The sequence below is a fragment of the Polynucleobacter sp. MWH-Spelu-300-X4 genome, assembly GCF_018687515.1.
Classification (GTDB): Bacteria; Pseudomonadota; Gammaproteobacteria; order Burkholderiales; family Burkholderiaceae; genus Polynucleobacter.
This window is the reverse complement of record NZ_CP061294.1, coordinates 346,030-1,268,775: the sequence shown is the minus strand read 5'-3', so window position 1 is coordinate 1,268,775 and position 922,746 is coordinate 346,030. Positions and strand designations below refer to the sequence as shown.

Annotated in this window: 945 protein-coding genes, 22 tRNA genes, 2 other RNA genes, 6 pseudogenes and 2 riboswitches (2 of these 977 cut by a window edge); of the genes and pseudogenes, 487 read left to right on the top strand and 488 right to left on the bottom strand. The window is 42.5% G+C overall.

All coding sequences use genetic code 11. The annotated features are described in order from the left end of the window. The 27 genes from ilvC to ICV01_RS06515 all read left to right on the top strand — a co-directional run. Window positions 1-616, top strand: the 3' portion of a protein-coding gene (gene ilvC / locus ICV01_RS06645; protein WP_215286806.1) for a ketol-acid reductoisomerase. Its footprint begins 401 nt before the window's first position; 616 of the gene's 1,017 nt are visible here — the last part of the coding sequence; its start codon lies off the left edge, out of view; the stop codon is at window positions 614-616. A gap of 35 nt (window positions 617-651) precedes the next feature. Then, window positions 652-1,305, top strand: a complete 654-nt coding sequence (locus tag ICV01_RS06640; RefSeq protein ID WP_215286804.1) for a phosphatidylserine decarboxylase — start codon at window positions 652-654, stop codon at window positions 1,303-1,305. A gap of 10 nt (window positions 1,306-1,315) precedes the next feature. Then, window positions 1,316-2,161: a CDP-diacylglycerol--serine O-phosphatidyltransferase gene (gene pssA / locus ICV01_RS06635; protein ID WP_215286801.1), complete on the top strand. Its 846-nt coding sequence runs from the start codon at window positions 1,316-1,318 to the stop codon at window positions 2,159-2,161. Window positions 2,162-2,341: 180 nt separating this feature from the next. Then, the gene (locus ICV01_RS06630) at window positions 2,342-3,886 is read left to right on the top strand and encodes a 2-isopropylmalate synthase (RefSeq protein WP_215286799.1); all 1,545 of its coding nucleotides are present in this window, start codon (window positions 2,342-2,344) and stop codon (window positions 3,884-3,886) included. 127 nt (window positions 3,887-4,013) lie between these two features. Continuing rightward, window positions 4,014-4,283 (top strand): 30S ribosomal protein S15, encoded by a 270-nt coding sequence (gene rpsO, locus ICV01_RS06625; RefSeq protein WP_215286797.1) that lies wholly within the window; start codon window positions 4,014-4,016, stop codon window positions 4,281-4,283. Window positions 4,284-4,505: 222 nt separating this feature from the next. Continuing rightward, on the top strand, window positions 4,506-6,680 hold the full coding sequence (gene pnp / locus ICV01_RS06620; protein WP_215286795.1) for a polyribonucleotide nucleotidyltransferase: 2,175 nt from the start codon (window positions 4,506-4,508) through the stop codon (window positions 6,678-6,680). Window positions 6,681-6,694: 14 nt separating this feature from the next. After that, entirely contained in the window at window positions 6,695-7,708 is a 1,014-nt protein-coding gene (locus ICV01_RS06615) for an NAD(P)H-quinone oxidoreductase (RefSeq protein ID WP_215286793.1), read from the top strand. Between the two features lie 11 nt (window positions 7,709-7,719). After that, window positions 7,720-8,484, top strand: a complete 765-nt coding sequence (tpiA, locus tag ICV01_RS06610) for a triose-phosphate isomerase (RefSeq protein WP_215286791.1) — start codon at window positions 7,720-7,722, stop codon at window positions 8,482-8,484. Window positions 8,485-8,522: 38 nt separating this feature from the next. Further along, window positions 8,523-8,903, top strand: coding sequence for a preprotein translocase subunit SecG (secG, locus tag ICV01_RS06605; RefSeq protein ID WP_215286790.1), 381 nt, complete (start codon window positions 8,523-8,525; stop codon window positions 8,901-8,903). A gap of 73 nt (window positions 8,904-8,976) precedes the next feature. Continuing rightward, a tRNA-Leu gene (locus ICV01_RS06600) sits at window positions 8,977-9,061 on the top strand. A gap of 97 nt (window positions 9,062-9,158) precedes the next feature. Beyond that, complete coding sequence (locus ICV01_RS06595; RefSeq protein WP_215286788.1) at window positions 9,159-9,518, top strand: NADH-quinone oxidoreductase subunit A; 360 nt, start codon at window positions 9,159-9,161, stop codon at window positions 9,516-9,518. Between the two features lie 9 nt (window positions 9,519-9,527). After that, window positions 9,528-10,010, top strand: a complete 483-nt coding sequence (locus tag ICV01_RS06590; RefSeq protein ID WP_215286786.1) for an NADH-quinone oxidoreductase subunit B family protein — start codon at window positions 9,528-9,530, stop codon at window positions 10,008-10,010. A gap of 1 nt (window position 10,011) precedes the next feature. Beyond that, entirely contained in the window at window positions 10,012-10,605 is a 594-nt protein-coding gene (locus tag ICV01_RS06585; RefSeq protein WP_215286784.1) for an NADH-quinone oxidoreductase subunit C, read from the top strand. 3 nt (window positions 10,606-10,608) lie between these two features. Then, entirely contained in the window at window positions 10,609-11,862 is a 1,254-nt protein-coding gene (locus ICV01_RS06580) for an NADH-quinone oxidoreductase subunit D (RefSeq protein WP_215286782.1), read from the top strand. A 17-nt stretch (window positions 11,863-11,879) separates the two neighbouring features. Continuing rightward, window positions 11,880-12,377 (top strand): NADH-quinone oxidoreductase subunit NuoE, encoded by a 498-nt coding sequence (nuoE, locus tag ICV01_RS06575; protein ID WP_215286781.1) that lies wholly within the window; start codon window positions 11,880-11,882, stop codon window positions 12,375-12,377. Beyond that, window positions 12,374-13,669 carry an NADH-quinone oxidoreductase subunit NuoF gene (nuoF, locus tag ICV01_RS06570; RefSeq protein WP_215286779.1) on the top strand — a complete coding sequence of 432 codons (1,296 nt, stop codon included), beginning with the start codon at window positions 12,374-12,376 and terminating at the stop codon, window positions 13,667-13,669. The genes nuoE and nuoF overlap by 4 nt, the downstream gene beginning before the upstream one ends. A gap of 30 nt (window positions 13,670-13,699) precedes the next feature. Further along, entirely contained in the window at window positions 13,700-16,006 is a 2,307-nt protein-coding gene (gene nuoG, locus ICV01_RS06565; RefSeq protein WP_215286777.1) for an NADH-quinone oxidoreductase subunit NuoG, read from the top strand. Further along, window positions 16,003-17,079, top strand: a complete 1,077-nt coding sequence (nuoH, locus tag ICV01_RS06560; protein WP_215286775.1) for an NADH-quinone oxidoreductase subunit NuoH — start codon at window positions 16,003-16,005, stop codon at window positions 17,077-17,079. Before nuoG ends, nuoH begins: the two co-directional genes overlap by 4 nt. Before the next feature lie 15 nt (window positions 17,080-17,094). Then, window positions 17,095-17,586, top strand: a complete 492-nt coding sequence (gene nuoI, locus ICV01_RS06555; protein ID WP_215286774.1) for an NADH-quinone oxidoreductase subunit NuoI — start codon at window positions 17,095-17,097, stop codon at window positions 17,584-17,586. Further along, window positions 17,583-18,206 carry an NADH-quinone oxidoreductase subunit J gene (locus ICV01_RS06550; RefSeq protein ID WP_215286767.1) on the top strand — a complete coding sequence of 208 codons (624 nt, stop codon included), beginning with the start codon at window positions 17,583-17,585 and terminating at the stop codon, window positions 18,204-18,206. Before nuoI ends, ICV01_RS06550 begins: the two co-directional genes overlap by 4 nt. Window positions 18,207-18,222: 16 nt before the next feature. After that, window positions 18,223-18,531: an NADH-quinone oxidoreductase subunit NuoK gene (gene nuoK, locus ICV01_RS06545; protein WP_215286765.1), complete on the top strand. Its 309-nt coding sequence runs from the start codon at window positions 18,223-18,225 to the stop codon at window positions 18,529-18,531. 19 nt (window positions 18,532-18,550) lie between these two features. After that, entirely contained in the window at window positions 18,551-20,602 is a 2,052-nt protein-coding gene (gene nuoL, locus ICV01_RS06540) for an NADH-quinone oxidoreductase subunit L (protein ID WP_215289168.1), read from the top strand. A gap of 23 nt (window positions 20,603-20,625) precedes the next feature. Then, on the top strand, window positions 20,626-22,092 hold the full coding sequence (locus tag ICV01_RS06535; RefSeq protein WP_215286763.1) for an NADH-quinone oxidoreductase subunit M: 1,467 nt from the start codon (window positions 20,626-20,628) through the stop codon (window positions 22,090-22,092). A gap of 24 nt (window positions 22,093-22,116) precedes the next feature. Further along, a complete protein-coding gene (nuoN, locus tag ICV01_RS06530) occupies window positions 22,117-23,598 on the top strand; it encodes an NADH-quinone oxidoreductase subunit NuoN (protein WP_215286761.1) in 1,482 nt (493 codons plus the stop codon). A gap of 2 nt (window positions 23,599-23,600) precedes the next feature. Beyond that, window positions 23,601-23,924 (top strand): DUF2818 family protein, encoded by a 324-nt coding sequence (locus tag ICV01_RS06525; RefSeq protein ID WP_215286755.1) that lies wholly within the window; start codon window positions 23,601-23,603, stop codon window positions 23,922-23,924. A gap of 2 nt (window positions 23,925-23,926) precedes the next feature. Next, entirely contained in the window at window positions 23,927-24,511 is a 585-nt protein-coding gene (locus tag ICV01_RS06520) for an NUDIX domain-containing protein (RefSeq protein ID WP_251369329.1), read from the top strand. Window positions 24,512-24,549: 38 nt separating this feature from the next. Next, the gene (locus ICV01_RS06515) at window positions 24,550-25,038 is read left to right on the top strand and encodes a DUF1178 family protein (RefSeq protein ID WP_215286754.1); all 489 of its coding nucleotides are present in this window, start codon (window positions 24,550-24,552) and stop codon (window positions 25,036-25,038) included. 1 nt (window position 25,039) lies between these two features. On the opposite strand, the gene ICV01_RS06510 is transcribed toward ICV01_RS06515, so the two are convergent. Then, a complete protein-coding gene (locus ICV01_RS06510) occupies window positions 25,040-25,327 on the bottom strand; it encodes a hypothetical protein (RefSeq protein ID WP_215286753.1) in 288 nt (95 codons plus the stop codon). Between the two features lie 58 nt (window positions 25,328-25,385). Here ICV01_RS06510 and ICV01_RS06505 point away from each other — a divergent pair, with 58 nt between their 5' ends. The 6 genes from ICV01_RS06505 to ICV01_RS06480 all read left to right on the top strand — a co-directional run bounded on the left by ICV01_RS06505 (window position 25,386) and on the right by ICV01_RS06480 (window position 31,988). Further along, window positions 25,386-26,879 carry a CoA-acylating methylmalonate-semialdehyde dehydrogenase gene (locus ICV01_RS06505; protein ID WP_215286752.1) on the top strand — a complete coding sequence of 498 codons (1,494 nt, stop codon included), beginning with the start codon at window positions 25,386-25,388 and terminating at the stop codon, window positions 26,877-26,879. A 68-nt stretch (window positions 26,880-26,947) separates the two neighbouring features. Next, window positions 26,948-28,366: an oxygen-independent coproporphyrinogen III oxidase gene (gene hemN, locus ICV01_RS06500; RefSeq protein WP_215286751.1), complete on the top strand. Its 1,419-nt coding sequence runs from the start codon at window positions 26,948-26,950 to the stop codon at window positions 28,364-28,366. Between the two features lie 62 nt (window positions 28,367-28,428). Then, entirely contained in the window at window positions 28,429-30,042 is a 1,614-nt protein-coding gene (locus ICV01_RS06495; protein WP_215286750.1) for a phosphoethanolamine transferase, read from the top strand. Between the two features lie 2 nt (window positions 30,043-30,044). Beyond that, window positions 30,045-30,734: a phosphatase PAP2 family protein gene (locus tag ICV01_RS06490; protein WP_215286749.1), complete on the top strand. Its 690-nt coding sequence runs from the start codon at window positions 30,045-30,047 to the stop codon at window positions 30,732-30,734. Between the two features lie 2 nt (window positions 30,735-30,736). Next, window positions 30,737-31,105 (top strand): diacylglycerol kinase, encoded by a 369-nt coding sequence (locus ICV01_RS06485; RefSeq protein WP_215286747.1) that lies wholly within the window; start codon window positions 30,737-30,739, stop codon window positions 31,103-31,105. A 136-nt stretch (window positions 31,106-31,241) separates the two neighbouring features. After that, window positions 31,242-31,988, top strand: coding sequence for an FTR1 family protein (locus tag ICV01_RS06480; RefSeq protein WP_215286745.1), 747 nt, complete (start codon window positions 31,242-31,244; stop codon window positions 31,986-31,988). A gap of 74 nt (window positions 31,989-32,062) precedes the next feature. Here the strand turns inward: ICV01_RS06480 and dnaQ are convergent, their stop codons facing one another. From dnaQ to ICV01_RS06455, 5 genes are all read right to left on the bottom strand, one after another. Beyond that, window positions 32,063-32,755, bottom strand: a complete 693-nt coding sequence (dnaQ, locus tag ICV01_RS06475) for a DNA polymerase III subunit epsilon (protein WP_215286743.1) — start codon at window positions 32,753-32,755, stop codon at window positions 32,063-32,065. 8 nt (window positions 32,756-32,763) lie between these two features. Continuing rightward, a complete protein-coding gene (locus ICV01_RS06470) occupies window positions 32,764-35,862 on the bottom strand; it encodes an efflux RND transporter permease subunit (protein WP_215286742.1) in 3,099 nt (1,032 codons plus the stop codon). Next, complete coding sequence (locus ICV01_RS06465; RefSeq protein ID WP_215286740.1) at window positions 35,859-37,121, bottom strand: efflux RND transporter periplasmic adaptor subunit; 1,263 nt, start codon at window positions 37,119-37,121, stop codon at window positions 35,859-35,861. Before ICV01_RS06465 ends, ICV01_RS06470 begins: the two co-directional genes overlap by 4 nt. Window positions 37,122-37,196: 75 nt before the next feature. Continuing rightward, window positions 37,197-37,643 (bottom strand): ribonuclease HI, encoded by a 447-nt coding sequence (gene rnhA, locus ICV01_RS06460; protein WP_215289166.1) that lies wholly within the window; start codon window positions 37,641-37,643, stop codon window positions 37,197-37,199. A gap of 13 nt (window positions 37,644-37,656) precedes the next feature. Then, window positions 37,657-38,484 carry a class I SAM-dependent methyltransferase gene (locus tag ICV01_RS06455; RefSeq protein ID WP_215286738.1) on the bottom strand — a complete coding sequence of 276 codons (828 nt, stop codon included), beginning with the start codon at window positions 38,482-38,484 and terminating at the stop codon, window positions 37,657-37,659. 14 nt (window positions 38,485-38,498) lie between these two features. On the opposite strand from ICV01_RS06455, the gene gloB reads away from it, so the two are divergent. The 7 genes from gloB (at window position 38,499) to ICV01_RS06420 (ending at window position 48,311) form a co-directional block, all read left to right on the top strand. Further along, the gene (gene gloB / locus ICV01_RS06450) at window positions 38,499-39,308 is read left to right on the top strand and encodes a hydroxyacylglutathione hydrolase (protein WP_215286736.1); all 810 of its coding nucleotides are present in this window, start codon (window positions 38,499-38,501) and stop codon (window positions 39,306-39,308) included. Continuing rightward, complete coding sequence (locus ICV01_RS06445) at window positions 39,305-40,645, top strand: transglycosylase SLT domain-containing protein (protein WP_215286734.1); 1,341 nt, start codon at window positions 39,305-39,307, stop codon at window positions 40,643-40,645. Before gloB ends, ICV01_RS06445 begins: the two co-directional genes overlap by 4 nt. 107 nt (window positions 40,646-40,752) lie before the next feature. Beyond that, window positions 40,753-42,627 carry a propionate--CoA ligase gene (locus ICV01_RS06440; protein WP_215286733.1) on the top strand — a complete coding sequence of 625 codons (1,875 nt, stop codon included), beginning with the start codon at window positions 40,753-40,755 and terminating at the stop codon, window positions 42,625-42,627. A 242-nt stretch (window positions 42,628-42,869) separates the two neighbouring features. Further along, on the top strand, window positions 42,870-44,033 hold the full coding sequence (carA, locus tag ICV01_RS06435) for a glutamine-hydrolyzing carbamoyl-phosphate synthase small subunit (RefSeq protein WP_251369419.1): 1,164 nt from the start codon (window positions 42,870-42,872) through the stop codon (window positions 44,031-44,033). 9 nt (window positions 44,034-44,042) lie between these two features. After that, complete coding sequence (gene carB / locus ICV01_RS06430; RefSeq protein ID WP_215286731.1) at window positions 44,043-47,288, top strand: carbamoyl-phosphate synthase large subunit; 3,246 nt, start codon at window positions 44,043-44,045, stop codon at window positions 47,286-47,288. Between the two features lie 51 nt (window positions 47,289-47,339). Continuing rightward, a complete protein-coding gene (gene greA / locus ICV01_RS06425; RefSeq protein WP_215286730.1) occupies window positions 47,340-47,816 on the top strand; it encodes a transcription elongation factor GreA in 477 nt (158 codons plus the stop codon). A gap of 3 nt (window positions 47,817-47,819) precedes the next feature. Further along, window positions 47,820-48,311: a DUF4149 domain-containing protein gene (locus ICV01_RS06420; RefSeq protein WP_251369328.1), complete on the top strand. Its 492-nt coding sequence runs from the start codon at window positions 47,820-47,822 to the stop codon at window positions 48,309-48,311. Window positions 48,312-48,340: 29 nt separating this feature from the next. Here the strand turns inward: ICV01_RS06420 and ICV01_RS06415 are convergent, their stop codons facing one another. Beyond that, the gene (locus tag ICV01_RS06415; protein WP_215286729.1) at window positions 48,341-48,820 is read right to left on the bottom strand and encodes a YhbY family RNA-binding protein; all 480 of its coding nucleotides are present in this window, start codon (window positions 48,818-48,820) and stop codon (window positions 48,341-48,343) included. A 148-nt stretch (window positions 48,821-48,968) separates the two neighbouring features. On the opposite strand from ICV01_RS06415, the gene ICV01_RS06410 reads away from it, so the two are divergent. The 7 genes from ICV01_RS06410 (at window position 48,969) to ICV01_RS06380 (ending at window position 55,196) form a co-directional block, all read left to right on the top strand. Then, a complete protein-coding gene (locus ICV01_RS06410; RefSeq protein ID WP_215286728.1) occupies window positions 48,969-49,640 on the top strand; it encodes an RlmE family RNA methyltransferase in 672 nt (223 codons plus the stop codon). Window positions 49,641-49,764: 124 nt separating this feature from the next. Continuing rightward, window positions 49,765-51,645, top strand: coding sequence for an ATP-dependent zinc metalloprotease FtsH (gene ftsH, locus ICV01_RS06405; RefSeq protein WP_215286727.1), 1,881 nt, complete (start codon window positions 49,765-49,767; stop codon window positions 51,643-51,645). Continuing rightward, complete coding sequence (gene folP / locus ICV01_RS06400) at window positions 51,645-52,505, top strand: dihydropteroate synthase (RefSeq protein ID WP_215286725.1); 861 nt, start codon at window positions 51,645-51,647, stop codon at window positions 52,503-52,505. The genes ftsH and folP overlap by 1 nt, the downstream gene beginning before the upstream one ends. Window positions 52,506-52,514: 9 nt before the next feature. Then, entirely contained in the window at window positions 52,515-53,855 is a 1,341-nt protein-coding gene (gene glmM, locus ICV01_RS06395) for a phosphoglucosamine mutase (RefSeq protein WP_215286723.1), read from the top strand. A gap of 22 nt (window positions 53,856-53,877) precedes the next feature. Beyond that, window positions 53,878-54,462 carry an SRPBCC family protein gene (locus ICV01_RS06390; RefSeq protein WP_215286721.1) on the top strand — a complete coding sequence of 195 codons (585 nt, stop codon included), beginning with the start codon at window positions 53,878-53,880 and terminating at the stop codon, window positions 54,460-54,462. Window positions 54,463-54,556: 94 nt separating this feature from the next. Beyond that, window positions 54,557-54,633, top strand: a tRNA-Pro gene (locus ICV01_RS06385). Window positions 54,634-54,770: 137 nt separating this feature from the next. After that, window positions 54,771-55,196 (top strand): universal stress protein, encoded by a 426-nt coding sequence (locus ICV01_RS06380; RefSeq protein ID WP_215286719.1) that lies wholly within the window; start codon window positions 54,771-54,773, stop codon window positions 55,194-55,196. Window positions 55,197-55,271: 75 nt separating this feature from the next. Here ICV01_RS06380 and arsC read toward each other — a convergent pair. Both arsC and ICV01_RS06370 read right to left on the bottom strand, forming a co-directional pair. Further along, a pseudogene (gene arsC, locus ICV01_RS06375) lies at window positions 55,272-55,622 on the bottom strand (arsenate reductase (glutaredoxin)); the annotation flags it as partial. Between the two features lie 18 nt (window positions 55,623-55,640). Beyond that, window positions 55,641-55,967: a hypothetical protein gene (locus tag ICV01_RS06370; RefSeq protein ID WP_215286715.1), complete on the bottom strand. Its 327-nt coding sequence runs from the start codon at window positions 55,965-55,967 to the stop codon at window positions 55,641-55,643. Window positions 55,968-56,087: 120 nt separating this feature from the next. Here ICV01_RS06370 and ICV01_RS06365 point away from each other — a divergent pair, with 120 nt between their 5' ends. The 3 genes from ICV01_RS06365 (at window position 56,088) to ICV01_RS06355 (ending at window position 57,005) form a co-directional block, all read left to right on the top strand. Beyond that, window positions 56,088-56,300 carry a hypothetical protein gene (locus tag ICV01_RS06365; protein WP_215286713.1) on the top strand — a complete coding sequence of 71 codons (213 nt, stop codon included), beginning with the start codon at window positions 56,088-56,090 and terminating at the stop codon, window positions 56,298-56,300. An 89-nt stretch (window positions 56,301-56,389) separates the two neighbouring features. Continuing rightward, window positions 56,390-56,863 (top strand): BLUF domain-containing protein, encoded by a 474-nt coding sequence (locus ICV01_RS06360; RefSeq protein WP_215286711.1) that lies wholly within the window; start codon window positions 56,390-56,392, stop codon window positions 56,861-56,863. Between the two features lie 65 nt (window positions 56,864-56,928). Continuing rightward, a tRNA-Arg gene (locus ICV01_RS06355) sits at window positions 56,929-57,005 on the top strand. 198 nt (window positions 57,006-57,203) lie between these two features. On the opposite strand, the gene ICV01_RS06350 is transcribed toward ICV01_RS06355, so the two are convergent. From ICV01_RS06350 to ICV01_RS06340, 3 genes are read right to left on the bottom strand one after another with little or no spacing between them, the layout of a single operon-like run. Continuing rightward, the gene (locus ICV01_RS06350; protein ID WP_215286709.1) at window positions 57,204-57,902 is read right to left on the bottom strand and encodes a toll/interleukin-1 receptor domain-containing protein; all 699 of its coding nucleotides are present in this window, start codon (window positions 57,900-57,902) and stop codon (window positions 57,204-57,206) included. After that, window positions 57,895-58,695: a nucleotidyltransferase gene (locus tag ICV01_RS06345; RefSeq protein WP_215286708.1), complete on the bottom strand. Its 801-nt coding sequence runs from the start codon at window positions 58,693-58,695 to the stop codon at window positions 57,895-57,897. Before ICV01_RS06345 ends, ICV01_RS06350 begins: the two co-directional genes overlap by 8 nt. Beyond that, window positions 58,667-59,194: a hypothetical protein gene (locus tag ICV01_RS06340; RefSeq protein WP_215286706.1), complete on the bottom strand. Its 528-nt coding sequence runs from the start codon at window positions 59,192-59,194 to the stop codon at window positions 58,667-58,669. The genes ICV01_RS06345 and ICV01_RS06340 overlap by 29 nt, the downstream gene beginning before the upstream one ends. 170 nt (window positions 59,195-59,364) lie before the next feature. Between ICV01_RS06340 and ICV01_RS06335 the strand changes: the two genes are divergently transcribed. Further along, complete coding sequence (locus tag ICV01_RS06335) at window positions 59,365-59,781, top strand: MarR family winged helix-turn-helix transcriptional regulator (protein ID WP_215286704.1); 417 nt, start codon at window positions 59,365-59,367, stop codon at window positions 59,779-59,781. A 45-nt stretch (window positions 59,782-59,826) separates the two neighbouring features. Beyond that, complete coding sequence (locus ICV01_RS06330; protein ID WP_215286702.1) at window positions 59,827-60,216, top strand: 4-oxalocrotonate tautomerase family protein; 390 nt, start codon at window positions 59,827-59,829, stop codon at window positions 60,214-60,216. Window positions 60,217-60,310: 94 nt separating this feature from the next. Here the strand turns inward: ICV01_RS06330 and ICV01_RS06325 are convergent, their stop codons facing one another. Genes ICV01_RS06325 through ICV01_RS06315 form a run of 3 tightly spaced genes read right to left on the bottom strand, consistent with a single transcriptional unit; the run spans window position 60,311 to window position 62,273 of the window. Next, the gene (locus ICV01_RS06325) at window positions 60,311-60,544 is read right to left on the bottom strand and encodes a hypothetical protein (protein ID WP_215286700.1); all 234 of its coding nucleotides are present in this window, start codon (window positions 60,542-60,544) and stop codon (window positions 60,311-60,313) included. 47 nt (window positions 60,545-60,591) lie between these two features. Continuing rightward, the gene (locus ICV01_RS06320) at window positions 60,592-61,353 is read right to left on the bottom strand and encodes a hypothetical protein (protein WP_215286699.1); all 762 of its coding nucleotides are present in this window, start codon (window positions 61,351-61,353) and stop codon (window positions 60,592-60,594) included. Next, on the bottom strand, window positions 61,350-62,273 hold the full coding sequence (locus tag ICV01_RS06315) for a hypothetical protein (protein WP_215286697.1): 924 nt from the start codon (window positions 62,271-62,273) through the stop codon (window positions 61,350-61,352). Before ICV01_RS06315 ends, ICV01_RS06320 begins: the two co-directional genes overlap by 4 nt. 448 nt (window positions 62,274-62,721) lie before the next feature. Between ICV01_RS06315 and ICV01_RS06310 the strand changes: the two genes are divergently transcribed. The 3 genes from ICV01_RS06310 to ICV01_RS06300 all read left to right on the top strand — a co-directional run bounded on the left by ICV01_RS06310 (window position 62,722) and on the right by ICV01_RS06300 (window position 64,660). Beyond that, window positions 62,722-62,901 (top strand): hypothetical protein, encoded by a 180-nt coding sequence (locus ICV01_RS06310; RefSeq protein ID WP_215286694.1) that lies wholly within the window; start codon window positions 62,722-62,724, stop codon window positions 62,899-62,901. A gap of 50 nt (window positions 62,902-62,951) precedes the next feature. Then, the gene (locus ICV01_RS06305) at window positions 62,952-63,377 is read left to right on the top strand and encodes a hypothetical protein (protein WP_215286692.1); all 426 of its coding nucleotides are present in this window, start codon (window positions 62,952-62,954) and stop codon (window positions 63,375-63,377) included. Window positions 63,378-63,508: 131 nt separating this feature from the next. Further along, window positions 63,509-64,660: a site-specific integrase gene (locus tag ICV01_RS06300; RefSeq protein WP_215286690.1), complete on the top strand. Its 1,152-nt coding sequence runs from the start codon at window positions 63,509-63,511 to the stop codon at window positions 64,658-64,660. Window positions 64,661-64,724: 64 nt separating this feature from the next. Here ICV01_RS06300 and ICV01_RS06295 read toward each other — a convergent pair whose 3' ends face one another. Together ICV01_RS06295 and ICV01_RS06290 are read right to left on the bottom strand one after the other, a co-directional pair. Beyond that, on the bottom strand, window positions 64,725-65,741 hold the full coding sequence (locus tag ICV01_RS06295; protein WP_215286689.1) for a hypothetical protein: 1,017 nt from the start codon (window positions 65,739-65,741) through the stop codon (window positions 64,725-64,727). Window positions 65,742-66,008: 267 nt separating this feature from the next. Continuing rightward, a complete protein-coding gene (locus ICV01_RS06290; protein WP_215286687.1) occupies window positions 66,009-66,575 on the bottom strand; it encodes a site-specific integrase in 567 nt (188 codons plus the stop codon). Between the two features lie 392 nt (window positions 66,576-66,967). Here ICV01_RS06290 and ICV01_RS06285 point away from each other — a divergent pair, with 392 nt between their 5' ends. After that, window positions 66,968-67,225, top strand: coding sequence for a type II toxin-antitoxin system Phd/YefM family antitoxin (locus ICV01_RS06285; protein ID WP_215286685.1), 258 nt, complete (start codon window positions 66,968-66,970; stop codon window positions 67,223-67,225). Next, window positions 67,212-67,523: a type II toxin-antitoxin system RelE/ParE family toxin gene (locus ICV01_RS06280; protein ID WP_215286683.1), complete on the top strand. Its 312-nt coding sequence runs from the start codon at window positions 67,212-67,214 to the stop codon at window positions 67,521-67,523. Before ICV01_RS06285 ends, ICV01_RS06280 begins: the two co-directional genes overlap by 14 nt. 1 nt (window position 67,524) lies before the next feature. On the opposite strand, the gene ICV01_RS06275 is transcribed toward ICV01_RS06280, so the two are convergent. Further along, entirely contained in the window at window positions 67,525-67,980 is a 456-nt protein-coding gene (locus ICV01_RS06275; protein WP_215286681.1) for a hypothetical protein, read from the bottom strand. Window positions 67,981-68,337: 357 nt separating this feature from the next. Between ICV01_RS06275 and ICV01_RS06270 the strand changes: the two genes are divergently transcribed. After that, entirely contained in the window at window positions 68,338-68,808 is a 471-nt protein-coding gene (locus ICV01_RS06270; RefSeq protein ID WP_371817459.1) for a DUF6641 family protein, read from the top strand. A gap of 14 nt (window positions 68,809-68,822) precedes the next feature. Here ICV01_RS06270 and ICV01_RS06265 read toward each other — a convergent pair whose 3' ends face one another. Then, window positions 68,823-69,407, bottom strand: a complete 585-nt coding sequence (locus ICV01_RS06265; RefSeq protein ID WP_215286677.1) for a hypothetical protein — start codon at window positions 69,405-69,407, stop codon at window positions 68,823-68,825. A 124-nt stretch (window positions 69,408-69,531) separates the two neighbouring features. Here ICV01_RS06265 and ICV01_RS06260 point away from each other — a divergent pair, with 124 nt between their 5' ends. Then, window positions 69,532-69,831: a hypothetical protein gene (locus tag ICV01_RS06260; RefSeq protein ID WP_215286675.1), complete on the top strand. Its 300-nt coding sequence runs from the start codon at window positions 69,532-69,534 to the stop codon at window positions 69,829-69,831. On the opposite strand, the gene ICV01_RS06255 is transcribed toward ICV01_RS06260, so the two are convergent. Continuing rightward, on the bottom strand, window positions 69,828-70,295 hold the full coding sequence (locus tag ICV01_RS06255; RefSeq protein ID WP_215286673.1) for a hypothetical protein: 468 nt from the start codon (window positions 70,293-70,295) through the stop codon (window positions 69,828-69,830). The two genes, ICV01_RS06260 and ICV01_RS06255, sit on opposite strands and share 4 nt — an antisense overlap. A gap of 78 nt (window positions 70,296-70,373) precedes the next feature. Here ICV01_RS06255 and ICV01_RS06250 point away from each other — a divergent pair, with 78 nt between their 5' ends. Then, complete coding sequence (locus ICV01_RS06250; protein ID WP_215286671.1) at window positions 70,374-70,649, top strand: hypothetical protein; 276 nt, start codon at window positions 70,374-70,376, stop codon at window positions 70,647-70,649. Window positions 70,650-70,793: 144 nt separating this feature from the next. Here ICV01_RS06250 and ICV01_RS06245 read toward each other — a convergent pair whose 3' ends face one another. Genes ICV01_RS06245 through ICV01_RS06225 form a run of 5 tightly spaced genes read right to left on the bottom strand, consistent with a single transcriptional unit; the run spans window position 70,794 to window position 73,952 of the window. Further along, complete coding sequence (locus ICV01_RS06245) at window positions 70,794-71,312, bottom strand: SRPBCC domain-containing protein (protein ID WP_215286669.1); 519 nt, start codon at window positions 71,310-71,312, stop codon at window positions 70,794-70,796. 22 nt (window positions 71,313-71,334) lie between these two features. Further along, window positions 71,335-71,613: a hypothetical protein gene (locus tag ICV01_RS06240; RefSeq protein WP_215286667.1), complete on the bottom strand. Its 279-nt coding sequence runs from the start codon at window positions 71,611-71,613 to the stop codon at window positions 71,335-71,337. Further along, window positions 71,610-72,143: an ATP-binding protein gene (locus ICV01_RS06235; protein ID WP_215286666.1), complete on the bottom strand. Its 534-nt coding sequence runs from the start codon at window positions 72,141-72,143 to the stop codon at window positions 71,610-71,612. The genes ICV01_RS06240 and ICV01_RS06235 overlap by 4 nt, the downstream gene beginning before the upstream one ends. Continuing rightward, entirely contained in the window at window positions 72,140-72,604 is a 465-nt protein-coding gene (locus ICV01_RS06230) for an ASCH domain-containing protein (RefSeq protein ID WP_215286664.1), read from the bottom strand. The genes ICV01_RS06235 and ICV01_RS06230 overlap by 4 nt, the downstream gene beginning before the upstream one ends. Next, the gene (locus ICV01_RS06225) at window positions 72,564-73,952 is read right to left on the bottom strand and encodes a GNAT family N-acetyltransferase (RefSeq protein ID WP_251369327.1); all 1,389 of its coding nucleotides are present in this window, start codon (window positions 73,950-73,952) and stop codon (window positions 72,564-72,566) included. The genes ICV01_RS06230 and ICV01_RS06225 overlap by 41 nt, the downstream gene beginning before the upstream one ends. 374 nt (window positions 73,953-74,326) lie before the next feature. Between ICV01_RS06225 and ICV01_RS06220 the strand changes: the two genes are divergently transcribed. Beyond that, window positions 74,327-75,175, top strand: a complete 849-nt coding sequence (locus ICV01_RS06220) for an AbiH family protein (RefSeq protein ID WP_215286660.1) — start codon at window positions 74,327-74,329, stop codon at window positions 75,173-75,175. A gap of 421 nt (window positions 75,176-75,596) precedes the next feature. Here ICV01_RS06220 and ICV01_RS06215 read toward each other — a convergent pair whose 3' ends face one another. Beyond that, window positions 75,597-76,451: a carboxylesterase gene (locus ICV01_RS06215; protein WP_215286658.1), complete on the bottom strand. Its 855-nt coding sequence runs from the start codon at window positions 76,449-76,451 to the stop codon at window positions 75,597-75,599. 90 nt (window positions 76,452-76,541) lie between these two features. Here ICV01_RS06215 and ICV01_RS06210 point away from each other — a divergent pair, with 90 nt between their 5' ends. The 4 genes from ICV01_RS06210 (at window position 76,542) to mgtA (ending at window position 82,343) form a co-directional block, all read left to right on the top strand. After that, window positions 76,542-77,009 (top strand): DUF4118 domain-containing protein, encoded by a 468-nt coding sequence (locus ICV01_RS06210; protein WP_215286656.1) that lies wholly within the window; start codon window positions 76,542-76,544, stop codon window positions 77,007-77,009. 192 nt (window positions 77,010-77,201) lie between these two features. Further along, window positions 77,202-77,330 (top strand): hypothetical protein, encoded by a 129-nt coding sequence (locus ICV01_RS09125; protein WP_256440692.1) that lies wholly within the window; start codon window positions 77,202-77,204, stop codon window positions 77,328-77,330. Between the two features lie 146 nt (window positions 77,331-77,476). Then, complete coding sequence (locus ICV01_RS06205) at window positions 77,477-79,318, top strand: potassium transporter Kup (RefSeq protein ID WP_251369418.1); 1,842 nt, start codon at window positions 77,477-77,479, stop codon at window positions 79,316-79,318. A 259-nt stretch (window positions 79,319-79,577) separates the two neighbouring features. After that, complete coding sequence (gene mgtA, locus ICV01_RS06200; RefSeq protein ID WP_215286652.1) at window positions 79,578-82,343, top strand: magnesium-translocating P-type ATPase; 2,766 nt, start codon at window positions 79,578-79,580, stop codon at window positions 82,341-82,343. Window positions 82,344-82,438: 95 nt separating this feature from the next. On the opposite strand, the gene ICV01_RS06195 is transcribed toward mgtA, so the two are convergent. Both ICV01_RS06195 and ICV01_RS06190 read right to left on the bottom strand, forming a co-directional pair. Beyond that, window positions 82,439-82,645, bottom strand: coding sequence for a CDGSH iron-sulfur domain-containing protein (locus ICV01_RS06195; RefSeq protein WP_215286650.1), 207 nt, complete (start codon window positions 82,643-82,645; stop codon window positions 82,439-82,441). An 82-nt stretch (window positions 82,646-82,727) separates the two neighbouring features. Beyond that, the gene (locus tag ICV01_RS06190; protein ID WP_215286648.1) at window positions 82,728-83,867 is read right to left on the bottom strand and encodes a hypothetical protein; all 1,140 of its coding nucleotides are present in this window, start codon (window positions 83,865-83,867) and stop codon (window positions 82,728-82,730) included. Between the two features lie 139 nt (window positions 83,868-84,006). Between ICV01_RS06190 and ICV01_RS06185 the strand changes: the two genes are divergently transcribed. From ICV01_RS06185 to arsB, 9 genes are all read left to right on the top strand, one after another. Next, window positions 84,007-84,399, top strand: a complete 393-nt coding sequence (locus ICV01_RS06185) for a DUF1924 domain-containing protein (protein ID WP_215286646.1) — start codon at window positions 84,007-84,009, stop codon at window positions 84,397-84,399. A 7-nt stretch (window positions 84,400-84,406) separates the two neighbouring features. Beyond that, complete coding sequence (locus ICV01_RS06180; RefSeq protein ID WP_215286644.1) at window positions 84,407-84,859, top strand: diheme cytochrome c; 453 nt, start codon at window positions 84,407-84,409, stop codon at window positions 84,857-84,859. Then, window positions 84,856-85,476: a cytochrome b/b6 domain-containing protein gene (locus tag ICV01_RS06175; RefSeq protein ID WP_215286642.1), complete on the top strand. Its 621-nt coding sequence runs from the start codon at window positions 84,856-84,858 to the stop codon at window positions 85,474-85,476. The genes ICV01_RS06180 and ICV01_RS06175 overlap by 4 nt, the downstream gene beginning before the upstream one ends. After that, entirely contained in the window at window positions 85,476-86,138 is a 663-nt protein-coding gene (locus ICV01_RS06170) for a response regulator transcription factor (protein ID WP_215286641.1), read from the top strand. Before ICV01_RS06175 ends, ICV01_RS06170 begins: the two co-directional genes overlap by 1 nt. Beyond that, on the top strand, window positions 86,135-87,217 hold the full coding sequence (locus tag ICV01_RS06165) for an ATP-binding protein (protein ID WP_215286639.1): 1,083 nt from the start codon (window positions 86,135-86,137) through the stop codon (window positions 87,215-87,217). The genes ICV01_RS06170 and ICV01_RS06165 overlap by 4 nt, the downstream gene beginning before the upstream one ends. Before the next feature lie 67 nt (window positions 87,218-87,284). After that, window positions 87,285-87,614, top strand: coding sequence for a helix-turn-helix transcriptional regulator (locus ICV01_RS06160; RefSeq protein ID WP_215286637.1), 330 nt, complete (start codon window positions 87,285-87,287; stop codon window positions 87,612-87,614). After that, window positions 87,611-88,090 carry an ArsI/CadI family heavy metal resistance metalloenzyme gene (locus ICV01_RS06155; protein WP_215286635.1) on the top strand — a complete coding sequence of 160 codons (480 nt, stop codon included), beginning with the start codon at window positions 87,611-87,613 and terminating at the stop codon, window positions 88,088-88,090. The genes ICV01_RS06160 and ICV01_RS06155 overlap by 4 nt, the downstream gene beginning before the upstream one ends. 9 nt (window positions 88,091-88,099) lie before the next feature. Further along, window positions 88,100-88,579, top strand: coding sequence for an arsenate reductase ArsC (locus tag ICV01_RS06150; RefSeq protein WP_215286634.1), 480 nt, complete (start codon window positions 88,100-88,102; stop codon window positions 88,577-88,579). After that, window positions 88,576-89,625: an ACR3 family arsenite efflux transporter gene (gene arsB / locus ICV01_RS06145; protein ID WP_215286632.1), complete on the top strand. Its 1,050-nt coding sequence runs from the start codon at window positions 88,576-88,578 to the stop codon at window positions 89,623-89,625. The genes ICV01_RS06150 and arsB overlap by 4 nt, the downstream gene beginning before the upstream one ends. An 82-nt stretch (window positions 89,626-89,707) precedes the next feature. Here the strand turns inward: arsB and ICV01_RS06140 are convergent, their stop codons facing one another. Continuing rightward, a complete protein-coding gene (locus tag ICV01_RS06140; RefSeq protein WP_215286630.1) occupies window positions 89,708-89,911 on the bottom strand; it encodes a hypothetical protein in 204 nt (67 codons plus the stop codon). A gap of 309 nt (window positions 89,912-90,220) precedes the next feature. Here ICV01_RS06140 and pstS point away from each other — a divergent pair, with 309 nt between their 5' ends. The 7 genes from pstS (at window position 90,221) to phoR (ending at window position 96,777) form a co-directional block, all read left to right on the top strand. Further along, window positions 90,221-91,243, top strand: a complete 1,023-nt coding sequence (pstS, locus tag ICV01_RS06135) for a phosphate ABC transporter substrate-binding protein PstS (protein WP_215286628.1) — start codon at window positions 90,221-90,223, stop codon at window positions 91,241-91,243. Between the two features lie 70 nt (window positions 91,244-91,313). Beyond that, window positions 91,314-92,300, top strand: a complete 987-nt coding sequence (gene pstC, locus ICV01_RS06130; RefSeq protein ID WP_215286626.1) for a phosphate ABC transporter permease subunit PstC — start codon at window positions 91,314-91,316, stop codon at window positions 92,298-92,300. Then, on the top strand, window positions 92,297-93,163 hold the full coding sequence (pstA, locus tag ICV01_RS06125) for a phosphate ABC transporter permease PstA (RefSeq protein ID WP_215286624.1): 867 nt from the start codon (window positions 92,297-92,299) through the stop codon (window positions 93,161-93,163). Before pstC ends, pstA begins: the two co-directional genes overlap by 4 nt. Before the next feature lie 41 nt (window positions 93,164-93,204). Continuing rightward, the gene (gene pstB / locus ICV01_RS06120) at window positions 93,205-93,990 is read left to right on the top strand and encodes a phosphate ABC transporter ATP-binding protein PstB (protein ID WP_215289164.1); all 786 of its coding nucleotides are present in this window, start codon (window positions 93,205-93,207) and stop codon (window positions 93,988-93,990) included. A gap of 33 nt (window positions 93,991-94,023) precedes the next feature. Further along, on the top strand, window positions 94,024-94,728 hold the full coding sequence (phoU, locus tag ICV01_RS06115) for a phosphate signaling complex protein PhoU (RefSeq protein ID WP_215286622.1): 705 nt from the start codon (window positions 94,024-94,026) through the stop codon (window positions 94,726-94,728). Then, window positions 94,728-95,438 (top strand): phosphate regulon transcriptional regulator PhoB, encoded by a 711-nt coding sequence (phoB, locus tag ICV01_RS06110; protein WP_215286620.1) that lies wholly within the window; start codon window positions 94,728-94,730, stop codon window positions 95,436-95,438. The genes phoU and phoB overlap by 1 nt, the downstream gene beginning before the upstream one ends. A 43-nt stretch (window positions 95,439-95,481) precedes the next feature. Beyond that, window positions 95,482-96,777: a phosphate regulon sensor histidine kinase PhoR gene (phoR, locus tag ICV01_RS06105; protein ID WP_215286618.1), complete on the top strand. Its 1,296-nt coding sequence runs from the start codon at window positions 95,482-95,484 to the stop codon at window positions 96,775-96,777. A 49-nt stretch (window positions 96,778-96,826) separates the two neighbouring features. On the opposite strand, the gene ppk1 is transcribed toward phoR, so the two are convergent. Next, a complete protein-coding gene (gene ppk1, locus ICV01_RS06100) occupies window positions 96,827-98,914 on the bottom strand; it encodes a polyphosphate kinase 1 (RefSeq protein ID WP_215286616.1) in 2,088 nt (695 codons plus the stop codon). A gap of 119 nt (window positions 98,915-99,033) precedes the next feature. On the opposite strand from ppk1, the gene ppx reads away from it, so the two are divergent. Then, window positions 99,034-100,593: an exopolyphosphatase gene (gene ppx / locus ICV01_RS06095; RefSeq protein ID WP_256440691.1), complete on the top strand. Its 1,560-nt coding sequence runs from the start codon at window positions 99,034-99,036 to the stop codon at window positions 100,591-100,593. A 59-nt stretch (window positions 100,594-100,652) separates the two neighbouring features. On the opposite strand, the gene ICV01_RS06090 is transcribed toward ppx, so the two are convergent. The 3 genes from ICV01_RS06090 to ICV01_RS06080 are packed head-to-tail and all read right to left on the bottom strand — an operon-like array spanning window position 100,653 to window position 103,479. Then, window positions 100,653-101,567 carry a GNAT family N-acetyltransferase gene (locus ICV01_RS06090; protein WP_251369326.1) on the bottom strand — a complete coding sequence of 305 codons (915 nt, stop codon included), beginning with the start codon at window positions 101,565-101,567 and terminating at the stop codon, window positions 100,653-100,655. A 54-nt stretch (window positions 101,568-101,621) separates the two neighbouring features. Further along, entirely contained in the window at window positions 101,622-102,653 is a 1,032-nt protein-coding gene (locus ICV01_RS06085; RefSeq protein WP_215286614.1) for a glycosyltransferase family 1 protein, read from the bottom strand. Window positions 102,654-102,672: 19 nt separating this feature from the next. Continuing rightward, the gene (locus ICV01_RS06080; RefSeq protein WP_215286612.1) at window positions 102,673-103,479 is read right to left on the bottom strand and encodes a UDP-2,3-diacylglucosamine diphosphatase; all 807 of its coding nucleotides are present in this window, start codon (window positions 103,477-103,479) and stop codon (window positions 102,673-102,675) included. Window positions 103,480-103,565: 86 nt separating this feature from the next. Between ICV01_RS06080 and ICV01_RS06075 the strand changes: the two genes are divergently transcribed. The 3 genes from ICV01_RS06075 (at window position 103,566) to ICV01_RS06065 (ending at window position 106,535) form a co-directional block, all read left to right on the top strand. Then, the gene (locus tag ICV01_RS06075) at window positions 103,566-104,276 is read left to right on the top strand and encodes a 1-acyl-sn-glycerol-3-phosphate acyltransferase (protein WP_215286610.1); all 711 of its coding nucleotides are present in this window, start codon (window positions 103,566-103,568) and stop codon (window positions 104,274-104,276) included. Window positions 104,277-104,342: 66 nt separating this feature from the next. Further along, complete coding sequence (locus tag ICV01_RS06070; RefSeq protein ID WP_215286607.1) at window positions 104,343-105,512, top strand: MFS transporter; 1,170 nt, start codon at window positions 104,343-104,345, stop codon at window positions 105,510-105,512. 108 nt (window positions 105,513-105,620) lie between these two features. Continuing rightward, a complete protein-coding gene (locus ICV01_RS06065; protein ID WP_215286605.1) occupies window positions 105,621-106,535 on the top strand; it encodes a complex I NDUFA9 subunit family protein in 915 nt (304 codons plus the stop codon). A gap of 26 nt (window positions 106,536-106,561) precedes the next feature. Here the strand turns inward: ICV01_RS06065 and ahpF are convergent, their stop codons facing one another. Further along, window positions 106,562-108,133, bottom strand: a complete 1,572-nt coding sequence (gene ahpF / locus ICV01_RS06060; RefSeq protein WP_215286603.1) for an alkyl hydroperoxide reductase subunit F — start codon at window positions 108,131-108,133, stop codon at window positions 106,562-106,564. A gap of 93 nt (window positions 108,134-108,226) precedes the next feature. Further along, window positions 108,227-108,790 carry an alkyl hydroperoxide reductase subunit C gene (ahpC, locus tag ICV01_RS06055; protein ID WP_215286601.1) on the bottom strand — a complete coding sequence of 188 codons (564 nt, stop codon included), beginning with the start codon at window positions 108,788-108,790 and terminating at the stop codon, window positions 108,227-108,229. Between the two features lie 116 nt (window positions 108,791-108,906). Between ahpC and ICV01_RS06050 the strand changes: the two genes are divergently transcribed. Then, on the top strand, window positions 108,907-109,836 hold the full coding sequence (locus ICV01_RS06050) for a hydrogen peroxide-inducible genes activator (protein WP_215286599.1): 930 nt from the start codon (window positions 108,907-108,909) through the stop codon (window positions 109,834-109,836). A gap of 17 nt (window positions 109,837-109,853) precedes the next feature. On the opposite strand, the gene ICV01_RS06045 is transcribed toward ICV01_RS06050, so the two are convergent. Next, entirely contained in the window at window positions 109,854-110,981 is a 1,128-nt protein-coding gene (locus ICV01_RS06045; protein ID WP_215286598.1) for an aminotransferase class V-fold PLP-dependent enzyme, read from the bottom strand. 16 nt (window positions 110,982-110,997) lie between these two features. After that, window positions 110,998-111,444, bottom strand: coding sequence for a phosphate-starvation-inducible protein PsiE (locus ICV01_RS06040; protein WP_215286597.1), 447 nt, complete (start codon window positions 111,442-111,444; stop codon window positions 110,998-111,000). A 176-nt stretch (window positions 111,445-111,620) separates the two neighbouring features. Between ICV01_RS06040 and ICV01_RS06035 the strand changes: the two genes are divergently transcribed. Together ICV01_RS06035 and ICV01_RS06030 are read left to right on the top strand one after the other, a co-directional pair. Further along, window positions 111,621-111,962 carry a hypothetical protein gene (locus tag ICV01_RS06035; RefSeq protein WP_215286596.1) on the top strand — a complete coding sequence of 114 codons (342 nt, stop codon included), beginning with the start codon at window positions 111,621-111,623 and terminating at the stop codon, window positions 111,960-111,962. A 65-nt stretch (window positions 111,963-112,027) separates the two neighbouring features. Beyond that, on the top strand, window positions 112,028-112,648 hold the full coding sequence (locus ICV01_RS06030) for a DUF6803 family protein (RefSeq protein ID WP_215286595.1): 621 nt from the start codon (window positions 112,028-112,030) through the stop codon (window positions 112,646-112,648). Window positions 112,649-112,676: 28 nt separating this feature from the next. On the opposite strand, the gene ICV01_RS06025 is transcribed toward ICV01_RS06030, so the two are convergent. After that, a complete protein-coding gene (locus ICV01_RS06025; protein ID WP_215286594.1) occupies window positions 112,677-113,027 on the bottom strand; it encodes a DUF3147 family protein in 351 nt (116 codons plus the stop codon). Between the two features lie 5 nt (window positions 113,028-113,032). Then, window positions 113,033-113,287 (bottom strand): hypothetical protein, encoded by a 255-nt coding sequence (locus ICV01_RS06020; RefSeq protein ID WP_215286593.1) that lies wholly within the window; start codon window positions 113,285-113,287, stop codon window positions 113,033-113,035. Window positions 113,288-113,413: 126 nt separating this feature from the next. Between ICV01_RS06020 and ICV01_RS06015 the strand changes: the two genes are divergently transcribed. Beyond that, window positions 113,414-114,094: a Crp/Fnr family transcriptional regulator gene (locus tag ICV01_RS06015; protein WP_215286592.1), complete on the top strand. Its 681-nt coding sequence runs from the start codon at window positions 113,414-113,416 to the stop codon at window positions 114,092-114,094. A gap of 18 nt (window positions 114,095-114,112) precedes the next feature. Here ICV01_RS06015 and ICV01_RS06010 read toward each other — a convergent pair whose 3' ends face one another. Then, entirely contained in the window at window positions 114,113-114,544 is a 432-nt protein-coding gene (locus tag ICV01_RS06010) for a PaaI family thioesterase (RefSeq protein ID WP_215286591.1), read from the bottom strand. Window positions 114,545-114,552: 8 nt separating this feature from the next. Next, window positions 114,553-115,899: an acetyl-CoA hydrolase/transferase family protein gene (locus tag ICV01_RS06005; RefSeq protein ID WP_215286590.1), complete on the bottom strand. Its 1,347-nt coding sequence runs from the start codon at window positions 115,897-115,899 to the stop codon at window positions 114,553-114,555. A gap of 182 nt (window positions 115,900-116,081) precedes the next feature. Here ICV01_RS06005 and ICV01_RS06000 point away from each other — a divergent pair, with 182 nt between their 5' ends. Together ICV01_RS06000 and ICV01_RS05995 are read left to right on the top strand one after the other, a co-directional pair. Then, window positions 116,082-116,492 carry a DoxX family protein gene (locus ICV01_RS06000; protein ID WP_215286589.1) on the top strand — a complete coding sequence of 137 codons (411 nt, stop codon included), beginning with the start codon at window positions 116,082-116,084 and terminating at the stop codon, window positions 116,490-116,492. Between the two features lie 37 nt (window positions 116,493-116,529). Beyond that, entirely contained in the window at window positions 116,530-117,402 is an 873-nt protein-coding gene (locus ICV01_RS05995) for a pirin family protein (protein ID WP_215286588.1), read from the top strand. A gap of 26 nt (window positions 117,403-117,428) precedes the next feature. Here the strand turns inward: ICV01_RS05995 and ICV01_RS05990 are convergent, their stop codons facing one another. Beyond that, entirely contained in the window at window positions 117,429-118,433 is a 1,005-nt protein-coding gene (locus ICV01_RS05990; RefSeq protein ID WP_215286587.1) for an AraC family transcriptional regulator, read from the bottom strand. Between the two features lie 83 nt (window positions 118,434-118,516). On the opposite strand from ICV01_RS05990, the gene ICV01_RS05985 reads away from it, so the two are divergent. The 22 genes from ICV01_RS05985 (at window position 118,517) to ICV01_RS05880 (ending at window position 135,959) form a co-directional block, all read left to right on the top strand. Beyond that, entirely contained in the window at window positions 118,517-118,654 is a 138-nt protein-coding gene (locus ICV01_RS05985) for a hypothetical protein (RefSeq protein WP_215286586.1), read from the top strand. Window positions 118,655-118,699: 45 nt separating this feature from the next. Then, entirely contained in the window at window positions 118,700-119,197 is a 498-nt protein-coding gene (gene styC / locus ICV01_RS05980; protein ID WP_251369325.1) for a styrene-oxide isomerase StyC, read from the top strand. Window positions 119,198-119,221: 24 nt separating this feature from the next. After that, window positions 119,222-120,724 carry a YHS domain-containing protein gene (locus ICV01_RS05975; RefSeq protein WP_215286585.1) on the top strand — a complete coding sequence of 501 codons (1,503 nt, stop codon included), beginning with the start codon at window positions 119,222-119,224 and terminating at the stop codon, window positions 120,722-120,724. 11 nt (window positions 120,725-120,735) lie between these two features. Beyond that, a complete protein-coding gene (locus tag ICV01_RS05970) occupies window positions 120,736-120,987 on the top strand; it encodes a toluene-4-monooxygenase system B family protein (protein ID WP_215286584.1) in 252 nt (83 codons plus the stop codon). A gap of 3 nt (window positions 120,988-120,990) precedes the next feature. After that, complete coding sequence (locus ICV01_RS05965) at window positions 120,991-121,326, top strand: Rieske 2Fe-2S domain-containing protein (protein WP_215286583.1); 336 nt, start codon at window positions 120,991-120,993, stop codon at window positions 121,324-121,326. A gap of 17 nt (window positions 121,327-121,343) precedes the next feature. Next, a complete protein-coding gene (locus ICV01_RS05960; RefSeq protein WP_215286582.1) occupies window positions 121,344-121,637 on the top strand; it encodes an MmoB/DmpM family protein in 294 nt (97 codons plus the stop codon). An 18-nt stretch (window positions 121,638-121,655) separates the two neighbouring features. Then, window positions 121,656-122,642: an aromatic/alkene monooxygenase hydroxylase subunit beta gene (locus ICV01_RS05955; protein WP_215286581.1), complete on the top strand. Its 987-nt coding sequence runs from the start codon at window positions 121,656-121,658 to the stop codon at window positions 122,640-122,642. Between the two features lie 14 nt (window positions 122,643-122,656). After that, window positions 122,657-123,676, top strand: coding sequence for a 2Fe-2S iron-sulfur cluster-binding protein (locus ICV01_RS05950; protein WP_215286580.1), 1,020 nt, complete (start codon window positions 122,657-122,659; stop codon window positions 123,674-123,676). Between the two features lie 30 nt (window positions 123,677-123,706). Then, window positions 123,707-125,005, top strand: a complete 1,299-nt coding sequence (locus ICV01_RS05945; RefSeq protein ID WP_215286579.1) for a DUF1329 domain-containing protein — start codon at window positions 123,707-123,709, stop codon at window positions 125,003-125,005. Between the two features lie 175 nt (window positions 125,006-125,180). Then, window positions 125,181-125,594 carry a GFA family protein gene (locus tag ICV01_RS05940; RefSeq protein WP_215286578.1) on the top strand — a complete coding sequence of 138 codons (414 nt, stop codon included), beginning with the start codon at window positions 125,181-125,183 and terminating at the stop codon, window positions 125,592-125,594. 61 nt (window positions 125,595-125,655) lie between these two features. Next, complete coding sequence (locus ICV01_RS05935; RefSeq protein WP_215286577.1) at window positions 125,656-127,029, top strand: TrpB-like pyridoxal phosphate-dependent enzyme; 1,374 nt, start codon at window positions 125,656-125,658, stop codon at window positions 127,027-127,029. A gap of 175 nt (window positions 127,030-127,204) precedes the next feature. Then, on the top strand, window positions 127,205-127,738 hold the full coding sequence (locus ICV01_RS05930) for a YeeE/YedE thiosulfate transporter family protein (RefSeq protein WP_215286576.1): 534 nt from the start codon (window positions 127,205-127,207) through the stop codon (window positions 127,736-127,738). Then, window positions 127,735-128,307 (top strand): YeeE/YedE thiosulfate transporter family protein, encoded by a 573-nt coding sequence (locus tag ICV01_RS05925; RefSeq protein ID WP_215286575.1) that lies wholly within the window; start codon window positions 127,735-127,737, stop codon window positions 128,305-128,307. Before ICV01_RS05930 ends, ICV01_RS05925 begins: the two co-directional genes overlap by 4 nt. 16 nt (window positions 128,308-128,323) lie before the next feature. After that, window positions 128,324-128,563 (top strand): hypothetical protein, encoded by a 240-nt coding sequence (locus ICV01_RS05920; protein ID WP_215286574.1) that lies wholly within the window; start codon window positions 128,324-128,326, stop codon window positions 128,561-128,563. Between the two features lie 12 nt (window positions 128,564-128,575). Then, window positions 128,576-129,205: a hypothetical protein gene (locus ICV01_RS05915; protein ID WP_215286573.1), complete on the top strand. Its 630-nt coding sequence runs from the start codon at window positions 128,576-128,578 to the stop codon at window positions 129,203-129,205. A gap of 14 nt (window positions 129,206-129,219) precedes the next feature. Further along, window positions 129,220-130,194: a sulfurtransferase gene (locus ICV01_RS05910; protein ID WP_215286572.1), complete on the top strand. Its 975-nt coding sequence runs from the start codon at window positions 129,220-129,222 to the stop codon at window positions 130,192-130,194. Between the two features lie 101 nt (window positions 130,195-130,295). Then, a complete protein-coding gene (locus tag ICV01_RS05905) occupies window positions 130,296-131,426 on the top strand; it encodes an MFS transporter (protein ID WP_215286571.1) in 1,131 nt (376 codons plus the stop codon). A gap of 90 nt (window positions 131,427-131,516) precedes the next feature. Further along, on the top strand, window positions 131,517-131,849 hold the full coding sequence (locus tag ICV01_RS05900) for a DUF2946 domain-containing protein (RefSeq protein ID WP_215286570.1): 333 nt from the start codon (window positions 131,517-131,519) through the stop codon (window positions 131,847-131,849). Between the two features lie 73 nt (window positions 131,850-131,922). Continuing rightward, window positions 131,923-133,953, top strand: coding sequence for a TonB-dependent copper receptor (locus tag ICV01_RS05895; RefSeq protein ID WP_215286569.1), 2,031 nt, complete (start codon window positions 131,923-131,925; stop codon window positions 133,951-133,953). Window positions 133,954-133,983: 30 nt separating this feature from the next. After that, entirely contained in the window at window positions 133,984-134,469 is a 486-nt protein-coding gene (locus ICV01_RS05890; protein WP_215286568.1) for a copper chaperone PCu(A)C, read from the top strand. Window positions 134,470-134,559: 90 nt separating this feature from the next. Then, window positions 134,560-135,468, top strand: a complete 909-nt coding sequence (locus ICV01_RS05885) for a DMT family transporter (RefSeq protein ID WP_215286567.1) — start codon at window positions 134,560-134,562, stop codon at window positions 135,466-135,468. Continuing rightward, the gene (locus ICV01_RS05880) at window positions 135,465-135,959 is read left to right on the top strand and encodes a methylated-DNA--[protein]-cysteine S-methyltransferase (RefSeq protein ID WP_215286566.1); all 495 of its coding nucleotides are present in this window, start codon (window positions 135,465-135,467) and stop codon (window positions 135,957-135,959) included. Before ICV01_RS05885 ends, ICV01_RS05880 begins: the two co-directional genes overlap by 4 nt. 18 nt (window positions 135,960-135,977) lie before the next feature. Here ICV01_RS05880 and ICV01_RS05875 read toward each other — a convergent pair whose 3' ends face one another. Further along, entirely contained in the window at window positions 135,978-137,174 is a 1,197-nt protein-coding gene (locus ICV01_RS05875) for a Bcr/CflA family multidrug efflux MFS transporter (protein WP_215286565.1), read from the bottom strand. A gap of 322 nt (window positions 137,175-137,496) precedes the next feature. Here ICV01_RS05875 and ICV01_RS05870 point away from each other — a divergent pair, with 322 nt between their 5' ends. Then, complete coding sequence (locus ICV01_RS05870; RefSeq protein ID WP_215286564.1) at window positions 137,497-137,829, top strand: hypothetical protein; 333 nt, start codon at window positions 137,497-137,499, stop codon at window positions 137,827-137,829. A 39-nt stretch (window positions 137,830-137,868) separates the two neighbouring features. After that, window positions 137,869-138,357 (top strand): peptidoglycan-associated lipoprotein Pal, encoded by a 489-nt coding sequence (gene pal / locus ICV01_RS05865; protein WP_215286563.1) that lies wholly within the window; start codon window positions 137,869-137,871, stop codon window positions 138,355-138,357. A gap of 86 nt (window positions 138,358-138,443) precedes the next feature. Here the strand turns inward: pal (ICV01_RS05865) and ICV01_RS05860 are convergent, their stop codons facing one another. Further along, a complete protein-coding gene (locus ICV01_RS05860) occupies window positions 138,444-140,681 on the bottom strand; it encodes an NADP-dependent isocitrate dehydrogenase (protein WP_215286562.1) in 2,238 nt (745 codons plus the stop codon). Window positions 140,682-141,054: 373 nt separating this feature from the next. On the opposite strand from ICV01_RS05860, the gene ICV01_RS05855 reads away from it, so the two are divergent. Continuing rightward, on the top strand, window positions 141,055-141,405 hold the full coding sequence (locus tag ICV01_RS05855) for a winged helix-turn-helix domain-containing protein (RefSeq protein ID WP_215286561.1): 351 nt from the start codon (window positions 141,055-141,057) through the stop codon (window positions 141,403-141,405). 84 nt (window positions 141,406-141,489) lie between these two features. Here ICV01_RS05855 and ICV01_RS05850 read toward each other — a convergent pair whose 3' ends face one another. The 3 genes from ICV01_RS05850 to wrbA are packed head-to-tail and all read right to left on the bottom strand — an operon-like array spanning window position 141,490 to window position 143,938. After that, entirely contained in the window at window positions 141,490-142,917 is a 1,428-nt protein-coding gene (locus tag ICV01_RS05850; RefSeq protein WP_215286560.1) for an FAD-binding oxidoreductase, read from the bottom strand. After that, the gene (locus ICV01_RS05845; RefSeq protein ID WP_215286559.1) at window positions 142,914-143,324 is read right to left on the bottom strand and encodes a DUF2069 domain-containing protein; all 411 of its coding nucleotides are present in this window, start codon (window positions 143,322-143,324) and stop codon (window positions 142,914-142,916) included. Before ICV01_RS05845 ends, ICV01_RS05850 begins: the two co-directional genes overlap by 4 nt. 8 nt (window positions 143,325-143,332) lie before the next feature. After that, window positions 143,333-143,938: an NAD(P)H:quinone oxidoreductase gene (wrbA, locus tag ICV01_RS05840; RefSeq protein ID WP_215286558.1), complete on the bottom strand. Its 606-nt coding sequence runs from the start codon at window positions 143,936-143,938 to the stop codon at window positions 143,333-143,335. 47 nt (window positions 143,939-143,985) lie between these two features. Here wrbA and ICV01_RS05835 point away from each other — a divergent pair, with 47 nt between their 5' ends. The 4 genes from ICV01_RS05835 to ICV01_RS05820 all read left to right on the top strand — a co-directional run bounded on the left by ICV01_RS05835 (window position 143,986) and on the right by ICV01_RS05820 (window position 147,723). Further along, window positions 143,986-144,840, top strand: coding sequence for a YihY family inner membrane protein (locus ICV01_RS05835; RefSeq protein ID WP_215286557.1), 855 nt, complete (start codon window positions 143,986-143,988; stop codon window positions 144,838-144,840). A gap of 96 nt (window positions 144,841-144,936) precedes the next feature. Then, window positions 144,937-145,395 (top strand): CBS domain-containing protein, encoded by a 459-nt coding sequence (locus ICV01_RS05830; RefSeq protein ID WP_215286556.1) that lies wholly within the window; start codon window positions 144,937-144,939, stop codon window positions 145,393-145,395. Between the two features lie 72 nt (window positions 145,396-145,467). Beyond that, window positions 145,468-146,568, top strand: coding sequence for a chorismate synthase (aroC, locus tag ICV01_RS05825; RefSeq protein WP_215289160.1), 1,101 nt, complete (start codon window positions 145,468-145,470; stop codon window positions 146,566-146,568). A gap of 15 nt (window positions 146,569-146,583) precedes the next feature. After that, the gene (locus ICV01_RS05820; protein WP_215286555.1) at window positions 146,584-147,723 is read left to right on the top strand and encodes an MFS transporter; all 1,140 of its coding nucleotides are present in this window, start codon (window positions 146,584-146,586) and stop codon (window positions 147,721-147,723) included. Window positions 147,724-147,744: 21 nt separating this feature from the next. On the opposite strand, the gene ICV01_RS05815 is transcribed toward ICV01_RS05820, so the two are convergent. The 3 genes from ICV01_RS05815 to ICV01_RS05805 form a co-directional block, all read right to left on the bottom strand. Then, window positions 147,745-148,653: a hypothetical protein gene (locus ICV01_RS05815; protein ID WP_215286554.1), complete on the bottom strand. Its 909-nt coding sequence runs from the start codon at window positions 148,651-148,653 to the stop codon at window positions 147,745-147,747. 37 nt (window positions 148,654-148,690) lie between these two features. Further along, window positions 148,691-149,236: a DUF4337 domain-containing protein gene (locus tag ICV01_RS05810; RefSeq protein ID WP_215286553.1), complete on the bottom strand. Its 546-nt coding sequence runs from the start codon at window positions 149,234-149,236 to the stop codon at window positions 148,691-148,693. An 81-nt stretch (window positions 149,237-149,317) separates the two neighbouring features. Further along, window positions 149,318-151,009 carry an electron transfer flavoprotein-ubiquinone oxidoreductase gene (locus ICV01_RS05805; RefSeq protein ID WP_215286552.1) on the bottom strand — a complete coding sequence of 564 codons (1,692 nt, stop codon included), beginning with the start codon at window positions 151,007-151,009 and terminating at the stop codon, window positions 149,318-149,320. A 321-nt stretch (window positions 151,010-151,330) separates the two neighbouring features. On the opposite strand from ICV01_RS05805, the gene ICV01_RS05800 reads away from it, so the two are divergent. From ICV01_RS05800 to ICV01_RS05720, 17 genes are all read left to right on the top strand, one after another. After that, a complete protein-coding gene (locus ICV01_RS05800) occupies window positions 151,331-152,029 on the top strand; it encodes a CoA transferase subunit A (RefSeq protein ID WP_215286551.1) in 699 nt (232 codons plus the stop codon). 12 nt (window positions 152,030-152,041) lie between these two features. After that, window positions 152,042-152,692, top strand: coding sequence for a CoA transferase subunit B (locus ICV01_RS05795; protein WP_215286550.1), 651 nt, complete (start codon window positions 152,042-152,044; stop codon window positions 152,690-152,692). Between the two features lie 11 nt (window positions 152,693-152,703). After that, window positions 152,704-153,609 carry a cation diffusion facilitator family transporter gene (locus tag ICV01_RS05790; RefSeq protein ID WP_215286549.1) on the top strand — a complete coding sequence of 302 codons (906 nt, stop codon included), beginning with the start codon at window positions 152,704-152,706 and terminating at the stop codon, window positions 153,607-153,609. A gap of 61 nt (window positions 153,610-153,670) precedes the next feature. Then, complete coding sequence (locus ICV01_RS05785; protein WP_215289159.1) at window positions 153,671-154,441, top strand: 3-hydroxybutyrate dehydrogenase; 771 nt, start codon at window positions 153,671-153,673, stop codon at window positions 154,439-154,441. Further along, window positions 154,441-155,439, top strand: coding sequence for an alpha/beta fold hydrolase (locus ICV01_RS05780; protein ID WP_215286548.1), 999 nt, complete (start codon window positions 154,441-154,443; stop codon window positions 155,437-155,439). The genes ICV01_RS05785 and ICV01_RS05780 overlap by 1 nt, the downstream gene beginning before the upstream one ends. Beyond that, entirely contained in the window at window positions 155,423-157,348 is a 1,926-nt protein-coding gene (locus tag ICV01_RS05775) for a bifunctional (p)ppGpp synthetase/guanosine-3',5'-bis(diphosphate) 3'-pyrophosphohydrolase (protein ID WP_215286547.1), read from the top strand. The genes ICV01_RS05780 and ICV01_RS05775 overlap by 17 nt, the downstream gene beginning before the upstream one ends. 29 nt (window positions 157,349-157,377) lie before the next feature. Beyond that, window positions 157,378-157,454: transfer RNA gene (locus tag ICV01_RS05770), tRNA-Val, on the top strand. 91 nt (window positions 157,455-157,545) lie between these two features. Next, on the top strand, window positions 157,546-159,468 hold the full coding sequence (gene thrS / locus ICV01_RS05765) for a threonine--tRNA ligase (protein ID WP_215286546.1): 1,923 nt from the start codon (window positions 157,546-157,548) through the stop codon (window positions 159,466-159,468). Window positions 159,469-159,510: 42 nt separating this feature from the next. Continuing rightward, the gene (gene infC, locus ICV01_RS05760) at window positions 159,511-160,032 is read left to right on the top strand and encodes a translation initiation factor IF-3 (RefSeq protein ID WP_215289158.1); all 522 of its coding nucleotides are present in this window, start codon (window positions 159,511-159,513) and stop codon (window positions 160,030-160,032) included. Between the two features lie 136 nt (window positions 160,033-160,168). Further along, window positions 160,169-160,366 carry a 50S ribosomal protein L35 gene (rpmI, locus tag ICV01_RS05755; protein WP_215286545.1) on the top strand — a complete coding sequence of 66 codons (198 nt, stop codon included), beginning with the start codon at window positions 160,169-160,171 and terminating at the stop codon, window positions 160,364-160,366. A 15-nt stretch (window positions 160,367-160,381) separates the two neighbouring features. After that, window positions 160,382-160,738, top strand: coding sequence for a 50S ribosomal protein L20 (gene rplT / locus ICV01_RS05750; protein WP_215286544.1), 357 nt, complete (start codon window positions 160,382-160,384; stop codon window positions 160,736-160,738). 13 nt (window positions 160,739-160,751) lie between these two features. After that, complete coding sequence (gene pheS, locus ICV01_RS05745) at window positions 160,752-161,798, top strand: phenylalanine--tRNA ligase subunit alpha (RefSeq protein WP_215286543.1); 1,047 nt, start codon at window positions 160,752-160,754, stop codon at window positions 161,796-161,798. A gap of 19 nt (window positions 161,799-161,817) precedes the next feature. Then, a complete protein-coding gene (pheT, locus tag ICV01_RS05740) occupies window positions 161,818-164,259 on the top strand; it encodes a phenylalanine--tRNA ligase subunit beta (RefSeq protein WP_215286542.1) in 2,442 nt (813 codons plus the stop codon). Between the two features lie 6 nt (window positions 164,260-164,265). After that, the gene (locus ICV01_RS05735) at window positions 164,266-164,604 is read left to right on the top strand and encodes an integration host factor subunit alpha (RefSeq protein WP_256440727.1); all 339 of its coding nucleotides are present in this window, start codon (window positions 164,266-164,268) and stop codon (window positions 164,602-164,604) included. A gap of 12 nt (window positions 164,605-164,616) precedes the next feature. Then, window positions 164,617-164,979, top strand: a complete 363-nt coding sequence (locus ICV01_RS05730) for a MerR family transcriptional regulator (RefSeq protein ID WP_251369323.1) — start codon at window positions 164,617-164,619, stop codon at window positions 164,977-164,979. 8 nt (window positions 164,980-164,987) lie between these two features. After that, window positions 164,988-165,064, top strand: a tRNA-Pro gene (locus ICV01_RS05725). Window positions 165,065-165,254: 190 nt separating this feature from the next. Next, window positions 165,255-165,539 carry an H-NS family nucleoid-associated regulatory protein gene (locus ICV01_RS05720; RefSeq protein WP_215286540.1) on the top strand — a complete coding sequence of 95 codons (285 nt, stop codon included), beginning with the start codon at window positions 165,255-165,257 and terminating at the stop codon, window positions 165,537-165,539. Between the two features lie 35 nt (window positions 165,540-165,574). Here the strand turns inward: ICV01_RS05720 and ICV01_RS05715 are convergent, their stop codons facing one another. Beyond that, entirely contained in the window at window positions 165,575-166,273 is a 699-nt protein-coding gene (locus ICV01_RS05715; RefSeq protein ID WP_215286539.1) for an excisionase family DNA-binding protein, read from the bottom strand. Window positions 166,274-166,620: 347 nt separating this feature from the next. Between ICV01_RS05715 and ICV01_RS05710 the strand changes: the two genes are divergently transcribed. From ICV01_RS05710 to bamC, 9 genes are all read left to right on the top strand, one after another. Further along, complete coding sequence (locus ICV01_RS05710; protein WP_215286538.1) at window positions 166,621-169,476, top strand: 2-oxoglutarate dehydrogenase E1 component; 2,856 nt, start codon at window positions 166,621-166,623, stop codon at window positions 169,474-169,476. Between the two features lie 47 nt (window positions 169,477-169,523). Continuing rightward, window positions 169,524-170,732: a 2-oxoglutarate dehydrogenase complex dihydrolipoyllysine-residue succinyltransferase gene (gene odhB, locus ICV01_RS05705; RefSeq protein ID WP_215286537.1), complete on the top strand. Its 1,209-nt coding sequence runs from the start codon at window positions 169,524-169,526 to the stop codon at window positions 170,730-170,732. 26 nt (window positions 170,733-170,758) lie between these two features. After that, entirely contained in the window at window positions 170,759-172,195 is a 1,437-nt protein-coding gene (gene lpdA / locus ICV01_RS05700) for a dihydrolipoyl dehydrogenase (protein WP_215286536.1), read from the top strand. Window positions 172,196-172,283: 88 nt separating this feature from the next. Next, complete coding sequence (gene zapE, locus ICV01_RS05695) at window positions 172,284-173,384, top strand: cell division protein ZapE (protein ID WP_215286535.1); 1,101 nt, start codon at window positions 172,284-172,286, stop codon at window positions 173,382-173,384. Between the two features lie 20 nt (window positions 173,385-173,404). Beyond that, window positions 173,405-174,244 (top strand): 3',5'-nucleoside bisphosphate phosphatase, encoded by an 840-nt coding sequence (locus tag ICV01_RS05690; RefSeq protein ID WP_215286534.1) that lies wholly within the window; start codon window positions 173,405-173,407, stop codon window positions 174,242-174,244. A 7-nt stretch (window positions 174,245-174,251) separates the two neighbouring features. Beyond that, the gene (locus ICV01_RS05685) at window positions 174,252-175,454 is read left to right on the top strand and encodes a tryptophan--tRNA ligase (RefSeq protein ID WP_215286533.1); all 1,203 of its coding nucleotides are present in this window, start codon (window positions 174,252-174,254) and stop codon (window positions 175,452-175,454) included. Continuing rightward, window positions 175,441-176,013: a bifunctional 2-polyprenyl-6-hydroxyphenol methylase/3-demethylubiquinol 3-O-methyltransferase UbiG gene (locus tag ICV01_RS05680; RefSeq protein WP_251369322.1), complete on the top strand. Its 573-nt coding sequence runs from the start codon at window positions 175,441-175,443 to the stop codon at window positions 176,011-176,013. The genes ICV01_RS05685 and ICV01_RS05680 overlap by 14 nt, the downstream gene beginning before the upstream one ends. Then, window positions 176,010-176,918: a 4-hydroxy-tetrahydrodipicolinate synthase gene (gene dapA, locus ICV01_RS05675; protein ID WP_215286531.1), complete on the top strand. Its 909-nt coding sequence runs from the start codon at window positions 176,010-176,012 to the stop codon at window positions 176,916-176,918. The genes ICV01_RS05680 and dapA overlap by 4 nt, the downstream gene beginning before the upstream one ends. A 33-nt stretch (window positions 176,919-176,951) precedes the next feature. Further along, window positions 176,952-178,082, top strand: coding sequence for an outer membrane protein assembly factor BamC (gene bamC / locus ICV01_RS05670; protein WP_215286530.1), 1,131 nt, complete (start codon window positions 176,952-176,954; stop codon window positions 178,080-178,082). An 84-nt stretch (window positions 178,083-178,166) separates the two neighbouring features. Here bamC and ICV01_RS05665 read toward each other — a convergent pair whose 3' ends face one another. Together ICV01_RS05665 and ICV01_RS05660 are read right to left on the bottom strand one after the other, a co-directional pair. Beyond that, a complete protein-coding gene (locus ICV01_RS05665) occupies window positions 178,167-178,328 on the bottom strand; it encodes a hypothetical protein (protein WP_215286529.1) in 162 nt (53 codons plus the stop codon). 133 nt (window positions 178,329-178,461) lie between these two features. Next, window positions 178,462-179,619 carry a cupin domain-containing protein gene (locus ICV01_RS05660; RefSeq protein WP_215286528.1) on the bottom strand — a complete coding sequence of 386 codons (1,158 nt, stop codon included), beginning with the start codon at window positions 179,617-179,619 and terminating at the stop codon, window positions 178,462-178,464. A 133-nt stretch (window positions 179,620-179,752) separates the two neighbouring features. On the opposite strand from ICV01_RS05660, the gene ICV01_RS05655 reads away from it, so the two are divergent. Then, window positions 179,753-180,328, top strand: coding sequence for a peptidylprolyl isomerase (locus ICV01_RS05655; protein WP_215286527.1), 576 nt, complete (start codon window positions 179,753-179,755; stop codon window positions 180,326-180,328). A 63-nt stretch (window positions 180,329-180,391) separates the two neighbouring features. Here the strand turns inward: ICV01_RS05655 and mutS are convergent, their stop codons facing one another. From mutS to ICV01_RS05640, 3 genes and pseudogenes are all read right to left on the bottom strand, one after another. Continuing rightward, window positions 180,392-183,040 (bottom strand): DNA mismatch repair protein MutS, encoded by a 2,649-nt coding sequence (gene mutS, locus ICV01_RS05650; protein ID WP_215286526.1) that lies wholly within the window; start codon window positions 183,038-183,040, stop codon window positions 180,392-180,394. An 18-nt stretch (window positions 183,041-183,058) separates the two neighbouring features. Next, window positions 183,059-183,607: pseudogene (gene cysE, locus ICV01_RS05645) on the bottom strand (serine O-acetyltransferase); the annotation flags it as partial. Further along, the gene (locus ICV01_RS05640) at window positions 183,607-184,425 is read right to left on the bottom strand and encodes an RNA methyltransferase (RefSeq protein WP_215286524.1); all 819 of its coding nucleotides are present in this window, start codon (window positions 184,423-184,425) and stop codon (window positions 183,607-183,609) included. The gene ICV01_RS05640 and the pseudogene cysE, both read right to left, overlap by 1 nt. Before the next feature lie 36 nt (window positions 184,426-184,461). Here ICV01_RS05640 and ICV01_RS05635 point away from each other — a divergent pair, with 36 nt between their 5' ends. Then, window positions 184,462-185,265: an inositol monophosphatase family protein gene (locus ICV01_RS05635; protein WP_215286523.1), complete on the top strand. Its 804-nt coding sequence runs from the start codon at window positions 184,462-184,464 to the stop codon at window positions 185,263-185,265. A 15-nt stretch (window positions 185,266-185,280) separates the two neighbouring features. Here the strand turns inward: ICV01_RS05635 and ICV01_RS05630 are convergent, their stop codons facing one another. The 3 genes from ICV01_RS05630 to ICV01_RS05620 form a co-directional block, all read right to left on the bottom strand. After that, window positions 185,281-186,063, bottom strand: coding sequence for a UDP-2,3-diacylglucosamine diphosphatase (locus ICV01_RS05630; protein ID WP_215286522.1), 783 nt, complete (start codon window positions 186,061-186,063; stop codon window positions 185,281-185,283). A 5-nt stretch (window positions 186,064-186,068) separates the two neighbouring features. Further along, window positions 186,069-186,572 carry a peptidylprolyl isomerase gene (locus ICV01_RS05625; RefSeq protein WP_215286521.1) on the bottom strand — a complete coding sequence of 168 codons (504 nt, stop codon included), beginning with the start codon at window positions 186,570-186,572 and terminating at the stop codon, window positions 186,069-186,071. 78 nt (window positions 186,573-186,650) lie between these two features. After that, window positions 186,651-187,409, bottom strand: coding sequence for a M48 family metallopeptidase (locus tag ICV01_RS05620; RefSeq protein ID WP_215286520.1), 759 nt, complete (start codon window positions 187,407-187,409; stop codon window positions 186,651-186,653). Between the two features lie 141 nt (window positions 187,410-187,550). On the opposite strand from ICV01_RS05620, the gene cysS reads away from it, so the two are divergent. Genes cysS through tilS form a run of 4 tightly spaced genes read left to right on the top strand, consistent with a single transcriptional unit; the run spans window position 187,551 to window position 191,932 of the window. Continuing rightward, window positions 187,551-188,957 (top strand): cysteine--tRNA ligase, encoded by a 1,407-nt coding sequence (gene cysS, locus ICV01_RS05615; protein ID WP_215286519.1) that lies wholly within the window; start codon window positions 187,551-187,553, stop codon window positions 188,955-188,957. Continuing rightward, a complete protein-coding gene (locus ICV01_RS05610) occupies window positions 188,957-189,625 on the top strand; it encodes a DNA-3-methyladenine glycosylase (RefSeq protein WP_215289156.1) in 669 nt (222 codons plus the stop codon). Before cysS ends, ICV01_RS05610 begins: the two co-directional genes overlap by 1 nt. A 53-nt stretch (window positions 189,626-189,678) precedes the next feature. Further along, window positions 189,679-190,650, top strand: a complete 972-nt coding sequence (locus tag ICV01_RS05605) for an acetyl-CoA carboxylase carboxyltransferase subunit alpha (RefSeq protein ID WP_215286518.1) — start codon at window positions 189,679-189,681, stop codon at window positions 190,648-190,650. Next, complete coding sequence (gene tilS, locus ICV01_RS05600; protein WP_215286517.1) at window positions 190,616-191,932, top strand: tRNA lysidine(34) synthetase TilS; 1,317 nt, start codon at window positions 190,616-190,618, stop codon at window positions 191,930-191,932. Before ICV01_RS05605 ends, tilS begins: the two co-directional genes overlap by 35 nt. On the opposite strand, the gene ICV01_RS05595 is transcribed toward tilS, so the two are convergent. Together ICV01_RS05595 and ICV01_RS05590 are read right to left on the bottom strand one after the other, a co-directional pair. Then, on the bottom strand, window positions 191,929-192,243 hold the full coding sequence (locus ICV01_RS05595) for a DNA-binding transcriptional regulator (RefSeq protein ID WP_215286516.1): 315 nt from the start codon (window positions 192,241-192,243) through the stop codon (window positions 191,929-191,931). The genes tilS and ICV01_RS05595 overlap by 4 nt on opposite strands. Next, window positions 192,230-192,583 (bottom strand): type II toxin-antitoxin system RelE/ParE family toxin, encoded by a 354-nt coding sequence (locus ICV01_RS05590; RefSeq protein WP_215286515.1) that lies wholly within the window; start codon window positions 192,581-192,583, stop codon window positions 192,230-192,232. Before ICV01_RS05590 ends, ICV01_RS05595 begins: the two co-directional genes overlap by 14 nt. Window positions 192,584-192,857: 274 nt before the next feature. Here ICV01_RS05590 and ICV01_RS05585 point away from each other — a divergent pair, with 274 nt between their 5' ends. The 7 genes from ICV01_RS05585 (at window position 192,858) to ICV01_RS05555 (ending at window position 201,043) form a co-directional block, all read left to right on the top strand. After that, a complete protein-coding gene (locus ICV01_RS05585; protein WP_215286514.1) occupies window positions 192,858-194,108 on the top strand; it encodes an aspartate kinase in 1,251 nt (416 codons plus the stop codon). A 48-nt stretch (window positions 194,109-194,156) separates the two neighbouring features. Beyond that, a tRNA-Ser gene (locus tag ICV01_RS05580) sits at window positions 194,157-194,249 on the top strand. A 161-nt stretch (window positions 194,250-194,410) separates the two neighbouring features. Then, window positions 194,411-196,267 (top strand): dihydroxy-acid dehydratase, encoded by a 1,857-nt coding sequence (gene ilvD / locus ICV01_RS05575; protein ID WP_215286513.1) that lies wholly within the window; start codon window positions 194,411-194,413, stop codon window positions 196,265-196,267. A gap of 111 nt (window positions 196,268-196,378) precedes the next feature. Next, complete coding sequence (locus ICV01_RS05570) at window positions 196,379-197,965, top strand: HD domain-containing phosphohydrolase (protein ID WP_215286512.1); 1,587 nt, start codon at window positions 196,379-196,381, stop codon at window positions 197,963-197,965. Further along, window positions 197,962-198,786 (top strand): GGDEF domain-containing protein, encoded by an 825-nt coding sequence (locus ICV01_RS05565; RefSeq protein WP_215286511.1) that lies wholly within the window; start codon window positions 197,962-197,964, stop codon window positions 198,784-198,786. The genes ICV01_RS05570 and ICV01_RS05565 overlap by 4 nt, the downstream gene beginning before the upstream one ends. Before the next feature lie 20 nt (window positions 198,787-198,806). Continuing rightward, window positions 198,807-200,108 carry a glycosyltransferase family 2 protein gene (locus tag ICV01_RS05560; protein WP_215286510.1) on the top strand — a complete coding sequence of 434 codons (1,302 nt, stop codon included), beginning with the start codon at window positions 198,807-198,809 and terminating at the stop codon, window positions 200,106-200,108. Further along, entirely contained in the window at window positions 200,105-201,043 is a 939-nt protein-coding gene (locus ICV01_RS05555; RefSeq protein ID WP_215286509.1) for a hypothetical protein, read from the top strand. The genes ICV01_RS05560 and ICV01_RS05555 overlap by 4 nt, the downstream gene beginning before the upstream one ends. Before the next feature lie 88 nt (window positions 201,044-201,131). Here the strand turns inward: ICV01_RS05555 and ICV01_RS05550 are convergent, their stop codons facing one another. The 4 genes from ICV01_RS05550 to ICV01_RS05535 form a co-directional block, all read right to left on the bottom strand. After that, a complete protein-coding gene (locus tag ICV01_RS05550) occupies window positions 201,132-201,302 on the bottom strand; it encodes a hypothetical protein (protein ID WP_215286508.1) in 171 nt (56 codons plus the stop codon). A gap of 141 nt (window positions 201,303-201,443) precedes the next feature. Continuing rightward, complete coding sequence (gpt, locus tag ICV01_RS05545; protein ID WP_215286507.1) at window positions 201,444-201,914, bottom strand: xanthine phosphoribosyltransferase; 471 nt, start codon at window positions 201,912-201,914, stop codon at window positions 201,444-201,446. Beyond that, window positions 201,911-202,270: a hypothetical protein gene (locus tag ICV01_RS05540; RefSeq protein ID WP_215286506.1), complete on the bottom strand. Its 360-nt coding sequence runs from the start codon at window positions 202,268-202,270 to the stop codon at window positions 201,911-201,913. Before ICV01_RS05540 ends, gpt begins: the two co-directional genes overlap by 4 nt. A 4-nt stretch (window positions 202,271-202,274) precedes the next feature. Beyond that, complete coding sequence (locus tag ICV01_RS05535) at window positions 202,275-202,670, bottom strand: YchJ family protein (protein WP_215286505.1); 396 nt, start codon at window positions 202,668-202,670, stop codon at window positions 202,275-202,277. A gap of 107 nt (window positions 202,671-202,777) precedes the next feature. Here ICV01_RS05535 and ICV01_RS05530 point away from each other — a divergent pair, with 107 nt between their 5' ends. Beyond that, on the top strand, window positions 202,778-203,485 hold the full coding sequence (locus ICV01_RS05530; protein ID WP_215286504.1) for a VOC family protein: 708 nt from the start codon (window positions 202,778-202,780) through the stop codon (window positions 203,483-203,485). 4 nt (window positions 203,486-203,489) lie between these two features. Next, entirely contained in the window at window positions 203,490-204,092 is a 603-nt protein-coding gene (locus tag ICV01_RS05525) for a 1-acyl-sn-glycerol-3-phosphate acyltransferase (protein ID WP_215286503.1), read from the top strand. On the opposite strand, the gene ICV01_RS05520 is transcribed toward ICV01_RS05525, so the two are convergent. After that, a complete protein-coding gene (locus ICV01_RS05520; RefSeq protein WP_215286502.1) occupies window positions 204,061-204,483 on the bottom strand; it encodes an HIT family protein in 423 nt (140 codons plus the stop codon). The genes ICV01_RS05525 and ICV01_RS05520 overlap by 32 nt on opposite strands. 77 nt (window positions 204,484-204,560) lie before the next feature. On the opposite strand from ICV01_RS05520, the gene ICV01_RS05515 reads away from it, so the two are divergent. The 3 genes from ICV01_RS05515 to ICV01_RS05505 are packed head-to-tail and all read left to right on the top strand — an operon-like array spanning window position 204,561 to window position 207,261. Then, the gene (locus ICV01_RS05515) at window positions 204,561-205,148 is read left to right on the top strand and encodes a YqiA/YcfP family alpha/beta fold hydrolase (RefSeq protein ID WP_215286501.1); all 588 of its coding nucleotides are present in this window, start codon (window positions 204,561-204,563) and stop codon (window positions 205,146-205,148) included. A 54-nt stretch (window positions 205,149-205,202) separates the two neighbouring features. Next, the gene (locus ICV01_RS05510; RefSeq protein WP_256440688.1) at window positions 205,203-206,333 is read left to right on the top strand and encodes an NADH:flavin oxidoreductase/NADH oxidase; all 1,131 of its coding nucleotides are present in this window, start codon (window positions 205,203-205,205) and stop codon (window positions 206,331-206,333) included. Beyond that, entirely contained in the window at window positions 206,299-207,261 is a 963-nt protein-coding gene (locus ICV01_RS05505; RefSeq protein WP_215286500.1) for a DUF3108 domain-containing protein, read from the top strand. Before ICV01_RS05510 ends, ICV01_RS05505 begins: the two co-directional genes overlap by 35 nt. Before the next feature lie 3 nt (window positions 207,262-207,264). On the opposite strand, the gene ICV01_RS05500 is transcribed toward ICV01_RS05505, so the two are convergent. The 4 genes from ICV01_RS05500 to ICV01_RS05485 are packed head-to-tail and all read right to left on the bottom strand — an operon-like array spanning window position 207,265 to window position 209,504. Next, complete coding sequence (locus tag ICV01_RS05500; RefSeq protein ID WP_215286499.1) at window positions 207,265-207,648, bottom strand: CoA-binding protein; 384 nt, start codon at window positions 207,646-207,648, stop codon at window positions 207,265-207,267. Window positions 207,649-207,651: 3 nt separating this feature from the next. Next, a complete protein-coding gene (locus ICV01_RS05495; RefSeq protein ID WP_215286498.1) occupies window positions 207,652-208,716 on the bottom strand; it encodes an acyltransferase in 1,065 nt (354 codons plus the stop codon). Continuing rightward, on the bottom strand, window positions 208,701-209,138 hold the full coding sequence (locus ICV01_RS05490; RefSeq protein WP_215286497.1) for a hypothetical protein: 438 nt from the start codon (window positions 209,136-209,138) through the stop codon (window positions 208,701-208,703). The genes ICV01_RS05495 and ICV01_RS05490 overlap by 16 nt, the downstream gene beginning before the upstream one ends. An 18-nt stretch (window positions 209,139-209,156) precedes the next feature. After that, window positions 209,157-209,504 (bottom strand): BrnA antitoxin family protein, encoded by a 348-nt coding sequence (locus ICV01_RS05485; RefSeq protein WP_215286496.1) that lies wholly within the window; start codon window positions 209,502-209,504, stop codon window positions 209,157-209,159. Between the two features lie 344 nt (window positions 209,505-209,848). On the opposite strand from ICV01_RS05485, the gene ICV01_RS09120 reads away from it, so the two are divergent. Continuing rightward, window positions 209,849-209,971, top strand: a complete 123-nt coding sequence (locus ICV01_RS09120) for a hypothetical protein (RefSeq protein ID WP_256440687.1) — start codon at window positions 209,849-209,851, stop codon at window positions 209,969-209,971. Between the two features lie 49 nt (window positions 209,972-210,020). After that, window positions 210,021-210,671, top strand: a complete 651-nt coding sequence (locus tag ICV01_RS05480; RefSeq protein WP_215286495.1) for a DsbA family oxidoreductase — start codon at window positions 210,021-210,023, stop codon at window positions 210,669-210,671. Here the strand turns inward: ICV01_RS05480 and ICV01_RS09145 are convergent. Genes ICV01_RS09145 through ICV01_RS05460 form a run of 4 tightly spaced genes read right to left on the bottom strand, consistent with a single transcriptional unit; the run spans window position 210,649 to window position 212,777 of the window. Further along, window positions 210,649-210,858 carry a cysteine-rich CWC family protein gene (locus ICV01_RS09145; protein ID WP_215286494.1) on the bottom strand — a complete coding sequence of 70 codons (210 nt, stop codon included), beginning with the start codon at window positions 210,856-210,858 and terminating at the stop codon, window positions 210,649-210,651. The two genes, ICV01_RS05480 and ICV01_RS09145, sit on opposite strands and share 23 nt — an antisense overlap. Further along, window positions 210,855-211,376: a DUF1003 domain-containing protein gene (locus tag ICV01_RS05470; RefSeq protein ID WP_215286493.1), complete on the bottom strand. Its 522-nt coding sequence runs from the start codon at window positions 211,374-211,376 to the stop codon at window positions 210,855-210,857. Before ICV01_RS05470 ends, ICV01_RS09145 begins: the two co-directional genes overlap by 4 nt. Then, window positions 211,376-211,843 (bottom strand): hypothetical protein, encoded by a 468-nt coding sequence (locus ICV01_RS05465; RefSeq protein ID WP_215286492.1) that lies wholly within the window; start codon window positions 211,841-211,843, stop codon window positions 211,376-211,378. Before ICV01_RS05465 ends, ICV01_RS05470 begins: the two co-directional genes overlap by 1 nt. Beyond that, window positions 211,812-212,777, bottom strand: coding sequence for a D-2-hydroxyacid dehydrogenase family protein (locus tag ICV01_RS05460; RefSeq protein ID WP_215286491.1), 966 nt, complete (start codon window positions 212,775-212,777; stop codon window positions 211,812-211,814). Before ICV01_RS05460 ends, ICV01_RS05465 begins: the two co-directional genes overlap by 32 nt. 97 nt (window positions 212,778-212,874) lie before the next feature. On the opposite strand from ICV01_RS05460, the gene ICV01_RS05455 reads away from it, so the two are divergent. The 6 genes from ICV01_RS05455 (at window position 212,875) to ICV01_RS05430 (ending at window position 217,294) form a co-directional block, all read left to right on the top strand. After that, window positions 212,875-213,849 carry a tripartite tricarboxylate transporter substrate binding protein gene (locus ICV01_RS05455; RefSeq protein WP_215286490.1) on the top strand — a complete coding sequence of 325 codons (975 nt, stop codon included), beginning with the start codon at window positions 212,875-212,877 and terminating at the stop codon, window positions 213,847-213,849. 14 nt (window positions 213,850-213,863) lie between these two features. Next, window positions 213,864-214,418, top strand: coding sequence for a carboxymuconolactone decarboxylase family protein (locus ICV01_RS05450; protein WP_215286489.1), 555 nt, complete (start codon window positions 213,864-213,866; stop codon window positions 214,416-214,418). Window positions 214,419-214,508: 90 nt separating this feature from the next. Next, window positions 214,509-215,117, top strand: a complete 609-nt coding sequence (locus ICV01_RS05445) for a response regulator transcription factor (protein ID WP_251369321.1) — start codon at window positions 214,509-214,511, stop codon at window positions 215,115-215,117. A 17-nt stretch (window positions 215,118-215,134) separates the two neighbouring features. Next, complete coding sequence (locus ICV01_RS05440; RefSeq protein WP_215286487.1) at window positions 215,135-216,115, top strand: hypothetical protein; 981 nt, start codon at window positions 215,135-215,137, stop codon at window positions 216,113-216,115. Between the two features lie 43 nt (window positions 216,116-216,158). Further along, entirely contained in the window at window positions 216,159-216,713 is a 555-nt protein-coding gene (locus tag ICV01_RS05435; RefSeq protein WP_215286486.1) for a chromate transporter, read from the top strand. Then, complete coding sequence (locus ICV01_RS05430) at window positions 216,710-217,294, top strand: chromate transporter (protein WP_215286485.1); 585 nt, start codon at window positions 216,710-216,712, stop codon at window positions 217,292-217,294. The genes ICV01_RS05435 and ICV01_RS05430 overlap by 4 nt, the downstream gene beginning before the upstream one ends. A 60-nt stretch (window positions 217,295-217,354) precedes the next feature. Here the strand turns inward: ICV01_RS05430 and ICV01_RS05425 are convergent, their stop codons facing one another. Continuing rightward, the gene (locus ICV01_RS05425) at window positions 217,355-217,558 is read right to left on the bottom strand and encodes a cold-shock protein (RefSeq protein WP_088813360.1); all 204 of its coding nucleotides are present in this window, start codon (window positions 217,556-217,558) and stop codon (window positions 217,355-217,357) included. 387 nt (window positions 217,559-217,945) lie between these two features. Here ICV01_RS05425 and ICV01_RS05420 point away from each other — a divergent pair, with 387 nt between their 5' ends. The 4 genes from ICV01_RS05420 to ICV01_RS05405 all read left to right on the top strand — a co-directional run bounded on the left by ICV01_RS05420 (window position 217,946) and on the right by ICV01_RS05405 (window position 220,904). Next, the gene (locus ICV01_RS05420; RefSeq protein ID WP_215286484.1) at window positions 217,946-218,641 is read left to right on the top strand and encodes a nitroreductase; all 696 of its coding nucleotides are present in this window, start codon (window positions 217,946-217,948) and stop codon (window positions 218,639-218,641) included. Window positions 218,642-218,695: 54 nt separating this feature from the next. Then, a complete protein-coding gene (locus ICV01_RS05415; RefSeq protein WP_215286483.1) occupies window positions 218,696-219,133 on the top strand; it encodes a TlpA disulfide reductase family protein in 438 nt (145 codons plus the stop codon). A 150-nt stretch (window positions 219,134-219,283) separates the two neighbouring features. Next, window positions 219,284-219,613: a c-type cytochrome gene (locus ICV01_RS05410; protein WP_215286482.1), complete on the top strand. Its 330-nt coding sequence runs from the start codon at window positions 219,284-219,286 to the stop codon at window positions 219,611-219,613. Window positions 219,614-219,626: 13 nt separating this feature from the next. After that, window positions 219,627-220,904 carry an FAD/NAD(P)-binding oxidoreductase gene (locus tag ICV01_RS05405; RefSeq protein WP_215289154.1) on the top strand — a complete coding sequence of 426 codons (1,278 nt, stop codon included), beginning with the start codon at window positions 219,627-219,629 and terminating at the stop codon, window positions 220,902-220,904. Between the two features lie 43 nt (window positions 220,905-220,947). Here the strand turns inward: ICV01_RS05405 and ICV01_RS05400 are convergent, their stop codons facing one another. Genes ICV01_RS05400 through ICV01_RS05390 form a run of 3 tightly spaced genes read right to left on the bottom strand, consistent with a single transcriptional unit; the run spans window position 220,948 to window position 223,597 of the window. Next, the gene (locus ICV01_RS05400) at window positions 220,948-222,261 is read right to left on the bottom strand and encodes a replication-associated recombination protein A (RefSeq protein ID WP_215286481.1); all 1,314 of its coding nucleotides are present in this window, start codon (window positions 222,259-222,261) and stop codon (window positions 220,948-220,950) included. A 13-nt stretch (window positions 222,262-222,274) separates the two neighbouring features. Further along, window positions 222,275-222,742 carry a DUF3429 domain-containing protein gene (locus tag ICV01_RS05395; RefSeq protein WP_215286480.1) on the bottom strand — a complete coding sequence of 156 codons (468 nt, stop codon included), beginning with the start codon at window positions 222,740-222,742 and terminating at the stop codon, window positions 222,275-222,277. A gap of 3 nt (window positions 222,743-222,745) precedes the next feature. Then, complete coding sequence (locus ICV01_RS05390; protein WP_215286479.1) at window positions 222,746-223,597, bottom strand: 3-hydroxybutyryl-CoA dehydrogenase; 852 nt, start codon at window positions 223,595-223,597, stop codon at window positions 222,746-222,748. 155 nt (window positions 223,598-223,752) lie between these two features. Here ICV01_RS05390 and purU point away from each other — a divergent pair, with 155 nt between their 5' ends. After that, window positions 223,753-224,619, top strand: coding sequence for a formyltetrahydrofolate deformylase (gene purU, locus ICV01_RS05385; RefSeq protein ID WP_215286478.1), 867 nt, complete (start codon window positions 223,753-223,755; stop codon window positions 224,617-224,619). Beyond that, a complete protein-coding gene (locus tag ICV01_RS05380) occupies window positions 224,619-225,284 on the top strand; it encodes a VTT domain-containing protein (protein WP_215286477.1) in 666 nt (221 codons plus the stop codon). Before purU ends, ICV01_RS05380 begins: the two co-directional genes overlap by 1 nt. Before the next feature lie 2 nt (window positions 225,285-225,286). Here ICV01_RS05380 and ICV01_RS05375 read toward each other — a convergent pair whose 3' ends face one another. Continuing rightward, on the bottom strand, window positions 225,287-225,937 hold the full coding sequence (locus ICV01_RS05375) for a glutathione binding-like protein (RefSeq protein WP_215286476.1): 651 nt from the start codon (window positions 225,935-225,937) through the stop codon (window positions 225,287-225,289). 14 nt (window positions 225,938-225,951) lie between these two features. Further along, entirely contained in the window at window positions 225,952-227,160 is a 1,209-nt protein-coding gene (locus ICV01_RS05370; protein ID WP_215286475.1) for a pyridoxal phosphate-dependent aminotransferase, read from the bottom strand. 18 nt (window positions 227,161-227,178) lie between these two features. Between ICV01_RS05370 and yaaA the strand changes: the two genes are divergently transcribed. Continuing rightward, on the top strand, window positions 227,179-227,952 hold the full coding sequence (gene yaaA / locus ICV01_RS05365; RefSeq protein ID WP_215286474.1) for a peroxide stress protein YaaA: 774 nt from the start codon (window positions 227,179-227,181) through the stop codon (window positions 227,950-227,952). A gap of 3 nt (window positions 227,953-227,955) precedes the next feature. Here the strand turns inward: yaaA and ICV01_RS05360 are convergent, their stop codons facing one another. The 4 genes from ICV01_RS05360 to ICV01_RS05345 form a co-directional block, all read right to left on the bottom strand. After that, a complete protein-coding gene (locus ICV01_RS05360) occupies window positions 227,956-229,167 on the bottom strand; it encodes a DUF2863 family protein (protein WP_215286473.1) in 1,212 nt (403 codons plus the stop codon). A gap of 73 nt (window positions 229,168-229,240) precedes the next feature. Then, a complete protein-coding gene (locus tag ICV01_RS05355) occupies window positions 229,241-229,423 on the bottom strand; it encodes a hypothetical protein (protein ID WP_215286472.1) in 183 nt (60 codons plus the stop codon). 85 nt (window positions 229,424-229,508) lie between these two features. Then, window positions 229,509-230,489 (bottom strand): CoA ester lyase, encoded by a 981-nt coding sequence (locus tag ICV01_RS05350; protein ID WP_215286471.1) that lies wholly within the window; start codon window positions 230,487-230,489, stop codon window positions 229,509-229,511. Window positions 230,490-230,492: 3 nt separating this feature from the next. Then, the gene (locus tag ICV01_RS05345) at window positions 230,493-231,479 is read right to left on the bottom strand and encodes a malate dehydrogenase (RefSeq protein ID WP_215286470.1); all 987 of its coding nucleotides are present in this window, start codon (window positions 231,477-231,479) and stop codon (window positions 230,493-230,495) included. 161 nt (window positions 231,480-231,640) lie between these two features. On the opposite strand from ICV01_RS05345, the gene ICV01_RS05340 reads away from it, so the two are divergent. The 23 genes from ICV01_RS05340 to ICV01_RS05230 all read left to right on the top strand — a co-directional run bounded on the left by ICV01_RS05340 (window position 231,641) and on the right by ICV01_RS05230 (window position 253,006). Next, on the top strand, window positions 231,641-232,369 hold the full coding sequence (locus ICV01_RS05340) for a GntR family transcriptional regulator (RefSeq protein ID WP_215286469.1): 729 nt from the start codon (window positions 231,641-231,643) through the stop codon (window positions 232,367-232,369). 128 nt (window positions 232,370-232,497) lie between these two features. Next, on the top strand, window positions 232,498-232,884 hold the full coding sequence (sdhC, locus tag ICV01_RS05335) for a succinate dehydrogenase, cytochrome b556 subunit (protein ID WP_215286468.1): 387 nt from the start codon (window positions 232,498-232,500) through the stop codon (window positions 232,882-232,884). A 9-nt stretch (window positions 232,885-232,893) separates the two neighbouring features. Next, window positions 232,894-233,256, top strand: a complete 363-nt coding sequence (sdhD, locus tag ICV01_RS05330; RefSeq protein WP_215286467.1) for a succinate dehydrogenase, hydrophobic membrane anchor protein — start codon at window positions 232,894-232,896, stop codon at window positions 233,254-233,256. A 3-nt stretch (window positions 233,257-233,259) separates the two neighbouring features. After that, entirely contained in the window at window positions 233,260-235,038 is a 1,779-nt protein-coding gene (gene sdhA / locus ICV01_RS05325; RefSeq protein WP_215286466.1) for a succinate dehydrogenase flavoprotein subunit, read from the top strand. A gap of 18 nt (window positions 235,039-235,056) precedes the next feature. Continuing rightward, window positions 235,057-235,764 (top strand): succinate dehydrogenase iron-sulfur subunit, encoded by a 708-nt coding sequence (locus ICV01_RS05320; RefSeq protein ID WP_215286465.1) that lies wholly within the window; start codon window positions 235,057-235,059, stop codon window positions 235,762-235,764. Next, window positions 235,764-236,027 (top strand): succinate dehydrogenase assembly factor 2, encoded by a 264-nt coding sequence (locus tag ICV01_RS05315; RefSeq protein WP_215286464.1) that lies wholly within the window; start codon window positions 235,764-235,766, stop codon window positions 236,025-236,027. Before ICV01_RS05320 ends, ICV01_RS05315 begins: the two co-directional genes overlap by 1 nt. 73 nt (window positions 236,028-236,100) lie before the next feature. Continuing rightward, window positions 236,101-237,411, top strand: a complete 1,311-nt coding sequence (gene gltA, locus ICV01_RS05310) for a citrate synthase (RefSeq protein WP_215286463.1) — start codon at window positions 236,101-236,103, stop codon at window positions 237,409-237,411. Window positions 237,412-237,425: 14 nt separating this feature from the next. Continuing rightward, window positions 237,426-238,838: a 3-isopropylmalate dehydratase large subunit gene (gene leuC / locus ICV01_RS05305; RefSeq protein WP_215286462.1), complete on the top strand. Its 1,413-nt coding sequence runs from the start codon at window positions 237,426-237,428 to the stop codon at window positions 238,836-238,838. 15 nt (window positions 238,839-238,853) lie between these two features. Continuing rightward, the gene (locus ICV01_RS05300) at window positions 238,854-239,045 is read left to right on the top strand and encodes an entericidin A/B family lipoprotein (protein WP_215286461.1); all 192 of its coding nucleotides are present in this window, start codon (window positions 238,854-238,856) and stop codon (window positions 239,043-239,045) included. Further along, window positions 239,045-239,692, top strand: a complete 648-nt coding sequence (gene leuD / locus ICV01_RS05295) for a 3-isopropylmalate dehydratase small subunit (protein ID WP_215286460.1) — start codon at window positions 239,045-239,047, stop codon at window positions 239,690-239,692. Before ICV01_RS05300 ends, leuD begins: the two co-directional genes overlap by 1 nt. 23 nt (window positions 239,693-239,715) lie before the next feature. Next, the gene (gene leuB, locus ICV01_RS05290) at window positions 239,716-240,783 is read left to right on the top strand and encodes a 3-isopropylmalate dehydrogenase (protein ID WP_215286459.1); all 1,068 of its coding nucleotides are present in this window, start codon (window positions 239,716-239,718) and stop codon (window positions 240,781-240,783) included. Window positions 240,784-240,834: 51 nt separating this feature from the next. After that, window positions 240,835-241,968, top strand: a complete 1,134-nt coding sequence (gene asd / locus ICV01_RS05285) for an aspartate-semialdehyde dehydrogenase (RefSeq protein ID WP_215286458.1) — start codon at window positions 240,835-240,837, stop codon at window positions 241,966-241,968. 1 nt (window position 241,969) lies between these two features. Further along, entirely contained in the window at window positions 241,970-243,271 is a 1,302-nt protein-coding gene (locus ICV01_RS05280) for a FimV/HubP family polar landmark protein (RefSeq protein WP_215286457.1), read from the top strand. A gap of 7 nt (window positions 243,272-243,278) precedes the next feature. Further along, a complete protein-coding gene (gene truA / locus ICV01_RS05275; protein WP_215286456.1) occupies window positions 243,279-244,100 on the top strand; it encodes a tRNA pseudouridine(38-40) synthase TruA in 822 nt (273 codons plus the stop codon). A 7-nt stretch (window positions 244,101-244,107) separates the two neighbouring features. After that, window positions 244,108-244,785 carry a phosphoribosylanthranilate isomerase gene (locus ICV01_RS05270; RefSeq protein WP_215289153.1) on the top strand — a complete coding sequence of 226 codons (678 nt, stop codon included), beginning with the start codon at window positions 244,108-244,110 and terminating at the stop codon, window positions 244,783-244,785. 10 nt (window positions 244,786-244,795) lie between these two features. Beyond that, window positions 244,796-245,989, top strand: coding sequence for a tryptophan synthase subunit beta (gene trpB / locus ICV01_RS05265; protein WP_215286455.1), 1,194 nt, complete (start codon window positions 244,796-244,798; stop codon window positions 245,987-245,989). Between the two features lie 9 nt (window positions 245,990-245,998). Further along, window positions 245,999-246,796 carry a tryptophan synthase subunit alpha gene (trpA, locus tag ICV01_RS05260; RefSeq protein WP_215286454.1) on the top strand — a complete coding sequence of 266 codons (798 nt, stop codon included), beginning with the start codon at window positions 245,999-246,001 and terminating at the stop codon, window positions 246,794-246,796. A gap of 2 nt (window positions 246,797-246,798) precedes the next feature. After that, complete coding sequence (gene accD, locus ICV01_RS05255) at window positions 246,799-247,671, top strand: acetyl-CoA carboxylase, carboxyltransferase subunit beta (RefSeq protein WP_215286453.1); 873 nt, start codon at window positions 246,799-246,801, stop codon at window positions 247,669-247,671. Window positions 247,672-247,680: 9 nt separating this feature from the next. Further along, entirely contained in the window at window positions 247,681-248,982 is a 1,302-nt protein-coding gene (gene folC / locus ICV01_RS05250) for a bifunctional tetrahydrofolate synthase/dihydrofolate synthase (protein ID WP_215286452.1), read from the top strand. 34 nt (window positions 248,983-249,016) lie between these two features. Next, window positions 249,017-249,691 (top strand): SPOR domain-containing protein, encoded by a 675-nt coding sequence (locus ICV01_RS05245; RefSeq protein ID WP_215286451.1) that lies wholly within the window; start codon window positions 249,017-249,019, stop codon window positions 249,689-249,691. A 23-nt stretch (window positions 249,692-249,714) separates the two neighbouring features. Beyond that, a complete protein-coding gene (locus ICV01_RS05240) occupies window positions 249,715-250,230 on the top strand; it encodes a CvpA family protein (protein WP_215286450.1) in 516 nt (171 codons plus the stop codon). 22 nt (window positions 250,231-250,252) lie between these two features. Beyond that, window positions 250,253-251,794 (top strand): amidophosphoribosyltransferase, encoded by a 1,542-nt coding sequence (purF, locus tag ICV01_RS05235; RefSeq protein ID WP_215286449.1) that lies wholly within the window; start codon window positions 250,253-250,255, stop codon window positions 251,792-251,794. Window positions 251,795-251,803: 9 nt separating this feature from the next. Continuing rightward, on the top strand, window positions 251,804-253,006 hold the full coding sequence (locus tag ICV01_RS05230; protein ID WP_215286448.1) for an O-succinylhomoserine sulfhydrylase: 1,203 nt from the start codon (window positions 251,804-251,806) through the stop codon (window positions 253,004-253,006). A 39-nt stretch (window positions 253,007-253,045) separates the two neighbouring features. On the opposite strand, the gene ICV01_RS05225 is transcribed toward ICV01_RS05230, so the two are convergent. Next, complete coding sequence (locus ICV01_RS05225; protein ID WP_251369320.1) at window positions 253,046-254,050, bottom strand: MBL fold metallo-hydrolase; 1,005 nt, start codon at window positions 254,048-254,050, stop codon at window positions 253,046-253,048. Window positions 254,051-254,370: 320 nt separating this feature from the next. On the opposite strand from ICV01_RS05225, the gene soxC reads away from it, so the two are divergent. The 13 genes and pseudogenes from soxC (at window position 254,371) to ICV01_RS05160 (ending at window position 267,677) form a co-directional block, all read left to right on the top strand. Then, on the top strand, window positions 254,371-255,711 hold the full coding sequence (soxC, locus tag ICV01_RS05220; RefSeq protein ID WP_215289151.1) for a sulfite dehydrogenase: 1,341 nt from the start codon (window positions 254,371-254,373) through the stop codon (window positions 255,709-255,711). Next, window positions 255,695-256,759 carry a c-type cytochrome gene (locus ICV01_RS05215; RefSeq protein ID WP_215286447.1) on the top strand — a complete coding sequence of 355 codons (1,065 nt, stop codon included), beginning with the start codon at window positions 255,695-255,697 and terminating at the stop codon, window positions 256,757-256,759. The genes soxC and ICV01_RS05215 overlap by 17 nt, the downstream gene beginning before the upstream one ends. A 52-nt stretch (window positions 256,760-256,811) precedes the next feature. After that, window positions 256,812-257,267: a thiosulfate oxidation carrier protein SoxY gene (gene soxY / locus ICV01_RS05210; RefSeq protein WP_215286446.1), complete on the top strand. Its 456-nt coding sequence runs from the start codon at window positions 256,812-256,814 to the stop codon at window positions 257,265-257,267. Window positions 257,268-257,315: 48 nt separating this feature from the next. After that, on the top strand, window positions 257,316-257,627 hold the full coding sequence (soxZ, locus tag ICV01_RS05205; RefSeq protein ID WP_215286445.1) for a thiosulfate oxidation carrier complex protein SoxZ: 312 nt from the start codon (window positions 257,316-257,318) through the stop codon (window positions 257,625-257,627). Between the two features lie 72 nt (window positions 257,628-257,699). Then, the gene (gene soxA, locus ICV01_RS05200; protein ID WP_215286444.1) at window positions 257,700-258,497 is read left to right on the top strand and encodes a sulfur oxidation c-type cytochrome SoxA; all 798 of its coding nucleotides are present in this window, start codon (window positions 257,700-257,702) and stop codon (window positions 258,495-258,497) included. Between the two features lie 18 nt (window positions 258,498-258,515). Continuing rightward, window positions 258,516-259,124, top strand: coding sequence for a sulfur oxidation c-type cytochrome SoxX (soxX, locus tag ICV01_RS05195; protein WP_215286443.1), 609 nt, complete (start codon window positions 258,516-258,518; stop codon window positions 259,122-259,124). Window positions 259,125-259,195: 71 nt separating this feature from the next. Continuing rightward, window positions 259,196-260,917: a thiosulfohydrolase SoxB gene (soxB, locus tag ICV01_RS05190; protein ID WP_215289150.1), complete on the top strand. Its 1,722-nt coding sequence runs from the start codon at window positions 259,196-259,198 to the stop codon at window positions 260,915-260,917. Window positions 260,918-260,944: 27 nt separating this feature from the next. After that, entirely contained in the window at window positions 260,945-261,625 is a 681-nt protein-coding gene (locus ICV01_RS05185) for a hypothetical protein (RefSeq protein ID WP_215286442.1), read from the top strand. A 28-nt stretch (window positions 261,626-261,653) separates the two neighbouring features. Beyond that, window positions 261,654-262,754, top strand: a pseudogene (locus ICV01_RS05180) (YeeE/YedE family protein); the annotation flags it as partial. Further along, window positions 262,731-263,162: a TIGR01244 family sulfur transferase gene (locus tag ICV01_RS05175; protein ID WP_371817476.1), complete on the top strand. Its 432-nt coding sequence runs from the start codon at window positions 262,731-262,733 to the stop codon at window positions 263,160-263,162. The pseudogene ICV01_RS05180 and the gene ICV01_RS05175, both read left to right, overlap by 24 nt. A gap of 130 nt (window positions 263,163-263,292) precedes the next feature. Beyond that, entirely contained in the window at window positions 263,293-264,144 is an 852-nt protein-coding gene (locus tag ICV01_RS05170; RefSeq protein ID WP_215286441.1) for an efflux RND transporter periplasmic adaptor subunit, read from the top strand. Continuing rightward, window positions 264,145-267,237 (top strand): efflux RND transporter permease subunit, encoded by a 3,093-nt coding sequence (locus ICV01_RS05165; RefSeq protein WP_215286440.1) that lies wholly within the window; start codon window positions 264,145-264,147, stop codon window positions 267,235-267,237. A 17-nt stretch (window positions 267,238-267,254) separates the two neighbouring features. Beyond that, entirely contained in the window at window positions 267,255-267,677 is a 423-nt protein-coding gene (locus ICV01_RS05160; RefSeq protein ID WP_215286439.1) for a thioesterase family protein, read from the top strand. 14 nt (window positions 267,678-267,691) lie between these two features. On the opposite strand, the gene ICV01_RS05155 is transcribed toward ICV01_RS05160, so the two are convergent. Next, window positions 267,692-267,847: a hypothetical protein gene (locus ICV01_RS05155; RefSeq protein WP_215286438.1), complete on the bottom strand. Its 156-nt coding sequence runs from the start codon at window positions 267,845-267,847 to the stop codon at window positions 267,692-267,694. A gap of 191 nt (window positions 267,848-268,038) precedes the next feature. Here ICV01_RS05155 and acnB point away from each other — a divergent pair, with 191 nt between their 5' ends. Next, window positions 268,039-270,624, top strand: a complete 2,586-nt coding sequence (gene acnB / locus ICV01_RS05150; protein WP_215286437.1) for a bifunctional aconitate hydratase 2/2-methylisocitrate dehydratase — start codon at window positions 268,039-268,041, stop codon at window positions 270,622-270,624. 58 nt (window positions 270,625-270,682) lie between these two features. Here the strand turns inward: acnB and ICV01_RS05145 are convergent, their stop codons facing one another. Then, a complete protein-coding gene (locus ICV01_RS05145) occupies window positions 270,683-271,072 on the bottom strand; it encodes a hypothetical protein (protein WP_215286436.1) in 390 nt (129 codons plus the stop codon). 71 nt (window positions 271,073-271,143) lie between these two features. On the opposite strand from ICV01_RS05145, the gene ICV01_RS05140 reads away from it, so the two are divergent. Then, window positions 271,144-271,743 (top strand): isochorismatase family protein, encoded by a 600-nt coding sequence (locus ICV01_RS05140; RefSeq protein ID WP_215289146.1) that lies wholly within the window; start codon window positions 271,144-271,146, stop codon window positions 271,741-271,743. 19 nt (window positions 271,744-271,762) lie between these two features. On the opposite strand, the gene ICV01_RS05135 is transcribed toward ICV01_RS05140, so the two are convergent. Further along, a complete protein-coding gene (locus tag ICV01_RS05135; RefSeq protein WP_215286435.1) occupies window positions 271,763-272,491 on the bottom strand; it encodes a pseudouridine synthase in 729 nt (242 codons plus the stop codon). 95 nt (window positions 272,492-272,586) lie between these two features. On the opposite strand from ICV01_RS05135, the gene ICV01_RS05130 reads away from it, so the two are divergent. Genes ICV01_RS05130 through ICV01_RS05110 form a run of 5 tightly spaced genes read left to right on the top strand, consistent with a single transcriptional unit; the run spans window position 272,587 to window position 275,823 of the window. Beyond that, window positions 272,587-273,732 (top strand): alpha-hydroxy acid oxidase, encoded by a 1,146-nt coding sequence (locus ICV01_RS05130; RefSeq protein ID WP_215286434.1) that lies wholly within the window; start codon window positions 272,587-272,589, stop codon window positions 273,730-273,732. Window positions 273,733-273,744: 12 nt separating this feature from the next. Continuing rightward, window positions 273,745-274,191 (top strand): DUF2721 domain-containing protein, encoded by a 447-nt coding sequence (locus ICV01_RS05125; protein WP_215286433.1) that lies wholly within the window; start codon window positions 273,745-273,747, stop codon window positions 274,189-274,191. Window positions 274,192-274,219: 28 nt separating this feature from the next. Further along, complete coding sequence (locus ICV01_RS05120; RefSeq protein ID WP_215286432.1) at window positions 274,220-274,744, top strand: gamma carbonic anhydrase family protein; 525 nt, start codon at window positions 274,220-274,222, stop codon at window positions 274,742-274,744. 13 nt (window positions 274,745-274,757) lie between these two features. After that, window positions 274,758-275,108 (top strand): CidA/LrgA family protein, encoded by a 351-nt coding sequence (locus tag ICV01_RS05115; protein WP_215286431.1) that lies wholly within the window; start codon window positions 274,758-274,760, stop codon window positions 275,106-275,108. Then, complete coding sequence (locus ICV01_RS05110) at window positions 275,098-275,823, top strand: LrgB family protein (RefSeq protein ID WP_215286430.1); 726 nt, start codon at window positions 275,098-275,100, stop codon at window positions 275,821-275,823. The genes ICV01_RS05115 and ICV01_RS05110 overlap by 11 nt, the downstream gene beginning before the upstream one ends. Here ICV01_RS05110 and ICV01_RS05105 read toward each other — a convergent pair. Further along, window positions 275,814-277,100, bottom strand: coding sequence for an amidase (locus ICV01_RS05105; RefSeq protein ID WP_215286429.1), 1,287 nt, complete (start codon window positions 277,098-277,100; stop codon window positions 275,814-275,816). The genes ICV01_RS05110 and ICV01_RS05105 overlap by 10 nt on opposite strands. Before the next feature lie 45 nt (window positions 277,101-277,145). Between ICV01_RS05105 and ICV01_RS05100 the strand changes: the two genes are divergently transcribed. The 3 genes from ICV01_RS05100 (at window position 277,146) to ICV01_RS05090 (ending at window position 277,927) form a co-directional block, all read left to right on the top strand. Then, a complete protein-coding gene (locus tag ICV01_RS05100; RefSeq protein WP_215286428.1) occupies window positions 277,146-277,463 on the top strand; it encodes a DUF167 domain-containing protein in 318 nt (105 codons plus the stop codon). A gap of 96 nt (window positions 277,464-277,559) precedes the next feature. After that, window positions 277,560-277,763, top strand: a complete 204-nt coding sequence (locus ICV01_RS05095; RefSeq protein ID WP_215286427.1) for a hypothetical protein — start codon at window positions 277,560-277,562, stop codon at window positions 277,761-277,763. Then, window positions 277,760-277,927, top strand: a complete 168-nt coding sequence (locus tag ICV01_RS05090) for a hypothetical protein (protein ID WP_215286426.1) — start codon at window positions 277,760-277,762, stop codon at window positions 277,925-277,927. Before ICV01_RS05095 ends, ICV01_RS05090 begins: the two co-directional genes overlap by 4 nt. A 59-nt stretch (window positions 277,928-277,986) precedes the next feature. On the opposite strand, the gene ICV01_RS05085 is transcribed toward ICV01_RS05090, so the two are convergent. Continuing rightward, window positions 277,987-280,284, bottom strand: coding sequence for a YgiQ family radical SAM protein (locus tag ICV01_RS05085; RefSeq protein WP_215286425.1), 2,298 nt, complete (start codon window positions 280,282-280,284; stop codon window positions 277,987-277,989). A 64-nt stretch (window positions 280,285-280,348) separates the two neighbouring features. Beyond that, entirely contained in the window at window positions 280,349-280,675 is a 327-nt protein-coding gene (gene yjgA / locus ICV01_RS05080; RefSeq protein WP_215286424.1) for a ribosome biogenesis factor YjgA, read from the bottom strand. A gap of 53 nt (window positions 280,676-280,728) precedes the next feature. Between yjgA and ICV01_RS05075 the strand changes: the two genes are divergently transcribed. Next, a complete protein-coding gene (locus ICV01_RS05075; protein ID WP_215286423.1) occupies window positions 280,729-281,289 on the top strand; it encodes a YaeQ family protein in 561 nt (186 codons plus the stop codon). 14 nt (window positions 281,290-281,303) lie between these two features. Here ICV01_RS05075 and ICV01_RS05070 read toward each other — a convergent pair whose 3' ends face one another. Next, window positions 281,304-281,513 (bottom strand): SlyX family protein, encoded by a 210-nt coding sequence (locus ICV01_RS05070; RefSeq protein ID WP_215286422.1) that lies wholly within the window; start codon window positions 281,511-281,513, stop codon window positions 281,304-281,306. Window positions 281,514-281,635: 122 nt separating this feature from the next. Between ICV01_RS05070 and ICV01_RS05065 the strand changes: the two genes are divergently transcribed. Further along, window positions 281,636-282,541, top strand: coding sequence for a DMT family transporter (locus ICV01_RS05065; RefSeq protein ID WP_215286421.1), 906 nt, complete (start codon window positions 281,636-281,638; stop codon window positions 282,539-282,541). Here the strand turns inward: ICV01_RS05065 and ICV01_RS05060 are convergent. Further along, window positions 282,538-282,747 carry a DUF1653 domain-containing protein gene (locus ICV01_RS05060; protein ID WP_215286420.1) on the bottom strand — a complete coding sequence of 70 codons (210 nt, stop codon included), beginning with the start codon at window positions 282,745-282,747 and terminating at the stop codon, window positions 282,538-282,540. The genes ICV01_RS05065 and ICV01_RS05060 overlap by 4 nt on opposite strands. Window positions 282,748-282,797: 50 nt before the next feature. On the opposite strand from ICV01_RS05060, the gene ICV01_RS05055 reads away from it, so the two are divergent. Next, window positions 282,798-283,139, top strand: coding sequence for a TfoX/Sxy family protein (locus ICV01_RS05055; RefSeq protein WP_215286419.1), 342 nt, complete (start codon window positions 282,798-282,800; stop codon window positions 283,137-283,139). A 65-nt stretch (window positions 283,140-283,204) separates the two neighbouring features. Then, entirely contained in the window at window positions 283,205-284,011 is an 807-nt protein-coding gene (locus tag ICV01_RS05050; RefSeq protein ID WP_215286418.1) for a ferritin-like domain-containing protein, read from the top strand. Between the two features lie 20 nt (window positions 284,012-284,031). Here ICV01_RS05050 and ICV01_RS05045 read toward each other — a convergent pair. Further along, window positions 284,032-284,115: transfer RNA gene (locus ICV01_RS05045), tRNA-Leu, on the bottom strand. Between the two features lie 45 nt (window positions 284,116-284,160). Then, window positions 284,161-284,236: transfer RNA gene (locus ICV01_RS05040), tRNA-Asn, on the bottom strand. 94 nt (window positions 284,237-284,330) lie between these two features. Here ICV01_RS05040 and ICV01_RS05035 point away from each other — a divergent pair. Both ICV01_RS05035 and ICV01_RS05030 read left to right on the top strand, forming a co-directional pair. After that, window positions 284,331-284,681: a DMT family protein gene (locus tag ICV01_RS05035; protein ID WP_215286417.1), complete on the top strand. Its 351-nt coding sequence runs from the start codon at window positions 284,331-284,333 to the stop codon at window positions 284,679-284,681. Continuing rightward, window positions 284,678-285,103, top strand: a complete 426-nt coding sequence (locus ICV01_RS05030; RefSeq protein WP_215286416.1) for a GNAT family N-acetyltransferase — start codon at window positions 284,678-284,680, stop codon at window positions 285,101-285,103. Before ICV01_RS05035 ends, ICV01_RS05030 begins: the two co-directional genes overlap by 4 nt. On the opposite strand, the gene ICV01_RS05025 is transcribed toward ICV01_RS05030, so the two are convergent. The 4 genes from ICV01_RS05025 to ICV01_RS05010 all read right to left on the bottom strand — a co-directional run bounded on the left by ICV01_RS05025 (window position 285,104) and on the right by ICV01_RS05010 (window position 289,403). Continuing rightward, on the bottom strand, window positions 285,104-287,269 hold the full coding sequence (locus ICV01_RS05025) for a TonB-dependent siderophore receptor (protein ID WP_215286415.1): 2,166 nt from the start codon (window positions 287,267-287,269) through the stop codon (window positions 285,104-285,106). A gap of 37 nt (window positions 287,270-287,306) precedes the next feature. Continuing rightward, window positions 287,307-287,412: riboswitch (TPP riboswitch) on the bottom strand. Between the two features lie 33 nt (window positions 287,413-287,445). After that, window positions 287,446-288,018, bottom strand: coding sequence for an AAA family ATPase (locus ICV01_RS05020; protein ID WP_215286414.1), 573 nt, complete (start codon window positions 288,016-288,018; stop codon window positions 287,446-287,448). Next, window positions 288,015-288,578, bottom strand: a complete 564-nt coding sequence (pnuC, locus tag ICV01_RS05015) for a nicotinamide riboside transporter PnuC (RefSeq protein WP_215286413.1) — start codon at window positions 288,576-288,578, stop codon at window positions 288,015-288,017. Before pnuC ends, ICV01_RS05020 begins: the two co-directional genes overlap by 4 nt. A 9-nt stretch (window positions 288,579-288,587) precedes the next feature. Beyond that, window positions 288,588-289,403, bottom strand: coding sequence for an NUDIX domain-containing protein (locus ICV01_RS05010; RefSeq protein WP_215286412.1), 816 nt, complete (start codon window positions 289,401-289,403; stop codon window positions 288,588-288,590). A gap of 100 nt (window positions 289,404-289,503) precedes the next feature. Between ICV01_RS05010 and ICV01_RS05005 the strand changes: the two genes are divergently transcribed. The 3 genes from ICV01_RS05005 (at window position 289,504) to ICV01_RS04995 (ending at window position 290,907) form a co-directional block, all read left to right on the top strand. After that, complete coding sequence (locus ICV01_RS05005; protein WP_215286411.1) at window positions 289,504-289,938, top strand: Rieske 2Fe-2S domain-containing protein; 435 nt, start codon at window positions 289,504-289,506, stop codon at window positions 289,936-289,938. A gap of 375 nt (window positions 289,939-290,313) precedes the next feature. Next, window positions 290,314-290,748 (top strand): hypothetical protein, encoded by a 435-nt coding sequence (locus ICV01_RS05000; protein WP_215286410.1) that lies wholly within the window; start codon window positions 290,314-290,316, stop codon window positions 290,746-290,748. Between the two features lie 15 nt (window positions 290,749-290,763). Next, a complete protein-coding gene (locus ICV01_RS04995) occupies window positions 290,764-290,907 on the top strand; it encodes a hypothetical protein (protein ID WP_215286409.1) in 144 nt (47 codons plus the stop codon). 1 nt (window position 290,908) lies between these two features. Here the strand turns inward: ICV01_RS04995 and ICV01_RS04990 are convergent, their stop codons facing one another. Continuing rightward, the gene (locus ICV01_RS04990) at window positions 290,909-291,484 is read right to left on the bottom strand and encodes a hypothetical protein (RefSeq protein WP_215286408.1); all 576 of its coding nucleotides are present in this window, start codon (window positions 291,482-291,484) and stop codon (window positions 290,909-290,911) included. Between the two features lie 176 nt (window positions 291,485-291,660). Between ICV01_RS04990 and ICV01_RS04985 the strand changes: the two genes are divergently transcribed. Beyond that, on the top strand, window positions 291,661-292,014 hold the full coding sequence (locus tag ICV01_RS04985) for a hypothetical protein (RefSeq protein WP_215286407.1): 354 nt from the start codon (window positions 291,661-291,663) through the stop codon (window positions 292,012-292,014). 12 nt (window positions 292,015-292,026) lie between these two features. Here the strand turns inward: ICV01_RS04985 and ICV01_RS04980 are convergent, their stop codons facing one another. From ICV01_RS04980 to ICV01_RS04965, 4 genes are all read right to left on the bottom strand, one after another. Continuing rightward, window positions 292,027-292,506 (bottom strand): hypothetical protein, encoded by a 480-nt coding sequence (locus ICV01_RS04980; RefSeq protein ID WP_215286406.1) that lies wholly within the window; start codon window positions 292,504-292,506, stop codon window positions 292,027-292,029. Window positions 292,507-292,528: 22 nt separating this feature from the next. After that, a tRNA-Arg gene (locus tag ICV01_RS04975) sits at window positions 292,529-292,603 on the bottom strand. Window positions 292,604-292,760: 157 nt separating this feature from the next. Then, entirely contained in the window at window positions 292,761-293,993 is a 1,233-nt protein-coding gene (locus ICV01_RS04970) for an MFS transporter (RefSeq protein WP_215286405.1), read from the bottom strand. A gap of 42 nt (window positions 293,994-294,035) precedes the next feature. After that, complete coding sequence (locus tag ICV01_RS04965; protein ID WP_215286404.1) at window positions 294,036-295,256, bottom strand: CaiB/BaiF CoA-transferase family protein; 1,221 nt, start codon at window positions 295,254-295,256, stop codon at window positions 294,036-294,038. A gap of 36 nt (window positions 295,257-295,292) precedes the next feature. Here ICV01_RS04965 and ICV01_RS04960 point away from each other — a divergent pair, with 36 nt between their 5' ends. From ICV01_RS04960 to ICV01_RS04935, 6 genes are all read left to right on the top strand, one after another. Next, window positions 295,293-297,284: a DNA topoisomerase IV subunit B gene (locus ICV01_RS04960; protein WP_215286403.1), complete on the top strand. Its 1,992-nt coding sequence runs from the start codon at window positions 295,293-295,295 to the stop codon at window positions 297,282-297,284. A 77-nt stretch (window positions 297,285-297,361) separates the two neighbouring features. After that, complete coding sequence (gene parC / locus ICV01_RS04955; RefSeq protein WP_215289144.1) at window positions 297,362-299,722, top strand: DNA topoisomerase IV subunit A; 2,361 nt, start codon at window positions 297,362-297,364, stop codon at window positions 299,720-299,722. Between the two features lie 118 nt (window positions 299,723-299,840). Continuing rightward, entirely contained in the window at window positions 299,841-300,731 is an 891-nt protein-coding gene (locus ICV01_RS04950; protein WP_215286402.1) for a DUF6662 family protein, read from the top strand. Further along, entirely contained in the window at window positions 300,728-301,264 is a 537-nt protein-coding gene (locus ICV01_RS04945) for an FMN-binding protein (protein ID WP_215286401.1), read from the top strand. Before ICV01_RS04950 ends, ICV01_RS04945 begins: the two co-directional genes overlap by 4 nt. Continuing rightward, window positions 301,264-302,091, top strand: a complete 828-nt coding sequence (locus ICV01_RS04940) for an FAD:protein FMN transferase (RefSeq protein ID WP_215286400.1) — start codon at window positions 301,264-301,266, stop codon at window positions 302,089-302,091. Before ICV01_RS04945 ends, ICV01_RS04940 begins: the two co-directional genes overlap by 1 nt. Next, entirely contained in the window at window positions 302,088-302,549 is a 462-nt protein-coding gene (locus tag ICV01_RS04935; protein ID WP_215286399.1) for a hypothetical protein, read from the top strand. The genes ICV01_RS04940 and ICV01_RS04935 overlap by 4 nt, the downstream gene beginning before the upstream one ends. An 11-nt stretch (window positions 302,550-302,560) precedes the next feature. On the opposite strand, the gene ICV01_RS04930 is transcribed toward ICV01_RS04935, so the two are convergent. Continuing rightward, a complete protein-coding gene (locus tag ICV01_RS04930) occupies window positions 302,561-303,313 on the bottom strand; it encodes an enoyl-CoA hydratase/isomerase family protein (protein ID WP_215286398.1) in 753 nt (250 codons plus the stop codon). Further along, window positions 303,314-303,772, bottom strand: a complete 459-nt coding sequence (locus tag ICV01_RS04925; RefSeq protein WP_215286397.1) for a RidA family protein — start codon at window positions 303,770-303,772, stop codon at window positions 303,314-303,316. Between the two features lie 229 nt (window positions 303,773-304,001). Between ICV01_RS04925 and ICV01_RS04920 the strand changes: the two genes are divergently transcribed. After that, window positions 304,002-304,355 (top strand): cytochrome c, encoded by a 354-nt coding sequence (locus ICV01_RS04920; protein ID WP_215286396.1) that lies wholly within the window; start codon window positions 304,002-304,004, stop codon window positions 304,353-304,355. A gap of 11 nt (window positions 304,356-304,366) precedes the next feature. Beyond that, window positions 304,367-304,708 carry a cytochrome c gene (locus tag ICV01_RS04915; protein WP_215286395.1) on the top strand — a complete coding sequence of 114 codons (342 nt, stop codon included), beginning with the start codon at window positions 304,367-304,369 and terminating at the stop codon, window positions 304,706-304,708. Between the two features lie 63 nt (window positions 304,709-304,771). Here the strand turns inward: ICV01_RS04915 and ICV01_RS04910 are convergent, their stop codons facing one another. Next, window positions 304,772-305,416 (bottom strand): GntR family transcriptional regulator, encoded by a 645-nt coding sequence (locus tag ICV01_RS04910; protein WP_215286394.1) that lies wholly within the window; start codon window positions 305,414-305,416, stop codon window positions 304,772-304,774. A gap of 91 nt (window positions 305,417-305,507) precedes the next feature. Here ICV01_RS04910 and scpA point away from each other — a divergent pair, with 91 nt between their 5' ends. From scpA to ICV01_RS04865, 9 genes are all read left to right on the top strand, one after another. Further along, window positions 305,508-307,676 carry a methylmalonyl-CoA mutase gene (gene scpA, locus ICV01_RS04905; protein WP_215286393.1) on the top strand — a complete coding sequence of 723 codons (2,169 nt, stop codon included), beginning with the start codon at window positions 305,508-305,510 and terminating at the stop codon, window positions 307,674-307,676. Between the two features lie 36 nt (window positions 307,677-307,712). Next, complete coding sequence (gene meaB / locus ICV01_RS04900) at window positions 307,713-308,711, top strand: methylmalonyl Co-A mutase-associated GTPase MeaB (RefSeq protein WP_251369413.1); 999 nt, start codon at window positions 307,713-307,715, stop codon at window positions 308,709-308,711. 51 nt (window positions 308,712-308,762) lie between these two features. Further along, window positions 308,763-310,295 carry an acyl-CoA carboxylase subunit beta gene (locus ICV01_RS04895; protein ID WP_215286391.1) on the top strand — a complete coding sequence of 511 codons (1,533 nt, stop codon included), beginning with the start codon at window positions 308,763-308,765 and terminating at the stop codon, window positions 310,293-310,295. Window positions 310,296-310,312: 17 nt separating this feature from the next. Next, window positions 310,313-312,310, top strand: a complete 1,998-nt coding sequence (gene accC, locus ICV01_RS04890; protein ID WP_215286390.1) for an acetyl-CoA carboxylase biotin carboxylase subunit — start codon at window positions 310,313-310,315, stop codon at window positions 312,308-312,310. A 9-nt stretch (window positions 312,311-312,319) separates the two neighbouring features. Further along, window positions 312,320-312,781: a VOC family protein gene (locus ICV01_RS04885; protein ID WP_215286389.1), complete on the top strand. Its 462-nt coding sequence runs from the start codon at window positions 312,320-312,322 to the stop codon at window positions 312,779-312,781. A 141-nt stretch (window positions 312,782-312,922) separates the two neighbouring features. Beyond that, complete coding sequence (gene aceB, locus ICV01_RS04880) at window positions 312,923-314,500, top strand: malate synthase A (protein WP_215286388.1); 1,578 nt, start codon at window positions 312,923-312,925, stop codon at window positions 314,498-314,500. After that, window positions 314,501-315,238, top strand: a complete 738-nt coding sequence (gene tsaB / locus ICV01_RS04875; RefSeq protein ID WP_215286387.1) for a tRNA (adenosine(37)-N6)-threonylcarbamoyltransferase complex dimerization subunit type 1 TsaB — start codon at window positions 314,501-314,503, stop codon at window positions 315,236-315,238. It abuts the gene before it with no gap. Between the two features lie 12 nt (window positions 315,239-315,250). After that, complete coding sequence (gene rimI / locus ICV01_RS04870) at window positions 315,251-315,721, top strand: ribosomal protein S18-alanine N-acetyltransferase (RefSeq protein ID WP_215286386.1); 471 nt, start codon at window positions 315,251-315,253, stop codon at window positions 315,719-315,721. A 6-nt stretch (window positions 315,722-315,727) separates the two neighbouring features. Next, window positions 315,728-316,213: a DNA polymerase III subunit psi gene (locus ICV01_RS04865; protein ID WP_215286385.1), complete on the top strand. Its 486-nt coding sequence runs from the start codon at window positions 315,728-315,730 to the stop codon at window positions 316,211-316,213. Here the strand turns inward: ICV01_RS04865 and ICV01_RS04860 are convergent. Next, window positions 316,202-316,948: a TerC family protein gene (locus ICV01_RS04860; RefSeq protein WP_215286384.1), complete on the bottom strand. Its 747-nt coding sequence runs from the start codon at window positions 316,946-316,948 to the stop codon at window positions 316,202-316,204. The two genes, ICV01_RS04865 and ICV01_RS04860, sit on opposite strands and share 12 nt — an antisense overlap. A 94-nt stretch (window positions 316,949-317,042) precedes the next feature. After that, complete coding sequence (gene lplT / locus ICV01_RS04855) at window positions 317,043-318,359, bottom strand: lysophospholipid transporter LplT (RefSeq protein ID WP_215286383.1); 1,317 nt, start codon at window positions 318,357-318,359, stop codon at window positions 317,043-317,045. Window positions 318,360-318,379: 20 nt separating this feature from the next. Here lplT and alr point away from each other — a divergent pair, with 20 nt between their 5' ends. Next, window positions 318,380-319,528 carry an alanine racemase gene (gene alr / locus ICV01_RS04850; RefSeq protein ID WP_371817458.1) on the top strand — a complete coding sequence of 383 codons (1,149 nt, stop codon included), beginning with the start codon at window positions 318,380-318,382 and terminating at the stop codon, window positions 319,526-319,528. Between the two features lie 82 nt (window positions 319,529-319,610). Here the strand turns inward: alr and ICV01_RS04845 are convergent, their stop codons facing one another. Continuing rightward, on the bottom strand, window positions 319,611-320,459 hold the full coding sequence (locus ICV01_RS04845; protein WP_215289141.1) for an outer membrane protein assembly factor BamD: 849 nt from the start codon (window positions 320,457-320,459) through the stop codon (window positions 319,611-319,613). 20 nt (window positions 320,460-320,479) lie between these two features. On the opposite strand from ICV01_RS04845, the gene ICV01_RS04840 reads away from it, so the two are divergent. From ICV01_RS04840 to ICV01_RS04810, 7 genes are all read left to right on the top strand, one after another. Then, window positions 320,480-321,505: an RluA family pseudouridine synthase gene (locus tag ICV01_RS04840; protein WP_251369317.1), complete on the top strand. Its 1,026-nt coding sequence runs from the start codon at window positions 320,480-320,482 to the stop codon at window positions 321,503-321,505. Then, entirely contained in the window at window positions 321,498-322,265 is a 768-nt protein-coding gene (pgeF, locus tag ICV01_RS04835; RefSeq protein WP_215286382.1) for a peptidoglycan editing factor PgeF, read from the top strand. Before ICV01_RS04840 ends, pgeF begins: the two co-directional genes overlap by 8 nt. Before the next feature lie 123 nt (window positions 322,266-322,388). Beyond that, on the top strand, window positions 322,389-324,017 hold the full coding sequence (gene phaC / locus ICV01_RS04830) for a class I poly(R)-hydroxyalkanoic acid synthase (RefSeq protein WP_215286381.1): 1,629 nt from the start codon (window positions 322,389-322,391) through the stop codon (window positions 324,015-324,017). Between the two features lie 54 nt (window positions 324,018-324,071). Continuing rightward, entirely contained in the window at window positions 324,072-324,812 is a 741-nt protein-coding gene (locus ICV01_RS04825) for a 3-ketoacyl-ACP reductase (RefSeq protein WP_215286380.1), read from the top strand. A 98-nt stretch (window positions 324,813-324,910) separates the two neighbouring features. Further along, on the top strand, window positions 324,911-325,471 hold the full coding sequence (gene phaR, locus ICV01_RS04820) for a polyhydroxyalkanoate synthesis repressor PhaR (protein ID WP_215286379.1): 561 nt from the start codon (window positions 324,911-324,913) through the stop codon (window positions 325,469-325,471). Beyond that, on the top strand, window positions 325,472-326,830 hold the full coding sequence (rimO, locus tag ICV01_RS04815; protein WP_215286378.1) for a 30S ribosomal protein S12 methylthiotransferase RimO: 1,359 nt from the start codon (window positions 325,472-325,474) through the stop codon (window positions 326,828-326,830). A 156-nt stretch (window positions 326,831-326,986) separates the two neighbouring features. After that, window positions 326,987-328,168 carry an acetyl-CoA C-acyltransferase family protein gene (locus ICV01_RS04810; RefSeq protein WP_215286377.1) on the top strand — a complete coding sequence of 394 codons (1,182 nt, stop codon included), beginning with the start codon at window positions 326,987-326,989 and terminating at the stop codon, window positions 328,166-328,168. An 84-nt stretch (window positions 328,169-328,252) separates the two neighbouring features. Here the strand turns inward: ICV01_RS04810 and serB are convergent, their stop codons facing one another. Together serB and mfd are read right to left on the bottom strand one after the other, a co-directional pair. Next, window positions 328,253-329,101, bottom strand: coding sequence for a phosphoserine phosphatase SerB (gene serB / locus ICV01_RS04805; protein WP_215286376.1), 849 nt, complete (start codon window positions 329,099-329,101; stop codon window positions 328,253-328,255). Window positions 329,102-329,109: 8 nt separating this feature from the next. Further along, window positions 329,110-332,646, bottom strand: a complete 3,537-nt coding sequence (gene mfd / locus ICV01_RS04800; RefSeq protein ID WP_215286375.1) for a transcription-repair coupling factor — start codon at window positions 332,644-332,646, stop codon at window positions 329,110-329,112. A gap of 25 nt (window positions 332,647-332,671) precedes the next feature. Between mfd and ispD the strand changes: the two genes are divergently transcribed. Then, window positions 332,672-333,406, top strand: a complete 735-nt coding sequence (gene ispD, locus ICV01_RS04795; RefSeq protein ID WP_215286374.1) for a 2-C-methyl-D-erythritol 4-phosphate cytidylyltransferase — start codon at window positions 332,672-332,674, stop codon at window positions 333,404-333,406. Then, on the top strand, window positions 333,403-333,903 hold the full coding sequence (gene ispF / locus ICV01_RS04790) for a 2-C-methyl-D-erythritol 2,4-cyclodiphosphate synthase (RefSeq protein WP_215286373.1): 501 nt from the start codon (window positions 333,403-333,405) through the stop codon (window positions 333,901-333,903). Before ispD ends, ispF begins: the two co-directional genes overlap by 4 nt. Window positions 333,904-333,959: 56 nt before the next feature. Here ispF and ICV01_RS04785 read toward each other — a convergent pair whose 3' ends face one another. Both ICV01_RS04785 and mscL read right to left on the bottom strand, forming a co-directional pair. Continuing rightward, window positions 333,960-334,307, bottom strand: coding sequence for an FKBP-type peptidyl-prolyl cis-trans isomerase (locus ICV01_RS04785; protein ID WP_215286372.1), 348 nt, complete (start codon window positions 334,305-334,307; stop codon window positions 333,960-333,962). Between the two features lie 9 nt (window positions 334,308-334,316). Next, complete coding sequence (gene mscL / locus ICV01_RS04780) at window positions 334,317-334,751, bottom strand: large conductance mechanosensitive channel protein MscL (RefSeq protein ID WP_215286371.1); 435 nt, start codon at window positions 334,749-334,751, stop codon at window positions 334,317-334,319. Between the two features lie 124 nt (window positions 334,752-334,875). Here mscL and ICV01_RS04775 point away from each other — a divergent pair, with 124 nt between their 5' ends. The 7 genes from ICV01_RS04775 (at window position 334,876) to ICV01_RS04745 (ending at window position 344,138) form a co-directional block, all read left to right on the top strand. Continuing rightward, window positions 334,876-336,333, top strand: a complete 1,458-nt coding sequence (locus ICV01_RS04775) for a sensor histidine kinase (RefSeq protein WP_215286370.1) — start codon at window positions 334,876-334,878, stop codon at window positions 336,331-336,333. 164 nt (window positions 336,334-336,497) lie between these two features. Further along, window positions 336,498-337,832, top strand: coding sequence for a trigger factor (tig, locus tag ICV01_RS04770; RefSeq protein ID WP_215286369.1), 1,335 nt, complete (start codon window positions 336,498-336,500; stop codon window positions 337,830-337,832). A gap of 30 nt (window positions 337,833-337,862) precedes the next feature. After that, window positions 337,863-338,486 (top strand): ATP-dependent Clp endopeptidase proteolytic subunit ClpP, encoded by a 624-nt coding sequence (gene clpP / locus ICV01_RS04765; protein WP_215286368.1) that lies wholly within the window; start codon window positions 337,863-337,865, stop codon window positions 338,484-338,486. 12 nt (window positions 338,487-338,498) lie between these two features. Next, window positions 338,499-339,788, top strand: coding sequence for an ATP-dependent Clp protease ATP-binding subunit ClpX (gene clpX / locus ICV01_RS04760; RefSeq protein WP_215286367.1), 1,290 nt, complete (start codon window positions 338,499-338,501; stop codon window positions 339,786-339,788). Between the two features lie 236 nt (window positions 339,789-340,024). Further along, window positions 340,025-342,451: an endopeptidase La gene (gene lon, locus ICV01_RS04755; protein ID WP_215286366.1), complete on the top strand. Its 2,427-nt coding sequence runs from the start codon at window positions 340,025-340,027 to the stop codon at window positions 342,449-342,451. A 114-nt stretch (window positions 342,452-342,565) separates the two neighbouring features. Further along, window positions 342,566-342,641: transfer RNA gene (locus tag ICV01_RS04750), tRNA-Val, on the top strand. A 45-nt stretch (window positions 342,642-342,686) separates the two neighbouring features. Continuing rightward, a complete protein-coding gene (locus ICV01_RS04745; RefSeq protein WP_215286365.1) occupies window positions 342,687-344,138 on the top strand; it encodes a SurA N-terminal domain-containing protein in 1,452 nt (483 codons plus the stop codon). A gap of 5 nt (window positions 344,139-344,143) precedes the next feature. On the opposite strand, the gene ICV01_RS04740 is transcribed toward ICV01_RS04745, so the two are convergent. After that, window positions 344,144-344,821, bottom strand: a complete 678-nt coding sequence (locus ICV01_RS04740; RefSeq protein WP_215286364.1) for an arylesterase — start codon at window positions 344,819-344,821, stop codon at window positions 344,144-344,146. A 3-nt stretch (window positions 344,822-344,824) separates the two neighbouring features. On the opposite strand from ICV01_RS04740, the gene ICV01_RS04735 reads away from it, so the two are divergent. Then, entirely contained in the window at window positions 344,825-345,517 is a 693-nt protein-coding gene (locus ICV01_RS04735) for an ABC transporter ATP-binding protein (RefSeq protein ID WP_215286363.1), read from the top strand. Here the strand turns inward: ICV01_RS04735 and ICV01_RS04730 are convergent. After that, window positions 345,478-345,720, bottom strand: a complete 243-nt coding sequence (locus ICV01_RS04730; RefSeq protein WP_215289204.1) for a hypothetical protein — start codon at window positions 345,718-345,720, stop codon at window positions 345,478-345,480. The two genes, ICV01_RS04735 and ICV01_RS04730, sit on opposite strands and share 40 nt — an antisense overlap. Here ICV01_RS04730 and purL point away from each other — a divergent pair. Together purL and ICV01_RS04720 are read left to right on the top strand one after the other, a co-directional pair. Next, window positions 345,612-349,646 (top strand): phosphoribosylformylglycinamidine synthase, encoded by a 4,035-nt coding sequence (gene purL / locus ICV01_RS04725; RefSeq protein WP_215286362.1) that lies wholly within the window; start codon window positions 345,612-345,614, stop codon window positions 349,644-349,646. The two genes, ICV01_RS04730 and purL, sit on opposite strands and share 109 nt — an antisense overlap. Next, complete coding sequence (locus ICV01_RS04720) at window positions 349,591-350,562, top strand: methyltransferase (protein WP_251369316.1); 972 nt, start codon at window positions 349,591-349,593, stop codon at window positions 350,560-350,562. The genes purL and ICV01_RS04720 overlap by 56 nt, the downstream gene beginning before the upstream one ends. A gap of 75 nt (window positions 350,563-350,637) precedes the next feature. Here the strand turns inward: ICV01_RS04720 and ICV01_RS04715 are convergent, their stop codons facing one another. From ICV01_RS04715 to msrB, 4 genes are read right to left on the bottom strand one after another with little or no spacing between them, the layout of a single operon-like run. Then, complete coding sequence (locus ICV01_RS04715) at window positions 350,638-351,426, bottom strand: peptidylprolyl isomerase (RefSeq protein WP_215286361.1); 789 nt, start codon at window positions 351,424-351,426, stop codon at window positions 350,638-350,640. A gap of 9 nt (window positions 351,427-351,435) precedes the next feature. Beyond that, window positions 351,436-351,702, bottom strand: coding sequence for a BolA family transcriptional regulator (locus tag ICV01_RS04710; protein WP_215286360.1), 267 nt, complete (start codon window positions 351,700-351,702; stop codon window positions 351,436-351,438). Window positions 351,703-351,705: 3 nt separating this feature from the next. Continuing rightward, window positions 351,706-352,257, bottom strand: coding sequence for a septation protein A (locus tag ICV01_RS04705; protein WP_215286359.1), 552 nt, complete (start codon window positions 352,255-352,257; stop codon window positions 351,706-351,708). A gap of 37 nt (window positions 352,258-352,294) precedes the next feature. Further along, a complete protein-coding gene (gene msrB / locus ICV01_RS04700) occupies window positions 352,295-352,681 on the bottom strand; it encodes a peptide-methionine (R)-S-oxide reductase MsrB (protein WP_215286358.1) in 387 nt (128 codons plus the stop codon). A gap of 95 nt (window positions 352,682-352,776) precedes the next feature. Between msrB and ICV01_RS04695 the strand changes: the two genes are divergently transcribed. After that, window positions 352,777-353,196: a PaaI family thioesterase gene (locus ICV01_RS04695; protein ID WP_215286357.1), complete on the top strand. Its 420-nt coding sequence runs from the start codon at window positions 352,777-352,779 to the stop codon at window positions 353,194-353,196. Between the two features lie 8 nt (window positions 353,197-353,204). Here the strand turns inward: ICV01_RS04695 and ICV01_RS04690 are convergent, their stop codons facing one another. Then, entirely contained in the window at window positions 353,205-354,050 is an 846-nt protein-coding gene (locus ICV01_RS04690) for an NRDE family protein (RefSeq protein ID WP_215286356.1), read from the bottom strand. 9 nt (window positions 354,051-354,059) lie between these two features. Next, window positions 354,060-355,058: a folate-binding protein YgfZ gene (locus tag ICV01_RS04685; RefSeq protein ID WP_215286355.1), complete on the bottom strand. Its 999-nt coding sequence runs from the start codon at window positions 355,056-355,058 to the stop codon at window positions 354,060-354,062. A 48-nt stretch (window positions 355,059-355,106) separates the two neighbouring features. On the opposite strand from ICV01_RS04685, the gene mltG reads away from it, so the two are divergent. The 7 genes from mltG to gloA all read left to right on the top strand — a co-directional run bounded on the left by mltG (window position 355,107) and on the right by gloA (window position 360,328). Further along, a complete protein-coding gene (mltG, locus tag ICV01_RS04680) occupies window positions 355,107-356,129 on the top strand; it encodes an endolytic transglycosylase MltG (protein ID WP_215286354.1) in 1,023 nt (340 codons plus the stop codon). A gap of 4 nt (window positions 356,130-356,133) precedes the next feature. Further along, on the top strand, window positions 356,134-356,808 hold the full coding sequence (gene tmk / locus ICV01_RS04675) for a dTMP kinase (protein WP_215286353.1): 675 nt from the start codon (window positions 356,134-356,136) through the stop codon (window positions 356,806-356,808). Window positions 356,809-356,842: 34 nt separating this feature from the next. After that, a complete protein-coding gene (gene holB / locus ICV01_RS04670) occupies window positions 356,843-357,943 on the top strand; it encodes a DNA polymerase III subunit delta' (protein WP_215286352.1) in 1,101 nt (366 codons plus the stop codon). A 26-nt stretch (window positions 357,944-357,969) separates the two neighbouring features. After that, on the top strand, window positions 357,970-358,749 hold the full coding sequence (locus ICV01_RS04665; protein ID WP_215286351.1) for a TatD family hydrolase: 780 nt from the start codon (window positions 357,970-357,972) through the stop codon (window positions 358,747-358,749). A gap of 162 nt (window positions 358,750-358,911) precedes the next feature. Further along, a complete protein-coding gene (locus ICV01_RS04660; RefSeq protein ID WP_215286350.1) occupies window positions 358,912-359,478 on the top strand; it encodes an ankyrin repeat domain-containing protein in 567 nt (188 codons plus the stop codon). Window positions 359,479-359,500: 22 nt separating this feature from the next. Next, window positions 359,501-359,923 carry a DUF3293 domain-containing protein gene (locus tag ICV01_RS04655; protein ID WP_215286349.1) on the top strand — a complete coding sequence of 141 codons (423 nt, stop codon included), beginning with the start codon at window positions 359,501-359,503 and terminating at the stop codon, window positions 359,921-359,923. Between the two features lie 18 nt (window positions 359,924-359,941). Then, window positions 359,942-360,328: a lactoylglutathione lyase gene (gene gloA, locus ICV01_RS04650; RefSeq protein ID WP_215286348.1), complete on the top strand. Its 387-nt coding sequence runs from the start codon at window positions 359,942-359,944 to the stop codon at window positions 360,326-360,328. Between the two features lie 25 nt (window positions 360,329-360,353). On the opposite strand, the gene ICV01_RS04645 is transcribed toward gloA, so the two are convergent. Further along, window positions 360,354-361,016 carry a SprT-like domain-containing protein gene (locus ICV01_RS04645; protein ID WP_215286347.1) on the bottom strand — a complete coding sequence of 221 codons (663 nt, stop codon included), beginning with the start codon at window positions 361,014-361,016 and terminating at the stop codon, window positions 360,354-360,356. Between the two features lie 46 nt (window positions 361,017-361,062). Here ICV01_RS04645 and ICV01_RS04640 point away from each other — a divergent pair, with 46 nt between their 5' ends. Both ICV01_RS04640 and ICV01_RS04635 read left to right on the top strand, forming a co-directional pair. After that, on the top strand, window positions 361,063-361,326 hold the full coding sequence (locus ICV01_RS04640; RefSeq protein ID WP_215286346.1) for a hypothetical protein: 264 nt from the start codon (window positions 361,063-361,065) through the stop codon (window positions 361,324-361,326). Beyond that, entirely contained in the window at window positions 361,323-361,565 is a 243-nt protein-coding gene (locus ICV01_RS04635; RefSeq protein WP_215286345.1) for a DUF1289 domain-containing protein, read from the top strand. The genes ICV01_RS04640 and ICV01_RS04635 overlap by 4 nt, the downstream gene beginning before the upstream one ends. Here ICV01_RS04635 and ICV01_RS04630 read toward each other — a convergent pair. From ICV01_RS04630 to ICV01_RS04590, 9 genes are all read right to left on the bottom strand, one after another. Next, window positions 361,547-363,154: an ABC-F family ATPase gene (locus ICV01_RS04630; protein WP_215286344.1), complete on the bottom strand. Its 1,608-nt coding sequence runs from the start codon at window positions 363,152-363,154 to the stop codon at window positions 361,547-361,549. The genes ICV01_RS04635 and ICV01_RS04630 overlap by 19 nt on opposite strands. An 83-nt stretch (window positions 363,155-363,237) precedes the next feature. Beyond that, window positions 363,238-364,158: an LD-carboxypeptidase gene (locus ICV01_RS04625; RefSeq protein ID WP_215286343.1), complete on the bottom strand. Its 921-nt coding sequence runs from the start codon at window positions 364,156-364,158 to the stop codon at window positions 363,238-363,240. Continuing rightward, window positions 364,155-364,628, bottom strand: coding sequence for a tRNA adenosine(34) deaminase TadA (gene tadA / locus ICV01_RS04620; protein WP_371817457.1), 474 nt, complete (start codon window positions 364,626-364,628; stop codon window positions 364,155-364,157). Before tadA ends, ICV01_RS04625 begins: the two co-directional genes overlap by 4 nt. Further along, window positions 364,615-365,067 carry a 6-carboxytetrahydropterin synthase QueD gene (gene queD / locus ICV01_RS04615; protein ID WP_215286342.1) on the bottom strand — a complete coding sequence of 151 codons (453 nt, stop codon included), beginning with the start codon at window positions 365,065-365,067 and terminating at the stop codon, window positions 364,615-364,617. Before queD ends, tadA begins: the two co-directional genes overlap by 14 nt. Window positions 365,068-365,077: 10 nt before the next feature. Continuing rightward, entirely contained in the window at window positions 365,078-365,731 is a 654-nt protein-coding gene (gene queE / locus ICV01_RS04610) for a 7-carboxy-7-deazaguanine synthase (RefSeq protein ID WP_215286341.1), read from the bottom strand. A gap of 18 nt (window positions 365,732-365,749) precedes the next feature. Further along, complete coding sequence (guaA, locus tag ICV01_RS04605) at window positions 365,750-367,357, bottom strand: glutamine-hydrolyzing GMP synthase (RefSeq protein ID WP_215286340.1); 1,608 nt, start codon at window positions 367,355-367,357, stop codon at window positions 365,750-365,752. A gap of 23 nt (window positions 367,358-367,380) precedes the next feature. Further along, window positions 367,381-368,844, bottom strand: coding sequence for an IMP dehydrogenase (guaB, locus tag ICV01_RS04600; RefSeq protein ID WP_215286339.1), 1,464 nt, complete (start codon window positions 368,842-368,844; stop codon window positions 367,381-367,383). Window positions 368,845-368,887: 43 nt separating this feature from the next. After that, the gene (locus ICV01_RS04595) at window positions 368,888-369,241 is read right to left on the bottom strand and encodes an RnfH family protein (RefSeq protein WP_215286338.1); all 354 of its coding nucleotides are present in this window, start codon (window positions 369,239-369,241) and stop codon (window positions 368,888-368,890) included. Continuing rightward, a complete protein-coding gene (locus ICV01_RS04590) occupies window positions 369,231-369,665 on the bottom strand; it encodes a type II toxin-antitoxin system RatA family toxin (RefSeq protein ID WP_215286337.1) in 435 nt (144 codons plus the stop codon). The genes ICV01_RS04595 and ICV01_RS04590 overlap by 11 nt, the downstream gene beginning before the upstream one ends. Before the next feature lie 27 nt (window positions 369,666-369,692). On the opposite strand from ICV01_RS04590, the gene smpB reads away from it, so the two are divergent. Continuing rightward, window positions 369,693-370,151, top strand: coding sequence for an SsrA-binding protein SmpB (gene smpB, locus ICV01_RS04585; protein ID WP_215286336.1), 459 nt, complete (start codon window positions 369,693-369,695; stop codon window positions 370,149-370,151). Between the two features lie 44 nt (window positions 370,152-370,195). Here the strand turns inward: smpB and ppsA are convergent, their stop codons facing one another. Further along, a complete protein-coding gene (gene ppsA, locus ICV01_RS04580) occupies window positions 370,196-372,577 on the bottom strand; it encodes a phosphoenolpyruvate synthase (protein ID WP_215286335.1) in 2,382 nt (793 codons plus the stop codon). 129 nt (window positions 372,578-372,706) lie between these two features. Between ppsA and ICV01_RS04575 the strand changes: the two genes are divergently transcribed. Beyond that, a complete protein-coding gene (locus ICV01_RS04575; protein WP_215286334.1) occupies window positions 372,707-373,534 on the top strand; it encodes a pyruvate, water dikinase regulatory protein in 828 nt (275 codons plus the stop codon). 5 nt (window positions 373,535-373,539) lie between these two features. Here the strand turns inward: ICV01_RS04575 and ICV01_RS04570 are convergent, their stop codons facing one another. The 16 genes from ICV01_RS04570 to rpsB all read right to left on the bottom strand — a co-directional run bounded on the left by ICV01_RS04570 (window position 373,540) and on the right by rpsB (window position 388,256). Beyond that, entirely contained in the window at window positions 373,540-374,352 is an 813-nt protein-coding gene (locus ICV01_RS04570) for an RNA methyltransferase (protein ID WP_215286333.1), read from the bottom strand. Further along, window positions 374,349-374,954 carry a ribonuclease HII gene (gene rnhB, locus ICV01_RS04565; RefSeq protein ID WP_215286332.1) on the bottom strand — a complete coding sequence of 202 codons (606 nt, stop codon included), beginning with the start codon at window positions 374,952-374,954 and terminating at the stop codon, window positions 374,349-374,351. Before rnhB ends, ICV01_RS04570 begins: the two co-directional genes overlap by 4 nt. Then, on the bottom strand, window positions 374,938-376,143 hold the full coding sequence (lpxB, locus tag ICV01_RS04560) for a lipid-A-disaccharide synthase (protein ID WP_215289045.1): 1,206 nt from the start codon (window positions 376,141-376,143) through the stop codon (window positions 374,938-374,940). Before lpxB ends, rnhB begins: the two co-directional genes overlap by 17 nt. Next, a complete protein-coding gene (lpxA, locus tag ICV01_RS04555) occupies window positions 376,103-376,900 on the bottom strand; it encodes an acyl-ACP--UDP-N-acetylglucosamine O-acyltransferase (RefSeq protein WP_215289043.1) in 798 nt (265 codons plus the stop codon). Before lpxA ends, lpxB begins: the two co-directional genes overlap by 41 nt. A 1-nt stretch (window position 376,901) precedes the next feature. Further along, window positions 376,902-377,351: a 3-hydroxyacyl-ACP dehydratase FabZ gene (gene fabZ, locus ICV01_RS04550; RefSeq protein WP_215289042.1), complete on the bottom strand. Its 450-nt coding sequence runs from the start codon at window positions 377,349-377,351 to the stop codon at window positions 376,902-376,904. Between the two features lie 10 nt (window positions 377,352-377,361). Continuing rightward, window positions 377,362-378,432 (bottom strand): UDP-3-O-(3-hydroxymyristoyl)glucosamine N-acyltransferase, encoded by a 1,071-nt coding sequence (gene lpxD, locus ICV01_RS04545; RefSeq protein WP_215289041.1) that lies wholly within the window; start codon window positions 378,430-378,432, stop codon window positions 377,362-377,364. Between the two features lie 21 nt (window positions 378,433-378,453). Further along, window positions 378,454-378,990: an OmpH family outer membrane protein gene (locus ICV01_RS04540; protein WP_215289040.1), complete on the bottom strand. Its 537-nt coding sequence runs from the start codon at window positions 378,988-378,990 to the stop codon at window positions 378,454-378,456. Between the two features lie 17 nt (window positions 378,991-379,007). Then, window positions 379,008-381,314 (bottom strand): outer membrane protein assembly factor BamA, encoded by a 2,307-nt coding sequence (bamA, locus tag ICV01_RS04535; protein WP_215289039.1) that lies wholly within the window; start codon window positions 381,312-381,314, stop codon window positions 379,008-379,010. Further along, window positions 381,311-382,381 (bottom strand): RIP metalloprotease, encoded by a 1,071-nt coding sequence (locus ICV01_RS04530; RefSeq protein WP_215289038.1) that lies wholly within the window; start codon window positions 382,379-382,381, stop codon window positions 381,311-381,313. The genes bamA and ICV01_RS04530 overlap by 4 nt, the downstream gene beginning before the upstream one ends. A gap of 2 nt (window positions 382,382-382,383) precedes the next feature. Continuing rightward, window positions 382,384-383,577 carry a 1-deoxy-D-xylulose-5-phosphate reductoisomerase gene (gene ispC, locus ICV01_RS04525; protein ID WP_215289036.1) on the bottom strand — a complete coding sequence of 398 codons (1,194 nt, stop codon included), beginning with the start codon at window positions 383,575-383,577 and terminating at the stop codon, window positions 382,384-382,386. A gap of 7 nt (window positions 383,578-383,584) precedes the next feature. Beyond that, entirely contained in the window at window positions 383,585-384,427 is an 843-nt protein-coding gene (locus ICV01_RS04520) for a phosphatidate cytidylyltransferase (protein ID WP_215289034.1), read from the bottom strand. Window positions 384,428-384,442: 15 nt separating this feature from the next. Further along, on the bottom strand, window positions 384,443-385,225 hold the full coding sequence (locus tag ICV01_RS04515) for an isoprenyl transferase (RefSeq protein ID WP_215289032.1): 783 nt from the start codon (window positions 385,223-385,225) through the stop codon (window positions 384,443-384,445). A gap of 22 nt (window positions 385,226-385,247) precedes the next feature. Next, a complete protein-coding gene (frr, locus tag ICV01_RS04510) occupies window positions 385,248-385,808 on the bottom strand; it encodes a ribosome recycling factor (protein WP_215289030.1) in 561 nt (186 codons plus the stop codon). 11 nt (window positions 385,809-385,819) lie between these two features. Next, window positions 385,820-386,530: a UMP kinase gene (gene pyrH, locus ICV01_RS04505; RefSeq protein ID WP_215289029.1), complete on the bottom strand. Its 711-nt coding sequence runs from the start codon at window positions 386,528-386,530 to the stop codon at window positions 385,820-385,822. A gap of 95 nt (window positions 386,531-386,625) precedes the next feature. Further along, the gene (gene tsf / locus ICV01_RS04500) at window positions 386,626-387,507 is read right to left on the bottom strand and encodes a translation elongation factor Ts (RefSeq protein WP_215289027.1); all 882 of its coding nucleotides are present in this window, start codon (window positions 387,505-387,507) and stop codon (window positions 386,626-386,628) included. Beyond that, entirely contained in the window at window positions 387,507-388,256 is a 750-nt protein-coding gene (gene rpsB, locus ICV01_RS04495) for a 30S ribosomal protein S2 (protein WP_215289025.1), read from the bottom strand. The genes tsf and rpsB overlap by 1 nt, the downstream gene beginning before the upstream one ends. Window positions 388,257-388,410: 154 nt before the next feature. Between rpsB and map the strand changes: the two genes are divergently transcribed. Both map and ICV01_RS04485 read left to right on the top strand, forming a co-directional pair. Further along, window positions 388,411-389,256, top strand: a complete 846-nt coding sequence (gene map, locus ICV01_RS04490) for a type I methionyl aminopeptidase (protein ID WP_251369393.1) — start codon at window positions 388,411-388,413, stop codon at window positions 389,254-389,256. Between the two features lie 11 nt (window positions 389,257-389,267). Further along, complete coding sequence (locus ICV01_RS04485; RefSeq protein WP_215289023.1) at window positions 389,268-391,832, top strand: [protein-PII] uridylyltransferase; 2,565 nt, start codon at window positions 389,268-389,270, stop codon at window positions 391,830-391,832. Here ICV01_RS04485 and ligA read toward each other — a convergent pair. The 3 genes from ligA to smc are packed head-to-tail and all read right to left on the bottom strand — an operon-like array spanning window position 391,821 to window position 398,409. Continuing rightward, window positions 391,821-393,821, bottom strand: coding sequence for an NAD-dependent DNA ligase LigA (gene ligA, locus ICV01_RS04480; RefSeq protein ID WP_215289022.1), 2,001 nt, complete (start codon window positions 393,819-393,821; stop codon window positions 391,821-391,823). The two genes, ICV01_RS04485 and ligA, sit on opposite strands and share 12 nt — an antisense overlap. Window positions 393,822-393,832: 11 nt before the next feature. Then, complete coding sequence (locus tag ICV01_RS04475; protein WP_215289020.1) at window positions 393,833-394,894, bottom strand: cell division protein ZipA C-terminal FtsZ-binding domain-containing protein; 1,062 nt, start codon at window positions 394,892-394,894, stop codon at window positions 393,833-393,835. Beyond that, the gene (gene smc / locus ICV01_RS04470; RefSeq protein WP_215289019.1) at window positions 394,894-398,409 is read right to left on the bottom strand and encodes a chromosome segregation protein SMC; all 3,516 of its coding nucleotides are present in this window, start codon (window positions 398,407-398,409) and stop codon (window positions 394,894-394,896) included. The genes ICV01_RS04475 and smc overlap by 1 nt, the downstream gene beginning before the upstream one ends. Window positions 398,410-398,531: 122 nt before the next feature. Here smc and dapD point away from each other — a divergent pair, with 122 nt between their 5' ends. From dapD to prmB, 3 genes are read left to right on the top strand one after another with little or no spacing between them, the layout of a single operon-like run. Continuing rightward, window positions 398,532-399,365: a 2,3,4,5-tetrahydropyridine-2,6-dicarboxylate N-succinyltransferase gene (gene dapD / locus ICV01_RS04465; RefSeq protein WP_215289016.1), complete on the top strand. Its 834-nt coding sequence runs from the start codon at window positions 398,532-398,534 to the stop codon at window positions 399,363-399,365. A 24-nt stretch (window positions 399,366-399,389) separates the two neighbouring features. Next, window positions 399,390-400,547 (top strand): succinyl-diaminopimelate desuccinylase, encoded by a 1,158-nt coding sequence (gene dapE / locus ICV01_RS04460; protein ID WP_215289014.1) that lies wholly within the window; start codon window positions 399,390-399,392, stop codon window positions 400,545-400,547. Window positions 400,548-400,551: 4 nt separating this feature from the next. Beyond that, entirely contained in the window at window positions 400,552-401,433 is an 882-nt protein-coding gene (gene prmB, locus ICV01_RS04455) for a 50S ribosomal protein L3 N(5)-glutamine methyltransferase (RefSeq protein WP_215289010.1), read from the top strand. Between the two features lie 11 nt (window positions 401,434-401,444). On the opposite strand, the gene radA is transcribed toward prmB, so the two are convergent. The 3 genes from radA to ICV01_RS04440 all read right to left on the bottom strand — a co-directional run bounded on the left by radA (window position 401,445) and on the right by ICV01_RS04440 (window position 404,354). Beyond that, on the bottom strand, window positions 401,445-402,806 hold the full coding sequence (gene radA / locus ICV01_RS04450) for a DNA repair protein RadA (RefSeq protein ID WP_215289008.1): 1,362 nt from the start codon (window positions 402,804-402,806) through the stop codon (window positions 401,445-401,447). Continuing rightward, on the bottom strand, window positions 402,806-403,291 hold the full coding sequence (locus ICV01_RS04445; protein WP_215289000.1) for a hypothetical protein: 486 nt from the start codon (window positions 403,289-403,291) through the stop codon (window positions 402,806-402,808). The genes radA and ICV01_RS04445 overlap by 1 nt, the downstream gene beginning before the upstream one ends. A 109-nt stretch (window positions 403,292-403,400) precedes the next feature. Further along, window positions 403,401-404,354, bottom strand: a complete 954-nt coding sequence (locus ICV01_RS04440; RefSeq protein ID WP_215288993.1) for an MBL fold metallo-hydrolase — start codon at window positions 404,352-404,354, stop codon at window positions 403,401-403,403. A 45-nt stretch (window positions 404,355-404,399) separates the two neighbouring features. On the opposite strand from ICV01_RS04440, the gene ICV01_RS04435 reads away from it, so the two are divergent. The 9 genes from ICV01_RS04435 (at window position 404,400) to ICV01_RS04395 (ending at window position 411,799) form a co-directional block, all read left to right on the top strand. Then, window positions 404,400-405,260 carry a mechanosensitive ion channel family protein gene (locus tag ICV01_RS04435; protein ID WP_215288992.1) on the top strand — a complete coding sequence of 287 codons (861 nt, stop codon included), beginning with the start codon at window positions 404,400-404,402 and terminating at the stop codon, window positions 405,258-405,260. A 70-nt stretch (window positions 405,261-405,330) separates the two neighbouring features. Continuing rightward, a tRNA-Met gene (locus tag ICV01_RS04430) sits at window positions 405,331-405,407 on the top strand. A 90-nt stretch (window positions 405,408-405,497) separates the two neighbouring features. After that, window positions 405,498-406,049 carry a peptidylprolyl isomerase gene (locus ICV01_RS04425; RefSeq protein ID WP_215288990.1) on the top strand — a complete coding sequence of 184 codons (552 nt, stop codon included), beginning with the start codon at window positions 405,498-405,500 and terminating at the stop codon, window positions 406,047-406,049. 3 nt (window positions 406,050-406,052) lie between these two features. Beyond that, window positions 406,053-407,867, top strand: coding sequence for a bifunctional chorismate-binding protein/class IV aminotransferase (locus tag ICV01_RS04420; protein WP_215288988.1), 1,815 nt, complete (start codon window positions 406,053-406,055; stop codon window positions 407,865-407,867). Continuing rightward, entirely contained in the window at window positions 407,867-408,451 is a 585-nt protein-coding gene (locus tag ICV01_RS04415; protein ID WP_215288987.1) for an NUDIX hydrolase, read from the top strand. Before ICV01_RS04420 ends, ICV01_RS04415 begins: the two co-directional genes overlap by 1 nt. Then, the gene (aat, locus tag ICV01_RS04410) at window positions 408,448-409,185 is read left to right on the top strand and encodes a leucyl/phenylalanyl-tRNA--protein transferase (protein ID WP_215288986.1); all 738 of its coding nucleotides are present in this window, start codon (window positions 408,448-408,450) and stop codon (window positions 409,183-409,185) included. The genes ICV01_RS04415 and aat overlap by 4 nt, the downstream gene beginning before the upstream one ends. Then, window positions 409,182-409,928: an arginyltransferase gene (locus ICV01_RS04405; protein WP_215288985.1), complete on the top strand. Its 747-nt coding sequence runs from the start codon at window positions 409,182-409,184 to the stop codon at window positions 409,926-409,928. Before aat ends, ICV01_RS04405 begins: the two co-directional genes overlap by 4 nt. 14 nt (window positions 409,929-409,942) lie before the next feature. Further along, window positions 409,943-410,971: a quinone-dependent dihydroorotate dehydrogenase gene (locus ICV01_RS04400; protein ID WP_215289136.1), complete on the top strand. Its 1,029-nt coding sequence runs from the start codon at window positions 409,943-409,945 to the stop codon at window positions 410,969-410,971. Window positions 410,972-411,031: 60 nt separating this feature from the next. Beyond that, complete coding sequence (locus ICV01_RS04395; RefSeq protein ID WP_215288984.1) at window positions 411,032-411,799, top strand: IclR family transcriptional regulator; 768 nt, start codon at window positions 411,032-411,034, stop codon at window positions 411,797-411,799. Between the two features lie 3 nt (window positions 411,800-411,802). Here the strand turns inward: ICV01_RS04395 and ICV01_RS04390 are convergent, their stop codons facing one another. The 3 genes from ICV01_RS04390 to ICV01_RS04380 all read right to left on the bottom strand — a co-directional run bounded on the left by ICV01_RS04390 (window position 411,803) and on the right by ICV01_RS04380 (window position 414,666). Then, window positions 411,803-412,807 (bottom strand): serine hydrolase, encoded by a 1,005-nt coding sequence (locus ICV01_RS04390; protein ID WP_215288983.1) that lies wholly within the window; start codon window positions 412,805-412,807, stop codon window positions 411,803-411,805. A gap of 69 nt (window positions 412,808-412,876) precedes the next feature. Continuing rightward, window positions 412,877-413,761 carry a DMT family transporter gene (locus ICV01_RS04385; protein WP_215288981.1) on the bottom strand — a complete coding sequence of 295 codons (885 nt, stop codon included), beginning with the start codon at window positions 413,759-413,761 and terminating at the stop codon, window positions 412,877-412,879. Beyond that, complete coding sequence (locus ICV01_RS04380) at window positions 413,758-414,666, bottom strand: histone deacetylase (RefSeq protein ID WP_215288979.1); 909 nt, start codon at window positions 414,664-414,666, stop codon at window positions 413,758-413,760. The genes ICV01_RS04385 and ICV01_RS04380 overlap by 4 nt, the downstream gene beginning before the upstream one ends. A gap of 116 nt (window positions 414,667-414,782) precedes the next feature. Here ICV01_RS04380 and ICV01_RS04375 point away from each other — a divergent pair, with 116 nt between their 5' ends. Further along, entirely contained in the window at window positions 414,783-415,319 is a 537-nt protein-coding gene (locus ICV01_RS04375) for a phasin family protein (RefSeq protein WP_215289135.1), read from the top strand. 168 nt (window positions 415,320-415,487) lie between these two features. On the opposite strand, the gene lpdA (ICV01_RS04370) is transcribed toward ICV01_RS04375, so the two are convergent. Genes lpdA (ICV01_RS04370) through aceE form a run of 3 tightly spaced genes read right to left on the bottom strand, consistent with a single transcriptional unit; the run spans window position 415,488 to window position 421,598 of the window. Then, window positions 415,488-417,269, bottom strand: coding sequence for a dihydrolipoyl dehydrogenase (gene lpdA / locus ICV01_RS04370; protein ID WP_215288977.1), 1,782 nt, complete (start codon window positions 417,267-417,269; stop codon window positions 415,488-415,490). Between the two features lie 11 nt (window positions 417,270-417,280). Then, complete coding sequence (aceF, locus tag ICV01_RS04365; RefSeq protein WP_215288975.1) at window positions 417,281-418,891, bottom strand: dihydrolipoyllysine-residue acetyltransferase; 1,611 nt, start codon at window positions 418,889-418,891, stop codon at window positions 417,281-417,283. A gap of 10 nt (window positions 418,892-418,901) precedes the next feature. Next, window positions 418,902-421,598 carry a pyruvate dehydrogenase (acetyl-transferring), homodimeric type gene (gene aceE / locus ICV01_RS04360; protein WP_215288973.1) on the bottom strand — a complete coding sequence of 899 codons (2,697 nt, stop codon included), beginning with the start codon at window positions 421,596-421,598 and terminating at the stop codon, window positions 418,902-418,904. Between the two features lie 243 nt (window positions 421,599-421,841). Between aceE and ICV01_RS04355 the strand changes: the two genes are divergently transcribed. From ICV01_RS04355 to ICV01_RS04340, 4 genes are all read left to right on the top strand, one after another. Continuing rightward, window positions 421,842-424,340, top strand: a complete 2,499-nt coding sequence (locus ICV01_RS04355) for a PAS domain-containing sensor histidine kinase (RefSeq protein WP_215288971.1) — start codon at window positions 421,842-421,844, stop codon at window positions 424,338-424,340. A 5-nt stretch (window positions 424,341-424,345) separates the two neighbouring features. Then, window positions 424,346-424,969 carry a response regulator transcription factor gene (locus ICV01_RS04350; RefSeq protein ID WP_215288969.1) on the top strand — a complete coding sequence of 208 codons (624 nt, stop codon included), beginning with the start codon at window positions 424,346-424,348 and terminating at the stop codon, window positions 424,967-424,969. A gap of 3 nt (window positions 424,970-424,972) precedes the next feature. Continuing rightward, window positions 424,973-425,818: a bifunctional methylenetetrahydrofolate dehydrogenase/methenyltetrahydrofolate cyclohydrolase FolD gene (gene folD, locus ICV01_RS04345; protein WP_215288967.1), complete on the top strand. Its 846-nt coding sequence runs from the start codon at window positions 424,973-424,975 to the stop codon at window positions 425,816-425,818. 97 nt (window positions 425,819-425,915) lie between these two features. After that, a complete protein-coding gene (locus ICV01_RS04340; RefSeq protein ID WP_215288965.1) occupies window positions 425,916-428,000 on the top strand; it encodes a M3 family metallopeptidase in 2,085 nt (694 codons plus the stop codon). Here the strand turns inward: ICV01_RS04340 and xth are convergent. The 12 genes from xth to hrpA all read right to left on the bottom strand — a co-directional run bounded on the left by xth (window position 427,992) and on the right by hrpA (window position 442,305). Next, entirely contained in the window at window positions 427,992-428,822 is an 831-nt protein-coding gene (gene xth, locus ICV01_RS04335) for an exodeoxyribonuclease III (RefSeq protein WP_215289134.1), read from the bottom strand. The two genes, ICV01_RS04340 and xth, sit on opposite strands and share 9 nt — an antisense overlap. A gap of 98 nt (window positions 428,823-428,920) precedes the next feature. Beyond that, entirely contained in the window at window positions 428,921-430,357 is a 1,437-nt protein-coding gene (gene ntrC / locus ICV01_RS04330; RefSeq protein ID WP_215288964.1) for a nitrogen regulation protein NR(I), read from the bottom strand. 20 nt (window positions 430,358-430,377) lie between these two features. Next, entirely contained in the window at window positions 430,378-431,502 is a 1,125-nt protein-coding gene (glnL, locus tag ICV01_RS04325; protein WP_215288962.1) for a nitrogen regulation protein NR(II), read from the bottom strand. Between the two features lie 26 nt (window positions 431,503-431,528). Continuing rightward, on the bottom strand, window positions 431,529-432,947 hold the full coding sequence (glnA, locus tag ICV01_RS04320; RefSeq protein ID WP_215288960.1) for a type I glutamate--ammonia ligase: 1,419 nt from the start codon (window positions 432,945-432,947) through the stop codon (window positions 431,529-431,531). 208 nt (window positions 432,948-433,155) lie between these two features. Continuing rightward, window positions 433,156-433,980 carry a molybdopterin-binding protein gene (locus ICV01_RS04315; RefSeq protein ID WP_251369391.1) on the bottom strand — a complete coding sequence of 275 codons (825 nt, stop codon included), beginning with the start codon at window positions 433,978-433,980 and terminating at the stop codon, window positions 433,156-433,158. Continuing rightward, window positions 433,970-434,782 carry an EI24 domain-containing protein gene (locus tag ICV01_RS04310; protein ID WP_215288958.1) on the bottom strand — a complete coding sequence of 271 codons (813 nt, stop codon included), beginning with the start codon at window positions 434,780-434,782 and terminating at the stop codon, window positions 433,970-433,972. The genes ICV01_RS04315 and ICV01_RS04310 overlap by 11 nt, the downstream gene beginning before the upstream one ends. A gap of 18 nt (window positions 434,783-434,800) precedes the next feature. Then, on the bottom strand, window positions 434,801-435,775 hold the full coding sequence (locus ICV01_RS04305) for a sterol desaturase family protein (protein WP_371817475.1): 975 nt from the start codon (window positions 435,773-435,775) through the stop codon (window positions 434,801-434,803). Further along, window positions 435,775-436,554: a polysaccharide deacetylase family protein gene (locus ICV01_RS04300; RefSeq protein ID WP_251369389.1), complete on the bottom strand. Its 780-nt coding sequence runs from the start codon at window positions 436,552-436,554 to the stop codon at window positions 435,775-435,777. The genes ICV01_RS04305 and ICV01_RS04300 overlap by 1 nt, the downstream gene beginning before the upstream one ends. Next, window positions 436,554-437,534 (bottom strand): YncE family protein, encoded by a 981-nt coding sequence (locus ICV01_RS04295; protein ID WP_215288948.1) that lies wholly within the window; start codon window positions 437,532-437,534, stop codon window positions 436,554-436,556. Before ICV01_RS04295 ends, ICV01_RS04300 begins: the two co-directional genes overlap by 1 nt. Before the next feature lie 115 nt (window positions 437,535-437,649). Beyond that, window positions 437,650-437,946, bottom strand: a complete 297-nt coding sequence (locus tag ICV01_RS04290) for a hypothetical protein (protein WP_215288946.1) — start codon at window positions 437,944-437,946, stop codon at window positions 437,650-437,652. A 57-nt stretch (window positions 437,947-438,003) separates the two neighbouring features. Continuing rightward, window positions 438,004-438,288, bottom strand: a complete 285-nt coding sequence (locus tag ICV01_RS04285) for a DUF1640 domain-containing protein (RefSeq protein ID WP_215288944.1) — start codon at window positions 438,286-438,288, stop codon at window positions 438,004-438,006. Between the two features lie 105 nt (window positions 438,289-438,393). Further along, window positions 438,394-442,305, bottom strand: coding sequence for an ATP-dependent RNA helicase HrpA (hrpA, locus tag ICV01_RS04280; protein ID WP_251369388.1), 3,912 nt, complete (start codon window positions 442,303-442,305; stop codon window positions 438,394-438,396). 16 nt (window positions 442,306-442,321) lie between these two features. Here hrpA and argA point away from each other — a divergent pair, with 16 nt between their 5' ends. The 4 genes from argA to ICV01_RS04260 are packed head-to-tail and all read left to right on the top strand — an operon-like array spanning window position 442,322 to window position 445,186. After that, window positions 442,322-443,659, top strand: coding sequence for an amino-acid N-acetyltransferase (argA, locus tag ICV01_RS04275; protein WP_215288942.1), 1,338 nt, complete (start codon window positions 442,322-442,324; stop codon window positions 443,657-443,659). A 25-nt stretch (window positions 443,660-443,684) separates the two neighbouring features. Then, entirely contained in the window at window positions 443,685-443,957 is a 273-nt protein-coding gene (locus ICV01_RS04270; protein ID WP_215288940.1) for an oxidative damage protection protein, read from the top strand. 5 nt (window positions 443,958-443,962) lie between these two features. Next, window positions 443,963-444,556: a hypothetical protein gene (locus ICV01_RS04265; protein ID WP_215288938.1), complete on the top strand. Its 594-nt coding sequence runs from the start codon at window positions 443,963-443,965 to the stop codon at window positions 444,554-444,556. Continuing rightward, the gene (locus ICV01_RS04260; protein WP_215288935.1) at window positions 444,557-445,186 is read left to right on the top strand and encodes a hypothetical protein; all 630 of its coding nucleotides are present in this window, start codon (window positions 444,557-444,559) and stop codon (window positions 445,184-445,186) included. It begins immediately after the preceding gene. A 5-nt stretch (window positions 445,187-445,191) separates the two neighbouring features. Here the strand turns inward: ICV01_RS04260 and ICV01_RS04255 are convergent, their stop codons facing one another. The 7 genes from ICV01_RS04255 to ICV01_RS04225 all read right to left on the bottom strand — a co-directional run bounded on the left by ICV01_RS04255 (window position 445,192) and on the right by ICV01_RS04225 (window position 450,127). Then, window positions 445,192-445,395, bottom strand: coding sequence for a hypothetical protein (locus ICV01_RS04255; protein ID WP_215288933.1), 204 nt, complete (start codon window positions 445,393-445,395; stop codon window positions 445,192-445,194). Between the two features lie 19 nt (window positions 445,396-445,414). Further along, entirely contained in the window at window positions 445,415-446,800 is a 1,386-nt protein-coding gene (locus ICV01_RS04250) for a hypothetical protein (RefSeq protein WP_215288931.1), read from the bottom strand. A 26-nt stretch (window positions 446,801-446,826) separates the two neighbouring features. Beyond that, window positions 446,827-447,588, bottom strand: coding sequence for a DUF4359 domain-containing protein (locus ICV01_RS04245; RefSeq protein WP_215288929.1), 762 nt, complete (start codon window positions 447,586-447,588; stop codon window positions 446,827-446,829). A gap of 163 nt (window positions 447,589-447,751) precedes the next feature. After that, window positions 447,752-448,093, bottom strand: coding sequence for a DUF805 domain-containing protein (locus tag ICV01_RS04240; protein ID WP_215288927.1), 342 nt, complete (start codon window positions 448,091-448,093; stop codon window positions 447,752-447,754). A gap of 45 nt (window positions 448,094-448,138) precedes the next feature. Beyond that, window positions 448,139-448,642 (bottom strand): zinc ribbon domain-containing protein, encoded by a 504-nt coding sequence (locus ICV01_RS04235; RefSeq protein WP_215288925.1) that lies wholly within the window; start codon window positions 448,640-448,642, stop codon window positions 448,139-448,141. A 23-nt stretch (window positions 448,643-448,665) separates the two neighbouring features. Then, a complete protein-coding gene (locus ICV01_RS04230) occupies window positions 448,666-449,547 on the bottom strand; it encodes a hypothetical protein (protein WP_215288923.1) in 882 nt (293 codons plus the stop codon). A gap of 142 nt (window positions 449,548-449,689) precedes the next feature. After that, window positions 449,690-450,127 carry a DUF2628 domain-containing protein gene (locus ICV01_RS04225; RefSeq protein ID WP_215288922.1) on the bottom strand — a complete coding sequence of 146 codons (438 nt, stop codon included), beginning with the start codon at window positions 450,125-450,127 and terminating at the stop codon, window positions 449,690-449,692. A gap of 124 nt (window positions 450,128-450,251) precedes the next feature. Between ICV01_RS04225 and ICV01_RS04220 the strand changes: the two genes are divergently transcribed. The 4 genes from ICV01_RS04220 to ICV01_RS04205 all read left to right on the top strand — a co-directional run bounded on the left by ICV01_RS04220 (window position 450,252) and on the right by ICV01_RS04205 (window position 453,734). Continuing rightward, complete coding sequence (locus tag ICV01_RS04220) at window positions 450,252-451,439, top strand: SPFH domain-containing protein (protein WP_215288920.1); 1,188 nt, start codon at window positions 450,252-450,254, stop codon at window positions 451,437-451,439. 33 nt (window positions 451,440-451,472) lie between these two features. Continuing rightward, window positions 451,473-452,201 carry a hypothetical protein gene (locus tag ICV01_RS04215; protein ID WP_215288918.1) on the top strand — a complete coding sequence of 243 codons (729 nt, stop codon included), beginning with the start codon at window positions 451,473-451,475 and terminating at the stop codon, window positions 452,199-452,201. 73 nt (window positions 452,202-452,274) lie between these two features. Further along, window positions 452,275-452,895 carry a hypothetical protein gene (locus ICV01_RS04210; protein ID WP_215288916.1) on the top strand — a complete coding sequence of 207 codons (621 nt, stop codon included), beginning with the start codon at window positions 452,275-452,277 and terminating at the stop codon, window positions 452,893-452,895. 11 nt (window positions 452,896-452,906) lie between these two features. Next, entirely contained in the window at window positions 452,907-453,734 is an 828-nt protein-coding gene (locus ICV01_RS04205; RefSeq protein ID WP_215288914.1) for a tetratricopeptide repeat protein, read from the top strand. 120 nt (window positions 453,735-453,854) lie between these two features. Here the strand turns inward: ICV01_RS04205 and ICV01_RS04200 are convergent, their stop codons facing one another. Beyond that, window positions 453,855-454,379: a hypothetical protein gene (locus tag ICV01_RS04200; protein ID WP_215288912.1), complete on the bottom strand. Its 525-nt coding sequence runs from the start codon at window positions 454,377-454,379 to the stop codon at window positions 453,855-453,857. 8 nt (window positions 454,380-454,387) lie between these two features. Beyond that, a complete protein-coding gene (gene rpiA, locus ICV01_RS04195) occupies window positions 454,388-455,083 on the bottom strand; it encodes a ribose-5-phosphate isomerase RpiA (RefSeq protein ID WP_215288910.1) in 696 nt (231 codons plus the stop codon). 103 nt (window positions 455,084-455,186) lie between these two features. Here rpiA and tal point away from each other — a divergent pair, with 103 nt between their 5' ends. Beyond that, complete coding sequence (gene tal, locus ICV01_RS04190) at window positions 455,187-456,134, top strand: transaldolase (RefSeq protein WP_215288908.1); 948 nt, start codon at window positions 455,187-455,189, stop codon at window positions 456,132-456,134. A 48-nt stretch (window positions 456,135-456,182) separates the two neighbouring features. Here tal and rlmB read toward each other — a convergent pair whose 3' ends face one another. From rlmB to ndk, 15 genes are all read right to left on the bottom strand, one after another. Then, window positions 456,183-456,920 (bottom strand): 23S rRNA (guanosine(2251)-2'-O)-methyltransferase RlmB, encoded by a 738-nt coding sequence (gene rlmB, locus ICV01_RS04185; protein ID WP_251369408.1) that lies wholly within the window; start codon window positions 456,918-456,920, stop codon window positions 456,183-456,185. An 89-nt stretch (window positions 456,921-457,009) separates the two neighbouring features. Further along, the gene (rnr, locus tag ICV01_RS04180) at window positions 457,010-459,412 is read right to left on the bottom strand and encodes a ribonuclease R (protein ID WP_215288904.1); all 2,403 of its coding nucleotides are present in this window, start codon (window positions 459,410-459,412) and stop codon (window positions 457,010-457,012) included. A 132-nt stretch (window positions 459,413-459,544) separates the two neighbouring features. Further along, window positions 459,545-460,891: an adenylosuccinate synthase gene (locus ICV01_RS04175; protein ID WP_215288902.1), complete on the bottom strand. Its 1,347-nt coding sequence runs from the start codon at window positions 460,889-460,891 to the stop codon at window positions 459,545-459,547. A 40-nt stretch (window positions 460,892-460,931) separates the two neighbouring features. Continuing rightward, the gene (locus ICV01_RS04170; RefSeq protein WP_215288901.1) at window positions 460,932-462,098 is read right to left on the bottom strand and encodes an ATP phosphoribosyltransferase regulatory subunit; all 1,167 of its coding nucleotides are present in this window, start codon (window positions 462,096-462,098) and stop codon (window positions 460,932-460,934) included. Then, the gene (hflC, locus tag ICV01_RS04165; RefSeq protein ID WP_215288899.1) at window positions 462,098-463,012 is read right to left on the bottom strand and encodes a protease modulator HflC; all 915 of its coding nucleotides are present in this window, start codon (window positions 463,010-463,012) and stop codon (window positions 462,098-462,100) included. Before hflC ends, ICV01_RS04170 begins: the two co-directional genes overlap by 1 nt. An 11-nt stretch (window positions 463,013-463,023) precedes the next feature. Next, window positions 463,024-464,388 (bottom strand): FtsH protease activity modulator HflK, encoded by a 1,365-nt coding sequence (gene hflK, locus ICV01_RS04160; protein ID WP_215288897.1) that lies wholly within the window; start codon window positions 464,386-464,388, stop codon window positions 463,024-463,026. Further along, a complete protein-coding gene (hflX, locus tag ICV01_RS04155; protein WP_215288895.1) occupies window positions 464,342-465,565 on the bottom strand; it encodes a GTPase HflX in 1,224 nt (407 codons plus the stop codon). The genes hflK and hflX overlap by 47 nt, the downstream gene beginning before the upstream one ends. 6 nt (window positions 465,566-465,571) lie before the next feature. Then, entirely contained in the window at window positions 465,572-465,817 is a 246-nt protein-coding gene (gene hfq, locus ICV01_RS04150) for an RNA chaperone Hfq (RefSeq protein WP_215288893.1), read from the bottom strand. Window positions 465,818-465,925: 108 nt separating this feature from the next. Next, window positions 465,926-467,284: a ribosome biogenesis GTPase Der gene (gene der / locus ICV01_RS04145; RefSeq protein ID WP_215288891.1), complete on the bottom strand. Its 1,359-nt coding sequence runs from the start codon at window positions 467,282-467,284 to the stop codon at window positions 465,926-465,928. 78 nt (window positions 467,285-467,362) lie between these two features. Next, window positions 467,363-468,505 carry an outer membrane protein assembly factor BamB gene (gene bamB, locus ICV01_RS04140; RefSeq protein ID WP_215288889.1) on the bottom strand — a complete coding sequence of 381 codons (1,143 nt, stop codon included), beginning with the start codon at window positions 468,503-468,505 and terminating at the stop codon, window positions 467,363-467,365. Beyond that, entirely contained in the window at window positions 468,505-469,149 is a 645-nt protein-coding gene (locus ICV01_RS04135; protein ID WP_215288887.1) for a tetratricopeptide repeat protein, read from the bottom strand. The genes bamB and ICV01_RS04135 overlap by 1 nt, the downstream gene beginning before the upstream one ends. Before the next feature lie 12 nt (window positions 469,150-469,161). Then, a complete protein-coding gene (gene hisS, locus ICV01_RS04130; protein ID WP_215288885.1) occupies window positions 469,162-470,469 on the bottom strand; it encodes a histidine--tRNA ligase in 1,308 nt (435 codons plus the stop codon). A gap of 5 nt (window positions 470,470-470,474) precedes the next feature. Continuing rightward, a complete protein-coding gene (gene ispG / locus ICV01_RS04125; RefSeq protein WP_215288883.1) occupies window positions 470,475-471,731 on the bottom strand; it encodes a flavodoxin-dependent (E)-4-hydroxy-3-methylbut-2-enyl-diphosphate synthase in 1,257 nt (418 codons plus the stop codon). Next, window positions 471,728-472,894: a 23S rRNA (adenine(2503)-C(2))-methyltransferase RlmN gene (gene rlmN / locus ICV01_RS04120; protein ID WP_215289129.1), complete on the bottom strand. Its 1,167-nt coding sequence runs from the start codon at window positions 472,892-472,894 to the stop codon at window positions 471,728-471,730. The genes ispG and rlmN overlap by 4 nt, the downstream gene beginning before the upstream one ends. 16 nt (window positions 472,895-472,910) lie before the next feature. Further along, window positions 472,911-473,336: a nucleoside-diphosphate kinase gene (gene ndk, locus ICV01_RS04115; protein ID WP_215288882.1), complete on the bottom strand. Its 426-nt coding sequence runs from the start codon at window positions 473,334-473,336 to the stop codon at window positions 472,911-472,913. Between the two features lie 274 nt (window positions 473,337-473,610). On the opposite strand from ndk, the gene ICV01_RS04110 reads away from it, so the two are divergent. Next, complete coding sequence (locus ICV01_RS04110; RefSeq protein WP_215288880.1) at window positions 473,611-474,312, top strand: Bax inhibitor-1/YccA family protein; 702 nt, start codon at window positions 473,611-473,613, stop codon at window positions 474,310-474,312. Between the two features lie 85 nt (window positions 474,313-474,397). Here ICV01_RS04110 and rlmD read toward each other — a convergent pair whose 3' ends face one another. The 10 genes and pseudogenes from rlmD to dnaX form a co-directional block, all read right to left on the bottom strand. After that, window positions 474,398-475,756: a 23S rRNA (uracil(1939)-C(5))-methyltransferase RlmD gene (rlmD, locus tag ICV01_RS04105; RefSeq protein WP_215288878.1), complete on the bottom strand. Its 1,359-nt coding sequence runs from the start codon at window positions 475,754-475,756 to the stop codon at window positions 474,398-474,400. Then, complete coding sequence (locus tag ICV01_RS04100) at window positions 475,753-476,586, bottom strand: 3'-5' exonuclease (protein ID WP_215289127.1); 834 nt, start codon at window positions 476,584-476,586, stop codon at window positions 475,753-475,755. Before ICV01_RS04100 ends, rlmD begins: the two co-directional genes overlap by 4 nt. A gap of 46 nt (window positions 476,587-476,632) precedes the next feature. After that, complete coding sequence (gene rpoS, locus ICV01_RS04095) at window positions 476,633-477,601, bottom strand: RNA polymerase sigma factor RpoS (protein WP_215288870.1); 969 nt, start codon at window positions 477,599-477,601, stop codon at window positions 476,633-476,635. Next, complete coding sequence (locus ICV01_RS04090; RefSeq protein WP_215288868.1) at window positions 477,601-478,419, bottom strand: peptidoglycan DD-metalloendopeptidase family protein; 819 nt, start codon at window positions 478,417-478,419, stop codon at window positions 477,601-477,603. Before ICV01_RS04090 ends, rpoS begins: the two co-directional genes overlap by 1 nt. A gap of 19 nt (window positions 478,420-478,438) precedes the next feature. Continuing rightward, window positions 478,439-479,071 (bottom strand): annotated as a pseudogene (locus ICV01_RS04085) (protein-L-isoaspartate(D-aspartate) O-methyltransferase); the annotation flags it as partial. Window positions 479,072-479,133: 62 nt separating this feature from the next. Next, complete coding sequence (gene surE / locus ICV01_RS04080; RefSeq protein WP_215288860.1) at window positions 479,134-479,916, bottom strand: 5'/3'-nucleotidase SurE; 783 nt, start codon at window positions 479,914-479,916, stop codon at window positions 479,134-479,136. Beyond that, window positions 479,916-480,059 (bottom strand): hypothetical protein, encoded by a 144-nt coding sequence (locus ICV01_RS04075; protein ID WP_215288858.1) that lies wholly within the window; start codon window positions 480,057-480,059, stop codon window positions 479,916-479,918. The genes surE and ICV01_RS04075 overlap by 1 nt, the downstream gene beginning before the upstream one ends. Before the next feature lie 33 nt (window positions 480,060-480,092). Then, a complete protein-coding gene (gene recR, locus ICV01_RS04070) occupies window positions 480,093-480,704 on the bottom strand; it encodes a recombination mediator RecR (protein ID WP_215288856.1) in 612 nt (203 codons plus the stop codon). A 22-nt stretch (window positions 480,705-480,726) separates the two neighbouring features. Then, entirely contained in the window at window positions 480,727-481,050 is a 324-nt protein-coding gene (locus tag ICV01_RS04065; protein ID WP_215288854.1) for a YbaB/EbfC family nucleoid-associated protein, read from the bottom strand. A 29-nt stretch (window positions 481,051-481,079) separates the two neighbouring features. Next, complete coding sequence (gene dnaX, locus ICV01_RS04060) at window positions 481,080-482,774, bottom strand: DNA polymerase III subunit gamma/tau (protein ID WP_215288853.1); 1,695 nt, start codon at window positions 482,772-482,774, stop codon at window positions 481,080-481,082. 39 nt (window positions 482,775-482,813) lie between these two features. Here dnaX and ffs point away from each other — a divergent pair. Continuing rightward, window positions 482,814-482,911: signal recognition particle sRNA small type (gene ffs / locus ICV01_RS04055), an RNA gene on the top strand. Between the two features lie 73 nt (window positions 482,912-482,984). Here the strand turns inward: ffs and ICV01_RS04050 are convergent. Beyond that, window positions 482,985-486,353, bottom strand: a complete 3,369-nt coding sequence (locus tag ICV01_RS04050) for an exodeoxyribonuclease V subunit beta (RefSeq protein ID WP_215288852.1) — start codon at window positions 486,351-486,353, stop codon at window positions 482,985-482,987. Then, window positions 486,350-489,190, bottom strand: coding sequence for a PD-(D/E)XK nuclease family protein (locus ICV01_RS04045; RefSeq protein WP_215288851.1), 2,841 nt, complete (start codon window positions 489,188-489,190; stop codon window positions 486,350-486,352). Before ICV01_RS04045 ends, ICV01_RS04050 begins: the two co-directional genes overlap by 4 nt. 112 nt (window positions 489,191-489,302) lie before the next feature. Here ICV01_RS04045 and trxA point away from each other — a divergent pair, with 112 nt between their 5' ends. From trxA to ICV01_RS04020, 5 genes are all read left to right on the top strand, one after another. Continuing rightward, window positions 489,303-489,629 (top strand): thioredoxin TrxA, encoded by a 327-nt coding sequence (gene trxA, locus ICV01_RS04040; RefSeq protein WP_215288850.1) that lies wholly within the window; start codon window positions 489,303-489,305, stop codon window positions 489,627-489,629. A gap of 168 nt (window positions 489,630-489,797) precedes the next feature. After that, entirely contained in the window at window positions 489,798-491,060 is a 1,263-nt protein-coding gene (gene rho, locus ICV01_RS04035) for a transcription termination factor Rho (RefSeq protein ID WP_215288849.1), read from the top strand. A 165-nt stretch (window positions 491,061-491,225) separates the two neighbouring features. Next, window positions 491,226-491,492, top strand: coding sequence for a type B 50S ribosomal protein L31 (locus ICV01_RS04030; protein ID WP_215288848.1), 267 nt, complete (start codon window positions 491,226-491,228; stop codon window positions 491,490-491,492). Between the two features lie 87 nt (window positions 491,493-491,579). Next, a complete protein-coding gene (locus ICV01_RS04025) occupies window positions 491,580-493,316 on the top strand; it encodes a glycosyltransferase family 39 protein (protein WP_215288846.1) in 1,737 nt (578 codons plus the stop codon). Next, window positions 493,306-494,685 carry an MATE family efflux transporter gene (locus tag ICV01_RS04020; protein ID WP_215288844.1) on the top strand — a complete coding sequence of 460 codons (1,380 nt, stop codon included), beginning with the start codon at window positions 493,306-493,308 and terminating at the stop codon, window positions 494,683-494,685. Before ICV01_RS04025 ends, ICV01_RS04020 begins: the two co-directional genes overlap by 11 nt. A gap of 123 nt (window positions 494,686-494,808) precedes the next feature. Here the strand turns inward: ICV01_RS04020 and ICV01_RS04015 are convergent, their stop codons facing one another. Continuing rightward, entirely contained in the window at window positions 494,809-495,294 is a 486-nt protein-coding gene (locus tag ICV01_RS04015; protein WP_215288842.1) for a YMGG-like glycine zipper-containing protein, read from the bottom strand. A gap of 203 nt (window positions 495,295-495,497) precedes the next feature. Here ICV01_RS04015 and ICV01_RS04010 point away from each other — a divergent pair, with 203 nt between their 5' ends. Further along, window positions 495,498-496,382 (top strand): transporter, encoded by an 885-nt coding sequence (locus tag ICV01_RS04010; protein WP_215288840.1) that lies wholly within the window; start codon window positions 495,498-495,500, stop codon window positions 496,380-496,382. 50 nt (window positions 496,383-496,432) lie between these two features. Here ICV01_RS04010 and ICV01_RS04005 read toward each other — a convergent pair whose 3' ends face one another. Continuing rightward, the gene (locus tag ICV01_RS04005; RefSeq protein ID WP_215288838.1) at window positions 496,433-498,451 is read right to left on the bottom strand and encodes an ABC-F family ATP-binding cassette domain-containing protein; all 2,019 of its coding nucleotides are present in this window, start codon (window positions 498,449-498,451) and stop codon (window positions 496,433-496,435) included. A gap of 273 nt (window positions 498,452-498,724) precedes the next feature. Between ICV01_RS04005 and ICV01_RS04000 the strand changes: the two genes are divergently transcribed. Together ICV01_RS04000 and ICV01_RS03995 are read left to right on the top strand one after the other, a co-directional pair. Beyond that, a complete protein-coding gene (locus ICV01_RS04000; RefSeq protein ID WP_215288836.1) occupies window positions 498,725-500,095 on the top strand; it encodes a DEAD/DEAH box helicase in 1,371 nt (456 codons plus the stop codon). Window positions 500,096-500,156: 61 nt separating this feature from the next. Beyond that, complete coding sequence (locus ICV01_RS03995; protein WP_215288834.1) at window positions 500,157-500,309, top strand: hypothetical protein; 153 nt, start codon at window positions 500,157-500,159, stop codon at window positions 500,307-500,309. Window positions 500,310-500,403: 94 nt separating this feature from the next. Here the strand turns inward: ICV01_RS03995 and ICV01_RS03990 are convergent, their stop codons facing one another. The 6 genes from ICV01_RS03990 to ICV01_RS03965 form a co-directional block, all read right to left on the bottom strand. Next, window positions 500,404-501,585 (bottom strand): hypothetical protein, encoded by a 1,182-nt coding sequence (locus ICV01_RS03990; protein ID WP_215288832.1) that lies wholly within the window; start codon window positions 501,583-501,585, stop codon window positions 500,404-500,406. A gap of 185 nt (window positions 501,586-501,770) precedes the next feature. Next, window positions 501,771-501,847 (bottom strand) — tRNA-Asp (locus tag ICV01_RS03985). Window positions 501,848-501,856: 9 nt separating this feature from the next. Then, a tRNA-Glu gene (locus ICV01_RS03980) sits at window positions 501,857-501,932 on the bottom strand. A gap of 42 nt (window positions 501,933-501,974) precedes the next feature. Further along, a tRNA-Ala gene (locus tag ICV01_RS03975) sits at window positions 501,975-502,050 on the bottom strand. A 50-nt stretch (window positions 502,051-502,100) separates the two neighbouring features. Further along, the gene (gene gltX / locus ICV01_RS03970) at window positions 502,101-503,513 is read right to left on the bottom strand and encodes a glutamate--tRNA ligase (protein WP_371817471.1); all 1,413 of its coding nucleotides are present in this window, start codon (window positions 503,511-503,513) and stop codon (window positions 502,101-502,103) included. Window positions 503,514-503,537: 24 nt separating this feature from the next. Further along, complete coding sequence (locus ICV01_RS03965; RefSeq protein ID WP_251369387.1) at window positions 503,538-504,749, bottom strand: YbfB/YjiJ family MFS transporter; 1,212 nt, start codon at window positions 504,747-504,749, stop codon at window positions 503,538-503,540. A gap of 36 nt (window positions 504,750-504,785) precedes the next feature. Here ICV01_RS03965 and ICV01_RS03960 point away from each other — a divergent pair, with 36 nt between their 5' ends. After that, window positions 504,786-505,766: an Hsp33 family molecular chaperone HslO gene (locus tag ICV01_RS03960; protein WP_215288826.1), complete on the top strand. Its 981-nt coding sequence runs from the start codon at window positions 504,786-504,788 to the stop codon at window positions 505,764-505,766. Window positions 505,767-505,801: 35 nt separating this feature from the next. Here the strand turns inward: ICV01_RS03960 and ftsB are convergent, their stop codons facing one another. From ftsB to ICV01_RS03925, 7 genes are all read right to left on the bottom strand, one after another. Beyond that, a complete protein-coding gene (ftsB, locus tag ICV01_RS03955; RefSeq protein WP_215288824.1) occupies window positions 505,802-506,149 on the bottom strand; it encodes a cell division protein FtsB in 348 nt (115 codons plus the stop codon). A 52-nt stretch (window positions 506,150-506,201) separates the two neighbouring features. Further along, a complete protein-coding gene (eno, locus tag ICV01_RS03950; RefSeq protein WP_215288822.1) occupies window positions 506,202-507,488 on the bottom strand; it encodes a phosphopyruvate hydratase in 1,287 nt (428 codons plus the stop codon). A gap of 17 nt (window positions 507,489-507,505) precedes the next feature. Next, a complete protein-coding gene (kdsA, locus tag ICV01_RS03945; RefSeq protein WP_215288820.1) occupies window positions 507,506-508,363 on the bottom strand; it encodes a 3-deoxy-8-phosphooctulonate synthase in 858 nt (285 codons plus the stop codon). A 22-nt stretch (window positions 508,364-508,385) separates the two neighbouring features. After that, the gene (locus tag ICV01_RS03940; protein WP_215288817.1) at window positions 508,386-510,029 is read right to left on the bottom strand and encodes a CTP synthase; all 1,644 of its coding nucleotides are present in this window, start codon (window positions 510,027-510,029) and stop codon (window positions 508,386-508,388) included. Window positions 510,030-510,195: 166 nt separating this feature from the next. Continuing rightward, window positions 510,196-511,017, bottom strand: coding sequence for a TatD family hydrolase (locus tag ICV01_RS03935; RefSeq protein WP_215289125.1), 822 nt, complete (start codon window positions 511,015-511,017; stop codon window positions 510,196-510,198). Between the two features lie 9 nt (window positions 511,018-511,026). Further along, entirely contained in the window at window positions 511,027-511,713 is a 687-nt protein-coding gene (lolD, locus tag ICV01_RS03930; protein ID WP_215288815.1) for a lipoprotein-releasing ABC transporter ATP-binding protein LolD, read from the bottom strand. Beyond that, window positions 511,706-512,977 carry a lipoprotein-releasing ABC transporter permease subunit gene (locus ICV01_RS03925; RefSeq protein WP_215288813.1) on the bottom strand — a complete coding sequence of 424 codons (1,272 nt, stop codon included), beginning with the start codon at window positions 512,975-512,977 and terminating at the stop codon, window positions 511,706-511,708. The genes lolD and ICV01_RS03925 overlap by 8 nt, the downstream gene beginning before the upstream one ends. A gap of 58 nt (window positions 512,978-513,035) precedes the next feature. Here ICV01_RS03925 and ICV01_RS03920 point away from each other — a divergent pair, with 58 nt between their 5' ends. The 4 genes from ICV01_RS03920 (at window position 513,036) to lysS (ending at window position 518,369) form a co-directional block, all read left to right on the top strand. Then, window positions 513,036-513,956 (top strand): hypothetical protein, encoded by a 921-nt coding sequence (locus tag ICV01_RS03920; protein WP_215288811.1) that lies wholly within the window; start codon window positions 513,036-513,038, stop codon window positions 513,954-513,956. Further along, the gene (recJ, locus tag ICV01_RS03915) at window positions 513,953-515,695 is read left to right on the top strand and encodes a single-stranded-DNA-specific exonuclease RecJ (RefSeq protein ID WP_215288810.1); all 1,743 of its coding nucleotides are present in this window, start codon (window positions 513,953-513,955) and stop codon (window positions 515,693-515,695) included. Before ICV01_RS03920 ends, recJ begins: the two co-directional genes overlap by 4 nt. A gap of 9 nt (window positions 515,696-515,704) precedes the next feature. Further along, a protein-coding gene (gene prfB, locus ICV01_RS03910) for a peptide chain release factor 2 (RefSeq protein WP_215288809.1) occupies window positions 515,705-516,809 on the top strand; the annotation gives its coding sequence in 2 pieces (ribosomal slippage) (window positions 515,705-515,785 and window positions 515,787-516,809; 1,104 coding nt in all). Window positions 516,810-516,839: 30 nt separating this feature from the next. After that, window positions 516,840-518,369 carry a lysine--tRNA ligase gene (gene lysS, locus ICV01_RS03905; protein ID WP_215288808.1) on the top strand — a complete coding sequence of 510 codons (1,530 nt, stop codon included), beginning with the start codon at window positions 516,840-516,842 and terminating at the stop codon, window positions 518,367-518,369. A 102-nt stretch (window positions 518,370-518,471) separates the two neighbouring features. Here the strand turns inward: lysS and fdx are convergent, their stop codons facing one another. The 9 genes from fdx to uvrB form a co-directional block, all read right to left on the bottom strand. After that, the gene (gene fdx / locus ICV01_RS03900; protein WP_215288807.1) at window positions 518,472-518,810 is read right to left on the bottom strand and encodes an ISC system 2Fe-2S type ferredoxin; all 339 of its coding nucleotides are present in this window, start codon (window positions 518,808-518,810) and stop codon (window positions 518,472-518,474) included. 11 nt (window positions 518,811-518,821) lie between these two features. Next, window positions 518,822-520,687, bottom strand: coding sequence for a Fe-S protein assembly chaperone HscA (gene hscA / locus ICV01_RS03895; protein WP_215288806.1), 1,866 nt, complete (start codon window positions 520,685-520,687; stop codon window positions 518,822-518,824). 12 nt (window positions 520,688-520,699) lie between these two features. After that, the gene (gene hscB / locus ICV01_RS03890; protein WP_215288805.1) at window positions 520,700-521,233 is read right to left on the bottom strand and encodes a Fe-S protein assembly co-chaperone HscB; all 534 of its coding nucleotides are present in this window, start codon (window positions 521,231-521,233) and stop codon (window positions 520,700-520,702) included. Continuing rightward, entirely contained in the window at window positions 521,199-521,522 is a 324-nt protein-coding gene (gene iscA, locus ICV01_RS03885) for an iron-sulfur cluster assembly protein IscA (protein ID WP_215288803.1), read from the bottom strand. Before iscA ends, hscB begins: the two co-directional genes overlap by 35 nt. A 2-nt stretch (window positions 521,523-521,524) precedes the next feature. Next, window positions 521,525-521,908 carry a Fe-S cluster assembly scaffold IscU gene (gene iscU, locus ICV01_RS03880; protein WP_215288801.1) on the bottom strand — a complete coding sequence of 128 codons (384 nt, stop codon included), beginning with the start codon at window positions 521,906-521,908 and terminating at the stop codon, window positions 521,525-521,527. Between the two features lie 28 nt (window positions 521,909-521,936). Next, complete coding sequence (locus tag ICV01_RS03875) at window positions 521,937-523,157, bottom strand: IscS subfamily cysteine desulfurase (protein WP_215289123.1); 1,221 nt, start codon at window positions 523,155-523,157, stop codon at window positions 521,937-521,939. A 68-nt stretch (window positions 523,158-523,225) separates the two neighbouring features. Beyond that, entirely contained in the window at window positions 523,226-523,795 is a 570-nt protein-coding gene (iscR, locus tag ICV01_RS03870; protein WP_215288799.1) for a Fe-S cluster assembly transcriptional regulator IscR, read from the bottom strand. 151 nt (window positions 523,796-523,946) lie between these two features. Then, window positions 523,947-526,010 carry a site-specific recombinase gene (locus ICV01_RS03865; RefSeq protein ID WP_215288797.1) on the bottom strand — a complete coding sequence of 688 codons (2,064 nt, stop codon included), beginning with the start codon at window positions 526,008-526,010 and terminating at the stop codon, window positions 523,947-523,949. Next, window positions 526,000-528,090, bottom strand: a complete 2,091-nt coding sequence (gene uvrB, locus ICV01_RS03860; protein WP_251369407.1) for an excinuclease ABC subunit UvrB — start codon at window positions 528,088-528,090, stop codon at window positions 526,000-526,002. Before uvrB ends, ICV01_RS03865 begins: the two co-directional genes overlap by 11 nt. 61 nt (window positions 528,091-528,151) lie before the next feature. Here uvrB and ICV01_RS03855 point away from each other — a divergent pair, with 61 nt between their 5' ends. The 3 genes from ICV01_RS03855 (at window position 528,152) to rsxB (ending at window position 531,593) form a co-directional block, all read left to right on the top strand. Further along, on the top strand, window positions 528,152-529,348 hold the full coding sequence (locus ICV01_RS03855) for an amino acid aminotransferase (protein WP_215288792.1): 1,197 nt from the start codon (window positions 528,152-528,154) through the stop codon (window positions 529,346-529,348). A 171-nt stretch (window positions 529,349-529,519) separates the two neighbouring features. Further along, window positions 529,520-530,893: a polyhydroxyalkanoate depolymerase gene (gene phaZ / locus ICV01_RS03850; protein WP_215288790.1), complete on the top strand. Its 1,374-nt coding sequence runs from the start codon at window positions 529,520-529,522 to the stop codon at window positions 530,891-530,893. Beyond that, on the top strand, window positions 530,886-531,593 hold the full coding sequence (gene rsxB / locus ICV01_RS03845; RefSeq protein ID WP_215288788.1) for an electron transport complex subunit RsxB: 708 nt from the start codon (window positions 530,886-530,888) through the stop codon (window positions 531,591-531,593). The genes phaZ and rsxB overlap by 8 nt, the downstream gene beginning before the upstream one ends. 9 nt (window positions 531,594-531,602) lie before the next feature. Here the strand turns inward: rsxB and ICV01_RS03840 are convergent, their stop codons facing one another. The 7 genes from ICV01_RS03840 to clpB form a co-directional block, all read right to left on the bottom strand. After that, window positions 531,603-532,034: a DUF1841 family protein gene (locus tag ICV01_RS03840; protein ID WP_215288786.1), complete on the bottom strand. Its 432-nt coding sequence runs from the start codon at window positions 532,032-532,034 to the stop codon at window positions 531,603-531,605. Next, complete coding sequence (nth, locus tag ICV01_RS03835) at window positions 532,031-532,669, bottom strand: endonuclease III (protein WP_215288784.1); 639 nt, start codon at window positions 532,667-532,669, stop codon at window positions 532,031-532,033. Before nth ends, ICV01_RS03840 begins: the two co-directional genes overlap by 4 nt. A gap of 7 nt (window positions 532,670-532,676) precedes the next feature. Beyond that, window positions 532,677-533,105, bottom strand: coding sequence for an HIT family protein (locus ICV01_RS03830; protein ID WP_215288782.1), 429 nt, complete (start codon window positions 533,103-533,105; stop codon window positions 532,677-532,679). An 85-nt stretch (window positions 533,106-533,190) separates the two neighbouring features. Further along, window positions 533,191-534,489: an isocitrate lyase gene (aceA, locus tag ICV01_RS03825; RefSeq protein ID WP_215288780.1), complete on the bottom strand. Its 1,299-nt coding sequence runs from the start codon at window positions 534,487-534,489 to the stop codon at window positions 533,191-533,193. 232 nt (window positions 534,490-534,721) lie between these two features. Then, window positions 534,722-535,216: a ribonuclease E activity regulator RraA gene (gene rraA / locus ICV01_RS03820; RefSeq protein WP_215288778.1), complete on the bottom strand. Its 495-nt coding sequence runs from the start codon at window positions 535,214-535,216 to the stop codon at window positions 534,722-534,724. A 42-nt stretch (window positions 535,217-535,258) separates the two neighbouring features. Next, the gene (locus tag ICV01_RS03815) at window positions 535,259-536,455 is read right to left on the bottom strand and encodes an MFS transporter (RefSeq protein ID WP_215288776.1); all 1,197 of its coding nucleotides are present in this window, start codon (window positions 536,453-536,455) and stop codon (window positions 535,259-535,261) included. Between the two features lie 50 nt (window positions 536,456-536,505). Continuing rightward, entirely contained in the window at window positions 536,506-539,100 is a 2,595-nt protein-coding gene (clpB, locus tag ICV01_RS03810; protein ID WP_215288774.1) for an ATP-dependent chaperone ClpB, read from the bottom strand. Window positions 539,101-539,196: 96 nt separating this feature from the next. On the opposite strand from clpB, the gene ICV01_RS03805 reads away from it, so the two are divergent. Together ICV01_RS03805 and dinG are read left to right on the top strand one after the other, a co-directional pair. After that, window positions 539,197-539,436 carry a GIY-YIG nuclease family protein gene (locus tag ICV01_RS03805; RefSeq protein ID WP_215288772.1) on the top strand — a complete coding sequence of 80 codons (240 nt, stop codon included), beginning with the start codon at window positions 539,197-539,199 and terminating at the stop codon, window positions 539,434-539,436. Then, entirely contained in the window at window positions 539,433-541,529 is a 2,097-nt protein-coding gene (gene dinG, locus ICV01_RS03800) for an ATP-dependent DNA helicase DinG (protein ID WP_215288770.1), read from the top strand. Before ICV01_RS03805 ends, dinG begins: the two co-directional genes overlap by 4 nt. Window positions 541,530-541,534: 5 nt before the next feature. Here dinG and moaE read toward each other — a convergent pair whose 3' ends face one another. From moaE to ICV01_RS03765, 7 genes are read right to left on the bottom strand one after another with little or no spacing between them, the layout of a single operon-like run. Further along, window positions 541,535-541,984 carry a molybdopterin synthase catalytic subunit MoaE gene (moaE, locus tag ICV01_RS03795; RefSeq protein WP_215288769.1) on the bottom strand — a complete coding sequence of 150 codons (450 nt, stop codon included), beginning with the start codon at window positions 541,982-541,984 and terminating at the stop codon, window positions 541,535-541,537. 6 nt (window positions 541,985-541,990) lie between these two features. Further along, window positions 541,991-542,248: a molybdopterin converting factor subunit 1 gene (gene moaD / locus ICV01_RS03790; protein WP_215288767.1), complete on the bottom strand. Its 258-nt coding sequence runs from the start codon at window positions 542,246-542,248 to the stop codon at window positions 541,991-541,993. Window positions 542,249-542,257: 9 nt separating this feature from the next. Further along, entirely contained in the window at window positions 542,258-543,472 is a 1,215-nt protein-coding gene (gene glp, locus ICV01_RS03785; protein ID WP_215289122.1) for a gephyrin-like molybdotransferase Glp, read from the bottom strand. Between the two features lie 53 nt (window positions 543,473-543,525). Then, window positions 543,526-544,089 carry a molybdopterin-guanine dinucleotide biosynthesis protein B gene (mobB, locus tag ICV01_RS03780; protein WP_215288765.1) on the bottom strand — a complete coding sequence of 188 codons (564 nt, stop codon included), beginning with the start codon at window positions 544,087-544,089 and terminating at the stop codon, window positions 543,526-543,528. A gap of 7 nt (window positions 544,090-544,096) precedes the next feature. Continuing rightward, the gene (thrC, locus tag ICV01_RS03775; protein ID WP_215288763.1) at window positions 544,097-545,542 is read right to left on the bottom strand and encodes a threonine synthase; all 1,446 of its coding nucleotides are present in this window, start codon (window positions 545,540-545,542) and stop codon (window positions 544,097-544,099) included. Window positions 545,543-545,549: 7 nt separating this feature from the next. Next, a complete protein-coding gene (locus ICV01_RS03770; protein WP_215288761.1) occupies window positions 545,550-546,860 on the bottom strand; it encodes a homoserine dehydrogenase in 1,311 nt (436 codons plus the stop codon). Window positions 546,861-546,913: 53 nt separating this feature from the next. Continuing rightward, window positions 546,914-548,143: a pyridoxal phosphate-dependent aminotransferase gene (locus ICV01_RS03765; protein ID WP_215288759.1), complete on the bottom strand. Its 1,230-nt coding sequence runs from the start codon at window positions 548,141-548,143 to the stop codon at window positions 546,914-546,916. A 90-nt stretch (window positions 548,144-548,233) separates the two neighbouring features. Here ICV01_RS03765 and ICV01_RS03760 point away from each other — a divergent pair, with 90 nt between their 5' ends. From ICV01_RS03760 to ICV01_RS03745, 4 genes are all read left to right on the top strand, one after another. Next, the gene (locus tag ICV01_RS03760) at window positions 548,234-548,608 is read left to right on the top strand and encodes an Mth938-like domain-containing protein (protein ID WP_215288757.1); all 375 of its coding nucleotides are present in this window, start codon (window positions 548,234-548,236) and stop codon (window positions 548,606-548,608) included. 75 nt (window positions 548,609-548,683) lie between these two features. Beyond that, on the top strand, window positions 548,684-549,148 hold the full coding sequence (locus tag ICV01_RS03755; RefSeq protein ID WP_215288755.1) for a peroxiredoxin: 465 nt from the start codon (window positions 548,684-548,686) through the stop codon (window positions 549,146-549,148). A gap of 116 nt (window positions 549,149-549,264) precedes the next feature. Beyond that, the gene (locus ICV01_RS03750) at window positions 549,265-550,953 is read left to right on the top strand and encodes a PhoH family protein (protein ID WP_215288753.1); all 1,689 of its coding nucleotides are present in this window, start codon (window positions 549,265-549,267) and stop codon (window positions 550,951-550,953) included. Continuing rightward, the gene (locus ICV01_RS03745; protein WP_215288751.1) at window positions 550,943-551,497 is read left to right on the top strand and encodes a C40 family peptidase; all 555 of its coding nucleotides are present in this window, start codon (window positions 550,943-550,945) and stop codon (window positions 551,495-551,497) included. Before ICV01_RS03750 ends, ICV01_RS03745 begins: the two co-directional genes overlap by 11 nt. Window positions 551,498-551,551: 54 nt before the next feature. Here ICV01_RS03745 and ICV01_RS03740 read toward each other — a convergent pair whose 3' ends face one another. The 8 genes from ICV01_RS03740 to ICV01_RS03705 all read right to left on the bottom strand — a co-directional run bounded on the left by ICV01_RS03740 (window position 551,552) and on the right by ICV01_RS03705 (window position 558,259). Continuing rightward, entirely contained in the window at window positions 551,552-552,562 is a 1,011-nt protein-coding gene (locus ICV01_RS03740; RefSeq protein WP_215288749.1) for an inorganic phosphate transporter, read from the bottom strand. Then, window positions 552,562-553,188 carry a DUF47 domain-containing protein gene (locus ICV01_RS03735; protein ID WP_215288748.1) on the bottom strand — a complete coding sequence of 209 codons (627 nt, stop codon included), beginning with the start codon at window positions 553,186-553,188 and terminating at the stop codon, window positions 552,562-552,564. The genes ICV01_RS03740 and ICV01_RS03735 overlap by 1 nt, the downstream gene beginning before the upstream one ends. A 75-nt stretch (window positions 553,189-553,263) precedes the next feature. Then, entirely contained in the window at window positions 553,264-555,711 is a 2,448-nt protein-coding gene (gene dnaB, locus ICV01_RS03730; RefSeq protein WP_215288746.1) for a replicative DNA helicase, read from the bottom strand. 28 nt (window positions 555,712-555,739) lie between these two features. Beyond that, the gene (gene rplI / locus ICV01_RS03725; protein WP_215288744.1) at window positions 555,740-556,192 is read right to left on the bottom strand and encodes a 50S ribosomal protein L9; all 453 of its coding nucleotides are present in this window, start codon (window positions 556,190-556,192) and stop codon (window positions 555,740-555,742) included. Window positions 556,193-556,204: 12 nt separating this feature from the next. Further along, on the bottom strand, window positions 556,205-556,483 hold the full coding sequence (gene rpsR, locus ICV01_RS03720; protein WP_088812045.1) for a 30S ribosomal protein S18: 279 nt from the start codon (window positions 556,481-556,483) through the stop codon (window positions 556,205-556,207). A gap of 12 nt (window positions 556,484-556,495) precedes the next feature. Continuing rightward, the gene (priB, locus tag ICV01_RS03715) at window positions 556,496-556,783 is read right to left on the bottom strand and encodes a primosomal replication protein N (protein ID WP_215288742.1); all 288 of its coding nucleotides are present in this window, start codon (window positions 556,781-556,783) and stop codon (window positions 556,496-556,498) included. 21 nt (window positions 556,784-556,804) lie between these two features. Further along, window positions 556,805-557,176, bottom strand: a complete 372-nt coding sequence (rpsF, locus tag ICV01_RS03710; RefSeq protein ID WP_215288740.1) for a 30S ribosomal protein S6 — start codon at window positions 557,174-557,176, stop codon at window positions 556,805-556,807. Between the two features lie 105 nt (window positions 557,177-557,281). Continuing rightward, window positions 557,282-558,259: an asparaginase gene (locus ICV01_RS03705; RefSeq protein ID WP_215288738.1), complete on the bottom strand. Its 978-nt coding sequence runs from the start codon at window positions 558,257-558,259 to the stop codon at window positions 557,282-557,284. A 55-nt stretch (window positions 558,260-558,314) separates the two neighbouring features. Between ICV01_RS03705 and lexA the strand changes: the two genes are divergently transcribed. Next, window positions 558,315-558,974 carry a transcriptional repressor LexA gene (gene lexA, locus ICV01_RS03700; RefSeq protein WP_215288736.1) on the top strand — a complete coding sequence of 220 codons (660 nt, stop codon included), beginning with the start codon at window positions 558,315-558,317 and terminating at the stop codon, window positions 558,972-558,974. 29 nt (window positions 558,975-559,003) lie between these two features. On the opposite strand, the gene ICV01_RS03695 is transcribed toward lexA, so the two are convergent. Beyond that, window positions 559,004-559,891 carry a lipid A biosynthesis acyltransferase gene (locus ICV01_RS03695; protein ID WP_215288734.1) on the bottom strand — a complete coding sequence of 296 codons (888 nt, stop codon included), beginning with the start codon at window positions 559,889-559,891 and terminating at the stop codon, window positions 559,004-559,006. Between the two features lie 130 nt (window positions 559,892-560,021). Between ICV01_RS03695 and ICV01_RS03690 the strand changes: the two genes are divergently transcribed. Continuing rightward, window positions 560,022-560,396, top strand: coding sequence for a hypothetical protein (locus tag ICV01_RS03690; RefSeq protein ID WP_215288732.1), 375 nt, complete (start codon window positions 560,022-560,024; stop codon window positions 560,394-560,396). A 92-nt stretch (window positions 560,397-560,488) separates the two neighbouring features. Here ICV01_RS03690 and ICV01_RS03685 read toward each other — a convergent pair. From ICV01_RS03685 to ICV01_RS03630, 12 genes are all read right to left on the bottom strand, one after another. Further along, window positions 560,489-560,564, bottom strand: a tRNA-His gene (locus ICV01_RS03685). 15 nt (window positions 560,565-560,579) lie between these two features. Continuing rightward, entirely contained in the window at window positions 560,580-561,662 is a 1,083-nt protein-coding gene (dusA, locus tag ICV01_RS03680; RefSeq protein WP_215288730.1) for a tRNA dihydrouridine(20/20a) synthase DusA, read from the bottom strand. Between the two features lie 9 nt (window positions 561,663-561,671). Then, a complete protein-coding gene (locus ICV01_RS03675) occupies window positions 561,672-562,568 on the bottom strand; it encodes a pseudouridine synthase (RefSeq protein WP_215288728.1) in 897 nt (298 codons plus the stop codon). Between the two features lie 64 nt (window positions 562,569-562,632). After that, the gene (gene typA, locus ICV01_RS03670; protein WP_215289121.1) at window positions 562,633-564,453 is read right to left on the bottom strand and encodes a translational GTPase TypA; all 1,821 of its coding nucleotides are present in this window, start codon (window positions 564,451-564,453) and stop codon (window positions 562,633-562,635) included. 28 nt (window positions 564,454-564,481) lie between these two features. After that, window positions 564,482-565,429, bottom strand: a complete 948-nt coding sequence (truB, locus tag ICV01_RS03665) for a tRNA pseudouridine(55) synthase TruB (RefSeq protein WP_215288726.1) — start codon at window positions 565,427-565,429, stop codon at window positions 564,482-564,484. A gap of 3 nt (window positions 565,430-565,432) precedes the next feature. Continuing rightward, window positions 565,433-565,789, bottom strand: a complete 357-nt coding sequence (gene rbfA / locus ICV01_RS03660) for a 30S ribosome-binding factor RbfA (RefSeq protein WP_215288724.1) — start codon at window positions 565,787-565,789, stop codon at window positions 565,433-565,435. A 14-nt stretch (window positions 565,790-565,803) separates the two neighbouring features. Beyond that, a complete protein-coding gene (infB, locus tag ICV01_RS03655) occupies window positions 565,804-568,599 on the bottom strand; it encodes a translation initiation factor IF-2 (protein ID WP_215288722.1) in 2,796 nt (931 codons plus the stop codon). Window positions 568,600-568,615: 16 nt separating this feature from the next. Next, window positions 568,616-570,091 carry a transcription termination factor NusA gene (gene nusA / locus ICV01_RS03650; protein ID WP_215288720.1) on the bottom strand — a complete coding sequence of 492 codons (1,476 nt, stop codon included), beginning with the start codon at window positions 570,089-570,091 and terminating at the stop codon, window positions 568,616-568,618. Beyond that, entirely contained in the window at window positions 570,088-570,582 is a 495-nt protein-coding gene (rimP, locus tag ICV01_RS03645; protein ID WP_215288718.1) for a ribosome maturation factor RimP, read from the bottom strand. The genes nusA and rimP overlap by 4 nt, the downstream gene beginning before the upstream one ends. A 178-nt stretch (window positions 570,583-570,760) precedes the next feature. Then, window positions 570,761-572,593 (bottom strand): 23S rRNA pseudouridine(2605) synthase RluB, encoded by a 1,833-nt coding sequence (gene rluB, locus ICV01_RS03640; RefSeq protein WP_215288716.1) that lies wholly within the window; start codon window positions 572,591-572,593, stop codon window positions 570,761-570,763. After that, window positions 572,593-573,252, bottom strand: a complete 660-nt coding sequence (gene scpB / locus ICV01_RS03635) for an SMC-Scp complex subunit ScpB (RefSeq protein WP_215288714.1) — start codon at window positions 573,250-573,252, stop codon at window positions 572,593-572,595. The genes rluB and scpB overlap by 1 nt, the downstream gene beginning before the upstream one ends. Window positions 573,253-573,354: 102 nt before the next feature. Next, the gene (locus ICV01_RS03630) at window positions 573,355-574,101 is read right to left on the bottom strand and encodes a sulfite exporter TauE/SafE family protein (RefSeq protein ID WP_215288712.1); all 747 of its coding nucleotides are present in this window, start codon (window positions 574,099-574,101) and stop codon (window positions 573,355-573,357) included. 93 nt (window positions 574,102-574,194) lie between these two features. On the opposite strand from ICV01_RS03630, the gene ICV01_RS03625 reads away from it, so the two are divergent. Beyond that, window positions 574,195-574,974, top strand: coding sequence for a helix-turn-helix domain-containing protein (locus ICV01_RS03625; RefSeq protein ID WP_215288710.1), 780 nt, complete (start codon window positions 574,195-574,197; stop codon window positions 574,972-574,974). 47 nt (window positions 574,975-575,021) lie between these two features. Here the strand turns inward: ICV01_RS03625 and ICV01_RS03620 are convergent, their stop codons facing one another. The 10 genes from ICV01_RS03620 to ICV01_RS03575 form a co-directional block, all read right to left on the bottom strand. Further along, complete coding sequence (locus ICV01_RS03620) at window positions 575,022-575,282, bottom strand: hypothetical protein (protein WP_215288708.1); 261 nt, start codon at window positions 575,280-575,282, stop codon at window positions 575,022-575,024. Beyond that, window positions 575,279-575,464 carry a hypothetical protein gene (locus tag ICV01_RS03615; protein ID WP_251369385.1) on the bottom strand — a complete coding sequence of 62 codons (186 nt, stop codon included), beginning with the start codon at window positions 575,462-575,464 and terminating at the stop codon, window positions 575,279-575,281. The genes ICV01_RS03620 and ICV01_RS03615 overlap by 4 nt, the downstream gene beginning before the upstream one ends. A 27-nt stretch (window positions 575,465-575,491) precedes the next feature. After that, window positions 575,492-576,952, bottom strand: a complete 1,461-nt coding sequence (gene ccoG / locus ICV01_RS03610; protein ID WP_215288704.1) for a cytochrome c oxidase accessory protein CcoG — start codon at window positions 576,950-576,952, stop codon at window positions 575,492-575,494. Beyond that, the gene (gene ccoP / locus ICV01_RS03605; RefSeq protein ID WP_215288702.1) at window positions 576,952-577,878 is read right to left on the bottom strand and encodes a cytochrome-c oxidase, cbb3-type subunit III; all 927 of its coding nucleotides are present in this window, start codon (window positions 577,876-577,878) and stop codon (window positions 576,952-576,954) included. The genes ccoG and ccoP overlap by 1 nt, the downstream gene beginning before the upstream one ends. Window positions 577,879-577,880: 2 nt before the next feature. Further along, window positions 577,881-578,042 (bottom strand): cbb3-type cytochrome oxidase subunit 3, encoded by a 162-nt coding sequence (locus tag ICV01_RS03600; RefSeq protein WP_371817470.1) that lies wholly within the window; start codon window positions 578,040-578,042, stop codon window positions 577,881-577,883. Between the two features lie 17 nt (window positions 578,043-578,059). Beyond that, the gene (gene ccoO, locus ICV01_RS03595) at window positions 578,060-578,719 is read right to left on the bottom strand and encodes a cytochrome-c oxidase, cbb3-type subunit II (RefSeq protein WP_215288700.1); all 660 of its coding nucleotides are present in this window, start codon (window positions 578,717-578,719) and stop codon (window positions 578,060-578,062) included. A 17-nt stretch (window positions 578,720-578,736) separates the two neighbouring features. Beyond that, the gene (gene ccoN, locus ICV01_RS03590; RefSeq protein WP_215288698.1) at window positions 578,737-580,176 is read right to left on the bottom strand and encodes a cytochrome-c oxidase, cbb3-type subunit I; all 1,440 of its coding nucleotides are present in this window, start codon (window positions 580,174-580,176) and stop codon (window positions 578,737-578,739) included. Between the two features lie 119 nt (window positions 580,177-580,295). Continuing rightward, the gene (gene ccoS / locus ICV01_RS03585; RefSeq protein WP_215288696.1) at window positions 580,296-580,478 is read right to left on the bottom strand and encodes a cbb3-type cytochrome oxidase assembly protein CcoS; all 183 of its coding nucleotides are present in this window, start codon (window positions 580,476-580,478) and stop codon (window positions 580,296-580,298) included. Window positions 580,479-580,560: 82 nt separating this feature from the next. Next, window positions 580,561-583,038 (bottom strand): heavy metal translocating P-type ATPase, encoded by a 2,478-nt coding sequence (locus tag ICV01_RS03580; RefSeq protein WP_215288694.1) that lies wholly within the window; start codon window positions 583,036-583,038, stop codon window positions 580,561-580,563. Window positions 583,039-583,065: 27 nt separating this feature from the next. Next, the gene (locus ICV01_RS03575) at window positions 583,066-584,073 is read right to left on the bottom strand and encodes an extracellular solute-binding protein (protein WP_251369405.1); all 1,008 of its coding nucleotides are present in this window, start codon (window positions 584,071-584,073) and stop codon (window positions 583,066-583,068) included. 133 nt (window positions 584,074-584,206) lie between these two features. On the opposite strand from ICV01_RS03575, the gene ICV01_RS03570 reads away from it, so the two are divergent. Continuing rightward, on the top strand, window positions 584,207-585,049 hold the full coding sequence (locus tag ICV01_RS03570) for a patatin-like phospholipase family protein (protein ID WP_251369404.1): 843 nt from the start codon (window positions 584,207-584,209) through the stop codon (window positions 585,047-585,049). Window positions 585,050-585,103: 54 nt separating this feature from the next. On the opposite strand, the gene ICV01_RS03565 is transcribed toward ICV01_RS03570, so the two are convergent. From ICV01_RS03565 to ICV01_RS03545, 5 genes are read right to left on the bottom strand one after another with little or no spacing between them, the layout of a single operon-like run. Then, window positions 585,104-585,733, bottom strand: coding sequence for a C40 family peptidase (locus tag ICV01_RS03565; RefSeq protein ID WP_215288680.1), 630 nt, complete (start codon window positions 585,731-585,733; stop codon window positions 585,104-585,106). A 44-nt stretch (window positions 585,734-585,777) separates the two neighbouring features. Beyond that, window positions 585,778-587,379, bottom strand: a complete 1,602-nt coding sequence (locus ICV01_RS03560; RefSeq protein WP_215288678.1) for an ABC transporter ATP-binding protein — start codon at window positions 587,377-587,379, stop codon at window positions 585,778-585,780. Continuing rightward, entirely contained in the window at window positions 587,379-588,449 is a 1,071-nt protein-coding gene (locus ICV01_RS03555) for an ABC transporter permease (RefSeq protein ID WP_215288676.1), read from the bottom strand. The genes ICV01_RS03560 and ICV01_RS03555 overlap by 1 nt, the downstream gene beginning before the upstream one ends. Further along, window positions 588,446-589,516, bottom strand: a complete 1,071-nt coding sequence (locus tag ICV01_RS03550) for a microcin C ABC transporter permease YejB (protein WP_215289118.1) — start codon at window positions 589,514-589,516, stop codon at window positions 588,446-588,448. Before ICV01_RS03550 ends, ICV01_RS03555 begins: the two co-directional genes overlap by 4 nt. Before the next feature lie 8 nt (window positions 589,517-589,524). After that, window positions 589,525-591,408 (bottom strand): extracellular solute-binding protein, encoded by a 1,884-nt coding sequence (locus ICV01_RS03545; RefSeq protein WP_215288674.1) that lies wholly within the window; start codon window positions 591,406-591,408, stop codon window positions 589,525-589,527. A 58-nt stretch (window positions 591,409-591,466) separates the two neighbouring features. Here ICV01_RS03545 and fabI point away from each other — a divergent pair, with 58 nt between their 5' ends. Together fabI and ICV01_RS03535 are read left to right on the top strand one after the other, a co-directional pair. Further along, a complete protein-coding gene (gene fabI, locus ICV01_RS03540; protein WP_215288672.1) occupies window positions 591,467-592,255 on the top strand; it encodes an enoyl-ACP reductase FabI in 789 nt (262 codons plus the stop codon). Between the two features lie 43 nt (window positions 592,256-592,298). Further along, window positions 592,299-592,389, top strand: a tRNA-Ser gene (locus ICV01_RS03535). An 80-nt stretch (window positions 592,390-592,469) separates the two neighbouring features. Here the strand turns inward: ICV01_RS03535 and ICV01_RS03530 are convergent. The 4 genes from ICV01_RS03530 to ovoA are packed head-to-tail and all read right to left on the bottom strand — an operon-like array spanning window position 592,470 to window position 597,904. Next, window positions 592,470-593,855 (bottom strand): outer membrane beta-barrel protein, encoded by a 1,386-nt coding sequence (locus ICV01_RS03530; RefSeq protein WP_215288670.1) that lies wholly within the window; start codon window positions 593,853-593,855, stop codon window positions 592,470-592,472. Between the two features lie 43 nt (window positions 593,856-593,898). Continuing rightward, on the bottom strand, window positions 593,899-594,996 hold the full coding sequence (locus ICV01_RS03525; RefSeq protein WP_251369384.1) for an ADP-ribosylglycohydrolase family protein: 1,098 nt from the start codon (window positions 594,994-594,996) through the stop codon (window positions 593,899-593,901). Window positions 594,997-595,010: 14 nt separating this feature from the next. Beyond that, entirely contained in the window at window positions 595,011-595,775 is a 765-nt protein-coding gene (locus tag ICV01_RS03520) for a sulfite exporter TauE/SafE family protein (RefSeq protein WP_215288668.1), read from the bottom strand. Between the two features lie 11 nt (window positions 595,776-595,786). Further along, on the bottom strand, window positions 595,787-597,904 hold the full coding sequence (ovoA, locus tag ICV01_RS03515; protein ID WP_215288666.1) for a 5-histidylcysteine sulfoxide synthase: 2,118 nt from the start codon (window positions 597,902-597,904) through the stop codon (window positions 595,787-595,789). A 93-nt stretch (window positions 597,905-597,997) separates the two neighbouring features. Here ovoA and ICV01_RS03510 point away from each other — a divergent pair, with 93 nt between their 5' ends. The 3 genes from ICV01_RS03510 to ICV01_RS03500 are packed head-to-tail and all read left to right on the top strand — an operon-like array spanning window position 597,998 to window position 599,689. After that, window positions 597,998-598,348, top strand: coding sequence for a helix-turn-helix domain-containing protein (locus tag ICV01_RS03510; RefSeq protein WP_215288665.1), 351 nt, complete (start codon window positions 597,998-598,000; stop codon window positions 598,346-598,348). Window positions 598,349-598,355: 7 nt separating this feature from the next. Beyond that, window positions 598,356-599,498 carry a MalY/PatB family protein gene (locus ICV01_RS03505; protein ID WP_215288663.1) on the top strand — a complete coding sequence of 381 codons (1,143 nt, stop codon included), beginning with the start codon at window positions 598,356-598,358 and terminating at the stop codon, window positions 599,496-599,498. Next, window positions 599,498-599,689, top strand: a complete 192-nt coding sequence (locus ICV01_RS03500; protein ID WP_215288661.1) for a hypothetical protein — start codon at window positions 599,498-599,500, stop codon at window positions 599,687-599,689. The genes ICV01_RS03505 and ICV01_RS03500 overlap by 1 nt, the downstream gene beginning before the upstream one ends. 309 nt (window positions 599,690-599,998) lie before the next feature. Here the strand turns inward: ICV01_RS03500 and ICV01_RS03495 are convergent, their stop codons facing one another. The 7 genes from ICV01_RS03495 to ICV01_RS03465 all read right to left on the bottom strand — a co-directional run bounded on the left by ICV01_RS03495 (window position 599,999) and on the right by ICV01_RS03465 (window position 607,401). Further along, window positions 599,999-600,931 (bottom strand): branched-chain amino acid ABC transporter permease, encoded by a 933-nt coding sequence (locus ICV01_RS03495; protein ID WP_215288659.1) that lies wholly within the window; start codon window positions 600,929-600,931, stop codon window positions 599,999-600,001. After that, window positions 600,928-601,848: a branched-chain amino acid ABC transporter permease gene (locus tag ICV01_RS03490; protein WP_215288657.1), complete on the bottom strand. Its 921-nt coding sequence runs from the start codon at window positions 601,846-601,848 to the stop codon at window positions 600,928-600,930. The genes ICV01_RS03495 and ICV01_RS03490 overlap by 4 nt, the downstream gene beginning before the upstream one ends. 29 nt (window positions 601,849-601,877) lie before the next feature. Then, window positions 601,878-603,095 (bottom strand): ABC transporter substrate-binding protein, encoded by a 1,218-nt coding sequence (locus ICV01_RS03485; protein WP_215288655.1) that lies wholly within the window; start codon window positions 603,093-603,095, stop codon window positions 601,878-601,880. 33 nt (window positions 603,096-603,128) lie between these two features. After that, entirely contained in the window at window positions 603,129-603,836 is a 708-nt protein-coding gene (locus ICV01_RS03480) for an ABC transporter ATP-binding protein (protein WP_215288653.1), read from the bottom strand. Continuing rightward, complete coding sequence (locus ICV01_RS03475) at window positions 603,836-604,606, bottom strand: ABC transporter ATP-binding protein (RefSeq protein ID WP_215288651.1); 771 nt, start codon at window positions 604,604-604,606, stop codon at window positions 603,836-603,838. Before ICV01_RS03475 ends, ICV01_RS03480 begins: the two co-directional genes overlap by 1 nt. Window positions 604,607-604,809: 203 nt before the next feature. Then, window positions 604,810-605,586, bottom strand: a complete 777-nt coding sequence (locus ICV01_RS03470; RefSeq protein WP_215288649.1) for a ferredoxin--NADP reductase — start codon at window positions 605,584-605,586, stop codon at window positions 604,810-604,812. 207 nt (window positions 605,587-605,793) lie between these two features. Further along, complete coding sequence (locus ICV01_RS03465; protein ID WP_215288647.1) at window positions 605,794-607,401, bottom strand: NAD(P)/FAD-dependent oxidoreductase; 1,608 nt, start codon at window positions 607,399-607,401, stop codon at window positions 605,794-605,796. A 30-nt stretch (window positions 607,402-607,431) separates the two neighbouring features. Here ICV01_RS03465 and ICV01_RS03460 point away from each other — a divergent pair, with 30 nt between their 5' ends. Next, window positions 607,432-607,977, top strand: a complete 546-nt coding sequence (locus ICV01_RS03460) for a DUF1415 domain-containing protein (protein ID WP_215288645.1) — start codon at window positions 607,432-607,434, stop codon at window positions 607,975-607,977. Between the two features lie 14 nt (window positions 607,978-607,991). Here the strand turns inward: ICV01_RS03460 and ICV01_RS03455 are convergent, their stop codons facing one another. Together ICV01_RS03455 and acs are read right to left on the bottom strand one after the other, a co-directional pair. Then, window positions 607,992-610,049, bottom strand: coding sequence for a sodium:solute symporter family protein (locus tag ICV01_RS03455; RefSeq protein ID WP_215288644.1), 2,058 nt, complete (start codon window positions 610,047-610,049; stop codon window positions 607,992-607,994). Between the two features lie 93 nt (window positions 610,050-610,142). After that, complete coding sequence (gene acs / locus ICV01_RS03450; protein WP_215288642.1) at window positions 610,143-612,125, bottom strand: acetate--CoA ligase; 1,983 nt, start codon at window positions 612,123-612,125, stop codon at window positions 610,143-610,145. A gap of 252 nt (window positions 612,126-612,377) precedes the next feature. On the opposite strand from acs, the gene ICV01_RS03445 reads away from it, so the two are divergent. Genes ICV01_RS03445 through ICV01_RS03420 form a run of 6 tightly spaced genes read left to right on the top strand, consistent with a single transcriptional unit; the run spans window position 612,378 to window position 617,291 of the window. After that, window positions 612,378-613,898 carry a fumarate hydratase gene (locus ICV01_RS03445; protein ID WP_215288640.1) on the top strand — a complete coding sequence of 507 codons (1,521 nt, stop codon included), beginning with the start codon at window positions 612,378-612,380 and terminating at the stop codon, window positions 613,896-613,898. Window positions 613,899-613,939: 41 nt separating this feature from the next. After that, window positions 613,940-614,743, top strand: a complete 804-nt coding sequence (gene murI / locus ICV01_RS03440) for a glutamate racemase (protein ID WP_215288638.1) — start codon at window positions 613,940-613,942, stop codon at window positions 614,741-614,743. 17 nt (window positions 614,744-614,760) lie between these two features. Continuing rightward, the gene (locus ICV01_RS03435; RefSeq protein ID WP_215288636.1) at window positions 614,761-615,381 is read left to right on the top strand and encodes an energy transducer TonB; all 621 of its coding nucleotides are present in this window, start codon (window positions 614,761-614,763) and stop codon (window positions 615,379-615,381) included. Window positions 615,382-615,387: 6 nt separating this feature from the next. Continuing rightward, on the top strand, window positions 615,388-616,107 hold the full coding sequence (locus ICV01_RS03430) for a MotA/TolQ/ExbB proton channel family protein (RefSeq protein ID WP_215288634.1): 720 nt from the start codon (window positions 615,388-615,390) through the stop codon (window positions 616,105-616,107). A 2-nt stretch (window positions 616,108-616,109) separates the two neighbouring features. Continuing rightward, window positions 616,110-616,526: a biopolymer transporter ExbD gene (locus ICV01_RS03425; protein ID WP_215288632.1), complete on the top strand. Its 417-nt coding sequence runs from the start codon at window positions 616,110-616,112 to the stop codon at window positions 616,524-616,526. Window positions 616,527-616,535: 9 nt separating this feature from the next. Further along, entirely contained in the window at window positions 616,536-617,291 is a 756-nt protein-coding gene (locus ICV01_RS03420; RefSeq protein ID WP_215288630.1) for a 2OG-Fe dioxygenase family protein, read from the top strand. Between the two features lie 10 nt (window positions 617,292-617,301). Here the strand turns inward: ICV01_RS03420 and ICV01_RS03415 are convergent, their stop codons facing one another. Continuing rightward, a complete protein-coding gene (locus tag ICV01_RS03415) occupies window positions 617,302-617,880 on the bottom strand; it encodes a phospholipase D family protein (RefSeq protein WP_215288628.1) in 579 nt (192 codons plus the stop codon). A gap of 116 nt (window positions 617,881-617,996) precedes the next feature. Between ICV01_RS03415 and ICV01_RS03410 the strand changes: the two genes are divergently transcribed. The 4 genes from ICV01_RS03410 (at window position 617,997) to ICV01_RS03395 (ending at window position 622,874) form a co-directional block, all read left to right on the top strand. After that, on the top strand, window positions 617,997-619,202 hold the full coding sequence (locus tag ICV01_RS03410) for an ABC transporter substrate-binding protein (protein ID WP_215288626.1): 1,206 nt from the start codon (window positions 617,997-617,999) through the stop codon (window positions 619,200-619,202). A 102-nt stretch (window positions 619,203-619,304) separates the two neighbouring features. After that, entirely contained in the window at window positions 619,305-620,183 is an 879-nt protein-coding gene (locus ICV01_RS03405; RefSeq protein WP_215288624.1) for a branched-chain amino acid ABC transporter permease, read from the top strand. A 2-nt stretch (window positions 620,184-620,185) separates the two neighbouring features. Continuing rightward, entirely contained in the window at window positions 620,186-622,123 is a 1,938-nt protein-coding gene (locus tag ICV01_RS03400; RefSeq protein WP_215288622.1) for an ATP-binding cassette domain-containing protein, read from the top strand. A 28-nt stretch (window positions 622,124-622,151) separates the two neighbouring features. After that, window positions 622,152-622,874 carry an ABC transporter ATP-binding protein gene (locus ICV01_RS03395; RefSeq protein WP_215288621.1) on the top strand — a complete coding sequence of 241 codons (723 nt, stop codon included), beginning with the start codon at window positions 622,152-622,154 and terminating at the stop codon, window positions 622,872-622,874. A gap of 74 nt (window positions 622,875-622,948) precedes the next feature. Here ICV01_RS03395 and ICV01_RS03390 read toward each other — a convergent pair. Then, window positions 622,949-623,036 (bottom strand) — tRNA-Leu (locus ICV01_RS03390). Window positions 623,037-623,197: 161 nt separating this feature from the next. Here ICV01_RS03390 and ICV01_RS03385 point away from each other — a divergent pair. Further along, on the top strand, window positions 623,198-625,735 hold the full coding sequence (locus ICV01_RS03385; RefSeq protein WP_215288620.1) for a penicillin acylase family protein: 2,538 nt from the start codon (window positions 623,198-623,200) through the stop codon (window positions 625,733-625,735). 243 nt (window positions 625,736-625,978) lie between these two features. Here the strand turns inward: ICV01_RS03385 and ICV01_RS03380 are convergent, their stop codons facing one another. Continuing rightward, window positions 625,979-626,746, bottom strand: coding sequence for a hydroxypyruvate isomerase family protein (locus ICV01_RS03380; protein ID WP_215288619.1), 768 nt, complete (start codon window positions 626,744-626,746; stop codon window positions 625,979-625,981). 61 nt (window positions 626,747-626,807) lie between these two features. Here ICV01_RS03380 and ICV01_RS03375 point away from each other — a divergent pair, with 61 nt between their 5' ends. Continuing rightward, window positions 626,808-627,416 (top strand): MOSC domain-containing protein, encoded by a 609-nt coding sequence (locus ICV01_RS03375; RefSeq protein WP_215288618.1) that lies wholly within the window; start codon window positions 626,808-626,810, stop codon window positions 627,414-627,416. Window positions 627,417-627,464: 48 nt separating this feature from the next. Beyond that, complete coding sequence (locus tag ICV01_RS03370) at window positions 627,465-628,634, top strand: MFS transporter (protein WP_215288617.1); 1,170 nt, start codon at window positions 627,465-627,467, stop codon at window positions 628,632-628,634. A gap of 60 nt (window positions 628,635-628,694) precedes the next feature. Here the strand turns inward: ICV01_RS03370 and ICV01_RS03365 are convergent, their stop codons facing one another. The 5 genes from ICV01_RS03365 to ICV01_RS03345 all read right to left on the bottom strand — a co-directional run bounded on the left by ICV01_RS03365 (window position 628,695) and on the right by ICV01_RS03345 (window position 630,363). Then, window positions 628,695-628,898, bottom strand: coding sequence for a hypothetical protein (locus ICV01_RS03365; protein WP_215288615.1), 204 nt, complete (start codon window positions 628,896-628,898; stop codon window positions 628,695-628,697). A gap of 8 nt (window positions 628,899-628,906) precedes the next feature. Beyond that, window positions 628,907-629,095, bottom strand: coding sequence for a hypothetical protein (locus tag ICV01_RS03360; protein WP_215288613.1), 189 nt, complete (start codon window positions 629,093-629,095; stop codon window positions 628,907-628,909). Between the two features lie 86 nt (window positions 629,096-629,181). After that, on the bottom strand, window positions 629,182-629,400 hold the full coding sequence (locus ICV01_RS03355; RefSeq protein ID WP_215288611.1) for a DUF3820 family protein: 219 nt from the start codon (window positions 629,398-629,400) through the stop codon (window positions 629,182-629,184). An 11-nt stretch (window positions 629,401-629,411) separates the two neighbouring features. Beyond that, entirely contained in the window at window positions 629,412-630,185 is a 774-nt protein-coding gene (locus ICV01_RS03350; protein ID WP_215288609.1) for a hypothetical protein, read from the bottom strand. Window positions 630,186-630,189: 4 nt separating this feature from the next. Next, window positions 630,190-630,363, bottom strand: a complete 174-nt coding sequence (locus ICV01_RS03345; protein ID WP_215288606.1) for a hypothetical protein — start codon at window positions 630,361-630,363, stop codon at window positions 630,190-630,192. A 77-nt stretch (window positions 630,364-630,440) separates the two neighbouring features. Between ICV01_RS03345 and ICV01_RS03340 the strand changes: the two genes are divergently transcribed. Continuing rightward, window positions 630,441-630,917 carry a sn-glycerol-3-phosphate transporter gene (locus ICV01_RS03340; protein ID WP_215288604.1) on the top strand — a complete coding sequence of 159 codons (477 nt, stop codon included), beginning with the start codon at window positions 630,441-630,443 and terminating at the stop codon, window positions 630,915-630,917. Here ICV01_RS03340 and ICV01_RS03335 read toward each other — a convergent pair whose 3' ends face one another. Beyond that, window positions 630,918-631,310, bottom strand: coding sequence for a 4-oxalocrotonate tautomerase family protein (locus ICV01_RS03335; protein ID WP_215288602.1), 393 nt, complete (start codon window positions 631,308-631,310; stop codon window positions 630,918-630,920). A gap of 144 nt (window positions 631,311-631,454) precedes the next feature. Here ICV01_RS03335 and ICV01_RS03330 point away from each other — a divergent pair, with 144 nt between their 5' ends. Continuing rightward, window positions 631,455-632,249, top strand: a complete 795-nt coding sequence (locus ICV01_RS03330) for an SDR family oxidoreductase (protein ID WP_215288601.1) — start codon at window positions 631,455-631,457, stop codon at window positions 632,247-632,249. A gap of 73 nt (window positions 632,250-632,322) precedes the next feature. Next, window positions 632,323-632,763: a type II 3-dehydroquinate dehydratase gene (locus ICV01_RS03325; protein WP_215288599.1), complete on the top strand. Its 441-nt coding sequence runs from the start codon at window positions 632,323-632,325 to the stop codon at window positions 632,761-632,763. 70 nt (window positions 632,764-632,833) lie between these two features. On the opposite strand, the gene ICV01_RS03320 is transcribed toward ICV01_RS03325, so the two are convergent. Further along, a complete protein-coding gene (locus ICV01_RS03320; RefSeq protein ID WP_215288596.1) occupies window positions 632,834-633,814 on the bottom strand; it encodes a tripartite tricarboxylate transporter substrate binding protein in 981 nt (326 codons plus the stop codon). An 82-nt stretch (window positions 633,815-633,896) separates the two neighbouring features. On the opposite strand from ICV01_RS03320, the gene ICV01_RS03315 reads away from it, so the two are divergent. Further along, a complete protein-coding gene (locus ICV01_RS03315; RefSeq protein ID WP_215288594.1) occupies window positions 633,897-634,274 on the top strand; it encodes a hypothetical protein in 378 nt (125 codons plus the stop codon). Between the two features lie 21 nt (window positions 634,275-634,295). Here ICV01_RS03315 and ICV01_RS03310 read toward each other — a convergent pair whose 3' ends face one another. Next, complete coding sequence (locus ICV01_RS03310) at window positions 634,296-634,616, bottom strand: hypothetical protein (protein WP_215288592.1); 321 nt, start codon at window positions 634,614-634,616, stop codon at window positions 634,296-634,298. A 155-nt stretch (window positions 634,617-634,771) separates the two neighbouring features. On the opposite strand from ICV01_RS03310, the gene ICV01_RS03305 reads away from it, so the two are divergent. Genes ICV01_RS03305 through ICV01_RS03295 form a run of 3 tightly spaced genes read left to right on the top strand, consistent with a single transcriptional unit; the run spans window position 634,772 to window position 638,391 of the window. Further along, entirely contained in the window at window positions 634,772-635,806 is a 1,035-nt protein-coding gene (locus ICV01_RS03305) for an XdhC family protein (protein WP_215288590.1), read from the top strand. A gap of 12 nt (window positions 635,807-635,818) precedes the next feature. Then, window positions 635,819-636,271: a (2Fe-2S)-binding protein gene (locus tag ICV01_RS03300; RefSeq protein WP_215288588.1), complete on the top strand. Its 453-nt coding sequence runs from the start codon at window positions 635,819-635,821 to the stop codon at window positions 636,269-636,271. 17 nt (window positions 636,272-636,288) lie between these two features. Next, a complete protein-coding gene (locus ICV01_RS03295; protein WP_215288586.1) occupies window positions 636,289-638,391 on the top strand; it encodes a xanthine dehydrogenase family protein molybdopterin-binding subunit in 2,103 nt (700 codons plus the stop codon). Window positions 638,392-638,412: 21 nt separating this feature from the next. Here ICV01_RS03295 and ICV01_RS03290 read toward each other — a convergent pair whose 3' ends face one another. After that, window positions 638,413-638,988 carry an NTP transferase domain-containing protein gene (locus ICV01_RS03290; protein ID WP_215288584.1) on the bottom strand — a complete coding sequence of 192 codons (576 nt, stop codon included), beginning with the start codon at window positions 638,986-638,988 and terminating at the stop codon, window positions 638,413-638,415. Window positions 638,989-639,114: 126 nt separating this feature from the next. Between ICV01_RS03290 and ICV01_RS03285 the strand changes: the two genes are divergently transcribed. Beyond that, on the top strand, window positions 639,115-639,480 hold the full coding sequence (locus tag ICV01_RS03285; protein WP_215288582.1) for a hypothetical protein: 366 nt from the start codon (window positions 639,115-639,117) through the stop codon (window positions 639,478-639,480). A 10-nt stretch (window positions 639,481-639,490) separates the two neighbouring features. Here ICV01_RS03285 and ICV01_RS03280 read toward each other — a convergent pair whose 3' ends face one another. Beyond that, on the bottom strand, window positions 639,491-640,174 hold the full coding sequence (locus ICV01_RS03280) for a substrate-binding domain-containing protein (RefSeq protein WP_215288580.1): 684 nt from the start codon (window positions 640,172-640,174) through the stop codon (window positions 639,491-639,493). A 140-nt stretch (window positions 640,175-640,314) separates the two neighbouring features. Here ICV01_RS03280 and ICV01_RS03275 point away from each other — a divergent pair, with 140 nt between their 5' ends. After that, entirely contained in the window at window positions 640,315-640,725 is a 411-nt protein-coding gene (locus tag ICV01_RS03275) for a group III truncated hemoglobin (RefSeq protein WP_215288578.1), read from the top strand. Between the two features lie 78 nt (window positions 640,726-640,803). Continuing rightward, window positions 640,804-641,988, top strand: a complete 1,185-nt coding sequence (locus ICV01_RS03270) for an MFS transporter (protein WP_215288576.1) — start codon at window positions 640,804-640,806, stop codon at window positions 641,986-641,988. On the opposite strand, the gene ICV01_RS03265 is transcribed toward ICV01_RS03270, so the two are convergent. The 7 genes from ICV01_RS03265 to ICV01_RS03235 all read right to left on the bottom strand — a co-directional run bounded on the left by ICV01_RS03265 (window position 641,981) and on the right by ICV01_RS03235 (window position 647,502). Further along, window positions 641,981-642,649 (bottom strand): ATP-binding cassette domain-containing protein, encoded by a 669-nt coding sequence (locus ICV01_RS03265; RefSeq protein WP_251369383.1) that lies wholly within the window; start codon window positions 642,647-642,649, stop codon window positions 641,981-641,983. The two genes, ICV01_RS03270 and ICV01_RS03265, sit on opposite strands and share 8 nt — an antisense overlap. Window positions 642,650-642,653: 4 nt before the next feature. Next, a complete protein-coding gene (gene modB, locus ICV01_RS03260; RefSeq protein WP_215288574.1) occupies window positions 642,654-643,328 on the bottom strand; it encodes a molybdate ABC transporter permease subunit in 675 nt (224 codons plus the stop codon). 1 nt (window position 643,329) lies between these two features. Continuing rightward, window positions 643,330-644,100, bottom strand: a complete 771-nt coding sequence (modA, locus tag ICV01_RS03255; RefSeq protein WP_215288564.1) for a molybdate ABC transporter substrate-binding protein — start codon at window positions 644,098-644,100, stop codon at window positions 643,330-643,332. 59 nt (window positions 644,101-644,159) lie between these two features. Then, window positions 644,160-644,507 (bottom strand): winged helix-turn-helix domain-containing protein, encoded by a 348-nt coding sequence (locus ICV01_RS03250; protein WP_215288562.1) that lies wholly within the window; start codon window positions 644,505-644,507, stop codon window positions 644,160-644,162. Between the two features lie 127 nt (window positions 644,508-644,634). Beyond that, window positions 644,635-645,456 carry an amidohydrolase gene (locus tag ICV01_RS03245; RefSeq protein ID WP_215288560.1) on the bottom strand — a complete coding sequence of 274 codons (822 nt, stop codon included), beginning with the start codon at window positions 645,454-645,456 and terminating at the stop codon, window positions 644,635-644,637. Between the two features lie 33 nt (window positions 645,457-645,489). Then, window positions 645,490-646,329: a shikimate dehydrogenase gene (locus ICV01_RS03240; protein WP_251369382.1), complete on the bottom strand. Its 840-nt coding sequence runs from the start codon at window positions 646,327-646,329 to the stop codon at window positions 645,490-645,492. Between the two features lie 36 nt (window positions 646,330-646,365). Beyond that, complete coding sequence (locus ICV01_RS03235) at window positions 646,366-647,502, bottom strand: ABC transporter substrate-binding protein (protein WP_215288558.1); 1,137 nt, start codon at window positions 647,500-647,502, stop codon at window positions 646,366-646,368. Window positions 647,503-647,623: 121 nt separating this feature from the next. On the opposite strand from ICV01_RS03235, the gene ICV01_RS03230 reads away from it, so the two are divergent. After that, window positions 647,624-648,514, top strand: coding sequence for a LysR family transcriptional regulator (locus tag ICV01_RS03230; RefSeq protein WP_215288556.1), 891 nt, complete (start codon window positions 647,624-647,626; stop codon window positions 648,512-648,514). A 1-nt stretch (window position 648,515) separates the two neighbouring features. Here ICV01_RS03230 and ICV01_RS03225 read toward each other — a convergent pair whose 3' ends face one another. Continuing rightward, window positions 648,516-649,460, bottom strand: a complete 945-nt coding sequence (locus tag ICV01_RS03225; protein ID WP_215288554.1) for a dioxygenase — start codon at window positions 649,458-649,460, stop codon at window positions 648,516-648,518. A 287-nt stretch (window positions 649,461-649,747) separates the two neighbouring features. On the opposite strand from ICV01_RS03225, the gene mmsB reads away from it, so the two are divergent. Next, a complete protein-coding gene (gene mmsB, locus ICV01_RS03220; protein WP_215288552.1) occupies window positions 649,748-650,635 on the top strand; it encodes a 3-hydroxyisobutyrate dehydrogenase in 888 nt (295 codons plus the stop codon). A 340-nt stretch (window positions 650,636-650,975) separates the two neighbouring features. Then, on the top strand, window positions 650,976-651,188 hold the full coding sequence (locus ICV01_RS03215) for a hypothetical protein (protein ID WP_215288550.1): 213 nt from the start codon (window positions 650,976-650,978) through the stop codon (window positions 651,186-651,188). A 40-nt stretch (window positions 651,189-651,228) separates the two neighbouring features. Here the strand turns inward: ICV01_RS03215 and ICV01_RS03210 are convergent, their stop codons facing one another. From ICV01_RS03210 to ICV01_RS03200, 3 genes are all read right to left on the bottom strand, one after another. After that, window positions 651,229-651,714 carry a disulfide bond formation protein B gene (locus ICV01_RS03210; RefSeq protein ID WP_251369381.1) on the bottom strand — a complete coding sequence of 162 codons (486 nt, stop codon included), beginning with the start codon at window positions 651,712-651,714 and terminating at the stop codon, window positions 651,229-651,231. 42 nt (window positions 651,715-651,756) lie between these two features. Further along, the gene (locus ICV01_RS03205) at window positions 651,757-652,653 is read right to left on the bottom strand and encodes a cation diffusion facilitator family transporter (protein ID WP_215288545.1); all 897 of its coding nucleotides are present in this window, start codon (window positions 652,651-652,653) and stop codon (window positions 651,757-651,759) included. Window positions 652,654-652,785: 132 nt separating this feature from the next. Continuing rightward, window positions 652,786-653,229 carry a hypothetical protein gene (locus ICV01_RS03200; protein ID WP_215288543.1) on the bottom strand — a complete coding sequence of 148 codons (444 nt, stop codon included), beginning with the start codon at window positions 653,227-653,229 and terminating at the stop codon, window positions 652,786-652,788. A 180-nt stretch (window positions 653,230-653,409) separates the two neighbouring features. Between ICV01_RS03200 and ICV01_RS03195 the strand changes: the two genes are divergently transcribed. Continuing rightward, entirely contained in the window at window positions 653,410-655,938 is a 2,529-nt protein-coding gene (locus ICV01_RS03195) for a cation-translocating P-type ATPase (RefSeq protein WP_215288541.1), read from the top strand. A 46-nt stretch (window positions 655,939-655,984) separates the two neighbouring features. On the opposite strand, the gene ICV01_RS03190 is transcribed toward ICV01_RS03195, so the two are convergent. The 4 genes from ICV01_RS03190 to ICV01_RS03175 form a co-directional block, all read right to left on the bottom strand. Then, window positions 655,985-656,113, bottom strand: a complete 129-nt coding sequence (locus ICV01_RS03190; RefSeq protein ID WP_215288539.1) for an entericidin — start codon at window positions 656,111-656,113, stop codon at window positions 655,985-655,987. A gap of 156 nt (window positions 656,114-656,269) precedes the next feature. After that, a complete protein-coding gene (locus tag ICV01_RS03185) occupies window positions 656,270-657,202 on the bottom strand; it encodes a catechol 2,3-dioxygenase (RefSeq protein ID WP_215289110.1) in 933 nt (310 codons plus the stop codon). Window positions 657,203-657,517: 315 nt separating this feature from the next. Next, window positions 657,518-658,132: a class I SAM-dependent methyltransferase gene (locus ICV01_RS03180; RefSeq protein WP_215288537.1), complete on the bottom strand. Its 615-nt coding sequence runs from the start codon at window positions 658,130-658,132 to the stop codon at window positions 657,518-657,520. An 11-nt stretch (window positions 658,133-658,143) separates the two neighbouring features. Further along, complete coding sequence (locus ICV01_RS03175) at window positions 658,144-659,013, bottom strand: MBL fold metallo-hydrolase (RefSeq protein ID WP_215288535.1); 870 nt, start codon at window positions 659,011-659,013, stop codon at window positions 658,144-658,146. A gap of 56 nt (window positions 659,014-659,069) precedes the next feature. Here ICV01_RS03175 and ICV01_RS03170 point away from each other — a divergent pair, with 56 nt between their 5' ends. Genes ICV01_RS03170 through ICV01_RS03160 form a run of 3 tightly spaced genes read left to right on the top strand, consistent with a single transcriptional unit; the run spans window position 659,070 to window position 660,779 of the window. Continuing rightward, window positions 659,070-659,897: a sulfite exporter TauE/SafE family protein gene (locus ICV01_RS03170; RefSeq protein ID WP_371817469.1), complete on the top strand. Its 828-nt coding sequence runs from the start codon at window positions 659,070-659,072 to the stop codon at window positions 659,895-659,897. A 12-nt stretch (window positions 659,898-659,909) separates the two neighbouring features. Further along, window positions 659,910-660,350 carry a YeeE/YedE family protein gene (locus ICV01_RS03165; RefSeq protein ID WP_215288533.1) on the top strand — a complete coding sequence of 147 codons (441 nt, stop codon included), beginning with the start codon at window positions 659,910-659,912 and terminating at the stop codon, window positions 660,348-660,350. A gap of 3 nt (window positions 660,351-660,353) precedes the next feature. Next, window positions 660,354-660,779, top strand: coding sequence for a YeeE/YedE family protein (locus ICV01_RS03160; protein WP_215289106.1), 426 nt, complete (start codon window positions 660,354-660,356; stop codon window positions 660,777-660,779). A 29-nt stretch (window positions 660,780-660,808) separates the two neighbouring features. Here the strand turns inward: ICV01_RS03160 and ICV01_RS03155 are convergent, their stop codons facing one another. Both ICV01_RS03155 and ICV01_RS03150 read right to left on the bottom strand, forming a co-directional pair. Further along, window positions 660,809-661,435: a 2-hydroxychromene-2-carboxylate isomerase gene (locus tag ICV01_RS03155; RefSeq protein ID WP_215288531.1), complete on the bottom strand. Its 627-nt coding sequence runs from the start codon at window positions 661,433-661,435 to the stop codon at window positions 660,809-660,811. A gap of 21 nt (window positions 661,436-661,456) precedes the next feature. Beyond that, the gene (locus ICV01_RS03150; protein WP_251369379.1) at window positions 661,457-662,134 is read right to left on the bottom strand and encodes a TetR/AcrR family transcriptional regulator; all 678 of its coding nucleotides are present in this window, start codon (window positions 662,132-662,134) and stop codon (window positions 661,457-661,459) included. 90 nt (window positions 662,135-662,224) lie between these two features. Between ICV01_RS03150 and ICV01_RS03145 the strand changes: the two genes are divergently transcribed. From ICV01_RS03145 to ICV01_RS03095, 11 genes are all read left to right on the top strand, one after another. Then, window positions 662,225-663,781: a 4-hydroxyphenylacetate 3-hydroxylase family protein gene (locus ICV01_RS03145; RefSeq protein WP_215289102.1), complete on the top strand. Its 1,557-nt coding sequence runs from the start codon at window positions 662,225-662,227 to the stop codon at window positions 663,779-663,781. Between the two features lie 267 nt (window positions 663,782-664,048). After that, the gene (locus tag ICV01_RS03140; RefSeq protein ID WP_215288529.1) at window positions 664,049-665,521 is read left to right on the top strand and encodes a circularly permuted type 2 ATP-grasp protein; all 1,473 of its coding nucleotides are present in this window, start codon (window positions 664,049-664,051) and stop codon (window positions 665,519-665,521) included. Further along, window positions 665,515-666,462: an alpha-E domain-containing protein gene (locus ICV01_RS03135; RefSeq protein ID WP_215288527.1), complete on the top strand. Its 948-nt coding sequence runs from the start codon at window positions 665,515-665,517 to the stop codon at window positions 666,460-666,462. Before ICV01_RS03140 ends, ICV01_RS03135 begins: the two co-directional genes overlap by 7 nt. Before the next feature lie 11 nt (window positions 666,463-666,473). Then, the gene (locus ICV01_RS03130) at window positions 666,474-667,292 is read left to right on the top strand and encodes a transglutaminase family protein (RefSeq protein ID WP_215288525.1); all 819 of its coding nucleotides are present in this window, start codon (window positions 666,474-666,476) and stop codon (window positions 667,290-667,292) included. A 13-nt stretch (window positions 667,293-667,305) separates the two neighbouring features. After that, complete coding sequence (locus ICV01_RS03125) at window positions 667,306-668,037, top strand: proteasome-type protease (RefSeq protein ID WP_215288523.1); 732 nt, start codon at window positions 667,306-667,308, stop codon at window positions 668,035-668,037. Window positions 668,038-668,511: 474 nt separating this feature from the next. Beyond that, window positions 668,512-669,894 carry an NAD(P)/FAD-dependent oxidoreductase gene (locus tag ICV01_RS03120; RefSeq protein ID WP_215288521.1) on the top strand — a complete coding sequence of 461 codons (1,383 nt, stop codon included), beginning with the start codon at window positions 668,512-668,514 and terminating at the stop codon, window positions 669,892-669,894. A 2-nt stretch (window positions 669,895-669,896) separates the two neighbouring features. Further along, window positions 669,897-670,688: a DUF1365 domain-containing protein gene (locus ICV01_RS03115; protein ID WP_251369378.1), complete on the top strand. Its 792-nt coding sequence runs from the start codon at window positions 669,897-669,899 to the stop codon at window positions 670,686-670,688. Between the two features lie 3 nt (window positions 670,689-670,691). Next, entirely contained in the window at window positions 670,692-671,879 is a 1,188-nt protein-coding gene (locus ICV01_RS03110; RefSeq protein ID WP_215288518.1) for a cyclopropane-fatty-acyl-phospholipid synthase family protein, read from the top strand. Next, on the top strand, window positions 671,866-672,663 hold the full coding sequence (locus tag ICV01_RS03105) for an SDR family oxidoreductase (RefSeq protein WP_215288516.1): 798 nt from the start codon (window positions 671,866-671,868) through the stop codon (window positions 672,661-672,663). Before ICV01_RS03110 ends, ICV01_RS03105 begins: the two co-directional genes overlap by 14 nt. A gap of 12 nt (window positions 672,664-672,675) precedes the next feature. Continuing rightward, on the top strand, window positions 672,676-673,107 hold the full coding sequence (locus tag ICV01_RS03100; protein ID WP_215288514.1) for a nuclear transport factor 2 family protein: 432 nt from the start codon (window positions 672,676-672,678) through the stop codon (window positions 673,105-673,107). Between the two features lie 32 nt (window positions 673,108-673,139). Next, on the top strand, window positions 673,140-673,835 hold the full coding sequence (locus ICV01_RS03095; RefSeq protein WP_215288512.1) for an SDR family NAD(P)-dependent oxidoreductase: 696 nt from the start codon (window positions 673,140-673,142) through the stop codon (window positions 673,833-673,835). Window positions 673,836-673,868: 33 nt separating this feature from the next. Here the strand turns inward: ICV01_RS03095 and ICV01_RS03090 are convergent, their stop codons facing one another. The 3 genes from ICV01_RS03090 to ICV01_RS03080 are packed head-to-tail and all read right to left on the bottom strand — an operon-like array spanning window position 673,869 to window position 675,835. Further along, entirely contained in the window at window positions 673,869-674,024 is a 156-nt protein-coding gene (locus ICV01_RS03090; RefSeq protein ID WP_215288510.1) for a DUF2256 domain-containing protein, read from the bottom strand. A 9-nt stretch (window positions 674,025-674,033) separates the two neighbouring features. After that, on the bottom strand, window positions 674,034-675,569 hold the full coding sequence (locus tag ICV01_RS03085) for a cryptochrome/photolyase family protein (RefSeq protein WP_215288509.1): 1,536 nt from the start codon (window positions 675,567-675,569) through the stop codon (window positions 674,034-674,036). After that, window positions 675,566-675,835: a TIGR03643 family protein gene (locus tag ICV01_RS03080; protein WP_215288508.1), complete on the bottom strand. Its 270-nt coding sequence runs from the start codon at window positions 675,833-675,835 to the stop codon at window positions 675,566-675,568. The genes ICV01_RS03085 and ICV01_RS03080 overlap by 4 nt, the downstream gene beginning before the upstream one ends. Before the next feature lie 76 nt (window positions 675,836-675,911). On the opposite strand from ICV01_RS03080, the gene ICV01_RS03075 reads away from it, so the two are divergent. Next, the gene (locus tag ICV01_RS03075) at window positions 675,912-676,259 is read left to right on the top strand and encodes an HNH endonuclease (protein WP_215288507.1); all 348 of its coding nucleotides are present in this window, start codon (window positions 675,912-675,914) and stop codon (window positions 676,257-676,259) included. On the opposite strand, the gene ICV01_RS03070 is transcribed toward ICV01_RS03075, so the two are convergent. From ICV01_RS03070 to ICV01_RS03060, 3 genes are read right to left on the bottom strand one after another with little or no spacing between them, the layout of a single operon-like run. Further along, window positions 676,256-676,714, bottom strand: a complete 459-nt coding sequence (locus tag ICV01_RS03070) for a DUF2878 domain-containing protein (RefSeq protein WP_215289098.1) — start codon at window positions 676,712-676,714, stop codon at window positions 676,256-676,258. The two genes, ICV01_RS03075 and ICV01_RS03070, sit on opposite strands and share 4 nt — an antisense overlap. Window positions 676,715-676,770: 56 nt before the next feature. Beyond that, complete coding sequence (locus ICV01_RS03065; RefSeq protein ID WP_215288506.1) at window positions 676,771-677,319, bottom strand: DUF3833 domain-containing protein; 549 nt, start codon at window positions 677,317-677,319, stop codon at window positions 676,771-676,773. A gap of 56 nt (window positions 677,320-677,375) precedes the next feature. Next, a complete protein-coding gene (locus ICV01_RS03060) occupies window positions 677,376-678,074 on the bottom strand; it encodes a queuosine precursor transporter (protein ID WP_215288504.1) in 699 nt (232 codons plus the stop codon). Window positions 678,075-678,398: 324 nt separating this feature from the next. Here ICV01_RS03060 and katG point away from each other — a divergent pair, with 324 nt between their 5' ends. Beyond that, window positions 678,399-680,552 (top strand): catalase/peroxidase HPI, encoded by a 2,154-nt coding sequence (katG, locus tag ICV01_RS03055; protein ID WP_215288502.1) that lies wholly within the window; start codon window positions 678,399-678,401, stop codon window positions 680,550-680,552. A gap of 82 nt (window positions 680,553-680,634) precedes the next feature. On the opposite strand, the gene ICV01_RS03050 is transcribed toward katG, so the two are convergent. Continuing rightward, entirely contained in the window at window positions 680,635-681,177 is a 543-nt protein-coding gene (locus ICV01_RS03050; RefSeq protein WP_215288500.1) for a TIGR00645 family protein, read from the bottom strand. A gap of 139 nt (window positions 681,178-681,316) precedes the next feature. Continuing rightward, window positions 681,317-681,988, bottom strand: a complete 672-nt coding sequence (locus ICV01_RS03045) for an alpha/beta hydrolase (RefSeq protein ID WP_215288498.1) — start codon at window positions 681,986-681,988, stop codon at window positions 681,317-681,319. A 252-nt stretch (window positions 681,989-682,240) separates the two neighbouring features. Between ICV01_RS03045 and ICV01_RS03040 the strand changes: the two genes are divergently transcribed. Beyond that, complete coding sequence (locus ICV01_RS03040; RefSeq protein WP_215288495.1) at window positions 682,241-682,459, top strand: hypothetical protein; 219 nt, start codon at window positions 682,241-682,243, stop codon at window positions 682,457-682,459. Here the strand turns inward: ICV01_RS03040 and ICV01_RS03035 are convergent. The 5 genes from ICV01_RS03035 to ICV01_RS03015 form a co-directional block, all read right to left on the bottom strand. After that, window positions 682,456-683,397 carry a CysB family HTH-type transcriptional regulator gene (locus ICV01_RS03035; RefSeq protein WP_215288493.1) on the bottom strand — a complete coding sequence of 314 codons (942 nt, stop codon included), beginning with the start codon at window positions 683,395-683,397 and terminating at the stop codon, window positions 682,456-682,458. The genes ICV01_RS03040 and ICV01_RS03035 overlap by 4 nt on opposite strands. Next, window positions 683,394-684,494 (bottom strand): sulfate/molybdate ABC transporter ATP-binding protein, encoded by a 1,101-nt coding sequence (locus ICV01_RS03030; protein WP_215288491.1) that lies wholly within the window; start codon window positions 684,492-684,494, stop codon window positions 683,394-683,396. The genes ICV01_RS03035 and ICV01_RS03030 overlap by 4 nt, the downstream gene beginning before the upstream one ends. Beyond that, entirely contained in the window at window positions 684,491-685,366 is an 876-nt protein-coding gene (cysW, locus tag ICV01_RS03025) for a sulfate ABC transporter permease subunit CysW (protein WP_215288489.1), read from the bottom strand. Before cysW ends, ICV01_RS03030 begins: the two co-directional genes overlap by 4 nt. After that, on the bottom strand, window positions 685,366-686,202 hold the full coding sequence (cysT, locus tag ICV01_RS03020; RefSeq protein ID WP_215288487.1) for a sulfate ABC transporter permease subunit CysT: 837 nt from the start codon (window positions 686,200-686,202) through the stop codon (window positions 685,366-685,368). Before cysT ends, cysW begins: the two co-directional genes overlap by 1 nt. Window positions 686,203-686,346: 144 nt before the next feature. Beyond that, complete coding sequence (locus tag ICV01_RS03015) at window positions 686,347-687,342, bottom strand: sulfate ABC transporter substrate-binding protein (protein WP_215288485.1); 996 nt, start codon at window positions 687,340-687,342, stop codon at window positions 686,347-686,349. 138 nt (window positions 687,343-687,480) lie between these two features. Here ICV01_RS03015 and ICV01_RS03010 point away from each other — a divergent pair, with 138 nt between their 5' ends. Next, window positions 687,481-687,633, top strand: a complete 153-nt coding sequence (locus ICV01_RS03010; protein ID WP_215288483.1) for a hypothetical protein — start codon at window positions 687,481-687,483, stop codon at window positions 687,631-687,633. Window positions 687,634-687,765: 132 nt separating this feature from the next. Here the strand turns inward: ICV01_RS03010 and ICV01_RS03005 are convergent. The 4 genes from ICV01_RS03005 to uvrC all read right to left on the bottom strand — a co-directional run bounded on the left by ICV01_RS03005 (window position 687,766) and on the right by uvrC (window position 690,588). Beyond that, window positions 687,766-687,839, bottom strand: a tRNA-Cys gene (locus ICV01_RS03005). 45 nt (window positions 687,840-687,884) lie between these two features. Beyond that, window positions 687,885-687,960: transfer RNA gene (locus ICV01_RS03000), tRNA-Gly, on the bottom strand. Window positions 687,961-688,101: 141 nt separating this feature from the next. Continuing rightward, the gene (gene pgsA, locus ICV01_RS02995; RefSeq protein WP_215288481.1) at window positions 688,102-688,680 is read right to left on the bottom strand and encodes a CDP-diacylglycerol--glycerol-3-phosphate 3-phosphatidyltransferase; all 579 of its coding nucleotides are present in this window, start codon (window positions 688,678-688,680) and stop codon (window positions 688,102-688,104) included. A 21-nt stretch (window positions 688,681-688,701) separates the two neighbouring features. Then, window positions 688,702-690,588 (bottom strand): excinuclease ABC subunit UvrC, encoded by a 1,887-nt coding sequence (uvrC, locus tag ICV01_RS02990; RefSeq protein WP_215288479.1) that lies wholly within the window; start codon window positions 690,586-690,588, stop codon window positions 688,702-688,704. On the opposite strand from uvrC, the gene ICV01_RS02985 reads away from it, so the two are divergent. The 4 genes from ICV01_RS02985 (at window position 690,587) to ICV01_RS02970 (ending at window position 693,065) form a co-directional block, all read left to right on the top strand. Further along, the gene (locus ICV01_RS02985) at window positions 690,587-691,684 is read left to right on the top strand and encodes an elongation factor P maturation arginine rhamnosyltransferase EarP (protein WP_215288478.1); all 1,098 of its coding nucleotides are present in this window, start codon (window positions 690,587-690,589) and stop codon (window positions 691,682-691,684) included. The two genes, uvrC and ICV01_RS02985, sit on opposite strands and share 2 nt — an antisense overlap. After that, entirely contained in the window at window positions 691,681-692,241 is a 561-nt protein-coding gene (efp, locus tag ICV01_RS02980; RefSeq protein ID WP_215288476.1) for an elongation factor P, read from the top strand. Before ICV01_RS02985 ends, efp begins: the two co-directional genes overlap by 4 nt. A gap of 221 nt (window positions 692,242-692,462) precedes the next feature. Further along, window positions 692,463-692,687: a hypothetical protein gene (locus ICV01_RS02975; RefSeq protein WP_215288474.1), complete on the top strand. Its 225-nt coding sequence runs from the start codon at window positions 692,463-692,465 to the stop codon at window positions 692,685-692,687. 192 nt (window positions 692,688-692,879) lie between these two features. Beyond that, a complete protein-coding gene (locus ICV01_RS02970; protein ID WP_215288472.1) occupies window positions 692,880-693,065 on the top strand; it encodes a hypothetical protein in 186 nt (61 codons plus the stop codon). Window positions 693,066-693,099: 34 nt separating this feature from the next. Here the strand turns inward: ICV01_RS02970 and ICV01_RS02965 are convergent, their stop codons facing one another. The 21 genes from ICV01_RS02965 to ICV01_RS02865 form a co-directional block, all read right to left on the bottom strand. Beyond that, on the bottom strand, window positions 693,100-694,092 hold the full coding sequence (locus ICV01_RS02965; RefSeq protein WP_215288470.1) for an LLM class flavin-dependent oxidoreductase: 993 nt from the start codon (window positions 694,090-694,092) through the stop codon (window positions 693,100-693,102). A gap of 147 nt (window positions 694,093-694,239) precedes the next feature. After that, window positions 694,240-694,830 carry a malonic semialdehyde reductase gene (locus tag ICV01_RS02960; RefSeq protein ID WP_215288468.1) on the bottom strand — a complete coding sequence of 197 codons (591 nt, stop codon included), beginning with the start codon at window positions 694,828-694,830 and terminating at the stop codon, window positions 694,240-694,242. Between the two features lie 36 nt (window positions 694,831-694,866). After that, window positions 694,867-695,298, bottom strand: a complete 432-nt coding sequence (locus ICV01_RS02955) for a MarR family winged helix-turn-helix transcriptional regulator (protein ID WP_215288466.1) — start codon at window positions 695,296-695,298, stop codon at window positions 694,867-694,869. Between the two features lie 104 nt (window positions 695,299-695,402). Beyond that, complete coding sequence (locus ICV01_RS02950) at window positions 695,403-696,158, bottom strand: transporter (protein ID WP_215288464.1); 756 nt, start codon at window positions 696,156-696,158, stop codon at window positions 695,403-695,405. A 21-nt stretch (window positions 696,159-696,179) separates the two neighbouring features. Then, entirely contained in the window at window positions 696,180-697,286 is a 1,107-nt protein-coding gene (gene nagZ, locus ICV01_RS02945; RefSeq protein WP_215288462.1) for a beta-N-acetylhexosaminidase, read from the bottom strand. Between the two features lie 2 nt (window positions 697,287-697,288). Next, window positions 697,289-697,726, bottom strand: a complete 438-nt coding sequence (gene acpS, locus ICV01_RS02940; RefSeq protein WP_215288460.1) for a holo-ACP synthase — start codon at window positions 697,724-697,726, stop codon at window positions 697,289-697,291. A gap of 16 nt (window positions 697,727-697,742) precedes the next feature. Beyond that, entirely contained in the window at window positions 697,743-698,510 is a 768-nt protein-coding gene (gene pdxJ, locus ICV01_RS02935) for a pyridoxine 5'-phosphate synthase (protein ID WP_215288458.1), read from the bottom strand. A gap of 39 nt (window positions 698,511-698,549) precedes the next feature. Continuing rightward, window positions 698,550-699,272: a DNA repair protein RecO gene (recO, locus tag ICV01_RS02930; RefSeq protein WP_371817468.1), complete on the bottom strand. Its 723-nt coding sequence runs from the start codon at window positions 699,270-699,272 to the stop codon at window positions 698,550-698,552. Window positions 699,273-699,283: 11 nt separating this feature from the next. Continuing rightward, window positions 699,284-700,189, bottom strand: coding sequence for a GTPase Era (era, locus tag ICV01_RS02925; RefSeq protein WP_215288456.1), 906 nt, complete (start codon window positions 700,187-700,189; stop codon window positions 699,284-699,286). A 14-nt stretch (window positions 700,190-700,203) separates the two neighbouring features. Continuing rightward, window positions 700,204-701,010 (bottom strand): ribonuclease III, encoded by an 807-nt coding sequence (gene rnc, locus ICV01_RS02920; protein ID WP_215289094.1) that lies wholly within the window; start codon window positions 701,008-701,010, stop codon window positions 700,204-700,206. 20 nt (window positions 701,011-701,030) lie between these two features. After that, window positions 701,031-701,837, bottom strand: coding sequence for a signal peptidase I (gene lepB / locus ICV01_RS02915; RefSeq protein ID WP_215288454.1), 807 nt, complete (start codon window positions 701,835-701,837; stop codon window positions 701,031-701,033). After that, window positions 701,837-703,645 carry a translation elongation factor 4 gene (gene lepA, locus ICV01_RS02910; RefSeq protein WP_215288453.1) on the bottom strand — a complete coding sequence of 603 codons (1,809 nt, stop codon included), beginning with the start codon at window positions 703,643-703,645 and terminating at the stop codon, window positions 701,837-701,839. Before lepA ends, lepB begins: the two co-directional genes overlap by 1 nt. 149 nt (window positions 703,646-703,794) lie before the next feature. Beyond that, complete coding sequence (locus tag ICV01_RS02905; protein WP_251369402.1) at window positions 703,795-705,171, bottom strand: DegQ family serine endoprotease; 1,377 nt, start codon at window positions 705,169-705,171, stop codon at window positions 703,795-703,797. 286 nt (window positions 705,172-705,457) lie between these two features. Beyond that, window positions 705,458-706,693 carry a beta-ketoacyl-ACP synthase II gene (fabF, locus tag ICV01_RS02900; protein WP_371817474.1) on the bottom strand — a complete coding sequence of 412 codons (1,236 nt, stop codon included), beginning with the start codon at window positions 706,691-706,693 and terminating at the stop codon, window positions 705,458-705,460. Between the two features lie 15 nt (window positions 706,694-706,708). Beyond that, a complete protein-coding gene (gene acpP, locus ICV01_RS02895; protein WP_089515466.1) occupies window positions 706,709-706,945 on the bottom strand; it encodes an acyl carrier protein in 237 nt (78 codons plus the stop codon). Between the two features lie 64 nt (window positions 706,946-707,009). Further along, window positions 707,010-707,750, bottom strand: coding sequence for a 3-oxoacyl-ACP reductase FabG (gene fabG / locus ICV01_RS02890; RefSeq protein ID WP_215288443.1), 741 nt, complete (start codon window positions 707,748-707,750; stop codon window positions 707,010-707,012). Between the two features lie 17 nt (window positions 707,751-707,767). Beyond that, the gene (fabD, locus tag ICV01_RS02885; RefSeq protein WP_215288441.1) at window positions 707,768-708,706 is read right to left on the bottom strand and encodes an ACP S-malonyltransferase; all 939 of its coding nucleotides are present in this window, start codon (window positions 708,704-708,706) and stop codon (window positions 707,768-707,770) included. 25 nt (window positions 708,707-708,731) lie between these two features. Continuing rightward, a complete protein-coding gene (locus tag ICV01_RS02880; RefSeq protein ID WP_215288439.1) occupies window positions 708,732-709,721 on the bottom strand; it encodes a beta-ketoacyl-ACP synthase III in 990 nt (329 codons plus the stop codon). Then, complete coding sequence (gene plsX, locus ICV01_RS02875) at window positions 709,718-710,758, bottom strand: phosphate acyltransferase PlsX (protein ID WP_215288437.1); 1,041 nt, start codon at window positions 710,756-710,758, stop codon at window positions 709,718-709,720. Before plsX ends, ICV01_RS02880 begins: the two co-directional genes overlap by 4 nt. Before the next feature lie 66 nt (window positions 710,759-710,824). Beyond that, the gene (gene rpmF, locus ICV01_RS02870; protein WP_215288431.1) at window positions 710,825-711,004 is read right to left on the bottom strand and encodes a 50S ribosomal protein L32; all 180 of its coding nucleotides are present in this window, start codon (window positions 711,002-711,004) and stop codon (window positions 710,825-710,827) included. 39 nt (window positions 711,005-711,043) lie between these two features. Beyond that, on the bottom strand, window positions 711,044-711,643 hold the full coding sequence (locus ICV01_RS02865; protein WP_215288426.1) for a YceD family protein: 600 nt from the start codon (window positions 711,641-711,643) through the stop codon (window positions 711,044-711,046). Window positions 711,644-711,656: 13 nt separating this feature from the next. Between ICV01_RS02865 and ICV01_RS02860 the strand changes: the two genes are divergently transcribed. Both ICV01_RS02860 and ICV01_RS02855 read left to right on the top strand, forming a co-directional pair. Further along, complete coding sequence (locus tag ICV01_RS02860; protein ID WP_215288424.1) at window positions 711,657-712,274, top strand: Maf family nucleotide pyrophosphatase; 618 nt, start codon at window positions 711,657-711,659, stop codon at window positions 712,272-712,274. A 2-nt stretch (window positions 712,275-712,276) separates the two neighbouring features. Continuing rightward, complete coding sequence (locus ICV01_RS02855; RefSeq protein WP_215288422.1) at window positions 712,277-713,047, top strand: SAM-dependent methyltransferase; 771 nt, start codon at window positions 712,277-712,279, stop codon at window positions 713,045-713,047. A gap of 167 nt (window positions 713,048-713,214) precedes the next feature. On the opposite strand, the gene ICV01_RS02850 is transcribed toward ICV01_RS02855, so the two are convergent. The 4 genes from ICV01_RS02850 to ICV01_RS02835 form a co-directional block, all read right to left on the bottom strand. Then, on the bottom strand, window positions 713,215-714,153 hold the full coding sequence (locus tag ICV01_RS02850) for a S49 family peptidase (RefSeq protein WP_215288419.1): 939 nt from the start codon (window positions 714,151-714,153) through the stop codon (window positions 713,215-713,217). Window positions 714,154-714,217: 64 nt separating this feature from the next. Continuing rightward, window positions 714,218-714,874 carry an HAD family hydrolase gene (locus tag ICV01_RS02845; RefSeq protein ID WP_215288418.1) on the bottom strand — a complete coding sequence of 219 codons (657 nt, stop codon included), beginning with the start codon at window positions 714,872-714,874 and terminating at the stop codon, window positions 714,218-714,220. A gap of 11 nt (window positions 714,875-714,885) precedes the next feature. Continuing rightward, window positions 714,886-715,761 carry a fumarylacetoacetate hydrolase family protein gene (locus tag ICV01_RS02840; protein ID WP_215288415.1) on the bottom strand — a complete coding sequence of 292 codons (876 nt, stop codon included), beginning with the start codon at window positions 715,759-715,761 and terminating at the stop codon, window positions 714,886-714,888. Between the two features lie 29 nt (window positions 715,762-715,790). Then, window positions 715,791-716,726 carry an RluA family pseudouridine synthase gene (locus ICV01_RS02835; RefSeq protein WP_215288414.1) on the bottom strand — a complete coding sequence of 312 codons (936 nt, stop codon included), beginning with the start codon at window positions 716,724-716,726 and terminating at the stop codon, window positions 715,791-715,793. Between the two features lie 320 nt (window positions 716,727-717,046). Here ICV01_RS02835 and ICV01_RS02830 point away from each other — a divergent pair, with 320 nt between their 5' ends. The 4 genes from ICV01_RS02830 to ICV01_RS02815 all read left to right on the top strand — a co-directional run bounded on the left by ICV01_RS02830 (window position 717,047) and on the right by ICV01_RS02815 (window position 722,519). Beyond that, entirely contained in the window at window positions 717,047-719,668 is a 2,622-nt protein-coding gene (locus ICV01_RS02830; protein WP_215288412.1) for an Rne/Rng family ribonuclease, read from the top strand. A gap of 25 nt (window positions 719,669-719,693) precedes the next feature. Further along, complete coding sequence (gene moaA / locus ICV01_RS02825) at window positions 719,694-720,809, top strand: GTP 3',8-cyclase MoaA (RefSeq protein WP_215288408.1); 1,116 nt, start codon at window positions 719,694-719,696, stop codon at window positions 720,807-720,809. Next, the gene (gene glp / locus ICV01_RS02820) at window positions 720,810-722,111 is read left to right on the top strand and encodes a gephyrin-like molybdotransferase Glp (protein ID WP_215288406.1); all 1,302 of its coding nucleotides are present in this window, start codon (window positions 720,810-720,812) and stop codon (window positions 722,109-722,111) included. Between the two features lie 93 nt (window positions 722,112-722,204). Beyond that, window positions 722,205-722,519 (top strand): hypothetical protein, encoded by a 315-nt coding sequence (locus ICV01_RS02815; RefSeq protein ID WP_215288404.1) that lies wholly within the window; start codon window positions 722,205-722,207, stop codon window positions 722,517-722,519. A 9-nt stretch (window positions 722,520-722,528) separates the two neighbouring features. Here ICV01_RS02815 and ICV01_RS02810 read toward each other — a convergent pair whose 3' ends face one another. Continuing rightward, window positions 722,529-723,509, bottom strand: coding sequence for a D-glycerate dehydrogenase (locus ICV01_RS02810; RefSeq protein WP_215288402.1), 981 nt, complete (start codon window positions 723,507-723,509; stop codon window positions 722,529-722,531). A gap of 210 nt (window positions 723,510-723,719) precedes the next feature. Here ICV01_RS02810 and fdxA point away from each other — a divergent pair, with 210 nt between their 5' ends. After that, window positions 723,720-724,043, top strand: a complete 324-nt coding sequence (gene fdxA / locus ICV01_RS02805; RefSeq protein WP_215288400.1) for a ferredoxin FdxA — start codon at window positions 723,720-723,722, stop codon at window positions 724,041-724,043. A 12-nt stretch (window positions 724,044-724,055) separates the two neighbouring features. Here fdxA and ICV01_RS02800 read toward each other — a convergent pair whose 3' ends face one another. Next, window positions 724,056-725,627 (bottom strand): iron ABC transporter permease, encoded by a 1,572-nt coding sequence (locus ICV01_RS02800; protein ID WP_251369377.1) that lies wholly within the window; start codon window positions 725,625-725,627, stop codon window positions 724,056-724,058. A gap of 18 nt (window positions 725,628-725,645) precedes the next feature. Between ICV01_RS02800 and ICV01_RS02795 the strand changes: the two genes are divergently transcribed. From ICV01_RS02795 to ICV01_RS02780, 4 genes are all read left to right on the top strand, one after another. Then, window positions 725,646-726,734 (top strand): ABC transporter ATP-binding protein, encoded by a 1,089-nt coding sequence (locus tag ICV01_RS02795; protein WP_215288397.1) that lies wholly within the window; start codon window positions 725,646-725,648, stop codon window positions 726,732-726,734. Between the two features lie 14 nt (window positions 726,735-726,748). Beyond that, window positions 726,749-727,543: a thymidylate synthase gene (locus ICV01_RS02790; RefSeq protein WP_215288394.1), complete on the top strand. Its 795-nt coding sequence runs from the start codon at window positions 726,749-726,751 to the stop codon at window positions 727,541-727,543. Window positions 727,544-727,557: 14 nt separating this feature from the next. Next, window positions 727,558-728,037 carry a dihydrofolate reductase gene (locus ICV01_RS02785; RefSeq protein ID WP_215288392.1) on the top strand — a complete coding sequence of 160 codons (480 nt, stop codon included), beginning with the start codon at window positions 727,558-727,560 and terminating at the stop codon, window positions 728,035-728,037. Window positions 728,038-728,158: 121 nt separating this feature from the next. Further along, complete coding sequence (locus ICV01_RS02780) at window positions 728,159-729,241, top strand: TRAP transporter substrate-binding protein (RefSeq protein ID WP_215288390.1); 1,083 nt, start codon at window positions 728,159-728,161, stop codon at window positions 729,239-729,241. A 71-nt stretch (window positions 729,242-729,312) separates the two neighbouring features. Here ICV01_RS02780 and ICV01_RS02775 read toward each other — a convergent pair whose 3' ends face one another. The 4 genes from ICV01_RS02775 to pmbA all read right to left on the bottom strand — a co-directional run bounded on the left by ICV01_RS02775 (window position 729,313) and on the right by pmbA (window position 733,226). Further along, window positions 729,313-729,759 carry a hypothetical protein gene (locus ICV01_RS02775; RefSeq protein ID WP_215288388.1) on the bottom strand — a complete coding sequence of 149 codons (447 nt, stop codon included), beginning with the start codon at window positions 729,757-729,759 and terminating at the stop codon, window positions 729,313-729,315. After that, a complete protein-coding gene (locus ICV01_RS02770; protein ID WP_215288386.1) occupies window positions 729,759-731,249 on the bottom strand; it encodes a TRAP transporter large permease subunit in 1,491 nt (496 codons plus the stop codon). The genes ICV01_RS02775 and ICV01_RS02770 overlap by 1 nt, the downstream gene beginning before the upstream one ends. Beyond that, window positions 731,246-731,785, bottom strand: a complete 540-nt coding sequence (locus ICV01_RS02765) for a TRAP transporter small permease subunit (protein ID WP_215288384.1) — start codon at window positions 731,783-731,785, stop codon at window positions 731,246-731,248. The genes ICV01_RS02770 and ICV01_RS02765 overlap by 4 nt, the downstream gene beginning before the upstream one ends. Window positions 731,786-731,873: 88 nt before the next feature. Next, complete coding sequence (gene pmbA / locus ICV01_RS02760; RefSeq protein ID WP_215288382.1) at window positions 731,874-733,226, bottom strand: metalloprotease PmbA; 1,353 nt, start codon at window positions 733,224-733,226, stop codon at window positions 731,874-731,876. A 26-nt stretch (window positions 733,227-733,252) separates the two neighbouring features. Between pmbA and mog the strand changes: the two genes are divergently transcribed. Further along, window positions 733,253-733,894: a molybdopterin adenylyltransferase gene (gene mog, locus ICV01_RS02755; protein ID WP_215288380.1), complete on the top strand. Its 642-nt coding sequence runs from the start codon at window positions 733,253-733,255 to the stop codon at window positions 733,892-733,894. Window positions 733,895-733,914: 20 nt separating this feature from the next. On the opposite strand, the gene ICV01_RS02750 is transcribed toward mog, so the two are convergent. Both ICV01_RS02750 and orn read right to left on the bottom strand, forming a co-directional pair. Continuing rightward, window positions 733,915-734,799, bottom strand: coding sequence for an AEC family transporter (locus ICV01_RS02750; protein ID WP_215288378.1), 885 nt, complete (start codon window positions 734,797-734,799; stop codon window positions 733,915-733,917). Beyond that, the gene (orn, locus tag ICV01_RS02745; protein WP_251369376.1) at window positions 734,800-735,384 is read right to left on the bottom strand and encodes an oligoribonuclease; all 585 of its coding nucleotides are present in this window, start codon (window positions 735,382-735,384) and stop codon (window positions 734,800-734,802) included. Window positions 735,385-735,399: 15 nt separating this feature from the next. Between orn and ICV01_RS02740 the strand changes: the two genes are divergently transcribed. Beyond that, complete coding sequence (locus ICV01_RS02740; RefSeq protein WP_215288373.1) at window positions 735,400-736,653, top strand: M48 family metallopeptidase; 1,254 nt, start codon at window positions 735,400-735,402, stop codon at window positions 736,651-736,653. 17 nt (window positions 736,654-736,670) lie between these two features. Continuing rightward, complete coding sequence (gene rsgA, locus ICV01_RS02735; protein ID WP_215288371.1) at window positions 736,671-737,624, top strand: ribosome small subunit-dependent GTPase A; 954 nt, start codon at window positions 736,671-736,673, stop codon at window positions 737,622-737,624. Here rsgA and ICV01_RS02730 read toward each other — a convergent pair. The 6 genes from ICV01_RS02730 to rpsP all read right to left on the bottom strand — a co-directional run bounded on the left by ICV01_RS02730 (window position 737,602) and on the right by rpsP (window position 741,506). Beyond that, window positions 737,602-738,546, bottom strand: coding sequence for a CobD/CbiB family protein (locus tag ICV01_RS02730; protein WP_215288369.1), 945 nt, complete (start codon window positions 738,544-738,546; stop codon window positions 737,602-737,604). The genes rsgA and ICV01_RS02730 overlap by 23 nt on opposite strands. After that, window positions 738,543-739,289: a CoA pyrophosphatase gene (locus ICV01_RS02725; RefSeq protein WP_215288367.1), complete on the bottom strand. Its 747-nt coding sequence runs from the start codon at window positions 739,287-739,289 to the stop codon at window positions 738,543-738,545. The genes ICV01_RS02730 and ICV01_RS02725 overlap by 4 nt, the downstream gene beginning before the upstream one ends. 105 nt (window positions 739,290-739,394) lie before the next feature. After that, on the bottom strand, window positions 739,395-739,781 hold the full coding sequence (rplS, locus tag ICV01_RS02720) for a 50S ribosomal protein L19 (protein ID WP_215288366.1): 387 nt from the start codon (window positions 739,779-739,781) through the stop codon (window positions 739,395-739,397). Between the two features lie 71 nt (window positions 739,782-739,852). After that, window positions 739,853-740,608 (bottom strand): tRNA (guanosine(37)-N1)-methyltransferase TrmD, encoded by a 756-nt coding sequence (trmD, locus tag ICV01_RS02715; protein ID WP_215288364.1) that lies wholly within the window; start codon window positions 740,606-740,608, stop codon window positions 739,853-739,855. A 27-nt stretch (window positions 740,609-740,635) separates the two neighbouring features. Continuing rightward, the gene (rimM, locus tag ICV01_RS02710) at window positions 740,636-741,199 is read right to left on the bottom strand and encodes a ribosome maturation factor RimM (protein WP_215288362.1); all 564 of its coding nucleotides are present in this window, start codon (window positions 741,197-741,199) and stop codon (window positions 740,636-740,638) included. Between the two features lie 61 nt (window positions 741,200-741,260). Further along, entirely contained in the window at window positions 741,261-741,506 is a 246-nt protein-coding gene (rpsP, locus tag ICV01_RS02705; RefSeq protein WP_215288360.1) for a 30S ribosomal protein S16, read from the bottom strand. Between the two features lie 78 nt (window positions 741,507-741,584). Between rpsP and ICV01_RS02700 the strand changes: the two genes are divergently transcribed. Both ICV01_RS02700 and ICV01_RS02695 read left to right on the top strand, forming a co-directional pair. Continuing rightward, entirely contained in the window at window positions 741,585-742,079 is a 495-nt protein-coding gene (locus ICV01_RS02700; RefSeq protein WP_215288358.1) for an META domain-containing protein, read from the top strand. A gap of 39 nt (window positions 742,080-742,118) precedes the next feature. Then, window positions 742,119-742,559 carry a hypothetical protein gene (locus ICV01_RS02695; protein ID WP_215288356.1) on the top strand — a complete coding sequence of 147 codons (441 nt, stop codon included), beginning with the start codon at window positions 742,119-742,121 and terminating at the stop codon, window positions 742,557-742,559. Window positions 742,560-742,658: 99 nt separating this feature from the next. Here the strand turns inward: ICV01_RS02695 and ICV01_RS02690 are convergent, their stop codons facing one another. The 5 genes from ICV01_RS02690 to ICV01_RS02670 all read right to left on the bottom strand — a co-directional run bounded on the left by ICV01_RS02690 (window position 742,659) and on the right by ICV01_RS02670 (window position 748,980). Next, the gene (locus ICV01_RS02690; protein ID WP_215288354.1) at window positions 742,659-744,440 is read right to left on the bottom strand and encodes an acyl-CoA dehydrogenase; all 1,782 of its coding nucleotides are present in this window, start codon (window positions 744,438-744,440) and stop codon (window positions 742,659-742,661) included. Between the two features lie 14 nt (window positions 744,441-744,454). After that, window positions 744,455-745,390 carry an electron transfer flavoprotein subunit alpha/FixB family protein gene (locus ICV01_RS02685; RefSeq protein WP_215288352.1) on the bottom strand — a complete coding sequence of 312 codons (936 nt, stop codon included), beginning with the start codon at window positions 745,388-745,390 and terminating at the stop codon, window positions 744,455-744,457. Next, window positions 745,391-746,140 carry an electron transfer flavoprotein subunit beta/FixA family protein gene (locus ICV01_RS02680; RefSeq protein ID WP_215288350.1) on the bottom strand — a complete coding sequence of 250 codons (750 nt, stop codon included), beginning with the start codon at window positions 746,138-746,140 and terminating at the stop codon, window positions 745,391-745,393. Window positions 746,141-746,282: 142 nt separating this feature from the next. After that, window positions 746,283-747,935, bottom strand: coding sequence for an acyl-CoA synthetase (locus ICV01_RS02675; protein WP_215288348.1), 1,653 nt, complete (start codon window positions 747,933-747,935; stop codon window positions 746,283-746,285). Window positions 747,936-748,056: 121 nt separating this feature from the next. Beyond that, a complete protein-coding gene (locus tag ICV01_RS02670; RefSeq protein WP_215288346.1) occupies window positions 748,057-748,980 on the bottom strand; it encodes a histone deacetylase family protein in 924 nt (307 codons plus the stop codon). A gap of 117 nt (window positions 748,981-749,097) precedes the next feature. Here ICV01_RS02670 and mltB point away from each other — a divergent pair, with 117 nt between their 5' ends. Continuing rightward, window positions 749,098-750,342, top strand: coding sequence for a lytic murein transglycosylase B (mltB, locus tag ICV01_RS02665; RefSeq protein WP_215288345.1), 1,245 nt, complete (start codon window positions 749,098-749,100; stop codon window positions 750,340-750,342). Between the two features lie 19 nt (window positions 750,343-750,361). Here the strand turns inward: mltB and cysM are convergent, their stop codons facing one another. From cysM to gyrA, 15 genes and pseudogenes are all read right to left on the bottom strand, one after another. After that, window positions 750,362-751,291 (bottom strand): cysteine synthase CysM, encoded by a 930-nt coding sequence (gene cysM, locus ICV01_RS02660; protein WP_215288341.1) that lies wholly within the window; start codon window positions 751,289-751,291, stop codon window positions 750,362-750,364. 162 nt (window positions 751,292-751,453) lie between these two features. Next, window positions 751,454-751,789 (bottom strand): annotated as a pseudogene (locus ICV01_RS02655) (ComEA family DNA-binding protein); the annotation flags it as partial. 90 nt (window positions 751,790-751,879) lie between these two features. Beyond that, window positions 751,880-752,899: an ADP-glyceromanno-heptose 6-epimerase gene (gene rfaD, locus ICV01_RS02650; RefSeq protein ID WP_215288337.1), complete on the bottom strand. Its 1,020-nt coding sequence runs from the start codon at window positions 752,897-752,899 to the stop codon at window positions 751,880-751,882. Beyond that, window positions 752,896-753,837: a D-glycero-beta-D-manno-heptose-7-phosphate kinase gene (gene rfaE1 / locus ICV01_RS02645; RefSeq protein ID WP_215288335.1), complete on the bottom strand. Its 942-nt coding sequence runs from the start codon at window positions 753,835-753,837 to the stop codon at window positions 752,896-752,898. Before rfaE1 ends, rfaD begins: the two co-directional genes overlap by 4 nt. Before the next feature lie 40 nt (window positions 753,838-753,877). Further along, window positions 753,878-755,092: a lipopolysaccharide assembly protein LapB gene (gene lapB / locus ICV01_RS02640; RefSeq protein WP_215288333.1), complete on the bottom strand. Its 1,215-nt coding sequence runs from the start codon at window positions 755,090-755,092 to the stop codon at window positions 753,878-753,880. Between the two features lie 6 nt (window positions 755,093-755,098). Further along, on the bottom strand, window positions 755,099-755,335 hold the full coding sequence (locus ICV01_RS02635; RefSeq protein WP_215288331.1) for a lipopolysaccharide assembly protein LapA domain-containing protein: 237 nt from the start codon (window positions 755,333-755,335) through the stop codon (window positions 755,099-755,101). A 26-nt stretch (window positions 755,336-755,361) separates the two neighbouring features. Further along, a pseudogene (locus ICV01_RS02630) lies at window positions 755,362-755,667 on the bottom strand (integration host factor subunit beta); the annotation flags it as partial. Window positions 755,668-755,748: 81 nt separating this feature from the next. Continuing rightward, complete coding sequence (gene rpsA, locus ICV01_RS02625) at window positions 755,749-757,425, bottom strand: 30S ribosomal protein S1 (RefSeq protein WP_215288327.1); 1,677 nt, start codon at window positions 757,423-757,425, stop codon at window positions 755,749-755,751. Window positions 757,426-757,532: 107 nt separating this feature from the next. Continuing rightward, window positions 757,533-758,204 carry a (d)CMP kinase gene (gene cmk / locus ICV01_RS02620; RefSeq protein ID WP_215288325.1) on the bottom strand — a complete coding sequence of 224 codons (672 nt, stop codon included), beginning with the start codon at window positions 758,202-758,204 and terminating at the stop codon, window positions 757,533-757,535. A 116-nt stretch (window positions 758,205-758,320) separates the two neighbouring features. Further along, window positions 758,321-759,643 carry a 3-phosphoshikimate 1-carboxyvinyltransferase gene (gene aroA, locus ICV01_RS02615; protein WP_215288323.1) on the bottom strand — a complete coding sequence of 441 codons (1,323 nt, stop codon included), beginning with the start codon at window positions 759,641-759,643 and terminating at the stop codon, window positions 758,321-758,323. Then, the gene (locus ICV01_RS02610) at window positions 759,640-760,518 is read right to left on the bottom strand and encodes a prephenate dehydrogenase/arogenate dehydrogenase family protein (RefSeq protein ID WP_215288321.1); all 879 of its coding nucleotides are present in this window, start codon (window positions 760,516-760,518) and stop codon (window positions 759,640-759,642) included. Before ICV01_RS02610 ends, aroA begins: the two co-directional genes overlap by 4 nt. Then, a complete protein-coding gene (gene hisC, locus ICV01_RS02605; protein WP_215288318.1) occupies window positions 760,518-761,639 on the bottom strand; it encodes a histidinol-phosphate transaminase in 1,122 nt (373 codons plus the stop codon). Before hisC ends, ICV01_RS02610 begins: the two co-directional genes overlap by 1 nt. An 18-nt stretch (window positions 761,640-761,657) precedes the next feature. Then, window positions 761,658-762,737 carry a prephenate dehydratase gene (pheA, locus tag ICV01_RS02600; RefSeq protein WP_215288316.1) on the bottom strand — a complete coding sequence of 360 codons (1,080 nt, stop codon included), beginning with the start codon at window positions 762,735-762,737 and terminating at the stop codon, window positions 761,658-761,660. Then, complete coding sequence (serC, locus tag ICV01_RS02595) at window positions 762,727-763,818, bottom strand: 3-phosphoserine/phosphohydroxythreonine transaminase (protein ID WP_215288314.1); 1,092 nt, start codon at window positions 763,816-763,818, stop codon at window positions 762,727-762,729. Before serC ends, pheA begins: the two co-directional genes overlap by 11 nt. Beyond that, the gene (gene gyrA, locus ICV01_RS02590) at window positions 763,811-766,516 is read right to left on the bottom strand and encodes a DNA gyrase subunit A (RefSeq protein WP_215288312.1); all 2,706 of its coding nucleotides are present in this window, start codon (window positions 766,514-766,516) and stop codon (window positions 763,811-763,813) included. The genes serC and gyrA overlap by 8 nt, the downstream gene beginning before the upstream one ends. Window positions 766,517-766,620: 104 nt before the next feature. Between gyrA and ompA the strand changes: the two genes are divergently transcribed. The 5 genes from ompA (at window position 766,621) to ICV01_RS02565 (ending at window position 770,982) form a co-directional block, all read left to right on the top strand. Then, complete coding sequence (gene ompA, locus ICV01_RS02585; RefSeq protein WP_215288310.1) at window positions 766,621-767,190, top strand: outer membrane protein OmpA; 570 nt, start codon at window positions 766,621-766,623, stop codon at window positions 767,188-767,190. A 108-nt stretch (window positions 767,191-767,298) separates the two neighbouring features. Beyond that, window positions 767,299-767,991: a bifunctional 2-polyprenyl-6-hydroxyphenol methylase/3-demethylubiquinol 3-O-methyltransferase UbiG gene (ubiG, locus tag ICV01_RS02580; RefSeq protein WP_215288309.1), complete on the top strand. Its 693-nt coding sequence runs from the start codon at window positions 767,299-767,301 to the stop codon at window positions 767,989-767,991. Between the two features lie 5 nt (window positions 767,992-767,996). Continuing rightward, a complete protein-coding gene (locus tag ICV01_RS02575; protein WP_215288306.1) occupies window positions 767,997-768,683 on the top strand; it encodes an HAD-IA family hydrolase in 687 nt (228 codons plus the stop codon). A 20-nt stretch (window positions 768,684-768,703) separates the two neighbouring features. Continuing rightward, complete coding sequence (gene mnmH / locus ICV01_RS02570) at window positions 768,704-769,762, top strand: tRNA 2-selenouridine(34) synthase MnmH (protein WP_215288305.1); 1,059 nt, start codon at window positions 768,704-768,706, stop codon at window positions 769,760-769,762. Then, the gene (locus ICV01_RS02565; protein ID WP_215288303.1) at window positions 769,759-770,982 is read left to right on the top strand and encodes a 50S ribosomal protein L11 methyltransferase; all 1,224 of its coding nucleotides are present in this window, start codon (window positions 769,759-769,761) and stop codon (window positions 770,980-770,982) included. The genes mnmH and ICV01_RS02565 overlap by 4 nt, the downstream gene beginning before the upstream one ends. 68 nt (window positions 770,983-771,050) lie before the next feature. Here ICV01_RS02565 and ssrA read toward each other — a convergent pair. From ssrA to ICV01_RS02550, 3 genes are all read right to left on the bottom strand, one after another. Continuing rightward, window positions 771,051-771,412: a transfer-messenger RNA gene (ssrA, locus tag ICV01_RS02560) on the bottom strand. A gap of 54 nt (window positions 771,413-771,466) precedes the next feature. Further along, window positions 771,467-772,567, bottom strand: coding sequence for a hemin-degrading factor (locus ICV01_RS02555; RefSeq protein WP_215288302.1), 1,101 nt, complete (start codon window positions 772,565-772,567; stop codon window positions 771,467-771,469). A 133-nt stretch (window positions 772,568-772,700) separates the two neighbouring features. Further along, window positions 772,701-773,669, bottom strand: coding sequence for an SLAC1 anion channel family protein (locus tag ICV01_RS02550; RefSeq protein WP_215288300.1), 969 nt, complete (start codon window positions 773,667-773,669; stop codon window positions 772,701-772,703). Between the two features lie 65 nt (window positions 773,670-773,734). Between ICV01_RS02550 and ICV01_RS02545 the strand changes: the two genes are divergently transcribed. Beyond that, window positions 773,735-775,189: a ferric reductase-like transmembrane domain-containing protein gene (locus ICV01_RS02545; RefSeq protein WP_215288298.1), complete on the top strand. Its 1,455-nt coding sequence runs from the start codon at window positions 773,735-773,737 to the stop codon at window positions 775,187-775,189. On the opposite strand, the gene ICV01_RS02540 is transcribed toward ICV01_RS02545, so the two are convergent. Further along, on the bottom strand, window positions 775,186-777,135 hold the full coding sequence (locus tag ICV01_RS02540; RefSeq protein WP_215288296.1) for an ATP-binding cassette domain-containing protein: 1,950 nt from the start codon (window positions 777,133-777,135) through the stop codon (window positions 775,186-775,188). The genes ICV01_RS02545 and ICV01_RS02540 overlap by 4 nt on opposite strands. Window positions 777,136-777,175: 40 nt before the next feature. Between ICV01_RS02540 and ICV01_RS02535 the strand changes: the two genes are divergently transcribed. The 3 genes from ICV01_RS02535 (at window position 777,176) to ICV01_RS02525 (ending at window position 781,123) form a co-directional block, all read left to right on the top strand. Next, window positions 777,176-778,951 (top strand): cation:proton antiporter, encoded by a 1,776-nt coding sequence (locus ICV01_RS02535; protein ID WP_215288294.1) that lies wholly within the window; start codon window positions 777,176-777,178, stop codon window positions 778,949-778,951. Window positions 778,952-778,987: 36 nt separating this feature from the next. Continuing rightward, window positions 778,988-779,722 carry a pseudouridine synthase gene (locus ICV01_RS02530; RefSeq protein WP_215288292.1) on the top strand — a complete coding sequence of 245 codons (735 nt, stop codon included), beginning with the start codon at window positions 778,988-778,990 and terminating at the stop codon, window positions 779,720-779,722. A gap of 99 nt (window positions 779,723-779,821) precedes the next feature. Further along, a complete protein-coding gene (locus tag ICV01_RS02525) occupies window positions 779,822-781,123 on the top strand; it encodes a U32 family peptidase (protein ID WP_215288290.1) in 1,302 nt (433 codons plus the stop codon). A gap of 136 nt (window positions 781,124-781,259) precedes the next feature. Here ICV01_RS02525 and ICV01_RS02520 read toward each other — a convergent pair whose 3' ends face one another. Continuing rightward, a complete protein-coding gene (locus ICV01_RS02520; RefSeq protein ID WP_215288288.1) occupies window positions 781,260-781,559 on the bottom strand; it encodes an antibiotic biosynthesis monooxygenase in 300 nt (99 codons plus the stop codon). A gap of 50 nt (window positions 781,560-781,609) precedes the next feature. After that, on the bottom strand, window positions 781,610-781,987 hold the full coding sequence (crcB, locus tag ICV01_RS02515; RefSeq protein ID WP_215288286.1) for a fluoride efflux transporter CrcB: 378 nt from the start codon (window positions 781,985-781,987) through the stop codon (window positions 781,610-781,612). Between the two features lie 89 nt (window positions 781,988-782,076). On the opposite strand from crcB, the gene ICV01_RS02510 reads away from it, so the two are divergent. Together ICV01_RS02510 and ICV01_RS02505 are read left to right on the top strand one after the other, a co-directional pair. Then, complete coding sequence (locus tag ICV01_RS02510; protein WP_215288284.1) at window positions 782,077-782,622, top strand: TIGR00730 family Rossman fold protein; 546 nt, start codon at window positions 782,077-782,079, stop codon at window positions 782,620-782,622. A 47-nt stretch (window positions 782,623-782,669) separates the two neighbouring features. Next, window positions 782,670-784,082 (top strand): MBL fold metallo-hydrolase RNA specificity domain-containing protein, encoded by a 1,413-nt coding sequence (locus tag ICV01_RS02505; protein WP_215288282.1) that lies wholly within the window; start codon window positions 782,670-782,672, stop codon window positions 784,080-784,082. A gap of 3 nt (window positions 784,083-784,085) precedes the next feature. Here the strand turns inward: ICV01_RS02505 and ICV01_RS02500 are convergent, their stop codons facing one another. Next, window positions 784,086-785,294 (bottom strand): NAD(P)/FAD-dependent oxidoreductase, encoded by a 1,209-nt coding sequence (locus ICV01_RS02500; RefSeq protein WP_215288281.1) that lies wholly within the window; start codon window positions 785,292-785,294, stop codon window positions 784,086-784,088. Window positions 785,295-785,318: 24 nt separating this feature from the next. After that, the gene (locus ICV01_RS02495; RefSeq protein ID WP_251369375.1) at window positions 785,319-785,771 is read right to left on the bottom strand and encodes a DUF4442 domain-containing protein; all 453 of its coding nucleotides are present in this window, start codon (window positions 785,769-785,771) and stop codon (window positions 785,319-785,321) included. Between the two features lie 197 nt (window positions 785,772-785,968). Between ICV01_RS02495 and ICV01_RS02490 the strand changes: the two genes are divergently transcribed. From ICV01_RS02490 to ICV01_RS02480, 3 genes are all read left to right on the top strand, one after another. Beyond that, window positions 785,969-786,283, top strand: coding sequence for a c-type cytochrome (locus tag ICV01_RS02490; protein ID WP_215288279.1), 315 nt, complete (start codon window positions 785,969-785,971; stop codon window positions 786,281-786,283). A 166-nt stretch (window positions 786,284-786,449) separates the two neighbouring features. Beyond that, window positions 786,450-787,208, top strand: a complete 759-nt coding sequence (locus tag ICV01_RS02485) for a metallophosphoesterase (RefSeq protein WP_215288278.1) — start codon at window positions 786,450-786,452, stop codon at window positions 787,206-787,208. A 6-nt stretch (window positions 787,209-787,214) separates the two neighbouring features. Then, complete coding sequence (locus ICV01_RS02480) at window positions 787,215-788,639, top strand: bifunctional serine/threonine-protein kinase/universal stress protein (RefSeq protein ID WP_215288277.1); 1,425 nt, start codon at window positions 787,215-787,217, stop codon at window positions 788,637-788,639. A gap of 19 nt (window positions 788,640-788,658) precedes the next feature. Here ICV01_RS02480 and ICV01_RS02475 read toward each other — a convergent pair whose 3' ends face one another. After that, the gene (locus ICV01_RS02475; RefSeq protein ID WP_215288273.1) at window positions 788,659-789,099 is read right to left on the bottom strand and encodes a rubrerythrin family protein; all 441 of its coding nucleotides are present in this window, start codon (window positions 789,097-789,099) and stop codon (window positions 788,659-788,661) included. A gap of 150 nt (window positions 789,100-789,249) precedes the next feature. Between ICV01_RS02475 and ICV01_RS02470 the strand changes: the two genes are divergently transcribed. Genes ICV01_RS02470 through ICV01_RS02460 form a run of 3 tightly spaced genes read left to right on the top strand, consistent with a single transcriptional unit; the run spans window position 789,250 to window position 793,460 of the window. Further along, window positions 789,250-789,822 (top strand): TMEM165/GDT1 family protein, encoded by a 573-nt coding sequence (locus tag ICV01_RS02470; protein ID WP_215288271.1) that lies wholly within the window; start codon window positions 789,250-789,252, stop codon window positions 789,820-789,822. 25 nt (window positions 789,823-789,847) lie between these two features. After that, window positions 789,848-792,463, top strand: coding sequence for an aminopeptidase N (pepN, locus tag ICV01_RS02465; protein WP_215288269.1), 2,616 nt, complete (start codon window positions 789,848-789,850; stop codon window positions 792,461-792,463). 10 nt (window positions 792,464-792,473) lie between these two features. Next, entirely contained in the window at window positions 792,474-793,460 is a 987-nt protein-coding gene (locus ICV01_RS02460) for a class 1 fructose-bisphosphatase (protein ID WP_215288267.1), read from the top strand. Between the two features lie 95 nt (window positions 793,461-793,555). On the opposite strand, the gene ald is transcribed toward ICV01_RS02460, so the two are convergent. From ald to ICV01_RS02435, 5 genes are all read right to left on the bottom strand, one after another. Further along, complete coding sequence (gene ald / locus ICV01_RS02455; protein WP_215288265.1) at window positions 793,556-794,671, bottom strand: alanine dehydrogenase; 1,116 nt, start codon at window positions 794,669-794,671, stop codon at window positions 793,556-793,558. Then, window positions 794,671-796,041, bottom strand: coding sequence for an amino acid permease (locus ICV01_RS02450; RefSeq protein WP_215288263.1), 1,371 nt, complete (start codon window positions 796,039-796,041; stop codon window positions 794,671-794,673). Before ICV01_RS02450 ends, ald begins: the two co-directional genes overlap by 1 nt. A 263-nt stretch (window positions 796,042-796,304) precedes the next feature. Next, window positions 796,305-797,456 (bottom strand): hypothetical protein, encoded by a 1,152-nt coding sequence (locus tag ICV01_RS02445; protein ID WP_215288261.1) that lies wholly within the window; start codon window positions 797,454-797,456, stop codon window positions 796,305-796,307. Window positions 797,457-797,463: 7 nt separating this feature from the next. Beyond that, window positions 797,464-797,940 carry a DUF1854 domain-containing protein gene (locus tag ICV01_RS02440; RefSeq protein ID WP_215288259.1) on the bottom strand — a complete coding sequence of 159 codons (477 nt, stop codon included), beginning with the start codon at window positions 797,938-797,940 and terminating at the stop codon, window positions 797,464-797,466. After that, window positions 797,933-800,206 carry an ABC transporter ATP-binding protein gene (locus ICV01_RS02435; RefSeq protein ID WP_215289090.1) on the bottom strand — a complete coding sequence of 758 codons (2,274 nt, stop codon included), beginning with the start codon at window positions 800,204-800,206 and terminating at the stop codon, window positions 797,933-797,935. Before ICV01_RS02435 ends, ICV01_RS02440 begins: the two co-directional genes overlap by 8 nt. A 177-nt stretch (window positions 800,207-800,383) precedes the next feature. Here ICV01_RS02435 and cphA (ICV01_RS02430) point away from each other — a divergent pair, with 177 nt between their 5' ends. Both cphA (ICV01_RS02430) and cphA (ICV01_RS02425) read left to right on the top strand, forming a co-directional pair. Beyond that, on the top strand, window positions 800,384-802,534 hold the full coding sequence (gene cphA / locus ICV01_RS02430) for a cyanophycin synthetase (protein WP_215288257.1): 2,151 nt from the start codon (window positions 800,384-800,386) through the stop codon (window positions 802,532-802,534). Window positions 802,535-802,542: 8 nt separating this feature from the next. Next, entirely contained in the window at window positions 802,543-805,113 is a 2,571-nt protein-coding gene (gene cphA, locus ICV01_RS02425) for a cyanophycin synthetase (protein ID WP_215288254.1), read from the top strand. A 17-nt stretch (window positions 805,114-805,130) separates the two neighbouring features. On the opposite strand, the gene ICV01_RS02420 is transcribed toward cphA (ICV01_RS02425), so the two are convergent. Further along, entirely contained in the window at window positions 805,131-805,916 is a 786-nt protein-coding gene (locus ICV01_RS02420) for a ThiF family adenylyltransferase (protein WP_215288252.1), read from the bottom strand. 21 nt (window positions 805,917-805,937) lie between these two features. On the opposite strand from ICV01_RS02420, the gene pdxH reads away from it, so the two are divergent. Then, window positions 805,938-806,576, top strand: coding sequence for a pyridoxamine 5'-phosphate oxidase (gene pdxH / locus ICV01_RS02415; protein ID WP_215288250.1), 639 nt, complete (start codon window positions 805,938-805,940; stop codon window positions 806,574-806,576). A 4-nt stretch (window positions 806,577-806,580) separates the two neighbouring features. Here pdxH and msrA read toward each other — a convergent pair whose 3' ends face one another. Beyond that, window positions 806,581-807,135 carry a peptide-methionine (S)-S-oxide reductase MsrA gene (gene msrA / locus ICV01_RS02410; RefSeq protein ID WP_215288248.1) on the bottom strand — a complete coding sequence of 185 codons (555 nt, stop codon included), beginning with the start codon at window positions 807,133-807,135 and terminating at the stop codon, window positions 806,581-806,583. Window positions 807,136-807,248: 113 nt separating this feature from the next. Between msrA and ICV01_RS02405 the strand changes: the two genes are divergently transcribed. Then, window positions 807,249-808,646, top strand: a complete 1,398-nt coding sequence (locus ICV01_RS02405; RefSeq protein ID WP_215288246.1) for a coniferyl aldehyde dehydrogenase — start codon at window positions 807,249-807,251, stop codon at window positions 808,644-808,646. Here ICV01_RS02405 and ICV01_RS02400 read toward each other — a convergent pair whose 3' ends face one another. The 4 genes from ICV01_RS02400 to hemC are packed head-to-tail and all read right to left on the bottom strand — an operon-like array spanning window position 808,647 to window position 812,328. Further along, window positions 808,647-809,840 (bottom strand): heme biosynthesis HemY N-terminal domain-containing protein, encoded by a 1,194-nt coding sequence (locus ICV01_RS02400; protein WP_215288244.1) that lies wholly within the window; start codon window positions 809,838-809,840, stop codon window positions 808,647-808,649. Window positions 809,841-809,842: 2 nt separating this feature from the next. Continuing rightward, window positions 809,843-810,541 carry a uroporphyrinogen-III C-methyltransferase gene (locus ICV01_RS02395; protein ID WP_215288242.1) on the bottom strand — a complete coding sequence of 233 codons (699 nt, stop codon included), beginning with the start codon at window positions 810,539-810,541 and terminating at the stop codon, window positions 809,843-809,845. Between the two features lie 24 nt (window positions 810,542-810,565). Beyond that, the gene (locus ICV01_RS02390; protein WP_215288240.1) at window positions 810,566-811,363 is read right to left on the bottom strand and encodes a uroporphyrinogen-III synthase; all 798 of its coding nucleotides are present in this window, start codon (window positions 811,361-811,363) and stop codon (window positions 810,566-810,568) included. A 14-nt stretch (window positions 811,364-811,377) separates the two neighbouring features. Next, a complete protein-coding gene (hemC, locus tag ICV01_RS02385) occupies window positions 811,378-812,328 on the bottom strand; it encodes a hydroxymethylbilane synthase (RefSeq protein WP_251369374.1) in 951 nt (316 codons plus the stop codon). Window positions 812,329-812,363: 35 nt separating this feature from the next. Between hemC and argH the strand changes: the two genes are divergently transcribed. Then, window positions 812,364-813,794: an argininosuccinate lyase gene (gene argH / locus ICV01_RS02380; protein ID WP_215288236.1), complete on the top strand. Its 1,431-nt coding sequence runs from the start codon at window positions 812,364-812,366 to the stop codon at window positions 813,792-813,794. Between the two features lie 132 nt (window positions 813,795-813,926). Here the strand turns inward: argH and ICV01_RS02375 are convergent, their stop codons facing one another. The 13 genes from ICV01_RS02375 to fdnG all read right to left on the bottom strand — a co-directional run bounded on the left by ICV01_RS02375 (window position 813,927) and on the right by fdnG (window position 828,684). Then, the gene (locus tag ICV01_RS02375) at window positions 813,927-816,176 is read right to left on the bottom strand and encodes an arginine/lysine/ornithine decarboxylase (protein ID WP_215288234.1); all 2,250 of its coding nucleotides are present in this window, start codon (window positions 816,174-816,176) and stop codon (window positions 813,927-813,929) included. Between the two features lie 213 nt (window positions 816,177-816,389). Beyond that, on the bottom strand, window positions 816,390-816,959 hold the full coding sequence (gene dcd, locus ICV01_RS02370; RefSeq protein ID WP_215288232.1) for a dCTP deaminase: 570 nt from the start codon (window positions 816,957-816,959) through the stop codon (window positions 816,390-816,392). Between the two features lie 51 nt (window positions 816,960-817,010). Next, a complete protein-coding gene (gene mobA / locus ICV01_RS02365) occupies window positions 817,011-817,637 on the bottom strand; it encodes a molybdenum cofactor guanylyltransferase MobA (RefSeq protein ID WP_215288230.1) in 627 nt (208 codons plus the stop codon). Next, the gene (gene selD, locus ICV01_RS02360; protein WP_215288228.1) at window positions 817,637-818,704 is read right to left on the bottom strand and encodes a selenide, water dikinase SelD; all 1,068 of its coding nucleotides are present in this window, start codon (window positions 818,702-818,704) and stop codon (window positions 817,637-817,639) included. The genes mobA and selD overlap by 1 nt, the downstream gene beginning before the upstream one ends. A gap of 8 nt (window positions 818,705-818,712) precedes the next feature. Next, window positions 818,713-819,087 carry a DsrE family protein gene (locus tag ICV01_RS02355; protein WP_215288226.1) on the bottom strand — a complete coding sequence of 125 codons (375 nt, stop codon included), beginning with the start codon at window positions 819,085-819,087 and terminating at the stop codon, window positions 818,713-818,715. Beyond that, window positions 819,087-819,548, bottom strand: coding sequence for a hypothetical protein (locus ICV01_RS02350; protein WP_215288223.1), 462 nt, complete (start codon window positions 819,546-819,548; stop codon window positions 819,087-819,089). The genes ICV01_RS02355 and ICV01_RS02350 overlap by 1 nt, the downstream gene beginning before the upstream one ends. Window positions 819,549-819,568: 20 nt before the next feature. Continuing rightward, a tRNA-Sec gene (locus ICV01_RS02345) sits at window positions 819,569-819,665 on the bottom strand. Next, entirely contained in the window at window positions 819,666-821,615 is a 1,950-nt protein-coding gene (gene selB / locus ICV01_RS02340; protein ID WP_215288221.1) for a selenocysteine-specific translation elongation factor, read from the bottom strand. Then, entirely contained in the window at window positions 821,612-823,078 is a 1,467-nt protein-coding gene (gene selA, locus ICV01_RS02335; protein WP_215288220.1) for an L-seryl-tRNA(Sec) selenium transferase, read from the bottom strand. Before selA ends, selB begins: the two co-directional genes overlap by 4 nt. A gap of 8 nt (window positions 823,079-823,086) precedes the next feature. Beyond that, entirely contained in the window at window positions 823,087-824,028 is a 942-nt protein-coding gene (gene fdhE / locus ICV01_RS02330; RefSeq protein ID WP_215288218.1) for a formate dehydrogenase accessory protein FdhE, read from the bottom strand. Window positions 824,029-824,114: 86 nt separating this feature from the next. Then, on the bottom strand, window positions 824,115-824,732 hold the full coding sequence (locus ICV01_RS02325; protein WP_215288216.1) for a formate dehydrogenase subunit gamma: 618 nt from the start codon (window positions 824,730-824,732) through the stop codon (window positions 824,115-824,117). Between the two features lie 11 nt (window positions 824,733-824,743). After that, window positions 824,744-825,619, bottom strand: a complete 876-nt coding sequence (gene fdxH, locus ICV01_RS02320; RefSeq protein ID WP_215288214.1) for a formate dehydrogenase subunit beta — start codon at window positions 825,617-825,619, stop codon at window positions 824,744-824,746. 11 nt (window positions 825,620-825,630) lie between these two features. Next, the gene (gene fdnG / locus ICV01_RS02315) at window positions 825,631-828,684 is read right to left on the bottom strand and encodes a formate dehydrogenase-N subunit alpha (protein ID WP_251369400.1); all 3,054 of its coding nucleotides are present in this window, start codon (window positions 828,682-828,684) and stop codon (window positions 825,631-825,633) included. Between the two features lie 367 nt (window positions 828,685-829,051). On the opposite strand from fdnG, the gene ICV01_RS02310 reads away from it, so the two are divergent. Continuing rightward, window positions 829,052-830,422, top strand: a complete 1,371-nt coding sequence (locus tag ICV01_RS02310) for an FAD-dependent oxidoreductase (RefSeq protein ID WP_371817473.1) — start codon at window positions 829,052-829,054, stop codon at window positions 830,420-830,422. Between the two features lie 147 nt (window positions 830,423-830,569). Here the strand turns inward: ICV01_RS02310 and apbC are convergent, their stop codons facing one another. After that, the gene (apbC, locus tag ICV01_RS02305) at window positions 830,570-831,658 is read right to left on the bottom strand and encodes an iron-sulfur cluster carrier protein ApbC (RefSeq protein ID WP_215288207.1); all 1,089 of its coding nucleotides are present in this window, start codon (window positions 831,656-831,658) and stop codon (window positions 830,570-830,572) included. A 62-nt stretch (window positions 831,659-831,720) separates the two neighbouring features. On the opposite strand from apbC, the gene metG reads away from it, so the two are divergent. Genes metG through ICV01_RS02275 form a run of 6 tightly spaced genes read left to right on the top strand, consistent with a single transcriptional unit; the run spans window position 831,721 to window position 837,962 of the window. Beyond that, on the top strand, window positions 831,721-833,388 hold the full coding sequence (gene metG, locus ICV01_RS02300) for a methionine--tRNA ligase (RefSeq protein WP_215288205.1): 1,668 nt from the start codon (window positions 831,721-831,723) through the stop codon (window positions 833,386-833,388). Further along, window positions 833,385-835,112, top strand: coding sequence for a SulP family inorganic anion transporter (locus ICV01_RS02295; RefSeq protein ID WP_215288198.1), 1,728 nt, complete (start codon window positions 833,385-833,387; stop codon window positions 835,110-835,112). Before metG ends, ICV01_RS02295 begins: the two co-directional genes overlap by 4 nt. Window positions 835,113-835,139: 27 nt before the next feature. Beyond that, on the top strand, window positions 835,140-835,322 hold the full coding sequence (locus tag ICV01_RS02290) for a DUF3460 family protein (protein ID WP_215288196.1): 183 nt from the start codon (window positions 835,140-835,142) through the stop codon (window positions 835,320-835,322). Further along, complete coding sequence (locus ICV01_RS02285; protein ID WP_215288194.1) at window positions 835,319-836,173, top strand: ScpA family protein; 855 nt, start codon at window positions 835,319-835,321, stop codon at window positions 836,171-836,173. The genes ICV01_RS02290 and ICV01_RS02285 overlap by 4 nt, the downstream gene beginning before the upstream one ends. Window positions 836,174-836,199: 26 nt before the next feature. Continuing rightward, window positions 836,200-837,048 carry a pantoate--beta-alanine ligase gene (panC, locus tag ICV01_RS02280; RefSeq protein WP_215288192.1) on the top strand — a complete coding sequence of 283 codons (849 nt, stop codon included), beginning with the start codon at window positions 836,200-836,202 and terminating at the stop codon, window positions 837,046-837,048. Beyond that, window positions 837,048-837,962 carry a cobalamin-binding protein gene (locus tag ICV01_RS02275; RefSeq protein ID WP_215288190.1) on the top strand — a complete coding sequence of 305 codons (915 nt, stop codon included), beginning with the start codon at window positions 837,048-837,050 and terminating at the stop codon, window positions 837,960-837,962. The genes panC and ICV01_RS02275 overlap by 1 nt, the downstream gene beginning before the upstream one ends. Window positions 837,963-837,966: 4 nt before the next feature. On the opposite strand, the gene ICV01_RS02270 is transcribed toward ICV01_RS02275, so the two are convergent. After that, window positions 837,967-838,758 carry an ABC transporter ATP-binding protein gene (locus ICV01_RS02270; protein ID WP_215288188.1) on the bottom strand — a complete coding sequence of 264 codons (792 nt, stop codon included), beginning with the start codon at window positions 838,756-838,758 and terminating at the stop codon, window positions 837,967-837,969. Then, window positions 838,755-839,711 (bottom strand): iron ABC transporter permease, encoded by a 957-nt coding sequence (locus ICV01_RS02265; RefSeq protein WP_215288185.1) that lies wholly within the window; start codon window positions 839,709-839,711, stop codon window positions 838,755-838,757. The genes ICV01_RS02270 and ICV01_RS02265 overlap by 4 nt, the downstream gene beginning before the upstream one ends. A gap of 60 nt (window positions 839,712-839,771) precedes the next feature. Then, a riboswitch (cobalamin riboswitch) is annotated at window positions 839,772-839,976 on the top strand. Window positions 839,977-840,103: 127 nt separating this feature from the next. On the opposite strand from ICV01_RS02265, the gene ICV01_RS02260 reads away from it, so the two are divergent. The 5 genes from ICV01_RS02260 to ICV01_RS02240 all read left to right on the top strand — a co-directional run bounded on the left by ICV01_RS02260 (window position 840,104) and on the right by ICV01_RS02240 (window position 844,149). Continuing rightward, window positions 840,104-842,122 carry a TonB-dependent receptor gene (locus tag ICV01_RS02260; protein ID WP_215288184.1) on the top strand — a complete coding sequence of 673 codons (2,019 nt, stop codon included), beginning with the start codon at window positions 840,104-840,106 and terminating at the stop codon, window positions 842,120-842,122. Window positions 842,123-842,206: 84 nt separating this feature from the next. Then, entirely contained in the window at window positions 842,207-842,443 is a 237-nt protein-coding gene (locus tag ICV01_RS02255; RefSeq protein ID WP_215288182.1) for a hypothetical protein, read from the top strand. Next, the gene (locus tag ICV01_RS02250) at window positions 842,440-842,769 is read left to right on the top strand and encodes a cell division protein ZapA (protein ID WP_215288180.1); all 330 of its coding nucleotides are present in this window, start codon (window positions 842,440-842,442) and stop codon (window positions 842,767-842,769) included. Before ICV01_RS02255 ends, ICV01_RS02250 begins: the two co-directional genes overlap by 4 nt. A gap of 235 nt (window positions 842,770-843,004) precedes the next feature. Beyond that, the gene (locus ICV01_RS02245) at window positions 843,005-843,325 is read left to right on the top strand and encodes a hypothetical protein (protein WP_251369373.1); all 321 of its coding nucleotides are present in this window, start codon (window positions 843,005-843,007) and stop codon (window positions 843,323-843,325) included. A 2-nt stretch (window positions 843,326-843,327) separates the two neighbouring features. After that, window positions 843,328-844,149 (top strand): sulfite exporter TauE/SafE family protein, encoded by an 822-nt coding sequence (locus ICV01_RS02240; protein WP_215288178.1) that lies wholly within the window; start codon window positions 843,328-843,330, stop codon window positions 844,147-844,149. A 10-nt stretch (window positions 844,150-844,159) separates the two neighbouring features. Here the strand turns inward: ICV01_RS02240 and ICV01_RS02235 are convergent, their stop codons facing one another. The 7 genes from ICV01_RS02235 to ICV01_RS02205 form a co-directional block, all read right to left on the bottom strand. Continuing rightward, window positions 844,160-845,683 carry a malonyl-CoA synthase gene (locus tag ICV01_RS02235; RefSeq protein ID WP_215288175.1) on the bottom strand — a complete coding sequence of 508 codons (1,524 nt, stop codon included), beginning with the start codon at window positions 845,681-845,683 and terminating at the stop codon, window positions 844,160-844,162. A gap of 52 nt (window positions 845,684-845,735) precedes the next feature. Beyond that, on the bottom strand, window positions 845,736-846,731 hold the full coding sequence (locus tag ICV01_RS02230; RefSeq protein ID WP_215288173.1) for a tripartite tricarboxylate transporter substrate binding protein: 996 nt from the start codon (window positions 846,729-846,731) through the stop codon (window positions 845,736-845,738). A gap of 29 nt (window positions 846,732-846,760) precedes the next feature. Next, window positions 846,761-848,047, bottom strand: coding sequence for a malonyl-CoA decarboxylase (locus ICV01_RS02225; protein ID WP_251369372.1), 1,287 nt, complete (start codon window positions 848,045-848,047; stop codon window positions 846,761-846,763). After that, on the bottom strand, window positions 848,044-848,715 hold the full coding sequence (locus ICV01_RS02220; RefSeq protein ID WP_371817467.1) for a GntR family transcriptional regulator: 672 nt from the start codon (window positions 848,713-848,715) through the stop codon (window positions 848,044-848,046). Before ICV01_RS02220 ends, ICV01_RS02225 begins: the two co-directional genes overlap by 4 nt. 66 nt (window positions 848,716-848,781) lie before the next feature. After that, window positions 848,782-849,567 (bottom strand): prolipoprotein diacylglyceryl transferase, encoded by a 786-nt coding sequence (lgt, locus tag ICV01_RS02215; RefSeq protein ID WP_215288171.1) that lies wholly within the window; start codon window positions 849,565-849,567, stop codon window positions 848,782-848,784. A 28-nt stretch (window positions 849,568-849,595) separates the two neighbouring features. Continuing rightward, window positions 849,596-850,060 (bottom strand): DNA polymerase III subunit chi, encoded by a 465-nt coding sequence (locus ICV01_RS02210; RefSeq protein WP_215288169.1) that lies wholly within the window; start codon window positions 850,058-850,060, stop codon window positions 849,596-849,598. A 22-nt stretch (window positions 850,061-850,082) separates the two neighbouring features. After that, window positions 850,083-851,639: a leucyl aminopeptidase gene (locus tag ICV01_RS02205; protein ID WP_215288168.1), complete on the bottom strand. Its 1,557-nt coding sequence runs from the start codon at window positions 851,637-851,639 to the stop codon at window positions 850,083-850,085. A gap of 63 nt (window positions 851,640-851,702) precedes the next feature. On the opposite strand from ICV01_RS02205, the gene lptF reads away from it, so the two are divergent. From lptF to ICV01_RS02190, 3 genes are read left to right on the top strand one after another with little or no spacing between them, the layout of a single operon-like run. Continuing rightward, window positions 851,703-852,833, top strand: coding sequence for an LPS export ABC transporter permease LptF (gene lptF, locus ICV01_RS02200; RefSeq protein WP_215288167.1), 1,131 nt, complete (start codon window positions 851,703-851,705; stop codon window positions 852,831-852,833). Further along, the gene (gene lptG / locus ICV01_RS02195; protein ID WP_215288166.1) at window positions 852,823-853,983 is read left to right on the top strand and encodes an LPS export ABC transporter permease LptG; all 1,161 of its coding nucleotides are present in this window, start codon (window positions 852,823-852,825) and stop codon (window positions 853,981-853,983) included. Before lptF ends, lptG begins: the two co-directional genes overlap by 11 nt. A gap of 21 nt (window positions 853,984-854,004) precedes the next feature. Then, the gene (locus ICV01_RS02190) at window positions 854,005-854,394 is read left to right on the top strand and encodes a sirohydrochlorin chelatase (RefSeq protein ID WP_215288165.1); all 390 of its coding nucleotides are present in this window, start codon (window positions 854,005-854,007) and stop codon (window positions 854,392-854,394) included. Here the strand turns inward: ICV01_RS02190 and cobA are convergent. From cobA to ICV01_RS02155, 7 genes are read right to left on the bottom strand one after another with little or no spacing between them, the layout of a single operon-like run. Then, window positions 854,323-855,135 (bottom strand): uroporphyrinogen-III C-methyltransferase, encoded by an 813-nt coding sequence (cobA, locus tag ICV01_RS02185; protein WP_215288163.1) that lies wholly within the window; start codon window positions 855,133-855,135, stop codon window positions 854,323-854,325. The two genes, ICV01_RS02190 and cobA, sit on opposite strands and share 72 nt — an antisense overlap. Then, entirely contained in the window at window positions 855,136-856,458 is a 1,323-nt protein-coding gene (locus ICV01_RS02180) for a sulfate adenylyltransferase subunit 1 (RefSeq protein ID WP_215288160.1), read from the bottom strand. Beyond that, window positions 856,458-857,381, bottom strand: coding sequence for a sulfate adenylyltransferase subunit CysD (cysD, locus tag ICV01_RS02175; protein ID WP_215288158.1), 924 nt, complete (start codon window positions 857,379-857,381; stop codon window positions 856,458-856,460). Before cysD ends, ICV01_RS02180 begins: the two co-directional genes overlap by 1 nt. Before the next feature lie 5 nt (window positions 857,382-857,386). Continuing rightward, on the bottom strand, window positions 857,387-858,139 hold the full coding sequence (locus ICV01_RS02170) for a phosphoadenylyl-sulfate reductase (RefSeq protein WP_215288156.1): 753 nt from the start codon (window positions 858,137-858,139) through the stop codon (window positions 857,387-857,389). Next, the gene (locus tag ICV01_RS02165; protein ID WP_215288154.1) at window positions 858,136-858,678 is read right to left on the bottom strand and encodes a DUF934 domain-containing protein; all 543 of its coding nucleotides are present in this window, start codon (window positions 858,676-858,678) and stop codon (window positions 858,136-858,138) included. Before ICV01_RS02165 ends, ICV01_RS02170 begins: the two co-directional genes overlap by 4 nt. Next, window positions 858,671-860,374, bottom strand: a complete 1,704-nt coding sequence (locus tag ICV01_RS02160) for a nitrite/sulfite reductase (RefSeq protein ID WP_215288152.1) — start codon at window positions 860,372-860,374, stop codon at window positions 858,671-858,673. The genes ICV01_RS02165 and ICV01_RS02160 overlap by 8 nt, the downstream gene beginning before the upstream one ends. A 12-nt stretch (window positions 860,375-860,386) precedes the next feature. Then, window positions 860,387-861,178 (bottom strand): sulfite exporter TauE/SafE family protein, encoded by a 792-nt coding sequence (locus ICV01_RS02155; RefSeq protein WP_215288150.1) that lies wholly within the window; start codon window positions 861,176-861,178, stop codon window positions 860,387-860,389. An 89-nt stretch (window positions 861,179-861,267) separates the two neighbouring features. On the opposite strand from ICV01_RS02155, the gene ICV01_RS02150 reads away from it, so the two are divergent. Then, window positions 861,268-862,209 (top strand): CysB family HTH-type transcriptional regulator, encoded by a 942-nt coding sequence (locus tag ICV01_RS02150; RefSeq protein WP_215288148.1) that lies wholly within the window; start codon window positions 861,268-861,270, stop codon window positions 862,207-862,209. Between the two features lie 26 nt (window positions 862,210-862,235). Here the strand turns inward: ICV01_RS02150 and ICV01_RS02145 are convergent, their stop codons facing one another. The 4 genes from ICV01_RS02145 to ICV01_RS02130 form a co-directional block, all read right to left on the bottom strand. Further along, complete coding sequence (locus tag ICV01_RS02145; protein WP_215288146.1) at window positions 862,236-863,069, bottom strand: 23S rRNA (adenine(2030)-N(6))-methyltransferase RlmJ; 834 nt, start codon at window positions 863,067-863,069, stop codon at window positions 862,236-862,238. Window positions 863,070-863,105: 36 nt separating this feature from the next. Continuing rightward, a tRNA-Leu gene (locus ICV01_RS02140) sits at window positions 863,106-863,191 on the bottom strand. 38 nt (window positions 863,192-863,229) lie between these two features. Continuing rightward, window positions 863,230-864,108, bottom strand: a complete 879-nt coding sequence (locus ICV01_RS02135; RefSeq protein WP_215288145.1) for an NAD(P)-dependent oxidoreductase — start codon at window positions 864,106-864,108, stop codon at window positions 863,230-863,232. Between the two features lie 24 nt (window positions 864,109-864,132). Further along, on the bottom strand, window positions 864,133-865,122 hold the full coding sequence (locus tag ICV01_RS02130; protein WP_251369371.1) for a quinone oxidoreductase: 990 nt from the start codon (window positions 865,120-865,122) through the stop codon (window positions 864,133-864,135). A gap of 142 nt (window positions 865,123-865,264) precedes the next feature. On the opposite strand from ICV01_RS02130, the gene ICV01_RS02125 reads away from it, so the two are divergent. The 8 genes from ICV01_RS02125 to rng are packed head-to-tail and all read left to right on the top strand — an operon-like array spanning window position 865,265 to window position 871,980. Beyond that, window positions 865,265-865,987: a YebC/PmpR family DNA-binding transcriptional regulator gene (locus ICV01_RS02125; protein ID WP_215288144.1), complete on the top strand. Its 723-nt coding sequence runs from the start codon at window positions 865,265-865,267 to the stop codon at window positions 865,985-865,987. A gap of 38 nt (window positions 865,988-866,025) precedes the next feature. Then, complete coding sequence (gene purD, locus ICV01_RS02120) at window positions 866,026-867,300, top strand: phosphoribosylamine--glycine ligase (RefSeq protein WP_215288143.1); 1,275 nt, start codon at window positions 866,026-866,028, stop codon at window positions 867,298-867,300. Between the two features lies 1 nt (window position 867,301). Then, window positions 867,302-868,225 carry an oxygen-dependent coproporphyrinogen oxidase gene (gene hemF, locus ICV01_RS02115; protein WP_215288142.1) on the top strand — a complete coding sequence of 308 codons (924 nt, stop codon included), beginning with the start codon at window positions 867,302-867,304 and terminating at the stop codon, window positions 868,223-868,225. Beyond that, complete coding sequence (nadD, locus tag ICV01_RS02110; protein WP_215288141.1) at window positions 868,222-868,947, top strand: nicotinate (nicotinamide) nucleotide adenylyltransferase; 726 nt, start codon at window positions 868,222-868,224, stop codon at window positions 868,945-868,947. Before hemF ends, nadD begins: the two co-directional genes overlap by 4 nt. After that, complete coding sequence (gene rsfS, locus ICV01_RS02105; protein WP_215288140.1) at window positions 868,947-869,348, top strand: ribosome silencing factor; 402 nt, start codon at window positions 868,947-868,949, stop codon at window positions 869,346-869,348. Before nadD ends, rsfS begins: the two co-directional genes overlap by 1 nt. A gap of 40 nt (window positions 869,349-869,388) precedes the next feature. After that, window positions 869,389-869,832 carry a 23S rRNA (pseudouridine(1915)-N(3))-methyltransferase RlmH gene (gene rlmH / locus ICV01_RS02100; RefSeq protein ID WP_215288138.1) on the top strand — a complete coding sequence of 148 codons (444 nt, stop codon included), beginning with the start codon at window positions 869,389-869,391 and terminating at the stop codon, window positions 869,830-869,832. An 18-nt stretch (window positions 869,833-869,850) separates the two neighbouring features. Then, window positions 869,851-870,486 carry a nucleoside triphosphate pyrophosphatase gene (locus ICV01_RS02095; protein WP_215288136.1) on the top strand — a complete coding sequence of 212 codons (636 nt, stop codon included), beginning with the start codon at window positions 869,851-869,853 and terminating at the stop codon, window positions 870,484-870,486. Between the two features lie 30 nt (window positions 870,487-870,516). After that, a complete protein-coding gene (rng, locus tag ICV01_RS02090) occupies window positions 870,517-871,980 on the top strand; it encodes a ribonuclease G (RefSeq protein ID WP_215288135.1) in 1,464 nt (487 codons plus the stop codon). Here the strand turns inward: rng and msbA are convergent. Beyond that, entirely contained in the window at window positions 871,977-873,776 is a 1,800-nt protein-coding gene (msbA, locus tag ICV01_RS02085; protein ID WP_215288133.1) for a lipid A export permease/ATP-binding protein MsbA, read from the bottom strand. The genes rng and msbA overlap by 4 nt on opposite strands. Before the next feature lie 39 nt (window positions 873,777-873,815). Here msbA and ICV01_RS02080 point away from each other — a divergent pair, with 39 nt between their 5' ends. Together ICV01_RS02080 and ICV01_RS02075 are read left to right on the top strand one after the other, a co-directional pair. Next, window positions 873,816-874,580, top strand: a complete 765-nt coding sequence (locus tag ICV01_RS02080; RefSeq protein ID WP_215288131.1) for a glycosyltransferase family 2 protein — start codon at window positions 873,816-873,818, stop codon at window positions 874,578-874,580. Window positions 874,581-874,604: 24 nt separating this feature from the next. Next, on the top strand, window positions 874,605-875,696 hold the full coding sequence (locus ICV01_RS02075; protein WP_215288129.1) for a glycosyltransferase family 9 protein: 1,092 nt from the start codon (window positions 874,605-874,607) through the stop codon (window positions 875,694-875,696). Window positions 875,697-875,729: 33 nt separating this feature from the next. On the opposite strand, the gene dnaE is transcribed toward ICV01_RS02075, so the two are convergent. Continuing rightward, a complete protein-coding gene (gene dnaE, locus ICV01_RS02070; RefSeq protein WP_215288127.1) occupies window positions 875,730-879,233 on the bottom strand; it encodes a DNA polymerase III subunit alpha in 3,504 nt (1,167 codons plus the stop codon). A gap of 15 nt (window positions 879,234-879,248) precedes the next feature. On the opposite strand from dnaE, the gene gluQRS reads away from it, so the two are divergent. Further along, window positions 879,249-880,115 (top strand): tRNA glutamyl-Q(34) synthetase GluQRS, encoded by an 867-nt coding sequence (gluQRS, locus tag ICV01_RS02065; RefSeq protein ID WP_215288126.1) that lies wholly within the window; start codon window positions 879,249-879,251, stop codon window positions 880,113-880,115. 15 nt (window positions 880,116-880,130) lie between these two features. Here the strand turns inward: gluQRS and ICV01_RS02060 are convergent, their stop codons facing one another. Together ICV01_RS02060 and ICV01_RS02055 are read right to left on the bottom strand one after the other, a co-directional pair. Further along, window positions 880,131-881,489 carry a DEAD/DEAH box helicase gene (locus tag ICV01_RS02060; RefSeq protein WP_215288124.1) on the bottom strand — a complete coding sequence of 453 codons (1,359 nt, stop codon included), beginning with the start codon at window positions 881,487-881,489 and terminating at the stop codon, window positions 880,131-880,133. A gap of 78 nt (window positions 881,490-881,567) precedes the next feature. Beyond that, entirely contained in the window at window positions 881,568-881,975 is a 408-nt protein-coding gene (locus ICV01_RS02055; RefSeq protein WP_215288122.1) for a heme-binding protein, read from the bottom strand. Window positions 881,976-882,134: 159 nt separating this feature from the next. Between ICV01_RS02055 and ICV01_RS02050 the strand changes: the two genes are divergently transcribed. Then, complete coding sequence (locus tag ICV01_RS02050) at window positions 882,135-882,473, top strand: helix-turn-helix transcriptional regulator (protein WP_215288120.1); 339 nt, start codon at window positions 882,135-882,137, stop codon at window positions 882,471-882,473. Between the two features lie 10 nt (window positions 882,474-882,483). Next, window positions 882,484-882,684, top strand: coding sequence for a DUF2892 domain-containing protein (locus ICV01_RS02045; RefSeq protein WP_215288118.1), 201 nt, complete (start codon window positions 882,484-882,486; stop codon window positions 882,682-882,684). Here the strand turns inward: ICV01_RS02045 and ICV01_RS02040 are convergent, their stop codons facing one another. Genes ICV01_RS02040 through queG form a run of 3 tightly spaced genes read right to left on the bottom strand, consistent with a single transcriptional unit; the run spans window position 882,685 to window position 884,891 of the window. Beyond that, entirely contained in the window at window positions 882,685-883,047 is a 363-nt protein-coding gene (locus ICV01_RS02040; RefSeq protein ID WP_251369370.1) for an AzlD domain-containing protein, read from the bottom strand. Next, the gene (locus tag ICV01_RS02035; protein ID WP_215288116.1) at window positions 883,040-883,747 is read right to left on the bottom strand and encodes an AzlC family ABC transporter permease; all 708 of its coding nucleotides are present in this window, start codon (window positions 883,745-883,747) and stop codon (window positions 883,040-883,042) included. Before ICV01_RS02035 ends, ICV01_RS02040 begins: the two co-directional genes overlap by 8 nt. Window positions 883,748-883,766: 19 nt before the next feature. Further along, a complete protein-coding gene (gene queG, locus ICV01_RS02030; RefSeq protein WP_215288114.1) occupies window positions 883,767-884,891 on the bottom strand; it encodes a tRNA epoxyqueuosine(34) reductase QueG in 1,125 nt (374 codons plus the stop codon). 45 nt (window positions 884,892-884,936) lie between these two features. Between queG and tsaE the strand changes: the two genes are divergently transcribed. From tsaE to ICV01_RS02015, 3 genes are all read left to right on the top strand, one after another. Then, window positions 884,937-885,464 (top strand): tRNA (adenosine(37)-N6)-threonylcarbamoyltransferase complex ATPase subunit type 1 TsaE, encoded by a 528-nt coding sequence (tsaE, locus tag ICV01_RS02025; protein WP_215288112.1) that lies wholly within the window; start codon window positions 884,937-884,939, stop codon window positions 885,462-885,464. 9 nt (window positions 885,465-885,473) lie between these two features. Beyond that, window positions 885,474-886,757, top strand: a complete 1,284-nt coding sequence (locus ICV01_RS02020) for an N-acetylmuramoyl-L-alanine amidase (protein WP_215288110.1) — start codon at window positions 885,474-885,476, stop codon at window positions 886,755-886,757. 44 nt (window positions 886,758-886,801) lie between these two features. Next, window positions 886,802-886,877, top strand: a tRNA-Lys gene (locus ICV01_RS02015). A gap of 50 nt (window positions 886,878-886,927) precedes the next feature. Here ICV01_RS02015 and ICV01_RS02010 read toward each other — a convergent pair. Together ICV01_RS02010 and ICV01_RS02005 are read right to left on the bottom strand one after the other, a co-directional pair. After that, the gene (locus ICV01_RS02010; RefSeq protein WP_215288107.1) at window positions 886,928-887,233 is read right to left on the bottom strand and encodes an addiction module antidote protein; all 306 of its coding nucleotides are present in this window, start codon (window positions 887,231-887,233) and stop codon (window positions 886,928-886,930) included. A gap of 81 nt (window positions 887,234-887,314) precedes the next feature. After that, complete coding sequence (locus ICV01_RS02005) at window positions 887,315-887,608, bottom strand: Dabb family protein (RefSeq protein WP_215288105.1); 294 nt, start codon at window positions 887,606-887,608, stop codon at window positions 887,315-887,317. Window positions 887,609-887,779: 171 nt separating this feature from the next. On the opposite strand from ICV01_RS02005, the gene ICV01_RS02000 reads away from it, so the two are divergent. Beyond that, on the top strand, window positions 887,780-888,208 hold the full coding sequence (locus ICV01_RS02000) for a universal stress protein (protein ID WP_215288103.1): 429 nt from the start codon (window positions 887,780-887,782) through the stop codon (window positions 888,206-888,208). Window positions 888,209-888,229: 21 nt separating this feature from the next. Here the strand turns inward: ICV01_RS02000 and plsY are convergent, their stop codons facing one another. Then, window positions 888,230-888,841 carry a glycerol-3-phosphate 1-O-acyltransferase PlsY gene (gene plsY / locus ICV01_RS01995; protein WP_215288100.1) on the bottom strand — a complete coding sequence of 204 codons (612 nt, stop codon included), beginning with the start codon at window positions 888,839-888,841 and terminating at the stop codon, window positions 888,230-888,232. Between the two features lie 2 nt (window positions 888,842-888,843). Beyond that, window positions 888,844-889,782 carry a site-specific tyrosine recombinase XerD gene (gene xerD / locus ICV01_RS01990; protein WP_215288099.1) on the bottom strand — a complete coding sequence of 313 codons (939 nt, stop codon included), beginning with the start codon at window positions 889,780-889,782 and terminating at the stop codon, window positions 888,844-888,846. 141 nt (window positions 889,783-889,923) lie between these two features. Between xerD and ICV01_RS01985 the strand changes: the two genes are divergently transcribed. Further along, window positions 889,924-890,730, top strand: coding sequence for an AEC family transporter (locus ICV01_RS01985; protein ID WP_371817466.1), 807 nt, complete (start codon window positions 889,924-889,926; stop codon window positions 890,728-890,730). 2 nt (window positions 890,731-890,732) lie between these two features. On the opposite strand, the gene murB is transcribed toward ICV01_RS01985, so the two are convergent. After that, complete coding sequence (gene murB, locus ICV01_RS01980) at window positions 890,733-891,758, bottom strand: UDP-N-acetylmuramate dehydrogenase (RefSeq protein ID WP_215288094.1); 1,026 nt, start codon at window positions 891,756-891,758, stop codon at window positions 890,733-890,735. A gap of 49 nt (window positions 891,759-891,807) precedes the next feature. On the opposite strand from murB, the gene ICV01_RS01975 reads away from it, so the two are divergent. Continuing rightward, a complete protein-coding gene (locus ICV01_RS01975; RefSeq protein WP_215288093.1) occupies window positions 891,808-892,293 on the top strand; it encodes a YajQ family cyclic di-GMP-binding protein in 486 nt (161 codons plus the stop codon). A gap of 148 nt (window positions 892,294-892,441) precedes the next feature. Here the strand turns inward: ICV01_RS01975 and ICV01_RS01970 are convergent, their stop codons facing one another. Together ICV01_RS01970 and xseA are read right to left on the bottom strand one after the other, a co-directional pair. Then, window positions 892,442-893,035, bottom strand: coding sequence for a urate hydroxylase PuuD (locus ICV01_RS01970; protein WP_215288091.1), 594 nt, complete (start codon window positions 893,033-893,035; stop codon window positions 892,442-892,444). Between the two features lie 120 nt (window positions 893,036-893,155). Further along, window positions 893,156-894,367, bottom strand: a complete 1,212-nt coding sequence (gene xseA, locus ICV01_RS01965) for an exodeoxyribonuclease VII large subunit (protein WP_215288089.1) — start codon at window positions 894,365-894,367, stop codon at window positions 893,156-893,158. 285 nt (window positions 894,368-894,652) lie between these two features. On the opposite strand from xseA, the gene ICV01_RS01960 reads away from it, so the two are divergent. From ICV01_RS01960 to adk, 6 genes are all read left to right on the top strand, one after another. Beyond that, complete coding sequence (locus tag ICV01_RS01960) at window positions 894,653-895,276, top strand: MotA/TolQ/ExbB proton channel family protein (protein WP_215288087.1); 624 nt, start codon at window positions 894,653-894,655, stop codon at window positions 895,274-895,276. A 12-nt stretch (window positions 895,277-895,288) separates the two neighbouring features. After that, a complete protein-coding gene (locus ICV01_RS01955; protein WP_215288085.1) occupies window positions 895,289-895,750 on the top strand; it encodes a biopolymer transporter ExbD in 462 nt (153 codons plus the stop codon). Between the two features lie 6 nt (window positions 895,751-895,756). Next, complete coding sequence (gene lpxK, locus ICV01_RS01950; protein WP_215288083.1) at window positions 895,757-896,854, top strand: tetraacyldisaccharide 4'-kinase; 1,098 nt, start codon at window positions 895,757-895,759, stop codon at window positions 896,852-896,854. Between the two features lie 55 nt (window positions 896,855-896,909). Further along, the gene (locus ICV01_RS01945; protein ID WP_215288082.1) at window positions 896,910-897,092 is read left to right on the top strand and encodes a Trm112 family protein; all 183 of its coding nucleotides are present in this window, start codon (window positions 896,910-896,912) and stop codon (window positions 897,090-897,092) included. Window positions 897,093-897,098: 6 nt separating this feature from the next. Continuing rightward, on the top strand, window positions 897,099-897,857 hold the full coding sequence (kdsB, locus tag ICV01_RS01940) for a 3-deoxy-manno-octulosonate cytidylyltransferase (protein ID WP_215288080.1): 759 nt from the start codon (window positions 897,099-897,101) through the stop codon (window positions 897,855-897,857). A gap of 182 nt (window positions 897,858-898,039) precedes the next feature. Beyond that, complete coding sequence (adk, locus tag ICV01_RS01935; protein ID WP_215288078.1) at window positions 898,040-898,705, top strand: adenylate kinase; 666 nt, start codon at window positions 898,040-898,042, stop codon at window positions 898,703-898,705. A gap of 123 nt (window positions 898,706-898,828) precedes the next feature. Here adk and queC read toward each other — a convergent pair whose 3' ends face one another. The 8 genes from queC to ICV01_RS01895 form a co-directional block, all read right to left on the bottom strand. After that, the gene (gene queC / locus ICV01_RS01930) at window positions 898,829-899,560 is read right to left on the bottom strand and encodes a 7-cyano-7-deazaguanine synthase QueC (protein ID WP_251369369.1); all 732 of its coding nucleotides are present in this window, start codon (window positions 899,558-899,560) and stop codon (window positions 898,829-898,831) included. 24 nt (window positions 899,561-899,584) lie between these two features. Beyond that, window positions 899,585-900,325, bottom strand: coding sequence for a tol-pal system protein YbgF (gene ybgF, locus ICV01_RS01925; RefSeq protein ID WP_215288076.1), 741 nt, complete (start codon window positions 900,323-900,325; stop codon window positions 899,585-899,587). Window positions 900,326-900,348: 23 nt separating this feature from the next. After that, a complete protein-coding gene (gene pal / locus ICV01_RS01920; RefSeq protein WP_215288074.1) occupies window positions 900,349-900,834 on the bottom strand; it encodes a peptidoglycan-associated lipoprotein Pal in 486 nt (161 codons plus the stop codon). Between the two features lie 123 nt (window positions 900,835-900,957). Next, window positions 900,958-902,256 (bottom strand): Tol-Pal system beta propeller repeat protein TolB, encoded by a 1,299-nt coding sequence (gene tolB / locus ICV01_RS01915; protein ID WP_251369368.1) that lies wholly within the window; start codon window positions 902,254-902,256, stop codon window positions 900,958-900,960. Between the two features lie 11 nt (window positions 902,257-902,267). Continuing rightward, a complete protein-coding gene (gene tolA / locus ICV01_RS01910; RefSeq protein WP_215288070.1) occupies window positions 902,268-903,107 on the bottom strand; it encodes a cell envelope integrity protein TolA in 840 nt (279 codons plus the stop codon). After that, window positions 903,104-903,526 (bottom strand): ExbD/TolR family protein, encoded by a 423-nt coding sequence (locus ICV01_RS01905; protein ID WP_215288068.1) that lies wholly within the window; start codon window positions 903,524-903,526, stop codon window positions 903,104-903,106. The genes tolA and ICV01_RS01905 overlap by 4 nt, the downstream gene beginning before the upstream one ends. A 23-nt stretch (window positions 903,527-903,549) precedes the next feature. After that, window positions 903,550-904,206 (bottom strand): protein TolQ, encoded by a 657-nt coding sequence (tolQ, locus tag ICV01_RS01900; protein ID WP_215288066.1) that lies wholly within the window; start codon window positions 904,204-904,206, stop codon window positions 903,550-903,552. 58 nt (window positions 904,207-904,264) lie between these two features. Continuing rightward, the gene (locus ICV01_RS01895) at window positions 904,265-905,038 is read right to left on the bottom strand and encodes an SDR family oxidoreductase (RefSeq protein WP_215288064.1); all 774 of its coding nucleotides are present in this window, start codon (window positions 905,036-905,038) and stop codon (window positions 904,265-904,267) included. Window positions 905,039-905,137: 99 nt separating this feature from the next. Here ICV01_RS01895 and glyA point away from each other — a divergent pair, with 99 nt between their 5' ends. The 11 genes from glyA to nusB all read left to right on the top strand — a co-directional run bounded on the left by glyA (window position 905,138) and on the right by nusB (window position 912,859). Beyond that, complete coding sequence (gene glyA, locus ICV01_RS01890) at window positions 905,138-906,385, top strand: serine hydroxymethyltransferase (RefSeq protein ID WP_215288063.1); 1,248 nt, start codon at window positions 905,138-905,140, stop codon at window positions 906,383-906,385. 13 nt (window positions 906,386-906,398) lie between these two features. After that, window positions 906,399-906,845: a transcriptional regulator NrdR gene (gene nrdR / locus ICV01_RS01885; RefSeq protein WP_215288062.1), complete on the top strand. Its 447-nt coding sequence runs from the start codon at window positions 906,399-906,401 to the stop codon at window positions 906,843-906,845. Between the two features lie 100 nt (window positions 906,846-906,945). After that, window positions 906,946-907,200 (top strand): prepilin-type N-terminal cleavage/methylation domain-containing protein, encoded by a 255-nt coding sequence (locus ICV01_RS01880; protein WP_215288061.1) that lies wholly within the window; start codon window positions 906,946-906,948, stop codon window positions 907,198-907,200. After that, complete coding sequence (locus ICV01_RS01875; RefSeq protein WP_215288060.1) at window positions 907,197-907,856, top strand: PilW family protein; 660 nt, start codon at window positions 907,197-907,199, stop codon at window positions 907,854-907,856. Before ICV01_RS01880 ends, ICV01_RS01875 begins: the two co-directional genes overlap by 4 nt. Window positions 907,857-907,875: 19 nt before the next feature. Next, window positions 907,876-908,295, top strand: coding sequence for a hypothetical protein (locus ICV01_RS01870; RefSeq protein WP_215288059.1), 420 nt, complete (start codon window positions 907,876-907,878; stop codon window positions 908,293-908,295). Then, window positions 908,228-908,827 carry a Tfp pilus assembly protein FimT/FimU gene (locus tag ICV01_RS01865; protein ID WP_215288057.1) on the top strand — a complete coding sequence of 200 codons (600 nt, stop codon included), beginning with the start codon at window positions 908,228-908,230 and terminating at the stop codon, window positions 908,825-908,827. The genes ICV01_RS01870 and ICV01_RS01865 overlap by 68 nt, the downstream gene beginning before the upstream one ends. A gap of 27 nt (window positions 908,828-908,854) precedes the next feature. Continuing rightward, window positions 908,855-910,006: a bifunctional diaminohydroxyphosphoribosylaminopyrimidine deaminase/5-amino-6-(5-phosphoribosylamino)uracil reductase RibD gene (gene ribD, locus ICV01_RS01860; protein WP_215288055.1), complete on the top strand. Its 1,152-nt coding sequence runs from the start codon at window positions 908,855-908,857 to the stop codon at window positions 910,004-910,006. 3 nt (window positions 910,007-910,009) lie between these two features. Further along, window positions 910,010-910,618, top strand: a complete 609-nt coding sequence (locus ICV01_RS01855) for a riboflavin synthase (protein ID WP_215288054.1) — start codon at window positions 910,010-910,012, stop codon at window positions 910,616-910,618. 99 nt (window positions 910,619-910,717) lie between these two features. Then, the gene (gene ribBA / locus ICV01_RS01850) at window positions 910,718-911,851 is read left to right on the top strand and encodes a bifunctional 3,4-dihydroxy-2-butanone-4-phosphate synthase/GTP cyclohydrolase II (RefSeq protein WP_215288052.1); all 1,134 of its coding nucleotides are present in this window, start codon (window positions 910,718-910,720) and stop codon (window positions 911,849-911,851) included. A 19-nt stretch (window positions 911,852-911,870) separates the two neighbouring features. After that, window positions 911,871-912,362: a 6,7-dimethyl-8-ribityllumazine synthase gene (gene ribH, locus ICV01_RS01845; RefSeq protein WP_215288050.1), complete on the top strand. Its 492-nt coding sequence runs from the start codon at window positions 911,871-911,873 to the stop codon at window positions 912,360-912,362. An 8-nt stretch (window positions 912,363-912,370) separates the two neighbouring features. After that, the gene (nusB, locus tag ICV01_RS01840; RefSeq protein ID WP_215288048.1) at window positions 912,371-912,859 is read left to right on the top strand and encodes a transcription antitermination factor NusB; all 489 of its coding nucleotides are present in this window, start codon (window positions 912,371-912,373) and stop codon (window positions 912,857-912,859) included. Window positions 912,860-912,947: 88 nt separating this feature from the next. Here the strand turns inward: nusB and ICV01_RS01835 are convergent, their stop codons facing one another. The 3 genes from ICV01_RS01835 to ICV01_RS01825 all read right to left on the bottom strand — a co-directional run bounded on the left by ICV01_RS01835 (window position 912,948) and on the right by ICV01_RS01825 (window position 914,574). Beyond that, the gene (locus tag ICV01_RS01835) at window positions 912,948-913,232 is read right to left on the bottom strand and encodes a type II toxin-antitoxin system RelE/ParE family toxin (RefSeq protein WP_215288045.1); all 285 of its coding nucleotides are present in this window, start codon (window positions 913,230-913,232) and stop codon (window positions 912,948-912,950) included. Beyond that, on the bottom strand, window positions 913,222-913,470 hold the full coding sequence (locus ICV01_RS01830) for a type II toxin-antitoxin system Phd/YefM family antitoxin (protein WP_215288044.1): 249 nt from the start codon (window positions 913,468-913,470) through the stop codon (window positions 913,222-913,224). The genes ICV01_RS01835 and ICV01_RS01830 overlap by 11 nt, the downstream gene beginning before the upstream one ends. A gap of 306 nt (window positions 913,471-913,776) precedes the next feature. Next, window positions 913,777-914,574, bottom strand: coding sequence for a transglycosylase SLT domain-containing protein (locus tag ICV01_RS01825; protein ID WP_215288042.1), 798 nt, complete (start codon window positions 914,572-914,574; stop codon window positions 913,777-913,779). 379 nt (window positions 914,575-914,953) lie between these two features. Here ICV01_RS01825 and ICV01_RS01820 point away from each other — a divergent pair, with 379 nt between their 5' ends. After that, window positions 914,954-916,366 carry an NAD-dependent succinate-semialdehyde dehydrogenase gene (locus tag ICV01_RS01820; protein WP_215288040.1) on the top strand — a complete coding sequence of 471 codons (1,413 nt, stop codon included), beginning with the start codon at window positions 914,954-914,956 and terminating at the stop codon, window positions 916,364-916,366. Between the two features lie 10 nt (window positions 916,367-916,376). On the opposite strand, the gene ICV01_RS01815 is transcribed toward ICV01_RS01820, so the two are convergent. From ICV01_RS01815 to ICV01_RS01785, 7 genes are all read right to left on the bottom strand, one after another. Then, on the bottom strand, window positions 916,377-917,108 hold the full coding sequence (locus ICV01_RS01815; RefSeq protein WP_215288038.1) for a hypothetical protein: 732 nt from the start codon (window positions 917,106-917,108) through the stop codon (window positions 916,377-916,379). Continuing rightward, a complete protein-coding gene (locus ICV01_RS01810) occupies window positions 917,102-918,112 on the bottom strand; it encodes a hypothetical protein (protein ID WP_215288036.1) in 1,011 nt (336 codons plus the stop codon). The genes ICV01_RS01815 and ICV01_RS01810 overlap by 7 nt, the downstream gene beginning before the upstream one ends. Window positions 918,113-918,175: 63 nt before the next feature. Continuing rightward, window positions 918,176-918,943, bottom strand: a complete 768-nt coding sequence (gene trmB, locus ICV01_RS01805; protein WP_215288034.1) for a tRNA (guanosine(46)-N7)-methyltransferase TrmB — start codon at window positions 918,941-918,943, stop codon at window positions 918,176-918,178. 34 nt (window positions 918,944-918,977) lie between these two features. After that, the gene (locus ICV01_RS01800; RefSeq protein ID WP_215288032.1) at window positions 918,978-919,829 is read right to left on the bottom strand and encodes an undecaprenyl-diphosphate phosphatase; all 852 of its coding nucleotides are present in this window, start codon (window positions 919,827-919,829) and stop codon (window positions 918,978-918,980) included. A gap of 62 nt (window positions 919,830-919,891) precedes the next feature. Further along, the gene (locus ICV01_RS01795; RefSeq protein WP_215288030.1) at window positions 919,892-921,112 is read right to left on the bottom strand and encodes an ABC transporter permease; all 1,221 of its coding nucleotides are present in this window, start codon (window positions 921,110-921,112) and stop codon (window positions 919,892-919,894) included. Continuing rightward, the gene (locus tag ICV01_RS01790) at window positions 921,109-921,870 is read right to left on the bottom strand and encodes an ABC transporter ATP-binding protein (RefSeq protein ID WP_215288028.1); all 762 of its coding nucleotides are present in this window, start codon (window positions 921,868-921,870) and stop codon (window positions 921,109-921,111) included. Before ICV01_RS01790 ends, ICV01_RS01795 begins: the two co-directional genes overlap by 4 nt. Window positions 921,871-921,881: 11 nt before the next feature. Continuing rightward, window positions 921,882-922,746, bottom strand: partial view of an efflux RND transporter periplasmic adaptor subunit gene (locus tag ICV01_RS01785; RefSeq protein WP_215288026.1) — the 3' portion only. It continues 434 nt past the right edge of the window; the window shows 865 of its 1,299 coding nt (coding positions 435-1,299); its start codon lies beyond the right edge, outside the window — the gene reads right to left on this strand; it ends in the stop codon at window positions 921,882-921,884.

The window sequence follows — 922,746 nt, the reverse complement described above, 5'->3', positions numbered from 1 at the left end:
CACAGTACGTGGTACATATATGCAGGGTGGCGGTGTTCCTCACTTGATCGCTGTTCATCAAGATAAATCTGGCTCAGCACGTGATGTTGCTTTGTCATACGCTACAGCTAACGGTGGTGGTCGTGCCGGTATTATCGAAACAAACTTCCGTGAAGAAACTGAAACAGACTTGTTCGGTGAGCAAGCAGTTTTATGTGGCGGTACAGTTGAACTAATTAAAGCTGGTTTTGAGACTTTGGTTGAGGCTGGTTACGCTCCTGAAATGGCTTACTTCGAGTGTTTGCATGAGTTGAAATTGATTGTTGATTTGATCTATGAAGGCGGTATCGCTAACATGAACTACTCAATTTCTAATAACGCTGAATACGGTGAGTATGTAACAGGTCCACGCGTTGTGACTGAAGATACTAAGAATGCAATGCGTCAATGCTTGAAAGATATTCAAACTGGCGAATACGCTAAGAGCTTTATTTTGGAAAACAAAGCAGGTGCTCCAACTTTAATTTCACGTCGTCGTTTGACTGCTGAGCATCAAATCGAAGAGGTGGGTGCTAAGTTGCGCGCTATGATGCCTTGGATCGCTAAAAATAAATTAGTTGATCAAAGCAAGAACTAATCCAAACGATTAAATAATCCAGGAAGAGAGGCAGCATGGCAGTTCATTACCCGCATCCTATTATTGCTAAAGAAGGCTGGCCACATGTGGCTATCGCAGGTTTTGTCTTGTTCATGGTGCACTCGACTGGTGGTTGGGTGTGGTCTTGGCCTTTCTGGATTATTTTTATTTTCGTTTTACAGTTTTTTAGAGATCCTGGCCGTTTGGTGCCATTGGTAAAAGATGCTGTTTTGTCTCCAGCTGATGGACGAGTCATTATTGTTGATAAAGCTTTTGACCCATATGCCAATCGTGAGGCTCTAAAAATTAGCGTATTTATGAATGTATTTAATGTGCATTCAAATCGTTCCTCAGTGAATGGCGTGGTTAAGAAGATTGAGTATTTCCCAGGTAAATATTTAAATGCTGACCTTGATAAAGCCTCTACTGAGAATGAACGTAATGCCGTAGTAATTGATGCTAATGGCCAAACAGTTACTTTGGTGCAAGTTGCAGGCTTGATTGCTAGGCGTATTCTTTGTTACGCACATTTAGGCGATAAGCTTAAAAAAGGCGAGCGCTATGGCTTTATTCGTTTTGGTTCGCGCGTGGACGTGTATTTACCTTTAAATGCCGAGCCTTTGGTTAGTGTTGGGGATAAAGTATCTGCAACAAGTACGGTACTAGCTAAATTGCCAGGATTGGACTAAAACATTGTCTATGAGCACATTTAGACGCAAGCGTTTAAGACCTGGTAAGACTTTACCTAATAATGTGATGCCTATTCGTAGAAGCGAATGGGCGGCTGAGGAAGTAAATCGTCCGCGTAACAAAGGTATTTATTTGTTGCCGAACGCGTTTACGACAGCTAATTTATTTTGTGGTTTCTTTGCGATTGTTCAGGCGATGAATAATCGTTTTGAAATGGCAGCGATTGCTATTTTCTTCGCTTTAGTGATGGATGGTATGGATGGGCGGGTTGCCCGTATGACCAATACTCAAAGCGCATTTGGCGAACAATATGATTCGCTAACAGATATGGTTTCTTTTGGGGTTGCGCCAGCTTTGGTAGCTTATGAGTGGGTTCTAAAAGACTTGGGCAAGTGGGGTTGGTTAGCTGCTTTTGCCTATTGCGCAGGTGCAGCCTTACGTTTGGCTAGATTTAATACGAATATTGGGGTTGTTGATAAAAGATTTTTCCAGGGATTGCCAAGTCCTGCGGCAGCTTCTTTGATTGCTGGTTTTGTTTGGTTGGCGATAGATAACAAGTTACCAGTTAAAGAACTATATATTCCTTGGGTCATGTTCGCGTTAACCATTTACGCTGGCATTACGATGGTCTCTAACGCCCTGTTCTATAGCGGTAAAGCTTTGGATGTGCGTTACAGAGCTCCTTTTGGAGTCATGATTTTGGTAATCCTCGGCTTTGTTTTAGTTTCAAGTGATCCTCCTGTAGCTTTATTTGGATTGTTTGTGGCTTACGCATTGTCAGGTTATATTTTTTGGGTATGGCAAAAAATTTCCTTGCCTAAGGGTAAAGCCTCAGATATCCTTTCTGACAGTTAAAACATTTTTGTGTATATTTGAGTCTATGAATTACAGCTCTTTGCTTCTATTATTACTAGGACTAGGTCAAAACCTGGGGTCGGTACACGCTTGAACAAATAGAGCAAAAGCAAGCAAAAACACCAACCCCAGCAAAGCTGGGGTTTTTTATTTTTATTTTTGGCAAATTGGGAGTTGGTTATGACGGATAAATTAATCATTTTTGATACCACGTTAAGAGATGGCGAACAGTCTCCTGGCGCATCGATGACTCGTGATGAGAAGGTGCGTATTGCCCGTCAACTAGAGCGCTTAAAAGTGGATGTGATTGAGGCGGGTTTCGCGGCTAGTTCGGATGGTGACTTCCATGCTATTTCAGCGATTGCTCAAGTGATTAAAGATTCGACAGTTTGTTCATTAGCGCGAGCGAATGAGCGAGATATTGGACGCGCAGCGGAAGCTTTGAAAGCAGCTAATTCAAAAAGAATCCATACTTTTATTGCGACAAGCCCATTGCATATGGAGAAGAAGTTGCGCATGACGCCTGATCAGGTATTTGAGCAGGCTAAGGCGGCAGTGCGTTTTGCACGTAATCACACAAATGATGTTGAATTTTCACCTGAAGATGGTTACAGGTCTGAAGTCGATTTCTTGTGCCGTGTGATTGAGGCTGTTATTGCAGAAGGCGCTACAACCATTAACGTACCGGATACAGTTGGTTATGGTGTCCCAGAACTTTACGGTAATTTTATTAAGACATTGCGTGAACGTGTTCCTAATTCCGATAAAGCCATTTGGTCTGTTCATTGCCATAATGACTTAGGCATGGGGGTTGCTAACTCATTGGCGGGCGTGAAGATTGGTGGTGCTCGTCAGGTGGAGTGTACGATCAACGGTTTAGGCGAGCGTGCGGGTAATACCTCTTTGGAAGAAGTGGTGATGGCGATTAAAACGCGTAAGGACTATTTCGACTTAACAGTAGGTATTGATACAACTCAGATTGTTCCAGCTTCTAAGATGGTCTCTCAAATTACGGGTTTTGTGGTGCAACCTAATAAAGCAGTGGTGGGTGCCAATGCATTTGCCCATGCCTCAGGTATTCACCAAGATGGCGTATTGAAAGCTCGTGATACTTACGAGATTATGCGAGCCGAAGATGTGGGTTGGGCTGCTAATAAGATTGTTTTAGGTAAATTGTCAGGCCGTAATGCATTTAAACAGCGCTTACAAGAATTAGGGGTTGTTTTGGATTCTGAGGCTGATTTGAATGATGCCTTCGCAAGATTTAAGACTTTGGCAGATCAAAAAGCTGAAATTTTTGATGAAGATATTCAGGCGATTGTGACTAATTCAGGGGTGGAAACTACCGATTACTTCCGTTTTGTGTCTTTATCCCAGAAATCAGAGACTGGTGAGCGACCTTTTGCAAAAGTGGTGTTTAAAGTCGGAGGGGAGGAGTTTTCATCCGAAGCAGAGGGGAATGGCCCGGTGGATGCAACGCTCAATGCCATTGAATCTAAAGTGAAAAGTGGTGCAGAGCAGCTTTTATATTCCGTTAATGCGATTACAACAGGTACGGAGTCTCAGGGCGAGGTGACTGTCCGCTTGTCTAAGGGTGGCCGCATCGTCAATGGCGTGGGAACGGACCCAGATATCGTGGCGGCTTCGGCAAAAGCTTATTTGGCAGCTTTAAATAAGCTTCATGACCCTAGTCAGCAGAAATTGAATGCCCAAATGGCTGTTTAGGCTATAATCTTGGCTCTTTCCGAGGAATTCCCTTGGAAAGAGTTTTTTTCAACAATTCGCACGACACGATGGGTGCCGGTCAGAAATGACCCTAAGCTCAAGTGTTCGCAAGTATGGAGTAATAAAAATGGCTATTGTTACAGCTAAAAAAGCGGAAATCGTTAAAGATAACGCACGCGCAGCAAACGACACAGGTAGTCCTGAAGTTCAGGTGGCTTTGTTAACGGCTCGCATTAATGACCTAACACCTCACTTCAAAGCAAATGCTAAAGATCATCACAGCCGTCGTGGCTTGTTGAAGATGGTTAGCCGTCGCCGTCGTTTACTCGACTATTTGAAAGGTAAAGATTTTGATCGTTACCGCGCTTTGATTGATAAGCTCGGTCTACGTAAGTAATACCGAAGATGCCTGCCCAAGGATGACCTAGGCAGGCATTGTCGTTTAGAGCGGTCGGTGGCTCTTTCGTTGCACAGGAACCGTGTCATTCCAAAGGTAGGTTAAAAATTCTCTTCTTAGCCTTTCTTTGGAATGGCATCCTTGCTTCGTAAGCCCCCAATGCTCCAGTGCTGCCATAGCGCTGCTATTTCTATGGCAAATGTTGATTGGAGATATACATAAATGACGATGTTTAAAAAAGCAGTAAAAAGTTTTCAATGGGGTTCACATACTGTTCGTATGGAAACAGGTGAAATTGCCCGTCAAGCGAGTGGTGCAGTATTAGTTGATGTTGATGACACGGTGGTATTGGCAACTGTTGTTGCCGCAAAAAATGCGAAACCAGGCCAAGATTTCTTCCCTTTAACAGTCGATTATTTGGAAAAAACTTATGCTGCCGGTAAGATTCCTGGCGGTTTTTTCCGTCGTGAAGGCCGCCCATCAGAAGGCGAGACTTTAATTTCTCGTTTGATCGATCGTCCGCTACGCCCATTGTTCCCAGAGGGTTTTTATAACGAAGTTCAGGTAGTAGTTCACGTTGTATCGATTAACCCAGATGTGCCTGCAGATATTCCTGCATTAATTGGCGCTTCTGCAGCTTTAGCTATCTCTGGTATCCCATTTAATGGCCCAGTTGGTGCAGCTCGTGTTGGTTATAAAGATGGTCAATACCTACTAAACCCAACACGTTTAGAGCAGACAACAAGCGAGCTTGATTTAATTGTTGCTGGTACTCAATCTGCTGTATTGATGGTTGAATCTGAAGCGCATCAATTATCAGAAGAAGTGATGCTGGGCGCGGTTGTTTATGGTCACGAACAAATGCAAACAGCGATCAATGCTATTAATGAATTGGTGGTTGAGGCTGGTAAGCCTGAGTGGGATTGGAAAGCTGCTCCTAAGAATGAGCCGTTAATTGCTAAGGTAACTGCATTGGCTGAGGTTGGTTTGCGCGAGGCTTATCAAATTCGTCAAAAACAAGCTCGCTCTACAAAATTAAAAGAAGTAACGGCTGATGTTTTAGCTAAATTGGCTGCCGAAGGTGACTTTGATGAAGTTGAAGTTGGCAACATCATGTTTGAAATTGAAGCCAAGATCGTTCGTAGCCAAGTATTGAATGGTGAGCCACGTATCGATGGTCGTGATACACGCACAGTTCGTCCAATCGAGATTCGTACTGGTGTGTTGCCACGTACACATGGTTCAGCTTTGTTTACTCGTGGTGAGACACAAGGTTTGGTTGTTGCTACATTGGGCACTGCTCGCGACGAGCAAATCATTGATGCCTTAGAAGGTGAACAACGTGATCGTTTCATGTTCCACTACAACATGCCTCCGTTTGCTACTGGTGAAACCGGCCGTGTAGGTAGCCCTAAGCGTCGTGAAATTGGTCACGGTCGTTTGGCGAAGCGCGCGTTGATTCCAGTTCTTCCATCTGCTGAAGAGTTTGCTTATAGCTTGCGCGTGGTGTCAGAGATTACTGAATCTAATGGTTCTTCATCAATGGCTTCGGTTTGCGGTGGTTGCTTGGCGATGATGGATGCAGGTGTTCCTGTTAAAGCGCATGTGGCTGGTGTAGCGATGGGCTTGATTTTGGATGGCAATCGTTTTGCTGTGTTGACAGATATCTTGGGTGATGAAGATCACTTAGGCGACATGGACTTTAAGGTTGCTGGTACATCAAACGGTATTACTGCTTTGCAGATGGATATCAAAGTTCAAGGTATCACTAAAGAAATTATGCAAGTAGCTTTAGCGCAAGCTAAAGAAGGTCGCTTACATATCTTGAGCAAAATGCAAGAAGCTATGGGTGGTGTTCGTACAGAGTTGTCTGCGCATGCTCCACGTATGGTGACTATTAAGATTCATCCAGACAAGATTCGTGAAGTGATTGGTAAAGGCGGTGCAACGATCCAGGCTCTAACAAAAGAAACTGGCACAAGCATTGATATTACTGATGACGGTACTGTAACAATTGCTTCTACAAGTGCTGAAGGCATGGAAGAAGCTAAGCGTCGTATTGAAGGTATTACTGCTGAGGCTGAAGTAGGTAAGATCTATGAAGGCCCTGTTGTTAAGCTACTTGAGTTCGGTGCTCTAGTTAATATCCTTCCTGGCAAAGATGGTTTGTTGCATATTTCAGAAATCGCTAATGAGCGTGTGAAAGATGTTAAAGACTACCTTCAAGAAGGTCAGACTGTGCGCGTTAAGTTGTTGGCTGCAGATGAGCGTGGACGTTTACGCTTGTCATTGAAAGCGGCTTGTGCTGATGAAGGTACAAGTATTGCTCCATTAAATGGTGCTGCGCCCGTTGAGGCGGCTCCTGCTGATGTGGCAACACCAGAGCAACAACAGTAAACCGGATAACGCACATGCGTGCTGTTGAGATCAGCCAATATGGCGGTCCTGAGGTGCTTAAGGCGGTTACTCGACCAGATTTGGTTGAGCCTGACTTAGGTTCTGGTCAGGTTCTAATACGTGTTAGAGCTGCTGGCATTAATCGCCCGGACATTTTGCAGCGCCAAGGCTTCTACCCAGTTCCTCCTGGTGCTTCAGATTTACCAGGATTGGAAATTGCTGGTGAAATTGTTGGCGGTGATTTAACTCATGCTGATAATTTTTTTAGTTTAGGCATTGGCCACCGTGTCTGCGCATTAGTTGCCGGGGGTGGATATGCCGAATATTGCATAGCGCCTTTGGCGCAATGTTTACCTGTGCCTAAAGGGCTTTCTGATGTTGAGGCTGCAAGCTTGCCTGAGACATTCTTCACTGTGTGGAGCAATGTTTTTGATAGGGCACGCTTAGGTTTAGATGGCCGAGGTAAGGAGACTTTATTGGTGCAGGGTGGTAGTAGCGGGATTGGTGTTACAGCCATTCAAATCGCTAAAGCCATGGGTCATGATGTCATTGTTACTGTTGGTAATGATGACAAATTAAAAGCATGTTTGGATCTAGGTGCTGATTTAGCTATCAATTACAAAACGCATGATTTTGTTGAAGAAGTTAAAAACTTTACAAAAGGCGTGGGCGCCAATGTCATTATTGATATGGTGGCTGGATCTTATTTAGGCAGAGAGATTAATTGCTTGGCGGATGATGGGCGTATTGTGGTGATCGCTCACCAAGGTGGCAAAACATCTGAGGTGGATGCAAACCAAATCATGCGTCGCCGTTTAACCATTACAGGTTCAACACTGAGGCCTAGGTCTGTTGAGTTTAAAGGGGCAATCGCGCGAGCTTTAAGAGCTTATGTTTGGCCGCTTATTGAAGAGCGTAAGATTAGACCTGTTATTTATGAGACATTTGTTTTAGAAGCTGCGGTAAAGGCTCATCAATTGATGGAGTCTAGTCAGCATATTGGCAAAATTGTTTTAACAGTTGATTAAGCGAGGAATCGATGAGACCTTTAACAATCATTGGTAATTGGAAAATGAATGGTAGTTTGTCTTCCAATCAAGCGTTGTTGGCGGAGATGCTGTCTCTTGGTGGTTCATTGTTTAAGCGCTCTGATGCGAAAACCCAGTTTGGGCTATGTGTGCCTTACCCGTACTTGTCCCAAGCTCAAGGTTTGCTGAAAGATTCTAGGATTGCCTTGGGTGCGCAAGATGTTTCAGATCATCCTTACGGGGCTTATACCGGTGATGTTAGTGCTCAAATGTTAGGTGAGTTTGGGTGTCGCTATGTCATCGTTGGCCACTCTGAGCGTCGCCAATACCATCATGAGGGTGATGGAGTGGTTGCGCGTAAGGCGCGTGCTGCTTTGCAGGCGGGGCTTGTGCCGATTATTTGCGTGGGTGAAACTGAAGAAGAACATGATGATGGCAAGACTTTGGCTGTGGTTCGTCGTCAACTTCAAGCTGTTTTAGATCTTTTGCAAGGGCAGATAGCAGGTTGTTTGATTGCTTATGAGCCAGTTTGGGCTATTGGTACGGGTAAAGTGCCAACGCCAACCGAGGCTCAAGATGTGCATCGAGAGTTACGTTTGCAGTTAGCTAAGTTTGATGATGAGGCAGCTTCTAAAGTAGCTATTTTGTACGGTGGTAGCTTAAAGCCTGATAATGCTCGTGAATTATTGGCAATGCCTGATATCGATGGTGGTTTAGTGGGTGGCGCATCTTTAAGTGCGGAAGAATTTGTGGCTTTATGCCAAGAGAATCAGTAATTATTGAATTAGATTGAATTAGTTTTTTGGAGAAATAGATGGAATGGCTTAAGACTTTATTGGTTGTTTTGCAAATTATTGCGGCAATTGGCGTTATTGGCTTGGTGTTGGTGCAGCAAGGTAAAGGTGCTGACATGGGCGCTGCCTTTGGGGGCGGGTCTTCAGGTGGTTTGTTTGGCGCAGCTGGTTCTGCCAATTTCCTTTCTCGTTTAACGGCTATTTTTGCAACAGTTTTCTTTATTTCTACTTTAGGAATTACTTTGTTGGGTTCGACAAAATCTCAGAATTCTGGGGTTTTATCAGGGACAAGTGCTCCAGCACCAGTTGTTGCGCCAGAGGTGCCTGCCGATACGGCTAAAAACAGCTCAGCAGCACCAACAGCACCTGTTACTGGATCTAGTCAGAATATTCCTAAATAAAACACGGCTAAAACCGTAAAAAACCTCAAAATATTAGGGTTAGTAAGCTAAAATCCTAGGGTTTTTACGAAGAGCCGTCGTGGTGGAATTGGTAGACACGCTATCTTGAGGGGGTAGTGGCGTAAGCTGTGCGAGTTCGAGTCTCGCCGACGGCACCAGAATAACCTTGGATCCTGCAGTCCGTCAGAAAACTGCAAGACCCGTTAGCGAAAATTGTTAATTGTTGTTTTCTAGTTACGACGAATTGGAACGCTCTTGAACTTAGAAGCTTATCTTCCCGTTTTACTATTCATCCTAGTGGGTGTTGGTGTTGGCCTTGTGCCAATGACATTGGGCAAAATTCTTGGCCCGAATAAACCTGATACTGAAAAAATTTCTCCATACGAGTGCGGTTTCGATGCGTTCGAAGATGCGCGTATGAAGTTTGATGTTCGCTATTACTTGGTGGCTATTCTATTTATTTTGTTCGACTTAGAAACTGCTTTCCTTTTCCCTTGGGGCGTAGCGTTAACTGATATTGGCTGGGCTGGCTACATTTCAATGTTTGTATTCATTTTGGAATTTGTAGTTGGTTTTGCATACATCTGGAAGAAAGGTGCCCTTAACTGGGAATAAGGACTGGACATGGCACTTGAAGGTATCTTAAAAGAAGGTTTTGTTACAACATCAGCAGATAAGTTGATTAACTGGACGCGCACAGGCTCATTGTGGCCTATGACCTTTGGTTTAGCTTGCTGCGCTGTAGAGATGATGCACGCTGGTGCTTCACGTTATGACTTAGACCGTTTTGGTGTAGTTTTTAGACCGTCACCACGTCAATCTGACTTGATGATTGTTGCTGGTACCTTGTGCAACAAAATGGCTCCAGCTTTGCGCAAGGTTTATGACCAGATGCCTGAGCCTCGTTGGGTTATTTCGATGGGCTCTTGTGCTAATGGTGGTGGTTACTATCATTACTCTTACTCCGTTGTACGTGGCTGTGATCGAATTGTTCCTGTTGATATTTATGTTCCAGGATGTCCGCCAACCGCTGAAGCATTGATGTACGGTATCTTGCAGTTGCAGGCCAAGATCAAGCGTACGAGCACTATTGCAAGGAAGGCTTGATATGTCAGAGCGTTTAACACTTCTTAAAGAGCGCCTAGAAAAAGTTTTAGGTAAAAAAGTTGCTCGTTTGCATGAGGCTTTGGGTGAATTGACTTTAGTTGTTCGTGCTGAGGATTATTTAGATGTTGCAACGCTATTGCGTGACGACGCTAGCTTGGGTTTTGAACAGCTAATTGATTTGTGCGGTGTGGATTACAGTGAATATAACAATGCCACATGGGAAGGTCCACGCTTTGCAGTGGTGAGTCATTTGCTTTCTGTGCAAAATAACTGGCGTTTACGTTTGCGTGTATTTGCTCCTGAAGATAGTTTCCCGTTAGTTGCTTCTGTGACGCCAATTTGGAATTCTGCCAATTGGTTTGAGAGAGAAGCTTTTGATCTTTACGGTATCTTGTTCGAAGGTCACGATGATCTCCGCCGCATTCTTACGGACTACGGTTTCATTGGGCATCCATTCCGTAAAGATTTCCCGATTTCTGGCAACGTTGAAATGCGTTATGACCCAGAACAAAAACGAGTTATTTATCAACCCGTCACTGTTGACCCTCGTGAAGTAACTCCAAGAGTTATTCGTGAAGAAAGCTACGGGGTTTAAGTCATGGCAGAAATTAAAAACTACACACTTAACTTTGGCCCGCAGCATCCGGCTGCTCACGGTGTTTTGCGTCTTGTGTTGGAATTGGATGGCGAGGTTATTCAGCGCTCAGACCCACATATTGGTTTATTGCATCGCGCGACAGAGAAATTAGCTGAGACACGTACTTGGGTTCAAAACGTTCCTTATATGGATCGTTTGGACTATGTATCGATGATGGCTAATGAGCATGCTTATGTGATGGCTATTGAGAAACTATTGCAAGTTGATGTGCCAGTTAGAGCTCAATATATCCGCGTGATGTTTGATGAGATCACTCGTTTGCTTAATCATTTACTGTGGATTGGTTGCCATGGTTTAGACGTTGGTGCGATGGCTGTGTTCTTGTATGCCTTCCGTGAACGTGAAGATTTGTTCGATATGTATGAGGCTGTTTCAGGTGCTCGTATGCACGCGGCTTACTATCGTCCGGGTGGCGTGTATCGTGATTTGCCAGATGTGATGCCTCAGTATTTAGCCAACAAGGTACGTGGCGAGAAGGCTGCTAAAAAATTAAATGAGAATCGTCAGGGTTCTTTACTTGATTTCATTGAGGACTTTACCAATCGATTCCCAGCATATGTTGATGAGTATGAAACGTTGTTGACCGATAACCGTATCTGGAAACAACGTTTGGTTGGTATTGGCGTGGTGTCACCGGAGCGTGCATTCCAGTTGGGATTCACTGGTGCGATGTTGCGTGGTTCAGGTATTGAGTGGGATTTGCGTAAGAAGCAGCCTTATGAGGTTTATGACCAGTTGGATTTTGATATTCCAGTAGGTGTTAATGGCGATTCTTACGATCGTTATTTGGTGCGTGTGGAAGAGATGCGTCAATCCAACAGAATCATTAAACAGTGTGTGAAGTGGTTACGTCAGAATCCTGGTGCAGTCATGAGTGATAACCATAAAGTGACAAGCCCAAAACGTGAAGATATGAAATCCAATATGGAAGAGTTGATTCACCACTTCAAACTATTTACCGAAGGTATTCATGTGCCTGAAGGCGAGGCTTACGCAGCTGTTGAGCATCCAAAAGGTGAGTTCGGTATTTATGCAATCTCAGATGGCGCTAATAAGCCATACCGTTTGAAGATTCGCGCCCCAGGTTTTGTGCATTTATCTGCACTAGATGAGATGGCAAAGGGCCACATGTTGGCTGATGCTGTAACTATTATTGGTACGCAGGACATTGTGTTCGGCGAGATTGACCGCTAAAAGGATAAGAGAACAACATGTTGTCTGCACAAGCCCGCGCCGAAATCGATCGCAATATTGCAAAGTATCCGGCTGAACAAAAACAATCTGCTGTGATGGCTGCTTTGGTTGTCGCGCAAGATCACTATGGTTGGGTAACGCCAGAGTCTATTGAAGAGCTTGCACAAATTCTTGAAATGCCTCCAATTGCTATTCAAGAAGTTGCAACTTTTTACAATATGTATGACACCAAACCTGTCGGTAAATTCAAGTTAGCAGTTTGTACAAATCTCCCATGTGAATTATCTGGCGGTACTCGCGCAGGTGAGTATTTGAAGAAAAAATTAGGTATTGGTTACAACGAAACAACGCCGTGTGGCACGTTTACTCTTAAAGAGGGTGAGTGCATGGGGGCTTGTGGTGATGCGCCAGTAGCTATCGTCAATAACAAAACTATGTGTAGCTTCATGAGTAATGAGAAGTTAGATGCCTTGATCGAGGAATTAAAAGCTAAAGCTCAAGGAGGTGCGGCATGACCTCTTTACATAATCGCCATATCCAGCCTTTGATTTTGGCTGACTTAACTGGTGATAACTGGCATCTCAAAGATTATGTGGCTCGCGGCGGTTATGCGCAGCTTCGTAAAATTTTGACGGAAGGCATGACGCCTGAGGCGGTAATTGCCGAGGTGAAAGCTTCTGGTCTGCGTGGCCGTGGTGGTGCGGGCTTTCCAACTGGTTTGAAGTGGAGTTTTATGCCACGCCAGTTCCCTGGTCAAAAGTATCTTGTTTGTAATACTGACGAAGGCGAGCCTGGTACTTTTAAAGATAGAGACATCATTCGCTATAACCCGCATGCGTTGATTGAGGGTATGACGATTGCTGCTTATGCGATGGGTATTTCAGTTGGATACAACTATATCCATGGGGAAATTTGGGAAGGTTATGTGCGTTTTGAAGAGGCTCTTGAAGAGGCTCGCGCTGCTGGTTTCTTGGGCGACAAAATTCTAGGCGCAGATTTCTCATTCCAGTTGCACGCGCATCATGGTTGGGGTGCATATATTTGCGGTGAAGAAACTGCCTTGCTTGAGTCTTTAGAAGGCAAGAAGGGGCAGCCTCGTTTTAAACCGCCATTCCCAGCTAGCTTTGGTTTGTATGGCAAACCAACGACGATTAATAACACTGAGACCTTTGCTGCTGTTCCATTTATTTTTAAAGTGGGCGGTGAGAGTTATGCGAAGTTGGGCAAGCCAAATAATGGCGGCACAAAAATCTTCTCTATTTCTGGTGATGTTGAACGTCCTGGTAATTATGAAATCCCATTAGGCACACCATTCTCTACATTGTTAGAGTTGGCTGGCGGCATGCGTGGCGGTAAAAAAATTAAAGCGGTTATTCCTGGCGGTTCATCTGCACCAGTTATTCCTGGCGCAATGATGATGGAAACGACCATGGACTATGACAGCATTGCTAAAGCTGGCTCTATGTTGGGTTCAGGTGCTGTGATTGTGATGGATGAAACGCGTTGCATGGTTAAATCTTTGCTACGTTTGTCTTATTTCTATCACGAAGAATCATGTGGTCAATGCACGCCGTGTCGAGAGGGCACTGGTTGGTTGTGGCGCATTGTTAATCGCATTGAGCATGGTGAAGGTCGCCCTGAAGATTTAGATCTTTTAAATGATGTGGCTGCCAATATTCAAGGTAGAACAATTTGTGCATTAGGTGATGCTGCGGCAATGCCTGTGCGAGGTATGTTGAAGCATTACATGGATGAGTTTGCGTATCACGTTGATCATAAGCGTTGTCTTGTGCCAGCTTACGTTTAAACATCTAAGAAGAGACCGACGGGAAAAAAGATGGTTGAAATCGAAATTGATGGCAAATCGGTAGAAGTCCAACAGGGCTCTATGGTGATGGAGGCGGCTAAGAAATTAGGTACGCACATCCCTCATTTTTGCTATCACAAGAAGTTATCGATTGCGGCAAACTGCCGCATGTGTTTGGTTGAAGTGGAGAAGGCGCCTAAGCCTTTGCCCGCATGCGCAACGCCAGTGACGCCAGGCATGAAGGTGCATACGCATTCTGAGAAGGCAGTGGCTGCTCAAAAGTCCGTGATGGAATTTTTGTTAATTAACCATCCGTTGGATTGTCCAATTTGCGACCAAGGTGGTGAGTGCCAATTGCAAGATTTAGCGGTTGGCTACGGTAATACAACTTCACGTTATTCCGAAGAGAAACGCGTTGTATTCCATAAGAATGTTGGCCCATTGATTTCTATGGAAGAGATGAGCCGTTGTATTCATTGCACACGTTGCGTACGTTTCGGTCAGGAAATTGCTGGTGTGATGGAGTTGGGTATGCTCAATCGTGGCGAGCATTCTGAAATCACTTCTTTTGTGGGTAAATCGGTTGACTCAGAATTGTCTGGCAACATGATTGACTTGTGCCCAGTGGGTGCCTTAACAAGTAAACCATTCCGTTACTCTGCTCGTACTTGGGAGTTGGGCCGCAAGCGTTCAGTAAGTCCTCATGATAGTTTGGGTTCAAATATTGTTCTTCAGACGAAAGCTAATCAAGTATTGCGCACTGTTCCATTGGAAAATGATGGAATTAATGAGTGTTGGATTAGCGATAAAGATCGCTTTGCTTACGAAGGCTTAAACAGTCCCGAGCGTCTTAAGGTGCCAATGGTTAAGCAAGACAACCGTTGGATTGAAACAAGCTGGGAAGCAGCGCTTGATTACATCAGTCGTTCATTGAATTCTATTAAAACTGATCATGGCTCAGATGCTATTGCTGCTTTGGCGCATCCGATGTCTAGCGTTGAAGAGTTATATCTATTACAGAAGGTGGTGCGCGGTTTAGGGTCATCTAATATTGAAACGCGCCTACGCCAGCAAGATGTCAGTGGTGCAGCAAGGGCTCCATGGTTGGGCATGTCAATTGCTGATTTTGGTCAATTACAGCGCGCATTCTTTATTGGTAGCTTCTTCCGTAAAGATCAACCGTTACTAGCAGCACGTGCTCGTGCTGCTACAAAGCGTGGATTAAAAGTTGCTCGTTTGGGTGCTAGCGCTGAAGATTGGTTAATGCCAGTTAATGCGAGTGCTGTTGTTGCTCCATCCAATTGGGTTGCTGAGTTAGCGAGTATTGCTGTAGCTGTTGCACAGGCAAAAGGTGTTGCTGCTCCAGCGGATGTAAAAGTAAGTGCTGTTGCAAAAGAAATTGCAGATAGCCTAAGCTCTGGTGAGCGTAAGGGTGTGTTCTTGGGTGCTGCTGCTATGGCTCATCCACAGTTTGCTCAGTTACATGCTTATGCTCAATTCATTGCGGAGCAGACTGGCGCGACCTTAGGTTTCTTGCCTGAAGGTGGTAATGCTGTTGGTGCGCATCTTGTTAAAGCAGTTTCAGAGTCTGGCGTTCAAGGTGCCTTAGCTAAGAATCTGAAGGCGGTTATTTTGATGGGTCTTGAGCCAAGTCTTGATTTGGCTGACCCGCAAGCAGCTAAATCAACTTTGGCTAAAGCCGGCACAGTCATTGCTATGACTGCTTACGATACTTCTGAGTTGCGTGAGGTGGCTGATGTGCTTTTGCCAATCACGCCATACACTGAGACATCCGGTAGTTTTGTTAACGCTGAAGGCACTTTGCAATCTGTTCAGGCGGCCGTTCGCCCATTAGGTGAAGCGAGACCTGGTTGGAAAGTATTGCGTGTTTTAGGTAATGTTTTAGGTTTGGATAATTACTACTTTGATAGTTCTGAAGAAGTTTTATCTGAGGCACTTCCTGCTAATTTTGCTGCGCAGTTGAACAACGCAACTTCAGTAAAACCTACTGGTATCAATGCGCAAACTTTGGCGACGGAGCGTTTGGCAGATGTACCTATTCATTCAAGTGATGCAATTGTGCGTCGAGCACCCGCTCTTCAATTAACGCAAGATGGTAAGCGTGCTCTTAAAGCAGGGTTACCAAGTAGTTTGTTTGCAAGCTTGGGAATTAAAGAGGGTGATGCAGTGAAGGTGACTCAATCAGGTGTTAGTGTTACGTTGCCTGCTACTGAAGAAAAAGGTTTAGCTGATGGTGTTGTTCGTGTGTCAGCTGCAACTGTGGCTAGCGCTCAATTAGGCGCTATGTTTGGTCTATTGACAGTGGAGCGCGCATGACCGAGCTAATTCAAACAATTAATACGCACGGCTTAGAGCTATTTGGCGCGCTTTTGTGGCCAATCGTTTGGACTTTATTGAAAATCGTTGTGGTAGTTTTGCCGATGTTTGGTTGTGTTGCCTATTTAACTTTGTGGGAGCGCAAGCTTATCGGTTGGATGCATATCCGTTTAGGACCAAACCGTGTTGGTCCTTTGGGTTTGTTGCAGCCGATTGCCGATGCTTTGAAGTTGCTTCTTAAAGAAGTCATTATTCCAAGTAAAGCAAACAAGGTTTTATATATCGTCGCTCCAATTATGGTGATTGCTCCAGCTTTTGCAGCTTGGGCGGTAGTGCCTTTCCAAGCTGAGTTGGTGTTAGCTGATGTGAATGCTGGTTTGCTTTATGTGATGGCTATTACATCGATTGGTGTGTATGGCGTTATTTTGGCGGGGTGGGCATCTAACTCTAAATATGCTTTCTTAGGCGCTATGCGAGCTTCAGCCCAAATGGTTTCTTATGAAATTGCCATGGGCTTTTCATTAGCGGCTGTTTTGACTATTTCTGGCACATTGAACTTAAGCGATATTGTTAAGTCGCAACAGGCGGGCATGTTTGCCGGTATGGGTTTGAACTTCTTATCTTGGAACTGGTTGCCATTGTTACCAATGTTTGTGATTTATTTCATTTCTGGTGTGGCTGAAACCAATCGTCATCCATTTGACGTGGTTGAGGGTGAGTCAGAGATTGTTGCTGGCCATATGATTGAGTACTCTGGTATGGCTTTTGCGATGTTCTTCTTGGCTGAATACGCCAATATGATTTTGATTGCAGCCTTAACATCCATTATGTTCTTGGGTGGTTGGGATCCGATTATTGATGCACCAGTGTTGCGTGATATTCCTGGTTTCTTCTGGTTAGTAGGTAAGACTTTCTTCCTCTTATCTTGTGTTATCTGGTTGCGTGCTTCATTCCCTCGTTATCGCTATGACCAAATCATGCGTTTAGGTTGGAAAGTCTTTATTCCCATCTCAATCTTTTGGGTGATGTTGGTGGGTGCGTGGGTGTTATCACCCTGGAATATTTGGAAATAAGGCGGAGATAAGATTATGTTTTTACGTATCCGCGAATTTTTGAACAGCCTTTTATTGAAAGAGTTGTTCCAAGGTTTGGCTCTTACTGGTAAGTATTTATTTAAGCCAAAGATTACGATTCAGTACCCGGAAGAGAAGACGCCAATGTCTCCTCGTTTCCGTGGCGTGCATGCATTACGTCGCTACCCTAATGGGGAAGAGCGTTGTATCGCTTGTAAATTGTGTGAAGCTGTTTGCCCAGCAATGGCTATTAGCATTGAGTCAGATCAGCGTGAAGATGGTTCTCGCCGCACAACTCGTTACGATATTGATTTAACAAAATGCATTTTCTGTGGTTTTTGCGAAGAAGCTTGCCCAGTTGATGCCATTGTTGAAACACACATTCACGAATACCACGGTGAAAAGCGTGGTGATTTGTATTTCACAAAAGAAATGTTGTTGGCAATTGGTGATCGTTATGAAGACGAGATTGCTGCTAACAAGTCAGCGGATGCTAAATACAGATGATCTTAGAACCTCAATCAATTCTCTTTTTCATATTTGCGGCAATCTTAGTAATTGCTGCGTTACGCGTTATTACGGCGCATAACCCTGTTCACTCAGCACTATTCTTGGTGTTGTCGTTTTTTACGGCAGCTGCGCTTTGGATGTTGTTGCAAGCTGAATTCTTGGCGATTGTCTTAGTGCTGGTTTATGTCGGGGCTGTGATGGTCTTATTCTTGTTCGTTGTGATGATGTTGGATTTAGATCTTGAGCATCTTCGTAAAGGATTTAAGCAATTCTTGCCGTTAGCCTCATTGGTGGGCGCAGTCATTGTTGCTGAAATGGCAATTGTGTTGGTGCGTGGATTCGTTGGTACTGCTGCGCCTGTTCAAGCATTGGCTCCAGATGTAGCAGCGAACAATACAAAAGCATTAGGTACTTTGTTGTACACCACTTACTTATTTAGTTTTGAGGTGGCGGGTCTTATTTTGTTGGTGGCCATTATTGCTGCTGTTGCATTGACTTTGCGTCACCGTAAAGATACGAAAACACAGGACATTGCTGAGCAGATTCGTACACGTAAAGAAGATCGTGTGCGCATGGTGACAGGTATGTCTGCGGACACTTCAGTTAAAAAAGATTAAGGACAGGGGAGACGTTATGACGATTACTTTGGCTCATTACCTTGTTCTAGGTGCCATTTTGTTTGCAATTGGTGTGGTTGGCGTATTTCTTAACCGTAAAAACCTAATTGTTTTATTAATGTCGCTTGAATTAATACTTTTGGCTGTGAATATGAATTTCATCGCTTTCTCTCATTATTTGGGAGATTTGGCTGGCCAAGTATTTGTGTTTTTCATTCTGACTGTGGCTGCTGCAGAGGCTGCGATCGGTTTGGCTATTTTGGTAACAATGTTCCGTAAGCTTGACACGATTCATGCTGAGGATCTTGGACAACTGAAGGGCTAACAGAATCTCTTTTATGACTATGACTCCTACGTTAAACCCTCTCGTATTACTGGCCATTCCTCTTGCCCCATTAGTGGGGTCAGCGATTGCTGGTTTATTTGGTACCAAGTTCTTTGGTAATTTAATTGGCCGAGCAACGGCTCATACTGTAACTATTCTTGGTGTGGCTATTGCTTGCGCGCTGTCATTCATGGTTTTGAATGATGTAATGGCCGGCGCAAGATTTAATGAAACTATTTATGTTTGGATGAAATTAGGTGAGCTTAGCTTAGAGGTTGGTTTCTTGGTGGATCCTTTAACAGCTATGATGATGGTGGTTGTGACATTTGTTTCACTGATGGTTCATATCTACACCATTGGCTATATGGCTGAAGATGAGGGGTACGCTCGTTTCTTCTCTTATATTTCATTGTTTACCTTCTCCATGTTGATGTTGGTGATGAGTAATAATTTCTTGCAGCTTTTCTTTGGTTGGGAAGCAGTGGGCTTAGTCTCTTATTTATTGATTGGTTTCTGGTACACAAGACCAACGGCTATTTTCGCTAACATGAAAGCCTTTTTAGTAAATCGTGTTGGCGACTTTGGGTTTATTTTAGGTATTGGTTTGTTATTGGCTTATAGCGGCAGCATGAGCTATGACGGTGTATTTGCTCAAAAGGATGTATTAGTCCAGCAAATGTTGCCAGGTACTGATTGGAATCTATTAACCGTAGCTTGTATTTGTTTGTTTATCGGTGCGATGGGTAAATCTGCTCAATTTCCATTGCATGTTTGGTTGCCAGATTCAATGGAAGGCCCAACACCTATTTCAGCATTGATTCACGCGGCGACCATGGTAACCGCTGGTATCTTCATGGTGAGTCGTATGTCACCGTTGTTTGAGTTAACAGATACAGCTTTATCGTTTGTTTTGATCATTGGTTCTATTACTGCCTTATTCATGGGTTTCTTGGGTATTGTTCAGAATGACATCAAACGTGTGGTGGCTTACTCAACTTTGTCTCAATTGGGTTATATGACCGTAGCGTTAGGTGTATCTGCTTATCCAGTGGCAGTATTCCATTTGATGACGCATGCATTCTTTAAAGCATTGTTGTTCCTTGGCGCGGGTAGTGTGATTATGGGTATGCATCATGATCAAGATATGCGCAATATGGGCGGCTTATGGAAGTACATGCCCATTACATGGCTTACTTCTTTAATTGGTTCATTAGCTTTAATCGGCACACCTTTCTTCTCGGGTTTCTATTCAAAAGATTCGATTATTGAAGCGGTTGCTGAAAGCCATATTTATGGCTCAGGCTTTGCTTATTTTGCGGTAATGGCAGGCGTGTTTATTACTGCTTTCTATTCATTCCGTATGTACTTCTTGGTATTCCATGGCAAAGAGCGTTTTGGCCAACCTCATGATGATCATGGCCATGGTCATGACGATCATGATGCACATGATGATCACCATGGATTAGCTCCTGGTCAAAAACCACATGAGTCTCCTTGGGTTGTGACATTGCCCTTGGTGATGTTGGCGATTCCTTCTGTGATTGTTGGTTATTTTGCTATCGAACCTATGTTGTTTGGTGAATTCTTTAATGGCGCCATTTTTGTTAATTTAGAACAGCACCATGCTATGAAAGAATTGGCCGAGGCATTCCATGGCCCAGTAGCTATGGCTTTGCACTCATTGCATAGTCCTGTGCTTTACTTGGCTCTAGGTGGTGTTGTGACTGCTGCGGTTTTCTATCTTTGGTTGCCTCAAATACCTGCGTTCTTTGCGCGTGTGCTTGCACCTGTGAAGAATGTTCTCGATAACAAGTATTACCTAGATGACTTTAATCAAGCTGTATTTGCTAAAGGTGCCAGAGTATTAGGCGCTGGTTTGTGGAAGGGCGCAGATCAAGGTTTGATTGATGGTTTAGTTGTTAACGGTAGTGCTAAGTTGGTTGGCTGGTTCTCTGGTAGTGTTCGCAAAGTTCAGTCTGGCTATCTTTATCACTATGCGTTCGCCATGATTTTGGGCCTGATTGGCTTGATTACATGGATTTTATATACCCATTTGGGCTCGATTAAATAAGCACAACAGAAGAGCGCCTTTATATGATTCTTTCTTACGCAATTTGGCTACCGGTTATTTTCGGTTTAATTATTCTGTTCACAGGTTCGGACAATAGCAAAGGCTATGTTCGCGTGATGGCCTTGATCGGTGCTTTGATTAGCTTTGCAGTGACCCTGCCGCTAGTAACTGGTTTTGATACAAGCACTGCATCTATGCAGTTTGTTGAGCAGGTTGCTTGGATTCCTCGTTATGACATTAACTACTTCTTGGGTGTTGATGGTATTTCAATGTGGTTTGTTTTCTTAACCGCATTCATTACAGTAATCGTTGTGATTGCTGCTTGGGAGGTTATTACGCATAACGTTGCTCAATACATGGCTGCGTTCTTGATTCTTTCAGGCTTAATGATCGGCGTATTTTCAGCATTAGACGGTTTATTGTTCTATGTTTTCTTTGAGGCCACATTGATTCCGATGTACATCATTATTGGTGTTTGGGGTGGGCCAAATCGTGTGTATGCCGCATTTAAATTCTTCTTATATACCTTGTTGGGATCGTTGTTAACGTTGATTGCAATTTTGTATCTTTACAACGTGACAGATACATTCAACATCTTGACTTGGCATAAAGCCAAGTTAGATATCGTTGAGCAAGTTTTCTTGTTTGCGGCGTTCTTTATGGCGTTTGCTGTTAAGGTGCCAATGTGGCCAGTACATACTTGGTTGCCAGATGCGCACGTAGAAGCGCCAACAGGTGGTTCTGTAGTTTTGGCTGCGATTATGTTGAAATTGGGAGCCTACGGTTTTCTAAGATTCTCATTGCCGATTGCACCTGATGCAAGCCAGTATTTGGCACCATTCATTATTACGCTGTCATTGGTAGCTGTTATTTATATTGGTTTGGTTGCTTTAGTCCAAGCGGATATGAAGAAGTTGGTGGCTTATTCATCAATTGCCCACATGGGTTTTGTGACTTTGGGTTTCTTTATTTTTAACCCAATGGGCGTTGAGGGTGCAATCGTTCAAATGGTTTCACACGGTTTTATTTCAGGGGCTATGTTCTTGAGTATTGGTGTGTTGTATGACCGTATGCATTCACGACAAATCGCTGATTACGGTGGCGTTGTGAATAAGATGCCTAAGTTCACTGCATTTGCTGTGTTGTTTGCTATGGCTAACTGCGGTTTGCCAGCGACATCAGGTTTTGTAGGTGAGTTCATGGTTATTTTGGCCGCAGTTGACTATGACTTCTTGATCGGCATTTTGGCTGCAACTGCTTTGATCCTTGGCGCTGCTTATTCTTTGTGGATGACCAAGCGCGTGTTCTTTGGCGATGTCGCTAATAAGCATGTGGCAGAGTTGACTGATATTAATGCGCGTGAGTTCTTGATGATGGGTATTTTGGCCATTTTCACGATTGGCATGGGTGTTTATCCAAAACCATTTACAGATGTCATGCACGTTTCTGTGATCGAGCTTTTAAAGCACGTCGCAGTTAGTAAGCTTTGATCCTGATTAAGGGAAAGAAAAAATATGCAAACGATTGATTTGATTGCCTTGTTGCCGGAGTTGGTTCTTTCTGCGGTAGCTTGCTTGCTGTTATTAACGGCTTTTATGAATGAGCCTTTGGCAAGTGATGACAATATTTTTTATGCGCCACGCGGGACTGAGCTTGCATACAAGGTTACTTTATTTACCTTGTTAGGTTTAAGTTTTGCTTTTGGTTTGCAAGCGGTTGATCAACCTGTGCATGCCTTTAACGGCTTGTTTATGGTGGATGCACTATCTAGCTTATTAAAGTCAGTAGCTTGTTTAGCTGTTTTGATCAGTTTGATTTATTCCAAAAAATATTTGATTGATCGCGGCTTGTTCCGTGTGGATTTTATTGTTTTGAGTTTATTGGCTTTGTTGGGCCAGTGCGTCATGATTTCAGGTTCCAATTTAATGACTTTGTATTTGGGCCTAGAGTTATTGGCATTACCTACTTACGCTTTGGTGGCGATGCGACGTGATTCAAGCATTAGTACTGAAGCTGCGATGAAATATTTTATTTTGGGTGCGTTAGCTTCAGGTTTCTTGTTGTATGGCATGTCGATGCTTTATGGTGCAACGGGTAGCCTTGATTTAGATGAAATTGTTAAGGCCGTAGGGGATGCTCGCATCAATCGATTAGTTTTGGCATTTGCTGTTGTATTTATCGTGTCTGGTTTGGCATTTAAGTTAGGTGTTGCTCCATTCCATATGTGGGTGCCAGACGTCTATCAAGGTGCTCCAACAGCCATGACTTTGATGATTGCTGGTGCGCCTAAGTTGGCTGCTTTTGGTTTGTTATTCCGTTTATTGGTTGGCGCTTTGTTGCCGCTAACTCAGGATTGGCAGCCCATGATCATGATCATGGCGGTGCTCTCGTTGGTGGTAGGTAATTTAACTGCGATTGCTCAAACTAATGTGAAGCGTATGTTGGCCTATTCGACGATTTCTCATATGGGCTTCATGATTTTAGGTATGTTGTCTATTTTTGATGGCAATGCTTACAGTGGAGCGTTGTTTTACGCTGTCACTTATGTATTGACTACTTTAGGCTCTTTTGGTTTGTTGATGATTTTGTCGCGCCAAGGTTATGAGTGTGAAACTTTGGATGATCTTAAGGGGTTAAATCGTCGCAATCCATGGTTAGCATTTATGGGCTTGGTGTTGATGTTCTCTTTAGCGGGTATTCCTCCAACAGTTGGTTTTGCCGCAAAATTATCCATTTTAGAAACGCTCATTGATTCAGGTCATTTGTATTTAGCCATTATTGCCGTTATGGCATCCTTAGTAGGTGCTTTCTACTATTTGCGTGTGGTGAAGTTCATGTATTTTGATGAGCCAGTTCAAACAGCTCCAATTGAGGGTGGTGGAATTGCTAAAACGGTGTTTACATTAAATGGTGTTTTTGTTCTCCTTTGTGGCATTTACCCTGCAACTCTAATGGCTTTATGTTTAACTGCCATGACCAAAACATTGATTAGTTAGAGATGACGCCTACTAGCTTGAGCTTAGAAACTTGGTTAGTTATATTGGTCGCCCTAGTGGCGGCCAATTTGGCTTTTATGTCCCCACGTTTTATGTTTATTAAAAAACTAGCTGATAAACATCCTGGTTGGTGTTTATTGGAGATGTTGATTTGGTATTGCTTGGTCGGTGCTTTAGCTTATTTTTTAGAAAATATGATTGGCAATGTCTTCCCTAAGCATTGGGAATTTTTTGCTATTACTATTTGCCTTTTCTTGGTGGGTGCATTCCCAGGGTTTACTTGGCGCTTTCTTCTTAAGCATCGAGATAATACGATCGAAGGTTAGGTGTGAGTTTTAAAGAAAAAAACTTATCCGACTTACCTTTATCTGATCTGCACTTAAGGGAAACATGCATCTCTTCAAAGGATGCTTATCAAGGTAATTTCCTGAAGATGAAAAAAGATATTGTTTCATTGCCTGATGGTAAAGAAACCTATCGTGAATATTTAATTCATCCGGGTGCTGTTGCGATTATTCCTATTTTGAATGATGGTCGAATTCTGCTAGAGAGACAGTTTCGTTACCCAGTAGATGCGGCCATGATTGAGATTCCCGCTGGTAAGCTTGAATTGGATGAGGATCCGTTGTTATGCGCTCAGCGCGAGCTTTTGGAAGAGACGGGCTATTCCGCAACTGAGTGGGAGTATTTGGGAAAGATTCATCCGGTCATCTCTTACTCAACTGAAATTATTGAAATATTTTTGGCTAAGGGGTTGGAGCAGGGGGAGCGGTGTTTGGATGAAGGCGAATTTTTAGATGTCTTTGCTGCCACCCTAGAAGAAATGCATCAGTGGATTGCCGAGGGAAAAATCACAGATGTTAAAACGATTATTGCTGTTTATCACTTGTCTAGACGTTTAAAAGATCGTTAACAGCTTGAAATTGAAAAATATGTCACTATTTGTCTTATATGAAAGTTTATAACCTAACCTGCCATCTTGATCACCGCTTTGAAGGGTGGTTTGCTTCTGAGGCTGATGCCCTAGAGCAGCAAGAAAATGGCTTATTAATTTGCCCTATTTGCGAAAGCAAGGAGATTACTCGCCTTCCTTCTGCGCCAAGAATTAGTAAAGGGGTAGTGGAAAAAGCCCCTGTATCTTCTGATCTTTCTGCGGCCGTGGTTGATGGTAACTCTATGGTTTTATCTGCTCCGGAGCAGGCTAAGTTACAGGCTCAAGTCCAGGCGACTGTCATGAAGGCCATGAGAGAGTTAATTAATAAAACGGAAGACGTTGGCGATAATTTTGCTGAAGAGGCAAGAAAAATTCATTATCGTGAAGCCCCAGAGCGCAGTATTCGTGGCCATGCCACGCAAGATGAAACTGCGGAATTAAGGGAAGAGGGGATTGAAGTTGTTGCCCTGCCGATTCTGCCAGCGTTAAAAGATACCCTACAGTAATTTATTGGGCTGGGACAACTCGTTGTTTGCGGCTGTAGTCTTGGACTGGAACTTCTTTGGGTTTTAGGCGGCGCTCGCAAATTGGCTGTCCGTCTAGTATTTTCCCAATTGAGCAATCTTGGTCCGCACTTTCTGAAATGGCGTGATCTGTCGGACTTTTGCCTGTGCCAGCAGTCGTTGCGACGCTGGCTGCTGTAACGGGGTAGGCGGCTACTAGGGCGCAACCTTGCAGTGCTGCAGTAATTGTTATAAAAACAATAATTAATCGAAGTAAATGAAGATCAGCCAATTTTTTGAAATTTCGATATAGTTGTAATTCTAAGAATATAAATGATGTGGGAGACAAAATGTCAGTAACTATTGGACACCATATTAATGGTGAAGTTGTTCTATTGGGTGGTTCAAAAGCCCCCGTATATGAGCCTGCTACCGGCCAGGTTAGGGCCGAAGTTGAGTTAGCCTCAGTCGATGGTGTTGCAAAAGCTGTGGCGGCTGCAAAAGCTGCTTTCCCTGCTTGGTCTAGTACTCCGGTAACTCGACGCGCTAAAGTCATGTTTAACTTTAAAGCGATTATCGAGGCTCGTGTAGATGAGTTAGCTGAAGTTATTACACGCGAGCATGGTAAGACCTTTGATGATGCTAAGGGCGAAATCGCACGTGGTTTAGAAGTGGTTGATTTTGCTTGTGGTATCCCTCAGTTACTTAAAGGCGAATATACCGAGCAAATTGCTAAAGGTATGGATGCTTGGACCATGCGTCAGGCTTTGGGGGTTTGCGCAGGTATTACGCCATTTAACTTCCCAGCAATGGTTCCTATGTGGATGTACCCAGTGGCGATTGCATGTGGCAACACATTTGTATTAAAACCTTCTGAAAGAGATCCTTCTGCTGCTTTGTTGGCGGCAAAATGGTTGGAAGAGGCTGGTTTGCCTAAGGGTGTTTTTAATGTGGTGCATGGTGATAAAACTGCCGTAGACGCATTGCTAACCCACCCAGATGTAAAGGCTATTAGTTTTGTGGGCTCAACACCTATTGCTTCTTATATTTACGAGACAGCAGCTAAAAATGGCAAGAGAGTTCAAGCTTTGGGTGGCGCCAAGAATCACATGGTGGTGATGCCTGATGCTGACTTAGACCAAGCGGTTGACGCTTTGATGGGGGCTGCATACGGCTCCGCAGGTGAGCGTTGTATGGCTATTTCCGTAGCCGTTGCTGTTGGTCAAGTGGGAGATGCCTTGATCGAAAAATTAACAGCACGTATCAAGACCCTTAAGGTGGATAACGGTATGAAGCCTGGCGCGGAAATGGGACCGTTGGTGACTAAGACTCACTTAGATAAAGTAACTGGTTATGTCAATGCCGGTGTTAAAGAAGGCGCGAAGTTGGTGGTAGATGGCCGAGGTTTAAAAGTGGCAGGCGCTGAAAATGGCTTCTTCTTGGGCGGCTGTTTATTTGATGATGTAAAACCAAATATGAGCATCTATAAAGAAGAGATCTTTGGTCCAGTTTTAGGTGTTATGCGTGTGCCTAATGTCGCAACAGCGATTGAGCTAATTAACGATCATGAGTTTGGTAATGGCACAGCTATCTTTACGCGTGATGGTAATACCGCTAGAGAGTTTGTTAACCGTATTCAGGTGGGGATGGTAGGGGTCAATGTGCCTATTCCTGTGCCAATGGCATTCCATTCATTTGGTGGCTGGAAACGCAGTTTATTTGGGGATCATCATGTGCATGGTCCTGAAGGTGTGCGTTTCTATACCCGCATGAAGGCGGTTACTCAGCGTTGGCCTGAAACCATTGCTCAGGGACCTAGTTTTTCTATGCCGGTCAACGGATAACGATCAATTCTCTAAAACTTGATATGGGTCATTTTGACCATTGAATAACAGGGGCTAAAATAGCCCCTGTGACTTTTTCAGCGAACCTACAAAGCCAGTGTCCTGGTGAACCATTGTTTCAGCCTGAGTTGCTGAAGCGTTTTGATATTAATGGACCTAGGTATACCTCATACCCTACTGCGGATAGGTTTCATGCCCAATTTGGTGAGTCTGATTATTTAGAGGCTCTTAAACGTTGTGCACAAGCGGATAAGCCTTTATCGCTTTATTTTCATTTACCGTTTTGCCCTAATATTTGCTATTACTGTGGCTGTAACAAAATCATTACCAAGGACCATGGCCGTAGCGCTAAATATATTAAATATTTAGCTAAAGAAATGTCGATGGTGGTTGATGCTATGGGTAAAAAAGGAAAGAAAATTCCTGTTACTCAGTTGCATTGGGGAGGTGGTACGCCAACGTTTTTATCTCATGTAGAGATGACAGAGCTGATGCAGTACATCCGCCAGTATTTTGATTTGCAAGAGGGTGGCGAGTACTCTATTGAAATTGATCCTAGGCGGGTCACTGAATCAGATATACAGCTTTTATCCCAGCTTGGATTTAATAGAATCAGCTTGGGTGTGCAAGACTTTAATTTAGAAGTTCAGCAGGCGGTTCATCGAGTCCAAACTTTTGAGGAAACCAAGGCTGTGCTTGATTGGGCTAAAAAATATGGTTTTAATTCGAGTAGCGTTGATTTAATTTATGGCCTGCCTAAGCAGACACCGCAAACTTTTTCAGAAACGGTTCAGTCAGTGATTGATATGAGCCCTGATCGTTTGTCTGTTTACAGTTATGCCCATTTACCAACTGTTTTTAAGCCACAAAGACGTATTGCTGAATCCGATTTACCAGTCGCTTCTGATAAGTTGGCAATTTTGGCAAATACGATTGATCAATTAGATTCTGCCGGTTTCGTTTTTATTGGGATGGACCATTTTTCGAAACCCCATAATGAATTAGCAATTGCTCAAAAAGAAGGGCGCCTGCATCGTAATTTTCAAGGTTATTCCACTCAGGCTGAATGTGATTTATTAGCTTTTGGAATTTCGTCTATTGGTAAAGTGGATGATACTTATGCGCAGAATGTTAGAACTTTAGATGAGTACTATGCTGCTTTAGATGCACATCATTTACCAACGCTTCGTGGTTTAAGGTTAAATCGCGACGATATTCTTCGGCGTGAGCTAATTGGTGAGTTAATGTGCCAGTTTTCTTTGGATACAGCAAAGTTTGCAGGTGACCATGGGATTGATTTTCATGACTACTTTGCAAGAGAAATGCCTGAATTAGCCGAGTTGGAGGTGGCTGGTTTGCTAACTTGGCAGGGTGAGAAGATCGTCGTTCCTACTAAAGGGCGTTTATTGGTGCGGCGCGTTGCAATGACCTTTGATAAGCATCTCAGGGATGCTCAGACAGAAGCCCGTTATTCCAAGGTGGTTTAACAATCTTTTCACAGAATAGAAACTATAATAGAGGCCTTATTAAACGAGGCCTTAAAAGCACTATGCGCTATCCACGTTTCAATGTCCGTCTTGAGTCTCTGATCTTAATTCTGGCTGTCTATTTCTCATTATTTCTGAACCAGTCTTTGTGGGCTGCATTATTGGCGACGCAATCTGGTGATGCATTTTCTACAGGCTTATTTGTCACTGCTGTGGCTGTAGGCGTGACGGCGCTACAGTTTGGTATTTTAAGTCTATTAATTTATCGACCAATTGCTGTTCTCACGGCAGTGGTAATTTTGTTGACTGGCGTTTCTGCAGATTTCTTCGCAAAAAAATATGGCGTGTTTTTTGATACATCCATGGTTCGTAATATTGTTAGTACGAACCATGCGGAGGCAAGAGAGTTATTTACCGTATCACTTTTCGTACATTTTTTAATTTATGCAGTGCCAGGGGTTTTATTATTAGCGTGTTTTAGGGTTAAACCCGGTAAATTGGTTAAAGGTTTGCTATTTAAGTTGGCCATGATTCTTTTGGCCTTGGTGATTGCTTTAGCAAGTTTCTTAACCGTATTTAAAAATTTCTCGGCAACAATGAGAAATCATAAGGAAATTCGTCATCTAGTTTTACCGATGAGTTATTTGATTTCTACGCCGCGTGTGCTATTTGAATCTGGTGTCGAGGCGCAAAAAGAATTAACGCCTATTGGTTTAGATGCGGTGAAGGATGTTAAGCCTGGAGTAAAGCCTACACTTTTAGTCTTGGTGGTCGGGGAGACAGTTCGAGCAGCTAACTGGGGTTTGTCTGGATACTCAAGACAAACAACGCCTCATTTAGCTAAACAAGACGTTCTTAATTTTCCTTATGTGGTGAGTTGTGGCACTAATACAGAAGTTTCAGTCCCATGCATGTTCTCTCCATGGGGGCGAAAAGATTACGACGAGAAAAAGATTCGTTCAAGTGAATCTTTGTTGCATGTTATTGCTAGAGCGGGCGTTCCTGTAACATGGATCGATAACCAGTCTGGCTGCAAGGGTGTTTGTAAAGGATTGGATGATATTGATGCTAAGACCTTAGGTACACCTGATGTTTGCCCGGCGACTGGTTGTTATGATGAAACTTTATTAAGAGGTTTGGGTGCGATCATTAAAAAAGTTAAGGGTGATCAGGTGGTGGTTTTACATCAGTTAGGGAACCACGGGCCAGCGTATTACGCGCGCTACCCGAAAGAATTTGAACAATTTAAACCTGTATGCGCCAGCTCGGATTTAGGTCGTTGCACTCAGCAAGAAATTTTTAATGCTTATGACAATGCAATTCTTTATACCGATCATATTTTGTCTCGCGCGATTGATCTTTTGAAAACCGAAAACAATAGAAATGTTGTTTTTATTTATTTATCCGATCATGGTGAATCTTTAGGTGAGGGTGGTTTTTATTTGCATGGTTTGCCTTATGCAATTGCACCCAAGGAGCAAACGAGACCACCGATGTTGATGTGGATCTCTGATCAATTTGTGAAGGAGAATAAATATTCGAAAGAGTGTTTGGCGCAGCGTGCTAAAGAGCCAGCACATCACGATCATTTATTCCATACTGTTTTAGGTTTTATGAATATTCGTACAAGTTTGTATGAGCCTGAGTGGGATTTGGCCGCTAAGTGTCATAAATAATTATGTCTTGGGTAAATAAACAGATTATTTTTTTGCTGATTACAGCATTTTTATTGTTAGGTGTTTTTGAGCTAACTTCTCTAGACATTTGGTTGGTTCAGTATTTTTTTGATCCAACGCTTGGTAAATTTCCGTATCAAAACCATCCGATCTTCACTAAGATCTTGCATCATGGTTTAAAGACCTTGATGTATGTCATGGGAGTTCTTTCAATCGTTGTGTCAATTTGGTTCCTCAAAAAAACAAAGAATGTCTTAACTATTAGGCACGTTTTGGTGGGGATTGTGGGTGTTGTTTTAATTCCTGCTTTGGTTGCTTCGCTTAAGCATTTAACGAATAAGCACTGCCCTTGGAGTCTAGACATGTTTGGTGGGGCCATCCCTTATACGGGCTTATTAGATGCATTGCCCGCTAACTATCCTAGAGGGCAGTGTTTTCCAGCGGGGCACGCGGCAGGTGGTTTTATGTGGTTCTCTTGGGCAATTGCTTTGTGGAGTATTCAACCTAAAGTTGCTCGGATATTTTTCTGGCTAGCTATTTTCTTTGGGTTCTTAATGGGTATTGCTCGTATGGCTCAGGGGGCTCACTTCTTTTCACATGTGCTGTGGACAGCTTGGTTTTCTTGGGCAATTGGTATGATGCTGGCTTATGTCTTTAAAGTATTGCCGTACTCCGAGCAAAAGGGTTCTTGATTATGTGGTTTAAAAATTTCTTAGGATTGCTGCAACGCCGTTTGATTGGGGCTTTTAAATATTCAGTAGAAGGGTTGCTGGCTGCCTGGAAATCTGAAGAGGCGATTAAAGTTGAGCTAACTTTATTACCTGTTCTAATTGTGTTGGCGTTGTATTTTGGCCCTGGAAAAATTGAAAAAATTCTTTTGATTGGTAGCGCTATTTTGGTATTAATTGTTGAATTATTAAATACTGGCTTAGAAAAAACGATTGATCGTATTTCTCAAGAGCGCCATGAGTTATCAAAAATTGTTAAAGATATCGGTAGTGCAGCTGTATTGGCGGCGTTACTTAATTTACTGATGGTTTGGGGAATTATTTTTCTTGGTTAAATCGCTTGTTAAGAAGACTTAAACTATCAAAAAAGCCGCTAAAAAGCGGTTTTTTTTACACCTATTGATTTATATCAAATGATAATCATTCCTATTTGTGATATAGTTTAGACATTCTATACAAGTAGAGGCGTTTATGTTGGCTATTGCTATGGTTACTTTCAGAGAAGGGTTAGAGGCTCTTCTAATTATTGCAATTTCAATTGTTTACTTTTCATCCCTTGGGGCAATGAATTTAGTAAAAGCTGTCGTTGCTGGTGCGGTTTTGGCTGTTATCGGTTGTGTGGGCTTGGGTGTTCTTTTTGCCCACATTGGTGGTTTGGCGCCGATATGGGAGGCTTGTTTGGCAACATTTGCTGCTGTGTTAGTTGTCAGTTGCACTTGGCATATGTTGAAACATGGCCCCAAAATGGGGGCTCTTATTAGAGAGCGTCTTGCACGTGTTTCTCAAGGTAAAGCTTTTGGTGCAGTTTTGGTAACTTCTTTTTTGATGCTGGGAAGAGAGGGCTTGGAGGCTGCCGCGATGTTGGCGTCTTTGGCTGCTCAAGATGAAACGCAATACTTGGTACCTGCCGCTGCTGCTGGTTTATTGTTGGCCGCAGTCGTTGCTAGCTTATGGCTGAAATTGGGTAAGTCAGTTAACTTGACTTCAGTCTTTAAAGCTAGCGCCATCTTTATGAGTATTTTTTCTGTGCAGTTAGTCATTTATGCGTTCCATGAATTTACAGAAGCGAATGCTATTCCGATGTTAGATAACAACTATTGGCATCTGTTGACTGAAGACTATGCACCAGAAGGTGTGTATGGCTCTTGGTTGAGTTATGTCATGGCAGCATCCCCATTTTTATATGCGGCTTATATCAAGCTTGCCAAAAGTAAATAAACATCAATAGGCGGTAGGAATTTATGGCCTGCCTACTTAGCAAGCTAAGTAGGCAGGAGCAGCTTTTGAGATGATTAATTGGTCCAGACAGCAGGTTTTTTAGCTGCTTTGGCTACATCTTCTAAATAGGCCTGATGGGCTTCTTGTTCTTCAATGTTTGCTAGTTGAATCACTAAGCTTGTTGGTAAAGGTTTTCTTTTAGATTTTTCAGCATCGCTCTCTGCGCCCATTAAGTCAATGCTGAGGTCATTTTGACCGCGGGTCATGGCTAAGTAAACTTCTGCTAATAGCTGGGCGTCTAGTAAGGCACCGTGTAATGTTCTGTGTTCATTGCTAATGGAAAAACGCTCGCATAATGCATCTAATGAATTTCTTTTACCGGGGAACATTTCGCGTGCATCTTTTAATGTGTCAATCACACCTGATACATGAGCGTTTAATTTCCCAAGTTTGAGAAGCCCCAGTTCCATATCTAAAAACCCAACGTCAAAGGGTGCGTTGTGGATGATGATTTCCGCATCTTTTAAGAAATCAATGATTTCATGAGCGACATTGGCAAATACAGGTTTATCCGATAAAAATTCAACAGTTAATCCGTGAACGGCAATCGCACCAGCATCAATCTCTCGCTCTGGATTAATGTAGTGGTGAAGTTTATTGCCAGTAAGGCGACGGTCAACCATCTCCAAGCACCCAATCTCAATAATGCGGTCACCAGTTGCAGGATTCAACCCCGTGGTTTCGGTATCTAGAATAATCTGACGCATATATAAGCTTAATCCGTTAACATTTCTGGGGCGATTTCTCGAGGACCTGTGCCGCTGTATTTATCTAGGAAGAGATAAATCACAGGGGTAATTAATAGCGTAATTACTTGAGAAACTAATAAACCTCCTACTACGGCGATACCTAACGGTTGTCGTAGTTCTGCGCCTGCCCCTAAGCCGATTGCGATTGGAAGGGCCCCCATGAGGGCTGCTAAAGTTGTCATCGTAATAGGCCTAAAACGTAATAAGCAGGCAGTTCGAATAGCTTCTTTAGGACTGAGCCCTTGTGTGCGTTGGGCCTCTAATGCAAAGTCAATCATCAGAATCGCATTCTTTTTCACGATACCAATGAGAAGCAAGATGCCGATTGTGGCAATGATGGTTAGTTCTAGATCAAAAATTCTCAAAAATATTAGTGCCCCAATTGCTGCCGATGGTAAGCCAGCCAAGATGGTGAGAGGATGAATATAGCTTTCGTATAAAACGCCAAGTAGCACGTAAATCACTAGAACGGCAGTTAGTAAAAGAATAATTTGGCTTGATTGACCGCTTTGGAAAACTGCGGCATCGCCACCATAGCTAGTAATGATTGATGGGGGTAGTTGAACTTCTTTAACGTATTGCTCTAGTTTTTTAGTAGCATCTCCAAGAGCTACGTCAGGCGCTAGGTTGAAAGAAATAGTCACTGCTGGAACTTGCCCCTGATGGTTAACAGCAGTTGGGCCAATACTTCTCTTGAATTTAGCAATGCTTGAAAGAGGAACGAGTCGGTCGCTTGTTCTTCCGCGTACATAAATGCTTCCTAGGTCTGTCTCATATTGCTTATATTCATCGCCAACCTGCAAAATTACTTGGTAGGTGTTGACGCTGGTGTAAATGGTTGAAACTTGGCGTTCACCATAAGCGGAGTAGAGGGAGTTACGAATTTCTGAAATAGTAACGCCTGCGCTAGCTGCTTTATCGCGATCAATTTCAATTTGGGCTTGTAAGCCTTTTAATTGAGAGTCGGTCGTGATGTCACGGAAAAGATTATTATCTGTCCGCATTCTTTCCACAACTTTGTTGGCCCAATCGTTAACGCCTTCAAAACCTACACTTTGAAGGATATATTGATAGCGACTTTTGGTTACTTTACCGCCTAGTTGTAAATTTTGGATGGGGCGTAGATAAATAGCCAAGCCGGGAATGTTTTTCAGATCGCTCCTTAGGCTCTCTAAAACTTTTTTCATGCTAACTCGATCGCTGCGAGGTTTTAGATTAACGAACATACGCCCTGAGTTAGTTCCCGAGTTGGCTCCGCCGCCTAAAAGAGAAACAAGTCCATCGACGTTAGGGTTTTTGCGAACAATCTCAGCGGCTTGATTTTGAAGATCAACCATGGCATTAAAGGAAATGTCATCGGCTGCTTCGGTTGTCACAAATAATTGACCAATATCTTCTTCAGGGAAGAAGCCTTTAGGGCTCCAGATAAAAAGTGCGACTGTTAGGGCAAAGGTCGCGAGCGCGCCTTGTAAAACACGTCTCTGATTATTTAATGCCCAATCAAGCGCTTTTTCATAAGTTTGGAGTAATGCATGGAAATATTTATCAAATTTGATGGTGATTTCTTTTTCAACAGCTTCTTCGCCATGTTTAGGAAGAAATTTACTGCATAGCATGGGGACAAGCGTTAGAGAAATCATTGCAGATACTAAGATGGATAGCGCTACAACTACTGCAAATTCTCTAAATAACAATCCAATTGGGCCGGGCATGAAAAAGATGGGGATAAATACCGCAACCAAAGAGATTGAAATTGAAACAATCGTGAAACTCACTTCACGACTACCTTTTAGAGAGGCTTTAAGTGGGTGCATGCCTCCTTCAATGTGACGCATGATGTTTTCAAGCACCACAATCGCGTCATCAACTACTAAACCTACAGCAATAGTTACTCCCAGTAAGGAGATGTTATCTAAGCTATATCCTAGCCAGTACATTAAGAAGAATGCACCGATTAATGAGACTGGCAAGCTTAGCGCCGGAATGATGGTCGCCGCAGCATGTTTTAAGAATAAGAAAATAACTAAGACTACTAATCCAATAGTTAGGAGTAGGGTTAAGTTCACATCATGAATAGCTTCGCGAATAGATATTGAGCGGTCAATTAATAGATTTAAATGTACAGATGCAGGCATCTGTGTTGCAAATTTGGGCACCATTGCTCTGACGGCATCAACCACATTGACCGAGTTGGCAGTAGGTTGGCGTAAAACAGCTAAAGCAATTGAGCGCTCCCCATTAAATGATGCTGCGGTCTTAACTGATTCATAGCTTTCATTGACTTCAGCAACATCTTTTAGACGAACTGGTAAGCCGTTGCGTTGAGCGATAACTAGATTGGCATACTCGCTCGCCTTAACCATTTGCTCATTGGCGTAAATGGTTAGCAATTGTCTTGGACCATCTAATACGCCAACAGGAGTGTTGGAGTTTGCGCTATTGATAGCAGTTGCTAAATCATTCAGCGTTAGGTTTTTAGATGCCAATTGGTTTGGGTTAACTAATACACGAACCGCATATCTTTTTTGGCCGTATACAACAACTTGGGCAACGCCATCGATGGTTGATAGTGTTGGAGAGATGAGATTTTCAGCGTAGTCGCTAATTTGTGACAAATCCATAGAAGGAGATGTCATCGTCATGATTAACACAGGGGCATCTGCTGGGTTGACCTTCCGATAAGACGGTGGGTTGGTCATTTCAATCGGTAAGCGCTTTTGCGCACGCAAAAGCGCTGCCTGAACGTCCACAGCAGCTTTATCAATATCACGATTGTTGTTGAATTCCAATGTGATATTGGTGGTGCCAAGTGTGTTGGTGGAGCTAATGACGTTGATGCCGTCAATGGTGGAGAATTCTTTTTCTAACGGCAGTGCCACAGAAGATGCCATGTTTTCTGGGCTTGCGCCCGGAAGATTAGCGCTAACCTGGATAACAGGTGTATTGAAGCTTGGTAGGGCGGCAACTGGGATGCTGAGATAGGCTATCGCACCAGCAGCAACCACTGCTAGCGATAACAATGTCGTCATCACTGGACGACGTATACATAGTTCTGAAAGATTCATTTGGTGGCAGCTTTCTCGGTTGGAGCCGGCACCTCTTTGATACTGCTATTAGGGCGTAGATTTTGCTTGCCTTCAACAACAATCTTGGCTGTTTCATCTATGCCGGTGATGACTGTTTCACCTTGATATTGATAAATCACTTTAACTGGTTTTAATGAAACTTTATTTTCTTTTTCAACCACATAAAGGTGGTCACCTTTGGTGTTGGTAACAATTGCTTGCGTTGGAACTACTAAAGCATCTTGAAGAGTTTTGGCTTTTAATCTGACGCGTACAAATTGGCCTGGAATCATCAAGCTCTGCTTGTTTTCTAATTGGGCTTTCACACGGACTGCACCAATGGCTGGATCAACTTGGTTATCCACTACGTAGACCTTACCTTCAATAGGTGTCTTTGATCCTGTTACATCCACACTGACTGTCAGTTGGTCATTGGCGTCACGTTCACCTAGAAGTAATGGAATTTCTTTTTCGGAAACTGTGAATTGCACATTAATCGGATCAAGTTGAGTAATGGTGACCATTGCACCTGTTGTGGTCGTGGCTGTTGCGCTTGTGCTAGTTGCAACGTTGGTGCCAGCTTGCACAAGGCTGCCTGGGAAGACGTTGATCACACCTGCGCGACCACGAATCGGTGAGCGGATGTGATCAAAACTTAAAGTAACCTCAGCGGCTTTGGCACTTGCTTCAGCTGATTTCATATTCGCAAGTGATGTATCAACAGCAGCTTGCGATAAGAATTTCTTTTCTAACAATTCGGATGCTCGTTTGTATTGGCGCGCAGCATCATCAGCTAATGCTCTAGCTTTATCTAAATTAGCTTTATCAGCACGGTCATCTAATGTGAAAAGTAAATCGCCAGCTTTAACCTCTTGACCTTCTTTGATATGAATCTTGCTTACAAGATTGGTAGTTTGTGGGCGTATATCAACAATATTAGCTGCAACGATGTTGCCAGTGGCTTCAATGATGATGGGGATACTTTTCTTTTCCACTAGCTTTGTGGTCACCACTTGAGGCGGCATTTTTTTGCTGGCTTCAGGGAAGAAGTAGTTGTAGGCGTAGTTGGCGCCGTAAATGAGAGCTATAACAATAACAACTTGTTTCTTATGGCTCAGTAACCATGAAACTATTTTTTTAAGATTAATTTTTTTGATGATTTGCAGTGCTTGTGTGAAAACTTTGCAGCCAAGTTGTAATGTTTTTTGTTTTAACTGATCGATAAATTTCATAGCTCTAGGACGGCATGTGCCAGCCACTATCTCCTTGTATGTTCTAGGAGAATTCTCGCACATTCGGGCAGCTTTTTCAGCTTATATAACCACCCCGAAGCGCTATTTTAGGTGGCTGAGGGCTTTTTCTACACCTTTGTTGGCCAGGGCATCGGCCAATTCATTGCCGGGGTGTCCGGCATGGCCTTTGACCCAGTGCCAATCTATTTGATGTTTGCCTAAAAGGCTGTCAATTTCTTGCCATAAATCAACATTTTTGACGGGATCTTTCCCTGCTGTTTTCCAACCGCGGGCTTTCCATCCTCCCATCCACTCGGTGACGCCTTGCATGACATATTTTGAGTCTGTGTATAAGCTCACGTGGCACGCCAATTTGAGTGCTTTGAGTGCCTCAATGACAGCTGTCATTTCCATTCTGTTATTGGTGGTTTGAGCCTCTCCACCAAATAAGTGTTTTTCTTTATCACCTGACTTAAGCACAACGCCCCAGCCGCCTGGACCAGGGTTGCCTTTGCAGGCGCCATCTGTGTAAATGGTAACTTTGCCCAAATTGTCCTTGTGGCTATGAGTCATGAATGTCTTTCTGAGCTATTTTTCGCTGAGGGCTAGTTAGATTGGTGGCTGGGCTGAGTTGGCTGCTGGTTGGGCTTGGTTTTGAGTCAATTTTGCCAACCAGGGTCATGCCGGATACTCGTTTGACAGCAGATACGATGAATACCGAGCCTAATACTGGCCACCAACGATCCCCAGCTTTTTCTAGAAATCCCATTTTTTTCATACCTGATTTGCTTCGAAGGGGTAGTCGATAGCAACCAAATCGACCTCGATCAACCGAGAAATTTAATAATTTCAGCCAATCTTTAATGCGTAACAGCGCTATAAATTGACCCTCTCTAGGTAAGTAGGGTGTTTGACCTAGGATATGGCTTAAATACTGTCTTAAACCCCATAAACTAGCTGGGTTGAAGCCGGAGATGACGACGCGACCTTCGGGCATCAAGACCCTCTCCACTTCTCTTAAGACAGCGTGGGGGTCGGAGGCAAACTCTAAAACATGGGGCAAAATGACTAAATCCAGACTTTGACTCGTAAATGGCAGTTCTTCTGGTATGCCATCCACAGCATGCCAAGTATGTTCCATACTATCGTCCTGGTTGGGTTTGTCGTGGGGGGCTCTTAGGATGATTTGCAGCGGCATCCTGTTTTCTTGAAGGGTTAAAAGTTGCGGCAAACCTATCTGTAAGGCGTGATAGCCAAAAATATCGCTCACAATGTGGTCAAATTGAGCCTGTTCCCACTCTAGGACGTATTTTCCTGGGGGTGAGCTTAGCCAAGCATCCCAAGATGTCCAAGGTGCTTTGCGTGCTGATGTGGGCTTTGCTCGATTCATGTATTAACTTTTAAATGCCTAAACAAATATTACAGGTACAACCGATTGCTGCTTATGACGATAACTATATTTGGTTATTGTCGGACGGTTATTTTGCCGTAGTTGTTGATCCAGGTGATGCGCAGCCTGTTATAGCCTACTTAAAAGAGCATCACTTGCAGTTGAAGGCAATTTTAATCACTCATCACCATGCGGATCATGTGGGTGGAGTCGCAGAGTTACATCGTTGGGTAATCGAGTCTAGCGGGGAGGCACCTGCTGTTTATGGCCCGATGACTGAAGATATTCCTTTGCGAAACGAGAGTTTGATGCAGGGGGATAGCTTACATTTGCATGCGCCTGCGTGCGAATTGTTTGTGATGGAAGTGCCAGGACATACCTTGGGGCATTTGGCTTTTTATGTCGAAACTGAGTCAAGTAAACATTTATTTTGTGGCGATACATTATTTGCTTCAGGATGCGGACGTATTTTTGAGGGGACGCCTCAGCAAATGTTTGATTCTTTAATGAAACTTAAGCAATTACCTGACGATACTTTGGTGCATTGCGCCCATGAATACACCTTAAGTAATATAAAATTCGCCTTAGCCGTTGAGCCTAATAATCATGATTTGTTGGATTGGCAGGCTCGAGCGCAGGCTCTGAGAAATGCTGGTAAACCGACTTTGCCAACAACTGTAGCGCATGAAAAGCGCGTTAATCCCTTTCTTAGATCAGATACTTCATCGGTGGTGGCTAAGATTCGTGAGCGACAACCATTGATTAGTAATGAGCCTGTACATGTGTTTGCCGCTTTACGCGCATGGAAAGATGGATTTAAATGATTGTTGAGAAGTTGATTCGCTATGTTTTGATTGCATCATGTGCGCTGATTGTCAGTGCCTGTGCATCGTTAAATGGCGATTGGACAAATGAGCCTAGTAGTGTTGCTAAAAATGGAAAGGCAACAAGGGCTCCTAGGGTTAATATTGACAAGCAGTCTGTCCGATCATTAGACGCACCTTATAACGATTTATGGGATCGTATTCGTGATGGTTTCGGATTTGACGAGATGGACGGCCCGTTAGTCATTAAGCACGTCCGCTGGTATTCCGATCGTCCTGATTATGTTGATCGGATGATGTCGCGCTCATCACGCTATCTTTTTTATATCGTTGAGGAAGTCGAGCGGCGTAAGATGCCTATGGAGTTGGCATTATTACCATTTATTGAAAGCGCCTTTAATCCAGAAGCATTTTCCAGGGCTAAGGCATCTGGTATGTGGCAGTTCATGCCTGCTACAGGCAAAGACTTTAAGTTAACGCAAAACGTTTTTAGGGATGAACGACGTGATGTGATTCAGTCAACCGATGCAGCGTTGGATTATTTACAACGCTTATACAAAATGTTTGGTGATTGGCCTTTAGCTTTGGCAGCTTATAACTGGGGCGAGGGTAATGTTGCTAAAGCCATTAAACGTAATCAGTCAAAAGGTTTGCCAACAGATTACATGAGTTTGTCGATGCCTGATGAGACGCGTAATTATGTGCCAAAACTATTAGCGGTCAAGCGAATTGTTGAAGATTCAAAAGCATATGGATTGAATCTTCCTAAATTAGAAAATCACCCATACTTTGTGATTGTCACTACATCTAAAGATGTGGATGTGGATTTAGCTGCAAACTTTGCAAGGATGAGTTTGGCCGAATTCAAATTAATGAATCCTTCATTTAATAAACCAGTTATTTTGGGAGTGACTGAGCCGCAAATTTTGCTGCCATTTGGGCGCGCAGAATCATTTCAAGATAATTTAAATTCTCATAAGGGACCGCTTTCTTCTTGGACGGCGATTCGTTTGGGTGCCAGGGAAACGGTCGATCAATTAGCTAAACGATTGAGTGTCGATGCCGCTCAAATCAGGGAAATTAATGGTATTCCTAAAGGGATGAGAATTAAACCTGGATCAACAGTGATCATTCCTAAGTCTAAAAAAGCGGCGGATGTATCAGAGAGTTTGGCATCAAATGCCACGCTAAATCTCGAGAAAGAAGAGCAGGCTAAGAAGAAGGTTAAGGGCAAGAAAGTCGCCGCCAATAAAGCTGGGCAAAAGTTAAAACCCAAATCTAAAAAAGCGCCAGCTAAAGAAACTAAATTAGCTGAAAATCGTAAAAAATCTAACTAATTAGTCTTAAATATCAGGTGAATCCCTGACCTGTCAGACCCTAGTCAGCCTTAGACCTCAAATTCTTATGGTTTGAGTAAATTGTCTTGGTTGATTTGGGAGTGTGTATGTCTGCATATAAAGCGTTTCATGAGCGTTCTGTCAAAGATCCTCAAGGTTTCTGGGCTGAACAAGCGCAGTTAATTGAATGGCAAAAGCCATTTGATCAGGTGTTGGATTACAGTAATCCACCGTTTGCAAAATGGTTCAAAGGTGGCAAAACAAATTTATGCCATAACGCCGTTGACCGTCACTTAAAAGATCGTCCTGATCAACAGGCTTTGATTGCGGTATCGACAGAAACTGATCAAGAGAAAATTTATACATTTAGAGAGTTGCATACAGAAGTCAATCGCATGGCTGCCATCCTTAAAGCTAATGGTGTGGTGAAGGGTGATCGTGTTTTGATTTATATGCCGATGATTGCGGAAGCTTGCTTTGCGATGTTGGCTTGTGTGCGTTTAGGTGCGATTCATTCGGTGGTGTTTGGTGGTTTTGCTTCTCATAGCTTGGCTTCGCGTATTGATGATGCAAAGCCGAAGATGGTGATTTTGGCTGAGGCAGGTGCGCGTGGCGGTAAACCTGTGCCATATAAGCCTTTATTGGATGAGGCTATTAAGCTTTCAGAGCATAAGCCAGCAAAAGTATTGGTGGTGGATCGTAAGTTGGTGGAGTACACCAAGGTAGAGGGACGTGATTTGGATTACGCCACCGAGCGCGCCAAAGTGATGGATGCCGATGTTCCTTGTGAGTGGTTGGACGCAACAGATCCGTCATACATTCTTTACACATCAGGCACAACTGGTAAGCCTAAAGGAGTGCAACGCGATACGGGTGGTTATGCGGTAGCGTTGGCTGCTTCTATGCGTCATATCTATGGCGGCAAGCCTGGCGAAGCGATGTTTACAACTTCTGATATTGGTTGGGTTGTTGGACATAGTTACATTATTTATGGCCCATTGATTAATGGTATGGCTACCATCATGTATGAAGGTACGCCATTGCGTCCGGATGCTGGTATTTGGTGGCAGTTGGTTGAGAAGTACAAAGTTTCAGTCATGTTCTCCGCACCAACGGCTGCGCGCGTATTGAAAAAACAAGATCCGGCATTTTTAACTAAATATGACTTATCAACATTGCGCTCTGTGTTTTTAGCGGGTGAGCCATTGGATGAGCCAACTGCTACTTGGTTGCACCAAGCTATTAATAAACCAATTGTTGATAACTATTGGCAGACTGAGACAGGTTGGCCAATGTTGGCTTTACAGCGCGGTATTGAAGTGATGCCGCATAAATTTGGTTCCCCAGGCGTGCCTGTCTATGGCTACAACATGAAATTGTTAGATGATGCGACGGGTGCCGAGTTGGGTGCTGATCAAAAAGGTGTGGTGGCAATTGAAGGCCCATTGCCTCCGGGTTGTATGCAAACAGTTTGGGGTGATGACGAGCGCTTTGTTAAGACTTATTGGCAGACGGTACCGGGCAAGCTTGTTTATTCGACTTTTGACTGGGGTATTAAAGATAAAGATGGTTACTTCTTTATTTTAGGTAGAACAGATGACGTGATTAACGTGGCTGGTCACCGTTTGGGAACTCGTGAGATTGAAGAGAGTATTTCAAGTCATCCAAATGTGGCTGAAGTAGCTGTTGTTGGTGTCGAAGATAAGCTAAAGGGGCAGGTAGCGGTTGGTTTTGCTATCCCTAAGGATGCCAACAATACAGCAACATTAGAGGCGGAAATTCTTAAAACGGTGGATTCTCAGCTAGGTGCTGTTGCTAGACCGGCGCGTGTTTATGTTGTGACAGCCTTGCCAAAGACCCGTTCTGGCAAGATTGTTCGTCGTGCGCTGCAGGCTGTGGCTGAGGGTCGTGATCCAGGTGATTTGAGTACCCTAGATGATCAAACAGTTTTGGAGCAAATTAAAACTTTGTTAGCCTCTTAGTTAAAAGGCTCTCAGAGCCTGTAACTATATGAATAAAGGGGAATTTATTCCCCTTTTTCATTGGTCAATTTAGGGTAATTCCTGAGTAAAAATGCTCGATAAGGTATAATTCTTCAGTTACGTTATTAGATACCGCCCTAGCGCTTAAAGACACATATACCTCCCGAAAATTCCCAGACCGGAGGTGTCTTTTCCGGATGAAGGGTGTGTCGGATGGCAGTAGGGCATTGGAGATACCTTTGCTGCCACCGTTAATTCTTTCTTTACCCCCAGCAGTCTTGGCCCTTGCCGATGGAACCCTTTTTACGGGTTATAGCATTGGTGCGCCTGGCCAATCTGCCGGTGAGGTTGTTTTTAATACTGCGATAACTGGATACCAAGAGATTCTCACGGATCCAAGCTATTCACGTCAGTTGGTTACCTTAACTTACCCCCATATCGGTAATGTTGGTGTTAATCAGCAGGATTGTGAGTCTACTAAGATTCACGCGGCTGGTTTGATCATCAAGGACCTGTCTTCAATTGCGTCCAATTTCCGTAGCGAAAAAACGCTGAGCGATTATTTGGCTGGTGAGGGTGTGGTTGGTATTTCTGGCATTGATACAAGAAAATTGACGCGCATTTTGCGTGATAAAGGTGCTCAACCGGGAGCGATTGTTGCTGGTAAGGTGGGTGACTCTATTGAAAGTATTCGTGAGAAAGCTTTAGCGGCAGCTAAGAGCTTTCCTGGTATGGCTGGGTTGGATCTTGCTCAGGTAGTAACCACTTCCGAAGTTTACGAGTGGACTGAGGGGGAATGGGGTTTAACTTCTGATGATGGTAAGCCAGGGTTTACAAAACTAGATAAGCCTTTAAAGCACGTTGTGGCTTATGACTTTGGTGTAAAGCGCAATATTTTGAGGATGTTGTCCGAGCGTGGTTGTCGTTTAACAGTTGTTCCAGCTAAAACATCCGCTGCAGAAGTTTTAGCAATGAATCCTGATGGTGTATTTTTATCGAATGGCCCTGGAGATCCGGAGCCTTGCGATTACGCAATTGCAGCAGCTAAAACATTCATTGATAAGGGTATTCCAACTTTTGGTATTTGTTTGGGCCATCAAATCATGGGCTTGGCTGCTGGCGCAAAAACATTAAAAATGAAATTTGGTCATCACGGTGCTAATCATCCTGTTAAGGATTTAGATAATGGCCGCGTGGTGATTACTTCTCAAAACCACGGCTTTGCTGTGGATGCAACAACATTGCCAGCTAATGTAAGACCTACCCATGTGTCTTTATTTGATGGTTCATTGCAGGGTTTGGCTTGGACAGATAAGCCAGCCTTCTGTTTCCAGGGTCACCCAGAGGCATCGCCAGGACCGCATGATATTGCCTACCTGTTTGATCGCTTTATTAAATTGATGTGAGATTGACGAATGCCTAAGCGTACCGACATAAAAAGTATTTTAATTATTGGCGCGGGTCCTATCGTCATTGGACAGGCCTGCGAATTCGATTACTCAGGCGCTCAAGCTTGTAAAGCTTTGCGATCAGAGGGTTATAAAGTTATTTTGGTTAATAGCAATCCTGCGACCATCATGACAGATCCTGAGATGGCTGATGTGACATACATTGAGCCGATCACATGGGAAGTGGTTGAGCGCATCATCGCTAAAGAAAAGCCTGATGCTATCTTGCCAACGATGGGTGGGCAAACTGCCTTGAATTGCGCATTAGATTTGCATCGCCATGGTGTTTTAAAGAAATATGGTTGTGAGTTAATTGGAGCGTCTCCTGAAGCTATTGATAAAGCTGAGGATCGTCAAAAGTTCAAAGAGGCTATGACGAAAATTGGTTTGGGTTCTGCTAAGTCAGGCATTGCTCACTCGATGGAAGATGCTCATGCTGTTCAACAACAAATTGCCGCTGAAACAGGTGGCGCTGGTTACCCAGTCATTATTCGCCCATCGTTTACGATGGGTGGTTCTGGCGGCGGTATCGCTTATAACCGTGAAGAATTTGAAGAGATTTGTAAGCGTGGCTTGGATTTATCCCCGACGCGTGAGTTATTGATTGAAGAATCGCTCTTGGGTTGGAAAGAGTATGAGATGGAAGTGGTGCGTGACCGCAAGGACAATTGCATCATCGTTTGTTCTATTGAAAACTTAGATCCAATGGGTGTTCATACAGGTGACTCTATTACGGTTGCGCCTGCTCAAACTCTAACTGATCGCGAATATCAAATTTTACGTAATGCTTCTCTAGCAGTGTTACGTGAAATTGGCGTTGATACAGGTGGTTCAAACGTTCAGTTCTCAATTAATCCAAAAGACGGTCGCATGATCGTGATCGAGATGAATCCTCGCGTATCTCGTTCTTCTGCCTTGGCATCTAAAGCAACAGGTTTCCCAATTGCAAAAATTGCTGCTAAGTTAGCGGTTGGGTTTACTTTGGATGAATTGCAAAATGACATTACTGGCGGTAAAACGCCAGCGTCATTTGAGCCATCAATTGATTATGTTGTAACAAAAATACCGCGTTTTGCATTTGAAAAGTTCCCCGCAGCTGATAAGCGTTTGACAACGCAAATGAAATCTGTGGGTGAGGTGATGGCGATTGGTCGCACATTCCAAGAGTCTTTCCAAAAAGCATTGCGTGGTTTGGAGGTTGGTGTTGATGGGCTAGATGAGAAATCAACAGACCTTGATGAGATTACTCAGGAGATTCGTGAGCCTGGCCCTGATCGCATTTGGTATTTGGGCGATGCTTTCCGTATGGGAATGACAAAGGAAGATGCCTTCCTTAATACGGCTATTGATCCTTGGTTCTTGACTCAAATTTCTGAATTAATAGAAATTGAGAAAAAACTACAAGTTCGTCAGTTAAAAGATTTAAGCGCGGAAGAATTGCGCTTTGTTAAGCAAAAAGGATTTTCAGATCGCCGCTTAGCTAAATTATTAAAGACGGATGCCAAGTCTGTTCGTGAAACCCGTCATGCGTTAAAAGTAAGACCTGTTTACAAGCGTGTTGATACTTGCGCTGCAGAGTTCTCCACAAATACTGCTTATATGTATTCATGCTATGAAGCTGAGCATGGTGAGTGTGAGGCAGCACCGACTAATAAAGAGAAAATCATGGTTTTGGGCGGTGGCCCGAATCGTATTGGTCAGGGTATCGAGTTTGATTACTGTTGCGTGCATGCTGCCTTAGCTATGCGTGAGGACGGATATGAAACTATCATGGTGAACTGTAATCCTGAAACGGTTTCTACTGACTATGACACTTCTGACCGTTTGTATTTCGAGCCATTAACGCTTGAAGACGTATTGGAGATCGTGGCTATTGAGAAACCGAAGGGTGTGATTGTTCAATACGGTGGGCAAACGCCTTTGAAATTGGCTTTGGATTTGGAGGCTAATGGTGTGCCAATTATTGGCACAAGCCCAGATATGATCGATGCTGCAGAAGATCGTGAGCGCTTCCAGAAGTTATTGCAAGATTTAGGTTTGCGTCAGCCACCTAATAGGACTGCTCGCACTGAGACTGAGGCATTGGCTTTAGCGGATGAGATTGGTTATCCATTGGTGGTTCGTCCATCTTATGTATTGGGCGGTCGAGCGATGGAGATTGTTCATGACGGCCGTGATCTTGAGCGTTATATGCGTGAAGCGGTCAAGGTTTCTCATGATTCACCAGTATTGCTAGATCGTTTCTTGAATGATGCGATTGAGTGTGATGTGGACTGTATTTCGGATGGTAAGAGAGTCTTTATTGGCGGCGTGATGGAACACATCGAGCAGGCTGGCGTTCACTCAGGTGATTCAGCATGTTCATTACCGCCATATTCATTATCCAAAGAAACAGTTGATGAGATGCGCCGTCAAACTGCTGCGATGGCCAAGGGTCTTAACGTGGTTGGTTTGATGAACGTACAGTTTGCGATTCAACAAGTTGATGGCAAAGACATCGTATATGTTTTGGAAGTGAATCCGCGCGCATCTAGAACGGTGCCGTATGTATCTAAAGCAACTGGTTTGCAATTAGCGAAAATTGCAGCACGTTGTATGGCTGGTGAAAGTTTGGACGAGCAGGGTATTGGAGAAGAGGTTATCCCTCCATATTTCTCTGTGAAAGAAGCCGTATTCCCATTCAACAAATTTCCAGGTGTAGACCCAATCTTAGGACCAGAGATGCGTTCGACTGGTGAGGTGATGGGGGTTGGCAAGACGTTTGGTGAGGCCTTATTCAAGTCGCAGTTAGCAGCTAGTACAACTTTACCTAAATCTGGCACGGTGCTTTTAACTGTCAAAGATAGCGATAAGGTAAAGGCTGTTGAAGTTGCTCAAATGTTGCATGGTATGGGTTATTCGATTGTTGCTACGCAGGGTACAGCGGCGGCTATTGAAGCTGCTGGGGTTCCTGTCAAGCGTGTTAACAAAGTTAAAGATGGTCGCCCGCATATTGTGGACATGATTAAGAATGGCGAAATTGAGTTGGTATTTACAACTGTTGATGAAACAAGAACAGCAATTGCTGACTCAAGATCTATTCGTACAACCGCACAGGCGAATCGTGTAACGTATTACACAACGATTAGTGGTGCAAAAGCAGCTGTTGCTGGTATTAAAGCAATTGACCAATTGGAAGTTTATGACTTGCAAGGTCTCCATACTTCTCTTTAAGAGATGTATGGATAGTTGGCTAATGATTAGTTAAGAAAGTTTGAAGTAGATATGAGTACGATTCCAATTACAAAACGTGGCGCAGAGCTTTTGAAAGAAGAGTTGCATAACTTAAAACATGTGGAGCGACCATCTGTAATTAATGCAATTGCGGAAGCTCGTGCGCAAGGCGACTTATCTGAAAATGCTGAATATGATGCCGCTAAAGAAAAGCAGGCGTTTATTGAGGGGCGTATTCAAGAGTTGGAAGGTAAATTATCTGCCGCTCAAATTATTGACCCTAGTGATTTAGATGTTGAAGGGCGTATCGTTTTTGGTGCGACAGTCGAACTTGAAGATTTAGAAAATGGTAAGAAAGCTATTTATCAAATCGTGGGTGATGACGAAGCTGATTTAGATAGCGGGAAAATTTCTATTAGTTCACCTATCGCAAGGGCTCTTATCGGTAAAGAGGAGGGTGATGTTGCTACGTTCAATGCCCCAGGTGGTAACCGAGAAGTTGAGATTCTTAACGTCAACTACATTTAATTGATGGCTATGCACACCACGGCTCAAAGAGTGTTTGTATATATTTTTGCGCTTTGGTTGGGTAGTCTCGTAACGATTGGTTATGTGGTGGCCCCGGTTCTTTTTGCAACATTACACGACACTCAGGTTGCTGGAATGATTGCTGGCCAGTTATTCCGTATTGAGGGAACTATTAGCTTGGTCTTAGGGGTTGCTTTGATTGTCTTTGCTAATTTGTTAGTTAAGCGAGGATTGGTACATTACAAGCAGGTTCGCTGGTATTTGTTGGCGATGTTGATTGGTGCTGCTATTGTTGCTTTTATTCTGCAGCCCATGATGAATGCTATGAGAGAAGAGGCGCTTGCTCAAGGTTTTCCTGTCATGCTTTCACCATTAGCCGCATCGTTTGGCAGGCTTCATGGTGTTTCGAGTGTTTTATATTTAATCCAAACTTTATTGGGTTTGGTATTGATGTGGCGCTTAACTAAATCTGTCGATCTAGTTAAGGCCGACTAAATAGGTAAAAATAAATAGAGCTGTGAGCTTTAATTGCCAAGTTGGCGTTTTTTAACACTTGTTTGACGTGGTTTTGAACGCTTCACTTGTCCACCGGCTGCAACACGTTGGTTGCCTAAAACAGTTGTAGCAACAGGTTTAGGTCTGCGTTGTGGATTGCGAGTGAATTTTTTAACCATCACAGTCTTTGGGGCGCCATGCTTGCTACGACGTTTGTCTGACTGTTCTTTTTCTACTTTAGGGCGATAAAGAACTAATAGTTTTCCAATGTGTTGAATCGGGGCTGCGTTAAGTTCATCGCACAATTGGTCGTAAATCGCTACGCGTGTTTCACGGTCATCGCCAAATACGCGCACTTTAATGAGACCATGTGAGTTAAGCGCATTATTAACTTCCTTGGTGACGGCTGGAGTTAGGCCATCGGCACCAATTAAGACGATTGGTTTTAACGCGTGTGCGTCGGAGCGGTGTGCCGAACGTTCGGCAGAGGATAATTCAAGTATTGGCATAGGAATTTCTTTGGAAGTTCTACATGATAAGCGATTCCGTGGGCAACTTTTCATGTGGACGAGATAAAAACAGCGGAAAATACGAGATTAGTGAAATTAATTACTAAAACTGCCAAAAAATGCAGTTCATAAGTGGAAATAAATAGTTGTGGCAAAGAATAAATTTAATAAAGACTGGTTGAACGATCACTTGAATGACCCTTACGTCAAAATGGCGCAAAGGGAGGGTTATCGTGCCCGTGCAGCGTATAAGCTCAAGGAAATTGATGAGCAGGATCACTTGATTGGTCCTGGCATGGTGATTGTCGATTTGGGTAGCACGCCGGGAAGTTGGTCTCAGTATGCACGTAATAAATTGGTGGAGTTTGGGAAGAAGAACCCTAATATCCCAGATGGTAAGCCTTATGGAACCATTGTTGCGATTGATATTCTGCCCATGGAAGATATTGCAGATGTGACGTTTTTACAGGGCGATTTTAGAGAAGAAGAGGTTTTACGACGTTTCGAGGCTTTGTTACCAGGGGATCCTGCAAATGGGCCTCGAGTGGATTTGGTGATGTCCGATATGGCGCCTAACCTTTCTGGAGTTGCTACGGCTGATGCAGCGCGTATGGGGCATTTGGCAGATTTGGCATTGGAGTTTGCCCAAGCGCATTTAAAGCCTAACGGAGCGCTGTTAATCAAGTGTTTCCATGGAAGTGGTTACAGTCAAATTGTTGAATCATTTAAAAAAGTCTTCAAAACAGTTTCCCCTAGGAAGCCCAAGGCATCTCGCGACAAGTCTGCTGAGACCTTTTTATTGGGTAAAAACCTTAAATAAGCATTAAAAACCCTATAAAACCTTAGGAAATATATGGGAATTCCTTCTTTTTTAGTCAAGCACTTGAAAAATGGAGGGAGTAGAATCATATGGTGTGTAGATATATCTGCCTTAAGGAGGCTTTGTGAACAATAACTGGATACAGAAGGTTGGTGTGTGGCTCGTTGTGGGACTCATACTATTTACTGTCTTCAAACAATTCGATAAGCCTCGCGCTCAAGAGGGCATCACTTACTCTCAATTTATGGATGATGCCAAAAACGGCAAAATCAAAAGAGTTGATGTTCAGGGGCGCAATATTCAAGTAACACCTGCTGATGGACAGAAGTATTCAGTTATTAGCCCTGGTGATATCTGGATGGTTGGTGATTTGATGAAGTATGGCGTACAGGTAACAGGTAAAGCTGAGGAAGAGCAATCTTTGTTGGTGTCTGCTTTGTATTATTTGGGCCCCACTTTATTAATTATTGGCTTCTGGTTCTTGATGATGAAGCAAATGCAGGGTGGTGGTAAGGGCGGAGCATTTTCATTTGGGAAATCACGCGCTCGCTTAATTGATGAAAATACAAATGCCATTACATTCGCTGATGTTGCTGGATGTGATGAGGCTAAAGAAGAAGTTTTTGAATTAGTCGATTTCTTAAAAGATCCGACGAAGTTCCAAAAATTAGGTGGGCATATCCCACGAGGTGTTCTTTTAGTGGGTCCCCCAGGTACAGGTAAAACTTTATTGGCTAAAGCGATTGCTGGTGAAGCTAAGGTGCCGTTCTTTTCTATTTCGGGATCTGACTTCGTTGAAATGTTTGTTGGTGTTGGTGCTGCTCGTGTTCGCGACATGTTTGAGAACGCTAAAAAGCAAGCGCCTTGCATCATCTTTATCGATGAGATTGATGCGGTTGGACGTCACCGTGGAGCTGGTATGGGTGGTGGCAATGATGAGCGCGAGCAAACCTTAAATCAAATGTTGGTTGAGATGGATGGTTTTGAACCAAATAGCGGTGTGATTGTGATTGCTGCTACAAACCGTTCTGATGTATTGGATAAGGCTTTATTAAGGCCGGGTCGTTTTGACCGTCAGGTGCATGTTGGCTTGCCTGATATTCGTGGCCGTGAACAAATTCTTAAAGTGCATATGCGCAAAGTTCCTATTAATAGCGATGTGGATGCGGCTGTTTTGGCGCGCGGTACACCAGGGTTTTCAGGTGCAGATTTAGCAAATTTGGTGAATGAATCAGCATTGTTCGCTGCCCGTCGTAATAAGCGTACTGTTGACATGCAAGACTTTGAAGATGCTAAAGATAAGATCTTTATGGGGCCTGAGCGTAAGTCTGCTGTGATGCGTGAAGAAGAGCGCCGTAATACGGCTTATCACGAGTCGGGACATGCTGTAGTGGCTAAGATTTTGCCAAAGGCTGATCCAGTTCATAAGGTAAGCATCATGCCGCGCGGCTGGGCTTTAGGTGTGACTTGGCAGTTGCCTGAGCATGATCGTGTGAATATGTACAAAGACAAAATGTTAGAAGAGATTTCTATTTTGTTTGGTGGTCGCTTGGCTGAAGAGATTTTCTTGAATTCAAGTAGTACTGGCGCATCGAACGATTTTGAACGTGCCACAAAAATGGCGCGTGACATGGTGACTCGTTATGGTATGAGTGAAGTGTTGGGTACGATGGTTTATGTTGATTCAGAGCAGCCAGGTATGTTTGGCGCAATGACAGCTAAGTCAGTATCTGAAGCTACACAACAGAAAGTAGATATTGAGATTCGCGCTATCTTGGATCGTCAATACGCGGTTGCTAAGAAAATCTTGGAAGAGAATCGCGATAAGGTTGAGGTGATGGTCAAGGCCTTGCTTGAGTGGGAAACTATTGATGCAGATCAGGTGAATGACATCATGGCAGGTAAATCACCACGTCCGCCTAAATATCCACCATCAGCTAATAGCGGTGGCCCATCAGGTGGCGCTCCCGCAGTTGCTGAAGGGGGCGCTCCGGCGGCAGCTTGATGAGTGAGAAACAAATAACGCCCGTGGCATGGAGCTGCGGGCGTTTTCTTTTTGACTGGAGCCAAAGAACCGCGCCTGTGGTGATGGGGATTCTGAACCTCACGCCCGATTCATTTTCTGATGGTGGAAGTTTTACTCGTCGCGATGAGGCCTTGCGACATGCTGAAAGAATGATGGCGCAGGGCGCCGAAATGATTGATGTGGGTGGTGAGTCGAGTCGTCCGGGTTCTGAGCCACTTTCATTGCAGGAAGAGTTAGATCGCGTGATGCCCATTCTTGAGGCGCTAAAAGATGCACCTGTGGCTATTTCTTTGGACACTTATAAAGCCAAAGTGATGAAAGCGGCTGTTGAATTAGGCATTGATTGTATTAATGATATTTGGGCATTTAGGCAGCCTCACGCTATTGAGGCGATTGCTAAAAGTTCATGCGGTGTGATGTTGATGCATATGCAAAAAGATCCTCAAACGATGCAGTTTGATCCACACTACAAAGATGTGGTGAGTGAGGTGAATGGGTTTTTAATGGAGCGTTGCGTCACTCTAGAAGATGAAGGTATTACTCGCGAGCGCTTAGCTATCGACCCTGGTTTTGGATTTGGCAAAACTGTTCAGCACAATATGGCTATGTTGGCGCATTTCAAAACATTTTGTCAGCATGGGTTGCCAGTAGTTGCTGGTATTTCTAGAAAATCTAGCTTGGGTGCGGTGACGGGGCGTGATGTAGAACACCGCATAACTGCAAGTGTCGCCGCTGCTTTAATGGCGATTGAGCGGGGCGCCAAAATCGTTCGGGTGCATGATGTGGCTGAGACGATGGATGCTGTAAAAATTTGGTCGGCGACACAAGATTCCTTATAGAATATATATATGACACGTCAATATTTTGGAACAGATGGTATTCGTGGGGAGGTTGGGAAGTTTCCGATTGTCCCCGATTTTGTGATGCGCTTAGGTTATGCGGCTGGACAGGTTTTAGCTAAGAGTGCTGATGCCCATGGTAAGCCAACCGTTCTTATCGGAAAAGATACTCGTGTTTCTGGCTATCTATTAGAAGCTGCTTTAGAGGCAGGTTTTTCCGCAGCTGGTGTAGATGTTATGTTGTGTGGACCTATGCCTACGCCAGCGATTGCTTATTTAACAAGAGCCTTGCGCTTATCTGCGGGTGTTGTTATTTCAGCTTCACATAATCCTTATCATGACAACGGTATCAAGTTTTTCTCAGCCAACGGTGACAAGCTGGATGATGCAGTTGAATTGCAAATTGAGGCCGCATTAGCTGAGCCTATGAGTTGTGTGGATTCAGCGCATTTGGGTAAGGCTAAACGCCTTGATGATGCTACTGGTAGATATATTGAATTTTGTAAAAGCACATTTCCTAACCATTTAAATCTGCATGGTTTAAAGGTGGTAGTCGATTGTGCACATGGTGCTGCGTATCACATTGCGCCCCATGTTTTTCATGAGTTGGGTGCAGAGGTCGTTGCGATTGGCGTACATCCAAATGGTAAAAACATTAATGACAAAGTTGGAGCAACTTCTCCTCAAGCTTTGATTGAGAAAGTTAAAGAAGAAGGTGCTGATCTTGGTATTGCTTTAGATGGTGATGCAGATCGACTTCAATTGGTTGATCGCTCTGGCCGCTTGTTTAATGGCGATGAGTTGTTATATCTCATTGCTATGGCTAGAAAGCGTGCTGGCGAGACTGTTCAGGGAGTTGTGGGTACTTTAATGACCAACTTGGCAGTTGAAAAAGCTTTATTTGCTGAAGGTATCGAGTTCCAACGAGCCAAAGTAGGAGATCGTTATGTTCTTGAGCAGCTCAAAGAAAAGGGTTGGGTTTTGGGTGGAGAAGGCTCTGGTCATTTGATTTGCCTAGATAAGCACACAACGGGAGACGGTATTGTTGCTGCATTGCAAGTCTTATCCGCCATGAAGCAAGCTAATAAAACTCTTGAGCAGTTGTTGGAAAAAGTTAAGTTATTCCCTCAAACATTGGTTAATGTTCGCTATCAAAAAGGGTATGAGTGGCAATCTGATGAGCGTATGAAGAACGCTGTTAAGTTGGCTGAGAAAGAGTTAAATGGTGCGGGGCGAGTTTTAATTAGAGCCTCAGGTACGGAGCCTTTATTAAGAGTGATGGTTGAAGCAGAGCATGCTGATATGGCTAAAGACCAGGCTCATAAAATTGCATCGGTTATACCTGTATAGACACAAATTTATGAGATAAATTATGAATAAATTCATCATAATTTTTCTTCTGCTATTACCCGCACTTTCTTGGGGTGATTCTGCTGATAACGCTTATAGAGTGCAAGCTTCCGTGGTGCGTGAAGGTGACACCTTTTTAATATCGGCCAGTTACCATGCTCCTTTAACTTTGTGCCAAGCTTATCAATATTTAACCGACTACGAGGCGGCCGTAAAAATACCGGGCGTTATCGAATCAAAAGCAGTCAGGCAACCAAGCGGTAAAGTATTGGTGGAACGTTCGGCAGAAGAGCAAATTCTATTTGTCAAAATAAAATTACATACCTTAATTGAATATACCGAGTATCCATTGCTTGGGACTGAGTTTACGCAGATTAAAGGTGACTCCAAGAGATTCTCAGGTAAGTGGTCGGTAAGTCCTGATTCTGATGTTGGTAACAGTGCCATTGGAACCACGATTAAATATCAGGGTGTTTTAGAGCCTGACTCCCATGTGCCCATGTTTATCTTGCAGTACTTTATACAAAATAGCTTAGAAGATCGTTTTAAGCTGATGGCTAGATTGGCTGCGGAACGTAAAAATCAGGTGGTAGTGGCTTGTAAATAGGGGGTTTTCAGGGTTTTTAGGCTATTTATTTGATCTAAATTAAACCGATAGATTTGCCATCGACTCCTTGCTGGGTTACAATATCGGTCTTAGTCGGAGTGTGGCGCAGTCTGGTAGCGCACCTGGTTTGGGACCAGGGGGTCCAAGGTTCGAATCCTTGTACTCCGACCACTTTCCCTCCTCAAAATTCTCAAAACTAAAAATATAGAAACGCCCAAAGGTGGCTATTTCTTTTTATTTTTAGCAAGACCTTCTTGTAAAACTGTTAAGCTATCAAATATAGCTACTTAAAATAAACAGGAGTCATTGTGAAAATTTTGTTGCCCGTTGATGGATCTAAATCATCAGTTAATGCTGCTAAGTATGTTGTGAAGCTAGTTAGTAGTTTGCGTTCTAAATGCGCAGTTACTTTAATCAGTGTTCATGATGATGTTAGTCTGCGTCACGTTAGAACTTTTGTCGCAAAAAATGTTGTGGAAGATTACTTGCGAGAGATTAGTGAGAAAGAATTAAAGGCCACTAGAAAAGTTTTTGATGATGCGGGTGTTAAGCATGATATGGTCATCAAGCAAGGTAATATCACCAAAGAAATATTAGCTATTGCCAACAAAGAAAAATTTGACCTCATCGTGATGGGGTCTAAGGGTAGAGGCGGTTTATTGGATTTGGCGCTAGGTTCTATTGCTCAAAAAATTACATCTTCTGCAAAACAGCCCGTACTGCTAGTTAAATAAAAACTAATTCGTTAATAAAAAAGCCACCAGAAAGTAAGCGGTGGCTTTTTTGCTAAGCAGGCCTGTATTTTTTTACGGGAGCAAATCAAGCGCTGCTTCAGCTGGGCGACACAAGCGCACACCTTTGTCGGTTACCACAATAGGACGATTAATCAAGATGGGGTACTTGATCATAAAATCAATCAAGGCTTCATCGGACCATTTTGGATTTCCAAGATCTAATTCTTGATAAGGGGTGCCTCTTTCTCTAAGGAAGTGTCTAACGCTTTCACCACTTGCTTGAATAATTCTAGATAACTCTTCTTTACTTGGCGGGTTCTCTAAATAGAGAATAACGTTTGGTTTAAAACCAGCTTCTTGAATGAGGGAGAGGGTGTTTCTAGATGTGCCACATTTGGCGTTGTGATAAATCGTTATATTGGTCATGCCCAATATTTTAATAGATTAACTTTTTGGGACTGCTTTCGATAAATTCTTAAAGCGTTCTAAACCAAGTGCAGTTAATTCAACATATTTAATTCTGGTATCTGAGACAGTTCTAAAGTTAATTAGCTCTTTAGCTAATAACTTTTTAATGCCGCTGTGAATCGTGGCAGGTGAGGCAATGTGTTTGAATGCCATGATGTCTGATACACACAGCTGAATACCTTTTTCTTCGGCGTAAATTAACTCATTCAGAATTTTTATCTGAAAAGAATCAAGGCTATATAAGGCATTAATTTCCGACTCATACTTAAGATACTTAATATAAGTCTGTAACTTACTGTCCATCTCGATATTTTGCTCCAATTTCGTTAATTAACTTTTTTATTATTTTTTCTAACTTTATTTGATTCCATTTTATAAATGGTATAAATTGGACTAACTGTATAAATTTAAAAAAAAAATAATATGAGCGGGAATTATTATCAAAAAGCAGAAACACTTTTGGACATTATTCATGAGTTAGCGTTGGCCAATGAAATTTCAGAAATTGATGGTTTTCCTTTTAAAGAAGGGGGTGGCTCAATACAACTTCACCCCACATTAAAAGAAAAACTCGAGCAACATGAAAATCCAGAATTGCATCAATGGGCAATAGAAAATATTAAAGAGTTGTTTTAAAGGAATTTATAAAAAAGTTGTCAGTTAACCATAAGGTTAATAATTTTTTATTTGTTACTATCAAAATAATTATTAATTTTTATAAAAATATGGCGACTCTATCTACCACAATTAATTTCAGCCAACTTCCAGAAGATCAATTAATTGAATTAAGTTATGTTAGTCAAGCTACTCATGATATGGGTATGCTGAGTTTAATGAACTTATTAGATGATGCTGTTCATAAAAATTCAGAAGCAGAGTTAACGGGCGTTCTCTTCTATGATTCCGGTATTTTTGGGCAAATCTTAGAAGGGTATCCTAAGGATCTGGCTGATGTATGGCGGTCGATTGTGACGGATCATCGGCATAAGGACATTCAGGTGTTAGAAGTTGCGCCATTAAAAACAAGGCGCTTTTCTAATTGGGCCATGAAATTCTATGGTTCTGATGATATGAGTAAGTATGTGCCTGAATTGAGCGTTCGATTTAGTGAAGGAATTGTGGGCTTACCTGATGAAATCGTGACGCTCATGAAATCGATTGGCAACCAATCAACAGATGGGGTTTTTGAGGCTAGTTGAATAGTCCCTTGAAATCAATAGGTCATGGCAAGCATCGGCTATAATTTCGCTGATTATTTCAAAGACTGCCCATAGCTCAGCTGGATAGAGCACCGCCCTTCTAAGGCGTAGGTCGCACGTTCGAATCGTGCTGGGCAGGCCACTACGCACCCAAGCGACGAATCTCAGATTACCTCACTGTAGCCAATTGTCACAATTGTGTTCAAGGGCTCGAGTCTATTGAGCGTATCGAACACCTTGTTCTACGGTGATACATCCCGTTGACTATGAGCGTCCTGTAACTGGATGGTTGAATATTGTTCTAAATGGAACAGGTTCGTGAAGTAGTTGTAAGTCAAAATTAGATGGCTACTAACTCTGCAAGTTTAGTTGCAATAGTTGCCATAGTATCTTCTGATGTGTTTAATCCACTTCGTGAGGCAAGTAATGGACTAACCTCGCGGAGTTCTTCAAATGTCGTGTTATGAACGATGGGGATAAGTTGATCGCGTGCTAAAAGTGCAGATAGTTCTTTGTCAGCAATGCCCTCTGCGGGAAGACGACGTAAAAATGCAGGAGTAACAAGAACGATTCCAACGCGGGAATTTGCTAGTCCTTTATCTATAGCTCGAAGCAGTGGTACGCCAAGGCCAACATCTTTCTCGCTAAACCAAACTTTTATACCTTGAGACTCGAGTGAATCATGCAGTTCTTTTGCAGCTCCTTGTCGATCATCCCAAGCATGGCATAGAAAGATATCTCGTAGATCAGATTTGGTCGCTAGGCGCTCTACAGCTTCACGTATGGGTGTAAGAGTTCGTATTTGAGCGGGTGTATATATAACCGATGAGCTCGCTCGTGACCAACGTGGCCTTCCTCCACTATTAGCCCCTCCGCTACTACTTTGTCTTACTCCATTACTTCCTAATGAAAAAGATTGCGAAGGGGAGTATGGGGTGGAGCGATAGCTACCGTAATGGCGCTTACTGCTACATGCGGGACATGCCGCGGCTCCACTTGCTGTCCGATGCCCATTTCTTGGTGCTGTACATTTAGCCATATATGTTCTCCCAATATTTCTCATTTGAGGCTTTTTCAGCTTTCAAAATAATCTCAATTTTCTCGTTTTCATTCAATAAATCTGAAAGTCTATTGTTTGAGTTTGCAGGATCATCCAGAGTTGAAAATAGTGGGTTTCCTTGATGTTTTCCTAATTCATGAAAAACATGACATAAGTTATCAGATAGATTTTCTATTTTTTTTGATTTATTGATTAATATTTTATTAACCAATAAGTACTCAAGATAGATTGACGGAAAATCAATCCTATTAATTTCGCGCCATATTTTTAATAGTTTGATTTCATTTGTTCGACCCGAAGATGAAATGTCGCTGATATGTTTTTTAATATTTGTTTTTTTAATTGAATTTTTTTTGGAAACATATAGAGAGTGATCATTTGTATTCCCAGAGAGCTTTCTGGCGGGTGTGACATCTATCTCTAAGGTGTTTAATTTAACTCGTACTGACACATTTTGCTTACGCACATTAGAGTATGATTTGCTGAGCCATTCATACAATGAGTTGTAGCAAGATTTTAAGCCGCCAGAATTTTCATTACAGTCATGTTTTAAGGAAACCAGAAGATCAATATCGGAAGAATTAGAAATCGCAGTCCCTTTTGCGTACGATCCTGAATTAATGACTTCAATGTAACAAGTGCCAGCCCATTTTTTTAAATCAGCTTTTAAAAAATTAATGTTAAAGGAGTTGGTCTGTATATCTCGACCTTTATAGTGTTCTAGTATTTGATAGAGGTAAAAATTAGGATTTATCATAACTTGTAGTGACAAGAGATGTTAATAAGTCGTTGATTAATCTTCCCCTGAAGTTGACAATGACTGTGTTTGATCTGTTTGCGATATCAGATAAATTTTCTTCAGGAATTTTTCCTGGAGAAGCAAAAATAATTACTGGCGTTTGATTATTTGGTCTGAAATCAAAAATTTGATTTATATGATCTTTTGATGAATTCCAGTCTACTAGAAAAATATCCAATTTTTTTGCCTTAGCTAAATCAATTAAATCAATTTTGATTATATTTTTCTCTTTGAAAATGCCTGAATCAATGAGCATTAATTTTAGGCTACTAAAGCTACTTTCATCACCAAAGATTGCAACCTTTCGTTTCCATAAAGATATGCCCAAGCGAAGCATAAGTGGGGTAACGCCCCAGAAAAAACAAACCACTTTGTACGTGATTGCTATGAATGTAATAGATACACTTATTCCACCAACTATATTAAAAAGTGGGTGATTAAATATTAGTGCCGCTTGTTCAAATATAGACATGATTTTTAGGGTTAGATTGCATTGCTACATTTCTACCAGAAAATATAACTATCTTCAAATAAAAATTATGACGGCGTTCGACAGGGTCACTTAGCTGAAGTTTTATTTCGAGATTTCTCAGCACCATGAATTTGATTGCATAGCTAACTAATATCTGTTACTATTAGTCTATGTTTGAACAATGCCTATATTTCAATACGACGTCACTAGCTCGCCAAGTCGAGCGAGAGTGGACTCAGGCATTTAAACCATTCGGATTAACACCATCTCAAGCCTTTATGTTGAGAGTGGTGCTTGATAAAGCTCCGTTATTGGCTAGAGAGATTGCTGAGGAATTAAATATCTCAAGGCCAACAGCTACTCGTGGTTTAGATCATCTTGAACGTATGGGTTATATAAGACGAGTTATTTCAAATAAGGATGCAAGAGAGCAGGAGATTCACCCAACTGCTAGCTCATTAGATATTAAATCTGATCTAAATATTGCTAGTAGTGAAGTAACAAAGCGTATGAAGAAGTTGTTAGGAGCAAATGAATTTGAATCTGTCGTAACTCAAATGAGGTCTATTACATCAGCTCTCAAATGAGTTTTATTTTATTAATAGTTGCATAGCTAATTAATTGGAGGAAGTATGCCTATCTTGAATGTGAAAGTAAGTGCTAAGAAGTCACCTGAGTTAACTAAAAAGATTGCTAATTTACTGCTGGAGCTAACTAGTAGGATTCTTAAAAAGAAACGAGAGGTAACTGCAATTGCTATTGAGTATGTAGATCATGATGCTTGGGTGGTAGCAGGGCAGTTATTAAGTCAACAAGGTAAAAATAGCTTTTACTTTGATATCAAGATAACTGATGAAACTAATACCAAAGATGAGAAAGCTCAATACATCAAAGAAGCCTTTGAGGGATTTGAGAAGTTATTGGGTAATTTGCACGAAGAAAGCTATATCTATGTGCAAGATGTCAGGGCGGCTACTTATGGATTTGGTGGTTTAACTCAGGAATATAGATATCAACATTGAGAGTGGATTGTCGGGAAAACCGACATTCACTAAATTTTGTAAATATTTTTTAGATTTTTTCTTGGTCAATAAATTGGTTGGGAGTAGGATATGCTTAGTTTTTATGACACTCAAAGTGACCGGAGCCAATTTTGCCAATCTTTTTAAGAGAATTTATGGCAGCAGCAGTGCATTCGTGTTCATTTTTAAACTCACCTAAATAGAGTCCATTTGACAGATTATTTTTGTCTGGATATGCATAGCCATGCCATTTTGACGAAGTAATTGAATAAACAACGATGAGAACTAATGAGCTAATAAAAATTAGTTTTTTATTTTTTTGAAGCATATCTTAAATATTCGATTTGTTTTGGTGTCGAAATATAATTTCTAATGTTAACGACGACTTCTGTAATGTCCTCTTACGTAGGTGCCATCCTTTCTATAGTACCCATCTACTGGTATTGTTTTTGGTAATCCTGTGATGTTACTTATGTCGCCATAACAAGACCCGTTCTCAGCGCAAGTACCTATGCCAACTTCTGGTAATGGCGTAGTTTGACTATTGGTAATACTTTGTTGACTATTTTTTGGGGCATTGATTTGATCGCTATCAAGTAAGGCTCTATTGCAGTAACCGATTCCAGTAAGGCAATTATTAAAATTTCTTTTAAGTTCATTTTGATGAACTGCATCAATTTGAGTTGATGATAGGATCTGTTTTTTACAGTAGCCAATACCTGTTATACAGTTGTTGTAATTTCGCGTTAGCTGATTTTTTTCAACTGTTTGGGCTTCTGATGTTGATAAGTTGCTTCTATCGCAATAACCTATACCGGTGTAACAGTTATTAAGATTTCGTTGAGCCTGGTTTGATTTAACAACACTAGCTTCTTTTTCTGTTAACAGTGAATTATTACAATATCCAATTCCAGTAGCGCAATTGTTATAGTTTCTTTGTAGCTTACCTTTATTTACTGATTCTAATTGTGATGAAGTTAATTCCCCTTCATTGCAAAAGCCTATACCAGTAATACAGCTGCTGTAATTTCGACGAAGTTCATTTTGTCGAACTTGTTCAAGTTGCGATTGCGCCTGTACTAAAAAAGTACTTAAAACTAATAAACTCGTTACAGCTAAATGAATTAATTGTTTCATTTTGAAAGGGTGTTTTTCATTCTATTAACAACAGATTGTTGGTAATTAGATCTAGCCGCAGCATATTTCTGCTCATCCTGAGCCTCTTTTTGAATAGCCTGAATAGCTTGAGCATAAGCCTCATTATCTTGAGGCTTCGGGAAAATTACACCATTGGCAGTTACTTGAACCAATCCGATATTTGACTCAGCAAGTTTCAATATTTTTCGAGCAATTGCAATACTGTTATGAGTTGCATTGGTTTGTAGCTTATACAACCTAGTTGTTTCATCGACACTCTTATTCAAGCCTTTCAAAAAACTTGCTTTGATTTCTGGGGATACGGAAGCTTTTTCAATTGCAATAATTTGAGCCTTATAGGCCTCGTTAATTAGTCGTGATTCTTCATTTACAAAATAAGTCCATTTATCAAGTTTTTGAAACCCATTTGTAATTGCAGAGCGACTATTAAACATTTGCGCAGATAGAATCTGATCAATCCCTACTTTTTCTAACTCAGCTTGGTTCTTTTCAATCTCGAGGCTATATGGTTTAAGTACGATTAGTACTTCATTTAACAAAATCTGCGTTCCGTCAGCATCATTTCCACTATATCCAGGAACTTTAATATTGCTTGGGAGTGATGGTTCTAGTTTTGAAACATCACCTTTTTCAATGGTGGCGACAAAATTATTCAGACTTCTGTGATCGGAAACCTCTTTGTATAAAACTAATGTAACCCACAGAATTGCAATCATTCCTAAAGCAACAAAGCCTTTATCTTTTGTTTCTTCAGATTTATTTCTGTTAATAAGTTTAATTATTAGGTAAATTAGAAGTGATACGCCTACGAGGTTACCTACAGCTCTAGCTGTATCAAAGTTGGTGGGTAGAAAGATATAGGTTCCGGTAATGAGGTAAACAAAAGCGAAAGCTAACAAAATTTGGCCGTGAATTTTGGTCATAATTACTCACATTTTTTATAATTATTTAGATCATCTCAGGTTTAGTGTTCTTACACAATTGCCTTATTAATTTAAGTTTGTGAAGTGCTTGGTATTAAGTAATGAAAATTATTGCAGAGGGTTCTTAAATGCTCATTCGTAGGGCATTTCTAACGTTCAATTAGGGATTTCGATAGGTATTTTTTGATAAAAGTGCTTATCAAAATTAATAGAAATACCCTATAATTAGTACTGTATATCCATACATAACACTAGATATAGTGTTTGTTTTTAAAAAGAAAAGTGGCCGAAACGGGAATTTCGACCACTTGGTTACCGATTCCCCGGTGAGGTTTCGATAGCTGTTTACGTTAAAACTGCTCTTTTAGTGTAACAGCGTCTTCTTACTAGTCAACCCGGGTAAACCTTTGAAAAAGGATTTTGTATGGCAAAGAAGCCTGGACAAAATACTGGTACTCAAGGTGGAGTGTTTCAGCAAGTTACGTCGACAGGGAAACCTGTATCAAACTACGTAACTGTTTCTGATCACAAACCATTACCTCCGACTAGCAAGCCGGGGCACTTGTGGAATCAGATCGTAATTACACCTAATAGCAAACGTTAATGGTGGGTGAGGGATGAGAGTCCCTCATTTGATTTAATTGAGAGGTGATTTTGAACTTAATTGTTGATGAAAAATTTTGGACGATTATTGCCGGCGTTGTAGCTCTGGTCACTTTTCTAGGATCATTAGTGAGTTTGGCATTCACGGCTTGGAGGTATACGCAAACAAGGAGGGTCGAGCAAGAGCAATTACGTTTTGAAAACTATCATCGTTTGATAGGAGAGTTAGTTGGTGGTGTTCGTGAAAACATGAACATGAAATTAGACTCTCAAATTGCAATTGTTTATGAGTTGAGAAACTTTTTTCAATACACCCCAGTTACTATTAGGATCCTGACATCTCTCTATGAAGAATGGCTTCCAGTTGAGAGGAATAAAAGATTATTAGAGGAAATGAATTTGACTTTGGAATTTTTGATTCAGAGCAGGAGAAGTTGGATAAAGAAATTATTTCTTACTAAAAAAGACATTTTTTAATGTTCAGGTCGTCCAAATCCTAATTCGAAGCTAAGCTAGCAAGCGTCCCTTAACTAGACGCTTGCTTGATGAATAATCTTCAATTCCTGTTCGCTCAAACCAAACCCCGAGAGGGAAAGTGTGTTCCGCTATTGAACGGACAACTAACCTTGTTTAAGAGAACTAATAGTGATGCTTGGCAAGCTAGGTTTAAGTTAGCTAATGGGCAATGGCATTCAGCTAGCACCTTTACGGATCAATTAGCCGAAGCATCAACTAGAGCGATATCTATCTTTGAAACAGTCAAACTAAAAATCGCTAATGATCTGTCTGTAGTTAAGAAGTCATTTAAGGCAATAGCTTTAGAAGAAATAGAGGCTATAGAAAAACTACATAACATCAGCAATCAAACAAGAAATGACTATATCTACATACTTAATAACTATCTAATACCTTTCTTTGGCAAATATCAGATAGATGAGATAACGGATGAGTTAATTAGTGACTTTGCTAGTTGGCGAGTTAGTCAAATGGGGAGGATTCCTGCTAAAGACACTCAGAGATACCACTCAACTACTTATAACCGAATAATTAAACGTGCCCGAGCCAGTGGGTTTCTTAATCCGTTTAAGGATGTTCCAAGTCTACCCAGAGATGGGGCGTCGACAAAGCAAAGATCTGCTTTTACAAGGCAGGAAATAGATAAGTTATTGGACTTCATGGCTTATTGGGATCAATATAAGCGGTATGGTCGTACAGAACGCAGTAGGCAGATGCAGATCCTATGCCGTTGCTATGTGGAGTTCTTGTTATATACAGGTATTAGGCAGGGAACAGAGTCTATGCCGGTGAGGTGGAAAGACTTGCAATGGCATGTAATAGGGAAGAAGCGGTATTTACGTATATGGGTTAATGGTAAGACGGGACCCAGATACTTAATAGCTAGAGATCAGTTATTGCCTAGCTTGGAGAGGTTAATAAAGTGGCAAAACTTACCTTATAAAAATCTTATCCAAGTCCTAGAGGCTAATTTAAATAAGTTAGTCTTTGTTATGCCTGAAGGTGATCAGCCGCATGGGATGGATGGGGTATTTCAAAGATTAATGAAAGATAGTGAACTTTGGATAGACCACGCAGGGCAGAAAAGAACCCTGTACTGCTTAAGACACACCTACGCCACATTTGCTCTAGCTGATGGCATTGATATCCATACGTTAGCTAGGCAAATGGGAACTAGTGTAGGCATGATTGAACGTCATTATTCAAAACTTACTCCGATGCTTAGTGCTGAAAAATTAGCTTAAATCCTGTTCTGAATGGAACAAACTACTTAAAACAACAGCTACCCCTGCAGTGGTAGCAGTCGCCTTAAACAGTAATTACCGTACCTTGAGATTCATTAGCTGTTCGATCTACCACTTTGTAAACAGCATTAGCTTCTGCACCCAAGTCCCAAAGATCAGGCTTCAAATCAACATTTTTGCCGCTTTGTTTGATTTTTTCATAGCGTTGTTGGCGACGAGCTTTAATAATCTCGCCAGCTTCCTTGCTAATAACAAACTTGATAGGTAAGCGAGCAGAGATTTCAGCTAATGCTTTTTCCATCGCACGCCAGTCTGTGTCATCAGGCTTTTTAGTGAACAATAACTTAGCAAATACATAACCAGAGTTCTTGTTATCAAAGCTCAAAGGTTTTTCAATCTTGTTGATGTCCTTAGTGCTTTTTACCAACTCGTCTAGTTTTGAGCCAGTTAGCTTGTTAAGCAAATAACCTTTTTTAATGCACTCTTCGAATGCGTCAGCAGGGATTTGCGTAATCAAGTAGATATTTGTCCAACTTGCAGGTAGCTGATCCACATATTGAATAAAGCGTGGATAGACGCGACCAATAGCTGAGAACTTACGAACAGTACTGCTGTAGTCTTTAAGCCCAACTTCTTCACAGAAGGTTTTGAACTGAAACTTGTCCAAAGACTGTTCTGCTTCGTAGACTACGCGACACATCTCTAAAGTGCTACGAGCTGTTTTTTCAACTCCTGCTTTAAAGGCGGCAACATACTCCTTACGTTCTTTAGCTACGATTGGGTATGCATCTGTTGTAGCTACTTCTACACTGACTTTACGCTCATACTTAACTAAGTCAGCATTAGATTTTTTAGCCTTAACCATTTCCAAGATTTGTTGAGCTCGTTCAGCTTTATCAACTTCAGGTTTAGATTCAGGCTCAGTCTTTTTCTGTGACTGTTCTTCACCTTCAATGATGAATACTTCATCGAATGTTGATGAATCTTCTGTGATGACATTCGCATTCATGCCACGAATATCTACAGAAGGGATGCTTGACTCTGTTGCTACAGGGTTAGTAACTTCAATTAAATTTTCCATTTTTACAACTCCTTAAAATCGACTTAGCGGTGAAGGCGAAAGTGCCAAAAAACGTGTGCTTTGCCGATAGAGTCACTTTACAATTTTTGTTATTTTTCATGCAAAAGAGGTGTTGTATTTTTGGTTTGACACAAAATTCCCAAAATTCGAGCCTTATATTTAAAGGCTTCCAAGTCAATTTTTGATGATAAAAAATAGGCATTTAATAAAAAATGCCTATTTATTGTTTGAATAATGAAAATATATTTCAAATTTTTTTAAATAAATTTATACAAGATTCATCGCATTTCTCATCATCTCTGGATTTGCATCAATATATTTTTGTGTGACAGCAATTGAGCGATGTCCTGCAATTTCTGCCAATACTCGAACACCGACTCCTTTGTTTGCGAGAGAAGTAATTAGTGTTCTTCTTCCGCTGTGACTTGAGGCTCCGCTAATTCCGGCACCACGATAAAGTCCAAAGAACCAAACGCATAAACTGTTTGGGGTAAATCCAAGTCGGTTATCAGTATGAAAGAAGGGAATATCAGGTAGTTTGATGTGTCTAGTAGTTAAATATCGCTCTAATTCAGGTTTAAGTTTCTCAGGTATGTAAACAGTTCTTGGGTGACCGCCTTTAGTTTGTGATGCATGGAGACGTATTTCATTCTTAATAGTCCCATCTTCGTTAACAATGTCGCCTCGTTTAAGTAGGGCTATTTCGGCAACGCGAAGCCCGAGGTAAAAACTGGTAAGAATCAAAGCTCTATTTCTTTCGGGGTATTGCTTAGTGCTTGCGTAACGTAGAACTTGATCTAGTTCGGATTGGGTAAGTGTTTTAGCTTGAGCCATTTTGTATCTCCTTGTTAATGAAAAATCACTATTAGTATGTTTTCTTATTCCAAAAAGAACGACCTAAATTTGCCTAAGTAAAGACCTTCCAAGAATCAATGACTTAGCTTTAAAACGAGGTTTTACTTAAGATTTCTCTACTTTTCTTAAGTAACGTTCTTCTAAGTATTTATGCTTTGATGTTGTCTAAAACCCACAGATTTGGGGTGATTTTTTAAACAGCCTTACATGCTGTTTGATTAAGCGTCTGTTTACTAGACGCTGTATTTGAAAAGATCAATGCTTATAGGGCTTATTTGAGGGGTTTATTTTGTGGGATATCAATATAAGTTGTGTAAAATAATTTGATGCACTAAAATACACAAAATAATGTACAAAATAATGGTGAAAATATGAATGTAATCACACCGATTCACGCAGGCACAACTATTAGTGTTAGTGATTTGAGAAAGTTAACCCCAAGCAAAATTATCGAGCAAGCGGGGGGTGATCCTGTTGCTATCCTTAGCCACAATAAGCCAGAAGCTTATTTGTTGTCAGCTAAGGCTTATGAAAAGATTCTTGATGCTTTAGATGACCTTGAGTTAATTAAAACTGTTGAGAAAAGACGTGGAGGCAAAACTATTAGGGTAAATCTTGAAGACTTATAACCTAGAGTTCCATGTATTAGCTAAAAAAGAGTGGGATAAGTTAGACGGTTCTTTAAAAGAACAGTTCAAGAAGCAATTAGAGAAACGCTTGGAATCCCCTCATGTCCCATCGGCTCTGTTAAGCAGGGAGCTAGAGGGGTGCTACAAAATCAAATTACGAACTAGTGGCTATCGTCTTGTCTATGAAGTGGTGGATAAGCGAGTAACCATTATTGTGATTGCCGTTGGTAAACGAGATAAAGACGAGGCTTACCAAAAAGCAGCACAACGGATCGTTCATAAAATAGCCAAGAAATAAATTACCAAGCCACTAAATCGACATTGGTAGCAATTAAGCTCGGTTTATTGGCTCCCGTAGCTTTACAGCTATGAACTGCCAATGTCCATTCTTCAACGGTGTTGAATTCAGGACTATTAATGCATATATGTAGCTCATTCGTATCCTGTGAGTACACCGCATAGCCATCTACTGGGGTTTTAACCTTAGTTAATGGATCGTAGTGAAGTAACCAAGAAAACACCAAGCCTTTAGCTGTTGGTAAGTCTGTGCCATCTAGCTTATTAATAACTGCCATTTTGTCATCACGTTTTGCCAGTGCTTCCCATTCAGGGTATTCAAACATATCGATTAAGAATTTGGTTTGTGGATTTCTTAACTCGATAGTGCCGTTATAGATGGCTCTGCGGAATAAGCCTTTGCCAATGGTTGTGTTGAATTTCTCGTTTATAAAAAGTCTTACTGCTATTTCTCTCATATCTTTCTCCTTTATCTAGTTGATTGAGTTCTCGTTGCTAGTTGCTTGAGTTGGTTACATGAGTAGAGACAAAAAGACGTTGCTTTGAGTTCAGTTGCAGATCTCAAAGAGAGAGTTACGAAGTTGTGTTGCTAGTCAGAGTTACTCATTTGTCACTCGAGTAACTCAACTAGTAACTACTCCAACTCACTCAGTAGCAACTGTTTTTCTTTATGCGACCTAACTTTGTAACCAAGCAACTCGCAAAAATATTTATCTCTTTCTAAGAAAAACCGTATTTTTTCTATCCAAAATTAGTCAAAACAGAACAAATGTCAGAAAGAGGTCGACCAAACCCAAAGACCGAAAACAAACTACGTGTGCCCATTAACTAAAAGGAGAAATGAAATGAGCACATTAAGTAATTTGAAGTTAGTAGCAGTAAAGAAACCAACACATATCCCTGTTATTCAGGTTCGTAGAAATAAGCTATCCAGTCGCTTATGGGAGCAGATCCAGTTAGCCAAGAGCCAAATAGATGGAAAGCCATTTGTGGTGAATAAGTTCCGTAGCTTTACTGATAAAGAAACAGGGGAACGTAAACAGCTACAAGTGCCTAAAAGGATTAAACCTTGGTGGTTCGTCTCGGAATCAGGGAAAGTATGCTTCTCTGTTAAGTACGGTAGTTCCATACTGGAACTGGCTAAAGGTAAGCCAAGCGTTGAAGTAGCTAGTGCAGGGGAGCTTGTTGGGGCATTAATGTCGGTAAAGGAAGCCGTTGATGCAGGGGAATTGGATAATCAGATCCAAACCGCCAGTTCTTTATTGAAGAACGGTTTTAAGCGTTAATAAATAAGGAGGTGTTAATCCTCCTTATTTGCATTACTTTCTTCTTTGCTTTCAATAATTAATTCCCTGACCATATCTAAATTTTGGACGCTTTGCCAAATTTCATATCCTAAATAGAGGTCAAGGATGGCGACTAATGAACCGGCTATTACCAATGAGGAAGATTCCCATAAGTTTATGTGGGTATTCAAAATACAGAACCCAATGAATGAAATTGTGATTGAGGGGAGTATTGCTAGTTCAAATTTCAATCTAACTAATAAGGTGCGTAAATATCTTTGTCCAATTACCTCATCTTTTAATTCTAGCTTGAGGTAGTTAAACCAACGATTCTCTGCCTCAGGGTCTCTTTTGTATAAACAACCATCGCATAAAAGTTCAATTCTTGAACCCAAGTCCTCTAACAGCATACCTATTACAAGAGATAGGCTAAGAAAGATTGTGATAACTATTCCATTATTTGTTTTTACTAAATCTAATATTGATTGATTATTGAGTGCTATCAGTATTGCCCAAGGGGCAAATGCAATTCCACCAGGAATAATTAAGGTCGAGAGCGGCCGAAAAAATTCATTTTTAATGAAGCTTAAAAAATCCATTTTAAATTTTCTTCTGTTATTTTGTGCTTCAGTATATTTCTTAAAAATATAAACGTCTAGGTGTTGATTAGTGGTGATTATTTCTTTTTTCTGTGTCTAGGTTAAGAAAAAGATAAATATTTGTATGAACAAATATCTCGTATCTATTCGTATTAAAGGCCAAGTTGTTAGAACCACCATTGAGGCTGATAGTTCTATTCATGCAAGGTTAATAGCTGAATGGCACTTTGGAATTGGTTCGGTGGCTAGTCCACCCACCAAACTAAAGGAGACCTCTATCTCGACGCCCCAAACACTTGAGAAAGCAAGAGTTAAATCATTGCAAGCTCAAGCTGATCGAGCTAAGCAAGCGGTTAAGGCTGAAAAGGCTAGGCAAACTATTGCAAAAGCACAGGAACAAATGCGTACCCCAGCTAATTCTTAAGTTTTTACAAATACATTAGATAAGTGTGTATATAAGATATACATGTAGAATCCCCAATTCAAAAAAAGTGGGGAAATAATTGCCCAAAAAAAGTCTAATTCTTTGACTTCTTCTTTGAAGGTGTCAGACTTTTTCTTTTCGTAGCCAATTTTTTTAAACTCCAAAGATATTGACTCAATTTCTTCGAGGAGGGTAGCTAAGTGATCTTTATTAACTTGGTGACTAATCTTTAGGCGATTAAAAATAAATATTTGGTATACGAAAAATACCCCAGTCATTACTAGCGCCCAAGTTTTATATAGGACATCTGAAATTCCTATAGATCCTACAACACCTAAAAATAGCCAAATATTAATTTGAGCAAATTCATATATGTATGCATTGAACGATTTCTTAACCTCAAAAAACTCTTTTTTGATACCAATAATTCTTTGACTTAGTAGTTCGTGTGTGGAATTATCCAAAATAATTGCCTTCCATCATTTTTCTTGATATTAAGAAATGCTATGCAAATCCTCAAATAGTTTTAAGGAACTTTATAAATGTCTCTACCTCCCATTATTGATGATTTAATTATTTTTTGTAAGGTTCATAATATTCCGGCCGATAAAATTGCAGAGTATGTAGATTTGTGGAATAAGAGGAATGACCTTAAGTCATTACGGGCTATTTCAATTCCTTGCCCATTATGTTTTTTGGAAGGTAATAAAGATTCGGAAGGTTTATATCAGTTGGGGTTTGGCGATGATAAACAGGAGTTTATGAAGTGTCATACTTGTAAAAGTAAAATTCCAATTACCGATAAAGATAATTGCTAGAGTCGCCTAATTAGACGCTTGATTCGACTTGTTCCATTTGGAACAAACTGTCAGTATCACAGTGATTTCTTTGAGAGCCATTAAGTTCAAGGCAGGCCGCGCTTAAATTAATCGGAGATCGTGTAAGGCGTGATCGGCAAATGGTTAAGACTGGACATGCGGATTTGAACCAGATTGATTCGCGCCGAGCAAACTAATTTTTTCAGCTAGCTGCGCCATGAGTTGTATGTTATTAACCCAACCTTGATACCAGCCGGCTTTTGCGAACCATCGCAATATGCGTGTATCCCTGAACAAGATTTCTGATGAAAATTGTGTTTTATTTCCCATGTCCAATAAATCAATCACTATAGTTCCATAGGACTGAGTGGTAGGTCGCAAGTCCTTAGTTAATGCATTGGTCATGACAATTCGTCTATCTTTAATCAATTGAACGTATATCAGTTCATCGTGATGACGTCTTCTATTATTAGTGTATTCAAAAATGAATGCACCACCAGGTATTAAATTTATATTGATTATTGAAAGATTAAATTCTGGCGGAGCCCACCAACTAAGTAAGAATTGTTTTTCAGTCAGTACTCTCCATACATCGTTGGTTCTTGCATTTACTACTTGGGAATAAATGGCATTTTTTGGAGTTTGGTTATACATTTCAATCATTTTTATTTCTTACCGTATAGTTTTACTTTAGAGTTCTGAACTCATACCCAGGATGCTTGTCTTTAAGTATGGCAATGGCTTTCTGAATTGCTCCTTCTATTCCATTACCATCTACCACAGTATCGGGATTTAAAGGTGTTGCATTGATCGATATGCAATAAACTTTTGCAATTCCTGATCCAATCTTTGCTTCAGTTGAAGTTGCATTGCGACCAGCTATTAAGTAACTCTGAAAATTTTTTGGCATTCCGAAATCATCCAGTTCACCATTAGAAAATTGCACATGTGACATTTGAATCATATATTTTCCTTAAGTATTGATTTAATTTCGTTGTTAAATTGTTCTTTATCCGGGTTGTGCAAAACTTTGAGAGGAATATTCAGTTTTTCTGAGACCAAAATAGCTTGATGTCTTTCTTTTAGCAAAAACTCATTTAAAAAAGTATCGGTATAGGAGACATCGTCTCTGTTTTTCAGGCGCTCTTTAATTATTCCTGAATCAGATTCAAGCAATAAAATCGCATCTAAACCAAGTTTCTTAAATACGTCAATTTCAATAATTTTTATTGCCCCATCGCTTCCCATTAAGCAGAAATGTCCATCCAATAGCAAGTTTGCTTGATTTTTTTTTAATCTAGATATGGCAGAAATTAATGCTTCTTGGTTGGCTTCTATTTCACCGGTAATTTTCTTTTCGCTCCAAGATTGCTTACCCATTTCCCCTTTAATTAGCTGGCTTGCGGATTTGTAAAGAAGATAATTTTCCTCTGCGACGTATGCTCCAAGGAAAGATTTCCCAACTCCGTGAATTCCGCCTAAAAAAATAATCATGATTTGTCATCGCTTATTAATTTTTTAAGTTGGTTTACTTGGCTTAAATTTAGATATTGAAATGATTGAGGTGGGTAGAAATTTTCGATAAATTTATTTGGGTCTATGGCTTGTTTAAATTTAACTGCATCTTTTAATAGAACGGCATTGCACAATGATTTTCCATTGAAATAATTCAACAATTCTCTTTTGGTTAGGCCTCCGCTATGTTCCGAACATATTTTCCATAATTTTGATGGCCTTACCTTTAAGGTCTCTTCTACCTTAACTAATCCAACTATTCTCTGAATCGGAGAACTTGCATAGATTGCAATTGTATTGACATCTTCGGCAGCCCATGTTCTGCGAAACTCAACTGTTTTTATTTTCGCGAGAATAAGATCGGCATATTGGGGTTTAATAGAAAGAACGATGACTTTATCATCTCTCTGATTGAAGAATTTTTTTAAATTGGTCGTCATTAATTTTTCTAATGGATTGAAATGGGCCTTGAATATGGCATTGAGATTGAAGATTTGAATATGGAATAGGGTGTTTTAAGTGCCTTATAAGTCTAAATAATATTACTCTGGTTTCTTTTTCTGCCATAGCTTCGATTTCTGATTGGCTATAGACAGTACGCCGGCTAACCATGCTCGCAATTTTTGAAGCATCTGCAAGAACTTGGAATTTATCTACAACAGCAATACTTGTTAATACCTTTTCATCCTCAGTTCTATAGAAGAGCAAAATATCGCCTTCTTGTATAGATTTAGTTTGGGCATGACAAAGATAAGCTAATTTAATAGCATTGCCAATATTGCTTGAGTTGTTAAAAAGCTGACCTTGTTGTGCCTTAAAGTCTGGTAAAAGAATTGCGTGAAATGCGGGTTTAATTGGAACAATAAATTTTTGTATTTCTGAGTCAGATCTAAAGTGCGGAAAATATAATTTTGCGTATTCGAGTGGCTCCAAATCCTGATTTTTTGGCGGGTTAATTGGATGTTTTTTCACAAGAACTTGATCGCCTTTATATGATCCTTGAGCTTCAAAGCCAAAGTCTTCAAGCAAGCGAATAAGGAAATTGTGCTTTATGGAATTTGCGTGAATAAAGATAAACTCACATCGATTTTCGGTGGCATATTTAAACGAAGCCTTGAGAAATAGCTCCCCGATTTTCTTTCCTCTCGCTTCTTCAGCAACTTTGAATGTGCATAGCTTTAATGAGTTTCCTTGAAGGATTTCACCGTCTTCATTTATTTTTTCATTGGTTTGAATTGTATAGATGCAAAGTGCAGTTAAATTTTTGCTTTCATCGCAATACGTCCAGGCTCGACGATTTTCCCTGGCTTTTTCTCTAAACCAGTCATTAAATCCACCATATCCTTCTCTGAGGCTGTCAAAAAATGGTTGGTCAAGAGTTGGGATGATGCGGTGTAAGGGGAGATCTTCAATGTTTGGTAAATGGATGGCTGTTGGCTCGTGAAGTCTCTTGAGCCAATCTTCAGCTGTTTGTATGCTGTAAACACGACTTTGCAATCCTCTAGTTAGAGCATTCGCATGTATCCCTTTATCTTCGGTAACTAGAGCATGTGCTGCATCGCATGCTAGGGCATACAAAATTTCATTATCGCAAGCATCATTTGCGGAAGTAACTGAAGTGTTCCAAGGGCATGGCGCTGGATTGTCTAATTTAGTATATTGGGTGACTCGCTGTAAATTTCTATTGCGCCTTTCAATATCAGAGTCTCTTTGGAAATCTTCAATAGTTGCAGGATGATATAAGAGTTGATGTCCACCTGTATTTGCCAGGCGAACAAAGTTAGCCAAACTTTGTTCGAGGAAATGGTTTGAGTCCTGAAGGGGTATCAGGATATTTGTATCAAGAATAAATCTAAGTCTTAAAGTCAATTAAGGATCTTCATGTGCTTGATGTTTAGGGGAAGTATTTTTGTCATCAGAGGGCAAGTCTTACAGATCGCATTATTTATTGAATTTCATGTGTGCACTCCTGATATGGCTTACGTTCCATTGTGATTTAAGTGCTTCGAAACGTGGCACTTGGATTTTATTTGATTGGCGAGTAATGGCACGAAAAATACTTACAATATACAGAAAATATCTAAAAATTACATATATGCTATCACTTAAAATCTGCAAAACCACTAAAGATTTAGTTCTAAAGATGAATCTTGGAGCTGTCTATGCGTACTAAAGTGGTCATTATTGGAAATGGCTTTGACTTAGACCAAGGGTTAAGGACTGCGTATAGCCACTTTTTAGAGGATGGTGTTCAGCCTGGAGTGGATACTCAAAATGCAATCATTCAGGCCGCAAAAAATCAAGGCGAGAATTGGTGTGATGTGGAAATGGCCTTGGCTCAAGTTATCGCTCGTGAAGCTAAATTAGCTGAAAATAAAGGTAGGCAGAGAGATATAAAAAGAAACTATATGCAAGTTTCGAGGCTCTTAAAAAAATATATTGAGGGTATTCAGATTCATAGGAAATCGAAGTTTGATGATTCGGTTAGGTCTTTTCAAATGATCAAAGATTTATTGTCTTCTGATTACCGCAGCATAAAAATATTTGATTTCAACTATACAAATACTGTGAGCAATATATTGAAATATTTACCTCAAAAAAACGGGGTAGAGCATATTAAAGTGCATGGCTCTATTGATGATGGCCAAATTATTTATGGGGTTGAGAATTATGCTGATATTTTGATTCCATCAAAATTTACATATGCAAAGAAATCACATGGTGATCTCTTTTATTCGACAACAAGAATTAGTGATGAACTTATAGGGGCGGATGAAATTCACTTGTTTGGTCATTCCTTAGGTGAGAGTGATGAAATTCATTTTTCTAGATATTTTGATGAAGTTATGACTACCGAAATTAATCCAATTAATGCTAAGCAAGAAGTTTTTTTGTACCTTGATTCGGTAAATATTGATGCATGTAAAGAACGAATTAATGAGCGAATTGATAGTTTGACTAATAGTAGATTGGCAGAGTTTAAGCAGGCGGTTAGTGTAATTTACAAGTAAATGAAAGTTACATAAATTTATTAACGTCAGAAACATCAGGAATTCTGACGTTAACTTACTGTTCCATTTGGAACAACATCTAACTAATTAATTCAATAACTGTCGATGCCACACGTGATTTATTTGAGAGCCATATAGCTCCGCAAGCCTTGCCGCATATATAACATCAGATTTGCGGTACTGTACGCTATTGTCTAAGTTGTTGAATTGCAATGTTTTTATGTCTTCTAAGGCGTAGGTCGCACGTTCGAATCGTGCTGGGCAGGCCAAGCCTGTCTGGCTCGGTGAGCTAAACCCTCAAATAAAACTCTCAAGGTAATAAATATTTTCAGCTGCGCATGATTATCGAAATCATGAGATCACGGTGCGAAATCCTACTGACTATCAGCAACTCTTAATGAGGTGTCGGGAATTACGATATTTACCTTCTATCTTTTAACATCGATCGTTTAGAGACTTTTCGATAGTTAATTTCATTTTCATGAGATTTGATAGATTTTTGAATAAATCGTAATACCTCGTTGGTGACAATCTCACGTTCATTATCGACAGTGATAATGTGATAACAGTCGCCTAGCCAGACAACTTTTTTTGTTTCGCTAGAAATTTTCGCCATAATTTCTTCGGTGTTTCTTGGTGCAGCAGTTTCATCGTCAATTGCATGAATACACAAAACATCTGTAGCAACATCTTCTAGCGAATTTCTGACCTGCTTCATCATTTTCTGCGCTGTATAAAGATGACGTGCTGATATTTCTGCTGCGCCGACTTGAGATACGCCATCCTTTTCCAAGCTCTTAATGACGCGTCGACGTAGTTCAATATTTTTTATGCCAAAAGGCTCGGATTCTTTATAGGACCAATGACGTATGCCTAGCAAATAAGGAATCAACATTAAATTTTCGTACCATTTAATTGCCCAACCGTCATATCGCAGCACGGGGGATAGTAAAGCAATCGAATTAATATCATCTCTTTTTGATGCTACAGCTAGGGCCAGTGTTGCTCCCATACTTAAGCCGCATAATGAGACTGTTTCATAGGATTCTAATAGTTGAGAGATAGCCTCATCAACGTATTCATGCCATAAGTTCCAATCAATTGATTGGGTCTTGTCTAGAGATGTTGCCGTATAGTTAGTGATATTGCATGTGTGAACATGGTAGCCTGCATCATTGAGCGCTTTAGGGATAGATCCTAATTCCATGGGCGTGCCACACAAGCCGTGTATTAATACAACAGCATGCTTGGCATTAGCTTGTTTAAATAATGTCACTTATATGGTTCTTATAACTATGTGGTTGCAACAACTGAATTGATTGAGTTTATTATCAACTAAGAAATAAAAAAATCTTGGAAACAAATTATGGAAATTAAAAATAGTAAGCGTTGGGATCCGCCTGATTACAAAGCCTATTTAGTGGGTGTGGTTGGATTTTGCCTTGCCTTTGGGTTTAGGTTTTATTTACATCCTCTACTAGGTGAGCATTTCCCAAGTTTATTGTTTTCTATCAACTGTATTGTGTTGGCCTATTTTTATGGATTCTGGCCATCATTTGTTTTTTTATTAATCAGTATCCCTGTATCCCTTTATTATTTTATTGAGCCATTTGAGGGCATTGATAAAGCGATTGATACAGATGTTACTGATCAAATCGTCTTTTTTATCATTTCTTTTTTAACGGCTATCTTTTTTGAAAAGCTCAGAAGAGAGCAGTACCAATCAGTTCTATTGCAACGAGTCTCGGAGAGTCGCTTCAAATTATTGGTTGAAAATGATGAAGAGTTGAGGGCGATTATTTATGCTGCTAAAACTGAACAAAAAGAGAATTAGTTTACTTTAATGAGTAATGTTAATTAGCCATCCATCTCAGCAAATCTGTTGTTTTACTGCTAGTCAAAAATATAACCCGCTTCGGCGGGCTTTTTTTGGTGTTTCATTTATGTTTTAGGCATGGATTTGTCGGGAGTCCTGGCATTCCAGGAATGTTCCGAATGGAACATTCAGTATTAGTCATAGTGACCTATGGCTATTATTTGCCATCAAGTGGCCAAGGCAGGGATTGCAAGCTACTTATTTAAATCCTTCAAATATTTCTTAGCTGAAGCTTATATCAATAAATACAGCACTATTTTGGTGCTGTATTTTTGCTAATTGTAGTCATTTGGCTTTAAGATACTTCATCTAAACAAAATGACTACTTTATGGCTCTTAGTAATCCCGAATATTCCCAGTCAAAAATTCTTCGCCCGATTGAGATTAAAGGTAATCATCAATCAAAGGGTAGCTTGCCAGCTTTGATGCTAGCGGCTATTGGGGTTGTTTTTGGTGATATCGGTACAAGCCCTTTATATGCTTTAAAGGAATGCTTTAGTCCTGACCATGGTATTCCTTTTTCACCAGATGCCGTTTTTGGTGTCATCTCTATGGTGTTTTGGGCATTCTTAATTGTTGTGTCCTTGAAATATGTCTTGTTTGTGATGCGTGCAAACAATCATGGTGAAGGTGGTATTTTGGCTTTGATGGCGCTTGCATTAAGAACTGTGCCAGCAAACTCCCAAAGAGCGTTGGTCATTATGATGCTCGGTGTTTTTGGTGCTTGTATGTTTTATGGTGATGCTGTTATCACGCCGGCTATTTCTGTTTTATCGGCAGTTGAAGGTCTAGAAATCGTCTCATCTAAATTTACCAAATATGTTATTCCTATTACCTTAGTCATTTTGGTGGTTTTATTTCTGATCCAGAAAAAGGGCACTGCTTTGGTGGGCGTTTTATTTGGCCCCATTATGGTCATCTGGTTTTTAGTATTAGCTACGATGGGTATTTACAACATCGTTGATAACCCTGTTATTTTGTATGCGGCTAATCCAATCTATGCCGTTAATTTTTTAATGGAACATTCACTCCAAGCTTTTATTGTTTTAGGTGCTGTGTTCTTGGTTCTGACTGGTGCTGAAGCCTTGTATGCGGATATGGGGCACTTTGGCATTAAACCTATTCAATATGCATGGTTCTTTTTAACGATGCCATGTTTGTTGCTGAATTACTTTGGACAGGGTGCTATGTTGTTATCTCACCCTGAGGCAATTGCTAATCCTTTTTTCTTGATGGTACCTGAGTCGTATGTATTGATTTTGGTGGTGCTTGCCACGATGGCTACAGTGATTGCTTCTCAGGCTGTGATTTCTGGTGCCTACTCTATGACGAGCCAAGCGATTCTGTTGGGGTTTGTGCCCCGCATGAAAATTGCCTATACATCGGATAAAGAAGTAGGGCAGGTATATATGCCAACAATTAATTGGATGTTGCTAGTATTAGTTATTGCAGTGGTTTTAGCGTTTAAAGAATCAAATAATCTTGCTGCGGCCTATGGCATTGCTGTTACGACAACCATGGTCATCACTACATTATTGGCGGCTGTTGTGATGCGCGTGGTGTGGAAGTGGAATTCCTTTTTAGTTGCAATTGTTATTGCTCTATTCTTATTTGTTGATATTGCGTTCTTTTCTGCCAACGTCTTGAAAATTGCCGAAGGCGGTTGGTTCCCTCTCTTGTTGGGAACTTTATGCTTCTTATTGTTGATTACTTGGTATCAAGGTAGAAAGCTCCTCCGCCAAAAGGCCGTTGAAGGTGGTATTCCTTTAGAGGCATTTATTAAATCTTTATTGGTGAGTGAGCCTATACGAGTGAATGGAACAGCCGTGTTTTTAACTGCTCATGTGGATTATGTGCCTGTAGCAATGCTACATAATTTGAAACATAACCAAGTACTCCACCAACGCGTTATTTTCTTGAAGATCAGTGTCTGGGATGTTCCGTATGTTGAAGATCAAGATCGTCTGAACTTGAAAGAAATGGGTGGCGGTATTTATTTGGTTAGAGCCATGTATGGATTTAAAGAAACACCAGATATCAACCAAATCATGAATTTATTGGCAACGCAATATCAGGTGAACTGCGAGCCAATGGAAACCTCATTTTTCTTGGCCAGAGATACAGTTGTACCATCGGCTATCCCAGGCATGGCTTTATGGAGAGAGAAGCTATTTGCTTGGATGTATCAAAATGCCGCTAAGCCATCCGATTTCTTTTCTATTCCAACGAATAGGGTGGTGGAGTTGGGTGCTAAGGTTGAGATATAAGTAATTCATTATCACGTTGCGCTACTTAGATGCGCTCAGAGCCACCTAAAGGTTATCTCAAGGTGGCTCTTTTATTTCTGATTGAAGTAGGTATCTAATTTTCTTAATTAGTTATAGTTAATTAATCTTCGGCATGATCGAAAGTGAAATTTAGTTTCGTTCTGAAAAATTATCTGAAAGAAAGGATAATTTAGGGGATTCATTTGAAATACTCATTTCAGCACATTGAAATAATTGATGCATAAATAAGGTGGCAAATATGCGCTTTCCATTCTTTTTTGAATTCTTTAATCGTTTCGTTAGAAATCATGGGATGGGAAGACATTTCCGCCGCTTAATGATGTTTGAACACCTTAGTAGAGAAGGCGTTAGTCGAGACATCCCCCCATTGGTTGCCGATTCGTTAAAGAAAGCAGCTCATGCTACTGCTGATGAGTTAATCGTTAAATTAGGTTCTCATGAACATGGTCTGACAAATGCTCAGGCTGATGAGTTAAGAGTTCAGTTTGGCTTAAATGAAATTCATGAAGAAAAGCCCATTACTTGGTGGCAGCATCTTTGGAATTGTTATAAAACTCCTTTTGACATTTTGTTAACTGTTTTAGCAGTTATTTCATATGTCACTGAGGATGTTAAAGCAACGATTGTTATCGGTAGTATGGTATTTCTGTCAGTCTTTATTAGATTTTGGCAGGAAAGCAAGTCTAATAAGGCTGCTGATGCGTTGAAAGCCATGGTTAGTAATACGGCAACCGTACTACGCCGTGAATTAGCCGAATCTATTTTGCAAGAGACCCGACAGCATTTTGGGATTCAATTGCATGTGAAGGGCGCTAATAAAGTTGAGTTGCCGATCAAGCTATTAGTCCCCGGGGATATTATTTTTCTTTCTGCGGGGGATATGATTCCGGCTGACTGTCGAATTTTGTCAGAGAAAGATTTATTTGTTAGTCAGGCTGCAATGACCGGTGAGTCGCTGCCTATTGAAAAGTTCTCAAATCCCAAACAGGGCGCTATTAGAAACCCGCTTGATTGTGAAAATTTAGCGTTTATGGGTACTAACGTGGTTTCAGGGACTGCTACTGCGATCATTATTAATACTGGCGATAACACCTATTTTGGCGCCTTGGCAAAAGGGTTAACAACCATCAGCCATGAGCAAACACAATTCCAAAAAGGCGTTAACAAGGTCACTTGGCTGTTGATTAGATTCATGATGTTTATGACGCCAACGGTATTTTTAATCAATGGTGTTACTAAAGGCGATTGGAGTGAAGCATTCTTATTCGCCATGTCTATTGCTGTAGGCTTGACGCCTGAGATGTTGCCGATGATTGTCACGTCGACCTTGGCAAAAGGGGCGGTGGCACTATCGAAGAAAAAAGTCATTGTTAAAAGACTTGATGCCATTCAAAACTTCGGCGCGATGGATGTTTTGTGTACTGATAAAACTGGCACTTTGACCCAAGATAAAATTTTCTTGGCTAATCACACAGATGCCTGGGGGCAAGATTCTGAAGAAGTACTTGAATACGCATATCTAAATAGTTTTTATCAAACAGGCTTGAAAAATCTTTTGGATGTGGCAGTTTTAGAACATACGGAATTGCAAACTGAATTAAATCCTATTGAAAATTTTCATAAGGTCGATGAGATTCCTTTTGATTTCCAGCGCAGAAGAATGTCAGTCATCGTGTCTGAACATGGCAAGGAAAATATATTAATTTGTAAAGGTGCGGTTGAAGAGATATTAAGTATCTGTACCTCTGTTAGACGTGGTAGTGAGCAGATTCATTTAACCCCTGAGATTCTGGCTCAAGTTCAATCCGTTACTGCGGGGTTGAATGCTAATGGGTTGCGCGTCGTTGCTGTGGCTGTTAAAGAATTTGATCGCAATAGGACCTCTTATGGTGTCGCTGATGAATCAGAGTTAACGCTAATAGGATACGTTGCCTTTTTAGATCCACCAAAGGAATCAACAGAGCCTGCTTTAAAGGCGTTGTTAGACCACGGCGTTACCGTCAAAGTTTTGACTGGCGACAATGAATTGGTGACGGCGAAAATTTGTAAAGAGGTGGGACTCAATGTGGATGAAATCCTATTGGGGGGTGATATTGAGCTGATGAGTGATGAGCGGTTGGCTGTAGTTGTGGAAGATCATCATATTTTTGCGAAGCTGACGCCTGCTCAAAAAGATAGAATTGTGCGCACCTTAAAACTTAATGGTCATGTGGTTGGTTTTATGGGGGATGGCATCAATGATGCACCAGCCTTACGCTCTGCGGATGTGGGTATTTCAGTTGATAGTGCGGTGGATATAGCCAAGGAAGCTGCAGATATTATCTTGTTGGAAAAGAGCTTGATGGTTCTTGAGGAAGGCGTTATTGAAGGGCGTAAGACCTTTGCCAATATGCTTAAGTACATCAAGATGACGGCTAGCTCGAATTTTGGGAATGTACTTTCTGTTTTGGTGGCAAGTGCATTCATCCCATTTTTGCCTATGTTGCCCATGCAGTTGCTCGTGCAAAACCTGCTATACGATATTTCTCAGATTGCTATTCCTTTTGATAATGTCGACCCTGAATTAGTGCGTCTTCCTCAGAAATGGGATCCTGCAGATATTGGTCGATTTATGGTTTTCTTTGGCCCTGTTAGTTCTATTTTTGATATCACAACTTATTGTGTGATGTGGTTTGTATTCTCGGCTAATACAGTCGAGCATCAAACGCTATTCCAGTCTGGTTGGTTTATAGAAGGTCTGATGACGCAAACACTGGTTGTGCATATGATTCGAACGAAAAAAATACCATTCATTGAAAGCCGACCTGGCTTGGCATTGTTTATTATGACCATCATTATTATGGCCTTGGGTATATTCTTGCCGATGGGGCCGTTAGCAAGTTACTTCAAGATGGGAGCTTTGCCGATGAGTTATTTCTTGGCCTTATTTGCCATATTGTTTGGTTATGTTGTTTTAACTCAGGGTATGAAGTATTTTTATACCAAGAGGTACGGCTGGCAATAGCCGCTTAACGATAAAAAGCCACCTTTAGGTGGCTTTTTATTAACTTGATTAACTAACTAATTAATCAATTGAGTTAACTACTTACTATTCGATGCTTACCCGTTATGTGAGCCATCACAGAATGGGCTGTCACCAGTTTTGGTGCAACCGCAAACATAGATAGTTTCATCTTTTTCTGCGATAAATTGGCTAGGTGTCTTATCGGTTACTTTATGTGAGCCATCACAAAGACCTGTGCCGCTTTTACCGCATGTGCATAACCAATATTCCTGGCCCGCTTTTACTTCGATAGCGTATGGCATGTCATTCTCCTGTTAAAAAAGATATTATAGTTCTAATTAGAACTAGTTGAAAGGTATTTTCAAATGCTTGCTATTGAATAAATTACTCAAATCCAAAATATTTGGGTACTGAGCGGCTATCCAAAACAAAGCCTCCTGCTTGCGGGGGGAGTCCTAAGATATTTAATAGATCTGATGATAAGGGTTGGATTTTTTCATAATCACGTGATCGGCTAAAAACACCATGGCGCCAGTTATAAATTTCTCTTAATTTATCGTTATAGAAGAAATAGTGACCGTTATCGTCGTAAAAATCATCAAATTTTCCTCTGCCCATATAAATCGAGTTAGACCCTTCATAGCCTGAAATATTAGAGCTTTCGGCGTCCGTATTGATGAAATAAACCCAGTCCCCGGGGATAAAGTTAAGTGGGGCTACGCCAGTCTTAACAGTAAGTAATTTGCCGTTATTAATAGATGTTGCGGGGTAGTCTTTTTTGAAGAATTTCCACATGGAGTCTGGTTCAATATTGACTAGAACCTCACCATCACTTCTGAGGATTTTTTTAATTTGATTAGCCTTATCAATATCTTGTTTTATTCTTTGATAGTAATCTAGGGTTCCTTGGATAATCACAATCTTAGTGGCTGTATAACAGCCCACAGAGCATGATTTTTCATTAATGAAAAAATCAGTCATAGCCTCTAGAAGAGGTTTTCCAGGTTTGAGGGTGCCATCTTTCCAATAAGTTTCATTCCATTTAGCATCGCTGCCTTCTGGAAAAGTCCAATGTAGGTTTTCTGCCCAGGCTACGATCATTTGACGGACATGAATATGGTCTTCAAATGCTTCAAAGTTGCAGGATTTCCCAGAAAAAGCTGTACGTCTTCCTGATTGCATTAGTGCTAAAACAATTTCTTTTTTGGAAACCGTGGTGACTTCTTTATACCCTTGGGCAGCTGGTAGTGAAATGATTTCATCTTCTATCTGATAGTCAGGGTTCCAGCGAATATAGAGCGTACTTTTGTCAGGGGCTTTATTTTTTAATGTTAGCTGAAGGGCCGTTTGATTGAATTCTTTATAAAATAAATCGGGCTGAATCCCTAGTGTTGAAAAATATTGATCTAATTGAGATTCGATAGCCTTCAGGCGGGGGGTGGCGCATTCAAATACCAGGCCCTCAGAAAAAACTACCTGAGATGCAAGTAAGCAAAAAAGGGCGAATACGATTCGAGTTAGCATGATTTTGATGAAAATTTAGCACGAATAACTAAATAAAACTCTTATTTAGTTAACGGTAAGATTTTATGACTCATATGCTTATATAAATCTTAAGCATTCCTTAATCTGGCTTTTATAGACTGTTGTTATGGAGGAATCTATGACAAATATGAAAAAACTATATTTAGCTCTAATTAGCATATGCTTGGCTACTAATGTATGGGCAATGGACCCTATTTCATTAGAAAAACAATACGTAGAGGCATCTAAGCAACCTTCTTTAGCCGCTCGTGGTGAAAAATTCTTTACTAGTAAACATGGTAAAGAGTGGAGTTGCGCCACTTGTCATGGTATGCCCCCTACAAAAGATGGTAAACATGCCTCAACTGATAAGGTTATTTCACCATTAGCTCCTGCTTATAACAATAAGCGTTTTACAGATGAGGCTAAAGTTAATAAATGGTTCAAGCGCAATTGCAATGATGTATTGAATCGAGAGTGTTCTGCACTCGAAAAAGCTGACGTGATGGCTTATTTAAATTCTTTGAAATAGAGGCGTTATGAAAAAGATCATGCCAATCGTTTTATGGTTGCTTTCTCAAGCGGCTATCGCTGATGGAAATGTTTCACCTATCAAGATTCCGGATAAAGTTAAAGCAGAATGTGCTGCATGCCATATGGCCTATCAGCCAGGGTTTTTACCAAAAGCGTCCTGGGAAAAAATAATGGGGAGCTTAGATAAGCATTATGGCGTTGATGCATCTTTAGATCCACAATCAGTAAAAGAAATCAGCCAGTGGTTGACGCAATATGCTGGGACTTATAAAAGAGTGTCTGAGGTGCCTCCCAATAATCGCATAACTGAGTCGTCGTGGTTTATTAGAAAGCATCGCAAAATTAGTGATCAGACTTGGAAGAATCCAAAGGTGAAAAGTAAGTCTAATTGCATGGCATGCCACGCAGGGGCTGATAAAGGTAATTACGACGATGATTTTGTTAGGGTACCTCAATGATTAAAGAAATTAGTCGAAAAATGATGTCTTGGGATTCGCCGGTGTTTGTGTCTCATTGGCTTTTAGCTATTTGCTTTGTGGGTGCTGTTTTAACTCAAGAGAGTGAGCGTTTTAGATTGGTTCATGTCACCATGGGCTACACCATGATGGGGATTATTGCGTTTAGAGTAGGTTGGGGTTTGATTGGTTCCAGGTATGCGAGGTTTTCTACGATCGCCCCTCGTTTTTTAAAGGTTCGTGAGCATATACAGTCTGCTCTAAATGGTGAGAAAGAAGCCTTAATGGGGTTGAGTGCTTTAGGTTTTGTGGCAGCATATTTGTTAATGTTTTTAGTTATTTTTGTGACAGCTACAGGTTATTTAACTTTTAATGAAATTGGCCCAGAATTAATCAGTGAATTACATGAGCTAGTGGCTAATCTATTGATTAGCGTGGTGGTGGTTCATGTGGGAGCTATTCTTTTAAATGCTTTATATCAATATTTCCGGAGAAATAATCAAGAAGTAGGTGGCAGAATGGCATCGATTGCGGTTAGAGTGAGACCATATAAATGGGTGGCCGTCATTTTGATGGGCTTAGTGCTGTATTTTTGGGGTGTGCAATTTAAAGTTTGGTGATGAGAGTTCTACTAGCTGAAGATGATCGAAACTTAGGTGAGGCCCTTAAATTAGGGCTGGTTCATCATGGGTTTGAAGTTGACTGGGTTAGAGATGGTCAGGCAGTTATTTATGAACTTAATAACACCAGTTATACCGCTTTGGTTTTAGATATTGGGCTGCCTCTGAAGAGTGGTTTTCAAGTTTTAAAAGACTTAAGGTCAGATGGCATCACTATTCCTGTATTGATTTTGACTGCCCAGGACGGGGTAGAGAGTATTACGCAAGGTCTTGACTTAGGTGGTGATGACTATGTGGTGAAGCCTGTTGCACTAGAAGTGCTTGCAGCCAGATTGAGGGCTTTGATTAGGCGCTCGGAAGGCGCTGCTAAAAATGAAATACACATCGGCGATCTAGTTTTAAATCCTATGAGTTACCAAGTGCATTTGCAGAAAGAGGAAATTTCTTTATCTAAAAAAGAGTTTGCACTCTTACATGCTCTGATGCTTTCGTCGGATCGTGTATTAACTAAGAGCCAGCTAGAGGATCAGTTATATAGTTGGGGTCATGAGGTGGAGAGTAACGCTTTGGAAGTTCATATCCATAATCTGCGTAAAAAAATTGGATCCGAATGGATTCAAACCATACGTGGGGTTGGTTATTTATTAAAGGCGGTCGCATGAACCAGGGTTCGTTTTCTTTAAAAAACAGGTTATTGATTTGGGTGCTCGCGAGTATTGCGCTTATTTGGGTGACTAGTACGGTTTTTGTGTGGTTGGATGCTAAACATGAGCTTGAGGAAATATTCCACAAGTTGGTAGATCATCAAATAAGTCTTACTCAATTTAACCAAGAGAAAAATGAATTGCTAGGCTCTCTTTTATGGGGGCTCATTTGGCCTTTAATGTTGGGTTTGCCAGTTCTTTTTGTGGTGGTGTATGGAGTCATTTCTTGGGCAAATAGATCTTTATCTCAAGTCAAACAGGCTATTTTTGAAAGAAGGGCGGATTCGTTAGACCCTATTAAGATTCAAGGATTGCCGAATGAAATTTCACCGATTGTGGATGAATTAAATGATTTATTGGGTCGAGTTAAGAAATCGATTGAGCATGAAAGAAGATTTACCTCTGATGCGGCTCATGAGTTAAGAACTCCTTTGGCGGCCATTAGGGCCCAAGCTGAAATATTAAAAATAGAAAAACAATTTAACTTTGAATCGATTAATAATTTAATCGAGAGTTCTGATAGGGCTAGCAGGTTAATCGAACAGCTTTTGGCACTATCTAGGGTCGAGTCCGCGCATGTCATCTTTGATAAAGATTCATTAAATTTATCAGAATTCGTTAAAAAACAAATTGCTAATGCTTACCCAGATATTGAAAAAAAGCAGCAAAAAATACAGTTCCTTGAAGATGCCGTGTGTACAGTTCGCGTGAATGAAGGCTTATTAAGTATTTTGTTGAGAAATTTATTGGATAACGCCATTCGTTATTCTCCAATGAAGGGCTCGATAGATGTTTCAGTAAAACAAAAAGATGGTAAGGTCTATTTGGCCGTCGAGGATAGTGGATCGGGCCTTACCAAGCAAGAAATCAATGACCTGGGTATTAGGTTTAAGAGAATGAATCAGTCCGATTCGTTCGGCAGTGGATTGGGGTGGTCGATTATTAAGAAAATTGCGGAAGTGCAAGGTTTAAGTCTCCAGGTAGAGCGGTCTCCAGAGTTGTCTGGATTGATGGTTACTGTCCGATTCAGTCTGTAGTTAAGATCCCCAATTAAGAATTCCCCCTTGTCACACGGGTGTCATATATTTCTATATAATTGGAAATATGAAAAATATAGATGCTATTAATGCTTTCCTAGCCTTAGGGCAGGAGTCCCGTTTGAATATATTTCGCTTGATTGTCCAGCGAGGGGATGTGGGTTTGACCCCTAGCGCAATTATTGAAAAGCTAGGCATTCCAAATGCGACGCTAAGTTTTCATTTAAAAGAGTTGGTGGCGGCCAATTTGCTATTGGTGGAGCGCCAAAGTAGAAATCTTATTTATCGTCCTAACGCGTCATTGGTTGAACAGTTGAGTGATTTTCTGTTGGATAACTGTTGTGGTGGGAAAAGCTGTATGCCTACCAAAGGAAAAAAGAAGGAGCAATGTTCATGAAAAGATTACACGTTCACGTTGCTGTTAAGAGTATTGAGAGCAGCATTCCTTTTTATTCCAAAATGTTTGGTTGTGAGCCAACCATCGTGAAAAGTGATTATGCAAAATGGCAATTGGAGGACCCTAAGGTCAATTTTGCTATATCAGCTCGTGGAGCTCCAGTTGGGCTGAATCATTTGGGTATTCAAGTTGAGAATGATGCCGAGCTTGGTGAAATGAAAAGCCGTTTAGATGCCATCGAAGGTGACATTGTTGAACAAGTTGGAACTGCTTGTTGCTATGCTAAATCAGACAAATATTGGGTAAATGATCCTGCCAATATTCCTTGGGAAACTTTTCATACTTTAGACACAATTCCTGTATTCAATGACACCGCATCAGCAGGTTGCTGTGTGCCAGAGCTAGTTGCTGTTAAAGAACCTCAAAGTAGTTGTTGTACCCCAAGTACAGCATCATCAAAAAAATCTTGTTGCTAAGGAGTAAATGTGAAGCAATACAATATCCTTTTCTTATGTACCCATAACTCTGCTCGTTCAGTTATTGGTGAGGCATTGGCCTCCACGCACGCTAGCGGTAGATTTGTTGGCTATTCAGCTGGTTCAACGCCTGGGACTTCCGTGAATCCCTTCGCAAGGGAAATCGCATTAGAACTTGGCTACGATGAAAGTAAGTTGCGCTCCAAATCATGGGATGAGTATGGTTTAGCTGATGCGCCTCAAATGGATTTCATCATTACCGTTTGTGATAACGCTGCGGGTGAGGTATGCCCTTTTTGGCCAGGAAAGCCTGCGACTGCTCATTGGGGGTTTCCTGACCCATCACAAGTGGAGGGTGGGGATGACCAGAAGAGACAAGCGTTTAAAGACGTAATGATTGGCTTAAAAAAGCGCATTGATCTTTTGGCTAATATGCCACTTGAAAAGTTGGATTCATTAAGCCTTAAAGAAGTGCACGAAAAAGTATGAGCAATATCACACAAAAATTATCGTTTTTAGATAGATATCTAACTGTCTGGATCTTTGCTGCCATGGCGGTTGGTATTGGTTTAGGGTATTTCTATCCAAGTGTTGAAGGGTTGATTAATCAATTCCAATCAGGTACGACCAATATTCCTATTGCGATTGGCTTGATATTGATGATGTATCCACCATTTGCCAAGGTGAAGTATGAAGAATTGCCGGATGTCTTTAAAGACAAAAAAGTATTTGGTTTGGCGATTTTATTAAATTGGATTATTGCGCCAACTTTGATGTTCTTTTTGGCCATTACATTGATGCCTCATCAACCAGAATATATGGCAGGGTTGATATTGATTGGTATAGCACCTTGTATTGCGATGGTGATTGTTTGGAACGATATTGCTAAAGGTTCCACGGAATATGCCGCAGGATTAGTGGCATTTAATGCTGTTTTCCAAGTATTGTTCTTTAGCTTATATGCTTATTTCTTCCTAACTGTATTGCCACCTTATTTTGGTTTTGCTGGTTCTGTTGTCAATATTACTATTGGTGAAATTGCTACAACAGTTGCCATCTACTTGGGTATACCTTGTGTGGCAGGGTTCTTGACGAGATTTGTCATGCTCAAGTTTGTTTCCAAAGATTGGTATCAAGATAGTTTTGTGCCCAAAATAGGCAAAATTACATTAATTGCTTTGCTATTTACGATTGTCGTCATGTTTAGTCTAAAAGGACAATTGATTCTTCAATTACCTATGGATGTTGTGGCGATTGCTATTCCGTTATTGATTTATTTTGTGGTGATGTTCGCATTGACATTCATCATTACTGGAAAAATGAAGGTAGATTACAAGCGATGCTGCACTTTATCGTTTACAGCAGCTAGTAATAATTTTGAGCTTGCTATTGCGGTGGCCATTGCAGTATTCGGAATTAATTCAGGAGCAGCTTTTGCCGCTGTCATCGGACCTCTCGTAGAGGTGCCTATTATGGTTGGATTGGTTTCTGTTGCTTTATGGGTGAAAGAGCGTTTTTTCTCTAAAAACATATAACTCAGTGAATACTGAGTTAACTAGGCAGAAATCAAAAGGCTGTAGACAATAAAAAATAGCCACTGATACAGTGGCTAAGTGGTTATTTCTTTTTCTTATCCTTCTTTTTATCTTTTTTCTTGGATTTTTTCTCTAATTTTTCTTTATTGCCGTTGGCGTAAACACACCATTTTTTGATTTCTTCAAGAAGCTCTTCTAAATCATCGTAAGGCAATGCTTTGAAATCCATCAAGCTAATCGAGCCAGATTCTTGTAATTGCTTAACCGCTTCTTCGTATGTGTACATGCTAACTCCTTTGATTGGGAAGGAGTTTCGAATAATCAATTCTCAAATACAAGAGAAATAAGGCAAGTCACAAAAAATTCATTAATTGGGGGAGGGATATAACGATCTTCATTCCCTAGTCATGCTAATTAGCCTAAAAATTATTCAGAATTTAATGAAATATATAATGATTTAACTAATTGATTAATAATGATATTTTTATAATTTATCAAACCATTGGTAGTTAATTGTGATTGTCACAAAACTTTCATAATTACTCGGTATCTTTCTCATTGTCGCGGTGTTGCGACGCTTAATGAGGAACGATATATGAAATCATTTTTTACCAAGACATTAGTTGCTAGCGCGATGGCGCTTTCAACTGTAGCAATGGCTGCTGATATGACTGGCGCTGGCGCTACATTCCCATACCCTGTATACGCTAAATGGGCTGAGGCTTATAAAGCTAAAACAGGTAATGGCTTAAATTACCAATCTATTGGCTCTTCTGGCGGTATCAAGCAGATTAAAGCTAAGACAGTTGATTTTGGCGCGTCTGATAATCCAGTTAAGTTTGAAGATCTGCAAGCTGACGGCATGGTTCAATTCCCAGCGATCATCGGTGGTGTTGTGCCTGTTATTAACGTTGATGGCGTTAAACCTGGTCAAATCAAATTGACTGGTGATGTGTTGGCACAAGTTTTCATGGGTGCTATTACGAAGTGGAACGATAAGAAAGTTGCTGATTTAAACCCTGGCGTTAAATTACCTGATGCACCTATTACTGTTGTGCACCGTGCTGATGGTTCAGGTACAACAGCGATTTTTACTGACTATTTAGCTAAAGTAAGTCCTAAGTGGAAAGAAACAGTTGGCGCAGGTGCTGCAGTTAAGTGGCCAGCAGAATCTTCAGTAGGTGGTAAAGGTAATGAAGGTGTGGCAGCAAACGTAACACGCGTTAAAAATGCGATTGGTTATGTTGAGTATGCTTACGCTAAGAAAAACAACATGACCTTTGTTAACTTGAAGAATGCAGCAGGTCATTTTGTGGCTCCTGATGATGACACATTCGCGGCTGCAGCAGCAGGTACAGATTGGTCAAAAGTTCCAGGTATGGGTACATTCATTACCAATGCTCCTGGTGCTAAATCATGGCCAATCACTGGCGCATCATTCATCTTGATCTATAAGAACCCAGAGAATAAAGCGAATGCTGCTGAAGTATTGAAGTTCTTTGATTATGCTTTCAAAGAAGGTAAGAAGATGGCTGCGGACTTAGATTACGTGCCAATGCCTGACGCTACAACTGATTTCATTCGTAAGAACGTTTGGACTCAAGTTAAAACGAAGTAATTAAAAAATAAAAACTGTTGAATAGGTTACAGCCCACTTGTGGGCTGTAATCATGAAAACTAGGATAGATATGAATACCAGTCAGTCTTCTGATATGTTGACGCCTCGAGCTGAAAAGATTTTAAAAATTCAGCGCATGCAGGATTTTTTATTTCATAAGACAACGCTATTTTTTGCTTTATCTGTATTAATAACTTTATTGGGAATTATTGTTTCTTTAGTTATTAATGCTTGGCCAGCTTTGAAAGCTTTTGGCCTAGGATTTTTCTTTACGGTTGAGTGGGACATTATTAACGGCCAGTTTGGCGGCATGATCGCTATTTTTGGTACGGTTGTTACTGCTTTAATCGCGCTTTTAATTGCAGTGCCTCTTAGTTTTGGCGTTGCAGTGTTCTTGACTGAGACTTGCCCAATTCCTTTGAGGCGGCCACTTGGCACCGCTGTGGAATTGTTGGCTGCTGTGCCATCTATTATTTACGGTATGTTTGGCCTCTTTATTTTTGCGCCGCTGTATGCTGAGTATATTCAGCCAGTGTTAGCTGCTACTTTAGGCCAGATCCCAGGTTTGCATTATTTATTTGCTGGTGCCTTTAATGGTATTGGCATTTTGTGTGCAGGTTTAATTTTGGCCATGATGATTTTGCCCTTTATTGCCTCCGTAATGCGCGATGTCTTTGAGATTGTGCCGCCTGTATTAAAAGAGTCTGCATATGGCATTGGTTGCACTACTTGGGAAGTGGTGAATAAGATTGTGTTGCCATATACCAAGACAGGCGTTATCGGCGGCATTATGTTGGGTCTTGGTCGTGCTTTGGGTGAGACGATGGCTGTAACGTTTGTGATTGGTAATGCGCATAAGTTATCAGCATCTTTGTTTGCGCCAGGCAATTCGATTGCGTCTACTTTAGCTAATGAATTCGGTGAGGCGGAACCTGGCTTACATTTCTCATCTTTATTTGCTTTAGGCCTAGCACTATTCGTTATCACTTTTATCGTTTTGGCTTTAGCTAAGTTAATGTTGGCTCGTATGGAAGCCGGTCAGGGTAAAAAGACATGAGTATTCATTCAAACATGAACCCATCTATTTATGGGGCGCGCAAACGTGCCAACTTTATTGGCATGGCTTTGTCTATGTTCGCTATGAGTTTAGGCATGATTTTCTTATTGTGGATTTTGGGTGTGCTTTTATTTAAAGGGTTCTCATCCGTTAATTTGCAGATGTTTATCGCTAGTACGCCAGCGCCAGGTTCTGAAGGTGGTGGTCTTGCCAATGCGATTATGGGTAGCTTGTTGATCGTGATTAGCTGTACTTTAATTAGTACACCGATCGGCGTTATGGCTGGCATTTATTTATCTGAGTATGGCGCGCGTAGTAAGTTTGCATCCGTTACACGATTTGTAACGGACATTATGTTGTCAGCACCGTCGATTGTGATTGGTTTGTTCGTTTATGCCATTTTGGTAGCGCAAGTACGCCATTTCTCTGGATGGGCGGGAACGATTTCATTGGCTTTAATTGCTATTCCAGTGGTGGTTAGAACTACTGAAAATATGTTGCAGTTGGTGCCTGGTAGCTTAAGAGAAGCTGCTTATGCTTTGGGTGCGCCTAAGTGGAAAGTGGCATTTAGCGTGACTTTAAAGGCCGCCCAAAGTGGTGTTGTCACAGGTATTTTGTTGGCGCTAGCTCGTGTGAGTGGTGAAACTGCACCTTTATTGTTTACAGCACTTAATAATCAATTCTTCTCTATGAATATGAATGCGCCAATGGCTAACTTGCCAGTGGTGATTTTCCAGTTTGCTATGAGCCCTTATGAAAATTGGGTGAATTTGGCTTGGGGTGGTGCATTGTTAATTACATTCGTTGTATTGGGATTAAACATCATTACTCGTGTGATGTTTAGAAGCAAAGTGCAAGGGTAATCATGCGACTTACTTTTGCTGAGGAAAAAAATCAAGGATCTATGATGACTGAAACTAGCCAAGATACATTATTAAAAAATGCATTAGAAATTAAAAATCTTAATTTCTATTATGGGTCTTTTCAAGGCTTGAAGAATATCAATTTAGATATTGCTGAAAAGCATGTCACAGCTTTTATTGGACCATCTGGTTGCGGTAAATCAACTTTATTGCGTACGCTCAATCGTATGTATGATTTATATCCAGGTCAACGCGCTGAGGGCGAAATCAATTTTTATGGCCAAAACATTTTGGATCCTAAGCAAGACTTGAACCTTTTGCGTTCTAGAGTGGGTATGATTTTCCAAAAGCCAACGCCATTCCCGATGTCTATTTATGACAATATTGCCTTTGGAGTGAAGCTGTATGAGTCACTATCGAGAGCAGAGATGGATGAGCGCGTGGAGTGGTCTTTGACAAAAGCTGCTTTATGGGGCGAAGTAAAAGACAAGCTCAACCAGAGCGGTTTATCTTTGTCTGGTGGTCAGCAACAACGTTTATGTATTGCTCGCGGTGTCGCGGTTAAGCCATCTATTTTGCTATTAGATGAGCCAACATCTGCGCTTGATCCTATTTCTACAGCTAAAGTAGAAGAACTTGTGCATGAGTTGAAGAAAGACTATACGATTGCTATTGTGACGCATAACATGCAGCAAGCTGCTCGCGTTTCAGATTTCACAGCTTATATGTATTTGGGTGAGATGGTTGAATTCGGTAAAACTGATGAGTTATTCATTAAACCAAAACGTAAAGAAACAGAAGACTACATTACGGGCCGTTTTGGTTAATCAGCGTACCCATTGAATATAGGAGAGTAAAAAATGCCAGATAAACATCTTTCTTCCCAGTTTGACGCAGACCTTAATGGTATTTGCGGCAAATTACTTGAAATGGGTGGCTTAGTTGAGTCGCAAGTATCCATTGCCATGCGTGCTTTTGCGCAGTTAGATCCTGAGTTGGCCGATCAGGTGATGGCTCGTGAGCGTGAAGTGAATGATTTTGAGATTTCTATTGATTCAGCTTGTACGGAATTAATCGCGCGTCGCCAGCCAACCGCTAGAGATTTACGTTTGGTGATGGCAGTATCTAAGGCGATTACTAATTTAGAGCGCGCAGGGGATGAAGCAGACCGCATTGCTAGAAGAACTAAGCACATTATGGAAGATAGCGCTTCTCATGGCATTAATACTGCAGAGATTCGTTTGTCCGGCCAGATGGCTGTTTCGTTATTGCGTCGCAGTTTGGATTCTTTTGCACGTCTTGATACAAAAGCTGCTGCTGAAGTGGTGCATGAAGACAAGCAGATTGATGAAGAGTTCCGTGCGTTTGTGCGTAAATTGGTTAGTTATATGTCTGAAGACCCAAGAACTATTTCTGTGGCTTTAGATATGTTATTTATTGCTAAAGCGGTAGAGCGCATCGGTGATCATGCGAAGAATATCGCTGAGTTTGTTATTTATATCGTGAAGGGTACGGATGTACGTCATTTGCCACACGATCAACTTTCTCAAGAGGCCAATAGTTAATGGCTAGTAGCATCCTAATCGTTGAAGATGAACCATCGATTGCTGAATTGATTTCAGTCAATCTTAGTCATGCTGGTTTTTTGCCTGTAAGAGCCTTTCAGACTGATCAGGCTTTGCAGTTGATGAAAGAGGTATTGCCTGATTTGGTTATTTTGGATTGGATGCTACCTGGTAAATCCGGCATTCAATTTGCAAAAGAGTTGCGAGCTAATGAGAGAACGAAAGATATTCCTATTATCTTATTGACTGCTCGCAGTGAAGAGATGGATAAGATTGCCGGTCTTGAGGCGGGTGCTGACGATTATGTTACCAAGCCATTTTCGCCTAAAGAATTAGTGGCGCGTGTTCGAGCTGTTTTACGTCGTCGTTCGCCTCAATTAGCGGATGAGGTGGTGCAGATTAACCATCTACGCTTAGATCCAGTGTCCCATCGGGTCACTTCCGTGAGCGGTTCTAACGAAATTAGCCTTGATTTAGGTCCAACCGAGTTTAGACTACTTCATTTCTTAATGACACATCCGGAGAGAGTTCACTCTAGAGGTCAATTGCTTGATAAGGTGTGGGGTGATCATGTGTTTGTTGAGGAACGCACGGTGGATGTTCATATTAAGCGCCTAAGGGCTGCTTTAGCCCCAGCTGATTGCCAAAACTTTATTGAAACTGTTAGGGGTAGCGGTTACAGGTTAACTAAAACACCTAGCTCATCTTAAGTATTCAGAGCATTCGCTTTAAAGACTTGTTAAGATTCGTATTATGTTGTCTTTAAAAGCACGTATTCTCACGATTATTTTTTTAGTCGCCTGTATTTCATGGCTGTCTGGCGAGATATGGGGCGCCATTTATGCTTGGGTCGCCGCAACAGTTTGCTTGGCTCTGATGCTAGTTCACCAACTTTGGCACTCTAATCGTTTTAGCAATTTACTTTTGTCACCTAGTTATGGGGAAGTGCCCGTTGCTGTGGGCATTTGGGGTGAGATTTATTACCGTTTGCATAAATTAGTTAGATCCTGGCGTGATCAAGTTTTAGAGGTTGAGCAACAGCACAATCGATTTATTCAGGCAATTCAAGCGTCTCCTAACGGCGTCATCATGCTTAATGAGGACGATCAAGTAGAGTGGTGTAACGCAATTGCCGAATCCCATTTTGGCCTTAATGCGCGTAGGGATGCTATGCAGCGTATTACGCACATCATCAGAAGACCTTCTTTTGTGCAATATATTCTTCGACAGAATTATCGAAACCCAATTCGTTTGGCGAATATGGGGCAGTTTGAGCAATATTCTTTAGATGTGCAGATTTTTCCATATGGCGATAAACAAAAACTCGTGCTATCCCAAGACGTTTCTCAAATTGAAAAAACAGATGCTATGCGACGAGATTTCGTGGCGAACGTTTCTCATGAGCTTAAAACGCCATTAACTGTTCTGTCTGGTTTTTTGGAAACTGTTCATGAATTTGAACTTGAAAAAAATGATCGAGATCGTTATATCCAGATGATGCAGGTGCAGACTGGGCGCATGAAAACTTTGGTCGATGATTTGTTAACTCTAGCCAAGTTGGAAGGTAATCCTGAGCCACCTTCAACCCAACCAATTGGTATGGCGCAGGTGATTTCGCGTTTGCAGTTAGATGCGGAAGGGCTATCTCAAGGACAGCATCAGATATTTGTTGAAAAACATTCTGATAGTGATTTATTGGGGGATGAAGCTGAGTTGTACTCAGCCTTCAGTAATTTAGTTTCCAACGCGGTTAGATACACGCCTAGTGGCGGTCAAATCCACATAATTTGGTCTGGTGCGGAAGATGGTGGTGTTGAGTTGTCTGTTAAAGATACTGGGGCGGGTATTTCAGAGGAGCACTTACCTCGATTAACGGAGCGTTTTTATCGAGTGGATCGCAGTCGCTCAAGAGATACGGGTGGAACAGGCTTAGGTTTGGCGATTGTTAAGCATGTTGCCAATCGTCACCAAGGTGATTTAAAAATCACTTCTCAACTAGGGGTTGGCAGTACATTTTGCTTACACTTTCCTAAGCAGCGGGTGGCTTAAGAGATAGCTGCTACTCAACGACTCATTTGTTGAGTAGCCTATTGAGCATTTAACGAGTTAGCAAGTTCACTAATTCTTTTTGACCAATATAGCCAGTTGAGCCGGTTCTAGTTTTTGTTTGCTTATAGGTGCCATCGGAGGCCATTAGCCAGGCAGTAGCGTTATCTTTTAGAAGCATTTGCAAACCTTCTTTGATAACCCTTGATTTTAGTTTTTTATCTAAAACCGGGAAGGCCACTTCAACGCGCCTAAATAGATTTCTGTCCATCCAGTCGGCTGACGATAAATACAATGTTTCAACACCTGAAGAATGGAAGTAATAAATGCGATGGTGTTCTAGGAAGCGACCAATAATAGATCTAACTTTAATGTTCTCAGATAAGCCAGGAACGCCCGGCTTTAATGCGCAAACACCTCGAATAATTAAATCAATTTTTACGCCAGCTTGGGAGGCTTTATAAAGCTCTTGAATAATGGTTGGCTCAAGCAGGGCATTCATTTTTGCCATGATGCGTGATTTACGACCAGCTCTGGCTTCACGAGCCTCTGCGCGAATATGCGCAATCAAGTTCTCATGCATCGTAAATGGCGATTGCCATAGTTGTTTTAAGTCAACACGACGACCAGTTCCCGTTAATTGCATAAATACATGATGCATGTCTTCGCAAATTTGAGGGTGAGAGGTCATTAAGCCAAAGTCGCTATATAGCTTGGCTGTTTTAGGGTGGTAGTTGCCAGTGCCTAAATGGGCGTAGCGTTTTAGAACAGTTTTAGCTTTACGTCTACCCTCTGCAGGGGTCGTCTCGCGTCGCACAATCAGAAGCATTTTAGCGTGGCATTTGTGGCCTACGACGCCATACACCACATGCGCACCAACTTCTTCAAGTTTGGCTGCCCATGAAATATTCGTTTGTTCATCAAATCGCGCCAAGAGCTCAACAACAACAGTGACCTCTTTACCGTTTTTGGCAGCTTCCATCAAAGCATCCATCACCAAAGATTGGTCACCAGTTCGATATACGGTTTGTTTAATCGCTAAAACATTAGGATCCCGGGCTGCTGCTTTTAGTAAATCAAGTACTGGATCAAAGCTTTGGTAAGGGTGATGCAGGAGCACATCTTCTTTGCTTAAATGATCAAAGATATTATTGTTAGCAGATAAAACTAAGGATTTCTTGGGGGTATGGTTCCCAAATTTCAAGTCTGGATGATCAACCAAGTCCGGAATTTGAACTAATCTGACTAAATTAACAGGACCATCTACGCGATAACAATCTTGAGACCCCAAACTTTCAACATCCAAGAGATACTCTCTTAAATGATCAGGCATATCAGCAGTGATTTCTAGGCGAACAGCATCTCCTAAGTGGCGCGTAGGTAATTCACCTTGAAGGGCGGCTCTTAAGTCTGTGATGTCATCTTCTGATACAAATAAATCTGAGTTGCGAGTGACTCTAAACTGGTGGCATCCCGTTACAGTCATGCCTTGGAATAGTTCAGGTACGAACGCCTGCATAAATGACGATAGCAACACAAATCCATTGGGAGCATTGCTTAAATGCGGTGGCATTGGCACAACGCGTGGTAAAGATCTAGGTGCTTGCACGACTGCTAAGCTAGCTGTTCGACCAAAAGCATCTTCACCATCTAAAGTAACAAAAAAGTTTAAGCTTTTGTTAATTACTTTAGGAAAAGGGTGGGCTGGGTCTAAGGCAATGGGCGTTAGTAGTGGTACGAGTTCTTTATCAAAGAACTCTTTCGCCCAAGTTCGTTGCGCGGGAGTCCAGTCTTCTGCTAAATAAAACACAATTCCTTCTTTGTTTAATTTAGGAAGAATGTCTTCTTTAAGTAGTTTATATTTTCTGGCAACCAAGGCATGCGCTTGTTCAGTAACTATCTGATACGCATTAGCGATGGTGAGGCCATCGGGTGTTTTATTTTTTGGATTATCTTTTAATTGTTCTTTAAGACCCGAAATGCGCACCTCAAAAAACTCATCCATGTTACTTGACACAATGCAGACAAATCTTAAGCGCTCTAATAGAGGTGTTTTAGGATCTTCTGCTTGCGCTAGTACTCTTGAATTAAACTCAAGAACACCAATTTCACGATTGAGTAGAGGGGTTTTTGTTTGCATGCCACCAGTGTTGCAAAAAAATGTGACAACTATGTGACATATTTGTGAACTTGAATTGTCATCATCTAGTCACATTTAAGTCATAATCTCTTGGTCTCAATATAAATCTAACTATTTCCTTGAAATCCCTCAATCAACTAACCAATAAAACCACTAAAACAGATGATTTGGTGGCTGCAGTTGATTTGGGGTCGAATAGTTTTAGGATGGTGATTGCTAAGGTTATCAATTCCCCATCTGGCACGCAATTGCAAGCGATTGATACCTTGCGAGAGTCAGTTCGTTTAGCGGCAGGCCTTACTGAAGATAAAAAGCTGGATCAAAAGTCGATTTCTAGAGGTTTAGCTGCGTTACATCGTTTTGGTGATCGTTTAAGAAATTTCGACCCTAAAAAAGTAAGGGTTGTCGCTACTAATACATTGCGAGTAGCTCGTAACGCCGATGCTTTTATTGTGGAAGCGGAAAAATTATTGGGTTTCCCGATTGAAGTGATTGCTGGCAGGGAAGAGGCTCGACTGATTTATATCGGCGCTTCCCATGATGCGCCAGCATGTGAAGGTAAAAGATTTGTTTTGGATATTGGTGGTGGATCTACGGAATTCATCATTGGCGATGGTTATGAGCCTAAATTGTTGGAATCACTTTATATTGGGTGCGTTTCATTTAGCCAGCAGTATTTTCCCGGCGGACTCGTTGATGCTTACAGTTTTAAGCAGGCGCAGTTGGCTGCTAGACGTGAGATACAGGTTATTTCATCGCAGTTTAGAAAAATGGGCTGGAAGCAAGCCATTGGTTCTTCTGGAACCGCTAGAGCTATTGCTGAATTAATCGCTTTAAATGGGTTTGATGGTTCTCCTCATGATTTACCCGTTAGTGGAGCCGGCGGAATCATCACCTTGGACGCATTGCATCAATTAAGAAAGGCCTTGATTGATGCTGAATATATTGATACGTGTCACTTAGAAGGACTTAAAAACGACCGTAGGCCTGTATTGCCAGGTGGTTTAGCTATCATGATTGCTGCATTTGATGAGTTAGGCATTGAACGTATGGAGGTGACTGAGGCCGCTTTACGTTTAGGTGTTTTATACGATTTAATAGGGCGTTCGCAGCACCACGATATGCGCTTTGTAACGGTTGAACAGTTTAAGCAACGGTATGGTGTTGATGTATCTCAGGCTAATCGTGTCAGTGAGTTCGCGGTACATTTTTTGAATCAATTTCCTAAGCCAAAAAATGAAGATAGAAAAGACAACATTCATATTTTGTCTTGGGCCGCAAAACTACATGAGATTGGTTTGAGTATTTCCCATAATGGTTACCATCGGCATTCCGCTTATATTGCATCTCATGCCGATATGCCTGGTTTTTCAAGGTTAGATCAGGCGAGATTGGCCGCTTTACTTTTAGGACATACTGGTAAGCTTGGTAAGATTTCTGTCGGATCAACTTACATTGATTGGCGGATGTTGTTTTGCTTGCGTTTAGCGCACGTGTTGTGTCGTCGCAGAGATAACGAGCCTATTCCAGATATCGCTGTCAAAGAAATTGATAATGGATATCTTCTTAAAGTACCTAAAGCTTGGGCCAATAAAAATCCATTAACCCAGTTTGGCCTAGAAAAAGAATCTGCTGATTGGGAAAAGATTGGCCGTACTTATCGGATTGAACTTATTTAATAAACTTTACCCATCAATAAAAAAGGGAGCCGAAGCTCCCTTTTTTATTAGGCAAAATATTAAGCTAAGAAGTGTTTAGCGTAACGAGGATGAATGTCACCTAAGCGGAGCATAGTTAGGAAATCTGCTGTATTAAAGTCAGGATCCCATGCTGGGTCGCCGCACACCTTAGCACCTAATCTTAGATAGCCTTTGATAAGGGCAGGTGGATCAACATCTAAATTGCTATTAAGTTCTTCAATAGGTAATGCAAGTCGTGGGAATACACGATATTCAATATCAGTTAAGTGGTTGGCATTAAGCATCTTAGATAAGCTAGCAGCATAGTGGCCACCATCACCCATCTGAACGCTTGCGCAACCTAACATGATTTCATAATCATTTTTCTTCATGTACTGACCAAGACCACTCCATAAAGCCATGATCACGCCACCAGAACGGTAGTCTCTATGAACGCAAGAGCGACCTACCTCAACCATTTTTGATCTTAAATGACGCAAACGTACTAGATCAAATTCTGAGTCGGAGTAAAAACATCCCATTTGCTTGGCTTGGTGAGGCGGGAGTACGCGGTATGTGCCAATTACTTTTAGAGTTTCGTTGTCGCGAACAATTAAATGTTCACAAAAATCATCAAAAATATCAACATCTAAGCCATCTTTATTAGGCTTTAAACGTGCACCCATTTCTTCAGCAAATACTTTATAGCGTAAGCGCTGTGCTTCACGTACTTCATCTTGATGACGTGCCCAGCTTAATGAAATAGGGTTTTGCTTATTGGTGTGAACAGCTGGCGCTTCTTGTTTACTAGCTGAGTTGTTCGCTGAATCATCTGCTTTTGGCTTTAGGCGAATCATTTTCTCTTGCAAAATTTTATGCAAAGGCGCAATTCGTTCAGATAGGGTTTTCTTGTCAGATTTATTTTTAGTTAGGGCATCAGTTAATGATGACCAAGGATTAGGTAACTCTCTCATATATTTATCTCTATGTTTATTCTGTTAATGCAGATAATGTAGATTTCCAATATGTCAGGCTAATGACGCCAATTTGACAGTTGTATGACCATTGGCTGGTTTTAAGTGGCTTAAAAATTGATGGCTAGCCACTTCCCATGAAAATTTTTCGGCATGACCCCTAGCAACTTCTCTAGGAATATTGAGGGCTGATAGGCACGCTAAACGTAAGTCATCGTGCATGGCGCCAGCGCCGGAAGTTCCGATCACATCGATAGGGCCTGTGACAGGGTAGGCTGCGACTGGTAAGCCACATGCCATCGCTTCTAGCAATACCAAACCAAATGTGTCGGTTTTGCTAGGGAATACGAATACATCTGCTGCTGCATAAACAGCAGCCAACTTTTCTTGTTGCAAGACGCCTAGATAATTAACATCTGGGTATTTTTCTTTGAGGCCATTAAGCGCTGGGCCATCACCAACCACCCACTTCGATCCAGGTAGTTTTAACTCTAAAAAAGCCTCGATATTTTTTTCAATCGCTACGCGACCTACATATAAAAAGATGGGGTGCGCTGTATTAAGTTCTTTAGATTCTTGCATCTTGAAAATATCTAAATCTACGCCTCTGGTCCAAAGAACCACATTTGTAAATCCGTAAGACTGAAGGTCTTTAACAACCACATCGGTTGGGGCCATGATGGCTAGAGATGGGTCGTGGAACCAGCGCAGAAATTTGTAGGTAACGGCCAAGGGGATGCCTGTACGCGCTTTAACATATTCAGGAAATCTGGTGTGATAAGCCGTTGAGAACGGCAGCTTGTTTTTAAGAGCATAAGCTCTTGCGGCAATACCAAGAGGGCCTTCTGTAGCAATGTGAATCGCATCCGGAGAAAAGTGATTCATTTTTGCGACAACTTTTTTCTTTGGGAACAAAGAAAGAGAGATGTCAGGGTAGGTAGGGCAGGGAATCGTTTTAAATTCTAAAGGGGTGATCATTTCAATTTCATGACCCATTTTTCTCAATTCATGCATGGTTTGTTTTAAGGTTCTAACCACGCCATTAACTTGAGGTTCCCAAGCGTCCGTCACAATCATGATTTTCATAAGATCATCCCTTAGTTTTTTAAGAAGTAGGTGCTAGGTAGTCTTTAGAGCTAGCCAAAATATGGGCAACAGGCTTTTCTAATTCATCTTTCAGGATGACTGGCCAATGCACAATTTTTAATTCGCCATTAGGTTCTTCAACCATGGCTGATAGGCTTTCAACCCAGTCGCCATCATTGCAATACAGGATGTCTTCGATCATCCTAATTTCCGCTTTATGAATATGGCCGCACACAACGCCATCGCAATTTCTGACACGAGCTTCTCTTGCCATAATTTTTTCAAAATCAGCGATAAAGCTAACTGCATTTTTGACAGAGTGCTTGAGGTATTGCGATAAAGACCAGTAGTTCAAGCCTAGGCGAGCTCTGATTTTGTTGAACCAGCCGTTAATCCAAAGAATGAAGGTGTAAAGCGTATCGCCAACATAGGCTAACCATTTGGCATACTGCATAACGCTATCGAATAAATCGCCGTGCGTGATCCAAAGTCTTTTCCCGTCGGCTGTCACATGTATGACTTCATCTTCTATTCTGATATCGCCAAAAGTCATGCCAAAATACTGACGAACCATTTCATCATGATTGCCAGGGACGTAAATAACTTCACATCCTTTTCTAGCTTTTCTAAGAAGCTTTTGTACGACATCATTATGTGATTGTGGCCAAAACCAACGTTTTTTTAGTTGCCAACCATCGATGATGTCGCCTACTAAATAGATCTTTTCGGCATCGTTGTGTTTGAGGAAGTCTAGGAGATATTTAGCCTGGCATCCTGATGTGCCGAGGTGGACGTCTGAGATCCAAATTGCTCGATAATGATTCATGAGACCCTATTGGGCACGACGAATTTGAATCTAAGATGTCAATTTGATGTCATATTGATGACACATTCTTATGGCATCCTAGTTTTATGAAAAAAATATGGCTGAGTTTGCATATAACAAGTGCTTTAGTGCAGAGCCTCTTTTTCCCATTGCTTCACCAAAAGATTAGAAAATATTTAATCAAAAAATGGTCTATTCGTCTTCTAAAAATATTAAAAGTGAAAGTGGTGTTGCAGGGTAATAGTGATGTGTTGCAACAACAAAGCGCATTTTTATTGGTGGCGAACCATATTTCTTGGTTAGATATTCATGTTTTGAACTCGATTAGACCAGTTACATTTGTGGCTAAGTCGGATGTTTCTAGTTGGCCTATCTTTGGCTATATAGCAAAATCGTTAGGGACTATTTTTTTGAAACGAGAAAAACTCTCGGACATCAAAAGAGTCATTTATTTAATGAATCAAAAAATATCGTCTTCTGAAGTGGTGGCGATATTTCCTGAGGGAACTTCTTCTGATGGGAGAAGTGTGTTGCCTTTCAAAAGTAATTTATTTCAGGCAGCTATTGATGCAGAAGGACATGTCTTGCCAATAAGGCTTAGTTATAAAGAACACGGGGCCTATACAGATCGTCCTGCTTTTATTGGGGATATGAGTTTGGTGCAGTCGATTCAACATATCTTGGCTAGTAATCATCTTGAAATAGAGCTTCAAGTATGTGCACCGTTGAGTGGCTATTCTTCAAGACAAGAATTGGCGAAGCATTCTTATAACGCTATAGCAGCCAGTTTTAGCTAATAAAAAGTATCGATAGTATGGTGTGGTGTGTGGGAGGTAGGTTGGCTCGTGCTACATTAGTCCTATATGTTTAAAACAATATTTTCATTGCCTCGAACAGTTTGGTTAATTGGGCTAATTAGCTTACTTAATGATGCTGCTAGCGAGATGTTATATCCCTTGATGCCTTTGTATTTGACGACTGTGCTGATGTCGGGCCCTAAGGCGCTTGGGATTATTGAGGGAATCGCTGAAGCAGCTTCTAGTATCTTTAAGTTGGTCTCAGGTGTTATTGTTGATAAGACTAATAAGGCTAAATCTTGGATCATTGTGGGGTATACCTTGGCGGGGCTTGGCCGACCTTTGATTGCCTTTGCTAATTCTTGGTTGTGGGTCTTGGCTATTCGGTTTACGGATCGAATGGGAAAAGGGCTAAGAAGTTCCCCTCGTGACGCTTTGCTTGCTGAAAGCGTGGGTGCTCATCAACGGGGTATTACGTTTGGCTTGCATCGCTCCATGGACAACGCAGGGGCCGTCATAGGCCCATTGTTAGCATCTCTATTTCTTTTTTTAAATGTTCCATTGCAAGAGATTTTCTTGTGGGCAATTGTTCCAGGAGTTATCACAGTTATCTTGGCTTGTTGGATAAAAGATTTACCTAGAGAGCCGGTTTCTATCAACGCTAAATTTAGTTGGTCTTTAGAAGGGATGCCTAGCGAATTTAAACGTTATCTCTTGGCAGCAGGTATTTTTGCTTTAGGTAACTCATCTGATATGTTTTTGTTATTGAGAGCTAAAGAGGTAGGTGTTCCTCAAGAGCAAATTCCATTGTTGTGGGCAGCTGTTTCATTAGTAACAACTATTTGTGGCACACCTTTATCTGCTTTATCGGATTCTTTCGGTCGTAAAAGATTTATTTTGATTGCATGGGTGGCTTTCGCATTCTTTTATATAGCTATGGGGTTGCCAGGTATTTCTGTTTATCAAATATTTGGGCTTTTTGTTGTTTATGGATTATTTAAAGCAGCTACTGAAGGTGTAGAAAAAGCCCTGGTCGCTGATTTGGCGCCTAAGGGATTAGCAGGAACAGCTTTTGGCTGGTTTAATTTGGTGACGGGGTTAATGCTTTTGCCAGCTTCTTTTATTTTTGGTTGGATTTATGAGTCGATTCAACCTTTTTATGCTTTTATGTTTTCAGGTTTATGTGCCGTAACCGCTTTTGTGCTTATGGCAGTTTGGGTATTTAAAAAGAGATAATAGAAAAATAGAAGCAGAAAAAATATAAATAAAAAAATGAAAAAAGAGAGTGTTGTTAAAGGGATCTAAAAATAACAACTTACTTTATTAATTTCGATTGAGGTAATGATGTCTAATAAGAAATCAGTTATTTTGATTGGTGGCACTGGGTTTGTAGGGCGAAAAATTGCAGCGTTATTGGTTGCGAAGGGGTATAGCGTAGTTTTGCCTACAAGGTCGTTAACTTCAGTTAAGCCCCTTTTAGTTTTGCCATCGCTTAAACCAGTCCAGATGGATGTTCATGATGAATCCCAGCTTAAAAAACTAATCACGCAGGAGTCAAGTTGTGTGGCGGTTATCAATTTAGTTGGGGTTTTGCATGACTCACCGAGCACTCCATATGGAAAGAACTTTTCTAAAAACCATGTGGAGTTACCGAGAAAAGTAATTGCCGCCATGAGGCAATCCCCCATTAGAAGACTTCTGCATATGAGCGCCTTGGGGGCAGACTCTCATGGTCCATCGATGTATCAACGTAGTAAAGGAGATGGCGAGCAGTTGGTGAAGTCTAGTGATTTGGATTGGACGATTTTCAGGCCTTCCGTTATTTTTGGTAAAGACGATAACTTTATTAATTTGTTTACCAAATTGCTTAAATTAACACCAGTCATGCCTTTAGCAGGTTATAACGCCAAGTTCCAGCCAGTTTCAGTGCGTGACGTTGCTCAGGTGTTTGTGGATGCTCTTGAAAATTCTAAAACAATTCATCAATCTTATGATTTGTGTGGACCTAAAGTTTATCGTCTCTGTGAGTTGGTTCGATTTGCTGGAGAAATGATTGGTAAGCAACGGCTTTTAATACCATTACCTAATCTGTTGGGGTACTTGCAAGCATTCTTTATCGAAAAAATGCCCGGACCCACATTGATGTCTAGAGATAATGTTTCTTCGATGTTAGTGGATAACATATTGCCCACAAATAGCTCTAATGCGATTCGTGAGGTATTTGGAATCGAGCCTGAACCATTGGAGAGCTTGCTTTGAAATGATTCAAAGCAAGCTAATTTCTTTTAATGGGCTAATGCTGGCTCTTTAACCGATGATCGGATGAGGTAATCAAAGGCGCCTAAAGAGGCTTTTGCGCCTTCACCCATAGCAATAATGATTTGCTTGTAGGGCACAGTTGTGCAGTCTCCGGCAGCGAATACCCCTGGCATCGATGTTTCACCTTTGGCATCCACGATGATTTCACCTCTAGGGCTTAAATCAATCGTACCTTTTAACCAGTCAGTATTTGGCAATAAACCAATTTGCACAAAAATACCTTCTAACTCTAGGGTGTGCGATTGATTATTGTTGCGATCTTCGTAACGTAAGGCGGTTACTTTTTGACCATCGCCAATGACTTCCTTAGTTAAAGCGCTCTTAATAATGGTGACATTATTTAAGCTCGTTAATTTCGCTTGCAATACCGCGTCAGCGCGTAACTGAGAGTCAAATTCAATCAAGGTGACATGTTGCACGATACCGGCTAAATCAATAGCTGCTTCAACGCCTGAGTTGCCTCCACCAATTACCGCCACGCGTTTACCTTTGAAGAGCGGGCCATCGCAGTGAGGGCAATACGCCACACCTTTGTTGCGGTACTCGGTTTCGCCGGGGACATTCATTTCTCTCCAGCGAGCACCTGTACTGATGATCACAGATTTGCTCTTTAATTTGGCGCCATTCTCCAATTCAACTTCTAAGCCTTGTTCATTAGAGCGTAAAGCCTTAGCGCGTTGCAAATTCATAATGTCTACGTCATAAGTCTTGACGTGTTGCTCAAGCGCCATTGCTAATTTAGGGCCTTCAGTTTCTTTAACAGAGATGAAGTTTTCAATACCCATCGTGTCCATTACTTGACCACCAAAGCGTTCGGCAACAATACCTGTGGCAATTCCTTTGCGTGCAGCGTAAATAGCTGCCGCGGCACCTGCGGGACCACCACCAATCACTAAAACGTCAAAAGCATCTTTTGCATTTAACTTAGCAGCATCTTTTTCGGATGCCTTGGTATCTAACTTCGCAACGATTTCTTCAACGCTCATGCGGCCTTGTCCAAATACAGCGCCATTCATGATCACAGTTGGTACCGCCATAATTTGATGTTGCTCTACCAAATCTTGGAAAAGTGCACCATCGACCATTTCATGTTCGATGTTGGGGTTGAGTACGGCCATTAAATTAAGAGCTTGAACAACATCAGGACAGTTGTGGCATGACAAGGATATAAATGTCTGAAAGCTTAACTTGCCAGGCAAATCTTTGATGCTATCAATAATTGCTTGCTCTACTTTTGGTGGGTACCCGCCACTTTGCAAGATGGCTAATACGAAAGAGGTCATTTCGTGCCCCATTGGAAGGCCTGCAAAATGGATTCTAGCGTTGTCTCCTACGGCACCCACGCTAAAGCTCGGACGTTTTGTTGCTTGACCGTCTGTAGATAGGGTGATTTTGTTAGATTGCTCAGCAACTTCTTGCAATAAGGTGAGCATTTCAGATGATTTTTCACTTTCATCCAAAGAAGCGACCAATGCAACTGGTTTTTCTATTTTTTCAAAGTATGCTTTGAGCTGATTTTTAAGATTTGTATCTAACATGATTGTGTCCTCGTATATTTTTTTAAAAGCCTATTGGAGAATCTAAGATTTCTCCAATAGGCTCTCGATTGAGAGCCTATTAATTAGTGCAATTTAGATCTTGCCTACTAAATCCAAGCTAGGTGTTAATGTTGCTGCGCCTTCTTTCCATTTGGCTGGGCAAACTTGACCAGGATTTGCTGCTGTGTACTGAGCAGCTTTTAGCTTGCGAAGAGTCTCTGATACATCGCGAGCGATTTCGTTTGAGTGGATTTCAGCAGTCTTAATCACGCCTTCTGGGTTGATCACGAATGTGCCGCGCAATGCCAAACCTTCTTCTTCAATGTGTACGCCAAAGCTTCTTGTCAACGTGTGTGTTGGGTCGCCTACTAATGGGAATTTGGCTTTACCAACTGCTGGTGAAGTCTCATGCCAAACTTTGTGAGAGAAGTGAGTATCAGTTGTCACGATATACACTTCAGCGCCCATTTTTTGGAATTCAGCATAGTTGTCAGCCGCATCTTCAATTTCTGTTGGGCAGTTAAATGTGAACGCTGCTGGCATGAAAATAAGAACAGACCATTTGCCTTTTAGAGTTTCATCGCTAACAGTGATGAATTTGCCGTTATGGAAGGCTTGAGTTGCGAATGGTTGAACTTGTGTATTAATGATCGACATGGTGTTTCCTTTCTGGTTAAAAATGATTGATGGGTGAATTTTGGGGGATATTGATATATTTGTATAGATAATAAATATGATAATATTTATCGAATATTCCGATAATAGGAGCCGGTATGATCGCTTTGCCTTCTATGCGCCAGTTGCGCTATCTGATAGCGGTTGGGCACTACCTTAACTTTACTAAGGCGGCTGAGCATTGTTTCGTGAGTCAATCGACTTTAAGTGCTGGCCTTAAGGAATTGGAGGACAGTTTGGGCATCCAGCTTATTGAGCGTGACCGCCAAAATGTATCGGTAACACCTATTGGCCTGGAGATGATTGCTCGGGCCAAGCAATTATTAGCTTCTGCCGAGGATATGGTTGAGTACGCTAAAGCGGCCTCTCAAGCTATGACTGGGACGATTCGATTGGGGGCGATTCCAACTATTGCACCTTTTGTTCTTCCACAGATATTGCCGGTGATCCGCGAGCGTTATCCCCATTTAAAAATTGGACTTCGTGAGGATCTATCTGCCAATTTAGTTCAGAAGATTCATGAACATCAATTGGACTTCGCTATTATTGCGCTACCTTATGAGACCGAAGGCCTTTTGGTTAAAGAGCTTTATGGGGATGAATTCTGGTTGACTGCTAAACCCGATGATCAGGCTTTAGCTGGGAAAACTGTGACCGTACCTGCCAAAATGGCTGAGCGATTATTGCTCTTAGAAGAGGGGCATTGTTTGCGTGAGCATAGCTTGAGAGCTTGTCGCCGTTCTGAGACGGCTAATGTGGATGGTTTAGAGGCAACTAGTTTGCTAACACTAGTGCAAATGGCCGACTCTGGCTTAGGTATAGCGTTATTACCGGAGATGGCTATTAGAAATGATATTCTTAAAAATACTGATTTAATTGCTAGGCCATTAGCTGCTCCAGCGCCCAAGCGCGGAATTGCATTGATTGCTAGGCAAACTACTTCACGAATTGAAGAGTTTTTGGCAATCGCTAAAGTCATGCTCGATGTCCATCAGGCTAGCCAAGTTAAGCCATTGGCCAAGCAATAGCAGTAGGCGGAAAATACTTAGCCTATGGTGTTTAGAGCGTGTTCTAGATGTTTGACCGTTCTATCGATATTTTGTAACTTTTCTAAACCAAATAAGCCAAGGCGGAAAGTTTTGAATTCTGGACCTTCGTCGCACTGTAAAGGTACGCCAGCGGCTGTTTGAAGGCCAACATTCATGAATTTCTTACCAGACTGAATTTCTGGGTCGCTCGTATAACTTACAACCACGCAAGGTGATTGAAAGCCTGGTGCTGCTACGCTAGAGAATCCTCTATTTACTAAAAGACTTCTTACTTTATTACCCAAGTCTTGCTGAGCTTTTTGTAATTTTTCAAAGCCAATACTTTGAGTTTCTTTCATGACATTTCTAAGGACCTTAAGAGCATCGGTGGGCATGGTCGTGTGGTACACGTGATTGCCACCTTCGTAAGTTTCCATGATTTGCAGCCATTTCTTTAGGTCACAAGAAAAGCTCGTACTCGTTGTGCCATCAATCTTTTGTCTTGCGCGTTCACTCAGTCCAATGAGGGCGCAACAAGGGGAGCTACTCCATCCTTTCTGTGGTGCAGTAATGAGTACATCCACGTGACATGCTTGCATATCGACCCACATAGCGCCAGAGGCAATACAATCAAGAACAAATAGGCCATCTACTGATTTAACGGCTTCGCCAATCTTCTTGAGATAGTCATCAGGCAAAATCATCCCGGCTGATGTTTCAACGTGTGGGGCAAACACAATGGCAGGTTTCTCGGTTTTGATGAAGTGAACAACCTCATCGATAGGTGCTGGAGCAAAAGGTGCATTTGGAGCACTATCAACTCTTCGAGCCTTGAGTACATGAATGTCATTGCTAATGTGGCCGGTTTCAAAAATTTGAGTCCAGCGATAACTAAACCAACCATTTCTGATAATTAGACACTTCTTGTTGGTGGCAAATTGACGGGCAACTGCTTCCATCCCATAAGTGCCGCTGCCTGGAATAACGACGGTTGAATGCGCCTTGTAAACATCTTTCAGAATAGATGAGATATCAACCATCACACGTTTAAATTCATTAGACATATGATTCAGAGATCTGTCGGTATAAACGACGGAGAACTCTAATAATCCATCTGGGTCTACATTAGGTAATAAGCCAGGCATAGGGAGTCCTTGTAGATTAGTCGGCGTTTGAATGGGATGGATATTTGTGCGAAGCGTAGCGAACTACACCATTAGCAATGGCTAAAAGAAGAATTGTTCCGCCAAGAATCAATATTTGCCAGCTGACTTCATGGTTGATATTCACCAAGTCAATAATTAAGCGTGTAACTGCCGTTATAGCAACATAAATCAAAAAACGAACAGGCATATGGTTGGTTTTAAAGTAAATGCCGACCATGGCCCCAATTTCAAGGTAAATAAATAGTAGCAATAAATCTTGTATCCCAGCGTGTGACTGATGTGTCATTTCATAAAAAGAAATAACAGCAGACCAGACGGTTGCCGCGCCAATAGCAAACAAGGCTAGTTGATGAAAGATGGTGACTAAGAGGTTGCCTAGAGGATTGAATAAATTCTCAAATTTTTTCTCAAGAGAATCTATTTTTGAATCATGGTCAGACATAGCTTTACCTCATCATGTTTGTACTCAGGGTCAAAATAATTGGGCTTTATATGCTTAGCGATTTAATCATCTCATATTTATGTATATTTTTATGATTTTCTTGGATTGGCGACAAATTCATTAAATAGGCATAAAATGAAAAAGTGAGAAAAATTTGTATAACTCTGTGCTTAAGCTTGTTCGCAAGTCTAATCCATGCCGCAGTGATGCCGATGGGCGGTGCTAGTGTTATCTCTCACTCTCAAACAATAGCATTCCAAGAACTAGAAGCGCATGAGAGCCATGATTGCGATGGGGCATTTATGTCAACCAACGTAGAACATGTTCATTCAAGTACTCATGTAAAACAGTTATGTCATGGCGATAACTATCAGTGTTGCCTAGGTTTGGTGGTGTCCCCATCTTTAAATGCTGGTTTATTTACGCTGCTAACAGAGCAGTTGGTATCGATTCATTCTTCATGGGTAACGGATCCAGTTATCCACTTCATTTATAAACCTCCAAAATTAATTATTTAAATTTTTAATATTAATAATTAAATTTGTGACTAATTATTAAGTCGCATTACATTTGGAGAAACACGATGAATATGACTCATTACATGGAGTTATTGGCTGCTAACCAGCCTTGGAACCTTATTATTTTTATGGCTATTCCAGTTATTTTGGCTGAGACTTTAGCTATTACTGAACTTTACTTGCTATTTACCAGAAAATTTAACGGAGCTGTTTATTACCTTAATAAATTTTCTGGCATTGCTGTAGGCATTTACTTTGTGGGGATTATTTACTACATCATGACTCGCGCTGTGATGCCTATTACGCAAGCGGGTGAATGGCGAACAGTGATTGATATGATTGCAGTAGGCACTTATGTGATTGCTGGTCTGCCATTAATCTGGATTGCTTTACAAGAATTTGGTTTGGTTAACAAAGCGCTAGATCAAATGGGTAAATTAAAAGTGCATGCAATTTGTATCGCACTATTTTTAGTTTTTGGTCATATTGCTATGATCGCTGGAATGTTAGACCCGTCTATTCTTGGTTATCAGGGTGGGGTATCTCATGGTCATCAAATGGAACAGGGTGGCCCATCTGTTTCTGCTAATGATATGAGCAATAAAATGGGCGATCATCAGAAGATGATGAGAGATCATATGTCTAATCAGAGCATCAAGCCTGATAGTAATATCCACAAGCACTAATAGAAAACCACCCCAAAGGGTGGTTTTTTTATATCAGCTGAATGCCAAAATTTTTCAGGATGAGTGCGAATAGACCAAAGCAGATAATAGTCAGGGTCATGCTGGCACCTAAGGTTAGCCAAAAGCCTATTTTGGGTAAAAGATAGGGAAATAATAAAAACATAGGTAGGGTAGGAATGACATACCAAAAGGTGTAGTAGGCATGATTGGCTATTTTTTCATCACTTTGATTTTCAATAAAAAGCCAAGTGAGCGTTAAGAGAGTCATTAGCGGAAGGGCTGCAATAAACCCACCTAACTTATCGCTACGCTTGGCAACTTCAGAGATGAAAACAACCATGCCTGCTGTTAATAGGTATTTAGTAATAATCCAAGTCATAGAGCTTATTTAGTGAAATATCGTTTAATGAAATAAAACACGGCACCATAAAAACAGCCAATGGCAAAAGTAATGCCAATCAAGCCAAATGCAAGCAAGATGTCAAATGGCTGAACTTGGAATGGTGAGTTGAGCATATGTAGCTTAAAAACAATATCCATCAGGGGTTGAGCCCAGCCTATAGCCACCAACAAAGCCCAAAACATATGAAAGCTAGCTAAACATAGCCCGCCGACGATAGATGTGCGAAATAAATTCATAAAATACTCCTTGTGGGATGTCTTTATATTAAGCCTATGAAGGGTTTATAGCAATTGACCAAAAAATGATTGCTGTTACAGTTTCGATAGCTATCCATATCAACCACCACCTATAGATCATTATTAATGAGCGATAAAGTAGTTTCCTTTCTTGAAAGATGTACGTGGTATTCATCCTTAGATGCTCATCATGCTCATTTAATTGTTTCTAATGCCACATCTAAACTTATTAAGAAACAAGAGATTTTCTTTAAAAGAGGAGATCAGCCCTTGTCTTGGTGTGGTGTGATGAGTGGTTTAGTGAGGGTTAGCTCATCAAATTTGGATGGTAAGGTTTTTAGCTATGGTGGGTTGATCGAGGGAGGGTGGTTTAATGAAACCCCCATTTTAAAAAATTCACAACTGCAATATGAAGCCACGGCTTTGCGTGATACCGAGATTGTTTTAATTCCTAGCCATGTATTTAATACATTGGTTAAAGAGAGTTTGCCTTTCAATCATTACTTGGTGAATTTCTTAAATCAACGAGTGATTGCTTATTCATCATCTTTAAGAAATCAAAGAACCGCAACGGTGGAACTCAGCATAGCTAAAAATTTGGCAGCCATATTTAACCCAGTCTTTTACATGGGGGATAGAAAGGCTGTAGATTTGTCTCAGGAAGAAATTGGCTATTTATGTGGTATTTCAAGGCAACGCGTCAACGTCGCCATGAAAAAGTTAATTGAGTTGGGATTGGTTAAGAGTGGTTATAGAACGGTTGAAATCATTGACTATGATGGTTTGAGATTTTTCTCTAACGATTAATCTACCGATTCTTAAAAATTATTTTTCTGGTTTCCCGTGCATAAACATGATGGTTTGTTGCATCAAAGCGCATAGCGTTGATTGACCATTTTTAATTGCAAATACCTCTCCTTTGGTGATGCAAAGGGTGCGGCCAGATTTAACAACTTCACCTCGAGCAATTAGTTTTTCACCATCAGCTGGCCTTAGCATATTGATTTTGTATTCTACGGAAAGAATGGATGCATCTGCTGGGGCTACCGTCATGGCTGCATAACCAGCAGCGCTATCCACAATCATCCCAACAACGCCAGCATGCACATAACCATGCTGTTGTTCGATGCCTTCCCAGTGAGGTATGTGAATCTCAATCAGGTTTTCTTCAATAACTGGAAGCGTCGCTTTAATGAGATGCATAGCATTTTGTTTAGCAAAGCTATCTTGGATACGTTGGATTAGATCAGTATTCATATATGTAATTAAGCAATTTTGTTAGATTGACGCCAAATACCTAGGTTATTAGCTTCTTGAATGAGTTGCTCTCTAAAGTCTGGGTGAGCAATGTTAATTAAAGCTTCAGCTCGTTCCCAAGTGGATTTGGATTTAAGTTGTGCGATACCAAATTCAGTAACAACATAATGAACGATGGATCTTGGGCAGGTAACGATAGTTCCAGGAGATAGTGTGGGCACAATACGTGAACCAACTGTGCCATCTTTCTTGGTGAACGTGGAGTTAATGCAAATAAGACCTTTACCGCCTTCAGATCGGTAGGCTCCCATGATGAAATCCAGTTGCCCACCAGTTCCAGATATTTGGCGAGCGCCAGAGGCTTCGCTAGCTACTTGTGAGAATAGATCGACCTCAATGGCATTATTAATAGCGACTACTTTAGGGTTCTGCCCAATGACATAGGGGTCATTGGTATAGGAGACGGGGAAGATTGATGCGACTGGGTTGTTATCCAAAAAGTCGTAGAGTTTTTTAGACCCAAGAGCAAATGTGTAAACCATTTTTTCTTTATCAATGGATTTGTTCTTGCCTGTAATTCGTCCTGCCTCATACATATCAACATAAGAATCAGCCAACATCTCAGTATGGACACCTAAATCTTTAAGGTCACTGTTGGCAATCATCGATCCCACAATATTAGGCAGGCCGCCAATACCTAGTTGAATCGTAGAACCATCCTCAATCAAACTCATCACCTGTTTCGCAATGCTGTAATCCGCTTCACTGGCTGGAATTTCTGGTAATTGCACGAGTGGTGTGTTCGGGCCCTCGATGACATGGTTAACTTTTGAGATGTGGATTGCTTCATCTAAGCCACCTAGACATTTAGGTGCATGGACATTAACTTCTACAATCACTTTTTTGCCCTTACGGCAGTAAGCTGGCGTCATCGAGCAACTGGTTGAGAAATTAAAGAATCCATTTTTATCCATGGGCGCTACCTGTATCACAACGATATCTGGATCCTCGTACAAGCCAATATTTTGAGGGGCTTGGTGATAGCAGAGAGGGATATAACTCGCTAAACCTTTCTCCCCAAATTTTCGACCTAAGCCAGAAAAATGCCAGTCATTCCAAATAAAAGATTCTCTTTTGGGATCAGCTTCTACGCACTTCATGGGTTTTACGCGTGTAGTTGTTACAAGAATCACATCTTTAAGTTCATTTTTTCTTAAAGCTAAAGCAGCTTCAAATGCCTCTACACCTTGCGTGAATTCACCTAAAAATATCTTGTGGCCAGATTTAACTAAAGTCGCGGCTTGCTCAGCGGAGATGAGTTTTTGTTGGTAGGCTTGTTCTAGAGGCATGGCCATGCTTATTTCCTTAATAGATATTTAATTCGTATTGGCAAGGTTAAAAATTACTTCCAACATATATAAACACACATTAAATCATGTGTATATGCGATATAACCCCATATTATTCAGGGGATTGCAATTAGTTCTAACTCGTACTAAAATAGTACTAACTAAAACTAAATGAAAAGGAAAATCAAATGAAACAAACTCAAAATGCATTAAATCTAGTTGGTCGTTTATTGGTAGTCGCTTTATTTTTGCCGGCCGGCTTGTCAAAAATTACAGGTTTTGCCGCAACCGTCGGTTATTTCGGTTTCTTGGGTATTCCTGCGCCGACATTGGCTGCAATTGTTACGATTGCAGTGGAAGTATTGGGAAGTATTGCTTTGTTGGTAGGTTACCAAACAAGAGTAACTGCGATTGTATTAGCTATCTTCACCTTGGCAGCCTCTATTGCAGGTCATGCTTTTTGGGCAGCGCCAGCAGATCAAGCGTTTGTAGCACAATTATTATTCTTTAAGAATGTGGCTGTGATTGGTGGCTTGTTGGTGTTAGCTTCAGCTGGTGCAGGTCAGTGGAGCGTTGATGGTAAGAGCGCTGCTAAATAAGTTATAAGAATTTAATCGTAAGAATGTTGGAGTGGAAATGAAAAAAGTAATTGGTGTGCAAGGTAATAATCAAGGCCATTGGGTTGGTGATGGTTTCCCAGTGCGCACATTATTTTTTTATCAAAACTTGGGTCGACAAATGAGCCCATTTTTGATGCTTGACTATGCAGGTCCAGAGACATTTCCTTCCACAACTGCTAGACGAGGTGTTGGTTCTCATCCTCACCGTGGTTTTGAAACAGTGACCATTATTTATGAGGGGGAGGTGACTCATAAAGACTCTACTGGCGAGGGCGGTACGATTGGTCCTGGTGATGTGCAATGGATGACTGCAGGTTCAGGCGTGTTGCATGAGGAGTTTCATTCAGATCGCTTTGCTAAAGAAGGTGGCGTTCTAGATATGGTTCAGTTGTGGGTCAATTTGCCTGCAAAAGACAAAATGACTCAACCAGCTTATCAAGCTATTTTGGATAAAGAGATTCCAGTGATTGATTTAGGGGATTCATTAGGTAAGGCGCGTGTGATTGCTGGTTCTTATCAAGGACATCAGGGACCCGCTAATACCTTTACACCCATGCATGTGGTGGATATCAAGTTGAAAAAAGGGGCTGTATTAGATATACCAGCTCCTGAAGGATGGAATACGTCTTTAGTAGTTTTAAAGGGGGCGGTTCAATCGGGAGAGGTTAGTCAAGAAGTGGTTGCAACGGATGCGCGTTTCTTGATGTTTAGTCAGGATGGCGAAGGTATTCAAGTGAAGGCTTTAGAGGATTCAGTAGTACTTTTGTTAAGTGGCGAACCCATTGATGAGCCGATTGTTGGTTATGGCCCATTTGTTATGAATACGAAGCAAGAAATCACTCAAGCCATTGACGATTTTAATCAAGGCGCCTTTGGCAGCATGCCATAACGACTAAAGTTATAAGCGAGAGGTGCTTATCCTTTTAAGGTTGTTGAGGGGTATTCGCCAAATTTGGCGTAATAAGATTCGCTGAAATGACTTAAATGTAGGAAACCCCAACGTAATGCCACGTCTGTGACTGTGGCATTTGTTTTTTCTAATCTTGCAACCGTCAAGTCTTTTTTAACTAAATCGAGCCTCAAATTTTTTAAAAAGTTTTTTGGGCTATCGCTTCTATATTTTTGAAAACCTGTATGTAGTGTTTTTAGGCTAATGCCGGCATGATTGGCGACATCTTGAAGCGTAATGGCTTCTGAAGCTTTATCTAGCATGTATTCCTCAGCTTTCTTGATGTACTGAGGCGTAATGATTTTTTCAGGTGTTAGTAGTTCTTGGGTATATTGGTTCTTTTGATTCAGCAGTAAAGAACTAACAAGTAGTTGCTCTAATTGCTTGGTAATGATGGGGTAAAGTTTAGCGGACTCGGAAATAAATGGATTAGTCGCTAAAAGGTGAATGATGCTCTGATACATATCATTACCTTTAGCCATCTCCAGTGCTGATGCAAATTTCACATCATTTTTGATTGGATGGCCTAGCAAGGTTTCACAAGTTCTTTCAATAAGAGCTTTATTAATTCTGATAATTAATTGATTGCAGTTTTCACCCCATTTCATGGAAAGAGGGTCGCTTGTATTAATGAGCGCTGCTACATTTTTATGAGCCTCAACCACACCATCTTCAACAGAGGCATGCATGACTCCAGTCATGGGCAACATAATCAATAAAAATTTTTCAAATGGGTCGCAAGTGATATTGACGCCAGCTCCATATCCCAAGGTATTAACCGAGGTGTTATCTAGCTGAAGGTGATTCATATCTGCACTTAAGTGCTGCTGTTGCCCAAGCACTTTTAGATTGTGGGGGACGAAAACTCCGCCAACTTTATGGCGCACCTCATCGACTTCGTCACCGCTGTGAAAAAGTGGATATTTATCTAACCATTGGGTTAGGTGGTTGAGTTCATTCGTTTTCAGCATTTTTTAATGATTTTTGCGCTGACCGATAGTTTCGGGACTTTTAAATAATATCGATATTAGGGTAAGTATTGATTAGGGTAACTATGAATAAAGCACTTAAAAATCAGCAGTTTTATTGGGGTATTCCTCTAGGATTTTTATCTATTTTTTTAAAAGTTCACTTCAAGGATATCGCCTACACGCTAGGGATAGGATTGGTATTTGATTCCATGAATGATTGACCCAAATCAAAGCTTATTTAGATGTAATTGATATAGGAGTCAATCTTGCAATTTAGCCCAACGGTTAAACCAATTCAACGAATCATGATCGGCCACGGCCTATTGATGATGTTCGTGGCATTAGCAATGGGACTTGTGTTGTGGGTGTCTTTGTTGGGTGGTTTTGAAATCTACCCAGGTTATATCTTGAATTTCAATTTACCTGGCACGCCTGAAGCATGGGCAAGAGCTCATCGCGGCATTCCTATGAATTCTTTAATGGTGATTGCGTTCGCGTTTGCCATTGGTGGATTAGGTTTTTCTGCCAAGGTTGAGAACTTGCTTGCCAAACTCTTCATTTTCACAGGTTGGGCGAACACAATTTTTTATGTGGCATCTAACTTTTCTCAAAACCGTGGTTTGAGTTTTGGAGATAACCGTTTTGGAGCTGGCGATTTGTTTTCCGTGATCGCTTTAGCGCCTGCTTATGTTTTTGGAGTGCTCAGCATGGGCGCGATTTTGTATGTCGCTATTAAGTGCTTAGCTGGTAATCAGAAAAATTAATTGAAAGTAACTGAGGGAGTAAATATGTCAAAACTTGATCGATCATTATGGTATGACGTGGCTAGAGATACCTGCTGGACACCTACATATGTGAAACAGGAAGAATTATTTCCGGATCAAATGTGCGGTGCCATGGGAATTTCTCCTGAGGCTTGGACTGCTTACGATGAGCCTTATAAGCAAACATACCCTGAGTATGTAAAAGTTCAGCGTGAAAAGGATGCCGGTGCTTATTCAGTTAAGGCTGCATTAGAGCGAAGCAGTATTTATGAGAATGCTGCGCCATCATGGCAGTCTGTTCTTAAATTGCACTATGGTGCGGTACCTCGTGCTGAATTCTCAGCAGGTAGCGCGGAAGCTCGTATGGCTCGCTTTGGTCCGGCGCCTGGTATGCGCAACATGGCCACGATGGGTGCCATGGATGAGACTAGACATGGTCAGATTCAGTTGTATTTCCCACATGAGCATGTGAATAAATCACGTCAGTTTGACTGGGCTCATAAGAGTATGGATACCAACCAGTGGGCTGCTATTGCTGCGCGTCATTACTTTGATGACATTATGGTGACGCGTGATGCTGTCAGCGTGGCAATTATGTTGACGTTTGGTTTTGAAACTGGCTTTACTAATATGCAGTTCCTAGGTTTGGCTGCTGATGCTGCGGAGAATGGTGACTTCACTTTCTCAAGTTTGATTTCTAGTATTCAGACAGATGAATCTCGTCACGCTCAAATCGGCGGTGCTGCATTAAAGGTTCTTTTAGCTAACGGCAAAAAAGAAGAAGCACAGAAGAAGTTAGATATTGCTTTCTGGCGCTCATGGCGTTTATTCAGTGTCTTGACTGGCCCAGCGATGGACTATTACACACCGCTAGAACACAGAAAGTCTTCATTCAAAGAATTTATGAATGAATTCATTATTAATCAATTTATTAGAAATATTGAAGACCTCGGTTTAGAGAAGCCATGGTATTGGGATATCTTCCTCGAAGAGATTGAAACAACACATCACTCTATGCAGATGGGCTTGTACTTCTGGAGACCAACTTTATGGTGGAACGCAGCTGCCGGTATGAGTCCAGAGGAGCGTGACTGGTTGGAAGAGAAATATCCTGGATGGAATGATAAGTGGGGTCAATGCTGGGATCAGATTGTTGAAAATATGGTCGATGGCAAGATGGAGATGACTTATCCAGAAACATTGCCATATGTCTGCAATATGAGCCAATTACCAATCGTTGGTGTTCCTGGCAAGGGTTGGAATGTTAAAGATTTCCCATTGGAATATAAGGGTCGTCTCTATCACTTTGGGTCTGAACCAGATCGTTGGTGTTTTGAGCAAGATCCTGAGCGTTATGCAGGTCATCAAACATTGGTTGACCGATTCTTGGATGGCAAGGTTCAACCACCAAATCTAGCAGGGGCATTGGCTTACATGAGTCTAGCTCCAGGTGAGATTGGTGATGATGCCGATAACTATAGCTGGGTTGAAGGATATAAATCCGCCCAATTCAAAAAAGCTGTTTAAGAGGAGGGTGTATGGCTTTATTTCCTTTATGTTGCAACTTTGAAGGTGACTTTGTGTTGCAGTTAGTGCCAGTTGACACAGATAACACAATGGATCAAGTAGCAGCTGCGGCTGCTCACCATTCTGTTGGGCGTCGCGTGAAAAATCAACCTAATAAAACTTTGCGTATTAGACGTCCAGGGGGCAGCTTTTTTGCTCGAGATATGAAGGTTGCCGACAGTGGTTTGAAACCAACTGAATGTATTGAAATTATTTGGGAATAAAAGATGGCGTTTAAAAAAGTTTGTTCCGTTGAGGATATCTGGGAAGGTGAGATGGACTCTTTTGATGTTGACGGTAAAGAAGTTTTACTGGTCTGCAAAGATGGTGGTGAGTTCACTGCATTTCAGGGAGTTTGTCCCCACCAAGATATACCCTTAGTTGAAGGAAAGTTCGATGGCAAGATTATTACTTGTAGAGCACATCTTTGGACATTTGATGTTTGCTCGGGTAAGGGCATTAATCCTTCAGATTGCGCATTGGCTGAGTATCCCGTGAAGATTGAAGGCGAGGATGTTTATGTTGATGTTGAAGGTATTGAACCTTTATTTGCTCACACTTAAAAGATTAGGTTACTTATATGTCAGAAATGAATAACAGTGTTGGACCAGTTATGCGCTCAGGGGATTTAGCTTTTGCAGTGGCTGAGGCGGCTGAAGAGGATAACCCTGGTAAAGAAATCAGAGTTGATGACAAGCGCGCTTATTTGCGCATTGAAACAGACGGCGAAATGATTCTTAGAAGAGAAACCATTGAGCGTGCATTGGGTCGCCCATTTGCGATGAATGATTTAGAAGTTGACTTGAGTTCTTTTGCTGGGCAAATCGAGACTTTGCCTGATGCGATTCGCTTCTATTTCAATAAAAAAGTTTGATTTGATAAGGATAAATATATGTCAAACGTAGAAATGTTAAAGCCACTAAAGACCTGGAGCCATTTGAGCACCAGAAGAAGAAAGCCTAGCGAGTATGAGGTTGTAACAACTCGTTTGCATTACCACGACCGTGATCCAAATGCACCGTATGAGCAAGATCCGCATACATTCATGAATGAGTGGTACAAGAAAAATACCTACGGTAGCGCATTAAAACATGATGACTGGAATGCATTCCGTGATCCTGATGAAGTTGTGTATAGAACATACAACATGATGCAAGATGGTCAAGAAACTTATGTTTATGGTTTATTTGAACAGTTTGCTAAGCGTGAACACGATAAATCTTTCGAGCCTGGCTGGGTAGGGACATTAGGTCTACGTTATGCGCCAGCCCGTTATCTATTCCATACATTGCAAATGGCATCTGCTTATTTGGGGCAAATGGCGCCGGCCAGCACGATTACCGTATGCGGCTTCTTCCAGATGGCAGACTCATTCCGTTGGTTAACTCACACAGCTTATCGAACTAAAGAACTTGAATTGGCCAATCCTGATAAAGGGTTCACAAAAAATGAGCGTGCCTATTGGGAGAAAGAACCAATATGGCAAGGTTATCGTGAATTAATGGAAAAAGTGCTTGTGACATGGGATTGGGCTGAAGCTTTTGTTGCTCTCAATCTTGTGGCTAAACCAGCTATTGAAGAAGGTATTTTGAGAAATCTAAGCGATTCTGCAAGACACAATGGCGATGAGTTATTGGCTTTGTTATGTGATGCGCAAATGATTGATGCAAATCGTCATCGTCGTTGGTCAGAAGCCTTGGTCAAGATGGCCTTGGAGAATGAATCTAATCGTGCTGTTATTCAGGGTTGGATTAACAAATGGGAACCTTTGGCAGATAAGGCTATTGATGCTTATTGCAGTGGCTTACCAGATGTACCTGATGCTGCTGAAGATGCTAAAGAAGCGGTTCGCTCTTATAGAAAATCATTAGGATTTTGATTAAAGAGTTATCAATGACTTCTCAGCAAATCAATATCAACGGCGAAAAAGAGGTGGCATGCCAACACAGTGATGACACTGTGTTGTTGGCTTCTCTTAGGGTTGGCGTTGGTTTTCCTTATGAGTGCAACGCGGGTGCTTGCGGTAGTTGTAAATATGAGTTGTTGGATGGTGAGATTGCCTCGCTATGTGATAACCCTCCTGCTTTGACTGCTAGAGATATCCGAAAGAATATTCATTTAGCTTGTCAAACTCGACCGCTAACAGATATTTCCATTAAGACTCGGTTGTCTAATGAGTATGTTCCTTCAATTAGTACTACTCGAATAAAAGCCAAATTTTTTGATTCATTTGATGTGACTCACGATATTAAAGAGTTTGTTTTTTTATCCGATCAACCTGCTGATTTTCAACCAGGGCAGTACGCGTTGTTATCTTTCCCAAGTCTAGGAATTAAGCGCGCTTATTCCATGTCTAACTTGCCTAATAGCAAGGGGGAGTGGAGATTTCAAATTAGAAAAGTGCCTAATGGGAAGAGCACTGATTTCTTATTCAATCACATTTCTCAAGCGGATGTGATTGAGATTGATGCGCCATACGGCATGGCTTATGTGCGTGATAACGCTAGAAATATTGTCTGCGTAGCAGGCGGCTCCGGCTTGGCGCCAATGGTTTCAATTGCTAAAGGTGCTTCTCAGCAAGGCTTGTTAAAAGATAAAACATTGCACTTCTTTTATGGCGGTAGAAGCTATAGAGATGTGGGTGTTGAATCGCAAATTTCTGATTTGCCTGAATTTGGCACGCAAATCTTCTTCCACCCAGTGGTCTCTGATATGTCGGAGGATAACTTAAAGCACTGGTCTGGTGAATTTGGTTTTGTTCATGAATCAGTTGAGAAGAAGTTAGGCGAAGGAATTAAAGGATATGAGTTTTATTTTGCAGGGCCACCACCGATGACTAAGAGCTTGCAAGAAACCTTGATGCTGAAACATCAAGTGCCTTTTGAGCAAATTCATTTTGATCGTTTTTTCTGATATTTATTAACAACAAGTAGGGGGGGATGTATGAAGCCACTAATTAAAGGGACCTTGCTATTAGCATTAGTTTCTAATTTGGCATTTGCTGTAACCAATGAAGATATTGAAGCTTCATTTAATCCTTATAAAAAAGGATTGCCAACTATTCCTGGATTTACTCCTGGAATGGTTATTAACAAATCTAACGTTAATAACTTTAAAGACTATCTTGACGCTGCAACATTTGCATTAGTGTCAGATGGTTCATTAGAGTTATCAACTGAGCAGCCTCATTCCGTGGCTTTGCACCCTAACTATGTGGCTGCAACGCAAAAGAATGCTAATAACGTGAAGTTAGGTTCTGCTCAAGGAACGATTGAAGGTTATGTGGCTGGTCGACCATTCCCTATGAATCCTCAGAAGAATGACCCAAGAGCTGGTGAAAAATTAGCGTTTAACTATAAGTACTCACAAGTAGTGGGTGATAGTGGACGTATTTTCCCGTTCTACTGGACTTATATCGATTACAAGACTGGTAAGAAAGAGAAACGTGTTGAGTTTGACTTTAACTTCATCAGTTTGAAGCACAGAACAACGCAAGCCCCAACTGAAGATTTAACGCCTAACCCATCAAATATTTATAGAAATATTTATTTGAAAGTATTGGCGCCACAAGATTTGAAAAATACTCAGTTATTGATTCAACGCTTTGATGATGATACTAAGCAAGATGACTCATTCTTGTACCTTGGTTTCCAACGTCGTGTTCGTCGCTTGCCAACAGGTCAGACAACTGACTCATTCTTGGGCTCTGATTTGATGATTGAAGACTTCGAGGGCTATAACGGTCGCGTGTTGGATGCTGAATGGAAATATGTTGAGTCTAAAGTGATGTTGACGCATTTCTATCGCCATAGCGAGTTGAAAGATACAGAAGCTAAAGACTCTGATGGTTATGGCATGGCAACATTTGGCGGTAAAAATGGTTGTTTTGCTAATGCACCATGGAGCCCGCGTTTGGTACACGTTTTAGAGTCAGTTCCAACTAATAAATCTAGCCCAATTGGCAAACGTGTGATGTATATGGATGCTCAAACATCGATTTTCCCGATGATTCTGATTTACGACAAAAAAGGCTCATTGTGGAAACGTTGGGACGTAGGTTTCAGTGACTCTGCTTACCACGCGCCACAAAATAAAAATGCAGGTATCGCCATTTATACGACAGCTTCTATGTTGGATACACAGAATCAACATTGCACAGCTTTACAGTTAAAGATGGTGAGTGATCCTAAGTTGAATCCTCCAAGCATGTTCAATGTTCAATACATGAGGGGTGGAGATTAATTAAGAAATTGTTTTGTAAGAGCGTTTATTTCGTTTTCACTCTTACATTCAATCACCTCGAGTGCTCTTAACGAGGTAGTGGTCTCATTAATACGGGAAATGAGATCAGTTGTAACCCCCTCTCTTCGCGGAAAAGGAGAGGGGGATTTTTTTTGAATACTTAAAGGTAATAAATATGGCGCGCTATAAATTATCTGGTGGATGTGCTTGCGGCAATATCCATTATGACTTTGATGGAGAGTTGGCCATGGCAGTTCATTGCCATTGTAGAGATTGCCAAAGATCCAGTGGTTCTGGTTCGGCTGCAATTTTCGCGGCTAATCGAAATGACATTCAACTAACAGGTAAAACTTCTTCCTATCAATATACGGGAGATAGTGGTGAGGCAGTAGTGAGGCATTTTTGCCCCAATTGCGGCTCTCCATTGTTTAGTGATGTGAAAACTCTGCCTGATTTGATGTTTATGAGAATTGCTAGTCTTGATGATCCTTCCCAAATTAGACCTAGCATGCATATTTATTGTGATAGTTCTCAGGTTTGGGATAGGCCGAATGATCCTTTGCCAAAGTTCGGGAAAATGCCTAGTTAATGGGGTGAGTAAATTGCTTTAATATGATGCCCTTAACTAATTGATGCCTAAGGAAGTTGTTATGTCTGAAAAAACGAAATACTTGTTAGATGAGTCTCAAATGCCAAAATCTTGGTACAACATTCAGGCAGACTTACCCAAGGCACTTCCAGCAGTTTTGCATCCGGGGACCATGAAGCCAGTCGGCCCAGATGATTTGGCTCCTTTGTTCCCTATGGAACTCATCATGCAAGAGGTTACTACTGAGCGTGAGATTGAAATTCCACAGCCTGTGCAAGATGTTTATAAATTATGGAGACCAGCACCTTTATTTAGGGCGCATCGTTTAGAAAAAGCATTAGGAACTCCTGCCAAAATTTTCTACAAATATGAAGGTGTTAGTCCGGCAGGTAGTCATAAACCTAATACAGCGATTCCACAGGCTTTCTATAACGCGCAAGCAGGTGTGAAGCGCTTGACGACGGAAACTGGTGCAGGCCAGTGGGGTACGTCCATCTCATTCGCAGGTAATTTGTTTGGTTTGGATGTCACTGTTTTTCAGGTGAGAGTTTCTTATGACCAGAAACCTTATCGAAGAGCAGTGATGGAAACTTATGGTGCTAGATGTGTGGCATCACCTTCTCAAGAAACTGAGTATGGTAGACGTGTTCTTGCAGAAAGACCTGATCATCCTGGTAGCTTAGGTATTGCGATTTCTGAATCGGTTGAGTTGGCTGTGCAAAGAGATGATACGAAATATGCATTGGGCTCAGTTTTAAATCATGTGCTATTGCATCAAACTGTAACGGGCTTGGAGTCTATTGAACAATTACATATGGCTGATGTAGAGCCGGATGTGGTGATTGGGTGTACTGGAGGAGGCTCCAACTTCGCTGGTATAGCGTTCCCATTTATTGGCCAAGGGTTACGTGGTGGTCATATGCCAAGGATTGTTGCTGTGGAGCCTGCAGCTTGTCCATCTTTGACAAGAGGTAAATATGCGTATGATTTTGGCGATACAGCTCATATGACGCCGTTAACGAAGATGCATACATTGGGCTCAACATTCACGCCACCTGGTTTTCATGCTGGTGGATTGAGATACCACGGCATGGCGCCATTGGTTTCTCATGTAAAAGAGCTTAATTTGATCGAAGCTGTTTCTTATACTCAAGTTGAATGCTTCGCGGCTGGTGTTTTATTCGCACGAGCTGAAGGGATTGTTCCTGCGCCTGAGGCGAATCATGCAGTAAAAGGTGCAATTGAGGAGGCTTTGAGATGTAAGCGCGAAGGTAAGTCCGAAGTTATTCTCTTTAATTTATCCGGTCATGGCCACTTTGATATGGCCTCATATCAGAAATATTTTGCTGGTGAGTTAACCGATGAGTCTTATGATGAAAAAGAGTTGGCTATGGCTTTATCGGGTCTTCCATCGGTGCCTAAAGAGTACGCTTAAACTACAGCTACTTTTATAGAAAACCACCTTCGGGTGGTTTTTTTACGCCTGAAAAAAGGGTTAAATATCAATTAAATCATGTACTTATAAATAGCAATTTGGATAATATATAAATTTATTACATAATATTAATTTATATACTATACTTTAATTAAGTAATTTAAAAGGATCTTGTATGAGTCAAGAAATTTCCACAAAAGAACCGCAAGCCTATTGGCATCCATTGCTTGCAGGATTAGCGCTAGGTGCTGTTTTGTTAACTACCTTTGTACTGACAGGGCATGGTTTGGGTGCTACTGGATTTACAACGCGCTTAGTCGCATGGGTTGGCATGACTGTTGCGCCATCTATAACTGAAGCCAATGATTATTTAGGCGGTCTAGTTGAAGATGGCAAGCCTTTGAGTTCTTGGATTACTTGGCAAGTGATAGGTGTGGCAATTGGCGCAATTATTTCTGCGTGGTTGGCTCATCGTATAAAGATTCAGATTGATGGTAAAAAATTCTTAGGTGGTTCAAAGCGTCCATTAACAGCATTAGTTGGTGGCATTGCTGCTGGGTTTGGTGCACGTGTTGCTGCTGGGTGTACCAGTGGTTTAGGTTTATCTGGAGCAGCAACACTCAGCTTGGCTGGTTTTACATTTTTGATTACTTTTTTTGTGACTGGTTTATTAATTAGTCGCTTGATGAAACAGGAGCCAACAGTATGAGCACAATTATTTCAGGATTGTTATTAGGTGCTGGGTTTGGTTTTGTTTTGGAGCGCGCTGGGTTCGGTAATCCTAATAAGTTAACAGGGCAATTCAGATTAACGGATTGGTCTGTTTTTAAGGTGATGTTTACTGCGATTGTTTTTACCGCGGTTGGGTTGATGATTTTAGAAAAGATGAATTGGATTGACGCTGAAAACTTGTTCGTGCCACCCGCATTTTTAGGAGCGGCAGCTTTAGGTGGTGCTTTAGTTGGGGCTGGTTTTGCTATCGGTGGGTATTGCCCAGGTACATCGGTCGTTGGTTTTGTGTCTGGTAGGTTGGATGCGGGTATTTTCTTGATAGGATTGTTGTTAGGTACTTGGTTATTTGCTGATGTATTTAGTGCGATAGACAGTGTTGTCAGTTTGGGTGAATATGCATCTGCGAACACGTTGCCTGAGTTTTTCCATGTGTCGGATTGGTTAGTGAATGCCATCATGATTGGCATGGCGATTGTGGTTTTTGTGTTGGGTTCTTGGGTGGAAAAGAAGTCAAAGAATTCCACAGAGACGTCAAAAGTTAATTAAATAAAGGAGTCAAAATATGTCTAAGAAAACTGCCGTAGTGGCATTAGCAGTGGCTTTAGCTGGTTTATCAGTAACACCTATGGCTTATTCAGCAGATGCGGCGAAGGGTGATGAGCCTAAGGCTGAACAGAGAAATCCTTGTGGCCCGAGCAAGAAGGGTTCATCTAATCCTTGTGCGCCTGCTAAGAAAAAATCAGCAAATCCTTGTGGCCCTGCAAACCCTTGTGCTCCAAAGAAACGTAAGTCTGCTGATTGATTAAAGCGTGCTATGACAAATCCATCGATTCAGCAAGCTGCAGAAGAGGTATTAGCTATTCAGGCGCACTATGCAGAAAGAGGTTTGTCGATGGCTCAAGTTGCATTGGCTGGATCTGGTGATTTTGTGCAGTTTCGTCATTACCCTAAAAATGATTTGGTTGATCCGGATAGTGGTTATGAGATGTATTACCACGCACATCCATTAGATGAAAGTGGGGAGTCTAAAAATCTAGAGCATGGGCACTTTCATTTGTTCCAAAGAGATTTAGATCAGCCTAATAAATTTACACACTTGATAGCTATTTCTTTAGATCAACAAGGTTTGCCAATTAAGTTGTTCACAACGAATCAATGGGTGACTGGGGAGACAATAAAAGAAGTGAAAAAAATAAAATCATTGTTAGGTGGTTTTCAAATAAACACAAAAGGGCGTATGGCTCCTTTGGCTAGATGGGCTAGTGGTTTGGTACATATTTTTCATGATGAAGCAATTGATTTGCTGAAAGTGAGAGATCAAAAGATACAAAAGTTGTCTGGATCAGGTAAGAATAAGAAAATATTTTTAGAAGATCGAAAGCATCATGTTTTATCTGAGGTTCGGGTGAACTTAATCAATAAACTTGAATCATTGGTGGGTTAATTTTAGGAGGTTGTATGCGATTAATTAAATGGTGGTTGTTAACATTAAGTGCGGTTACAGGTTTGGCTCAGGCAATCGATTTACCTGGCCCTGTTGTGAGTGCGGATTGGTTATCTAAAAATTTAGCGAATGTTCAGGTGGTCGAGGTGCGCAGTGATGTGGCAACTTACGCGCGTCAGCCTGAGTTTGAGGTTGATAAGAAAACTGGTAAGAAAGTGTTAGTGGAGTTTGGCGGCCATTTGCCTGATTCTGTTCTATTAGATTTTAAAAAAGTTCGTGCTGAGCGTTTGATCGATGGTAAGAAGATTAAATATTTGATTCCTGAAAAAGCCGATTTTCAGAATTTAATTCAGTCATTGGGTATTAATGCTGATAAGCCAATTATTTTGGTGCCAGTAGGTCAAGATATTTCTGATGTGGATGAAGCTTTGCGTGTGTACTGGCAATTGAAAGTTTATGGTGAAACCCATATGGCCATTTTAGATGGTGGGTTTGCTGGCTGGTTAGCAGAAGGGCGCGAGTTCACTGTGGCGACTACTAAAAAAGCAACTGGTAATTGGCTGGCTACAGCTAACCATCAAGAATTAATTGCTAGTTCTGATGATGTTGCTAAAGCCTCTAAATCTGGCAAAGTTCAGTTGATTGATGGTCGTCAGCCAGCGCAGTATTTAGGTACTAATAAGCGTGACTATGTGATGACTTATGGCCATATTGCTGGCGCTAAAGACTTAGCTCCTGAGTTGTTAACTAAATCAGGTAATGGGGCACTTTATTTCTTGAATAAAAATACTTACACCGCATTAATGAATGCCAACGGCATTAAACCAGCGGCCCCATCGATTAGTTACTGTAATAGCGGACATTTAGCCGCCGGCCCTTGGTTTGTGATGTCAGAGTTGGTGGGTAATAAATCGACGAAGTTATATGATGGTTCACTTTATTTGTGGACGTTAGAAGGTAGGCCAACTGTTGGTGTTCCTTTGAATTAGTCACTGATTAATTAGTCAATTTAAACTCATGAATAAGCCACCCTAAGGTGGCTTATTTTTTTGTCATTTAAACTGCTGTTTTATATTTTTAAGGTGCATCAATGTCTTTCTCTTTATTTGTATTGGCTTTGAGCGCCTTTGCTATTGGCACAACAGAGTTTGTCATCATGGGGCTTTTGCCTGAAGTAGCAACTGATCTGAGTGTTTCTATTCCGAGTGCTGGTTGGTTGATTACTGGTTATGCCTTAGGAGTAGCCATTGGCGCTCCTTTTATGGCGTTATTAACTGCACGCTTGCCACGTCGTCAGGCTTTAATTATCTTGATGGGCATCTTTATTTTGGGTAACTTATTGTGTGCCTTGGCTTGGGGATATTCATCTTTGATGTTGGCTCGCGTGGTGACATCTTTATGTCATGGCGCTTTCTTTGGTATTGGGGCGGTGACAGCAGCTAATTTGGTAGCGCCTGATAAACGTGCTTCTGCTGTGGCAATGATGTTTACTGGGTTAACGCTGGCTAATGTCTTAGGGGTTCCTTTAGGGACTGCCTTAGGGCAAGAGATGGGATGGCGCTCAACTTTTTTGGCTGTAGCGGTTATTGGAGTTATTGCCTTATTCGGTTTGGTTAAATTTTTACCGAAAGGGGCTGTTGAAGAGCCTGTCTCTATTCGTAGTGAGTTTGCAGCATTACGTCATATAAAGCTATGGATTGCTTTATTCACAACGGTGATGTTTTCTGCATCGATGTTTGCTTTATTTACGTATATAGCGCCTTTATTGCGTGATGTAACAGGGGTATCTCCTCGATGGGTTACTTTGACATTGTTTTTAATTGGTATTGGTCTAACGATTGGTAATGTGGTGGGTGGCAAGTTAGGTGATCAACATTTAAAGGCAACTTTATCGGGTGCATTTTTAACTTTAGGTTTAACTACCTTGCTGTTTTCTTGGACGAGTCATTCATTTATTCCTGCAGAGATTAATTTATTCTTGTGGGCCGTGGCGGCATTCTCTTTGGTACCGGCTTTACAGATTAATGTGGTTAATTACGGTAAGGATGCACCCAATTTGACCTCCACACTTAATATTGGGGCATTCAATGTTGGTAATGCCTTGGGTGCTTGGGTAGGTGGGATTGTTTTAACCTTGGGTTATGGGTTAACAATGGTTCCAATTGCAGCGGGGTTGTTAGCTTTAGTAGGGTTTGGGTTGACAATCATTGGTAGACGCTAAGGTCTAATTTCCTTAATAAGAGCCGTTTAACGTAAAATATTAGCTATGTTCAAAAAGCCAAAATCCTGTTTAGTTCACTGGATAACTATCGTGTCGATAGTCATGGCTTCTCTTGCGCCAGCAATTTCTCAAGCGGTATCGGTTGCACAACATGGCCAAGGTGTTTCTGTAGAAATTTGTACGACTACTGGCATGAAAGTAACAAAAGTTATTGTCGATGATGAGCAAGGGCAACAACAATTAAGTAATGAATCTTGCCCATATTGCCTAGTTCATCAAGTATATGCATTGCCATTAAATAATAATTTGCATTTTTCAGAGCCCGAGGCTTATCAGCTATACCTAAAATTATTCTATCAATCACCCAAGCCTATCTTTGCTTGGGTATCGCTACCATCTAGAGCTCCCCCTCAACTCGCTTAATTAAGAAAAGCTCTAAACCATCAGCGGTTTAGTAATGGCACACAGTGTGTGCGCTTATTTAATGCGAGTAAATATGAAAAAAATAAAAATTAAGCCTTTAGCGCTTGCAGCGTTATTAATGCTAGCGAACTATAGTTATGCCCAAGATGCTGGCGTCTTAAGTGACGTGGTGGTGACGGCTACAACCATGTCATCCCCATTAATTGTTGAAATGGATCCAAAGGTGCCGCGTCAGCCATTACCGGCTCATGATGGCGCTGATTTCCTAAAGTCAATTCCTGGGTTTAACATCATGCGGAAGGCGGGTGCAGATGGAGAGCCTAATTTCAGAGGAATGGGTGGTTCTCGAGTTAATATTTTGGCAGATGACCAAAATATCTATGGTGGCTGTGGTCAGCGTATGGATGCGCCCACAGCCTATATTTTCCCTGAAATCTATGACAAAGTAACTGTCATTAAGGGCCCTCAAACGGTTCTTTATCCTGGCTATGGGTCAGCAGCTACTGTGCGTTTTGAAAAAGAGCAGAAAATCTATGAACAATTGGGGTATGACGTTCATGCATCAGGGTTAGTAGGAAATTTTGGCCGGCATGATGAGGTTATTGATGCTAACGTGGGTGACAAAAGTTATTTTGCTAATTTTACGAGCTCTAATTCATCGGCAGATGACTACAAAGATGGTAGTGGCCAACAAGTCCATTCAAAATATCATCGATATAGTGCTGGTGCGACTTTGGGTTTAACCCCTGACCACAATCAACGCTTTGAGTTATCAGCAGGAAGAAGTGATGGTTATGCAGCTTATGCTGATAGAAGTATGGATGGGACTAAATTCTTGCGAGAGAATGTTTCTGGAAAGGCGCAAATTAAAAATATTTCTGACCTTGTCCAGAAGCTAGAATTGCAATTATCTAGAAATACTATATTTCACACCATGTCAGAGGCTATGCGTGGCAATCCATCTAGTTATATGGATGTGACGCATGATACGAATGCAGCAAGAATGGTTGTGGATTTAAGTTTTTCAAAAAATACTTCAGCGAAAGTAGGCCTAGATTATTCTGAAGCTATTCATGCTGGGAATATGCCTGGGATGGGGATGCCTAATCTAATAGACGACTCTAAATTCAAAAATACGGGATTATTTGCTGAAGTAACAAAGCAGCTAAGTGTTGATCAAAAATTAATTGGGGGTTATCGAGGTGATTTCTGGTCGGTGACGGATAAGAGATCAAGTATGAGTTCTGATACATCAGGCCAAACTAGAAATGACTTAACTCATAGTGCATTTGCTCGACTAGAAGAGTCCTTGCAGGTTATCTCTAATTCAATAGCTTACGTTGGATTGGGGCGGTCTGAGCGCATGCCAGATTATTGGGAGTTAATCTCTAATAGAAGAGATGGGTCTACTAATCAAATGAGTTCTATGTCAGCAAATACCCACAGCGCTTTAAATTCAACCAAAACAGAAAAGACTTATCAGCTAGATTCAGGTTTGATATATCAATCTTCGAAATTTAATTTATCTGGCTCCCTGTTTTATAACAAGATTAAAGATTTTATTTTGGTCGACTCTAGAATTTCACCAGATTATGTTTCGGGGGTGTACATGACGCCATCATCGAGAAATATTGATGCTCATACTTATGGAACAGAATTAAGTGCGGGCTATCTGTTAAGCACTACGCTTAAATTTAATTCTAGCTTGGCTTACGTGAAGGGTAGAAATGAGACAGATGGTTTGCCATTGGCTCAAATTTCACCGCTTGAGGGGCGGTTGGCGCTTAATTATGATGATAAGCAATACTCTTATGGTGCTTTATTGCGTTTGGTAGCTCCTAAAAATGATGTGGCGGTTAATCAGGGCAATATCTCCGGTAAGGATGTCGCTAAATCCAGTGGATTTAGTGTATTTTCTTTAAATGCTGGTTATAGGCCTAATAAGAAAATTTTGATTGCTGTGGGGGTGGATAATTTATTTGATAAGACCTATGCAGAGTTTATTAGTCGATCAGGTTCAGTTATTACTGGCTATACACAAACCACTCGCGTTAATGAGCCAGGGCGTACGACTTGGTTAAAAGCAACCGTAGCATTTGATTAATTTAAGATTTTTAATTTATTAAGGATTGATATGAAAAAAATATATGTAGTTTTCTTGAGTTTATTCATGGTTGCCACATCTGCTTATGCTGATCAAGAAATTAAGTTTGGTAAGTTAAAGATTGAAGATCCATACGCAAGGGCAACAGTGCCTGCGCAAAAAGCCGGCGGTGCATTTGTCAAAATTAAAAATACAGGTGCTGCTGATAAATTGATTGCTGTTAGTTCACCTGTTGCTAAAGAGATGCAACTTCATACCATGAGCATGGAGGGTAATGTGATGAAGATGCGTGAAGTAAAGGCGATTGATATTCCTGCTAATGGAACGGTTGAGTTGCAACCGGGTGGTTTTCATTTGATGTTGATTGATTTGAAGAGTCAGTTAAAGGCAGGAGATCAAATTCCTGTTAAGTTAAAGTTTGAAAAAGCAGGGGAGCTTGAGGTGAAATTTCAAGTGAAAGATATGAGACCTGCCCATGGACAGCCTGGACATGATCATTCGAAGGATCATCAGTAACTTACTAAGATTTAGTTAACTAAAATAACTAAATAAAGCCACCTAAATGCTATTAGGTGGCTTTTTTCATATGCGCCTAAAATAAGCCATATGTCAAAACTTGCATCAAGTTCTCATCTGCCTAAAACTTCTTATTCAGGGGTGTGGTTTTTATTGGGGGCTTTGGCGTGTTTTGCACTGATGGATGGCATCAGCAAGCACGTTTCTCTTGAAGTTTCCATTAGCATGATCATATGGGCTCGTTATTTAACACAAGCTCTTTTGGTGAGTGCTTTTACCTTGCCTAAACATGGGAAAGCAATCCTTCGAACCTCTAATTTAAAACTGCAGTTATTTCGGGGTTCTTTATTGGTCATCACGACCAGTCTTGCGCTGGCTAGTTTGACATTTATGCCTGTGGGAGAATTTACCGCTATTGTGATGACGACCCCTTTATTTGTTACTTTATTGGCATCAAGGTTTTTAAATGAAGAGGTGCCTTTAATTAAAGTGCTGCTAGCTTTGGGTGGCTTTATCGGCACGTTAATGATTGTTCGTCCAGGTTCTGAATTATTTACTTGGCACTTGGTTTTCCCGGTTTGCTTGGTTTTAGTGAATATTGTTTTTCATTTGGTGACAGGCAAGATATCTAAGTTAGAAGACTCTTTAACGACTTTGTTTTATACCGTTTGGACTGGCGCTTTCTTGACCAGCATTCCTTTAATTTGGTTTTGGTCAACGATTGAGTATGGGCATTTATGGTTAGAGCTGATTTCCATTGGTGTTTTAGGAGGCTGGGGGCACTTCTTATTTATTAGAGCATTTGAGGAAACTCCGGCTGCTAATTTGATGCCGTATATGTATGCGCAAATTGCTTTTGGGATATTTTGGGGTTGGGTTATTTTTAAACATGTCCCGGATCATGTCTCTTTATTTGGAATTGGTTTGATTGCTATTTTGGGTGCGGTGGGTAGTTTATTGCCTCGTATTCAGGCCTGGTTCGATGGTAGAAGAACATGAAACATACAGAGTGGGATGCTGTGATAGCAGCGCCGTTTGGTAAGTTAGGTATTCAAACAGAAGTGGTTGATGCTAGTTTGATGGTGAGTCAGATTGTTTACTTAGAACATGGCGAAAAAATAAAGCCTGCTAAAACCGATTTAGCTAAAGAAGTTGAGAGGCAATTTAAGCAATATTTTAAAAATCCCGACTTCATTTTTGATCTACCTCTTAAGCCATTTGGTACAGCTTTTCAGCAGCGAGTGTGGTCTGAGATAGAGAAAATATCTCGAGGAGAGGTGAAAACTTATGGTGATTTGGCTAAGGCGATTAAAAGCGCTCCAAGAGCTGTAGGGCAAGCTTGTGGCTCAAACCCTTTTCCTTTGGTGGTGCCCTGTCATCGGGTGATATCCGCTACAGGTATTGGTGGTTTTGCTCACCAAGCTGGCGAGGGGTTTCATCGAAATGTTAAAGCTTGGTTATTGCATCACGAAGGCGTTCAAATAAAATAAACGCCTTCTAGAAATATTTTAGCGATGTTTTTTTACTAAAAAGTGATGACTCATCCAGGCGGATGTGCCACATAAAGCCATCATGAATGCTAAAGGCACTCCCGTATTGTTATGTAATAGTCCAACTAGTGAGCCAACGAGGGTTGCAAATAAAAATTGTAGAGCTCCCATTAGTGCTGCTGCTGTGCCGGCTTGTTGACCATGTGTAGCTAGTCCTGACGCCATGGCATTGGGGATGATAAATCCTAAGCTTGCCACAAATAAGAAAAAGGATCCTACTGTCCAATAGAGATTGGCGTAGCCCATTAGGGTGATACTTAAGAAAACAACACTAACTATGGCGGGCACAAAAAGAGCCGTTCTTAAAATGCTAGTGGCGGCATATTTTTTGAGTAGGTGAGCATTGAGTTGGCTGGACGCAATTAGACCAAATGCATTCGAGCCAAAATACCAACCGTAATCTTGCGGCGCCACACCATATAAATTAATCAGAACAAAGGGTGAACCTGCAATATAAGAGAACATGCCTGCCATGGCCAATCCGCCACCTAAGGCAAATCCCAAGAATGGCTTATTGGTTAATAGGTAGCCGTAGTTTTTTAAAACAGACATTAGTCTAAGCGGCGGCTCATGTTCCGTATTGTGACTTTCCTTTAAGCCAAATTTCATGGCGATTAAGCAGCCAACTGAAAATAGGGTGAGTAGGTAGAAGATACCTTGCCATGAAAAATGTGTCAGAATCCAACCACCTGCTAACGGTGCCAAGATGGGGGCTACACCCATGACTAACATCAATATGGAAAAAGCGCGCGCACCTTCTTGAGCGGTCGTTCTATCTCTAACAATAGCACTTGGCAGGATGATGCCTGTGCATCCCCCTAGGCCCTGTAGGAAGCGCCAAAAAATAAGTGCTGGAATATTGGGTGATAGGGCTGCACCTAATGAAGCGACGGCGTAGATCGTAAAGCCAATGTATAGAGGAGGTTTTCTACCAAAGCGATCGCTTAGAGGGCCATAAAATAATTGACCAATGGTGAGTCCAATGAAAAAACTGCCTAAGGTTAATTCAACGCTGCCTGGCCACCCCATTAGATCTTTTTCAATCAAGGGGAAGCTAGGTAAATACATATCAATGGATAGGGGTGCTATGGCCGTTAAGATGCCTAAAAGAATGAGCCAGCTAGGTAGCCACTGTTTATTTGTTGAGTTATCCATTGTGTTTGAGCCTTTTAGTGGGGGTCTAGGATAAAGCTTTTTTAGAATTTTTTTTGAACCATAAAAAACACCCACCGAAGTGGGTGTGAAAAGTATGTTGTAAACATACGAGGAGACATGGTTGCATAGCAACCAAACCAAATCATAAGGATGAAACGGGGAGGCGACAGTCATCGCATTGACTATCTTCGTTATTATTAGGGAAACCCACTAACTAATTGTTTTTTGCCCATTTTCAGGATGCTTTAAACCTTGATATCGACTAATCCAATTAGGTTTGAGTAAACTATCACAAATGTCTAAATCATCAAAAACCTTATTAATGCTACTTTGCATATGCTTATTTGCATTTAAGGTGGTGTCATCTCAGAGATTTATTGAGAATGGGATGAAGCGCGCTCAAATTTATGCTACTTATCATGCCCCATTCTCAGGTGAGGAGAGCCAAGTAGAGATTAAAGCCTTTCAAGGAAAAGATTCTTCTTTATCTTTTCCTGTACCCATTTTTTTATCGGCAATTTTAATGGTTAGTTGTTTATGGATGGCTTGGGGTAGTTTGAGAGCCTATTTACGACCTATTGTTATTGAATTGTTGTTATTTTTCTTCTGTCAAAGAATCTTTAGGCCTCCTAGATTTGTTCATGTGGCTAACTAAATTTTTTTAATTATTTATAGAGAATATATAAGGATATATATGTTGAACTTATCAAAAATCGGTCTTATTGTTTGCTTAACAGCTATGTTAGGAGCTTGTAGTACAACTTCATTAGATTCAAATAAAGTGGCATCTGTGGATGTGAGTTCTCAAGCAGGCTATGACCCTATTAATGATCCAAAATCAAGCGTCTATGGAAAGAGAAGCATTTACTTTGATTTCGATAGCTATACGGTTAAGCCTGAGTATCAGTCTGTTATTTCAGCGCATGCACAGTATTTACGTGCTAACAAAGATAAAACAGCGGGTATCGCTATTCAAGGTAATACAGATGAACGTGGCACAACAGAGTACAACTTGGCTTTGGGTCAAAGACGTTCGGAGGCTGTGAAGAAAGCGCTTGTGTTGTTGGGTGTTGATCAATCACAGTTAGAGGCAGTTAGCTTTGGTAAAGAAAAGCCAAAAGCCAATGGCAGTAATGAAGAAGCTTGGAAAGAAAATCGCCGAGCAGATATCGTTTATAAGTAATAAGTGCTTAATAAAAAAGCCAGCATCCAAAAGATGCCGGCTTTTTTCTTGAGATGATTAAAGCGAGCGCTTTAATCATTCTTTAATTACTTAACTTGAAACTCTTTCAAAATAGCATTCAATGTTGCGCTTGGACGCATCACTGCTTTACATTTCTCAGCGTCAGCTAGGTAGTAGCCGCCAATGTCAGCTGCTTTACCTTGCACTGCATTCAACTCAGCAATAATTTTTGCTTCGCTATCCGTCAACTTCTTGGCTAGAGGTGCGAAGTGAGCTTGCAGTTCTTTGTCATCTGTTTGAGCAGCTAATGCTTGTGCCCAATACATGGCCAAGTAGAATTGGCTACCACGGTTGTCTAATTCGCCTGTACGTGAAGAAGGAGATTTTCTATTCTCAAGTAATTGACCAGTTGCATCATCTAATGTCTTAGCCAAAACTTTTGCTTTGGCATTATTTTTCTTAATGCCAACATCTTCAATTGAAACTGCCAATGCTAAGAATTCACCTAATGAATCCCAACGCAAGTGGTTTTCCTCAACAAGTTGCTTCACGTGTTTAGGAGCAGAACCGCCTGCACCTGTTTCAAACAAGCCGCCACCAGCCATCAATGGCACGATAGAAAGCATTTTCGCGCTGGTGCCTAATTCCATAATTGGGAAGAGGTCTGTTAAGTAATCGCGAAGAATGTTACCTGTCACAGAAATTGTGTCTTTACCGCGCATCACGCGTTCTAATGTATAACGCATCGCACGAGTTTGAGACATGATCTGGATATCAAGACCTGTTGTATCGTGGTCTTTCAAATAAGTTTTTACTTTCTTGATTAATTCGGCTTCATGTGGACGGTACTCATCAAGCCAGAATACCGCTGGTGTATTTGATAGACGCGCACGTGTGACTGCCAATTTGACCCAATCTCTGATTGGAGCATCTTTTACTTGGCACATACGCCAAATGTCACCTTCTTCAACATGCTGCTCAAGCAATACTGTACCGTCGGCTGTAACAATGCGAGCAACCCCGTCTTCAGGGATCTCAAACGTTTTGTCGTGTGAACCATATTCTTCTGCTTGTTGAGCCATGAGGCCAACGTTAGGAACCGTACCCATGGTGACAGGGTTGAAGTTGCCATTTGTTTTGCAGAAATTGATCATTTCTTGGTAGATACGAGCAAATGTACTTTCAGGCATGATCGCTTTAGTATCTTTTGGACGACCATCAGCACCCCACATCTTGCCGCCGATACGAATCATTGCTGGCATAGACGCATCCACGATCACGTCGTTAGGTGAGTGCAAGTTAGTGATGCCCTTAGCTGAATCCACCATCGCCAACTCTGGACGGTGTTCGTGGCAAGCGTGTAGATCTTTGATGATCTCTTCGCGCTTAGACTCAGGTAATGTGCTGATTTTTTCGTAAACGCTACTTAAACCATTGTTAGCATTTACGCCTAATTCAGCGAATAATTTTGCGTGTTTCTCAAATGCGTCTTTATAAAAAATCTTAACCATGTGACCGAATACGATCGGGTGTGACACTTTCATCATGGTTGCTTTAACGTGGAAAGACAGCATTACGCCAGTTTTGCGAGCATCTTCAATTTGATCTTCGTAGAACTTGCAAAGAGCTTTTTTGCTCATGTACATGCTGTCGATGATTTCACTCTCAAGCAAAGAAACTTTTTCTTTAAGAACAATGGTTTTACCGCTCTTGGTCACTAGGTCCATTTTTACATCGCAGGCCTTAGGTACAACCATTGATTTTTCGCTAGAGTAAAAGTCACCACCGTGCATGTGTGATACGTGTGTACGAGATGCTTGGCTCCATTCGCCCATTGAGTGAGGGTTGTTGCGCGCATAGCGTTTAACAGCTGCTGGAGCTCTGCGGTCTGAGTTGCCTTCACGTAAAACTGGATTTACTGCACTACCTAAACATTTTGAATAGCGCTTACGAATCTCTTTTTCCTCATCTGTTTTTGGATCATCTGGGAAGTTAGGGATCTTGTAGCCGCGAGTTTGTAATTCTTTAATAGCCGCTACTAATTGAGGCATAGCTGCGCTGATGTTAGGAAGTTTGATGATGTTGGTATCAGGCAATAAAGTTAATCTACCTAGCTCTGCCAAGTTATTAGGAACTTTTTGTTCTTCCGTTAGGTAATCAGGGAACTCGGCTAGGATGCGACCCGCAACAGAAATATCACTTGTTTCTACTTCAATATCCGCTGGCGCAGTAAATGTTCTGATGATTGGCAAGAAGGCGCAAGTTGCTAATGCTGGTGCTTCATCAGTCAGCGTATAAATAATCTTTGATTTTTCTGTTGCCATTGATATGTCCTCTGGTTTTAATAGATTTATTGATGCCAATTTATAAGTATTTTTACTGCTTCGCGCCTGATTTTAAGTCGCCAATCTTTGATTATCCTTACCTAAGGCGAATAAGTGAAGGATTTCTAAGGTTTACGCTCGATTAAGAGGCTAGTAATTTCCCTGAGGAATGGTTAAATCAGCCCTTGGAGATGTTTTAACTATTTAATAATAAAAAATATAATAATTAGTAAGAATTAGATGAAGTTAACGGAAGTTATTGAAAAATATAAATCTAATAGCCCTAAGGATAATATTGATATTTGTAATAAATATTTCATTTACAATTTAAATGTATACAATTAAGTAAGTATTTAAAAAAGAGGAGAGCCTTATGAAAAGTAAGGAGTTGCAGGACATCTATTTTAGATTTTTAAACTTGGTTCGCTCTATTGAGGAATTGCCTGATTTCCCTAAATTAGATGCTACTGAAAACGAATTACTGAATATGGTTGCCTCACAGTGGAAAAAAGGTGAGCGTCTTTTGGTAAGCGATGCGATTGCGATGCGCCAAATTGGTTCCCCAGCTACATTGCATGCGCGTTTGAAGCAATTGCGCGAAAAAGACATGATTAATTACGTTATCGAAACTGATGGCCGTAAGAAATATATTGAACCAACAGATATGGCTTTGAAATATTTTTCACAGATTTCGGATTGCATGGTTCAAGCTTCTAAGGCTTAATAGTCTGACAAAGTTATTAATAAAAAGCGCTATCTAGGTAGCGCTTTTTATTTATCTGAATCGATATTTTGCTATTAAGGCTGGTTAGCTAGCTAAAACTTTGCCTGGGTTCATCAGTGAATGAGGGTCTAGTGCTTGCTTGATTGATTTCATGACTTGCACAGCGATATCGCCTCGGTGACCAACTAGATAATCTACTTTTTGTTGGCCCACGCCATGCTCTGCAGAAATTGATCCATTGTATTTTTCTACTTCTTTGTAAACCAAAGCTTGGATTTCTTTAGAGTATTTGGTGAAAAATTCCCCCGTCTCTTTTGAGCTAGCGCCCGCAATGTTGTAATGCAAATTGCCATCCCCGAGGTGCCCATAGTTAATTACTCGAACGCCTGGATATTCGCGGCGTAATAGTGTGTTGCAGGTCTCAATAAAATTGGGAATGGCAGAAATAGGGAGTGAGACATCGTGTTTGATATTTTGACCATCATCTGCTTGAGCTAGAGGAATGTGCTCTCGCATATCCCAAAATTTTTGAGCTTGCGATAGGCTGCTAGCAATTGCCGCATCTGTGGCGCAGCCAGATTCAAGTGCTTTTTCCAGAATGGTCTCCATTAGCTGCATGGCATGCTCTTCGCTTTCATAGTCGGAGATTTCAACGAGCACTTCGTAGGCGTTAGGGCCATCTAGAGGGCTTGCCAATGGAGGGTAGTAGTGTTTTAAGAGCGCTAAACTTTCATCAGACATCATTTCAAAACCAGTGAGTTGGGCAGATGCACCGGATTGAAAGAGATTGAGTAACTCAACAGCACCTTGCGCATGAGGAACGGCAACCAGTGCTGTCCATTGGGCTACTGGTGTTGGAAATATTTTGATCACAGCAGCTGTGATGATGCCAAGGCTGCCTTCTGCACCAATAAATAAATCTCTTAAGTCGTAGCCTGTGTTGTCTTTGCGTAAACCTCTTAAGCTGTTTAAGATTTCTCCAGACGGGAGGACTACTTCTAGACCTAAGCAAAGTTCACGGGTATTACCGTAACGTAGTACCGCTGTGCCACCCGCATTTGTGGAAAGGTTGCCGCCAATTGTGCAACTTCCCTCAGACCCTAAGCTAAGAGGAAAGTAGCGATTGGCTGCGGCTGCAGCTTCTTGAACATTTTTTAGAATGCAACCAGCCTCAACTGTCATGGTTTGGTTAGCGATATCGACAGACCGAACCTGATTCATCCTTTGTAAAGAAATAACTACTTGGCGACCGGTTGGGTTCGGCGTTGCTCCACCGCACATGCCTGTGTTGCCACCTTGAGGAACAATTGCAATCTGATTGGCTGAGCATAGTTTGACTATCTCAGATACTTCTAGAGTATTGGCGGGGCGTAAGGCAGCTAATGCTTGCCCTTTGTAGCGCTTGCGCCAATCAATCAGGTACGGTTCTAAATCGCTTGGATGAGTGATGACTTGTTCTGCGCCAACAATTTTTTGTAGTGCGCTGATAAATGCTGAATCAGATAAGCTCATGATAGATTCGATTCCTCTAAAGCTTTTTTAAGTTTGGCTTGTTTTTTGAGGGGTTTTAAATAAGCTAATAAGGCAACATAAGCAATTAGGCTAAGCATAACCTCTGCGCCTGCTAGGTAAGCTGAAAAGCCGGGGTCATTTAGGCGCGTGACACCCTCAATGAAATACAGCATGATGAGCATAGAAGCCCATTGCATGGTGTAGCTGCGAGCTTGCCAAATGCCTTTTAACGCAAATAAAAGAGGCACCACTTTGATAACAGCCCATGAGCCACCGGGTTTGATGGGGGCTAAAACACTTTCCCACAAAATGCACAATATGATTAAAGCAAACCAGGAAAACCATGCGCAGATGCGCCAAGATTCTTTAGGTGCGGGAATATCGCTAAGTGAGCGTGGTGTGGTCATGAGAGCCTTTAAGCCAATTTAAGGGCAATTTCAGCCAGGCGTTTACCTTGCGCAATGGCCAGTTTCTTTTCCTCAGTGGAAATGGGTGCTGAGCCATCTGTTTTTGCATAGTGTGTGACGCCATATGGGGAACCACCAGTTTGTGTGTTCATTAATTCTGGATTGCTATAGGGTAGCCCCACGATCACCATGCCATGGTGCATTAAAGGAATTATCATGGAAAGTAAGGTACTTTCTTGTCCGCCATGCATGCTGCCTGTGCTGGTAAATACAGATGCTGGTTTGCCTGCAAGAGCGCCAGATAGCCACTGTGAGGTGGTGTTATCTAAAAAGTACTTCATGGCTGATGCCATGTTTCCAAAGCGCGTCGGTGAACCTAATGCTAAACCTACGCATTCTTCCAAATCTTTATGTTCAACATAAGGAGGGCCTGAAGCTGGAATCTCTGGCTCAGTAGCTTCGCTTGTGGCAGAAACGGATGGAACAGTTCTAATACGAGCACTAGCCCCCGGTACGCTTTCAATACCTTCAGCAATGAGTTCTGCTAACTGGCGCGTAGCACCATTTCTTGAGTAATAAATTACTAAAATTGTGCCATTGATATTTTTAGTCATATTTATAGAATTTCTACCTATTTTCAGTATTTGCTTATGATAGAGCCGTGCAAGTAATTCATCATAAAGATTCTATCCTCGATTTTCTCCGCTATATGCGTCGATGCGCTAAAGGTGGCCGTATTAATGAGCTCGCCGCTAGCTTATCGTTTACGACTATTTTGTCGTTGGTGCCTATGGTGACGGTTGCCTTCTCTTTGTTGGCAGTATTACCTCGTTTCCTTCGTTTGCGTAAAGCCTTTCAGGAATGGCTTTCGGATAATTTGATCCCAGGCAATATTGGAGACCCTATTCTTTTGTATCTGAACCAATTTGCTTTAAAGGCAAAGAGCCTCACTATTTTTGGCTCCCTTGGGTTAATTATTGGTGTTTTTTTTACACTTTTAACTGTTGAAAATGCTTTTAATCGTATTTGGGGAGTCCAGCATCCTCGGCCATTTGTGAAGCGTATTGGTATTCATTTAATTGCAACCATTATGGGACCACTTCTTTTGGGGGGCAGTATTTATTTGAGCTCAATGGTGCTGAGCGCATCTAATGGGCTAATTGGTCCATTAAGTGCGGGTTTTGATTTTGTTGCTTCAGTATTTCCTATTTTGCTGTCGATCTTATCTTTTGGCTTGGTTTATAAAATTTTGCCTTACGAAAAAATCCAATGGCAAGATGCCTTTTGGGGTGGAGCTTTCGCAGCTGTTGTGTTTGAGATCGCGAAATTCGGTTTTGCTTGGTTCGCCACTAGCTTTCCTTTATACCGCACCGTTTATGGGGCTTTCGCCATCCTTCCTTTGTTCTTGGTCTGGATTTACTTAACTTGGTGGGTTACTTTGGCCGGCGCAACATTAGTCGCTAATTTGCCGATTATGAGGGCTTGGGAAAAGGGGCTGGAGACACCCAAGCTGTAAGGGAGTGGGGTAAGCCCTGATGATGAGGCTCTAGCCACCCTAAGTTGCTGCTGATAGACTGATGTAATCGGATGCCAATAGTTTGAGGAGTGAGATATGAAGGTTAGTGATATTTTGCGTGTGAAGGGTAGTACGCTTTATACAGTTTCTCCAGAGACGTCTTTATCAGCTGCTGTGCATGTAATGGCAGAAAAGGATATTGGCTCTTTGGTGGTGATGGAATACTCTAAGTTAGCCGGCATTTTGACCTTCCGTGAGGTGATTGATACTTTGGCTAAAGAACATGGTACTTTGGGACAAACCAATGTGCGTGCCGTGATGGATCAATCTCCTTTAACAACCACACCTGATACCGATTTGGATGATGTCCGTCGCATGATGTTGGAAAAGCATGCGCGTTATTTGCCTGTGATGGAAGGCTCAGTTTTGATGGGAGTCATTTCTTTTTACGATGTGGCTAAAGCGGTGGTCGAAGCTCAAAGCTTTGAAAACACCATGCTTAAAGCTTATATTCGTGATTGGCCTGCTGAAGAGCCTCAGGCTGAATCTAAATAAGCGATTTGCTAAAAAATCAATAAGTGAAGGTCAAATTAGACCTTCATGCCTGACCAATGCCATAATGTAGGTATGGCAGGAAGCTCACTCGGACATTTATTTACTATCACCACCTTTGGTGAATCTCACGGACCAGCGATTGGTGCCGTGGTGGATGGTTGCCCTCCCGGTATGTCTTTATCGGCAGCGGATATTCAAGGCGATTTGGATCGACGCAAGCCTGGTACATCTCGACATGTAACTCAAAGGCAGGAAGCGGATCAAGTAGAGATTCTTTCTGGTGTTTTTGAGGGTAAGACAACAGGTACGCCAATCGCTTTATTAATTCGTAATACAGATCAGCGTAGCCAAGACTACGGTGATATTTTGGATACCTTTCGGCCTGGCCATGCTGATTACACTTATTGGCATAAGTATGGCATTCGTGATCCACGTGGTGGTGGCCGTTCGTCAGCTCGTTTAACCGCGCCTGTGGTTGCAGCAGCAGCCGTTGCTAAGAAATGGTTGGCTGAGAAATATGGCATGGAGTTTTATGGCTATATGACCCAGTTGGGTGAGGTAGAGATTCCATTCGAAAGTAAGCAAGAGATTGGAAATAATCCATTTTTTGCACCTAATGCCAATGTTATTCCTAAGCTTGAGAGTTACATGGATGATTTGCGTAAAGCAGGGGATTCCTGTGGAGCGCGTTTGACTGTGGTTGCTAAAGGGGTACCTGTTGGTTTGGGTGAACCTTTATTTGATAAGTTAGATGCTGATATTGCCCATGCCATGATGGGTATCAATGCTGTGAAAGGTGTTGAAATTGGTGCGGGCTTTAAGAGTGTGGCGCAAAAGGGTAGTGAGCACGGTGATGAAATTTTCCGTGATGGTTTTGCGACCAACCATGCTGGTGGTGTTTTAGGTGGTATTAGTAGTGGCCAGGATGTGGTAGTTTCGATTGCCATTAAGCCAACCTCATCGATTATGATGCCTAAGCAATCCATTAATCGCGCTGGACAACCTGCAGTAGTTCAAACTAAGGGTCGTCATGATCCTTGCGTAGGGATTCGTGCAACACCGATTGCTGAAGCAATGTTGGCGTTAGTCATCATGGATCATGTGTTGCGCTATCGTGCGCAATGTGGCGATGTGGTTGTTGACACGCCACGTGTTCCAGCGCAGCGTCCTTAATCTCGGAGTGCCCTTATGACCGGTCTAGTACGGCTGGCTTTTGCGGCATTTTTCTTTTTTTATTTCACATATATTGGATTAATGTCTCCTTATGCAAGTTTGTATTTTGCAAGCTTGCATTACAGCGCAATTGAAATTGCAGCATTGATGTCGATGTTCCAAATTACTAGAATTTTGGGACCATTTGCTTGGGGCTGGCTAGCAGATATTAGAAGAGATCGTTTGGGCATTATGCGCACAACTTCTCTTTTGGCCTGTTTTATTTTTTCCGCCATTTTTTATCTTGAAAGTTATTGGGCGCTGCTAGTTTGGATGTTTTTATTGAACACCGTGATTAGCAGTTTGATGCCTCTGGGGGAGGCTGCCACAATTCATGCCTTATATAAAGACAATACATTTGATCAGCGTTATGGACGTTTAAGGTTGTGGGGATCTATTGGATTTATTGTGATGGTGATGGGGGCTGGCGCTTGGTTTGAGGCTTATGGCATACAAAGCCTACCTTGGTTTGGAATGGGGGCGCTCATCATCTTGGCAATCTTAGCTAGAACTTTGAGGGAACCCCCGATGGAAGTCACGCATCATGTCACAACAAGTTTTTGGCATGTCTTAAGAAATAGTCATGTCAGATGGTTTTTGTCAGCCAATTTTTGGATGATTTTTGGCCATGCGGCTTTATATGTTTTCTACTCTCTTTATTTGGACCGTTTGGGATATTCAAAAGCAGAGATTGGTTTATTTTGGATGCTAGGTGTTCTAGCTGAGGTGGTATTTTTCTACTTTCAGAATAGTTTTTTCAAAAGATTTACTGCCCAGCATATTTTGATGGCGTCTTATCTCATCATGGCATTACGTTTTGTAATGATTGCTTATTGGCCTAATCCGGTTGTTTTAATCGTAGCGCAAATCATGCATGCGGCGACTTTTGGCGCACATCACAGCGCTAGCTTAAAGATGTTGCAAACTTGGTTTGGGGGACATTTGCAAGCTAGAGGGCAGGCGCTTTACACCACAGTTTCCTATGGTATTGGCGGGACTGTAGGTGGTTTAGTCGCCGGTTGGGTTTGGGAAGGTTTAGGCCCTGAGCATGTTTTTGGTTTGGCGGCATTAAGTGGCCTATTGGGCTATTTGTGTATTCGCAAAGTAAATACTTAAACTAACTTCTCCGCTTAAAAATTAAAACCCATACTTTTTGAATTTAAATGTATCTGTGATGACGGGTTGTTGGGTATCAACTTTAACTTGAACAGCTTCAACTAAATTCGCTCCAGGCACAATCATGCGCAAGATATTAGAAACGGTGCCGCCATTTGAATCTTTTATAGGCTGATCCACTTTAAATTGATGTGAATCACCTTGAATCAGTAGCACGGGTTTTTTATAAGTCTTAGCAAGTGTTGCGATGGTTGCAATAAATTCTTTGAATCCAGATTCTTTAGGGATGCGAGGGTCAGATATGTCAGATTGCATCGCCACCACAATCGCTTGGCTATTTTGAAAGCGTTTAAAACTATCTTTTAACCAAGCCATATTGGCAGCATTTCTTTGATGATATTCATCAATAGCGCCAGGCACGTCGGGGTCTAAATTATTGTTAGAGCCGACTTGATTGATTGTGATGAAGGTAATCCTTTGTATAGTCCAGCGCACATTCTCAATATAGGAGCGATGATTTAAAGAGAGGTCGCCTTGGCGTTCAAGTTGGATTTTATTTTGCCCTAAGCTTTGTGTTTTCTCAAAAAAGAGGGCGCGTAACTTTTGTAATCTTTCTAATTGATTGTAGGAGCCATTAGATGCTCTATGACAATCAGTCCACTCATTGTCGCCTGGCGTATAGATGAGGGGTCTAGTAAATTCATTAAAGAGTTGTTTGACAGATGAGAAACGTTCGTCAGAACAGGTGTTGGCGCCATTTTTAATATCGCCCACATGGATCGTGAACTGTGAAGATGCATCCTCATTTATTTTTTTGATGAGCGAGCTAAACGCATCATCGCTAAAGTAGGGTTGGTCGCCAATGGCGGTGAAGGTGAGTTCGGTCGCGTGAAGGGGGAGGCTGCAGCTTGCTGCAGCAATCCAAAACAATAAATATTTTTTTAACAAATTCTAAAAAAGTTATTAGTTAAAGGTGGATAAGTGTTGGGGCAAAAATTCCTAGGCCACTTAATACCAAAGAAATAACGCCTAGCCCGCCAGCCACTAAGCTTAGAGCGCTCACGCCTGTAATGATGGTTGCTGATGCTAGAACGATGGCTACTTGCAAAATACCCGAAGCAATTTCAACAAAATGATATTTATGCATATAAAGATCGCGAACCGCTTCCGCTTCTTTGGCTCTTGCCGCTAATTCTTTGCGACCTTCCCCTGTTTCTGGCTCTGAGTCGTAACGTTTGGCGGCAGCATCCCATTTTTCAAGTGCTGATGCTGTTTTTGGGTCGGAAGCTTTACCGGTTAACTGTGTTGTTTCAGCGGTTAACTTAGTGACTGTTGAGCGGATAGTCTTGGCTTGGAAGAAAGACCATAAATTAGAGGCCTCAATTTGTTTGGTGAGAACTTCTGTTTGATACGCTTTGCTCATTGTTTCGCTAATCGCTAATAACAACGCAAGGATGGAAATTAATAAAGCAATCTTTTTATTAGATGGATCTACGTGACCATGACCTGACATAAAAGCTCCTCACGATTAATAGTTAGGTATTTGTAAAAATGGCTTCAATTTCTTGAAGCCACTAAATTTAACTCAAATTAATTACATGCCCGAATAATTGGGGCCACCGGTTCCTTCTGGCGTAACCCAAACAATATTCTGGGTTGGATCTTTGATATCGCAAGTTTTACAGTGCACGCAATTTTGTGCATTGATCTGTAGTTTCTTACCATCATCGGATTCAATAAACTCATAAACGCTAGCAGGGCAATAACGTTGTTCTGGGCCAGCAAAGACTGCTAAATTTGTTACTACCGGCACAGCATCATTTTTTAGCGTTAAGTGGGCTGGCTGATTTTCTTCATGGTTTGTATTTGAGATAAAAACGGACGATAGGCGATCAAAGCTAATTTGCCCATCTGGTTTTGGATATTGAATAGGGGTGCATTGAGCAGCTGGCTTAAGACATTCATGATCGGCATGCGTGTTATGAATAGTCCAAGGCACGTTGCCACCTAATAGTTTTTGTTCAATTCCTACCATTAAGGTGCCAAGGTATAGGCCTTTGGCCATCCAGGGCTTAAAGTTGCGGGCCTTATTAAGCTCTGTATGTAGCCAGCTTTTCTTAAAGGCTGCTGGGTATGCGGTAAGCTCATCAGCTGCTCTACCAGAGTTAACCGCATCAAACGCCGCTTCAGCTGCCATCATGCCAGTCTTAATTGCTGCATGGCTACCTTTGATGCGTGAAGCATTTAAGAAGCCAGCTTCGCAACCAATTAACGCACCACCTGGGAATACTGTTTTCGGTAAGCTATTTAATCCGCCAGCAGTGATGGCGCGTGCCCCGTAACTGATACGTTTGCCACCTTCAAAAAATTGACGAATCGTTGGGTGTGTTTTGTAACGTTGGAATTCTTCGAATGGACTAAGGTATGGATTGCTATAAGAAAGACCCACCACAAAGCCTACTGCTACCTGATTATTTTCCAAGTGATATAAAAATGAGCCGCCATAAGTGTCAGATGTGAGAGGCCATCCTGCTGTATGTATGACGAGACCTTCTTGATGTTTAGCAGGGTCGATTTCCCAAAGTTCTTTGATGCCAATGCCATAGCTTTGTGGATCCTTGCCTGCATCTAGGCTGTATTTTTGAATGAGCTGTTTGCCAAGGTGGCCACGTGAACCTTCAGCGAATAAAGTGTATTTCGCACGTAGTTCCATGCCAAGTTGGAAATTCTCGGTGGGGGCTCCGTCTTTGCCAATACCTAGGTTGCCAGTTGCAACGCCTAGTACTTCGCCAGCTTCGCCAGCTTCGCCAGCTTCGCCATAGATAATTTCTGCTGCAGGAAAGCCTGGGAATATTTCCACACCCAGATTTTCAGCTTCTTGACCTAGCCAACGGGTGAAATTGGATAAGCTAACGATATAGTTGCCATGATTTTGGAAGCAGGCAGGTAGCATCCAATTAGGTGTTGTTAACGATTTCTTTTCAGTTAAGAACATGAAGCGGTCTTCTGTTACTTCTGTGTGAAGAGGTGCGCCTTTTTCTTTCCAGTCAGGTATGAGCTCATTGATGCCGATGGGGTCCATGACCGCGCCTGACAAAATATGGGCGCCCACTTCAGAGCCTTTTTCTAAGACGCAAACTGAGATTTCTTGACCTTTTTCAGTGGAGAGTTGTTTTAAGCGAATGGCTGCAGACAATCCTGCAGGACCACCACCTACGACAACCACGTCGTAGTCCATGGATTCTCTAGGACCAAATTGCTCAAGAATCTCTTTGCTTGTATTCATTCATACTCTCCAAAATTGTGCAGTATCAAACCGCTAATGCGCTGTTTTGACACATTAAATACATTTCCAAAACATACTATAACGACATGGTAATGGAGACAGTCGTGTTGTTTACTATTCTTCTCTATGGGCGAATTCTGGGTGAATCCTGCGGTGGGGGATTTCATGCAATTAGAATATAGATATATATGCAATATATGAGATTTTCTTGATCACCTTGTTTGCGTCAAGTTAATTGATTTATATGGGAATTTTGGTGAGTTGGCACGTAGCTTGCTTAATTAAAAAGCGGGCTATTTTTAAATCAATAGGGAGTTTTTAATGAATAAGGTTTTCGGTTCGGCAAAAGAGGCCTTGGCTGATATCGTCAAAGACGGCCAAACTTTTGCTGTGGGTGGATTTGGTTTGTGCGGTATTCCAGAAGCCTTAATCGCTGCTCTGCGTGATACAGGTGTTAAGAATCTAACCGCTATTTCAAATAATGCTGGTGTTGATGGATTCGGTTTGGGGCAACTGCTAGAAACGCGTCAAATTAAAAAAATGGTTTCATCATATGTTGGTGAGAATAAAGAGTTTGAGCGCCAGTATTTGGCTGGTGAGCTTGAGTTGGAATTCACACCTCAAGGAACTTTGGCTGAAAAACTCCGTGCTGGCGGGTGTGGTATCCCAGCCTTTTTTACTAAGACTGGTGTTGGCACCATTGTTGCTGAAGGTAAAGAGATTCGAGAGTTTGATGGCGAGAAGTATGTCATGGAGCGATCTTTAGTGGCTGATATTGCTTTAGTGAAAGCTTGGAAGGCTGATAAGGCAGGTAATTTAATTTATCGCCATACTGCTCGTAACTTCAATCCTATGTGTGCTATGGCGGGTAAGTTAACGGTTGTAGAAGTCGAAGAGATTGTTGAGAACGGCACATTTGAGCCAGCGGATGTTCACACGCCAAGTATTTATGTGCATCGCATTGTGTTGAATAAACATCCAGAGAAGCGCATTGAACAGCGCACAATCACTAAGGTTTAAGGAGTAAGAATCATGGCATGGACTCGTGATGAGATGGCTGCGCGTGCAGCGAAAGAATTAAAAGACGGTTACTACGTTAACTTGGGTATTGGTTTGCCAACTTTGGTGGCGAATCATGTGCCTAAAGATATTGAAGTATGGCTTCAGTCTGAGAACGGTTTATTAGGTATTGGTCCTTTCCCAACCGAAGATAAGGTCGATGCTGACTTAATTAACGCGGGCAAACAAACAATTACAACTTTACCGGGGTCAGCGATTTTCTCTTCTGCAGATTCTTTCGGCATGATTCGTGGCGGAAAAATCAATATTGCCATTCTGGGCGCGATGCAGGTTAGTGAAAAAGGTGATTTAGCTAACTGGATGATTCCGGGCAAGATGGTGAAAGGCATGGGCGGCGCCATGGATTTAGTGGCTGGTGTTAAGCATGTTGTGGTGTTGATGGAACATGTAGCCAAGAAAAAAGATGGCACAGAAGACATTAAAATTTTGAAAGAGTGCAACTTGCCGTTAACGGGTGTGGGTGTAGTGAATCGCATCATCACTGATATTGCTGTGATGGATGTGACGAAAGAAGGTTTGAAGTTGATTGAGTTGGCTCCTGGCATCACAAAAGAAGAGGTGATTGCTAAGACCGGTTGCCCATTAGATACCAGCGCTGTTTAAAAAGGTTATTGATGAGTGCTCACCACGCTAGCCACTTACATGCTCATAAAAAAGGGGATGCGCAACATTTGCATTACCGCGAAGAGCGCCAGTTAGGAATTCTCTTAACGGCGCTTTTGCTAACCTTCTTGTTTGCAGGTGTTGAGGTGTTCGCTGGTTTTTGGGCGGAATCTCTGGCGTTGATTTCAGATGCGGGTCATATGGTGACCGATGCGGCATCGCTCGGCTTAGCCTTGTTGGCGCAAATCATTGCAAAGCGCCCACCTTCTGAAAAACATTCTTTTGGGTTTGGCCGCGCGGAATCTCTAGCTGCTTTTATTAATGGTTTAGCGATGTTGTTATTGGTTGTGTGGATTGCTGTTGAAGCGTTAAGTCGTTTTAATGCGCCACATGATGTTCAAGGACAGACGGTGACCATTGTTGCTGCGTTGGGGTTGTGTATCAATATTGTGGTGGCATGGGTTTTATCTAAAGATAAAAAAAGTGTTAATACCCGTGCTGCTTTAGTTCATGTAATGGGAGATTTGTTGGGTTCGGTTGCTGCATTGATTGCAGGCTTGGTTATTCAGTACACCGGTTGGATGCAGATTGACCCAATTCTTTCTTTATTCGTTTGTGTCTTGGTATTACGTTCAACTATTGAGGTGTTGAAAGAGTCTTATCATTTTTTGATGCAAGGTGTGCCTCACCATATTAATTATGTTGCAGTAGGCGCTGATTTACGTGCAGTGTCGGGAGTTTTGGCAGTTCATGATTTGCATGTTTGGGAGATGACGCCTGGTGAGCCAGCTTTAATTGGTCATGTTGAAATTAGAGATTTGCAGGATTGGCCTGAGACTTTAAGAAGAATTCACCTAGTGCTAAGAGAGAAGCATCAGATTGACCATGTGACGCTTCAGCCAGAGATGCCTAGTTAATTTTTAATCAATTTATATAGCTTTATCCCATTAATTATTCTTGGAGTTATTTTTCATGAGCATGTTAAAAGGCAAAACAGCATTAGTGACGGGTTCTACTAGCGGTATTGGGTTGGGGATTGCAAAAGCCTTTGCTGAGCAGGGCGCCAATATTGTGATGAATGGTTTTGGTGATAGTGCTGCTGCAATCGCTGAAGTAAAAGCGCTGGGCGTTGAGGTTGAGTACCACGGTGCTGATATGAGTAAAGCTTCTGAAATTGAAGATATGATGGCTTTTGCTCAAAAGCGTTTTGGTGCAGTTGATATTTTGGTGAATAACGCAGGTATTCAGCATGTGGCCAATATTGAAGATTTTCCGGTTGATCGTTGGGATGCGATTATTGCGATTAACTTGAGTTCAGCATTTCATACGACTCGTTTAGCGCTTCCTAAAATGAAGGAGCGTAATTGGGGACGTATTATCAATTTGGCTTCTGTTCATGGGTTGGTGGCATCTGCTCAGAAGTCTGCTTATGTAGCGGCTAAACATGGCATCGTTGGTTTGACAAAGGTGACAGCTTTGGAAACTGCTCAAACGGGTGTGACTTGTAATGCGATTTGTCCAGGTTGGGTACTAACACCTTTGGTGCAAAAGCAGGTGGACGCGCGTGCCGAGCGGGATGGCTTAAGTAATGAAGAAGCTAAGAAAGCTCTGTTATCTGAGAAGCAACCTTCTGGTGAGTTTGTGACGCCAGAACAGTTAGCTGCTTTGGCTGTATTTTTCTGTAGTCCTGCTGCTACGCAGATTCGTGGTGTGGCTTGGAATATGGATGGTGGTTGGGTTGCTCAGTAATGCTTAAAAAACTGCTGAAACGTCTTTTTGGTATTAAAGAGAATATCTCTGAAGAGACTCTTCTAGCCGTTGGCGTTGTTGCAGAGCTTGTATCGGATCCGTTGCCAATTGCTATTGAAGAAAACGAGGATGCTCCAGATCCTCAATCTCGAACTGCTTACATTCAGTGTGCGAGCCCATCAGGGTTGCATAAGATGGCTTATCACGAATGGGGTGATTCTAATAATCCGAACGTATTGATTTGCGTCCATGGTCTAACTCGTCGAGGAAGCGACTTTACTGTTTTGGCGCGAGCAATGAGTGATTATTACCGTGTAATTTGCCCAGATATTGTTGGTCGTGGTGATTCTGATTGGCTACCAAATCCTATGTTGTATGGCATTCCCCAATATGCCTCTGACATGATGGCGCTAATTGCTCAGCTTGGATTGAGTAAGGTTGATTGGTTTGGGACATCTATGGGTGGTTTGATTGGTACATTTGTGGCCGCTCAAGAGCATTCACCGATCCGTCGCATGATTTTGAATGATGTGGGGCCAAGAATTGAACCAACAGCTTTGAGTCGTTTAGGCGATTACGTTGGAAAGCCTTTACGCTTTGCAAGTAAAAAAGAAGGTCTGATTTACTTAAATCGAATTTGTGCGCCATTTGGCACATTTCCACCTGAACAATGGAAGGCTTATAACGGACCTCATCTTGTGAAACGTGGAGATGCTTGGGTTTTGCATTATGACCCTAGCATTGCAAAACCTTTTGAGGCATTGAGTTCTGCCACTGCTGTGGTTGGCGAAATGATGACTTGGAAAGCCTATGAGGCAATTAAGGCTGATATGCTGATTGTGCGTGGTGGGGATTCAGATTTGTTGTCAGCTAAGACGGTCGCTGAAATGTGCCAGCGTAATCCACGTGCAAGAAGTATTGAAATTCCTGGTGTTGGTCATGCGCCTGCATTTATTACACCAGAACAGGTATCCTTAGTACGTGAGTTTTTTATCTAATTCTGATCTTTTGTTCGGTGAGGATGCTCATGCCCATGCTTTGGGCGTGGAAGCGATTCTGACTTCTTTAAGGCTAGACGATGCTAGCTGTATCGCTGCTCGGCATTTGGATTCTCAACTTGGTAAAGATGCATTGGAAAAGCAGTTGGGATCTGAAGTCGCTCAATTGATTTTGGGTTATCGAGGATTGCGTGCCGCGCAATTAAAAATTGCTAGGCAGCCGGCAAATAAATTAGGTCAAAGCGCGCAGATGCAAGTGGAAGTTTTGCGCAAAATGCTATTGGCTTTTGCGCATGATTTACGCGTGGTGTTATTGCACCTGGCTTCTGTGCTTCAGACGCTTCGTTGGGTTACGTCTCAAAGAATTGACGTTAGGACTGATTGGGCGCAAGACATCCTAGATGTTGATGCAACCTTAGCTAATCGTTTGGGTATTTGGCAGATTAAATGGGAAATGGAGGATTTAGCTTTCCGTTGTTTAGCTCCTGATACTTATAAACAGATTGCCAAGTTATTGGATTCAAAACGTATTGAGCGCGAAGGTTTCGTCGCGCAAGTGATGGAGCGCTTGCAGCAAGAATTAACCCAGGCGCAGATTGAAGGTGATGTTCAGGGTAGGCCGAAGCATATCTATAGCATTTGGAAAAAGATGCAAGGTAAGGCTTTAGATTTCGCGCAGCTATACGATGTAAGAGCATTTCGTATTCTTGTTGATGATATAAAAGATTGCTATGCCGTTTTAGGGATTGTTCACCATGTGTGGCAGCCGATTCCTAAAGAGTTTGATGATTACATTGCAAGACCCAAGCCCAATGGTTATCAATCTTTGCATACGGTTGTGATGGATGCGAATGGCGTTTCTTTTGAGGTGCAGGTTAGAACGCATGAGATGCATCAGCAAGCCGAGTATGGTGTTGCTGCACATTGGCGTTACAAAGAAGCGGGTAAACAAGGTTACTCTGGAACAGTCAGCGCAAAAACTGAATACGATCAGAGAATAGCTTGGGCTCGGCAATTAATTGCCTGGAAGGAAGACGCTTGGGATCAGCTTAAAGGTCAGGAGTTAGATGAGCAGATTTATGTCTTAACGCCTTTAGGCCAAGTAATTCCTCTGCAGCAAGGCGCTACCCCGATTGATTTTGCTTATTCAGTACATACCGATTTGGGGCATCGTTGTCGTGGTGCGCGTGTTGATGGCGCGATGGTGCCATTAGATACGGCCTTGAAAAATGGACAGACTGTTGAAATTATTTCAGTTAAACAGGGCGGTCCTTCCTTGGATTGGTTAAATGCCGAGCGCGGCTATTTGGCAACGCATCGGGCAAAAACCAAGGTAAGAGCTTGGTTCAACGCTCAGCAAACCGACCAGGAAGATTTAAAAGAGACTCCCATTGAAGAAACTCCTAAGGCAGATTTGCCAGAAATTATTCTTCGTAAAAGTAAAGCTAAAACAGGACGTGGGGATGTGTTGGTAGTGGGGGTTGATTCATTATTAACTCAATTATCTAGGTGCTGCCATCCGGTGCCTCCTGATCTTATTAGTGGTTTTGTGACGCGCGGGCGCGGGGTATCGATTCATCGGCAAGATTGCAGCACTTTTAAACAGTTATTAGCGCGGGCGCCAGAACGGGTGGTTTTGACGGAGTGGGGTGTGCGAGCTCCCCATCAATCAAAAGCATTATTCCCTGTGGATATCGCGTTGATTGCTCTTGATAGGCAAGGGTTGTTAAGAGATATCTCTGAGGTATTTTCAAGGTTGAAGATTAATGTGACTGGAGTAAAAACACAGTCTCGTAAGGGCTTGGCAAGTATGCAGTTCACTATAGAAATACCTTCTACAGATGGATTGCAAACGGCCATAGCAGCCTTGATGGAAGTGAAGGGCGTTACAGAAGCAAGAAGAAAGTGACCGATAAGTGATAAACTTGCGGTCTTAATAGGCTCGTAGCTCAGTTGGTTAGAGCGCTACCTTGACATGGTAGAGGTCGTTGGTTCGATTCCAATCGAGCCTACCAACGAATTTAGATGTAGATATAAATAGGCGCGGCAAGCCCTAGGTTCCAAAAAAGATCCCAGAGCACCGCGCTAATTTTTTGGAGTAAGTTCATGGTTGTTGTCACATTACCTGATGGATCAAAGCGTGAGTACGCTGCTCCGTTAACTGTGTCTGACGTGGCGCAAAGTATTGGTGCTGGTTTGGCTAAAGCTGCTTTAGCAGGTAAGGTTAATGGTCAATTGGTAGACACCAGTTATCTAATTAATAGTGATGTGAACTTGGCCATCGTGACGGATAAAGATCCTGAAGGTCTTGAAGTTATTCGCCACTCAACTGCCCACTTATTAGCTTATGCAGTTAAAGAGCTTTATCCGGATGCCCAAGTGACGATTGGACCGGTTATTGAATCTGGCTTTTATTACGATTTTGCTTATAGCCGACCATTTACGCCTGATGATTTGGCGGCGATTGAAAAGCGCATGGCTGAGTTGGCAAAAAAAGATGAGAAGGTCGAGCGTCGCGTTGTTCCTCGCGATGAGGCTGTTAAGTTCTTCAAAGGTTTAGGGGAAAGTTACAAGGCCGAGTTAATCGAAAGCATTCCCTCTAATGAGGATGTTTCTTTGTACTCTGAAGGCGAGTTTACGGATTTATGCCGTGGCCCTCATGTGCCTTCAACTGGAAAATTAAAAGTATTTAAGTTAATGAAAGTTGCTGGCGCTTATTGGCGCGGTGATAGCAATAATGAAATGTTGCAGCGTATTTACGGTACAGCTTGGACTAAGAAAGAAGACCAAGAAGCTTATCTTCATATGTTGGAGGAAGCTGAAAAGCGTGATCACCGTAAATTGGGTAAGCAATTAGATTTATTCCATTTCCAGGAGGAGGCTCCAGGCCTTATTTTCTGGCATCCAAAAGGATGGACGATTTGGCAGCAGGTAGAGCAATACATGCGTCGCGTATACCAAGATAATAATTATTTGGAAGTTAAAGCACCGCAAATCTTGGATCGGGCCTTGTGGGAAAAATCTGGCCACTGGGAAAACTATAAAGACAATATGTTTACGACTGAGTCTGAGAATCGCGCTTACGCCCTAAAGCCGATGAATTGCCCTGGCCATGTACAAATTTATAACGCCGGTTTGCATAGTTATCGCGAGTTACCTTTACGTTATGGTGAGTTTGGCCAGTGTCACCGTAATGAGTCTTCAGGTGCTTTGCATGGTTTGATGCGTGTGCGTGGATTTACGCAAGATGACGGCCATATTTTTTGTACAGAAGATCAGATTCAGTCAGAAGTGGCTGCTTTTGATAGGGCTGTTAGAGAGGTTTATAACGACTTTGGGTTTACCGAGGTCGCTGTCAAATTAGCACTTCGACCTGCAAAACGGGTAGGGGATGATGCTATTTGGGATAAGGCGGAAGAGGCCTTGAGAAATGCATTGAAAGCATCTAATCAAACTTGGGAAGAGTTACCGGGCGAAGGTGCCTTCTATGGGCCTAAGATTGAGTATCACTTAAAGGACTCGATTGGTCGTTCATGGCAATGCGGTACGATGCAAGTCGACTTTTCAATGCCTTTACGCTTAGGGGCAGAGTATGTTTCTGCCGACAATGACCGTAAAGTGCCGGTGATGTTGCATCGCGCGATTGTGGGTTCTTTAGAGCGATTTATTGGTATTTTGATCGAAAATCACGCAGGAGCAATGCCTACTTGGCTTGCACCAACTCAGTGCGTAATCATGAATATTTCCGGAAATTCAGCCGAATATGCGGAAAAAGTTCAGCAAATCCTAAAAAAACAAGGGTTTAGAGCTGAGTCTGATTTGCGAAATGAGAAAATAACGTTTAAAATCCGAGAACACGCTTTGCAGAAAATCCCTTATCTACTGGTTATAGGCGATAAAGAGAGTGATGCAAATGCGGTGGCCGTACGTGCCAGAGGTGGTATTGATTTAGGCGTTATGTCTATCGATGACTTCCTTGCCCGACTCCAACAGGATGTATCCCAGAAGGTCGGACCCCAGCTAGCCTGAGGTGAGTAAGGTCTTGTTAAAAATTTTTGAAGGAAACGCGAAATAGCTACTGAGAAAACGCATCGTATTAATCGGGAAATTACTGCCCCCGAAGTGCGATTGATTGGCAACGACAGTGAACCACTTGGTGTGGTGAAATTAGCCGATGCTTTAAGACAGGCGGAAGAGAGTGAATTAGATTTGGTGGAGATTGCCCCAACGGCAGAGCCTCCAGTTTGTCGTGTGATGGATTACGGCAAATTTAAGTACCAAGAAGCTAAGAAGGCTCATGAAGCAAAGTTAAAGCAAAAGGTTATTCAGGTTAAGGAAATAAAATTCCGCCCTGGTACTGATGACGGTGATTACAACGTTAAGTTGCGCAATCTGATGAAGTTCTTAGAAGAAGGTGATAAAACAAAAATCACTTTGCGTTTCAGAGGTCGTGAATTAGCCCATCAAGAAATTGGTGTGCGTATGTTGGAAAGATTGAAAGCTGATCTAGAGCCTTACGGGCAAGTAGAGCAGTTTCCAAAAATGGAAGGTCGCCAAATGGTTATGGTGTTGGCACCTATCAAAAAGAAGTAAGTGTGGTAACCCGCTGAATTAACTTTGTTAAGGAAGCGGAGATGGACGAAAGTCCTATAAAAAGTATGTCTGGGTAATAGAAGTGCAATCGTCGATTGCCACCTAAGTCGTACAAATTAGTGAAAAGGGAGCAGTTATGCCCAAGATGAAAACCAAAAGCGGTGCAGCTAAGCGTTTTAGAGTTCGCGGTAGCGGTTCTATCAAACGTGGTCAAGCGTTTAAGCGCCATATTCTGACCAAGAAGACGACTAAAAATAAACGTCACCTTCGCGGTGCAGTAACGTTGCACGATTCTGATGTGAAATCAGTGCGTTCAATGATGCCTTACGCTTAATCCCAGGAGAATCAAATGCCAAGAGTTAAACGCGGGGTTACAGCAAGAGCCCGTCATAAAAAAGTTATCGACGCTGCCAAGGGTTACCGTGGTCGTCGTAAGAATGTATTCCGTATTGCTAAGCAAGCGGTTATGCGTGCAGGTCAATATGCCTATCGCGACCGTCGCAACAAAAAGCGCGTATTCCGTGCTTTGTGGATTACACGTATCAATGCCGCAGTTCGTCAATACGATGTGACATACAGCGTATTCATGAATGGTATGAAGAGAGCTGGTATTGAGTTGGACCGTAAGGTTCTCTCTGATATGGCTATCAACGACAAGCCAGCGTTTGCTGCCTTAGTCGCTCGTATCAAAACTGTTGTAGCTTAAGTAGGACCCGCAGATGGTTTCACTCGACCAAGTTGTCGAGGATGCCAAGCGGGACTTCGCAGGTGCCGCCGATTCGGCGGCCCTCGAAGACGCCAAGGCACGTTACCTCGGAAAATCCGGATTACTCACAGAGCGTCTTAAAGCGCTAGGTGCGTTAGAGCCTGAGGCTCGTAAAGCTGCCGGTGCAGAAATCAATAAAGTTAAATCAGCTGTAGAGGCTGCGCTAAATGAGCGCCGCGAAGCTATGGCTAATGCTGTTTTAGAAGCTCGTTTAAGTGCGGAAGCCATCGATATTACTTTGCCTGGTAGAGGTCAAGATGTTGGTAGTTTGCATCCAGTAATGCGCACTTGGGAGCGCGTTGAGCAAATTTTCCGTTCGATTGGTTTTGATGTGGCTGATGGTCCTGAAATTGAAAATGATTGGTTCAATTTCACGGCATTAAATAGTCCTGAGAATCATCCGGCTCGCTCGATGCAAGACACTTTCTATGTGGAAGGTGTTGATGAGAAAAATAAACCACTGTTGTTGCGTACGCATACTAGCCCTATGCAAGTTCGTTACGCTAGTTCGCATGTAGAGCGCTATGCTAAAGAAGCAGTAATGCCGCCGATTAAGGTTATTGCGCCAGGGCGCACATACCGTGTGGATAGTGATGCAACGCACTCGCCAATGTTTAATCAGGTGGAAGGTTTGTGGATCGCGGAGAATGTTTCTTTTGCTGATCTAAAAGGGGTATATACAGACTTCCTTAAAACTTTCTTTGAGACAGACGCGATTGATGTTCGTTTCAGACCATCTTATTTCCCATTCACAGAGCCATCTGCAGAAATTGATATGGCTTTTGGTTCTGGCAAATTGGCTGGCCGTTGGTTAGAAATTTCTGGTGCAGGCCAAGTTCACCCAACGGTGTTACGTAACATGGGTTTAGATCCAGAGCGTTATATAGGTTTTGCGTTTGGTTCAGGTTTGGAGCGTTTAACGATGCTACGTTATGGCATCGATGATTTGCGCCTATTCTTTGAAAACGACATTCGTTTCTTGTCTCAATTTCCAGCTTAATTCATACTGAGCAACTACTATGCAATTTTCAGAATCTTGGCTCAGACAGTACGTTAATCCTGATTTAACAACGGAAGAGTTGTCTCATGCTTTGACCATGGCTGGTCTTGAGGTTGAAGAAACTCGTTCATTAGCGCCGCCATTTTCAAGTGTGGTGGTCGCGGAAATTTTAGAAGCTACTCAGCATCCGGACGCTGATCGTTTACGTGTTTGTAAAGTCCATGCGGGTGGTGAGGTGCTACAAATTGTTTGTGGTGCTCCCAATGCACGTGTGGGCATTAAGATACCTTGTGCTTTAGTGGGTGCTCAGTTGCCTCCATCTGAAGAAGGCGGCAAACCTTTTGCTATCAAGTTAGGTAAATTGCGTGGTGTTGAATCTCAAGGCATGCTGTGCTCAGGTAATGAGTTGGGTATTCCTCAGGAATCCGATGGCATCATGGAGTTGCCAGCTGATGCGCCGGTTGGTCAAAATATTCGAGAATACTTAAAACTTGATGACACAATTTTTGTTATCAAGCTAACGCCTAATAAAGCTGATTGCTTATCTGTTTTGGGTGTCGCGCGTGAGGTTGCTGCAATTACAGGCGCTAAATTATGTGCGCCAAAAATAGAAGCTCAACAAGTAAACATTCAAGAAACTGTACCCGTTAAAGTTGAGTCATCTGATTTATGTGGTCGTTTTGCTGGTCGAGTGATTAAAGGCGTTAATGCAAAAGCTAAGACGCCAGCATGGATGGTGCGTTGTTTAGAGGGCGCCGGTCAAAGAAGTATTTCAGCTTTGGTTGATATTTCTAACTACGCTATGTTGGCGATTGGTCAACCAACACATGTATTTGATCTCCAAAAATTAAAAGGCGGATTAACTGTTCGTTGGGGGCGAGAAGGCGAACAATTAGAACTTCTAAATGGGCAAACAGTTTCTGTTGCGCCATTGAGTGGTCAGTCTGTTGGCGTTATTGCCGACGAGCAAGGTCTAGAAAGTCTTGCTGGCATTATGGGTGGTAACCCAACTTCCGTGACATTAGACACACAAGATATTTATGTTGAATCTGCTTTCTGGTGGCCTGTGGCAATCCAAGGGCGTTCACGCCGTTTTAATTTTTCTACAGATGCTGCGCATCGTTTTGAACGCGGTGTCGATCCTGCTGGTACGGTTGATGCGCTTGAATTTATTTCTGGCCTTATCCGTGAAATTTGCGGTGGGCAAGTTGGCCCAGTAAATGATCAAGTATTAGATTTACCAAAACGTACACCTGTACGTTTAAGAGTGGCTAGAGCGCAGCGTGTGATTGGCGTGCCATTAACCGCAGATGTCATTGCGGAACTTTTTGACCGTATTGGTTTGAAATATCAACGTGAAGGTAATGAGGCTTTTGTTGTTAACCCGCCAAGTTATCGTTTTGATATTGAGATTGAAGAAGATTTGATCGAAGAAGTTGCAAGACTTTATGGTTTTGAAAATATTCCAGCTAATCCGCCTATTGCAGAACAACGCATGCAAGGAACGGATGAGGCGCGAAGAGATATTCATAGTCTCCGTCATGCGATCGCAGGAAGAGCTTATCAAGAAGTATTAAATTTTGGTTTTATTGATGCTGATACAGAAGAAAAGCTAGCTGGTAATCAAAATCCTATTAAAGTTCTAAATCCAATTGCTAGTCAGTTGTCAGTAATGCGTAGTAATTTGATTGGTGGTTTGGTGCAGAACTTGCGCCAAAATTTAAATCGTAAAGCGACGCGCGTGCGTTTGTTTGAAGTGGGTCGTGTATTCCAGCGCAATGCCAACGCACAAGCTGGTGAGTTAAGTATTGCTGGGTATGATCAGCCAATTCATGTAGCAGGTTTAGCCTACGGTAGTGCTCTACCTGAGCAGTGGGGGATTCCTACAAGAGCGGTTGACTTCTTTGATGTTAAAGGTGATCTTGAAGCCTTGTTGGCGCCACTGGAATTCACAACGAGAAAAGTTGATCATCCTGCACTTCACCCCGGCCGTAGCGCTGAAGTGGTAGTACGTTATCGCGGTAAGGATATCGTGTTGGGATTTATTGGTGAGTTGCATCCACGTTTGCAACAAGCTTATGATTTACCCGCTGCGCCAGTATTATTTGAAATTGATTGGGCGGCTATTGTTGAAATTGGTTTGCCTACAATTGCGACGATTAGTAAATTCCCAGTTGTAACGCGTGACCTAGCGGTGGTGGTTAAGCAATCGGTAACGGCTGCGCAATTGTTGGATGCGATGAAATCATCCAAACAAGTGCTTATTAAGAAGATTGAATTGTTTGATGAGTTTAAGCCGACAGCTGGTCGTATGGGTGGCATGGCTGAAAATGAGAAAAGTTTAGCTTTCCGCATTACTTTGTCAGATGATTCAGTTACATTACAAGATGCGCAAGTAGAACCAGTGATTTCTAGCCTCATAGAAGCGATGAGCGTAAAATGCGAAGCTAGAATTCGTTAATACTTAATAACAAAAGTAACAAAAAGCGAAAAACGGAGTCCTGAAATGAATGAAACAGGTACGATTACTAAAGCAGAATTATCAGATGCCTTGTTTGACCAAGTTGGGTTGAATAAGCGTGAAGCTAAAGATTTAATTGACGCCTTCTTTGAGACGGTGGGTACTTCTTTAGAGGCTGGTGTTGACGTCAAGATTTCAGGATTTGGGAATTTCCAGTTACGCGAGAAATCAGCAAGGCCTGGTCGCAACCCTAAGACAGGTGAGTTAGTTCCTATTTCAGCTAGACGCGTGGTGACATTCCACGCTAGTCAAAAGCTTAAAGATAAGGTTGATCCTAAGCTCTAACGAGTTTTACCTATGGAAAAGAATGGTAGCGGCATGATTGCCGGGGATTTGCTCCCTCCAATTCCAGCGAAACGCTACTTCACGATTGGTGAAGTGGGCGATCTTTGTGACGTCAAACCTCATGTTTTGCGTTATTGGGAGCAGGAATTTAATCAGTTAAAGCCCCAGAAGCGACGCGGTAATAGACGTTATTACCAACATCACGAGGTTGTTTTGATTCGTCGTATTCGTGAGCTTCTCTATGAAGAAGGCTTTACGATTAGTGGCGCAAGAATCAGGTTGGAAGAACAGGGTGGTGGTGCCACGGTGGATGCATCAGATGCTGGCTCCATTAGAGCTGATTTATTAGCTGTCCTTCATATTCTTTCTAGTTAATCAATTTTCGGGGCGTAGCGCAGCCTGGTAGCGTACTTGCATGGGGTGCAAGTGGTCGGAGGTTCAAATCCTCTCGCCCCGACCAAACAAAGCCTGAAGCTCATGTTTCAGGCTTTTTTATTACCCGAGTTTATATAATCTAATTAAATTAATATTATTTATATATTTAATAAATATATAAATTAATAAAAATTATGGATTAATTAATAATTTGTATATAATAATCTCGTAGATTTTTAATCTAATATGAATAATTCATTAAACACGGGGAAATAATGGCAACATATCAAGAATTGTTGGCTCAAAAAGCGGCTTTAGAAAAGCAAATTTTAGAAGCTCAGGCTGCTGAAAAGGCAGAGGGCATTACCAAAGCTAAGGCAATTATTGAGCAGTATGGTTTAAGTGCTTCAGATTTATTTGCGCGTAAAGGTGCGGCTGGTTCACGAGGTGGTAAAGTTGCAGCTAAATACCGCAACGCAGCTACAGGTGAAACCTGGACTGGTCGCGGTAAGGCTCCAAAATGGATTGAAGGTAAAGATCGAACTCAATTTGCTATCTAATTAATATATATAGTAAATCAATGGCGGCCTGTATATCAGGCCGCTTCGCATTTCTTAGCCATGCAATCAAGAATTAGTGCTTCTAATTTTTCACTAAACTTGATATTGGTAGCCCCATTTTCCAAAAGTAATAAATCTGATTTATATGATCTTATTAATGGGTTTTTATGCTTTTTACCAACCCTTATTGAGTTTGTACCTGAATCCATTAATACTTTATTTTCTGGTGATATATCTAATATTTGAGGGTGTAATTTTAAAAATCCATCTTCAACTAATATGGGAATATTGCGAGTATGGGTATTTTTGCTGAGATAACTCGTTAAGTGAACTTGTTCTACAGGTGATATTTGGGCATCTATATAAATCACATCTGGGGCCAGCGATACTGCTTGCATGAGAGCCTCTAGACTATCGGCTGACATATGTAGATTGACCTCAGATTTCCAATGTTCAGTTAAGGCTGAAAATCCCTCAAAAGAAGCTTCGCGTTTCATGATGGCTAACAGTAAAAATTGTGCCCCACACCGTTGCCGTATACCTAAGCGCCTTCTTTTCAATAGTTGCTCTAGTGAGGATGTTAGGATTCGGCGGTGACCACCTTGGGTTTTCCAAGCAAGTAATTCGCCGGTCTCAACCATCTTTTGGACGGTACCCAGTGATACTTGTAGATAACGCGCGCTTTGGCGAGTGCTCAAGTAATCCTTAGGATTTTCAAGATTTTTAACTTCCATTATTTATTTCCTGTTAAGTATTTAAAGGAAATTAAATGGTAAAAAGGTTTTTAATTTTTGAAAATCGGGCAATTCTGATTTTCTTGTAGGGGATTTCTTACAAGACTCTTGCTAATAATCCTTATTTTATTAGGGGAAAGACCTAACTGCAGACCTGAAAGCTAAGGTTTACAGTCATATTCAGTAAAAAAGTAAGGCAAATAGGTGCTTAGCCGTGTTAAGCTCTTATCTGCGGAACATCCTTCCGTTGCAGTTACAACTAGTTCGCAATCCGCTAACCGGTCAAGCCGTGTCGCGGAAGGTTTAACCCACTACAAATTCGGGATACCCGATGAAAGGTGAGCAATATGATGCAGTCCTACAGAGGTAGTTCTTATCTCTTCGGCGGTAACGCCCCTTACGTAGAAGAACTCTACGAAGCCTATCTTGAAAATCCAGCTTCTGTTTCTGATTATTGGCGAGAGTATTTCGACAATGTTCAGCACGTTCCTGCTGTAGATGGAACAACTAAGCGTGACGTGCCGCATGCGCCTGTCGTTAACGCTTTTGCTGAAAGAGCTAAGCAAGGTCCTATTAGAGTTATTAATGACTCAGCAGATTCTGAATTGGGTCGTAAGCGCGTGGCTGTTCAGCAATTGATTGCTGCTCACCGTAACGTCGGTACACGTTGGGCTGATTTAGACCCACTAAAGCGCACAGAGCGCCCGAATATTCCTGAGCTTGAGCCGTCTTTCTATGGCTTAGGCGATGCAGATATGGAGATTGTGTTCAATACAAGTAACACTTTCTTTGGCAAAGACAATATGACATTGCGTGAGTTGCTACAAAACTTGCGCCAGACTTATTGCGGCACAGTTGGTGCTGAGTTCATGTATATCACTGATCAAAAGATGAAACGTTGGTGGCAGGAGAAATTGGAGTCTGCCCGTTCAACACCGTCTTACAGTCCAGAAAAGAAACAACAGATTCTTGAGCGCTTAACAGCAGCTGAAGGTTTAGAGCGTTATTTGCATACTAAATATGTGGGGCAAAAACGTTTCTCATTGGAGGGCGGTGAAAGCTTTATCGCTTCTATGGATGAAACTGTTCGTGCTGCTGGTCTTGCTGGTGTACAAGAGATTGTTATTGGTATGGCTCACCGTGGCCGTTTAAATGTGTTGGTGAATACTTTAGGCAAGATGCCTAAAGATTTGTTCGCTGAGTTTGAACATACAGCGCCAGAAGATTTACCAGCGGGTGACGTGAAGTATCACCAAGGTTTCTCAAGTGACGTAACAACGCCAGGTGGTCCAGTTCACTTATCGTTAGCATTTAACCCATCTCATTTAGAGATTGTGAACCCGGTGGTGGAAGGTTCTGTGCGCGCACGTATGGATCGCCGCGGTGATTTGACTGGTGCACAAGTGATGCCGATTTTGGTGCACGGTGATGCTGCGATTGCCGGTCAAGGTGTGGTTCAAGAAACTTTGGCGATGGCTGAAGTTCGCGGTTATTACACAGGCGGCACATTGCACATCGTGATTAATAACCAGATCGGTTTTACAACTTCTGATCCGCGTGACTTACGTTCAACGCTTTACTGTACTGATATTTTAAAGACGATTGAAGCGCCTGTATTGCACGTTAATGGCGATGATCCTGAGGCGGTAGTGTGGGCGACCAACTTGGCAGTTGAGTATCGCAATACATTTAAGAAAGATATCGCGATTGATATCATCTGTTTCCGTAAATTGGGACACAACGAACAAGATACGCCTGCATTAACGCAGCCGTTGATGTACAAAAAGATTGCTCAACATCCTGGTACTCGCAAGTTGTACGCGGACAAGTTAGAAGCTTTAAATGTATTGCCTGCTGGTGGTGGTGATGAGATGGTGAAAGCCTATCGTGCTGCTATGGAAGCAGGTAAGCACACAGTTGATCCAGTGATTTCTAATTTCAAAGGTAAATATGCCGTTGATTGGAGTCCATTCCTTAATAAGAAGTGGACCGACTCTGCTGATACAGCGATTCCTCTAACAGAGTGGAAGCGTTTGGCTGAGCGTATTACAAAAGTACCAGAAGGCTTCAAGCCTCATAACCTAGTAGATAACGTTTTGAATAATCGTGCGGCTATGGGTCGTGGCGAAGTAAATGTTGACTGGGGTATGGGTGAGCATATGGCTTTTGCCTCTTTGGTGGCCAGTGGTTATCCAATTCGCTTATCAGGTGAAGATTCAGGTCGTGGCACCTTTACACACCGCCACGCTGTGATTCATGATCAAAACCGTGAGAAGTGGGATACAGGTACTTATATTCCATTGCAGCACGTTGCGGATGGTCAAGCGCCATTTACGGTGATTGACTCTATCTTGTCTGAAGAGGCTGTTCTTGGTTTTGAATATGGTTACGCTGCAGCTGAACCAAATACATTAACTATTTGGGAAGCTCAATTCGGTGACTTTGTGAACGGTGCTCAAGTGGTGATTGACCAGTTTATCGCCTCTGGTGAAGTGAAATGGGGTCGTGCCAATGGTCTTGTGATGATGTTGCCTCATGGTTATGAGGGTCAAGGTCCTGAGCACTCATCAGCTCGCCCTGAGCGTTTCATGCAGCTATGCGCTGATATGAATATGCAAGTGGTTCAACCAACGACTGCATCGCAAATTTTCCATTTGTTGCGTCGTCAAATGATTCGTCAGTTCCGTAAGCCTTTGATCATCATGACGCCTAAATCTTTATTAAGAAATAAAGATGCAACATCTCCAATTACGGAGTTCACAAAAGGTGAGTTCCGCACAGTGATTGGTGAGTTAGATGACAAGATTGATGCGAAAAAAGTAACGCGTCTTGTGGCTTGCTCAGGCAAAGTTTACTACGATTTAGTGAAAGCTCGTGAGGCGAAAAAGGCTGATGATGTGGCCTTGATTCGTGTGGAACAGTTATATCCATTCCCACACAAAGCTTTTGCTGCTGAATTGAAGAAATATCCAAAGTTAGCTGAAATTGTTTGGTGTCAAGATGAGCCACAAAATCAGGGTGCTTGGTTCTTTGTGCAACATAACATTCATGAAAATATGACTGATGGTCAGAAGTTGGGTTATGCAGGTCGTCCAGCGTCTGCATCCCCAGCATGTGGTTATGCGCATTTGCACCAAGATCAACAAAAAGCTCTCGTGGATGCCGCATTTGCAAAGCTTAAAGGCTTTGTATTAACTAAATAATTTAAGCAATTTAACTAATAAATACTTTATACAAAAGGGAAAAGAACATGGCTATCGTAGACGTCAAAGTTCCACAGTTATCTGAATCAGTTGCAGAAGCAACAATGTTGACCTGGAAGAAGAAGGCCGGCGAAGCAGTTGCTCAAGATGAAATCTTGATTGAAATCGAAACAGACAAAGTTGTTTTAGAAGTGCCAGCTCCATCAGCAGGTGTATTGGCTGAAATTATTGTTGGTGATGGCGGTACAGTTGTTTCTGATCAAGTGATTGCAAAAATTGATAGCGCTGCTAAAGCTGCGGCCGCGGCTCCTGCTGCTGCACCTGCTCCAGCGACAGCAGCCCCAGCGCCTGCTGCGGCTCCAGCAGCTCCAGCAACAAGTGCAAAGGCAATGCCATCAGCAGCTAAATTAATGGCTGAAAATAATTTATCAGCAGTAGCTGGTTCTGGTAAGGATGGTCGTATTACTAAGGGTGATGTATTGGCAACTTTGTCAGGCACAGCGCCGGTGGCTAAAGCTGCTCCTGCAGCAGCTCCAGTGGTGAGCAGTGCTAGTGGTCGTCCAGAAGAGCGCGTGCCAATGAGCCGTTTGCGCGCACGTATTGCAGAGCGTCTATTGCAATCTCAACAAACGAATGCCATTTTGACAACATTCAATGAAGTCAATATGGCGCCAGTGATGGCGATGCGTAATAAATATAAAGATCAGTTCGAGAAAGAGCATGGTACTAAGTTGGGCTTTATGTCTTTCTTTGTTAAAGCTGCTGTACATGCTTTGAAGAAATATCCGATTTTGAATGCATCTGTTGATGGCAATGACATCATTTATCACGGTTATTTTGATATTGGTATTGCGGTAGGTTCACCACGTGGTTTGGTTGTGCCTATTTTGCGCGATGCTGATCAAATGAGTTTGGCTGATATCGAGAAGAAAATTGCTGAGTTCGGCGTGAAGGCTCGTGATGGTAAGTTGACATTAGATGACCTTTCAGGCGGTACATTCTCAATTTCTAACGGGGGTATTTTCGGCTCAATGTTGTCTACACCGATTATTAATCCGCCACAATCTGCGATTTTAGGTATTCATGCAACGAAAGACCGTGCAGTGGTTGAAAACGGTCAAGTAGTTGTTCGCCCAATTAATTACCTAGCAATGTCTTATGACCACCGCATCATTGATGGTCGTGAAGCTGTATTAGGTTTAGTTGCTATGAAAGAAGCCTTGGAAGATCCAGCGCGTCTTTTATTGGATCTTTAATTAGCTAAAAAGTTAGAGAGATAAACATGAGTCAAAATTTTGATGTCGTTGTGATTGGTGGCGGCCCTGGCGGTTACATTGCTGCAATCCGCGCGGCTCAGTTAGGTTTTAAGGTGGCTTGCGCCGAAAGCAATGCTTACGATGATCCTAAGGGTGAGCCACGTTTGGGTGGTACATGTTTGAACGTGGGTTGTATTCCATCGAAGGCATTGTTAGCAACATCTGAAGAGTATGAAAATATCGCGCACCACGTATCTGATCACGGTATTACTGTGAAAGATGTGAGCGTTGATGTTAAGAAGGTCATTGCTCGTAAAGATGACATCGTGACAAAAATGACAGGTGGCATTCAGTTCTTATTCCGTAAGAACAAAATCACATTGTTAAAAGGTCATGCTTCATTTGCTGGTAAAGGCGCTGAAGGTTATCAAATTAAGATTGATGGCAAAGATGCTGGAACTGTAACTGCCAAAAATGTGATTATTGCAACAGGATCTAAAGCCCGTCATTTGCCAGGTATGCCAGTAGATAACGAGCTTATTTGCGATAACGAAGGTGCCTTGAAGTTTGGCGCAACTCCTAAGAAATTAGGCGTGATTGGTGCTGGTGTTATTGGCTTGGAATTGGGTTCTGTTTGGCGTCGCCTTGGTGCTGAGGTAACTATTCTTGAAGCATTGCCAGGTTTCTTGGCTGCTTGTGATGAAGGTGTAGCAAAGGAAGCGCAGAAGCTATTCACTAAGCAGGGTTTGAAGATTAATTTAGGCGTGAAGATTGGCGATGTAAAAACAACGAAGAAGGGCGTAACGGTTGCTTACACAGACAGTACTGGTGCTGCTCAAACTTTGGAGTGTGATCGTTTAATTGTTTCTGTAGGCCGCGTGCCAAATACAGATGGTCTTAATCTTGATGCGATTGGCCTTAAGGCTGATGAGCGTGGCTTTATCCCTATTGATAACCACACATGCGCAACATCAGCTCCTGGCGTTTACGCTATTGGTGATGTGGTTCGCGGACCTATGTTGGCTCATAAAGCTGAAGATGAGGGTGTGTTGGTTGCAGAAGTGATTGCTGGTCAAAAGCCACATATTGATTACAACTGTATTCCTTGGGTTATTTATACATCTCCTGAAATTGCTTGGGTTGGTAAAACTGAGCAACAGTTAAAAGCTGAAGGTCGTGCTTATAAACCAGGCCAATTCCCATTCGCTGCGAATGGTCGTGCTTTAGGTATGGGTGCTGCTGATGGTTTTGTCAAAGTATTGGCTGATGCTCAAACTGATGAAATCTTGGGTGTACATATCATTGGTAATGCCGCTTCTGATTTGATTGCTGAAGCTGCGGTAGCAATGGAGTTTAAGGCTGCAGCTGAAGATATCGGTCGTGTATGCCATCCACACCCAAGTCTTTCTGAAGTTGTGAGAGAGGCAGCATTGGCTACAGATAAACGTGCGTTAAATATGTAATGCTCTTTTATTCATAGCAATCCTTGGGGGCTACTGAGTTTTTTTTAAGAAAACTCTTTGGTCCCCAAAATTTTTGTATTGACAGGTCATGAAAGTAACTGAGTTTTATCAACAAGAATTAGCTAAGCGGGGCTACGGTAGCGATGCTGCGCAGCAGGCTGCTATTGATCGCTTGCAACGTTGCCAAAATGAATGGTTATCGTATAAAGAAGTACGTAGTGGCAAATTAGCAAAAATGATGCGTTTCCCGGATCTGCCTCGCGGTGTTTATATGTGGGGTGGAGTTGGGCGTGGCAAATCATTCTTGATGGACTGTTTTTATGAATCTTCACCAGTTGAAAAGAAAACTCGTTTGCACTTTCATGAATTCATGAGAGAAGTTCACCGAGAGTTGCAAGATCTACGTGGTAAAGCAGATCCCCTAGATATATTGGGGAAAAATATTGCTAAGCGTTATCGCTTAATTTGCTTTGATGAGTTTCACGTGAGTGATGTGGCTGATGCCATGATTTTGTATAAATTGTTAGATTCATTATTTAAGAATCGCGTGCAATTTGTCATGACTTCTAACTATCGTCCGGATTTGCTTTATCCAGATGGGTTGCACAGGGATCGTATCTTGCCAGCCATCGCCTTATTGCAAGAGAAGCTTGACATCATGAATGTCGATGCCGGAGTGGACTACCGTCAAAAAGTGATGGAGCAAGTAAAAGCGTATTACTGTCCATTGGGTCCTGAAACAACTGCGACTATGAATAAGGTCTTTGAAAGCGTGGCAGAGGCCCACGATGAACAAGACCCAACACTTCATATTGAGGCTCGAGAAATTCGTGCAGTTAGACGTGCCGGTGGCGTTGCTTGGTTTGATTTTAAGACTTTGTGCGGTGGGCCGCGTTCGCAGAATGATTATTTGGAAATCGCTAATTTATTTCATACGGTTTTGCTTTCAGATGTCCCATACATGCCTCCAAAGATGGCCAGTGAGGCAAGGCGCTTTACTTGGCTCATTGATGTGTTTTATGACCACAAAGTGAAATTAATTATTTCTGCAGAGGTGGCAGCAGAGCTGCTTTATACGGAAGGACAGATGGCTAACGAGTTCCATCGGACAGTTTCAAGAATTATTGAGATGCAGTCCAAGGAATACCTTGAGGCCCCTAGGCGTATTGTGGATACGCGTTTAACTTAATTGACTAGTAAAATCTAGCTATGCACACAATCAATGCCGATTTGCATTGCCATTCCGTGGTTTCTGATGGGACATTAACTCCAGAAGCATTGGCAGCCCGTGCAAAAAATAATGGCGTGCAGTTGTGGGCCTTAACAGATCATGATGAGTTGGGTGGCCAGAAGCGAGCTAAACAAGCAGCTACTGAATTGGGTATGCAATATGTTTCGGGTGTGGAGATATCTGTTACTTGGTCTGGGCAAACAGTACACATTGTCGGCCTTGGTGTTGATGACGAAAACAAGCTGTTGATAGATGGCTTATATAGAACTCGTAATGGTCGGTCTGAACGCGCGAAAGAAATGTCAGCGCAGTTAGAGAAAGTGGGTATCCCTAATGCTTATGAAGGGGCGCTTCATTTTGTGGGCAACCCAGAATTAGTTTCTCGAACGCATTTTGCTAGATATTTAGTGGAAGCCGGTGTTTGCAAAGATACAGATGAAGTTTTTGCCAATTATTTAATTGAAGGTAAACCTGGTTTTGTGGCCCATTCATGGGCAACCCTTGATAATGCTGTTCAATGGATTACAGGGGCTGGCGGGGTGGCAGTTATTGCGCACCCAGGGAGATATCGCTATACCTCTTTGCAATTAACGCAGCTATATGAGCAATTTAAAGATTTGGGTGGCAAGGGGATTGAAGTGGTTACGGGCAGCCATAGTGCCACTGAGTTCAAAACATTTGCTAAAGTAGCGCAGCAGTATGATTTTTTGGCTTCTAGAGGGTCTGATTTTCATGACCCCCAAGAGAGCCATACGGATTTGGGACAATTACCTAATCTACCTACGCAATTACGACCTGTTTGGTCGGTGTTTCAATAAGAGATATATGTTTTCTGAACGAGTTTTATCCGGTATGCGTCCAACGGGCGCTTTGCACTTAGGCCACTACCATGGTGTTCTTAAGAATTGGGTTAAGTTACAGGCCGAGTACCCTTGCTATTTCTTTGTGGCAGATTGGCATGCTTTGACCACTCACTATGAAACGCCAGACATCATTGAGTCTTCCGTTTGGGATATGGTGATTGATTGGTTGGCGGCGGGTATTGATCCAACTCAGGCTACCTTGTTTATTCAAAGCAAAATTCCTGAGCACGCAGAACTATTTTTATTATTAGCGATGGGGACGCCATTGGGTTGGTTGGAGCGTGTTCCTACCTATAAAGATCAAATTGAAAAGCTTAAAGAAAAAGATTTGCAGACTTATGGATTCTTAGGTTATCCATTAATGATGGCTTCGGATATTTTGATCTATAGAGCGCAGCATGTGCCTGTTGGTGAAGATCAGATTCCACACGTAGAGATGACTCGTGAGGTGGCTCGTCGCTTTAACTACCTCTACGGTCGCGAGCCTGGCTTTGAAGAAAAGGCGCTAGAGGCCGCTAAAAAATTAGGTAGCAAGCGTACAAAGTTGTATTTGGAGTTACGTACTGAGTATCAGGAAAAAGGGCATGAAGAGGCGCTTGAACAGGCAAGAGCTGTATTGGCTGATGCGCAGAGCCTTTCTATGGGTGATCGTGAGCGTTTATTCGGTTATCTAGAGGGTGCTAGAAAGATTATTCTTCCAGAGCCTCAGGCTTTGTTGACAAAAGAATCTCGTATGCCTGGTTTAGATGGGCAGAAGATGTCAAAGTCTTATGGCAATACGATAGCTTTGCGTGAGGATGCAGCTTCAATCGAGAAGAAGGTCAGAACCATGCCTACAGACCCTGCGCGTATTCGTAAAACGGATGCGGGGGATCCTGCTCGTTGCCCAGTTTGGCAGTTACATCAGGTTTATTCCGATGATGAGACTAGAGCGTGGGCTGAAAAAGGTTGCAAGAGCGCTGGAATTGGTTGTATTGAGTGTAAACAACCAGTTATTCAAGGTATTTTAAAAGAGCAGCAGCCAATGATGGAGCGCGCTCAAATTTATTTAGATGACCCAAGTCTATTGAGAGCCATTATTGCTGATGGCTGCGATAAGGCTCGTAAAGTGGCTCAAGAGACGATGCGTGATGTACGCGAGGCGATGGGGCTTGATTACAGTTAAATCGGCCTTGGAGGCTGATTTACAAGCCTCTGACTGGGTTACTCAGCATGCATCTAATATTCGCCCAGGGGGGCGAATATTAGACTATGCCTGTGGTACTGGGCGCCATGCTATTTACCTAGCTACTCAAGGTTATGAGGTGCTAGCGATTGATTGTAATCCTCAAGTTTTGCAGGAAATTACTGATAAAGCACGCCAACTGCAGTTAAATATAAAAACACAACTCATTGATTTAGAACAAAATAATTGGCCATTTTCTGGTTCTGAGTTTGCCAAGTCTTTTGATGGGGTGGTGGTGACTAATTACCTATATCGCCCCTTTTTGATGTGCCTACCTGAGTTACTTAACGATGGTGGGGTTCTGATTTATGAAACTTTTGCACTTGGCAATGAGGCTTTTGGCAAGCCAAGTAACCCCAATTTTTTATTACGACCTAATGAATTGCTTGGATTTTCTGAAAAGATGAAGATTTTGGCCTATGAAGACGTTCAAATTCAGTTGCCTAAACCTGCTTGTATTCAGAGAATCTGCGCTGTTCCGCTACAATCAAAAACATGACTAAATTAGCTAAAAACATCTCTGGAAGTTTGGTGGCTATCGTCACGCCTATGCATGCCGATGGCAGTCTTGATTTACCTGCTTTACGCCAGTTAATTGATTGGCATATAGCTGAGGGTACGGACGGTATTGTGATCGTTGGAACTACCGGCGAATCACCGACTGTTTCTGTGGAAGAGCATTGTGAGCTCATCAAGGTAACTGTAGAACATACAGCAAAACGTATTCCTATTATTGCTGGCACAGGCGGTAATTCAACAAGCGAAGCGATTGAATTAACCGAGTACGCCAAAAAAGTTGGCGCTGATGCTAGCTTGCAAGTAGTGCCTTATTACAACAAGCCGACTCAAGAAGGCATGTATCAGCATTTCAAGACGATTGCTGAAAAAGTTGATTTGCCTGTTATTTTGTATAACGTGCCAGGCCGTACAGTTGCTGATATGGCTAATGAAACCGTGATCCGTTTAGCTAAGGTGCCAGGTATTACAGGTATTAAAGATGCTACCGGAAACTTGGAGCGCGGCACTCAATTAATCGCTGGGCTAAAGGCGGCTGGGGCTCATGATTTCGCAGTGTACTCAGGCGATGACTTAACTGCGTTATTCCTTATGTTGATGGGGGGGCAGGGTAATATTTCTGTAACGGCTAACGTTGCCCCTAAATTAATGCATGAATTATGCGTAGCTGCCATGGCTGGGGATATGGCTAGAACGAGAGAAATTCAATATAAGCTTTTAGCAGTCCATAAATCAATGTTCATTGAAGCTAATCCAATTCCTGTGAAATGGGCATTGCATGCTATGGGTAGGATGGATTCTGGCATTCGATTACCTCTAACAACTTTGAGTGATGCCTCACAAGAACAAGTTAGACAAGCTTTAAAAGCTGCTGGCTTATTGGTGTAATCAACAGTTAACAGATATTACTTAGGAAACTTTATGCGTCACTTATCTTCAAAATCTAGCTTGGCAACTATTCTGCTGGCTATGACAACCAGCTTGTTGATGTCAGCTTGCTCAACGACATTTTCTGGCGACACAATTGACTACAAGTCAGCTGGTGAAAAAAAAGGACCTAATTTAGCGTTTCCGCCAGATATGACTGTGGTTAATGGTGATAAGCGTTATGTGGTGCCTGATGGTGGTGCAACTTTATCTGGTTTTACTGCTGTAGCTGCTACTGCTAAGCCTGAAGGTAAAGAAACAGTTTTGCCAGTTGTTCAAGGTATGCGCATTGAAAGAGAAGGTGATCGCCGTTGGTTGGTGGTTTCAAAGCCAGCGAAGGGTGTGTATCCAAGTGTGCGTGAATTTTGGCAAGAGTCTGGATTTCTATTGTTAACGGATTCGCCTGAAACTGGCATCATGGAAACTGACTGGGCTGAGAACCGCGCCAAGATTCCACAAGACTTTATTAGAAGAACTTTAGGAAAAGTTTTAGATTCTCTATATTCAACAGGCGAGCGTGACAAATTCCGCACGCGTTTAGAAACTAATGCTAAAGGTGAGACAGAAATTTATATTACTCATCGTGGTGCAGTTGAGCAATTGACTGGTAATGATAAGAGTCAAACTATTTGGACTGCACGTGCTAATGATCCTGAGCTAGAAGCTGAATTCTTGGCTCGTTTGATGCAACGTCTTGGTTATACAGAAACTGCGGCTAGAGCATCGATTGGTAGCAAAGCACCAAGTGCACCAAAAGTATCTTATTTGAAGAAAGAGTTAACGCCTCGTTTAGAGTTCCCTGCTAACTTTGATCGTGCGTGGCGTGAGATTGGTGTTGGTTTAGATCGTTCTAACTTTATGGTTGATGATCGTGATCGCACGCAAGGTATTTATTTTGTACGTTTCTTGAATCCAAAAGATTTATCAGGTGATCGCGGCTTCTGGGAAAAAATGTTCAGTAGCAAGTCTGATGAAGATATGAAGCGAGCTAAGCGCTATCGTGTGATCGTTAAAGAATCATCAGGCACGATTGTTGTGACAGTGCAGGATGACAAAGGTACCCCTGAGGTTGGTGAGGTAGCGATTCAGTTGCTGACCTTGTTGGATCAGCAGTTAGGTAAGTAATAGAAAAAGGCCAGATTAATCTGGCCTTTTTTGTGCCCATAAAAAAAGCCACCCGAAGGTGGCTTTTTTACATCTTAAGAAGGATTACTTCTTAGCTGGTTCTGCAGCAGGAGCAGCTGGAGCAGCAGCTGGAGCAGCTGGAGCAGCAGCGTCAGCAGCTGGAGCAGCTGGAGCTGGAGTTTCTTTTTTACCACAAGCTGCCAAAGCAACTGCTAACAAAGAAGCGATCAATAGTGATTTTTTCATTTTATTTCCTTAAAAGATTAGCTAATCATCTAACGGTGATTTAGACCGGATGCTTAAATGACTTAGCGAGCTAAGACCTAAAAGTATCAGCCAACGATTATAAATAGTTTTTTAAAAAATACTAGCGTTAACCCTAGAGAGAATTCAGAGTTAGCCAACCGGAGCAATAGGCCTCAAACCATGGGTTTTGGGAATCCTCAATAAGTTTACTCAGTTGAATACACTCCGCCTTTGTAAGGGATTGATTTATAGATATTTTTTTCCAGAAGACCCAGTCATCTTCAGTGTCGTCGCTGACACTTTCACCGTTGAGGTAGTAAAACTCTTGATCATGTAGGATTTTTGAGAGCGGTGATAGGCTAATGCCTTGTTTTGTTATGGCTTTTTTAAAGGCCTGTAAATCTAGCAACGATTGGGGCGCGATGAAGTACGTTTGCGGCTTAGGTTCACTCAAGATGCTAGCTAGCGTGCAGGAAATATCGCTTTTACTCCAATGAATTTTATTGAGTTTTTCATAAACAGAATCAATGAGCTCTTGAGGAACAAGCGCTGGATCTTGAATAGCTCTTTGTTGTGGGTCTTTGTAGAGTTGATTAAGCTTTGGATCGTTCTCTAGAGCTTCTGTGGTGCGCCATAGTATCTCCGAGATAAGATCTTTATAGTTTGGAACCTTGAACCCCACAGACCAAGTTTGGCAGCCAGCGTCTACTGCAATACCATCATGCGCCACATTGGGAGGTAGGTACAACATGTCTCCAGGTTCTAATACCCAGTCATTGGTTGGCTTAAAGTTTTTTAAAATTTTTAAGGGGAGGCCTTCTTTTAAGCTGAGGTCTGTTTGAGTCGAAATTCTCCAATTTCTGTGACCAGCCATTTGAATTAAGAACACATCATAAGAGTCCAAGTGGGGGCCAACACCACCGCCCGGGCCAGCAATGCTAATCATTAAGTCATCCAGGCGAGCTTCAGGGATAAATCTAAACCAAGACATAACTGTTTTAGCTGCGGGATGGTGGCCATTAACACCTTGTACTAATAACGTCCAATCAGGGTCGCTCAGTTTTGGCAGTGTTTTAGGTTTAAAGGGGCCGTGATTAAGCGACCAAGGTTTGCTTTGAACCAAGCGTGATTCAACTGTTTTGCGGGATGATAGTTCGGCTAATTCGGCCATGGATATGGGGCTATTTAAGCCTCCCCCAGAAATTTTGGCTAAGGCAAAGGCAGGAATAGCCCCTCGAACTAAAAGCGGTTTTTTCTGCCAATATTCCTTCATAAATCGTTCTGGACTCATTCCCCCCAGTAAGGCCCAAGTTTCCTGTATTGGAAGTGGTTGAGGGGGCTTAGGAGGTTGATATACGGAGGTCTTATTTGATTTCATGATTGGTTTGCGGCTTTATTGAGCGTAGTCACGTAAAATACGTTTTATGAAAGTACAAAAGAATACTATTGTTTCACTTAAATACCGTTTAACAGATGCTCAAGGAAATTTGATTGAGGAGTCATCAGGTCCCATGGTTTATTTGCATGGTGGATATGATGGCACTTTTCCAAAAATAGAAGAAGCGGTAGATGGGCATGATATTGGCTATGAGACCACGATTCAATTAGAGCCAGCTGATGCTTTTGGTGATTATGACCCTGAATTATTAAAAATCGAAGCCCGTACGCGCTTTCCAGAGCCGCTTGAAGTTGGTATGCAGTTTGAGGGTTTGTTAGATGATGCTGACGCTGATTCTGATATTGACGAGGATGATGCGCTTATTTATACCGTCACTGATTTGGCTGAAGATAAAGTGGTATTGGATGGCAATCATCCTTTAGCTGGGTTGGCTCTTAAATTTTGGTTGCAGATTTCCGATGTGCGTGAAGCTACAGAAGAGGAAGTGGAAGAGGGGCATCCTAAGGGAGCTTTTGGATTGGATGTTGAGGGTGATGGTTTGGATGAGGAGGATGATTATCCAACGCCACCTTTACAGGGGCAGCGCCCAACCTTGCATTGATATTGGATGCACCTGCGTGCATAGAAATTAGTTACAAAAATAAGCCTTAATTAAATATTTTAATTAAGGCTTATTTTTTAATTGATAAAGAATATCGAGAGCTTCCTTGGGGCTTAAGCTGTCAGGGTTAATCATTTCAAAGTCTTTGAGAAGTGCTAAGGCTTTTTCCTGGTCTGGGTGAGTGGAGCTAACTTCTGGTTCATGCACATGACTAAATAAATCTACTTGCTTGCTATCTTGATTTGCAGTTTCTTCTAGGCGGTACAAATGTTTTTTCGCCTCTTTAATGACTTCTTGGGGTACGCCTGCTAATTGAGCTACTTGCAAGCCGTAACTTTGGTTAGCATGCCCCGGTTGCACGGTATGTAGAAAAACAATACCTTGGCCTTTTTCGACGGCGCTAAGATGTACATTGGCACATTGGGGATACTTGCTCGGAAGACTTGCTAATTCTAAGTAGTGTGTGGCAAATAAAGTCCACGATTGGTTTTTAGATAAGAGTTGTTGAGCAATTGCCCAAGCGAGTGCTAAGCCGTCAAAAGTAGATGTGCCTCGACCGATTTCATCCATTAAGACTAAGGATTGAGGGGTGGACCGATGGAGGATAGCCGCAGCTTCCGTCATTTCAACCATGAATGTTGAGCGACCACTCGCCAAATCATCTGCAGCACCAATGCGTGTGAAAATGCGATCAATAGGCCCTATGGTTGCTTGTGTCGCTGGTACATAAGAGCCTACATAGGCTAATAAAACAACTAATGCGATTTGCCGCATATAAGTTGATTTACCACCCATATTAGGCCCCGTAATTAAAAGCATGCGACGACCATTATCAAAGTGAGCGTCGTTGGGTGAAAAAGATTCAGAGCGTTTCGCTAATTGATCCTCTACAACTGGATGTCGGCCACCTTCAATATGAAGACCAGTTTGTTCAGTTAAGTTGGCTCGATGCCAGTCTAATGTTTGGGCGCGCTCGGCAAAAGTTGCCAATACATCAGTCTGGGCGAGTGCCCCAGCAGTTTCCTGACAGGCACTGACGTGCTGTTGTAGTTCAATAAGTAAAGCTTCATATAGCTGTTTTTCTAAAGCAAAGCTACGCTCTTTAGCGGAAAGAGCTTTATCTTCAAAAGCTTTTAGTTCTGGCGTGATGTAGCGCTCAGCATTTTTGAGTGTTTGTCTACGGCGATAATCTTCTGGAACTTTATCTGCTTGACCATTGGTGACTTCAATAAAAAAGCCGTGAACTTTATTGAATTCAACACGTAGATTGGCGATTCCAGTTCTTTCGCGTTCACGTGTTTCGAGTTCGAGTAAGAATTGACCGCAGTCATCACCTAGGCGACGTAACTCATCTAATTCAGTGTTGTAGCCATCGGCAATAACACCGCCTTCACGGATAACTACTGATGGTTCTGGGGCGATAGCCTGTTGCAATAAACCTAGAACTGGTGGTGCTTTAGCTAGTGCATCAGCTAACTCATTTAAGAGTGTTGAGCTTTGACCCAATGGTTTTAGCTTTTCAGCAAGATCTGGTAATGAAGCTAATGTGTCGCGTAGGCTGCTAAGGTCTCGAGGCCTTGCACTTCCCAAAGCTAAACGTGCACTAATGCGTTCCACATCGGCAATTTGTCTTAAAGCACTACGAATGTGTTCCAAAGCAAAAGCATTGTTGATGAATGATTCAATTGCTTGATGTCTATTTTGAATCGTCGTTGCATTTCTAAGTGGGTGATGTAACCAGTGTCTTAAAAGGCGACTACCCATGGCGCTTGAACAAGTGTCTAGCAATGAAAAAAGTGTCGGCTCAGTTTCTCCACGGAGCGTTTCTGTTATTTCTAAATTTCTTCTTGTGGCGGCATCGATACCGATATAACTGGCATCTTCTTCAACTTGGCATTTTTGAATATGAGGCAATTTTCCATGCCAACCCAAACCTTGCGTATTAGCGCCGTAGGCAAGTACGGCTGCTACAGCTGCAAGCGCTACGGCAAACTTGTCTTCTTGATCAATGCCGATGCCTTGCAGGCTGCTCATTTGAAAGATGTCTTGTAGGCGGCGTGAGCCTTCATCAGGTGTCCAAACCCAATCTGGAATGCTGTTACCGGATAAGTGGATCTCAGCCCAATGAGAGTCGCTTAAAGCGTCTTTGATTTGTTTTTCAGTGCCTAATGGACAGAGTATTTCAACTGCTTGAATGCGGGCCAAATATTGAGCTAGTTCTTCTGGGTCGCATTGTGTGATGCGTAAATTGCCACTGGCCACTGTTAACCAAGCTAAGCCCCATGCCCCTTTTTTATTGTTAGGGCATATGGCTAGCAATGGGGCGTCGTGACGCTCATTCATCAGAGCTGAATCAGTCAGCGTCCCTGGTGTAATCACACGCATAACTTTGCGTTCTACTGGCCCCTTACTTTCCGCAGGGTCGCCTACTTGTTCTGCAATGGCAACGGATTCACCAGATTTAACTAACTTGGCTAAATATTGTTCTGCGGCATGGTAGGGGATGCCGGCCATTTTGATCGGGTTGCCGGCTGACTGCCCACGCTGTGTGAGAGTGATGTCTAGAATACGCGCTGCTTTTTCTGCATCTTCAAAGAAGAGTTCATAAAAATCTCCCATACGAAAGAACACCAAAGAGTGCGGATGTTCTGCTTTGATTCGCAAGAACTGCTGCATCGCAGGCGTATGCTTAGCCAACTCCAGTGGATTCATCGTTTAGCTAAGATCTTCAGGGGTAATACCGTAAGCGGTAAATGAGTGTTGAGAGTCTTGGGTTTGCACAATGCGAGCAGGGATGCCAACAGCAGTAGCGCCTGCAGGTACTTCTTTTAGTACCACGGCATTAGATCCAATGCGTGCATCTTTGCCTACGGTAAAGCCACCTAATACCTTAGCGCCTGCACTAACAACTACTCCAGACTCTAAGGTTGGGTGGCGTTTCGTGCCTTTGTATAAAGAAGTTCCGCCCAAGGTGACACCTTGATAGATCGTGCAGTCGTCACCGATGACAGTTGTTTCACCAATGACAACGCCTAATCCATGATCAATAAAGACGCGTTTGCCAACGATAACGGCGGGATGGATTTCAATACCTGTTATGAAGCGTGCGGTGTGCGAAACGATTCTTGCTAGCAGTTTGAGTCCTAAATGCCATAGAAAATGCGCGATACGATGGAGCCAGATGGCATGTAAGCCTGGATAGCAAAGGATGACCTCTAGGCGGCTACGAGCCGCTGGGTCGCGGGCAATAATGGAGTCAATGTGTTCGAATAAAGGCATTATTTGATTTTACCGTGTAGAAGCATTTGTTTCGCAATCCCGCGTAAAAGATCAATTTCTTCTTTATGGAGACCTGATCTGGCAAATAAGGCTTGGAGTCTTGGCATGAGTTTTTTAGGGTTGGCAGGATCTAAATAGCCAATAGCTTCTAAACCTTGTTGCCAATGTTCTAGCATGGCGCTAATGGCCATTTGATCAGCTAAATCTGAGGTGGCACTCATTAAATTTTCAGATTTAATAGATAGTGCATCCATGAGGCCTTGTCTCATGGAATACGTGACAATCATCATGGCTTGAGCAAGGTTCAATGAGGGGTAGTCTGGGTTGGCATCAATCCAAACCCTGTGGGTGCAATGCTTTAGATCTTCATTGTCTAACCCCGTCCTTTCAGTACCAAAGACAAAAGAGACGCTTGTTTGCTTGATGGCTGCGTTAGCAGCCATTTGAATCGCTTGGCTAAGAGGGATTGCCGGTGGGCCAAATTCACGGTCTCGTGTAGTTAAGCCAAATACCAGCTGGCTATCGCCAACAGCGTGAATAAGGGATTCATGATTTTGCGATCCTTCTAGTACATCAAAAGCGCCGCTGGATAAAGAAATGGCTTCCGCTTTTTTAGCCATGTGTTGATAAACCGGATTGACTAGATGTAGTTCATGAAACCCCATTGTTTTGAGTGCGCGAGCCGCAGAGCCAACATTTCCAGGGTGGCTGGTGCGCATCATGACCCAGCGAATAGGCCACGCTTGCTTCAAAACTCCCAAAACTTCTTCGTTTCGAGCTAAAATCGGTTTTCGTCGTGCAGCTTTATCGCTGGACATTGCTCTTCTCCAATTCGTTGTGTTACTTAAAATACTATGCACCCCATGCTTAATGTGGCCATTAAGGCCGCTCGTCGCGCAGGAAATATTATCAACCGAGCTTCGCTAAACAGCGAGCGTATTCAGGTTACCCGTAAACAACACAACGATTTTGTTACTGAAGTCGATCAGGCAGCTGAAGCTGCCATTATCGAGACTTTAAGAGAAGCTTACCCGGATCACGGATTTTTAGCGGAAGAAACAGGTGAGACTGCCGGTTCACAAGCCGCTGATCAACCAAGCCATGTGTGGATCATCGATCCATTAGATGGCACCACAAATTTCATTCACGGATTCCCTCAATACGCTGTTTCAATTGCTTTAGCCGTTGATGGTGTAACTCAGCAAGCCGTTGTTTATGACCCTAATCGTGATGAGCTATTTACAGCAACTCGTGGAGCTGGTGCTTATTTAAATAACCGTAGATTACGTGTGGCAGGTCGTTTAAAAATGACTGAAGCTTTAATTGCAACGGGCTTTCCTTATCGGGAAGATCAAGATGTTGAAGCTTATGTAAAAGCCTTTGTTGAGATGACTCGTCAGTGCGCTGGTTTGCGTCGTCCTGGAGCCGCTTCTTTAGATTTAGCTTATGTTGCTGCAGGCCGCGTAGATGGATTTTTTGAGCAGGGCTTGAAGCCTTGGGATATTGCCGCTGGCGCTTTATTAATTACTGAGTCGGGTGGTTTGGTAGGTAATTATGCTGGGGAAGAGTCTTACCTTCATACGGGTGAGGTTATGGCTGCTAATCCACGTATTTTTGGCCAAATGGTCAACACATTGCGCCACCATTCAAAAGTTTAAGTTAATCGATAAATACTAAGATCTAACAAGATCTAATACTTTGATGCCCTCAGAGGTGATGCTTAATGCGTTGCCTTTGGGTAGCACAGTTTCAGGGTGATCAAAATCCCAATCCGATAAGACCCAGCGTTCCCATGATTGGCCGCCGAGGCTTTCTTGGTGGTAGCCAGGGCGATGAGTGTGTCCGTGAATTAAATGGTTGCAGTTGGTCATTGCCACTAATTCAGCAGTGGCATTGATGGTGACGTCACCTTTTACTTTGACAACATCTGGGGTGAATCGTTGTGCTCGATGGTATGTGGCTGTACTTTTGCTGCGTAAATTACTTGCTATGGCAACTCTCAGAGCTGTTGGTAATTTAAGAAATAACTTTTGCACCCAAGGTTTGCGTACGCATGAACGATAGCGTTGGTAGTTAACATCGGCTGTACAAAGCAAATCACCATGAGTTAGCAACCAAGTTTTTCCAGCAATGGTCATTACTTGGGGGTCTCTTAAGATTTCTAAGTTAGCTTTTTGCGAGTAATGAGTACTTAATAAAAAGTCACGATTGCCATGCATGAAGTAAACCTTAGTACCCGCTTGACTAAGGGCTCTAAGCTTTTGTGCCACTTCAAGATGGAATGGAGATTTTGCTTTGGCATCATCGCCAACCCAAAATTCAAATAAATCACCCAAAATAATTAAAGCTTCATGAGCGCGCGCTTCATTTTCAAGAAATTCAAAAAAACGTTGGGCCGTCCTAGGCATGGACGGTGTGAGGTGAATATCAGAAATGAGAACGGCGCTCGCGTGCATCTTAATTACTCTTCCAAAATAGTTGCTTCGATGATTGTTACATCTTCTTTTGGAACATCTTGATGAAAGCCTGAGCTGCCAGTTGGTACTTTGCGAATGGCATCAACCACATCTAAGCCATCAGTCACTTCGCCAAAAACAGCGTAACCCCAACCTTGAGCTGTAGGTGCTGAGAAGTTAAGAAATGCGTTATCAACTGTATTAATAAAAAATTGAGCTGTCGCAGAGTGAGGATCGCTAGTGCGAGCCATTGCAACAGACCCACGTTTGTTTGGTAAGCCGTTGTCTGCTTCGTTATCAATGGGTGCGCGTGTTGATTTTTGTTTCATGCCAGATGTCATGCCACCACCTTGAATCATGAAGTTACCAATCACACGATGGAAAATGGTGTCGTTGTAATGGCCTGAGCGAACGTACTCTAAAAAGTTGGCGGTTGATTTAGGGGCTAATTCATCATTCAAATCTAGAGTGATGTTACCCATGCTAGTTTTTAGTAGTACTTTTGCCATGTTAGGTCCTTTTTTAAGCTAAATAAAATTGAAAATATAAATACAGCGATTGTTTGAGATTGTAAAAATAATTAGAAATTAATTCAGAATCTGAGTGGCTAATTTCATCTTTCTTTCACTACTTATGAGTCGTTTATTGAGTGAGTAAGCTTTGCCGTAGGCTCTAGCAGCCAAACGTGTGTAAACGTCGCCTAGGTTTTCTAAGGCGGCTGGAAAAGCAGGTTGAACCTTGAGGGCAAGCTCAAGGTACTCTTTAGCTTGATCTAGGTTGCCTGATTGCGCATGAAGAACCGCTAGATTGTTATAGGGTTCAGGAAGCTCAGGGAACTGTTGGGTGAGTTCTAGCAATGTTTTTTTAGCAGCCTCTATTTCACCCATTTCGATTTGAATTCGGGAGCGGATGAATCTAAGTTGAACATTCCTAGGGTTGCTAGCTAGTTCTTTATCAATGGCGGTAATCGCTTCAGGGTATTTTTTATCCCCAATTAACTTATAAATATCTTGCGGAATAGCATTTTTGTTCTTAGGTTCAGGTACTTTTTGTAAAACAATGAAAGGTGATGCTAAAGATGGTTGCATTTGCGCTGATTGAACCGCATTGCCATTATTTTCAAAAGGAGAAGGGTCAGATTGGGCGGCAAGTCCTGATTTGGTCGGCCTAGATATGTTCGAGCCAGTCGATGTGGTAGTTGAGCCTGGGAGCTGAAGTGCCTGTGCTTCAGCATTTTTTGCTGGTAATGTGGCAGTTAGAACCAATGCTCCAATAAGGCTAGATGCCCATAGGGAGAGCATTAAGCGTTTTTTTAAGGGGTTGGGGCGATAAGTTGGCTGTAGCATGATTTTGAAAGAATTTGTTATTTGAATTAGCTATACTCAACAGTCAGTCTAACAAAAAGAGTTGAGTTCTCATAATAAGACTTAAGACAGCACTAAAAGCAGTAGCAAAATACACTATTAATAAAAATTTAAATTTCCCCTATGTTGCAGATTTTTAATACGTTAACGCGCAGTAAAGAAACCTTTGTTCCGATTGAGCCTGGCAAGGTGAAAATGTATGTTTGCGGGATGACGGTCTATGATTACTGCCATATTGGGCATGCGCGTGTGATGGTGGTGTTTGATATGGTGCAACGTTGGTTGCGTGCTTCTGGTCTAGAGGTTACCTATGTCCGCAATATTACTGATATAGATGACAAGATCATTAAGCGCGCGGTTGAAAATAAAGAAACAATTAAGGCTTTAACCCAACGTTTTATAGATGCCATGCACGAAGACGCTGATGCTTTGGGGATTGAGCGTCCTGATCACGAGCCAAGAGCTACTGAATATGTGACGCAGATGCAAGACATCATTACTCGTTTAATTAAAAATAATTATGCCTATCAGGCTGATGATGGCGATGTGAACTATGCGGTGCGCAATTTCAAAAATTATGGGCGCTTATCCGGCAAATCTTTAGATGATTTACGTGCAGGTGAAAGAGTGGCTGTTGCTACAAGTAAGCAGGACCCTTTGGATTTTGTGTTGTGGAAATCTGCTAAAGAAGATGAGCCCTCTGATACCAAGTGGGAGTCTCCATGGGGAGTGGGTCGTCCAGGTTGGCATATTGAATGTTCTGCAATGAGTTGCGATTTATTAGGTAAAACCTTCGATATTCATGGCGGTGGGGCTGATTTGCAGTTTCCGCATCATGAAAACGAGATTGCTCAAAGTGAAGGTGCTTTTGCGGCAGAGACAGGTAAACCTTTTGTGAACACTTGGATGCACAATGGTTTTGTGCGTGTGAACGAAGAGAAGATGTCTAAGTCATTAGGCAATTTCTTTACGATTCGTGATGTGTTGAAAGAGTTTGATCCTGAAGTAGTGCGTTTCTTTATTCTGAAGGCGCACTATCGTAGTCCTTTGAACTATAGTGATGCTCACTTGGAAGAAGCTAAACAGGGTCTAACGCGTTTGTATAACGCCTTGGCATCTGTGGAAGATATTCCCAATTATGGTAAGGCAAGTACTTGGCGAAGTCGGTTCGTTACGGTAATGAATGATGACTTTAATACGCCAGAAGCGATTGCCATTTTGTTTGAATTGGCAGCCGAGGTAAATAAAGCTAGTGGTGATGAAAAAAGAGATTTAGCTAGAGAGTTAAAGCAGTTAGCTAGATTTCTGGGTTTATTGCAAAGAGATCCCCAGGCGTTTTTACAGGCTGGTGGTGGCAGTGACGTGGCAGAGAATGATACGGTTGCTATTGAAGCCGCTATACAGGCTAGAGCTGACGCTAAGCAGGCCAAAGACTTCGCTAAGGCAGATCAGATTCGCCAAGAACTTTTGGCGAGCGGCATTGTTTTAGAGGATAAGCCTGGTGGTGTGACTTTGTGGAGACGTGCTTGATGGTGACAAAGGTGGCTAAAAAGACTGCTAAGTCAGCAGGCGAGCTATTGGCACCTGATTACTGGGAGGACGCTTGCGCAGCATTGATGAAGCAGGATCGCATCATGCGCAAGATTATTCCCAAATACCCTAAGGCTGAGTTCTTGAAAACTAGAGGAGATGCTTTCCAGACCTTGGCAAGGGCTATTGTGGGGCAGCAGATTTCCGTTAAGGCTGCTCAGTCGGTATGGGATAGGGTATTAAAAACAACCAAGCACTTCACGCCATCGGCTGTTCTAAAGCTCGAAATGATGCAACTGCGAGAAGCAGGCCTTTCAGTTCGAAAAGTGGAGTATATGAAGGATTTGGCTCAGCATTTTGAGAATGGCGGTCTTCATGCCGCTAATTGGGATGCTTTGGATGATGAGACGATTATTGCTGAGTTAACGGCTATCAGAGGAATTGGCCGCTGGACAGCAGAAATGTTCCTCATTTTTTACCTGATGAGACCAGATGTGCTTCCTTTAGACGATATTGGGCTCATTAAGGGCATTTCTGTGGCTTATTTCAGTAAAGAGCCTGTATCTAGGAGTGAGGCCAAAGAAGTGGCTGCCAATTGGGCGCCCTGGCGTACCGTTGCGACTTGGTATATGTGGCGTAGTATGGATCCTATTCCTGTCGAATATTGATCTTTTTGACCGAATGTTAGGCACCTACCCTAAGAGATATTAGAATAGAGCCCATGAAAATTACTTTCCTAGAATTTGAACAGCCGATCGCGGAACTCGAACAAAAAATTGAAGAGTTGCGTTTTGTGCAAGATGAGTCGGCTGTTGATATCTCAGAAGAGATCAATAAGCTATCCGAGAAAAGCCAGCTTTTAACTAAAGACTTGTACGCGCGTTTAACGCCTTGGCAAGTAGCCCAAATTGCACGTCATCCGCAACGTCCTTACACGATGGATTATGTGAATAACATTTTCACGGATTTCCATGAGTTACATGGGGATAGAAACTTTTCGGATGACCAGTCGATTATTGGCGGTTTAGCTAGATTTAACGGTATGCCTTGCTTGGTCATTGGCCACCAAAAAGGCCGCGATACCAAAGAGCGCGCTATGCGTAATTTTGGCATGAGCCGTCCCGAAGGCTATCGTAAGGCGAAGCGTTTGATGCGTTTGGCTGAAAAATTCAACATCCCTGTATTCACATTTGTTGATACGCCAGGCGCTTTCCCAGGTATTGATGCTGAAGAGCGAAATCAATCCGAGGCTATTGGTCATAATTTATTTGTTCAAGCTGAATTAAGGGTGCCTATTATTTCCACCATTATTGGTGAGGGTGGTTCAGGTGGTGCGCTAGCGATTGCGATGGGAGATGTGGTGCAGATGTTGCAATACGCGACATACTCAGTTATTTCCCCGGAGGGGTGCGCTTCTATTTTGTGGAAGACTGCCGAAAAAGCGCCTGAAGCTGCCGAGCAATTGGCATTGACAGCACATCGTTTAAAAGCGTTAGGTTTGATTGACAAGATTGTTAGTGAGCCATTGGGTGGTGCGCATCGAGATCATGCTGGTATGGCTACGATGTTAAAACGGGCCTTGGCAGACTCATTGCGTCAGTTCCAAACAATGGGCGTGGATGAGCTACTTGAGCGTCGTCATGAGCGCTTGATGAGCTATGGCAAGTTCAAAGACACTAATCAAGAAAAGTAAGTCACTAGCGTCTGCTAAATTGGCAGTCGCTTTTAGTGGTGGTCTGGATTCCGCTGTTTTATTACATGCGACCGTCATGGCTCATGGCGCTCAAAATGTGTATGCCTTTCATGTACATCATGGTATTCAGAAGCAGGCAACGAAGTGGCAAAGACATTGTCGGCAGGTGGCTGCAAAGTTGGGTTGTCATTTTGATACAAGAAATATCCAACTATCTCATTCTTCCAATATAGAGGCGCAGGCTAGGGAGCATCGTTATCAAGCCTTGCGCGAGATGTGCCAAGTGCATCAAATTGAAAATCTCTTAGTGGCGCATCATCAAGATGATCAAGCTGAGACCATTTTGATTCAGCTCATGCGTGGATCTGGCTTAGCTGGTTTGTCGGGTATGCCGCCATTGAAACAAGCTAAATCTAGTCAAATTTATATTTGGCGGCCATTTTTGGAGTTGCGTAAGGAAGAGCTTGAAGCCTACGCCAAGGAAAATCAATTAACTTGGATTGAAGATCCAAGTAATCAAGACGAGGCTTATCGTCGTAATGCGATTAGAAAAACATTGTTGCCTCAATTAGAGGAAGTTCAGCCAGGCGCTATTCGTAATCTAGCTCGAAGCGCTAGGCATATGGCTGAAGCGCAAGAGTTATTAAATCATTTGGCTGATATTGATTTGGGTTTAATTGAAAGTGCAAAAGGTTTATCAAAAACTAATTTATTGAGACTCTATAAAACTAATCAGCCTAGAGCCAAAAATGCTTTAAGGCGTTGGCTGAGTAGGCAGGACTTGGCGTATCCCAGTGAGGAACGGTTAACTGCTTGGTTTGTTGATTTGCAACAGGTGAGAAAAGATGCTCAATTGCAGTGGGAGCATGATGGGGTACTCATTCGTTTGTGGCGTGAACATCTTTTTGTGGAGAAAGTTCGAGAACCCAAGCAAAGCAAACGAACTGAGTCAAACCACCCAACTGGCGAATGGGCTTTTAAAAAGTTGCCGGCCAAAAGTAAAAAAGTTGGAATAGCGGCAGATCGTTTTAACGAGGCGAAGAAAAAAGGTTTAATCAACACCATGGAAAGGCAGGGTGGTGAGAAATTTAAAGTTCAAATTAATCGCCCTAGAAAATCGCTTAAGAATCTCTATCAGGAAGCGAGTATTCCGCCTTGGCAAAGAGATGTGCCTCTGCTCTACATTGGAGATGAATTAGTGGCTGTAGCTGGTATTGGTATCAGCGCTGATTGGCAGAGCGTGGAAGGGCCAAGAATTGGTCTTGAGTGGTTATCTAGTTAAATACTGGCAATCATCTCTAGGGTTTGGGGATACTTGGATACCAACTTAATGATGAGTGCAGCTTGAGCATTTGGTTTTGCTCGACCTTGCTCCCAATTTTCAATTGTTCTTGGATTTGTTCGGATAAAGTTGGCAAACACTGGTAGAGATAGTCCTAATTTCTCTCGCAGGGATGTTAATTCGCTGACGGTGATTTTAGGGGCTGGCTTTACTGGTACTTTATATTTTCTAAAGGTAAGTTTTCCTGAGCGTTCTTTTTCTAAAGCGTTTAGGCCTTCTGATAATTCTGAGAATAGATTACGTTTTTTCATAATTGGACCTTAATTTAATTTCTCTATCTAGGAGCTCTTTTAGTTTTTTCTTTTCTGCTTGGGTTAGATCTGACATTTCATTTTTGTTGTAAAGGGTAAATAAATAAAATTGAAATTTGTTAACCCGCCAGTAGTAAATAATTCTTATGCCACCTCTTTTACCTTTGTTTCTTAGGTGGTCTACAAATCTTAACTTTCTCAATCCACCTGTACCTTGAATCACATCTCCGGCAATCGGGTTCTGGATGAGTAGTGTTTGTAGCTCTCTGTATCCATCGTCATCAAGATAGTTTTCTCTTAGCTTGCTAAAAATTGGTAACTCTATAAAGATTGCATCCATTTTTAAATAATACGCAATCTGCGTATATATTACACCTATTTTGAAAGTAGGGAAATTAATTTGGTAAATGTGCAAGGAATAGCAAAATGATTCGCATCAAAAAAGAGAATTGCTCTCAGGTTAGATTGATTAATGGGTTCATTTATTTTTTTATTAGAGTGGGTTTTTTAGGATGTAACTGAAATTCTTAATAGATCTAGCGGTTAACGTGTAAAATCACAGTTTTGCTATTTTGCGCACCCTTGTGGTGCGATTTTTACGATATTTTCAACACATGGCTCTAATTGTTCATAAATACGGCGGTACATCGATGGGCTCGGTTGAGCGCATTCAGAATGTGGCCAAACGAGTTGCTAAGTGGATGAAAGCTGGCCATCAAGTGGTGGTTGTGCCTTCAGCTATGTCAGGTGAAACTAACCGATTGTTAGGTCTTGCTAAAGAAATTAATGCGAACCCTGACCCACGTGAGCTAGATCAAATTGCTTCTACAGGTGAGCAGGTCAGTTCAGGTTTATTAGCGCTTGCCTTGCAAGCTCAAGGTGTTCCTGCTGTCAGTTATGCGGGTTGGCAAGTAGTTATTAAGACAGACTCTTCTTATACTAAAGCTCGTATTCAAGGTATTGACGGCGATAAAGTTAAGGCGGATTTAAATGCTGGTAAAGCCGTAGTGATTACAGGCTTCCAGGGTGTGGACGAGAAGGGGAATATCACAACCCTAGGTCGTGGTGGTTCTGATACGTCTGCTGTGGCTGTGGCTGCTGCGTTAAACGCTGATGAGTGTTTAATTTATACGGATGTGGATGGTGTTTATACAACCGACCCACGTGTGTGTGAAGATGCACGCCGTTTAGACAAAATTACTTTTGAAGAAATGTTGGAAATGGCCAGCTTGGGTTCAAAAGTATTGCAAATTCGTTCGGTTGAATTTGCTGGTAAATATCGCGTTAAAACACGCGTACTATCATCTTTAACTGATCCAATGATGCCACTCGAACAAGAAATGAATTCGGGTACTTTGATTACTTTCGAGGAAGAAGAAACTATGGAAGCTGCTGTCATTTCGGGTATTGCTTTCGCCCGCGACGAAGCAAAAATTACTGTATTGGGCGTGCCTGATAAGCCAGGTATTGCATATCAAATTTTGGGTCCGATTGCGGATGCCAACATTGATGTGGATATGATTATTCAGAATCAATCTGTTGACGGTAAGACTGATTTCACATTCACAGTGCCACGTGGCGACTATCAAAAGGCTTTGGATCTTTTGAAGGGTAGCGTACAAGGTCACATTCAAGCTAAAGAAATTTTAGGTGATCCAAAGGTATCTAAAGTTTCTGTTGTGGGTGTGGGTATGCGTTCTCACGTAGGTATTGCTAGTCAAATGTTCCGTACGTTGTCAGAAGAAGGTATCAATATCCAGATGATTTCTACAAGTGAAATCAAGATTTCAGTCTTGATTGATGAGAAATATATGGAGCTAGCAGTACGTGCGCTTCATAAAGCCTTTGGATTAGAGCAAAAGTAATTTAAAATCTATGTCGTTTCATGGTTAATTAACTATGAAGCAACATAAGGAGACGTGGCCGAGTGGTCGAAGGCACTCCCCTGCTAAGGGAGCATCTGGGCAAAACCTGGATCGGAAGTTCGAATCTTCTCGTCTCCGCCAAAACAATAGGTAAATAAAAGGGTTGGATATATTCCAACCCTTTTTCCTAGGTGGTTTAGGGTTTGATGGGGTGAGATAAATATTCCCATCCTGCTGTAATATCCTTGTTACTACCTTGAGCAATTCAAGAACACATTGAGAAATATTAGGGAGCTTTTAATATGCCTGCTTATCGTTCCAAAACATCTACTGCTGGCCGTAATATGGCGGGTGCTCGTTCTTTATGGCGAGCTACAGGTATGAAGGATGCTGACTTTAGTAAGCCAATCATCGCAATAGCCAATTCATTTACTCAGTTTGTTCCTGGTCATGTGCATTTGAAAGACTTGGGTCAATTGGTTGCTCGTGAGATTGAGGCTGCTGGTGGTGTTGCTAAAGAATTTAATACCATCGCTGTAGATGATGGTATTGCTATGGGACATGATGGCATGTTGTACTCATTGCCTAGTCGAGACATTATTGCTGATTCTGTTGAATACATGGTTAATGCGCACTGCGCAGATGCTTTGGTATGTATTTCTAATTGCGACAAAATTACGCCGGGTATGTTGATGGCTGCTATGCGCCTAAATATCCCAGTTATTTTTGTTTCCGGTGGTCCTATGGAAGCAGGTAAGGTTCGCCTAGCTAATCCTGATACAAAAACAATCGAAGTTAAAAAACTTGATTTGATTGACGCTATGGTGATGGCGGCTGATAGCAAAGTATCAGATGCTGATTTGGCTGAAGTTGAACGTTCCGCCTGTCCAACTTGTGGTTCATGTTCAGGCATGTTTACAGCTAACTCAATGAACTGTTTGACTGAAGCTTTGGGCTTGTCTTTGCCGGGTAATGGCACTGTAGTTGCTACGCACGCTGATCGTGAGCAATTATTTAAGCAAGCCGGTCGTCAAGTTGTTGAGCTATGCAAACAATACTATGAACAAGATGACGAATCTATTTTGCCTCGTGCTGTTGGTTTTAAGGCTTTTGAAAATGCGATTGCTTTAGATATCGCTATGGGTGGATCTACTAATACGATTTTGCATTTGTTGGCGATCGCTCAAGAAGCAAATATTAATTTTACGATGGCTGATATTGATCGTATGTCAAAGGTGGTGCCTCAGTTATGCAAGGTAGCACCTAATACAAATAAATATCATATTGAAGATGTGCATCGTGCCGGTGGCATCATGGCTATTTTGGGCGAGTTAGATCGTGCGGGCAAATTACATACTGATGTGCCAACTGTGCATGCTAAAACTATGAAGGATGCTTTAGATCAGTGGGATATCGCTCGTAACCCTAGTAATGCAGTAAAAACATTTTATATGGCGGGTCCTGCGGGAATACCTTCTCAGGTAGCCTTTAGCCAAAATACTCGTTGGCCAAGTTTGGATGTGGATCGTGCTGAAGGTTGTATTCGATCCTTAGATCATGCTTTTAGCAAAGAGGGTGGTTTAGCAGTTTTGCATGGCAATATTGCTTTAGATGGATGTGTTGTTAAGACTGCTGGCGTTGATGATAGCTTGTTGGTTTTTGAGGGGCCTGCTCATGTGGTCGAAAGCCAAGATGAAGCAGTGGAGAACATTTTGAATGATCAAGTTAAGGCTGGTGATGTAGTGATCGTTCGCTATGAAGGACCTAAGGGTGGTCCTGGTATGCAGGAAATGTTATATCCAACAAGTTATATTAAATCTAAAGGTTTAGGTAAAGCTTGTGCTTTATTAACAGATGGACGATTCTCTGGCGGTACATCTGGTTTATCGATTGGACACTGTTCACCAGAAGCTGCTGCTGGCGGTACGATTGGCTTGGTGCGTAATGGTGATCGTATTCGAATTGATATTCCTAACCGCACAATTGATGTTTTGGTGAGTGATGAGGAATTGGCTAAGCGCCGCACCGAACAAGATAAGCTGGGTTGGAAACCAGCTAAACCTCGTCCGCGCAAAGTATCTGCGGCATTAAAGGCTTACGCAATGTTGGCAACTAGTGCGGACAAGGGCGCCGTTAGAAATCTAGATTTACTAGATTAATCGGTACGTTTGACCTATGAAAATAAAAAAGAGTCTGAGGACTCTTTTTTATTTGCTAATGAAATTCATCAATATATTTGAGAATTAATTATTAGGGCGTAAACTGGAAAGATGACAGCCAGTAACTTTAATGAGCCTGAGTTTAATCTTCGTTACCGCCGACTTTTTGAGACGGCGCAAGATGGCATATTGATTGTTGATTTTGAGACTGGAAAAATCGACGAGGCTAACCCTTTTTTGTTGGACATGTTGGGCTATGAAGCTAGTGAAATTGTAGGGCGTCAATTGTGGCAAATTGGCGCTATAGTCGATAAAGATTTAGCCGTTCATGCATTTAATGTATTGCGCGAAAAAGGCTACATTCGTTATGAAAATCTCCCTTTAAGGCATAAAACTGGCAATGTGATTGATGTTGAGTTTGTTAGCAATGTTTACGATGTGGGTGAGGCTAAAGTTATTCAGTGCAATATTCGAGATATCACCTCTAGAAAGAAAAGCGAACGTCAGCTAGCTATTAGCACCTTAACTCAAGAGAAGCAAAATTGGGCTATTTTGGCCTATGCTCAGGCGGCAATGGCTCTATCTCATGGGAGATCGCCAGCAGAGTTGATTAATGATGTTTGTAATGCCATTGTTAGTCAAGCGCCTTATGTGGTGGCGTGGGTCGGTATGGCTGATGCTGACATTGATAAAACAGTGCGTGTTGCAGGCGTAGCTGGGCCTTCAAAATCTTATACGGATGGCTTGGTGGTCAGTTGGTCTGAAGATACTTTGTCGGGCAAGGGGCCTGTTGGTAGCTCGATTCGATTAGGACAACCAGTCATTATTTTAGACGGTGATATAGATCCTAGGTTTGAGCCGTGGAGGGCACGTGCAAAATCATATGGCATACGTTGTATTGTTTCTGTCCCTATTAAAAGCGCCGAGGCCGTTATTGGTGCTTTGGCTGTATATTCAAAAATCCCTAATGCATTTAGTGATAGTGAAGTTCATTTGTTTGAGAATTTAGCTAATGAGATTGGTTATGGTCTAAAGGCAATCAAAGACCAAGAAAATTTATCTGTAGAGATTGAAGGTAAGGAAAAAGCGCAAAATCAACTCTTATTAGCCTTGAATGCAACTATTGAAGCCATGTCTAAAACCATGGAGTGGCGTGATCCTTATACGGCGGGCCATCAAAAACGGGTTGCTAAGATTTCTACCATTATCGGTAAAAAAATGGGTTTAAGTGAAGATCGATTGCAAGGTCTTTATATGGCAGGGCTTGTACATGATATCGGCAAGGTGGCTGTTCCATCAGAAATTCTAACTAAGCCAACGACCTTGAGTGATCTGGAAAGAAAAATGGTTCAGGAGCATGTTAATTCTGGATATCAAATTCTGAAAGATATTCCGTTTTCGTGGCCTATTGCTGATGTGGTGCATCAACATCATGAACGTATGGATGGGACGGGTTACCCTTTGGGGCTTAAGGGTGATGAAATTCTTTTAGAGGCAAGGATACTGGCAGTTGCTGATACGATTGAAGCGATGGGTTCTCATAGGCCTTATCGACCAGCTCAGGATTTAGATGTTACTTTTCGAGAGTTACAAAAGATGGCCGGGAAAGGCTTAGATCCTCAAGTTGTTCAGGTGGCCCTTGAGTTATTCAAGGATCCTCATGTTGTTGATGAATTGCTAAGTAGGCGAGCCATATGAAGTATTGGGGCATGTTTCTTTATGTGGTTTCCTTGGTTGTTCAGCTAGCTTCTATATTGCTAGTGCTTCATTTATTCAGAAAAGTGCGTTTTTATAAGGTTGCTTATTTGTGCCTAGTTTTAGCATTATCTTTGATGATGTTTGAACGGGTTGAGCCTTTAATTGAATGTTGTGTTTTCGGATCTTTTAATACCTTTCATGTATTAATTTCTGGTTTTGTCTCCATGTTTTTATTGATGGGAGTTTTGGGGGTAAGAGAAATTATTTTGCTTGCGGAAAAGCAAAAAGATAAATTAGAAAAGATTAGTAGAACTGACTATTTAACCGGTGTTGCTTCTAGGTTTGAAATAGAAGAGCGGATTGAATCTGAGTTTCAAAGAAGTTTCCGTGCCGGACACTCCACTTCGTTATGCATGATTGATATTGATCATTTTAAAAATGTTAATGATGTTTATGGACACCCGGTGGGGGATCGTGTTTTAAGAGGGTTGACGGATATTTGCCGTATAACTTTGCGAGAGATTGATGTAATTGGCCGAGTTGGTGGAGAAGAATTCTTGGTAATGCTCCCTGAGACAGATGCTGATGAGGCGTTTAAGGTGGCTGAGCGTCTTAGACTTGAGGTCGCTAATCATGTTTGTGCTCAGGCAGAGGCCGGCGAGGTGAGGATTCAAATTAGTATTGGCGTGAGTACATTTAGTCCTGAATGCCGGTCTGATTTAAGTGCGCATCAATTAATGAGGGAGTATGTAAGAAGGGCTGATGAGGCCATGTATAAAGCAAAGCAGGCGGGGCGTAATCAAACGCAGTGTTGGAATTGATTTATTTTTAGGCGACTACTATGTATCTTAAAGTTAGAAGTAAATTTTTATTTTCTTTAGCCATTGCCATTATTTGGACTGGTTTTTCTATATGGGCTGGTCAGTATTGGTTTGAGGATTTATCTAAAGTGGTCGGAGAGGGTTTGGCTGCTTTCCTAATCGCTTTTATTGCAATTGTCCCAGGCTTTATGAATGCTTTTATGTTTTCTAGTCTTGCATTGGATAAAAGGCCTGCGCGTAAACATTTAGATGTTTACCCTGATTTATCTATCTTGATTCCTTGCTTTAACGAGGAGTCTTATGTAGCTCAAACAATTGAGAGCGTATGCAAGCAGGATTACTTGGGAAAAGTTGAAATCATTGTTATTGATGATGGCTCAACTGATCAAACCGCTTCTATCGTGGCCAACTTAGAAAAAACAATTCCAAATTTAAGATTAATTCCACTGCCCACTAATCAAGGTAAGGCAGCAGCTCTTAATTTGGGATTAAAAAGATCGATGTACGATAAGGTGATCACTCTCGATGCAGACTCGTATTTATATAAAGATGCATTAGCCAGAATTGCTGAACGTTATGCTTGCGATCCAGCCGGTACTTGCGCTATCGCAGGCACAACGCTTGTTCGTAATTCTAGAGATAATTGGTTAACCCAATCACAAGAATGGGATTACTTTCACGGGATTGCAACTGTTAAGCGAGTTCAATCTCTTAACCAAGGAACGTTAGTTGCTCAAGGTTGTTTTTCTCTTTACGACAAATCAAAGTTGTTGGAAGTGGGTGGTTGGCCAGATACCGTTGGTGAAGATATTGTGTTGACTTGGGCTTTGTTGGAAAAGGGATACCGCATTGGATATTGTGAAGATGCTGTTGTCTTCACTGTAGTACCTAGCACGTTGGGAGGCTTGGTTCGTCAACGTCAACGTTGGGCTAGAGGCATGATTGAGGCCTTCAAATTTCACCCAGGCATATTATTGAAGCCTCGTTTATCCACTTTCTTTATTTGGTGGGATTTACTTTTCCCATTGATGGATGTGACATTTACATTCGCATTTTTGCCGGGAGTTATTTTAGGTTTATTTGGATATTATTGGATCGTTGGTCCAATGACCTTGAGTCTTTTCCCGATAGCCTTTTTCCTTAATTGGATTATGTTTCATACTGAAACAAGAATGTTTGAAGCGCAAGGATTACATGTAAGGAAAAATATTTTAGGGTTTTTAATCTATCTTTTGCCGTATGGCATGATTTTGCAGCCTGCAGCTGTTATTGGTTATGTTTATGAAATATTGGGTTTAAGAAAAGAATGGGGAACAAAATGAATTTATTAAAAAAATCCTCATGGCTGGCAACATTACTATGTGTTGGGTTGTCATCTGCGCATGCTGAAGAAGCTAAAAAAGATTGGGGCTTGATAGCTCCTACTGTATTCGCATCTCACGATAGTGATAATTTTGATGTGGTGAAAGTTGGGGCGGGCCTTTTGCCGGTATATCAGAATGGGCAGGACTATTGGGGTGTGAGTGCCGCTAGAAATTTTTATTCTGCCCCTGATTGGTCGGCTGTTGGTTCTCAGCTTAGTTTGGTTAAGCGGGATATCAATCCTCAAAATGGCCTTGGACATAATTTGAGTCTTGGGGTGAATCGTATTTATGACCGCGATTTATTAACGGCTGATTTAAATTATTCGGCGATGCTAAATGCGACTACAAACTATGAGGCATTTTTTACAAGAGATCGCGTTGAAACTAAAAACTCCTTAATGGGTGGTATCGCTTATAACTTTTATGGCGCTAGCATTGAAAATCGATTTGCGCCACGGTGGACTGCAGTAGGATTTTTGGGGCAACAGCAATTCACGGATGACAATATTAGAAACCATGTGCGCGCAAAATTAATTTATGACCTGTTCCCTGTAGAAGGAGTTAATGTTCAGTTGCGCCATCGTCAATATCACGATAGTCATGATTTAACTGGTAATTATTTCAACCCTAAAAATTATCAAGAGCAGATGTTAGCTTTGGGTATGAGAAGAAGGCTTAATGATTGGCAGCTATCTGGTTTGATTGGTCTAGGTCGTCAAAAAATCTCTGATGACCCACGCACAACCACTCGTTTAGTAGAGTTTGAAGGAGTTAGTCCAATAGCTAATAAAGTATTTCTACGAGCTAAGGCTGGGTATTCCGAGAGCGCTGGTTTTAATGGACCTAATTATAGGTATGAGTACTTCCAGGCTGATTTAATTTTCCCTTTTTAACTTCAGAATTCCCAATAAAAATGGGCCTGATTATTAAAAATGAGGTCCATTTTGCTAAATTTGCCCTATCTGGGGTGATATTGAAGGGTTATGCGTAGGCGGCCATGTAGCTTAAGCCTTGGCGCCATTCAGCAAATGCTGCTAGCTTTGGCGGTAGCTCTTTGATTGCGCCAATCAATAGTAACCCTTTGTTTTTATTCAATTCTTTGCACAAAACAACGAATTCGTCGTCTGATAAGTGATTAAAACCGTATCGCATTAAGGCTTCCTTATAAAGTGTCCTTATGCCCATAACGGCTTATCTTTGGGTTTGGTTGACGTCTTTTTAAAAATATCTCAAATTTTGAGCATTTTTGGGGTTTTTGGGCTTTGGGAAGATCAGGTTGTCTTAAAGAGTAAGTTACCTTGGATTTGATTCCCAGGGAAATATGAGCCACTGGTGTTGCTGAAATTCTTGCACATACGTGTTGGCATAGGCTTTGCCAGCGGGTTTGGCGTATAGGGTTGCGAAGTGAGCTTTAGGCAATAAGGCTTTGGCAAAAGCAGCTGTTTCCCCGCTATCAACCAAGTCATCAATTAATAAGAAATCAGCGCCATCTCCATCGATACTTTTGATAACTTCAAGATCTGACTGCTTGGCATAAGCCCCAGCTTTTTTATTCTCATAACTGCTGATGCAGATAGTATCGATAAATCGAATATTTAACTCTTGTGCAATAAGTGCCGCTGGAATAAGGCCCCCACGAGTAATCGCCACAATCCCTTTCCAGTCCGCGAGATCTTCTAGTTGTTTTGCTAATAATTTTGCATGAAGATGTAAGTCACCCCATGAGATATAAATTTCTTCATGGTTTGAGGGGGAGGTGCTCATTTCTCACTCATGGCTTTATAGATGCTAGGGAAGCAAGTTAAGAAAATATAGCTAGCATATTGTTCTGGTTGCATTTGATCTAATGCGTTATAAATTTCTTCTCTAATTAGCCCAATGGTGTGAGAGTCTGTTTTGGAAAGGGCATCGACTAAACGTTGAGCGATAGAGTCTGTTTCTAAATCAACCCCATGATTGACCTTAATTTCTCCTAAAAAAGCCCCGTAGGTGCTGGCAAATTGCATATCTGCAACAAACCCTTTATGAAGACTCGGGTGTTGTTGAGTCAATAGAACCGCTTGTTTTTGGCAGTCTAAAAATACTGCACGCATTTTCTGGAGGATTTCTTGTTCGTTCATGGTTTTATTTTATATCGGGGAAGCTACCGTCAACGTAGACCCATTGTCCATCCTCTATGATGAAACGGCTAATTTCATGAAGGCGGTAAGCTTTACCATTAACTTTGTAGACGGCAATAAATTCAACTGTGGCGGATTTTTTGTCGGAAGATTCATTAAAATTTTTAACGATGAGCTCTAGCCATTGTGTTTTATCGGATGGTTCAAATAATGGGGCTGCGGGGCGTTGATCTTTTTGCCAAGTTTTTAGAAGATAAGATTCATTTTTTAGAACATAGGCACTATAGCGAGAGCGCATTAGTTTTTCAGCATCAGGCGCTAGCGCCTGTCCCGAATGATAGATGCCACAACATGCCTGATAGGTATTTAGGCCGCAAGGGCATGTTTGAGAGAGTTTCATGAATAAGTTCAATAGTTGTGCTAATAGGGTTATTGTATGTTGCTTAATAATGGTGGTTAAATCATGAGCGTATAGATAACAATATTCATTTTTAAGAGGTTAAATTTTTGATACTCGCTGAGTTGGATCACATTATTGTTTATGCCGCTTCTTTGGATGAAGGTAAAGCCTGGGCGAAAGATGTGCTTGGTGTTGAATTCTCAATAGGGGGATCCCATTTTTTAATGGGAACGCACAATCTTATTATGCGTATCGATAGTGATGATTTCCCAAAAGCTTATTTGGAAATTATTGCGATTGACCTAGAGGCACCGGATCCAGCTGTTGGTGGTGTGAGATGGTTTGATATGGATTGCCCAACTTTGAGTCGTCAAATAACTAAGTCTCCTAGATTAATTCATTGGGTGGTAAGAACCCAGCAAATACAAGAAGCAGTTGATGAATTGCGACGTGTTGGTATCGATCGTGGAGATATTCTTTCTGGTTCTAGGATGTCTAACTATGGATTGTTAGAGTGGCAAGTTACAGTTAGATCTGATGGCTGGCGTTTGATGAATGGGGCATTGCCTACTTTGATTCAGTGGGGCGTTACTCATCCAACTGAAAGTATGCCTGCAAGCTCTCTAAAATTAAAGAATGTTATCTTGCATGTTACAACGGAAGAAGAAAAAATATTAATTGAGGAGATTCTGGGGAAACTTCATTTGGTTCATGCTGACACGTCACTCATTAAAGTGGAGGTATTGCATACCCATGGGTTGTCGGTCGATATTGAGTCTCCTCAAGGTTTAGTGCGTTTGAGAGGTTATGATTAAACCTATGTCTGAAAAGTTACCTATTCAATTTAGAGGAAATCAGCTGGCCGCCAGAATTTTAAAATGGCTAGGTTGGTCTTTTCAATTCAATGGTTTACCTACGCCAAGAGGCGTCATTGTGGTCTATCCGCATACGTCAAATTGGGATTTTTGCATTGGCGTCTTAGCTAAGTGGGCGATGGGGATACAGGTTACATTTTTAGCAAAACATACTTTATTTAATATCCCCGTGCTAGGAGCATGGTTGAGGTATTTGGGCGGCATGCCTGTTATTCGTTCTAGCCCTCAGGGTTATGTAGATGATTTAGCGCAAATGATGCATGCTAAAAAATATGCATGGATTGTGATTACTCCTGAGGGAACAAGAAAGTACACGCCTGGTTGGCGGAGTGGTTTTTATCGTTTGGCCTTAAAGGCGCAAGTGCCTATTGGGGTTGCCTATATAGACTATAAGCATAAGCAAATTGGGGTAACTAAATTTTTCATGCCCGCAGGGGATGAGGTCGCCGATCTAAATATGATTCGTGAGGTATATGAGGGGCGAGAAGGTTTTCATCCCGCATCTGCCGCCCCAATTATTTTTTGGAAACCCCCATCTGCACCGTAATTTTTTCAGCTAATTGCTGAAGATGTTCCATGCCGGGTTCTTTTCTAGGCCAAATCAAATCTACCCCATCATTGTTGAAGCGAGGTACAACATGCATGTGTACATGAGGTACGGTTTGCCAGCCTGCAGGCTTGTTGGTTTGTAAAAGGGTGATGCCATCAGGTTTAAAAATATCTTGCACAGCTTGAGCAAGCTTTTTTGCTGTCAAAATTAGAGCTTTAGCGCTTTCATCATCTACTTCTAAAATTGTTTCGTAGGGCTGTTTGGTGGCGACTAATACATGGCCATTATTGACTGGTCCAGCATCCATGAAAGCAAATACCCATTCGTCTTCATATACTTTGGCACAAGGAAGTTCCCCGGAAATAAGTCTCTCAAAAATAGTGGGCATGATTTCCTTTCATATTTAAATCTTTTAACAAGTGAATATATTAGTGCTAAAAGTTAATTATGGTTTAAGCTTTTAAGATGCATCTATTTGTTTATTTACATGGTTTTAGGTCGTCCCCATCCTCCGCTAAAGCGCTATTGACTAGAGAATCAATCGATAGATTAATGGCTGAAGGTGTTGATTTGGCCTGGTATGGACCGCAATTGCCACCGTCGCCTAGTTTGGCAATCAAAATGGTGACTACTTTTATTGAACAGCAGAAGTATCAAAAGTTATCCATCATTGGATCTTCTTTAGGTGGTTATTACGCGACTTATCTTGCCGAACGTTATGGGAGAAATTGCTTAACGACTCTTTTAAATCCGGCGGTTGAACCCGCTCGAGACTTGGAGAAATATATTGGGGAGCAAACATCTTGGCATGATGAGGAGGTTTTTTATTTTAGAAAAGAATATATACAAGAATTAAAAGATTTATATATTTCTAAAATTACTTATCCTAAACGGTATCAACTATTGGCAGCTAAAGATGATGAAGTCTTGAATTATGAAGAAATGGTACGTAAATATCCTGGCGTTTATCAGCATATTTTAGAGAGTGGCGGGCATGCTATTTCCAATTATTCTGACTACTTAAGCAAAGTTTTGGAATTTCATTTAGATTAGACGCCTATAAGAATTTTCTTCGTAGTAATAGCTGTAAAAATAAAGGAGTCATTTGTGTCACAAAAAAGCCAACTATTTTCAAAATTACATTTAAGTTCACCGCGTGGTGGAATTGATTTAGATAATCGGGTAATTGTTGCGCCTATGTGTCAGTATGCATCTGAAAATGGCTTAGCTAGTGATTGGCATTTAATGCACTGGGGTAATTTGCTAAATAGTGGTGCTGGCATGTTCATCATTGAGGCAACTGCTGTGGTGCCGGAGGGGCGTATTACACCGCATTGTTTGGGCTTATGGGATGACCAAACTGAGGCTGCTTTAGCTGATAAATTGCATAGAGCTAAAGCGTTAGCGCCCAAAGTGCCTGTATGTATTCAGTTGGCGCATGCTGGTCGCAAAGCATCTAGTGCTGCTCCCTGGAATGGCGGTCAATTGCTACCCCCTCAAGCGGGTGGTTGGGTAACAGTGGCTCCATCAGCTTTACCTCAATTAGAAGCAGAAACATCTCCGCATGCATTAACGGTTGATGAAATGAATGCTATTAAGTTGGCTTTCGCAAATGCAGCTAAGAGAGCGGATCGTATTGGAATTGATGCCATTGAATTGCATGGAGCACATGGTTATTTAATGCATCAATTTTTATCCCCCGTAGCGAATAAGCGTGATGATCAATACGGCGGTTCATTAGAGAACAGAATGCGCTTTCCTTTGGAAGTATTTAAAGCTGTTAGAGAGGTATATGCAGGAGTTTTAGGTATTCGTGTTTCAGCCAGTGATTGGATGGATGAAGGTTTAAAGCCTGAAGAGGTGGTTCAATTTGGGAAGCAGTTAAAAGCTTTGGGTTGTGATTTCATCCATGTTTCTTCAGGAGGCATTTCTCCTAAACAAAAAATTGCGCTTGGGCCTAATTACCAGGTGCCATTTGCCCAATTAATCAAGGCTGAGACTGGTTTAACTACATTTGCCGTCGGCATGATTACAGGCCCTCAGCAAGCGGAAGATATTTTGTCATCAGGACAAGCTGACGCGGTGGCTTTAGCAAGAGCTTTCTTATATAAGCCTCGCTGGGCTTGGGAAGCTGCTGGAGTTCTGGGGGGTAAAGTAGCAGCAAATCCTAGATATTGGAGATGTTTGCCAAAAGAGGCCCAGGATGTTTTCTTGGATATACATATGGGGCAACGTTAATGAGGTTTTATTTAGTTTGAAAAGATATTTACCTCATCCATTCATTCTCGCGATTCTTTTATCGATTATTTTGCATGGTTTGGTAAGTGTCTCTTTCAGATTGCCCGATTTTTCTGCGGCGGATGCTATTCCTGATGTAGTCATTAAAACAAAAATTCAATCAGCCCCCATCGCTAAACCTAAAGAAAAAGTTAAATCGTTACAGGATTTATTAAATGAAGTTGTTTCTGCTGATGAGCAGGAGCGGTCTGATCAACTGGCTGATGAGTTAAAGGGACAAGCTTTTCAATTGCCGCCGTCCGCCAAAGTGGCTTACTTTGGTTTTGTGAATAGTGGTGAAGTAGGTGTGGGACAAATTGATTGGCAATTGAAAGGCCAGGCTTATCAATTGTCAATTAGTGTGCCAGTACCATTTTTGGGCCAATTTACATTCACCAGTACTGGAAAGATTGATTCATTTGGTGTGGCGCCTGATTTTTATGAGGAAATTAGGGGGAGTAGAGGTACGCGTTCTGTGAACTTTATGCGCGACCAACGATTGGTATCTTTTTCAACTAATCAAGAAACTAGTTTTATGCCGCATGGCACTCAGGATCGTTTTAGTGTCATGCTTCAATTAGCAGCTTTGGTCGCGGGCAATCCATCCATTGATCAGAAAGGAGTAGCTCGAGAAATTCCAATGGCTACTATTGATAAAGTTGAAATCTGGACTTTTGTCAGTATGGGGGACGAACAACTGGATGATGTTGATGAAAAATACAAGAGTACTAGGCACTTCCTACGTTTACCAAGAGATAAGGAAGATAAACGTCGATTTGAGGTTTGGTTAGCAAAAGACGCGCTTTACTTACCTGCCAAAATTAAACAAACGGAGGTGAGCGGTACAACATTTGAGCTGCGCATTAAGAGTTTGGATTTTCAACAATAAAAATTATTGCGTATTTCTATGTTCAACTTTAATGCAATGATCCATGACTACTTTTAAGCCATGGGACTCTGCGTAATTGGCAGCTTCTTGATTAATGATGCCTAGTTGCAACCATAAAGACTTGGCGCCAATTTTGACAGCATCTTTTGCAACATCTAAACAATCTTCCGGTTTTCTAAATACGTTCACCATGTCTACTTTTTCTGGAATGCTGAGAAGGTCTGGATAGCAGATTTCACCTAGAATCTGAGAGCATTGAGGATTGACAGGAATGATTTTATAGCCTGCTTGCTGCATGTAACGCGCTACATCATATGATGGGCGTGTTGGTTTATCTGATAAACCAACAACAGCAATGACGTGTGTATCTTTTAATAATTGTTTCATATGTTATTTTGGGTGTGTGGTATTGCGTTGCTCAATGAAACGGTAAAAAACAGCTGCAAATATTAGACTGCTAATCGCAGAAAGCCCCATGCCAAGAAGATTCATTTCTGGATTGTGGGGGTAAAGATTTGAAAAAAGAGCGCTGAACAATAGAGATATGGGGAAGTGCACTAGAAATATCGAATATGACATTTTCCCTAGGGAGGCAATTGGATTTGCCCAAATGCGTGCATTGATCCATTGTTGCTGGTAAGTGATGCAGAGTGCGATAGCCGTAATTAGTGAAATTAATATCCGCATCCGGAAGTTGAGATACAGGCTTAATGCAACCATGTCTGACAAGAGAAATAATAAAAAATAAGATGATTTTTCTTTGGCGATATAAGCAACCAAAACACCTAAACCATAAGAACTGAAGAAGTATAAGAAGGTTGTGTCTAGAGTTTCATTCAGATTAAAAATAAACAACGAAGCAATTGTGAGGGCTGTGATACCTCCCATGCTGATCGCATGAGTTCTGGCGTATGACCAGCTGGTAGGACTTAATTTTTCAATGAGGAAAACTAATAAAAGGCTAACTAAAAATAATTGGAAGTCTATTTCCACATACCAGAGCCCAGCTGATAAAGACTCATAGCCCAATAGGTTTTGTAGTAAAAATAAATGACTGGTTAATTGAGCGGGGTCTGGGGATGCTGATAAAGAGCTGTGTTGCATCCATCTGCTGGCGATGAATGAGCAAATAATTGCTAGTGTAATTGCGGCTAGATAAGGAATGACTAATCTTAGATATTTAGACCAAATAAATTCGGTAACACTTTTTTTGACGAAAACATTAGGCTTGCAGATAATTTGCCCAGTTAAAAACCCACCTATAACTAAAAATACAGAGACGGCCATGCGTCCGTATTCAAATAAAAAATCAATCACTCCTGGTATTAATGAATAGGCAGCATCAGACATCGGACCATAAAAAGCTAGATGGTGCGTTAGTATGAGTAGGCAGCAGATACCTTTCAAGGTATCAATGAAGCCATACCGAGAATGGTTTTTTATTGAATTGGCCATGCAATAGGAAGTTTTTGAGGTTTGCCTTCTTCAATTTTTATTTTTCGTTTTAATGGGCGTTTTTCAAAAACAAATTCCATGTTGTAGGTGCCTGGTTCTAGGTTAATAAGAAGAATTGGACCTTCACTCATAACGTTAAAAATAACTTTTTGTTTTTCATTTGTAATTTTTACTGCTACATCAGCAACCCAAAGTGATCGTTGTGGGTGGTCTTGTGAAAACTCTAGTGTTAGAGGCCATTTTTTGCCGAGTTCAATAATCGCATCAGATTCTTCACTACCGATTCCACCGGTGATGTATTGAATGCCCTGGTAATTTTGGCTTTCAGGAATATCCGCTTGCGCGAGACAGGTATTTATTCCAATTACAAATAAAGCACTAAAAAATAGAGCTTTGACAGATGTGGCTTGTTTAAGTTTCATTTTGGCTAGTTGGGTTGTTTATGCAGCTATTTTAGATCTGCTGCAAATAAGATTTCCCTGACTCATTCTCTTTTCAATTGATTTGATGGAATCAGACTCTTTTTTTATTTCCCCAAGGATGAGATTAATTAAGGTTTGCCAGCCGCTACCTTTTGACTTGTAGAAGGCAAGTGTTTCCCGGTCAATTCTTAGTGTGACTTGTTCCTTGGTGCCGCTACCTAGTGGGCGACCTCGACCACGAGATAACATGGGTTTTACTTTGTGCCACTCTTTATCTGTTAGTGGGTGAGAATCTGGGTCAGATTTTGCAGACTTCGTGATAGCCAAATCTTCTTTGCTTGTTAAGCTAATTAATTTCTTCTTCATATCTATCTATTTCACGGTTATTTGCTTTTCTTAAACTAATCATTCGTCTAGAAATTTTGCCTCGGATAAGGATATGCCGTGTTTATTAAGGTTGCTTTCATCTTTTTCTGAGTCAAACGTAAATTTCATTCTATTTATTGTAGTTACATTTAATTGATGAATCAATGAATAAATATAGCTACAAAAAATAGGGTTATTAAGTCTAATGCTGAAAGGGTTGGTTGAGTGAGAAGATCTCTAAAAAAGCTTTTTTATAAAATTCTTGACACTTTTTAAAAATACTGTATATTTATACAGTATTGAGGCTAAGCCTCGTGTTTAAAAGAGTTTAAAGGAGATCAATCATGAAAACTTTAATTGCAAACCCAATTTGGTCTGTTCTTAGCGGTTTGGTTATTTGGATGGTTTTTGCTGAAAAACCAGGTGAATGGCAACGTAAAGAGTGGATTTGTAGCCGCTCTGAGTAAACAATCCAATCTCTCAGCATTCATGGGCATAACCATAGATAATTAGCTCATGGAAAAAACTGTAGAAATTGACTTTGTTTCAGATGTGGTTTGCCCGTGGTGCGCCGTTGGTTTTGGAGCCTTGGAGCAGGCTATTAAGAATTTAGATGGCCAAGTAAAGGCTCAAGTGCGATTTCAGCCTTTTGAGCTAAATACGCAGATGCCCAAGGGTGGGCAAGATATCGTTGAGCATCTCACCCAAAAATACGGCATTAGTGCTGAGCAGGTGCAAGTCAATCAAAAAAATATTCGTGAGAGAGCCGCTGCAGTTGGATTTGAGTTTCATCCAGAAGGTCGTCAACGCACCTATAACACATTTAATGCACATCGCTTGTTGCATTGGGCCTTGCATGAGATCGGTCCGGATGAGCAGTACCACCTCAAAAAAGAGTTGCTGAAGACTTATTTCACATTGGCTCTTAGTGTTGATGATCCGATTAATCTTTTGGATGCTGTTGCTAGAGCTAATTTAGATGTAGGGCGTGCTAAAGAAATTTTGGATTCGGATTTATTCGGACAGGAAGTGAGAGAGGCGGAAGGTCATTACACCGGTTTAGGTATTACGTCCGTACCTTCCATTATTTTTAATAAAAAACACCTTTTACAAGGTGGGCAACCAGTTGAAACTTTTGAGCAGGCTATTTTGCAATTGGCGCAATAGTTTTATCGAGACTTAATTTTTTTAAGCAGCTTGGACATAAACAACCTATATCAGGGTTGAGCTGATTGGTGTTAATAGCTGGAAGACTAAAACACCAGCAATCAGTTTTTCCAGCAAGGTTATCGCAGCAAAATTGAGTCTTGCATATGGCGCATGTTTGATTATTAATGTTGCTTTTGCTATTCATGATTTGGTTTGCATATGCTCAATCTTGTTACTTAAATCGCGAATCGCTTCTGTTAAAAACAATAATTCTTTCTCTTTGAGTAAATCAATTTTTTGATGAAGTAGTTCTATTTCAAGCTCTGCTTTAACATTGACTTCAAAATCATTGCTGGCCTGTTGTCGATCTATTTCCGCTTGTCGATTTTGACTCATCATGATGGCGGGAGCGGTATAGGCCGCTTGAAATGAAAGTAAGAGATTGAGCAATATAAATGGGTAGGGATCCCATGCACCTTGGCCGATCACAATGTTGCCGGTAATCCAAGCGGCAATAGCCATGCTTTGAATGATGATGAACCGCCATGACCCAACGGTTTTTGCTACTGCATCAGAAACTCTTTGACCTAGGGTGGCTTGATTAGCTATTTGATCTTGATGTGGAGAGGTCTGTTTGGGATAACTTTGCCTATGGGCTTTGCGGTGAGCACGCAAAGCTTCAAGAATTTTTATTTCTTCTGGGGATGGGCTGTGTGTGTTCATTAAGACCTCTTCAAAATAATCAGCGTAATGCCTGGGTTACCAAAAATATCTTTTCTAAGTATGTTCTTAATTTGTGGTTGATACCGTAATAATTCTTGATAGATTTCTTTCCCAGGTAATAAATCTTCGCCAGCATAATAGCTGTCAATAATATGATTGCGTCGTTGGTAAAGAAGTTCTTGCCGAATAGCTTCTTTAATTCGGCCACCTTTGCCACTAGAGCCATAGCCATGTATGACTTTGACAATGGCAATAGCGGTTCCGTTTAAATTATCTAGAGATTGATCAAATTGATGAATCGCTTGTTCAACCGTGGGTAATGTTATTTCTAAGTTAATGGTGTAAATACCAGCTTCCTTTTTGGATAGTGCTGGTTTATTAGGGGATCCGCAAAAAGGGCAGACTTTGTCTAAAGCCCTTAATGGATTGCCACATTCAAGACACGGGGCGGACAGTCGGTTTGCCATGTAACCATGCTTCTAAGGATTCAATCACGCCATTTGCAAAACTTTGAAATACGGGTTTTGCCACAAATCCTAAGTGTGGAGTGAGTAGAGTGTTGGGGCTGTGGCGTAAAGGGTGATGTGGGTCAAGTGGCTCGTGATCAAATACATCAATAGCCGCGCCACCAATTGAATGATTATTAAGCGCATGAACAAGAGCTTCAGTATCAACTAAAGTGGATCTAGATGTATTAATTAATAAAGCATCTTTTTGCATGAGTGATATTTTTTCTTTACTTAATAAGCCTTTAGTTGTTGGGCTAGCTACTAAATGTAAAGAAATAATCTGAGACCGTTTTAAAAGTTCTTCTAGGCTAACGGATGTTACCCCGATAGCGGCAGCTCTTTCTGGAGTCATATTGGGGCTCCAGGTTAAAACATTCATACCAAATGCTTGGGCTACTTTGGCTACGCGACTACCAATCTCACCTAAGCCAATTAATCCTAAGGTTTGCCCATTCAGAACAGGTAATAAAGAGTGGGTATTGCGCCATTCTTGTTTGAGCAAAAGGGTATTTTGCTCAACGATCCGCTTATGAATGCCTAAAATAAGAGCCCAAGTTAATTCAGCGGTACTTTCTTTGGAAGGCCCCCATTCTGTATGGCTAATAGTGATATTTCTAGCTTTGAGTGCTGCAACATCAAGTGCTAGGTTGCGGGTACCTGTAAAGACGACATGTTCTAGCAGTGGAAGTTGTTCAATGAGGCTTGCTTGGAGAGGGGTTCTATCTCTCATCAGAACCAGTCCATGAACCCCTTTAAGAGCTTTTAAGAGAGCTTCGCCTGTTAAAGGTTGGTGGAATATCTCAACTTGGGCTTTAGATTCGATTTTTTCCCAGTTGGATAGCCTTTTATAGGCGTTTTCATAGTCATCTAGAACAACAATTTTTTTGTTCACGGCAGCCTCGTTTTTTTATTTGCTTAGATTATAGGAGTGTGGGATATTTACGCTGTCATAGAGCTAAATCCATCGGATCTTAAATAGAGGAAATAATATGAAATTTAAGCTTTTAAGTAGTTTGCTTGCTTCATTGTGTCTTATTGGGGTTGTTCAGGCTCAAAGTCAAGATTGGCCTAATCATAAGCCGATTCGTTTAATTTCCGTATTCCCTCCTGGAGGTTCTGTTGATCAGGTGGCGAGGATTTTGGCGCCGTCATTGCAAAATCAATTGAAGCAATCGGTGATTGTTGAAAATATTGGTGGTGCATCTGGGGTGATTGGTACGAATGCTTTGGCCAAGGCAGCTCCTGATGGGTACACTTTCGCTGTTGTTTTTGATACCCATGGTGTTAATCCTAGTCTTAAGGAAAAAATGCCTTATGACACCAAAAAAGATATTGCGACTGTCACCATGATTGGTACGGCGCCAATGGTTTTGACAGCTAGTAAAGCTTCGGGCATTACTAGCTTTAAACAGTTGATTGACCAATCAAAAGCTAAAAAGCCAGCAAATTACGGTTCAATCGGTACTGGAAGTTTAGGTCACTTGGCTATGGCATTGTTAGCTAAGGAAGGTAAGTTTGATTGGACGCATGTGCCTTATCGTGGCGGTGGCCCTTTGATGCAAGACGCGCTAGCTGGTCATGTGCCGTTGGCAGTTGGCTCTTTATTTTTGGTAAAACCTCATATTGATACAAATGGCATTATTCCTTTGGTAGTCACAACTAAAAAACGTACAGTTGAACTGCCTAATGTACCAACGGTGGCTGAGAGCGGTTACCCTAATTTTGATGCGCCAGCATGGTGGGCCATTATTGCGCCTGCTAAAACCCCAGAAGCCATTATTAATAAAATGCATGCGGAAATTGCTAAAGCATTGAAGAGTCCTGAAGTCTCCAATCGCTTGAAATCTCAAGGTGTTGAAATAGCAGGATTAGGCCCTAAGCCTGCCCAAGAGTTTGTTAATAAGCAAATTGATATCTGGGGCAAGTTTGTCAAAGAAAACAGTATTAAAGAAGATGCTAATTAAGTTGGGTTATCTCAGTGAGTTCTGAAGATAAACGCTTAGTGCCATATCAACCGCTGGACTTGAAAGAGCCAGCGGAATTGGTGGCGGCTATTCGCCATCGCCGAGGTGGTGATTTAATTAATCTGGATCGTATGCTGTTGCATAGCGCGCCTTTTGCTAAAGGGTGGAATGCTTTCTTAGGTGAAGTGAGAAACAATTTATCCTTGGATCCTAAGTTGCGTGAACTGGCAATGTGTGGAGTGGCAGTTATTAATCGAGCTGAATATGAGTTCATTCACCATGCGCCAGTATTTGTATCTGCGGGAGGCAGTGAAGAGCAGGTGTTGGCCATGAGAGGTATTGGTCAACGCACCATGCCACAGGGACTCTTCAATGCCTTAGAGCAGGATGCGATTGAATTAACTATTCAAATGACCAAGGCTGTTGAGGTTGACCCTAATTTAATGGGGCGATTACAAGAAGCTTTAGGTTCTCAGCGCTTAGTTGAGCTGGTAGGAGTTATCGCCACCTACAACATGGTGTCAAGATTTTTAGTCGCACTTGATGTGACCCCTGAAAAGCATCATTAACCATGCATAAGTAATATTAGCTATAAGGCTAATAGCCAAATATTGCAAAGATTACTAGTATTACCTTAAGTAAACAGATGGATGGATGTTGTGAATTCTTTAGGTCATATATATGTTGTAGAAGATGATGAATCTATGCGTAGCTCTTTGGCGCGCATGTTAAAGACCTATGGCTATACCGCTGATATATACGCTTCTCCAGAAGAATTTTTAGAAAAATCCGTACCAGTTTCTCCAGCTGCGATTCTGTTAGATATGCGCATGCCATCCATGTCTGGAGTAGATTTGCAGAAGCGTTTGGTTGATATGGGGCGTATAACGCCGATTATTTTCATTTCTGGTGAATCTATGTCTCATGAGATTGTTACAGGAATGAAGCAGGGCGCAGTCGATTTTTTATTTAAGCCATTTAACTTAGATGAAATGTTATTGGCGTTAACTAATGCAGTAGCTAAAGATCGAGAAAATTTTAAGAAAATTGGTCAATCTTTATCATTGCGACAACGTTATGAGTCACTAACTCCCCGTGAGACAGAGGTATGCGCGTTGTTGGTCGATGGCTTGATGAATAAAGATATTGCGGTGGAGTTGGGGACTACCAATGCCACTATTAAAGTGCACAAAGCACGTGTGATGGAAAAAATGCAGGCAGATTCATTGCAAGATTTAGTTCGTTATATGATAGCTTTAAATGAATAGTGGTCGAGGAGACTTTTATGGCGGGTGGCTCAAAAAATAAAGCAGCAGCGATCCCTGAAATTCAGGGAAAAGTGCTGCAGTCCGCACGACAGAGACTGAAAATGAAGCCGGAAGAGCTTGGGGTCAAAGCTTGCTTGTCTAAAAAACATATTATTCAATTAGAAGATGGCGGTGTTTCAAGTTTCTATTCGGAAGCCCACAAAGTAACTGTAGCTAAGAAAGTTGGTAAGTTACTTAATTTAGAGGAATCTCAGTATTTAGTTTATCCAGATGGTGATCAGAGTTTCCAGAGCTCATTATCTTTTGATGTGGAAGCATTGGAAGATGAGGTTCCTGAAGAGTCAGCAGTTACCAAAGCAATCTCTAATAATCCAAGTTCTAAAGAAGAAAAATATTCAAGTAAAAAAAATGAGCCTGTCGAGCAAAAAATAAGCTTGGAAAATCTTCAATCTGGCAAAGAGAGCTTTATAAAGAAAATACCGCTTCAGCTTCCGGTGAATTTGGCGAAAGGAGCGTTACTCCTGTTGGTGATGGCCGGTCTTTACATCACCAGAGCAGATATTGTGGAGCTGTTTATGGATAAGCCAGCTCCAGTGGCGATTTCTGCTGAGCCATCTGAGCCAACTCAAGAGGCAATTGAAACTTCTGCCACTACAGTAGCAGCGGTTGGTGTGCCACCGCTACCTTCAGAGGCTGGTTGTCCAAAATCTGATGCAACAGTTCTTGAGTATCGTGTCACAGAAGCAACTAAAGCAGCGGATTTTGTGTTTATTCAATCTAAATCTAAGCAGACTATTTGTGTGATTGATGCCACAGGTAAATCTAATATGCAGTCAATGGATGTTGGATCTAATTACACTTTTACGGGTAAGGCACCGTTTACCATTTTGACCAATGGTGTATCTCAGGCAAGCATTTATTTTCAAGGAAGACCTGTTCGAGTTTCGGGTGATTCAGTTCGATCTATCAAATTACAAGAAGTTAAATTTGCTCAGTAGAGCTATTTAAATCTAATTTTTCATTAGCCATTAAAATTGGCCAATGAAGGAATTTCCTAAATCTAAATCAGAGCTTTTTTGGTCTTTTACATGGTTGGCGCTCCAAGGGTTTGGCGGCGTTTTACCTGTGGCCCAAAGAGAGTTAGTTGATAAAAAGCGCTGGTATACACAAGAAGAATTTATTGAGGATTGGGCTGTTGCTCAAGTTCTTCCAGGTCCCAATGTTGTTAATTTAGCCATTATTTTTGGGTCGCGTTATTTTGGTTGGGCTGGGGCTATTGCTGGTATTGCCGGAATGTTGGTATTCCCAATGTTGGTTCTAATTGTGTTGGCATTTTTTTACCATGAGTTAAGCGGTTATCCCGTCGTTGCGGGAGCTCTAAGGGGAATGGGGGCTGTGGCTGCTGGTTTGATTGCCGGAGCATCGCTCAAGATGGCAAGCGCACTAAAAAATCATCCTTTAGGTTATGGGCAGGCTTCTTTAATTGGGGTGGTTTGTTTTTTGGCAGTGGCTATTGTTCGTGTGCCATTAATTTATGTCTTATTGAGTTTGGGCGTTCTTTCTATTTATCTAACTTATAGAAAGATTAAGCCATGATGACGTTTACATTTTCAGATTGGTCTTTGGTCTTTTTGCACTTTTTAGGCGTGTCTTTAATGGCTGTTGGTGGTGCTGTTACGGTGATTCCTGAAATGCATCGTTACATGGTTAATCAAACCAAGTGGATGACTGAGGATCAGTTTCTAACTTCTATCGCCATTGCGCAATCTGCTCCTGGCCCCAATATTCTAGTGATTGCCATGTTTGGCTGGCATATTGGCGTTAACTCAGTAGCAATTGGTTATCAGCAATATCTATGGGGTATTTTGGGTATGTGTGTGGCAATGATGGGGGTGATGTTGCCTAGCTCACTGTTAACTTATGCCACATCTCGCTGGGTTCAAGCTAATCAAGAGAAGAGTTATGTGGTGGCATTTAAGCAAGGCTTGGCGCCAATCGTGGTGGGGGCTATTTTGGCAACCAGCTGGATTATTACGGCCACAAATAATCAATTCGAAAGAGATTGGCCGCTTTGGTTATGTACGGCAATAACTGTTTTGTTGATATGGAAGACAAGAGCCCACATTCTTGTATTGCTATTGGTTGGGGCTATCCTAGGGGGCTTCGGTTTAATCTAGGTATAAAAATAGTTACAAAAAAACCCGACCTAAGTCGGGTTTTTTTCAATCAACCAACGTTTATAGTGGGTTGATGTTAGAAGCTTGCTTGCCCTTAGGGCCAGTTGTTACTTCAAAGCTAACCTTTTGGTTTTCTTTCAAGCTTTTGAAACCGTTACCTTGAATCGCTGAGAAGTGAGCGAAAAGATCTTCACCACCACCATCAGGAGTAATAAAACCAAAACCTTTTGCGTCGTTAAACCATTTAACAATACCTGTTGCCATTACTGTAATTCCTTAAAAAAATTAAACACGGTGATTACTCACCATTTCTTGCAGGGCTGGAAGATTCAACTAACCGAATCACCCATTTTGATAAATGGTAACGACGGAAGCTACTTGAAGACCTACATGCCAAGTATCGCACAGTTTTATAAAAGATCGATGAATATTTTATAAGGGCTTTTACTAGGTTTTAAAGCTTGTACAGCCTGAAATAGCCCTAAGACCCTGAGAATATCGTTTTATGAACTATAACTATATGTTTTATATGTGTTTTTAAATGATTTTTCGGTGGAATAGCGGCGACTTTAGTAGCTCTATGATCCGATTTATTCAATATGATTTAAGATAATCGGATGCTTTTAAACCTTTTAAACAGAGAATAACCCTATGAATCAAACTGAAATTTCCAAGATCGTTGATGACAATATTAAAGCGCGCCGGTCTATTCGCGCTTTTTTGCCAACAGAGATTCCTGAGAGCACTATTCTCGATTTATTAGATGTTGCGGCTAGGGCTCCGTCTGGAACCAATACTCAGCCTTGGCAGGTTTATGTTGTTACTGGAGAAAAAAAGAAAATGATTTCCGCTGACATCATGAAAGCCTTTATGGATCCTGTTGCTATTAAAGATCATGAGGAAGAATATAGTTATTACCCTGCTAAATGGGTTGATCCTTATATTTCTCGCCGTCGTAAAGTAGGTTTTGATTTATACGGTTTGCTGGGGCTTGGTAAAGACGATAAGGAGAAGATGCAAGCCCAGCATGCGCGTAACTATCAGTTCTTTGACGCGCCTGTAGGTATCTTCTTTACGATTGATCGCGTGATGCAGCAAGGTAGCTGGTTGGATTACGGTATGTTTATCCAAAGCGTCATGTTGGCTGCTAAAGCACGTGGTTTGGATACGTGCCCTCAGGCTGCTTTTACGCAATTTCATAAAATTATTGCGAAACATTTGGATTTGAAGCCCGAGCAACAAGTAGTTTGCGGCATGTCTTTAGGCTTTGCTGACAATAGCAAAATTGAAAATACTTTAATCACAGAACGTGAGCCGGCAAAAAACTTCACTCATTTTGTTAAGTAACCATTGTTAAGAATTTATTTATCAATTTTATTTTTTTGCAGCGTGGTTGGCTATGTGCCAACCATTTTTGCTATTGAGGTTGGTGATCAATTATTGCTTGGGACTGTTACGACTGTTGATGGTCGAGTAATGGATCAAGCATATTGGAATCAGAGAAATACTTTGGTTCAGGTTTGGGCAACTTGGTGCCCATTTTGTAAAAAGCAAAATGTTCATCTAGACCAGTTAGTTAAAAAAATACCCCCGCATTCTTTAAATGTATTGACCCTATCTATTGATAAGCAAGAATCTTTGGTGGTTAATTACATGAATAAAAATAATTATGATTTCCCCGTTGCTATGATGACTCCTCAGTTAAGTCAGGCGATTGGTAAGCGTAGGGGGGTGCCGGAACTTTATATCTTGGATAAACGGGGTATAGTTATTCAAAAAGATTACGGTTTGATGATTGACTTAGATTTCTTTGAGCTTAGTAAATATGCTCAAAAATAAATGACCTTATCTTTTGCTTATTTGCTTTCTTGAGCAAGATTAGAAACAATCTCCATAGTTAGAGATTAAAACTAACTTTAGGGTGAAACCCCAAGGGTTGTTATAAATCTTAGGAGTTAATATCTTAATAACATGAGGGGGAATTGATTGATGAAAAAACTATTCATAAGTGGGTTATTAATAAGCGCACTAAGTGCTGTATCTATTGGAGCGTATGCGCAGTCATTGCAGGTGAAGCAATGGGCATCTTCTTGTTTCGCCTGCCATGGTACAGATGGATATTCAGAGGGTGGCATGGCTAGTTTGGCGGGACAAAAAAAATCAGATTTGATTGAAAAGATGAAAGACTATCAATCAGGTAAGCGTGTGGCTTCGGTGATGCATCAGTTAAGCAAGGGCTATTCTGATGAGCAAATTGAGGCGATTGCAGGTTACTTTGCGGCTTTACCTCATGAAAAGCCAGCGGCTAAAACTAAATAATTAGGAGCGCATGATGCAAAGACGTGAATTTATACAAATTATTGGAGCGGGCGCTGCTGTTACAGCATTGAGTGGTTGTGCAACAACTGAAATTAATGCCAAGGGTGCAAAAGTTGTGGTTATTGGCGGTGGGTATGGTGGCACTACTGCTGCTAAATATGTCCGTAAATTTTCTAATTACACTGCCGATGTCACTTTAATTGAACCTGATCAGAATTTTATTTCCTGCCCTTTATCTAATTTGGTGATTGGCGGTAGTAAGAAGATGGAGGACATCACAGTTTCTTATGAGGGTTTAAGAAAAAACCATGGTGTTAATTTGGTTAAAGATTCAGTGGTTTCTATTGACGTCGCTAAACGTCAAGTGAGGTTGGCTGGTGGCGCCTCCTTGTTTTACGATCGTTTAATTGTTTCTCCTGGTATTGATCTAAATTATGAGAAGTTGCCAGGTATGCTTAAGCCAAATGCTCAAGAAGAAGTGTTGCATGCATGGAAAGCTGGCCCTCAGACTTTGGCTTTAAGAAAACAAGTAGAGGGGATGAGGGATGGAGGAGTTTTTGCCATTTCCATTCCTTTGGCCCCGTATCGTTGCCCTCCAGGGCCTTATGAGCGTGCTTGTCAGGTAGCTGATTACTTTAAGAAGGCCAAGCCTAAGAGCAAAGTATTAATTTTGGATGCTAATGATGACGTAACATCTAAGCCAGGATTATTTAAAGCGGCTTGGGCTACACGTTATGCTGGCATGGTTGAATATCGCCCTAAACATTTATTAACGGATGTGGATGCTAAGAGCAAAACACTTAAGTTTGAATTTAATGACGATATTAAAGCTGATGTGCTAAATGTATTGCCTCAAATGCGTGCGGGAAAAATTGCTTTAACAACAGGTTTGGCGAACATGAACGCACGTTGGTGTGAAGTGGACTTCTTAACATTTGAGTCAAAAGTTGCGCCGAATGTGCATGTTTTGGGTGATTCTATTCAGGTGGCGCCACTGATGCCTAAGTCGGGTCATATGGCCAATCAGCATGGTAAGACTTGTGCAGCTGCGGTAGTGGCTATTTTGAGTGGTGCAGAAGTTAATCAGTTGCCTGTGTATAACAACACTTGTTATAGCTTTGTTTCTGCAACTGATGTTGTGCATGTGTCAAGTGTTCATCGTTACGATGCAGAGAAGCGCACGATGTTGACTGTGCCAGGCTCTGGCGGTCTGTCTGCTGCAGCTAATCCATTAGAGGGAGAGTACGCGCAGGCATGGGCACGTAACATTTGGGCGGATATGTTGACCTAATTAAGCTCATTAATAACAATAAATAAACCCGCTTGAAGCGGGTTTATTTATTGGAGCTATTTTTTTTGGCAGCGTCATCTAACGATTTTAGGAAGGCCATTTTTTCTTTAATTTTTGCTTCCAAGCCACGGTCTGTTGGTTGGTACCAATGCGGCTCCATAACACCTTCAGGTAGATAAGTTTCTCCTGCCGCATAAGCATGAGCCTCATCGTGGGCGTAGCGATATGCTTTGCCATGACCCAGTTCTTTCATAAGTTTGGTCGGAGCATTTCTTAAATGAATGGGAACTTCGCGTGTTTTATCTTTTGCGATAAAGGCTCGAGCCTCGTTGTAGGCGTTGTAACCAGCATTGCTTTTTGGGGCTGCTGCAAGGTAGATAAGTGCCTGGGCAAGTGCTAGCTCCCCCTCGGGGCTACCTAATCTTTCATAAGTCGTGGCTGCGTCATTGGCTAACTGAATGGCTCTAGGATCAGCTAATCCGATATCTTCCCAGGCCATGCGCACAATTCTGCGTGCTAAATATTTCGCGTCGGCACCACCATCAATCATGCGGCAAAACCAATATAGGGCCGCATCCGGATTAGAGCCTCTGACAGATTTATGTAGCGCAGAAATTTGATCATAGAAATAATCACCGCCTTTATCAAATCTACGATTGCTGCTGCCTACGGCATTACTTAAAAACTCTAGCGATACATGCGTGACGCGATTGGTTTGAGCCGCATTATTAATTTGCTCAAGTAAATTTAAAAAACGTCTTGCATCTCCATCAGCAAGATCTATCAAAGACTGCTTGGCATCCTCGTCAAATTCAAGTTGAACTAAGTTTTGTTTTTTGGCTTTCTCCAAGAGGGCTTGCATATCTTCAGCCGCCAGTGATTTGAGTACATACACTTGTGCTCGAGATAGCAGAGCTGAATTAACTTCGAAGGAGGGATTTTCTGTGGTGGCGCCGATGAAAGTGACTAAGCCTGATTCAACAAAAGGAAGTAAGGCATCTTGTTGGGCTTTATTGAAGCGGTGAATTTCATCAACAAACAAAATAGTATGTTTGCCAAATTGAGATAAGTTCAATTCAGCTTGATCAACTGCTTGGCGAATTTCTTTAACTCCAGCAAGAACAGCTGATAGCGGAATAAAGTCACAGTCAAATGCGCCAGCTGTTAAGCGGGCAATCGTTGTTTTTCCGACACCAGGAGGCCCCCATAAAATCATCGAGTGAGGTTTGCCGGAGATAAATGTCGTATGTAGAGGTTTACCTTCACCCATCAGATGACTTTGACCTACTAAATCCTCTAGGCGCTTAGGCCTTAAGGCTTCCGCTAACGGAATGAATGAGTCTTGGGTTGTGGGCATGAAGTGGCGAGGACTAATAATCCTGAATGGCGATGCCTGCCAAGATAAGACTCAGCGTGGCAACTAAAGTGAGGATGGTGCGCATCTTTAAAAAATCCGCTAAATAAAGCTCATCTTCAATGAGATGATGAAATTGCCTACGGTCAATGATTAAGGCTGTTAGTAAGGTCAGGGCAATTAAGAAATATCCCGAAGAGAAAGGTAGGTGTAGCGCAACCCAAGCCAATAAGGATGGGATAACACCCCAAACCCAGGCACCAGTACTTCTCCAGAAATGCTGGTGGGTGTGAGGAGGTTGGGGGCTGAGTAGAGGTCCCCAATGTAGAGCGCCTACAAATGAGGCAATGCTAGCGCCATATATGAGTAAAGAGTTCGCCGCCCAAAAATCAAGCGGTGGTTCAGCAAACTGAACCAGGGCCGATAGGGCTATAAAAGGAATTAATCCTGCATATCCTAGAAATCTTGTGATGGGTGCCAACATATTTTAATTGTAGTTATAAACACCTTTGTTTGTTTTGCGACCTAGATAGCCAGCTGCGACCATTTCTCTTAATAGTGGGCATGGGCGATATTTGGAATCATTGAAGTTATTGAAGTAAACCTCCATAACTGCCAAGCATGTATCTAACCCAATCATGTCAGCTAGCGCTAAAGGTCCAATAGGGTGGTTACAGCCCAACTTCATGCCAGCATCGATATCCTCAGGGGTAGCTATACCTTCTGCTAAAACAAAGAACGCTTCATTGATCATAGGAATCAAGATGCGGTTAACTACAAAGCCTGGCGCATTTTTGACTGTAATAGGTTCTTTACCTAGCGCTTTTGCCATACCTTGGACTAAACCATGCGTTACATCATTAGTTTGTAAGCCACGAATGATTTCAACCAAGGCCATCATTGGTACTGGGTTGAAGAAGTGCATGCCAATAAAACGCTCAGGCACTGAAATTTGGGCAGCTAATTGTGTAATGGAGATAGAAGATGTGTTGGTAGCGATGATGACATCTTTAGATACGATGCTATCTAACTGCTTCAGTATCTTTACTTTTAAATCATAGTTTTCGGTTGCGGCCTCAATGACCATGCCGCAAGATTTAAAGCTGTTGTAATCAGTGCTAGTTTGAATGCGTGACATTGCTGCAGTTTTTTCTGCTTCTGTCATTTTTTCTTTTTTAATCAGACGATCAAGGCTTCCAGAGATGGTGCTTAATCCCTTTTGGACGGCTGCATCGCTAATATCAACCATCACAACATTTAAACCAGAAACTGCACATGCTTGAGCAATACCATTGCCCATCGTGCCAGCGCCAATGATGCCAACAGACTGGATACTCATATCTAACCTTTGATTAATTTGTCAAAACCCTAAGTTTAAGCTGATGCTAAGCCAAATAATGTAGTTTGGATGTCAATTTTGAGGCTTTTCCTTAAAATCATCCCATTAAAATGCTTTAATACCTCAGCAAATGTTTGACCATGGATAATAGGAATATGTCGACACAAGGTTTCATTCTCAAAATAGCGTGCCCAGATCGCCCCGGAATTGTTCATGCGGTCAGCCATTTCTTATTTGGCGAAACAGCCAACATTTTGGATTCCGCTCAATTTAGCGATACCTTTACAGGGCGCTTCTTTATGAGAATTCATTTTGATAAAACAATAAAAAACCTAGATCTTCTAGAGTTGAAAAAACGTTTTTTAGATATTGGGCAGAAATTTGATATGGAATGGGAATTATTTGATGCCTCAAGTAAGCCCAAAGTCTTAATCATGGTTTCCAAGCTAGGGCATTGTCTTAATGATTTGTTATTTAGAACGCATAGTGGTTATTTGCCAATTGAAATTGCCGCAATTGTTTCTAATCATAAGGATTTTGAAGGTTTAGCAAAAACATATGGGATTGCCTTCCACCATTTGCCTTTATCAAGTGCTACTGATGCGCGTAAAGATGAGCAAGAACAACAATTACTTGATTTGATTGATCAAGAGAAAATTGATTTAGTTGTTTTAGCTAGATATATGCAAATTCTGTCGCCCGCTGTTTGCGAGAAACTGGCTGGTAAGGCGATTAATATTCACCATTCTTTTTTGCCAAGTTTTAAAGGCGCTAAACCTTATTGGCAGGCACATCAACGTGGCGTTAAGTTAATAGGTGCTACAGCCCATTATGTCACCACTGATTTGGATGAGGGTCCAATTATTGAGCAGGGCGTGGAGCGTGTGGATCATGCAATGAACCCTGATCAATTGGCAGCTGTAGGGCGTGATGTGGAGTGTATGGCTTTATCGAGAGCGGTGAGATGGCATGCTGAGCATCGCATTTTATTAAACGGTAAAAGTACAGTGGTATTCCAGTAATGATGACGATTGATTTTTCTCAGCTATTAGATCTTTTTCTGCATTTAGATAAACACTTAACGGTAGTTGTGGCTTCTTGGGGGCCGTGGGTTTATGCATTGTTATTTGCAATTATTTTTGTGGAAACTGGCTTGGTTGTGATGCCGTTTTTGCCAGGTGACTCTTTGTTGTTTATTTCTGGTGCCATAGCGGCTGTGGGCGGAATGAGTTTGCCTGTGTTGCTATTAATTTTAGTTATTGCAGCTATTTCGGGTGATGCGCTTAATTACTCAGTAGGACGTTTGATTGGCGCAAAAGTATTTTCTTGGGAAAACTCTCGTTGGTTTAACCGAGATGCTTTTAATAAGACACATGATTTTTATGAGAAACATGGACCCATGACGATTGTGGTGGGAAGGTTTTTACCTTTCATTCGAACATTTGCGCCCTTTGTTGCGGGTGTTGCGCAGATGTCATATTCAAAATTTTCTGCTTACAACATTACTGGCGGTATTTTATGGGTGGGAAGTTTGACAAGTCTTGGTTTTATGCTTGGTGAGCATCCATGGGTGAAGGCGCATTTCTCATGGGTAGCTATCGCCATGATTGTTATCCCAGGCTTACCTGCTGCCTGGGTATTTGCTAAAGCGATGTGTCAGAAGTTTTTAGTTAACCCGTCTAAATAATCTTAAGTAGGTTTTCTTAAGTTAGCTAAAACTTCTACACCACGTTGAACGGCCGGGCGTGCTGCAATTGCTTCATGCCAACGTTTAACATTCGGGAATTCATCTAAGGTAATGCCTTGATTTTTCCAAGAGCGGGTCCAAGGGAAGATGGCGATATCAGCAATGCTGTATTCCTTGCCAGCTATATAAGGCTTCTTAGCAAGCTCTTTATCCATAACTCCATATAGACGGCGAGTTTCATTGGTGTAGCGATCAATCGCGTAATCAATTTTTTGCGGCGCATATAGACGGAAGTGATGCGTTTGACCTAGCATCGGACCAACACCGCCCATTTGAAACATGAGCCATTGCAAGACTTCAAATTTTCCACGAGTAGTCTTTGGTAGGAATCGTCCAGTTTTGGATGCTAGGTATAACAAGATGGCGCCAGATTCAAACAATGAAATAGGCTTTCCATCCGGACCATTCGGATCAACGATGGCAGGTATTTTGTTGTTAGGACTGATGGCTAAAAATTCTTTTTTAAATTGATCGCCATTACTAATATTAATGGGGTGTGCCTGCCAGTCTTTACCTAAACGGTAGCCACATTCTTCTAGCATGATGTGTACTTTGTGACCGTTTGGTGTTGGCCAGCTGTAGACGTCAATCATTGATTTATTTTTACTCATAATTTGGATAGTCTTTCTAGTGCTTGTTGGAGGGTGGTTTGTTGTTTGGCAAAACAAAATCGTATGACACCAGATTCTACGGTTTTATCGTAAAACGCAGATACGGGGATAGCAGCCACACCAATCTCTTTGGTTAGCCATTGGCAGAAATCAGCTTCGTTGAGCTGTGTTTCTGGGATATTCAAATGTTTGTAGTCAACGCATTGAAAATAGGTACCTGGTGTAGGTAGTAATTTAAAACGTGTTGCTTCTAAGCCTTTACGTAGAAAGTCTCTTTTTTGTTGGTAGAAGTTGGATAGTTGAGTGTACGGTACGGGGTCTTCTAGATATTTAGCTAGACCATATTGCATCGGTGTATTGACTGTAAATACATTGAACTGGTGAACTTTTCTGAACTCATTCATGAGATGCTTTGGTGCTGCCACATAACCAACTTTCCAACCAGTTACATGATATGTTTTTCCAAAGCTTGAAATTAAGAAAGATCGATTTGCTAGCTCAGGGTGGCGAGCGACACTTTGATGTTGTTGGCCATCGTAGACCATGTGTTCATAAACTTCATCGCTACAGATTAGGATGTCGGTGTTTCTAACCAGTTCAGCTAATTTATCCAAGTCTGATTTTTCCCACACCATACCGGTTGGATTGTGTGGTGAATTAATCATAATCATTCTGGTGTGAGAGGTAATGGCTTTTTGTAATGCATCCCAGGGAATGGTGTATCCGGTAATTTTTCCTTCGCCATTTCTTTCAACAACGAGCTGCACAGGAATCGCTGTACCGCCAACTGTCTCAATGGCGGGGATGTAGGAGTCGTAGACTGGTTCAATGACAATCACCTCATCACCAGGTCTAACCGCGCAAGCGATGACTGTAAAAATACCCTGAGTGCCTCCTGCAGTCACAGTGATCTCTGTGAGAGGGTCATATATATGCTTATATAAATGGGCTATTTTTTTACTGATACCCTCGCGAAGTGGCGCAATGCCTGCCATTGGGGGATATTGATTGTGGTCTGCGCGCATGGCGTCATTAACAGCATCTAACAATCGGCTGTCACAAGAAAAATCTGGGAATCCCTGTCCTAGGTTGATGGCTTGATACTCATTGGCAAGCGCTGACATGACGGTAAAAATGGTTGTTCCCACCTTAGGCAGTCTGGTAGGCAGATTAATTTGTCTCAAAGTATTATTATTTGGATTCATTATTTTTATTATTCTGCCATGTTGATCGTACTTTCGCCTGCCAAGAGTTTGGATTATGAGACTCCTCCCACGACGGATAAGCATACGTTGCCTATTTTTATTGGGGAATCCGCTAAATTAATTAGTGAGCTCAAAAAGCTATCGCTTCAGGAAGTCGCTGAATTAATGGACTTATCTGACAAGTTGGCAGCATTAAATGTGGCCAGATTTGGTGAGTGGTCGAAGACCTTTAATTTTAAAAATAGTAAACAGGCTATTTTGGCTTTTAATGGTGATGTTTATGAGGGGTTAGATGCTAAAACCCTGAATAAAAAATCTTTGGATTATGCTCAAGATCATGTGAGAGTTTTATCAGGTCTTTATGGTGTTTTAAAGCCTTTAGATTTAATGCAGGCCTATCGATTAGAGATGGGTACTTCTTTTAAAAATGCGGTTGGTAAAGATCTGTATGCATTTTGGGGAGAGAAGATTACCCAAGCACTCAAGAAAGAGTTGGATCAACATAAAAATCAAACATTGATCAATTTGGCTTCCGATGAGTATTTCAAATCGGTCGCGCCAGCTAAGTTAACTTATCCGATTGTTGCACCGGTTTTCCAAGACGAAAAAGCAGGCAAATACAAAATTATTTCCTTCTACGCTAAGCGCGCTAGAGGCTTGATGACGCGATATATCATTGATAACAAAGTTGATAAACCAGAGGGTTTAAAAGATTTTGATTTAGAAGGTTATCAGTACGCTCCGAAAGAAAGCTCTCCGGAAAAGCCAGTTTTTAGAAGAAAAGAACAGTAACTGTTAATGAAATAAAGGTTGTTGGTCTGGAGTGTCTTCTGGCATTTCTGCATGAACAATTTCGCCAGCACGGTCAACAAACATAGGGGCGCCACAGTCTTCGCATACCTCTGGATTAAATAGTTCAGCGTGCCTAAATTGATCATCAATTCCTGATACTTTGATGGTGTCATAGATTTCACGTATCGGGCTGTCATCAATAGAGATGTCATTTAAGGCATCGTTAGCGACAAGCTCTCGGTCATAGAGTGGCCATACAACACCGTAGACAATTTCTTTGGAACCTTTTAGCGCAAAAGAAATGCGGTATTCGTCACATTGTTCTTCACCAAACCCGCCTATGACACAAGATAATCCCGCTGAACTGACATTGAGCATGGATTCAAGATAATTAACGGCGGCCAAGATGCTTAAAGGACGAATTTTTCTATCTGCTTCTCGGCAATTGGTGAAGTACGCTTCTGGAAGTGTGAGCTCGAATTCGCAACCAGGAATAACTGCGGCAATTGTGTCCCGCATGCCGATTTGCCAATGTTGTAAACAAACACTTCTCTCTTGGCGGCGCGGACTTTCTTCTTGCCACCTAAAGAGAGGTGTCCCGCTAGGTGCAGCCACGGCACCAACAATATAGCGGGGGTCTGCTAGAACCGGAATTGTTTCGGGCATGTCTCTTAACTCAAGCTTGATTTCACTTGAATTAACAGCTGCAGAAGCTAGCTTTTCAAGTAATAACCTAGTTTGGCAATGAGAGTGGGGCATTTGATCAATGCTATATAGCCAGGGTACTAAAGCAATGCGGGCGTGTTGTGAAACGATCTGTCCGTGCAATTGATTGCCGGTAGCAGTAATTGTTTCCGTGCTTAATTTTCCCGATGGAATACTGTAACGAGTTCTAGCAATGATGGGAATGGCAATTAATACGACATCCCATGTTTCACCTTGATGCTCTAGTGTCAGTGATTCCGCTAATGTTTCAGCATTCTCCGCAAGCGCATCAAATGCGATAGGATTAATCTTTAAGGTTTGGTCTAGTGCGCTTTCAATAGCGTTTTGATTTTGTGCGTGCAGTAGCCTTAAAAGACGTTCTAGCAGTTTACTTTCCCAAAAAATATCTTCAACTCGACTGCCAGAGGCTGCCAAAGAAAGAGCGTCAGATACAAGGCGTTCTGCTTCTGGTGAAATGCGGGAAGAGTTTTTAGGTCTATAACTGGACATGTAGACATTCTAAGCAAAACGCCCCGACATGCGGGGCGTTTTTTATCTATCAGCGATAGATATATAAATTCATTTACTTCTTAGCTGGTTCTGCAGCAGGAGCAGCAGGAGCTTCTTTCTTGGCATCTTCCATGTGAGCTGCTTCTGCGCCGTGTTTTTCACCGCCCATATCAACTTCTGCATCGCTCTTAACTAAAAGATAACCAGCAGCTGCAATCATGGCTACTACGAGGATCAATATGGCTTTATTGCTCATGTGAATTTCCTTTTTCTGATGAATCGTTAGTGTTAAAAGTATCTCGAACCGTCAATATAACTCTTTATTAGACTGAATTCTTTCGTTAAGCTGACTTGAAAAGCCTTTCAAGTTTGGCTGGCAGGTTTTGACCACCTGCAAAGCCTTTTTGCAAAACGGTCCAAAAGTAGCGGTAGCTTGCTCGGTCGTGGAGTTTGCCCTCAAATTGAATGGGTCCCCAGTTAGCTTCTTGAGCCGCCAATAGGATGGATCCAGCGATTTCAAGTTCATGGGCGCTAGGAGAGAGCGTTTTGACAATTACTGGAATTTGATTGGGGTGAATACTCCATTTACGCATGTATCCAAATTCATTTTTAGCTCTTAAGGTATCGGATTCGATAACGGCGACATCATTGATATTGGTGCAAACATTATGAGATGGAACTTTGCCATGCGCATGGCAGGCCGCTGAAATTTCTAACATAGCACGTGCTACTAACGGATGATCAAATTGCCCTCTATCCATTGCTTCGGCAGGAATTGCGCCATGATGAGCAGAAACAAAATCCATGAGACCAAAACTGAGAGACTCAATTTGAGGAAGGGCGGCTAGTGCATACACATCATGTAGGGCCCCATGTGTTTCTATGAGGACTTGAATAGGTATTGCGCGATGAATGTTTGCTGTTTTAGCAACGCGGTTAATTTCATCAATAACCATTTGTGTTTGTTGGGCTGATTCCACTTTTGGAATCATGACAAAAGCTATTCGAGTTCCAGCTTTACCAACTAGTGTGGCAACATCTTTTTTCCATGAGGGGTGGCTTGGATCATGAATGCGCACACCTACACGGTTAAATTTATTTTCAGAACTTAAAACAAGCTGGGCAACTAATTCAGCATGCTCGGACTCTTGACCTACGGGGGCACCATCTTCACAGTCAAAGGTGATGTCAAAGATAGGACCTAATTCAGATTGCAAAGCTAAAGCTTTACGCATGCGCACTTCCGTGCCTGCGTAGTGATCACAAACAGGTAAGGCCCTCGGAAGGGCCTCACCTTGAAACAACACTTGATTAGCTTGCATGGATTACAACAGGTGTTTTACGCCGTCTTGTTCTTCAGTCAATTCTTTTAAAGTGAATTCCATGCGTTCACGAGAGAATGCGTCGATTTCTAGACCTTGAACAATCTTATATTCGCCGTTTTCACAAGTAACAGGGAATCCATACATAACTTCTTTAGGAATATCATATGAGCCATCTGAAGGGATACCCATTGTTACCCACTTGCCATTTGTGCCGCAGTGCCAGTCATGGATATGGTCGATAGCAGCATTTGCAGCAGAGGCAGCAGAAGATAAACCGCGCGCATCAATGATTGCCGCGCCACGCTTGCCGACTGTTGGCAAGAATGTATTTTTATTCCATTCTTCATCGTTAATCATTTGCTTAACTGATGTGCCACCAATCGTAGCAAAACGGTAGTCAGGGTACATTGTTGGGCTGTGGTTACCCCAAACAATTAGCTTTTCAATATCAGCTACTGCTTTACCAGTTTTAGTTGCCAACTGTGACAAAGCACGGTTGTGGTCTAGGCGTAACATCGCTGTGAAGTTTTTCGCTGGTAGATCTGGAGCAGACTTCATCGCAATGTAAGCATTGGTATTCGCTGGGTTGCCAACAACTAATGTTTTAACTGTACGTTTTGCTACAGCGTTCAATGCTTTACCTTGCGCTGTGAAGATTTGAGCATTTGCAGACAACAAGTCCTTACGTTCCATGCCTGGGCCACGTGGACGTGCGCCAACTAATACAGCGTAATCAATATCTTTGAATGCTGTCATTGGGTCGCTATGAGCAGTCATGCCTGCCAACAATGGGAATGCGCAGTCGTCGATTTCCATCATTACGCCTGTAAGAGCTTTTTGAGCTCTTTCGTCAGGAATTTCTAACAATTGCAAGATAACAGGTTGATCTTTACCCAACATATCGCCGTTAGCGATACGGAATAGTAATGAATAACCGATTTGACCGGCTGCGCCAGTAACGGCGACACGCAATGGGGCTTTTGCCATGAATTTGCTCCGAGCTTAAAGTAAATGAAAAGGGTATCTTGCGCCTTTGTCCTGACGCAAATCCTACAAAGTTTAGGATTTATCAATATTTCTGTCAATTAGTCTTATATAAGACATAAGTGTGTAGACGAAAACCCCCTCAATGTGATGAAATATCAATCATGACAGAAACGACCGCTACCTTTAGCCCGCTATACCAGCAAATTAAGGCTTTGATTTTGGCCAGCCTTCAGTCTGGCGAATGGAAGCCAGGGGAGGCAATTCCTAGCGAGAATGACTTGGCTGCTCGTTTTAAGGTTAGTCAGGGTACAGTTCGCAAGGCAATTGATGAATTGGCTAGTGAGAATTTGCTCATTAGGAGGCAGGGTAAAGGTACCTTTGTAGCTACACATCATGAGGATAGGGTTCATTTTCGGTTTTTGAAACTGGTTCCTGATGAGGGGGAGCCCCATTACCCGCAAAGCAAAATTTTGGACTGTAAACGTTTAAGGGCGCCAGCAGAAATTGCCCGTCTACTGGATGTAAAACCCGGTGACCCAGTCATTCAGATTGAAAGAATCCTATTTCTTTCTAATCAACCCACGGTTTATGAAGAAATTTGGTTGCCTGGGACGACTTTTAAGGGATTAAGCACGGAGCGCTTGGTTGGGTGGCGTGGACCGATGTATGCGCTATTTGAAACAGAGTTTGGCACTCATATGGTGCGGGCGACCGAGAGATTGCGTGCGGTAGGCGCCAATGAGCAATCTGCCAAGGCTTTAGGTGTGGCTGTAGCCACGCCTTTGTTGGCGGTCGAGCGAGTTTCTTATACTTATGGTGAGAAGCCTGTTGAGGTTCGTAAAGCTGTGTATTTGACTGCTAGCCATCACTATCTGAATGAATTGAACTAATAATGCTCAAGTTTTAAGCATTTATATGTATTTGAAGAATATTTTTTTCAAAAGTCAGTCTAGAGAAAGTTAATTAAGCGATAAAATCAAAAAGTTTTGCAACACAGCAAATATAAGTGAGGACAGAAATGCCAGATTTTAGAAATATTCATGTTTTTGATTTGATGAAATATCGCTTGCCTTGGGCAGGTAAGGTTTCCATCTTGCACCGTGTTAGCGGTTTATTGATGTTCCTTTTGATTCCTTTTGTTTTGTATTTATTTGATAAAAGCATCACATCTGAAATTAGTTTTTCTACATTTAAGGCTGTTTTAGCTAATCCATTCGCTAAGTTGGTTATCTTGGCATTGATTTGGTCTTACTTGCATCATTTCTGCGCAGGCATCCGTTTCTTGATGCTTGATTTACACAAAGGTATCGATAAGAAATCTTCTGCTCAATCAGCGGTAACGGTTTTAGTCGTTAGCTTAAGCTTGACAGCCGTATGCGCTGCTAAGTTATTTGGTTTGTTTTAAGGAGTGAGCATGGCGAATAACAATATTGGACCGAAGCGCTTAGTTGTTGGTGCTCATTACGGTTTGAAAGATTGGTTATTGCAACGTATTACTGCAGTGATCATGGTGATTTTCACTTTAATTTTGTTGGTGTCATTCTTGTTGGGTGATGCTACTTATGATGGTTGGGCTGGCTTGTTCTCTAACCAAATTATGAAGCTCATTACCTTTTTGGCAATTTTGAGCTTGCTTTATCACGCTTGGGTAGGTGTTCGCGATATCTGGATGGATTACATCAAACCAGTTGGTATTCGTTTGACATTACAAGTATTAACCGCGTTATGGCTGATTGCTTCAGTTGGCTATGCCGCACAGATTCTCTGGAGGGTGTAACGCATGGCTGCCATTAAGACAGCAGTACCACGTCGTCGTTTTGACGTTGTTATCGTGGGTGCCGGTGGTGCCGGTATGCGCGCTTCATTACAACTAGCTGAAGCTGGTTTGAATGTAGCGGTTTTATCTAAAGTTTTCCCAACTCGTTCTCATACAGTTGCTGCGCAGGGTGGTATTGGTGCGTCTTTAGGCAATATGAGTGATGACAATTGGCATTACCACTTTTATGACACGATCAAAGGCTCTGATTGGTTGGGTGACCAAGATGCGATTGAGTTTATGTGTCGTGAAGCGCCAAAAGTTGTTTATGAGTTAGAGCACTTTGGTATGCCTTTTGACCGTAACCCAGATGGCACGATTTATCAGCGCCCATTCGGTGGTCATACAGCTAACTATGGTGAGAAAGCTGTACAACGTGCTTGTGCTGCTGCTGACCGTACAGGCCATGCTTTATTGCATACCTTGTATCAACGCAACGTACGCGCTAAGACGCATTTCTTTGTTGAGTGGATGGCTTTAGACATCATTCGCGATCACGAAGGTGATGTGGTTGGTGTGGTTGCTCTAGAAATGGAAACAGGCGATGTGCATATTCTTGAGGCGAAATGCGTGATGTTCGCAACAGGTGGTGCAGGCCGTATTTGGCAAGCGTCAACGAATGCTTTCATTAATACCGGTGACGGTATGGGTATGGCTGCTCGTGCGGGTGTTCCGTTGGAAGATATGGAGTTCTGGCAATTCCACCCAACGGGCGTTGCTGGTGCGGGTGTTCTCTTGACAGAAGGTTGCCGCGGTGAAGGCGGTATCTTGCGTAACAAGAATGGCGAGCGTTTCATGGAGCGTTATGCTCCAACGTTGAAAGACTTAGCACCACGTGACTTCGTTTCTCGTTCAATGGACCAAGAGATCAAGGAGGGCCGTGGTTGTGGTCCTAACGGTGACTATGTAGTGCTTGATTTGACACATATTGGCGCTGAAACTATTCATAAGCGTTTGCCATCTGTGTATGAGATTGGCGTTAACTTTGCTAACGTGGATGTGACAAAAGAGCCAATTCCTGTAGTGCCAACTATTCACTATCAGATGGGTGGTATTCCAACGAATATTTATGGTCAGGTTGTGGCTCCTAAGAACGGTAATCCAAATGAAGTTATTAATGGCTTCTACGCGATGGGTGAGTGTTCTTGCGTTTCTGTTCACGGCGCTAACCGTTTGGGTACAAACTCATTGCTTGACTTGTTGGTATTTGGTCGCGCAGCTGGTAACCATGTTATTTCAACAGCGCTTAAGCAAAAAGAGCACAAGCCATTGCCAGCTGATGCAGCTGACTTCTCGTTGTCTCGTTTGGCTAAGTTAGACAGCTCGACATCTGGTGAGTACACGCAAGACGTTGCTAACGATATCCGCAGTACGATGCAGAAACATTGCGGTGTATTCCGCACGCAAGAGTTGTTAGATGGCGGCGTGAAAGCGATTGCTGAAGTAACTGCACGTGCTAAGAGCATTCATCTAAAAGACAAATCAAAAGTCTTTAATACCGCACGTATTGAAGCTTTAGAGCTTGAGAACTTGATCGAAGCGGCCAATGCAACGATTGTTTCTGCTGCTGCTCGTAAAGAAAGTCGCGGTGCGCATGCTCATGATGATCATCCTGAGCGTGATGATGTGAACTGGATGAAACATACTCTCTGGTATAGCGAAGGCAATAAGCTCGACTACAAGCCAGTCAAGATGACTCCGCTAACAGTTGAATCTGTTCCACCTAAGGTTCGTACCTTCTAAGCGTATTAAGGAAGAAAAATGAGCGATACACGTATTTTTGAAGTCTACCGTTACGATCCAGAAGTCGATGCTGCTCCGCGCATGCAGACTTATGAAGTGGAATTGGACGGTTCTGAGCGCATGTTGTTAGATGCTTTGATGAAGTTGAAGAAGATGGATGAGAGTTTGTCTTTCCGCCGTTCTTGTCGTGAGGGTGTTTGTGGTTCTGATGCCATGAACATTAACGGTAAAAATGGTTTGGCTTGTTTAACTAACATGTTGACGTTGCCAAAGAAAATTTCTTTGCGCCCATTGCCAGGTTTGCCGGTTGTTCGCGACTTGATCGTTGATATGACGCAATTCTTCAAGCAATACCATTCAATTCGTCCTTATTTGGTTAATGAGACGCCTCCCCCTGAGAAAGAGCGTTTACAAAGCCCTGAAGAGCGTGAAGAGTTAGATGGTTTGTATGAGTGTATTTTGTGCGCTTCATGCTCAACATCTTGCCCATCATTCTGGTGGAATCCTGATAAATTTGTTGGGCCTGCTGGTTTGCTACAGGCTTATCGTTTTATTGCTGATAGTCGTGACCAGGTAACTGGAGAGCGTTTGGATAATTTGGAAGATCCATATCGCTTATTCCGTTGCCATACGATCATGAACTGTGTAGATGTTTGTCCAAAAGGATTAAACCCTACTAAAGCGATCGGTAAGATTAAAGAGTTAATGGTTCGCCGAGCTGTTTAATGGCGTTACCATCTGAAACCTTGTCGCTCTTGCGTTGGCGTGCGCGACGAGGTTTGTTGGAGAATGACCTGATCATTGAACGTTTTTTTGAGCGTTTTCATGAGCAGTTAGAAGATAAAGATATTGAGCCGTTGACGCGTTTATTTGATTTAAGTGACAACGATTTAATGGATTTATTATTACGTCGTAAAGAGCCCGAAGGGGCGCTAGCTGACGAAGGGGTGCATCGGATCCTGGCGATGTTGCGTCCCCCTAGAGATTAATCTCTAAAAATAAATAGCCTGGAATAGAAATTGCTTGTTTGATAAGACCTGAACTGCGTATAAGGAAAGAAAAATGAACGCCTCTAATGAAAAAGCCACGTTATCGTTCTCTGATGGCACACCAGCCATTGAGTTGCCAATCTACAAAGGTGTAGTTGGCCCTGATGTGATTGATATTCGCAAGTTATATGGTCAGACGGGTAAATTTACTTATGACCCAGGCTTCATGTCTACAGCTTCTTGTAACTCAAAAATCACCTATATTGATGGCGATAAGGGTGAGTTGTTATATCGTGGTTATCAAATTCAAGATTTGGCGACGAACTGTGATTTCTTGGAATCTTGCTACCTATTATTAAAAGGTGAGTTGCCTAACGCTCAGCAGAAGAAAGAGTTTGATGGTTTGGTGATGCATCACACCATGGTGCATGAGCAAATGCAATTCTTCTTGCGTGGTTTCCGTCGCGATGCGCATCCAATGGCTGTTTTGACAGGCTTGGTTGGCGCGATGGCTGCTTTCTATCATGATGGCGTTGACTACAGCACAGCACATGAGCGTGAAGTGGCTCAAATTCGTTTAATTGCGAAGATGCCTACATTGGTTGCAATGGCTTATAAATATTCTGTTGGTCAACCATTTATTTACCCAAAGAATAATCTTTCATATACAGCTAATTTCATGCAGATGATGTTTGCTACTCCATGTGAAGATTACAAAGTTAATGATGTGTTGGTTCGCGCCTTGGATCGTATTTTTATTTTGCATGCTGATCATGAGCAAAACGCATCAACTTCAACTGTTCGTTTGGCTGGTTCTTCAGGGACAAACCCATTTGCTGCGATCGCAGCTGGTGTAGCTTGCTTGTGGGGGCCTGCTCACGGCGGAGCTAACGAAGCTTGTTTGCAGATGTTAGAAGAGATTCAAGCTAATGGTGGCGTTGAGAAAATTGATGACTTTATCGCTAAAGTTAAAGATAAAAACTCAGGCGTTCGCTTGATGGGCTTTGGACACCGTGTTTATAAGAACTTTGATCCGCGCGCTAAATTGATGCGTGAAACTTGCTATGAAGTTCTTAAAGAATTAGGTTTGGAAGATGACCCATTATTCAAGCTAGCAATGACTCTTGAGAAGATTGCGTTGGAAGATGAATATTTTGTAAGCCGTAAACTTTACCCGAACGTAGACTTCTATTCAGGCATCGTTCAACGTGCTTTAGGTATTCCAACTGAGATGTTCACATGTATTTTCGCTTTGGCGCGTACAGTGGGTTGGATCTCTCAATGGGAAGAAATGATTACCGATGCTGAGTATAAGATTGGTCGTCCGCGTCAGTTGTTCGTTGGTAGTGCAACTCGCGAAGTTAAACCTATCGCTAAGCGTTAATTCTAAGGAAGCACATGGCACGTACCTTGTATGACAAATTGTGGGACGACCATGTGGTCCATACAGAAGAAGACGGAACAACTGTCTTATATATTGATAGACAGTTGTTGCATGAAGTTACAAGCCCTCAAGCCTTTGAGGGTTTGTCTTTAGCGCAGAGACCAGTTTGGAGAAATTCTGCGAACTTAGCTGTATCAGATCACAATGTTCCAACAACGGATCGCTCCGAAGGGATTAAAGATCCCGTTTCGCGTTTACAGATCGATACGCTCGATCAGAACTGCGATGCTTTTGGTATTACTCAATACAAGATGCACGACAAGCGTCAGGGCATTGTTCATGTGATTGGGCCTGAACAGGGTGCAACCTTGCCAGGTATGACTGTTGTTTGTGGAGACTCTCATACCAGCACTCACGGTGCGTTTGGTGCCTTGGCTTTTGGTATTGGTACGTCAGAAGTTGAACACGTTTTAGCAACACAAACTTTGCTGATGAAAAAAAGCAAAAATATGTTGGTGCGCGTAGATGGGTTGTTGCCATTAGGTTGTTCTGCTAAAGATATTGTTTTGGCAGTTATTGGAAAAATTGGCACAGCGGGTGGTACAGGTTACACCATTGAATTTGCGGGCGAAGCGATTCGCGGCTTATCCATGGAAGGTCGTATGACCGTATGTAATATGGCTATTGAAGCTGGTGCGAGAGCTGGTATTGTCGGGGTGGATGAGACAACCATTAACTATGTTAAAGGTCGCCCATATGCGCCTACTGATGGCGAATCTTGGCGTCAAGCACTTCAGTATTGGCGTACTTTACATACAGATGAGGGCGCAAGCTTTGATCGTGTTATCGAGTTGCGTGCTGAAGAGATTAAGCCGCAAGTAACTTGGGGTACTTCGCCTGAGATGGTGCTTTCAATTGATGACAGAGTGCCAGATCCTGAGAAAGAAAAAGATCCAGTGAAGCGTGAAGCGATGGAGCGTGCTTTGGCATATATGAATCTTGAGCCGAATACTCAGATCGATTCCATCACAATTGACAAGGTCTTTATTGGTTCTTGTACGAATAGTCGTATTGAAGATATTCGTGCGGCTGCTAGAGTCGTTGAGCGCATTGCTAAAAAAGTGGCGCCAAATGTGCGTTTAGCTATGGTGGTTCCGGGTTCTGGCTTGGTAAAAGAGCAGGCTGAGCGTGAAGGCTTGGATCGTGTATTTAAAGCGGCAGGCTTTGAGTGGCGTGAGCCAGGTTGCTCTATGTGCTTGGCAATGAACGCGGATCGATTAGAGCCTGGTGAACGTTGCGCTTCTACTTCGAATCGCAACTTTGAAGGACGCCAAGGCAATGGCGGTAGAACACATTTGGTTAGTCCTGCTATGGCCGCTGCGGCTGCTTTAGAAGGCCATTTTGTTGATGTCCGTAAAATAGCTTAAATATTGGAGGGATCTATGAAGAACTTTTTAAAAATCGCTTCAATTGTTTTATCAGTAGCTGTGCTGTCAGCCTGCAATACGATTCATGGTCTTGGCCAAGATTTGCAAAATTTGGGTAGCGCTATTGATAAAAGTGGCGATAAAAAACCTGACTCAAATACTTCATCACCTGGAAATTCAGGTGTTGTTGTTACACCGGTGAAATAATGGATAAGTTTGTAGTGCATCAGGGCTTGGTAGCCCCATTGGATCGCGAGAACGTTGATACGGATGCGATTATTCCTAAGCAGTTTTTAAAATCAATCAAAAGAACAGGCTTTGGACAAAATCTGTTTGATGAATGGCGTTATTTAGATCAAGGTGAGCCAGGGCAAGATTGTTCTACTCGTCCAGTTAATCCTGACTTTGTTCTTAATCAACCGCGTTATAAAGATGCTAGCATTTTGTTGGCTCGTCAAAACTTTGGTTGTGGTAGTTCCCGTGAGCACGCTCCTTGGGCTTTAGTTCAGTATGGATTTAGAGCTGTGATTGCACCAAGCTTTGCTGACATCTTTTTTAACAATTGTTACAAAAATGGTTTATTGCCGATTGTTTTAACTGCGCAGCAAGTCGACCATTTGTTTAATGAAACTTTTGCTTTCAATGGTTATCAATTAACGATTGATCTTGAAAAGCAACAGGTTATCGCTCCTGATGGCCGTTCTTATGATTTTGATATTGCGCCATTTAGAAAATATTGCATGGTGAATGGCTTGGATGATATTGGTTTGACTTTGCGTCATGCCGATAAAATTAAGGCTTATGAAGCTGAGCGTATTTTGCGCATGCCTTGGTTGGATACCAAGCTTCCTTAATTCTTCCTTTTTAAAGGTTTTTCATGAAGATTGCAGTTTTGCCAGGTGATGGCATTGGTTCAGAAATTATTGCTGAAGCGGTTAAGGTATTAAATGCTTTGGGTGAGTCTTTTGAGATGGAAACAGCTCCGGTTGGTGGTGCTGGTTATGAGGCAAAAGGCCATCCTTTACCAGAAGAAACACTTAAGATTGCAAAAGAGGCTGATGCCATTTTGTTTGGTGCTGTGGGTGATTTTAAATACGATACATTAGCTAGAGAGCTTCGACCTGAGCAAGCAATTTTAGGTTTGCGTAAGCACTTAAGTTTGTTTGCTAATTTGCGCCCAGCAATTTGTTATCCAGAATTAACGGCTGCATCCTCATTGAAGCCGGAGTTGGTAGCAGGCCTAAATATTTTGATTGTTCGTGAATTAAATGGCGATATTTATTTTGGTTCACCAAAAGGTATTCGTACAGCAACGGATGGTTTATTCCCTGGAGCGCGTGAAGGTTTTGACACGATGCGCTATAGCGAGCCGGAAGTTGAGCGTATTGCTCATGTGGCTTTCCAGGCTGCGCAAAAGCGCCAAAAGAGATTGTGTAGTGTTGATAAGTCAAATGTGTTGGAAACTTTCCAGTTGTGGAAAGAGGTCATGATTCGTGTGGGTAAGGATTACCCAGATGTTGAGTTATCACATATGTACGTGGATAACGCGGCGATGCAATTGGTGAAAGCTCCCAAAGCATTCGATGTGGTTGTGACAGGCAATATGTTTGGTGATATTTTGTCTGATGAGGCAGCTATGTTGACGGGTTCTATTGGTATGTTGCCATCAGCTTCTTTGGATAAAAACAACAAAGGTTTATATGAACCTAGCCATGGTTCAGCGCCTGATATAGCTGGAAAAGGCATTGCAAATCCATTAGCAACCATTCTTTCAGCAGCTATGATGCTGCGTTATTCATTGGGTAAAGCTGAGCAAGCTGATCGTATTGAGTCTGCTGTTCAGAAAGTATTGGCGCAAGGGTATAGAACAGTAGATATTAAGACTGAGGGTTGCCAACTTGTGGGAACAAGTGAAATGGGCCAAGCAGTTCTAAAAGCTCTGTAATATAGATACCCCAGATTGATTTTTAATTATTTTTATTAAATAGGTGTCGTTATGGCAACTCCATTAGTCGGTTTAGTTGGTTGGCGCGGTATGGTTGGTAGCGTTCTCATGCAACGTATGCAAGATGAGGGCGATTTTGGATTGATCGAGCCAGTATTTTTTAGTACGAGTAACGCTGGTGGTGGTGCACCTGCGATGGCTAAGAATGAGAAGAAACTATTCTCTGCTGACGATGTTGATGCATTGAAACGTTGCGACATCATCATTACCTGTCAGGGTGGTGATTACACCAAAGAAATTTATCCCAAAATTCGTGCTGCCGGTTGGAAAGGTCATTGGATCGATGCGGCTAGTTCACTAAGAATGGTGGATGAATCCGTGATTGTTTTAGATCCTGTGAATCGTCCTGTTATTGATTCTGCCATTTCTAAAGGTGGTAATTTATGGGTGGGCGGTAACTGCACCGTTAGCTTGATGCTGATGGCTATGGGTGGTTTATTCCGTGAGGGCTTGGTTGAGTGGGTGAGTGCCATGACTTACCAAGCGGCCTCTGGTGCTGGCGCGCAAAATATGCGTGAGTTGTTATCCCAAATGGGTGCTTTGCACGATGCTGTTAAAGCAGAGTTGGCAGACCCAGCCTCAGCTATTTTGGATATTGACCGCAAAGTTGCGGAAACAATGCGTTCAGCGAGCTTTCCTAAAAAGAATTTCCGTAACACGGCCTTGGCTGGTAGCTTAATTCCTTGGATTGATGTGCCTGTTGAGCATGGTCAGACTAAAGAAGAGTGGAAGGGTGGCTCTGAGTGCAACAAGATCTTGGGTAACCCGCCATTCCGTTCAGCAGGAAGTATTCCAATCGATGGGTTATGTGTGCGTATCGGCGCGATGCGTTGTCATTCCCAAGGTTTAACTATCAAGATGAAAAAAGATGTACCGTTAAGTGACATCGAAGGCATCTTGGCGGGCGCTAATGATTGGGTTAAGGTTGTGCCAAATGATCGTGAAATTACTGAGCGCGATTTAACTCCAGCTGCTGTAACTGGCACATTAACAGTACCTGTTGGTCGTTTGCACAAGATGGCCATGGGCCCTGATTATTTAGGTGCTTTTACTGTGGGTGATCAATTGTTGTGGGGGGCTGCAGAGCCATTACGCCGCATGTTGCGTATTTTGTTGGAGCGTTAATTTGTTTTTAGTCCGTGCACTTGCCCTTGGTTTTGTTGCTTTATTGGTGACGGGGCAAGCATGTGCTTTAAGTTTGGGTAATTTAACTATCCAATCGAAACCAAATGAACCATTGCAGGCTCAGATTGCGATTGCAGCTGAAACTAGTGAGATCGATTCTTTAAAGGAGTTAACGGTGGCTTTGGCAACTCCTGAGACGTATAAACGTTTAGGGATTGTTTCTTCTGCCACTCAGGCTCAATTAAGAGTTGTACTAGTTAGGGGTGGGAAGCAGGAGCCTATTGCTGTTCGTTTGACATCTGATGAAGTTTTGAGCTTATCTCAAGGTGAAGTGTTTTTAGATGCTTTGATTGAGTTACGTTGGCCCGCAGGTTTGTTGCGTCGTGCTTATACCTTAATGGTTGGTGAGCAATCTAAAGTGCAGGTTAAAGCGGGTGATACGTTAACGGAGCTTGCTGGTAAAGCCTTATCTAATTTTGAAGATGCTTCTTTAGATCAAGCATTAATAGCGCTTTATAGAGCTAATCCACAGGCGTTTGCAGGTGGAAGTATCCATCGTTTGATGGTGGGTGCGGAGCTAAATATGCCAAGTAAAGCGATGGTTCAGAGTGTTCCTAAGTCTGAGGCCAAAGAAATTATGGTTGTTGCTGATAAAGCTTACCGTTCTGGAAAATCAATTGAGTCTTTGACCCAATCTGTTCAATCAGCACTGATGGGTGATCGTTTAAGGGTTGGTCCAGCGGAAGGTTTAACTGGTGAAGCCAAGCGCCAAATGGAGGATTTGTTGGTGCAGGAGCGCGCGCTTGCCGAAGCGAAGCAACGTGTTATCGAAGTTGAGAAAAATATTGCCGATTTAAAGCGTTTGATTGAGGCCAAAGAGAAAGGCCCTAATCATACTTCTTCGGATGATTGGAAAGCGTACGCTGGGCCGATTGTTATTACCGTATTTATTTTTATAGCGTTGCTGGTTCTATTGAAGTTGTCTAGAGCTGAATCAAAGAAGCCCATTCAAGAAGTTGCTATTCCAGAGCATGCTGCAAAATTATTTGCATCCCTTAATTTAGATTTGCCTTTAACGCCTGTTAAAAAAGCGGCTGATTTGTCTGTGGACACTCTTGATTTACCTTCAAGTGAAACTTTAAAAGTTAAACTGAATTTGGCAAAGGCTTATGTCACCATTGAAGATTTTGGTGCTGCTCGTAGGGCTTTGGATGAGGTGCTATCAGTTAGCAGTCTTGTTGATCCTGATTTAACTATTCAAGCTAAATCTCTTCTTGCTGAGATTGATCAGCGTTCCTCCTAGGTCTTATATGCGTATCGCGCTTGGTTTGCAATATAACGGAGCTGCTTTTTCTGGTTGGCAAACCCAGCCGGGGGGCAATACGGTGCAGGATTATCTTGAAAAAGCCTTATTAGATTTTGTGGGTGATTCTTTAGCCAACCCTATTAAAACAATAACAGCTGGCCGTACAGATGCTGGTGTGCATGCATTAGGCCAAGTTATTCATTTTGATACGGATATTAATCGCCCGATGCAGTCATGGGTTAAAGGTGTTAATGCTTTCTTACCTAAGTCGATGGCAGTTGTTTGGGCTAGAGAGGTTACTGATGATTTTGACGCTAGATTTTCGGCTTTTGAGAGAACTTATTGTTATGCGTTGTTAACTAGCAGTTACCCAGCGCCATTAGTTCATGAGAGGGCTGGATGTCTATTATTGCCAGAAGGAAAGTTACTGGATGTGGAAGCCATGCAAGCCGCTAAAGGCTGTTTGATTGGTGAGCATGATTTCAGTTCTTTTAGATCTTCTGAGTGTCAAAGTAAGACGCCGGTTAAAACAATTTATGAGTTAGAAATTGTTGAAGAGGGCCCTTGGATTTATTTTGTTATCAAAGGCAATGCTTTTTTGCATCATATGGTTAGAAACTTGGTTGGTAGTTTATTGACTGTGGGGTTGGGTAAAGAGTCTCCAGATTGGTTGAAAATGGTTTTAGATGCAAAGAACCGTCAATTGGCTGCGCCGACGTTTATGGCTGATGGGTTGTACTTGGCTAGAGTAGGCTATCCTAGCCACTTTGGGATACCTGAACCTAATTTGGCGAACAGTTTTTTGCCAAGAACATTATTTAAGTGAGTTGATGATGGGCTTGTTAAAACATACCCTTGGGAAAACTAGAATTAAGCTTTGTGGCTTCACTAGATCTACTGATGTTGATGACGCAGTAGGGTTGGGGGTGGATGCATTAGGGTTTGTTTTTTATCCACAAAGTCCAAGGTATGTGAGTCCAGAGGTTGCTGCTACGCTAATCGGCAGGATGCCAGGTGGTATGGATGCGGTGGCCCTTGTCGTTAATCCTAGTGATGAGGAAGTGCAAAGGATTAAAGATCGCGCGCCTCTGACACTTTGGCAGTTTCATGGGGATGAGAGTCCAGAGCGTTGCGAGGCTGTCGCCGACGGTATGCCCTGGGTCAAGGCGGCCCGAATGAAACAAGGCTTCAACTTAATTGATTTTTCTCTACAATACGAGAAAGCAGCCGGTTTTTTGCTAGATGCCTTCGTTGAGGGATATGGTGGGGCTGGACATACATTTGATTGGTCTTTAATACCGGATTTATGGGCAAAAGAAAACGCGCATCGGGTCGTTTTGAGTGGTGGATTGAACACGCGCAACGTGGGCGAGGGAATCTCACGCCTTAAACCTTGTGGCGTTGATGTTTCGAGTAGTATTGAAATAGCCAAAGGTCAGAAAAGCCCAGAATTAATGCGGGCATTTATTGATGCTGTTCGCAATGCTGATGCCAGTATTGCATCCCTGTAGAGGTAAGACTATGTACGATTTTCCAGATGCAAAAGGCCATTTTGGACCTTATGGTGGAGTATTTGTTTCTGAGACTTTGATGTATGCCCTTAACGAGCTCAAAGAAACTTATGCTAAGTATCAACATGATCCCGAATTTTTGGCAGAGTTTCATTACGAACTTAAGCACTTTGTTGGGCGACCATCACCGGTTTATCACGCTAAGCGTTGGAGTGATACCTTGGGCGGCGCGCAAATTTATTTGAAGCGCGAGGATTTGAATCATACGGGTGCACATAAGATTAATAATGTGATTGGCCAAGCTATGTTGGCTAAGCGCATGGGTAAGAAGCGGATTATTGCTGAAACAGGTGCTGGCCAGCATGGTGTAGCTACTGCAACGATTTGTGCGCGTTTAGGTCTAGAGTGTGTGGTTTATCAAGGTGCTGTAGATGTGGCGCGCCAAGCTCAGAATGTGTATCGCATGAAGTTGTTGGGAGCTACAGTTGTGCCTGTTGAATCTGGCACAAAAACTCTTAAAGATGCATTAAATGAAGCGATGCGCGATTGGGTGACCAATGTAGAAAGTACTTTCTACATCATTGGTACTGTAGCTGGACCTCATCCTTACCCTATGATGGTACGAGATTTCCAGAGCGTGATTGGGGAGGAGTGCAAAGTTCAAATGCCTGAGATGATTGGGCGTCAACCTGATTATGTAACAGCTTGTGTAGGTGGCGGTTCCAATGCAATGGGCATTTTCTATCCCTATCTTGATATGCCTGATGTTCATTTAATTGGGGTAGAGGCTGCTGGACATGGCCTAAATACTAAAGAGCACTCTGCCGCACTCGTGGCGGGTAGTCCAGGTGTTTTGCACGGCAACCGTACTTATTTATTGCAAGATGAGAATGGCCAGATTTCAGAGACGCATTCTGTATCTGCCGGTATGGACTATCCAGGCGTTGGTCCTGAGCATGCTTGGTTAAAAGATTCTAAGCGTGCCGAATATGTGGCTGTGACTGATGATGAAGCGTTGAAAGCATTCCATGATTGTTGTCGTATTGAGGGAATTATTCCTGCGCTTGAAAGTAGTCATGCGATTGCTTACGCCTGTAAGTTGGCAGCTAGCTTGCCAAAAGATAAGGTGATATTGGTGAACTTATCTGGGCGTGGTGATAAGGATATGCATACTGTGGCACAAGAATCTGGATTGAAGTTTTAGGAATAAGTTATGTCAAAAATTGCAAAAGTATTTGCTGATCTAAAGGCTCAAGGACGTAAAGGCTTGGTTCCGTTTATTACTGCTGGTGATCCTGAGCCTGCCGCTACCTTAGATTTATTGCATGCTCTTGTGAAGGGCGGTGCAGATGTGATTGAGTTGGGCGTGCCTTTTTCAGATCCAATGGCTGATGGCCCAGTTATTCAACGTGCCTCTGAGAGAGCTTTGGCTCATGGTATGAGTTTGAGGGGATGTATTGAGATAGTTAAAGAGTTTCGAAAGACCAATGAGCACACGCCAGTGGTTTTGATGGGGTATGCCAACCCTATTGAGCATATGGGCTCTGAAATCTTTGTAAAAACAGCTAAAGATGCTGGTGTGGATGGGGTTTTGGTGGTTGATTATCCCCCTGAGGAATGTGAAGATTTTGCCCAAAAATGTAAATTAGCTGGAATTGACCCAATTTTCCTATTGGCGCCAACTTCTGCTCAGGCACGTATTGATCAGGTCGCTAAAGTGGCTGCTGGGTACATCTATTATGTATCTCTTAAAGGCGTAACAGGGTCTGCTAATCTTGATACCAAGGCAGTGGCAAGCATTATTCCCCAGATTAGGGCGGTTTCTGAGGTGCCAATTGCGGTAGGGTTTGGCATTAGGGATGCCGCTTCCGCTGTGGCTGTGGGGAAAACTGCTGATGCTGTCGTTATTGGCAGTCGAATTGTGCAACTTTTAGAGGAAGCAGCCCCTGCTGACAGGTTACAATCTCTGGAAAGATTCCTAAGGGATATACGCGAGGCGTTGGATAAATAAATATGAGCTGGATCGACAAACTACTCCCACCAAGTATTCAACATACGGACCCTTCTCAACGTAAAAGTGTTCCGGAAGGTCTATGGGTTAAATGCCCATCTTGCGAGGCAGTCCTGTATCGCAATGACATTGAATCTAATTTACGTGTTTGCCCTAAATGTGATCACCATATGCGCATCAATGCGCGTGAGCGTTTAGATAAGTTATTAGATTTAGAGGGGCGCCATGAAATTGGTCAGGAAGTTTTGCCAGTTGATGCCCTCAAGTTCAAAGACACTAAGAAATACCCAGACCGTCTAAAAGATGCCGTTGATACGACGGGTGAAACTGATGCCATGGTTGTTATGTCTGGATCGATTCATACGATACCTGTTGTGGTGGCTTGTTTTGAGTTTGAGTTTATGGGTGGCTCAATGGGCTCTGTGGTTGGCGAACGTTTTGTTCGTGGCGCACAAACTGCCTTAGAGCAAAAGGTGCCATTTATCTGCGTTAGCGCAACGGGTGGTGCTCGTATGCAAGAGAGTTTGTTATCTCTTATGCAGATGGCTAAAACAAATGCTATGTTGGTTCAATTGGCTCATGCACGTTTGCCTTACATCAGCGTTTTAACTGACCCAACGATGGGTGGTATTTCAGCTAGCTTCGCTTTTATGGGTGATGTTGTTATGGCTGAGCCCAAAGCATTGATTGGTTTTGCTGGACCTCGCGTGATTGAACAAACTGTGAGGGAAAAGCTTCCAGAAGGATTCCAAAGATCTGAGTTTTTGTTGCAAAAAGGCGGGATTGACATGATTGTTGATCGTCGGAATATGCGCAAAGAAATTGCAGATCTTTTGGCTTTGTTGTTAAAGCTGCCTTCTGATTCTGTTGCTTAAGTTTTAAAGTTGCCGGCTACGTTTCAAAATCTAGATGATTGGTTGCAACATTTAGAGCAAGCGCACCCTGTTGGTATTGATATGGGGTTGGAGCGTATTACGCGAGTGAAGGATGCGCTCGGATTACATTTTGATGCGCTTATTTTTACGGTGGCAGGCACAAATGGCAAGGGATCTACCTGCGCTTTACTCGAAAGTATTCTTTTGGCAGCCTCTTATAAAGTAGGTTGTCATACATCACCACATTTCCTTAAATTTAATGAGCGTGCTCGTATTAATGGCGAGATGGTCGGGGATGCTCTGTTATTAGAGCATTTCGAGATTGTTGAAAAGGCGCGCTCATCTTTGTCTAACCCGCCAAGTTTGACTTATTTTGAGTTCACAACATTAGCCATCATGCATTTATTCTCAAAGGCTGGTTTAGATGCAGTGATTTTAGAAGTCGGTTTAGGTGGGCGACTAGATGCTGTCAATATCATTGATCCCGACTGTGCCATTGTGACAAGCGTAGATATTGATCATGTTGGTTTCCTTGGTGATACGCGAGAAAAAATAGGGTTTGAGAAAGCGGGTATTTTTAGAACTGAAAAACCCGCTGTTTGTAGCGACCCTGTGCCGCCACAATCATTAATTGATCATGCTCAAGAAATCGGCGCCGATTTATGGTTGTTGGGCAAAGATTACAACTTTCAGGGTGATAAGCAGCAGTGGGGGTGGGCTGGCCGGGGGCGTCGTTTCTCAGGGTTGGGTTATCCAGCTTTGCGAGGAGCAAATCAGCTATTGAATGCTTCTGCCGTGATTGCTGCCTTGACAGCTGTCAGAGATCGTTTGCCGGTAGGCGCTCAGGAAATTCGAAATGGGATGGCTTGGGTTGAGTTGCCTGGCCGTTTTCAGGTCCTCCCTGGCCAACCTACCATTATTTTAGATGTGGCTCATAATCCTCACGCAAGTGCTGCTTTAGCTCAGAATTTAGAGAATATGGCATATCACCCCTATACCTTGGCTGTATTTGGGGCTATGGCTGATAAGGATATTGATGGTGTTCTAAAGCCTATGATGGGTAAGGTGGATTTTTGGTATTTTTGCGACTTGCCGACTGACAGAGCCGCTCGAGGGGTGGAGTTAGCAGAGCGTTTAAAGGCGCTTGGCTTTCAGGAGAGCAAGGATGCCGGGGTAGAAGTCTTTAAAAATCCTGAACTTGCTTATCAAGCAGCGCTAAAAAAAGCGGGCGAGGGTGATAGAATTACGGTATTCGGATCCTTCTATACCGTTGCTGGTGTGTTGGCTTATCGAAATGCAAAAGCTCATTAAATATGACACAACTTTAAACCTAGATTATTAGTTAATGCGCCTACCATTTTTCAATCGCTCCCAAGCTAAAGATAGTTATCCTACTGAGGATACTTTGACAGAAGATCCTGAGCGTCAGCGCGCCAGACATCGCTTAATTGGCGCTGTATTTTTAGTATTTGTTGCCGTCGTTGGTTTACCTTTGATTTTTGATTCAAAGCCAAAGCAATATAACAATGATGTCGTTATTCAAATTATTCAGCCTGGCTCAAAAAATGAAAAGGCTTCGGATGAGAAATCTGAAAAGAAAGCTGAAGAGCCTAAAAAAGATAGCAAAGATGTAGTTGAGACAAAGAAAGAAGAATCTAAGTCTGAGAAAGCTGCAGATAAATCTGTTGATAAAGCCCCTGCAGTAGCAAAAACCTTGGATAAAGGCGAAGAGGTTTTAACGATCTTGGAGGATCGCAAGTCAGACTCAAAGGCTAGTACAGGTAAATTTATTATTCAGATTGGCGCGTTTTCCTCAGAGGCTAGAGTTAAAAACTGGCAGACCAAATTAAAAGAGCAAAAAGTTTCCACTTATCTAGATACTAAAAACAATAAAGAGGGTGTGAAATTGTATTTGTTGCGCTCAGGGCCTTACGCAGATAAGGCAGCCGCTGATGCCGTAGAAAAGAAAATCCGCTATGTTGGGTTAAGCCCGAAAATCGTTGAGCAAAAGTCAGAGTAACTGATTAAGGATATCGACCCAATATGAATCTTCATTTCACATTAGTCGATATTGTTGCCGGATCCATCTTGGCTATTTCGGCATTGCTTGGTATTTGGCGCGGATTTGTTCGGGAAATATTAGCGTTGGTAGGCTGGGTAGCTGCTGCTTGGGTTGGTTACCACTATGCGACCTGGTTGGCGAATGAGTGGTTAACTGGTGTTCCTGGTGGTGAGATGACCCGCTTGGCACTTGGCTTTGTTATCTTATTTATTTGCACGATGATTATTTGTGCGTTGACCGGTCGTTTTTTGGCAAAAGTTTTGCAGCAAGCTGGCTTGAGCCCTATGGATCGTTTGTTAGGTTTGGGTTTTGGTTGTTTAAGAGGCATTTTGGTGATTGTTATTTTAAGTAGCCTTGCTGCTTTAACGAATATCACTAATACCAATGAATGGCGCAATGCATGGTCATTACCTGCTATTGAATTGTTGACAGGGATGGCTAAAGCTTGGTTACCAGATGAATGGGCTGATCAGGTGTCTGGTCAGTTGAAGAAGTAAGTTTTAAAAGGTAGAGGTTTTTATGTGCGGTATTGTCGGTGCAGTAGGCAATAGTCCTGTTAATCAGTTACTTTATGACGCATTGTTGCTGTTGCAACATCGCGGTCAGGATGCTGCTGGTATAGCTACTATGAACGGTAGTTCATTTAGTATGCATAAAGCAAACGGCATGGTGCGTGATGTTTTTCGCACGCGTAATATGCGTAGCCTTCCTGGTAATGCAGGTATTGGTCAGGTTCGTTACCCAACTGCTGGATCGGCGAGTAGTGAAGAAGAGGCGCAACCTTTTTATGTGAATGCGCCTTTCGGCATTATCTTGGCTCATAACGGTAATTTAACGAATGCATCAGTATTACGTGATGAGATGTTTTACCGTGACCGCCGCCACATTAATACTAACTCTGATACAGAAGTTCTTTTAAATGTTTTAGCTGATGAGTTGCAGCGCGCCACAGACAGTATTGCTTTAGATGCTGCTTCAGCTTTTGGTGCGGTAGCAAAGGTTCATCAACGTCTAAAAGGCTCTTACGCAGTCGTATCGTTGATTGCTGGTTATGGTTTGCTAGCTTTTCGTGATCCATTTGGTATTCGTCCTTTATGTATTGGTCGTTTAGATACGCCTAAAGGTCCTGAATGGATGATTGCCTCTGAGTCAGTGACCTTGGAAGGTTTAGGATTCACATTTGTAAGGGATGTAGCCCCAGGAGAGGCGATTTTTATTGGTTTAGACGGACAGCTTCAAAGTAAGCAATGTTCTGATACGGCAACTCTTGCACCTTGTATTTTTGAATATGTTTATTTGGCGCGTCCAGATTCATGTATTGATGGTGTAACCGTTTATGACGTGCGTTTGTTGATGGGTAATTATTTAGCTAAAAAAATTGCTAGAGAAACAGATGTTTCTCAAATTGATGTTGTGATGCCTATCCCCGATTCAAGTCGTCCTGCAGCAATGCAGGTTGCTAAGTTGTTGGGGGTTCCTTACCGTGAAGGCTTTTTTAAGAATCGTTATGTTGGCCGAACTTTTATTATGCCGGGTCAAGCGATGCGCAAGAAGTCTGTTCGTCAAAAACTTAATGCGATGCGTTTAGAGTTCCAAGATAAAAACGTGTTGATTGTGGATGACTCAATTGTGCGCGGCACAACTTCTTATGAGATTGTGCAGATGGCTAGAGATGCGGGAGCTAAGAAAGTAATCTTCGCTTCAGCGGCACCTCCTGTTCGCTATCCAAATGTGTATGGTATTGATATGCCTACACGTAGTGAGTTAGTGGCTTATGGCCGAACCAATGAAGAAATCACCAAAATGATTGGTGCTGATGAGTTAATTTATCAAGATGTTGAAGATTTAAAGCGTGCTATTCAGGACATCAACCCAGCAATTAAGAATTTTGATGCTTCTTGTTTTGATGGTAAGTACATCACAGGTGATATTACCGAGTCTTATTTAGATGCTTTGGAGGCTTCTCGCAATACGCCTAAGGCTTTGGCTGATCGGCAACCTGAAGATAGTTCCGATTTGGCACGTTCACAATTGCATTTGCATTTAGCTTCACAAGAGTAATATCTAGGCATGAGCAATAAAAAAATAAATCCCTCTGATCTTAAAAATCTCCATGTCGATACCTTGGGTGTTCGGGCAGGGGTGCGTCGCACAGAGTTTAACGAGCATTCTGAAGCAATGTTTTTGACATCTAGTTTCTGTTTTGACACAGCAGAAGATGCGGCTGAAGGATTTGCCAACGCTGAAAAAGGTTTTATTTATTCGCGTTTTACTAATCCTACTGTGGCGATGTTTCAGGATCGTTTGGCAGCGCTCGAGGGTGGCGAGGCTTGTATTGCCACTTCATCTGGTATGTCTGCAATCATGACTGTGGCTATGGCACATTTACAGGCTGGTGATCATGTGATTTGTTCACGGTCTGTTTTTGGGGCAACCATTCAACTGTTCAGTGTTATTTTAGGTAAGTTCGGTATTGAAACTACCTATGTTGATATGTCTGATTTGGGCGCTTGGAAAGCGGCGGTTAAGCCTAATACAAAATTATTCTTTTTAGAAACTCCCTCTAATCCACTTACAGAGGTGGCGGATATTGCTGCGATTGCAAAAATTGCTAAAGCAGCTGGAGCAATCTATGCCGTTGATAACTGTTTTTGCACACCTGCTTTACAAAAACCATTGGAATTAGGTGCGGATGTGGTGATACATTCTGCGACTAAGTATTTAGATGGTCAGGGTCGCGTCTTAGGTGGTGCGATTGTTGGTAGTAATGAATTTGTGATGGGGAAGGTATTTCCTTATGTTCGAACAGCTGGGCCAACTTTGTCAGCATTTAATGCTTGGGTCATTCTTAAAGGATTGGAGACTTTAAGTCTTCGTCTTGAAAAGCAAAGTGAATCGGCTCTTCATTTGGCGCAATGGTTGGAGCAGCAGCCTGCGGTTGAACGTGTTTATCACCCTGGCTTGAAATCACATCCACAGTATGAGATTGCGCAGCGTCAGCAAAAAATGGGCGGTGCGATTTTGTCTTTTACATTAAAGGGCGGAAAGAAAGCTGCTTGGAAATTAATTAACGGTACTAAGTTGTTATCGATTACAGCTAATTTAGGTGACACTAGAACCACCATTACTCATCCTGCAACAACAACTCATGTTAGGGTTTCGGAAGAGGCTAGATTGGCCGCTGGTATTACGGATGGTTTAGTGAGAATTGCTGTAGGGCTTGAGAATATCGAAGATATTAAAAATGACCTTTTGCCTGGGTTAACGGACTGATTTAGTTATTAACAATAGGGCATATCTAAAAAAGGAAGCTTAAAAAGCTTCCTTTTCTGCTTCTAGGTAGGCAAGACTTGTGTATTTACCAATATTGGTTTCAAAGCCCTTTGTGTTTTTAGCATATTTAATAACGCGCGGATCTTTTAAAACCATGGCTTTAGCTTGGCTAGGATCTTTGCCATCCTTAACTGCTTGAACACAAGATTCGTAAATGCCTGCCAAAAATTCTCCATACTCATTCAGTAATGTTTTCTTTGGATTCCCATGTCCTGGAATCCAAAGTTGATCGCCTGCTGCTTGAGTAATTTCTTTATATGTTTTAAATGTGCCTAAGTAAGAGCCGTCATCAATGTTGGCAATACGACCATCCATGGCGATATCTCCTACCTGTGTTACTTTGTCCTCTATGACTTCCATGCATATATCACCAGGGGTGTGAGCAATGCCATAGTGATGTACTTTGATGTGAACGTCACCATAATCAAAAACATCACCGTTCTTCACTGCATGTGTTGGTGGAAATACGATTGTTCCTGCTGTTGCTTGATTAGTCCAGCGTTCCATTAAGTTACGCCAAGTATTGCCTTCGATACCTTTAATTTGTTCAAGCGTGTAGGAGTGGGCGTAGATAGGAATATTTTTTCCATAAGCCTCTACAAAAGCTTGGTTGCCTAGAAAGTGGTCGCCGTGATAGTGTGAATTGAAAATGGCAATAACAGGCTGATTGCTAACTTTCTTGATCATTCTTATGGCCATTTCGCCAATTTGTACGGAGGCGCCTGAGTCTAATATCACGATACCTTTTTTAGTTGTTGCAAAAGTGATATTAGCCATCATGCCTTGATTCTCTGCCGTGGGAAATCCATCTGGTGAATAGATCATCCAAACATGTTTGCTTAATTGTTTGGCGGGATGATCTTTGACTGGTGGACCTTTAATAAAATCTTCAGCAGCTTTTGCAAATTCGATTACTTGCGGCAGTAACACAACGCTAGCGCCACCTGCGAATAACTTGAAGAAATTTCTGCGCTTCATTTGCATATATTTACCTTATGAGAAAGCTTGGTACATCTGGTGACTCATTGTGTCGTTGAATCATATCTGAGGTCAATGAATCTTTATTTAAATCATATTTAGTGGCTTTGTCTAAGTGAGTATTTTTTGTTTTGTATAGTTAGATAAAGCTAATAACTGTGAACTGAAAATCACTAGGACTTTCCCTAAAAATGAAATTAATAAGCTGTTTTCAACATTAATTTATTTCAAAATTATCTATAAAGATGAATAATCATTGAAAAGCTAAATAGCATATTTAGTGAGCGCATCTTATTGGGGGTTTTGTGACAGTTAGAAAAAAAACGATGCAGTTCGGTCGGGTGAAAAAAGCGCCAGAAAATTATGTCAGCAAAGATTTATTTGCCGATGTTGCTGAAAATGGTATGGATGAGACGCGACGGGGTTTTTTGCGTAAGAGTTTTCTAACTGCCCTAGGTGCAGCGGCAACCGGTGGAGTTATGGGTTCTGTCGAGGCTGCAGAGGGTGAAAAAGTTATTTTAGAAAAGCAGTCATGGCAGACTACTTTAGGTCAGCCTGTGGCTGCTCGTCCTTATGGTATGCCATCACAGTGGGAGGCTGCACTTCAGCGTCGTGAATCTCCTGGTTTGACCCGAGTGTCTGCCGCGTCTGTGGCATTTGCGCCATTGCAAGGTTTCTTTGGCATTATTACCCCAAGCGGTTTGCATTTTGAGCGCCATCATCAAGGTTGGTATGACATCGACCCTGCGCAGCATCGTTTGATGATTAACGGTCTGGTGAAAGAAGAAAAAGTGTTCACCATGGATGATTTGATGCGTTTGCCTGCTGTTTCTAGAATTCACTTTATTGAGTGTGGTGCGAATACTGGTTTGGAGTGGGGTAACGTTGCTGTGCCGAGCGTTCAATATACGCACGGCATGTTGTCTTGTTGTGAATTTACTGGCGTGCCGTTATCAACCCTGTTGGATATGTGTGGGGCTGATCTGAAAAAAGGTAAATATATATTGGCTGAGGGTGGGGATGGTTCTGGCATGACAAGAACTATTCCTATGGATGCTGCCCTGAAGGATGTTCTTGTTTGCTGGGCTATGAATGGTGAAATGCTTAGGCCTGAAAATGGGTATCCATTACGGTTAGTGGTTCCTGGTATTCAAGGGGTGAGTTGGGTGAAATGGTTGCGCCGCTTAGAGGTAGGGGATATGCCTTATGCCTCGAAAGATGAAGCTGTTCACTATATTGATTTGTTGCCAAATGGTTTACATCGTCAGTACACGACTATTCAAGAATGTAAATCTGTGATTACAACACCGTCAGGTGGCCAGCAGTTACTGGATAAAGGTTTCTATAACATCACAGGTCTTGCTTGGTCTGGCCGAGGAAAAATTAAACATGTAGACATTTCCGTTGATGGTGGCAACAACTGGAAACGAGCAAGACTTGAGACTCCAATTTTATCTAAGGCTGTGACGCGCTTCAATATGGATTGGACATGGGATGGTTCACCTGCGATATTGATGTCTCGAGCAACTGATGAGACTGGTTATGTACAGCCGATGATCAAACAATTGCGTGAGGTGCGTGGTACGCGTTCGATTTATCACAATAATTCAATCCAAGCATGGAAGCTTGATGTTAATGGGGAGCTAAGCAATGTACAAGTTGGCTAATCCATTGATGCGCAAATTATTGTTGGTGGGGGTGTTCTTATCTTTTTCAACTTTATCTTTGGCGCAATCTAAATATGAAGGTATTGGACGTCAGGCAACCAAGGATGAAATTGCTGCATGGGATATTGATGTGCGCCCAGATTTTAAGGGTTTACCAAAAGGCTCAGGTACAACTGCTAGAGGCCAAGAAGTCTGGGAGAGTCGTTGCGCATCTTGTCATGGCACTTTTGGTGAATCTAATGAAGTGTTTACACCGATTGTTGGCGGAACTACCAAAGAGGATATGCAGACTGGTCGCGTAGCTTCGTTAACAAATCCGAAACAACCACAGCGAACAACTTTAATGAAGGTGGCAACTGTTTCAACCTTATGGGATTATATTCATCGTGCTATGCCTTGGAACGCTCCAAGAACATTAACTGTGGATGACACCTATGCAGTGCTTGGTTATGTTTTGAGCATGGCTGAAATTGTTCCAGATGACTTTACTTTAAGTGATCAGAATATTGCCGAAGTTCAAAAGCTAATGCCTAACCGTAATGGTATGACTCAATCGCACGGCTTATGGAATGAAGGTGGTAAACCTGATGTCAAAGCTACAGCTTGTATGAGCGATTGTTCCAAGCATGTAACGATTGGTTCAACATTACCTGATTACGCTAGAAATGCCCACGATAATTTGGCTTTGCAAAATAGGGCATTTGGAGCTTTTAGAGGGGCTGATACGAGTAAGCCGCCAGCAAATAAGCTTCCTGAAAAAGGCGGATTTGTTTTGACATTAGCCAGTGCTGAATCTGTTACTCCTGCAGGTTTGTTTAAGAAACATAATTGTGCAACTTGCCATGCTCCAGCGAGTAGAGCGATTGGGCCAGCTATTTCAGAAATAGCGGCAAAGTACAAGGGGCAGGCCGATGCCATGAAAAAATTGAATCAAAAGGTTAAGTTGGGTGGTGCGGGTGTATGGGGAGCGATTCCGATGCCACCTCATGCCCATGTACCTGATGGAGATATTGATACTTTAGTAAGATGGGTGCTAACTGGTCAATAAAGTATTAGTATTAAGAATGTTGTGAAATTAGTTATTTTTATGAGGAGTTCAAATGAACCTTAAGCGTCGTGAAGCGCTGCGATTAACAGCAATTATTGGTTTGATGGCCGCAACAGGGCTAATTTCAGAGGCGCAAGCTGCTGATTGGAATAAAGCTGCTTTTGATGGTAAATCATTGGATGATGTTTTGAAGGCATTGGGAGGTTCGTCTGCTGATAAATCATCAGCTGTAACGATTAATGCTCCTGATATCGCTGAAAATGGTGCTGTTGTGCCTGTGGGAGTAACAACAACTTTGCCTAAGACACAGCAAATTGCTATTTTGGTTGAGAAGAATCCAAGTGCTTTAGCGGCACAATTTTTGATGACGGCTGATACAGAGCCTTTTGTAGCTTCACGCGTGAAGATGGCTCAAACATCTAATGTGCATGCCTTAGTCAAGGCTGATGGTAAGTGGTATGTAACTACAAAAGAAGTTAAAGTGACTTTGGGTGGTTGCGGCGGTTAATGCGCGCATGACTTGGTCAATCATTAATAAGTATTGAAAGGAAATAACATGGCAGATCCAATGCGCGTAAGAGCCCAAGAGAATGGCGGCGTGGTAGATGTAAAAGTTTTAATGAAGCACGATATGGAAACAGGTCAGCGTAAAGATCCTGCTGGCAAAGTGATTCCAGCCCATCACATTACGACTGTGACAGCAACTTGCAAAGGTAAAGTTGTATTTGAAGGCCAGTTTGGTACAGCTGTATCTAAAGATCCATTTTTAAATTTTAAATTTAAAGGTGGCGCTAAGGGTGACACTGTTAGCATTACTTGGGTAGACAACAGAAACGATAAGCGTACAGACGAAGCTAAGATTAGCTAATTTTTGTATGTAGATGAGAGCCCCGCTTAGCTCTTATGGAGTTGCGGGGTTTTTTCTCAAGAGGGGTGGGACATGACTAGATTGAAAAGTATTTTCTTGGCATCTTTGAGTTTGATTGCTGGTTTAGCAATGGCGCAAAGTGCTACCGATGAAATTGCTAAATACCGCGAAATGATTGCTGATGGCAATCCTGCGGAGCTCTATGAAGCTGCAGGCGAGGAGATTTGGAAGCGGCCCATGGGTCCTAAAAATGCCACCTTAGAGAAGTGCGACTTAGGTAAAGGCCCAGGGATTGTTAAAGGGGCTGCTGCAGAGTTGCCAAGATATTTTAAAGATACCAATAAAGTTCAAGATTTAGAGTCTCGCATCATTACTTGTATGGAGAAATTGCAAGGTTACGATGCAAAGGAAATTATTAACGCAGGCTTTGAAAAAGGTAAGCGTAAAGATGTTGAGGCGATTGTGGCTTACGTGGTGACGCACTCTAAAGGCATGAAGATTAATGTGCCAAATAAGCACCCTAAAGAAAAAGAAATGTATGAGATGGGTAAGAAAGCTTTTTATTTTCAGGGTGGGCCAATGGACTTTTCTTGTGCCTCTTGCCATGGTGAAAACAACAAACGTATTCGTCTGCAAGATTTGCCTAATCTAACAGAGCAAAAAGGTGCTGCTTTAGGTTTTGGGTACTGGCCAGCTTACAGAGTATCTAGTGGTAATTTCTGGACAATGCAGCGTCGTCTAAATGATTGTTATCGCCAACAAAGATTCCCAGAGCCGATTTACATTTCTGATGTGACGATTGCTTTGTCCGTTTATATGGGCGTTAACGCTAAAGGTGGTGAGATGAATACCCCTGGGCTGAAGCGTTAATTGCAGAGGAGACATAAAATGAAAAAACTAACCTTAGTTATCCCTGCTATCTTGATAGCTTTATCTACATCATTTGCATCAGCTCAAAGCAAGTTTGAAAAAATGCATAGTGAGAGCTTTAAGGCAAACGGTATTGCAACCATGGATCGATTAGATCAGGATGAAACGCAAAAATTTTGTTCTGATCCAGTAAATCTTGCTGCTAAAGGCGATCCTAAGAAACGTGAAGCAATTGAGAAGGCTAACTTAGCGACGATTAAATTACCTGCTAATGGCCAGTACTTCGGTGACTGGAAAGAGGGTGAGGCAATTGCTCAAAGTGGCCGAGGTGCAACATGGACAGATAAAGCTGATACGGTTGTTGGTGGGGGTTGTTATAACTGCCATCAAATTGATAAAAAAGAAATTTCTCATGGCTCCATCGGGCCATCCTTGTGGAATTATGGCAAGTTGCGCGGCAACTCTGAAGCAGTTGTTCAGTACACTTGGGGAAAGATTTATAACTCTAAAGCCTATAACGCATGTAGCAATATGCCGCGCATTGGACACTATAAGTTATTAAATGAGCAGCAAATGCGTCATGTGATGTCATTGTTGTTAGATCCTAAGTCTCCTGTTAATCAGTAATGGGTTAAAACTGGGCCGCTATATTAAAAGTATGGCGGCTTTTTTATTTTTTAAAGGACATCTTTATGTCAATGAATCGCCGAGAATTTTTGCAGGTATTAGCCGTAGCTTCTGCTGGAGGTATGGTTTTAAATACTGACTATGCAAGTGCGCAAGTTGCAGCTAATAAATTTTATGATTTGCCTCGTTTTGGTAATGTTCATTTCTTGCATTTCACAGATTGTCATGCGCAGTTAAAACCTATTTATTTTCGCGAACCTGATGTCAATTTAGGTTTTGGTTCTCAGTTTGGGCAGACGCCCCATTTGGTGGGGGAGCATTTATTAAAGGCTCACAATATTAAGCCTGGAACGCCAGAGGCTCATGCGTTTACTTATTTGGATTTTGAAAAAGCGGCAGCTACATACGGTAAGGTTGGTGGCTTTGCCCATTTGGCAACCTTAGTTAAAAAAATGAAGGCTAGTCGACCTGGCGCTTTATTGCTTGATGGTGGTGATACTTGGCAAGGCTCAGGCACCGCTTTATGGACTAATGGCCAGGATATGGTAGATGCTTGTTTGGCTTTGGGCGTTGACATCATGACGCCTCATTGGGAGATGACGCTTGGTGAGGAGCGCGTCAAAGAGATTGTTGAAAAAGACTTTAAGGGTAAGGTTTCTTTCTTAGCGCAAAACATTAAGACTAATGATTTTGGTGATCAAGTATTTGATCCTTATGTTATCCGTGAAATGAATGGTGTGAAAGTGGCCATCATTGGTCAGGCTTTCCCCTATACACCAATTGCTAATCCTCGTTATATGGTCGCTAATTGGACATTTGGTATTCAAGAAGAGCATATGCAGCAAATGGTGCAAGAGGTTCGTGCCAAAGGGGCTAAGGTTGTTGTAGTGTTATCGCACAATGGTATGGATGTGGATCTTAAGATGGCTAGCCGCGTAACGGGTATTGATGCGATCATGGGTGGTCATACGCATGATGGTGTGCCAACGCCAGTTAAAGTGAAGAATGCTAGTGGTGTGACTTTGGTCACCAATGCTGGATCAAATGGTAAATATTTGGGTGTTTTAGACTTCAAAGTGAACGCCGGAAAGGTTAGTGATTTCCGCTATAAATTATTGCCTGTGTTTTCTGAAATGATTCCGGCTGATTCTGCTATGAATCAGTTGATTAGCAAAATGAGAGCTCCTTTTGAGTCAAAACTTTCTGAGAAGTTAGCGGTAACGGAAGGGTTGTTGTATAGACGAGGCAATTTCAATGGCAGTTTTGATCAGTTAATTCTAGATGGGTTAATGGCGGTGAAGAATGCCGAGATAGCTTTTTCACCGGGTTTCCGTTGGGGTACATCGCTATTACCAGGTCAAGCTATTACGATGGAGCATTTGTTAGATCAAACAGCTATTACTTATCCTTGGACAACCGTTAGCACCATGAGTGGTGAGATGATTAAAACGATTTTAGAGGACGTGGCTGATAACTTATTTAACCCAGATCCTTATTATCAGCAAGGCGGTGATATGGTACGTGTGGGTGGGCTTCAATATGATATTAATCCCACGGCGCAGGCTGGTAAGCGAATTAATAACATGATGCTACGTGGTCAACTAATTGATCCAAATAAGTCTTATAAGGTGGCAGGCTGGGCTCCGGTGGCAGAGGAAGCTAAGGCTGTAGGTGGTGAGCCCATTTGGGATGTGATGTCTAAATATTTACGAGACATCAAAACTGTGAAAGCTAAGTCTCTAAATATGCCAAAAATTGAAGGTATCAAAGGTAATCCGGGGTTTGGTGTTTAACTGGTAAAACATTAGAGGGGGGGCTATGTGACCGGGGTTTATTTAGTTCTTTCTGGTCTAGTCTTGGGGTGGGCTTTGTCGGGGGCTCACTGGAGGATTTTATTTAAACCGACAGTTCTCCCTTCTGTTGTAGGTGGGATATTGGCTTTAGGGCTTGCATGGAACATTAAAGCCAATATGTCAGGGATGGCAGCAGAAACCTTGGTAGGACTTTCATTCCAATTTTTTGGGGCTTCTTTGTTGGTGGCCATGTACGGGGTTAGACCAGCGATTGTGATGCTAGCCTTTGTGACGGCTCTGGTTGCATTGGTGAGTTCTTGGGGTATTGATCAGGCTTTAAAGCAGTTTTTTATTTTAGGCGTCTTGCCAGCAATCACAGCATGTGGCGCCATGCAGATTATTTCTAAGCTTTTTCCTAAACATTTATTTATTTTTATTCTAGGCCATGGCTATGTGGCTGGCGTATTAAGTGTGATTGTGCCGGGAGTTATTTTGATGGTGGCGCAACAGACGATGTTGCCTACCGTAGCAGGTTTATCTATGGATATGACAGATTGGTTGGTGACATTGATCATTTTGTCTTTTACAGAAGGGTCTCTCTCGGGGATGCTTTTGGCGGTTTTTGTTATTTATAGGCCCAATTGGGTTCCTAGATTCGATGATCAAGCTTATTTAAAGATTCCATCTGAACCTACAAAAATGCCATAAAATACTAGGCTTATAAGGTTTAGAGATCATGCCAGAAATTAATTTAGCTCTTATTCAATCACAAGTGCTTTGGAGCACATTTGCTGTAACAGTTATTTTGGGAATTGTTATGCAGAAAACTCGTTTTTGCACGATGGGTGCAATTACTGATGTGATTGTTATGGGGGAGTGGACTCGGATGCGCCAGTGGTTGATGGCAATGGGAGTTGCCATTATTGGAGTTGGTTTTTTAACTTCCACAGGTTTGATTGATTCAGGAAAATCCATTTATACCGGGTCCAAAATTACTTGGCTATCAACAATTGTTGGTGGTCTATTGTTTGGTTTTGGTATGGTGCTTGCCTCTGGTTGCGGTAGCAAAACATTGGTCCGAATTGGTGGTGGTAGTTTGAAGTCTCTAATTGTGTTTTTGACGCTAGCCCTTTCTTCTTATATGACTCTAAAAGGGATTTTTGGTGTGTTGCGGGTTAATACTGTGGATACAGTTTTTTTCACATTAACAACAACACAAGATTTGCCTAGTGTTTTATCACCGATTTTGGGTGTATCTAAAGCGGTCCTTCAATTATTAATTGCTTCGGTATTAGGCGGGGCCTTCATTTTATTTGCTTTATCAAAGAAACATTTTTGGACATTAAATAACTTTTTGGCCGGACTGGGTGTTGGCGGTGCTATCTTGGCTATATGGTGGATTTCAGGTCAGCTAGGTTACGTTGCGGAAGATCCTAATACATTAGAAGAGGTGTTTGTTTCGACAAACTCTGGTCGGATGGAAAGCTTAACTTTTGTGGCACCTTATGCATACCTGATTGAGTGGTTAACGTTCTTTAGCGATGTAAGCAAAAAACTAACTTTGGGAATTGTTTCTGTTATTGGTTTGGTGGTTGGTTCCGCTGTTTATTCATTGATTACTAGAACATTTCACTGGGAAACATTCAGAAATGCTGAAGACACCGCTAATCATTTGTTGGGCGGAGTTTTGATGGGGGTTGGGGGTGTTACCGCATTAGGTTGCACAATTGGTCAAGGTTTAGCTGGAATTTCAACTCTGGCAATAAGCTCATTTATTGCTTTTATTGGATTTGTGGTTGGTGCCGCACTTGCGATGAAATATTTAAACTGGAGAATGTTGCCGCCACCTTGTGAGCCAGTTATTGCTAGTGGTAGTTCAAATTATTCAAATGGAGGATGTGGCATGCCACTTCAAATCGCTTGTCATACCGAGCAGTTCGGAACTTTGGGGCAAATCATGCCGGAGGATGTGGCGGAAATTGCTCGCCAGGGTTATAAGTCAATTATCAATAATCGTCCAGATGGTGAGGGTGGAGCAACTCAGCCCTTAAATGCTGAAGTTGAGGCTGCTGCAAAAGCGCTTGGTTTGAACTATGCTTATCTGCCCGTAGTAAGCGGTCAGATTACCTTGGAGCAGGCTCAAGAAATGGCTCGTTTACTGGCAACGATGCCGACCCCTGTATTGGCGTTTTGTCGCTCTGGTGCTAGGTCAACGAATCTCTATATGCTGGCTCAGCAGATTTAATTCTGAGCCAATTTAGAGGTGTTTTTGCTATCCTGAGCACTTAAAAGTCAAGCGATTTTGTTTCCTTTTGAGTGCTTTAAGTTGCCTTGAACCCTAGATAATTTCGAGATTCTTGGACTAAAATCTGAGAATGAATTCAAGAATATTTAAAACTACTTTATCTACATTAATCATTTCTCTGCTAGTTGCTTGCGGAGCTAAATCTGATGATGCGCCATTGCCGCGCCTTGTTAAAGTTGTCGTTGTTGGCCAGGTTAGTGTGCCCGCCACTACTTCTTCATATTCCAAAAATCCAGATGCTTTAACTTTTGATGCCTCTGGCAAAGTTTTAGAGATTTTGGTTTCTAAAGGACATAAGGTAATTGCTGGTCAAGCTTTGGCTCGCGTGATGCCAACAAGTATGTCTATGGCAGAGTCTTCTGCCTTAACGAGCTATCGAGCTGCAAAAGCTGAGCTCCAGTCAGCAGAGGGCGATTTCCGCCGCTATTCTGATTTAAGAGATAAAAATTTTATTTCTGCCTCTGAGTTTGAGCGTCGTGTTGCGGTTATCGAGGGAGCTAGAGCCAAGTATGAGCAATCATTAGATCAGTTGGGGTTTGTGACTTTAAGAGCACCAGATCAAGGGGTTGTGGGCGATATTAAATTGCAATTAGGTCAATCTGTTAGCTCAACGGATGTGGTAGCAAAAGTAGTGGTTACGGAAAAGAAAATAGCACAAAAGAAAACTAATAAAGATCAGATATATTTGCCTACAACAGCTATACATAGTGATGGCGTGTCCGTATTTAAATTGAAGTTAGATGCTGGTTCTGATTCCATTGGTGTATTGGAATTAGTGCAACTCAAGCTAGGTCAGGCTGATGAAAGTAGTGTGCCTGTATTGTCCGGTTTAGCTAATGGTGATGTGGTAATCGCTACGGGTTGGCATGCTTTAAATGTTGGCCAAAAAGTTCGCATTGCATTAAAAGACAAGGCGAATTAAATGAGTTTCGGAAAATTCAACTTATCGCGTTGGGCGATTGTTAATGCTTCTTTGACTCGTTACTTGATGGTTGCTCTAATGGTGTTGGGGATTGGGGCTTACTTTCAGTTGGGGCAAGATGAGGATCCGCCATTTACTTTTAGGGTGATGGTTATTCATACGATGTGGCCAGGGGCCACTGCGACCCAAATGTCTGATCAGGTGGCTGATAAGATTGAAAAAATTCTTCAAGAAGTGCCTTATGCTGACAAGATTAGAAGCTTTTCTCATCCTGGTGAGTCCACTATTATTTTTCAAGTAAAAGATAGCAGCCCTCCTAAAGATGTGGCTAATATTTTTTACACCGTTAGAAAAAAGATAAATGACTCTAGAAGTGTTTTGCCTGTTGGAGTGCAGGGACCATTTTTCAATGATGATTTTGGAGATACCTATGGCGTTATTTATGCCATGTCAGCCAAGGGTTACACGCCTGCTGAGGTAAGAGACTTTACGGTATATGTCAGACAAAGGTTGCTTCAGGTTAAAGACGTTGGAAAAGTTGATATTTATGGTTTGCAGGATGAGCAGGTTTATGTTGAGCTATCTAGAAAGAGGATGGCTCAATATGGTTTAAGTCCAGCTACGGTTGCTCAGCAATTGAATCAGCAGAATGCGATTGAAGGTGGCGGTAACCTCGAGTCTAAAAACTTTTCTCTGCCAATTAGAGTTGGTGGTCCATTTGAGAATGTTTCAGATTTAAAAGCGATGCCATTGCGTTCGCCAACGGGCGCATCATTGCGCTTGGGTGATATTGCAGAGGTACGTCGATCGCCGGTGGATCCTGCTGAAAGCAAGGTGCGTTACCAAGGCGAAGAGCTAGTGGCTTTGGGGGTCTCCATGGCGCGTGGTGGGGATATTGTTCAATTGGGTAAGGTGTTGGCTTCGGCAACACAGGCAATTGAAAAAGACCTACCTTCTGGTGTTAGCTTGTCCTTGATTCAAAATCAGCCTCAAGTTGTAGCTGGGTCAGTGAAAGAGTTTTTGGGAACTCTATTAGAGGCGCTCATTATTGTTCTTCTCGTGAGCTTGTTGGCTTTAGGTTTGCATAGAAATCCATGGCGCATTGATCCTTGGCCAGGTTTGGTGGTGGCAATTAGTATTCCGTTAGTGATGGCCGTTACATTTTTGGTGATGTATTTATCTGGAGTGGGCCTTCATAAAATTTCCTTAGGCTCGTTGATTATTGCTTTGGGTTTATTGGTAGATGATGCCATTATTGTTGTAGAAATGATGGTTAGAAAACTCGAAGAAGGGGCTGATCGTTTAAAAGCAGTAACTGCTGCTTATGAGTTGACGGCTATGCCGATGTTAACGGGCACTTTAATTACAGCGGTTGGATTTTTGCCTATTGGTATTGCTAAGTCAGCGGTTGGTGAATATACCTTTGCAATTTTTGCCGTGACAGCTGCTGCCTTAGTTATTTCTTGGTTTGTTTCGGTTTTATTTGTGCCTTATCTAGGATATTTGTTGCTGAAGAAGCCTGCTCATGCAACGCCAGCCGGTGAGTCACATGAACATTTTGATACACCGTTTTATCAACGTTTTAAATCTGTTGTTAGTTGGTGTATTGATAACCGTAAAAAAACAATCATCGCCACGATTGCTAGTTTTTTCATCGGTATTATTGGTATGGGGCAAGTTCAGCAACAATTCTTCCCGGATTCATCTCGCCCCGAAATTTTGATTGATCTTTATATGGCTGAAGGCACAAGTTTTGAGGCTACTGAGGATGCCGCTAAACGTGTTGAATCAACTATTCTTGCGCAGAAGGGTGTGCAATCTGTCACGATGTGGATTGGTAATGGTGCGCCTAGGTTCTTCTTGCCTTTGGATATTATTTTTCCAAGAACGAGTGTGGCGCAGGCCATCATTATTGCTGAGCCAGCGGAGCGTGATCGCTTGGTTAAGGAATTGCCTACTCACTTAGGTGAGGCTGTGCCTGATGCTCGTATTCGTACTAAGCTGTTGCCTAACGGACCTCCTGTTGCTTATCCAGTTCAGTTTAGGATTGTTGGTAGCGATCCTATTAAGTTGAAAGAAATTTCTCTTCAATTCAAAGAGATGATGCGTCAATCACCTTTGTTAAATGGCGTGAACGATAACTGGAATGAAAATCAGCCAGTTGCGAAAATTGAAGTTGATACTGCTAAAGCCCGTGAGTTAGGAGTTCCTCCTCAGGTGATCGCGCAGACTCTATCGAGTCATTTTGGCGGCGTAACCATTGGTCAGTACCGAGAGTCTGACCGTCTTTTGCCAATCGTATTGCGCTTACCGCGACATGAGCGCGATCAAATTGCTGATATTAACGATACGATGCTCGCAACGGTCACGGGGACTCCTGTGCCGTTAGCGCGTATTGCTCAAGTTAAAGTAGTTTGGGAGCCAGCAACTGTATGGCGTGAGAATAGAGAATACGCTTTAACGGTTCAGGCTGACGTTAATCCTGGCGTGCAGGGACCAACGGCGACGACAGTATTGATGGGGCAGTTTAAGCCGTTAATTGATCAATTACCGCCAGGTTACAGAATTGATATTGGTGGTTCTGTGGAAGAAAGTAGTAAGGGGCAGATGTCAATTATGGCCGGTATGCCTATTATGCTTTTTATTACATTTACATTGTTGGTGATTCAGTTAAAGAGTACATCTAGAGCATTCTTAGTGTTGCTAACGGGTCCATTGGGTATTTGTGGTGTTGCAATGTCATTATTACTACTTAACCGACCTTTTGGTTTTGTGGCCTTATTAGGCTTTATCGCCTTACTAGGGATGATTATGCGTAACTCGGTCATTTTGATTGATCAAATAGAGCAGGGGCGTGCAGCTGGCGTTGCTGCGCGTCAGGCAATTATTGATGCGTGTGTCAGTCGTTATCGTCCGATTATTTTGACGGCAGCTGCTGCAGTATTAGCGATGATTCCGTTATCTAGAAGTGTTTTCTGGGGGCCTATGGCTGTTGCCATTATGGGGGGGTTAATTGTCGCAACTGCTTTGACTTTGTTATCTTTGCCTGCAATGTATGCTGCTTGGTTCAAGATTGATAAGCAGACGCCTTAAAAAATCTTTATCTAATTATGCGTATTGAGATTCCGCAGGAAAAAAAGTTTGTCCATGAATCTATCATCCCAATTCGTTGGGGTGATATGGATGCCTTGGGACATGTTAATAACGCAGTCTATTTTAGATATATTGAGCAGGCTCGAATTAACTGGTTGGATAGCTATCAATTAAATATTCAAAGAGACGGACAAGGTGTTGTCGTTGTAAACGCTTTTTGTAACTTTATGAAACAGGTTACCTACCCAGCTGATTTAATTGTTAAAACATATATCGCCAACCCAACTCGAGTGGGGGTTGATACATTTAATTTAATGTCATTAACCACTGACCCAGATACGGTTTATGCAGCAGGTGGCGCCACAATGGTTTGGGTTGATTTCAAAGCGCAGAAGGCTGTTTCTTGGCCGGCTGATATGAAAGAAAAATTTAGAATTTAAGCGTTACAGTGCTTTTAATCAGGTTTTTTCAATAAAGAAGCAAGTAGTGGGTTTAGTTTGGCTGACGACTTTTTATCTTTTTTGGATTTAACATCCTGTTTTGGAACAGAATTTTTCATTTGGTTGGCAACCGCTAAGCCAGCGTTCTTATAGAGATCAGTTTTCTTCATAGGCTGACACTTTACCTGATTGATTTAAAAGATGTTTTTAAGACCCATATTTGTCAGGTCAACGCAATCATACTAGGATATTTTTCTGGTGATAATCTATGTTTAAAACTTGCCAGTAAGGTAAGTCTTATATAAGATATAAGTCTTAGAATATTGGTTTATTTAATTGTCTAAATAGAGAGGGAAAGACTATGTTGAAAGCCTATCGTGACCATGTCGCTGAACGCGCGGCACTAGGTATTCCACCGCTACCATTATCTGCTCAGCAGACTAGTGAGTTGATTGAGTTGTTGAAAAACCCACCTAAAGGTGAAGAGTCAACATTAGTTGAATTGATTACGTATCGTGTGCCGGCTGGCGTGGACGATGCGGCTAAAGTTAAAGCCTCTTATTTAGCAGCGGTTGCGTTTGGTAAAGAAAAAACACCATTAATTACTCGTGAAACAGCAACGCAGCTACTAGGTACGATGCTAGGCGGTTACAACATTTCTCCTCTCATTGATTTGTTAGATGATGCTGCAGTAGGCAAGATTGCTGCTGATGGTTTGAAAAAGACTTTGTTGATGTTTGATCAATTCCACGACGTTAAGGAAAAGGCAGACAAGGGTAATGCTAATGCGAAGGCTGTATTGCAAAGCTGGGCTGACGCTGAGTGGTTTACTAGCCGACCAGAAGTGCCGCAAAGCATGACGTTGACTGTATTTAAAGTAACTGGTGAAACAAATACCGATGATTTGTCTCCTGCGCCAGATGCTTGGAGCCGTCCAGATATTCCTTTGCATGCTTTAGCAATGTTGAAGAACCCGCGTGATGGTATTGAGCCACAAGAGCCAGGTAAGGTTGGCCCAATTAAGCAGTTAGAAGCTTTGCAAGCTAAAGGTAACTTGGTTGCTTATGTTGGTGACGTGGTTGGTACAGGTTCTTCACGTAAGTCAGCAACTAACTCAGTGTTGTGGTTCACGGGCGAAGATATTCCTTATGTACCAAACAAGCGTTTTGGTGGTGTTTGCTTAGGTAGCAAAATTGCTCCTATTTTCTATAACACGATGGAAGACGCAGGCGCGTTACCAATTGAATTAGATGTTAATAGTATGAATATGGGTGATGTAATTGAATTGCGCCCATATGAAGGTAAAGCGCTAAAAGACGGCAAAGTGGTTGCTGAATTTAAAGTTAAATCAGACGTGTTGTTCGATGAGGTGCGTGCTGGTGGCCGTATTCCATTGATTATTGGCCGTGGCTTAACAACTAAGGCACGTGAAGCATTAGGATTACCTGTTTCCACATTGTTCCGCTTGCCAACAAATCCAGCTGATTCTGGTAAAGGTTTCTCATTGGCGCAGAAGATGGTGGGTCGTGCATGTGGCTTACCTGAAGGTAAAGGCGTTCGCCCAGGTACCTATTGTGAGCCTAAGATGACAACCGTTGGTTCACAAGATACAACGGGCCCAATGACTCGTGATGAGCTAAAAGACTTAGCTTGTTTAGGTTTCTCTTCAGATATGGTGATGCAGTCTTTCTGCCATACAGCTGCTTATCCAAAGCCAGTTGATGTGAAGATGCACCATGAGCTACCTGACTTTATCAGTACGCGTGGTGGTGTTGCTTTGCGTCCAGGTGATGGTGTGATTCACTCATGGTTAAACCGTTTGTTATTGCCAGACACAGTAGGTACGGGTGGTGACTCACATACTCGTTTCCCAATTGGTATTTCTTTCCCGGCTGGTTCTGGTTTGGTAGCATTTGCTGCAGCCACAGGCGTTATGCCTTTGGATATGCCTGAGTCTGTATTGGTGCGTTTTAAAGGCAAGATGCAGCCTGGCGTAACTTTGCGTGATTTAGTGAATGCAATTCCTTTGTATGCAATCAAGCAAGGCCTATTAACCGTCGAGAAGAAGGGTAAGAAGAACATTTTCTCTGGCCGTATTCTTGAAATTGAAGGTTTGCCAGATCTTAAAGTTGAGCAGGCCTTTGAGTTGTCTGATGCGTCTGCAGAGCGTTCAGCTGCTGGTTGTACCGTGCATTTAAATAAAGATCCAATTATTGAGTACATGAACAGCAACATTACATTGATGAAGTGGATGATTGCTAATGGTTACTCAGATGCTCGTACTTTAGCTCGTCGTATTAAAGCGATGGAGGCATGGTTGGCTAAACCTGAATTATTAAAAGGTGACGCTGATGCTGAGTACGCTGCGGTTATTGAGATTGATTTGGCAGATGTGCACGAGCCTATCGTGGCGTGCCCTAATGACCCAGATGATGTGAAGACATTGTCAGAGGTTTCTGGTGCAAAAATCGATGAAGTATTCATCGGCTCTTGCATGACTAACATTGGTCATTTCCGTGCTGCATCTAAATTGCTAGAAGGTAAGCGTGATATTCCTGTTAAGTTATGGGTTGCTCCTCCGACGAAGATGGATGCGCAACAGTTAACAGAAGAGGGTCATTATGGTGTATTGGGTAGTGCTGGCGCACGTATGGAAATGCCGGGTTGCTCCCTCTGTATGGGTAACCAAGCTCAAGTTCGTGAAGGTGCAACGGTTATGTCTACATCAACACGTAATTTCCCGAATCGCTTAGGTAAAAATACCTTTGTTTATTTAGGTTCTGCTGAATTGGCTTCGATTTGTTCTAAGTTGGGTCGTATTCCAACGAAGGAAGAATATATGGCTGACATTGGTGTGATTAATGCAAGCAGTGCTGACATCTACAAGTACATGAACTTTGATCAGATTAAAGATTTTAGTGATGTAGCTGATAAGGTATCTGCTTAATCAATTGATAAGCTAGACCAAAAAGGCTCCTTAGGGAGCCTTTTTTAATGCTTAATCATCATTGAATAACCGCTTGCCTAGCTTTTTGTAATTTATTCCAGTGTAGTACCGAGAAAACAAATAAAGGTATAAATGCTAGAAACATAAGTCTTGGAATAATGCTCGCAACCCAACAAACGCCGGCAGCAAGTCCCATGTTGTAGCCGGTGTCGACTTCTTTTTTCAAACGACCAGCATTTTGCATGCGGCCAAACCCCTCTTGAATAGCTTTAATTAAAAAGAAAAACCAAATTACATTGAAAACTGGGATTAATAGTAGCCAGGCCATCCCTGGTGATTGGGTGCGCATTTCAGGGTCAATGGCGCGCAATGTTTTGCTAATAGCATTAATGTAAAGAACGAAAAAAATAAACGGGATAACTATTAGAAGAGCCAGCATATGAATCATTCTCCCTTTCTTAACTGTTTTATACGAAAATAGCTTACCTCCATCATAGATAAAAAAAGTTCCATATGTCCATACTCCTAAACGCTGATGAATCTCAATTGGTACTAGTCGATTACCAGGCTAAGTTGATGCCTGCCATTTATGATGCTGATCAGGTTTTGGTCAATGCACTTAAGTTAGCTAAAATAGCTAAGCTTCTTAAATTGCCAATCTTTGCCACAGAGCAATATCCAGAAAAGCTAGGGGAGAATCCGCCTGAGTTAAAAGCCTTGTGCCAGAAAACACTCACCAAGATGCATTTTGGAGCTTGTGAAGATGGTCTTGGCGAATGGTTAAGGGCTCCAGCTAAACCACAAGGAAACGCCCGTAGTTTGCCTAAGCATTTACAACGTAAGCAAGAACCTCAAGATGAGAGGAATACGATTGTTCTTGCTGGCTGTGAGGCTCATGTCTGCTTATTGCAGACAGCATTAGGTTTAATTGATGAGGAGTTTGATGTTTGGGTTGTGACCGATGCTTGTAGCTCTAGAACTGAGGCTAATCGCGATGCAGCTTTTGATCGATTGGCTAGTAATGGTGCTGAATTGGTAACTACAGAGATGGTGATTTTTGAGTGGTTGCAATCCTGCGAGCATCCCGCTTTTAAAGCGGCTTTAGATTTGATTAAATAAATACCCTTATAGATCCTTTTTAGGCTATATCGATGTTCTTCCCTAGCTCTTGTAGGTCTTGAGGGTATAGCCAACGCCATTGGCCTTCCGCCAAATCTGTTGGCATTGTGTATGCGCCAATTGTTGATCGATGGAGCCCAGCGACATGATTGCCTGCTGCTGCTAGCATCCGTTTTACTTGATGGTAGCGCCCCTCAACTATCGTCATAGCTAATAATTTATCCTCTTTTTGCACGCAAGCTTTCGCGAAACATGGTTTAGGGTCATCGTCCAAAATGACGCCATTTAACAGATGATCGATTTGTTTCTGAGTGATAGGCTCCGCCGTGGTGATATCGTAAATTTTTCCAATGTTTTTTTTGGGGCTGGTCATTTTGTGAATAAATTGACCGTCATCGGAAAGTAGTAGTAGCCCTGTGGTGTCCCAGTCGAGGCGGCCAACACATTGAATCCCTCTTTCAATAAGCGGTTGAGGCAGTAAGCCGTAAACGCTAGGGTGGTGACTGGTTTTGTGGGAGCATTCATAGCCAACGGGCTTATGGAAGGCAACATAGGCCTTTTCATGGAACTCCCAAGCTTGGCCATCTACCTCTAATTGAAGGTTTTCTGGGGGTATTTTTTCTTCGGGGTCTTCTGCTAAGACCCCATTAACCTTGACTAGATCAGCATATACGAGGTCGCTGCAATAGCGGCGGGTGCCAAAACCTTGGCTAAATAGTATTTTTTCTAAAGTTAAAGGTTTTGCCATGCTTATTCAGGTATTCATATAATGTTCAAAATGACTGATTCTGAGGATACTACAGAGTACAGTTGAACTAATATAAAGAATAAGGAGATAGGGGTATGCCAATCATTACCAATATTGAAGATTTAAGAATTCTTCATAAAAAACGTACACCGAAGATGTTTTATGACTACTGTGATTCGGGGTCTTGGACTGAGTCAACCTATCGGTCTAACGAGGCAGATTATCAAAAAATAAAACTTCGCCAAAAAGTGGCAGTGAATATGGAGAACCGTACCACTAAAACTACGATGGTTGGTCAGGATGTGATGATGCCTGTTGGTTTGGCCCCGACAGGGTTAACAGGTATGCAACATGCTGATGGTGAAATTCTTGCTGCTAAGGCTGCTGAGAAATTTGGAGTGCCATTTTGCTTGTCAACGATGAGTATTTGTTCGATTGAAGATGTCGCTGAGCGAACTACGAAGCCTTTTTGGTTTCAGTTATATGTCATGAAAGATCGATTTTTTATTGAGCGCCTAATCGAGCGCGCTAAAGCGGCAAAATGCTCTGCATTAGTACTGACTTTAGATTTGCAGATCTTAGGGCAACGTCATAAAGATATTAAAAATGGTTTAACTGCCCCTCCTAAATTAACTATTCCTAATATCATCAATATGATGACTAAACCACGTTGGTGTCTCAATATGGCGATGACACCTCGCCGCACATTTAGGAATATTGTGGGGCATGCAACAGGGGTTGGTGATATGTCATCACTTTCTTCTTGGACTGCTGAGCAGTTTGATCCAGCTTTAAGTTGGGCAGATGTGGAGTGGATTAAGAAATTGTGGGGTGGGAAGTTAATCATCAAAGGTATCTTGGATGAAGGAGATGCGCGTTTAGCAGCTAACTCTGGCGCTGATGCTTTGGTAGTTTCTAATCATGGGGGGCGTCAGCTAGATGGTGCTGTTTCAAGTATCCATGCTTTGCCAGGTATTGTTGATGCAGTTGGTAAAGATATCGAGGTTTGGGTGGATGGTGGTATACGTTCTGGACAAGATGTTCTAAAAGCATGGGCTTTAGGCGCGCGAGGCACTTTAATTGGCAGACCTTTTTTAAACGGTTTGGGAGCAATGGGTGAGGCGGGTGTAACTAAATGCCTTGAGATTATTCATCGAGAGTTAGATTTAACGATGGCATTTACAGGTCATCGCGATATTCAAAACGTTACAAAAGATATTTTGTATCCGGGTACATTTTAATAAGGGTAGGTCATGATGAGTCCGATGGCGCTAGGTGAAAGTATTCAATTGGCAGTGGCACCTGTTTTTTTATTAACAGCTGTTGCTGGCATGATTGGTGCTATGACGCAACGTTTAGGTAGAGTGATTGATAGAGCTAGAGTTTTGCATAAGGAAATTTCTGTTGAGGGTCTTAAAGACAGTATTCGAAATGACTATGACCAAGAGTTAAAAAATATCGCAAAAAGAGGGCGCTTGATCAACGTGGCGATGATTATGTTGGTATTTTGCGCCATCATGATTGGTTTAACCGTGTTGGAACTTTTTTTCGCCGATACATCTGGTGGGAAATTGCTAATTTCTAACTTTGTGTTGTATACATTTGTTGGTGGTATTGGTTCTTTTGTCTTGGCATTAATTACTTTGTTATTTGAAGTGTTAATTGCCTCTTATTCCATTCGTTGGAAACCTCATCAGTAATTTTTAAGTATCTATTCTGGAGATTGCCGTGGCTATTTATCAACTAAAAGATAAGAAACCTTCCATTCATGCTAGTTCTTATGTCGCTAAAGAGGCGACACTGATTGGTGATGTGGTTCTACATGAGGACTCGAGTGTATGGGCTGGTGTGGTTGCGCGAGGAGATAACGAGCCAATCACGATTGGTAAAGGTAGTAACGTTCAAGAGGGTACCATCATGCATACGGATATCGGTTGCCCATTGACCTTGGCCGATGGTGTCACAGTGGGACATCAGGCGATGCTTCATGGTTGTACGATTGGGGAAGGATCCTTAATTGGTATTCAAGCTGTAGTGCTTAATCGTGCGGTGATCGGTAAAAATTGTTTAGTAGGCGCTGGCTCTGTTGTTACTGAGGGAAAGGTTTTTCCTGATAACTCTTTAATCCTCGGTTCTCCTGCTAAAGTTGTTAAAGAGTTATCGCCAGAGGCTATCGCGGGATTGAAAGCTAGTGCACAACACTACATCATGAAGAAAAATCTTTTCAAAGAACACTTGGTGGAAATTTTATAAAAAAGATCGAGCCATGATTTCAGGGTTGGTTCAGATACTTCTTTGGCAAGGTTTAGGAGAGTTAGTCTCCCATTTTTTATTGCCTATTATTCCCGGCCCAGTTTTAGGGTTGATATTTCTGTTGATATTTTTATTGGTGCGGAGGCACGTTAATGCCTCCCTATCTTTAGTATCTGATGCGTTTAGTCAGCATTTAGGAGTGTTGTTTATTCCAGCAGCTGTCGGAGTTGTTTTATTTTTGCCTCAGCTTCGTGCTCATGCTTGGTCTGTTATAGCGGCGTTATTAGTAAGTGTTGTGTCAACGATTGCTGTGACGGCTCTGGTTTTGCGTTTTACTGCAAAAAGGGATGCTCATGACTCCTGATGGCCTAAAAATTGCAGAGATATGGGTATACCTATCGGGTAGTCCTTTATTTGCTTTGATTTTGACTTTGACTGCCTACCAAGTTGGACATTTGTGTTACCAGAAGACTGATAAGTATCCATTGGCTAATCCGGTAGCTATTGCGGTGTTATTGGTAGCTATTTGTTTATATGTCGTTGATATGCCTTATCAAACATATTTTGAGGGCGCTCAGTTTGTTCATTTTCTATTGGGAACGGCAACGGTATCTTTAGCTGTTCCTATTTATCGTGGTATTAGCTCTTTGAGATCTAGATTGATTCCATTGCTAGTTGCCTTGCTGTGTGGTGGAGTGGTCTCAATTGTTAGTGCTGTTGGTGTTGCGACATTGTTGGGGGCGGATGCTGCAATTATTGGAGCTTTTTATCCTAAGTCTGTGACAGCGCCAATCGCAATGGGTATCGCAGAGAGATTAGGTGTTTCGCCCACGCTAACAGCTGTTTTTGCCATCGTAACTGGTATCTTAGGGGCAATGTTAGGTAGTACGATCCTAAATCTACTGGGGATGAAACAATGGTGGCAACGAGGCTTTGCCATGGGAACTGCAGCGCATGGCATTGGGACATCAAGGGCGTTTGCCGTTCATCCAGAGGCAGGCACTTATGCTAGTTTGGCGATGGGCTTGCATGGCATTCTAGGAGCTTTACTGATTCCTCTTTTGAAGAATTATCTTTGAAGATTCATCATCGTATGAGCTACTGATAAAAGTAGTGAATCACGTCCTTTCCCCGCTACTAATTGAATGCCAATGGGTAAACCGTTGGGGCCCAGATGCAGTGGAAGCGTGATGCAAGGTAGGCCCATGAGCGTCCACGTTCGGCAAAAAATTGGATCGCCGGTTTGGGCCAGCCCTTTGGGGGCTTCACCAATAGCGCTTGGTGTAATGAGTATGTCTACATCGTGGTTGAATAATCGATTTAGTTCCATTTGCGCTGTCTGCGCGATTTCTAAATCTTTGGAGTAGCTTTCATAGCTAATAGCATTGCCTAGTTTAATTAAGCCTTTTAATTGTTGGCTTAATTGCTCTGAATAATTGTTTTGTTCAAAAGTAAAACTTTTTGTTGCTTCAAATGACATGATGCGACTGTGTCGTTCTGACATGTCAGAAAATAGGGCGGGCAGTTTATAGTCTGCAATCGGAGTATTGAAGAGCTTACCTATGTCGATGCTGGATTGATAGATGGCATCAATTGTTTCTTTGGATGCAAGCGAGCCATCAGCTGTTAAGCATGTGGCAATTTTGATGTGCGCATTAATATTTTTAATATTTGCTAACTCCCGGTCGCCTGTCATGGCAGCAACGCATAAAGCTGCATCTTCTACTGTTCTGCTAAAACTACCTAAAGTGTCTAATGACGGCGATAAGGATTTAGATCCACCTAAACTAATTTTTCCAAAAGTGGGTTTGTAGCCAATGACACCACAAAAGGAAGCTGGTCTAATAATGGATCCAGCAGTTTGACTGCCTGTGGCTAATGGAACCATGAAATCAGCCACAGCAGCAGCCGAACCACTAGAAGAGCCTCCTGGGGTATGTTTAGGGTTGGCTGGGTTGGTCGTTGGTCCGCCCTTGAAAGTTGCAAATTCAGTTGTAACGGTTTTCCCTAATAAAACACCTCCAGCTTGTCGCATCATAGCAATATGTACGGCATCTGCACTAGGTCGATTGTTGGCGTAAATGGGTGACCCATAAGATGTTGCAAAGTCATGGGTATCAAATAAGTCTTTGGCGCCAAATGGAATGCCATGCAACATACCTTGATTAGCAGATCGATCTAAATACCTTGCTCGTTCAATGGCAGCAGGAAAATTGTTTGAAACCCAAGCATGCGTTATGGGTTCTTTTTCTTCTATGTGCTCGATGCATGCTCGAACTAGCTGCTCAGCTGTCAGTTCATTTGACTGGATTTTTTTAATGGCATCTGTTGCTGATAGAAGATAGGGGGCTGTCATGGGATTATCTTACCCTTGATGAAAACTTTGTGCTCAAATAGACGTATGAGTTCACATTTACCGGTTTGGTTAAAAGAAGATTCTGGTCAATCAAACGCCTATGTTTTGGCTCTCTATTGCCAGCCAGGAGCTAAGAAAACTGAAGTTCAGGGTGAGCATGACGGACGTTTAAAAATTAGGCTTGCAGCACCGCCAGTTGAAGGTAAGGCTAATGAAGCTCTGGTATTTTGGATATCAAAGCAACTTCATATTAGTCGCACATCTGTTGAGTTATTGGCTGGAGATTTAAGTCGATTAAAAAGAGTGAGAGTGTCTGGTGTGAGTTCTGAAGTTATTCAGGAGACATTTCACTTGGCCAATTAACCATAAAGGCTTAGATGTAATTACTTATAATAATCATAAGCAACATGATTCTCTTTCAACGATTGGAGGGGATAAAAATTCAAATGCGTATTTAAGTTGTTTCGTAATGCAAATAAAGAGCAAATTGATGCTTATTCGAAATATTTGCACTCATTGTCATTGACTGCATTGATTGCAGCCATCGGTATGTCATTTTCTGATATTGAAATTGTGATGTATGAGTTAAAAACTTTAGCTCTTTTGCTGGCTTCAACATGTTTATTTCTGATGGGAAGCTATATCTTGAAGGAAAAAGAATGAATAGAGAAGTTTTTGGATTTTTAATACTTGGTGTTGCTATGCTATTTGCATTTTGTATTTTTTGTTATGCTGAAGCAAGCCGCTCTAAATCTAATGATGAGTCAAAAGATAAAAGTCCTAAAGAAGAGAATCAAGATATGCTTAAGTCAGATTTTAAGACCTAGTATGAGGGATACCTAAGACCATGTAAGTATATTTAAAAACCCGCTAGATGATGAGCGGGTTATTTTTTTTGTGGAGATTTTGTTCTGGCTTTATTTTTATTGGTCGTGCCTGCGCGTGGTGGTAGGCCAGTATGTTGAGTGAGCATTTTTCCGCGAGCAGGCTTTTGTGGCACTGAAAAGTCCCGTGGGTTATGTGCTACAGGAGCGACTGCTTTTCCTAGCGATGAGTTTTTTCGACGAGGACTTTGATAGCTGCCATCCGTTGTTGGTTGATAGTTCGGAATTAAATGGTGCTTACCATTGCCAATAAGATCAGCGCGCCCCATTTTCTTTAATGCTTCACGTAAAAGAGGCCAGTTATTAGCATCGTGATAACGCAAGAAAGCTTTATGTAAACGACGACGTTTTTCGCCACGAACAATATCCACTGTTTCACTATCTCTTGTGACTTTGCGTAGAGGATTTTTGTTGGTGTGATACATCGCTGTGGCGGTGGCCATAGGAGAGGGGTAAAAAGTTTGAACTTGATCCGCTCTAAAGCCATTTTTCTTTAGCCAAACAGCTAGGCGCATCATGTCTTCATCACTGGTACCAGGATGAGCTGCAATAAAGTAAGGAATTAAATATTGTTCTTTGCCAGCTTCTTTTGAGTATTTATCAAATAACTCTTTGAATTTATCGTAAGCACCCATTCCAGGCTTCATCATTTTCGATAAAGGGCCTTGTTCTGTGTGCTCTGGCGCGATCTTCAGGTAGCCCCCGACATGATGGCTAACTAGTTCTTTGATATAAGCAGGAGCTTTGACTGCTAGGTCATAGCGAAGGCCTGAGCCAATTAATATTTTTTTAATTCCTGGGAGTGCTCTAGCGCGACGATAGAGTTGGATTAGTGGCGTATGGTCTGTATTTAAATTAGGGCAAATATCTGGGTAGACACAGGATGGTTTGCGGCAGTGGGCTTCAATTTCTTTTGATTTGCACGCGATGCGATACATGTTCGCCGTTGGTCCACCTAAGTCAGAAATGATGCCGGTAAAGCCAGGAACTTTATCTCTAATATCTTCAATTTCTTTGATGATGGAGTTAGATGATCTATTTTGAATAATGCGACCTTCGTGTTCAGTAATAGAGCAGAAAGTACAGCCGCCAAAGCAACCACGCATGATATTGACTGAAAAACGAATCATGTCCCATGCTGGAATTTTGGCATCTCCATATGATGGATGCGGAGCTCGTGCATAAGGTAAATCAAAAACCAGATCCATTTCTTGGGTTGTAAGAGGGACAGCAGGAGGGTTTAGCCAAACATCACGAATAGATGCACCTTCACCATGTTGCTGCACCAAAGCTCTTGCATTGCCCGGGTTTGTTTCAAGATGCAGCACGCGATTTGCGTGAGCATATAAAACAGGATCTCTTTTTACCGCCTCATAGCTCGGTAGGCGAATAACTGTGGTGTCTCTTTCTAAGCGTTTTTTAGGGCTTGGAATAATTTGCACCGCTTGAGTTGTAGCGTTATCTAGTGAACCATCTGTTTTTTTGCAGCTAGTACCTTGATTTTGAGCTTGCTCATCAGGAGTTAAGTAAGGGTTGATAGGGGCATCAATCGTGCCAGGGATATCAACGGTACTTGAATCAATTTCTGTAAATCCAGGAGCTGGATGTCGTCTTACAAAAGCTGTTCCTCTGATATTGTTGATTTGGCCAATTTCTTCGCCTTTGGCTAGGCGATGGGCGATTTCAACAACAGCTCTTTCGGCATTACCGTATAAAAGAATGTCTGCTTTAGCGTCAATCAGAATTGAGCGACGTACTTTGTCTTGCCAATAATCATAGTGCGCAATACGGCGTAATGATGCTTCAATGCCACCCATCACAATAGGAACTTCGGGGTAGGCTTCTCGGCATCGTTGTGCGTAAACAAGGGAGCAACGATCTGGGCGTTTGCCGCCAATGCCACCAGGAGTGTAAGCATCGTCACTACGAACTTTGCGATCAGCCGTATAGCGATTGATCATGGAGTCCATGTTGCCAGCGGCTACACCAAAGAAGAGGTTGGGTTTGCCCAATCCTTTAAATGGGTCTGCAGATTGCCAGTCAGGTTGAGCAATGATGCCAACTCTAAAACCCTGTGACTCTAATAATCGACCAATAATGGCCATGCCAAAACTAGGGTGATCCACATAGGCATCGCCAGTAACAATGATGATGTCGCAACTATCCCAACCAAGCTGATCCATTTCTTTCTTGCTCATAGGTAAGAAAGTAGATGTGCCAAAGCACTCAGCCCAGTATTTAGGGAAAGAATCGAGTGTTGGAGCGCTTGGAATTAGCGATAGAGGTACGGGGGCATTCACAGGCGTAATTTTAGGCTTTTTAAGCTTTTCTTGCTTGTTATGGCTTATGGAGCAACGGTGGGTCTTAAATTTTCATTCTGGTGGCTTTTTTGACGCCAACAATAGTAATAAACGCTTGTTTGATGGCTTGAACTTCGGATTCTTCAAGTCCTCCCATCAATTTTCCTAAATAAGCGATATGACGGCGTATGCCACCATGACTGCGAACATGAGCAGTTTGATGAAGAGCCTCTAGAAAGTCCTCTGGCAAAGGCATTTGTTTCCATTTATCTGGGGTTAATTGGCTAATTTCCTCAGCTAAGTTATGGCGAGCTTCTAGACGGCGTTTAATTTCCGATTTGCTCGGTTTTTCAAACGCTGGATCTTCTTCCTGGTAATTTGATTGCTTCATAATGCTATTTTCGCAGACTCCTGCAAATACTGATAGAAAAGTAAAAATACCTTATGGCCACTAAAGCAACTATATTTAAAGTCAATCTGTCTGTGGCTGATATTGATCATGGTTACTACGCTGATCACAGTTTGACCTTGGCTAGACATCCTAGTGAAACAGATGAGCGCATGATGATGCGTTTATTGGCATTATCTTTTAACGCTCATTTTTTAAATGATCTTTGTAATGGGGATGGTCAGTTGGTGTTTGGTGCCGGATTATCGGATCCTGATGAGCCGGATGTTTGGTTAAAAGACTTTACTGGGCAAACTAAGCTATGGGTAGAGGTGGGGCAACCAGAAGAAAAGCCTTTGAGCAGAGCCTGTTCTAAATCTGAAAAAGTAGTTGTCTATGCTTATCACCATGCTGCAGAGGTTTGGTGGAAGGGAATAGAGAACAAGTTAACTAGAATGGATAAGTTGTCTGTGTATCGGGTGAGTGCTGATATTTCTCAACAGTTAGCGATGTGGGCAGAGCGAACTATGCAAATACAAGCAACCATACAAGATGGCCATTTGATGTTGAGCTGCGAGAAGGGGACGCTTGAAGTAACTTGTGAGCGTTGGAAGTAAGCTAAGTTAGCGGGCTAATAGTGTGGCGGTATTTCGTCGCGCAGGCTACTGCCTCCTTCAACTGGCATGCTATTAGCCATTTGTATTTTTAGTGCTTTAATTTCTTTGTAAAGCAACTCGATTTGCTGCTGTTGTTTGTAAACAGTTTGATTGAGCTCTTCAATTAAGTCTTCAGTGAAGCTAAGTTTGATTTCAAGATTGGTGATGCGCTCATCAACTGACATATATTCCCTTTAATGCTTTATAAAAGCTTGATACGTGTAAGCATAGCTGATTAGGGGCTCATCGAGCAAATGTAGATTTGAAGCATTATGATAGGCACTTCAGTTGAAGAAGCTAATTAAAAATGACCCATTTGTCTCCTCGCATTATTTTTTTGATGAGTTTGTCTCCTTTGTTGTGGGCAAGCAATGCGGTTTTGGGGCGTATGTCAGTTGGTATTGTTTCTCCTATGACGTTAAATCTGTTTCGTTGGATTTTTGCCGCTTTAGTTTTGCTTCCCTTAGGCTGGCGAATTCTTAAGAAGCAAAGCCCTTTATGGAAACATAAGACACGTTTTTTTCTTTTGGGCTTGTTTGCTGTGGGTGGGTACAACACGCTCCAATATTTATCTTTGCAAACATCAACACCTATTAATGTGACTTTGATTGCAGCATCAATGCCTATCTGGATGTTGTTGATTGGTGCAGTTTTTTATGATGTTCGCCCTGAATGGCGTCAGCTTGTTGGCGCCTTTATTTCCATTTTAGGGGTGATGGTGGTTCTGTCTCGCGGTGAAATATCGGCATTGTTAAATATCCATCTGGTCGTTGGAGATTTATTTATCTTGTTTGGAACCATTATCTGGGGTTTTTATAGCTGGATGTTAACGAAGCCTGGTTCAAGCAACGAGCGTCAGTGGCATTGGGCTGAATTCTTGTTGGCACAAGTTATTTTTGGTTTAATTTCATCGATTGCTTTTTCAGGTGTGGAAGCAATGACAGGTACTTTTCATTTTCAGTTCAACGCTTGGGTATTGGCTTTGTTGATTTACATCGCGATTGGGCCATCCATTATTGCCTTTAGATGTTGGGGTTTGGGGGTTCAGGAGGCCGGCCCTGCTGTCGCATCATTTTTTTCTAATTTAACGCCTGTATTCGCAGCAGTTATGTCTGCTGTTTTACTTGGCGAGATGCCTCAGTTATTTCATGCTTTGGCTTTTTGTTTAATTTTGTTAGGTATATTGGTTTCATCAAAAATTAAACTACGTTAAATACAGAGTTCAAATCGGCCATCTTCCATTTCTGCTTGCGGCCTAATCCAGTAGTCTTTAGTTTGTAATGATTCATAGACATAAGCTATTTCTAAGGTGGCTTCAATTTTTGCTAGGCCAATCACACGATAGTGCCCACCAGTTTTTAAATGTTTAAGTTGGCTGCCTGGGGGGAACTTGCCTTGAGAGCTTTGAAGAAGGTTCATGGGTGCTGAATCAAATTGTTGGTGAGGTAATCATCATATAAGATATTCACATGGATCAGCAGTTAGAACTAATTCTTGAGTTATGGGAACCATTACAACCTTTAAATATTCGAAAAATGTTTGGGGGTTATGGGGTCTTTAAAGATGGTGTGATGTTCGCTATTTTTATTGGTGGTGTTCTTTATCTTAAGGTGGATCATTTAACAAGCTCAGACTTTTCTAAGCGCTCATTGAGGCCATTCTCTTATGAACGGATAGATAAAGTAGGTAAAAAGAAAACAATAGAGCTATCTTTCTTTGAGGTGCCATTGGATATATATGATGAGCCGCCGATGGCAATTGAGTGGGCTAGAAAAGCATTGGGAGCGGCCCTAAGGGTTAAGAATGCCTGAGAGTTATTAGCTGAGTTGCATCCTTTATCTATGAAGGTTGTTTCGGAAAGTGGATAATTGGGCTCATGCATCAAGAGCTTAGGTTAACGGCACTCCATCTGTTAAGTATCTCAGACCCAACCTTAAAGGGGCAGGGTGTTGCCCGTTTGCGCGAAGACTATTTAAATGGTCATGTTGCTTTAGATGTGAGTAGAAGTATCACCGATGATGGGGTTGTGATTCCTGGTCGGCCGGAGAACCCTATATTGGTGAACCCAGGGTTGGTGAAGCGTCGATCGATGCATACACAAGAGGGTAGAGCTGTCTTAATCCACGCATTGGCGCATATAGAGTTCAATGCGATTAATTTGGCTTTAGATGCTATTTGGCGTTTTCCTCATATGCCTCAGCAATATTACGAAGATTGGTTGAGGGTTGCTCAAGAAGAGGCTTATCACTTTGATTTATTAAATCAGCATCTCAAGGTTCAAGGCTTTCAGTATGGGGATTTCCCAGCACATAACAGCTTATGGGAGATGGTGAGTAAGACCACCGATTCTTTATTAGCTAGGATGGCTTTAGTGCCGCGCACGATGGAATCAAGAGGGTTAGATGCTTTACCGCCTATTCAAGAGAAATTGGCTCAAGCAAATGACCCTGAAACAGTCAAAATCTTACAAATTATTCTGAATGATGAAGTGGGGCATGTGCAAATTGGCAATTATTGGTTTAACTATTTATGCCAACGAGAGTCTGTTGATCCCATTAAGGCTTATGCTGATTTGATGGAAAAATATGAGGCACCTAAATTAAGAGGGCCTTTTAATTATTTGGCTAGAAAAGCTGCAGGGTTTACGGAGGCTGAGTTATTGGCCTTAGATATACATCCGTAACTGAGATTATTTGTATTTGATGGTGCCCCAGGAGAGACTCGAACTCTCACGCCTCTCGGCACCGGCTTCTAAGACCGGCGTGTCTACCATTCCACCACCAGGGCTAATAAAAAAGCCTCTAAATACACCTTAGAAGCTTCTTAGTTATTTGGCTCCTCGACCTGGGCTCGAACCAGGGACCTACGGATTAACAGTCCGGCGCTCTACCGACTGAGCTATCGAGGAATAGACCGAGATTATAGCCTTATTTTTAAAAGATGCCAAATTTTCCATGTCTTTGTTTTAATATCCCCTATAACTCATTCATCTGACTGGAAAAATGCAATCAACTATCTTGGCCCCTATCAGTTTTGTAGGCTTACTCGTTATGTCAAATGTCTTTATGACTTTTGCTTGGTATGCCCATCTCAAAAACTTATCCGATAAACCTTGGTGGATAGCTGCAATTTTAAGTTGGGGGATTGCATTTTTTGAATATGCATTACAGGTGCCAGCCAATCGAATTGGTTTTGAGCATTTCAATTTAGCTCAGTTAAAGATTACGCAAGAAATTATTACCTTAGCTGTTTTTGTGCCATTTTCAGTTTTATATATGGGGCAGCCATTTAAGATTGATTTTATTTGGGCTGGATTATGTCTTTTGGGTGCTGTGTACTTTATATTCAGATGATGAATTTAGAAGTAACTACCTGGAACTTGGCAAAAGATTTCGTTAAGCCTATTCGGTATGAAGCTTTTGTTAAGGCTCAATCTATCCCCGAAGAAGAGGAGTGGGATCATCTTGATACGGTAGCTTGGCATGCTGTATTAACAGTTGATGGTGTTGCTGTAGGCACGGGACGCTTAATTATTAATGGCGCAAAAGCAAGAATAGGGCGTATGGCTATAGATGCCTCTCATCGAGGGAGGGGGTTTGGTAAGGCAATTCTTTTGAAGTTAATAGAGGTTGGAAAAGAAAAAGGCGTACAAGAATTTATCTTGCACGCCCAAGTTCACGCAATTTCTTTTTATGCTCAATCAGGCTTTGAACCTCATGGCCCGATCTTCGATGAAGTGGGTATTGATCATGTTGAAATGCGCTTAGAGATTTGATTAAAAATCAAAAGTGGCTGTAGCTCTGATGATTCTTGGGGCTCCGGGGTAAAGCATATTAGCGCCAAAGCTTTGACTTACATCTCGCCAATAGAACTTATTAAAAATGTTTTCTACAAATATGCGATAAGTAGCTTGGGCTTTACCAACTCTATCAAGATACTTTAGGCCTGCATCAAACTTGTTGTAACTTGGCGCTTGCATTGTGTTTTGCATGTCGATTGGCTTCCCTGAGCTATAAGTCCAGCTACCTTGAATACTTAAGCGTTCGTAGTTAGGTATCAAATAATCAGCGTTAACAATGCTTCTCCAGTGTGGGATGCCAATAGCTTGTTTGCCATTTTGAGTCGGGTCAGTGACTGCGCCTGATTGATCAGCTCTCAAATACATGGCGCTAGCGAGTAAATTTAGACGATTAGTAACTTTTTGAGCCAGTGAAATTTCTGCTCCACGATTAGTTACCGTGCCTTCTTGATAGAGTTTGTAGAGTATGCCGCTATCGTATAAAGAAAACTCATTAGGTCGTCTCATTTGAAAAAGAGCAAAGCTCAACAGCGAATCAGCGTTAATCAATAATTTGCTACCTATTTCATATTGCTCTGTTTGTTTAGGAGGCATGACTATTCGATTTACAAAGCTGTCAGATAAGGCAATAGTTCCAGGTTCAACTCCTTTACTGTAACTTACATAGTTAGTTATTTGAGGAGTTAGTGCATAACTTAAACCAATTTGAGGCAAGAGCCACCATTTGTTTAGTTCAGCATATGCATCTCCAGTGGTTACTTCGTATGCTTTTTGGCGCATTTGCATAGCTCTTAGACCAGCAAATAACTTTGCTTGGCTGTTTAAGTCTATTTGATCATTCAGGAATATGCTTGATTGGGAGTGATCAAGAATTTTATAAACAGTACCTGCAGGTGCTGGCGTTGGCATAATGTTAGAAGGCTGGCTTAAATTATCTGTTCCAACCCAGTAATAGATCGAATTTCCCTTGTATACAGACCGAATTAACTCATCAATTCCAATTGTCCAAGAGTGTTTCATGCCTAACCACTGATGGTTCCCTGTTAGACCGGTTTGAATTTGATCGTTTCTTCTTATTTCCCCTAAGCTTCTAAAGTCATAAGCATCATAGTTACCATTGGAGCAGAAATTTATATGCCATACAGAGGAGGAGTCTGTGCACCCATAGGCATAAAGAGACTGATCATTTATTTTTACTTCACTATGACCTAAGTTAAAAAATCCTTTCAGTGAGTTGTCAATTTCATGAGTAATTTTTAGGCTTGCATTGGTTGAAATAATGTCCGTTGGCGGTACCCATGAATAGCGTCCAAGCATGATATCCGCTGGCACATTGGGAAAGCTCATATTAGGGGCATCTCCCAACATCATCAAAGAAGGAACTGATCTTTCACTTTTGTTTTGATACTCAAAATCAAGCTCAACTTTAGTTTGATTACTTATTTTTGCATCGATAGCTATGCTTGCAAAATCTCGTTTACCTTCAGCGCCAGCAACAAATGGCCTGATATTCTCATGTGCTGCATTAATGCGAATACCTAGGGTTTTAGCCTCATCAAAAAAAGTTCCGTAATCAACTGCGGTATAGGCGGTGCCTCTTTCACCAGTGCCGACAGTAAATGATGTTACTTCTTTAGGGCGCTTAGTTACAAAATTAACGATTCCTCCAGGTGACGCTGCGCCTACCTCGAGAGCGCTAACACCCTTAAGAATTTCCATACGTTCTTTATTTTCAAATGCGAAATTTTGTTCGCCGGTAACCGTTAAACCGTTTACTCTAAAACTTGTTGCTGGGTCCAATTGAAAACCACGGACATATAAATTTTCATAATAGCCAACAGGTGAATAGTAGTCGCCAATTGAGGCATCTAAGCGAACAGCTTCAGACATAACCTTTACTTGTTTATCGTCTAAAAGATCACGTGTAATAACTGTTACTGATGCAGGTAAGTCTTTTAAGTTAACTTCTTGAGTACCGCCAGGGCCTGCAATCATGGCACTTTTTGCCACATAACCAGTGCCTTTTTCACCAGTCACCACCACGGGGGATAACTGGGCTTCTTCGGCAGAAACTTGAGAGTTGATGATAAATAGCAGGGCGCAAGCGCCTGCAATACGGTTTAGTTTTGGCATATAAGCCATCGTTAATACTCCTTATTTAAACGATGGCGAGTTTGGGATGCGATTTTGGACGCTTCCCTGCGCTCGCATTATCGAGATCAGGTTCAACGGGTATTTCTCACCCACATCCGATAAGGCTAGATGCAGGACCCCGAGCTAATATCTAAAACTTCTAGATAGTCATATTATAAATACTTTTAGTATTCGAGTGATGTCAGCAGTTCTTGGATGTATTTTTCTGTTATTTGAAGGCGTTTTTGAACACCACCGCTCACTATGCGATAGGGAATCTTGAGGCTATCTAATTTAGCCTGGATTCTGTAATGAACCTTGGCTTGAGCGAGTGGGCCATCGCGTTGGATACCATCGCTTTTCCATGGAAAATCAATTTGCGTGAAAAGTGTTAAATCGTAGTCATGATTTTGGGCAATTTTCTTAACACCCTGGTCGGTAGCCCCAAACACAACTTCGCTATAAATACCTGTTAGCAAAGGTGTTGTGTCGCAAAATAAAAATACAAGCTCAGGGTTCTCATGCTCAAGAATTAATTTCGAAGCCAGTTCTTTTTCAAGATTCTTTTGTTCAAGGGCGATGAATGCTTGTTCTTCTGCTTTAGGCGTTCTTTTTTCATTCTCCACAAATAAACGTAGTGCCTCAGGCACAAACGCTGCAGGATATTTTGTTTGATACAGAGCAGTTAAATTTTGAGCTAAGGTTGTCTTGCCAGTACATTCGGCACCAATAATGGCAACTTTGATAATGTGGCTCATGCTTTGTTACCTTCTGAGCCCATCAGCTTTGACCATTGGTGCCAGCCTAAAACACATAAAGCAATAAATAGCCCATACAGCACAGCTGTTAAATACAAGCCCTTAAATATATAAAGCCCAATATAAATAACATCAACGAAAGCCCAAACTAGCCAATTCTCAATCCACTTATGAGCGCTCATATAAGTTGCCACCAAACTAGCTGCTGTTAAGAATGCATCGATGGTTGGTACGTCTGAGCTGGTGTATTGAATTAAAGCAAATTTAATCAATACGAATAAAGCCAAGCAAGCTATGGCCATATAAGTGATTGATTTGGCTTTGATGTGGCTAAACGCTATAGATGAAGTTGTTTTTTTAAACCATTTAACCCAGCCATAGATGGCTAAAACGACAAAAACTAATTGAAGGGCGGCATCACCAAATAGCTTGGCATCTTGAAACACCCAGCTATAGGCTAAGGAGCTGATAATTGCTAAGGGCCACGTTAGAACATGGCCTTTAGCATTTAATGCCACGCAAAACAATGACAGTACAAAAGCAATGATTTCTAAATTCATTAGAACTGATTAGGCTTTTCTTAGCAAGAAATCAGCAGTCACAGCTGCAGCATCGGGGGTGAGCGCACCTTCTAAGATTAATTCTGCAGCGCTTGCGAAAGGTAGGCGTATAAACCCTTCAACTTCACCATCATTATTTTGAGGATTAAAGTCATCAGGAAGTTCTAGGTCGAAAATAAACAGGCTCTCATCGTGTAGGCCTTTGGGCTCTACAACACGTTTGACATGGATAACGCCAATCGGGTCAATCAATCTAGCTAAATTTTCTGGAATGCCGGATTCTTCCCAAAGCTCTCGAAGAGCACATTGTTGTGGCGTTTCATCAGCACTAATGCCGCCTGCGGCAATGTTATCCAACATGTTGGGGTCTGTGGCTTTGGTCATGCTACGTTTTCCCAGCCAGATTTCTTTATTTTGGGTATAGCCATTGATATGACAGGCTCTGCTATGAAAGCCTAAAGATCTAAAAATAGCTCGTTCAACTCTAAAACGCTCATGGCCTAGTTCATCAACCCAAGCAAATTCTTCACCTCGCCAACCAGGAACTAAGCCTTCTTTTTTGAGAAACTCTGCTAAATCTCTTAATTCTTGGCTTAATAGGCTAGGTGGTAATTTTTCTAATTGAAGATGCTCGCCAAAACGAACAAGTGCATTACTTTCCGTTTCTTCAATATAACGCTCAATAATGGGCACATAATCTGGCTGAATATGGCCAATAATATGAACGCCATAGCGAACGCTCAACCAATGATGGGGAACTGGTCTTATAGAAGTTTCAAGTAACTCCTCGAGTGCAGCTCTAGTTGTGGCGGAAATTAATGACATATCTACAATATTCTTAAATATCGCTTGATTATCGTCTAAAGCTAACCATTAGCTTCATAATCAATCTAACATTCACATTATTAACGAAAAATATAGAGATATGAGTCAAGAAGCCATTTCCGAGTCTGAAGATTTTGAACCTTTAGTGCAGTCCGGCCACTCCATTTGCCCATCAGATTTATTGGTTGATGGAGAGGATGGTTTTAGATTTCAGGTGAGAGCTTCCGATATTGCACAAAGAGTAGGTGGTGTAGACCATAGAGTTGATGAAACATTGCCTGCTTTTTTGATTCGTCACGATGGTATAGCTCATGCTTACCTTAATCGTTGTGCTCATGTGGCGATGGAATTGGATTGGCAGCCAGGTAAATTTTTTACACAAGATAAAACAGCGCTTATTTGTGCATCTCATGATGCTCAATATTTACCAGATACGGGAGAATGCATTTCTGGGCCTTGCCCACGAGGCGCTACTCTTATTAAGCTGGATGTAGAGGAAAAAGAAGGCAAGATTTTTCTGTGTCAAGTTGTTTAAGAAAAATATTTTTGAGAATTACATTTGTTAAATTATTTTTCACTTAATTTAAAAATGATCTGCCTATTTTTTGGGCAAGCAACTTCAAGCCATGTTGTATAAGACTTTTTCTATTTTTTAGAGGTAGTAGTCCACAGAAGCTGTGGATAAGTTTTGAAAAATTTTGAGAAAAATAATTTTTTACCCCTATTGACATTAATCTGAAAGATAATTTTTATAAATGTTTTTATGGAATCTATGCTCGGCTACTTAGCCGCAACATTAACAATGGTTACCTTGGGTTGATTTATGGTTGCATAATTGAGGTGCAGCTCATTGTTGCAGCAAATGCGATTACATTACTGTTATCGCTTTGTATTTTGTGGATAAAAATCAATGAATAAATTATTAATAGCACTATTTTTAAGTATCGGGCTTGTTGCTTGTGCTTCAGCTCCCTTAACTAATGCTGATGGTGAAAGCCTGTCGGATGTTCAAAATAAATTGCTGGGTGATATGCCTTTGCCTGGTGGGTCACGCATTGATAATGAAAAGTCTTTGATTTTGGGTAGTGGTGATGGTTGGGCAGGTCGCGTGGCAATTAATTCTGCTCAAAATGGTACGGAAACTTTTAATTTCTTTAGAGATCAGTATCAAAAATCTGGGTGGACCTTAGTTTCTTCAACAAAAACTAAAAATAGTATTTTGGTGTTTATTAAAAAAGATAGAACAGCAACCATTGAAATTGAAGAAGGGTCATTTGGTGGTAAAGCTTCAGTTACGCTTACCGTTGCTCCAAGAAGTACAGTTATTCCTCCAGTTGGAAAATAGCAGGGGGTAGTTCTTATGAAGATTAAACCTGGATCTTTGTTGTATGCCTTGGGTGTTTGGCATCATTTTTGGAAATTGGCTGGTTATCCTTTAAATCGTTATGCACTATTGGTGCTACGCGCTAATGTCCAAGTGTGGAAGCTTAGAAGGTCAAAGTAATTTAGAAGTTAGTTTTCTCTGCTTTAAATAATTTAATGCCTACAGTTGCAACGCCAATAATTAGCATGGTTCCTAAAAAATCTCCAAGTGCCATGGCAAGGCTATCTCTGATATAAAAACTGTAATGTTTTTGTAAAAAATAACTCAGTGTGAATTGGGTAACAAAAGCATGAATGAGGTTGCTGATCACGGATAAAACGGGAATCTGCCAATATTTGAGATTGCTTAAATCTAGATGAATACTCAATTGTTTCATCGTAAATCTAATGGCAATTAAGCTAGCTAGGCTACTACTTGTCGCAAAAGTTAGCCAGATGCTGATATTTTGATCCGGTAAGATATTGATGGCTGAGATGAATAAAGCGATGCAGTCCCCGATAGCTCCCCAAATACCAAATAGCATGATGCTAAGAAGCCGGCTGCCAGCAGGTAAAAAAATAAGATAAATCCAATCATCATGAACAAGGACTTCTGGGGATAGCTTAGTTATTTCTAGGGAAATGAAGTAAAGCGATAAAGACACCAGAACCATGAGCAGTCTTTGAAGAGTTGGGTTCTTGGCAAAATTGACCGACATAGCTTACTTTTATATCCTTCTTAATTAATAACAAATTAAATTAAAAGGACCTGATTAGCTATAGGGGCTTACCTCTATCAGAGTAGGGCAATATTAATATTCTGTAAAAATATTGGTTTTTTCAATAAAATCTAGTTGTAATTTTTAGCACTTTAAAGGTTACAATAATCCTCAACATGACTAAAAATCAGAGCCCTGATATTTATTTTAGATTCCTTAATTTGGTTAAGGTTCTAGCTGAAAATGGTTCAAAGGATTTGGATAGTACAGCTAAACAAATCTTGGAAACTATTTGTTTACATACTTACGCCACAAAAGAGTATTTAACCGTCTCAGAAATTATTTCAATGAGTGATATTGGGTCGCCAGCGACATTGCATGCCCGTATTAAAAAGATGGTGGCCATGGGGTATGTGAGCTTAGATGTTCAAAAAGATGCTCGTATTAAAAAAGTTATTCCAACAGCTAAGGCTTATAAGTATTTCGAACAGTTAAGCAATAATTTGGTGGCTGCTGTTACCGGTATTTAAAGTTTTGATGCCTTAGGGCGCAGGGTCATCTAATCTAAATAAATATTTGTGCAAAGAATCCATCAGTAATACGTTGGCTTGTTCATCTGATAGTTTTTTCTCACGTACAAAGTTATCTACGCCCTTAAGTAATTTCTTAAAAAGCTCAAATTGTTCAGGTGTATCAATTTGAACCTCTTTGCCAGTTGCTTCAGCGATGAGCATGGGGCATAAAAATCCTAATTCAGTTGTGATAGATGCTTTGTAAGCTTGAATTACTGAAATGGATTTAGTTAACTCGGTTTGGAGTGGGTCATGTGCTTCTGCAATCAAATTAATATTTGACCAATAAGCAAATAAAAGAGAGACTCTTTCAACAATCGCTTGTGTGTCATTGCTAGATAGATGTTCTAGATGGGCTTCAAAAGCATCTGTATTGTCCGCGTTGAAGATAACCCCAATTTTTTCTTTTAGAAGCGATATGAGGTGATCAATCGATAAATTTTCTGACATGTGATCTTTCAAGAGTGTGGCTTGGTCCCGCCAACAGGAATCGAACCTGTGTCTACCGCTTAGGAGGCAGTTGTACTATCCACTGTACTATGGCGAGCATCAAAATAGGGCGCTAGCTTACCATCCGCAGAGAGTAAGCACAGTATTTGCTATATCTACAATTAAAGTCGGGTTGAAATACGCCATAAAAACCAAGCCCAAAATTAATACGATTGCTAATTTTATTAGAATTAACTTTGTTAAGAAAGACATAACTAATTCGTGCTTGGAACGATATGGGGTCTAACGATAGCCGATTCTTTGATGGGTATATTAACTGCCCCGGCAAAAATGCCTAAAGCAATTGCAATGAGCCAAACGATGTTATAGCTCCCCATTCTGTCATATAAATAGCCGCCTAAATACACGCCTAAGAAACTGCCAATTTGGTGTGATAGAAAGGCGAACCCAGAAAGCATAGCCATGTGTTTGATGCCAAATATTTGTGTAATAAGTGCGTTTGTAACGGGGACTGTTGAGAGCCATAGAACTCCCATGACTGCAGAGAAAATGTACACAGAGCTTGAGCTAATCGGAAGCAATAAGAAAATGCTAATCGCAATTGAGCGAGAAACATAGATGGCTGCAAGAATTAAGCGTTTAGGGAATTTTTGACCGAGTACCCCCGCATAGTAAGTGCCAAGTACATTAAATAAACCAATCAATGCTAAAGCAATGGTGGCCAATTCAGGGTTGCTGATACCTGGGTAAATTTTTGACATGTCACGTAGGTATGCTGGAAAGTGAACGCCAATAAAAACAACTTGAAAGCCGCAAACAAAGTAACCTAAATTAATTAATAGGAAATTTTTCTCCTGAAAAGCCTCTTTAATCGCTTCGATGGCTGTTTGCTCTTGTTGTTTGAGAGTGGGTTTAGTCTTGCCTTCGCGAAGTAGGTAAGAGAGTGGCAAGATCAACATGGCAAGAACAGAAAGCGCTAAGAGCGCATCTTGCGGGCCAAAATAAGAAATTAAGGTTTGATCAACTGGAATCATTAAAAACTGGCCAAATGAACCCATGGCTGCAGCAACACCCATAGCCCATACTCTTTTTTCTTCTGGACAGTTTCTGCCAATAACACCATAAACAACAATATAAGTGGTGCATGATTGGGCTATTCCGATCATGATGCCGCCAAATAAAATAAACATTAAAGATGAACTAGCGGTTGCCATACCAGCTAATCCGGCAGTATAGAGTAGGCCGCCAATTAAAAGAACCTTGAAAGAGCCCAAACGATCGGAAAGACCTCCAAATAATGGTTGTGTGATGCCCCAGGTAAGGTTTTGCAAAGCCATAGCTAAGGCAAATGTTTCACGTCCCCAACCGTTGAGCTGGGTAATTGATAAATTAAATAAACCAAAGCCGTGTCGAATACCCATGGATAGGGTGACGAGTAACCCGCCGGCAATTAATATTTTTGTGAGGCTGAGTGAACGGTTATTCAAAATTTTCCTGGAATTTAATCGGTTATGAGTAATGATTAAAAATCAAATAACACCTTTATTTTTTAACGCTTGAATGTCAGCATCGCTTAATCCTAATCGCTCTTTAAGAATTTCGCTTGTATGTTGCCCGAGCAGGGGCGGCGGCCTATTTTCAACAACAGGTGTTGCGCTTAATCTCATGGGGCTTCGGACTAAAGGAACTGTTCCTCCCGTTGGATGAGTCATTTCCATTTTGATATTTCTTGCGATAACTTGCTCATTGGCAAAGACTTCTTCAAAGTCATTAATGGGGCCACAAGGAACATTGGCATGGTCTAATGCTTCAATCCATTCGGATTTAGTTTTTTTAAGTGTCATCGCCTGTAGAAGAGGGATAAGGCTATCTCGATGTCTAATTCTTTCTGGGTTGGTGGCATAAAGCGGGTTATCGGCTAGATGGGCTTCGCCACCTGTCTGAACAAAATGCCTAAATTGACTGTCATTGCCAGCAGCAACAATGATCCAGCCATCAGCAGCTTTAAATGTTTGGTAGGGCACAATATTGGGACTAGCGTTACCCCACCGCTTAGGTGATACGCCGCTTATTAGGTAGTTGCTAGCAACATTGGCCATAGTAGCTATTTGCACATCTAAAAGAGCTAAATCAATGCATTGCCCTTCGCCTGTACGATCTCTGTGTACTACGGCTGCTAGTACTGCGGAGGTGGCATACATGCCTGTAAATAGGTCTGCAATTGCTACGCCTGCTTTTTGAGGACCACCGCCAGGTAACTCGTCTTTTTCACCTGTAACGCTCATGAAGCCCCCCATACCTTGAACGACAACATCGTAGCCAGGTCGATGTGCAAAAGGGCCTGTTTGACCAAAACCTGTTATAGAACAATAGATTAGATCATTTTTAATCTTTTTTAGGCTGTCATAATCTAGGCCGTATTTCTTCAATTGGCCTACTTTGTAGTTTTCAAGGACTATATCGCTGTCTAAAACCAATTTTTTGATGATTTCTTGACCTTCTTTGGTCGAAATATCCAAAGTAATCGATCTTTTATTGCGATTAATGGCTAAATAAAAAGCAGATTCTGTGGTCTCTTGGCCCTCAGAATTTCTCAAAAAAGGAGGGCCCCATTGGCGTGTGTCATCGCCCGCGATTGGCCGCTCAACCTTGATTACATCGGCTCCTAGGTCAGCTAGGTTCTGCCCACACCAAGGGCCAGCTAGTACTCGACTAAGGTCTAAAACTCGAAGGTGATTAAGTGCTCCCATGGAGTTCATTTTCGCATGTGGATACAATTCTTCGCCATGGCAACAAAAAAATCAGACCAATATAGCGAATCGTCGATCAAAGTCCTGAAGGGCCTTGAACCTGTCAAACAACGTCCCGGTATGTACACGCGGACCGATAACCCCTTGCATATGATCCAAGAGGTTATCGATAACGCATCCGATGAGGCCTTAGGTGGCCACGGTAAGCACATCATGGTGACTTTGCACACGGATGGCAGTGTTAGCGTGGAAGATGATGGCCGAGGTATTCCTGTGGGGATGCATCCAGAGGAAAAAAGACCTGTTGTAGAGCTTGTATTTACGCAGCTGCATGCTGGTGGCAAATTTGAAAAGGGCTCTGGTGGTGCTTATGCTTTCTCTGGCGGTCTACATGGTGTAGGTGTTTCTGTTACTAATGCCTTATCGAAGAGAATGGAAGTTACAGTTTGGCGTGATAAACAAGTTTCTACTTTGGCATTTGAAGCAGGTTTTGTCGTTGAGCCACTGAAGACCAAAATTGCTCCGATGGGAGATCGTCCCAATGGTACAAAGGTGCGCGCATGGCCTGATGGCAAGTATTTTGATAGCGCCAGCATTCCATTAGCCGAACTACAGCGTTTATTGCGCTCGAAAGCGGTGTTATTGCCTGGCGTTAAAGTGACCTTGATTCAAGAAAAGGGCGGCGAGCCTCAAACTTGGCTTTATGCCCAAGGGTTGAAGGGTTATTTAGATGAGGCAATGGCTCAAGGTGGCCATAGCCCTGTTGTAATCCCAGCTTTTGATGGTGAGCATTTTGCTGATCCTAATCGTGCGGGTGAAGATTCATTTGCAGAAGGCGAAGGGGCTAGTTGGGTTGTGGCATGGACAGAGGAAGGTGCACCTGTTCGTGAAAGTTATGTGAATTTGATACCGACACCTGCAGGTGGTACTCATGAGAGTGGTTTACGTGAGGGCCTTTTTAATGCAGTGAAAAGTTTTATTGATATTCATGCGTTGCAACCTAAGGGCGTGAAGTTGATGCCTGAAGACGTTTTTGCGCGTGCTTCATTTGTGCTTTCAGCGAAGGTATTGGATCCTCAGTTCCAAGGTCAAATTAAAGAGCGTTTAAATTCTCGCGATGCAGTTCGTTTAGTTTCAGGTTTTGTGAAGTCAGCACTAGATCTTTGGTTGAATCAACATGTTGATTACGGCAAAAAGTTAGCGGAACTTGTGATTAAGCAGGCGCAAGCTAGAACGCGTGCTGGTCAAAAAGTAGAAAAGAAAAAATCATCAGGTGTGGCAGTGTTACCTGGGAAACTCACTGATTGTGAGAGTGAAGATATCGCTAATAATGAAATTTTTCTTGTTGAGGGTGATTCAGCTGGTGGTTCTGCCAAGATGGGGCGCAATAAAGAGTATCAAGCAATTCTTCCCTTGCGCGGTAAGGTTCTGAATACTTGGGAAGCGGAAAGAGACCGTTTATTTGCAAATAATGAGGTCCATGATATTGCTGTAGCTATTGGCGTGGATCCTCATGGTAATAAGGATGAGCCTGATTTAAGTAACTTGCGTTACGGAAAGATTTGTATTCTTTCTGATGCGGACGTTGACGGTGCTCATATTCAAGTATTGCTGTTAACGTTGTTCTATAAGCATTTCCCTAAGTTAATGGAGAGAGGGCATGTGTATATTGCAAGGCCTCCTTTATTTAGGGTTGATGCTCCTGCAAGAGGTAAGAAGCCAGCTCAAAAACTCTATGCTTTGGATGAAGGTGAGTTGAAGTCGATTGAAGATAAATTGCGTAAAGATGGTTTGCGTGAAGGTAGTTGGCAAATTAGCCGCTTCAAGGGTTTGGGTGAGATGAATGCAGAACAACTTTGGGATACAACATTAAATCCAGATACACGTCGTTTATTACCTGTAACTGAAGGCGAATTTGGTGAGGTTGAGACTGTTAAGACAATGGATATGTTGATGGGTAAATCAGAGTCTGGCGCACGGAAAACATGGTTGGAAGAGCGCGGTAACGAAGTTGAAGCTGATATTTAAGTCCGAAGCCTAAGAAAAAATTAAACATGACTAAAAAGAAAAATACGTCTAACCAAGAACCTGATTTATTCAGTGATATGAGTGAAGGTGGTTCGTCTGGGGATCTATCTACTCAGGTTAGTGAACCAAGAATTGTGCCGAGTAGTTCTGATGTTGATTCGTTAACATTGGCGACCTATGCCGAGCGCGCTTATCTTGATTACGCTATTAGCGTGGTGAAGGGGCGTGCGCTTCCTGAAGTGGCAGATGGTCAAAAGCCAGTTCAACGACGAATTCTTTTTGCGATGAACGAGATGAATCTTCGTTCTGATGCAAAACCAGTAAAAAGTGCTCGTGTAGTTGGTGATGTGTTGGGTAAATTCCATCCGCATGGCGACCAATCTGCTTACGATGCATTAGTTCGTCTGGCGCAAGACTTCTCGTTGCGTTATCCGTTAATTGATGGTCAAGGTAATTTTGGTTCTCGTGATGGTGATGGTGCAGCAGCCATGCGTTATACCGAGGCAAGATTAACCAAAATTGCAAGTTTGTTATTGGATGAAATTGATGAGGGAACCGTTGATTTCATTCCAAACTATGATGGATCGATGCAGGAGCCTAAGCTTTTGCCAGCTCGTTTACCATTTGTTTTGTTAAATGGAGCATCTGGTATCGCTGTGGGTATGGCGACTGAAGTGCCATCTCATAATTTGAATGAGATCGCGGGCGCTACGATTGCATTAATGAAAAATCCTAAATTGAGTCATGAAGAATTGATGACTCATGTGCCAGGACCAGATTTCCCGGGTGGCGGACAGATTATTTCTTCTGCTACTGAGATTTCTCAAATCTATGAAACGGGCCGTGGAAGCTTAAAAGTTCGAGCACGTTGGATGATTGAGGAAATGGCGAGAGGGCAATGGCAATTGGTGATTACCGAAATGCCACCAGCAACATCCACTCAAAAAGTGTTGCAGGAAATTGAAGAGCTGACTAATCCAAAAGTTAAAGTTGGTAAGAAGACTTTGACGGCTGATCAAAATAATTTAAAGCAAACAATTTTGTCTGTGTTGGATTCTGTTCGCGATGAGTCAAGTAAAGATGCAGCAGTTCGTTTGGTTTTTGAGCCTAAAACAAAAAACATTGATGTGAATGAGTTTGTGACAACTCTATTGGCGCATACATCACTTGAGTCGAATGCGCCTATTAATTTGGTGATGATTGGTAATGATGGCCGTCCTCGTCAAAAAGGTTTAAGCGAGATTTTGAGAGAGTGGATTGAGTTCCGTGTAGCGACTGTTACTCGTAGAACAGAACATCGTTTATCGAAAGTTAATGATCGCATGCATATTTTGGAGGGCCGTCAGATGGTCCTTCTCAATATTGATAAAGTTATTAAGATCATTCGTGGTAGTGATGAGCCTAAAGCTGACTTAATCAAGGAATTTAAGTTATCAGAGCGTCAGGCTGAAGATATTCTTGATATTCGCTTGCGTCAATTGGCTCGTTTAGAGGCGATCAAAATTGAACAAGAACTTAAAGAGCTGAAATCTGAAAAAGATGATTTAGAGACGCTTTTAGGAAGTGATGCTGCGATGCGTAAACGTATCGTAAAAGAAATTGAATCTGATATGAAGACGTTTGGTGACGAACGCCGCACGGTCATTCAGGAAGAGAAAAAAGCGATTGCAGAAGCTAAGGTCATTGATGAACCTGTGACAGTTATTATTTCTCAGCGTGGTTGGGTGCGTGCGCGTCAAGGTCATGGACATGATCCTCAGCAATTTGGGTTTAAAGCTGGTGATGGTATGTATGGGGCTTTTGAGTGTCGTACAACGGATGTTGTTTTGGCCTTCGGTAGCAATGGTCGCGTTTATACAATTCCAGCTAGTGATCTTCCTGGCGCTAGGGGTGATGGATCACCGTTGACTGGTTATGTTAATTTGGCTGCCGGTACTCAGATGGTTGCTTACTACGCTGGTCATGCTGATGATTTATTGCTCTTATCGATGAGATCCGGTAATGGATTCTTGGCGAATGTTGCTGATATGACTACGCGTAATAAAGCTGGCAAGGCCTTTGTGGGGGTTGATACAAAATTTGCTCCTGGAGATGCTCCGTTACCTCCAGCTAAAGTCCATGAAGGTATGAAATCTGTTGCGTGCTTATCAGAGTTGGGTCGTTTATTAGTATTTCCATTAGATGATTTAAAGCGTTTACCAACAGGTGGTAAGGGCGTTATTTTGATGGATCTAGAAAAGGGTGAAAAACTCCAATCTGCTATAGCAGTTGGTGATGCTGGTGCTGTGCTATCGGGTCTTGGTAGAGCAGGTAAACCAACTGAAGCAGCTTTAGATGGCAAAACTTTAAAATCTTTTGCTGCTCATCGGGCAAGGAAAGGCCATGCTCTTGAACCTAAACTAAAGGATGCAAAATTAACAGCTGTCGTTACTAGTTAATTGTTGTTAGTTTCCTAGAATGCCCCCATTAATTGGGGGTATTTTTTTGCCCACCCTTGACTTGTTAATGATAATCATTATCATTTAATGATCAATCAACAATTAGAAAAAGGATGGTATGCGAGGAAATAAAAAGTTAGTAAGCGTTGCTTGTTTAATGGCTTTAACTGCGCCAGTGATGGCTGGCGAAGGGAGTTTTGGATGGTTGTATACCTTAGATCTACAACCTAAAGGAACTTTAGAGTTTGAGCAAAAAGTTGATTTAACGAAGGGCCAAGCTGCTGGTACCTATGACTTGTGGAAAACAAAAACAGGTCTTGAGTATGGTGTGACAAATGATTTTCAGTTAACAGGGTATCTCAATGGTTACTCGGTTAATGCAAATCATAACTATACAAATTGTGGAGCTGATCCATCTCCATGTACAGGAGGTTTTGGCGTTCCTGAATCTGCTAGTGGACATGCATTTAATAAAACTCAATTTGAGGGAGCGTCTGTAGAGGGAGTTTGGCGTGTATTAAATCCAGTTCTTAGCCCTGTTGGTGTTGGCCTCTATGCCGAGATGAGTAAAGGTAAGTTTGCGGATGCATTAGAGACGCGTCTTTTAATGCAGTCTAATTTCTTAGATGATCGCTTAGTTCTTGCAGTCAATGTGATTGCTGAAATGGAGAAATATAAGTTTGCTGGAACCACACCATCAAAAGAATCAATGATTGATGTTTTGTATGGTGCAACCTATCGTTTTGCTCCAAAGTGGTTCGCGGGAATCGAAGGACGTTTTCACAATGATTTCACGGGTTATAACTTTGATACGCATACTCAAAGAGCAAATTTCATAGGACCCAATCTTCATTATGCTGAAAAAGACTGGTGGGTAACTGCTGCTTGGCGTTATCAAATAGGCGGTAAATGTTTTGGGGATGGTGTTGGTGAGTGTTCAGATGGAAAGGTCTGGGATAGTCACGGGAAAAATCAATTCATCGTTAAAGTTGGAGTGCCTTTTAAATGAAATGGATACCTAATCCTTTGATTTCAGGCTTGGCATTGGGTATGGCTACTATACCGATGGTAGCCCATGCCAAGGTGTATTTATCTATTGATCAAGCTAAAAAAATAATGTTTGGTACAACGGATATGCAGCATCGCCCAATTATTTTGACAAAGCCTATACAAGAAAAGATGCAGCAGGCATCTTCAGTGACTCATCCCTTTGATTCCAGTCGCATATGGAAGACTCCTAACGGCGGATGGTTCATTGTTGATGAGGTTGTAGGCAAACATGAAATGATTACCTATGCAGTAGGGATTAATCCTGATGGCAGCATTAAGCAATTGGAGATTCTTGAGTATAGGGAGTCTTACGGTTTTGAAGTTTCTGAAGCATCGTGGCGCCAACAGTTTGTTGGTAAGAAAGTAGCCTCTCCGCTGAAGTTAAATCAAGATATTCAGAATATTTCAGGGGCCACTTTATCTTCCAAACATTTGACTGATGGCGTTAAACGTTTGATGGTGATGCATGACTTGGCTTTAAAGAATATCTAATGGTGAAGCGTTGCCAAGCTTTGTTAGGAACTTTTGTGGAAATTACTATTCCTAATAAGTATTTAGATAAACATGTGAGCGATGTTTTTAATCATGCATTTAAAGAGATTAAATTAGTTGAAAAATTGATGTCTTTTCATGTGCCTAGTAGTGATTTGAGTTGTATCAATCATCATGCTTATGAAAAAGATGTCATAGTTCATCCTTATACCTATGAAGTATTGGTGATGGCTAAACAGTTATTCGAAGATACCGAAGGTGCCTTTGATTGTTCAGTTGCCCCTGAGTTGCAAAAATGGGGATTGCTTCCAGAAACCTATCAGATAGATGAGGTTGAGCGAGGTACTTTGAGGGATTTGGATTTTAAAACTAACTATGCTGTTAGTTTTAGGAAGCCACTTTGTTTGGATTTGGGAGGTATTGCAAAAGGTTATGCAGTTGATAAGGCAGTTCAGGTTTTAATCAATTATGGCATCACTCATGCCGTGGTGAATGCGGGTGGTGATATGAGGATCTTGGGTAATCAGGCTGAAGATATTTATATTAAACATCCGTTAAGGCCACATCAATTAATTCATATTGGTCAGCTATCAGATGGCTCAATTGCGACGTCGGGCATTTATTACTCTAAAGATAAAAGTCTTTATAAAAAGCAATCGGCATTAGTTATACCTAAAAGAAAACAATCTATGTTGAAAAACCAAAGCTATTCAGTAATGGCTAAAAGGTGTGTGGTTGCTGATGGTTTAACAAAGGCCTTGGCCATTCATCAAGATGTAAATGCCATGTATTTAAAAAAATATGAAGCGGTTGGGGTGATTTTGTGAGTTCTTCAACTAATCACGGTCGCCTGCGTTTGGGGCGTATGGCTAAGTGGCAAAGATGGACTAGTTATGTGCTTTTTTCGCTGTGCGTTAGTTCTGGGTTTGTCTGGTTTGTTTTAGCTGATTTATTAGAATGGATGCCCCCACAATTAAAGGTTTGGTGGGTTTTGCATGGCGTGACTGCGATGCTAAGTTTGCTATTGATAGGGGCTGCATTGCCGCAACATATTTCAGTAGCGTGGAAGGCTAAAAGAAATCGTGGCGGTGGAGGCCTTTCGACTTTTTTATTGGGATTACTTTTAGGTAGTGTGATGGTACTTTATTACGGTGCTGCTTCATTTCATGATGAAGCCCGTTGGGTTCATATTGTCTTGGGTATTTTTTTATTAATACTATTCCCTTGGCATATCTTACGTGGAAGAAGGGCTGCGGCAGTAATGGCTAGGTATAAAAATACCTAGAAATCATTCTATTAACGACCAGTAAATTGGGGTGGACGCTTTTCACTCCAGGCGGCCCGACCTTCCTGAAGGTCTTGAGAGTTTTGGGCTTGAGCAATGTCTTTAGCTAGTTCATTAATATCTAAACAGCCACGCGCAATTAGATTTAGATGTTTTTTCATGCCTAGCAATGAAAGTGGTGCCATTTTTAATAGGTTGGTTATTAAATCGTCCGCTGTTTGCGTCAGGTGCTCTGGGGAAGTTAAGCTTGTTAAGAACCCTAATGTTTTCATTTCTTCAGATTGAATTTTTTCAGCACATAGTAAAAGACGTTTAGCTGTATCAATGCCTAAGCGAGATACATAACGTTCAAGACCTCTTTGATAAAAGTGGATACCTAATTTTGCAGCTGGCATGAACATTTCTGTCGCAGTGCTGCCAATACGAAAGTCACATGCCAAAGCCATATCGGTGGCACCGCCATAAACACCGCCTTGGATTACTGCAACTGTGATGGGGCGACAGTCTTCAAAGGCATTCACGATGACCTCAAATAAAAGTGATTTTTCTTCAGCGCCTTTATCTAGACTGCTGATATCAAAGCCCGAACAAAAATAGTCACCAGTTGATTGGAGCTTTAGAGCCAAAATATCAGGGTTTTTATTAACTGCGTTAATGTGTGATTGAATAGCTTCAAGGTCTGTAACGCTTAATCTATTAGCTAGCTCAGGGTTTTGCAGCGTAATGGTTGCAACAGAACCTTGAATGTGAAGGCTAGGATGCATTTATTCAACTTCAGCAATTAATTCAATTTCAACGCATGCTCCTAGTGGGATTTGCGCCACGCCAAAGGCGCTACGAGCATGCTTGCCTGCCTCACCAAAGACCTCAAATAATAGTTCTGAGCAACCGTTTGTTACTAAATGATGCTCGGTGTATTCTTGGGTAGAGTTCACAAGGCTCATGACTTTAACGATGCGTTTGACACGATCTAGGTTACCCAAATGAGCCTGCATCGTTGCCATAAGATCAATTGCAATGCTACGAGCAGCGGCCTTGCCTTCTTCTGTATTCATGTTGAGGCCTAATTTGCCCGCAAGAGGTTTCCCATCTTTTTTTGCAATATGACCAGATAAAAACAAGGTGTTACCTGTTTGGGCAGACATCACATAGGCTGCGGCAGGAGCCCCAGCTGTAGGTAGGCTAATTTGAAGCTCTGCTAAACGTTGTGCAATTTTCGACATGCTTTTCTCCGTTAATTTTTTATGATTGTATTGCTTAGCTTATTTGACGGACCGTTATAGCAGAGTAAGGTAGGCTGTTTAGAGGGCGATTTAGGTAAAGTTTTCCATAAAAAGTTAGGGAAAATGCTCAAAAATTACTGAAAAATGAGATTTGTAAGTCAAATTTGGTCAAGTCTCCGCTATACTCGCATCGAACAATTTTTTTGATCTAACTCAATATTTGGTCACTATGAAAAAACTATTAACTGTTGCTGTTGCCGCTATGACTTTAGTTGGCACGGCTGTAAATGCTGAAACAATTACCGGTGACGCTAAAGCTGCTGAAGCTAAGGTGGCGATGTGCATTGGTTGCCATGCTATTCCAGGTTACCGTGCTAGCTTTCCAGAAATTTATTCCGTTCCTTTATTGGGCGGTCAAAGTGCTGGCTATATCGTGGCTGCATTACAAGCCTATAAAAAAGGTGATCGTAAGCACCCAACGATGAGAAGTATTGCTGCTAGTTTGTCTGATAAAGATATGGCTGACATTAGCGAATATTATGCAGCGCAAACGTCTGCAACAACTATTAATAAATTGAAGTAAGAGGAGTCGATATGAAACGTCTTTTGATTGCTGCGACTTTAGCTTCTTTTGCTTTCGCTGCCCAGGCTGCTGATGTTAATAAAGGCCAAGAGCTTGTTGCTAAAGGCAACTGCGCTGCTTGCCATGGTGAGGGGTTGAATAAGCCTGTTGCTCCTGAGTATCCTAAGTTGGCTGGTCAGCATGCCGATTATTTATTTCATGCCTTAAAAGCTTATAAAACAGTTAATCATCCAAATGTTGGCCGTAACAACGCCATCATGGCTGGACAAGTTGCTGCACTTAGCAATAAGGATTTACAAGATATAGCTGCTTACATTTCTAGTCTACCTGGCACTTTGGTGATGAAGAAGTAAGTTTTTTAGCTTTATGAAAGCCACTCTATGAGTTTTAGAGTGGCTTTTTTATTTTCTAGAGTACTATTTTGCGGCTTGCTGCCCTTTAAGTAGATGCTCTTTCATCAGTTTTTCTGAGAGATCTGGGTCTCTAGCAAGTAGGGCGCTAAGTAATTTCCTGTGTTCTTGGAGCGAACTTTCTAGTCGTCCACGCTTACTTAATGAGTCTCTACGTTGGAGTTTAAGAACTTTTCTTAAATCATTAATAACTCCCGTCATCCATGAGTTATTGCAAATTTCTTGAATTTTGTCGTGAAAAGCCTGGTTGACTGCAAAAAATAGATCTAAATCACGATCTGCTGCGGCTCTTTCTAGCTTCATGTGTATGGAATCTAGGTCTTGTAGCTGTTTTTCAGTAGCTTTAGTAGCAGTTTCTCGACAAGCTTGCCCTTCTAGAAGAGCTAGCACTGTGAATATTTCACTGGTATCCGATTTACTAACTTCCGTCACATAAGCGCCACGCCTCATTTTCATAGTAATGAGGCCTTCAGCAGCTAATACTTTAATTGCCTCGCGCATGGGTGTGCGACTAATGCCGTATTGGGCAGCAATAGCTTGCTCATCAATCCAGCTTCCTGGGGTTAATTCATGAGAAAAAATGCTTGATCGCAATCTTTCTGCGACTTCCTCGTATAATGGGCGCGGGGCTAATGATATTTTTGAATTCATAATTATGAATTCATTAAAGCAAATTTGTCAGGTATCTGTCAACCCCATTGAGTCCAATATAACTATCGAATAATGTGTCTGCGGAGAAATAATGAGCAAAGCAAACAATAACAAGTGGCCAGAGTTTTCTACACCTAATATGGAGGCTTGGAATAAGTCAGCAGGAAAGTCCGCGCCTAATGGTGATATCGATGCTTTAGGTTGGAAGACGCCAGACGATATTCAATTAAAAGCTTTGTATACCGCAGCAGATGCGGAAGGATTACCGTTTGCTAATACTTTGCCTGGTTTTGAGCCGTTTGTTCGTGGTCCTCAGGCAACTATGTACTCAGTGCGCCCGTGGACTATACGTCAATACGCAGGTTTTTCAACTGCAGAGGAATCTAATGCTTTTTACCGTAAAGCTTTGGCTGCTGGGGGGCAAGGTGTTTCTGTTGCGTTCGATTTGGCAACACACAGAGGTTACGACTCAGATCATCCGCGTGTAACTGGTGATGTGGGAAAAGCAGGGGTTGCAATTGATTCTGTTGAAGATATGAAGATTTTGTTCAACGAGATTCCGTTGGATAAGGTTTCTGTTTCTATGACAATGAATGGTGCGGTATTACCTATCTTGGCCGGCTATGTTGTTGCCGCAGAAGAGCAAGGTGTTAAGCAGGATCAGTTATCAGGAACTATTCAGAATGATATTTTGAAAGAGTTCATGGTGCGTAATACCTATATTTATCCACCAGAGCCATCAATGAGAATTATTGGCGACATTATTGAGTACACCTCTCAGTACATGCCTAAGTTCAACTCAATTTCTATTTCTGGTTACCACATGCAGGAAGCCGGAGCTAACCAAGCTTTAGAGTTGGCTTTCACGATTGCTGATGGTAAAGAATATGTGAAAACTGCTCTTAGCAAAGGTTTAGATGTTGATGACTTCGCTGGTCGTTTATCTTTCTTCTTTGCTATTGGCATGAATTTCTATCTTGAGGTTGCCAAGTTGCGCGCTGCTCGTCTTTTGTGGTGGAAAGTGATGAAGGAGTTCAGTCCAAAGAATCCTAAATCATTGATGTTGCGCACACATTGCCAAACATCTGGCTGGTCTTTAACAGAACAAGATCCTTATAACAACGTGGTGCGTACTACTGTTGAGGCTATGGCTGCGGTATTCGGTGGTACACAGTCATTGCATACTAATTCATTCGATGAGGCAATTGCTTTACCAACTGAATTCTCAGCACGTATTGCACGTAATACACAGTTAATCATTCAAGAGGAAACTCATATTACGAATGTGATTGATCCTTGGGCTGGTTCTTATATGATGGAAAAGTTAACTCAGGATATGGCTGATAAGGCTTTAGAAATCATCCAAGAAGTTGAAGCCATGGGTGGTATGACAAAAGCAGTGGAAAGTGGTTGGGCTAAATTAAAGATTGAAGCCGCAGCTGCTGAAAAGCAGGCTCGTATTGACTCTGGTAAAGATGTCATTGTTGGTGTTAATAAGTACAAGTTAGCCAAAGAAGACAGTATTGATATTTTGGCAATTGATAACAATAAGGTGCGTGATTCTCAAATCGCTCGCTTGAAAGACGTTAAGGCTAAGCGTGATAACGCTAAAGTACAGGCGGCATTAGATGCGTTGACGAAAGCAGCTGAGACTAATACAGGTAATTTATTAGGTTTGGCAATTGATGCGATTCGTTTAAGAGCAACGGTTGGAGAAGTGTCTGATGCATTAGAGAAAGTTTTTGGGCGCCATCGCGCTGATACTCAAAAGGTGACCGGAGTGTATGCAGCTGCTTATGACTCAGCAGAAGGCTGGGATAAATTAAAAACAGAAATTGCCGACTTCGCTAAGCAAGAAGGCCGTCACCCACGTGTGATGATTGCGAAATTGGGGCAGGATGGACATGATCGAGGTGCGAAAGTGGTTGCCACTGCATTTGCTGATTTAGGCTTTGACGTAGATATGGGGCCTTTATTCCAGACCCCTGAAGAGTGTGCTCGCCAAGCTATTGAAAATGATGTGCATGCGGTAGGTATTTCTACGCTAGCTGCTGGTCATAAAACTTTGGTTCCAGCAATTATTGCTGAATTGAAAAAGCAAGGCGCTGATGACATTATTGTTTTCGTTGGTGGAGTGATTCCCCGTCAAGATTATGAAGAGCTTTATGAGGCTGGTGTAAAAGGAATTTATGGTCCAGGTACGCCTATTCCTGCATCTGCTAAAGATGTTTTAGAGCAAATTCGTAAAGCTAAAAAATAAGCCATCTAGACGCCTGTGGAATTACAAGATCAATCCTTGGTAGATGCGATATGTGGCCCAGAGGCTATACCTGGGCCATCTCAGCGTCGTTCAGTTGCTAAGGCGATTACTTTGCTTGAGTCAACTCGAGCAGATCATCGTTTGCGTGCAGATGAACTGCTAAATGCAATTCTCCCTAAAAGTGGCAATTCTTTTAGATTAGGTATTTCTGGTGTTCCCGGTGTTGGTAAGTCAACATTTATTGAGGCTTTAGGGCTTTATCTAATTGGTAAAGGTCATCGGGTTGCTGTTTTAGCTATTGACCCTTCTTCGAGTGTCTCGGGCGGCTCTATTTTGGGTGATAAGACTCGGATGGAGTTTTTATCAGTAAATGAAAAAGCTTTTATCCGCCCAAGCCCTTCTTCCGGAACATTGGGCGGCGTTGCTGAAAAGACTCGTGAGGCAATGTTGGTGGCTGAGGCCGCTGGCCATGATGTAGTGATTGTTGAAACAGTAGGAGTAGGGCAAAGTGAAACAGCTGTCGCTAATATGACAGATATGTTTGTGTTATTGCAGCTTCCTAATGCAGGTGATGATCTTCAGGCCATTAAAAAAGGTGTGATGGAATTGGCTGACTTGGTGGTTATTAATAAAGTAGATCTTGACCCAGACGCAGCCATGAGGGCTCAACTTCAAATTGTGAGTTCCCTACGTTTGTTAGGAATGCATGGTAACCCTGAGCATGCGCATCATGACGATTCTTTATGGCACCCCCATGTGATGCCTATGAGCGCTTTAAAGTCAGAGGGTATTGCTGAGTTTTGGGGTGCCGTTACTAATTTTGAAAATATTCAAAAAAAGAATGGTCAATTTCAACTACGCAGAAAGCAACAAGCTCAGTCTTGGATGTGGGAGCGTATCGAAGCAGGATTGAAACAAAATTTTAGATCTAATCAAGCCGTTCAGGCGTTATTGCCTAAGTTAAGTCAGGCAGTCAATGATGGTCAAGTTGCAGCATCAGTAGCGGCTAGACGGCTTTTAGATTTGATGAAATAAGAAGCAGTATTGATTTAATTTTGATGATTTAGAAACAAGGGAGAGCATTTTATGCATGACATCATTAAGCAACTGGAAGCCAAGCGCGAGCAGGCACGCTTAGGGGGTGGTCAAAAACGTATCAATGCCCAACATGGCAAAGGTAAATTGACTGCGCGCGAGCGTATTGAGCTTTTATTAGATGAAGGCTCTTTCGAAGAGTGGGATATGTTTGTTGAACATCGTTGTAATGACTTTGGTATGGCTAATGAGTCTGTGCCTGGTGATGGTGTTGTAACAGGTTATGGCATGATCAATGGCCGTTTGGTATTCGTATTCTCGCAAGACTTCACTGTTTTCGGTGGTTCTTTATCGGAAGCGCACGCTGAGAAAATTTGTAAGGTGATGGATCAGGCAATGAAGGTTGGCGCACCAGTGATTGGTCTTAATGACTCTGGTGGTGCACGTATTCAAGAGGGTGTAGCATCGCTAGGTGGTTACGCTGAAATTTTCCAGCGCAACGTTTCTGCATCTGGTGTGATTCCTCAGATTTCATTGATTATGGGGCCTAGTGCTGGCGGTGCTGTGTATTCACCAGCATTAACTGATTTCATCTTTATGGTGAAAGATAGCTCTTATATGTTTGTAACCGGTCCTGAAGTTGTAAAGACTGTGACACATGAAGAGGTGACAGCTGAGGAGTTAGGTGGAGCGATAACTCACTCTACTAAATCGGGTGTGTGTGACCGTTCATTTGAGAACGATGTTGAAGCCATCATGATGTTGCGTCGCTTCTTCAATTATTTACCTCTTTCGAATAAAGAAAAACCACCTGTCCGTAAGGGTGCCGATAGTGGTGAGCGTTTGGATTATTCATTAGATACATTGGTGCCAGACAACGCTAATAAACCATACGATATGCATGAGTTAATTAGTAAGACTGTTGATGATGGAGATTTCTTCGAATTACAGCCTGATTACGCTAAAAATATCATTATTGGGTTTGCTCGTGTTGAGGGCCAGACAGTTGGTATTGTCGCTAATCAACCATTAGTGCTTGCTGGTTGTTTGGATATTAAGTCATCAATTAAAGCGGCACGTTTCGTCCGTTTCTGTGATGCTTTTAATATTCCAGTCGTTACTTTTGTTGATGTGCCAGGTTTCATGCCGGGTACAGCTCAAGAGTATGGTGGCATTATTAAGCATGGCGCAAAGCTACTTTACGCTTATGCTGAATGTACGGTTCCAAAAATTACAGTAATTACACGCAAAGCTTATGGTGGTGCATATGATGTGATGGCATCTAAGCATTTGCGCGGTGATGTGAATTTTGCATGGCCATCAGCTGAGATTGCCGTGATGGGTCCTAAGGGGGCGGTTGAGATTATCTTCCGTGAAGAGAAAGGAGATCCTGCTAAGTTAGCTGAACGCGAGGCTGAATATAAGTCTAAATTCGCTAACCCATTTGTGGCGGGTCGTCGTGGTTACATCGATGATGTGATCATGCCTCATGAAACACGTAAACGTGTAGCGCGTTCTTTGGCAATGCTTAAAGATAAGGATTTGGAAAATCCATGGCGCAAACACGGCAATATCCCCCTCTAATCGATTAGGAAAAGAACATGTTTAAAAAGATTCTAATTGCTAACCGTGGTGAGATTGCTTGCCGCGTTATCAAAACAGCCCGAAAAATGGGCATCAAAACAGTTGCCGTTTACTCTGAAGCGGATAAGGATGCACGTCATGTTGAATTAGCTGATGAAGCTGTCTGTATTGGCCCAGCACCTTCTCGCGAATCTTATTTAGTGATGGATAACATCATTAAAGCTTGTAAAGATACAGGGGCTGAAGCGGTTCATCCTGGCTATGGGTTTTTGTCGGAGAACGAGGCTTTTGCAAAACGTTTAGAAGAAGAAGGTATCACTTTCATTGGCCCTAAGCATTACTCAATCGCTGCAATGGGTGACAAAATTGCTTCTAAAAAATTGGCGAATGAGGCAAAAGTAAACACAATTCCTGGTTATAACGATGCGATTGATACACCTGAATCAGCTGTTGAGATTGCTAAAGGTATTGGTTACCCAGTCATGATTAAGGCATCTGCTGGTGGCGGTGGTAAAGGTTTACGCGTTGCTTTCAATGATAAGGAAGCGTTTGAAGGTTTCTCAGCCTGTAAAAATGAAGCGCGTAATAGCTTTGGTGATGATCGTGTCTTTATTGAGAAGTTTGTTGAAGAACCTCGTCATATTGAGATTCAGGTCTTGGGTGACTCTCACGGTAATGCGGTTTACTTGTGGGAGCGCGAGTGCTCAATTCAGCGTCGTCACCAAAAAGTGATTGAGGAAGCTCCATCACCATTTATTAGCGAGGAAACTCGTAAAGCAATGGGTGAACAGGCTGTTGCTTTAGCTAAGGCCGTGAAGTACCAATCTGCTGGTACGGTTGAGTTCGTGGTAGGTAAAGATCAGTCTTTCTATTTCCTTGAAATGAATACTCGTTTACAGGTGGAGCATCCTGTTACTGAATCCATTACTGGTTTAGATTTGGTTGAGCAAATGATTCGCGTTGCTTCTGGTGAAAAGCTCTCATTTGGTCAAGCGGATATTAAACGTAATGGTTGGTCGATGGAGTGCCGTATTAATGCAGATGACCCTTACCGTAACTTCCTGCCATCAACAGGTCGTTTGGTGAGATATCAACCACCAGAGGAAGTTGATGGTGTGCGTGTTGATACGGGAGTCTATGAGGGTGGTGAGATTCCGATGTATTACGACTCAATGATTGCTAAGCTAATTGTTCATGGTAAAGATCGTATGGATGCCATTACAAAAATGCGTGCAGCGTTGAATAAGTTTGTGATTCGCGGCATCCATTCAAACATCCCTTTCCAATCTGCCTTGATGCAGCATCCTCGCTTTATTTCTGGTGATTTCAATACAGGATTTATTGCTGAAGAATTTCCACATGGGTTCCGCGCAAGTGATGTTAAAGCGAGTGATCCTGGTTTGATGGATGCTTTAGCAACTGCGATTCATCGCCGTTATTTGGATCGTGCTGCCGGTATTTATGGGCAATTAGAAGGTCATGAGGTAAAGATTCCTCATGAGTTTGTCGTGGGTTCTGGTGAGCCTGGCAAGATGGATTATGTGTCAACTTCTGTGGAAGAGGCAGCTAGAGGCTATGAGGTAACAGTAGGTGGTCAGGTGTACGCCATTGATACAGATTGGACTCCTGGAAATATCGTTTACAACGCTGTTGTGAATGGAAAAGAAATTTCCGCCCAGCTAGATCGCAATGGTTTGTTCTACCGTATTCAATTTGATGGTGTGCGCGTAGATAGCTTGGTGTTGACTATGAGAGGCGCTGAGATGCAAAAACTGATGCCTTTCAAAGAACCGCCTGATATGTCTAAATTCTTACTTTCTCCAATGCCAGGTTTATTGGTGGATGTTGCTGTGACAGTTGGTCAGAAAGTTGAGGCAGGCCAACGTTTAGCTGCTATTGAAGCTATGAAGATGGAAAACGTTTTAGTCGCGGCTCAAGATGGTGTAGTGGCTGAAGTGATGGCTGCCAAAGGTGAGAGCCTAGCTGTCGATCAACCTATCTTGCGTTTTGAGTAAGGTGTTCTTATGACAAAACCATTCAAAATATTAGGTATCCAGCAGGTTGCTATTGGTGGTCCAGATAAATCGAAACTTCAGAAGTTGTGGGTTGAGATGTTTGGCCTCGCAGTTACTGGCACCTTTCAGTCAGAACGTGAAAACGTGGATGAGGATATCTGTGCTATGGGTAAGGGCCCTTATAAGGTTGAAGTTGATTTGATGCAGCCTATCGATCCTGAAAAAAAACCGGCTGTTCATGCAACTCCTTTGAATCATATTGGTTTATGGGTGGATAACTTACCCTTAGCTGTTGAGTGGTTAACTGCTCAGGGAGTTCGTTTTGCTCCTGGCGGTATTCGTAAAGGTGCGGCAGGATATGACATTACCTTTTTGCATCCAAAAGGAAATGATGAATTTCCAATTGGTGGGGAGGGTGTTTTGATTGAATTGGTGCAAGCTCCGCCAGAGGTAATTGCAGCTTTAGGTTAATTTTAGGCGTCATAACTGATGTCCCAAATGAGCTCTTAGGAGTTGTTTGGGACATTTTTTATGGAAAAGGCATAATAGAGGTTTAACAAATTTGTAATTTGTTTGCTAAATCTCTAACTATTTGTTTTTTCAGGAGCTTTAATGTCTAATTTGCCCCAAGGTATGGCAATTAATGCCGAAATTACCCCAGAATTTGCCACAATTTTGACCCCAGAAGCTTTAGCCTTAGTCGCTAAGTTGCACCGTGCTTTTGAGCCACGTCGCCAAGAATTGCTAAAAGCCCGTGTTGAACGTACTAAGCGTTTAGATGCAGGCGAGAGACCTGACTTTTTAGCTGAAACAAAACATATTCGCGAGGGTGATTGGAAAGTTGCGCCAATCCCTGCAGCGTTGCAATGTCGTCGAGTTGAAATTACTGGCCCTGTTGAAGCGAAAATGGTGATCAACGCTTTCAATTCAGGTGCAGACTCTTATATGACTGATTTTGAAGATTCAAATAGCCCAAGCTGGACGAATCAAATTCAAGGTCAAATTAATATGAAAAAGGCCGTTCGTCGCGAGTTGTCTTTAGAACAAAATGGCAAAATTTATAAATTAAATGACAAGATTGCTACATTGCAAGTGCGTCCACGCGGTTGGCATTTGGATGAAAAACATGTAACTATTGATGGTCAGCGTATTTCAGGTGGTATTTTTGATTTTGCTTTGTTCTTATTTCATAACGCTAAAGAGCAAATTGCTCGTGGCGCTGGCCCGTTTTTCTATTTGCCAAAAATGGAAAGTCATTTAGAAGCGCGTTTGTGGAATGATATTTTCTGCATGGCTCAAGATGAGATTGGTCTGCCACGTGGGACGATCAAAGCGACTGTGTTGATTGAAACCATTTTGGCTGCCTTTGAAATGGATGAGATCCTTTACGAGTTGCGTGAGCATAGTGCTGGCTTAAATGCTGGCCGTTGGGACTATATTTTCTCTTGTATCAAGAAATTTAAAGTGGATAAAAATTTCTGTTTGGCAGATCGCGCCAAAGTGACAATGACATCCCCATTTATGCGTGCTTATGCATTATTGTTGTTGAAGACATGTCATAAGCGTGGCGCACCAGCTATGGGTGGTATGAGCGCTTTAATTCCTATTAAGAATGACCCGGAAAAAAATGCGATTGCTATGCAAGGCATTATTAATGATAAGAAGCGTGATGCAACAGATGGCTATGACGGTGGTTGGGTTGCTCATCCAGGTCTAGTTGAGCCTGCTATGGCTGAATTTAAGGCGGTGTTGGGTGATAGACCGAATCAATTTGATAAGCAAAAGCCAGAAGTTAATGTGACTGCTGAGCAGTTATTGGATTTCCAGCCAGAAACACCAATTACTGAGGCGGGTTTGCGTATGAATATCAATGTCGGTATTCATTATTTGGGCGCATGGTTAGCTGGTAATGGATGTGTACCTATTCATAACTTGATGGAAGATGCAGCTACTGCTGAGATTAGTCGTTCACAAGTATGGCAATGGATCCGTTCTCCAAAAGGTAAATTGGAAGATGGTACAAAGGTAACTGCAGAGTTGGTCCGTCAGTTAATTGCTGAAGAACTTCCTAAAGTAAAAGCTTCAGGTGCAACTGGTCATTGGGATCGTGCAGCTGAGATTTTTGACACGATGAGTACTAGCGAGAAATTTGAAGAGTTCTTGACGTTACCTTTGTACGAGGAGATTTAATTGACCATTTTGGCCATCGACACCTCAACACAATGGTGTTCTGTGGCTTTGGTTCAATTTGGAGGAGTTTCTGCTCATGGGCAAGAAGCTCCTTTTTCTTTAGTACGTCATGAGAACCTTGGCCCAGAATCTAGCCAGCATGCCCTAGATTGGGTGGAGGCCTTATTAGATGAGGCCCAGCTAAGTTTTAGAGATTTAGAAGGTATTGCCGTTGGTATAGGTCCTGGGGCCTTTACAGGCATTCGTATTGGTGTGGGTATTGGTCAAGGTATGGCTTTGGGCGGCGATTTGCCTTGTCTACCGGTTATTTGTTTGGATGCAGTTGCATTAGAGGGTATTCGTTCCCTTAATATTCCTTCAGGAGCGCACTTACTTGTTGCAACTGATGCCAGAATGAATGAGGTTTACTGGGCTAGTTATGAAGTATCTGCAGATGGCTTACCAGTTTGCTTGGGTGATATCTATTTATCCGCCCCTGAGACAGTAGAGCCGCCTTCATCGGGTTTTTATTTATTAGGTAATGCAGTCACTGCTTATCCAGAAGCTATGTCAAATTTGATGTCGCAAGCTATAGCTGTTGATGCATTAGTGGTTCCTCATGCTAGATCAATTGCTACATTGGGCTTGGATGCTTTACGAAAAGGTCTTCAAGTTAGTGCTATGGATCTGCAGCCCATTTATGTTCGAGATAAGGTGGCTCAAACGATTGCTGAGCGTGCTCAAAATAGCCAAGGATGATAGGTGCTGCAGATGCGTTTATTGCCAATGGCAGTCCGTGATTTAGATGATGTGATAGCTCTTGAAGACTTGACTCATGTGGCTCCTTGGACTAAAGGTAATTTTACAGATTCTTTAACAGCAGGTTATTGGGCTTATTGTTTGCGAGAGCTAGCTGAGGGAGATGATGAAAAAGATCCCTTGCTAGCGTACTGCGTTTTAATGCCTGGCGTTGATGAGCTAAATTTATTAAATATTACTGTTAACCCTTTATACCGTCGACGAGGTCTTGCCGAGAGAATTCTGCAGACTGTCGAAGATTTAGCCATTAGTAGAGAGCTTTTTAAAATATTTTTAGAGGTGCGGTTCAGTAATAAGCAAGCTATTGGCTTGTATGAGAAATTAGGATATTGTCAGGTTGGCATACGCAAGGAGTATTACCCAGCTCATGATGGGGTAAGAGAAGATGCTAAGGTCATGATGAAAGACTTAAAGAAAGAGTGATTTGTAGTGAGTCAAATTGATTATTTAAATGCGATGGGTATTAGTACGTGGGTAGTAGCTTCTGACGATATTGAATCTCAAGCGGTCCCCTCAAAAATTAGCTCTCAAGATGAAAGTGTTGCTACTGGGGACCATGTGGTTTGGACTTTTATTGTTGATCAATTAAGTGGTGATGCAAATATTTTGTTCGATAAGATGTTGGCATCTTTAATGTTAAAACGGGCAGATATTCAATTGATAACTAGTGCTGAAGCTCTTTCTGGTCAAGTGTTTGGACAAGTGCTTGTTGCGATGGGTGTTGAGCAGGGGAAGAAGTTATTGCAATTGCAAGAACCATTCGATGAGTTAAGAGGTGCTGTTCATTCACTCGAGATAAATGGGGAAGAGTTACCCCTTGTGTTGAGTTATCACCCAGACCATCTTTTAAAAAAACCTGCGGATAAGGCCCGCGCTTGGCAAGACCTTATTTTGGCGCGCTCTTTAGTCGGATAATTTATTTTTCTTCGTGCGGGCTCGAATATTTAAGAATTCAACTGTTAGAGAGAATGCCATTGCAAAGTAAACATATCCTTTGGGGATATGAACATCCATGCTCTCGGCAATCAACACTAAGCCAACAATCGTTAAAAATGATAAGGCTAGAACTTTAATGGATGGGTGATGGTGAACGAAGTCCCCAATCGGTTTTGCCGCAAACAACATAACTGCAACAGAAGCGAGAACAGCTGCAATCATGATGGAGATATCATCAACGAGTCCTACGGCCGTAATGACGCTGTCCAAAGAAAAAACAATATCTAAAATTCCAATTTGGATGACGGCAGACCAAAATACTTTGGCCGAATTGTCTTTTTCGGTAGTGCTAGATATTTCGTCTGATGTTTCTTCTTCAGCCTCTACTTCAAGATAGATTTCTTTTGAGGCTTTCCATAATAAAAATAATCCGCCCAATAAAAGAATAAGGTCTCTGCCGCTAATATCCTGATTGAATAGGGTAAAGAGTGTCGCTGTTAATCCCATTACCCAACTGAGACTCAAAAGAAGGAGGACTCTTGTTACTAATGCGAAAAGTAAGCCTAGGCGCCTCACGCGATCACGCATGTTGTGGGGTAGACGATTGGCTAATACGCTTATAAAAATGATGTTATCAATACCTAAAACGATTTCTAGAGCTGCCAAAGTGAAAAAAGCAATGATCGTGTTAGGGTCTAGTAGAAAGTCAATCATGTAAATATTTTTTAATGGATGTTGGATTTACGATAGCATTTTTAACTATTCGTAATGCCCTTATTATTGGAAGGGTTGTGTGCAGTTGTGCGGATTAGTGTTTCTGTTCACCTATCAGATGCAGTGAGTCATATTCACTTTGGTTTCTTTCGTGCCAACTCATGATTTTTAGCATCAGAAGACAAACACAGCTACCAAAAATTAATATGACAATGGTGACCGGAACATTCAGCCATATGAGTAAAGAGTAGATGCAAAGCATCGCTAGTACAGAAAGATTTTCATTGAAGTTTTGTACAGCAATAGAGTGTCCCGCAGATAAAAGAACATGGCCTCGATGCTGTAGGAGGGCATTCATGGGAACAACGAAAAAACCAGACATCCAGCCAATGGCGATAAGGAAGATATAAGTTACAAGCAAATAGAGTGGTATCTGAAAAATGCCAAAATTTATATCAATATGAGGCAGGAGATCTTTCTTGAAAATGGCCATGAGCATGACAAGAGCTCCCATCATGACGCCATATTTGAGTACATCAAGTGATTTTTTAAGTGGTACTTTCCATGCTGCCCATACTGCGCCACCCGCCACGCCAAACGCGACAACCGCTTGCAAGATGGCGCCCTCAGAAAGAGTCATGCCAAGTGCTGATTCAGCCCATTTAAGAACGATAAATTGAAGCGTGGCACCAGCCCCCCAGAAGAGTGTGGTTACTGCCAGAGAAATTTGTCCTAGACGATCTTTCCAAAGAGTGGTGAAGCAGTATTCAAAATCTTTGATAAGTTGAATGGGATTTTTTCCCTGTTTTGGGTATTTAACACCTGTATCGGGTATTTTTAAATTAAATGCAGCTGCAATTAGGTAGATAAATGCAATGATACATATGGCTGCTTCAGGGGCTGTATCAATGCTGGTATCGATAAATGGGAAATCAAAAGATAGTAAAAATGTTGAAATTTGGTTGGAAATAAGCATTCCACCAAAGACAGTCCCTAAAATAATTGATCCTACAGTTAGACCCTCAATCCAACCGTTGGCAGCCACTAATTTTTCTGGAGGTAGTAATTCAGTCAAAATGCCATATTTAGCAGGAGAGTAGGCTGCCGCGCCAAGTCCTACTATGGCATATGCCATAAGGGGGTGAGCGCTAAAGAGCATCGCTAAACAACCAATAATTTTTATACTGTTGGTTAGAAACATTACATTGCCTTTAGGCCTTGAGTCAGCAAATGCGCCTACAAAAGCTGCAAGTACAACATAAGATAAGACGAAGAAGAGTTTTAAAAGGGGAGTCATCCAGGCTGGAGCCTGAAGTTGGTAAAGTAATGCTATTGCTGCAATCAGCAATGCATTATCGGCAAGCGACGAAAAAAATTGCGCCGCCATAATTGTGTAAAAACCTGGTTTCATTCGTACAATTCAGTTATGAAGTGTCATTAAAACACGAAAGTGAGAAAACTCTGTCTAGACCGATACATGCCCTCTTAAATTCTGATGCCTTGCGTCATAACTTGCAACGTGTCCGGGAAATCATGCCAACCTCGAAAATATGGGCGGTGGTGAAGGCTAATGCTTATGGACATGGCTTGGTGATGGTGAATTCTGCTCTTATTCAGGCTGATGGTTTAGCTTTGTTGGATCTTGCGGAAGCATCTATTCTTCGGGAGCAGGGGTGGGTGAAGCCAATTTTGTTATTAGAGGGGTTATTTAGCCAAGAGGATGTTTTTACTGCGATTGATTTGGGTTGTGATTGTGTTGTACATCATTTAGATCAGGTCGATTGGTTAGAGAATCTCGCAGAGGCTAAGCAGTCATCTAAGCCAATGGCTATGCGGGTATTCATGAAAATGAATACGGGTATGAATCGCTTGGGTTTTGAGCCTGAGGTGTATCGTGAAGTTTTTCATCGCTTGCATTCGGCCGGCTATCAAGTGGCTCATATGACGCATTTTGCTAATGCCGATTATGTGGATAAGCAACCGAGTGTGGATATGCAGTTGGAGGTGTTTAGTCAAGCAATTGAAGGGTTGCCGGGAGAAACATCTTTATCTAACTCCGCAGCTATTTTATGGCATCACCATATAGTTCAGTCTGATTGGATTCGTCCTGGGATTATGTTGTATGGGGCATCTCCTTCAGGTAAGTATGAAGATATTGAACATGCAAAATTAAAGCCAGTCATGAGCCTTCGTACGCAAATTATCGCTATTCAACATTTGGAAGCGGGGGATGCGGTGGGTTATGGGGCTCGTTATCAAACAGATGTACCTATACGTATTGCTGTAATTGCTTGTGGTTATGCGGATGGTTATCCAAGGCATGCGCCAGATGGGACGCCTGTTTGGGTGTCGGGTAAACAGGGGTTGGAAAGTGGTCAAATTTGCCCAATAGCCGGTCAGGTATCCATGGATATGATAACGATTGATGTGACCGATATGCCACATGCTGATATTGGAACTGTCGTTGAGATGTGGGGTGATTATTTACCGGTTGATCGTGTCGCTCAAGCTGCTGGCACGATTGGGTATGAGCTTTTATGCGCAGTAGCACCGCGAGTGAAGCGTTCTATTGTTGATTAATTCTGGTTAAAGTGAAAGCATCATAAAAAAGAGGGAAAGCCCTCTTTTTTATTACATAATTTTTATGATGCAAGAACTGGTTTTATTTGCGCCAAATTTGCCACCATGGCGGAGTGGTATCTTCTGTATTGGTGCGCTTCCCAGTTTCAGTAATTTTGCTTTGAGGATAGTTTAGCTTTAAGACACGTAGCGCATCATTACTCAAGTCTTTCATGCCTAAAGCATCATAAGATTTATAAAGAATGTATAGAGCTTCCTCGATAGCTGGTGCACGATCATAGTCTGTCATGGCACGTTGCGCGCGATTAACAGCAGCTAAGTAGGCGCCACGTCGGAAATAATAACGAGCTGTATTCACATCGCTATCCGCTAAGGCATTTACGATATAACGCATGCGATCTAAAGCATCGGGTGTATACGTGCTATCGGGATAGCGAGTAGTTAATATTTTGAAGGCTTCAAAAGCATCTCGCGCAGCTTTAGGGTCACGTTCACTTAAGTCTTGGCCCGTTAATTTTCCAAGGAAGCCCATATTGTCATTAAAAGTAATTAAGCCTTTTAGATAATAGGCGTAATCAATATTGGGGTGTCCTGGGTGAAGCTGGATGAAGCGATCAACAGCAGGAATTGCTTGAGCTAACTCACCATCTTTCCAGTGGCAATATGCGACGTTAATTTGTGATTGTTGTGCATATGGGCCAAAAGGATAGCGAGCTTCTAATTTTTCAAAGTATTTAACGCATTTTGGGTAGTCCCCTCCATCCATAGCGTCTTTTGCTTCGGTATAGAGTTTATTTTGAGACCAGCCTGCTGTTTCATCTGTAGGATCCCCTGCGCAACCTGATAAGAGGGCGGTTGATGTCACAATACAGGCTAAAGCTAAAGGTGATGCTAGGCGAATAGAAATGCGACTTAAACTAGCGATGTTCATACAAGGAAGGGCCCAAAATTTTGGCATTACCAGATTCTCCAGAAATCAATGCATCAGATTATATCGATGAGGAAGAACTTATTACAGTTGTTGTACCAGATATATTGTCTGGTGAACGTTTGGATAAGGTTCTAGCCCAATTAATTCCTCAACATTCACGTAATCGATTGCAATCTTGGATTGAGGCTGGTTTTGTTACTTCAGCTGGTCAAAAGCTAAAAATTCGTCATTCTGCGAAGGCTGGTGAGTTAATTGAGGTTTTGCCTCAGCCCACCGCAGAGGAACAGGCTTATGTGGCCGAAAATATCCCTTTGGATATTGTTTACGAGGATTCTGAGCTATTAGTGATTCATAAGCCTGCAGGCATGGTGGTTCACCCCGCGGCAGGTAATTGGTCAGGAACCTTGCTGAATGCCTTGTTATTTCACTATCCAGAGATTTCAGAGGTGCCTAGAGCTGGCATCGTTCATCGATTAGACAAGGATACATCTGGCCTATTAATGGTCGCTAAGACTTTAGAAGCTCAAACTGATTTAGTGAGGCAGTTGCAGTCTAGGCAAGTTATGAGGCGTTATTTGGCTTTTGCATGGGGTTTGGTTAAGGCTCAAACAGTTCATGCCTCAATTGGCAGGGATCCAAGGGATAGGTTAAAAATGGCATTGATGACAGGGTCGGCCAGTAAACCTGCTGTGACCCATGTACATCCGTTGGGTATGGTGGAGTTTGGTGGAGCCAAAATATCTTTAATCGCTTGTCGCTTAGAGACGGGGCGAACCCATCAAATTCGTGTGCATTTAGAGTCTTTGGGCAATCCTTTATTGGGCGATCCTGTTTATAAGAAGAGGCTTCCTGTTGATGCTCATCAGCTTGAATTTACAAGACCTGGTCAAGCGTTGCATGCGGCTGTCTTGGGAATTAAACATCCTAAAACAGGAGAGTCAATGATTTGGACGGCTCATTTACCAAAAGATATGGAAGATTTAGGTTTGGCATTAGGTTTTGCAAAAGATCAGCTTTGGCCTGATTGGGATGCATTGGATGTCTAATTCATATTTATATCCCCCTTGGCCGCTTGGGGGGCAGGCACAGGAGCGAGTAAAGACTTGTATCACTACTCGTTTTGGCGGCCGCAGTTTGCCACCTTATGATGAATTTAATTTAGCTTTGCATGTGGGGGATGACCTCGTTGATGTACTAGCTAACCGATCTATGTTGCAGGCAGTATTGCCTTCTCAGCCTGTCTGGTTAACCCAAGTTCATGGGGTTGAGGTGTTCGATGCGGATCAGTGGGATTCGGATCATGTGCCTGTTGCAGATGCTGCTGTTACAACGGTGCCTAGGCGCGTTTTGGGCGTCATGACAGCAGACTGTTTGCCTGTATTGTTATGCGATTGGAATGCTAGAGTGGTTGGCGTTGCTCACGCTGGGTGGAGGGGTTTGTGTGCAGGCGTTGTAGAGCAGACTGTTAGTGCTATGTTGAAAAAGGTTGGGGATTCTGACGCATCTAATTTTAGGGCGTATTTAGGACCAGCGATAGGTCCTACAGCGTTTGAGGTAGGGTCTGAGGTTAGGGCGGCTTTTATTCAGCTATTCCCTGAAGATGATTTAGCTTTTGAGCCACTAGGCAAGGAAGGTAAATACTTAGCAGATTTATATAAGTTAGCGAAGCAGCGGCTTGCTAGATTGGGTATTACTGAGGTTGCCAGTGGTGCTGAATGTACTTATTTGGACCAGAGGTTTTACTCTTACAGAAGAAATCAACAGACTGGTCGTATGGCTAGTTTTATTTGGCTCAACCCTTCTTAATCATCATAAGTTCGTAAGTTTGGAGGAAGTTTAAGATAGGGTTAATTCTTATAACTAATTCCTGCATAACACCTCAGAATGTAGCTGTAGGGATAAGTTTTTAATAATTATTTAGGAAATTCTATGGTGAACATGCAAGGCTTCGGCCCAGGTCCCAGCCTCGCTCCGCAGCATATGGCTTTAATTCCGCCAGAGAAGTTGGTTGAAATTGAGCAACAGTATGCGAAAGATTTGGCAGCTCTTTGGTTAAATCCGGCTGGTATAGAAATTAAGGATCGCCGTTTTTCTAGTGATGCATGGAAGAGTCCATGGAACCAAGCTACTGTTAATTTTTATTTATTAAACTCTCGACACTTGCTTAATTTAGCTGATGCTGTTGAGGCGGAAGCTAAAGTTCGTCAGCGTATTCGCTTTACAACTGAGCAAATGATTGATGCGATGTCCCCTTCAAATTTTTTGGCGACTAATCCTGATGCTATTCAGCGTTTATTGGATACCAAGGGTGAGTCACTTCGCACTGGTATTTTGAATGCCCTTCAAGATTTAGGTAAGGGCAAGGTATCTCAGACAGATGAGACTGCTTTTGAGGTTGGTAAAAATATGGCGACCACTGAAGGCGCTGTTGTTTTTCAATGCGAGCTCTTCCAGCTGATTCAGTACAAGCCTTTAACTGCAAAGGTGTATGAACGCCCTTACTTGATGATTCCGCCTTGTATCAATAAATATTACATTCTTGATCTGCAGCCAGATAACTCGGTGGTTCGTTATTTAGTGGAGCAAGGACATACGGTTTATTTGGTTTCTTGGAAGAATCCAGATCCAAGCATGGCCGATACGACTTGGGATGATTACATCGGTGATGGCGCTATTAAAGCTATCGAAACTGTTCAAGATATCAGCGGCCAGAAACAAATTAATATTTTAGGTTTCTGTGTAGGTGGAACAATCACAACAACAGCATTAGCTGTCTTAGCTGCAAGAGATATTCATCCAGCTGCTAGCTTAACTCTTTTGACGACATTACTAGATTTCTCAGACACAGGCATCTTGGATGTTTTTGTTGATGAAACTTTAGTTCAGTTACGTGAAAACACCATTGGTGGCAAAAATGGCAAGTGCGGTATGTTGCGTGGCGTAGAGCTGGCTAATACGTTCTCATTCTTGCGACCCAATGATTTGGTTTGGAATTACGTAGTAGATAGTTATTTAAAAGGTAATTCACCCCCACCATTTGATTTGTTGTATTGGAATGGTGATTCCACGAATTTGCCAGGTGCCATGTATGTTTGGTATCTCCGTCATATGTATTTGCAAAATGAATTGAAGATTCCAGGTCGCTTAACAGTTTGCGGTGAAAAGATTGATTTAGGAAAAATTAAATGTCCCGTTTATCTATATGCGTCAAGAGAAGATCATATTGTTCCTTGGTGGTCTGCTTATGAGTCCGTCAAACTCCTAAAAGGTGCAAAAGTACACTTTGTCTTGGGTGCATCTGGGCATATTGCAGGTGTTATTAATCCACCAGCTAAGAAAAAACGTAATTATTGGGCAAATGCCAAATTGCCTGCTACAGCTGATGCTTGGTTTGATGGCTCTAAAGAAATTGCGGGTAGTTGGTGGCCTGATTGGGCAGGTTGGTTGGCGCCATTGGGTGGTAAGCAAAAAGCAGCGCCTAAATCATATGGTGGTGGCAAATACAAAGCGATTGAGCCAGCACCAGGTAGTTATGTAAAAGAGAAAGCTAAAGATTAATTTTTTAAAAGTTGTAAATATTTATTAGTTGTATTCGATAACAGGAGAAGCAGCATGAGTCAGAAAGTAGCGTATGTAACAGGTGGTATGGGTGGTATCGGTACCGCTATTTGTCAGCGTTTGGCTAAAGATGGTTTTAAGGTCATCGCTGGTTGTGGTCCTAATTCACCGCGTAAAGATAAATGGTTGGCTCAGCAAAAAGCTTTAGGTTTTGATTTTGTTGCATCAGAAGGTAACGTTGGCGATTGGGCAAGTACTGTTGCTGCTTTTGAAAAAGTTAAAGCAGAGCACGGTAAAGTTGATGTACTTGTGAACAATGCTGGTATTACTCGCGATACAGTATTTCGTAAGATGACCCCAGAAGATTGGAGAGCGGTTATCGATACCAACTTGAACTCTTTATTCAACGTAACAAAACAGGTCATTGATGGCATGGTTGATGCTGGCTGGGGTCGTGTTATTAATATTTCATCTGTTAATGGTCAGAAGGGTCAATTTGGCCAATCTAACTATGCGACAGCTAAAGCTGGTATCCATGGTTTCACTATGTCTTTAGCCCAAGAAACTGCGTCTAAGGGTGTAACTGTTAATACAGTGTCTCCTGGTTATATTGGTACTGATATGGTGACAGCAATTCGTGAAGATGTTTTGGAGAAAATTATCTCTACAATTCCTGTTAAGCGTTTGGGTACCCCAGATGAGATTGCCTCTATCGTATCTTGGTTAGCTTCTGATCAAGGTGGTTTCTCAACGGGTGCAGACTTCTCATTAAACGGTGGTTTGCATATGGGCTAAGCATCAATTTGCCTCAAAATGGGGTGTATTGTTGCGAAGCAGCATGAGGGCTTGAATTTACACATACAATGTGGGTATTCAAGCCCTAATTAATTACTATGGTTACTAAAAAACAATCTGCTAAATCTGGTGGCGTTCGTACGATTAAGAAATATCCTAATCGTCGCTTATATGACACACAAACTAGTGCTTATGTCACATTGTCCGACGTTAAAGATCTTGTTTTGGCTCAAGAGGAGTTTAAAGTTGTTGATGCTAAGACAGAAGAAGATTTAACCCGAGCTATTTTGTTACAAATTATTTTGGAAGAAGAGGCTGGTGGTGTGCCTTTATTCACAACGCCGATGCTCTCTCAAATGATTCGTTTTTATGGTCATTCAATGCAAGGTTTGGTGGGTGGATATTTGGAAAAAAATATTCAGTCGTTTATTGATATGCAAACCCAATTTGCTGAACAATCTAAACAAGGTGGTGTCAATATTACCCCTGAGAGTTGGGCTCAATTTATGAACATGCAAAACCCAATGATGCAAAATGTGATGGGTAATTACGTGGAGCAGAGCAAAAATTTATTTGCTCAAATGCAAGAAAAGATGAAGGATCAAGCTAACGTGTTTAGCGGGTTTCCTTTTGCACCACCTACAAAGAGCGATAAATAATTGAGCGGAAAAATTGGTTTTGTTTCCTTGGGGTGCCCCAAGGCTTTGGTTGATGCCGAGCGCATCGTTACTCAATTGCGTGCTGAGGGCTATGAAATAGCTAAAGATTACAGTGGGTCTGATTTAGTCGTGGTTAATACTTGCGGCTTTATTGATTCTGCAGTTCAAGAAAGTCTTGATGCAATTGGAGAAGCTTTAGCTGAGAACGGTAAGGTAATTGTTACTGGTTGCTTGGGAGCTAAAAAAAATATTGATGGTTCTGATGTGGTTACTTCAGTTCATCCTAAAGTGCTGGCGGTGACAGGGCCTCACGCTACTGATGAGGTGTTGGCTGTGGTACATGAGCATTTACCGAAGCCACATGATCCATTTACAGATTTAGTGCCTGCTGCTGGAGTTAAGTTAACGCCCAAGCATTATGCGTACCTAAAGATTTCTGAAGGCTGTAATCATCGTTGTACCTTTTGCATCATTCCAAGCTTGCGCGGTGATTTGGTTTCTAGGCCAATTGGCGAGGTCTTGTTAGAGGCGCAGCATCTATTTGAGGCTGGTGTTAAAGAGTTGTTAGTGGTTTCCCAAGACACTAGTGCCTATGGTGTTGATGTTCAGTATCGAACTGGCTTTTGGGATGGTCGTCCCGTTAAGGCTAAATTATTTGATATGGTCGAAGCACTGGGTAAGCTTGCCCGTCAACATGATGCATGGGTACGTTTACATTATGTTTACCCATATCCACACGTCGATGATATTTTGCCCTTAATGGCTCAATTTTCCGATGAAGGAAGTGGTGTGTTGCCTTATTTGGATATACCTATGCAGCATGCACACCCAGATGTTTTAAAGAGAATGAAACGTCCAGCCAGTGGTGAGAAAAATTTAGATCGCATCATGGCCTGGAGATCTGCTTGCCCAGATCTAACAATTCGCAGTACTTTTATTGCGGGTTTCCCTGGTGAAACAGAAGCTGAATTTGCCTATTTGTTGGAGTTCATGCGTGAAGCAAAGATTGATCGTGCGGGTTGTTTTGCTTATTCACCAGTCGAAGGTGCTAAAGCTAATGAGTTAGAGGGTGCCTTGCCTGATGAGGTGCGTGAAGAGCGACAGGCGAGATTTATGGCGGTGGCTGAAGAGATTTCGGCAAAGCTATTGGAAGCCAAAGTAGGCAAGCGTATTCGCGTTTTAGTCGATTCAGTCAATGGCTCAAGGGGTGTTGGGCGTAGTCAGTCGGACGCGCCTGAAATAGACGGGCTTGTTCATTTATTACCAACCGATAAAATTTCTAAGCGTTATCGGGTGGGGGAATTTGTGAAGGCTACAGTGGTTGGTACCCAAGGGCATGATTTGATTGCCCAGTTATAAATAGGGTTTGTGAGGTTCGTTGTATTGGTATTTTTAAGGTTTTTATGGGTAAATACCCCTAGTAAGCCCTAATAGACGCTTTCAGACAGTTACTCGTAAGATTAGCCCTACAGACTAGTTTTTTCTATTAATTAAAAGTGATTAAGGGAGTTCCAGATGGCACGTGATGTTGTTGTATTAAGTGCAGTTCGTTCTGCTATTGGTGGTTTTGGTGGTTCTTTAAGCGGTATGGAGCCTTCAGAGTTGGCTGGCACAGTGATGAAAGAAGCTGTGAACCGTTCTGGCGTTGACCCTAAACAGATTAATTATGTAACTGTTGGTAACTGTATTCCAACAGAAAGCCGTTTTCCGTATGTTGCTCGTGTAGCAGCAATTCAGGCTGGTTTGCCAATGGATTCAGTGGCTATGGCGGTGAACCGTTTATGTAGTTCTGGTTTACAAGGTATTGTTACAACGTCACAAGCCATTATGTTAGGCGATTGTGAGTATGGTATCGGTGGTGGTGTGGAGGTAATGTCTCGAGGCCTTTACGCAGCTCCTGCGATGCGTACGGGTGCTCGTATGGGCGACACGAAAATGATTGATATGATGGTTGCCACGTTAACTGACCCATTTGGTGCTGGCCATATGGGTATTACAGCTGAGAACCTGGCAACTAAATGGAATATCAGTCGTGAAGAGCAAGATGCATTAGCCGTTGAGTCTCATCGTCGAGCTGCTGCTGCGATTGCTGAAGGTCGTTTTAAATCTCAAATCGTGCCAATTACTATGCAAACACGTAAGGGTGATGTTGTGTTTGATACTGATGAGCATGTAAAAGCTAATACAACGATGGAAAGCTTAGGTAAGATGAAGCCAGCTTTCAAGAAAGATGGTTCTGTTACTGCTGGTAATGCTTCAGGCATTAATGATGGTGCGGCATTCTTTGTGTTGGCTTCTGCTGAGGCAGCAGCTAAGTCAGGTCAGAAACCAATGGCTCGTTTAGTGTCATATGCTTTAGCGGGGGTTCCTAACGATATTATGGGTGAGGGTCCAATTCCGGCTTCTAAGATTGCATTGCAACGTGCTGGTTTGACTATCGACAAGATGGATGTTGTTGAGTCAAATGAGGCTTTTGCTGCTCAGGCGATTGCTGTGTCTAAAGGTTTAGGTTTGGATATGGCTAAGACTAATCCAAACGGTGGAGCGATTGCCTTGGGTCACCCAGTTGGTTGTTCAGGCGCGTTCATTGCAACAAAAGCTATTTATGAGTTGCATCGTACGGGTGGTAAATACGCTTTGGTAACTATGTGTATTGGTGGTGGTCAAGGTATCGCTGTTATATTTGAGCGCCTTTGATTAACTGATGCCATATAAAAAGGCCGCATTTGCGGTCTTTTTTATTTCACCTTCGAGTGTTAGCCGTAGGTGGCTATTACCTGTTTATAGTAAATCTAACCAGGCATCTAAATCAACATGGTCAAAAGCAATATCTGCCTGATCTTTCACGACAGGTTTTGCTTTATAGCCAATCGACAGACCGGCACCATGCATCATCTGTAGATCATTAGAACCATCACCCATGGTTACAGCTGCATGTTTATTAGTGCCTAACTTAATGCAACAAGCCTCAACATAAGCAGCTTTTGCTACCCCATCAACAATATTGCCAACAACTTTACCTGTTAATTTTCCATCAACGATTTCCAATTGATTTGCGTGAGTTTCTGAAAGATTTAGCTCTTTTTGAAGTTTTTCCGTGAAGAAAGTAAATCCACCTGATACAAGGAGGGTATAAATACCTTTTTGATGGGCTTTTGCAATTAACTCTTTAGCACCTTCATTTAATCGGAGGCGCTCATTGAAAACTTTTTCAAGTGCTGATGCAGGGGCCCCTTTCAGTAGAGCTACTCGTCGGCGTAAGCTTTCGCTAAAATCTTTAATTTCACCGCGCATAGCAGCTTCTGTAATTTCAGAAACTTCTTTTTTTCTACCAACGGCGTCAGCAATTTCATCAATACATTCAATATTGATAATGGTTGAATCCATATCCATTGCGAGAACTTTGATCAGTGATGAATGAAAATGTTTGGGTATAAATCCCAAATCAGTTTCATGCAGAACACCCAAATGACGTAAATGAGCTCTTTGAGTCATATTGAGAGTTTCATTTAACTCAATTAAGGTTGTTTTAGGCGTTTTTTGGTTAATAGCTTTAACAGCGTGAGATTTTTCAATTTCACGAATCAAAGATTCCTGGATATTTGTCTTGTGAAAAAGGGCTATTTGCATATCAACTCTTATGTTGGGTCTTTAGCGATAGTATCGCCTAAGTGCTTAAATAGGTAACGAATTGCTTCTAGTCGTTGGGCTAGACTAATAAATGCTTCTTTATCAGATGGCAATATTTTGAGCTTATCTTGACCATTCAATTGCACTCGTTTATTGGTTTGTACTAATTGGATAATTTTAATTGGGTCAATAGGTGGGTTAGGAATGAATTGAATAGTAATCTGAACTGGATTTGCGTCAATTTTCTTGATGCCTAAACGAGCCATGTTTAAACGTAGGCGGTGAGTTTCGAATAGAGATTGCGCTTGCTCTGGTAATTCACCAAAGCGATCAACCAATTCTTCTCTAATTTCAATTAATTTTTCATGGCTTTCAACGCTCGCTAAGCGTTTGTATAGTGATAGCCGCTCGTGAACATCTGGGCAGTAATCATTGGTGAGTAGCGCCGGAACTCCTAGGGTGATATCCGTAATGATTTCCATTGGCGCCATTAAGTCAGGCTCTTTCCCGCTCTTAAGAGACTTAACAGCCTTGTTGAGCATTTCTGTATAGAGTTGAAAGCCAATTTCAGAGATGTCTCCAGACTGTTTGTCTCCCAAAACTTCCCCAGCTCCACGAATTTCTAGATCGTGCATAGCTAAATAGAAACCAGAGCCAAGTTCTTCCATTGCTTGAATAGCTTCGAGACGTAATTTGGCCTGTTTAGTTAATGCATCAGGGTCGGGTACGGTTAAGTAGGCGTAGGCCTGATGATGTGAGCGTCCAACGCGCCCACGTAGTTGATGAAGTTGGGCTAAACCAAACTTGTCGGCGCGGTGCATGATGATGGTATTAGCGGTTGGCACATCAATGCCTGTTTCAATAATGGTTGTACACAGTAATATGTTTGCGCGTTGTGTTACGAAGTCACGCATCACTCGCTCTAAGTCTCTTTCATGCATTTGACCATGGGCGACAACAATGCGAGCTTCAGGTAATAGCTTTTCTAGAGATTGTTTCCTGTTTTCAATGGTATCAACTTCGTTATGCAGGAAGTAGACTTGTCCGCCACGTTTAATCTCACGAAGTACTGCCTCTCTGATGATGCCGTCACTTTCGCGTCGTACGAATGTTTTAATGGCGAGGCGTTTTTGTGGAGCTGTAGCTATGACTGAAAAATCACGCAGACCTTCAAGCGCCATGCCCAATGTTCTAGGGATTGGGGTTGCGGTTAAGGTTAATATATCCACTTCAGCCCGCAATGTTTTGAGAGCCTCTTTTTGGCGCACACCAAAACGATGCTCTTCGTCAATGATCACGAGCCCTAGTCGTGGGAATTTAACGTCTGCTGAAAAAAGTTTGTGGGTGCCAATAACAATATCTGCTTCACCTCTAGCCATGGCATCTAAAGCAGCATTGATTTCTTTGGTTGTCTTAAATCGAGAAAGCTCAACGATTTTTACTGGCCAATCAGCAAAACGGCTTTTCCAAGTTTCAGCATGCTGTTCTGCAAGTAATGTTGTAGGGGCTAAGATGGCCACTTGTTTGCCGCCCATAACGGCTAAGAAGCTTGCACGTAAAGCCACTTCAGTTTTGCCAAAGCCAACATCACCGCAAACCAATCGATCCATTGGTTTGCCACTTGTCATATCTTGAATCACAGCTGCAATAGCTGCTTGTTGGTCTGCAGTTTCTTCAAAGCCAAAACTTTCGGAAAATGCTTCATAGTCATGAGCAGAGAATTCAAATGCATGGCCTTGACGTAATGCTCTAGCTGCATAGAGGTTAAGCAATTCTGCTGCTGTGTCTCTAATTTGTTGAGCCGCTTTACGTTTGGCTTTCTCCCATTGACCTGATCCTAATTGATGGAGTGGGGCGCTATCAGGGTCAGCTCCTGCATAACGAGAAATAAGCTGTAGTTGCTGGACAGGTACATATAAAGTTGCAGCATGGGCATAAAGGAGATGTAGAAATTCCTCTTCGCCATTACCAACGTCTAGCAGAATGAGACCCTGGTATCGACCAATACCATGTTCTGCGTGAACCACTGGGTCTCCAACTTTTAGCTCAGAAAGGTCTCGAACAAGCGTATCTACATTGCTAGCTTCTTTGTCCTTACCTTTGCGGCGTGTTCTAGCACTTGCTGCAAATAATTCTGACTCAGTAATGATGGCAATTTGTGCAGCTTTAGATACAAAGCCATCATGTATAGCACTATGGGTGATTCCTAAAGATGTTTGACTGTTTAAAAAGTCACTTAGGCTATCTGATACCTGTATTTTTAGACCATTTTCTTCTAGCAGCTGACGGATGGTTTCGCGTCTGCCTGGACTATCAGCGCTAATGAGTAATTGATAAGGGCTTGTTTGGGTAAGTTGCCTAAGTTTTGATATGGGATCTTGTTCTTTGCGATTGATGGAGATGTTTGGCAAAGGTAAAAATCGAGTATCTAACTCATTATCAGAACCATCAATATTCTGAGTGTGTTTTTCAAGGGCCAGTCGTGCGTATGGTTTTAATAAAGTAAATAATTCATCAAGCTGTAGGTAGAGCTGTTTGGGCTCTAAAACAGGTCTAGAAGAGTCATGGCTAAGGAAGTTATAACGTTGTTGTGTATCTTGCCAAAAGCCTCTAATTTGAATTTCTAGGTCGCCATGAATACCCATCCAAACGGCCCCTTTTTCTTTGGGTAAATAATCAAAAACGGTAGAGGTATTATCAAAAAATAAGGGTAAATAGGATTCAATGCCAGCACTCGGGATACCTGTTCCTATATCTTTGTAGATGCTACATCGACTGGGGTCTCCCTCAAAGACCTCACGCCAACGACTGCGAAAAGCTGTGCGAGCCGCCTCATCCATTGGAAACTCGTGACCTGGTAACAGGCGAACTTCTTGGACTGGATAAAGACTTCTTTGGCTATCTGGGTCAAATGATCTAATTTGATCGATTTCGTCCCCAAATAAATCAATGCGATAAGGTAGGGCGGAGCCCATTGGAAATAAATCGATTAGGCCACCACGTAGACTATATTCTCCTGGTCTTACAACAGCGCTAACTGGGTCATAGCCCGCTTGTTGTAATTGAAGACGTAAAGCTTTCTCATCTAATTTATCGCCTTTCTTAAAAAAGAAAGTGTGAGCCGCTAGAAAGCTGGGAGGACCTAATTTTTGAAGGGCTGTTGTAACTGGAATAAGGACAATATCGCAAGCGCCAATTAGTAACTCATGCAGGGTGGCCAGGCGTTCGGAAACAAGGTCCTGGTGGGGTGAGAAGGCATCATAAGGAAGAATTTCCCAGTCGGGCAATAATCGTACTGATAAATTAGGGGCAAATGCGGGAATTTCTTCTTGTAGGCGAGAGGCATCTAATGCATTTGCGCAAATAATAACCATGACCGAAAATGCTTTTCGATGGTGTAAGGCTTGCTGCGCAATGACCGCAGCATCAGCAGAGCCAATCAGGTTTGAAATAGTTAAACGTTGCCCCTCCCGCGGTCCAGGTAGGGGGGGTGACCAAGTCACCGAACTTAATGGGGCTTGTAAATCAGCCGATAACTTCTGCATAAGCTAGACATTATAGAATTGCGATATGAATTCAGTACAAATACCTAATTCTCTCCATGTATTAATTCCATGTGCTGGCAGTGGCTCACGCATGGGCTTGAATGTGCCCAAGCAGTTCGAAGAGTTGGCCGGTCAGCCCATGGCCTTACATTCAATACGTACTTTTTTACAGATGCCTGAAATCAAAACGGTTTGGGTGGGAGTTTCTGCTGAAGCTAAAGGCTTTTCGAAAGATATGTGGCCGGATGAAGAACGGCTTCGTATTAAAGAAACAGGCGGGGCTACACGCCACCAGACAGTTTTAAATACTTTGAGTGCGATGCTTGAAACAGGTATTTCTGGTAATGATTGGGTCTTGGTTCATGATGCAGCTAGACCTGGTTTAACGGTCGAGGCAGCGAGACGTTTAATTGCAGTAGTTACAAAAGACGTGAATGTTTCCGGGGGCATATTAGCGATGCCTTTAGCCGATACTTTAAAGATGGTTTCAGATAAAACAACTAATTGCATAGCTAAAACTTTGCCAAGAGATGGCTTATGGTTGGCGCAAACACCTCAAATGTTCCGTATCCAAGCCCTGAAGAGGGCTTTAGATGATGCTATTGTGAGGCATTCAAATGTAACTGATGAAGCGAGTGCTATGGAGCAAGCTGGGTTTGAGCCTTTATTAGTTCCTGGGGAGTGGCGTAATTTAAAGGTGACATATCCACAAGACTGGGCTTTAATGAATGACTTGCTTAATTTAAAAAAAATATCATGACAACAGCGCATTCATCGATACCATTTCGCGTAGGTCAGGGTTATGACTTGCATGCATTGGTGCCATCTGGAAATTTAATTTTGGGCGGTGTGCATATTCCCCATACCCATGGATTATTAGGACACTCTGATGCAGATGCTTTATTGCATGCATTAACTGATGCTTTATTAGGAGCTGCAGCTTTAGGAGATATTGGACGCCATTTTCCTGATACTGATGAGCGTTATAAAGGTGCAGATAGCCGTGTTTTGTTGAGGGGGACAGTGGCCTTAATTCAAGCCGCTGGGTATCAGGTGGGTAATGTGGATGCGACGATTATTTGTCAGTCACCGAAGATGGCACCCTATATTCCAGAGATGATTAAAAATATTGCTAGCGATCTTGGTATTTCAGCGAGTCATGTGAATATTAAAGCTAAAACAAATGAAGGTTTAGGTCATTTAGGTCGTGGTGAAGGCATTGCTGTGCATGCCATTGCCTTAATACACAAAGATTAGAATAAAAAACGCTTGTGATTAATAATCTGCAAGCGTTTTTTTATTTCTTAAGTAACTTAAACTCCTAAGAGCTCCACTTCGAATAGTAGAGTTGCATTGGGTGGAATAACGCCGCCGGCACCATAGGCACCATACCCTAATTCAGCAGGAATAATTAAGCGACGTGTGCCACCAATTTTCATGCCTTGGACGCCTTCATCCCAGCCTTTGATAACCATGCCGCCTCCTAATGGAAACTCAAACGGATCATTGCGGTCTTTGCTTGAGTCAAATTTTTGACCAACCTGACCATTCTCATATAACCAACCTGTGTAGTGAACGGAGACATAGTTACCTTTTTTGGCTTCTTCTCCTGAGCCAGTGATGGTGTCTTCATACTGTAAACCTGATGGTGTTGTAATCATCTTAATTCCTTATTTTTTTAAGCTATCTCTGATTTCTCTAAGTAATTGAATATCTTCTGGTGTTGGTGAAGGTTCCGCAATTGTTTTAGCTTCGTCTTGAAGTTTAATTCGATTAATAATTTTCACCATTTGGAAAATTATGAATGCCAAGATTATAAAGTTAAGGGTAATAGTTAAGAAATTGCCGTATGCGAATAAAGGCACTCCTGCTTTTCTTAAGGCATCTAAATTTCTAGGAATATGTTCAGGAGCATCCCCTAGAATAATGAATAAGTTGGAGAAATCTAATTTTCCGCCAATAAGCCATGCAACAATGGGCATGACAACATCGCCAACGAGGGAGTCGACTATTTTGCCAAAAGCACCACCAACAATTACACCAACTGCTAGGTCAACCACATTGCCTCTAACTGCAAAGGCGCGAAATTCTTGCCATATATTCATAGATGCCTTCTGTTAATCAGTATTAATTAAAGAATGATACGTTGTATGTGTTAATTAATCTTGTGGCTCACTATTTTATTTTTTAGTATGTATCAATTCCAAGTCGTTTAAAAATATATTTCATATGAAGCTTGATATACAAACCAGTATTTTGATTATTTGTGTAGTTTATTTTGTTCTACATGGCGCTATTTGGATGGTGTTGAGAGGGCAAAAAAATCTACAAGTTGATATTTGGGCAGGCTCTGGGGTTTTAAGTGGTTTTTCAGTTGTTTTGTCTGCAAATCATGGTTTAGTGTCTGAGTTTTTGTTTTATTACATAGCTCCATTTTTAATGGTTGTAGGTAATTTGGGTAGGTTATTTGCGTTGCGAATGTACCTTGATGCCCCTCAGAAAAAGTATCACTATTTCAATTTAGTCTGTGCCACTGTATATATGGCTTGGAGCGCTTATCTTCATGAGGCTGGGTATCCACTAACAGTTGTCATGCTTTTGTATTTTTCATATTGGGTTATCGGTTGTCTTGATTATGGTGTTGTGGGGTATCAAATTTATAAAAAACATCGATACACCGGCGGTTTATTAATTGCAATTGCTGGCTTTGTTTTTTGTAGTACTTTGGGGCAGCGAGCTTTTGCAATTTATGCGGGATGGGGTAGTCCTGATGTTTATGGAGCCACATGGGACCAAGGGGTAATGATTGTTGGCCAAATTCTAGCGATTACTCTTTCAAATATGGGTTTTTTACAAGTATTTTTAGCCATTAAAGAGGAGAGTAATTTGAAAGTTCAATCTGATTTGAGCAAATCAGAGGCACGATCTAATTATTTAGCTGAATATGGCCAAAAGCTTCAAGTATTAATTGATGAGCGAGAAGAGATGATTCGCCAGCTGATTCTTAGCAATAAGTCTGCCGGTATGGGCGCTCTAGCAGCTAGTTTTGCCCATGAATTAAATCAACCTTTGGGTGCTATTAGGTTAAATGCTCAGTTGATGGAGCATCAATTTGAGCAGATGCAAATGGATCCGTTAAGGGCTAAAGAAATTATTGATTCTGTGATTAAAGACAATAAACGCGCATCTGAAATCATTAGAAAGTTGCGCAATATGTTCGCCAATCCAGAAGGGGTAGATTTTGCACCTTTTGATTTAAGTCAGCTTGTTATTGATACCTTAGATTTGGTAAGGGTTAAGACTAAGCAAGTAAACATTAATATCGAATTAGATATTGATGAAAAGATTCAGGTTCGTGGTGATGCAACTCAGCTTCAGCAGGTTGTTCTAAACTTATTGAATAATGCCTTAGATGCTCTTGTTGACTCCGGTAAATCTATGAAAAATATGAAAATTTCATTGAAGTCAGGGGGTAATTTCGCACAATTAAAGGTTGAAGATAACGCCGAGGGGATGTCAGGCGATATTAAAGATTCTATTTTCCAGTTGTTTAAAACCAGTAAAGCTGCTGGAATGGGGGTGGGGCTTTGGTTGAGTCAAACTGTTGTTCGAGGGCATGGTGGTCTAATTTCCTTTGAAAGCACAAAGGGGATTGGAACAACATTCTTAGTTGAGTTGCCTCAGTAAGTCTATGATTTGTCTAGGCTAGAAGGTTCTAAAAAGACTTTTTCTTTTGTTACTCATGTAGAATAATGAGCTTTTGTAATTAAGGCTAAAGAGAGCTACCTAGCTTTGCTTTTTTGTCTTTAAACAGAACCAAAATTTTTATTAGCTTAAACGGGATACCCAGCATGTCTGTAACAATTGAAAACCTTGGCAATTTAGATCGAAAAATTACTCTTAGCTTTCCAAAGGCTGATACTGAAAAAGCTCGCGCAGCACGTTTACAAAAACTATCTAAGACTGTGAAGATGGCTGGTTTCCGCCCAGGTAAAGTGCCAATGAAGATGGTTGAGGCTCAGTATGGAATGCAAGTTGATTTTGAAACTCAATTTGATCACGCCTCTAATTTGTTTTATGAATTGAGCCAAAAAGAAGGTTTAAAAATTGCAGGTCAGCCACGTTTGGAGCCAAAGAGTGAGATTGCTGCTGACCCTGTTGTTTATGACGCCACATTTGAAGTTTTCCCAGAGGTCAAAGTTGGAGATTTAACAAAGGCGGAAATCACGCGCTATACAACAGATGTCAATGATGTTGAGATTGATAAGACATTGGAAATTTTGCGTAAGCAACGTGTTCATTTTCATGTGCGTGGAGATGCTGGCGCTCATGGTAATGGCGGTGATAACACCGCTGCACAAACTGGCGATCAAGTAACTGTTGACTTTGTGGGCAAAATTGATGGCATTGAGTTTGCTGGCGGTAAAGCCGAGAATTTCGCATTTATTTTGGGTGAAGGTCGTATGTTGCCTGAGTTTGAGGCGGCAGCAACAGGTCTTAAAGCTGGTGAATCTAAAACTTTCCCATTGGCATTTCCTGCTGACTATCACGGCAAGGATGTGGCGGGTAAAACAGCTGACTTCACAATTACTATGAAGAAAGTTGAGTGGCCACATTTACCAACTGTCGATGATGATTTTGCTAAATCTTTGGGTGTCGCTGAAGGTGTGGCCAAAATGCGCGAAGAAATTCGTACTAATCTGACTCGTGAAGTAAAGCGCCGTACACAGGCATTATTAAAAAGCCAAGTAATGGAAGCATTAACAAAGGTTTGTGAACTAGATGTGCCAAAAGGTTTGGCTGCACAAGAGCAAGAGCGTTTAATTGCTAATGCGCGTCAAGATTTAGCGGCTCGTGGTATTCCTAATGCTAAGGATGCGCCTATTCCTGCTGAGTTGTTTACTGCTCAAGCTGAGCAGCGTGTGAAGTTAGGTTTGATTTTGAATGAGCTTGTTAAACAACAGTCCTTGGAAGCAAAGCCAGAGCAAATTAAGGCGGAAATTGAAGAACAATCTTCTAGCTATGAAGATCCTAAGGAAGTGATGCGTTGGTATTACAGTGACCCTAAGCGTTTGGCAGATGTTGAAGCGCTTGTTTTAGAAAATAATGTGGTGGCATATGTGAATGGTTTAGCAAAAGTTGCAGATAAAGCTGTGACGTTTGAAGAGTTGAGCCAATTAAATTAAGTGCTGAAATTAGCGCTTGGAGAAAAAATAATGAACAGCAACACATTTGATCATGCTCTTGATACTCAAGCTTTAGGCATGGTGCCTATGGTGATTGAAACTTCTGGGCGAGGTGAGCGTGCTTATGATATTTATTCACGTTTATTGAAAGAACGTGTTGTTTTTTTGGTTGGGGAAGTAAATGACCAAACTGCTAATTTGGTGATTGCGCAGTTACTTTTCTTGGAGAGTGAAAATCCCGAGAAGGATATCTCTTTATATATCAATTCTCCTGGCGGTTCAGTATCTGCTGGTTTAGCTATTTACGACACCATGCAATTTATCAAACCTGATGTAAGTACTTTATGTATGGGTATGGCTGCTAGTATGGGAGCTTTCTTGTTGGCTGCAGGTGCAAAAGGTAAACGTTTTTCGTTGCCTAATTCCCGAGTAATGATTCATCAGCCTTTAGGTGGTGCCCGTGGTCAGGCTTCTGATATTGAAATTCAGGCGCGTGAGATTCTTTATTTGCGTGAGCGTTTAAATAAAGTGTTGTCAGATCGTACAGGGCAAACCATTGAGACTATTGCGAAAGATACTGATCGTGATAATTTTATGTCTGCCGATCAGGCTAAAGAATATGGCTTGATTGATCAGGTTATTGAAAAGCGATAAGACTAATTAGTTATGAGTGATACGACTACTTCAAGTGAGAAGCCTCTTTATTGCTCCTTCTGTGGCAAAAGCCAGCATGAGGTAAAGAAGCTAATTGCTGGTCCATCAGTCTTTATTTGCGATGAGTGCATCGACTTATGTACTGACATCATAGTTGAAGAGGCAAAAAATGCTCCCAAGGAAGATGCTCGAGACGGGTTGCCGACTCCCCATGAGATTCGAGCGAGTCTAGATCAGTACGTGATTGGTCAAGATCATGCTAAAAAGCAGTTAGCTGTTGCAGTTTATAACCACTACAAGCGTCTGAAGCATATTGAAAAAGAAGGCGCCTCAAGTAATAAGAAAACTATTCACAATGGTGTTGAGTTGGCCAAGAGTAATATTTTGCTCATCGGACCAACGGGCTCAGGAAAAACATTGCTAGCTCAAACACTTGCTCGCTTGTTAGATGTGCCATTTGTTATTGCTGATGCCACTACTTTAACCGAGGCGGGTTATGTGGGTGAGGACGTTGAGAATATTATTCAGAAGTTATTGCAGGCTTGTGATTACAACGTTGAAAAAGCTCAAAAGGGTATTGTTTATATTGACGAGATTGATAAGATTTCTCGCAAATCAGACAATCCATCAATTACGCGCGATGTTTCTGGTGAAGGTGTTCAGCAGGCTTTATTAAAGTTGGTTGAGGGTACTATGGCGTCTGTGCCACCTCAAGGTGGTCGCAAACACCCTAATCAAGATTTTTTACAAGTTGATACAACGAATATTTTATTTATTTGTGGTGGCGCTTTCGATGGCTTAGAGAAAGTCATTCAGCAACGTACAGTTACGGCTGGTATTGGTTTTGGTGCGCAGGTAAGAGGTAAAGATGATCGCTCTATCTCTGAGCTTCTAAAAGAAGTTCAAACTGAAGACTTAATCAAGTTTGGACTGATTCCTGAATTGATTGGTCGTCTACCTGTTGTTGCAACATTGGCTCAGTTAGATGAGGCTGCTTTGGTGCAAATTTTGACGGAGCCTAATAATGCTTTGGTTAAGCAGTATCAAGCATTGCTAGATATGGAGGGCGTTGAGTTGGAGATTCGGCCTGGTGCCTTGAGTGCAATTGCTAAAAAAGCTATTGCTCGTAAAACCGGTGCTAGGGGTTTGCGTTCAATTATTGAGCATGCCTTAATGGATGTAATGTACGATTTGCCAAGTCTGAAAAATGTTCAGAGAGTGGTGATTGATGAAAGCACTATTAACGGAGATGGTCAGCCTTTGATGTTGTACCAAGAAGCTTCTGAGAAAGCTGCTTCTTAAGGTCTGAATTTACTAGACTTAGTGTTTAATTCGCTGTAATGCTCCAAAATCCCCTAAATAGGGGATTTTTCTTTTTTACTTGATTGAAACTATGAATAAAACATAAAAATAAGTAAAAAATTGATATTTTTTAGCATTTTTATTCATTTTTACCCTTGTTTTTGTGTAAAAACACCCCAAATTCAATGTATTCTTACTTTGTAGGAAATTACAAACACTTTTTTGGAGAATGAACCATGCCTGGTGACTTGTTACTTCCTTCTGAACCCATCCAACTGCCATTGTTGCCGTTAAGAGATGTGGTGGTATTCCCACACATGGTTATTCCATTGTTTGTAGGGAGACCAAAATCTATTAAGGCCTTAGAGGCCGCCATGGAAACTGGCAAGAGTGTTTTGTTGGTTGCTCAAAAAGCAGCGGCAAAAGACGAGCCAACCGTGGAAGACTTATATACAGTCGGTTGCATTGCAAAGATTTTGCAAATGCTCAAATTGCCTGATGGTACCGTTAAGGTGTTGGTTGAGGGAACCCAACGTGCAGATGTGAGCAATGTGGAAGATAGTTTGGAGTATTTCACTTGTGAAGCAACCCCTCAAGCTTTAGCCTCAACAGAAGTTCCTGAGATTGAAGCTTTGCGAAGAGCTGTAGTGTCTCAATTTGATCAATACGTCAAACTAAATAAAAAAATACCTCAAGAAGTTTTAGCAACTTTGCAGGGGATTGATGATGCAGGTCGTTTAGCCGATACGATCTGCTCTCATTTGCCCATTAAGCTCGAGCAGAAACAGAAGTTGTTGGAGTTAGCAACTGTTGTTGAGCGCTTGGAAGCTATTTTGGCTCATTTGGAAAGTGAAATTGACATTCTTCAGGTTGAAAAACGTATCCGTGGTCGCGTTAAGCGTCAGATGGAAAAGAGTCAGCGTGAATATTATTTGAATGAGCAAGTTAAAGCGATTCAAAAAGAGTTAGGCGAAGGTGAAGAGGGGGCAGATATTGAGGAGCTTGAAAAGCGTATCAAAGCTGCCAAGATGCCTAAGGAAGCTTTAAAGAAAGCTGAATCTGAAATGAAGAAGTTAAAGCTAATGTCGCCGATGTCTGCTGAAGCTTCTGTGATTCGCAACTATATTGAGACCTTAGTCAACTTACCTTGGAAAAAGAAGAGCAAGGTTAATAATGATTTGTCTAATGCCGAGCGTGTTCTCAATGAGGATCACTATGGCCTTGATAAAGTTAAAGAGCGTATTTTGGAATATCTCGCTGTGCAACAGCGGGTGGAGAAGGTGAAGGCGCCTATTTTGTGTTTGGTAGGCCCTCCTGGTGTTGGTAAGACGTCCTTGGGCCAATCAATTGCTCGTGCAACTAATCGTAAGTTTGTTCGTATGGCGTTAGGTGGTGTGCGAGATGAGTCAGAGATTCGCGGCCATCGTCGTACATATATTGGTTCCATGCCAGGAAAAATTTTGTCTAGCTTAACGAAGGTGGGGGTGCGTAATCCTTTGTTCTTGTTAGATGAGATTGATAAGATGGGTATGGACTTCAGAGGGGATCCAGCGAGCGCTATGCTTGAAGTATTGGATCCTGAGCAAAATCATACTTTCCAAGATCATTATGTCGAAGTTGACTATGACTTATCAGATGTGATGTTTGTTGCCACCTCAAACTCTCTAAATATTCCAGGTCCTTTATTGGATCGTATGGAAGTTATTCGTTTGGCTGGTTATACAGAGGATGAGAAAACACATATTGCAATGAGTTATTTGTTGCCTAAACAAATTAAGGGTAATGGATTAAAGACTAGTGAAATCGAAGTCGATGAAAGTGCTGTTCGCGACATTATTCGTTACTACACACGTGAAGCGGGTGTTCGTGCGCTTGAACGTGAAATTAGCAAAATTTGCCGAAAAGTTGTGAAGTTGCTGTTGTTAAAGAAAGAGGCAGCTCCTGTCAAGGTGGATGGTTCGAATTTAGATAAGTTCTTATCTGTTCGTCGCTATGACTTTGGTTTAGCAGCAAAACAAAATCAAGTTGGTCAAGTAACCGGGTTGGCTTGGACAGAGGTCGGTGGAGACTTGTTGACTATTGAGGCAGCTGTCATGCCAGGTAAAGGTAATACGATTCGCACAGGTTCTTTGGGTGATGTGATGAAAGAATCTGTTGAGGCAGCTCGATCTGTTGTGAGATCCAGAGGACGTAAGTTGGGTATTACGGAGGACGCTTTTGAGAAGAAGGATATTCATATTCACTTCCCAGAGGGGGCTACTCCTAAGGATGGACCATCAGCTGGTATTGCAATTACAACAGCCTTAGTTTCTGTATTAACGGGTATTCCTGTTAGGGCTGATGTGGCTATGACGGGAGAAATTACTCTGCGTGGTGAAGTATTGCCAATTGGTGGGCTTAAAGAGAAGTTGTTGGCTGCCCATCGGGGTGGTATTAAGTTAGCTTTAATTCCTGAAGAGAATGTTAAAGATTTAATTGATATTCCTGATAATGTGAAGAATGCAATTGAAGTTGTTCCGGTTCGTTGGATTGATAAGGTATTGGAGCTTGCATTGGAGAAAATGCCAGTTGCTCTACCTGAGTTAACACCAGAAGAAATTGCTAAAGCCGCTGAAGCAAGTAAAGGTACATCAGCTAGTTCAGGTGAAGTTATTAAGCATTAAAAATAGGGCCGCTGTGAAGCATTTTGAGAAAAATGAGTCATGGCGGAAGAATTAATATAAGTAAGAAAAATTTGCAGTGATGATGAAGGTGCTGTATACTTTCGTCTTCTCTGTGGGTGCTTAGCTCAGTTGGTAGAGCGTCGCCCTTACAAGGCGAATGTCGGGAGTTCGACCCTCTCAGCACCCACCACAGATTTCTTCTGACTTTTCAACGTCAAATCTAATAAAAATACCCATGCTCGAATCGATCCGCAAGCACCAAAAATTGCTTCAGTGGCTTTTGCTACTTCTTATATTCCCATCTTTCGCATTCTTTGGCATTGAAAGCTATATGCGCAATGTTGGCAGTGATGCTGATTTAGTAAAAGTTGCTGGTAATAGTATTACGCGCCAAGAGTTGGATAGCGCTGTTAAGGCAAAAGCTGATTTATTGCAAAAGCAGCAAGGTAAAGTTGATAGCAATTTAGTTAACAGCGTACCTTTTAAACAGTCAGTTTTAAGTGAGATTGTGCAAAGACGTTTGCTAGCCTACGAGTTAAAGTCATTAAAGTTGGCCGTCGGGAATGAAGCTCTTTCTAAAGAGTTGATGCAGATTCCGGAAATTAGAGCATTGTATAAAGATGGCCAATTTGATTCACAGCGTTATAAACAATTATTAGCCAATAATGGCATGACAGTTGATCAGTTTGAAGGTGGTCGTCGTTATGATTTATTAAGCCGCCAGGCTTTAACCACCGTATTGGCAACTGGTATTGGCTCTAGAAAAGTAGCTGAAAAAATCTCTCAGGCATTTGAAGCTGAAAGAGAAATTCAGGCTATACGTTTTGCGCCAGCAGATTTTTTATCTAAGGTTTCCCCTACTCAAAAGGATTTGGAAGCTTTTTATCAGGCTAATATCAATGCTTATCAATCTATTGAGACTGTGGATGTTGAGTTTGTGTTGTTGTCTGCATCAGTTAAAGAAGATGGGAAATTATTCTCTGAGAAGGCTGATTTGTTAGCAAATATGGCTTATGAGCAGCCGGATAGTCTTAAGCCTGTAGCTGATCGTCTAAAGTTAACGATTCAATCAGTGAAGGGCATTACAAGAGCTGGTGCTAAGGGGTTGGCTAGTGATCATCCATTGAATAATCCTAAGTTGTTAACGGCTGTATTTTCAGATGACGCAATTAAAAATCGAAAAAATATTGAGGCTCAAGAGATTGGCATTGGAAAAATAGTGGTGGCTCGAGTAGCAAATCATCAGCCTAAAGTAGCATTGTCATTTGAAGTTGTTGCATCTGATGTTAAAAAGCAAGTGGGGCTGCGTATGGCTGAAGAAATGGCTGTTCAGGCAGGTAGGACTAGATTTGAGACCTTACAAAAGTCTCCTGCTGAAGCGGCTGGGTTTGGTCCTGCTAAATGGGTTTCACGTAATAAGCCTGCTGATTTAACAAGTATTGCGATGGATGCGGTGATGTCAGTTGATGTGAACAAACTCCCAGCGGTGGTTGCAGCCAATGCAAATGGAGGTGGTGTGACGATTTATCGTATTTCAAAAATCCAGCAGCCGGCTAATTCAGATGCGAAGGTGCGAGCAGCTCAGGCTCAGCAGATCATGCAGTTAAGTATGCAGGCAGAGGCAGCCGGTTATTTTGAAAGCGTTCGTGATCGTGCAGGGGTTAAATTAATTAACCAAGTGAAATAATTTTCTTAGGGCAATAGTTTTTTAAGTTCTCCCCAAATATTTTCAAGCAAGATGGGTTGAGCTTTTTCATTAGGGTGGATGCGGTCAGTTTGAAATAGCTCCACCTTATCGGCTACTTTAGTCAAGAAAAATGGTATTAAAGCTACGTTTTCTGCTTGAGCTAATTTGCCATACATATTGAAAAATTTTTGCGTGTAGTCTTGCCCATAGTTTGGTGGAATACGCATACCAAGGAGTAGCACTTTTGCTCCTGATTTTTGAGATTGTTGAATGATCTGCTTTAAGTTGCTTTCAGCTGTTTGAATAGGTAGGCCTCTTAAGCCATCATTGGCACCAAGTTCAATAATGACTATGTGAGGCTGGTGAAGCTTTAATAGATTATTTAATCGATTTAGTCCACCGGCTGTAGTTTCGCCGCTAATACTGGCATTTATAACAGCAACATTCTTTTTCTCTTGTTTGAGCTGTTTATTTAAAAGAGCTACCCAGCCAGTGCCCCTTGTTATGCCATATTCAGCAGAAAGGCTATCGCCTAAGATTAATATAGATGGCGTATGGGCCGGGTGTTTGTCTTCAGCTAAGCTGAATTTAGGTATACAAACTGTGATGCAAGTTAATGCAAACACCAGTACTATGTGATGAATATTTAATTGATTAATTGATTTAATTTTTTTGCCAAACATATTGTGCCAACCCGTTTACTGAATCCTGCTATCGAAATCAATCATTTAAGCAAAGTGGTTGATACCGTAGACGGCCCACTCACCATCTTGCATGATATTAGTTTTTCAGTAGCAAATGGGGAGAGCTTGGCGATTGTTGGGGCTAGTGGGTCTGGAAAAAGTACCTTATTGGGCTTAATGGCTGGATTAGATGCACCTAGTTCTGGGGCTGTTTTTTTGATGGGGCAGGATATTTCATCGGCTAGCGAGGATTTACGAGCAAAAATTAGATCTCAGTATGTTGGTTTTGTGTTTCAGTCTTTTCAGCTAGTGGATCATCTGAGTGCATTAGAAAATGTTCAGTTACCTCTAGAAATTAAAGGTATTTCTCGTCAGGAGGCTACTAGTCATGCTCGATTTTGGCTTGAGAAAGTAGGTTTGGTGGGGCGCTTGAATCATCGTCCCAAGACACTTTCAGGAGGGGAGCAACAGCGGGTTGCTTTAGCTAGAGCCTTTGTGACTAAGCCAGCCATTCTTTTTGCTGATGAGCCAACGGGTAGTCTAGATGATGCAAATGGGCAAAAAGTAATTGATTTATTATTTGAATTGAATAGGGATATAGGGTCAACATTAGTGTTAGTGACCCATGATTTAGCTTTGGCGCAGCGGTGTCAGCGTCAAATTCTCATCCATGCGGGAAAACTGACATCTGCGTAGATAAATGCCCCGCCCCAGCCTTTTAAAAACAGGAAACACAGGATTTTTTCTTTAAAAATAAGAGCATAAATCGCATTCGATTTATAATCTTGGAATGCCTGTAAACCACTGTTTTTTAAGCCTTCCTGGGGCTGAAGCCCTTTCTCAATTTCGTCAACAGCGTTTGCTGAGCTCTTTGCAAGCTCAGGGTGTAGAGTTGACACAAATTCAAGCTCAATATGTCCACTTTGTGTGGTCTGCTACTGCGGTATCGGATAGCCATTTGGATGTTTTAAAGGGTTTATTGAATTATGGAGACCCTTTTGTCTTGAATGAAGCGAAAGGATTATTTGCTGGTAAGTTTAAATCTGCGATAGTTGCCCCTCGGTTAGGAACTATTTCTCCTTGGGCGAGTAAGGCGACGGACATTGCTCATCATTGTGGCTTGGATGTTTTACGTATCGAGCGTGGGGTTCAGTTTTTTTGGGTAAGTAAAAAAACTTTAAGCTTCGATCAAGAGCAAATTATTTTGGCTGCTATTCACGATCGCATGACTGAAATTACCCTACCTGAAGTAGGGACCGCGGCAGATTTGTATCAAACATTGGCGGATAAACATTTTGAGCGTATCGATATTCTTCATGGTGGAAAGCAAGCTCTTGAAGTGGCCAATGTGACCATGGGTTTGGCGTTATCCGATGATGAAGTTGATTATCTGGTTGATAACTTTAAAAAATTAAACCGTAATCCAAGTGATGTTGAATTGATGATGTTTGCGCAGGCAAATAGTGAACATTGCAGACATAAGATTTTCAATGCAACTTGGACAATCGATGGTTTGAATCAAGATAAATCTTTGTTTGCGATGATTCGTAATACTCATCAATTACAACCTAATGGCACCATCGTTGCTTACTCAGATAATTCAGCAATTATGTCTGGGTGTGAAGCTGAAGTTTGGGCTCCTAACGAACAGCAGGAGTATGTTAAGAAGACAAGGTTGACTCATACCTTAATGAAGGTGGAGACACATAATCACCCCACTGCCATTGCTCCATACCCAGGTGCTTCAACGGGTTCTGGTGGCGAGATTCGTGATGAGGGTGCTACAGGTATTGGTGGTAAACCTAAGGCTGGCTTGTGCGGTTTTTCCGTCTCAAATCTGAATTTGCCAGGTAGTCAATTACCTTGGGATCAGGATGTATATGGCAAGCCAGAGCGCATTGCTTCGCCATTGCAAATTATGATTGAAGGCCCTTTGGGTGGTGCCGCATTTAATAATGAATTTGGCCGTCCTAATTTGGGTGGATATTTCCGAGTATTTGAACAGACAATCGATGGTCAGAGACGTGGATATCACAAACCAATTATGATTGCTGGCGGTATTGGCGCCATTGATGATGGACATACACATAAAAAACAAATTAAAGCTGGTAATTTGTTGGTGCAATTGGGTGGCCCTGGTATGCGTATTGGTATGGGTGGCGGTGCGGCTAGCTCTATGGCCACGGGTGCTAATACAGCTGACTTAGATTTTGATTCTGTTCAACGTGGTAATCCTGAGATTGAGCGTCGTGCTCAAGAGGTTATTAACGCTTGCCGTGCTTTAGGTGATAAAAATCCAATTATTTCTATTCATGATGTTGGTGCAGGGGGATTATCTAATGCATTTCCTGAATTAGCTGATGGTGCAGGTTTAGGTGCTATTTTCGATATGCGTAAAGTGCCCTTGGAAGAAAGTGGCATGAGTCCTGCGGAGATTTGGTGTAATGAGTCTCAAGAGCGCTATGTATTAGCAATTGCTAAAGAGAGTTTGCCGCTGTTAACTGCTATGTGTGAGCGTGAGCGTTGCCCAATCGCTGTGGTGGGGGAAACAACCCAAGAGCGCCAACTGCTATTGGTTGACACAAAAGAGACAGCGGATCATCCTGCGCGTTTACCAATTGATATGCCGATGGAGGTGCTTTTAGGAAAGCCTCCGCGTATGCACCGAGATGTCACGCGTTTAGAGAAGCAGTTGCCCGAAGTTGATTTGACAGATGTTGAATTAGATGTTGCTGCAAGTCTAGTTTTACAGCACCCAACAGTTGCAAGTAAATCATTCTTGATTACGATTGGTGATAGAACGGTTGGTGGCTTGAATGCACGCGATCAATTCGTGGGGCCTTGGCAGGTGCCAGTAGCAGATGCTGCTGTTACTTTGATGGACTACAAAGGATATCGTGGCGAAGTGATGTCGATGGGGGAGCGTACGCCATTAGCTGTTATGAATGCACCAGCTGCAGCGCGGATGGCTGTTAGCGAATCTATCACTAATTTACTTTCTTCTGATATTGATAAGATAGAAGATATTAAGTTGTCAGCTAACTGGATGGCTGCTTGTGGCAATCCGGGCGAAGATGTTAAGCTGTTTGATTCCGTTAAGGCTGTTGGTATGGAATTATGCCCAGCTCTAGGTATATCCATTCCGGTGGGTAAAGATTCTTTATCTATGCGTACACAGTGGTCTGATGATAAGACTCAAGAAGAAAAATCTGTGACATCTCCTGTCTCATTAATTATTTCCGCATTTGCTCCGGTAGTAGATGTGCGTAAAACAACCACCCCATTGTTGCAGCTTAAAGATGAGCAGGGTGCTGCTTTAGATACTGAGATTTTATTGATTGATTTAGGTCGCAGTAAGAGTCGTATGGCTGGCAGTATTTTGTCTCAAGTGATTAATCAAGCTGGTCAATCGACCCCAGATTTGGATAACCCAAAAGACTTGAAAAATTTTGCTGCGGCAATTATTGAGCTACGTCGCAAGGGTATGTTGTTGGCTTATCACGATCGCTCTGATGGTGGTTTATTTACTGCTGCTGCTGAGATGGCTTTTGCTTCCCATGTTGGCATATCGTTGAACGTTGATATGTTAGTTCTTGATAAAGATCATGAGTCAGATTTTGGCGATGCTAAAAATTGGGCCCAACAAGTTTCAGGTCGTAGAAATGATTTAACGCTAAGAGCTCTTTTTAATGAGGAGTTGGGAGCTTTGGTTCAAGTTAGGCGTTCCGATCGGGATGCTGTTTTGGCAACCCTAAAGGCGCATGATCTATATGCTTGTAGTCATGTGGTAGGTAAACCTAATATGACTGGTCAGGTTGAGGTTTGGCGAGATGCTAAGAAGATTTTTGATGTGCCTCGTCATGTACTTCAAAAACTTTGGCAGAGTACAAGTTGGCAGATTGCACGTTTACGTGACAACCCAGCTTGTGCCGATAGTGAAAACAATTTAATTGATCAGTTATCCGATGTAGGGATGCAGCCTCAGTTAACTTTTGATCCTAGTGAAGATGTGGCAGCGCCATATATTGCTAAAGGCATTAAACCTAAAGTTGCTATTTTGCGTGAGCAGGGGGTTAATTCTCATCTAGAAATGGCTTACGCAATGGACTGGGCTGGTTTCTCAAGCTATGACATTCATATGAGCGATTTGATTGCAGGTCGCATTAATCTAAAAGATTTCCAAGGTTTAGTGGCTTGTGGTGGTTTTAGTTATGGTGATGTTTTAGGTGCGGGAGAGGGTTGGGCTAAGTCAATTTTATTTAACTCTGCCATTAAAGATCAGTTTCAGACTTACTTCAATAGAAGTGATACTTTTGGTTTAGGTATTTGTAATGGATGTCAAATGATGTCTAATTTGGCAAGCATTATTCCTGGTGCTGAGACTTGGTCAAAATTTACCCGTAATCAATCTGAACAGTATGAAGCTCGTTTAGTGATGGTCGAGGTGCCTAAGTCACCGTCGATCTTCTTGCAAGGTATGGCGGGAAGTCAGTTGCCTATCGCCGTAGCTCATGGTGAAGGTTTCGCGAACTTTAGTCAGCAAGGCAATCTTGCGCAACTGAAGGATAAAGGGCTGGTGGCCTTAAGATTTGTTGATAATCTAGGTCAAGCTACAGAAACTTATCCCTTAAATCCAAACGGCTCGCCAGAAGGTGTTACAGGGTTAACGACACCAGATGGTCGATTTACGGTGTTAATGCCACATCCTGAACGTGTATTTAGAACAGTTCAGATGAGTTGGGCTCCTCAGTCATGGAATGATATTCCTGATGGAGCGAGTCCGTGGATGCGCATGTTCCGCAATGCAAGAGTTTGGGCTAAGTAATATTGTTTCATTAGTTAATAAATTGACTAAAAATCATCAGGCTCAACAAGTGTTGGGCCTGATTCTTTTATCTGAGGCGCTTATGTCTTCCAATAAAAATATTAAATCATCTAAAAAAGATAACAAACCACAGTTTGCATCTGTCACATTTTCAGAAGAGCATGGTGTTAGATTTTTGCATTTTGGTACTTGGTGGGTTCAGGGTGCCATGCGAATTGACCAACCAGATCACATTGAACTGGAGTACGCGCAGCAGATGATGGCTGGGCTTTTATTTTTAGATCCCAATGACAAGCGCTTGCATTTAAATAGAGAGAAACCATTTCATATGGTTCAGTTGGGTCTTGGAACAGGTGCTTTGACAAAGTTTGCTTATAAAAATTTTCCAAAGTCTAAAGTGACGGCTGTAGATTTAAATCCAGCTGTAATTGTTGCTGCAAGGGTGATGTTTCATTTGCCTGCCCCTAATAAACGTTTGGAGATATTAGAGGGTGATGCGCTTAAGTATGTTGTTCATAAGAAGAATAAAGAAACAGTTGATTTGCTGCAGGTGGATTTATATGATGCAACTGCTAGAGGTCCAGTATTAAGTTCTGTTGATTTTTATCAAGGCTGCTATGACAGTTTGAAGGCACCTGGGGTTATGACGGTCAATCTCTTCGGAAATCATAAAAGTTTTAAAAAAAATATCAAGAATATTTGTGATGTATTTAATAATCGTGTGTTGGTGTTCCAGCAAGTACATGATTGCAATGTGGTAGTTCTTGCATTTAAAGGACCTTATTTGGAGGTTGATTGGAATACGGTCAAGTCTAGAGCAATTCACCTTCAAAAGCAGTATGGTTTACCGACGCAGTCATGGGTTTCTGGTTTGAGATCTGAGAATGCTAGGCAAGAGATTCGTTTATCTATTTAAGTATTGAACTTGTGACGAAGTTTTTAGATAAGAAAAAACCACCCGTAGGTGGTTTCAGAAGTAAGCATTGATTAGTTACTGAATTTTTGCCTTTGCTTTTAATTTGGCAATCATTTCATTAAATTTACTGCGTTGCCAATTTTGATCTTGGTTCATCATTTCAATTAATTGAGGTTTTAACTCTGCGATAGTAGGAGTTTTAGCTTCGCGAATATCATCTAGGCGAATGATGTGGTAGCCAAATTGTGATTTAACAGGCTTTTCTGTTGTCTGGCCTTTTTGTAGAGCAATCATAGCCTTTGAAAATTCAGGTACTAGAGCTTGTGCGTTCATCCAATCTAGATCGCCACCATTGATTGCTGAGCCCGTATCTTTTGAGTTAGCTTTGGCTAATTCTTCAAACTTTTCCCCAGCTTTTAACTTAGAAATGATTGATTTGGCATCTGATTCTTTTTCAACAAGAATATGACGAACTTTGTATTCTTTACCTTCAAATTGACCTTTAACCTGATCATAGGCGGCTTTTAATTCTGCATCTGTTACGCCATCACGTTTTACATAGTCATCAAATACCGCGCCAACTAGAATGTTCAAGCGAGCCTCTTCAAGTTGCGCTTGAATAGATGGATTGGCGATAATGCCTCTGTTAACGGCTTCTTGGTTAACTAATTCTCGTGTGATTAACATATCTCTAGCACGTTCACGTAGCTCAGGATTGTTAGCTTGACCAGAGCCTTCCATTAATTTATCTAGTTTGGCTTTTGGGATTGATTTGCCATTTACAACCGCTGCATTTTGAGCAATTGCTGGACTAATAAGAGCTGCTGATAAAGCTAAAGATAAAGCAATTTGAGATAGTTTCATAATAATCAATTAGTTAGTAATAATCGCTAAAGCATGGATTTCTTTTGGTATCCAAGCGGATAGGGCATCATACACTAGACGGTGCTTTTGAACCCTGTTTAAACCTTTAAACGCTGAAGATTCTATATGGATTCGATAATGCCCAGCACCACCTTGCGCGCCTTGATGGCCGGTGTGCAAATCGCTTTCATCTTCAATGCGTAGTTTATCGATTGGAAGAGCTTTTTGTAAGGCTTCTTCAAATTGGATAATTCTTTTACTTTCATTATTTGTCATGAGTTATTTCTTATCATAAATAACAAATTGATTTAACCAAATTCCTTGAGCAATGATGAAAATGAATAGTATGCCCATGCCGCCAAATAATTTGAAATTAACCCAAGTGGATTCGTCGTATTGGTATGCGACATATAAATTAAGTATTCCCATTAGGGCAAAAAATAGTGCCCAAGTATTATTTAATTTCATCCAAACTTTATGTCCCACGACGCCAGGTTTAAGAGTTACCTGATGGGCCATTGTTGCTTGAATGAGATTTTTTTTAAAAATAAGGGCGCTGCCTACTAATCCACAAGAAAATAGCCAATAAAGAATGGTGGGTTTCCACTGAATGAAAGTTTTGTCTTGTAACCCAATTGTGAGTCCACCAAAGACCATGATTAGAATTAAGCTGACCCATTGCATGGGCTCTACTTTTTTATATTTAATAGCTACCCAAACAATCTGAATTAGTGTTGCAGCCATAGCAACAGCGGTTGCTGCATAAATGTCTCCAAACTTGAAGGCAATAAAGAAAACAATGACTGGAAATAGATCAAAAAATATTTTCATTGGGTGTATAGAATTGAATGGTTGGAGGATAAAAATTTTAATTTTCTTGTTTAAATTTCAATGAAGCTGAGTTGATGCAGTAACGAAGACCTGTTGGTGCTGGGCCATCTTCAAATACATGACCTAGGTGAGCTTCGCAATTAGCGCATCTAACTTCCGTTCGGATCATTCCATGCGTTATGTCTTTTAGTTCTTGAATATCACTTTGATTTATAGGTTGAAAATAGCTGGGCCAGCCACAGCCGGCATCAAATTTGGTATCTGACTGAAACAGGGGGGTCGCACAGCAAATGCATAAGTATTGTCCGGGCTCCCAATGATCCCAGTATTGGCCGCTAAATGGGCGTTCTGTAGCAGACTCTCTTGTTACCCTATATTGAGTGTCGCTTAAGGTTTGTTTGTATTCGGTGTTGGTTTTTTTCATGTGCTTTTTGAGATTAATACGCTTATTTTATGGGGCTTGGTAAGTATTTGCAGATAAATATATCTTATGGGCATAACCCCGATTAATATATAGATATGAATCAAGATCAATTAAAAAATATGGGTGTGGAGCTAGATGTTCCTTTTCTTAAATTATTGGGGGTGCGTTGTCTTCGAGCTGATTTAGGTGAGGGTGAGGTGGTTCTTTCATTAAAGCCTGAACATAATAATAGTTGGGATGTGGCTCATGGAGGTGTTTTATTGACCCTCATGGATGTTGGTATGGCTATTGCTGCAAGAGCTGCAGATGCAACGGGTCGAGGTGTTGTAACGATTGAGCTTAAAAATAATTTTATGCAGGCTGCTAAGGGAGTTGTGCGGGTGGCGGCAAAGACTGTACATGTTACGCCAACGCTTGCCTTTGTTGAGGCTAAGTTATATGACGAAAATAGTCGTATTTGCTGTATGGGAAGCGCCACATTTAAGTATTTTAAAGAGTTACCCGCCCGGAAATAAAAGTTATCTTAAGCGATTAAAGGTGGCTGTTGTAGCTGCCCTTCGAATACTTGTAGTCCTATTTCTTTTTGCGCATCAAAGCATTTTTCCATGACCTCAAAATGACCATCATGGCGGACTCGGATGAGTGATATGGATCTTGTACCGTAAAGTTCTGTTTTGATGAATGCTGATGAAAGCATTTTTTCCCACTCATAAGAAACACCTGTTTGAGGGAGCTTTTCGTCAGGCGCTTGAGTAGGATCTTCCATGATGTGCAGATACTGGTCTGCTTTTTTAAATTCACCTGTATCCATGGCTAGTAATTGCGCAAAAGCGCTTATGCGGTGTTGAACTTTAGGCCACGGGCTATCAAGGGTCCCATTAGATAAGCCATACAAGCCTGGATTTAGTTGTTGGGGTTTTACTATTTTTCTGGCGCGGAAATGGTCTCCCATCCATATCCTATTGCTAAGCCAAATTAATTGAGGTGTTTTTTGGGAGAGATCCGTTGCTAAGAAATTAAATCCGTTATATCGACTGAAAGATTTTTCATGCGTAGTAATAAATTCTTCAGGTGCATGTCGGTTAATTAAATATTTAGCAGTTATTTCACCGCGCGTGCGAGCTGCAGGATTTTTCTCGTTGGGAGATCTGATATTTGTGAGAGCTGCAAACTTACCATTTTTATTGATACCCATCCATGTTCCAGACTCTCCTAAAACATCAGCTTTATCTTTTCCAGCCAATATGTGTGGATGGTCTTTCCACCAGTTCATAGGTTCTGTTGGACGTTCATAAAACTCATCCCGGTTAGCAAGCACAACCAGCGGATATTGAGGATGAGTTTGCCAAGCTGTCAGGACTAGACACATATGGATTAGTTAAATTTCAATGAGGGCGTAAGGTAGTTGATCAAAAGTTAAGGTAGGGCCTTGTGGTGAGCCAAGATGAATTTGACCTTGTAGAAGAGCTTCTAATTTACATTCAACTTGTAAGTGAATTATCTGGGGATTGATTGGATCTCTAGCTGATAGAACAACCATGCCACAAGGTTGGTCTATATCTTCGCTATGAAAAATATCAGCCCCAGCCGTTGGAGCATTTACATGTTCTATAGATGCAATTTGTAAACGACGTTTAATGGTTCCGCGATACTGGCTTCTTGCCACGACTTCTTGCCCAGGGTAACAACCTTTTTTAAAGTCAATTCCATTAAGAGATTCCATGTTAATCATTTGAGGGACAAATTTTTCTAAGGTTCCCTCGGTAACCCTAGGGATACCGCTGATGACCTCTAGCCAATCCCAGATTTCAGATGAAGCAGTGATGACTTGATTGGGTAGATGTTTCTCAAAGTTTTCTGGTGTGGCTCCTAGAGCATAAATAATATGGCGGTGAAAAAATGCCTGATTAGCTTTGACAGCAGGCAATTCGAGGATTTGAATATTTTCTAAAACACTAATATTCATTAGTGCCTCTTTATCACCTGTATGTGTTAGACCATAAATTTTGATGGCCGCAGATTGATCAGTAATTTTGACTTTTGATCTTAAAACGAACATGGATAGTCGTTTTGTAATAAAGGATGCTAAATCTTTTGATACAAGTAATCTATATTCTGGAATGATCTCACCAGTTTCTGATCGGATATCTATTCGACTTACCCAAAATGAAGCTTGCAAGCGACCTTTAGCAGAGCAGTAACCAGCAAATAGATGTTGTTGATTAACTTGAGCTATGCCACCGGTTGGAGTAGCGGTAATCGATTGAACGCTATTGGTTAGTTGATTTTGAAGAAAATCAGTAGCATCTGGCCCAGTTACTGTGATGAGTGACCAGTAATCTAATTTAGTTAGAGTAGTTGTTTCTAATGGAGTCATATTCCCATTTTTCTAAGCATTTTTTAAATAAGCTTTTATCATTGACGCATGAAGCGTATTTTTACCTCAAAATTTTTAAAGATTATTGCCTCAATAGCTATCTTATTGGGTTTTTCATTTACTTACCTAGCTTTTGTTGCCGTAGTTATTCCAAAAAATATTGAACCTTCGACGAAAGAAGGGCAAGTGAGGGTAAGGATTACTCCTGGCTCGAATGTTTCTAGTGTGGCGAGGCAATTAATGTCACAAGGGGTTCAAACATCCAATTGGCACGTACAAATTGTGGCTCGTGGGTTTTTCCTAGGTAAACAATTGAAATCAGGTTTTTATGACTTTCCTCCTGGTGCTAATTTGGCGACCGTTTTATTCAAAATGGGACGGGGTGATAGCGTCAAATTAAACGTTACATTGGTGGAAGGTTGGACTTTTAAGCAGTTTAAGGCAGCAATTGATTCCCAAGTTGATCTTAAAAAGGAAGCCAAGTCTTGGAGTGCTGGACAAATTTTGGCAAAAATTGAGGCTAAAGAACTTCATCCGGAAGGTGTCTTTTTTCCAGATACTTATGTTTATGAACCAGGTGATTCAGACCTCATTATTTATCAGCGTGCTTATCTAGCCATGATGAAAAATTTAAATAACGCTTGGGAAGTGAGATCGTCTGATAGCTCAATTAAAAATGCTTATGAATTATTAAAGCTAGCATCAATCATCGAAAAGGAGACGGGTCATCCTGATGATCGTGGTTTGGTGGCAGCAGTATTTAATAACCGATTGAAATTGGGGATGAAACTACAAACAGATCCAACTATTATTTATGGATTGGGTGATGCTTTTGATGGCAATATTAGGAAAAAAGACTTGCTGAAGGATGGGCCTTACAATACCTATACACGTTATGGGTTACCACCAACCCCTATTGCAATGCCTGGTAAGGATGCTCTCTTAGCTGCCGCAAAACCAGCGAAATCAAAGGCGCTTTATTTTGTGGCTAAAGGGAATGGTAGAAGTGTATTCTCTGAGACACTGGTGGCGCATAATCAAGCTGTTCAGCAATATCAACTTAGAAAATAATTACATGTCTTTATTGACTCAGTCAGCAAATAAACCCGGTTTCTTTATCACCTTTGAAGGTATTGATGGTGCGGGTAAAAGCACCCACATACAAGCTTTTGCTGATGAACTGTCACAGCGTTTCCCTGGTCGGCAAATTGTTTTAACACGTGAGCCGGGTGGTACTGCCTTGGGTGAGAAGTTGCGTGAGATCTTATTGCATCATCCGATGCATCTAGAAACGGAAGCTTTATTGATGTTTGCTGCCCGTCGTGAGCATTTAGCTACCGTGATTGAACCAGCCTTGAAAGACGGAAAAATTGTTATTTCAGATCGATTTACAGATGCTAGCTTTGCTTATCAGGGCGGTGGCCGGGGTTTGGATTTGGCTAAACTCTATGAGCTAGAAGTGTGGGTGCAAATGCGGATGAAAAATGAGGGTGGGGTCGAGCAACGCTATGTTTTACAACCTGATTTAACGTTCTTATTTGATTTGCCAAGTGCAGTTGCGGAATCAAGGAGAAGTGCTGCTCGTGAGCCTGATAAGTTTGAACAACTGAATACCAAGTTTTTTGAGAAAGTACGTCAAGAGTATTTAAGGCGGGCTGAAGATGACCCTGCTAGATTTAGGATTATTGATTCGAACCAATCTAAAGAAGTTATATGGAATTCGCTTAAAGAGGCATCTTTATCCATATGATTTATATAACTATTTTTAAATATGAATCAAAGCGATGAGCGTCAGTAAAAAACTATATCCATGGTTTCAACAAACTTGGTCAGAGTTAACGCTAAATCAGGTGCCGCATGCTATGTTGCTACATGGTCAGGCCGGTATTGGTAAATTTGATTTTGCCCTTCATTTAGCTAAAGCTTTGTTGTGCGAATCCCCAATAAAGGACAAGCCTTGTTGTGAGTGTGAGGCCTGTCATTGGTTTGATGCTGGTAATCATCCTGATTTTTTAGGTTTGGTGCCTGAAGACCAGTTTCATTTATTGCCTCATGAAATGATGGCGGGAGATGATGAGAAACCTAAAAAGTCTAAAAAGAAAACAGAGGATGACACAGAAAAACCTGATAAGAAGGCTAGTTCTTTTATAAAGGTGGAGCAAATTAGAGATGCCTTGGATGGTATCAATACCGCGCCTCATAGGGGGAAATGGCGAGTTGTGCTTATTAGCCCCATTGAAAGTTTACAGGCTGTTTCTGCTAATACGCTATTGAAAACTTTAGAAGAGCCACCTCAAAGCACCTTATTTATTTTGGTAAGCGATCGATTGGATAGAATTCTTCCAACGATTCGTTCTCGTTGCCGTTTATTGACTTTAAATAGACCAAGTAAACAAATGGCTTTGGATTGGTTAGCTCTTGAGTTGGTGCATGAAGGAGTTCGGTCTGATAGTAGTCATCTTGAGGAGGTGTTGGGTGAATCGGGTGGCGCTGTTTTGGATGCGCGAGCTCGTTTGCTCAAATTAGATGATGCCGTTGAACTTCATCAACAGATAACATTTGACCTATTAAAAGGGTTAGAGCAGGGGAGCCGGATCGATTGGTTAGCTACATCTGAATTAGTATATAAAGCACCAATGTCAGTATTGTTAATTGGGCTTGAGCGTTGGATTGCCGATATCTTAGGTCAACAACAAGCGGGGTATATCCGTTATTACCCAACGAGAAGTAGCTCCATTATTAAGTGTGCAGAACAGGTAAATTCAAATAAATTGTCGGAGTTCTGGCGCTTGCTTTTAGATGCTAGAAGGCATGAGCTACATGCTTTAGCTAATAGAGTCCAAATCGAGGCGCTATTAATTAGATATCAAGATTTGTTTAAATAAATCTTAAATATGGAAGTTCAACTGTTATGTTTGTTGATTCGCATTGTCATTTAGATTTCCCCGAGTATGAGGGGCAGGTTCCCGCTTTACTTCAGCGTATGCGGGATGCTCAGGTTCAGAATGCATTGTGCATTTCTGTAGATATGCCTGATTTTCCAAAAGTACTAGCATTAGCTGAGACCTATCATAATCTATTTGCTTCAGTAGGTACGCACCCTGATTATGAGAACACACCTGAGCCAAGTGTGAAGCAATTAGTTGAGCTTTCTCAGCATCCTAAGGTTTTAGCAATTGGTGAGACGGGCCTTGATTACTACAGAATGGGGGATAGGGCTTATGAGGACATGGAGTGGCAGCGCGAGCGGTTTAGAACGCATATTAAAGCTGCTATAGCAGTGGGTAAGCCTTTAATCGTACATACGCGTTGTGCTTCAGATGACACTATCAAGATTCTGCGTGAAGAGGGGGCTAGTCGCGTTGGTGGCGTAATGCATTGTTTTACTGAAAACTGGGATGTTGCCCAAAAAGCAATGGATTTGGGGTTTTATATTTCTTTCTCAGGCATCGTTACTTTTAAAAGTGCTAAAGATTTGCAGGAAACTTGTAAAAAGGTCCCGCTGGATCGAATGTTAATAGAAACAGACTCTCCATTTTTGGCTCCGATACCTCATAGGGGTAAAACTAATGAGCCTGCTTGGGTTGCTCATGTTGGTGAGTTTGTGGCCAATTTAAAGGGGGTTTCTGTGGATGAGTTAGCTACTCAGACAACTAAAAACTTCAAGCAGTTATTTAAGGTCCCTATTTAATTGATGTTAAAAATTCCTCACAAAAAACTTTCAAATATAAATATAAGTAATTGTTTCATATTTTTATTTTTATGTTTTAGTTTAAGTTCAAATTTATATGCTCAAACTAATCAACTTGAGCAAGATCAGTATCGAGCGGATGAATTTTTCCGCGATATTAGAATGGATCATGTTGATGCCGTTAAAAAAAGTTTACGTGATGGTTTAAGCCCAAATGTTGTTGATTCAAAAGGAAATTCTGCATTATTGGTTGCTATTACTGAAAAATCACTTAAAACAGCGACATTATTGATGAGTGTGCCGTCAATAGATCTGAATAAACCCAATATTGCCAATGAAACACCAGTTATGTTGGCAGCCTTAAATGGCCATGAAGAGTTAGTTGTTGATTTGGTAGATAAATATGATGTTGAGATAAATAAGCCCGGTTGGACGGTTTTGCATTATGCGGTTCTTAATGGACGCTTGAGCATGACTGAGTACTTATTAAATCACCATGCTTATATTGACGCCTTGAGTCCTAATGGAACAACGCCTTTAATGTTGGCAGCGAGAGCTGGTCATATCCACATAGTTAAGCTGTTATTGGATCGTGGCTCTGATATGACGATTAAGAATGCTGTTGGTATGACAGTTATTGAGTTTGCAGAATCAGGGAATCAGTCTGAAATAGCTTTAGGCTTGAGGTCTAGGTGGGTCAAGTTATTTGGCACCCCTTATACCAATTAAAATTATTCGCATAATCATTATTATGTTAAGTAAGATATATTCAGAGTTTTCAGATATCTATAAGTGTGCTGAATATGTGATCCTAAGTTCTCCCCCCATTAGTTTTAAGGTTGATCAGAGGTCGCCAGATTTAGATCAATTAATGCTGCGTTATGGAGTTAGTACAGCAGGATTTATAACTGCCTGTAATCCTCATGGCATTCAGCAGTCTGACGAATTAAATAAGTTAGCTATGAATCAGCTCAAGCTTGCTATAGAAGAGTTAGGGCTACCCTACTTCAGTGGGTTTGGAAAAGGGTCTGTGGGTGAATGGCATGAGGATAGTTATTTAGTTATGGGGATGGATTCTGACTTCGCCAGTAAATTAGGCCGTTTCTATCAACAAAATGCGCTGGTCATGTTGATTAACGGACAAGCCCCAGAGTTAGTTTGGTTGAGTGAATAAGTTAGGAGGTTTTAAGAAATGCAACTGCTACATACTATGTTAAGGGTCGGCAATTTAGAGCGATCCATTAAGTTTTATACCGAAGTAATGGGGATGAATTTACTTCGGACAACAAATCGCCCTGATCAGAAATATTCTTTAGCTTTTGTTGCGTTTGAGCAAGGTAATGTTTCTGGGCAAGCAGAGATTGAATTAACCTATAACTATGGCATTGAAGGCTACGATATCGGATCTGCTTACGGTCATATTGCTATTGGAGTTAGAGATATTTATAAGGTATGCGAGGATATTCGTGCCGCTGGGGGCACGATTACGCGTGAAGCAGGCCCTGTGAAAGGTGGTAATACTTTAATTGCGTTTGTCCAAGATCCTGATGGATATAAGATTGAATTAATTCAGCATTAAAGATAATGAAGATCTGGTGGATGAGTTAGGAAACGGCCCTCTTAATTTCTTTTTCCTTATCTTTTCTTTCTTTCTCTTCTTCTGGTGTCTCTTGAAGAAGATCTGTTACAACTTCTTCCATTCGCACATTGTCTTTAGGACAAATGGGTGCGCCCATTGTGGCCCATTTTTTTAGCAGATTGACTTCATAGCCACATTGCCCGCATTTAGCTTTAGCTCGTTGAGTATTGTTCGCTCTAGGAGGTGGGAAAACAATTGCCTTATGCGGGTACTGCCCTAATCTCTCGGCAATCATCATCAGTCTTACTTTAAGTTCTTCTGTAGCATGGGCACTTCTCGCCGGACCTTCAAGGCCAACACATTGAGCAATTTCTTTGAAGTCTTCGCCATGGCCACTATGACAATCGTCAATTGCATGGCACAGCTCATGAACAAGAGTATCTAGAACTTCTACAGGATCTTCTAATTTAGGGGAGACAAAGATTTCATTAACAAGGTCTCCAGAACGTTCTCGAGGCCAACATTGACCTAATGTAGTTCTAGGGGCGCTAGATGCTGGCCAGCCACACGAAATCTTAACTGGAGGAATCGCAAAGCCAGCTTTTGAGAAAGTTGGTTCTAGTGAATGAACAGCAGCTTGTAACCAAGATTCGCGAGTTGTGTGAGATTGAGCTATATTTGAAGACATGTTCTTAAAAAAATTACCTATACTCTTGTTATTATCAATGAGTTTAATGGCTTGTGATCGAAATGATTACGTTACTTGGCATTGCAAAGTTAATCCTTCTGACCTAAATGAAAAACCAATGCGCATGATTTTGGCAGGATCCTCCATGAGAATTGCTAACCAGGTTTATAACTACTGTGGCAGCTTGGGTTCTCAAAGTTATTTCGACGCTAATTGTTCTGGCGCTGTTGAACAGTCAGTCATTAGCTTTGTACCTAAAACAGGCCTTTGGAAAAGAGCCGGCGAAATATTAACCTGTACGCCTTTATGACTGAAAACAATCACTCCAATTCATCTTTATCTATCAATGATGAGAATTCTGATTCTCCTTGTATTGGCATTTGCTCTACCCTATTTGATGATGTGTGCCAAGGCTGCGGTAGAACTGCGGCAGAGGTATATAACTGGGTTTTTATGACTGCTGAGGAGAAACAGGCTGTTTGGGCTCGTATCACCTCAGAAGGGACAGCAATGCGTTTTGTCAGGAAGAGTCAGCCAGCTAAAGACTGACTTGCTAGATATTCTTCGTAAGTTCCTTCAAAGTCAGTCACAGTTCCATCGTGTTTTATTTCTAAAATGCGCGTCGCCAATCCAGTGATAAATTCACGGTCATGAGAAACAAAAATAACCGTGCCATCATATTTTTCTAAGGATGTTTGCAAACTTTCAATGGATTCCATATCCATATGGTTTGTTGGCTCATCCATCGCGAGGACGTTATGTTTTTGTAGCATGAGCTTACCCCAAATCATGCGCCCTTTTTCACCACCAGAAATCACTCGAACTGATTTTCCAATTTCATTGCCTGAGAAAAGTAAGCGCCCTAGTGTTCCCCGAATAACTTGATCATCATCGCCTGGCTTACCCCATTGACCCATCCATTCAAGAAGGGTTGTATCAACCGGAAAGCATTCGCTAGTGTCTTGAGGCATATAACCTACATCAGCATTCTCTGACCATTTGACCGTTCCAGAATCTGTGGAAATTCCCCCAAAACGCTCACTTAAGATAGATTTAAGGAGTGTTGTTTTGCCGGCACCATTTTCACCGATAATGGCCACTTTTTCGCCTGGGCGAATGATCATTTTAAAATTTTTGAAAATTGTACGTTCATAAGCTTTAGATAAGGCGTCGCACTCAACAACGATATTGTGTAGTTTTTTATCGTATTCAAAACGAATGAATGGATTTTGACGTGAGGATGGTTTAATTTCTACAACTTCAATTTTTTCTAGTTGGCGTTGTCTTGATGTTGCTTGCCGCGCTTTAGATGCATTAGCCGAAAATCGTCTAACGAATGCTTGTAATTCTTCAATTTTCTCTTTGGCTTTAGCATTGTTAGCAAGTTGCTGTGAGCGAGCTTGCATAGATGCCAACATGTAAGAGTCATAATTGCCTGGGTAGACAGTTAAGGTTCCAAAGTCCATGTCAGCCATATGTGTGCATACAGCATTTAAGAAGTGACGATCATGGGAGATGATGATCATTGTGCTATTACGTTCGTTAAGAATATCTTCAAGCCAATGAATAGAATGAATATCTAAGTTATTTGTTGGTTCATCAAGTAGCAGAACATCTGGGTCGGAAAATAAAGCCTGGGCTAACAGTACACGTAATTTCCAGCCCGGAGCCACTTCACTCATTGGGCCATTGTGTTGCTCAATAGGAATACCGATGCCTAGTAATAATTCACCAGCTCTAGCTTCAGCTGTATAGCCACCAAATTCAGCAAATTTAGTTTCTAATTCAGCGGCACGCATATAGTCTTCATCGGTTGCATCTGGATTGGCATATAAGGCATCGCGTTCAGCAGCTGCATTCCACATGTCTTCATGCCCCATCATGACGACATCAAGCACCCTCTTATCTTCATAGGCAAATTGATCTTGGCGTAATTTACCAAGGCGAATATTCGGTTCAAGTGACACATTACCCGCTGACGGCTCCAAGTCTCCGCCAAGAATTTTCATGAACGTTGATTTGCCACAACCATTTGCACCGATTAAACCGTAGCGGTTCCCGCCACCAAATTTAACGGATATATTTTCGAATAGGGGTTTAGCCCCAAATTGCATAGTGATATTTGCTGCTGAAAGCACGTTATTTACCTGTAAAAGAGTAATGCGAACTAAAGACCGTTATTTTAACCAATCGGCCTATTTGAGATGAATATTGCAGAAATCTACCAGCTAGCTTTAAGGATATAGCCAGATTGGCTGGCTGATAAGCTAACGTATTTTCCTAATGGCAGTGTTAATTTATCAGCGCAATGGCCAAATGGTAAGTTAGTTAAAACCGGAATTTTTTGTCCTAATCTGTTTCTAATGGATGCAAGTGCATCTGGTAAGCTGTATCCTCGATCAGCCTCTCCCAGTTTATAAGAGGAAATATCCCCGATCAAAATAGCTTTTTGAGAGGAAAGGTAGCCTGCATCAAAGAGTTGATGCAACATTCTTTCTACTCTATAAGGGTGCTCATTCACATCCTCTATAAATAAAATACCATTAGACACCTGTTGCAGGCTTGGCAAGTATGCTGTGCCCAATAAGCTCGTCAGCATTGTTAGGTTGCCACCCCATAAAACTGATTGATCCTTCATTTCAACGCCAAGTGGTGTTTCAATTTCTTGTGGTGATAAGACTTGTATATCGAGCTTATTATCTTGAATGGCCTGCTGATAGTGTTTCCAGGTAAATGCTGAAATATCTCCACAAAAATCATAAGCAAACATGGGTCCCGCAAAGCTAGAAGCACCAGTTTTCGCATAAAGCGCTAGGCCAAAGGATGTGAAGTCACTGTGCCCAATAATTTTTAGCCCTTTATTAACTTGTGAGGCAATTGCATCCCATTGAATATCTTTGAGTAAGCGACTCAGACCATACCCTCCCCTCAAAGACATGACAACTGAGTCAGATGGCAATTTGGAAATAAGATTAATTTCGTCTAGGCGTTCTGAGTCAGTTCCAGCAAATCTTTGAAATTGACGGTGTCCACATGAGAGGTTACAAACTTCAATACCTTGTTCTTGAAACCATGTGTATCCCTTATCTAAGATAGATACATCTGGCAATGCACCTGAAGGAGCAATCAAGTTTAATTTCATGAATTTCGTAATCTACGTTCTTTAAAAAAATCTTTCAATATTTGAGAGCACTCAGTTTCAAGTACTCCTCTTTCTATCATTGTATGGTGATTTAGCTGTTTATTGTCAAAGAGGTTTAATACGCTGTGAGCACATCCCGTTTTAGGATCTTGGGCACCATAAACTACCCTTGATAATCTAGCATGCATGATGGCTCCTGAACACATCATGCAAGGCTCAAGCGTCACGTAAAGAGTTGCATCTGGTAGTCGGTAATTTCCTACAGCTTGACCACCCAATCGAAGAGCAACTATCTCAGCATGAGCGCTAGGGTCATTTTGGTTGATGGGTTGGTTATGCCCTAATGCAATCACTCTATCATTTAAAACTAAAACAGCCCCTACAGGCACTTCATTGATCCGTTGAGCTACCTTTGCTTGCTCTAAAGCTAACTGCATGAATTCAATATCACGCATGTTAGGCATAGACATCGGCCCAGCAATTTGGTGTTTCGTATAAACGTAGTCGATTTAAGTTAAGGCGACCAGAGAAATTATTTTTGAATACTGGCTCAAGTATTGAAAAAGCTGTTTGAGCTAGATTTTCAACCGTCGGTATAGTATCTAAGACCACTGTTTTGTGATCAGGAATGCTAGCTAAAAAATTGACCAATGATTCATCTTCTTTTGCCACTAAAAAAGCGTGATCCCATTTATTAATGACGAGCTCATTGGCTAGTTTTTTTATGTCACCAAAGTCCAATACCATGCCATCATCAGAATAGCCTTGATGATTGAGTACATCACCTAATAGAGTCACCTCCATCACATAACGATGCCCATGAATATGGCGACAATGTCCTTCATGATTGGGAATGCGGTGGCCGGCATCAAACTCTAATCTGCGTGTGATTGCTATTTTTTTATTCATAAAGACTAATCTAGCGGATTCCCAAAAATTTATGAGTTTGAATACTTAAACGCCATAAAGGGCGCGACTGGCATATTTTAATGGCTAAATTACGATTAGCCATTAGATTGGGTCCATCCATGGCTTGCAGGAAGTGATGAGTAAAAGACATCTTTTCAAATCTAGATAGAATTTTATTTAGATTATCAGAGTGACCTATTTGTGGGATAACTAATTTAATTTCATCACCCTGAAGTTGTACTAGTTCAGAGCCAAACTTTGGGCTAACGCAAATCCAGTCAATGCCATTAGGTACTCGTATAGTGCCATTTGTTTCAATGCCAATTTTGAAACCTTTTAGCTTGAGAGAATTAATTAGCGCAATATCTAATTGCAATAAAGGTTCACCACCTGTGAACACGACATACTTATGGGTTGGATCACCTAACCCCCATTCGCGATCAATTGCTTCAGCTAAGAGTTCTGGAGTTTCAAATTTTCCACCACCGCCGCCGTCAATTCCAACAAAATCTGTATCGCAAAACTGGCAGATGGCATGAGCTCGATCTGCTTCTCTTCCTGACCACAAATTGCATCCGGAGAAACGGCAAAAGACTGCAACTTTACCTGTTTGGGCTCCCTCACCTTGTAGGGTTAGAAATAATTCTTTAACACTGTAGGTCATCGTTTAGAAGTGACCTTATTATTCCCACTCAATGGTTGCAGGAGGTTTTCCGCTAATATCGTAGACAACGCGATTAATACCTCGTACTTCATTGATGATTCGATTAGATACACGGCCAAGTAATTCATGAGGCAAGTGGGCCCAATGGGCTGTCATGAAATCTTGGGTTTGTACAGCCCTTAAGGCAACAACATATTCATATGTTCGACCATCACCCATAACGCCAACGGATTTAACCGGTAAAAATACCGCAAAAGCTTGACTGGTTAAGTCATACCAAGATTTTCCGCTGTTTTCATCAATGGTTGATCTTAGTTCCTCGATGAAAATGGCATCGGCCCTACGAAGTAAGTCAGCGAATTCTTTTTTAACCTCCCCAAGAATACGCACACCTAACCCAGGGCCTGGGAATGGGTGGCGATAGACCATCTCATGGGGTAAACCTAAGGCGACACCTAACTCACGCACCTCATCTTTAAATAGTTCACGTAAAGGCTCCAAAAGCTTTAGCTTCATATCTTCTGGCAGGCCACCTACATTGTGATGACTCTTAATGGTATGAGCCCCCTTCTTTCCTTTGCCTGCTGACTCAATTACATCAGGATAAATAGTGCCTTGTGCTAGCCATTTAGCATTTTTAATTTTTCCAGACTCAACTTGGAATACTTCAACAAACTCTTTACCAATAATCTTTCTCTTGGCTTCAGGATCTGAAACATTAGCTAACTCATTCATGAACTGAGTGGTGGCATCAACATGGATAACTTTTACACCAAGATTTTTGGCAAACATCTCCATGACCATCTTGCCTTCATTTAGGCGAAGTAACCCATGGTCAACAAAGACGCAAGTGAGTTGAGAACCAATTGCACGGTGAATTAGAGCAGCAGCTACGCTTGAATCAACACCACCAGACAAACCTAAAATCACTTCATCGTCACCAACTTGTTGACGAATGGATGCAACCGCTTCAGCAATGTAATCGCCCATGACCCAATCGGTACCGCAGGCACAAATTTGATGGACAAATCGCTCTAACAGTTGCTTACCTAAAATGGTGTGAGTTACTTCGGGATGAAATTGAACCGCATAAAACCCACGAGTTTCATCTGCCATGCCTGCAATAGGACATGAGTCAGTTGATGCCATTAACTTGAATCCATCAGGCAGTTCAGTCACTGAATCACCATGGCTCATCCAAACTTTTAGGATGCCATGTCCTTCAGGAGTAGTGAAATCCTGAATATTTTCAAGTAGCTTTGTATGGCCTCGAGCGCGAACTTCAGCGTAGCCAAATTCACGAGACTTACCTAATGATTCTGCTGTAGCCACTTTACCGCCAAGTTGCGCAGCCATGGTTTGCATGCCATAACAAATACCAAGTACGGGAACGCCTAACTGGAATACAACTTCAGGAGCCCTTGGTGTATCGCCTTCAGTGACTGAACTCGGGCCACCCGACAAGATAATGCCTTTACAGCCATGCTCTTTAACAAATTTCTCAATAAATTCTGAAGAAACATCATATGGATGAATCTCTGAATAAACGCGAGCTTCACGTACTCGTCTAGCAATTAGCTGGGTAACTTGTGACCCAAAATCTAAAATTAAAATCTTGTCGTGCACGGCAATCCTAAAATAAACAACGATTAATCAATATGGTAATTGGGAGCTTCTTTGGTGATTTGAACATCATGCACATGAGATTCACGCATGCCAGCAGAAGTAATTTCTACAAAGCCTGCTTTATCGTGTAAATCAGTAATTGTTTTGCAGCCGCAATAACCCATTGATGAACGAATCCCACCTGTTAGTTGATGAACAATCGCTAAAACGCTACCTTTATAAGGAACACGTCCCTCAATACCTTCCGGTACTAATTTATCCACATTAGCGCTGTTATCTTCTTGGAAATAACGATCTGCAGCTCCGTCTTTCATGGCCCCTACTGAACCCATACCTCTGTAGCTCTTATATGATCGGCCTTGGTAAAGAAATACCTCGCCAGGTGCTTCTTCAGTACCGGCAAACATACCGCCCATCATGACGCAATGAGCGCCGGCTGCCAAGGCTTTAGAAATATCGCCAGAATAACGAATACCACCGTCTGCAATTAAAGGCACCCCAGTACCTTTTAATGCTTCAGAAACATTTACGACGGCTGTAATTTGTGGCACACCAACCCCCGCCACAATACGGGTTGTACAGATTGAGCCTGGGCCAATACCCACCTTCACACCATCTGCACCGTGAGCCACCAAAGCTTTAGCTGCATCACCAGTTGCGATATTTCCACCAATAACTTGTATCTGAGGGTAGTTCTTTTTGACCCATTTAACTCGGTCTAACACCCCTTGGCTATGACCGTGTGCGGTATCCACAACAATTACATCCACACCTGCTTTTGCTAATAACTCAATGCGCTCATCATTGTCTGGGCCAACACCAACAGCCGCCCCAGCAATAAGTTGCCCTCTTGCATCTTTGCTAGCTAAAGGATGTTCTTTAGCTTTTAGAATATCTTTAACTGTGACTAAGCCACGTAGTTCAAAAGCATCGTTAACAACAAGAACTCGCTCCAAGCGATGTTTATTCATTAAGCGTTTGGCCTCGTCGGGGCTAGCGCCTTCCTTTATTGTGACTAGACGTTCTTTAGGCGTCATCTTGTCTTTTACTTTGGCATCTAGGTCTTCTTCAAAACGTAAATCTCTATTGGTAATGATGCCAACGACCGTTTTTCCTTGAAGAACCGGGAAGCCTGAGAAGCCATGCTCTTTTGAGAGTTCAATGACATGTCTAACCGTCATATCTGGAGAGATCGTAATAGGATCTCTTAACACACCTGATTCATAACGCTTCACTTTTGCCACTTCCCGAGCTTGCTCAGCAGGCGTTAGATTTTTATGGATAATGCCTACGCCGCCTTCTTGAGCCATGACAATGGCTAATCGGCCTTCAGTGACGGTATCCATGGCGGCAGACACCAAAGGAATATTTATTGAAATATCACGTGTCAGTTGAGTGCTCAACTGCGTATCACGTGGCAAAACCGCTGAATAAGCGGGAACGAGAAGCACATCGTCAAATGTCAGTGCTTTTTGTATGAGCCTCATGCAAAACCCCTATGCGCAAAAGCAAATTATAGAGGTTTTATGATTATTTGCTTAAAAAACGCCCTTTTCTACCTGCTGCCTTGGCCTGAAGCCTTGCATCTAGGTTTTTATTGGCTTTTTTCCTTCGAGCCTCCATGGGATCTATAAGCAGTTCACCATAGAGCTCTAGACGATCTCCGTCATAAACAGGGCTATCCCAGTCTTTACGCTTCCCAAAAACTCCAAAACAGCCCTTTCGGGAAATTTTAGGGTCGGTTTGACCTGTTACAACCCCCAGTGCTATGAGCGCTTGCCCAACAGTAACAGCTTGATTGGGTGCAGGCTCCCAAATGCAATTTTTAAGCAAAATAGGCTCTGATCTAGCGTCACACAACAGAATATTCAATTTAAGTCCCATAGAGCTGATCTGCCCTTTTTACAAAGCCGTCCACGAAGGTTCCTGCAATCATTCCAAAAACAGGCCCAATAACCTTTTCAAGTAGGACACTTTCAAATTCATAATGAAGTTGAAACTCAACTTTACAGGCATCCTCGCGAAGGGAGGTAAATATCCATTTACCCTCAAAACTTTTAAATGGGCCATCCACAAACTTCATATCAATAGAGGATGCCCGTGTATTGGTATTTCTTGTATGAAAATACTGATTTAATCCCTTAAATTTAATATGGATTTTGGCATCTAGAATACTTTCACTCTCTTCAAAAACCTCTACTCCACCGCACCATGGAAGGAACTCGGGATACTTAGTCACATCCGTCACCAAGTGGTACATCCGTTCTGCGGAATGAGGAATAAGTACGGTCTTAAATACGTCTGCCATAATTCGCTATTCTAACGATATAAATTTATGAGCATTATTGATAACAAAAAAGCTTTCTTTGATTATTTTATTGAGGAAAAGTTTGAGGCCGGTATGGTTCTTCAAGGATGGGAGGTTAAAGCCATTAGGGAGGGACGCGTCCAGATTAAAGAAGCCTATGTTGTTATTAGAAATGCTGAAATTTATCTAATTGGATGCCATATTAGCCCACTAATATCTGCCTCAACTCATGTATTGGCAGACCCAGGTCGGACTAGAAAGCTATTACTAAATGCTATCGAAATTAAGAAAATGATTGGTAAAGTTGAGCAACGTGGCTACACCCTAATTCCTCTTAATTTGCATTTCAGTAAAGGTCGAGTGAAATGCGAAATTGGGCTTGGCCGAGGTAAAAAGCAACATGATAAGCGTGAGGCAAGCAAGGATCGCGACTGGCAAATAGAAAAAGCCCGAATTATGCGTTCGGGCTCTAAGCTGAGAGATTAAGGTTTTAAAGTGGCTCTTAAGCTACCGCTTCAAAATCACTGCTGCTATTTTTTTGCTAGCATTGTCCAAGTATCTACTACGCTATCAGGATTTAAGGAAATAGATTTAATACCTTTATCCATTAGCCACTTAGCAAAGTCTGGATGGTCTGAAGGGCCTTGACCGCAAATACCAATGTACTTACCTTTGGCTAGGCAAGTCTCAATGGCTCTAGCAATTAAGAATTCAACAGCAGGATCCCGCTCATCGAAGTCAATAGCTAATAGTTCCATGCCTGAGTCTCGATCTAATCCAAGAGATAATTGAGTTAGGTCATTCGAGCCAATTGAGAATCCATCAAAGTGCTCAAGGAACTGCTCAGCCAGGATGGCGTTAGAAGGTACCTCACACATCATAATAACGCGCAATCCATTTTCACCACGCTTTAATCCTTGCTTGCTCAATAAACCAATTACTTTTTCTGCTTGAGTGACGGTTCTGACGAATGGGATCATGATTTCAACGTTTGTTAATCCCATATCGTTACGAACACGCTTCATTGCTTCGCATTCCATAGCAAAAGCTTCTGCAAAATCTTCTGAGATATAACGTGAGGCGCCACGGAAGCCAAGCATTGGATTTTCTTCATCTGGTTCATAGCGTGAGCCACCAATGAGCTTCTTATATTCATTTGACTTGAAGTCAGACATGCGAACAATGACTGGTTTAGGGTAGAACGCAGCCGCAATGGTTGCAATCCCCTCTGCCAATTTATCAACATAAAATGCTTTAGGGCTAGCGTGTCCTCTAGCGACACTTTCCACTGCTTTTTTCAGGTCAAGATCAATATTTGGGTACTCTAAAATTGCTTTTGGATGTACGCCAATATTATTGTTAATAATGAACTCTAGACGCGCTAGACCAACACCGCCATTTGGAATCTGACAGAAGTCAAAAGCAAGCTGAGGGTTGCCAACGTTCATCATAATTTTTACTGGAATTTCAGGCAAGGTACCACGGCTTATTTCGGTAACTTCAGTTTCAATAGGACCATCATAAATACGTCCTTCATCACCTTCAGCACAAGATACCGTTACAACAGCACCATCTTTTAGAACATCGGTAGCATTAGTGCAACCTACAACAGCAGGCACCCCTAGTTCACGAGCAATAATTGCAGCATGACACGTACGTCCACCTCGATTGGTTACGATTGCAGCGGCTCTTTTCATCACTGGCTCCCAATTAGGGTCAGTCATATCAGCAACTAATACATCACCTGGTTGTACGCGATCCATTTCACTCGCATCTTTTACAACTCGGACAGTACCAGTGCCAATTTTTTGACCAATCGCTCTACCCGTTGTTAGAACAGTTGAATGGCCCTTTAATTTATAGCGCATCTCAACCTTACCCTGCGCTTGGCTCTTTACTGTCTCTGGACGAGCTTGAAGAATATATATTTTTCCATCAATGCCATCTTTACCCCATTCAATGTCCATCGGGCGTTGATAGTGTTTCTCGATGATGACTGCATATCTGGCTAATTCTGCAACATCTTCATCAGTAATTGAATAGCGGTTACGTTGTTCTAGTGGAACCTCTACTGTTTTTACTCTACCCTGTTCTCCAGGAGCAGTAAATTGCATTTGAATTAATTTTGAACCTAGGCTTCTTCTGATAATTGGATATTTACCTGCTGCTAGAGTAGGTTTAAACACATAAAATTCATCAGGATTGACCGCTCCTTGAACAACTGTCTCACCAAGGCCATAACTTGATGTAATAAAGACAGCATCCTCAAAGCCAGATTCTGTATCTAAAGTAAACATGACGCCAGAAGCTGCTTTGTCTGAGCGAACCATTCTTTGAATACCTGCGGATAAAGCTACTTCTGCGTGAGCAAAACCTTTATGTACCCGGTAAGAAATAGCACGATCGTTATACAGAGAAGCAAATACTTCACGAATGCGGTGCAAAATATCTTCGATACCTACGACGTTCAAGAATGATTCTTGTTGACCAGCAAATGATGCATCAGGCAAATCCTCCGCGGTGGCTGAAGATCTAACAGCAAAAGAGCCTTTGCCATCAGCATCTAACTTGGCGAAAGCCTCTCGAATTTCTTTTTCAAGACGTTCTTGAAAGGGAGCGTCTTCAACCCATCGACGAATTTCAGCACCCGCTTCTGCAAGAGCCTTAACATCATCAACGTTGAGTTCATCTAAACGCACATTAATGCGTTCAGTTAATTTATTGTGAATTAAGAAATCACGGAAGGCTAAGGCAGTGGTGGCAAAACCTGTCGGTACACGAACTCCTGATGCATTTAATTGTGAAATCATTTCACCAAGTGAAGCATTTTTGCCGCCAACTGACTCAACATCAGTCATTCTTAGCTCTTCAAAAGGTAAAACGTATGCGTTAGCATGGTTTGGATTGGACATAACAACTCTCAAAGTAATAGAAAATCTGTACTGCAGCCCAAATTAGGGTCTAATTCACCTATCGGGCATACTTAATGTGTCTATTGTATCCTTAAATAAACTTACAGAAATGCATCTGAACAATCACTTATGAGCGCTAAACCCCGTACAGTATTCATCGTTTCGGATGGCACCGGAATTACTGCAGAAACCTTTAGTCAGTCTATATTGGCCCAATTCGAGCTCCCTTTTAGACAAATTCGCTTACCTTTTGTGGATACAGTTGATAAAGCTCATCAAGCGGTTAGGGAAATTAATGACCATGCTAAAACTTCAGGTCAGCAACCGATTGTATTTACGACCTTAGTAGACCCTGAAGTGAATCAGATTGTGACAGCTTCAAGCGGGCTAATGATGGACATGTTTCAAACATTCATTGTTCCTCTTGAGCAAGCATTAGGAGTTAAGTCAACGCATGCTATCGGACGTTTTCACAATAATGCGTCAACAGACTCCTATAAAAATCGTATTGAAGCCATTAATTTCTCTTTGGCACATGATGATGGTCAGTCCAATCAGAACTTAGCGGATGCAGATGTCATCTTGGTGGGAGTTTCTAGAAGTGGGAAAACCCCAACAAGTCTTTACTTGGCTATGCAATACGGTCTGAAATCTGCTAACTACCCTTTGATTCCAGATGATTTTGAACGTAATCAAATGCCGGTTGATATACAGCCTTATAAAAAGAAATTATTTGGGTTAACTATTGACCCTATGCGCCTATCAGAAATTCGAAATGAACGTCGACCTGGAAGTAATTACGCCAAGATAGCCAATTGTCGTTATGAAGTCAGTGAGGCCGAGGCAATGATGCGCAAGCACAGCATTCCTTGGTTATCGACGACCAATAAATCTATTGAGGAAATTGCTACAACTATCCTTCAAGAAATTAAACCCGAACAACGCACTAATTATTAAATCAGTTAATAGCGACGTACCCGCAGCATTTCAAACAGGCATACGGCTGTAGCTGCGGCAACATTAAGTGATTCAATGCAAAAATCCTGAGGAATCAAAACTCCTTTTGCAATTGCCAATATTTCTGGGCTAACCCCTGCACCTTCATTACCAAAAACCCATGCTTTAGGAGTTTTTAACTCTTGGCCTAGATCATACAAGTTGGTTTCTGAGTTTAGGCTAGTTGCCAGTAAAGGAATCTTGATCTTTTCCCTAATATTATTAAGAGTCCAACCTTCATAAATTTTTAAATGTCTATGAGCGCCCATTCCAGATCTTAAAACCTTAGGAGACCAAGCTTGAGCAGTCCCCTTCATGCAAACAATATTCTTAACTCCGGCTGCTAAAGAACTTCTCATCATGGAGCCAACATTACCAGCATCTTGAACAGCATCTAGTATCAACACATCATCTTTGAAGCTCATAGGAAATTCATGCTTTGAAATCCGAATAGAAGCCATGATTGGGGGGGCATTTCCAAGATCAGTAATTTTTTTCCACAATGCAGCATCTAGAATATATAAATCTGTTTGTGGGAAAACTGCTAACTGGGTATCAATCACAGCCGCGATTTCAGATTGAGACATTCCTTCTTCTGTAGTAAAAATTTCCAGCAAATCTTCGCTCCCTAGCCAAGCTTGAGCTAGGTGAACTCCTTCAATAACAGTTAAATTTGTCTCACCTCTAATCTTGCTAGCTTTGCTTCCTGAGTCTAATAAAAATTTGATGCGTTTAATTAATGGATTATCCAAAGAGCTGATTAGCTTAGCTTGTTTCATAATAATTTCACCTCTAAAGCAGCCTTTACTGGAGCAAAACTTCTTCTGTGTTCAGGGCAAGGACCAAATTGGTTCAAAGCTAAAAAATGGGCTTGTGTCGGATAGCCCATATGTTGATCAAATCCATACATGGGGTATCTTAAATGTAATTGATGCATATCTCTATCGCGTTTAACCTTGGCCAATATAGATGCTGCTGAAATGGATTGAACTTTACTATCACCCTTAATAATTGCTTCCATTTCAATATTAAGTTGTGGACAACGATTACCATCAATTAAGGCTTTATCTGGCATTGTTCCTAGCATCTTTTCCAAACCCTCAACAGCCCTTTTCATGGCTAACATAGTAGCTTGCAAGATATTAATGGAATCAATTTCTACAGCGCTGGCTTCAGCAATCGACCAGGCAAGAGCATCCCTGATAATTAGCTCATACAGATCTTCACGAGCTTTAGCGGTTAATTTTTTAGAATCTTTTAAACCGGAAATTGGCTTAGCTGGATTCAATACAACTGCCGCAGCAACAACAGAGCCAGCTAATGGCCCTCTACCTGCCTCATCAACACCACAAACAACTTCATCGTTAAGCATGAATAACATCCGCAATAACCTCTGCCACCAATTTACCAGTTGGGAGATTGAGCGTATGGTGCATTTCTGTAAAACGGTTCTTTAGTGACCTAACTTTTTCAGATTCATCTAACCAATTTAATGTGGCATGAGCCAAAGCTTCTGGAGTTGCATCATCCTGCAAGAGTTCAGGAACAACAAATTCTCTTGCCAGGATATTGGGCAATCCTACATAAGGTAAATAGCCTTGTTTTTTCATAATCCATGCCGTTAACCTAGGGACTACATAAGAAATAACCATTGGCTTTTTCCATAATGCAGCTTCTAAAGTAGCAGTGCCACTGGCAATTAATACAACATCACAAGCTTCTAAAGCTAGACTTGCCTGTCCATTGATTAGGTGGATCTGAATTGAGCTTAGACGCTGGCGTACTTGATCAGCCATTAACTCAATTTTAGATTTAAGTGCAGGAGTAGCAATTGGGATAATAAATTCAACATCTGAGCCATATGATTTATACATTAGTTCAATGGCATCAAAAAATCGTGGACCAATTAAATCAATTTCTGATTGACGGCTACCTGGTAGAACTGCAACAAGAGCTTTCTCACTCCCTATGCTTAATTTATTTCTTGCGGTTGCTATATCAGGTACTAATGGAATAGTTGATGCTAATGGATGACCAACATAGGTAGCCTCCATCCCCACTTCCTGATAGATGGCAGCTTCAAAGGGGAAAATACACAGCATCCTATCAACAGATTGTTTAATTTTGTGTATGCGTTCACCGCGCCACGCCCAAATAGATGGGCTGATAAAGTGAATTGTTGGGATTCCCTCTGACTTCAGCTTTCTTTCCACACCTAAGTTAAAGTCAGGAGCATCGATTCCTAGATAAGCTGAAGGTCGATTTTGAAGCAATTCATGGAGAAGTGCTTTGCGTAATTTTAGAATAGCCGGGAGCTGTTTAATGGCCTCAACATAACCTCTAACCGCTAATGTTTCCATTGGCCATAAGGCATCAAAACCTTCAGCAATCATTTTTGGACCACCTACTCCCCTAGTGGTCACTCTTGATGTGCTGGAGATTTGTTTCATGCCAGCTAAAACTGATGCTGCCAGCATATCCCCAGAGGGTTCACCTGCAACACAAGCTAAATATGAATGATCGATCTGATTAGCGGGCGATGCCGCGCTGTGAAGCGGCGATAAAGTCATGGAATAGTTTTATTTTCTCGGCAGAGTCAGATTCGGATTGTTTTTCAGTGGCTAAATCTAGTAAAGATTTTTTAGCATCTTCAAAACTCAAACCTTGTTTATATAAAATTTTATAAGCTTGTCTTAGAGCGGCAATCGATTCCGACGTAAAACCTCGACGTTTTAGACCTTCAGCATTTAACCCATGAGGTTCTGCGATGGCTCCAGAGGCAATTACATAAGGGGGTAGATCTTGAACTAATTTTGAAGCTCCACCAATCATTGAATGCTCGCCAATACGAACAAATTGATGAACACCGCTCATACCGCCAAGAATTGCCCAATCTCCCACGTGTACATGGCCAGCAATTTGTGCATTATTAGAAAAAATAGTGTTATTTCCCACAACACAATCATGGGCAATATGTACATAGGCCATAATCCAATTGTCATTACCAATTTTTGTAAAACCAGCATCCTGAATAGTGCCGGTATGCAAAGTTGTAAATTCACGAATCACATTACGATCGCCAATGATTAATTGAGTTGGCTCATCTCGATATTTCATATCTTGAGGAGCTCCACCAACCGAAGCAAAATGACCAATCTTATTATCGATACCAATAGTTGTATGACCCTCTAGCACCGAATGGGCCCCAACCTTTGTTCCAGCCCCAATCTTCACATGGGGGCCAATGACAGCGTAAGGGCCAACCTCAACACCTTCCGCTATTTCCGCGTTAGGGTCAATAACAGCAGTCTTGTGAATCAAAGCCATCTTAGGCTTCCTTTTTACGAATCGTGCACATTAAATCTGCTTCTGTTACTACTGCATCATTAACGGTTGCAAATGTTTTAAATTTCCAAATACCACCTTTGAACCTCTCAACTGAAGCATTCAAAATTAATTGATCGCCTGGGGTAACTGGCTTTTTAAATCTGGCATTATCAATGCCCACAAAGAAATAAACAGAATCGTCTACTGCATCTTTACCAAAGGTTAATAAAGCAGCTGTTTGAGCTAATGCTTCAAGAATTAAAACTCCAGGCATCACTGGGAATTCCGGAAAATGCCCCATAAATTGAGGTTCATTCATGGTGATATTTTTTAAAGCCTTAACCCTTTGCCCTGCCTCTAACTCAAGAACACGGTCAACTAAAAGAAATGGATAACGATGCGGTAGCATCTTTAAGATTTGGTTGATATCAAAGTTGACTAATTCACTCATTTTTTGATCCTTATTTTTTTTGTTCTATTAATGCTTTTATTTGGTTTTCTAAATCTCTAATTCGATGTCTCATTTTATCTAGACCACGCAAAATAGCAGCATTCTTTTCCCAATCAGCATGAGGTAGCATAGGATAGACGCTTGTAAATTGCTGACCTGGCTTGTCAATTGACTTGATAACATTAGTGCCACCCGAAATAGTTGTTCTGTCTGCAATCGTTAGATGCCCTGCAAAATTAGCCGATCCGCCGATAATGCACATTTTTCCAATAGTAGTGCTTCCAGCAATAGCTGCACAACCTGCAATGACAGTAAGCGCTCCAACATGGACATTATGAGCAATCTGCACCAAATTATCGATTTTGCAGCCATTTTCTATGATCGTATTAGCCATTGCTCCCCTATCAATAGAAGTATTTGAGCCAATTTCTACATCACACCCAATTTCAACAGAGCCTACCTGGGGCACTTTTACCCACTCCCCGACGGCTAAGTCAGGCGCAAAACCAAACCCATCAGATCCAATAACTGCACCGCTATGAATAATGGAGCGATGACCAATACTGCAATCGTTATAAATGCTCACATTGGGATAAAGATGAACATCATCACCAATTGATACGTTATTGCCTATGGAAATATTCGCATCTAATATCGCTCTATCTCCTACTGTTGATCCGGTTGCAATGTGACAAAAAGGACCAATATGGGCAGAAGAAGAAATTCTTACACCCTCCTCAATAACTGCCAAAGGATGTATGCCAGGTTGAAGTGCTGGCTTTGATTGCCTAGCAAACTCTTGAGCAATCCGTGCAAAAACAGCGTATGGGTTTTTGTGGATTAAGTAAGATCGGCTGACTTTAGAGTCTGAATGAGTTACAAGATACTCATAATCAGCTTCTGAAACAATGATGCCTGCTGCTGAGCTAGATATAGCATCAACTCTATAAAGGGGATTGGCCAAAAAAGCCAATTGACTTTGATTGGCTTCGGCTAATGTGGCCAGGCCAGAAATATGTAGCTGACCGTCACCAGCCAAGCGAGCCGAATAACGTTCGGCTAACTCAGCAATAGTTGGCATAGGAATCTCTAATACTGACGATTAACGTAAGTTATTTAAAGCTTTGATGACATCGTCAGTTACATCAATCTTAGGATTAACATAAGCCGCCTCTTGAACAATCAAATCCAATTTACGTTGTTCCGCCACAAGTTTTAGAGCTTGATTAGCTTTTTGAGCAATTTTTGAACGCTCTTCGAAACTACGTTGATTAACATCATCTGTAAACTCTCGTTGTTTACGTTGCAACTCACGATCAGAATCAGCTAAATCACGTTGCTTACGAACGCGGTCAGTATCTGACATAACAGCAGCATCTTTATCTAGCTTTTCCGCTGCTGTTTTAATTTTTTGAGCCTCATCACGTAATTCTTTTTCACGCTTAGCAAATTCACTTTGTAATTTTGCTTGACTAGCTTTAGCTAAAGCAGACTCTTTGAAAATACGCTCAGTGCTAACAACGCCAATACGACTACCTGAGTCTTTTGGTGCATCATCTGCAGCAACTGCTACTGAAATTAAAGATGTAGCCATTGCACTAACAGCTAGTAATCGGATAGTTGTATTCAAACGAATCATGTTATTTCCTTAAATAATTAAAACGCGGTACCAATTTGGAACTGGAATCTTTGCAAACGATCTTCAGGCTTTTTACTTAAAGGGATACCGTAACTAAATTTTAACGGACCCAATGGAGATATCCAAGAAAGACCAAAACCATAAGAAGTTCTTAAATCTGAGAATGTTGGTGTTTTTTCATACACATTACCAGCATCAAAGAATCCAAATAATCTCAATGTTTTATCTACACCTGAGCCTGGAATGGGGAAAGTGTATTCCACGTTACCAATCAATTTTGAGGCGCCACCTAATGGCGTTGTTACACCGTAATAATTAGGTACAGATCTTGGCCCTAGCGTGCCTGGCTCATAACCACGAACAGAGCCAATACCACCTACATAGTAGTTTTTAGTAACAGGGAACTCTTTGCCGTTATAGGTTGCCCCATAGCCAATTTCACCATTAAATGACAAAACATTACCTTTAAATAAGGGTAAAAAGTATTGATGTTGATAATAGGCGCGGTAGTACTCTAGATCACCAATAGCGGTACCAACTTCTAGATTTGCTTGCTGGTAAGTACCGCGTGATGGTACTAAAGCACTGTCGCGAGCATCTCTAGCCCAACCAACTGTTAACGGAATATTTAATGTGCTTGTGCCGTATTGTCCAATATAACTTTGATAAGCAATAGGGGTATTAATGCTTGTCGTCATACTTAATGTTTCGATGCCAATACCAAAAAATACTCGATCAACTTCTGAATATGGAACACCTAACTTAAAGCTACCACCTGTTGATTTAATTTGATATTCAGTATCGCCAGCGTAATACAAGGGTTTGCTAGATCTTGTATAAACCTCCGTAAAGCGACTAATTCCATCCTCGGTAAAGTATGGATCGTAATTAGATAAAGCTAATGTACGATTAGTTTTACCTGTATTAACGTTTAAACCAAGACTAGTACCTGAGCCAAAAATATTATCTTGCGTAATACCCGCAGATAGAATCAACTTATCTGTAGAAGAGAATCCTGCGCCTAAACTTAATGAGCCTGTAGGCTTTTCAGTCACCTTTAAATTAACATCAACTTGATCCGTTGTATTGGGAACATCTTCATTACCGATATCAACATCAGTGAAGTACCCAGTTCTATTGACTCTATCTTTAGAAAGCTTTAATTTTTCACTGTCATACCAGGAACTTTCCAATTGGCGAATTTCGCGTCTAATTACATCATCGCGAGTTTTTGTATTGCCTAAAACGTTAATCTTACGAACATATGTACGTTTACCTGGCTCAATAGTTAAAGTAAGGTCAACCAATTGAGTATCTTTTTTCAAATCAGTGCTAGGTGTCGTTGACGCAAATGCGTAACCATAAGCGCCCAACTTGTCAGCTATCGCAGCTGTTGATGCGGCTAACTTGGTTGAAGAATAAATCTCTCCAGGTTTTACTTGAATAAGTTTGTTTAGCTCTTCTTCTTTACCCAATAACTCACCAGCCAGTTTGACGCTAGAAACCTTATATTGCTTACCTTCTTTAATATTGATATTGAGGTACATGCCGGTCTTATCTGGAGATATTGATACTTGCGTTGATTCAATGGTGAACTCTAGATAACCTTGACTGAGGTAAAAGGATCTAATTGACTCTAAGTCAGCAACCAGTTTTTGTTTAGAGTAAAGGTTGTTTTTTGTGTACCAAGATAACCAATTACCTTGTGATAATTGCATCTCATCAAGCAGCGTTGATTCTTTGAATGTTTCAGCGCCATTGATATTAATTAATTTAATTTTTGAAACATCGCCCTCTTCCACATTGAAAAGAATAGCCACTCTATTTCTATCAACTGGGGTAATGGTAGTCTTAATTTCTGCCCCATAAAAACCACGAGAAACATACTGGCGTTTTAGCTCTTGCTCAGCTTTATCAATGATGGATTTATCGTAATAACGACCATCAGCAACGCCCGCTGCTTTGAGTGATTTCTTAAGACCGTCTTTATCGAACTCTTTAAGTCCAGTAAATTCAATTTGAGAAATAGCTGGGCGCTCTTCAACGTTAATAATCAGAACATTATTTTCTGACTCAACTTTCACATGCTTAAAAAAGCCAGTGTTATATAGCGCTCGAATGGCATCAGAGCCCTTGTCGTCTGTAAAAGTTTCGCCAACACGAACTGGTAAGTAAGTAAATACAGTACCTGGCTCCACTCTTTGAAGACCTTCGACGCGAATATCTTTCACTACAAATGGTTCAGCTGCACAAATTGGAGCTGATAACAAACTAATAGCAATAGCAGCTAATGGCGTACGTATAAATTTTTTACTTGATTTCAACGTAAAAACAATCTCGAAATATCATTAAACAACGCTAGCATGGTCAATAACATCAAACCAGCAACACCTACTTTTTGAAACAACTCCTGCCAACTGGGGGATATTTTTTTACCAGTTATTAACTCCCATGCATCATACAGTAGCTGACCGCCATCTAACATAGGCAAAGGTACTAGATTTAAGATCCCTAAACTGATGCTAATGAGGGCTAAAAACCCTAAATAAGACTGCCAGCCGACTTGGGCAGTCTTTCCAGCCATATCAGCAATGCTTAAAGGCCCCCCAATCTGCTTAATAGAAGACTCCCCAGTAAACATACCCAACAGCATCCTAACGGATACTTTACTAATATCCCAAACCCTTTCAATAGCTAGGGGAATAGCCTCTAAGGGGTTAATTTCGAGGTTAAACCAAGCAATGGGCTCATTGATATCAGGTTTGATGCCTAAATGGCTAATCGGATCTTGATTTGGAACTGGATTAGGTATATTTTTTTCTTTAAATACAATAACTTGAGTGTCACCATTGGCAGTTCTAACTTCCAAGCTAAAGCCTTTTTTAGCCGTCAGAGAGTCCATAAGTTTCCATCTCAACTGATTCCAGCTCACAATGGGCCTAAATAGATCTGCCGAATCACTTTTCCAGCCAGTTACGGTATCACCAGCATAAATACCTGCTGCAAACGCCACAGAATCTACTGGTGGTTCCGATAATTTAGATGGCAACTGTTTTACACCGGAAAGAAACAATATCGCCAAGAGAATAATGGCCAATAAGAAATTAGCTAAAGGGCCAGCTGCCACAATGAAAGATCGTTGCCATAATTTTTTAGACTTGAATGTGGTCTCATCCATTTTGACGTAACCACCAAGAGGAATTCTAGAGATAGTCCATTCAGTAGAGTCAGGCGATGATTGATATGACCACAATGGTTTACCAAATCCGACAGAGAATTTTAGGACTCTTACTCCACAAATTTTGGCGGCTAAATAGTGACCAAACTCATGGAAACTTACCAATGAAGCAATGGCAAAGAAAAACCCCAATAAACTCCATAATGCATTCATGCCTAAAACCCTTCAATGACCTGTTGAGCCAAATTTCTTGCCTGGGTATCTGCGAATAGAACAGTTTCAAGGCTATCAGCTTTTATCACCTCAACTTGATTTAATACGCGCTCTACAATTTCAGAAATTTTTGTAAATTGATGGGTTCCGTTTAAAAATCCTTGAACAGCCACCTCATTAGCTGCATTTAATGTGCAAGGCATAATACCCCCAGCATCTAGAGCTTGGTAAGCTAACTTTACGCAAGGGAACTGTTCGAAACTCGCTGCCTCAAAACTTAAATCCTTCATGGCTAAGAAATCTAACTCTTGAACACCTGCTTCAATTCTATTAGGCCAAGCCAAGCCATAAGCAATAGGTGTTCTCATATCAGGCTGCCCTAGTTGGGCAATAACAGAACCATCAATGTAACGCACCATGGAATGAATGACGCTTTGAGGATGAATTACGACTTTGATGTTTGCAGGGCTAACACCGAACAAATAGTGAGCTTCAATAACTTCCAACCCCTTATTCATCATAGTCGCTGAATCCACAGAAATTTTTCTACCCATGACCCAATTAGGATGAGCACATGCTTGATCAGGGGTCACCATGGCTAGCTCTGCAAGTGATTTATTTCTAAATGGGCCGCCTGAAGCCGTCAACAGAATTTCCTTGACGCCATGTTGCTCATAAATACCCCTTGCGCCACCATTTGAAATATTTGCATCAGGCAATGATTGGTAAATAGCATTGTGTTCGCTATCAATAGGTAATAATTCTGCTTGCCCTTGTTTAATGGCTTGCATAAACAAGTCGCCAGACATCACTAAAGCTTCTTTGTTTGCTAATAAAATTCTTTTCCCAGCTCTAGCGGCTTCAATGGTGGGCATTAATCCTGCGGCTCCTACAATCGCAGCCATAACGGTATCAACATCTTCTGAGGTTGATGCCGCTATAAGTGCCTGAGGCCCGAACAATACTGCCACTTTTAAGTTAGCTAAAGCCAACTCTTCTTCTAGCTGCCTTGCAGCTAGTTCAGAACCAACTACCGCCAATTTAGGCTTAAATTCAGCGCATTGTTTTGCTAATAACTGAACATTTGAATTAGCAGTTAATGCTTTGATAGAGAAAAGGTTTGGATGCCTACGAACAACATCTAAGGTATTGACACCTATTGAACCCGTGGAGCCTAAAACGCAAATATTTCTCATAGAAGATTTAAGCAAACAGGGTAGCAATTAAAGCTGTAACTGGGAGAACTGGTAATAAAGCATCAATTCGATCTAAGATACCGCCGTGGCCTGGTAATAGCGCACTACTATCTTTTACCCCAGCGATTCGTTTCATTTGTGATTCAAATAAGTCACCTTCAATACTCATTACGACGCACAAACTAGTAATCCCAAACAATCCTAACCAACCATAGTTGGTTAGTAATAAAGAAAAGAAATTAGAGCTTGTTAGAGACATCTCATCTAAAACTGTCACTGAGACAAAAGCAATGCTCATGACTAATACCCAACCACCTACAGCCCCTTCAATAGATTTTCCTGGGCTTAATTGAATAGCTAGCTTATGTTTGCCGAATGCTTTGCCTGCGAAATAAGCCCCAATATCTGCCGCCCATACTAACACCAATACAGATAGGAGCAAACTTAATCCCCCACCTCTTAGATGCATCAAAGCAAACCAGCAGGCTGGGAAAATAAACAGGCCTGAAATAGCCAATGGCCAACGCCATTGAGTCATATCTAAATTTAAAGATTGCCTCATTAGATAAGGCACCAAAAAAATCCAGAAAATCGCTGTTAGCAATAGCAACAGTCTAATTAAATCGATACTCGCATACATAAACCAAATAGATAAGCTTAATAAACATAAACCAGCATATGAAAACGCCCTTTTATGATTGGCTGGAAAAAGCATTCGCCACCACTCCCATGCTGCAAGTGTTACAACAACTGCAATTAATATCCCTAGCCAGATCAATGGCGCAAACCATAAGGCAGGGAGCAAAACCGCAAGTAATGCAAGCGCTGTGATAACTCGAGTTTTTAGCATGTGAACCTTTGGTTTTTATGACTTAGCATCTTGGTTAACTAATTGAGCACTTGTTCTTCCAAAGCGCCTCTCACGGTCGCGATACCAAGAAAAAGAAGCTTGTAATTCTTTTTTGTTGAAGTCAGGCCATAGTACATTTGTAAAATACAACTCTGTATAAGCAAGTTGCCAAAGCAAAAAGTTGCTGATACGTTGCTCACCGCCCGTTCTAATAAATAAATCAGGCTCAGGGGCATAAGACATTGAGAAAAATGGTTGCAGCAATTCTTCTGTCATCAACTCAGGTGTCAAGTTAGGGTAATGGCTCATGCACTCTTTAACCGCCTGCAAGACATCCCAACGCCCACCATAGTTAGCTGCAATCGTTAGATTTAATCCAGTATTGTTCTCTGTTTTCTTTTCTGCAATAGCTACACGCTCTTGAATAAGAGGATCAAATCTACTTAAATCACCAATTAAGCGCAACCTCACATTATTTCGGTGAAGTCTATTAATTTCTTTTTCTAAGGCAGTTAGAAATAATTTCATTAAGAAACCAACTTCTTCAGCTGGTCTCCGCCAATTTTCGGAGCTGAAGGCAAATAAAGTTAAGTATTCGACCCCAGTGTCACCACACTCTTTAACAATTTCCCTAACGGTACTTAACCCTTGAGAATGTCCTGCTACTCGAGGTAATAAGCGCTTGGTAGCCCAACGGCCATTGCCATCCATAATAATGGCAACATGCTTGGGTATGCCAGCTACTGCAGGAACTTCCTGAGTGGAGCTGGCATGGGTATTTTTAGGATGTTTGACCATAGGTCAGCGTTTAAGCAATTGCTTAAACAGTCATAATTTCTTTTTCTTTTTCTGAGATGATTTTATCGATCTCAGCTACAAAGCGGTCAGTCATTTTCTGAATTTCATCTTGTGAGCGACGTTCATCATCTTCAGAAATTTCCTTGTCTTTTGCTAATTTTTTAAGACTTTCATTGGCATCACGACGTAAATTACGCACCGCAATCTTTGAGTCTTCACCCTCACCCTTAACAACTTTTGTAAGTTCTTTGCGGCGCTCCTCTGTTAAAGCTGGCATAGGTACGCGAATGATATTTCCCTGTGTTGCAGGGTTTAATCCAAGATCGGATTCACGAATAGCCTTTTCAACGGCGGCCATCATATTTTTTTCCCAAGGTTGAACTGTTAGAGTGCGAGCATCAGCAAGACCTAAATTAGCAACTTGGGCTAATGGCGTTGGATTACCGTAATAATCAACGTTAATTTGTTCAAGAATACCTGGGTGGGCGCGACCCGTTCTAATTTTTTGCAAATTAGATTTTAATGACTCAATTGATTTAGTCATTTTTTGTTCTGTAGTTTTTTTAATATCCGAAGCAGACATAATATTTCCTCTTATACGTGTACCAATGTGCCTTCGTTTTCACCCATCACCACTCGCTTTAATGCACCTGGTTTTAAGATTGAAAAAACTTTAATAGGCAACTTTCTATCGCGACATAAAGCAAAAGCTGTCGCATCCATCACTTGCAAATTTTTGATGATTGCCTCATCAAAACTAATCGTGTCATATCTAGTGGCAGTTGGGTCTTTCTTCGGGTCGCTTGTATAAATGCCATCCACTTTAGTTGCTTTTAAAACAACCTCAACCCCCATTTCTGCGCCGCGCAATGCGGCAGCAGTATCCGTCGTAAAGAATGGGTTACCTGTGCCAGCAGCAAATACAACAACCTTACCTTCTTCCATATGACGAATCGCTCTAGGGCGAATATATGGCTCAACAACTTGATCCATACGCAAAGCAGACTGAACTCGAGCTTCAACACCTTTTTGTCTTAATGCGTCCTGTAGTGCTAAAGAATTCATCATCGTTGCCAACATACCCATGTAATCTGCTGTAGCACGATCCATACCAGCAGCGCCGCCAGCTACACCCCTGAAAATATTACCGCCGCCAATCACAATAGCTAACTGCACACCACTTTGAACAACTTCAGCAATATCTGTCACCATAGCATCAATGGTTGTTGGATTAATTCCATAAGAATCATCCCCCATTAAGGCTTCACCTGATAGTTTTAATAGAACTCTTTTATACGCTGGCATGGTTAGTCTCTCTATAGTGGGCAATTATCAAGTTCAAAAAGTATAAAAGGCACGAAGGTATTCACCCCGTGCCCTTGTGGAACTACATGTACTACTTAGGCCGTGGCTTTTGCAGCAGCTACTTGCGCAGCAACTTCAGCAGCGAAGTCGTCTTGACGCTTTTCAATACCTTCACCAACAACATACATCGTAAAGCTCTTAATTGTTGTATTTGCAGCTTTCAACATTTGCTCTACTGTTTGCTTGTCGTTCTTAACAAAAGTTTGATTTAACAAAGAAACTTCTTTTAAATACTTTTGAACAGAACCTTCAACCATCTTAGCAACGATGTCAGCAGGTTTACCTGATTCAGCAGCTTTTAATTCAGCAACACTTTTCTCTGTAGCAATTTTGTCAGCAGGAACATCAGCAGCAGACAAAGCAATTGGTTTCATAGCGGCAATATGCATAGCTACATCCTTAGCAGCTGTGTCATCACCGGTATATTCAACCATTACACCAATCCGAGTACCGTGCAAATATGACACTAATTTATTGTCGCCAGCAAAACGTGTAAAGCGACGCAAAGACATATTTTCACCGATACGGCCAATTAACTCAGCACGCACTTCTTCAACTGTTTTGCCAGCATATGGCAAAGCAGATAAAGCAGCTACGTCTGCTGGATTTTTATCAGCAACTAATTGAGCGCAAGCATTGCTTAAAGCTAAGAAATCATCATTTTTGGAAACGAAGTCTGTTTCACAGTTAACTTCAACTAAAGCGCCAGTTGTACCATTGATAAATGCAGTAATCACACCTTCTGCAGTAACTCGAGAAGCGGCTTTACCAGCCTTGCTACCAAGCTTTACACGCAGAATTTCTTCTGCTTTTGCCATATCACCATCAGCTTCAGTCAAGGCTTTTTTGCACTCCATCATCGGAGCATCTGTTTTGGCGCGTAGTTCGCCAACCATTGCAGCAGTAATTGCAGCCATTACTCACCCTTTCCTTCTTCAACGAACTCATCAGCATCGCCTTTAACAGCTTCTAAAACTTGCTGAACAGCATTAGCCTTACCTTCCAAAATGGCATCAGCCATTGCGCGAACGTATAAAGCAACTGCTTTGCTTGAGTCATCGTTACCCGGAATGATGTAATCAACACCTTCAGGTGAATGGTTTGTATCAACAACAGCAATCACAGGAATACCTAATTTCTTAGCTTCTGTAATAGCAATCTTATGGTAGCCAACGTCCACAACAAAAATTGCATCTGGTGTGCCAGCCATATCTTGGATACCACCCAAAGATTTCTCTAATTTTTCGATATCACGGCTAGTTGTTAGAGCCTCTTTCTTAGATAAACGCTCCCAGTCGCCATTTTCGCGAGCTGCAGTCATATCTTTAAGACGTTTGATAGAGCCTTTAACAGTCTTGAAATTTGTTAATGTACCGCCCAACCAACGAGCATCCACATAAGGCATACCAGCACGAGTTGCCTCCTCAGCAATAATCTCTTTTGATTGACGTTTTGTACCTACGAACAAGATTGTTCCACGGTTAGCTGCGATTTGACGCACAACTTTTTGCGCTTCCAAGAACATTGGAAGAGTTTTTTCTAAGTTGATAATATGAATTTTGTTGCGATGACCGAAAATGTATGGGGCCATCTTTGGTGACCAGAAGCGAGTTTGGTGCCCAAAATGGCAACCGGCTTCTAGCATTTGACGCATAGTCACTGACATGTATTTCTCCTAAGGGTTATGTCTAGAACCAAGTCCTGACTGCACTAAAAAGTGCCACCCTGGACGGCTTGGTTCGTTATTCTGCCCAGACCATCTGAACAGTGCGGTTATTCTAACCTAAATTTAGTTATAACGCCATGAAAAATATAGATTTATGCTGGATAATCACGGTATGTCTACAAAAATACCCCCTACAAAAGAAGAGTTTATCGCTGGTATGCGCGAAGCTGGAAAGCTTGCTAGCGAAGTTTTAGATCACGTAACCCCTTACATCAAGTCTGGTGTAACCACGGGGGAATTGGACCGAATTTGCTATGAATATATGGTCAATGAGCAAAAAACAGTACCCGCCCCACTGAATTATCAGCCACCAGGATACCCACCATTTCCAAAGTCTATTTGCACCTCAGTGAATGATGTCATTTGCCACGGAATTCCAGGGGATCGCATTCTAAAAGATGGTGATGTTGTTAACCTGGATATTACGGTGATTACGCAATCTGGCTATTACGGGGATACAAGCAGGATGTTTATGATTGGTGAACCATCAATTATGGCAAAACGGTTATCCCAAATCACCTACGAATGCATGTGGCTAGGCATTGCCCAAGTAAAACCTGGCTGCACTTTGGGAGATATAGGTCATGCAATCCAAACTCATGCCGAAGGTGCAGGTTATTCAGTAGTTAGAGAGTACTGCGGCCATGGTATTGGTCAGGTATTTCATGATGATCCACAAATTGTTCATTACGGCAAACCTGGTATGGGTGAGAAGCTTCACGAAGGCATGACTTTTACTATTGAGCCCATGATTAACGCTGGTAAAAGAGATATTCGTACGATGCCTGATCAATGGACGGTTAAAACGAAAGATCGCAGCTTGTCAGCCCAATGGGAGCATACCTGTTTAGTAACGGCTACAGGTGTAGAAGTTTTAACTTATTCAGCTGGCAACCCTCCACCGCCTGCATGTGTTGAAGGCCTTAAATTTAGACCTTAAAGACCAATAAGATGGATTCTTTTGCTAGCTTAAAAAATCTTCGACAAGAGAAATTCGACCAATTTAAGTTGGATTTAAATGTTAAAAAACTAACAAAAGATATTTGCAAGCTAACCGATCAGCAATTATTGATTGCATGGAATGAGAATAATCTCAATCAATATGCTTCCCTGATTGCTGTTGGAGGCTTTGGGCGTGCCGAATTATTCCCTTATTCCGATGTAGATATTCTTGTTTTAATATCTGATAACTTAACGGATACACAGTTATCAGAAATTAACCCTCAAATTGAGTCATTTATTACCCGCTGTTGGGATTTAGGTTTAGAAATTGGTTCTTCTGTTAGGACTACTCAAGAGTGTTTACAAGAAGCTGCTGCAGATATTACGGTTAGAACTTCTTTACTAGAATCTCGCTGGATTGGCGGCAATAAAAAAAATTACAAAAAATTTCTGTCTGAATATGACTTAGCTATGGATGCCAAAGCTTTTTATCAGGCTAAATTATTAGAACTTCGGCAGCGGCATCATAGGTACAACGACACTCCCTACTCCTTAGAACCTAACTGCAAAGAGAGTCCAGGTGGCTTAAGAGATTTACAGGTTATTTTATGGATGACGAAAGCTGCAAAGCTAGGGAACAGTTTTGCTGACTTACATAAAAAAGGCTTACTGACAAAACACGAAGCCCTCACGATTAATCGAAACTTAACTTTTCTTAAAACCCTAAGGACGCAATTGCATCTTGTTGCAAAAAGACGGCAAGATGTTTTGGTCTTCGATTTGCAAACACAGCTAGCTGAAGCATTTGGACTTGAATCTGAGCCAGGCACACGTGCTAGTGAAAAAATTATGAAGCGCTACTATTGGGCGGCCAAAGCAGTAACTCAGCTCAATGAGATCTTGTTACAAAATATTGAAGCCATTCTGTTCCCTAAAGAGTCTAGAAGAACTCGCCCAGTATCTGAGTATTTTGTTGAAAAACAAGGGCTGTTGGACATCATTGACCCGCTTCTCTTTGAAAAACAACCCGAACAAATTTTACGAGCCTTCTTACTTTTAACAAAGACTAGTGGCGTTAAAGGTTTTTCAACTCAAATTTTGAGAGGGTTATATAACGCTCGTAGTTTGATGAATGCAAGTTGGAGAAAGAATCCGGAAAATCGCCAATGCTTTCTTGAGATTATCAAACAGCCAGATGGTGTTACTCAGGCATTTAGGTTAATGAATCAAACAAGTGTTCTAGGGCGTTATTTACCCGCCTTCAGGAAAATTGTTGGCCAAATGCAGCATGATTTATTTCATGTTTATACAGTTGACCAGCATATATTGATGGTTCTAAGAAATGTTAGAAGATTTTCCGTTGTTGAACACACACATGAATTTCCTTTTTGCAGTCAATTAGCAGCTAACTATGACAAGCCTTGGATATTAGTACTTGCCGCTCTATTTCATGACATCGCAAAAGGCCGTGGTGGTGACCATTCGATTCTTGGAAAAACAGATGCAAAATCATTTGCCAAAGATCATGGCTTAAACAAAGAAGATACTGACTTATTGGTATGGCTGGTTGCTGAGCATCTGACGATGAGCCAAATTGCTCAAAAGCAGGATATCAGCGATCCTGATGTTATTCAAGCATTTGCTAAGCGTATCAAAAATGAACGCTACTTAACGGGGCTGTATCTCTTAACTGTTGCGGATGTAAGAGGTACTAGTCCCAAAGTCTGGAATGCTTGGAAAGGCAAACTCCTCGAAGATTTATATAGACTTACTTTGCGAGTTTTAGGTGGTGGTAAACATGACCTTAATTCCGAATTAGAACTAAATCAATCGGAAGCCAAGAAAATATTACGTCTATACGGCCTACAAAGTGATGCTCATGAAAACTTATGGAAACAACTAGACATCCCATTTTTCTTGCGCCATGAACCAAGTGATATTGCATGGTTAACAAGGCACTTATATGGAAGAGTAAATCATGATGAGCCTATTGTAAGAGCCAGGCTATCTCCTGTTGGCGAAGGTTTACAGGTTGCCGTATACGTTAAAGATCAACCAGATTTGTTTGCCAGGATTTGCTCCTACTTTGACCAACAAGGTTTCTCAATTCTAGATGCCAGAATCCATACAACGCAACATGGATATGCATTAGATACTTTCCAAATTTCTGGCACCAATTTGTTAAGAGAAGGCGGGCATTACAGAGATATCATTCAATTAGTCGAACATGGCTTATCGGAAACTCTGAAAATTGCAGCCCCACTTATTACCGCTAGCAAGGGTCGATTGTCACGTCAATCCAGAAGCTTTCCAATTCAACCTAGAGTTAGTTTACGCGCCGATGAACGTGGACAATATTTTGTTTTATCTATTTCGGCCAACGATAGAACTGGCTTGTTATATGCCATAGCAAAAATTTTGGCTGAACATAGTATCTCACTACATACGGCGCGCATTAATACATTAGGTGAACGTGTTGAGGACGTATTCCTGCTTGATGGCAAAAACTTATCTAAAGATACAAAAATTCAGGTTGAATTAGAAACAGAAATTCTAGAAGCTTTAGCTGTTTAATAAAGCCAACATTTGTCCCTCATCAATAACAGCAACACCAAGCTCATTCGCTTTTTCAAGTTTGCTACCCGCGTCTTCTCCGGCAACAACATAGGAAGTCTTTGCTGAAACAGAGCCCGCAACTTTGCCACCGGATTTCTCTATCATTGCTTTTGCTTGATCTCTTGATAAAGTTGGTAAGGTGCCGGTTAATACAAATGTTTTACCTTGTATAGCAGGATTTATTTCTGAAACCTCAACCTCCAAAGTAAATCCAACGGCTAGAAGTTGCTCAATAACCTCTCTGTTATGGGCTTCATTTAAAAAATGAATAATGGATTGAGCTACTACGGGGCCTACATCATTAACTTTTAAAAGCGCTTCTTCAGAAGCATCCATTAGCTTATGGATATCGCCGAAATATTTAGCCAAATCTTTTGCTGTGCTCTCTCCCACATGGCGAATACCTAATGCGAAAATAAACCTAGCTAAGGTATTGGATTTAGATTTTTCAATTGCTGCGATTAAATTATCAGCAGATTTATCACCCATGCGATCTAAATTAGCTAGCGCCATCAAACCCAACTTATATAAATCAGCTGGAGTTCTCACAATATTTAAATCCACCAATTGATCAACTAACTTATCACCCAAACCTTCGATATCCATGGCACGTCTTTGAGCGAAATGTAATAAAGCCTGTTTGCGCTGTGCTGCACAGAATAGCCCTCCACTACATCTCGCCACTGCCTCATCTATCGGTTTTTCAATATGCGAACCACAAACAGGGCATTGAGTGGGCATTACAAAAGCAACAGCATTCTCAGGCCTTTTTTCTCTTAAAGCAGAAACAATCTCTGGAATAACATCACCAGCACGCCTAACTACAACTGTATCTCCAATATGTACATCTTTACGGCGAACTTCATCCTCATTGTGCAAAGTTGCATTGGTAACAGTCACTCCTCCCACTGTGACAGGGGTCAACCTAGCTACAGGCGTAATAGCACCCGTTCGACCAACTTGAACATCAATACCAAGAACCGTTGTTAAGGCTTCTTGCGCAGGGAATTTATGAGCAATTGCAAATCTTGGCGCGCGCGATACAAACCCTAACTCTTCTTGTTGGGCCCTAGAATTTATTTTATAAACAACGCCATCGATGTCGTATGGTAACTGGTCACGCAATTGACCAATTTCAGCATAAAACCCCATAAGACCTTCAATTGATTTAACTACAGCACGATGCGTGCAAACAGGTAAACCCCATGACTCATATAAGTCCAATAAGCTAGCATGGGTATTAGGAATTATTGATTGAGGCTCGCATTGGCCTACTCCATATGAATAAAACGATAAAGTTCTTTTAGCGGTTATTTTCGGATCAAGCTGACGCAAACTTCCTGCTGCTGCATTACGAGGATTCGCGAAAGTTTTTTCATTATCTTTAATAGCTCTTTGGTTCAATATCTCAAAATCTTTATGAGACATAAAAACCTCACCTCTCACTTCAATGACATCTGGGTGATTACTACCTTTCAACCTTAAAGGAATAGCGCGAATAGTTCTAATATTAGCTGTAACATCCTCTCCACTATATCCATCACCTCTAGTAGCGGCTTGAACTAAAAGCCCTCTTTCATATCGCAAAGAAATAGCCAAGCCATCAAATTTGAGCTCAACTGAATATTCAACATCATTGACTTCTAACCCATCTCTACATCGTCTATCAAAAGCCTCCGCTTCTGAATCTTCTAATGCGTTATTTAAAGATAGCATTGGAACGACATGCTTAACTTCTTGAAATAAATTACTAGCTTGACCACTGACCCTCTGCGATGGTGAGTCTGATGTTACCCACTCAGGATGAGATGACTCTATAGATAACAATTCTCTATATAGTTTGTCATATTCAACATCAGGCAATCTAGGGTTATCTAGAACATAATAAGCATGATCTAGGCTAGCTAACTCCTCCTTCAGCCAAGCATAACGGGCCGAATTTACCATCCTATTTACCTTTAAGAAAAAAGTCGATGGGCTGCAGAGGAGCCAGCAGAAACACCGTGCTGGATCATCGACTGATAAATAGCATTAACCTGAGCCTCAATGGCATTAACTGCTTCAACGATTAATGGTCTACCCGAATCATCTACCAAACTGCCATTTATTGAATCTGCCAATAAATGGGCATCATTCAACATCGTTCTAAATGGATTTATCAATTGAGGAACTTTAGGCAAATCTAAAAGCAAAGTGACAGACTGAATACTTGCCTTATTTAAATCATCACGCAAAAAATTAGATTCATCAGCAATTAAGCTATAAATAACTAAATTATTAATAACTCGATGAAACTGACGGCCATTACGAGATAACTGAAATCCAGCTTTACTTGCTGCATTTTTAATTTCTGCCAAATTCCACATGTTACTTTTTGGAATAATCGTAACGCCTAACTGAATATCACACTGTGCTGCAAATTGATCCAATTGCTGGGCTTCTTTGAGAATATCGTTAACTGGTGGCAAATCAATCTCAGCATCCAAAGCATTAGCAAGAGCTTGGGAGCGAGATGTAAAGTCAGATAAATCAACCACGCCAATAGCGCCTTGTCTATTAGCTAATTGTATGGCTGTCTGTAACTCAAGGTAACTACCATCTACTTTAACGGGTTCCCATAAGGCTTGTGTGCCCGAGGGCTGAGAAATCAAACCCTCACACATCCATGGATACATGGAACTTTTAGGCCATTGGTTTAAATGGCTAATAATTTCTTGACCTGATATAGCTTCTGGCAATCTTAGGGCAATAACGCAATCAATTAAAGAGTCAATTCTATTAACAACAGGAAGTTCTGTTTTAGTTTCAGGTAAATCTAAAACAGGTTCCGTTTTTTCAATTAAACCTAACTCATCTTCATAATTAACATTCAATGATTCGGTGCTAGATAATTCTGTTTTGCGCAAACGTAAAGCGTTGTAAATCATTACAACAACTAATAAGCCAAAGCCAATTAACCCCAGAGATAACTGAAGTTCTGATAAGCCTATAGAAGCCGCAAACTCAGAAAACCCCATCATTAAGCAGCCTCCACCATCGTGGCAGCAGATTCCAAATCAACAGCAACAATTCTAGATACACCCTGCTCTTGCATAGTTACACCGATAAGCTGATGAGCAATTTCCATTGTGATCTTATTATGTGAAATGAACACAAATTGAGTGTTAGCAGACATGCGAGCGACCATATCTGCATATCGTCCAGTATTTGCATCATCCAACGGCGCATCCACCTCATCTAACAAACAGAATGGCGCAGGGTTCAGTTGGAACAATGAGAACACCAAGGCAATCGCAGTGAGCGCTTTCTCTCCGCCCGATAAGAGATGGATAGATGAGTTTTTCTTACCTGGTGGCTGAGCCATTACTTGAACGCCAGAATCAAGAATTTCCTCACCAGTCATGACTAATTTAGCGTTACCACCACCGAATAAATCAGGGAATAGTTTTGCAAAATGTTCATTGACCTGGTCAAAAGTACCTTGGAGCAACTCACGAGTTTCTGAATCAATCTTCTGAATCGCGTCAGTCAATGTATTAATCGCCTCATTCAAGTCAGCAGACTGAGCATCCAAGAATGTTTTACGTTCTTGCGCGCTGGCCAACTCTTCTAACGCCGCCATATTCACTGGGCCTAGAGATTGAATTTCTTGGTTAAGTTTGTTTACTTCAGACTGCAAGCTGCTGACTTTCATTTCTGGAGTTAAGCGCGCCTTAAGTTCTTCAATATTAGCTTCAGCATCCAGCAACATGGTTGCAAATTGCTCCACATTTAAACGAGCAGCTTGTTCTTTAAGTTGCAACTCCATGGCTTTATCGCGAAGAGGTTGCAAGCTGCGCTCAATGACCAAGCGTGACTCATCCCCTTCACGCAAGCGATGAGATATAGCATCCATTTCAGTTCTAGCATTAGCTAAAGCAGCTTCTTTTGCACTTCGTTGAACTAATAAAGACTGTAGTGAGTTTTGAGCAACCTCATCTGACAAGGTATGTAATTCTTCTTGGGAGCTACCTAAGCTAACTTGAATATCCGCAACTTGTTGTTGAGCAGACTGCTGATCTCTAGTGAAATCAGCTATGCGTTGCACAAGCGTACGAGTATTGAATGAAGCTTCGCCAGCCTCACGCTCAGCCAAACGTAAAGCATCTCTAGCTTGTTCTAATGCATGATTAGCAGCCTGATAGTTATCTTGTGCATGAGACAAGCTATCGCCATGAGTGCCTTTTTCTTCTTGTGCTCGATCAAGCTCAGATTGACCACTATCTCTAACTGCCTTCAATTCTTCAGCTTGAGCAGAAAGTTCATGTAGTTCATTGTTAATTTGTTCAGCGCGTGTACGATATTTTTCATCTGCCTGAGCTAGCTGTAAACGTTCTACTTCCAAATTATGGGCTTCGCGTAAAGCTTGCTCTGCAATTTGCCGCGCTTGCTGAGCTTGCTCCTGGGCTTGCTGGTAAGCGTATTGAGTTCTAGATGCTTCGCTTTGAGCCTCATCCAAAATTAATTGTTGAGCTTTAAGTTGTAAATCTAGATTTTCAATTTCTTGGCTACGAGCTAATAATCCAGCTTGCTCAGAATCTTCCGCATATAACTGCAAACCTACACGGCTGACAATATGACCTTCTTTAACCAATAAAACCCCACCTTGAGGTAATTGATCTCTACGACGCATGGCGTCTTCTAGGCTATCAGCAATAAATACATTACCCAACCATTCCTGCATGACCGCACGAATAGCGTTATCTTTAATTTGAACACGGCTAATTAGGCTAGTTAAACCAGCAGGAGTTGTATCTGAAGTTGCAATAGAGTTGGCAGAATAGAATGCCAGTCTTGAAGGCGGTGCATCTTGGGCCAGACGAATAGCTTCATTTAGATCAGCTGCCTGTAAAGCAGTTACACGTTCCCGCAAAACTGCTTCAAAGGCAGTTTCCCAACCTTTTTCAACATGTAAGTCTTGCCAAAGACGTTGCTTATTACTTAACCCTTTTTGCTCCAACCAAGGGCCAACCTTAGCTTGTGCTTGAACTTTCTCTTGAAGCGCTTGCAAAGCACCAAGTCTTGCTTGTGTTTGACTTAAGGCTGCGGAAGATTCCTGAAGTGTTTGCTGAGCAGTATTTCGTGCTGCATCAGACTCTGGAACTTTTACTTGAGCATCTTCAGAAACTTGCTGAGCTTCATCTGCTTTCCGCTGCGCCATCATTTGACGGTCTGTCACGAGATTTAAAGCTTCTGCATCCGGCTTCACCAAACCAGACAAATCTAATTGCAAACGCTCTTGTCGTTGGTGCACTTGGTCTAACTGCTTACCAGAGGCTAAAACTCTTTCAGCAAGACTCGCTAAACGCTGATCGGTTGACGATACAGCTTCACGTGCAGCATCAAGTGCTTTTTGAGCCTCCAAATAAGCAACCTCATTAGCAGGCATTCTCTCTTGAATTGCTTGAAGCGCTTCTAAAAAGCTCTCTTCATTTTCTCTAGCCGCTTCCAAATCAATATTTGCTTGACGAAGTGAATCTGCAGCAGCAAGTTCTTGAGAGCTCCATCGTGATAGTTGTGCTTGTAAATCTGAAATTTGCTGCTGCAATCGCCCGCGAGACTCTTGAACATATCTAATCTCATTTTCAAGCTTGCCAACTTCAGCATTAACTTCATACAACTCACCTTGCGCAGCAGATACCGTATCTTGTGATGCGTAGTGAGCTGCCCTTAATTCCTCTAGCTCTGCTTCAGCATGTCTCAATTTAGCTGTTTGCTCCTCGAGTTGAACTTGCGCATCTCGAATAGCGTTAGCAAATTTTTCCTGCTCTTTACCGGCTTCAGTTTGGCGAACCAACCACAATAATTGTTGTTGCTCCGTCATTTGGACATGAAGCTGCTTATATTTCTCAGCAACCTCTGCTTGCCCCTCTAGTTTTGTTAAGTTTTGCGTTAATTCACGCAAAATATCCTCAACCCTAGTTAAATTCTCTCTTGTATCCTCTAGTCGTGCCTCAGTTTCTTTACGACGCTCTTTGTATTTAGAAACACCCGCAGCTTCTTCCAAGAAAATACGTAGCTCTTCTGGTTTAGCCTCGATGATTCTAGAAATCATGCCCTGACCGATAATCGCATACGCTCTCGGCCCTAAACCTGTCCCTAAAAACATATCATGAATATCTTTGCGGCGAACAGACTGGTTATTAATGTAATAGCTAGAAGCCCCATCTCTAGTTAAAACACGTTTAACCGATAACTCTGCGAAAGTACTCCATTGGCCTGCTGCACGGCCATCCGTGTTGTCAAAAATCAACTCAACACTTGAGCGACCTGCTGGTTTCCTTTGTCCAGAGCCGTTAAAAATAACGTCTTGCATGGATTCGCCACGAAGCTCACTAGCCCTTGATTCCCCCAAAACCCAGCGTACAGCATCGATAATATTAGATTTACCGCATCCATTAGGGCCTACAACGCCAATTAATTGGCCTGGAAGCTCGAAATGAGTAGGGTCTACGAAGGATTTAAATCCTGAAAGTTTGATAGATTTGAGTCGCACGGCTTACTTCTTTTATGTCAATCTTGAGATGATACCAAGGGGCGAGGACTTAGGAGCACTTCCTTACCCCGACCGATATAATCATGCACTAATAGATAGTATTTTTAAAGGAAAAAGAACTTATGACAACGTTACAGAACATTATCGATCAAGCTTGGGAAGATCGCGCTAATTTATCCCCTTCTGCAGCCCCTGCAGCAGTCCGCGATGCAGTTTCTCAAGTATTAGCTGGCTTAAATGACGGCTCTATTCGTGTTGCTGAACGTGAATCTGTTGGTAAATGGCATGTCAACCAATGGGTTAAAAAGGCAGTATTAATCTCATTCAGACTAGAAGACAATCAAGTGATGTCGGCTGATGGAAAAGGTGGTTTTCCTCAGTTTTATGACAAAGTGCCAACTAAATTTGCCAATTACACTTCTGAAGACTTTGCTAAAGGCGGTTTTCGTGTGGTTCCGCCAGCAACCGCTCGTCGCGGCTCATTCATTGGTAAAAATGTTGTTTTAATGCCCTCTTACGTCAATATTGGCGCTTATGTAGATGAAGGCTCAATGGTCGATACATGGGCTACCGTTGGTTCTTGCGCACAAATTGGCAAGAATGTTCATCTATCAGGTGGCGTCGGTATTGGTGGGGTGCTGGAGCCTGTTCAAGCAGGCCCAGTCATTATTGAAGACAACTGCTTTATTGGCGCACGTTCTGAAGTTGTTGAAGGTGTGGTTATTGAAGAAAACGCCGTTCTTTCAATGGGTGTTTATATTGGTCAAAGCACCAAGATTTATGACCGTGAAACTGGTGAAGTTCACTATGGTCGTGTACCAGCTGGTTCGGTAGTCGTTCCTGGCTCTCTACCATCTGCTTGTGGAAAATACAGCCTATATGCAGCTGTCATTGTTAAGAAAGTTGATGCTCAAACTCGTGCTAAAACAGCTATCAATGACCTATTACGCGACTAAGCAACTACTTAATAAAGACATTCTGTGAGTAAACATCCTACCCTTGCTTTAACTGAAGCATTAATAGCGCAACATTCAGTTACCCCTGCTGATGGCGGCTGCCAAGAATTAATAGCCAGCCGCTTAAAGCCTCTCGGGTTCGAATGTGAAACTATTATTAGCGGCCCAGATCATTTTCGGGTAACTAATCTTTGGGCGGTTAAACGCGGAACCAAGGGTAAAGATGGTAAGTTACTAAGTTTTGCAGGCCATACAGATGTTGTGCCCACAGGACCATTAGATAAATGGTCATCAGATCCCTTTACACCCACCCATAAAAATGGCTTGTTATATGGTCGTGGTGCTGCAGACATGAAAACATCTCTAGCTGCATTTGTTGTTGCTAGCGAAGAATTTATTGCCAGCAACCCTAACCATCAGGGCTCTATCGCATTTCTTTTAACAAGCGATGAAGAAGGCCCTGCTCATGACGGGACCGTTATTGTTTGCAATGAACTAAAAAAACGTGGTGAACGATTAGATTACTGTGTTGTTGGCGAGCCAACATCGGTAGATCAGCTTGGCGACACTATTAAAAATGGCCGCCGAGGATCTCTTTCTGGAAAGCTAAAAATTATGGGGGTTCAAGGCCATATTGCTTACCCTCATCTAGCAAAAAATCCCATCCATTTGATGGCTCCCGCTCTAGCGGAAATAGCTTCAATAACTTGGGATCAAGGTAATGAACATTTCCCACCCACAACATGGCAGGTATCAAATATTCATGCTGGTACGGGCGCAACCAATGTTATTCCCGGCGAAATTATTATTGATTTCAACTTTAGATTTTCTACAGCTAGTACTGCTGAAGGGCTAAAAACCATTCTAGAAGATGTACTAAAAAAACATCAACTTCACTACACCATCGACTGGAATTTGGGTGGTGAGCCATTCTTGACAGAACCAGGAGACTTATCTGTAGCCCTGCAAAAGTCAATTAAAGATTCAACAGGTATAGAAGCGGTACTATCCACCACAGGCGGCACTAGCGATGGCAGATTTATAGCGAAAATATGTCCACAAGTTATTGAGTTTGGCCCCCGCAATGAGAGCATCCATAAGATTGATGAACATATTGCTTTATCTGATATTGAGCCATTAAAGAATGTCTATAAAGGTGTTCTAGAAAAGCTTATTGCTTAAAACTATGGGCCCCTCTTACTCGCTAGAAACTCTCTGGAAAGAAGTAACTCAGAAATTAGATGCCGCAGGACTTAGCTTTGGTCATGGGGCTATCAATGCTGAATCTGAGGCTTTATGGATCATCTCCACCGCCCTTGGCTATCCACCCGAAGACACATTAGATGCTTTAGATACAAATATCTCCCAAGATCTTAAAAATCAAATTGATGCTTGGGTGAATGAACGCGTAAAAACTCGTCAGCCACTCGCATATATTTTGGGAGAAGCCTGGTTAATGGGCGTTCCGTTTTATTGTGACGATCGAAGTATTGTGCCTAGATCTTTTATTGCTGAATTAATTGTTGATGGGCATCTTGAACATTGGATTCCGCCAAACGGAAAAGTATTGGACTTATGTACTGGCAATGGTTCTTTGGCTATTTTAATGGCTCTTTCTTGCCCTGATGTGCAAGTATCAGCTACAGACTTAAGTCTACAAGCGCTTTCTTTGGCGGCTAAAAATTTAGACCGCCATAACTTAACAGAGCAAATTGAAGTTTTTCAAGGTGATCTTTTTGAAAGCATCCCTACGCTATCTGAAGATCAGAAATTTGATTTAATCATTTGCAACCCACCTTATGTTAACGATGAAACAATGGCCAATCTGCCTAAGGAATATCATGCAGAACCCGAGATATCTCTAGCTGGCGGACTCGATGGTATGGATATTATTCGGCGCATCATTGCTAATGCCAAAGAGTATCTTGCAGATGATGGAGCTTTAGTATTAGAAATTGGTAATGAGGCCTCTAATTTTATGAAAGCCTTTCCTGAGATTCCTGTTACTTGGCTTGAAGTATCAGCAGGAGATGATCAGGTTCTATTGATTCAAAGCGAAGACTTGTAGCAAATCAAGTGTTACAGATTCCGAGCGGCATCCATTGCCTCATCTATACGATCGACTGCAATAACTTTAATACCTGGGATACTTACTTTTGGCGCATTAGCTTTAGGAATAATAGCTAAAGTAAAGCCCAGCTTAGCTGCCTCCTTTAATCGCTCCTGACCTCTTGGGCATGGGCGTATCTCCCCAGCCAAGCCAACTTCACCAAAGACAATAAGTGTTTTGGGAAGTGCTTTATTCTTTAAAGATGAGCCTATGGCCAATAGAATGGCCAAGTCTGCTGCTGGCTCGCTAATTTTTACACCGCCAACAGCATTCAAAAAAACATCTTGGTCAAAGCATGCAATACCAGCATGACGATGTAATACAGCAAGCAACATAGCCAAGCGATGCTGCTCAAGCCCTAATGCTAGGCGCCTTGGATTGGGCACATGAGCTGTGTCAACAAGTGCTTGAACCTCAACCAATAATGGACGACTCCCCTCTTGCGTTACTAACACACAAGAACCGGGAACTATCTGCTCATGTTGAGATAAAAATAAGGCTGATGGGTTAGCAACACCCTTAAGTCCTTTATCAGTCATGGCAAAAACACCAAGCTCATTAACTGCACCAAAACGATTTTTGAAAGCTCTTACCAATCTAAACGAGGAATGTGTATCGCCTTCAAAATATAAGACGGTATCAACAATATGCTCAAGCACTCTTGGCCCAGCAAGGTTGCCCTCTTTAGTCACATGACCAACCATAATCATGCAAACCCCTGTAGCTTTGGCAAGCCTAGTTAATTGAGCAGCACACTCTTTAACTTGAGCGACTGAACCTGGCGCAGAAGTTAATGCTTCAGAATAAATCGTTTGAATTGAGTCAATTACCACCACTGTTGGCCTACTTGATTCAATTGTCACCAATAACTTCTCCAACTGTATCTCAGCTAGAACATCTAGATCCGGCGCTTGAATACCTAGACGCTTAGCTCTTAATGCAATTTGTGAGCCTGATTCCTCGCCACTTATATATAAAACCGAATCGCCCCTGGCACTCATCACAGCAAGTGCTTGAAGCAATAAGGTTGACTTTCCTATTCCAGGGTCACCGCCAATTAAAGCAACTCCTCCAGTAACTAGACCACCACCTAGAACACGATCAAACTCATCAATACCAGTACTTAAGCGTGGTAGATCTTCAGCTTCAATAACAGATAATTTTTGTTTAGGAGCAGCCTTGGCTAGACTTTGAAATCTACTTGTCGAACCCTTTTCTTCAACCGCCTCTTCTAATGTATTCCAAGCATCGCAATTAGGGCACTGCCCCTGCCATTTGGCTGACATCCCACCACAAGATTGACATACATAAACTGATTTAACTTTAGCCATTAGAAAGGTGCCGCCTTTTTGTTTTCCTTCGAACGTTTGTCCGCATCTTCTTTCTTTTTAGCTATGTCAGCCTCTCTTTTTGCCTCTTCAGCCTGTTTAGTTTCGTAGGCTTTTAAATTCTCTTGACGCTTGGCTGCTTTCTCAGCGCTTTCTCTTTGGGCAATACGCTCTTTATCATTCTCATCTTTAATGATTGATTTCAAAAGTCGCTGCCTATCATGCATGGGAATCTCCTGTTCCCGTATCTCTTTAATTTCCTTGCGGTAGTCAAGACGAGCATTTTCCAAACATGAGCTAGTGAAAAATTTGTCGTAGCATTCGTGCTGCGTTTTCTCGAGTCGATATCTAGCCCAATCTTTTTTTAAATTTAATTGATCTTGACGTGCATCAATATCTGCTAACTCTTCCAATTCAGCAGGGCCAGCGGCGGCTAGTAAAGGAGCTACTAACAAAGCCCCTAGCAGCCAAATTTTTATATCATTCATATTGAAACTGTTTATTTTAGACATCAATTTTTGATTCCCAATAGCCCACGATTACTACTACAAAACATCTTTTTTGATTATATGCTTGAGCATGGTATCTAGCCCTCTTTTACCCAAGCTTATCAAGCCAAACTTCAATGCCTTGAGCATTAAGTTCAAGATCAATCTCTAGAAAATCAGCAATTTGGTCCTTGGTAAATCTACAGCCATGTTCATTGAGATGCTTGACATAAATATCTAACAACCCTTTTTTGAGATTCTCACGTCTTTGAACATCTTCTTTTAAACCAATAGCCAAAGATACCATCTCCTCTAACTGTTCAAGAAATAACGACTTAAGCTTTGGAATGTCATCCACACGGCTAAAGTGTGTCGGAAATATACAATCAGGCTTGAGAGCTGCGATTCTTTCAACTGAATCCTTGAGTGCCACAGGGTCAAATTGAATAGGAGTTGTTGTAGGCATCACATACCCACCTTTTTCTGTATCGAACTCTCTATAAGATAAGCCAAATGTATCGCCAGTAAATACGCCTTTAGATTTGGCATCCCAAATAGCAATATGATGTTTCGCATGACCTGGCGTATCTAAACACCGCAATACTCGACTTCCCAAAGGAATTTCAAATCCTTCGCCCGCCTCTGTAATACGCAAGGCATCGATAGGCAACAATGTGCCATAGGCAGCATGAACAGCATCTTCACCATAAACAGCTACCGCTCCTAACCGGAGCGCTGAAGGTTCAATCATATGACGCACACCACGTGAATGAACAATCAATTGAGCATTTGGGCACAAACGCATCATTTCCCCTGCGCCCCCTGCATGGTCTAAATGAATATGAGTCAAGATCACATATCTAACCTCCGCAGGAGTTAAACCCAACTCGACCAATGTTTGAATTAATCGCGGTGCCGAATAATTAGTACCCACATCAATAAAAGCAGCCTCACCCTCATCTAGAATTAGGTAACTCGCATCGAAGCAATCTCGTTTAAAACCAGTATCGACTGTATAAACGCCGTCAGCAACCAATTTCGCAAAGGACAAGGAAGTATTCATAGGGAAATTCTCACATAATTTTCTAGTAGCCCATATACTTTAATCATGAAAAAAGTTTTGGACCACTTATTAAGACAATGGGGCTTAGATTACCTTCAAAACTGGATTGATTTAATCATTCCAGCACTGCAAGTAACTCTTATCATTTTATTTGCTGTAGCCTTGAAGGCATTGGCAAACAAACTAACTAGAGCGCTAGAAGCCCACTTGCGCCAACGTTCTCCCAGTATTGAAGAAAAAAAACGTATTCAAACACTAGCCCGCGTATCGCGCTATATTGTTTCTCTAATTATTTGGGTTGTAGCTATCATGCTCACCCTATCTTCGTTGGGCTTCTCAATTGCACCAATTTTGGCAACAGCTGGTGTTGCTGGTATTGCGGTAGGTTTTGGAGCACAAAGCTTAGTAAAAGACTATTTCACTGGGTTTGTTATGCTGATAGAAAATCAGATACGGCAAGGTGATATTGTTGAGATTGGCAACAAGTCAGGCATGGTAGAGGAAGTCACGCTACGTTATGTACGCCTACGTGATTACGAGGGGGCTGTGCACTACATCCCTAATAGCTATATCAACCTCGTAACTAATAAAAGTAGAACCTTTGCCTATGCTGTCGTTGATATAGGCGTAGCTTACAAAGAGAATCTTGAAAAAGTTTACGCAACCATGAGGGATGTTGCCCAAACGCTTCGAAAAAATCCGACATATAGCCAAATGATCATAGAGGATATTGAAATAGCTGGAGTTGATCAGTTAGGAGACTTTGCAGTAATTATTAAATCCCGCATTAAAGTGGTCGCTCAAGAACAAAATACGGTTCGCAGAGCTTTGTTAGGGGAAATTAAGACAGCTTTCGACCTTGCAGGCATTGAAATCCCATCCCCTGACTATAAAAATCAACGCTAAAGCGATCTCCTTAAGCAAACAATAAGCCTTGCTATTTAGGGTTTTACCTGATATAGTCTCATTTCTCAGACGCGGGATGGAGCAGTCTGGCAGCTCGTCGGGCTCATAACCCGAAGGTCGTAGGTTCAAATCCTACTCCCGCAACCAAATATTAAGCCCTTCATGAATTTGAAGGGCTTTTTTTATTAATAAAATTATTTGGCATACTTAGAGCTTAATTAAATAACTAGGTTCCACATGAAAAAAATACTCTTACTTCTCGCTTTAATTATTTCCCATACAGCTATTGCTGGCACAAAAGTTGAATTCAAAACAACTATTGGTGATTTTGTAGTTGAACTTAACGATGAAAAGGCACCAATCTCTACAGAAAATTTCTTAAATTACGTTAACAGCAATTTTTATAGTGGCACCATTTTTCATAGAGTCATCAATGGCTTCATGGTTCAAGGCGGTGGCTTTACAAAAGAAATGCAACAAAAATCGGGGAACGCTCCAATCCAACTTGAATCAAAAAATGGCTTAAATAACGTCATGTATTCAATTGCTATGGCTAGAACTGGTAACCCAAATTCTGCAACATCTCAATTTTTCATTAATGTGGTCGACAACCCAAATCTAGATTATCCAAAACCAGATGGTAATGGTTATGCAGTCTTTGGTATGGTGATTAAGGGTACAGAGACAATTGATAAGATTAAAAAAGTGGTCACAACAAGAGTTGGTCCATTTTCAGATGTACCAGTTAACCCAATCGTGATTCAAAGCGCAAAAGTTATCTCCAAGTAACACATGAATCTTGGGCATTCATCCTGCACCATTCTATTAGATGATGCCCAAAGTACGCCAACCAATCCAACAAGTCGCCTGTATAGCAACCCTATTCTGTACATAAAGGCAAATACGCCTGATGAAGTCGACCTAGCTTTTGAAAATATAGAGCATTACTTAAACAATCATAAATTTGTTGTAGCCAATTTCAGCTACGAGTTAGGTGAACATCTTCAAGGCTTGACACCTAAAAACGATTCAGCTCCTTGGGCCGAGATTTGGGTTTTTGATACCGTAACAAAATTATCAAAATCAGAGGTTGATACATGGATAGAAAACAAAACCTCTTTTAATCAGACGCCTTCAGGTTTTATAGCCTCCAAAGAGACTATTACACCTCCCGAATTTGAAAAATGTATTGAAGAAATTCATGAACTGATTCGTCGCGGTGAAACCTATCAGGTTAATTACACCTATAGAATCAAAGGATCTATTTATGGTGCTCCTTTGGCACTTTATCAATCCTTACGTGAAAAACAACCTGGACCATTTGGTGCATACATAGAAAAAAATGATGGCTGGATTTTGTCGTGCTCACCGGAATGGTTTCTAAGAAAAGAAGGTTCTCGTTTAATTGCTAAGCCCATGAAAGGCACGGGGAAAGCTAGTGAGATGTCCCCATCTTTCTTGAAAAATGATCCTAAAAATCGTGCTGAAAATCTCATGATTGTTGATTTATTAAGAAATGACTTGGGGAAAATATCCATACCAGGCACTATCAAAGTCCCAGATTTATTCAATGTTCAACAGCATGGCGATGTTCTTCAAATGACATCAACCATTGAATCCACTGTATCTGAGAATCTTTCTCTTTCCGAGCTTCTTAAAGCAATCTTTCCCTGTGGCTCAGTCACTGGAACTCCTAAAAAAAGAACCATGGAAATTATTCAAACTCTTGAGACAGAACCAAGAGGTTTATATTGCGGTTCTATTGCTTGGTTTGATCCTAGTGCAAAGGATAAAAAATTAGGTGATCTAGGAATGAGTGTTGTTATTCGAACATTAACAATAGATCAAGGTAGAAATTGCTGCATGGGGATTGGTGCGGGGATCACGATTGATTCAGATGCAAAAGAAGAATGGCAAGAGTGTCAAACAAAATCTAATTTTCTATACCAAATCAAGAATGAAATTGGCTTATTTGAAACAATTCGCATCAGCGAACAATCTCCGCAAAATATCCAGTTACACCTTAATAGAATTCAGAATTCAGCTCACCAGCTAGGCATACCATTTAATTTAGCTATGGCCAACCAAGCTATAAAAAAAGTCTGCACCCAACTAAATCCAAATGAGCTATATCGGATGAAATTAGAGCTAGCTCCTGATGGGCAGATTAAAGTGAGCACCGCGAAGACCTTGGAAATAAACCAGCCAATGCCCCTCATCTGGGCAAGTGATTTATTTGGGGGCGAGGCTATTATGAATTCCTTTAGTACACTCTTAAATCACAAAACAACTCAACGTAAAATATATGATCTAGCCTGGCAAGAGGCTGAGAAATTAGGTGGATTTGACGCTATCTTCACCAATGAATTGGGCTATGTTACTGAAGGCGGTCGATCAAATATTTTCATCAAGAAAAATTCTCAATGGATGACTCCTCCAGTAAATTCAGGTTGCCTACCAGGAATTATGAGACAGATTTTATTAAAAGATCCTCAATGGTCTGTAGTGGAAAAAAATATCACCGTAGATGACGTGTTATCAAGCGAAGAAGTCATCTTGACGAATGCTTTACGCGGCATCATTCGTATAACAATGGGTAAAAATTAATGAAATTCTGCTCACGATGCGGACATCAAGTTTTTTCGAAAATTCCCGAGGGGGATACTCGTGAGCGTTTTGTATGTGATTCATGCAAAACCATTCATTACGAAAACCCAAGAAATGTTGTTGGAACTATTCCAGTCTGGGAAGATAAAGTTTTATTATGCAAAAGAGCCATTCAACCGAGATTAGGTTTCTGGACTTTGCCTGCTGGATTTCTAGAGGTTGGAGAAAGTACTACAGCAGGAGCTATTAGAGAAACATTCGAGGAAGCTGGCGCTCAAATAGAGATTGGCGCACTATTCTCTTTGCTGAATGTTATTCATGCTGAACAAGTCCACCTTTTCTATCTAGCTCAACTAAAAGAGCCCATATTCAGCCCAGGAATAGAAAGCTTAGAAGTAGCTCTGTTTTCTGAATCAGAAATCCCCTGGGATGATTTAGCTTTCCCAACAATTAGAAAAACATTGGAATGGTATTTTTCTGACAGGAAATTAGGCGTTATTCATTTTGGAGAGCCCACTTTTTCCACTCATCTAGATGATATTGGCTATGACGAACGAATCGATAGGAAATATCGTTCCTCATGAGCCTTCCTTGGTTAAATATTACAGATCCATTCCCAAGCGTTAATAATTTAGTGGATCCCGATCCAGAAGTACCTGGTTTAATTGCAATCAGTACTGAAATTAGTGCCGAACAATTAAAACGTGCTTATAGCCAAGGAATTTTTCCATGGTATTCAGATAGCCAACCTATTCTATGGTGGTCACCAAATCCAAGAATGGTTCTTAAACCTAAAAATTTAAAACTAAGCAAATCTCTAAAAAAAGAAATAAAACATATCTTAGTAGATAACGATTGGGAAATTCGTGTTGATGATGACTTTCACGCGACCATTCTTGCTTGTGCTAAACAACCCCGCAAAGGGCAAAATGGAACATGGATTACTCATGCCATCATGCATGCATATGGCGAACTGCATGAACAAGGCTTTGCACACAGCGTGGAAGTATTTTTTCAAAGGAAAAGGGTTGGTGGTCTCTATTGCGTTAATCTCGGCTCAATTATCTTTGGTGAGTCTATGTTCTCTCATCAGAAAAATGCATCCAAACTAGCTTTGGCGGCTCTTAGCGCTTGGGCCATTCAAAACGATATAGAAATAATTGATTGCCAACAAGAAACAGAACATTTAACCTCTATGGGCGGCAGTCCCATAGAGAGAGTTAATTTCATACATCACCTAGAAAAACATTGCGGCAAAAAAAGTCCTAATTGGTTATTTAATAAATATGCATTAAGCCACTGGCTAAATCATCAATGAGCAACTTTAAAGACCTTCCATTCACAACGTTGCAATTTTATGCGACAGCCCCCTACCCGTGTAGCTACATGAGTGATAGAACAGCACGCTCACAAGTTGCTACCCCTGCCCACTTAATTCACGCAGATATCTATAGCGAATTAGTTTCAAACGGGTTCCGCCGAAGCGGCATGTACACCTATCGGCCTTATTGCGATGGTTGCACATCTTGCATAGCATGCCGAGTTAAAGCCCAAGAATTTCAACCTAAACGCTATCAAAAAAGAGCCTGGAAAAAACATTATGATTTAGATATCACCATCAAACCACTTGTTTATTCAGAGGAGCACTACAAGCTATATCACGAATATCAAAAATCTCGTCACATGGGTGGTGGCATGGATAGCGATGACCAAGAACAATATCAACAGTTTTTACTTCAAAGCAAAGTCAATTCTCGACTAGTTGAATTTCGAGATGGTGTGAGTGCCTTAGAGCCAGGAAAATTAAGAATGGTTAGCATTATTGATGTCTTGCAAGATGGCCTGTCTTCTGTCTACACCTTCTTCGATACCTCAGTCCAGCAAGCAAGTTATGGAACCTTTTGTATCTTATGGCAGCTTGAACAGGTTAGAAAATTAAATTTAGCTTATCTATATTTGGGCTACTACATTAAAGAAAGTTCTAAAATGTCCTACAAAGCTGAGTTTGAACCTTTAGAGATATTGGTGCGCAATCAGTGGCAACTACACCAACCTTCTTAAGAAATACTTTCGCAATGAACCTTTACCCTTTTGTTAAACCATGGTTATTCACCATGGACGCTGAAAAAGCGCACAATTTCACTCTAAATTCTTTAGATAAGGCTCATGCGTTAGGTTTAGATTTCTTAAGTCGCACAACTATTCCCAAAGATGAGCGTTTATTTTGTGGTTTAAAGCTCCCCAACCCTATAGGTTTGGCTGCTGGGCTAGATAAAGATGGTAAACATATTGACGCTTTAGCTAGTCTAGGATTTGGTTTTTTAGAAATCGGTACAGTTACCCCTAAAGCGCAAGATGGCAATCCCAAACCTAGAATGTTTAGGCTTCCAGAAGCAAATGCCCTAATTAACCGGATGGGATTTAATAATGATGGTGTAGATGCTTGTCTACAGCGAGTTCAAAAATCCACATTTTGGCAATCTGGCGGCATACTTGGTATTAATATTGGAAAAAATGCCTCAACACCTATTGAGTCTGCTGCAGATGATTATCTTCATTGCATGGAAAAAGTTTACCGATTTGCCTCATATGTTACGGTCAACATCTCATCTCCTAACACGAAAAATTTAAGGCAATTACAAACTGGCGATGAGCTTGACTCTTTGTTATCAGCGATTGCGGATAAAAAACAAAGACTTTCTGATCAATATAAAAAAGAAGTGCCTTTACTTCTAAAAATAGCACCAGACTTAGATTCAGAACAAATTGATAGTATTGCTGAATTATTAATTAAATACCGCATCAGTGCTGTTATTGCTACTAATACAACAATTACACGAGATGCTGTTTCACATCTAGCTCATGGTAATGAGGCAGGTGGGCTTTCAGGGCAACCTGTTAAACATCTATCAGACCTTGTTATCCAAAAGCTAGCTAAAGCCCTAAATGGCGCCTTACCTATTATTGGTGTTGGCGGGATCATGTCTGGTCAGGATGCCAAAGATAAAATCTCAGCCGGTGCACAACTTGTACAAATTTATAGCGGCTTAATTTACAAAGGGCCACAGCTAATAGCGGAGTGCGCTAAGGCACTAAAAAACTAGTCTTCTATAAGACTCATTCCACATTATGCAATCTTACCAATTTATGGATAAAATGCGCATATGACTAGCAGAACAGCCATCCAAGTTCTAGACAGAATGATGTGTCTTTTGGATGCGCTTGCTCAAAGCGATGAGGCTGTAAGCCTCAAAAAATTAGCGGAATTAACTGAGCTGCACCCCTCTACCGCCCACAGAATCCTCAACGACATGGTTGCTTGCCGCTTGGTCGAGCGAGGAGATAGCGGCACTTACCGTTTAGGCCTCAAGCTCTTAGAGCTTGGTAATTTAGTTAAAGCAAGATTATCCGTGCGAGACGCTGCTCAACTACCCATGAGAGCACTCCACAAAATGACTGGTCAAACAGTCAATCTTTCAGTTAGACAAGGTGATGAGATTGTTTATATTGATCGTGCTTATAGCGAACGATCAGGTATGCAGGTAGTACGAGCTATTGGTGGGCGCGCCCCCCTTCACTTAACATCGGTTGGAAAATTATTCTTAGCTGATGACGATATTAGTAAACTTAAAGCTTATGTTGCAAAGACTGGCCTGGAAGGTCACACCGCCAATAGCATCAATGATTTGAGTGGGCTTGAGAAAGAATTAGAGCTAGTTCGTTCAATGGGGCACGCTAGGGATGATGAAGAACTTGAAGTTGGCGTTAGTTGCATGGCCGCATCCATTCTAGATGACAGCGGTAAGCTAGTAGCTGGTTTATCTTTATCTGCGCCTACTGAGCGCATCCAGGAAGAGTGGCTGAAGTCATTAAAAGAAACAGCCATGCAAATATCAAAAAGCCTAGGTTATAAACCGACTAACGGCTCATAAATTTTATAGCTTACGTATAGGGGTTGGATTGGGGTTGCTTTGCAACCACTCTTTGACGCGCACGGCATCCGCAAAACGCGACAATTTACCAACAGAATCCAAGAACACCATCACAACATCACGCCCTTGAACTCTCGCTTGCATCACCAAGCAACGTCCCGCAGCGGAGATATAACCGGTTTTTTGCAAACCAATATCCATATCACCAGCTCGAACTAATCGATTCGTATTAATAAATTTCTGCTCTCTTTTCCCAATCATCAAACTGTAATCAGGTTTTGTAGAAAAATCACGAATGACTTTATGTTGATAAGCGGCTTCTACCAATTTAGTTAAATCTTCGGGACTTGAAACATTTTCACTAGAAAGACCAGTTGGATCAGAAAATTTAGAATTATTCATACCCAACATTTTTGCCTTAGCATTCATAGCCTCAACAAAAGCAGGAATACCACCCGGATAATTTCTACCTAAAGCATGAGCGGCACGATTTTCAGAAGACATCAGAGCCAATAACAAAGCTTGCTCGCGGGTCATTGCAGCATGCTCGGTTACTCGAGATCTAGCTCTCCCTGGGTAAACATTCACATCATCTTGGTGAATCACAATTCCCTCATCAAGAGGCAAATGAGCATCCATCACAACCAAAGAAGTCATTAATTTAGTAATTGATGCAATTGGAAGTGATGCATGAGAATTTTTTTCAAACAAAACTTCATGTGTTTGACGATCCACAATTAATGCAACGCTAGATTTAAGATTCAATGCGTCATGATTCCCACGCAATCCCATTGCTGATGCAAATGAAGGTCTTTTCTCTTCTGCAGCATCAGTTGACTTGGATCTTGTAGTTGTTGTCCTAACCGTTTTTTGCTTCTTAGGAGCTTTTTGTTTTTTAACTTTAGTCTGACTTGTATTTTGCGCCCATATATCTGCTACTGGAGCCAATAATGTAATGCTTAAAAAACCTGTAAAAACAGCTCGAATCAATTTACTTTTAACAGTCATCTGAATTATTAAAACTACTTTTTAAAATGCATTTATCAATATCCGTGATGATAAGCCATTAATCGCCAATTACTTAACTTGTTGTGAACGATTAACCAAAACTACAGCCACCATCGTAATGCCGATCCCTAAAACAATCATCCAAGTAATCGGCTCACCAAAAAGCACCCAAGCCATTAAGGCTGTTGTGGGAGGAGTCAGATACATAAGACTGGTGACCCTAGTCGCCTCACCATTTCTAATCATGACAAATAAAAGTGAAATTGCCCCAATCGATAATGCCAAAATAGACCACAATAAAGCTGCGATTAACTCGGGAACCCATTCAATTTGCCGTGTCTCAAACAAAAACATCAATGGCATGCACGCCAACGTTGAGGCAGCAAACTGAATAACTGAACCAGTTCTTAAATCGAACTGAGAACAATATTTCTTTTGGTAGATAGTTCCTGCAGTGATACTTAATAAGGCAAATACGATATAAATTAAACTGGCCACACTAAGCCCAATGAGCGATAGCTTCGCCCAAACAACCAAGCCCACACCAACCAATCCTAAAAATAGTCCAAGCCACTGTTTAGGACTGACACGTTCAGCTAGCCACGCGGCAAGCCATGCTGTTAATACAGGTTGCAAGCCAACAATTAAAGCAGATAGGCCTGCAGACATTCCTTCTTTAACTGCTGCCCATACGCCCCCCAAATAACCAGCTTGGAGCAGCAGGCCTGCAATTGCAATATGAATGATTTGTGATCTATTTGGCCAAGGTGCTTTCCATATCAATACGATAGGAACCATGAATACTAAAACGCCAGCAAAGCGCATAGTCAAAAAGGTCATAGGCTCTGAATGAGGCATGCCATATCTAGCCACAATAAATCCAGTACTCCAAATAATCACAAATATAGGGGCTATCCATGGCGCAAACCGATGTATCCAGGAGTACTTACTCATGTCAATGTCTCTTTTCTATTTTTATAATAGTTGAATGCTAATTGTATGGTTTGTGCATGGACTTCAACCGTCGTTTCTATCTCACGCCCATATCCTCCTGCCATTGCTACAGCAATTGGACAACCCATTTCCTTAGCAAAATTAAAAACCAGTTGATCCCTTTGAGCCAACCCATCCATAGTTAATCTTAAACGCCCTAAACGATCACCTTCATGAGGGTCTGCTCCCGCTAGGTAAATAATCATTTCCGGACTAAATCGTGCCTCTAAAGTTCTTAAAGCATCGGATAACACAGTTAAATAATGGACATCCTCACAACCATCAGCCAACCCAATATCTAAATTACTAGTTTCTTTTCTAAAGGGGAAATTCTTTTCCCCATGAATCGATAAAGTAAATATGCTTGAATCGCCTTGGCATATGGCTGCTGTACCGTTCCCCTGATGAACATCTAGGTCAATAATTGCAATTTGCATCTTCTGTTGACTTTGCAACCGCCTTGCAGCAACAACAGCATCATTAAATACGCAAAAACCACTTCCTTTATCCCTATAGGCATGATGGGTGCCACCAGCTAAATTCACCGCTACACCATCCTTTAAAGCCGTTATACAAGCTTGCATGGTTGCTCCGGCTGAGCGTTTCGAGCGCTCAACCATTAATGTTGTCCAAGGGAAACCTATTTCTCTGAGCTCTGAATCGGTTAAGGTGCCGTCACTGACTCTTTCTATATAGGATGGGCTGTGGGCTCTAGCCAAATCTATATCACTAGCTAAGGGAGCTTCAATTAGCTCAACTCCTTTGATTTTCGCCACGTGAGCTCTTAATAAGCTGTATTTTTCCATCGGAAAACGATGCCCAGTAGGCAATGGAAGGACGAAATGATCCGAATAGTAAGCTTTCATAAGGATATTGTCTCTTTTTTTCATAATGTGGTCTTGACTTAGCCCATTTACCCCCTATACTTATATTTGTGCAGTGCAACAAATTGCAACTTGACTTAACCAATTAGGAGAACATGATGACATTAACACCAGAACAAATCGCAGCAGCAAACAAAGCAAACTTAGAGACCCTTTTAAATCTTACTAACAAAGCATTTGAAGGCGTTGAAAAGCTTGTTGAATTAAACATGGCTGTAGCAAAAACAGCTTTAAACGAAAATGTACAAAGCGCAAAACAAGCATTATCAGTACGCGATGCACAACAGTTGATGGCTATGCAAGCAGGTATGGTTCAGCCTTTAGCTGAAAAAATCATGTCTTACAGCCGTCACCTTTATGACATCGCTAACGAAACACAATCAACATTCACAACTGTTGCTGAATCACAAATGAAAAAAGGTAGTGGCAATTTAAATGGCTTAGTAGAAGAGCTATCTAAAAATGCTCCTGCTGGTTCAGAAGCCGCTGTTCAAGCTATTAAACAAGCTATGACTGCAGCAAACAACGCTTATGAAACAACTCAAAAATCTATCAAACAAGCGATTGATCTTGCACAAAACAATTTCAATGCTGCTGCAAATACAGCTGTTAAAGCTGCTCGCGGTAAGAAGTAAGAAACAAGAAAGCCACCTAATTCATCATGGTGGCTATCAAGAATTGAAGTAGTAAAAGTTGTCTCCTCGGTACCCAGTCAGAGATTTCTCTGTAAGTACCTTTTCAACCCCCGCTCTATGCGGGGGTTTTTTTATGCCCTCAATCACTCAGGGCAAGAAAAGACTGTATTACTTTTTCTTTTGTGGAGGTAAATCAGTGCAGCTACCATGAGCAACCTCAGCAGCCATACCAACGGACTCACCCAATGTTGGATGTGGATGAATAGTTTTACCAATATCAACAGCATCAGCACCCATCTCAATTGCTAAACACACTTCACCAATCAAATCTCCTGCATGGGTACCAACAATACCACCACCAATAATTCGATGAGTCGCCTTATCAAATAGCAGTTTAGTAAACCCTTCATCACGACCATTAGCAATGGCGCGACCGCTAGCAGCCCATGGGAACATACCTTTTTCATAAGCAATGCCTTTGGCTTTGCACTGCTCTTCGGTCAAACCAGCCCAAGCTACTTCTGGATCTGTATAGGCCACTGATGGAATTTGCTTAGCATCAAAGTAAGATTTTTGACCTGCTGCTACCTCTGCTGCTACGTGAGCTTCATGAACCGCTTTGTGAGCCAACATCGGTTGACCAACAATATCTCCAATCGCATAGATATTAGGAACATTCGTTCTTAATTGCGCATCTACAGGAATAAAGCCACGCTCATCAACAACTACGCCAGCTTTATCAGCGTCAATCTTCTTGCCATTCGGTGTTCTACCAACTGCCACTAACACTAAATCATAAGCCTGTGGGTCTGCAGGTGCTTTATCACCTTCGAATGTTACATAAATACCATCGGGCTTAGCTTCAGCTTTAGTTGCGCGAGTCTTAAGCATAATTTTGTCAAAGCGAGGAGCATTCATCTTCTCCCATACTTTCTCAAGATCACGATCAGCACCGGCCATCAAACCGTCCATCATTTCAGCAATATCAATTTTGCTACCTAGGGTGCTGTACACCGTAGCCATTTCCAAACCAATAATGCCACCACCAATAACTAACATTCTCTTTGGCACAGAAGTTAATTTAAGCGCACCAGTACTATCAACAATACGAGGGTCTTGAGGTAAGAAAGGAAGCATGACAGCTTGACTACCGGCAGCAATAATTGCTTTCTGGAAACGGATGACCGCTTTTTTGCCGGTTGTTTGTTTTGAGCTACCCTCAGTTAAATCAACCTCAACATGGGTGGCATCTAAAAAGCGACCGATACCTCTAACGGTTACAACTTTACGTGCTTTAGCCATACCGGCCAAGCCACCCGTTAATTTACCGATAACACTTTCTTTATAAGTTCTTAATTTGTCGATTTCAACTTTAGGTTCACCATAACTGATGCCATGAGCTGCCATCGCTTTAACTTCATCAACAATCGCAGCAGTATGTAATAGTGCCTTAGATGGAATGCAACCTACGTTTAAACAAACACCACCCAAGGTTGGGTATCTTTCCACAATGATGGTGCTCATACCTAAGTCAGCACTACGGAATGCAGCGCTATAACCACCAGGACCCGCACCGAACACTAACATCTCGCATTCATGATCCACAGTCCCTGCATATGAGCCAGCAATTGGGGCAACAGCAGGCGCAGATTTAGGTGCCTCAACGGGAGCCGTTGCTGCTGGAGCAGGTTTTGCAGCAGGTGCAGCACCTTCAGCGGCAGTGATGGTTGCAATCACCATGCCTTGGTTAATTTTGTCACCCACTGAAACTGCCAAACTAACAATTGTTCCAGCAGTATCACTCGGTACTTCCATGGTGGCCTTATCAGATTCAAGCACCAATAAAGGCTGCTCTTTCTCAACTTGATCACCAACTTTTACCAATACTTCGATAACAGGAACATCATGAAAGTCACCGATATCCGGTACTTTAATTTCAATATTTGCCATGACTATTCCCTTTACAGAACAACGCGACGGAAGTCGGCTAATAATTCAGCCAAATACACGTTGAATTTGGTAGCTAAAGCACCATCAATCACACGGTGATCAGCAGTTAATGACAATGGACAAATTAATTTAGGTACAAATTCTTTACCATTCCAAACAGGTTTCATCGTAGCTTTATTGACACCCAAAATAGCAACCTCTGGAGCATTCACAATTGGTGCAAAGTAAGTGCCGCCAATACCGCCCAATGATGAAATGGTGAAAGAAGCCCCCTGCATTTGATCAGGCTTCAATTTACCTTCACGTGCTAATTTGGCTAATTCGCCCGTTTCCTTAGCGATTTCAAAAATACCTTTTTTATCAGCATTTTTCACAACAGGAACGACTAAACCATTAGGTGTATCTGCTGCAAAAGCGATATGGAAATATTTCTTCAGTACTAAGTTATCGCCATCGAGAGAGCTATTAAACTCAGGATACTTCTTAAGGGCATTAACAACGGCTTTAATTAAGAAAGCCAACATCGTCACTTTGATGCCCTGCTTCTCATTATCTTTATTGGTCATCACTCTAAATGCTTCCAAACCTGTGATATCAGCATCTTCGTGATAAGTCACAGCTGGAATCATCACCCAATTGCGAGATAAATTAGCAGCAGATAGTTTTTGAATTCTAGATAAAGGTTTTGTTTCAATTTCACCAAATTTAGTGAAATCAACCTTAGGCCATGGCAACAAGTTCAAACCACCACTTGCAGCTACTGGTGCGCCAGCTGGTGATGGTGCATGTCCAGTCATGATGTTCTTCACATAGGCCTGAACGTCTTCCTGAGTAATACGACCTTTAGGACCACTACCAGTCACCTTAGAAACATCCACGCCTAATTCACGCGCATATTTACGTACAGATGGGCTTGCATGGCTGATGCCACCTGTTGGCACTGCTTCACTTCTTGGTACTGACTGAGCTGGTGCGGCAGTTGATGCAACTGGTGCTGCCGGCGCTGGAACACTTGCTGGTTTAGGAGCAGCTGGAGCAGACGCAGTTGGTGCTACAACTGGGGCAGAAGATGCTCCACCAGCAGTTTCCAAAATAACCACTACACGGCCTTCAGAAATATTATCGCCAACCTGGACTTTGACTTCTTTCACTGTACCGGCATGTGATGAAGGCACATCCATTGTGGCCTTATCAGATTCAAGCGTTACCAAAGATTGTTCTTTTTCAACCTTATCACCCGGTTTTACATGCACCTCAATCACAGGCACATCTTTGTAATCACCAATATCAGGCACTGTTACTTCAACAGTAGCACTAGCTGCCGTACTTGCTGGAGCAACAGCCGGAGCAGCAGCTGTAGCAGTTGTAGCGGCAGATGCACCGCCTTCTTCTAAAAGAATCACAACCGTACCTTCGGAAATATTGTCACCAACATGAACCTTAACTTCTTTAACCGTACCAGCATGTGATGAAGGCACATCCATCGTCGCCTTATCAGACTCCAGCGTCACCAAAGTTTGTTCTTTTTCAACCTTATCGCCTGGCTTCACATGCACCTCAATCACAGGCACATCCTTGTAATCACCAATGTCAGGCACTTTAATTTCTAAAACTTGACTCATCTTTTAATCCTCACACTGTCATTGGGTTTGGTTTTTTAGGATCAAGGCCATACTTCTTAAGGGCCTCAGCAACTTTCTTGTGCTCAATTTGACCTTCATCAGCCAAAGTTTTAAGAGCAGCAACAGTTACCCAACGACGATCTACTTCAAAGAAATGTCTTAATTGCTCACGTGTATCTGAACGACCAAAACCATCGGTACCTAATACGGTATATCGCTTACCAACATTTTGGATCGCTGGTCTAATTTGCTCTGCAAATAAACGCACATAATCAGTCGCGGCAATAACAGGGCCAGTTGTACCAGCTAACATCGCTTCAACATGAGATACCGCTGGTTTAGCGGTTGGATTCAACATATTTGCACGTGATACTGCATTCCAATCACGACCTAATTCTGTAAAGCTTGGGCAACTCCATAAATCAGAAGCAACACCCCAATCATCACGAAGCATATTGGCAGCTTCAATCACTTCGCGGAAGATCGTACCGCTACCTAATAACTGAACTCTCAACTTCGCCTTGGCATCACCAACGCTTGATAACTTATACATACCTTTTAAGATATCTTTCTCAGCTCCCTTAGGCATTGCTGGATGAGCGTAATTCTCATTCATCAATGTTAAGTAGTAGTAAACATCTTCTTGCTCAGTCATCATGCGGCGCATACCGTCTTGAATAACGACAGCTAATTCGAAGGCGAATGTTGGGTCATAACTAATACAGTTAGGAATTGCGCCACTCCACAAATGGCTATGACCATCTTCGTGTTGCAAACCTTCGCCGTTTAAAGTTGTTCTACCAGCTGTACCACCCAATAAGAAGCCGCGACTTCTCATATCGCCAGCCGCCCAGGCTAAATCGCCAATACGTTGGAAGCCGAACATAGAGTAGAAAATATAGAACGGCAACATAGGTACGCCGTGTGTGGAATATGAAGTTGCCGCAGCAATCCAATCACACATCGCACCGGCTTCATTAATACCTTCTTGAAGGATTTGACCGTGCTTATCTTCTTTATAGAACATCAATTGATCATGGTCTTGTGGGGTATACAACTGTCCCAACTGATTCCAAATACCTAATTGACGGAACATACCTTCCATGCCGAATGTTCTAGATTCATCTGGAACAATAGGCACAACACGTTTACCAATTAACTTGTCTTTAATGATGATATTCAACATACGAACAAAAGCCATCGTTGTTGAAATCTCACGTCCTTCAGCAGTTGCTTCTAGCAATGGAGAGAAAACATCTAACTTAGGAACATCTAAACTTTCTGCTTTAGTTCTACGTTGTGGCAAGTAACCACCCAACTCCATACGGCGATCACGCATGTAAGTTAATTCAGGGCTACCTTCCTCAAATTTCACCAATGGCAACTCTTCAATCTTGTCGTCAGCAACAGGAATCTTGAAGCGATCGCGGAAAGCCTTCACGTCTTCAATATTCATTTTCTTGGCTTGGTGAGCAATATTCATGGCTTGACCTGAGCCACCCATGCCATCGCCCTTAATTGTTTTAGCCAAAATAACTGTTGGTTGATTTTTATGAGTATTTGCTGCGTGGAACGCCGCATACACTTTATGAGGATCGTGACCACCACGATTTAAATTCCAAATATCGTCATCACTCCAGTCAGCAACTAAAGCTTGAAGTTCTGGCGTATTAAATACAACCTGGCGAACATAGGCACCATTTTTGGCCTTCATTGTTTGATATTCACCATCAACAATCTCACCAAGGCGCTTCATCAAGATACCTTTTTTATCTCTAGCGAACAAAGCATCCCAATGAGTACCCCAAACTAACTTAATAACATTCCAACCCGCTCCACGGAATTCACTTTCCAACTCTTGAATAATTTTTCCGTTACCACGTACAGGGCCATCAAGACGCTGCAAGTTACAGTTGATAACAAAACATAAGTTATCTAACTTCTCACGTCCAGCCATACCAATAGCGCCTAGTGATTCAGGCTCATCTGTCTCGCCATCACCCAAGAATGCCCACACTTTGCGACCTTCTGTTTGAGCAAATCCGCGATCTTGCAAATACTTCATGAAACGGGCTTGGTAAATCGCCATAATTGGACCAAGACCCATTGATACTGTTGGGAACTGCCAAAAATCTGGCATTAACCAAGGGTGTGGATAGCTTGAAATTCCCTTTCCATCAACCTCTTGGCGGAAATTATTTAAATGCTCATCAGTAAGACGGCCCAACATATAAGCACGCGCATACACACCTGTTGCAACGTGACCTTGAACAAATACCAAATCGCCGCCATGCTTATCAGAAGGTGCATGCCAAAAATGATTGAAACCTACGTCATATAGTGTTGCAGCGGATTGGAAAGAAGAAATATGGCCACCAACGTTTGTATCTTTATTGGCTCTCAAAACCATTGCCATCGCGTTCCAACGAGTATAGGCGCGGATACGCTCCTCAACTTGTTGATCACCAGGCAATTTAGCTTGCTGCTCAACCGGTATCGTATTGATATAAGGTGTTTCTGCATGAAAGGGTTGAACCACACCACTAACACGTGCGTGTGAAATCTGTTCATCAATCAAAAAGGCTGCTCGCTCAACGCCCTCTTTTTGAATAACACCATTTAAGGCATCAATCCACTCTTTGGTCTCGATAGGATCAACATCCTGTTTTTTATTTGATCCGGCAACTTGCTCTGGTGTGACAGCCATTCTTGTTTCCTCGTTCAATTAGTTATCCATAAGGCGTAAGCCCATCTATATGGGTCTAAATTTTAGAAATGTCATAATTTCTCAGCAAGTTATATTCCACATTGCAAAGTTATTTTTCATAATATGGAATTATATTGCTGAGCAACATGCTCAAAAATGCAAAAAAACCTCAAGTTCTACTGTCTAGTGGAATTAAACTGTTGTCTTCTGTGGTTTTCCCTAAGTTTTGTATAAATAGATAGTTTGTTAACAAATCTCGTTAAAAAATTTCATTCTGGTATAGAAAAAATATTGCCTAAGCCACTTAGGCAGGGATCGCGCACATACACATTTTTATTTATACCTTTATTAGCTATTGTTTTATTTGCATCGGCTATGGGACTTATCCTGTGGACCCTGAATTACCAGGATAAAAATCAGCAAGAATACGTCGTGCATAGAGACACGGCTTACACCAAACAGCGCATACACAGCAGATTTATTAATAATGAAGAAGCTTTATTAGATTTAAGCCGAGAAATTAGTAATTCACCTAGTCAAGCACGCTACTCAGAAGCATTTATTAAAGGCGCCACAACACTTATTCAAAATAGCCCTGAAATATTGCATTTAAGATGGGTTGATAAGGATAAAAATAAGTTATGGAGTATTCCAGCCATTATTAATAACGTTGAGTGGCATGAAAGATCTGGCATTAAAAATGTTTTAGATAAAGAACTCAACAGACTATATGCAGAAAGCTCAGAAACCAATAAAGCTATTTATGGGCATGTCCTCAATCTAGAGTTTGGCGTAAAAGATAAATTAACGCCTGACCGAGAATATGTATTCTGGCATTTAACCCCCATCATTCAATCAGGCAATGTCGTTGGAAGTATTGCTGTTTTGTATTCTGCTAGAGGCATTATTAAACACATGATCCCGAGCGATCTATTGGGTCTCTATCAATATACATTGTTAGACGACGAAGGCAATGACTTAGGGTCATCGAACGCTAAAAAACCCACTGGGAAAGTTGTTACTGATTATGTAACTTTAGATAAGCCTAATAATCAACTTAACATTCACATCAGTAGCTACCCTCCACCAACCAACCTTACCTACAGAACTTTATTGTGGTTAGTTATTGGTTTGAGTGGTTTTGTTCTTTGGAGTTTATGGTCTGTATGGCGACAGATTCGAGAACGTTATGCCGTTCAAAGAGATCTCCAAAATGAAACCAACTTCAGACGAGCCATGGAAGAGTCCATGACGATTGGCATGCGTGCGCACGACCTAACTGGAACCATCACTTATGTTAACCCTGCATTTTGCAAAATGACTGGCTGGTCCAAAAAAGAGCTTATTGGCATGCGAGCACCATTTCCATTCTGGCCAACAGAAATGATTCCAGAGCTCATGAAAAAAATGACCACAGCATTGCAAGGTGATGCGCCGAGTTCAGGTATCGAAGCGACGCTGCAAAAAAAAGATGGCTCAAGAATTACAACAAGAACTTTTGTATCAGCTCTAATTAATGAAAAAAATAAACAATCAGGTTGGATTAGCTCGATCGTAGATATTTCCGAACCAATTAAAGCCAGACAAGAGTTGGCACTGGCACAAGAACGATTTACAACTGTTTTACAGAGTTTGGATGCTGCAGTTTCAGTTATATCGCTTCAAAGTGGGCAACTATTGTTCGCCAATAGATACTATAGAGATAATTTCGGCAATACCACCCAAGCACATTTAGATTTAGCTGGTCATGAAATTGATCCTGGTGATATCGATGCTCTTGACATAGATAATGTGGATGGATTTGCTGGATTACCAGCATCAGAGTTAACACCTGGTCAGTCTGATTCTAGAGAAATCCTATTATCTGAATTTAAAAAATGGTTTGAAGTAAGACGACGCTACATTTCTTGGGTAGATGGTCATTTAGCTCAATTAATTGTCGCAACAGATATTACTGAAAGAAAATATGCTGAAGAATTAGCCCGTCAGCAAGAAGAAAAAATGCAATTCTCAAGCCGCCTTACGACTATGGGCGAAATGGCATCCTCCCTAGCACATGAACTTAATCAACCACTTGCAGCCATTAGTAATTACTGCACGGGGGTAGCTAATAGGCTTAAATCAGATAAAAGTATCGATATTGAGAAGGACATTCTTCCCGCTATTGAAAAAGCAACTTCTCAAGCGCATAGAGCGGGAACCATCATTCAGCGGATTAGAGGCTTTGTTAAACGCAGCCAGCCTCAACGAAAAATTGTCCCTATTCATCAAATTATTGATGATTCGGTGGGTTTAGCTGAAATTGAGGCTCAACGATATGGCGTTGAAATTAAAACCTACTACCAAGATAGATTACCAACCGTCTTTATTGACCCAGTTTTAATACAACAAGTTGTTGTTAACCTCTTGAAAAATGCTATAGATGCCGTAAAAAAAGTCCCCAACAGCATCAAAAATGGTAAGGCAATTGATCTAAAAATCGATATTGATCAATCACTTACACCTAATATGTTGAGGATTCAGGTTATTGATCGAGGCCCAGGCATCTCAGATGATGCGATTGATCGTCTTTATGAACCATTCTTCAGCACAAAAGAAGATGGCATGGGCATGGGTCTGAATATTTGCAGATCTATCATTGAATCCCATCATGGAAGGCTCTGGGCAACTAACCATGCTAACCAAAAAGATCCGAGTGAGACCGGCTGCACCTTTACAATACTACTTCCATTAGATAAGTGAAGATTATGAGCAATAAAACAGAAATCGTTTACGTCGTTGATGATGATGAGGCTGTTAGAGATTCTCTAACTTGGCTTTTAGAAAGTAACGGCTACACAGTTAAGTGCCAGCCAAGTGCTGAGAGGTTCTTACAATCACTCAATAGTGAAGACAAAGAAACTGTTGCCTGTTTAATACTAGATGTGCGTATGCCTGGCATGTCAGGTTTAGAGCTTCAAGAACGTCTTTTAGCCGAGGGCATCCCTATGCCTATTTCATTCATCACAGGTCATGGTGATGTATCTATGGCTGTGTCCACCATGAAAAAAGGCGCAGTCGACTTTATTGAAAAACCTTTTAAAGAATCAGAGCTAAAAACGCTTGTTGAAAAAATGCTCACACGCGCCAGAGTTGATTACGCTAAGGCAGACACACAGAAAAACACTCAAAACTTACTCAGCAAATTAACAGGCCGAGAAAAACAAGTTTTAGAACGCATTGTGGCTGGTCGCTTAAATAAACAAATTGCTGATGATTTAAATATTTCCATTAAAACTGTTGAGGCACATCGCGCCAACATTATGGAGAAATTGAGCGTCAATACAGTAGCCGATTTACTCCGTTTAGCTTTATCTGAAAATAATACTTAATCTATGTCAGCAAAAATTATTGACGGCAACGCGCTGGCCAAACAAGTTAGATCTGAGATTGCCACAAGAACTAGCGCGCTTGTTGCCAAAGGTATTAAGCCCGGCTTAGCCGTTCTATTAGTAGGCGAAGATCCTGCTAGCCAAGTTTATGTCCGCAACAAAGTAAAAGCTTGTGAAGATGTTGGCATGTTCTCTATTCTTGAAAGACACTCTGCCGACTTAACAGAGGCCAATTTACTCAAGCGCATCGATGAATTAAATAAAGATCCGCAAATTCATGGCATCTTAGTTCAACTACCCTTACCTAAACATATTGATAGTCATCGGGTTATTGAAGCAATTGCACCAGAGAAAGATGTGGATGGATTCCATGTGGCCAATGCTGGCGCACTCATGATTGGTGCACCTTTATTTAGACCATGCACCCCTTATGGTTGCATGAAAATGTTAGAAAGCATTGATTACCCGATTCGTGGGGCAAGGGCTGTAGTGATTGGCGCCTCTAACATTGTCGGTAAGCCTATGGCTATGCTATTGCTACAAGCAGGTGCTACCGTAACTATCTGCAATAGCAAAACAAAAGATTTGACTGCACACACCAAAGAAGCTGACATTCTTTTGGTGGCGACTGGTAAACCAAAAATGGTGACCGCAGACATGGTAAAGCCAGGAGCAGTTGTCATCGACGTGGGCATTAATCGTCTACCTGATGGCAAGCTATGTGGCGATGTTGACTTTGATAGCGTTAAAGAAATCGCAGGAGCTATCACGCCAGTTCCAGGTGGCGTGGGACCCATGACCATCACCATGCTTTTACTAAATACGCTAGAAGCTGCTGAAAGAATCTAAACCAATTTCATATCCTTCAATTTTTCACTTTAAACGGATTGAAACTAATCAGGCGCTCATGGCGCCTGATTTTTTATATTGATACATAATAAAGTCTATGACAAATCCACTACTTTCATTTGGCCACGGCCTGCCTGTTTATGATCAAATTAAACCGGCACATATCAAACCAGCTATACAAGAACTACTTAGTTCTGCACAAAAGGCTGTTGATATTTCAGTATCTATTGAAACTCCTGAAACTTGGGATGCTTTAGTTGAACCTTTAGAAAATGCAACAGAGGCTTTGGGACGATCTTGGGGGGTTATTAGCCACCTGAATAGTGTCGCCGATACACCAGAACTAAGAGAGGCTTACGGCTCAATGCTCCCTCAAGTCACCGCATTTTGGAGTAGCCTAGGGCAAAACTTAGATCTATATAAAAAATATAAATCACTAAGCGAATCGAATCAATTTAATCAATTAAGTTCTGCTCAGAAAAAAGTTATTCAAAACTCCTTAAGAGATTTTCGGTTAGGTGGCGCTGAATTAACTGATGCTCAAAAGGCTCGTTTTTCTGAAATCCAAGAAGAGCAAGCTAAATTATCAAAAGAATTTTCGGATCATGTATTAGACGCTACAGATTCATTTGTTCATGCCATCACAAACGCTAAAGACTTAGTTGGGCTACCTGATGACGTCATAGCAGCGGCTAAAGAAACTGCCACATCTAAGAATCTAGAAGGCTGGGCATTTACCCTTCACTTCCCATCTTATTTTCCAGTGATGCAATTTTCTGAAAATCGAGAACTCAGAAAAACACTCTATCAAGCCTACGTCACTCGAGCATCTGAATTATCTGAGCAATATAGTTCAGGTAAAAAAGAATGGGACAACACCAACAATATGTTGGCTCAACTTCGCTTAAAAAATGAAGAAGCAAAAATGTTAGGTTTTGCCAACTATGCGGCACTCAGCATTGCCCCCAAAATGGCAAAAACAGTTGCTGAAGTAGATGAGTTTTTAGAAACTTTTGCCAAACGTGCTAAATCGCACGGTCAAAAAGACTGGAATGATCTACAAGCATTTGCCAAAGAATCCCTAGGCCTATCTCATATTGAGCCTTGGGATACAGCCTACGTATCAGAAAAACTCAAACAAGCGCGTTATGCTTTTTCTGAAAATGAAGTTAAACAATACTTTCCTTTACCAAAAGTACTGGAAGGTTTATTTCATGTAACCGAAGCTATCTTTGGTGTTGTTATCAGTCATGATGATTTACCTACTTGGCACAAAGATGTTCAATCATTCAAAGTACTCAATAAAAAAGGTGATTTGCTGGCCAATTTTTATCTAGATCCTTATGCAAGACCAGGCAAACGTGGTGGCGCTTGGATGGATGATGCAAGAGGTCGAAGAGTTCTATCAGATGGCTCTATTCAAACTCCTGTGGCATATTTAGTTTGCAACTTCCCATCCCCTGTAACAGTCGATGGCATCACCAAGCAACCCACCATCACCCATGATGATGTCATCACGCTATTCCACGAGTGTGGTCATGGCCTGCATCATATGCTGACTCAGGTTGGCGTATTAGGTGTTTCAGGCATTAATGGCGTTGAATGGGATGCGGTTGAGTTACCAAGTCAATTTATGGAAAACTTCTGTTGGGAATGGGAAGTATTAGAAAAGATGACCGCTCATGTCGATACGGGAGCACCTTTACCCAAAGATTTATTTCAAAAAATGCTGGCTGCTAAGAACTTCCAAAATGGCTTGGGGACACTCAGACAAATTGTTTTCTCTTTAACAGACTGGCGCCTTCACTCCAGCTTTAATGCCGATACAGCTAAGAGCCAAGATATTTTGGCATTAGCAAAGGCTATTAATGACAATATCCATGTGATGCCGCAATCAGACATCTCTAGATGGCCTAATACCTTTAATCATATTTTTGCTGGCGGTTATTCTGCTGGCTATTACAGCTATAAATGGGCAGAAGTATTATCAGCAGATGCTTATGCTGCTTTTGAAGAGGCTGCCATCACCACAGGTAGCGTATTAGATGCTGCAACGGGAGAACATTATCGAAAAGAAATTCTTGAAGTGGGGGGAAGCCGCCCTGCTGCAGAATCATTTAAGGCCTTTAGAGGTAGAGAACCTCAAATAGATGCCTTACTTCGCCATGGTGGGCTAGCCTAACGTTGTAATTACAGGGGCATGGTCCGAAGGTTGCTCCCAGCCCCTGGGTACTTTATCAATACGACTAGCGGTGCACTCTTCTTTTAATGCATTGGTTAAAAGTACATGGTCAATACGAACGCCAGCATTTCTTCTAAAGCCCATCATGCGGTAATCCCACCAGCTAAAGCTTTTGGGTAATTGCTCAAATAAACGATAGCTATCGTAAAAACCCAAATCAATTAATCCTTGAAAAGCATCACGCTCTTCTGGGCTCACTAAATTTTGTCCTTCCCAAGCTTTAGGATCATGAACATCTTCATCGGCTGGCGCAATGTTGTAATCACCCAAAAGTGCTAAGCGAGGATGAATCTCAATTTCTTCAGCTAGCCAATCATATAGACCTGCTAACCAATCCATCTTATAAGAAAACTTTTCTGTTCCAGGCGCTTGACCATTAGGAAAGTAGGCGGAAATCAAACGCATCGGCTGCCTACCTTTAAACGCAACAGTTGCTGAGACTAGTCGTTGTTGTTCATCTTGAAATTTTGGATTATTTTTTGTGGGTGACAAAAAAGCCGTTTCAGGGTCTTGAGCAGTTGCGGCTAAGGAATCTTTTCTCAACAGTAAAGCCACGCCGTTATAAGTTTTTTGTCCAGCTACTAAGGCGTAATAACCAGCTGCTTCAAGTTCAGCAAAAGGAAATTTATCTTCTGTGAGCTTCAACTCTTGTAAACAAACCGCATCAATAGGGGCTTGTTCTTTTTCTTGCATGCTCAACCATTGCAAAAGATGAGGAAGTCGAACTTTAATGGAATTAACATTCCAGGTGGCCAAGCGAATTGAAGACATATCAAGAAATAAACATCAAAAACTAAACAAGTTTCCTATTATGAACCTTGTTTTGCTTCCAACCAAAGTGAACCCAATAGCTCTATAAATTAGTTATCAAGTCCTAGCTCTTGAAGTTTTCTGGTGATGGTATTTCTACCAATCCCCAAACGTTCCGCCGCCTCGACTCTACGCCCTCTAGTTACCTCTAGAGCAGCGCTTAGAATAGCCTTTTCAAATTTAGTCTCTAATGACGAAAACACTTCTCTATGACCATCTTGGAGCAACTGTTTAGCAGCCATAGCTAAGCCAGATTCCCAATCAGCCGCAGAAGTAGATTTATAACTTATTGGCGCCTCGACACCTTCAGGTAACTCAGCTCCCATAACAATCACATCAGGGGGTAAGTCCTGAGGTCCAATTACCTGAGCAGGAGCCATAACTGTTAACCAATGACAGAGATTTTCCAGTTGACGAACATTTCCAGGAAAAGGTAGTGCTGAAATAGCAGTCAAAGCATCATCTGATAAACGCTTAACCTCCATTCCCAAACTTTTAGCCGAAGTTTGCATAAAGTGCCTAGCTAATAATGGAATATCTTCACGTCTTTCACGTAACGAAGGCAATCTCAAGCGAATAACATTTAAACGATGAAATAAATCTTCTCGGAATAACCCTTCTGCAACGCGTGTCTCCAGATTTTGATGGGTAGCTGCAATCACACGCACATTTGATTTCAAAGAATCATGCCCCCCCACCCTATAAAAATGTCCATCAGAAAGAACACGCAATAGCCTTGTTTGCAAATCAAATGGCATATCGCCAATTTCATCTAAAAATAAGGTGCCGCCTTCTGCTTGTTCAAAACGCCCGCGGCGCATCGTTTGAGCACCTGTAAATGCTCCTCTCTCATGACCAAATAGCTCTGACTCTAAGAGATCTTTAGGAATTGCTGCTGTATTCAAAGCAATAAAAGGTCCTCCTGCACGAGGACTGTGTTTATGTAGTGCCCTAGCTACTAATTCTTTTCCTGTGCCAGACTCACCTGTAATCAAAACGGTTACATTTGATTGCGAAAGACGTCCAATCGCCCTAAAAACATCCTGCATGGCTGGAGCCTGGCCAAGCATTTCCGTACTTTCTTGCATGCGCTCAGTAACATCACGAGTCGTTTCTTGTAGCCTCAGACTCTCCTCTACTGCGCGACGTATTAATTCAATAGATTTAGCGATATCAAAAGGTTTTGTTATGTACTCAAATGCCCCACCCTGAAATGAAGATACGGCCGAATCTAGATCAGAGTAAGCTGTCATGATAATCACAGGTACATGCGGATGCTCAGCCTTAACCTGTTGCAATAAATCAATGCCATTGCCGCGCGGCATACGAATATCAGAAATTAAAACTTGAGGTTCTTCTTTATCAAAAGCATCTAATACATCCTGAGGATTAGTGAAACTTCGGTAAGGCATATTCTCGCGTTGCAAGGCCTTTTCTAATACCCAGCGTATTGATTGATCATCATCCACAATCCAAACCGGTTTCATATTAAATTCCTAATATCCTATTAAGCATCCCCGCTTTTAATGCGGAAAGGCAATTGCATTTGAAAATCGGTATAACCCGGCTTACTTGTGCATGCAATAAACCCAAAGTGCTGTTGCACATAAGTTTGAGCTAAAGTTAAACCAAGACCACTACCGCCTTCTTTACCTGATACAAGAGGGAAAAAGATTTTGTCTCTAATCTCCTCTGGAATACCAGGCCCGTTATCTGTTACATGCAAATCTAATGCCAGTTTGTAGCGTTGCTTGGAAATAGTCACATTCCTGGCAACTCTCGTACTTAATTCAATAACTGCATCACCCTGTTCAATACGATCTCGTAAAGCTTGAGCAGCGTTATGAACAACATTCAATACCGCTTGGATTAAGGCTTCCTTGTCACCTAATAAATCAGGCAAGCTAATGTCGTAATTACGTTTAATGCTTAAACCAGTTGGGAACTCAGCAAGAACCACACTTCTCACCCGCTCTAATACTTCATGAATATTTAAATATTCATCAATGTGTTGCTTTCGATGAGGCGCTAACAATCTATCTACTAGGGTTTGCAATCGATCAGACTCTTTAATGATGACTTGCGTGTACTCATGTAGACCTTTGTTATCAAGCTCGTACTCTAATAACTGAGCCGCTCCTCTAATGCCACCCAATGGATTTTTAATCTCATGAGCAAGATTACGCATTAGTGCTTTATTAGCCTCTACTTGCTGAACTAAACGTGCATCTCTTTCACTACGAATTTGTTGATCTAATGGTAACCATTCAATTAATACCGAATTAGGCTGATCTAAAGCACCCACAACCACATGAGCATTAATGGGCTCATGATCTGCCCTTGATGGACCTGGCCCTAGTAATAAATCTTGGCGCTGGGCATTAACATGCTCCCCCACAACAGCATCAAGCATATTAATAAGCTCTGGATTATCCCCAAAGACATCATGAATTTTTAAACCCTCAAGCAGCTTACTAGATATATCCAAACTAACTTCTGCTGCAGAGTTTGCATAGATAACTATTTGACGAGGGTAATCAACCACTAGAACAGCATTGGGTAACTGATTCCAAGCGGCGTAGGGAGAAAAAAGGGCAGCCTCGGCTGCCCCTTCTACCGGTTTGCGCACCATTACTGCGCTTCCCTTAACTCGACCAATTAGAGTGAGTAGTACATATCGAATTCGACTGGGTGAGCAGCCATACGGAAGCGTGTAACTTCTTCCATCTTCAACTCGATGTACGCATCTAACATTGAGTGCGTGAATACACCACCACGAGTTAAGAACTCACGGTCAGCATTCAATGCCTCAAGAGCTTGATCCAAGCTGTTACATACTGTTGGAATCTTTGCATCTTCTTCTGGTGGCAAGTCATACAAGTTCTTATCAGCTGCTTCTCCTGGATGAATCTTGTTTTGAATACCGTCTAAACCAGCCATCATTAATGCAGCAAAACACAAGTATGGGTTAGCCAATGGGTCTGGGAAACGAGTTTCAATACGACGACCCTTAGGATTTGCAACGTGTGGAATACGAATTGAAGCTGAACGGTTACGTGCTGAGTAAGCTAACTTAACTGGTGCTTCAAAACCTGGAACTAAACGCTTGTATGAGTTAGTACCTGGGTTTGTAATCGCATTCAATGCACGAGCGTGTTTAATAATACCGCCGATGTAGTACAAAGCAGTATCAGACAAACCTGCGTAACCATTACCTGCGAACAAGTTCTGGCCATCTTTCCAAATAGATTGGTGAACGTGCATACCAGAACCGTTGTCACCAACGATTGGTTTTGGCATAAATGTCGCTGTCTTGCCGTAAGCATGAGCAACGTTTTGAATCACGTACTTTTGTAGAATTGTCCAGTCAGCACGCTCTACCAATGTGCTGAATTTTGTACCCAATTCGTTCTGACCTTGGCCAGCAACTTCATGGTGATGTACTTCAACTGGAATACCTAAAGATTCCAAAATCAAGCACATTTCTGAACGCATATCTTGGAACGTATCCACTGGCGCTACTGGGAAGTAACCACCTTTTTTACCTGGACGGTGCCCTGAGTTACCGTGTTCAAAAGCTGTTGCTGATGACCATGGAGCCTCTTCAGATTCAATCTTGAAGAAACAACCTTGCATGTCGTTACCCCAAGTTACGCCGTCAAATACGAAAAATTCTGGCTCTGGACCAAAGTATGCTGTATCACCAATACCCGTACTCTTTAAATAAGCTTCAGCACGTTTAGCAATAGAACGTGGGTCACGGTCGTAACCTTTGCCATCAGATGGTTCAATAACATCACATGAAAGAACCAATGTTGGCTCTTCATAGAATGGGTCGATATAAGCTGTTGCAGGATCAGGCATCAACAACATATCTGATGCTTCAATACCTTTCCAGCCGGCGATTGAAGAGCCGTCAAATGCATGACCACTCTCAAATTTATCTTCATCAAAGTGAGATACAGGCACGCTCACGTGCTGTTCTTTACCTTTAGTATCAGTAAAACGGAAATCAACAAAAGTAACTTCCTTTTCTTTCGCAAGCTTCATTACATCTGCGACGGTCTTCGTGGTCATGCAACTCTCCTGTTGGAACAATCTCAAATTAATCACTAAATATTATTTAGCAACCAGCTAATACAAATCTATGCACAAAGCATGCCAAAGACATGCTCTACATCTTTGTTGGCATTTTAAGCCAACAATTTAGCAGGACTCTGATAATTTGCACCATATTGGTGCAAATATGCACAATAAAGGCGCTTAGGCAACATAAATCCCTAAATTAGGGCAAATCATGTATTTCATGGCCCAAATCAGAAACACCCTTTCGAAGTACAGGTAACGCCTTATCAACCAAAGCGGCTCCCCCCTTCACCCCTAACTCAATATGGCGTTTAGAAAACACCCCACCTCTGCTAGGATCCCCCACCGAAGGCAAGCTAAATACCTTAATGCCAGGGTAGCTATTTTCAATGCTTTCCATCAATGGTGTCAAACTAGATTCCATTGCCAAAGGAACAATGAAACCTTTTTCCACAAAATCAACTTGATGGAATAAATCTTTGTAATAAGTATCTAGCACCCAAGCCATCATGGGAGCTGCCATCACTGGAAATCCAGGCAAAAAATAGTGCTCTTTAATTGAAAACCCAGGAATCTGATTATATGAGTTAGGAATAATTTGACTTCCAACTGGAAACTCCCCCATCTTCATGCGTTGCTGATTGTCTGCTGTCGTTAAATCCCCTTTGACAGGGTCGCCTTCAGCCATCGACAAAATTCGACCAGCAATCAATTGTTGTGCCTCAGAATGAAGACTCAAAGACAACCCTAAAGCATTTGCTGCACATTGTCTCGTATGGTCATCCGGTGTTGCACCGATACCACCTGTACTAAAAACCACATCACCTGTACTAAAACTGCGGCTCAAAGTAGCTGTAATTAGTTCAGGCTCATCACCGATATATTCAGCACCACTCATCATCAAACCACGCTCTGAGAGTAATTCAATTAATTTGGATAAATGTTTATCTTGTCTCTTACCTGACAAAATTTCATCACCCACAACTATTAATCTAAATCTTCTATTCATTAGTTCAGTTGACATGTATAGAAACCCCATTCGTTGCTCGATAAACTTTTAAGGCATCTAATAAATAATGTCCAAACCACAATGCCGAAAAAATAAATACTAGTGAATAAATCCAAAGCGCCATAAAAGACACCACTGGAAAGAATACAAAAGCTATCGCAGATGTTGCCCAGAAGAAAGTAGGAACTGCTCCGAACAGACCTGAAATAATTCCCATTGCTAATAGTTGCCAGCGATGGGCCTCCATTAAGGCAACACGCTCATCTTCGCTAGCATGTCTCGCTAATACGTCATAAGTCATCAAACGCATCGTTAACCAACCCCAAATTAATGGGGGTATAACAGAGACCATTGGAGGAATCCACCAAATAGGGAAAGTCAAAAAAACAATCCCCAAACAAATAAATATCGATAAAAAGGCATAGCCCACACTGCCCAACAAACTACCGCCATGTGCTTCATAGAGTTGCGCATAATTGGGTTGTTTTATTAAATAGCGAACGACAGCGGGCACAGATGTAAATGCCACAAACGCCAATAAAGAAATCGTAATAAATGGGATAAGAAAAATAACCAATAACAAAGGTGCCATTACAGCGCGAATCTCATCCCAACCCGTTGCTGACATCACATCTGATAGCCAAGCAGTCAGAAAAGAAGTTGTTATAAAAATACGAATGCTCTCTAGTGCTGGTTCCCACATAAAAAAGAACAGCATGCCCCATAGGACGCTAATTACTAAAAATGGACGGATAGTTAGCCATAGCATCTTGGGATGGAAGATGCCTACGATTGATAGGCCAAAAGCTCTTAACAAATCAACCTCCTATCTGTTTTATTTAAAGAATGTTTTCATGGAGTGTTTTATACCCTGCCACTGTTGTACCAAAGGATTGTTACTCACAGTCATTCCGCGAACACCTGTTGGATAAGCAGCCTGATCGAAGATGGCTGTTTTAAATAAGATATCCCACCAGGGAAACAAAATACCAAAGTTACAGCCACCTAAAACACCAGGCTTGCCGGGTACTTCATACCCCATACCAATCGCATGATGCAGGCGATGATAGCGTGGAGAAATTAATACATATTTAAAAATACCATGCGTTATGTTGAGATTGCCGTGCTGCCAACTCTGTATTAACTGACTAATAGCAATTAGCCAAATATATTGTGAGGGCTCAACGCCAATCATTAAAGCCAAAATAGCGAAAGCAAAAGAATGCCCCACATCATCAATCAGATGGTTCCTGTTATCAGTCCACACACTCATGTAAGGTTGGCTATGGTGCAAGGCATGTAATTGCCACCACCAATTCCACTGATGAGATGCCCGATGGTAGAGATACTCGCCAAAGTCTAATATCACCAAATAGATTAAAAAGCTCACCCAAGGAATCGAAGTCACGCCAGGCCACCAAGATTCCACATTAAATCGATGAAACCCAAGATCATGCAATTGTCCGTCTAGAGCGAAAAAAACATCTGAGAATAATAAAAATAAAATGAGCTTTACCACCCCTAACCTATGAATCAAGGTGTAGAAGACATCCACGTATCTAGATTTAGAGATAGTAGATTTAGCAACTTTTTCTGAATCATAAGTTTCAACGGGTATAAAGCGTTCGAGTGGCGCCAATACCAACACGATGATGATGATTTGAATGGCTCCAAATAAGAACCAATCCAGAGCATTGACAGAATCTTCCGCATAACTCATCCCATCAATGGCATATAACAAGGGAATAACAACCGCCTGCATCATCCAGTCTTGAACTTGAGAATATAGATTGGCGAAAAATTCCATGATCATTTAGCTATTATTCTAGAAATCTTGGGATGTTGCCCAAGCTCCGTGATACGACCAAAACAATAGCCTTGGGCCTTGAGGCCAAGAATCAGAGGTTCTAAATCGGCGGGAGCCCAAGGGTCTTTTCTAGACCAAATACCTAAATGAGCCATGGTGATATCGCCTGGCTTGATAGTCTTTAAAGCTTTGTTGAGTAAATAGTCATTAGGAAATTTTTCTGAAGGTAGTTCGTCACCCAAGAAACCTGATTCAGACCAAGCCACATGGGCATAACCACATGTCTTGCCAAATTCAATGGATTGAGCTGAAACCTTTCCACCAGGCGCACGCCAAATAGGATCCAAATGACGGCCTGTGAGTTGATAAAACCGTTCATCAGCACCTTTTATTTCTCGACAGAATGACTCTCCATTAACCAAGCGTGTTTTACCTGCATGAGGGCCAAATTGAGATTTAACATAAATTCCATGAGAACCGTCTTTCACAAAATAGGTGTGATGCAGCGTATGGCTACCAAATGCATGACCATCTTTAATAAGTTGCTTCCAGAATTCAGCCCATGCAGAATCTAACGCATAGCTATCTTGATTGGTTTTTTCATTAGCCAAAAAAAAGGTGGCTTTGACTTGATGCTGACGTAAAACATCAGCAACCTGTTTAGCAACAGACATGTTGCCTGTGTCAAAAGTTAAATAAACTTTTTTATCACAATCTGCTGCATGGGCAAAGCCAGCGGCTACCCAGAGGAACAAAGAAATAACTGAGAGATGCTTCGGCATTACTGCCATGGTGCACTCGGGTAGAAGAATATGCCGTGAGGACTTTTACCCACAGGTATGGTGGTAATTAATTTTCTGCTCGCAATATCAATCACCCCCACTTTTTTAGCAAATCTAAATGTCACCCATAGCTCTTTCCCATCAGGTGTGACATCCATATCATCAGGACCTGATGGCAAACCAGTAATATCCCCCACCTTTTCCAAAGTATCCATATTGAGGATGCTAATACTTGGCTCCACGCGGTTACTCAAGAACACATGTTTCTTGTCACCCAAGGGTCTAAAATTATGAGCCCCCTTGCCTGTTTTTATTTCTTTAATAACTTGGCGTTTTTTCCAATCGATGACTTGAACAGCATCAGATCCAGTTAGACCAATCAATAAATGTTTATCGCCAGGCGTCATCCAAATACCAGCAGGCAAATGACCCACCGACATTTTCCAAATAATCTCTTGAGTATCTAAATCAATAGCAATTAATTCATCAGAGTCTTGCAATGTCACAAAAGCAGTTTTGCTATTACTTGTAAAAGTAATGTGACTAGGTGTTTTAGGTGCCTTAATAACTTTTAACAAAGTTAGCTCTTGGGCTTTGGCAGCGTAGATATCGATGCGATCTAAACGATTACCTGCGGCAATGAAAAACTTTTTGTCAGGTGAATACCCAATATGGTACGGGTCAATGATGTTAGATAGACGACCTATTTTTTCGCCAGTCTTAGGATCTAAAAACACAACCTCATTACCCGTCGCATTCGCCACCAATACCGCCTTTTGGTCTGGTGTAATCATGAGGTGATGTGGTTCTTTGCCAATATGGAAGTTTTTATAAACCTGGCGCTTATCCATGTCGATCAGACTAACGCTCGCGTCACCGGAATTTAAGACAATCGCTGTTTTTCTCTCAGACTCAGCCGCATGTGAAAAAAGACTCACTAGAAGGCCTAGTGATAAAAATAATTTAATTAATTTATTCATAGAGGGATTTTAAAACCCAAACCCCCAAAACGATCAATATCCTTGAATTTTATTGATATATAGCAAATTGATCTCACCCCATCCATCTATCCAATAGCGATCAGATAGCCTAAAACTAATGGCTAAATATATATTCAAAAACAAGCGCCATTCCTATGCCAATCATTAGACCCATTGCCCATTTAATCATCTTCATATGGGAGTTAATGGATTGAACTTCAACATTCACTGCATGTATAGCAGTTGAACACTCCGCTCTAAAACTGACAATCTCTGAGCGAATTTCCGTCAGATCGTGTTGAGTGGCTAAATGATGCCCACTGTCCATCACAATTGTTTGCATAGCTTTTGAAAGGGTCTTGGCTTGGGCAAGCTCCATACCTGACTCTTCGAGTGTGTCAGCAAATTTCATGGAGTCAAATATAAACACTTAAATCCTTTCAATTAACGAGCTGTATTCATGAATAAATTAGTGAATAAAATTGTGCTGAATAAGTGAAGCCACAACTGCCGCCACCAAAATTCCAATCATCCATCTCAGCATTTGTATTTCACCTTTTAACTCGGTTTTGACAAGCGCTATTTCTGAGCGGCACTCTGATGCAACTTTCTCCACATCTTGTTTGGTGGCTAAATCAGAATACTGGCCATCAAATATGCCTTTTAATTTTTTCGACAAGGTGCTTGCCTGATGAACTTCCATGCCTGACTTGGTTAAATCACTGACAAATTCGTATGTGTCAAAATGAATCATTGCGCTCCTCAGTTGTTTATTACTTATTATTTTTATAAGTATATATACGTGAGCCCTCAACTTGGAATAACCTAAAAAACTAAGGGAAATGAAACAAAGCTCCTACTATTTCTTGATGCTTTCAAGAATCTTCTGTAGTCGCTTTGTAGACATGGGCGTTGGCGTTTTAAGCTCCTGGGCATAAAGTGCCACCCGCAATTCTTCTAACTGCCACCTAAAATCTTCTAGGCGAGGATCTAAAGAACCGCCGTAGGCTTTTTGAGACTGAATGAGTTTTTGCCAAGGATTTAGCAAAGATTGCCATTCTGTATGGCATTGTTGATCACGAGCCGGATTACTTCTGAGTTTATCAATTCGCATCACAATAGCTTTTAGATATCTAGGCAAATGAACCAAATATTCATAAGGTGTTTGCGCAACAAATTTAGCATGAATAAGCTTTTGTAACTGCCCAACTACATCAGTATGAGCTGAAGCAGATAAAGCTTTTAACTGAGCCATACGCTTCTGTACATCCACATAAGCCTGCAGACTTGCTAGAGCATGCCTTGCCACTTCTTGAGCGATGAGCGCCAATTTAGGCTTGCCAGCATCCAAGCGCTCTTTAAATGTAGCTTCACTCACTGGCAAGGGATCCATCAAGCAGGCACGCTCTAATGCCAAATCAAGTACTTGGGTGATGAGGTCCTCAGATTGCCCTAAGTTCATAAATAACAAACCCATATCTCGCGCACCAGGCAATTGTTTATGCAATGCTCTAATGGTGTCTTTCATTTGAAGTGCAAATAAGCGCCTCAACCCTTGGGTATGTGCCTTTCTCGCCAGTTCAGGATCATCGAATACTTCAATATTGCAATGGGTGTCTTTATCTACTAACGCAGGATAACCATAGAGGGTCTGCTTACCTTGCTTAATCTCTAACATCTCAGGCAAAACACCAAATGTCCAAGACTTGATATTTTCAGTTTCTGAAGAATGAGCAGTTTCTTTTTCTAGATGCGCATGACTCACCAAACCATTTGACTGATTGTCTAATTTCGGAACAGCAGGAACCGCTGCAACTGCCGCCACCTCCTTAAACATATCTCTAGCTGCCTGAGCATATTCAGCGCGCAATTTCCCAAGGTTTCTATCTAGGTCAATTTGGCGGCCATATTCATCAACCAAACGGAAATTCATAAAACAATGCAACGGCAAATTTTCTGGACGGAAATCAGTCCTCTGCGTTTGTACTTGAGTTTGAGAACGAATATCAGCAATGATCGCTTCTAAAAAATCTCCCTCACCAAAAGCGTCTTTTTCATTGGCGCGCTCTACAAAGCCTTTAGCAAATTCTGGCAAAGGTACACAGTGCCTTCTTAATTTTTGCGGCAATGATTTCAGATACAACTGAACTTTTTCAATACAAAGCCCTGGCACTAACCATTCGCAACGCCTTTGATCAATTTGATTGAGAGACGCAAGCGGCACCACCATCGTGACTCCGTCTTTAGGGCTACCCGGTTCAAAGTGATAAGTGAGCTGAAGCTCTGTACCCGCCATCTTGATCGTTTTAGGATAACGATCAATCGTGACCCCAGCAGCTTCATAACGCATCAAATCTGATTTATCTAGCTTTAGTGTGGCGCCATGCTTAGGCTCTTCTTTTAACCAAGCTTCTAAACTCGCCCTACTTAATACCACTGGCGGTAGTTTCTGTTCATAAAAAGCAAAGAGCAACTCATCATTAACCAAAATATCTTGCCGTCTAGAGCGATGCTCTAGAGCTTCGATTTGTTTAACTAGCTGTTGGTTGTGCCAAAAGAAACTCAACAAAGAACCGGTTTGCTTTTGTGATTGCGCTGATTCAACTTGACCCAGCAATTCGCTTTCAACCAGGGCTCTTTGAATAAATATCCGGCGAGCCTCTAATGGGTCTTTAGGTGCAAAGCGTATTTTTCTACCATGATAGATAGGCAGCCCATATAAGGTGCCACGCTCATGCGCCATCACTTCACCTTGACGACCATCCCAAAATGGATCACTCCAAGATTTAACGATGCGGTGAGAAGCTACTTTTTCAACCCACTGGGGTTCAATCTTAGCAATTGTTCTAGCGAATAAACGACTGGTCTCTACCAACTCAGCAGCCAAGAGCCAAGCCCCTGCTTTTTTACCAATGGTGGAACCTGGCCAAATATTTAATTTGATACCACGGGCACCTTCATAGATATTGGGCCCATTTTTATCATTTTCGGATTTCTTGGCGATGTTGCCCAATAAGCCCGTTAATAACGATAAGTGCACTTGTTCAAAGGTCGCTGGTGTGGGGTTTTCTTTCCACCCCTGCTCCATCAAAAGATGATGCAGCTGCCCATGGACATCTCGCCATTCCCTCATTCTCCTAGGAGAGATAAAGTGACTTTTACATAAGTTTTCTAATTGGCGGTTACTCTGCTTGTGAACCAAGGCATGTTGGTACCAATCCCATAACTTCACATAAGATAAGAACTCTGATCGTTCATCGGCAAATGTTTTATGGGCAGCATCTGCTGCTTGCGCCTGATCCATAGGACGATCCCTTGGATCTTGACTGGCCAAAGCCGTAGCAATAATTAAGACTTCTCTTAAAGCCTGATTGTCACGTGCAGCTAAGAGCATACGGCCGACTCTTGGATCTAGAGGTAAAGAAGCTAACTGCTTGCCAATTGGCGTTAAAGCCCCTTGCCTTGGTCCTTCAGATTCCATTGCCCCCAACTCTTCTAAGAGCTGAACCCCATCGCTGATTGCGCGTCCCAATGGCGCATCAATAAATGGAAATTCTTGAATACGTGGCAGTTTCAGAGCACGCATCCGCAAGATGACGGCTGCCAAAGAGCTTCTTAAGATTTCTGGATCGGTAAATTTAGGTCGGGCATTAAAGTCTGCTTCGTCATATAAACGAATACAAATACCATCCGATACACGACCGCATCGACCAGCACGTTGATTGGCAGCCGCCTGAGAAATAGCTTCAACTTGTAATTGCTCTACTTTATTCCTGTAGGAATAACGTTTAACGCGAGCTAAACCCGCATCAATCACATACCGAATCCCAGGAACTGTTAATGATGTTTCTGCCACATTAGTAGCTAGAACAACCCGGCGGCCCTGCCCTTGCTGAAATACCCGCTCCTGCTCAGCCACCGACTGTCGTGCAAATAAGCTTAAAACCTCGGGGTGATAGCGTTGATTAAGAACATGGTCTTTGCGCAAAGCTTCGGCACAATCTCTAATTTCGCGCTCTCCTGGCAAAAAGACCAAAACATCACCAGCGCCATGAGTCCCTTCACGCCATAACTCAGCCACGGCTTCGACCACCGCATCAGCTATTTCTTTTGGCTCTTTTTTCCCAGGTTCTAATAAAGGCTGATACCTAACTTCGACCGGATAGAGTCGACCACTGACCTCAATCACGGGGGCTGGCATCTCAACGGCACCAAAGTGCTTAGCGAAACGATCGGCATCAATAGTGGCAGAAGTGACAATGATTTTTAAATCAGGGCGTTTAGGTAGCAGTTGCCTTAAGTAGCCTAAGAGGAAATCAATGTTTAAGCTGCGCTCATGAGCCTCATCAATAATAATCGTGTCATAAGCATTTAAAAGTGGGTCTCTTTGTGTTTCGGCGAGCAAAATACCATCCGTCATTAATTTAACGGAAGCAGTGGCACTAGTTTTATCAGCAAAACGAACCTGATAGCCAACATCCTCGCCCAGCGGACTACCTAGTTCTTGGGCAATACGTTTGGCCGTCGACGTTGCGGCAATACGTCTAGGTTGGGTGTGTCCAATGAGCTTACCCGTGCCGTTGGCACGTCCTCGCCCCATGGCTAGGCAAATTTTAGGTAATTGAGTGGTCTTACCAGACCCGGTTTCGCCGCAGACAATGACCACCTGATGCTTTTCTAAAGCTTGGGTGATTTTATCCCGCTGCCCCGATACGGGCAGAGCCTCAGGGAACTCAATTTTTAAAAGTTTGGTATTTTTTGGTAATTGCACCCTATAATTTTCCACTATGCCTACAAATTCATCCGAAAATAATTTTCCCTTCGTTGCTTGGCTGCGCGATGTAGCCCCCTACATCCATAGTTTCCGAGGAAAAACCTTTGTTATTGGATTTGCTGGAGAGCTTGTACAAAAAGGTGGTTTAGAAGCGCTGATCCAAGATGTGGCCATGTTACATGCCATGGGTATGCGCATTGTTTTAGTCCATGGTTCACGCCCTCAAGTTCAAGAACAATTGGATTTAAGAAAAGTAACTAGTCGTTATGGCACAGGTGCCATGAGTGGTTACCGTATTACCGACCCCGCAGCTCTTGAATGCGCCAAAGAAGCTTCTGGTGAATTACGCCTAGACATGGAAGCTGCTTTTAGCCAAGGTTTGCCGAATACACCGATGGCTGGATCACGTATATCCGTTATCTCTGGCAACTTCATCACAGCAAGACCTGTAGGCATTGTGGATGGCGTTGATTTTATGCACACAGGTTTAGTGCGTAAGGTAGATTCGGAGTCTATCCAACATTCACTAGCCAATAACAAGATTGTTTTGATGTCGCCACTTGGCTTCTCACCAACAGGGCAAGCGTTTAACATCGCTTATGAAGATGTAGCAACAGCTACAGCCATGGCAATCAAAGCAGATAAGCTCATTTTCTTAACTGAATACAACGGCTTAACAGATAAATCCGGTGAGTTAATTAAAGAATTTTCTTTGCGCCAATTAGAAGAACACATTAATGGTTTAACGCTCGCTGATGCGGACCTAAAAGTCTTACTACAGAATGCTATTAGAGCGATTAAGTCTGGTGTGAGCCGTGTTCACCTACTACCCCATGACCGAGATGGCGCTTTACTAGAAGAGCTCTTCACCCATGATGGCATCAGTACGATGATTGCCGCATCCGATATTGAGCATCTACGCGAAGCCAATCTTGACGATGTCGGTGGCATTTTGCAATTGATCGAGCCTTTGGAAGATGAAGGTATTTTGGTGGCTCGTGGTCGTGATGTTATTGAACGTGATATTACGCACTTCTCTGTGATTGAACATGACCGCGTTCTTTTCGGTTGTGCGGCACTCTTTACCTATCCGAATGGTTTAGGTGAGTTGTCCTGCCTAGCCGTAGATCCTGAAGCACAAGAGTCTGGCGATGGCGAGCGTTTATTAAAACGTATTGAAGCTAGAGCCAGGGCCCAAGGCTTGAAAAAATTATTTGTACTCACCACCAGAACTGAACATTGGTTCTTAAAACGTGGATTCGTACGAGCAACTGTGGATGATTTACCTCCAGAAAGAAAAGAACTTTATAACTGGGAACGTAAATCAATGGTTCTTATTAAGACTATTTAACTATTATTGATATTAAGAGGTAAAAATGGCTCGCATAATTCATTGCATTAAATTGAATAAAGAAGCGGAAGGTTTAGATTTTGCTCCGATGCCTGGTGAATTAGGTAAAAAGCTCTGGCAAGAAGTATCTAAAGAAGCTTGGGCTGGCTGGCTCAAACAACAAACGATGTTGATTAATGAGAATCGCTTGAATATGGCAGACGCACGTGCACGACAGTATTTACTTAAGCAAGTTGAAAAATATTTCTACGGTGAAGGCGCTGATACGGCGCAAGGCTTCACGCCAGAGTCGAAGTAATCATTATGTTGTTATTACGAGCAGATGCTAGTTCTAGCTTCTGCTCGTTTTCTTTTGTGCACATCCCTGTCCTGCGTACCTTAGCACTCGTATTGTTAACAGCTGCTCTGGCAACTGTTGCACCCATAGTGACTGTTGCAATCGCTGACAGTGATGTCAACCTGCATATCGCCAACGATGAAACGCTTCGCTACACCATCACCCAAACTTGCCCTGCAACAGCTAACCCTTCTTGCGTAACTCAAGTAAAAGCGATTGGCTTATTTAGCAAATACGCTGGAAAAGAATTTCAAGAGTTTGTGAAGACCCTGCCTCATGATGACCGCCCTGTCGCCATCCACTTTAGTAGCTTGGGCGGGAATTTAGCGGGCGGCCTTCAAGTAGGTCAGCTTTTACGTGAATATGAGTTCATCACTCAAACAGGTTTTGATGAGTCGGTGTGTTATTCCGCTTGTGCCTATGCGTTCATGGGAGGCACGATTCGACAATTAGGACCTCAAGAAAAACTAGGACTCCATCAGTTTTATTCGCAGACCAATGAAATTAATGCCAGCAAGGCTCAGAGCATTTCGGCGTTGATTAGTAATTATTTAAGTTAAATGGGTATTGATCAACAGGTGTTGAAACTAGCCTTAGGTACACAACCGAATAAATTAGTGATTGTTAATAAAGAGCAAGCCAAGCTACTCAAAATTGATAACAGTGACAATCCCTATAACCCTTGGAAATTAGAAGCGACCCCTCAAGGCGTTTTAGCGGCAATGGCTACTGAGCGGCAACCTAACCGGCCTTGGTTAGTAACAGCTTTAGTCAGCCGCTTAGATGGTCAAGTGCGCTTAATGATGCAATTGAAAAATACACAAGCGAATGCTTCTACAGCATGGCTCAGTAGCCTGAATGCCCAGTACCAGATACGTGTGGCCAACAAGAATGTCCCTTTGAAACTAGTGAGAAATTGGCAGATGGTGCAACCATCGATTACCCAAGCTTGGTTTGAAATGCCACCAGAGGTTTTAAATGCGTGGAATCAAAGCAGTGCTACCGCCAGTAACACTGCTAATAGCAGTACCAACAGTAATCCCAATATCAGCCCCCAACAACTGACTTGGCAGTTTCTGATTAATAGTACGGATACGCGTCTAGGCACACATCAACTAAAACCCAAAACCTCATTGGGCTTGATGAATTTTTTTGCCAGCTGGCAAGCGGTGAACCGTAGTCGTCAGTAAGAAATTTAGTGAACCACGGGCCCACTACTACCTGAGCCACCAGCACCGGCATCAGGTGTATCGCTTAGGGTGACAGAAGGTCCATCAGGCGCTGTAGGTTCTGGCAAACCAACTCCCCAAGCAGCTAATTCTTGGAGCTTGTCTAATAACAAGACATTGAAATTAGCATATTTATTCAAACAAGTTTTTATTGCGTCTGAGAAAGTCATATAGATATCTTTTTAATGATTAAAGTCCATAACGTTTACGAATCAATTCAACGTGCTCTTTAGCAATAAATATTTCCTGAACATAATGTAAATGCATGACCGGAAACTTCATCTCCTGTAATCCCATCTGAATCTCATCAATTTTATCTTTCATCATTTGGCGTGTTGCCAGATCTGCTTTTAAGTAGTTTCGCTCAATAAACTCCAAATCTTTATACCAATGCGTAATTTTGTGTTTAACGTAAAAGTGATAAATACTTGGTAAAAAATGGGCTAGCGGCCAAAGAATAGTCAGCATAGGCACCAATATCAATAATATTTTTAGAATAAATGCTGATAATGCTGGCGATAAATGTTGGCTTAAGAAAGGCCTACCGTGAGCATAAAAATCCTCTGCCGTTTTATTTGGTTTAAATGCGCCCATTTGAGAAAAATTAGGAAATTCATCTTTATCACTCAATACAGACTGCTCAGAAGCAAATTTCTTTTGATATTCAGCCAAAATCATGACAATACTTGGATCTAAATCATTGCTAACAATGACATAACTGGTAGTTGCCAAATAGTTAATATCTTTATTAGGTATAGCCTTACTAGGTATATGCGCAGATGCTGGTAAACGACTGAACTGCAAATGACTCAAACGACGACTAACTCCCTCCAAATCATCTAGAGACAATAACTCAACTTGGCCAGCACTAATTTGATTCCATAAATCATGAGACTGAGCATCTTTACCAGGCAAGCCACCCAAGGTAATCCAAACATCCCAATCCTGAGTCATATTTACTTTTTGGGGCCAAACATTGATTAAGTTAGTGTTTTCAGGTGTGATACCTACCTGTTTAAATATGGACTCCAAGGTATAGTCAGAGGAATAGATTGAAGCCTTAGCCTCTTTACTAGAGAACGCAGGCTTTTCATTTCCCTCTGGCGTTGACCAAAAGATAATTTTTTTACCTTTTAAGTCTTTTAAATTCTTAATATTATTTTTACCAGCTTTCACATAAAAAAGAATAGCGCCCTTTGAGACTGCTCCCAATGAGGAATAGCGCTCTACAACATCATCGGGTAACTTAGCACCGGTATTAGATGAGTAGACAAAGTCGACCTCTGGATCATTAATCAAAAACTCTAAATTGGGCTTTTCTGTAGCCGCATCTGCTTGAGTCTTAAATCTGAGCTCAATACCATTTTCACCCAAATATTTTTTAAGTTTTTCCAGGGTGCTCTTGGGCTTAGGCTGGCCGTTGACTAATTGTGTTGTTTGCACACCCACTGTGACAACTGACTTAGGGTAATAAAAATAAAAAACTAATGCTAGCGCTGTAATCAACGCCAGGACACCCGCAACCCAAGCTTTGATGGATGACAATTTAATTAATAACTGAACCAAACGACTCATACAATTACCTATTCTTTTTAATAAAATCAATTAGCACAAGCCGTGCCATATTGAGGAATCGCACACGAGTCTCCAGGCGCAGACTCTCTTGAACAATGGGCATAGGCATTTTGTTTGGCAGTGTCTAAATTATTATCAATATAAGCAAAAATATTATTAGAATTGCTATAAATAGCTAAACAACGATAGGCGCCGCCAATCAATTTTTTACACTCACCCTGATTTTGCTTAAGACAAGAATTGTAGGCCGCCGCATCAGCTGCCTCTTGAGTGACGTAACCCTTAGCCCAACCAAATTCTTTCGTATTGCGAGTGACGTAATAGATGGAGTTATAAGTAACTTGACTAGCTTGTTGAGGCGCTATTGGAAGAGGCGCAGGAGCTGGGATACTTCTACCATCTGCACTTGCTCCACTATCAAGACTCATCCCACTTAATGGAATAAATTGCCCGCCAACACCCAAAAACTGTAAATCTTTATATTCACCACCAAACATACGAACAACACTCAAATCAACTTTATAGGTGCTAAAAATTAAATAATCTTTGCGTTCAGATGCATCGTTGACCATGGCACCAGCAACTCCAGCGACCAAATTAGTAATGAAATTCTGTTCGCCAGATTTTTCAGCTAATTTTTGACGCACTTGCTTAGCAATGAATTCATTAAATTCTTGCTTAGTTGGATTGGTGGCATACAAGGCCACTGCTATTACTGCGATCACCCCAATCAAGAAATGATTATTTTCTTTTTTTGCTACTGCCTGATACGGCTGTTGATCACTCATCGTGAACCTTTCTTAGATAAACCTCATCAACAAATGAAGTAGGATAGCTTGCATCTTCCAAAATCTAAGTCCTATTGGACCCCCGTTTAAATGAGCAACCACAATTAAATAGGCGCATTCCGGATAACCAAGAATGCGCCTATTTTTTAGCTTAACTATCTAATTAAGCGGTAACTACTGATTCTGGACCAAATCGGTTATCACCAATCGTGCCACGCTGGCAAAACCATACCAACATAAGGATCGCACCAATCAAGGGTACACAATAAATCAAAAGAAACCAACCGCTTTTATCTTTATCATGCAAGCGACGTACGCTAACCGCTAGCAAAGGCAAGAATAGTGCTAGATAAACAATCCCGCCCAACACTGGGTTAATCATGGTACCAATCAAAGCAATTAGCACATAAAATAACTGGAACCACCAAAATTCTGAGCGAGAAGCACGCCCTTTAAATTCGGCATATTTATTAAAACAAACTTTAACTGCATCTGTGAAATTCATAACTTTCCTTTCTTCCTTACATTAAAAATAACCAAAAACCATTATTTACAAATAAGATACGGCGCCACCAATTAATAAAAGGATTAACTCAAATAAAACAGCCGAACCTATATTAAAGGGCTGGGTTTTACTTGATATAGCCGCCACCTTCAAACCGAACATAATATGGAGGACAAAGATAAAAATTCCCGCAATCAAGTGCACTGCAAATAAGAGGCGCCATGAGAGTGCTCCGAGAATGGCAGCAATAACACTTGGCGCCAAAATCATCAAGCCCGAACGAATCGCCGCATTGGAGTCGCCATATCCAGCCATAAATCCAACTGGAAATAAGAAGGCCCAAAAATTAAAGTTCTGATTAGGTAACTGAAATAATTGTTGGTAGCTATTAGGCAGATCTTTAACCATCGCTACCACATCTGGCGAACTACTATTAGTCGCAGATGAAGAACCTACAGGTGCTTTAGGGGCTGCACCTAAAGGTGCACCACAATATTCACAAGGCCCAACAGATGCTTTATTTTCTGCACCACAACTAGAACATTTCATATTCATTTCCTTTTAGTTAAATCTCATAACAGTGAATCACTCCGCACTGGCGGTGTTTTCTTCCGTTCTTCTTCGACAGGTTTAGAGGGCATGGGTGCCACTGGAATTGGTTTGGAAGGCGATGGTAATGACTGATTGTAGGGGCGCGGCTCATAAAACTTAGCGCAATAACGACGGAATTTCTCAGTATTTTCATACCTTGCAAACGCTATAAAATTTTCCGGGTTTTGTACGCCAGACCAACCAATTGCTCGCTGATCCAAGTCCTGGTAATACATACTTAGCAATAAAGGTGAACGGTCTTCCGTACGGCAGTTAAAGGCACCAACAGCAACCCTCACTTTATAGGGGCGATCACCAAAATACTGAGTTTGAACATAAGTTAAGCTTTGCGTGAAAAATAATAAGTCCCCCTTTCTTTGCATCGATTGCGGCGAAATAACATAGCGCGATAGTGCTGTTTTAGGGTCATTACCTGGGTTAAATGCAACATCATCCGTCCAATCCATAAATAAACTTAGATCGACGGGACGAACCCCGGACTTACTGAGAAAACATAAAGCATTAACGAGAACTGTGTGGATGCCATTAGGGTTTTGAGACAAAATAATCGGTTGTGAATTAGGCGTTCCGGTTGCAACCAGCCATCCCTTTTCCTCCATATAATTTCTAGAGGTTTCTTGAGATGTGCCAACCGAACAATCTGCTACATATTGGCTGGATATGTACGCGTAGTTCAAACCATTAGGTGTCTTTTTAGACCCACTACCAGGATCGTGGCGATACATATATCGCACCATCGATGTGCTGTAGTCCAAGGAATCTATATCGACAGCAAATCGACTGTTGTCATTCGATTGACCATTGAATACCCAATTCAATGCCCAGGCAGAAGGTACTCCCAACGCAAAAGTGAAATAGGATAATAAACTCAGGATGAAAATTCGCACACAACTCACCATAAAAATAAGCTAGCCCTTACTGAATACTTTATAAAGATCGCAGCTAGAGTTGATAGGAAAAGTCCAGTGCCAAGCATAAAGATTATTACCAAAATTGTTTACCGTGTTTACGCAAGAGATACAAGTCATACGTACCAAACGAAAAGCTGTAAATCCAAGGTAGCCAAACTAAAAAGCCTGCCGTGCCAAAAATAACGGCTAAATATAAGATGCCTTTTAGCCATAAGCCGCGGAAAAAGTACCAGAATGGGCCAAACCAAAACGCACCCCAGTTAAATTTAAACTGTGGTCCACCTTGTGGATTTTTATCAAATTCAGCAAAAGCAGCCTTGTAATACTGTGGTAAATCAATCGCATAGTCTTGATTTTGGGAGCTAGCTGCCGGGGCTGCAGGAGCAGACACAACCGAAGCGCTAGGCGCGGCGGGAGCACTATTCGCAGTTGGTCGAGAAAGACTCGCACCACAATAAGCACATTCCATCAAATTATCCGGATTTTGAGCGCCACAACTTTTACACTGCATACATCAATTCCAATTCAGATTTAAATATAATTAACAAGGACTTATAGCTTATTTCTATCTATAATGTATATATAGTAAATATAACAGAATTAACAGCAATACTGAAGCTGAAAGGTAGTCTCTTATGGCCATCATCGATGTCGTAAAGTGGGATGAAGAAACCCACCGTAACCAAGCTATTAACAAAGCACAAGGCAAACCGATTCTTCCTATGGATCAGGTCTATGCTTGGAAGTTTGATAGCACTGAATTATCCACATGGACCCAGTTAATTGTTCATGAGTCCCAAGAGGCGGTGGTGTTCCGTGGCGGCGCCATGGATGGCCCCTTTGGTCCAGGTCGCCATGTGCTTAAAACAGAAAACTTGCCGGTCATTGGCAAACTTCTGAACCTTCCCTTTGGCCGCTCTCCTTTTACAGCTGAAGTTTGGTACACGAATCGTGCGATTCCTTTGGATGTCCAGTGGGGAACGCGTGAGCCGATCCGTATTCAAGATTCAAAATATGGCATCGTGATTCCAGTAAGTGCCCACGGTCAATACGCGGTGCAAATTGAGAACTCTCGTAAATTCTTGGTAAAGCTCGTTGGCACCATGAGCGAGTTCAATAAAGAAAAGCTCAAAGATTATTTCCGCGGATTAATTTTGACCATTGCCAAAACTACCATCGCCAAGAAGATGGGGGGCAATACCGGCTTATCTGTTTTAGAGATTGCCACACAGTTAACGGACATTTCTGACGCCATCAAAGCGGAGCTGAATGATCAGCTAGAAGACTTTGGTTTGAAGCTGGTGAATTTCTTCGTGAGCCATATTGATGTCAACGAAGATGATCCATCCATTAAGAAGCTTCGCGAAGCCCTTGCCAAGAAAGCCGAGATGGATATTGTTGGTTTTAACTATCAACAAGAACGTAGTTTTAATGCCATGGAAGGTGCGGCTGGTTACACCGGTGCTCAAGGGAATACGATGAATCAATTCCAAAATAGGCCAGCTGATGGCAACATCGGTGCCAGCATGATTGGTTTAGGCGTGGGCATGGGGGTTGGTGTGCCGATGGGGCAAACCATGGGACAACAATTTACCGGCGCCATGAATACGGCCTACCCTAATGCCGTTCCTCCGTATTACGCCCCACCGCCTGTAGCGCCTTACGGCACACCGGGCATGCCACCTGCAGCAGCTCCTGCCGCGCCAGCGATTGATCCGAATGAACGGATCCGCATGCTTAAGGAGTTAGCCCAGTTGCGTGACCAAGGTGTGTTAACCCCTGAAGAATTCGAAGCAGAAAAACGCAAGATTTTGGGTCAGTAAGTCCTCCTCTTAGTTTTACGATCAAGGATTGTTATGAGTTCACGTCTGTATTTATTTGTTGGTTTATTAGTCGCGGCCTTAATCATGGCACTCGGCCTCATTTGGGCCCCAAACTTAAACACGGGATTAGCGGCCGATAGTGCCAACTATTATTTATCCTTGGCCGTTTGTGCAGTCACGCCCATCTTCTTCTTTTTATCCTTGGGTCGCGATGACACGGCTGATCTGAATCGCAACAGCTTTTGGCGTGCTAACTTGAGCTACTTCTTAGGCCTTCAAGTGCTGCTCGTAGGATCTGAGTTTTATTACTGGATTATCAAAACGCCCGTGAGCTATAGCAGCTATTACAGCTGGGTGATGATTCAGTATGTCTTATTAGCCATCATCTGGCTAGCTGCTGGTCAAGTGCACCATATTCACCAAGAGTTTGAAAATAAAGCGGCCGTTGGTGGTGCGCGTAAAAACAATCTGCAAGAGCATATTGAGCAAACAGCTCAAACCCTGTATCAACTGACCAAGCATCATGCACAAGTGAAAAAGTCGATTGATTTGTTATTAGATGAGCTTCGCTTTTTACCTAAGTTCACCTCGCAAGATGAGTTCTCACGTTTATCGCAATTAGTACACCATTGGTCAAGTGCACAAATTAACGCCTTTCAAGGTTTTGATGCAAAGAGCACGACCGCAGCAGATGTTTTAGAGGCTTTTCAGCGAGAGACTAAACAACTATCCCAAAAGCTCGCACAAAGTAAGAGCGCCTAAAGTAGCCCTTCTTGCTGCGCCCCTATTGTTGTAACCATGTATTTAACCTGTTGTACTACTTGAATTAATAACTATGACTACTACCAACGAAACCATCACAAACACCCCTGCCGGTGAAGAGCAGTTCTTAAAAGGTATGGCTTACTTAAAGGGCATCGGCCAAACCAAGGATGAAGGCTTGGCGGCTGCTAATTTATTGGACGCGAGTGATTTAAATCACCCTACTAGCTTAGCCGCCTGCGCCCTTCTTTATTTCTGCGGGATTGGTGTAACACGCAATACCCAAACAGCTGCTGAGTTTGCACAGAAGTATTTATTAATTGAACCAACGGGTCGTTGCGCACGTATCGCTCATGAAGTGGTTGATGGCTCACTAGGCTCACAAAATGCCTTAAAGGCCTTGCACGCCTTGGATAACAGTGCTACCAACCTATCCAATTTAGGTCGCGATACGGTGAATAACGCCGATCAAGCTCGACAAGCTAAAAATAAACAAACCTACTTAATTGCTGGCGGTGCAGTCATTGCGCTATTACTGGTGGTATTTGTACTCATTCCTAAAATTGGTGGAGGCAGTGCTAGCAGCGAAGATCCCGAGAAATTATTTACATCAGACGAATTGAGCGTCGCAAAACAAAAAGCTCTGGAGCGCGCTGGGTTATATCGCACTGAAGCTAAAAATCAATCTGAATAAAGAAAATTATCATGTCTAAACTACTATCCAAATTATTCATAGCGACGTTACCGCTCTTACTGGCTGGCGTTGCTCAAGCCCAATCCATTGATGCAGCCATTGATTTATTTGACAAAGCCAAATACAACGAAGCAGCGAATGCTTTGCGTCAAATTTCTCCGGCTACATCCAAATCAAAAGCCTTTTTGTGCCAACTCTATGCTGATAGCTATATCAGCTCCAATGTTCAAGAAAGCACTAAAGTTTGCGAAGAAGCGGTTGCTGACAAAGATCCAATCGCTGTCTATTTGTACGCTTTGGCTTACCTTAATGGCAATAACAATCTCAATATCAATCAAAATGAAAAGAAAGGCGTTGGCTTTATGGCTAGCGCCGTGATTGAGTCAGACTTTGCTCCAGCCTATGATTATTTTTGTAGCCGCTTACTTGCAGAGCAAAATCTCGATGAAGCCATCAACTTTTGTAAAGTAGCTGCCTCAAAAGGTATGCGACGAGCCCTTTACACCATGGGTGTATTGATCAGTGAAGGTACCGGCGTGATTCAGGATTTCCAACGTGCTAAGAAAATGATGCTTGCCAGTGCCGCCTTAAATTACCCTGCTGCTTATGTTTATTTAGGCAGCTTAGCTAAAGAAGGTAAAAATGGAGAACCTAAGGATCTGAAGCAAGCCTATGCGTGGTTCTCTTTAGCCACCGCTGCCGATTCTAATAATCATCGCGCAATGGCTGAACGTGATTCGATCAATCTTTCTAGCCAAGATATGATAGCTGCACAGAAGATTGCAACTGAATGGAAATATCACACCCCCAAATTAGTGGATTACCACAAGGGTCGTTAATCATTCAGCATCAATCTTCCACTATCGATAGCGATATTGTGAAACTCGAACTTAGATCCCTTAAGAGGGTTCAAAAAAGCCTCTGAACCAGAAGCTTTTTTAATACCAACTTTTTTCTATCTAGTGAAAAAAGGAAGGCTTTGTTGCACCAGATACTGGTTCAGCAGAGGTTTTAGATCTAGGTTCAGTAACTGCTGCTAAATGTCCCCATTGAGCCGCTTGCTTTAACTGATTCAGCAATAAAGCCATAGATTGAACTGCTGGTGTAGGTAATTTGATGTTAAGGTTTTGGCCGCCAACTAATTGAAAATCGATTGAAAACATATTTTCAGCTTCGCTTAAATTAATTCCAGTCACTAAAATAGGTTCTTGCCCTAAAGGAAGATTACTTGCCTCTTGATATAGCTCATTAAGATCAGTGCTTTCTTTCGCTTCCTCTTGGAACTCTTGTACAGCCTGAGCAACCTCACTGCGATGCTGACGCTCAAGTGATAACTGAGTCAACTGATGAATGGCTTGCAATAAATTTAAAGTAATAAAGCGCGTAAACCACAGACGGAACTCCATGTCATCATCCGTGCTAAACCGAAACATCAAGCGATCTTCAGCGATGATGTAGCTACCGTTAAACTGTTTAATAGCCATCTAATAAATCAATTAAAAATCTGACGGCGCACTCCTTGAGCCTCGCCAATAAGTAGTATGTTTGCTTTTCTTCTAGCAAATAACCCATTACAGATAACTCCTGGAATCTGATTCAAATCAGACTCTAATTGAACAGGGTCAGTAATACTCAAACCTGCCACATCTAAAATCCAAGCTTGGTTATCCGTAACAAATGTCTGATTAGTATCTTTTACTTGACGAAGTGTCACGCGGCCACCCAACTTCTCTAACTCCCGTGTTACTTGAGCTTGAGCCATTGGAATTACTTCCACAGGTAATGGAAATTTCCCCATAACATCAACCTGCTTACTAGCATCACAGATACAAATAAAAGACTGGGCTAGTTGAGCAACAATTTTTTCCCTAGTTAAGGCTCCACCGCCACCTTTAAGCATATGACCTTGAGGGTCAATTTCATCGGCACCATCGACATACATAGGCACAGCATTTACAGCATTGCTGTCCAACACATTAAATCCATGCTTCCTTAATCGTTCAGTACTTGCTTGGGAACTGGAAATTACACCAGAAAAATAATCTTTATGGGGAGCTAACGCATCAATAAAAAGATTGGCTGTTGAACCAGTACCCACTCCCAAAATTCCACCAGGCGCCATTGCTTTAAGAACTTCATCTTTTGCAGCTTCCGCCACCATGGCCTTCAATTGATCTTGGGTATACATAGGGTCCTAATGGATAAAAAGAAACAAAATAGCTAAAAACAATAGAAAAACATATTCTTCTGATACATTCTTCACTTTAATACCTGCATTTTAAAATAGTCTGATGAGCACTTTACTAGAACAATTAAAAAAATATACAACTGTTGTGGCTGATACTGGCGATTTTGAGCGCATGAGAGCCTTTTTACCTCAAGATGCCACAACCAATCCATCCCTGATTTTAAAAGCCGCTCAGCTCACCTCCTATCAGGATCTAATCCAAAAAGTAAAAGCTGAAAACACGGGGAAACCAGTCACTCAATTAATTGATGCTCTATTAGTCGCTTTTGGTATTGAAATACTTAAAATTGTTCCTGGTCGAGTTTCAACTGAAGTTGATGCACGCCTATCTTTCGACACTCAGGCAACCATTCAAAAAGCTCGTGAAATCATTGCAGCTTATGAAACTGCCGGAATCTCAAGAAAGCGCGTCCTCATTAAAATTGCCAGCACCTGGGAAGGCATTCAAGCAGCGAAGGCTTTACAAGCGGAAAATATTGCCTGCAATATGACTCTACTCTTCAGCCTGACCCAAGCTGTTGCCTGCGCGAATGCAGGTGCGCAACTAATTTCCCCATTTGTGGGACGCATTACAGATTGGCATAAAAAAGCACTAGGATCTGGATGGACTGATGAAACTCATGGCGGGGCCAATGACCCTGGCGTAGTTTCTGTTAAAAATATCTATAACTACTACAAAAACTTTAATATCAAAACAGAAGTTATGGGAGCCAGTTTTAGAAATATTGGCCAAATTATTCATTTAGCTGGCTGCGACTTGCTAACCATTAGCCCAGAATTATTAGCTGAATTACAAACTAATCAACATCCACTTACGGTAGCTTTAAGTGCAGAAAATGCGAAAACTTTATCAATACAAAAAATAGACGCTAGTGAAAAATCTTTTCGCTATCAACTCAACCAAGATGCCATGGCTACAGAAAAACTATCGGAGGGGATTCGCCTCTTCTGCGCCGATATTGAAAAACTAGAAACTATCTTGTCAGCATAAATAAAAAGTGCTCATGGAGCACTTTTTTTACATCACTTTTAATTAATCTTACTTAACAACTTTAGCAACACGCTGCCGCCTTGCTTCATATAGAGTGACGCCACTGGCCACTGACACGTTAAGACTCTCAACACCACCCATCATGGGAATTTTCACCAATTCATCACAAGTCTCTTTTGTTAAGCGACGCATGCCTTCCCCCTCAGCCCCCATCACGATTGCAACTGGACCAGTGAAATCAACATCATACAAAGTCTTATCTGTTTGATCGTCAGTACCAATCACCCAAACACCAGCTTCTTGTAGCTCGCGCAAAGTTCTTGCCAAATTGGTTACCGCAATTAAAGGCATGGTCTCTGCCGCACCACTAGCGACCTTACTCACCGTAGCATTTAAATGAGCAGAACGGTCTTTAGGAACAATCACCGCATCTACACCAGCGCCATCAGCTACACGCAAGCAAGCGCCCAAATTATGGGGATCAGTGACTCCATCTAAAACCAACAAAAGTGCTGGCCCCTGTAGTGCATCCAATAATTCATCCAAAGTCTGTACTTTTGAGACAGTATCAGCGAAAGCTACAACACCTTGATGGCGGTCATTACCGGCCAAGGTTCTCAAACGTTCCGTATCAGCCTGATGCAAACGTCTACCTAAAATAGGCTCTGCAGACTTAATAAAATCTTGCATCCGACGATCACGTCTAGCTGGGTCAACATACACGGTTTTCAATGATTCAGGATCTTGACGCAATCTAGCAATTACTGCGTGAAACCCCAACAACATCTGCTTACCATCACCTATATGTTTATTTTCACTTCTAAAGTCCTGCTTAGACTCTTTTTTAAACTCTTTCGGAAACTCTTTATCTGACATTAACGACGACCTTTACGAATACTTAACTCATGACCCTTGGATTTTGCATTACTAGCTTTCTTAGGCTTCTTTCCACCTTTTGCAGCAGCTGTTTTTTTACTGGCTCGCCCTGCATCAGTCGCTCGTCCTTGCGATACACCATAGGACTCTTTAACTGGCTTTTTAATATCAGGTCGCGTCTTTTTAGCAGCTGCTCGCTTATTAGGTTTACCAGATTCTGAAGAAGCAAAACGACCTGCGCCACCTGTTAAGGCATTTCTATCTTGACCAGATTTAACAAGGCTGAATTCAATACGACGCGCATCTAAATCCACACGACTGACTAAAACATGCACACGATCTGTTAAGCGATAACGAATACCCGTACGTTCACCACGCAATTCTTGTCTAGCCTCATCATAGTGATAGTAATCACCACCTAATTCACTGATATGAATCATGCCTTCCACAAATAAGCTCTCAAGCTGAACAAATAATCCAAATGTAGCAACACCCGTAATTGTGCCGGCATACTCTTGACCTAAATGATCTCGCATGTAGTAGCACTTCAACCAAGCTTCCACATCCCTAGATGCCTCATCAGCCCTGCGCTCATTGGATGAACAATGCACCCCCAATTGAGCCCACGCGGCCATTGCTTCAGAGTTAACTTTTGCCTTACCCCCACGCGCTACCTTTACTCCTTTAGATGCATTAGCCTTGGCATCCTCATGAGATTTTTTAGCGTTCGCAGCATTCACACGCCCCGGACCACTTTTCGGCATCGCTAAGTTCAAAACCACATCAGATGGAATCGATGGTGAGTATGTTTTCTGTGCCAGAGTTGCTTTGATTGCACGATGGACCAGCAAATCAGGATAGCGACGAATTGGGCTTGTGAAATGCGCATAAGCGTTATAGGCCAACCCAAAATGACCATAATTATCTGGTTGATAAACAGCTTGTTGCATAGACCTCAAAACAACTGACTGCAACATGGCTGCATCAGGCCTTGGCTTAATATCTTCAATTAATTTTGAGAAATCTTTTGGTTTAGGCTTTTCACCACCACCCAAGTTCAAACCTGCAGTTCTTAAAACCTGCCTGAGAGTTAGTAGCTTTTCAACTGAAGGCTCAGCATGCACTCGGAATAACGCAGCATGTCCATGCTTGTCTAAAAAGTCGGCAGCGCAAACGTTAGCCGCCAACATACACTCTTCAATAACTCGATGAGCTTCATTACGAATTCGCGGCTCAATTCTTTCAATTTTCCCCAAATCATTGCTAATAATTTGAGTTTCCGTTGTTTCAAAGTCGATGGCGCCACGTTTATCTCTAGCTAAGCGAAGCACTTTATATAAGCTATATAAACGGTCTAAATTTTTCTTTAAATGCTTAAAGCGAGCAGCTTCAGGTCCATTAGAGTTACTAAGTATTTCCCAAACGGTGTTGTAAGTAAATCTTTGCGCAGAATGCATCACAGCCGGATAGAACTGATAAGCCTTCACTTCACCATTCATATCAATTACCGCATCGCAAACCATACATAAGCGATCAACTTCAGGCTTTAAAGAACATAAGCCATTAGAAATCTTCTCTGGCAACATCGGAATAACACGGCGAGGGAAATACACAGAGGTTGCTCGTGAAATTGCATCAGTATCCAAAGGATGTCCTGGCTTCACATAATGAGATACATCAGCAATTGCCACGATTAAACGCCACGCTTTTGCCTTACCCCATGTCACAGGCTCACAATAAACTGCATCATCAAAATCCCGCGCATCCTCACCATCGATCGTGACTAAAGGCACATCTCTTAAATCAACCCGCCCTTCTAAATCTTCTTCACGAATCTCATCAGGTAAAGCCTCAGCTTCCTTCATGGCTGCAGGAGAAAATTCATTGGGAACGCCATATTTACGGACAGCGATCTCGATTTCCATACCAGGATCATCAATCTCGCCAAGCACCTCAACAACGCGACCGACTGCCTGACGATAACTATCTGGATAGTCAATGATCTCAACAGACACTACTTGGCCTAATTTGGCATTTGCCTGACCTCTAGGAGGAATCAAAATATCGTGTCCGATACGCTTATCTTCAGGGGCACAAATTAAAACGCCGTTTTCATTTAACAATCTACCAATCACAAATTTATTGGCATGGATTAAAACTTCAGAAATTTGCCCTTCCGGTCTGCCTCGACGATCTAAACCAGATACCTTAACGATCACTTTATCGTTATGCATCACGCGAGACATTTCCTTTTCTGTTAAGAAAATATCTTCCCCACCATCATCAGGAATCACAAAACCGAAACCATCTCGGTGACCTTGAACAGTTCCTTGTTTTTCCGGCAATTTACGAGCTTTTGCCTCTGAAAGAACAAGCGTCTCTTTTGTATTTTTTCTAGTCATGCCCCATTGTCTTATAAGTTTGTGACAAGTATCAATATATTCTCAAGACTATAAACAATAAGGTCTCAATCTTTTCTTCGAGCAACAAAAAACGGCGCTTTTAGCGCCGTTTTTCCCAAAATTTGGCTTTATTTAAGCCTCAAAAGGATGTTGCAACAAAATTGTTTCATTGCGGTCTGGCCCCGTTGAAACCATCGCAATCGGAATTCCAGCAACTTCTTCAACTCGTCTCAAATAAGACTGAGCCGCCTTAGGCAACTGATCCCATTTCTGAACGCCTAAAGTGCTCTCGCTCCAACCAGAGAAAGTCTCGTAAATCGGCTCACAACGCGCTACAGCCTCAGATCCACGCGGCAATACATCCAATTGCTTACCATCCAAATGATAGCCAACACATAAGCGAATCTGCTCTAAACCATCCAATACGTCTAGCTTGGTCATACACAAGCCAGTCACGCCACTAATCTGAATAGAACGCTTCAAAGCTGCCGCATCCAACCAACCGGTACGACGTGGTCGACCTGTTACAGAACCAAACTCTTTACCCACCTCAGCCAAACGCAAGCCGATTGGATCTTGCGCCTTTGGATTGTCGTGGTCATATAACTCGCTAGGGAAAGGACCTGATCCCACACGCGTGCAATAAGCTTTTGTAATACCTAAAACATAGTGCAAGCTACCTGGGCCCACACCTGAACCAGCCGCCGCATTACCCGCTACGCAGTTGGATGAAGTTACAAAAGGATAAGTACCATGGTCAATATCCAACAAAGCACCTTGCGCACCTTCAAATAACAGGTTTTTGCCTGCTTTTTGAATCGCATCTAACTCGCTAGATACATCAGCCACTAAAGGACGAAGCTGCTCCGCGTAACCCAACATGCTGTCGCGTACTTGAGCAAAATCTAAAGCTGGTGCCTTGAAATAGTTAGTCAAAACGAAATTGTGATATTCCAAATTCTCTTCTAACTTCTTAGCGAAAGACTCTGGGAAGAATAAGTCTTGAACACGTAAAGCGCGGCGAGCCACTTTATCTTCATAAGCTGGCCCAATACCACGGCCCGTTGTACCAATCTTAGCTTGACCGCGCTTTGCTTCACGCGCATGGTCAATTGCCACATGGTAAGGAAGAATCAGGGTTGTAGCCTCTGAAATCTTCAAGCGTGAACGCACATCTACGCCAGCAGCTTCTAACTCACCAATTTCCTTAAATAAAGCCTCAGGAGACAACACCACACCGTTACCAATGTAGCAAACAGTCCCTGCGCGCATGATGCCAGATGGAATCAAGCGCAAAATTGTCTTTTGTCCATTAATAATGAGCGTATGGCCGGCATTGTGACCACCTTGGAAACGAACCACACCTTCCGCATGATCTGTTAACCAGTCAACAATCTTACCTTTACCTTCATCACCCCATTGGGTACCAATTACTACAACATTGCGGCCAGTCTTACTGGCAGTTTTCTGAACGGACATAAAAGAAGAATTTAATTAAGAAATGACTAAAAAGAGCATTTTACGCTCTTGGCTTGACGATCCACTCGCCTTTTTGCTCGACCAACTCGCGATCGCAGGAAAACTCCTCCCCATCCTGCTTGTGGCCTGGCAATAACTGAATAACTACCTCACCTTGAGATCTCAAGTCGGCAATTTTTTTACCTAATTGTTGATCAACAGACCATGGAGCCAAAATGGCCAACCTCTTAGATTTAACATTAGATAACCTTGATAATGTCATGATATCTAGAGAAAAACCTGTTGCAGGTCTTGAGCGGCCAAAGGCTTCGCCCACCATATCGTAACGCCCACCCCTAGCGATAGCAGTTGGCAAACCTTCAACATAGGCAGCAAACATGACTCCACTGTGATACTGGTAACCACGGAGATCAGATAAATCTAAATTGAGATTAGGGGCAATGTTGATAGCTCCTAAAGCACCACATAAACGCTCTAAATCAGCCAAAGCCACTTCAACAGTCTTAACTTGAGGCAACTTTTGACGCGCAGCAGCAATAACAGCATTCGGGGCACCATTTAAGTCGACTAGCGCCAAAATTGCCGATCGAACCTGCTCAGGCCAAGAACTCATAACCTGCCCCAAAGAAGATATGTCCTTGGCTTGCAAGCTAGCGTAAAGGCTATCTAAAGCTTCAGCAGCCGGCTTAAAGTCACCCAAAATACCAGCTAACAAACCGGCGTGACTCATATCCAAAGTAACTTCACCTACCTGCCCTAGATTTAGAACCTCAATTAATAAAACTTGAGCCTCCAAATCCGCTTCCCAACCGGCGTGACCATATATTTCAGCGCCTAGCTGAAGTTGCTCACGAGAGTAAGTACCTGGAGCAGCTTTAGTATGTAAAACAGATCCCGCATAGCAAAGACGTGTCACACCAGAACGATTCAGTAGATGCGCATCAATACGTGCCACTTGAGGTGTGATGTCAGCTCTTAGACCTAAGGTACGCCCTGATAACTGATCAACTAACTTAAATGTTTTTAAATTTAAATCTTGACCAGTACCAGTCAATAAAGAATCTAAGAACTCCACCATAGGTGGCATCACAAACTCATAGCCATAGGATTGAAAACGATCCAAAAAGAGGCGTCGCAACTCCTCAATTTTTCTAGCCTCAGACGGTAATACGTCTGCGATATTTTCAGGTAATAACCAACGGTTCATTATTTAGCTGCCGGAAGTTGAGGCATTGATCCAAAACCATTTCTTGGACTGCTGCCTTTCATAAATTTTAAAAAATCAGTATTAGGTTCTAAAACCATTAAATCTTGCTTAGTCTTAAAGCTTGATCGATAAGCCTCAAGACTTCTGTAAAACTGGGCAAACTGCGGATCACGGCCAAATGCCTCACCATAGAGAGCCGTCGCTTTAGCGTCACCTTGCCCCTTAATCTTTTGTGCATCTCTATAAGCGCGTGACAAAATCACATCACGCTGACGTTCCGCATCGGCACGAATTTTTTCTGATTCAGCAGCACCTGTTGATCGCAACTCATTAGCCACACGCTTACGCTCCGCCTCCATGCGGCGGAAAACAGATTCACTAATCTCAGCTAACAAGTCGATGCGCTTTAAACGAACATCCACAATCTCGATACCAATATCTGCAGCCTCTTCGGTCACTTTCTTACGGATATTTTGCATGACTTGCTCACGCTGCTCAGAAATCAATTCTCTAACTGTGCGCTTTGTAAATTCCTCATTTAGAGCAGACTTAACCAATTGATTAAGTCGGTCTTGCGCCATACGCTCATCACCGCGGAAACTAATAAAGAAGCGGCGAGGTTCAACAATCCGCCATTTCACATAAGAGTCCACCAATAAATTTTTCTTTTCAGCGGTAATAAAACGCTCCGCATCCGGCGTATCAATTGTCAAAATACGACGCTCAAAAAATTGAGTGCTTTCAAATGGTGCTGGCAATTTAAATTGCAATCCAGGCTCTTGAATAACCCGCTTTAACTCACCAAATGAAAACACGACAGCGTACTGACGCTGATCTACGACAAACACAGTCGAAGAAATTAGCCCCAACAAAACAAAGAAGGCAACAACGATAGGAAGAATACGATTAGACATAATAATTTCTCCTAGCGCTCACGATCGCGATCACGGGTACGCAGCACGTTACTGTCACGACGTTGATCTGTATTAGTTGCCGCAGGAGTAACGGGTGTTGTTGATACTGCAGGTGTATTAGCGACGGTATTAGAACTTGGCACAGTAGCTGGTGTAGATGGCGTTACTTGCTGAATTAACTTATCCAAAGGCAAATATAGCAAACTGCTGTTATTGGCTTTTTGGTCTACCAACACCTTGGTGACATTCGTATAAACCTCTTGCATCGTATCAATATACATACGATCACGTGTCACCTTTTGAGCCTTGGCATACTCAGGTTGAATTAACTTAAAGCGCGCAGCATCACCCTCTGCTACTGCCACAACTTTGGCTTTATAACCCTCAGCCTCTTGCATTAAACGATCAGCAGCACCTTTAGCTTTAGGAACGATGTCATTGGCATATGCTTGACCTTCATTTTTCAAACGCTCACGATCTTGACCAGCTTTTACTGCATCATCAAACGCTGCCTGAACAGGCTCAGGTGGCTGAACATTTTGAACGGTCACGCTAGTGACAAAAATACCTGCCTTATAACTATCCAAAATCTTTTGAATAGACATATTCAAATCAACTGCCAACTTTTCACGATTCTCGTATAGGACATTGTCCATCTTGCTGCGGCCAACGATTTCGCGAACAGCCGTCTCTGCAGCCTGAACAACAGCAGCATCAGGGTCTTTATTATTAAATAAATATTCCGTCGCATCTTTAAGACGGTATTGCACAGCGAAGCGCACATCAATAATGTTTTCATCTTCAGTCAACATCGATGAGTCTTTTAAATTCGAGGCCTTAATAACCGTTGACCTACCCACCTCAACGGATCGAATAGCCGATAAATTGACTACTTCATGTGTTTGCAATGGCCAAGGCATACGCCAGTTAATACCAGGTCTCGTTGTATAGCTATATTTACCAAACTGGAGCACAACACCTGTTTGCCCCTCTTGAATCATAAAAAAGCCACTAAACAACCAAACTACTAAAACAATTGTTAAAACAACACCTAAACCAAAACTAGGCTTCATACCTTCGCCACTTGGCTTTTTGCTACTTGGAGGTTGCTTGCTACCACCCTTCTTACCCTTGAACAGATCGTTCAAACGACCATTAAAATCTTTCCATAGCTCATCCAAGTCAGGTGGACCATCTTGTTTTTGAGGTTGACGAGGATTCTCCTCAGGACGAGGTGCGCCAGCATTTTTATCATCACGACCACGATTAGGGTCTGATTGATGGTTATTACCCCAACCGGGGTCATTCACCGAAAATATTTCTAATAATTTACGCATCGTTGGGAGAATAAAGTCCTGTACGAGTATGAAAAACATCTAACGATTCCCAGCGTTTAGCTGGGGCCTGAGATTCCATTTCTGCTACTGAAGGAACTTCCTCTACAGGAGCCTTCATTCTATCAGTGTTCTTAGCAAAATCAGCCAATGTTTGCCTAAGCAAATCTAGGCCGATACCTTCCTTAGCAGATATATAAATAGCTGTTGGCTTACCCTCACGGTCATAGCGAAGCACTGGGCCTCTCTCCATTAGCGCAGGAACTTGATCGATCTTATTAACCACAATCAATTGAGGGCTTTGATCAGCCCCAATTTCAGCTAAAACCTTATCCACCTCAATCATCTGCTGCTCACGATCAAAACTAGAGGCATCAACCACATGAAGCAATAAATCTGCTCGTACTGTCTCATCCAAGGTAGCCCTAAAAGCTTCTACCAATTGATGAGGCAAATCTCTAATAAAACCAACCGTATCTGAAATGACTGCATTTCCGATCTCAGGCAAATAAACACGACGAGAAGTGGTATCTAAAGTAGCAAATAACTGATTGGCCGCATAAGTTCCCGCCTTGGTTAAAGCATTAAATAATGTTGATTTTCCCGTATTGGTATACCCCACCAATGAAATAGAGAAAACATCCCTTCTTTCTCTAGATCGTCTTTGCGTTGCCTGTTGCCGCTGTAGTTTTTCAAGCTCAGCCTGCAAGCGCTTTGCTTTATTTTCAAGCATGCGGCGATCCAACTCCATTTGAGTTTCACCAGGACCGCCACGCATACCAATACCACCTTTTTGACGCTCTAAATGGCTCCAAGCCTTAACTAACCTTGAGACTTGATATCTAACATTGGCCAACTCAACCTGAGTTTTACCCACATGACTTTTAGCTCTTTGAGCAAATATATCCAATATCAGACCGGTTCTATCGACCACATGGCAGTTGAGATGACGCTCTAAATTTCTTTGCTGAACCGGTGATAGCGCGTGATTAAAAATAACCACATCCACATCATTTGCTTCCATTTGCTCACGCAACTCAGTCGCCTTACCAGACCCCATATATAAAGCTGGATCAGGCTTTGCTCTCTTCGCAATCATAGTCATAACGGGTTGTGATCCAGCACTCGAGGCAAGCAAACTGAGCTCAGCCATACTATCGGCAAAGTCAGGCTTGCCACCAGGATCAATTCCAACCAGGGCGGCTTTAGCAGGCTGCATAGCTAATTAAGACGCAGGCGTTTCCTCATCAACACGGAAGCCCACTGCTCGAGCAGGGACTACTGTTGAAATCGCATGCTTGTAAACCATTTGAGTCACGGTATTACGTAACAAAATAACGTACTGATCAAAAGACTCAACATTACCCTGCAACTTAATACCATTCACCAAGTAAATAGATACAGGGATATGTTCTTTACGCAAAGCATTCAAAAATGGGTCTTGTAAAAGCTGATTTTTATTGTTGTTCATATTCGCTCCTTCTTTCTTTTTAATGGTTTGGAGTCTTGCTTTTTTACTAAATTAAAACTGATAAATCTTTATACAACATCACAAGTGTAACGAAGCTGTAAAAAAATGCTACTTACCCTTCTTTTTAATGTTCTTATCCTGATTCACGAAAGGGTTTTGGCCCGTTCTAAACTCCAAACGCAAAGGAGTTCCTCTCAGTTTAAAGGCCTCTCTAAAACGCCCCTCCAAGTAACGTCTATAACTATCAGTCACGCCACTTAAGGCATTACCGTGGATAACAACAATCGGCGGATTCGATCCACCTTGGTGGGCATAACGCATTTTTGGCCTAGACATCCCCACACGTTTAGGCTGCTGAAACTCAACCGCTTCCTCAAGAATGCGAGTTAATTTAGGCGTTGGTAACTTCATCATTGCAGCCGCATAAGCAGCATCAACATCCTTAAATAATTCTTTAATGCCAAATCCCTTAATAGCTGAAATAGGATGCACATTAGCAAAATCTAAGAAACGTAACTTTCTTGCGATGTCATTTCTGGCACGCTCTTTTTGATAATCATCCATGCCGTCCCATTTATTAACAGCTAATACGAGCGCGCGGCCTGCATCCACAATAAACCCTGCGATATGCGCATCTTGCTCAGAAATATCCTGCTGGGCATCTAGCATCAAAATAACAACGTTTGCATCGGCAATTGCTTGCAAGGTTTTAACGACTGAAAACTTTTCAATCGCCTCAAATACCTTGCCACGTTTACGCAAACCAGCCGTATCAATCATGATGTAAGGCTTACCACCACGCACAAATGGCACTTCAATCGCATCACGAGTAGTACCAGGCATATCAAAAGCGATGACGCGCTCTTCACCAATTAAGCTATTGATAAAAGTAGACTTTCCAACATTCGGACGACCCACGACCGCAATTCGCATCGGTTGGTTAGTTTTATCAACTTCTTCTGGCTCATCCGGAATACCCAAAGCATCCAAGGCTTCATCGATCATGGCACGCACACCATCACCATGTGCAGAAGAAATCGCCTGAGGCTCACCTAAACCTAATTCATAGAATTCAGCAGAAACTGTGGCATGAGACATACCCTCTGCTTTATTCACTGCCAAAATAACTGGTCGACCTGTCTTACGAAGAAAATCAGCGATCACTCGATCCTGGGGAGCCATACCTAAACGGGCATCCACCAAAAAGATCACAATATCAGCCTCAACTACAGCCTGTTTTGTCTGCTTGGCCATTTCAGCCAAAATGCCTGTCTTGGCTACAGGCTCAAAACCACCCGTATCAATACAAATAAACTCACGATCACCCATGCGACCGTTACCGTAATGGCGATCACGTGTTAAACCAGCGAAGTCAGCCACCAACGCATCGCGTGAACGTGTCAAACGATTAAAGAGCGTTGATTTTCCAACGTTAGGACGGCCAACAATGGCAATAACTGGTTTCATAAACTTCTTTGCTTTTCCAAACTCAAATAAAGAGAGTTACCCCTCTTTATTCAATCTTTATTTTTTTGTTGTTTTTATTTAATTAGGACGATAAGCAGAAAGTGATCCGCCACGCGTTTGAACAATCAATAAACCATTAGCCACAATCGGAGCTGCATCAACCGGACTGCTATCCACACGCACACGAGCAATCACCTTACCACTTGTTTGCTCTAAAAAGTGTAAATACCCCTGTTTATCGCCCATCACAACTACTCGGCCAACTGCTAAAGGCTCCCCAAGATCGCGCCAAGTCATGGTGTCATTACGCCAAACCTCAACACCATCATCAGCTCTATAAGCAACTACATGAGATTTTTCATCAGCTGCGAATACAAAATCCTGAGACTGCGCCGTACCTGTAAAGCTTGAAAAATCCTTACCCCAAGTAAATGTACCGCTATTCAAATCACCACAGCCAATACGACCTTGGAAAGCAACAGCGCATAAACGACGACCCAATAGAGTTGGTCGAGCTGAAACATCAGTCATACGCTCAATCTCTGAAAAGCCTTTTGGAAAAGCTAACGAAGTCTCCCAAAGCACATTTCCTGTAGTAGCGCCAATCACACCAATTTTGCCGCCAGAAAATCCAGTAACAAACGCATCAGCTGCCACTGGCACCATCGCGAAACTAGTTCTAAGCGCTAAAGCAGTTTGCGGTCTAGCGTAAGACCAACGACGCTTACCAGTTTTAGCATCTAAACCAACAAAGCGATTATCAATTGTTCGGATAATGGCAAAGCCATCCATCACCAAAGGTTCAGTTAAAACCTCACTACCAATCTTTTCTTCCCAAATTTTTTGCCCATCTGCGTCATAAGCGTAAACAGTACCTTTAGCGGTTCCCACCACCACTACCGTACCATCGCTACCAGGCCCTGAAGACAAATCACTAGGAGCTCTAACCTCCCAAACAACTTTCCCAGTCAAGATGTCAATCTTGCTTACACGGCCATTGCCGGCAGAGGTATAAATATAGTCACCCGCCACTACTGGACGCATCACAAATGTATCGGATTTGCCAACACTTGTAGACCAAACAGAATCTACAGTAATTTTTTGCTCACCAATACTTACTAGCGAAGCTGCTTCACGTTTATTAGTACTAGAGCAAGCTCCTAATACCAAGGCTGATGTAATCGATGCTAAGCAAATAACTTTAATCAATATATGGCGCATTAAAGACCTCCTACAGCATCTAATTTAACTTTTAATAAACGCTTAGCTTCATCGGGAACTTCTTTGTTCTTAGATAACAGCTCCCAAGCTTCTTGATAGGCTTTGCGCGCTTCAGCATTTTTTTGTTGAGCCAATTGAATATCTCCACGGCGCTCTAACAACAATGGCATAAAAGGTTTTGATACAGAACCAGATGCTACTTTATCTGCACCAGCAAAATCACCTTTATCAATCAACAAAGAAATTAAACGCACTTTCGCTAAATCAGCATGCGCCTCGGACTTAGCTTTATCAGCAGTCCAACGCAATTGCTTTTCTGTATTAACCATATCACCAGCGGCATTAGCAACCTGAGCTGCAACAAGCCCCGCCATACCAGCATAGCTAGTCGATGAAAATTGATCTTGAATATCTGCAGCAGCTCTTAAAACTCCAGCAGCATCTTGTTTTTGAGCTGAGACCAATAATGTGTCATAAAGCTTACTAGCATTTTCAGACTGGCGATTAGTCCACCAACCCCATCCAGCATAAAGTGCATAAATCAATAAAGCTGATGCAACACCAGCAATTAGCCACTTACCATATTGTTTCCACCAAGCCTTAAACTCAGCCAACTGTTCTTGTTCTTCTAAATTAAAGTGCATAGCCCTAACCGTTTATTCTGAAATCGAAACCAATTGATTGATAACCTCATCAACCAAACCATCAATCGCTACTGTCATTTGCTGACCGTCTCGACGTAAATCTTTTAACTGCGCCTGCCCAGCTGCCAACTCATCTGGCCCGATGATAACGGCATATGCCGCACCGCTACTATCTGCTTTTTTCATTTGAGACTTAAAGCTAGCAGCCGCTCCATCCGGTGAACAATGTAAAACAACCTCTATCCCAGCACCGCGCAACCTTTCTGCCACCACCATAGCAGCTTCCAATGTATCACCTGCTTGATGCAAAACATATACATCACAAATATTAGCAACATCAGAAGTCAAACCCTGTTCTTTCATGAGCTCAATCACACGCTCCATGCCCATCGCCCAACCGCAGGCGGGTGCAGGCTTACCACCCATCTGAGCAATCAATGGATCATAACGACCCCCACCAGCAACAGTGCCTTGAGAGCCCAATTGATCAGTCACCCACTCAAAAACAGTTAAATTGTAATAATCCAAGCCTCTCACAAGACGCGGATTAATCTTAAATGGCAAATTATTAGCTTTTAGTAAACGTTGAACACCCTCAAAATGTTTTAAGGATTCTTCGCCTAAATAGCTCAATAATTGCGGGGCCGACTCAACGATCGGTTTCATAGCTGGATTTTTACTATCCAAAATTCTCAAAGGATTCGTCAATAAACGGCGCTTAGCATCCTCGTCCAAATCAGACTCGTGCTTTTTAAAGTGCTCAATTAAAGCCTCTCGATGTGCAGCGCGTTCATTTGCTTGTCCTAAAGAGTTCAACTCAAGACGAATACCCGTTAAACCCAAATCGTCCCATAATCGCTGACACATCAAAATAATTTCAGCATCAATATCGGGACCAGCAAACCCTAGAGCTTCAATACCTAACTGATGAAATTGACGATAACGGCCACGCTGTGGACGCTCATGTCTAAACATAGGACCGGTATACCAAAGGCGCTTAGGACCTTCATATAAAAGATTATGCTCAATCACCGCGCGAACAGCAGCAGCTGTACCTTCAGGCCTGAGCGTCAACTCCTCACCATTCAAACTATCTTCAAAGGAATACATTTCCTTCTCAACAATATCAGTAACCTCACCAATACCGCGCTTAAACAATGCCGTCTGCTCAACAATTGGCGTACGAATTTGTTGGTATCCATAAGCACGCACTAAACTTTGAATAGATTGCTCCAAATGAGTCCATAACGGAGCCTCTTGCGGAAGCAAGTCATTCATACCTCGAACGCCAGTAATTTTCGTTTGTTTATCTTGGCTCATATCTATTATTTTCTCTGGTAAGTATTTTTTACATACTCATCAACAATCACTTGAAATTCTTTTGCAATGTTATCGCCCCTCAAAGTCTTTACTTTGACACCATCAACAAAAACTGGGGCTGCAGGTGACTCGCCCGTACCTGGTAATGAAATACCAATATTGGCATGTTTACTCTCACCAGGACCATTCACAATGCAGCCCATCACAGCCACATTCATTTCCTCAACACCTGGGTAATCTTTTTTCCATAGCGGCATTTGATGACGCAAATAGCTCTGAATGGTCGAAGCTAACTCCTGAAAATATGTGCTCGTTGTACGACCGCAACCAGGACACGCAATCACCATGGGCGTGAAATGACGTAACCCCATCGTTTGCAAAATTTCCTGGGCGACAATCACTTCGTTTTCCCGTGGCGCACCTGGTTCTGGCGTTAAAGATACGCGAATCGTATCTCCAATACCTTCTTGCAACAAAATAGATAGCGCTGCAGTTGATGCAACAATGCCTTTACTACCCATACCCGCCTCAGTTAAACCCAAGTGCAATGGGTAGTCGCAGCGAGTAGCCAAATCACGATATACAGCGATCAAATCTTGTACGGCACTTACTTTACAAGACAAAATAATTTGATGCCCAGGCAAACCAAGTTCCTCGGCTTTAACCGCAGACTGTAATGCCGACTGAATCAATGCTTCAGCCATCACCTCACGCAATTCTTTTGGTTGCGAGGATGATGCATTTTTATCTAACAAGGTAGCTAATAAATCTTGGTCCAAGCTACCCCAATTCACACCAATACGTACTGGTTTCTTATGCTCGCAAGCCAACTCAATCATTTGAGCAAACTGAGTATCTCGCTTAGCACCCTGGCCTACATTACCAGGGTTGATTCTGTACTTGGAAAGTGCTTGGGCACACTCCGGATAATCTTTTAAAAGTGTGTGTCCGTTGTAATGAAAGTCTCCGACCAACGGAACATGCACTCCCATCTTATCCAACTGCTCCCGTATAGCAGGCACTGCCGCTGCGGCAGCAGGCGTATCGACAGTCAAACGAACAATCTCTGAACCTGCTCTTGCCAATTCTTTAACTTGAATAGCTGTGGCGATAGCGTCAGCAGTATCGGTATTCGTCATCGACTGAACACGCACAGGGGCATCACCACCAACTGTCACGATCGTATCAGCCCACTGGATGATGGCTTGCCTAGATAAACGCCTTGCAAGCACACCATTATTATTTTTGATAACAGAACTCATGAGCTCAAAGTTCCTTTATCCAAGTTCTCAAATTTAACAACTTGCATGCGTTCTTTTACATTGGTGCGGTCTTTTACATCCCCAGCTAACTGACCACAAGCAGCGGCAATATCATCACCCCGTGTTTTACGAACAGTAGTGATAATGCCTGCATCCATCAGACGCTTAGCAAAGTCCTGCACACGTGCTTGAGATGAACGCTTCAAACCAGACTCTGGAAATGGATTAAACGGAATTAAATTCAACTTACAAGGAATGCGCTTTAGCAACTCCACCAACTCTTTAGCATGCTGATCCGTATCATTAACACCATCCAACATGCAATATTCAAAAGTTAAAAAATCTCTAGGCGCATAAGGTAAATAACGCATACACGCATCCATCAACTCTTTTAACGGATATTTTTTATTAATAGGCACCAACTCATCGCGCAAAGCATCATTAGGTGCATGCAAAGAAACAGCCAAGGCCACTGGTAAATCTTGAGCCAAACGATCCATCATCGGCACAACACCAGAAGTCGACAAAGTGACGCGGCGGCGAGACAAACCATATGCGTGATCATCCAACATCAAACGCATAGCCCCTACGACTGGCTCGTAATTAAGCAAAGGCTCCCCCATACCCATCATCACCACATTCGAGATCACACGTCCCTCATGCTCATGAATGGGCGTGCCATCATAACTGTCGATACGGCGAATAGCGCCAGGCTCATGACGCAAAGTATGCTCAGCCATCCATAACTGACCAATGATTTCACCTAAAGTCAGATTGCGTGAAAATCCTTGCTTGCCAGTTGAACAAAAACGGCAATTAACAGCACATCCCGCTTGAGAAGAAATACACAAAGTACCCCGATCATCCTCAGGGATATAAACCATTTCAACTGCATTACCTTGACCAACATCTAATAACCACTTACGCGTGCCATCGGTCGCATGTTGATCACTCACAATCGGTAAAGTCGATACACAAGCTTTGTCAGCTAGTGTGGCGCGAAAGGTTTTGGCTAAATCACTCATCTGAGTGATGTCAGCCTCACCGCGCTGATGTATCCAACGCATTAACTGTTTTGCGCGAAACGGCTTCTCCTGGAGGCTAGCGATATATTCGCCAAGGCCTTCTGGATCAAAATTTAACAGGTTAACGCGTGGATCAATCAATGTAGAACGTTAATTAACGTGAATAAACTTGCATGCCTGGGAAGAAAAACGCAACTTCCACAGCAGCTGTTTCAGGAGCATCTGAACCGTGAACAGCGTTTGCATCAATGCTATCAGCGAAGTCAGCACGAATCGTACCTTTATCAGCCTTCTTAGGATCTGTAGCACCCATCAATTCGCGATTCTTAGCAATTGCGTTCTCACCTTGTAAAGCTTGAATCATCACAGGACCTGAAATCATGAAATCAACCAAATCTTTAAAGAAAGGACGCTCTTTGTGCACTGCATAAAATTGTTCAGCTTCACCACGTGAAAGGTGAGCCATTTTTGCAGCAACCACTTTCAAGCCAGCTGCTTCGAAACGTGCGTAAATTTGACCAACAACATTCTTTGCTACTGCGTCTGGTTTGATGATAGAAAGGGTGCGCTCGATTGCCATTACTAAACTCCATTGATAGATAGATTAAAACCCCAAATTATACAACTTTCAGCCTGCTTTCTTAAGGGTGCCAAAGGGTAAAAGCATTGATTTTTAAGGGAAAGATCAGCTTTTCTCTCTAAAAAGACTGGTTTTATAGGGTGTTTTTAACCAAAAACACCCCTACTTCCCTATCAACTATCAAAATTACTCTTGAAATTCATATGAAATGTCTATACTTAGCAGTACGAGCCCAGTGGTGGGCTAGTCATGTTAGACACATAAAGGAGATTGAATGAGTGATTTAAACACTTATGGTTTTGGAAACAGTGGCGCAACAACCAGTGTTCAAGTCCGTAACCGGGTGTTACGTAACACGTACGCCCTCTTGGCGCTTTCTATGATTCCTACAGTTTTAGGCGCATGGATTGGTGTTACGACTGGTTTTTCACTATTTGCCGGCAGCCCATTAATGGGTATGGTTGTCTTTATGGCGATTGCATTTGGCTTTTTCTGGGCCATTGAACGCAATAAAGATACCGGCTTAGGCGTTGTTCTTTTATTGGGCTTCACCTTCTTCATGGGGTTAATGCTCTCACGCCTTATTGGCTCTATCTTAGGATTTAGCAACGGCGCTAGCCTGATCATGACTGCATTTGGTGGCACAGCTATTATTTTCGCTGGCATGGCAACATTAGCTAGCAGCGTAAAGAAAGACCTATCCATTGGCTTAGGCAAATGGTTATTTGCTGGCGTCATCTTGTTGTTAGTTGCATCCTTGGCCAATATTTGGTTGCAGTTACCCGCCCTCATGCTCACAATTAGTGTTGCGGCAATTGCCATCTTTTCAGCATTTATTTTGGTAGATGTGCAACGCGTTATTAACGGCGGTGAAACTAACTACGTCATTGCAACACTAAGCATTTATCTTAATGTTTACAACGTCTTTAGCAATTTATTAGCCTTACTTGGTATTTTTGGTGGCGATAGAGACTAAAAAACCTGAGCTAATTTAAGTTAGCTCAAAAAAATAAGCCGACCCCTGTGGTCGGCTTTTTCTTTCCCTCTTGCCTATTCTCAAATCAGCGCTCAAATACCGCAATCGATTCAATATGAGATGTATGCGGAAACATATTTACCACACCAGCAGACTTCAATTGATAGCCCGTATCTTTAACTAAAATACCGACATCCCTAGCTAAGGTTGCTGGATTACATGAAACATAGACAATACGTTTTGGCAAATAAGCATGGTCTTCTGAATTCCCTGATTTAGCCAACTCAGCCAAACTTGTCATAAGCGCCATCGCTCCACCTCTTGGAGGATCAATTAACCACTTCGAAGCCTTACCCCAAGACTTAATAACTTGAGTATCAACTTCAAATAGATTGGAACAAGCAAAATTTACTTTATCGCCAAGTTGATTATGAATAGCATTTTCTTTTGCGCGATCTGTAAGACTAGAGCTACCCTCAATACCAAAAACTTGAGATGCCCATCTAGCAAGCGGTAAAGTGAAGTTGCCAATCCCGCAAAATAAATCTAATACACGATCCTCTTGTTCAGGATCTAATAAACGCACAGCCCGCCCCACTAAAACCTGATTAATTTGATGATTGACCTGGGTAAAATCTGTTGGCTTAAACGGCATTTCAATATCGAACTCTGGCAATCGATAACAAAAGTAGCTATCTTCAGGATAAAAAGGTTTCGCCGTATCCAAATCCCCGGGCTGCAGCCAAAGATCTATGTGATGTTTTTTCGCAAACTCTCGAAGTAGCTGCTGATCACCTTGCCCCAAAGGAACCATGTGCCTTAAAACAAATACAGTGCTTAAGGTACCAAATTTCTTACCTTCACCAATCGCAAATTCTAATTGCGCAATCTGATCAGGAACAGATAATTGGTTAATAAGTTCTCGCCAATGAGGCAAAAGATCAGATACATGCTTGGGCAAAATGTCACACGACAACATATCAGTAATCCGATTGGCTTTCTTTTGATGAAAACCCACCAATACACGCCCTTTAGGAATCTTAAAAACGGATAAACGGCCTCTATACCGATATTCCCATGTTGGTCCCGCGATGGGACGTAATAGAACCTCCGGCCTTGTTCTTGCAAGATACTTTAAGTTATCTTCTAGAACGCGCTGCTTCATAGCTAGCTGAGCGCGAGGATCTAGGTGCTGCATGGAACAACCGCCACATACGCCAAAAGATGGGCAACGTGGGCTGATGCGACTGGGTGATGCTTTATGAAGATGGATTAGTTTGGCTAACTCAAATTTACTCTTAACTTTGTAACTCTCAAAAGTAACATCTTCACCAGGTAGCGCACCATCAATAAAAATAACTTTCCCAGGAACACCCTGTTCATCACGAACACGAGCGACCCCCTGCGCCTCTAAATTAAGCGATTCAACAATGACTCGCTTCACATTTGATCCTTGGGATCAGAGCTGAACTTATTGAGGTATTCCTGCCAAAAAGCACCAGATGCTGTTTTAGATTCCTTCAATAACTCACTCTTCACAAAAGCAATCTCTTCTTCATACTCTTCAGGAGTTACGCCGCCACGCATCATTTGAAAACGACAGTACAACAGGTATGTATTCACCACATCTGTCTCACAATAATCGCGAATCTCTTTGATCTTGCCATCAAAAAATCCTTGCGCAACCTGACTGCCGTCCATACCCATCTTGCCAGGGAAACCGCACATTTTTGCTAACGCATCCAAAGGCGCATTGGCCCTAGCTGAAAACTTTGCCAATAGATCCATCAGATCGATATGTCTCATGTGATAACGACTAATGTAGTTGTTCCATTTAAAGTCACGGCTATCACTATCACCGCTCTCACCCATTTCCCAATAACGAGAAGAAGTGACGCCATTTAATAGCGCGCGATAGTGCAATACAGGCAAATCAAAACCACTACCATTCCATGAAACCAATTGAGGCGTGTATTTTTCAATCAAATCAAAAAAAGCCTGAACAATCTCTTTCTCAGAACTAGTCTCATCACACAAACTGCCTACTTTAAATTGAGGCAAACCTTCTCGAGTTGTACGCCGAATAACACAAGAAATAGCCACAATTTTTTGCAAATGCAGCGGCATAAATTCAGTCCCAGTTTTCTCTTTACGTTCAGCCAATGCTTTAGCGATGACATCCACATCACTAACCGACTCAGGAATACCCTCCAAACGACGAATCCCCGCCGCATCTGGAATTGTCTCAATATCAAAAACTAATACACCCGCCATGGCATTACCTTTAGTGTGCTTCATTCGTCACAGACCTATAACTACCTTAGTTATCTAAGATGGCGCCTTTATCCAAGCCATGACTATGTAAATATTTCTTAAGTTTAACTAACGCATCCTGCTGAATTTGCCTAACTCGCTCTTTAGATAAATTAAGCTCCTTAGCCACCTCTTCCAATGTGGCAGACTCTTGATTATCTAAACCATACCGTCGCAAAATCACAATACGCTGATCATCTTTTAAACCTTTTAACCAGGTATAAAGCATGTCCTCCAATTGAGATTTCTCAACTTTTTCATGAGGCCCAGCAGATCGTTTATCAGAAATAATATCTAACAAACTTGAACCTGGGGCCATATCTCGCGGGGCATCCAATGAGGTACTGTGCTCAGCCATAGCCAACGCATCCACCACATCCTCCATCGACTTACCCGTCAAACTAGCGATGTCTTCCATATCAGGCAAACGACCATCGGCAGCCAAAGCTTGCTCTAAAAATCTTCTCGCTCTCAAAACCTGATTAATTTCACGAATCACATGAACAGGCAGGCGCACCGTCCTCACCTGACTCATGAGCGCTTTTTCAACACTTTGCCTAATCCACCAAGTGGCATAAGTTGAAAACCTAAAGCCACGTTGAGGTTCAAATTTATCTAGTGCATGCATTAAGCCTAGATTGCCTTCTTCAATCAAATCAGGCAAAGGCAAGCCTCTATTCATGTAAGTTTTGGCAATACTCACAACCAAACGTAAATTATGCTCAATCATTGCCTGGCGAGCCTCAAAATTTCCAGCTTTGGCTTGATGAGCCATCTCGCGTTCTTCATCTGGAGAAAAAAGAGGTTTAGCAGCGATTTGCTGAAGATAACGCTGCACCAAATCTGCTGATAATTCAGCAGCCAATAATGCTTTTAAATCTTCGGGGGCTAATGCTTGATCAAGCTGATCATCTAACAGATTCAGATCAGAGAAATCATGTAACCCCTTATCTGAATCTGTGATTTCTTTCATCATTAAGGCAAGTAAGTAGTCGGATCGACAGGTTTACCATTTTTACGCAGCTCAAAATGAAGCTTTACTCGATCAGCATCGGTATTACCCATCTCTGCAATTTTTTGAGCTTTCTTAACAGTATCACCCTCTTTAACTAAGAGTGTTTTGTTATGTGCATAAGCCGTTAGATAGGTATTGTCATGCTTAACGATTACCAAATTACCGTAACCTCTCAAGCTATTACCCGCATAAACCACCTTACCATCGGCCGCAGATTGAACAGGATCACCGGCTTTACCTGAGATATCAATACCTTTATTTTTGGTGTCATCAAAACGATCAATCACATCGCCTTTTGATGGCCAAGATAAACGAATACCAGGCTCAGTCACATCTTTCGCCTTATCCACATTGTCATTGCTTGATTTATTGTCCGCTAACTTAGGAGACTTATCTTGTTTATCTAATTTACCCTTCAAGTCTTTTGACTTAGGGTCATTTGCTGCCTTTTCCTGTCTAACCTCAACTTTAGATACTGAGGCAGACTTAGGTGGCGCCACACGAATCACTTGATCCACTTCAATCACATTCACATCCGCAATGCCATTCCATTCAGCAATATCTCGATGAGACTGGCCATGATCCAAAGCAATTCTCAACAGCGTATCGCCACGTTTCACACGATAGTAACCAGGAGCAACTGGCTCCAAGGATCTACCTGATGAGCGATCCACTACTGGTGCAGGCGTAGAACGTGTTGCGCAACCAACCTGCAACAATACTGCTGCCATCGGCAAAAGAACGATCAATAAACGGCGGAATAAACGGTTCAATTTCATAAACTCAAACTAAGAATAACTACACAGTACCTGATTGTAAGGGCACAAAAAAGACCTCTTCCAAAACAGTCCTTTGGTAGCGCTGGGAACTAACTCGCTCAACCACCACCAATTGCTGCACTTCCTCACTTTTAGCCACTGGAGCCACCAAACGCCCTCCAATCGCCAACTGGTCCAACAGCGGGTCTGGAATACCCAAGCCAGCCGCTGCCAAAATAATGCCATCAAAAGGCGCTGCCTGAGGTAGCCCACGAATCCCATCCCCATAAATCAAACGTAAATTAGGAATCCTAAAAGGCCTTAATTTAGCCCTCGCTTGATCATGTAATGGACGAATACGCTCAATCGAGTAAACCTCTTTAGCCACCAAACTCAAGATGGCTGCTTGGTAACCACATCCCGTACCAATCTCAAGCACCTTACCTAACTCTTTTTTAGGCTTAAATAATAGCTCTACCATCCTAGCTACCACCGATGGCTTTGAAATAGTTTGCTGGTGACCAATCGGTAAAGCAGAATCCTCATAAGCTCTTGCATCCAGACCATTCTCAATAAATGCATGCCTAGGAACCGTTGCGATAGCTTCTAAAACTTGACGGTGGCGCACACCACTAGCAGCCACTTTTTCAGCCAACTGGATACGCGCCTTATCGTGTAGAGGATCTTTCTTAACCAAAATAACCTTATTAATTCTTATTTTTTAAATCGTAACTATCAATTTTTATTCCAGTTGGACTCAAGCATATGCTGACGAGTCACAACATGTGAAAGGTCCAACTGCAAAGGTGTAATCGACACTTGGCCATGTTGAATCGCATGAAAATCCGTACCTTCAGTGGCATCGCGTGCAATACCTGGCGGCCCAATCCAATAAATTGGCTCACCACGCGGACTATGCTGCATGATTACATCTTGAGAATGATGACGGTTACCCAAGCGGGTCACACGCCAAGACTGCAAATCAGCATAAGCGCGGTTAGGAATATTGACATTAAGTAGCGTTGGTTTTTCATCAGGCAACAAATGACCATCTACAGGATTTTCAATTTGCGCAATTACGATATCCCTGGCAATTTGAGCAGCATCTTCTAAACCACCCCAACCTTTATCCACTTGAGAAAAAGCAATCGCAGGAATACCAAACATCACTCCCTCAATCGCAGCAGCTACGGTGCCTGAGTAAAGCACATCTTCACCCATGTTCTCACCTTGATTAATGCCAGAAACAACAATATCTGGTTTAGTCTCAAGCAAACCCGTCAAAGCAATGTGAACACAATCAGTCGGCGTGCCATTCACATACAGAAAATTATCTCGCTCACCACCTGCAACACGCGTCACAGTCAGCGGTCTTGAAAGTGTTAACGAATTAGATGCTCCGCTATGATTTTGCTCAGGTGCAATCACCGTCACTTGCCCTAAAGGGCGCAAAGCATTAACCAACGCCAGCAAACCTGGCGCCAAATAGCCGTCGTCATTGGCAATTAAAATATGCATTAAGCAATAAATACTTTAGAAAGAACTGAAGAAACCTTAGGCTGGCTTTCTGTTTGAGTTATTTGACCACCCCCAAACATAAAGTATCCCGCCAAAAACAATGCTAAACCAATTAATAATTGCTTCCACCAAGGGCTTTGCATAAGAACTCCTCTATTGAATTTATCAATTACAAATTAACTAACAGATTTACGATCCATCATCGCTCTAGCCAAAGTACTAGCATCAACATATTCCAACTCACCGCCAACTGGAACACCCCTAGCAATTCTAGATACTTTAATGCCGCGAGATTTCATAATTTCCCCAATGTAATGGGCAGTTGCCTCACCCTCACTGGTGAAATTAGTAGCCAAAACCACCTCACTGACAGGCTCTTTACTTTTCTCAACACGCTCAATCAAACGATCCAAATGAATTTCGTTAGGCCCCAAACCATCTAGAGGGGATAAACGTCCCATTAAGACAAAATACAAACCCTTATAGGTTAAGGTTTGCTCAACCATCAATTGGTCGGCTGGCGTTTCAACCACACACAAGATACTTGGGTCACGACGCTCGTCTGAGCAAGTTGTACAAATATCTAACTCTGAAAATGTATTACATAAAGAGCAATGATGAATATGATTAACGGCATCTAACAAACTCTGCCCCAATAAAGCTGCCCCATTGCGGTCATGCTGCAATAAATGAAACGCCATTCTTTGAGCAGACTTTGGTCCAACACCCGGCAAGACTCTCAAGCCTTGAACCAAACGTTGTAGAGCATCCTGTTCTTGTTCAGCCATTCTGTTTTATTTCTCTTTTATTTTAGAAAGGCAATTTAAAGCCTGGAGGCATCGGCATACCAGCAGTAGCTCCAGCCATTTTTTTGCTAGCAGCATCTTCAGCTTGGCGGAATGCATCTGCATAAGCAGTTACCAATAAGTCTTCTAACATTTCACGATCATCCATCGCAGCTTCAGCGATTTCAACACGCTTCACTTCATGCTTGCCAGTCATCGTAACTTTGACAGAACCAGAAGCTGCTTGACCAACCACCTCTAATGCAGCAAGCTCGGCTTGAGCGCGCTTCATGTTTTCCTGCATTTGCTGAGCTTGCTTCATCAAGCCAGCGATATTTCCCTTCATCATGTCTAACTTCCTCAGTAATTTTTAAATATTTATTGAATTGGGCGAATGCTACCTGGCACAACCGTGGCACCTAATTCCGCCTGAATAGTTTTAACAAAATCATCATTGGCAATGGATGTCTCAGCATCTTCCTGCTTCTCTTGTTTAACTTTAGCTTCTACGGCCGCAATAGATTGCGTCGCCTTACCAGCTTCCATGACGATTTTTACTTGCTTTCCAATATGCGCAGATAAAGCTTCTTGCAAACGATTCACACCATCCGTCGTAGCCAACTGAGGCATACCAACGATAACCGTTGCTTTAGCACTTGCTCCTGCATCATCCCAAGCCTGTAACTCTGTCTGAAACGCTAACTGCTGCACCATCCCCCGAATCGGCAATGCTTTCATCCAGGCTTGCCAATCAGGTTGATCCGTACCGATTGAAGTTGGGCTAGCCGGTTTAGCCATCACTGGTGAAGTGGGGTTCATGCTCGCCTGAACCTTTGTAGGCGCTGGTGTTACCACCTGCGACTTTGCCACTGTTGATGCCCCAGCACCACCCAAACCTGCCGCCGCTTTAGCTGCTGCAATTCCAGAAGGCGCTGATTTAGCAGGCCCCGCTGACTTTGGAGATCCAGAACCATCACCGGGCTTAAAAGCTAACATGCGCAATAAAGCCATCGTGAAACCAGTTTGTTCATCCGGTGCTAAAGATAAATCTGGACGACTCGTAATAGCTATTTGGTAATACAACTGCACCTCTTCTTTACCAAAAAGGCTGGCTAAACGTCGCACCTCATTCGCCTCTGGCCAATCATCTAAAACTGCAGCAGGCACCGTTTGCGCCAAAGCTATTTTTTGCAAAAGAGAAGCTAAATCTTGCAAAGCTAATGAAAAAGAAAGGCTACGCACAGCCATTTCATCAGCAACTGAGACTAGCTCCGTACCGTTTTTGGCCTGAAGCGCATCTAAAACACGAATCAGATAAGTTTCATCCAATGTGCCTAACATGGCTCTAACAGTAGCTTCTGTGACAGGCCCCGCTGAATAAGCAATCGCTTGATCCGTTAAAGAAAGCGCATCACGCATGGATCCCTGAGCTGCTTTCGCCAAAATACGTAAAGCACCTAACTCAAAGGTGATTTGCTCAGACTCTAAAACTTTTTGCAAATGCTCCACAATCGAAGGAATTGGCATTTGCTTTAAATTAAATTGCAAGCAACGAGACAAAACAGTCACAGGAATTTTTTGAGGATCCGTCGTCGCCAAGATGAACTTCACATGAGGCGGCGGCTCTTCTAATGTTTTTAACATCGCATTGAAAGCATGACCGGTCAACATATGAACCTCGTCAATCATGTATACCTTGAAACGCGCACTACTTGGCGCATACATGGCTTTCTCTAAGAGTTGAGCCATATCATCAACACCACGATTGCTCGCAGCATCCATTTCAATATAGTCAACAAAACGTCCAGCATCAATTTCAGTGCAAGCTGGGCACTTACCACAGGGCTCAGAGGTCATTTGCCCCTGACCATCAGCCCCAGTGCAATTAAGCGCTTTAGCCAAAATACGAGAAATCGTCGTCTTACCAACCCCTCTGGTACCCGTAAACAGCCAAGCATGGTGCAAACGCTGCTGATCTAAGGCGTGTGTTAAGGCTTTGACCACGTGTTCCTGGCCAACCAAGGTTGAAAAATCTCTAGGGCGCCATTTTCTGGCAAGTGCTAATGCAGTCATATTGTCATTCTACAAGTAGAAAGCAGTAGAATATAGATAGACGGGCCTCCTCGCATGGTGGCTTGGCAACCTGGTCAGGTCGGGAACGAAGCAGCCAAACCCAATAACTACTAGTGCCGAGGGTCGGGCTCGTCTACCTCTCATCTCTATTTCTAGCTGTTTTCCACCTTCCTCACTAGTTAAATATTCTTAAAATTCTTCTTTTTTAGACTAAGTTAGCTCTAAAACATCGCCATTTGAGCTTAATAAGTAACTCTGAATAGGCTTATCACCCCTTAAACGACGTACCGCATCTCGGTAAACTGACATTTGTAATCGGTATTTCTCATACAACGGATCATCTTGAGTCGGAATAGATAACTTGTAATCCAAAACAACCAAACGATCCGAAAACTCTACCAGGCGATCCATCCTTAATAATCGTCCCTCTTCAGTACCAATATCTAATTCTTCCCAGGAAGACTGAATATCAGAGTTAAAGAAATAAATACTCGCTTTTTCAGACTGAAGAACGCTGAGCGCACAAGCTCTAGCTTTAGTAGCCAAACTCATATCCATCTGAAGCCAAGCACTCAACTCACTCTCAGATGGCAACTCATCAATACTAGTAATTTTCAAGCGAACCACATGCTCCATCACCGCATGAAACGCGACACCTAAATCAATCACAAACTGTTTTTCCGGGGAAATAACTTCTTCATCAAAATAAGCACTAACCTGAGACTCCCCCTGCCAACTCACCACAAAGTCAGTTATTTCATGGGCAGGCGCTAATGGAGACTGCATCTCTGCTTGCTGTTGCTCATCCATATCACCCAAATCAAGCTCAGAAACACCCGCCTTCGTTAAGCGACCATACCAACTATTTTCACTGATCTGATTTTTACCTTTATTAGCACAACCACTTATATAAACAGCTTCCTTTGCTCGGGTTAAAGCCACATATAAAAGGTTCCAGTTTTCAATCGCAGCAATTTGATCTTCTTGATCTCTAAGAGCCTGCCTTGCAGGATCTTTTTTAGGCTTACCAGAGAAAAATGGCGAAATATGATTAGGGCCTGCTTGATCGGGTTGCCAGTTCATCAACACACCCACATGATCTTTGTTTTGCCTTGAGGTATTAGCGTTCATCAAAATTACAAAACGTGCCTCTAAACCCTTTGCCGCATGAATAGTCAAAATCCTAACTTTTTGTGCAGATACATTTGCATCATCAGAGTCATCTTCGCTATTAGATTCACCTTCGTCTGGGCTCTCTTCCACAAACCCACGCTTTATCTGCTTTAACTCCGCCACAAATCGTGTCAAGCTGGGGTAACGGCCGCCATCCAAATCGAGCGCCAACCCTAAGAAAGCATCCAAATTTGAAATAACCTGATCCCTTTGCAGTTCAGGGGCATGCGCTGCATACCGTAATCGCAAATTAGATTGAGCGTAAATGTGATCTAACAAATCATGCACCGGCAGACGCTTTGCCAACTCAGCCCAAGCACTTATCTCCACATGGATATTGTGGAAGCGATGAGTCTGATTCCCCAGCAAGTGCCACAAAGAACTCACTTGTTGCGATTGCTTTTCATGGGTTAAATCCATCAAATCGCCATCACCGAGTGCATACATTGGGGATCGTAGTACTTGAGCCAATGCCAAAGAATCTGTCGGAGTTACCAACACCGACAAAAGTGCAATTAAATCTTCCGCCTCAAGAGTCTTTAGTAAGCCCCCTTGCCTTGGGCTGTCGCACGGAATACCGCAATCCCTAAAAGCGCGCTCAATTTGTGCCAAGGGTGTTCTTGATCTCAACAAGATAAGGAAATCACTCCAATGAGCATTCTTTTCCAACTTTGTTTTTAAAATAAACTGAGCTACTTGATAAGCCTCTTGATAACTTTGCTGCTGCTTTGACTCTTTACTTGCATCAAGATAAGGTAACTCCAACGCATTCCTTTGGCTGATTTTTTCAACATCCACCGCTGGAATCAATGGCAATAATTTAGCCTCACCTTCACCATACTCACTATCCGCCTGAGGGTTTCTTTTTTGTTCAGAGAACGGATAACTAGGAGGTAAATCTGTCAATTGAAAAACCTGATTAACTGCTTTCAAAACAGCTGGGCTATTTCTACGCGTCTCATTAAAAGGATGTAACTTCGCGCCAAAATGCTCCTTCAGATATATTTTCGCCTGTTCAAACAAACGAACATCAGCACGTCTAAATCGGTAAATAGATTGTTTAGGATCACCCACCAAAAAGACAGATGGCTTAGAGGCATCTTCTTTACCGTAAGCATTTAACCAAGACAGTAGTATTTGCCACTGCAAAGGATTGGTATCTTGAAACTCATCAACCAGTAAATGTTTATATTTAGCGTCTAACCTAGCCTGCAAATAAGCCGCCATTTCTGATGAAAGCATTAACTGAGCGGTATAGGCCTCTAAGTCAGAAAAATCTTGCACCCTTAAGATTTCTTTTTTAGCTTGATAGTGCGCCAACATGTCTGCGCCCACCAAGATCCATGCCTGATGAATGCGGTGGGCACGATGATCAGCCAACCAGCTATAGTGAGCCAACATAGCATCAGCCCAAGCCTGCCTATAAGTATTAATCTTAGCTTCTCGACCTGATGGGTCTGACAAAGTTTTCAAATAATCTTTTAGGTCGCCTGAAGCAGACATTTTTTTCAAAATCTCACATTCACCTGTCAAAAATGCTGAATACATCGTATTAGCCATCACATCCAAGCCAACGTGATGCTGATATTGATTTAAAGCTTCCTGAATCAAATCAGCATGTTTTTTATCAGTCTTGCCACCTTCTTTTAAATGGTCACATAAAAACTGAAGGTGATCGATGCCATCATGATGGTCGATCAATTCTTGCAAAGGGTCCGATTGCGACATCCATGTCGATAAATCACCAATCGCATCAGTAGATACAATCTGATTCTGCTTTGCATGATCTAAATGCCTCACCCATTCAGCTTTAGCACTTAAAAAACCTTTAGCCCCAGTTAAAAGCTGATGGGCGCTATGCACACCCAACTCTTCAATTAATACTTCATAAGCTTGTCTAATAGGTGTTTTCTCAACACTCGGTAAAGCAGTCCACCAATCTTCTAAACATTCATCTTGCAAACGTTTAAAGTCATCTCGCAACTTAAGCCCTTGGGGAACACCGCTACCCAGCGGAGCCCCACCCAATAAACGAGCAAACCAACCATGAAAGGTATCCACTGCTAATCCTCTTGGATTAGAAAGTACGCGCTCAAACAAAACGCGAGCTTGAGGTATAGCAGCCATCGCTTCTTCATCATCTAAGCCACGCATCTTTAGCTCTTTGAGCAACTCACTCTCATTGCAAGTTGCGAACTTCAACAGCACCTCATCAAGCCTGCCACGCATTTCTTCAGCAGCTTTACGCGTAAAAGTAATCGCTAAGATTTCATGAGGATGCGCACCAGCAAGTAACAAGCGCACCATTCTTGACACCAATAGCCAAGTTTTACCGCTACCAGCACAGGCCTCGACCACGACCGACTGCTGCGGATCACATGAGTCATAAGTAATTTGCGAACTCATGACCACATCCCCTTGCGACAAATACCTCTTACCTCGCAGTACTGACAAACACTATCAGGGCCGCTCGCTGGCAAAGGTGCGCCACCCCAAACCTTTTCAATATCACCGATCATCTGAGCAGGCAAATGCTCCATTTCAATAGACAGATCATCCACACCCAACTCAAAACCAACATCTTTATCTTTTACTGATACCCAGGCCGCTTGAGAACTTGCGCCCCTATCGGCAATAGGATCGCCATTAATTGCTTTGGCATAAATCACCAACTGTGGATCATCTTCAATATTTTTCTGCTTTTTCTTAATAGAAGATTCGCTAGAGTATTTGTAATCAATCACTGCAGCCGTCTTTTCTTTTGCATTGATATCAATGCGATCCACTTGACCTGACACATGAATTAAACCAAATCGAGTTTGCAAGTCGAACCCTACTTGTTTTTCAGCATCATGGAACTGCCAACCTGCTTGTTCGCGTTTTAATTGCCACCTCACCAAATTCGGAATATGCGATTCCCACTCAACCCAAGCACCTAACCACCTACCATCAGCCTCCAATAAAGGCTTGAAATGTTTTTGGGATACTTCTCTTAATTGTGCAATCAATAAGTTTGTTTTTTCTTGCACATCTTGAATAGTTAATTTTTGAGTTTTTTGCTTCTGATAAAACTCTCTAAGCGCAGCATGCAAAGTTTGTCCTACCAAACTCACATCCACCTCAGCATCTAAAGTAGATTTTTCACGTAAACCTAAAACTCTTGTAGCGTAATAACGATAAGGACATTCTCTAAGCGTGCGATAGGCGCTTGGGCTCACCTTGATAGGTTTCGCCACAACATCTCCCAAAGCAGGCCTCGGCTGCAATACCGCCGTTGGCTGATAAGCAACAGATTGAGGAACTTGAGTCTCACTCAAGCAATTGCTGCGCTCCATATACAAACGCTGCAACCAAGGGGATGGCTGACGAGGTTCTCCAGAAGACCCCATTGATTGCCACAACATACGCCAGTGTTGATGTGACTGCATTAATTGAGAGAGATCCATCGCTTGCTGAGCAAATTCCATGTCGACAGTTTTGCAACCCATTTTTTCTCGAAGGCTGGCAGATAAGAACATTGGGCTATCGGAGATAGATGGCAATTGACTATCATCACACCCCACCATCACCCAAGCATCAAAGCGCCTCATGCGCGTAGCACTCAAAGGCAAGACTGTGACACTAGCTTGCGCTCTTGGACTAAGCTCTAAATAACTAGACTCTTCCACCATCAAGCTTAAAAGTGATAGCCATTCATTAAAACGCAAAGAAGCTTGTACACCCTTCATTGGCTCTAGAGCTTCAAATAATTGCTGACCAGCCAAATCTTCTTGAAATGACTCCCCCATCGCTAAAGCTTGCAAATCTGCTTGTAAATGCTTCAACCAAACCGAACAAGATAAAGCTTGAGATTGCCATTTTTGAGAAATTTCTCGTATATGTTTAATGAGATGAATTGCCGCATCAAAACTTTGACCATCATGAGTCATCTCTAATGCCAATAGCATCCCAGCCCAAGATCCTTTAACTTCAGCTTGAATGAAACGGCGCTCTAGATGATCCAAAAACTCGGAGATATCTTCTCCCTCATACCCCAATTGAGTCCAATTGATATAAGGGTTCTTTAAAAAATCCATCAATTGCACAGCTGATGGACCAACAGTCCCCTGACGAATCACATCGACCCAAGACATCACCGACGCAGCAGCACGTGTCGTGGAAAGTTTCCAACCTGTTTCATCATGGACAGAAATACCTTGACCTAAACGTGCCAATAAAGCTCGAATACGTCTAGCAACTAATCGATCTTGAGCTACTAGAGCAATATGCTGATGCCCGGCCAATAAAAATTCTTGTATGGCATTAGCGCCGACCCAAGCAATATCCTCAAACCCACTCGCCCTAATAATTTTTCGACCATCCATATTAGAAAAATATTTTTGGCGATTAATTTGAATTTGTTCTGCCTCTTCCTTCGTTGACTGCTTATTTGCTTGCTTAGTTGATTGATCAACTGGCTCACTCGAATCCAAACACTCAGGCCAAAGCGCTAGCTGCGCATAATCCATCTGCACATGATGGACGCGTGCTTGCTCCGCATAAGCCACTAACAATTGATGGCAAGCTTTTCCAAAACCAGGACTAGGCTTAGCTGTCTCAATAAAGATAAGCGGGGAAATCGATGAAGGCTTCACCGCTTCCAAGGCTTTGATTCGCAAACCCATAGCTAGACGCTGACGCGCCACGGGATCGTGAAAAGTACTTAGATTCTTCCAGAAAGTAAAAATAATCTTAGCCTCAACATCAACGACTGATCTAGCTACACCTTCATAAACGCTATCAATCGCTTGATTTAAAGCCTCATCCGAAACTTCCTCAAACACTCCCAAATTGGCATCAGCTAATACATCACAAACATCAACAATATTTTTTGCCAACCCCCACTTTGATGCGTCACTAGCATCCAGTAGTAATGATCTTAAATAAGGCCTTTCAGATAGCGCTTGATAAACCTCCAACCAACGATCCAAATCGGTTTTTAATGCCCCTCTATCTTTAAGGCCTGGCGTTTCTTTAAGCCATTGAGATAAACCTAAGACTCTTGGCAAAAAAGTCAGTTGGGGTAATAAACCAACTGGGCGATTTTTCTCTAATGCTTGCCTAAGGCCATAAGCGGGCCCTGATGTACTTAAAACAACCAAAGGACTCACTTGATCTTTTTCAGTAATAGCCCAAATAAGCTTGGCCATGGCATCAAGCGCGCTGGCATCTGGTGTTAAAAAGTAAGGTTGGTAATAGGTCATTTATCAGGAAGTATGCACAAATAAGCGCTTATTGATAATATATAGCTTGTAGAAGTAAAAACGTAAAACAAACAATAATTAACTGCAGCATATAAGAATTTTAAGGACCCCTATGAGCGACGCGATTAAATACGTAAGCGATGCATCTTTTGAACAAGATGTTTTGAAATCTAATAAACCAGTTCTCCTAGACTTCTGGGCTGAATGGTGCGGTCCTTGCAAGATGATTGCCCCGATCTTGGAAGAAGTCGCTAAAGAATATGGTGACCGAGTACAAATCGCAAAAATGAATGTGGATGAGAACCAAGCAGTTCCTGCGCAATTCGGCATTCGTGGCATCCCTACCTTGATTTTGTTTAAAAATGGCGCTGTAGCTGCTCAAAAAGTAGGCGCTTTAGCAAAATCTCAATTAACTGCATTCTTAGATAGCAATATCTAAAGTCTAAAAATGAAGGGGCTCACTAAATGAGCCTCTTTTTTACAGTTTTTCCTATTTTTTGAATTTCGGGTGTAGAATCCCATTAACAAATCACGGAACGTCCTGTTCCGGTTGAAAATTTCCAAAACCATTCGTTCTTTCTAAAGGCTTAAGCCTAACTCCAAACACATGCATCTCACCGAACTAAAAGCACTACACGTATCAGCCCTACTTGAAATGGCCGCTGGCCTAGAAATTGAAAACACGCAGCGTATGCGCAAGCAAGAGCTGATGTTTGCCATTCTTAAAAAACGCGCTAAAGGTGGCGAAACCATCTTCGGTGATGGCGTTTTGGAAGTACTTCCTGATGGCTTTGGATTTTTAAGATCTCCAGAAGCTTCGTACATGGCGTCACCAGACGACATTTATATCTCCCCTGCACAAATCCGTCGCTTTAACTTGCACACAGGTGATGCAATTGAGGGTGAAGTAAGAACACCTAAAGAAGGCGAACGTTATTTCGCTTTAGTGAAAGTCGACAAGATCAACGGTTTAGCGCCAGAGGCGCTCAAGAACCGCATCATGTTCGAGAACTTAACGCCACTTCACCCAGATCGTCCAATGTTGTTGGAACGCGAGATTAAGGCGGAAGAGAATTTAACTGGTCGAATCATCGATATGATTTCTCCGATTGGTTTTGGTCAACGTGCACTACTAGTGGCCTCTCCAAAATCCGGTAAAACAGTCATGATGCAGCACATCGCTCATGCGATTTCCGCTAATCATCCTGATGCCGTATTAATCGTATTACTTGTGGATGAGCGTCCAGAAGAAGTTACAGAAATGCAGCGTTCCGTTCGCGGTGAAGTGGTTGCCTCAACATTTGATGAGCCAGCCGTGCGCCACGTACAGGTAGCAGAAATGGTAATTGAGAAAGCCAAGCGCTTAGTAGAAATGAAGCGTGATGTGATCATCCTTCTAGACTCTATTACGCGTCTTGCTCGCGCTTACAACACCGTGGTTCCTTCATCAGGCAAAGTATTGTCAGGTGGTGTGGACGCTAACGCATTACAAAGGCCAAAACGTTTCTTTGGTGCTGCACGTAATATCGAAGAAGGCGGTTCTTTAACCATTATCGCAACTGCCTTGATTGAAACTGGCAGCCGTATGGACGATTTAATTTACGAAGAGTTTAAAGGTACAGGCAATATGGAAGTTCATCTAGAGCGCCGCCTAGCTGAACGTCGTGTCTACCCTGCTATTAACTTGAATAAGTCAGGTACTCGCCGTGAAGAGTTGTTAATCAAACCAGAAATTCTTCAGAAGATTTGGGTATTGCGTAAGCTTATCTCTGACATGGATGATATTGAAGCGATGAACTTCATTGTCGACAAGTTGAAATCAACCAAAAATAACGCAGAATTCTTTGAATTAATGCGCCGTGGCGGTTAAAAAGCATCTGTTTTAGACCTAAAAATGAGGATAACTGCTTGATTTTCTAGCTTTATCCTCCTAAAACAGGCCCTTATTTAGTATTTTTTGCTATAATTTTCGTTTTAATTCAGGCAAGTACCAATTCAGAGGAATTGGCGGCTACCAGGCTAAAGGACTTTTAACATGAAACCAGGCATTCACCCAGATTACAAAGAAGTTGTTTTCTTAGACGTATCAAACAACTTCAGCTTCAAAACACGCTCTACTATCAACACTAAAGAAACAGTTAAGTGGGAAGATGGTAAAGAGTACCCATTGGCTAAGATTGAAACATCTTCTGAATCACACCCGTTCTACACAGGTACTCAAAAAATTATGGACACAGCCGGTCGTGTTGAGAAATTCCGTCAGAAATTCGGTACAAAAGCTACTGGTAAAACAGCTGCTTAATATCTACCTAGTTTTAGACATAAAAAGGCGGCTTAGGCTGCCTTTTTTCTTGCATCAAACCAGCACTCGAATCAAAATTCAATCTACATGAGATCTGTCAAATTAACCGCTGCGGCCACATCCACACTTCCACGCTATGTGTTGGTATTAATTACGGCCATTTACGGGTTAATGGGCATCTTTGGTCGTGACCCATGGAAGAATGATGATGCAGCTGGCTTTGGCGCCATGTGGACACTTGCCAATGGTTCTTGGCATGATTGGTTACTACCGCATATTCAAGGTCGAGATGATTTGTTAGCTGGACCACTTCCTTATTGGATCGGTGGATTACTGATTAAATTATTCGGCCCTCTTGTAGGAGCGCCTAATGCTGCCGGCATCTATTCAGCACTTTGTTTCTTTTTCAGCTGCGCAGCTATTTGGCATGCCACCTACCTATTGGGAAGACGACCTGAAGTTCAACCCATGAGCTTTGCATTAGGTGGCCAACCCAACCCGAAAGCTTATGGACGCACCTTAGCTGATAGCGCTTTAATGATCTTCTTGGCATGCTTTGGTCTTGCCATGCGTGCTCATGAAACTACGCCCGCTCTTGCCCACCTAACAGCGATCTCTTTAGTTTTATATGGCACAGTTCGTGGCTTAGACAAACCGATTCAAGGTGGATTTTGGACAGGTGCTGGCCTTGCGATCTTGGCACTCTCAGGATCGCTATGGCTATTTGTCATTATTTTTCTAGGCTTATTACTATCACTATTTATTTGCGAAGTTAAACCTGCTGTTCGCTGGCTTGGTATGACTTGGTTAGTTGCCAAACTAGGTTTAATTCTATGGCCACTTCTTTGGGTTCTTTCCGGACTACCTTCTGAAACGATCATAAGCGCTTGGCATACTTGGTGGAATAACGAACTGATGCAAGCGACGCCATCGCGCCAATCACTTGGTTTCTTAGCTAGAAATATGCCGCTTTACTCCTGGCCAATTTGGCCTCTGGCGTTATGGAGTGTTTGGTTCTGGCGTAAAGGTGCCAACTATCCATTAGGTGGGGTCCGCAACCCCAATATGGCTCTGCCGCTTGGCTTAGTCATTGCAACCCTCACTTACTTAGCTCTACAAGTTGATCTTACAGAGCAATCACTCATCATCACAATTCCGCCATTAGTTATTTGGGCTTGCTTTAGCTTACCCATTATTAAGCGTAGCGTGATTAGTTTTATTGATTGGTTAGCTTTACTTACTTTCACCATCTTAGGTGGCTTCATTTGGTTAATGTGGTTTGCTATGACCACACAATTTCATGCTGGTTTAGCCAAAAATGTGGCAAGGCAAGTACCAGGCTTTATTCCTGAAGTTAACTGGCTAGCGGTATTGGTTGCCGTCATTGTGACGGCTTTGTGGATTAGCGTTGTACGCTGGAGAACCTCACGCGCACCGAAAGCCATTTGGCGCGCTGTAGTGATCTCCGCTTCCGGCACTACTTTAACGTGGGTGCTGTTAATGACCTTATGGTTACCAACAATTAACTATGCCAAAACATATCGAGCTGTTTCAGAACGTTTGATGAAAGCGATGCCCACTGAATACACTTGCGTAAATGGCACTTATTTAGGTGATGGCCAATTAGCTTCTTTTGTTTATTTCACCAATATCAAATTTAAAGATGATGCTTCTTGCGATTTATGGTTAACTCACTCGGCTAAAGAAGCAAAAGAAAGCGCCAAGATCAATAGCCAAATACTTGAATTACTGTGGGAAGATCGTCGCGCTAGCGATCGCTCGGAACGTTTACGCTTATACAAAGTCAGTTCTTATGCTCGCTAAGCTACGACGAGATATACCCAAGCTCATTAGCTTGGCGGGTCCGCTATTAATTGGTCAACTAGCTGTCATTACCTTTGGTGTGATGGATACCGCTATGGTGGCACGCTACTCTGCTAATGATTTAGCCGCACTTGCAGTAGCAGGTTCTGTCTTTATTAGTATTTATGTTGGTTTAACTGGCGTAGTTTCCGCCCTCGCCCCAATTGCAGGTCAATTATTTGGCGCAAAAAGGTTTTCAGAAATCGGCGAAGAAGTGCGTCAAGCTTGGTGGCTATCTTTAGCACTCAGCATGGTTGGCATGCTGATTCTTAGTAACCCAGAGGTATTTTTATCGATTGCTAAAGCTTCACCAGAAGTAGAAGCCAAAGCGGTGTTGTATTTAAAAATTATTGCTTGGGGCTTGCCAGCCAGTATGGCTATGCGCGTGATGGTGGCATTACATAATGCCGTCTCTAGACCAGCTGTTATTACATGGTTACAAATTAGCGGTTTGTTTTTAAAAATTCCTCTTAATGCTTGGTTGATTTATGGCGGCTTAGGCATAGAAGCTCTTGGAGCTCCAGGCTGCGCCATTGCAACGGTCATCATTAACTGGGCATGGATGATAGCTGCTGGCACAATTATTTATCGCGGTAAGTTCTATCAAATTTTTAGTGTTTATGAAAAATTCAGCATGCCTGATTTACATAAACTTTGGACGCTATTTAAGCTCGGCGCTCCGATTGGATTAAGTTATTTAATTGAAGTAACTTCTTTTGCTTTTATGGCATTGTTTATAGCTAGGCTTGGTACATTGCCGTTAGCGGGCCATCAAATTGTGGCCAATCTAGGTACGGTGCTTTATATGCTGCCACTATCACTTTCAATTGCGACATCGACTCTCGTGTCTCAATCGATTGGTGCGGATCAACCAACTCTAGCTAAAGAAGTGGCCAAGTCTTCATTAATTTTTACAACCTGTTTATGCGTCACAGTTGGTTTAATTGTGTGGATATTTAAATATCCACTGCTTGATTTATACGCACCACCAGAAGCAGTAAAAGAATCCGCAGTTTCATTATTTTTATTTATTGCGTTTTACCAAGTGTTTGATGCACTTCAAGTTTGCTCTGCTTTTATTTTACGAGGCTATCGCGTGGCATTTATCCCCATGTGGATTTACGCCATCTCGTTATGGGGTGGCGGATTAGGTGGCGGCTATCTATTAGGTTTTAATGTAACAGGCAATGTCCCTGAAGTGATCCAAGGTGCCAGAGGTTTCTGGTTAGCCAATAGCGCCAGCTTAGCTTTGGCAGCAGCATTATTGATGGTGCTCTTTGTGAAAACTGCCCATAAGTTTGAAAAAGAACATCCACCTGTGACTACCTAAATACTCCTAATCAACTTAATAAGTCACGATGATTTTGATTTAAATCGTGTAAAGAATAAAAAAGCCTCTCATTTGAGAGGCTTTTTAGTTTGCTTATAAGCTAACTCTAACTATGAGAGACGCTTATTTCTTTTGAACTGGTGCAGGTGGCACTGGTGATGGTGGTTTTTGAATGCTGTAACCAGGAACCTGATTGCCTTTTGAATACATACACTGTTGATAAGCAATGTCGTAACGACGTTGAATTTCTTTCGCTGTGTCATTACCCTGTGAAGCACCCACTGCAGCACCGCCGACCATACCTACCGCAGCACCCGTACCAGCTGATTTATGGCTACCGCCACCAGCAACAGCACCTGCCAAAGCACCTAAAGCCGCACCCACAACCGCTGTTTTAGCTGTGCTCAAAGTAGCAGCTTCATCAGCTGTTTTATCAAGAGAACCCTGTGCGTAAGCACGGCATTCTTTGTCATCCTGTTGGAAAACATCAAAAGGTTTACCTGGTGCAGGCATCACAGTTAGGCTTGGACCGACCGGTGTCGATGCGCAACCGACCATGGCTATAACCAAACAACTAGCCACACTGATTCTTTTGAAATTTCTGTTCATATATTGCCTCTTCTTTTCTAAATATTTCTACTGCGTTTGGGTAAATCTTGCTATCTATCACCAACTATTTAGATGATAAAGCATCCTACCTATTGATTTAACGCATAGATGATAAGAAAGATGACATAGCCCTAGGGCAAATCTGTGTATGATTAAGTTATCCCGTGGTAACTATATATAAAAATTATAAGAATCATTAAGTTATGGCCCGTATGTTCAAGAAAAATTGGCTGTTAATGGCAAGCCTGACGCTTAGTCAGACTGCTTGGTCTATTGATCTTCAACCAGGCGATGTCACCGCTCCAAAACCGAATGTTCAGCTGATGCAGTATTCATATCTGAACTATGAAAAAGGCGCGTATTACGCCAACAATCAAAAGGTTTATTCAACAACAAAAATTGATAGCGAGCAGGCTATCGTTAGATATGGTCGCTCTTTTGAAGTCGATCAGATGCCTGCTTTTGTTTATATCCAAGCTCCAATGGGCTCTCAAACCCCCAAAGGGATGCTAGCCAGCTTACCGGGTGACTCAGGCATTGGCGATACAAGTATTGCCATTGGATTATGGCCTTATGCCAACAGAGAAACGGAAACTTATTTTGCGGTAGGCGCCTATTTAACAGGTCCAACAGGTAGTTACTCAAAGGACCGCGTGATTAATATGGGGCAGAACCGTTACTCAACTGCCCTTCAAGCAGGCTACCAAATGAGTCTAGCGAAGCAATTAAGCTGGATGCATGCTGTAGATGTGGTTTGGTTTAGCGAGAACACTGAATCAAAGAGCGCCACAACCGGCGTCATAGGTTCCTTAAAGCAAAAGAATTTTTACACCTATCAAACTGGCTTGTTGTATGAAATTAATAAGACCTATAGCGTAGGCGGTAATTATTTTTATTCTGCTGGTGGGCGCACTGAATTTAACGGCATCATGAACAACGATATGATTCAAGTGCAACGCTATCAATTAAGCGCTATGGCCATGTCCCCTATCGGTAAATTCACCCTGCAATGGGGAAAAGACCTTGCTACCAAGAATGGTTACTTTGAAAATAACCGTCTCTTCCTTAGATATACCAATTACTTTTAATTAGCCTAAGTTAACCTTAAATTAGCCTTTATTTAGCCATCGGCTAGCCATTAATTCGCAAGGCTAGCCGCTTCAATCGCCTCAACTTCAGCGGCCCACTCTAACCATTGCATTTCAAGCTCATCAAGCTCTTCAGTTATTTTCTTTAATTGCTGGCCTAGCGTAGCAATCTCTGCTGGCGAAATAGGCATGCATAAAGTAGCTTCAATAGTCGTTTTTTCAGTGTGAAGCGCTGCTATTTTTTTATCAGCTTGCTCAATCAATTTTTTAATTGGCTTAGTTTTAGCGTTGATTTCTTGTCGACGTTGCGCATCTAGCTTGCGTTGAGCCGAGCTCACAGGCGCCACTGAAACCTGTTCTTTAACAGACTGAGCAACTTCTGCTGCAGGAGATTGTTCAGGTAATGGCTCTGGCTGATGCTCAGATGAAATATTTTCTAATTTAGCTTCTTCACGCAAACGACGGGATTCATCTAAGAGGTAGCGTTGGTAATCATCTAAGTCACCATCAAATGGTTTGATTTCACCACGACCAACTAACCAGAATTCATCACAAACAGCTCTTAATAAGGCTCGGTCATGGCTGACTAACATAACCGTGCCTTCAAACTCATTCAAGGCCATAGATAGTGCTTCACGCGTCGCCAAGTCTAGATGGTTAGTTGGCTCATCAAGTAATAGCAAGTTAGGCCGCTGCCACACAATCATCGCTAAAACTAAACGAGCTTTTTCACCACCACTCATGGTGCCAACAGCTTGTTTAACCATGTCGCCTGAAAAATTAAATGTACCCAAGAAGTTGCGTAGGTCTTGTTCTTTACCTGATTGACCCGCGTCAGGACCTAAGTCTTTTGCCAAACGAATCATGTGTTCGAGTGGGTTGTCGTCTGGTCTTAGAACATCAAGCTCTTGCTGAGCAAAGTAGCCAATATTAAGCCCCTTACCTTGTGTGACGGTTCCAGCCAATTGAGGCATGGTTCTGGCAATGGTTTTAACCAAGGTGGATTTACCCTGTCCATTGGCACCTAAGATGCCAATACGTTGTCCCGCCAAAACAGATTTATTAACTTTATCAATGATTCTTTTTTCTTGACCATCAACCATGTAACCAAAAGCGCCATCAGTAATGGCCAACATAGGATTAGGTAAGTTTTGCGGTTCTTTAAATTCGAAAGTAAATTCAGCGTCAGCGAGGACAGGCGCAATTTTTTCCATGCGCTCCAACGCTTTAACCCTACTTTGCGCTTGCTTAGCTTTACTCGCTTTAGCTTTGAAGCGGTCAATGAATTTCTGTAGATGCGCGATTTTCTCTTGCTGTTTAGAGAATGAAGCTTGTTGCAACTCTAACTGCTGTGCACGCATGATTTCAAATGAGGTGTAGTTACCACCGTAACGATTGAGTTTGGCATGTTCAATGTGCAAAGTGACATTTGTCACAGCGTCTAAGAATTCTCTATCGTGACTGATCACAATCATGGTGCCGGTGTAGCGCTTGAGCCATGCTTCTAACCAAACTAAGGCATCTAAGTCTAAGTGGTTAGTTGGTTCATCAAGTAACAATAAGTCTGATGGGCACATCAAGGCACGAGCCAATTGCAAGCGCATGCGCCAACCACCTGAGAAGCTGTTAACGGGTTGATCTAATTCACTAGTTTTAAAACCCAAGCCCAATATCAAAGATTGAGCTCTTGGTACAGCGTCATGCTCACCTGCATCTGCCAAATCGGTATAAGCATGCGCCATAGCCATACCGTCATCCGCAGCCTCAGCAACCGCTAAAGCAGCTTTGAGTTCGACTAAACGCGTATCCCCACCTAAGACGAATTCTGTAGCGGATTCTTCTGTTTCTGGCATGTTTTGGGCCACTTGGGCCATACGCCAAACTTTAGGAATAGAACAATCACCACCATCTTCATGCAATGTGCCATTGAGCATGGCAAATAGCGTTGATTTGCCAGCCCCATTACGACCAACTAAACCCACCTTTTCACCAGGATTTAAGGTGACAGAGGCTTTATCAAGGATGAGTTTTGCACCACGGCGCAAAGAGACATTGTTAAGGATGATCATGTGGTTTCAGCAGTCTTACCAGCAACTGCTGGATGGTTTATCTACTTTTTCAGCTTATTTAAGCCAATGGAGCAGATGGAATCTCAAGAAGACGCCATTTTAACTGATTGATAAACTCTAAAACTAATAGAAACCAACGCACTATTGATTAATGAACTAAAATGGAGGCTCGAAACATTTCTAACTGCGCTCTATATTTTTTCTTAAGCAGTTCATCCATTGGCCTTCCAAAATTCTTTTTGCTGAGCACAGGCCAATTATTTATTGGTATTTATGCAATTCAAAGATTTAGGTTTATCAGAAGAGATTCTTCAGGCTATTAACGAACACGGGTATACAACCCCCACCCCTATTCAAGCTCAATCAATCCCCGCCATTCTTAAAGGTGGCGATTTATTAGCTGCAGCACAAACAGGCACAGGCAAGACAGCTGGTTTCACATTGCCAGTGTTACAACGTTTATTAACTTCCCCTATTAACCAAAATAGTCGTCGCAAGCAAGTGCGCGGTTTGATTTTGACACCTACCCGTGAGTTGGCAGCTCAGGTTCATGCCTCAGTTCAAACATACGGCAAATATACGAGGTTAAAGTCCGCCGTTATTTTTGGTGGCGTTGGAGCCAATCCTCAAATTAAAGCAATTCAAAGTGGTTTAGATATTTTGGTTGCAACCCCAGGTCGTTTATTAGATTTGATGGGGCAAGGTGCTATTTCTTTGCAACACATAGAGATTTTGGTGCTCGATGAAGCTGACCGTATGTTGGATATGGGCTTTTTGCGAGATATTAAAAAGATCTTAGCGGCTCTACCTAAGCAACGTCAGAATTTATTATTTTCAGCGACTTTCTCAACTGAGATTAAAGCACTCGCGAATGATTTATTAAATGGCCCTTCTTTAATTGAGGTGGCACGTAGCAATAGTACTAATGAAGCCATCACCCAAGTGATTCACCCCGTGGATCGCGGCAATAAGCATCCATTGTTAGCTCATTTAATTAAGAGCAATAACTGGAAACAAGTGCTGGTGTTTACGCGCACCAAGCACGGCGCCAATAAGTTGGTGCTTCAGTTAGAGAAGGATGGCATTACCGCGATGGCCATCCATGGCAATAAGAGTCAGACCGCCAGAACCAAAGCACTGGCAGACTTTAAAGCCGGAAAGATCATCGTGCTAGTTGCCACAGATATCGCTGCCCGAGGAATCGATATTGATCAATTGCCTCATGTGATTAATTATGATTTGCCAAATGTGCCAGAGGATTATGTACATCGGATTGGGCGAACTGGTCGCGCCGGCTCAAACGGTGTAGCAGCTTCATTAGTCTGCGTTGATGAACACATCATGTTGAGAGATATCGAGCGTTTAATTAAGCAAACACTACCAAGAGAAGTTATTGCAGGTTTCGAACCAGACCCTAACGCAGTTGCTCAGCCTATCCAATTACGCAGCCAACAAGCTCCTCAACGTCATGGCCAGGCTAGACATAATGCATCAGCTCCTAAAGGGACCAACCAAAGTAAGCGTAGCGGACAACAAAAGCCAGCATCAGGGACTATGGCAGCCCCTAAGAAGCCTCACAGAAAGACGAATACCCAAAAACCTGGGCATTTTTCTAAAGGCCCTAGAGCGGCAAGTAAGTCTTAATAGATGTTTATGATAAAAAGTCCTTTCAAACATTACTACAAACATAAAATAAAGGACTAAGATGAAAGACAACACAGAAAATATGAAACTGATTAAAGGCACCGTTGAAGCTTGGGAATCTAGAGAACTTGGTTGCGATGAAAAATACGCAGAAGTGGATCAGGAAGCTACAGAGGAAGTTAATGGTGGCTTAAATCAATTAAATATGAATTAGTATTTTCAGGGTTAGACACCTACACCCCCACAAATAAGTTGCACACCGCACTCATAATTGAGTGATTCTCAAGCATATCGTATTAATAAACAAATTAGATTTTGTACTTACTAAGATCGACTTCAGTACCAACCTTACCAACCCTTAACGAATAGCCGCTAGCTGCTTTATAAATGAATATATGTTTATATTCTTTGCCATTCTTTTTAGTGGTTGAATAAAGCTCATTCCAGTGCTGCTCTAGTAAAGAATATGGAATAGCAAACCCATAATCCGTGTCGGTCATACCAAAGACCATAAATCCTTCTTTAGCTTCACCTAAGAATTTTCTTTGCGGGTCATTGTGATATGCATACCAATAGAATGTCTCAGATCGTTGGTATTGCTTAGATATAGCTATAACGGCATGGGTTGTATCTGCCTGATCAGCGTATAAAGAATGCTTCCTCTTAACCAACTGACAATTCTTTAAATCACTAAGCTTTCTAATTAAGTTATCTTTTCTTTCTTGAAGGATTTCATTAGGAGTTCTATCTTGGGGTTGAGATTCACTCTTTTCAACAAGTTCACCCTCTTCTAACTCATCTACTTCATTCTGTTTATCTTCCGCAGCAGTAAAGATGACATCAACGATCTTATCTATCCTTGTGTACTCAATTGGCTGAAGAATCGTATGAATCTTCTCCGTCACCTCTTCACTAGAAGTAGTTAAATTTACTTCCATTAGCTTAATAAGAGCATCAACACCAATGATTCTCATAGACCAAGCATGCATTGAGCCTCTAACTTGAGCTTCTAAAGATTGGGTGTCATTTCTACCGATAACTAGCAATATTGGAGAGTCTTTTCTAACTCGACCAGCTTCGACCAATTTATTTCTATATGCTGCAATTACATCAAGCTTGATTGTGTAAGCATCAGTAGTCTTAACCTCGATAACCAAATCAAAGCCATCAGCATTCCATATGCCATCAAAGCCAATATCATTTCTAACACCTTGGTAGCGGCCATTTTCAGCTTTAAAGCCTAATCTTCTGCCTATCTCATTAATTACGTCTTGCAGTATCTGACCACTATTAGTGAAAGCATTCTCAATACAATAAGTGGCATATTCGGCTAATTTCTCTCCTTCGACTTCAGATAGAAACTGTCTAAATTCAATGGATGTCTCACTGCCATCCTTCAAATGACCATCACCAGCCATTTTGACAATGGTTTCAAGGTTCATTTTTAGAACCTCATCCCGCTCTGACTTCCAGAATTTCAGTAGTGGCATATCTACACCTAATTGTTATATTTGTAGATATTACTAGTTTTTGTAACCACTAAAGAACTAACCTAACGGTAAATTTTGGGGTACACAGCTTTGCAGGCCGCGCAAAATACTCTTCAGAAAAGCAAAAAGCCCCGTTAGGGGCTTTTTGGGTAGCGACTCCTGCTTTTCAGCAACAGCCGCCTTGTTGGCGGAGCGGACGGGACTCGAACCCGCGACCCCCGGCGTGACAGGCCGGTATTCTAACCAACTGAACTACCGCTCCAGTTGAACTTGGCGTCCCCACGGGGATTCGAACCCCGGTACCCACCGTGAAAGGGTGGTGTCCTAGGCCTCTAGACGATGGGGACCCTGGACTTACCTACTACATTTACTACAACTGCTTTAGCTTCTGGTGGAGCTAAGCGGGATCGAACCGCTGACCTCTTGCATGCCATGCAAGCGCTCTCCCAGCTGAGCTATAGCCCCTTAATTAAATGATCTTCTTTTAAGTAGCTCAAGCAATCAAGACCGTAATTCTAGCCTATTTTTATACCACTTTGCAAGCGAAGTTTTACTTCTTCTTTACCAATCAATGCGATAACCGCATCAATAGCCGGCGTTTGAGTAGTCGCAAACAAGGCATAACGGACTGGCATGGCCAAAGCAGGCATTTTTAGACCATGTTTGGCCAATACCGCCTTAAAAGCAGCAGAAACCGCTGCTTTTGAGCCATCACTAGCATCTAGCTCTTGAATGAAGTCACTCATGGCTGGATGAATCGATTCTGGGATATTGGCAGCCAATCCAGCAGCCTGATGTTGAGGCCTTTCCATGTAGAACAATCTTGCACCCTCAGCAATCTCAATGAGAGTATTCGCACGGTCTTTAAGAAGATTAACTACCCCAACAAAGTCTGGACCCTGCTCCGTCTTAATACCCAAATTAGTTGCAAATGGTTGAACACGCTTCGCTAGATCAGCAGCATCCGCCTGCTGGATGTAGTGATGATTTAACCAAAGAAGTTTTTCTGGGTTGTGTTGCGCTGGCGATTTACCCAAATGATCTAAATCGAACCATTCAACAAATTGTTCTTTAGTGAATACTTCCGCATCACCATGTGACCAGCCTAAACGCGCTAAGTAATTCAATACCGCCTCAGGCATATAACCTTCACGCTCATAGTCGCGCACACTCATCGCACCATTACGCTTACTCATCTTCTCACCCTGATCATTTAAGACCGTTGGCAAGTGAGCATAAATAGGCGATGTGCCACCTAATGCCTTAAGAATGTTGATTTGGCGAGGCGTGTTGTTAACATGATCATCACCACGAATGACATGAGTGATGTTCATATCCAAGTCATCCACCACCACACAGAAGTTGTAAGTGGGTGTGCCATCAGGACGCGCAATGACTAAGTCATCTAACTCATCATTACTGATTTCAATACGACCTTTAACGGCATCTTCCCAAACAACGCTACCGCCGATCGGGTTTTTAAAACGAATCACTGGCTTCACACCTTCTGGAATCGCTGGCAATGTTTTGCCTGATTCAGGTCTCCAGAATCCGTTGTAGCGCGGCTTTTCTTTATTGGCCATTTGCGCATCGCGAAGTGTGTTTAACTCTTCTTCACTCATGTAGCAGTAATACGCCAAACCATCTTTGAGCATTTGCGCAATGACTTCGCGATAGCGATCCATGCGCTGCATTTGATAGATCGGTCCTTCATCAATATCAAGACCTAACCAACGCATACCTTCAATAATGACATCCACAGCCTCTTGGCTTGAACGCTCTTGATCGGTATCTTCAATACGCAGAATGAAGTCACCTTGCATCTTGCGCGCAAACGCCCATGGATACAAAGCACTTCTTAGGTTACCTAAATGAATAAAGCCCGTTGGGCTTGGTGCAAATCGTGTTCTAACTGTCATAAGCGACATTATCGCATTGACGGAAATGTCGACTTATTTTTGCTTGAGCGGCTTCTGTCGTGTAGCGATGAATCCACCAATAAAAAGCGCTACGCCCGATAAAACTAAGCCCTGGGCTAGACCACCCTGCCCATCTGAAATCCACCCCACAATCGTAGGCCCCACAATCTGACCTGCGGCAAAAATACTGGTAAAAACAGTAATGCCACCCACCCAATCGGCTTGAGGCATATTGTGTTTAACAAAGGCTGTGGTTGATGCCACTGCGGATAAAAAGACGCCGCCAAATAAGAGGCCTGAGAAGAAGATCGCCACGATGGCTGCGCCATCCATCTGCGCCCCATAAATGGCTAAAAAGGCCGGTATGAAAGAAGCAATGCCTAATAAGGTGTTAAGAATAGCCAAAGATTGGCCACCTTTAAAGTGATCTAGCAACTTAGCCCATAAGCGAGAAGATGCCATGACCGCAACTCCTAGGAGTGCGTAGAAGAGATTTAAAGTGGCGCTCGCTAGCCCTAATTGTTTGAGCAAGGCCACCACAAAGGTCATGTAACCAATGTAGCCCACACCAAACATGAAGTAACCCGCCAAAATGGGTATGTACGATTGAATCGGCGTACCTGAGTGCCCTGCTTTTTTAGGCGGCACTGCCGGAATAGATTGCACCGGTTTAATCAGCAAGAGTGTGAGGATGATGCACATCATCGCAATGGCATACCAAGAGAGTTGCCATGAGTGCTGCCAATGAATATCCATGGCCCACTGCCCAACCAAAGGCAAAGTTAAGCTTGAGAGCGTGATGCCCAAACCAGGACCACCGTAGTAAATACCTAAAAGCAACCCTGACTTGTTAGCGTGAATACTGCCCAACTGCGCAGCCAGCACACCACCCGCCACAAAGACCCAGGCACTCGCAATACCGGCAATCACTCGGTAGATGAATAAAGCCACCGTCTGATCCGTGCAACCCGATAAAAATAGGAAGATAGCAGTAATAACGCAAGAAATAATAAAAAAGCGATTAACGGATATTTTCCTCATCATGACTGGGGAAGATAAGGCGCCAATGAGGTAACCAATCGCATTAGCCGTGTTCATGGTGCCAGCTACGAGATAAGACCAATCAAGGTCCTCCCGCATAACTGGGAGCAATAATCCATAAGAAAAACGGCCCAAGCCCAAGGCAATCGCAGAGCCTAGCGCCAAAGAAATAGCCGTTAAAAATGGATGTTTATTTGAGAACACAGTCACTCATTTCATAAAGTTTCTACAATATAAGGCATGAAAGAAAATAAAGCTTTAGATCTACTCCAAGTTTTTGTATTTGATGGAGCCCCAGTTAGGGGAGAAATCGTTCACATAAAAGACTCTTGGCAGGCCATTTTGGCCCGCAAAGACTATCCGCCAGCCGTTAAAAAGCTCTTAGGCGACCTCGTGGCTGCCGGCGTTTTATTAAGCGGCACCTTGAAGTTCAATGGCAGTCTGATTATTCAGGCGCAAGGAAATGGTGCGGTGCGCTTGTTGGTATTGGAGTGCAACGAGAACCTCGTTATCCGAGCCACAGCTAAGCTCAATGAGGACATTGATTTAGCAGATTTACCTGAAAATGCAGGTTTATCAGATTTAATTAATCCAGACGGCAACGGCAAATTAGTCATCACATTAGACCCAGCCGACCGTAAACCAGGCCAAAACCCTTACCAAGGCATCGTCGCTCTACATGACGGCACCAAGCCTGTCCAAACGATTGCTGAGGCCATATCGCTTTATATGAGGGATTCTGAGCAGTTGGAAACACGTTTATGGCTAGCAAGTGATGAAAATGCTTGTGGCGGCCTATTACTACAACGCCTACCTAATATGGGTGGCCAATTAAAGATGAGCGATGAGCTGGCTGCTGAAGGCTGGAGCCGCTTACAGATGTTGTCTGAAACCGTGACCAATGATGAATTGCTCACCTTAGAACCGCAAGTACTCATGAAGCGCTTGTACCTAGATGAATCGACACATCACGGTGTTCGTAGCTTTGATCAGCGCCCGATTCAGTTTGGTTGCCGTTGCTCACGCATCAAAGTAGCTGATATGCTAAAAATGCTCGGCGAAGAAGAAGTTAATAGCATCTTGGCTGAAAAAGCCACGGTTGAAACTAACTGCGATTTTTGTGGTCAGATTTATAACTTTGATGCAGTGGATTGCAAACAAATTTTTGCGAGCCCGACCTTAACGGGAGCTGTACAACAACCACCAAGATCAAAGCACTGATTGCTTAGCTTTGTTTGTTTAGCTTGATTGCTTAATTAGTGTTTGGCGACTTTGTTGTCGGATTTTGGATCTGTTTTAGCGTCTTTTTTCTCAGCAATGTCAGCAGCTGATTTTTTAGGGATAACCTGTACAAAGATTTCCCCTTCTTTACTCATGCCATGTTCAGCACGCGCACGCTCTTCAATCGCTTTCGTGCCATCTTTAAGGTCTTGAACTTCACCAGCTAATTTGGCATTACGCGCAGCAAGCGCTTCATTTTTTTCAGTCTGCTTAGTGACCTGGCGGTCCAACTCATAGACACGCAACCAACCACCCTTACCTAACCACAATGGAAACTGAATCACGATGAGAAGAGCCAACATGCTGTAAACAATAATGCGCATCTTGGCTCTTTTTCTCTTGGTTTTTCTTGATTGCTTTAGGCTCTTCTACAACTTACTTACGCAAGTTATAGAAAGTTGACTTACCTGGGTAAGTAGCAATATCACCTAAGTCTTCTTCAATACGAATTAACTGGTTGTACTTGGCGATACGGTCTGAACGAGACAATGAACCTGTCTTAATCTGACCCGCATTCGTACCAACAGCGATATCAGCAATCGTGCTGTCCTCTGTCTCACCAGAACGATGAGAAATCACAGCCGTGTAGTTAGCACGCTTAGCCATTTCGATTGCAGCGAAAGTTTCAGTCAATGTACCAATTTGGTTAATCTTGATAAGGATGGAGTTAGCAATACCTTTATCAATACCTTCTTTAAGGATCTTGGTGTTTGTAACAAATAGATCATCACCTACCAATTGGATTTTCTTGCCCAATTTCTGAGTCAATGTTGCCCAACCTTCCCAGTCGCCTTCATGCATACCGTCTTCAATTGAAACGATTGGGAATTTATCCGCTAAATTACCTAAGTAGTCAGCAAACTCTGATGAGCTTAATTGCAAGCCTTCACCAGATAAATGGTATTTACCATCTTTATAGAATTCACTTGCAGCGCAGTCCAAAGCTAATAAAACATCTTCGCCTGGTCTGTAACCTGCTTTTTCAATGGCCTGAAGCACTGTGTTCAAACATTCTTCATTGCTCTTGAAGTTAGGTGCAAAACCACCTTCATCACCAACAGAAGTTGGCATATTTTGGTCATGAATGATTTTCTTTAACGCGTGGAATACTTCTGCACCACAACGTAAAGCTTCACGGAAACTACCCATGCTCACAGGCATGATCATGAATTCTTGAATATCTAAGCTATTGTTAGCGTGCGCGCCACCGTTGACGATGTTCATCATAGGCACTGGCAATTGCATGGCGCCTGAACCACCAAAGTAACGGTATAGCGGCAAACCAGCTTCTTCAGCAGCTGCGCGAGCTACTGCCATAGAAACAGCTAATGTCGCATTGGCACCCAAACGTGCTTTGTTTTCAGTACCATCTAAATCAATCAAAGTGCGATCTAAGAAAGCCTGTTCACTAGCATCCAAACCCATGACAGATTCAGCGATTTCAGTATTGATATTTTCAACAGCCTTTAATACGCCTTTACCTAGATAACGCGCAGAGTCGCCATCACGCAACTCAATCGCCTCACGTGAACCTGTTGATGCGCCAGAAGGTACAGCAGCGCGACCCATTACGCCAGATTCAAGCAATACATCACACTCAACTGTTGGGTTGCCCCTAGAGTCCAATACTTCACGACCAATGATGTCAACGATAGCGCTCATGACTTCTCCCTAAACAATTATTGAAAATCTTTTTCTAAAAATACGTTGCCAGTTTTAACAACGTTATCAAGTGCCACTAATGTAGATAGCAAATCTTTCATTTTTCCTAATGGCACAGCATTCGGACCATCAGATAGCGCCTTAGCAGGATTAGGATGTGTTTCCATGAATAAACCACTAATGCCCACAGCCACAGCAGCACGTGCCAACACAGGCACCATCTCGCGCTGACCGCCACTACTCGTACCCTGACCGCCAGGCAACTGAACAGAGTGGGTCGCATCAAATACTACTGGCGCACCGGTTTCACGCATGATCGCTAGACTGCGCATATCAGAAACTAGATTGTTGTAACCAAAAGAAGCGCCTCGCTCACAAGCCATGAATAAATCTTCAGACAAACCCACTTCTTTTGCAGCCGCTCTTGCCTTATCGATGACATTCTTCATGTCACCGGGAGCCAAGAACTGGCCTTTTTTAATGTTGACTGGCTTACCACTTTGCGCACAAGCGCGGATGAAGTCAGTTTGGCGACATAGGAAAGCTGGCGTTTGAAGCACATCCACCACAGCAGCTACTGACTTCACTTCACTGATGTCATGAATATCGGTAAGAATATGCACACCGATTTCTTTTTTAACTTTAGCCAAAATTTCCAAGCCCTTTTCCATACCCAAACCACGGAATGAAGTGCCTGAAGAGCGATTCGCTTTATCAAACGATGATTTGTAGATAAACGGAATACCCAAGCTTGATGTAATTTCTTTTAACTGACCCGCTGTGTCCATCGCCATTTGCTCAGACTCAATCACGCAAGTACCAGCAATGAGAAAGAATCGTTTATCTAAGCCAATTTCAAAATCACATAGTTTCATGTTCTGTCCTTTTTAACTTTTCTTATACGCCTTTATGAAGCAACGCTGCCTTCACATAAGCTGAGAAAAGTGGGTGTCCATCACGAGGGGTTGATGTGAACTCTGGGTGGAACTGAACGCCGAAGAACCATGGATGCATTGTTGATGGCAATTCCATAATTTCTGGCAATTCTTCATTCGGTGTTCTTGCAGAAATAATTAAGCCAGCAGACTCTAGTTTCGGCACGTACACATTATTCACTTCATAGCGGTGACGGTGACGCTCGTTAACTTCTGGGCCATAAATCTTCGCTGCTAAAGTATCAGGCTTCACTGGGCAACGCTGAGAACCTAAACGCATCGTGCCACCTAAATTAGATGCTTCATCACGTTTTTCAAGGCGCCCTTCGCGATCCATCCACTCAGTAATCAGAGCAACCACTGGATTTGGACCTTCTGGCTCAAACTCCGTACTATTAGCACCAGTCAAACCTGCCATATGGCGAGCAAACTCAATCACTGCTAACTGCATACCCAAACAAATACCTAAATAAGGAATTTTGTTTTCACGTGCGTATTTAATGGCGGCAATCTTGCCTTCCGTACCACGCTTACCAAAACCACCTGGCACCAAAATGGCATCCAAGTTTTGCAAGCTAGATACATCGCCATGCTCTAAGTTCTCTGAGTCGATGTAACGAATCGAGACTTTGGTTTGATTATGAATACCTGCATGACGCAAAGCTTCAATCAAAGATTTATAAGACTCAGTCAAATCAACATATTTACCAACCATACCAATGGTGATGTCATGCTTAGGATTTTCCAAGCTATCAACTAAACCATTCCAAACAGATAAATCAGCTGGCTTTGGATTTAAACGTAACTCTTGGCAAATTAATTCATCAAGACCCTGCTCATGCAACATCTGAGGAATCTTGTAAATCGTGTCGACATCCCATACTGAAATCACAGCCTGTTCGCGCATATTGGCAAACAAAGAAATCTTGGCGCGCTCATCTTCAGGAATCGGACGATCTGCACGGCAGAGCAATGCCGTTGGCATCACACCGATTTCGCGTAATTTTTGTACAGAGTGCTGAGTTGGCTTAGTCTTTAATTCACCAGCGCTAGCGATATAAGGCACTAACGTTAAGTGCACAAAAGCTGTATCGCCTTGCGGCAAACGCAAGCTCATTTGACGAGCTGCCTCTAGAAACGGTAAAGACTCGATATCACCAACCGTGCCACCGATTTCGCAAATAGCGATATCAGCTTGGCCGTCATGACTGGCTTTTGCACCTTTTTCAATGAAATTCTGAATTTCATTAGTAATGTGCGGGATCACCTGAACAGTCTTGCCAAGGTACTCACCACGACGCTCCTTACGGATCACAGATTCATAAATCTGACCTGTGGTGAAGTTATTACTTTTACGCATCTTGGCAGATACAAAACGCTCATAATGACCCAAATCCAAATCGGTCTCAGCGCCATCCTCGGTCACAAAGACTTCTCCATGCTGGAAAGGACTCATCGTACCGGGGTCAACGTTGATGTAAGGGTCTAATTTTAAGAGGGTGACTTTTAGGCCGCGCGATTCAAGAATGGCGGCTAATGAGGCGGCTGCGATACCTTTCCCTAGGGAAGAAACCACACCACCAGTAACAAAGATGAATTTAGTCATCGAATATGCTTAGTGGGTAATACGCAATTATACCGACAGCCACAAAAAATGCTCAAAAAAACTAATTTATTCATTTCAATATAGCTAAGAGCCTTTTATTACTTAGCTAACAACCCTTAATAATTAGACCCAACAGTCAAGTTTTAGAGAAATTCGACACAATTTACTAACTATTAATTGAATTCACTAAATCGCGCCAACGTGGCATAACGCGTAAAGTGTTTTGAGTACAGATATGTTGTGTTTGACTAACTAATGCATCACGAAGCTGTGCCAACTCAGAAGAAATCTGAGGCAACTCGCCAGGCTCATTCCGAGAAACAACCTCACCTGACAACCATACCGGCGGAATATCTGGCGCATCTGTTTCTAAAACAATGCTGTCGGCTGGCAACTCTTTTGCTAAGCGTCTAATTTGAAGTGCTCTTGGGTGAGTCATCGCGCCACCAAAACCCATCACAAAATTAAGTTTCATGAAATTCTCAGCTTGCTGAAAACTTCCATTAAAAGCATGAGCAATACCACCTGATATTTTTTTAGATCTCAAGGCTTTGACAATGGCATCTTGAGAACGACGAACATGCAAAATAACCGGTAAATTAAATTGCTCTGCCAAAGCTAATTGCTCTTCAAAAAAATATGCTTGAACTTCGCCATCTAACTCCGGCACGAAATAATCTAAGCCAATTTCACCAATACCAACAAACCGAGGATCGTCCAAAGACATCTCAATAGCTTGCTTAAGCGTTGCAATATCTTGTTTCTGAGCTTGAGGCGTATACAGCGGATGAATACCCAAGGTGTAACAAGTTGCCGGCAGTTTGTGAGCGGCATGATGAGCCAGCTGCTTAACAGTGTTGAAATCTTTTGCCTGAACCGCCGGAATCAACACACCAGCAACTCCAGTTGCTACGGCACGCTCGATGACCGCCTCGCGATCAAGATCAAATTCGCTGGCATCCAAATGACAATGCGTATCTAAACACATTGCCATTAATTAAGATCCTTTTAAAACGCCGTGATGCAAATGCAAAATGCGATCACATCTCGCAGCTCTTAATGGGTCATGCGTCACAATCACAAAAGCCGTGCCTTGATTCTTAGCAAGGTCCAGCATTAAATCAAATACCGTATCAGCAGTTTCAGCATCCAGATTACCAGTTGGCTCATCAGCTAGCACGCAACTTGGTTTAGCTACCAAAGCTCTTGCAACAGCGACACGCTGTCTCTCACCACCAGACAGCGCGGCTGGACGATGGTCCACTCGATGCGACAAACCTACCTTGGACAACATTTCTTTAGCAGACTCACGAGCAATTTTTGAAGCAACGCCGCGAATCCGCAATGGCATGGCCACGTTATCTACCGCGCTGAACTCAGCCAAAAGATGATGGAATTGGTAAATAAAACCTAAATGTTGATTACGCAAATGGTTTAACTGCGCCTCAGATAAGTGGCTCAATGAATTACCCGCTAAAACCACTTCACCACTGGTCGCATGATCTAAACCACCCAGCAAATGCAATAAAGTACTTTTGCCTGAACCAGAAGCCCCAACAATAGCGACCTTCTCACCGGCATTGACTTCCAAGTTAATACCCTGCAACACATCCACCTTAGATGCGCCATGCCCATAGGTCTTCGAAATATTTTTCGCAACAATCGCTAATGTCATATCACTCATACCTCAACGCATTAGCCGGTTGGACTTTAGCTGCACGCCAACTTGGATATAAAGTTGCCAACAATGACAAACAGAAAGCCATTAAACCTACCGTGATCACATCACCACTTCTCACATCAGAAGGCAAGCTAGAAATAAAGTAAATATCTCTTGGAATAAATTGAACCCGAAAAATAGCCTCAATAACGGGAACAATCACATCAACATTCAAAGCCACAAGCAAACCTAAAAAGATACCGCCCAAAGTTCCTAAAGCTCCGATCATGAAACCTTGCGCAAAAAAGATACGCTGAATCATCCCAGCGCTAGCGCCCATGGTTCTCAAGATAGCGATATCGCCTTGCTTATCCGTCACCGTCATCACCAACGTAGATACCAAGTTAAAAGCAGCGACGGCAATAATGAGCGTTAAAATAATGAACATCATGCGCTTTTCAGTTTGCACAGCGGCAAACCAGTTTTTATTTTGGCGCGACCAATCCTTTACCCACAGACCCGGCAATTTGACCGCCAATTCATCGGCCACCTTGGCCGCAATTTGCATGTCATCCAACTTCAGTCTGAGACCTGACGGCCCATCTAAACGTAGTAACGCAGCCGCGTCTTTCCAATGAACCACAGCCAAAGTGCTATCAAATTCATAATGACCACTATCAATGACGCCAATTAATTTAAAGGCTCTCATGCGAGGCGTCATACCAGCAGGATTGATATCTCCCTCTGGCACCATGATGGTAATTCTGTCACCCAATTGCACACCTAAAGTCATGGCCAACTCAGAACCAAGAGCTAAGCCGAATTCCCCAGGGCGCAATTCATCAATAGAGCCTTGAATGAAGTGCTTAGGGATATCAGAAACATTTGATTCCATCACTGGATCAATACCCCTAATAGCAACTCCCCTCATCACATCCCCGCGGCTAATCAATGCCTGAGACATCACCATGGGAGCAGCACCTGTGACATGCGGGTGTGTTTTTACTTGTGCCATTAAAGGCTGCCAATCCCCTAAACCCGCTGGGGCATGAACCTCAATATGAGATAAAACGGAGAGCATGCGATCTCGCACCTCTTTTTGGAAACCGTTCATAACTGAAAGCACGACAATCAGTGCTGCAACCCCAAGGGCAATACCCACCATGGACACAGATGATATAAATGACAAAAAGCCATCTTTCGAGCCGGTTTCCTTGTTTTTACCGGCTTTCCTCCTAGCGCTGGTGTAGCGCCATGCGATTTCTAGTTCAATTGGCCAATGACTCATACCTACAGTTTAGTCGTGTCTTAGACATTAGGTCTAAATGCCCCCTAAAATTAGGGTTATGAAATACACACTCGTGATAATTGGCAAAGAAGATCAAGAACTCCTTGAGCGAGGTCTTCCTTACGAAAAGTTTCTTTTAGGTCCTAAAAACAGTAGTGCGCCACTAGAACTTTCTCAATATGAACCGAAGCTTAATCCGCTTAGCCACATTGCACGACTTGAGTTGGTTCACATTCATGCTGCCAGAGATCACTTGGTTTTAACCAACCCAAGCATCTTAGAGATTACTCTCGAAGAATCTGAAGCGCTGTATGAATCAGTCAAAGATATCTTGGCTGAAATATCGCCTACCCTATACCGCCCCCATCACTTGCCAGGTAAATGGTTTATTGGAGCGGAAAAACTAGCCTCACTCTCTACCGTCCATAGCGCACAAGCCGAAGGAAGAAATATCGATGTATGGATGCCCATCGATAATGAAACCGTTGGCTTAGCTAGACAGTGGCGCAAATGGCAAAACGACATACAAATGATTTGGTTTGATCACCCAGTTAATCAAGCGCGTCAAGCCAGCGGTTTATTGAGCATCAACTCCGTCTGGATTAGTGGCATTGGTTGCCTATCTGATATCCAGCCACATGTTGCCATCAAAGATGCGCAGCAGTTGCACAGCCAAGACAGTTATTTAAGTTTTCTTGCCAACCACCTCCAGAAAACACACCTAGCTCATTTAGAAACTCCAAGCTTTAAAAACACCTTATCTTTATTAGCCGAAGAAGATGCTCGGTCACATCAGATTTGGGATGCGGCCATTCAGGCTCTAAGATCCCAGGAAATTAACCGTCTAGAACTCATTGATTTCCCTGAAGGTGTCGAGCGTATTCGCACCATCACCTTAGAAAATTTACCTAAGAAAGGTTGGGCTTTTTGGAAAAAGGCTCACACACCTCGCCTTGAGGATATATTAGGTCAATCATGATGAAATTTATCGAACGCCCCTACTCAGAGCGAGAAGCCACTTGGCTTGAACAAAGTGGCGTCCATCCAGTTTTATCTAGGCTATTTTCCGCACGAGGTATTCACCAACCCGAAGAGCTAAGCCTTGAATTAAAACAACTCATTCCACCACAACAATTAAAAAACTGTGAAGCTGCTGCAGCTTATCTTGCTGATGCCATCAAAGACAAAAAGAAACTTTTGATTGTTGCGGACTACGACTGCGATGGCGCCACCGCATGCGCAGTAGGCATGCGTGGATTAAAAGCACTTGGTGCACCATTTGACATACAAGTCGACTACTTTGTACCCAATCGTTTCACCTTAGGTTACGGTCTAACGCCTGAAGTTGTTGAACTCGCAGCGCAACGCAATCAGAAACCAGACATTCTTATTACCGTCGATAACGGTATTGCTAGCATCGCCGGTATCGCTCAAGCAAATCAATTGGGTATGGAGGTACTGGTCACCGACCACCACCTACCAGCTGACCAACTCCCCGATGCCAAATGGATCGTGAATCCTAATCAACCGCATTGCCCTTTTCCAAGCAAAGCATTAGCTGGTGTCGGAGTAATGTTCTATTTATTAATCGCGCTAAGAGCTGAGTTACGTAAAAGAAATATCTTTACCGCCGAAAACCAACCACGTTTAGAAAATCTGCTTGATTTAGTGGCGCTTGGTACTGTGGCTGATGTGGCCTCTTTAGATAGAAACAACCGTATTTTGGTTTCGAACGGCATCAAACGCATCAAAAACGGCTTAATGCAGCCCGGCATTCGTTCTTTATATATTGTCGCTAGCCGTGATCCTTCTCGAGCCAGCTCTTTTGATTTGGGTTTTACTTTAGGCCCTCGTTTAAATGCTGCCGGTCGACTCTCAGATATGTCATTAGGCATTCAATGTCTTCTAACAGATTCCAATGAAGAAGCGATGCAATTAGCTCAAGAGCTTGATCGCATGAATCGAGAACGTCGAGGCATTGAAGCAGGTATGCAAGAAACTGCTTTAAATAATTTAATAGATATTGAAGTAGGCAACCAAGCCAGTCTTTGTTTGATGGATGAAACCTGGCACCAAGGTGTTATAGGCATCGTCGCTTCTCGCCTCAAAGAGCGTTTCCACCGCCCCACTTTAATCTTCGCACCCGGCGAAGAAGCCGGCATGAAAGTACTAAAAGGGTCTGGCCGATCCATTACTGGTTTTCATTTAAGAGATGCTTTAGATCTTGTTTCTAAAAAGCATCCTGAACTGATACTCAAATTTGGCGGCCATGCCATGGCAGCGGGACTCACCATTCATACTCAAGACTTCAAACGTTTCCAAGACGCCTTTGAATTGGTCGCTAATGAATTAATGACGGAAGAAACCTTAGAGCGCCAGTTAGTTCATGATGGCAACCTCCCGGCTGAGCTGATCGAACCACAATTAGGCACGCTATTGGCTGAAGAAGTTTGGGGGCAAGGCTTTCCTGCTCCAGTTTTTATGGGGCAGTTTGAAGTTTTAAGCCAAGCTCTTATTCAAGAAAAACACCTCAAACTCCAGTTAAAAGCCATTAAACCCAATGGAGAGCCCCATGGTAAAACCATCAATGCTATTTGGTTCTCCAGGGCTCAAACCCTGCCAAACCCTGCCAAATTAGCCTATAGACTCGTCACGGATCACTATCAAGGGGTTGCTAGAGCGCAATTACACATCGAGGCACTCGATGAAGCCTTATAATTACGCCCCATGGAAGCTGAACAACTAAATCTCATCACAAATACCCTCGAAGACCTTCGTACACGTACGCTTGAACTACGGAGGTATCTTTGACGTCGACAACAAAGCAGAACGCTTAGTCGAGGTTAATCAAACCCTAGAAGATCCCAAAATTTGGGATGACCCCAAGCAAGCACAAGCTTTGGGTAAAGAGAAAAAATCACTGGATAGCGTCGTTGGAACAATTAATTTCCTAACCGACAACATTACCGCTAGCCAAGAGCTCATGGATATGGCCAAAGAAGAAAGTGACTTTGACACCATTCGCTCCATCGAAGCTGATACAGAAAGCATGCGCAAACAAGTGGAAGATCTTGAATTCCGCCGCATGTTTAGTAATCCAATGGATCCAAGCTCTTGCTTTATTGATATTCAATCAGGTGCAGGCGGCACAGAAGCGTGTGATTGGGCCAGTATGCTACTGCGCCAATACATTCGTTACTGCGAACGTAAAGGCTTTAAAGCTGAAGTACTTGAGGTATCCGATGGCGATGTGGCAGGTATTAAGAGCGCCACCATCAAAGTGGATGGTGAATACGCTTATGGCCACCTAAGAACTGAAACAGGTGTGCATCGCTTAGTACGCAAATCACCATTTGACTCAGCGAATGGTCGCCATACATCATTTACCAGCGTCTTCGTTTACCCAGAGGTAGATGACTCGATCGAAATCGACATCAACCCTGCTGATATTCGAACAGATACTTACCGTGCTTCTGGTGCAGGTGGTCAGCACATTAATAAAACAGACTCTGCTGTACGTTTAACCCACATTCCAACAGGCATCGTGGTGCAATGTCAAAACGACCGCAGCCAACATAAAAACCGAGCTGAAGCGATGTCGATGTTGAAATCTCGCTTATATGAACATGAACTACGTAAGCGCCAAGCGGAACAAGACAAACTTGAAGCCACCAAGAGTGATGTGGGTTGGGGTCATCAAATTCGTTCATACGTATTAGACCAAAGCCGTATTAAAGACCTACGCACCAACGTTGAAATATCAAATACTCAAAAAGTACTTGATGGCGATCTAGATGCGTTTATTGAAGCCAGCTTAAAGCAAGGCGTTTAACCTTATTCAGAATTATCTACCGGACCTACCATGAGCCAAGAACATCAAAACCCTATCGTTGACGAAAATCACATCATTGCTGAAAGAAGAGAAAAGCTAGCCAATCTACGCAAAAACGGCGTAGCCTTTCCTAATGATTTTGTGCCAACACATTTGGCTGCTGACTTGCACGCTCACTATGGCGACATCAGCAAGGAACACTTAGCTGAAAGAAACATCACCGTTAAAGTTGCAGGCCGCATGATGTTAAAGCGCGTGATGGGTAAAGCTAGCTTCGCGACCATTCAAGATCGCAGCGGCCAAATTCAGTTCTACATTAACGATGCCGATGCTGGTGAAGCATCCCACAATGCTTTTAAGCACTGGGACATGGGTGACTTTATTGCTGCTGAAGGCGTGGTCTTCAAAACGAATAAAGGTGAACTATCGGTTCAAGTTAAAGACCTACGTTTGCTATCCAAGTCATTACGTCCACTACCTGACAAGTTCCATGGTTTATCAGACCAAGAATTGAAATATCGCCAACGTTACGTTGACTTAATTGTTTCCCCTGAAACGCGCCAAACATTCTTAGCTCGCAGCAAAGCAATGGCTTCGATCCGCCATCACATGCAAGATGCTGGCTTTATGGAAGTAGAAACACCGATGCTTCACCCTATTCCAGGGGGAGCTGCGGCAAAACCATTTATCACTCACCATAATGCTCTAGATATGCAGATGTTCTTGCGTATTGCCCCAGAGCTTTATTTGAAACGTTTAGTGGTCGGTGGTTTTGAACGCGTATTTGAAGTTAACCGTAACTTCCGCAACGAAGGCGTTAGCCCACGTCACAACCCAGAATTCACCATGATGGAATTCTATGCTGCTTATACAGATTACAAATGGTTAATGACATTTACTGAAGAGTTGATTCGAGCAGCGGCTATTGATGCCCAAGGCACAGCCGTCTTAACTTATCAAGGCAAGGCATTGGATCTATCTAAGCCATTCCAAAGATTAACCATTGCCGAAGCAATCCTGAAATACGCGCCGCTATCGAAGAAAGAATACACAGCAGCTCAACTTGAAGATAAAGAATTTATTCGTGGCGAGCTGAAGAAAGCTGGCGAAGATATCAACGGCCCTACATTAAAAAATGCCGGTCTTGGCGCTCTTCAATTAGCATTATTTGAGGCAACTGCTGAAGAACACCTTTGGGAACCAACTTACATCATTGATTACCCTATTGAAGTAAGTCCATTAGCTCGTGAATCCGATACGCGCCCAGGTATCACTGAGCGTTTTGAATTATTTATTACTGGTCGCGAAATTGCTAACGGCTTCTCTGAATTAAATGATGCTGAAGACCAAGCAGAACGCTTCCGCAAGCAAGTAGAGCAAAAAGAAGCTGGTGACGAAGAAGCTATGTACTTCGATGCTGATTTCATCCGTGCCCTTGAATACGGCATGCCCCCAACCGGCGGCTGCGGTATCGGCATTGATCGCCTAATGATGTTGATTACAGACTCACCAAACATTCGCGATGTTATTCTTTTCCCTCACATGAGAAGAGAAGATTGATTAATAAGTTAGTTAGTTTATTAACCAATTAACTCTTCCACTAATAAAAAAGGCTAGTTCAACTAGCCTTTTTTATTGTTTAAATTCTTTAACGCTTTGCTTTTAGTGACTCTCTTTAGCATGATTAATTGAATACTTCGGTATCTCAATCACCAAATCTTCTTTGGCCACGATTGCTTGGCAAGATAATCTTGATTGAGGTGTTAAGCCCCAAGCACGATCTAACAAATCATCCTCTTCCTCGGTTGATTCATTCAAACTAGCAGCACCCTCACGCACAATCACATGGCAAGTGGTACATGCACAAGATAACTCACAGGCATGCTCAATCTCAATATCATGTTCCAATAAAGCCTCGCAAAGATTGGCTCCAGTTTCAACTTCAAGAACAGCCCCTTCCGGGCAATATTCAGCGTGTGGCAATACAACTATTTGTGGCATTCCTATTCCTTTTAAATCTCTGCAATTTTTTTGCCAGATAAAGCTTTTTTAATACTCTCGTTCATACGGCGAGCCGCAAAATCATCGGTTGCTTTAGATAAAGATTCAACAGAACGCCTCAAAACCTGTGCATCTTTAGTTGTTTTAACCAATTCTTTTAACGCCAATACTTTTCGCTCAATAACATCTAACTCATCTTCATCAAGCAGATGTTTATCTTCTAAAAGCGCTGCCTCAACAGCCTCAATTAAACGATTAGCATCAACAATCTCTTCTCTCAACGCTCTAGCCTGAACATCTTCTGCAGCATGGCTAAAGCCATCTTGAAGCATCGTAGTGATATCAGAGTCTGATAAGCCATAGGATGGCTTGACTGTAATGCTAGCCTCAACACTAGACTGTTGCTCTTTTGCGGTTACAGACAACAAACCATCCGCATCCACTTGATAGGTGACACGAATACGAGCTGCGCCAGCAGCCATTGGCGGGATACCCCGTAATTCAAATTTAGCTAATGATCGGCAAGCATCGACCACTTCTCGCTCACCTTGCAGCACATGCAAGGCTAAAGCCGTTTGACCATCCCTGAAGGTTGTGAAATCTTGAGCTCGAGCTACTGGAATCGGCGTATTACGAGGAATAATTTTCTCAACCAATCCACCCATGGTTTCAACACCCAAAGATAAAGGAATTACATCTAACAACAACCATTCTTCACCCTTTTGCTTATTACCAGCCAATAGATCAGCCTGCATTGCAGCGCCCATGGCCACTACTTTATCCGGGTCTAAATTATTTAACGGCGCTTGACCAAATAACTCGCCAACCGCTCTTTGCACATGCGGCATGCGAGTAGCACCCCCCACCATCACCACACCTTTAATTTCTTCAGCAGTCAAACCAGCATCTCTTAAGGCTTTTTTAGCAGCAACCAATGTTTTAGAAACTAAATGCTGGGTTAGCTCAAAGAACTGGGCTTGACTAATGCCTACATTAACAACCGTACCGGTCCCCAATGTCACATGCACTCTTGCAAGCGGGTTCTTGCTTAACTGTTCCTTGGCTTCCTTTGCAGCGCTCACCAATAAACGCGTATCTTTGTCTGATAAAAGCTGCAACTTAGCTTGCTCTAATACCCAGCAATACAAACGATGGTCAAAGTCATCACCGCCTAAAGCCGAGTCACCGCCAGTTGAGAGTACTTCAAAGACACCCTTACTCAACCTCAGAATAGAAATATCAAAAGTACCTCCACCCAAATCGTAAACGGCGTAAAGGCCTTCTGAAGCATTATCCAATCCATAAGCAACTGCAGCAGCTGTTGGCTCATTTAACAGCCTTAAAACTTCTATACCTGCTAATTTTGCAGCATCTTTAGTAGCTTGTCTTTGAGCATCATCAAAATAAGCTGGCACGGTAATAACCGCACCCACGATTTCATCATCAAAAGAATCTTCCGCTCTTTGTCTTAATCTTGCCAAAATCTCCGCAGATACTTCAACAGGACTCTTATCACCAGCAATTGTTTTTATTTTGAGCATGCCAGGAGCATCCACAAACTCATAAGGCAAAGATTCAAAATGCGCCACGTCACTCAACCCACGCCCCATAAAACGCTTAGCTGAAATAATCGTGTTTTTAGGATCCCCATTCGCATTCTGTAAGGCTTGATAACCAGCCTGCGTCGTACCACCAGGTAAATAACGCACGACCGATGGCAGCAATGCTCGCCCCTGCTCATCAACCAAAACTTCAGGAAGAGCATTTTTCATAGTAGCCACCAAAGAATTGGTGGTTCCTAAATCTATACCAACAGCGATACGTCTTTGATGAGGAGCTAATGACTGACCAGGCTCGGCGATTTGTAATAGGGCCATATATATGTGTAGTTATGCTGACATTGCGTCTTCTAATTCAACGCTAAATTTATCAATGAATAATAAAGCCCTGAGCTTCTCAGCAGCTAATTGAAAATTGTGAGCTTGATCAATTGCTACTTCAACTTCCAGCAAAAGTTCTTTGCGAGTGGCTTCCACTTGCTGGTATAGCTGATCTAACTGATTGGGCTGATCTCTAACCTCATCTAAAGATTCACGCCACTCCATCTGCTGCATTAAAAACTGAGCGGGCATAGCAGTATTTGTTTCCAACTGAGGATCCACGCCATTTTTAGCGCACAGATACAAACCTCGTTGAATAGGATTGGTAAGCGTTCGATAGGCAGCGTTCGCTAAGGTAGCCATCTGCATTGAGATGCGCTTTTCAGCATCACTACCTTGGACATGCAAATCAGGGTGTACTTGTTTTTGGACAGTTAAATAAGCAGACTCCAAAGCCTGCCTATCTATTTTGAATTGCGGCTTTAACTGAAACAGGGCAAAGTAATCGTCAAACTCTAAAAGACTCGCCACAACCGCACTCATCTTTCACATTCGGATTTTGGAACTTAAACCCTTCGTTTAATCCCTCACGCACATAATCTAACTCTGTGCCATCAAGATATGCCAAGCTCTTAGGGTCCACATAAACCTTTACACCTAGCGACTCAAATAAAGTATCTTCAGGAGCAGCCTCGTCAACATACTCCAACTGATAGGCTAAACCAGAACAACCTGTGGTTCTAACACCAAGGCGCAAGCCAATACCCTTACCACGACGTTCAATATAACGCGTGATATGTTTGGCAGCTTTTTCAGTAAGCGTAATAGCCATGATTATTTAGCGTGTTTTTCTTTGTAATCTTTAACAGCTGCTTTAATAGCATCTTCAGCCAAAATAGAACAGTGAATCTTTACTGGAGGCAAAGCCAACTCTTCTGCAATTTGAGAGTTCTTAATCTCAAGGGCCTGATCCAAAGTCTTGCCTTTCACCCACTCCGTTACCAAAGAAGATGAAGCAATCGCTGAGCCGCAACCATAAGTTTTAAATTTAGCGTCTTCAATCACACCTTGATCGTTAACACGAATTTGTAATTTCATAACGTCGCCACAAGCGGGTGCACCTACCATACCTGTACCCACATGATCATCCCCTTTTTCAAAGGAACCTACATTGCGTGGATTTTCATAATGCTCAATTACTTTATCGCTATAAGCCATCTTTAACTCCTTAATTCTTTCCAGTTAATTAGTGGGCTGCCCACTGAATCGTACTTAAATCAACGCCATCTTTATACATTTCCCACAATGGAGATAATTCTCTTAACTTAGCAATCTTGCTCTTGACTAAATCAATTGTGAAATCAACATCTTCTTCAGTTGTAAAGCGACCAATTGTGAAACGAATCGAGCTATGCGCCAATTCATCATTACGCCCCAATGATCGCAACACATAAGAAGGCTCTAATGAAGCAGATGTACATGCTGAACCACTTGATACAGCGATATCTTTTAACGCCATGATCATCGACTCACCTTCCACATAATTAAAACTAATGTTCAAGTTATGTGGAACCCTACTATCCATATCACCGTTGAGATAAACCTCTTCAATTTGATTGAGGCCATTCCATAAACGATCGCGCAACATACGGATACGCTCATTCTCAACTTGCATTTCTTCTCTAGCAATTCTGAAACACTCACCCATACCAGCGATTTGGTGTGGCGCCAATGTTCCAGAGCGCATGCCGCGCTCATGACCACCGCCATGCATCTGAGCCTCAATACGCACACGTGGTTTACGTCTTACATACAAGGCACCAACACCTTTAGGGCCATATGTTTTGTGCGCAGAGAAACTCATTAGATCAACCTTCATTGTTTGAAGGTCAATAACCACCTTACCCGTTGCTTGAGCAGCATCCACATGGAAAATAATGCCCTTCTCACGACAAAACTCACCAATGCGAGGAATGTCTTGAATAACACCAATTTCATTATTAACAAACATCACAGAAATTAAAATAGTGTCTGGGCGAACTGCTGCCTTTAATACCTCAAAGTCAATTAACCCATTTGGCAAAACATCCAAATAAGTTACTTCGTAACCCTCACGCTCAAGCTCACGGCAAGTATCCAAAACAGCCTTGTGCTCAGTTTTCACGGTAATAAGATGCTTGCCTTTTTCTTTGTAAAAATGCGCTGCGCCCTTCAATGCCAAGTTATTGCTCTCGGTTGCACCAGAAGTCCAAACAATTTCTCTAGGATCTGCATTAACCAACTTAGCTACTTCAGAACGTGCATTTTCAACTGCCTCCTCAGCACTCCATCCATACGCATGACTACGTGACGCAGGGTTACCAAATTGCTCACGTAAATAAGGAATCATCACATCCACAACTCGCGGGTCCACAGGCGTAGTCGCAGAGTAATCCATATAAATAGGGAAATGCTCTGGGCTAAACATTGGCACTGGTTTAGGTGACGACATATTCTTAAATCCTTTTTAAATTCTTCAGTTTTTTATTATTAGGTTCAATTAATTTGCTGAGCAAAAGTAAACACTGAGTTAGCCAAAGGCTTCTTCGTTTCAGGCTCTTTCTTGGCCGCTTCAACGACTGCTTTATGTGGCTTTTGAGGCGCATCCATTTTTGCTTTAGAAGTCCTCAAATCTTGCATGACCACACGCCCCTCTTGCTGCTTCATCAAATCAGCCAAACTCACAGAACTTAGATACTCGACCATCTTCTGATTCAAGTTAGTCCATAGGTCATGCGTCATACAACGACCTTTGCTTTGATCTTCGCCGTGACAATTACCTTTGCCACCACATTGAGTTGCATCCAAAGGTTCATCCACAGCAATAATGATGTCGGCTACAGTCACTTCTTGTGGTCTTCTCGCTAGGGTATAGCCGCCACCAGGACCACGTGTGCTTTCAACAATATCGAAGCGACGCAACTTACCAAATAGTTGTTCTAAATAAGAAAGAGAAATATTCTGCCTTTGGCTAATACCAGCCAAAGTCACGGGCCCCTGCGACTCACGCAAAGCCAAATCAATCATTGCAGTTACAGCAAAACGTCCTTTAGTTGTCAGTCTCATCTGATTCCTCCTCTACTAAGAGCATCACGAAATCGCAATACCCTACTTATGGACTCAAGTTTATCAGATACCCAACTAAATTGCTCGGGCAATGAATGAAAATGGCGCCTCAAAGGACGCCATTCACAATCATTTATTTATAAAAATATAATTATTTCAATGAGTTACCTGGAAGAATAACCCCTCTGACATTGCCCTTAATCCTATCTCTAAGAGCAAGATATAACCTCAAACGATCCAACTCAGGCAAATCCCTTGATCTCAAAGCCATATGAAAGGCTAAAGAAAAACTAACTAGGACATTAATAACCCCAATTAACAAAACCCCGACAATACCCAACCAAAAGCCTGCCGTTAAAAATACCTTCCAACCAAGAGCCGTGGCTGCAGCAGCGAATGAACCCGCAGATAAGGTGACATGGCGCACATCCAAACCAAAACCTAAAGAAATCATTAACGATGGGCCCAACACCAACAACACACCCAAAGAAACATTAGCTGCCACGATGGCAATATTCTCGCGCCACCAAATTGACCAACGAGAAGCCCTCACCTCACCGAAAACGATATTTAAACGACGGTTATAACGAATCACATCTTGCATGTGATGCAAAACAAACCAGTTATCCACCAATCCCGCAATCAAACTAGATAGCCAAAGCAATACACCAGTAAACGCTGCAAAAATCAAAGCACCACTGAATGGCGAGACTGTCTGCAAAACAGCTTGAGCCTTCACAGAACTCATGCTTGGGGTACCAATAATGAACATAATGGCCACTTGAATTAAAACAGCAGCAGGCACAACCATCGCCAAATTACCAAATACAGAAGCGGCTTGCGATCTAATTAAGTAAATAGAACGGTCCACAAAGGCATCTAAACCTTCTTTACTTTTAACATGATCTAACAATTGCGCTAAAGCAGGCGCAGTCATTGCAGGTTGCTTAGTTGCCAAAGTGAAATTAGCAAACTGAATCAGCAAAAAACTTCCCGCATAGTTAACCGTTAAAAACACATTTTCAAAAAACCTAGCTAAGTTGAGGTTGGTAATTAAAAATTTCAAATACACCGTTCCTGCAACAACGGCACCACCGCCTAATGATTTTTTTAGAATTGAAAAATACTCTTCGCGCGTACTTGCAATGTAGTGCTCACCAGTCTCCGCACTACGCTCCACCACCTTACGAGACAACAAAGCAAATGATTGCTCAGCTAAACGCTTCACACTTCGATGACCCTGAACAGTCATAATCAAATCAGCGGTTAAATATGCATAATTTTTAATATTCTCGCGCTCTAACCAAGACTTCAGCAATAACTCGACACGCGCTAAACGCAGGCGCATTGTCTCAACTTGGAAAACCGTATCAACGGAAACTCCGTTTTCATCAAGATGGTTATAAACATCATCACAAGCAACATAACAGCTATCAATCACCACCTTGAAATCTTTCAAGCAAGTCTGATAAGCAGCATCTTGTAACCGCGGCTCATCCCTTAATATTTCTTCAGCTAATTTTGCTAATTTATAGAAAGGTGAATGCTGACCACTCACATCACGTAACCTAGATCTCACAGAATAACTAAGACCAGCTGCGCCAATGTAACTAATCAAAATATGAATGGCTTCGGATAAATCATCAAACAAATGATTTCCCTCACCCTCAAGCTCTTGATAGTGGACTAAGCCATGAATAGCCTTTAACAAATCTTGATCCAAATCATGGACCCATGAAGCATCATGTTCTCCAACAAAACCCAAAGCGAATAGAACTGCTAGCTCAGGCTTGTTAGGCGGCGGCGCAATAAATTTATTTCTAATGCGCTCACTCATTTCGCCCCAAAAATTGGGTCTCGTAGCCACACCGGTATCGCACAACAAAGACAAAGCATCGTTGTCTTTCAAAATACTTCTTAACACCCTAGCAATTTGAAGCTTGGCATCAGGACGGCCATCCAAAAACTTCAGCAAAGCCCTTAAACGCACATGCTCAGGATGCGAAGCCTCAACAACGCCTTCAACATCATCCTTATTAGGCTGCCTTAACCAATAAGCAACCTCCACCAACCAACGATTGCGATCGGCAAGGTCTGCATGAACCTCAGGGATAACCAATAGACTATCCAATGCCAACGAGGCATTTCTTGAATCTTTCCAACGGCGCCATAAGCGACTGATATCTTTAAAACCTAGCATCCACTTAATTTCCATTTAATTGAACGTTGTCGTGCAACTCAGCACCAAAAACCATTGCCTTTAATTTCAATAATTGATCTCTTGCCTGAGCCGCTTTTTCAAACTCAAGATTTTTAGCATGATCAACCATCATCTTTTCAAGCTGTTTAATTTCTTTAGCCAGCTGCTTCTCGCTCATATCTTCATAGCGAGCCTTCTCTTGCTCAACTCGTAACTCTTGGCGCTTCTCATCTACATCGTACACGCCATCAATAATATCTTTAATCCGCTTTTTAACACCCTTAGGTTCAATACCGTGCAATTTATTAAATTCAACTTGCTTTTGGCGACGACGCTCCGTTTCACCAATCGCCCGCTTCATTGAATCCGTCATTTTGTCAGCATACAAAATCGCCGTACCATTCACGTTACGAGCAGCGCGGCCAATCGTTTGAATCAAGCTGCGCTCCGAACGCAAAAACCCCTCTTTGTCAGCATCCAAAATAGCGACCAGAGATACCTCTGGAATATCCAAACCTTCTCTTAACAAGTTGATACCAATCAACACATCAAAAACGCCCAAACGCAAATCACGCAAAATTTCAACGCGCTCGACCGTATCGATATCTGAATGTAAATAACGAACCTTAATCCCATTATCAGACATGAACTCTGTTAACTGTTCTGACATACGCTTCGTCAATGTCGTGACCAAAACTCTTTCACCCACCTTGATGCGCTCATGTATTTCAGAAATCACGTCATCCACTTGTGTTGCAGCAGGTCTAACATGTATCACAGGATCCACCAAGCCCGTAGGTCTTACCACCTGCTCAACCACCTTGTCTGCATGGGCATTTTCATAATCAGCTGGGGTTGCTGACACAAATACCACTTGCCTCATTTTTTTCTCAAACTCTTCAAATTTGAGCGGTCGATTATCCATTGCTGACGGCAATCTAAAACCAAACTCTACCAAGGTTGATTTACGCGCTCGGTCACCGTTATACATGCCATTTAGTTGACCAATCAACACATGGCTTTCATCCAAGAACATCAAAGCATCCGGTGGCAAATAATCAACCAAGGTTGGCGGAGCCTCTCCTGCCTTAGCCCCAGATAAATGTCTCGAATAGTTTTCAATCCCTTTACAGAAACCTAATTCAGACAACATCTCCAAATCAAATCTTGTGCGTTGCTCTAAACGCTGCGCTTCAACTAACTTTCCCTCTTTAACAAAGAAGTCCAATCTTTCACGCAATTCAGTTTTAATTGTTTCAATTGCACGCAACACTGTTTCTCGTGGCGTCACATAATGCGAACTTGGGTAAATCGTGAAACGAGGTATTTTTTGACGAATACGCCCTGTTAAAGGGTCAAAAAATTGCAGGCTATCAACTGTGTCATCGAATAAATCAATACGCACAGCCAGCTCATTATGTTCAGCAGGGAAAACATCAATCGTATCGCCTCGAACCCTAAAACTACCACGCGAAAAATCTACATCATTACGATCGTATTGCATCGCTATTAAACGAGCCACCACATCGCGTTGGCTGATTTTGTCACCTTGGCGAATCGTTAAAACCATTTGATGGTAATCACCAGGGTTACCAATACCGTAAATGGCCGATACAGTTGCTACGATGATGGTGTCGCGACGCTCTAAAAGACTTTTAGTGGCCGACAAACGCATCTGCTCAATATGCTCATTAATTGAAGAGTCTTTCTCAATAAAGAGATCCCTCGTAGGCACATAAGCCTCAGGTTGATAGTAATCGTAGTAACTCACGAAGTACTCCACCGCATTTTGAGGGAAAAATTCTCTAAATTCGCTATATAACTGTGCGGCTAAAGTTTTATTCGGGGCAAAAATAATGGCGGGCCGCCCCATTCGAGCAATCGTATTAGCCATCGTATAGGTCTTGCCGGAGCCTGTTACCCCTAATAACGTCTGGAATATCAACCCGTCTTCAACCCCCTCCACCAAGCCTGCAATAGCCTCTGGCTGGTCTCCAGCAGGCGGGAAAGGTTGATGTAGCAAAAACGGGGATCCAGGAAAACGAATTACATTTTCAGCGGGTTCCGAACTGGAATTTTCTAATTTTTTAGGCATCTTTTTTGTCATCTCGGCTATCATTCTAGGCTTGCTTAGACTTTCTAACATTTTTCATACTATGAGCCTCTTTTCAAACGTTGAACTTGCACCCCGCGATCCTATCCTTGGCCTTAACGAAGCCTATAACGCTGATAGCCGTACAACCAAAGTAAACCTTGGTGTTGGCGTCTATTTCACTGATGACGGAAAGATTCCGTTGCTACGTGCCGTACAGGCCGCAGAGAAGTCCATGATGGAAAAACCATCGCCACGTGGCTACCTAGCCATCGAAGGTATCGCCGCGTATAACCAAGGCGTACAAAATTTACTATTTGGCAAAGATTCTGCCCTTTTAGCAGCCGGTCGAGTAGTTACTGCTCAAGCTGTGGGTGGCACTGGGGCTTTAAAAATTGGCGCTGACTTTATTAAGCGCTTAGTCCCACAGGGCACCGTAGCTATTAGTGACCCAAGTTGGGAAAACCATCGCGCCCTTTTCGAAGCCGCAGGTTTCCCTGTTGTGAACTACACCTACTACGACCCGAATACACGTGGCGTGAATTTCGACGGCATGGTGAAGTCTTTAGAAGCCCTACCAGCCAAAACAACGGTTGTATTACATGCTTGTTGCCACAATCCAACTGGCGCCGACCTTTCCATTGATCAATGGAAAAAAGTGGTTGAAATTTGCAAAGCTAAAGATTTGATCCCGTTCTTGGATATGGCATATCAAGGTTTTGCTGAAGGCATTGAGCAAGATGGTGCAGCGGTTCGTCTTTTCTCAGAATCAGGTTTATCGTTCTTTGTTTCCAGCTCATTCTCTAAATCATTCTCACTCTACGGTGAGCGCGTAGGAGCCTTATCGATTGTTACTGAAAACAAAGATGAAGCAACTCGCGTGATGTCTCAGTTAAAACGTGTTATTCGCACGAACTACTCGAACCCAGCTACTCATGGTGGCGCTGTTGTAGCCACCGTTCTTAATAGCCCTGAATTACGTGCCATGTGGGAACAAGAACTTGGTGAGATGAGAGACCGCATCAAATTAATGCGTAACACGCTTGTCACAAAACTAGCTGAAGCAGGTGCTAAACGTGATTTTGGCTTCGTTAACGCTCAGAGAGGCATGTTCTCCTACTCTGGCCTTAGCGCAGACCAAGTAGAACGCTTAAAAACCGAGTTTGGCATTTATGCAGTATCTACAGGCCGTATCTGCGTGGCAGCACTCAATAGCAAGAATATTGACGTCGTTGCCAAAGCCATTTCATCAGTAATTTAATCAATAAATTCAATTAGTTAATCAACATTATGGGGCTTCGCGCACCATAATGTTGCATTGCACAAATCTTAATTTTTGAGGATAATCTCAACATAGTGTAAAAAGTACCTCTGGGTACACGTGTTCTTAAGTTTGTTTTAAGAGCCTTTTTAGATTTCGGGAGATTATTCAATGCTGTATCAATATCAAGAGTTTCAAAAAGCCCTTTTACAACCCTTAACGGCTTGGGCTCAAGCTACAGCTAAAACCTTTGTTAACCCAACTAACCCATTATCTTTATTGCCAGCCGCCACACGTATTGCCGCTGGATATGAATTGCTCTATCGCCTAGGCAAAGAGTATGAAAAGCCAGAGTTTGGCATCAAGAATGTCGTTGCTCATGGCAAAACAGTCGCTATCAATGAATTTACAATCGTCAATAAGCCATTTTGCAAGCTTGTACGCTTCAAACGCTTTTCCGATGATGCGGCTACGATTAAAAAATTAAAGCAAGACCCTGTTGTTTTGATTGTGGCGCCTTTATCAGGTCATCATTCAACGCTATTACGCGATACAGTTCGCACCCTATTGCAAGACCATAAGGTCTATATCACTGATTGGGTAGATGCACGCTTAGTCCCTCTTGAGGATGGCACATTCCATTTAGATGACTATGTACATTATGTGCAAGACTTCATTCGCGCTATTGGCGCAAAAGATTTGAACTTGGTGTCTGTTTGCCAACCAACAGTTCCAGTATTGGCAGCTGTATCGTTAATGGCATCCAATGGCGAAGTAACACCAAGAACCATGACGATGATGGGTGGCCCTATTGATGCGCGCAAGAGCCCAACGATGGTCAACTCAACTGCCACAAATAAATCATTTGAGTGGTTTGAAAATAATGTGATTTACACAGTACCGCCTCCTCATGCTGGTGCTGGTCGCCGCGTTTATCCAGGCTTCTTACAACATGCTGGTTTCGTTGCCATGAACCCAGATCGCCATTTGCAATCACACTGGGATTATTTCCAAGATTTGGTGCGTGGTGACAAAGGTGATTCACAAGCTCACATTGAGTTCTATGATGAATACAACGCTGTTCTAGATATGGATGCAGCGTATTACCTAGAAACAATCAAGACTGTATTCCAAGACTTCTCCTTACCAACAGGTAAATGGAATGTTGGAGGCAAGTTAGTCAAGCCACAAGACATCACAGGCACTGCCCTTCTAACTGTAGAAGGCGAACTTGATGATATTTCCGGCAGCGGTCAAACTCGCGCAGCTCACGGCCTTTGCAAAAATATTCCTGAAAACAAAAAGCATCACTACGAAGCAAAAGGTGCTGGTCACTACGGCATTTTCTCTGGCCGTCGTTGGCGCGAAATGGTTTACCCAGAAATTAGCGCATTTATTCGTAAACATGCTGCAAAAGGCTCGTCTGGTTCAGCGACTGCAAGAGCTCAAGCTATTACCAAGAAAGCTAGCGTAAAAAAAGTGGCCACTAAAGTAGCAAGTAAAAAACCTGCTGCTAAAAGAGCTACGGCTAAAAAGCATGCCTAAATCGATAGACGGTCCTAATGACCTGTTTGACCGTCTATACGATGCATTACCTCAAACGCAATGCACCAAGTGTGGCTATCCTGATTGCCAAGCCTACGCTAAAGCTATGGCTCATGGTGAGGCTAGCCACAATCAATGCCCACCAGGTGGCGCAGAAGGTGTTGCCCGCTTAAGCAAAATTTTAAATAAACCCATTATTCCGATTAATCCGGACAATGGGGAAGAACGCACCCGTGCAGTTGCCTTTATTGATCCCAAAGCCTGCATTGGCTGTACTTTATGTATTCAAGCTTGCCCTGTTGATGCCATTGTTGGCGCGTCTAAGCAAATGCACGTGGTTTTAAATGACTGGTGTACCGGTTGCGACCTTTGCATCCCCCCCTGCCCTGTAGATTGCATCACGATGATTCCAGTGACGAAAGAAACTGGTTGGGCTGCATGGAGTCAAGAAGCCGCTGATTTATCTCGTCAACGTTACAACAGTAGAAACGTCCGTTTGCTTCGTGAAGAAGCAGATAACGATAAACGCTTAGCAGCTAAAGCTGAGAAGAAATTAAAAGCCTTGGACATTGATAACGCTCAAAGCGATGCCGAGAAATTAGAAATAGAACGAAAGAAAGCCATCATTGCAGCAGCAATGGCTAGAGCAAGAGAAAAACAACAAACTCAAAAGTTGGAATCAGAAGAACCCAACGATTAAGACTATCAATTAAAGCAAGTGCTTAATTAACTCAACATAAGCTTGCATGTCAGGTGGCGTACCTTGACGTTGCGCGGTCCAAAGCACCTCACCTAAACACTCCATGATGCGATGCTGAGCCTCATGTTCTGAATCTAGCTTCGTCATAAGCTGACGGCTAACATCACGAATACCTGGAGGCTGATCAATCTGCACCTGTTCACTAATAGACATGTGCATGGATAAATGCAAGAAAGGATTTGTCTCACCTTTCTCTGGTGTGTAATCTTGAGATTGAGCGTCTTCGAGATGATTCAGTATTGAATGGTACTCAGGATGCTCCACCATCCAGCGAGCCGCGATTGATTCCATAGGTGTTAATACACCAGCATTCTGATGCTTAGCCCATGCTTCACAAAAAAACTGACGCACTTCCTCTCGGCTTGGATTAAATAAACTCATTCTGAAAAATTCTTTTCTTTAAACGCACATAAAGGTTCAACAATACACTTGGCGCAATCAGGTTTCCTAGCTTTGCAAGTGTAACGACCATGCAAAATTAACCAATGGTGCGCATCGATCAAATATTCTTTTGGCACACGTTTTAACAATGCCATCTCAACAGCCAATACATCTTTACCAGGAGCCAAGCCCGTGCGATTAGACACTCTAAAAATATGGGTATCAACTGCCATTGTTGGATGACCAAATGCTGTATTTAAAATAACATTGGCTGTTTTCCTACCCACACCAGGTAGCGCCTCCAAGGCATCTCTATCTTCAGGAACTTGACTACCATGTCGCTCAATTAACAAACGACAAGTTTCAATTAAATGTTTGGCTTTGGTTTTATATAAACCAATATGCTGGATATAAGGAATTAATCCCTCTTCACCCAAAGCATAAATTTTTTCAGGCGTATTAGCGATGGGATATAAACGTCTCGTTCCCTTATTAACTGAAACATCTGTTGCTTGAGCAGATAACAAAACTGCAGCTAGCAACTCAAATGGTGTTGAGTATTCCAACTCGGTTGTAGGATGAGGGTTATTACTCTTGAGCGCCTCAAAAAATGCGCGCCGTTTTTCAGGATTCATCGCCAATTTAATTCGCGCCCAACATATCTTGTATTTTCTTTTTAAGCGCAGGCACTTTTGCCAATTGTTGCGCTACATGCTGCTCATCACGATCTCTTTGAGGCGCAGACCAAACGGAGCCCGGAAAAGCGAGATCTTCTTCATATCTAGGAATTACATGCCAATGCAGGTGTGGCACCATATTACCCAAGGCAGCTAAATTCACCTTATCTGGCTGCATAACTTCGATAATCGCCTGCTCTACCTTCATCACTGTCTGCATCAATCTTGAACGATCGGCAATCGCAAGCCCCGTCATTTCAGACACATGATTATTCCAAATAACTCGGCAAAAGCCGGGATACTCGGGTTCAGCCGCCAAGATAACGCGCATCGCTTCATTTTTCCAAATGAGCTCTCCACCATCAGTGCTACATAAAGGGCAATTTGTATTCATAGCGTTATTTTCCCTCAAAAACAAAAAGCCCGGCTTTTGGCCGGGCTCATTAACTTAGGCGTGATGCACCCAAGCTATAACTTGCTTAGTGGAACTGCTCTTCTTCTGTAGAACCAGTCAATGCTGTTACAGATGATGCGCCACCTTGAATCACAGTTGTTACATCATCAAAGTAACCTGTTCCAACCTCTTGTTGGTGAGACACGAATGTGTAACCACGGTCACGAGCTGCGAACTCAGGCTCTTGAACTTTCTCAACATAAGCTGACATACCACGTGCAACATAGTCTTGAGCCAAGTCAAACATGTTGTACCACATAGAGTGAATACCAGCCAAAGTGATGAACTGATATTTGTAACCCATAGCGCCAAGCTCACGCTGGAATTTAGCAATCGTTGCATCATCCAAGTTTTTCTTCCAGTTAAATGATGGTGAGCAGTTGTATGCCAACATCTTGCCTGGGTGCTTAGCGTGAACGGCTTCAGCAAATTTACGAGCAAATTCAAGATCAGGCGTACCAGTCTCACACCATACCAAATCAGCGTAATCAGCATAGGCAATCGCACGTGAAATCGCTTGATCAAGACCCTTCTTAGTCTTATAGAAACCTTCTGCAGTACGCTCACCAGTCAAGAATGGCTTGTCATTTTCATCATAATCAGATGTTAATAAGTCAGCTGCTTCTGCATCTGTACGAGCAATCACTAATGTTGGAACGCCACAAACGTCAGCTGCCATACGGGCTGCGATTAGCTTTTGACAAGCTTCTTGCGTTGGAACTAGTACTTTACCGCCCATGTGACCGCACTTCTTAACAGAAGCTAATTGGTCTTCCCAGTGAACGCCAGCAGCACCAGCCTTGATCATAGACTTCATTAGTTCAAACGCATTTAATACGCCACCGAAACCTGCTTCAGCATCAGCCACGATTGGTGCGAAACAATCGATATAACCTTTATCACCTTTTTCAATACCTTTTGAGTATTGAATTTCATCAGCACGACGGAATGTATTGTTGATACGCTCAACCACTTTAGGTACTGAATCTACTGGATACAAAGATTGATCAGGATACATAGAAGAATATGTATTGTTATCAGCTGCAACTTGCCAACCTGATAAATAAATAGCTTTCACGCCTGCTTTAACTTGCTGCATAGCTTGACCACCTGTTAACGCGCCTAAGCAGTTAACGTACGGTTCATTATTAACCAAGCCCCATAGCTTCTCTGCGCCACGACGTGCCAAAGTATGTTCAATTGGGAAAGAACCGCGTAGTCTAACTACGTCAGCAGCTGTATAGCCGCGCTTAATACCTTTCCAACGTGGGTTGGTATCCCAGTCTTTTTGCAATGCATCGATTTCTTGTTGACGTGTTGACATATCACTCTCCATATAAAAAACTAAAAATTCATTAACAAGTACTGTTTCAATTTGAAAACTCAGGTCTTGTGTCTTATATAAGAGTGTATGTATTTACGAAACAGAATGCAAGCAAATATTTTGGCCAATAAATTTAATAATAACCAATAAAATCAATTGGTTAATTATAATATTTCACATTATGGTGAACTAATTCATAAGCCGCAATGCAATGCAGCATGACAGAAAATACTTAAATTAATGGCTTATCTGATACCAAAATGCCGTCTTGATCGGCATAAATCATATCGCCCGGTTTGACCGCAATACCCGCCATGCTAATAACGAGATCTCGCTCACCGACGTTACGTTTCACGCTTTTCTGAGGATGAATGGCGATTGCAGCGATACCCACCTTAGACTGAACGAGTTCGGCTGTATCGCGTACGCAACCGTTTACCCAAATACCAGCCCAACCGTTTTTCTCAGCCAATACGCCCAAGTTACCTCCAACCAAAGCGCAACGCAGTGAACCCCCACCATCAATGACCAATACACGGCCCTGCCCTGGTTCATCTAATAAAGTTCTCACCCAAGTGTTATCTTCAAACACTTTTAAAGTAACAGCCGAGCCATGAAATTGGGTCAAAGCACCATAAGACTTAAAAATAGGTGTCGCTACGCGCAATTCACCTTTAACAATCAAATCTTCATGCGCATCACAAATATCGGTCGTAGCAAACTTCATGGTGATTCCTTTAGTGCTTAAGTGTTTTTAGAGCTTATGAATTTAAGTTGCTGGCTTACTAGCTACCACATAGTTTGTCGTGAACAAAGCAGCTAACAAGAATGATGCAATCACCACAAATACCAATGACTCATAGTGCCAATCCATCAACATACCAAACATAATCGGACCAAGTGCCAAACCTAAATCAAGCCCGGAATAAACAATTCCAAATACTCGACCAGATGCCTCTTTAGGAGTTGCCTGACGAATCATAAGATCTCTTGATGGTCCAGCGATACCCACGCAGAAACCCATCAAAGTAAATAAAGTCATGATGGTGCCGCCAGATAACCAAGCCAAAGAAATCAAGATGGAAATGCTCGCAGCAAAAATGAATGCAGCAATAATCACGCGCTCAGGAAACTTAGCTTTAGCAGCAATAAAACCACCCACAAACATGCCGCCAGCACTAGCCAACATATAAGTTGAATAAGCAGTCGTGGACAAAGCAAGAGGTAAGTCATACAAAACCTTTAGCGCAGATGAAGCGAAACTTTGAACCCCCGCTAAAGATACAGATGTCAAAAAGAAAAATCCCCAACATAACCAAACTGCCGGAAGTTTTAAGAATGCAACTGAAAATGGTGACTGATCTTTTTTATTTAACTTCTCTTGAGCGCGATCTTCAGCAGAGCCTAAAAGCACATCTCTTCTGATTAGAAGTAATACGAATATAAGAGCAATCAAAATAGCTGCGCCCAATAAAGCAGAACGCCAACCATATAAAGAAGTCATCGCCACAAGAAACGCAGGCGCGGCTGACCACCCTAAAGCTCCTGAAATGCCATGCATAGAATAAGCATGTGGCACACGCGCAGGACTTACACGTCTATTAATCAACGTATAGTCAGCAGGATGGAATACCCCATTTCCAAGCCCTGCCAAAGCAGAGCCCAAAATTAAAATCAAGTAGCCATTTGAAACAGACAAAATAATAGCTGAGGCACACAAAGAAATAATGCCAAAAAATAGCACCTTCAATGGCCCTGAATGATCAACCCAAAACCCCGCCGCCGCCTGAGTTAAGGTAGAGATAACGAAAAATATCGTCATCAAAAAACCAAGTTCTGCGTAACTTAAACCAAACTCAACTTTTAACCATGGAAATAAAGGGGCTAGGATTAGCTGATAAAAATGTGATGAGCTATGGGCCAAGCTGATGAGGCCGATAACTTCTGCGTCTTTGCGTATAGTCATCGGCCAATCTTACTACTACTTCAGCGATTACGCTGAAGGCTCACTCAAGCTTAGTGAACAACCCTGTCAAAAATAAAGTTCCCTTTTTTATCGACATCCACAGGCACAATATCTTTCGGCGCAAACTTGCCTTCTAGGATCAATCTAGCCACAGGGTTTTCAATATATTGTTGGATAGCTCTCTTAAGTGGTCTAGCACCAAATACCGGATCGTAGCCAGCTTCTGCTACCTTTGTTAAGGCTGCATCACTCACCTCAAGAACCATATCCATCTTCGCCAAACGATCGGTCAAACGTTGCAACTGAATCTTAGCAATCGATGCAATATTCTTTTGATCCAAGCCATGAAAGACCACCATCTCATCAATACGATTCAAAAACTCTGGGCGGAAATGGCCTTTTACTTCTTCCATCACAGCCTCTTTCAGCTTATCTTGAGACTTACCACTCATCGACTGAATTTTATGTGAACCTAAATTGCTGGTCATCACAATCACTGTATTTTTAAAATCAACTGTGCGACCTTGGCCATCGGTCATGCGACCATCATCAAGCACTTGCAATAGCACATTGAATACATCGGGATGAGCCTTTTCCACTTCATCCAACAAAATCACGCTATATGGTTTACGGCGCACTAATTCCGTTAAATAACCACCCTCTTCATAGCCAACATAACCTGGAGGCGCGCCAATTAAACGAGCCACACTGTGTTTTTCCATGAACTCGCTCATATCCACACGAATCAAATGTTCATCACTATCAAATAGGAATTCAGCAAGCGCTTTGCATAGCTCAGTCTTACCAACACCTGTTGGCCCCAAGAACAGGAATGAACCATAAGGTTTACCTTCATCAGACAAACCGGCCCGTGAACGGCGAATCGCATCTGAAACAGCGCTAATCGCCTCTTCTTGACCGACTACGCGTTGATGCAAATAATTTTCCATTTGCAATAACTTATCGCGCTCACCTTGCATCATCTTCGATACAGGAATACCCGTGGCACGAGAAACCACCTCTGCGATTTCTTCTGCACCCACTTGCGTGCGCAATAACTTATTTTTCTGCGCCGCGCCTTTTTCCTCGGCGACAGCAGCAGATTTCAATTTACCTTCCAACTCGGGCAATTTGCCATACTGCAACTCAGCTACTTTCTCCAATTTACCTTCACGTTGAAGCTTGGCGATTTCAGACTTAACTTTATCGATCTCTTCTTTAATAGATGCAGTACCTTGAGCAGCACCTTTCTCAGATTTCCAAACTTCTTCTAAATCTGCATACTCCTTACCCAAGCGCTTAATTTCTTCTTCAATTAAGCCAAGACGCTTCTGAGAGGCCTCATCCTTTTCTTTTTTAACTGCCTCACGTTCAATCTTTAGCTGGATCAAACGACGATCTAACTTATCCATCACTTCAGGCTTCGAATCAATTTCCATTCTGATACGTGACGCGGCTTCATCAATCAAATCAATAGCTTTATCTGGTAAGAAGCGATCTGTGATGTAACGATGCGACAACTCAGCGGCAGCAACAATCGCTGGATCCGTAATCTCAACACCATGGTGCAGCTCATACTTCTCTTGAAGACCTCGCAGAATAGCAATCGTGTCTTCAACACTAGGCTCACCCACCATCACTTTTTGGAAACGACGTTCTAGCGCCGCATCTTTTTCAATATATTTGCGATATTCATCTAATGTAGTAGCACCAATACAATGCAGCTCACCACGAGCCAAAGCAGGCTTCAACATATTGCCAGCATCCATCGCGCCATCTGCTTTACCTGCACCAACCATCGTATGAATCTCATCGATGAACACAATGGTTTGCCCTTCATCCTTGGCCACATCCGTTAAAACAGCTTTCAAACGCTCTTCAAATTCGCCACGATACTTAGCACCCGCCAATAGCAAGGCCATATCCAATACCAATACGCGTTTATTTTTAAGTGTTTCAGGAACTTCGCCATCCACAATGCGTTGAGCCAAACCCTCAACAATTGCAGTCTTACCAACACCAGGCTCACCAATTAAAACTGGGTTATTTTTAGTACGGCGTTGCAAAATCTGAATGGCGCGACGAATCTCATCATCACGACCAATCACCGGATCTAATTTACCCAAACGAGCACGCTCGGTTAAATCAAGCGTATATTTTTTAAGCGCCTCGCGCTGATTTTCTGCATCCGCACTATTCACAGACTGACCTCCACGCACTGCCTCAATCGCAGCTTCTAAAGTTTTACGAGTAACCCCCACTGACTTAAGAGCTTTACCTAACTCACCCTTATCATCAGTCAATACCAATAAAAACAACTCGCCGGCAATAAAATCATCACCGCGCTTAGTTGCTTCTTTTTCCGTTAAGTTAAGGTGCGCAGACAAAGATCGGCCAATCTGCACATCTCCCCCTGTACCTTGTACTTGGGGTAATTTAGATACCAAACCTTGAACAGCTTTCTCCAAAGCTGCGGCATTGCCACCCGTTCTATTAATTAAAGACTTAGCCGTGCTATCGGACTGCTGGAGCATGGCCAACAATAAATGTTCAGACTCAATATACCGATTATCTGCGTTCAAAGCCAAGCTTTGGGCATCGCCCAAAGCTTCCTGGAATTTGCTGGTTAATTTATCTAATCTCAAGACAATTCTCCTCTATTCAATGAACAGCATATGGCTATGAATAGGTAAATTTCAAGTGATTTAGATCAAATATATTGCTGGCTTTATCATTAGCACATGTCTTGGTGTTTATATCTCTTGGAATGTTCTGATGGAAGCTACTACGCTGGCATCACCAACGACCTGGAGAACCGTATCAAAGCCCATAACGAAGGCCTAGGCGCCAAATACACCCGAGGACGAACTCCGGTGACCCTACTTGCCCAAAAGGCATTTTTGGACCGTTCTGCGGCCAGCAAAGCGGAAATAGCAGTCAAAAAACTTCCTAAAGCTCTAAAATTAGGGTTCTTTCAGTGAGCCAAGTAGAACTTAAGGACATTCAACGCCAAGTTGAAGATATTTATAGCGTTGTTAAAAGCCAATGGCCAGGATTTAAGACCCGAATTGGCCAAGAAGAAATGTTCGACCAAATTTGCCAGACGCTAAGCCTAGCAAAAGAGCTCAAAGATGAAAGAAATGGCGACAATATTCTAGTCATCGAAGGAAAAACAGGCGTAGGCAAGACGCTAGGCTACTTAATTCCAGCGATTGTATTTAGCAAGCTCCTAGGACGACGCGTCATCATCAGCACAGGAACCGTTGCACTCCAAGAACAACTGATTCAAAAAGACTTACCTAACCTAGCTGGAATCTCTCCGATAGAATTTAATTACGGGTTAGCCAAAGGCCGTGGCCGATATGTATGCAATATTAGGTTAGAACAAATTAGCGGCAAAGCTAAGCAATCAGCTCTATTTGAAGATGCCAATTGGGATGGCCCACCGAAAGAACAAGATAAAGATAAATTCTCAGACGCTCTAGCTAATCTCAATGATGGCTCTTGGAATGGTGAGAAAGATTCCGCCCCTCCAGAAATCACAGATGGCATGTGGTCACGCATTGCGGCTGAACGTAGCTCTTGCCTTGGCAGACACTGTCAACGCTTTAATGTTTGCCCTTATTTCAACGCAAGACGTGACTTGGTCAAGGCTGACATTATTGTTGCCAATCATGATTTAGTCATATCTACCATCGCCTCAGGCTCAAAAATACTGCCAGACCCAAGTGAAACGCTTTACATCTTTGACGAAGCTCACAATTTACCCTCCGTGGGCATCAAACACTTCGCTTCTTCTGTCGGACTGATTGCCAGCACCCGTTGGTTAGAGAAAATCATGGCAGCCGTGTTACGCGCGGATGCATTACTACCAGACTCCAATGGCAAAACCGTAGAAGAAATTCATGAGCATGTCGAAGATTTAATCATGCACACCAAACAAATGATTAATTCACTGAGGTTGAGCAACTTTGTAACCCATGATGCACCCATCCAACGTTTCTCACACGGCCGTCTCTCAGAGGAGTTCACAAGCTACGCGGAAACCTTAAGTCCACTTGCCATTGGTCTTAATAATCGTGTTGGAAAAATACTGCAACAACTCAACGATCAAAGAAACAACAGTATCGACAAAGATTCTTTTAGCCCAGCCATTTTAGAAATTGGTAGCTATCAATCTAAAACAGAAAATTTATCGAACACTTGGCATTTAATGCAAACTGAGACAGATCCGCCTATTGCCAAATGGGTTGAATGGCAAGACTTGGGAACAAGTTTCGATTTCAGACTTCACGCATCTCCCATCAGTGCAGCCCACAATTTAGCTCAAGCACTTTGGTCAACCAGCTCAGCCGCCGTTTTGACATCTGCCACCTTAAGAACCATGGGTGACTTCCAGTATTTTCTGCGTCAAACAGGCCTTAACTGGTTTCCCAAGACAAGTACATTTGAAGCGCAATCACCGTTTGATTACGAAAAACAGGGTACATTTTCAGTACCTGACATGGAGCAATGCCCTAGCGCGAATGCATCAGGACACACATCAGAACTTGCCGAAGCCATTCCTAGAGAACTAACGGATTTAAAACATGGTGCCTTGGTATTGTTTACCTCTAAAAAACAAATGAAGGAAGTTCACGACAACCTTCCGAACGAATTCCTTCAAGATGTCTTCATGCAAGGGGATCTTCCGCGCAGCAAACTTCTAGCATCCCATGAGCAGCGCATTAGCAATGGCCATAGGAGCATTTTATTTGGTATGCAAAGTTTTGGTGAAGGCTTAGATTTACCAGGAAAATTATGCGAAGTGGTGGTCATTACCAAACTGCCATTCGCACCACCCGACTCTCCAGTTGAAGAAGCTAAATCAGAATGGTTAGAAAAAAATCAGGGCAACCCTTTTTATGAAATCAGTGTGCCAGCAGTCGCTCTTAAACTACAACAATGGGTAGGTCGAGGTATTAGAACCGAAACAGATACAGCCAAGATTATTGTTTTAGATAAACGCTTAAAAACAAAACCCTATGGCAAAAAACTTATCGCGGGCTTGCCGCCTTTCAAGAAATTAATGTAAGAGTATTAATTCCACTTTTTAAGCGCTTCATCATCGCTTAATCTTGCATCCACCCATCTAGAACCATCTGCTGTATCTTCTTTTTTCCAGAATGGCGCTAAGGTTTTCAAATAATCCATCACATACTCGCAAGCGGCAAAAGCTTCTTCACGATGCGCACTAGTTACTGCCACTAAAACAATTTGATCTTCAATATGCAAAGGGCCCACTCGGTGAATAATCAAAACATCAAAAATATCCCAACGAGCTTTGGCTTTTTGAATAATCTCTTCCAGAGACTTTTCTGTCATTCCTGGATAGTGCTCTAGCGTCATAGCCGACACTTTCGCACCATCATTTTGTTCACGAACAGTTCCAACAAAAGCTGCTACTGCCCCTACGCGAGCATCCCCAGATCTTAATTTTTTGATCTCAGTAGAAAGATCAAAATCTTCCGTTTGAATATGCACAGGCATATTGATTTACCCCCCTGTCACTGGAGGGAAAAAAGCTACTTCAGCGCCATCAACTAACAAAGCATCCAATTCAACCATATGATGATTGATAGCTGATCTCACCGCCCTACCTTCTGCCAGTGCTTCTGCCCACGGAACACCACGATTAGTCAGGTACTGGCGTAATTGCCCAACTGTCTTGATATCGTGAGGTAAATCAATAAGCTCTTCCGAGGTTTTTAAAACCTCGCGCAATGAAGCAAAAAATTTAACCTTAACTCTCATAACGCTAGCTTAAAGCATTCCGGAAAATGGCAGATATTTCACCACATCCCCACTCTTAATAGTTTGGTTGGGTGGGTTATCCACCAAACCATCAGCCCAAGAAGCGCTGGTCAAGACTCCGGAGCCTTGATTAGGGAATAAATCTAAACCACCCTGATCATTTAAGCGCACACGCAAAAATTCATTACGACGATCTGCTTTAGGCCAATCAAAATCAGCGCGCACTTGCATCTCTGGTGTTTTTACCAAGCCTCGCCCTTGCAAAGCCGCAATAAACGGTCTAGCAAATAACAAAAAAGTCACATAGCTCGCCACAGGATTACCTGGCAACCCCATAAAGAAAGTTTGCTGATTACTTTTACCTGTGGCCTGATTAATCGTACCGAAAGCCAAAGGCTTACCAGGCTTAATAGCAATTTGCCACATATCCAAATGTCCTTCTGCTGTAACGGCAGGCTTCATATGATCTTCTTCACCAACCGATACGCCACCAGAAGTAATCACTAAATCATGATCAACTGCTGCCTGCCTTAATGCAGCCCGCGTTGCCTCCAATGTATCGGGAACAATGCCCAAGTCTGTCGCCTCGCAACCCATCGCACGAATACAACCCAATAAAGTATCTCTATTAGAGTTGTAAATGCTGCCAGGCTTTAGTGGCTGACCAGGCATGGTTAATTCATCACCAGTAAAAAAAGTAGCTACTTTAATTTTTCTAAAAACTGGAAGTTGCGCATACCCAGCAGACGCTGCCACGCCTAATTCTTGCGGGCGCAATAAAGTACCTTGCTTTAATGCTGGCAAACCCGCCGTCAAATCTTCGCCTTGAATACGAATCCATTGGCCTTTTTGTGGCATCTCAAGAATAGTTACTTGATCACCCTGCAATTCAGAAAGCTCTTGCATCACAACCGCATCAGCCCCAGGCGGAATGTTTGCGCCTGTGAATATTCTTGCTGCAGTACCAGACTCCAATAAAGTCCCTACATGTCCAGCCGGAATACGCTGGGCCACTTTTAAGATTGTTCCAACAGCTTTTACATCAGCGGTCCGTACAGCATAACCATCCATTTGCGTGTTATCTGCAGGCGGAACATCTACCTGACTTAATAAATCTTCAGCCAATACTCGACCTAAAGCATGTTGCGTATCGACCATCTCGACAACAGGAGTCGAGCTTACTTGACTCAAAATCAGAGACAAAGCCTCTGCTGCCGTTTTCATGGCGGGTCGTTGCTGTGAAGATAATTGAGTGGCGGTCATAAAAAATATGCGATCTACTTTATTTGAATGCCGCTTGTCAGAAGAATAAAGTTTGCCATCTCTTCTAAATTATCAAGATTCAAAACTGGTAGATCTTTATCTAATACTGGCTTATTAACTGCTTTCACACCACCTGGATAAGCTACCGCCTGAATATAAGGGTCCGTGTGCGCTTTCAAGGAGTTCTTGGCGCATTCTTCATGATCAGCGCGCCACAGCTCAATTTTAGGTACTGGCGAGGCTTTAAAGCCCTCTAGAAACACCAAATCGCATGGCGCCAATTTGCTTAACTGCTCTTCGATGCTCATTTCTTGAATAGTTTCTTGCTCATGCATTAACACCCAGCGCTGATCAGAAACTAACAAGACCTCACCCGCCCCCGCCTCTCGATGACGATACGAATCCTTACCAGGACGATCTACATCAAAACGATGGTGAGTATGTTTAATAACGGAGATTTTGTATTTTTTCTCCGCTAAATAAGTAATCAATTTTTCAATGAGTGTTGTCTTACCAGTTCCCGAATACGCAACAAAGCCAATAATGGCTGGCTTTGTTGGTATATCAACTGAACTCATTGCCTAATTAAAGACCGGTGTGTTGAGCTAAAAAATCTTTTACTTGATTCACATCAGCAGCCATGACTGTGACACGCTGAGGCTTATCCTCAATACCTACAAATGATGCTGGGCGATCTGGGGCGCGACCAATCGCCTCTTCAATTGTTTCAGCAAATTTAATAGGCAATGCAGTCTCCAATACCAACATAGGAATATCCGCCTCAAGATTCTCACGAGCCACCTTAACGCCATCTGCTGTATGCGTATCAATCAATACGCTGTATTTGGCATGCACATCTCTAATTGTTTCTAAGCGATTAGCGTGCGTGCTCTTGCCAGAGACAAACCCATACTTTTGAATGTCCTGATACACAGGATCTTTTGATAAATCAAAACCACCTTTAGCATCAACATCTTTAAACATACCTGCTGTACGAGCAGCGTCACGGCCAACCAAATCATAGACAAAGCGCTCAAAGTTACTTGCCTTAGAAATGTCCATCGATGGGCTGGTTGTGTGGAATGTTTCCGCTGATTTGCGCGCTCTATAAACGCCTGTCTTAAAGAACTCATCCAATACATCATTTTCATTAGTGGCCACCACTAATTTTTCGATAGGCAAGCCCATCATGCGTGCAATATGCCCTGCACATACATTGCCAAAATTCCCAGAAGGCACACAGAAAGAAACTTTTTCTTCGCTATTTTTCGTTGCTAACAAATAACCCTGGAAGTAATAAACCACCTGAGCCACCACACGCGCCCAGTTAATCGAGTTCACAGTACCGATCTTATGCTTTTCTTTATAAGCATGATCATTACTAACCGCTTTCACAATATCTTGAGCATCATCAAAAACACCTTCAATAGCAATATTGAAAATATTTTCATCTTGCAATGAATACATCTGAGCAACCTGGAATGGACTCATCTTGCCCTTAGGGGACAACATAAATACGCGCACACCCTTTTTGCCACGCATCGCGTACTCTGCAGCACTACCTGTATCACCAGATGTTGCCCCCAAAATATTTAGCTCTTGACCTTTTTTACTCAAAGCATATTCAAAAAGATTGCCAATCAACTGCATGGCCATATCTTTAAATGCCAAAGTTGGTCCATTAGATAAACTTAATAAACCTAAACGAGCACCCTTTTCATCACCTAGCCAATGAATCGGCGTAATGTCTTCCGCACGATCACCAGATCGACCATTGCAATACACCTGCGCTGTATAAGTCTTTTTAATAAGAGCTCTTAAATCATCAGCAGGAATATCATCACAATACAAACTAAGTATTTCAAATGCCAAATCTGCATATGAAAGACCGCGCCAAGCATCCAACTGCTTCTTGGTAATTTGCGGATACTCCGCTGGCAAAAATAAGCCACCATCAGCAGCCAAGCCACCCAAAAGGATTTCTGAAAAACTTTGATTCGCGTTATGTCCGCGAGTTGATATGTAACGCATTATTTAATTAGCTTAAGTTTTCTAAACGAATTTTTGTCACAGAACCTTCAACCGTCTTAAGGCCTTCAATCTTAGCAATAGCTGCCAAAATATTTTTTTCCTTAGTTTCATGAGTCAACATGATTAAATCAGTTTGATTCTCACCATCACTAGCTTCACGCTGCAACATAGCATCAATAGAAATGCCATTATCAGCTAGCACACGAGTGATATCTGCCAACACACCAGCCACATCAGCTACACGCAAACGCAAGTAATAGCTAGTTGTCACCTCACCCATTGGCATAATAGTCGTATTGACTACCGAACCTGGTTGGAATGCCAAATGAGGCACACGATGCTCTGGATCAGCGGACATCAAACGGCTCACATCCACCAAATCAGCAATAACAGCGGAAGCAGTTGGTTCAGCACCAGCACCCTTACCGTAATACAAAGTTGTGCCAACCGCATCACCTTGAACTTGAACCGCATTCATGGCACCTTCCACATTCGCAATCAAGCGCTTTGCCGGAATCAATGTTGGGTGAACGCGCAACTCAACGCCATCAGCTGTTTTCTTAGTGATGCCCAACAACTTAATACGGTAGCCCAATTGCTCAGCATAACGAATATCCACTGCTGATAGCTTTGTAATACCCTCCACATAAGCCTTATCAAATTGCATTGGAATACCAAATGCAATTGCGCTCATGATCGTTGCCTTATGGGCAGCATCAATACCTTCAATATCAAATGTTGGATCTGCTTCAGCATAGCCTAAGCGCTGAGCTTCTTTTAGCACCACATCAAAATCTAAACCTTTGTCACGCATCTCAGACAAAATAAAATTGGTTGTGCCATTGATGATGCCGGCAATCCACTCAATACGATTAGCCGTTAAGCCTTCACGCAACGCTTTAATAATAGGAATACCACCAGCCACGGCAGCCTCAAAAGCAACTGTTACACCTTTAGCTTGAGCAGCGGCAAAAATTTCATTGCCATGAACAGCTAATAACGCTTTATTAGCTGTCACTACATGCTTACCAGCATTAATCGCAGCCAGCACTAATTCTTTAGCAATTCCGTAACCACCAATGAGTTCAATAACTACATCAATCTCTGGGTCATTCACAACCAACTTAGCATCATTCACCACCTTGGCGCGACCCTTTACCAATTCTTCAGCACGCTTAGTATCCAAATCAGCGACGGTATGAATGCGAATACCACGCCCAGCACGGCGCGTAATCTCTTCTTGATTACGATCTAAAACAGTAAATACACCACCACCAACAGTACCGATGCCTAAAAGACCAACTTGAATAGGTTTCATGAAAATGCTCTTACTTATAAATGTGAATTAAATGGAAATAGTTATTTTGTTAATTATTTTTTGCCATGCTTGGCGCGATAACGCTCCAAGAATTTAGCTAAGCGGCCAATGGCCTCGCGCAAAGTATCCTCATGCGGCAAGAAAACAATCCTAAAGTGATCTGGCTTAGGCCAATTAAAGCCACTACCCTGCACCAAAAGAACCTTCTCTTCACGCAATAAATCAGCAATGAACTCTTGATCATTTTTAATTGGATACATTTCAGGATCCAACTTAGGGAATAAATACAACGCAGCCTTAGGCTTAACGCAAGTCACTCCCGGGATCTTCGTAACCAACTCCCAAGCAAGGTCACGCTGACGACGCAAACGACCACCATCAGCCACCAAATCATCAATACTTTGATATCCGCCCAAGGCTGTTTGAACAGCATATTGCCCAGGCACATTCGCGCATAGACGCATTGAGGACAACATATTCAAACCTTCGATGTAATCTTTTGCTTGACTCTTATCCCCTGAAACCACCATCCAGCCAGAACGATAGCCACAAGAACGGTAGTTCTTAGATAAACCATTAAAAGTTACCGTCAAAACATCCGTTGATAAAGAAGCTATCGAGGTGTGCTTCACGCCATCAAATAATGTCTTGTCATAAATCTCGTCAGCAAAAATAACCAAGCGATGCTCACGCGCAATCTCGATGATTTCCTTAAGAACTTCATCGCTATATAAAGCACCTGTTGGGTTATTAGGATTAATCACCACAATCGCTTTTGTATTAGGCGTAATCTTCGCTCTAATATCAGCCATATCTGGTGACCAGCCTTTTGATTCATCACATAAATAATGTTTAGGTGTACCTGTCGATAAACTAATCGCTGCGGTCCACAATGGGTAGTCTGGGGCAGGAACCAACACCTCATCACCTGGGTTTAACAATGCATTCATTGTTAAAACAATTAACTCTGATACCCCGTTACCCATATAGATGTCATCAAGACCAACACCTTGGATACCTTTTTCTTGGCAATAGTGCATCACGGCTTTGCGTGCAGCGAAAATACCTTTTGAATCTGAATAAGCTGCAGCGTTCGCCAAATTACGAATCATGTCCAACTGAATTTCTTCAGGAGGATCAAAACCAAACACGCCCACATTACCAATATTGAGCTTAATTATTTTTTGGCCTTCTTCCTCCATTTTCTGCGCGAGCTCAAGCACAGGCCCACGAATGTCGTAGCAAACATTATTTAATTTGGAGGATTTTTTAATTTCTTTCACAGCTATCCACTTAAAGTCTTATAAGAACACTATAAAGTCTTAATTTATCTATAATTTTGTAATTATGACAGAGCCTGAGGCCAATCCTACGTGAAACTACAAGCGGATAACCAACCAACCTTAAATACCGTATCAGCTTATGGGGTTAATTTCATCGAAATTAATGCTGTTAGATATGAGTCTTCCCTCCTGCTAATGCCTGAAGGGCCTGTTTTAGATTGGGGTTGCGCCTCGTTTGAAGAACTAAAACCGGCTAATTTCCAAGAAATTGCCGATAAAAAACCAGCTTTGGTTATCTTAGGCAGCGGAAAAAAGATTAAATTCCCCAAACCAGAACTAATTGCACCCTTGATTCAAGCAAAAATAGGCATTGAAACCATGGATTTACAAGCCGCCTGCCGAACCTACAACGTTCTAATGGCAGAGGGTAGAAACGTCCTGGCTGCCCTAATTATCGAGAAATAAGCGCTAAAAAAGCATTCTTTCTTATAAGTCTGATATAAATAGAACTGATAACAAAAATTTACTTTCGGAGATTCCATGAGTGTTGTTTTAGGCAAACCAATTCCCTATTTCGAAATCCCAGCCACAAGTGGCCTTGTATTTAACCCAACCGCTTGTAAGGGTCGAAAATTGGTTATGTATTTCTACCCTAAAGATTCAACACCTGGATGCACCGTCGAATCCATGGAGTTTAGAGATACCATCGATGCGTTTACTCAAGCCAATACCCTCGTTGTTGGAATCTCTCGAGACACACTCAAATCACACGATAATTTCAAAGGCAAATTAGAGCTTCCTTTTGAACTAGCAGCGGATACAGAAGAAGTCCTTTGCCAGATGTTCAATGTGATGAAAATGAAAAATATGTATGGCAAGCAAGTTCGCGGGATTGAACGCAGTACCTTCCTCATTGATGAAGAAGGCGTCCTTCGCCATGAATGGAGAGGATTGAAGATTCCAGGGCATGTTCAAGAAGTTTTAAAGGCTGCCCAATCTTTATGATTGCATTGTCATAAAAATTAGGATAACTTATCACCTAGATGCTAAATATTACATTTACCTCAATAACCGCCGCCCCACCAGGTAGGCGGTTTTTTCTTTGTTAGGAGACCTCCGGAATGCCTTTGCCCCCTATCCCAACTCAAGCAGCAGACAAAGTAAACATTAGTCGCCAACCAAAACCTAGTTTAAAAAAACGACCTAAAAGAGTTGAAGTTGAGGAAACGGAAGAAGTTCTTGAAGTAGCAGAAACCTTAGAAACAGATTTAAATAGCCCAGGAGGTGCACTCTCCTTGGCAGAAATTACTCTTGAGAAAATGCGCACCCCAGCTAAAGGGAAAAAGACTGCCCTTGCTCAGGCCATTCAAACACCAAAAACATCCGCTAGAGTCAGAAAAATCCCTGATGACGGCATCATTCGTTTATTTGTTTTAGATACCAACGTTCTCATGCATGATCCATCAGCACTCTTCCGCTTCGAAGAGCATGATGTCTATCTGCCAATGATGACGCTTGAAGAACTAGACAACCATAAAAAAGGTATGAGTGAAGTTGCACGTAATGCTCGTACAGTTAGTCGCTCACTAGATCAATTAGTAGCTGATACCAGTGGCGTTTTAGAAGAAGGTATCCCCCTAAATAAATTAGGTAACAAAGATGCCACAGGCAACCTTTACTTCCAAGTAGAACTCAACAATATCACCCTGCCCGATGGCTTACCAACAGGCAAAGCCGACAATATGATTTTAGGTGTGGTTAGAGAACTTCAACAAAGCCGCAAAGATCGCCAAGTTGTATTGGTATCAAAAGATATCAATATGCGCATCAAAGCACGCGCTTTAGGTTTACCTGCTGAAGACTACTTCAACGACCAAGTTCTAGAAGATCGTGATTTGATGTACGCCGGCATCTTACAGCTACCTCATGATTTTTGGCCTAAGCATGGCAAAGATATGGAAAGCTGGAGTGATGCTAAATCTGGGACGATGTTCTATCGCGTGACAGGCCCTAGCGTCTCACAAATGATGGTGAATCAATTCGTCTATCAAGAAAATTCTGATGGCGGCACCCCCTTCTACGCGCAAGTTCGCGAAGTACAAGGCAGAACCGCGTTATTGCAAACACTAAAAGACTACTCTCATCAAAAAAATAATGTCTGGAGTATCACCGCTCGCAACCGCGAGCAAAACTTTGCCATGAATTTGTTGATGAATCCAGATATCGACTTTGTTACCCTACTAGGACAAGCTGGTACAGGTAAAACACTTTTAGCCCTAGCTGCCGCATTAGAACAAGTTTTAGATAGCAAACGCTATAACGAAATCATCATCACACGAGCAACAGTGCCTGTTGGAGAAGATATTGGTTTCTTACCAGGAACAGAAGAAGAAAAAATGCAACCTTGGATGGGTGCGTTTGACGACAACCTAGAAGTGCTTCATCGCAGTGAAGATGGCGCCGGAGAATGGGGTCGCGCTGCAACTCAAGAACTAATCCGCTCACGCATCAAAGTAAAAAGCATGAATTTTATGCGCGGTCGCACATTTGTAAGCAAGTTCGTCATCATCGATGAGGCTCAAAACTTAACGCCAAAACAAATGAAAACACTGGTTACTCGAGCAGGCCCAGGAACCAAAATTATTTGTTTAGGCAACATTGCTCAAATCGACACACCTTACTTAACAGAAGGCTCTTCAGGCCTAACGTATGTGGTGGATAGATTCAAAGGTTGGCGCCATAGTGGTCACGTCACATTAGCACGTGGAGAACGCTCACGCCTTGCAGATCATGCAGCGGATGCTTTGTAACAACTTTGACAATAGGGTTGAATCTAATCAACCCTATTTTTTAAATGTCTTTAAAAAAATAAGGGGGCAGATTGGGCTGCTGTTCGTCTGTGGACTACTGTCCGCCTGTGCTGCTCTCCCAAGATTCTCTTCATTACCTGACTTTGAAAAAGATGTCAGTGCCGGTTTAGAGGATTACTCCATCGCTGCTATTGGTTTAGTTGGCGTACCCTATCGTTATGGTGGCAATACCCCCAAGGGAGGCTTTGACTGTAGCGGCCTCATTGGTTATGTCTATAAAAAAACTGGTGACATTCTCTTGCCAAGAACAACACAAGAAATCGGGAGAATCGGCACTTCTTTAGGAAACCAAACACCAGCTCCTGGAGATTTAGTTTTTTTTAATACGCAAGGAGACCCCCACTCTCATGTAGGTATTTATGTTGGGAAGGGTCGCTTTGTACATGCCCCATCACAAGGTGGCACGGTGAGACTCGAGAAAATTACTTCCTCATACTGGGCCAGCCGGTATACGGAGTCCCGCAGAATTGTTGCCAGTAGATAACAAAAAAGCCTGAAATAATTCAGGCTTTTTTATTGGTTACTAAAGTGCCATTTATTAAAGGATTTTTGTTCCAATCCACCAAGCACCTGCAGCCATCAAGCCTGAAGCTGGGATAGTTAAAACCCAAGCCCAAACAATGCTACCGGCCAAGCCCCAACGCACAGACGACATGCGACGAGCAGATCCCACACCAACAATAGCACCTGTAATTGTGTGAGTCGTGGATACTGGAATACCTAAAGCTCCTGCCAAAAACAAGGTCATCGCACCCCCTGTTTCAGCACAAAATCCACCAAATGGTTTTAGCTTGGTAATTTTTTGCCCCATGGTTTTTACAATTCTCCAACCACCAAAAAGAGTGCCCAATCCAATAGCTACATAACAAGAAACAATTACCCACATAGGAGGAGAAGCATCACCAGCAGTTACATAGCCACCGGTCAGTAATAACAACCAAATAATACCGATGGTTTTTTGCGCATCATTACCACCATGGCCCAAGCTATACATGGAAGCCGATATTAATTGAAAACGGCGAAACCAACGATCAACGTGCGCAGGAGACATGCGGAAGCATAACCAAGAAAATAACAACGTAAGCAATGCACCTAAGATAAAACCCAAAAACGGTGAAACAAAAATAAATACCACCGTCTTAATAACGCCTGAGGACACCAAAGCGCTTGGACCAGCCTTAGCCATACCAGCGCCCACTAGACCACCAATTAATGCATGTGAAGAACTTGAAGGGATACCGCCCCACCAAGTGACGATATTCCAAACTACAGCACCAACCAAAGCACCAAAAATAACAAAATGATCAACAACTGTAGGATCAATGGTGCCCTTACCTACCGTAGCAGCAACCTTTAACTGGAAAATCATGATGGCCACAAAATTGAAGAATGCTGCCATAGCCACAGCATGTTGTGGCTTTAAAACACCAGTTGAAACTACCGTAGCAATTGAATTCGCTGCGTCATGAAAGCCATTCATAAAATCGAATAGCAAGGCAAGGCCTACTAATAGGCCCACCACCCAAATACTCATCTCTACTGGTGTCATTACGCGTTTTCCAGAACGATACCTTCAAGGATGTTTGCCACATCCTCACACTTATCAGTAATTGTTTCTAGCAATTCATAAACTGCTTTTAACTTCATCAACAGTTTGAAGTCATTCTCATCACGGAACAATTGAGAAATTGCAGCGCGCATCACGCGGTCCGCATCAGATTCCAACATATCAATTTCTGTGGCAATACGAAGAATATCTTTTGCATTCTTCATATCGTGCAATTTACCAACAGCCGCACTAACACGCTCACAACAAGCGACACAAATACGCGCTAACTCTACCGCCTCCGCTGTTACTTGGGTTACATCGTAAAGATTAATAACTTCAGCAACATCTTCCATCAAATCAAGGATGTCATCCATCGTTGTGATGAGCTTATGAATTTCATCACGATCCAAGGGCGTAATAAAAGTCTTATGCAATAAATCAATCGTTTCGTGAGTAATCTTATCTGCTTTTTTCTCAGAAGACTGAATCGCTCGTGAATGCTCTGCCCCATTCGGCAAATCACTCATCAACTGATACAAATCTTGAGATCCTTGAACGCAAAGTGCTGCGTGTTGATTAAACAATTCGAAGAAATTTTCTTCTTTTGGCATGAAGCGACCGAGCATAAACTTCCCTTAATGACATGACATAAAAGTGTCATCATTTTAGTCTATTTAACTATTTTTATTGGGGGAAATTACTTAAAAAGGCTCGTATCCGCCAGAAGACTGGCCTGCCCCTAGGGCTAAGTTATCAAATTTCGTGAATTGACCTTGCCAACTCAATTTAACGGTACCAATAGGGCCATTACGCTGCTTTGCGCAGATAATTTCGGCAATACCTTTATCGGTAGTGGTATCAGGGTGATATACCTCATCACGGTAAATAAACAAAATAACGTCGGCATCCTGTTCAATAGCACCTGATTCACGTAAATCCGACATCACTGGACGCTTATTCGGCCTTTGCTCAAGACCACGATTTAATTGAGATAAAGCTATGACTGGACACTGCAACTCTTTAGCAAGTGACTTTAAAGACCTTGAAATCTCAGAAATTTCAGTGGCACGGTTTTCACCATTGCCGCCACTATTACCACTCATCAACTGCAAGTAGTCAACGACAATCAACCCTAACGTGCCACACTTGCGCGCAATACGTCTAGCGCGCGCTCTTAGTTCAAGACTGCTTAAGGCACCAGTTTCATCAATCAGAATGGTGGTTTCATTTAAACGAGAAATGGCTTCTGTAATTTTCGGCCATTCATCGTCTTGTAACTTGCCAGTTCTCATGCGTGACTGATCAATACGGCCCACAGAGCCTAAGATACGAGAAGCCAACTGAGAAGCCCCCATCTCCATGGAAAAAACTAAAACAGGCAGGCCCTCTTTCAACGCGACATTTTCGGCGATATTGACAGAAAATGCAGTGTTGTGTGTCACTACATAGTTATCCGTCACGTATGTCTTAGTTGGATGGCTAACGGAAATACACTGGGCTTGAGCAACTCTTGATGACTCAATACTCTTAAAAGTTAAACGTCTTTGCCTACTCCAACTACTCCTTAATCTAGCCTTCTTCTCAGGCAAGGTAAAAACTTCTAACCCTGCTTCAAAAGCCATGTTCAAAACATAAGCTAATTGCCCCTGTTTACGTTCGCCATTTGACACATAGAATGTTGATTTCGTTGCAATCGAACAAAATGCTCCTAAAGATCTAGCTAAAGTTGCAACATCGTTAGCCAACCGCTGGCTAACTGTACAAAAACGGATAGAACCCCACTTTTCAATCCAGCCATCCGTATCTAAAAGACCTCTCAATAGAGCTAACCTAGATTCTTTATTGGCCTCTAAATATTCGGTCGGAATGTACTTGTCATGACTTCGAGTACCCAACAACCCTAAATCATTTAATGCCCCTCTAAAAGCATTGGGCACCACTGTTCGACGGCCATTGACTGTGATTCGCTCCTTTGACACAACCCTCCAGTCATAGGCTTTTGCGTGAACCAATTCCATCTCATAGCCCATTAAGGCATTCATCAGCTCAACCATCTCGGGCGACTTCGTGGAGAACATCACACTACTATGAGATAGCGCTAACGTACCATCCCCCAATAAGGCGCCCAACACCCATGGATGAATAGGCAGTTCACGATCATGCCCAAAATCACCAGAAATATTATCTACCCACAATCTATTTTTATAACGAGCGCAAGACAACATCTCGATAAGGCGTTCCGTATTAATAACCCGAGGTTCAGACCAATCACGGTACATGACTCTCCACAAATGCTCAGCGCAACACTCTGTCTGACGACCATCCGAGAGTGTCACCTTAAATATTTGCTTAAACCCCTGAGGATAAATGCCGGTCACAAAGGACTGCTCACCATCAAATGACGCCAATCTATCGCCAACCTGTAAATCCCCCATGAATTTCCAACCATCATAGGTTTTAATTTGAGCGTCAAGCGGCTGCGCCTTACCCATAGAAGGTCTTCCCGCAACGATGATCAAATCACCTTTTTGCAGGCCGCTAGTCTGTCTATCTAAATCAACAAAGCCTGTTGAAACACCTGTCACATCACTAGAACCTTGACGGTGATACAACTCATCAATACGACTCACCACATCGGTGAGCAATGGTGCAATTTCAAAATAATCCGTTTTACCGCGACTACCCTCTTCACCAATCGCAAGAATACGAGACTCAGCCTCATCCAAAATCGTTTGAACTGAACGGCCTTCAGGCGTAAAAGCAGTGCCTGCAATCGTGTCGGAAGTTTGTATCAATCGACGCAATACACTACGGTCACGCACAATCTCAGCATAACCACGAATATTCGATGCGCTTGGAGTAGATTGCGCCAAAGCATTAAGGTAATCAATACCTATCGCCTCGCCACCACCTTGCGTCTTCATTGCCTCAGACACTGTAATAACGTCCGCAGGCATACCCTCACCAACCAACTTACCAATAACTCGGTAAATCAAACCATGATCAGGGCGATAAAAATCTTTTTCAGTAATAACATCGCCGACTTTATCCCAAGCGTTGTTATCCAAAAGCAAACCGCCGAGCACCGATTGCTCGGCCTCGACGGAATGCGGGGGTACTTTTAAAGCTTGGACAGCGGAATCAGTCATAGCGATGATTCAATATGTCAGCTATGAATTAAACCTGCTCACCAATAACTTGAACAGTAATATCAACTACAACGTCTGTATGAAGAGCCACTGACAATGTATGGTCACCAACAATCTTCAATGGACCTGTTGGCATACGCACAGAAGCTTTCTCAACAGCAAAACCTTTAGCCTTCAATGCATCAGCAACATCATGGTTCGTTACTGAACCAAACAAACGGCCATCAACACCAGCTTTTTGTTTGATTTCAACAGTTAAACCATTCAACTTAGCACCAACTGCCTGTGCAGCTGCTAGCTTTTCAGCCGCCAACTTCTCCAACTCAGCACGCTTAGCTTCAAACTCAGCAATCGCTGTAGCAGTAGCACGACGAGCCATACGTTGTGGAATCAAAAAGTTACGAGCAAAACCGTCTTTAACGCGAACTACATCGCCTAAGTTACCTAGGTTAGCTACTTTTTCTAAAAGAATAATTTGCATAATGACCCCTGATTATTTCTTATGTTGGTCAGTGAAAGGCATCAACGCTAAAAAACGTGCGCGTTTGATGGCTGTTTCCAATTGGCGTTGGTACAAAGCTTTAGTACCAGTTAAGCGAGCAGGAGTGATCTTGCCGTTTTCGCCGATGAAGTCACGTAATGTGTCTACATCTTTGTAATCGATTTGGTCTACGTTAGCTGCTGTGAAGCGGCAAAAACGTTTACGTTTGAACAATGGGTTTTGTGCTGGACGCTTGTTCTTGCGGTCATCACCTTTTTTTACAAATGCCATGATGTTTCCTTTTTACAATTCAATATGCGTAATATGAAAGACGAGTCGCTGACTGCGCAGGCTCTTATGAGTTAGAAATCCACTAAACCTAGCCACCTTCCCTAAATGCATTTGATTCAATTTTTCATAAACTGAACCGATTGCAATCGCTGAGATACTCATTTTGACTTGCCTTGCATTGCCTGCTTCTTGAACTTCGCCACTATGCTCTAGTTGGCATTCAATCACAGGTAAACCTGCAGGGGTATATCGAAGAGCTTCCTTAGCAACTAGGGCGGCTGTTAGGATGAATTGATTCAACCCAAACCCGCTCAGTGCCTATTAGGCAGCAGGCGCCTCCGTTGCAGCTTGAGCTTTACGAGCTTCTTCGCGTTCAACTTGCTTCATCATGATTGAAGGCTCTGTTTCAGCTTTCTTAACCTTGATAACCAAATGACGCAAAACAGCGTCGTTAAACTTGAAGCCATGCTCAAGTTCATCAAGCGTAGCTTGGCCACACTCAATATTCATGCAAACGTAATGGGCTTTAGCAAGCTTGTCGATCATGTAAGCCATTTGACGACGGCCCCAATCTTCAACGCGGTGAACTTTGCCACCTTGAGTTGTAATAGTACTCTTGTACTTTTCAACCATGGCAGGTACTTGCTCGCTTTGGTCCGGATGGACGATAAAAACGATTTCGTAATGACGCATTAATTACTCCTTATGGATAAAAGCCACCTGGGCGTCTCAATGAACCATCGCAGTTGCCTGCTAAAAGCCAATTGACCAGTGTGACAAGGTAAAAAAACTACAGCCCTAGATTGTAGCAAAAATACTCTGCCAATCGTCAGTTTTCCTTGAATTAGCCTCCAAAATAGCTAATTGGAGGGCGATCCTAGCCTTAGGTGGGGATAAATCCCTCGCGGATAACCAATTTCTTGCACTATCCGGCTCAGAAATCTCTGAAAAAACCGCCCCAGCCCCCGTTCTTGAGGACCTAACTACAGGAATGCCTAATTCCGCAGCTTTAATTAAGGCATCCGCTAATCGCCCATGAATGCTGCCCTGCCCCGTTCCGGCTACCACGATGCCGTCAACATGTTCGCTAACCAACCAATCCACCAATTTACCGGAAGCTCCGCCGTGACTTGTCACGACTTCCACCCAAGGCCACTGAGCCTGCCCCGGCAAACTCAAATCAGCCTGACGCTTATGGATAGGCCCATCGATTTCATGAGCATTTACAACCAAGGCATCCAAAGCGTGTGTATGCTGCTTAGATAACTCTCTAGCCAGACAAAGCTTTCCAGCCATCACCGCCAAAATACCAAACTGTTCCGTTTGCTTGGCTTCTTTAGCCAAATATAGGGCAGCTCTCAAATTAGAAGGCCCATCGGCATGATCAGCATTAGCTGGCAACATGGCTCCAGTCAAAATAACAGCCTTCTTGTAATGACTGGCCAACTTACCCAAAGTAGCGTGCAAGAAAATACCAGTTTCCTCCATTGTGTCAGTGCCATGGGTGACCACAATGCCAACAATATCAGGGCGCTCAAGACCATCTTTAACAGCCCAACCCAACTGAATTAAAAGCTCTTCAGTCATATGGCGGCTATCCACGTTCGCTACCTGAACAGCCTCAATCTCACCAAAATCCTCATCCAACTCTAAATCTTGCACAAGCCCAGACACAGGTATGGCACCAGCCTGATAGGCCATAGGTTTTGCCCGGTCCATTGCCACCCCAGCAATAGTTCCGCCCATACCCAAAAGCAATATATGTCCTGAATTCATCAGCGCATTATCAATGGGTATTGCTTCTTGGAAAATTACTGTATAGAATCACAGCATGGATACAAATACAGCGAAACCCAAGCTAACAGCTAGGCAAGAAGAAATTCTTGGCCTGATATCTGATGCCATATCTCGAAGTGGCCTACCCCCCACTCGAGCTGAAATTGCTACACGCTTAGGATTTGCCTCAGCGAATGCCGCAGAAGAACATTTACGTGCTCTAGCTCGTAAAGGTTATGTTGAGTTAACACCAGGCACCTCACGCGGTATTAAGTTAGCAAAACAATTAACTCTGCCTTTGCAATCTTTACAGCAATTAACATTACCTCTCATTGGTCGAGTCGCCGCAGGCTCACCTATTCTTGCTGTTGAGCATATTGAAAAACAAGTGCCTTGCGATCCATCTTTATTTGATAAAGGCGCAGACTATTTATTAAAAGTTCGCGGCATGAGTATGAAAGATGCCGGAATCTTAGAAGGCGACTATTTAGCCGTTAAGAAAACATCAGATGTACGCAATGGTGAAATCGTTGTGGCTCGCCTAGAAGATGAAGTAACTGTGAAGCGTTGGTCACAAACCAAAGGACCTCACGGTATCAAAATTGAATTAATTGCCGAGAACCCAGATTTTAAAAATATCATCGTTGATCCACGTCGCGATGAGATAACCATTGAAGGTTTGGCTGTAGGTCTGATTCGCCCAGGCGGTCTATAACTTATCTTTTCTATCTATTAATAAATACATTAATAGATAGAACTCTGGCCTTCTGGCCGATTTTTAAAGCGCTTATGTATCCAGTAATACTCTGGAATTCTTGGGCGAATAACCGCTTCAAAATATTCATTCATGCGTGCGGTATCAGCTACTGGATCATCTGTCGGGAAGTTAGGCCAAGGTTCTCCAATATGACAATCGTAACCAGATCCATCATGACGCAACGTTGTAAAAATTGGACATACTTCTGCCCCCGCAAGCTTAGCCATTTTAGAAACAGCTAATACCGTATTGGTTGGTACGCCAAAAAATGGCACGAACTCTGAATCTTTTCTACCTAAATCCATATCAGGCGATAAGCAAACAAAAGTTCCTCGACGAATCTCTCTCAACAACTCCCTGCCGTGCTTCTCTCTCAAAAACATCCTTGCACCGAAACGCTCACGCCACTTTTTAATGCGTGGCTCAAAATAAGTATTCTTCATAAACACATACAAGGTAATTCCTGGATTAGTGTGCAGGCGCTTCAAATAGAGAGAAGTTGCAATCAAACCAGCTTCAATACCAACCATATGCATACCCACATATAAACGTGGCCGACCATCAGTTACATCCACACTTGAAGTAACCGTCACAAAATCAGTAATTGATTTTTCTGAACCCAACCATAATCGTCCACGCTCAGCAAAACTTCTACCTAATAAACGCCAATGCTTTTGCGCAAGCTGCTCTCGTTCTTCATAAGATAAATTTGGAAAACAAGCTCTTAAATTAGCATTAATAACTTTAACGCGAGACTTTGAAAAAGTTGGCGCAATCGAAGCTAAACCATAGCCCACTACTACCGCCCATCTGTAGGGGATAAAAGCTAGAAGCCACAAAAATCCGTGAGCCAGAATATTCAATAAAGTTTTCACAAAAAAGATTTTCTCACGAACATAGCTTCCCCTATCTGAATAGCCCCACAACCATCTAGATATTAATTTTGTTGATTTGCCAAATGCTTATAAAAAATATAAATTATTAATCCAAACCCAAGGAGAATGAATGATCAACACACTTAAATTAAAAGAGTCATTAGAGGCCAACGGCTTTAGCAGCACTCAAGCTAGCGTACTAAGTCACGCTATCAATGATACTTCCGTAGAACAATCAAGCTTGGCCACAAAAGAAGAATTACATGAGGTGCGCAATGAATTAAAAGGAGACATTAAAGAAGTTCGTGAACAAGTTAAAGACGTTCGGGATCAAGTTAAGGATATGCGTAACGAGCTTAGTGATTTTAAGAAACATATTGAAAAAAGAATCGATAACTTTCAAGACTCCATTCTTGATAAGCTAACTAATCGCACCTTAATCAGCCAAATTACAATAGCTGCGATCTTAGTGAGTCTTATGATTTATTTTCATCAAAATCCATAATGCTTCATAAATTACCCTCTTGTTCCTTGAATCAATGAATCAATTGAACAAAAAGAAAAAGCCCCTTAATTAACTAAGGGGCTTTTATGTTTTGGGGTGGCTGATGGGGCTCGAACCCACGACAACAGGAATCACAATCCTGGACTCTACCAACTGAGCTACAGCCACCGTAGAGAAAAAAGATTATACCTCGTCTGCCTCATCTTGTTCAATATACATCCGCAACTCTTTATTGGCATCCTCAAAAAAAGCCCGGACGTCTTGCTCCGTCTTTACTGCACCCAATAGACGATAGTCCGAAAGCTTTCTGCGCCAATGCTTAGAACCACCCTTGCCGTGAGCTAAACCCAAAATATGGCGGGTAATAGCCGCCATATGAAAGTGATCTCCAGTAGCTTGGCAATGCTTTAACCAACGCACACACTGACCGATTAACTCTTCAGTAATACGATTCCACTGCTCCACCCCAAAAAAACTACCGAAAGCTTGACCATCCGTTGCCAACATCTCATCCCAATCAAGCATGATGCCGGGGGTGTGATAGGCAGCACGGCCAATCATGAAGCCATCAAAATCATGCCAATGCCTAGCGATATCGCCATTTGTTTCTAAGCCCCCATTTAGCAAAACCTTTAAATGCGGGAAATGTTTTTGCGCATCGATTCTCAATTGTTTTGCGATGTCATACTGAAGTGGTGGAACAGTTCTATTTTCCTTAGGCGATAAACCTTTAAGGATCGCATTTCTAGCATGAATGGTTACTTGGCTGGCACCAGCATCTGCCACTTTGCAAATAAAGTCCAAAGTGAATTGGTAATCTTTTGGATTTGAGCGGACATCCATCTCATTAAGCCCCATACGATGCTTAACAGTTACAGGTATATCAACTGCATCCACCATCGCTTTAACGCAATCAGCAACTAACCGCGGTTCAGCCATCAAACAAGCGCCAAATGAACCTCTCTGAACTCGTTCAGAAGGACATCCACAGTTCAAATCAATTTCGTCGTAGCCCCATTTTTTAGCTAATTTGGCTGAAGTTGCTAAATCGTCCGGCTCACTACCGCCTAACTGTAAAACTACTGGATGTTGAATCTCATCAAAATCCAAATGACGCGGAACATCCCCATGTATCAATGCTCCAGTTGTCACCATCTCACTATAAAGAACTGTTTTTTTAGTTAAGCTTCTATGGAAAGTACGGCACTGACGATCCGTCCAATCCATCATAGGCGCAACAGCTAAACGTTTTTTATTTTCTGACATAAATAGATTTTATAGATGAAGCGCTTGCTGGCTAAAAAAATGATGCTTCTTCTGAGTAATAGGATCGGTGAAACTCAACTCTTTAGCTAACAACTGAAGGGGGTGGGTAAAGTCTTTATTAATCACGACATGAGGCTTCAAAACAGGATAAATTTGGTCATTTTTAATAGGCAAACCCAAAGCACTCATATGTACTCTCAACTGATGTTTCTTACCCGTCCCTAATTGCAATCGGTATTTTGCCCACTCACCTTTTACCGCTAACAACTCAACCAAACTATCTGAATTAGGCTCTCCAACCACCTCACGCATTTGCATAAATACATCAGACTCTTCAATCCTACTACGGTGATGAATCGGGAATTGTTGTCTCAGATCGCCTCGATAGACTGCAATAGCCTCATAAACTTTAGTAACTGCTTTATCTCGAAATAAAGATTGGTATGCATTTCTATCTTCAGATCTCTTAGAAAAAGCCACCAAGCCAGCAGTCTCTCTATCAATACGATGAATCGGGCTCAAAGACTCCAACCCTGTGGCCTTCTTTAAGCGCACCAATAGGGTTTGCTCTAAATAATGTCCGCCAGGGGTTACAGGTAAAAAATGGGGCTTATCAGCTATTAACAAATGTGCATCTTCATAAAGAATTTTTTCCTGAAAAGGAATAAGCTCTTCCGAAACAACTCTTTTAAAGTAATAAATAACTGTACCACCCTCATAGCCTACAGAGGCATCTAGCGGCACACCATCGACATTAGAAATCAAGCCATCTTCAAATCGAGAAAGCCATTCTTTTTCAGGAATAGCAGGAAATTGGTGAATTAAAAAATCCAATAACAATGCGAACCTCTGTTCCTGCTGAGGCAAAAAAACTTTACTAGGAGAAATACCTGATGAAGTTTGCATGAGTGGATTCTAGTTACAACAAAGCCGCAATAAATGCGGCTTTGCTTTGGCTTAATGAGTGAAATTAAGCAGCTGTCTCACGGCTAGCTTTTTTACGCTCATGCTCTTTCAAATAACGCTTACGAATACGAATGCTCTTCGGAGTCACTTCAACCAACTCATCTTCAGCAATAAATTCAACTGCGTACTCTAAAGACATTTGAATCGCTGGCACTAGACGAACCGCTTCATCCGTACCAGAAGCACGCACGTTAGTTAACTGCTTACCTTTAATCGGATTCACAATTAAATCATTATCACGGCTATGAATACCAATCACCATACCTTCGTATAGCGCATCGCCGGGAACAACGAACATACGTCCACGGTCTTGCAACTTCCACAAAGCATACGCAACAGCCTCGCCATCATCTTGTGAAATCAATACACCGTTATGACGCTCACCAACCATACCCTCTTTCATTGGACCATAAGCATCAAACGTATGACTCATCAAACCAGTACCGCGAGTCATCGTCAAGAAATCCCCCTGGAAACCAATCAAGCCACGCGCAGGGATTCTGTACTCAAGACGTGTACGGCCTTTACCGTCGGAAACCATATCTTGCAATTCGCCCTTACGCTTACCCAACTCTTCCATCACTGAACCCTGAGTTGTATCTTCAACGTCCACAGTTAAGTTCTCAAATGGCTCCATCTTCACGCCATTTTCTTCATGGAAAACCACGCGAGGACGTGACACCGCTAACTCATAACCTTCACGACGCATGTTTTCAATCAAAATCGTTAAGTGCAACTCACCACGACCAGATACCTCAAAAACCGTATCATCATCTGTATCACTCACACGCAAAGCCATATTTGACTTTAATTCGCGATGCAAGCGATCACGAATCTGACGACTTGTAATGAACTTACCTTCACGACCAGCCAATGGGCTTGTATTCACCATAAAGTTCATCGTCAAAGTTGGCTCATCCACTTTCAACATAGGCAATGGCTCTACTTTATCTGGCGAACATACTGTTGTACCAATCGCCAAATCCTCAATACCATTAATCAATACGATATCGCCAGAGGCTGCCTGATCAACCTGAACACGCTCCAATCCTTGGAACTTCAAGACTTGATTAATACGGCCATTAAACGGCGTACCTTCAGGACCATTTTGGCAAATAACAGATTGGCCAGCTTTCACAGTACCGCGGCTAATACGACCCACACCAATCTTACCTACATAGCTGTTGTAATCAATTGATGAAATTTGGAATTGCAAAGGACCATCGGGATCTTCATCACGGATAGGCACATACTTCAATACCGTCTCAAACAATGGCGCCATCGTACCTTCGCGAACATCAGGTGTCAGACCTGCATAACCACTTAAACCAGAGGCATAAACAACTGGGAAATCCAACTGCTCTTCTGTTGCGCCTAACTTGTCAAAAAGTTCAAATGTTGCATTTACAACATAATCAATACGAGCACCCGGGCGGTCTACTTTATTAACCACCACAATTGGCTTCAATCCAAGAGCTAAAGCTTTTTTAGTCACAAAACGCGTTTGAGGCATTGGGCCTTCTACTGCATCCACTAGCAATAAAACACCATCCACCATCGACAAAACGCGCTCAACTTCACCACCAAAGTCCGCGTGTCCTGGGGTGTCAACGATGTTGATATGAGTACCTTCATATTCCACAGCACAGTTCTTAGACAAGATCGTGATGCCACGTTCTTTTTCAATATCATTTGAGTCCATTACACGCTCAGCAACCTGTTGGTTATCACGGAACGTGCCTGATTGACGCAATAATTGATCAACCAAAGTAGTTTTACCGTGGTCAACGTGGGCAATGATGGCGATATTTCTTAAAGCGCGGATATTACTCATGGTTCTGCTTTCACTTATATTAATTTGTTAAATTCGTTACTACTACAGCTTGGGCAATCAAACGGCGCGGATGTAAAACACCCTTACGCCAATCTGCAGTCCCCATAAAATTACATGACTCCACAGAGCCACGATAAATTCTCATCAACTCTTCTTCACTACCTAGCTTACTCACCGGTACACGTTGCCCCAACCGCAAACGATCTGCCTCTTCATTAGAAAGCTCCAATGAATTAAGCTCCTGAACTAAAGCATCTACCGGCAACAAATAGAGCCCTTTTTCACTTGCATCGTTAGCCGTCCCTTTAACCTTGTCCAAGGTAACACCTTTAACCAAGGTTAAATGTCCTACTTGCTGGCGCCTCAACCCAATTAGATGCGCACCAACACCCAAATATTCCCCAATGTCCTCTGCCAAAGTTCTGACATAAGTACCTTTACTACAAGAAACTTCTAGCACTGCCACTGGCCAATCAACAGATACCCATTTCAACGAGTAAATCGTGACCTGACGAGCAGTTCGCTCTAAAGTTTCACCAGCACGAGCATATTCATACAATGGTTTCCCATCACGCTTTAATGCTGAATACATTGGTGGAATTTGCTCAATCTCACCCGTAAACTTCTTTAACACCTCACCCAGTTTATTTTGCAAAGTAACTATGTCAGTTACATTAAAACTTGGCTGACGTGTTTCAATAACATCACCTTCAGCATCACCTGTTGTTGTTTTTTCACCAAACTTGATCGTTGCCAAATAAGTTTTGTCAGCATCCAACAAGTCTTGCGAATATTTTGTCGCCTCACCTAAGCAAACCGGCAATAATCCAGTTGCCATTGGATCTAAAGTTCCAGTATGCCCCGCCTTGTCAGCTCCAAAACATCGCTTAACAATTGTTACCGCTGTTTGGGAACTAATACCTTCTGGCTTATCCAAAAGTACTACCCCATGTATACCTTGGGGCATCACTTAAGCCTTATCACTATCTTTTAATGCTTGGTCAATCAAACGAGACATCTCAACACCACGCGCCACAGATTCATCATGATGAAAATGCAAAGTAGGCACCGTGTGAATATGCAAACGCTTAAATAACAACGAGTGTAAATAACCTGCTTTTTCACGCAAAACTGCTAACGCATACTCAGGATCAGCACCCAATACCGTAAAAAAAACTTTAGCATGCGCCATATCAGTCGTTAGCTCAACAGCCTGCAAAGTAATCAACCCAGCTTTAGGGTCTCTCACCTCACGCGGTATGAGCTCGGCCAAATCCCTTTGGATTTGGTCAGCCACACGCTGGTTACGGTGATTTTTTACAGGCATAGACTCTTCTCTAATTAAAGCGTTCTTGCCACTTCAGTCACTTCAAAGATCTCTAGCTGATCACCAACTTCGATATCGTTGTAATTTTTGAGAGATAAACCGCACTCAAAACCACCCTTAACTTCTTTTACGTCATCTTTATAACGTTTCAATGAGTCAAGTTCGCCTGTCCACACCACCACGTTATTACGTAGTAAACGTGCGCGTGAAGTGCGTTTAACAATACCTTCAAGCACCATACAACCTGCGATTGAACCAACCTTAGAAACCTGAATAACTTGACGAATCTCAACTAAGCCAGTGACTTCTTCTTTCTTCTCTGGCGTCAACATGCCACTCATCGCTGCTTTAACTTCATCGACAGCGTCATAAATAATGTTGTAGTAACGAATATCGACACCATTGGCTTCAGCCAATTTGCGCGCTAAAGCATCTGCACGAGAGTTAAAGCCAATCACAACCGCCTTCGAAGCAACAGCCAAGTTAATGTCTGTTTCGCTAATACCACCTACGGCAGCATGAACAATTTGCACTTTCACTTCAGGTGTTGATAGCTTTTGCAATGATTGAGACAGCGCTTCTTGAGAACCCTGAACGTCTGCTTTAATAATGATCGGCAAGTATCTAGCTTCAACACTGCCCTCGCCCATGTTTTCAAACATAGTCTCAAGTTTCACAGCTTGCTGTTTAGCTAACTTCACATCACGGAACTTACCTTGACGGAACAAGGCAATCTCACGAGCCTTACGCTCATCAGCCACAGCAATAACTTCTTCACCAGCAGCAGGAACTTCTGACAACCCTTGAATTTCAACTGGAATAGATGGTCCAGCCTCATTACATGACTTACCATTTTCATCTAACATTGCGCGGACACGACCAAAAGACGATCCCGCCAAAATCATGTCGCCACGTTTCAACGTTCCTGACTGAACAAGAATGGTTGCCACAGGACCCTTACCTTTATCCAAGCGAGCTTCAATCACCAAACCTTTAGCTGCCGCATCTTTTGGAGCTTTTAACTCAAGCACTTCAGCCTGCAACAATACGTTCTCTAGTAAATCATCAATACCCGTGCCAGCTTTAGCGGAAACAGGAATGAATGGTGAATCACCACCATACTCCTCAGGCACTACACCCTCAGCAACCAACTCTTGTTTCACTCGCTCAGGATTAGCCTCAGGCTTATCAATCTTGTTAATCGCCACAACCAAAGGTACACCTGCAGCCTTAGCATGAGCAATCGCCTCTTTTGTTTGCGGCATCACGCCATCGTCAGCAGCAACTACCAAAATAACAATATCTGTTGCTTGAGCACCACGAGCACGCATAGCGGTAAACGCTTCGTGACCCGGAGTATCCAAGAAAGTAATCATGCCGCGCGGTGTTTCAACGTGATAAGCACCGATATGCTGAGTAATACCGCCCGCCTCACCAGAGGCTACTTTTGCACGACGAATAGAGTCTAGCAACGACGTTTTACCGTGGTCAACGTGACCCATCACTGTTACTACTGGTGGTCTTGTCAACAACTCCGCATCATGAGCGTCTGTTGTTAGATCAGAGTCAGGATCGTCCAATTTAGCAGCGAATGCCTTGTGGCCCATCTCTTCAACAATGATCATTGCTGTATCTTGATCGAGCACTTGATTAATGGTGACCATCTGGCCCATGCCCATCAATAACTTGATAACCTCAGCCGCCTTCACAGACATCTTGTGAGCTAATTCTGAAACAGTAATTGTTTCAGGAACATGCACATCACGAACTACTGGTTCGGTTGGCGCAACAAAGTTTGTTGGCACTTCACTAACTTGCTGTTGTTGGTTTTTCTTGCGACCACCACCAGCGCGCCAATTACCTGTACCACCCGTTGTATCACCACGAGTTTTTAGGCCGCCTGGACGTTTCTTGCCATCCTCTTGCCACGTTGAAGAAGACTCAGAAGATTTGATAGTTTTAGCACCAGGCTTAGCAACTACTGCTTTATCTTTCTTCTTATCATCAGCACCCTCAGCCTTAACAGGCTTATGTAAAGTGCCTTTCTTTTCCTCTTCTGCTGGCTTAGGCGCTTTTAGAACACGAGCTGGCGCATTCATCATTTCACGAATCGCTAAAGCTTCAGCTTCCGCTTTAGCACGGCGAGCTCGAATGACTTCTAATTCATCATCGCGAACTTTGGCTGCTGCAGCTACAGCCACTTTTTCTTTTTCAGCAATATCTGCTTTAGCTTGAGCTTCTTCCACAGTATCTACAACTGGAGACTCGATCACTTTCTCAGCTTTAACTTTTGCCGCCGCTTTTTCAGCCTTCTCAGCTTCTTCACGAGCGCGACGCTCCATCTCAGCTTTCATATCAGCTTCTTGACGAGCTAACAATTCCGCTTGACGTTTAGCCTCTGCTTCACGTTTTGCCAACTCAGCATCATCCAGCACTGGCTTAGCCGGCGCAGTAGACTCAACGACAGGTTCTTGAACTACTGGGGCTGTAGCTTCTTCTGCTGACTCATCACGCTTAACAAGCACACGCTTTTTACGTACCTCAACTTGAACTGTACGAGTTTTACCAGCAGAGTCCGCTTGGCGGATCTCAGTCGTCTCGCGCTTAGTTAAGGTAATTTTCTTGCGCGCACCCACTTCTGCAGTGCCATGCGCAGCCTGCAAATGCTCTAGCAACTTTGTTTTATCTTTCTCAGTCAGCTTATCTTCCGCTGACTCTTTTTTAATGCCGGCAGCCTGAAGCTGTCCCAACAATTCTGCTGTGGAACGCTTCAGTTCTTTTGCCAAATCTTCTACGGTCGTGGTCGCCATGCGAACCCCTTATGAATCAGTTAAACCAGTGTGCGCGAGCTTTCATGATGAGAGCCTTTGCGTCTTCTTCGTTGATGCCAGTCATTTCGATTAACTCATCAACAGCCAATTCCGCCAAATCATCACGAGTATGAACATTACCTTCCGCCAACTTAGCGATAAGCGTTGTTGTAACACCATCTAAGCTACGTAAATCTTGAGAAACCTCTTCCACAAGCTCTTCTTTTGCTAACTCCATCGTCAACAAAGAATCTCGTGCACGAGTACGTAACTCATTAACCGTATCTTCATCGAATGCATCAATCTCAAGCATCTCTGATAACGGCACATACGCCACTTCTTCTAAGCTATTAAAACCTTCTTCAATCAAGATATCAGCAACTTCTTGGTCGACATCAAGCTTGTCCATAAACAATGCGCGAACCTTTTCTGACTCTTCCTCAGTTTTTTGCGCTGACTCTTCTGGAGTCATGATGTTGATATGCCAGCCAGTCAATTCGCTAGCTAAACGAACGTTTTGGCCACTGCGGCCAATCGCGATCGCCAAATTCTCTTCGTCGACCACAACATCCATGGCGTGCTTTTCTTCATCAACCACAATCGATTGAACTTGCGCTGGTGCCAAGGCACCAATCACGAATTGAGCAGGATCTTCAGACCACAACACAATATCCACCGCCTCGCCAGCGACTTCATTACGAACAGCTGTCACACGCGTACCACGTACACCCACGCAAGTACCGATTGGATCAATACGTTTATCGTGAGCAACTACAGCAATCTTTGCGCGAATACCAGGGTCGCGAGCTGCGCCTTTAATTTCTAACAAACCTTGCTCAATCTCTGGCACTTCATTCTCAAACAATTTAATTAAAAATTGTGGAGCTGTACGAGATAACTCAATTTGAGGACCACGCGCTTCGCGGTCAACTTTAACGATAAAACCGCGCACGCGATCGCCACTACGTAGATTCTCTTTAGGAATCATTTGATCACGGCGCAACAATGCCTCAACACGACCCGATTCAACAATCAAACCATTTTTATCAGCACGCTTAACCGTACCCGTCATGACATTCTCGCCACGCTCAAGGTAATCATTCAAAATCTGTTCGCGTTCAGCATCACGAATACGCTGCAAAATAACTTGCTTGGCTGTTTGTGCGCCAATACGACCAAAAGCAATTGATTCAACTTGCTCTTCGATATAGTCACCTACCTCGATATCAGGAATTTGTTCTTTAGCTTCAAAAGAAAGAATTTCCTTGTCCGGCTCTTGCAGGCCCGCTTCATCAGGAACCACCAACCAACGACGATAGGTTTCATATTCACCACTATCACGGTCAATTGCAACACGCATATCGACATCTTCTTCATAGCGCTTTTTGCTAGCAGAGGCTAAAGCCATCTCCAAAGCTTCAAAAACGATATCTCTATCTACATTCTTTTCGCGTGCTAATGCGTCAGCTAGCATGAGGACTTCACGACTCATGATTTTCTTCCTTTGAAATCAACGACAGGGACTAACCTAGTTTTTTCAACTTCGGCTAGAGTAAATTCCAGCATGGCTTCATTGCCATCAGGTGCTTCAAACAACAAACCTAGTTTGGCATCTACAGAGTCAGCGTCACCACTAACCAAACCTTGTAAGACACCCACATAATTCTTTCTACCGGATAGAGCAACACGCAACTTAACATTTGCCTCCAAACCCGCGAAGCGGATATGGTCTCCCACTGTTTTCACAGGTCGATCTAATCCTGGTGAAGAAACTTCCAATCGCTCATAGTTAACCCCATCTACAGGCAAGCTGTAATTCAAATGGCGACTTACTTTTTCGCAATCCGTAATATCAATTGGGCGTGAATAATCAATGTTTTCAATTGTGACGCGCAGCAAACCACGACCTTCACGCTCGATATCCACGAGTGTGTAACCTAGGCCCTTTAAAGCATCAGCAATTAAAACTTGTTCGTTTGCCATAAAGCTATTACGTTTAATTTCACCAAAAAAAAATGGGCATAGAGCCCATATTCCTAAACAAAAAGAACATGCCCGACTTACGTTGAACGCAACTTTAGCCGGAACTACTAAAGACTTGAATTATATAGGAAGTTCAAATAGCTGCCAAGGGATTCCCCTTAGGGAACCCTTGTTTTAATCAGCTTTTTGTGAATTTTTTACCAAATTTGGCGCCCGGCTTAGCACTCTGACCCCGATTTTTACCAGCCCCAGAACGATGAGCCCCCTGACCAGGGCCTTTTTTACCAAATTTTTGTCCAGAACGCGGTTTATCAGCTGCCGAACCAAAACCACTGCCATGGTGAACACCCGCTTGACTATCCTCATCAAAACGACGACCCTGACCCTGACCTTGGCCACCGCCAGAACGACCTTGATGCGGACGACCACCAGCATTAGAGCGATGCCCTTTACCTTTATGCTTCGAACCACCACGCTCGTCACCATGCCCTTGAGCAAAACTTCGACTAGAAGCCTGCCTTAAAGCATCTTTCGACCCCCAATAAGACACTGATGTTTGCATTGGGTCAGGCTGACCACCACCCGATTCAGATCGATGTCCTCGGCCATCTCTAGGATCCCGCCTTGGTTTATCCCCCATACCTTGAGGAACTTTTAGGCCAGCCATCTTCATCAATTGCACAATTTGATCGGAAGGAACCTCTTCCCAACGGCCTCTTCTCAAGCGAGGAGGCAACACAAATAAACCATAACGCGTACGAATCAAGCGTGAAACAACATGACCTACCGCCTCAAACATACGGCGAACCTCGCGGTTACGGCCTTCAGTTAGAGCCACGTGATACCAACGGTTTGCACCCTCGCCACCACCAGCAATTAATCTTAAAAATTTGGCAACGCCATCATCTAATTGAACACCTGTCTTTAACTGCTTCTCTTGCTCAGGATCTAACTCACCTAAGATACGAGCAGCATACTCACGTTCAACCCCATAACGTGGGTGCATCAAACGATTAGCCAACTCACCAGAAGTTGTAAATAACAAAAGCCCTTCTGTATTGAAATCCAGACGGCCTACAGCAATCCATCTACCCTGCTTCGCTTTAGGCAAACGATCAAATACCGTCGGTCGACCTTCAGGGTCTGATTGACTCACAATCTCCCCCGCAGGCTTGTGATACATGATGACACGAGGGGGCTTTGTTGCAATCTTACGATGCACCATCTTGCCATTAATACGCACTTGATCAGTCGGCCCCACTCTCTGACCAATATGAGCAGGCATACCATTCACAGACACACGGCCTTGAATAATCAAGTCCTCCATGTCACGGCGCGACCCCATACCCGCATCAGCTAGAACTTTATGCAACTTGACAGTATCTTCGTCGAAACCTTCTTCATCAACGTCATCAAGATCAGACCAAACTTCATCACGTAAGCTTAAGGGCAACTCATCAACGCTTGAGAATTGCAGCGTCGGCATAACCTCTTCTTCAGTAGCCAACTCTTTCTCAGCGCCATCCTCAGCGTGCTCACGATCTTCCTCAGCAATCTCTGCCAAAGTTTGAGCAACCATTTCATGCGTCACTTCCGGCTCGGCTTCAGGAGCATCAAGCGCTGCATCAAACTCACCGGAAACAACCGAAGCAAACAGCGCTTGACTCTCTTCTGCCAAAGGATTTGCTTTAGGTGCTTGCTGATGACGTTGCGTACGCTCAGACCTCTCATGACGCTGATGTCTAGGTCCACGTCTTTCAGGACGCTGACCCTCTGCACCAACAACGCTTTCCCCCTCAACCACGGGAGCAGACTCAGCACCTTCTACTGCATCACCTTCTGCCGTAGGTTTTGCACGAGGCTTACCGCGCCCCTTGTTATAAGGTCCACGGCCAAAACGTTTAGGTCGACGCTCACCACCTTCTTGCCCACCAGCTGTATTAGCTGATTCTTTCCCCTCACTCACAACAGATGATGAAGGTTTATCCGATTCAAATTCAGGTGTTGTCATTAGGCTTTATCTTGATCATTACTATCTGAAGCTTCTGGGGATTCCTCTGAACCACCCTCCACCGACTCTTTAGCTTCGACATCTATCACCTGAGCCGCATCACCCTCAAACTCCATCACACGCTGAGCAACTGACTCTGCCTGAGCTTCAGCGCTTTCTAGGATTGGCAAATCTTGCAAAGATGTTAACGAGAGATCATCTAAAAAATCACGAGTTGTTGCATACAGACCTGGACGACCCACAGTTTCTTTATGCCCAACCACCTCAATCCAACCGCGGTCTTCTAACTGCTTAACCACATTTGAACTAACCGTTACACCACGAATCTCTTCAATCTCACCACGAGTTACAGGCTGTCTATAAGCAATAATTGCCAAAGTCTCCATAACTGCTCTTGAATACCTAGGTGGCTTCTCAGGCGTTAAGCGATCTAAGAACTCTCGCATACTCAAACGACTCTGGAAACGCCAGCCTGTTGCTAACTCGAGAAGCTCCATTCCCTTTTCTGACCAATCAGCCTGAATTTCCGTTAAAACATTTTTAATGTCTTCAGCAGGCACTTCTTCTACAAATAAACGACGCAAGTCATTAATCGTCATAGGCTCAGATGCACATAAGAGTGCAGTTTCAAGCACCAGCTTGAGCTGTTCAGGATTCATAAATTTAAAAAGGGAAAATATTTATATTAGGGTTAAGGATTGCCGGCACATAGACACCGGACATATTTTTATTAACCGACTAGGGAATTATTGTAACAAAGTTCAGGCAATGCAAAAACCGCCTTTCAAAAGCGCATCTGAAAGGGTCAAAGCTCTATACAAACCAAACAATCCAGTTGAAAACATCAAAAGTGCCACAAAGTACCTTACCGAACTCAGGTGCCCCCAACCCGCTAACCTAGCGGACAATCCTGAAATTAGTAGTAAGTTAGGCAAAGTACCCAAGCCAAATGCCAACATCAACAAAGCGCCTGATCCAGGATCCCCCGACAAAAATGCCAAAGGCAATACGCTATAAATAAGGCCACAAGGCACCAACCCCCAAACAACCCCACTCCACCAACGCGCTTGATGATGGTGCCCTGCAATTACTTTTTTGGCTAATTTGGACCATATGTGGGCTGTTTTTTCATTAAACCAAACCTCCCAAGTACTCACTTGGCCTTTCGTTTGCCGGAGAATTCGGTACCCCTGTAAAAGAAAAATGCCAGAAGCTAAAGCAAAAAGGACTCTTTGAACAGGCACCCAATCCTGTTGCCAAATAGGAAAACCCAACGACCCCGCTAAAGCGCCCAATAAAACATAACTGCTCACACGCCCAGCATGCATCAGCATTTGTTCATAAATAAAGGATTGTTTGGTGCTAGCCCTCAACGGGACAACCGTAGATTTTTTTGGGGAAACATTTTTTTCAATGGCAGCGGATATCCCACCACACATCAGAGCGCAGTGCCAGCCGCTGACTAAAGCGCCCAGAAAGATAGTTAAGAACAAGGTACTTGTGACCATGATTAGGTATATTTTGTAAGTATTAATGTCACAAAATGGCTATAGAATACTAACTATTATTAGCCCTGTAGTTGATTTAAACCAAATAGACGCATGAATCATATACCCTCTGTAGACAAACTTAATAAATGCTCAACATGCGTGCTTGGGCAATTTTGTCTGCCAGTTGGCTTAAGTCAAGATGACGTCAACAAAATTGACACCCTTGTCACTGAAAGGGTACGTCTCAAAAAAGGCGAATCGCTCTATCGACAAGGCGAACCCCTCACCGCTGTTTATGGCATTAAGTTCGGCACACTAAAAACAGAATATGCCTTACAAGATGGGCGTGAACAAATTACCGGTTTCCACTTACCTGGAGAGATGCTAGGTCTTGATGGCATTGGTGAAAACCATTACCAATCAAATGCTATTGCTCTTGAGGATAGTGAAGCTTGCGTGGTACGTTTCTCCGACTTTGAGAGTCTAGCGAGACAAATTCCTTCGCTACAACATCAATTCCATCGAATTCTCAGCCGTGAATTAACGCAAGACCAACGACACATGCTATCGCTAGGCTCTCTGAGAGCTGAAGAACGCCTAGCTAGTTTTCTATTAAATCTATCTGACCGTTTAGCCGCTCGCGGCTACTCTCCCATTGAATATCACTTACGCATGAGCCGTGAAGAGATTGGCAGTTACCTAGGTATTCAATTGGAAACCGTTAGCCGCCTGTTCTCTCGCTTTACCGAATCAGGCCTTATTCAAATTAAACAACGCCACATTAAGCTAATTGATATGGACGGCTTATTGGAGCTTGCAGGGAAATCCCGAGCTATTCACTGCGCCGACCCTAATCACGTACACATATTAAATAATCAAACCGCCAAATAAAAAAGCAGCCTAGGCTGCTTTTTTATTTGAGATTATTTACTTTTCATTTAAAACATGAAACGATCTGTTTTTTCCTCTAAATCAGATAACGTTCCAGGAAGAACAAAAATACTTAAAGCACTCGAAAGTGCACACAAACCCCAGAGGATAAAAAATCCTACTGAATAAACTGCCTCATGAGTGGCTTCTAAATGATGTCCAAAGAACACCAAGTCATCTGGATCAATCATGGTAAAAAGTAAACCTTCAGCCATACCTGCCACCAAAAACGAAGGCCACAGAATCCACATCAATAAGCGCGTTTTCATTTGGTCACTTGCTCCACTTTAAAGCCTTGCTTGACTACACCCTCGCGCACCACCTGATCAACATCTTTGGTTAATGCCAAGTAAATCGTAATGGCAGAACCGATAGCGCCAATTGCGGGACCACTAATGATTAGCCAAGGCCACAACTGTTTCCACCAAGGTTTTACTTTTGTATCTGACATCATCAGCTCCTATCTCTATTCCTCTAATTAACGAGGAACAATGAAACTAGATTTTTCATCGCGAACTCTAATAGCTTCTGAAGCATTAGAACCCTCTTCTTTGGCTTGAACATCAAAATGAATTTGATAATTGCCTGTTTTTACATCATCAATCAAAACGCGAACTTTGACGGGTATTAAAAGATTGCTAGACGAATTAACCACCAACTCACCAACTTCTTTACCTTGAGAATCCAAAACCTGCATACCAGGCAAACCGGTTGCAGCGACAGTAACTCTCATAGGATTTTCAGATGAATTCATAATCTGAAGTCTATAAACATTCTCAATCTTTGTACCTTCAATTTCCCTTGCTAATGCGCCACGATCTCGCATTACATCAACCCTTAATGGATTACGCATAAAAAGAGAAACTGCAAAGGCAGTCATTAAGACAGCCATAATGCCGATATAAATCATCACACGCGGTCTAAAAATATAGTGGCGTGCTTTTTTATTATCAATGTTTTCCAACATGGCACGCTCAGATGTATAACGCACTAAACCTTGTGGGTAACCTACTTTATCCATCACCTGATTACACGCATCAATACAGGCGCCACAACCAATACACATGTATTGAAGGCCATCACGAATATCAATACCTGTTGGGCAAACTTGTACACAAATACTGCAATCAACGCAATCGCCCAAACCCAACTCTTTGTGATCAGCAGACTTTGAGCGACTACCTCTTGGTTCACCACGAGTTTTGTCATAAGTAACAACAAAGGTGTCTTTATCCACCATCACACTTTGGAAGCGCGCATAGGGGCACATGTATTTACATACCTGCTCACGCATAAAGCCAGCGTTACCCCAAGTGGCAAAGCTATAGAAAAACAACCAAAATGCTTGCCAAGGCCCCAAAGTAGCTGACATAACCGCAGCACTTAACTCTTGCATTGGGGTGAAATAACCAACAAATGTGAAACCAGTCCACAAGGCCACCAAAATCCATAGCGCATGTTTGGTTAGCTTAATACGCCATTTACGGAAGCTCCATGGCCAATCTTCACCATCCAAACGAATCCGCGCAAAACGATCTCCCTCTACCTTGCGTTCGATCCACATGAAAATTTCGGTGTAAACCGTCTGCGGGCAAGCATAACCACAGAACAAACGCCCGGCCACAGCTGTAAATAAGAAAAGTGCTAACGCCGAGAGGATTAATAAGAGCGTTAAATAAATAATATCCTGCGGCCAAAGAACTAAGCCAAAGATATAAAACTTACGTGACAACAAATCAAATAGAACAGCCTGTCGACCGTTCCAAGTAATCCAAGGCAATCCGTAAAAAAGTAACTGAGTAGCAGCTACCAAAATCAAACGCCACTTGGCAAAAACCCCACTCACTGAGCGGGGGTAGATTTTTCGCCTAACTTCATAAAGGGATAACTCAACCGTATTAGATGAGTTACCCTCTTCTTCTGGAACACTATTTGACATTACTTAACAGCTTTATCTTTAACGTTAGACAACCCCCAAACATAGGCAGTCAATAAATGAACTTTCTCAGGCGTCAAAATAGTTTCATGCGCAGGCATCTTACCGTTACGACCCTTTGTAACTGTTTCAATAATTGTTGCTTCAGACCCACCATATAACCAAACTTTATCAGTTAGGTTAGGCGCACCCATCGCAACATTACCTTTGCCGTCACCACCGTGACAAGCTGCGCAGTTAGCTTTAAATACATCGGCACCACGAGCTGCCTTCAACTGATCAGCAGCTAAACCAGACAAGCTACGTACATAGTTAGCCACATCGCTTACCTGACCACCTTCTAAAGCAGCGCCAAACGGAGGCATAACACCAGCACGACCACCCATAATAGTTGTCTTAATGGTTTCAGGTTCACCACCATACAACCAATCACTATCGGATAAATTTGGGAAACCTTTTGAACCACCAGCATCAGATCCGTGACACTGAGCGCAATGATTCAAGAATAAACGCTGGCCCATCTCACGAGCTTTTGGATCAGCAGCAACCTGCTTCACGTCCAACTCCATGTATTTAGCGTAAATCGGCTTAAGTTCTTGGTTGGCCTGGACTACTGACGCATCATGAGCGCCTGTTGTTGTATACCCCAAAACACCTTGGTAGGTACCCATGCCTGGATACAACACAAGATAAACGATGCCAAAAATACAAGACAACAAGAACATCCACATCCACCAACGTGGCAAAGGATTATTTAACTCACGTAAATCTTCATCCCAAACATGACCCGTGTCATCCACAGATCCATCAGGCTTGTAGGTTACGTTTGTTTTACGTTGTGAAAACAACAGATATAGGCACCACACGATACCTACAGCTGTTACTAAGGCAATATATACGCCCCAACCATTATTAAAAAAGTCACTCATGATTAGTCCTTCTTATATTCGTCAGGAAGATCAAATGGCAAATTAGCTGATTCATCATTAGCAGATTGACGTTTAGAGGACCATGCCCACCAAACAATCCCCACAAAAAACACCAACCCTAAAATGGTCGATGTTGCTGATAAATACGGCACAATATTTTCCATATAACCTCTGCTATTAATTAATTGCTAGCCGCAGCTTTAGCCGGTTGAACTGCACGACGGTTAGTACCTAAACCTTGCAAATAAGCAATCAACGCGTCCTCTTCGGTTTTACCTTCTAACTCTTTAGGGCCATTAGCAATTTGTTCTTCCGTATATGGCACACCCAAACGTTGCAAAGCTCTCATGTGAGCAGAAATATCCCCAACATTAGTCGCTGGATTTTTTTGCAACCAAGAATAAGCAGGCATATTTGATTCAGGGACCACGTCACGTGGATTACGCAAATGAATGCGGTGCCAATCATCAGAATAACGCTCACCTACACGAGCCAAATCAGGACCTGTACGTTTTGAACCCCAGAAAAATGGGTGGTCGTAAACAGATTCGCCAGCCAATGAATAAGGGCCATAACGCTCAGTTTCAGAACGCAAAGTACGAATTTGTTGTGAATGACAACCCAAACAACCTTCACGTTGATAGATGTCACGACCAGCTAAACGTAAAGCTGAATATGGCGTCACTCCAGGAGAAGGCTCGGTGGTTGAGTGTTGGAAAAACAATGGCACGATTTGCACCAATCCAGCAATTGCCACCACGAAAATAGTGGTAATAATCAACCAACCAGCATTACGCTCAAGCGTAGCGTGGGAGAAGAATTTATGATTTTGATCAGACATGTTTTTCTCTCCTTCGCTTAGTGGTTTGCCTGAACTGCAGGGATTGGAGCTTCAATAAATGTCTTACCCCAAACAGTTTTATAAACGTTATATGCCATCACAAACATACCTGTGAAGTAACAGAAACCACCCAACAAACGAATCACATAGAACGGATAGGTTGCTTTTACTGACTCAACAAAGCTGTATGTCAATGTGCCATCAGGCTGGAATGCTCTCCACATCAAACCTTGCATCACACCGGCAATCCACATAGCGGCGATGTAAAGCACCACGCCAATCGTAGAAATCCAGAAATGCAATTCAATGAGTTTTGTGCTGTACATCTCTTTTTCACCCACAAGGCGTGGAATCAAGTAGTACATAGAACCAATCGTGATCATGGCTACCCAACCTAAAGCACCTGAGTGAACGTGACCAATGGTCCAGTCTGTGTAGTGAGATAAGCTGTTAACAGTCTTAATAGACATCATCGAACCTTCAAACGTAGACATACCGTAGAAAGACAATGCTGTAATCAAGAACTTCAAAATAGGATCGCGGCGTAGCTTATGCCATGCGCCAGATAAAGTCATGATGCCGTTAATCATACCGCCCCAAGATGGCGCCAATAGGATCAATGAGAACACCATACCTAAAGACTGAGTCCAGTCAGGTAATGCAGTATGTTGCAAGTGGTGAGGACCAGCCCACATGTATGTAAAGTTCAACGCCCAGAAGTGAACAATCGATAAACGATATGAGTAAATTGGACGCTCAGCTTGTTTAGGAATGAAGTAGTACATCATGCCCAAGAAGCTTGTTGTTAGGAAGAAACCTACCGCATTGTGTCCATACCACCACTGGATCATCGCATCTTGAGCGCCAGCATAGGCTGAATATGATTTCCACAAACTAGCTGGCATTTCGATATTGTTAACAATATGCAACATCGCAATTGTCAAAATATAAGCCCCAAAGAACCAGTTAGATACGTAGATATGTTTTGTCTTACGCTTAATCAATGTGCCAAAAAACACAATTGCATAAGCCACCCATACCACTGTAATTAAAATATCAATCGGCCACTCTAACTCGGCATACTCTTTAGAAGCTGTAATACCTAATGGCAAGGTAACAGCTGCAGCAACAATGACTGCCTGCCAGCCCCAAAAGGTGAAAGCTGCTAGCTTATCGCAGAACAACCTCACCTGACACGTGCGCTGCACAATGTAGTAGGAAGTCGCAAATAGAGCACTACCACCAAACGCGAAAATAACCGCATTCGTGTGTAACGGACGCAAACGTCCATAGCTCAAAAACGGAATATTAAATGTGATATCAGGCCAAATTAACTGCGCAGCCAAAATCACACCTACCAACATGCCCACAATGCCCCAAAGCACGGTTACTAAAGCAAATTGGCGAACCACCTTGTAATTAAAGGTGTTTTCATTGTTACCCACGGTAAGTCCCATGGTTTCTCCCTTACTAGCCTTTTGGCCGATTTATCCCACCACGATTATCAAACTGCCATCATGAAATGGGTTTGACATAGGTCAAGTTTTTTCGGGAGAGTTTGTTTTTATTGGATTTATTACTGTTTTTTGACTGAATCTGAGGTGGATTTAGACTCTGGCGCATCATCATCCATCAAAATGGCATGACCGGGCCCCTCTAAATCCTCAAATTGACCGCTTTTAACGGACCAATAAAGAATTAAAACGATAAATGCCACCACAACAAGTGACATTGGTATTAAAAGATAAAGACTTTCCATACCAACAGTCTAGCCTAGGATTGCCTCATATTAATTAGTAAAAAACATTAATTTCAGCCAGCGCTCATCTTTTACTGATTAATCAACTAACTTTCCGAAGGCGCCAAGCATTCAAAGTAACAGCCAGAGAAGATAAAGACATGCCGATACCGGCAATCCATGGGTTTACCAACCCCATCATGGCAACAGGAATAGCCACCACGTTATAAATAAACGCCCAAATTAAATTTTGCCGCATGATAACTTGAGCTTTAGTGGAAATAACGAGTGCTTGAGACAAAGTTTTTAAAGATTCAGAAGTTAATACAGCATCAGCTCCTGCTTGAGCTAAAGGCGCCCCACCACCTACGGCAATTGAAATATCTGCCTTAGCCAAAAATGGCGCATCATTCACGCCATCACCTACTGCCCAAACAGTTTTACCTGCTACCTGTAGTTTTTGAATAAAGGCATATTTATCCTCTGGCAAAGCCCCGCCAACAAAATCTTTAATGCCAAAATAATGAGCCCACCATGCTACCGTTGCCTCATCATCGCCAGAAAGCAAATGAACGCGAATGCCTTTTTTCTTAGCTGCGCTAATAAATTCTTTGGCGCCATCGCGAGGCTGATCCGATAACGCAAACACTGCCAATAATCCATTAGCATCACTCAAATAAACTAAGCTCGCTTGCTCGTAAGTTTTTGGAACAGCTACATCACTAACACCCGCCCAACGATAACTACCCAAGCGATATTCACCAGACTCTAAACCCTTACCCAATTCGCTGATAGGTGCTTGCGGCAAATTAAAAGGCTTGATAGATAAGCGCTCAGTCGCATCCAGAATAGCCAACGCTAGGGGATGTTTTTGCCCGACCTCCATCGCAGAAGCAATACCTAAAACATCTTCCTTAGTAAAACCATCCCTGATGTGCAACACTTCCTTTAACTCTGGCCTTCCAATAGTTAAGGTGCCGGTCTTATCTAAGACCAAATCTGTTGATTGAGCCAACACCTCCATGGCATGACCTCTGACCACCAACAACCCTAACCTTGTTACAGCACCTTGCGCGGCCGCCATTGCTGCCGGAGTGGCCAAAGACAAAGCGCATGGACAACTGGCGACCAACACGGCTACCGCCACCTCCCATGCTCTACTAGCATCCAAAAAAAACCAAGCAATTCCTGTTAATAAAGCAGCGCTCATTAAAAACACTACAAAATAACCCGCCCATTTTTCAGCCAATCCTACTAATTGAGGTTTAGCGTGAAGTGCTTTATCTAATAAAGCGGCAATGCCTGCAATTCTTGTCGCCTGACCAATCGCTGTCACGCGCATCAGAATTGGACTCACAATATTGTGACTACCGGCATACAAGACATCAGAAACTTTTTTAGCAACGGGTCTGCTTTCACCAGTCAATAAAGACTCATCAAGACTTGCTTGCCCTGATAACAACTCACCATCAACTGGAATAATTTCTCCAGGAGAAATGCGTAAAACATCCCCCACTGCACAACGTATCACCGGAATAGACTTAGATAAGCTGCCTGGGTAATCTTCAATACGCTCACAAGTTGCGGGCAGTTGTTTAGCTAGCGCCTCAGCGCCACCTTGTGCATCTTGTCTAGCCAATAACTCTAAATAACGAGCGCCTAACAAAAATGCCACAAACATCGTAATCGAATCAAAGTAACTTTGACTCAGGCCTGTTACCAAACTAATTGTGCCAGCTAAAAAAGCAAGCGCCACAGCCAGCGTGACAGGCACATCCATGCCTAACATACCAGTTTGCCTAAACGATCGAATACTATGCCACGCTGCCACAAACATCGGACCAGCAGAATAAACAACCACAGGTACTGTTAACGCCCAACTTGTCCAGCCTAACAATAAGGAGTGCTCTACCAACAAGTCTTCTGCGCCAGTATAAGTTGGCCATGCATACATCATGACTTGCATCATGCCTAGCATTGCAACGCCCAAACGCATCAACAACTGATGTCGTTCCTTCTTTGCAATATCAGCGGCCATGGATGGCTCAAAAGGCCAAGCTTCATAACCAATCTGCTCTACTGCATGCAAAATTTTAGAAAGCGTAACAACTTCAGGGTCAAACTGAACCGTGGCACGCTGCGTCACATAATTAATTTGAACATCTGTCACACCGGGGATTCTTTTTAGATGCTGCTCGTTTAACCAAACACAAGCCGCACACCGAATCTTTTCCAACCGCAAAGTTGTTTCAAGGCATCTCGCTTGATGATCCCGATTAGCTACAGGTCTAGTAAACCGATCCAACAAAAGCGGGTCATCGTAGGCTAAAAGCTGATCAGGAATCTCGCTGCTAAGCCCTTTAAGATTATCAGGCTTCCCGCCAAGAGGAACTCGCCGCGCATAAAAGGCATCTAACCCTTGACCATGAATAGTCTGCGCAATCGCCAAACAACCAGCACAACAAAAATAGCGAAGCTGACCCTTTAGATCAGCGCTATAAGGCGTATGAATAGGTAACTCGCCACCACAGTGGTAACAGTTATCTTTAATAGCAGGAGAAATCTCAGGCGATACGTTCATTTAAGCCTGAGATTCTAGGCTTTCTTTCTAGCGATAGGAAACTCTATCGAGAATTTTTTGCGCATAAATTTGATTTTTACCAATAGCAGCTATAGAAATATTCTCTTTCTTAAAGCTACCCCACTGCTTCAAAGCCTCATTATTAGTCTTAACAGAAGGTACAGCTGGCCATTCATTATTGCCATCCGCAAAATATTGTTGCGCTTGATCACTTGCTAAATACTCTAAAAACTTAATGGCGGCTGCCTTATTGGGGGCATTTTTCGCCACCGCACCACCAGCCACATTCATATGAGTCCCAGATCCTGCCTGATTAGGCCAAACAAAACCTATCTTAGAAATAATTTGGCGATCTTCTGGTTTATCAGAACGCATGATGCGCGCTAAATAATAAGAATTCGTCAAAGCGACACCGCACTCACCAGAAGCAACACCTTTAATCTGATCCGTATCACCACCCTTAGGCGCTCTAGCCATGTTGGCCACCATACCCTTAGCCCAAGCCTCTGCTTTAGCCTCACCACTTCGCTCAACCATAGCCCCAATCAAAGACAACATATAGGGATGAGAGCCTGAACGGGTACAAACTCTTCCTTTATTGACTGGATCCGCTAATTTTTCATAGGTATCAACATCAGTAGGTTTAACAGCAGCTTTGTTATAAACAATCATCCGAGCTCTTGTGGAGAAACCAAACCATTGGCTACCTTGCCCCACATCACCTGAGCGCAAATTCTTAGGAATACGTGTCTCTAGAACCTTAGATTGAATAGGCTGAAACAAGCCTTCAATTTCTGCGCGCCACAATCTTGCGGCATCTACCATCAAAATAACATCCGCTGGACTACTCTTACCTTCGCTACGCAATCTCTCAAAAAGAGCATTGTCATCAGCCTCAATACGGTTGATCTTGATACCTGTTTGCTTAGTAAAGTTTGCATATAAAGCTTCATCAGTTTGGTAATGCCTTGCAGAGTACAAATTCAAAACTTGAGAAGACTGAGATAATGCTGACATAGACAAACAACAGCTCATAATTGAAAAAGCTGCCACAACCATTACTTTTGATTTTTTAATAGACTGCATGCTAAAGAAACACCTTCACAACAATATTAATGAGAACGATTCTCAAATAGATTACCACACTTCCCGCAGAAGTTTTTTAACCATGGCGGGAACCGGTGTATTAAGCCTATCACTTTTAGGCGGTTGCTCAAGCTTTGGCAGCAAAAAACCAAAAATTGGTTTAGCCCTTGGTGGCGGGGCTGCCAGAGGATTTGCACACATTGGCGTTATTAAGGCTCTTGAAGCTCAAGGCATTAAACCTGACCTAGTGGTTGGCACGAGCGCGGGCAGCGTCATAGCAGCCTTATACGCATCAGGTAATCCTGGTACCGAATTAAATCGCATGGCACTCACCTTGGATGAAGCCTCGATTACTGACTGGGCTCTACCTTTTTCCGGGAAATTTGGTGGAATGATCAAAGGTGATGCATTGCAATCAACTGTTAATCGCCTTGTTAAAAATCAACGTATTGAAAATATGCCCATACCCCTTGGCATTGTTGCAACCGATTTACAAACAGGTGCCGGTATCCTCTTCCAACGAGGTGATACGGGTCAGGCTGTACGCGCCTCTTGCAGCGTCCCAGGCGTTTTCCAACCAAGCGTCATCAATGGCCGTGAATATGTCGATGGTGGCTTGGTATCGCCCGTACCAGTCCGTTATGCCAAACAAATGGGGGCTGATTTTGTTATTGCTGTAAATATCTCAACAGAACCCAGCACACAAGATACCAGTGGCACATTGGGTGTTTTATTACAAACCACCTCTATCATGGGTCAAAGCATTAACCACTTTGAACTAGAAAATGCTCAAGTAGTAGTCCGCCCGCAATTAGGCACCATGAAAGGTACCGATTTCAAATCGCGGAATGCCGCCATTCTTGCTGGTGAAGAAGCTGCGATGGCTCAAATGAGTCAAATTAAGTACAGACTCGGCATGAAATAAAAAAGCCAGGCATCACCTGGCTTTTTGTGTTCTTAAGTCTTTGCTTTAAATCTTTTAAAGGCGACCGCTCTTCTCAATACGCTCTTGGTAATCCAAAAGTAATTGTTGACGCTGTTCTTCAGTCATAGCATCTGAGCCATCCAAACGACGAGCGCCATCATAGCGTTTTACCCAGTAAGCCTTAGTCATATCATCAACACGAATCGACTTACCTCTAGATGGGGCATGGATAAACTTGTTATCGCCCACGTAAATACCTACGTGAGAAAAAGCATGGCGCATCGTATTAAAAAATACCAAATCACCAGGCTTTAATTGTTCCTTGTTAACCTCTAAACCTACTTGACTCATTTGTGCAGACTTACGTGGCAACAAGAAGCCAAAAGTATCGTTAAATACATAACGCACAAATCCACTGCAATCCAAGCCACTCTTAGGTGTATTACCACCCCAACGATAACGCACGCCAATTAACTGCATCGCATTATCAATGAGACCCTCTGTCCCGCCCACTACAGAGCTAGTTACAGTATTAGCTAATTGACTAGCTGCGCTAGTAAATTTGCTACCAACTGTTTCAGTAGCTATTTCAGGCTCGGCAATAGACTGCGCCATGGCGTAGGAGCCATAAAGCGCTGAGTAAGCAACTAGCAAAGCGAGAAGCTGGTGACGAATCTTAGTCATCCGTCCATTATACCCTGAACCCATTTATCAGCCTAATTCTTAGGCTAGAGCTCTTGATGCTTGATTTGTTTACCTTTTTTTAAGGTTATGATGCGGTGCGCCATGGCATGAATAACCTCTAAGTCATGGCTAATTAACAAATAAGCCATGTTGTATTTGTTCTGCAAATCAGACAATAAGGCCAAGATTTGCTTCTGAATCGTGACATCCAATGCTGAAGTTGGCTCATCCAACACCAAAACTTGAGGTTTTAAAACCAAAGCTCGAGCAATCGCTATTCGCTGACGCTGCCCACCAGAAAACTCATGGGGATAACGACTATATGCGGTTCGATCCAACCCAACCTCTTTCAAGGCATCAATAACCAACTGCTTTCTAGCATCTAAAGATAAGTGTGGCTGATGTAAAGATAAACCTTCCCCAACAATCTGGCCAACGGTCATCCTAGGAGATAAGGATCCGAATGGATCCTGAAAAATGACCTGAAAAGACGAACGCAAAGAACGCTGCTGAGACTTACTCATCTCAAACCAAGGATGCTCCAATACCTCGACACTACCGGACACTTTTGCACCTGTTTGGCCTAAGAGATCCAATAAAGCCATCGCTAAAGTTGATTTACCAGAACCTGACTCGCCAATCACACCCAAAGTTTCACCTTGGCGCAATTCCAAGCTAACATTTTTAACAATGGGGTCATACTCACGTTTCCATAAATCAGAAACATGTAAGCCCCTTAAAAATTTTTTAATTCCCGAAACCCAAGAACCCCCTGCTTTAGGAAATGCCACGGAAATATCCTGAGCCTTTAATAAGACAGGTGCAATAGGTACGACCGGCACAACACTTCGAGCAGGACTACTGTTCACTAAACTCTCGGTATAGGCATGCTCTGGATGCGTAAAAATTTCCTCAGTTGACTGACACTCAAGTAACTTACCTTGGTGCATGACACCTACCCGAGAAGCAAAATGCCGCACCATATTTAAGTCATGTGTAATCAGTAACACAGCCATACCACCATGACTCTTAGCATCTTCTTGCAAACTTTTTAGCAACTCCAAAATCTGCAGGCGTAAATCTGGATCTAGCGCTGTTGTTGGCTCATCAGCAATTAACAACCTAGGCTTACATGCCAACGCCATCGCGATCATGGCTCTTTGACGCTGACCACCCGACAATTGATGCGGGTAATACGAGAAACGCTCTTCAGGAGAAGGGATGCCTGTTTTAGTGAGCAAGCTAATTGCACGCTCTTGACATTGCTGCGTTGAAAGTAATGGCTCATGACACATCACCGCTTCAACAATCTGATTACCTATCGTATAAAGAGGGTTGAGCGCTGTCATAGGCTCTTGAAAAATCATGGCGATATCTTTGCCACGAATAGACCGCAACTCTGTTGGCGATAACTTAAGAAGATTGCGAACACCCTGACGACCATCCATCTCAATAGCGCCGCTCACTGCCGCGGACTCAGGCAATAAACCTATGAGAGATAAACCGGTTAATGTCTTTCCAGATCCAGATTCACCTACGATCGCTAGGCGTTCTCCTTCAGCGATATCCAAGCTGAAATCATTAACAACTGTTTTCCGTCCAAAACGAATCGTCAGATTTTTAATAGTAATTAAAGATCTACTCATCAGGCTTCCTTGCCTAAATTTTGATGAGCCCTTCTTGTGTCAAATGCATCTCTCAAGGCATCTCCCATAAAAGTGAGCAGCATCAAAGTTCCCGCCAGCACCAAAAAAGTGGCCAATGAAATCCACCATGCATCCAAGTTAGCCTTCCCCTGAGACAGCAACTCTCCCAGACTTGCTTTATCGGGTGGAACACCTAACCCCAAAAAATCCAAACTGGTTAAAGCCAAAATGGCGGCGCTCATCCTAAATGGTAAAAAAGTAATCACAGGCGTCAAACTATTAGGAAGAATGTGACGCCACATGATTTGTGAACTAGATAAACCTAAGGCATGGGCTGCTCTCACATACTCCAATGATCTATTTTTTAAAAACTCTGCTCGCACATAATCCGACAACCCCATCCAGCCAAACAGAGACAGCAACACAATCAATAAACCTACGCTAGGTGAAAAAATAGATGCAAAAATAATTAACAAATATAACTCAGGCATCGAACTCCAAATTTCAATAATCCGCTGAGATACCAAATCAACTCGACCACCCCAGTAACCCATTAATGCGCCACTTAATACACCCAAAAACACTCCAAGAATAGTCAGAGATAATCCAAATAAAACAGAGAGGCGAAATCCATAAATTAAACGTGCCAACACATCACGTCCGCGATCATCAGTTCCCAGCCAATTATCCCGAGAAGGTGACGCCGGATTTGGTTCTTTAGCAAAATAATTTAAGGTGTCATAACGATAGGTAATAGGCGGGTAAATAGCCCAATTACCTGGCTTAGAAAACGTCTTCTTAATATCAGGATCTAGATAATCCGTTGGCGTTGGAAAATCTCCCCCGAATGTTTTCTCTGAATAGTCTTTAACGATCGGAACGTAAAAACTACCTTCATAACGCACCAACAATGGTCGATCATTCGCAATTACTTCAGCAAAAAGACTAACAATGAATAAAACAGCAAAGATCCAAAGACTCCAATACCCCAAACGATTGGCTCTAAATCTCTTCCATTGATCACTATGGGAGATAGCATTCATCCATCTCAGTCTAGGCATCAAGATCATGCGCCCCCTCCTGACTGACTATCAAATTGAATACGTGGATCCACCATCACATAAGCAATATCAGAAATCAACCTAGTCACTAAACCAATCAATGTAAAGAAGTACAAAGTACCCAATACCACAGGGTAATCTCGCCTCATGACGGCCTCATAAGAAAGCAAACCTAAGCCATCTAATGAAAATAAAGTTTCAATTAATAAAGAGCCTGTGAAGAAAGCTCCAATGAAAGCCGCAGGGAATCCAGTGACCAAAGGAATCATGGCATTACGGAATACATGTTTCCATAAGACTTTATCTTCGCTAAGACCTTTAGCTCTCGCAGTTAATACATATTGCTTGCGAATTTCTTCTAAAAAAGAATTTTTAGTTAGCATCGTAATTACTGCAAAATGCCCTAACACTGAAGCAGTAATCGGTAGCACTAGATGCCAAAAATAATCGAGCACCTTACCCGCCCAACTCATTTGCGCCCAATCATCCGAGGTTAAACCTCTTAAAGGAAATATCTGAAGAAAGCTACCACCCCCAAATAAAACCAAGAGTAAAACACCCAAAACAAACCCTGGAATGGCATAACCCACCAATATCAAAACACTACTAACCGTATCAAACCTTGTACCTATTTGAACGGCTTTTTTAATGCCTAACGGTATTGATATCAAATATGTAATTAAAAAAGTCCACAACCCCAAACTGATAGAAACAGGCAACTTAGATATCACTAACTCCCAGACGCTTTTATGCTGATAGTAGCTTTGTCCTAAATCAAAAGTCGCAAACTGTTTAAGCATTTGCACATACCGCTCATGAACAGGCTTATCAAAACCATACAAAGTCTTAATCTCTTTAAGTCGTTCTTCATCAATGCCTTGTCGACCACGATAAGTGGCACCCCCACCGGAGGATTCGCTATGACCAACACTAGCCTCACCTCGCCCCTTGAGCTCCAACATCATTTGCTCAACAGGCCCTCCCGGAACAAACTGAATCACAGCAAACGTTAAAGTGATAACGCCCAATAAAGTTGGAATCATTAAGAAGATTCGTTTAACGATATATCTAAACAAAGCACTGTTCACTGAGAAACCCCCGCTTTGTAAGTTGAAGTAGGTTGACGCCACCAAGTAGAAAGTATCCAAGACTCCGCTGCAAAATAAGTCGGCGGTGGCGGAAACGCCAAATCTGTTTTATATGCGACTCGATGATTTGGACTATACCAATGAGGCACGACGTAATAACTATGGGTTAAAACTCGATCTAAAGCCCTTGTCGCGGTGATGAGATCTTTCCTAGTCTGAGCCTTAACAATCTCACCAATCAAAGCATCCACAACTGGCGACTCCACCCCAATAATATTGTCTGAACCTTTTGTGGTTGCAGAAGCACTACCGTAACGATCCCACAACTCATTTCCCGGGCTCTGAGAATCAGGAAACTTCATGCTCGTCATGAAGAAATCAAACTCCTCCAATCGCTTCTGATACAAAGCATAATCAGTTGTCCTAATATCTAACTTAATGCCTAGCTTTTCCAAATTGCGCGCATAAGCAGATACCAAGCGAGACATGGCCCCACCATCATCCATAAATTCAAACTCAAATGCCTGCCCCTTGGCATTTCTGAGTGCACCATCCTTATATACCCAGCCTGCTTGAGCTAGCAACTCTCTAGCTTGACGCAAATTTTTACGCAAACTTGATGGTGGCTCCGTAGTCACAGGTAAAGTCATTGGACCAAGAGCCTTCAACGGAAAGTGCTTTGGATATTTTTGTTGCAATGACTCTAATATCTTTCTTTCTTGGACACTAGGCGTACTTGCTGGCTGATATGAAGCACCTAAATCACTATTAGAGAAATAGCTGTCAATGCGGTGGTATTGGCCATAAAACAATTGGCGATTCATCCACTCAAAATCAAGCGCCAAAGTCAAAGCCTCTCGCACACGCTGATCTTGAAAAATAGGCTTGCGCATATTCATCACAAAACCTTGCATGCCCGCACCATTACGATGAGAAAAATGCTGTTTCTTAAATGTGCCATCTCTAAATTTAGGGCCCACATAACTTTTAGCCCAATTCTTGGCGCGATACTCGACTAAAGCATCAAACTCTCCCGCTTTAAGAGCTTCCAATCTGGCAGTGTCATCTTTATATAAACGGTAAGAGACTCGATCGAAATTAAATGAACCAACCCGAACATTTAAATCACGCCCCCAATAATGAGGGTTCTTCTTAAAAACGATACTTTTACCAATATCGTAGGTTTCAATCAAATAAGGGCCACTACCAATCGGTGGCTCAAAAGTAAGCTGATTAAATGGCTTACCCATGCCACCTTTATCTTTACCCCATTGATCCGAAAAAACTGGCATCGATCCAACCAGCAAGGGTAATTCAGTATTTTTGCGATGAAAGTCAAAACGTACCACTCGCTCCGACACAACCACCGCTTGCTTCACATCCGCATAAACAGTCTTAAATTGTGGGCTAGCCAATTTGCTCATCAATGTATCGAATGAGTATTTCACATCTTTAGCAAGCACTGGAGTGCCATCATTAAATTTCGGATTGGCCCGCAACTTGAAAGTCACGCTCATTTGGTCTTTCGACAAAGTGACATCCTCAGCCAATAAACCATAAGCAGATGCTATTTCATCTGCACTACCAATTAAAAGACTCTCAAACATTAATTGGCTAACACCGGGAGCAGCAACACCTTTTAAAGTAAAAGGATTAAATTTATCGAAACTGGTTCTACGATCAGGATTTGGCAAATACAAAGTTCCACCCTGCGGGGCCTCTGGATTGACATAAGCGAAATGACTGAATCCCGCTGAATACTTTAAATCTCCGTATTGAGCAAAGCCATGGGCAGCAAAGACTGTTCCAGAAAACAACCCTCCAGCCAACAAAGATAGGCTTAAAATGGTGGTCGAAAATAAGAATTGACTGATTCGCATGTGTAACAATTGTAATTAGACATTTACAAATACATCAAAAATAAATAAGGAAGTAAAAATGGGTTTCTTAGCCGGCAAAAAAATCGTCCTAACAGGTCTACTTTCTAACCGCTCTATTGCTTATGGTATCGCCAAGGCCTGCCATCGCGAAGGCGCTGAATTAGCCTTCACCTACGTAGGCGACCGCTTTAAGGATCGTATTACCGAGTTTGCTGAAGAATTCAACAGCAAGCTGATTTTTGACTGCGATGTGGGTAGCGATGAGCAAATTGACAAGCTTTTTGCTGATTTATCTGCCACATGGCCAAAATTTGACGGTTTAATCCACTCAATTGGCTTTGCACCTCGCGAAGCAATTGCTGGCGATTTTCTAGATGGTTTATCAAGAGAATCATTCAAAATTGCGCACGATATTTCAGCCTATAGCTTTCCAGCAATGGCTAAAGCAGCCCTACCAATGCTAAATGACAAGTCTGCTCTTCTAACTTTGACTTACCTTGGCTCGCAAATGGTAGTTCCTAACTACAACACCATGGGTTTGGCTAAGGCCTCTTTAGAAGCCAGTGTTCGTTATCTTGCCAACTCTGTAGGCCCTAAGGGCGTACGTTGTAACGGCATCTCAGCTGGTCCTATTAAGACATTAGCCGCTTCTGGTATTAAAGGTTTTGGCAAAATTTTAGATTTTGTTGAAGCGAACGCTCCACTACGCCGCAACGTAACAATTGAAGATGTAGGCAATGCTGCCGCATTTTTAATGTCTGATTTAGCTGGCGGCATTACTGGTGAAATTACTTACGTTGACGGTGGCTTTAGCCACGTCGTTGGCGGCATGGCTGAGACCGAATAACCCATCCACCTAATTGAGCGCGTATATAATGGCGCTCTTGCACGGAGAGGTGGATGAGTGGTTTAAGTCACACGCCTGGAAAGCGTGCGTAGGTTAATCGCCTACCGCGGGTTCGAATCCCGCCTTCTCCGCCATGTCAATAGGTAAATAAAGGGGTTAGAAGAAATTCTGACCCCCATTACCAAAATCGTTACCAAAACAGACTATTTGTATATTAAAAATAGAACAACAGATCTGCCGAGATAGTTGTCTGCTTATTATCTGTTGCAGTTGATGGACCGGCATGCGGCACATTACCAAAGAACTTGTCTGAGCTATTGGTTGTTTTTGCCCAATCATGTCTAATTTCAGGTCTGAAAACTAGATTCTTGTTCAAATCAATATTTGCGCCAAAAGTAATCGCTTGAACTATAGCGCCTGGCGTACCTAATGGTGTTAAAGCAAAACCTTGTGGATCTTTAAAGATTTCATAACGTAGGCCATATCTTAAAGATTCAGTTGCTTTATATGTAGCATGAACATTTAGGCCTTTATAAGTAGCGCCAGTGAAATTTTCGTTGCTCAGAACCCATTTTGCGTCACCAGAACCCTCTTGCTTTCCATATAAAAGCTCACCGGCCAACTTCAATCTATTGGTGGGCATAAAGCCAGCCACTAAAGAGTGATGTTGTCTATTTTGACCAGATGACGCTTTGATAGGATGATTAGGATACCAAGTCATTGGATTAGCATTGCTTATATCCGTCTGCTCATCACCTGTTATCAGGCTATAGCTAACAAACTTAGACATATCATTACTTCTCCAACGAATAACTCCATAAACATTATTGTTGTTATTGTTATCACGTCCAACTTGATAACCCTTACCAAAACCAAATTCACCCAAAATCATGCCGTACTGATTTCTCATCAGATTTACCGACATTTGTGCTCCGATGATTTGGTCAATTTGTGAAACAAGCGCATATGTTCTTGAATAAAAGAAATTAGGTGCCTGCCTCCATGATGGGGGAATCTCATAGCCTAAATTAACGCCATATCGACCTATCGTTACAGCCGTACCTAATCCAATAGGTGCATAGGCCTGGGCATAAATCATTGGCAATGAAAAATAATTCATATTATTAGCGTTCGGCGGGATACCTGCAGCACCTTGGTTCATATGCCATGTATTTTCAATACCATTAGCAGCAGACATCAGAGCATCTCGACCATAGTGTAAATCTGCTCGGAAGCCCCAAGAATATTGCTCTGACATAGGGCCTGGTAACGGCGTAATTCTAGGAATAAAGTTAGCTTCGGGCAATTTCTCAATAGCCAAAATCATGCCATTGAACTGGACCCCTTCATCTGATGGCCCCGCAATCGTATTAGATCTTGATTTGTTTTTATCTGATGAACTTGTAACGTCATTTCTTGAATAACCAACTTGAGCCAAACCAAAAATAGTTGCCCCTGTAGCTTCTTTAATAGCCTTACCAACAGTTGTTTCGCCCAATAAGAAATATGAATCTTGGTCTTTGGATTGCGCCGCAACTATAGAAGATACCAACAGTAGAGAAAGAGCTAGTGGCTTAAGTGTTAATTTCATACGAGTCATAAATTACCTTTTAAAAGAAATTGTTAGTTAATTATTGGTTTAGCTACATCTGGTCTACTAATTGATTAGCAAGAATTAACAAATCTGTGGATTTATCTAATCCATCAATAAAACGTTTAGGGATGCCAGAAAGTCCGACCATGGCCCCACTTAGTGCACCTGTTAGCATGGCTCGTGCCAAATTTTGACCCCCACCATTAACTGCATGCAAGACAGCCGACTCAAAGTCATTAGGAAAGCGTGCTGCTAGGTAATACGACGCAGGTAGAAGGCTAAAAACCGCACAAGGCAATCCATATAACAAAGCTACTTTAGAAGCAGGTTCAATTTGAATCGACGCATCCTGTACAGCTCGTGCAATACCCGATGGCGTAATTAATGCATCGGGAGATGGGAATACACCCTCAACTTTAATTTCCTTTTGGCCACGGTCAGGGGCTTCTAACTTACCTTTTGTAATAGTATGAAAAGGTAAAACTCCATCTTTAACCCTAGCCATTAACTTGTCAGATATTTGTGTATCTAAAGCATGCCCTTCAACCAACATCCCTAATACACAGGCATAAGCAACTGTCATTGCCAAGACGGTCCCATCATTCTGTGTAAGTGATGTGTTAGCTATAGCGGAATGAGCCAAATTAGATGGGTTCAGTGCGAAACGTACCGCAATTGCAATAATGCGTTCAACTGCTTCCGTATTGTCTGCATTACCTGCAACATCTCCCCAAGCCAAACCTTCTTGAGTTCTTTTGCGCCATGCATCACGAATAGACTGGCTTGTATATCCACCGGGGCCATTCATTGGTGTTCCGTCTAGCAGAGGAAACAATTCATTATCAAGACGGTCACAAAAATCAGCTTGATCGTAAGTACCACGCTCCACTATTGAACGAAGTACCATTTCAAGAAGTATGCCTGACTGAGAAGATTGGCCTGGCTCTAAATTTTCGTGATAGCGACCTGGGCGAGGTTTTGTATAGCCATCTATCCAAGGGCCATAATCTTCGACTAACTTATCAAGGTCATAATACCAATGTGGGCCAACGCCTAAGGCATCCCCAATAAAAGCGCCCATCAACGCACCAAGAGCACGGTCCCTCAATAATTCTTTATCTATTTTTATTTCTTGTTGGTTATTCATCGCACCCTCAAAAATTATGCTCGGACAAAAAGCCAGACGGTTAATGTCACACCCACAACCACAATAAATCCTCGAAGGACTTTCTCAGGAAGACGATGCATTAACCAATTACCCAAGAACCCGCCACAAACCGCTCCCACCATTAATGCAATCCCAGCAGCCCAATCAACTTGTTCTGAAAATGCAAATATTGCAACCGCAGAAGCATTCATTGCCATAACAAGCATATTCTTAGTTGCTGCCGCCATCCGAACCTGTTGACCGGAAATTGTTAGTACAGCTAACAATAAAAAACCAATTCCCCCGCCGAAGTAGCCACCATACATACCAAGAACAAAGTAAATGCCTTTAGTTAAGTAAGTAGGCAAATATTGTGGGACTTGATTTGATTTTTTTATGAAACTCCCCCAAGCAAATACAGCCGTCGCAAAAAACACCAACCATGGAATCAGTTTGGTAAAAACACTTATCGGGGTATTCAGCAAAAGAACTGCGCCAGCAATACCCCCACTAATACTGATAAAGAAAAGGTTTCTTAAAGAAACTGTATGCACTCCTCCTGCAAGCTTTCTTCCGGCAACAGAAGATGTCACTTGATTTGGGAACAACCCTACTGTAGAGGTGACATTTGCTGACAATGGGTTTAACCCCACCAACATTAATGTTGGCAAAGTAATAAATGAGCCACCTCCCGCCAATACATTCTGTGTACCTGCATAAAGTCCTGCCATTGCGATAAGCAATAACATCAGAGGATCATGAGAATTAAAACCTATCATTTACAAAAATCTCATTTCTTCTTTTTCCACACCGTCACCTCACTAAGCGTGTGTTGGTGTTTACGACGAGTTTCTCGGATCGTAAATGGAACAGCTCTCGGCCCTTCGACAAGATTGAAACTACTACCTAGAATATCTTTTAGACCATCAAGAGTTGTATAGGACTCGCCATCTTTCTTAAATCCACCAATCCACTCTGACTTCTTGGTGTATTCCTCCAACCAAGTATAGGGGGATGCTAAAACTAACAATCCACCCGCATTTAATCGGCTAGCGACAATATCTAAGAAACGTCTTGGTGAATACAGACGGTCAATTAAATTAGCAGCAAGAATAAGATCGAAGTTAGTGAAAATATCCTTGAGATTACAAGCATCGCCTTGCCAAAACTCCACTTTTTTAGCAGTACCGCTCAAACCTAAAGTATCCAAGCGACGTTCGTGATAACTAACTAAATCACCCTCTTCAGGAATCGTATACCTTATTGAACCAGTCTCTGCCATACGAAGCCCTACCTGTATGAATCTAGCAGAGAAATCAATACCAATTACCTTATCAAATACTTGAGCGAGCTCAAATGTGGCACGACCAGTGGCGCACCCTAAATCTAATGCTCTAGCTTGAGAACCATTTCCATGTTGGCGGTGAGCATCAATTGATAATTCGGATAATGCCTTCATAAAGTTGGGCACACCAAATGCTTCATCTCCGTAATGAAATTCATCATACATAGAAACCATTGCATCAGTCTCATAAGAAGAAATTGGATTAGTTACCGGGGTATCTGTCATAACGTACCTAAAGCCTGCGTGTTGAAAAAAGTGACGACGAAATGCGTATCTAGAAACATGGCGAGATTCATTACCCGCAGAGATCCAACTTCCACCTTTGATGATGTTATGTCGATCATCAAATGTTGGGCTAGTGAAATCATCATATATTGGGTGAACATCAAAACCGTCAAATGGGTAGGTTGGCGTCTCGCACCACTGCCATACATTACCCACCACATCATTTAACTCACCATGCTTAAAACGATTAACCGAACAGCTAGAAGCCCAGTAATCAAGATGAAGGTTAGCGCTAGCAGGTGCGTCATGTGGCACATCAGCTAGCTGAGCATGATCATAAATCCGATTCCACTCATCTTCTGTTGGTAAACGTACAGGTTCACCTGTTTTCTCCGATTTCCAACGGCAAAAAGCTCTAGCCTCAAGACAATTAGTTTCTACAGGCCAATCCCAAGGCATTAGTACTTCTTCGGCTAATAAACGTAACCTCCAACCATCAGCCCCCTTCACCCAAAACGTTGGATGTAGAGCTTGTGAGAATTTTTTCCACCCCGCACCTTCTTCATCCCAGTATTTTTGGCTTTCATAGCCACCATCTTCCACAAATTCCAAATATTCCCCGTTTGTAACTAGATAACGAGAAGTTTTGAATGCAGGAACTTCAGCATGGTGATGGCCATATTCATTATCCCAACCATAGATAGGGTCAGCTAAAGAACGTCCAAGATCAACTTTTCCACTTGGTATGCTGACTAACGTATTAACTGGTGCTTGATCGTGCTCACGACATGGCTCCCAATCCTTGTGGGGATTTACGTACTTCAAATCATGCTGCCGCATTAATACTGAAGAAGTTTCCAAATGAATACGTTCATGTTCAATTCCCATTAGCACAGCCCAAAATGGGTCATTCCACCCTATTGGCAATGAGAAAGGCGTATGTCGAATCACTCCATCAATAACATCTCTTGCCTTTTTTCTATAAGAACGCACCTCTTCCACCGTTGGCCAATCATACCGAGCATCGTCTAAATCATCCCAACTCATTTCATCGACACCGACAGCAAACATTGATTCCAATCGTGGATCAATACGCTTATCAATCAAACCGGCTAGGATGAACTTATTAATAAAGAATGTTGCGGTATGTCCAAAATAAAAGATTAAAGGATGACGCAAAGAAATTGGCTTCTTGTAATAAGCCTCATCACAACTTAATACCTCAAACAACGATTCGTAACGATCAAATGTGGCGTGGAAATAATCTAATAACTCAGCACGCTTCGCTTCTACATCATTGCCAGCCAAAAATGGTGTTCGTGTAAATCTGGTTTGCATTTTTTAACTTCAATTTAGTTCTCAATATGGTTATAGTATTGCTATACTTTACTTAGGTAAAGTACGCACCTTTTGGTTCCTATAAGGTTTTATATGACAGTAAATCGCAAAACAAATCCATGTTTTAAAGAGTGCCCATCAAGACGCTTCATTGAGCTAATTGGTGATAAGTGGGCTTTATTGGTATTGCATGCTTTAGCCAATGGCTCACGTAGAAACGGCGAGTTAATGAATGAGATTCAAGGCATTTCACAAAAGATGCTGACGCAAACCATTCGTCGTCTAGAAATAAATGGCCTTGTAGCAAGACATGACTTCAAGACCATTCCACCTAAAGTTGAGTACTCATTAACTGAATTTGGAAGTTCATTCAAAGATGTTTTAAATACACTAGATGATTGGTTAGATCTCCATATTCCTGAACTTGTAGCCTTACCTGCTTAAATATCTAATGACTTACTCATTCGACAAAATTATTGGTCGCCGTGGCACTAACTCAAGCCGCTGGGATCAATATCCGTCATCGGATGTTTTACCTCTGTCAGTTGCAGATATGGACTTTGCCATTGCGCCGGAAATACAAGAAGCTCTTATTAAACGTATTGAACATGGCATCCTTGGATACTCCACTCAAGGAAACTTAGTAGAGAAAATTCAAGATTACCTAAAGAAAGAATATCAATGGTCTGTTAAGGCTGAAGATATTCTTATATGCTCTGGTGTTGTTCCCAGTTTATATATGATCCCAAGATCTTTGATGGATCAAAACGACCACGCCATATTGCCTGCTCCCATCTATCACCACTTCTTTTTAGCAATGAAGCAGGCGAATCGCTCATATAGCTCGTCACACTTGAAACTAGAAAATAATCGATGGATATTTGACCTAAATAATTTAAATGATATTGGTCAAAAAAATACCAAACTTTTAATGCTGTGCAATCCTCAAAACCCGGGGGGCACAGCTTTCACTAAAGAAGAACTTTTAGCTATTGGCAAACTTTGTGAAGAGAAAGATTATCTAATTTGTAGTGATGAAATTCATGCACAGCTAATCTTAGATAAAGGCGTAAAACATCTTCCGATAGCTAGCTTAAGCCCAGAGCTATCCGACAGAACTATCACATTAATGTCCTTAAACAAGGCATTCAATTTCCCTGGAATTGGTCTATCGTGGTGCATTTGTACAAATCCCGATATACGTAAAAAACTACAGCATGATTTAGCATCACAAGCATCACACCCTAATGCACTCGCTTATGTAGCAACTAATACAGCACTAGAACAAGGATGGGCTTGGCATGCAGAACTAATTGAATATTTAAGAGGCAATCGTCAATTAATTAAGGATTGGCTCGCTATTCATAATCAAGTTGTATGGCATGAATCCGCAGCAACTTATTTGGCGTGGTTAGATTTCAGCAAGTTAGGCTGGAACAATGTTCATCACCACCTACTCAACCATAAACTAGCATTATCAGCAGGCAATCAATTTGGTCAAGAATACAGTCAATTTGCTCGGTTAAATTTTGGCATTCCAAGAGAGTTACTTATGGAAGCTCTTAACAAGATTACAAAAGGAATTAATGCCTAATGGATCTTCAATTTATCACCATATTCTTCAATAACAACATTGCCATTTTCCTCACTGCTATTACTGGCTCAATCATCGGTGGTTTTTTAGGGGCAAAAATGGCCTTGCGCTCCAGAACTAGAAAAAATAGACCCTCAAGATTTTCTAAGATCAAAAAATGGCTCACATACAGAGTTGATGTTGTTAATTAACGCTAGGCACCAAATCTGTAAAGAGGTGGCCCGGCTTGGGCACTGATTCACTCAGCATCTTATATTGCGGAGATAACGTCCGCCATACATAGCCTTTTATCAAAGGTTTCGACGTCGAAATCATGGAGTTACCAAAGTTTGTTACCAAAATGTTACCCATTGAGACTCAACATGCCTAATTTAATTAGGCGTGGTGTTACCTTAAAAATGTGAGGGGGTCGGCTTCTCCGCCAGTTGTTATAAAGAAAAAGCCCTTATCACTAAGGGCTTTTTTATTGCCTAAAAAATGTTTACTGATTAGCCAGCTTATTACTCAGCTTTTTTACGCATGAACTCAATAACCTCTCCAACCAGACCTCTGCGGAAAGCCAATACGCAAACCACGAAAATAGCCCCCAACACAATCGTACTGAAAGATCCAATACCAGCTAAGTAGTTTTGCAACCCGACCACAACTGCAGCTCCCACCACTGGGCCTAAGATCGTACCGATACCACCCAAAATAGTCATTAGAACCACTTCACCAGACATATGCCAGTGAACATCGGTTAAAGAAGCCAACTGGAAAACCAACGATTTGGTTGAACCAGCCATACCAGCTAAGGTGGCGGAAATAACAAAAGCCAATAACTTGAACTTGGTAACGTCGTACCCCAATGAAATGGCCCTAGGCTCGTTCTCACGAATCGATTTCAACACCTGACCAAATGGTGAATGAATCGTACGCAAAATCGTAGCAAACCCAATCGCAAAAATAGCCAATACAAAGTAATACAAAGCCAAGTCAGAAGATAAATCGATAATTCCTAAGAATGCGCCGCGTGGCACACCCTGAACACCATCTTCACCATGTGTAAATGGCAACTGAAGCGCCAAGAAGAAGATTAACTGAGACAAAGCCAAAGTGATCATTGCGAAATAAATGCCCTGGCGTTTAATCGCAAGATACCCAAACAGATAACCAGTCACCATGGCATAAAACATACCCGCCAAAATACCCAACTCAGGCGTCCACCCCCACTCTTTACACACATGCGCTGTAATGTAAGAAGCTCCGCCAAAGAAAGCGGCGTGGCCAAAAGACAAAAGCCCTGTGTAACCCAACAACAAGTTAAATGCGCACGCAAATAAAGCGAAGCACAACACCTTCATCATGAAAACGATGTAAATAAAATCCTGAAAAGGTACTAGCACCAGTAGTGCCAACAAAATCCAGTACAACGTTTGAGAATTAATTTTCATTTTTCTTTCCCAAATAAACCAGCTGGACGCAACAACAAAACGATCGCCATAATCACAAAAATAACAACCCCTGAACCCTCTGGATAAAACACTTTAGTCAAACCCTCTAATAAACCTAAAGTAATACCCGTCACGATGGAACCCATAATCGACCCCATGCCGCCGATTACCACCACAGCAAACACGACAATAATCAAGTTAGAACCCATCACTGGGTTCACCTGAAATACAGGTGCCGCCAATACGCCAGCAAATGCGGCCAAGGCCACGCCAAAACCATAAGTCAAAGTAATCATCAATGGCACATTAATGCCTAATGCTTGAAGCAATTTAGGATTTTCCGTACCAGCCCTTAAATAGTTGCCGAGCTTGGTTTTTTCAATCACATACCAAGAAGCGAAGCAAACCACCAAAGAAGCCACAATCACCCATAAGCGGTAAATTGGTAAAAATAAACCTAAGCTTTCTATCTGCATACCACCCTGTAAAGCCTCAGGAACAGGATAGCTTTCACCTGAAATACCATACCAATGACGGAAGATCCCCTCCATCACCAAAGCCAAACCGAAGGTCAGCAATAAACCATATAAATGATCTAAGTGATACAAACGTTTCAACATGAATCGTTCAATCAACATACCTACCACCCCCACAATAATGGGTGATAGGAAAAGGGCTACCCAATAATTAACAGCTAGGTCTGGCATACCTAACCAGTTACCTAATTGAGTTAACCCAATCCAAGAAACAAAAGCTCCCAGCATGTATTGCGCACCATGCGTGAAATTAATCACATTTAACAAACCAAATATGATTGCAAGACCCAAGCTCAGGATTGCATAGAAAGACCCATTAATGAGCCCAACCAACAACTGAGCAACGAGACCTTGAGGCGTAATGCCTAACCATTCAAACATGATGCGACGCTCCGAGATTCTTTAAAAAATTATTTCTTAACCAATTTGCATGTGGATTTTGACAAAGGCAAAGTAGCATCTTTTGCTGGGATAACAGCACGCACATGGTAGTAATCCCATGGTGTTGTTGACTCAGATGGCTTCTTCACTTCTAGCAAATACATATCATGCTCAAACTTACCATCAGCACGGATTGTGCCTTTGAATAAACCGTCATTAATTGGTGTTGATTTCAACTTAGCCATCACAGTAGCTGTGTCATCTGTCTTAGTAGCTTCAACTGCTTTCAAGTAATTCATAACAGATGAATAAACACCGGCATGAACCATTGTTGGCATACGCTTGTGCTGAGCGAAGAAACGCTTAGACCAAGCACGTGTTTGCTCATTAAGATCCCAGTAGAAACCTTCTGTCACAGTCAAACCTTGCGCTGTCTTTAGACCCAATGAATGAACATCAGAAATAAACATCAACAAAGGAACAATTGTTTGTTTTTGGTTAATACCAAACTCAGCCGCCTGCTTAATCGCATTGATTGTGTCAGCGCCCGCATTAGCTAAACCGATCACTTGCGCACCAGAAGCCTGGGCCTTCAACAAGAAGCTAGAGAAATCGCTACCTGGGAATGGGTGGCGAGCTGAGCCCAACACCTTACCGCCATTAGCAGTCACCACTGCAGAAGTATCTTGCTCAAGACTGTGCCCAAACGCGTAATCCGCTGTCACGAAATACCAAGTTTTCTTACCAGTTTTAACCATGGCACCTGCAGTACCAGCTGATAAAGCGTACGTGTCATAAGTCCAGTGAACGTTCGTTGCTGTACATTTAGCATTTGTAATCGCACTAGAAGCAGCACCAGAGTTCAATGTAATCTTGTTCTTTTGCTCAGCAACTTCCATTGCGGCCAAAGCTGCACTCGTTGTAACCAAGTCAACAATCACGTCTACTTTTTCTTTGTCAAACCACTCGCGTGATTTGTTAGCTGCAATATCAGCCTTATTTTGGTGGTCAGCAGAAACCAACTCAATTTTCTTGCCCAATACTGTTTTGGTTTTTGAGAAATCCTCAATCGCCATACGCGCAGCAACCACAGAACCCTGTCCTGCCACATCAGAATAAGCTCCTGACAAATCTGTCAAAACACCAATCTTGACAACATCATCACTAACTTTTTGCGCTTGCACACCCGCTGCAATAGCTGAAAAGCTCAAAGCAGCAATAGCTTGTGCGATTAATTTACGTTTCATCTTCTAACCTCCTCGTTGATAACCTTAAAAGGACTACACACCCAATAATTCATTTAAAACCCCCATGCTGGCAGCCAATTCGTCCTGACGCACGACCTTAGCAACCTTGCCATGTTCAATCACATAGTGACGATCAGCCAAGGGCGCAGCAAATCTAAAATTCTGCTCCACTAGCACAATTGTGAAACCACGCTCTCTTAACGCCGTCACAATTTGCCCTAATCGCTCAACGATCACAGGCGCCAAACCTTCTGTAATCTCATCCAAAAGTAATAGTTTGGCACCCGTCCTTAAAATACGAGCCATCGCCAACATTTGCTGTTCACCGCCAGATAGTCGACCACCTGGACTATTGCGACGCTCCTTTAAGTTGGGGAACATGGTGTAAATTTCTTCAATGCTCATACCACCTTCAGCCAAGGTTGGTGGCAACATTAAATTCTGTTCACAGGTTAAAGAGCTAAAAATACCGCGCTCTTCAGGACAATAACCAACACCTAAACGAGCAATTAAATGCGGCTCTAAGCTAGTTGTTTCCTGCCCCTGTATCTCAATACTTCCAGTACGTTTCCCAATCAAGCCACAAATGGCACGCAATGTGGATGTTCTACCAGCACCATTACGACCCAATAAAGTCACAACTTCGCCATTCGCAACTTCCAAGTCAATGCCATGTAATACATGAGACTCTCCATACCATCCATGAAGATCTTTAATCTTTAAAACTGTATGCGCCGACATTAATGAGCTCCCAACTCTGCATTAGCAGCACTACCCATATAAGCTTCAATTACCTGAGGGTTTGCAGATACTTCTGCATAGTTGCCATTAGCAATAATTTTTCCACGTTGCAAAACTGTGATTGTGTCCACAATCGAAGAAACCACCTTCATATTGTGCTCAACCATTAATACAGTTCGACCTGCAGATACTTTTTTAATTAATTGAGTCACTTTTTCCACATCTTCATGACCCATACCTTGCGTCGGTTCATCCAACAACATCACTTCAGGATTCATACTTAAAGTAGTGGCAATTTCCAAAGCGCGCTTACGTCCATAAGGCAGGCTCACCGCTGTCATGTCAGCATACTTTTCCAAACCAACCTGCTCCAAATAACTCATTGCCTCATCATTTAAATGATTGAGAGAACGTTCACTTTTCCAAAAATGCATCGACGTGCCCAATTTTCTTTGCAGACCAATGCGCACATTCTCTAAATTAGTTAAATGTGGAAACACCGCTGAAATCTGGAAGGACCGAACCATACCAATACGCGCAATTTCAGCAGAGCCCTTTTGAGTAATATCTTCACCCTTATAGATGATCTGACCAGATGTTGGCGTGATGAACTTGGTTAACAAATTGAAACACGTTGTCTTACCCGCACCATTAGGGCCGATTAAGGCGTGAATTGTGCCAGCACGCACCTTTAAATCAACGTCACTAACAGCCACAAACCCCGAGAACTCTTTTGTGAGCTTTTTCGTTTCAAGAATTACATCTGACATGATGTCCGCTTTTCGTTTCTTTTTAATTAAATTAAGACAGCCTAAGTCCATGAAAATAAACTTAAGTTATTAATTGAACAATAAGGGATTGTCATTACATTGACGATAGGGAATTAAAGCTATTGACCTTCTAAACTTCTTATGGTTTTAATAAAAAAGCCACCCTTAGGTGGCTCTTTTCGTACATTCAAATTATCTCGAGATTATTTCTCTACGAATGCTCTCTCATAGACATAATCACCCAAAACACCAAGGCTTGGTGAAACCTTAAAGCCCCTAGCATCTAACATTTCACAGATTTCTTTTAGCATGGACGGGCTTCCACAAATCATGCCTCGATCAGTAGCAGGATCTAGTGGTGGTAAACCGATATCCTTAAACAACTGACCATTTTCAATTGCAGTTGTTAAACGGCCTGTGTGTTTGAAAGCTTCACGTGTCACAGTTGGGTAATAAATCAACTTCTCACGCACCATCTCACCCAAGAACTCGTCATTAGGTAAAACATTGCGGATGTAATCCTCATAAGCCAACTCGCTAACCAAGCGCACACCATGAATCAAGACCACTTTCTCAAACTTCTCATAAGTTTCAGGGTCTCTAATAATGCTCATAAATGGTGCCAAACCAGTACCTGTACTGAATAAATAAAGGTTTTTACCTGGATTTAAGTCATCAATAACTAAAGTACCCACCGATTTTTCACTCACCAAAATAGGGTCGCCTACTTTGATGTTTTGCAGTCTTGAGGTCAACGGTCCATTCTCAACCTTAATACTCAAAAACTCCAAATGCTCTTCATAGTTAGGGCTTGCCACACTATAGGCGCGCACCAAAGGTTTTCCTTCAACCTCTAGTCCAATCATTAAAAAATGGCCATTACGGAAGCGCAAGCCTTTGTTTCTAGTAGTTGTGAAGCTAAAAAGCGTGTCATTCCAGTGTTTAACTGTTAGTACTGTTTCTGTTTGATAACTTGCCATGATTCCTGAGTCTTGTTCTAAATAACCACCCGAAAGATACCTAATAACTAAATCTTTGGGAAATATGTATTACTTATATCAATAGATGAATAAGTCATAGTTAAAGTTACTTATCTATCTAAATTCGTGAAACTCAGATTTTAAACACTTCCCTAAGAGAAACAACGATTTAAGTCAAAAAGACCTATTTCAGTGTGCTTTTCTACCCTAGCCCACTATATCCAAGGCAAGGGCTTCAGCAACCTTAATGCCATCCACCCCAGCAGATAAGATGCCTCCAGCATACCCAGCTCCCTCTCCAGCCGGGTACAGCCCTTTTACATTGAGGCTTTGATAGTTGGCACCCCTAGTAATTCTTAAGGGTGAAGAGGTTCTAGTCTCAACCCCTGTTAGAACCGCATCTTTCATAGAAAAACCTTTGATCTTCTTATCAAAGGCTGGCAAAGCCTCTCTCATCGCTTCAATAGCGTAATCAGGTAAAGCGCTGGCCAAATCAGTCAAATGCACACCTGGTTTGTAAGAAGGTATGACACTGCCCAACTCCGTTGAAGGACGACCCGCCAAAAAGTCCCCAACCAACTGCCCAGGAGCTTCATAGGTTTTACCACCCAACTCAAAAGCCTTTGACTCTAAAGCTCGCTGAAAATCAATTCCAGCCAAAGGATTTTCAGGGGTAGCCCCATAATCTTTAGGATCAACGTTCACCACAATGCCCGCATTCGCATTACGCTCGTTGCGTGAATACTGACTCATGCCATTAGTGACAACTCGGTTCTCCTCAGAGGTGGCAGCAACTACCGTTCCTCCAGGACACATGCAAAAGCTATAAACAGCACGACCATTCTTAGCGTGATGCACCAACTTGTAATCAGCGGCGCCAATCAAAGGATGCCCTGCATGCGGCCCCAATCTTGCTTTATCAATCAAAGATTGTGGGTGCTCAATTCGAAAGCCGACTGAAAACGGCTTTGCCTCCATATAAACGCCACTTTCATGCAAAGTCTTAAAGGTGTCGCGTGCGCTATGCCCCAAGGCTAAAACAACATGGTTTGCCTCAATGCGCTCACCACCCTCTAACTTCACAGCTTTGATACCTCCATCAGCAATCTCAAAGCCCGTCACTTTTTGCTGAAAACGAACCTCGCCACCCAGGTCAATAATCTCTTGACGAATTTTTTCAACCATACCAACTAAGCGGAAAGTCCCAATATGAGGTTTAGCTACATACAAGATCTCTTCAGGAGCGCCAGCTTTAACAAATTCCTCAATGACTTTGCGACCATAAAATTTAGGGTCCTTAATTTGGCTATACAACTTGCCATCTGAGAAAGTCCCCGCACCGCCCTCGCCGAACTGAACATTGGACTCCGGATTCAAAATCTTTTTGCGCCACAAGCCCCAAGTATCCTGGGTACGTTCACGCACCTGCTTGCCGCGCTCAAGCACAATCGGCTTAAAGCCCATTTGAGCCAAAAGCAAAGCGGCAAAAATTCCACAGGGACCAAAACCAATCACCACAGGCCGTTGCGCTAGAACAGCCGGCGCCTTTGCCACAAAGTGATAAGTGGTATCGGGCGATACACGCACATGCTCATCATGGGCATAACGCTTTAACACCCCTTCCTCATCTTTCACAGAAAGGTCAATTGTGTAAATAAATGACAACGCTGTATTTTTTCTGGCGTCGTAACTTCGCTTAAATACAATAAAGCTCACTAAATCCTTAGCAGAAATAGCTAAACGCTTTAAGATGGCATCTTCTAGCTCAGAAGGAGCATGGTCTACAGCTAGACGAAGTTCAGTGATACGAATCATAGGGCTACACAATACACAAGGCGATACGAAATGTCAGACAAAGATTTTAATCCCATCGAAGAAACTCAAGACTGGCTCATCAAAGCGGTCATTGGACTAAATCTTTGCCCGTTTGCCAAAGCCGTTCACGTCAAAGAACAAATTCGCTATGTTGTGAGCGAAGCTCGCGATGAAGAAGCTCTTTTAGAAGACCTAGCTCGAGAACTCGAACACCTTGCGGAAGTATCACCCCATAAAACAGATACCACGCTACTCATTCATCCTTACGTATTAAAAGATTTTTTGGAATACAACAATTTTTTAGAATTGGCAGATCAACTATTAGAAGACATGCAATTAGACGGAGAATTGCAAATCGCTAGCTTTCATCCAAACTATCAATTCGCAGATACCGAATTCGACGACATCACCAACTTTACCAACCGTTCACCATACCCAACTTTGCACCTCATCAGGGAAGATAGTATTGATAAGGCTGTTGAAGCTTTTCCAGAAGCAGAAACAATCTATGAAACCAATATGGAAACCATGAAAAAACTAGGGGCTACTGGTTGGAAAAAGTTATTCCCTAAATAATGGTGTTGCTAGCATTAAATGTGAGAACGGCTTTCTCTTAAGTAATCAATCAAACGGCCAATGACTGGCGGATTAGGAGTAGTTAAATAAGAAACTATAAAAGCTGCTAAAAAACTGGCCGGTATACCAAATGCACCGGAGGCAATCGGATCAACGCCTAACCAACGGTTACCGAATATTCCAGTCACCCTAGAAGCGAATGGGTAATTAAGCGCAATATAGGTTCCGCTCACAGTCAATCCGGTCACCATACCGGCAATAGCTCCCCACTTATTAATGCGCTTAGAAAAAACCGCCAACACTAAAACGGCAAAAAAACTTGAGGCCGCTAAAGAAAATGCTGCTCCCACTAAAAACAAAATATCTCCAGGGCGCAAAGACGTAATATAAGAAGCTAACAAAGCCACCGCTAACAAAACAATTTTTGCCCCAGTCACACGCTTTTGATGAGAAGCATTTTTATCAATCAGATGATGGTAGACATCATGAGAAATTGAGTTAGAAATTGTCAACAACAAACCATCAGCAGTCGATAAGGCTGCAGCCAAAGCGCCAGCAGCAACTAGACCAGAAATAACATATGGCAACCCTGTAATTTCTGGGGCAGCCAAAATAATCATATCCGGAGAAATCGACAACTCAGCCCACTGCACATAGCCATCACCATTAATATCCGTCAAAGAAATCACAGCCGGTTCAATTTTGCGCCACTGTGTGACCCAACTGGGCAAATCAGCGTAAGAAATGCCCACTAAATTTTTAAACAATTCCAACTTAACAATCGCTGCAAGCGCCGGCACACTTAAATAAAAAATAGCGATAAATAACAAGGTCCAAAAAACTGAATATCGTGTTGCTGAAACACTAGTTGTTGTGTAGTAGCGTGTCAAAATATGGGGCAAACTAGCCGTCCCAAACATCAAGCAAAAAATCAACAAGATAAAATTTAATTGATCAAGACTTGATACCCCAAAACCTCTACCACTAACTGGCTGCATCGACGGCACAGCCGCTTGGCTACGTACATACGCCTCTTGTTTCTCTTTTAACCAAACATCATAAGCATTTGCTGGATCTGATGGATATTGCTGCAATTTCTTCTCAATCGCTTTTACCTCTTTCAAAGGCAGCTGATTAATTCTTGCATCAGTCAATTCTTTTTCAATAGCTTTTCTGCCATTGACATAAGAAAGTGGCAAATCATCAATTTTCTTTTGAAGCAAAACAGTCTGCTTTTGATAATAATTACGCACCTTCACTTCTTCAGCAGTAACCTCAAAGTCTTTTTCGTGATACTCAATCTCTTCTAAAACTTTACCGTAAGTGATCTGCGGCAAGAAGCTGTCATGTTTTTTATAAGACATCATGCCTAAGGGCAAAAGTAACGCAATCACCAAAATAATGTACTGAGCCACTTGCGTCCATGTAACCGCTCGCATGCCCCCTAAAAATGAGCACACCAAGATACCTGCCAAACCAAAGAAAACACCGATGCCAAATTCAACACCAATAAAGCGATTGACGATTAAACCCACCCCTTGAATTTGGGCCACCAAATAGACAAAAGAAACCACAATCGTTACACCCACTGCCACCAAACGCACAGTTCTACTGCCGCCTAATACGCCTTGGCTATAACGAATCGCCAGAAAATCTGGAATCGTAAAAGAACCAAACTTCCTAATATAAGGAGCAATCAACATAGCAACCAAACAAAAGCCGCCGGTCCACCCCACGATAAAAGCTAAACCTTTGTAACCGGAACTAAATAAAATCCCCACCAACCCAATAAAGGTAGCCGCGCTCATCCAGTCGGCGGCTGTTGCCATCCCATTAAATATCGCAGGTATGCGCCGCCCCGCTATGTAGTACTCATTAATATCGGAAGTTCTACAAATCAAACCAATACTGGCGTAAATCGCAATCGTGACAAATAAGAAAACGTAACCTAGCCAAATACCTGGGCCATTCGCTTTTTCCATCAGCGCCAAGAAATAAATGAATAGCAAAAATCCTGCTGTAAACAACAAATAGAAAAAACCTATCTTCTTTGACTCAGCTCGAATGCGCATATTTCAATTATGACCTACTCGAAAAAAAAGCCGGCATCTACTGACACCGGCCTTTAATTAGCTATCGATGAACGACGGCTTCTTTTAAGGATATTAAATCGCTTCTTTTAACTGCTCCAAGATAGCTGGATTCTCAAGCGTTGAAACGTCTTGAGTAACTTCCTCGCCCTTTGCCAATACGCGCAAGATGCGACGCATGATTTTTCCAGAACGAGTCTTAGGTAAGTTATCACCGAAACGAATTTCTTTTGGTTTAGCAATTGGACCAATCTCCTTACCAACCCAATTACGCAACTCAGTGGCAATCTTCTTAGCCTCATCGCCTGTTGGACGCTTACCTTTAAGAACCACAAAGGTCACAATCGCCTCACCCGTCATATCATCAGGACGGCCCACCACAGCAGCTTCAGCCACTAATGGATTAGCCACTAGGCAAGATTCGATTTCCATCGTACCCATACGATGACCGGAAACGTTTAATACGTCATCAATACGACCTGTAATAGTGAAGTAACCATTGTCTTTGTTACGAATTGCGCCATCGCCAGCAAGATACAAGGTACCACCTAGTTCTTCTGGGAAATAGCTCTTCTTAAAGCGTTCCGGGTCATTCCAAATCGTGCGAATCATAGATGGCCATGGGCGTTTTACAACCAAGATACCGCCTTGACCATTTGGCATATCGCCACCAGCCTCATCCACAATCGCCGCCATAATGCCTGGCAATGGTAATGTGCATGAGCCTGGCACTAATGGTGTGGCGCCTGGTAACGGCGTAATCATATGACCGCCTGTTTCTGTTTGCCAGAAAGTGTCCACAATCGGGCATTTCTCACCACCCACATTCTTGTGATACCACATCCAAGCCTCAGGATTGATTGGCTCACCCACTGAACCCAACAAACGCAAAGTCTTTAAGTTGTAGTTGTTTGGATGAACTTTAGGATCCGTATCAGAAGCTTTGATCAATGAACGAATCGCCGTTGGTGCTGTATAGAAAATGCTCACTTTGTGACGCTGAATCATTTCCCAGAAACGTCCTGCGTTTGGATAGGTTGGCACACCTTCAAACACGATTTCCGTACCGCCACAAGCCAAAGGACCGTATGCGATATAGCTATGACCTGTCACCCAACCAATGTCAGCCGTACACCAGAACACATCGCTATCGCGCAAGTCAAATGTCCACTTCATCGTCAACATCGCCCACAATAAATAACCACCTGTTGCGTGCTGCACACCTTTTGGCTTACCTGTTGAACCAGATGTATAAAGAACGAATAATGGATGCTCTGCGCTCACCCACTCAGGCTCGCATTTCTTAGCTTGACCGGCAGACACATCATGCATCCACTTGTCACGACCAGCTACCATTGGAATATTACCGCCAGTACGCTTATAAACAATTACATGCTTAAGTTTGTCGCAATCACCTAAAGCAAGCGCTTCATCAGCAATAGTCTTCAATGGCAAAGCTTTACCACCACGCATTTGCTCGTCTGCTGTAATCAACGCTACCGCACCTACGTCCACAATACGTTCTTGCAATGATTTTGCTGAGAATCCACCAAACACGACTGAATGCGTTGCACCGATACGGGCGCACGCCTGCATCGCCACCACACCTTCAATAGACATAGACATATAGATAACAACACGGTCACCTTTTTTAATGCCTAGCTTTTTCAAACCATTCGCAAAAGTTGCAACACGGTCATGCAATTCTTGATAAGTTACTTTTGTAACTTCACCGCCATCAGCTTCAAAAATAATAGCTGTTTTTTTACCTAAGCCATTTTCGATATTACGGTCGATACAGTTATAAGAGGCGTTGGTTAAACCATCTTCAAACCATTTATAAAACGGTGCCTTTGATTCATCTAAAACTTTAGTAAAAGGCTTTTTCCAATATAAGTTTTCTTTAGCTAAGCGCGCCCATGTACCGTTGAAGTCTTTTTCAAAAGACTGGCACATAGCGTTGTACTGCTCCATGCTAGAAACTGCAGCATTTTTTGAAAATGCTTTAGGTGGGTTAAACACACGATTTTCTACCAATAACTGTTCCATACCGGACATACGTTTTCTCCTACTTCTCTAAGCAGTGTTTAGACAAAACATGAGGTTAGGTCTAAGGACTGACATTTGGCTGACATTCTTTATAAAGTTAGGTTAAATGAGGGTTCTCCCTAGGGAAATGAAGATAAACCCCTAAAACACTGACTCCGTGGTTAGTTAGTCGATTTAATCAAGTGTTTGCTCTAATCGAAATACTAAAAGGACCCTCTATCTAGGTAGAATGGCGTTTTGACCAACTTTTACTAAAAGATCATGAGCACAATTCGCCAAGAAGACTTTATTCAAAGTGTCGCAGACGCTTTTCAATATATTTCCTACTATCACCCGCTTGACTACATCACAGCCCTAGGTAAAGCCTATGAGCGCGAAGAAAGCCCAGCGGCAAAGGATGCGATTGCCCAGATTTTGACAAACAGCCGTATGTGCGCTGAAGGTAAACGCCCTATCTGTCAGGACACAGGAATTGCCGTGGTGTTCCTGAAAGTGGGTATGAATATGAAATGGGACGCGAAAATGAGCGTTCAAGAAATGGTCAACGAAGGTGTTCGCCGTGCTTATGGCAATCCTGACAATAAACTGCGCGCCTCCGTTCTACTTGATCCAGCAGGTAAACGCATTAACTCTAAAGACAATACGCCTGCGGTTGTTCACTATGAAATCGTTGAGGGCGATGGCTTAGAAGTTATTTGTGCAGCCAAAGGTGGCGGCTCCGAAAATAAGAGCAAGATGTACATGCTGAACCCGTCTGACTCGATTGTCGACTGGGTATTAAAAACTGTACCAACAATGGGAGCTGGCTGGTGTCCTCCTGGCATCTTGGGCATTGGTATTGGTGGCACACCAGAGAAAGCCATGTTGCTAGCTAAAGAATCACTGATGGCACCCGTGGATATCCATGAATTAATTGCACGCGGCCCAAGCAACCGCATCGAGGAGTTACGCCTTGAAATCATGGAAAAAGTGAATGCCCTCGGTATTGGCGCCCAAGGATTGGGTGGCTTAACAACAGTATTAGATGTGAAAATTTTGGATTACCCAACCCACGCAGCTTCACTGCCTGTAGCGATGATTCCGAACTGCGCGGCGACCCGCCACGTTCACTTCCATCTACATGGTGATGGTCCTGCAGTATTAACGCCACCATCTTTATCTGATTGGCCGCAAGTTAGCTGGGCACCAGATACGGAAAAATCAACGCGCGTCAACCTAGACACATTAACTCCAGAAGAAGTAGCCAGCTGGAAGCCTGGTCAAACTTTATTACTCAACGGCAAAATGCTCACGGGTCGTGACGCTGCTCATAAGCGTATTCAAGACATGTTAGCCAAAGGTGAAAAACTACCGGTTGATTTCACAAACCGCGTCATCTACTACGTAGGCCCAGTAGACCCAGTGCGTGACGAAGTTGTAGGTCCAGCAGGCCCAACAACCGCTACTCGTATGGATAAATTCACGGAAATGATGTTGGCTCAAACAGGCCTCATCTCCATGGTCGGCAAAGCCGAACGTGGACCTACAGCCATTGAAGCCATCAAGAAACATAAATCGGCTTACTTAATGGCTGTTGGTGGTGCGGCTTACCTAGTATCTAAGGCTATTAAAGAAGCAAAGGTTGTTGGTTTTGCTGATTTAGGTATGGAAGCTATTTACGAATTCACGATTCAAGATATGCCAGTGACTGTGGCAGTGGATTCAAATGGCACATCCGTTCACAACACAGGTCCTAAAGAGTGGCAGGCTAAGATTGGAAAAATTCCAGTCACAACAGCTTGAGCTCATTAGTTAACTTTTATAACTGAAAGACTGAGGTACGCTTGGCGACGATTGGGGTGTTTGATTCTGGCATTGGTGGACTAACCGTTCTCAATGAAGCCCTACGCCAAGCCCCAGCCCACCACTATATTTACTTAGCAGACTCCGTTAACGCGCCTTATGGAGAAAAATCAAGTGAGTGGGTGGCGCAACGCAGCCTTGATCTCTGCCATTGGTTAGCCCGAGAAGGCTGCCAAGCTTTAGTGGTTGCTTGCAATACTGCCACCGCCGAAGCGATTGCCCATATTCGTAACGACATGCCAGCAATTCCTATTATTGGAGTTGAGCCAGGCATCAAACCTGCTGTACACCAAAGCAACAATCAAAAAATTGGCGTGCTTGCTACTCAAAACACTTTAAAAAGCGATAAGTTCAACGCTTTATTAAAAAGCCTTCAGGGTGATTGCGAATTTATCTCACAAGCCGGCTTGGGGTTAGTGCCTCTGATTGAGGAAGGTAAGATCGATGCGCCTGAAACAGAAGCGCTTCTACGAGAACATTTAAGCGTCATGCAAACAGCTGGGATTGATACCCTCGTCTTGGGATGTACACATTACCCATTTCTATTGCCATTAATTAGAAAAATTTTAGGTAATGACATACAAATTGTTGACACAAGTGCGGCTGTCATTAAACAACTCACTCGCAAACTCGAAGAGTTTGAACTACTCCAATCGCCGCCTCCACGTACGATTCGTCTTTACTCGACTTTAGATGCCGATCATCTGCATCAACTAGCCAAGCAACTTATTCCAACCGCTTTGGAACAACACGGCGTTGAAACATCCACTGTTTTTATTTCTTAAAGTTGGTGGTCAATTCTGTGAATACCTTGATTGAACTTTTTAAAAAAATATCTGCGCAACAAAAAATTGCCGCAATTGTTGTTTTTGCACATATTTTTTTATTAATTGGTTTCCAACTCGGTTCAAGCCAGCACCATAGCGCATCAACCATTGGGGATACCGTCACAGCTAACTTGCTAGACCCGAACCCACAAAAAGAAAAGTCGAAAAATATACCGACACCTACCCCACCGACGACCTTAGAAAAGCAAAAAGCACCTAGCCCTGCAACAACTAAACAAGAAAGTCCTCTAGCAGCCAATACGGCTAGCTCAACGCCTCCTCCAACCAGCACAGGGGGCAGCAGTTCAGGAGACCCTAAAACAGTTTCTATTAGTCAAGCACAATGCAGCGTCCCAGAACCCGTCTACCCCACCTTGTCACGTAGAATAGGCGAAGAAGGCAAAGCAATGGTTCGTTTATTTATTAATGAATCAGGTCAAGTTGAAAAAGTGAGCTTAGCTCAAAGCAGCGGCATCCAACGCTTAGACCAAGCCGCTTTAGATGCAGGGCAAAAAGCGCGTTGCAAACCTTTTATAGAATTTGGCAAACCTATTAAAGTTACTGCCATCCAACCTTATATTTTTCGATTGGAATAAGTTGTCATGAATCAACCCTTCGGCCTAGCAAATATGTGGTTACAAGGTGACGCCGTCACCCGCACCGTAGCGCTATTCCTCTTAGCCATGTCTATCATCTCTTGGATCATTATCCTGACCAAAGCATGGCATCTCTACAAAATTAGAAAAATCGCTCTAGAAGTCGAGTGCTTTTGGCATGCCCCTTCCTTTGATGTGGCATTAAGCCAAATGACAGTTGAGCTGAATCCTTATTTGGAATTAGCTAGCAGCGCTCAAGAGGCTATGAAACATCACTCACAACAAACAGGCAATCGCAGCGAGTTGCGTCAAACCTTAAATCCATCTGATTGGCTCACACGCTGTTTAAAAATCAGCATTGATAAATCAGTTGGTCAATTACAACATGGCCTGACCTTTTTAGCCTCTACTGGCGCAACCGCCCCATTCATTGGTTTATTTGGCACAGTTTGGGGTATCTACCACGCACTTGTTGGAATTGGCGCCACGGGTACAGCCACGATTGATCAAGTAGCAGGTCCAATCGGTGAAGCGCTCATCATGACAGCGCTTGGCTTGGCTGTTGCGATCCCTGCTGTCTTGGGCTACAACGCCATTAGTCGAAACAATAAAGTCCTTATTGCCGAGCTTAATCGTTTCGGCAATGACTTATACGCCTTCTTCATAACAGGTGCGCGCTTAGGCCAAAGCGAAGTCAGCACTTCTCGCCCATCATCACAGGATTAATCATGGCATTTGGTAACGAGCCTATTGGTGAAGACGAAACACCACCTATGGCAGAAATTAACATGACACCTTTAGTGGATGTCATGTTGGTGTTATTGATTGTTTTCATGATCACCTTACCTGTGATGCAACACGCCGTTAAAGTAGAGCTGCCCGTAGCAAGCAGTCAAAAAAATCAGGTTGAACCAGCATCCATCAACTTAACAGTTTCAGCTAAAGGTCAAATTTTTTGGAATAAATCACCGATTGATTTAGAAACCCTAGCCATCTACACACAGACTGCTTCTCAAAAAAACCCTCAACCAGAAATTCAATTACGCGCTGATAAAAATGTTCGTTATGAATCAGTCGCTCAAGTACTAGCAACAACCAAACGTTCAGGTATAACAAAGATATCTTTTGTTACTGAGCCTAATTAATCGGCTCATATGGCTTCATTTAAACCTCCCTTTTGCGATACCAAGGACCTCCAAACATCTTTAGCTCACAAGGGCTTTGCTTTATTAAATCCTAGCAATGTCGAGCAATTATCGGGTCACACCAACTCCGAATGGCGTGAGTTAACTCGATATTGGAGTGACCTTGCCCCAGACCAATATCTCAAAGATGGCGGTCGTTATCGAAAAAGAAAACATAGCAGCATAGTTGTTACTGGAGGGGCAACCAAGCTGATGCCGCACAGAGCACACTGGCAACCCATCTCCTACAACGCCTTGCACGGCGGCATTGATCGCTGGTTTGAACCTTGTGCAGAAAAATTCACCCAAAGTGCGGCGCTACAAGATTTACTCATCAAGCTCTGCGCTCATTTTTCGGCGATCAAACAGCTTGATCCTAAAACAACCCCTTGGTATGTAGAAGTACATCAATTTCGTATCGATACAACAGATGGCATTGGCAGACCAACACCCGAAGGCGCTCACAGAGACGGGGTTGATTTTGTGGGAGTCATGCTAATTAACCGCCAACACATCAAAGGCGGAGAAACCAGAGTTTTTCGCCATGAAAGCCCCGAAGGCCAGCGCTTTACATTAGAAGATCCTTTGAGTCTCTTACTACTTGATGATGAACAAGTGATTCATGAAACTACGCCCATCCAACCCATAGACAACACTCAAGAGCTCTCCTGCAGAGACACACTGGTTCTCACCTTCCGCCTAAAAGGCTTTCAAGATAAAAACTAAATACCTGTTTTTATCTTCTTTTCTTTTTAGGCACTTCTGTTAATGGTTTAGCGTGGGCCCAATGTATTGCCCAGTTTTCAGCATAACGCTTCGCTGCATAAACCGACTTCAAAATCATGAAATTTTCGGCATTGCGTTTATCCGCTGAATTTGTAAAGTTATAACTACCGGTTACCACCACATCATCATCAATCAACATCACCTTGTTATGTTGAATAGCGTGTTCTGCATCATTTCTAACAAAAATACCCACTTCAACTAAAGGGGCAATAGCCTCTCCGTTATTTTGAGAACTTTTTTCATCTTGAATAAGCTCCACCAATACCCCGCGCTGTTTAGCTCTAACAAGCGCTTGGCTAATCTCAACCGATGTAAACCCATAAGCCATCACACGGATGGACTTTTTTGCTCCATCTAAGTGCTTAGTTAAACCATGCACAGCACCTGTTGGGGGCGTGAAATAAACAGCTAAAACCTCGGCTGGCTGGGGCTCTGTATGAGCCAAGGGGGCAAGAGCCCCCATAACTATCAAACCAACAATTAAGTACTTGTTTTTAATAATGAATTTTAATAAATTTGATTTCTGCATTTTGTATACATATTAGGGAATTACCTAGGTGCTTCCAAAACTCTTCGCCCTATACTAAACGAGTAATTAAATTAGCAAAAATTACTTAATTAATAAATAAATTCCAAGGAGACAAAATGAATTTACGCCGTCGTCTATTTACTATTGCGGCAGCTGCAGCGCTATTAACCAATGGTGCGAGCTATGCGCAAGAAGCAATCAAAATTGGTGTTTCAGGCCCTTACACAGGTGGCTCATCTTCAATGGGCGTGAGTATGCGTGATGGCGTTCGCTTAGCCGTTAAAGAAATCAATGCTGCAGGCGGTGTCGCCGGCAAAAAAATTGAAATTATCGAGCGCGATGATGAAGCAAAAAATGAACGTGGCGTTCAAATTGCTCAAGAATTGATTAATAAAGAAAAAGTGGTTGCTACTGTTGGCTTTATTAATACAGGCGTTGCCCTTGCTTCACAACGTTTTTACCAAGAAGCAAAAATTCCAGTGATGAACAACGTTGCTACCGGCACCATCGTTACTAAACAGTTCACTGGTGATAACTACATTTTCCGTAACGCTGCGCGTGATGAAATTCAAGCGCCGATGATCGTTAAAGAAGCGATTGAAAAACGTGGCTTTAAAAAGGTGGCGATTCTTGCTGACTCAACTAACTACGGTCAATTAGGTCGTGAGGACTTAGAAAAAGCTCTTAAAGCTAAAGGTATCACACCAGTAGCCACAGAAAAATTCAACATTAAAGACGTTGATATGACGCCTCAACTGTTGAAAGCCAAAGAAGCTGGTGCAGAAGTTATTTTGACTTACGCTATCGGACCTGAATTAGCCCAAATCGCGAATAGCATGGCTAAATTAGGCTGGAAGAAGCCAATGATTGGTAGCTGGACATTATCAATGGCTAACTTTATTGATACAGCTGGTAAAAATGGTGAAGGCGCACGTATGCCACAGACCTTCATTCAAGAAGCCAATACTAAAAAGCGTAAAGCATTCATCGATTCTTACCTAAAAGAGTTCAAGCCAAAGAATGGTCGTATTGATTCACCAGTATCTGCCGCTCAAGGTTACGACTCTATCTATCTATTGGCTGCTGCCATCAAGCAAGCTGGCTCAACAGATGGCGTGAAGATTCGTGAAGCTCTAGAAAACTTGAATGAAAAAGTTGAGGGTGTTGTAACAACTTACGACAAACCATTTAGCAAAAATGACCACGAAGCTATTACTGACAATATTCCAGTGATGGGTGAAGTGAAAAAAGGTCGCGTGGTTTACGCTTACCAAGAAGACGCTGATCGTGGTTCGGACATCCGCGTTAAGAAGAAAAAATAATTGCTGCATTAGCTAGTTGTAATCAGTAGCGCCGCCCTCATCAAGGCGGCGCTTTGGCTTAAAAGTAAGTGTATTTTTCCCGTTATCTCCTAGGAAACATCAATGGAAATCTTAGTTCAATTAATTTTTAGCGGTATCGCCATCGGCATGATCTATGCGGTTATTGCTTTTGGTTATCAGCTTACATTTGCCACTTCTGGCACTCTAAACTTTGGTCAAGGTGAGGCTTTAATGCTAGGCGCCCTCGTAGGCTTAACATGTGTCGAGACATTTGGCATTAACTACTGGTTAATGATTCCGATTGTCTGCATATTTGGCCTTTTACAAGGCGGTCTTGTTGAAGTGGTTGGCGTTAGACCAGCCATCAAAATCAAATCAGAATTTGGTTGGATCATGTCCACCATTGCTCTAGGCATTATTTTCAAAAACGTCGCTGAAAATATTTGGGGACGTGATGACTTGAGATTCCCATCACCTTTAGATGATGACCCTATGCAATTTTTCGGCGCTAATATTTTGCCAATGGAAGTAGTCGTAGTTGGTGGCGCTTTAGGCATGATGTTGTTAGTGGAATTTTTTAACCGTAAAACAATTTACGGCAAAGCTGTGGTAGCCACATCCAACGACCGTGATGCCGCAAGCTTGATGGGCATCAATACACGCCTAGTAATAATGTTCTCTTACGCTCTATCGTCGCTAACAGCTGCTTTCGCTGGCGTACTCGTGGCACCATTAACACTAACTGGTGCAACCATGGGTGCTTCATTAGGACTTAAAGCTTTTGCTGTGGCAATTATTGGCGGCTTAACTAGTGGCCTAGGCATCATCGTGGGTGGTGTGATTCTTGGTATTACAGAAACCATGACAGGCTTTTACATTTCGACTGGCTATAAGGACGTTCCAGGCCTATTACTACTTTTATTGGTATTAGCACTGAAACCATCTGGCTTATTCGGCAAATCAGCGATTAAGAAAGTCTAAATATGAATTCAAAGAAAATTACCTTATTAATAGCGGCGATTGCCGCCCTATTCGCATTCCCTTTACTGGTCGACAACCCTTACTACATTCACTTAGTTGAAACGATCCTGATTTATGCCATCTTATTATTTGGCTTAGATATCGTAGTGGGTTACACCGGTCAGGTGTCATTAGGTCACGCTGGTTTATTTGGCGTCGGTTCTTATACCGCTGGCGTACTATTTTTTAAATTAGGTATGCCTTTCTGGGTGACTGTACCAGCATCTATCGCGGTAACAGCTGCTTTTGGTGGCTTACTAGCTTTACCAGCTCTAAAAGTAATCGGTCCATACCTTGCGATGGTGACACTTGCATTCGGCACCATTTTGCAAATTCTCATCAATGAAATGACATTCTTAACAGAAGGTCCTTTAGGTATCAAAATTCACAAACCTACTGTGATGGATGTGGAGCTTAATGAAGTTCAGTACTACTGGGTTGTCTGTATTTTATTGTTAGCCAGCTTGTTAGTTGTTCATCGCATCTTAAAATCACACTTAGGTAGAGCCTTCGAAGCCTTAAGGGATAGCCCAATTGCCTGTGACTGTATGGGTGTTTCAGTCTATCGCTACAAGGTCTATGCCTTTGTAATCAGCGCTGGTTTTGCTGGTTTAGCGGGCAGCCTCTACTCTTACTCAGAGCAATACATTTCGCCTAATACCTACAACAATGAGTTAACGATTCTATTCCTGTTAGCCATCATCATGGGTGGCAGAAAGTCACGTATTGGCGCCCTACTTGGCTCAACCATCATCGTGATGCTTCCAAAGCTATTGGACGATATTAATTTATTCAGAATCGTTGCTATCACATTAGCCGTAGCCATGTTGATTGGTTCAGCTGTGAGCATCAGTAAGAAATTATCTACCCCTCAGAAATTAGCAGTACCTGTTGCCGGCACAGTTGGCTTGGCTATTTTCTCTATGTGGTTAGAAAATATCACCGACTGGCGCTTAAGTATTTTTGGCTTCATGATTTTGTTGGTGGTCTATTACTTACAGAACGGTATTGTGGGCTTCATTAAGTCTTATGCAGCATCACTAAGTGGCAAATCCGGTCAATCAACTAGACAAGCTCTTAGTAGCACCATTACCGCTAGCTCTGAAAACATTATTAAAGCTGTTGGTAGCCAACAAAAAACAGGTGACCTTCTTAATGTTCAATCGATCTTGATGCAGTTTGGTGGCTTAAAAGCCTTGAACCAAGTCAACCTTGACATCAAACGCGGCACCATTCATGGCTTGATTGGCCCGAACGGTTCTGGCAAGAGCACGATGATGAACGTTTTAACGGGTATTTATAAACCAACCGCTGGTAATGTTTTATATGCTGGCAATAGTGTGGTTGGCAAAACATCCTCTGAGATTGCTCTTTCAGGTATCGCTAGAACATTCCAAAACGTTCAGCTTTTTGGAGAAATGACCGCTTTGGAAAATATCTTGGTTGGCTTACATCACACATTTAAATCTAATTTACTTGATGTGTCATTGCACCTACCTCGTTATACCAATGAAGAGAATGAAGCTCGCGCACGCGCCTTGGGATTGCTTAAATTTGTTGGCCTAGAAGATTTAGCCGATGAAGAAGCGCGCAACCTCCCCTACGGCAAGCAACGTTTGCTAGAAATTGCTCGCGCCTTGGCGCTTGACCCAGAACTTCTCTTATTGGATGAGCCTGCAGCAGGTCTAACTGCTCCGGACATCAAAGAACTATTAGCGATTATTCGCAAGATTCGTGATCACGGCGTGACATTCATTTTGATTGAGCATCACATGGATGTGGTGATGTCAGTTTGCGACACAGTTTCAGTGCTTGATTTTGGTCAAAAGATTGCCGAAGGCAAACCTGCTGAAATTCAATCAAACGAACAAGTGATCCACGCTTACCTAGGCACCGTCTAACGGCCCCTATTAAAGAAATGGAATAAATATGCTATCAATTAAAAATCTTGAAGCTGGTTACGGAAAAGTTAAAGTACTCCACGGCATCAACATTGAAGTTCCTAAAGGACAAGTGATTAGCTTGATTGGCTCAAACGGTGCTGGCAAAACCACTACCATGCGCGCCATTACAGGCATGATCAAACCAGAAGCTGGTGAAGTTATCTTGGGTGGAGTCAAAATCGATGGTTTTGATTCTCATAAAATCGCTCGCTTAGGCCTAGCCCACTCCCCCGAAGGACGTCGTGTTTTTTCAACCATGTCCGTGACTGATAATCTGTTGTTAGGGGCCTTCCCTCGCCTAACCTATAGCCGCCCTAAAGGCGACGTCAAAGGTGATCTAGAGCGTGCGATGGATCTTTTCCCAAGACTAAAAGAACGTCGCAATCAACTAGCGGGCACCCTATCGGGTGGCGAGCAACAAATGTTAGCGATGGCTCGTGCCGTGATGCTAAACCCGGATGTTTATCTCCTTGATGAACCATCTATGGGATTGGCTCCTATCTTGGTAGAGGAAGTTTTCAAGATTGTGGCCAACTTAAAAGCTCAAGGTGTAACGATGTTATTAGTTGAGCAATTTGCAGCGGCAGCGTTAAACGTATCGGACTACGGCTACGTTCTTGAGAATGGTCGTATTACGGCTCATGGCCCAGCCCAGCAACTTAAAAACGATCCTGCCGTTAAGGCGGCGTATTTGGGTGGTAGCCACTAATCAGGTAGCAGGTTTCTACTAGATTCCTGCCCCAGAAAAAGAAAAAGACCAAGTTACCTTGGTCTTTTTTTATTTGGTGCCCGAGGCCGGAATCGAACCGGCACGGCTGTTTAAGCCGAGGGATTTTAAATCCCTTACGTCTACCTATTTCGTCACTCGGGCAGGTTTTTGTGATGTTGAAAACTTCACAAGGGGCGTAGTTTATCAGTTTGTTTGGATAGACTCAAAAAAATTTACTAATTTACCCAGAAACCCTTTTAAAACCGAAAGTATGAAAAAATAGAGGTTCAATTTATAAGTAAATTTATGGAAGACTTTTCGAGATGGGCAGCATTTTTTTAACCAAACCAACTAAAAAACAAAAAATCTTGAAAAGGCTGGCTATCGTAGCGGTTTGTCTGCTTATATTTATCCTTAGTACGCTATTTGTTTACTTCATAGCCACCAAAACCAAATTAGACGGCGAATTCACAGCCCCAGGTTTAAGCGCGCCAGTCACGATTAAATTTGACGACAATGCTGTACCTCATATTCAGGCACAAACCAATGAAGATGCCCTATTTGCCCTAGGCTACCTTCATGCAAGTGAACGTCCGTGGCAAATGGAGTTCAACCGTCGACTAGCTTCAGGCAAACTTTCTGAAGTATTGGGCGATAGCGCCTTAGGCATTGATAAATTCATCAGAACCTTAGGCATTCGAAGAGCCGCTGAAAAACAATTTGAAAATTACCCGATCGAATCCAAAAGAATGATTCAAGCTTATTCAGATGGGGTTAATGCAGGTTATAAACGCCTTGGGTGGGCATTACCTCCTGAATTCATGATTCTAGGAACGGAACCTGGTATTTGGAGCCCGGCTGATACGATTGCCTGGTCCCTCATGATGGCACTAGATTTAGGTGGCAATTGGAATAAAGAGTTTTTGCGCTTAGAGCTATCAAAAACCATGGATACCCATCACATTTGGGAAGTTCTGCCACCTTATCCAGGAGAAGCACCCGCAACCCAAATGAACTTTGCTCAAATGTATCGAGACTTAGGTTTATTTAAAACAACCCAGGCTACGGAGAAAGCGGCTCTCAATCAGAGGCCTCTAACAAACTTGCCAGGAGATGTTGAGGGTGTTGGGTCTAATAACTGGGTTGTCAGTGGGCAAAAGAGCGCTACGGATAAACCATGGCTAGCCAATGACCCCCATTTAGGCCTCACATCACCAGCTATTTGGTATTTCGCGCATATCGAGGCACCAGATATCAAAGTCATTGGCGCCACGCTACCAGGCCTCCCCATTGTTGTATTAGGTCGCACATCCAAACTGGCTTGGGGATTTACAAACACCAATCCAGATGTGCAAGATTTATATATTGAGGCGATTGACCAACGCGATACTAGCCGCTACCAACTACCTGGTGGAAGTCATGAAAACTTCGTTTTCCGCGAAGAAATTATTCATATTAAAGGTCAACCAGATGATCGCTTCATCGTCAGAGAAAGTCGTCATGGTCCAGTTATCTCGGATGTCTATGACAGAGCTAAAGCATTAATTAATACTGACCGCTTTGCGTTGGCTTTGCGTTGGACGGCATTAGATACAGCCAACCAAACATTAGTCGCAGGCCTTAACATGAATCGGGCGAATAATTTAGAGGAATTCAAATCAGCGATCAAACATTACTACGCGCCCATGCAAAATATTGTGATGGCTGATGTTGATGGCAATATCGCCTATCGCGCTATTGGTGCCGTACCTAAGCGCAACAAGGGCCAAGGTCTTTTTGGTGTCGCCCCAGCGTTCGGTTGGGAGAAACAATACGACTGGAATGGCTACTTGCCCTTGGATGCGCTACCCAAAGATGACAATCCTCCTAAAGGATGGATTGCCACAGCCAATCAGCGCGTATCTGCAACAAACAACCCCACCCCATTAACTGCAGACTGGAACACCCCTTACCGCTTTGAGCGTATTGAATCGATGCTTCAGACAACAGATAAGCACACACTCAATAACATGAAAGAGATTCAAACGGATGCTATCTCATTGTCAGCACAAGAATTGCTACCGTATTTACAAGCGGCTCAATCAAATCACCCCCTCGCCGCTGAAGCAAAAAGACTATTAGCCAATTACGACGGTCGCATGAGCCAAGACAGTATTGCGGCAACGATTTTTAATGCTTGGGCAGAACAACTCACTCGCCGGTTATTTGAAAAGAAATTAGGCAAGAGTTTCGATCTTGAATACAGTAAGAGAAGCTTTAGACCGGGGGTTCATAAAATTGTGCAGATGTATGCCAATGGTCAAGCTGGCACTGAATACTGGTGCGACAAACCTGAAACAGCTGAAGTGGAAAACTGCAATCAGGCTTTTGATGAATCACTCACCAAGGCTTTAGAAACCCTATCAGATCAGTTAGGCAAAAAACCTAGTTCATGGCGCTGGGGGGATGTGCACGTAGCAGTTTCTGAACACCGACCATTTAGCAAAATAGCATTACTTAAAAATCGTTTTGAAGTAAAACGCCCAACAGCAGGCGACAACTTCACTGTGAACCTTGGGTTTATGGATCATAGCAATCCAATCAACCCATTTATCGTCACGGAAGCGCCAAGCATGCGAGCTATTTATGATTTTTCGGATATGGATAAATCACAATTTATCTATCAAACGGGTCAATCTGGCTGGGTTAACAGTCGCAACTACGATAATTTTGCCGACACATGGTCTAAGCAAGGTTACCTAACGCTAACCATGGCACCCAGCTCTATTACTCATACAGCAACCTTAAAACCTAGCTTAGAAGTAAAGCCTGCCGAAAATAAAAAGCCTGAAAATCGCGCGCCTGAGCGAAAGAAAAAATAATTAACAGTTGGTTAAGTAATTAATCTCTGATTAATGCGCTTGATCAACTATAAAGGTGGTAGGGAATCACAATCACGAGGCTAATGATAGTTCCGTAGATCCAAGTTCCCTTTAATAAGGCCATCAAGGTAATCACCTTGGCGCGCCTGAGCAAATAAGAATAAGTAATAAATAAAGCCGCGATATTACTGATTAAGAAAATAAAAAAATAATCCATCTTTAATCCAATTCTGTTTTTCTAATTTATTGGGCAAAAAAATTAGCACGGTGTAGCTTTTTGTATTCACACCCTACCCAACCATCGTAACCTAGCTCATCAAGCAACATAAAGAAATCAGAGAAATGGATTTCACCTGTACCCGGCTCATTTCTACCAGGATGATCCGCAACTTGAATGTGATCAATAAATGGCATGAAATCTTCCACATCCAAAATATCTTCACCCATACGGTGCATATGATAAGCGTCATATTGCAAATAAAGATTCGTAGACTTCACTGCCATAATAATGTCAACAGCCTGCTGTGAATGATTCAAATAAAACCCTGGAATATCAAATGTATTAATTGGTTCAATCATTAATTTGATATTTTCTTTTTTCAACACCTCTGCTGCCCAAGTTAAATTAGCAATAAATGTTGACTTAATGAGCTCTTCACTCAACCCTTCAGGAGGAATCCCTGCTAAGCAATTGACATGGGTGATATTCAACGCTTTGGCATACTCAATAGCTAAAGGCACCCCCGCTCTGAACTCCACCACTCGATCAGGGTCACAAGCAATCCCACGATCACCGCCCGCCCAATCACCAGCAGGCAGGTTAATCAGAGTCATCGGTAATGCCAACTCGGCTGTTTTGGCCTGAATCTCGGCCAAAGTACAACCAGCGCTCGCCTCATAAGGAAACTGGCACTCCACCGCCTCAAAACCATCCGCTTTAGCAGCTGATAGCCGCTCAATGAATGGAATCTCTGTATAGAGCAATGAAATATTTGCGGAAAAAATAGGCATGACGTTGATCGCTTTTTAGTTTGAATGAACATATCTATCAATAAAGTGATTTAATTATGTCATGCGAATCTTATCTATTTCAGCTGGCAAAATTTCCTCTCTCTTTGGCATTGACCACCCAGACCACAAAACGGTCGAATCTGCCATTAAAAAAGAGCCTATCAGCACATTGAGTGATGCTTGTAGCATTCAGGTCAAGCGCATTGGCATCGAAGGTGATGAACAAGCAGACTTCAGTGTTCATGGTGGGCTCGAGAAAGCGATTTACGCCTACCCAGCAGAACACTATGAATTTTGGAATGATCTACTGCAACGGGAAACCAAACGAGCTGACACCATCGGTCATGGCTTTGTTGGCGAAAATCTCACGGTTGAGGGGTTTAGGGAAAAAGAGGTATGGGTGGGCGATATTTGGCGCATAGGTGATGTTGAGTTACAAGTAACCAAATTGAGGGAACCATGCTTTAAATTTAATGCGCGCATGGCCTACAAAGGTGCAGCCAAAGCCATGATTCAATCAGGTAAATGCGGCTGGTACCTACAGGTTAACCAAGCTGGGATATTTAAAGCCGGCGATCTCATTGAAATAATACCCGGCAAAAGATCGATCAATATAGAGATGCAAAATGCTTTGCTGTTGCGCAAAGAGCAACAAAAAGATTTGTTTTGAATTGCCCTACTGCAAGACATTAATAAAATCATTAAACTCTAAGCATTCATGAAAAATGCTTTATCCATGGTGCCTATTCTGGCGCTAGCTGCCTTTTGTAGCTTAACTGCTATGCGTATCACCGACCCACTATTACCAGCCATCGCTCGCGAGTTCTCTATCACGGCCGGCAATGCATCGCACATTGTGAGCGCTTTTGCCATGGCTTATGGTATTTGTCAGTTTCTATTTGGACCTCTTGCTGACAAGTTTGGCAAACTGCACGTCATCACTTGGGCTTTATTTTTATCGATTCTTGCTAATTTAGGCGTTGCCTTATCTAGCAACCTAGAAACCATCATCATTTGGCGCGCCCTATCTGGCGGTGCCGCTGCAGGCATCGTACCTTTAGCGATGGCTTGGATTGGGGAGACCGTTGAATATGAAAATCGTCAACCTGTTTTAGCCAAACTATTATTTGGCACATTAGGCGGCACCATTGGTGGGCAAATTTTAGGCGGCATCTGCGCTGACTCATCAGACTGGCGTTGGGGCTTTTATTTACTAGCAAGTCTTTATTTAATTTGTTGCGTAACACTCTGGCAAACAGCCCGACAACTCAAAAAAACGCATCAACCCAAAAAATCGGATGATAAAAAAGCCCATCAACATGTACTTCATGTGCTTAGTCAAAAATGGCCACGTGTCATTCTATTGATGGTTGGATTAGAAGGTGTCGCCCTATACGGGGCCTTAGCTTTCATCCCTTTCTATCTACACACCAAACTAGATATCTCCCTAACCTTGTCAGGATCCATCATGGCGACCTTTGGCTTAGGCGGACTCCTCTATGCCAGCTCAGCCAAATACTTTATCAATCAATTGGGAGAAAAAGGTTTAGCTTTATTTGGCGGTCTATTGCTTGGCTTCGCCTTTCTGCTACTAATTTTTACCACCCATTGGATACTGGCGGTTATCGCCGTATTTTTAATTGGTCTAGGTTTGTATATGCTCCATAACACCCTACAAACCCATGCAACGCAAATGGCCCCTCAATCCAGAGGAACAGCCGTCTCTCTATTTGCTTGTTCGCTATTTTTGGGTCAATTTATTGGCGTGACATCAGCTGGTTATCTAGTTGACACTGTTGGCGTCATCACACTCTTCTCGATTGCCGGCATAGGATTGCCACTTGTTGGTTGGCGATTTTCTGTTGCGATAAAAAACCGTACTCATTAATTCAAGCAAGAAAATCTACGCACTCCATCAAGATAAGTTTTAAAAGTTTATTTAATTAAACTAAGCTCGCCCCCACAACCAGCGACGCAAAAAAGTTGCGCATGCGCCACCTAATACCATGCCAAAAACGATCGGGTTGTCCATCATCAATTGCCATATACCCTGACCAGAGACCAGAGCAGACTCAATGACCAGGGCCATATGGTTAACCTCATCAGCATTAACCAGTCGCTCAACAATAAAATGGCATAACTCCTGACTCATCCTAGCCCTCACAATCGACCGACAAAAATCAAAGTGGCTAACTTAGCCACGCCCCAAATTAATTTTTTACTTAACTTGATGGGTTGACGTATTAGCGATGCCTTGATTTTTTTACGAACAGGTCTCTTTGTGGCTTTACTAACTTTGGTTATCTTGCGAACAAGTGTGCTACTACTTGATAGAAATACGTTCACCATGACTCCTCTCAAAATGGAGAATCATGATGAACCCAATAGCCTGATTACCGACCTGAATTACCTGTAAGAATTAGATGATTTTTTCGTCAGCCGAACTTGGCTTTAATCGGCGTTAAGAGCTCTTTTAAATTGTTGTGATCAATCTCATGCATTAACTGCAACAACTCCCCTAACTCCCCTTTCGGGAAGCCCTCTCTTGCGAACCAAGATAAATAATTAGCGGGCAAATGACAAAGGAGTGTGCCCGCATGCTTGCCATAAGGCATTTTCATGGTGACTAATTTTTCCAAAGACTCGGGTGTCATGCTTCCGATTATTAACGAGAGAATAATTTCTTCACTGAAGAAGCTGCACCTGCGCCCGCATCTTTCACAGCTTTACCAGCATCTTTAAGCTCTTTAGAGCCTTGGTCAATCACCGATGATGTGCTTTGAGTTACAGCACTCTTGGAAGAACTAAACAAATTCTCCATCACCTGCCCGGCGATTTCTTCGGGACTTGACCCATCTGGACCTGTCTGTATTTTTGAAATATGAATATTGGGTAACGGCAAAGTCATGCTAGCCCCCATCAATCTAGAATCTTTTAATAAGATTTTTCCATCATTTAGATCAATGTTATTAATAAATACTTTTATGCCATTAGAGGGATTTTCTTTCTTACTCTCGGGACCAGCCAACTTTTCAGCGTACGCCATGGCATTTTTCTGCAATCGGGATAGATTATCTTCACCATTCGCATGCTCAAACGTTACCAAAGGCTCTTTCACTAGCACTTTTCTAATGGTAATTTTGGAGGTGTTTAATTTATCTTCGTCTAAATCAACTTCAATATACCCAGCCGTGAAAGCGGTCTTTTCAGTAAATCCCTCTGGATTAGCCACATGAAGACGGCGCAGAATAACCTTGGCATCCTTCAAATTAACATGAACCTCACCAACGGACACCTTACTCGAAACTGCTTCAGAACCGTATTTTTCAATAGCTGTTTTCACAAGGCTATCGACGTTATAAAGCCCATAAGTAATAAATCCAATAATCACTAAGGCTAATAAACCGATCCCAAGCAGTATTTTTTTAAACCAACTCATAGAGTTATCTTCCCCTACCCGCCGCCTTTTTCATAGGTCTTCCAGCGCCCACCGGAGGTGCTGTGCGCTTTTGAGCCTTACCCTCAGCTTTTGCATCTTTGGAATCAGGATGCTGCGCAGCATGTTTTTTAGCCAAAGCTTCTTTAATACTAGATGACAGTGATTTTTTATCAGACATACCAACTCAACTTTCTTATATGAAGAATGTAAGGATGATTATAGGTATTTCAATACAGAGAGCTTAAAATAATTCACATGAAAGAACGTATTTTTTTGACCAGCCTCATGTGTTTTTTGTTTTTAACAAACACTATTGCTAGCACCGAAAATGATTGGCAATGGCAAATACACACCAGTGCCTACACCAAACACTACCACTATAACCCCCAACACAATGATCGCCAAAGATTACTTAATTTAGAGTTTTACGATAGCAATGGCTGGCTAGCTGGTGGCGCGGTTTTTGAGAATTCTTTCTACCAACCTAGCCAATACGCTTACATTGGGAAAGCTTTCCACCCCATTGAAAATCTACCTGACTTTCATCTCAAAGTAACTGGTGGCTTGATTCATGGCTACAAAGATCCATACAAAAATAAAATACCCATGAACAACTGGGGTGCAGCTCCAGCCGTTTTACCCTCCATCGGCTACTCTTACAAACAAGCCACTAGTGAAGTGATATTTCTAGGTAGCGCGGGGCTGATACTAACAGTCGGCTATAAATTTTAATTACGGGTGTTGATACCGGTATTCCTGAGTTTTACCGCCGTAGCCATAGCTAGCAGCCCTAACATCTTGAACATAGATATAACTTTCCTCATGTAAATTACCTAAGATGCGCTCAAACCCAGCAAAAGCTTCTTGGATATATTGCGCTTTTTCATCTTTGGTATTTGTTTCATCCGTAATTTTGATATCAAAGTAAAAACTATTCTTACCTTGTTCACTTAATAATTGACCACCTACAACCCAGGCGTCATGATCAACATACTCAATAGCGATTGCCGTTACTTCTTTTTTCTTCTTAAGAATCCTAGAGGTAATATCCAACAATAAATCCGCAATTTTTTGCGTTAATTCAGGGGATTTTTTCGCGCTGACTTTGACATTCAGGATAGGCATATTTTCTCCGCTTAATCGACATCCCAAATTCTTGTTGGGCATATATCTAGATTTTTCATTGTAGGCTTAAACAAATATTCTTGCTGAGGGCTTTTATAGCAAAATGAATACCTGATTTTTGAATAAATTAAAACGGGATGCATCATGAGCACATCAAAAATAGCCGTCATTACAGGGGCCGCCGATGGTATTGGCTGGGCAAGCGCTCAATTACTCGCTCAAAATGGCTACCAACTAGCCTTACTAGATATGAAAAGTGATGTCATTTCACAAAGAGCCATTGAATTAGGCGCTAACCATCTAGGCATCACCTGCAATGTCACTCAAGCCGATGAAGTTAACCATGCATATGCTCTCATTAAGCAACGGTTCGGTAGAGTGGATGTTCTCATTAACAATGCTGGTATCGGCGAACAACCGGGAACTACCTTAGAACAAAATGCTGGTGCTTTTGAGAAAATACTTTCCGTTCATCTCACCGGCACTTTTTTAATGAGTCAAGGTGCGCTCAAGATCATGCAAGAACAACCCAGAGATGCGCAAGGTAATCGTGGCTCAATTATCAATCTTGGCTCGATTGCTAGCGTCTTGGGCATCCCCGGCCGAAACGCCTATAGCGCTGCCAAATCTGGCGTCTTAGGCATAACCCGTTCTATGGCTTGCGAATGGGGCCCCAAAGGAATTAGAGTTAACGCCATCATGCCAGGCTATGTAAAAACTTCCTTAGTGGAAGACCTCATTAATAAAGGCACCTTGAATGTTGATGCCATCAAAAAAAGAAGTCCTCTTGGCCGAATGGCTCAACCCTCAGAAATAGCTGAAGTCATTGCTTTTTTAGCCTCCCCCAAAGCCAGCTTCGTTTCAGGTGCAACGTGGCAAGTAGATGGCGCTTGGTCAGCCTTAGGCGCTCCTGAAGCAACACTCCATCATGACTCTTAAAATAAACTTCACTCAATAAAGCAGGAAATATCAATTTCAGCTATAAATCACTATTAGCTTAAAAAGGATCGACATGACAAAAAAGATTTTCATTATTAATGGCCCCAATCTAAATCGTTTAGGCACACGTGAACCACACATCTATGGCAGCGAAACGTTAGCCGATGTTAAGGCTCGCTGTGAAGCCAAGGCCAAAGAGCTAGGTTATGAAGTTGAATTTCGCCAAAGCAATTTTGAAGGCGTGATTGTTGAAACGATTCATGAAGCAGTCGATAACGGCGCAGGCATCATTATTAATCCAGCAGGTTTGACTTTTACATCTGTACCAATCATGGATGCCTTAAAAATGTTTGATGGCCCAAAAGTTGAACTTCACATCTCTAACGTACATCAACGCGAAGCGGTTTACCACAACTCCCTTATGTCAAAAGTAGTCACTGGTGTCATGGCTGGCTTTGGAACAGATGGCTATCCGTTAGCAGTTGAATGGATTGCTAAACGAGCAAAAAAATAATTTAGGTAACTTTGAATCAATGAGAAAGAGGCGTGCAAGCACGCCTCTTTTATTTTTACTGTTACTTGATTTATTCTGGCTTGATATGAGCGGCTTTAATCACAGCAGACCATTTAACTGACTCAGTTTTAATGAGATCCGCGAATTCCGCAGGGGTGCCACCACCAATTTCATTCCCTTGAGACAACATTAAACTTCTAAGTTGCGGGTCTTTTAAGGCTTCATTCGCAGCTGCATTTAACCTATCAATAATTGCTTTAGGTGTGCCTTTAGGTGCAACCAACCCCTGCCAGTTCAATACAACCACCTTGGGAAGCCCCGCTTCGACAAACGTTGGCACATCTGGAAATAATGGAGAACGTGTTTTACTTGTGATTGCAATCGCCTTCAATTTATTAGCTTTAACACTTGGCATCGCTGAATACATTTGATCAAACATTAGGTCCACAGTTCCTGCCATTAAATCTGTGAGGCCAGCAGAACCACTCTTATAAGGCACATGAATCATATCAATGCCCGCACTCTGCTTAAACAATTCAGCGGACAAATGATGGCTACCCCCAATACCTCCTGATGAAAAAGTTAGCTTGCCAGGATTTGCTTTTGCAGCGGCAATAACATCTTTGATATTTTTGTAAGGTGAATTTGGATTTGTCACCAACATCAAGGGGCCCTTCTCAATTAAAACAATTGGCATCAAATCTTTTTCTGGGTCATAACGCAAATTGCCAAAAAGAGTTTTATTAACTGACAGCGGGGCAAAGTTACCCATGCCAATGATGTAACCATCTGGTGCTGCTTTTGCGATAAATTCCGTACCAATATTGCCGCCAGCACCCGCTTTGTTATCGACAATAATCGGTTGCTTTAGTAGTGCGCTCATTCTTTGGGAAATCTGACGACTTCTCGCATCAGAACCCCCTCCTGCCGCATACGGCACAATGAATGTAATCGGCTTATTAGGATAAGGAGTTTGTGCCTGAGATTGAGCAGTCAACACTCCCCAAATAAGCACTGCCAGCGCTATTAAATTGGCTTTTGAAATGATCATGATCAAACCCTAAAAAATAATTGAAATGAGTCTAGCACTAACGAATCTTTTATCAAAACAAAATAAGCCTTAGAATCTCTTCATGCCCGATTTACTGAATTCTGCGCAACTGCTTGCCTTAGCTAAAACAAATAAAAATAAGCACGCCTGCCCCAGTTGCGCACCACTGGTCTGCCCAGGATGGGAATCATTACCAAGCGTATTTAATCCTGATTCATTAAATCTTGTAGGCACTTTAAGAATTGAAGGTGCCGACGACACTTGGGATGAATTCCACCCCAAGGGGACACAAATTTGGTCAGCCAACGCCCCTATTGCGGTAGGCTATCACCCCTACAACAAATGCCAGGTCTATCAATGTGCAGACTGCACACGCCTCTTTTTAAGATACACAGAATATGGCGGGTATTACGTGGATGAACGCATCAGAGAACTCAATCCTGATTTAATTGTCCTGTAACTTATTTTTAAGAGCGCTGAGCTATTTCCAATTGCATTGAATGGTCCGAGTGAACCATTTCGAAGAATTTTCAACCAAATAAGCAATTAACTGCTGAGTTTCTCCCTCATGAAGCGCTTCTAGTTGCTTCCCCCCTAAATAAGCCTTGATGGTCTCTGAAAAATCATGCGCTGTTTTAGACCACATTAAATCCAAAACTCCCATAGCTGCGAGGCTTTTTAAAACTTGCACCTCTTCTTCAGAAAAGGTCTGCCGTGAAATAGTTTGGGCATGCGCCCTCATAATCAGCGCCCAATGCTCCGTTAAGAACTTTGATAAGTCGATTTTTGGTAATTTGCTCATTTATTCATTCTAATTTATTGAAGTTTATTTCATTTATGAAGGCCTAAAATCAGGTCTAAACTTAGGGAATTAATGAGACATCGATCATCTAGTAAATACCCTAATTATCGAAGCAAGTTAAATAGCGGATTATCTAAAAGAGATAGGGAGTAATTTTGGATAGTTTAGATTTAGAAGTCCTAAAACGGGCAAATAATTGGGTGCAGCAAGGTAAAAAAGTTTACTTAGCCACAGTGGCCAGAACTTTTGGCTCAGCCCCTAGACCCGTAGGCTCACTGATGACTATCAATGTCGATGATGGTCTTATCTTAGGCTCAGTTTCTGGTGGATGTATCGAGGATGACATCAATAGACGCGTTCAAGCTGGTGAATGGGCAAATATTACTAAAGCTATATCACTATCTTACGGTGGTGATAAAGAAACCAACCAACGATTCCAATTACCTTGCGGCGGAAAACTCATCATCACCCTAGAACCGATTCACCCATACAACTGGGTAACTGAGGTTATAGAAAGAGTATCAAAAGGTGAAGTCCTCACTAGAACACTAAAACTTCAAGATGGTAGCCACTCTATTCAAGTGGCTCGAAATTCAGATACCCCTAGTTTTGATGGTTTTGAATTAAAAACTGTTTTTGGCCCTAGATACCGATTACTCATTATTGGCGCCGGTCAAATATCTCAAGCATTAGCCGAGTTCGCTTTACGCGCAGACTATGCCGTGACTGTTTGCGACCCTCGGGATGAATATGCTCATACATGGCAAGTCTCAGGTGCCCCTGTTACTCAAACCATGCCTGATGACACTGTCATCGACATGCAAGCAGACTGTCACACAGCCATCGTAGCATTAACCCATGACCCTAAATTAGATGATTTAGCCTTAATGGAAGCCTTGAAATCACCCGCTTTTTATGTCGGTGCCTTAGGCTCAAGAGTCTCTCAAATCAAGAGAAAAGAGCGTCTGCAATTATTCGATGTCACCTCCTCTGAAGTGGCACGTTTAAGAGGTCCCGTTGGCTTATCTATTGGTGCTGAAACACCTGCAGAAATCGCGATCTCGATTATGGCTGAAATGACTTTATTCAAACGTCAAGCAACACTCCATCACGACTTAACGTGGGATATCTCTGAGCATGCTTTAGCTAATAGCCAAGCATGCTCACTTAATAACTCTAGCAATTCTTAATAAGGGGAATTTATGAACTTAACTGTAAATGGTAAGTCTGTTACTTTTGATGGTGACGACAACACACCGATTCTTTGGTTTTTAAGAGACCACATTAATATCACCACACCCAAATTTGGTTGTGGTGCAGGCTTATGCGGCGCCTGTACCGTACATCTAGATGGCGAACCTATTCGCTCATGCTCCACACCTGTATCAGCAGCAGTTGGTAGAAAAATTACAACCTTAGAAGGTCTTCCAGAGAAAATTTCTCAGCCCATTAAAGCAGCTTGGGAAGCAGAAGAAGTTCCTCAATGCGGCTACTGCCAATGCGGTCAAATGATGTCGGCAGCAGCTCTTCTTTCTAAAAACAAAAATCCTAGCGACGCTGACATCACCAGCGCTATGGACGGAAATATTTGCCGTTGCGGTACTTACTCACGCATCCGCAAAGCGATTGTCCGCGCCGCTAAGTCTATTTCTTAAAGATTGGGGAGAATGCAATGGATCGTCGTTCATTTATCAAATCTAGCGCAGCACTAAGCTCTGGCTTATTTGTTAGCTTCTCTTATGCCGATAACAAAACCGTAGCTTCTGGTAACGCTATCGTTAATCCTTGGTTACAAATCAGCCCTGATAACTCAGCGACTGTATTTGTGGCCAGATCTGAAATGGGTCAAGACGTTTATACGTCGATGACCATGCTGATTGCCGAAGAACTAGACTACCCTATCGGGAAAATCAAAGTAATCATGGCTCCCAATAATCCTGCCTTATATGGCAACGCCATGTTAGGTGGTGCGCAGATTACCGGCGGATCATCAGCCATGCGCGAAGCTTGGGACAAACTACGTATGGTCGGTGCTACCGCACGTGAAATGTTAATTGCCGCCGCAGCAGAAAAATGGAAAGTACCGGCAGCATCTGTGACAGCCTCCAATGGCATGTTGACATCAGGCAGTCACCGCGCCACTTATGGTGAATTAGCTGCTGATGCGGCTAAACAGCAACACTCTGGCAAACCAACCCTTAAATCAGCCAAACAATATAAGTTCATTGGTAAAAAAGTACCTCGCTTAGATACCAAAGCAAAAGTGAATGGCACAGCGGTTTATGGCGTTGACGTACGCGAACCTAATATGTTGGCAGCCTCTTTAGCGATGTGTCCAGTAATCGGCGGCAAAGTAAAAAGCTTTGATGCTTCAGTCGCCAAAACTGTGAAAGGTATTGAATCTATCGTTGAAGTGCCTGATGGTGTGGCCGTATTAGCAAAAGACTATTACACCGCCAAGAAAGCACGCGACTTATTAAAGATTGAATGGGACTTCGGACCAAGCCGCGCAGTTAAAGACATTGCTCAAGTTGAAGAGGGTTTACGACAAGCCGCTCAAAAAACAGGTGCCATTGTTAACAAGGCTGGTAATGTTGATAACCCACTCGATGGCGCAGTTAAAAAGGTTAGCGCTGAATATATGCTGCCATTTTTAGCACATGCCACATTAGAGCCAGTGAACTGTTCTGCAAGCATTGCTAATGGTGAGTGCCATGTTTGGGGCCCGATCCAGTTCCAACAAGGGGCTTCGGCAGTTGCGGCAGCGGCCTCAGGATTGCCTGAGTCCAAAGTCTTTATTCATACAACTTTCATTGGTGGTGGCTATGGTCGCAAGCTAGAGCTAGACTTTATTAGCCAAGCGGTATCCATTGCGAAAGCATCTGGCAAGCCGGTACGCATGATCTGGGCTAGAGAAGATGATATGACGCATGACTTCTACCGCCCTATTAGCTACCATCAAGTATCCGGTGGCTTGGACGCTTCGGGCAAGCTAGTTGGTTTATCCACAAAAATGATATCGCCATCTGTAACAGCCCGCGCTTTCCCAGGTTTTGTGGTGAATGGCAACGACCCGTTCATGAGCGAAGGTTCAGGCAACATTACTTATGGCGTTCCTAACCTACGCATTGAGAACGTCATCCATGACACAGGTATCCGCGTTGGATACTGGCGAGCAGTTAGTAACAACCTTAACGCTTTTGCGATTGAAAGCTTTATGGATGAACTTGCTCAATCAGCTGGCAAAGATGCCGTTGAATTTAGAATGGGCTTATTAGGCAAGCATCCACGCGCACAAAAAGTTTTGAGTACTGCTGCGCAAAAAGCCGGCTGGGGTAAAAAGCGCACAGACGGCAGAAGCTTAGGTATCGCGCAAATGGAATGTTATGACGCCTATGTCGCTTTGGTTGCTGAAGTCTCAGTAAAAGACAATGTGCCAACTGTTCATAAATTAACTTGTGTGGTGGACTGTGGCATCGCTGTTCGTCCAGATCAAGTACGAGCTCAACTAGAAAGCGCCATTTTGTTAGGTTTCTCATCAGCAATGAAGAATAAGATTACCTTCAAAGATGGTGCGACCGAACAACGCAACTTTGACTCTTACCCAATGTTACGTATGTCAGAAGCACCTACAGTTGATATCACCATCATCGAAGGTGGCGACAAGCCATCAGGTATGGGTGAAGTAGGTGTGCCACTTGTGGCGCCGGCGATTGCAAATGCTATTACACGCGCCACAGGCAAGAGACCCCGCTCTATGCCATTTTTGGCATAAAACTGGCATTAAGATTTGCCATCAAGTTAAATCCGATGGCAAATCAATGTCTCGATAGATACCAGTATCCATAGTATCTACTTGAATCAAAGGGCCACCCATCATTAGATGACGTGGTCCTTCATCTTTCTGCAAGCTCAACAAATCTTGCTTAAAAGACTTAGGGATAAACACAGGATGCCCTCTTTGCCCTTGGTAAAAAGGCGCCACAATAGCATCAGGATGTTTTATTGCGGTTGCTGAAATTTGAGCAATCGTTTCTGCCTGCACATAAGGCATATCACCCAAACAAATTAACCAGCCATCGGCTTGCTCACTATGGCGAACACCTGCGGCAATGCTATACCCCATACCCATCTTGGCATTAGCGTCCTCGATTAACTCAATTCCTCGATTAGTCAAAAACTGCTTTACCTCAGCTTGTTCAGGCCGAACAATCGCAAGGGGGCGTGGGAAAGTTGGCAAAATAGAATCCAGTGCCAAACCTAATACGATTTTTTTAGAAGGCAGTTCAGCTAATAATTTAGAGGTACGGCCAGTCTGATCAAAACGGCTACCCTGACCAGCACACAATAAAAGAGCTTGAATATTCATCATATAGGTATTCATTCTATCTCTTTAGCGCTTTCCATCTTCAGTCAAATTTTTTATAAACTTCCCTAGGGAATTTGCTGATAGTAAATGTGCTGTTTTCCTATAGCATCTATAAGAAATAAGGCATTTATGGCACAGAACATACTCCACCATATGGCGCTTGAAGAACTTAAAGCCAAAAATATGGTGCTATATAACGAATACACCCTACTGTTTGATGGTTTAGTCAAACTGATGAGACAGGTATTTCAAAAAAATGAAGAACTTCGCAAGCTATCGAACTTAAGCCAACTCTACAACATGCAAGAGAATCAGGCTTTTATTGAAATGCTCATTCATCATGGTGACCAAACTTACCGAAAACATTTTTACCTTGGAAAAGATAAAAAACAATTTATCGTCGGTTTAAACGGCGAAGGAAATGAATTTCCAACAGCAGAAGCCTGCCTGAAAAAAATTACATTTGATTTAAAAACTGAGCATCTGATTAATTAGATGCTCCCGTTCATCGTAGGCCGTTTTGATGCTTAATTTCAGCAAGGTCTGCAGTTTCCAAATAGCGAAGAAACTTTGCGCTCGCTTCGGCTTGAGATGTTGTATTGCTCAAACCAGCGCAGAATGTCGTAATGATTTCACAACCTTTTGGCATCAAACCCAAGACCTTGATACCAGGCACTTTATATAACTCGCTATATTGCTGAAAACCAATTTGAACCGTACGGTCAGCCACCAAGGTACCTACTGAGCGCCCTGCGGGAGCTTGGATTAATTTCTTTTGCAAAACATCGGCCAAATCCCAACGTTGAAACAACTTCAATAATCCATCACCACTTGGCCCAGTTGAATAACCAATCGTATCCACCTTCAATAAGGTCTCACGCAATGCCACCTCAGTGCTAATGTCATAGCTCTCACCTTCTTCATGAATCGCAACTGCCACATCTGAATAAGCTAAAACCACTTTGTTTTTCACGAAACCTTCAGCAATAAGCTTATCTAAAGCGCCAGAAGCTAACATCACCAAATCGAAAGGCTCTTTAGCCTTAACTCGGTCCGCTGCAACGACACCACCAACAGACTCAATAGCGAGCTCTACTGGCTCAAGACTCTGATAAGCCTTCACTAGGTCGCCCAAAAGCGCTTTAGTCGCCATCGATGAAATCCCATGTAATTTGATGCCTGCGCTCACAAATACCTCATTTCTTGATCTGATTGGTTAATAGCCATTGGCTCATATCAAGAGTATATTAAAAATATTGATTAAAGATTAAAGTCCACATCCGGCTCATTATTTGGCACTATTTAGCACTATTTGGCATTCACTACCCTATGACACTCATCAAACCTCACGACAGAATTTCGCTTGCGCAACAAATTGGCCATACAAATGTTTTTGTAGTTGTTGATGAGTTTTATGACTTAATCCAACATCACCCCACCCTTGCACAACCATTTGGCTCTGTTGAAAATTGGGCTGACCATAAGAAGAGAATTGCTGAATTCTGGTGGACTGCTTTAGGTGGCACACCTACGGAATCTTACAAATACAACCCTATTGCAAAACACTTGGCTGCAGGGTTTAACCACGCTCTTTTGCAAGATTGGAAAGCTTTGTTTAAACAAGTATTAGACAAGCATATAACAGCCGACCTAGCACTTCAATGGTTTGATCGCGTAGAGCTCATTGGTAGTAATTTAGAACGCATGAACGATCAACTGTTAAAAGAAAATGCTAAGTGAGCATCGAAAGCCCACAATTAATCATTAAAAATATAAATTTCATCTTTTATTAATGGCATATCACCATAAAATATAGCGATGAACCAACAACCTAAATTATTTACCAAGAATCTTTTATTACTGATTCTTTGCCAAGGTCTTTTCCTAACTAATAACGTTACATTTATTGCTATTAATGGCTTAGTCGGTTTAAACATTAGCCCAGTTGCATGGATGGCAACGCTACCCGTGATGGGTTATGTGGTTGGCGGCGCTCTTTCCACATCTTTGGTAGCCAAAATACAACATCGTTATGGCCGAAAAAAATCTTTCCAAATCGGCTTATTAATTGCATCGCTATCATCACTCACTTGCGCTTACGCAGCGTGGACGAGTAATTTTTGGTTGCTGTCAGTAGGGACTTTAATAGCAGGCTATTACAGTGCCAATGGGCAGCTCTATCGATTCGCAGCAGCAGAGCTAACCCATATCAGTCTCAGAGAAAAAGCAATTTCATGGGTTTTAGCAGGCGGTTTACTAGGCGCAGTCGTAGGTCCCAACCTCGCCTCTTGGACTCGAAATATTTTTACAACACCGTTTCTTGGGGCCTATTTATCACTAGCTCTAGCAGGCCTATTAGGCATCCTCATCATGCAATTTATTCAGTTTCCTGATGACAACAAAAAGGAAGTTAGTCCATCAAGTGGTCGTGATTTATCAGAAATCATGGCTCAGCCTGTTTTCATGGTGGCTATCATTGGCGCGGCGCTAGGCTATGGTGTCATGAATTTATTGATGGCGGCCACACCTCTAGCGATGAAAGTCTGTGGCTACCCATTTTCAGATACGGCTCTCGTACTTGAATGGCATGTGATTGGCATGTTTGCACCAGGATTCTTTACAGGCAATCTGATTAAAAAGTTTGGGCCACTCAAAATTATGGGCGTAGGTGTATTGCTCAATCTCTTCTGTATTCTTATTGCACTTTCCGGCACCGATTTAGATCAATTTTTAATCGCTTTATTTTTGCTAGGAGTCGGTTGGAACTTTTTATTTACCGGCTCAACCACACTAGCGATTTCAGCTTACAAACCAGAAGAAAAAGATAAAGCTCAAGCAGCGATTAATTTTTTCGTGTTTAGCACCATGGCCGTTACAGCTTTTAGCTCAGGCGCTCTAGTAACCACACAAGGCTGGTGGATTTTAAATATCGGCTCCCTCATCCCTGTTGCATTAACTGGGTTAAGTCTTCTTTGGCTAGCAAAAAAGAAAAAGCTTAAATAGTTTTTCCATTTTTAATATAGATCACCTCTTCCCCAAAGAGGTCCACATCCTCTTGGTCATGGCTGATCAATATCATCGGAATCGACAATTGCTGCAACAAGGCATGTAATTCTTGACGAAGCGTGCGACGTAATTCTTGATCCAAAGCCGTAAACGGCTCGTCTAACAGCAATCCTTTGGGTTTAGAAACCAAAGCTCTCGCTAAAGCCACTCGTTGACTTTGACCACCAGATAACTGATGAGGATACTGATTCGCTAAATGTGTTAATTGAAACTTAACCATCCACTCATCAATATCTGCACTGGTAAATTGCTTACCTTTATTTAACCAAGTTTTATTTGCAGAAAAAGCGATATTTTGACGAACAGTTAAATGTGGAAATAAAGCGTAATCTTGAAAAACATAGGCTAACGATCGCTGTTGAGGCGGCCTATCAATGTTTAAATTAGAATCAAATAAAGTTTCATCGCCCATCTTAATAAAACCACTCTCAGGTTTTACTAGACCTGCAAGCATTTTTAAAACTTGCGTCTTACCCGCACCAGAGGGGCCAAATAGAACTAAATTTTTAGCAGCGCTTTGTATTTGAATATCTAAATCAAATGACTGCAATTCATTTTGATAATGTTTTTTTAGGCGGACCTGCCAAAGCATGCTCATACAATCACCCCTGCCTCGCCAAGCGTCCAGGCATAAGCCGGCCTGATACTAATAACACACTCATACAGACTACCGAAGTCAACAACACAAGGAAATTGGCAGTGTCATCTTGCCCTGCCTGAACCGCCTCATACACAGCAATAGATAAAGTTTGCGTTTTTCCTTGAATACTCCCGGCCACCATTAAGGTGGCGCCAAATTCTCCAGCAGCCCGAGCAAATGAAAGTAATGCGCCAGCCAAGATACCACGCCAGGCAAGCGGCAATGTGACTCTAAAAAAGATTGCCGTATTACTCACATTAAGAACTTTTGCCGCCTGCTCATACTGAGGCTCCAATGATTCAAAAGCGGCTCGTGCTCCTTTGAATATCAAAGGAAAAGAAACAATGGACGCCGCAATCACCGCACCTTGCCAAGTAAATATCAAATGAATACCAAAGTATTCCTTTAAAAATTGCCCAATAACTCCTTGCTGCCCAAGGACAACTAACAAGTAATAACCCAATACGGTTGGGGGCATGACCATGGGCAAAGTGAGTATTGCATCTAATACCTCTTTACCCCAAAAGTTTTTACGCGAAAAAAGATATGCGAGAGCTATTCCTAAAACCAAGTTAATGAGAGTAGCAAAACCCGCTATTTTCAAAGTTAAACGTAACGCAATCCAGGCTTCATGCATATCAAGGCTTTCCAAATCCGTGCTTAGCCAGAATGGCCTGCCCAGCTTGAGAATTAACAAAGGTTATGAATTTCTGTGCGGCCATAGACTGTTCATGATGATCACCATGAATCTCTGCTAAAACAGGCGCTATCGGATAAAGAATTTTTTTATCAGTTGGAACCGTTATTGCTATACGTACTTTATCGCTTACAGCCACATCCGTAGCATAAACAAAGCCCGCATCCACTTCTCCCCTAGCAACATAATCCAATGCTTGCCTCACATTCTGAGAGCCAATCATCTTTGACTCCAAAACCTGCCAAAGACCAATTTTTTCCAACGCCGATTGGGTATAGCGCCCTACAGGCACACTAGCGGGCAAGCCCATCGCAATCCGCTGATACTTACTTGTTGTTAAATCGTTCAATCTAGCAGGTACTTGTTTAGAGCCCTTAGGAACAATTAACACCAAGGTATTTGATGCAAAATGCTTTCTTTGTTTTTTTTCAATAAAGCCTAGTTGCTCAGCCCTATCCATGGTTTCTTGATCAGCACTGGCGAAGACATCGACCGGTGCACCTTTGATAATCTGCTGCAATAGATGTCCTGATGCGGCGAAATTAAATTGAATTTTTATATTGTTGTTTTGAGACTCAAAAGCAAGCCCCATTTCTTTAAAGGCATTAGTTAAGCTAGAAGCTGCCGAAACAGTTATGACAACAGGGTTAGCTGCAAAAGTCTGCGACAGGCTCAACAAAGACCCCAAGAAGAAAACCACGACTTTAATCATTAAATAGTGGACCCAATATTCGTTATATTTTCAAAAGTATAACGAAATAAATTTTTTTATCACTTTTTTAACATAGCTTTTAGGGATTTAACCCTACTTGAGCTGGCAGCTAACACCTCTTTTTCCAATAAACGATACTCACGAATCAGATCACGCCCCATATCTGTAACCATGGCGCCGCCACCTTTAGCGCCACCAGAAGCCCCAATCACTACAGGCTTTTTAAAATACGTATTCATCTCGTTAATAAGCAACCAAGCACGGTTATAAGACATCTCCAAGCTTAAGGCTGCTGCCCGAATACTTCCCGTATCAACAATAGCCTCTAATAAAGCCACCTTCCCAGGGCCAATCGCTGGCACATCATCCACATAGATTCTTAAACGGAAGGAAGAGCGAATGGCCATACTTTTTTATAAAGGAATGAAGGCTTTCATTGTGCTAGATAAGCTCTTTGTTAGCAATCCATAAAAAACCACCCGAAGGTGGTTAAAAACCGATGGAGTAGTTTTTATTTTTCAGACACATTAGTTACTAGAAGCCAAATAACTTTTTAGGCGTATCCCAAAACAAGACTTTTCTCTCCTCTAAGGTAAATCTCTGCTCGACCAATTTCAACATAGGGCCATAATCCAAGCGGTAAGGTGCTTTCAAATAAGGCCAGTCCGAAGCCCAAATACATTGCCCCAAACCACACACATCCAAAATAACATTCTGATACTCATCCGTATCTAAGAAAGGGTAGCCTTTTTGGGAAAACTTATAAAAACCAGATAACTTCACGTGAGCAAAACCCTCTTTCGCCAACTTCAGCATTGCCTGAAAACCTGCTTGAGAGATGCCTTCTGCAACGGTTGGGCGACCACAATGGTCCACCAACACCCGTACCCCCGCATTTAAAACCATCGGCACAAACTGATTTAACTGATCATGCTCGACCTGATATTGAATAAACATATCCAAATCAGCAAGATGCCCCAGTAATGCTCGAGTGTTCGCGTAATAGTCCACACCATTTAAAGCAACATTCATTGCAACGCCAACAACTCCTTGCGACTTGTACTTAGCCAACTCTTCCTTGGATATGTCATTTTTAACAACAATGATGCCCTTAAATTTTCCATGGCTCTGTTCAATCGCATCTAACAGACAACGGTTATCTAAGTTATAACCAGAATTGGGGCCCACCAATAGAGCATGATGAACTCCATAGGTATTCATCACGTGAGAAAAATAAGTTCCACCACCTATTTCTTGACCAGCTGGTTTATAAGAGACATCAGGGGCGTAAGGAAAATGGTCAGGGTCCAGCAAATGGCAATGCGTATCGATTTTAGGTTCATCAAAAATACTCATTGCCACTCCCGACCACTTTTACTTTTGACCAAGTTAGAAAGTTTTGGCAATTTCAGCGCGTAGCTCATCAGTGATTTCTGGAGTCACACCAAACCACGCCTTGAATGCTGGAATAGCTTGGTTCAATAACATGCCTAAGCCATTTACAGTCAAATTACCGCGCTCACGCGCCTGCTTTAAGAAGGGTGTTTCAAGAGGGATATAAATCGTATCCGAAACCAACGCATTTTTTGGCAACTGATCTAATCTCAAATCAAGTTCAGGTTGGTTATACATACCCTGATTAGTCGCATTAACTAGCAAAGCCACATCAGAGACTGCATCATGGCGCTCATCCCAGTTGTAAACCTTAATCGGACCACCAAATTCATCAGCCAATGCATCCGCTTTATCTCTACTTCTATTAAAGAGTCTAATTTCTTGGGCACCCTCTTCAATCAAGCTAACCAATAATGCTCTGGATACGCCACCTGAACCAATGATGGTGATAGGGCCTTCATCAGCACGCCAATTCGGCTTCACATCTCTTAAGCTTTGAATGTAACCAAAACCGTCATTGTTAAAGCCATGTAAAGAACCATCTGGCTGCACAACGATGCAATTAATGGCCCCCATTTTTTTAGCAATCGGGTCCAAATAATCCATTAACTGCATCGCCTCAACCTTGTGCGGTGCTGTCACGTTAGAGCCAGCAATACCTAACGCTGGCATCCCACGAATAGCATCTTTAACACTACCAGGCTTCACTGCAAACTTACCGTAAACACCATTTAATTGGTGTTTTTTAATCCAATAGTTGTGAATCACCGGTGATCTGGATTGCTCAACAGGCCAACCCATCACACCAGCTAAAACAAATTTCTTTTCCATCATTAAAACCTTAAAAATTACCTTTAATTACTAAATCAATTACTTCTTATTAACTGGAGGAAGAATATCTGTCACAACTTGTTTCTTACCTACTACTTTAGTCATATAACTTTCGCGATCTAAGTCACCATTGGCGTCAAATGAAACGTCCAACAAGATACCTGGATTCGTTTTGGCTGAAAGTGAAACATTCTTCATCGCAGCAGCGAAAGCCTTAGAGTCAAACTTGCCAATCTTTTCAGTCACAGCCTTGATGATATAAATACCTGTGTAACCTTTAAGGCCATTGTGGTCAGTACGAGTCTTATATTCTTTTTGATAAGCCGCATCAAATTTCTTTACAGTGGCCTGTGGCGCGTCAGCTGTTAAACCAACGTGAGCAATAGCGCCATCTGCAAATTCGCCAGCTAACTCGATAACTTTTTGGCTAGTCAACACAGTCTCACCAATCACAGGCTTGTTGTAACCTTGCTTTTTCAACTCACGTAAAACACGAGCAGCCTCTTCTTCGTTGGTATAAACAAAGACAGCATCAGCAGAAGACTGTTTTACTTTAATCACAGCACTACTAAAGTCGATCTGACCTGACTCAGTAGACACGTCAGCGCCAATCTTCACACCATTGTCTTGCAATGATTTGATGATCAAATCACGACCACCTTTACCAAAGTCGTTATTAACGAAAATAATGTCGACTGTCTTAGCCTTCACTTTTTCTTTAATATATCTAGCAATCTTTGGCATCGCTGATGCTTGCGTAAACGATGTTCTGAAGATATATGGGTTACCTTGTTGCGTAATACCAGCAGCTTCACCACCTGTGAAGTTAGGAATCTCAGCTTGTCTTGTCACGCTCATACTCACCATCACTGAACCAGAAAATACTGGGCCCATCACAACGTAAGCGCCACTATCAACCGCTTGCAACGCCAAACCTTTTGCAACACCTGGGTTCGATTGCGTATCGAGTGAAATGTAATCAATCTTTTTACCTAAAATACCACCAGCGGCATTAATTTCTTTAATGGCTAATTTAGCGCCATTATCAAAATTTGACCCAGAGGTCACGCCGGGGCCTGAAAGTTCAACCAAGCCAAAAATCTTAACGTTTTGACCATAGGAAGCAGTAGAAAAAGCTAGTGCTAATGGCATTAAATATTTGAATATTTTTTTCATGGGATGCTCCTCGCAAATGAAATGAATAACTTATGTTGCAAGAGCTCACTATATTCAATTTGCTGTCTTTTGAATAGATTATTTATTATCATAGGCGATAACTTTTAGTTATGACACAACCATGAAAATACAAGCACTCAAAGCACTCGTTAACGCCATTGAATTGGGCAGCCTAAGAGCTGCAGCCAAGGAAATGCAAGTCTCTCAGCCTGCTATCACTAAAATTATTCAAGAGTTAGAAGAGCATTTATCCACCACCTTACTGAATCGCACCAAAACAGGGGTTAGCCCCAGCGCGGAAGGGTTAACCCTATATAAGTACGCTCAGAATATTTTTCAGGAGCTCGAAAAAGCCGAAAAAGAGGTAGCTCAAATTAGCCGTAGGAGCAATGAGGAAATCACGATTGCCGTCGTGCCTTTGGCACTCTCACTACTCCTACCGGAAACTATCCGCACCTATAGCGCTGAATTTCCTGATGTGGCCATTTCATTAATGGAGGAACTCTATATCGCCCAATTAAAACAATTGAGATCTGGCGAGATTGATATGGCTATCGGCCCCATTCCGAAAGATTTAATTCCCGGGGAATTCCATGTGGAGAAAATTCTTCCTATTGAAATGGTCATCGCCAAGAAGAAAAACTTAAAAATTAAATCTCCCGCCAATTTAGAGGATTTAAAAGAGCTCAAATGGGTCTACACCAGCAAAAGACCCACCAGCGGATACGCCAAAGTCTTATTTGAAAATAACAATATCACTCCACCACTACCGGGTGCGGTTGTGAATTCAACGCTTGGGTTAATTTCATTAATAGCTAGTGGCAATTACGTTGGTTTAATGCCTAAAAAGCTCATGGAGTCACCGATTGCCAAAAAATACCTGTGCCAAATCAAAACGGTGGAACCCCCACTCAAATTAACGCTAGGCGTTATCGTAAGGCACGATAAATTTTTATCGCCAGCCATTAAAAACTTTATTAAACATCTACACCGGGCAGCAGCCCATATCTAAATTAGCGCCTTTTTAAAACAATAAGTTCCGGTCTAGCTGTATCACTTTTCGATTTAATTGGTGGCACGGGTAAAGCATTACTACCAGGCTCAATCACGAAATGGTGCTCCATCGAATACCAGGGGCCCTGAACGCTTGAATCAGGCGCCTTGTCGTTTTGATCATGCAATACATATTGAGCAATCAGAGCCTTGGTGACGCCAAATTGAACGTCCGTCTCTAAGTGCGGATCATCATTGGAATAAACCTGAGAAAACTGGGTTTTATAATCTTCTTTATTAATCATGAAATGAATATGCGCAGGCCTCATATTGTGACGCCCTTGCATCTTCAATAAATCTCCAACGGGTCCCGATACAGGTATGGGGTAACCGACAGGTTTAACACTTCTAAACCAAATATGTCCCTCAGCATCCGTCTTAAAGCTAGCGCGCAAGTTCATTTCCGCCTGGCTTGGATCTTGATTTTCATAATAACCTTCGGTTGAACAATGCCAGACATCCACGCGAGCATCAGCAACAGGCTTACCTTGCTGATCTTTAATATAAGCATCCACAAAAATTGGTAAGCCAGGCGTATCTGAGCGAACCAGGCTGCTGCCATTTTCAGCAATGGGCTGATCACTTCGCCAAAACGGCCCCATCAAGTTGGCAGTTGTTTGATGTTGCCCTTTATCACCATTATTTAACAAACACACCAAAGCTGAAACACCTAAGGATCCGCCAGATAAGACAACTTCGTTATGGGATGGTGTCGTTAATTGACCAAGTTTGGCAATAATGCCGCAAGCCTTATGGTATTCAGGTTCAGTTAATTTCGCTTCGCGCACAAAAGCATGCAAATGCTTAACCGCAATCGACATGATTTCCTTAAATCGCTCATCAGTAGAACCATCTAATTCGGCTAAAACTGCTTTGGTGACATCTTCTTGATTTTCAATAATCATATTGTCCTCATTATTAATGGGCCTTATTCATTGTTGAACTATATCTTTTTCCAAATGGATTTGCTTAATAAAAAACTCTTTCAGCTAATATAGGAACTTAATAAAGTAGGAATAGTTAAAAAATTTCCTGACACTAGATACCATCGGATTGCGAATCCAGCTTACAACTCAGTACTCGATCTGATAGATATTATTGGGGCGCGAGCTCACATCAAGATGTCATCACACAAAAAATAGCTAATTGATTTAATCTATAGCCCTCCAAACTATTTGCGAGTGAGCTATTTATGAAAATCGGTTTTATTGGTTTAGGTAATATGGGATCCCCCATGGCTTGCAATCTCTTAAAAGCAGGGCATGAATTAATCGTCTTTGATTTATCAGAAATAGCACTCACCCATCTTAAACAATCAGGTGCTAAAGTTGCGAGATCTATTACAGAAGTAGCTCAAACTTCCAATTTGGATACCATCATTACTATGTTGCCAGCCAGTCAACATGTTCGCAGTGTCTATTTAGGCAATGACGGCATACTAGCAACAGTTGCTAAAGATGTTTTATTAATTGACTGTTCAACGATTGACCCACATACGGCTCGAGATGTCGCTAAAGCCTCTGAACAACACGGCAATCCTATGTTAGATGCTCCTGTATCAGGGGGTACCGGTGGAGCTGAAGCTGGCACATTAACTTTCATGGTGGGCGGACAAGAGCAATGGTTCAATGTAGCTAAACCCCTTCTATCTGATATGGGTAAAAACATTGTTCACTGCGGAGACTCTGGCAATGGTCAAGTTGCTAAAGTTGCCAACAATATGCTACTAGGCATATCCATGATTGCCACTGCGGAAGCCATGTCCTTAGGTGTCTCTTTGGGTGTAGACCCCAAAGTACTAGCTGGCATTATTAATACGTCTAGCGGGAGATGTTGGAGCTCTGAAATTTACAACCCTTTCCCTGGTGTTGTGGAAACAGCTCCAGCAGGTAGAGCCTACTCCGGGGGCTTCGGTGTTGATTTAATGCTTAAAGATCTAGGTTTAGCTACCGAAGCGGCTAAACAAGCACAGCAACCAGTGGTACTTGGTGCAATGGCTCAACAGCTTTATCAATTATTTAGTAATCAGGGTTATGGCAAATTAGATTTTTCAGCGATCATCAATTTACATAAAAAATAATGGGCACTATAAGCCATAGGGTCGCGAGGGAATATAAAAAAGCCACCTAATACATTAGGTGGCTTTTTCTTAGAGAAAATATTCAAGCTCATCTCGTCTCCTTATAAATTTATTATTTATTGAGCCATCAAATAATTAGCTACGCCAACACTAGGCGCAAGATACACCATTCCCCCTGCCGAAGGGCAATCAACAGCGCTCTATCTCAACTACAGATCATTATTAAACAGAGCCATCGGGGGATTACCCCCATTCAATAAGCACCACTTTGGTGCGGCCTGTGATTTTCAATTAATTCCATATGCTAATCTGAGTTAAAACATTTAATCACTCAGAAGCTATGTTGAATTGGGGCCTACTTATTGCTCGCTTAATCAGTGCCATTGGATCATGGGTGGATGCTAGCAACCTGAGAAATCATGTTTATGAGCTCAAAGATGAAAATGAAATCCTCAAAACTGCTCTTGAGGATATTCAACGCATGGATCCAGAAGGTCGATTAGGATGGCATGCCAAACGAACCCTAGATAAATTAAATCAAATTAGTGACTAGTGAAATAGTAGCTATCACTACGCAATTTTCTTAACCTACTTTAACTGCCCGACTCTTTAATTTTTTTATTGAGAGAGCTCACCAAAGTTAATAACAAAATAGTTGTTAAAACGGTTAGCCACACCAAAGACCAAATTGGCACCGTCAAACCAAAGATGGGCGGCAAAGGCGCTGAACATAAACCATCCGCTTTTAATAACCAATCAAACCAACGAACAATTGCCCATTGATTGATCCAGACTTCTAAGAGGTCTAGGCCACAAGAAACAGTTGGATGAAAAATAACCCAAATATGACGGAATACAACGCCTAAACCAAATAACGAGAAAGTACTGGCAAGTACGTGAAAGAATCGTCTTAACGCATTTGAAAAATAAGCTCCCAAACAAGACATAGCGATGCCTAAATAAGCCACCCTTTGCAAAATGCACAATGGGCAAGGCGCATAAAGCTCACCATTCCACCCAATATATTGAACAAACAAGGCAAAGCCAAGTAACGTCAGACAAAGGAAAGAAATTGCCAAAAAAATATATTTAAAAAATTTCATCGAATCAAACCGCACCAATTACACAGGATCTATATGAGTCATGACGTTTAAAACAGGGAGCTCTTTCATGATTCTATTTCTAGCGGCAAGAGCAATGTCATGCCCCTCTTTCACCGTCGCCGCATGATCAACATCAATATGCACATCAACCAAAATCATATCGCCCATCTTGCGCGTTCTAAGAGCATGAAAACCCTTTACACCCTCAGTCCCACTAATGATTTTTTCAATTCTTGCATGCTCTTCTTCTGAAACAGACCGATCCATCAAATCATGAAGGGCTTCCCAACTAAATTCCCAACCAGTTTTGGCTACCATCAAGCCAACAACTAAAGCACCAACAGCATCTAAGATAGGATATCCAAGCAAAGCACCCATAATACCGATTGATACAACTAACGAAGAGGCCGCATCGGATCTAGCGTGCCAAGCATTCGCCACCAACATGGAAGAACGAACGCGTTCGGCTACAGATAACATGTATCTAAATAAGACTTCTTTAGCCACTAATGAGCCTAGCGCAACATAAAGCGCCAAAATTTGAATTTGGCCTGAGGCCATCGGGTGAATGATCTTATTACCAGCACTCCAGAGCATACCCATGCCCACTGCCAACAAAGAAACCCCCAAAAATAAAGAGGCTGCAGTCTCATACCGTTGATGCCCGTAATGATGATCATCGTCAGCCTCTTTGGCGCTGTGATGATTGGCAAATAAAACAACAAAATCAGCAATTAAATCGGTCAAGGAGTGAATGCCGTCGGCAATCAAACCTTGAGAGCCAGACACGATACCTGCAAATACCTGCGATAAAGTCAAACCAATATTAACAACAATACTAACTAAGGTACTTTTCTTAGCAGCCGCCTGCTTATCGGTTGATTCAACCTCATGGTCTTCAATATCTTCAATCATAGAAGGATTTTAACTTTAGATTAATGTCATTTATATGTCACAAATGGATTAATGGGGAAATTTTTCAAGACTTGAAGTGACAACTTGTTTCCTCCGACTTTTTCATCATCGGAGAAATTGAAGTAAGAGCCATTAGATAAAAGACTTTTGCAAAGTACATTCGCTTTGATAAATATCTTTATAGGTTTGCCCATTATTAGTCTGAAAAATCTCTTGAAATATTAAACTGCCACTTTGACTATCAAATGAAACTGTCTTTAGTCGATTATTTTGGTTTTGAGAAGCAAAAATATCCTTACCTACAATAGTCAAAGTTTGACGAGGATCATAGCTAGCGTACAGTTCGTCCTCTAGGCGCAACAAGTCATAACCCTGCCCCCACGGATATTTAACGGATTCTATTTTTAGGGTGATAGCACGTTTATCACCACTTAACACACCCTGACTTGTTTTATTAACAACGCAAGCATAGGAATAAGTAGTAGTAAAAACGAATTTACTCAATAAAACAGAAGTGGGGATTAATAAGACAACCAATACCAAGAAGGTTGCCAGGAATTTTGTTGTTTTTTTCATAAAAAATCATCGCTTTTAATTAATAACTGCTATCAATTTACAATGTTTAGATTAAGAAACCCTTAAAAAATCAAATAGAGCGTATTGGGATTTCATAATTTGTTAATTTCATACATAAATAAGCTTAATATAGGGTCAATCCTCACCAAATTTGGTTCGTGAATAGCTTAGTAATTCAAGATGGGTACTCATCATATGCCGCAAAACCCTACTGGCCTTTCATCTCTCGAAGCTAAGAAACGCCTTAGCCAATTTGGACTCAATGAAATCGCCAATGACTCCCAACATTCATTCTTAAAGTCAATTTATGAAGTTCTCACAGAACCAATGTTTGGCCTTCTCATTTTGGCAGGGCTCATTTATTTAGTCATCGGTGATGTCAATGATGCTCTTACCTTAATCGGTTTTATTACGATTTCAATTGGCATCACTTTATTTCAACAAGAAAAAAGTCGTCGAGCCATTGAAGCACTTAAAGAACTTTCAAGCCCCAGAGCTCTAGTTATTCGGGACGGCCTCACCGTTCGGATCCCTGGAAAAGAAGTGGTTGTTGGCGATTTATTGGTTATAGAAGAAGGTGATCGCGTATCTAGCGATGCCATACTGGTTCAATGCAATGATTTATTGATAGATGAATCACTATTAAGCGGTGAATCAGAACCCGTCAATAAGCTTCATGGGGATACGATTTACTCTGGGTCTTTAGCTACAAGAGGTAGCGGTCAAGCCATCGTCACTCAAACAGGGGTGCACACAGAATTAGGAAAAATTGGTAAAAGTCTCCAATCTATTGAGAAGACTAAAAGCCCACTTCAAAAAGATATCTCATTGCTTATCAAGCAATTTGCCCTATTTGGATTTTCTATAGCATTCTTAGTGTTCTTAGCTTATGGTTTGCTAAACAAGGACTGGCTACAAGGTGCGTTATCGGGCATCAGCCTAACCATGGCATTATTGCCTGAAGAATTCACCGTGATTCTGACTGTATTTATGGCGCTAGGCGCTTGGAGAATTTCTCAAGATCAAGTCCTCACCCGCCATGCCCCAGTTATTGAAACCTTAGGTAGCATCACAACTTTATGCGTGGACAAAACTGGTACGCTTACTGAAAACAATATGTCTTTACAGGCATTGGCAATTAAGAATCAAATTTTTGATATCAAACATCCTGATTTATTGGCCAACGATCAAGCTAAGCAATTATTAAAGACAGCAGTTCTAGCGAGTGAAATTAACCCATTTGACCCGATGGAAAAAGCATTTCACGATAGTTTAAAAAAACTTTACCCTCACGAAATAACAACCCACTCCAATAGCGCACTTGCCCATGAATACGGCCTAAGCCCTGAATTACCCGCGATGACCCATCTTTGGCAGGAGCCTCAAGATCCCAACAGCTATGTAGTAGCAATAAAAGGCTCTCCTGAAACGATTATGCATTTGTGCCATCTCAACCCAGATGAGAAAAAGGCTATTGAATCGCAAATTCAAACAATGGCATCAGAAGGCTTAAGACTATTAGCTGTAGCACAAGCTTATTACACAAAAGACCAAGCAGAATGGCCTAAAACGATTCACACCTTTCAGTTTCAATGGTTAGGATTAGTTGGTTTAAAAGATCCTATTAGATCTGAAGTGCCAGATGCAATCGAACAATGTCAAAAAGCAGGTATTCGAGTCATCATGATTACCGGCGACCATGCTATTACCGCTCGCGCCATTGCAAAACAAGCAGGTATTCAATCTTCAGGCATTTTATCTGGAGCTGATTTAGCGAATATGAGCGATCAAGAGCTTACAGCAGCTATTCAGACCATTTCAATTTTTGTCAGAATAAAACCTGACCAAAAATTAAGGCTTGTTCAAGCACTCCAGAAAAACCAGGCCATCGTGGCGATGACAGGCGACGGTATTAATGATGCTCCAGCCCTAAAAGCTGCTCATGTTGGAATCAGCATGGGACAAAGAGGCACAGACGTTGCGCGAGAAGCATCTTCACTTGTTTTACTTAACGACGACTTCAACTCAATCGTCAACGCTATCAAACAAGGTCGTCAGATTTACGACAATTTACATAAAGCAATTTCTTACGTGATTGCAATTCATATACCAGTTGCAGCAAGTGTTTTCATCCCTATCCTGCTAGGCGCTCCACCAATGCTCTCACCGATCCATATTCTTTTTTTAGAAATGATTATTGATCCCGCTTGCGCGATTGTTTTTGAAATGGAATCTCCCGAAGACGATTTAATGAGAAGACCCCCAAGAAATATAGATGAAAAGATTTTTAATTTACAAAATATCATCATCGCCGTTACTCAAGGCCTTGGGCTATCTATTGCGGTACTAGCGCTCTACCTAGGATTGCCAGAATTTAACCTATCAGTCATGACATCCACCACCGTAGGCTTTTCCACTTTAGTACTAGGCAATATTTTCTTAATTATTGCCAATCGATCTAAGACACATCATCTGATTGCCATTTTAAAGAAACCAAACCCTTCTCAAAAATGGCTCATTGGCCTGACCTTAGGATTATTTGCGCTTTTATTATTCGTCCCAACAATCAGACATCATTTCAATTTTTCTGATTTGCTACCAGAAGAAATATGTTTAACGGTTTTCGTTAGCTTATGTTGCTTAGCTTGGTACGAGTTAACCAAGTGGTATTTTAATAAAATGAATATGTCAGCAACATCGACCATCTAATAACATTCATGAACAATCACGTCAGTAAACATCTCTATCAATAGAATTACTTTGGTAATTTATCCCTCGTCCACTCAGATGCCTTTTTAAGATCATCTCCAAGACCAGACACTGTATTACAAGCAGTCAATGAAAATATGGCGATTAACACCAAAATAATTTTAGTTGTCTTCATATGAACCTCCTTAGTTTAGATAATAGACTTAATCTAAAGAGTTAGCATACCCCTACTGACATCTCAAATATTGAATTTTCAGAAAATAAAAAAGCCACTCCGAAGAGTGGCCAAAAAAATCGTATATATCAATATACGAAGGGGAAGTAATACAGATTAAGAAACTACGGTTAAGAAAGTTTCATGAAGTTTTTGCTGTGGGTAGTCAAGACCACCTTTTGCCAAACCTTCCCAGTTCCAAGCAACAGGATCCCAGTCAGGATAGTTTTGTGTACCGCCACAGAATGTCTCGAAACGGTTACCAGATGGATCCCAAGCATATATAGTCGTACCACGCGTAATACCATGACGCGTTGGACCAATATCCACAGGAATCTCATTCATACCAATGATGTCCCCTGCTCTTAAAACCTTTTCCCAGCTTTCCAACATGAAAGATAAGTGATGTAATTTGCCTGGTTCAGGGTGCTCCACAAACGCAATGTCATGCGCCTTAATAGAACAAGATAACCACAAAGCACCCTTCACATCTGAATCAGGCAAAGTAACAAATTCAGTCAGCATAAAACCCAAGACATTGACAAAGATATCCATCACCTTATTCACGTTGGGACCATACAACAAGCCATGATCAAAACGTAACGGGGCAATGCCTCGCTCTGCATCATCCGACCATGGCGCGGGATTTACTGCAGCCAAACCATTACCCACCATTTTTTTCTCAGCGAATAACTCAATTAAATGGCCGCTTGGAATTTGGAAGCGCACACGCTCACCAGTCTCCAATAATTCACCTGCAGGAATCCTTTCTGTAGGGATGCCATATGCATTCAAATCAGACTCAAACTGATCAAGCGTTTTTTTATCCAAGACCTTGAAAGAAAAGAAATCAATGCCAGCTTTATCAGCCTGTCTAATGATGATGCTATTGTGGTCGCGCTCATCCCAAGCTTTGTAGTAAACACGACCTTGCTTATCACGGCCAGTTTCAATTAAACCCAAAACTTTGCCATAAAAGTGGCAAGCCTCATCTAAATCAAGCACACGGATTTGTGCATGGCCAGGACGTAATACACCAGTCATTCCCATTTCTAATTCCCCCAACATGAGTTATTTAATTAACAAGTCATGTCAGAGTAAAACTTAAATAAAAAGATTGTTTTGACCAAAATCAAATAAATTTAATAACTAGGGTTTCCCATGAACTCTTTTTAGAAAAATTTTCAGAAATCGTTGAAATTTTTAATTTTTATCGATATGCCAAATGGTTCAGAATATTCAAAAATATTGGAAATTCAAGCAATAAAAAATCCACTCAAAAGTGGATTAATTTTTTTATTTTCATGCGAATAATCTACCACATGAAAATTGAACCCACATACCGCACCAAAAATACACGACTAATTACTCCATCCTACAAAAACAATATAGAAATTGCTGAGTAGTCCCCATAGGAGTTTTATGAGCTTCAGTAGAGCTATTAATCAATTTAAATTTTTTACCAAATTGGGCATGCAAGTGCTCTGAGTCATAGCGAACCACATCAAGACCACTGCATTTTTCTGGGCCTTCAGGCCCAAATGTCGACATAATCACATAACCACCATGTTTAACTGAACGCATCACCTGCTCAACATATCTCTCTCGTTGAGACTCTTCAGTTAAAAAATGAAATACAGCTCTGTCATGCCAAATATCAAAGTGATTTTGAGGCAAAGTGGCTTGCGTTATATCCGCACAATACCAATGAACTTTATCCGCCTGAATACCAATTCTCTCTCTGGCCACATCTATAGCCTTTTGAGATATATCAAGCACACTAATGTCCTTATAACCTTCAGCCCAAAGATCATCCACTAAAGTCGCCTCTCCGCCCCCAATATCAATAATGGCTACATCTTTATGATTAGTTGCCTGATGTATCAGGTTTAAAGACGTTTCAAGATGAGGGGCATACCAACTAACAGCATCAGGCGCTTTAGTGCCATATACCTTTTCCCAATGTTCTTTATTACTCATAGCTCGTACGCTTAAATTAAGTTAATTGGAATTTTTAAATAAGAGGTGCCATTACTTTCTTTTGGTGGCATTTCTCCTGCTCTAATATTGACTTGTATAGAAGGTAATAATAAAACTGGGACTTCTAATGTTTTATCCCTTGCAGTTCTCATCTGAACAAATTCATCTTCCATCACATTATCGTGAACATGAATATTGTTTGCTCTTTCTTCTTTAACTGTCGTTTGATGAATGACTGCGCGATCACTTCGCGGATAATCATGGCACATATATAACTTGGTATCTTCTGGATAACTAAGTATTTTCTTTATAGATTGATACAAAGTGCGCGCATCACCACCAGGAAAATCACAACGAGCAGTACCAACATCTGGAGGGAAAAGCGTATCACCTACAAAAATTGCATCATCAATTTTGTAAGCTAAACAAGCAGGGGTATGCCCAGGCACAGATAAACACTGGAAATTTAGTTTCCCAAACGAAATGCTCTCTTGATCCTTTAATAAATAATCAAATTGAGAGCCATCTGCTATAAATTCGTTCCCAAGATTAAATATCCCCTTAAATACACTCTGCACTTTCAATACATTTTCACCAATAGCGACCTTCCCGCCTAATTGTTCGCGTAGATAGTGTGCTGCTGTTAAGTGATCCGCATGGGCATGAGTTTCTAGTATCCACTCAAGCTTCAGTTGATTCTGTTTAATAAAAGAAATAACCTCATCAGCGGACTTGGTACGAGTTCTGCCTGACTTTGCGTCATAGTTAAGAACAGGGTCGATAACAATACATGCTCGAGTTGATGAATCAGAGACCACATAGGTAAATGTCCATGTTTCTTGATCAAAAAAACTTTGAATATCAGCCTTTATTTTGTCCATTGCGCTTTCTCACATGAATTATCAATATATTTAATTATATATTGTTTTTATGTATAATGTTTTCCATGGAAACCCCTCTTATCCTCACCCCAATCCTAGGTCTATTGATAGGCTTTCTGATGGGCTTAACTGGAGCCGGCGGCGGGATATTGTCCGTTCCCGTTTTAATATTTTTTTTACACCTAACTATGGCACAAGCAGGTCCCATAGCTCTGTTAGCCATTGCAAGCGCGGCGGGCATCGGAGCCTTGCTTGCTCATAAAAATAAGACTCTTAGGTATAAAGCAGCAGCCCTAATGGCGCTATCTGGTCTAACGACCGCCCCGATTGGATTATGGCTGGCGCATCAATTACCCAACCAACCCCTAGTGGTTTTATTTGGCTTCATTCTTATTATGTTGGCTATTCGTTTTTTTTGGATCGCCCAAAAAGAATTAATAGGCTCCTCCTCCATAAAGAATCAAAATCCCCCTTGTCTACTAAATAATGCGACTGGGAAGTTAATCTGGACAGCGCCTTGTTTTTGGACACTACTCCTTATTGGAGCGATCTCAGGATTTTTATCAGGGTTATTGGGAGTCGGCGGTGGATTCATTATTGTTCCAGCCCTCAAAAGATTTACCAATCTATCACCTCACTCTGTTATCCACTCATCTTTAGGGGTTATGTCAATCATTGCGATCGGTAGCGTAGGTGTATCAGCTGTTGCGGGCACTTTAATTTGGCCGATAGCTCTTCTTTTCTCCTTAGGCTCAATTGGTGGATTACTAATTAGTAGAAAATTAGCTCAAGGCCTAAACCCTCTTCGAATTCAACAATTTTTTGCGGTCTTCACTTTTTTGGTGGGTATCTATATGCTCACTAAATCTTTTCTTAATCTTTAAGGCATAAAAATTATGAGCATTAATTGGTCAGAATTTAATCCCATAACCTCGTTACTTGGCGGAGGGATCCTTGGAATTGGCGCCATCATTCTCATACTATTCCGAGGCAGAATTGCTGGCATTAGCGGAATTGTTGGAGCGCTCATGCAGTTTAAAAATACCCCTAAAGACCACCATCTATGGAGAATTCTTTTTCTAATAGGGTTAGTCAGCTCTAGCTTGATTTATTCCCTATTTTTTCCATTCCCTAGCGTTAACATTACTACAGATTTCACCTCACTTATTCTCGCTGGCCTATTAGTTGGATTTGGAACCAGAATGGGCTCTGGTTGCACAAGTGGTCACGGTGTATGCGGTCTCGGAAGACTCTCACCCCGCTCACTGGTTGCCACACTTAGCTTTATGGGCGCAGGATTTATTACTTGCTACATCTTCTTACATTTGATTAATTAAATGATGAAAAACATTCTCACCTTTATAGCCGGCCTTGCATTTGGTATTGGTCTTATCATCTCAGGCATGACAAACCCAGCCAAGGTAATAGGGTTTTTAGATATATTTGGAAACTGGGATCCAAGCCTGATGTTTGTCATGCTTGGGGCAATTCCAATTAGTTTTATCGGATTTAAATTTATTGAAAAGAAAGCATCTACTATTTTCAATGAGCCGTTACATTTACCTGGAAAAACTCATATCAACACAGAGTTAATCGTGGGTAGTCTTCTATTTGGATCTGGCTGGGCTTTAGCAGGCTTGTGCCCAGGCCCCGCTCTCGTCGCGCTAGGTTCTGGAAGTAGCAAAGCCATGATTTTTGTTGTCGCCATGTTAGCTGGCATGTATGTACATGACCATCTATACAAAAATATTTTCAAATCAAACTAAGGGGCACAACCTAGATCCTGTTAAGGCAATCATTTTTTTAACAAGGGGTTATCTACTAGTGATAATGACTTATATGGCTCTTCATTAAATAAGTTTGGGTTATCAACAAACTCTAAAATCCATTCAAGTGTGTCACACCCCCAAAACGATCTTCCATCAACCACCACTGAAGGAACACCGAAAACCCCTGCCTTAGAGGCTAACTCTGTATTAGCAGCCAACCCTAATTTAATGTTTTCATCAGTTGGCTTGAGGGTATCCGCATGCAATCCTAAAGCGGCACAGAATCCAGTCCAATCCGTTTCAGGATCTTTACCTTCTTGCCAAACAAAATTAAATGCCTTATCAACCATATCCCAATCAGCTTGGTGTGCATAAAGCAATCTCATAGCCGCTACCGATGAAAATGGATGGCGTTTGGGAAATTTTAAGGGGATGTTCTCTCGCGCAGCTTTCCATGTGCAAAAGTTGTATGTATGCATTCTTTTTTCGGGAACCTCGGCTGGGCCAACATTATTTTGCGCCCTTAATAGCCCAGGAAAAAATATCGGCACTGGTTTAAGAGAAAGCTTACCTTCCAATTGGCCACGCATTTTGACAAATAAATATGCATAAGGAGAAATGATGTCGTAATAAAAAATCGCTTCTTTTTTCATAGGATTTAATGTCTTTAAAACTTATACCGATTTTTCAAAACTATGTTTAACTCTCTCAATAGTACGAGCAACATACGTAGCACACAGTTTTCCTGAATTTTCTTGAAACATTTTTATGCGATGCGTATTTTCAAGTATCAACAAGCCAACACAATGCGCAAAAAATGCTGTCACTTCTTCTCTAGCAATTTTGGGTGATGCGCCTAACTCCTTCAATGAAGATTCAAAATTTTTCAAAGCATCGCGAAGTCTTTCATTTAGCTTTAAATTAAGTTCCGGCGTTAAGCCATGGGGCCTTGCACCACCAAAGAGATAAAAGCCCAAATCTAAATCTCTTGGATTAGATGCATAAAAGTCGTAAAAAGCCATTGCGGAATTTTTTGCTCGCTCTGACGGAGAGGCGGAATTCTGAAAACTTAAACTTACCGCTTCATTCAATCGCTCCAATGACGCTGATAATAAAGCGCCATAAATTTCTTCTTTTGCAGAAAAGTAAGAATAGATTGCGCCTGGGGTATATCCAGCTCTCTTAGCAATCTCCCGAACATTTGCCCCATCAAGCCCATGTTCTTCAAAAACTTCTTTAGCCGCAGCCAAAATATGTGCTCGCTTAGCGTCACTTACCAACGCCAGTCTGTCTCGCCGCTGTTTTTCGGATCCAGATAACTCTGTGGTCATTTTTTCTTTCATTTGCGCCATTCTCCCACAAAATTAAACCATTGACAATAAATTGAACAATGTTTAATCTTAATCAATTAGTTCAATAAGCAACAGGAGAATGCCGTGTTAATGACAGGACGAGAGTATGAGGAATCATTACGCAATTACACCCCTAAAGTCTTTGTGGACGGTCGTAAAGTTGATTCTGTTGTTGATGAACCAGCACTTCGTCCAGGCATAAACGCTGTAGGTCTAACCTATGACTATGCCCTGCGCCCTGAGTACACACCAATAATGACGGCGACCCAAAATAGCACTGGCGAAACAGTTAATCGTTTATTACATATCAACACCAGTAGTGGTGATTTATTAAATAAGCTTGAAGCAGTTCGGCTTGTTTGCCAAGAAACAGGCTGCGCTCAGAGATATCTCACACATGATGCGTTGAATGCTATCCACCAAGTGTCCGCTCGCATTGACGATGCCAAAGGAACAACTGAACATCGTGAAAAGTTTGCCGCTTACCTTCACGATGTTCAAAAACGAGATTTAACATTAGGCATTGCGATGACAGATGCTAAAGGGGATCGCAGTAAGCGGCCACATGAGCAAGGGAATATTGACACCTATGTACATGTCACTCATCGAGATGGCAGAGGTATCCGAATTTCAGGCACTAAAGCAATTGTGACTGGAGCCCCCTATATGCATGAGTTTTTAGTGATGCCTTGCCGCAATATGGGTAAAGAAGATGCCGACTTTGCTGTATGTTGCGCCGTTCCAGTAGATGCTGAAGGTGTGACCATTGTTGCTCGTCCAGCAGGCCGCCCTGGTGAAAAAGCCGCATTGTTCTCAAATAAATATGGGCAATCTACAGGTGTAGTAATTTTTGAAAATGTTTTTGTACCTTGGGATAAAGTTTTCTACGCAGGGGAATGGGAACATAGTGGTTATATGACTTATAACTACGCCACACATCATCGTCACAGTTGTATTGGCGCTCGCGCTGGATTTGGGGACTTATTGATTGGCGCAGGTGCGCTCATGTGTGAGGCTAATGGATTTAATCCAGGTGAGGAGCATCACCTAAGAGATCAAATGGTTGAATTAATCAAAATTACCGAAGGATTCTATGCTTGCGGAGTTGCCGCGTCAGTGTACGCAACTCAAGATACTGCTGCTCAAAGTTTTGTACCCGACCATGTTTTTTCGAACATTGGCAAGCTCTTACTAGCTACACAAATTTATGACATGCACAAAATAGCTCACTATGTTTCAGGCGGATTAATCGTGGCATTACCTGGGCCAGATGAAGACCACAACCCTGAAACAGCAGCAAAACTAAGTGATGTTCTTCGTGCCAACCCAGAAATTCCTTATGACAAGCGGATTGAAACAGCAAGATTTATTGAGGACTTAACAGCATCCTATCAAGGTGGCTGGTACTCAGTTATTAGTTTGCATGGCGGCGGCTCACCCGAGGCAATGAAACGTGAAATTTATCGAAACTACCCCATCGGCTCAAAAGTTAAGCTCGTAGAGCGTTTGCTTGATAGAGGTCTAACAAATGATCCTAACCGTGCCATTACACAAAATACGCAACCTGGTAAATGCTGCTCTCAAGGCTGCACTATTCCAGGAACTCCCGTCATGGTTGATTTACCTGAATTACCATCGCAAAAATAATTATTCAAGAGTATCCAGGTAGCGCTCATCAAATCAGCACTACCCCCCACGCCAAGTGTCGGGAATCCCCACAAACAATGATGCACTAAAACAGGGTGTCATGAACTTTTTTAGTGCGCTATATCAAGTATTCATTTTGGTGCATATCATTCTTACGACCATTTTTTTAAAAAATAATTCCTAGAACTAACCAGAATAAGCCTTTAATACAGATGGCACACAACTTGCTAATAATCATAATGAATTAATAGAAGTTGGGAGAGTGTCATGCATAACAAGAGTTATTTTGATGAAATGCACCTAAGCGATGCTTCGGTGCGCCATGTTTATGCAAATTACCAAAACTGGCTAAAAACTATTCCAACCGATCAGCTAGAAAGTAAGCGGCAAGAAGCTGAAATCTTATTTAGACGAGTTGGCATTACTTTTAACGTCTATGGCGAAGATGATGGCGTTGAACGACTTATTCCTTTTGATGTGATTCCAAGACTACTGTCTGCTAAAGAATGGTCAACCCTATCTAAGGGCGCAATACAACGTGTTCGCGCTCTAAATATGTTCTTGGATGACATTTATCATCAACAAGAAATTATTCGCGCGGGAATTATTTCAGAGGAAATACTAAAGCATTCGCAATATCGACCAGAAATGTTCAATGTAGATGTGCCTCAAGGTATTTACGCTCATATTGCAGGTATTGATATCGTGCGAACGGGCGAGGATCAGTTTTATGTGCTTGAAGATAATCTAAGGACGCCTTCTGGCGTGTCTTACATGATCGAAGATCGCAAGATGATGATGCGACTGTTTCCTGAATTATTCAGGAGATATTCCATCGCACCTGTCGAGCACTACCCACAAGTGTTAAAAAATAATTTACGTGCTGTTGCTCAACCTGGCATAAAAGATCCCACGGTAGTTCTATTGACACCTGGCGCTTATAACAGCGCCTATTTTGAGCATGCTTTCTTAGCTCAACAAATGGGAGTAGAACTTGTCGAAGGACAAGACCTATTTGTCCGCAATAACGCGGTTTATATGAGAACCACTGAAGGACCTAAACGAGTCGATGTAATTTATCGACGCATTGATGACGAATTTATTGATCCTCTAGCATTCAACCCCGACAGCATGCTAGGTGTGCCCGGCTTGTTCTCGGTATATCGGAATGGCGGGGTAACTCTTGCTAATGCAGTAGGTACGGGCGTGGCTGATGATAAGTCAACCTATATCCGCGTCCCTGACATGATTAAGTTCTACCTTAATGAGGAACCCATTCTTGCTAACGTTCCCACTTATGAATTGAGCAAGCCTGAGGATTTAAGCTATACATTAGATAACTTATCTGAATTGGTTGTAAAGGAAGTTCAAGGATCTGGTGGCTACGGCATGTTAGTTGGACCTACCGCTAGTCAAGCAGAGTTAGATTCTTTCAAACATAGAATTCTAGCTAATCCTAGCAACTATATTGCTCAACCTACCCTATCACTATCCACCTGCCCCACTCTTGTAGAGAAAGGTATTGCACCACGCCACGTTGATTTACGTCCATTTGTTTTATCTGGCGATAAGGTTAGTTTAGTGCCAGGTGGATTATGTCGGGTTGCCATGAAAGAAGGCTCTTTAGTAGTTAACTCTTCGCAAGGAGGTGGCACGAAAGATACCTGGGTTCTTCAAGATAAAGCTTGTGAACATGCCTCATCCCCCATCGATCACGAAGCGGGAGTTATGACATGTTAAGCCGTACAGCTAATCATTTGTATTGGATGGCTAGGTATATTGAACGAGCTGAGAATATGGCTCGTATCTTAGATGTCACCGAGAACATGGCACTTGTACCCAACGCTGCCATTAACGAGGCAGCATTATGGTGGCCAGCATTAGAAATTTCTGGAACTTCTGACACATTCAGAGAAAGTTCAAAGGAATATAACTCGGCTAACGTGATTCATTACCTAGCCATGGATCGCAACAACCCATCGAGCATTTACTCAACCCTTTATAGTGCACGTGAAAATGCTCGAGCCGTGAGAGTCGCCCTAACAACGGAAACTTGGGAGAACATCAACGCCCTATGGCTAGAGTTCAGTCAATTTGATGAAAATGCCTTAGACATGAATCAACTCCATGACTTCTGCGATTGGGTCAAATCACGATCACATTTATTCAGAGGCGTGAGTGCTGGCACGATGCTACAAGACGATGCTTATCAATTTTTAAGATTAGGTACATTTATTGAGCGTGCTGACAATACCGCAAGAATCCTTGATGTGAAATATCACCTGTTACTACCCAAAGAAGAGGAAGTGGGCGGTGGTGTTGATTATTACGAATGGAGCTCGATCCTAAGGTCTGTATCAGCCTTTCAAGCATACCAAAAGATATTTAATGACACCATTCAACCCTGGAATGTGGCCGAACTATTAGTTCTCCGAAAGGATATGCCCCGCTCACTCCACGCCTGTTTCTTTGAGATATCTAGGATCTTAGATAGCGTGACTCGTGGTCGGCATATGGAATGCAAGCGAATAGCTGGAGAAATTCATTCGAGCTTAATGTATGGGCGAATGGATCATATTTTCCAAAATGGCTTACATGAATTCTTAACTGAATTCATTGACCGTAATCATGAGCTAGGCGCAGAAATCCAAAATACCTACCTCAATGTCCATGCTGCGTAAATTAAATAACTATGCAATTAACTATTAAACACACCACTCAATACCAATACGCAGACCCTTTGCTTTATAGCATTCAACAACTGAAACTGACGCCTCAGAATGGGTTCGGTCAACGCGTAAAAAATTGGTCTATTCAGATGAATGGTCAACCCCAACAGCATATTGATGCATATGGCAATGTGGTTCATACACTGGTGGTTGATAAAAACTTATCAGAGATCAATGTTACTGCTAAAGGTGAAGTGGAAACTGGGCTGCCTCACTCGGAAACACAAGAGCGACTACCTTTAACTATTTACCTTAGAAATACACATCTAACGCAACCTGATGAAAATATTAAAGGCCTTGCAAACTCACTAGAAATTATTAATTCAATAGATAAACTTCAGCAGCTGAGTGAAAAAATTGTGTCACGAGTTCCCTACACCAAAGGCTCCACTAGTGTATTTACTACTGCCTCACAAGCGTTAGATACAGGTCACGGTGTATGCCAAGATCACGCTCATATTTTCATTGCCTGCTGTAGAAGCCTCAATATTCCCTCGAGATATGTGAGCGGCTATTTATTCACTGAACGAGGTGACTTATTAGAAAGCCATGCATGGGCTGAATCTTGGTTGAACGGTATTGGCTGGGTGAGCGTTGATGCATCTAATCAATGCTTAGTCAATGGTACGCATGTACGTTTAGCAATAGGCTTAGATTATCGAGATGCCTGCCCCGTTAGCGGTATTCGCGTGGGTGGAGGAGCAGAGTCGATGAGCGTTGGGGTTGATGTGTCTCAACAAGGGTTGACGGCAAAAAAACAAATTGAGCAAATTCAACAATAAAGAAAGATGATTCATGACCTATTGTGTTGGTGTTTTATTAGACCAAGGATTAGTTTTAGCTTCGGATACACGAACTAATGCCGGAGTTGATCAAGTAGCAATCTTTCCAAAAATGCATATTTTTGAGATTCCTGGCGAGAGAATCATTACTTTGATGACAGCTGGAAATTTGGCTATTACCCAATCTATCGTAAGACGCCTCAGAGAATCCATTGAAAAAAATGACGGCCCTCATCTACATAATGTTGATTCATTATTTGCAGCCACTAGCCTTGTTGGAGATGAAGTGAGGTTCGCATTTGAAAAAGATGCCGAGCACCTCAAGAACCATCATGCTGACTTTCAGGTCAGCATCATCGTAGCTGGGCAAATCAAAGGAGAGAAGCCACGGTTATTTAGCATTTATAACGCAGGTAATTTTATTGAAACGAGTGCTGAAACACCCTATTTCCAAATTGGTGAAACCAAATATGGCAAACCAATTATTGACCGCGTAGTACGACACGACACTAGCCTTATGGATGCCGTGAAATGCATCCTAATTTCATTTGATTCAACTATTAGAAGCAATATATCTGTAGCAGCTCCTATCGATGTCATGATGTACAAAACCAATTCATTTCAATCGAATCTTAAACAACGAGTCTTAGAAAGTGATCCTTATTACTCCTCTATTAGAAAAGGTTGGGCAGAGGGTTTGAAGACGGTATTTACAGAATTACCAAATCCAGATTGGGGTAAGTAATCAACAAATAATATAAAGAATTCAGTCCATTAAATGTCGGGTTACCCGACATCCTCCATTGAAATCCATAAAACTCCACGAGTACCCAATCACACCAATAATTGGCGTGACTAATTACTACCCCTAAGAAGAGTCAATTTATTTATTTAAAATCAATTAGTTATTGGAGGCGGAACCCAGAATCGAACTGGGGTACACGGCTTTGCAGGAACGCTGTTGATTTATAAGGGTTTTTTATTCAACAACAAGCCTTGTATCGTATTCGATGTCCTTTTTGCAGACTCGAACTTGGAGTCTAGTAAAGCCCTTTGGATCTCGAAATTTATCTACAGGCAGTTGAATGACGAATGTCGGGATTCCCGACAAATTTCATAGTAATTAGCACCAATAAATCTGATGGAAGCATCTGAAATATATAGAGAAATGCCTTAGACTGCGTTCAATCATATAAAAATTAGCCTTGGATTAGAAATAATGAGACAAAAAAAACAATTAGCCATTATTGGTGCCGGCATTTCAGGCCTAGGTTGTGCTTACTATCTTAGAGAAAATCCACACATTGAAATTACTATATTTGAAAAAGAATCTCGTTTAGGCGGACATAGCAACACGATTGATTTTTTAGACCAAGGTAGCAATAAAACATACGGAATTGACACAGGATTTTTGGTTTTTAACCGCCGCACATATCCACATTTATTACAGTTATTCAAAGAACTTGATGTGCCAATTGCTGACTCTGAAATGTCATTTTCGGTATCTATACCCACAAATGGAAATAGTTCCCCATTAGAGTGGGCAGGAACCGATCTCAATAGTATTTTTGCGCAAAGACATAATTTGTGGAATTTTGATTTTTTAGGGATGCTAAAAGACATTATTAGATTTAATAAATTAGCTAAAACTATTGCCCGAAATAATGAATTAACTGACTTTACAGATAAAGCTCAAGAATCAGTTGAAGAGTTTCTTGTCAAACATAAATTTGGCTCCCCCTTCAAAAATTGGTATTTATTACCAATGATCGGTGCCATCTGGTCTTGCCCTGTTAGCGAAATGATGCAATTTCCAATTAAGACTCTGATTCATTTTTGTGACAACCATGGCTTACTAAATATTATTGACCGACCTCAATGGCTGACTGTTGATGGCGGCTCACGTGAATATGTTTCGCGCTTAGTCAACAAATTAAAAAGCAGCGGCATCAAGATTGATCACAAGGCAATCAGCCAAGTTGATCGAACACTGAATGCAGAGAAAATAACTTTAACTTGTGATTCCGGGGAGCAGCTTGAGTTTGATGAGGTTGTTTTCGCTTGCCATAGCGATGAAACCATAAAAATACTGAAAGATGCCAGCAAAGAAGAACGAATGATTCTTTCATCAATTCCCTACCAGAAAAATACTGCTTATCTACATATAGATGAATCATTACTACCAAAGAATAAAAAGGCTTGGGCAGCATGGAATTATTCCTCTAAAGCCTTAGGCTCTAATGGCAATGATGTTGCCTCTCATGTATGCGTTCATTACCTGATCAACAAACTACAGCCCCTACCTGATTATCTTAAAAATCAATCTATTATTGTTAGCTTAAATCCCCACACATTACCCAAAGAGTCGTTAACTCAAAGAGTCATTCATTACTCGCACCCCCTATTTGATGGTGCAGCCATCCATAGCCAAAAACAATTACCCTTGATTCAAGGAAAAAACAATACTTGGTACTGTGGTGCATGGACCGGCTATGGCTTTCATGAGGACGGCCTGAAATCTGGTGAATTAGTGGCAATGGATATTCTTGAATCGATCAATTCTGAGATATCAAGTGAATCATTCCCATCAGAAAAAATTTAATTATGGCAAGCTTGAATTCAGCTTCGATCTGTTTTGGTGAGGTTTTACACAAAAGAACAAAACCAAAGAAAAATGCTTTCAGGTACCAAGTATTTTTCTTGAGAATTCCCATGCGATCACGAAATACTGATAGAACCCTTTTATCTAAATCAGGGGTTGGGGACAATTCTTTCTCATGGATTTCTTTTTATGATCGCGATCATGGTCAAGGCGACCCAGATGCACTTGCTTGGATTGAAAATAAATTAAAAAAATCAAATATCAATGATGTTGATGGCGAAATTTGGCTACATACCTTCCCTAGAGTTTTGGGATATGTCTTTAATCCAGTTAGCTTCTGGTTCTGCCAAAACTCTGAAGGCCAAATCAAAGCCATTGTGGCTGAAGTCAACAATACTTTTGGCGATAGACATTGCTACTTATTAAAGCCCCATCAAAAAAATCAAATCCAATATGGTGAACCTCTAACCGCGGATAAAGAATTTCATGTATCACCTTTTTTTGATGTGTTAGGTCATTATGTATTTCGGTTCATGAGAAAAGAAACATCTTCAAGTGATGCACAAAATGTCTCGGGAATTGAATACTGGCACGACACAGAGCTTTTACTTAGCACTAGCATTAGCGGGAGGGAACTGCCATTAACGAAAGTCAATATTGTTAAATCAATCGTTAAGTTTCCACTGCTAACATTTGGAGTTATTTTAAAAATTCATTGGCAGGCCATCAAACTTTGGTACAAAGGCGCTAAATTCTACAGCCGGCCAACATCAACGGGATCCGAAATAAAGTAACTTATGCTGCATAAACATACTAAAAAAATATTCCAGCATCTATCAAAAATACAAGGGGGGCAATTACACCTCACCCTACCTAATCAGCATCAAGAAATTTTTGGAAACCTCGATAATTACCCCAATGGAAAAGCTATTGAATTAACTATCAATGACTGGAAAGTCTTAAAGTTAATCATTTCACGCGGGGATATTGGCTTTGCAGAGTCTTATATACAAGGACTTTGGGAAACCAATAATTTAGAAGGTCTTATTAGACTTATATTAATAAATAGAAAAACTCTAGAGAATTTGATCTATGGATCTTTTTTAGGTTCTATTTTTTATCGAATAAAACATTTTTTCCATAAAAATACTCGCTCAGGAAGTAAAAAAAATATCCATGCGCATTACGACTTAGGTAATGAATTTTATAAATTGTGGCTCGATCCCAGCATGATGTACTCAAGCGCATTATTTGAAGGAAATTTTTCTCAAAGCCTCGAATCAGCTCAATCTGCAAAAATTCAGAAGATTTTGGGGGAACTCAAATGCTCTCCCAATGAAAAAGTATTAGAAATCGGTTGTGGCTGGGGAGGTTTTATGGATGCCAGCCTCAATCAAGGTCTAAAAATAACTGGCCTAACCCTCTCTCACGAACAAAAGAAATATATTGAAACCAAATTCTCCAGCACCACGAATGCGGAAGTGCTGTTTATGGACTACAGGGATAGCATGGAACAATACGATGGAATTGCCTCCATTGAAATGTTTGAGGCTGTTGGAGAGGCTTATTGGCCGGACTACTTTGATACCTTATATCGCTGCTTAAAACCCGGAAAGCGAGCTGTTATTCAAACCATCGTGATTGATGATCAGCTATTTGAAAAATATCGAAATGAGACTGATTTTATTCAACAGTATATTTTCCCTGGTGGCATGCTGCCATCTGCAAACGTATTCAAAGATCATGCAAAACGTGCCGGATTGCAATTAGTCAACCAATATGCATTCGGGGAAGACTATGCGGAAACCTTAAGAATATGGAGCAAGTCATTTAATGCTCAACTGCATAAAATTCACCAACTGGGTTTTAAAGATGAATTCATTCGATTGTGGAATTTTTATTTAATGTACTGCGCAGCAGGATTTGCAGAGAAAAATATTGACGTGATTCAATTTACGTTGGAAAAGCCTCATGAAGAAATTTGATCAGAGTCTTAAAGACTTTCAAAATAAAAATGTTTGGATTATCGGAGCCTCATCAGGAATTGGAGAAGCTTGCGCCAAAAAACTTAGTGCGCTCGGCGCCAACCTAATCATCTCTTCTAGATGTTCAGAATCTCTAGAAAAAGTTGTACTTACCTGCCAACAATTACATATTAATAAAGCTAAGCCACACATCATCCCAATAGATGTCACGGATGATCAATCGGTTCTTGCAGCATGCCATCTGGCCTTCAACCACAGCCCCAAGATTGACCTATTGCTGCTGTTATCTGGCATTTATGAGCCCATGCGAGCAGATCAATTTGAATTCTCAAAGGCATTTAAAACTGTCAATACTAATTTGCTTGGCGTCATGAGAGTCATTGCCCAAGCTATTCCTCATATAATCACCCAACAGAACGGGCATATTGCCATCACAGCTAGCGTTGCTGGTTACAGTGGCTTACCTAATGCTCTTAGCTATGGCCCCACTAAAGCAGCTCTAATTAACTTTACTGAATCGCTTTACTATGACCTAAAACCCAAAGGTATTAGCGTTCATTTAATTTCACCTGGTTTTGTAGAAACACCAGCTACAGCTATAAATGACTTCAAAATGCCAGCACTTATTACCTCAGAAGTTGCTGCCACAGAAATTATTAAAGGGCTTCAGCGAGGTGAATTTGATATTCACTTCCCTAAGAAATTTACCTATTTCATGAAATTTTTAAGAATTATTCCTTACTCCCTCTACTTTTGGATTCTAAAAAAATTCATCAAGATATAAGGCGCTGTCAATATGTCCGATTTACTTTTGCAAAAGCTCAAATCACTTCAATATGAATATGAACATATTGAAATAAATCGTATAGACCAACTAATGGCACACTATTCAATCGATGCTATTTTTAAAGATCCTTTCCAAACAGTTTCGGGCAAAGAAGCTATTGCTCATGTTTTCAGGAAAATGTTTGACCAACTGAATAGCCCATCATTTAAAGTCCTATCAACAATCCACAATAGCTCAGAAGCATCCATCTTTTGGGAGTTTAACTTTCAATTTAAACGGTGGAATACGGCCCCTCAAAGCTTAAAGGGAGTAAGCTGGTTAACGTTTAATGAACTAGGGCTCATTACATCCCATATTGACTACTGGGATCCTTCTGAAGGTATCTATGAAAAGTTACCTGTTTTAGGTCATTTGATGCGTTTTCTTAAAAAGCAAGCTTAAGAAAATTAATTTCAATAACGGTCAAATTACTTATGCCATTACTCCCTAACCCCTTCAAAGCATTAGTTATAGGCTCATCAGGGGCCATCGGACACTCATTTTTAGAGTTACTATCAAATCATGCATCTTGTCAGGAAGTTATTGGCATACACCGTCACTCAACAATCGCGATTAACTATCTTGAACCCAGTTCAATCGAGTTAGCCGCCAAAGCACTCATCTCTGAAGGCCCTTTTCAACTGATCATTAATACAATTGGCGCCTTACATACCAATCAATTCATGCCAGAAAAGAAACTGGATGATCTCGACCCTATCTATATGATGGAGTTAATGAACATTAACTCCATTGGTCCAGCACTAACGATTCGTCATTTTTCAAAATTACTTGATCCTAAAAACAGCCTGATGATCACTCTATCCGCTAAAGTTGGTAGCATTGAAGATAATCGATTAGGTGGCTGGTATAGCTACCGGGCATCAAAGGCAGCCTTAAACATGTTAATCAAAACTGCTGCTATTGAATTAGCAAGAACTCAACCCAATACAGCATTGATTGCACTTCATCCCGGAACTGTTAATTCCAAACTATCCAAACCTTTTAGAGGCGAGCAAATCGGGCGAACCCCGGATGCTGCGGTTAAAGATATGTTTCAGGTCATTAAAAATATTGAGAAGGAAGATACGGGTACCTTCCTCTCCTATCAAGGCGAAAAGTTGCCCTGGTAAAGCATTAACACTGATTGATCAGCTCAATTGAAATCAGCTTATTTTGCTTTTTCGCCTACAAGCCTCTGAACAATACTTAATAGATTCCCAATTTTTTTCCCAGGACTTTCTCCAAGTCATTTCTTTATGGCAAGCCACACATAACTTGGAGGGTAAATAACTTTTATTTCCTTTATGCTCTTGCTTCATAAGCCAACTTTAAATCTCATTTAAATTATCTAAAATTTTATGTGCATGAGATGCTATAGCACGCTGATCTTCGACACTAATTCTTGATAAATTCGCTGTCATTAATCTACTGCGGGGATTAGCTTCCAGTTGTGCGCGGTGTTTAATTAAAAAATTCCAATATAAAGTGGTTATAGGGCAAGCATTCTCGCCGTACCTGACATCTGGTTTATATGGGCAAGTATCACAATAATTACTCATCCGCTTTACATATGCACCACTTGCAATATAGGGCTTACTAGTGAATCGACCACCATTAGCAAACAAGGCCATTCCTGCTGTATTTGGTAGCTCAACCCACTCTATAGCATCGACATAAATTGCCAAATACCAATCGCATACTTCAGAAGGTAAGATTTCCGCCAACAAGGCAAAATTACCTGTAATCATCAAACGTTGAATGTGATGAGCATAACCATATTTCAAGGTTTGACCAATCGCATCACGCATGCAAGCCATCTGAGTATGCCCATCCCAATACCATTTCGGCAATGCTCTAGTGTGGCTGTAGTAGTTATCCTCTGCCATTTTTGGCATATCTAGGTAATACATACCTCGTACAAACTCTCTCCACCCCAAAATTTGCCGGATAAACCCTTCTACCGTTGATAAATCTAAACTATATTTTTTCCATGCCCCTAGAACAGCGTTAATAACTTCGCGAGGATTGAGTAGTTTCAAGTTTAATGAAGTAGACAATACGGAATGCCACCCAAAAGGGGTTTTAGTCCACATGGCATCCTGAAAAACACCAAAATTTCTTAATCGATAGTCTATAAAGTACTGCAAGCCCTCTAATGCTTGAGCTCTAGTTACTGGCCAGTTGAAATATTCTAATGACCCTGGATGATCCTTGTAATTGTTCTTTACATAAGCAAGAACATCTAATGTAATTTGATCTGGCTGAAATTGAATAGGCCCATCCACCATACCTGGACCTTTTTTAGGGTAGGGTTTTCGATTGTCTTGATCAAAATTCCACTGCCCACCCTCGGGCTCACCATCAGCATCTATCAAAATATGATGGGTTTTACGCATCTGGCGATAAAAATATTCTAGCCTTAGTTCTTTTTTATTACTGGCCCATTCGCGAAATTCTTGATGCGTACAAAAGAAATGATTATCTTCATACATTACTAAAGAAATTTTCAACTCTTCGACCAATTGCTCAATAGCTTTTTTAAGGCGCCACTCACCAGGCTCCACACAAACGAGACAATTAATTTTCTTCTCAATTAATTGATTTTTTAAAATATCAATAATTGAAAGGGGTGATTCTTTGATATAAGTAAGCGGGTACTGAAGAGATCTTAATTCCTCAGAAAAATGTCTCATCGCAGATAGAAATATTGCAATTTTTGCTTGATGAGACCAAACATAAGTTGCCTCTTCTGAAGACTCAATCATGATTAACTCATCAGATGATGGGTTAAATTCCTTTAAGGCCACCCCCTGAAGATCTAACTGATCTCCCAATATCAGAATCAGTCTTTTTGCGTCACTCATGGATGCTTATATTGTGTAGGGCAGTAGGCTCGACGCACAGACTCTCCTCGAAGAGCCAAGTGCTTTGTTGATCTGCCAGTTACTCTTTTTCGCCATAACTCAAATGAACGGCGCTTCAATGAATATCGCATCAATTCAATAACTTGGGGCTCAGAAATTCCAAAACAGTGCTCAATAGCATCAAATGGGGTCCTGTCCTCCCAAGCCATTTCAATGATGCGAGATAAATCAGCATCAGAGAGTTTATTCAAATTAATTTTTAACATTCTGCAAGTTTAAGACTTATTTACTAAACTAGCGTAGTCTAAAAATGTTAAAAATTACCTTTATTAAAATCATTTAATGCTTGGAAAAATTCGCAAAAAAATAATTGCCGAGCAGGCGCACCAAAATAGAGCAAATGACACCTTGATTTGCCCCCTTTGTGAGAGGGCTATTCCTAACTCTCAAAAAGATGCTCACCACCTGATACCCAAATCAAAAGGCGGAAAAGTGACTGAGTACCTTCATAGAATATGTCACAGGCAAATTCATGCACTATTTACTGAAACTGAATTAGCGGCTCAGTTCAATACTGCAGAAAATTTAAAAGTACATCCGGAAATAGTTAAATTTATTAAATGGGTTAAAACCAAACACATTGACTTTTATGAAAGAACATCTAAGAGCAGCAGAATTAAAAAGAACTAAATGGGGTAGGATCTCCCTTGACTCACCCTCATAATAATTGGGGTAGCAAAAAGCCAAACAATCGAAATCACTAGCAAAGATTTATTTGGGTAATCAAAGTGGCCCGCACCTAGCGAGACACCCGCCCAATAAGAAAGTGGTCCCATGACGCTGCCAAAAATTGCTGCCAAAACCAACCTATCTTTAAGCCAACTTAATGAGTGGTTAACTGTACTTAAGAAGCCAGCCCAAATAACCCAAATCCATACAGGAGATATAGCCTTCCAATAATTGGTAGTAAATGAAATGAGGTTCAACTGAATTAACAACGTATCAACAACTATACCGAGCAAGATGCCTTTAACTAGTAACTCAAAGTCTCTTCTTGGTTCGTGACCTTGATATATGTTTATCGCTACCCCAAATAACCCCAGAACAATAGCTAAGCATTCATGATTGGTTGCAGCCCCATAAATGCATGCAAACTAAATCAATTGAAAAATAATGAAATTAATTATTTTCTTCATTTGAATTAATGCCGCTTATAAAAGGCTAAAGTCACCTCCCCCAAGTAAAAGCCAAATTTACTCATCTTGGCTTTATTCAACATCACATGTTCATCCATCTGATACATCCAGTCATCAAACTGAACGTTATAAACAGTTCCATCTACAGGTAAAGCAAGGGTATATGTCCAGTTAAGCGCATTTCCACCCACTTCACCCAAAGCAGCTCCAACTACATCATCTGCAACGCCCGAATATTTACCCGGGGAAACCTCAGTTAAAGTCCATACTCTTTTTTGTTTTACTCCATCAGAATAAGTAAAGGACTCATCGAGAACTCCAACTTTTTTACCATCAACAACACGCCACTTAGCGTCCATGACAACCTTAAATCGCTTAACAAGCTTTCCTGATCGATCTGTAAAAATACCATGGGCATCAATAACACCATTGAAATATTCGGATAAATCTAATTTAGGTTGCTGCCCTGAATAATCCTGCACTTTAGGCGATGAACAACTAATTAAGGCTAACGAAGCAATGCTCATCAAAAATACATTTTTAAAGAATTTCATCATGCTCCAAATCATTTTATTTAATAGGGTTACTAATACAGTCTGAAAAACCATATCTATAACTTAATTGAAAAAGGCGTGAAATTCGTTTTCCAATCAAAATAATCTTCATGCTCAACCTTTTTTAACCAAGCAACTATTTTGTAGGTAACAGGAGTCATGACAACTTCCCAACCAGATTTAAGCAAGTATTGAGCCACAGCAACGGCAATAATCTGATCCACTGCCCAAATGCCGTAAAAAGCGATTACATAAAAAATGGATGAATCAACTAACTCTCCTACCAATGTTGATCCAATCGTTCTAGTCCACAAATAACGGCCATGCGTTGCCAATTTCATCTTTGCGAGTACGTATGAATTTGCAAAACTACCACAGGAAAAAGCAATCAAAGAAGCAAGAATGATTCGCCACGTATTACCAAAAACTGTTTCTAGACCATCTTGATAGTGACTCATATAAGATGAAGAATCTGGTTTTAGCGATAAAACAACTACAGACATGAATGCTGCAAAAGCCAGCGCAGAAAAACCTGCCCACACAGCTCTTCGATCATATTTATAACCGTAAACTTCTGTAAAGATATCTCCGAATAAATAAGTTATCGGAAAGAATAAGATGCCAGCGCCATAACTTACCGTACCTAAGTAAGGCAAATCAATCACAGCCACCTTTCCAGCCCCAATTAAATTGGAACAAAGCAGAGCTGCGATAAAAGCTGCTAACAGCAAATCATAGTATTTATGTTTAACCATTTAAGGAATGTAAGGCAATTTAAAGAACTCTGCATATAGATGATGCTGTATTAACAACTCAAACCCTTATATCGGGAGACGATTAAATTCAAAAATGTAATGTAGATATCGATTATTTAGATAATCAATATTAAATTAATCAATTTGATTAATAATTAAATACCAAGGAAGATAACCAAACCAAAACCAACTATTGAAGGAGTTTGGCATGAATGACACAGATTATTTATCAAAAAAATTAAATGTTCTAGGCTATCAGCTAGAACAAATCTTTAGTACTTACTACTGGACAGCAAAATAATTGAATAACCAAAGGAGATAAACATGACCTCAAAAGGAATGTGCCCAGTTACTCATGGCGCCAACACACATTTAGAAAATACACCGATGGCTTGGTGGCCCAAGTCTCTCAATCTGGATATTCTTCACCAGCATGACACTAAAACTAACCCCATGGGGCCATCATTTAATTATCGTAATGAGTTAAAAAAGCTTGATGTAACTAATCTCAAGAAAGATGTGCGAGACCTCATGACAAATAGTCAAGATTGGTGGCCAGCAGATTGGGGGCACTATGGCGGCCTCATGATTCGAATGGCCTGGCATTCTGCGGGTAGTTATCGTATAGCTGATGGTCGCGGTGGTGCTGGCACTGGAAACCTACGCTTTGCGCCACTAAATTCTTGGCCAGATAATGGTAATCTCGATAAAGCACGCAGACTCTTGTGGCCTATCAAAAAGAAGTATGGCAATAAAATCAGTTGGGCAGACCTCATGATTTTAGCAGGCACAATTGCCTATGAATCGATGGGCCTTAAGACTTACGGCTTCTCATTTGGCCGCGAAGATATCTGGCATCCAGAAAAAGATATTTATTGGGGTTCTGAAAAGGAGTGGCTACAAAAAAGTGGTGGCGAAGGCTCACGCTACTCGGGTGAGCGAGACTTAAAAAACCCCCTTGCCGCAGTCATGATGGGATTAATTTATGTCAATCCAGAGGGTGTTGATGGAAATCCCGATCCCCTTAAAACAGCTAAAGATATGAGGGTAACTTTTGCTCGGATGGCTATGAATGATGAAGAGACTGTTGCCCTTACAGCTGGCGGTCATACTGTAGGTAAAGCTCATGGAAACGGTCATGCTGCCAATTTAGGGCCCACCCCCGAGGCTGCGCCAATAGAAGAGCAAGGTCTTGGCTGGGCTAATCATAAGACTCGTGGCATCGGTAGAGATACAGTCACCAGTGGCATTGAAGGTGCATGGACAAGTAATCCAACTTACTGGGATAACGGTTACTTCCGCTTATTACTAGGCTATGACTGGAAACTCACCAAGAGTCCAGCGGGCGCTTGGCAATATGAGCCGATCAATATTAAGGAAGAAGATATGCCAGTTGATGTTGAAGATCCAAATATTCGTCGTATGCCAATGATGACTGATGCGGATATGGCCCTCAAGATGGATCCAGAGTATCGCAAAATCTCTGAAAAATTTGCTAATGATCAGACCTACTTCTCTGAGATATTTGCAAGAGCTTGGTTTAAATTAACCCATCGTGATATGGGGCCAAAATCAAGATACTTTGGACCAGATATTCCTAAAGAAGATCTGCTCTGGCAAGATCCGATCCCTGCTGGCTCAAAAGACTATGGCATTGAGGCAGTAAAGAACAAGATCAAGGCTAGTGGCTTATCCATAAGTGAGATGGTCACAACGGCATGGGATAGCGCTCGTACTTATCGTGGATCAGATATGCGCGGCGGCGCAAATGGCGCAAGGATTCGCTTGTCACCTCAAAAAGATTGGGCTGGCAATGAACCCGAGCGCCTTGCAAGAGTCTTGACTGTATATGAAAAGATTTCCAAAGAGTCTGGCGCAAGTATTGCAGATATTATTGTTCTTGCGGGTAATATTGGCATCGAGCAAGCATCCAAAAATGCAGGCTTCGAAGTCAAAGTACCATTTAAACCGGGTCGTGGCGATGCTCTTATAGAGATGACTGACATTGAATCTTTTTCCGTTCTAGAACCCTTGGCGGATGGCTTCAGAAACTGGTTGAAAGAGAACTATGTTGTAACACCAGAGGAGCTACTATTAGACCGCAGCCAATTAATGGGGCTCACAGCTCAAGAAATGACAGTGCTAATTGGTGGCATGCGTGTTCTTGGAACAAATTATGGTGACACGAAGTATGGCGTATTTACAGATAAGATCGGCACATTGACCAATGACTTCTTTGTGAATCTGACTGATATGAGGTATTCATGGAAACCAACTGGCCGCAATAGCTATGACATTATTGAGCGTAAAACTGGGAAAACAAAATGGACAGCTACTCGCATTGATTTAGTATTTGGCTCAAACTCTATTTTGCGAGCTTATGCTGAAGTCTATGCCCAAGATGACAACAAGGAGAAGTTTGTGAATGATTTTGTTGCCGCCTGGAGCAAAGTCATGAATGCTGATAGATTCGAATAACTCTTCACCCTAGTGATGATAAAAAAGAGGGGGCAATACCCCCTCTTTTATCTTATAAGAAAATAAATCTAGAATTGATTTGTCAGTGCTTAGCCAATAATTTTTCTGTATAAGCAATTGCCAATGCTGAAACAACAAAAGTTAAATGGATTAAAGTTTGCCATAACAAGGTCTTATCATCCATGCTTGGGGCATTAATAAATGTTTTAAGAAGATGAATTGATGAGATACCAATAATAGCTGTAGCCAGCTTCACCTTTAATACACCGGCATTGACGTGAGACAACCACTCAGGCTGATCAGGATGATTCTCCAACTCAAGCCTAGAGACAAAAGTTTCCCAACCACCAACAATGACCATTACCAATAAATTTGAGATCATTACAACATCAATCAACCCCAATACAATCAGCATGATTTCAGTTTCAGTAGTACCGCCCTTATTCACCATCATTTGAATGAGGTGAACTAGCTCATTCCAGAACTGAACAACATAAATACCCTGAGCGATGATCAAGCCAATATAAAGAGGTGCCTGGAGCCAACGGCTCATAAAGATCCAGCGCGGTAGCGGTCTTAAATTAGACTCAATGGATTCAATCGTTTTGTCACTTTTATTATTCATAAAACCCCATATACGAAAAAGTAGCTAATTTAATTAAAGCATGCCTCAAAGAATATTGTCAGATAGATTTGTAACCCTAACCGGCAAAAATCTTATTAGTTTATATCCCACCCATTAAATGTCGGGTTACCCGACAAACTTAGATACCTAATAATCGCCTAGTTTGATGTCTAGTTCGGGCAATTTGACTACCACGCCCCCTAGCATGACCAGAAAAATCCTTAACATATAAATCCCCTAAAGGTAAATGTTGATATGCTACCTGAAACTCTTTAAGCAATGAAAGTCCTAGAGGCCAAGGGCCATATCCAGAGGCAATATTGATGTGCCCAGCTGACTTTAGTATTAATAATCGACTACCCCAACACTCAGACCAAAGCTGAATCGTTGTTAACTTCATCCATGGATCATCATCACTAGCCACTACCAATGTTGGAAATGGTAATTTATGAACTGGAATTAAAGCTCTAATACTCTCAATAGGATTCCAATCAGACTTATCTCTAATACCAGTTAAAGTAAATCTCTCAGGATCTGCCGGAGCTACCAACATAAGCCCTGCAACACGATCAGGTCGATCTACGGCTGCTGAAATAGCTGCCAAACATCCAAAGCTGTGGGCAACAATCCAAAGCGCCCCCACTGAATTATCAATAGCATCCCTTACGTTATCAGCCCACCTAGCTAGAATGGGGCTATCCCAATCCTGCTCAACTCTTATCGACATTGTGTGATTCTCAATCCAAGTCTGCCAGTGAGCATCACCGCTACCTTTATATCCTGGGACTATAAGTACATTTGGTTTTGACATAACTCGACAATGTACGCTGAAATTCTTACCATTCAAAATAATTAAATCAGCTGAGCTTATGAGTGGATTGCTTATATATTTTTCTTAGTTCCAGACATATTGATAAGAATTTAGTATTTAATCAAACCTCATTAAGGAACCAAACCATGTTTGCATATGAAATCTTGTTAGGCGTATCGCTAGTCTTTAGCTTAGCGTTCTACATAGCAGCTAAAGGATCTGCCGATAGATTTTTAGATGGGGAGTGAATTTATGTCTACTGATAATAAATCCAACGTAAAAACTTTAATAATTGGACTTACTTTAACTACAACTTCGGGTTACTGGTTGTTGAGTAGATATTCACTAATCCCTGAAAAACCAGACTGGATAGATATTGCAACATTTATAGCATTTCTTATTGGCGCCGCACTTCTTATAGTTGCGACGCCTGGTGAAGAAATTAACTATGATGAAAGATCGCCCTTCTAATCTAGATCCTGATCATTTGAAGGCAATAGCGCTGATTTAATATGAGCCTCAGTTAAATCAGCAGCACATAATTCAATGAACTTATAAGCATAGCCTCTTAAATAATGCCCACGCCGTACAGCAATACGAGTCGTATTATTTTCAAATAAATGAGAACTTGCCAACAAAGTTAATTGAGTATCTCGCTCTTTTTGATAAGCCATTGATGCAATAATGCCAACGCCAAGACCCAATTCAACATAGGTCTTAATGACATCAGCATCTAAGGCAGACATCACAATATCAGGCGTAATATTTGATTTTAAAAATGCCTCATCAATATGTTGACGGCCAGTAAATCCTTCGTGATAAGTCACAATTGGATACTCAGCCACATCTTCCAGTGTCAATTTCTTTATTTTCTCAAGCGGATGACCTTTAGGAACAATCACAGCATGATGCCAACTGTAATAAGGGAAAGTGACCAACTCAGGAACTTGGCTAATTGCTTCAGTTGCAATACCAATATCTGCTTGACCATCCGCCAACAGCTGCGCAATCTCACCGGGACTACCCTGATGCAAAGCTAAATGAACCTTAGGGAAAGCTTGCTTAAATTGACTAACCACCTTAGGCAAAGCATAACGAGCTTGCGTATGTGTAGTCGCAATAGTCAATTGACCTTGATCACTCTTACTGAACTGTTCAGCCAAGTGTTTGATATTTTTAGCATCTAAGAGCATACGTTCAACGATACCTAATAGCTCTTTACCTGGATCTGTTAGACCTAATAGTCTTTTTCCTTTACGAACAAATAACTCAATACCTAACTCATCTTCTAGATCTTTAATGTGCTTACTAACACCTGATTGAGAGGTATAAAGTGCATTTCCAACCTCAGTTAGGTTGTAGTTTCTTCTCACGGTCTCACGAATAATTCTTAATTGTTGGAAGTTCATACTTTGCTCACTTGAGAAGAGTTATCAAATATCTTTAGCTGAGATGGGACAATACGGACTTGCAAGCCCTCCTGAAGGTTTCTGCTAAGCACCTCAGACTTAGGTAATTCAACCTCAAAATGCTGCGGCAAACCTTGATTATCAGAGCCATCTAATGCTGATAGTTCAATTCTTGAATTAACACCAAAAGACAAAATTCGATCGATTCTGGCTGCAACGCCATCAGTTCTACCCACATAGTCCACAATCGTTAGCTCATGAGGTCTTGCAAAAGCAACAACCGGAGTACCACTTGCTAAATCTGTAGCCTCACGGTGATGAATATTGTGCTCCCCTACCTGAATTGCATCTCCATCAACACGCCCATGAAACAGATTCACATTTCCTAAAAATCCATAAACAAATGGGGTTGCTGGCTTCTCATACACCTCATCAGGGCTACCGATTTGCTCCACTTTTCCTTTATTCATTAAGACGACACGATCTGCCACCTCCAAAGCCTCTTCTTGGTCATGAGTCACAAAGATAGAAGTAATGTGTAGTTCATCATGGAGTTTTCGTAGCCAACGACGTAACTCTTTCCTGACCTTAGCATCTAATGCCCCAAAGGGTTCATCCAGAAGTAAGACTTTAGGCTCAACTGCTAAAGCTCTAGCCAAAGCAATACGCTGACGCTGACCTCCAGATAATTGAGCAGGAAAACGATCATGCAACCAATCTAACTGCACGAGATTCAAGAGCTCATGTACTTTTCTAGAAATCTCCGCCTCACTGAGACGTTCCTTTTTATTTTTGACACGCAAGCCGAATGCCACATTATCAAATACGGTCATATGCCTAAATAGTGCATAGTGCTGAAATACAAAACCCACCTGACGTTCACGGACATGACGACTAGATGCATCATCTCCATCCAACAACACCTGACCACTATCAGAAGTTTCCAATCCGGCAATAATGCGCAAGAGTGTTGTTTTGCCACATCCTGATGGGCCCAATAAAGCCACCAACTCTCCAGTTGGAAAGTCTAATGACACATTATCTAAAGCAACAAAATCGCCAAAAGATTTATTGATATTTTTTACTTGAATACTCATAGTTGCCCTTCAATTAGCGGTTCTGCATGTGTTTCTGAGCGAAGACGCCACTCCACATAGGTTTTAACGGCTAGAGTCAATAACGCTAGTAACGCCAAGATGGATGCCACTGCAAATGAAGCGGCAAAGTTATATTCGTTATAGAGAATTTCTACATGAAGTGGGATAGTGTTGGTGTAACCTCGTATATGGCCAGAAACAACAGAGACCGCACCAAACTCCCCCATAGCCCTAGCATTACAAAGAATCACACCATACAATAAACCCCACTTGATATTAGGCAAGGTAACTTTAAAAAATGTTTGCCACCCACTTGCTCCCAATACTGTGGCTGCCTCCTCCTCTTCACGCCCCTGAGCTTCCATAAGAGGAATCAACTCTCGCGCCACAAATGGAAATGTCACAAAAATAGTTGCTAATACAATCCCGGGGATTGCAAAGATAATTTTGATATTTTCACTATCCAACCAAGGACCCAACCACCCTTGCGCACCAAATACCAATACATAGATAAGACCTGCAATCACCGGCGACACAGAAAATGGCAAATCAATCAAAGTAATTAATAAATGCTTGCCCTTAAAGTCAAACTTAGTAATAGCCCAAGCCGCTGCCACACCAAATATAAGATTAAGAGGCACTGCAATTACAGCAGCAATGAGTGTCAATTTAATAGCGGAAACAGCATCTGGTTCTGTAACTGCTGATAGATAAACATCCCAGCCTTTTTTTAATGCCTCCACAAATACTGAGATGAGTGGCAATAACAAGAAAAATCCAAAGAAACTTAGAGACAAAGCTACTAAAGTGTATTTAACCCATCGCGGCTCAGTAGTCGCTCCACTCTTTTCAAAACGAGAAAGATGACTCATTAACGACTCCTCCCTGTTCGTTTTGCGGTCCATGCTTGCAAAGCATTAATCGCAAACAAGAGAATGAGAGATATAACCAACATGACAACAGCAATCGCCGTTGCTCCTGAATAGTCATACTGTTCAAGCCTCGTAATAATCATTAAAGGCGTAATCTCTGAAACTAAAGGAATATTGCCTGCGATAAAAATGACTGAACCATATTCACCTACTGCTCTAGCAAAAGCCAAAGCAAATCCGGTCAGTAATGCAGGCAACAGAATTGGCAAAATAACCAAATGAAAGGTCTGCCAACGGTTGGCTCCCAAACTAGCAGAAGCTTCTTCTAATTCAGTTTCAAGATCTTCAAGAATCGGCTGAACAGTACGTACAACAAATGGCAACCCAATGAAGATCAATGCAATCAAAATCCCTAAAGGGGTAAAAGCCACCTTAATACCTAAAGGCTCTAAATACTGCCCAATCCATCCGTTTTTACTGTAAAGCGCGGTTAATGCAATTCCAGTTACTGCTGTAGGCAAAGCAAAAGGCAAATCAACTAAAGCATCAATGAGCTTTTTACCAAGAAAGTTATATCTCACTAATACCCAAGCTAGCATTAAGCCAAAAATTGCATTAATAAAACCTGCAATAAGAGATAGGCCAAAACTTAATTGATAAGAAGCAACCACACGAGGGGCACTAACAACTTCCCAAAAATGATCGAAACCCGAACTACCCGCTTTCAATGCAACCGCAGATATAGGAATAAGAACAATGAGAGATAGGTAGACCAAGGTATAACCTAAAGATAGATTAAACCCAGGAAATATTTTGTTTTTACTTAATATAGCCATGAACGTAGTCTAGAAATCAATGCCTTGCTTGTGAACTATTTAAATTTGATTAGCTTATGCAAATTATTGATATAAAAAAACCGCCCTGTTACAGGCGGTATAAAGATTGCAGGGAGACTCGTTTAGATTATTTTCTATATAAGCTTATTTCACAATGATCTGATCAAATGTACCACCATCTGAGAAATGTTCCTTCTGAGCTTTTTGCCATCCACCAAATGTCTGGTCAATAGTGAAGAGCTTTACTTTAGCGAATTGATTGGCATACTTAGCAGCGGCTTTGGGCTCACGCGGGCGGTAATAGTGTTTACCAGCAATTTCCTGCCCTTCTGGTGAATAAAGATACTCTAGATAGGCTGTAGCAATTTTTCTTGTACCTTTTCTATCAACCACCTTATCAACGATAGTCACAGGAGGTTCAGCAAGAATTGATAAAGATGGCGTCACAATTTCATATTTATCAGGCCCCAATTCTTTTACAGCCAAGAAAGCCTCGTTTTCCCAAGAAATCAATACATCGCCAATGCCACGCTCAGTAAAAGTCGTTGTAGAGCCTCTAGCACCTGAATCCAAGACTTTCACATTGGCGAATATTTTCTTAACAAAATCTTTGGCTTTTGCATCACTACCACCGGGTTGTTTGAGTGCATAAGCCCAAGCAGCCAAGTAGTTCCAACGCGCTCCACCTGATGTTTTAGGATTAGGTGTAATCACGTCAACACCTGGTTTAGCTAAATCATTCCAATCTTTGATTCCCTTAGGATTTCCTTTACGCACCAAGAAAACAATCGTGGATGTGTATGGCGAAGAGTTATTCTTTAGACGTTTTTGCCAATCTTTAGGTATTAGATTTTTCTCACTCAAAATATCAATGTCATAAGCAAGTGCCAAAGTCACTACATCAGCATCCAATCCATCCAACACGGCTCGAGCCTGTTTGCCAGAACCACCATGTGATTGTTTAAAACCAACATCTTCACCAGTTTTCTTTTTCCAATATTCAGTAAATGCTTTGTTGTAGTCTTGATATAACTCGCGAGTTGGATCATAAGAAACATTTAGTAAAGTTGGCCCCGCAATACCTGTTGCTGAGATACCTAAGCCGATCAATAGAGCAATAATTTGTTTTGAGATTTTCATAACACCTTCCTTTTATCAATGGAGTCAATGTAAAAGGTCAAATAAAAAGAAGGAAGCAAGAAAAAATGCTTAGCTTATGAAAATAAGTTGATTGATGAAAGGCATAAGCCGGTCTATCTTTTCTAAAAAGGATTAGATATGTCACCTGCCAGAAATCAATACAACCCAATTATTAGAAAACTTCTTCAAGAGCATGATGCTTTACCTATGCATTACGTCAATAGAAGAAATGAACTTCAACGTAGACTTCTATTCCTTATGTCTACAGTGAAATACTTAGAAATAACTTAAAAATGTCGGGTTACCCGACATCTTCCATTCAAACCCATAAATCTCCATGAATCACCAATCATGCCAAGAATGAGCGTGACCAATCGCCAAACTGATTATTTGGTAAAAATTTATTTAAAATCAATTATTTATTGGAGGCGGAACCCAGAATCGAACTGGGGTACACGGCTTTGCAGGCCGCTGCATAACCACTCTGCCATCCCGCCAGGGAGGAATTAAAAAGGGAAGCTTTTTAAGCTTCCCTCGTAATTTGGAGCGGGATAAGAGGCTCGAACTCTCGACCTATACCTTGGCAAGGTATCGCTCTACCAACTGAGCTAATCCCGCATAACAACAAGACCGATACTTTAACATATTTTTGGACTATGTCAAATAGCCAATGCAATCAGTGATTTACCCCAAAGCTGCTTGGATTAGCTTAAAAACATCATGATTAAGCGATTTTCCAGGCTTTTTATGGCTTTTAGCTTATAAATCCGTTTTCGCTTTGATTAATGGCCAAGCTTTTTGCAAGTAATAGAACATCGACCAAACAGTTAAAACCGCTGCCACCCAAATTAATGGACGGCCTATGCTAGATGTGTGGAATAGATTAAAGAGCGTGTCGTCATAAAGTAGGAATGGGATGGCCACCATTTGAGCCGCCGTTTTTAATTTACCAACAAAGTGAACCGCCACACTTCTAGACGCACCGATCTGAGCCATCCACTCTCTTAAAGCAGAAATCGTAATCTCACGGCCAATAATGACCAAAGCCACCCAAGCTTCCACACGATCAAAATTAAGTAAGACCAATAGTGCAGCTGCCACCATGAGCTTGTCAGCCACCGGATCTAAGAAAGCACCAAATGCAGACACCTGCCCCCACTTGCGAGCTAAGTAGCCATCTAACCAATCTGTTACTGCCGCACCAATAAAGAAAATCGTAGCCCAAAGATTTTTCTCTGGAAACGTTAAATAGGCTTCCGGTAAATAGAAAATGCCCACCACCAAAGGAATGGTGGCTACTCGTAACCAAGTGAGAAAAATCGGTAAATTAAACGGCATGCGGCTAGGATAAAGGAATTTCTAGTGCAGCTGCTTATAAATTTGCTCAGCTAAAGCTTTAGAGATGCCCTCAACTTGCTGTAACTCTTCCACAGTTGCACCAATCACACCCCTTAAACCACCAAATCTGACGAGTAGTTTTTGGCGCCTCTTGGCACCAATACCTTCAATCTCTTCTAGGCGAGAAACATTTCTTGCCTTCTGCCGCTTCGCACGCATCCCCGTAATCGCAAACCGATGCGCCTCATCACGTATTTGCGCAGTGAGCAATAAAGCAGGACTCTCCAAACCCAATACCAAGGGCTCGCGTTGATCAGCAAAGATAAGTGTTTCTAAACCAACTTTTCTGCCCTCACCTTTGGCAATACCCACAATCAATGAAAGATCCATACCCAACTCATCAAAGACCTGTTTAGCCATCTCTACTTGACCACGCCCGCCATCGACCAGAACAATATGGGGCTGCTTCTCTGGTGGCAACTCTTGAAAGTTAGCGTATCTACGATGCAGCACCTGCCTCATCGCAGCATAATCATCGCCAGGAATAATGTCATTAATGTTGAAACGTCGATACTCTGCTGTTTGCATGTCATGCTTTTGATACACCACGCAAGACGCTTGCGTTGCTTCACCGGAGGTGTGACTGATATCAAAACATTCAATTCTTAAATCTTCGGCATTTTCAATATCCAAGCCCAAAGTCTCGATTAACGATCGAGTCCTAGCTTCTTGACCACCTGACTCACTTAAACGCTTAGTCAATGCAATCTCCGCATTACCTTGCGCCATCATCAACCAATGTTTTCTTTGTCCTTGAGGTTGTCTCAAAATTTGTACTTTTTTTGCTTTACCAACACTGGCTTTTTCGTTAAGGAGCATCTGCAACTCTTCATTCTCAGGCGTGTCTTTGAAGTCTTGAATCACCATGACTTTGGGGATTAAACGCAAGGACTCAGCATCATCACTTAAATAGTGTTGCGCAATGAATGCTTGCATGACCTCATCCGCATCAGGCATGACATCTTCTTTAAATCGGCCCATCTTTGGGAAATAAGCCTTATCCCCCAAATGGCGCCCACCACGCACCATTGCCAAATTAACACAAGCCAAACCACCCTTCATAGCAATAGCCAAAATATCGACATCACCTTCGCCATCAGCAACTGTATCCATGGATTGTTGCTGAAGAATGTTTGATAAATCGGCAATGCGATCTCGCATAGCTGCAGCTTGCTCAAACTCCATGCGCTCACTATGAATGAGCATTGCTTTTTCAAGATCAGCCATCACACTGGCATGATCCCCCTCCAAAAAACGAATCGCCTTATTAACATCATCGGCATAATCTTTTTCACTAATAAGACCAACGCAAGGTCCACTACAACGATAAATTTGGTTGAGCAGGCAAGGTCTAGTTCTGTTTTTAAAAACCGTATCTTCACAAGTTCTAATTTGAAATACTTTTTGCAATATTTGAATACTGTTTCTAACAGCCCAAGCATTAGGGAACGGTCCATAGTATTGATGACGTTTTTCAACTCGCCCACGGTAATAAGCTAAACGAGGATAGTCATGTCCAGAGATCATCACATACGGATATGACTTATCATCTCTAAATAGAATATTAAATGGTGGAGATAGCTCTTTAATGAGGTTGTTTTCTAGCAATAAAGCTTCCGTCTCAGTTCTTGTAACGGTGGTTTGCAATGTATGAATCTTGCTAACCATCCGTTCGATACGAGGTGAGCTTAGGTTGCGCTGGAAATAACTATTAACCCGCTTTTTAAGGTCTTTTGCTTTACCAACATATAAGATTTGCCCCGCTTCATCAAAGAAGCGGTAAACCCCTGGTAAACCAGGTAGTTTTTTTACATCATCCAAAAGGATTGCTGAAGCGTTATTCGACATGCGTTGGGATATTTTCTGTCAAATCGTAGATAACTATGGCGACGCTGGCGTTTGTTGGCGCCTGGCCAGAAGTTTGTCTCAGATGTCTATACATGGTGATGATATCCGCATTCGTTTATTTTGCGATGATTTAAAGGTATTAGACCAAATTGCCCATGGCAACGCCACTCGCTTTGGTGCCAGCCTGGGCATCGAAGTATTACCTTGGCATGATGCCACCAAGATAGACGTGATTGAGAATCCTAATACTGTTGCGGATGTGGTCATCGAGGCCTTTGCCTGCACGATTCCCAAAGAATATATCGATGCCATGGCACTCTCGGTTAAAAAACCACTATGGATCAATCTGGAATATCTCACGGCTGAATCGTGGGCTGATGGGATGCACCTGCTACCCTCCCCCCAAAATAACGGCCTCAATAAATATTTTTACTTCCCAGGGTTTACCAATAAAACTGGTGGAGTTACTTTGGGCGACTGGGATGAAGTAGTGTGTCGTGGAGATATTCCAGAAAGTTTGGCATCCAGCTGGAATTTATGTCGCTCTCATTCAAAAAGAATATCCATCTTTAACTATCGACACGCACCCCTTGAAGCTTGGTTACTTTCTTTAGATCAAGCCGCTCATAGTGCTGGCGACTACGTTGATGTTTTAGTTTGTGCCAGCCAAAATATTTCTAGAGGATTTTTTGATCACGCATTCAAAAACATTCGTTTAATTCAATTACCTTTTGTGCCTCAAGAAGATTACGACTGGCTAGTCGCTCACTGCGACTTCAATCTGGTCAGAGGAGAAGATTCTTTTGTCAGGGCTCAATGGGCAGGCAAGCCTTTTTTGTGGGATATTTACCCACAGGAAGATTTAGCCCACGAAATCAAACTGGAGGCCTTTTTAAAGCTTTATTTTGAAGATGCTTCGAGTGCATTAAGCACCATAGCCATACCCGCCATGAAATGGGCCTCCCCAGAGACCTGGTGGCCCCTTTTGGACACTTGGACCAACCACTCTAAAGCCTGGGCAGCAAAGTTAAGAGCCTTGGGGCCATTAGAGGGTAAAATACTAGACTTTGTGAAATCTCAGGAAATATCGCGATGAAAATTGCTCAAGAACTCCGCGTAGGTAACGTTGTTATGCTCAATGGTCAGCCATTGGTAATCCAAAAAACTGAATACAGCCGTTCAGGCCGTAATGCTGCAGTTGTCAAGATGAAGTTCAAGAACCTCATCACTGAAGCACCTAACGAAGGCATCTTCAAAGCTGACGACAAATTCGAAGTTGTGATTTTGGAACGTAAAGAATGTACTTATTCTTACTTCGCAGATCCAATGTATGCATTCATGGATACTGAATACAACCAGTATGAAGTTGAAAAAGACAATATGGGTGATGCACTGCACTATCTAGAAGATGGCATGCCTGTTGAAGTAGTTTTCTATGAAGGTAAAGCTCTTTCAGTAGAACTACCAACGATTGTTGTTCGTGAAATTACTTATACAGAACCTGCTGTGAAAGGCGACACCAGCTCAGGCCGCGTATTAAAGAACGCCAAGATTGCTACAGGCTACGAGCTACAGGTGCCTTTATTCTGTAACGAAGGCGACAAGATTGAAATCGATACACGTACGGGCGAATATCGTAGCCGTGCCAACTAATGGATCTCATGCATCAATTGCATGATTCATTTTTATAAAACCACCTTTCGAGGTGGTTTTTTTACCCCCACAAAGTAGTCACAAAAAAGTCACAATAGACACCATTGCTCAAAGCATTCAGCAACCTGCTTAGTTTTTAAGCAAACAACCTAGCCTATTGGATTAAGTAGGTTTATGATTGTTTCGGTAGGAGTTATAAACATTTTCTGTGGATAACTATCATGAGCTATAAAACACCCCCCAAACATTTGTATGTTGAGTACATGTATGGTTTTCTGTTTCATTACACAGATCAACCACTTTTCCCAACAACGCCTTCCTATACTCTTGTAAAAGTTATCAAAGAAACAGAAAAAACCTGGGAAGCGCTCTATAAAAATATTGATGACGAAAAAGCAACATTTGTTTTTGACGGCACCATTAAATTAAAAAAACATACCTCATGATCCCATGGTGACAACAGTCACCACGATTGGATTTTTACCCTAAAAATCAAATAGATAAGATCACTCATGTGAGGAGGCGTCGTTTTATCTCAAAATTTGTAAGAAATACAACAGCTAGGGTAATAGTAAACACCTATAACTAAATGTAGTGGTTAGATTACACTTAGCTCACCTTATTGCACCAACAAATATATGAAAAAAATAGTCGACGTTTATAAGAAAAAGGATCGGGCACTGGTTTGGACCTATGTCATTTCCCTAGATAGAAAACAGCTTCCCTCCGGTATTGCCAGTTTTGAAACAGAAGCCCTTCGTTTATCCCTGCTCGATCAGCATGGCACACCAGAAACATTGATGGCAAAAGTTCGCCTAAATTAACTAGCTAATTTAGGCACTTTCTTCAGCACTTCTTTTACAAAGACTGCATCGCCTTCGCAGCTAGCTCAAAGGATTTGAGACGCTTTTGATGATTGTGTATCTGCCCTGCCAAAATCAACTCATCGGCTTGCGTTCTATTTAAGATTTCTCTCAGACCATTCTTAATGGTTTCAAAAGATCCCACCACAGAACAAGATAGCGATTGCATCACGGATGCTTTTTCATGAGGCAACCAAAATGCTTCAATATCATCAATAGGTGCTGGCAACTGTCCTCTGGTATTACGGCGCATACGCACGAAGTTTTGCTGCAGACTTGTAAATAGATATTGCGCCTCTTCATCTGTCTCAGCGGCAATGACATTCACACCCACCATAGCATGAGATTTTTGAGATTGCTTAGATGCTTTAAACATTTGCCTATAAGTTGCTAGCGCATCAAGCAAATAATCCGGCGCGAAATGAGAAGCAAAGGCATAAGGTAAACCTAAGTGAGCTGCCAATTGAGCGCCATATAAACTAGAACCCAAAATCCATAAAGGAACATGCGAGCCAATGCCTGGGATAGCTTTTACTGCTTGATTAGGGTGCAAATCTTCAAAGTAATACTGCAACTCTTGTACATCTTCTGCAAAGCCATCATCACTCCCCATTAAATCTCGTCGTAAAGCTCTCGCCGTCATTTGATCCGTACCTGGTGCACGCCCTAAACCCAAATCAATACGCCCAGGAAATAAAGCATCCAAAGTACCAAACTGTTCCGCAATGACTAGTGGCGCATGATTAGGCAACATAATGCCGCCCGCTCCAACCCGAATTGTCTTAGTTCCAGCAGCCACATGGCCAATCACCACAGACGTGGCAGCACTAGCGTTACCTGTCATGTTGTGATGCTCAGCTAACCAATACCGGGTGTAACCCCAAGCCTCTGCGTGCTGTGCCAAATCACGCGAATGAGATAGCGCATCAGTCGCTGTCATCCCTTCAGGAATTGGCGATAAATCAAGTATGGAATATGGCACGCTCATCAGTATTTACCTTTTAATTCTTTCTGTTTTTTCTGTTTTGTTTTCTGTTTTTTATTTCTATGTTCTTATATTCTTGTTTTTAACTACCCCAAAAGCAATAAAGCCATATGTAACCATATAGCTTTATTGTTGATGTGGGGTTGATAATTAAAGAATCTTTACAGCATCTTTAAAATTCAAACGTGGATTACGTGGATAAACGCCTGCAGGATCAGCCACACCAATATTTAACAAGAAGTTAGCTTTGCAATCACCCTCTGGGAAGAAAGCGGCATTCACGGCATCCGCATCAAAACCAGACATCGCACCACAATCAAAACCTAAAGCACGCACAGCAGTAATCAAATAACCGCCTTGCATCGAGCTGTTACGGAAAGCTGCCTGCTCAGTCAAAGTAGGATTGTTCTCAAAAATTGGTTTTGCATCATATACAGGGAACTGTACTGGTAAATGATTAAAGAACTTGGTGTCATAAGCAACGATTACCGTCACAGCTGCACTCTCCACTTGGGACACATTACCTGGCATCAAGGTTGGCAATAATTTAGCTTTGGCCTCTGCGCTACGGACAAACACTAAACGAGCCGGTTGTGCATTAAAAGCCGTTGGAGCCCATTTAAATAAGTCGTAAATTTCTTTGATTTGCACATCAGTCAAATCACTCTTTTTGAAAGCATGGGCGCTGTGTGCCTCATAGAAAATTTGATCTAAAGCTGCTTTGTTTAACGATGTTGTCATATATACCCTGATAGTTGTATGGTGTTAAAAATATGATTAATTTTCAGACTGCTTCTCGAATGCTTCTCGAAGCATTTTTAAAGAATGGTTCATTTGAGTTAAGTCTTTAGGGCTTAGCTGATTAAAAATCTCTCCGAGATATTTCACATGCTCGGGGAAAATCTTCTCAAATAATTTTTGACCTTTGGTTGTTAGCCCAATCTTTTGGCTTCTAGCATCTTCAGCGTTAACAACACGAGTAATCAGTTGTTTCGCTTCCAATCGATCTAAAACACCAGTCAAAGTTCCTTTTGTAACCAAAGTCTTATCACCCAATTCTTTACAAGTCATAGGAGGCTGATTACCTAAAGTGGCCAATACGTCAAACTGGGTCACAGTTAAACCCATTGAACGCACATGGGCTGATGAATAGTGCTCAAAAGCCTGTGTCGCTCTAACTAGTTCTTTGAGGGATGCTAAAAAATCCATGGTGCTAATCTGATTCTTTGTGTAGTAAGGAATATTCTAATTATAGTACTAATTAGAACAATATGCTCGAGGGCGATTTCCCTTTATTTAAGGTGCTTAAGGATTTATTTAAAACGCCAAGTAACCCCGACACCAATCTGACGATCCACCTCAGTATGATTCAGGGCTTTTTTGTAACCAATATCCATATCAGCATCATCATCCAAATGATAAATAACACCAAAAACAATAGCTTCAGGGGATTTTTCAGACTTCAGAGCGTGCGATTGCTTTCCGACGTCCACCAAAACAGTCCATTGCTTATTGATGGCATACAAAGTAGCCAATGAAGTTTTATTGACATATTCCCGCTGCAAAGCTGCTCGGGTTGGGTCGGAGAAACGATGACGCTCAGAGCCTAAATTAAATAACCAAGTAAAACTACCCAACTCATATTGGGTGACGAATGTCAATGCAGCACCTGATTTGCCATCCCCCAACTCTTTTTGCTGATCCCCAGAAGCTAACCTTAGCTCAGGTCTAATACCCATAAAAAAGTTATCTGCCTCAAAGAATCGCCACTTAAAGCCAAGATCAATATCGTCGACACCACTGGGGCTAGATAAAGTGGCTGGGGTATTGATGTACACATCTAAATCTTCAGCCACCCCCCTCATTAAAGTCAGACTACCAACACGACTTTTCGTTCGACCGTCTTTCAACCAGTCTGTGTTCAATTCAATTTGATTAACACCGACTCCCAATGTGCCAATATCTTCACTAATGAGCGGGTGCTCAGCATATGCAACTTGAATAAAATTGCCACTTAAAAAAGTTATGAAAGCCACAAAGACCATCAAAGTAGTAGTTTTCTTGAGCACGATACAAGTTCCCAATTTTATTTAGGCCGCAATCAAGCCTAATTGTTTTAATTGCTGCTTCGCTTTTTGATAATCAGGGCTTTCTTGAAGATCATGCCAAGCCATCGCTCGAGAGCTTGGCATTAATTTTTCCAATCTAGCTCGCGATGTTTTAAAAGCTTTTTCATCGTATTTAAGATGCTTTAATAACTCATCAGCCAAATCGGGGCGATTACAAATCAACACCTGATCGCAACCAGCCTTCAAAGCCATCTCCGCACCCTTTACGACGCTACCAGCAACAGACGCACCTTCCATCGACAAGTCATCACTAAAAATCACACCCGTGAATTTCATTTGCTTACGCAAAATATCTTGCAACCAGATCTTTGAAAAACCAGCTGGATTTTTATCAACCTTCGAATAAATTACATGGGCCGGCATAACAGATGCCAAACCCAACCCTAACCACTGGTATGGTTGCGCATCATCATTCAAAATAGATTTCAGAGGCCTTTCATCCACGGGAATAGCGACATGAGAATCAGCTTCGGCCCAACCGTGCCCAGGGAAGTGTTTGCCGCAATTAGCCATCCCAGCCAAAAGCAAGCCATGATTCAAACTTTTAGCAAGTGCATAAGCGATTTGAGGGTCTCTATGGAAAGAACGATCCCCAATGACAGCACTTCTTCCAAAATCCAAATCTAATACAGGCGTAAAACTAAAATCAACGCCACAAGCTCTTAATTCAGAAGCCAAAATAAAACCAACCGCTGTTGCAGCATCCATAGCTGTAATGGCATGCGAAGCATCTGGTCTCTTCCCATGGTTACTCCAAATATCTCCCAAACGCTTCATGGCGGGCAGATGCGTAAAACCATCTGTTCTGCAACGCTGCACACGCCCACCTTCATGATCAATACTAATCATGACATCTGATCGGACTGCTTTGATGGCTTTGGTTAATGCCGTTAGCTGTTTTCTATCTTGGTAATTACGCCCAAATAAAATCACACCGCCAGTTTTAGGGTGAGCAATACGTCTTACGTCATCCTTATCTAAAGTCTTCCCCACCACATCAAGAACAATAGGTCCCGCAAGGAATTTATCTTTTTCTTTAGATTTTTTTGATTGATTTAATTTGGTCATTTTTAATTACCCATATCTTTAATATCTAATACACCACTCACTACTGGGGTGCCATAAGTCACCACAACAAAAGCAATGGCCATATCCACTTCATCACTGATGCTCACTTGAGCAAAAAATTTCTTTTCTTCCATAAATGTCTGTAACTTACCAGAACACTTCACCACCGGCTTACCACTAGGGTCGTTTAAGGTTTGCATAGCTCGCCAACTCATCGGCATTCTCATACCTAGACCAATTGCCTTAGAAAACGCCTCTTTAGCGGCAAAACGTGTTGCCAAATAGGCCATTCCTCTTGATTCATTTCTGGCCAGACGAGCCTGAAAGACCTTCATTTCGTCCACACCCAAGATTCTTTCAGCAAGGCGACCATTTGTACGCGCGTAACTCGCTTTTAAGCGATCTATCTTGAGTATGTCGGTACCAATGCCAGCAATCATCTTGATCTCTATGAGGTTAATTATTCGCGTTTTTTAAAGCCTGCTGTCGAGCTTCCAACATCAGAGCCCTCATGTCTTGTATAGCAGACTGCCACCCCTTAAATAGAGCTTCTGCAACAATCGCATGACCAATATTTAATTCAGCAATTTCTAAAATGCTCGCAATAGGCGCCACATTACCCTCATGTAAACCATGACCAGCATTAACTTTCAAGCCAATACTTTTGCCATATCGCGCAGCTTGCTGAATACGTACCAACTCTTGCTGCTTTTCTTTGCCTGATGTATCAGCATATTTACCGGTGTGCAACTCAATAACTTGTGCGCCAGTTTCGCCAGCTTTTGCAATCTGAGCCTCATCTGGGTCAATAAAGATAGACACCGTTATGCCGTGGTGAATTAATTGAGAAACAGCTTTTTTTATTACTTCAAAATGACCAATGACATCTAAACCACCTTCCGTGGTAACTTCCTGCCGCTTCTCAGGCACTAAACAAACATCATGGGGTTTTACTTGACAAGCAATATCGATCATCTCTTGAGTAACAGCACACTCCAAGTTCATACGTGTCTTAATTAAAGGGCGCATACGAATCAAATCATCATCTTTAATATGGCGACGATCTTCACGCAAATGCAAGGTAATTAAATCTGCACCATAAATTTCCGCTAGCTCAGCTGCCTTAATAGGATCTGGATAAACCGTACCACGTGCGTTTCTCAGCGTTGCCACATGGTCAATATTGATACCTAGATCGATAATATTTTTGGGCTGGAGTGACATGATGAATAGTTATGTGTAGTTATTTATAGTTATTGGCAATTATATTTTTTTAAGATCAATGAGGATTTGACGAGTTGTCATCGCCTGATCTTGTAAATGTAAACCCAATAAAAATCGAATCAAAGTTTTACTTTGACTCAAGGTTTCCGGGTCAGAATAATCTTTGGCGCTCATGAGGCTTAAATGTTTACCGGTCATCACCGGCCAATGCCCCGGATCATCTGCCTGCAATTTTCTAAGACCCCGCTCTGGTTGATAAACATAATGCTCATCTTCCTCCGGAGACTGATTGGTATCAGCACAACGGTCCAATGCAGCAGCAAAACCTGTTTCCTTTAATAAAGCCAACTCAAATGGTCGCAAGATAGGCTCCAACTCTTTGGGGTCTTGGCCTAATTGATGAACAGTAGCCGCATACTCATCATAAAGATCCTCATGCGAGTCTTCTCTAGCAGTAAATTTAACCAACAACTCATTTAAATAAAAACCGCAAAGCAATGCATCCCCTACCAACGGCGGCACACCACCCAACCATTCGGCCTTAGTCATGGTTCTCAGTTCGCTCTTACCACTCCAAGAAACTGCTAATGGCTGAAATCTTTGTAAAACAGGTCTTAGAACGGAGTGTGGTCGCTTAGCCCCCTTGGCAATCAAAGCCATACGTCCATAAGAACGTGTGAACACGTCCAAAATTAAACTGGTTTCTTTATAAGGAATGCTGTGGAGCACAAAGGCTGGCTCGTCGGAAACACGGGTCGCCATGATGTCTTGTATTACTCCAACCCTTGCTCACGCAAAATAACGCGGTCATCAGCCCAACCGCTCTTAACCTTGACCCAAGTCTCAAGAAACACTTTGCCATCAAAAAGTTTTTCCATATCTTGGCGCGCTTCAGTTGAAATGCGCTTTAACTTAGCGCCCTTCTCACCAATCACCATCGCTTTATGGCTTTCTCGATCCACAAGAATTGTGGCGGCGATACGGCGCATCTTGCCATCCATCTTAAATTGCTCAATGATGACCGCGCTTGAATATGGTAATTCATCACCTGTATAACGGAACACTTTTTCACGAAGAATTTCCGCAGCCAAAAATTTTTCGCTACGATCCGTCAACATCTCGGAGTCATAAATTGCTTCTTGCTCTGGCAAATACGGCTCCAAGAAAGTCAAAAGACGCTTCACATCATCTTGACTCTTTGCTGTCATGGGAATAATTTCAGAGAAATCAAATTTCTCACTCATTTCACGCATGAAGGTAAATAATTTTTGATCTCTATCTTCAGGCGCATCAGCACGAGAAGCAAATACATCTAATTTATTTGCCAACAACACCACAGGCACATCTTTTGGCAATAGCTCCAACACCTCTTGATCAGCCTTACTCCAGTAACCCGATTCAACTACGAAGCAAATCACATCCACATCAGCCATCGTCGTTTTAACTGTGCGATTCATCATCTTATTCATCGCATTGCTATATTTAGTCTGAAAACCTGGCGTATCTACCAAAATAAATTGCGCAGTATCGGTTGTCTGCACCCCCAAAATACGATGGCGAGTCGTCTGCGCTTTGCGAGATGTGATGCTAACTTTTTGGCCCACCAAGGCATTAAGAAGCGTTGACTTCCCCACATTGGGACGACCTACTAAAGCAACAGTTCCACAACGAAATGTCATATCAAATATCTCTCTTATTCCGCTGACTTTAACTTCAAGTTCAGTTGATCATCATTTGGATTAGTCGGCGTCACTACAGATGCTTTTTTCTTGGTAGCTTTTGTCTTTTTAGGCTTTCTACCAGTTTGAGAAACTGCTTTATGCGCAGCTTCTAAAGCCAATTTAGCCGCCGATTGCTCAGCAGCTCGTCGTGAATTACCCTGCCCATTCACAGTGATAGTCAAACTTGGGATGGAGCACTCCACTTCAAATTGTTGGTTATGCGCTACACCTGTGGTCGCCACAACGTTATAAATCGGCAAAGGCAACTGGTGCCCCTGTAAATACTCTTGCAATAAGGTTTTATCGTCTTTACCCAAAGTTCTTGGATCAACATGTTCCAAAATTTGAGAGTACCATTTACGTAAAACTTTTCTTGAGGCATCAAACCCAGAATCCAAGAAAATAGCGCCGACAATTGCTTCGAAAGTATCAGCCAAGATAGATGGTCGCTTAAACCCACCGCTCTTAAGCTCCCCCTCACCCAAACGCAAACAATCCGAAAGCTGCAAAGCTTGTGCGATCTCATAAAGGGCTTGTTGCTTCACTAAATTGGCGCGTACACGAGATAGATCACCTTCATCCAAATCGCTGTAACGCTCATAGAGCATTTCTGCAACCGTGCAATTTAATACAGAGTCCCCTAGAAATTCTAGGCGCTCATTATTTTTTTTACTATGACTGCGATGAGTTAACGCCTGTTGGAGTAACTCTGTTTTTTGAAATGTATAGCCCAAGCGCTCTTGAAGCAACTTGATATCGACAGACAATTTTGATGTCATATCTGATTTAGCTGGCTTATTCACTCAAATCGTCCAATACGTTTTAAATCAGTTAAGTTCATCCAAACAAAAAACGCCTTACCGACCAAATTACCTTCTGGAACAAAACCCCAGTATCTTGAGTCAGCAGAGTTATCCCGGTTATCCCCCATCACAAAATAATGGCCTGGAGGTACTTTACAAGTCACACCAGCAGAGCTGTAGTGACAATTTTCAAAAAACGGAAAACGATCTTGCGTATAAATACCACCAGAGCGTTCTGGATGATTCAAAATATTATGCGCATACCCGCCCAACTCTTTAGGATAAGTTTCGCGATATAACTTGGCGTAATTCATGCCTTCTGGATCCAAATAATCAGGTTGCGCTTGGTAATCAAATGGCTGCCCATTCACAGTCAAGCGCTTATCCTGATAAGAAACCATATCCCCAGGCAAACCCACCACACGTTTAATGTAATCTACAGATTCATCTTGCGGATAACGGAAAACAACTACGTCACCATGCTTAGGTGAATTGATATCTATGATTTTTTTATTGATTACAGGCAAACGAATACCGTAGGTGTATTTATTCACCAAAATAAAATCTCCAATCATCAAGGATGGGATCATAGAACCCGATGGGATCTTAAATGGCTCAAACAAAAAAGAACGTAGGAAGAAGACAGCGCAAATAACCGGGAAAAAACTAGCCGTGTATTCAAGCCATAAAGGCATGCGATCAATACCAGCTAACCTTCTTTTAGGCGCGAAAAATAATTTATCAGCAACCCAAGCAACCCCAGTTACAACAAGCAGAATGAATAGAATTAAAGCGAAATTCATTACTTATCCTCCACCTGCAAAATTGCCAAGAAGGCTTCTTGCGGAATCTCAACGCTACCCACTTGCTTCATGCGGCGCTTACCCTCTTTTTGCTTCTCTAAAAGCTTTTTCTTACGCGTGATATCGCCACCGTAACATTTGGCCAAAACGTTTTTACGCAGAGCTTTGACGTTTTCACGAGCAATGATGCCACTTCCAATTGCCGCCTGAATCGCCACATCGAACATTTGGCGGGGAATAATCTCGCGCATCTTAGCCACCACTTCACGGCCACGATACTGGCTATTACTACGGTGAACAATGATGGATAGAGCATCCACTTTTTCACTATTGATCAAAATATCAACCTTCACAACATCAGAGGCTCGATATTCCTTGAACTCATAATCCATCGAAGCATAGCCTCGAGAAATTGATTTCAAACGATCAAAGAAATCCAAAACAATTTCAGCCATAGGCATTTCATAGGTTAACTTCACCTGTCTGCCAACGTACTGCATATCCATCTGAATACCGCGCTTGCCAGTACACAAAGTAATGACTGAACCAACATATTCTTGCGGCATGAATAAATTCACGACCACAATCGGCTCCATAATCATTTCAATACGGCTTGGGTCAGGCATTTTGGATGGGTTATCCACCACAATCTTTGAGCCGTCTTTTAATTCAACCTCGTAGACCACGGTTGGAGCTGTTGTAATCAACTCCATATCGAATTCACGCTCTAGACGCTCCTGCACAATTTCCATGTGCAACAAACCCAAGAAACCGCAGCGGAAACCAAAACCTAAGGCTTGAGATACCTCAGGCTCATACATCAAGGCAGCATCGTTTAATTTGAGCTTTTCTAAAGACTCTCGCAAGGCATCGTATTGATTAGATTCCACAGGATACAAACCGGCAAACACCTGTGGCTGTACTTCTTTAAAGCCCGGCAACGGTTCACTGGATGGCGTCTTGTTCTGCTGACCTGGCGCATGCGTAACCGTATCACCTACTTTGGCGGCTTTTAATTCTTTAATACCCGCAATCACAAAACCTACTTGCCCAGCAGATAGTTCTGATCGATCAATCGACTTCGGCGTAAACACACCCACATGCTCAACTAAATGCTGCGTGCCGGAGGCCATTAATAAAACTTTTTCTTTTGGTTTTAAGGTGCCATTAATCACACGCACCAACATCACCACACCCACATAGTTGTCAAACCATGAGTCAACAATCAATGCTTGCAATGGCGCACTTGCATCACCCTTAGGTGGCGGAACTTTTTTAATTAAGTCCTCTAAAACGTCTTGAACGCCCATACCCGTTTTAGCTGAACAAGCAACTGCGTCAGTGGCATCAATACCAATGACGTCTTCAATCTCTTGCTTAGCTCGATCAGGATCTGCTTGAGGTAAATCGATTTTGTTCAGAACAGGCACTACTTCAACACCTAACTCAATGGCTGTATAGCAATTGGCCACGGTTTGAGCCTCAACACCTTGGCTGGCGTCCACCACCAATAAAGCCCCCTCACAAGCAGATAAAGAACGGCTAACTTCATAAGAGAAGTCGACGTGCCCTGGGGTATCAATCAGGTTAAGGTTATAAATCTTGCCATCGCGTGCTTTGTAGTTCAGAGCAGCCGTTTGGGCCTTAATCGTAATGCCCCGCTCTTTCTCAATGTCCATAGAATCAAGGACTTGCGCTTCCATTTCGCGGTCTGAAAGACCGCCACAAAGCTGGATGATTCGGTCTGCCAATGTCGACTTTCCGTGGTCGATATGGGCAATAATAGAAAAATTACGTATGTGATCCATGAATTCCTTAAAACGGCTTGCCACAATGCAACACCATATTGCACTGCAATAAGACGCCTCTTTCCTCTATTGTAGACGGAATGGGAGATTTCTCCCCCATTTCCTACGACTTCATTTTTTTACTGAATATTGATGGCTTTTTGGCCAAATTATGATGCTGGCTTAACGGGCACAACCAAAGTTGTATCGTTTCTGCGCAAGAAAACAGCGACTGCTTTATTTTTTGGGATTGCCTTAATCGTCGCTTCGAATTGTTTCGCATTTGTAATATCCACATCACCCACACGAACAATCACATCACCTATGCGCGCACCTACACGCGCAAGAGGACCATCACCCAAACTTTGGATTTCCACGCCAGCCTTAATAGCTAGTTCGCGGCGCTTAGCGTCTCCGATATCAGCCACAGTCACACCAAAACTATTGCTAGCAGCACTACCGCTATCAGCATCTGTTTTCTTCGCGGCTGTTTTTTCACTTGGTTCTAAATCAACGACCGTGATCATCAAATCTTTTTGAGCGCCTTTGCGCCACACTTGAATAGGCGCTTTCGTGCCAGGACGTGTATCACCGACAATACGAGGCAAATCAGATGATTTATCAATCGCACGATCATTGAAAGTCAAGATGACATCACCAGCTTCCAAGCCAGCTTTTTCAGCGGGAGCGCCCGACTCCACATTACGAACCAAAGCGCCTCTAGCTTTACTCAAACCCAAACTTTCAGCCAACTCTTTGCTTACCTCGGCAATCGCAACACCAATGCGACCGCGGCTCACCTTACCGCTCGCCTTTAATTGATTGGATACACGCATCGCCTCATCCATCGGAATAGCGAATGAAATACCCATGTAACCGCCAGACCTAGAGAAGATTTGGGAATTAATGCCGATAACTTCACCACGTGTATTGATTAATGGTCCACCTGAGTTACCTGGGTTTACAGCCACATCTGTCTGAATAAATGGCAAATAATCGCCTGTATCACGACTTTTAGCTGAAACAATACCAGCAGTCACCGTATTTTCTAAACCAAATGGTGAACCAATAGCCAACACCCACTCCCCCACACGCACACGAGAAGAATCGCCCACCGTTAAACGTGGCAATCCGGTTGCTTCAATTTTGACCAAAGCCACATCAGTGCGCTTATCCGCGCCAATCAGTTTGGCTTTAAATTCGCGCTTATCAGTCAAAGTGACATAAATGGTATCGGCACCATCCACGACGTGCGCGTTTGTCAAAATGTAACCACTGCTCTCAATAATGAAACCAGAACCAACACCCCGATTTAGCTCTTCTTGAGGAGCTTTTTTATTAGGTGCCGGTTGCTGCTTGGAGTTAGGGGCCGGCAAACCAAAGAATCTTCTAAAAAACTCCGCTTGATCATCATCCAAACCTGGAAGACCTGGGAATCCTTGTTGAGCTTGGCGTACCACCACTTTTTCAGTCGTTCTGATATTAACAACTGCTGGGCTCGCTTTTTCCACCAAATCAGCAAAATCCGGATAACCTCTTGTCACCATAGGCGCCGCTGGTGCTGCAGATGTTATTGGCGATGCTGTTGATGGTGTTGGCGTGGCCGTTGATTGAGCGTAAACATACCCGCCCAAGGCAAGGCTAACTAAAACAGAACGATGTAGGAGAGTGATTATTTTTTTCTTCATAAACGATACTTTAGAACATTCAGCCAATATTTACCTAAGGCCCGATACACCTGCCAAATATATGGTTTTTTACAGCCATTTTTCAAGTGTTTCAGAAAAAATAAAGGCCTCATCAGAGGCCTTTATTAAGTCATATTCACAACATTTAGATTTTGCGGAAAACAATCGTGCCGTTTGTACCGCCGAATCCAAAGTTATTTTTAACCGCCACTTCAATTTTCAAATCTCGAGCCGTATTAGCGCAATAATCTAAATCACACTCTGGATCTTGATTGAAAATATTGATGGTTGGTGGAGATTTTTGATGATGCAAAGCAAGCACAGTAAATACAGACTCCAAACCACCTGCACCGCCTAGTAGGTGACCAGTCATAGACTTGGTTGAATTCACAACCACACCCTTAGCAGCAGCGCCTAACGCAGCTTTAAGAGCTTCCGTCTCATTCTTATCACCCAACGGTGTAGAAGTGCCATGCGCATTCACATAGTGCACCTGATCTGGGTTAACACCGGCGTCTTTTAATGCATTCACCATGCAACGACGTGGGCCATCCATATTAGGGGCAGTCATGTGATAAGCATCACCACTCATACCAAACCCTGCTAACTCGGCATAGATCTTGGCGCCACGAGCTTTTGCATGCTCATACTCTTCCAAAACCATGACACCAGAACCCTCACCAAGAACAAAACCATCACGGTCTTTATCCCATGGTCTAGATGCTGTAGCAGGATCATCATTACGTGTTGATAAAGCACGTGCCGCAGCAAAACCACCTACTCCCAATGGAGAAATAGTTGATTCAGCACCACCAGCAATCATCACATCTGCATCGCCATATTGAATTAAGCGAGCAGCCAAACCTAAACTATGCAAACCTGTTGTACAAGCTGTCACAGCAGCAAGGTTAGGGCCTTTTAGATTGAGATTGATACTCAAATGTCCAGAGATCATATTAATGATCGAACCAGGCACAAAGAATGGTGAAATACGACGCGCGCCACGATTGGTGTATTCAGTATGAGTTTCCTCGATCAGCGGTAAACCACCGATACCGGAACCAACCAAAACACCAACTCTTTCAGAATTCTCATCTGTAACTGTTAAGCCAGAATCTTTGAAAGCCTGCATACCGGCAGCGATACCATAATGAATAAATGTATCCATATGACGAGCTTCTTTAGCAGGAATGTAATCCTCGATATTGAAGCCCTTCACCTCTCCGGCAAAGTGCACAGGAAGATTGGAATGATCAAATTTAGTGATGGTGGCAATACCGCTGCGACCAGCCAATAAATTATTCCAAGCGTCACCGACGGTATTACCAACAGGTGATACCAAGCCTAGTCCGGTAATAACAACCCGGCGCTGTCCCTTCAACTGGCTCACAGCTAATTAGCCTTGTTTGGACTTGGCGAAATCGATAGCCAATTGCACTGTTGTGATTTTTTCAGCTTCTTCATCAGGAATTTCGATGCCGAATTCATCTTCCAATGCCATGACCAACTCAACTGTGTCTAGAGAATCTGCGCCCAAGTCATTAACGAAAGAAGATTCATTCTTAATTTCAGCTTCGTCTTTGCCTAATTGCTCGGCTACGATTTTCTTAACGCGTTGTTCGATGTTATCCATGTAATCCCTCCAGGGGTTGTTGTAAAAATGTTGAGAAAAGATTTTATCAGCTTATTGGGCCAATTTAGTTCAAATAAAGTCCACCGTTCACATGAAGTGTCGTTCCAGTGATGTAACTAGCCCCTGGAGACGCCAAAAAGGCTACCGCGTTGGCGATATCTTCGGGAGTTCCAAGACGTTGCAAGGGAATGTTCACTTTTAATGAATTTTGTTGTTCTTCTGAAAGCGCTTTAGTCATATCCGTATCAATAAAACCAGGCGCTACACAGTTAACCGTAATATTACGGCTTCCGATCTCTCGTGCCAAGGCACGCGTCATACCAGCCACACCTGCTTTAGCTGCCGCATAGTTCGCCTGTCCTGGATTACCGCTACTACCCACCACAGAAGTAATATTAATGATACGACCACCTTTAGCCTTCATCATTGGGCGCAAAACACCTCTAGCCAAACGGAAAACCGCACTTAAATTGGTGTCGATAACAGAGGTCCACTCCTCGTCCTTCATACGCATAGCCAAGTTATCTTGAGTAATACCGGCGTTATTCACCAAAATATTTAAAGCGCCACGCTCTTTAACAATGCTATCAATCAAAGCCTCACAAGCGGCTGGATCATTCACGTTCAATACCGCACCCGCACCGCCAGTTGGCTTTAATGCTACGTCAATATCTTTAGCGCCAGACTCACTAGTTGCCGTACCAATTACAACGGCACCCTGCTTAGCTAATTCCATGGCAATCGCACGCCCAATACCCCTTGAGGCGCCCGTTACTAAAGCAATTTGTCCTGTCAATGTACTCACAAGCTCTCCTAAAACTTTTAAGCTTTTAATACGGCCATTACTTCAGCCAATGTTGCTGGATCATAAACAGCTAAACCATTTAGATCCCCATTAATTCGTTTCGTCATACCAGCCAAAACTTTACCTGGCCCACACTCCACCACATGCGTCACACCTTGCGCTGCCATAGCTTGAATGGTTTCCACCCAACGCACAGGAGCTGCGGCCTGCCTAACCAATGCGTTCTTTATGCTCGCTGGGTCTTTCAAGACGCTGACATCAACGTTATTAATCACATCAATGCGCGGAGCATTAAATGTTTTATCAGCCAAATAAGTCTCTAGCTTTTCTGAAGCTGGCTTTAATAATGATGAATGGAAAGGCGCCGATACTGGTAAAGGTAAAGCACGCTTAGCGCCAGCAGCCTTTGCCAACTCGCAAGCTTTTTCCACACCAGCCTTAGAGCCCGCAATCACCACTTGAGCCGGCGCATTAAAGTTGACAGCTTCAACCACTTCATTAGTAGCGGCTTGCGCATCAGCACAAGCTTTACGCACGGCATCATCATCCAAACCTAAAATGGCTGCCATGCCACCCGTACCAACAGGTACAGCATCTTGCATCGCTTGCGCACGAAAACGCACCATAGGCACCGCATCTTTAAATGCAGTCACGCCAGAAGCTACTAACGCGCCGTATTCACCCAAACTATGACCGGCCATAACAGATGCCTCAGGACCACCTGCAGCAATCCATGCGCGGTAACAGGCTACACCAGCAGTCAACATAACTGGCTGTGTATTAGTTGTTAAGGAAAGCGCCTCCGCAGGGCCTTCAGCAATTAACTTAGCAACATCTTCACCCAATGCCTCAGAAGCTTCATCCAATGTTCTCTTTACTTCAGCGTTATCACCCCAAGCATTCAACATGCCCACCGCTTGCGAGCCTTGACCTGGAAATACAAAAGCAAATTTCATGAAGTTTTTCCTATTATTTTTCTATTTAATATTTAACGAGTGCTGCCGCCCAAGTAAATCCACCACCCACACCTTCCATTAAAAGATGCTGGCCACGCTTAATTTGCCCGGCACGTACAGCCGTATCCAAAGCTAGCGGGATAGAAGCTGCTGATGTATTGCCATGATCTTGAACAGTCACCACCACATGATCGCGACTCACGCCTAATTTCTTAGCTGTACCTTCCATGATGCGGATATTTGCTTGATGAGGAATCAACCAATCAATATCAGCAGCTGTGAGATTAGCTTTTGCCAAAACTTCACTAGCCACTTGCTCTAAAACTTTTACAGCCAATTTAAAAACGGCTTGGCCATCCATCTCCAAGAAAGCGGAGCCCTGCAAGGCGCCGTTATCAGTTCTTCCTGGGACACATAAAATATCTCGATGACTACCATCGGCATGCATAGCTGTCGCCAAAATGCCCGGCTCATCACTCGCACCTAAAACAACAGCACCAGCACCATCACCAAATAGAACACATGTGCCACGATCTTTGAAGTTCAAAATGCGTGAGAAAGTTTCCGCACCTACTACTAAAACTTTTTGATACATACCGCTGCGAATAAAGTTATCCGCAACCGCTAAAGAGTAAGCAAAACCTGAGCAAACTGCTTGCACATCAAAAGCAGCGCAGCCATTAGTTATTCCCAATTTATCTTGCAATACACAGGCTGTGCTTGGGAAACCACCTAAATTATCAGGCGTTGAAGTCGCCAAAATAATCAGATCAATATCACTCGCTTGTATACCCGCAGCTTCAATCGCTTTTTGAGAAGCATGTAAAGCCAAGTCACTGGTTAACTCATGATCAGCAGCAAAATGACGCGCGCTAATCCCACTCCTTGAAAAAATCCATTCATCACTAGTCTCAATACCGTCTTTAGCTAATAAAGCAGTCATGTCAGCATTAGTGACCTTGTTGGCAGGTAAGTAACTACCTGTTCCTAAAATTCTGGCGTATTGCTGGGTCATACGTTTCCTTGACCTTCTTCTTGGGCGGCAGCTTGAGTTACCTTAAAGGCTTCAGCAACCTTACCTACCATATTATTTTTAGCGCCCTCATAAGCTCGCGTGAGAGCTGTTACAAACGCTTTGCTATCTGCAGAGCCATGGCTCTTCAATACCAAACCACGCAAACCCAACAAAACGGCGCCGTTGTAATTGCGATGATCGACGCGCTTCTTAAAACGCATTAAAACAGGCATCGCAGCTAAAGCCATTAACTTAGATAACCAGTTACGGCTGAATTCTTCTTTAATTAATCCAGAAATCATTTGCGCTAAACCTTCCGTGGTCTTTAGCGCTACATTTCCCACAAAACCATCACAAACAACAATATCTGTTGTTCCTTTGAAAATATCATTGCCCTCTACATTACCGTAGAAATTTAAATGACTGGCGCGCAACAACTCAGCAGCTTCTTTCACCACTTCATTGCCTTTAATAACCTCTTCGCCAATATTTAATAAGCCAATCGTAGGGTTCTTAATACCGTCCACCGCACGAGCCATCACATCACCCATCTGCGCAAATTGCAACAAATGAACCGCCTGGCAATCAGAGTTGGCGCCTAAATCAAGCACGGTTGTACCGCGGCCGAATTGATTCGGCATGGCAGCAGCAATCGCTGGGCGATCAATACCATCCAATGTCTTCAAGATGTAACGAGAAATCGCCATTAAGGCGCCCGTGTTACCCGCGGAAACGGCGCCATCCGCCAAACCTTCTTTAACCTGCTCAATTGCCACGCGCATAGAAGAATCTTTTTTCTTACGCAAAGCAACCTCAATCGGGTCATCCATCTCCACAACTTCAGAAGCATGCACGACCGTAATCCTCTCCTTAATTTCAGGAGATACCTTAGCCAATGCCTTATTAATTAATTCGGCATTTCCGACGAGTCTTATTTTGAGATCTGGTAATCGAACCAGAAGATTTATGCTGGCGGGCACTGTGACCACTAGACCGTGGTCTCCACCCATTGCATCAACTGCTAGCGTGACGCTCATTAAGATTCTTACTTTAAGAAAAAAGCGGTCACTGAATGTACCGCTTTATCTTTTCCTTGTAGGGAATTAATCGTTCTTCGTCTTAACAACTTTACGACCACGGTAATAGCCATTTGGGCTTACGTGGTGACGTAAATGAGCCTCACCTGTTGTTGGCTCAACTGCCAATGAAGGTGCTGACAAAAAGTCGTGCGCTCTATGCATGCCACGCTTTGACGGTGATTTTTTATTCTGCTGAACAGCCATGTTTTTACTCCTAAACGAAGCCGAAATTCTAGCACAAACTCATTGTTTTTTCAGATTTTTCAGGACAGCGAAGGGGTTTGGCTTCTCAATTTTGATCTCATCAGCGCCTGATTTAAGGACTTTAGCGACTTTCTGAAGGTTTTCTGGGCGACACTCGCCCTGGGGGTGTCTGGCAGAAAGCGGCAAGGAAAGTAGTAGCTCCTCCTCAATGGTTTCAAGCAAATTGAAGGTCTCACTAGCCACCAAAGCGTCTTCAGCATCTTGATTTTCCTCATCAAAATCCCATTCCTCCGCCTCCATTTCCGTATCAAACAAGATGTAATCCCGATCAGAGTCAATCGACTCCAAATAGGGCTGGAAACACGCCTGACAGGTTAAGGGCAAGTCTACGGCCAAGCGTAAGTGCATGTATTGCATGGGAATTGACCCTAAACGCTCTTCAAACCACGTGCCAAGCTCCCAATGCACCTGAGAAGCCTCAAAACCACTATTAGGGGCGATTTCCTGCAACAATCTAGGGAAGTGAGATAAATCTAACACCCCTTGACCAACAAAGGTCAACCCTGATTTGAGATCAATAGATTGGAGATCACTGGGATTGTTCGGCAAAATGTGGGGTGTTGTATTTTTTGAATTCATACCGAAAGCATAAATGAGCGCAGTCCATCCTAGTCACAATTTATCTAAAAAAACCCCTCAACCCCTGATTTTGGCATCAACCTCCAAATACAGAAAAGAGCTTTTGGGACGCTTACGTATTGATTTTCAAACAATTTCCCCTGAAGTTGATGAAGCGCCGCTTAAAAATGAAACCCCAGAACAAATCGCCTTACGCCTAGCCAAGGCCAAAGCTTTAGCGATTGCCAAAAGCCACCCTGAAGCTTGGGTCATTGGATCGGACCAAGTGGTCGACCTTCATGGTGCCGCCATGGGTAAACCTGGCGACCACGATACCGCCATGGCTCAATTGCAGTTATTACGCGGTGAAACTGTTAAATTTCATACAGCTGTCTGTGTAGCCAAAGGCGAACAATCCAATACCCTGAATGTCATAACTGAAGTAACCTTCAGAACCTTGAAGGACTCTGTTTTAGAGGCGTATCTTTTAGCGGAAACTCCTTATGACTGTGCTGGTAGCGCTAAATCCGAAGGGCTTGGCATTTGTTTGCTAGAGCGAGTGCATAGCGACGACCCCACCGCTCTCATTGGGCTTCCTTTAATTGCTGTGTGCACACTCTTGCGAGAAGCCGGCTTCCAAATTCCAGGGTAATCATGGCAGGTACTCTTTACTTAATACCCAACACCTTAGGCGATGAACATCGCGAGACTCAACTCCCTCATGTGTTACCTAAGGACACCATCCATCAAGCATCACAGTTACGCTATTGGATTGTTGAAAATGCCAAAACTGCTCGCGCATTACTCAAAGCAATTGATTCACACGCGCCACTAATTTGCCCCCTACAAGAAATGCAAATGTCTGAGTGGCGCGGTCCAGCCAAAGAACATCAACAGAAAAATCAAACACCGGACGTTAAAAAACTATTACAACCGCTACTAGATGGTCATGACATGGGCTTAATGTCAGAAGCGGGTTTGCCAGCCATTGCCGACCCAGGCTCTGACGTTGTCAAAGCGGCGCACCAACTAGGCATTACCGTACGTGCCATGGTGGGACCAAGCTCGCTACTACTAGCACTCATGTCTTCAGGCATGAATGGTCAAAGCTTCGCATTCCACGGATATCTTCCTGTCAACCAAACAGAAAAAATTGCATCCTTAAAATATCTAGAACAAGAATCCAAGAAAAAACATCAAACACAATTGTGGATTGAAACGCCTTACAGAAATGCGGCCATGATTGAAACCATGTTGCAGTCACTTCACACCAATACCCACATGTGTGTTGCGGCTGACCTAAGCCTCCCTAGCGAATGGGTGAAATCACAAACCGTTGGCGCATGGCAAACCGCCATAAAAAAAGAGCCTGGACTTCTCCAAGCTCTTCATCAGCGACCCGCTGTTTTTTTACTGCTGGCCTAATTTGATTAAGACTTATCTCGCCGATATCGCACAAGATCTCAGTAATGCGGTAGAACCTTTGATGCCGTTGTTATACAGATTGGCCGTATCCATCAATGTCATGCTAGCTGACGATGCAGCGATGCTATCTATTATTTTTGTCCAATAGATTTTGCTAGCAAAAAGGTTTAGCGCATCTGCGCCCCTTGCATCAATACCCTCGCGGCACCATCGCCCATAGCCGCGCCAAAACGCTTCGCTACGCGCTCCGCAAAATTTTCTTTCACGGTGTAATCGTAAACATCTGGCGCTTTAAACACATCTCTTGCCACGCTATCAACAGTACCCAAAGCATCCGTCAAACCCAAGTCGATACTGCGTGCACCATTCCAAACTAAACCAGAAAACATATCAGGCGTTTCTTTCAAACGCTTACCGCGACCATCACGTACCACCTGTATAAATTGTTGGTGCACTTCACCTAACATCTCTTGCACAAACTCTTTTTGCTTTTTATCTTCTTTAGTAAATGGGTCTAATAAAGCTTTATTTTTCCCAGCAGTAATTAAACGGCGCTCAACGCCCAACTTATCCATCAAGCCCGTCACACCAAACCCACTCATGATCACACCAACAGACCCCACCAAACTTGCTTTATCAACATAGATTTGATCAGCAGCCACAGCCACGTAATAACCACCTGAGGCGCAAATCTCCTCAACCACTACATGTAACGGTTTCTGTGGATATTTGGCACGCAAACGCAAGATCTCATCATGGATAATTCCAGATTGAACTGGAGAACCGCCAGGGCTATTGATACGTAGAACCACCCCCACACTCTCATTACTTTCGAAAGCGGCATTCAATGCACTGTTAATTGTCTCTGCGCTAGCGCGAGAATCTGGACCAATCTCACCTTGCAAATCAACCAAAGCCGTGTGCTTGCCTAGAGCAGCTTTGCCGCCTAAGTTCACATCAAATAAATTAATAGCTAAAGCAACAAAAACAACTAAAGTTAAAACACGCATCACTGTTTTCCAACGACGTGCTCGACGCTGCTCTTTTAAGTTCTCCAATAAGAGATGCTCCAATGCCTGCCTCTCCCAAGAATTTTCTTCCGCCATGATCTTTCCTTTTTATGTGTTTCTTTAATATGTATTCTTACTTAAGCATCTTTATCAATTGCTATCAAGCGTGAGTCAACAACCACTCAGACAACTCCTCAACCTGACCAATACACATCAAAGGTTCTTCTTTCCTTAAAACGTGCTCAGGGTGCGCGCCATATGTCACAGCAATCGCATCGGCTCCCGCATTTTTCGCCATCAATAAATCATGGGTTGTATCCCCAATCATCAAAACTTTCTCCATCGGCACAGCTAAAGATTCTGATAACTCAATCAACATCGCTGGATGCGGCTTGGAAAAACATTCATCCGGCGTGCGGGTATCTGCAAACATATCATTTAAATCATGAAAATTTAATGACCGATCCAACCCTTTACGACTTTTACCTGTTGCTACCGCTAACAAATGCCCATTCGCCTTCAACTGATTTAATAAATCTTTAATGCCCACGAACAAATGGAGTTCGTGATCTTTAGACAAATAGTGATAACGAAAGCGGTCCACCAAACGAGGATGCTGATCAACTCTCACGGATGGCACCGCCGTACGCAAAGCATCTTGAACACCCAAACCAATCACATGACTCGCCACCGAGTCATCTGGGACGGGTAGCTCAAGATCCACGCATGCCTGCTGAATACATTTCACAATAGTAGGAGTTGAGTCCATCAAGGTCCCATCCCAATCCCACACAATCAACTCATACTTAGATGGCAAAAAATACTCGCTTAAATAACAGGGTTTTCTAAAGTGCCAATTCCAGCAATTTCAATTTTGACCTTATCGCCTTTTTTCAAGAATTTAGGTGGCTTAAAGCCCATACCAACACCACTAGGCGTACCAGTTGCAATCACATCACCAGGATACAAAGTAATACCAGCGGATAAGTTCTCAATAATGGTTGGGATATCAAATATCAATAATTGAGTTGTGGCGTTTTGACGCAATTCATCATTAACCCAACACTTAATAGCCGCTTTAGAAGAATCCAACTCATCAGCCGATACCAACCACGGCCCCATCGGACAAAAAGTATCAAAACTTTTCCCAATGTGAAATTGCACATGCTTAGCTTGCACATCTCTAGCGCTCACATCATTGATGATGGTGTAACCCCAAATATGTTTCATGGCATCGGCTTTCTTAATGCTCTTACCCTGCTTGCCAATCACTACTGCCAATTCAGCTTCATAATCCAACTCCTGCGTAGCTCCAGGATGACTATCAATTCCAACACCTTGGCCAACCACGGCTTCTGGAACCTTACTAAAAACCACTGGGTGCTTAGGTAAATTAGCCATAGACCCCTGTGCCTCACCCAACTTACTGTCTTTAATTTCTTGAATGTGATCCAAATAATTTTTACCAACGCAGAAAATATTGCGCCTTGGCTTTGGAATTGGCGCCAAGAGGCAAACATCTTTCATCGGTATTGGTGCGCCTTGAGATGGCAATTCTTTTCCATCGGCCATCATCTCAATAATAGGCAAAGCACCGAAAGCTGCTTGCGCATCACTTAATTGATACGGCGTTATCGTTTGCAAATCCGTAGAAACAACGCCAACATAACATTTAGTCTGATATTGAAAAGTCGCTAATTTCATCTTGTCTCCAGTTTTAATTTTTTATTAGTTTAGTCGGATATGAATTTTTCGAACGCCTCAGGAATCGGCGCCTCAAAAACCATCTTTTCTTCTGTTTTAGGATGTACAAAAGACAAATATTTAGCGTGAAGTAACAAACGCTTAGGCCTCAAAACTTTATCCAAGTCCTGGTCACCATACTTATCATCTCCCAAAATGGGGTGGCCATAGGTCTGTAAATGGACGCGAATTTGATGGGTACGCCCTGTTTTTAGCTGTGCTTCCACCAAACTACACAAACCATCGTGATAAACACCTTTTACTCGAATATTAGTGTGGCTAGGCTGCCCCCCATCGGCAGAAACTCTAACTCGCCGCTCACCATTAGGTAGCAAATATTTAAGCAAAGGATATTTAAGGGGGATGGATTTGCCTGAAACAGGCAAATTTCCATGAACCACCAATAAATAGCGCTTTTCCATTTTGCCTTCGCGAATTTGCTCATGCAAATGAACCAAAGCGCTTCTTTTTTTAGCCAACATCAAAAGACCTGAAGTATCTCGATCCAGTCGATGAACTAATTCAAGGAACTTGGCATCGGGTCTTTGAGCCCTCATCGCCTCAATAAGCCCTAATGAGACGCCAGAGCCTCCGTGAACAGCAATACCGGATGGTTTATTAACCACTAAAATGCTGTCATCTTCATATAAAATGTCTACTTCACCGCTTATCTTCTTTGAAATGAAGTCATTTGTCGGTTTTTTAATGTCTGATACGCGCAAAGGAGGCAACCTTAAAACGTCCCCTTCCGCTATTTTTTGACTAGCATCAGCCCTTTTCTTATTTACCCGCACTTCACCAGACCGAATAATTCGATAAATATGGGTTTTAGGCACGCCTTTAGCCATGCGAAACAGGAAGTTATCCAGCCTTTGGCCAGCTTCCTCAAATAAAACAATGTGTTGGGATACCGAATTACTGTTCATATGTCATATAATGACCTATCTTGCTGCGCAATATCAAATTTATGATTTGAGACATCATGTGCGCCAAGCTCGGTTCGAAATAGCCGGTTGATATTTCCAGGGTTCGCCTCTCCCCTGAAAGCAATGAGACGCAAGGGTTGGCTGGCATAGTGCCGCGATCCGCGAAACAGATAAAAGAATTTAATCGCGCGCTGACGCAACAAAGAAGAAAAAGTCAGCGAGTGTAGTGAAGTAGTCATCACAGAGGATAGTTTCGTTCTATCCCTTCTATTCCGTTTCGCGCCCCGCGATGGCTGCCTGGCCGCAGTACGGAGAATTACATGAAAAGAATGTTGTTTAATGCTACCCAGCAAGAAGAGCTGCGCGTAGCGATTGTTGACGGGCAAAAGCTCATTGATATTGATATTGAAACTACTGGGCGTGAACAACGCAAAGGCAATATCTACAAAGGCGTGATCACACGCATCGAACCATCCCTAGAAGCTTGCTTTGTGAACTATGGTGAAGAGCGTCACGGCTTTCTGCCATTTAAAGAAGTATCACGCGCTTACTTTAAAGAGGGTATCGATGTTAGAACCGCGGGCATCAAAGAAGCCTTGCGTGAAGGCCAAGAAATTATTGTTCAGGTTGAAAAAGAAGAGCGCGGCAACAAAGGTGCTGCCCTTACTAGCTTTATCTCCCTAGCAGGTCGCTATTTGGTTTTAATGCCAAATAATCCTCGCGGAGGTGGTGTCTCACGTCGTATTGAAGGCGAAGACCGCAACGAACTACGCGAAGCCATGAGTCAATTAACCGTACCAGACGGCATGAGCATTATTGCTAGAACCGCTGGTATTGGTCGTGCCGCTGAAGAACTTCAGTGGGACTTAAACTATCTCATGCAGTTGTGGAAAGCGATTGATGAAGCCGCAAGCGGCAATAGCGCCCCACTTTTAATTTACTTGGAATCTAGCTTGGTGATTCGCGCGATTCGCGACTATTTCCAACCTGATATCGGCGAAATCCTTATCGACACCGATGAGATTTACGAGCAAGCCAGCGCCTTCATGTCAGTCGTCATGCCAGACAACATGTCTCGCGTTAAGCGCTACCACGATGATGTGCCACTGTTCTCACGTTTCCAGATTGAACACCAAATTGAAACTGCTTACTCACGTACCGTTTCATTGCCATCTGGTGGCGCAATTGTGATTGACCATACAGAAGCCTTGGTTTCTGTCGACGTTAACTCAGCACGCGCCACACGCGGCACGGACATTGAAGAAACTGCGGCTAGAACCAACTTAGAAGCTGCTGATGAATTAGCTCGCCAAATGCGTCTTCGCGACCTTGGTGGCTTGATCGTCATCGACTTCATCGACATGGAATCTTCCAAAAACCAAAAAGATGTAGAGCAGCGCTTAAAAGACGCTCTGCGTCATGACCGTGCACGCGTTCAAATGGGCAAGATTTCTCGCTTCGGTTTATTAGAATTATCACGTCAACGTTTACGCCCAGCTTTATCTGAAAGCAGCAACGTGACCTGCCCTCGCTGTAATGGCACAGGACACATCCGTGACACAGAATCTTCAGCGCTTCAAGTACTTCGCATCATTCAAGAAGAAGCCATGAAAGAAAATACAGCAGCGATTCATTGCCAAGTACCGGTTGATGTTGCCGCGTTCTTGTTAAATGAAAAACGTGCTGAAGTAATCAAAATTGAGAGCCGCTTTAAAGTGAATGTTCTGCTTTTACCGAACAAACATTTAGAAACGCCTCACTACAAGTTAGAGCGCCTTCGCCATGACGATCCACGCCTAGATGATCCAAAAGCTAGCTATGCTATGGCCGAAGAAGCCAGCAAAGAGCTTGAGTCAGACACTATCTTGAATCGTCGTGCTGAAGAAGCAAAACCACGCCAAGAAGCGGCGGTAAAAGGTATTACACCTAGCCAACCGGCCCCTACAGGTGTTGCTCGCCCTGAACGTAAAACTTCTTCCTCAGAAAAATCTGGTGGCGGACTCATTGGCTTCATTAAGAAATTATTCGGTAGCAAAGAAGAAGTAAAACCTGTTGAAAAACGCGCTTCTCGCGAAGGTCGCAACGACAGAAATGGCCGTAACCGTAACAACCGCAACAAAAATCGTAACAAGCAAGAGACTGGTGAACGCAATAACCAACCAGCACGTGCTGAAGGCGAAGCAAAAGCGGATAACAAAGAACCACGCCAACAAAATAACCGCAACCAACGCAACCGTCAGAACAATAAACCTGAAGCGAATGCTGAAGCAAAAGCTGAACAGCCTAAGGACATTTTGACTCATGGCGAAGTTGCCGGAGCGCCTGACCAAGCTGAAGGTGGTGATGAGCGTCGCCGTGGCCGTAACCGCCGCGGACGTAATCGCGGTCGTGATCGCGAGCGTACCGAGCGCAATGACCATGTTGAAAATGCTACGGCACCTGTTGTGGAAGGTTCTAGCAACTCTAATGCTTCCGATGTTTCAAACGTCACTGCTATTACTAACACTTCAACTGTTTATGCAACAGTTGCTTCAACTGAAGCTGATGCTGTTGCGCCAACATTTGCAAGCCATGAAACACCTGCGCCAAGCTTTAGCTCAGAGCCTAAGGTAGCTGCAACCATTTCAACAACACCAGTTCCAGCTCAATCTGAGGCAGATTTTGTTGTTGCGCCAGTTGTGGAAGCTGTTGCAGCTCCTGCGGAATTACCAAAGGTAGAGTTCAAAGCACTTCAAACAACTGATTTAGCGCCTGTTCTTGAATCCGCTGGTTTAGTTTGGGTGAACACAGACAGCCAAAAATTAGCTGAAGTACGCGCTCAAATAGCAGCTGAGCCAGCTGTGACGCATGCTCCAAGACAACCTAAACCACCTGTTGAATTGACAGCAGGGCCGATGGTTTTAGTTGAAACTGGCGGCAAAGAACAAACCATCGAAAAGTAATACTTCGCTCTACAATGAGGGGCCTATGTCAGAAAGAGTCATACCCCTCATCGATGAGCGCCAACGCAAAGTAGATAGCTTTGTTCCGGCTATCCCGGAACAACTGCTGCCTGCCACAGGGTTACTCTCAGATAACCGAGGCAGACAACTTCACGACTTACGCATTTCTGTTACAGACCGCTGCAATTTCCGTTGCACCTATTGCATGCCCAAAGAAGTCTTTGATAAAGATTACCCCTACTTATCTCATGGTGATCTATTAAGCTTTGAGGAAATTGTTCGCATTGCCAAAATTTATATTGGTCACGGTGTTGAAAAAATTCGCTTAACAGGCGGCGAGCCTCTCTTAAGAAAACATATTGAAAAACTCATCGCCATGTTGGCGCCGCTCAAAACACTCAGCGGCAAACCAATTGATCTAACGCTTACAACCAACGGCAGCTTGCTTCGCAAAAAAGCACAGTCATTAAAAGATGCTGGATTAACTCGCATCACAGTCAGCCTAGATAGTCTCAATGATGAAACATTCCGGAAAATGAATGATGTTGACTTTCCTGTAGCGGATGTTTTAGATGGGATTGCTGCTGCACAAGAAGCTGGCTTTACGAATATCAAAGTAAACATGGTGGTTAAAAAAGGCACCAATGATCAAGAGATCATTCCCATGGCTAACTACTTTAAAAATAGCCCCATCATTTTGAGATTCATTGAGTTCATGGATGTGGGGGCTTCTAATGGTTGGAATATGGCTGAAGTGCTTTCTTCAGCAGAAGTGATTAAGAAGATTCATGAAACATACCCCCTTCGCAACCTCAACCCCAATTACTCTGGAGAAGTGGTTGAGCGCTGGGAGTACGCTGATGGCTCAGGTGAAGTTGGCGTCATCTCAAGCGTGACACAAGCCTTTTGCAAAGACTGTACGCGCGCGCGCCTATCAACTGAAGGCAAAATGTATCTCTGCTTATTTGCTACAAAAGGTTATGACCTAAAAGAATTACTACGCCAAGGTAAGAGTGATTTAGAAATCAGTAATGTGATTGCGCAAATTTGGGGGCAACGTTCAGACCATTACTCTGAATTAAGAGGCTCACCAGAAATGAGTGATCGCCTTAAAGTAGAAATGTCTTATATTGGTGGCTAAATGAGCACACTCCCCAAGCTTTCCGCCACCATGAATCACATCCCCGCTAGCAATCCTGATGCACTTCGGGTTGATGAAGCGTTGCAATTAATTAAAACTTTTGTTCAGCCGCACACCCAATCACTCACCACTGAATTAATCCCGCTACAACAATCATTAGGCCGCGTTTTAGCTAAGGATCTAATCTCCCCCATCAACGTTCCCGCCGCTGATAATTCTGCGATGGATGGTTATGCATTCAATAGCGCTTCACTATTTAGCACCTCATCCCAATTTATTGCACTCAAAAATATGGGCGCCGCCCTTGCCGGAAAACCTTTCTTAACAGAAGTTGAAGTCGGCGCCTGCATTCGAATCATGACTGGGGCAAGCATGCCTTTAGGTTGCGATACCGTCATTCCTCAAGAGCTCGTTCAAATAGATGGCGATTTAATTTCTTTTGCGACAAATGCCGTAAAAGCTGGCGACAATCGTCGCTTAAAAGGCGAGGATTTAAAAGAAGGTAAGCCCGCCTTACTCGCTGGGAAGATTATTCGTCCAGCTGACTTAGGATTAATTGCTTCACTAGGCATCTCTCAAGTAACAGTTAATAAAAAATTACGGGTTGGATTTTTTTCAACAGGAACTGAGCTGCGCTCAATCGGAGAAAAACTAGATCCTGGCTGCGTTTACGATAGCAATCGCTATACGATTTTTGGCATGCTATCTCGACTAAATCTTGACCTCATCGATTTTGGTGTAGTGCCTGACCAACCAGAAGATTTACGCCTGACTTTTGCCACGGCAGCCGCCGAGTGTGATGTCATCATCACTTCAGGCGGCGTATCCGTGGGCGTTGCTGATTACACCAAGCAAATCATGCAAGAGATGGGAGATATTGGTTTTTGGAAGTTAGCGATTCGCCCAGGACGCCCCATGGCATTTGGCTCAATTAGCTCAGAAAATCACCAGGCTGTTTTATTTGGCTTACCTGGCAATCCCGTAGCAACTATGGTGACCTTTTATCAGTTAGTAAAACCAGCTCTTTTAACGATGGCTGGAGCATCACACACAGATACCCCCATCTCTAAAGCCCGCTCATTAACGGCGATTCGAAAGCTCCCAGGAAGAACCGAATTTCAAAGGGGGCAACTATCAATTAGCTCTGATGGCATGCCCACCGTATTAGCAATGCCTTCCCAAGGATCTGGTGTCCTTAGATCCATGAGTGAAGCTGATTGCTTAATCGTACTAGGCCACAACCAAGAATCTATAGAGCCTGGAGAGCTTGTAGATATTGTGTTATTTGAAGGTTTGATTTAATTTTTCAATATTGCAACGCAATATCATATCTAAAATTAGTATAGAATTTGGGCTATCAACCTTTATTTACCTTAATTGCACCTTAACCCAAAAATGCCAAGCAAGTACACCAAAAAAGAAGTTGTGTATGTCGACCCTCTACACACTGCTAAAACACTGGTTTTAGTTTATTTAAGTTTTTCTGTACCAGTGGTTTTGCTAGCATTGTTTGTGGCATTTATTCGCGACGGCGAACTGCCTGGCTTCACAGTGATCTCCGCCCTCATCCTCAACGCATTGATTGGATTTGGTTTGCTATGGCTTGCCTGCAAAGTGTATAACTGGGTGGCGGAAAAATTTGGCGGCATTGAGGTGGCGCTTAAAGATATCGATGCAAGCGACATCACACCACCATCATCACAAGATTAAAAACTGACTTTAATAAACAATCAGATTGGGCGGGGCAAGCCCCGCCAAACCAGCTAAACAATTCTTAATCGCTAACTCAATCATCGCTCGCCTAGTTTTTTCTGTGGCACTGGCGATATGTGGCGACAAAACCACGTTACTTAACGCCAGCAACTCTGACCTTACTGTTGGCTCACCTTCGAATACATCAATGCCAGCAGCAAAAATACGTTTTTCTTTAAGCGCCTTCGCCAAAGCTAACTCATCCACAATGCCTCCACGCGCAATATTAATGAGCGTCGCAGTAGGCTTCATCAACGAAAGTTCTTTCTCACCAAATAGATGGTGGTTCTCAGGCGTATAGGGCATAACCAAAATAATGTGGTCAGATTCTTTTAATAGCGTATCGCGATCAACATAACGAGCGCCACATTCCTGTTCCAAATCCGGAGATAAACGAGAGCGATTGTGATACATCACATTCATACTAAATCCCGAGGCACGTTTCGCAATCGCTTGCCCAATACGTCCCATACCCATAATGCCTAAATTACTGTGATGAATATCCATCGCCAAAGGCGTGTCGCAGATAGAAAATTTCTTCCAATGCCCAGCTCTTAACCAATGCTCGGTTTCCGTTACCCTTCTAGCCGTCGCCATTAAAAGCGCAAAACCAAAATCTGCTGTCGTTTCAGTTAATACGTCAGGCGTATTGGTCGCCAAAATATTCGCGGCCTTTAATGCTGCCAAATCTAAATTGTTATAACCAACTGCGATATTCGAAATAATTTTCAAATGAGTTGCTGTTTTAAGGTGCGCTTCGCCAATGGGCTCACTGCCTGTGATGATGGCTGCATCTTTATCCACCAAAGCTTGTCTTAAGGCCTCTGGTTCCCAAATGCGATCCGATTGATTCGACTCCACCTCAGCGACTTCTTGAAGACGCTCCAAAATGTCAGGAAAAATAGACCGCGCGACCAAAATCTTCGGTTTTTGAGTTTTTTCAGACATACCCTATGCAACCCCTCGTTTTTCTTGATTTTTATATTTTCGCGGCAAAACCCTTTGAACATTAGGATTTAGCCGGTCTTTCCGATTGTATGCCATTGATTTATCGCATACCTAAATCACTAAATCATCTAATAATTGCAGGGTTTCAGACGTAAACGCGCTATCTCTAAGATAAAATAATGGTTTTGGTCTTTTTGAGATAGAACTGCCATGACTTACGTAGTAACCGAAGCCTGTATTCGTTGCAAATATACCGATTGCGTTGATGTGTGTCCTGTTGACTGCTTCCGCGAAGGCGCTAACTTTTTAGCGATTGATCCAGATGAGTGTATCGATTGCGCCGTTTGTGTTCCTGAATGCCCAGTCAATGCAATTTATGCAGAAGATGACGTACCTGGTGATCAACAAGAGTACATTAAATTAAACGTTGAATTAGCGCGCAAGTGGCCTTCTATTACCAAATCAAAAGCGCCTCTAGCAGATGCTGATGAATGGAAAGATGTCACAGGCAAGTTAAGCGAATTAGTTCGCTAATTGATATTTCAATTATTTATCTCGAGACATTGCGCGAGATAAAAGAATCACTGGGATCAAGCCGGCTAAAACAATGGTTAAAGCCGGCCACGCCGCTTCAGCTAAGCGCTCATCCGCAGCCAACTGATAAGTAACCACAGCCAACGTATCAAAATTAAAAGGTCGCAATACCAAAGTTGCCGGCAACTCTTTCATCACATCCACAAAAACCAATAGCCCGGCAGTTAAAAGACTACGCCTCAATAAAGGCAGATGAATCCGTCGCAATAACTCCCACCTACCAGAACCCAAACTCATCGCGCTAGCATCCATGCTTGGCGTAATTTTGCTAAGCCCTGCTTCTACAGTCTGCAAGCCAGATGATAAAAAGCGTGTGAGGTAGGCATAAACCAAAATTGCAACAGATCCTGACAGTAGCCAAGCTATATCTAACTGCGCCAATAAAATTAAAATGCCTACAGCTAAAACGGCGCCCGGCACGGCATATCCTAAACTGACCATGCGATTAGCCATGGTTTGCCAAATACCTTTTGATATGCGCGCACCATAAGCCAACCACACCGCCAATATCACAGCGCACATCGCTGTTAACGTTGAGAGCCATAAGGTATTAACTAACCAGCCCCAATATCTTGGTTGAAACCCATCGCCATTTGATAAAGCCAAATAAGCCATGATGGCAACAGGCAATACAAATCCAAACAACATAGGCATAGCGCAAGCCATGCTTGCCCAAAAAGCTTTTTTGCCTTGCAAACGCCAAGGTTTAATTTGTCTAAAACGTTGGCCGCTAGCAGCAAAACGCATTTGACGCCGACTAACATGCTCCAACATCAGTAGCAAAAATATAACGCCCAACAAAACTGCTGACAATTGCACAGCGGCTATCCGATCACCCATCCCCAACCAGGCGCGATAAATACCGGTGGTCATTGTTTGGACACCAAAGTAAGACATAGCACCATAATCAGCAACTGCCTCCATGAGCGCTAAAGCAACACCAGCCATCGTTGCTGGCCTAGCCATCGGTAAAGCGACCTTCCAAAAAGCACCCCACGGACTCGAACCTAAAGTTCTAGCAGCATCAATCAAACGAGGACTTCTTTCTAAAAAAGCTGTCCGACAAAGCAAATAGACATAGGGGTACAAAGCCAAACTTAAAACACAAATCGCCCCCCAAAGAGATCTTGGATCCGGGAACCACTCTAACCTTGACATCCCCAACCAAGCTCTCAAGAAACTTTGAACGGGTCCTGAGAACTGAAAAAAATCCGTATAGGCATAGGCCATCACGTAGGTAGGCATGGCCAACGGCAGAATTAAAGCCCACTCATAAATACGCTTACCAGGAAAATCGCAAGTAGCTACCAACCAAGCACAAATAACCCCCATACTTGCCACACCTATGGCCACACCTATAGCCATCATGAGCGTGGTAAAGGCATAACTCGGTAGCACCGTATGAAATAAATGAGACAAGACCTCAGTACTGCCCGCTTGAGGATTCAATAAAGCAGTAAAAATACCTAATATCGGCAATGCCAATACAAGTGAAAAGAGAGTGGGTATTAAACGTAATCGCAAGATGCGACAATTATAGGAATGATTAACAATAAATCACCTATCCATTTAAATTTAGAGGATATTCATGTGAGCTATCCAGGCGAAAAGTCTGGCAGCTCCATCCCTATTGTTAAAGGCCTTAGCATGAGCCTGCAACAAGGTCGAATTGGTTGCCTGCTAGGCCCTTCAGGATGCGGCAAATCGACTATTTTGCGGGCTATCTGTGGTTTTGAACCTATTCAATCCGGATCAATTACTTTAGATAGTCAAAAAGTAAGCACCCCCAACTATCTGCTTGCCCCTGAGAAACGTCGGGTCGGAGTCGTATTTCAAGATTACGCTTTGTTTCCTCATTTAACTAATGCTGAGAATGTGGCGTTTGGCCTAAGAGGTATCAGCAAAAAAGAAGCCATCCAAAAAGCTGAGGATTGGCTGATACGCGTAGGACTTCATGATGTTGGAAACCGTTACCCCCATGAATTATCAGGCGGCCAACAACAACGGGTGGCACTCGCACGCGCCATGGCGCCAGAACCAGAACTATTACTCTTAGATGAACCCTTCTCCAATCTGGATGTGGACTTAAGAGAACGTCTCGCAAGCGAAGTGCGCGATATCTTAAAAGCCAATGGCACAACTGCATTATTGGTGACTCATGATCAATTTGAAGCCTTCGCCATTGCCGATGACATCGGGGTGATGGCAGATGGTCGTTTAGTTCAATGGGATAGCGCCTACAACCTGTATCACCGTCCAGCTAACCGATTTGTTGCCAGCTTCATAGGTTATGGGGTATTTGTTCCTGGCAAAACACAAGTAGGGCCATCTGTGGAAATTGAATTAGGCAACCTACCGCTTCCCCAATCGAGCTACGGACTACCTGGCGAAGAGGTAGACGTTTTATTACGTGCCGACGATATAGTTCACGATGACGACAGCCCACTCTTAGCCACCGTGATAAAAAAGGCTTTTCGTGGAGGCGATTTTCTCTATACCGTTCGTCTTGATTCTGGCCTAGAACTAATGGCGATGGTACCTAGTCATCACAATCACGAAATTGGCGAAAAAATCGGCATCAAGCTTATCGCTGATCATGTGGTGACTTTCTCAAAGATGTCTATAAATTAAGCTAGAATCTAGCCATGCAGCAATATCTAGATCTCATGCGCCATGTATTGGCCAATGGCACCCATAAATCAGACCGCACGGGCACAGGCACAACCTCTGTCTTTGGTCATCAAATGCGCTTTGATTTACAAAAAGGGTTTCCAGTCGTCACAACTAAAAAACTCCACCTTAAATCCATCATTATTGAGTTGCTTTGGTTCCTTCAAGGAAGCACCAACAATAATTGGCTAAAAGAAAGAGGTGTGAGTATTTGGGATGAGTGGGCCAAAGAGGATGGTGAATTAGGCCCTATTTATGGCTACCAGTGGCGCTCTTGGCCTGCACCTAACGGTGAACACATTGACCAAATTAGCCAATTGATTGATCAGATTAAAAATAATCCTGATTCACGTCGCTTAATCGTGTCTGCTTGGAACGTTGCTGAGATTCCTCGTATGGCACTACCTCCTTGCCATGCCTTCTTCCAGTTTTACGTAGCAAATGGCAAGCTATCCTGCCAACTCTATCAACGTAGTGCGGATATTTTCTTAGGCGTACCTTTTAACATCGCCAGCTACGCCCTACTGACTCACATGATTGCGCAACAAACAGGTTTAACGCCTGGCGACTTCATATGGACGGGCGGGGACTGCCACTTGTATACCAACCACATGGAACAGGTGAAGCTACAGTTATCTAGACAACCTTTGACACTCCCACAGTTAGCGATACATCGCCAACCAGCCAGCATCTTCGATTATGAATACGAAGACTTTGAGCTTGTTGGCTACCAGCATCACGACCCTATAAAAGCCCCTGTGGCCATTTAAGCTTCGAGGACTACGTGGAGTTAGATATCATTGTTGCGCGCGCTAAAAATGGTGTTATTGGCGTCAATAACACTTTACCTTGGCGTCTACCAGAAGATCTCAAACATTTTAAAAATACCACTTCTGGCTACCCCATCATCATGGGACGCAATACTTGGGAATCTTTAGGGCGCCCATTACCTGGCCGCAGAAATATCGTGGTTAGCCGCAACCCAGAATTAAAGCTAGAAGGCGCAGAAACATTTACCTCTTTAGAAGATGCGATTGACGCCTGTAGTGGCACAGAAAAAGTATTCATCATCGGTGGCGCTCAAATTTATGAACAAGCCATGGCATATGCTGACAAATTGATTGTTACAGAAGTTGACCTGGAAATTAATGGCGATGCCTTCTTCCCTGAAATCGATGACATGATGTGGGAAGAAGTATCAAGAGAAGAGCACCATAACGGCGACTTAGGCTACGCCTTTGTGACCTATATCAGCAAGTTCTGATAGGGTTTACTCTAATAAACTTCTAAGCAAAACCCCCATTTTTTATATCTTTTTGCATTAATATTTAATGCATCTGAATAGGTATATTCAGGCCATTAGTTTTAACAAGAGGAGAATAACGATGGATCGTCGTAAATTTATCGCTGGCACAGGTATGGCTGGCATTTTGGCTGCCGGTGTTGCACCAGCTGTTCACGCTCAAGGTGCCACTATTCGTTGGCGCTTAGCGTCAAGCTTTCCAAAATCAATTGATACACTTTTTGGCGGCTCTGAAGTTTTCGCTGCCAAATTAAAAGAATTATCTGGTGGCAAATTTACCATCAGCACACATGCTGCTGGTGAATTAATGCCAGCTTTTGGCGTATTAGATGGTGTACAACAAGGTACGGTTGAATGCGCTCACACGGCTCCTTACTATTTCTTTGGTAAAGATGAGGCATTTGCGTTAGATTGCGCTATTCCATTTGGTTTAAATGGTCGCCAAACAAACGCTTGGATGTTTGACGGTAATGGCCTAAAGCTCATGCGTGAGTTCTACGCAGCCTACAACGTTGTGAACTTCCCTCTTGGCAATACCGGAGCGCAAATGGGTGGTTGGTATCGTAAAGAAATTAATACGCTTGCAGACCTTAAGGGTCTTAAATTCCGCATCGGTGGTTTCGGTGGAAAAATTTTGGAGCCATTAGGTGTTGTGCCACAAAATTTACCTGCAGGGGAAATTTATCAAGCTCTAGAAAAAGGTACGATTGATGCGGCCGAATGGATTGGGCCTTATGATGACCTAAAGCTAGGTCTATACAAAGTAGCTAAACATTACTACTACCCAGCTTTCTGGGAAGGTGGTCCTCAACTAAGCCTCTACGTCAACAGCAAAGCTTATAACGCTCTTTCACCTGAATATAAGGCCATGATTGAAGCAGCAGCAACTTATGCTCACGTTGAAATTGCAGCGAAGTATGACGCCCGCAACCCTAAAGCTTTGAAAGAGCTAGTAGCAGGCGGCGCGAAACTTCATCGCTTACCTAAACCTATCATGGATCAAGCATTTAAAGTCTCTCAAGATGTTTATGCGGACTTGAGCGCCAAAAATCCTCGCTGGAAAAAAATATTTGCCGACTACGAAGCATTCCGTCGTGACCAGAACCTTTGGTTCCGTTTCGCGGAAAAAGGTTTCGATGATTTCATGCAAGCACAAAAGCTTTGATACCTTCCGTTAGTTAAGCGGTATCAAATAAGTAAAAAGCCAGTCAATGACTGGCTTTTTCTTTTGACAAATTAAATACGCAAGGGGCCAAGACTTAATCTGGCAAAGGCTTGTAAAACTTCAGGGGATGCTGAGTGAAACACATAAACACCAACCCCTGAACGCACTACTAAACGGGGCGCCACCAACCAAGATAAATAAGGTAAATAAATGAACTTCGCCTGACTAACCTCTTTTACCAAGACCCGCTTATTCCAAATCCAAGTTTGCTCAATTAACCCATGTTTAACAGAAGTACGACTTCTCAATATCCAATAGTACGCAACACAGCAAACCATTAACGATGCTGCCATGACACCCAAAGCACCGAAAGAAACTTCCTCGCTCAACATCTCTTGGGCAGCTCGGTAACCCCAAAAAAATAAGGCAAGCATGAGTATGCTTGCCAATACTTTTATCAATAGAGGAAAGGCTGGTCCTTCTACTGAAACATCTTCTAAAAAATGAGTATCTGCCATTATTTTTTAGCAGGCTCCTTAAATAAATCATCAATCATTTTTTGATCATCTAACTTAGGTGCCTCATGTAAATCATCCACCGGCGCTTCCAATTGAACCTTATCCAAATCAACCTTCTCTTGCTTATCTAAGAAGACTGTGACAGTTTGAGGCACGAAAATCACTACAACTACCAAGATCAACTGCAAAATCACCCAAGGGATTGATCCCATATAGATATCTTTTGATTCGATTTTTGTTGGAATAGAACCATTTTTGTAAAGCGAATCAGCAATACCTCGCAAATAGAACAGGGCGAAACCAAATGGCGGATGCATGAAGCTTGTCTGCATATTGACGCACAACAAAACACCAAACCAAATCATATCAATACCCATCTTATCCGCTACAGGACCCAACATCGGCAAGATGATGAAAGCAATTTCAAAGAAGTCCAAGAAGAACGCTAAGAAAAACACAAAAATATTAACCACTAGCAAAAAGCCTGTTTGGCCACCTGGCAAATTGGACAACATGTGCTCAATCCACACGCCACCATCAACTCCTTGGAAGACCAATGAGAATACGCGAGAACCAATCAAAATAAACACCACCATCGCTGTGATACGCATGGTGCCTGTCATACCGTCTTTAATGATTTCCCAATTAAGACGCTTATGCATAGCGGCCAATACAAAGGCGCCCACAGCTCCCATCGCGCCAGCCTCTGTTGGCGTACAAACTGCTGTATCAATGCCTGGCAAACCACCCATACTGCCAAGTACCGCAAAAATCAGCACTCCTGAAGGAATAATGCCGCGTAAACATTTTTTCCAAAGAGCCCAGCCGTTTAATGTTCTAGCTTCTTTAGGCACTCCGGGCAAATAAGCCGGTCTAAAACGCGTTAAAAAGAATGTGTATGCCACAAAAATAAGAACTTGAAGAATCGACGGTCCCCATGCGCCCTTATACATATCGCCTACTGAACGACCCAACTGGTCGGCCATAACCACCAACACCAAAGATGGCGGCACCAATTGCGTAATGGTTCCAGAAGCCGCCAATACGCCAGTGGCATAACGCATGTTGTAACCGTAACGCATCATGACTGGCAATGAAATCATGGCCATAGCAATAACTTGGCCAGCAACCGTACCTGTAATAGCGCCGAGAATAAAACCAACAATAATGACTGAATAACCAAGACCGCCGCGTATCGGGCCAAATAATTGCCCCATCGAGTCCAGCATGTCTTCAGCCAAACCGCATTTCTCCAAAATAGCACCCATCAAAGTAAAAAATGGGATGGCTAATAAAAGATCGTTCGATAAGATGCCAAAAATATTTAATGGCAAATTAGACATAAAACTAGCGGGGAACCAGCCTTGCGAAATCGCGAAGAAGCCGCTTAACAAACCTAAAGCAGCTAATGAAAATGCTACTGGGAAGCCAATCAACATAATGAGGATCAGCCCCAAGAACATCATGGGGGCAAAAGTCTGCATGCTCATTGGAGAGGCCTTTCATAATGAATATCCATGTCATAGGCATGTGTTAACCAACCCACTCGCTTAATGATCTCGGAGATACCTTGGATGCCAACCAAAAAGAAACCTAGCGGCAACATCATCATCGCAGGCCATCGAATCAAACCACCCGCATTACTCGACATCTCTTTAGAAATAAACATACTCATAAAAAGCGGCATGCATAAGTAAGCAAAATAAATCATGGCAGGCAATAAAAAGAAAACCAGGCCAAATAGGTCAATATAGACACGAGCCTTGCTTTGCAAAGTGCCATAAATCACATCAACGCGCACATGCTCATTAACACGTAACACTTGGGCAGCGCCCATCATCACGCATCCTGCAAATAAATACCACTGAATCTCTAACCAGCCATTAGAGCTGTAATCAAATAGATAACGTACGAATGCATTTAACGCACTAATAAAACAGGACAAAATAACAGCCCATTTAGCGACCCCAGCAAACTTATCCGTTACCCAATCAATTCTATGGGCTAATGCAATCAGTTGCTTCATGATTGACCTCTTTATATTTCATTCTTATGGGAGCAATTCTATCAGCAAGATAAAGGGATTTCTTACAGGAAACAGCTTTCTGCGGTGATTATCGACCGCCAACTGTCATATTTTCAATGAGTATGGAACCAGTCTCTTTGGTACCTCTTACCAAGGTATCAGCACCAATGGCCACAATTTGTTGAAACATATCCTTTAGATTGCCAGCAATCGTAATCTCTTCGACAGGATGCACAATCACCCCGTTCTCAACCCAATATCCAAATGCGCCACGAGAGTAGTCACCATTGACATAGTTAACGCCCTGCCCCATTAGATCCGTCACTAATAAACCCGTACCCATTTTTTTAAGCAAGGCTGGCAAATGATCTGTTTGTTTAGTTAAACGGCTTTTCATCTGCAAATGATGTGACCCACCGGCATTGCCAGTCGTTTGCATGTTTAGCTTTTTTGCTGAATAAGTTGACAAGAAATAACCTTGCACGATACCAGCATCAACTACCTTACGGGCCCTTGTCCTGACACCTTCCTCGTCAAAAGGTGCGCTACCCGTTAAACGTTTAGCATGCGGCTCTTCAACAATATCAATGTGCTTTGGAAATATAGTTTTCCCTAAACTATCCACCAAGAAACTAGATTGGCGATACAACGCTCCGCCTGATGTGGCTTGGACATAAGCGCCCAACAATCCTACTGCTAGCGGCGCCTCAAAAATCACAGGACAATGACGTGTTGAAATAGGTCTTGCACCTAATCTAGCTAAAGCTCTCTTGGCAGCATAAGCACCAACCTTCTCCGGCTTAGCTAAATCACTAGGCACCCGAGAAGTTGTATACCAATCATCTCGCTGCATCGGAGCACCGGGTTTAAGACTAGCGCTAGCGATTGGCGTACATGAAATGTAATGGCGTGATACGGCATAGCCACCCATAAAGCCATTAGTAGTCCCCAACATAAAATGAGACTGCTGCGCAGATACAGATGCCCCATCACTATTGGTAATATTTTTACTAACTGCAAAAGCACCTTGTTCAGCAGCACGAGCAATTTCAACAGCATCTTCGGTATTGATATGCCAAGGATGATACAAATCTAAATCCTTAGGATTTTTTTCCAATAATTCTGCTGGAGCCAAGCCAGCACAGTCATCTTCAGCCGTATGCTTAGCGATATGAAAAGCCGCTTCGACACTTGCCTTCAAAGATGCTTTTGAGAAATCACTTGTACCAGCATTACCACGACGCTGACCAATAAAAACTGTTACGCCAGCTTGCTTGTCGCGATTTTGCTCAATGGTCTCAATCTCACCTTTGCGTGTTGAGACAGATAAACCATGCCCCTCCGATAGCTCGGCAGCGGCATCTGTAGCCCCTAATTTTTTGGCTTCGGCTAGTAAATAACCAACTAATTCTTTTAATTGTTCTGGTTTATGTGAAAACATAGCGCAATCATAGCTAGAATTGACGCATGAGTATACAAATTACAAATTCAAAAAATACCAAAAGATCCCATCCAGATGAAATTTGGATTGGTCTTATTTCTATTTCCGATAGAGCAAGTCAAGGCGTTTATCAGGATGAGGGAATTCCTGCCCTAGAAAATTGGTTTGGCAAAGCCCTATCTTCCCCCTGGCACTTAGAGGCAAGGCTCATTCCAGATGAAAAAGAAATCATCTCTAAAACTATTTGCGAATTAGTGGATGTGATTGGCTGCGACCTAGTTCTAACGACGGGGGGAACAGGCCCTTCACGACGCGACGTCACACCTGAAGCAACTCTAGCAGTTGCCACCAGAGAAATGCCAGGTTTTGGTGAACAAATGCGTCAAATCAGCCTTAAATTTGTGCCAACGGCGATTCTTTCAAGACAGGTGGCAGCTCTTCGAGAAATCGAAAACCATGCGGCACTCATCATTAATTTACCTGGGCAACCCAAAGCCATTGCTGAAACTTTAGAGGGATTAAAAGATTCTGAAGGCAAATCAATGGTGCCTGGCATATTTGCTGCTGTACCTTACTGCATTGATTTAATTGGTGGGCCTTACGTCGAAACCAATGAATCCGTGATTAAGACCTTCCGCCCCAAATCAGCTATCAGGAATAAACCCTAATAGCTGTAGGGCTCAGCGCTTTAGGCTCGTAGGCCAAGGTAAAGGCCCATAGGCACAAATATCAGCGCTGATAAATTACCCAGCAACACGATTGAGGCCACAAGCTCTGGGTCTTGATCGTGTCGGTCAGCTACCAAGAAATTTAATACAGCAGGCGGCAAACTAGCAAAGACAAAAAGAAGTCCTTTTTGTAAATCAGTGATTTCTAAAAATGGTGTAATCGCTAGCGCCGTCAGCAAGCCAGCAACGGGACAAACCATCGCACCTAAAAAACCTTCGCGCCAATGTTTTAAATTTGCATCTTTCATACGCACACCCAATGCAAACAACATTAAGGGCACCGTTGCATCTCCTAACAGCTTAATAGCTTGATATAAGGGCTCCGGTAAAGTAACCACATGTTTACCTGCCGAAAGAGCAAAGCCAGCGATGGTTGCTAGCGCCATCGGATTCATAAATACCCCAGATAGAGGAGCCTTAGGATTTACCAACTTCACACCTAGTGTGAAATGTAGAAGATTCGATACTGAAAATAATGCTACTGCCGGAGCAAGGCCAACATGACCAAAGGCAAATACTGCCAAAGGCAATCCCATATTGCCGCAGTTATTAAACATCATAGGCGGGACAAAGGTCTTAGGATCCATACCGGCTAATTTAGCAATCGGCCAAGCCAGCAGCCCAGACCCCAACACAATTGCCACACCACTGAGCAAAAGACTCCACTGCTCCAACAGCTCAAAATCCTTACTCACGAACGCTGAAATCACCAATAAGGGTGCGATGACCTCAATAGTGGCTTTATTGATACCCGCCATATCAGGGTGGGCTTTACGCCCATACAGCCACCCTACCAAAATGATTAAAAAAACAGGGGTGATGATCCCCGCAATCTTTAAAAACATTTAATTACCTTCAGCAATCGGGGCATCGCCTACCGTAGGAGTAAAAACTTTCTCTCTGTAATAGCGCAACTCTTCAACGGATTCAATGATGTCAGCTAAAGCCGTATGAGCCTGCTTCTTACTAAAACCTTTAGCAATATCAGGATGCCAACGCTTGCAGAGCTCTTTGACCGTAGAAACGTCAATATTTCTGTAATGGAAATAAGCCTCCAACTTAGGGAGATAGCGATTCATAAAGCGGCGATCCTGATGAATCGTATTACCGCACATCGGAGAAATGCCAGCCTTGACGTGCTGCTTTAAAAACGCGATGCACTGAGCTTCCACGTCGGGCTCAGTCAAAGTTGAGGCTTTCACCTTATCAATTAGGCCAGATTTACCATGCGTGCCTTTATTCCAAGCATCCATACCGTTTAAAATGGCATCTTCTTGATGCAACACTAAAACAGGACCCTCAGCGACGATATTTAAATCGCCATCAGTCACAATCATGGCAATCTCTAGAATTCGGTCGGTCTCCGGCTGTAAACCGGACATCTCCATATCTACCCAAACTAAACGATCATTCTTTCTTGTTGTACTCATCCCTATAATCATCTCATGACATTTACTTTTTTGTTTATTTTGGGCCTTGCCCTCAGCATCGCGACCCGCTATTATTTAGCCAGCCGCCATATCCGCCATATTTCAAAACATCGCGAAGAGGTGCCCAAAGACTTTGCGAACAAAGTATCTTTGGCCGACCATCATAAAGCCGCGGACTACACTATTGCGAAACTGCGTTTAGGATTATTTGAGATTGCCCTATCCGCTGCTATTTTAATTAGCTTTACCTTACTAGGTGGTTTGCAATATGTCCATGATTTCACCTTGGATTTGATGGGGCCTGGCGCTTATCAACAAATCACCTTACTTATTTCACTGAGCTTAATTACCGGCATCATCGACCTACCCTTTTCTTTATATCGTCAATTCGGCATTGAGGAAAAATTCGGCTTTAATCGCATGACAATTGGTTTATTTTTTACAGACATGGTCAAAGGGCTTGCCTTAAGTCTTGCAATTGGCCTACCCTTGTTATGGGTCGTTCTCACCCTGATGGCACACGCTGGCGAATATTGGTGGGTATTAACCTGGGTTGTTTGGGTCGCATTTAATGTTTTATTAATTTGGCTATTCCCAACTTTCATTGCACCCTTATTCAATAAATTTAAACCATTAGAGGATGGCCCTCTAAAAGAACGTATTGAGAATTTACTAAAACGCTGTGACTTCACAAGCCAAGGTTTATTCATCATGGACGGCAGCAAGCGAAGCGCCCACGGCAACGCTTACTTCACAGGTATGGGCAAAGCAAAACGTATCGTATTTTTTGATACCCTCATTGAACGTTTAAATCCAGAAGAAATTGAAGCCGTTCTCGCTCATGAGTTAGGTCACTTCAAACGCCAACATATTCGTAAACGTTTAATCCAATCTTTCGCTCTTAGCTTAGCGGTTTTAGCATTGCTTGGTTGGATCTCCACCAAACCTTGGTTTTATCTAAGCCTTGGAGTAATGCCTGACTTTAACGGCTATAACGCTGGCTTAGCATTAGCTCTATTTAGTTTGGTTATGCCTGTTTTTGGATTTTTCTTAACCCCGATTAACAGCATGGGCTCACGCAAACATGAATATGAAGCGGATGCTTTCGCCGCTGAAAAATCATCAGCGCATGATTTGATAACGGCTTTAGTAAAGCTATATCAAGATAACGCCGCAACCTTAACACCAGACCCTTTGTACTCAAGCTTTTACGATTCGCATCCACCAGCACCATTGCGCATAGCGCATTTACAAAAACTAGCTGACTAGTGCTATAAAGAAGCTCCATGAAAACATTTCAAGCCCTGCTCGTCGCATCCTACGGTCGTCATTATTTGGCAAGACCCATGGGTGGCACAGAGGGCTTAGATCCAAAAACACTCTATCAAGTAACCTCTCGTGGCAAACAACACATGGGAGCAGTAGGCGATACGCTTTACGTCAAAGAGACAGGTCCTGAACAGGCTGTTATTGAGAAAATCGCCGAAAGAAAAAACCTTCTCTACCGCTCAGACGCCTATAAGAGTAAATCAATCGCCAGCAATGTCGATCAAATTTTGATCGTGCTGGCTACTGAGCCAGGATTCTCTCCAGATTTATTAGGACGAGCGGTGATTGCAGCGGAAACAGCTGGCATCATCCCACGCATCATTTTGAATAAATGTGATTTACCTAATAAGCTACCCCAAGCAAGAAAAATGCTGGAGCCTTATCAAGTGATGGGCTATCCAGTTCATGAAATATCAGTCAAACATGATCCCGCCTCTGTTCTCAATTTAGCTCAACACGTCTATGGCAAAGTTTCTGTTTTAGTGGGTCAATCCGGCATGGGTAAGTCAACATTATTAAATGCCTTAATTCCGGATGCGGCAGCTCAAACACAAGAACACTCCAAAAAATTAGATAGCGGCAAACACACCACGACTGCCTGCCGTTACTATGATCTACCACCTAAAGAAATAAATGGTGTCGCGGCTCAAGGAGCCTTAATTGATTCTCCAGGCTTCCAGGAATTTGGCTTAGCTCACTTATCAGAAAGTGAATTACAGCACGCCTTTAAAGAATTCAGGCCCCTATTAGGAGCCTGTAAATTTCACAACTGTAGCCATGGTGATGAACCAGCCTGCGCCATCAGAGCGGCAGTGGAAGCTGGTGAAATATCAGCGCAACGCGTTGAATTATTCCGACAACTTCGCCATGAGTCACTGAATGCTGACGCTATCCAAGCCAGGTTGAAATAGTCATCATCGCTATCACGACTAACCAAAGAATCACCGCGCGCCACACCAAACCAACCGCTGAACGCAAACTGCGTACAGATGCTTCTAGCCCCAAATCAATAATAGGTGGCTCACCAGCTTCGGCCATTCTTAACGCTTCATCGCTGCTAGGCTCTGGTAAAGGAGCGCCTAAACGCACACCTAAAGCACCCGCGCCTGAAGCCAAAATAACAGCTTCTAACTCATTACCCCATTTACTTAGATGGTAGCGCCAACCATAAATAGCATCTTCAAAATTGCCAACAATTGCAAAGCCAATGGCTGTTAAACGTGTTGGCAACCAGTCAATCACATAAAAGAATTTGCTTGATGCATGCGCCAAGGAAAGACTGGCCTGCGATGGCCAACGTTGCGCAGCCATATCGGCTAAACGGTATAACACCACACCAGCTGGCCCCAATGGCAGCATGAACCAGAAAATGACACCAAACACATGACGGTGCGCACCAACAATGGCGCGTTCAAGGGCCAAGCAAATCACTTCTGACTCGGTCATCGTATCTGTATTAACACCAGGTCCCTGCCACTCCGCCAAGACCCTTCTTGCCTCTTCTAAATTATGCTCCAATAAAGCTTCATGAATCGCTGTGAATGGATGACTGAACTGTCTGAAACCCAAGAAAAGATAAACAATTAAGACGTTCCAAGCGAACGCTAATAATGGTTGAGTCGCCAATAAAACAAAATGCACCAATAAAACCACAATTACTGGTGGTGCAAACGCTAATAGACAGGCTAAACGACCACTACCCTCAGATCCTGTATCGACGTTTTTAACGGCAAGGTCCAACCAGTTTTCAAGAAAGTGTCGGAGCCAGTGATCTTTTTCAACCGGCTTATATTGCTCAGCGATGAGCGCGAAAAGAATAGAAAAGAATGTCATGCTCTTAAAAAATGATAAAGGTTACGTAGCATACCCGCAGTTGCACCCCAGATAAATTTATTCTCATAAGGCATAGAATAAAACTGTCGCGCACCTTCAGGACTTTGCCACATTCTACGTTCATGGTGATGAGGATTCATCAAAAAACTCATCGGCACTTCAAAAATCTCATCAACTTCAAATGGATCAGGTTGATACACACAGCCCGGCTTTACCAAGGCAGCAATAGGCGTCACCTGATATCCAGTAATTGTTAAGTAATGCGGTAAGCGCCCCAAAATTTCTACATAACTCTCAGGCAATCCAATTTCCTCTTGGGCTTCACGCAAAGCGGTATGCTCAGGAGAAACATCTTCAGGATCCGTTCTACCCCCAGGAAAACTAATTTGGCCGGGATGATCATGGAGATGACTGGTTCGCTTGGTTAAGAGAATCTTAAGCTCATCCTCGTAAGCCACCATCGGCACCAATACAGCAGCCGGAGTTGGTACACCACCTCGACCCGCCGCCATTGCATTTTTAGCTGCCAAGACCGAGCGGTTTTCATCGGTTAATTCAACCGCCCACTCCTTATCTTCCAAAAAACGTTGGCGCATCCCAGTGATCGACAACAAATGCCTCTCTACTGGACTTAAATGTGTATCCCTTGCTACCACAGGCATAGCCTGCGGATCAAAACTTGGTACGCGCGGCTTTCGCTGTTCAAGACTTGATGGCTGAAGGGTTAAATCATCCGATGACATGGCATTAGTTTATAGAAGTTCAGAACAAATCATTCAAATAATGCGAATGAAAAAATAAAGGCAGCCGAGGCTGCCTTTATTAACAAGCGTACTAAAGATAACTGATTACTCAGCAACCGCTTCTTTTGTACGAGCCTGTAATTTTTCCTTAATACGTGCTGACTTACCTGAACGGTCACGCAAGTAGTACAACTTAGCACGACGCACATCACCGCGACGCTTAACTTCAATGCTAGCGATCAATGGTGAGTAAGTTTGGAATGTACGCTCAACACCTTCGCCAGATGAAATCTTACGAACGATGAAGCTTGAGTGTAAGCCACGGTTGCGTTTAGCAATAACAACGCCTTCGTAAGCCTGCACACGTTTACGTGTACCTTCAACAACGTTAACGTTAACAACAACTGTATCGCCAGGAGCGAAAGTTGGCACTGCTTTATTAGCAGTTAGACGAGCAATTTCTTCTTGCTCAATTGATTCAATAATATTCATTACAACTCCTTTTGCATCGTACCAACGTTTAATTCCGAGGAAGAACCTGCGGACTTGATAGAGGATGCGGTTTAAATCCCTGCCTTGTTTTCCAATGTCGCCAAATAAGCTTCATCGGTAGAACTCAGCAAGCCTTGCTTGCGCGCCTGATCAATTAAATCAGGCCGCCTTTTTAACGTCAGCTCCAAAGATTGTTTCCGACGGTAATCCGCTATTTTAGCGTGATGTCCGCCTAAAAGCACGTCCGGAACCAATAAATTTTCATAATTTTCTGGTCGGGTATAGTGAAAACAGTCCAAAAGGCCATCCATGAAGCTATCTTGGGCTACAGATTCAGCATCACCCAAAGCCCCTGGAATGAGACGTATCACAGAATCCATGACAGCCATCGCTGGAATTTCACCCCCAGAGAGAACAAAATCCCCCAAACTAACCTCTTTATCGACTCTACGGTCAATTAGACGTTGATCGACTGCTTCATATCTGCCACAAATGAAGGTAACTGTATCTAAATTGTAGATATCTTTAGCCATTTTCTGGTTAAATCGCTCCCCTTGAGGAGATAAGAGAATAACCGGCCCTTTCTTGGCGCCCTGATCTTTAGCTACCGCATCCAAAGTATCTTCAAGAGGTTTAGCCATCATCACCATACCAGGCCCACCACCGTAAGCACGATCATCAACAGTTCTACGAGCGTCCAAGGTGTAATCACGAGGATTCCAGGTTTTGAGACTCACCAAGCCCTTCTCAAAAGCCCTACCGGTCACTCCCCAAGAGCTCAAAGCAGAAAACATTTCAGGAAAGATGGTGACGACGTCAAAACGCATATATTTTCAGAATTGAAAGTGGTTTTTTTACCAGTCTAACTGCCAATCAACGACGATGCCATATTTTTCAGAGCTTTTATCAACAGTTACAGACTGAATAACAGTTTTAATAAAAGGGATTAATTGCTCACCCTTGTCTGATTTAGCATCAGCAGACTTAACGCAAAGGATTGATTGAGCACCGTTATCCATTAAATCAGAAACAACCCCCAAAGCCTCCCCTTGGAGGTTTGTAACTGGCAACCCAATTAAATCAACCCAATAAAAACTGTCATCGTCAGCCTGACTTGGGAAATCCGCCCGACTAACGTAAATTGCCGACCCTTTTAATACTAGAGCCTGATCCCGGTCCGATACCCCATCCAAGCCTAAAAGCACCTGGCCACTATGCTCCTTCGATGTCTTTACCGAAAAAGGATGTGACAGATCTAGTGAAGCAGGTGGCTTCACTAACCAAATAATAGGTGCAGAAAATAACGCTAGAGGCTCTTTAGAATAAGGTTTAACCTTGATTAAACCCCTAATTCCCTGGGCATCGAGCACATGCCCAACCAAGACTAAATCAACAGGAGGACTCACGGTTTGACTCATGCGAGCCTCCAAATGATTAAGATTGACCTACCGTATGATGGCTTAAAGCCATCAAAGCCTATTAGGCCTTAGGAGCAGTTTTAAGTAAACGTGCTACTGTTGGCGATAATTGTGCGCCAACACCTTGCCAATATGTCAAACGATCTTGAGCAATACGGAAACCTTGTTCTGTTTCTACTGCGCTAGGATTGTAATAACCAAGGCGCTCGATAAAGTTCGAGTCACGACGGTTGCGTTTGTCTGTAGCAACGATGCTGAAGAAAGGACGATTTTTTGAACCGCCGCGTGCGAGTCGAATGACGACCATGTGAGTTCCTTACAATGCTTTAATAAACCCCGTATTCTATCGCAGAAATGAAACGAAAGCTAAAAAATTAGGGATTCCATGACCAAAAACCAACTTCCAAGCCTATTTTATAGGCTCAGCCTTGTATTGGCGGTCACCTTAACAGGTTGCGCCCAGGTTATGCCCAATTGCGGGGCCGTTAGCAGCCCCCCAATCCACGAGTTGGTTGATAGCCAATGGGAACTTATCCGCTGGCACTACACCAGCCCTAGCGACCATAAAACACGCTTAAGAAAGATTCCCCAGGGCTCTTATGAAATACCTATGACCTTAGCTATTTCACCAGATGGTAAAAAAGTCAGTGGCAACGCGGGTTGCAATCTCTATACGGCCGAGATCACTGCAGATGAACGCGGCATTTTGATTGATAAGGTAGCCAGCACACGCAAAGCCTGTGCCCCCTATATCAGCGAATTAGAATTCAAATTTTTAAGCTATATCAGCGACTATAGAACCTTAGTTCGCGACGGCGATCGCTTACTCATGATGACAAGAGATGGTGAAGTTCTAAGCTTTGCGCTTAAAAATAAATAAGCCTCGACCCAATTTAAATCAACCCAATACAATAGCCTCATGCATAAAAATAAACTCATCTTTTGCTCTCTAGGTTTACTACTCCCGGGAAGCGGGCTCAATATTTTTTACTTAAAAGGCCTAGGTAATATTTGGGCGTGGCTACAGATGATTGGCTTATTTGCCGGAATTCTAGGTTGGAAACTGTTAGGAGCTAGCGAGATGTCATCAGCGCTAGGATGGATCTTGGCAACCGCTGGGTTTATTTCACTAGAAGCAAGCTGGTTAACCACCATCACATTTGGCCTACGCCCTGATGAAAAATGGGATGCTCAATTCAATAGCCAATCCAAACAAAAAAATGAATCCGGATGGTTGGTTATTTTGTGCGTGATTGTTTCTTTGATGATCGGTGCAGCCGTCATGATGTCAGGTCTTGCGATCGCTTTTGAGCAACATTTCATTAGTCAAATAGAGGCGGCTAGAAAAATATCCCAATAATTTTTCTCAATTTCTCATAGCTCCCCATAACTCCTCAACAATCTCTCAACAAAAAAGGGTGAACTAAGTTCACCCTTTTTTACGATATCAAATATCTTGTTAGAACTGCTCAGCGCTTAGAGCATTAACTGTTGCACCACCTTCAAGAATCGATGTTGCGATTCCAGGAACTTGGCTTAACAAATACTCAGCATGGAAGCGAGCAGTCGCCACCTTTGCGGAGAAAAACTCTTTATCTGAATCCAACTTCGCTTCAGCAGCCAACAACGCTCTAGCCATTTGCCAACCACTCATCAATAAACCAGCTAAACGAAGGTAGGCAACGCTACCCGCGAAAACACCTTTAATGTCAGACTTGAAATTAGCCACAACATAATCAACAACAGTTTCAAAAGAAGCTCTCGCAACAGATAAATGCTTCAACATAGCTTTAGCTGCTGGTGTACCGCTGTTATTTAACTCGGCTTCTGTTTGTTTAATCAAAGCAGCGATTGATTTAGCTACTTTACCGCCATCACGGTAAGTTTTACGCCCCACCAAGTCATTCGCTTGAATTGCGGTTGTACCTTCGTAAATAGGCAGAATGCGTGCATCACGATAGAACTGAGCCGCACCTGTTTCTTCAATGAAACCCATACCACCATGCACTTGCACACCCAAACTAGCAACTTCAACAGACATCTCGGTTGAGAAACCCTTAACAAGTGGCACCATGTATTCATAGAAAGCCAAACTTTGTTGACGAGATGCTTCATCTTGTCCATGATGCGCTTCATCACTCAACGCTGCAGCCATATAAGCCATGGCACGAGCGCCTTCCGTATAAGCACGCATGGTCATCAACATACGTTTCACATCTGGATGGTGAATAATCGCTACTGGCTCCGCTGAACCAGCCAAGTCTTTGGACTGCGTGCGATCTTTAGCGTACTGGACTGCTTTTTGATATGCACGATCAGCAATCGCAACACCCTGCATACCCACCGCAAAACGAGCAGCGTTCATCATGATGAACATGTACTCAAGACCACGATTTTCTTCACCTACCAAATAACCAATCGCACCACCATGATCACCAAACTGAAGTACTGCCGTTGGACTAGCCTTGATACCCAATTTATGTTCAATCGATACGCAATGCGCATCATTACGCGCACCTAAAGATCCATCAGCATTCACCATGAACTTAGGCACCACAAACAATGAGATACCTTTCACACCCTCAGGGGCACCAGGACAACGAGCGAGAACCAAATGCACAATGTTCTCAGCCATATCATGCTCACCATAAGTGATGAAGATTTTGGTGCCAAACACTTTATAAGTGCCGTCACCTTGAGGCTCGGCTTTTGTACGAACCGCAGCCAAATCTGAACCTGCCTGAGGTTCAGTTAAGTTCATCGTACCCGTCCACTCACCTGTCACCATCTTCGGAATGTAACGATCTTTTAGCTCATCACTAGCAGCAGTTAATAGAGCTTCAATCGCACCATCAGTCAACATAGGGCAAAGCGCAAAAGACATATTGGCAGCATTCAACATTTCAGTACAAGCAGTTGCAATGACTTTAGGGAAACCTTGGCCACCATACTCACCTGGATGAATCACACCCTGCCAACCACCTTCAGCAAATTGTTTAAATGCTTCTTTAAAGCCTGGTGTTGTTGTTACTACGCCGTCTTTCCATGAGCTAGGCTTAACATCGCCATCCCAATTCAAAGGTGCAATCACTTCATTACAAAATTTTGCAGACTCATCCAACACAGCAGCAGCCGTATCGTAACCATAGTCCTCAAAACCTGGGATAGAAGCAACCTTATCAATATCTGCGATGTCTTGCATCACAAATAACATTTCTTTAACTGGTGCGCTATAGCTCATGGTGTTTTCCTAAATTATCCTAATTCCGCAATTAATTCTGGTACAGCTGTAAACAAATCAGCGACCAAACCGTAATCCGCAACACCAAAAATTGGCGCCTCAGGATCTTTATTGATTGCAACAATCACTTTTGAATCTTTCATACCCGCCAAATGCTGAATCGCACCAGAAATACCGACTGCCACATATAACTGAGGCGCGACAATTTTTCCTGTTTGACCAACTTGGTAATCATTAGGTACAAAACCCGCATCCACAGCTGCGCGTGAGGCACCTAAAGCAGCACCCAACTTATCAGCTAAAGGCTCCATCACAGCATGGAACTGCTCACCAGAACCCAATCCGCGACCACCTGAAACAATGATTTTTGCAGCAGTAAGTTCTGGACGGTCTGAATGACTCACTTCTTTGCTGACAAAACTGGCTTTACCACTATCAGACACAGCAGCAACTGTTTCAACCGCTGCAGATCCACCAGTAGATGCAGCCGCATCAAAACCTGTTGTACGCACAGTAATCACTTTAGTAGCATCCGTTGCTTGCACGGTTGCTACCGCATTACCTGCATAGATAGGGCGCTCAAAAGTATCTGCTGAAATTACTTTTGTAATATCCGATACTTGCGCCACATCTAATTTAGCCGCCACACGAGGCAACACATTTTTACCAATGGCCGTTGCAGGCGCCAAGATATGGCTGTAGTTACTTGCTATCGCAAGAACTTGTTCCGCCAAGTTTTCACCTAACTGATGCTCCAAGTGGGCAGCATCTACATGAATGACTTTAGCCACACCAGCCACTTGTGCTGCCGCAGTCGCTGCACCACTGGCTTGATGGCCAGCCACTAATACATGCACATCGCCACCACAAGCTAACGCAGCGGTTACCGCATTTAATGTCGCGGCCTTTAAAGATTGATTATCGTGTTCTGCAATTACGAGTGAAGTCATTTAGATCACCTTCGCTTCATTTTTTAGTTTTTCTACCAAAGCCTTAACATCAGCCACCATCACACCAGCGCTACGCTTAGGAGGCTCTTCAACTTTGATTGTTTTAATACGAGGCGCAACATCGACACCTAAATCATCAGGCTTGATAGTCTCTAATGGTTTTTTCTTTGCCTTCATGATGTTAGGCAAAGTGACATAACGCGGTTCATTCAAACGCAAATCTGTTGTTACCACCGCTGGCAATGCCAAGGCCAAGGTCTCTAAACCACCATCTACTTCACGAGTAACCGTAGCCTTACCGTCAGCCACCTGTACTTTTGAGGCAAAAGTTGCTTGCGGCAAATTCAATAAAGCAGCCAACATCTGACCCGTTTGATTGCTGTCATCGTCAATCGCCTGCTTGCCTAATATGATTAATTGCGGCTGCTCTTTATCTACCAAAGCTTTTAGAATTTTTGCCACGGCTAAAGGTTGCAATTCAGCATCAGTCTCAACCAAAACACCTCTGTCTGCGCCAATTGCCATCGCTGTTCTTAGAGTTTCTTGGCTTTGCGCCACACCACAAGAAACAGCCACAACCTCTGTAGCGATACCAGCCTCTTTAAGACGAACCGCTTCCTCAACAGCGATTTCATCAAAAGGGTTCATGCTCATTTTTACGTTAGCAGTATCAATACCTGAGTTATCAGACTTCACGCGCACCTTCACGTTGTAGTCGACCACTCGTTTAACAGCGACCAAAATTTTCATACTGTTTGCCTATTTATAAGAATTCACGAATGAGAGAGATGCTGACACCGTTTTAGGGTGCAAACTATCGCCAACACGACATTGTGCGTCCTATTGGAGCTCTTTTAGGGTTGAGTCCAATAAAAACGCACTATGCTTTATTTTATACGTCGATAGCGGTTGCGGACCCAGCTTTTTTACGCAATTCAAACTTCTGGATTTTGCCCGTGGAGGTTTTAGGTAATTCACCAAAAACAACCGCTCTAGGAATCTTAAATCCAGCTAAATGCTTCTTACAGTGAGCAACGATATCTTCTGCTGTGACATTGGCGTCAGGCTTAACCTCTAAAAATGCGCAAGGTGTCTCACCCCATTTAGCATCCGGTTTCGCAACCACTGCCGCTGCTAAAACTGCAGGGTGACGATACAAAACATCCTCCACTTCAATTGAAGATATATTTTCACCACCAGAAATAATGATGTCTTTACTACGGTCTTTAATTTTGACGTAACCATCCGGGTACATCACCGCCAAATCCCCAGAGTGGAACCAACCACCCTCGAAGGCTTCTTGAGTCGCCTTAGGATTTTTAAGATACCCCTTCATAGTGATATTGCCACGGAACATGATTTCTCCCATGGTCTCACCATCGGCCGGCACCGGTTGCATAGTCTCAGGATCCATCACGGTTACAGCTTCTTGCATGTGATAACGCACACCTTGACGAGCATTCAATCTAGCACGCTCACCAATATCAATGTCTTTCCATTCATCATGCTTGACGCAAACGGCGGCAGGACCATAAACCTCAGTCAAACCATACACATGGGTTAGGTCAAAGCCCATTTTTTCCATACCCTCAATCATGGCTGCTGGAGGCGCTGCACCAGCCACCATGCCTTTCACACCTGTTGGCACACCTGCTTTTAATTCCTCAGATGCATTCACCAATAAACCATGCACAATCGGCGCAGCACAATAATGCGTGACACCATGGGTTTTCATTGCTTCAAAAATAGACTTGGCATCCACCCTTCTTAAACAAACGTTGACACCAGCTCTAGCTGCTACTGTCCACGGGAAACACCAACCATTGCAATGGAACATGGGGAGCGTCCAAAGATAAACTGGATGCTTGGGCATATCCCACTCGAGAATATTAGAAACAGCATTAATTGCAGCACCACGGTGGTGATACACCACCCCTTTTGGATTGCCCGTTGTACCAGAGGTGTAGTTAAGGCAAATGGACTCCCACTCGTCTTTCGGCATCCGCCAAGCATGATTAGGGTCACCGCCTGCGATAAATGTATCGTAATCAACCGAACCTAATTTTTCGCTAGCACCTTCATATTCTTTATCAATCACATCAATCACCAAAATATCTCTTGGTGACTCAGCTTTCGCCATAGCCAAAGCTTTCTTCATCACGCCACTAAATTCAGGGTCGACAATCACGACCTTTGCTTCACCGTGATTCAACATAAACGCAATGGCTTCAGGATCTAAACGGGTGTTCAAAGAGTTAAGTACCGCCCCCACCATTGGCACCCCAAAATGAGCTTCGACCATGGGAGGTGTATTAGGCAACATCACAGCGACCGTATCACCAACACCAACACCTGCCTTAATCAAAGCACTCGCTAATTGCCTTGTTCTTGCATAAGTTTCGGACCAAGTTCTTCTCAAACCACCATGAATCACTGCTACCTTATTAGGATAAATTTTGGCAGCCCGTTCAATAAAACTAATAGGGGTAATAGGAGAAAAATTTGCGGCATTCTTATCTAAGCCATGCTCATAAATATTAGACATACTCAATACACTCCGCCTTTAAATAAAACAATCACAATTGCTCGAAACGTCAAACAGTATCACCATCTGGACTGGCTTCGAACCATTTTTAGGGATTCCCCTTATAAAACCGAACCTTTAGTTATAGATCGGCTAATTCTTTCAAATGAGCAACAACACTTCTAGCTAGTGCAGATAGGCTGTAACCACCCTCTAGACAACTCACAATACGTCCCTGAGCGGTTTCATTGGCAACTGTCATAAGTTGACGAGTGATCCATGCATAATCTGCCTCTACCAAGGCCATTTGCCCCATATCATCTTCCCTGTGGGCATCAAAACCCGCAGAAATCAAAATAAGTTGTGGCTTAAATTCTCTTAAACGAGGTAACCAAGCTAACTCAACCACCTCTCTAACAGCGACACCATCCGTATAAGCAGGCAATGGCACATTAACCATATTAGGCAAATCAACATCCGCCCCAGAATAAGGATAAAAAGGATGCTGAAAATAACTGCACATCAAAACACGCGGGTCGTTTTTAAATGCGGCCTCCGTACCATTGCCATGGTGAACATCAAAATCAATGATGGCGACTCGATCTACACCATGCTTCTCTAAAGCATGTTTTGCAGCAATCGCAATATTATTAAAGAAACAAAAACCCATCGCTAGATGTGGCTCAGCATGATGCCCAGGAGGTCTCAAACAAGTAAAAGCATTTTTTACTTCACCGCTCATCACGGCATCAACTGCTGCAATAGCACCTCCGGCGGAACGTAAAGCAGCCTGCCAAGTATGCGCGTTCATCGTTGTATCGCCATCAATCGAGTAATACCCAGATTCAGGAGCATGAGATTTGATGAAATCAATATGATCCTGAGTGTGGACCAATGCCAGCTGTTCTTCCGTTGCTAAAGGCGGATCAATGCGCGTCAAATAACAATCAATCCGACTCAGAATTAATTGATCTTCAATCGCCTGCAAACGCTGCGGACATTCAGGATGATGCCGCCCCATTTCATGGCGCAAACAATCTGGATGACTTATGTAGGCAGTACTCATATCAATCTGAATGATTCAATGGAATAATTGGTTTATCTAGTTCATTATTCATTTATAAAATTACACACTAATTACTTGAACATCCATTAAATCCTAATTTAAGTTCTACTTCCACAATTGCTAAATAAGACCATAACCCATTTAAGCGGTACTTCCCAAGCCAAATTAGGCTTAAGCGCCCTACTCTTTATATTTGTTCTATCCGGTTGCTCATCGCTTCCAAGTAACCCAACAAAAGATATTTCCATTAGCAACACCCCCACAGAAGAACTTCAGATCAGCGAACAAAAACCCGATGCCCTTAAGCCATTCTTAGAAAAAATAAGTAAAGACCATCAAATACCTTTAGCTGAACTTAACCTAGCCTTTGAGGACGCCAAGAGCATCCCATCCATCAGAAAACTCGTCTTGCCACCTCCGCCAGGATTTCAAAAAAACTGGAAGGTTTATCGCAGTCGATTTGTTGAACCAAAAAGACTTGCTGCGGGGCAGCAATTCTGGGCGAAGCACCAATCGTTTATCAAAGAAGTTTCACAACAAACAGGTGTCCCACCAGAAATCATCGTAGCCATTATTGGTGTTGAAACCATCTATGGCAAACAGATGGGAACCTTTTCGACCAAAGACACACTCATCACACTAGGATTCCAATACCCAAACACACCTAATAGAGCGAGTCGTGAAACCTTATTTAAAAATCAGTTAGAAGATTTAATTTTATTGTGTTGGCAGGAAAACCCAAAGTCCAAATTATTTAAGAGTTGCTTAAACCAAACAGGATCTTATGCAGGCGCGATTGGATTACCCCAATTCATGCCAAGTAGCATCAGAAAATTTGGCATTGATGGAGACAAAGATGGCAAGATCGACTTACGCAACTCCCCTGAAGATGCCATTGCCAGTGTCGGCAATTTTTTAAAGATGCATGGCTGGGTAAAAGATGAGCCGGTTTACTTAAAAATGATGATGAGTAACGAGACATTAGCAATTGCTCAAAAATTGGCCGATGGCGAACCCAAAGCAAAATTGCAGCTAGGGCAGTTAATAAAAGAAAAAATAATTGAATCTTCAACATTGCCAGAGTCAACACCAAGCTTAGTGGTTGATTTGCCAAGCCCTACCAGCAATGGTGAAACAGAAGTTCAATATGTCATTGGCCTACGAAACTTTATTGCTATTTGCGATTACAACCGTAGCTTTTTTTACGCTCAGTCAGTTGCAGAATTTGCGGATGCATTAAGAGGCACGCCTTTATCGGAGGCTACCATTGCAAAAAAGTCCGTCAAAAAAACAAAGAAGCCCTCTAAGAAGGCTTCTGCCAAAAAATCAAAAAATATTAGTCAAGCCAATCAAAATAATTAATTATTTATTTCAGCGTCAATTAAGCAGGGAAAACGCCCGTTGATAAATAACGATCGCCTCTATCACACACGATAAACACAATCGTCGCATTCTCAACACGCTCGGCAATACGCAAAGCCACAACTAATGCACCAGCAGCAGAAATCCCACAAAAAATACCCTCTTCCCTAGCCAAACGCCTAGTCATATCTTCCGCCGCTGCCTGACTCACATACTCAATTCGATCAACTTTGGCATCAGCATAAATCTTAGGGATGTAATCTGGAGACCATTTACGAATACCCGGAATCTGCGAACCTTCTTCTGGTTGCGCGCCAATAATTTGAATATTTGGATTTTGCTCTTTTAGATAGATAGATACACCCGTAATTGTTCCTGTTGTACCCATCGCAGAAACAAAATGCGTCACTTGACCATGTGTATCTTGCCAAATCTCAGGACCAGTCGATTCAATATGCGCTAAAGGATTATCTTTATTGGAGAACTGATCCAGAATCTTACCCTTACCTTCTCGCTGTAATTGCTCAGCATAGTCTCTGGCATACTCCATACCGCCCGTTGATGGGGTCAATACTAATTCAGCACCATAAGCTGCCATACTTTGGCGACGCTCAATACTCTGATTCTCAGGCATCACTAAAATAATCTTGTAACCCAAAATCGCTGCCACCATGGCTAAAGCAATCCCCGTATTACCACTGGTTGCCTCAATCAAGGTATCACCAGGCTTAATATCGCCACGCTCCTCAGCGCGCAAGAACATAGATAAAGCAGGTCGATCCTTGACGGAACCCGCTGGGTTATTCCCCTCCATCTTCCCCAAGATAATGTTATTTCTAGCAGCATTTTCAGGGCCTGGGATACGCTGCAAACGAACTAATGGCGTATGGCCAACAGTTTGAGCAATGGTGGGATAGTTAGGTGTTGTCTTAGATGTTAGGTTAGGCATATGTGTTCAATCTTAATATAAGTTGATTGTATCCATATGCCTAATTTTTTAATTAAATCAATTTAAAAAATAGGTTTGCTCTTTTTATTCTTTTTTCTCTTCTTTGGCCTTTCGTTGCCTAACTTGTTTAACTGGGCCATCTGCCTTCTCAAAACCTTTATCAGCCGCTTTGACTTTTTTAGAGGGCCCCGCAGCAGCGGTTGACTTGCCATTAACCAGCAAGCCGTTACCCATCAACCGCTCCACTGTTTTTTCACCGATACCCTTCACTCTTCCATGCAAATCTGCCGCATCTTTAAAAGGACCATTCTTTTTCCTTTCCGCCAAAATCGCCTTAGCTTTAGACGGCCCTAGGCCTCTAACTGACTCTAAAGCCGCTTGATCTGCAGAATTGACCTCAACAGCTGCATGGGCACTTCCGCTTAATAAAAACCAGCCCAACAACCCACTTAAGGCTAAACCGGCCACCTTTAAGACACTCGTATTTTTAAATAACATACAAACTCCTCCAAAAGAAAAAGCTCCATCGACTGATGAAGCTTTTCTAGAACGAATTAGCAGTCTGTAGGTTGACTGAACTAAAGATGCTTACAAAGGTTGGGCAAGAAAATCTGAATTTTCTGACAACCAAGTCATGTATTTCTTAACACCTTGCTCAACAGTCAAGAAATCATCTTGATAACCAGCAGCTCTCAAATGAGTCAAATCAGCCTGTGTAAATGATTGATATTTGCCACGCAATGCTTCAGGAAAAGCCACATACTCAATCAAGCGCTCATCTACCAATTCCGACAAAGGTAGCTCACTTTCACCTTCAATAGAGCGAAGACTATTAATGACTGAGCGCGCCACATCATTAAACGGCTGAGCTCGGCCAGTTCCTAAATTAAAAATACCGCTTTTCTCAGGGTGATCTTGGAAGAATAAATTTACTTTCACCACATCTTCCACTGAAACAAAGTCCCGCTTTTGTTCACCAGGAGCATAACCACCATACTCACCAAACAACTTCACGGCTTGAGTTTCCAAGAACTGATGGTAGTGATGAAATGCCACAGACGCCATACGACCTTTATGAGACTCTCTTGGGCCATAAACGTTAAAGTATCTAAAACCCACTACTTGAGCAGTGGTTTTCTTTTGCAAGAAACGCTGGCGAACTACCTGATCAAATAAAAATTTTGAGTAACCATAAACATTCAATGGCTTTTCAAATTCACGACTCTCTTTAAATACATCAGAACCACCATAAGTAGCAGCTGAAGAGGCGTAAAGATATGGCACCTTTTGTTCTGTACAAATGTCTAACAATTCAATTGAATAGCGATAATTATTCGCCATCATGTATTTGCCATCGGTCTCCATCGTGTCAGAGCAAGCGCCCTCATGGAAAACCGCCTCCACCTTGCCAAACTTTCCTTTAGCAAAAGCTTCAATAAACTCTGACTTATCTAAGTAATCAGCAATTTCCAAATCGGCAAGATTGCGATATTTATCAGCAGGCTTTAACTCATCAACAGCAATGACATCCTTAATGCCGCGTTTATTTAACGCTTCAACCAGATTTGATCCAATAAAGCCAGCTGCGCCAGTCACGATATATGTCATTGCAATTCCTCTAAAGATACGGTTGCTGTACCCAACTTACCCACGACAATGCCGCCGGCTTTATTAGCCAACTTCATTGCTTGTGCTGGAGACCATTTAGCTGCTAGAGCAACTGCCATAGATGCAATTACTGTATCACCAGCACCAGACACATCAAAAACTTCACGGGCTTGAGCCGTAACGTGCTCAACACCTGACTCCGTAAAAAGGCTCATACCTTCTTCAGAGCGCGTTAATAACAAAGCATCCAAACCCAATTCAACTCTAAGTGCTTGAGCTTTCTGGAAAAGGTCGGCCTCATCTTTCCAACGACCCACGACCTGCCTTAACTCAGAACGGTTCGGGGTAATAATGGATGCACCTTTGTACTTAGAGTAATCATCCCCTTTGGGATCAACTAAGACAACCTTACCTGCAGCTCTGGCAGCTTCAATCATCTTGGTTACATGGGTTAGACCACCTTTACCGTAATCAGAAAAAACTACAGCATCCACTTCTGGTAACAAGGCTTGAAATTGTTCCAACTTATTTAATAACGCTTCATGCGTTGGAGCCTGTTCGAAATCAAGTCTAATTAACTGTTGTTGCCTCGCCACCACGCGCAACTTTACGGTTGTCGGAGCACTCGCATCGCGCTGCAAATAACTAGTCACGCCCTGGTTTTCCAGTAATTCTTCAATACGACGCCCAGGCTCATCATCACCAACCACGCCCAAGATAGAGATCTTCGCACCAATACTAGCAGCATTGCGCGCAACGTTAGCAGCGCCACCTAAGCGCTCATCATTCTTACCAACCAAAACAACTGGCACGGGGGCTTCAGGAGAAATTCTTTCCGTATCACCAAACCAATATCGATCCAACATAACATCGCCAACGACTAAAACGCGAGCCTGTCGAAACTTCTCAATATCCGATGTTGTTAATTTAATATCCATGCTCATTATTTTCGTTAATTTTTTGGTATCAAATATTTAATTACATTGATGGGCCAGATGGCGCGGCACCCTCACCACGTCTTGGAGAATACGATTCCCAAGCATTACAACCTGGGCACTGCCAATAAAAACGTCTTGCTCTAAAACCACAATTACCACAGGTATACCGAGCCAAACTATTCGTGCGTTGCTTCAAAAGCCCCAAAGATGCCTTAATGTCTAGCTGCTTCTCTTTATCTCCAGCAACCTCAGCCAAACTCAATCTAGCTTGTGATCTTAACGCCATAGCACTCAAACTAGGCGTATGTTGCATCACATCAGTCATCAGCGCTTCTGCAGCCTCATTGCCACGCAAAGCCAAGACATGTCTAAAAGTGATATCTAATAATTCCCCGCTAGCCTGGGTTTGCAAAGCATCAATTAACACTTGCAAAGCCTCATCCGTCTTCCCTAAGACCTGATGAACTTTCATCCAGCGATCCGCAACCAATGGCAAATACGCGACATGATGTTGATAGATATAAGACCAAACTTTTACTGCCTCGGATAACTGATTTTGAGATACCAATAAATCACCTCTCAAAATAGTTGCTCGCGGATGATTGGGCACAGCTTCCATAGCGAAATTAAGATGCTCCGCCACCAGTTCCGGGTTTTTAAGACGCAAGGCCTCTTCAGCTAGCTCACAATGAAAGTGCGCCAACTCTTTGTAACGCGGCCTCCCTTGCAACTCACCCAATTCCTGACAGGCGATAATGGCCTTTGTCCAATCTTTTTCAACCTGATACATCTCCAAAAGACTTTCTTTTGCAGGAATACCATATTTACTGGCCGCACTAACCCGATGCAATGATGTCTCGGCTCGATCCAATAGACCGGCTCTTAAAAAATCTCGGCCTAACTCGTAGGCGGCATGATCCCGATGTCTAGAAGGCAAATCATCGCGATTAGCCAAATGTTGATGCACACGAATCGCGCGTTCTGTTTCACCTCGGCGTCTAAATAAACTGCCTAGTGCAAAGTGTAATTCTGTTGTTTCAGGATCCAATTGAGCAATCTGCACTAAAGCATCAATTGCTTTATCAGGCTCCTCATTTAATAGCAGATTCAAACCTTTAAAAGTGGATTTTTGTTGAGCTAAACGCTCAATCTCATTTTCGCGTTTTTCTAAACGCATATCCCAACGCGCGCCAACCCAACCTAATGCAAAGGTAACTAGCAGCGCGAACAACCACCAAGGTTCAATCTGTAACACGATTATTTAACGTGGCTGTTTTAAGCGACGAATAGAAACGCCACTTAATAAAGTAAGCAAAATGCCTAAAACAAAGGCTATGAATAAAACAAAAATAAGAGGTAACTCCCAACTTAGACCGGGGAGCAATTGAAAATGAATTTCTTGGGTATTACTTAAAGCCAACAAGACTAAAAGAATAAAAATAATGAATCGTCCAACAATCCGCAATACTTTAAGTGCGGCATTTAGAAACGCTGTCATTCTGCAGATTCATCCTTTTTTGGAAAATCTACTCGCTCTCTTAACTCTTTGCCAGGCTTAAAGTGCGGCACATGTTTTTCTGGAACCATCACTTTTTCACCAGACTTTGGATTACGTCCTTGGCGAGGCGGGCGATGATGCATAACAAAACTACCGAAACCACGTAATTCGATGCGCTTGCCATCGGCCAATGCCTGCGACATAGTGTCAAGCAATGTTTTAACGGCCAACTCCACATCTCGCGGCAATAGCTGCGGAAACGCCTGAGCTAAACGCTCTACCAATTCTGATCGTGTGATCGTCGATGAATCACTGCGTTCTAAATCGTCCATAACTCAACAATATTCTTATTTGTCCAATTTGAAAATCCCCACCCTCATGGGTGAGGATTTCCCCATACATTACACCAAGTATTAATTACCTTGGTTGTCCAACTTAGCTTTAAGCAATGCACCTAAATTCGTAGTGCCTGCACTAGCTTCGTTCTGCAACTTGCTAATAGCTTGTTGCTGATCGGCGCTATCTTTAGCCTTGATAGACAAGTTGATGTTGCGTGACTTGCGGTCAATATTGATGATCATCGCATTAACGGCGTCACCTTCTTTTAACAAGTTACGAGCATCTTCAACGCGGTCAGTTGAAATTTCAGAAGCGCGCAAATAGCCTTCAACTTCATCAGCCAACTGAATCACAGCACCTTTAGCATCAACACTCTTCACTGTACCGTCAACGATACTGCCTTTGTCGCTAGTAGATGTGTAGTTGTTGAATGGGTCACCAGACAACTGTTTGATACCAAGAGAAATGCGCTCTTTTTCAACGTCGATAGCCAAAACAACTGTTTCAACTTCGTCACCTTTTTTGTATTTGCGAACAGCTTCTTCGCCAGTTTCTTGCCATGACAAATCAGACAAGTGAACCAAACCGTCGATACCACCAGGCAAACCAATGAACACGCCAAAGTCAGTAATAGACTTGATTGCGCCGCTTAACTTCTCACCTTTTTGGTGTGCACGTGCAAACTCATCCCATGGGTTTGGCTTACATTGCTTCATACCCAAGCTGATACGACGCTTGTCTTCATCAATGTCTAGAACCATTACTTCAACTTCCATACCCAACTGAACTACTTTGCTTGGAGCAACGTTCTTGTTTGTCCAGTCCATTTCAGAAACGTGTACCAAACCTTCGATACCTGTTTCGATCTCAACGAATGAACCGTAATCAGTTAAGTTAGTTACCTTACCGAATAAACGTGTGTTTGGTGGGTAACGACGTGCGATACCAACCCATGGATCGTCGCCCAATTGCTTGATACCCAAAGAAACACGATTCTTATCTTGATCGTACTTAAGAATCTTAGCTGTTACTTCTTGACCAACAGTCAACATTTCGCTTGGGTGACGAACACGACGCCATGCCAAGTCCGTAATGTGCAACAAGCCATCCACACCGCCAAGATCCACGAACGCACCGTAGTCAGTAATGTTTTTAACGATACCTTGAACAACAGTACCTTCTTTAAGATTTGAAAGAAGCTTAGCGCGCTCTTCGCCTTGGCTAGCTTCAACAACAGCACGACGCGATAACACAACGTTGTTGCGTTTACGGTCAAGCTTGATAACCTTGAACTCCATAGTCTTGCCTTCGTATGGAGATGTGTCCTTAATAGGACGCGTATCCAACAAAGATCCCGGCAAGAAAGCACGGATACCATTCACCATCACTGTCAAACCACCCTTAACCTTGCCAGTTACGGCACCAGTTACAAGTTCACCTTGCTCAAGAGCTTTTTCTAGGTTCAACCAAGATGCTAAACGCTTAGCTTTGTCACGAGACAACACTGTGTCACCGTAACCGTTTTCTAATGCGTCAATCGCAACAGAAACGAAATCGCCTGGTTGAACTTCGATTTCACCTTGATCGTTAAGGAATTCCTCAACTGAGATGAAAGCTTCAGATTTCAAACCGGCATTAACCACTACGAAGTTGTGATCGATACGAACAACTTCAGCGGAAATAACTTGACCAGCCTTCATGTTCGAGCGGGCTAGGGATTCTTCAAATAGAGCTGCAAAAGATTCAGACATGTGTTTTCACTATATAGCCGTCAGAAAAGAAACCGACGGGTTAGGTTAAAAATACCAACACTCGCGTTGCAAGCGTTAGCGCTTTATTTTTCCCACTGATATAAAACTTAACTAGCCTTATACCAAGCAAGAACTTGGTTCACCGCCTCTTCAATCGTCATGGACGTGGTGTCAAGATGATGAGCCCCTTCTACAGCTTTTAGTGGCGAAGTGCTGCGATTAGCATCGCGCGCATCCCGATCACGTAAATCCTGCAAAAGGATGCTCATGTTAGCAGAAAACCCCTTAGCTATCAATTGTTTATAGCGTCTCTCAGCCCTAGCTTCAACACTAGCGGTTAAAAATACTTTGGTGATAGCGTCTTGGAAAATAACGCTCGCCATATCTCGGCCATCAGCAACCAGACCAGGAGCTTGACGAAATGCCTGTTGTCTAGCAACTAAGGCAGCCCTAACTCCCGGATGAACCGCGACCTCTGAAGCGCGCTTCCCCATCGCTTCTTGGCGAATCACATCAGTAACATCCTCGTCCGCCAAAAAAACCCTATCCCCTTGAAAAATAACATTTAATTTTTCAGCAATTGGAATTAAATCTGGCTCAGAATCGGTGCTGACCCCTGCTTTAAAACTAGCTAAACCCACCAAACGGTACAAAGCACCACTATCCAAATAATGAAATCCCAAAGCTTCTGCCACCCTCTGAGCAACCGTACCCTTACCTGAGGCAGTAGGTCCATCAATAGCGATAACGGGGACAGATTGGGTGGAAATAGTCGTCATTTTTTAGTTTTTTAACTTTTAGCTATAAATAATTGCTTAATTAATAGATTAATTATTTCTTAATGTGAAACGATTAAAACCTTATCCGGGAGAAAAAATACTCTTTTACCACCCAATTAATGGGTAATTAACGCAAATTCTTTGAAATACTCCGGGAAAGTTTTAGCAACACAATTAGGTTCATTAATGCGTACTTTTAGTGGTCCGAATGTTGCCAAAGAAAAACACATAGCCATTCTGTGATCATCATAGGTATCAATACCTTCAGCAGGTGTTGCCCAATGAACAGGTGGACTTACCTGAATAAAATCATCCCCAGATATAACTTCGGCCCCCATCTTTTGCAACTCTTTTGCCATAGCGGCAATGCGATCAGTCTCTTTAACTCGCCAACTAGCGATACCGGTCAATTTGGTAGATCCTTCGACAAACAAAGCAGCCACGGCCAAAGTCATTGCAGCATCAGGAATGGCAATGCAATCAAGCTCAATACCACGCAGCTTTTGATTGGGGGTATTCACACCTCGAACCTCAATCCAATCCTCACCTGCTTCCACAACAGCGCCCATTTGCTTTAACGCATCAGCAAAAGCCACATCTCCCTGAATACTATTAGCGCCCACCCCCATCACACGCACAGGCCCCTGACCAATAGCGCCAGCAGCTAAGAAATAAGAAGCAGACGAAGCATCACCCTCTACATATAAAGTGCCTGGGCTGGTATAGGGATTACCAAGATTGGCGGGGATATAAAAACGCTGCCACGCCTCATTGCGCACCACCACACCAAAACGGCTCATCAATTTCAAAGTGATATCAATATAGGGTTTTGAAATTAACTCACCCACTACCTCAATACAAATCTCATTTTTTGCAACCAGCGGCAAAGACATCAGAAGTGCGGTCAAGAACTGGCTAGAAACATCCCCTCGCACTTTAATAGGCGCATCCGTACGAATCTCACCACGACCAATTTTCAATGGCGGGTAGCCTTCATTTTGCTCATACTGCACATCAGCGCCCACCATACGCAACCCATCAACCAAGTCGCCAATAGGTCTTTCATGCATACGTGGCACACCATGCAAACGGTATTGACCACCTAAAATAGCCAATGCGGCGGTCAAAGGACGAATCGCTGTACCGGCATTCCCCATAAATAAATCTGCTGTCGAATGCGGAAACTTACCAGAACCGCCAGTAACAACACAGTCACCATCCGCCTCATCAACACCCACACCTAAAGTCTTAAGCGCAGATCTCATCACGCGGGTATCGTCGGCATCCAATAAACCTTTTAAGCGAGTCACTCCAGTAGCTAGCGCAGATAGCAATAACACGCGATTAGAAATACTTTTTGAACCTGGCAATGTGATCTGACCATGTGCCCGCTCAAAAGGCCCTAGCTCAATAAAATCATTTGAATGAGGTTGGCTCATGAACGACCTTCCCACTTTTGACGCTCAACACTCGCACGCGTAAACGCCTTTAATAAAGCATCGCCATCTTCTTTAGCAATAATGTCTCTCAACATCTTAGTCAAACTAAGATAGTTATCCATCTCTTTTAAGAGCGCTGTTTTATTTGCTAAACAAATATCACGCCACATTTCAGGGCTTGACGCAGCAATCCTAGTGAAATCTTTAAACCCTGCACCGGCATGCCCTAATTTCACAGAAGCATCTTCAGAATTTGCCACTTGCAACATCAACGCAAAAGATAAGATGTGAGGCAAATGAGAGATAGATGCAAAAACTGCATCATGTTGCAAGGATGACATACGGTGAGTACGTGCGCCCGCTGCCAACCAAAAATCATTGATAGCATCAACAGCTGGAGGTAAATTTTCCTGCAAAGGACATAAGATAACTTGCTTATCTTGGAACAAGTCAGCCTTAGCTGCAGTTGCACCATGCTGAGCCCCACCAGCAATCGGATGCGCAGGAATAAATTGCGCCACCTTGTCGCCAAGAGCAGTTTTTGCAGCCATGATGACATCGCTCTTAGTACTTCCTGCATCTGTAATTAATGCATTCGGTTTCAAATGCGGCTCAATAGCGTGGAGTACTGCAAATGTATGAGAAACAGGTACGCATACCACGATCACGTCAGCTAATTGAGCACAAGCCTCTAAGCTCATGGCCTCATCAATAGCGCCCATCGCCATGGCCTCATCTAAATTAGCTTGTGAGCGGCCAACACCAATGATACGGTCGAATGTCTTAGCTTTTTTATGCGCTAAACCAAGCGAGGCTCCAATCAAGCCAACGCCCACGATGCCTAACGTTAATCCAGATGTTTTATTGTTTGTCATTAATTCAAAATCTTTTTTAAAGCAGCTATAAACGCCTCATTCTCTTCCGGCAAACCAATTGAAATGCGCAACCACTCCGGCAAACCATAATTACCTACGGGCCTCACAATAATGCCCGCCTTTAACAATTCAAGATTAATTTTGGCGCCTGCCGTTGGCTCATCACCCACCTTCACCAAAACAAAATTTCCAGAAGAAGGTAAATAACGTAATCCCATTTGATCAAAAGCTTCGGTTAATTGCTTATAACCAGCACGGTTAATGTCATAGCATTTTTTCAAAAACTCCTTGTCAGCCAATGCGGCAATCGCAGCTGCCTGAGCCAAGCTATTAACGTTAAATGGTTGACGGATGCGATTAAGTAAATCAGTCACATTGGTCTGAGCAATACCATAACCAATTCTTAAACCAGCCAAACCATAAGCTTTGGAAAAACTTCTTGAAACTACAACATTGGGAAACAATCTAACCCAAGCAAGCGCATCGTATTGCTGCTCTGGCGTTAAAAATTCGTTATAAGCCTCATCAATGACTACCACCACATGACTTGGTACTTGTTTGATAAAAGCCTCAATATCAGCCCCTTTCAAAAAAGTACCTGTTGGATTATTTGGGTTAGCCACAAAAATTAAACGCGTCTTTGGCGTAATGGCTTTTATCATCGCAGCCAAATCATGACCATAATCGGCTGTCGCGGGAACTTCAACGGCAACCGCTCCCACAGCCTGAGTCGCTAGCGGATAAACAGCAAAAGCATGTTTTGAAAAAATAACTTCATCGCCCTCATGAGCAACCGCTCTTGCAGTTAATTCAAGAATGTCATTACTACCATTTCCTAGCGTGACCCACTCAAAAGGCACCTGAAGTTTATTGGCTAAAGCATTTTTTAAATCAAATCCATTCGAATCGGGGTAACGACCAAGATCCTCAGCTGCTTTTGCCATCGCTTTTTTAGCAGAGTCAGGCATCCCCAATGGATTTTCATTAGAAGCTAACTTAACAATCTTGCTTTCATCTAAACCCAACTCTCTAGCTACTTCGCTAATAGGTTTACCGCCCACATACGGAGCAATAGCGCGCACATATGAAAGTCCAATAGATGACTCTTGGTCTTTGGTCATACTCGACCCTTCTTAATTTCAGTGACTACGGGGATAAGACCCCAAATTTTTGAAGAATGCTGCTTCAGTCTCTAACTCAGCAAGCGCTGCGGCAACTTTAGGCTCACTTGCGTGACCATCGATATCGATATAAAAGAAATACTCCCATGTGCCACGTCTAGCTGGGCGTGACTCAAAACGATTCATGGATACCCCATGCTTAGCCAAAGGTGCTAACAAGTGATAAACAGCGCCAGGCTTATTTGTGACCGACAAAATAACTGAAGTTTGATCTTTACCTGAAGCCTGACACGAGCCATGACTAATCACGACAAAGCGCGTGCGGTTATGCGGATCGTCCTGAATCGAACTTTGCACAGGAGATAGCCCATACTGTTGTTGAGCAATATCACCAGCAATCGCCGCAATAGTGGCATCTTCCGCTGCAATCTTCGCTGCCTCACCATTACTACTCACCGCTTGACGCTCCAGCTTCGGTGTATTGGTTGCCAACCATCGTTGGCACTGAGCTAGCGCCTGTGGATGCGCACATACACGCGTCACACCATCTAAAGTGCCAGACTTAGTTAACAAGTGGTGCTTGATCATCAACGCAACTTCACCCGTAATTCTTAAATCAGTATCTAACAACAAATCTAAGGTTCTTGATACGGCGCCCTCAGAAGAGTTTTCAACCGGCACCACACCAAAATCGGCAGCGCCCGCATCCACCGCACGAAACACCTCGTCAATCGTAGCGCAAGGCACCCCATTAATTGACTGGCCAAATTGAGCAAAAGCAGCTTGCTCAGAAAAAGTTCCGGCAGGCCCAAGATAAGCTACTCGCACCGGCGCCTCTAGAGCACGGCAAGCAGACATAATTTCGCGCCAAATATAAGTGATACCTTCAGGAGCGATAGCGCTTTTGTTTTTTGCAATCAAGCCATCAATGACTTGGCGTTCACGCTCAGGACGAAATACTGGTGCATTCGTACCGTGTTTGACCTTGCCAACCTCTTGGGCCGCTTTTGCACGCTGCCCCAATAACTCTAACAATTCTTGATCGAGCGCATCAATTCGAGCACGTAATGGTGCTAAATCCTTATCGTCATTGGCCACGCTCGAACTCCTTCATGTAATCCACCAAGGCTTGCACACCTTCAATAGGCATCGCGTTATAAATACTAGCTCTCATGCCACCAACACTCTTATGTCCTTTAATGTTCATAAGACCTTGTTTAGCAGCGCCAGCGACAAAGGCATCATTCAACGCTTCATCTTGCAAATAAAACGTCACATTCATGCGTGAACGATAGCGCTGATCAATCTTGCCAACATATAAACTACTCTGATCAATACACTCGTAGAGCAAATTAGATTTTTGAATATTTTTCTGCTCTATGGCTGCAACACCACCTTGACGTTTAAGCCACTTAAAAACCAATCCTGCCAAATACACGCTAAATGTAGGAGGTGTATTTAACATGGAGTCACTCTCAGCTTGTTTTGCCCAATCCCAAATAGTTGGGGTGATAGGCATAGCGTGACCCAATAAATCTTTACGCACAATCAAAATACTCAATCCGGCTGGACCAATATTTTTTTGTGCGCCTCCAAACAAAACGCCAAACTGATTAACATCCCACACTCGAGACAAAATATTGCTGGATACATCAGCAACCAAAGGCTTAGCTACTTTTGGAACATCCTGAAACTCAAGACCCCCAACCGTTTCATTGGAGCAAATATGCACATAAGCAGCATCATCTGATAACTGCCAATCTTTTTGATCTGGAATGGTGGTGTAACCATTGGCCTGACTAGATGCAGCGATATGAGCTTCGCCATATTTAGCTGCTTCTTTAATTGATTTTTCAGTCCAAATACCTGTTGCAATGAAATCTGCCTTAGGAGCTTTAGATGCTAGCGGCATTAAATTCATTGGAATAGCGGCATTCATACCAATAGCGCCACCTTGCAAAAACAAAACGGCATAACTATCAGGGATATTCATCAACTCACGTAAATCAGCAACAGCTTCTTCATAGCAAGCCATAAATGCTTTACCGCGGTGACTCACCTCCATCACCCCCATGCCCAAACCTTGCCAATTGAGCATTTCAGAAGCAGCCTGCTTTAAAACTTCCTCAGGAAGCGTAGCTGGCCCAGGTGCGAAGTTATAAACCCGCTGATCAAACATTGCTCTCAGGCTCCTCACCTTCAGCTGCTTGATTATCAACAGACTCATCAGATTCATCATCTAATTCAGAATCATCATCACCTTCAGCAATACGTTGCAAGCCTGATAACTCCGTACCTTCGTCCACGTTAATCAAGGTAACACCTTGTGTAACACGGCCCATTTCACGAATCTCTGACACGCGCGTACGCACCAAGATACCGCCTGTTGTAATCAACATGATTTGATCTTGCTCGGACACCAACACTGCCGCAACCACTTTACCGTTACGCTCAGTTGTCTGAATAGCAATCATGCCCTTCGTGCCACGACCGTGGCGGGTGTATTCAGTGATTGGCGTACGCTTACCGTAACCATTAGCTGTTGCTGTCAAAACGCTACCAGGCAATGTCGCAGGATCAACACCTGCCTCAAGCGCACCCGCTGTTTCCGCAGGAGCGACTAGCATTGCAATCACTTCATGAGAGGCTTCTAGGTTCATACCTCTTACTCCGCGAGCTGTTCGACCCATTGGACGCACGTCATTCTCATCAAAGCGCACAGCTTTACCAGCATCGGAGAACAACATCACATCATGCTGACCATCGGTAATCGCAGCGCCCACTAGGTGATCGCCTTCATCCAAATCAACCGCAATAATGCCTGCCTTACGTGGGTTAGAGAAATCAGACAAACGAGATTTCTTCACAACACCCTTGCGAGTCGCCATAAACACATATTTATCATCTTCGTAGGCTTTAATTGGCAAAATCACTGTAATTTTTTCGCCATCAACCAATGGGAAAATATTCACAATTGGTTTACCACGAGAAGCACGCCCACCTTGAGGAACCTCCCAAACCTTCAACCAATACATACGGCCACGATCGGAAAAACAAAGAATCGTATCGTGCGTATTTGCCACGAATAATGTATCTACCCAATCCTCATCTTTAGTAGCAGTCGCTTGCTTACCTCGACCACCGCGTTTCTGAGCACGGTACTCGGATAATGGCTGGCTCTTCATGTAACCGCCATGAGATAAGGTCACAACCAAATCTTGCGGCGTAATTAAATCTTCAGTAAACAATTCTGTAGCATTCATCTCAATGCGTGAGCGACGGCCTGTGTCATTACCCGCTTGACCGAACTCAGCCTGAACAGCCTGCAACTCTTCAGTAATGATGACCGTAATACGCTCTGGTTTTGCCAAAATATCTAACAAGTTAGCAATCTCAGACATCACCTCTTTGTATTCATCAACAATCTTATCTTGCTCAAGACCTGTCAAACGTTGCAAACGCATTTGCAAAATTTCTTGGGCCTGGCTATCGGATAAACGATACAAACCATCTTCTTGCATACCGATGGTTGGATCTAAATCCTCTGGGCGGAATGAGTTGCGACCACCAGGGGCATCTTTCTCAGCTCTTGATAACATCTCGCGAACCACAGAAGAATCCCAAGATCTAAGCAATAGCTCTTTCTTAGCCTCTGGCGGTGTTGGCGCAGCTTTAATAATCTTGATGAATTCATCAATGTTTGCCAAAGCAACCGCTAAACCTTCTAAAACATGACCACGGTCACGTGCTTTGCGCAATTCAAATACCGTGCGACGCGTTACAACTTCGCGACGGTGCGACAAGAAGCACTCTAACATTTGCTTCAAGTTCAATAAGCGTGGCTGGTTATCCACCAACGCCACCATATTCATACCAAAGGTATCTTGTAGCTGAGTAAACTTGTAAAGGTTGTTTAGAACAACCTCAGGCACTTCACCACGTTTTAACTCAATGACGACGCGCATACCTGACTTATCAGACTCATCGCGAATATCTGAAATACCTTCCACCTTCTTCTCAGTGATCAGCTCAGCAATACGCTCAAGTAAAGTCTTTTTATTAACCTGATAAGGCAGCTCATCAACAATAATGGCCTGGCGTGAACCACGGTCCATGTCTTCAAAATGAGTTTTCGCGCGCATAACCACGCGACCACGGCCTGTACGGTAGCCATCTTTCACACCAGAAATGCCATAAATGATGCCGGCAGTCGGGAAATCAGGCGCTGGGATGATTTCCATTAAATCATCGATCGTGCAATCAGGATGACTCAATAAATGTAAACAACCTGAGACCACTTCATCCAAGTTATGAGGAGGAATATTGGTTGCCATACCAACGGCAATACCTGAAGAACCGTTAATCAATAAATTAGGGATCTTGGCTGGAAGAATCAACGGTTCTTTTTCACTACCGTCATAGTTCGGCCCAAAATCAACCGTTTCTTTATCAAGATCATCTAATAGCTGATGGGCAATCTTAGCTAAACGGATTTCCGTGTAACGCATCGCAGCAGCGTTATCACCGTCTACTGAACCAAAGTTACCTTGACCGTCCACCAACATATAACGCAAGGAGAAATCCTGAGCCATACGCACAATCGTGTCGTAAACCGCTGAGTCGCCGTGCGGGTGATATTTACCAATTACGTCACCCACAATACGGGCAGATTTCTTATAAGCACGATTCCAATCGTTATTAAGCTCATGCATCGCGAACAAAACTCGACGATGAACTGGCTTTAAACCATCCCTTACGTCAGGCAACGCACGACCTACGATCACGCTCATAGCGTAATCTAGGTAGGAGCGACGCATTTCGTCTTCTAGGGATATCGGGAGTGTCTCTTTAGCGGCGTTATTTTGTGTAATTTCCATGTGGCGATTTTATCACCCGAAGCCTGTCAATTAGCTGATTTATAGTGCTAAAATGATGCATATCCATATTGGATAGCCTCCACACAGATAACAAGAGGAAAAAAATGAAAAAACTACTACAACTAATCGCCATCGCTGGTATCGCTATCAGTGCTTCTGCTTTCGCTCAAAAAGCAAACGATAACTGGGTTAACAGCACAGGTATCGTATGGAAAAACGGCACAAACGAATTATGCTGGCGCAATGCTAACTGGACTCCAGCCACTGCTGCTCCAGGTTGTGACGGCGCACTTGCAGGCACAGCAGCTCCTGCTGTTAGCTCAAAAGTAACTTACAACGCTGATGCATTGTTCGATTTTGACAAGTCAGTATTGAAGCCTGAAGCTAAAGCTAGCTTGGATAGCTTGATTGGCAAAATCAAGAACTTGACACTAGAAGTTGTGATCGCTGTAGGTCACACAGATGCTATTGGCACAGTTGCTTATAACCAAAAATTATCTGTTCGCCGTGCGAATGCAGTTAAAAAGTACTTAGTAAGCAAGGGTATCGAAGCCAACCGTGTTTATGTTGAAGGTAAAGGCAAATCACAGCCTGTTGCTGATAACAAGACAAAAGAAGGTCGCGCTAAGAACCGTCGCGTAGAGATCGAAGTAGTTGGAACACGTCAGAACTAATTCTGAACCCCAACCCCTAAAAGCCCGGCGATTCATTCCCGGGCTTTTTTATTTGCCCCTAACCACTGTTTTGCGGCAGAACCCCGTTTGCTTGATTAAAATGAGCCTATGAACGCAGATCAAACAGAAATCGACAAATTCAGTTCGTTGGCCCACCACTGGTGGGACCCTACCAGTGAATTCAAGCCCCTACATGCCATCAACCCATTAAGACTAGATTGGATCCAAAAGCATACTGAGATTCAAGGCAAAAAGGTCCTTGATGTTGGATGCGGCGGCGGCATTTTGACAGAGTCACTAGCAAAAATTGGCGCCCATGCCAAAGGGATTGATTTATCTGAAAAAGCCCTAAAAGTGGCTGATTTACACAGTTTGGAGACTGGTATAGCCGTTCAATATGAATATATCAGCGCTGAAGACCTCGCCAGTAAAGAAACAGGTCAATACGATGTAGTGACATGTATGGAGATGCTTGAGCATGTACCAGACCCACAATCCATCATCAAAGCCTGTTCAGCATTAGCCAAACCAGGCGGCAAAGTATTCTTTAGTACGCTCAATCGCAACCCCAAATCCTATTTATTAGCTGTTATTGGCGCTGAATATATTTTGCGCATGCTCCCTAAGGGGACTCATGACTACAAAAAATTCATCAAACCTTCAGAGCTCAATGGATTTTTACAAGACGCGGGGCTGGAAATGAATGAAATCATCGGCCTAACCTACAATCCAATAACTGAAGTGTATGCCCTAGGCAGAGATACTGATGTTAACTATCTTGTTGCCACCACCAAAAAATAATCTTTATGTCATCTTTCAGCACAAATGCAGCAACACCCTTATACAAGGGTGTTTTTTTTGATTTAGATGGCACTTTGGCTGATACAGCTCCTGATTTGGTCGCTGCAGCTAATTTATTAAGAACCTCCCGATCACTAGAACCCTTGGCATATGAATTATTAAGACCGAAGGCTTCTGCTGGAGCTCGCGGCTTAATTGAGGGTGCCTTTGGTTACACGCAAGACCATCCGGATTTCACACAATTAAGGGATGAGTTTCTAAGCAATTATGAAAAAGCTATCTGTGTTGAAAGTAAATTATTTGAAGGCATGGATGAGTTACTGCGTGAACTAGAACAAAACCAAGTTATTTGGGGCATTGTGACGAATAAGTTTGAGCGTTTCACCTTCCCTCTATTGGCAAGCATGCAACTCGATCAACGCAGCAAAGCCATCATTGGCGGTGATACCACCGGATTTTCCAAACCGCACCCGGCACCCGTTTTAAAAGCCGCAGAGATCAACAACCTAGACCCCAAAGTTTGCTTATACGTAGGCGATGATTTAAGAGATATCGAAGCAGGCAAAGCTGCCGGCATGACCACAGTAGCAGCTTCATATGGCTACTGCGGGTGTGACGAGCCTATTGAAGACTGGGGCGCAGACTTCATCATTCACCATCCGCTTGAATTACGCCAGATCGTTTTCAAATAAACCATCTGTATCATCTCCAAATGAAATCTAGCGGCATCGCCAAAGCACATCAAATTACTGAATTTACCGACATCATTGATGTGCGCACGCCGGCTGAATTTGCGGAAGACCATATTCCGGGTGCGATTAACTTCCCCGTTCTATCTAATGAAGAACGTGTGCAGGTTGGCACGCTGTATCACCAATCCCCTTTTGAAGGAAAAAAATTAGGGGCGGCGCTGATTGCTAAAAATATCGCCGCGCATATTCAAGAACACTTTATTCATCAACCCAAAGAATGGAAGCCTCTCATTTATTGCTGGAGAGGCGGCAAACGTAGCGGATCGATGACTCACATCATGCGTCAGATTGGATGGAACGCATACATCTTAGACGGTGGCTATAAGGCGTATCGTAGAAATGTCGTCAAAGAACTGACTGATCTATCACCACAATTCCAATACCTTGTCGTCACTGGGCAAACTGGCAGCGGCAAAAGTAAGGTGCTTGAAGCGCTCGCAGAACAGGGAGCTCAAGTGTTGGATTTGGAAAGTATCGCCAATCACAAAGGGTCCGTTTTAGGAAACATCCCCAACTCACCCCAACCAACTCAAAAAAACTTTGAAAGCCAATTGCTCTCAGTATTAAAAAATTTAAATCAGGAACAAGTTGTTTTTATTGAAGCTGAAAGCAGAAAAATTGGCTCACTTCATGTACCTGACGCCTTGCTGGAAAAAATGCGCGCCAGTCCTTGCTTAAAAATCGAGGCAAGCTTATCTGCACGAGTTAAATTCCTACAAAAAGATTATGCTTATTTTTTAGAAGATCCAGAAGAGCTTAAAAAAACAATTGATTTTCTAAAAGAGCTACATGGCAAAGAAACTTTGCAATACTGGAAAGAATTAATTGATCAAAAAAACTGGGCAACTTTAGTTGAGCAGTTGCTTGAGAAGCATTACGACGCCCTTTACCGCCGTTCACAAAATTCAAATTACGTGAACTACGATCAAGCTCCCAACTATTACACCGCGGATTTATCCGCCAAAGGCATCCAGATGTTAGCCACAGAAATCTTAAAGGGACAAACTTCGTCATCATGACCATTCACGCACCACTTCACGAATCTGATCACCCCCTCCTTACTTGGGATGAAGGTGAAACCACCCACTCTTGCCGCTGGCGCTCTGAAAAAGGCTCGCCACCTCCCAAGAAACTTATCATCGCCGATGACACACTCACAGCGGATGAAGCCTACCGCTTAGCATGCGAGGGTACCGGCATTATCTGGCGTGGCGATTTCCAAAATGCAAAACAACTACTACAGGCGCTTACACGTCGGGCAGAGAAACCATCCAAAAAAAGCGTCCGCAAAAAACCCGCTAAACGAACGCCTGAAGAAGGTTTAATCCCTTTAGCAAAACCGATGTCTGAAATCTTTCACTTACATCGACAAGCGCAATCCCAAAAAAGTCGCACATTAGGTATGTTGTTGATTCAATTTAATCCCGATCACAGCATCCCTCTAAGAAGAGCTCCTGATGTAACGCAAGCGTGCCTTGCCGTTTATGGCAAAGTGACAGAACCCTATGTGACGTCATTGCGAGATTTGCTTGGTTTCATTGGTTCATTAGAATGGCGCAAAAATGGTATGGCTATTCCAGCGCTTAAAGACATGGGCGATGGACACATTCACCCACATTACGGCGTATTTGCTCCAGTGCGCTCGGAATATCTTGGTTTATTAGAAAAAGCGCCACTACCAGCTGAAACGACAAATAACTCCCTCGCTTTTGATATTGGTACAGGAACAGGTGTTTTAGCAGCGGTTTTAGCTAAACGTGGCATTCAAAAAATTATTGCTACCGACCAAGATGAGCGCGCTATTGAATGCGCGACAGAAAACATCGAAGGTCTAGGCATTAAAAAGAATATCAAACTGATTAAAACAAACCTATTCCCAGAAGGTAAAGCCCCGTTAATTGTTTGCAATCCTCCTTGGATTCCCGCACGACCAAGCTCGCCTATTGAATACGCCGTGTATGACCCAGACAGTCAAATGCTAAAAGGATTTTTAGCTGGACTTAAAGACCATCTCTCCACCAACGGCGAAGGTTGGTTAATTTTGTCTGATTTAGCGGAGCACTTAGGATTAAGAACAAAAGCCGAACTGCTTTCATGGATAGAAGCAAGTGGCCTCAAAGTAATTGAACGACTAGATATAAGGCCTACCCATAAAAAAGCGCTTGATCAAACCGATCCTCTTTATAGAGCAAGGGCAGCAGAGGTTACCTCTTTATGGAGATTAACTGTAGCTAATTAAAGAAGAGAACAAATCTAAAGCTAAACTAGAAAAAAGAAAAAGGGCTCGAAATTCGAGCCCTTTTGAATTGGTGGAGCCGGCGGGGATCGAACCCGCGTCCGCAAATCCTCCACATAAAGTTCTACATACTTAGTTGTGTCTTTTGATTTAATTGCCTTGTCACGGACCAACACGTTACAAGACAACGATTCGCTAAATTTTCGAACTGCACACCGCGACACGATGCAGTCTTATCTCTTGTATATGACCCTGATGTAGCTTTTACACTACCTGACCCAAGAGAGAATCAGTTCAGGGGCAACCGCAATTAAGCGGCTAGTGCGAAACGTTCGTCGTTTGCAGTTATTACATTTCCCATTGATTTACGAGATAACGGGTCCTCGGTATGCCCTCCATGCTTTGCAATCCACGTCGAAACCATGTCGGCCCCGATATGCGCATATCAGTATTTGTATTTTATTCCTTTTAAATAGTTCCTGCTTATTTATCCAGCGATCGCCATTTCACCATCTTTACAAGACTCCAGTAAGCTCCTCCAGTCTGCTGACTCAGATTTACCCAAAATACGCTCACCAAAAATCATAGCAATTACTTCCCCAGCAGCATCCAAAATCTCCAAAGAAGTAATCACACCATCTTTACTTGGCTTACGCACCAACCAAACCGAAGGAAGCTCACTGATTTTTAAATGGAAGTTAAATGCAGGATCAAAAATATTTAACCAATCCTTGGTACCCATCACATTCTTGATTAATCCTGAATAAATTTGCACAGCACCCCGATTACCCACATAAATAGTCAGAGGTACGTCTAAATGTCCAGCCGACTCCAATAAAAATTTAACAGAGTTCGCTTCTAGCTTCTGCGCATAATCATCACCAATCAAGGTAAGGGCCTCCAATCTATTTATCTGATACTTCTTAAGGATATTAAAAAAATCATGCGTATCTTGCAACGCTACCCAATCAGATTTAAAAGCGGCCAAATCAGAGTCTTTTAATTTAACCTCATTTTGTAATGGCTCATCTCGCTTACTATGAATAAAGATACCTGGATCTTGGTTGGAATCTGCCATTTGATGCACCACATGATCTAAGTGCGTATGACGACTTTCAGGCAATAAAAATATTTTATGAATAGCTTGCCCATATTCATCAAAAAACTGAAGGCTCTTTTGCAGTGTTTCTTGCTTACCTTCCTCAAAAATATAGGCAAACTCCCATTGTCTGTAAAACAACCTTAAATCAATGCCGTTACCCACAACTAAGCCAATATCACCTTGAAGACTGACATTTTCATATTTGCCAATTTTTTCATGAACTGCATAGGGATTGCGCGTGAGGGCCATGACCTCACCAAGCCCTTCCGTCAATTTAATAATTTCCGGCCAACTTTTCTTTAAGCGAATAGCTTTTGCCAAATTAGGCGATGATCTAACGACGTCTAATTTGCTGACGCCTACATGAGCGTCAATTAATTCCGCCTCAGTTAACTGTAAAAAATCGGCAATTTCTTTATGCCTTAATTTCTTTTCTACTCTTAAGCCAACAAAACTTTTTCTAATGTCATTAACGGTAGCGCACATACGCCCTCCTATAAAAATAGGCACTGGCTTGCTAAAAGGGAATAAATCGCTGGCTTGTGCTAAGTGAGTGAAAAATGCAGACTCCATATTACATGAGAATGATTCTCAACAAATACTCCTCATGTAACAAGGGTTAATCAACCCATTGCGGATCTTTCATATGAATTGCCATCAATGTCCTGATAAATAGCCCAACAATAATAATTGTCGTCATCAATAAAGATAGGTAAGCCAATGGCGCAACCTCAGGGACAAAGATCGAATAACCTAACATCGCCGTAGCGAAAGAAGCTGTTGGAAATGAATAAGCCCAGCACGACATAAAAAAAGGCAGCTTATAAAAGAATCTAAATTGCGTTAATAAGAATGCAGCGAAAAATAATGCAAGCGCCATTAATACATGCCCCGTAGGGTCTAAATATTTTTCAGCCAATGGATTGGTTAATGCAATCCATGAAACAAAGGCGACACTTGGTGGCGCCAAAAAAATAGCCATCGTTGGCTTTAAACGCTCAGGTAAACCAGGCTGAACAAACATTAAGCGGTACAACATAATGACCAAAATCACAAACCACAAAATCAAGCCAATGCTAAAAAAGAACCAAGATAATTCAATGTACCCAAGCTTGATACCGCCAACAGGAATCACTGCATTACCTACCGCTGGAATAAACCAAACAGGGCAAGCATGCGACGCCTGAAGATGCTCGCGATGCACCCAAGCATTTAAAACCGCTAGGATTGCCAATAAATGAACGCCTGCGCTGGCGAACCACAACACCTCGGCACCCGTATGCGAATAAGGAAACAAAACCGCTGCTAGCAAAGTCATACCGACGCTAATAGCAGCAAAAAATGATGATTTAACTGGGTGATGCCACTCTTCCAAAATTTTTTCAGGCGCTTGAATTTGTTTGCGTATTAAACCCAAAGTCAAAAGTACGAATACACAGGCTGCCAAGACACCAAATCCCAAAGCCACATCATTAGCGTAAGGCATGTCGGTCAAAGTTGAGAACTTGGTCCAAGACAAAGACAAACTAGATAAACCCATAACCATGGTGAAAGCAGATATGGGAGGTGATGCCAAAAAAGTTCTCATAATTGTGTCAATTAAAATGAATAATTAAATACTTAATATGTCAGTTAATGAATCATAATCCTCCTATGAAACAACGTATATTAAGTTTTAGCTGTTTTTTAGTTTATCTAGGACTAGTTGCACTACCACTCCTCCTAGCCACAACAACACACCTCCCCAATCGACCCTGGCTAGATGAACTATCTAGCGCCATGGCCATGTTGGCATTCAACATTATTTTGTTGGAATTTTTAACCAGTGGGAAAATTGCTTGGCTATCTAAACGGATGGGTATTAACTGGGTATTACAAATACACCAACTATTTTCAAGAACAGCCATCCTATTGCTAATCAGCCACCCTTTTTTATATAGCCTACCGAATCACCCCAATTACGCACCAGGACCACCCGGTGAAAGCTATCTAGGCATGACTGGTCCAACTCTGATGACAGGACTGCTAGGCCTTATCACTTTAGGCATCTTAATTGGCCTTGCTATCACAAGAACTAAATCGAAAACTAGCTATGAATCTTGGCGCGCGAGCCATGTCATCATGGCCTTGACCATATCCAGCGCAGGACTTCATCACACCCTTCATGCTGGCAGATATGCTCAAGAAAAATGGATGATGCATTACTGGCAAGTAGCATTTGGTATAGCGCTACTCACACTCCTTTGGGTTTATGTCATACAGCCATTAATCCAAAAATATCATCCTTACCAAGTCAGCTCACTTAAGCAGGTGGCTTACAACATCTGGGAACTAACTATTCACAGCAAAAATCCCAGCACACACCCGTCTTATCAAGCCGGCCAATTTACTTGGTTAAAGTTAAAAACTCCTGCGCCACTTTACGAAAACCCATTCTCAATCAGTTCAGCACCCACCCCATCATCTAATACGCTTAGTTTTTTAATCAAAGATTTAGGGGACTTTACTCACCAAGTAACCGAATTAAAAATAGGTGATTCAATTTATGTCAGTAGCGCTTATGGCAATTTTGGCCAACTAAGCAATGAGAGCAACTCTAACAACATCCCGCTCGTTATGATTGCCGGCGGCGTTGGAATTGCCCCAATGATTAGCCTACTCAAACAAATGATTGCCACACAGCACACAGTAGAACGAGCTATCCACCTAATTTATGGCAATCGCATTGAGAGCCAAATCATTGATTTATCGACCATGGTTAACCTAAAAGCTTTTAAAAATTTAACCATCACGCATGTTATTTCAGAGCCAACTTCCGACTGGAAGGGATTGGTCGGGGTCTTGGATCAATTAACTCTCAAAAAAGCATTGGAAAAAACAAACAGCTTTAATGGCTCAACAAAATATTTAGTTTGTGGCGCCGCTGAAATGATTGATGGCGTCGAGTATGCTCTAGAGGCTCTCTCTGTCGATATATCTCAAATTGATTCAGAGAAATTCCAATACGATTTCACTCAAAAAACAGCCCGTATCAGAAACTCTTTAATTGGCTGGACCCTAGGAACAATGGCGCTAATAGCTAGCGCCATATATTTTTCACAAACTTAACTCTCAGCCCTGGCCAGTAAATTTTCCCACCTTGCCATCGAGGTAATCAATTGCTCCTCAATATCACGCAATCTTGCCTGATATTGAGCTAATTTTTGTGGCTGATTTTTATATAAGTCTGGGTCACCTAATTGGATGCCAATATCAGCCTGCTCTTTTTCGAGTGCATCTATCTGCAATGGAATAGCTTCCAGCTCTTGCCTCTCTTTACCATTTAGTTTTTGAACTTTAGGCTTTGTTTCTGACTTTACTTCCGGCCTCACCTCTAACTTCGACTCTTGCTTAGCTTCAGATTTACCTTCTTGCTTAAGATCTAACTTAGGCTCTGATTTATTGTCTTTACCAGCCATCAAAGCTTCAAACCGCTGCTTCTGAATTTTCCAATCTTCGTAACCACCTTCGTACTCACGCCAAGAACCATCACCTTCATAAGCAATGATGCCTGTCACCACGTTATCCAAAAAAGCCCGATCATGACTCACCAGAAAAACTGTGCCCTTATAGTCTTGTAGCAACTGCTCAAGTAGCTCTAAAGTATCAATATCTAAATCGTTGGTGGGTTCATCAAGCACCAACACATTAGCTGGTCTAGCGAATAATCTCGCCAATAACAAACGGTTTCTCTCTCCACCCGATAACGTGCTAACTGGTGAAGCAGCACGCTCTGGCGCAAACAAGAAATCATTTAAATAACTTTTAACATGCTTGCGATTGCCATTGATCTCAATCCATTCGCTACCAGGACTAATGTAATCCTCTAACGTCGCATTCAGATTCAAACCTTCGCGCATCTGATCAAAGTAGGCCACCTCAATACGCGACCCCATTGTGGCAACACCACTATCAGGCTGAATAACCCCCAAGATTAATTTCAATAAAGTAGTTTTACCCGCACCATTAGGTCCTAATAACCCCACCTTATCGCCACGCAAAATAGTAGCTGTGAAATCTTTAACAATCGGTCTGTCATACGCTTTACTAACATGTTCTAGATCAGCAACGATTTTTCCACTACGCTCACCTGAAGAAACTGCTAATTTAATTTGCCCCATCGCATCACGACGGTCAGCACGCAAAGCTCTTAATTTTTCTAGACGAGCTATACGACCAACACTGCGTGTACGTCTAGCTTCTACGCCTTTGCGTATCCATACCTCTTCTTGAGCTAACAACTTATCAGCTCTTGCATTAGCCAAAACTTCCGATGCGATCTCTTGCTCTTTTAAAACCTCATAAGCGCTGTAATTTCCGGGGTAACTACGCAAAATGCCGCGATCTAACTCAACTATTTGCGTGCTAACAGCATCCAAGAAAGCGCGGTCATGGGTGATCAAAACAACCGAACCTTTAAATGTTTTTAATAAATCTTCCAACCAACTAATTGAATCTAAGTCGAGATGATTGGTTGGCTCATCCAAAAATAAAACATCCGGCACAGCTACCAGAGCCTGAGCCAAAGCTACACGCTTACGATTGCCTCCCGATAAGGAGCTAATACTGACATCTGGCATCAAATGCAACCGATCCAAAGTTTCATGAACCCGCTGCTCCCAATTCCAACCACTCATAGCCTCTAACTTTGTTTGAATCTCATCTAAACGATGGTGAGAGGCATCATCCCACTCTGCCACACTAAGAGCCTCATACTCTTCACGCAGCGCCTTAACCTCTGCAACCCCCTTGGAAACGGCGTTAAAAACGGTTTCTTGAGAATCAAAAACCGGCTCTTGAGCCACATAAGCCATGCGTAAACCCTGCTGATACTGCAAAGTACCATCATCTAGTTTCTCAAGACCCGCTAAAATTTTTAACAATGAAGATTTGCCTGTACCGTTACGACCTATAAGGCCGACTCTTTCGCCAGACTCTAGCGAAAAAGCGGTATTTGCAAGTAAATCGACATGGCCAAAAGCCAGTTTTGCATCAGTAAGAACAATTAAAGCCATAATGACATTATCGCCATTCAATTAAAAAGAGACAAAAAAGATGCATGAAATGGATTTCATTAAAGACTTAGCCGTCATTATGTTGGTGGCCGGAGTTGTCACTGTGATATTCCATTACCTAAAACAACCCGTTGTTTTAGGCTACATCATCGCGGGCCTCATTATCGGGCCATACACCAGCCCCTTCCCATTTATTTCAGATGAAAAAACCATTCGCACCCTAGGCGAACTGGGGGTTGTCTTTCTGATGTTTGGCTTAGGTCTTGAATTTAGCTTACGAAAACTAGCCAAAGTTGGTGCCACCGCTTTTGTCGCAGCGATTGCCCAAATTATTCTTTTAATTTGGGTGGGCTATGAAATTGGTAGGTTTTTCGCTTGGAAACAAATGGATGCCATCTTTTTAGGCGCCATGATGGCCATTTCATCCACCACCATCACAGTAAAAGCACTTGAAGAGCTTGGTTTAAAGAAAGAAAAATTTGCCAACCTGATTTATGGCATCTTAATTGTGGAAGATATTCTCGCCATCAGCTTAATTGTGATGCTCACCGGTATTGCAACCACTGGTCAATTGGAAGCTGCCGAGGCAGCTATGACCGTGGGCGAATTAATTCTATTTATTACCGTGTCATTAGCTATCGGAATTATGTTGATTCCTCGGTTACTCAATTTAGTAGCTAAATTCCACAGCAAAGAAATGCTTTTAGTGACAGTTTTAGGCCTGTGCTTTGGTTTTTGCCTGCTGGTCATGAAAATGGAATACAGCGTAGCCTTAGGTGCCTTCTTAATTGGTGCCATCATGGCAGAGTCACGCCATATACATACGATTGAAAAACTGATTGAACCGGTTAAAGACATGTTCATCGCCATTTTCTTTGTAACCATTGGCCTGCTCTTAGATCCAATGATCCTTTGGAAATACGCCTTACCCATCGCTATCATTAGCGGCGCTGTTGTCATTGGCAAAGTGATTTCTTGTAGCCTAGGAACATTTATTACTGGGCATGATGGCAAAACATCCATGAGTGTTGCCATGGGCAAGGCTCAAATTGGTGAGTTCTCATTTATCATCGCCTCGCTCGGTTTAACGCTCAACGTCACAAGCGATTTTTTATATCCCATTGTTGTGGCTGTATCAACTATTACCACGCTCACCACTCCTTATTTAATCAAAGGCTCCGATCCAGTTAGCACATGGATGGGTAAGCGCATCCCGGCAACTATTAAAAATGTCTTTATCCAGTATTCATCATGGCTCGGACAAATTCGTTCTGACCACCAACTACGCTCAGATATCAGGCCCTTCGTTAGACGTATCAGCCTGCATGTATTTGTCAATACGTGCATCGTGATTACCTTATTTTTATCAGCTACTAAATTATTTACCCTTATCAACGACTATGTTGATACAGGTCACCTCTTGTGGTTTAACGAAGACTATCAGCAAGCGACCATGTGGGCCATGAGCGTGCTGTTGTCTGCGCCATTTATGTTTGCCATTTACAGGAAATTAGAGGCCCTAGGTTTATTACTAGCCGATGTTCGCCTAGCTAGCAGCAATTATTCAGAAAGCGACCGAGCTGCCACGCATCAACTGTTTGCTCAATTAATGCCCGTTCTCACCATCATCTCCCTCTTAATGCTCGTTTCAGCCCTTAGCTCTAGCATTCTCCCCCCTATGGGCATGCTCATTATCTTGGCTGCTTTTATGGCCATTGTGATTTATCTATTAAGAAAACAAATGGTCAAAATACACGCGAAACTACAAATCGCGTTAACAGAATCATTCAAAGAAAATGGTCAAAATCAACCATAAGCACTATCAAACAATGAAGTAAGCGATAATTCGTCTGTGGAAAAAGTACGCATCTCAAAATTAATGTCCGAACAAGGCATCTGCTCACGTCGTGAGGCGGACAGCTATATTGAACAAGGCCTAGTTCTCGTGGACGGAGTCGTTGTTAGTGAATTAGGCGCACGCGCCTTCCCTAGCCAAAAAATAGAATTAAAAAAAGCAGCCGTGGCTCAACAGGCACGTCGCTATACGATTATTCTCAATAAACCAGTGGGGTATATCTCCCACTTTGACGAGGATCGTGAATACAAACCAGCGGCCTCATTGATTACGCCTGAAAATCAATTTGTGCATCAACTATCAGCTCACCTACCAGGAAAATTTAATACTAGAGGTTTAGCTCCTGCTGGTCGTTTAGATATTGATTCAAGCGGGCTGCTTGTTTTAACTCAAGATGGCCGCATCGCTAAATTGTTAATTGGCGAAAATAGCCCCATCGAAAAAGAATACCTTGTACGGGTTGAAGGTACCTTAACTCCAGAAGGACTACGTCTTTTAAACCATGGTTTAAGTCTTGATGGTGCAGCTTTAAAGCCTGCCAAAGTTAGTTGGCAAAATACTGATCAACTACGCTTTGTTTTACGTGAAGGTAAAAAACGTCAAATTCGTCGTATGTGTGAATTAGTCGGTTTAAAGGTGATTGGTCTTAAACGTATCCGCATTGGACAAATTCCTTTAGGCAATTTACCCGTAGGTCAATGGCGTCACTTAGGCCCTAATGAGCGTTTTTAAACATTTTTTAAACTCTTTTAGCTTCACCATCTGAAATACCCCTAGGTTTCTCAAGCCCTTATCAGGCAAAAATACCTGAAAACCCATAAAATACGGGCTATGAAAACACCAGAACTATTAGCACCAGCAGGTAGCCTTACCATGCTGAATACAGCCTTTGACTTTGGGGCGACCGCCGTTTACGCAGGTCAGCCACGCTACTCATTGCGCGTTCGCAACAATGATTTCGGCAATCTCGAAGTTTTACGTGAAGGCATTGATACAGCACACGCTCAAGGTAAACAGTTTTACTTGGTATCCAACATCTTCCCTCATGGGGCTAAAACTCGCACCTATGTTAGAGATATGGAACCCGTGATCGCCCTTAAGCCAGATGCGCTGATCATGTCTGATCCAGGTCTCATCATGTTAGTACGAGAAAACTGGCCAGATATGCCGATTCACCTATCGGTTCAAGCCAATACAGTAAATGGTCACGCTGCCAAATTTTGGCAATCCGTGGGTGTTAGCCGCGTCATTCTGTCACGTGAATTATCACTAGATGAGATTGAAGCTGTTCGCCAAGATTGTCCCGACATGGAAGTCGAAGTATTTATTCATGGCGCCCTATGCATCGCTTACTCTGGCCGTTGCTTGCTATCCGGTTACTTTAATCACCGCGACCCAAACCAAGGCACTTGCACCAACTCATGCCGCTGGGACTACAAAGTAGCAAAAGCAACAGAAGATGCAACTGGCGACATTTACCTTCTTGAAGAAGGTAACCGTCCTGGCGAATGGATGCCCATTGAAGAGGATATGCACGGCACTTACATCCTCAACTCGAAAGATTTACGCGCGATTGAACATGTACAACGCTTAACTGAAATGGGTATTGACTCCTTCAAAATTGAAGGCAGAACCAAGTCACCTTATTACGTTGCGCGCACGGCACAAGCTTATCGCCAAGCGATTGATGATACGGTAGCGGGTCGACCATTTAACCCAGAATTATTGGGTCATTTGGAAGGTCTTGCTAACCGAGGTTACACAGATGGCTTCTACCAAAGACACCACGATAAAGATTATCAAAATTACTTACGAGGGTTCTCCATCTCTGGACGTAGCTTGTATGTTGGCAACGTCACAGAAGTTGATACAACTAAAGAACTTGTCAAGATTGAAGTTAAAAATCGCTTCGCTGTTGGCGATAAGTTGGAAATCATTCAACCTAACGGTAATACTGATTTTGTCATTCAAGAAATCTTTAACCAAAAAGGTGAGCCTATGCGCGTGGTTCCAGGTGCAGGCTATACCGTTTGGGCAAAATTACCATTAAGTTCTAATGGTGCTTTCTTGGCTCGTTACACAGAGCAAGAAAACGCTTCAAAACTAGAACAAATCCCTATTATGGAAGCCTAAACAACTTTAAGTAGCTCAAACTGTTATAAAAAAGGCTCTATCAGTGATAGAGCCTTTTTAGTTTGCGACTTTCTGTTTATTACTTCTGTCTTATTACTACTTTCTTATTACTTCTTTTTGCTCAATCTTTATCAAATTAAGACTTACTAGCCAAAGTGAAATGCTCAACCACTGGTGGCTGCAAGAAGAACGGCCCCACATGAGAACGCCACGTAGCAAACGCATCAGAGCCTCTAAAGTCGACGGTATGGTTTTCAAGCGTTTCCCAATAAATCATCAAAATATATCTACCCGGCTTCTCCACGCTAGCATTTAATTTATAGCCACGAAAACCTTTTGCCGGCGCAATCGCTGCGGTAATACCCGCAATAACCGCTTGCTCAAAACCATTCTTATTAACTGGGTCAATCGTGATATCCGCTATTTCTAAAATCATTACCTACTCCTCGTTTTATCTGATTATTTTTATATTGTCTTCATTAAAAATTACTTGAACCATCCATAAGAAGCAATCCCAAGAATGGTTAACGCTAAAGAACCTAAAAGATGAAGCCCAATCGTCAAGAAGGCTCTCACATAAGCGCCTGATTGAAGGATTTCAATGACCTCGGCACTAAATGTGGAGAAAGTGGTTAAGCCCCCCAAGAAACCTGTAATAACCAGCAAACGTAACTCTATTGGCAAATCGGCATGAGCCCCAAAAAAGCTACTAGCTAAACCCACCAAATAACCACCTATTAAATTAGCGGCCAAAGTCCCCAAAGGCATCGCAGCCCAAATGGCATTGAGCCCTAAAGCCAAAAGCCAACGAGATACAGCGCCAACGGCGGCGCCAATGCTAATTGCTATGATTGACTGCAACATATCCATTTTTCCTATGCAAACATCCACTGGATACTCATATTAACAACCATTTCCTACGGATGGTGATCAGAGTAGATTATGCTTGAGTTATGAAGAAAAATATTTGCGTATTTTGTGCCTCTAGGCAAGGCGACAATCTCAACACAATTGCCAAGGCTAGTGACTTAGGGCGTGCGATTGCCGATTCAGGATATGGCTTGGTCTTTGGAGGGGGGCAACTTGGTCTAATGGGCACCGTTGCTAGCGCAGCCATTGAAGCTAATGGACATGTCATCGGCATCATCCCGAAAGGTCTTACCTCAAGAGAGCCCGTTCAACAAGAATTAAAAGAGCTATTTGTCGTTGATGACATCATTGAACGTAAGCGTTTAATGATTGAACGCTCTGCTGCGTTTGTGGTTTTGCCAGGAGGGTTAGGCACCTTGGATGAGCTTTTTGAAGTGTGGACGGGCAAACAGGTTGGCGCACACAATAAGCCCGTGATCATTGCCAACTGGGATGGTTATTACGATAAGTTAATTGCTTTTTTAAAACAGGCTGATGAGCACGGTTTTTTGAATGGCGATCATCTCAGTCACATCAACATTACTCACTCGGTTGAAGAGTTAATGAGCGTATTAGATCAATTACTATAAACAAACATTCATTAATGTCTTCATCAGTTCATTAATCAAGGGAATATATGCATATTAAGTTTTTTGGCGCGGCGGGAGAGGTAACCGGATCACGCCACTGCATTAGTGGCGAAATAGATCGTCAACCCTTCCAGTTCATGATTGATTACGGCATGTTTCAGGGCGGAAGAGATGCCACTGATAAAAACTTAGAATCATTACCATTTAACGCATCAGATATTGATTTTGTTATTCTGACCCATGCCCATATCGACCATAGCGGATTACTACCTCGCTTATGCGCACAAGGTTTCAAAGGAACTATTTACTGCACCAAAGCGACCGAAGCACTTTTAAAAATTTTGCTTCTTGATAGTGCACATATTCAAGAATCGGACTTCTCAAGAGCCGAGCGCAAACAACAAATGGGCAAATGGCATGGTGAACTTCCCACAGTGCTTTATACGGTTAAGCAAGCCACTGAGTGCTTATCTCAACTCAAGTCTTATGACTATGGCCAGGTTTTTGAACCCATCAAAGGTATTGCTACACACTTCCGCAACGCTGGCCACATTATTGGTTCTGGCATTGCCATTATTGATATCACGGATCAAGGCTTAACTAAACGTCTTGTTGCTTCTGGTGATATTGGTATGTATGACAAACCACTCATGCCCAACCCAGACACTATTGAATCAGCTGATATTCTTTTAGTGGAATCAACTTATGGCGACCGACTTCATAAAGGCTTACAAGAAACTGAGGATGAATTAGTCGAAGTTATTAGCAACACCATGAAGCATGGTGGCAATGTTGTCATGCCAGCCTTTGCCGTTGGCAGAACTCAAGAAATACTGTTATTACTGATTGAGTTAGTCAGAAAAAAACGTTTACCTCATATCAACATCTGGGTTGATTCACCAATGGCCACAGCAGCCACCCACTTAACCGAACGGTATTTCGATGAACTAGATGAACATGCGCAAGGTGCTTTTAGCTGGTTCAAGAAAAATTCAGATGCACTAACATTGCGCTTCGTAGCTGATGTGGAAGAATCGAAAGCTCTAAATAAAATTAAGGGTGGCGCCGTGATTATTTCAGCGAGCGGCATGTGTGAAGCAGGCCGCATTTTGCACCACCTCACGGAAAACCTACCCTATAGCCAAAATGCCATCATCATTACCGGCTTCCAAGCTCAAGGTACTTTGGGTAGACGACTTGTTGATAAAAACCCAATGGTCAAGATCATGGGTAAAGAAGTGAGCGTTAGAGCCTCTATTCACACAATTGGCGGCCTATCGGCTCATGCAGACCAAGCTGGCTTACTACAATGGTTGAAAGGCTTTAAAAAAGCGCCAGAAAAAATATTTGTGGTGCATGGTGAACCGAATGCCGCAAGCAATTTCTCCAAAGTCATTGAATCAGAACTTGATTGGAAGCATGTGGTTATTCCACAGCGCGGCGATTTATTTCCCTGCTAACTTTCAAAGGGCTTGTGCGCAAGCATAAGCACTTGACCAAGCCCATTGGAAGTTATGTCCGCCCAAATGCCCAGTAACATCAACGCACTCACCAATGAAATAAAGTCCAGGGTGATTTTTACTCATCATCGTTTGGCTATCTAAGGCTCTTGTATCAACCCCGCCCAACATGACTTCCGCTTTTTTCCAGCCCAATGTTCCGGCAGGCTTCACCGTCCAACGCGTCAACAAATCTTTTAGAGCTTGACGATCTTTCTTTCCAACTTCAGCCCATTTACGCCCAAGAAGATTTTTCTGTTCAGCAAAAGATTTTGCTAAACGTTGTGGTAGCACTATAGCTAAGATGGTTTCGGTTAGCTTTAGTCGATTAGCCTCATCATTAAATAACTCATCACAATCCACTTCATTTAACCAATTAATCGTGATAGTTTCCCCCTCTTGCCAATAACTACTGGCCTGCAAAACAGCTGGTCCAGAAAGACCCTTATGGGTTAACAACAAATCCTCATCAAAATAACAAACTCCATAACGCTGCCCCTTTTGACCAGCGCTTATTTTTACAGGCACACTTAACCCTGATAACTCACTTAAATTCGAAAACTCATCTGAAGTAAACGATAGAGGAACCAAGCCTGGTCGAATAGCAGTGACGGGCAAATCAAATTGCCGAGCAATATCCAGCGCAAAGTCAGTCGCACCAATTGCTGGCACAGGCAAACCTCCCGTAGCCATCACTACAGAACGTGCATGCTCTACACCATGATTGGTTTTAACAATCCACCCATGCATATCTTGAGTCACCTGCTCAATTACGACGGGATGGCGAATCACTACCGACCCTTTTTGACACTCAGAAAATAACATTTCCACAATCTGTTTTGCGGAAACATCGCAAAAGAGTTGTCCTTTGTGTTTTTCATGAAAAGCAATGCCGCAACTCTTAACAAGATTAATAAAATCTTGTGGTTTGTATTTTGAGAATGCGCTTTTTATAAAGTTAGGATTATCAGAAAGAAAATTTGCTGGTGAAGAATTGATATTAGTGAAATTACATCGGCCACCGCCACTGATGCGAATCTTTTCACCCAAAACTTCCGCATGATCCAATACCAATACCTTCTTACCCAATTGCCCAGCGAGGCCAGCACAAAATAAGCCAGCTGCACCGCCTCCAATAATTACTGCATCCCATCTTTGCTGCTGTTCCGACATGATTACTTTCTAAGAAGCTAATTTTTATTTTTTAAGCTGTTTTTTACGCACGTAAAGTGTCTTAACAACACGAGCCACCACATCCCCGCCCGCATCTTTCACCTCAACAGAAAAATCTCTCAATACTTTTTGACCATTAGCTGCGGCGCTTATCATTTCTTCGACTTGAGCATCAGTAATCTCAAATTCTGCACGCACAGTTCCTTTACCGGGTTTTAAAAAATCAATTTTTGCGGACTGATCCCACACAACATAACCCTTACCTAACTGATGCTGAACCAAAATCATGAAAAATGGGTCGGTCATTGCAAACAAACTGCCGCCAAAATGAACGCCAACAATATTACGATTGGTTATGCCCATTCTTAATCGAACCCTAGCAGTTTTATAGTCTTTACCAATATGCTCGACTTTAATCCCTGCACCTATAAAAGGCGGCCAAAGATTCATGCCATGTTGCAATAATTTAGGATTCATTAGGGCTAACCGTTAACAATCATGATGGCCGATTATTCCATAGGCCAAGATTACCCTCCCAAAGATAGCCCAAACACCTAACTAAGCAGTGTATTTAAGCCAAATATCTTCTTTTGCGCTGTTCTCTTTCCATAATAAATGTGCAAAAATGGCCTCTGATTTAATATTTGCCAAGTATTTTCGTTAAGGGGATTCATATGAAAGCATTAGTAGCTTTATTTGCAACAGTAGGTATTTTGGCTGCTCCAGCAGCAATGGCATCACCAAAAGATATCGCTTCCAAAAACGCCTGCTTAGGCTGCCACGCTGTGGATAAAAAAGTCGTAGGTCCAGCATTTAAAGATATTGCTGCTAAGTATGCAGGTCAAGCTGATGCAACGGCTAAATTGGCTAAAAAAGTAAAAGCGGGTGGCTCAGGTGTTTGGGGTCCAGTTCCTATGCCAGCTAATGCAGGCATCAGCGAAGCCGATACAAAACTTGTAGTTGAGTGGATTTTGGCAGGCGCTAAATAATTATCTTAAGTAATTATTCGTATTAGCACCTATTTGTGTGCATGCAAAAGCCACCTCCGGGTGGCTTTTTTATTGACTGAAATTCTTTTTTTAATTTCTTTATCTAAATCAAAAAAAATAAGCCAAATGTCAGCAAACTATCCGTTTATTGGCCTATCATTTAAGGATGTCCTCCGATAGAAAAATCGCCCTCTTTGCTGATATTCATAGCAACCTTGAAGCTTTCGAGGCATGTATGGAGCATGCCGAAGAGCAAGGCGCCAATGAATTTGTTTTCTTAGGTGACTTAGTAGGCTACAACGCCGACCCTAAGGCAATCATTGAAAAAGTTTCAGAATTAATCGATAAAAATAAAGCGATTGCGGTGATGGGTAACCATGATCAAGCCATCTTTACCGATCACTCTACTCGCATGAATAAAGCAGCGTGGGCTGCAATTCAATGGACCCGCGAACAATTGGGCGACGACCATACCCATTTTCTAAAACAGCTGCCACTCATTCATAAAGAAGAAGAAATTTGTTTTGTGCATGCATCTGCAGCCAAACCGGAAAACTGGAGTTATGTTGATGGCGGCATGGCTGCTTGGCATTGCGCCGAATCCTCAGAAAGTATTTACACCTTTGTTGGTCATGTTCATGAAGCGACTGTGTATTACCAAAGCACCGTTGGCAAATTGATGCGCTTCCATCCTCATCCAGGCGAACCAGTTCCTATGTCAAGACATAGACGCTGGGTCACCATTGCCGGCTCTCTCGGGCAACCACGAGACGGCAACCCTGCTGCTGGTTACGCTTTATTTGAGCCTGATGAAGAATGCGTTACTTTCCATCGCGTAGACTACGATCATTACAAAGCCGCTGAAAAAGTTCGTAAAGCAGGTCTACCAGACGAGCTCATTAATCGCCTACTCACAGGAAAATAATCGGCCATGGCGATTAATAAACAAATTGAATCTATCAATGAGATTTTCCAAGAAGGTAAAGAAATTGATGGTTTTTTAATTGGTCAAGAAGTTCACCGTGGCGGCATGGCTGTTTTATATGAGGCCACTAAAGAAGGTGTGCTTTACCCTATTCTTTTAAAAGTACCTCGTGTTGGACGCGACCAACCGGTAGAAAGCTTAATTGGCTTTGAAACCGAACTAACCATCATGAAGGCTCTAAAGAGCCCTTATGTGCCAAGACTAGCTGGCGCGGGAAACATGGCGCGCAAACCTTATATTGCGATGGAGCGCTTAGAAGGTCGTCCACTAACAGAATTACTCGAAGAGCAAGGTGGTCGTTTAGAAGATATTTCTCAAGTGGTTGAAATTGTCGCGAATATTTCTTTAGCGGTGGCTAGTCTGCACGCGCAAGATGTCATACACCTCGACTTAAAACCAGAAAATATTTTAATTGGCAAAGACAATAAGATTGCCTTGATTGATTTTGGTTTAGCCCACCATATGCGTTACCCAGATTTACTGGTTGAGCAAATGCGTAAAGGAGTTGGATCAGCGCCCTATATCTCTCCAGAACAAGTCATGGGTATGAGAAATGATTGGCGCAGCGATATTTTTGCTATTGGCGCCATTCTCTATGAAATGCTAACCGGCGAGTTTCCTTTTGGCGCTCCAAGCACTATTGGCGGCCTACGCAAAAGAATGTGGATGGAACCACTTCCACCAAGAGCTATCCGCAAAGAAATCCCTTTATGGCTACAAGAAGTAGTTTTACGTTGTTTAGAGCCTTTAGCTAGCAACCGTTATCAAAGTTCCACACGGCTACGTCAATTATTAAGAGCTCCAGAAGGCGTGCAATTAACTGAGCGTGCTGAAAAACTCTATCCTAATAGCGCCTGGCAAAACATGAAGCGCTGGTTTAGGGCGGCAGGTTACGAACCATCACCATGCCCCAAACCTAGCATTGCTCAAGATAATGCCCCGTTAATTATTGCTGCGATTGACACCCGTCAAAATGATGAGGTTTTACGACAACGCATGCAAAGCACTGCTAAACATTTATTACAAGCCTACCCAGAGAGTCGTTTAATTTGCTTAAGTACCATATCTAGCACGCCGACATTTGAAGGCAGCAATGAAGATGAAACGGCATCAGGAATTGTTCGTGGTCATTTGGTGCAATTAATGGATTGGGCAAAGCCATTACAAATGCCTACCGAGCGCCTATCCTTCCATGTGCTAGAAGCCATGGATCCAGCCTCTCGCATTGTTGAGTTTGCAGAGGACAATCAAGCATCCATGATTTTGATTGGCGCATCACATAAGATCCCGACCAAAGTCACCCCATGGCGAACCTCTATGACAAAAATTGTCGAAGAAGCGCCATGCAGCGTTCACATTGTCAGAAGCTGAAATTTAAAATCTTGAGCTATCACTTATCGGCTCGCGCCAATAAATCATTTAAAGCTTTTTGATACCGCTCTGCATGAGAGCGTTCCGCCCGCTCTAAAGTATCAAACCATTCTGCAATTTCATCAAAGCCTTCTTCTCGAGCAGTTTTAGCCATCTGCGTATACACATCGGTGAACTCATGCGTCTCACCATAAATGGCCGCCTCTAAAGCTTCTTGAGGGGTGCGGCTAGGCAACCCTGTAATAGGCTCGCCAGCACCACCTTCAATTAAGAATTCCATGTGACCATGTGCATGCCCCGTTTCACCTTCAGCCGTTGATCGAAACAATGCGGCCAAATCACTTTCCCCTGCCACATCACACATGTTCGCAAAATATAAATAACGGCGGCTAGCCTGCGACTCACTAGCAAAAGCATCTTTTAGACTTTGCTCAGTTTTACTACCTTTAAGTATTGGCACTTCCGCCCCCCATTAGCAAATTAAATCAATGTTTCAAACTAGACCTGTATAGTTTATGTCTAACTAATCTTATTAGCAGACACGCTTTTGTTAGTTTTTATAATAGCGCTATATTTGAAACCATTTCTGAACCCATAACTTATTGAATCCATGGACTTTAATTCATTCCTTTTAGCCACCAGTATCGTTGCTCTTGCTGAAATTGGCGATAAAACCCAATTGTTATCGCTCATGCTAGCGAGTCGGTATAAAGACCATCATTGGGGCATCATTTTTGGCATTTTGATTGCCACACTCTTAAATCACGCTTTAGCAGCTTGGGTGGGAAGCGCAGTATCCCAATGGATTAATCCTGAAGTGATGCGTTGGATACTTGGTGTTGGCTTTATAGCTTTAGGCCTTTGGTTATTAATCCCAGATAAATTGGATGGTGACGAAAATACTCCTAGCACCCATAGCCCTTGGAAAATATTTACGATCACTACGTCTTTATTCTTTATGGCTGAAATGGGCGATAAAACTCAAGTGGCAACCGTGGCACTAGGCGCTCGCTATGATGATTTACTCGCCGTAGTTGCCGGAACAACTTTGGGCATGATGTTAGCCAATGCTCCTGCCGTTTGGTTAGGGAAGAAATTCACAAAAGCCCTACCCATTAAATGGGTTCATGGCGTTGCTTCATTCTTGTTTATCGTTATGGGTATCGCAACCCTTGTGATTTAATAATTTTTAGCACCAGAAAATATTTATGGCCCGCACAGATAGTCCCGTTACATTTTTAAGAAGCGAATACAAAGAACCAGCTTTTTTAATTCAAACAGTTGATTTGGATATTGCATTAAATCCAGCGCGCACGATTGTGGTTAATCGCATGCAAATGAAACGCAATGATCGCGCGGGCCAAAATCAATCACTAATCCTACATGGCGAAGAACAAGAGCTTGTGAGCGTTCGAGTCAACGGTGTCATCATCACTGATTATGTATTAACCCCAGAATCATTAACCTTAAAAAATCTACCCGATACTTTTGAGTTAAGCATCACAAGCGCCTGCGTACCAGAGAAAAATACCTCCTTGATGGGGTTATATGTCTCTAATGGAAATTTCTTTACGCAATGCGAGGCAGAAGGCTTTAGAAAAATCACTTACTTCCTAGATCGCCCAGATGTGATGGCGACTTACCAAGTCACACTCCGCGCTTTAAAAGCACAATTTCCAGTGCTCTTATCTAACGGTAATTTGATTAAAGAAGAAGAATTAGGCAATGGTTGGCACTCTGCCGTTTGGCAAGACCCATTTCCAAAACCTTCTTACCTATTCGCCTTAGTTGCAGGCAAGCTACACGCTATTGAGCGCACCATTAAAAGTGCGTCAGGAAAGTCCAAATTACTACAAGTATGGGTTGAAGCTAAAGACCTTAGCAAAACTGAACATGCTATGGACTCCCTCATAGCCTCCATTCGCTGGGATGAGCAACGTTTTGGATTAGAACTCGACTTAGATCGCTTCATGATTGTTGCAGTTGGTGACTTCAACATGGGTGCCATGGAGAATAAAGGCTTAAACATTTTTAACACAAAGTTTGTTTTAGCCAACCCAGAAACCGCTACAGATGTAGATTACGGCAACGTGGAGAGCGTCGTAGCGCACGAATATTTCCATAACTGGACAGGTAATCGCGTTACGTGCAAAGACTGGTTCCAACTATCTCTTAAAGAAGGTTTAACTGTTTTTAGAGACCAAGAGTTTTCTGCTGACCAAATGGGTAGCGAATCTGGTAAAGCCGTCAAACGCATTGAAGATGTACGTCTATTACGTCAAGTTCAATTTCCAGAAGATGCTGGCCCCATGGCTCACCCTATCCGCCCAGATAGTTATCAAGAAATTAATAACTTTTACACAGTAACTGTTTATGAAAAAGGTGCGGAAGTTGTCCGTATGCAACAAACTCTTTTAGGTAAAGAGGGTTTCCGTAAGGGCATGGACTTGTACTTTAAGCGTCATGATGGTCAAGCTGTTACTTGTGACGACTTCACAGCCGCCATGGCAGATGCCAATAATAAAGACCTAACTCAATTTAAATACTGGTACAGCCAATCTGGCACGCCAAGAGTAACTGTTAAAGAAAGCTTTAATGACGGCACCTATCAGATAAAGCTATCCCAATCCTGCCCAAGCACCCCAGGACAAACAAAAAAAGAACCATTTCATATTCCACTACTTTATAAATTGATCCACAAAGGAGATGGGACTTTAGATGGGGGGCATGCCCAAGAAAAACTATTTGAACTCACCAAAGCCTCCGAAGTCATTACAGTAACTGGCTTAGCAGATAAACCGGTGTTGTCTATTAATAGAAACTTCTCTGCGCCGATCATCTTGGAATTTGATCAAGATGAAGCTGAGTTACTCACCTTAGTTAAAAAAGATGATGATGCTTTCAATCGTTGGGAAGCCATACAAAAACTATATATTGATAGCATCTTAAGTAACACTACTTTAGATACTGCTGTTATTGACGCTTTACGTGAGTTGTTACTAGACCCGTTACTAGATCCCGCTTTTAAAGATCTTGTTTTTACTCTACCAGCAGAAAGCTACCTCTATGAACAGGTAGCCATCATCGACCCGCAAGCTATTCATTTGTCACGCCGAAAAATAAGAGAGCAATTAGCCACTTCATTACTAGCCGAGTGGACAACAACTTATCAAAACCATCAAACACCAGGAAGCTACAACCCTGATGCTGCAAATGCTGGTCGACGCGCACTTAAAAATTTAGCGCTACATATGCTCATGAGCGCCCAAGCGCCCAATGCCCACAAGTGGGCTCAAGAACAATATCAATCCGCCAACAACATGACAGATCGGTATGGCGCACTAGCAACTTTAGTTAACTTCGCCTCGCCACAAGCAGAAATCTGCCTGAATGATTTCCATCAGCGTTTTTCTGATGACGCTTTGGTTATTGATAAATGGTTCACCCTTCAGGCAACTAGGCAGGAAGATTTAACCGGTCAACACCCCGTCATGGCGGATGTCTTAACTTTAAGAAATCACCCAGACTTCAATATCAAAAACCCCAATAGAGCTAGAAGCTTAATTCATGCTTTCTGCATGAGTAATCCAGGAGCCTTCCACAACCCCAATGGAGAAAGCTACCAATTTTGGGCAAAACAAGTCATAGAACTCAATCAAATCAACCCTCAAGTAGCAGCCCGACTAGCAAGAGGCCTAGACCGCTGGAAACAATTTGCACCGGTTTATCAAAATCATATGAAATCGGCACTAGAATTGATATCTAGACAAGATCATCTGTCATCAGATGTGGCAGAAGTTATTCAAAAAGCTCTACATAGTTAAAAAGGTTCACATGTCCCAAGGTACTACCTTTACACAATATATATCTGCACTAGCGGCTAAAGACTCAAGCATCCCTAGCTCTTTATTGATTTCAGTATCTAACGCTTGCAAACTCATCGCTAAGCAAGTTGAACAAGGTGCATTAGCGGGCATTATTGGCTCAGCAGGTAGCGGCAACGTTCAAGGCGAAACACAACAGAAACTAGATATCATTTCAAACGATATTCTTTTGCAAGCTTGTGGCAAAGAAGCAAGCTTGGCCGCCATGGCATCAGAGGAAATGGAAACCATTTATCCGGCTAATGCGCAAGGCAATCTCCTTCTACTATTTGATCCATTAGATGGCTCATCCAATATTGATGTCAATGTATCGATTGGCACCATTTTCTCTATTTTGAAAAAAAATCATGCGGGTCCAGCTACTGAGCAAGATTTCCTACAATCAGGAAAAGACCAGCTAGCTGCTGGCTATGTGGTGTATGGCCCACAAACCAGTCTTGTATACACAACTGGTCAAGGCGTACATATGTTTACGCTTGATCATGAAACCAATGAATTCCTACTCATCAAAGAGAATGTACAAATCTCTCCTGATACCAAAGAGTTTGCCATCAACATGTCCAATATGCGCCACTGGGACCAGCCTGTAAGACGCTATGTTGATGAATGTTTAGCTGGCGTTGAAGGCTCGCGCAAAAAAGATTTCAATATGCGTTGGATTGCATCTATGGTGGCAGATGTACATAGAATCTTATGTCGAGGCGGTGTATTTATGTATCCATGGGATAAACGCGACCCAAGCAAACCAGGAAAACTACGTTTGATGTATGAAGCCAACCCTATGAGTTTCTTAATTGAACAAGCTGGTGGCGCTTCTGTAAACGGTAAAGAGCGTATTTTAGGCCTACCCTCAGAAAAACTACATCAACGCGTTTCTGTCGTATTAGGCTCAAAGAATGAAGTAGAACTCATTCAGAAATACCATTTGGGAACCTGATTTAGTTCGATTGGGTTGGGTCAGGTTAGATTCAACTACATTCAATGCAAAAGCCACCCTAGGGTGGCTTTTGTTTTAGTTATCCTTCATTGCTCTTAATGAAAGATATTTTTAGGGTCCACAAAATCCAATCCCTGAGCTCGCGCAACAGCCTCACAGGTTATATGGCCCTGATAAACATTAAGTCCATTCAAGAGATGTTGATTATCTTTTAAAGATTTAGCAATTCCTTTATTAGCAATTTCCAAAACAAAAGGTGAGGTTGCATTGGTAAGTGCTATCGTAGATGTTCTAGCTACAGCGCCTGGCATATTGGCCACACAATAATGAACGACATCATCTACTAAATAAATTGGATTATCGTGAGTTGTTGACAAGGACGTCTCAAAACAACCGCCCTGATCAATCGCAACGTCCACTAACACCGCCCCCGGCTTCATTTGAGACACGAGTAATTGAGTCACCAACTTAGGGGCAGATGCACCAGGAATCAATACGCCGCCAATAACCACATCAGCAGCTAAAACAGACCTTTCGATATTAGCTGAGTTTGAATAAATTGTATGAACCCTATTCCCGTAAAGCTCATCAATCTCCCTCAAACGCTCTAAGTTTTTATCTAATATAGTGACATGAGCCCCCATACCGACAGCCATCTTCAATGCTGACTTACCAACAACCCCCGCCCCCAAAATAACCACATTCGCCGCTGGCACACCTGGAACTCCCGCCATTAATATAGCTCTACCACCATGAGATTTTTCCAAGTAATGTGCAGCTGCCTGAATTGACATGCGACCAGCCACTTCACTCATAGGTGCCAATAAAGGCAGACCTCCCGCCACGCTCGTTACTGTCTCATAAGCAATACAAGTAGCACCGGATGCTATCAAAGCATCTGTCTGAGGTACATCTGGCGCTAAATGTAAATAAGTAAACAAAATTTGGTCTTTCTTTAACATCTGACACTCATGTATCTGAGGCTCTTTCACCTTAACAATCATGTCCGATTCTGAAAACACTTCTTTTGCATCATCAATCAACCTAGCACCAGCCATGGCGTAATGATCATCTAAGAATCCAATCGCTTCGCCCGCTTTTCTTTGAATTAATACCTGATGACCATACGTACGTAGATCTTTCACCTGATCCGGCGTTAGCCCTACCCGGTACTCATGATTTTTAATTTCTTTAGGCACACCAATAATCATTACGCTCTCCTATCTTTTTTATGTAAACCAAATGCAAAGTAAAAAACTGTCAATAAAATTAAAATTGGCGGACCCACATAAAATCCCATACGTGTTAAGTCTGAATACCACATCAACCCAATCACAAAAAACACAAAGCCAATCGCAAACCAGGAGGCATAGGGCCAACCCACAGCCTTATAAGACAAGTCTCCAATTTGTTTTTTGCTTAAATGTTTTCTGAAGCAGATTTGCGTTACCAAAATAGCAATCCACACCAATAAACCAATTAAAGTCACCGCAGCAGTAATCCATTGAAATGCTTTTTCTGGAACGAAATAATTAAGTGCGACGCCAAGTGTTGGAAAGATCACCGTAAAAATAATGGCCTTATATGGCACACCCTCACTAGACAGCTCCCCCAAAGCTTTAGGTGCGTTACCCACTCTAGATAAACCTAATAACAATCTGCCGCCACTAAAAATTCCAGCATTGCAAGATGAAAGCGCTGCGGTAATTACAACAAAGTTAATAACGCCAGCGGCCTCTCTAAGACCCATGCTTTCAAACATAGAGACAAATGGACTTCCGCTCGAACCAACCTCATGCCAAGGGAAAATAGAAAGAATGACGAACAATGCGCCCACATAAAAAATCAAAATGCGCCACGCCAAAGAATCAATCGCCATCGGAATTGTTTTACTTGGGTTCTCTGCCTCTCCTGCAGAGAGGCCAATCATTTCAATACCCACATAGGCAAACAGCACCATTTGTAAAGATAGTAAAAATCCCTCGACCCCATTAGGGAAAATGCCGCCATGTTGCCAAAGGTTAGCTACCCCAATCGGTTCACCACCATTTCCCATACCAAAGAAAATCATCCCAAGCCCCATACCAATCATAGTCACAATAGCGACCACCTTGATTAATGAGAACCAGAACTCAAACTCACCAAATACTTTGACAGCGACAAAATTAATGCCTCCCATACAGACGATGGAAGCCAATGCCCAAATCCACTGAGGCACATCGGGAAACCACAAAGACATATACATACCAACAGCAGTCACCTCAGCCAACCCCACCACTACCCAATAGGTCCAATAGCCCCAACCAACGAGATACCCAGCTAATGGGCTCATATATTTACCCGCGTAATGAGCAAATGAGCCAGCGACTGGTTCATGAACAGCCATTTCGCCTAAGGCACGTAAAACAATAAATGCCACTAGGCCAGCCAATACATAACCCAAAATAATGGAAGGACCCGCTAGCTGAATAGCAGTTGCAGAGCCAAGAAATAGGCCAACACCAATAGTTGAACCTAGGGCCATTAAACGTATATGCCTTGGTTGAAGACTTCTTTTTAATTCATGGTTGTTATGAACCATTTTTTCTCCTCTAACTGTTTTAATCGGCAAAAAAACCAATCCAGCGAGAATAGGAGGCAGCGTTTGAAATGTATATGTCTAGAAAATATAGGAACTGATTAATTTGACAAAACTATCAGCGCCTATCAAATGCACCCTTTGTTCTACAAAGAGTTTTTAGAAGGTCATGAAATCTATCTTACAAAAAAATCAGGCTTTTCCTACAAGACAATCAGAAAAATATGACGTTGCTTTAAAGTCAGCGCAAAATCAAAAAGCAAGTGTTAATCAGGGATAAGCAAATCACCAGTTAATGGACAAACCCATCTTGGCGATTCTCGCGAGGTATCAATACAACCACCTTCGGCATAAACACCTTTAGGGTCACGATAACGCATCATGCGATTAATAATTTGAGCATACTGCATCGGATCGGCTAAAGATTTAGCCACCTCAAGCTCAACAATTGACTCATCCATATGAAGCTCGCCATCATCTCCTGTATACGCACCGTCTTTCCAGTGAAAGACTTCAACACATTTAGTTTCTAGCGTAAAAGGGCTATTTCGCTTCCAGAAATTAGTAAAAAGATTATGGCCCAAGTAAATAACCCAAGAACCCTCATAACCAGAGATATCAGAAGATCGGTCATCAGGATTGCGGAACCAAACACGATCACCAGGCACGTAATATTTCATGGGAAAAGGTTCATCAATCGAACCATATTCCTTTAAAAATACTTCATGAAACTCACCAGATCTAATAGCTCTTTTTTCTGAGCGCTTTTCCAATGCTTTTAATAATGTTGGATTACTTCTCTCTAGCTCTTGAGCAATCCCTAAAAGGATGACGTATTCAGTAGCTCGATAACAAGAGAAAGAATAGGCAGGATGCGTAGCATCTGGCTGGGTCGCCTTGGTGAGCGCTTTAATAATCGAAATATCTTCGTTTAATAAAAAACCAGCATCCTCATCGTAATGCCAACAATCCTCAGGCCTTTCAGCAGCATTAGTATCAAAATTCAGCTCTGCCAAATACCCCGCACGCACAATATGATGCCGAATACGTAACGCGGCAGCCAATTCTTCATAAGTTGGAAACACAAAAGGAATGCTCGCTAAAAGCATCGCAATCACAATTTCTTTATCTAAAGCGTCTTCATTTCGACGACTATCAATTCCCAAATGCTCGTTTAAGAGAGTGGTATCCCAATTGGGCGCCCATAAATCTTTATATTCATCCCTTAAGCGAAAAGCAACACAGGCGCCAGCTTGATCTAAAAACTCATCAATATTCACGCAATCATGAAGCTGATGTTTTTGAAGATGTTGAATTGTTTTTAATTTTTCGTTAGAGAGCGCTTCTAAAGAAGCTGCCCTTAACTCAATACCACGCGTCTCAAACTTCATTGAATGATTGTTTGTAGGAAGTGGCATTTTTTTCTTATAAAAATCTATCTAACAAACGTCTGCTATGTTTATCTAAGCTCTGAATATCTTGGATTAAATACTGTACGCCATGATTATCAGAAACCAGGAACATGGTTTTATTAATACGCCGAATATCATCTTCACCACGCAAAATAAACTGCGTGGCGCCTCGACTAGTTTCAACCTGCCACGTGCTGGGCGTAGCGAATGTAGAAACATCATTAATTTTTGTTAGAACGGGCATAAATTCCCTGGCCGCCAACTCTTCATTAATTAAAGCTTGATTTTCAGCACTTGTTTGATTCAGTTGATCCAGCCAAACTAACTCATGCCCCTCACGGTCGACTATAGCAATAGATTGATCTGGATCGCTAATAGGGAAAGCCCTGACCGGAACCACATCGGTGAAAGTTCCCTGATCACTTTCCAAAGACAAATGGCCGAACGCATTACGCGATAGCGTGAAACGCAGATGATCGAACTCAGCCATGACTCACTCCCAATTCATTCTCTTCAGTTGCTTCCATAGCTTGGCGAGCTTGCGTCTCATACATACGATGGTAAACACCCTGCACCGCCATCAACTGCTCATGGCTGCCCTCTTCAATTACCTGACCCTTATCTAAAACAATCAAACGATCCGCCTTACGTAAAGTAGATAGTCGATGGGCAATCGCAATAGTTGTACGACCCTGAACTAAATTATCGAGTGCCTTTTGAATCTCTTTTTCAGTCGTGCTATCAACTGAAGAGGTTGCCTCATCCAAAATTAAAATTTGGGGATTAATTAATAAGGCTCTTGCAATAGAAATGCGTTGGCGCTCACCGCCAGATAAAGATTGTCCGCGCTCACCAACCAATGAGTCATAACCATGTGGCAAACGCAAAATAAACTCATGTGCATGTGCAGCCCTGGCAGCGGCAATTACCTCGGCTCGAGTTGCATCAGGCTTTCCGTATGCAATATTGTCAGCAATCGTGCCAAAAAATAAAAATGGCTCTTGCAATACTAGGCCAATATGTTTGCGATACTCAGCAACAGGAATCGAACGAATATCAATGCCATCAATTTTGATTGTGCCTTCAGCGGTGTCATAAAAACGACAAATCAAATTGACCAAAGTACTCTTACCAGAGCCACTGTGCCCCACCAAGCCCACCATCTCACCCGGAGCAATCTTAAGATTAACGCCTTTCGTTACCGAACGATTGCCATAACGGAATCCCACATTCTGTAACTCAATACTACCCTTAACCTCACCCAATTTAACCGGATTTACTGGCTCAGGAACACTCGAGACATGATCCAAAATATCAAAAATTCGCTTTGCTCCAGTCGCTGCTTTTTGCGTAAATGAAACAATCCGACTCATTGAATCTAAACGTGTATAGAACCTGCTGATATAGGCTAAACAAGCCGTCAACATACCAACGGTAATGGCGTCGTGAGAAATCTGCCAAATACCAAATGCCCAAACAACTAAGAGACCAATTTCAGTTAACAAGGTAATCGTTGGAGAGAATAAAGCCCACACCTTATTAACCCGATCATTGACTGCCAAGTTATGTTGGTTAGCTACATTAAAACGATCAGACTCACGCTGCTCTTGAGCAAAAGCCTTCACCACACGAATACCTGGAATCGTGTCAGCCAAAACACTAGTCACCTCAGACCAAATGCGATCAATTTTTTCAAAGCCATAACGCAATTTGTCTCGCACCACATGAATCATCCATGCAATAAATGGCAATGGAATTAAAGTCACTAATGCCAACCATGGGTTAATCGAAACCAAAATGGCTGCCGTCATCAAGATCATCAACACATCCGTTGCAAAATCCAATAGATGCAAGGATAGAAAGACGCAAATGCGGTCTGATTCCGACCCAATACGAGCCATCAAATCACCCGTGCGTTTTCCACCAAAATATTCCAAAGATAACTTCAGCAGATGTTCGTAAGTTGTCGTTCTTAAGTCTGCCCCAATGCGCTCACTCACCAAGGCCAAGATGTAGGTTTTCGCCCAACCTAAAGACCAAGCCAAGAGTGCCGCTAACAACAAGCCCCCCAAATACAACCCAGCCAATGCGTAATCAATCGGTTTGCCACTTTGATATGGCAACAAGATCTCGTCCATCAAAGGCATCGTTAAATACGGAGGCACCAAGGTTGCCGCAGTTGAAGCAAGCGTCAACAAGAACCCTGCAAGCAATTGCCCTTTATAAGGTTTTGCAAAACGCCATAAACGAAACAAGGTCCACGTTGATGGTGGTGTCATATTTTCAGAAGTACATGCTGGGCAATCGTCTTGATCGGGAGGTAAAGGAACCCAGCAAGTTGGGCATAAAGGCTGTCCCACCAACTCATCAGACGCAGGGTCAATCTTTCCTAAAAATTTACCCAACTCCAATTTGTATTGCTGCATTAAACGATTAGCAGCAGGGTTTTGCGCTAAGGTGAATCGCCATAGAGCTAAACGCCCAGACTCATGACACAACTCAAGACTAGCAACGCCTGCATGGTCATGCAGATTTAAACGCAGATTAGCGCTATAGGGCCAGAACTCCCAAGCCTCTCGACTTTCCAATGTCGTCAAGGATTGGCCTGTTTTAGAGGCAAGAAGACCGTGGGTTGTTAAACAAAGCAGGCTATTGGAATAGCGTAATTGGGTATTTAAATCCAACTCCAAAAAGGCTAATACTTGCTCATCCGCTAACAAAACTCGTGGCAACAAAAAACGCCAGTGCTCTGGCATACGACTAACTTGGCTAGAATCTGTAAAGGTCAAGGGAAACGGTACTTTTAATTTTTATTAAGGCTTTAATTATCTCAAATTTAAGAATCAAAATATTTGCATTTTTTGTCAACAAAAACAGTGCCTAAGCGTTGAAAGACAACGTACAATGAAGCACTTTTGGCAATTTAGCCCTACATGACTAAAAAAACTATAGAAATCATAGACATAAAGGTTCTCCGCGGACCTAGCATGTGGACTTATCGCCCCGTACTCGAAGCTTGGGTCGATATTGGTGATTTAGAAGACTGCCCATCCAACACAATCCCTGGTTTTACTGAGCGCCTTTGCGCTTGGCTCCCGACTCTTATCGAACATCGTTGCAGTTATGGTGAACGCGGTGGATTTATTAAACGCCTCGAAGAAGGTACATGGCCAGCACATATTCTTGAACATGTCACATTAGAGCTACAAAATTTAGCTGGTATGCCTGGCGGTTTTGGTAAAGCTAGAGAAACAAATAAGCGTGGCGTTTACAAAGTAGTGGTACGTGCTTGGCATGAAAAAATTACTAAAACGGCGCTCTACCATGCACGCGATTTAGTCATGGCTGCAATTGAAGATCGCCCATTTGATGTGCCAGCCGCCATTAAAGAAATTGAAGATTTAGTTGATAGCCTATATCTAGGCCCTAGCACTGGCTGCATCGTGGATGCCGCACGCGAAAGACGCATTCCTTCAAATCGTTTATCTGAAGGTAACTTGGTTCAACTAGGTTACGGTAACAAACAAAGACGCATTTGGACTGCAGAAACTGATTCAACGAGTGCGATTGGCGAAGGCATTTCAAGAGACAAAGATTTAACCAAAACACTCCTAGCCGCTTGCGGCGTTCCTGTTCCAGAAGGTCGCATGGTTGATAGCGCTAGCGATGCCTGGGAAGCAGCCCAAGATATTGGTGTGCCTGTGGTGGTCAAGCCCTACGACGGCAATCACGCGCGCGGCGTATTTACTAACCTTTCAACTCAAGTTGAAATTGAAAAAGCATATGCGGACGCTCTCAAAGAAGGTAGCGGCGTCATGGTTGAAAGATATATCCCAGGCAATGAGCACCGTCTTCTAGTGGTAGGTAAAAAAGTAGTAGCTGCGGCCAAAGGCGAGTCAGCTTGGGTTAAAGGGGATGGTAAACGTTCTATTCGTGATTTGATTAATGAAGAAATCAACACGGATCCAAGACGTGGTGATGCGGAGATTTTGCCTTTAAGCCCTGTTCTTTTTGACACCATGTTAGAACTTGAATTGTCACGTCAAAATCTAACGATTGATGCAATACCAACGATTGGTCAAGAAGTCTTGGTGCAACGATCAGGCAATATGGCTTTTGAGGTAACGCATTTGATGCATCCTGATGTCGCTGAACAAGTCGCATTGGCTGCTCGCGTAGTAGGCTTAGATATCGCTGGCGTCGACCTAGTTGCTCAAGATATCTCTCGGCCACTGGAAGAACAAGGGGCTGCGATTGTTGAAGTGAATGCTGGGCCAGGACTCATCATGCATCTCAAACCAGCCGTTGGTGAGCCACAGCCGGTGGGTGCAGCCATCGTTGAGCACCTCTTCCCTGATGGCGCAAACGGACGTATTCCAATTGTTGGTGTAACGGGTTCTCGCGGCAAAACGATGGTGGCGCAAATGGTGACTCATTTAATGCAACTGACTGGGCTTAAAGTAGGCCTTGCCTGCAGCAAGGGGGCCTTCTTTAATCAACGCCTACAGACAACCGGTAACTGTGCCAACTGGACAAGTGCGAATCGCATTCTTCTCAACCGCCAAGTTGAAGCTGCTGTCTTTGAAAATGACAGCCGCACCATTCTGAATGAAGGTCTAGCTTACGATCGATGTACTGTTGGCATTGTGACAAGCCTAGATCCGAATGACACAGTCCCTGAATGTGCCATTGTTGAACCGGAGCACATCTATAACGTGATGCGTACGCAAGTCGACCTTGTATTACCTTCAGGAGCAGCCATTCTTAACGCTGATGATGAAGCTGTGGCAAAAATGGCAGAACTATCAGATGGTGAAGTTATCTTTATCAGCAAGTATGGTCAAAATGAAACCACCCAAAAACATTTGCAACAAGGTGGTAAGGCTATCTTTACCGAAAATGAAAAAATTGTTTTAGCGCACGGTCCGGATAAAACAGTTTTAACAAACATATCGAGCATCCCTGTTTTGCAATCTAGCAGTAAGGCTCATGCATTAGAAAACGTATTAGCTGCCGTTGGTGCCGCTTGGGCATTAAATATTCCTAAAGACATCATCGTAGCTGGCTTGCAAACTTACAACTAAACATACTCATGGAACTAACTCGTATCCGCGCACTAAGAGGCCCTAATTTATGGGGGCGACATACTGCTCTAGAAGCATTAGTGAAGTGCGAAGAAAACGAAAAAGTTATTACCAATATTTCCGGCTTTGAAACTCGTTTACGCGCTCGCTTCCCTGAATTAAGCCCTTTGCGCTCCCATAGTCAAAATGAGGTGATCTCATTAGCGCATGCTTTAGAAGTTTGCTCACGTGATTTACAAGCTCAGGCAGGCTGCCCAGTAACATTTAGTCGCACCATGTCAACACCGGATGATGGTGTTTATATCGTTGTTGTTGAATATAGCGAAGAAAAAGTCGGGCGCTTAGCGCTAGACCTAGCCATGAAACTGTGTCGATCTGCCTTAATCGATAATGGCTCACACCTAGAAGAGTACATCGCACAACTCAGAGAACTTGATGAAGACATTCGCTTAGGCCCAAGCACTGGATCGATTGTTGATGCGGCTATTGCGAGAGGCATTCCCTATCGACGCCTCACAGAAGGTAGCATGGTTCAGCTAGGCTGGGGAAGCAAACAGAAACGTATTCAAGCAGCAGAAACCAGCTCAACTAGCGCCATTGCTGAATCCATTGCGCAGGATAAAGAACTAACTAAAAATTTATTGCATGCCGCAGGCGTACCAGTACCTATTGGGAAAATTGTGACTACTGTTGAAGAGGCCTGGGATGCTTATTTAGAAATTAATGCGCCTGTTGCAATCAAACCAAGAGATGGCAATCAAGGTAAAGGTGTTGCCGTTAATATTAGCACTCGAGAACAAATCGAAGTTGCTTTTAACGCTGCATCAAGAATATCTTCTGAAGTCATTATCGAGCGCTATTTGCCTGGCCACGACCATCGCTTACTTGTGATTGGTAATCAATTAGTGGCAGCTGCCAGACGCGAACCTCCTTACGTCATTGGAGATAACAAGCATACTGTTCGTCAATTAGTCGACACGGTCAACAAGGATCCTTTACGTGGTGATGGCCATGCAACCTCTCTGAGCAAAATCAGAATTGATGACATCGCCATCTCAACACTCAAAAATCAGAATCTAACACCTGAATGCGTCCCTCCTAAAGGACTGCGTGTCACCTTAAGAAACAATGCCAACCTAAGTACTGGTGGCACAGCCACGGATGTGACTGATGACGTACATCCAGATTTAGCTGCTTCAGCGATTGCAGCAGCCCAAATGGTAGGGTTAGATATTTGTGGCGTAGATGTGGTGTGTGACAACGTTTATCGCCCTCTTGAAGATCAAGGTGGCGGCATTGTTGAAGTGAATGCAGCCCCTGGTTTAAGAATGCACCTTCACCCTTCTTACGGTAAAGGCCGCCCTGTTGGCGAAGCCATCATTTCTACGATGTTTGGTAAAAATGATGATGGCCGTATCCCTGTCGTCGCTGTTTCTGGCACCAATGGCAAAACCACCACGGTCAAATTAATTGCTCATTTATTTGAGGAACAAGGTTTGCGCGTTGGCCTCACCGGTACAGATGGCGTTTATGTCAATGGAAGGCGCATTGATACAGGCGACTGTAGTGGCCCTAAGAGTGCCCGCAATGTACTCATGCACCCTGATGTGGATGCCGCCATTTTAGAAACAGCGCGCGGGGGCATCTTAAGAGAAGGTTTAGGATTTGATCGTTGCCAAGTAGCCGTTGTTACCAATATCGGTGAAGGCGACCACCTAGGCATGAACTACATCAATACAGCCTCTGAGTTAGCGGCAGTTAAACGTGTGATTGTTCAAAACGTTGCCCCCAATGGAACAGCTGTATTAAATGCTGCCGACCCCATTGTGGCAAAAATGGCGAAAGCTTGCCCAGGGTCAGTTACTTATTTTGCAAAAGATGCCAATCATCCAGTCATGGCTAAACACCGAGCACAAGGTTTACGTGTTGTGTTTGTGCAAAACAATACGATTGTTGCAACCGAGGGTAAAAAAGAATTTCATATTGAATTAGGTCAGGTGCCCATTACAGCTAATGGCACGATTGGCTTCCAGGTTGAAAATGTTCTAGCAGTTGTGGGTGCCGCGTGGGCTTTAAATATTCCTTGGGAAACCATTGCCCAAGGTCTCAGCTCTTTTGTTAGCGATGCTAAAACAGTGCCTGGTAGATTTAACATGTTTAACCATAAAGGCGCCACCATTATTGCCGACTATGGCCATAACCCAGATGCCATTCAAGCCCTATCTGACACCATCATGAATATGCCTGCGAAAAAACGTATGGTTGTGATTAGTGGTGCAGGCGATAGAAGAGATGAAGATTTGCGTCGCCAAACAGAGATTCTCGGTCAATCATTTGATCATGTCATTTTGTATGAAGATCAATGCCAACGAGGTAGAGCTGACGGTGAAGTTATTGCCATCATGCGTGACGGTTTAAGCTCTTCTAAACAAGTGAAGAAAGTGGAAGAGTTTTACGGTGAGTTCTTGGCAATTGATAAAGCACTAGAACAAATTGGGCCAGAAGATATTTGCCTCATCTTAGTGGATCAGGTTGATGAAGCGCTCGAACACATCGCTCAGAACGTTAAACCAGCTTAATTAACAGAATTTCTTATTTAAGCTGGTTTTAAACTTTTTAAATAATTCTTTTTGATTATTTTTAAAGCCTCAGCTGCAGCTACAAAGCCAAAGGTTGCAGTCACTGTCACAGCAGAACCATATCCCGAACAGGCCAACCCCCCGCTCGATACCCCTTGCCTCGGTTCGTCAGAATAAATAGCCGTTATCTGAAATTTCTTCTTAGGGTCAGAAGTGAAACCATGCTCTTTACGCAAGTTATAACGAATTTTTGACAACAAAGGGTCTTGCGTGGTTTTGGTCAAATCTTCCGCGCTGATACGACTAGGATCTAACTTGCCACCAGCTCCACCGCAAATAATTAAAGGGATATCTTTTCGGCAATAAGCAGCTAGAGCTGTTTTCATTTTCACATCATCAGTAGCATCTAATACGACAAAGTTATGAAATTGGACTGCCCTAGATTTTTTAGCGCCCTGACCTAAATGCTCACTCATATTTTCTGGCGTTAAAAAATCATCAATCACATTGATTTTTAATTGAGGATTGATGAGCAAAAGACGCTCTGTCATCGCTTGAACCTTAGATTTGCCAAACTCACCCTCAACGGCATGCAATTGGCGATTCACATTACTTTCCGCAATATGGTCAAAATCAACTAAAGTTAACTCACCTACAGCACTTCTAGCTAAAGCCTCAGCAGCCCAAGAGCCAACACCCCCCAAGCCCGCCACAAGTACATGAGCCTGCTCAAAGGCAGCAAGCCCTTCCTCGCCATACAAGCGAGCTACCCCACCAAAACGTCTACTTTGATTGATTTCCATAAGCGCAATATACTCAACAATATGACTAAGTTAGCAGATTTAAGAAAATCTTATATAAAAGGCAGTCTCTCCGAAGAGGATGTGCAAAAAAATCCTATCGATCAGTTCAATATCTGGTTCGATCAGGCGCGTCATGCTGAATTACCTGAACCCAACGCCATGACCGTGGCATCCGTGGATGAGAATGGAAAACCAAGTGCTCGCGTGGTGCTGATTAAAGAAGTTAATCATAAAGGTTTTGTGTTTTTTACCAATTATGAAAGTCGTAAAGGCAAAGCTCTCACTCACAACCCACAAGCTGCACTCCTGTTCTTTTGGCCTGAGTTAGAACGTCAGATCCGAATTGAAGGCAGCGTGGAAAAACTATCAGATGAAGAGAGTGATGAGTATTTTCACTCAAGGCCATTAGACTCGCGCATTGGCGCCTGGGCATCACCGCAAAGCCAAGTCATTTCAGGAAGATCTGTTCTAGTCGCTAAAGCTGCTGAATACGCACTTAAATTCGCCTTAAATCCCCCACGTCCACCACACTGGGGCGGCTTTAGAGTTAAACCTCAAGCATTAGAATTTTGGCAAGGCAGACCATCTCGTCTACATGATCGTATCCGCTATACCCAACAGGCTTACGGCATTTGGAAAATAGAACGTTTAGCGCCTTGATGGCCTAAAGCAATAAATTTGAAAACTGCTGTCTAAATTTACTCACTTTAGGACCCACCACAAAAGCGCAATACCCCTGCTCAGGGTGGTGCAAGAAATAATTCTGGTGATAATCCTCAGCCTTGTAGTAAACAGGTAAATCAGCAATTTCCGTTAATATCGGCGCATCAAATACTTGCTCTTTTTGCAATCTAGCAATCACCTGATAAGCAGTCTCTCGTTGCGTCTCATCGTGACAGTAAATAACAGAACGATATTGCGTACCAACATCATTGCCTTGGCGGTTTAAAGTTGTTGGGTCATGAATAGCAAAAAATATTTCTAGCAATTTTTCATAACTAATTTGAGCTGAGTCATAAGTGATCTGCACAACCTCAGCATGACCTGTTTGACCTGAACAAACAGATTCATAGTCAGGGTTTAATGTATCGCCGCCCGCATAACCAGACTCAACATGCAATACACCTTTCACTAGCTGATAAACCGCTTCTAAACACCAAAAACAACCGCACCCAAGGGTGGCTATTTTGGTTTCTAAGTTTGATGCTGTATGTGTCATGATATTTACTGTATTAATTGTTATCTTGACTATAAACCACCCTGTTATATCCACTAGTAACTATAAAATATTGTTTAACAATCTGCAGCGAACAAAACTGAGACAATATACCCATGAGCGCACTTTATTTACATCTAGAAGACCTAAAAAAAGCCTATCAACATGATGCATATCCTAGCCTTGCCGTTCGCAAAGAGCGCATTGAACGCATCATAAAAATGATAAATAAATATGAGGACAACCTTTGCAAGGTTGTTCTGGCTGACTTTGGTCATCGTCATCCAGTTGAAACTCGTCTAGCTGAATTAAATGCCATCAAACAAGCAGCCCGATATGCCATCAAACACTTAGATAAGTGGATGCAAGCCCATAGTATTGAGGTTCCCACACATCTGAAACCTTCTAAAGCATCTATTCAAGCACAACCCAAAGGGGTTGTTGGCATCATGAGCCCTTGGAACTACCCACTCCAACTAGCTCTATTACCGGCCATTTCAGCTCTTGCCGCTGGCAACCGTGTTTGGCTAAAGCCATCAGAAAGAGCCCCTCGCACAGCCGGCTATTTAGCTACCATGATTGCTGAGTATTTTCACCCGCTTGAGTTTTCAGTCACAACCGGTGATATCAACGTCGCAAAAGAATTTTCTTCTCTCGCATTTGATCATTTATTTTTCACAGGATCTACAGCCGCAGGCAAGCAAGTGATGCGTGCAGCGGCCGACAGCCTAACTCCCGTAACGCTAGAATTAGGCGGCAAGTCTCCAGCAATCATTCACAGCGATGCTCATTTAGAAGATGCAGCCAAACGTATTATGTACGGCAAGCTTTTCAATAATGGTCAAACTTGCGTCGCACCCGACTATGTTTTAACTAAAAAAGAATTAATTCCCCAACTAGTAACAGCCTGCCAACAAGCAGCAAAGAGTATGTTTAGCCAACCCGGCGATTTAACTCACCCAATCGATCAAGCTCAATTAAATCGTTGGCAATACTTGACTCAAGAAGCTGTTGGCAAAGGCGCACACGTCACCGAACTACTTGAACCACACCCCGAAAGACCATTCACGCCCATCATACTTACTGGTGCACCAGCAGATAGTCTAATCATGAAAGAAGAAATATTTGGTCCAATTCTTCCTATCATTGGCGTCAACTCCCAAGAAGAAGTGATTGAATATATCCAAAATCAAGATCGGCCATTAGCCATGTATTGGTTTGGTAAAGACAAGAAAGTACTCAGCGACCTATTACTCAAAACACATGCTGGCGGGGTAACCATCAACGACACCCTATTGCATGTGGCATTAGAAGAATTACCTTTTGGGGGTGTTGGCGCAAGCGGTATGGGTAGCTACCATGGTCAATTTGGCTTTAATACATTTAGCCATCAAAAACCTGTGCTAGAAACCAAAGGCTTCCTAGGAATCCGTAAATGGATGGGCACAAGCTTAGCGCACCCACCCTATGGAAAAACTATCGAAAAATTGATTCGCCGACTAGGTACAAAATAATTAGCTTGCTGAGTAAATCTTAGCGGCCAACTTATACTGCTCAGCAGCTTGCTCAGGCTCATCAAGAGCCTCATGCAGCCCAGCCAAGCACATATGAGCATCAGCTCTCATTACTGGCTTAGCTTTCACGTCATGAAGCAAGCCTTGCAAACTCGACTTAGCTTTACCCCATAAGTTCTGAGAGATACAAATACGCGCGAGCGCTAACGAAAGCGCTAACTCACCCGGATACTTCATCATCCAAGCTTCAATTTTTTGAATTTGCGCCAAAGCATTTTGACCAGGAATAACACAATCAGGATAAATATCAATCAGAGATTGATCCCACTCTTGATCTAAAGATTCTTCAATAAGCTCTTTCGCTAAATCTTGTTTGCCAGCAGCGAATAAACCATTCGCCATGACCAAAACAACTCTAGAAACTTTACGATCTTCTTTAGGTAGGCTTTTCCAAATGCGCAGCAAAGCCTCATGATCCGTTGCCTTTTGCTGCACAAGCTTAGCAACTGCCTCTTGCACATTTTTCTGCACCAATACCGGATGCAAGGCTTCGCGTTTAGCTAACGTATGCGTTAGGCGTAACACTTCTTCCCAACGCTTTAAATGTTGATTAGCTCGCAAAGCGATTCTCTGCACAAATAATTGACGAGCCCCACCTTTTTGCAACTGCTCAATCGTAGCTAGCGCACCATCGGCATCGCTTGAATCCATTTGCATATCAGCCATCGCCACTAAACGGGCTTGCTGTTTTTCATTAGACGTTATTTTTGACAGCCACTGATCACGTAAATCAAATTTATTTAAACGATGAGCAGCTCGAGCTGCTAATAAAGCCGCTGTCTCAGCCATTGCCGTATTAGCGCTAGCAGCCTCAGCAGCTTTTAATGCTTTAGAAAAACGGCCAGCAAAAATATCCTCGATGGCCTCGGATAAATACGCCACAGATCTTGCCTCACGACGTTTACGTCGATATGCAGCAGCTTGTTTAGGTAAATTCAAAATAGCCGCTAATGTTTTCCAAGTAAATAATGTAGAAAAGAAAACAACAACTACAACAGCGATAAAAATATTTAAGCTCGTATCCAACCGATAGGGCGGAAAATAAATCGTGATGTGCCCCGCATTACTAGTTGCAAATAAAGCTAATACAACTGCTACGGCAAATAAAAAGGCGATCCAAAGGGCTCCTCGCATACTTATTTACCTTTCTGACTCTGCTGATTAGCCATATCAGCCTTTAAATCAGCCAATGCTTTTTGCATTGCCACTACTGCTGGGGCTTGAGCTTGATAGTGTTTAGAGAGCAACTGTTCCGCCTGAACCAAATCTTCTTTACATACATTAGGCATGCGCGATAGCCAAGCCATCCTCGCACTCACCAAATGAAGGCGCAATTGTTGACGAACCAAATCTTGGGCAGCAGGCGTTAACGCAACGTCTTTCACATCACCCACTACTTGAATACGGACTAAACGATCACCCATACCTTGAATCTCTTTCAAAACCTTCTGACTCAAACTGGTCGCTGGGGTAGTAGACACTGACGCTTGCGAAGCAGGCGTTGGCAAGGCATTCATGGGCAATGGAGGTAAACGATTAATTAGTTCAGCTATCTTTCCGGCAGTTGGCGCCAAAGCGCGCTCGGCCTCTAAAGAACCTTTTAACACCTGATCTAACTCGGATTCATGAGCAGTTATCACGGCTAATTGAGCCTCTAGTTCAGCGACACGTGCATCCAACTTAGCAGGCCGATGATACAAACGGAAACCTCCCTCAATCCCCAACCATAAGATACAAACAGCTAAAGCAATCCATAGAGCCTTCCATAAACCCTGCGTTAAGGCATCCGATTTAACGGTTTTAGGCTTGTTATTCTGTTGATTGTTGTTTTCCATCTTAATCACTGCCTCTTTATTTACTTAATTAGCTAAGCTATTAAACCAATTTTGACTTGCAAAAACCAGATTATCGTCTCCCGGGGAGCACAGCTCCACTTTTTTAAAACCCTCATTTTTTGCAGACTCTACAATTCTAGGGTGAGAGCAAATTATCTTAGCAAGAGTTAACCAATCGCTACCCCAATCCTTCTGCTCTTTTAAATAATGTGCGAAATGGTGAACCGCCTCAGATGAAGTAAGTAAACAGGCCGACTGCCCCGGACTAGCTTTCTCCAAACTTTGCCAAGCAGCCGCCTCTTTAGATAAAGGAACACGCCGGTAAGTCTCAAATTGAGTAATTTGTGCACCATGGGATAAGAACTGCTCTGAGAGCCACTCACGCCCACCCGCCCCCCTTAAAAAAAGTATTTTCTTGCCACGCCAATCACTTTCAACTTGATTTAATTCACGCCATAAACCTTCAGAATCCCAATTCGCCGGGTTTTTTGGGAAATACACGTGATAACCATTAGCTATAGTGATCTCACGACGATCTAAGGCTTCAGCGCTACCCCCGCCAACAACCGCGATGGCAACCGATTTAGGCCATGCTGTTTGTAACAGGCGCATGCCACATTCGATAGCATTTGGGCTAACAAAAATCGCCAAATCTGTTTGTTCAACTAATTTCTTCAGCTTTTGGCTATCTTCTAACTTTTCGTTAGGGACAATTGATAAAAGAGGTAAATGGATTAAATGTAAGTCAGGAACGCGCTGACCTAGTAGCTCCGCTAAACGCATTGACTGCCCAACAGGGCGCGTTAATACCAGATTAGCCACAATTAACCCATCCTTTATCTTGGAGGTAATAAAGCGATCGCACCCTGAGCAATCAAATCATCAGCCACCGATAAACCCATGGCATCCGCTGCTTGAGTGGTAGCTAAAGATAACTTCTTCTCGGCACGGCATACCTGAGTCCCATCCGTACTTGCCACGAATGCTCTTAAATACAAATCACTTGCCCCTTCCCAAACCGCATAAGCGGCCAAAGGAACATCGCAAGATCCGCCCAAAGCCCTTGAAACAGCGCGCTCAGCACTCACAGCCAATTGTGATGGCACATGATTTAAGGGAGCTAGCCAAGCATGCATATCGGCACGCCCAGCACGAATTTCAATACCTAAAGCCCCTTGACCAGCGGCAGGAAGGCTGTCATCGACTGCCAATAAGCTACGAATCCTAGAGGCCAGCCCCAATCGTTTAAGACCTGCAGCGGCCAAAATAATGGCTGCATACTCACCTTTATCCAATTTACCCAAACGAGTATCCAAGTTGCCTCTTAATGGACGAATCTCCAAATGTGGGTATCTAGCCCTTAAAGAGGCCTCTCTGCGCAAACTAGCAGTCCCAACGACACTACCCGCCGGTAAATCAGCCAAAGTGGCGTAATCATTCGATACAAAGGCATCCCGAGCGTCTTCACGCTCCATAATGCACGCCAAATCAAAGCCCTCTGGCAATTGCATAGGAACATCTTTTAAAGAGTGAACGGCTAAATCGGCCTCCCCCTTCTCTAAAGCCACCTCTAATTCTTTAACAAACAAACCTTTCCCACCCACTTTAGAGAGGGTTCTATCCAAAATTTGATCCCCACGGGTGGTCATGCCCAAAATGCTGACATCACAGTCTGGATAGAGTTTTTTCAAGCAATCACGGACATATTCAGCCTGCCACATGGCCAAACGGCTCTCACGGGAGGCAATAACTAGTTTTTTAGGATAAGAAATTTGCGTCATAACCATAAGCATAAGGCCTTTGAGGCAATATACTTACATTTATGGCAGATTTAGACAAAAACAAAAACTCTTTAGACAACAAAGACCAAGCTTGGTCGGCTCGTTTTGCCGAGCCTGTGGCGGAACTCGTGCAACGATATACCGCTTCCGTTGATTTTGATAAACGCATGGCCTTGGTTGATATTCAAGGTTCATTGGCACATGCCGACATGTTGGCTGCGCAAAAAATTATCAGTGCGCAAGATTTAGCGGACATTCAAAAAGGCATGGCGCAGATACGCTCAGAAATCGAAGCGGGCACATTCGCATGGGAGCTTGCTTTAGAAGATGTTCATCTCAACATTGAAGCTCGCCTAACAAAATTAGTCGGCGACGCGGGCAAGCGTTTACACACAGGTCGTTCACGTAACGATCAAGTGGCAACAGATATTCGTTTATGGCTACGTGGCGCGATTGATGAAATTCAACAAGAGTTGAAATCATTCCAAACAGGCCTAATAGGTTTGGCTGAAAAACACGCCAACACCATCATGCCAGGCTTCACGCACTTACAAGTTGCGCAACCCATCACCTTTGGCCACCACATGATGGCCTACGCGGAAATGTTTGCACGTGATGCAGAACGTTTAGCAGACTGCCGTAAGCGTGTAAATCGCCTACCTTTAGGATCAGCGGCGTTGGCTGGAACAAGCTACCCCATTGATCGCGAACGCGTCGCAAAAACATTAGGCTTTGAAGCTGTCTGCCAAAACTCTTTAGATGCGGTATCAGATAGAGACTTTGCCATTGAATTCTGCGCGACAGCTTCTTTAGTCATGACGCATATCTCACGTTTATCAGAAGAGCTCATTCTTTGGATGAGCCCACGCGTTGGCTTCATTGATTTACCAGATCGTTTCTGTACAGGTAGCTCCATCATGCCGCAGAAAAAGAATCCTGATGTACCTGAATTAGCTCGCGGTAAAACAGGTCGCGTTAATGGCAACCTAATTTCTTTATTAACTTTAATGAAGGGCCAACCCTTGGCCTACAACAAAGATAACCAAGAAGATAAAGAGCCTTTATTTGATTCCGCAGACACATTACGCGACACGTTACGCATCTTCGCCGACATGGTGCCGCATATTCAGGTAAAAGCAGAGACCATGAGAGCAGCCGCTCTCCAAGGTTTTGCAACGGCCACAGATCTAGCTGACTACCTTGTGAAAAAAGGTTTGCCATTCCGTGATGCGCACGAGGCTGTGGCACATGCAGTTAAAGCTTGCTCAAATAAAGGGTGCGATTTATCGGACTTATCACTCGCCGATCTACGCGCAGCTTGTGACTTAGGCGATAAATCCAATTTAATTGGCGAAGACGCCTTTGAAGTTCTCACCTTAGAAGGCTCAGTTAACAGTCGCAACCACACAGGCGGCACTGCCCCTGAACAAGTAAAAAAGGCTATCGCTATTTACCGTAAGAACTTAGGTTAATTTATTTATTTATTTATTTATTTATTTATTTATTTATTTATTTATTTATTTATTTATTTATTTAAAAATTTTATTAATCCAGAAATAAAAAAGGCTCCTAGGAGCCTTTTTTATTTTTTGGAAATACCGGTTTTAACTTTTCACGCAGTCAACATAATATTCCCTACGACCATTCACTTCACCCTTCACCAAGCCATGAACATCTGTTTCAAAACCAGGGAACTGTTCATTAAAATCGCGAGTAAAGCGCAAGTAATCAACAATGCGTTTATTGAAACGCTCACCAGGAATTAACAATGGAATGCCTGGAGGATAAGGCGTTACCAACATCGCTGTCACACGCCCCTCCAACTCGTCAATTTGCACGCGCTCGATATCGCGATGAGCCATTTTCGCCCAAGCATCTGAAGGCTTCATTGCTGGCACCATATCTGATAAATACATCTCAGTTGTCATGCGAGCCACATCGTATTTTTTATAAACCTGGTGGATTTGTTGACATAAATCTCTTAAGCCAATGCGCTCATAGCGTGGATGCTTTACGACGAACTCAGGCAATACGCGCCACAAAGGTTGATTCTTATCGTAGTCATCTTTAAATTGTTGCAAAGTCGTCAATAAGGTATTCCAACGACCCTTAGTAATACCGATGGTGAACATAATGAAGAAAGAATACAAGCCAGTCTTCTCAATAATCACACCATGTTCTGCTAAATATTTAGCAACAATACTTGCTGGGATACCTGTTTCAGCAAAACTGCCATCCACCTCTAAACCAGGATTAATAACCGTTGCCTTGATAGGATCCAGCATATTGAATCCATCAGATAGTTGACCAAAATCATGCCAACGCTCTCCCGCCTTTAATACCCAGTCTTCACGCTCCCCAATGCCTTCATCAGCCAAATAGTCGGGGCCCCAAACCTTAAACCACCAATCAGCGCCCCACTCTTCATCCACCTTACGCATCGCACGACGGAAGTCCAAGGATTCAGCAATCGACTCTTGCACCAAAGCGGTTCCACCTGGCGGCTCCATCATGGCAGCGGCCACATCACAAGAAGCAATAATGGCATATTGCGGGCTTGTCGATGTATGCATCAAATATGATTCGTTAAAGCAATCGTTATCTAAGCGATTAGTTTCGGAGTCTTGAACCAAGATTTGAGAAGCCTGGGACAATCCAGCCAATAATTTATGTGTAGATTGGGTTGAGAACACCATACTCTCTTTTGAGCGTGGGCGATCTTTACCAATCGCATGCATATTTTTATAGAAATCATGGAAAGTCGCATGTGGCAACCATGCCTCGTCAAAGTGCAAAGTATCTACTTTGCCATCCAACATTTCCTTAATCATCTCAACGTTATATAGAACGCCGTCATAGGTACTTTGCGTAATAGTTAAAACGCGAGGTTTAGCATTTTTATCTGTAATGAATGGGTTGTTTTCAATTTTCTTCTGAATCGCAGCCCAATCAAACTCTTCTTTAGGAATCGGGCCAATAATGCCGTAGTGATTACGAGTTGGCATCAAGAACACAGGAATCGCGCCTGTCATCATGATGGCGTGCAAAATAGATTTGTGGCAGTTGCGGTCAACTAAAACGATATCGCCTGGCGCAACAGTTGAATGCCAAACAATTTTGTTAGATGTCGAAGTGCCATTCGTTACGAAAAATAAATGGTCCGCATTAAAAATACGCGCAGCATTGCGCTCACTAGCGGCAACCGGGCCAGTGTGGTCTAACAACTGACCCAACTCATCCACCGCATTACACACGTCCGCACGCAACATATTCTCACCAAAGAATTGATGGAACATTTGACCAACAGGGCTCTTTAAGAAAGCAACACCACCTGAGTGACCTGGGCAATGCCAAGAATAAGAACCATCTGAAGCGTAATGAGTTAACGCCTTGAAAAATGGTGGCGGCAATGAATCAAGATATACCTTAGCTTCGCGAATGATATGGCGAGCGACAAACTCTGCCGTATCTTCATTCATATGAATAAAGCCATGCAATTCGCGCAAGACATCATTAGGAATATGACGAGAAGTTCTAGTTTCACCGTATAAGAAGATAGGAATCTCTTCATTACGTTTACGAACTTCAACCACAAAAGCTCGTAATCCTTCTAATGCAGTATCAATCTCCGCACTAGAACCAGATCCAAACTCTTCATCATCAATCGATAGAATAAAACATGAGGCACGGGCAGCCTGTTGGGCAAAAGAAGTTAAATCACCATAACTGGTTAAACCTAATACTTCCATACCCTCGTTTTCAATCGCCTCCGCAAGCGCACGTGCGCCTGAACCTGAGATATTCTCAGTGCGGAAATCCTCGTCAATAATGACTACCGGAAAACGAAATTTCATAGCGACCCCCACCTAACTAATAGACCCCAATTAAGGGGCAATTTCTTAAAAACGAGACTATAGCGATAAAACGCTTCTTTGGCTTGAATTATTGAGCTATTTTTGATGTATTTTTAATCCCAATAGCCCTAGTTGGCCCAATTTAGCCAACAAAGTAATCTTAACGAGTAAATATGTCAAAAATGGGGCAAATAAGCCCCCAGAAGAGTTGTCTTAGGTTTTTGGCAGAGTAACGCCAACCTGACCTTGATATTTGCCGCCACGATCTTTATAAGAGGTCTCACAAATCTCATCGCTCTCAAAGAAAAGAACTTGTGCGCAACCCTCACCCGCATAAATTTTTGCCGGCAATGGCGTGGTATTAGAAAACTCCAAAGTCACATATCCTTCCCACTCTGGCTCAAATGGCGTGACGTTCACAATAATGCCGCAACGGGCATAGGTGCTTTTACCCAAGCATACCGTCAAAACGCTGCGTGGAATTTTGAAATATTCAACCGTACGTGCCAATGCAAATGAATTGGGAGGAATAATGCACACATCACCTTTGAAATCGACGAAAGATTTATCGTCAAAATTCTTAGGGTCAACGATAGTGCTATTGATATTAGTAAAAATCTTAAATTCGTCCGCGCAACGAATGTCATAGCCATAGCTCGAAGTGCCATAACTTACTATTTTTTGCCCTTCTGGCGACTGGCGCACTTGGCCAGGTTCAAATGGCGAAATCATGTCGTGCTCAGCACACATGCGGCGGATCCAACGGTCAGATTTAATAGTCATGGCGTTATTTTGACATATATGAAAACAAAACCCAGGTTTTTAGGCACCCTCTCAAACATTCAGTTTCTGAGCCTGAGATTGCAGCGCCTCAAAATCTTCAGGCGTATTAGCATTCGCAAAACAAAGCGCATCCTCAATTAATACACTGGAATGATCAATAGACTGGTACCAACCCAAAACCTTACGCTTTCCTGCCGCCAAATAAGCTCTTAAATTAGAGAGCGTTGAGGTTCTAATTAAGGCAAACATGGGCTCAGCTGCGATATGCCCAGCATCATCTCTACCCTGTGCATAAACGATATTCGCGCTAGTACGCTCCATTTCCATGTAGAGCTTGGTTAACAAGTCTGAACTAATGAAAGGTGCATCACATGGCACAACCACTAAGTAAGGCGTTGGGCAAACAGATAAAACTGCTTCAATTCCAGCTAAGGGCCCCTGAAAATCTTCCAAACGATCTTTAACAACGGGTGAGCCAAATTTTTTATAGTCTTCAATATGGCGATTAGCGCTCACAATAATAAATTTAACTTGCGCCTGTAATCGCTTAAAAACTCTCTGCACGATTGCTTCGCCATTAAAAATCAGCAACCCCTTATCCTCGCCACCGACACGCACACCACGCCCGCCAGACAAAATAAGTCCGGTAATTTGATCAATCGGTAAATGATTTGCCATCAACTTACTTTCACAACAGTACGCGCATCTTCTGCAGGCACCAAAGAACCAATCACGCCAGCCTGTTCAAACCCTTCTTCTTTAAATACTTTTAACACTGCATCCAAAGATGTGGGGCTACAAGCCACCAATAAACCACCGCTTGTTTGGGGATCAGTCAAAATAGCCCGATCAACAGCAGTAAGACTATTTGAGAGCTCAACTTGGTGACCATAACTCGCCCAGTTTCTTCCTGAAGCACCCGTCACACAACCCTGCTCAGCCAAAGATTTAACGCCAGGCAAAATTTGCAACTCTTGATAGTTAATAAGCCCTTGAGTACTGGAGCTTTTACATATCTCAATAGCATGTCCTAACAAACCAAATCCAGTTACATCAGTCATTGCATGAACGCCTGCTATGGTTGAAAGTTTCTGACCAGGTGTATTTAACTTAGTGGTATTTGCAATCATTTGCTCATATCCCACAGAATCTAATTGGTCTTTCTTTAAGGCTGCTGAATAGATACCGACACCTAAAGGTTTACCTAAAACAAGAACATCACCTGCTTGTGCAGTTGAATTTTTCTTTAAGTTCTTTGGGTCAATAATGCCAATCACTGCCAAACCATAAATGGGCTCAACAGAATCAATTGAATGACCACCCGCTACTGGAATGCCTGCCTTAGCACACACCTCTCGACCGCCATCCAAAATTTCAGAAATATCCTCAGGCGCCAAAACATTAATAGGCATCCCCACCAAAGCCAACGCCAATAGCGGTTTACCTCCCATGGCATAAATATCAGAAATAGCATTCGTTGCTGCAATCTGGCCAAAATGGCGAGGGTTATCAACAATCGGCATGAAAAAATCGGTTGTTGCAATCAGTGCTTGATGCTCATTAATTTGATATACCGCTGCATCATCTGCAGTTTCTGTTCCGACTAATAATTCAGGAGGCAACGCAAAAGGCACCGATGTTTTCAGCAAATCAGCCAAAACTCCTGGCGCTATTTTGCAACCACATCCGCCACCATGAGAAAGCGATGTAAGGCGTACCTTTTTCAAAACTTCAGATTCCGACATACTTATTCCTAAAACGTTAATACTGTTGTATTTTCTTGCGTGGCACGATCTAGCATCGTCACCATACCAATAATTTCGCCAAAACCATCAGTCAAATCTTCAAGACTTAACTGGCGATCACGCATAGCTGTACTACATGCGTAAAATTGAACGCCTGTTCTAACAGCATCATCAATAAAATCGGATAACTTTCGATTCATCGGAGGAATTGTTTGATGGCGCGCTGGATTATCTTTTATAAACATCTCAACACTAGCGCCCAAGACATGCACTTCAACATGCATATCCATAGCAGCCGCAGCCGATGCAAAAAAAAATGGGGTTGCAGCTAATTGGGGGTTAGCTAGACTTGCCTGCCATAACTGAATAATCAAACGCTTCATCAATGACCACCCGTTTTTTTAAATTCTTCTAAAGAAGTAAAGCGGTTTAAATCCATTAGTTCAATTGCTCTCGGTAACACTTGCTCACCTTTTAAAAGAGAGGCCATTACTTGTGCTGGATATTTTGCCTCCAAATGCACCAACCAACTCTCAAATGGCTTTCTGTTAATTCGAATAGGTCGCTCTGCAATTTCATCATTGGCATGAACCAAAGTTGCTTGGAATGGCGTTTTTATAGTCAAAATTGTTTTTGCAACTTCTATCAAGGCAAATGGCTCATCAAGCTCCAACTCACGCCTTATCGGCTTAGGATTAAACATATAGATATCCCCTACCAAAGCGCCACCAAACTCTGTAATACCCACTTCCCAAGTGGCTTCATTGATGGGCCTTAACCAAAGGTTTAGGTCAACATCATAAAAAAGATCCTCAGGGAATAAACAGCCGCGTATATCAGCCATAAATCACATTCCAATATAAATGGCGGAAGAGTATGGGAGTCGAACCCACCAAGGACTGTACGACAGCCCTTCCCGGATTTGAAGTCCGGACGTCCCGCCGGGGAACGTAACCCTTCCTCATGCTGCAATAACCTCATCTACAAAAAGATCCACATTCCTTAGAACTCTATGATCTTTTTCCAATTCTTTTTTACCACGCGTATAACTAATCAATCGGCGCGTTAAACCTAGGCGATCAAACGCTTCCAAAATTTGAATAGCGCGCTTACGACCCAAACCCACCCGCTCTTTAAAGCTAATAACCGTAACATGACCATCTTGCTCAACGATATCACGAATAATATCCGCCATAATTCTCATCGTAGCAATCGGATAAAACAAATCCGGCACCAACTGAACCAAACCTGAAGTTCTAGAAACTTTTCTCAACAATAAACGGATATTAGCCTCAGGTTCGCTAAGAGCTGAAGCTAAGTCTCGCACCCAAGGGGGGTCGTACTGGCCATCCAATAATCTTGGATAAATTTTCTCCCAAACCACCTTTTCGTTGACTGTTAATTCAACCTTATGATCCGGCAAATGAATAAAACTGCCACTTAAAGACAATGTTTTATTTTTAACTTCAACAGCACACCAAGCTTTAAATAAAGATTGGGGTAAGCTAGGGCAAGCCATTCGTCTTAAGCGCTCAATCGCAACCCCAGGCTCATCTGGCTCATCTAAGTGAAATTTCATCAAAGAAGAAGTTACTCTATCTTTTATTTGATCTTCAGCCACCTGACCTAATAAGTAATTAACCCCATCAACATCAAGCTGAATAAGCTCCTGACTAGTAACAGCATTTAACAAATCATCAGGAGAGCGATTCATCGTGGCCGCCCAATAGTCCAAGTTCACCACATCGGGATTTTTACCCAATAGATGACCGAACGCTACTGCGGCTAGGGGCTCTGATAAATAATGAAGTGTGGTTAATCGATCTGGTTTTCTTCTACCACGAATAGGCGGATCAATATCTAATACCCAACCGCCAGCCAATGTATGTCTTGCGCTACTATCTCTAAACACAATACGATCATGCCAACAAATCGATAAAGGTTTATCAAATGAACATTGCGCATAAGCGCTTTGCCCAGGAAGCACTTCATGAGTATTAAGCAAAATAATACGCGCTAATAAATGCTCAGTACCATGATGTAACAGTAATTGTTCGCCATCTTTAATAGAACGCTCCGCATCATGAGGTAGCGATATTTCACAATCAACTCTCTGCGTTTGCCAACGAAGTTCTGGCGCAAACAACCAATCACCACGCTCAACTTGACTGTACTCAACACCTGAAATCACGATGCCGCAACGCGTACCAACACCAGCAGTTTGGGACGGCGCGTTCTGAGCATGAATCGACCGCACCTTCACCGGATGTTGTTTAGGGCCTAATAACAAGTTATCACCCACGGATACCTGACCAGCAATAACAGCACCCGTGATTGCAACACCCACACCCTTAACAACAAATACTCGATCAATCGCCAATCTGAAGTATTTTGGCTGATCAATATCTACCTGATCAGCCAAATTAAATAAATCATTTTTTAAAGCATCAATTCCAACGCCAGTTCTCGCGGAAACCAAATAAGATTTAACCTGCCCAAATCTTGTGGCGGCAACATAGCTCATGGCATCTTTTAAGACTTCATTAGATCGTTCTTCCCCAGCTAAATCTGTTTTAGTAATCACTAAACTAATCTGCGGAACACCCAATAAATCCATGATTCTTAGGTGTTCTTTTGTCTGAGGCATAACGCCATCATCAGCAGCAACAATTAAGAGTCCATAATCAATACCAGCGGCACCAGCTGCCATCGTATGCACAAATTTCTCATGGCCAGGCACATCAACAAAACCCAACGTCTCACCACGACCATTTGGCACATAAGCAAAACCCAAATCAATCGTAATACCCCTAGCTTTTTCTTCCGGCAAACGATCAGCGTCCACTCCTGTTAAAACTTTAACAAGAGAGGTTTTGCCGTGATCAATATGACCAGCCGTACCGATAATCATGCTTGATGGGATGCGTGTGAACGAGATAACTTTGAGACCGCCGCCAAGAAAACATCAATGAATTGGCTTTCTTTATGGGCCTGCAAACATCTCAAATCAAATATCAATGATTTATCCTGCAACCTACCGATAATAGGCGTATCGGATGATCGAAGCAAACGTTCTAGACGAACAATATTCTTCTCACCAACTTTATCAAACCCTTCAATAGATAAGGCAGTTGAAGGTAATCTTTCAACAGGTAGTGAACCTGAACCAATTTGAGATAACACAGAAACTGTTTGGATATTCATAGATGCTGCCAAAAGACTTTCTTTTAATTTTGGCAAGAGAGTTTGTGCTTGTTGAGCAATGGATGCGGCATCCCTCGTCAACAACTGCATAACGGTTAATTTTTCTGGCAACTTGGCAGGATCACGATACAAACGCAGCACAGCCTCTAAACCTGCAAGCGTTATTTTCCCAACACGTAAAACGCGCTTTAGCGGGTTTTTCTTAATTTTCTGAATGAGGTCCTTGCGTCCCACCAAAATACCAGCTTGAGGGCCACCCAATAATTTATCGCCACTAAAAGTAACCAAATCAGCGCCAGCCTCAATCGCCTCCCTAGGTGTTGGCTCAGCTGGCAGACCAAATTGCGTCATATCGACCAAAGTACCGGAACCAAGATCAACGACAAAAGGCAACTGATGTTCATGGGCAATGGTCGCGATCTCTTTCTCAGGGACTGCGCTCGTGAAACCTTGCACGACATAATTGCTCGTGTGAATTTTCATGAGCATTGAAGTTCTAGGTGTAATTGCCTCAACGAAATCTTTGGCATGTGTTCGATTGGTGGTTCCTACCTCCACCAATTTCGCACCGGCTCGTTTCATGATGTCAGGAATGCGGAAAGCACCCCCGATTTCAATCAACTCCCCCCGTGAAACTACTGCTTCTTTTTTATTGGACAAGGCATTTAATAAAAGAAATACAGCCGCAGCATTGTTATTCACGACCGTTGCAGCCTCAGCACCGGTTAATTCACAGAGAAGTTCTTCCACTAACTCATCGCGATCGCCACGCTTACCCTCACCCAAATCATATTCAAGTGCGCAAGGCTCAGAAGCTGCCTTGGCAATAGCATCTACCACTTCTGGCGGCATAATAGCTCGACCCAAATTGGTGTGCAAAATAGTGCCTGTCAAATTAATAACTTGACGCATATTAGTTTTAGAGCGACTCGCCAAGATGCGCTCAATATCTCCGACCAACTTAACCTCATTAGGGCTATCGGATAGACTCTCTTTTTGAATTTCTTCTCTAGTTGCTTGAAGAGTCTGCCTAACTGCACGCAAAACCTCATCCCGACCAAAGTTATCGATAAACGATTTAACTTCGGTTACTTGAAGCAATTTATCAACAGAAGGTAGCTGAGTCAGAAGCTCAGATATGGGCGCACGCGCCACATGTTCTTTTTTCATAAGTTCGATTATGAATCTTTTTTATCAGTTTCGCTAGCAGCCATCAATAACATGTTTCTACCTGTCCGCTGATACCCTTCAGCGGACAAACCTAAATCCACCTGAATGCTTGCCAAGTCATCAGCCACCACATCCATCATCGGATCTCGTGACTGATACATAATCTTCAGATATCCATGGCAATCGTCACAACATTCGCCCTGAACCAAACTTTCTTTTGTCTCACCTAGCATGCTAACTTCTTTGGGTGTTTCACAATTAGTACAACGAGCACGTGCTGCATACCACTCAGAAGCGCACAAAGAACAAGCCAAATAACGATGGCCATCATGAGCACCTACCCTTACAACACTAGCAACAGGGTGAGAACCGCACACAGGGCATAAAGTACTCCGACCTTTATAAGAAGGCGCGTAAGGTGCTAGCTGAGCAACCTTTCTCATCCAGATAACTTGCAAAATAGCCCCGATAAACGGCGCCCATTCTGCTTTAACTTTAGACTCATCTGCCTGCAAATAATCTTGCGCTTGCTGTTGCAAAGTTGTTACATCAGCAGATTTAAATAACTCCAATACTTTTTTAGCAGGTAGCGGTAAATCTTGTTTAGCTAATGATTCAGTAAATGCTTTAAAAGCATCAACCCAATCATTCCCCGCCTTCCACCCACCAATAGAAGCTGGCGGCATACCATGCTTTAAAGACTCAATAACAATATTTTCATCAAGCGGCGTTAATTTAATTTGATCAACAGCCTCTAGCTGCGCTTTTGCAACTTGAGCACAAAACTCCAACCAATCCTTAAGAACACCTTTCTTGGATAACTCTTCAAATCTAGCAGCGCGCCCCTTAAGAACCTCTGAAGCGAGTGGTAAAACCAATAAAGGCGTTTCATCATCAGGCAACCCCTGGATCTCGCCCGGCTGAATAATTTTGACTGCTGAAACTGTCATTTTTGTCTCTTAATTTTTTTGTATTTATAAAAATATAAGGGGAAGAATATCATTCTTCCCCTTTTTTACAATGGTAATAATTCTAGTTATTTACCACCAGATATTTCCTTGTACCAACCAGGATGATGCTTACGAGCCCAAGCACTAGAAACAAAGCCCGTCTTCATTGCGCCAATCGTACCTTTCACCCAAATCGCAGCGTAAACGTGCACGATGATGCCGATAATTAATACGGCTGCAGAAGCTGCATGAACCACCGCTGCCAGACGTACCGTATCAATAGCGAAGTTGCTAGCAAAGTAAGGTCTCCAGAAAGCAAAACCTGTCACCACCAACAACAACATCGCAATAGTCATTACCCAAAATAAGAGTTTTTGACCACCGTTATAACGACCCACTTCAGGCAAGCGCTCTTCATGATTAGCAATCACATCACCGATTTGCTTTAGCCATTGACGGTCATTTTTATTCAGGATGTTGTGGTGCCAGAACTTAAAGTACAACACCACAAACAACACGAACATAGCAACGCCGATAAACGGATGCAAGATGCGTGATAGCTGACCGCCACCCAATACATTACTCAAAAAGAATAATGAAGGGTGGAAAAAGGCTAACCCCGATATAGCAGCCAACATAAACAACAAAGCTACCAACATGTGAGTTACTCGGTCAGAGCCACTATAGCGAACTATTTTTGACATGCTCTTCTCCTTTACGCTTTGATATCGTGATCATCTTCGACTTTATTCGGTCCTTTAACGGCGTAGTGAACTACACCCGTTAAAACCGCAGCAGCCATAGCGATCAATGCGACAGGTTTCATGATGCCCTTCCAAATTCCAACAGTTGGAGAAATGGACGGATTAGTAGGCAAGCCGTTGTAATTCTCTGGCTTATCCCCATGTGGCAATACATACATCACGTGCGTACCACCAACACCCTGAGGGTTATAAAGAGCAGCTTTTTGATACCCACGGCCATTCAAATCTTTCACACGCTCTTCAGCGGCTTTAATTTGATCTTCCTTAGGTCCAAAAGTTAACGCTTTTGTTGGGCAAGTTGATACACATGCAGGATCCTTACCTTGTGTTACACGGTCAGAACACAATGTGCACTTAGTTGCCTTATTGGTTGTAGGAGAAATGCGCGGGATATTGAATGGGCAACCCTGTACGCAATAACCACAACCAATACAGTTGTCACTATTGAAATCAATAATGCCATTGCTTAGCTTGATAATTGCGCCAGGACTTGGACACGCTTTCATACAACCCGGTTCTTCGCAGTGCATACAGCCATCCTTACGGATAAGCCAATCAATACCACCCTGCTCATTCTCAAGTTCATTAAAACGCATCACCGTCCAAGCATTAGCACTCAAATCACGAGGATTGTCATAAACCCCCTCGTTTGTGCCAATTTCCGGACGCGTCTCATTCCATTCCATACAAGCCACTTGGCAAGCTTTACAACCGATACATTTTGAAATATCGATAAGCTTAGCCACTGCGACTGCATTGGCCGCATCTGCGGGTGGAGTCATAGTCGTCGCTGAGCGAGCTACGACGTGAAGTGCTTGAGTAGCCATGTCGTCTCTCCTTATACTTTCTCAATGTTGACTAAGAATGTCTTGAACTCTGGTGTTTGAGAGTTCGCGTCACCCACGAATGGTGTCAATGTATTTGCCAATTGACTTGGCTTTGCAACACCTTTGAAGCCGTAGTGAATTGGAATACCGACGTGATAAACCTTCTGTCCGTCAACATCCAAAGCCTTCATACGCTTGGTTACAACTGCTTTCGCTTTCACGAAACCACGCGCTGAAGTTACCTTCACCTTATCACCCGACTTAATACCACGCTCTTTAGCCAAGGCCTCACTAATCTCAACAATCGACTCAGGTTGAATAATCGCATTCAACTCAGAGTGCTTTGTCCAATAGTGGAAGTGCTCAACCAAACGATAGGTAGTGGCAATATACGGGTAATCCTTCGCACTACCAAACTGTGCCATATCGTTCTTATAAACACGAGCAGCTGGGTTTGACTTAGCTTTTGGATTCTTCGGATGCATTGGGTTAGCCGCCAATGGAGTTTCGAATGGCTCATAGTGTTCAGGGAATGGGCCTTCGGCCATCGCTGGAGCAAACAAACGCGCCACACCTTCTGGAGTCATGATGAATGGCATCACGTTCTCTTCAGGTTTAGCGTTTGGTCGCATATCAGGGATATCATTACCACCCCACTTATCACCCAACCACTTAATCACAGCACGCTTCTCATCCCATGGCTTACCATTCATATCGGCAGACGCACGGTTATAAAGAATGCGGCGATTTGCAGGCCATGCAAAGCCCCAGTTAGCAGACTGTCCAAGATTTTGATCAGATGTATCCGTTGGATCACGACGCGCAGTCATATTGCCCTGCTTATTCCATGAACCTGAATAAATCCAGTTACCGCAAGCAGTACCGCCATCATCACGCAATTGCGCAAAGCCCGTTAACTGATCACCAGGCTCAAGCAATACTTTGCCGGTTGGATCTTTAATCTGAACCATGGTCTTACCACTGATCTCACGCAACAATTCATCCGCTGCTGGATATGTTGGGTTCTTATAGTCCCATGTCAAATTCAAGATTGGCGCAGAATACTTACCACCTTGAGCTTTATACATACCGCGAAGCTTCGTGAATATAGAAGCAATAATTTCTTGGTCTGACTTAGATTCACCTGGGCCATCAGCAGCTTTCCAATGCCACTGAATCACACGGCTTGAATTAGTAAATGAACCATCTTGCTCAGCAAAACATGTGCCTGGTAAACGAATCACTTCTGTTTGAATTGAAGCAGTATCAACATCGTTGTACTCACCATAATTCTTCCAGAACTCACTTGTTTCTGTTGCAAGCGGGTCAATTACCACTAAGTATTTCAACTTAGATAATGCCGCACCAATCTTGTTTTTATTAGCAACCGCAGCCAATGGATTAAAGCCTGAACACATAAATCCGTTCATCTTTCCTTGGTGCATACGCTCAAAAATATCCAAGATGTCATAAGCGCCATCTTTCTTAGGTACCCAGTCATAGGCAAAATCGTTATCCTTCGTCGCCTTATCACCGTACCACGCCTTCATTAAGCTGTTAAACCACTTAGGGAAGTTTTGTGGGAAGTTCATTTGATTAGGACGCAAGGCTTTAGGCGTGCGCTTATCGATATAAACCTTGTAACTTGGATCAGCAACAGTTGGCGCTGACAAGTAACCTGGCAACACTTCACTGTATAGACATTGATCTGTAATACCTTGAACGTTAGCGTGGCCGCGTAAAGCGTTCACACCACCACCCGCCATACCCATATTGCCTAATAGCAACTGAATCATGGCCATCGTACGGATATTTTCAGAACCAATGGAATGCTGCGTCCAACCCAAGGCATACAAGATAGTCATTGTCTTGTTACCAGGGGCTGTAGAAGCCATCATTTCACACACTTTCAAGAATTGATCTTTAGGTGTGCCTGTTACCTTACTCACCATATCTGGTGTGTAACGTGAGAAATGGCGTTTCATATGCTGGAACACACAATTTGGATCCTGTAATGTCGGATCTACTTTTGCATACTGGCCATCCATCTGATATGTCCACGTTGCTTTTGAATAAGAGCGTTTCGCCTCATCGTAGCCAGTGAACAAACCATCTTTAAATCCAAACTCTGGATTAATCAAGAAGGCTGCATTGGTGTAATTCTTCACATACTCATGATGAATCTTGTTATTAGATAACAAGTAATTAATCACGCCGCCTAAGAAAGCGATATCCGCACCCGAACGAATCGGTGCATAGTAATCAGCTACAGCAGCAGAACGAGTGAATCGAGGATCCACCACCACAAGTTTTGCGCCACGCTTAGCTTTAGCTTCCACCACATATTTAAATCCACATGGATGTGCTTCAGCAGCGTTACCGCCCATGATCACAATTACATCGGCATTTTTAATATCTGCCCAATGATTCGTCATCGCGCCGCGTCCAAATGTCGGGCCCAAACTGGCCACGGTTGGAGCGTGTCAAATACGCGCTTGTGTATCTAGAGCAACAACACCTAGTGATCGTAAAACCTTATGCGATAAATAACCCGCTTCATTATTAGAGGCAGAACTAATCAACGCACCAAATGTATTCCAGTGATTAACCGTTACACCATCCGCATTTTTTTCTACAAAATGCTGGTCGCGGTCAGCCTTCATGTGCTTAGCCACACGATTTAAGGCCTCCTCCCAAGAAATACGCTTCCACTCCTTGCTACCCGCTTCGCGGATTTCAGGAAATTGCAAACGGTTGGGACTTTCAATCATTTCTAGAAGACCAGCGCCTTTAGGGCAAAGCGTGCCTTTGTTAACAGGATTATCTGGATCCCCTTCAACGTGCATCACTTTTAGCTTGCCATCTTTATCTTTACGGCTGTACATCAATACACCGCAGCTCACTGAGCAATAAGGGCAAGTACTTCGGGTTTCTGTGGTTTTTTCTAACTTGTATGGCTTCGAAAATACTGGATCCGCAGCTTCTGCAAGACCCATCGCAGTCATACTCGTCACACCCACACCCGACCCAGCCAATTTGAAGAATTGGCGACGTGTCAGATTCATCTGTGACATATGGTCTCCTTAGATTAATAAAAACTACAAAAGTGATATTAATACTTTTGCATACAATTTGCAGTTGATAACACCTCAATTCATCTAGTGTTTTCCCTAGGTTTTACGAAGATCCAGATTGAATATATTTTGCTGCGCCGCAATACTATTTTTACTTAATTGCCCTTAGAAAATTTTGCTGTTAAATTAAAGGCTCAATTCATCAGTAGTTTTGCCACGCGAAATTCTGATCAAGTGCTTGTCCGGTGCTCAGTTGGAGCCCAAACACTGTGGAGAAAAAACCCATGTTCCAACTCTATCCATGCCCCATGGACGCGATGACTTATTTTTCATTTTTAGTTAGGAGACGCTCATGAGCATGAATCGTCGCCAATTTTTAGGGGCAGGCATTGCCGCAGGCACAGGGTCTTTATTAGGCGCATGCGCAAGTAGTTCAACTAACTCCCCAGAATCCCTAACACCTAATGTTGCTAAACCATTCTTAATTGGCAGTTCAACAGACACCCTACTGACCAAGGGTAAAGCAACGCGCATTGTGATCGCTGGTGGTGGCTGGGGCGGATCAACTGCCGCCAAACATTTGCGTCAGTTAGCGCCAGAAGCAGAAGTGATCCTACTTGAACGGAACCCAGTATTTTTTTCTTGCCCTATTAGCAATAAATGGCTTGTTGATATGGTTGATACAAGCTTTTTAATTCATGACTATTTAGCTACTTCACAAAAATACGGTTATAAATTTATCCAGTGTGAAATTTTAGATATTGATCGCAGCATTAGAAAAGTAGTTACCAGCTTAGGTAGCATTGATTATGATTTTCTAATCATTGCGCCCGGCATTCGCTACAACTATGAAGCTTGGTTTGGCAATGATAGAACCATGATTGATGCAACCAAGTCAAAATTCCCAGCTGCTTATATTCCAAACCATGAGCATTTCAATTTAAAGAAAGCTATTCATTCATTTAAAGGCGGTGACTGGGTCATGACACTTCCTCCCCCGCCTCAACGCTGCCCACCATCTCCCTATGAAAGAGCTTGCATGATTGCGTGGCATTTCAAGACAAACAAGATTAAAGCGAAAGTCACCATCTTGGATCACAAAGATGATGTCAGACCTATTAACTTAGGATTCAAACGGGCCTTCAAAGAACTTTACAAAGACTATATTGAATATGTGCCTAATGCACATATTCAAGAAATTGATCCATTTAACAAAACCATCAAAACTGCGGCTGGTGATATGAAGTTTGATCACGCCGTCTTGATGGCGCCTCACCAAGCGGGCGACCTTATTTGGAAAACTGGTGGCATTGGCGTGAACCCAACCACAGGCAAAGCAACTGGATGGGCTGAAGTCGACAACAAGATGCTTCACCTCAAAAAAGATGATCGCGTGTATGTGATTGGTGACGCTGTTGGCTTGGTATCACCACAATTCCTGTTCTATCCAAAAAGTGGTCACATCGCGAATCGCCATGGTCGGATCGTCGCAAAATATATTGCCGAACGCCTAGCCGGCAGAAATCCAGAAGTGTCATTACCAGACAACCTTTGCTACATGATGGTCAATGGCACACCCAAAGAAGCTTTGAATGTTCAATTTGATTACAAGATCAACGAAAAAGGCATCATTGAACAAACTCAAATTGACTACAACGATCGAAGTAGCAAGTTTGTTGCGGATAATTTCAAGTGGGCAGGCACCATGTATGAAGATATGTTTGGTTGATGCCTGGTTAATGGATTAGCTAACGGTTAATAACGTTAAGTCATGTTACCCAGCCACGCACAAAGAAATAAAATCAAAGAATAAAGTTTGAAAATAAAAAAGCGACCTTAGGGTCGCTTTTTTATGGGCTTAATGAAAGGTTTTAGTCTAAGTATTTTTCACAACAATGTTAGGGAACTTACTTGTCATATCTTTAGACATCTCTGCAACTTGAATCGCAACTTTTCTAGCAATCGTTTTATAAATATCACTAATAGCACTATCTGGCTCTGCGACTACCGTCGGCTTACCTGAGTCTGCCTGTTCGCGAATCGAAAGATTTAATGGCAAGCTACCCAAGAAATCAACACCATATTGCTCACACATTTTTTGACCACCGCCCTCACCAAAAATATGCTCTTGATGATTGCAATTAGGGCAAACATAAATACTCATGTTTTCTACGATACCCAAAATAGGAATGCCCACTTTCTCAAACATCTTGAGACCTTTTTTAGCATCAAGTAATGCAATGTCTTGAGGTGTTGTTACAACAATGGCGCCCGTTACTGGTACTTTTTGAGAAAGCGTTAACTGAATATCCCCCGTTCCTGGCGGCATATCAACGATGAGATAGTCCAAATCTTGCCAATTTGTTTGTTGCAATAATTGTTCCATGGCAGAAGTAGCCATTGGGCCGCGCCAGACCATTGGATTATCAGCATCAATTAAGAAACCAATCGACATGACCTGTAGACCATAAGCTCTTAAAGGCTCTAAAGTATTTTCAACTATTGTTTCCGGACGGCCACGAACGCCCAACATCATTGGCTGGCTCGGACCGTAAATATCAGCATCCAACACTCCCACTGTTGCGCCCTCAGCGGCCAAAGCTAATGCCAAGTTAGCAGCCGTGGTGGATTTACCTACCCCACCTTTACCACTAGAAACCGCAATAATGTTTTTCACGTTAGGCAAGAGCTTCACACCACGTTGAACCGCATGCGCCACAATCGCCATCGTGACATTGGCATCAACATTGCCAACACCAGGCACCTTCTGAACAGCTTCAATAACCGCCTTCTTAATAAGGTCAATTTGGCTCTTAGCTGGGTAACCCAAGACCACTTCAAAACTCACATCAGCACCATTTATTTTGATGTTTTTTACTGATTTTGTGCTGACCAGATCTTTCCCGGTATTAGGATCTATAACGGTTTGAAGCGCATTTTGGATATTTTCTACGGTTACTGCCACATCTGTCTCCCGGTACTATTTATGTAATTTCAGGTAATAACTATATCTGCAGACTAAAATCTATGCCTATGCGTCGAATTCTAGTTACCTCAGCCCTCCCCTACGCCAACGGCCAAATTCATATTGGTCATTTGGTGGAATATATACAAACCGACATTTGGGTTCGCTTCCAAAGAATGCGTGGACATGAAGTTCACTACGTTGGAGCAGATGATACTCATGGCACGCCGATTATGTTGCGGGCAGAAAAAGAAGGCATCACTCCTAAAGAACTAATTGCTAATGTCTGGAAAGAACATAAGAGAGACTTTGATAACTTCTTAGTATCTTTTGATAACTACTACTCAACCGATAGTGACGAGAACAAAGTTCTATCCGAAGAAATCTATATCAAACTAAGAGATGCTGGATTAATTGAGAAACGCGCCATTGAACAAGCTTACGACCCTGTCAAAGAAATGTTTTTGCCAGATCGCTTTATCAAAGGTGAATGTCCTAAATGTGGGGCAAAAGATCAATATGGTGATTCTTGCGAAAAATGTGGTGCTACTTACGCACCAACAGACTTGAAAAATCCATTCTCTGTTGTGAGCGGTGCCACGCCCATCCGAAAAATATCAGACCATTATTTCTTCAAACTCTCCGATCCACGTTGCGAAGCTTTCTTACGTGAATGGACTCAGGTAAAAACACCTTTGCAAGCCGAAGCCAAAAACAAAATGAAAGAATGGGTTGGCGAACCTGGCGAAAGCAAATTGGGCGACTGGGATATTTCTAGAGATGCGCCTTACTTTGGCTTCGAAATCCCCGATGCCCCAGGTAAATATTTTTATGTTTGGTTAGATGCTCCAATTGGTTATTACGCTAGCTTCTCTAATTTATGCAAACAAAAAGGCTTGGACTTTAACGAGTGGATTAAGCCTGATACAACTACCGAGCAGTATCACTTCATCGGCAAAGATATTCTTTATTTCCACACACTCTTTTGGCCAGCGACCTTACATTTTTCAGGACATCGCACACCAACCAACGTATTCGCACATGGCTTCTTAACAGTTGATGGCGAAAAGATGAGTAAATCTCGCGGCACCTTCATTACCGCCAACAGCGTGATTGAATGCGGCCTTAACCCAGAATGGTTACGCTATTACTTCGCGGCAAAATTAAATGCTTCTATGGAAGACTTGGATCTAAATCTTCAAGACTTTACTGCTCGCGTCAACAGTGATTTATTAGGTAAATATATCAATATTGCTAGCCGTAGCGCGGGCTTCCTAGTTAAACGCTTTAATGGTTTAGTCGATGATGCGGCAATGAGTCATCCACTCTTGACACAATTAGCTGATGCTAGCGAAGAGATTGCCAACTTATATGAAAGCCGCGAATACGCGAAAGCACTACGCACCGTGATGGAATTAGCCGATGCTGTTAACGCATTTGTTGATACCAATAAGCCATGGGAAATAGCCAAAGATCCAACTCGCGAAAAAGAATTGCAAACTGTTTGCAGCGTCACACTTGAGGCTTTTAGACGTTTAACGCTTTACCTTAAACCTGTGATTCCTGAAGTTGCTGCTAATGTTGAAAAATTTTTTGGTATCGCGCCAATGGCATGGGCTGATATCAAACAATCTATTCATAGTCAGCAAGCCGTCAACCCTTATCAACATTTAATGACCCGAATTGATCCGGCCTTAATTGATAAGTTAATCGCCGCCAACCAGCAATGATTCATTTAGCGCGTTTTCGACCCAAAATCGTTGACGCCGCTAAAGGCTACTCTAGCAAACATTTTGTTAAAGATTTAAGTAGCGGCATCACGGTTGGCGTGATTGCTTTACCGCTCGCCATTGCTTTTGCGATTGCTTCAGGTCTCAAACCTGAAGCAGGTTTAATTTCCGCAGTAATTGGTGGTTTTTTAATCTCAGCATTTGGTGGCAGCAAAGTTCAAATTGGAGGACCTGCCGGAGCATTTGTTGTCATCGTGTACGGCATTGTCGAGCGTTATGGTGTGCCTAATTTAATTCTGTCCACATTTTTAGCAGGCTCTTTACTGTTTACCATGGGCCTCTTAAGAGTCGGCAATCTTATTCGCTTCATCCCCGTAGCAATCATTATTGGCTTCACTAGTGGTATTGCGGTTCTAATTGGCCTGTCTCAAATACGTGATGCATTTGGCCTTGAAATCAGCAAACTGTCTGGTGATTTCTTTTCACAAATACATGCTTTCGCAGTTCATGCCAACACGGCCAACCCCTACGCCACACTAGTTTGCGCTGGCTCACTCTTAATCATCATTCTTTGGCCAAAAATCATTGCGCCTCTAACGAAACATTGGCCATGGCTTAACAATATTCCAGGAATCATTGTTGCCTTGATGACAGCAACTGTCATTAGTAAATTACTAGAGCTACCCATCACCACCATTGGCACACGTTTTGGCAGCATACCTAATAGCTTACCCACCCCAACCATTCCGAATTTAGATTGGGAAACAGCCAAATATCTATTTGCGCCAACATTAACAATCGCCATCCTAGGTGCGATTGAGTCACTGTTATGTGCTCGAGTAGCAGACAATCTTTCAGACGATAAACACAATCCTAATCAAGAACTCATGGGGCAAGGCATTGCCAATATGATCGTGCCATTTTTTGGCGGCCTGCCAGTCACGGGAACCATTGCAAGAACTGCCACAAACGCTAAGGCAGGCGCTCAGTCCCCGATATCAGGAATCATTCATTCCATCGTGATTCTATCGATCATGGTCTTAGCAGCGCCGTTAGCTGTTGATATTCCATTAGCGGCATTAGCAGCCATTTTGATTTATATCGCATGGAATATGTTTGATATCCATGAATTCAAACGCTTAAAACAATTTAATCTCACTTATCGCTCAGTTCTTTTGGGCACTTTCTTTTTAACAGTTATTTTTGATCTAACTGTGGCTGTTGAAGCGGGACTGGTTTTAGCCTGCATTTTCTTTATTTACCGTATCTCATCCTTAACTCAAATTGAGTCAATAGCGCTACCCGATCACTTAATAGCCGCTGACGACTTGCATCTTATTGACAACAACGCCTCTCGCCCGACGATCACTGCCTACAAAATTTATGGCTCTTTATTTTTTGGCGCCATCGACAAAATAGAAAATCTCTATAGCTCGTCCCATGCGGTGACAAAAGTTCCTCAAGTGATGATTTTGGAAATGCACCAACTAATTAATATTGATACCAGTGGCATTGACAGTCTTAAAGTCCTAGATAAAGAACTCAAAAAATCAGGAGGGACACTTTTAGTATGCGCGGCTAATGAGCAACCCGCCTCATTAATGACTAGAAGTGGCTTTATTCAGCAAATAGGCGAGGAAAACTCTCTTCCCGACCTAGAAAGCGCCTTTGAGCGGGCTCGGGAGATTAGTTTGACCCAATGTAAGCTTTCTATAGGAAGCTAGTCTACAAATCGCTACAATTGAGGAACTATGGCCCATTACAAATCAAATATCACCCTCTTTTTGGAAGAATTAAAGGCTACAAAGCCTGAATTAGAGCAATCTCAGCAAGAGGGCCGAGCCCTTTTATGGGATAAGGCTCCTATTACTCCAGAAGAGCAAAAACGCAACCAAATGGCTCGTGTTAAGCAAAAAGCGTACGTTTATCAATGAGTGAATTAATTCCAGCGGTTGCAGATTTGCCAGAAGTCACGGACGGAATGTCCGAGTCTTTTGCTCGACTTTATGGCGAGCCTCTATTTCAGCTGCCATCAGATCTTTATATTCCACCAGATGCGCTTGAGGTTTTCTTAGAGGCTTTTGAAGGCCCGCTTGATTTACTGCTTTACCTCATTCGCAAACAGAACTTTAACGTTCTAGATATTCCAATGGCTGAGGTAACAAAACAGTACCTTGGATACATTGAACAAATTCGCCAAACGAACTTAGAACTTGCCGCCGAATATCTTCTAATGGCTGCGATGCTGATTGAAATTAAATCGCGCATGTTGCTACCGATGAAAAAAGCGGATAGCGATGAAGAAGTAGAAGATCCACGCGCTGAATTGGTCCGCCGACTTCTTGAGTATGAGCGCATGAAGTTAGCAGCCCAAGAGCTCGACAAGATGCCTGTGCTTGGTCGCGACTTTTACAAGGCCAACGGTCACGTTGATACGACTGTTGCCGTTACATGGCCAGATATCAATGCCTTTGACCTACAGGCCGCCTGGAAAGATGTACTTTACAGAGCGAAGTTAAATCAACATCACACCATTACTCGCGAACAATTATCTGTTCGAGACTTTATGACGCGTATTTTGCGTCGCTTACAAGGTGAACGTTTTATTGAGTTCACAGACCTATTTGAAGATGCCATTGCTACCGGTAAAGGTGCGCCAATGGTCGTTGTGAATTTCATTGCGATGTTAGAACTTTCAAGAGAATCTCTTATCGAGATTACTCAAGCTGAGCCTTATGCGCCTATCTATGTGCGTCTAGCTTACTCGCCTAACGAAGCATCCTGATTAGTTGCTTTTCTAAAGAAAATCACATGAAGATTATCAGTAATATTCAGGACTTAAGAGATCAGTTACGCGGTCAAAATCGTGCTGCTTTTGTACCAACGATGGGCAACCTTCACGAAGGCCACTTATCCTTAATGCGCTTGGCTCGCCAACATGGCGACCCCGTCATCGCAAGTATTTTCGTGAATCGCTTGCAATTTGGCCCTAACGAAGATTTTGACAAATATCCACGCACCTTTGAAGCAGATGTGGAAAAACTCGAAAAAGAAGGCGTCTATGTTCTGTTCGCTCCAACAGAAAAAGATTTATACCCAGAGCCACAAGAGTACCGAGTCGATCCACCGAGCAATCTAGGCAATATCCTTGAAGGTGAATTCCGACCAGGCTTCTTTAAAGGTGTCTGTACAGTTGTTTTAAAGCTTCTAGCTTGCGTTCAACCTAAAGTAGCCGTATTTGGTAAAAAAGATTATCAACAGTTAATGGTTATTCGCCAAATGTGCCATCAATTGGCGCTACCTGTTGACGTCATCCCTGCGGAAACTATTCGCGCCGAAGATGGTCTTGCCCTCTCTTCTAGAAATGGCTACCTATCTCAAGATGAGCGTGCTGAAGCGGTTCAACTGATTCAAACACTGAAAGAAGTTCAAGAAAAGATTCTCGAAGGCAATCTATCTCCAGAAGCAATTTTGGCGATTGAACAAGCTGCCTGTGAAAAGTTAGCTGAACGTGGATGGGCTCCAGACTACATCTCCGTTCGAAAGCGTAAAGATTTGCTAAGTGCTAACAATGCCGATATCGCATCTGCAGAAAAACTGGTGGTTTTAGCCGCTGCCAAATTAGGCAAAACTCGCCTGATCGACAACTTGGAAATTTAATGAGTAGTCGCCATCTGATTGCACTTGTTGCGATACAGTTAGCGATGGCTATACCTGGTTGGGCAGAAACATCCCGTTTAAATACGACACCCTCCACTCAAAGCTCACCCAGAGTTATCACATTAACCCCACATCTCGCTGAAGTGGTTGATGCAGCAGGCGGAGCTTCCATGTTGGTTGGTGTTAGCGCTCACAGCAACCAACCGTCTTCCATCAAAAATTTACCTATTATTAGTGACGCAAGATCTCTTGATCTTGAACGTATCAAGACCTTACAGCCAACGCTTATTATCTATTGGCAAAGTGGCACACCAAGTACGCAAATAGAAGCTCTTAAAAAATATTTCGCGAATAGCTCAACCAAAATAATGAGTACGGAACCACGTAAGTTAGACGATATTGCCAAAGATATTGAAACAATCGGAAGAATACTGGGCACCACCCAAATTGCAGATCAATCAGCTAAACAATTTCGTCAACAGGTCAAAGCTCTGCAAAATAAATATAAAAAAGATCAAAAAACCAATGCGCACCGCGTACGCGTTTTCTATCAAATTTGGTCTCAACCACTTATGACGTTAAATCGCGAGCATTTAATTGGTGACATTATTCAACTATGTGGCGGCGAGCAATTATTTGCTACGGAAAAATTATTAGTGCCGACGGTTAGTAGAGAATCTGTTTTAAAGGCAGACCCTGAAATAATTTTTACAGCTGTTGATAATAAAAATATTAAAACAGATTGGTCGATGTGGTCATCATTACCTAACTTAAGCGCCACAAAGAACAATGGGTTTGTGGAAATTAATGGCGATACCATTAGCAGGCCCAGTCCTCAAATATTGATTGGCGCCGAAAAGATATGCTCCTCTATTGAGGCTATACGTTTGTCTCGTTCACCCCAAAAAAATTAAAAACTTAAGCGGGTATAAAAACCTTCACACCAGAAGCAGTTGTTGCTTCCAAGATAGGGTGCCCCAAAGATTTTTCTAAATTGATTGGATTAACCACCTCATCAACTGGTCCGATTAAATAACCTCCCGCTTCCCCAACCTTTCCCGTCAGCATCAAAGCGTGAGTGAACCCTCTACCAATCAAACCAATCTCATGCAAACTAGCAATAACCGTTTGCTGACATGATTTACTTGCAGCAACGAGCGTCTCCAATAAAGTAACTTGATGATGGATATCCAAATGAGAAGTTGGCTCATCCAAAATTAATACAGGCGTTGATTGCGCAAAGCAAGCAGCTAACGATACACGCTGGCGCTCTCCCCCTGATAACGATTGCCATGGGGCGTAAGCCAAATGTTGCACATCACAACGAGCAAGTGCAGCCATAGCATGATCTAAGAGTTCTTTAGATTCTTGTTCATGACGCCATGGCCACTGGGAGGCTAGCACCACATCAATTGATCTTAAGCCAATGCCCCCCTGAGGAAATTGCTCTCCATATGCACGTAACTTTGATAATTCTTCAGGAGTACATAAAGGTAAATCTCTACCTTTCCACTTAATGTTGCCGTGCATATACAGTTGATTTTGCATACCTGCGATAGCCTTTAATAGCGTTGACTTGCCAGCGCCATTACGACCGATCAAACACCAACGTTCTCCAACCTTAACTGTCCAATTAAGATCGGCAATTAAGACTCTCTCGCCTATGCTTAATGTGAAGTTCTGAACTTCCAGCAAAGTTTCTTGGGTCATAAAGAACTCCACTGACGCAAGCGCGCTAATAAAAATAAGAAACTTGGCACGCCAATTAATGCGGTAATAACGCCCACCGGCAACTGGGATGGCGCAATGACTGTTCGAGCCACCATGTCTGATAAAACCAAGAATATGCCACCCAACAAACCTGAAGCAGGTAATAAAAAAGTTTGGTCCGGTCCCAAGCGTTTTATAACCATTGCACGCAACATATGAGGCACCAGTAAACCGACAAAACCGATCGATCCCGCCACAGAAACAGCTGCAGCAGCGCACAAAGCAGCCAACAACACCATCATCCACTGAATAAATGGCACATCAACACCTAGGCTTAAGGCCTTATCCGTACCCAACTGAAGTAAATGTATTTTAGGTGCTAGCTTCATCAAAATTAATAAAACAGACAACCAAATACCTAAAAGAGCCCCCACCACCTCGAGACTCATCACAGAATCCAGATCCCCCATTAACCAATGAATCATGCCTGGCATAGCCAAATCAGAAGCAAAGGCAATCATGAGACTCGTGATAGCCCCACACCCCGTCGCCACCATAACTCCAGCCAGCAGCAAACGAGATGGATGCGTGGCGTAACCTCCCACTAACAACCAAAGTAGAACAAGTACCGATACAGCCCCAAGCCAGGCTCCACCTGCAACCCAAATCGTACCTGCGCCCCCCATCATCAAAACAGCCAAAGCTCCAACAGATGCTCCGCCTGAAACACCCAGAACAGAAGATTCAGCTAAAGGGTTGCGCGTCAGCACTTGTAACAAACAACCTGACATGGCTAGTAATCCACCCACTGCAAAAGCAGCTAATACACGCGGCAAACGTAGCTGGTAAATAAGAGAGAAGTCAGCATTTGCAACACTGCCAATTAAAAGAGCTCCCGCAATGCTTAACATCGCCAAAAAAATAAGGCCTAAAAATAAGGATGGTTTCTTCATACCCCTGAAATATACAGGGTCTTGAATACCATAAATGCTAAAATCTCTTATCTTCAATAAATAGAAGATAGTAAGTGTGGTGTTTATGCTCATCAGAGCATAAATTAAATGGGAAGTCAGTGAGTTAACGCAAATCTGATGCTGCCCCCGCAACGGTAAATGAGTAAGCGAAGCTTTAAGCCACTGGAGATATCTGGGAAGGCGGCCTAGCAACCAGCAATGGAATTCATCAGCCCGGAAACCAGCCCTCTTATTTTGGTGGTAATGCTACGGGGAGTGGCAATCAAGCTTATCTTGACTATCTCCTTTGGCATTACTGAGTTAACTCTGGTTCGGGGTGTGGCCAGATAAATGGTTCATCACATGGAATGTGATGGCCTACTGGAGTAGATATGTCATTCAAACAAAAACCATTAGCTATTGCTATTGCATTAACCCTCACTAGCGCTTCTTCTTTTTCTCAAACCAATAATGAATTAGGTGCCATTACGATTTATGGCTCAAGATTTCAGGAAAAGGACAACCAGACTTTACCTCAATCAAATATTATTTCTTCAGTAGAAATTCAAAAAAGTGGTCTAACTAATATTGCAGATGTTTTAAAGAAAATAGGCGGACTTCCAATCCGACAAGATTTATATGGCAACACTAATGCCACTATTGATTTAGGTGGGTTTGGTGATTCAGCAGACAATAATGTTGTAGTTCTTTTAGATGGCATCAGAATTTCAGAGAATGAGCAAGCCCCAGCTAGAATTTCTCTAATCCCAATTGAAGCTATTGAGCAAATTGAAATAACTCGCGGCGGCAATAGCGCCCTTTATGGTGATGGTGCTAATGGTGGTGTTATTAATATTATCAGCAAAAAGAATCTTGATAGTCTTAACATTGTTTCAGCAGGCATCGGAAGTAACAATACCTATCAATCCAATCTCTATACCGCCAAAAAATTTGGCGATATCAGCGCATCCGTTTTTGGTGAAACCAATAACTCAAAGGGCTACAGGAATAACAATCAAACGGCATCGCAATCTGGCGGCTCCATTATTCAATGGCAACCTAACCAATATACTAAGGCTGGCATCCGTTTATTCGTAGATGAGCAAAGAAATAACCTACCTGGAACACTGCCACTTACTTGGTTAAACAACAATTCAAAAGCCAAACAACAATCTATTTACTCCGAGCAATACAAAGCAGAGTCAAGCAATATCACGATCTTTGCATCATCAAAAATTGATCAAGTCGAGTACGCGATTGATATAAGCGAGAGAAATAAACATACCCATTGGCAATATGATAAAGACGCATGCGAATTAAGCAGCAGTTGTTCACAAGCATATCCTAGCAACTCATTTGCTAGCGTCAACAGTTCATCCACCACACGTCAGATTAACCCAAGAGTAAGGATCGATGATTTTCTAGTTCCTCAAAATAAATTGACTCTTGGCATGGATTGGCTAGATTGGCAATTCTCAAGAGATGTTCCAGAATTTACATGGGGGCCAAGTAACGCATCAAACAAACACTCAACCAGTGGTTTTTATGCTAACTCGGATTGGACTATCAACTCAAATAATCGATTAATCGGCGGCTACAGAACGGAAAAATTCAAACAGTCGAAGTATTACGCCGACATCTCTGGAGATGAGTTTGATAGCGATCACCAAAGAATTACATCTCATAACATTCAATACATCAGAAGTATTGAATCAACCCAGCTATACGCAAAACATGGGAAAAATTATCGCTTACCTAATGCCGACGATAACTATCAATTAGCCAATTTGTGGACGCTATCAAACCCGCTAAAACCACAAACATCAATCGATAATGAATTTGGCATCAACTATAAAAACAGTTCTCAACAATATAGTCTCAGTTACTACAAAAGCTCAATCACTAATGAGATTGGTTACGATGAACACATTTATGGTAACGGAAACTACCCTTCATCCAGAAGAACAGGTATCTTTGCAAGTGCTCGCCAAACCCTAACAGCAATGTTTAGTTTACGGGCTCAAATTCAAACTATTAACTCAAAAATATTGGCCGGCACTTACGCGGGTAAATCAGTTCCTAGCATTCCAGAATATACGAGTTCTTTTGGGGTAGAAACCCGCTTTAACGCAAAAGAAATGCTAGATTTAGCTTATCGCTCGGTTGGCAAATCTTATGCATCTGGAGATAACCAAAATAATGGATTTAGAACCAATCAGCAGCATTATGTTGATATGAGATACAACCTAAAAAATGGTTCATGGGACTGGACAGCAAGTATCAACAACTTATTGGATAAAAAACAATACGATTATGCGGTCTATAAACCTAATTATTTAGATTTATACCAAAGAACAGTCTATCCAACTCTAGGCCGCAACTTTAGTCTGACTGGTAGGTATGTTTTCTAGTATTTTCAGGCTTTAACCCAAGCCCGCCTTATGGCGGGCTTTTTAATTCTTGCTCTCTTCGTAGAGATAGATACAATGGTAATCATGTCAGAACTTACAAACATTTCTTATAACCGTTTGCAAGACAGCTTAGCCCGCCTAGAAGCTAAAACAAAGGCCCTGCTAGACGCTGTAGAGCAAGCCCGTAAAGAACGCTTAAGCTTGGAAGCCAAGATTGAGGATGCTCAAGGTCGTATCCAGAACATCTTAAGTAAGCTCCCTCCTCAGACCGATAACGGTCAAATGGATCTTTTGGCAGCCAATCAACAGGATGCACAATGAGCCAAAATCGCATTGAAATTACCCTAGGCGGCCAGAAATTTGCGTTCGCCATTGCTCCAGAGCACGAAGCTAGCCTAAGAGCTGCTGCAGCCATTGTTGATGAACAACTAGAAGCTGCCTTATCCAGCGGCAACCGTAGCATTGAGCGCGCGGCCATCATGACAGCGATTAAGCTAGCTGGCGACCTTCAAGCCGCCAAAATGAATATCAGCCATGCAGAAAACCCAGGCGCAAGCTTAGATCAAATGGCACTCCTACAGTCCAAAGTTGATCAAATCGAGGCATCTGTTGATTCTGCGCTGAAAACGCTTTCCCTACCTGGTTAGCCAAGGCCAATAGTTCCTTGAACCGATGCGCAAGCATCTGGCGTGGGCCATATAGTATGGGCGCGAGCGTCTCGTAGCTCACAGAGCATCGCTTCGGGCGATGTTCTCCCTGAAACACTTGATGCACCCGAAGTATTATTGCCATGCCGCCTTGAACCTACTGGGTTCAGGATGACGGCCTAGCGGCCAAGGTGGGGAATCCTATAATAGGACTTCAATTATGGAGGCATCTATCTTGAAAAAAATTTCTTGTCCGCCAGGCCTATTTGTAGCCATATCTTTATTCCTATCACTCCCCGCACACGCGGAAGATATCCTTAACGGCAAAACATTGCACCAAGCAAAATGTGTTCAATGCCATGCTGAAAAATCAGGGTTAGGCAATGCGGATATGATTTATCTACGTACCGACCGTAAAGTAAAAGATTTTGCGAAACTCAAAAGCATGGTTTCGATGTGCAACACTGAATTGCGCTTAGATTTATTTCCGGAAGACGAAGCAGATTTAGTAGCTCACCTCAATCAAAGTTTTTACAAAATTAATCCCCACAAATAACTATGACCCTTATTCAAATTGGCGCATTAGCTCTTCTCGGTTGCTGCACAGGTTTTGCAGCTGGGCTACTTGGCATCGGTGGCGGCATGATTTTGGTGCCCTTCTTAAGCTTCTTGTTCACGATGTATGGGTTTGATAGCTCGGTCGTCGTCCACATTGCAATTGCCACGTCCATGGCAACAATATTATTCACATCCTTATCTTCCGTTAGAGCTCACCACAAACGGGGTGCTGTTCGCTGGGACATCGTCATGACTTTAGCCCCAGGCATTTTGCTTGGCGGCATCTTAGGCGGGGGAAAATTATTCGCCATCCTTAAAACATCCTGGTTATCGTTTATTTTTGCCGGATTTGTTAGCTTCTCAGCCTATCAAATGCTCATGAATAAAAAACCTAAACCAAGCCGCACTCTACCTGGCAAACCAGGGATGTTTGGTGTTGGTAGTTTTATTGGTTTTTTATCAAGTCTAGTAGGCGCTGGTGGCGGCTTCGTCTCTGTGCCATTTATGACATGGTGCAATGTCTCTATGCACAATGCGGTTGCCACATCTGCCGCATTAGGCTTCCCAATTGCTCTATCAAGCGCCATTGGCTACATCATTAGCGGGTATGGCAACCCATCACTACCTGAAGGCTCATTAGGGTATGTCTATCTACCCGCTTTAACCTCAATTGCGGTAGCCAGCGTCTTGACAGCCCCTCTAGGCGCTAAAGCAGCTCATCAATTAAACGTTGCGCAACTAAAAAGAATATTTGCGATTGTTTTATTTTGTTTGGCTGCCTACATGCTTCATAAAGGCCTAAGTAGCTTAGGCCTTTATTAAAGCAAGTAGGTTAACTTGCATAAGTTTGACGCAATACATTTTTCTGAACTTTACCCATTGCGTTTCGGGGTAGTTCAGAAACAAGAATAATGCGCTTAGGCACTTTGAAATTAGCGATCTTGCCTTTAAGCTCGGTAATCATGGCATCCGTATTAAGCTGAGATCCTGGTTTACCAACCACAATCGCTAATACGGCCTCGCCAAAATCAGGATGAGGAATACCAACCACGGCACTCTCGTCAACACCTGGCATATCATCAATAAAGCTCTCAATCTCTTTTGGATAAACGTTATATCCACCAGAAATAATTAAATCTTTGCTTCTACCGACAATACACAAATAGTCATCAGGCACTTTGCCGGCGCTAGTCTCACCACCCCAACGACCTACATCACCAGTCTTAAACCAGCCATCAGAAGTAAATTCTTCTTTGGTCTTTTCTGGCATGCGCCAATAACCTTTAAATATATTGGGACCTTTAACTTCCACATGACCGATTTCATTCACACCACACAAAGATCCATCATCTTTTCTAACGCGAACCTTGGTCTGCGGCAATGGTAATCCCACAGAACCGCCAACCCGATCGCCCTTATAAGGATTAGAAACCAACATGACAGTCTCACTCATGCCATAACGTTCCAAAATCGTTTGGCCAATTCTTTCTTTAAAGGAGTTGAATGTCTCCGTTAACAATGGTGCTGATCCAGAAATAAACAAACGCATATTCTTGGCAGTTTGTTTCGTAAAAGCAGGATCTAATAGCAATCGCACGTAAAAGGTTGGGACCCCCATCATGACTGTTGAACGAGGCATATGCTTAATGAGCTCTTTTGTATCCAAACGAGGCAACCAAATCATTTTGCTACCGTTTAAAAGCGCCCCGTGAGATGCTACAAACAGTCCATGTACGTGAAAAATAGGTAGAGCATGCAAAAGCACATCTCCTGTTCTCCATGCCCAAAACTTCTGCAATACCTTTGCATTACTTCCCAAGTTACCATGGGTCAGCATAGCGCCCTTGCTACGTCCTGTAGTACCTGATGTATACAAGATCGCAGCCAAATCATCTTCTGAACGCTTCACAGTATTAAATTTATCTGAGAGACCTGCTGCTTTTTCCAGCAAAGATCCTGTTCTATCTTCACCCAAGGTGAAAACATGTTTTGTGCCTGTTTTCTTAGCCACCTGAGAAACCCAAGTTAAGTTCTTTGGGCTACATACAACAACAGCTGGTTCAGCGTTACCTAAAAAATATTCAATCTCAGCAGACTGATAAGCTGTATTAAGTGGTAAATAAACTAAACCCGCTTTTAATGTTGCAAGATATAAAAATAGGGCTTCTGGTGACTTCTCGATTTGCACGGCCACTCTAGAGCCTTGCGGCAACCTCAAACTCGCTAGAAGATTGGCCATCTTAGATGTGGCCTTTTCTAGATCTCCCCAGCTGTAATACAACCCATCATGAGTTTCAATGGCACAAGCCGACTTATCTTTCGGAAAGCCAGACTCCAACAATTGATATAAGTTCATAACAACCTCAAATATCATGGCGATCTAACTTTTCAGTTAGATCATCCATTGATTAATCCATTTTTGCACCAGAAGCTTTAGCAACATCTGCCCAACGCTTAATTTCAGCATTCACAAACTTGCCATAAGCATCACCAGTCACATTAGGCGTGTCAGAACCGTTATTAATCCAAATAGTTTTTAACTCAGGCGAGTTCAACGCCTTAGTTACTTCAGCAGCCATCTTATCTACAACATCTTTAGGCGTTCCTTTAGGGGCCCAAAGACCATACCAAGTACTCACCACATAACCTGGGACACCTGCTTCAGCTGCTGTAGGCACATCTGGAAATGCTGCTGAACGCTTATTAGCAGCAACTGCTAAAGCTTTAATTTTCCCACTCTTAATATGCTGAGAAGATGAACCCAAACCGTCAAACATCATGTCTACTTGACCTGCAATCAAATCAGACAATGCAGGACCTGCGCCACGATACGGGATATGCGTAATAAAAGTTTTGGTTTGCATCTTAAATAACTCACCAGCTAAATGATGAGAGCTTCCATTTCCTGCGCTTCCATAATTAAGCTTGCCAGGATTTTTTTTCGCATACTCAATTAAACCTTTGAGGTCACTCACAGGAACTTTCTGAGGATTAACCACGACCACCTGCGGAGGTGTTGCTAACAACATGATTGGAATAAAACTCTTCTCAATGTCATAGTCCAATTTAGGATACATCACAGGTGCAATTGCATGATGCGCACCCCCCATAAAGAATGTATAGCCATCTGGGGTAGCCTTAGCCGCAACGCTTGCGCCCAACGTACCACCAGCACCACCTCGGTTATCAATGATGATTTGCTTGCCCATTTGCTTGGTTAATTGCGCAGACAAAGGTCTAGCAAAGGCATCTGTTCCACCCCCAGCCGGGAACGGCACAATAATCGTGACCGGCTTAGATGGCCAATTAGGATCAGCTAATACCGAAGATATACCGCCTATTGTTAGAGCAACAATACCCGCCAAAACGCCTAAGCGACGAACCGCATTTACTGGCTTTTTCATTTTTGTCTCCTCACACCCAGTTAAATTTTTTAAATCAATTGTGATACTGCTCTTGAAAAAATTACTTCTCCATTAACAAAACGCTCGTGGTTATCTTCCACTTTTTCTAAGTCATATAGGTAGTTCACCATCAAACCTGCTGATTGCTTAATACCTTTTTTTGACAAGTCTCCTGCCCAGTTAATTCTGTGTAATTTGGCGCCATTACCTAAATGAAATTTAGCAACGGAATTCCCACCTCGATGAGGTGAGTAATGCATTAAATAAATAGCGCACAAACTTTCCAAAGCCTCTCGTTCTTTAGGTGAACATGTATCAGGGTGCCAACCAGCCTGAATACGCTCACTCCATGATGTCTTTTTCAAATCTAATACATTCAACGACTGCTGATATTTTTCAGTAATGGCCGGCTTTAAATTAATAGCGCCCAAACTTTGGCCAGCACTTAACCATTCAGTAAATCCAGGAATTGGTGACAAAGTACAAAATATTTTTAATGATGGAAATTCTTTTTTTAAACTCTCAGCAACACGCTTAATTAAAAAATTCCCCATCGAAACACCGCGCAACCCTGGCTGACAGTTACTGATTGAATAAAAGATGGCGCATTTAAATTGATTGGGTTCAACAGTCGCGGATTTTTTATCTACTAACGGTGCAACCGAAGCAGGAATATCCGGCAATAACGCCACCTCTACAAATATGAGAGGCTCTTCAGATAACTGCGGGTGGAAAAAGGCAAAACAACGACGGTCAGGCTGCAATCTTCTACGTAAATCATCCCACCCATCAATCTCATGAACTGCTTCGTGCTGAATAATTTTTTCTAAGATTTCCGCAGGTGACTTCCAATCAACCTGATACATTTTTAGAAAGCCGGGATTGAACCAAGAATTTAATAAGTGCTGCATATCAGCATCGACGGCTTTTAATTCTGGCTTTCTATTTAACGCCTTTAATAATTGGCGACGCATATCTATGATCATGCCAGTACCACCAGGGGCACGATTTAACCGGCGCAACAACTCCTGACGAGGAGCTTCAGATACTTTCATTAACCAAACTAAATTATCTGCGTTAGGCGCTTCCGCGTACATTTGTGCAGCATTCAATACATCAGCGGGACTAGGGTTAAATTTTTCAGCTAAGTAATGAAAATACTGATTTTTTTGATCGTCATCTAATGTGTTGTAGTTCTCAATGACATCGCTAGCCATACTGGCGCCATTTGATTCACCACGTTCAGATAAAAGTTTCTTAGTGGCATTAACCGTCTTAGTCATATGCCTAGCCTTGATGAGCTTATCTAAAATCATGAAAGCACCGGCTCCGGCTTGAGATTTTTCAAAACATCCCGCTGTCGCATGATGTGAGTTTTCATCATGACTTCAGCCGCCAATGGATCTCTAGCTTTAAGGGCGGCAAATACAGATAAATGTTCCGCGCAAGATTCTGCAATACGTCCCTTGCCATGCAAACTACGATGTCTCGATAAATTTAGGATTTTTCTCATATCTTGCAACATACGACTTAACCATTCGTTACCCGCTAAGTTTTGTATGGCGATATGTATTTTTCTATTCGTTTCGTAATATTCATCAATATTTTTAGCGGTGGCATGTTTTTCCAACTTCGCATGCAACGCTTCTAATGAATGAATATCTTTATCTGTGGCTCGCTGAGCTGCCTCGTAAGCACAACGACCCTCTAGCATGGCCATAATAGGAAAAATATCATCCAAATCTTTTTCGGTAAGCTGAGTCACATAACAGCCCCTTCTAGGCTCAATGCGTAACAATCCTTCCGATGCCAGAATGCGAATAGCTTCTCTAAATGGTGTCCTCGATACGCCTAAATCTTCGGCTAATTTTTGTTCATCAATCCAAGAACCTGGAGCTAAAACGCCACCAGCAATCATTGAACGCAAACGTTCAGTGACTTCTATGTATAGGGCTGGTTTGACGATTTTTGATGTCATGTACATAAATGTATTTTGTATACAAAATACATAACATTGGTGCTAACCCTAAATTTGAAGAAACAAGGGAAACTACTGAGACTTTTTGAAAACCAATATAAAACCTAAAAGAACCATAGGGATAGATAACCACTGCCCCATGGAAAGTCCCAAGGATAAGAGTCCTAAGAAGTTATCAGGCTCACGAGCAAATTCAGCTAAGAATCGGAATAGGCCATAACCTAATAGAAAAACTCCTGATACCTGAGCAAGCTTTCTAGGGCTTGCGGCATACCACCACAAAATAAATCCTAAACAAAGTCCCTCACCTGCCAATTGATACAACTGAGAAGGATGTCTAGCTATTAAGTCGCCCGATTGCGGAAAAATCATTGCCCAAGGTACATCTGTAGGACGCCCCCATAACTCACCATTAATGAAGTTACCCAGACGCCCAAATGCCAATCCAAAAGGAATCAATGGGGCAATCAAATCCGTGATTTCGAAAAATGATTTCTTATATTTTTTAGCAGACCACCACATAGCTGCTAAAACACCTAAAAACCCACCATGGAAAGACATGCCGCCTTCCCAGACCTTCAATATATCCAAAGGATGAGCTAAGTAATGTCCCGGCATATAGAAAAGGATATAACCAAGACGGCCTCCCAAAATCACACCGGCAACACCAGCAAATAAAATATCTTCAAGATCTTTGTAACTTAAGCCAGTGCTTTGAATATGAGCCTGTTTTAAACGCATTTTTCCAAGAATTAAAAATTGTGCAAAAGCCATCAAATACATCAATCCATACCAATGAATGGCTACTGGACCCCAGGCGATTGCAACCGGGTCAAATTGTGGATGTATGAATGCCATATCTTAGGTTTTAAAGAATGTTGGAGAATTATTGACCGGTTTGATCGAAATTATGTAGCTCGTGCCCCTGCTCGCGATAAGCCTTATAACGCTCACGCCCTGCCAATCGATCTTCTTCATCCGTCGAAACAATTTCCACAATACGAGGAAACCTTGCAGCTAAATTCTCAACAGACTTAGGCAATGAACGCCCTACGTGAATTAACACATCACCATGAGGCAAATAATCTAATTCATCTGCCTCAAAACTTTCCACCAATACAACAGGTGTTTCTGCAGCAAAATCGTCAAATCCCCAAGCATGCGGTAAAAAATCTGACGCGCTAAAACTCCATAACTGCTCATCCAATTGACGCAAAAACTCTTTTGATCCGACCACCACAATATTACGCATCGGCAAATCTTCACTAGGACTTGCCATGATCTTGCGAATCAAACGACAACTATATAAAGACTTGTTATTTACCTGACTATGAAAATCGATTCTGGCCATAAAATTCCTTAACTATCGCAATTTAAGCTAGTAGATAGTTAACGAGTAAAGGCACAGGTCGTCCTGTCGCACCTTTAGCAGCACCACTCTTCCAAGCCGTACCCGCGATATCCAAATGTGCCCAGGTATATTTCTCGGTATATTTAGACAAGAAGCATGCTGCCGTAACGCTGCCTGCAGGGCGGCCGCCAATATTAGCCATATCCGCAAAATTAGACTTCAACTGATCATGGTAGGCTTGATCCAAAGGCATACGCCATACAGTATCTTGAGATTGACGACCTGCACTCAATAAATCTTCGGCCAATGCATCATCACCAGAAAATAACCCTGAGTGCACAGCGCCCAATGCGATCACACAAGCACCTGTTAAGGTAGCGATATCAATAACAGCTGCTGGCTTAAAGCGCTCCACATAAGTTAATGCATCACAAAGTATCAGGCGGCCTTCAGCATCGGTGTTTAAGATCTCGATAGTTTGACCAGACATACTCGTTACGATATCTCCAGGTCTAGTAGCATGACCCGAAGGCATATTTTCACAGGTTGGAATAACTGCAATCACATTGCGCTTTAGTTTTAATTCCCCAATAGCGCGCATAGTTCCTAGAACAGAAGCTGCACCACACATGTCATATTTCATTTCATCCATGCCTTCGCCCGGCTTTAATGAAATACCCCCTGTATCAAATGTAATTCCTTTACCAACCAATACAATAGGCGCCTCTTTTGCGGAGCCCCCATTGTGGCGCAACACAATAAATTGAGGTGGCGCTACAGAACCCTGGGTTACCGCTAAAAATGCTCCCATTTTGAGAGTTTCAATTTCTTTGTGGCCCAATATTTCAGCCTTGAACCCAAAATCTTTCGCCAACTTTTTAGCGGTTTGGGCCAAATAACTCGGCGTACAAATATTAGGTGGTAGGTTTCCTAAATCTTTGGTGAGATCCATGCCATTAGAAATCGCGATTCCTTCAGCAACGGCTTTTTGCAAAGCTTTATTATTTTTCGCATCACTAGCAATCGTGAGCTTAACCAACTTGGAACCCTTTTCAGCTGGCTTTGTCTTAAATTGAGGATGACGGGCTCCAAATTTATATAACTGCTCTTTTGCAAATTGCGTTAATAAACGCACCTGAGATAGAGCATCTTTCGCAGAAAACTCCTCAAAAACCCATAAAGCATCCTTAGCTTGGGTTGCCACCAAGGCCTTAACACCCACTTGCAACCACTTCGCCACATCAGCAATATGAGATTTTTCAGTCTTTTTACTAACTTTAGACTCCTCACCCATACTAATTAACAATAAACGTTCAGCTTTTAAGCCTGCAGCAGCCCATGCATCCGTGGCACTTAGCAATAAAGAGCTACCAGATTTGGCCTCCAAATCACCCATAGCAACAGCTTTAGCGACGGCGCCATGTGTAGCTAAGTTCAAGGCATTTAAGACGCCCCCTAGCTTCTTGGGATTTTGGATATTCTCCCCCTTAAACGCCACAACCAAGCAACCGGTTGCCGTTGCCATTTGGGCCTTTAGACCTAAAGTACCCTCTCCAAATATTTTCGTGCTACATTCCATGTGCTTTTCCTTAATGCAAGGGAAGTTTCTGATACCCTTCATTATCGCCCAGCTTAGCTTTTTATGATTTTTAAGAGAGCCCTTCGACAAGAACTCACCTTCACCACCGGCGTGGTGTTTATGGTGTTGGTCACCCTTGTTTTAACGAATTTAATGATTCGCACCCTAGCTAATGCCGCTAGCGGCATTGTCAACCCCAAAGATGTCTTAGTTCTAATGGGCTTGGGCATGATCAATTACCTAGCGGTTTTATTAGCTGTTTCACTATTTATTACTGTTTTACTCGTTTTAACAAGATGGTACAAAGATTCAGAAATGGTCATTTGGCAAAGTGCTGGACTAAGCCTTTTCACTATTTTGAAAACAATCCTTTGGTTTACAGCCCCACTTGCTGTTGTGATTGCCGTTTTATCGGCTGCTGTATCTCCATGGGCCAATGAACAATCAAACATCATTAAGCAACGCTTCCAACAACGCGATGATGTATCCATGATTGCTTCAGGTCAATTTAGAGAGTCTTCTAATAACAACCGCGTATTTTTTATTGAGGAAATTGATACCGAAACAAATACGATGAAAAATGTTTTCATCAGTACTTTTGGTAAAGAAAAACAAACAGTTTCTGTTGCTAATGAAGGCTTTATAGAAACCCTACAAGGTGGCGATCGCCAACTAAGCCTAACTCATGGACGTCGCTATGAAGGTATTGCAGGATCACAAGAATTCAGGGTGACAGAATTTGATCGATACACCGTTAAATTAGACAATAAAGAAATTGATCAAATTGCCCCGACCAATAGAACGATCCAAGTTTGGGATTTAATTAAAGACTGGAACCCCACTAATAAAAGTGAGCTCCTATGGAGAATTGGTTTACCTTTAATGGCCTTATGTTTTGTCACTATTGCCATTCCACTTTCATATGTCAACCCAAGAAGTGGCCGCTACACCTCCATGATCATGGCAGTTTTAATCTACTTCACTTATTCGAACTTGTTAACTTTATTACAAAACTGGGTTAAAAACGAGCGCTTCAGTTTTGCAGCAAGCTGGTGGCCCCTTCATGTATTTACGTTTTTTCTAGGCCTATTGATGATTTATCTTGGTCAAAATAGATCCATCACTTTAAGAGGTAGATTTAAAAAATACCGATCAAGAAAACAAATGCAACAAGGGAATACTCATGTGGAATAGAATTTTCCCTCTTATTTATGAACGCTATTTGGCAAAACAAATTTATCTGTCATTTATATTCATATTGATTGCCCTGGTGTCTCTATTTGTATTTTTTGATTTCATTGCAGAAGTGAATGACACCAACAACACCTATACTTTTTTATTAGCATTTGCGACTGTTATTTTCAAGATTCCAAGCCGGATTGTGGAAATTATGCCAATTGCTGCACTCATTGGTGCTATTTATGTGTGCGCTAATTTGGCAGCCCAATCTGAATACACCATTCTGCGTGTCGCAGGCTTACAACCTATAAAAGCCCTACAAACACTCATCAAGGTTGCCATACCCATTGCAATTGCCACCCTGGTCATGAGTGAATTTGTAGGTCCCATTGCAGAAACTATTTCAAAAAATATCCGAGTTTCAGCCTTAAATGCTGGCATAGAAAAACTAGACTTCAAATCTGGGGCATGGATTAAAGATAAACGTCGCGATGAAGATGGTAATGGGAAAATCAAAGAAGGCACTCGCTATATCAATGTGGGCTCATTTGAAAATACGAGCGGAGTGAAAGGTTTTCGGATGTATGAGTTCGATGAAAAAAATAGATTAATTAACATCAGAATCGCCAACTCAGTCACATTTATAAATGCCAACCAATGGCAACTTAACAATGTTACCGAAACTCATTTTAAAGAAACAAACGATGCAAATCGATTAGACCCAAGCTTTAATACCGAGATAAAAAAATCACCTTCTGAAATCATTACCACCGAAGTAAATCCTCAATTACTAGGTGTATTACTGATTAAACCGGATCGCATGTCCTTATTAGATCTATTTAGTTATATCAACCATCTTAGAGATAACAAGCAGGACTACCAGCGCTATGCCATCGCATTTTGGAAAAAATTGATTTATCCGTTTACTGTATTAGTCATGTTGGCGCTAGCACTACCGTTTGCTTATCTTCAAACGCGCTCAGGAGGTATTGGTTATAAGGTTTTTGGCGGCATCATGCTCGGCATCAGTTTCCAATTATTCAATAGCCTTTTCTCCCATTTGGGGCTCTTAGCTGAATGGCCTTCATTAGTTAGCGCCATAACACCAGCAACCATCTATTTCATTTTGGCATTAATTGGAATTAGCTGGGTTTCTAAAACTTAGGCTCAAACATTTACACCATTTATGTCAACGGCAAGCACAACAACCTCTCTTGATAAAACAGCCATTGTTTTATTTGCTCACGGGGCAAGAGATGAACGTTGGAAAGAACCTTTCTTAAAGCTTCAAGCCATTATTAAGAAAAATAATCCATCTCAAAGAGTTGAGCTGGCATTTCTAGAATTAATGACTCCCGCTCTACCTGAATTGATTGATAGCTTAGTGGCTGAAGGCTGTTTGGAAATCCTAGTTATCCCCGTATTTTTCGGGCAAGGTGGTCACATGAGAAGAGATTTTCCTGCCATCCTAGCAGCATGCCAAGGTAAACATCCTCAGGTTCGATTAGGCGCTAAGGCGGCTGTTGGTGAGGATATCGGTGTTCTCGAGGCGATTGCCAAATACTGCGCCAACTAATAGTAAAGCAGGCGCCTGGCCATCAAACCAATCACTAGCTAGGCCATTAGCCATCTCAGCTAGAGTTAACGACAAACTTCTCTCACGCTTAGTACTAATGGCCTCAATAATTCTGACTGGAGTCGTCATTACTCGACCTTGAGCAATTAACTGCTTAGCAATAGATACCGCTTCATTACGCCCCATATAAATAACAAGCGTATCCGCTGTTGGCAAATCTATAGATGTATTAGCAGTATCCACAGCTCTATTTACTCCATTGGTTGCATCTACAGCTTTCGCCTGAGTACTAAATGCAACACTTCTGGCCACACCTCTTAAAGTCAGGGATTGCTTTAAGCTTGCAGCAGCAGCTAGAGCAGCTGTAATGCCTGGAACTACCTCAACTTCGATACCAGCTTCTTGCAACTCAGCAATCTCTTCATCAGCGCGACCAAATATCATCGGGTCGCCACCTTTTAAACGCACAATCAACTGATGCTTTTGTGCGGCATCCACTAAACGTTTATTGATAAATTTTTGCGCTGTTGAATGTTTACCGCAACGCTTGCCCACAGCAATCTTTTCAGCTTGGGGGCAATAGGCCAGCATTTCCGGCTCAACCAAAGCATCATGAAATACCACATCTGCAGCCGCCAATAACTTAGCGCCACGAACTGTAATCAAGTCCGCAGCACCAGGACCAGCTCCGATTAGGTAAACCTTACCTAATTGAGGAATGGAGGCAGATGTCTTTGTCATTTAAGCAGTAGCTCCACGCACCATGCCAGCAGCAACAGTGTGGTTAGTTGCTTCATCAATCAAAACAAAAGCCCCCGTACTTGGCGCATCATCGAATAAGTCAGCGGCAATTGGTTTTTGTAAAACCAAATCAACACGGCCAATTTCATTCATATTCAACGCATGAATATCCGTGCCATGTGACAAAGTTTGCACATCTAACACTTGTTGAATACCTTTAACTTTGGCAAATACCGTATTGGTGGTGTGACGCAATACATACTTACGTGCCAAAGAAAGTGGCTCGCTATCTAACCAGCAAATATCCGCTGAAATTTGTTTAGTTAATACTGGCGCATCAACAGATTCGGAAGCAACAATTAAATCACCTCTCGAAACATCCACATCTTCAGCTAAACGCAATGCAATAACTTGCCCCGCTTTAGCAAGATCAACCCCAGCGGCACCATGCGCTGCTTGGTGATCATTACCGACATGAATTTCAGAAACCGTCGCTTCCAAACCACTTGGCAATACTGTTACTTTTTGTCCTTTTTTAATACTGCCAGACTCAATACGGCCCAAATACCCGCGGAAATCATCAGCAGCACTACCGTCTTGGCGCGCCACATATTGAACTGGGAAACGCAGACTCTGAACCTTATGCACCACACTGGTATCTAAACCTTCTAACCATTGCAGCAAACTAGGTCCCTGATACCAAGGAGTCTTATCACTTTTCTCAACCACGTTATCTCCCTGTAATGCAGAAACAGGAATCAAATGAGGTGCAGGAAGACCTAATGTTTTAGCCAAACCTTCAATAGACTCTTTAATGGCATTGAAAACTTTCTCATCAAAACCCAACAAGTCCATCTTATTTACCGCTACAGCCACATGACGCAAACCTAATAAACGCACAATTGCTGAATGACGTTTCGTTTGCGCCAATAAACCAGCTGGTTTAACTGACAAATCCACGCGCGTCGCATCTACTAATAAAACAGCCACATCCGCCTGAGATGCTCCAGTAACCAAATTACGCGTATATTGCTCATGCCCTGGAGCATCGGCAACAATGAATTTTCTTTTAGCCGTTGCGAAATAGCGGTAAGCCACATCGATCGTAATACCTTGTTCACGCTCAGCCTCTAAACCATCGGTTAATAAAGCTAAATCAACAGCGGCATCAGAAGCAGTCACACGGGCATGCTTTGTTTTAGAAAGCGCTAATAACTGGTCTGCTAATACAGCCTTGGTGTCATAAAGTAAACGACCAATTAAAGTACTTTTACCGTCATCAACGCTACCGGCTGTAATAAATCTAACAACTCCCTGGCTCATCAGAAATACCCCTCTTTTTTACGACGCTCCATTGAAGCTTCACTTGTTTGATCGTCCATACGTGTTGCGCCACGCTCAGTAATTTCGGAGATCGCAGTTTCTTTAATAATGTCTTCAGCTGTAGCCGCTGTACTTAATACCGGGCAAGTACAACTAATATCGCCAACCGTTCTAAAGCGCACGCTAATGGTTTCACTAACCTCATCAGCAGCTTTAGGTGTCACATTGGTCACTGGCACCAATAAACCATTTTTACGCACCACTTCACGTTGGTGTGCATAGTAAATACTTGGTAAATCCAATTTCTCGCGCGCAATGTATTGCCATACATCTAACTCAGTCCAATTAGAAATTGGGAAAACGCGCATATTCTCACCTTGAGCAATGCGTGCGTTATAAAGATTCCACAATTCAGGTCGTTGCGCCTTTGGATCCCACTGACCAAACTCATCTCGGAAAGAGAAAATACGTTCTTTAGCACGTGCTTTTTCTTCATCACGACGCGCACCACCCATTAAGGCATCAAATTTGTGCTCAGCAATCGCTTCAAGCAACGTGGTTGCCTGTGCAGCGTTACGTGAATCTGTTTCCTTACGCAAACGCACGGTACCTTTGCGAATAGAGTCTTCAACATGCCCCACCACTAACTTAGAACCCGTTTTCGCAACAATGTCATCACGAAACTGAATAACCTCAGGATAGTTATGGCCTGTATCAATATGCAATAAAGGAAATGGTAAGTTAATAGGTCGATCACCAAAGCGGAAGGCTTTACGAGCCAAATGGAACATCACAATGGAATCTTTACCGCCTGAAAATAACATCGCAGGGTTGGAGCATTGCGCTGCCACCTCACGAATGATGTAAATGGATTCAGCTTCTAACCAATCCAAATGTTCATTTTGTAGTTGTTCTTGATTCATATTTTTCATTTCACATGCAAACCGCACTCTTTGCTGTCTTTTTGCAACCACCACCAGCGTCCAGCACGAATATCTTCACCTTCTTTAACCGCTCTCGTGCAAGGCTCACATCCAATACTTGGATAACCTTGCAAATGCAACGGATGAATCGGTACGTTTTTATATTGAAGGTACGCCCAAACATCAGACTCTGACCAATCAAACAAAGGATTATATTTGGCGATATGGCGCGCATCATCCAATTCTTCAAAAGGTAAATCAGAGCGCGTCACTGCTTGCTCACGTCGCTGCCCTGTCAACCAAGCTTTTGCACCTTCTAGCGCTTTATTTAACGGCTTAATTTTACGAGCACCACAACAAGCTTTCTTGGCATCTTCGCTATCATAAAAACCATTTAAACCATATTGCTCAATAAATGCCTCGACGTCTTTTGGCTCAGGATAAGCACGCAAAATAGAAACACCATAATGCTTCTCTACTGTATCGACCATAGCCACAGTCTCTTGATGAAGACGGCCTGTCTCCAAAGTAAATAATGAAATCTTGGCACCAGACTTCACAATACCATCTGTCACAACCATATCTTCAGCGGCTAGACTCGTAGCAAAACGAACATCTGCATGTTTCGCAACAATGGTTTGCAAACGCTCATATAAAACCTGCGCCTTAGCTTCAATTTGTTCTGGTGTTAATGAAGATGCTGGAATCGACCATAAGACTGGGCGACCTAAGGAAGTAGCAGTGGTGGATTCACTCATACTGTACCTACCTGCTTCTGAGATCTCTCTCTACGCCAATCATTTTGGAACACATAAGCAACTGAATTAAATTGCGCTAGAGCCACATCAGGGTTTTGGTCATTACGAATCGCAAAACTATCAAACCCAACACGGGCTAATGGCAATAACTGATCAATCAATACATCACCAATCGCTCTTAATTCACCATCCCAAGAAAAGCGCTCGCGCAATAAAGCAGCTGTACTGTAACCACGACCATCTCTGAAAATCGGAAAATCAACTGCCAAAATTGGCCAAACTTTCAAACCTGCAGAAATAGCTTCAGCATGAGCCAAAACATCATCTTCAGGAGCAAACCAAACGCCAATCTCACCCTTTTGAGCGCGAGCCTGATGCTGCTCCTTAGTACCTCTGGTTAACCACCAAGCAAACGGCACAATTACCTTACCTTGTGGCAATGCTGCTGACTCTTCACCTTCTGTCGCACGAAATACTTGCCATTCATTAGGAACCAGTTGTGCTTGACCTGTTTTAGGAAAACGAATTAATTTAGCCATGGCTCACCTCATCAGCAGCTTTTCTATTAGGTCTATCTTGATAAACACGCTCTTTAAATGGCGTGATACCCAAACGTCTCACTGCATCAATAAATTTCTCTTCTGGCTCACGCTTCTCAACAAACACGTCAATGACTTTGCTAATCACATCAGGCATATCTTCAGCAAAGAAAGATGGGCCAATCACTTTACCAATGGAAGCATTGTTGCCTTGATCACCACCTAAGGTCACTTGATACCACTCTTGACCATCTTTATCGACGCCCAAAATACCAATGTTCCCTACATGATGATGGCCACAAGAGTTCATGCAACCAGAAATATTCAAACTGATGTCACCTAGATCATGTAAATAATCTAAATCATCAAAACGTTTTTGAATTTCATTAGCGATTGGAATAGATTTAGCATTCGCCAATGAACAGAAGTCACCGCCAGGACAGGCAATGATGTCGGTTAAATAACCAATATTAGGCAATACCAAACCTTGAGTTTTAGCGTCTTTCCACAAGCTATAAAGCTGAGCTTGCTCAACATCCGCCAACACCAAGTTCTGTTCATGCGTGGCACGAATTTCACCAAAACTATATTTATCTGCCAAATCAGCAATCGCTAACATTTGTTCTGTTGTAACATCACCAGGCGCTACCGTGCCATGAGGTTTTAATGAAAGCACCACACTGGCGTAACCAGACACTTGGTGTGATTTCACATTACGTTCTAACCAGCGAGCAAATGCCTTTTGATCAGTCGCATCGGCCAACTGAGCTACTTGCTCAGCTTGTAATGAAGTAGCTTGTTTGTATGCTGGCTTCGTGAAATGTTTCGCCACACGTTGCCACTCGGTTTCTGTAAATGTGCTGTTACCACCTACCCAGTGCTCATACTCAGATTCAACTTGACGAGCAAATTCTTCCGCACCCAACGCTTTCACCAAAATCTTGATGCGCGCTTTGTACATATTGTCGCGACGACCAAAGCGGTTATACACACGCAAAACAGCAGACAAATAATTCGGTAACTCTTGCCAAGGCAAATCACGTTTAATAATCACACCAAGAATCGGCGTGCGCCCCATACCGCCACCGACTAAAACATCAGCAAGCAATTGGCCTTGATTATTTTTATGTAGATACAAGCCCACATCATGAGCCGCCACAATCGCACGATCTTCCGCAGAAGCACTCACAGCAATCTTGAATTTACGAGGCAAATAAGCAAACTCAGGGTGCAGTGTTGACCATTGGCGCAACAACTCACAAACCGCTCTCGGATCAACCACCTCATCACCGGCGACACCAGCAAATGGGTCACTCGTGATGTTACGAATACAGTTACCAGATGTCTGAATCGCATGCATTTGCACTTTTGCTAATTCAGCCAAAATCTCTGGCGTATCTTCTAAATTGAGCCAGTTATATTGAATATTCTGACGCGTTGTAAAGTGCCCATAACCACGATCGTACTTTTTAGCAATGTGACCTAATACACGCATCTGCGCTGAATTAAATAATCCATAAGGAATGGCCACACGCAACATATAAGCATGACGTTGCAAATACAAACCATTTTGCAATCGAAGAGGACGGAACTCTTCTTCACTTAAATCATCAGCAATGCGACGCTTAACCTGATCCCTAAACTGAGCGACTCGGTCATCTACCAAACGCTGATCGATTTCATCATACTTGTACATCTTTAAAACCTTTTAAGAAACTAATTTAATGCCAACTAAAGTTAGCGTTGTTGCTAAAGCGCCACGCACGTATTTTTCGGGCAATGATTTTGACAAACGCGCACCTAACCAAATACCAGGTACAGATCCAATCAATAAGCCTGATAGCAAATCAAAGTGAACGTTACCTAACCACCAATGGCCAAGACCTGCTAACGCGGTTAAAGGTACTGCGTAAGCAATATCAGTACCAGCCACTTCTGGGGCACGCAACTTGGGATACAACAATAAAATCAATGTGGCGCCAATAGCACCAGCACCAATAGAGGAAATTGTTACCAATACGCCAATAACAGCACCAACCAATACCGTTGCAACACGCTGTGTCTTACCGTGTAATTGTGCCTTAGGATGGTTCTCAACCCAAGCTAATAATGATTTACGGAACAATAACGATAAAGCCGTTAAAAATACGGAAATACCGATTGAAACCTTAATAATGTGATGCCACTGATCATCCAAAGGGCCGACTTCTTTCATCACCAGAATAGTCAGTACAGCTGCAGGCAAACTACCCAAGGCTAAAAAGCCCACAATATCCCAACGCACATGGCCATGCACTCGATGAGCTAAGGTGCCAACCCCCTTTGTTAAGGCAGCAAAAGCCAAGTCAGTTCCGACAGCAACGCCTGGAGGCACACCAAAGATAATGGTTAATAAAGGCGTCATCAGCGACCCGCCACCCACGCCAGTGAGACCAACGAGTAGGCCCACTAGGGCTCCAGAAAACGCGAAAGGTAATAAGCTTATGAATAGTTCTTGCATGGCTGGCACTTTAGCTATTTTCCTTAATTTCTACAAATAATAAAAAATCGTTTTAATATATGGTTTATTGCATATAGAAATGAGCCGATATGAACTTACATCAATTTAGGTTTGTCCGAGAAGCTGTTCGCCAGAACTTCAACCTGACAGAAGCAGCTAAGACTCTCTTCACATCCCAGCCTGGGGTATCTAAAGCCATCTTGGAACTGGAAGATGAATTAGGGGTTGATATTTTTCGCCGCCATGGTAAGAGGATTAGAAACCTTACCGAGCCAGGTAAGCGGATACTAACCTCCATTGAGAGAATCTTAGTGGAAGTGGAGACTTTAAAGCGTGTTGGTAAGGATTTTGCAGCTCAAGACCAAGGCAACTTCGTAATTGCCACCACCCATACCCAAGCTCGGTACGCCCTACCCAAAGTTTTAACCGAGTTCACCAAGCGCTTCCCCAAAGTGAGGGTCAGCATCCAACAGGGCAACCCTCAACAAATGGCAGAAATGCTGATTCATGACCGAGCCGATATTGCTATCGCCACCGAGGGCATCGCCGGCATCGATGGCATCGTCGCCTTGCCAGGTTATCAGTGGCAACATGTCATCGCCGTACAACCAGAACACCCTCTTTTAAGCAAAAAAACGCTTTCTCTAGAGGATTTAGCGGAATACCCCATCATCACCTATGACAAAGCATTTGCAGGGCGCACCAAAATTGATAAAGCATTTTCAAGCAAAAATCTACAGCCTGATGTCGTATTAGAAGCAATTGATGCCGATGTGATTAAAACGTACGTTGAAACAGGCATGGGTGTCGGTATCGTCGCAGGAGTTGCTTACGATGCGGAACGCGATAGAAATTTAAGAGTGATTCCCGCCGGTCACTTATTTGGTAATAACGTAACCAAAGTGGCTATTAAGCAAAATGCTTACCTACGTTCTTTTGTTTATACGTTTATTGAATTGTTCTCGCCAACACTCACCAGAAAATTAGTCGAGCAATCGATGGCTGGCGAGAATGTGGATTACCAAATTTAAAAATTAGCGGTAACTGACCATTCAAATTATTTGCTATCCAACTCATAGCTAGCTCTAGGATACTGGGCTAGCTTTTCAGTTAGATAAGGCATAACCGATTTCATGTTCTCAGCCAAAGTCCACGGTGGGTTAATAATGAACAACCCACTACCCAACATCCCAAAGCCCTGCTCATCAGGTTCCTGAACAGTCATAGAGATGTTTAATGTTTTGTCCGAGAGAGCGTTTAATTCTTCAATCAAAGATATGTGATCGCCTCTGGTTAGGATCGGATACCAGACGATATAAACACCTTCAGCAAAACGTCTTAAACCTTCAGCAACAGAAGCCACCACGCGCTGATAATCAGATTTGATTTCATAAGGTGGATCCATGAAGATTACCGCACGGCGTGTTGGCGGCGGCAATAATGCTTTCAACCCATCAAAGCCATCACCTTTAAATACTTTAGCTATTTTTGATTTATCAAAATGTTCTTCAAGAATGTCAAAGTCAGTAGGATGAAGCTCAAATAAACGCATGCGATCATCAGGCCGAATCGAGCGACGAATAATTTCTGGAGATCCGGGATATAAATCCCAATGACCTTTGGCATTACACAACTGAACTAAATCAACATACTCTTTAATAACAGACGGCAGATCTTGAGCATCCCAAAGTTTAGCAATGCCATCTAGGTATTCTGCTTTTGTATTCGCGTACTCAGACTTTAATGAATACATTCCAGCTCCCGCATGGGTATCAATAACCCAATACGGTTTATCTTTCTGATTCATATAAGCCAATACTTGTTGCAACACACAGTGCTTTAGTACATCAGCGTGGTTGCCAGCATGAAAAGCGTGGCGATAAGCAAGCATGGGCTAAATAAGATTTAAGTGTCTGTGAGAGGAGTTTGGTGCCGCGGGACGGACTCGAACCGTCACACCTTTTGGGCGGGAGATTTTGAGTCTCCTGTGTCTACCAATTTCACCACCGCGGCAATGTGTGTTTTGCATCAAAATTCGTGCAAGACCAAGATTATGCCTCAAGTACTCTAAGAAGTGAAGATGTGTCGTCCATCCCCCACCCAGAATCCATCAGTTTTTCTAACTGCAGAGCCACTGTTTGCAAGGCTGGGAGATCTAAATGCGCCTTATTTATTGCCTCTTTAACCAAGAAGAAATCTTTGGCATGTAAACGTGCTTCAATGCCGGCCTTAAAGTCCCTACTCACCATCTTGGGGCCCATGAGATCTAACATGCGACTACCCGCCATACCTCCAGAAATCGCCTGAAATACTTTTTGCAAATTAGCTCCATTACTAGCTGCAAATCGCATAGACTCGGCAATACCTTGGATATTAATCACTTGTGCAATTTGGTTACAAAGCTTTGCAACCTGCCCATGGCCAACATCGCCAATATGCGTTATGGTTTTTGCATAACACTGAATGATGGGCATGACCTTCTCAATATCAGTTGCAGCGCCACCCAACATCATGACCAAAGAACCCTCAGTCGCAGCCTTGACTCCCCCGCTAACAGGAGCATCCACAAAACCAATACCTTGCTTGGCAAGAGTAGCGGCAATTTCTCTAGTTCCAGTTGGATCAATGGTGCTGTGATCGATACAGATAGCTCCAGCCTTCGCCTGCTGAATAACAGCATGTTCACCCTGGCATAAGACTTCAGCCACATCAGCCGTACTCATGACATTTGTGATGATGAAATCAGCATCCTTGGCTGCTTCCGCCGGCGTATCAAATACTTGCGCACCCGCCTCTAGAAGAGGTTTAGCTTCATGCTGAAATACTTCAGGTCGTCTGGCATACAAACGTAACTGATGACCAGCTTTTAATAAATAGGCCACCATCGGGCGACCCATATTACCCAAACCAATAAATGCGATTGTGCTCATGTGCTGATGACCTATTTTTTGTCTTTACCAAGGCATGAGTACAGTAGAGCCCGTTGTTTTACGAGACTCCAAGTCACGATGCGCCTGCGCCACATTTTCCAATTGGTATGTTTGATTCACTTCAATTTTGATTTGACCTTTTAATACACGATCAAATAAATCAGCAGACATCGGCTCTAATAACGCGCGGTTATGCGCATAAGTCATCACCGTTGGTCTTGTTAACTTTAATGAACCCTTGCCACCCAAGATACTCACATCCACAGGAGGAACTGGTCCAGAGGCATTGCCATAAGTGACCATCATGCCTCTTGGTGATAAGCAATCTAATGACTGCATAAATGTATCTTTACCAATTGAGTCATAAACCACTGGCACACCTTTACCATTGGTTAACTCGCGCGTACGTTCCACAAAATTCTCTTTGTTGTAATTGATAGTGTGATCACAACCATGCGCTTTTGCTAACGCAGCTTTTTCTTCTGAACCAACCGTACCAATGACTGTGGCACCAAGTGCTTTTAACCACTGACAAGCAATCAAACCAACACCACCAGCCGCAGCATGGAATAGCACCACATCACCAGGCTTTACTTGATAGCTGTCATTTAACAAATATTGCACCGTTAAACCTTGCAACATCATGGCAGCCCCCTGCTCAAATGAAATCGCATCAGGTAGCTTTACTAAAGTTTCTGCAGGCATCACGCGTACTTGGCTATAAGCTCCAGGCGGTCTACCTGCATAGGCCACACGATCACCCACTTTGACATGAGTCACCCCAGGACCAACAGCTTCAACCACACCCGCCCCTTCCATGCCTAATGAGGCTGGCAACGGCTGCGGATACATCCCCACGCGGAAATAAACATCGATATAGTTCAAGCCCACCGCTTCATGCTTGATTCTGACTTCGTTAGGGCCAGGCAACCCCACCTCAACATCAACCCACTCCATCACCTCTGGGCCACCCGTTTTAAACATACGTATCGCTTTGGCTTGAATGCTAGACATTTTGTCTCCTACTTGTCTTGTTTTAAGGTTTTAACTAAGTTTTTTTAGGTTTTTTAGCTTATTGGGTCTCATTTTGCCTAAAATTACGGTCTTAGCTGAATATATAGCAATTCTTCAATAAAAGTTATCCACAGGAGTACTTATGGCTGGTCATTCCAAATGGGCCAACATTCAACATCGCAAAGGTCGTCAAGACGAAAAGCGAGGAAAAATCTGGACAAAGCTGATTCGTGAAATCACTGTAGCCGCCAAAATGGGTGGAGGCGATATAGCAACTAACCCGCGTCTACGCTTAGCGATTGATAAAGCAAAAGACTCCAACATGCCTAACGACAACGTGCAACGTGCGGTTGCGCGTGGTACTGGTTCATTAGAAGGCGTGAACTATGAAGAAATCCGCTATGAGGGTTATGGCTTAAACGGGGCTGCTGTGATCGTAGACGCTTTAACTGATAACCGCACTAGAACCGTAGCAGAGGTCAGACATGCCTTTACAAAACATGGCGGTAATTTAGGCACCGATGGTTCAGTGGCATTTTTGTTCAAACACTGCGGTCGCATGTTCTTTGCCCCTGGCACATCGGAAGACGCTTTAATGGAAGCTGCTCTTGAAGCCGGCGCTGATGATGTGGTGCCACAAGACGATGGCTCTATCGAGGTCATCACACCCGCTTATGAATTTACAAATATTAAAGAAGCATTAATCGCCAAAGGCTTCACTCCAGAATTGGGTGAAGTCACGATGCGCCCTGATAACGAAACAGAGTTGTCAGGTGACGATGCGGAAAAAATGCAGAAGCTATTAGATGCTCTTGAAAGTCTAGATGATGTTCAAGAAGTATTTACCAATGCTTCCATAGAATAAAAATTACAAAGATTAATTACACTTTAGCGAAAGAATTTATGAAGATTTTAGTGGTTGGTTCTGGTGGTCGTGAACACGCATTAGCTTGGAAGTTGGCTCAATCTCCTAAAGTGCAAAAAGTATTTGTGGCTCCCGGTAATGGCGGCACAGCAACAGCCGCCGCTAAACATATGGGTATTGAAAATCTACCAGTCACCGATCTACAAGAGCTTGCCAAATTTGCCGAGTCAGAGCAGATTCATTTAACAGTCGTTGGCCCAGAAGCTCCTTTAGCAGGTGGCATTGTTGATATTTTTAGATCAAAAGGTTTACGTGTATTTGGTCCAACTCAAAAAGCCGCCCAACTGGAATCATCAAAAGATTTCGCTAAAGCGTTTATGAAACGCCACAACATTCCTACCGCCGAATATCAAACCTTTTCCGATATCAAAGAAGCGCATGCTTATATTGATCAAAAAGGCGCGCCGATTGTGATTAAAGCGGATGGTTTAGCTGCTGGTAAAGGCGTTGTGGTTGCTATGACACTTGAAGAAGCTCATGGCGCAATTGACATGATGCTTTCCGATAACAAACTAGGTGATGCAGGCGCACGCGTTGTGATTGAAGAATTCTTAACCGGTGAGGAAGCAAGCTTCATCGTCATGGTTGATGGCCACAATGTTTTAACACTCGCTACTAGCCAAGATCACAAACGTTTATTGGATGCAGACCAAGGCCCAAACACAGGTGGCATGGGTGCTTACTCCCCAGCGCCCGTTGTAACACCAGAAATTCATGCGCGCGCATTGCGTGAAATCATCATGCCAACCGTCCAAGGGATGGCAGCTGATGGTATTCCGTTTACAGGCTTCTTATACGCAGGCCTGATGATTTCTGAAGATGGCAAAGTAAAAACTCTTGAATTTAACTGCCGCATGGGAGACCCAGAAACACAGCCTATCATGTCTCGCATGAAGAGCGATTTTTTAACTGCTCTAGATGCGGCTGTTGATGGCAAATTAGACCAAGTAGAGTTGGAGTGGGATCCACGTATTGCTTTAGGCGTGGTCATGGCTGCCCATAACTACCCTGAGACACCTCGTAAAGGTGATGCCATTTCAGGCATTCCTGCGGATGGCCCAGACCATGTTACTTTCCACGCTGGCACAACCATGGACGGCGATGTTTTAAAAACATCCGGTGGACGCGTCTTATGCGTGGTTGGCTTAGACCACACCACTCGAGGCGCGCAACAAAAAGCATACGCGATTGTTGATCAAATTAAGTTTGATGGCGCGCAATTCCGTCGTGATATTGGCTATAGAGCTCTCTGATATGTCAAAGATTGATACAGCAGTTTTAAAAAACTACTTAACCGGTCTTCAAGATCGCATCACTCAAACCATGGCTGAGTTAGATGGCAAAGAATTCGCCACAGACTCTTGGAGTAAACCTGAAGATGCCAAATTAAAAGGTGATGGTCGCTCTCGCATTCTAGAAGGCGGCAATATCCTTGAACGTGGTGGCGTAGGTTTCTCACATGTAAGAGGGGACTCCATGCCTCCGTCCGCAACGGCTCATAGACCGGAGCTCGCAGGCCGATCATTTGAAGCGATGGGCGTCTCTTTGGTGTTCCATCCACGTAACCCTCACATCCCAACGGTGCACATGAATGTGCGTTGCTTTATCGCCCAAGCTGAAGGTAAAGATCCTGTTTGGTGGTTTGGTGGCGGCATGGATTTAACACCTTATTACGGTGATGCTGCTGATTGCAAACACTTCCATATCGCTTGCAAAAATGCTCTAGATCCTTTTAACAAAGAATTACATCCAAAATTTAAAAAATGGTGTGATGATTATTTCTATCTAAAACACCGTGACGAACCACGCGGCATTGGCGGCATTTTTTATGATGACTTTAGCGAATTAGGATTTGAAAAAAGCTTTGAAATGACTCGTTCTGTTGGCGATGCATTTTTAGATGCTTATATCCCCATCGTTAAGAAACATATGAATGACCCTTACACAGAAGCACAGAGGGAATTCCAAGCCTTCCGCAGAGGCAGGTATGTTGAATTTAATCTTGTGTTCGACCGCGGCACTTTATTTGGATTGCAATCAGGTGGTCGTACAGAATCGATTTTGATGTCGATGCCTCCCATCGTTCGTTGGGGCTACGACTGGAAACCGGCTGAAGATTCTCCAGAAGCGCGTTTGTATAGCGAATTCTTAAAACCAAAAGATTGGATTAATACGTGAGCGATCATTTAGACAATTCATCCAACCCTATCCGCAAACGTAAATCGATTGGCATATTAGGCGGCACATTTGATCCACCACACTGGGGTCACCTCAGACTAGCAGAACATTTTTCTAGAGTTTTGCAGTTAGATCACATTATCTGGATGCCGGCAGGACAACCTTGGCAAAAAGGGACTGATATCACCCCCGCTAAAGACCGTTTAGCGATGAGCGAATATGCGATTGAAACTTTGCATGACTTATTTGTTGACCACCATATCTATACAAAAATTGAAATCAGCACCCTAGAAATGGCGCGTGAAGGCCCTAGCTACGCTATCGATACCGCCAAAGAAATAAGGGCTCTATATGGTTCAGAAGCCTCCATTACTTGGCTCATGGGTCAAGATAGTTGGGAAAACCTAAAAACCTGGCATCAATGGCCAGAATTGCCTAAATATGTGCATTTGGCTGTCGCAAGCCGGCCTCAAGCCGTCATCGATAGCGAAAAATTAGCCTCTATGGCCGGTGTTTTTGCTGAGCAACAGACTCAAGACCCTCAATTGCTACAATTGAACCCAAATGGCCATGTTCTGTTTGATCAGAACTTGCAGATTAATCTTGCTTCTAGCCAACTTCGTGATGCCTTTATACGTGGCTCATGGGATGAAATAGCTGATGCAATACCTCCTTTGGTACTCGAATACATCGAATCCAAAGGTCTTTATAGAAATAAATAATGGATCTTCGCAAATTACAACGCACGATTATTGATGCTCTTGAGGATGTTAAAGCTCAAGATATTCGCGTTTTTGATACAACCAAGTTAAGTAACTTGTTTGACCGCGTCATCATCGCCACCGGTAACAGCAATCGCCAAACTAAATCATTAGCGATGTCTGTTAAAGAAGCCGTTAAAGAAAAAGGTGGTGATGTTATTTCTGTAGAAGGTATGGAAACCGGAGAATGGGTTTTGGTGGACTGTGGCGATATCGTCGTTCATATCCTTCAACCAATGCTACGCTCTTATTACCAATTAGAAGGCATGTGGGGCGATAAACCTGTACGAGTCAAACTTGGTGGCAGTGGCAAGACCTCCAAGCGCTTTGCTAGCGAACCAGAGGATGATGAGGACGAGTAATTATCTCTACCTCTCTAATTCTCGCCATACCTAAATAACTATGAAGCTTTGGGTCATTGCTGTTGGTCACAAAATGCCTGCCTGGGCAGAAACAGCGACCCAAGATTACGTCAAGCGCATGCCAGCCGACTGCGCTATTCAAATCAAAGAACTTAAACCGGACATTAATCCAGCTAAAGAAGCAGTGAAGATTCGGGAAGCGATTCCCAAAGGGACTCACATCATTGCCATGGATGAACGGGGCAAAGACCTATCGACGCAAGATTTAGCGAACCAGATGAGCCATTGGCGGCAAGATGGCAAAGATATCGTTTTACTGATTGGTGGCGCAGATGGTTTGGATCCAGAATTAAAGAAAGAAGCGGCATCCATGATTCGCTTATCAAGCATGACACTACCCCATGCCATGGCGCGAGTTTTATTGGTTGAGCAGCTCTACCGTGCTTGGACGATTTTGCAAGGCCACCCCTATCACCGCGTTTAGCATGGATTGCGTTGACTTATGTACACCTATCTTTATCTAGCTTCTCAGAGTCCTCGCAGACAAGAGTTACTCCAACAAATGGGCGTGACATACAAGCTACTCATTGCCGATGCGACTGAAGATACAGAATCTCTAGAGAATCATATTGCTGGTGAATCTTCCCTTGAATATGTTCAGCGCGTGACATTAGCTAAACTAACCGCCTCGGTTAACAGACTTCAAACTAGGCATCTACCCTGGGCACCCATCTTATGTGCCGATACTACTGTGAGCATTCAAGTCAGTGACTCAGAAGGTACAGAAGAGATTTTGGGCAAACCCGTCGATAACGAAGATGCGGTACGCATTTTGCAACAACTAAGCGGCAAGACTCATCAAGTACATACAGCGATTGCCATACAAAATGAATTGGATGGCAAGCCTGAGTTATTAATTTCCAGCTCCAACGTCACCTTCGAAAAACTAAGCATTGATCAGATTCATGCGTATATCGCAACAGGCGAACATATGGGTAAAGCAGGCGCTTACGGTATTCAAGGATTAGCCGCCTGCTTTATAAAACATATCGAAGGCAGTTTCAGCGGTATCATGGGGCTTCCAGTATTTGAAACGGCACAAATCATTAAAAATGTCGTGGAATACAAACTTAACTAAACAACTGAACTTTAAATAAATAATCTCGCGATGATTGAAGAAATATTAGTCAACATCACACCACAAGAAACACGTGTGGCCATCATTCAACAAGGAGTTGTTCAAGAACTTCACGTTGAACGTAGCCAAAGCCGTGGGATTGTGGGGAATATTTATTTAGGTAAGGTGACACGCGTACTTCCAGGTATGCAATCGGCATTCGTGGATATCGGCTTAGATAAAGCAGCGTTTTTGCATGTGGCTGACTTATGGATGCCAAAAAATTCAAAGCCCGAAAACACCCCCATTGAAAAGTTAGTTTTTGATGGGCAAACCATTTTGGTTCAAGTCTTAAAAGATCCATTAGGCACCAAGGGCGCACGACTCAGCACACACATTAGTATTGCCGGCCGCAATTTGGTTTATTTGCCACAAGAAGACAATGGCAATCAAATTGCCATATCGCAAAAAATAGAATCTTTAGAGCAACGCGATGCTCTAAAAAAACGTTTTCAAGCACTCCTTTCGGAATCAGCTCAAGGTAGTTATATTTTAAGAACTAGCGCCGAAGATGCTGCTGACCAAGAGTTGGTCAACGACTTAAATTATTTAAATGCCACCTGGGCAAGGGTTAAAGATGGCACCAATCGCCTACCTGCCCCAAGCCTACTACACCAAGACTTAAGTCTTGCGGAACGTGTTTTAAGAGATCTTGCAACAGATGCTACCGGTCAAATCAGAATTGACTCAGCAGAGAATTTTGACAAACTCACTTCATTTGCTAAAGACTTCACACCAAATCAACTGAATAAATTAGTGCTCTATCGAGGCGAAAGGCCGCTATTTGATTTATTTGATACAGAATCTGAAATCAATCGTGCATTGGGTCGTCGTGTCGATCTAAAGTCAGGCGGCTATTTGATGATTGATCAAACAGAATCAATGACCACGATTGATGTCAATACAGGTAGTTATGTTGGCGCTAGAACGTTTGACGACACCATCTACAAAACAAATCTAGAAGCAGCGCAAATCATTGCTAGGCAACTGCGCCTCCGTAATTTAGGCGGCATCATCATCGTTGACTTCATTGATATGCATACAAAAGAGCATCAAGAAGCAGTTCTTGAGGAACTTAAGAGAAATCTATCTCGTGATCGAACCCGTACATCCGTGAATCCATTCTCGGAATTAGGTCTAGTTGAAATGACACGCAAGCGCACGCGCGAATCATTGGCTCACCTACTCTGCGAGCCTTGCGAAGTGTGTCAAGGAAAAGGGCAAGTCAAAACTGCCCAAAGTATTTGTTATGAAATCCTGCGAGAAGTCTTACGCGAGCATCGCCAATTCAACCCTAAAGAGTTCAGAATCATCGCTAGCGCCGATGTGATTGATCGATTCTTAGAAGAAGAAAGTGGGCATTTAGCCCAACTCATCGAGTTTATTGGCAAACCTATTCGACTACAGTCAGAGTCTAGTTTTAACCAAGAACAATACGATATCGTTCTTAACTAAACCTGAGAAAACTGTAATCGGTGCAAGCTAGCGTATAAACCGTTTTGCTCAATCAATTGTGCATGTGAGCCATTTTCAACAATCTTGCCATGATCTAAAACAACGATACGATTTGCATTTTCAATCGTTGATAAGCGATGAGCAATCATGAGTGTCGTTCTACCTGCCATCAGACGTTCTAAAGCATCTTGTACTTGACGCTCAGACTCAGAGTCCAATGCCGAAGTAGCTTCATCCAAAATCAGAATAGGCGCATCTTTGTAAATAGCGCGAGCAATTGCTAAACGTTGGCGCTGACCACCCGATAAACGATTACCGTTATCTCCTATCTGCGCACGAATACCTTCTGGCAATTCTTTAACTAACTCCGCCAAATTAGCCGCCGCCAAAGCATCATGGACTCGGCTCAAGTCAATTTGATTCTCAGGCAAACCATAGGCCACATTCGCAGCAATCGTGTCATTAAATAAAACTACATCTTGGCTAACGAATGCAATTTGACGACGCAAATCTTTTAGATCAATTTGCTCAATATCGATGCCATCTAAAAAGATATTTCCTTGAGTAGGCTTAAAGAAACGTGGCAAAAGGTTCACCAAAGTTGACTTACCACTTCCAGAAGGACCAACAAATGCCACCACTTCACCTGCAGCAATTTTTAAATCGATATTTCTTAAAATATCTTTCGATCCTGAATTATCAGAACCGCCTAATAAAGCAGCTGCTCCATAAGCAAAATCTACAGACTTAAACTCAATTTCACCTTTTGCTTTATCTAATTTCTGAGAAGTTGAACGCCTAGAAATCTCTTCTTCAATAGGCTGATCCATCAAAGTGAAAATCATTTCAGCAGCGGCCACGCCACGTTGTAGCGGTTGGTTAATATCCGCTAGATGTTTCAAAGGGGAAATAATTAAGATCAATGCTGTAATGAAGGCCACAAAACCACCAACAGTTGTTTCAGCAACCGAGGATTGGAAAATCGCCACCAATAAAACACCTGATAAGGCAATAGAAGCAATGATCTGTGTGATTGGCTGATTAAGACCACCTGCTACCGTTATCTTCATGGAGTAACGGCGCAATTTTTCAGCGATTAAAGAAAAACGTTGTTTCTCATAAACCTCACCGCCGTGAAGCTTCACCACTTTATAGCCACCCACAGCTTCTTCAACGATATAAGATAATTCATTGGTCATATCTTGGCTAACTTTAAATAATTGACGTAAGCGCTTATTGATAGCCTTAGCCATATAACCAATAATTGGAAAAATAATCAGAATTAATAAAGTTAAGCGCCAATTCAAATAAAACAGGTAAGCCATCAAGCCAATCACCGTCAAACTATCTCTTACTAAGTTGATAGCAATCGTCGTAATCACTTGAAGAACCGAATTAACCTCAAATACAACCGCATTAATTAATGAAGCAGCTGATTTGTTTTGAAATAAATCTGCCGGAGCCTGAAGTAAGCGTGTAAACATTTGCTCACGCAATTTGTACAAAATGGCATTGGTAATATGCCCCATGGCGTAATTAGAGCCAAATTGAGCCAAACCACGAATAAAGGCCAAGCCCACCAAAAAAGCAGGCACATGCCACAATTTTTGATCTAGCTTGCCACTAAATCCACGATCTAATAAAGGTTTCAAAAGCGCCGGAATAGCCGTCTCTGAGGCTGCCACAATAGCCAGGCCAATAAATGCCCCCAATACCGCCAATTTGTATGGCAACGCATATTTGAGCAAGCGAACAAGTGCCGTTTGGGTGCTTAATTTAATACTATTTGAATCCATATACCGAATCGTAACCTACAGCGGTGCTAACATCCCGTTATGGGCTTATCAGTTATTTTAATTACCAAAAATGAAGAAGCTAATCTCAAGGACTGCCTTGAGAGTATTTCCTTCGCCAATGAGATTATCGTCGTTGACAGTCAAAGCAGCGATAAAACCGTAGAAATCGCTCAATCCTTTGGTGCAAAGGTTGAAAATACAAGCGATTGGCCAGGTTTCGGCCCTCAAAAAAATCGGGCGCTTAACTTAGCCACTCAAGAGTGGGTGCTGTCTATCGACGCCGATGAACGGGTTACCCCAGAGCTAAAAAATGAGATTTTAGAGATCATTAATGGTCCATCTGGCGTTGACTGCTATGCCATACCAAGGCTTTCTTGGTACTGCGGTAAGTTTATGAAACATTCAGGCTGGTATCCAGATTATGTTGAGCGTTTGTTTAAAAGAGGCAGCGCGAAATTTTCAGATCATTTGGTTCATGAACGACTCTTACCAACTGGACCCGTTAAAAAACTCCGCAACCATTTTCTACATTACAGTTATAGAAACTTTGAGCAGGTACTAAAAAAGGTTGATACTTATTCAACTGCGTCGGCAAAACAAGCTTTTGAAAAAGGTAAAAGAGGCAATTTATTTCAAGCCTTGTTTCATGGTTTCTGGGCTTTTTTTAGAACCTACATTATTAAAAAAGGTTTTCTAGATGGTCAGTATGGCCTAGCACTCGCTATTTCTAATGCTGCCACCTCGTACTACAAGTACATCAAGTTATGGCAATTAAATAATAGCCAAAATAAGCCACAACAATAATTAAAAAAATATAACGGCTAGCCAATGAAATATAAAAAAATTTTAGTTATTGCCACTCGGCAAATCGGTGACACGCTCATTACAACACCACTCATTAGCGCCGTGAAAAAGATATGGCCTCGTGCAAAAATTGATTTTTTCGGTTACGAAAATAGTCTTTCCATGCTATCTGGCAATCCTGATTTAAATGCCGTTATTGGCACTAAACCCCGCCCCAAATTTAAGGACTACCTTCATCAGTTTTTTAGATTATTTCAACGCTACGATTTAGCCATCATCACACAACCAAGTGACCGCGCCTATTTATATGGCCTCATTGCAGCGAGACATCGCGTAGGTGTTATACCCAACGAACCAAAACTCAATTGGTGGAAGAAAAAAGTTTGCATTCATACCGTTGAAGTCGATTACTTTCACCAACACGTGATTGCAGAAAAGATTCATCTATTAGAGAAATTCACAGATGAAGCTACGTTATTCGGCTCACCAATCAGTGTGACCCCACCTCTAGCAGCTACCTTACCTACAGAAATAAGCGGTCAACTGAACTCAGAATATGTCGTCCTTCATCCAAGCCCGCTAACAGCTTATAAACGCTGGCCACTGGCCCATTGGGTTAGCTTAATTGAAAAACTAAGCCCTCACCAACAAGTCGTTTTAAGCGCAGGCCCTGTGGCGCAAGATAAAGAACTCAATAAAAATATCATTGCCTTATTAAGTGATACCGCAAGAAAAAATGTACTGAATTTAGATGGATGCTTAAAGCTAGATCAATTAGGCACACTACTACGACAGGCTAAGCTATACATCGGCGTTGATACATCCGTGACGCATTTAGCTGCCGCCTGTAACACGCCTACCATCACCCTATTTGGTGCCACCCCACCAACTAACTTTGGGCCATGGCCCAATGGCTTTATCGGTAAGCAACCTTACCAATTAAAAGGCAGTCCACAGAAAGTTGGCAACGTCACCATCATTCAGGGGCCCGGTGAATGCGTGCCCTGCAGAAAAGCTGGTTGCGAAGATAGGTCGAATAGCAGAAGCGACTGCTTAAACAATCTAACGCTAGAGCAAGTATTAGACGCCGTTAAGACCTACGCTATTAAGTTTTAATAAAAATTTATTAAAAGTAAAACGTATAGTGTATTAAGCGTATTTAACTTCAACGGCGCCCTGACCGCCCGATATGCTTAATGCCTGGTTAAGACCACGAATACTTTCATCATCAGGATAGATTTTCCAGGCATCAGGGAATTGCACCAAACAAACGCTACCATTAGAGATAACATCGGCAGTCATTAATAAACCTTGGTCTTTTTTACTCAAGTAAGGCGATACCTGCTGTTTAAAGCCTTTAACATCAATACCCGGTTGCAACTGCACATGCAAGCTTCTGGCGAACTTTAGGCGAGCACTGGTTACATCCATGACGGAATCCGCTACCACCCTCATACCACCCGAGAACTTATCAGGCGTGACAGTTACTTTAGCAATGACCAACTCATCTTCTTTTAACCAATGACGATTAGGCTCGAATATTTCACTGTAAATAGTCATCTCCACTTGAGCGGTACCATCATCGATGGTAGCGATCATTAATTTGCCACGAGGGCCCATCATGCTTCTAGTAGAAGTCATGATGCCTGTAATCAATCGATCTTTACCTTCGGTTAATTGATTCAATGAAGTTCTAACAAAGTGGCTAACTTCATCTTTATAAGCATCAAATAAATGCCCTGTTAAATAAAGTCCCAAGGCTGTCTTTTCTTCTTGAAGACGACGCTTCTCAAACCAAACCGCCTCTTTAATAAGTTCTGGTTTATGTTCATCAGAAGAACCCGCCATATCAAACAAGCTAACTTGCTGAGCAGAAGCTTCGGCTTGTTCAGCAGCTTCGATCGCTCTTGGTAAGGACGCTAATAAAGTAGAACGAGCATCAAATCCACCATAAAGAGAATCAAACGCCCCCGCCCTAATCAAAGCCTCCATCGTTCTACGATTAACGACGCGACGATCCAATCTAGAGCAGAAATCGAACAAATCAATAAATGGGCCATTTTTTCTAGCTTCAATAATTTGCTCAATCGCAGCCTCACCCGTGCCACGAATAGCACCTAAACCATAACGAATCATAGTTGCAGGCTGAGTTAAATCTTTTTCATCCTCACGCAAGGGCATGAAACGATAAACGCTAGCGTTAACATCTGGCGGCAAGACAGTTAGCTTATTGGCCAAGGCATCTTCGTACAAAATTTTGACTTTGTCGGTGTCATCCATCGCCAAAGACATGTTGGCCGCCATAAATTCAGCTGGATAGTGCGCTTTCAACCAAGCCGTGTGATACGCCAATAAGGCATAAGCTGCAGCATGGGATTTGTTAAAACCATAGCCTGCGAACTTTTCCATCAAGTCGAATATTTCATCGGCCTTATCGGTACTTAAACCACTCTTAGAAGAGCCGTCTCGGAATAATTGACGATGCTCAGCCATTTCTTCAGGTTTCTTTTTACCCATGGCACGACGCAATAAGTCAGCGCCACCTAAAGAGTAGCCGCCGATAATCTGCGCCATCTGCATCACCTGCTCTTGATACACCATGATCCCGTAGGTTTCGCGTAACACTGGCTCAACTCGTGGATCCGGATAATGCACTTGCTCCTTACCGTGTTTACGGGCGATGAACGATGGAATCAAGTCCATTGGGCCTGGGCGATACAAAGCAACCAAAGCAATGATGTCTTCGAATCTGTCAGGCTTTGCCTCACGTAGCATGCCTTGCATGCCTCGACTTTCTAATTGGAATACAGCTACGGTATTAGCGGTTTTCAAAATATCAAAGGAAGCAGGATCATCTAAAGGAACGCTGCCTACCCGCCAATCTTTTTTATCTGGATAAAGACCATGGATATACCGCTCTGCCCAATCTAAGATGGTGAGTGTGGTTAGACCCAGAAAGTCAAACTTTACTAAGCCAACAGCTTCGACATCGTCTTTATCGTATTGACTAACAACACCCGAATCCACATCTTTACCATCCTTGCTACCCTGGGTATACAAAGGACAGAAATCCGTTAATTTGCCTGGTGCAATTAATACGCCACCCGCATGCATACCCACATTTCGGGTCATACCTTCTAATTGCTGCGCCAAACCTAAAAGTTGCTTAACCTCTTCCTCACGAGCTTCGCGTTCGGCTAAAAGTTTTTCATCTTTCTTGGCTTGCTCAATAGTGACTTGTTGTCCCGGTTTATTCGGAATTAGTTTTGAAATGCTATCAACGAAACCATAAGGTTGCTCTAGTACACGCCCGACATCTCGAATCGCAGCACGCGCTGCCATCGTACCGAAGGTTGCAATTTGACTCACCGCATCTTTGCCATATTTTTCTTTAACGTAGGCAATCACCCGATCACGACCATGCTGACAAAAGTCGATATCAAAGTCAGGCATGGAAACACGTTCTGGGTTTAAGAAACGCTCAAACAACAAGTTGTAACGCAAAGGATCTAGATCGGTAATACCTAATGAGTAAGCAACCAAAGAACCAGCACCTGAACCACGACCTGGCCCTACTGGCACGCCATTGTTTTTGGCCCAATTAATAAAATCGGCAACGATTAAGAAATAACCAGGGAAGCCCATTTGAGAAATCGTTCTAGCCTCAAACTTTAAACGCACTTCATAAAGTGAGCGCTGTTTTTCACGTTCTTCTTCATCAGGATATAAATGAACTAAATGTTTGGATAAGCCTTCCATGGCTTTTTCCATCAAATAATCATCCAATGTCATCCCTTTAGGGACAGGAAAGTCTGGCAAGCGCGGCTTACCCAAGGTAAGAGATAAATTACAACGTTTAGCGATTTCAACGCTGTTGGTTAATGCAGCAGGTAAATCAGCAAATAGCTGATGCATTTCTTCTTGTGTTTTGAAATATTGGTCCGCTGTAAATTTTTTCACTCGCTTAGGATTCGCCAGAATCTCACCTTCAGCGATGCACACCCTGGCTTCATGCGCTGTGTAGTCACTAGGAGTCATAAACTGGACCGAGTGCGTAGCAACAACCGGCAACTTAAGTTCATTGGCTAGATGTACGGCAGCGTGCAAATGAGATTCATCCTGCGGATGACCGGCTCTTTGTATTTCAATGTAATAGTTGTCCGGGAAATAATTCTTCCACTGCAAAGCTTTTTGCTTAGCCTCATCATGTTGCCCAGCTAGTAGCGCAACACCCACATCACCAAATCTAGCCCCGGATAGCGCAATTAAACCTTCCGCATATTCCTTAAACCAGTTCGCGTCCACTTCAGCACGACCACGATACTGATTAGTTAACGAAGCTTTTGTTAATAGCTCACATAAGTTCAAATAACCCTGATGATTTTTAACTAAAAGCTGCAAACGAAATGGTTTATCTCGTTCCTCATGATTGGTAATCCAAACATCACTACCAACGATAGGCTTTATCCCCTCTTTACGGGCCGCTTGGTAAAACTTAACCAAACCAAAGGTATTACCTAAATCCGTTAAGGCTAAAGCTCCCATTCCGTCCTTAGCCGCCAAAGAAATGGCATCATCTATGCGTACAGCCCCATCCACAATGGAATATTCGGAGTGGAGACGCAAATGGACGAAATTAGTATTTGAAGACATGAGATCATTTTAGCTATGTTGACTTGCAATTACCTTGGTCGCTTCGCCCCCTCACCCACCGGTGCTCTGCACGCAGGGTCGCTCGCAACCGCCCTTGGTAGCTGGCTCCACGCCCGAGCCCATGATGGGAAATGGCTTCTTAGGATAGAAGACCTAGATTTACCTAGGTGCATACCTGGAACGGACAAAATCATCATCTCTCAACTAGAAGCCTGTGGCCTTTACTGGGATGGCGATATTGAATACCAATCAAAACGCACAGATTTATACAAAAAATACTTAAATGAGCTCATTGTTGCCAATAAAGCTTTTGGTTGCCGATGCACGCGCAAACAAATTGAAGATGCCCTAGTTGCTAAAGGTATCTCACGTCAACGACACGATGAACTAATTTACCCAGGAACCTGCCGTGACCTTGGTTACACCACAGAACCTTGCGCATGGCGCTTACGTGTTAATCAGCCACACCTTAGAGAAACTGTTGGAGATTTTGTTTTACGAAGAGCGGATGGAATTTTCACCTATCAATTGGCTGTTGTAGTGGATGATCAGCTACAAGGCATTACCCATATTGTGAGAGGTGCAGATTTACTAGATAACACCGAGCGACAAATTTATTTACAAGAGCAATTAGGCTTTAGAACACCTGAATATTTACATCTACCGCTCGTATTAGATAAAAATCAAGAAAAGCTCAGCAAACAAACTAAAGCTGAAGCCATCGCGATTGATACACCAGAGAAAGTATTAAAAGCTCTACAAGCGGCTGGAAGGCACTTAAACCTAAGCAACCCTTCCCTCTTTGATGAATCGTCTTTAAGCGCTGCTGAGTGGCTTGAAATAGCTTTAAAAGATTACAAACAGCGACTGTTAAAAAAATAAAACTTGTTTAAAAGTTTATTTTTTCTTGAACCCACCTAATAAAGCGCCGACTGGTCTTGGAGCTGACTTAATACCGGCATTTTTAGGGGGCACTTCACTGAGTGCCGGACTATCTGTAGCAGATACCGTATCTTTAGCATCTTTCGCCGCTTTAGCTTGGTAAGGCATATAAAAGAATGGATCAGCAGCAGGCCCACCGGCAGGGTCAGGAACCGGCATACGTGTGAGCTTACGATTCATGAGCTTTTCAATATCAAGCAAAAGCTTTTCTTCCGATGAATCCACCAAAGCAATCGCATCACCCTGTGCACCAGCGCGTCCGGTTCGCCCAATACGATGGACATAATCTTCCGCATTAAAAGGCAACTCATGATTAATCACACAAGGCATGTCTGCAATATCAAGGCCTCTAGCTGCAACATCCGTTGCCACCAAAACATCCACCACACCTTTTTTAAACGCATCCAAAATTTGCATACGTTCAATTTGACTTTTATCGCCATGAATAGCGCCAGCCTTGATACCACTTCGCTCAAGCGCGCTAGCCAATTTACTGCAGCCAATACGGCTATTAGTAAAAACGATGGCTTGGCGAGATAGCCCTTGTTGAATACGCGCATTTAATACTTTAACGACCGCGTCCTTCTTACGCTCACTAGGCACCATGTGAACAATCTGTCGGACCGTATCAGCCGCAGCATTGTTTCTGGCAACTTCTACTGTCACGGGATTACGTAAATAACTCTGTGCTAATTTTTTAATTTCCGGCGAGAAAGTAGCCGAAAACAATAAAGTTTGTCTTTGCGCGGGGATCAAGCTAATGATGCGCTGTAAGTCCGGCAAGAAACCCATATCCAACATGCGATCAGCTTCATCCAAAATCAGAAACTGAACTTGAGATAGGTTCGCAGTCTTTTGCGTAATGTGATCTAACAACCTACCTGGAGTTGCAATTAGTAACTCAACACCTGAACGTAACTGCGCAGTTTGTGGCGCCATATCAACACCACCAAAAACAACTGCAGTTCTAATGTCCGTAAATTTGGCGTATTTAAATGCGTTATCCGCCACCTGATCAGCCAACTCTCTTGTTGGCGTTAACACCAAAGCTCGAATAGGATGCCTAGCGGGCGATGCGCTGTTACTCGCAAAGGGCAAAATATTTTGAAGAATAGGTAAAACAAAAGCAGCTGTTTTACCTGTACCTGTTTGCGCGGCGCCCATCACATCCGAACCCTGTAAGACATGAGGCATTGATTGCGCCTGAATAGGTGTCGGCTTGATATAGCCTTGCTCGGTAATGGCACGCGTAATTGGCTCAGCAAAGCCAAAATCAGCAAAAGTTAAATCGGGATTAGTTTCTTGGATACTCACAGGGCTACATTATGAGGCCTGTGAGTAGTTTCTTTGAGATTTATCCGTACTTTCTTTGTAATTTCTTCTAGAAGGAACTTAGAGAGCGGCAATACCCGCTTTCGCAATCTCTGCATCTTCAATGGATTTAACACCTGAAACACCAACTGCACCAATCGTGTGGCCATCTACCACGATGTTGACACCACCTTCTAATGTGCCGTTCATAACAGGTGTCGCATTCATAAATGAATAACGACCACCATTGATGATGTCTTCATAAACCTTGCTCTCACGACGGCCCAAAGCAGCTGTCTTAGCTTTTTCTTGAGAAATATAGGTTGAGATAGTCGGCGCTGCATCACGACGTGTAAACGCTAATAAATGGCCGCCATCATCCACAACAGCAATGGATACACCCCAATTATTTTTTTCAGCATGGGCATTAGCTGCAGCGAGTATTCTTTGAGCATCTGCTTGATTTAAATAAGCTTTTTGGCCTGGCATAGCGTCTCCGTTATCTATGAATCGTTAATTTTGAGGCTCTACGATACCTGAATTTCTTCTTTTTCTCTCTTGGCTTTATTGCGATTATTAATTTATAACTATATAATTAAATAAAATATATAATGTATTAAGTTTAGATATAAGTGGATAAGGATAAATATGGATGCGCTCGCTACCCCGACTGCGACTGAAGCCCCTAAATTAGACATCAGCCTCATGCGTCAGAATGCTGACAATGCTTGCCGCATGATGAAGACACTCGCCAACCGCGATCGCTTAATGTTGTTATGCCAACTAAGCCAGGGCGAAAAACGTGTTGGCGAACTAGAAGAAGTCACCAATATTCAGCAACCCACACTTTCACAACAGCTAGCTGTTTTACGCGAGGAAGGTGTTGTTTCGACACGCCGAGATGGCAAACATATTTATTACAGTATTTGTAGCCCCATTGCGATGTCCGTAATGGAATTGTTATACGCCACGTATTGTGGCAATTAAGGAGATGAGTATGCAATGCAACGTTGGTGGTATCGATCGTGTTTTAAGAATCACAGTGGGTGCGCTATTGGTTATTTTGGCCATCACTAGTGTTATCGGCACATGGGGTTGGGTTGGTCTTGTACCAATGGCAACAGGCATTTTCCGTTTCTGCCCAGCTTACCCATTGCTAGGCATTAAAACTTGCAAGAAAGATTCTGGTTGCTGCTAATTAGCTAACTAGCAATCCGTAAAGTACCAAAGAGATGGTGCCAGTCAGTAATGCTGGCACCATTCTTTTTTGTGGTGAAGAAACCATCACTACTAAAGCTAAGCCACTAACCATCAAACGAACAAATAGTGGCACGGTCCCCAATAAACCAACAGGCAACAGAATAATTCGAACCGTTAAAGCGGCTACCATCGCGTATGTCACAGCGGATAACCACTTGAATACTTCACCGTCTTGGCTAATTTTTCCTGAGAAATAAACACCCAAGCCACGCCAAAAATAAGTGCCAATGCATGCAAGCACCAAGGCACCCCACACCCCAGCATCATTAAACAAATGAGATAGTTGTGATGTTTCAGGCAAGATGTTTATTCCTTAAATATTTATCAATTGAATAAGCAATCGACCCACCTACCAAACCACAAATTAATAAAGCGTAATTGGGTTGCCACAAATAAACCAAAGGCCCGCTAATAGCCCCAATCAAAATCGCTATACGATTACCTCTTGGCTTAACCTCTGTAAACGTCAATAAGAAAAATAAAGGATTAATAAAGACCAAACCAAGGTTTAAATAAGTAGGCACTTGACCAGCAATGAGATAACCCAAAACAGTGCCCGGCGTTGAAACACCCCAACAAACTAATGCGAATCCCGTGTAATAAGACAGGCGTTTTTCCGGGTCTATTTTCGGAAAATCTTTCATCGCCACAGCCCATGAGCTCATCGCCATAAAATGAACTAAGAGGTAATAGTAACGACTACGATGTCGCTCAGGAAACTGCGGGAAAAGTGTGAGGCACATCGTAAAAAAACGTGTCGCCGTTAAGGTCACAGCCATGGCAATCGCGACACCCGACGCACCAAGAATCACCATCTCTAGCAAAACGACTTGTCCAGGTAAAGCAAACATAAAGAAGCTTGCAGCGCTGGTCACCCACATATCTAGGCCATTAGCTTTGCCCATCGCGCCAAAGCCCAACATACCCGCAAATAGGACGGCAGCAGGAGCAGCAAAAGCATCCTTCGCACCTTCCAATAAAACTTCTTTCTTTAAAGTCATAGAAAGAGTTTATTGTTTTTTAGATATTTTCGCTAAGAGCCCAATCGATATGCTCTTTGACAAGCGGAGATACAGTCTCTAACTTAGTTTTTAGAGCGCTCTGAATACTGGCCTTATCACTTGCGGATGTTTTAGCAGACCTTAATGCATTCCCCATACCAACTGCTAAATTTCTTTGCCAAGCTTGATAGCCAATACGTCTAATGGGACTGCCTTCATGGCGTTTTAAGAAATCATCTTCAGACCAAGACCACAACTCTAATAAGCTGATTCGATCTAATCCGTGCCGCGGCAGAAAGTCAGGTAACTGGCTCATTTGCGCAAACTTATTCCACGGACAAGCCAGTTGACAATCATCACAACCATAAACTCGATTACCTAAAAGCGGCCTAAGCTCAACGGGAATAGATCCCTTATGTTCAATCGTTAAATATGAAATGCACCGCCTAGCATCTAACTGATAAGGGGCCGTAATCGCTTGTGTAGGGCAAATATCAATACAAGCAGAACACTCGCCACAGTGCCCAGTAACTGGCGGATCAACAGGAAATGGCACATCCACAAAAATCTCACCCAAAAAGAACATAGAGCCTGCTTCACGATTTAATAAAAGCGTGTGTTTACCTCGCCAACCCAATCCAGACTTTTGAGCCAGCTCAACCTCCATCACCGGCCCTGAATCAACAAATACGCGATAACCAAAAGAACCAATTTTCTCCTGTATACGATTAGCCAAGTCTTGCAAACGTAAACGCAAGACCTTGTGGTAATCACGACCTCTGGCATAAATAGCAATCGTGCCATCGCCAGCCTGTTGCTCCTTTTGCAACTCCGCTTGACGCCAATCAATTGCAGAACGCATCTCAGAGGTATCAGGCAAATAATCCATACGAACTGTTAGCACCCGAATAGTGCCTTCATGCAGTAAAGCAGGCTGAACACGCAAATGTTCGTGTTGGCTCATATAATTCATATCACCGTGACGACCAGCTTCCAACCACTCTCTCAATTTGGGCCCAGCCTGACTCATATCCGTGTCAGAAATCCTGATATCGCCAAAACCCAAGGAGCGAGCTTCATCTCTCAACCAATCGATTTGGTTAATCCATTCAGCGGATGGGTTAGAGGGAGTCAGTGGCGTCATTTAATCAATATGTTTTTGAATGCTCAAGTGAGATTGTAGGACGGCATGCCAGAAAAAACATTTTCTCCCTCCCATTCACCCTCACTTTCTTTTGTTTTATCAACGGAAGAACAAACCGCTGACTTAGCGACTAAGTTAGCCAGCTCAATCACCAACCTAGCCACCACCCAACCAAATCTCCGATTACATATTTCATTAGTTGGTGATTTAGGAGCGGGGAAAACTACATTCACCCGATATCTTTTAAAAGCCTTAGGTCATACAGGGAAGGTTAAGAGCCCCACTTACGCTTTATGCGAACCATACGATCTTTTAATCAACGGTCATCAATTAGCTGTTCATCATTTTGACCTTTATCGCATGAAATACGCGGAAGAATGGGTAGATGCTGGATTTAGAGACACCTTTAGCAATCCTGGTATTTGTTTAGTAGAGTGGGCAGAAAAGGCTGAAGGGACATTACCCAAAGTTGATTGCACAATCACTTTAGAAATGAATGAGGATGAGAGTCGTCAAATGGCAATAACAAGTCACTCGGATCTTGGCGAAGCATTGCTTCGCCCCATTCATTAATCACTTGCTATGAAACGTCGTACCGCTCTCAAAGTTATCAGCCAAGGAAGCGCCCTATTACTATTAGGCCCAACTCAATTAGCATGGGGTGCGAAGTTATTGGCGGTGCGAGCATGGCCTGCGGAAGATTACACCCGCATCACCCTAGAATCCGATCAACCACTCAAAATTACACATCAGTTGCTAACCAAACCTGATCGCCTAGTAGTTGATGTGGAAGGACTGGAACTTACCCCCACCATCAAAGAATTAGTCGCCAAAGTTAAAACTGACGACCCTTATATTGCTCAAGTTCGCGTAGGCCAGTTTCAGGCAAAAGTAGTGCGTTTAGTTTTTGACTTAAAAGAAAGTATTCAACCTCAATTATTTACGTTAGATCCCGTAGGCGACTATCAACATCGAGCTTTATTTGATTTATATCCAACAGTTGCTAATGATCCATTAATGAAATTAGTGCGCAACAGCACTAAAAAATCAGCTCCACCAGAAACCGAAGATCCAATTGGCGCCATCGCCAGAAAAGAAGCTGGTAAGTCCGATGCAAAAACAACTGATATAAAACCCAACAGCGATAAATCCATCAAACGCCTACTAACCATTGCGATTGACCCTGGTCATGGCGGAGAAGACCCTGGCGCTATTGGTAAACGTGGTTCCAGAGAAAAAGATGTGGTGCTATCGATTTCTAAAATTCTCAGGTCAAAGATTGAGCAAGAACCCGATATGCGCGCGTATCTCACACGAGATGGTGATTACTTCGTACCCCTGCATGTCCGCGTTAATAAAGCCCGAAGGATTCAAGCGGATTTATTTGTTTCCGTCCACGCTGACGCTTTTGTTCAACCTCACGCTAAAGGCGCCTCTGTCTTTGCCCTATCTCAACAAGGTGCCACCAGCACAGCAGCCAGATGGATTGCCAATAAAGAAAATAATGCCGACTTAATCGGTGGCTTGAATATCAAATCACAAGATAAACAAGTGGCACAACTTTTATTAGATATGTCGACTACCGCACAAATCAAAGATAGCTTGAAAGTGGGCGGATCAGTCTTGCGCGAAATTGGCGGCTTTGCGAAGCTTCACAAAAATCATGTTGAACAAGCCAGCTTCGCTGTTTTAAAAGCTCCCGATGTACCTTCGATTTTGATTGAGACTGCCTTCATCAGTAACCCAGAAGAAGAAGCCCGCCTTACTGATACTAATTATCAAGAACAGATTGCCACAGCAATCCTCAAGGGCATTAGAAACTACTTTGCTCAGAACCCTCCTGTAGCGAAATCTAGACAAATCTAGCTCTAATTTAAAAAGTCCGCTATAATCTTCTTTTTTACAGATTTGGGTCGGTAGCTCAGTCGGTAGAGCAGCGGACTTTTAATCCGTTGGTCGCGAGTTCGAGTCTCGCCCGACCCACCAATCTACATAAAAAGCCTCTGAATTTCAGAGGCTTTTTTCTTTTGAACCGCCTAATAAGCGTGCACTGAGATTCTCATTCCCAAAGCCTGAATTACTTTTGATACCGTATCAAAACGTGGCTTAGAGTTAGCTTTTAAGGCTTTATACAATGCTTCCCGCGTCAAACCCGTCGAATCAGAGACCTTAGCCATCCCTTTTGCTCTAGCAATGTGCCCCAAGGCAGCGGCCAATTCTGCCGCATCACCATCAGCAATAACCTGATTTAAATACTCAGTCATAGCTTTTTTACTCTTCAAATAATGAGCTATATCAAACTCAGGCAAATCACTTACTTTTATTTTTTTTGATGTTTTCATTTATTCCCTCAACTCTTTATCAATTGTAATCATTCGATTACAATCGTCGAAGCCTTAATTTTCCTAAGGTTTTAAGGTGTCCTAAAAATAATAATCAACCACGGCAATATCAAAGTAGCACTTGATGTCGTCCATCAGCTTGAGATGCTCTGGATGAATAAGATAGGTCTTTAAATCTTCTTCCGTCTCAAACTCAGATTCCAAAACATAATCCCAACATACCGGTCTAGATAATTCATTTTTAGACATGCGCCAAGATTTGATTAAATCAACCACTTGATCTAAGCGCTTTAATCCCACATACACCCGCTCCTCCAAAGCCAAGTCTTGGGCAAGTTCAGGTTTTTTCTTAAATAAAACAATGTGCCTCAGCATATCCATACTCCATTCATGATTAAGCTCATTAAATCACTTTTAAAGGTGTTATTACATTTCATGTTAAAAATTTAATGTTTGCTTATTGAGATACCTCAAATCAAAATTCTATTTATTTGACTTATTCTCAAAAAAGAAGCCCAATGGAACCATGAACATGAGGAGAATGGCATGAAGATACTTTTACCAATCGATGGATCTAAACATAGCATCAAGGCTTGCGATTACATCATTAAACATCTCAATATGTTTAATGCCGATGGCGTGAAGTTAGTGGTATTAAATGTTCAAACAGACAATATTCCACCTGAGGTGATGCAATACATTCCACCTAAGTCAATTGCCAAATGGTATGACTCTCAGGCTGAGCTATCTCTGAAAGCAGGCGTGGCCAAATTAAAAAAAGCGGGCGTCACTTTTGAAGTTGTGAAAAAGACAGGCCATATTTCAGATACGGTTCTTGAGCAAGCTAAAAAAATGAAAGCTGATCTCATCGTCATGGGGTCTCATGGTCGTGGCGCCCTCATGAATTTATTCATGGGCTCAATTGCCACTCAAGTGCTTGCACAAGCTAAACAACCTGTATTGATTATTAGGTAAGCTTGTCATGAAATAGGTGGGTTACTTCTTCCCACCTATTTTTCCTTCAGTGCCATTGAGAAGCTTCTCAATATTACCTTTGTGGCGCCAAATTAATAATGCGCTCATAGCAGCTACGGCCGCTGCCATAGGTTGAACGCCAAATAAGAAAATAAAGTATAAGGGTGCAAATAGCGCTGCAATTAATGCAGCCAAAGATGAATAGCGCATAAATACAGCAACGATTAACCAAGTTGATAAGGTCGTTAACCCCAAGACCCAGTTAATGGCCAACAAAATACCTAAAGCTGTTGCTACACCTTTCCCACCTTTAAAGCCGTGAAAAACAGGGAATAAATGCCCGACAAACGCCGCGATAGCCGCCAGTGGCAACACCCATGAGTCCACTTCCACACCCACCATAGCTCTAGCAATAGCGATGGCAACATAACCTTTTGCCGCGTCGCCTACCAAAGTTAAGAGTGCCGCTACCTTATTACCCGTTCTAAGTACATTCGTAGCTCCTGGGTTACCCGAACCATAGCTATGCGGGTCTGGTAGACGCATCGCTTTACTTACCACTACGGCAAAAGAAATAGATCCAATGAAATAAGATCCAAGAATAAGTAATCCATAAAATGCTGTTTGGTTCATAGTTAAGCTCTAGGGTGATGCTGTTGATGAATATTTTTCAAACGCTCGCGCGCAACATGCGTGTATATCTGAGTGGTCGATATATCCGCATGACCTAATAATAATTGAACTACTCTTAAATCAGCGCCATGATTCAATAAATGTGTCGCAAAAGCATGGCGCAACGTATGGGGTGACAACGGCACCAAGATTCCTGCTTGAACTGCATGGCGCTTAATCATATGCCAAAAGGTCTGCCTGGTCATGCCTTCCCCTGTATGTCTCGCCAAAAATAAGTGCTGGCTAGTTTTGTTACTTAACAGCTGGGGGCGAGCCTCATCGATATAGCGCTTCAGCCATTCGGCAGCTTCCATACCAAAAGGCACCAAACGTTCTTTACCACCCTTACCACTCACCACTCGTACGACGCCTTCATTTAAGCCCACCTCAATCGTTTTTAAGTCAACAATCTCGGAGACACGCAAGCCACTGGCATACATTAATTCCAGCATGGTTCGGTCGCGCAGCCCTAATGGGGTTTCAATATCGGGGGCATTCAGTAAAGCCTCAACCTGGGCTTCACTCAAGGTTTTAGGAAATCGTGGGGCTTGCTTAGCTGCTCTTAAATTAATACAAGGATCCACCTTGATATGACGCTTGCGAATACCCAATCTGTAAAAACGTTTTAAAACGGTTAAACGACGATTAGCAGTCGTTGCCTTATCCGACCGACGATGAGCCATATAACCCATAACATCTGCAGCCACGACATCATACAAACCTTTATCACCAGAAGACTCGGCATCTAACCAACGGGCAAACAAAATTAAGTCTCGTCTATAAGCAGACAAGCTATTTTTAGACAAACCATCCTCTAGCCAACAGGTATCGCAAAAAGTATCAATAGCTTCCAAGCTAGCAATTAATTTTTTGCTAGTTGGAGTTTTATTTTCTGAATCCATGTTAGAAATTGTTTTTTTGACTACCATTGAGCTTTTATTCTAAAAGAGACTGACTTGAACTCCGCATTTTTATTACTTCCGGATTTTTTACTCATTTTGCTAGGGTTCATATTAGTCCGCCACTCCCCTCTTGATAAGAGCGTGTGGGAAGGCGCGGAAAAGTTGGTCTATTACCTACTATTCCCGTCATTGCTCTTTAACTCCATTAACCAAACTAAATTTGACTGGGGCGGCACATCACATATGTTGATTGTGGCTTTTGTCGCATTCTTCTCAGCCGCATTTTTAGGGTGGCTCTCCCATTTCTTTTCTAAAAAGAACCCCAAAACTTGGGCCTCTGGCTTCCAAACATCTTTTAGATTCAACTCCTATATCGCCTTTGCCGCCGCGGGTCGCCTAGCAGGTGAAGAAGGCGTTGCCCTCATGGCGATTACGATTGGTTGCTTGGTACCTATTGCCAATGGATTAGCCGTTTGGGCGTTAGCCAAACACTCTGAATCTCATTTATTTAAAGAATTAATGAAGAACCCTCTGCTTGTAGCAACCAGCTTAGGTTTATTAAGCAACCTACTAGGTCTTAAGCTTCCAGATTACTTGGCACTTAGCTTAGCCCGCATGGGGGCTGCATCCATTGCGTTAGGACTTCTAACGGTTGGGGCAGGGTTGATGTGGGTTCAAAGCAAACGAGACGGCGCGCTGATCGCCTATTGGACCAGTGTGAAGTTAATGGCGATGCCTACCATTGCTTTATTACTTGGTAGATATATGGAGCTGCCCCCAGCTCAACTTAATAGCGTCGTGCTATTTGCAGCTATGCCAACAGCGACAAGTGCTTATGTACTAGCCAATCGCATGAAAGGTGATGGCACGATTGTGGCTATTAGCATTTCTGTAATGACCTTGGGTGCGGCTATCACTCTACCGTTTTGGTTATTCTTTCTGAAATAACATTATTGAAAGATGACAGGTTCAATTGTTAAATTGACCCTGAACCTCTCATAGACCTTTTGCTGAATCTCTTTGGCTAACTGCAGCAACTCTGCGCCAGTGCCGCCGCCATGGTTCACCAAGACCAACGCTTGTTTGTCATAAACACCAACGGCGCCTTGTCGATAACCTTTAAAGCCACACTGATCAATCAACCAACCCGCCGCCAACTTCCAGGCTTTATTTTGATCAGATGAGAAAGGCACCTCATAAGCCACAAGATGAGGTAATTGTTGCTTAAGCAATAAGTACTGATCATTTGAAACAATCGGGTTATGAAAGAAACTGCCCGCATTGCCAATCACGTTTGGATCCGGTAATTTGGCCGAACGAATCTCACAAACTTTCTTGAAAATAGCTTGCGCGTTTATTTCTTTTTCATCAGCAAATGCTTTTGCCAACTCCGCATAGGAAAGGTTCGCTTGCCATTTTTTAGGCAGCGCGAAACAAACTGAACTCACGATATAACGATGTGGCTGATGCTTAAAGATACTGTCACGATAAGCAAATGAGCAATCCGCTTTACTCAAGTTAACCCATTGTTTGGTCTGTGTATCAAAGGCCTCTAAAGAGTCAAATACCTCTGCCAACTCCAAACCATATGCCCCAATGTTTTGCACGGGTGCAGCACCCACCGTACCGGGAATTAACGCCAAGTTTTCCAGCCCTAGATAACCCTGCTCCAGCGTCCAAGCGACAAAATCATGCCAAACCTCACCAGCCATGGCTTCTACATAAAAATGGCTTTCTGTCTCCTTTAGCAGTCGACGGCCTTTGGTAGCGATTAAGCCTACATAGCCGGACAAATTTTTAGCTAAAACAAGATTGCTGCCGCCACCCAAAATAGTCCAATTAGCCTTATTTTTAAAGGCTTCCTCAACAAAAAGAGGGATCTCTTGGCGATCGGTTACATGAACCAAATGTTCAGCCAAAACATCGAAACCAAAGGTGTTATGCGAGCGCAATGTCGCATTTAAATCAATCTTCATGCCACAATCTTAACTGTGATTAACTTTGTTTTTGACATTTAGGTGAACTATGCCCTCATTTGACGTTGTATGCGAACCAGACATGATTGAAGTAAAAAATGCGTTGGAACAATCCAATAAAGAGATTTCAACCCGTTTTGACTTCAAAGGATCCGACGCCCGTATTGAACAAAAAGGTGAAGAATTAACTCTTTTTGGTGACGATGATTTTAAATTACGACAAGTTCGTGATGTTTTATTAGCTAAATTAGCCAAACGCAATGTGGATGTGCGTTTCTTAAAAGACGGCAAATTAGAAAAGATTTCTGGTGACAAGTTAAAACAAGTTGTGGAAATTCAAAAAGGGATCAGCTCTGAAATCGCCAAAAAGATTGTGCGCTTGATTAAAGATAGCAAGATTAAAGTGCAAGCGAGTATTCAAGGTGATGCTGTGCGTGTAACAGGCGGCAAGCGCGATGATCTTCAGGCAGTTATGGCGATGCTACGCAAAGATGTGGAAGAGGCGCCATTAGGCTTTAATAACTTCCGAGACTAAATCTGAGATTAAATATTTATTCTGAAATAAATTCTTAATCAGATTTGACTTGATTTAACTTAGTTTATTAATTTAATTTCATCAAAAAAAGGGACAGCTTGAACTGTCCCTTTTTTAATGATTGTGACTATGACTCAGTCAGCGAATATTACAAACCGCCGTTTTGCTGAGCAACCATCATGTAAAGCATTGGAATAGAGAACATCGTGTTAAAGCGTGATGTCAACATAGCTAATCTAGCAGCAGCAGCTTTTTCAGCAGCTTCTACTTGAACCATGCCCAAAGCTTTCTTTTGGTTAGGCCAAATGATGAACCAAACGTTGAAAGCCATCACAATCGCTAACCACATACCGATACCAATCGCTAAAACTGGTCTTTGTAATGTCAATGCTTGTACAAGGTAACCATTAGCACCAGCCAATAACAAACCTGTCACAACAGTGAATAAAGCAGCGTAGCGGAACCAGAACAATGCTGTTGGCGCAATTACTTTGCTAACAGCTGGTTTTTGCTCATCAGGAATCTTTGGCATAGATGGAATCTGCACAAAGTTGAAATACCACAACAAACCAATCCACATCACGCCTACTAGCACGTGCAACCAACGCATAACGAATGCGCCCCATGCATGATCAAAAGTAATAGCATTACCTGCTGTTGCAGCAACGGCCGCGATGATTAAAACCAATAAAACTACACCAGCAATAATGGTGCGTTGTAAAGATTGCAATATTGATCCCATTTTTATTTCCCCTTTGCAATATTGTTTAGATAAAAGTTACAACCGAATGGTGGATAACTCATTCTTGAGCGGATTATCCATGATTTAACTAAATTACGCTAAGTGTCATTGAAATGACAACTACTTCACCCGAACCTGAGAAATTTCCACATCCGCCTGGCCTTCAGCGACTCGCAAATCAAATACATCACCTGCTTTGATTTGATGAGGATTTCGAATAGCTTTACCGTCCTGTGCCATTAAAACCGCATAGCCACGCTCTAGAGTTCTCTGTGGATTCAGTAGCTCTAAATGGTTTTGCCAAGCCTTGTGGGTTTGTTGATACATTGCCAATCGCACAGACCAAGCTTGATGAAGACGTGCCGATAATTGCTGCGTTTTTTCTTTCATGCGCTCGGGATTCGGAATTGCATGAGATAAACGTAATGACAACTGATCTAAACGTTGAGCCTCTCGATCGATTCGTTGAGTCACTCTCATATTTATTTTTTGCGACAAAGTCACCAAGTCTTGCAAAAGAGCTTCTCTATCTGGTGTCACTAATTCAGCAGCGCCCGTTGGAGTTGGTGCCCGCAAATCAGCCACGAAGTCTGCAATCGTGAAATCTGTTTCATGACCAACACCAGAGACAATCGGTATCGGCGACTCCGCAATACAACGCGCTAAAGCCTCATCATTAAAAGCCCACAAGTCTTCAATGCTGCCACCACCTCGTACCAATAAAAGAACTTCTAACTCACCCTGCTCTGCAAGTTCATAAGCAGCCCTTAATGCTTGTATTAATGCAGGCGGTGCTTCCACGCCTTGAACCAAACTCGGGAACACCGTTACAGGAATATGTGGCGCTCTACGCTCTAAAGTACTTAAAACATCTTTTAATGCGGCGGCTTGAGCAGAGGTAATAACACCAACACCTTTCGGGTACTTAGGTAACGCTCTTTTATGCGCTTCATCAAACAGCCCCTCAGCCCCCAATTTTTCTTTAAGCTTTAAAAACGCTTCGTATAAACCGCCTTGACCAGATCTACGCATCAGCTGCACATTGAGCTGTATATCGCCCCTAGGCACATACATACTAACTTGAGCAGCCACCTCGACTAAGTCACCCTCTTTAGGCAAAAACCCGACTTGCGTGTTTCGGCCTCTAAACATGACTCCTCTCAATTGGCCTTCGGCGTCTTTTAAAGAGAAGTACCAATGTCCACTGTCATAAGCCTTGAAATTGGAAATCTCCCCCCGAACCCACACATTGCCAATATGGCCCTCTAATACTTCAGCAATGGCGCGGTTCAGAGCCCCAACTCCAATAATTTCTCTTGATATTTCTGTCATTTTTTAAGGTTAAATCAGTATTTATAAGGGGTAAAGCTAAACAACTATCCACAGGCTTCGATAAAAAAAGGCATCTCAAATAAAAATTACCCCCAAAGCCAGTGTTAATTTTATATCTAATTGATTTATATGGAATTTTTAAATCAATTTACGCTAATAAATTATCACCATAACGAAGAATCAAGGGCTTAGGAATACTGTTGAAGAAAGTTTTTCACATAGTTATCCACAAGCTTGATGTTCATCTTTGGAGCATACCCTAGCCTTCGTTTAAAGTAGAGGTATATGTATACCATTCTCATCGCCGCTGGCTGGCCCGTATGGCCTCTTTTAATCACTTCCATTATTGCTTTGGCTATTTTGTTAGAGCGTACTTGGTTTTTGCAAGCTAAAAGGGTTTCACCCGCTCATTTAACAGAAGGCGCGATTCAGCTAGCTGACTCTGGCGCTCTAAATAGCCCCCAAACCGCTGAACAAGCTATTCAATCTTTATCAGATGCCGCTCCCTTGGGCCGCATTTTAGGAGCGGCGCTATTACAAAAATCACAACGCGCTACTGAAGAAAAAACGATTGAAGCCATGCAAGAAGCTGCTGAAGAAGTCTCTTTATTACTAGATCGTTATATGGGGGCACTAGCCACCATTGCAACGATTGCGCCTCTACTTGGTTTATTTGGCACAGTAGTTGGCATGATTGAAATTTTTGGTAGTCAACAAAGCAGTAGCGCCAACCCACAACAATTAGCGCACGGTATTTCAATCGCGCTATACAACACGGCTTTTGGTCTACTGATTGCCATACCTGCTTACACAGGTTGGCGCGCATTAAAAGCCATGGCAGAAAAACGCCAACGCGAATGTGAAGCTGCCGCCAAGAAACTATTACGTCATCTTTTTAAAGCAGCGTAATAGATATTTTTTATGATTTTTAATTCATCATCCAAACGAACTATTTTTGGCGTAAACAGCAACAATGTTAGCCAACAAAGCGCGCCAGAAATTAACCTAATTCCTTTTATTGATGTGTTATTGGTCATTTTGATTTTCTTAATGATCTCTACCACATTCACACGCTATCAAGAGTTATCAATTACGCTACCTAGCGCTGAAGGTGCTGCATCAAATAGCAAGCCTAAGGATATTGCCGTAGCGATTTCCTCAGATGGCCGCATCGCCATTAACGGCAAGCGCGCTGCTGTTGATCAATTAAGCAATGCGCTAAGCGCGGCTGCCAGTCAAGCGGGCAAAAGTGATAACGGCCCGATGATTATTATTGCGGCCGATGGCAAAGCACCTCATCAGTCAGTGATGCAAGTCATGGAAGCGGCTCGCAACGCCAACTTACCCAATGTCGTTTTTGCTACGCAGTCAAAATCAAAGTAAGTTGCCATGAGCAATCCATCTTCATCTGCGCCAACTTTTCAAAAAGCTCCTAGCTATTGGGAGAAAAAAGGCGTTGTGGCGTTATTACTATGGCCGCTCTCAAAGTTATTTGGGTGGGTCACCCAAATTAGAAAAATTTTATATGCGCTAGGATTATTTAAAACCCAAGCCCTAGATGTCCCCGTCATCATTGTTGGCAACTTAAGGGTTGGCGGCACCGGTAAAACACCTACCGTATTAGCCATTGCAAAAGCATTACACGCGGCAGGATTTCATCCAGGCATTATTTCAAGAGGCTACAAAGGAACAGGGCATCAAGATAACCCTGCAGATGCTACTGAAGTGACTTCTCAATCAAATCCATTAGAACTAGGTGATGAGCCTTGCTATATGGCGCAACAATTAGCGCACTTATTCATACCCGTCTATGTTCATAGCCAACGCACGATTAGTGCTCGAACACTATTAAAAGCCCATCCAACAGTCAATGTTTTGATTAGCGATGATGGTTTACAGCATTACGCCATGAAAAGATGGCCGGCCCGTGAAGGCGGTCAAGATATTGAATTAGTGATTCGCGATGCCAGAGGTGAAGGCAATGGTTTTCTCATGCCAGCAGGCCCACTCAGAGAAAGCGCTCTTCGAGCAAGAGACTTCACACTGAACTTAGGCTCTGAAAATTCTCAACAGATTAAACAGCCCTATCTTGCCGATGCTCCTAATTTCTACTTAACAACTCAAGTAGCTCACGCTTATCAACTCAGCAATCCATCACAGCAAAGATCTCTATTTGACTTTTACTCAGAGCGTCATTTAGTCGCTGCTGCCGGTTTAGGTAATCCCAAAAAATTCTTTGATGTTTTAGAACAAGCAGGACTCACCATCAATCCTTTACCACTACCGGATCATTACGATTTTCAAATAAATCCTTTTAAAGATATTTCAGCCTCAGCAATTCTGATCACTGAGAAGGATGCCGTAAAATGTTCGCAAATCGCGGAATACAAGAATGATGAGCGCATTTGGGTTGTACCCGTTACAGTTGAACTACCTAAAGAATTCATCAACCTAATGGTTGATATTTTGAAAAGGCCAAAACCCTAGGCTCATGAGAAATAATTCATGCAGTTAAGAACTAAATTGGAGCTAATGACAAATCATGGATAAACGTTTACTAGATATTTTGGTCTGTCCTATTTGCAAATCTAGCCTAGTACATGATGCTGATAAAAATGAACTTATCTGCAAAGCAGATAAATTAGCCTACCCTATTCGCGATGGCATTCCAGTCATGTTGGCGAATGAGGCAAGATCTTTAGACGCACCTCATAACGCGGCTTAAAACTCTATGACTGCAACATCCACATCGTTTATTGCAGTTATTCCTGCACGCTTAGCTTCGACACGCTTACCTAATAAACCACTAGCTGATATCGCCGGCAAACCGATGGTGGTACGAGTAGCCGAAAGAGCATTACAGTCAGGCGCATCCAAAGTCATCGTGGCGGTTGATGACGCTAGCATTTTCGATGCCTGCAAAGCACATGGATTAGATGTGATGCTCACATCTAACCAACATCCAACAGGAACCGATCGTTTGAGTGAAGTTGTACGCAACTTAAACCTCGCTGACGATGAGATTGTTGTAAATGTTCAAGGTGATGAACCGCTCATCCCACCTGAACTAATCACACAAGTAGCGCAAACATTAGCGAATCATCCCAAAGCTGCGATTGCAACAGCAGCTTTAGCGATTCATGATCAGGCTGAAGTAAACAATCCTAACGTTGTCAAAGTAGCCATGAATCAGGCTCAACAAGCACTTTATTTTTCAAGAGCGCCGATTCCTTACAGCCGAGACCCTCAAAAATATCAAGCACAGTGCTATCGCCATATTGGCATGTACGCATACAAGGCCAGCTTCCTCAAAGAATTTGCAACTTTAGCGCCAGCCCCGATTGAAGAAGCTGAGTCGCTCGAACAGCTGCGAGCCATGTGGTACGGATACGCTATTCAGGTACTAGTGACCAATGCGGCGCCCCCACCAGGGGTAGACACGGCCGAAGACCTAGAACGCGTTAGAGCCGTTTTTAAGCAGCTTGTTTAATTTATCGATTTATTTAGAGCTCCTCAGGGAAATCCTGATGCCAGAAAATTGGATTTAAGCCCAAATAATGGGAAAATCAAGCAGTTAAAGCGCATCAGTCAGCTTGTTGTCAAAGAAACAGCCTACTCTTGTCGTTTTTCGAGAATTTGCAACACCCACCAACTAATTAAGGGAGTTAAACCATGCGCTTGATCCTATTAGGTGCCCCTGGCGCCGGTAAAGGCACGCAGGCTAAATTTATTTGCGAGAAATTTGGTATTCCACAAATTTCTACAGGCGATATGTTGCGCGCAGCTGTTAAGGCTGGCACACCACTAGGCATTGAAGCCAAAAAAGTGATGGATTCAGGTGGTCTAGTTTCTGATGAAATTATCATTGGCTTAGTCAAAGATCGTTTAACTCAGGCTGATTGCGCGAAAGGTTATTTGTTTGATGGTTTCCCACGTACGATTCCTCAAGCGCAAGCGATGAAGGATGCAGGCGTTCCAATTGATTACGTGCTTGAAATAGACGTGCCATTCGATGCCATTATTGATCGCATGAGCGGTCGCCGTGTTCACGTTGCATCCGGCCGCACTTATCACGTCACCTTTAACCCACCAAAAGTTGCTGGTAAAGATGATGAAACAGGTGAAGACTTGATTCAGCGTGAAGATGACAAAGAAGAAACCGTTAAGAAGCGTTTAGATGTCTATGATTCTCAGACACGTCCATTGGTTGAATACTATTCATCATGGGCTAAAAATGGTGATCCAACAGCCAAGGTGGCAGCTCCAGCCTACCGCAAGGTTGAAGGTACTGGTTCTGTAGAAGCTATTACCGCCAACGTATTTACTGCTCTTAAATAAAAGAAAAGAATTCTAATTAAGAAGCTGATTAGAGTTTGTTGGAAAGTTTTCCGGAAGGTTTTCTGGAAGATTTGCTAGAAAGTTGAATAGAATAAAAACCCCGTTGCAGTTAACGGGGTTTTTTTATGACGCGTAATGTGTCGGATCAGGTACTTTTGCGCTCGCAAATCCTTCTTTGCGCAGACGACAAGACTCACAACGGCCACAAGCCTCACCCGCCGCATTAGCCTGATAGCAAGAAACTGTCATGGAAAAATCTACCCCCAACTGAATACCAGCTTGAATAATTTCGGCTTTACTCAGAGAAATAATCGGCGCATGAATCCTAAAACGTGTGGATGATTGCGTTGATTCCACACCTGCTTTAGTGGCCAGATTCGCTGTAGCCTCAAATGATTTGACATACTCTGGTCGACAGTCAGGATAGCCGGAGTAATCCACGGCATTCGCGCCAAAGAAAATATCTAAACCGCCCAATGCTTCAGCCCAGCCTAAAGCCACCGACAACATGATGGTATTACGTGCAGGCACATATGTAATAGGAATCTCATTTTTAGCACCTGCGCTAGTAGGTACTGCATAGGCGTCATCGGTTAGAGCTGATCCACCCACAAAACGACGCAAATCCAAATCTATGATTTCATGACGAGCTGCACCTAGTTTTTGAGCCACTCGTACTGCTGCATCTAATTCAGAAGAATGTCTTTGACCATAACGAAACGATAACGCGTAAGGTGTGTAATCCAATTTTTTAGCAATCGCTAAAACTGTCGCGGAATCCAAACCACCCGATAGCAAAATAACGGCTGGCGCACCTGGGGTGCGGGCGCGCATAGGTTCAAAATCAAATGACATCACGGCTAAAAATTTTTTAATTGTTTACTTCAAACGCTTTAAAGCTTGCTTCGCTAAACCAGCTGCTTCACTTTCAGGATGCTTAGCAATCAAACTTTCTAATGTTTTTTTGCCAGCAGGTTTTTGACCTGATTCAACTTGGCTATTGGCAATCGTTAACAAAGCATCTGGGGTTCTAACATGCAACGGATAACGCTTCACCATTGCTTGCAAACTCGCAATCGCTGTCTTGTAATCTTTCTGAGCGTAATTCACATTACCCAACCAGAATTGAGCCAAAGGCCAATAAGGGCTATCGGGGTATTTCTTTGCAAAGCTTTGAAATCCAGCCTCAGCCTTTTTCATATTCGAATCTTGAAAGGCTTTTAAAGCTGACTCGTAAGCCTCTTTCTCACCAGCTTGAACCGTGCCCTGCACACCTTCAATCTCTAACACTTGCGGTTCGAATTTCTTTACTCGACCATTAAGGTCCTGATAAAAACTCTTCTGCTGCGCCAATAACTCTTCTACTTGCTTTTCAAGCAACTCCGTACGACCTCGTAAGCGCGCATTTTCTTGAACCGCCTGTTCCAATTGATTTTGCAAATCAATTTGAGCCTGCTGTCCCACTGCCACTTGGGAACGTAAATCCAAAATAGCCTTGCGCGCCTCGTTATCTTCAAAAATAGCGGCCGCCGGAAAACTATAAGTAGTCAAAGCAACAAAAACAACAGCGGCCAACGCCGCTGTTTGATGGTGCAAAGAAGTTAAACGCTTAATTTGCATTATTTTTTTAACTCGCTTCTTGATTAGTAAGCAATATCAGCACGGCGGTTCTCTTGCCAAGCTGCCTCATTACTGCCTTCAGCCTTTGGCTTTTCTTTACCGAAACTAATGGCTTCCATTTGAGAGTCAGAAACACCTAAAAGTGACAATGATTTACGGACTGCCTCAGAGCGGCGTTGACCCAATGCTAAGTTGTATTCTGTCGTTCCACGCTCATCTGTATTGCCTTCTAACTTGATTTTGCGATCTTTGTTAGTTTTTAAATAATTAGCGTGAGCTTGCAAAGTTGATTGGTACTCAGGTTTAACTGTGTAACTATCAAAGTCAAAATAAACACTACGCTTAAATAGTGGGCTCTTTGGATCATTCCAAGGCTGTGAACTTAAATCACCACCTGATGATTTACCAGCACTATCCACATCATCTAACTTAACGCCTGATGCGCAAGCACCAAGGAAAGCTACCGATAACAACAATGCCGCACGGCGGGCTAAAGAAAATTGATTCATACATCCTCCAATTAATAAATTCTTTTACTGCGTTAAAAGCCTTTTTTGAAGACTTTTAAGTCATTGGCTTCTATCGTAACAAATAGTATTGAAATCTAGATAAAAGCTATTTTAAAGCCTGCATTAGTCCATGAATGGGCCCCAAGCAGGCTCACGAATATCAGCACCAGGCAAACTCAAGATTTGTTTATTTTTTCCATCAATAGATACTGCCATCAAAACAGGTTTACCACCACTACGAGCAGCAAAAAGTACATAACGACCGTTAGCGGCAAAAGTAGGCGTCTCGTCACGGTTACCATCACTTAAAGCCATCACCTCACCAGAAGCCAAGTCTTGTAGATGCAAGCGATAAGCACCACCTACACGAGCTATGTAAACCAAATTCTTACCATCAGGAGAAATACGTGGGCTTGTTACAAACCCAAGTTTAAAAGTAATGCGCTGAGCACCACCATCGCCCTCGCCCTCTGTCGACATACGATAGATTTGCGGACTGCCACCACGATCACTCGTGAAATAAATAGATTTTCCGTCAGGCGCCCATTGCGGTTCAGTGTCAATTGAATACCCACGCGTCAAGCGCCTTAAGCCTGTGCCGTCCGCATTAATACGATAAATCTGGGTATTACCATCTTTAGACAAAGCAATTGCTAAAGCACGTCCATCAGGCGACCATGCCGGCGCACTGTTGTTACCCTTTTGATTAGATAACACCACACGGCGGCCAGTGGCCAACTCGTGCACATAAATCACTGGCTTACGTGACTCGAATGAAACATAAGCCACCTTTCTGCCATCTGGAGACCAAACAGGAGAAATAATCGGTTCATTGCTCGATAGAGCTGGTTTAGCGTTTTCACCATCAGAATCAGAAATAACCAATCGATTATTTTTACCTGAACGAATCACATAAGAAAGACGCGTTGAAAATACACCACGCTCACCAAGAATTTTTTGGATAATGTCATCAGCAATCTTGTGACCAGCTAAACGCAAGTCATCAGCAGTTACTGTAACAACAATACCGCCCAAACTTTCGCTCTTACGAATATCGAATAAACGGTAACGAATTTCATATCTACCATCAGATAACTTATTCACGCCACCAACCGCTAGCGCATCAGCGCCTCTCGCGGACCAAGAGCGAAAATCCGGCTTGATATCCCAACCTAATTCAGCGCCACCAGATTCAACATTGCGCATAGCGCCACTTCTAGCCAAATCGGAACGAACAATATCTGTCACGCGTAAGGGTAATTTACTTTCATCCGTGAAACGCATCACTGCAATCGGAAACAGCGACTGACCAACCCCTGAAATCTCAATATTCATCTGAGCTTTTGCAAGCGTTGCAACAAACATTAAGTTTGTTAGAAGAACAAAAGCTAATACTCTTTTTAATATTGAAACTAATTTCATCACGTCTCTCATCAATCCTTAGGCTTAAAGATTAAGCGCATTTGTTTAGGCACCTTACCATCATCATCTTTAGGCAAAGTTTTAGCATCATCAATTGCCCTTAATACCGCACGATCCCAAGCAAGGTCGCCGCTACTCTTAAGAACATTTCTGTTGATGATACTGCCATCGGGAGCTAACTCAACAGCCACCTCAACAGCAGGGTTACCGGCTACCAATGATGGATTAAACACAATCAAAGGCAAAATTTTGCGGCGCACTTTATCGGCATAGCCCGGCTTGGCATTACCACCGCCGCCAACACCATCTCCAACCACACCACCACGACCGCCCGCAGCCCCCTCTTTCCCAGCTGCCGAACGTAATCTTGCCAATTGGTCTGCACGCGATTTATCTTGTGCCAAAGCTTCTTTTTTCGCAGCATCTGCCTTAGCCTTATCTTGTGCTTTTTGCTTTTCTTCTTTTAGTTTGGCTTCTTTTAATTTCGCCTGCTTTTCTTCTTCAGCCTTTTGCTTCTTCAATTCCTTAGGATCAACCTTTTTAACTGGCTTTTCTTCTTTTTTAGGCTCAGGTTTTAATTCTTTTTTTCTTTTAACCGCAATGTCAGCCTTGTCATCAGCTTCCATTTTTTGCTCAACCGCTTGCACAGGAGCACTTTTCACCACAGGTACGTTATCCCAAATTTCCGCCTCTAATCCTGCTGGGGTTTGGCTTTTCCAATTCAATCCAAAAGCCAAAAAGAAAAATAGCAACAAATGCATGCCCAAAGCCCATGCAAAGGCTTTGCCTGTACCAGAATCAGCATTGAACCTGGCACGAAAATCATTCATCGGAAATGTTGCTGAACTCAATTACTCTTCACCGCCAAACCAACACGTTTTACGCCGTTTTCTTTTAAGCGCGCCATGACATCCATCACGATTTCATATTTAATAGATTTGTCCGCTGCAATTACCATCGGCTGATCAGCGGCCAAGTCGGCACGCTCACGCGCAAATGCCCCTAACTCTTGGCGAGAGAGCGTTCTATCTGCTTTACCCTCGCTTTTCACAAGAATGGTTTCGTCAGCGGAGATATTTAGTAATACCGGTGGCAAAGGTTGCACTTGAGCACCACCCACCGTTGGCAGATTAACTACGCCAGGATTAACCATCGGCGTTGTTACCATGAAGATCACCAGTAAGACCAACATCACATCAATGTAAGGCACCACATTAATATCAGCCATCGCACGTCTTTTACCGCCAGACTTTCTAGAGATACTCGCCATCTCAGCCTCCTAATCTCTTAGTCTTAATAACGCGATTGTTGACGTTGAAGAATATTAGAAAACTCTTCGATGAATGTTTCAAAACGAATTGCTAAACGATCAATATCAGCTGCATTACGGTTGTAAGCTACCACCGCTGGAATCGCCGCAAACAGACCAATTGCTGTTGCTACTAAAGCTTCGGCAATACCCGGCGCCACACTTGCTAGTGTTGCTTGCTGAACGTTTGCCAACCCGCGGAAAGAATTCATGATCCCCCAGACTGTTCCAAACAAACCGATGTAAGGCGATACAGAGCCTACTGATGCTAAAAATGGCAAGTTGGCTTCCAAAGTATCCATCTCACGTTGGTAAGCTGCTTTCATGGCGCGACGGGCACCATCAATTTCTTTACCCTTTAAAAACTCTTGCATGCCGCTTTCAAAAATACGCTCTAAAGAAGCCGCCGGGTCTTGATTGCGCTTAGCACCTTCTAATAAAGTATTTAAATCACCACCCGACCAAAAGTCGCGCTCAAAACGCTCCGTGTCTTGGCGAACAGCTTTAAGAGAAATCCCTTTTTTAAAAATAATCGTCCAGGACGCTACTGAAAGACTTAGTAATAAGAGCATCACTAACTGCACCAACACACTGGCGTTGAGCACTAATGACAATATGGATAAATCTTGAGTAGCGTGCATAAATTATTTTCCGTAGAGATGGATTTTTAATAACAATCAGATAACTGCGTTATTTTAACTAGCTCGTCTTGCGATGGACAGCCAAGGGGCCTGCTGCTTGGCAAGTTGGCATCATTTCAATCACGTTGATATTCACATGAGCTGGTAATGTCGATGCCCAATAAACTGACTCTGCAATATCCGTAGCCGTTAAAGCCTGAACACCGTCGTAGACCTTGGCGGCCTTAGCGTCATCTCCTTTAAAGCGCACATTGGAGAACTCTGTACCAGAGCAAAGGCCCGGCGCAACATCCGTCACGCGCACTGGCGTACCTAATAAATCAGACTTCAGATTTAAACTAAATTGGCGTACAAACGCTTTAGTGCCGCCATACACGTTACCGCCAGGGTAAGGGTAACGACCAGCGATAGAGCCTAAATTAAAGACATGGCCACGCCCGCGCTCCACCATACCTGGTAAAAAAGCTCTGGTCATGTACATCAACCCCTTGATATTGGTATCCACCATTTTCTCCCAGTCATCCAAAGCGACTTGATGGGCTGGCTCCAAACCTAGAGCTAAACCGGCGTTATTCACCAAAACACTCACATTCGCGAAATCTTTAGGCAATTGGCCTGGAAGAGCAAAAACCACATCTTTATTGGTCACATCCAAAATAGTGGTGTGTAAACGAGCCTGCTGATCGGCCGGCAAGCTCTTCTTGAGGGCCTCTAAACGGTCGGCGCGGCGTCCTGCGGCAATCACCTGATGGCCTTCAGACAAGTATCGTCTAGCAATGGCTTCGCCAAAACCAGCAGTTGCTCCTGTTACCAATACAGTTAGCTTTGTCATTTTTGTGTCTCCTGGGGTGTTTTTTTGTATCATTTAGGTCTTGCAGAGTTTAGCGTATGCTAGCTGCAAACTAGATGATCCTCATAGAAAGCCTAAATCATGTTCCAACGCAGTCAAACATTGGCAAAAACTGATCCCGCATTGTGGGATGCCATCCAGTCAGAAAACAAGCGTCAAGAAGACCATATTGAGCTTATTGCCTCAGAAAACTATACGTCTCCAGCCGTTTTAGAAGCCCAAGGCTCACAATTAACGAATAAATATGCTGAAGGCTATCCTGGCAAGCGCTACTACGGTGGCTGTGAATACGTGGATATCGCAGAACAGCTAGCAATTGACCGCTTAAAACAGATTTTTGGCGCGGAAGCTGCCAACGTACAACCTCACTGCGGCGCATCGGCCAACGAGGCAGTATTTTTAGCATTCTTAAAGCCAGGCGACACCATTATGGGTATGAGCCTAGCTGAAGGTGGTCACTTAACTCACGGCATGGCTCTTAATATGAGCGGCAAGTGGTTTAACGTGGTCCCTTATGGCTTAAACGCTCAAGAAGCAATCGATTACGACGCTATGGAGCGCCTAGCTCACGAGCACAAGCCTAAGCTCATTATTGCCGGCGCTTCTGCTTACTCATTGCATATCGACTTTGCTCGCTTTGCTAAGGTTGCCAAAGATGTTGGCGCGTTGTTCATGGTGGACATGGCTCACTACGCAGGTTTGATTGCTGCTGGCGTTTATCCAAACCCAGTACCTCATGCCGATATCGTGACATCAACAACTCATAAGAGTTTGCGTGGTCCACGTGGTGGCGTGATTTTGATGAAAGCTGAACATGAAAAAGCCATCAACTCAGCTATTTTCCCAGGCCTGCAAGGCGGCCCTTTGATGCACGTGATTGCCGCTAAAGCTGTTGCGTTTAAAGAAGCTCTAGAGCCTTCATTTAAAGAGTATCAACAACAAGTTGTTATCAACGCTCGTGCAATGGCTGAAACACTAGTTAAGCGTGGTTTACGTATTGTTTCTAGCAAAACCGAGTCTCATGTGATGCTAGTGGACCTACGCGCCAAGAACATTACAGGTAAGGAAGCGGAACGCGTTTTGGGTGAAGCACACATTACTTGTAACAAAAATGCGATCCCTAACGATCCAGAAAAACCATTTGTAACAAGTGGTATTCGGTTAGGCTCACCAGCGATGACAACTCGTGGATTTAAAGAAGCTGAAGCTATTCAAGTAGCAAACTTGGTAGCAGATGTTTTAGATAATCCTAACGATGCTGCCAATATCGCTAAAGTACGTGAGCAAGTAGCCGCTTTAACTAAGCGCTTCCCTGTTTACAGCAACTAATCTTAGGACATAGATGCACTGCCCCTTCTGCAAACACTCAGATACACAAGTTCTTGATACTCGAGTATCTGAGGAAGGGGACGTCATCAAACGTCGTCGCCGTTGCGAAAAGTGCGATAAGCGTTTTACAACTTACGAACGTCCTGAATTAGCACTACCAGCGATTGTCAAAAAGAATGGCAGTCGTGTGGAGTACAACCGTAATAAATTAATTGACTCTATGGGTATCGCTTTACGCAAACGCCCAGTTTCAGCTGAAGCAGTTGAAGAAGCAATTCGCAATATCGAAGAACGTTTACAAGCAACCGGCGAAAAAGAAATTGCTAGTGATCGTGTTGGCGAACTAGTGATGCGCGAGCTAAAACGCTTAGACAAAATCGCCTATATTCGTTTTGCTTCAGTCTACAAGAGCTTCGCCGACATTGAATCATTCGAGAGCGCATTAAAAGAACTGAAGTAAGCGCTACTTAGCTCCGACATCCCATTATTTGATGTCGTAACAATCATTTTTCAGAAATTTCTCACATAACAATCAGGTTTTACTGATTTTTATTTTTGTCTTGGTACTTGATGATGTGGATATGTATCCACACGAGTCACCTAGACCACCAACATCATTTGAACGAGGCTTCTCTTTATTAGAAGTCCTCACAGCGCTCACCATATTTAGCAGCTCCTATATGGCACTGATGTCTGCACATTTTTACATATCCAATTACACCCAAAAACAAATACGAGAGCTTCACGCTATCACCGAGCAAAGTAACCAATATGAAATGAATGTTGCGCTTGTTAGTGCCGAGGAAGAAGAATGACACTCATAGAAGTGCTCACATCTTCAGTTATGGCTAGCATTGTCTTATTAGCCAGCACTCAAGCATGTTTTCAAGTACACAAAGCTATTACGAAACAAAACAACCTGAGTATCCTACAAAGTGAAGCCATTCAAGCTTTTCATATGATGGGGCTAGCAATTCAACATGCTCAAATAAAAACAGGCTCACCCAAATCTTCTTTATTAAAGGTGATGGCTAAAGATAGCTCCGCACCTAGCAATAAAAAATCCGGGGAATTCCAAGTACGGAAAGGTGCGGCAAGTGTGAATAGCTCTGATGCTTTTTACACCTACGATGCTTATAACAAAAGAGAAAATGGCTCATACAAAGCTTTTTTCATTCAACAACAGGGACATTATCAAAACAAAGATGGTGTTTTGTATTTACAAACTCAAAATAAAAAAGGCGCCTTACAAAATGATGCTGTCATGGCTCATGTTCAGTCGATGCAAATAAAGGTAGGTGTTCCTAATGCATCCAACAGCATTTTGGAATGGATGGAGCCCTATCAAATCAATGACTCAGGGAGAAGATACCCTCAGTGGAAACATGTGCGCGCTTTAAAAATTCAATTGGTGCTTCAAAGAGGAAAAACGCCACTTGAACTAGAGAGAGTTTTCGCGCTTAGACACTAAACCATAGGTTGATAGCTAGATGAAACAAACTACTCATTATGCGAACGGCTACATATTAGTGAGCCTATTGGCTCTATTGTCATTAGTGGGTGCAATGAGTGCAGCAGCTCTCCACCGAGCTACTGCCGATGTGCAAATACTGCAAGGGCATAAGAATGTTACGGATGCTTTTCAGCGCGCTGAACAAAATCTAATCACGGCTGAAGAACAATTACTAGAGGGTGTTTTACGAACTGATTTAGTGGATATAGAAATCTTCCAAGCCAAAGGCTTCAGAAAACGCTCTGGCACAGAAACCACTCATTACAAATTAACTGCTAGCGAATCTCGTCATCAAACCTATATTGAACTTCAAACTATTGTGCGCATTCATGAAAAAACATCCTCATCATCTAAAAACCACCGCACTATCGAAAAAGTTTCTTGGCAAATCCTCTGAATACGGATTTTCTTTACTAGAAGTACTCATTTGCATTGCCTTATTAAGCATTATTGCTTTATTTGCCGCACAAGGTTTTCATCAACAGCTAGCCATTCATGAGTTAGATCACCTATCGCTTAGCTTCGTGCAGGATGCGCATTTAGCTAGACAAACCTCTCTCCAACTTGGCGATAAAGTTTCCATGCGTCCATTAGCTAGCCATGGGAAAAGATCGAACTGGTCAGAGGGATGGGAGATCAAAGTTGGGGAACAGTTGATTAAGTCTCACCCCAATACTTCTCGGGTAGAAGTTGCAGAATATTTATTAAAACCCACCCAACAATTTACCGATATGAGCACATCACTCAAGGATCGCCACATTAGCTTTATCAATGGGAACCCTGCTCTTTTGCATAATGGTGGTTTTGTTGCGAACCGTATCATTTGGCAACATTCTCGCTATCCTAAGCTGATTCGTCATATCATCTTAGGGCCTGGGGGTCGTTGGCGTATTTGCAACCCCCATGAAGATAGGCAAGAATGTCATTAGTTTTTAATTTATTTAAATGTATTTCTGATGTATAGCACCCAAGACCATACCTATATGAGCCTTGCCTTAGCGGAAGCTAAAAAGGCTCTTTTTATCAGCAACCCTAATCCAAGGGTGGGCTGTGTTTTGGTCAAAAATAATGAAGTGATTGGGCTAGGACATACTCAAGCGGTTGGCAGCCATCATGCAGAGATACAAGCACTAGAAGATGCTCGCAAAAAAGGTTTTGATATCGCAGGCGCAACAGCCTATGTCACCTTAGAGCCATGCTGTCATCATGGCAGAACACCACCCTGCACAGATAGCCTGATTAACGCAAAAATTGCAAAGGTAATTGCGGCAATGGAAGATCCCAACCCATTGGTTGCGGGTAAAGGTCTAGAGACATTACGCCAAGCAGGCATTGATGTGCGCTGCGGGTTACTAGAGAAAGAATCTACAGAATTAAATATTGGGTTTATTCATCGTATGCGCACTGGTATGCCATGGGTGCGCATGAAAATAGCCGCTAGCCTTGATGGCACAACTGCGCTGAACAATGGTGTCAGTCAATGGATTACTAGCGCCGATGCCAGACATGATGGTCACCATTGGCGCGCTAGAGCTTGCTGTGTTTTAACCGGCATTGGCACTGTTAAAGAAGATAACCCACAGATGAACGTGCGAGGCATAGACACACCACGCCAACCCATCAGAGTTCTAATTGATTCTTTTTTAGAAGTACCAGCGGACTCAAAAATACTTGATGAGTCTTTGGGTGGCCATACGATTATTTTCTGCGGAGCTGTCGAACCAGCTCATTTAAGCAAGATGGAAAAAACACTGAAGGCTAAAAATATTTCCGTTGTTCAATTACCTGATCTGTCAAATGACAAAGGTAAAGTTGACTTACAGGCTGTTTTAAAACATTTAGCCGAGAAACTGCATATCAACGAAGTACATGTTGAGGCTGGCTTTAAATTAAATGGCTCGTTACTGCGTGAAAATTGCGTGAATGAATTATTACTTTATATGGCCCCCACACTTCTTGGGCCTGGCGCTGGATTAGCCAATCTACCGGAATTAACTAATCTAGACCAAACAACCCGTTGGGAATTTGTCGATCAAACTTTGGTTGGCGATGATTTACGCTTGCGTTTATATTTATCCTCGCAAAAGAACCCTCAGAAAGTAGATTAAGCGATGTTCACAGGAATTATTCAGGCGGTTGGAAAAATTGAGAAGGTCACACCACTCGGTGATGGCTATCGTTTGACGATTAACGCTGGCGGATTAGATATGGGCGATGTGCAACTAGGCGATAGCATAGCCCTGCAAGGTGCCTGTATGACTGTTGTGGAAATGAATGCCACGCATTTCTCAATCGATATCTCTGCTGAATCTATTAATAAAACTACAGGGCTTAATGCACCGGGTTTTGTGAATTTAGAAAAAGCTTTGCGCGTGAATGATCGTTTAGGCGGACACTTAGTGAGCGGCCATGTTGATGGCATTGGCGCTGTTGTGACATTTGATCAAGTTAAAGATGCCGAAGGATCTTGGCATCTAGTGATTAAAGCCCCGATATCTTTAGCTAAATATCTAGCTTATAAGGGCTCTATTGTGGTGAATGGCACCTCTTTAACGGTCAATCAAATAGAAGATGTCACTGATGGTTGCTTAATGCACATTAATCTCATACCCCATACCCTTGAAAACACAACCCTACAGTACCTCAAAGCTGGCTCCCCAGTTAATTTAGAGGTTGATCTGATTGCTCGGTATGTGGAACGGATGTTGAGCACCAAATAAGCGCTAAAAACGAGGTTTACTCCCTAAAAACCCTTCTATTTCTCCATTTATAGGGGAAAACTAGATATGAAGGCCATAAAGCCTTAAAATCACGGCTCTATGTCAAGTACAGCCTACTCCCTAGCCAGTGTTGAAGAAATCATCGCCGAAATGCGCGCAGGCCGCATGGTTATTTTGGTCGATGAAGAAGATCGTGAGAATGAAGGCGATCTCGTTTTAGCAGCTGATCATGTCACACCAGAAGCCATCAACTTTATGGCCAAGCATGGTCGCGGCCTAATTTGTTTAACACTCACGCGCGAGCGTTGCGAGCAATTAAATCTTCCTTTAATGGTTAGAGACAATACCGCAGCCTTAGGTACAAATTTCACGGTATCCATTGAAGCCGCAGAAGGTGTTACTACTGGCATCTCTGCCGCTGACCGCTCTCACACAGTGAAAGTCGCGGTAGCCCCCAACGCCAAACCGCGCGATATCGTGATGCCCGGTCATATCTTCCCGTTAATGGCTCAACCAGGCGGCGTACTTGTGCGCTCAGGTCATACAGAAGCAGGTTGCGATTTAGCTGAATTAGCGGGCTGCAGCCCTACTTCCGTGATTTGCGAAATCATGAAAGATGATGGTGAGATGGCTCGCTTACCTGACCTCATCGAATTTGCAAAAGAGCACCAATTAAAAATCGGCACGATTGTGGACTTAATCCACTATCGCAGTCGTAATGAAAGCATCATCAGCCGTCAAGCTAGCCGCACTTTCAATACGCCTTGGGGTCCTCTTGAGGGTGTTGCCTACAAAGATAGTCCAACGGGTTGCGCGCATCTTGCCTTGGTTAAAGGTAAACCTACTGCCAATAAAGAAACCTTGGTACGTGTTCATGAACCAGCGACCATCCTAGATGTTTTAGAAACAACTTCTTCCAGCCATTCTTGGCCAGTAACAGAAGCGATTAAAACAATTGCGGAAAGCGATGCAGGGGTTGTGGTGCTCTTGAATTGCGCAGGCAGTGCAGCTGTGAATACAGATGCCTGGTTCAATCAATTAGGAAAGCTAGACGGTTTAGCACCAGTGAACCCTCAAAGAAAGACTGATTTCCGTACCTACGGTATCGGTGCGCAAATTTTGAAAGATTTAGGCATTCGTCAAATGAAACTATTAGCGAACCCAAGTCGATTACCCACCATGTCTGGTTACGATTTAGAAGTAACTGGTCACATGCCTTATCAAGCCAAATAATTTATTTAAAAAGGTCTATATGCCACTGTCTCAAATTGATCGAATCGAAGCTGACTTAAACGGTCAAGACCTATGCATTGGCATTGTTCAAGCACGCTTTAATCAACCCATCTGCCAAGCTTTAACAGAGTCTTGCGTTAAAGAATTATTAGAGCTAGGTGTTGCGGCTGAAGATATCGTTATTACAACGGTTCCTGGCGCGTTGGAAATTCCTTTGACATTACAAAAGCTCACTGAGTCTGGTGAATTTGACGCATTAATCGCTTTAGGTGCTGTGATTCGTGGTGAAACCTATCACTTCGAATTAGTTTCTAATGAATCAGGTGCAGGCATCACACGTGTTGGTCTTGACTATGGCATTCCAATCGCTAATGGTGTATTAACTTGCGAGACAGATGCTCAAGCAGAAGCACGTGTCGTTGAAAAAGGTCGCGATTGCGCAAGAACCGCTGTTGAAATGGCGAATCTATCGATTGGTTTAACGCCAGACGATGAAGTAGAAGAAGATTAATCAAGTTTATGAATTTCGATACACAACAACTGAATAAGCCTATCTCATCGGTAACGGTCAAGCGTTCACTAACACCACGTCGTCGCGCTCGTGAATACGCCTTACAAGGCGTTTATCAATGGTTGGTAGTTAAAGCGGCCGGTGGCTTTGCTGATTACGCCACAATCGCCAAGCAATTGGGTGAAGATCCTGGTTTTAAAAAATGCCAAAAGGATTTGTTTGATCATTTGTTCTCTGGCGTCGTCAATCATTTTGATACTTTAGAAAGCCATATCAAGGCTCATCTAGACCGCCCGATTGAAGAACTATCACCAGTTGAATTTGGCGCCTTACTTATCGCCTGCTTTGAATTGGCACAAGATATCAGCGTGCCATTTAAGGTTGCGATTAATGAGGCTGTAGAGCTTGCCAAGGTATTTGGTGGTACAGATGGCCATAAGTACGTTAATGGCGTCCTAGACAAGCTAGCGCAGCAGCTTAGACCTCATGAGATGTAAATAATGATCCATCAGATTTAGTGGCGGTTAAGTAAACTTCTAAATCCAAAAATTGGGGGCATGCAAGACATGCCCTTTTTCTTTATTGTTACAACCTTTTTGCCGCAATCCTATAAATCTCATTTCGATTTCTCTTACCGATAGCGACAACTACCACAACAATTTCTTTATCAAGAACTTCATAGACTAACCGATACCCAACACTTTTAAGTTTAATTTTGTATCGATTGGGGGCATCTCTCAATTTGGCAGCAGGAACCCTTGGATTTTCCAAACGGTCCTTTAATTTAATCCTGAATTGCTCTCTTACTGTGCCATCTAACTTTCGCCACTCTTTTAAAGCATCTTCATAAAAATCAAGCTTATAGGTCATCTAAAGTAACCCGAATACGTTTTTGCCCCTTACGAGCATTCGCTAAAGCATTTAACTCTAAATCCTCTAAGCGATCTAAAAGATCTTCATAAGCTTTAGTTGGAATACAGTAAAAAACGGGCTCATTGCGATTAAGAATTGCAACAGGAAAGCCTTCTCCAGCCGCTACTGTATTCATAGGATCTTTTTTAAGCTCTGTTACGCTAGCGGTAGTACCACTTAATATTGCATGTGCCATGATAGTTTAATGGTGCCTTCAAATAATTTTTAATAGTGTTAATAATAGCACCATTAAAAGTATGGCGTAATGTTTTTAAGTCTCAGTTAACACACATGAGATAAAAATACCTCTTATAAAGATCCAAATTTAATTAAGTTTCGAACGACGGATTTGGATTAATGAGGCCGACTGCCGACCACACGCATCAGGTGAAAGATTAACGTAATCAATAACCCACCAAAGAAAATGGGTAAGTTAGTTAGGCCAAATAAAGCCTGCAGCCCAAAGGCAACTGGCGAAACAACCTAAGAAAAAAGGAGGGAGTTAAATAACTTTAATTTTCTTCAACTGGGCAAACTTGTACCCAGCCGCTTCACGTAAACGTTGGCGTTCGGCCAATACCTTTTCGCCATAACCACCATCATTGATGATGACAGATGATGCGCCGACATAAAGGCGTAAACCTGCTTGTAATGAGCCGCCCTTAGCGATGTACTCACGAAGAATCAATGAACCAACGCGCATATTGGCATTTGGATCTAAGGCAGCCTCATGACCACCAAACAACTGGAATTTTTCAGCATGAACACGAGTCATCACTTGCATCAAGCCTTGAGCCCCCTTCTTGCTCTCAGCAAGCGGGTTAAAACCTGATTCAACTGCAGTTACCGCCAAAATGAGGGTTGGGTCTAAGCCAACCTCACGGCCGACAACCATGGCCTTTTCAACAAAGTCATAGCTAGCGGATGAATCCATCTTGTATTTATCCGCTAAATATCTAGCAACCGCCTGTTTTTCAGCATAGGTTCTTAAAACTGTATGGTCAACAGCATCACCATCAACTAGCTTAGTTGGGATCTTGGCTGCTTCATCAGCAATAGAAGGTACCGCCTTGGTATTTTGAAGTACCTCATAGACTTCCCCTGGAATCATCCAAGAAGCCTGATCAATAGTTAGAGGCTGTCCAATAGATAGGGTGGCTAATACAAAAGCACCCACTACAGCGATTGGACCAACAAAATTGGCGCAACGCACTTTAACCATAGAAATGAATGAAGCCGCAGAGCTAAATCTGCTTTCGATCACTTCAGTTATGTTCAAAGTTTGTGTATTTATATTCATCTATTTAAAAATGTCTTGGCTTACCGTTTCAAATAAAGCTTAAAAATGGTGCACCGCAACATCTAGTTGAGATGACGAATATTAGGAAGACTTATATACCCTGTCAAGAATATAGAAGTTAACAATCATTCTATTTAGTTATCAAAAGACTGTATATAGCATCATAGGCCCTGTGGATAATTGGGGTGAGTCCTTGACCCATAAGGATAAATTTAAGTTAGTAGGCACTAATTTCGAATCATGAAAAAACTACATTTAGTGGATTTTTTTAATAAAAAAACGACTGATAGATTGAGTAACTTATAAATATTAGGGTCAATACTTATACATAGATAGATGGGGGAAACCAATCTTAGCCGCCCATGCTAATCTTCTACTTATGACAAATCTAAGAGACAACCCACACCTAACAAGCTTCCCTGTTCACAACCCAGCAACAGGCGAGTTACTTGAATCTATAGCCAACATGGGGGCCGCGGAAGCAGAAGCTGCTATCCAAAGGGCGAATGAGGCTCTACCAGCCTGGAGATCCAAAACAGCTAAAGAGCGCGCTGCGATTATGCGTCGCTGGTTTGAGCTCATGAACGAGAACTCAGACTATTTAGCTGAGCTAATGACCAAGGAGCAAGGTAAACCATTGGCGGAAGCTAAAGGCGAAGTTAGCTACGCATCCTCTTTTATTGAATGGTTTGGAGAGGAAGCCAAGCGAGTCATGGGCGCGATTCCGTCTAGCACTTGGTCTGATAAGCGCATGATGGTGTTTAAACAACCCATCGGCGTGTGCGCATCCATTACCCCATGGAACTTCCCGCTAGCCATGATTACTCGCAAAGTAGCACCTGCCATTGCGGCAGGGTGCACGATTGTGATTAAACCTGCTGAACAAACCCCCCTTTCAGCTTTAGCCCTTGCCAAATTAGCCAAGGAAGCCGGCATTCCAGAAGGCGTTATTAATATCGTGACGGCTGATGCTGATAACTCCATCATCGTCGGTAAAGTTCTTTGCAGCTCGCCAGTTGTGAGACATTTGTCATTTACTGGATCGACCCCCGTGGGTCGTATCCTCATGGAGCAAAGCGCGCCCACTGTTAAAAAGATCGCCCTTGAATTAGGTGGCCATGCGCCATTTATTGTTTTTGAAGATGCTGACTTGGATGCAGCCGTGCAAGGTGCCATTCTTTCTAAATACAGAAATGCTGGCCAAACCTGCGTTTGCTCCAATCGTTTTTATGTTCACGAGAGCCTTCATGACGCCTTCGTTGAAAAACTAGCGGCAGCCACCAATAAGATTAAAGTCGGTAATGGTCTTGAGTCAGGTATTCAGCAGGGGCCGATGATTGATATGCAGGCCATTGAAAAAGTAGAGTCTCATGTGGCTGATGCCGTAAAACAGGGTGCAAAAATTGTTTCTGGCGGTAAACGTCATTCATTAGGCGGCACTTTCTATGAGCCAACAGTATTGTCTGGCGTTAAACAAGGCATGCTTATTACCAAAGAAGAGACTTTTGGCCCTGTAGCAGCGGTGATTCCATTTAAAACAGAAGCAGAAGTTATCGCGGCAGCCAATGACAGCGAGTTTGGTCTAGCGTCTTATTTCTATAGCAGAGATATTGGACGTATTTGGCGAGTCGCCGAAGCCCTAGAGTTTGGTATGGTTGGAGTCAACACAGGCATCATCTCTAACGAAGTTGGGCCTTTTGGTGGCGTCAAACAATCAGGTCTAGGCCGTGAAGGCAGTGTTTGGGGGATCGAAGAGTACCTTGAGATGAAATATATCTGCTTGGGACTTTAAAACACCAGAGCTACAAACCATAGGCCAAAAATAAACGTTCTTTAATATGATTAATATCTGAAGCATCTTTCGAACTCGCCTTTTCTATGAACCGCCTTAAATCTTGAGAAATTCTGGGAGGGGTATCAATACGGGTATCTTGGCTGAGCAATCCGGATAACACCACAATATCTTTGCGATGTTTCTCAATTTTTTTCGAATCAATTAGCTCACCAGAGTTCTTGCGATCCATCATATCCAACCATGCCAAGGCCTTAAGGGGAATCAAACGATCTTCTGCAACCCAAGAAGCAAAGCCACTCTTAGTCTTTCTACCAGAAATAACAAATTGATAATAATCATCATCCAACAAAATAGCGGACAAGCTGGATACTTCGTCATCAATCGGAATCGGAGTTAAATGATTATATTCAGAGACATCAATTCCATCAGGCACTCGAGAAAACAACTCAACCATAAAAGGAAACTCCTCTTCTTGAGGCTCTTTGAACCTATATAGCTTAGGCGACCCTTGGTTACTTTGTTGAATTTGATATCTTCCTGCCTCAATAAACTTCCAAAATACCTTGCCAAATTCAGGCGTTAATGCCTCAACATGTAAAACTACATCTAAATCTCGAGTGCCCCGAAAACTAAGCCCTAGCTCTCCCATTGAAATGGATGCAGCAGTTCCCCCAATCAATACATATTGATCAACATATAATTCGAACCACCTTGTGAAAATGTCTAAACCTTTTACCATTTAAAGCTTTTTTCTAACTCTTTAAGTGCAATTTGTACTCTGTCATCAGGGTCATCTTTGAAACTTAGCCATAAAGAAAATTGATCAACCAAATCATATTTATTTTTATTGCCAGATGATTCAATTTTTATAGCTGGTTCATAAGACCAAATTTGCCAATGGCTAGCCCCCGGCTCTCTCTCAACTAACTCCCTAACGCCATACCTTAATAACTCTCTCCATTTAGAAGATGAGATTGCATAACAAGATTCCTTGTCATCATTAATCATAGTCAACTTTGATAATGCGGAAAAACCTGCAAAACGAGTTTCTGATGGGTGTACCTTAATTTCATCACTCCAGACTTCACGCTTTACTGGACTTTTTAAATAAGGCTTAATTTTTTGCCAAATTTCCTCTCGAGCATATTTCAAGCGCAAATATTTATTGCGCCCAACTTGTTGTTCATCAAAAAGATCTAATTCCACTAATTCAGTAGCCGCTCTTGAAGCTGACATACTTGTATATTGCAAAGCTAGGGCAGCCTCACTTAGATGCCACTCATCTTGTGCTGGTTTATTTAATAAAAACCACAAGAACATCGCTTGCGTAGCAGGATTTACTGTCTGTAGGAGATTTTTATTACGATGGCGGAAATACTCTCTTAAATCTATCCCTAATTCTGGGAGATATAACTGATTACCCGGAACTAAAAATGGGATTTTTTGTTCCATCAGATATCGACGCTCATAAGAGGCTAATACATCAAAACACAAAATTACTGGCACATCAAATTTAAGCTTTCCAAGCAAAGCGCGTAGCTCTCGCAAAGATTTTTTTTGATCTATGGTGATAGCAAGGACGACCGTATGCCCTGCAAGCTCCATTTCTAGAAATTGGAAATAGTCTTGGGCTAGATAAGGCAATGTGTTAATTGCCTGGTAAGGCCGCAAAGCAACCCCTTTGATACCAATCGTATCCTCTAGGTACTGCTGTATAACTATTTTACGTTGATTTATTAACATAACAAATGCACTATAACATAGTAATTGTTATGGTGCAAATTTATTGTTAAATTACTGAAAGATCTACTTTTTCCTAAACACCAAATCCCAAACACCGTGACCTAAACGCAGGCCTCGGTTTTCAAACTTAGTAACCGGTCTATAACCAGGTCTCTCAGCATAGCCACCTGCTAGAGTGCCTGTGTTTTCTAAAGTCGACTCAGCACTTAAGACTTCCATCATTTGCTCGGCATACTCTTGCCAATCAGTTGCCAAGTGCCAGTAGCCACCTGATTTGATACGACTACTTAATAACTCAACAAATTTAGGTTGAATGAGACGACGTTTGTTATGGCGCTTTTTATGCCAAGGGTCTGGGAAGTAAACATGCACACCATCTAAGAACCCCTCAGGAATCATGTTCTCAACTACTTCAACAGCATCATGGCGCATCAAACGTAAATTGGTTTGCCCTTGTTCACCAATCAGTTTTAATAGAGCACCCACCCCAGGCTCATGCACCTCAATGGCCAGAAAATCATCTTCAGGTCTAGCTAGCGCAATTTTGGCGGTGGTCTCCCCCATACCAAAACCAATCTCCAAGATCTTTGGTCTTGCTGTCGGTGTTGTCTGATTAAAAGATTGATTCCAATTAATCGCTTGACCTGTGTAGGGTAGTAAATATGCTGGCCCTAGAGTTTCAATAGCTTTTTCTTGACCCGGCGTTAATCGACCAGTTCTAAGAACAAACGATTTAATACGATGTAAATATTGGGCAGATGTAACACGCTCATGTTTTGCATCATCTTGTGGCAATGAATCAACCAGCTCGGTGTTTTTATTTTCAGACATAGTTAGAGTTTAATTAAGCGTCCATTAATTGCAATTAATTGGACCACTGAACTATGCCCGTCCAAGCCGTCACCAAAACGACTACACCAAACACAATGCGGTACCAAGCAAAGGCTTTGAAGTCATGTGAAGCAACATAGCGTATCAACCAACGAATACAAGCAAATGCTGAAATAAAAGAAACAACAAAACCAACAGCCAATACAGGACCAAAGGTGGCCCACGATGTTTCACCTAAAACATGGCGTAACTTAATCAACTCATAAAGAGTCGCTCCAGCAATCACCGGAATCGCCAAGAAGAAAGAGAACTCGGTGGCGACTTTACGAGGCAAGCCAAATAACATGCCACCAATAATCGTGGCGCCTGAACGTGATGTTCCTGGAATTAAAGCCGCACACTGCGCTAAACCAATTTTTAAGGCATCTTGCCAACGTAGATCATCAATTGTCTGAATACGATTATTAGATATCGATGATTTGTTCTTCTGAATAGATTCCGCCCAGAAAATAATGAGGGCACCAACAATGAAAGCCATTGCCACAGGAATCGGCGAGAACAAAACACTCTTAATAAATTTACCAAACAAGAGCGCCAAGGTAATAGCTGGGATCGTAGCGATGATGACATTGATGGCAAAACGTTGCGCCAAAGGTTTAGAAGCTAACCCAGCCACCACAGTGATTAATTTCTGACGATATTCCCAACAAACCGCCAAGATTGCGCCAAACTGAATAATGACCTCAAAGGCTTTGCCCTTTTCGTCATTAAAATTAAGTAAGTCACCAACTAGAATGAGATGACCCGTACTTGAAATAGGAAGGAATTCGGTTAAACCTTCTACCAAACCCAAAATAATTGTTTGAATTAATAAATTGATATCCATGGGCTAAATGATAAAGCTTATAGACATCAATGCATCAAACTATCCAGAAGAAATCCTATGATTTATTCGTATCTCAATGCTTGTATTGGCTGCATAGCCGCTGCTTTACGTGCAGGGTAGTAACCAAAGAAGATACCAATCATGGCGGAGAAGCCAACTGCCAACATAATCGACAAAATAGAAAGTTCTACTCGCCATTCAGCTAACACAGCTACTAACCAAGTTCCTAAACCACCCAAAAGAATGCCCAATACACCACCAATCGTGGATAAGGTAATTGCTTCAACTAAGAACTGCGACAAGATATCTTGACCTCTAGCACCTACTGCTAAACGTAAACCAATCTCCCTCGTTCGTTCTGTCACAGAAACTAACATGATGTTCATGATGCCAATACCACCCACCAATAAACTCACAGAAGCAACTGCTGCTAAGAGAATGGACATCACTTTGCTAGAAGCTTCTTGAGCTTGCAATATTTCTGTCAGATTACGCAAAGTAAAATCATCAGGAGTATTAACCCCTAAGCGATGTCGTTGACGTAATAAGTCTTGTATCTTCTCTTCCGCGGCTTTCATATCTGCGCCATCACGAGCCTTAATAAAGATGGTGCTGACTCGACCAATACGTCCCGGTAAAGCCCCAAATATTTTGTTACGTGCTGTTGATAGAGGCAAAACCACCAGATCATCCTGATCTTGCCCCATCATGTTTTGGCCTTTTTTATCTAAAAGACCAATCACCGTAAAAGGCACTCCACGCACACGGATAACTTGATCAATGGGATCTTCCTCACCAAATAATTCATTAGCAACCGTTTGGCCAATAATGGCTACCTTACCCGCACTAGATAACTCACCTGGCTCAAACATGCGTCCAGAAACCAGCACCCAATCACGCGTCTCAAAATATTCTGGGGTTGCCCCAACAATCGCGGCTAACCAGTTGGTGTTGTTCCAAACAATTTGACCACTACCTCGTTGCGTAGGAGCTGCGACTTGCACTTCAGATATCTCACGCATGACAGCCCATGCATCATCCTCCACGAGAGTTTGAGCTGTTCCTGTGCCACCCCTCACCCCTGCTGTGGTCACTGAGCCCGGCCACAAAATCATTAAATTAGATCCAAGGCCAGCAATCTGTTCTTTGACGCGCGCTTGCGCACCACTACCAACCGCAATCATGACAATCACAGCAGCCACACCAATGATGATGCCCAACATCGTCAAAGCTGAACGTAACTTATTAACTTTAAGGGCTTGAAGAGCTATGGGGAGGTTCATAAAAAGTCTCCCTTTGTTGCTGATGTTTGTTTGATTATTGTTGCTGTTGTTGCCATTTTTTCTTTAGCCACATCAGAAATAACTTTGCCATCTTTAAAAGTAATGGTGCGATTGGCATAAGCAGCCACATCTGGTTCGTGAGTCACCACCACCACGGTCATACCTTGATGATTGAGCTCTGTTAGTAGAGCCATTACTTCAGCACTCGTTTTAGAGTCTAAAGCTCCCGTGGGCTCATCTGCCAAAATGAGATTGGGGTCATTAACCAAAGCTCTCGCGATTGCTACACGCTGCTGTTGCCCACCTGAGAGTTGTGCCGGCGTGTTAAATAAACGTTCACCTAAACCCACTTGCTCTAAACGAACCTTCGCATGCTCATAACGCTGCTCTTTAGTCAGACCTGCCAAATTACCTTCCCTAGCGTAAAGCAAGGGTAATGAAACATTTTCAATAGCTGATGTTCTTGGTAATAAATTGAATTGTTGAAAAACAAAACCAATACGTCGATTACGCAAATCAGCTAAAGCATCATCATCCATCGCTTCAACATCTTCACCGGCCAAATGGTAAGTACCACTCGTTGGCTTATCTAAACAACCAATCATGTTCATGAACGTGGATTTACCAGAACCTGAAGCACCCACAATCGCCACAAACTCGCCTTCATTGATATCAATCGATACCCCATCAAGTGCGTGAACAATCTGCTCACCCACTCCATAGGTTTTAACTAAGTCGCGTGTTTGTATGAGAACCATAAAAATAACAATTAGAACAATCTAGGCCCAGGGGGTGGTTTCATAGAATTAGATCCTGGAGCACCAGCACCACCTTGCACGCCAATAATGACTAAATCTCCAGCCTTTAAAGATTGCTCTGAATCAGACCCTTCTTTAACAGGTAATAGTTCCGTAGCACTACCGTCACTTAAACCCACGCGTACTGTTTTCTGCATAGGCTTCTTGGCTAAACCTTGCCCATCCATCACCCATACTTTGCGCAACCTGCCAGAAGCCGCAGCGCCAGCACTGTAGGGTTTGCCGCCAGACCCATCCGCCGCATTAGAACCTGGAGCTCCTGATGTACTAGATGTAGCTGGACGAGCAGATTTTCCATCGGCATTTTTAGCGCCTTCAGCCATTGGCATACGGAAGCGCAAAGCGGCATTCGGAAGACGTAATACAGACTCTTTTTGCTCCGTCACAATGGTGGCATTCGCGGTCATACCTGGCAATAGTTTTAAGTCAGGGTTTTGTGCCGTTAATAGAACGGTGTATGTCACCACATTCTGAACATTGATTGGTGATTTACGAATTTGCTTCACTTGGCTTTTAAATACTTTTCCAGGGAAGGCATCTACCGTGAATGTTGCTGACATACCTTCGGTAATACGCCCCACATCTGATTCATCAATCGATGTTTCGACTTGCATATCTGCCAAATCCTGAGCAATGATGAATAACTCAGGCGCTTGCAAACTAGCTGCCACTGTTTGTCCAGGCTCAACGCTACGCTTAACTACCACGCCATCTACTGGGGCTTTAATAACGGTGTCATCTAAAGCTTTCTTAGCCATCGTTAAAGCAGCTTTAGCACTTTTATAAGCACTAAGGGTTTGATCAAAAGCTGCTGGT

Bases quoted from the DNA above. Each gene is read 5' to 3' on its own strand.
- ICV01_RS02285 (WP_215288194.1), top strand. From the start codon at position 835,319: ATGAGTGAATTAATTCCAGCGGTTGCAGATTTGCCAGAAGTCACGGAC.
- pal (WP_215286563.1), top strand. From the start codon at position 137,869: ATGTTGAACTTATCAAAAATCGGTCTTATTGTTTGCTTAACAGCTATG.
- ICV01_RS05555 (WP_215286509.1), top strand. From the start codon at position 200,105: ATGAATTTATTAAAAAAATCCTCATGGCTGGCAACATTACTATGTGTT.
- ICV01_RS09120 (WP_256440687.1), top strand. From the start codon at position 209,849: ATGAAAACTTTAATTGCAAACCCAATTTGGTCTGTTCTTAGCGGTTTG.
- gltX (WP_371817471.1), bottom strand. From the start codon at position 503,513: ATGTCGCTTATGACAGTTAGAACACGATTTGCACCAAGCCCAACGGGC.
- odhB (WP_215286537.1), top strand. From the start codon at position 169,524: ATGGCTATCGTAGACGTCAAAGTTCCACAGTTATCTGAATCAGTTGCA.
- orn (WP_251369376.1), bottom strand. From the start codon at position 735,384: ATGAGTACAACAAGAAAGAATGATCGTTTAGTTTGGGTAGATATGGAG.
- truA (WP_215286456.1), top strand. From the start codon at position 243,279: ATGCGTATCGCGCTTGGTTTGCAATATAACGGAGCTGCTTTTTCTGGT.
- rpsA (WP_215288327.1), bottom strand. From the start codon at position 757,425: ATGTCTGAATCTTTTGCAGCTCTATTTGAAGAATCCCTAGCCCGCTCG.
- ICV01_RS02225 (WP_251369372.1), bottom strand. From the start codon at position 848,047: ATGATTTTAGATAAGCTCATCAAGGCTAGGCATATGACTAAGACGGTT.
- ICV01_RS03490 (WP_215288657.1), bottom strand. From the start codon at position 601,848: ATGTTTGAATGGTTAGGCATTACGCCTCAAGGTCTCGTTGCTCAGTTG.
- efp (WP_215288476.1), top strand. From the start codon at position 691,681: ATGAAAATTGCTCAAGAACTCCGCGTAGGTAACGTTGTTATGCTCAAT.
- ICV01_RS05050 (WP_215286418.1), top strand. From the start codon at position 283,205: ATGCATCAAGAGCTTAGGTTAACGGCACTCCATCTGTTAAGTATCTCA.
- pepN (WP_215288269.1), top strand. From the start codon at position 789,848: ATGGCCCGCACAGATAGTCCCGTTACATTTTTAAGAAGCGAATACAAA.
- ICV01_RS04175 (WP_215288902.1), bottom strand. From the start codon at position 460,891: ATGTCCGTTCAGAAAACTGCCAGTAAGACTGGCCGCAATGTTGTAGTA.
- yjgA (WP_215286424.1), bottom strand. From the start codon at position 280,675: ATGAAGCAATCAAATTACCAGGAAGAAGATCCAGCGTTTGAAAAACCG.
- selB (WP_215288221.1), bottom strand. From the start codon at position 821,615: ATGATTATCGGTACGGCTGGTCATATTGATCACGGCAAAACCTCTCTT.
- ICV01_RS06260 (WP_215286675.1), top strand. From the start codon at position 69,532: ATGAACAAATATCTCGTATCTATTCGTATTAAAGGCCAAGTTGTTAGA.
- ICV01_RS06590 (WP_215286786.1), top strand. From the start codon at position 9,528: ATGGCACTTGAAGGTATCTTAAAAGAAGGTTTTGTTACAACATCAGCA.
- ICV01_RS03330 (WP_215288601.1), top strand. From the start codon at position 631,455: ATGAGCACATCAAAAATAGCCGTCATTACAGGGGCCGCCGATGGTATT.
- fabI (WP_215288672.1), top strand. From the start codon at position 591,467: ATGGGTTTCTTAGCCGGCAAAAAAATCGTCCTAACAGGTCTACTTTCT.
- ribD (WP_215288055.1), top strand. From the start codon at position 908,855: ATGTATAGCACCCAAGACCATACCTATATGAGCCTTGCCTTAGCGGAA.
- phaZ (WP_215288790.1), top strand. From the start codon at position 529,520: ATGCTGTATCAATATCAAGAGTTTCAAAAAGCCCTTTTACAACCCTTA.
- ICV01_RS03060 (WP_215288504.1), bottom strand. From the start codon at position 678,074: ATGGTTAAACATAAATACTATGATTTGCTGTTAGCAGCTTTTATCGCA.
- xseA (WP_215288089.1), bottom strand. From the start codon at position 894,367: ATGACAGAAATATCAAGAGAAATTATTGGAGTTGGGGCTCTGAACCGC.
- ICV01_RS04295 (WP_215288948.1), bottom strand. From the start codon at position 437,534: ATGAATAAATTAATTAAATTATTTTTATCACTAGGCCTTCTAGTGAGT.
- ICV01_RS03175 (WP_215288535.1), bottom strand. From the start codon at position 659,013: ATGGACAAAATAAAGGCTGATATTCAAAGTTTTTTTGATCAAGAAACA.
- ICV01_RS04705 (WP_215286359.1), bottom strand. From the start codon at position 352,257: ATGAAAATATTTTTTGATCTATTTCCAGTCATTGTTTTCTTTATTGCC.
- ICV01_RS02155 (WP_215288150.1), bottom strand. From the start codon at position 861,178: ATGCAAGAACTATTCATAAGCTTATTACCTTTCGCGTTTTCTGGAGCC.
- ICV01_RS05795 (WP_215286550.1), top strand. From the start codon at position 152,042: ATGGCATGGACTCGTGATGAGATGGCTGCGCGTGCAGCGAAAGAATTA.
- ICV01_RS02125 (WP_215288144.1), top strand. From the start codon at position 865,265: ATGGCTGGTCATTCCAAATGGGCCAACATTCAACATCGCAAAGGTCGT.
- ICV01_RS05115 (WP_215286431.1), top strand. From the start codon at position 274,758: ATGATTTCAGGGTTGGTTCAGATACTTCTTTGGCAAGGTTTAGGAGAG.
- panC (WP_215288192.1), top strand. From the start codon at position 836,200: ATGAAGATTATCAGTAATATTCAGGACTTAAGAGATCAGTTACGCGGT.
- ICV01_RS05785 (WP_215289159.1), top strand. From the start codon at position 153,671: ATGTTAAAAGGCAAAACAGCATTAGTGACGGGTTCTACTAGCGGTATT.
- ICV01_RS03090 (WP_215288510.1), bottom strand. From the start codon at position 674,024: ATGAAGCAAGAGCATAAAGGAAATAAAAGTTATTTACCCTCCAAGTTA.
- ICV01_RS02270 (WP_215288188.1), bottom strand. From the start codon at position 838,758: ATGACCCAAGAAACTTTGCTGGAAGTTCAGAACTTCACATTAAGCATA.
- ICV01_RS02975 (WP_215288474.1), top strand. From the start codon at position 692,463: ATGAGCTATAAAACACCCCCCAAACATTTGTATGTTGAGTACATGTAT.
- ICV01_RS03275 (WP_215288578.1), top strand. From the start codon at position 640,315: ATGACACTCATCAAACCTCACGACAGAATTTCGCTTGCGCAACAAATT.
- mutS (WP_215286526.1), bottom strand. From the start codon at position 183,040: ATGAATCCACTGGAGTTGGCTAAGCATACGCCTGCGATGCAGCAGTTC.
- ICV01_RS05170 (WP_215286441.1), top strand. From the start codon at position 263,293: ATGAATTCAAGAATATTTAAAACTACTTTATCTACATTAATCATTTCT.
- ICV01_RS03940 (WP_215288817.1), bottom strand. From the start codon at position 510,029: ATGACTAAATTCATCTTTGTTACTGGTGGTGTGGTTTCTTCCCTAGGG.
- ICV01_RS01870 (WP_215288059.1), top strand. From the start codon at position 907,876: ATGAAACAAACTACTCATTATGCGAACGGCTACATATTAGTGAGCCTA.
- dapD (WP_215289016.1), top strand. From the start codon at position 398,532: ATGACAACGTTACAGAACATTATCGATCAAGCTTGGGAAGATCGCGCT.
- ICV01_RS05390 (WP_215286479.1), bottom strand. From the start codon at position 223,597: ATGAGTATCCAGTCTGTTGGCATCATTGGCGCTGGCACGATGGGCAAT.
- pdxJ (WP_215288458.1), bottom strand. From the start codon at position 698,510: ATGTCACTCCAGCCCAAAAATATTATCGATCTAGGTATCAATATTGAC.
- ICV01_RS02445 (WP_215288261.1), bottom strand. From the start codon at position 797,456: ATGCCACTTCCTACAAACAATCATTCAATGAAGTTTGAGACGCGTGGT.
- ICV01_RS02480 (WP_215288277.1), top strand. From the start codon at position 787,215: ATGGCGATTAATAAACAAATTGAATCTATCAATGAGATTTTCCAAGAA.
- ICV01_RS03150 (WP_251369379.1), bottom strand. From the start codon at position 662,134: ATGGCGCAAATGAAAGAAAAAATGACCACAGAGTTATCTGGATCCGAA.
- ICV01_RS05225 (WP_251369320.1), bottom strand. From the start codon at position 254,050: ATGCAAATGAAGCGCAGAAATTTCTTCAAGTTATTCGCAGGTGGCGCT.
- ribBA (WP_215288052.1), top strand. From the start codon at position 910,718: ATGTCAAGTACAGCCTACTCCCTAGCCAGTGTTGAAGAAATCATCGCC.
- hisC (WP_215288318.1), bottom strand. From the start codon at position 761,639: ATGACCAAAGACCAAGAGTCATCTATTGGACTTTCATATGTGCGCGCT.
- infB (WP_215288722.1), bottom strand. From the start codon at position 568,599: ATGGCGACCACGACCGTAGAAGATTTGGCAAAAGAACTGAAGCGTTCC.
- uvrC (WP_215288479.1), bottom strand. From the start codon at position 690,588: ATGTCGAATAACGCTTCAGCAATCCTTTTGGATGATGTAAAAAAACTA.
- ICV01_RS06445 (WP_215286734.1), top strand. From the start codon at position 39,305: ATGATTGTTGAGAAGTTGATTCGCTATGTTTTGATTGCATCATGTGCG.
- ICV01_RS04400 (WP_215289136.1), top strand. From the start codon at position 409,943: ATGAACCTTTACCCTTTTGTTAAACCATGGTTATTCACCATGGACGCT.
- ICV01_RS05520 (WP_215286502.1), bottom strand. From the start codon at position 204,483: ATGCCCACTATTTTTGAGAGACTTATTTCCGGGGAACTTCCTTGTGCC.
- ICV01_RS06170 (WP_215286641.1), top strand. From the start codon at position 85,476: ATGAGAGTTCTACTAGCTGAAGATGATCGAAACTTAGGTGAGGCCCTT.
- mgtA (WP_215286652.1), top strand. From the start codon at position 79,578: ATGCGCTTTCCATTCTTTTTTGAATTCTTTAATCGTTTCGTTAGAAAT.
- ICV01_RS05135 (WP_215286435.1), bottom strand. From the start codon at position 272,491: ATGGCAAAACCTTTAACTTTAGAAAAAATACTATTTAGCCAAGGTTTT.
- ICV01_RS03675 (WP_215288728.1), bottom strand. From the start codon at position 562,568: ATGCAAACTTCATCAGGTATTTCTCCTAGTAAAGTTTTTTTGCCTCAG.
- ICV01_RS03110 (WP_215288518.1), top strand. From the start codon at position 670,692: ATGCTGCATAAACATACTAAAAAAATATTCCAGCATCTATCAAAAATA.
- ICV01_RS06155 (WP_215286635.1), top strand. From the start codon at position 87,611: ATGAAAAGATTACACGTTCACGTTGCTGTTAAGAGTATTGAGAGCAGC.
- cmk (WP_215288325.1), bottom strand. From the start codon at position 758,204: ATGACGACTATTTCCACCCAATCTGTCCCCGTTATCGCTATTGATGGA.
- ICV01_RS05405 (WP_215289154.1), top strand. From the start codon at position 219,627: ATGCAAAGACGTGAATTTATACAAATTATTGGAGCGGGCGCTGCTGTT.
- ICV01_RS03445 (WP_215288640.1), top strand. From the start codon at position 612,378: ATGAGCACAATTCGCCAAGAAGACTTTATTCAAAGTGTCGCAGACGCT.
- ICV01_RS06350 (WP_215286709.1), bottom strand. From the start codon at position 57,902: ATGGCTAAATGTACAGCACCAAGAAATGGGCATCGGACAGCAAGTGGA.
- ICV01_RS03565 (WP_215288680.1), bottom strand. From the start codon at position 585,733: ATGACTAAGATTCGTCACCAGCTTCTCGCTTTGCTAGTTGCTTACTCA.
- ICV01_RS01790 (WP_215288028.1), bottom strand. From the start codon at position 921,870: ATGGTTCTCATACAAACACGCGACTTAGTTAAAACCTATGGAGTGGGT.
- ICV01_RS02145 (WP_215288146.1), bottom strand. From the start codon at position 863,069: ATGCTTGCTTATCGCCACGCTTTTCATGCTGGCAACCACGCTGATGTA.
- ICV01_RS03755 (WP_215288755.1), top strand. From the start codon at position 548,684: ATGAGTGTTGTTTTAGGCAAACCAATTCCCTATTTCGAAATCCCAGCC.
- smpB (WP_215286336.1), top strand. From the start codon at position 369,693: ATGAGCATTATTGATAACAAAAAAGCTTTCTTTGATTATTTTATTGAG.
- ICV01_RS05940 (WP_215286578.1), top strand. From the start codon at position 125,181: ATGGCGCGCTATAAATTATCTGGTGGATGTGCTTGCGGCAATATCCAT.
- ICV01_RS01825 (WP_215288042.1), bottom strand. From the start codon at position 914,574: ATGAATATAAATACACAAACTTTGAACATAACTGAAGTGATCGAAAGC.
- mobA (WP_215288230.1), bottom strand. From the start codon at position 817,637: ATGGCAAATCATTTACCGATTGATCAAATTACCGGACTTATTTTGTCT.
- ICV01_RS05430 (WP_215286485.1), top strand. From the start codon at position 216,710: ATGATGACGTTTACATTTTCAGATTGGTCTTTGGTCTTTTTGCACTTT.
- rsgA (WP_215288371.1), top strand. From the start codon at position 736,671: ATGAAAACATTTCAAGCCCTGCTCGTCGCATCCTACGGTCGTCATTAT.
- ICV01_RS05805 (WP_215286552.1), bottom strand. From the start codon at position 151,009: ATGAATACAAGCAAAGAGATTCTTGAGCAATTTGGTCCTAGAGAATCC.
- thrS (WP_215286546.1), top strand. From the start codon at position 157,546: ATGGTTGTTGTCACATTACCTGATGGATCAAAGCGTGAGTACGCTGCT.
- gluQRS (WP_215288126.1), top strand. From the start codon at position 879,249: ATGTTGACTTGCAATTACCTTGGTCGCTTCGCCCCCTCACCCACCGGT.
- ICV01_RS03320 (WP_215288596.1), bottom strand. From the start codon at position 633,814: ATGATCATTTCAAAAGCCAATTTAATAGCGCTGGCAGTGCTTATTTGG.
- ICV01_RS05910 (WP_215286572.1), top strand. From the start codon at position 129,220: ATGCGATTAATTAAATGGTGGTTGTTAACATTAAGTGCGGTTACAGGT.
- ICV01_RS02255 (WP_215288182.1), top strand. From the start codon at position 842,207: ATGTCAGAACTTACAAACATTTCTTATAACCGTTTGCAAGACAGCTTA.
- ICV01_RS06050 (WP_215286599.1), top strand. From the start codon at position 108,907: ATGATCGCTTTGCCTTCTATGCGCCAGTTGCGCTATCTGATAGCGGTT.
- pnp (WP_215286795.1), top strand. From the start codon at position 4,506: ATGACGATGTTTAAAAAAGCAGTAAAAAGTTTTCAATGGGGTTCACAT.
- ICV01_RS04420 (WP_215288988.1), top strand. From the start codon at position 406,053: ATGAATCTTGGGCATTCATCCTGCACCATTCTATTAGATGATGCCCAA.
- ICV01_RS04265 (WP_215288938.1), top strand. From the start codon at position 443,963: ATGTTGTTATTACGAGCAGATGCTAGTTCTAGCTTCTGCTCGTTTTCT.
- ICV01_RS05425 (WP_088813360.1), bottom strand. From the start codon at position 217,558: ATGGCAACAGGTATTGTTAAATGGTTTAACGACGCAAAAGGTTTTGGT.
- hisS (WP_215288885.1), bottom strand. From the start codon at position 470,469: ATGAGCCAAGATAAACAAACGAAAATTACTGGCGTTCGAGGTATGAAT.
- ICV01_RS03130 (WP_215288525.1), top strand. From the start codon at position 666,474: ATGCAATTAACTATTAAACACACCACTCAATACCAATACGCAGACCCT.
- ICV01_RS05455 (WP_215286490.1), top strand. From the start codon at position 212,875: ATGAAATTTAAGCTTTTAAGTAGTTTGCTTGCTTCATTGTGTCTTATT.
- ICV01_RS02020 (WP_215288110.1), top strand. From the start codon at position 885,474: ATGAAACGTCGTACCGCTCTCAAAGTTATCAGCCAAGGAAGCGCCCTA.
- cphA (WP_215288257.1), top strand. From the start codon at position 800,384: ATGACTAAAAAAACTATAGAAATCATAGACATAAAGGTTCTCCGCGGA.
- ICV01_RS03380 (WP_215288619.1), bottom strand. From the start codon at position 626,746: ATGCCTATTTTTTCCGCAAATATTTCATTGCTCTATACAGAGATTCCA.
- ICV01_RS01875 (WP_215288060.1), top strand. From the start codon at position 907,197: ATGACACTCATAGAAGTGCTCACATCTTCAGTTATGGCTAGCATTGTC.
- nth (WP_215288784.1), bottom strand. From the start codon at position 532,669: ATGAATCCTGAAAAACGGCGCGCATTTTTTGAGGCGCTCAAGAGTAAT.
- ICV01_RS03100 (WP_215288514.1), top strand. From the start codon at position 672,676: ATGTCCGATTTACTTTTGCAAAAGCTCAAATCACTTCAATATGAATAT.
- ICV01_RS02265 (WP_215288185.1), bottom strand. From the start codon at position 839,711: ATGAAGAAACCATCCTTATTTTTAGGCCTTATTTTTTTGGCGATGTTA.
- ICV01_RS03030 (WP_215288491.1), bottom strand. From the start codon at position 684,494: ATGAGTATTCAAGTAAAAAATATCAATAAATCTTTTGGCGATTTTGTT.
- prmB (WP_215289010.1), top strand. From the start codon at position 400,552: ATGGGCCCCTCTTACTCGCTAGAAACTCTCTGGAAAGAAGTAACTCAG.
- pstB (WP_215289164.1), top strand. From the start codon at position 93,205: ATGATGACTGAAACTAGCCAAGATACATTATTAAAAAATGCATTAGAA.
- katG (WP_215288502.1), top strand. From the start codon at position 678,399: ATGACCTCAAAAGGAATGTGCCCAGTTACTCATGGCGCCAACACACAT.
- cysM (WP_215288341.1), bottom strand. From the start codon at position 751,291: ATGCCTAACCTAACATCTAAGACAACACCTAACTATCCCACCATTGCT.
- ICV01_RS03195 (WP_215288541.1), top strand. From the start codon at position 653,410: ATGGGTACTCATCATATGCCGCAAAACCCTACTGGCCTTTCATCTCTC.
- queC (WP_251369369.1), bottom strand. From the start codon at position 899,560: ATGTCATTTGATTTTGAACCTATGCGCGCCCGCACCCCAGGTGCGCCA.
- ICV01_RS05605 (WP_215286518.1), top strand. From the start codon at position 189,679: ATGAAAATTACTTTCCTAGAATTTGAACAGCCGATCGCGGAACTCGAA.
- clpX (WP_215286367.1), top strand. From the start codon at position 338,499: ATGAGTGATACGACTACTTCAAGTGAGAAGCCTCTTTATTGCTCCTTC.
- ICV01_RS02510 (WP_215288284.1), top strand. From the start codon at position 782,077: ATGAAGAAAAATATTTGCGTATTTTGTGCCTCTAGGCAAGGCGACAAT.
- mobB (WP_215288765.1), bottom strand. From the start codon at position 544,089: ATGAGTTCAGTTGATATACCAACAAAGCCAGCCATTATTGGCTTTGTT.
- ICV01_RS02675 (WP_215288348.1), bottom strand. From the start codon at position 747,935: ATGTCTAATATTTATGAGCATGGCTTAGATAAGAATGCCGCAAATTTT.
- ICV01_RS03315 (WP_215288594.1), top strand. From the start codon at position 633,897: ATGCCCGATTTACTGAATTCTGCGCAACTGCTTGCCTTAGCTAAAACA.
- ICV01_RS03335 (WP_215288602.1), bottom strand. From the start codon at position 631,310: ATGCCTATCCTGAATGTCAAAGTCAGCGCGAAAAAATCCCCTGAATTA.
- ICV01_RS02775 (WP_215288388.1), bottom strand. From the start codon at position 729,759: ATGGCAGATACTCATTTTTTAGAAGATGTTTCAGTAGAAGGACCAGCC.
- ICV01_RS01955 (WP_215288085.1), top strand. From the start codon at position 895,289: ATGATTTTTAATTCATCATCCAAACGAACTATTTTTGGCGTAAACAGC.
- ICV01_RS03230 (WP_215288556.1), top strand. From the start codon at position 647,624: ATGAAAATACAAGCACTCAAAGCACTCGTTAACGCCATTGAATTGGGC.
- nrdR (WP_215288062.1), top strand. From the start codon at position 906,399: ATGCACTGCCCCTTCTGCAAACACTCAGATACACAAGTTCTTGATACT.
- ICV01_RS05640 (WP_215286524.1), bottom strand. From the start codon at position 184,425: ATGTCCAGCGATAAAGCTGCACGACGAAAACCGATTTTAGCTCGAAAC.
- glmM (WP_215286723.1), top strand. From the start codon at position 52,515: ATGACACGTCAATATTTTGGAACAGATGGTATTCGTGGGGAGGTTGGG.
- ICV01_RS02780 (WP_215288390.1), top strand. From the start codon at position 728,159: ATGGATCGTCGTAAATTTATCGCTGGCACAGGTATGGCTGGCATTTTG.
- ispG (WP_215288883.1), bottom strand. From the start codon at position 471,731: ATGAGTTCTGTTATCAAAAATAATAATGGTGTGCTTGCAAGGCGTTTA.
- soxZ (WP_215286445.1), top strand. From the start codon at position 257,316: ATGGCAGATCCAATGCGCGTAAGAGCCCAAGAGAATGGCGGCGTGGTA.
- ICV01_RS04375 (WP_215289135.1), top strand. From the start codon at position 414,783: ATGACATTAACACCAGAACAAATCGCAGCAGCAAACAAAGCAAACTTA.
- ICV01_RS02450 (WP_215288263.1), bottom strand. From the start codon at position 796,041: ATGGTTCATAACAACCATGAATTAAAAAGAAGTCTTCAACCAAGGCAT.
- ICV01_RS03015 (WP_215288485.1), bottom strand. From the start codon at position 687,342: ATGAAAATCTCAAAACAAATTATTGCTCTATTGATCGGCTTAGGTATC.
- ICV01_RS03010 (WP_215288483.1), top strand. From the start codon at position 687,481: ATGTCACCTGCCAGAAATCAATACAACCCAATTATTAGAAAACTTCTT.
- ccoP (WP_215288702.1), bottom strand. From the start codon at position 577,878: ATGAGTGACTTTTTTAATAATGGTTGGGGCGTATATATTGCCTTAGTA.
- ICV01_RS03420 (WP_215288630.1), top strand. From the start codon at position 616,536: ATGGCTTCATTTAAACCTCCCTTTTGCGATACCAAGGACCTCCAAACA.
- ICV01_RS04025 (WP_215288846.1), top strand. From the start codon at position 491,580: ATGAGATCTGTCAAATTAACCGCTGCGGCCACATCCACACTTCCACGC.
- moaA (WP_215288408.1), top strand. From the start codon at position 719,694: ATGTCAGAAAGAGTCATACCCCTCATCGATGAGCGCCAACGCAAAGTA.
- ICV01_RS06285 (WP_215286685.1), top strand. From the start codon at position 66,968: ATGAATGTAATCACACCGATTCACGCAGGCACAACTATTAGTGTTAGT.
- ICV01_RS05350 (WP_215286471.1), bottom strand. From the start codon at position 230,489: ATGCAAGCTAATCAAGTGTTGTTTCAAGGTGAGGCCCTTCCGAGGGCC.
- trxA (WP_215288850.1), top strand. From the start codon at position 489,303: ATGAGCGACGCGATTAAATACGTAAGCGATGCATCTTTTGAACAAGAT.
- ICV01_RS02355 (WP_215288226.1), bottom strand. From the start codon at position 819,087: ATGAAGCGTTTGATTATTCAGTTATGGCAGGCAAGTCTAGCTAACCCC.
- ICV01_RS04340 (WP_215288965.1), top strand. From the start codon at position 425,916: ATGACAAATCCACTACTTTCATTTGGCCACGGCCTGCCTGTTTATGAT.
- leuB (WP_215286459.1), top strand. From the start codon at position 239,716: ATGAAGATTGCAGTTTTGCCAGGTGATGGCATTGGTTCAGAAATTATT.
- ICV01_RS03120 (WP_215288521.1), top strand. From the start codon at position 668,512: ATGAGACAAAAAAAACAATTAGCCATTATTGGTGCCGGCATTTCAGGC.
- lon (WP_215286366.1), top strand. From the start codon at position 340,025: ATGCCTGGTGACTTGTTACTTCCTTCTGAACCCATCCAACTGCCATTG.
- ICV01_RS03615 (WP_251369385.1), bottom strand. From the start codon at position 575,464: ATGTCAGATACAAAAGTAAAACCTTGGTGGAAACAGTTGTGGCCTTGG.
- ICV01_RS02310 (WP_371817473.1), top strand. From the start codon at position 829,052: ATGAATCGTCGCCAATTTTTAGGGGCAGGCATTGCCGCAGGCACAGGG.
- ICV01_RS06140 (WP_215286630.1), bottom strand. From the start codon at position 89,911: ATGTACACATACGAAGAAGCGGTTAAGCAATTACAAGAATCTGGCTCG.
- cphA (WP_215288254.1), top strand. From the start codon at position 802,543: ATGGAACTAACTCGTATCCGCGCACTAAGAGGCCCTAATTTATGGGGG.
- nuoN (WP_215286761.1), top strand. From the start codon at position 22,117: ATGCAAACGATTGATTTGATTGCCTTGTTGCCGGAGTTGGTTCTTTCT.
- ICV01_RS04290 (WP_215288946.1), bottom strand. From the start codon at position 437,946: ATGAAATTTGCTGACACACTCGAAGAGTCAGGTATGGAGCTTGCCCAA.
- ICV01_RS01820 (WP_215288040.1), top strand. From the start codon at position 914,954: ATGACAAATCTAAGAGACAACCCACACCTAACAAGCTTCCCTGTTCAC.
- dnaB (WP_215288746.1), bottom strand. From the start codon at position 555,711: ATGACTGATTCCGCTGTCCAAGCTTTAAAAGTACCCCCGCATTCCGTC.
- soxY (WP_215286446.1), top strand. From the start codon at position 256,812: ATGAACCTTAAGCGTCGTGAAGCGCTGCGATTAACAGCAATTATTGGT.
- ICV01_RS03355 (WP_215288611.1), bottom strand. From the start codon at position 629,400: ATGACACCCGAGTCTTTGGAAAAATTAGTCACCATGAAAATGCCTTAT.
- ICV01_RS02440 (WP_215288259.1), bottom strand. From the start codon at position 797,940: ATGGCTGAGTTCGATCATCTGCGTTTCACGCTATCGCGTAATGCGTTC.
- ICV01_RS05495 (WP_215286498.1), bottom strand. From the start codon at position 208,716: ATGGCCAATTCAATAAAAAACCATTCTCGGTATGGCTTCATTGATACC.
- ICV01_RS05370 (WP_215286475.1), bottom strand. From the start codon at position 227,160: ATGAATCCAAATAATAATACTTTGAGACAAATTAATCTGCCTACCAGA.
- ICV01_RS06020 (WP_215286593.1), bottom strand. From the start codon at position 113,287: ATGAATTTATTTCGCACATCTATCGTCGGCGGGCTATGTTTAGCTAGC.
- ICV01_RS05470 (WP_215286493.1), bottom strand. From the start codon at position 211,376: ATGAACACACACAGCCCATCCCCAGAAGAAATAAAAATTCTTGAAGCT.
- ICV01_RS02325 (WP_215288216.1), bottom strand. From the start codon at position 824,732: ATGTCAAAAATAGTTCGCTATAGTGGCTCTGACCGAGTAACTCACATG.
- ICV01_RS05780 (WP_215286548.1), top strand. From the start codon at position 154,441: ATGCTTAAAAAACTGCTGAAACGTCTTTTTGGTATTAAAGAGAATATC.
- ICV01_RS03580 (WP_215288694.1), bottom strand. From the start codon at position 583,038: ATGAACGTATCGCCTGAGATTTCTCCTGCTATTAAAGATAACTGTTAC.
- ICV01_RS02610 (WP_215288321.1), bottom strand. From the start codon at position 760,518: ATGACAAACAATAAAACATCTGGATTAACGTTAGGCATCGTGGGCGTT.
- ICV01_RS06495 (WP_215286750.1), top strand. From the start codon at position 28,429: ATGCGCTATCCACGTTTCAATGTCCGTCTTGAGTCTCTGATCTTAATT.
- fdhE (WP_215288218.1), bottom strand. From the start codon at position 824,028: ATGACAGTTTCAGCAGTCAAAATTATTCAGCCGGGCGAGATCCAGGGG.
- ICV01_RS04065 (WP_215288854.1), bottom strand. From the start codon at position 481,050: ATGATGAAGGGAAATATCGCTGGCTTGATGAAGCAAGCTCAGCAAATG.
- argH (WP_215288236.1), top strand. From the start codon at position 812,364: ATGGCAGATTTAGACAAAAACAAAAACTCTTTAGACAACAAAGACCAA.
- ICV01_RS03240 (WP_251369382.1), bottom strand. From the start codon at position 646,329: ATGATGGAAAAGAAATTTGTTTTAGCTGGTGTGATGGGTTGGCCTGTT.
- ICV01_RS03465 (WP_215288647.1), bottom strand. From the start codon at position 607,401: ATGATTCGTATCACTGAACTTCGTCTAGCTGTAGACCATGCTCCTTCT.
- fdxH (WP_215288214.1), bottom strand. From the start codon at position 825,619: ATGGCTACTCAAGCACTTCACGTCGTAGCTCGCTCAGCGACGACTATG.
- ispC (WP_215289036.1), bottom strand. From the start codon at position 383,577: ATGAGAAATATTTGCGTTTTAGGCTCCACGGGTTCAATAGGTGTCAAT.
- purL (WP_215286362.1), top strand. From the start codon at position 345,612: ATGCCTGTAAACCACTGTTTTTTAAGCCTTCCTGGGGCTGAAGCCCTT.
- ICV01_RS02150 (WP_215288148.1), top strand. From the start codon at position 861,268: ATGAACTTACATCAATTTAGGTTTGTCCGAGAAGCTGTTCGCCAGAAC.
- ICV01_RS03430 (WP_215288634.1), top strand. From the start codon at position 615,388: ATGAATCAACCCTTCGGCCTAGCAAATATGTGGTTACAAGGTGACGCC.
- modA (WP_215288564.1), bottom strand. From the start codon at position 644,100: ATGATTAAAGTCGTGGTTTTCTTCTTGGGGTCTTTGTTGAGCCTGTCG.
- cobA (WP_215288163.1), bottom strand. From the start codon at position 855,135: ATGACAAAGACATCTGCCTCCATTCCTCAATTAGGTAAGGTTTACCTA.
- ICV01_RS04655 (WP_215286349.1), top strand. From the start codon at position 359,501: ATGTTAAGTAAGATATATTCAGAGTTTTCAGATATCTATAAGTGTGCT.
- murB (WP_215288094.1), bottom strand. From the start codon at position 891,758: ATGAAGATTGATTTAAATGCGACATTGCGCTCGCATAACACCTTTGGT.
- rpsF (WP_215288740.1), bottom strand. From the start codon at position 557,176: ATGCGTCATTACGAAATCGTTTTTATCGTCCATCCGGACCAAAGCGAG.
- lepB (WP_215288454.1), bottom strand. From the start codon at position 701,837: ATGAATTTCGCTTTAATTCTATTCATTCTGCTTGTTGTAACTGGGGTT.
- ICV01_RS02810 (WP_215288402.1), bottom strand. From the start codon at position 723,509: ATGTCTGAAAAAACTCAAAAACCGAAGATTTTGGTCGCGCGGTCTATT.
- ICV01_RS05905 (WP_215286571.1), top strand. From the start codon at position 130,296: ATGTCTTTCTCTTTATTTGTATTGGCTTTGAGCGCCTTTGCTATTGGC.
- ICV01_RS04385 (WP_215288981.1), bottom strand. From the start codon at position 413,761: ATGAGTAAGTACTCCTGGATACATCGGTTTGCGCCATGGATAGCCCCT.
- ICV01_RS04660 (WP_215286350.1), top strand. From the start codon at position 358,912: ATGGATCATGTTGATGCCGTTAAAAAAAGTTTACGTGATGGTTTAAGC.
- mog (WP_215288380.1), top strand. From the start codon at position 733,253: ATGAGTATACAAATTACAAATTCAAAAAATACCAAAAGATCCCATCCA.
- rimI (WP_215286386.1), top strand. From the start codon at position 315,251: ATGCGTTTATTGCCAATGGCAGTCCGTGATTTAGATGATGTGATAGCT.
- ICV01_RS03475 (WP_215288651.1), bottom strand. From the start codon at position 604,606: ATGTCAGATGTAATTCTTGAAACGAAAAAGCTCACAAAAGAGTTCTCG.
- lpxK (WP_215288083.1), top strand. From the start codon at position 895,757: ATGAGCAATCCATCTTCATCTGCGCCAACTTTTCAAAAAGCTCCTAGC.
- ICV01_RS05005 (WP_215286411.1), top strand. From the start codon at position 289,504: ATGAGTCAAGAAGCCATTTCCGAGTCTGAAGATTTTGAACCTTTAGTG.
- ICV01_RS05950 (WP_215286580.1), top strand. From the start codon at position 122,657: ATGACTTCTCAGCAAATCAATATCAACGGCGAAAAAGAGGTGGCATGC.
- ICV01_RS06245 (WP_215286669.1), bottom strand. From the start codon at position 71,312: ATGATTGAAATGTATAACCAAACTCCAAAAAATGCCATTTATTCCCAA.
- rfaD (WP_215288337.1), bottom strand. From the start codon at position 752,899: ATGACATATATCGTGACTGGCGCAGCTGGCTTTATTGGATCAAATCTG.
- ICV01_RS03745 (WP_215288751.1), top strand. From the start codon at position 550,943: ATGCTTTGTAACAACTTTGACAATAGGGTTGAATCTAATCAACCCTAT.
- ICV01_RS01905 (WP_215288068.1), bottom strand. From the start codon at position 903,526: ATGGCGAGTATCTCTAGAAAGTCTGGCGGTAAAAGACGTGCGATGGCT.
- pnuC (WP_215286413.1), bottom strand. From the start codon at position 288,578: ATGAATTTAGAAATCATTGCTTTTGTACTGTCATTGTTTTGCGTGGCA.
- ICV01_RS04915 (WP_215286395.1), top strand. From the start codon at position 304,367: ATGAAACGTCTTTTGATTGCTGCGACTTTAGCTTCTTTTGCTTTCGCT.
- tolQ (WP_215288066.1), bottom strand. From the start codon at position 904,206: ATGCACGCTACTCAAGATTTATCCATATTGTCATTAGTGCTCAACGCC.
- ICV01_RS04250 (WP_215288931.1), bottom strand. From the start codon at position 446,800: ATGAGTCGTTTGGTTCAGTTATTAATTAAATTGTCATCCATCAAAGCT.
- ICV01_RS05090 (WP_215286426.1), top strand. From the start codon at position 277,760: ATGAATAGAGAAGTTTTTGGATTTTTAATACTTGGTGTTGCTATGCTA.
- ICV01_RS02260 (WP_215288184.1), top strand. From the start codon at position 840,104: ATGTCATTCAAACAAAAACCATTAGCTATTGCTATTGCATTAACCCTC.
- ICV01_RS03480 (WP_215288653.1), bottom strand. From the start codon at position 603,836: ATGTCGGCGCATACAGTTTTAAAGATTAAAGATCTTCATGGATGGTAT.
- ICV01_RS02250 (WP_215288180.1), top strand. From the start codon at position 842,440: ATGAGCCAAAATCGCATTGAAATTACCCTAGGCGGCCAGAAATTTGCG.
- ICV01_RS04515 (WP_215289032.1), bottom strand. From the start codon at position 385,225: ATGGTCAAACATCCTAAAAATACCCATGCCAGCTCCACTCAGGAAGTT.
- pmbA (WP_215288382.1), bottom strand. From the start codon at position 733,226: ATGTTTTCACATAAACCAGAACAATTAAAAGAATTAGTTGGTTATTTA.
- ICV01_RS04235 (WP_215288925.1), bottom strand. From the start codon at position 448,642: ATGAAATGTTCTAGTTGTGGTGCAGAAAATAAAGCATCTGTTGGGCCT.
- ICV01_RS06205 (WP_251369418.1), top strand. From the start codon at position 77,477: ATGCTAGCGGCTATTGGGGTTGTTTTTGGTGATATCGGTACAAGCCCT.
- ICV01_RS03600 (WP_371817470.1), bottom strand. From the start codon at position 578,042: ATGGAAAATATTGTGCCGTATTTATCAGCAACATCGACCATTTTAGGG.
- ICV01_RS06065 (WP_215286605.1), top strand. From the start codon at position 105,621: ATGTCTAATAAGAAATCAGTTATTTTGATTGGTGGCACTGGGTTTGTA.
- plsX (WP_215288437.1), bottom strand. From the start codon at position 710,758: ATGAGCGTCACGCTAGCAGTTGATGCAATGGGTGGAGACCACGGTCTA.
- ICV01_RS02770 (WP_215288386.1), bottom strand. From the start codon at position 731,249: ATGAGCATGCAGACTTTTGCCCCCATGATGTTCTTGGGGCTGATCCTC.
- dnaQ (WP_215286743.1), bottom strand. From the start codon at position 32,755: ATGCGTCAGATTATTCTAGATACCGAAACCACGGGGTTGAATCCTGCA.
- ICV01_RS03395 (WP_215288621.1), top strand. From the start codon at position 622,152: ATGCTATCAATTAAAAATCTTGAAGCTGGTTACGGAAAAGTTAAAGTA.
- rho (WP_215288849.1), top strand. From the start codon at position 489,798: ATGCATCTCACCGAACTAAAAGCACTACACGTATCAGCCCTACTTGAA.
- ICV01_RS03415 (WP_215288628.1), bottom strand. From the start codon at position 617,880: ATGCAGAAATCAAATTTATTAAAATTCATTATTAAAAACAAGTACTTA.
- ICV01_RS05820 (WP_215286555.1), top strand. From the start codon at position 146,584: ATGACCGGTCTAGTACGGCTGGCTTTTGCGGCATTTTTCTTTTTTTAT.
- recR (WP_215288856.1), bottom strand. From the start codon at position 480,704: ATGGCTGAACAAGAACAGGATGCTCTACAACGTTTGGTTCAAGGCTTG.
- ICV01_RS06080 (WP_215286612.1), bottom strand. From the start codon at position 103,479: ATGAATCATTATCGAGCAATTTGGATCTCAGACGTCCACCTCGGCACA.
- ICV01_RS03085 (WP_215288509.1), bottom strand. From the start codon at position 675,569: ATGAGTGACGCAAAAAGACTGATTCTGATATTGGGAGATCAGTTAGAT.
- ICV01_RS06455 (WP_215286738.1), bottom strand. From the start codon at position 38,484: ATGAATCGAGCAAAGCCCACATCAGCACGCAAAGCACCTTGGACATCT.
- crcB (WP_215288286.1), bottom strand. From the start codon at position 781,987: ATGTTGCAGTCAATCATAGCAATTAGCATTGGCGCCGCCGTTGGCGCT.
- glp (WP_215288406.1), top strand. From the start codon at position 720,810: ATGAGCACACTCCCCAAGCTTTCCGCCACCATGAATCACATCCCCGCT.
- ICV01_RS05345 (WP_215286470.1), bottom strand. From the start codon at position 231,479: ATGGCAAAAGCCCCATTGCGTGTCGCCGTTACTGGCGCAGCCGGTCAA.
- asd (WP_215286458.1), top strand. From the start codon at position 240,835: ATGGCAACTCCATTAGTCGGTTTAGTTGGTTGGCGCGGTATGGTTGGT.
- ICV01_RS02680 (WP_215288350.1), bottom strand. From the start codon at position 746,140: ATGAAAATTTTGGTCGCTGTTAAACGAGTGGTCGACTACAACGTGAAG.
- ICV01_RS04910 (WP_215286394.1), bottom strand. From the start codon at position 305,416: ATGAATTCAAAAATATCATTAGCCCCGCGCCCATTATACGAGGAAGTC.
- ICV01_RS02275 (WP_215288190.1), top strand. From the start codon at position 837,048: ATGAGTAGTCGCCATCTGATTGCACTTGTTGCGATACAGTTAGCGATG.
- ICV01_RS02790 (WP_215288394.1), top strand. From the start codon at position 726,749: ATGCAGCAATATCTAGATCTCATGCGCCATGTATTGGCCAATGGCACC.
- iscU (WP_215288801.1), bottom strand. From the start codon at position 521,908: ATGGCTTATAGCGATAAAGTAATTGAGCATTATGAAAATCCACGCAAT.
- ICV01_RS04220 (WP_215288920.1), top strand. From the start codon at position 450,252: ATGGCCATCATCGATGTCGTAAAGTGGGATGAAGAAACCCACCGTAAC.
- ICV01_RS05590 (WP_215286515.1), bottom strand. From the start codon at position 192,583: ATGGATGCAATCTTTATAGAGTTACCAATTTTTAGCAAGCTAAGAGAA.
- ICV01_RS05125 (WP_215286433.1), top strand. From the start codon at position 273,745: ATGATGAGTCCGATGGCGCTAGGTGAAAGTATTCAATTGGCAGTGGCA.
- ICV01_RS06320 (WP_215286699.1), bottom strand. From the start codon at position 61,353: ATGAAACAATTAATTCATTTAGCTGTAACGAGTTTATTAGTTTTAAGT.
- aroC (WP_215289160.1), top strand. From the start codon at position 145,468: ATGGCAGGAAGCTCACTCGGACATTTATTTACTATCACCACCTTTGGT.
- ICV01_RS05850 (WP_215286560.1), bottom strand. From the start codon at position 142,917: ATGAGCTTATCTGATTCAGCATTTATCAGCGCACTACAAAAAATTGTT.
- ICV01_RS03470 (WP_215288649.1), bottom strand. From the start codon at position 605,586: ATGGCAAGTTATCAAACAGAAACAGTACTAACAGTTAAACACTGGAAT.
- ICV01_RS06335 (WP_215286704.1), top strand. From the start codon at position 59,365: ATGTTTGAACAATGCCTATATTTCAATACGACGTCACTAGCTCGCCAA.
- nuoI (WP_215286774.1), top strand. From the start codon at position 17,095: ATGTTTTTACGTATCCGCGAATTTTTGAACAGCCTTTTATTGAAAGAG.
- ICV01_RS03290 (WP_215288584.1), bottom strand. From the start codon at position 638,988: ATGATGAATATTCAAGCTCTTTTATTGTGTGCTGGTCAGGGTAGCCGT.
- ICV01_RS02470 (WP_215288271.1), top strand. From the start codon at position 789,250: ATGGACTTTAATTCATTCCTTTTAGCCACCAGTATCGTTGCTCTTGCT.
- ICV01_RS04810 (WP_215286377.1), top strand. From the start codon at position 326,987: ATGGCACGTGATGTTGTTGTATTAAGTGCAGTTCGTTCTGCTATTGGT.
- ICV01_RS02725 (WP_215288367.1), bottom strand. From the start codon at position 739,289: ATGTCATCGGATGATTTAACCCTTCAGCCATCAAGTCTTGAACAGCGA.
- ICV01_RS04005 (WP_215288838.1), bottom strand. From the start codon at position 498,451: ATGATCATCCTTAACAATGTCTCTTTGCGCCGTGGTGCAAAACTCATC.
- ICV01_RS02405 (WP_215288246.1), top strand. From the start codon at position 807,249: ATGAGCGCACTTTATTTACATCTAGAAGACCTAAAAAAAGCCTATCAA.
- ICV01_RS02180 (WP_215288160.1), bottom strand. From the start codon at position 856,458: ATGAGCCAGGGAGTTGTTAGATTTATTACAGCCGGTAGCGTTGATGAC.
- ICV01_RS02035 (WP_215288116.1), bottom strand. From the start codon at position 883,747: ATGACTTTAAAGAAAGAAGTTTTATTGGAAGGTGCGAAGGATGCTTTT.
- hflC (WP_215288899.1), bottom strand. From the start codon at position 463,012: ATGTCTAATCGTATTCTTCCTATCGTTGTTGCCTTCTTTGTTTTGTTG.
- ICV01_RS04845 (WP_215289141.1), bottom strand. From the start codon at position 320,459: ATGAACATCGCTAGTTTAAGTCGCATTTCTATTCGCCTAGCATCACCT.
- ICV01_RS04920 (WP_215286396.1), top strand. From the start codon at position 304,002: ATGAAAAAACTATTAACTGTTGCTGTTGCCGCTATGACTTTAGTTGGC.
- ICV01_RS03630 (WP_215288712.1), bottom strand. From the start codon at position 574,101: ATGGTCACAAGTACCTTGTTCTTAACTATCTTTCTGGGCGCTTTAGTC.
- ICV01_RS04590 (WP_215286337.1), bottom strand. From the start codon at position 369,665: ATGGCAGACGTATTTAAGACCGTACTTATTCCTCATTCCGCAGAACGG.
- ICV01_RS03555 (WP_215288676.1), bottom strand. From the start codon at position 588,449: ATGATCTTGATGCCTAGACTGAGATGGATGAATGCTATCTCCCATAGT.
- ICV01_RS05270 (WP_215289153.1), top strand. From the start codon at position 244,108: ATGGGCTTGTTAAAACATACCCTTGGGAAAACTAGAATTAAGCTTTGT.
- ICV01_RS03360 (WP_215288613.1), bottom strand. From the start codon at position 629,095: ATGGTGAACGTATTTCTATCAAGTAGTAGCACACTTGTTCGCAAGATA.
- ICV01_RS04380 (WP_215288979.1), bottom strand. From the start codon at position 414,666: ATGAAAGCTTACTATTCGGATCATTTCGTCCTTCCATTGCCTACTGGG.
- ICV01_RS03075 (WP_215288507.1), top strand. From the start codon at position 675,912: ATGCTTGGAAAAATTCGCAAAAAAATAATTGCCGAGCAGGCGCACCAA.
- tal (WP_215288908.1), top strand. From the start codon at position 455,187: ATGAGCACTTTACTAGAACAATTAAAAAAATATACAACTGTTGTGGCT.
- bamC (WP_215286530.1), top strand. From the start codon at position 176,952: ATGCGTCACTTATCTTCAAAATCTAGCTTGGCAACTATTCTGCTGGCT.
- modB (WP_215288574.1), bottom strand. From the start codon at position 643,328: ATGCATGAAGCCTGGATTGCGTTACGTTTAACTTTGAAAATAGCGGGT.
- ICV01_RS02045 (WP_215288118.1), top strand. From the start codon at position 882,484: ATGCAATGCAACGTTGGTGGTATCGATCGTGTTTTAAGAATCACAGTG.
- nuoF (WP_215286779.1), top strand. From the start codon at position 12,374: ATGACCTCTTTACATAATCGCCATATCCAGCCTTTGATTTTGGCTGAC.
- ICV01_RS04270 (WP_215288940.1), top strand. From the start codon at position 443,685: ATGGCTCGCATAATTCATTGCATTAAATTGAATAAAGAAGCGGAAGGT.
- acnB (WP_215286437.1), top strand. From the start codon at position 268,039: ATGTTGAAAGCCTATCGTGACCATGTCGCTGAACGCGCGGCACTAGGT.
- ICV01_RS06265 (WP_215286677.1), bottom strand. From the start codon at position 69,407: ATGGATTTTTTAAGCTTCATTAAAAATGAATTTTTTCGGCCGCTCTCG.
- cysT (WP_215288487.1), bottom strand. From the start codon at position 686,202: ATGGCTATATTAAGTAAAAACAAAATATTTCCTGGGTTTAATCTATCT.
- ICV01_RS01800 (WP_215288032.1), bottom strand. From the start codon at position 919,829: ATGGATATCAATTTATTAATTCAAACAATTATTTTGGGTTTGGTAGAA.
- selD (WP_215288228.1), bottom strand. From the start codon at position 818,704: ATGTCGGAATCTGAAGTTTTGAAAAAGGTACGCCTTACATCGCTTTCT.
- ICV01_RS01810 (WP_215288036.1), bottom strand. From the start codon at position 918,112: ATGTTAATAAATCAACGTAAAATAGTTATACAGCAGTACCTAGAGGAT.
- acpS (WP_215288460.1), bottom strand. From the start codon at position 697,726: ATGATTGCTGGCATTGGTACCGACATACTCAAGATAGATCGCTTAAAA.
- ICV01_RS02835 (WP_215288414.1), bottom strand. From the start codon at position 716,726: ATGAACAGTAATTCGGTATCCCAACACATTGTTTTATTTGAGGAAGCT.
- ICV01_RS02740 (WP_215288373.1), top strand. From the start codon at position 735,400: ATGACATTTACTTTTTTGTTTATTTTGGGCCTTGCCCTCAGCATCGCG.
- ICV01_RS05240 (WP_215286450.1), top strand. From the start codon at position 249,715: ATGAATCTTCATTTCACATTAGTCGATATTGTTGCCGGATCCATCTTG.
- ICV01_RS04950 (WP_215286402.1), top strand. From the start codon at position 299,841: ATGCGAGGAAATAAAAAGTTAGTAAGCGTTGCTTGTTTAATGGCTTTA.
- glnA (WP_215288960.1), bottom strand. From the start codon at position 432,947: ATGACCACGAAGACCGTCGCAGATGTAATGAAGCTTGCGAAAGAAAAG.
- fabD (WP_215288441.1), bottom strand. From the start codon at position 708,706: ATGAAATTTGCTTTTGTATTTCCAGGTCAAGGCTCGCAAGCGGTGGGC.
- ICV01_RS01830 (WP_215288044.1), bottom strand. From the start codon at position 913,470: ATGGCACATGCAATATTAAGTGGTACTACCGCTAGCGTAACAGAGCTT.
- ICV01_RS05665 (WP_215286529.1), bottom strand. From the start codon at position 178,328: ATGAAAAAATCACTATTGATCGCTTCTTTGTTAGCAGTTGCTTTGGCA.
- ICV01_RS03345 (WP_215288606.1), bottom strand. From the start codon at position 630,363: ATGTCTGATAAAAAATCACTGTCATCTAGTATTAAAGAAGCTTTGGCT.
- rnc (WP_215289094.1), bottom strand. From the start codon at position 701,010: ATGACATCAAAATTGTCTGTCGATATCAAGTTGCTTCAAGAGCGCTTG.
- hscA (WP_215288806.1), bottom strand. From the start codon at position 520,687: ATGGCCCTATTACAAATCGCCGAGCCTGGTCAGTCATTAGCTCCTCAT.
- ICV01_RS02765 (WP_215288384.1), bottom strand. From the start codon at position 731,785: ATGAAGCAACTGATTGCATTAGCCCATAGAATTGATTGGGTAACGGAT.
- ICV01_RS04395 (WP_215288984.1), top strand. From the start codon at position 411,032: ATGACTAGCAGAACAGCCATCCAAGTTCTAGACAGAATGATGTGTCTT.
- ICV01_RS04745 (WP_215286365.1), top strand. From the start codon at position 342,687: ATGCTCGAATCGATCCGCAAGCACCAAAAATTGCTTCAGTGGCTTTTG.
- ICV01_RS03575 (WP_251369405.1), bottom strand. From the start codon at position 584,073: ATGAGCTGTTGTTTGTCTATGTCAGCATTATCTCAGTCTTCTCAAGTT.
- ppk1 (WP_215286616.1), bottom strand. From the start codon at position 98,914: ATGCAAACAAAAACCCCTCTACTCAATCGTGAAATTGGTGTTCTTGAG.
- pdxH (WP_215288250.1), top strand. From the start codon at position 805,938: ATGACTAAGTTAGCAGATTTAAGAAAATCTTATATAAAAGGCAGTCTC.
- ICV01_RS05710 (WP_215286538.1), top strand. From the start codon at position 166,621: ATGATGCAGTCCTACAGAGGTAGTTCTTATCTCTTCGGCGGTAACGCC.
- ICV01_RS06040 (WP_215286597.1), bottom strand. From the start codon at position 111,444: ATGTCTGACCATGATTCAAAAATAGATTCTCTTGAGAAAAAATTTGAG.
- ICV01_RS02855 (WP_215288422.1), top strand. From the start codon at position 712,277: ATGGCAGGTACTCTTTACTTAATACCCAACACCTTAGGCGATGAACAT.
- cysS (WP_215286519.1), top strand. From the start codon at position 187,551: ATGTTGCAGATTTTTAATACGTTAACGCGCAGTAAAGAAACCTTTGTT.
- ICV01_RS03500 (WP_215288661.1), top strand. From the start codon at position 599,498: ATGGATCTTCAATTTATCACCATATTCTTCAATAACAACATTGCCATT.
- ICV01_RS03170 (WP_371817469.1), top strand. From the start codon at position 659,070: ATGTTTTCCATGGAAACCCCTCTTATCCTCACCCCAATCCTAGGTCTA.
- ICV01_RS03405 (WP_215288624.1), top strand. From the start codon at position 619,305: ATGGAAATCTTAGTTCAATTAATTTTTAGCGGTATCGCCATCGGCATG.
- ICV01_RS05960 (WP_215286582.1), top strand. From the start codon at position 121,344: ATGTCAGAAATGAATAACAGTGTTGGACCAGTTATGCGCTCAGGGGAT.
- ICV01_RS03990 (WP_215288832.1), bottom strand. From the start codon at position 501,585: ATGCCACTACTGAAATTCTGGAAGTCAGAGCGGGATGAGGTTCTAAAA.
- serC (WP_215288314.1), bottom strand. From the start codon at position 763,818: ATGTTTGATCAGCGGGTTTATAACTTCGCACCTGGGCCAGCTACGCTT.
- ICV01_RS02730 (WP_215288369.1), bottom strand. From the start codon at position 738,546: ATGACATTCTTTTCTATTCTTTTCGCGCTCATCGCTGAGCAATATAAG.
- ICV01_RS06585 (WP_215286784.1), top strand. From the start codon at position 10,012: ATGTCAGAGCGTTTAACACTTCTTAAAGAGCGCCTAGAAAAAGTTTTA.
- ICV01_RS04020 (WP_215288844.1), top strand. From the start codon at position 493,306: ATGCTCGCTAAGCTACGACGAGATATACCCAAGCTCATTAGCTTGGCG.
- ICV01_RS02080 (WP_215288131.1), top strand. From the start codon at position 873,816: ATGGGCTTATCAGTTATTTTAATTACCAAAAATGAAGAAGCTAATCTC.
- ICV01_RS01895 (WP_215288064.1), bottom strand. From the start codon at position 905,038: ATGACAAAGCTAACTGTATTGGTAACAGGAGCAACTGCTGGTTTTGGC.
- ICV01_RS05715 (WP_215286539.1), bottom strand. From the start codon at position 166,273: ATGGAAGTTAAAAATCTTGAAAATCCTAAGGATTACTTGAGCACTCGC.
- acs (WP_215288642.1), bottom strand. From the start codon at position 612,125: ATGTCCGGTATGGAACAGTTATTGGTAGAAAATCGTGTGTTTAACCCA.
- rnr (WP_215288904.1), bottom strand. From the start codon at position 459,412: ATGACTAGAAAAAATACAAAAGAGACGCTTGTTCTTTCAGAGGCAAAA.
- ICV01_RS03115 (WP_251369378.1), top strand. From the start codon at position 669,897: ATGGCAAGCTTGAATTCAGCTTCGATCTGTTTTGGTGAGGTTTTACAC.
- ICV01_RS04740 (WP_215286364.1), bottom strand. From the start codon at position 344,821: ATGTTTGGCAAAAAAATTAAATCAATTAATCAATTAAATATTCATCAC.
- ICV01_RS04090 (WP_215288868.1), bottom strand. From the start codon at position 478,419: ATGAAATTGAACCGTTTATTCCGCCGTTTATTGATCGTTCTTTTGCCG.
- ICV01_RS05990 (WP_215286587.1), bottom strand. From the start codon at position 118,433: ATGCTGAAAACGAATGAACTCAACCACCTAACCCAATGGTTAGATAAA.
- ccoN (WP_215288698.1), bottom strand. From the start codon at position 580,176: ATGGGACTTACCGTGGGTAACAATGAAAACACCTTTAATTACAAGGTG.
- pgsA (WP_215288481.1), bottom strand. From the start codon at position 688,680: ATGCCGTTTAATTTACCGATTTTTCTCACTTGGTTACGAGTAGCCACC.
- accD (WP_215286453.1), top strand. From the start codon at position 246,799: ATGAGCTGGATCGACAAACTACTCCCACCAAGTATTCAACATACGGAC.
- aat (WP_215288986.1), top strand. From the start codon at position 408,448: ATGAGCCTTCCTTGGTTAAATATTACAGATCCATTCCCAAGCGTTAAT.
- ald (WP_215288265.1), bottom strand. From the start codon at position 794,671: ATGATTATTGGTGTGCCTAAAGAAATTAAAAATCATGAGTACCGGGTA.
- ICV01_RS05535 (WP_215286505.1), bottom strand. From the start codon at position 202,670: ATGAAACTCTCTCAAACATGCCCTTGCGGCCTAAATACCTATCAGGCA.
- ICV01_RS05110 (WP_215286430.1), top strand. From the start codon at position 275,098: ATGACTCCTGATGGCCTAAAAATTGCAGAGATATGGGTATACCTATCG.
- ftsB (WP_215288824.1), bottom strand. From the start codon at position 506,149: ATGCGCATTATTGTTTACAGCATGTTGGCTCTTCTCATCGTGATTCAG.
- ICV01_RS03815 (WP_215288776.1), bottom strand. From the start codon at position 536,455: ATGACTATACGCAAAGACGCAGAAGTTATCGGCCTCATCAGCTTGGCC.
- ICV01_RS05560 (WP_215286510.1), top strand. From the start codon at position 198,807: ATGTATCTTAAAGTTAGAAGTAAATTTTTATTTTCTTTAGCCATTGCC.
- surE (WP_215288860.1), bottom strand. From the start codon at position 479,916: ATGCATATTTTAATTGCCAATGACGACGGCTATTTGGCGCCAGGTTTG.
- nuoL (WP_215289168.1), top strand. From the start codon at position 18,551: ATGACTCCTACGTTAAACCCTCTCGTATTACTGGCCATTCCTCTTGCC.
- wrbA (WP_215286558.1), bottom strand. From the start codon at position 143,938: ATGACTAAAAATATCAATGGCACAATTTTAGTAATTTATTACTCAAGA.
- glnL (WP_215288962.1), bottom strand. From the start codon at position 431,502: ATGGTGCGCAAACCGGTAGAAGGGGCAGCCGAGGCTGCCCTTTTTTCT.
- ICV01_RS04570 (WP_215286333.1), bottom strand. From the start codon at position 374,352: ATGAAACAAGCTAAGCTAATCAGCTCTTTGGATAATCCATTAATTAAA.
- ICV01_RS02500 (WP_215288281.1), bottom strand. From the start codon at position 785,294: ATGTCGGAACAGCAGCAAAGATGGGATGCAGTAATTATTGGAGGCGGT.
- ICV01_RS06190 (WP_215286648.1), bottom strand. From the start codon at position 83,867: ATGCTAACTCGAATCGTATTCGCCCTTTTTTGCTTACTTGCATCTCAG.
- pheT (WP_215286542.1), top strand. From the start codon at position 161,818: ATGCAATTTTCAGAATCTTGGCTCAGACAGTACGTTAATCCTGATTTA.
- ICV01_RS06525 (WP_215286755.1), top strand. From the start codon at position 23,601: ATGACGCCTACTAGCTTGAGCTTAGAAACTTGGTTAGTTATATTGGTC.
- rluB (WP_215288716.1), bottom strand. From the start codon at position 572,593: ATGACAACACCTGAATTTGAATCGGATAAACCTTCATCATCTGTTGTG.
- ICV01_RS04685 (WP_215286355.1), bottom strand. From the start codon at position 355,058: ATGACTCCATTAGAAACAACTACTCTAACTAAATTAGATTACTGGTCA.
- dusA (WP_215288730.1), bottom strand. From the start codon at position 561,662: ATGTCAGAAAATAAAAAACGTTTAGCTGTTGCGCCTATGATGGATTGG.
- holB (WP_215286352.1), top strand. From the start codon at position 356,843: ATGAGCGTCAGTAAAAAACTATATCCATGGTTTCAACAAACTTGGTCA.
- scpB (WP_215288714.1), bottom strand. From the start codon at position 573,252: ATGAATCCTGAACAGCTCAAGCTGGTGCTTGAAACTGCACTCTTATGT.
- ICV01_RS01855 (WP_215288054.1), top strand. From the start codon at position 910,010: ATGTTCACAGGAATTATTCAGGCGGTTGGAAAAATTGAGAAGGTCACA.
- ICV01_RS02295 (WP_215288198.1), top strand. From the start codon at position 833,385: ATGATTCATTTAGCGCGTTTTCGACCCAAAATCGTTGACGCCGCTAAA.
- aroA (WP_215288323.1), bottom strand. From the start codon at position 759,643: ATGAGCCAACCTCATTCAAATGATTTTATTGAGCTAGGGCCTTTTGAG.
- ICV01_RS05685 (WP_215286533.1), top strand. From the start codon at position 174,252: ATGTTTTCTGAACGAGTTTTATCCGGTATGCGTCCAACGGGCGCTTTG.
- ICV01_RS03205 (WP_215288545.1), bottom strand. From the start codon at position 652,653: ATGATTGAAGATATTGAAGACCATGAGGTTGAATCAACCGATAAGCAG.
- folD (WP_215288967.1), top strand. From the start codon at position 424,973: ATGTCAGCAAAAATTATTGACGGCAACGCGCTGGCCAAACAAGTTAGA.
- tsaE (WP_215288112.1), top strand. From the start codon at position 884,937: ATGCCAGAAAAAACATTTTCTCCCTCCCATTCACCCTCACTTTCTTTT.
- ICV01_RS06195 (WP_215286650.1), bottom strand. From the start codon at position 82,645: ATGCCATACGCTATCGAAGTAAAAGCGGGCCAGGAATATTGGTTATGC.
- nagZ (WP_215288462.1), bottom strand. From the start codon at position 697,286: ATGACCAAATTAAATCAATCAAAAAAATCTAAAGAAAAAGATAAATTC.
- ICV01_RS02830 (WP_215288412.1), top strand. From the start codon at position 717,047: ATGAAAAGAATGTTGTTTAATGCTACCCAGCAAGAAGAGCTGCGCGTA.
- xerD (WP_215288099.1), bottom strand. From the start codon at position 889,782: ATGGATTCAGAAAATAAAACTCCAACTAGCAAAAAATTAATTGCTAGC.
- ICV01_RS05410 (WP_215286482.1), top strand. From the start codon at position 219,284: ATGAAAAAACTATTCATAAGTGGGTTATTAATAAGCGCACTAAGTGCT.
- ICV01_RS04030 (WP_215288848.1), top strand. From the start codon at position 491,226: ATGAAACCAGGCATTCACCCAGATTACAAAGAAGTTGTTTTCTTAGAC.
- ompA (WP_215288310.1), top strand. From the start codon at position 766,621: ATGAAAAAACTACTACAACTAATCGCCATCGCTGGTATCGCTATCAGT.
- ICV01_RS05860 (WP_215286562.1), bottom strand. From the start codon at position 140,681: ATGGCAACAGAAAAATCAAAGATTATTTATACGCTGACTGATGAAGCA.
- rbfA (WP_215288724.1), bottom strand. From the start codon at position 565,789: ATGCCTGTAAAAAATCACCGTAACCAGCGTGTGGCTGACCAAATCCAA.
- ICV01_RS06220 (WP_215286660.1), top strand. From the start codon at position 74,327: ATGCGTACTAAAGTGGTCATTATTGGAAATGGCTTTGACTTAGACCAA.
- ICV01_RS05870 (WP_215286564.1), top strand. From the start codon at position 137,497: ATGCTACTTTGCATATGCTTATTTGCATTTAAGGTGGTGTCATCTCAG.
- ICV01_RS06275 (WP_215286681.1), bottom strand. From the start codon at position 67,980: ATGAGAGAAATAGCAGTAAGACTTTTTATAAACGAGAAATTCAACACA.
- ICV01_RS05720 (WP_215286540.1), top strand. From the start codon at position 165,255: ATGGCAACATATCAAGAATTGTTGGCTCAAAAAGCGGCTTTAGAAAAG.
- ICV01_RS04205 (WP_215288914.1), top strand. From the start codon at position 452,907: ATGTCTAAACTACTATCCAAATTATTCATAGCGACGTTACCGCTCTTA.
- ICV01_RS02235 (WP_215288175.1), bottom strand. From the start codon at position 845,683: ATGAACTTATATCAATTGTTGGAGTCTGGCTTTCCGAAAGATAAGTCG.
- iscA (WP_215288803.1), bottom strand. From the start codon at position 521,522: ATGGCTATTACGCTTACTGAAAAAGCTGCCAAACATATCACGCGTTAT.
- fdx (WP_215288807.1), bottom strand. From the start codon at position 518,810: ATGCCACAAATAGTTGTATTGCCACACGCTGAATATTGCCCGGAAGGG.
- yaaA (WP_215286474.1), top strand. From the start codon at position 227,179: ATGTTGATCGTACTTTCGCCTGCCAAGAGTTTGGATTATGAGACTCCT.
- ICV01_RS02210 (WP_215288169.1), bottom strand. From the start codon at position 850,060: ATGGCCAGAATCGATTTTCATAGTCAGGTAAATAACAAGTCTTTATAT.
- ICV01_RS02815 (WP_215288404.1), top strand. From the start codon at position 722,205: ATGCCAAGCAAGTACACCAAAAAAGAAGTTGTGTATGTCGACCCTCTA.
- ICV01_RS03250 (WP_215288562.1), bottom strand. From the start codon at position 644,507: ATGGCCATTCGCTCTTCCTTCCGTTTAAGAATCTATGTGGATGATGTG.
- nuoG (WP_215286777.1), top strand. From the start codon at position 13,700: ATGGTTGAAATCGAAATTGATGGCAAATCGGTAGAAGTCCAACAGGGC.
- ICV01_RS04785 (WP_215286372.1), bottom strand. From the start codon at position 334,307: ATGATTACAACACCATCAGGTTTACAGTATGAAGACACCATCACTGGC.
- ICV01_RS02400 (WP_215288244.1), bottom strand. From the start codon at position 809,840: ATGCGAGGAGCCCTTTGGATCGCCTTTTTATTTGCCGTAGCAGTTGTA.
- ICV01_RS05145 (WP_215286436.1), bottom strand. From the start codon at position 271,072: ATGATTCATATGCTGGCTCTTCTAATAGTTATCCCGTTTATTTTTTTC.
- ICV01_RS03050 (WP_215288500.1), bottom strand. From the start codon at position 681,177: ATGAATAATAAAAGTGACAAAACGATTGAATCCATTGAGTCTAATTTA.
- guaB (WP_215286339.1), bottom strand. From the start codon at position 368,844: ATGAGGCTCATACAAAAAGCACTGACATTTGACGATGTGCTTCTCGTT.
- ICV01_RS06370 (WP_215286715.1), bottom strand. From the start codon at position 55,967: ATGGACAGTAAGTTACAGACTTATATTAAGTATCTTAAGTATGAGTCG.
- ICV01_RS06485 (WP_215286747.1), top strand. From the start codon at position 30,737: ATGTGGTTTAAAAATTTCTTAGGATTGCTGCAACGCCGTTTGATTGGG.
- nusA (WP_215288720.1), bottom strand. From the start codon at position 570,091: ATGAGTCGTGAAGTCCTCATGCTAGCTGACGCATTAGCACGCGAAAAG.
- plsY (WP_215288100.1), bottom strand. From the start codon at position 888,841: ATGAACCAAACAGCATTTTATGGATTACTTATTCTTGGATCTTATTTC.
- pstA (WP_215286624.1), top strand. From the start codon at position 92,297: ATGAGTATTCATTCAAACATGAACCCATCTATTTATGGGGCGCGCAAA.
- parC (WP_215289144.1), top strand. From the start codon at position 297,362: ATGAGTGAAGGTGGTTCGTCTGGGGATCTATCTACTCAGGTTAGTGAA.
- ICV01_RS04135 (WP_215288887.1), bottom strand. From the start codon at position 469,149: ATGCACTTTAATTTAGAAGAACAAGAACAGTTGGCTGAGTTTAAGGCT.
- ICV01_RS05995 (WP_215286588.1), top strand. From the start codon at position 116,530: ATGAAAAAAGTAATTGGTGTGCAAGGTAATAATCAAGGCCATTGGGTT.
- gpt (WP_215286507.1), bottom strand. From the start codon at position 201,914: ATGAGCACCTCCCCCTCAAACCATGAAGAAATTTATATCTCATGGGGT.
- ICV01_RS05465 (WP_215286492.1), bottom strand. From the start codon at position 211,843: ATGGCAAACCGACTGTCCGCCCCGTGTCTTGAATGTGGCAATCCATTA.
- ICV01_RS01960 (WP_215288087.1), top strand. From the start codon at position 894,653: ATGTATACCATTCTCATCGCCGCTGGCTGGCCCGTATGGCCTCTTTTA.
- ICV01_RS04595 (WP_215286338.1), bottom strand. From the start codon at position 369,241: ATGGGACTTAAATTGAATATTCTGTTGTGTGACGCTAGATCAGAGCCT.
- ICV01_RS03875 (WP_215289123.1), bottom strand. From the start codon at position 523,157: ATGTTTAGCCCAGAGCATTTCCCTATTTATATGGATTACTCTGCGACT.
- tadA (WP_371817457.1), bottom strand. From the start codon at position 364,628: ATGTCTATGCCTAACATGCGTGATATTGAATTCATGCAGTTAGCTTTA.
- ICV01_RS04985 (WP_215286407.1), top strand. From the start codon at position 291,661: ATGACTAAAAATCAGAGCCCTGATATTTATTTTAGATTCCTTAATTTG.
- ICV01_RS01970 (WP_215288091.1), bottom strand. From the start codon at position 893,035: ATGGGATCAATATTGCAATCTTTACAACGCACCATTATTGCTGGTGTA.
- ICV01_RS05885 (WP_215286567.1), top strand. From the start codon at position 134,560: ATGTCAAAACTTGCATCAAGTTCTCATCTGCCTAAAACTTCTTATTCA.
- fdxA (WP_215288400.1), top strand. From the start codon at position 723,720: ATGACTTACGTAGTAACCGAAGCCTGTATTCGTTGCAAATATACCGAT.
- ICV01_RS05935 (WP_215286577.1), top strand. From the start codon at position 125,656: ATGTCTGAAAAAACGAAATACTTGTTAGATGAGTCTCAAATGCCAAAA.
- ICV01_RS06505 (WP_215286752.1), top strand. From the start codon at position 25,386: ATGTCAGTAACTATTGGACACCATATTAATGGTGAAGTTGTTCTATTG.
- ICV01_RS02485 (WP_215288278.1), top strand. From the start codon at position 786,450: ATGTCCTCCGATAGAAAAATCGCCCTCTTTGCTGATATTCATAGCAAC.
- cysD (WP_215288158.1), bottom strand. From the start codon at position 857,381: ATGAATCAAGAACAACTACAAAATGAACATTTGGATTGGTTAGAAGCT.
- ICV01_RS03925 (WP_215288813.1), bottom strand. From the start codon at position 512,977: ATGAGTCATTGGCCAATTGAACTAGAAATCGCATGGCGCTACACCAGC.
- trpA (WP_215286454.1), top strand. From the start codon at position 245,999: ATGTCAAAAATTGCAAAAGTATTTGCTGATCTAAAGGCTCAAGGACGT.
- ICV01_RS02460 (WP_215288267.1), top strand. From the start codon at position 792,474: ATGTCCCAAGGTACTACCTTTACACAATATATATCTGCACTAGCGGCT.
- ICV01_RS04710 (WP_215286360.1), bottom strand. From the start codon at position 351,702: ATGACAAATAATGAAAGTAAAAGAATTATCCAATTTGAAGAAGCCTTA.
- gloB (WP_215286736.1), top strand. From the start codon at position 38,499: ATGCCTAAACAAATATTACAGGTACAACCGATTGCTGCTTATGACGAT.
- ICV01_RS04315 (WP_251369391.1), bottom strand. From the start codon at position 433,980: ATGTCAACTGAACTAATGAATAGAAGATTTAGATTAATAGTTGTGGGT.
- ICV01_RS02690 (WP_215288354.1), bottom strand. From the start codon at position 744,440: ATGAGCTATAGCGCACCAGTTAAAGAAATGTTATTTGTGATGCAAGAC.
- ICV01_RS05020 (WP_215286414.1), bottom strand. From the start codon at position 288,018: ATGAGCCACATTATCAAAGTTGCCATTATTGGTGCCGAATGTACTGGC.
- ICV01_RS03155 (WP_215288531.1), bottom strand. From the start codon at position 661,435: ATGAAAAAAGAAGCGATTTTTTATTACGACATCATTTCTCCTTATGCA.
- ICV01_RS05355 (WP_215286472.1), bottom strand. From the start codon at position 229,423: ATGAGCAATAAAGCCATATTGATCCTCGTAGTAGCCATGATTGCAGCT.
- ICV01_RS02850 (WP_215288419.1), bottom strand. From the start codon at position 714,153: ATGGCGGAAGAAAATTCTTGGGAGAGGCAGGCATTGGAGCATCTCTTA.
- ICV01_RS06240 (WP_215286667.1), bottom strand. From the start codon at position 71,613: ATGATTCAAATGTCACATGTGCAATTTTCTAATGGTGAACTGGATGAT.
- ICV01_RS02160 (WP_215288152.1), bottom strand. From the start codon at position 860,374: ATGTACAAGTATGATGAAATCGATCAGCGTTTGGTAGATGACCGAGTC.
- rpmI (WP_215286545.1), top strand. From the start codon at position 160,169: ATGCCCAAGATGAAAACCAAAAGCGGTGCAGCTAAGCGTTTTAGAGTT.
- ICV01_RS05480 (WP_215286495.1), top strand. From the start codon at position 210,021: ATGGAAAAAACTGTAGAAATTGACTTTGTTTCAGATGTGGTTTGCCCG.
- ICV01_RS03735 (WP_215288748.1), bottom strand. From the start codon at position 553,188: ATGCTCGGTCGCTTCATGCCAAAAGAAGAAAATTTCTTCGAATTGTTT.
- lptF (WP_215288167.1), top strand. From the start codon at position 851,703: ATGATTTTTAAGAGAGCCCTTCGACAAGAACTCACCTTCACCACCGGC.
- ICV01_RS05315 (WP_215286464.1), top strand. From the start codon at position 235,764: ATGGCGTTACCATCTGAAACCTTGTCGCTCTTGCGTTGGCGTGCGCGA.
- ICV01_RS03165 (WP_215288533.1), top strand. From the start codon at position 659,910: ATGAGCATTAATTGGTCAGAATTTAATCCCATAACCTCGTTACTTGGC.
- ICV01_RS04210 (WP_215288916.1), top strand. From the start codon at position 452,275: ATGACTACTACCAACGAAACCATCACAAACACCCCTGCCGGTGAAGAG.
- ICV01_RS04215 (WP_215288918.1), top strand. From the start codon at position 451,473: ATGAGTTCACGTCTGTATTTATTTGTTGGTTTATTAGTCGCGGCCTTA.
- eno (WP_215288822.1), bottom strand. From the start codon at position 507,488: ATGAGCGCTATCGTTGACATCATTGGTCGTGAAGTATTGGACTCTAGG.
- moaD (WP_215288767.1), bottom strand. From the start codon at position 542,248: ATGAGAGTTAAGGTTAAATTTTTTGCTTCATTGCGCGAGGTTTTAAAA.
- ICV01_RS09145 (WP_215286494.1), bottom strand. From the start codon at position 210,858: ATGAATAGCAAAAGCAACATTAATAATCAAACATGCGCCATATGCAAG.
- phaR (WP_215286379.1), top strand. From the start codon at position 324,911: ATGGTTACTAAAAAACAATCTGCTAAATCTGGTGGCGTTCGTACGATT.
- ICV01_RS06005 (WP_215286590.1), bottom strand. From the start codon at position 115,899: ATGGCCATGCCTCTAGAACAAGCCTACCAACAAAAACTCATCTCCGCT.
- ICV01_RS02865 (WP_215288426.1), bottom strand. From the start codon at position 711,643: ATGAATTCAAAAAATACAACACCCCACATTTTGCCGAACAATCCCAGT.
- der (WP_215288891.1), bottom strand. From the start codon at position 467,284: ATGAAACCAGTTATTGCCATTGTTGGCCGTCCTAACGTTGGAAAATCA.
- ispF (WP_215286373.1), top strand. From the start codon at position 333,403: ATGACAACAGCGCATTCATCGATACCATTTCGCGTAGGTCAGGGTTAT.
- ICV01_RS05875 (WP_215286565.1), bottom strand. From the start codon at position 137,174: ATGGATAACTCAACAAATAAACAGTGGCTACCTAGCTGGCTCATTCTT.
- ICV01_RS03285 (WP_215288582.1), top strand. From the start codon at position 639,115: ATGGCACAGAACATACTCCACCATATGGCGCTTGAAGAACTTAAAGCC.
- lplT (WP_215286383.1), bottom strand. From the start codon at position 318,359: ATGAAACCAGGTTTTTACACAATTATGGCGGCGCAATTTTTTTCGTCG.
- ICV01_RS03960 (WP_215288826.1), top strand. From the start codon at position 504,786: ATGAAAGAAAATAAAGCTTTAGATCTACTCCAAGTTTTTGTATTTGAT.
- ICV01_RS02290 (WP_215288196.1), top strand. From the start codon at position 835,140: ATGGCCCATTACAAATCAAATATCACCCTCTTTTTGGAAGAATTAAAG.
- ICV01_RS04350 (WP_215288969.1), top strand. From the start codon at position 424,346: ATGAGCAATAAAACAGAAATCGTTTACGTCGTTGATGATGATGAGGCT.
- ICV01_RS05880 (WP_215286566.1), top strand. From the start codon at position 135,465: ATGAAACATACAGAGTGGGATGCTGTGATAGCAGCGCCGTTTGGTAAG.
- rpsB (WP_215289025.1), bottom strand. From the start codon at position 388,256: ATGTCAGTGACTATGCGTCAAATGCTAGAAGCCGGTTGCCATTTTGGG.
- ICV01_RS05540 (WP_215286506.1), bottom strand. From the start codon at position 202,270: ATGAACGAACAAGAAATCCTCCAGAAAATGCGTGCAGTATTTTTAGAC.
- ICV01_RS04990 (WP_215286408.1), bottom strand. From the start codon at position 291,484: ATGTCGGTCAATTTTGCCAAGAACCCAACTCTTCAAAGACTGCTCATG.
- nuoK (WP_215286765.1), top strand. From the start codon at position 18,223: ATGACGATTACTTTGGCTCATTACCTTGTTCTAGGTGCCATTTTGTTT.
- ICV01_RS04445 (WP_215289000.1), bottom strand. From the start codon at position 403,291: ATGAATGATATAAAAATTTGGCTGCTAGGGGCTTTGTTAGTAGCTCCT.
- ICV01_RS05300 (WP_215286461.1), top strand. From the start codon at position 238,854: ATGAAGAACTTTTTAAAAATCGCTTCAATTGTTTTATCAGTAGCTGTG.
- ICV01_RS06390 (WP_215286721.1), top strand. From the start codon at position 53,878: ATGAATAAATTCATCATAATTTTTCTTCTGCTATTACCCGCACTTTCT.
- pstS (WP_215286628.1), top strand. From the start codon at position 90,221: ATGAAATCATTTTTTACCAAGACATTAGTTGCTAGCGCGATGGCGCTT.
- ICV01_RS02955 (WP_215288466.1), bottom strand. From the start codon at position 695,298: ATGGATTTTTTAGCATCCCTCAAAGAACTAGTTAGAGCGACACAGGCT.
- ICV01_RS06515 (WP_215286754.1), top strand. From the start codon at position 24,550: ATGAAAGTTTATAACCTAACCTGCCATCTTGATCACCGCTTTGAAGGG.
- ICV01_RS06290 (WP_215286687.1), bottom strand. From the start codon at position 66,575: ATGGCTCAAGCTAAAACACTTACCCAATCCGAACTAGATCAAGTTCTA.
- ICV01_RS06250 (WP_215286671.1), top strand. From the start codon at position 70,374: ATGTCTCTACCTCCCATTATTGATGATTTAATTATTTTTTGTAAGGTT.
- rplS (WP_215288366.1), bottom strand. From the start codon at position 739,781: ATGAATATTATTGAATCAATTGAGCAAGAAGAAATTGCTCGTCTAACT.
- ICV01_RS03425 (WP_215288632.1), top strand. From the start codon at position 616,110: ATGGCATTTGGTAACGAGCCTATTGGTGAAGACGAAACACCACCTATG.
- msrB (WP_215286358.1), bottom strand. From the start codon at position 352,681: ATGAAAAAAACCAACACCGAATACAAACAAACCTTAAGCGACACTCAA.
- ICV01_RS02750 (WP_215288378.1), bottom strand. From the start codon at position 734,799: ATGTTTTTAAAGATTGCGGGGATCATCACCCCTGTTTTTTTAATCATT.
- ICV01_RS03265 (WP_251369383.1), bottom strand. From the start codon at position 642,649: ATGAGCATGCTTTGGCAGGTCCGCCTAAAAAAACATTATCAAAATGAA.
- ICV01_RS06295 (WP_215286689.1), bottom strand. From the start codon at position 65,741: ATGGAAAATTTAATTGAAGTTACTAACCCTGTAGCAACAGAGTCAAGC.
- ICV01_RS06075 (WP_215286610.1), top strand. From the start codon at position 103,566: ATGAAAAAAATATGGCTGAGTTTGCATATAACAAGTGCTTTAGTGCAG.
- ICV01_RS04100 (WP_215289127.1), bottom strand. From the start codon at position 476,586: ATGGCGGGTGTATTAGTTTTTGATATTGAGACAATTCCAGATGCGGCG.
- ICV01_RS02860 (WP_215288424.1), top strand. From the start codon at position 711,657: ATGAGCGCAGTCCATCCTAGTCACAATTTATCTAAAAAAACCCCTCAA.
- ICV01_RS02575 (WP_215288306.1), top strand. From the start codon at position 767,997: ATGTCATCTTTCAGCACAAATGCAGCAACACCCTTATACAAGGGTGTT.
- ICV01_RS05660 (WP_215286528.1), bottom strand. From the start codon at position 179,619: ATGAGTCCAGAACGATTTATGAAGGAATATTGGCAGAAAAAACCGCTT.
- ICV01_RS03095 (WP_215288512.1), top strand. From the start codon at position 673,140: ATGCCATTACTCCCTAACCCCTTCAAAGCATTAGTTATAGGCTCATCA.
- aceA (WP_215288780.1), bottom strand. From the start codon at position 534,489: ATGTCAACACGTCAACAAGAAATCGATGCATTGCAAAAAGACTGGGAT.
- ICV01_RS04945 (WP_215286401.1), top strand. From the start codon at position 300,728: ATGAAATGGATACCTAATCCTTTGATTTCAGGCTTGGCATTGGGTATG.
- ICV01_RS03295 (WP_215288586.1), top strand. From the start codon at position 636,289: ATGGATCGTCGTTCATTTATCAAATCTAGCGCAGCACTAAGCTCTGGC.
- frr (WP_215289030.1), bottom strand. From the start codon at position 385,808: ATGTCTGCTTCGGATATTAAAAAAACTACAGAACAAAAAATGACTAAA.
- ICV01_RS02905 (WP_251369402.1), bottom strand. From the start codon at position 705,171: ATGGTGACAAGAGGTTATCCGGATTTTGCTGATTTGGTGGAAAAAGCG.
- ICV01_RS01865 (WP_215288057.1), top strand. From the start codon at position 908,228: ATGAAAAAACATCCTCATCATCTAAAAACCACCGCACTATCGAAAAAG.
- rnhB (WP_215286332.1), bottom strand. From the start codon at position 374,954: ATGTTATTCATGCTTAACGATGAAGTTGTTTGTGGTGTTGATGAGGCA.
- lolD (WP_215288815.1), bottom strand. From the start codon at position 511,713: ATGAGTGATATGACATTAGCGATTGTTGCGAAAAATATTTCGAAGACC.
- ICV01_RS03350 (WP_215288609.1), bottom strand. From the start codon at position 630,185: ATGAGTTGGTTTAAAAAAATACTGCTTGGGATCGGTTTATTAGCCTTA.
- ICV01_RS05065 (WP_215286421.1), top strand. From the start codon at position 281,636: ATGACCCATTTGTCTCCTCGCATTATTTTTTTGATGAGTTTGTCTCCT.
- ilvD (WP_215286513.1), top strand. From the start codon at position 194,411: ATGCCTGCTTATCGTTCCAAAACATCTACTGCTGGCCGTAATATGGCG.
- ICV01_RS04690 (WP_215286356.1), bottom strand. From the start codon at position 354,050: ATGTGTCTAGTCCTGACAGCTTGGCAAACTCATCCTCAATATCCGCTG.
- ICV01_RS02555 (WP_215288302.1), bottom strand. From the start codon at position 772,567: ATGTGCGCTACCGTTAATGACATTAGAAAAAGTTTTGTTGGCTTAAGA.
- ICV01_RS04075 (WP_215288858.1), bottom strand. From the start codon at position 480,059: ATGCAAAGCCCTTGGTGGAAGCAATTATTAATTGGTTTAGCATTGTTT.
- hflK (WP_215288897.1), bottom strand. From the start codon at position 464,388: ATGTTTTTCATACTCGTACAGGACTTTATTCTCCCAACGATGCGTAAA.
- ICV01_RS06630 (WP_215286799.1), top strand. From the start codon at position 2,342: ATGACGGATAAATTAATCATTTTTGATACCACGTTAAGAGATGGCGAA.
- ICV01_RS02700 (WP_215288358.1), top strand. From the start codon at position 741,585: ATGACCAAAAACCAACTTCCAAGCCTATTTTATAGGCTCAGCCTTGTA.
- rlmB (WP_251369408.1), bottom strand. From the start codon at position 456,920: ATGTTGTTGGGGTTTCACGCAGTAATTGCTAGATTGCGTCAAGATCCT.
- rpiA (WP_215288910.1), bottom strand. From the start codon at position 455,083: ATGTATACCCAAGATCAATTGAAGGCCATGGTGGCGGAAGCTGCAAAA.
- ICV01_RS02190 (WP_215288165.1), top strand. From the start codon at position 854,005: ATGTCAACGGCAAGCACAACAACCTCTCTTGATAAAACAGCCATTGTT.
- ligA (WP_215289022.1), bottom strand. From the start codon at position 393,821: ATGGTAAATTCGGCCCGTTATGCTTGGCTGAAGGAGGAGTTAGCTAGC.
- ICV01_RS06440 (WP_215286733.1), top strand. From the start codon at position 40,753: ATGTCTGCATATAAAGCGTTTCATGAGCGTTCTGTCAAAGATCCTCAA.
- mscL (WP_215286371.1), bottom strand. From the start codon at position 334,751: ATGAATATATGGCAAGAATTTCGCGCCTTTGCAGTTAGAGGCAATGTG.
- ICV01_RS03770 (WP_215288761.1), bottom strand. From the start codon at position 546,860: ATGAAACCTATTCAAGTTGGTCTTTTAGGCATCGGTACTGTTGGTGGT.
- ICV01_RS05790 (WP_215286549.1), top strand. From the start codon at position 152,704: ATGAGTGCTCACCACGCTAGCCACTTACATGCTCATAAAAAAGGGGAT.
- ICV01_RS02520 (WP_215288288.1), bottom strand. From the start codon at position 781,559: ATGATTTTAGAAATAGCGGATATCACGATTGACCCAGTTAATAAGAAT.
- mltG (WP_215286354.1), top strand. From the start codon at position 355,107: ATGAAGCGTATTTTTACCTCAAAATTTTTAAAGATTATTGCCTCAATA.
- ICV01_RS03840 (WP_215288786.1), bottom strand. From the start codon at position 532,034: ATGAGTTTATTTAATCCAAGCCGAGAGGAAGTGCGTCAGTTTTTTTGT.
- ICV01_RS05395 (WP_215286480.1), bottom strand. From the start codon at position 222,742: ATGTTGGCACCCATCACAAGATTTCTAGGATATGCAGGATTAATTCCT.
- mnmH (WP_215288305.1), top strand. From the start codon at position 768,704: ATGAAATCTAGCGGCATCGCCAAAGCACATCAAATTACTGAATTTACC.
- ICV01_RS04720 (WP_251369316.1), top strand. From the start codon at position 349,591: ATGGAGCGAGTCCGTGGATGCGCATGTTCCGCAATGCAAGAGTTTGGG.
- ICV01_RS02670 (WP_215288346.1), bottom strand. From the start codon at position 748,980: ATGAGTACTGCCTACATAAGTCATCCAGATTGTTTGCGCCATGAAATG.
- ICV01_RS02350 (WP_215288223.1), bottom strand. From the start codon at position 819,548: ATGGCTGATATACGCGGCTGTTTATTCCCTGAGGATCTTTTTTATGAT.
- ICV01_RS05550 (WP_215286508.1), bottom strand. From the start codon at position 201,302: ATGCGATACGGTTTTAATCACTTATCAGACGACGAATTCGTTGTTTTG.
- fabZ (WP_215289042.1), bottom strand. From the start codon at position 377,351: ATGAGTGAATTAGTCAACTTTGATATCAACCAAATCTTAAAGATGCTA.
- ICV01_RS03245 (WP_215288560.1), bottom strand. From the start codon at position 645,456: ATGAGTATTTTTGATGAACCTAAAATCGATACGCATTGCCATTTGCTG.
- ICV01_RS03370 (WP_215288617.1), top strand. From the start codon at position 627,465: ATGAAAAATGCTTTATCCATGGTGCCTATTCTGGCGCTAGCTGCCTTT.
- ICV01_RS05030 (WP_215286416.1), top strand. From the start codon at position 284,678: ATGATGAATTTAGAAGTAACTACCTGGAACTTGGCAAAAGATTTCGTT.
- radA (WP_215289008.1), bottom strand. From the start codon at position 402,806: ATGGCTAAAGTTAAATCAGTTTATGTATGTCAATCTTGTGGTGGGATG.
- lpxA (WP_215289043.1), bottom strand. From the start codon at position 376,900: ATGGCTTTGATTCACAAGACTGCTGTTATTGACCCTAACGCGGAAATA.
- zapE (WP_215286535.1), top strand. From the start codon at position 172,284: ATGAAAGTAACTGAGTTTTATCAACAAGAATTAGCTAAGCGGGGCTAC.
- rpsO (WP_215286797.1), top strand. From the start codon at position 4,014: ATGGCTATTGTTACAGCTAAAAAAGCGGAAATCGTTAAAGATAACGCA.
- ICV01_RS05965 (WP_215286583.1), top strand. From the start codon at position 120,991: ATGGCGTTTAAAAAAGTTTGTTCCGTTGAGGATATCTGGGAAGGTGAG.
- ICV01_RS03620 (WP_215288708.1), bottom strand. From the start codon at position 575,282: ATGAAAACGCGCTTATTGATGTGGATTCTGTGGCCTTCGTTTTTGGTG.
- ICV01_RS06480 (WP_215286745.1), top strand. From the start codon at position 31,242: ATGTTGGCTATTGCTATGGTTACTTTCAGAGAAGGGTTAGAGGCTCTT.
- ICV01_RS03495 (WP_215288659.1), bottom strand. From the start codon at position 600,931: ATGAAAATTAATTCTCAAACGTTGTACTGGATTTTGTTGGCACTACTG.
- phoU (WP_215286622.1), top strand. From the start codon at position 94,024: ATGCCAGATAAACATCTTTCTTCCCAGTTTGACGCAGACCTTAATGGT.
- ICV01_RS04225 (WP_215288922.1), bottom strand. From the start codon at position 450,127: ATGCAGTGTAAAAGTTGTGGCGCTCAAAATCCGGATAATTTGATGGAA.
- ICV01_RS02695 (WP_215288356.1), top strand. From the start codon at position 742,119: ATGCATAAAAATAAACTCATCTTTTGCTCTCTAGGTTTACTACTCCCG.
- tpiA (WP_215286791.1), top strand. From the start codon at position 7,720: ATGAGACCTTTAACAATCATTGGTAATTGGAAAATGAATGGTAGTTTG.
- ICV01_RS05160 (WP_215286439.1), top strand. From the start codon at position 267,255: ATGCGTATTGAGATTCCGCAGGAAAAAAAGTTTGTCCATGAATCTATC.
- ICV01_RS06230 (WP_215286664.1), bottom strand. From the start codon at position 72,604: ATGACGACCAATTTAAAAAAATTCTTCAATCAGAGAGATGATAAAGTC.
- ICV01_RS05025 (WP_215286415.1), bottom strand. From the start codon at position 287,269: ATGGCTTATATGCCAAAACTAAACCGTATTGCAGGCGCTTGCGCCCTG.
- ICV01_RS04405 (WP_215288985.1), top strand. From the start codon at position 409,182: ATGAGCAACTTTAAAGACCTTCCATTCACAACGTTGCAATTTTATGCG.
- ICV01_RS06535 (WP_215286763.1), top strand. From the start codon at position 20,626: ATGATTCTTTCTTACGCAATTTGGCTACCGGTTATTTTCGGTTTAATT.
- ICV01_RS03525 (WP_251369384.1), bottom strand. From the start codon at position 594,996: ATGAATAACCAACAAGAAATAAAAATAGATAAAGAATTATTGAGGGAC.
- ICV01_RS03400 (WP_215288622.1), top strand. From the start codon at position 620,186: ATGAATTCAAAGAAAATTACCTTATTAATAGCGGCGATTGCCGCCCTA.
- acpP (WP_089515466.1), bottom strand. From the start codon at position 706,945: ATGGATAACATCGAACAACGCGTTAAGAAAATCGTAGCCGAGCAATTA.
- ICV01_RS05985 (WP_215286586.1), top strand. From the start codon at position 118,517: ATGAATAAAGCACTTAAAAATCAGCAGTTTTATTGGGGTATTCCTCTA.
- lepA (WP_215288453.1), bottom strand. From the start codon at position 703,645: ATGGATCACATACGTAATTTTTCTATTATTGCCCATATCGACCACGGA.
- ICV01_RS03855 (WP_215288792.1), top strand. From the start codon at position 528,152: ATGAGCCTCTTTTCAAACGTTGAACTTGCACCCCGCGATCCTATCCTT.
- ICV01_RS04715 (WP_215286361.1), bottom strand. From the start codon at position 351,426: ATGAAACTATCTCAAATTGCTTTATCTTTAGCTTTATCAGCAGCTCTT.
- ICV01_RS05490 (WP_215286497.1), bottom strand. From the start codon at position 209,138: ATGAAACTTAAACAAGCCACATCTGTCAAAGCTCTATTTTTTAGTGCT.
- ICV01_RS05930 (WP_215286576.1), top strand. From the start codon at position 127,205: ATGAGTCAAGAAATTTCCACAAAAGAACCGCAAGCCTATTGGCATCCA.
- ICV01_RS04645 (WP_215286347.1), bottom strand. From the start codon at position 361,016: ATGTCTTCAAATATAGCTCAATCTCACACAACTCGCGAATCTTGGTTA.
- nusB (WP_215288048.1), top strand. From the start codon at position 912,371: ATGAATTTCGATACACAACAACTGAATAAGCCTATCTCATCGGTAACG.
- ICV01_RS04520 (WP_215289034.1), bottom strand. From the start codon at position 384,427: ATGCTAAAAACTCGAGTTATCACAGCGCTTGCATTACTTGCGGTTTTG.
- ICV01_RS04050 (WP_215288852.1), bottom strand. From the start codon at position 486,353: ATGAGTTCGCAAATTACTTATGACTCATGTGATCCGCAGCAGTCGGTC.
- rsxB (WP_215288788.1), top strand. From the start codon at position 530,886: ATGCCTAAATCGATAGACGGTCCTAATGACCTGTTTGACCGTCTATAC.
- lgt (WP_215288171.1), bottom strand. From the start codon at position 849,567: ATGGCATTCATACATCCACAATTTGACCCGGTTGCAATCGCCTGGGGT.
- argA (WP_215288942.1), top strand. From the start codon at position 442,322: ATGCCTACAAATTCATCCGAAAATAATTTTCCCTTCGTTGCTTGGCTG.
- clpP (WP_215286368.1), top strand. From the start codon at position 337,863: ATGAACAGCAACACATTTGATCATGCTCTTGATACTCAAGCTTTAGGC.
- sdhD (WP_215286467.1), top strand. From the start codon at position 232,894: ATGGCGAATAACAATATTGGACCGAAGCGCTTAGTTGTTGGTGCTCAT.
- phaC (WP_215286381.1), top strand. From the start codon at position 322,389: ATGGTGAACATGCAAGGCTTCGGCCCAGGTCCCAGCCTCGCTCCGCAG.
- ICV01_RS02055 (WP_215288122.1), bottom strand. From the start codon at position 881,975: ATGCCAGGCCAAAAAGCTTATTTAAATCAAGCAGATGCTCAAAGAATA.
- aceE (WP_215288973.1), bottom strand. From the start codon at position 421,598: ATGGCTGTCACACCAGAGCAAGTTGCCGGATCAAATAAAAAACAGGAT.
- ICV01_RS02880 (WP_215288439.1), bottom strand. From the start codon at position 709,721: ATGACCCAGCAATACGCCAGAATTTTAGGAACAGGTAGTTACTTACCT.
- ICV01_RS06470 (WP_215286742.1), bottom strand. From the start codon at position 35,862: ATGAATCTTTCAGAACTATGTATACGTCGTCCAGTGATGACGACATTG.
- ICV01_RS05375 (WP_215286476.1), bottom strand. From the start codon at position 225,937: ATGATTGACGTCTACAGCTGGCCAACACCAAACGGTCACAAAGTACAC.
- ICV01_RS05400 (WP_215286481.1), bottom strand. From the start codon at position 222,261: ATGCCCACAACCCAAGACTCATTCATTCCGTTAGCGGAAGCCTTAAGG.
- ICV01_RS03690 (WP_215288732.1), top strand. From the start codon at position 560,022: ATGATCAACACACTTAAATTAAAAGAGTCATTAGAGGCCAACGGCTTT.
- ICV01_RS01975 (WP_215288093.1), top strand. From the start codon at position 891,808: ATGCCCTCATTTGACGTTGTATGCGAACCAGACATGATTGAAGTAAAA.
- ICV01_RS03365 (WP_215288615.1), bottom strand. From the start codon at position 628,898: ATGAGTCAGGAGTTATGCCATTTTATTGTTGAGCGACTGGTTAATGCT.
- ICV01_RS04980 (WP_215286406.1), bottom strand. From the start codon at position 292,506: ATGTCAGAAAATTTATCGATTGATCACCTCATATCGCTTCTAAAAGAA.
- soxC (WP_215289151.1), top strand. From the start codon at position 254,371: ATGCAGTTCGGTCGGGTGAAAAAAGCGCCAGAAAATTATGTCAGCAAA.
- kdsB (WP_215288080.1), top strand. From the start codon at position 897,099: ATGACTGCAACATCCACATCGTTTATTGCAGTTATTCCTGCACGCTTA.
- ICV01_RS04665 (WP_215286351.1), top strand. From the start codon at position 357,970: ATGTTTGTTGATTCGCATTGTCATTTAGATTTCCCCGAGTATGAGGGG.
- ICV01_RS06160 (WP_215286637.1), top strand. From the start codon at position 87,285: ATGAAAAATATAGATGCTATTAATGCTTTCCTAGCCTTAGGGCAGGAG.
- rsfS (WP_215288140.1), top strand. From the start codon at position 868,947: ATGGATCTTCGCAAATTACAACGCACGATTATTGATGCTCTTGAGGAT.
- msrA (WP_215288248.1), bottom strand. From the start codon at position 807,135: ATGACACATACAGCATCAAACTTAGAAACCAAAATAGCCACCCTTGGG.
- trmD (WP_215288364.1), bottom strand. From the start codon at position 740,608: ATGCGTTTTGACGTCGTCACCATCTTTCCTGAAATGTTTTCTGCTTTG.
- ICV01_RS05570 (WP_215286512.1), top strand. From the start codon at position 196,379: ATGACAGCCAGTAACTTTAATGAGCCTGAGTTTAATCTTCGTTACCGC.
- ICV01_RS01835 (WP_215288045.1), bottom strand. From the start codon at position 913,232: ATGACCTATAAGCTTGATTTTTATGAAGATGCTTTAAAAGAGTGGCGA.
- ICV01_RS02230 (WP_215288173.1), bottom strand. From the start codon at position 846,731: ATGAAAAAGCCAGTAAATGCGGTTCGTCGCTTAGGCGTTTTGGCGGGT.
- ICV01_RS05610 (WP_215289156.1), top strand. From the start codon at position 188,957: ATGGTGACAAAGGTGGCTAAAAAGACTGCTAAGTCAGCAGGCGAGCTA.
- ccoG (WP_215288704.1), bottom strand. From the start codon at position 576,952: ATGTCAAATAGTGTTCCAGAAGAAGAGGGTAACTCATCTAATACGGTT.
- ICV01_RS05010 (WP_215286412.1), bottom strand. From the start codon at position 289,403: ATGTCATTAATTTCCGCCACAACTAGAGCTGCACTCGAGGAGTTACTT.
- ICV01_RS05105 (WP_215286429.1), bottom strand. From the start codon at position 277,100: ATGACAGCCCCCTATCTTCTATCAGCAACAGATGCCATTAAAAAAATC.
- ICV01_RS03310 (WP_215288592.1), bottom strand. From the start codon at position 634,616: ATGAGCAAATTACCAAAAATCGACTTATCAAAGTTCTTAACGGAGCAT.
- ICV01_RS03920 (WP_215288811.1), top strand. From the start codon at position 513,036: ATGAAATACACACTCGTGATAATTGGCAAAGAAGATCAAGAACTCCTT.
- ICV01_RS03105 (WP_215288516.1), top strand. From the start codon at position 671,866: ATGAAGAAATTTGATCAGAGTCTTAAAGACTTTCAAAATAAAAATGTT.
- mfd (WP_215286375.1), bottom strand. From the start codon at position 332,646: ATGCAGAAGTTATCGGCTGATTTACAAGCCCCATTAAGTTCGGTGACT.
- ICV01_RS05595 (WP_215286516.1), bottom strand. From the start codon at position 192,243: ATGAAAAAACGTAATCTATTCTCAGAATTATCAGAAGGCCTAAACGCT.
- pstC (WP_215286626.1), top strand. From the start codon at position 91,314: ATGAATACCAGTCAGTCTTCTGATATGTTGACGCCTCGAGCTGAAAAG.
- ICV01_RS05845 (WP_215286559.1), bottom strand. From the start codon at position 143,324: ATGACCACACCACGCTCACTTAGCGATATTCCCGCACCTAAAGAATCT.
- ICV01_RS04440 (WP_215288993.1), bottom strand. From the start codon at position 404,354: ATGAATACTTCCTTGTCCTTTGCGAAATTGGTTGCTGACGGCGTTTAT.
- ICV01_RS03455 (WP_215288644.1), bottom strand. From the start codon at position 610,049: ATGCGCATTCGAGCTGAGTCAAAGAAGATAGGTTTTTTCTATTTGTTG.
- ICV01_RS04485 (WP_215289023.1), top strand. From the start codon at position 389,268: ATGGATTCTTTTGCTAGCTTAAAAAATCTTCGACAAGAGAAATTCGAC.
- ICV01_RS05945 (WP_215286579.1), top strand. From the start codon at position 123,707: ATGAAGCCACTAATTAAAGGGACCTTGCTATTAGCATTAGTTTCTAAT.
- ICV01_RS03035 (WP_215288493.1), bottom strand. From the start codon at position 683,397: ATGAACTTCCAACAATTAAGAATTATTCGTGAGACCGTGAGAAGAAAC.
- ICV01_RS05075 (WP_215286423.1), top strand. From the start codon at position 280,729: ATGGCCACTAAAGCAACTATATTTAAAGTCAATCTGTCTGTGGCTGAT.
- ICV01_RS05055 (WP_215286419.1), top strand. From the start codon at position 282,798: ATGGATCAGCAGTTAGAACTAATTCTTGAGTTATGGGAACCATTACAA.
- greA (WP_215286730.1), top strand. From the start codon at position 47,340: ATGAGTACGATTCCAATTACAAAACGTGGCGCAGAGCTTTTGAAAGAA.
- ICV01_RS03935 (WP_215289125.1), bottom strand. From the start codon at position 511,017: ATGTGTTTAGATACGCATTGTCATTTGGATGCCAGCGAATTTGATCTT.
- ICV01_RS02395 (WP_215288242.1), bottom strand. From the start codon at position 810,541: ATGGAAAACAACAATCAACAGAATAACAAGCCTAAAACCGTTAAATCG.
- ICV01_RS03190 (WP_215288539.1), bottom strand. From the start codon at position 656,113: ATGAAGACAACTAAAATTATTTTGGTGTTAATCGCCATATTTTCATTG.
- mmsB (WP_215288552.1), top strand. From the start codon at position 649,748: ATGAAAATCGGTTTTATTGGTTTAGGTAATATGGGATCCCCCATGGCT.
- ICV01_RS03145 (WP_215289102.1), top strand. From the start codon at position 662,225: ATGACAGGACGAGAGTATGAGGAATCATTACGCAATTACACCCCTAAA.
- ICV01_RS03270 (WP_215288576.1), top strand. From the start codon at position 640,804: ATGAACCAACAACCTAAATTATTTACCAAGAATCTTTTATTACTGATT.
- ICV01_RS02985 (WP_215288478.1), top strand. From the start codon at position 690,587: ATGCGTTGGGATATTTTCTGTCAAATCGTAGATAACTATGGCGACGCT.
- tilS (WP_215286517.1), top strand. From the start codon at position 190,616: ATGGCAAGTTCAAAGACACTAATCAAGAAAAGTAAGTCACTAGCGTCT.
- rplI (WP_215288744.1), bottom strand. From the start codon at position 556,192: ATGCAAATTATTCTTTTAGAAAAAGTAGCTAACCTAGGTAACTTAGGC.
- ICV01_RS02005 (WP_215288105.1), bottom strand. From the start codon at position 887,608: ATGCTGAGGCACATTGTTTTATTTAAGAAAAAACCTGAACTTGCCCAA.
- ICV01_RS06015 (WP_215286592.1), top strand. From the start codon at position 113,414: ATGAGCGATAAAGTAGTTTCCTTTCTTGAAAGATGTACGTGGTATTCA.
- ICV01_RS02075 (WP_215288129.1), top strand. From the start codon at position 874,605: ATGAAATATAAAAAAATTTTAGTTATTGCCACTCGGCAAATCGGTGAC.
- ICV01_RS04635 (WP_215286345.1), top strand. From the start codon at position 361,323: ATGACTGAAAACAATCACTCCAATTCATCTTTATCTATCAATGATGAG.
- ICV01_RS06325 (WP_215286700.1), bottom strand. From the start codon at position 60,544: ATGCTTCAAAAAAATAAAAAACTAATTTTTATTAGCTCATTAGTTCTC.
- scpA (WP_215286393.1), top strand. From the start codon at position 305,508: ATGAGCAAAGCAAACAATAACAAGTGGCCAGAGTTTTCTACACCTAAT.
- ICV01_RS02635 (WP_215288331.1), bottom strand. From the start codon at position 755,335: ATGACAGCGTTTCTAAATGCCGCACTTAAAGTATTGCGGATTGTTGGA.
- ribH (WP_215288050.1), top strand. From the start codon at position 911,871: ATGCCACTGTCTCAAATTGATCGAATCGAAGCTGACTTAAACGGTCAA.
- rraA (WP_215288778.1), bottom strand. From the start codon at position 535,216: ATGAAGTTTGCTACGACCGATATTTGTGATGCGCATGAAGATTTGATT.
- hemC (WP_251369374.1), bottom strand. From the start codon at position 812,328: ATGGTTATGACGCAAATTTCTTATCCTAAAAAACTAGTTATTGCCTCC.
- ICV01_RS02135 (WP_215288145.1), bottom strand. From the start codon at position 864,108: ATGAGCACAATCGCATTTATTGGTTTGGGTAATATGGGTCGCCCGATG.
- ICV01_RS03705 (WP_215288738.1), bottom strand. From the start codon at position 558,259: ATGAATTCAGGACATATATTGCTTTTGGGTATGGGCGGAACTATTGCT.
- ICV01_RS04415 (WP_215288987.1), top strand. From the start codon at position 407,867: ATGAAATTCTGCTCACGATGCGGACATCAAGTTTTTTCGAAAATTCCC.
- ICV01_RS04995 (WP_215286409.1), top strand. From the start codon at position 290,764: ATGAAGATTAAACCTGGATCTTTGTTGTATGCCTTGGGTGTTTGGCAT.
- nuoH (WP_215286775.1), top strand. From the start codon at position 16,003: ATGACCGAGCTAATTCAAACAATTAATACGCACGGCTTAGAGCTATTT.
- ICV01_RS04860 (WP_215286384.1), bottom strand. From the start codon at position 316,948: ATGATTGACTTTCTACTAGACCCTAACACGATCATTGCTTTTTTCACT.
- ICV01_RS05585 (WP_215286514.1), top strand. From the start codon at position 192,858: ATGGCTCTAATTGTTCATAAATACGGCGGTACATCGATGGGCTCGGTT.
- ICV01_RS03460 (WP_215288645.1), top strand. From the start codon at position 607,432: ATGTCAGACAAAGATTTTAATCCCATCGAAGAAACTCAAGACTGGCTC.
- ICV01_RS01795 (WP_215288030.1), bottom strand. From the start codon at position 921,112: ATGAACCTCCCCATAGCTCTTCAAGCCCTTAAAGTTAATAAGTTACGT.
- ppsA (WP_215286335.1), bottom strand. From the start codon at position 372,577: ATGTCCAATCCAAACCATGCTAACGCATACGTTTTACCTTTTGAAGAG.
- gyrA (WP_215288312.1), bottom strand. From the start codon at position 766,516: ATGGAAATTACACAAAATAACGCCGCTAAAGAGACACTCCCGATATCC.
- ICV01_RS03180 (WP_215288537.1), bottom strand. From the start codon at position 658,132: ATGAGTAATAAAGAACATTGGGAAAAGGTATATGGCACTAAAGCGCCT.
- tig (WP_215286369.1), top strand. From the start codon at position 336,498: ATGTCTGTAACAATTGAAAACCTTGGCAATTTAGATCGAAAAATTACT.
- ICV01_RS04000 (WP_215288836.1), top strand. From the start codon at position 498,725: ATGCAATTCAAAGATTTAGGTTTATCAGAAGAGATTCTTCAGGCTATT.
- ICV01_RS03625 (WP_215288710.1), top strand. From the start codon at position 574,195: ATGAATCATATACCCTCTGTAGACAAACTTAATAAATGCTCAACATGC.
- ICV01_RS04015 (WP_215288842.1), bottom strand. From the start codon at position 495,294: ATGAACAGAAATTTCAAAAGAATCAGTGTGGCTAGTTGTTTGGTTATA.
- ICV01_RS05895 (WP_215286569.1), top strand. From the start codon at position 131,923: ATGAAAAAAATAAAAATTAAGCCTTTAGCGCTTGCAGCGTTATTAATG.
- pgeF (WP_215286382.1), top strand. From the start codon at position 321,498: ATGTCTAATTCATATTTATATCCCCCTTGGCCGCTTGGGGGGCAGGCA.
- ICV01_RS03570 (WP_251369404.1), top strand. From the start codon at position 584,207: ATGGCGGGAACCGGTGTATTAAGCCTATCACTTTTAGGCGGTTGCTCA.
- purF (WP_215286449.1), top strand. From the start codon at position 250,253: ATGTGCGGTATTGTCGGTGCAGTAGGCAATAGTCCTGTTAATCAGTTA.
- ICV01_RS06340 (WP_215286706.1), bottom strand. From the start codon at position 59,194: ATGTCTATATTTGAACAAGCGGCACTAATATTTAATCACCCACTTTTT.
- ICV01_RS03865 (WP_215288797.1), bottom strand. From the start codon at position 526,010: ATGGAAATTAAGTGGATGCTAGGTTTTAAAGATATCAGTCGCTTATGG.
- ICV01_RS06165 (WP_215286639.1), top strand. From the start codon at position 86,135: ATGAACCAGGGTTCGTTTTCTTTAAAAAACAGGTTATTGATTTGGGTG.
- lpxB (WP_215289045.1), bottom strand. From the start codon at position 376,143: ATGACTTTATCGCCGCTTCACAGCGCGGCATCGCCCGCTAATCAGATC.
- phoR (WP_215286618.1), top strand. From the start codon at position 95,482: ATGTTGTCTTTAAAAGCACGTATTCTCACGATTATTTTTTTAGTCGCC.
- leuD (WP_215286460.1), top strand. From the start codon at position 239,045: ATGGATAAGTTTGTAGTGCATCAGGGCTTGGTAGCCCCATTGGATCGC.
- ICV01_RS03045 (WP_215288498.1), bottom strand. From the start codon at position 681,988: ATGTCAAAACCAAATGTACTTATAGTCCCAGGATATAAAGGTAGCGGT.
- nuoE (WP_215286781.1), top strand. From the start codon at position 11,880: ATGTTGTCTGCACAAGCCCGCGCCGAAATCGATCGCAATATTGCAAAG.
- ICV01_RS06045 (WP_215286598.1), bottom strand. From the start codon at position 110,981: ATGCCTGGCTTATTACCTAATGTAGACCCAGATGGATTATTAGAGTTC.
- pal (WP_215288074.1), bottom strand. From the start codon at position 900,834: ATGAATCAATTTTCTTTAGCCCGCCGTGCGGCATTGTTGTTATCGGTA.
- ICV01_RS04930 (WP_215286398.1), bottom strand. From the start codon at position 303,313: ATGCATCCTAGCCTTCACATTCAAGGTTCTGTTGCAACCATTACGCTG.
- ICV01_RS05625 (WP_215286521.1), bottom strand. From the start codon at position 186,572: ATGGCAAAAGTACTACTAAAAACTAGCATGGGTAACATCACTCTAGAT.
- ICV01_RS04530 (WP_215289038.1), bottom strand. From the start codon at position 382,381: ATGAATGCATTATGGAGTTTATTGGGGTTTTTCTTTGCCATTGCTTCA.
- truB (WP_215288726.1), bottom strand. From the start codon at position 565,429: ATGCCCCAAGGTATACATGGGGTAGTACTTTTGGATAAGCCAGAAGGT.
- ICV01_RS05505 (WP_215286500.1), top strand. From the start codon at position 206,299: ATGTTTTCTTGGATATACATATGGGGCAACGTTAATGAGGTTTTATTT.
- ICV01_RS04775 (WP_215286370.1), top strand. From the start codon at position 334,876: ATGAAGCTTGATATACAAACCAGTATTTTGATTATTTGTGTAGTTTAT.
- ICV01_RS03805 (WP_215288772.1), top strand. From the start codon at position 539,197: ATGTCTTGGTGTTTATATCTCTTGGAATGTTCTGATGGAAGCTACTAC.
- rpoS (WP_215288870.1), bottom strand. From the start codon at position 477,601: ATGATGAAAGAAATCACAGATTCAGATAAGGGGTTACATGATTTCTCT.
- ICV01_RS04255 (WP_215288933.1), bottom strand. From the start codon at position 445,395: ATGACTTTCTCAGACGCAATAAAAACTTGTTTGAATAAATATGCTAAT.
- ICV01_RS05655 (WP_215286527.1), top strand. From the start codon at position 179,753: ATGAAAGTACAAAAGAATACTATTGTTTCACTTAAATACCGTTTAACA.
- ICV01_RS03545 (WP_215288674.1), bottom strand. From the start codon at position 591,408: ATGCGAATCAGTCAATTCTTATTTTCGACCACCATTTTAAGCCTATCT.
- ICV01_RS04260 (WP_215288935.1), top strand. From the start codon at position 444,557: ATGGGTATTGATCAACAGGTGTTGAAACTAGCCTTAGGTACACAACCG.
- ICV01_RS04925 (WP_215286397.1), bottom strand. From the start codon at position 303,772: ATGTCGAAAATTGCACAACGTTTAGCAGAGCTTCAAATTAGCCTACCT.
- ICV01_RS03135 (WP_215288527.1), top strand. From the start codon at position 665,515: ATGTTAAGCCGTACAGCTAATCATTTGTATTGGATGGCTAGGTATATT.
- ICV01_RS06000 (WP_215286589.1), top strand. From the start codon at position 116,082: ATGAAACAAACTCAAAATGCATTAAATCTAGTTGGTCGTTTATTGGTA.
- ICV01_RS04960 (WP_215286403.1), top strand. From the start codon at position 295,293: ATGGCAACAAAAAAATCAGACCAATATAGCGAATCGTCGATCAAAGTC.
- ICV01_RS03995 (WP_215288834.1), top strand. From the start codon at position 500,157: ATGAAAGACAACACAGAAAATATGAAACTGATTAAAGGCACCGTTGAA.
- recJ (WP_215288810.1), top strand. From the start codon at position 513,953: ATGATGAAATTTATCGAACGCCCCTACTCAGAGCGAGAAGCCACTTGG.
- iscR (WP_215288799.1), bottom strand. From the start codon at position 523,795: ATGAGACTGACAACTAAAGGACGTTTTGCTGTAACTGCAATGATTGAT.
- ICV01_RS04825 (WP_215286380.1), top strand. From the start codon at position 324,072: ATGAGTCAGAAAGTAGCGTATGTAACAGGTGGTATGGGTGGTATCGGT.
- ICV01_RS03830 (WP_215288782.1), bottom strand. From the start codon at position 533,105: ATGAATACAAATTGCCCTTTATGTAGCACTGATGGTGGAGAGCTCATT.
- ICV01_RS04300 (WP_251369389.1), bottom strand. From the start codon at position 436,554: ATGCCGAAGCATCTCTCAGTTATTTCTTTGTTCCTCTGGGTAGCCGCT.
- ICV01_RS04885 (WP_215286389.1), top strand. From the start codon at position 312,320: ATGACAAAACCATTCAAAATATTAGGTATCCAGCAGGTTGCTATTGGT.
- ICV01_RS03520 (WP_215288668.1), bottom strand. From the start codon at position 595,775: ATGATAGGTTTTAATTCTCATGATCCTCTGATGTTATTGCTTATCGCA.
- ICV01_RS02420 (WP_215288252.1), bottom strand. From the start codon at position 805,916: ATGGAAATCAATCAAAGTAGACGTTTTGGTGGGGTAGCTCGCTTGTAT.
- ICV01_RS05855 (WP_215286561.1), top strand. From the start codon at position 141,055: ATGAAAAGTAAGGAGTTGCAGGACATCTATTTTAGATTTTTAAACTTG.
- kdsA (WP_215288820.1), bottom strand. From the start codon at position 508,363: ATGAAACTATGTGATTTTGAAATTGGCTTAGATAAACGATTCTTTCTC.
- ICV01_RS05070 (WP_215286422.1), bottom strand. From the start codon at position 281,513: ATGTCAGTTGATGAGCGCATCACCAATCTTGAAATCAAACTTAGCTTC.
- ICV01_RS05620 (WP_215286520.1), bottom strand. From the start codon at position 187,409: ATGCTACAGCCAACTTATCGCCCCAACCCCTTAAAAAAACGCTTAATG.
- ICV01_RS02685 (WP_215288352.1), bottom strand. From the start codon at position 745,390: ATGACTTCACTCGTAATTGCAGAACACGATAATCAATCTTTAAAGGCC.
- trmB (WP_215288034.1), bottom strand. From the start codon at position 918,943: ATGTCTGAAAATAAAAACACCGAGCTGGTTGATTCATTGCCACAAGAT.
- trpB (WP_215286455.1), top strand. From the start codon at position 244,796: ATGTACGATTTTCCAGATGCAAAAGGCCATTTTGGACCTTATGGTGGA.
- ICV01_RS05500 (WP_215286499.1), bottom strand. From the start codon at position 207,648: ATGAAACAATTATTAAAAGATACACACGTCATTGCTGTTGTTGGTTTA.
- dnaX (WP_215288853.1), bottom strand. From the start codon at position 482,774: ATGACTGCATTAGCACTTGCCAGAAAATGGCGCCCTAGAGATTTTTCA.
- map (WP_251369393.1), top strand. From the start codon at position 388,411: ATGCTGGATAATCACGGTATGTCTACAAAAATACCCCCTACAAAAGAA.
- hscB (WP_215288805.1), bottom strand. From the start codon at position 521,233: ATGAGTGCGGTTGTGGCGAGTCTTTTAGAGTTTGACGATTACTTTGCC.
- ICV01_RS06085 (WP_215286614.1), bottom strand. From the start codon at position 102,653: ATGAAAATCATGATTGTGACGGACGCTTGGGAACCTCAAGTTAATGGC.
- ICV01_RS06025 (WP_215286594.1), bottom strand. From the start codon at position 113,027: ATGACTTGGATTATTACTAAATACCTATTAACAGCAGGCATGGTTGTT.
- ICV01_RS06420 (WP_251369328.1), top strand. From the start codon at position 47,820: ATGGCTATGCACACCACGGCTCAAAGAGTGTTTGTATATATTTTTGCG.
- dcd (WP_215288232.1), bottom strand. From the start codon at position 816,959: ATGACTATTAAATCTGACCGTTGGATCCGCCGCATGTGTGCTGAGCAC.
- dapA (WP_215286531.1), top strand. From the start codon at position 176,010: ATGACTAAATTAGCTAAAAACATCTCTGGAAGTTTGGTGGCTATCGTC.
- ICV01_RS05380 (WP_215286477.1), top strand. From the start codon at position 224,619: ATGATGACGATTGATTTTTCTCAGCTATTAGATCTTTTTCTGCATTTA.
- rlmH (WP_215288138.1), top strand. From the start codon at position 869,389: ATGAAGCTTTGGGTCATTGCTGTTGGTCACAAAATGCCTGCCTGGGCA.
- uvrB (WP_251369407.1), bottom strand. From the start codon at position 528,090: ATGCCTAAAAAATTAGAAAATTCCAGTTCGGAACCCGCTGAAAATGTA.
- ICV01_RS05630 (WP_215286522.1), bottom strand. From the start codon at position 186,063: ATGCACGCGAGCGCCGTTCTCATTTCTGATATTCACCTCACACCGTCC.
- ICV01_RS03740 (WP_215288749.1), bottom strand. From the start codon at position 552,562: ATGACACCAGTAGAGATGAGTATTTGGGTGGTGGGCCTATTAGTAGGC.
- ICV01_RS03340 (WP_215288604.1), top strand. From the start codon at position 630,441: ATGAAAGAACGTATTTTTTTGACCAGCCTCATGTGTTTTTTGTTTTTA.
- ICV01_RS01945 (WP_215288082.1), top strand. From the start codon at position 896,910: ATGGATAAACGTTTACTAGATATTTTGGTCTGTCCTATTTGCAAATCT.
- ICV01_RS03505 (WP_215288663.1), top strand. From the start codon at position 598,356: ATGACTTACTCATTCGACAAAATTATTGGTCGCCGTGGCACTAACTCA.
- ICV01_RS05730 (WP_251369323.1), top strand. From the start codon at position 164,617: ATGGAAAAGAATGGTAGCGGCATGATTGCCGGGGATTTGCTCCCTCCA.
- rpmF (WP_215288431.1), bottom strand. From the start codon at position 711,004: ATGGCTGTTCAGCAGAATAAAAAATCACCGTCAAAGCGTGGCATGCAT.
- selA (WP_215288220.1), bottom strand. From the start codon at position 823,078: ATGAAAAAAGAACATGTGGCGCGTGCGCCCATATCTGAGCTTCTGACT.
- ICV01_RS05100 (WP_215286428.1), top strand. From the start codon at position 277,146: ATGAGTTCACATTTACCGGTTTGGTTAAAAGAAGATTCTGGTCAATCA.
- ICV01_RS02010 (WP_215288107.1), bottom strand. From the start codon at position 887,233: ATGAAAACATCAAAAAAAATAAAAGTAAGTGATTTGCCTGAGTTTGAT.
- pyrH (WP_215289029.1), bottom strand. From the start codon at position 386,530: ATGCCAGCGTATAAAAGAGTTCTATTAAAACTATCAGGTGAAGCCTTA.
- gloA (WP_215286348.1), top strand. From the start codon at position 359,942: ATGCAACTGCTACATACTATGTTAAGGGTCGGCAATTTAGAGCGATCC.
- ICV01_RS06185 (WP_215286646.1), top strand. From the start codon at position 84,007: ATGACAAATATGAAAAAACTATATTTAGCTCTAATTAGCATATGCTTG.
- ICV01_RS03125 (WP_215288523.1), top strand. From the start codon at position 667,306: ATGACCTATTGTGTTGGTGTTTTATTAGACCAAGGATTAGTTTTAGCT.
- ICV01_RS05975 (WP_215286585.1), top strand. From the start codon at position 119,222: ATGTCAAAACTTGATCGATCATTATGGTATGACGTGGCTAGAGATACC.
- ICV01_RS06580 (WP_215286782.1), top strand. From the start codon at position 10,609: ATGGCAGAAATTAAAAACTACACACTTAACTTTGGCCCGCAGCATCCG.
- ICV01_RS04170 (WP_215288901.1), bottom strand. From the start codon at position 462,098: ATGAACCGTTGGTTATTACCTGAAAATATCGCAGACGTATTACCGTCT.
- lexA (WP_215288736.1), top strand. From the start codon at position 558,315: ATGGATACAAATACAGCGAAACCCAAGCTAACAGCTAGGCAAGAAGAA.
- metG (WP_215288205.1), top strand. From the start codon at position 831,721: ATGCCTATGCGTCGAATTCTAGTTACCTCAGCCCTCCCCTACGCCAAC.
- ICV01_RS03300 (WP_215288588.1), top strand. From the start codon at position 635,819: ATGAACTTAACTGTAAATGGTAAGTCTGTTACTTTTGATGGTGACGAC.
- ICV01_RS04200 (WP_215288912.1), bottom strand. From the start codon at position 454,379: ATGGCTATTAAACAGTTTAACGGTAGCTACATCATCGCTGAAGATCGC.
- ICV01_RS04540 (WP_215289040.1), bottom strand. From the start codon at position 378,990: ATGATTCGTTTGAATACAACTATCCGATTACTAGCTGTTAGTGCAATG.
- ICV01_RS06490 (WP_215286749.1), top strand. From the start codon at position 30,045: ATGTCTTGGGTAAATAAACAGATTATTTTTTTGCTGATTACAGCATTT.
- ICV01_RS02795 (WP_215288397.1), top strand. From the start codon at position 725,646: ATGATTAACAATAAATCACCTATCCATTTAAATTTAGAGGATATTCAT.
- ICV01_RS02130 (WP_251369371.1), bottom strand. From the start codon at position 865,122: ATGTCTAGCATTCAAGCCAAAGCGATACGTATGTTTAAAACGGGTGGC.
- ICV01_RS03385 (WP_215288620.1), top strand. From the start codon at position 623,198: ATGGGCAGCATTTTTTTAACCAAACCAACTAAAAAACAAAAAATCTTG.
- ICV01_RS03160 (WP_215289106.1), top strand. From the start codon at position 660,354: ATGAAAAACATTCTCACCTTTATAGCCGGCCTTGCATTTGGTATTGGT.
- ntrC (WP_215288964.1), bottom strand. From the start codon at position 430,357: ATGAAACCGGTTTGGATTGTGGATGATGATCAATCAATACGCTGGGTA.
- ICV01_RS03225 (WP_215288554.1), bottom strand. From the start codon at position 649,460: ATGATTATTGAAAATCAAGAAGATGTCACCAAAGCAGTTTTAGCCGAA.
- adk (WP_215288078.1), top strand. From the start codon at position 898,040: ATGCGCTTGATCCTATTAGGTGCCCCTGGCGCCGGTAAAGGCACGCAG.
- ICV01_RS03560 (WP_215288678.1), bottom strand. From the start codon at position 587,379: ATGAGTAGATCTTTAATTACTATTAAAAATCTGACGATTCGTTTTGGA.
- hflX (WP_215288895.1), bottom strand. From the start codon at position 465,565: ATGCAGCCTGCTAAAGCCGCCCTGGTTGGAATTGATCCTGGTGGCAAG.
- ICV01_RS04640 (WP_215286346.1), top strand. From the start codon at position 361,063: ATGGCTTGTGATCGAAATGATTACGTTACTTGGCATTGCAAAGTTAAT.
- soxA (WP_215286444.1), top strand. From the start codon at position 257,700: ATGACTAGATTGAAAAGTATTTTCTTGGCATCTTTGAGTTTGATTGCT.
- ICV01_RS02540 (WP_215288296.1), bottom strand. From the start codon at position 777,135: ATGGCTTTAATTGTTCTTACTGATGCAAAACTGGCTTTTGGCCATGTC.
- ICV01_RS02505 (WP_215288282.1), top strand. From the start codon at position 782,670: ATGCATATTAAGTTTTTTGGCGCGGCGGGAGAGGTAACCGGATCACGC.
- ICV01_RS02525 (WP_215288290.1), top strand. From the start codon at position 779,822: ATGAAAACACCAGAACTATTAGCACCAGCAGGTAGCCTTACCATGCTG.
- ICV01_RS03510 (WP_215288665.1), top strand. From the start codon at position 597,998: ATGACAGTAAATCGCAAAACAAATCCATGTTTTAAAGAGTGCCCATCA.
- ICV01_RS05970 (WP_215286584.1), top strand. From the start codon at position 120,736: ATGGCTTTATTTCCTTTATGTTGCAACTTTGAAGGTGACTTTGTGTTG.
- ICV01_RS05890 (WP_215286568.1), top strand. From the start codon at position 133,984: ATGAAAAAAATATATGTAGTTTTCTTGAGTTTATTCATGGTTGCCACA.
- ICV01_RS04425 (WP_215288990.1), top strand. From the start codon at position 405,498: ATGAAAAAAATACTCTTACTTCTCGCTTTAATTATTTCCCATACAGCT.
- ICV01_RS03080 (WP_215288508.1), bottom strand. From the start codon at position 675,835: ATGTTAAAAATTAATTTGAATAAACTCTCTGATGCTGATTTATCTCGC.
- ICV01_RS05440 (WP_215286487.1), top strand. From the start codon at position 215,135: ATGGCGGGTGGCTCAAAAAATAAAGCAGCAGCGATCCCTGAAATTCAG.
- ICV01_RS05525 (WP_215286503.1), top strand. From the start codon at position 203,490: ATGTCTGAAAAGTTACCTATTCAATTTAGAGGAAATCAGCTGGCCGCC.
- sdhA (WP_215286466.1), top strand. From the start codon at position 233,260: ATGGCTGCCATTAAGACAGCAGTACCACGTCGTCGTTTTGACGTTGTT.
- ovoA (WP_215288666.1), bottom strand. From the start codon at position 597,904: ATGCAAACCAGATTTACACGAACACCATTTTTGGCTGGCAATGATGTA.
- ICV01_RS02965 (WP_215288470.1), bottom strand. From the start codon at position 694,092: ATGAGCGTGCCATATTCCATACTTGATTTATCGCCAATTCCTGAAGGG.
- ICV01_RS05155 (WP_215286438.1), bottom strand. From the start codon at position 267,847: ATGAAGAAAACTGATCTCTATAAGAACGCTGGCTTAGCGGTTGCCAAC.
- ICV01_RS06330 (WP_215286702.1), top strand. From the start codon at position 59,827: ATGCCTATCTTGAATGTGAAAGTAAGTGCTAAGAAGTCACCTGAGTTA.
- ICV01_RS06310 (WP_215286694.1), top strand. From the start codon at position 62,722: ATGGCAAAGAAGCCTGGACAAAATACTGGTACTCAAGGTGGAGTGTTT.
- ccoS (WP_215288696.1), bottom strand. From the start codon at position 580,478: ATGGAAAGTCTTTATCTTTTAATACCAATGTCACTTGTTGTGGTGGCA.
- ICV01_RS02960 (WP_215288468.1), bottom strand. From the start codon at position 694,830: ATGACAACATCGTTAAACAAAGCAGCTTTAGATCAAATTTTCTATGAG.
- era (WP_215288456.1), bottom strand. From the start codon at position 700,189: ATGACATTTCGTTGTGGAACTGTTGCTTTAGTAGGTCGTCCCAATGTG.
- ICV01_RS05060 (WP_215286420.1), bottom strand. From the start codon at position 282,747: ATGAACCTTCTTCAAAGCTCTCAAGGCAAGTTCCCCCCAGGCAGCCAA.
- folP (WP_215286725.1), top strand. From the start codon at position 51,645: ATGAGTGAGAAACAAATAACGCCCGTGGCATGGAGCTGCGGGCGTTTT.
- ICV01_RS06415 (WP_215286729.1), bottom strand. From the start codon at position 48,820: ATGCCAATACTTGAATTATCCTCTGCCGAACGTTCGGCACACCGCTCC.
- ICV01_RS02375 (WP_215288234.1), bottom strand. From the start codon at position 816,176: ATGAAATTTCGTTTTCCGGTAGTCATTATTGACGAGGATTTCCGCACT.
- tolB (WP_251369368.1), bottom strand. From the start codon at position 902,256: ATGAAATTAGTTTCAATATTAAAAAGAGTATTAGCTTTTGTTCTTCTA.
- rplT (WP_215286544.1), top strand. From the start codon at position 160,382: ATGCCAAGAGTTAAACGCGGGGTTACAGCAAGAGCCCGTCATAAAAAA.
- ICV01_RS04110 (WP_215288880.1), top strand. From the start codon at position 473,611: ATGAGTGATTTAAACACTTATGGTTTTGGAAACAGTGGCGCAACAACC.
- ICV01_RS02970 (WP_215288472.1), top strand. From the start codon at position 692,880: ATGAAAAAAATAGTCGACGTTTATAAGAAAAAGGATCGGGCACTGGTT.
- ICV01_RS02165 (WP_215288154.1), bottom strand. From the start codon at position 858,678: ATGGCTAAATTAATTCGTTTTCCTAAAACAGGTCAAGCACAACTGGTT.
- ICV01_RS02205 (WP_215288168.1), bottom strand. From the start codon at position 851,639: ATGGAATGTAGCACGAAAATATTTGGAGAGGGTACTTTAGGTCTAAAG.
- ICV01_RS06180 (WP_215286644.1), top strand. From the start codon at position 84,407: ATGAAAAAGATCATGCCAATCGTTTTATGGTTGCTTTCTCAAGCGGCT.
- ICV01_RS06640 (WP_215286804.1), top strand. From the start codon at position 652: ATGGCAGTTCATTACCCGCATCCTATTATTGCTAAAGAAGGCTGGCCA.
- glyA (WP_215288063.1), top strand. From the start codon at position 905,138: ATGTTCCAACGCAGTCAAACATTGGCAAAAACTGATCCCGCATTGTGG.
- ICV01_RS03215 (WP_215288550.1), top strand. From the start codon at position 650,976: ATGTTGAATTGGGGCCTACTTATTGCTCGCTTAATCAGTGCCATTGGA.
- ICV01_RS06550 (WP_215286767.1), top strand. From the start codon at position 17,583: ATGATCTTAGAACCTCAATCAATTCTCTTTTTCATATTTGCGGCAATC.
- ICV01_RS03485 (WP_215288655.1), bottom strand. From the start codon at position 603,095: ATGAAACGTAAATTAATCGCACAAGCTATTGCTGCTTTGAGCTTTTCA.
- ICV01_RS03375 (WP_215288618.1), top strand. From the start codon at position 626,808: ATGCGAATCTTATCTATTTCAGCTGGCAAAATTTCCTCTCTCTTTGGC.
- soxB (WP_215289150.1), top strand. From the start codon at position 259,196: ATGAATCGCCGAGAATTTTTGCAGGTATTAGCCGTAGCTTCTGCTGGA.
- hfq (WP_215288893.1), bottom strand. From the start codon at position 465,817: ATGAACAACAATAAAAATCAGCTTTTACAAGACCCATTTTTGAATGCT.
- msbA (WP_215288133.1), bottom strand. From the start codon at position 873,776: ATGGATTCAAATAGTATTAAATTAAGCACCCAAACGGCACTTGTTCGC.
- ICV01_RS02095 (WP_215288136.1), top strand. From the start codon at position 869,851: ATGTACACCTATCTTTATCTAGCTTCTCAGAGTCCTCGCAGACAAGAG.
- purU (WP_215286478.1), top strand. From the start codon at position 223,753: ATGTCGACACAAGGTTTCATTCTCAAAATAGCGTGCCCAGATCGCCCC.
- ICV01_RS03065 (WP_215288506.1), bottom strand. From the start codon at position 677,319: ATGAAATTCTTTAAAAATGTATTTTTGATGAGCATTGCTTCGTTAGCC.
- tmk (WP_215286353.1), top strand. From the start codon at position 356,134: ATGTCTTTATTGACTCAGTCAGCAAATAAACCCGGTTTCTTTATCACC.
- ICV01_RS02535 (WP_215288294.1), top strand. From the start codon at position 777,176: ATGCATGAAATGGATTTCATTAAAGACTTAGCCGTCATTATGTTGGTG.
- serB (WP_215286376.1), bottom strand. From the start codon at position 329,101: ATGCAAATAGCCCTTTTTCACAAGACAAATATCCAGGAATCTTTGATT.
- ICV01_RS02550 (WP_215288300.1), bottom strand. From the start codon at position 773,669: ATGAGAACTTTTTTGGCATCACCTCCCATATCTGCTTTCACCATGGTT.
- ICV01_RS05245 (WP_215286451.1), top strand. From the start codon at position 249,017: ATGCGCCTACCATTTTTCAATCGCTCCCAAGCTAAAGATAGTTATCCT.
- ICV01_RS05635 (WP_215286523.1), top strand. From the start codon at position 184,462: ATGCACCCCATGCTTAATGTGGCCATTAAGGCCGCTCGTCGCGCAGGA.
- ICV01_RS04965 (WP_215286404.1), bottom strand. From the start codon at position 295,256: ATGGGAGCACTTAATCACCTTCGAGTTTTAGACCTTAGTCGAGTACTA.
- queG (WP_215288114.1), bottom strand. From the start codon at position 884,891: ATGACGCCACTGACTCCCTCTAACCCATCCGCTGAATGGATTAACCAA.
- rimM (WP_215288362.1), bottom strand. From the start codon at position 741,199: ATGAGTCAAACCGTGAGTCCTCCTGTTGATTTAGTCTTGGTTGGGCAT.
- ICV01_RS04625 (WP_215286343.1), bottom strand. From the start codon at position 364,158: ATGAAATTAAACTTGATTGCTCCTTCAGGTGCATTGCCAGATGTATCT.
- ICV01_RS05515 (WP_215286501.1), top strand. From the start codon at position 204,561: ATGCATCTATTTGTTTATTTACATGGTTTTAGGTCGTCCCCATCCTCC.
- ybgF (WP_215288076.1), bottom strand. From the start codon at position 900,325: ATGCAAATTAAGCGTTTAACTTCTTTGCACCATCAAACAGCGGCGTTG.
- ICV01_RS02840 (WP_215288415.1), bottom strand. From the start codon at position 715,761: ATGAAATTAGCGACTTTTCAATATCAGACTAAATGTTATGTTGGCGTT.
- ICV01_RS04475 (WP_215289020.1), bottom strand. From the start codon at position 394,894: ATGATGGGGTTTTCTGAGTTTGCGGCTTCTATAGGCTTATCAGAACTT.
- ICV01_RS05485 (WP_215286496.1), bottom strand. From the start codon at position 209,504: ATGAAGAAGAAATTAATTAGCTTAACAAGCAAAGAAGATTTGGCTATC.
- lptG (WP_215288166.1), top strand. From the start codon at position 852,823: ATGTGGAATAGAATTTTCCCTCTTATTTATGAACGCTATTTGGCAAAA.
- sdhC (WP_215286468.1), top strand. From the start codon at position 232,498: ATGCCAGATTTTAGAAATATTCATGTTTTTGATTTGATGAAATATCGC.
- soxX (WP_215286443.1), top strand. From the start codon at position 258,516: ATGAAAAAACTAACCTTAGTTATCCCTGCTATCTTGATAGCTTTATCT.
- thrC (WP_215288763.1), bottom strand. From the start codon at position 545,542: ATGCGTTACATATCAACTCGCGGACATAACGCGAATCAAAGTTTTTCA.
- dnaE (WP_215288127.1), bottom strand. From the start codon at position 879,233: ATGTCTTCAAATACTAATTTCGTCCATTTGCGTCTCCACTCCGAATAT.
- ICV01_RS05320 (WP_215286465.1), top strand. From the start codon at position 235,057: ATGAGCGATACACGTATTTTTGAAGTCTACCGTTACGATCCAGAAGTC.
- bamB (WP_215288889.1), bottom strand. From the start codon at position 468,505: ATGCGCCATATATTGATTAAAGTTATTTGCTTAGCATCGATTACATCA.
- ICV01_RS03530 (WP_215288670.1), bottom strand. From the start codon at position 593,855: ATGACTCGTATGAAATTAACACTTAAGCCACTAGCTCTTTCTCTACTG.
- ICV01_RS04240 (WP_215288927.1), bottom strand. From the start codon at position 448,093: ATGAATTTCACAGATGCAGTTAAAGTTTGTTTTAATAAATATGCCGAA.
- glp (WP_215289122.1), bottom strand. From the start codon at position 543,472: ATGAAAACGGCAGCAGAGGCTTTGTCTCTGATTTTGAGTCAAGTAAGC.
- ICV01_RS02050 (WP_215288120.1), top strand. From the start codon at position 882,135: ATGGATGCGCTCGCTACCCCGACTGCGACTGAAGCCCCTAAATTAGAC.
- ICV01_RS02565 (WP_215288303.1), top strand. From the start codon at position 769,759: ATGACCATTCACGCACCACTTCACGAATCTGATCACCCCCTCCTTACT.
- lysS (WP_215288808.1), top strand. From the start codon at position 516,840: ATGAGCCAAGAACATCAAAACCCTATCGTTGACGAAAATCACATCATT.
- rpsP (WP_215288360.1), bottom strand. From the start codon at position 741,506: ATGGTCGTCATTCGACTCGCACGCGGCGGTTCAAAAAATCGTCCTTTC.
- accC (WP_215286390.1), top strand. From the start codon at position 310,313: ATGTTTAAAAAGATTCTAATTGCTAACCGTGGTGAGATTGCTTGCCGC.
- ICV01_RS06615 (WP_215286793.1), top strand. From the start codon at position 6,695: ATGCGTGCTGTTGAGATCAGCCAATATGGCGGTCCTGAGGTGCTTAAG.
- ICV01_RS05420 (WP_215286484.1), top strand. From the start codon at position 217,946: ATGAATCAAACTGAAATTTCCAAGATCGTTGATGACAATATTAAAGCG.
- ICV01_RS02435 (WP_215289090.1), bottom strand. From the start codon at position 800,206: ATGCCAGAGCACTGGCGTTTTTTGTTGCCACGAGTTTTGTTAGCGGAT.
- ICV01_RS05830 (WP_215286556.1), top strand. From the start codon at position 144,937: ATGAAGGTTAGTGATATTTTGCGTGTGAAGGGTAGTACGCTTTATACA.
- ICV01_RS05565 (WP_215286511.1), top strand. From the start codon at position 197,962: ATGAAGTATTGGGGCATGTTTCTTTATGTGGTTTCCTTGGTTGTTCAG.
- queD (WP_215286342.1), bottom strand. From the start codon at position 365,067: ATGAATAAAAAAATAGCAATCACACGCAGATTAGAGTTTGATGCCGGC.
- rfaE1 (WP_215288335.1), bottom strand. From the start codon at position 753,837: ATGGATATTAAATTAACAACATCGGATATTGAGAAGTTTCGACAGGCT.
- ICV01_RS05690 (WP_215286534.1), top strand. From the start codon at position 173,405: ATGCACACAATCAATGCCGATTTGCATTGCCATTCCGTGGTTTCTGAT.
- ndk (WP_215288882.1), bottom strand. From the start codon at position 473,336: ATGGCAATCGAGCGCACCCTTTCTATCATCAAACCAGACGCAGTAGCA.
- aceF (WP_215288975.1), bottom strand. From the start codon at position 418,891: ATGAGTCAAGTTTTAGAAATTAAAGTGCCTGACATTGGTGATTACAAG.
- ICV01_RS04045 (WP_215288851.1), bottom strand. From the start codon at position 489,190: ATGACCTATTACCAACCTTACTTTTTAACACCAGATGCCAGCGCGCTT.
- rpsR (WP_088812045.1), bottom strand. From the start codon at position 556,483: ATGGCATTTGTAAAAAAAGGTGATGACCGCAAGAACAAGCGTCCAGCA.
- ICV01_RS02240 (WP_215288178.1), top strand. From the start codon at position 843,328: ATGACCCTTATTCAAATTGGCGCATTAGCTCTTCTCGGTTGCTGCACA.
- ICV01_RS05230 (WP_215286448.1), top strand. From the start codon at position 251,804: ATGAGCAATAAAAAAATAAATCCCTCTGATCTTAAAAATCTCCATGTC.
- ICV01_RS06090 (WP_251369326.1), bottom strand. From the start codon at position 101,567: ATGAGAGAGTTACCTAATCCTTGGTCATCATTAACTGATGCCCTAACT.
- ICV01_RS06210 (WP_215286656.1), top strand. From the start codon at position 76,542: ATGGAAATTAAAAATAGTAAGCGTTGGGATCCGCCTGATTACAAAGCC.
- leuC (WP_215286462.1), top strand. From the start codon at position 237,426: ATGGCACGTACCTTGTATGACAAATTGTGGGACGACCATGTGGTCCAT.
- ICV01_RS04435 (WP_215288992.1), top strand. From the start codon at position 404,400: ATGAAAAAAGTTTTGGACCACTTATTAAGACAATGGGGCTTAGATTAC.
- ICV01_RS05925 (WP_215286575.1), top strand. From the start codon at position 127,735: ATGAGCACAATTATTTCAGGATTGTTATTAGGTGCTGGGTTTGGTTTT.
- lpdA (WP_215288977.1), bottom strand. From the start codon at position 417,269: ATGGCAAATATTGAAATTAAAGTACCGGATATCGGTGACTTTCATGAT.
- ICV01_RS05810 (WP_215286553.1), bottom strand. From the start codon at position 149,236: ATGTCAGGTCATGGTCACGTAGATCCATCTAATAAAAAGATTGCTTTA.
- ICV01_RS06010 (WP_215286591.1), bottom strand. From the start codon at position 114,544: ATGAATACTGATCTAATCCAACGTATCCAAGATAGCTTTGCTAAACAA.
- rimP (WP_215288718.1), bottom strand. From the start codon at position 570,582: ATGGCAAACGAACAAGTTTTAATTGCTGATGCTTTAAAGGGCCTAGGT.
- ICV01_RS02220 (WP_371817467.1), bottom strand. From the start codon at position 848,715: ATGTACATGACATCAAAAATCGTCAAACCAGCCCTATACATAGAAGTC.
- ICV01_RS04390 (WP_215288983.1), bottom strand. From the start codon at position 412,807: ATGACTGTTAAAAGTAAATTGATTCGAGCTGTTTTTACAGGTTTTTTA.
- phoB (WP_215286620.1), top strand. From the start codon at position 94,728: ATGGCTAGTAGCATCCTAATCGTTGAAGATGAACCATCGATTGCTGAA.
- ICV01_RS05130 (WP_215286434.1), top strand. From the start codon at position 272,587: ATGCCAATCATTACCAATATTGAAGATTTAAGAATTCTTCATAAAAAA.
- secG (WP_215286790.1), top strand. From the start codon at position 8,523: ATGGAATGGCTTAAGACTTTATTGGTTGTTTTGCAAATTATTGCGGCA.
- ICV01_RS03140 (WP_215288529.1), top strand. From the start codon at position 664,049: ATGCATAACAAGAGTTATTTTGATGAAATGCACCTAAGCGATGCTTCG.
- ICV01_RS03040 (WP_215288495.1), top strand. From the start codon at position 682,241: ATGTCTACTGATAATAAATCCAACGTAAAAACTTTAATAATTGGACTT.
- queE (WP_215286341.1), bottom strand. From the start codon at position 365,731: ATGACCTACAGTGTTAAAGAATTATTTCTAACCCTACAAGGTGAGGGA.
- ICV01_RS02170 (WP_215288156.1), bottom strand. From the start codon at position 858,139: ATGAGTGAATCCACCACTGCTACTTCCTTAGGTCGCCCAGTCTTATGG.
- ICV01_RS05920 (WP_215286574.1), top strand. From the start codon at position 128,324: ATGTCTAAGAAAACTGCCGTAGTGGCATTAGCAGTGGCTTTAGCTGGT.
- ICV01_RS05000 (WP_215286410.1), top strand. From the start codon at position 290,314: ATGAATAAATTATTAATAGCACTATTTTTAAGTATCGGGCTTGTTGCT.
- lpdA (WP_215286536.1), top strand. From the start codon at position 170,759: ATGAGTCAAAATTTTGATGTCGTTGTGATTGGTGGCGGCCCTGGCGGT.
- pssA (WP_215286801.1), top strand. From the start codon at position 1,316: ATGAGCACATTTAGACGCAAGCGTTTAAGACCTGGTAAGACTTTACCT.
- ICV01_RS03325 (WP_215288599.1), top strand. From the start codon at position 632,323: ATGACAAAAAAGATTTTCATTATTAATGGCCCCAATCTAAATCGTTTA.
- ubiG (WP_215288309.1), top strand. From the start codon at position 767,299: ATGAACGCAGATCAAACAGAAATCGACAAATTCAGTTCGTTGGCCCAC.
- ICV01_RS05915 (WP_215286573.1), top strand. From the start codon at position 128,576: ATGACAAATCCATCGATTCAGCAAGCTGCAGAAGAGGTATTAGCTATT.
- ispD (WP_215286374.1), top strand. From the start codon at position 332,672: ATGAATTCAGTACAAATACCTAATTCTCTCCATGTATTAATTCCATGT.
- ICV01_RS06365 (WP_215286713.1), top strand. From the start codon at position 56,088: ATGAGCGGGAATTATTATCAAAAAGCAGAAACACTTTTGGACATTATT.
- ahpF (WP_215286603.1), bottom strand. From the start codon at position 108,133: ATGTTAGATACAAATCTTAAAAATCAGCTCAAAGCATACTTTGAAAAA.
- ICV01_RS05175 (WP_371817476.1), top strand. From the start codon at position 262,731: ATGAAATATTTAAACTGGAGAATGTTGCCGCCACCTTGTGAGCCAGTT.
- ICV01_RS05435 (WP_215286486.1), top strand. From the start codon at position 216,159: ATGAAGGAATTTCCTAAATCTAAATCAGAGCTTTTTTGGTCTTTTACA.
- ICV01_RS03200 (WP_215288543.1), bottom strand. From the start codon at position 653,229: ATGAAAAAAACAACAAAATTCCTGGCAACCTTCTTGGTATTGGTTGTC.
- ICV01_RS05165 (WP_215286440.1), top strand. From the start codon at position 264,145: ATGAGTTTCGGAAAATTCAACTTATCGCGTTGGGCGATTGTTAATGCT.
- cysW (WP_215288489.1), bottom strand. From the start codon at position 685,366: ATGAGTCATCTTTCTCGTTTTGAAAAGAGTGGAGCGACTACTGAGCCG.
- ICV01_RS04245 (WP_215288929.1), bottom strand. From the start codon at position 447,588: ATGAGTGATCAACAGCCGTATCAGGCAGTAGCAAAAAAAGAAAATAAT.
- ahpC (WP_215286601.1), bottom strand. From the start codon at position 108,790: ATGTCGATCATTAATACACAAGTTCAACCATTCGCAACTCAAGCCTTC.
- ICV01_RS03410 (WP_215288626.1), top strand. From the start codon at position 617,997: ATGAATTTACGCCGTCGTCTATTTACTATTGCGGCAGCTGCAGCGCTA.
- ICV01_RS04695 (WP_215286357.1), top strand. From the start codon at position 352,777: ATGAATCAAGATCAATTAAAAAATATGGGTGTGGAGCTAGATGTTCCT.
- aceB (WP_215286388.1), top strand. From the start codon at position 312,923: ATGTCTAATTTGCCCCAAGGTATGGCAATTAATGCCGAAATTACCCCA.
- ICV01_RS04575 (WP_215286334.1), top strand. From the start codon at position 372,707: ATGAGCGCTAAACCCCGTACAGTATTCATCGTTTCGGATGGCACCGGA.
- gltA (WP_215286463.1), top strand. From the start codon at position 236,101: ATGAACGCCTCTAATGAAAAAGCCACGTTATCGTTCTCTGATGGCACA.
- ICV01_RS05360 (WP_215286473.1), bottom strand. From the start codon at position 229,167: ATGTCCAGTTATAGACCTAAAAACTCTTCCCGCATTTCACCAGAAGCA.
- recO (WP_371817468.1), bottom strand. From the start codon at position 699,272: ATGGCGACCCGTGTTTCCGACGAGCCAGCCTTTGTGCTCCACAGCATT.
- ICV01_RS02000 (WP_215288103.1), top strand. From the start codon at position 887,780: ATGAAGATACTTTTACCAATCGATGGATCTAAACATAGCATCAAGGCT.
- ICV01_RS05340 (WP_215286469.1), top strand. From the start codon at position 231,641: ATGACAGAAACGACCGCTACCTTTAGCCCGCTATACCAGCAAATTAAG.
- ICV01_RS06235 (WP_215286666.1), bottom strand. From the start codon at position 72,143: ATGATTATTTTTTTAGGCGGAATTCACGGAGTTGGGAAATCTTTCCTT.
- ICV01_RS06175 (WP_215286642.1), top strand. From the start codon at position 84,856: ATGATTAAAGAAATTAGTCGAAAAATGATGTCTTGGGATTCGCCGGTG.
- ICV01_RS02490 (WP_215288279.1), top strand. From the start codon at position 785,969: ATGAAAGCATTAGTAGCTTTATTTGCAACAGTAGGTATTTTGGCTGCT.
- ICV01_RS05215 (WP_215286447.1), top strand. From the start codon at position 255,695: ATGTACAAGTTGGCTAATCCATTGATGCGCAAATTATTGTTGGTGGGG.
- ICV01_RS05800 (WP_215286551.1), top strand. From the start codon at position 151,331: ATGAATAAGGTTTTCGGTTCGGCAAAAGAGGCCTTGGCTGATATCGTC.
- rng (WP_215288135.1), top strand. From the start codon at position 870,517: ATGATTGAAGAAATATTAGTCAACATCACACCACAAGAAACACGTGTG.
- ICV01_RS04895 (WP_215286391.1), top strand. From the start codon at position 308,763: ATGCATGACATCATTAAGCAACTGGAAGCCAAGCGCGAGCAGGCACGC.
- moaE (WP_215288769.1), bottom strand. From the start codon at position 541,984: ATGCCTGTGCATATTCAAACGGAAGATTTTGATCTTTCTACTGAGATC.
- ICV01_RS04940 (WP_215286400.1), top strand. From the start codon at position 301,264: ATGGTGAAGCGTTGCCAAGCTTTGTTAGGAACTTTTGTGGAAATTACT.
- ICV01_RS02495 (WP_251369375.1), bottom strand. From the start codon at position 785,771: ATGAATCCTAAATTATTGCAACATGGCATGAATCTTTGGCCGCCTTTT.
- arsB (WP_215286632.1), top strand. From the start codon at position 88,576: ATGAGCAATATCACACAAAAATTATCGTTTTTAGATAGATATCTAACT.
- ICV01_RS03235 (WP_215288558.1), bottom strand. From the start codon at position 647,502: ATGAAAAAAATATTCAAATATTTAATGCCATTAGCACTAGCTTTTTCT.
- ccoO (WP_215288700.1), bottom strand. From the start codon at position 578,719: ATGTCTGATCAAAATCATAAATTCTTCTCCCACGCTACGCTTGAGCGT.
- ICV01_RS09125 (WP_256440692.1), top strand. From the start codon at position 77,202: ATGGCTATTATTTGCCATCAAGTGGCCAAGGCAGGGATTGCAAGCTAC.
- carB (WP_215286731.1), top strand. From the start codon at position 44,043: ATGCCTAAGCGTACCGACATAAAAAGTATTTTAATTATTGGCGCGGGT.
- ICV01_RS03185 (WP_215289110.1), bottom strand. From the start codon at position 657,202: ATGGGAATGACTGGTGTATTACGTCCTGGCCATGCACAAATCCGTGTG.
- ICV01_RS03750 (WP_215288753.1), top strand. From the start codon at position 549,265: ATGCCTTTGCCCCCTATCCCAACTCAAGCAGCAGACAAAGTAAACATT.
- tsf (WP_215289027.1), bottom strand. From the start codon at position 387,507: ATGGCTGCAATTACTGCTGCAATGGTTGGCGAACTACGCGCCAAAACA.
- lpxD (WP_215289041.1), bottom strand. From the start codon at position 378,432: ATGCCAACTATTGCTGAGTTAGCCGAACGTTATTCGGCTCGCTTGGCT.
- ICV01_RS05035 (WP_215286417.1), top strand. From the start codon at position 284,331: ATGCAATCAACTATCTTGGCCCCTATCAGTTTTGTAGGCTTACTCGTT.
- purD (WP_215288143.1), top strand. From the start codon at position 866,026: ATGAAGATTTTAGTGGTTGGTTCTGGTGGTCGTGAACACGCATTAGCT.
- ICV01_RS06030 (WP_215286595.1), top strand. From the start codon at position 112,028: ATGAATATGACTCATTACATGGAGTTATTGGCTGCTAACCAGCCTTGG.
- ICV01_RS02545 (WP_215288298.1), top strand. From the start codon at position 773,735: ATGAAACAACGTATATTAAGTTTTAGCTGTTTTTTAGTTTATCTAGGA.
- ICV01_RS05955 (WP_215286581.1), top strand. From the start codon at position 121,656: ATGTCAAACGTAGAAATGTTAAAGCCACTAAAGACCTGGAGCCATTTG.
- ICV01_RS06070 (WP_215286607.1), top strand. From the start codon at position 104,343: ATGTTTAAAACAATATTTTCATTGCCTCGAACAGTTTGGTTAATTGGG.
- ICV01_RS04285 (WP_215288944.1), bottom strand. From the start codon at position 438,288: ATGATTCATTTTGACACATACGAATTTGTCAGTGATTTAACCAAGTCA.
- hemF (WP_215288142.1), top strand. From the start codon at position 867,302: ATGTCAAAGATTGATACAGCAGTTTTAAAAAACTACTTAACCGGTCTT.
- ICV01_RS06360 (WP_215286711.1), top strand. From the start codon at position 56,390: ATGGCGACTCTATCTACCACAATTAATTTCAGCCAACTTCCAGAAGAT.
- pheS (WP_215286543.1), top strand. From the start codon at position 160,752: ATGGTTTCACTCGACCAAGTTGTCGAGGATGCCAAGCGGGACTTCGCA.
- ICV01_RS01815 (WP_215288038.1), bottom strand. From the start codon at position 917,108: ATGGTAAAAGGTTTAGACATTTTCACAAGGTGGTTCGAATTATATGTT.
- ICV01_RS04010 (WP_215288840.1), top strand. From the start codon at position 495,498: ATGGCCCGTATGTTCAAGAAAAATTGGCTGTTAATGGCAAGCCTGACG.